The sequence below is a fragment of the Streptomyces sp. NBC_00873 genome (assembly GCF_045207415.1).
Lineage (GTDB): Bacteria > Actinomycetota > Actinomycetes > Streptomycetales > Streptomycetaceae > Streptomyces.
This window is the reverse complement of sequence record NZ_CP108803.1, coordinates 1,834,283-2,757,028: the sequence shown is the minus strand read 5'-3', so window position 1 is coordinate 2,757,028 and position 922,746 is coordinate 1,834,283. Positions and strand designations below refer to the sequence as shown.

General features: G+C 69.4%; 738 protein-coding genes, 57 pseudogenes and 1 riboswitch (2 of these 796 only partly in view). Of the genes and pseudogenes, 451 read left to right on the top strand and 344 right to left on the bottom strand.

The window, feature by feature from the left end; all coding sequences use genetic code 11:
* The 9 genes from OH809_RS12345 to OH809_RS12305 all read left to right on the top strand — a co-directional run.
* Positions 1-1,995, top strand: the 3' portion of a protein-coding gene (locus OH809_RS12345) for a HAMP domain-containing protein (protein WP_406422341.1). It extends 3,435 nt beyond the left edge of the window; only the last 1,995 of its 5,430 coding nucleotides appear in the window; the start codon falls outside the window, past its left edge; the stop codon is at positions 1,993-1,995.
* Positions 1,996-2,239: 244 nt separating this feature from the next.
* Positions 2,240-2,917 carry a two-component system response regulator gene (locus OH809_RS12340; RefSeq protein ID WP_406422342.1) on the top strand — a complete coding sequence of 226 codons (678 nt, stop codon included), beginning with the start codon at positions 2,240-2,242 and terminating at the stop codon, positions 2,915-2,917.
* 166 nt (positions 2,918-3,083) lie between these two features.
* On the top strand, positions 3,084-5,846 hold the full coding sequence (locus OH809_RS12335) for a DNA translocase FtsK (protein WP_406422343.1): 2,763 nt from the start codon (positions 3,084-3,086) through the stop codon (positions 5,844-5,846).
* Between the two features lie 204 nt (positions 5,847-6,050).
* Positions 6,051-6,851 (top strand): helix-turn-helix domain-containing protein, encoded by an 801-nt coding sequence (locus OH809_RS12330; RefSeq protein WP_406422344.1) that lies wholly within the window; start codon positions 6,051-6,053, stop codon positions 6,849-6,851.
* Between the two features lie 123 nt (positions 6,852-6,974).
* Positions 6,975-8,453 carry a 30S ribosomal protein S12 methylthiotransferase RimO gene (gene rimO / locus OH809_RS12325; RefSeq protein ID WP_406422345.1) on the top strand — a complete coding sequence of 493 codons (1,479 nt, stop codon included), beginning with the start codon at positions 6,975-6,977 and terminating at the stop codon, positions 8,451-8,453.
* On the top strand, positions 8,450-9,154 hold the full coding sequence (gene pgsA, locus OH809_RS12320; RefSeq protein ID WP_406422346.1) for a CDP-diacylglycerol--glycerol-3-phosphate 3-phosphatidyltransferase: 705 nt from the start codon (positions 8,450-8,452) through the stop codon (positions 9,152-9,154). Before rimO ends, pgsA begins: the two co-directional genes overlap by 4 nt.
* Entirely contained in the window at positions 9,151-9,660 is a 510-nt protein-coding gene (locus tag OH809_RS12315; RefSeq protein WP_406422347.1) for a CinA family protein, read from the top strand. The genes pgsA and OH809_RS12315 overlap by 4 nt, the downstream gene beginning before the upstream one ends.
* Before the next feature lie 109 nt (positions 9,661-9,769).
* The gene (locus tag OH809_RS12310; RefSeq protein WP_018105285.1) at positions 9,770-10,153 is read left to right on the top strand and encodes a helix-turn-helix domain-containing protein; all 384 of its coding nucleotides are present in this window, start codon (positions 9,770-9,772) and stop codon (positions 10,151-10,153) included.
* Positions 10,154-10,646: 493 nt separating this feature from the next.
* Positions 10,647-10,961: a hypothetical protein gene (locus OH809_RS12305; RefSeq protein WP_406422348.1), complete on the top strand. Its 315-nt coding sequence runs from the start codon at positions 10,647-10,649 to the stop codon at positions 10,959-10,961.
* Here the strand turns inward: OH809_RS12305 and OH809_RS12300 are convergent.
* The 3 genes and pseudogenes from OH809_RS12300 to OH809_RS12290 all read right to left on the bottom strand — a co-directional run bounded on the left by OH809_RS12300 (position 10,909) and on the right by OH809_RS12290 (position 17,248).
* Positions 10,909-11,672, bottom strand: a pseudogene (locus OH809_RS12300) (SDR family NAD(P)-dependent oxidoreductase). The gene OH809_RS12305 and the pseudogene OH809_RS12300 sit on opposite strands and share 53 nt — an antisense overlap.
* Before the next feature lie 36 nt (positions 11,673-11,708).
* Positions 11,709-12,509, bottom strand: a complete 801-nt coding sequence (locus OH809_RS12295) for a DNA-formamidopyrimidine glycosylase family protein (RefSeq protein WP_406422349.1) — start codon at positions 12,507-12,509, stop codon at positions 11,709-11,711.
* Between the two features lie 71 nt (positions 12,510-12,580).
* Complete coding sequence (locus OH809_RS12290) at positions 12,581-17,248, bottom strand: DEAD/DEAH box helicase (protein WP_406515098.1); 4,668 nt, start codon at positions 17,246-17,248, stop codon at positions 12,581-12,583.
* A 150-nt stretch (positions 17,249-17,398) separates the two neighbouring features.
* On the opposite strand from OH809_RS12290, the gene OH809_RS12285 reads away from it, so the two are divergent.
* The 4 genes from OH809_RS12285 (at position 17,399) to OH809_RS12270 (ending at position 19,867) form a co-directional block, all read left to right on the top strand.
* Entirely contained in the window at positions 17,399-18,286 is an 888-nt protein-coding gene (locus tag OH809_RS12285) for an AraC family ligand binding domain-containing protein (protein WP_406422351.1), read from the top strand.
* A 10-nt stretch (positions 18,287-18,296) separates the two neighbouring features.
* On the top strand, positions 18,297-19,124 hold the full coding sequence (locus OH809_RS12280) for an AzlC family ABC transporter permease (RefSeq protein ID WP_406422352.1): 828 nt from the start codon (positions 18,297-18,299) through the stop codon (positions 19,122-19,124).
* Positions 19,121-19,426, top strand: a complete 306-nt coding sequence (locus tag OH809_RS12275; protein WP_406515097.1) for an AzlD domain-containing protein — start codon at positions 19,121-19,123, stop codon at positions 19,424-19,426. The genes OH809_RS12280 and OH809_RS12275 overlap by 4 nt, the downstream gene beginning before the upstream one ends.
* 123 nt (positions 19,427-19,549) lie before the next feature.
* On the top strand, positions 19,550-19,867 hold the full coding sequence (locus OH809_RS12270) for a hypothetical protein (protein WP_406422354.1): 318 nt from the start codon (positions 19,550-19,552) through the stop codon (positions 19,865-19,867).
* A 33-nt stretch (positions 19,868-19,900) separates the two neighbouring features.
* On the opposite strand, the gene OH809_RS12265 is transcribed toward OH809_RS12270, so the two are convergent.
* The gene (locus OH809_RS12265; protein ID WP_406422355.1) at positions 19,901-20,815 is read right to left on the bottom strand and encodes a hypothetical protein; all 915 of its coding nucleotides are present in this window, start codon (positions 20,813-20,815) and stop codon (positions 19,901-19,903) included.
* 79 nt (positions 20,816-20,894) lie between these two features.
* Here OH809_RS12265 and OH809_RS12260 point away from each other — a divergent pair, with 79 nt between their 5' ends.
* From OH809_RS12260 to recX, 4 genes are all read left to right on the top strand, one after another.
* Positions 20,895-21,089 (top strand): DUF3046 domain-containing protein, encoded by a 195-nt coding sequence (locus OH809_RS12260; RefSeq protein ID WP_037701444.1) that lies wholly within the window; start codon positions 20,895-20,897, stop codon positions 21,087-21,089.
* A 183-nt stretch (positions 21,090-21,272) separates the two neighbouring features.
* Positions 21,273-22,442, top strand: coding sequence for an AI-2E family transporter (locus OH809_RS12255; RefSeq protein ID WP_406422356.1), 1,170 nt, complete (start codon positions 21,273-21,275; stop codon positions 22,440-22,442).
* A gap of 187 nt (positions 22,443-22,629) precedes the next feature.
* Entirely contained in the window at positions 22,630-23,760 is a 1,131-nt protein-coding gene (gene recA, locus OH809_RS12250; RefSeq protein WP_406422357.1) for a recombinase RecA, read from the top strand.
* A gap of 3 nt (positions 23,761-23,763) precedes the next feature.
* A complete protein-coding gene (gene recX, locus OH809_RS12245; RefSeq protein ID WP_406422358.1) occupies positions 23,764-24,492 on the top strand; it encodes a recombination regulator RecX in 729 nt (242 codons plus the stop codon).
* Positions 24,493-24,638: 146 nt separating this feature from the next.
* Here the strand turns inward: recX and OH809_RS12240 are convergent, their stop codons facing one another.
* Entirely contained in the window at positions 24,639-25,262 is a 624-nt protein-coding gene (locus OH809_RS12240) for a hypothetical protein (protein ID WP_406422359.1), read from the bottom strand.
* A 230-nt stretch (positions 25,263-25,492) separates the two neighbouring features.
* On the opposite strand from OH809_RS12240, the gene OH809_RS12235 reads away from it, so the two are divergent.
* Positions 25,493-26,104 carry an ArsR/SmtB family transcription factor gene (locus tag OH809_RS12235; RefSeq protein ID WP_406422360.1) on the top strand — a complete coding sequence of 204 codons (612 nt, stop codon included), beginning with the start codon at positions 25,493-25,495 and terminating at the stop codon, positions 26,102-26,104.
* A pseudogene (locus OH809_RS12230) lies at positions 26,101-28,667 on the top strand (FtsX-like permease family protein). Before OH809_RS12235 ends, OH809_RS12230 begins: the two are co-directional and overlap by 4 nt.
* 56 nt (positions 28,668-28,723) lie before the next feature.
* Here OH809_RS12230 and OH809_RS12225 read toward each other — a convergent pair.
* The 8 genes from OH809_RS12225 to OH809_RS12190 all read right to left on the bottom strand — a co-directional run bounded on the left by OH809_RS12225 (position 28,724) and on the right by OH809_RS12190 (position 34,990).
* Positions 28,724-29,131 (bottom strand): rhodanese-like domain-containing protein, encoded by a 408-nt coding sequence (locus OH809_RS12225; RefSeq protein WP_406422362.1) that lies wholly within the window; start codon positions 29,129-29,131, stop codon positions 28,724-28,726.
* Positions 29,128-29,784 (bottom strand): cysteine dioxygenase, encoded by a 657-nt coding sequence (locus OH809_RS12220; protein ID WP_406422363.1) that lies wholly within the window; start codon positions 29,782-29,784, stop codon positions 29,128-29,130. The genes OH809_RS12225 and OH809_RS12220 overlap by 4 nt, the downstream gene beginning before the upstream one ends.
* Positions 29,753-29,824 (bottom strand): putative leader peptide, encoded by a 72-nt coding sequence (locus tag OH809_RS12215; protein WP_309544753.1) that lies wholly within the window; start codon positions 29,822-29,824, stop codon positions 29,753-29,755. Before OH809_RS12215 ends, OH809_RS12220 begins: the two co-directional genes overlap by 32 nt.
* A gap of 48 nt (positions 29,825-29,872) precedes the next feature.
* On the bottom strand, positions 29,873-31,489 hold the full coding sequence (locus tag OH809_RS12210; protein ID WP_406515096.1) for an FAD-dependent monooxygenase: 1,617 nt from the start codon (positions 31,487-31,489) through the stop codon (positions 29,873-29,875).
* A gap of 176 nt (positions 31,490-31,665) precedes the next feature.
* Positions 31,666-32,565, bottom strand: coding sequence for an amino acid ABC transporter permease (locus OH809_RS12205; RefSeq protein ID WP_266980808.1), 900 nt, complete (start codon positions 32,563-32,565; stop codon positions 31,666-31,668).
* Positions 32,562-33,227 carry an amino acid ABC transporter permease gene (locus OH809_RS12200; protein ID WP_406422365.1) on the bottom strand — a complete coding sequence of 222 codons (666 nt, stop codon included), beginning with the start codon at positions 33,225-33,227 and terminating at the stop codon, positions 32,562-32,564. Before OH809_RS12200 ends, OH809_RS12205 begins: the two co-directional genes overlap by 4 nt.
* Positions 33,228-33,302: 75 nt before the next feature.
* Positions 33,303-34,145, bottom strand: coding sequence for a glutamate ABC transporter substrate-binding protein (locus OH809_RS12195; protein WP_406422366.1), 843 nt, complete (start codon positions 34,143-34,145; stop codon positions 33,303-33,305).
* Positions 34,146-34,204: 59 nt separating this feature from the next.
* Positions 34,205-34,990 (bottom strand): amino acid ABC transporter ATP-binding protein, encoded by a 786-nt coding sequence (locus OH809_RS12190; protein ID WP_406422367.1) that lies wholly within the window; start codon positions 34,988-34,990, stop codon positions 34,205-34,207.
* Between the two features lie 340 nt (positions 34,991-35,330).
* Between OH809_RS12190 and OH809_RS12185 the strand changes: the two genes are divergently transcribed.
* Entirely contained in the window at positions 35,331-36,023 is a 693-nt protein-coding gene (locus tag OH809_RS12185) for a response regulator transcription factor (protein ID WP_406422368.1), read from the top strand.
* A 15-nt stretch (positions 36,024-36,038) separates the two neighbouring features.
* Complete coding sequence (locus tag OH809_RS12180) at positions 36,039-37,433, top strand: ATP-binding protein (RefSeq protein ID WP_406515095.1); 1,395 nt, start codon at positions 36,039-36,041, stop codon at positions 37,431-37,433.
* A gap of 43 nt (positions 37,434-37,476) precedes the next feature.
* Here the strand turns inward: OH809_RS12180 and OH809_RS12175 are convergent, their stop codons facing one another.
* Complete coding sequence (locus tag OH809_RS12175) at positions 37,477-38,475, bottom strand: TAXI family TRAP transporter solute-binding subunit (protein WP_406515094.1); 999 nt, start codon at positions 38,473-38,475, stop codon at positions 37,477-37,479.
* 98 nt (positions 38,476-38,573) lie between these two features.
* On the opposite strand from OH809_RS12175, the gene miaB reads away from it, so the two are divergent.
* On the top strand, positions 38,574-40,076 hold the full coding sequence (gene miaB, locus OH809_RS12170) for a tRNA (N6-isopentenyl adenosine(37)-C2)-methylthiotransferase MiaB (protein ID WP_406425233.1): 1,503 nt from the start codon (positions 38,574-38,576) through the stop codon (positions 40,074-40,076).
* Positions 40,077-40,188: 112 nt separating this feature from the next.
* Entirely contained in the window at positions 40,189-40,908 is a 720-nt protein-coding gene (locus tag OH809_RS12165) for a class III extradiol dioxygenase subunit B-like domain-containing protein (protein ID WP_406422371.1), read from the top strand.
* A 119-nt stretch (positions 40,909-41,027) separates the two neighbouring features.
* On the opposite strand, the gene OH809_RS12160 is transcribed toward OH809_RS12165, so the two are convergent.
* Together OH809_RS12160 and OH809_RS12155 are read right to left on the bottom strand one after the other, a co-directional pair.
* Positions 41,028-41,267: an antitoxin gene (locus tag OH809_RS12160; RefSeq protein ID WP_406422372.1), complete on the bottom strand. Its 240-nt coding sequence runs from the start codon at positions 41,265-41,267 to the stop codon at positions 41,028-41,030.
* A gap of 22 nt (positions 41,268-41,289) precedes the next feature.
* Positions 41,290-41,532, bottom strand: coding sequence for a hypothetical protein (locus OH809_RS12155; RefSeq protein ID WP_406422373.1), 243 nt, complete (start codon positions 41,530-41,532; stop codon positions 41,290-41,292).
* 235 nt (positions 41,533-41,767) lie between these two features.
* Between OH809_RS12155 and miaA the strand changes: the two genes are divergently transcribed.
* The 7 genes and pseudogenes from miaA to OH809_RS12120 all read left to right on the top strand — a co-directional run bounded on the left by miaA (position 41,768) and on the right by OH809_RS12120 (position 51,057).
* Positions 41,768-42,706 carry a tRNA (adenosine(37)-N6)-dimethylallyltransferase MiaA gene (miaA, locus tag OH809_RS12150; protein ID WP_406422374.1) on the top strand — a complete coding sequence of 313 codons (939 nt, stop codon included), beginning with the start codon at positions 41,768-41,770 and terminating at the stop codon, positions 42,704-42,706.
* 107 nt (positions 42,707-42,813) lie between these two features.
* Positions 42,814-43,251, top strand: coding sequence for a hypothetical protein (locus OH809_RS12145; protein WP_406425235.1), 438 nt, complete (start codon positions 42,814-42,816; stop codon positions 43,249-43,251).
* Positions 43,252-43,353: 102 nt separating this feature from the next.
* Positions 43,354-44,226, top strand: a complete 873-nt coding sequence (gene dapF / locus OH809_RS12140) for a diaminopimelate epimerase (RefSeq protein WP_406422375.1) — start codon at positions 43,354-43,356, stop codon at positions 44,224-44,226.
* A gap of 142 nt (positions 44,227-44,368) precedes the next feature.
* Positions 44,369-46,525: a RelA/SpoT family protein gene (locus OH809_RS12135; protein WP_406422376.1), complete on the top strand. Its 2,157-nt coding sequence runs from the start codon at positions 44,369-44,371 to the stop codon at positions 46,523-46,525.
* A 99-nt stretch (positions 46,526-46,624) separates the two neighbouring features.
* The gene (locus tag OH809_RS12130) at positions 46,625-48,079 is read left to right on the top strand and encodes a M1 family metallopeptidase (protein ID WP_406422377.1); all 1,455 of its coding nucleotides are present in this window, start codon (positions 46,625-46,627) and stop codon (positions 48,077-48,079) included.
* 144 nt (positions 48,080-48,223) lie between these two features.
* Entirely contained in the window at positions 48,224-49,744 is a 1,521-nt protein-coding gene (gene hflX, locus OH809_RS12125) for a GTPase HflX (protein ID WP_406422378.1), read from the top strand.
* 86 nt (positions 49,745-49,830) lie between these two features.
* A pseudogene (locus OH809_RS12120) lies at positions 49,831-51,057 on the top strand (IS30 family transposase).
* 80 nt (positions 51,058-51,137) lie between these two features.
* Here the strand turns inward: OH809_RS12120 and OH809_RS12115 are convergent.
* Positions 51,138-52,307, bottom strand: coding sequence for a trypsin-like serine peptidase (locus OH809_RS12115; RefSeq protein WP_406422379.1), 1,170 nt, complete (start codon positions 52,305-52,307; stop codon positions 51,138-51,140).
* Positions 52,308-52,522: 215 nt separating this feature from the next.
* Entirely contained in the window at positions 52,523-53,746 is a 1,224-nt protein-coding gene (locus OH809_RS12110; protein WP_406422380.1) for a trypsin-like serine peptidase, read from the bottom strand.
* 315 nt (positions 53,747-54,061) lie between these two features.
* Here OH809_RS12110 and OH809_RS12105 point away from each other — a divergent pair, with 315 nt between their 5' ends.
* The 4 genes from OH809_RS12105 to OH809_RS12090 are packed head-to-tail and all read left to right on the top strand — an operon-like array spanning position 54,062 to position 60,105.
* Complete coding sequence (locus OH809_RS12105; RefSeq protein WP_406422381.1) at positions 54,062-55,453, top strand: diaminobutyrate--2-oxoglutarate transaminase family protein; 1,392 nt, start codon at positions 54,062-54,064, stop codon at positions 55,451-55,453.
* A 29-nt stretch (positions 55,454-55,482) separates the two neighbouring features.
* Entirely contained in the window at positions 55,483-57,378 is a 1,896-nt protein-coding gene (locus OH809_RS12100; protein ID WP_406422382.1) for an IucA/IucC family protein, read from the top strand.
* Between the two features lie 60 nt (positions 57,379-57,438).
* On the top strand, positions 57,439-58,173 hold the full coding sequence (locus tag OH809_RS12095) for a GNAT family N-acetyltransferase (RefSeq protein WP_406422383.1): 735 nt from the start codon (positions 57,439-57,441) through the stop codon (positions 58,171-58,173).
* Positions 58,174-58,233: 60 nt separating this feature from the next.
* On the top strand, positions 58,234-60,105 hold the full coding sequence (locus tag OH809_RS12090) for an IucA/IucC family protein (RefSeq protein ID WP_406422384.1): 1,872 nt from the start codon (positions 58,234-58,236) through the stop codon (positions 60,103-60,105).
* A 25-nt stretch (positions 60,106-60,130) separates the two neighbouring features.
* Here the strand turns inward: OH809_RS12090 and OH809_RS12085 are convergent, their stop codons facing one another.
* Positions 60,131-61,330, bottom strand: a complete 1,200-nt coding sequence (locus OH809_RS12085) for an IS110 family transposase (protein ID WP_406422385.1) — start codon at positions 61,328-61,330, stop codon at positions 60,131-60,133.
* Positions 61,331-61,594: 264 nt separating this feature from the next.
* Between OH809_RS12085 and OH809_RS12080 the strand changes: the two genes are divergently transcribed.
* Positions 61,595-63,565 carry an ATP-dependent DNA helicase gene (locus OH809_RS12080; RefSeq protein WP_406422386.1) on the top strand — a complete coding sequence of 657 codons (1,971 nt, stop codon included), beginning with the start codon at positions 61,595-61,597 and terminating at the stop codon, positions 63,563-63,565.
* A gap of 117 nt (positions 63,566-63,682) precedes the next feature.
* Here OH809_RS12080 and lexA read toward each other — a convergent pair whose 3' ends face one another.
* On the bottom strand, positions 63,683-64,477 hold the full coding sequence (lexA, locus tag OH809_RS12075; protein ID WP_266980763.1) for a transcriptional repressor LexA: 795 nt from the start codon (positions 64,475-64,477) through the stop codon (positions 63,683-63,685).
* Positions 64,478-65,029: 552 nt separating this feature from the next.
* Between lexA and nrdR the strand changes: the two genes are divergently transcribed.
* Positions 65,030-65,542, top strand: coding sequence for a transcriptional regulator NrdR (nrdR, locus tag OH809_RS12070; protein WP_406422387.1), 513 nt, complete (start codon positions 65,030-65,032; stop codon positions 65,540-65,542).
* 161 nt (positions 65,543-65,703) lie between these two features.
* Complete coding sequence (locus OH809_RS12065) at positions 65,704-68,607, top strand: vitamin B12-dependent ribonucleotide reductase (RefSeq protein ID WP_406422388.1); 2,904 nt, start codon at positions 65,704-65,706, stop codon at positions 68,605-68,607.
* Between the two features lie 98 nt (positions 68,608-68,705).
* Here the strand turns inward: OH809_RS12065 and OH809_RS12060 are convergent, their stop codons facing one another.
* Positions 68,706-69,242 carry a TerD family protein gene (locus OH809_RS12060; protein WP_406422389.1) on the bottom strand — a complete coding sequence of 179 codons (537 nt, stop codon included), beginning with the start codon at positions 69,240-69,242 and terminating at the stop codon, positions 68,706-68,708.
* 128 nt (positions 69,243-69,370) lie between these two features.
* Positions 69,371-70,327 (bottom strand): DUF1152 domain-containing protein, encoded by a 957-nt coding sequence (locus tag OH809_RS12055; RefSeq protein WP_406422390.1) that lies wholly within the window; start codon positions 70,325-70,327, stop codon positions 69,371-69,373.
* 89 nt (positions 70,328-70,416) lie between these two features.
* Here OH809_RS12055 and OH809_RS12050 point away from each other — a divergent pair, with 89 nt between their 5' ends.
* The 5 genes from OH809_RS12050 (at position 70,417) to OH809_RS12030 (ending at position 74,959) form a co-directional block, all read left to right on the top strand.
* On the top strand, positions 70,417-71,022 hold the full coding sequence (locus OH809_RS12050; RefSeq protein ID WP_406422391.1) for a YdbC family protein: 606 nt from the start codon (positions 70,417-70,419) through the stop codon (positions 71,020-71,022).
* A 179-nt stretch (positions 71,023-71,201) separates the two neighbouring features.
* Entirely contained in the window at positions 71,202-71,414 is a 213-nt protein-coding gene (locus tag OH809_RS12045; RefSeq protein WP_406422392.1) for a hypothetical protein, read from the top strand.
* A 25-nt stretch (positions 71,415-71,439) separates the two neighbouring features.
* Positions 71,440-72,099, top strand: coding sequence for a histidine phosphatase family protein (locus tag OH809_RS12040; protein ID WP_406422393.1), 660 nt, complete (start codon positions 71,440-71,442; stop codon positions 72,097-72,099).
* 12 nt (positions 72,100-72,111) lie between these two features.
* Positions 72,112-73,023, top strand: a complete 912-nt coding sequence (locus OH809_RS12035; RefSeq protein WP_406422394.1) for an ADP-ribosylglycohydrolase family protein — start codon at positions 72,112-72,114, stop codon at positions 73,021-73,023.
* A gap of 184 nt (positions 73,024-73,207) precedes the next feature.
* A complete protein-coding gene (locus OH809_RS12030; protein WP_406422395.1) occupies positions 73,208-74,959 on the top strand; it encodes a DUF4153 domain-containing protein in 1,752 nt (583 codons plus the stop codon).
* 217 nt (positions 74,960-75,176) lie between these two features.
* Here the strand turns inward: OH809_RS12030 and OH809_RS12025 are convergent.
* Positions 75,177-76,481: pseudogene (locus OH809_RS12025) on the bottom strand (MFS transporter); the annotation flags it as partial.
* On the opposite strand from OH809_RS12025, the gene OH809_RS12020 reads away from it, so the two are divergent.
* The 3 genes from OH809_RS12020 to OH809_RS12010 all read left to right on the top strand — a co-directional run bounded on the left by OH809_RS12020 (position 76,481) and on the right by OH809_RS12010 (position 78,316).
* Positions 76,481-76,804 (top strand): TetR-like C-terminal domain-containing protein, encoded by a 324-nt coding sequence (locus OH809_RS12020; protein ID WP_406422396.1) that lies wholly within the window; start codon positions 76,481-76,483, stop codon positions 76,802-76,804. The pseudogene OH809_RS12025 and the gene OH809_RS12020 sit on opposite strands and share 1 nt — an antisense overlap.
* Before the next feature lie 120 nt (positions 76,805-76,924).
* Positions 76,925-77,635: a ribonuclease HII gene (locus OH809_RS12015; RefSeq protein WP_406422397.1), complete on the top strand. Its 711-nt coding sequence runs from the start codon at positions 76,925-76,927 to the stop codon at positions 77,633-77,635.
* Between the two features lie 60 nt (positions 77,636-77,695).
* Positions 77,696-78,316, top strand: coding sequence for a hypothetical protein (locus OH809_RS12010; RefSeq protein ID WP_406422398.1), 621 nt, complete (start codon positions 77,696-77,698; stop codon positions 78,314-78,316).
* Between the two features lie 66 nt (positions 78,317-78,382).
* Here the strand turns inward: OH809_RS12010 and OH809_RS12005 are convergent, their stop codons facing one another.
* Together OH809_RS12005 and OH809_RS12000 are read right to left on the bottom strand one after the other, a co-directional pair.
* Complete coding sequence (locus tag OH809_RS12005) at positions 78,383-79,021, bottom strand: hypothetical protein (RefSeq protein WP_406422399.1); 639 nt, start codon at positions 79,019-79,021, stop codon at positions 78,383-78,385.
* Between the two features lie 215 nt (positions 79,022-79,236).
* Complete coding sequence (locus tag OH809_RS12000) at positions 79,237-81,408, bottom strand: RecQ family ATP-dependent DNA helicase (protein ID WP_406422400.1); 2,172 nt, start codon at positions 81,406-81,408, stop codon at positions 79,237-79,239.
* Positions 81,409-81,518: 110 nt separating this feature from the next.
* On the opposite strand from OH809_RS12000, the gene OH809_RS11995 reads away from it, so the two are divergent.
* From OH809_RS11995 to OH809_RS11970, 6 genes are all read left to right on the top strand, one after another.
* The gene (locus tag OH809_RS11995; protein ID WP_406422401.1) at positions 81,519-82,817 is read left to right on the top strand and encodes a DUF4192 domain-containing protein; all 1,299 of its coding nucleotides are present in this window, start codon (positions 81,519-81,521) and stop codon (positions 82,815-82,817) included.
* A 286-nt stretch (positions 82,818-83,103) separates the two neighbouring features.
* Complete coding sequence (locus OH809_RS11990; RefSeq protein WP_406422402.1) at positions 83,104-83,868, top strand: NUDIX domain-containing protein; 765 nt, start codon at positions 83,104-83,106, stop codon at positions 83,866-83,868.
* Between the two features lie 112 nt (positions 83,869-83,980).
* A complete protein-coding gene (locus OH809_RS11985) occupies positions 83,981-85,807 on the top strand; it encodes an ATP-binding cassette domain-containing protein (protein ID WP_406422403.1) in 1,827 nt (608 codons plus the stop codon).
* 160 nt (positions 85,808-85,967) lie between these two features.
* Positions 85,968-86,855 carry a FadR/GntR family transcriptional regulator gene (locus tag OH809_RS11980; protein ID WP_406422404.1) on the top strand — a complete coding sequence of 296 codons (888 nt, stop codon included), beginning with the start codon at positions 85,968-85,970 and terminating at the stop codon, positions 86,853-86,855.
* Positions 86,856-87,180: 325 nt separating this feature from the next.
* Positions 87,181-88,731: an RNA polymerase sigma factor gene (locus OH809_RS11975; protein WP_406422405.1), complete on the top strand. Its 1,551-nt coding sequence runs from the start codon at positions 87,181-87,183 to the stop codon at positions 88,729-88,731.
* A 128-nt stretch (positions 88,732-88,859) separates the two neighbouring features.
* Positions 88,860-89,690, top strand: a complete 831-nt coding sequence (locus OH809_RS11970; protein WP_406515093.1) for a S1 family peptidase — start codon at positions 88,860-88,862, stop codon at positions 89,688-89,690.
* Positions 89,691-89,796: 106 nt separating this feature from the next.
* Here OH809_RS11970 and OH809_RS11965 read toward each other — a convergent pair whose 3' ends face one another.
* On the bottom strand, positions 89,797-90,030 hold the full coding sequence (locus OH809_RS11965; RefSeq protein ID WP_406422407.1) for a hypothetical protein: 234 nt from the start codon (positions 90,028-90,030) through the stop codon (positions 89,797-89,799).
* A 439-nt stretch (positions 90,031-90,469) separates the two neighbouring features.
* On the opposite strand from OH809_RS11965, the gene OH809_RS11960 reads away from it, so the two are divergent.
* From OH809_RS11960 to OH809_RS11945, 4 genes and pseudogenes are all read left to right on the top strand, one after another.
* Positions 90,470-92,590, top strand: a complete 2,121-nt coding sequence (locus OH809_RS11960) for a type IIA DNA topoisomerase subunit B (protein ID WP_406515092.1) — start codon at positions 90,470-90,472, stop codon at positions 92,588-92,590.
* A gap of 356 nt (positions 92,591-92,946) precedes the next feature.
* A pseudogene (locus OH809_RS11955) lies at positions 92,947-93,393 on the top strand (LuxR C-terminal-related transcriptional regulator); the annotation flags it as partial.
* A 131-nt stretch (positions 93,394-93,524) separates the two neighbouring features.
* Complete coding sequence (locus tag OH809_RS11950; RefSeq protein ID WP_406515091.1) at positions 93,525-93,968, top strand: DUF485 domain-containing protein; 444 nt, start codon at positions 93,525-93,527, stop codon at positions 93,966-93,968.
* Positions 93,965-95,557 (top strand): cation acetate symporter, encoded by a 1,593-nt coding sequence (locus tag OH809_RS11945; protein ID WP_406422410.1) that lies wholly within the window; start codon positions 93,965-93,967, stop codon positions 95,555-95,557. The genes OH809_RS11950 and OH809_RS11945 overlap by 4 nt, the downstream gene beginning before the upstream one ends.
* Positions 95,558-95,620: 63 nt before the next feature.
* On the opposite strand, the gene OH809_RS11940 is transcribed toward OH809_RS11945, so the two are convergent.
* Together OH809_RS11940 and OH809_RS11935 are read right to left on the bottom strand one after the other, a co-directional pair.
* Positions 95,621-96,301 carry a response regulator gene (locus tag OH809_RS11940; RefSeq protein ID WP_406515090.1) on the bottom strand — a complete coding sequence of 227 codons (681 nt, stop codon included), beginning with the start codon at positions 96,299-96,301 and terminating at the stop codon, positions 95,621-95,623.
* The gene (locus OH809_RS11935) at positions 96,298-97,968 is read right to left on the bottom strand and encodes an ATP-binding protein (RefSeq protein WP_406422412.1); all 1,671 of its coding nucleotides are present in this window, start codon (positions 97,966-97,968) and stop codon (positions 96,298-96,300) included. Before OH809_RS11935 ends, OH809_RS11940 begins: the two co-directional genes overlap by 4 nt.
* A 68-nt stretch (positions 97,969-98,036) precedes the next feature.
* Here OH809_RS11935 and OH809_RS11930 point away from each other — a divergent pair.
* A pseudogene (locus OH809_RS11930) lies at positions 98,037-98,614 on the top strand (substrate-binding domain-containing protein); the annotation flags it as partial.
* Between the two features lie 25 nt (positions 98,615-98,639).
* Here the strand turns inward: OH809_RS11930 and OH809_RS11925 are convergent.
* Positions 98,640-99,031 (bottom strand): annotated as a pseudogene (locus OH809_RS11925) (citrate/2-methylcitrate synthase); the annotation flags it as partial.
* Here OH809_RS11925 and OH809_RS11920 point away from each other — a divergent pair.
* Together OH809_RS11920 and OH809_RS11915 are read left to right on the top strand one after the other, a co-directional pair.
* Positions 99,031-99,288, top strand: a pseudogene (locus OH809_RS11920) (citrate/2-methylcitrate synthase); the annotation flags it as partial. The pseudogenes OH809_RS11925 and OH809_RS11920 sit on opposite strands and share 1 nt — an antisense overlap.
* 23 nt (positions 99,289-99,311) lie before the next feature.
* On the top strand, positions 99,312-100,415 hold the full coding sequence (locus OH809_RS11915; RefSeq protein WP_406422413.1) for a CobW family GTP-binding protein: 1,104 nt from the start codon (positions 99,312-99,314) through the stop codon (positions 100,413-100,415).
* Between the two features lie 37 nt (positions 100,416-100,452).
* Here OH809_RS11915 and OH809_RS11910 read toward each other — a convergent pair whose 3' ends face one another.
* Positions 100,453-102,903: a DNA topoisomerase (ATP-hydrolyzing) subunit A gene (locus OH809_RS11910; protein WP_406422414.1), complete on the bottom strand. Its 2,451-nt coding sequence runs from the start codon at positions 102,901-102,903 to the stop codon at positions 100,453-100,455.
* Between the two features lie 378 nt (positions 102,904-103,281).
* Between OH809_RS11910 and OH809_RS11905 the strand changes: the two genes are divergently transcribed.
* From OH809_RS11905 to OH809_RS11895, 3 genes are all read left to right on the top strand, one after another.
* The gene (locus OH809_RS11905; protein ID WP_406422415.1) at positions 103,282-104,658 is read left to right on the top strand and encodes a M16 family metallopeptidase; all 1,377 of its coding nucleotides are present in this window, start codon (positions 103,282-103,284) and stop codon (positions 104,656-104,658) included.
* A gap of 26 nt (positions 104,659-104,684) precedes the next feature.
* The gene (locus tag OH809_RS11900) at positions 104,685-106,067 is read left to right on the top strand and encodes a M16 family metallopeptidase (RefSeq protein WP_406425236.1); all 1,383 of its coding nucleotides are present in this window, start codon (positions 104,685-104,687) and stop codon (positions 106,065-106,067) included.
* A 208-nt stretch (positions 106,068-106,275) separates the two neighbouring features.
* Positions 106,276-106,441, top strand: a riboswitch (cyclic di-AMP (ydaO/yuaA leader).
* A gap of 13 nt (positions 106,442-106,454) precedes the next feature.
* Positions 106,455-107,261, top strand: coding sequence for a M23 family metallopeptidase (locus OH809_RS11895; RefSeq protein ID WP_406422416.1), 807 nt, complete (start codon positions 106,455-106,457; stop codon positions 107,259-107,261).
* A 385-nt stretch (positions 107,262-107,646) separates the two neighbouring features.
* On the opposite strand, the gene OH809_RS11890 is transcribed toward OH809_RS11895, so the two are convergent.
* A complete protein-coding gene (locus tag OH809_RS11890; protein ID WP_406422417.1) occupies positions 107,647-107,928 on the bottom strand; it encodes an HPr family phosphocarrier protein in 282 nt (93 codons plus the stop codon).
* 172 nt (positions 107,929-108,100) lie between these two features.
* Between OH809_RS11890 and OH809_RS11885 the strand changes: the two genes are divergently transcribed.
* The 4 genes from OH809_RS11885 (at position 108,101) to OH809_RS11870 (ending at position 113,748) form a co-directional block, all read left to right on the top strand.
* Positions 108,101-111,046 (top strand): GNAT family N-acetyltransferase, encoded by a 2,946-nt coding sequence (locus OH809_RS11885; protein ID WP_406422418.1) that lies wholly within the window; start codon positions 108,101-108,103, stop codon positions 111,044-111,046.
* A gap of 74 nt (positions 111,047-111,120) precedes the next feature.
* Positions 111,121-111,717 carry a DUF5998 family protein gene (locus OH809_RS11880; RefSeq protein WP_037701269.1) on the top strand — a complete coding sequence of 199 codons (597 nt, stop codon included), beginning with the start codon at positions 111,121-111,123 and terminating at the stop codon, positions 111,715-111,717.
* On the top strand, positions 111,717-112,904 hold the full coding sequence (locus OH809_RS11875) for an alkaline phosphatase family protein (protein ID WP_406422419.1): 1,188 nt from the start codon (positions 111,717-111,719) through the stop codon (positions 112,902-112,904). The genes OH809_RS11880 and OH809_RS11875 overlap by 1 nt, the downstream gene beginning before the upstream one ends.
* 193 nt (positions 112,905-113,097) lie before the next feature.
* Positions 113,098-113,748, top strand: a complete 651-nt coding sequence (locus tag OH809_RS11870; RefSeq protein ID WP_406422420.1) for a thymidine kinase — start codon at positions 113,098-113,100, stop codon at positions 113,746-113,748.
* Positions 113,749-114,442: 694 nt separating this feature from the next.
* Here the strand turns inward: OH809_RS11870 and OH809_RS11865 are convergent.
* From OH809_RS11865 to OH809_RS11820, 10 genes are all read right to left on the bottom strand, one after another.
* Complete coding sequence (locus OH809_RS11865) at positions 114,443-115,735, bottom strand: serine hydrolase domain-containing protein (protein WP_406422421.1); 1,293 nt, start codon at positions 115,733-115,735, stop codon at positions 114,443-114,445.
* Positions 115,732-116,643, bottom strand: coding sequence for an aKG-HExxH-type peptide beta-hydroxylase (locus OH809_RS11860; RefSeq protein WP_406422422.1), 912 nt, complete (start codon positions 116,641-116,643; stop codon positions 115,732-115,734). The genes OH809_RS11865 and OH809_RS11860 overlap by 4 nt, the downstream gene beginning before the upstream one ends.
* Before the next feature lie 112 nt (positions 116,644-116,755).
* On the bottom strand, positions 116,756-116,899 hold the full coding sequence (locus OH809_RS11855; protein WP_167347301.1) for a hypothetical protein: 144 nt from the start codon (positions 116,897-116,899) through the stop codon (positions 116,756-116,758).
* 113 nt (positions 116,900-117,012) lie between these two features.
* Positions 117,013-117,879, bottom strand: a complete 867-nt coding sequence (locus OH809_RS11850) for a protein kinase domain-containing protein (protein WP_406422423.1) — start codon at positions 117,877-117,879, stop codon at positions 117,013-117,015.
* Positions 117,876-118,523, bottom strand: a complete 648-nt coding sequence (locus tag OH809_RS11845) for an AAA family ATPase (protein ID WP_406422424.1) — start codon at positions 118,521-118,523, stop codon at positions 117,876-117,878. The genes OH809_RS11850 and OH809_RS11845 overlap by 4 nt, the downstream gene beginning before the upstream one ends.
* 4 nt (positions 118,524-118,527) lie before the next feature.
* Positions 118,528-119,262, bottom strand: a complete 735-nt coding sequence (locus OH809_RS11840; protein WP_406422425.1) for a hypothetical protein — start codon at positions 119,260-119,262, stop codon at positions 118,528-118,530.
* Positions 119,259-119,888 carry a hypothetical protein gene (locus tag OH809_RS11835; protein WP_406422426.1) on the bottom strand — a complete coding sequence of 210 codons (630 nt, stop codon included), beginning with the start codon at positions 119,886-119,888 and terminating at the stop codon, positions 119,259-119,261. Before OH809_RS11835 ends, OH809_RS11840 begins: the two co-directional genes overlap by 4 nt.
* Positions 119,885-121,771 carry a radical SAM protein gene (locus OH809_RS11830; protein WP_406422427.1) on the bottom strand — a complete coding sequence of 629 codons (1,887 nt, stop codon included), beginning with the start codon at positions 121,769-121,771 and terminating at the stop codon, positions 119,885-119,887. The genes OH809_RS11835 and OH809_RS11830 overlap by 4 nt, the downstream gene beginning before the upstream one ends.
* Before the next feature lie 39 nt (positions 121,772-121,810).
* Positions 121,811-122,245, bottom strand: a complete 435-nt coding sequence (locus tag OH809_RS11825; RefSeq protein WP_406422428.1) for an NUDIX domain-containing protein — start codon at positions 122,243-122,245, stop codon at positions 121,811-121,813.
* 152 nt (positions 122,246-122,397) lie between these two features.
* A complete protein-coding gene (locus OH809_RS11820; RefSeq protein ID WP_406422429.1) occupies positions 122,398-122,994 on the bottom strand; it encodes an ATP-binding protein in 597 nt (198 codons plus the stop codon).
* A 266-nt stretch (positions 122,995-123,260) separates the two neighbouring features.
* Between OH809_RS11820 and OH809_RS11815 the strand changes: the two genes are divergently transcribed.
* The 3 genes from OH809_RS11815 to OH809_RS11805 are packed head-to-tail and all read left to right on the top strand — an operon-like array spanning position 123,261 to position 125,885.
* Positions 123,261-124,628 (top strand): hypothetical protein, encoded by a 1,368-nt coding sequence (locus OH809_RS11815; protein WP_406422430.1) that lies wholly within the window; start codon positions 123,261-123,263, stop codon positions 124,626-124,628.
* On the top strand, positions 124,625-125,464 hold the full coding sequence (locus tag OH809_RS11810) for a DUF1932 domain-containing protein (RefSeq protein WP_406422431.1): 840 nt from the start codon (positions 124,625-124,627) through the stop codon (positions 125,462-125,464). Before OH809_RS11815 ends, OH809_RS11810 begins: the two co-directional genes overlap by 4 nt.
* The gene (locus OH809_RS11805; protein ID WP_406422432.1) at positions 125,457-125,885 is read left to right on the top strand and encodes an NUDIX hydrolase; all 429 of its coding nucleotides are present in this window, start codon (positions 125,457-125,459) and stop codon (positions 125,883-125,885) included. Before OH809_RS11810 ends, OH809_RS11805 begins: the two co-directional genes overlap by 8 nt.
* An 11-nt stretch (positions 125,886-125,896) precedes the next feature.
* On the opposite strand, the gene OH809_RS11800 is transcribed toward OH809_RS11805, so the two are convergent.
* The 7 genes and pseudogenes from OH809_RS11800 to OH809_RS11770 all read right to left on the bottom strand — a co-directional run bounded on the left by OH809_RS11800 (position 125,897) and on the right by OH809_RS11770 (position 135,382).
* Positions 125,897-126,409 carry a hypothetical protein gene (locus tag OH809_RS11800; protein WP_406422433.1) on the bottom strand — a complete coding sequence of 171 codons (513 nt, stop codon included), beginning with the start codon at positions 126,407-126,409 and terminating at the stop codon, positions 125,897-125,899.
* Between the two features lie 665 nt (positions 126,410-127,074).
* Positions 127,075-128,355 carry an ISL3 family transposase gene (locus OH809_RS11795; protein WP_406422434.1) on the bottom strand — a complete coding sequence of 427 codons (1,281 nt, stop codon included), beginning with the start codon at positions 128,353-128,355 and terminating at the stop codon, positions 127,075-127,077.
* Between the two features lie 238 nt (positions 128,356-128,593).
* Positions 128,594-128,827 (bottom strand): hypothetical protein, encoded by a 234-nt coding sequence (locus OH809_RS11790; protein ID WP_406422435.1) that lies wholly within the window; start codon positions 128,825-128,827, stop codon positions 128,594-128,596.
* Between the two features lie 94 nt (positions 128,828-128,921).
* Complete coding sequence (locus OH809_RS11785; RefSeq protein WP_406422436.1) at positions 128,922-129,572, bottom strand: TetR/AcrR family transcriptional regulator; 651 nt, start codon at positions 129,570-129,572, stop codon at positions 128,922-128,924.
* A gap of 61 nt (positions 129,573-129,633) precedes the next feature.
* Positions 129,634-131,133 (bottom strand): MFS transporter, encoded by a 1,500-nt coding sequence (locus OH809_RS11780; RefSeq protein WP_406422437.1) that lies wholly within the window; start codon positions 131,131-131,133, stop codon positions 129,634-129,636.
* Between the two features lie 234 nt (positions 131,134-131,367).
* A pseudogene (locus OH809_RS11775) lies at positions 131,368-132,318 on the bottom strand (transposase); the annotation flags it as partial.
* A gap of 1,375 nt (positions 132,319-133,693) precedes the next feature.
* The gene (locus tag OH809_RS11770; RefSeq protein WP_406422438.1) at positions 133,694-135,382 is read right to left on the bottom strand and encodes a recombinase family protein; all 1,689 of its coding nucleotides are present in this window, start codon (positions 135,380-135,382) and stop codon (positions 133,694-133,696) included.
* Positions 135,383-135,385: 3 nt separating this feature from the next.
* On the opposite strand from OH809_RS11770, the pseudogene OH809_RS11765 reads away from it, so the two are divergent.
* A pseudogene (locus OH809_RS11765) lies at positions 135,386-136,017 on the top strand (thymidine kinase).
* Between the two features lie 130 nt (positions 136,018-136,147).
* Here the strand turns inward: OH809_RS11765 and OH809_RS11760 are convergent.
* The 3 genes from OH809_RS11760 to OH809_RS11750 all read right to left on the bottom strand — a co-directional run bounded on the left by OH809_RS11760 (position 136,148) and on the right by OH809_RS11750 (position 142,607).
* A complete protein-coding gene (locus OH809_RS11760; protein WP_406422439.1) occupies positions 136,148-137,722 on the bottom strand; it encodes an endonuclease NucS domain-containing protein in 1,575 nt (524 codons plus the stop codon).
* Positions 137,723-137,792: 70 nt separating this feature from the next.
* Positions 137,793-139,391: a protein kinase domain-containing protein gene (locus OH809_RS11755; protein WP_406422440.1), complete on the bottom strand. Its 1,599-nt coding sequence runs from the start codon at positions 139,389-139,391 to the stop codon at positions 137,793-137,795.
* A gap of 66 nt (positions 139,392-139,457) precedes the next feature.
* Positions 139,458-142,607, bottom strand: a complete 3,150-nt coding sequence (locus OH809_RS11750) for a type I restriction endonuclease subunit R (RefSeq protein WP_406515089.1) — start codon at positions 142,605-142,607, stop codon at positions 139,458-139,460.
* Positions 142,608-143,458: 851 nt separating this feature from the next.
* Here OH809_RS11750 and OH809_RS11745 point away from each other — a divergent pair.
* Positions 143,459-144,082 (top strand): thymidine kinase, encoded by a 624-nt coding sequence (locus tag OH809_RS11745; protein ID WP_406425238.1) that lies wholly within the window; start codon positions 143,459-143,461, stop codon positions 144,080-144,082.
* A gap of 306 nt (positions 144,083-144,388) precedes the next feature.
* On the opposite strand, the gene OH809_RS11740 is transcribed toward OH809_RS11745, so the two are convergent.
* Positions 144,389-145,165 (bottom strand): VOC family protein, encoded by a 777-nt coding sequence (locus tag OH809_RS11740; protein WP_406422442.1) that lies wholly within the window; start codon positions 145,163-145,165, stop codon positions 144,389-144,391.
* Positions 145,166-145,398: 233 nt separating this feature from the next.
* Here OH809_RS11740 and OH809_RS11735 point away from each other — a divergent pair, with 233 nt between their 5' ends.
* Complete coding sequence (locus OH809_RS11735; RefSeq protein ID WP_406422443.1) at positions 145,399-146,226, top strand: sulfurtransferase; 828 nt, start codon at positions 145,399-145,401, stop codon at positions 146,224-146,226.
* Between the two features lie 100 nt (positions 146,227-146,326).
* Here the strand turns inward: OH809_RS11735 and sepH are convergent, their stop codons facing one another.
* Complete coding sequence (gene sepH / locus OH809_RS11730) at positions 146,327-147,382, bottom strand: septation protein SepH (RefSeq protein ID WP_406422444.1); 1,056 nt, start codon at positions 147,380-147,382, stop codon at positions 146,327-146,329.
* A 495-nt stretch (positions 147,383-147,877) separates the two neighbouring features.
* Here sepH and OH809_RS11725 point away from each other — a divergent pair, with 495 nt between their 5' ends.
* Positions 147,878-148,999 (top strand): hypothetical protein, encoded by a 1,122-nt coding sequence (locus OH809_RS11725; protein ID WP_406422445.1) that lies wholly within the window; start codon positions 147,878-147,880, stop codon positions 148,997-148,999.
* A 16-nt stretch (positions 149,000-149,015) separates the two neighbouring features.
* Here OH809_RS11725 and OH809_RS11720 read toward each other — a convergent pair whose 3' ends face one another.
* Both OH809_RS11720 and OH809_RS11715 read right to left on the bottom strand, forming a co-directional pair.
* Positions 149,016-150,338 (bottom strand): D-arabinono-1,4-lactone oxidase, encoded by a 1,323-nt coding sequence (locus OH809_RS11720; RefSeq protein WP_406515088.1) that lies wholly within the window; start codon positions 150,336-150,338, stop codon positions 149,016-149,018.
* The gene (locus tag OH809_RS11715) at positions 150,295-151,542 is read right to left on the bottom strand and encodes an MFS transporter (RefSeq protein ID WP_406425240.1); all 1,248 of its coding nucleotides are present in this window, start codon (positions 151,540-151,542) and stop codon (positions 150,295-150,297) included. The genes OH809_RS11720 and OH809_RS11715 overlap by 44 nt, the downstream gene beginning before the upstream one ends.
* Before the next feature lie 179 nt (positions 151,543-151,721).
* On the opposite strand from OH809_RS11715, the gene OH809_RS11710 reads away from it, so the two are divergent.
* Positions 151,722-152,849, top strand: a complete 1,128-nt coding sequence (locus OH809_RS11710) for a ferrochelatase (protein ID WP_406422447.1) — start codon at positions 151,722-151,724, stop codon at positions 152,847-152,849.
* A gap of 42 nt (positions 152,850-152,891) precedes the next feature.
* Entirely contained in the window at positions 152,892-153,710 is an 819-nt protein-coding gene (locus OH809_RS11705) for an inositol monophosphatase family protein (protein ID WP_406422448.1), read from the top strand.
* Between the two features lie 104 nt (positions 153,711-153,814).
* Here OH809_RS11705 and OH809_RS11700 read toward each other — a convergent pair whose 3' ends face one another.
* Positions 153,815-153,988 carry a hypothetical protein gene (locus OH809_RS11700; protein ID WP_398949305.1) on the bottom strand — a complete coding sequence of 58 codons (174 nt, stop codon included), beginning with the start codon at positions 153,986-153,988 and terminating at the stop codon, positions 153,815-153,817.
* 357 nt (positions 153,989-154,345) lie between these two features.
* Between OH809_RS11700 and OH809_RS11695 the strand changes: the two genes are divergently transcribed.
* From OH809_RS11695 to OH809_RS11680, 4 genes are all read left to right on the top strand, one after another.
* Positions 154,346-154,999: a response regulator transcription factor gene (locus tag OH809_RS11695; RefSeq protein WP_358860390.1), complete on the top strand. Its 654-nt coding sequence runs from the start codon at positions 154,346-154,348 to the stop codon at positions 154,997-154,999.
* A 6-nt stretch (positions 155,000-155,005) separates the two neighbouring features.
* Positions 155,006-156,241, top strand: a complete 1,236-nt coding sequence (locus OH809_RS11690) for a sensor histidine kinase (RefSeq protein ID WP_406422449.1) — start codon at positions 155,006-155,008, stop codon at positions 156,239-156,241.
* 406 nt (positions 156,242-156,647) lie between these two features.
* A complete protein-coding gene (locus OH809_RS11685) occupies positions 156,648-156,944 on the top strand; it encodes a DUF4193 domain-containing protein (RefSeq protein ID WP_003965732.1) in 297 nt (98 codons plus the stop codon).
* A gap of 12 nt (positions 156,945-156,956) precedes the next feature.
* Entirely contained in the window at positions 156,957-157,934 is a 978-nt protein-coding gene (locus OH809_RS11680) for a hypothetical protein (RefSeq protein ID WP_406422450.1), read from the top strand.
* Between the two features lie 35 nt (positions 157,935-157,969).
* Here OH809_RS11680 and OH809_RS11675 read toward each other — a convergent pair whose 3' ends face one another.
* Positions 157,970-158,428, bottom strand: coding sequence for a DUF3093 domain-containing protein (locus OH809_RS11675; RefSeq protein WP_406422451.1), 459 nt, complete (start codon positions 158,426-158,428; stop codon positions 157,970-157,972).
* A 58-nt stretch (positions 158,429-158,486) separates the two neighbouring features.
* Between OH809_RS11675 and OH809_RS11670 the strand changes: the two genes are divergently transcribed.
* The 12 genes from OH809_RS11670 to OH809_RS11615 all read left to right on the top strand — a co-directional run bounded on the left by OH809_RS11670 (position 158,487) and on the right by OH809_RS11615 (position 171,043).
* Entirely contained in the window at positions 158,487-159,071 is a 585-nt protein-coding gene (locus OH809_RS11670; protein WP_366133744.1) for a PaaI family thioesterase, read from the top strand.
* Positions 159,071-159,604, top strand: coding sequence for a dUTP diphosphatase (gene dut, locus OH809_RS11665; RefSeq protein WP_406422452.1), 534 nt, complete (start codon positions 159,071-159,073; stop codon positions 159,602-159,604). Before OH809_RS11670 ends, dut begins: the two co-directional genes overlap by 1 nt.
* A gap of 1 nt (position 159,605) precedes the next feature.
* Complete coding sequence (locus tag OH809_RS11660) at positions 159,606-160,379, top strand: DUF3710 domain-containing protein (RefSeq protein WP_406422453.1); 774 nt, start codon at positions 159,606-159,608, stop codon at positions 160,377-160,379.
* A 358-nt stretch (positions 160,380-160,737) separates the two neighbouring features.
* Positions 160,738-160,827: a K(+)-transporting ATPase subunit F gene (gene kdpF / locus OH809_RS11655; RefSeq protein ID WP_037701211.1), complete on the top strand. Its 90-nt coding sequence runs from the start codon at positions 160,738-160,740 to the stop codon at positions 160,825-160,827.
* A gap of 7 nt (positions 160,828-160,834) precedes the next feature.
* On the top strand, positions 160,835-162,499 hold the full coding sequence (gene kdpA, locus OH809_RS11650) for a potassium-transporting ATPase subunit KdpA (protein ID WP_406422454.1): 1,665 nt from the start codon (positions 160,835-160,837) through the stop codon (positions 162,497-162,499).
* A gap of 44 nt (positions 162,500-162,543) precedes the next feature.
* On the top strand, positions 162,544-164,640 hold the full coding sequence (kdpB, locus tag OH809_RS11645) for a potassium-transporting ATPase subunit KdpB (protein WP_406425242.1): 2,097 nt from the start codon (positions 162,544-162,546) through the stop codon (positions 164,638-164,640).
* A gap of 16 nt (positions 164,641-164,656) precedes the next feature.
* Positions 164,657-165,325 carry a potassium-transporting ATPase subunit C gene (locus OH809_RS11640; protein ID WP_406425244.1) on the top strand — a complete coding sequence of 223 codons (669 nt, stop codon included), beginning with the start codon at positions 164,657-164,659 and terminating at the stop codon, positions 165,323-165,325.
* Between the two features lie 157 nt (positions 165,326-165,482).
* Complete coding sequence (locus tag OH809_RS11635; protein WP_406422455.1) at positions 165,483-166,232, top strand: ABC transporter ATP-binding protein; 750 nt, start codon at positions 165,483-165,485, stop codon at positions 166,230-166,232.
* 211 nt (positions 166,233-166,443) lie between these two features.
* Positions 166,444-168,984: an ATP-binding protein gene (locus OH809_RS11630; protein ID WP_406422456.1), complete on the top strand. Its 2,541-nt coding sequence runs from the start codon at positions 166,444-166,446 to the stop codon at positions 168,982-168,984.
* Between the two features lie 55 nt (positions 168,985-169,039).
* Complete coding sequence (locus OH809_RS11625; protein ID WP_406422457.1) at positions 169,040-169,732, top strand: response regulator; 693 nt, start codon at positions 169,040-169,042, stop codon at positions 169,730-169,732.
* Between the two features lie 138 nt (positions 169,733-169,870).
* The gene (locus OH809_RS11620) at positions 169,871-170,278 is read left to right on the top strand and encodes an OB-fold nucleic acid binding domain-containing protein (RefSeq protein WP_406422458.1); all 408 of its coding nucleotides are present in this window, start codon (positions 169,871-169,873) and stop codon (positions 170,276-170,278) included.
* A 3-nt stretch (positions 170,279-170,281) separates the two neighbouring features.
* The gene (locus OH809_RS11615; protein WP_406422459.1) at positions 170,282-171,043 is read left to right on the top strand and encodes a DUF3159 domain-containing protein; all 762 of its coding nucleotides are present in this window, start codon (positions 170,282-170,284) and stop codon (positions 171,041-171,043) included.
* Between the two features lie 87 nt (positions 171,044-171,130).
* Here OH809_RS11615 and OH809_RS11610 read toward each other — a convergent pair whose 3' ends face one another.
* Together OH809_RS11610 and OH809_RS11605 are read right to left on the bottom strand one after the other, a co-directional pair.
* The gene (locus OH809_RS11610; protein WP_406422460.1) at positions 171,131-171,808 is read right to left on the bottom strand and encodes a potassium channel family protein; all 678 of its coding nucleotides are present in this window, start codon (positions 171,806-171,808) and stop codon (positions 171,131-171,133) included.
* Positions 171,808-172,476: a TrkA family potassium uptake protein gene (locus OH809_RS11605; RefSeq protein ID WP_358860377.1), complete on the bottom strand. Its 669-nt coding sequence runs from the start codon at positions 172,474-172,476 to the stop codon at positions 171,808-171,810. Before OH809_RS11605 ends, OH809_RS11610 begins: the two co-directional genes overlap by 1 nt.
* 312 nt (positions 172,477-172,788) lie before the next feature.
* Between OH809_RS11605 and OH809_RS11600 the strand changes: the two genes are divergently transcribed.
* The 4 genes from OH809_RS11600 (at position 172,789) to OH809_RS11585 (ending at position 178,221) form a co-directional block, all read left to right on the top strand.
* Positions 172,789-173,481, top strand: a complete 693-nt coding sequence (locus tag OH809_RS11600; RefSeq protein ID WP_406422461.1) for a GntR family transcriptional regulator — start codon at positions 172,789-172,791, stop codon at positions 173,479-173,481.
* Between the two features lie 71 nt (positions 173,482-173,552).
* Positions 173,553-174,596: a 1-aminocyclopropane-1-carboxylate deaminase gene (locus tag OH809_RS11595; RefSeq protein WP_406422462.1), complete on the top strand. Its 1,044-nt coding sequence runs from the start codon at positions 173,553-173,555 to the stop codon at positions 174,594-174,596.
* A gap of 120 nt (positions 174,597-174,716) precedes the next feature.
* On the top strand, positions 174,717-176,762 hold the full coding sequence (locus tag OH809_RS11590; protein WP_406422463.1) for an APC family permease: 2,046 nt from the start codon (positions 174,717-174,719) through the stop codon (positions 176,760-176,762).
* Positions 176,763-176,862: 100 nt separating this feature from the next.
* A complete protein-coding gene (locus tag OH809_RS11585) occupies positions 176,863-178,221 on the top strand; it encodes a class I SAM-dependent RNA methyltransferase (protein ID WP_406422464.1) in 1,359 nt (452 codons plus the stop codon).
* 1,144 nt (positions 178,222-179,365) lie between these two features.
* On the opposite strand, the gene trxB is transcribed toward OH809_RS11585, so the two are convergent.
* The 3 genes from trxB to OH809_RS11570 are packed head-to-tail and all read right to left on the bottom strand — an operon-like array spanning position 179,366 to position 181,465.
* Positions 179,366-180,364 carry a thioredoxin-disulfide reductase gene (gene trxB / locus OH809_RS11580; protein ID WP_406422465.1) on the bottom strand — a complete coding sequence of 333 codons (999 nt, stop codon included), beginning with the start codon at positions 180,362-180,364 and terminating at the stop codon, positions 179,366-179,368.
* A complete protein-coding gene (locus tag OH809_RS11575) occupies positions 180,361-180,777 on the bottom strand; it encodes an arsenate reductase ArsC (RefSeq protein ID WP_406422466.1) in 417 nt (138 codons plus the stop codon). The genes trxB and OH809_RS11575 overlap by 4 nt, the downstream gene beginning before the upstream one ends.
* Before the next feature lie 49 nt (positions 180,778-180,826).
* Positions 180,827-181,465, bottom strand: coding sequence for a low molecular weight phosphatase family protein (locus OH809_RS11570; protein ID WP_406422467.1), 639 nt, complete (start codon positions 181,463-181,465; stop codon positions 180,827-180,829).
* A 75-nt stretch (positions 181,466-181,540) separates the two neighbouring features.
* On the opposite strand from OH809_RS11570, the gene OH809_RS11565 reads away from it, so the two are divergent.
* Genes OH809_RS11565 through OH809_RS11540 form a run of 6 tightly spaced genes read left to right on the top strand, consistent with a single transcriptional unit; the run spans position 181,541 to position 185,912 of the window.
* On the top strand, positions 181,541-181,849 hold the full coding sequence (locus OH809_RS11565) for an ArsR/SmtB family transcription factor (RefSeq protein WP_406422468.1): 309 nt from the start codon (positions 181,541-181,543) through the stop codon (positions 181,847-181,849).
* A 34-nt stretch (positions 181,850-181,883) separates the two neighbouring features.
* A complete protein-coding gene (locus OH809_RS11560) occupies positions 181,884-182,654 on the top strand; it encodes an aquaporin (protein WP_406422469.1) in 771 nt (256 codons plus the stop codon).
* Complete coding sequence (locus OH809_RS11555) at positions 182,651-183,709, top strand: ArsO family NAD(P)H-dependent flavin-containing monooxygenase (RefSeq protein WP_406422470.1); 1,059 nt, start codon at positions 182,651-182,653, stop codon at positions 183,707-183,709. The genes OH809_RS11560 and OH809_RS11555 overlap by 4 nt, the downstream gene beginning before the upstream one ends.
* 34 nt (positions 183,710-183,743) lie before the next feature.
* The gene (locus OH809_RS11550) at positions 183,744-184,535 is read left to right on the top strand and encodes a MerR family transcriptional regulator (RefSeq protein ID WP_406422471.1); all 792 of its coding nucleotides are present in this window, start codon (positions 183,744-183,746) and stop codon (positions 184,533-184,535) included.
* Positions 184,532-184,852 carry a hypothetical protein gene (locus tag OH809_RS11545; protein WP_406422472.1) on the top strand — a complete coding sequence of 107 codons (321 nt, stop codon included), beginning with the start codon at positions 184,532-184,534 and terminating at the stop codon, positions 184,850-184,852. The genes OH809_RS11550 and OH809_RS11545 overlap by 4 nt, the downstream gene beginning before the upstream one ends.
* Positions 184,853-184,910: 58 nt before the next feature.
* Positions 184,911-185,912 carry an arsenic resistance protein gene (locus tag OH809_RS11540; RefSeq protein WP_406422473.1) on the top strand — a complete coding sequence of 334 codons (1,002 nt, stop codon included), beginning with the start codon at positions 184,911-184,913 and terminating at the stop codon, positions 185,910-185,912.
* On the opposite strand, the gene OH809_RS11535 is transcribed toward OH809_RS11540, so the two are convergent.
* Positions 185,899-186,219, bottom strand: a complete 321-nt coding sequence (locus OH809_RS11535) for a MerR family DNA-binding protein (protein ID WP_406425246.1) — start codon at positions 186,217-186,219, stop codon at positions 185,899-185,901. The two genes, OH809_RS11540 and OH809_RS11535, sit on opposite strands and share 14 nt — an antisense overlap.
* Between OH809_RS11535 and merB (OH809_RS11530) the strand changes: the two genes are divergently transcribed.
* From merB (OH809_RS11530) to OH809_RS11520, 3 genes are all read left to right on the top strand, one after another.
* A complete protein-coding gene (gene merB / locus OH809_RS11530; RefSeq protein ID WP_406422474.1) occupies positions 186,203-186,691 on the top strand; it encodes an organomercurial lyase in 489 nt (162 codons plus the stop codon). The two genes, OH809_RS11535 and merB (OH809_RS11530), sit on opposite strands and share 17 nt — an antisense overlap.
* Positions 186,688-186,936 carry an organomercurial lyase gene (merB, locus tag OH809_RS11525; protein ID WP_406422475.1) on the top strand — a complete coding sequence of 83 codons (249 nt, stop codon included), beginning with the start codon at positions 186,688-186,690 and terminating at the stop codon, positions 186,934-186,936. Before merB (OH809_RS11530) ends, merB (OH809_RS11525) begins: the two co-directional genes overlap by 4 nt.
* Before the next feature lie 73 nt (positions 186,937-187,009).
* Positions 187,010-187,558 (top strand): DinB family protein, encoded by a 549-nt coding sequence (locus tag OH809_RS11520; protein ID WP_406422476.1) that lies wholly within the window; start codon positions 187,010-187,012, stop codon positions 187,556-187,558.
* Here the strand turns inward: OH809_RS11520 and OH809_RS11515 are convergent.
* Genes OH809_RS11515 through OH809_RS11505 form a run of 3 tightly spaced genes read right to left on the bottom strand, consistent with a single transcriptional unit; the run spans position 187,551 to position 189,509 of the window.
* The gene (locus OH809_RS11515; protein WP_406422477.1) at positions 187,551-188,054 is read right to left on the bottom strand and encodes a GNAT family N-acetyltransferase; all 504 of its coding nucleotides are present in this window, start codon (positions 188,052-188,054) and stop codon (positions 187,551-187,553) included. The two genes, OH809_RS11520 and OH809_RS11515, sit on opposite strands and share 8 nt — an antisense overlap.
* Positions 188,051-188,413, bottom strand: a complete 363-nt coding sequence (locus OH809_RS11510) for an ArsR/SmtB family transcription factor (RefSeq protein WP_406422478.1) — start codon at positions 188,411-188,413, stop codon at positions 188,051-188,053. The genes OH809_RS11515 and OH809_RS11510 overlap by 4 nt, the downstream gene beginning before the upstream one ends.
* Positions 188,414-188,453: 40 nt before the next feature.
* The gene (locus OH809_RS11505) at positions 188,454-189,509 is read right to left on the bottom strand and encodes a flavin-containing monooxygenase (RefSeq protein ID WP_406422479.1); all 1,056 of its coding nucleotides are present in this window, start codon (positions 189,507-189,509) and stop codon (positions 188,454-188,456) included.
* A 107-nt stretch (positions 189,510-189,616) separates the two neighbouring features.
* Here OH809_RS11505 and OH809_RS11500 point away from each other — a divergent pair, with 107 nt between their 5' ends.
* The 3 genes and pseudogenes from OH809_RS11500 to OH809_RS11490 form a co-directional block, all read left to right on the top strand.
* Complete coding sequence (locus OH809_RS11500) at positions 189,617-190,987, top strand: NAD(P)-binding domain-containing protein (RefSeq protein ID WP_406422480.1); 1,371 nt, start codon at positions 189,617-189,619, stop codon at positions 190,985-190,987.
* Positions 190,988-191,021: 34 nt separating this feature from the next.
* Positions 191,022-191,486, top strand: coding sequence for an ArsI/CadI family heavy metal resistance metalloenzyme (locus OH809_RS11495; protein ID WP_406422481.1), 465 nt, complete (start codon positions 191,022-191,024; stop codon positions 191,484-191,486).
* Positions 191,487-191,619: 133 nt separating this feature from the next.
* A pseudogene (locus OH809_RS11490) lies at positions 191,620-192,292 on the top strand (MFS transporter); the annotation flags it as partial.
* 14 nt (positions 192,293-192,306) lie between these two features.
* Here the strand turns inward: OH809_RS11490 and OH809_RS11485 are convergent.
* The 3 genes from OH809_RS11485 to OH809_RS11475 form a co-directional block, all read right to left on the bottom strand.
* Complete coding sequence (locus OH809_RS11485) at positions 192,307-192,456, bottom strand: hypothetical protein (protein ID WP_406422482.1); 150 nt, start codon at positions 192,454-192,456, stop codon at positions 192,307-192,309.
* Positions 192,457-192,650: 194 nt separating this feature from the next.
* Positions 192,651-192,917 carry a hypothetical protein gene (locus OH809_RS11480; RefSeq protein WP_406422483.1) on the bottom strand — a complete coding sequence of 89 codons (267 nt, stop codon included), beginning with the start codon at positions 192,915-192,917 and terminating at the stop codon, positions 192,651-192,653.
* Entirely contained in the window at positions 192,917-193,084 is a 168-nt protein-coding gene (locus OH809_RS11475; protein ID WP_406515087.1) for a toxin glutamine deamidase domain-containing protein, read from the bottom strand. Before OH809_RS11475 ends, OH809_RS11480 begins: the two co-directional genes overlap by 1 nt.
* Before the next feature lie 15 nt (positions 193,085-193,099).
* Here OH809_RS11475 and OH809_RS11470 point away from each other — a divergent pair, with 15 nt between their 5' ends.
* From OH809_RS11470 to OH809_RS11455, 4 genes are all read left to right on the top strand, one after another.
* The gene (locus OH809_RS11470; protein ID WP_406515086.1) at positions 193,100-193,627 is read left to right on the top strand and encodes a hypothetical protein; all 528 of its coding nucleotides are present in this window, start codon (positions 193,100-193,102) and stop codon (positions 193,625-193,627) included.
* Between the two features lie 308 nt (positions 193,628-193,935).
* Entirely contained in the window at positions 193,936-195,135 is a 1,200-nt protein-coding gene (locus tag OH809_RS11465; RefSeq protein ID WP_406422485.1) for a serine/threonine-protein kinase, read from the top strand.
* Positions 195,136-195,240: 105 nt separating this feature from the next.
* Positions 195,241-198,273, top strand: coding sequence for an SNF2-related protein (locus OH809_RS11460; protein ID WP_406422486.1), 3,033 nt, complete (start codon positions 195,241-195,243; stop codon positions 198,271-198,273).
* Position 198,274: 1 nt separating this feature from the next.
* Positions 198,275-203,821: a DNA methyltransferase gene (locus OH809_RS11455; protein ID WP_406515084.1), complete on the top strand. Its 5,547-nt coding sequence runs from the start codon at positions 198,275-198,277 to the stop codon at positions 203,819-203,821.
* 46 nt (positions 203,822-203,867) lie between these two features.
* Here the strand turns inward: OH809_RS11455 and OH809_RS11450 are convergent, their stop codons facing one another.
* Positions 203,868-204,053, bottom strand: a complete 186-nt coding sequence (locus OH809_RS11450) for a DUF397 domain-containing protein (RefSeq protein WP_406422488.1) — start codon at positions 204,051-204,053, stop codon at positions 203,868-203,870.
* Entirely contained in the window at positions 204,050-204,937 is an 888-nt protein-coding gene (locus OH809_RS11445) for a Scr1 family TA system antitoxin-like transcriptional regulator (RefSeq protein WP_406422489.1), read from the bottom strand. The genes OH809_RS11450 and OH809_RS11445 overlap by 4 nt, the downstream gene beginning before the upstream one ends.
* 617 nt (positions 204,938-205,554) lie before the next feature.
* Here OH809_RS11445 and OH809_RS11440 point away from each other — a divergent pair.
* Positions 205,555-206,616 carry a MarR family transcriptional regulator gene (locus OH809_RS11440; RefSeq protein WP_406422490.1) on the top strand — a complete coding sequence of 354 codons (1,062 nt, stop codon included), beginning with the start codon at positions 205,555-205,557 and terminating at the stop codon, positions 206,614-206,616.
* Between the two features lie 85 nt (positions 206,617-206,701).
* Here OH809_RS11440 and OH809_RS11435 read toward each other — a convergent pair whose 3' ends face one another.
* A complete protein-coding gene (locus OH809_RS11435; protein ID WP_406422491.1) occupies positions 206,702-206,833 on the bottom strand; it encodes a hypothetical protein in 132 nt (43 codons plus the stop codon).
* A gap of 235 nt (positions 206,834-207,068) precedes the next feature.
* Here OH809_RS11435 and OH809_RS11430 point away from each other — a divergent pair, with 235 nt between their 5' ends.
* From OH809_RS11430 to OH809_RS11410, 5 genes and pseudogenes are all read left to right on the top strand, one after another.
* The gene (locus tag OH809_RS11430) at positions 207,069-211,799 is read left to right on the top strand and encodes a DUF6531 domain-containing protein (protein ID WP_406515083.1); all 4,731 of its coding nucleotides are present in this window, start codon (positions 207,069-207,071) and stop codon (positions 211,797-211,799) included.
* 24 nt (positions 211,800-211,823) lie between these two features.
* Positions 211,824-212,363 carry an SMI1/KNR4 family protein gene (locus OH809_RS11425; RefSeq protein ID WP_406515081.1) on the top strand — a complete coding sequence of 180 codons (540 nt, stop codon included), beginning with the start codon at positions 211,824-211,826 and terminating at the stop codon, positions 212,361-212,363.
* A gap of 241 nt (positions 212,364-212,604) precedes the next feature.
* On the top strand, positions 212,605-213,168 hold the full coding sequence (locus tag OH809_RS11420; RefSeq protein WP_406515080.1) for a hypothetical protein: 564 nt from the start codon (positions 212,605-212,607) through the stop codon (positions 213,166-213,168).
* Between the two features lie 52 nt (positions 213,169-213,220).
* Positions 213,221-213,478 (top strand): annotated as a pseudogene (locus OH809_RS11415) (IS5/IS1182 family transposase); the annotation flags it as partial.
* A gap of 170 nt (positions 213,479-213,648) precedes the next feature.
* Positions 213,649-214,320 (top strand): MBL fold metallo-hydrolase, encoded by a 672-nt coding sequence (locus tag OH809_RS11410; RefSeq protein WP_406425248.1) that lies wholly within the window; start codon positions 213,649-213,651, stop codon positions 214,318-214,320.
* A gap of 723 nt (positions 214,321-215,043) precedes the next feature.
* Here the strand turns inward: OH809_RS11410 and OH809_RS11405 are convergent.
* The 3 genes from OH809_RS11405 to OH809_RS11395 all read right to left on the bottom strand — a co-directional run bounded on the left by OH809_RS11405 (position 215,044) and on the right by OH809_RS11395 (position 216,518).
* Positions 215,044-215,448, bottom strand: coding sequence for a hypothetical protein (locus OH809_RS11405; RefSeq protein WP_406422495.1), 405 nt, complete (start codon positions 215,446-215,448; stop codon positions 215,044-215,046).
* 303 nt (positions 215,449-215,751) lie between these two features.
* The gene (locus OH809_RS11400) at positions 215,752-216,045 is read right to left on the bottom strand and encodes a hypothetical protein (protein WP_406422496.1); all 294 of its coding nucleotides are present in this window, start codon (positions 216,043-216,045) and stop codon (positions 215,752-215,754) included.
* A gap of 2 nt (positions 216,046-216,047) precedes the next feature.
* Positions 216,048-216,518 carry a hypothetical protein gene (locus OH809_RS11395; RefSeq protein WP_406422497.1) on the bottom strand — a complete coding sequence of 157 codons (471 nt, stop codon included), beginning with the start codon at positions 216,516-216,518 and terminating at the stop codon, positions 216,048-216,050.
* Positions 216,519-216,899: 381 nt separating this feature from the next.
* Here OH809_RS11395 and OH809_RS11390 point away from each other — a divergent pair, with 381 nt between their 5' ends.
* The 6 genes from OH809_RS11390 (at position 216,900) to OH809_RS11365 (ending at position 230,047) form a co-directional block, all read left to right on the top strand.
* Positions 216,900-217,358, top strand: coding sequence for an ATP-binding protein (locus tag OH809_RS11390; RefSeq protein ID WP_406422498.1), 459 nt, complete (start codon positions 216,900-216,902; stop codon positions 217,356-217,358).
* 155 nt (positions 217,359-217,513) lie between these two features.
* Positions 217,514-218,749, top strand: coding sequence for a DUF262 domain-containing protein (locus tag OH809_RS11385; RefSeq protein WP_406515079.1), 1,236 nt, complete (start codon positions 217,514-217,516; stop codon positions 218,747-218,749).
* A complete protein-coding gene (locus OH809_RS11380) occupies positions 218,746-219,933 on the top strand; it encodes a DUF3696 domain-containing protein (RefSeq protein WP_406422500.1) in 1,188 nt (395 codons plus the stop codon). The genes OH809_RS11385 and OH809_RS11380 overlap by 4 nt, the downstream gene beginning before the upstream one ends.
* Before the next feature lie 48 nt (positions 219,934-219,981).
* Entirely contained in the window at positions 219,982-220,923 is a 942-nt protein-coding gene (locus tag OH809_RS11375) for a hypothetical protein (RefSeq protein ID WP_406422501.1), read from the top strand.
* 107 nt (positions 220,924-221,030) lie between these two features.
* Positions 221,031-227,786 carry a DEAD/DEAH box helicase gene (locus OH809_RS11370; RefSeq protein WP_406422502.1) on the top strand — a complete coding sequence of 2,252 codons (6,756 nt, stop codon included), beginning with the start codon at positions 221,031-221,033 and terminating at the stop codon, positions 227,784-227,786.
* Positions 227,783-230,047, top strand: a complete 2,265-nt coding sequence (locus OH809_RS11365) for a UvrD-helicase domain-containing protein (RefSeq protein ID WP_406422503.1) — start codon at positions 227,783-227,785, stop codon at positions 230,045-230,047. The genes OH809_RS11370 and OH809_RS11365 overlap by 4 nt, the downstream gene beginning before the upstream one ends.
* 388 nt (positions 230,048-230,435) lie before the next feature.
* On the opposite strand, the gene OH809_RS11360 is transcribed toward OH809_RS11365, so the two are convergent.
* Positions 230,436-231,296 carry a hypothetical protein gene (locus OH809_RS11360; RefSeq protein ID WP_406422504.1) on the bottom strand — a complete coding sequence of 287 codons (861 nt, stop codon included), beginning with the start codon at positions 231,294-231,296 and terminating at the stop codon, positions 230,436-230,438.
* A gap of 305 nt (positions 231,297-231,601) precedes the next feature.
* Between OH809_RS11360 and OH809_RS11355 the strand changes: the two genes are divergently transcribed.
* Entirely contained in the window at positions 231,602-232,375 is a 774-nt protein-coding gene (locus OH809_RS11355; protein WP_406422505.1) for a VOC family protein, read from the top strand.
* A 754-nt stretch (positions 232,376-233,129) separates the two neighbouring features.
* Positions 233,130-233,219, top strand: a pseudogene (locus OH809_RS11350) (ATP-binding cassette domain-containing protein); the annotation flags it as partial.
* Here OH809_RS11350 and rpsR read toward each other — a convergent pair.
* From rpsR to rpmG, 4 genes are read right to left on the bottom strand one after another with little or no spacing between them, the layout of a single operon-like run.
* Positions 233,193-233,441 carry a 30S ribosomal protein S18 gene (rpsR, locus tag OH809_RS11345; protein ID WP_406422506.1) on the bottom strand — a complete coding sequence of 83 codons (249 nt, stop codon included), beginning with the start codon at positions 233,439-233,441 and terminating at the stop codon, positions 233,193-233,195. The pseudogene OH809_RS11350 and the gene rpsR overlap by 27 nt on opposite strands.
* A 49-nt stretch (positions 233,442-233,490) precedes the next feature.
* Positions 233,491-234,645: a CobW family GTP-binding protein gene (locus OH809_RS11340; protein ID WP_406422507.1), complete on the bottom strand. Its 1,155-nt coding sequence runs from the start codon at positions 234,643-234,645 to the stop codon at positions 233,491-233,493.
* Positions 234,645-234,899, bottom strand: a complete 255-nt coding sequence (locus OH809_RS11335; RefSeq protein WP_406422508.1) for a type B 50S ribosomal protein L31 — start codon at positions 234,897-234,899, stop codon at positions 234,645-234,647. Before OH809_RS11335 ends, OH809_RS11340 begins: the two co-directional genes overlap by 1 nt.
* 41 nt (positions 234,900-234,940) lie before the next feature.
* Positions 234,941-235,105 (bottom strand): 50S ribosomal protein L33, encoded by a 165-nt coding sequence (gene rpmG / locus OH809_RS11330; protein ID WP_030927675.1) that lies wholly within the window; start codon positions 235,103-235,105, stop codon positions 234,941-234,943.
* 68 nt (positions 235,106-235,173) lie between these two features.
* Here rpmG and rpmB point away from each other — a divergent pair, with 68 nt between their 5' ends.
* Both rpmB and rpsN read left to right on the top strand, forming a co-directional pair.
* Positions 235,174-235,410: a 50S ribosomal protein L28 gene (rpmB, locus tag OH809_RS11325; RefSeq protein WP_406422509.1), complete on the top strand. Its 237-nt coding sequence runs from the start codon at positions 235,174-235,176 to the stop codon at positions 235,408-235,410.
* On the top strand, positions 235,410-235,715 hold the full coding sequence (gene rpsN, locus OH809_RS11320; RefSeq protein ID WP_406422510.1) for a 30S ribosomal protein S14: 306 nt from the start codon (positions 235,410-235,412) through the stop codon (positions 235,713-235,715). The genes rpmB and rpsN overlap by 1 nt, the downstream gene beginning before the upstream one ends.
* A 47-nt stretch (positions 235,716-235,762) precedes the next feature.
* Here rpsN and OH809_RS11315 read toward each other — a convergent pair whose 3' ends face one another.
* The 5 genes and pseudogenes from OH809_RS11315 to OH809_RS11295 all read right to left on the bottom strand — a co-directional run.
* The gene (locus tag OH809_RS11315) at positions 235,763-236,215 is read right to left on the bottom strand and encodes a hypothetical protein (protein ID WP_406422511.1); all 453 of its coding nucleotides are present in this window, start codon (positions 236,213-236,215) and stop codon (positions 235,763-235,765) included.
* A 106-nt stretch (positions 236,216-236,321) separates the two neighbouring features.
* Positions 236,322-236,957, bottom strand: a complete 636-nt coding sequence (locus OH809_RS11310; protein WP_406422512.1) for a TIGR03943 family putative permease subunit — start codon at positions 236,955-236,957, stop codon at positions 236,322-236,324.
* 57 nt (positions 236,958-237,014) lie between these two features.
* Positions 237,015-238,184 carry a GTP-binding protein gene (locus OH809_RS11305; RefSeq protein WP_406422513.1) on the bottom strand — a complete coding sequence of 390 codons (1,170 nt, stop codon included), beginning with the start codon at positions 238,182-238,184 and terminating at the stop codon, positions 237,015-237,017.
* A 5-nt stretch (positions 238,185-238,189) separates the two neighbouring features.
* Positions 238,190-238,360, bottom strand: a complete 171-nt coding sequence (gene rpmF / locus OH809_RS11300; RefSeq protein ID WP_406425250.1) for a 50S ribosomal protein L32 — start codon at positions 238,358-238,360, stop codon at positions 238,190-238,192.
* Between the two features lie 228 nt (positions 238,361-238,588).
* Positions 238,589-238,780, bottom strand: a pseudogene (locus tag OH809_RS11295) (GNAT family N-acetyltransferase); the annotation flags it as partial.
* A 474-nt stretch (positions 238,781-239,254) separates the two neighbouring features.
* Here OH809_RS11295 and OH809_RS11290 point away from each other — a divergent pair.
* Positions 239,255-240,316 carry an ATP-binding protein gene (locus OH809_RS11290; protein WP_267008868.1) on the top strand — a complete coding sequence of 354 codons (1,062 nt, stop codon included), beginning with the start codon at positions 239,255-239,257 and terminating at the stop codon, positions 240,314-240,316.
* Positions 240,313-242,148, top strand: coding sequence for a DUF2201 family putative metallopeptidase (locus OH809_RS11285; RefSeq protein WP_406422514.1), 1,836 nt, complete (start codon positions 240,313-240,315; stop codon positions 242,146-242,148). The genes OH809_RS11290 and OH809_RS11285 overlap by 4 nt, the downstream gene beginning before the upstream one ends.
* Before the next feature lie 597 nt (positions 242,149-242,745).
* Here the strand turns inward: OH809_RS11285 and OH809_RS11280 are convergent.
* From OH809_RS11280 to OH809_RS11270, 3 genes and pseudogenes are all read right to left on the bottom strand, one after another.
* Complete coding sequence (locus tag OH809_RS11280; protein WP_406422515.1) at positions 242,746-242,931, bottom strand: DUF397 domain-containing protein; 186 nt, start codon at positions 242,929-242,931, stop codon at positions 242,746-242,748.
* Positions 242,928-243,035 (bottom strand): annotated as a pseudogene (locus OH809_RS11275) (transcriptional regulator); the annotation flags it as partial. The pseudogene OH809_RS11275 and the gene OH809_RS11280, both read right to left, overlap by 4 nt.
* A gap of 336 nt (positions 243,036-243,371) precedes the next feature.
* A complete protein-coding gene (locus OH809_RS11270; protein WP_406422516.1) occupies positions 243,372-246,524 on the bottom strand; it encodes a glycosyl hydrolase family 95 catalytic domain-containing protein in 3,153 nt (1,050 codons plus the stop codon).
* A gap of 436 nt (positions 246,525-246,960) precedes the next feature.
* On the opposite strand from OH809_RS11270, the gene OH809_RS11265 reads away from it, so the two are divergent.
* The 3 genes from OH809_RS11265 to OH809_RS11255 all read left to right on the top strand — a co-directional run bounded on the left by OH809_RS11265 (position 246,961) and on the right by OH809_RS11255 (position 248,709).
* Positions 246,961-247,200 (top strand): hypothetical protein, encoded by a 240-nt coding sequence (locus OH809_RS11265; RefSeq protein WP_406422517.1) that lies wholly within the window; start codon positions 246,961-246,963, stop codon positions 247,198-247,200.
* Positions 247,201-247,262: 62 nt separating this feature from the next.
* A complete protein-coding gene (locus OH809_RS11260; protein ID WP_406422518.1) occupies positions 247,263-247,526 on the top strand; it encodes a hypothetical protein in 264 nt (87 codons plus the stop codon).
* 124 nt (positions 247,527-247,650) lie between these two features.
* Positions 247,651-248,709, top strand: a complete 1,059-nt coding sequence (locus OH809_RS11255; protein WP_406422519.1) for a VWA domain-containing protein — start codon at positions 247,651-247,653, stop codon at positions 248,707-248,709.
* Between the two features lie 128 nt (positions 248,710-248,837).
* Here the strand turns inward: OH809_RS11255 and OH809_RS11250 are convergent, their stop codons facing one another.
* Together OH809_RS11250 and OH809_RS11245 are read right to left on the bottom strand one after the other, a co-directional pair.
* Complete coding sequence (locus OH809_RS11250) at positions 248,838-249,800, bottom strand: hypothetical protein (protein WP_406422520.1); 963 nt, start codon at positions 249,798-249,800, stop codon at positions 248,838-248,840.
* Between the two features lie 35 nt (positions 249,801-249,835).
* Positions 249,836-250,612 carry an IclR family transcriptional regulator gene (locus OH809_RS11245; protein ID WP_406422521.1) on the bottom strand — a complete coding sequence of 259 codons (777 nt, stop codon included), beginning with the start codon at positions 250,610-250,612 and terminating at the stop codon, positions 249,836-249,838.
* Between the two features lie 78 nt (positions 250,613-250,690).
* On the opposite strand from OH809_RS11245, the gene OH809_RS11240 reads away from it, so the two are divergent.
* The 6 genes and pseudogenes from OH809_RS11240 to OH809_RS11215 all read left to right on the top strand — a co-directional run bounded on the left by OH809_RS11240 (position 250,691) and on the right by OH809_RS11215 (position 255,709).
* Positions 250,691-251,860, top strand: a complete 1,170-nt coding sequence (locus OH809_RS11240; RefSeq protein ID WP_406422522.1) for a cupin domain-containing protein — start codon at positions 250,691-250,693, stop codon at positions 251,858-251,860.
* The gene (locus OH809_RS11235) at positions 251,857-252,705 is read left to right on the top strand and encodes a fumarylacetoacetate hydrolase family protein (protein ID WP_406422523.1); all 849 of its coding nucleotides are present in this window, start codon (positions 251,857-251,859) and stop codon (positions 252,703-252,705) included. The genes OH809_RS11240 and OH809_RS11235 overlap by 4 nt, the downstream gene beginning before the upstream one ends.
* Positions 252,705-253,415 carry a maleylpyruvate isomerase family mycothiol-dependent enzyme gene (locus tag OH809_RS11230; protein WP_406422524.1) on the top strand — a complete coding sequence of 237 codons (711 nt, stop codon included), beginning with the start codon at positions 252,705-252,707 and terminating at the stop codon, positions 253,413-253,415. The genes OH809_RS11235 and OH809_RS11230 overlap by 1 nt, the downstream gene beginning before the upstream one ends.
* Positions 253,416-253,449: 34 nt before the next feature.
* A complete protein-coding gene (locus tag OH809_RS11225; RefSeq protein WP_406422525.1) occupies positions 253,450-254,769 on the top strand; it encodes an FAD-dependent oxidoreductase in 1,320 nt (439 codons plus the stop codon).
* Positions 254,766-254,971, top strand: a pseudogene (locus OH809_RS11220) (3-oxoadipyl-CoA thiolase); the annotation flags it as partial. The gene OH809_RS11225 and the pseudogene OH809_RS11220, both read left to right, overlap by 4 nt.
* Positions 254,972-255,100: 129 nt before the next feature.
* On the top strand, positions 255,101-255,709 hold the full coding sequence (locus OH809_RS11215; protein WP_406422526.1) for a TetR/AcrR family transcriptional regulator: 609 nt from the start codon (positions 255,101-255,103) through the stop codon (positions 255,707-255,709).
* Here the strand turns inward: OH809_RS11215 and OH809_RS11210 are convergent.
* The 3 genes from OH809_RS11210 to OH809_RS11200 are packed head-to-tail and all read right to left on the bottom strand — an operon-like array spanning position 255,678 to position 256,887.
* Positions 255,678-256,277 carry an FAD-dependent oxidoreductase gene (locus tag OH809_RS11210; RefSeq protein ID WP_406422527.1) on the bottom strand — a complete coding sequence of 200 codons (600 nt, stop codon included), beginning with the start codon at positions 256,275-256,277 and terminating at the stop codon, positions 255,678-255,680. The genes OH809_RS11215 and OH809_RS11210 overlap by 32 nt on opposite strands.
* Positions 256,274-256,462 carry a ferredoxin gene (locus tag OH809_RS11205; protein WP_406422528.1) on the bottom strand — a complete coding sequence of 63 codons (189 nt, stop codon included), beginning with the start codon at positions 256,460-256,462 and terminating at the stop codon, positions 256,274-256,276. Before OH809_RS11205 ends, OH809_RS11210 begins: the two co-directional genes overlap by 4 nt.
* Positions 256,459-256,887, bottom strand: coding sequence for a cytochrome P450 (locus OH809_RS11200; RefSeq protein WP_406422529.1), 429 nt, complete (start codon positions 256,885-256,887; stop codon positions 256,459-256,461). The genes OH809_RS11205 and OH809_RS11200 overlap by 4 nt, the downstream gene beginning before the upstream one ends.
* A 350-nt stretch (positions 256,888-257,237) precedes the next feature.
* On the opposite strand from OH809_RS11200, the gene OH809_RS11195 reads away from it, so the two are divergent.
* The 12 genes from OH809_RS11195 to OH809_RS11140 all read left to right on the top strand — a co-directional run bounded on the left by OH809_RS11195 (position 257,238) and on the right by OH809_RS11140 (position 274,592).
* Positions 257,238-258,212, top strand: a complete 975-nt coding sequence (locus OH809_RS11195) for a phosphotriesterase (protein ID WP_406422530.1) — start codon at positions 257,238-257,240, stop codon at positions 258,210-258,212.
* A gap of 48 nt (positions 258,213-258,260) precedes the next feature.
* A complete protein-coding gene (locus OH809_RS11190; protein WP_406422531.1) occupies positions 258,261-259,214 on the top strand; it encodes a phosphotriesterase in 954 nt (317 codons plus the stop codon).
* 12 nt (positions 259,215-259,226) lie between these two features.
* The gene (locus OH809_RS11185; protein ID WP_406422532.1) at positions 259,227-260,348 is read left to right on the top strand and encodes an FAD-dependent monooxygenase; all 1,122 of its coding nucleotides are present in this window, start codon (positions 259,227-259,229) and stop codon (positions 260,346-260,348) included.
* A gap of 2 nt (positions 260,349-260,350) precedes the next feature.
* Positions 260,351-261,274, top strand: a complete 924-nt coding sequence (locus OH809_RS11180) for an alpha/beta hydrolase (protein ID WP_406422533.1) — start codon at positions 260,351-260,353, stop codon at positions 261,272-261,274.
* 36 nt (positions 261,275-261,310) lie between these two features.
* Positions 261,311-262,306 carry an MBL fold metallo-hydrolase gene (locus OH809_RS11175; RefSeq protein ID WP_406422534.1) on the top strand — a complete coding sequence of 332 codons (996 nt, stop codon included), beginning with the start codon at positions 261,311-261,313 and terminating at the stop codon, positions 262,304-262,306.
* Entirely contained in the window at positions 262,303-264,039 is a 1,737-nt protein-coding gene (locus OH809_RS11170) for a CocE/NonD family hydrolase (RefSeq protein WP_406422535.1), read from the top strand. Before OH809_RS11175 ends, OH809_RS11170 begins: the two co-directional genes overlap by 4 nt.
* A gap of 155 nt (positions 264,040-264,194) precedes the next feature.
* Positions 264,195-264,890, top strand: coding sequence for a trimeric intracellular cation channel family protein (locus OH809_RS11165; RefSeq protein WP_406422536.1), 696 nt, complete (start codon positions 264,195-264,197; stop codon positions 264,888-264,890).
* A 54-nt stretch (positions 264,891-264,944) separates the two neighbouring features.
* Positions 264,945-266,222, top strand: a complete 1,278-nt coding sequence (locus OH809_RS11160; protein WP_406422537.1) for a M20 family metallopeptidase — start codon at positions 264,945-264,947, stop codon at positions 266,220-266,222.
* 144 nt (positions 266,223-266,366) lie between these two features.
* Entirely contained in the window at positions 266,367-267,923 is a 1,557-nt protein-coding gene (locus tag OH809_RS11155; RefSeq protein WP_406422538.1) for a TIGR02677 family protein, read from the top strand.
* The gene (locus tag OH809_RS11150) at positions 267,920-269,167 is read left to right on the top strand and encodes a TIGR02678 family protein (RefSeq protein WP_406515078.1); all 1,248 of its coding nucleotides are present in this window, start codon (positions 267,920-267,922) and stop codon (positions 269,165-269,167) included. Before OH809_RS11155 ends, OH809_RS11150 begins: the two co-directional genes overlap by 4 nt.
* Complete coding sequence (locus OH809_RS11145; protein ID WP_406515077.1) at positions 269,164-273,309, top strand: TIGR02680 family protein; 4,146 nt, start codon at positions 269,164-269,166, stop codon at positions 273,307-273,309. Before OH809_RS11150 ends, OH809_RS11145 begins: the two co-directional genes overlap by 4 nt.
* Positions 273,306-274,592, top strand: a complete 1,287-nt coding sequence (locus OH809_RS11140; RefSeq protein WP_406515076.1) for a TIGR02679 family protein — start codon at positions 273,306-273,308, stop codon at positions 274,590-274,592. The genes OH809_RS11145 and OH809_RS11140 overlap by 4 nt, the downstream gene beginning before the upstream one ends.
* Positions 274,593-274,865: 273 nt before the next feature.
* On the opposite strand, the gene OH809_RS11135 is transcribed toward OH809_RS11140, so the two are convergent.
* Positions 274,866-274,991: a hypothetical protein gene (locus OH809_RS11135; RefSeq protein ID WP_406422542.1), complete on the bottom strand. Its 126-nt coding sequence runs from the start codon at positions 274,989-274,991 to the stop codon at positions 274,866-274,868.
* 220 nt (positions 274,992-275,211) lie between these two features.
* On the opposite strand from OH809_RS11135, the gene OH809_RS11130 reads away from it, so the two are divergent.
* The gene (locus OH809_RS11130) at positions 275,212-279,510 is read left to right on the top strand and encodes a polysaccharide lyase family protein (protein WP_406515075.1); all 4,299 of its coding nucleotides are present in this window, start codon (positions 275,212-275,214) and stop codon (positions 279,508-279,510) included.
* 132 nt (positions 279,511-279,642) lie between these two features.
* Positions 279,643-281,115: a nickel/cobalt transporter gene (locus OH809_RS11125; protein ID WP_406422544.1), complete on the top strand. Its 1,473-nt coding sequence runs from the start codon at positions 279,643-279,645 to the stop codon at positions 281,113-281,115.
* Positions 281,116-281,369: 254 nt separating this feature from the next.
* Here OH809_RS11125 and OH809_RS11120 read toward each other — a convergent pair whose 3' ends face one another.
* From OH809_RS11120 to OH809_RS11095, 6 genes are all read right to left on the bottom strand, one after another.
* On the bottom strand, positions 281,370-283,250 hold the full coding sequence (locus OH809_RS11120; RefSeq protein ID WP_406515074.1) for a phosphocholine-specific phospholipase C: 1,881 nt from the start codon (positions 283,248-283,250) through the stop codon (positions 281,370-281,372).
* 4 nt (positions 283,251-283,254) lie between these two features.
* Positions 283,255-283,944 carry an HAD family hydrolase gene (locus tag OH809_RS11115; protein WP_406422548.1) on the bottom strand — a complete coding sequence of 230 codons (690 nt, stop codon included), beginning with the start codon at positions 283,942-283,944 and terminating at the stop codon, positions 283,255-283,257.
* A gap of 121 nt (positions 283,945-284,065) precedes the next feature.
* On the bottom strand, positions 284,066-285,199 hold the full coding sequence (locus OH809_RS11110) for an ABC transporter ATP-binding protein (protein WP_406422549.1): 1,134 nt from the start codon (positions 285,197-285,199) through the stop codon (positions 284,066-284,068).
* Complete coding sequence (locus OH809_RS11105; RefSeq protein WP_406422550.1) at positions 285,196-286,023, bottom strand: ABC transporter permease; 828 nt, start codon at positions 286,021-286,023, stop codon at positions 285,196-285,198. Before OH809_RS11105 ends, OH809_RS11110 begins: the two co-directional genes overlap by 4 nt.
* Positions 286,011-286,937, bottom strand: coding sequence for an ABC transporter permease (locus OH809_RS11100; protein ID WP_406422551.1), 927 nt, complete (start codon positions 286,935-286,937; stop codon positions 286,011-286,013). The genes OH809_RS11105 and OH809_RS11100 overlap by 13 nt, the downstream gene beginning before the upstream one ends.
* The gene (locus tag OH809_RS11095; RefSeq protein WP_406422552.1) at positions 286,934-288,091 is read right to left on the bottom strand and encodes an ABC transporter substrate-binding protein; all 1,158 of its coding nucleotides are present in this window, start codon (positions 288,089-288,091) and stop codon (positions 286,934-286,936) included. The genes OH809_RS11100 and OH809_RS11095 overlap by 4 nt, the downstream gene beginning before the upstream one ends.
* A gap of 216 nt (positions 288,092-288,307) precedes the next feature.
* Between OH809_RS11095 and OH809_RS11090 the strand changes: the two genes are divergently transcribed.
* Entirely contained in the window at positions 288,308-289,066 is a 759-nt protein-coding gene (locus OH809_RS11090; protein WP_406422553.1) for a GntR family transcriptional regulator, read from the top strand.
* Between the two features lie 169 nt (positions 289,067-289,235).
* On the opposite strand, the gene OH809_RS11085 is transcribed toward OH809_RS11090, so the two are convergent.
* From OH809_RS11085 to mptB, 4 genes are all read right to left on the bottom strand, one after another.
* On the bottom strand, positions 289,236-289,916 hold the full coding sequence (locus OH809_RS11085) for a 4'-phosphopantetheinyl transferase (protein ID WP_406422554.1): 681 nt from the start codon (positions 289,914-289,916) through the stop codon (positions 289,236-289,238).
* Positions 289,913-290,764 (bottom strand): metallophosphoesterase family protein, encoded by an 852-nt coding sequence (locus OH809_RS11080; RefSeq protein WP_406422555.1) that lies wholly within the window; start codon positions 290,762-290,764, stop codon positions 289,913-289,915. The genes OH809_RS11085 and OH809_RS11080 overlap by 4 nt, the downstream gene beginning before the upstream one ends.
* A gap of 640 nt (positions 290,765-291,404) precedes the next feature.
* Complete coding sequence (locus tag OH809_RS11075; RefSeq protein ID WP_406422556.1) at positions 291,405-292,715, bottom strand: glycosyltransferase 87 family protein; 1,311 nt, start codon at positions 292,713-292,715, stop codon at positions 291,405-291,407.
* A gap of 99 nt (positions 292,716-292,814) precedes the next feature.
* Positions 292,815-294,272: a polyprenol phosphomannose-dependent alpha 1,6 mannosyltransferase MptB gene (gene mptB / locus OH809_RS11070; RefSeq protein WP_406422557.1), complete on the bottom strand. Its 1,458-nt coding sequence runs from the start codon at positions 294,270-294,272 to the stop codon at positions 292,815-292,817.
* Positions 294,273-294,752: 480 nt separating this feature from the next.
* Between mptB and OH809_RS11065 the strand changes: the two genes are divergently transcribed.
* The 7 genes from OH809_RS11065 to OH809_RS11035 all read left to right on the top strand — a co-directional run bounded on the left by OH809_RS11065 (position 294,753) and on the right by OH809_RS11035 (position 305,936).
* A complete protein-coding gene (locus tag OH809_RS11065) occupies positions 294,753-298,643 on the top strand; it encodes a metallophosphoesterase (RefSeq protein ID WP_406422558.1) in 3,891 nt (1,296 codons plus the stop codon).
* Between the two features lie 116 nt (positions 298,644-298,759).
* Positions 298,760-299,968, top strand: coding sequence for a HupE/UreJ family protein (locus tag OH809_RS11060; RefSeq protein ID WP_406515073.1), 1,209 nt, complete (start codon positions 298,760-298,762; stop codon positions 299,966-299,968).
* A gap of 243 nt (positions 299,969-300,211) precedes the next feature.
* Positions 300,212-301,501 carry a sensor histidine kinase gene (locus OH809_RS11055; protein ID WP_406515072.1) on the top strand — a complete coding sequence of 430 codons (1,290 nt, stop codon included), beginning with the start codon at positions 300,212-300,214 and terminating at the stop codon, positions 301,499-301,501.
* On the top strand, positions 301,465-302,109 hold the full coding sequence (locus tag OH809_RS11050; RefSeq protein ID WP_406422561.1) for a LuxR C-terminal-related transcriptional regulator: 645 nt from the start codon (positions 301,465-301,467) through the stop codon (positions 302,107-302,109). Before OH809_RS11055 ends, OH809_RS11050 begins: the two co-directional genes overlap by 37 nt.
* A 94-nt stretch (positions 302,110-302,203) precedes the next feature.
* Complete coding sequence (locus tag OH809_RS11045; RefSeq protein ID WP_406422562.1) at positions 302,204-302,422, top strand: hypothetical protein; 219 nt, start codon at positions 302,204-302,206, stop codon at positions 302,420-302,422.
* A 162-nt stretch (positions 302,423-302,584) separates the two neighbouring features.
* Positions 302,585-304,729, top strand: a complete 2,145-nt coding sequence (locus OH809_RS11040) for an MMPL family transporter (RefSeq protein ID WP_406515071.1) — start codon at positions 302,585-302,587, stop codon at positions 304,727-304,729.
* 298 nt (positions 304,730-305,027) lie between these two features.
* A complete protein-coding gene (locus OH809_RS11035; protein WP_406422564.1) occupies positions 305,028-305,936 on the top strand; it encodes an adenosine kinase in 909 nt (302 codons plus the stop codon).
* Between the two features lie 79 nt (positions 305,937-306,015).
* Here the strand turns inward: OH809_RS11035 and OH809_RS11030 are convergent.
* Positions 306,016-306,201: pseudogene (locus tag OH809_RS11030) on the bottom strand (transcriptional regulator); the annotation flags it as partial.
* A gap of 178 nt (positions 306,202-306,379) precedes the next feature.
* On the opposite strand from OH809_RS11030, the gene OH809_RS11025 reads away from it, so the two are divergent.
* The gene (locus OH809_RS11025; protein WP_406515070.1) at positions 306,380-306,937 is read left to right on the top strand and encodes a hypothetical protein; all 558 of its coding nucleotides are present in this window, start codon (positions 306,380-306,382) and stop codon (positions 306,935-306,937) included.
* Between the two features lie 482 nt (positions 306,938-307,419).
* On the opposite strand, the gene OH809_RS11020 is transcribed toward OH809_RS11025, so the two are convergent.
* Positions 307,420-308,304, bottom strand: coding sequence for an SIS domain-containing protein (locus tag OH809_RS11020; protein WP_406422566.1), 885 nt, complete (start codon positions 308,302-308,304; stop codon positions 307,420-307,422).
* A gap of 185 nt (positions 308,305-308,489) precedes the next feature.
* Between OH809_RS11020 and OH809_RS11015 the strand changes: the two genes are divergently transcribed.
* The 10 genes from OH809_RS11015 to OH809_RS10970 all read left to right on the top strand — a co-directional run bounded on the left by OH809_RS11015 (position 308,490) and on the right by OH809_RS10970 (position 315,371).
* A complete protein-coding gene (locus tag OH809_RS11015) occupies positions 308,490-309,284 on the top strand; it encodes a DeoR/GlpR family DNA-binding transcription regulator (protein WP_406422567.1) in 795 nt (264 codons plus the stop codon).
* 124 nt (positions 309,285-309,408) lie between these two features.
* Positions 309,409-309,561, top strand: coding sequence for a hypothetical protein (locus OH809_RS11010; protein WP_406422568.1), 153 nt, complete (start codon positions 309,409-309,411; stop codon positions 309,559-309,561).
* Entirely contained in the window at positions 309,545-309,688 is a 144-nt protein-coding gene (locus OH809_RS11005) for a hypothetical protein (RefSeq protein ID WP_406515069.1), read from the top strand. Before OH809_RS11010 ends, OH809_RS11005 begins: the two co-directional genes overlap by 17 nt.
* Before the next feature lie 39 nt (positions 309,689-309,727).
* Positions 309,728-310,900 (top strand): Gfo/Idh/MocA family protein, encoded by a 1,173-nt coding sequence (locus OH809_RS11000; protein ID WP_406515068.1) that lies wholly within the window; start codon positions 309,728-309,730, stop codon positions 310,898-310,900.
* Positions 310,901-311,324: 424 nt separating this feature from the next.
* On the top strand, positions 311,325-312,323 hold the full coding sequence (locus OH809_RS10995) for an MBL fold metallo-hydrolase (protein WP_406515067.1): 999 nt from the start codon (positions 311,325-311,327) through the stop codon (positions 312,321-312,323).
* Positions 312,324-312,374: 51 nt separating this feature from the next.
* On the top strand, positions 312,375-312,545 hold the full coding sequence (locus tag OH809_RS10990) for a hypothetical protein (RefSeq protein ID WP_406422572.1): 171 nt from the start codon (positions 312,375-312,377) through the stop codon (positions 312,543-312,545).
* A 104-nt stretch (positions 312,546-312,649) separates the two neighbouring features.
* Positions 312,650-313,048, top strand: a complete 399-nt coding sequence (locus tag OH809_RS10985) for a cell division protein SepF (protein ID WP_366136485.1) — start codon at positions 312,650-312,652, stop codon at positions 313,046-313,048.
* A 55-nt stretch (positions 313,049-313,103) separates the two neighbouring features.
* Complete coding sequence (locus tag OH809_RS10980) at positions 313,104-314,333, top strand: AAA family ATPase (protein WP_406422573.1); 1,230 nt, start codon at positions 313,104-313,106, stop codon at positions 314,331-314,333.
* Positions 314,330-314,689, top strand: a complete 360-nt coding sequence (locus OH809_RS10975; RefSeq protein ID WP_406422574.1) for a nucleotide pyrophosphohydrolase — start codon at positions 314,330-314,332, stop codon at positions 314,687-314,689. The genes OH809_RS10980 and OH809_RS10975 overlap by 4 nt, the downstream gene beginning before the upstream one ends.
* Positions 314,690-314,813: 124 nt before the next feature.
* Positions 314,814-315,371 carry a DUF6099 family protein gene (locus OH809_RS10970; protein WP_406422575.1) on the top strand — a complete coding sequence of 186 codons (558 nt, stop codon included), beginning with the start codon at positions 314,814-314,816 and terminating at the stop codon, positions 315,369-315,371.
* A gap of 136 nt (positions 315,372-315,507) precedes the next feature.
* Here OH809_RS10970 and OH809_RS10965 read toward each other — a convergent pair whose 3' ends face one another.
* A complete protein-coding gene (locus OH809_RS10965; RefSeq protein WP_406515066.1) occupies positions 315,508-316,083 on the bottom strand; it encodes a hypothetical protein in 576 nt (191 codons plus the stop codon).
* Positions 316,084-316,557: 474 nt separating this feature from the next.
* Here OH809_RS10965 and OH809_RS10960 point away from each other — a divergent pair, with 474 nt between their 5' ends.
* The 4 genes from OH809_RS10960 (at position 316,558) to OH809_RS10945 (ending at position 319,033) form a co-directional block, all read left to right on the top strand.
* Complete coding sequence (locus OH809_RS10960) at positions 316,558-317,469, top strand: hypothetical protein (RefSeq protein WP_406422577.1); 912 nt, start codon at positions 316,558-316,560, stop codon at positions 317,467-317,469.
* Between the two features lie 361 nt (positions 317,470-317,830).
* Positions 317,831-318,208, top strand: coding sequence for a hypothetical protein (locus tag OH809_RS10955; protein WP_406515065.1), 378 nt, complete (start codon positions 317,831-317,833; stop codon positions 318,206-318,208).
* The gene (locus tag OH809_RS10950; RefSeq protein ID WP_406515064.1) at positions 318,205-318,582 is read left to right on the top strand and encodes a hypothetical protein; all 378 of its coding nucleotides are present in this window, start codon (positions 318,205-318,207) and stop codon (positions 318,580-318,582) included. Before OH809_RS10955 ends, OH809_RS10950 begins: the two co-directional genes overlap by 4 nt.
* A gap of 67 nt (positions 318,583-318,649) precedes the next feature.
* Positions 318,650-319,033, top strand: coding sequence for a hypothetical protein (locus OH809_RS10945; RefSeq protein ID WP_406515063.1), 384 nt, complete (start codon positions 318,650-318,652; stop codon positions 319,031-319,033).
* Between the two features lie 335 nt (positions 319,034-319,368).
* Here OH809_RS10945 and OH809_RS10940 read toward each other — a convergent pair whose 3' ends face one another.
* The gene (locus OH809_RS10940) at positions 319,369-319,524 is read right to left on the bottom strand and encodes a hypothetical protein (RefSeq protein WP_406515062.1); all 156 of its coding nucleotides are present in this window, start codon (positions 319,522-319,524) and stop codon (positions 319,369-319,371) included.
* 132 nt (positions 319,525-319,656) lie between these two features.
* Here OH809_RS10940 and OH809_RS10935 point away from each other — a divergent pair, with 132 nt between their 5' ends.
* Positions 319,657-324,063 carry a S8 family serine peptidase gene (locus OH809_RS10935; protein ID WP_406515061.1) on the top strand — a complete coding sequence of 1,469 codons (4,407 nt, stop codon included), beginning with the start codon at positions 319,657-319,659 and terminating at the stop codon, positions 324,061-324,063.
* 559 nt (positions 324,064-324,622) lie between these two features.
* Positions 324,623-324,922 carry a hypothetical protein gene (locus tag OH809_RS10930; RefSeq protein WP_406422583.1) on the top strand — a complete coding sequence of 100 codons (300 nt, stop codon included), beginning with the start codon at positions 324,623-324,625 and terminating at the stop codon, positions 324,920-324,922.
* Positions 324,923-325,247: 325 nt separating this feature from the next.
* On the opposite strand, the pseudogene OH809_RS10925 reads toward OH809_RS10930, so the two are convergent.
* The 3 genes and pseudogenes from OH809_RS10925 to OH809_RS10915 all read right to left on the bottom strand — a co-directional run.
* Positions 325,248-325,662, bottom strand: a pseudogene (locus tag OH809_RS10925) (helix-turn-helix domain-containing protein); the annotation flags it as partial.
* A 398-nt stretch (positions 325,663-326,060) separates the two neighbouring features.
* Positions 326,061-328,928: an alginate lyase family protein gene (locus OH809_RS10920; RefSeq protein ID WP_406515060.1), complete on the bottom strand. Its 2,868-nt coding sequence runs from the start codon at positions 328,926-328,928 to the stop codon at positions 326,061-326,063.
* 487 nt (positions 328,929-329,415) lie between these two features.
* On the bottom strand, positions 329,416-330,207 hold the full coding sequence (locus tag OH809_RS10915; protein ID WP_406515059.1) for a phytanoyl-CoA dioxygenase family protein: 792 nt from the start codon (positions 330,205-330,207) through the stop codon (positions 329,416-329,418).
* A gap of 67 nt (positions 330,208-330,274) precedes the next feature.
* Between OH809_RS10915 and OH809_RS10910 the strand changes: the two genes are divergently transcribed.
* Together OH809_RS10910 and OH809_RS10905 are read left to right on the top strand one after the other, a co-directional pair.
* Positions 330,275-331,168 carry an AraC family transcriptional regulator gene (locus OH809_RS10910; protein WP_406515058.1) on the top strand — a complete coding sequence of 298 codons (894 nt, stop codon included), beginning with the start codon at positions 330,275-330,277 and terminating at the stop codon, positions 331,166-331,168.
* 132 nt (positions 331,169-331,300) lie between these two features.
* Positions 331,301-331,381: pseudogene (locus OH809_RS10905) on the top strand (GNAT family N-acetyltransferase); the annotation flags it as partial.
* Between the two features lie 153 nt (positions 331,382-331,534).
* Here OH809_RS10905 and OH809_RS10900 read toward each other — a convergent pair.
* Complete coding sequence (locus OH809_RS10900; RefSeq protein ID WP_406422587.1) at positions 331,535-331,756, bottom strand: hypothetical protein; 222 nt, start codon at positions 331,754-331,756, stop codon at positions 331,535-331,537.
* 846 nt (positions 331,757-332,602) lie between these two features.
* Here OH809_RS10900 and OH809_RS10895 point away from each other — a divergent pair.
* Both OH809_RS10895 and OH809_RS10890 read left to right on the top strand, forming a co-directional pair.
* Positions 332,603-332,914, top strand: a complete 312-nt coding sequence (locus OH809_RS10895; RefSeq protein WP_406422588.1) for a hypothetical protein — start codon at positions 332,603-332,605, stop codon at positions 332,912-332,914.
* 770 nt (positions 332,915-333,684) lie between these two features.
* Positions 333,685-334,419 carry a hypothetical protein gene (locus OH809_RS10890; protein WP_406422589.1) on the top strand — a complete coding sequence of 245 codons (735 nt, stop codon included), beginning with the start codon at positions 333,685-333,687 and terminating at the stop codon, positions 334,417-334,419.
* 187 nt (positions 334,420-334,606) lie between these two features.
* On the opposite strand, the gene OH809_RS10885 is transcribed toward OH809_RS10890, so the two are convergent.
* On the bottom strand, positions 334,607-335,530 hold the full coding sequence (locus OH809_RS10885) for an LLM class F420-dependent oxidoreductase (protein WP_406422590.1): 924 nt from the start codon (positions 335,528-335,530) through the stop codon (positions 334,607-334,609).
* A gap of 312 nt (positions 335,531-335,842) precedes the next feature.
* On the opposite strand from OH809_RS10885, the gene mmuM reads away from it, so the two are divergent.
* The 6 genes from mmuM to OH809_RS10855 all read left to right on the top strand — a co-directional run bounded on the left by mmuM (position 335,843) and on the right by OH809_RS10855 (position 345,244).
* Positions 335,843-336,781: a homocysteine S-methyltransferase gene (mmuM, locus tag OH809_RS10880; protein WP_406422591.1), complete on the top strand. Its 939-nt coding sequence runs from the start codon at positions 335,843-335,845 to the stop codon at positions 336,779-336,781.
* A 250-nt stretch (positions 336,782-337,031) separates the two neighbouring features.
* On the top strand, positions 337,032-338,525 hold the full coding sequence (locus OH809_RS10875) for a 3' terminal RNA ribose 2'-O-methyltransferase Hen1 (RefSeq protein WP_406422592.1): 1,494 nt from the start codon (positions 337,032-337,034) through the stop codon (positions 338,523-338,525).
* Positions 338,522-341,089, top strand: a complete 2,568-nt coding sequence (locus tag OH809_RS10870) for a polynucleotide kinase-phosphatase (protein WP_406515057.1) — start codon at positions 338,522-338,524, stop codon at positions 341,087-341,089. The genes OH809_RS10875 and OH809_RS10870 overlap by 4 nt, the downstream gene beginning before the upstream one ends.
* 110 nt (positions 341,090-341,199) lie before the next feature.
* Positions 341,200-342,432 carry an arginine deiminase gene (locus OH809_RS10865; protein ID WP_376663051.1) on the top strand — a complete coding sequence of 411 codons (1,233 nt, stop codon included), beginning with the start codon at positions 341,200-341,202 and terminating at the stop codon, positions 342,430-342,432.
* A 155-nt stretch (positions 342,433-342,587) separates the two neighbouring features.
* On the top strand, positions 342,588-343,592 hold the full coding sequence (gene argF, locus OH809_RS10860) for an ornithine carbamoyltransferase (RefSeq protein WP_406422594.1): 1,005 nt from the start codon (positions 342,588-342,590) through the stop codon (positions 343,590-343,592).
* Between the two features lie 203 nt (positions 343,593-343,795).
* Entirely contained in the window at positions 343,796-345,244 is a 1,449-nt protein-coding gene (locus OH809_RS10855) for an amino acid permease (RefSeq protein WP_406425252.1), read from the top strand.
* Between the two features lie 28 nt (positions 345,245-345,272).
* On the opposite strand, the gene OH809_RS10850 is transcribed toward OH809_RS10855, so the two are convergent.
* Entirely contained in the window at positions 345,273-345,725 is a 453-nt protein-coding gene (locus OH809_RS10850; protein WP_406515056.1) for an ATP-binding protein, read from the bottom strand.
* Positions 345,726-345,950: 225 nt separating this feature from the next.
* Between OH809_RS10850 and OH809_RS10845 the strand changes: the two genes are divergently transcribed.
* Positions 345,951-346,778 (top strand): enoyl-CoA hydratase family protein, encoded by an 828-nt coding sequence (locus tag OH809_RS10845; protein WP_406422596.1) that lies wholly within the window; start codon positions 345,951-345,953, stop codon positions 346,776-346,778.
* 4 nt (positions 346,779-346,782) lie between these two features.
* The gene (locus OH809_RS10840) at positions 346,783-349,119 is read left to right on the top strand and encodes a bifunctional salicylyl-CoA 5-hydroxylase/oxidoreductase (RefSeq protein ID WP_406422597.1); all 2,337 of its coding nucleotides are present in this window, start codon (positions 346,783-346,785) and stop codon (positions 349,117-349,119) included.
* A gap of 81 nt (positions 349,120-349,200) precedes the next feature.
* On the opposite strand, the gene OH809_RS10835 is transcribed toward OH809_RS10840, so the two are convergent.
* From OH809_RS10835 to OH809_RS10825, 3 genes are read right to left on the bottom strand one after another with little or no spacing between them, the layout of a single operon-like run.
* Positions 349,201-350,037: a GNAT family N-acetyltransferase gene (locus OH809_RS10835; protein WP_406422598.1), complete on the bottom strand. Its 837-nt coding sequence runs from the start codon at positions 350,035-350,037 to the stop codon at positions 349,201-349,203.
* A 60-nt stretch (positions 350,038-350,097) separates the two neighbouring features.
* Entirely contained in the window at positions 350,098-350,910 is an 813-nt protein-coding gene (locus tag OH809_RS10830) for a PaaX family transcriptional regulator C-terminal domain-containing protein (protein WP_406422599.1), read from the bottom strand.
* A gap of 4 nt (positions 350,911-350,914) precedes the next feature.
* Positions 350,915-352,546 (bottom strand): AMP-binding protein, encoded by a 1,632-nt coding sequence (locus OH809_RS10825; RefSeq protein WP_406515055.1) that lies wholly within the window; start codon positions 352,544-352,546, stop codon positions 350,915-350,917.
* A gap of 87 nt (positions 352,547-352,633) precedes the next feature.
* Between OH809_RS10825 and OH809_RS10820 the strand changes: the two genes are divergently transcribed.
* Both OH809_RS10820 and OH809_RS10815 read left to right on the top strand, forming a co-directional pair.
* Entirely contained in the window at positions 352,634-353,833 is a 1,200-nt protein-coding gene (locus tag OH809_RS10820) for an acyl-CoA dehydrogenase family protein (RefSeq protein WP_406422601.1), read from the top strand.
* Entirely contained in the window at positions 353,830-354,231 is a 402-nt protein-coding gene (locus OH809_RS10815; RefSeq protein ID WP_406515054.1) for a RidA family protein, read from the top strand. The genes OH809_RS10820 and OH809_RS10815 overlap by 4 nt, the downstream gene beginning before the upstream one ends.
* 59 nt (positions 354,232-354,290) lie before the next feature.
* Here OH809_RS10815 and OH809_RS10810 read toward each other — a convergent pair.
* Together OH809_RS10810 and OH809_RS10805 are read right to left on the bottom strand one after the other, a co-directional pair.
* Positions 354,291-354,488, bottom strand: a pseudogene (locus tag OH809_RS10810) (FAD-dependent oxidoreductase); the annotation flags it as partial.
* An 18-nt stretch (positions 354,489-354,506) separates the two neighbouring features.
* Positions 354,507-355,007 carry a DUF6069 family protein gene (locus tag OH809_RS10805; protein ID WP_406422603.1) on the bottom strand — a complete coding sequence of 167 codons (501 nt, stop codon included), beginning with the start codon at positions 355,005-355,007 and terminating at the stop codon, positions 354,507-354,509.
* A gap of 150 nt (positions 355,008-355,157) precedes the next feature.
* On the opposite strand from OH809_RS10805, the gene OH809_RS10800 reads away from it, so the two are divergent.
* A complete protein-coding gene (locus tag OH809_RS10800; protein WP_406422604.1) occupies positions 355,158-356,297 on the top strand; it encodes a PP2C family protein-serine/threonine phosphatase in 1,140 nt (379 codons plus the stop codon).
* Here the strand turns inward: OH809_RS10800 and OH809_RS10795 are convergent.
* Complete coding sequence (locus OH809_RS10795) at positions 356,272-357,528, bottom strand: DUF6056 family protein (RefSeq protein WP_406515053.1); 1,257 nt, start codon at positions 357,526-357,528, stop codon at positions 356,272-356,274. The genes OH809_RS10800 and OH809_RS10795 overlap by 26 nt on opposite strands.
* A 717-nt stretch (positions 357,529-358,245) precedes the next feature.
* Between OH809_RS10795 and OH809_RS10790 the strand changes: the two genes are divergently transcribed.
* The 9 genes and pseudogenes from OH809_RS10790 to OH809_RS10750 all read left to right on the top strand — a co-directional run bounded on the left by OH809_RS10790 (position 358,246) and on the right by OH809_RS10750 (position 366,541).
* Complete coding sequence (locus OH809_RS10790; protein WP_406515052.1) at positions 358,246-358,569, top strand: rhodanese-like domain-containing protein; 324 nt, start codon at positions 358,246-358,248, stop codon at positions 358,567-358,569.
* A gap of 93 nt (positions 358,570-358,662) precedes the next feature.
* A complete protein-coding gene (locus OH809_RS10785) occupies positions 358,663-360,048 on the top strand; it encodes a rhodanese-like domain-containing protein (RefSeq protein WP_406422607.1) in 1,386 nt (461 codons plus the stop codon).
* 429 nt (positions 360,049-360,477) lie between these two features.
* Positions 360,478-361,062, top strand: coding sequence for a rhodanese-like domain-containing protein (locus OH809_RS10780; protein WP_406422608.1), 585 nt, complete (start codon positions 360,478-360,480; stop codon positions 361,060-361,062).
* A 139-nt stretch (positions 361,063-361,201) separates the two neighbouring features.
* Positions 361,202-361,516, top strand: a pseudogene (locus OH809_RS10775) (TOPRIM nucleotidyl transferase/hydrolase domain-containing protein); the annotation flags it as partial.
* A gap of 643 nt (positions 361,517-362,159) precedes the next feature.
* Positions 362,160-362,813, top strand: a complete 654-nt coding sequence (locus OH809_RS10770; protein ID WP_406515051.1) for a GntR family transcriptional regulator — start codon at positions 362,160-362,162, stop codon at positions 362,811-362,813.
* 112 nt (positions 362,814-362,925) lie between these two features.
* Positions 362,926-363,720, top strand: a complete 795-nt coding sequence (locus OH809_RS10765; protein WP_406422611.1) for a TauD/TfdA dioxygenase family protein — start codon at positions 362,926-362,928, stop codon at positions 363,718-363,720.
* 50 nt (positions 363,721-363,770) lie between these two features.
* Positions 363,771-364,625: an ABC transporter permease gene (locus OH809_RS10760; RefSeq protein ID WP_406422612.1), complete on the top strand. Its 855-nt coding sequence runs from the start codon at positions 363,771-363,773 to the stop codon at positions 364,623-364,625.
* Positions 364,626-364,732: 107 nt separating this feature from the next.
* Complete coding sequence (locus OH809_RS10755) at positions 364,733-365,467, top strand: ABC transporter ATP-binding protein (protein WP_406515050.1); 735 nt, start codon at positions 364,733-364,735, stop codon at positions 365,465-365,467.
* Between the two features lie 81 nt (positions 365,468-365,548).
* Positions 365,549-366,541, top strand: a complete 993-nt coding sequence (locus tag OH809_RS10750; RefSeq protein ID WP_406422614.1) for an ABC transporter substrate-binding protein — start codon at positions 365,549-365,551, stop codon at positions 366,539-366,541.
* A gap of 535 nt (positions 366,542-367,076) precedes the next feature.
* Here the strand turns inward: OH809_RS10750 and OH809_RS10745 are convergent.
* From OH809_RS10745 to OH809_RS10730, 4 genes are read right to left on the bottom strand one after another with little or no spacing between them, the layout of a single operon-like run.
* Positions 367,077-368,711: a 3-(methylthio)propionyl-CoA ligase gene (locus tag OH809_RS10745; RefSeq protein WP_406515049.1), complete on the bottom strand. Its 1,635-nt coding sequence runs from the start codon at positions 368,709-368,711 to the stop codon at positions 367,077-367,079.
* Positions 368,708-369,121: a hypothetical protein gene (locus tag OH809_RS10740; protein WP_406422616.1), complete on the bottom strand. Its 414-nt coding sequence runs from the start codon at positions 369,119-369,121 to the stop codon at positions 368,708-368,710. The genes OH809_RS10745 and OH809_RS10740 overlap by 4 nt, the downstream gene beginning before the upstream one ends.
* Positions 369,118-369,570 carry a hypothetical protein gene (locus OH809_RS10735; protein WP_406422617.1) on the bottom strand — a complete coding sequence of 151 codons (453 nt, stop codon included), beginning with the start codon at positions 369,568-369,570 and terminating at the stop codon, positions 369,118-369,120. Before OH809_RS10735 ends, OH809_RS10740 begins: the two co-directional genes overlap by 4 nt.
* Positions 369,567-370,556 carry a zinc-binding alcohol dehydrogenase family protein gene (locus tag OH809_RS10730; RefSeq protein WP_406422618.1) on the bottom strand — a complete coding sequence of 330 codons (990 nt, stop codon included), beginning with the start codon at positions 370,554-370,556 and terminating at the stop codon, positions 369,567-369,569. Before OH809_RS10730 ends, OH809_RS10735 begins: the two co-directional genes overlap by 4 nt.
* Positions 370,557-370,686: 130 nt before the next feature.
* On the opposite strand from OH809_RS10730, the gene OH809_RS10725 reads away from it, so the two are divergent.
* From OH809_RS10725 to OH809_RS10660, 14 genes are all read left to right on the top strand, one after another.
* On the top strand, positions 370,687-371,616 hold the full coding sequence (locus tag OH809_RS10725; protein ID WP_406422619.1) for an amidohydrolase family protein: 930 nt from the start codon (positions 370,687-370,689) through the stop codon (positions 371,614-371,616).
* Positions 371,616-372,650 carry an NADP-dependent oxidoreductase gene (locus tag OH809_RS10720; protein WP_406515048.1) on the top strand — a complete coding sequence of 345 codons (1,035 nt, stop codon included), beginning with the start codon at positions 371,616-371,618 and terminating at the stop codon, positions 372,648-372,650. The genes OH809_RS10725 and OH809_RS10720 overlap by 1 nt, the downstream gene beginning before the upstream one ends.
* A 407-nt stretch (positions 372,651-373,057) precedes the next feature.
* On the top strand, positions 373,058-374,275 hold the full coding sequence (locus OH809_RS10715) for an acetyl-CoA C-acetyltransferase (protein WP_406515047.1): 1,218 nt from the start codon (positions 373,058-373,060) through the stop codon (positions 374,273-374,275).
* A 43-nt stretch (positions 374,276-374,318) separates the two neighbouring features.
* Positions 374,319-375,077, top strand: a complete 759-nt coding sequence (locus tag OH809_RS10710) for an SDR family oxidoreductase (protein ID WP_406422622.1) — start codon at positions 374,319-374,321, stop codon at positions 375,075-375,077.
* The gene (locus OH809_RS10705; protein ID WP_406422623.1) at positions 375,077-375,766 is read left to right on the top strand and encodes an HAD family hydrolase; all 690 of its coding nucleotides are present in this window, start codon (positions 375,077-375,079) and stop codon (positions 375,764-375,766) included. Before OH809_RS10710 ends, OH809_RS10705 begins: the two co-directional genes overlap by 1 nt.
* Positions 375,763-376,518, top strand: coding sequence for a 3-oxoacyl-ACP reductase FabG (gene fabG, locus OH809_RS10700; RefSeq protein ID WP_406515046.1), 756 nt, complete (start codon positions 375,763-375,765; stop codon positions 376,516-376,518). Before OH809_RS10705 ends, fabG (OH809_RS10700) begins: the two co-directional genes overlap by 4 nt.
* Positions 376,519-376,609: 91 nt before the next feature.
* Positions 376,610-377,644 carry a phosphotransferase family protein gene (locus OH809_RS10695; RefSeq protein WP_406515045.1) on the top strand — a complete coding sequence of 345 codons (1,035 nt, stop codon included), beginning with the start codon at positions 376,610-376,612 and terminating at the stop codon, positions 377,642-377,644.
* Position 377,645: 1 nt separating this feature from the next.
* Positions 377,646-378,902, top strand: coding sequence for an acyl-CoA dehydrogenase family protein (locus OH809_RS10690; RefSeq protein WP_406515044.1), 1,257 nt, complete (start codon positions 377,646-377,648; stop codon positions 378,900-378,902).
* Positions 378,899-380,113: an acyl-CoA dehydrogenase family protein gene (locus tag OH809_RS10685; protein ID WP_406515043.1), complete on the top strand. Its 1,215-nt coding sequence runs from the start codon at positions 378,899-378,901 to the stop codon at positions 380,111-380,113. The genes OH809_RS10690 and OH809_RS10685 overlap by 4 nt, the downstream gene beginning before the upstream one ends.
* The gene (locus OH809_RS10680) at positions 380,110-381,270 is read left to right on the top strand and encodes an acyl-CoA dehydrogenase family protein (protein WP_406422628.1); all 1,161 of its coding nucleotides are present in this window, start codon (positions 380,110-380,112) and stop codon (positions 381,268-381,270) included. The genes OH809_RS10685 and OH809_RS10680 overlap by 4 nt, the downstream gene beginning before the upstream one ends.
* Positions 381,270-382,373 carry a YeiH family protein gene (locus OH809_RS10675; RefSeq protein WP_406515042.1) on the top strand — a complete coding sequence of 368 codons (1,104 nt, stop codon included), beginning with the start codon at positions 381,270-381,272 and terminating at the stop codon, positions 382,371-382,373. Before OH809_RS10680 ends, OH809_RS10675 begins: the two co-directional genes overlap by 1 nt.
* A 24-nt stretch (positions 382,374-382,397) precedes the next feature.
* Positions 382,398-383,957: a Re/Si-specific NAD(P)(+) transhydrogenase subunit alpha gene (locus OH809_RS10670; RefSeq protein WP_406515041.1), complete on the top strand. Its 1,560-nt coding sequence runs from the start codon at positions 382,398-382,400 to the stop codon at positions 383,955-383,957.
* A complete protein-coding gene (gene pntB / locus OH809_RS10665; RefSeq protein WP_406515040.1) occupies positions 383,954-385,381 on the top strand; it encodes a Re/Si-specific NAD(P)(+) transhydrogenase subunit beta in 1,428 nt (475 codons plus the stop codon). The genes OH809_RS10670 and pntB overlap by 4 nt, the downstream gene beginning before the upstream one ends.
* 1,543 nt (positions 385,382-386,924) lie before the next feature.
* Positions 386,925-389,039: a bifunctional polysaccharide deacetylase/glycosyltransferase family 2 protein gene (locus OH809_RS10660; RefSeq protein ID WP_406516241.1), complete on the top strand. Its 2,115-nt coding sequence runs from the start codon at positions 386,925-386,927 to the stop codon at positions 389,037-389,039.
* Between the two features lie 70 nt (positions 389,040-389,109).
* On the opposite strand, the pseudogene OH809_RS10655 reads toward OH809_RS10660, so the two are convergent.
* A pseudogene (locus OH809_RS10655) lies at positions 389,110-389,335 on the bottom strand (class I SAM-dependent methyltransferase); the annotation flags it as partial.
* Between the two features lie 8 nt (positions 389,336-389,343).
* Here OH809_RS10655 and OH809_RS10650 point away from each other — a divergent pair.
* The gene (locus tag OH809_RS10650; RefSeq protein ID WP_406422633.1) at positions 389,344-389,511 is read left to right on the top strand and encodes a hypothetical protein; all 168 of its coding nucleotides are present in this window, start codon (positions 389,344-389,346) and stop codon (positions 389,509-389,511) included.
* A gap of 24 nt (positions 389,512-389,535) precedes the next feature.
* Here the strand turns inward: OH809_RS10650 and OH809_RS10645 are convergent, their stop codons facing one another.
* The 12 genes and pseudogenes from OH809_RS10645 to OH809_RS10590 form a co-directional block, all read right to left on the bottom strand.
* Positions 389,536-390,552 carry a LysR family transcriptional regulator gene (locus OH809_RS10645; RefSeq protein ID WP_406515039.1) on the bottom strand — a complete coding sequence of 339 codons (1,017 nt, stop codon included), beginning with the start codon at positions 390,550-390,552 and terminating at the stop codon, positions 389,536-389,538.
* 160 nt (positions 390,553-390,712) lie between these two features.
* Positions 390,713-391,921, bottom strand: a complete 1,209-nt coding sequence (locus OH809_RS10640; protein WP_406515038.1) for a thiolase family protein — start codon at positions 391,919-391,921, stop codon at positions 390,713-390,715.
* Positions 391,922-392,025: 104 nt separating this feature from the next.
* A pseudogene (locus OH809_RS10635) lies at positions 392,026-392,241 on the bottom strand (SDR family NAD(P)-dependent oxidoreductase); the annotation flags it as partial.
* A gap of 109 nt (positions 392,242-392,350) precedes the next feature.
* Positions 392,351-393,499 (bottom strand): acyl-CoA dehydrogenase family protein, encoded by a 1,149-nt coding sequence (locus tag OH809_RS10630; protein WP_406422636.1) that lies wholly within the window; start codon positions 393,497-393,499, stop codon positions 392,351-392,353.
* A gap of 63 nt (positions 393,500-393,562) precedes the next feature.
* Entirely contained in the window at positions 393,563-394,786 is a 1,224-nt protein-coding gene (locus OH809_RS10625) for a CaiB/BaiF CoA transferase family protein (RefSeq protein ID WP_406515037.1), read from the bottom strand.
* Complete coding sequence (locus tag OH809_RS10620; protein WP_406422638.1) at positions 394,783-396,087, bottom strand: MFS transporter; 1,305 nt, start codon at positions 396,085-396,087, stop codon at positions 394,783-394,785. The genes OH809_RS10625 and OH809_RS10620 overlap by 4 nt, the downstream gene beginning before the upstream one ends.
* 838 nt (positions 396,088-396,925) lie before the next feature.
* Entirely contained in the window at positions 396,926-397,189 is a 264-nt protein-coding gene (locus tag OH809_RS10615) for a hypothetical protein (protein WP_406515036.1), read from the bottom strand.
* Positions 397,190-397,359: 170 nt separating this feature from the next.
* Positions 397,360-398,754 carry an MATE family efflux transporter gene (locus OH809_RS10610; protein WP_406515035.1) on the bottom strand — a complete coding sequence of 465 codons (1,395 nt, stop codon included), beginning with the start codon at positions 398,752-398,754 and terminating at the stop codon, positions 397,360-397,362.
* Between the two features lie 3 nt (positions 398,755-398,757).
* Positions 398,758-399,786, bottom strand: a complete 1,029-nt coding sequence (locus tag OH809_RS10605) for a cysteine synthase family protein (protein WP_406515034.1) — start codon at positions 399,784-399,786, stop codon at positions 398,758-398,760.
* Between the two features lie 30 nt (positions 399,787-399,816).
* Positions 399,817-401,199 carry a Y4yA family PLP-dependent enzyme gene (locus tag OH809_RS10600; RefSeq protein WP_406515033.1) on the bottom strand — a complete coding sequence of 461 codons (1,383 nt, stop codon included), beginning with the start codon at positions 401,197-401,199 and terminating at the stop codon, positions 399,817-399,819.
* The gene (locus OH809_RS10595; RefSeq protein WP_406515032.1) at positions 401,190-402,215 is read right to left on the bottom strand and encodes an ornithine cyclodeaminase family protein; all 1,026 of its coding nucleotides are present in this window, start codon (positions 402,213-402,215) and stop codon (positions 401,190-401,192) included. Before OH809_RS10595 ends, OH809_RS10600 begins: the two co-directional genes overlap by 10 nt.
* Before the next feature lie 29 nt (positions 402,216-402,244).
* On the bottom strand, positions 402,245-403,240 hold the full coding sequence (locus OH809_RS10590) for a TauD/TfdA family dioxygenase (RefSeq protein WP_406515031.1): 996 nt from the start codon (positions 403,238-403,240) through the stop codon (positions 402,245-402,247).
* A 317-nt stretch (positions 403,241-403,557) separates the two neighbouring features.
* Between OH809_RS10590 and OH809_RS10585 the strand changes: the two genes are divergently transcribed.
* The 4 genes from OH809_RS10585 to OH809_RS10570 are packed head-to-tail and all read left to right on the top strand — an operon-like array spanning position 403,558 to position 408,465.
* Positions 403,558-405,105 carry an ABC transporter substrate-binding protein gene (locus OH809_RS10585; RefSeq protein WP_406515030.1) on the top strand — a complete coding sequence of 516 codons (1,548 nt, stop codon included), beginning with the start codon at positions 403,558-403,560 and terminating at the stop codon, positions 405,103-405,105.
* 23 nt (positions 405,106-405,128) lie between these two features.
* Complete coding sequence (locus tag OH809_RS10580) at positions 405,129-406,115, top strand: ABC transporter permease (RefSeq protein ID WP_406515029.1); 987 nt, start codon at positions 405,129-405,131, stop codon at positions 406,113-406,115.
* Positions 406,112-406,948, top strand: coding sequence for an ABC transporter permease (locus OH809_RS10575; protein ID WP_406422646.1), 837 nt, complete (start codon positions 406,112-406,114; stop codon positions 406,946-406,948). Before OH809_RS10580 ends, OH809_RS10575 begins: the two co-directional genes overlap by 4 nt.
* The gene (locus tag OH809_RS10570; RefSeq protein ID WP_406422647.1) at positions 406,945-408,465 is read left to right on the top strand and encodes an ABC transporter ATP-binding protein; all 1,521 of its coding nucleotides are present in this window, start codon (positions 406,945-406,947) and stop codon (positions 408,463-408,465) included. The genes OH809_RS10575 and OH809_RS10570 overlap by 4 nt, the downstream gene beginning before the upstream one ends.
* A 3-nt stretch (positions 408,466-408,468) precedes the next feature.
* Here OH809_RS10570 and OH809_RS10565 read toward each other — a convergent pair.
* The 3 genes and pseudogenes from OH809_RS10565 to OH809_RS10555 all read right to left on the bottom strand — a co-directional run.
* A pseudogene (locus OH809_RS10565) lies at positions 408,469-408,654 on the bottom strand (ABC transporter permease); the annotation flags it as partial.
* A gap of 397 nt (positions 408,655-409,051) precedes the next feature.
* Positions 409,052-409,891: pseudogene (locus tag OH809_RS10560) on the bottom strand (IS5 family transposase).
* Positions 409,892-409,911: 20 nt separating this feature from the next.
* Positions 409,912-410,496: a DinB family protein gene (locus OH809_RS10555; RefSeq protein WP_089014494.1), complete on the bottom strand. Its 585-nt coding sequence runs from the start codon at positions 410,494-410,496 to the stop codon at positions 409,912-409,914.
* 177 nt (positions 410,497-410,673) lie between these two features.
* On the opposite strand from OH809_RS10555, the gene OH809_RS10550 reads away from it, so the two are divergent.
* The 4 genes and pseudogenes from OH809_RS10550 to OH809_RS10535 all read left to right on the top strand — a co-directional run bounded on the left by OH809_RS10550 (position 410,674) and on the right by OH809_RS10535 (position 412,976).
* Positions 410,674-411,417: a hypothetical protein gene (locus OH809_RS10550; protein ID WP_406515028.1), complete on the top strand. Its 744-nt coding sequence runs from the start codon at positions 410,674-410,676 to the stop codon at positions 411,415-411,417.
* Positions 411,414-411,572: pseudogene (locus OH809_RS10545) on the top strand (NUDIX hydrolase); the annotation flags it as partial. The gene OH809_RS10550 and the pseudogene OH809_RS10545, both read left to right, overlap by 4 nt.
* Before the next feature lie 226 nt (positions 411,573-411,798).
* On the top strand, positions 411,799-412,032 hold the full coding sequence (locus OH809_RS10540; protein ID WP_406515027.1) for a hypothetical protein: 234 nt from the start codon (positions 411,799-411,801) through the stop codon (positions 412,030-412,032).
* 380 nt (positions 412,033-412,412) lie between these two features.
* On the top strand, positions 412,413-412,976 hold the full coding sequence (locus OH809_RS10535) for a dihydrofolate reductase family protein (RefSeq protein ID WP_406422649.1): 564 nt from the start codon (positions 412,413-412,415) through the stop codon (positions 412,974-412,976).
* A 75-nt stretch (positions 412,977-413,051) separates the two neighbouring features.
* On the opposite strand, the gene OH809_RS10530 is transcribed toward OH809_RS10535, so the two are convergent.
* From OH809_RS10530 to OH809_RS10515, 4 genes are all read right to left on the bottom strand, one after another.
* Positions 413,052-414,380: a hypothetical protein gene (locus OH809_RS10530; RefSeq protein ID WP_406515026.1), complete on the bottom strand. Its 1,329-nt coding sequence runs from the start codon at positions 414,378-414,380 to the stop codon at positions 413,052-413,054.
* Between the two features lie 104 nt (positions 414,381-414,484).
* On the bottom strand, positions 414,485-414,640 hold the full coding sequence (locus OH809_RS10525) for a hypothetical protein (RefSeq protein ID WP_406422651.1): 156 nt from the start codon (positions 414,638-414,640) through the stop codon (positions 414,485-414,487).
* 268 nt (positions 414,641-414,908) lie between these two features.
* Entirely contained in the window at positions 414,909-415,364 is a 456-nt protein-coding gene (locus OH809_RS10520) for a WhiB family transcriptional regulator (RefSeq protein WP_406515025.1), read from the bottom strand.
* A 26-nt stretch (positions 415,365-415,390) separates the two neighbouring features.
* A complete protein-coding gene (locus OH809_RS10515; RefSeq protein WP_406422653.1) occupies positions 415,391-415,996 on the bottom strand; it encodes a hypothetical protein in 606 nt (201 codons plus the stop codon).
* A 165-nt stretch (positions 415,997-416,161) separates the two neighbouring features.
* On the opposite strand from OH809_RS10515, the gene OH809_RS10510 reads away from it, so the two are divergent.
* A complete protein-coding gene (locus OH809_RS10510) occupies positions 416,162-417,529 on the top strand; it encodes an IS30 family transposase (RefSeq protein WP_406416556.1) in 1,368 nt (455 codons plus the stop codon).
* Here OH809_RS10510 and OH809_RS10505 read toward each other — a convergent pair.
* Together OH809_RS10505 and OH809_RS10500 are read right to left on the bottom strand one after the other, a co-directional pair.
* Positions 417,504-418,163, bottom strand: a complete 660-nt coding sequence (locus OH809_RS10505; protein WP_406515024.1) for a helix-turn-helix domain-containing protein — start codon at positions 418,161-418,163, stop codon at positions 417,504-417,506. The genes OH809_RS10510 and OH809_RS10505 overlap by 26 nt on opposite strands.
* Before the next feature lie 683 nt (positions 418,164-418,846).
* Complete coding sequence (locus tag OH809_RS10500) at positions 418,847-420,376, bottom strand: helix-turn-helix domain-containing protein (protein ID WP_406422655.1); 1,530 nt, start codon at positions 420,374-420,376, stop codon at positions 418,847-418,849.
* 815 nt (positions 420,377-421,191) lie between these two features.
* On the opposite strand from OH809_RS10500, the gene OH809_RS10495 reads away from it, so the two are divergent.
* Positions 421,192-422,067, top strand: coding sequence for a hypothetical protein (locus OH809_RS10495; protein WP_406422656.1), 876 nt, complete (start codon positions 421,192-421,194; stop codon positions 422,065-422,067).
* A 651-nt stretch (positions 422,068-422,718) separates the two neighbouring features.
* Here OH809_RS10495 and OH809_RS10490 read toward each other — a convergent pair.
* The 5 genes from OH809_RS10490 to OH809_RS10470 all read right to left on the bottom strand — a co-directional run bounded on the left by OH809_RS10490 (position 422,719) and on the right by OH809_RS10470 (position 427,001).
* Complete coding sequence (locus OH809_RS10490) at positions 422,719-423,990, bottom strand: MFS transporter (protein ID WP_406422657.1); 1,272 nt, start codon at positions 423,988-423,990, stop codon at positions 422,719-422,721.
* Between the two features lie 242 nt (positions 423,991-424,232).
* On the bottom strand, positions 424,233-424,748 hold the full coding sequence (locus OH809_RS10485) for a hypothetical protein (RefSeq protein ID WP_406422658.1): 516 nt from the start codon (positions 424,746-424,748) through the stop codon (positions 424,233-424,235).
* Positions 424,749-424,807: 59 nt separating this feature from the next.
* A complete protein-coding gene (locus OH809_RS10480) occupies positions 424,808-425,494 on the bottom strand; it encodes a hypothetical protein (protein ID WP_406422659.1) in 687 nt (228 codons plus the stop codon).
* Positions 425,495-425,499: 5 nt separating this feature from the next.
* A complete protein-coding gene (locus tag OH809_RS10475) occupies positions 425,500-426,552 on the bottom strand; it encodes an ATP-binding protein (RefSeq protein ID WP_406422660.1) in 1,053 nt (350 codons plus the stop codon).
* Entirely contained in the window at positions 426,549-427,001 is a 453-nt protein-coding gene (locus OH809_RS10470; protein ID WP_406422661.1) for a hypothetical protein, read from the bottom strand. Before OH809_RS10470 ends, OH809_RS10475 begins: the two co-directional genes overlap by 4 nt.
* A gap of 103 nt (positions 427,002-427,104) precedes the next feature.
* On the opposite strand from OH809_RS10470, the gene OH809_RS10465 reads away from it, so the two are divergent.
* Together OH809_RS10465 and OH809_RS10460 are read left to right on the top strand one after the other, a co-directional pair.
* Positions 427,105-427,266, top strand: a complete 162-nt coding sequence (locus OH809_RS10465; RefSeq protein ID WP_406422662.1) for a toxin-antitoxin system HicB family antitoxin — start codon at positions 427,105-427,107, stop codon at positions 427,264-427,266.
* Entirely contained in the window at positions 427,263-428,471 is a 1,209-nt protein-coding gene (locus tag OH809_RS10460) for an RNA-guided endonuclease InsQ/TnpB family protein (protein WP_406422663.1), read from the top strand. Before OH809_RS10465 ends, OH809_RS10460 begins: the two co-directional genes overlap by 4 nt.
* A 44-nt stretch (positions 428,472-428,515) precedes the next feature.
* Here OH809_RS10460 and OH809_RS10455 read toward each other — a convergent pair.
* Positions 428,516-428,785, bottom strand: a pseudogene (locus OH809_RS10455) (integrase); the annotation flags it as partial.
* Between the two features lie 190 nt (positions 428,786-428,975).
* On the opposite strand from OH809_RS10455, the gene OH809_RS10450 reads away from it, so the two are divergent.
* A complete protein-coding gene (locus OH809_RS10450; RefSeq protein WP_406422664.1) occupies positions 428,976-429,503 on the top strand; it encodes a DinB family protein in 528 nt (175 codons plus the stop codon).
* A 146-nt stretch (positions 429,504-429,649) separates the two neighbouring features.
* On the opposite strand, the gene OH809_RS10445 is transcribed toward OH809_RS10450, so the two are convergent.
* The 5 genes from OH809_RS10445 to OH809_RS10425 form a co-directional block, all read right to left on the bottom strand.
* Positions 429,650-430,231, bottom strand: coding sequence for a DUF6262 family protein (locus tag OH809_RS10445; RefSeq protein ID WP_406422665.1), 582 nt, complete (start codon positions 430,229-430,231; stop codon positions 429,650-429,652).
* On the bottom strand, positions 430,228-432,870 hold the full coding sequence (locus tag OH809_RS10440; RefSeq protein ID WP_406515023.1) for a tyrosine-type recombinase/integrase: 2,643 nt from the start codon (positions 432,868-432,870) through the stop codon (positions 430,228-430,230). The genes OH809_RS10445 and OH809_RS10440 overlap by 4 nt, the downstream gene beginning before the upstream one ends.
* The gene (locus OH809_RS10435) at positions 432,867-434,009 is read right to left on the bottom strand and encodes a tyrosine-type recombinase/integrase (RefSeq protein WP_406422667.1); all 1,143 of its coding nucleotides are present in this window, start codon (positions 434,007-434,009) and stop codon (positions 432,867-432,869) included. Before OH809_RS10435 ends, OH809_RS10440 begins: the two co-directional genes overlap by 4 nt.
* A gap of 120 nt (positions 434,010-434,129) precedes the next feature.
* Positions 434,130-435,107, bottom strand: a complete 978-nt coding sequence (locus tag OH809_RS10430; protein ID WP_406422668.1) for a transposase family protein — start codon at positions 435,105-435,107, stop codon at positions 434,130-434,132.
* 227 nt (positions 435,108-435,334) lie between these two features.
* Positions 435,335-436,033 (bottom strand): TnsA-like heteromeric transposase endonuclease subunit, encoded by a 699-nt coding sequence (locus tag OH809_RS10425; RefSeq protein ID WP_406422669.1) that lies wholly within the window; start codon positions 436,031-436,033, stop codon positions 435,335-435,337.
* A gap of 370 nt (positions 436,034-436,403) precedes the next feature.
* Between OH809_RS10425 and acnA the strand changes: the two genes are divergently transcribed.
* Positions 436,404-439,118 carry an aconitate hydratase AcnA gene (gene acnA / locus OH809_RS10420; protein ID WP_406422670.1) on the top strand — a complete coding sequence of 905 codons (2,715 nt, stop codon included), beginning with the start codon at positions 436,404-436,406 and terminating at the stop codon, positions 439,116-439,118.
* A 56-nt stretch (positions 439,119-439,174) separates the two neighbouring features.
* On the opposite strand, the gene OH809_RS10415 is transcribed toward acnA, so the two are convergent.
* Together OH809_RS10415 and OH809_RS10410 are read right to left on the bottom strand one after the other, a co-directional pair.
* On the bottom strand, positions 439,175-439,339 hold the full coding sequence (locus tag OH809_RS10415; protein WP_406422671.1) for a hypothetical protein: 165 nt from the start codon (positions 439,337-439,339) through the stop codon (positions 439,175-439,177).
* Between the two features lie 67 nt (positions 439,340-439,406).
* On the bottom strand, positions 439,407-440,798 hold the full coding sequence (locus tag OH809_RS10410) for an MFS transporter (protein ID WP_406422672.1): 1,392 nt from the start codon (positions 440,796-440,798) through the stop codon (positions 439,407-439,409).
* Between the two features lie 116 nt (positions 440,799-440,914).
* Between OH809_RS10410 and OH809_RS10405 the strand changes: the two genes are divergently transcribed.
* Positions 440,915-441,475 (top strand): TetR/AcrR family transcriptional regulator, encoded by a 561-nt coding sequence (locus OH809_RS10405; RefSeq protein ID WP_406422673.1) that lies wholly within the window; start codon positions 440,915-440,917, stop codon positions 441,473-441,475.
* A 136-nt stretch (positions 441,476-441,611) separates the two neighbouring features.
* Here the strand turns inward: OH809_RS10405 and OH809_RS10400 are convergent, their stop codons facing one another.
* Positions 441,612-441,818: a DUF397 domain-containing protein gene (locus OH809_RS10400; RefSeq protein ID WP_406422674.1), complete on the bottom strand. Its 207-nt coding sequence runs from the start codon at positions 441,816-441,818 to the stop codon at positions 441,612-441,614.
* Complete coding sequence (locus tag OH809_RS10395; protein ID WP_406422675.1) at positions 441,802-442,647, bottom strand: Scr1 family TA system antitoxin-like transcriptional regulator; 846 nt, start codon at positions 442,645-442,647, stop codon at positions 441,802-441,804. The genes OH809_RS10400 and OH809_RS10395 overlap by 17 nt, the downstream gene beginning before the upstream one ends.
* A 151-nt stretch (positions 442,648-442,798) precedes the next feature.
* On the opposite strand from OH809_RS10395, the gene OH809_RS10390 reads away from it, so the two are divergent.
* Positions 442,799-443,443, top strand: coding sequence for a histidine phosphatase family protein (locus OH809_RS10390; RefSeq protein WP_406422676.1), 645 nt, complete (start codon positions 442,799-442,801; stop codon positions 443,441-443,443).
* A gap of 15 nt (positions 443,444-443,458) precedes the next feature.
* Here the strand turns inward: OH809_RS10390 and OH809_RS10385 are convergent, their stop codons facing one another.
* Positions 443,459-443,926, bottom strand: a complete 468-nt coding sequence (locus OH809_RS10385; RefSeq protein WP_406515022.1) for a hypothetical protein — start codon at positions 443,924-443,926, stop codon at positions 443,459-443,461.
* Positions 443,927-444,104: 178 nt separating this feature from the next.
* Between OH809_RS10385 and OH809_RS10380 the strand changes: the two genes are divergently transcribed.
* Complete coding sequence (locus OH809_RS10380) at positions 444,105-444,404, top strand: cupin domain-containing protein (RefSeq protein ID WP_406422678.1); 300 nt, start codon at positions 444,105-444,107, stop codon at positions 444,402-444,404.
* A gap of 241 nt (positions 444,405-444,645) precedes the next feature.
* On the top strand, positions 444,646-446,274 hold the full coding sequence (locus OH809_RS10375) for an IS200/IS605 family accessory protein TnpB-related protein (RefSeq protein WP_406425260.1): 1,629 nt from the start codon (positions 444,646-444,648) through the stop codon (positions 446,272-446,274).
* 51 nt (positions 446,275-446,325) lie between these two features.
* Here OH809_RS10375 and OH809_RS10370 read toward each other — a convergent pair.
* A pseudogene (locus tag OH809_RS10370) lies at positions 446,326-446,805 on the bottom strand (glycoside hydrolase family 92 protein); the annotation flags it as partial.
* 502 nt (positions 446,806-447,307) lie between these two features.
* On the opposite strand from OH809_RS10370, the gene ngcE reads away from it, so the two are divergent.
* From ngcE to OH809_RS10325, 9 genes are all read left to right on the top strand, one after another.
* Positions 447,308-448,756 (top strand): N-acetylglucosamine/diacetylchitobiose ABC transporter substrate-binding protein, encoded by a 1,449-nt coding sequence (gene ngcE / locus OH809_RS10365; RefSeq protein WP_406422679.1) that lies wholly within the window; start codon positions 447,308-447,310, stop codon positions 448,754-448,756.
* A gap of 50 nt (positions 448,757-448,806) precedes the next feature.
* Positions 448,807-449,730, top strand: coding sequence for a carbohydrate ABC transporter permease (locus OH809_RS10360; RefSeq protein ID WP_266980285.1), 924 nt, complete (start codon positions 448,807-448,809; stop codon positions 449,728-449,730).
* A complete protein-coding gene (locus OH809_RS10355; RefSeq protein WP_406422680.1) occupies positions 449,730-450,647 on the top strand; it encodes a carbohydrate ABC transporter permease in 918 nt (305 codons plus the stop codon). The genes OH809_RS10360 and OH809_RS10355 overlap by 1 nt, the downstream gene beginning before the upstream one ends.
* A 200-nt stretch (positions 450,648-450,847) precedes the next feature.
* The gene (locus OH809_RS10350) at positions 450,848-452,047 is read left to right on the top strand and encodes an ROK family protein (protein WP_406422681.1); all 1,200 of its coding nucleotides are present in this window, start codon (positions 450,848-450,850) and stop codon (positions 452,045-452,047) included.
* A 120-nt stretch (positions 452,048-452,167) separates the two neighbouring features.
* Positions 452,168-453,283, top strand: a complete 1,116-nt coding sequence (locus OH809_RS10345) for a sugar ABC transporter substrate-binding protein (protein WP_406422682.1) — start codon at positions 452,168-452,170, stop codon at positions 453,281-453,283.
* Between the two features lie 249 nt (positions 453,284-453,532).
* A complete protein-coding gene (locus OH809_RS10340) occupies positions 453,533-454,321 on the top strand; it encodes an ATP-binding cassette domain-containing protein (protein ID WP_406422683.1) in 789 nt (262 codons plus the stop codon).
* Positions 454,318-455,622 (top strand): sugar ABC transporter permease, encoded by a 1,305-nt coding sequence (locus tag OH809_RS10335; RefSeq protein ID WP_406422684.1) that lies wholly within the window; start codon positions 454,318-454,320, stop codon positions 455,620-455,622. Before OH809_RS10340 ends, OH809_RS10335 begins: the two co-directional genes overlap by 4 nt.
* 193 nt (positions 455,623-455,815) lie before the next feature.
* A complete protein-coding gene (gene dxs, locus OH809_RS10330) occupies positions 455,816-457,744 on the top strand; it encodes a 1-deoxy-D-xylulose-5-phosphate synthase (protein ID WP_406422685.1) in 1,929 nt (642 codons plus the stop codon).
* A gap of 173 nt (positions 457,745-457,917) precedes the next feature.
* The gene (locus OH809_RS10325) at positions 457,918-459,429 is read left to right on the top strand and encodes an amino acid permease (protein ID WP_406422686.1); all 1,512 of its coding nucleotides are present in this window, start codon (positions 457,918-457,920) and stop codon (positions 459,427-459,429) included.
* 1 nt (position 459,430) lies between these two features.
* Here the strand turns inward: OH809_RS10325 and OH809_RS10320 are convergent, their stop codons facing one another.
* Positions 459,431-459,841, bottom strand: coding sequence for an NTP pyrophosphohydrolase (locus tag OH809_RS10320; protein ID WP_406422687.1), 411 nt, complete (start codon positions 459,839-459,841; stop codon positions 459,431-459,433).
* A 38-nt stretch (positions 459,842-459,879) separates the two neighbouring features.
* Entirely contained in the window at positions 459,880-460,980 is a 1,101-nt protein-coding gene (locus OH809_RS10315) for an LCP family protein (RefSeq protein ID WP_406422688.1), read from the bottom strand.
* Positions 460,981-461,793: 813 nt separating this feature from the next.
* Between OH809_RS10315 and OH809_RS10310 the strand changes: the two genes are divergently transcribed.
* The 6 genes from OH809_RS10310 to OH809_RS10285 all read left to right on the top strand — a co-directional run bounded on the left by OH809_RS10310 (position 461,794) and on the right by OH809_RS10285 (position 469,405).
* Positions 461,794-462,873, top strand: coding sequence for a glycosyltransferase family 2 protein (locus OH809_RS10310; protein WP_406516240.1), 1,080 nt, complete (start codon positions 461,794-461,796; stop codon positions 462,871-462,873).
* Positions 462,873-464,630, top strand: coding sequence for a polysialyltransferase family glycosyltransferase (locus OH809_RS10305; RefSeq protein WP_406422690.1), 1,758 nt, complete (start codon positions 462,873-462,875; stop codon positions 464,628-464,630). Before OH809_RS10310 ends, OH809_RS10305 begins: the two co-directional genes overlap by 1 nt.
* A gap of 114 nt (positions 464,631-464,744) precedes the next feature.
* Positions 464,745-466,031, top strand: a complete 1,287-nt coding sequence (locus OH809_RS10300; RefSeq protein ID WP_406422691.1) for a DUF6716 putative glycosyltransferase — start codon at positions 464,745-464,747, stop codon at positions 466,029-466,031.
* A gap of 129 nt (positions 466,032-466,160) precedes the next feature.
* Positions 466,161-467,363, top strand: coding sequence for a cytidylyltransferase domain-containing protein (locus tag OH809_RS10295; RefSeq protein WP_406422692.1), 1,203 nt, complete (start codon positions 466,161-466,163; stop codon positions 467,361-467,363).
* Between the two features lie 3 nt (positions 467,364-467,366).
* A complete protein-coding gene (locus OH809_RS10290) occupies positions 467,367-468,281 on the top strand; it encodes an N-acetylneuraminate synthase family protein (RefSeq protein ID WP_406422693.1) in 915 nt (304 codons plus the stop codon).
* Entirely contained in the window at positions 468,281-469,405 is a 1,125-nt protein-coding gene (locus OH809_RS10285; RefSeq protein ID WP_406422694.1) for a hypothetical protein, read from the top strand. Before OH809_RS10290 ends, OH809_RS10285 begins: the two co-directional genes overlap by 1 nt.
* Here OH809_RS10285 and OH809_RS10280 read toward each other — a convergent pair.
* The 6 genes from OH809_RS10280 to OH809_RS10255 form a co-directional block, all read right to left on the bottom strand.
* The gene (locus OH809_RS10280; protein WP_406422695.1) at positions 469,396-470,532 is read right to left on the bottom strand and encodes a hypothetical protein; all 1,137 of its coding nucleotides are present in this window, start codon (positions 470,530-470,532) and stop codon (positions 469,396-469,398) included. The genes OH809_RS10285 and OH809_RS10280 overlap by 10 nt on opposite strands.
* Positions 470,533-470,737: 205 nt before the next feature.
* Positions 470,738-472,867: a 3-hydroxyacyl-CoA dehydrogenase NAD-binding domain-containing protein gene (locus OH809_RS10275; RefSeq protein ID WP_406422696.1), complete on the bottom strand. Its 2,130-nt coding sequence runs from the start codon at positions 472,865-472,867 to the stop codon at positions 470,738-470,740.
* The gene (locus tag OH809_RS10270; RefSeq protein WP_406422697.1) at positions 472,864-474,108 is read right to left on the bottom strand and encodes a thiolase family protein; all 1,245 of its coding nucleotides are present in this window, start codon (positions 474,106-474,108) and stop codon (positions 472,864-472,866) included. The genes OH809_RS10275 and OH809_RS10270 overlap by 4 nt, the downstream gene beginning before the upstream one ends.
* Positions 474,109-474,356: 248 nt before the next feature.
* Positions 474,357-475,631: an HRDC domain-containing protein gene (locus OH809_RS10265; protein WP_406422698.1), complete on the bottom strand. Its 1,275-nt coding sequence runs from the start codon at positions 475,629-475,631 to the stop codon at positions 474,357-474,359.
* A 118-nt stretch (positions 475,632-475,749) separates the two neighbouring features.
* Positions 475,750-476,412, bottom strand: coding sequence for a response regulator transcription factor (locus tag OH809_RS10260; RefSeq protein ID WP_024488613.1), 663 nt, complete (start codon positions 476,410-476,412; stop codon positions 475,750-475,752).
* Between the two features lie 660 nt (positions 476,413-477,072).
* Positions 477,073-477,732 carry a DUF3000 domain-containing protein gene (locus OH809_RS10255; RefSeq protein WP_406422699.1) on the bottom strand — a complete coding sequence of 220 codons (660 nt, stop codon included), beginning with the start codon at positions 477,730-477,732 and terminating at the stop codon, positions 477,073-477,075.
* A gap of 91 nt (positions 477,733-477,823) precedes the next feature.
* Between OH809_RS10255 and hemE the strand changes: the two genes are divergently transcribed.
* Positions 477,824-478,897, top strand: coding sequence for a uroporphyrinogen decarboxylase (gene hemE, locus OH809_RS10250; RefSeq protein ID WP_406422700.1), 1,074 nt, complete (start codon positions 477,824-477,826; stop codon positions 478,895-478,897).
* 230 nt (positions 478,898-479,127) lie between these two features.
* Here hemE and OH809_RS10245 read toward each other — a convergent pair whose 3' ends face one another.
* Together OH809_RS10245 and OH809_RS10240 are read right to left on the bottom strand one after the other, a co-directional pair.
* A complete protein-coding gene (locus OH809_RS10245; RefSeq protein ID WP_406422701.1) occupies positions 479,128-480,507 on the bottom strand; it encodes an FAD-dependent oxidoreductase in 1,380 nt (459 codons plus the stop codon).
* Between the two features lie 46 nt (positions 480,508-480,553).
* Positions 480,554-481,567 carry a DUF4349 domain-containing protein gene (locus OH809_RS10240; RefSeq protein ID WP_406422702.1) on the bottom strand — a complete coding sequence of 338 codons (1,014 nt, stop codon included), beginning with the start codon at positions 481,565-481,567 and terminating at the stop codon, positions 480,554-480,556.
* A gap of 127 nt (positions 481,568-481,694) precedes the next feature.
* Here OH809_RS10240 and hemG point away from each other — a divergent pair, with 127 nt between their 5' ends.
* Together hemG and hemQ are read left to right on the top strand one after the other, a co-directional pair.
* Entirely contained in the window at positions 481,695-483,182 is a 1,488-nt protein-coding gene (gene hemG, locus OH809_RS10235; RefSeq protein WP_406422703.1) for a protoporphyrinogen oxidase, read from the top strand.
* Positions 483,183-483,186: 4 nt separating this feature from the next.
* Positions 483,187-483,900 carry a hydrogen peroxide-dependent heme synthase gene (gene hemQ / locus OH809_RS10230; protein ID WP_406422704.1) on the top strand — a complete coding sequence of 238 codons (714 nt, stop codon included), beginning with the start codon at positions 483,187-483,189 and terminating at the stop codon, positions 483,898-483,900.
* Positions 483,901-483,932: 32 nt separating this feature from the next.
* Here the strand turns inward: hemQ and OH809_RS10225 are convergent, their stop codons facing one another.
* From OH809_RS10225 to OH809_RS10215, 3 genes and pseudogenes are all read right to left on the bottom strand, one after another.
* On the bottom strand, positions 483,933-484,460 hold the full coding sequence (locus tag OH809_RS10225; protein WP_406422705.1) for a TIGR04222 domain-containing membrane protein: 528 nt from the start codon (positions 484,458-484,460) through the stop codon (positions 483,933-483,935).
* A 5-nt stretch (positions 484,461-484,465) separates the two neighbouring features.
* Complete coding sequence (locus OH809_RS10220) at positions 484,466-485,827, bottom strand: DUF692 domain-containing protein (RefSeq protein ID WP_406422706.1); 1,362 nt, start codon at positions 485,825-485,827, stop codon at positions 484,466-484,468.
* A gap of 228 nt (positions 485,828-486,055) precedes the next feature.
* Positions 486,056-486,535: pseudogene (locus tag OH809_RS10215) on the bottom strand (DUF4142 domain-containing protein); the annotation flags it as partial.
* Positions 486,536-486,706: 171 nt separating this feature from the next.
* Here OH809_RS10215 and OH809_RS10210 point away from each other — a divergent pair.
* Entirely contained in the window at positions 486,707-488,884 is a 2,178-nt protein-coding gene (locus OH809_RS10210) for an MMPL family transporter (protein WP_406422707.1), read from the top strand.
* 175 nt (positions 488,885-489,059) lie between these two features.
* On the opposite strand, the gene OH809_RS10205 is transcribed toward OH809_RS10210, so the two are convergent.
* From OH809_RS10205 to OH809_RS10130, 16 genes are all read right to left on the bottom strand, one after another.
* Positions 489,060-491,105 carry an alkaline phosphatase family protein gene (locus OH809_RS10205; protein ID WP_406422708.1) on the bottom strand — a complete coding sequence of 682 codons (2,046 nt, stop codon included), beginning with the start codon at positions 491,103-491,105 and terminating at the stop codon, positions 489,060-489,062.
* Positions 491,106-491,610: 505 nt separating this feature from the next.
* Positions 491,611-493,812 (bottom strand): recombinase family protein, encoded by a 2,202-nt coding sequence (locus tag OH809_RS10200; RefSeq protein ID WP_406425262.1) that lies wholly within the window; start codon positions 493,810-493,812, stop codon positions 491,611-491,613.
* 375 nt (positions 493,813-494,187) lie between these two features.
* Positions 494,188-494,850, bottom strand: coding sequence for a response regulator (locus OH809_RS10195; RefSeq protein WP_406422709.1), 663 nt, complete (start codon positions 494,848-494,850; stop codon positions 494,188-494,190).
* Positions 494,847-495,977: a sensor histidine kinase gene (locus tag OH809_RS10190; RefSeq protein ID WP_406422710.1), complete on the bottom strand. Its 1,131-nt coding sequence runs from the start codon at positions 495,975-495,977 to the stop codon at positions 494,847-494,849. The genes OH809_RS10195 and OH809_RS10190 overlap by 4 nt, the downstream gene beginning before the upstream one ends.
* Before the next feature lie 561 nt (positions 495,978-496,538).
* A complete protein-coding gene (locus OH809_RS10185; protein ID WP_406422711.1) occupies positions 496,539-496,943 on the bottom strand; it encodes a DUF6223 family protein in 405 nt (134 codons plus the stop codon).
* 307 nt (positions 496,944-497,250) lie between these two features.
* Positions 497,251-499,092: an acyl-CoA dehydrogenase gene (locus OH809_RS10180; RefSeq protein ID WP_406422712.1), complete on the bottom strand. Its 1,842-nt coding sequence runs from the start codon at positions 499,090-499,092 to the stop codon at positions 497,251-497,253.
* A 99-nt stretch (positions 499,093-499,191) separates the two neighbouring features.
* Positions 499,192-500,817, bottom strand: coding sequence for an AMP-binding protein (locus OH809_RS10175; RefSeq protein WP_406422713.1), 1,626 nt, complete (start codon positions 500,815-500,817; stop codon positions 499,192-499,194).
* Between the two features lie 54 nt (positions 500,818-500,871).
* Complete coding sequence (locus OH809_RS10170) at positions 500,872-501,879, bottom strand: acyl-CoA desaturase (RefSeq protein WP_406422714.1); 1,008 nt, start codon at positions 501,877-501,879, stop codon at positions 500,872-500,874.
* A gap of 7 nt (positions 501,880-501,886) precedes the next feature.
* Positions 501,887-502,726 carry an SDR family NAD(P)-dependent oxidoreductase gene (locus OH809_RS10165; RefSeq protein ID WP_406422715.1) on the bottom strand — a complete coding sequence of 280 codons (840 nt, stop codon included), beginning with the start codon at positions 502,724-502,726 and terminating at the stop codon, positions 501,887-501,889.
* Positions 502,723-504,027, bottom strand: coding sequence for a protoporphyrinogen/coproporphyrinogen oxidase (locus tag OH809_RS10160; protein WP_406422716.1), 1,305 nt, complete (start codon positions 504,025-504,027; stop codon positions 502,723-502,725). The genes OH809_RS10165 and OH809_RS10160 overlap by 4 nt, the downstream gene beginning before the upstream one ends.
* A 30-nt stretch (positions 504,028-504,057) precedes the next feature.
* Positions 504,058-505,107, bottom strand: a complete 1,050-nt coding sequence (locus tag OH809_RS10155) for an AfsA-related hotdog domain-containing protein (protein ID WP_406422717.1) — start codon at positions 505,105-505,107, stop codon at positions 504,058-504,060.
* On the bottom strand, positions 505,104-506,501 hold the full coding sequence (locus OH809_RS10150) for an NAD(P)/FAD-dependent oxidoreductase (protein WP_406422718.1): 1,398 nt from the start codon (positions 506,499-506,501) through the stop codon (positions 505,104-505,106). The genes OH809_RS10155 and OH809_RS10150 overlap by 4 nt, the downstream gene beginning before the upstream one ends.
* On the bottom strand, positions 506,498-507,508 hold the full coding sequence (locus tag OH809_RS10145) for a 3-oxoacyl-ACP synthase III family protein (protein WP_406422719.1): 1,011 nt from the start codon (positions 507,506-507,508) through the stop codon (positions 506,498-506,500). Before OH809_RS10145 ends, OH809_RS10150 begins: the two co-directional genes overlap by 4 nt.
* Positions 507,490-511,515, bottom strand: a complete 4,026-nt coding sequence (locus OH809_RS10140; RefSeq protein WP_406422720.1) for a type I polyketide synthase — start codon at positions 511,513-511,515, stop codon at positions 507,490-507,492. The genes OH809_RS10145 and OH809_RS10140 overlap by 19 nt, the downstream gene beginning before the upstream one ends.
* A 3-nt stretch (positions 511,516-511,518) precedes the next feature.
* Complete coding sequence (locus OH809_RS10135; protein WP_406425264.1) at positions 511,519-517,452, bottom strand: SDR family NAD(P)-dependent oxidoreductase; 5,934 nt, start codon at positions 517,450-517,452, stop codon at positions 511,519-511,521.
* A 198-nt stretch (positions 517,453-517,650) separates the two neighbouring features.
* Complete coding sequence (locus tag OH809_RS10130; RefSeq protein WP_406422721.1) at positions 517,651-518,499, bottom strand: alpha/beta fold hydrolase; 849 nt, start codon at positions 518,497-518,499, stop codon at positions 517,651-517,653.
* Positions 518,500-518,898: 399 nt separating this feature from the next.
* On the opposite strand from OH809_RS10130, the gene OH809_RS10125 reads away from it, so the two are divergent.
* From OH809_RS10125 to OH809_RS10105, 5 genes are all read left to right on the top strand, one after another.
* Positions 518,899-519,150 carry an acyl carrier protein gene (locus OH809_RS10125; RefSeq protein WP_406422722.1) on the top strand — a complete coding sequence of 84 codons (252 nt, stop codon included), beginning with the start codon at positions 518,899-518,901 and terminating at the stop codon, positions 519,148-519,150.
* Positions 519,147-520,022 carry a class I SAM-dependent methyltransferase gene (locus tag OH809_RS10120; protein ID WP_406422723.1) on the top strand — a complete coding sequence of 292 codons (876 nt, stop codon included), beginning with the start codon at positions 519,147-519,149 and terminating at the stop codon, positions 520,020-520,022. The genes OH809_RS10125 and OH809_RS10120 overlap by 4 nt, the downstream gene beginning before the upstream one ends.
* Positions 520,023-520,085: 63 nt before the next feature.
* Entirely contained in the window at positions 520,086-521,411 is a 1,326-nt protein-coding gene (locus OH809_RS10115) for an NAD(P)/FAD-dependent oxidoreductase (RefSeq protein WP_406422724.1), read from the top strand.
* Positions 521,408-522,418 (top strand): SDR family oxidoreductase, encoded by a 1,011-nt coding sequence (locus OH809_RS10110; protein WP_406422725.1) that lies wholly within the window; start codon positions 521,408-521,410, stop codon positions 522,416-522,418. The genes OH809_RS10115 and OH809_RS10110 overlap by 4 nt, the downstream gene beginning before the upstream one ends.
* A 61-nt stretch (positions 522,419-522,479) precedes the next feature.
* Positions 522,480-523,400 carry an SDR family NAD(P)-dependent oxidoreductase gene (locus OH809_RS10105; protein WP_406422726.1) on the top strand — a complete coding sequence of 307 codons (921 nt, stop codon included), beginning with the start codon at positions 522,480-522,482 and terminating at the stop codon, positions 523,398-523,400.
* A gap of 92 nt (positions 523,401-523,492) precedes the next feature.
* Here the strand turns inward: OH809_RS10105 and OH809_RS10100 are convergent, their stop codons facing one another.
* On the bottom strand, positions 523,493-524,272 hold the full coding sequence (locus OH809_RS10100) for a 4'-phosphopantetheinyl transferase family protein (protein WP_406422727.1): 780 nt from the start codon (positions 524,270-524,272) through the stop codon (positions 523,493-523,495).
* Positions 524,269-524,589 carry a response regulator transcription factor gene (locus OH809_RS10095; RefSeq protein ID WP_406422728.1) on the bottom strand — a complete coding sequence of 107 codons (321 nt, stop codon included), beginning with the start codon at positions 524,587-524,589 and terminating at the stop codon, positions 524,269-524,271. The genes OH809_RS10100 and OH809_RS10095 overlap by 4 nt, the downstream gene beginning before the upstream one ends.
* 467 nt (positions 524,590-525,056) lie before the next feature.
* On the opposite strand from OH809_RS10095, the gene OH809_RS10090 reads away from it, so the two are divergent.
* Complete coding sequence (locus OH809_RS10090; RefSeq protein ID WP_406422729.1) at positions 525,057-526,031, top strand: beta-ketoacyl-ACP synthase 3; 975 nt, start codon at positions 525,057-525,059, stop codon at positions 526,029-526,031.
* A gap of 769 nt (positions 526,032-526,800) precedes the next feature.
* Here the strand turns inward: OH809_RS10090 and OH809_RS10085 are convergent.
* Positions 526,801-527,571 carry a peptidyl-tRNA hydrolase gene (locus OH809_RS10085; protein ID WP_406422730.1) on the bottom strand — a complete coding sequence of 257 codons (771 nt, stop codon included), beginning with the start codon at positions 527,569-527,571 and terminating at the stop codon, positions 526,801-526,803.
* Positions 527,572-527,642: 71 nt separating this feature from the next.
* On the opposite strand from OH809_RS10085, the gene OH809_RS10080 reads away from it, so the two are divergent.
* Both OH809_RS10080 and OH809_RS10075 read left to right on the top strand, forming a co-directional pair.
* Complete coding sequence (locus OH809_RS10080; protein ID WP_406422731.1) at positions 527,643-528,320, top strand: AIM24 family protein; 678 nt, start codon at positions 527,643-527,645, stop codon at positions 528,318-528,320.
* 11 nt (positions 528,321-528,331) lie between these two features.
* Positions 528,332-528,505: pseudogene (locus OH809_RS10075) on the top strand (ATP-binding cassette domain-containing protein); the annotation flags it as partial.
* A gap of 384 nt (positions 528,506-528,889) precedes the next feature.
* Here OH809_RS10075 and OH809_RS10070 read toward each other — a convergent pair.
* From OH809_RS10070 to zapE, 3 genes are all read right to left on the bottom strand, one after another.
* The gene (locus OH809_RS10070) at positions 528,890-530,269 is read right to left on the bottom strand and encodes an alkaline phosphatase PhoX (RefSeq protein ID WP_406422732.1); all 1,380 of its coding nucleotides are present in this window, start codon (positions 530,267-530,269) and stop codon (positions 528,890-528,892) included.
* A gap of 149 nt (positions 530,270-530,418) precedes the next feature.
* Complete coding sequence (locus OH809_RS10065; protein WP_406422733.1) at positions 530,419-530,844, bottom strand: OsmC family protein; 426 nt, start codon at positions 530,842-530,844, stop codon at positions 530,419-530,421.
* 40 nt (positions 530,845-530,884) lie between these two features.
* The gene (zapE, locus tag OH809_RS10060; RefSeq protein ID WP_406422734.1) at positions 530,885-532,009 is read right to left on the bottom strand and encodes a cell division protein ZapE; all 1,125 of its coding nucleotides are present in this window, start codon (positions 532,007-532,009) and stop codon (positions 530,885-530,887) included.
* Positions 532,010-532,045: 36 nt separating this feature from the next.
* Between zapE and OH809_RS10055 the strand changes: the two genes are divergently transcribed.
* From OH809_RS10055 to msrB, 4 genes are all read left to right on the top strand, one after another.
* A complete protein-coding gene (locus OH809_RS10055; protein ID WP_406422735.1) occupies positions 532,046-532,810 on the top strand; it encodes a pyrimidine reductase family protein in 765 nt (254 codons plus the stop codon).
* Between the two features lie 148 nt (positions 532,811-532,958).
* A complete protein-coding gene (locus OH809_RS10050) occupies positions 532,959-533,411 on the top strand; it encodes an indole-3-glycerol phosphate synthase (protein ID WP_266980219.1) in 453 nt (150 codons plus the stop codon).
* A 40-nt stretch (positions 533,412-533,451) separates the two neighbouring features.
* Positions 533,452-534,846: a UDP-N-acetylmuramate--L-alanine ligase gene (murC, locus tag OH809_RS10045; RefSeq protein WP_406422736.1), complete on the top strand. Its 1,395-nt coding sequence runs from the start codon at positions 533,452-533,454 to the stop codon at positions 534,844-534,846.
* 10 nt (positions 534,847-534,856) lie between these two features.
* Entirely contained in the window at positions 534,857-535,264 is a 408-nt protein-coding gene (gene msrB, locus OH809_RS10040) for a peptide-methionine (R)-S-oxide reductase MsrB (protein ID WP_406422737.1), read from the top strand.
* Between the two features lie 262 nt (positions 535,265-535,526).
* On the opposite strand, the gene OH809_RS10035 is transcribed toward msrB, so the two are convergent.
* Positions 535,527-535,754, bottom strand: coding sequence for a hypothetical protein (locus OH809_RS10035; RefSeq protein ID WP_406422738.1), 228 nt, complete (start codon positions 535,752-535,754; stop codon positions 535,527-535,529).
* Positions 535,755-536,235: 481 nt separating this feature from the next.
* Here OH809_RS10035 and OH809_RS10030 point away from each other — a divergent pair, with 481 nt between their 5' ends.
* A complete protein-coding gene (locus tag OH809_RS10030; protein WP_331743599.1) occupies positions 536,236-537,357 on the top strand; it encodes an IS630 family transposase in 1,122 nt (373 codons plus the stop codon).
* A 185-nt stretch (positions 537,358-537,542) separates the two neighbouring features.
* On the opposite strand, the gene OH809_RS10025 is transcribed toward OH809_RS10030, so the two are convergent.
* Positions 537,543-537,857, bottom strand: a complete 315-nt coding sequence (locus OH809_RS10025; RefSeq protein ID WP_406422739.1) for a hypothetical protein — start codon at positions 537,855-537,857, stop codon at positions 537,543-537,545.
* Positions 537,858-538,096: 239 nt separating this feature from the next.
* On the opposite strand from OH809_RS10025, the gene OH809_RS10020 reads away from it, so the two are divergent.
* Positions 538,097-538,444: a hypothetical protein gene (locus OH809_RS10020; RefSeq protein ID WP_406422740.1), complete on the top strand. Its 348-nt coding sequence runs from the start codon at positions 538,097-538,099 to the stop codon at positions 538,442-538,444.
* Between the two features lie 51 nt (positions 538,445-538,495).
* Here OH809_RS10020 and OH809_RS10015 read toward each other — a convergent pair whose 3' ends face one another.
* Both OH809_RS10015 and OH809_RS10010 read right to left on the bottom strand, forming a co-directional pair.
* Positions 538,496-539,059, bottom strand: coding sequence for a hypothetical protein (locus OH809_RS10015; RefSeq protein WP_406422741.1), 564 nt, complete (start codon positions 539,057-539,059; stop codon positions 538,496-538,498).
* Between the two features lie 158 nt (positions 539,060-539,217).
* Positions 539,218-539,730, bottom strand: a complete 513-nt coding sequence (locus tag OH809_RS10010) for a hypothetical protein (protein ID WP_406422742.1) — start codon at positions 539,728-539,730, stop codon at positions 539,218-539,220.
* A gap of 209 nt (positions 539,731-539,939) precedes the next feature.
* On the opposite strand from OH809_RS10010, the gene OH809_RS10005 reads away from it, so the two are divergent.
* Entirely contained in the window at positions 539,940-540,614 is a 675-nt protein-coding gene (locus OH809_RS10005) for a hypothetical protein (RefSeq protein ID WP_406422743.1), read from the top strand.
* A gap of 754 nt (positions 540,615-541,368) precedes the next feature.
* Here the strand turns inward: OH809_RS10005 and OH809_RS10000 are convergent.
* A complete protein-coding gene (locus OH809_RS10000; RefSeq protein ID WP_406422744.1) occupies positions 541,369-543,939 on the bottom strand; it encodes a competence protein CoiA family protein in 2,571 nt (856 codons plus the stop codon).
* A 911-nt stretch (positions 543,940-544,850) separates the two neighbouring features.
* Between OH809_RS10000 and OH809_RS09995 the strand changes: the two genes are divergently transcribed.
* Positions 544,851-544,967, top strand: coding sequence for a DUF397 domain-containing protein (locus OH809_RS09995; protein ID WP_406422745.1), 117 nt, complete (start codon positions 544,851-544,853; stop codon positions 544,965-544,967).
* A gap of 418 nt (positions 544,968-545,385) precedes the next feature.
* Positions 545,386-547,023 (top strand): annotated as a pseudogene (locus OH809_RS09990) (SWIM zinc finger domain-containing protein).
* A gap of 65 nt (positions 547,024-547,088) precedes the next feature.
* Here OH809_RS09990 and OH809_RS09985 read toward each other — a convergent pair.
* The 3 genes from OH809_RS09985 to OH809_RS09975 all read right to left on the bottom strand — a co-directional run bounded on the left by OH809_RS09985 (position 547,089) and on the right by OH809_RS09975 (position 557,036).
* The gene (locus OH809_RS09985) at positions 547,089-549,515 is read right to left on the bottom strand and encodes a UvrD-helicase domain-containing protein (RefSeq protein ID WP_406422746.1); all 2,427 of its coding nucleotides are present in this window, start codon (positions 549,513-549,515) and stop codon (positions 547,089-547,091) included.
* Entirely contained in the window at positions 549,512-556,588 is a 7,077-nt protein-coding gene (locus OH809_RS09980; protein ID WP_406422747.1) for a DEAD/DEAH box helicase, read from the bottom strand. The genes OH809_RS09985 and OH809_RS09980 overlap by 4 nt, the downstream gene beginning before the upstream one ends.
* Positions 556,589-556,781: 193 nt before the next feature.
* On the bottom strand, positions 556,782-557,036 hold the full coding sequence (locus OH809_RS09975) for a winged helix-turn-helix domain-containing protein (protein ID WP_406515021.1): 255 nt from the start codon (positions 557,034-557,036) through the stop codon (positions 556,782-556,784).
* 375 nt (positions 557,037-557,411) lie between these two features.
* On the opposite strand from OH809_RS09975, the gene OH809_RS09970 reads away from it, so the two are divergent.
* From OH809_RS09970 to OH809_RS09960, 3 genes are all read left to right on the top strand, one after another.
* A complete protein-coding gene (locus OH809_RS09970) occupies positions 557,412-557,588 on the top strand; it encodes a hypothetical protein (protein ID WP_406422749.1) in 177 nt (58 codons plus the stop codon).
* A gap of 373 nt (positions 557,589-557,961) precedes the next feature.
* Positions 557,962-558,240 carry a hypothetical protein gene (locus OH809_RS09965; protein ID WP_406422750.1) on the top strand — a complete coding sequence of 93 codons (279 nt, stop codon included), beginning with the start codon at positions 557,962-557,964 and terminating at the stop codon, positions 558,238-558,240.
* Complete coding sequence (locus tag OH809_RS09960) at positions 558,237-558,569, top strand: hypothetical protein (protein ID WP_406422751.1); 333 nt, start codon at positions 558,237-558,239, stop codon at positions 558,567-558,569. Before OH809_RS09965 ends, OH809_RS09960 begins: the two co-directional genes overlap by 4 nt.
* A gap of 206 nt (positions 558,570-558,775) precedes the next feature.
* Here OH809_RS09960 and OH809_RS09955 read toward each other — a convergent pair whose 3' ends face one another.
* From OH809_RS09955 to OH809_RS09935, 5 genes are all read right to left on the bottom strand, one after another.
* Positions 558,776-564,331, bottom strand: coding sequence for an Eco57I restriction-modification methylase domain-containing protein (locus OH809_RS09955; RefSeq protein WP_406515020.1), 5,556 nt, complete (start codon positions 564,329-564,331; stop codon positions 558,776-558,778).
* Between the two features lie 52 nt (positions 564,332-564,383).
* Complete coding sequence (locus OH809_RS09950) at positions 564,384-567,479, bottom strand: SNF2-related protein (protein WP_406422753.1); 3,096 nt, start codon at positions 567,477-567,479, stop codon at positions 564,384-564,386.
* 185 nt (positions 567,480-567,664) lie between these two features.
* Positions 567,665-569,008, bottom strand: coding sequence for a protein kinase domain-containing protein (locus OH809_RS09945; RefSeq protein WP_406422754.1), 1,344 nt, complete (start codon positions 569,006-569,008; stop codon positions 567,665-567,667).
* A gap of 184 nt (positions 569,009-569,192) precedes the next feature.
* Complete coding sequence (locus OH809_RS09940) at positions 569,193-569,669, bottom strand: hypothetical protein (RefSeq protein WP_406422755.1); 477 nt, start codon at positions 569,667-569,669, stop codon at positions 569,193-569,195.
* A complete protein-coding gene (locus OH809_RS09935) occupies positions 569,669-570,091 on the bottom strand; it encodes a hypothetical protein (protein ID WP_406422756.1) in 423 nt (140 codons plus the stop codon). The genes OH809_RS09940 and OH809_RS09935 overlap by 1 nt, the downstream gene beginning before the upstream one ends.
* Positions 570,092-570,248: 157 nt before the next feature.
* On the opposite strand from OH809_RS09935, the gene OH809_RS09930 reads away from it, so the two are divergent.
* On the top strand, positions 570,249-572,096 hold the full coding sequence (locus OH809_RS09930; RefSeq protein WP_406422757.1) for a DUF262 domain-containing protein: 1,848 nt from the start codon (positions 570,249-570,251) through the stop codon (positions 572,094-572,096).
* Complete coding sequence (locus OH809_RS09925) at positions 572,080-573,111, top strand: CBS domain-containing protein (RefSeq protein ID WP_406422758.1); 1,032 nt, start codon at positions 572,080-572,082, stop codon at positions 573,109-573,111. Before OH809_RS09930 ends, OH809_RS09925 begins: the two co-directional genes overlap by 17 nt.
* Positions 573,112-573,423: 312 nt before the next feature.
* Here OH809_RS09925 and OH809_RS09920 read toward each other — a convergent pair whose 3' ends face one another.
* The gene (locus OH809_RS09920) at positions 573,424-573,648 is read right to left on the bottom strand and encodes a DUF6233 domain-containing protein (RefSeq protein WP_406515019.1); all 225 of its coding nucleotides are present in this window, start codon (positions 573,646-573,648) and stop codon (positions 573,424-573,426) included.
* Positions 573,649-574,289: 641 nt separating this feature from the next.
* On the opposite strand from OH809_RS09920, the pseudogene OH809_RS09915 reads away from it, so the two are divergent.
* Positions 574,290-574,622, top strand: a pseudogene (locus OH809_RS09915) (transposase family protein); the annotation flags it as partial.
* A gap of 90 nt (positions 574,623-574,712) precedes the next feature.
* Here OH809_RS09915 and OH809_RS09910 read toward each other — a convergent pair.
* Positions 574,713-575,261 carry a nuclear transport factor 2 family protein gene (locus tag OH809_RS09910; protein ID WP_406422760.1) on the bottom strand — a complete coding sequence of 183 codons (549 nt, stop codon included), beginning with the start codon at positions 575,259-575,261 and terminating at the stop codon, positions 574,713-574,715.
* Positions 575,262-575,397: 136 nt separating this feature from the next.
* Here OH809_RS09910 and OH809_RS09905 point away from each other — a divergent pair, with 136 nt between their 5' ends.
* Entirely contained in the window at positions 575,398-576,618 is a 1,221-nt protein-coding gene (locus tag OH809_RS09905; RefSeq protein ID WP_406422761.1) for a CoA transferase, read from the top strand.
* 53 nt (positions 576,619-576,671) lie between these two features.
* On the opposite strand, the gene OH809_RS09900 is transcribed toward OH809_RS09905, so the two are convergent.
* The 6 genes from OH809_RS09900 to OH809_RS09875 all read right to left on the bottom strand — a co-directional run bounded on the left by OH809_RS09900 (position 576,672) and on the right by OH809_RS09875 (position 582,553).
* On the bottom strand, positions 576,672-577,469 hold the full coding sequence (locus OH809_RS09900; RefSeq protein WP_406422762.1) for an HpcH/HpaI aldolase/citrate lyase family protein: 798 nt from the start codon (positions 577,467-577,469) through the stop codon (positions 576,672-576,674).
* Positions 577,466-578,329 carry a hypothetical protein gene (locus tag OH809_RS09895; protein WP_406422763.1) on the bottom strand — a complete coding sequence of 288 codons (864 nt, stop codon included), beginning with the start codon at positions 578,327-578,329 and terminating at the stop codon, positions 577,466-577,468. The genes OH809_RS09900 and OH809_RS09895 overlap by 4 nt, the downstream gene beginning before the upstream one ends.
* Before the next feature lie 40 nt (positions 578,330-578,369).
* Positions 578,370-579,806 (bottom strand): MmgE/PrpD family protein, encoded by a 1,437-nt coding sequence (locus tag OH809_RS09890; RefSeq protein WP_406422764.1) that lies wholly within the window; start codon positions 579,804-579,806, stop codon positions 578,370-578,372.
* A gap of 41 nt (positions 579,807-579,847) precedes the next feature.
* Complete coding sequence (locus OH809_RS09885) at positions 579,848-580,810, bottom strand: electron transfer flavoprotein subunit alpha/FixB family protein (RefSeq protein WP_406422765.1); 963 nt, start codon at positions 580,808-580,810, stop codon at positions 579,848-579,850.
* A 97-nt stretch (positions 580,811-580,907) separates the two neighbouring features.
* Positions 580,908-581,669 (bottom strand): electron transfer flavoprotein subunit beta/FixA family protein, encoded by a 762-nt coding sequence (locus OH809_RS09880; RefSeq protein ID WP_406422766.1) that lies wholly within the window; start codon positions 581,667-581,669, stop codon positions 580,908-580,910.
* 83 nt (positions 581,670-581,752) lie between these two features.
* The gene (locus tag OH809_RS09875; RefSeq protein ID WP_406422767.1) at positions 581,753-582,553 is read right to left on the bottom strand and encodes an SDR family NAD(P)-dependent oxidoreductase; all 801 of its coding nucleotides are present in this window, start codon (positions 582,551-582,553) and stop codon (positions 581,753-581,755) included.
* Positions 582,554-582,676: 123 nt separating this feature from the next.
* On the opposite strand from OH809_RS09875, the gene OH809_RS09870 reads away from it, so the two are divergent.
* The 3 genes from OH809_RS09870 to OH809_RS09860 all read left to right on the top strand — a co-directional run bounded on the left by OH809_RS09870 (position 582,677) and on the right by OH809_RS09860 (position 585,840).
* Positions 582,677-583,612 carry an acyl-CoA thioesterase gene (locus tag OH809_RS09870; RefSeq protein WP_406422768.1) on the top strand — a complete coding sequence of 312 codons (936 nt, stop codon included), beginning with the start codon at positions 582,677-582,679 and terminating at the stop codon, positions 583,610-583,612.
* Positions 583,613-583,735: 123 nt separating this feature from the next.
* Positions 583,736-585,058, top strand: a complete 1,323-nt coding sequence (locus tag OH809_RS09865) for an MFS transporter (protein ID WP_406422769.1) — start codon at positions 583,736-583,738, stop codon at positions 585,056-585,058.
* Positions 585,055-585,840 carry an SDR family NAD(P)-dependent oxidoreductase gene (locus tag OH809_RS09860; RefSeq protein ID WP_406422770.1) on the top strand — a complete coding sequence of 262 codons (786 nt, stop codon included), beginning with the start codon at positions 585,055-585,057 and terminating at the stop codon, positions 585,838-585,840. The genes OH809_RS09865 and OH809_RS09860 overlap by 4 nt, the downstream gene beginning before the upstream one ends.
* 45 nt (positions 585,841-585,885) lie before the next feature.
* Here the strand turns inward: OH809_RS09860 and OH809_RS09855 are convergent, their stop codons facing one another.
* Positions 585,886-586,590: a GntR family transcriptional regulator gene (locus tag OH809_RS09855; protein ID WP_406422771.1), complete on the bottom strand. Its 705-nt coding sequence runs from the start codon at positions 586,588-586,590 to the stop codon at positions 585,886-585,888.
* 234 nt (positions 586,591-586,824) lie between these two features.
* Complete coding sequence (locus OH809_RS09850; RefSeq protein ID WP_406425266.1) at positions 586,825-588,024, bottom strand: acyl-CoA dehydrogenase family protein; 1,200 nt, start codon at positions 588,022-588,024, stop codon at positions 586,825-586,827.
* Positions 588,025-588,222: 198 nt separating this feature from the next.
* Between OH809_RS09850 and OH809_RS09845 the strand changes: the two genes are divergently transcribed.
* The 18 genes from OH809_RS09845 to OH809_RS09760 all read left to right on the top strand — a co-directional run bounded on the left by OH809_RS09845 (position 588,223) and on the right by OH809_RS09760 (position 609,245).
* Entirely contained in the window at positions 588,223-589,032 is an 810-nt protein-coding gene (locus OH809_RS09845; RefSeq protein WP_406422772.1) for an SDR family NAD(P)-dependent oxidoreductase, read from the top strand.
* Between the two features lie 113 nt (positions 589,033-589,145).
* The gene (locus OH809_RS09840; protein WP_406422773.1) at positions 589,146-590,321 is read left to right on the top strand and encodes a CaiB/BaiF CoA transferase family protein; all 1,176 of its coding nucleotides are present in this window, start codon (positions 589,146-589,148) and stop codon (positions 590,319-590,321) included.
* Between the two features lie 274 nt (positions 590,322-590,595).
* Positions 590,596-591,627: an ABC transporter substrate-binding protein gene (locus tag OH809_RS09835; protein ID WP_406422774.1), complete on the top strand. Its 1,032-nt coding sequence runs from the start codon at positions 590,596-590,598 to the stop codon at positions 591,625-591,627.
* Positions 591,628-591,668: 41 nt separating this feature from the next.
* Positions 591,669-593,096 (top strand): MmgE/PrpD family protein, encoded by a 1,428-nt coding sequence (locus OH809_RS09830; RefSeq protein ID WP_406422775.1) that lies wholly within the window; start codon positions 591,669-591,671, stop codon positions 593,094-593,096.
* Between the two features lie 115 nt (positions 593,097-593,211).
* Positions 593,212-594,399: an ABC transporter ATP-binding protein gene (locus OH809_RS09825; RefSeq protein WP_406422776.1), complete on the top strand. Its 1,188-nt coding sequence runs from the start codon at positions 593,212-593,214 to the stop codon at positions 594,397-594,399.
* Entirely contained in the window at positions 594,389-596,134 is a 1,746-nt protein-coding gene (locus tag OH809_RS09820) for an ABC transporter permease (RefSeq protein WP_406422777.1), read from the top strand. The genes OH809_RS09825 and OH809_RS09820 overlap by 11 nt, the downstream gene beginning before the upstream one ends.
* 2 nt (positions 596,135-596,136) lie before the next feature.
* Entirely contained in the window at positions 596,137-597,387 is a 1,251-nt protein-coding gene (locus OH809_RS09815) for an MFS transporter (protein WP_406422778.1), read from the top strand.
* A gap of 72 nt (positions 597,388-597,459) precedes the next feature.
* Positions 597,460-598,362, top strand: a complete 903-nt coding sequence (locus tag OH809_RS09810; RefSeq protein WP_406422779.1) for an HpcH/HpaI aldolase/citrate lyase family protein — start codon at positions 597,460-597,462, stop codon at positions 598,360-598,362.
* 22 nt (positions 598,363-598,384) lie between these two features.
* Complete coding sequence (locus OH809_RS09805; RefSeq protein ID WP_406422780.1) at positions 598,385-598,858, top strand: MaoC family dehydratase; 474 nt, start codon at positions 598,385-598,387, stop codon at positions 598,856-598,858.
* Positions 598,859-598,883: 25 nt separating this feature from the next.
* Entirely contained in the window at positions 598,884-600,836 is a 1,953-nt protein-coding gene (locus OH809_RS09800) for an AMP-binding protein (protein ID WP_406422781.1), read from the top strand.
* Positions 600,833-601,996, top strand: a complete 1,164-nt coding sequence (locus tag OH809_RS09795) for an acyl-CoA dehydrogenase family protein (protein WP_406422782.1) — start codon at positions 600,833-600,835, stop codon at positions 601,994-601,996. Before OH809_RS09800 ends, OH809_RS09795 begins: the two co-directional genes overlap by 4 nt.
* Positions 601,997-602,025: 29 nt before the next feature.
* Entirely contained in the window at positions 602,026-602,763 is a 738-nt protein-coding gene (gene fabG / locus OH809_RS09790; RefSeq protein WP_406422783.1) for a 3-oxoacyl-ACP reductase FabG, read from the top strand.
* Positions 602,764-602,809: 46 nt separating this feature from the next.
* A complete protein-coding gene (locus tag OH809_RS09785) occupies positions 602,810-604,021 on the top strand; it encodes an acetyl-CoA C-acetyltransferase (RefSeq protein ID WP_406422784.1) in 1,212 nt (403 codons plus the stop codon).
* Positions 604,022-604,039: 18 nt separating this feature from the next.
* A complete protein-coding gene (locus OH809_RS09780; protein WP_406422785.1) occupies positions 604,040-605,197 on the top strand; it encodes a CaiB/BaiF CoA transferase family protein in 1,158 nt (385 codons plus the stop codon).
* Positions 605,194-606,000, top strand: a complete 807-nt coding sequence (locus tag OH809_RS09775) for an enoyl-CoA hydratase/isomerase family protein (protein WP_406422786.1) — start codon at positions 605,194-605,196, stop codon at positions 605,998-606,000. The genes OH809_RS09780 and OH809_RS09775 overlap by 4 nt, the downstream gene beginning before the upstream one ends.
* Positions 605,997-607,379 carry an acetate--CoA ligase family protein gene (locus OH809_RS09770; protein ID WP_406422787.1) on the top strand — a complete coding sequence of 461 codons (1,383 nt, stop codon included), beginning with the start codon at positions 605,997-605,999 and terminating at the stop codon, positions 607,377-607,379. The genes OH809_RS09775 and OH809_RS09770 overlap by 4 nt, the downstream gene beginning before the upstream one ends.
* A gap of 129 nt (positions 607,380-607,508) precedes the next feature.
* A complete protein-coding gene (locus OH809_RS09765) occupies positions 607,509-608,189 on the top strand; it encodes a GntR family transcriptional regulator (RefSeq protein ID WP_406422788.1) in 681 nt (226 codons plus the stop codon).
* Between the two features lie 144 nt (positions 608,190-608,333).
* Positions 608,334-609,245, top strand: coding sequence for an LLM class flavin-dependent oxidoreductase (locus tag OH809_RS09760; protein ID WP_406422789.1), 912 nt, complete (start codon positions 608,334-608,336; stop codon positions 609,243-609,245).
* A gap of 25 nt (positions 609,246-609,270) precedes the next feature.
* Here the strand turns inward: OH809_RS09760 and OH809_RS09755 are convergent, their stop codons facing one another.
* Positions 609,271-609,438: a hypothetical protein gene (locus OH809_RS09755; RefSeq protein ID WP_406422790.1), complete on the bottom strand. Its 168-nt coding sequence runs from the start codon at positions 609,436-609,438 to the stop codon at positions 609,271-609,273.
* Between the two features lie 133 nt (positions 609,439-609,571).
* Here OH809_RS09755 and OH809_RS09750 point away from each other — a divergent pair.
* A pseudogene (locus OH809_RS09750) lies at positions 609,572-609,823 on the top strand (pyridoxamine 5'-phosphate oxidase family protein); the annotation flags it as partial.
* Positions 609,824-610,011: 188 nt separating this feature from the next.
* Here OH809_RS09750 and OH809_RS09745 read toward each other — a convergent pair.
* The 3 genes and pseudogenes from OH809_RS09745 to OH809_RS09735 all read right to left on the bottom strand — a co-directional run bounded on the left by OH809_RS09745 (position 610,012) and on the right by OH809_RS09735 (position 614,667).
* A complete protein-coding gene (locus OH809_RS09745) occupies positions 610,012-610,695 on the bottom strand; it encodes an SDR family NAD(P)-dependent oxidoreductase (protein WP_406422791.1) in 684 nt (227 codons plus the stop codon).
* Positions 610,696-611,072: 377 nt separating this feature from the next.
* A pseudogene (locus OH809_RS09740) lies at positions 611,073-612,261 on the bottom strand (ISL3 family transposase); the annotation flags it as partial.
* An 849-nt stretch (positions 612,262-613,110) separates the two neighbouring features.
* A complete protein-coding gene (locus OH809_RS09735) occupies positions 613,111-614,667 on the bottom strand; it encodes a recombinase family protein (protein WP_406422792.1) in 1,557 nt (518 codons plus the stop codon).
* A gap of 7 nt (positions 614,668-614,674) precedes the next feature.
* Between OH809_RS09735 and OH809_RS09730 the strand changes: the two are divergent.
* Positions 614,675-614,884 (top strand): annotated as a pseudogene (locus OH809_RS09730) (peptide-methionine (R)-S-oxide reductase); the annotation flags it as partial.
* 281 nt (positions 614,885-615,165) lie between these two features.
* On the opposite strand, the gene OH809_RS09725 reads toward OH809_RS09730, so the two are convergent.
* The 6 genes from OH809_RS09725 to OH809_RS09700 form a co-directional block, all read right to left on the bottom strand.
* The gene (locus OH809_RS09725; protein WP_406425268.1) at positions 615,166-616,311 is read right to left on the bottom strand and encodes an RNA polymerase sigma factor; all 1,146 of its coding nucleotides are present in this window, start codon (positions 616,309-616,311) and stop codon (positions 615,166-615,168) included.
* A gap of 8 nt (positions 616,312-616,319) precedes the next feature.
* Positions 616,320-616,727, bottom strand: coding sequence for a YciI family protein (locus OH809_RS09720; RefSeq protein ID WP_406422793.1), 408 nt, complete (start codon positions 616,725-616,727; stop codon positions 616,320-616,322).
* A 263-nt stretch (positions 616,728-616,990) separates the two neighbouring features.
* Entirely contained in the window at positions 616,991-617,194 is a 204-nt protein-coding gene (locus tag OH809_RS09715; protein ID WP_406422794.1) for a hypothetical protein, read from the bottom strand.
* Between the two features lie 22 nt (positions 617,195-617,216).
* Positions 617,217-618,881 carry an amidohydrolase gene (locus tag OH809_RS09710; protein ID WP_406422795.1) on the bottom strand — a complete coding sequence of 555 codons (1,665 nt, stop codon included), beginning with the start codon at positions 618,879-618,881 and terminating at the stop codon, positions 617,217-617,219.
* Positions 618,882-618,891: 10 nt separating this feature from the next.
* Positions 618,892-620,376: a sodium:solute symporter gene (locus tag OH809_RS09705; RefSeq protein WP_406422796.1), complete on the bottom strand. Its 1,485-nt coding sequence runs from the start codon at positions 620,374-620,376 to the stop codon at positions 618,892-618,894.
* A complete protein-coding gene (locus OH809_RS09700; protein ID WP_406422797.1) occupies positions 620,376-620,588 on the bottom strand; it encodes a hypothetical protein in 213 nt (70 codons plus the stop codon). Before OH809_RS09700 ends, OH809_RS09705 begins: the two co-directional genes overlap by 1 nt.
* Positions 620,589-620,719: 131 nt before the next feature.
* Here OH809_RS09700 and OH809_RS09695 point away from each other — a divergent pair, with 131 nt between their 5' ends.
* The gene (locus OH809_RS09695; protein ID WP_406422798.1) at positions 620,720-621,754 is read left to right on the top strand and encodes an Lrp/AsnC family transcriptional regulator; all 1,035 of its coding nucleotides are present in this window, start codon (positions 620,720-620,722) and stop codon (positions 621,752-621,754) included.
* Between the two features lie 13 nt (positions 621,755-621,767).
* Here OH809_RS09695 and OH809_RS09690 read toward each other — a convergent pair whose 3' ends face one another.
* The gene (locus tag OH809_RS09690; RefSeq protein WP_406422799.1) at positions 621,768-622,262 is read right to left on the bottom strand and encodes a hypothetical protein; all 495 of its coding nucleotides are present in this window, start codon (positions 622,260-622,262) and stop codon (positions 621,768-621,770) included.
* Between the two features lie 482 nt (positions 622,263-622,744).
* A complete protein-coding gene (locus OH809_RS09685; protein WP_406422800.1) occupies positions 622,745-623,512 on the bottom strand; it encodes an SDR family NAD(P)-dependent oxidoreductase in 768 nt (255 codons plus the stop codon).
* Positions 623,513-624,336: 824 nt separating this feature from the next.
* Between OH809_RS09685 and OH809_RS09680 the strand changes: the two genes are divergently transcribed.
* The 7 genes from OH809_RS09680 to OH809_RS09650 all read left to right on the top strand — a co-directional run bounded on the left by OH809_RS09680 (position 624,337) and on the right by OH809_RS09650 (position 630,836).
* Entirely contained in the window at positions 624,337-625,524 is a 1,188-nt protein-coding gene (locus OH809_RS09680; RefSeq protein ID WP_406422801.1) for an ATP-binding protein, read from the top strand.
* On the top strand, positions 625,521-626,363 hold the full coding sequence (locus OH809_RS09675) for a roadblock/LC7 domain-containing protein (RefSeq protein ID WP_406422802.1): 843 nt from the start codon (positions 625,521-625,523) through the stop codon (positions 626,361-626,363). Before OH809_RS09680 ends, OH809_RS09675 begins: the two co-directional genes overlap by 4 nt.
* A complete protein-coding gene (locus tag OH809_RS09670) occupies positions 626,356-626,748 on the top strand; it encodes a DUF742 domain-containing protein (RefSeq protein ID WP_406422803.1) in 393 nt (130 codons plus the stop codon). The genes OH809_RS09675 and OH809_RS09670 overlap by 8 nt, the downstream gene beginning before the upstream one ends.
* Positions 626,749-626,751: 3 nt before the next feature.
* Positions 626,752-627,312: an ATP/GTP-binding protein gene (locus tag OH809_RS09665; RefSeq protein ID WP_037696762.1), complete on the top strand. Its 561-nt coding sequence runs from the start codon at positions 626,752-626,754 to the stop codon at positions 627,310-627,312.
* A 10-nt stretch (positions 627,313-627,322) separates the two neighbouring features.
* The gene (locus OH809_RS09660) at positions 627,323-628,702 is read left to right on the top strand and encodes a cytochrome P450 (protein WP_406422804.1); all 1,380 of its coding nucleotides are present in this window, start codon (positions 627,323-627,325) and stop codon (positions 628,700-628,702) included.
* A gap of 104 nt (positions 628,703-628,806) precedes the next feature.
* Positions 628,807-630,054 (top strand): cytochrome P450, encoded by a 1,248-nt coding sequence (locus OH809_RS09655; RefSeq protein WP_406422805.1) that lies wholly within the window; start codon positions 628,807-628,809, stop codon positions 630,052-630,054.
* On the top strand, positions 630,051-630,836 hold the full coding sequence (locus OH809_RS09650) for an enoyl-CoA hydratase/isomerase family protein (protein WP_406422806.1): 786 nt from the start codon (positions 630,051-630,053) through the stop codon (positions 630,834-630,836). The genes OH809_RS09655 and OH809_RS09650 overlap by 4 nt, the downstream gene beginning before the upstream one ends.
* 345 nt (positions 630,837-631,181) lie before the next feature.
* Here OH809_RS09650 and OH809_RS09645 read toward each other — a convergent pair whose 3' ends face one another.
* The 3 genes from OH809_RS09645 to OH809_RS09635 all read right to left on the bottom strand — a co-directional run bounded on the left by OH809_RS09645 (position 631,182) and on the right by OH809_RS09635 (position 634,947).
* Positions 631,182-633,599: a GTPase-associated protein 1-related protein gene (locus OH809_RS09645; protein ID WP_406425270.1), complete on the bottom strand. Its 2,418-nt coding sequence runs from the start codon at positions 633,597-633,599 to the stop codon at positions 631,182-631,184.
* Between the two features lie 263 nt (positions 633,600-633,862).
* Positions 633,863-634,048, bottom strand: coding sequence for a DUF397 domain-containing protein (locus OH809_RS09640; protein ID WP_406422807.1), 186 nt, complete (start codon positions 634,046-634,048; stop codon positions 633,863-633,865).
* On the bottom strand, positions 634,045-634,947 hold the full coding sequence (locus tag OH809_RS09635; protein WP_406422808.1) for a Scr1 family TA system antitoxin-like transcriptional regulator: 903 nt from the start codon (positions 634,945-634,947) through the stop codon (positions 634,045-634,047). The genes OH809_RS09640 and OH809_RS09635 overlap by 4 nt, the downstream gene beginning before the upstream one ends.
* Positions 634,948-635,054: 107 nt before the next feature.
* Here OH809_RS09635 and OH809_RS09630 point away from each other — a divergent pair, with 107 nt between their 5' ends.
* The 6 genes from OH809_RS09630 (at position 635,055) to OH809_RS09605 (ending at position 640,683) form a co-directional block, all read left to right on the top strand.
* Entirely contained in the window at positions 635,055-635,519 is a 465-nt protein-coding gene (locus OH809_RS09630) for an ATP-binding protein (protein WP_406422809.1), read from the top strand.
* 68 nt (positions 635,520-635,587) lie between these two features.
* A complete protein-coding gene (locus OH809_RS09625; protein WP_406422810.1) occupies positions 635,588-636,145 on the top strand; it encodes a Uma2 family endonuclease in 558 nt (185 codons plus the stop codon).
* Positions 636,146-636,242: 97 nt separating this feature from the next.
* Entirely contained in the window at positions 636,243-637,115 is an 873-nt protein-coding gene (locus OH809_RS09620) for an alpha/beta fold hydrolase (protein ID WP_406422811.1), read from the top strand.
* Between the two features lie 334 nt (positions 637,116-637,449).
* Positions 637,450-638,478 (top strand): L-threonine 3-dehydrogenase, encoded by a 1,029-nt coding sequence (gene tdh / locus OH809_RS09615; protein ID WP_406422812.1) that lies wholly within the window; start codon positions 637,450-637,452, stop codon positions 638,476-638,478.
* A 41-nt stretch (positions 638,479-638,519) separates the two neighbouring features.
* Positions 638,520-639,713: a glycine C-acetyltransferase gene (locus tag OH809_RS09610; RefSeq protein WP_406422813.1), complete on the top strand. Its 1,194-nt coding sequence runs from the start codon at positions 638,520-638,522 to the stop codon at positions 639,711-639,713.
* A 61-nt stretch (positions 639,714-639,774) separates the two neighbouring features.
* Entirely contained in the window at positions 639,775-640,683 is a 909-nt protein-coding gene (locus tag OH809_RS09605) for a LysR family transcriptional regulator (RefSeq protein WP_406422814.1), read from the top strand.
* Between the two features lie 125 nt (positions 640,684-640,808).
* Here the strand turns inward: OH809_RS09605 and OH809_RS09600 are convergent, their stop codons facing one another.
* Together OH809_RS09600 and OH809_RS09595 are read right to left on the bottom strand one after the other, a co-directional pair.
* Positions 640,809-643,397 (bottom strand): FtsX-like permease family protein, encoded by a 2,589-nt coding sequence (locus tag OH809_RS09600; protein WP_406422815.1) that lies wholly within the window; start codon positions 643,395-643,397, stop codon positions 640,809-640,811.
* Entirely contained in the window at positions 643,394-644,098 is a 705-nt protein-coding gene (locus OH809_RS09595; protein WP_406422816.1) for an ABC transporter ATP-binding protein, read from the bottom strand. The genes OH809_RS09600 and OH809_RS09595 overlap by 4 nt, the downstream gene beginning before the upstream one ends.
* Before the next feature lie 169 nt (positions 644,099-644,267).
* Here OH809_RS09595 and OH809_RS09590 point away from each other — a divergent pair, with 169 nt between their 5' ends.
* Together OH809_RS09590 and OH809_RS09585 are read left to right on the top strand one after the other, a co-directional pair.
* Complete coding sequence (locus OH809_RS09590) at positions 644,268-645,497, top strand: sensor histidine kinase (protein ID WP_406422817.1); 1,230 nt, start codon at positions 644,268-644,270, stop codon at positions 645,495-645,497.
* Entirely contained in the window at positions 645,485-646,144 is a 660-nt protein-coding gene (locus OH809_RS09585; protein WP_266980154.1) for a response regulator transcription factor, read from the top strand. The genes OH809_RS09590 and OH809_RS09585 overlap by 13 nt, the downstream gene beginning before the upstream one ends.
* A gap of 99 nt (positions 646,145-646,243) precedes the next feature.
* Here the strand turns inward: OH809_RS09585 and OH809_RS09580 are convergent, their stop codons facing one another.
* On the bottom strand, positions 646,244-646,633 hold the full coding sequence (locus OH809_RS09580) for a VOC family protein (RefSeq protein ID WP_345514044.1): 390 nt from the start codon (positions 646,631-646,633) through the stop codon (positions 646,244-646,246).
* A 91-nt stretch (positions 646,634-646,724) separates the two neighbouring features.
* Here OH809_RS09580 and OH809_RS09575 point away from each other — a divergent pair, with 91 nt between their 5' ends.
* Together OH809_RS09575 and OH809_RS09570 are read left to right on the top strand one after the other, a co-directional pair.
* Positions 646,725-647,360, top strand: a complete 636-nt coding sequence (locus OH809_RS09575) for a nucleoside/nucleotide kinase family protein (protein WP_406422818.1) — start codon at positions 646,725-646,727, stop codon at positions 647,358-647,360.
* 70 nt (positions 647,361-647,430) lie between these two features.
* Positions 647,431-648,558: a M24 family metallopeptidase gene (locus OH809_RS09570; RefSeq protein ID WP_406422819.1), complete on the top strand. Its 1,128-nt coding sequence runs from the start codon at positions 647,431-647,433 to the stop codon at positions 648,556-648,558.
* Between the two features lie 122 nt (positions 648,559-648,680).
* Here OH809_RS09570 and treZ read toward each other — a convergent pair whose 3' ends face one another.
* Complete coding sequence (gene treZ / locus OH809_RS09565; protein ID WP_406422820.1) at positions 648,681-650,441, bottom strand: malto-oligosyltrehalose trehalohydrolase; 1,761 nt, start codon at positions 650,439-650,441, stop codon at positions 648,681-648,683.
* A gap of 157 nt (positions 650,442-650,598) precedes the next feature.
* Between treZ and OH809_RS09560 the strand changes: the two are divergent.
* The 3 pseudogenes from OH809_RS09560 to OH809_RS09550 form a co-directional block, all read left to right on the top strand.
* Positions 650,599-650,826 (top strand): annotated as a pseudogene (locus tag OH809_RS09560) (family 1 glycosylhydrolase); the annotation flags it as partial.
* 1 nt (position 650,827) lies between these two features.
* Positions 650,828-651,304 (top strand): annotated as a pseudogene (locus OH809_RS09555) (IS200/IS605 family accessory protein TnpB-related protein); the annotation flags it as partial.
* Positions 651,305-651,628: pseudogene (locus OH809_RS09550) on the top strand (alpha-L-fucosidase); the annotation flags it as partial.
* Here the strand turns inward: OH809_RS09550 and OH809_RS09545 are convergent.
* Both OH809_RS09545 and OH809_RS09540 read right to left on the bottom strand, forming a co-directional pair.
* Positions 651,600-652,511, bottom strand: a complete 912-nt coding sequence (locus OH809_RS09545) for a GNAT family N-acetyltransferase (protein WP_406422821.1) — start codon at positions 652,509-652,511, stop codon at positions 651,600-651,602. The pseudogene OH809_RS09550 and the gene OH809_RS09545 sit on opposite strands and share 29 nt — an antisense overlap.
* 324 nt (positions 652,512-652,835) lie before the next feature.
* Positions 652,836-653,123, bottom strand: a complete 288-nt coding sequence (locus OH809_RS09540) for a hypothetical protein (RefSeq protein ID WP_406422822.1) — start codon at positions 653,121-653,123, stop codon at positions 652,836-652,838.
* Positions 653,124-653,683: 560 nt separating this feature from the next.
* Here OH809_RS09540 and OH809_RS09535 point away from each other — a divergent pair.
* Complete coding sequence (locus OH809_RS09535) at positions 653,684-653,926, top strand: hypothetical protein (RefSeq protein WP_406422823.1); 243 nt, start codon at positions 653,684-653,686, stop codon at positions 653,924-653,926.
* A 145-nt stretch (positions 653,927-654,071) separates the two neighbouring features.
* Here OH809_RS09535 and OH809_RS09530 read toward each other — a convergent pair whose 3' ends face one another.
* Both OH809_RS09530 and OH809_RS09525 read right to left on the bottom strand, forming a co-directional pair.
* Positions 654,072-658,601, bottom strand: a complete 4,530-nt coding sequence (locus OH809_RS09530) for a carboxypeptidase regulatory-like domain-containing protein (RefSeq protein ID WP_406422824.1) — start codon at positions 658,599-658,601, stop codon at positions 654,072-654,074.
* 235 nt (positions 658,602-658,836) lie between these two features.
* On the bottom strand, positions 658,837-659,319 hold the full coding sequence (locus OH809_RS09525; protein ID WP_406422825.1) for a helix-turn-helix domain-containing protein: 483 nt from the start codon (positions 659,317-659,319) through the stop codon (positions 658,837-658,839).
* Between the two features lie 580 nt (positions 659,320-659,899).
* Between OH809_RS09525 and OH809_RS09520 the strand changes: the two genes are divergently transcribed.
* The gene (locus tag OH809_RS09520; protein WP_406422826.1) at positions 659,900-660,493 is read left to right on the top strand and encodes a DUF1707 and FHA domain-containing protein; all 594 of its coding nucleotides are present in this window, start codon (positions 659,900-659,902) and stop codon (positions 660,491-660,493) included.
* A gap of 190 nt (positions 660,494-660,683) precedes the next feature.
* On the top strand, positions 660,684-661,733 hold the full coding sequence (locus OH809_RS09515) for a cytochrome P450 (protein WP_406422827.1): 1,050 nt from the start codon (positions 660,684-660,686) through the stop codon (positions 661,731-661,733).
* Positions 661,734-661,775: 42 nt separating this feature from the next.
* On the opposite strand, the gene treY is transcribed toward OH809_RS09515, so the two are convergent.
* Entirely contained in the window at positions 661,776-664,151 is a 2,376-nt protein-coding gene (treY, locus tag OH809_RS09510; RefSeq protein WP_406422828.1) for a malto-oligosyltrehalose synthase, read from the bottom strand.
* A 97-nt stretch (positions 664,152-664,248) separates the two neighbouring features.
* Entirely contained in the window at positions 664,249-666,402 is a 2,154-nt protein-coding gene (gene glgX / locus OH809_RS09505) for a glycogen debranching protein GlgX (protein ID WP_406422829.1), read from the bottom strand.
* Between the two features lie 398 nt (positions 666,403-666,800).
* Between glgX and OH809_RS09500 the strand changes: the two genes are divergently transcribed.
* Both OH809_RS09500 and OH809_RS09495 read left to right on the top strand, forming a co-directional pair.
* Complete coding sequence (locus OH809_RS09500) at positions 666,801-668,033, top strand: SAV2148 family HEPN domain-containing protein (protein ID WP_406422830.1); 1,233 nt, start codon at positions 666,801-666,803, stop codon at positions 668,031-668,033.
* 188 nt (positions 668,034-668,221) lie between these two features.
* On the top strand, positions 668,222-668,950 hold the full coding sequence (locus OH809_RS09495; RefSeq protein ID WP_406422831.1) for a 3'-5' exonuclease: 729 nt from the start codon (positions 668,222-668,224) through the stop codon (positions 668,948-668,950).
* A gap of 24 nt (positions 668,951-668,974) precedes the next feature.
* On the opposite strand, the gene OH809_RS09490 is transcribed toward OH809_RS09495, so the two are convergent.
* The 6 genes from OH809_RS09490 to OH809_RS09465 all read right to left on the bottom strand — a co-directional run bounded on the left by OH809_RS09490 (position 668,975) and on the right by OH809_RS09465 (position 673,529).
* Positions 668,975-669,328 (bottom strand): DUF4333 domain-containing protein, encoded by a 354-nt coding sequence (locus tag OH809_RS09490; RefSeq protein WP_406422832.1) that lies wholly within the window; start codon positions 669,326-669,328, stop codon positions 668,975-668,977.
* A gap of 214 nt (positions 669,329-669,542) precedes the next feature.
* Positions 669,543-670,055, bottom strand: a complete 513-nt coding sequence (locus OH809_RS09485) for a hypothetical protein (protein ID WP_406422833.1) — start codon at positions 670,053-670,055, stop codon at positions 669,543-669,545.
* A gap of 60 nt (positions 670,056-670,115) precedes the next feature.
* Positions 670,116-670,613, bottom strand: coding sequence for a hypothetical protein (locus tag OH809_RS09480; protein ID WP_406422834.1), 498 nt, complete (start codon positions 670,611-670,613; stop codon positions 670,116-670,118).
* Positions 670,614-670,671: 58 nt separating this feature from the next.
* Positions 670,672-672,003, bottom strand: a complete 1,332-nt coding sequence (locus OH809_RS09475; RefSeq protein ID WP_406422835.1) for a hypothetical protein — start codon at positions 672,001-672,003, stop codon at positions 670,672-670,674.
* Positions 672,004-672,014: 11 nt separating this feature from the next.
* Positions 672,015-672,419 (bottom strand): hypothetical protein, encoded by a 405-nt coding sequence (locus tag OH809_RS09470; protein ID WP_406422836.1) that lies wholly within the window; start codon positions 672,417-672,419, stop codon positions 672,015-672,017.
* Positions 672,420-672,662: 243 nt separating this feature from the next.
* On the bottom strand, positions 672,663-673,529 hold the full coding sequence (locus OH809_RS09465; RefSeq protein ID WP_406422837.1) for a phosphotransferase enzyme family protein: 867 nt from the start codon (positions 673,527-673,529) through the stop codon (positions 672,663-672,665).
* A gap of 132 nt (positions 673,530-673,661) precedes the next feature.
* Between OH809_RS09465 and OH809_RS09460 the strand changes: the two genes are divergently transcribed.
* The 5 genes and pseudogenes from OH809_RS09460 to OH809_RS09440 all read left to right on the top strand — a co-directional run bounded on the left by OH809_RS09460 (position 673,662) and on the right by OH809_RS09440 (position 677,104).
* Positions 673,662-674,615, top strand: a complete 954-nt coding sequence (locus OH809_RS09460) for a carbohydrate ABC transporter permease (RefSeq protein WP_406425272.1) — start codon at positions 673,662-673,664, stop codon at positions 674,613-674,615.
* Positions 674,612-675,451: a carbohydrate ABC transporter permease gene (locus OH809_RS09455; protein WP_406422838.1), complete on the top strand. Its 840-nt coding sequence runs from the start codon at positions 674,612-674,614 to the stop codon at positions 675,449-675,451. Before OH809_RS09460 ends, OH809_RS09455 begins: the two co-directional genes overlap by 4 nt.
* A complete protein-coding gene (locus OH809_RS09450; RefSeq protein WP_406422839.1) occupies positions 675,451-676,758 on the top strand; it encodes an ABC transporter substrate-binding protein in 1,308 nt (435 codons plus the stop codon). The genes OH809_RS09455 and OH809_RS09450 overlap by 1 nt, the downstream gene beginning before the upstream one ends.
* A gap of 54 nt (positions 676,759-676,812) precedes the next feature.
* Positions 676,813-676,974 (top strand): annotated as a pseudogene (locus OH809_RS09445) (glycosyl transferase); the annotation flags it as partial.
* Between the two features lie 7 nt (positions 676,975-676,981).
* Positions 676,982-677,104 carry a hypothetical protein gene (locus tag OH809_RS09440; RefSeq protein WP_406422840.1) on the top strand — a complete coding sequence of 41 codons (123 nt, stop codon included), beginning with the start codon at positions 676,982-676,984 and terminating at the stop codon, positions 677,102-677,104.
* A gap of 7 nt (positions 677,105-677,111) precedes the next feature.
* On the opposite strand, the gene OH809_RS09435 is transcribed toward OH809_RS09440, so the two are convergent.
* Positions 677,112-679,499, bottom strand: coding sequence for an MMPL family transporter (locus OH809_RS09435; RefSeq protein ID WP_406422841.1), 2,388 nt, complete (start codon positions 679,497-679,499; stop codon positions 677,112-677,114).
* Positions 679,500-679,882: 383 nt separating this feature from the next.
* Between OH809_RS09435 and OH809_RS09430 the strand changes: the two genes are divergently transcribed.
* The 4 genes from OH809_RS09430 (at position 679,883) to OH809_RS09415 (ending at position 682,112) form a co-directional block, all read left to right on the top strand.
* Positions 679,883-680,653: a transposase gene (locus OH809_RS09430; RefSeq protein WP_406425274.1), complete on the top strand. Its 771-nt coding sequence runs from the start codon at positions 679,883-679,885 to the stop codon at positions 680,651-680,653.
* A 14-nt stretch (positions 680,654-680,667) separates the two neighbouring features.
* Positions 680,668-680,811, top strand: a complete 144-nt coding sequence (locus OH809_RS09425; RefSeq protein WP_406422842.1) for a hypothetical protein — start codon at positions 680,668-680,670, stop codon at positions 680,809-680,811.
* A 3-nt stretch (positions 680,812-680,814) separates the two neighbouring features.
* Positions 680,815-681,006, top strand: a complete 192-nt coding sequence (locus OH809_RS09420; protein ID WP_406422843.1) for an SMI1/KNR4 family protein — start codon at positions 680,815-680,817, stop codon at positions 681,004-681,006.
* A gap of 155 nt (positions 681,007-681,161) precedes the next feature.
* On the top strand, positions 681,162-682,112 hold the full coding sequence (locus OH809_RS09415) for an endonuclease/exonuclease/phosphatase family protein (RefSeq protein ID WP_406422844.1): 951 nt from the start codon (positions 681,162-681,164) through the stop codon (positions 682,110-682,112).
* A gap of 45 nt (positions 682,113-682,157) precedes the next feature.
* Here OH809_RS09415 and OH809_RS09410 read toward each other — a convergent pair whose 3' ends face one another.
* Together OH809_RS09410 and OH809_RS09405 are read right to left on the bottom strand one after the other, a co-directional pair.
* Positions 682,158-682,511: a hypothetical protein gene (locus OH809_RS09410; RefSeq protein ID WP_406422845.1), complete on the bottom strand. Its 354-nt coding sequence runs from the start codon at positions 682,509-682,511 to the stop codon at positions 682,158-682,160.
* A gap of 255 nt (positions 682,512-682,766) precedes the next feature.
* Positions 682,767-682,922, bottom strand: a pseudogene (locus OH809_RS09405) (RNA polymerase subunit sigma-24); the annotation flags it as partial.
* Between the two features lie 113 nt (positions 682,923-683,035).
* Between OH809_RS09405 and OH809_RS09400 the strand changes: the two are divergent.
* A complete protein-coding gene (locus tag OH809_RS09400; RefSeq protein WP_406422846.1) occupies positions 683,036-683,620 on the top strand; it encodes a TIGR03086 family metal-binding protein in 585 nt (194 codons plus the stop codon).
* Between the two features lie 68 nt (positions 683,621-683,688).
* Positions 683,689-684,321: a DsbA family protein gene (locus OH809_RS09395; RefSeq protein ID WP_406422847.1), complete on the top strand. Its 633-nt coding sequence runs from the start codon at positions 683,689-683,691 to the stop codon at positions 684,319-684,321.
* Between the two features lie 287 nt (positions 684,322-684,608).
* Here the strand turns inward: OH809_RS09395 and OH809_RS09390 are convergent, their stop codons facing one another.
* The 13 genes from OH809_RS09390 to OH809_RS09330 form a co-directional block, all read right to left on the bottom strand.
* On the bottom strand, positions 684,609-685,373 hold the full coding sequence (locus OH809_RS09390; protein WP_406422848.1) for a sirohydrochlorin chelatase: 765 nt from the start codon (positions 685,371-685,373) through the stop codon (positions 684,609-684,611).
* 45 nt (positions 685,374-685,418) lie between these two features.
* Positions 685,419-686,339, bottom strand: a complete 921-nt coding sequence (locus OH809_RS09385; RefSeq protein ID WP_406422849.1) for an ABC transporter permease — start codon at positions 686,337-686,339, stop codon at positions 685,419-685,421.
* Entirely contained in the window at positions 686,326-687,117 is a 792-nt protein-coding gene (locus OH809_RS09380) for an ABC transporter ATP-binding protein (protein WP_406422850.1), read from the bottom strand. Before OH809_RS09380 ends, OH809_RS09385 begins: the two co-directional genes overlap by 14 nt.
* 37 nt (positions 687,118-687,154) lie before the next feature.
* Positions 687,155-688,270, bottom strand: a complete 1,116-nt coding sequence (locus OH809_RS09375; protein WP_406422851.1) for an aliphatic sulfonate ABC transporter substrate-binding protein — start codon at positions 688,268-688,270, stop codon at positions 687,155-687,157.
* Positions 688,271-688,514: 244 nt separating this feature from the next.
* Positions 688,515-689,891, bottom strand: coding sequence for a sulfate adenylyltransferase subunit 1 (locus OH809_RS09370; RefSeq protein ID WP_406422852.1), 1,377 nt, complete (start codon positions 689,889-689,891; stop codon positions 688,515-688,517).
* A gap of 1 nt (position 689,892) precedes the next feature.
* Positions 689,893-690,828 (bottom strand): sulfate adenylyltransferase subunit CysD, encoded by a 936-nt coding sequence (cysD, locus tag OH809_RS09365; RefSeq protein WP_406422853.1) that lies wholly within the window; start codon positions 690,826-690,828, stop codon positions 689,893-689,895.
* Positions 690,825-691,394, bottom strand: a complete 570-nt coding sequence (gene cysC / locus OH809_RS09360) for an adenylyl-sulfate kinase (protein WP_406422854.1) — start codon at positions 691,392-691,394, stop codon at positions 690,825-690,827. Before cysC ends, cysD begins: the two co-directional genes overlap by 4 nt.
* Positions 691,394-692,110 carry a phosphoadenylyl-sulfate reductase gene (locus OH809_RS09355; protein ID WP_406422855.1) on the bottom strand — a complete coding sequence of 239 codons (717 nt, stop codon included), beginning with the start codon at positions 692,108-692,110 and terminating at the stop codon, positions 691,394-691,396. The genes cysC and OH809_RS09355 overlap by 1 nt, the downstream gene beginning before the upstream one ends.
* Complete coding sequence (locus OH809_RS09350) at positions 692,107-692,286, bottom strand: hypothetical protein (RefSeq protein ID WP_406422856.1); 180 nt, start codon at positions 692,284-692,286, stop codon at positions 692,107-692,109. The genes OH809_RS09355 and OH809_RS09350 overlap by 4 nt, the downstream gene beginning before the upstream one ends.
* Positions 692,283-693,980 (bottom strand): nitrite/sulfite reductase, encoded by a 1,698-nt coding sequence (locus OH809_RS09345; RefSeq protein ID WP_406422857.1) that lies wholly within the window; start codon positions 693,978-693,980, stop codon positions 692,283-692,285. Before OH809_RS09345 ends, OH809_RS09350 begins: the two co-directional genes overlap by 4 nt.
* Before the next feature lie 114 nt (positions 693,981-694,094).
* A complete protein-coding gene (locus OH809_RS09340) occupies positions 694,095-694,178 on the bottom strand; it encodes a putative leader peptide (RefSeq protein ID WP_309486338.1) in 84 nt (27 codons plus the stop codon).
* 298 nt (positions 694,179-694,476) lie between these two features.
* Positions 694,477-695,067: a GNAT family N-acetyltransferase gene (locus OH809_RS09335; protein ID WP_406422858.1), complete on the bottom strand. Its 591-nt coding sequence runs from the start codon at positions 695,065-695,067 to the stop codon at positions 694,477-694,479.
* A 169-nt stretch (positions 695,068-695,236) separates the two neighbouring features.
* A complete protein-coding gene (locus OH809_RS09330) occupies positions 695,237-696,874 on the bottom strand; it encodes an acyl-CoA dehydrogenase family protein (RefSeq protein WP_406422859.1) in 1,638 nt (545 codons plus the stop codon).
* Positions 696,875-696,891: 17 nt separating this feature from the next.
* Here OH809_RS09330 and OH809_RS09325 point away from each other — a divergent pair, with 17 nt between their 5' ends.
* Positions 696,892-698,067 (top strand): YihY/virulence factor BrkB family protein, encoded by a 1,176-nt coding sequence (locus OH809_RS09325; protein ID WP_406422860.1) that lies wholly within the window; start codon positions 696,892-696,894, stop codon positions 698,065-698,067.
* An 11-nt stretch (positions 698,068-698,078) separates the two neighbouring features.
* A pseudogene (locus OH809_RS09320) lies at positions 698,079-698,345 on the top strand (DUF6597 domain-containing transcriptional factor); the annotation flags it as partial.
* Between the two features lie 116 nt (positions 698,346-698,461).
* On the opposite strand, the gene OH809_RS09315 reads toward OH809_RS09320, so the two are convergent.
* The 3 genes from OH809_RS09315 to OH809_RS09305 form a co-directional block, all read right to left on the bottom strand.
* Entirely contained in the window at positions 698,462-700,054 is a 1,593-nt protein-coding gene (locus OH809_RS09315) for a 3-hydroxyacyl-CoA dehydrogenase (protein ID WP_406422861.1), read from the bottom strand.
* A 222-nt stretch (positions 700,055-700,276) separates the two neighbouring features.
* On the bottom strand, positions 700,277-701,053 hold the full coding sequence (locus tag OH809_RS09310; RefSeq protein WP_406422862.1) for a CoA-transferase subunit beta: 777 nt from the start codon (positions 701,051-701,053) through the stop codon (positions 700,277-700,279).
* A 32-nt stretch (positions 701,054-701,085) separates the two neighbouring features.
* A complete protein-coding gene (locus OH809_RS09305; protein WP_406425276.1) occupies positions 701,086-702,003 on the bottom strand; it encodes a CoA transferase subunit A in 918 nt (305 codons plus the stop codon).
* Positions 702,004-702,170: 167 nt separating this feature from the next.
* Here OH809_RS09305 and OH809_RS09300 point away from each other — a divergent pair, with 167 nt between their 5' ends.
* From OH809_RS09300 to OH809_RS09290, 3 genes and pseudogenes are all read left to right on the top strand, one after another.
* Positions 702,171-703,082, top strand: coding sequence for a LysR family transcriptional regulator (locus OH809_RS09300; RefSeq protein WP_406422863.1), 912 nt, complete (start codon positions 702,171-702,173; stop codon positions 703,080-703,082).
* A 101-nt stretch (positions 703,083-703,183) separates the two neighbouring features.
* Entirely contained in the window at positions 703,184-704,413 is a 1,230-nt protein-coding gene (locus OH809_RS09295) for an acetyl-CoA C-acetyltransferase (RefSeq protein WP_406422864.1), read from the top strand.
* A 66-nt stretch (positions 704,414-704,479) separates the two neighbouring features.
* A pseudogene (locus tag OH809_RS09290) lies at positions 704,480-704,623 on the top strand (MaoC/PaaZ C-terminal domain-containing protein); the annotation flags it as partial.
* Here the strand turns inward: OH809_RS09290 and OH809_RS09285 are convergent.
* The 4 genes from OH809_RS09285 to OH809_RS09270 form a co-directional block, all read right to left on the bottom strand.
* Complete coding sequence (locus OH809_RS09285) at positions 704,614-706,059, bottom strand: sialate:H+ symport family MFS transporter (RefSeq protein ID WP_406422865.1); 1,446 nt, start codon at positions 706,057-706,059, stop codon at positions 704,614-704,616. The pseudogene OH809_RS09290 and the gene OH809_RS09285 sit on opposite strands and share 10 nt — an antisense overlap.
* Positions 706,060-706,122: 63 nt before the next feature.
* A complete protein-coding gene (locus tag OH809_RS09280) occupies positions 706,123-706,803 on the bottom strand; it encodes an N-acetylmannosamine-6-phosphate 2-epimerase (protein WP_406422866.1) in 681 nt (226 codons plus the stop codon).
* The gene (locus OH809_RS09275; RefSeq protein ID WP_406422867.1) at positions 706,800-707,765 is read right to left on the bottom strand and encodes an ROK family protein; all 966 of its coding nucleotides are present in this window, start codon (positions 707,763-707,765) and stop codon (positions 706,800-706,802) included. Before OH809_RS09275 ends, OH809_RS09280 begins: the two co-directional genes overlap by 4 nt.
* Complete coding sequence (locus OH809_RS09270) at positions 707,762-708,721, bottom strand: dihydrodipicolinate synthase family protein (protein ID WP_406422868.1); 960 nt, start codon at positions 708,719-708,721, stop codon at positions 707,762-707,764. The genes OH809_RS09275 and OH809_RS09270 overlap by 4 nt, the downstream gene beginning before the upstream one ends.
* A 151-nt stretch (positions 708,722-708,872) precedes the next feature.
* Between OH809_RS09270 and OH809_RS09265 the strand changes: the two genes are divergently transcribed.
* Complete coding sequence (locus OH809_RS09265; RefSeq protein WP_406422869.1) at positions 708,873-709,589, top strand: FadR/GntR family transcriptional regulator; 717 nt, start codon at positions 708,873-708,875, stop codon at positions 709,587-709,589.
* A 126-nt stretch (positions 709,590-709,715) separates the two neighbouring features.
* Here the strand turns inward: OH809_RS09265 and OH809_RS09260 are convergent, their stop codons facing one another.
* The 5 genes from OH809_RS09260 to OH809_RS09240 all read right to left on the bottom strand — a co-directional run bounded on the left by OH809_RS09260 (position 709,716) and on the right by OH809_RS09240 (position 714,882).
* Complete coding sequence (locus OH809_RS09260) at positions 709,716-709,946, bottom strand: hypothetical protein (RefSeq protein WP_406422870.1); 231 nt, start codon at positions 709,944-709,946, stop codon at positions 709,716-709,718.
* A 164-nt stretch (positions 709,947-710,110) separates the two neighbouring features.
* A complete protein-coding gene (locus OH809_RS09255) occupies positions 710,111-711,553 on the bottom strand; it encodes an exo-alpha-sialidase (RefSeq protein ID WP_406422871.1) in 1,443 nt (480 codons plus the stop codon).
* Positions 711,554-711,637: 84 nt separating this feature from the next.
* The gene (locus OH809_RS09250; protein ID WP_406422872.1) at positions 711,638-712,936 is read right to left on the bottom strand and encodes a GDSL-type esterase/lipase family protein; all 1,299 of its coding nucleotides are present in this window, start codon (positions 712,934-712,936) and stop codon (positions 711,638-711,640) included.
* 15 nt (positions 712,937-712,951) lie between these two features.
* Positions 712,952-713,965, bottom strand: a complete 1,014-nt coding sequence (locus tag OH809_RS09245; protein ID WP_406422873.1) for an acetylxylan esterase — start codon at positions 713,963-713,965, stop codon at positions 712,952-712,954.
* 185 nt (positions 713,966-714,150) lie between these two features.
* Positions 714,151-714,882, bottom strand: coding sequence for a FadR/GntR family transcriptional regulator (locus OH809_RS09240; protein ID WP_406422874.1), 732 nt, complete (start codon positions 714,880-714,882; stop codon positions 714,151-714,153).
* Between the two features lie 169 nt (positions 714,883-715,051).
* On the opposite strand from OH809_RS09240, the gene OH809_RS09235 reads away from it, so the two are divergent.
* From OH809_RS09235 to OH809_RS09215, 5 genes are all read left to right on the top strand, one after another.
* The gene (locus OH809_RS09235; RefSeq protein WP_406422875.1) at positions 715,052-716,647 is read left to right on the top strand and encodes an ABC transporter substrate-binding protein; all 1,596 of its coding nucleotides are present in this window, start codon (positions 715,052-715,054) and stop codon (positions 716,645-716,647) included.
* 148 nt (positions 716,648-716,795) lie between these two features.
* Complete coding sequence (locus OH809_RS09230; RefSeq protein WP_406422876.1) at positions 716,796-717,746, top strand: ABC transporter permease; 951 nt, start codon at positions 716,796-716,798, stop codon at positions 717,744-717,746.
* Between the two features lies 1 nt (position 717,747).
* Positions 717,748-719,715 (top strand): dipeptide/oligopeptide/nickel ABC transporter permease/ATP-binding protein, encoded by a 1,968-nt coding sequence (locus tag OH809_RS09225; RefSeq protein ID WP_406422877.1) that lies wholly within the window; start codon positions 717,748-717,750, stop codon positions 719,713-719,715.
* The gene (locus tag OH809_RS09220; protein WP_406422878.1) at positions 719,712-720,719 is read left to right on the top strand and encodes an oligopeptide/dipeptide ABC transporter ATP-binding protein; all 1,008 of its coding nucleotides are present in this window, start codon (positions 719,712-719,714) and stop codon (positions 720,717-720,719) included. The genes OH809_RS09225 and OH809_RS09220 overlap by 4 nt, the downstream gene beginning before the upstream one ends.
* Positions 720,716-721,651, top strand: a complete 936-nt coding sequence (locus OH809_RS09215; RefSeq protein WP_406422879.1) for a dihydrodipicolinate synthase family protein — start codon at positions 720,716-720,718, stop codon at positions 721,649-721,651. Before OH809_RS09220 ends, OH809_RS09215 begins: the two co-directional genes overlap by 4 nt.
* 79 nt (positions 721,652-721,730) lie before the next feature.
* Here the strand turns inward: OH809_RS09215 and OH809_RS09210 are convergent, their stop codons facing one another.
* Positions 721,731-722,591 (bottom strand): chaplin, encoded by an 861-nt coding sequence (locus OH809_RS09210; protein ID WP_406422880.1) that lies wholly within the window; start codon positions 722,589-722,591, stop codon positions 721,731-721,733.
* A gap of 457 nt (positions 722,592-723,048) precedes the next feature.
* On the opposite strand from OH809_RS09210, the gene OH809_RS09205 reads away from it, so the two are divergent.
* The 7 genes and pseudogenes from OH809_RS09205 to OH809_RS09175 all read left to right on the top strand — a co-directional run bounded on the left by OH809_RS09205 (position 723,049) and on the right by OH809_RS09175 (position 728,311).
* Complete coding sequence (locus OH809_RS09205; protein WP_406422881.1) at positions 723,049-723,459, top strand: rodlin; 411 nt, start codon at positions 723,049-723,051, stop codon at positions 723,457-723,459.
* 297 nt (positions 723,460-723,756) lie between these two features.
* On the top strand, positions 723,757-723,990 hold the full coding sequence (locus OH809_RS09200) for a chaplin (RefSeq protein ID WP_406425278.1): 234 nt from the start codon (positions 723,757-723,759) through the stop codon (positions 723,988-723,990).
* 438 nt (positions 723,991-724,428) lie between these two features.
* Positions 724,429-724,719 carry a hypothetical protein gene (locus OH809_RS09195; RefSeq protein ID WP_406422882.1) on the top strand — a complete coding sequence of 97 codons (291 nt, stop codon included), beginning with the start codon at positions 724,429-724,431 and terminating at the stop codon, positions 724,717-724,719.
* A gap of 250 nt (positions 724,720-724,969) precedes the next feature.
* On the top strand, positions 724,970-725,173 hold the full coding sequence (locus tag OH809_RS09190) for a hypothetical protein (RefSeq protein WP_406422883.1): 204 nt from the start codon (positions 724,970-724,972) through the stop codon (positions 725,171-725,173).
* 118 nt (positions 725,174-725,291) lie between these two features.
* A pseudogene (locus tag OH809_RS09185) lies at positions 725,292-725,387 on the top strand (RdlA protein); the annotation flags it as partial.
* A 296-nt stretch (positions 725,388-725,683) separates the two neighbouring features.
* Complete coding sequence (gene rsgA, locus OH809_RS09180; RefSeq protein WP_406422884.1) at positions 725,684-726,856, top strand: ribosome small subunit-dependent GTPase A; 1,173 nt, start codon at positions 725,684-725,686, stop codon at positions 726,854-726,856.
* A gap of 72 nt (positions 726,857-726,928) precedes the next feature.
* Positions 726,929-728,311: a DNA-3-methyladenine glycosylase 2 family protein gene (locus OH809_RS09175; RefSeq protein ID WP_406425280.1), complete on the top strand. Its 1,383-nt coding sequence runs from the start codon at positions 726,929-726,931 to the stop codon at positions 728,309-728,311.
* 8 nt (positions 728,312-728,319) lie between these two features.
* Here OH809_RS09175 and OH809_RS09170 read toward each other — a convergent pair whose 3' ends face one another.
* The 4 genes from OH809_RS09170 to OH809_RS09155 form a co-directional block, all read right to left on the bottom strand.
* Complete coding sequence (locus tag OH809_RS09170) at positions 728,320-728,694, bottom strand: PPOX class F420-dependent oxidoreductase (RefSeq protein WP_406422885.1); 375 nt, start codon at positions 728,692-728,694, stop codon at positions 728,320-728,322.
* Between the two features lie 94 nt (positions 728,695-728,788).
* Positions 728,789-731,056, bottom strand: coding sequence for a glycosyl hydrolase family 95 catalytic domain-containing protein (locus OH809_RS09165; RefSeq protein WP_406425282.1), 2,268 nt, complete (start codon positions 731,054-731,056; stop codon positions 728,789-728,791).
* Between the two features lie 275 nt (positions 731,057-731,331).
* Entirely contained in the window at positions 731,332-731,814 is a 483-nt protein-coding gene (locus OH809_RS09160; RefSeq protein WP_406422886.1) for a DUF456 domain-containing protein, read from the bottom strand.
* 119 nt (positions 731,815-731,933) lie between these two features.
* The gene (locus OH809_RS09155; RefSeq protein ID WP_406422887.1) at positions 731,934-732,923 is read right to left on the bottom strand and encodes a helix-turn-helix domain-containing protein; all 990 of its coding nucleotides are present in this window, start codon (positions 732,921-732,923) and stop codon (positions 731,934-731,936) included.
* Between the two features lie 211 nt (positions 732,924-733,134).
* On the opposite strand from OH809_RS09155, the gene OH809_RS09150 reads away from it, so the two are divergent.
* The 3 genes from OH809_RS09150 to OH809_RS09140 all read left to right on the top strand — a co-directional run bounded on the left by OH809_RS09150 (position 733,135) and on the right by OH809_RS09140 (position 740,526).
* The gene (locus OH809_RS09150) at positions 733,135-736,917 is read left to right on the top strand and encodes a S8 family peptidase (RefSeq protein ID WP_406422888.1); all 3,783 of its coding nucleotides are present in this window, start codon (positions 733,135-733,137) and stop codon (positions 736,915-736,917) included.
* 120 nt (positions 736,918-737,037) lie between these two features.
* Entirely contained in the window at positions 737,038-738,732 is a 1,695-nt protein-coding gene (locus OH809_RS09145; RefSeq protein ID WP_406422889.1) for a protein phosphatase 2C domain-containing protein, read from the top strand.
* Between the two features lie 51 nt (positions 738,733-738,783).
* Entirely contained in the window at positions 738,784-740,526 is a 1,743-nt protein-coding gene (locus OH809_RS09140) for a pyruvate dehydrogenase (RefSeq protein WP_406422890.1), read from the top strand.
* Between the two features lie 106 nt (positions 740,527-740,632).
* Here the strand turns inward: OH809_RS09140 and OH809_RS09135 are convergent, their stop codons facing one another.
* The 3 genes from OH809_RS09135 to OH809_RS09125 form a co-directional block, all read right to left on the bottom strand.
* Complete coding sequence (locus OH809_RS09135) at positions 740,633-743,746, bottom strand: alpha-mannosidase (RefSeq protein ID WP_406422891.1); 3,114 nt, start codon at positions 743,744-743,746, stop codon at positions 740,633-740,635.
* A 346-nt stretch (positions 743,747-744,092) separates the two neighbouring features.
* Positions 744,093-744,602, bottom strand: coding sequence for a GNAT family N-acetyltransferase; N-acetyltransferase (locus OH809_RS09130; RefSeq protein WP_406422892.1), 510 nt, complete (start codon positions 744,600-744,602; stop codon positions 744,093-744,095).
* Between the two features lie 263 nt (positions 744,603-744,865).
* Positions 744,866-745,264, bottom strand: coding sequence for a hypothetical protein (locus OH809_RS09125; RefSeq protein ID WP_406422893.1), 399 nt, complete (start codon positions 745,262-745,264; stop codon positions 744,866-744,868).
* 95 nt (positions 745,265-745,359) lie between these two features.
* Between OH809_RS09125 and OH809_RS09120 the strand changes: the two genes are divergently transcribed.
* Positions 745,360-745,722 carry an ATP-binding protein gene (locus OH809_RS09120; protein ID WP_406425284.1) on the top strand — a complete coding sequence of 121 codons (363 nt, stop codon included), beginning with the start codon at positions 745,360-745,362 and terminating at the stop codon, positions 745,720-745,722.
* Positions 745,723-745,764: 42 nt separating this feature from the next.
* On the opposite strand, the gene OH809_RS09115 is transcribed toward OH809_RS09120, so the two are convergent.
* Both OH809_RS09115 and OH809_RS09110 read right to left on the bottom strand, forming a co-directional pair.
* Positions 745,765-746,841 (bottom strand): DUF2637 domain-containing protein, encoded by a 1,077-nt coding sequence (locus OH809_RS09115; RefSeq protein ID WP_406422894.1) that lies wholly within the window; start codon positions 746,839-746,841, stop codon positions 745,765-745,767.
* 191 nt (positions 746,842-747,032) lie between these two features.
* On the bottom strand, positions 747,033-747,881 hold the full coding sequence (locus OH809_RS09110; protein WP_406422895.1) for a (2Fe-2S)-binding protein: 849 nt from the start codon (positions 747,879-747,881) through the stop codon (positions 747,033-747,035).
* Positions 747,882-748,026: 145 nt separating this feature from the next.
* Between OH809_RS09110 and OH809_RS09105 the strand changes: the two genes are divergently transcribed.
* Positions 748,027-748,848: a GntR family transcriptional regulator gene (locus OH809_RS09105; protein ID WP_406422896.1), complete on the top strand. Its 822-nt coding sequence runs from the start codon at positions 748,027-748,029 to the stop codon at positions 748,846-748,848.
* A 104-nt stretch (positions 748,849-748,952) separates the two neighbouring features.
* On the opposite strand, the gene OH809_RS09100 is transcribed toward OH809_RS09105, so the two are convergent.
* Complete coding sequence (locus tag OH809_RS09100) at positions 748,953-749,738, bottom strand: hypothetical protein (protein ID WP_406422897.1); 786 nt, start codon at positions 749,736-749,738, stop codon at positions 748,953-748,955.
* A gap of 202 nt (positions 749,739-749,940) precedes the next feature.
* The gene (locus OH809_RS09095) at positions 749,941-751,695 is read right to left on the bottom strand and encodes a PucR family transcriptional regulator (RefSeq protein ID WP_406422898.1); all 1,755 of its coding nucleotides are present in this window, start codon (positions 751,693-751,695) and stop codon (positions 749,941-749,943) included.
* 260 nt (positions 751,696-751,955) lie between these two features.
* Between OH809_RS09095 and OH809_RS09090 the strand changes: the two genes are divergently transcribed.
* The 6 genes and pseudogenes from OH809_RS09090 to OH809_RS09065 form a co-directional block, all read left to right on the top strand.
* Positions 751,956-752,846 (top strand): FAD binding domain-containing protein, encoded by an 891-nt coding sequence (locus tag OH809_RS09090; protein ID WP_406422899.1) that lies wholly within the window; start codon positions 751,956-751,958, stop codon positions 752,844-752,846.
* A 2-nt stretch (positions 752,847-752,848) separates the two neighbouring features.
* The gene (locus OH809_RS09085; protein ID WP_406422900.1) at positions 752,849-753,442 is read left to right on the top strand and encodes a (2Fe-2S)-binding protein; all 594 of its coding nucleotides are present in this window, start codon (positions 752,849-752,851) and stop codon (positions 753,440-753,442) included.
* A 2-nt stretch (positions 753,443-753,444) separates the two neighbouring features.
* Complete coding sequence (pucD, locus tag OH809_RS09080; protein ID WP_406422901.1) at positions 753,445-755,829, top strand: xanthine dehydrogenase subunit D; 2,385 nt, start codon at positions 753,445-753,447, stop codon at positions 755,827-755,829.
* A 218-nt stretch (positions 755,830-756,047) separates the two neighbouring features.
* Positions 756,048-756,572: a solute carrier family 23 protein gene (locus OH809_RS09075; protein WP_406422902.1), complete on the top strand. Its 525-nt coding sequence runs from the start codon at positions 756,048-756,050 to the stop codon at positions 756,570-756,572.
* 38 nt (positions 756,573-756,610) lie between these two features.
* On the top strand, positions 756,611-757,762 hold the full coding sequence (locus tag OH809_RS09070; protein WP_406422903.1) for an XdhC family protein: 1,152 nt from the start codon (positions 756,611-756,613) through the stop codon (positions 757,760-757,762).
* A 105-nt stretch (positions 757,763-757,867) separates the two neighbouring features.
* Positions 757,868-758,229, top strand: a pseudogene (locus tag OH809_RS09065) (hypothetical protein); the annotation flags it as partial.
* Positions 758,230-758,466: 237 nt separating this feature from the next.
* Here OH809_RS09065 and OH809_RS09060 read toward each other — a convergent pair.
* A complete protein-coding gene (locus OH809_RS09060; RefSeq protein ID WP_406422904.1) occupies positions 758,467-759,687 on the bottom strand; it encodes an MFS transporter in 1,221 nt (406 codons plus the stop codon).
* A 379-nt stretch (positions 759,688-760,066) separates the two neighbouring features.
* Here OH809_RS09060 and OH809_RS09055 point away from each other — a divergent pair, with 379 nt between their 5' ends.
* Positions 760,067-760,636 carry an SMI1/KNR4 family protein gene (locus OH809_RS09055; RefSeq protein WP_406422905.1) on the top strand — a complete coding sequence of 190 codons (570 nt, stop codon included), beginning with the start codon at positions 760,067-760,069 and terminating at the stop codon, positions 760,634-760,636.
* 246 nt (positions 760,637-760,882) lie between these two features.
* On the opposite strand, the gene OH809_RS09050 is transcribed toward OH809_RS09055, so the two are convergent.
* Positions 760,883-762,442 (bottom strand): N-acetylmuramoyl-L-alanine amidase, encoded by a 1,560-nt coding sequence (locus OH809_RS09050; protein WP_406422906.1) that lies wholly within the window; start codon positions 762,440-762,442, stop codon positions 760,883-760,885.
* A 271-nt stretch (positions 762,443-762,713) separates the two neighbouring features.
* A complete protein-coding gene (locus tag OH809_RS09045) occupies positions 762,714-763,415 on the bottom strand; it encodes an IclR family transcriptional regulator (RefSeq protein ID WP_406422907.1) in 702 nt (233 codons plus the stop codon).
* A 97-nt stretch (positions 763,416-763,512) separates the two neighbouring features.
* On the opposite strand from OH809_RS09045, the gene OH809_RS09040 reads away from it, so the two are divergent.
* From OH809_RS09040 to OH809_RS09025, 4 genes are all read left to right on the top strand, one after another.
* The gene (locus OH809_RS09040; protein WP_406422908.1) at positions 763,513-763,851 is read left to right on the top strand and encodes an MBL fold metallo-hydrolase; all 339 of its coding nucleotides are present in this window, start codon (positions 763,513-763,515) and stop codon (positions 763,849-763,851) included.
* A 461-nt stretch (positions 763,852-764,312) separates the two neighbouring features.
* Positions 764,313-768,494, top strand: a complete 4,182-nt coding sequence (locus OH809_RS09035; protein WP_406422909.1) for an NPCBM/NEW2 domain-containing protein — start codon at positions 764,313-764,315, stop codon at positions 768,492-768,494.
* A gap of 45 nt (positions 768,495-768,539) precedes the next feature.
* Positions 768,540-768,704 carry a PQQ-binding-like beta-propeller repeat protein gene (locus tag OH809_RS09030; RefSeq protein ID WP_406425286.1) on the top strand — a complete coding sequence of 55 codons (165 nt, stop codon included), beginning with the start codon at positions 768,540-768,542 and terminating at the stop codon, positions 768,702-768,704.
* 74 nt (positions 768,705-768,778) lie between these two features.
* Positions 768,779-770,098, top strand: a complete 1,320-nt coding sequence (locus OH809_RS09025; RefSeq protein WP_406422910.1) for a hypothetical protein — start codon at positions 768,779-768,781, stop codon at positions 770,096-770,098.
* 209 nt (positions 770,099-770,307) lie between these two features.
* Here the strand turns inward: OH809_RS09025 and OH809_RS09020 are convergent, their stop codons facing one another.
* The 3 genes from OH809_RS09020 to OH809_RS09010 all read right to left on the bottom strand — a co-directional run bounded on the left by OH809_RS09020 (position 770,308) and on the right by OH809_RS09010 (position 774,104).
* A complete protein-coding gene (locus OH809_RS09020; protein ID WP_406422911.1) occupies positions 770,308-771,345 on the bottom strand; it encodes an ABC transporter permease in 1,038 nt (345 codons plus the stop codon).
* Positions 771,342-772,937: a sugar ABC transporter ATP-binding protein gene (locus tag OH809_RS09015; RefSeq protein WP_406422912.1), complete on the bottom strand. Its 1,596-nt coding sequence runs from the start codon at positions 772,935-772,937 to the stop codon at positions 771,342-771,344. The genes OH809_RS09020 and OH809_RS09015 overlap by 4 nt, the downstream gene beginning before the upstream one ends.
* A 126-nt stretch (positions 772,938-773,063) precedes the next feature.
* A complete protein-coding gene (locus tag OH809_RS09010) occupies positions 773,064-774,104 on the bottom strand; it encodes a substrate-binding domain-containing protein (RefSeq protein ID WP_406422913.1) in 1,041 nt (346 codons plus the stop codon).
* A 601-nt stretch (positions 774,105-774,705) separates the two neighbouring features.
* On the opposite strand from OH809_RS09010, the gene OH809_RS09005 reads away from it, so the two are divergent.
* The 4 genes from OH809_RS09005 to OH809_RS08990 all read left to right on the top strand — a co-directional run bounded on the left by OH809_RS09005 (position 774,706) and on the right by OH809_RS08990 (position 779,717).
* Positions 774,706-774,843 (top strand): hypothetical protein, encoded by a 138-nt coding sequence (locus tag OH809_RS09005; RefSeq protein WP_406422914.1) that lies wholly within the window; start codon positions 774,706-774,708, stop codon positions 774,841-774,843.
* A gap of 360 nt (positions 774,844-775,203) precedes the next feature.
* Positions 775,204-775,566, top strand: a complete 363-nt coding sequence (locus OH809_RS09000) for a hypothetical protein (RefSeq protein ID WP_406515018.1) — start codon at positions 775,204-775,206, stop codon at positions 775,564-775,566.
* A 1,133-nt stretch (positions 775,567-776,699) separates the two neighbouring features.
* Entirely contained in the window at positions 776,700-779,291 is a 2,592-nt protein-coding gene (locus OH809_RS08995; RefSeq protein WP_406515017.1) for a discoidin domain-containing protein, read from the top strand.
* 3 nt (positions 779,292-779,294) lie between these two features.
* On the top strand, positions 779,295-779,717 hold the full coding sequence (locus tag OH809_RS08990; protein WP_406515016.1) for a DUF4277 domain-containing protein: 423 nt from the start codon (positions 779,295-779,297) through the stop codon (positions 779,715-779,717).
* A 221-nt stretch (positions 779,718-779,938) separates the two neighbouring features.
* Here OH809_RS08990 and OH809_RS08985 read toward each other — a convergent pair.
* Both OH809_RS08985 and OH809_RS08980 read right to left on the bottom strand, forming a co-directional pair.
* A pseudogene (locus OH809_RS08985) lies at positions 779,939-780,082 on the bottom strand (transposase); the annotation flags it as partial.
* A gap of 521 nt (positions 780,083-780,603) precedes the next feature.
* On the bottom strand, positions 780,604-784,149 hold the full coding sequence (locus OH809_RS08980) for a beta-galactosidase (protein ID WP_406422918.1): 3,546 nt from the start codon (positions 784,147-784,149) through the stop codon (positions 780,604-780,606).
* Between the two features lie 298 nt (positions 784,150-784,447).
* Between OH809_RS08980 and OH809_RS08975 the strand changes: the two genes are divergently transcribed.
* Complete coding sequence (locus OH809_RS08975; protein ID WP_406422919.1) at positions 784,448-784,768, top strand: hypothetical protein; 321 nt, start codon at positions 784,448-784,450, stop codon at positions 784,766-784,768.
* 1,013 nt (positions 784,769-785,781) lie between these two features.
* On the opposite strand, the gene OH809_RS08970 is transcribed toward OH809_RS08975, so the two are convergent.
* Positions 785,782-786,219, bottom strand: a complete 438-nt coding sequence (locus OH809_RS08970; RefSeq protein WP_406425288.1) for a transposase — start codon at positions 786,217-786,219, stop codon at positions 785,782-785,784.
* A 107-nt stretch (positions 786,220-786,326) separates the two neighbouring features.
* Between OH809_RS08970 and OH809_RS08965 the strand changes: the two genes are divergently transcribed.
* Entirely contained in the window at positions 786,327-789,119 is a 2,793-nt protein-coding gene (locus OH809_RS08965) for a galactosylceramidase (RefSeq protein ID WP_406422920.1), read from the top strand.
* Positions 789,120-789,661: 542 nt separating this feature from the next.
* A complete protein-coding gene (locus OH809_RS08960; protein WP_406422921.1) occupies positions 789,662-792,799 on the top strand; it encodes an endo-alpha-N-acetylgalactosaminidase family protein in 3,138 nt (1,045 codons plus the stop codon).
* Positions 792,800-792,861: 62 nt separating this feature from the next.
* Here OH809_RS08960 and OH809_RS08955 read toward each other — a convergent pair whose 3' ends face one another.
* The 3 genes from OH809_RS08955 to OH809_RS08945 form a co-directional block, all read right to left on the bottom strand.
* A complete protein-coding gene (locus OH809_RS08955) occupies positions 792,862-793,005 on the bottom strand; it encodes a hypothetical protein (RefSeq protein WP_406422922.1) in 144 nt (47 codons plus the stop codon).
* 82 nt (positions 793,006-793,087) lie between these two features.
* Entirely contained in the window at positions 793,088-795,493 is a 2,406-nt protein-coding gene (locus tag OH809_RS08950; protein ID WP_406422923.1) for an endonuclease/exonuclease/phosphatase family protein, read from the bottom strand.
* A gap of 308 nt (positions 795,494-795,801) precedes the next feature.
* A complete protein-coding gene (locus OH809_RS08945; protein ID WP_406422924.1) occupies positions 795,802-796,521 on the bottom strand; it encodes a TetR/AcrR family transcriptional regulator in 720 nt (239 codons plus the stop codon).
* 111 nt (positions 796,522-796,632) lie between these two features.
* On the opposite strand from OH809_RS08945, the gene OH809_RS08940 reads away from it, so the two are divergent.
* Positions 796,633-797,835, top strand: coding sequence for an FAD-dependent monooxygenase (locus OH809_RS08940; RefSeq protein WP_406422925.1), 1,203 nt, complete (start codon positions 796,633-796,635; stop codon positions 797,833-797,835).
* A gap of 126 nt (positions 797,836-797,961) precedes the next feature.
* Here OH809_RS08940 and OH809_RS08935 read toward each other — a convergent pair whose 3' ends face one another.
* Together OH809_RS08935 and OH809_RS08930 are read right to left on the bottom strand one after the other, a co-directional pair.
* Positions 797,962-798,330 (bottom strand): nuclear transport factor 2 family protein, encoded by a 369-nt coding sequence (locus OH809_RS08935; protein WP_406422926.1) that lies wholly within the window; start codon positions 798,328-798,330, stop codon positions 797,962-797,964.
* 137 nt (positions 798,331-798,467) lie between these two features.
* The gene (locus tag OH809_RS08930) at positions 798,468-799,310 is read right to left on the bottom strand and encodes an alpha/beta fold hydrolase (RefSeq protein ID WP_406422927.1); all 843 of its coding nucleotides are present in this window, start codon (positions 799,308-799,310) and stop codon (positions 798,468-798,470) included.
* Between the two features lie 235 nt (positions 799,311-799,545).
* Between OH809_RS08930 and OH809_RS08925 the strand changes: the two genes are divergently transcribed.
* A complete protein-coding gene (locus OH809_RS08925) occupies positions 799,546-800,448 on the top strand; it encodes a DUF2510 domain-containing protein (RefSeq protein WP_406422928.1) in 903 nt (300 codons plus the stop codon).
* A 759-nt stretch (positions 800,449-801,207) separates the two neighbouring features.
* Here the strand turns inward: OH809_RS08925 and OH809_RS08920 are convergent.
* Entirely contained in the window at positions 801,208-802,086 is an 879-nt protein-coding gene (locus OH809_RS08920) for a DMT family transporter (protein WP_406422929.1), read from the bottom strand.
* A gap of 130 nt (positions 802,087-802,216) precedes the next feature.
* Here OH809_RS08920 and OH809_RS08915 point away from each other — a divergent pair, with 130 nt between their 5' ends.
* Complete coding sequence (locus OH809_RS08915) at positions 802,217-803,383, top strand: winged helix DNA-binding domain-containing protein (protein WP_406515015.1); 1,167 nt, start codon at positions 802,217-802,219, stop codon at positions 803,381-803,383.
* Positions 803,384-803,478: 95 nt separating this feature from the next.
* Here the strand turns inward: OH809_RS08915 and OH809_RS08910 are convergent, their stop codons facing one another.
* Positions 803,479-804,126 carry a LysE family translocator gene (locus OH809_RS08910; protein ID WP_406515014.1) on the bottom strand — a complete coding sequence of 216 codons (648 nt, stop codon included), beginning with the start codon at positions 804,124-804,126 and terminating at the stop codon, positions 803,479-803,481.
* Between the two features lie 84 nt (positions 804,127-804,210).
* A complete protein-coding gene (locus OH809_RS08905; RefSeq protein WP_406422932.1) occupies positions 804,211-805,053 on the bottom strand; it encodes a response regulator transcription factor in 843 nt (280 codons plus the stop codon).
* A gap of 110 nt (positions 805,054-805,163) precedes the next feature.
* Between OH809_RS08905 and OH809_RS08900 the strand changes: the two genes are divergently transcribed.
* Together OH809_RS08900 and OH809_RS08895 are read left to right on the top strand one after the other, a co-directional pair.
* Complete coding sequence (locus OH809_RS08900; protein WP_406515013.1) at positions 805,164-806,840, top strand: AMP-binding protein; 1,677 nt, start codon at positions 805,164-805,166, stop codon at positions 806,838-806,840.
* A 15-nt stretch (positions 806,841-806,855) separates the two neighbouring features.
* Positions 806,856-807,023: pseudogene (locus OH809_RS08895) on the top strand (group II intron maturase-specific domain-containing protein); the annotation flags it as partial.
* Positions 807,024-807,130: 107 nt separating this feature from the next.
* On the opposite strand, the pseudogene OH809_RS08890 reads toward OH809_RS08895, so the two are convergent.
* From OH809_RS08890 to OH809_RS08875, 4 genes and pseudogenes are all read right to left on the bottom strand, one after another.
* Positions 807,131-807,226: pseudogene (locus OH809_RS08890) on the bottom strand (VOC family protein); the annotation flags it as partial.
* 2 nt (positions 807,227-807,228) lie between these two features.
* Positions 807,229-807,321: pseudogene (locus OH809_RS08885) on the bottom strand (AraC family transcriptional regulator); the annotation flags it as partial.
* A 175-nt stretch (positions 807,322-807,496) separates the two neighbouring features.
* Entirely contained in the window at positions 807,497-807,718 is a 222-nt protein-coding gene (locus OH809_RS08880) for a hypothetical protein (RefSeq protein WP_406422934.1), read from the bottom strand.
* A 124-nt stretch (positions 807,719-807,842) separates the two neighbouring features.
* Positions 807,843-808,349, bottom strand: a complete 507-nt coding sequence (locus tag OH809_RS08875; RefSeq protein WP_406422935.1) for a GNAT family N-acetyltransferase — start codon at positions 808,347-808,349, stop codon at positions 807,843-807,845.
* Between the two features lie 360 nt (positions 808,350-808,709).
* On the opposite strand from OH809_RS08875, the gene OH809_RS08870 reads away from it, so the two are divergent.
* Both OH809_RS08870 and OH809_RS08865 read left to right on the top strand, forming a co-directional pair.
* Positions 808,710-809,279: an RICIN domain-containing protein gene (locus OH809_RS08870; RefSeq protein WP_406422936.1), complete on the top strand. Its 570-nt coding sequence runs from the start codon at positions 808,710-808,712 to the stop codon at positions 809,277-809,279.
* A 368-nt stretch (positions 809,280-809,647) separates the two neighbouring features.
* Complete coding sequence (locus OH809_RS08865; protein WP_406515012.1) at positions 809,648-810,763, top strand: PP2C family protein-serine/threonine phosphatase; 1,116 nt, start codon at positions 809,648-809,650, stop codon at positions 810,761-810,763.
* 68 nt (positions 810,764-810,831) lie between these two features.
* Here OH809_RS08865 and OH809_RS08860 read toward each other — a convergent pair whose 3' ends face one another.
* Complete coding sequence (locus OH809_RS08860) at positions 810,832-813,513, bottom strand: tetratricopeptide repeat protein (protein ID WP_406515011.1); 2,682 nt, start codon at positions 813,511-813,513, stop codon at positions 810,832-810,834.
* A 442-nt stretch (positions 813,514-813,955) separates the two neighbouring features.
* On the opposite strand from OH809_RS08860, the gene OH809_RS08855 reads away from it, so the two are divergent.
* From OH809_RS08855 to OH809_RS08840, 4 genes are all read left to right on the top strand, one after another.
* Entirely contained in the window at positions 813,956-815,158 is a 1,203-nt protein-coding gene (locus OH809_RS08855) for an FAD/NAD(P)-binding oxidoreductase (protein WP_406515010.1), read from the top strand.
* A gap of 217 nt (positions 815,159-815,375) precedes the next feature.
* The gene (locus OH809_RS08850; protein WP_406515009.1) at positions 815,376-816,803 is read left to right on the top strand and encodes a rhodanese-like domain-containing protein; all 1,428 of its coding nucleotides are present in this window, start codon (positions 815,376-815,378) and stop codon (positions 816,801-816,803) included.
* Positions 816,800-817,777 (top strand): TSUP family transporter, encoded by a 978-nt coding sequence (locus OH809_RS08845; protein ID WP_406515008.1) that lies wholly within the window; start codon positions 816,800-816,802, stop codon positions 817,775-817,777. Before OH809_RS08850 ends, OH809_RS08845 begins: the two co-directional genes overlap by 4 nt.
* A gap of 266 nt (positions 817,778-818,043) precedes the next feature.
* The gene (locus tag OH809_RS08840) at positions 818,044-818,826 is read left to right on the top strand and encodes a GntR family transcriptional regulator (RefSeq protein WP_406422941.1); all 783 of its coding nucleotides are present in this window, start codon (positions 818,044-818,046) and stop codon (positions 818,824-818,826) included.
* Between the two features lie 622 nt (positions 818,827-819,448).
* Here OH809_RS08840 and OH809_RS08835 read toward each other — a convergent pair.
* Positions 819,449-820,162, bottom strand: coding sequence for a hypothetical protein (locus tag OH809_RS08835; RefSeq protein ID WP_406425290.1), 714 nt, complete (start codon positions 820,160-820,162; stop codon positions 819,449-819,451).
* 320 nt (positions 820,163-820,482) lie between these two features.
* Between OH809_RS08835 and gcl the strand changes: the two genes are divergently transcribed.
* From gcl to OH809_RS08810, 5 genes are all read left to right on the top strand, one after another.
* On the top strand, positions 820,483-822,267 hold the full coding sequence (gcl, locus tag OH809_RS08830) for a glyoxylate carboligase (protein WP_406515007.1): 1,785 nt from the start codon (positions 820,483-820,485) through the stop codon (positions 822,265-822,267).
* 226 nt (positions 822,268-822,493) lie between these two features.
* A complete protein-coding gene (locus tag OH809_RS08825) occupies positions 822,494-823,495 on the top strand; it encodes an alpha/beta hydrolase (protein WP_406515006.1) in 1,002 nt (333 codons plus the stop codon).
* Positions 823,488-824,654, top strand: a complete 1,167-nt coding sequence (locus OH809_RS08820) for an acyltransferase (RefSeq protein WP_406515005.1) — start codon at positions 823,488-823,490, stop codon at positions 824,652-824,654. Before OH809_RS08825 ends, OH809_RS08820 begins: the two co-directional genes overlap by 8 nt.
* A gap of 210 nt (positions 824,655-824,864) precedes the next feature.
* Positions 824,865-826,184: a sensor histidine kinase gene (locus OH809_RS08815; protein WP_406515004.1), complete on the top strand. Its 1,320-nt coding sequence runs from the start codon at positions 824,865-824,867 to the stop codon at positions 826,182-826,184.
* Entirely contained in the window at positions 826,181-826,852 is a 672-nt protein-coding gene (locus OH809_RS08810; protein ID WP_406422946.1) for a response regulator, read from the top strand. Before OH809_RS08815 ends, OH809_RS08810 begins: the two co-directional genes overlap by 4 nt.
* Positions 826,853-827,267: 415 nt before the next feature.
* Here the strand turns inward: OH809_RS08810 and OH809_RS08805 are convergent.
* From OH809_RS08805 to OH809_RS08795, 3 genes and pseudogenes are all read right to left on the bottom strand, one after another.
* Positions 827,268-827,384, bottom strand: a pseudogene (locus OH809_RS08805) (catalase-related domain-containing protein); the annotation flags it as partial.
* Positions 827,385-827,472: 88 nt separating this feature from the next.
* Entirely contained in the window at positions 827,473-828,372 is a 900-nt protein-coding gene (locus OH809_RS08800; protein WP_406515003.1) for a 2-hydroxy-3-oxopropionate reductase, read from the bottom strand.
* A gap of 49 nt (positions 828,373-828,421) precedes the next feature.
* Complete coding sequence (locus OH809_RS08795) at positions 828,422-829,282, bottom strand: TIM barrel protein (protein ID WP_406515002.1); 861 nt, start codon at positions 829,280-829,282, stop codon at positions 828,422-828,424.
* Positions 829,283-829,510: 228 nt separating this feature from the next.
* Here OH809_RS08795 and OH809_RS08790 point away from each other — a divergent pair.
* The 17 genes and pseudogenes from OH809_RS08790 to OH809_RS08710 form a co-directional block, all read left to right on the top strand.
* A pseudogene (locus OH809_RS08790) lies at positions 829,511-830,072 on the top strand (beta-propeller fold lactonase family protein); the annotation flags it as partial.
* A 9-nt stretch (positions 830,073-830,081) separates the two neighbouring features.
* Positions 830,082-830,441 carry an ROK family protein gene (locus tag OH809_RS08785; protein WP_406516239.1) on the top strand — a complete coding sequence of 120 codons (360 nt, stop codon included), beginning with the start codon at positions 830,082-830,084 and terminating at the stop codon, positions 830,439-830,441.
* Positions 830,350-830,739 carry an ROK family protein gene (locus OH809_RS08780; RefSeq protein ID WP_406516238.1) on the top strand — a complete coding sequence of 130 codons (390 nt, stop codon included), beginning with the start codon at positions 830,350-830,352 and terminating at the stop codon, positions 830,737-830,739. The genes OH809_RS08785 and OH809_RS08780 overlap by 92 nt, the downstream gene beginning before the upstream one ends.
* A gap of 697 nt (positions 830,740-831,436) precedes the next feature.
* The gene (locus tag OH809_RS08775) at positions 831,437-831,706 is read left to right on the top strand and encodes a hypothetical protein (RefSeq protein ID WP_406515001.1); all 270 of its coding nucleotides are present in this window, start codon (positions 831,437-831,439) and stop codon (positions 831,704-831,706) included.
* 324 nt (positions 831,707-832,030) lie between these two features.
* Positions 832,031-832,504, top strand: a pseudogene (locus tag OH809_RS08770) (ATP-binding cassette domain-containing protein); the annotation flags it as partial.
* 312 nt (positions 832,505-832,816) lie between these two features.
* Entirely contained in the window at positions 832,817-838,864 is a 6,048-nt protein-coding gene (locus tag OH809_RS08765) for a ThuA domain-containing protein (protein WP_406515000.1), read from the top strand.
* Positions 838,865-838,963: 99 nt separating this feature from the next.
* On the top strand, positions 838,964-839,695 hold the full coding sequence (locus OH809_RS08760; protein ID WP_406422952.1) for a hypothetical protein: 732 nt from the start codon (positions 838,964-838,966) through the stop codon (positions 839,693-839,695).
* A gap of 61 nt (positions 839,696-839,756) precedes the next feature.
* Positions 839,757-839,894: pseudogene (locus OH809_RS08755) on the top strand (sugar phosphate isomerase/epimerase); the annotation flags it as partial.
* Between the two features lie 447 nt (positions 839,895-840,341).
* Positions 840,342-842,774, top strand: coding sequence for a family 20 glycosylhydrolase (locus OH809_RS08750; RefSeq protein WP_406514999.1), 2,433 nt, complete (start codon positions 840,342-840,344; stop codon positions 842,772-842,774).
* 80 nt (positions 842,775-842,854) lie between these two features.
* Positions 842,855-843,079, top strand: coding sequence for a tyrosine-type recombinase/integrase (locus tag OH809_RS08745; RefSeq protein WP_406514998.1), 225 nt, complete (start codon positions 842,855-842,857; stop codon positions 843,077-843,079).
* Between the two features lie 38 nt (positions 843,080-843,117).
* Complete coding sequence (locus OH809_RS08740; protein ID WP_037692010.1) at positions 843,118-843,369, top strand: hypothetical protein; 252 nt, start codon at positions 843,118-843,120, stop codon at positions 843,367-843,369.
* Positions 843,366-843,743: a helix-turn-helix domain-containing protein gene (locus OH809_RS08735; RefSeq protein ID WP_406422955.1), complete on the top strand. Its 378-nt coding sequence runs from the start codon at positions 843,366-843,368 to the stop codon at positions 843,741-843,743. Before OH809_RS08740 ends, OH809_RS08735 begins: the two co-directional genes overlap by 4 nt.
* 164 nt (positions 843,744-843,907) lie before the next feature.
* On the top strand, positions 843,908-844,417 hold the full coding sequence (gene uraD, locus OH809_RS08730; protein ID WP_406422956.1) for a 2-oxo-4-hydroxy-4-carboxy-5-ureidoimidazoline decarboxylase: 510 nt from the start codon (positions 843,908-843,910) through the stop codon (positions 844,415-844,417).
* Positions 844,418-844,422: 5 nt separating this feature from the next.
* Positions 844,423-844,812, top strand: a complete 390-nt coding sequence (gene uraH, locus OH809_RS08725; protein ID WP_406514997.1) for a hydroxyisourate hydrolase — start codon at positions 844,423-844,425, stop codon at positions 844,810-844,812.
* A gap of 5 nt (positions 844,813-844,817) precedes the next feature.
* On the top strand, positions 844,818-845,750 hold the full coding sequence (pucL, locus tag OH809_RS08720) for a factor-independent urate hydroxylase (protein ID WP_406422958.1): 933 nt from the start codon (positions 844,818-844,820) through the stop codon (positions 845,748-845,750).
* A gap of 140 nt (positions 845,751-845,890) precedes the next feature.
* Positions 845,891-846,289, top strand: a pseudogene (locus tag OH809_RS08715) (solute carrier family 23 protein); the annotation flags it as partial.
* A gap of 45 nt (positions 846,290-846,334) precedes the next feature.
* The gene (locus tag OH809_RS08710; RefSeq protein ID WP_406514996.1) at positions 846,335-847,723 is read left to right on the top strand and encodes an 8-oxoguanine deaminase; all 1,389 of its coding nucleotides are present in this window, start codon (positions 846,335-846,337) and stop codon (positions 847,721-847,723) included.
* A 401-nt stretch (positions 847,724-848,124) separates the two neighbouring features.
* On the opposite strand, the gene OH809_RS08705 is transcribed toward OH809_RS08710, so the two are convergent.
* Both OH809_RS08705 and OH809_RS08700 read right to left on the bottom strand, forming a co-directional pair.
* Entirely contained in the window at positions 848,125-849,006 is an 882-nt protein-coding gene (locus tag OH809_RS08705) for a chitosanase (protein WP_406514995.1), read from the bottom strand.
* 368 nt (positions 849,007-849,374) lie between these two features.
* Positions 849,375-850,217 carry a chitosanase gene (locus OH809_RS08700; protein ID WP_406516237.1) on the bottom strand — a complete coding sequence of 281 codons (843 nt, stop codon included), beginning with the start codon at positions 850,215-850,217 and terminating at the stop codon, positions 849,375-849,377.
* 69 nt (positions 850,218-850,286) lie between these two features.
* On the opposite strand from OH809_RS08700, the gene OH809_RS08695 reads away from it, so the two are divergent.
* Positions 850,287-850,970, top strand: coding sequence for an alpha/beta fold hydrolase (locus tag OH809_RS08695; RefSeq protein ID WP_406514994.1), 684 nt, complete (start codon positions 850,287-850,289; stop codon positions 850,968-850,970).
* A gap of 121 nt (positions 850,971-851,091) precedes the next feature.
* Positions 851,092-853,227, top strand: coding sequence for a hypothetical protein (locus OH809_RS08690; protein ID WP_406514993.1), 2,136 nt, complete (start codon positions 851,092-851,094; stop codon positions 853,225-853,227).
* Positions 853,228-853,398: 171 nt separating this feature from the next.
* On the opposite strand, the gene OH809_RS08685 is transcribed toward OH809_RS08690, so the two are convergent.
* From OH809_RS08685 to OH809_RS08675, 3 genes are all read right to left on the bottom strand, one after another.
* Positions 853,399-854,001 (bottom strand): TIGR03086 family metal-binding protein, encoded by a 603-nt coding sequence (locus OH809_RS08685; RefSeq protein WP_406422963.1) that lies wholly within the window; start codon positions 853,999-854,001, stop codon positions 853,399-853,401.
* A 185-nt stretch (positions 854,002-854,186) separates the two neighbouring features.
* Complete coding sequence (locus tag OH809_RS08680; protein WP_406514992.1) at positions 854,187-855,425, bottom strand: FAD-dependent monooxygenase; 1,239 nt, start codon at positions 855,423-855,425, stop codon at positions 854,187-854,189.
* 131 nt (positions 855,426-855,556) lie between these two features.
* On the bottom strand, positions 855,557-856,372 hold the full coding sequence (locus OH809_RS08675; protein ID WP_406422965.1) for an SAM-dependent methyltransferase: 816 nt from the start codon (positions 856,370-856,372) through the stop codon (positions 855,557-855,559).
* 108 nt (positions 856,373-856,480) lie between these two features.
* On the opposite strand from OH809_RS08675, the gene OH809_RS08670 reads away from it, so the two are divergent.
* Entirely contained in the window at positions 856,481-857,011 is a 531-nt protein-coding gene (locus OH809_RS08670) for a GNAT family N-acetyltransferase (RefSeq protein ID WP_406514991.1), read from the top strand.
* 75 nt (positions 857,012-857,086) lie between these two features.
* On the opposite strand, the gene aceB is transcribed toward OH809_RS08670, so the two are convergent.
* Both aceB and OH809_RS08660 read right to left on the bottom strand, forming a co-directional pair.
* Entirely contained in the window at positions 857,087-858,706 is a 1,620-nt protein-coding gene (gene aceB / locus OH809_RS08665) for a malate synthase A (RefSeq protein ID WP_406514990.1), read from the bottom strand.
* A gap of 245 nt (positions 858,707-858,951) precedes the next feature.
* Positions 858,952-859,554 carry an NTP transferase domain-containing protein gene (locus tag OH809_RS08660; RefSeq protein ID WP_406422968.1) on the bottom strand — a complete coding sequence of 201 codons (603 nt, stop codon included), beginning with the start codon at positions 859,552-859,554 and terminating at the stop codon, positions 858,952-858,954.
* A gap of 231 nt (positions 859,555-859,785) precedes the next feature.
* On the opposite strand from OH809_RS08660, the gene OH809_RS08655 reads away from it, so the two are divergent.
* The gene (locus OH809_RS08655) at positions 859,786-860,088 is read left to right on the top strand and encodes a DUF5955 family protein (protein WP_406422969.1); all 303 of its coding nucleotides are present in this window, start codon (positions 859,786-859,788) and stop codon (positions 860,086-860,088) included.
* Positions 860,089-860,118: 30 nt separating this feature from the next.
* On the opposite strand, the gene OH809_RS08650 is transcribed toward OH809_RS08655, so the two are convergent.
* Both OH809_RS08650 and OH809_RS08645 read right to left on the bottom strand, forming a co-directional pair.
* Positions 860,119-860,754 carry a response regulator transcription factor gene (locus OH809_RS08650; RefSeq protein ID WP_366135828.1) on the bottom strand — a complete coding sequence of 212 codons (636 nt, stop codon included), beginning with the start codon at positions 860,752-860,754 and terminating at the stop codon, positions 860,119-860,121.
* Entirely contained in the window at positions 860,751-861,959 is a 1,209-nt protein-coding gene (locus OH809_RS08645; protein WP_406422970.1) for a sensor histidine kinase, read from the bottom strand. The genes OH809_RS08650 and OH809_RS08645 overlap by 4 nt, the downstream gene beginning before the upstream one ends.
* Positions 861,960-862,070: 111 nt before the next feature.
* On the opposite strand from OH809_RS08645, the gene OH809_RS08640 reads away from it, so the two are divergent.
* Both OH809_RS08640 and OH809_RS08635 read left to right on the top strand, forming a co-directional pair.
* Positions 862,071-863,165, top strand: a complete 1,095-nt coding sequence (locus tag OH809_RS08640) for an ABC transporter permease (protein WP_406422971.1) — start codon at positions 862,071-862,073, stop codon at positions 863,163-863,165.
* A complete protein-coding gene (locus tag OH809_RS08635; RefSeq protein WP_406422972.1) occupies positions 863,162-863,842 on the top strand; it encodes an ABC transporter ATP-binding protein in 681 nt (226 codons plus the stop codon). Before OH809_RS08640 ends, OH809_RS08635 begins: the two co-directional genes overlap by 4 nt.
* A gap of 116 nt (positions 863,843-863,958) precedes the next feature.
* Here the strand turns inward: OH809_RS08635 and OH809_RS08630 are convergent, their stop codons facing one another.
* Positions 863,959-864,759: an IclR family transcriptional regulator gene (locus OH809_RS08630; protein ID WP_406422973.1), complete on the bottom strand. Its 801-nt coding sequence runs from the start codon at positions 864,757-864,759 to the stop codon at positions 863,959-863,961.
* Positions 864,760-865,112: 353 nt separating this feature from the next.
* Between OH809_RS08630 and allB the strand changes: the two genes are divergently transcribed.
* The 3 genes from allB (at position 865,113) to OH809_RS08615 (ending at position 868,059) form a co-directional block, all read left to right on the top strand.
* Positions 865,113-866,456 (top strand): allantoinase AllB, encoded by a 1,344-nt coding sequence (gene allB, locus OH809_RS08625; protein ID WP_406514989.1) that lies wholly within the window; start codon positions 865,113-865,115, stop codon positions 866,454-866,456.
* Between the two features lie 2 nt (positions 866,457-866,458).
* Positions 866,459-867,574: an allantoicase gene (gene alc, locus OH809_RS08620; RefSeq protein WP_406514988.1), complete on the top strand. Its 1,116-nt coding sequence runs from the start codon at positions 866,459-866,461 to the stop codon at positions 867,572-867,574.
* A 155-nt stretch (positions 867,575-867,729) separates the two neighbouring features.
* Positions 867,730-868,059, top strand: coding sequence for a putative quinol monooxygenase (locus tag OH809_RS08615; protein WP_406422976.1), 330 nt, complete (start codon positions 867,730-867,732; stop codon positions 868,057-868,059).
* Positions 868,060-868,279: 220 nt separating this feature from the next.
* Here OH809_RS08615 and OH809_RS08610 read toward each other — a convergent pair whose 3' ends face one another.
* Entirely contained in the window at positions 868,280-869,110 is an 831-nt protein-coding gene (locus OH809_RS08610) for an aldo/keto reductase (RefSeq protein WP_406514987.1), read from the bottom strand.
* Between the two features lie 87 nt (positions 869,111-869,197).
* Positions 869,198-869,938, bottom strand: coding sequence for an SDR family NAD(P)-dependent oxidoreductase (locus tag OH809_RS08605; protein ID WP_406514986.1), 741 nt, complete (start codon positions 869,936-869,938; stop codon positions 869,198-869,200).
* Between the two features lie 314 nt (positions 869,939-870,252).
* Here OH809_RS08605 and OH809_RS08600 point away from each other — a divergent pair, with 314 nt between their 5' ends.
* Together OH809_RS08600 and OH809_RS08595 are read left to right on the top strand one after the other, a co-directional pair.
* The gene (locus tag OH809_RS08600) at positions 870,253-871,170 is read left to right on the top strand and encodes a DMT family transporter (RefSeq protein WP_406514985.1); all 918 of its coding nucleotides are present in this window, start codon (positions 870,253-870,255) and stop codon (positions 871,168-871,170) included.
* 239 nt (positions 871,171-871,409) lie between these two features.
* A pseudogene (locus OH809_RS08595) lies at positions 871,410-871,745 on the top strand (glycosyltransferase); the annotation flags it as partial.
* A gap of 11 nt (positions 871,746-871,756) precedes the next feature.
* On the opposite strand, the gene OH809_RS08590 reads toward OH809_RS08595, so the two are convergent.
* Positions 871,757-871,972, bottom strand: a complete 216-nt coding sequence (locus OH809_RS08590) for a hypothetical protein (RefSeq protein ID WP_406514984.1) — start codon at positions 871,970-871,972, stop codon at positions 871,757-871,759.
* 311 nt (positions 871,973-872,283) lie between these two features.
* Between OH809_RS08590 and OH809_RS08585 the strand changes: the two genes are divergently transcribed.
* The 5 genes and pseudogenes from OH809_RS08585 to OH809_RS08565 all read left to right on the top strand — a co-directional run bounded on the left by OH809_RS08585 (position 872,284) and on the right by OH809_RS08565 (position 875,488).
* The gene (locus OH809_RS08585) at positions 872,284-872,553 is read left to right on the top strand and encodes a trypsin-like serine protease (protein ID WP_406514983.1); all 270 of its coding nucleotides are present in this window, start codon (positions 872,284-872,286) and stop codon (positions 872,551-872,553) included.
* 186 nt (positions 872,554-872,739) lie between these two features.
* A complete protein-coding gene (locus OH809_RS08580) occupies positions 872,740-873,651 on the top strand; it encodes a hypothetical protein (RefSeq protein ID WP_406514982.1) in 912 nt (303 codons plus the stop codon).
* 60 nt (positions 873,652-873,711) lie between these two features.
* Positions 873,712-873,822, top strand: a pseudogene (locus OH809_RS08575) (DNA-binding response regulator); the annotation flags it as partial.
* Positions 873,823-873,873: 51 nt separating this feature from the next.
* A complete protein-coding gene (locus tag OH809_RS08570) occupies positions 873,874-875,052 on the top strand; it encodes a cytochrome P450 (protein ID WP_406514981.1) in 1,179 nt (392 codons plus the stop codon).
* A gap of 16 nt (positions 875,053-875,068) precedes the next feature.
* Positions 875,069-875,488, top strand: coding sequence for a PaaI family thioesterase (locus OH809_RS08565; RefSeq protein WP_406422980.1), 420 nt, complete (start codon positions 875,069-875,071; stop codon positions 875,486-875,488).
* A gap of 142 nt (positions 875,489-875,630) precedes the next feature.
* Here the strand turns inward: OH809_RS08565 and OH809_RS08560 are convergent, their stop codons facing one another.
* A complete protein-coding gene (locus tag OH809_RS08560) occupies positions 875,631-876,638 on the bottom strand; it encodes a Gfo/Idh/MocA family oxidoreductase (protein ID WP_406514980.1) in 1,008 nt (335 codons plus the stop codon).
* Positions 876,639-876,858: 220 nt separating this feature from the next.
* Between OH809_RS08560 and OH809_RS08555 the strand changes: the two genes are divergently transcribed.
* The 7 genes from OH809_RS08555 to OH809_RS08525 all read left to right on the top strand — a co-directional run bounded on the left by OH809_RS08555 (position 876,859) and on the right by OH809_RS08525 (position 883,733).
* A complete protein-coding gene (locus OH809_RS08555; RefSeq protein WP_406422982.1) occupies positions 876,859-877,617 on the top strand; it encodes a GntR family transcriptional regulator in 759 nt (252 codons plus the stop codon).
* Between the two features lie 92 nt (positions 877,618-877,709).
* Complete coding sequence (locus tag OH809_RS08550; RefSeq protein ID WP_406422983.1) at positions 877,710-878,723, top strand: substrate-binding domain-containing protein; 1,014 nt, start codon at positions 877,710-877,712, stop codon at positions 878,721-878,723.
* Between the two features lie 194 nt (positions 878,724-878,917).
* Complete coding sequence (locus OH809_RS08545; RefSeq protein ID WP_406422984.1) at positions 878,918-879,901, top strand: sugar ABC transporter substrate-binding protein; 984 nt, start codon at positions 878,918-878,920, stop codon at positions 879,899-879,901.
* Entirely contained in the window at positions 879,898-880,950 is a 1,053-nt protein-coding gene (locus OH809_RS08540) for an ABC transporter permease (RefSeq protein ID WP_406422985.1), read from the top strand. The genes OH809_RS08545 and OH809_RS08540 overlap by 4 nt, the downstream gene beginning before the upstream one ends.
* Positions 880,947-881,771, top strand: coding sequence for an ATP-binding cassette domain-containing protein (locus OH809_RS08535; protein WP_406422986.1), 825 nt, complete (start codon positions 880,947-880,949; stop codon positions 881,769-881,771). Before OH809_RS08540 ends, OH809_RS08535 begins: the two co-directional genes overlap by 4 nt.
* Before the next feature lie 188 nt (positions 881,772-881,959).
* On the top strand, positions 881,960-883,123 hold the full coding sequence (locus OH809_RS08530) for an ROK family glucokinase (protein WP_406422987.1): 1,164 nt from the start codon (positions 881,960-881,962) through the stop codon (positions 883,121-883,123).
* Positions 883,124-883,136: 13 nt separating this feature from the next.
* Positions 883,137-883,733: a hypothetical protein gene (locus tag OH809_RS08525; RefSeq protein WP_406422988.1), complete on the top strand. Its 597-nt coding sequence runs from the start codon at positions 883,137-883,139 to the stop codon at positions 883,731-883,733.
* A gap of 114 nt (positions 883,734-883,847) precedes the next feature.
* Here the strand turns inward: OH809_RS08525 and OH809_RS08520 are convergent, their stop codons facing one another.
* Complete coding sequence (locus OH809_RS08520; RefSeq protein WP_406422989.1) at positions 883,848-885,353, bottom strand: long-chain-fatty-acid--CoA ligase; 1,506 nt, start codon at positions 885,351-885,353, stop codon at positions 883,848-883,850.
* A gap of 32 nt (positions 885,354-885,385) precedes the next feature.
* Positions 885,386-886,555: a TauD/TfdA family dioxygenase gene (locus OH809_RS08515; RefSeq protein WP_406422990.1), complete on the bottom strand. Its 1,170-nt coding sequence runs from the start codon at positions 886,553-886,555 to the stop codon at positions 885,386-885,388.
* A 283-nt stretch (positions 886,556-886,838) separates the two neighbouring features.
* Here OH809_RS08515 and OH809_RS08510 point away from each other — a divergent pair, with 283 nt between their 5' ends.
* From OH809_RS08510 to OH809_RS08480, 7 genes are all read left to right on the top strand, one after another.
* Positions 886,839-887,861 carry an AraC family transcriptional regulator gene (locus tag OH809_RS08510; protein ID WP_406422991.1) on the top strand — a complete coding sequence of 341 codons (1,023 nt, stop codon included), beginning with the start codon at positions 886,839-886,841 and terminating at the stop codon, positions 887,859-887,861.
* Between the two features lie 374 nt (positions 887,862-888,235).
* A complete protein-coding gene (locus OH809_RS08505) occupies positions 888,236-889,294 on the top strand; it encodes a 3-keto-5-aminohexanoate cleavage protein (protein ID WP_406422992.1) in 1,059 nt (352 codons plus the stop codon).
* Positions 889,295-889,399: 105 nt separating this feature from the next.
* Positions 889,400-890,371 carry a quinone oxidoreductase family protein gene (locus OH809_RS08500; protein ID WP_406422993.1) on the top strand — a complete coding sequence of 324 codons (972 nt, stop codon included), beginning with the start codon at positions 889,400-889,402 and terminating at the stop codon, positions 890,369-890,371.
* An 86-nt stretch (positions 890,372-890,457) separates the two neighbouring features.
* Positions 890,458-891,375 carry a TauD/TfdA dioxygenase family protein gene (locus tag OH809_RS08495; protein ID WP_406422994.1) on the top strand — a complete coding sequence of 306 codons (918 nt, stop codon included), beginning with the start codon at positions 890,458-890,460 and terminating at the stop codon, positions 891,373-891,375.
* 78 nt (positions 891,376-891,453) lie between these two features.
* The gene (locus OH809_RS08490) at positions 891,454-892,737 is read left to right on the top strand and encodes an MFS transporter (RefSeq protein WP_406422995.1); all 1,284 of its coding nucleotides are present in this window, start codon (positions 891,454-891,456) and stop codon (positions 892,735-892,737) included.
* On the top strand, positions 892,734-893,294 hold the full coding sequence (locus OH809_RS08485; RefSeq protein ID WP_406422996.1) for an RBBP9/YdeN family alpha/beta hydrolase: 561 nt from the start codon (positions 892,734-892,736) through the stop codon (positions 893,292-893,294). Before OH809_RS08490 ends, OH809_RS08485 begins: the two co-directional genes overlap by 4 nt.
* 198 nt (positions 893,295-893,492) lie before the next feature.
* A complete protein-coding gene (locus OH809_RS08480) occupies positions 893,493-895,484 on the top strand; it encodes an acetoacetate--CoA ligase (protein ID WP_406514979.1) in 1,992 nt (663 codons plus the stop codon).
* 415 nt (positions 895,485-895,899) lie between these two features.
* On the opposite strand, the gene OH809_RS08475 is transcribed toward OH809_RS08480, so the two are convergent.
* The 6 genes and pseudogenes from OH809_RS08475 to OH809_RS08450 form a co-directional block, all read right to left on the bottom strand.
* Positions 895,900-898,989, bottom strand: coding sequence for a discoidin domain-containing protein (locus tag OH809_RS08475; RefSeq protein ID WP_406514978.1), 3,090 nt, complete (start codon positions 898,987-898,989; stop codon positions 895,900-895,902).
* Between the two features lie 312 nt (positions 898,990-899,301).
* Positions 899,302-900,756: a twin-arginine translocation signal domain-containing protein gene (locus OH809_RS08470; protein WP_406422999.1), complete on the bottom strand. Its 1,455-nt coding sequence runs from the start codon at positions 900,754-900,756 to the stop codon at positions 899,302-899,304.
* Between the two features lie 123 nt (positions 900,757-900,879).
* Positions 900,880-901,035, bottom strand: a complete 156-nt coding sequence (locus tag OH809_RS08465) for a hypothetical protein (protein ID WP_406423000.1) — start codon at positions 901,033-901,035, stop codon at positions 900,880-900,882.
* Positions 901,032-901,370: pseudogene (locus OH809_RS08460) on the bottom strand (ABC transporter permease subunit); the annotation flags it as partial. The gene OH809_RS08465 and the pseudogene OH809_RS08460, both read right to left, overlap by 4 nt.
* Before the next feature lie 854 nt (positions 901,371-902,224).
* A complete protein-coding gene (locus tag OH809_RS08455; protein WP_406423001.1) occupies positions 902,225-904,378 on the bottom strand; it encodes an alpha-galactosidase in 2,154 nt (717 codons plus the stop codon).
* Between the two features lie 34 nt (positions 904,379-904,412).
* A complete protein-coding gene (locus OH809_RS08450; RefSeq protein ID WP_406423002.1) occupies positions 904,413-905,636 on the bottom strand; it encodes an ROK family protein in 1,224 nt (407 codons plus the stop codon).
* A 113-nt stretch (positions 905,637-905,749) separates the two neighbouring features.
* Here OH809_RS08450 and OH809_RS08445 point away from each other — a divergent pair, with 113 nt between their 5' ends.
* The 7 genes and pseudogenes from OH809_RS08445 (at position 905,750) to OH809_RS08415 (ending at position 915,295) form a co-directional block, all read left to right on the top strand.
* Positions 905,750-907,033: an ABC transporter substrate-binding protein gene (locus OH809_RS08445; protein WP_406423003.1), complete on the top strand. Its 1,284-nt coding sequence runs from the start codon at positions 905,750-905,752 to the stop codon at positions 907,031-907,033.
* Between the two features lie 185 nt (positions 907,034-907,218).
* Complete coding sequence (locus OH809_RS08440) at positions 907,219-908,028, top strand: carbohydrate ABC transporter permease (RefSeq protein WP_406425294.1); 810 nt, start codon at positions 907,219-907,221, stop codon at positions 908,026-908,028.
* Positions 908,025-908,852: a carbohydrate ABC transporter permease gene (locus tag OH809_RS08435; protein WP_406514977.1), complete on the top strand. Its 828-nt coding sequence runs from the start codon at positions 908,025-908,027 to the stop codon at positions 908,850-908,852. The genes OH809_RS08440 and OH809_RS08435 overlap by 4 nt, the downstream gene beginning before the upstream one ends.
* A 131-nt stretch (positions 908,853-908,983) precedes the next feature.
* Positions 908,984-911,350: a DUF5703 domain-containing protein gene (locus tag OH809_RS08430; protein ID WP_406423005.1), complete on the top strand. Its 2,367-nt coding sequence runs from the start codon at positions 908,984-908,986 to the stop codon at positions 911,348-911,350.
* Positions 911,351-911,604: 254 nt separating this feature from the next.
* Positions 911,605-911,800: pseudogene (locus OH809_RS08425) on the top strand (carbohydrate ABC transporter permease); the annotation flags it as partial.
* A 135-nt stretch (positions 911,801-911,935) separates the two neighbouring features.
* Entirely contained in the window at positions 911,936-914,317 is a 2,382-nt protein-coding gene (locus OH809_RS08420; protein ID WP_406423006.1) for an Ig domain-containing protein, read from the top strand.
* Positions 914,318-914,881: 564 nt separating this feature from the next.
* On the top strand, positions 914,882-915,295 hold the full coding sequence (locus OH809_RS08415; RefSeq protein ID WP_406423007.1) for an IS3 family transposase: 414 nt from the start codon (positions 914,882-914,884) through the stop codon (positions 915,293-915,295).
* A gap of 183 nt (positions 915,296-915,478) precedes the next feature.
* On the opposite strand, the gene OH809_RS08410 is transcribed toward OH809_RS08415, so the two are convergent.
* From OH809_RS08410 to OH809_RS08400, 3 genes are all read right to left on the bottom strand, one after another.
* Positions 915,479-915,931: a pyridoxamine 5'-phosphate oxidase family protein gene (locus OH809_RS08410; RefSeq protein WP_406423008.1), complete on the bottom strand. Its 453-nt coding sequence runs from the start codon at positions 915,929-915,931 to the stop codon at positions 915,479-915,481.
* 375 nt (positions 915,932-916,306) lie between these two features.
* Positions 916,307-916,915 (bottom strand): CBS domain-containing protein, encoded by a 609-nt coding sequence (locus tag OH809_RS08405; protein WP_406423009.1) that lies wholly within the window; start codon positions 916,913-916,915, stop codon positions 916,307-916,309.
* A 196-nt stretch (positions 916,916-917,111) separates the two neighbouring features.
* On the bottom strand, positions 917,112-917,510 hold the full coding sequence (locus OH809_RS08400) for a hypothetical protein (RefSeq protein WP_406423010.1): 399 nt from the start codon (positions 917,508-917,510) through the stop codon (positions 917,112-917,114).
* Between the two features lie 368 nt (positions 917,511-917,878).
* Here OH809_RS08400 and OH809_RS08395 point away from each other — a divergent pair, with 368 nt between their 5' ends.
* Positions 917,879-918,571, top strand: a complete 693-nt coding sequence (locus OH809_RS08395) for a response regulator (RefSeq protein WP_406423011.1) — start codon at positions 917,879-917,881, stop codon at positions 918,569-918,571.
* A gap of 64 nt (positions 918,572-918,635) precedes the next feature.
* Here OH809_RS08395 and OH809_RS08390 read toward each other — a convergent pair whose 3' ends face one another.
* Positions 918,636-920,354: a SulP family inorganic anion transporter gene (locus tag OH809_RS08390; protein WP_406423012.1), complete on the bottom strand. Its 1,719-nt coding sequence runs from the start codon at positions 920,352-920,354 to the stop codon at positions 918,636-918,638.
* A 247-nt stretch (positions 920,355-920,601) separates the two neighbouring features.
* Here OH809_RS08390 and OH809_RS08385 point away from each other — a divergent pair, with 247 nt between their 5' ends.
* From OH809_RS08385 to OH809_RS08375, 3 genes are all read left to right on the top strand, one after another.
* The gene (locus OH809_RS08385) at positions 920,602-921,222 is read left to right on the top strand and encodes a hypothetical protein (RefSeq protein ID WP_406423013.1); all 621 of its coding nucleotides are present in this window, start codon (positions 920,602-920,604) and stop codon (positions 921,220-921,222) included.
* Between the two features lie 154 nt (positions 921,223-921,376).
* Positions 921,377-922,282: a universal stress protein gene (locus OH809_RS08380; protein WP_406423014.1), complete on the top strand. Its 906-nt coding sequence runs from the start codon at positions 921,377-921,379 to the stop codon at positions 922,280-922,282.
* 27 nt (positions 922,283-922,309) lie between these two features.
* On the top strand, positions 922,310-922,746 hold the 5' portion of the coding sequence (locus OH809_RS08375) for a zinc-dependent alcohol dehydrogenase (protein WP_406423015.1). Its footprint extends 586 nt past the window's final position; the window shows 437 of its 1,023 coding nt (coding positions 1-437); the start codon lies at positions 922,310-922,312; its stop codon lies off the right edge, out of view.

Genomic DNA, 922,746 nt, shown 5'->3' with positions numbered 1-922,746 from the left:
GACGCGGACCAGGAGGGTGCGTACGTACTCCGCATGCGGGGCAGCTACGGCTACTCCGCAGGCTCGATGCCCACGTCCTTCCGGCCCGGCGAAACGCTCATCGGTACGGCGGCGGAGGAGAAGCGGACGATCCAGGTGGACAACGTGCCGCAGGGCTATCTGAAGATCTCATCGGGCCTCGGCGAGGCGCCGCCGGCGCATGTGATCGTGCTGCCGGTGCTCTTCGAGGGGCAGGTCCTCGGTGTGATCGAGCTGGCCTCGTTCCAGCCGTTCACCCACATCCAGCGGGACTTCCTCAACCAGCTCGCCGAGATGATCGCGACCAGCGTCAACACGATCAGCGTCAACACCAAGACGGAGAAGCTCCTGGAGCAGTCGCAGGAGCTGACCGAGCAGCTGCGCGACCGCTCGGAGGAGCTGGAGAACCGGCAGAAGGCGCTCCAGGCGTCCAACGCCGAACTGGAGGAGAAGGCCGAACTGCTGGCCCAGCAGAACCGCGACATCGAGGTGAAGAACACCGAGATCGAGGAGGCGCGGCAGGTCCTGGAGGAGCGGGCCGAGCAGCTCGCGGTCTCGATGCGCTACAAGTCCGAGTTCCTGGCGAACATGTCGCACGAGCTGCGCACACCGCTCAACTCACTGCTCATCCTGGCCAAGCTGCTCGCGGACAACGCCGAGGGGAATCTCTCCCCGAAGCAGGTGGAGTTCGCCGAGACGATCCACGGCGCAGGTTCCGACCTGCTGCAGCTGATCAACGACATCCTCGATCTGTCGAAGGTCGAGGCGGGCAAGATGGACGTCAGCCCGACCCGGATCGCACTGGTCCAGCTGGTCGACTACGTGGAGGCGACCTTCCGGCCGCTCACCGCCGAGAAGGGGCTCGACTTCTCCGTACGGGTGTCGCCGGAGCTTCCCGCCACGCTGCACACGGACGAGCAGCGGCTCCTCCAGGTACTGCGGAACCTCCTTTCCAACGCGGTGAAGTTCACCGACAGTGGCGCCGTGGAGCTGGTGATCCGGCCTGCCGGCGCGGATGTGCCGAACGCCATCCGCGAGCAGCTCCTGGAAGCCGGTTCGCTGCGCGACGCCGACGCCGATCTGATCGCGTTCTCGGTCACCGACACCGGGATCGGGATCGCGTCCAGCAAGATGCTGGTGATCTTCGAGGCGTTCAAGCAGGCGGACGGTACGACCAGTCGCAAGTACGGCGGCACGGGGCTCGGGCTGTCCATCAGCAGGGAGATCGCCCGGCTTCTCGGTGGCGAGATTCATGCGTCGAGCGAGCCGGGCCGCGGCTCGACCTTCACGCTGTATCTGCCGTTGCACCTCAGCGAGCTGCCGCCGCAGGGCTATCCGCAGATCGGCCCCGGTTCCATCGAGGCGCACGGTGCCGCGGCCGGGAACGGTCTGGTCCCGGAGACGGGCTCAGGGACGGCGCTGCACCACGTGGCCGGTTCCGCGGGCCTTTTCCGGCGGCGTCGCAAGGCGCTCGGCGGGGCGGAGCGGCGGACCGCGCTGCCGTCCAGGCCCGCCGGGCACACCGAGCCGGCTGCACCGGCTCAGGAGTCGTTGACCCGGTCCGGCCAGGAGGAGCCCGAGGTCCGCAGGGTCTTCCGGTTCAGCGGCGAGAAGGTCCTCATCGTCGACGACGACATCCGTAACGTCTTCGCGCTCACCAGCGTGCTGGAGCAGCACGGGCTCTCGGTGCTGTACGCGGAGAACGGGCGCGAGGGCATCGAAGTCCTGGAACAGCACGACGATGTGACGGTCGTGCTGATGGACATCATGATGCCGGAGATGGACGGCTACGCGACGACGACGGCGATCCGCAGGATGCCGCAGTTCGCCGGGCTGCCCATCATCGCGCTGACCGCGAAGGCGATGAAGGGTGACCGGGAGAAGGCGATCGACTCCGGTGCTTCCGACTATGTCACCAAGCCTGCCGATGCCGATCATCTGCTTTCCGTCATGGAGCAGTGGATGCGCGGAGAGTGATCGCCTCTGGAGCAAATCGCGATAAGTGGCCGATCGACTGTGCTCGAAGGGGTGTGAGAACGCGGTGGACGGGGAACCTTCTGGTCTCCCACCGCGTTTCCGGTACGTGCACAGTGACATCGCGGTGACAGGGTGTGGTGACGGGCGGGGTGCGGCTACCATGACCGGCACAAGGACGGACGGCGTAAGGGAGTCGTCCCCTGGGGCGGCGCCCGGTGCAATTCCGGGGCGAGGAGGACGGGCCATGGTGCAGAAGGCCAAGATCCTCCTGGTCGATGACCGGCCGGAGAATCTGCTGGCGCTGGAGGCCATCCTCTCTGCGCTCGATCAGACGCTGGTACGGGCATCGTCAGGGGAGGAAGCGCTCAAAGCGCTGCTCACGGACGATTTCGCGGTCATTCTGCTGGACGTCCAGATGCCTGGCATGGACGGTTTCGAGACCGCCGCGCACATCAAGCGGCGGGAGCGGACCCGGGACATCCCGATCATCTTCCTCACCGCGATCAACCACGGTCCGCATCACACCTTCCGGGGTTACGCGGCCGGCGCGGTGGACTACATCTCGAAGCCGTTCGATCCCTGGGTGCTGCGCGCCAAGGTCTCGGTCTTCGTCGAGCTGTACATGAAGAACTGCCAGTTGCGTGAGCAGGCGGCGCTGTTGCGGCTGCAGTTGGAGGGCGGCGGCCACCCCGGCGCCGACCAGGAGAAGGAGCCTGCCGGTCTGCTGGCCGAGCTCTCGGCGCGCCTCGCGGCCGTCGAGGAGCAGGCGGAGGCGCTCTCCAAGCAGCTCGACGAGGAGTCGGCGGACGCCGCCGCGGTGGCCACCGCGGCCCATCTGGAGCGGAAACTGACCGGACTGCGGCGCGCGCTCGATGCGCTGGAGCCCGGCACCGGAAGCGGCACGGCCGCGATTCCCTCGTAACGCTGTCACTCGCCGAACTCCCCGGCCCGGGAACCGGGTTCGGGGACGGATGCTCGTTCCTCCCCTGGTGAGGGCGCGTCAGTTTCCGGTCTCTGTAGGGCGACACGGTCGGGTGAACCAAGAGGGGCACGTGTTCACGGCGGCCAACACCGGTAACCTCGGCCCCATGGCCTCACGTACGTCCGGCAAGGGTTCCCAGGGCACGGCGGGCACCGCGAAGCGTCCCGGCCGTACCGGGGGCCCGGCGAAGAAAGCCGCGCCCGCGAAGAAGACCACACCCGCGAAGAAGGCTCCGGCCAAGAAGGCGGTGGCGAAGAAGGCGGCGGCGCCCAGGCCCGCACCGTCTCCCACCGGGGGTGTGTACCGGCTGGTGCGCGCCGTCTGGCTCGGTGCGGCCCACGCCGTCGGCGCGATGTTCCGCGGCATAGGCCGCGGTGCCAAGGGACTCGATCCCGCACACCGCAAGGACGGCGTCGCGCTGCTGCTGCTCGGTCTCGCGCTGGTCGTGGCCGCGGGCACCTGGTCGAATCTGCGGGGTCCCGTCGGCGACCTCGTCGAGATGCTCGTCACCGGCGCCTTCGGGCGGCTTGATCTGCTCGTACCCGTACTGCTCGGCGCCATCGCCGTACGGCTGATCCTCTATCCCGAGAAGCCCGAGGCCAACGGCCGTATCGTCATCGGACTCTCCGCCCTGGTCATCGGCGTGCTCGGACAGGTCCACATCGCGTGCGGATCGCCCGGCCGCGGGGACGGCACCGACGCGATGCAGGACGCCGGCGGACTCATCGGCTGGGCCGCCTCCAAGCCGCTGGTCTTCACCATGGGCGAGGTCCTCGCCGTACCACTGCTCCTGCTGCTCACTGTCTTCGGTCTGCTCGTCGTCACCGCGACCCCGGTGAACGCGATCCCGCAGCGGCTGCGGCTGCTCGGCTCCAGGCTGGGGATCGTCGACCCGGTGTACGACCCCGAGGCGGAGGACGAGAGCGACGACGAGCGGTACGACGAGCAGTGGCGCGAGGCGCTTCCCGCCCGCTCGCGGCGCGCCTCCGTACGCCGCTCCGAGGCGCCCGAGGAGTACGCCCCCGAGCAGGCGGAGGCCGAGGCACTCTCCAAGCGCCGCAGGCCGCGCAGGCCGTCGGTGCAGCCCGCGATGAACCGCACCATGGACGCGGTGGATGTAGCCGCGGCCGCGGCCGCGGCGCTCGACGGCGCGGTGCTCAACGGCATGCCGCCCTCGGCGATCGTCGCCGACCTGACCCAGGGCGTCTCCGTCGAGCGTGACCGCGAGCGCTCGGGCACTCCGGTGCCGGGTGCCCGCGAGGCGGAGCCGGGCACCGGGGCGGGGAAGGTCGCGGCGACCTCCGGCGGTGTACCCGATCTGACGAAGCCCGCCCCCGATCCGTCGCAGTCCCAGCCCCTGCCGGCCCGCGCCGAGCAGCTGCAGCTCTCCGGCGACATCACGTACGCGCTGCCCTCGCTCGATCTGCTGGAACGCGGCGGTCCGGGCAAGACCCGGAGTGCTGCCAACGACGCGATCGTCGCCTCACTGACCAACGTCTTCACCGAGTTCAAGGTCGACGCCGCCGTCACCGGCTTCACCCGAGGACCGACGGTGACGCGGTACGAGGTGGAGCTCGGACCGGCCGTGAAGGTCGAGCGGATCACCGCGCTGGCCAAGAACATCGCGTACGCCGTCGCCAGCCCCGACGTCCGGATCATCTCGCCGATCCCGGGGAAGTCCGCCGTCGGCATCGAGATCCCCAACACCGACCGGGAGATGGTCAACCTCGGCGATGTGCTGCGCCTCGCGGACGCGGCCGAGGACGACCACCCGATGCTGGTCGCGCTCGGCAAGGACGTCGAGGGCGGCTACGTGATGGCCAACCTCGCGAAGATGCCGCACGTGCTGGTGGCCGGTGCGACCGGTTCCGGCAAGTCGTCCTGCATCAACTGCCTGATCACCTCGGTCATGGTGCGGGCGACCCCGGACGACGTGCGGATGGTGCTGGTCGACCCCAAGCGCGTCGAACTGACCGCTTACGAGGGCATCCCGCACCTGATCACGCCGATCATCACCAACCCGAAGCGCGCCGCCGAGGCCCTGCAATGGGTCGTACGGGAGATGGACCTCCGGTACGACGACCTCGCCGCGTTCGGTTACCGGCACATCGACGACTTCAACCAGGCCGTGCGCAACGGCAAGGTCAAGCCGCCGGAAGGCAGCGAGCGCGAGCTCTCGCCGTACCCGTATCTCCTGGTGATCGTCGACGAGCTCGCCGACCTGATGATGGTTGCTCCACGCGACGTCGAGGACGCCATCGTCCGCATCACCCAGCTGGCGCGCGCCGCCGGTATCCACCTGGTGCTCGCGACCCAGCGGCCCTCGGTCGACGTCGTCACCGGTCTGATCAAGGCGAACGTGCCCTCCCGGCTTGCCTTCGCGACCTCGTCGCTCGCCGACAGCCGCGTGATCCTGGATCAACCTGGCGCCGAGAAGCTCATCGGAAAGGGTGACGGACTGTTCCTGCCGATGGGTGCCAACAAGCCCACCCGCATGCAGGGTGCCTTCGTCACCGAGGGCGAGGTCGCGGCCATCGTCCAGCACTGCAAGGATCAGATGGCGCCGGTCTTCCGCGAGGACGTGGTGGTCGGCTCCGCCAAGAAGAAGGAGATCGACGAGGACATCGGCGACGACCTCGATCTGCTCTGCCAGGCAGCCGAACTGGTCGTCTCCACCCAGTTCGGGTCCACCTCGATGCTCCAGCGCAAGCTGCGGGTCGGCTTCGCCAAGGCAGGCCGGCTGATGGACCTGATGGAGTCGCGCAACATCGTCGGACCGAGCGAGGGGTCGAAGGCGCGCGACGTCATGGTGAAACCGGACGAGCTGGACGGGGTGCTGGCCCAGATCCGCGGGGAAACCGAGTCGTAAGGGTGGGAAGAGCAACCGTTTCGTCGGGTCGTACGTCAATTTGACTGGAGGGACAGCAGAATGTACTTCCACGGGGCGGTCCGGTGAATAGGACAGTGTTCGAATCTGATGGCGTACAAAGTCCTCTCTCCCGGTTGCCCCACCCTTTCGTACCACCCCTAGACTGAACACCCAGCAGGTGGCTCACGCTCGAAAGGCGCCCCCGTGTCCATCGGCAACTCCCCCGAAGACGACCGGCCTTCGATCGGTCGAGTGCTCCAGCAGGCTCGAATCGCCGCAGGTCTCACGGTCGAAGAGGTCAGCTCGTCCACCCGGGTGCGCATCCCCATCGTGCACGCGATCGAAGAGGACGACTTCACCCGCTGTGGCGGCGATGTGTACGCCCGCGGCCATATCCGTACGTTGGCGCGTGCTGTAGGCATCGATCCGGAACCGCTGGTTTCGCAGTACGACGGCGAGCACGGTGGCCGACCCGCGCCCACACCGGCGGCGCCGCTGTTCGAAGCCGAGCGGATCCGTTCCGATCCCCGTCGGCCCAACTGGACCGCGGCCATGGTCGCGGCGATCGTCGTCGTCATCGGCTTCGTCGGCTTCACCTTCTTCAAGGGTGGCGACGACAGCGGTACGACCACCCAGGTCGCGGAGGGCTCGACGCCCAACACGACCAGTCCCAAGCCCAAGCCCACCAAGTCCGCCGACCCCAAGCCCGTACCCTCCGACAGCGCCATCGCCGCGGCCCCGCGGGACAAGGTGACGGTCAAGCTCAGCGCCACTGCGGGCAACAGCTGGATCTCCGCCAAGGACCACAACGGGCGGATGCTCTTCGACGGTCTGCTGCAGAAGGGCCAGTCCAAGACCTTCCAGGACAAGGAGCGCGTCGACCTCGTCCTTGGAGACGCCGGTTCGATCGAGCTCTTCGTCAACGGGAAGAAGGTTGAGGACAAGTTCCAGCCGGGTCAGGTCGAACGGCTCACGTACACGAAGGGCGACCCCGAGGTCGGCTGACCGGCAGCACGTTGTGACACGAGCGCCCGGCCGCCCAGCCGGGCGCTCGACCCGTTGTTACTCGCTGTCACAGGGGAACCCTGCTCGGCGGGGCCAGTGCCAGGACAAAGTAGTCTTGAGCCCATGCCCGAACGCCGTACCGTCGCCCTTGTCACTCTTGGCTGCGCCCGTAACGAGGTGGACTCGGAGGAGCTCGCAGGCCGCTTGGCAGCGGACGGCTGGGAGCTCGTCGAGGATGCCTCCGACGCGGATGTCGCCGTCGTCAACACCTGTGGGTTCGTCGAGGCCGCCAAGAAGGACTCCGTCGACGCACTCCTCGAAGCCAACGATCTGAAGGACCACGGCCGGACCCAGGCCGTGGTCGCCGTCGGCTGCATGGCCGAGCGCTACGGCAAGGACCTTGCCGAAGCCCTGCCGGAAGCCGACGGAGTCCTCGGATTCGATGACTACGCCGACATCTCCGACCGCCTCCAGACCATCCTCAACGGGGGCATCCACGCCTCCCACACCCCGCGTGACCGGCGCAAGCTGCTGCCGATCAGCCCGGCCGAGCGGCAGGACGCCGCCGTCGCGCTGCCCGGACACGCGCAGGAAGCCGCCCCGGCCCCCGCGGACCTCCCGGACGGGGTTGCTCCGGTCTCCGGGCCGCGCGCCCCGCTGCGCCGCCGGCTGGGCACCAGCCCGGTCGCCTCCGTGAAGCTCGCCTCCGGCTGCGACCGCCGCTGCTCGTTCTGCGCCATCCCGTCCTTCCGCGGTTCCTTCATCTCGCGGCGCCCCTCGGACGTGCTGCAGGAGACCCGCTGGCTGGCCGGGCAGGGCGTCAAGGAGGTCATGCTGGTCTCCGAGAACAACACCTCGTACGGCAAGGACCTCGGCGATATCCGGCTGCTGGAGACGCTGCTGCCGGAGCTCGCCGATGTCGACGGGATCGAGCGGATCCGGGTCAGCTACCTGCAGCCCGCCGAGATGCGGCCCGGTCTGATCGACGTACTGACCTCGACGCCGAAGGTCGCTCCGTACTTCGACCTCTCCTTCCAGCACTCCGCCCCCGGTGTGCTGCGGGCGATGCGCCGCTTCGGCGACACCGACCGCTTCCTGGAGCTCCTGGAGACCATCCGGAACAAGGCGCCGCAGGCCGGTGCGCGGTCGAACTTCATCGTGGGCTTCCCCGGGGAGACCGAGGCGGACCTCGCCGAGCTGGAACGCTTCCTCACGGGCGCGCGGCTCGACGCGATCGGCGTCTTCGGTTACTCCGACGAGGAGGGCACCGAGGCGGTCGGTTACGACAACAAGCTGGACGCCGACGTCATCGCGGAACGGCTCGCGCACATCTCACAGCTGGCCGAGGAGCTGACCTCGCAGCGCGCCGAGGAGCGGCTCGGGGAGTCCCTGCAAGTGCTGGTCGAGTCCGTCGACCCCACCGAGGACGAGCCGCGCGCGGTGGGTCGTGCCGCGCACCAGGCACCCGAAACGGACGGCCAGGTGCTTTTCACCGCACGCGAGGGTCTCGTGCCGGGCCGTATGGTCGAGGCAAAGGTGGTGGGCACCGAAGGGGTGGACCTGGTGGCCGAGTGTTCCGAGCTTGCGGAGGCAGCCAGATGACGGGAGTCCCGGCATCCGCGGCAGGCGGTTCCGGCGCGAAGCCGGTCCGCGGCGGCAAGCTGGGCGCTGCGGCCGTCAACCAGGCCAGCCTGTGGAACATCGCCAATATCCTCACCATGGCGCGGCTGCTGCTGGTGCCGGGTTTCGTCGTGCTGCTGCTTCACAACGGCGGCTACGACCCCGCCTGGCGGTCCTTCGCCTGGGCGACGTTCGCCATCGCCATGATCACCGACCTTTTCGACGGTCATCTGGCGCGTACGTACAACCTGGTCACCGACTTCGGGAAGATCGCCGACCCGATCGCCGACAAGGCGATCATGGGTGCCGCGCTGATCTGCCTGTCGTACCTCGGTGATCTGCCGTGGTGGGTCACCGGCGTGATCCTCTTCCGCGAGATCGGCATCACGCTGATGCGGTTCTGGGTGATCCGGCATGCGGTGATCCCGGCCAGTCGCGGCGGGAAGATGAAGACGCTGGCACAGGGGACGGCCGTCGGGATGTACGTCCTGGCGCTGACCGGCCCGCTTGCCACACTGCGCTTCTGGGTGATGGCGGTGGCCGTCGTGCTCACGGTCGTCACCGGACTCGACTACGTGCGTCAGGCCGTCGTGCTGCGACGCCAGGGTCTGGCGGCCGAACGGGCCGCAGCGGCGGCTGCCGAGGCGTCCGAGGTCCGTGGCCCGGCGGAGGCCGAGCGGTGACTGCCGCGGCCCGGGTGCTGCAGCAGCTTGTACGGCGTGGGGAGACCCTCGCCGTCGCCGAGTCGCTGACCGGCGGCCTGCTTGCGGCGGAGCTCACTTCCGTACCCGGTGCCTCGCGCTCCTTCCGCGGGTCCGTGACGGCCTACGCGACGCCCCTGAAGCGGGATGTGCTGGCTGTGGACGGGGCCCTGCTGGCAGCGCGCGGGGCCGTGGATCCCGAGGTCGCCCGGCAGATGGCGATCGGTGTCCGACGGATTCTCGGTGCAGACTGGGGAGTGGCGACCACCGGCGTCGCGGGACCCGATGAACAGGACGGAAGGCCGGTCGGAACGGTCTACGTCGCCGTGGCAGGGCCGGACGGCGCGGAGAAAGTGGCCGCGCTGCGGTTGAACGGTGACCGGGCGGACATCCGTAGAGAGAGCGTACGGAGCGTGCTCGAACTGCTCTCCGGAGAACTCGACGACAATGTGAGCGCACAGGATACGGAACAGAACGGGGGGAATTGATGTTTGCAGCCCTGAGTGAACACGACATCGCTCCCCGCACGGCCGCAGCGCGAGGCGGTACGGTGGGGCGTGAAGGATGCGGCTACGCGGTCCGAGGAGGGAGCCACCGATGATTCTGCTCCGTCGCCTGCTTGGTGACGTGCTGCGTCGGCAGCGCCAGCGCCAAGGCCGTACTCTGCGCGAAGTCTCCTCGTCCGCCCGAGTCTCGCTCGGCTATCTCTCCGAGGTGGAGCGGGGGCAGAAGGAGGCATCCTCCGAGCTGCTCTCCGCCATTTGCGACGCGCTTGACGTACGGATGTCCGAGCTCATGCGTGAAGTGAGCGATGAGCTGTCGCTGGCTGAGCTGGCCGAGTCGGCAGCAGCCAGCGATCCGGTGCCAGTGCCGGTACGCCCGATGCTCAATTCCGTCTCCGTGACGTCGGTGGCAGGTGTGCCGACGGGAAGGGTGACGATCAAGGCACCCGCGGAAGCGGTGGATGTCGTCGCCGCCTGACCCGCGCGGTCCGGTGTGAACCAGAGCCCCGGCCGGCCCCTTCGCGGGGGTGGCCGGGGCTCTGGTGTGTGCGGACGCCGCCATCAGGGACTCGCTCGCCGTTTCGGATGCGTGCGCCGGTCAACGAAGCTTGCGTCCTCAGGTCGCCCTGCGTCCGAAGCACCGCTTCAGCTCATCCACTGCGGAGAAGTAGCTGCCCTTCGACGGCCGCACCGGAGGTTCTGGATGCGGCTCCGGTGGTCCCGGGCGAGACTGCAGAGAGGAACACCAGGGTCACCGAGATCGCGCAGTGCCTGAGCGGTATCGGTTCCGAAGTGCTGTTCCACGCGCAGCTTGGGCCGTGAACCTGCGGCAACACACCTGGACGAGCCAGACGGAGAGCGCGTAACGGTGTCCGCCTCGGACATGCGCGCCGGTACTGCGCCGGTACTGCGCCGGTACGCCCTCCCGCTGGGCGATCGGGCCGGACTAGGTTCGGCCGGAGGAGGCAGCCATGGTACGGAGATGGGTGCCCGCGCTCGTTCTCGGCGGGGTGTGGTGGTGGGCCGTGCTCCGGCTGGTCCTTCAGCCGGAACATGCCGGGCTGGTCGAGGGCGCGGTGACGGCGGGCGGATGGGGGCTCAGCCTCCTGCCCGTCCATGTGGCCGCGAGCGTCCGGCCCACGGGAACGATCAGGGCCCGTGCGGAGACGATCGGTGCCGCCGCGGGCGCGTGGTGCGTGACCGGGGTGCGCGGTGTCGAGACGGCCTGGCGTACTACCAGGGCATGGCGACGCCGCCGTTCGGACGGAGAATCTGACCGGTCATGAAGGCCGAAGCGTCGGATGCGAGATGCAGGACCGTGTGGGCGACGTCCTCGGGCTCACCCACCCGGCCGAGCGCGGATATCCGTACCATCGCGCCCTCGGCCCGGTGCTGCTGCTCTGCGTCGTGTCGGGCGGTCATCGGCGTACGGATCCAACCGGGGGCGACGGCGTTGACGCGGATGCCCTGAGGGCCCAGCTCGGTCGCCAGGGTCCTGGTCAGCTGGACGACTGCCGCCTTGGCCGCGCTGTAGCAGAGCAGGCCCGGACTTGAGGCGTCGACCGCGCCCGAGGCCATGGTGATCATCGAGCCGGGTGCGCCGCGCGCGATCATGCTGCGGGCGACCTCCTGGCAGGCATACAGAACCCCCTTGAAATTGACGGCCATGACCCGGTCCAGGTCCTCGTCAGTCGTCTCCAGAACGCTGCTCGTATGCATGATTCCGGCGACGGCGGCCAGGATGCCGACCTCACCCGCTGTGGCGACCGCGCTCCTGAGCTGACTGCGGTCGGTGACATCAAGGGGATGGGTGGGGCTTCGCCACCAGCCGCAGTGATCATTTCCCGGGTCTCCAGCAGACCCTTCTCGTCGAGGTCCGCGCAGTGGACGGTGGCTCCCGCCTGCGCGAGCAGGACGGCGCAGGCTCGGCCGATGCCGCCGGCCGCTCCGGTGATGAACGCGGACCTGCCGGTGAGGTCGTACGCGGTGAGAGGCATGTCCGGACCGTACGACTGGATCTGACGATGCGTCAACTATGGTGTGGGGCCTGATTGGCAGCGGGGGCACCAGTAGGCGGGGCGGGTGACCTGCTCCGCCGCGCGGATGGGGGTGCCGCAGCGCAGACAGGGGCGGTGTGTCCTGCCGTAGACCCAGAGGCGCTCACGGGGGCCGTAGCCGTTGGGCTGTGCTCGGGTGGTCGTGCGGACCGTGCGGTTGCGGTTGGCTTCGAGGAGTTGCTTGGCCGTGGCTACCAGACGGGCGGCGGTGGAGGTGGGCAGCTCTCCGACGGGGAGCCAGGGGGTGGCGCGCGCGAGGAAGCAGAGCTCGGCCTTGTAGATGTTGCCGATACCGGCCAGGTTGCGCTGGTCGAGGAGGGCTTCGCCGAGGGGGCGGGCGGGGTCGGCCAGCAGGTTGCGCAGGGCGGTGTCGGGGTCCCAGCCGGGGCCCAGCAGATCGGGCCCGAGGTGGCCGACCGCCTTCTCCTCGTCGGCTGTGCGGAGGAGTTCGAGAACGGGGAGCCGGTAGCCGACCGCGGTGAGGTGGGCGGTGGAGAGGACCGCGCGGATCTGGTGGCCCGGGCCGCCGCGCCAGCGCTCGCGCGCAGCGTAGAGGCGCCAGGCGCCGTCCATCCCGAGATGGCTGTGCAGGGTGAGGCCGCCCTCGATCCGGGTGAGGAGATGCTTGCCGCGCGGGGTGACGCCGAGAACGGTCCGGCCCGTGAGGTCCGCGGTGGCGAAGCGGGGGACGCGCAGGTCGGAGTGGGTGAGGACCTGACCGGCCAGCGCGATGTGCAGACGCTGGGCGGTCTGCAGGACGGTATCTCCCTCGGGCATACCTCCATGATGCGTGGTGCGGGGTGGGCATGCGGGCGGGTACCGGTGGATGTGTGCGGCGGTGTGCGGGGTCACGCGCGCAGGCGGAGGCCTCTTGGAGTGGCGTGGAATCCGGCCGTCTCCAGCGTGCGACCCAGCGGCGAGGTCAGGGACGAGGCGCCGTTGGTGCGCTCCACCGTGACCGTGCCGAGCGCCCCGGCGCGCGCTGCGCCGGCCAGCGCCTCGGCCGCCGCCCGGAGCGCGGGGTCCTCCGGGTCGGTCGGCCAAGCGAGCAGCGTCTTGCCGCCGCGCTCCATGTACAGCGTCAGTTCGCCGTCGACCAGGACGACCAGGGCACCTGCCTTGCGCCCCGGTCTGTGTCCGGCGCCGTCCGGCGGTTCGGGCCAGGACAGGGCCGCGCCGTACGCATTGGCCGGATCGGCGGCCGCGAGAACCAGGGCGCGGGGCGCCGAGCCCGGTTCCGTACGGTCGCGGGCGGTGGAGACCGCACGGAGCCGGTCGACCGCGCCGTCCATCGCGAACTGGGCCGCCCCCAGACCCTCGACGACATAGCCGCGGCGGGCCTGCCCGTTGTCCTCGAAGGCGGCAAGGATCCGATACGTCGCGGCAAAGCCGCCCTCGACGCCTTCGGCCTGGACCGCGCCACGGGTCACCACACCGTGCCGGTCGAGGAGGGTGCGGGCCAAGGCGTGGGCGCGGTGTGTGGGATCGGGCTCGGTACCGGGCAGCAGGGACCAGCGGCCCGAGACGGTGGGCGGACCGGTGCGCGATGCAGGGCGGGCCGTGGCGGTGAGCGAGCCGTAACGGCCGCGCGGGATGCTGCGCCTGGCGCGGTGGGCCGTCGATCCCGCAGTGCGTCCGGAGCCGAGGAGTGAGCGCAGCGGGGCCAGCGTGTCGTTGGTCAGCCGGCCGGACCAGGTCAGGTCCCAGAGGGCATCGGCGAGTTGCGGATCGGCGCAGTCCGGGTGTGTGGTGGCGCGCACCTGATCGGCGATCTGCCGGAAGAACAGCCCGTATCCGCCGGTCAGTGCGGTGAGGACGGATTCGTGCAGCGCACTGAGTTCGAGAGGGTGCGGGGGTGGGAGGAGCAGGGGTGCGCTGTCGGCGAGATAGAGGGACAGCCAGCCGTCCTTGCCGGGAAGGGCACCCGCACCGGCCCAGATCACCTCGCCGGTGGTGGTGAGTTCGTCGAGCAGGGCGGGGGCGTATCCCGTGACGCGTCCCGGCAGGATCAGCTTCTCCAGCGCCGATGCGGGGACAGGAGCGCCCTGCAACTGCTCGATGGCGCGGGCCAGTCCGTCGATTCCTCGCAGGCTGTTGTTCCCGAGATGCTGCCACTGCGGAAGGAAGCCGGCGAGGGCTGCGGGCGGGACCGGCTCCAGCTCCTGGCGCAGGGCGGCGAGCGAGCGGCGGCGGAGCCGGCGCAGCACCGTGGCGTCACACCACTCCTGGCCGATGCCGGCGGGGTGGAACTCGCCCTGCACAATCCGGCCCGAGGCGGCGAGCCGCTGCAGCGCACCGTCCGTGACGGCGGTGCCGAGGCCGAAGCGGGCAGCCGCCTGGGTGGAGGTGAACGGGCCGTGCGTGCGGGCGTAGCGGGCAAGGAGATCGCCGAGCGGATCCTTCACCGGCTCGGTGAAAGCCTCAGGGACGCCGACGGGGAGGGCCGTGCCCAGCGCGTCCCGCAGCCGGCCGGCGTCCTCGATCGCCGCCCAGTGGTCGGCTCCGCCGATCCGGACCCGGATGGCCCGGCGGGCCGAGGCCAGCTCCGCGGCCCAGGGCTGCTCGGCGCCGCGCTCGGCCAACTCGGCCTCGGTGAGCGGGCCGAGGACGCGCAGCAGATCGGCGACTCCCTCGATGTCCTTGATCCGGCGGTCCTCGGTGAGCCACTGGAGCTCCTGCTGCAGCTCGCCCAGCACCTCGGCGTCGAGCAGCTCGCGCAGTTCCGCCTGGCCGAGAAGCTCGGCGAGGAGATGGGAGTCCAGGGAGAGCGCGGCCGCCCGCCGCTCGGCCAGCGGCGAGTCGCCCTCGTACAGGAACTGTGCGACGTAGCCGAAGAGGAGCGAGCGGGCGAAGGGCGAGGGCTCCTGGGTGGTCACCTCGACCAGGCGGACGCGGCGCGCTTCGAGGTCGCCCATCAGTTCCACGAGCCCGGGGACGTCGAAGACGTCCTGAAGGCATTCGCGGACCGCTTCGAGAACGATCGGGAAGGAGCCGAACCCGGCGGCCACCTGGAGGAGCTGGGCGGCACGCTGGCGCTGCTGCCAGAGCGGGGTGCGCTTGCCGGGGCTGCGACGGGGCAGCAGCAGGGCGCGCGCCGCGCACTCGCGGAAGCGGGAGGCGAACAGAGCCGATCCGCCGACCTGGTCGGTGACGATCTGGTTGATCTCGCCCTGGTCGAAGGCGACGTCCGCGGCGCCGACCGGAGGCTGTTCGCTGTCGTATGCCGCGGCCAACGGGGCAGCCGGTTCCCGGACCGGATCCTCGGACGGATCGAAGGACGGATCGAAATCCAGAAGGTCCAGGCCCATCATGTCGGCGTCGGGGAGCCGCAGCACGATGCCGTCGTCGGCATGCATCACCTGGGCATCCATGCCGTACCGCTCGGCGAGGCGCGCACTCAGAGCCAGCGCCCAAGGGGCGTGGACCTGCGCGCCGAAGGGGGAGTGCACGACGACCCGCCAGTCGCCCAGCTCGTCGCGGAAGCGCTCGACGAGGATGGTCCGGTCATCGGGGACATGGCCGCAGGCGGCGCGCTGCTCGTCGATGTACGACAGGACGTTGTCGGCGGCCCAGGTGTCGAGACCGGCGGCGAGCAGCCGCGACCTGGAGTCCTCGGGCGACAGTCCGCCGATCTCACGGAGGAACGCGCCCAGAGCGCGGCCGAGCTCCAGCGGGCGGCCCAGCTGGTCGCCCTTCCAGAACGGCAGCCGTCCCGGAACGCCAGGGGCGGGCAACACCAGGACCCGGTCGCGGGTGATGTCCTCGATCCGCCAGGACGTAGTGCCCAGGGTGAAGACATCGCCGACCCGGGACTCGTACACCATCTCCTCGTCCAGCTCGCCGACCCGGCCGCCGCCCTTCTTGGGGTCGGCCCCGGCGAGGAAGACCCCGAAGAGCCCGCGGTCGGGGATCGTGCCGCCGGAGGTGACGGCGAGCCGCTGGGCGCCGGGGCGGCCAGTGACCGTACCGGCGACACGGTCCCACACCACGCGCGGACGCAGCTCGGCGAAGGCATCGGACGGATAGCGGCCCGCCAGCATGTCCAGCACGGCCGTGAACGCCGACTCCGGGAGCGAGGCGAAGGGGGCCGCGCGGCGGGTCACGGCCAGCAGGTCGTCCACCTGCCAGGTGTCCAGGGCGACCATGGCGACCAGCTGCTGGGCCAGCACGTCCAGCGGGTTCGACGGGATCCGGAGCGCCTCGATCGAGCCGGTGCGCATCCGCTCGGTGACCACCGCCGACTGCACCAGATCCCCCCGGTACTTCGGGAACACCACTCCGGTGGAGACCGCGCCGACCTGGTGGCCGGCACGGCCGACCCGCTGCAGCCCGGAGGCGACCGACGGCGGCGACTCCACCTGGATCACCAGATCGACCGCACCCATGTCGATGCCCAGCTCCAGGCTGGAGGTGGCGACCACGGCGGGCAGCCGGCCCGCCTTGAGGTCCTCCTCGACCTGGGCGCGCTGCTCCTTGGAGACCGAACCGTGGTGGGCACGGGCGAGCAGCGCGGGGGCGCCCTTCGCCGCACCGGACTCGGCCATGATCTCGGCGGGGGAGTGGGCCTCCGGCATTGTCTCGCCGGTGACCCGCTCGTACGCGATCTCGTTGAGCCGGTTGCACAACCGCTCCGCGAGACGGCGGGAGTTGGCGAAGACGATGGTGGAGCGGTGCGCCTGGACGAGATCGGCGATCCGCTCCTCGACATGCGGCCAGATCGACGGCTTGTCCGCCTGGCCCCCCTGGTCCGGGTCCGTGGCGGGGGAACCGCCGAGCTCGCCCAGATCCTCCACCGGCACGACCACCGACAGATCGAACTGCTTCGTGGACGGCGGCTGGACGATCTCCACCTTGCGCTGCGGGGAGAGGAACCGCGCCACCTCGTCGACCGGACGGACCGTCGCCGACAGACCGATCCGCCGCGCGGGACGCGGCAGCAGCTCGTCGAGGCGCTCCAGCGATACAGCGAGATGGGCGCCCCGCTTCGTACCGGCGACGGCGTGCACCTCGTCCAGAATTATCGTTTCGATCCCCGACAGGGCCTCGCGCGCCGACGACGTCAGCATCAGGAACAGCGACTCGGGGGTGGTGATCAGGATGTCCGGCGGGCGGGTCGCCATGGAGCGGCGCTCGGCGGGCGGGGTGTCGCCCGACCGGATGCCGACCCGCACATCGGGCTCGGGCAGCCCGAGGCGCACCGATTCCTGGCGGATGCCGATCAGCGGCGAGCGGAGGTTGCGCTCCACATCGACCGCGAGGGCCTTGAGCGGCGACACGTACAGCACGCGGCAGCGCTTCTTCGCCTCGGCGGGCGGCGGAACGGCTGCCAGCCGGTCCAGCGCGGCGAGAAACGCGGCGAGCGTCTTGCCCGATCCGGTGGGCGCGACGACCAGCACGTCCGAGCCCTCGCCGATCGCCCGCCAGGCGCCCTCCTGCGCGGACGTCGGCGCGCTGAAGGCACCCGCGAACCAGCTGCGGGTGGCGGGGGAGAACGCATCGAGAGCAGAGCCGGCCATGTCCCCCATCGTGCACCCGACCACTGACAACGGACTGATGCCGGAGGGTGACAAGGATCGGTACCCAAGGGTGACGAGGGTCGGTACCGGGCGGTGAGAACGGCCGGTACCGGACGCTGACCACGGCCGGCACCTGCAAGAATTCCGGGTATGGCGGCACGATCGGTCCCGGGGCCGGCCCCGGCTTCGGCTGCGGGGGAGTGGGCGAGGTACTGGCAGTACGCGGAACTGCCCGACCTCGATCTTCTGCGCGCCCGGTACGTCCGCCACACTTTCCCGCGCCACAGCCACGAGGGCTATGTCTTCGGCACCATCACCCGGGGCGTCGAGGACGTCGGGCTGCCCGGCGGCACCGTGCACGCGGGTCCCGGCACCGTCGTCATGATCAATCCGGAGGTGCCGCACACCGCCCGGGCCGGGGCCCCCGAGGGCTGGGTGTACGCCACGCTGTACCCGTCTGCACAGGTGATCAACGACATCGCGGCCGATACGACGCGGCTGCGCGGCACGGTCGGCTTCGCCGAGACCAGCGTCCTGGACCCGGAGGCGGCCCGGCTCATCGGTGAGGTGCACCGGGCGGCCGAGGAGGGCAATGCGCTCGCCGCCGACAGCATGCTGCGGATCATGGTCGCGCGGCTGCTCAGCCGCCACGGCAGCGTGCTGCCCGCCCGTGCTCCCCGGTCGGCCGGCGCCCAGGACGCGGAGCGGGCGCGTGCGGTGCTGGAGAGCCGCATGGCCGAGCCGCCGACGCTGGAGACGTTGGCCGCCGAGCTCGGCACCAGCCCCTTCGCCCTGCTGCGTGCGTTCAAGAAGCAGTACGGGATGCCGCCGCACACTTGGCTCACCGATGCCCGGGTGCGGCGTGCACGGCGGATGCTCGATGCGGGCATCGCGCCGGCGGACGCGGCGGCAGAGGTCGGCTTCACCGATCAGCCGCACCTCAACCGTCATTTCACCCGGATTGTGGGGGTGCCGCCCGGTGCCTACCAGCGCGAACGCGCAAAAACGTACAAGACCGGTCCCGATTCGTCCGCGTAGCGTTCCGGACGTGCCAGAACAGACAGCATCCTCAGAGAGACTCGGCGAGACATCCGAGACCGCCGACGGCGTCACCGCCGGTGGCATCGCCGCCGTCGGCGAGGCGAAGCCGGACGCGGCCGTCATCCGCGACGCGCTCGGCGTCGGTATCGCGGTGGGCCTCTCCGGCTTCGCCTTCGGTGTCACCTCGGCGGGCTCCGGCCTGAGCCTGCTCCAGACCTGCGCGCTCAGCCTCCTCGTCTTCACCGGCGCCTCGCAGTTCGCGCTGGTGGGAGCCCTTGCCGCAGGCGGAAACCCGTACACCGCCGCCGCCGGTGCGTTCTTCCTCGGCGTACGCAACGCCTTCTACGGTCTGCGGCTGTCACAGCTGCTCGCCCTCCCGCGCGCCGTGCGACCGCTCGCCGCCCACTGGGTCATCGACGAGACGACCGCGGTGACGCTGCCGCAGCCCACCCGGCGGGCCGCACGGATCGGCTTCACCGTCACCGGACTCACCCTGTACGTGCTGTGGAACCTGACCACATTGCTGGGGGCGCTGGGCGCCGAGGCGCTCGGCGACACCGACACCTGGGGGCTGGACGCGGCAAGCCCCGCCGTCTTCCTCGCCCTGCTCGCTCCGATGCTGAAGAGCACCACGGAGCGCATCACCGCCGCTCTCGCCGTCCTGCTCGCCCTGGGGGCGCTGCCCATGCTGCCCGCGGGCGTACCCGTACTGCTTGCCGCGCTTGCCGCACCTGCCGTTCTCTTCCTGATGGGACGCAGGAAGGCGTCGGCCACGGACAGCCCGGCCAAGGACAGCCCGGTCAAGGACGCGACCACGACGGAGGACGCCCGATGAACGTATGGATAGCGATCGCCCTCACCGCCGCCGGCTGCTACCTCGCCAAGCTGCTGGGACTGCTGATCCCCGCAGGGGCACTGGAACGTCCGCTCGTGCAGCGTCTTGCAGCGCTCCTGCCGGTGGCACTCCTGGCGGCCCTCACGGCGCAGCAGACCTTCGGGAACGGACAGCAGCTGGTGCTCGACGCCCGGGGTGCGGGGCTCGCCGCCGCCGCACTCGCCCTGGTGCTGCGCGCACCCTTCCTGGTGGTCGTGGGAGCTGCCGTCGTCGTCACGGCCGGGGTGCGCGCGCTCGAATAGACAACCTGGTCGGACAGACAGCGTGCTCGGACAGGCACGGGGTAAGGGGCTCGGCCCATTGGGTAGAGCCCCTTACCCCGTCCGTCGTCGGCGCTGCCTCGGTGCACGATCGGCCCCCCGGTCGTGACCCGCGGCGACAGGACGCCGACCGGCACATGGACGGAGGCCGGGGCACCCAGCGCCACACCGGGCTCGGCCGACCGGGCCTGTGGCGTCGAGGCGAGGGTCGCCGCCGTTCCGGCAGCGGTCCCCGAGGCGTCCCGTACGGCCCTGGAGATCCTGCGGGCGGCGCGGCTGTGCGGGCTGCCGTCCGGACCGCGCTGCCTGGACGACGTGTTCCTCGCATTCCGTCCGTCGCGCCCTGGCCCCAGCAACCACCGGGTCGCTGCCCTGCTCCACGGCCCCGCCCCGGGGACCGACGGCGCGTCCGCCGCCCCATGACGACGGGGTCGGAAGCGACCGCGCCGCCCGGTCTCAGCCGAGGCTGCGGCCGTGGGCCCGCAGCGTCAGCAGCGCCTTCAGCGTCACCAGGGGGCGGCCCTCCAGGGCGGTGCCCGGTGCCCACTGCCGCCAGTTCACCGGCCAGCCGCCGTCCGCCTGCTGCTCCGCCGCCAGATGGTCGAGCGAGCGTTCCAGCTCCTCGTCGGTGAACCAGCGGCGGGCGAGCGATTCGGGAGTGCGGGCGTAGTCGTACGGGAAATGCTGCTCGCCCGGTGCGTAGCCGGCCGCCACCGGGTACTCCGCACGCCGCTCCGGATCCAGTACGGCCAGCCGCTGTTCCCGTACCAGCCGCCCGAGGCGGTCCGCCGCGGCCTCCGCCCGTGCCTGGTCCGGAGCACCGTCGAGGAAGGCGACCGCGGCTTCGATCTCGTACGGATGCGACTTCTCCAGAGCGTCGACCGCCGCCCAGCAGAAGTCCGTGGCCCGGAACAGCCAGGCGTGCCACACCGCGTTGCGGTGCAGCAGTCCGACGACGGGGCCGGTGGCCAGCAACTGGGCCGGAGGGTCGTCGACGATCGGGATGAACGGCGCGGCCGGATAGCCGCGCTGCGAGGGGAGAAGCGCGGGCAGTGCCCCCTCCGTGGTCGACACATCGGTGAGGAAGCGGCAGATCCGCTCCACCCGCAGGCCGCTGCAGCGCCCGATGGAGTCCAGGACACTGAGCGCATGGGCCGTGTGCAGCGGCTGGCTGACAGGGCCCCGCAGATCCGGTTCGAGTGCGTGACCGTATCCGTCGTCCTCATTGAGATAGGCGGCGAGCGCGGTCTCCACCGCGTCCGCGCTCCCGCCCAGGAAGTGATGGGCGAACCGCCGCTGTTCGAGGACGCGGGCCGTGAGCCAGATGAACTGCTCGGCACGCTTGAGGGGGCTTGCTCCTGTTCCGGCCATGGACCGACCGTAGGCCGGTAAGCGCTCTCGACGAGGCGTAGCGGCCCGGCTGCACTCTCAGGAGCGGGATACTGAAGGCATGCGGTTGACGATTTTCTGGGAACGGATGGCGGACCACTTCGGTGCGGGGTACGCCGACTCCTTTGCGCGCGACCATGTGATGGCCGAGCTCGGCGGGCGTACGGTGCACCAGGCGCTGGCCGAGGGCTGGGAAGCGAAGGACGTCTGGCGCGGTGTCTGCACGGCGGTCGGCATTCCCGCCGACAAGCGCTGACGCCGTGCCCGCCCACCGCTGGACCTCAGCTGTTCCCGGGGTGGGCGGCCGGCTGTCACAGCCGTAGGCGAGACTGGATCCGTGGCACCGACAGACGAGACAGCCCAGACCCAGCCGGCCCTGACCCCGCCCGTCCCGCCGGCCGCGCCATCGACCCCGCCTTCCGGCAGCGGGTCGGCCCGAATGCCCGCATGGCTGCCGCGAGCCATGGTTCTCGCCCTGGCGCTCTACGCCTGCTTCCGGCTCGGCAGTTGGGCGTTCGATCAGCTCATCGTGCTGTTGATCAATATCCTGATCGCCTTCTTCCTGGCGCTCGCCATAGAGCCTGCGGTGAGCCGGATGTCGGCGCGCGGTGTGCGCCGCGGTCTGGCCACCTTCCTGGTCTTCCTCGTGGTGCTGATCGCCGGGGCCGGGTTCGTCGTGCTGCTCGGCTCCATGCTCGCGGGCCAGATCGTCGACATGGTCGAGGAGTTCCCCAAGTACCTCGACTCGGTGATCAACTGGATCAACCAGAATTTCAACACCGATCTCTCCCGGGTCGAGGTTCAGGACAGCCTGCTGCACTCCGACTGGCTGCAGAAGTACGTCCAGAACAGCGCGACCGGTGTGCTCGACGTCTCGACCACAGTGCTCGGCGGGCTCTTCCGGCTGCTGACGATTTTCCTGTTCTCGTTCTACTTCGCGGCCGACGGTCCCCGGCTGCGCCGCGCCCTGTGCTCCGTGCTGCCGCCCGCCAGGCAGGCCGAAGTGCTGAGGGCCTGGGAGATCGCGGTCGACAAGACCGGCGGTTATCTCTACTCGCGCGGACTGATGGCGCTCATCTCCGGGATCGCGCACTACATCCTGCTGGTGATCCTCGGTGTGCCGTACGCCCCGGCGCTCGCGGTCTGGGTCGGCCTCGTCTCGCAGTTCATTCCCACGATCGGCACGTATCTGGCGGGCGCCCTGCCGATGCTGATCGCGTTCACCGTCGACCCCTGGTACGCCCTGTGGGTGCTCGGATTCGTCGTGATCTACCAGCAGTTCGAGAACTATGCGCTGCAGCCCAAGCTCACCTCGAAAACCGTGGACATCCATCCGGCGGTCGCCTTCGGCTCGGTCATCACCGGTACGGCTCTGATGGGCGCCGTGGGCGCGCTCATCGCGATCCCGGCCGTCGCCACGCTGCAGGCATTCCTCGGTGCCTATGTGAAGCGCTACGACGTGACGGACGACCCTCGGGTGCACGGCCGGCATCTGTGGCGGCGCGGGGAGTCGGTGCTCCCACGGCTGCGGCGCGTGACGACCAGGGCTCCGGGGAACGACGGTGACGCGGATGCCGAGCGGCCGAACGTCCCGGACCCGCGGGCCTGAAACGGCAACCGGGCGGTGTGCTTGACACTGAAATCGAACATCCATTCTCATGGGATTCCGGCCGGGTTTTCCCGGGCCCGACCGTGGAGTTGTCCACAGGCCGGGAGGACGTCGAGGCCCATTGTCAGTGGCAGGGGTTAGCGTTTTTGACGTGAAGCGATCGACTCAAGCAAATCGGGTGGAACCCATGGCAGGAACCGACCGCGAGAAGGCGCTGGACGCCGCACTCGCACAGATTGAACGGCAATTCGGCAAGGGCGCGGTGATGCGCCTCGGTGAGCGGCCGAACGAGCCCATCGAGGTGATCCCCACCGGGTCGACCGCCCTCGACGTCGCCCTCGGCGTCGGCGGACTGCCGCGCGGCCGTGTGGTGGAGGTGTACGGACCGGAGTCCTCCGGCAAGACGACGCTGACGCTGCACGCGGTGGCGAATGCACAGCGGCTCGGCGGCTCGGTGGCCTTCATCGACGCGGAGCACGCCCTCGACCCCGAGTACGCGAAGAAGCTCGGCGTCGACATCGACAGCCTCATCCTGTCCCAGCCGGACAACGGTGAGCAGGCGCTCGAGATCGTGGACATGCTGGTCCGCTCGGGCGCTCTCGACCTGATCGTCATCGACTCCGTCGCAGCGCTCGTGCCGCGTGCGGAAATCGAGGGTGAGATGGGTGACTCGCACGTGGGTCTGCAGGCCCGTCTGATGAGCCAGGCGCTCCGCAAGATCACCAGCGCGCTCAACCAGTCCAAGACCACCGCGATCTTCATCAACCAGCTCCGCGAGAAGATCGGTGTGATGTTCGGCTCCCCGGAGACCACGACCGGTGGCCGGGCGCTGAAGTTCTACGCATCGGTGCGCCTCGACATCCGCCGCATCGAGACGCTGAAGGACGGCACCGACGCGGTCGGCAACCGCACCCGCGTCAAGGTCGTGAAGAACAAGGTCGCGCCGCCGTTCAAGCAGGCCGAGTTCGACATCCTCTACGGCCAGGGCATCAGCCGCGAGGGCGGTCTGATCGACATGGGCGTGGAGCACGGCTTCGTGCGCAAGGCGGGCGCCTGGTACACGTACGAGGGCGACCAGCTCGGCCAGGGCAAGGAGAACGCCCGTAACTTCCTCAAGGACAACCCCGACCTCGCCAACGAGATCGAGAAGAAGATTCTCGAAAAGCTGGGCATCGGCGTCAGGCCGGACGCGGCTCTGGGTGTCGAGCCCGGTGCGGACGCGGCGGGCGGCGCTGCGGCTCCGGCCGACGGCGCGAAGTCGGTGCCCGCTCCGGCCGGCAAGGCCAAGCCGGCCAAGGCTGCGGCGGCCAAGAGCTAGACCGTGACGCGTCGTACGGAGTGGCCGGACAGCGCTGTCGGCGCCGGTCCCGGCCCAGGAGCCGCCGGGCGCACGACCGATTCCGCGTCCGAGTCCGCATACGGGCCGGAGGCCGGTCCCGGTCACGGCACCGGCTCGGGCGGGCGATTCGGCGAGGGCGCGGACCGTCGTGCCCGCTCCCGCTCCAGGAACAGCGGCTCCCCTTCCTCGTCGAGGGCCGAGAAGGGGGAGCCGCGAGACCCGGTCGAGCAGGCGCGCAATATCTGTCTGCGGCTGCTCACCGGGACTCCGCGCACCCGCAAGCAGCTTGCGGATGCGTTGCGTAAACGGGAGATCCCGGACGAGGCGGCCGAAGAGGTGCTGTCGCGTTTCGAGGACGTTGGGCTGATCGACGATGCGGCGTTCGCGGACGCCTGGGTGGAGTCCCGGCACCACGGCCGAGGGCTGGCCCGCCGCGCTCTCGTCCGAGAGCTGCGGACCAAGGGGGTGGACTCGGCGGTGATCGACGAGGCCGTCGGGCAGCTCGACTCCGAGCAGGAGGAGGAAACGGCCCGCGAGCTCGTCGCGCGCAAACTCCGCTCCACTCGCGGACTGGACCGCGAGAAGCGGCTGCGCCGCCTTGCGGGCATGCTCGCGCGCAAGGGGTACGGGGAGGGGACGGCCCTGCGCGTGGTGCGCCAGGCACTCGAAGCAGAGGGCGAGGACACGGAAGGCCTGGACGAGCCGTTCTGACGGCGTCCCTATCGGGATGTGCAGGGCTGCGCACACAGGGGGCGTGCACGCAGCGGATGCACACGGCGCGGGCGTTGAGCGCAGTGGGCGTGCACGGTGACGGTGTGCACGCCGGGGGTTGCTGCGGGTCGCGGGAGGCGCGGCGGTCACTGTCCGGCATGTGAGGCGCGGCGGATGGTGGCCTCCAGCAGGGCCACAGCATCCGCCGCGGTGCGGCTGGGGTGTCGGTTCCAGGGGCCGATCAGGTCGGTCCAGCCCTGCGAGCGGAGCTCGGCGACGATCCAGGCGCCGGCCCGGTCCACGGTGTCGAGGGAGCCGTAGCCCAGGCGATGTGCGGTGAGAAGGGCACCGCAGACGCACCGGGCGCCGCGGGCGTTCCGCAGCCGGTACGGAGTGTTCTGCCAGCCCCACTCGGTCAGGATCTGCCGCGCGTAGGCGAGGTGGGTGGAGGGCCGCAGTTCGGGCTGCCCGATGCGGCGCCAGCTGTGGAACCGATCGGGGAGGATCGCGCCGAGGCGCCCGGGGAGGGGGCGCTCGCGCGGGGCGTCCGGGGGCACGGAGCGGACCGAGTCGGCGATCAGCTGGTCGACGGGCACGGACAGCAGATCGCGCCAGTCGGCCGAATGCGGCACGGAGCCGGGTGAGGCGGAACGCCCCGGTTCGGGGACGGTGATGTCCCAGCCCGTGACGATCTGCTGCCAGGCCTCCGTGTCGTGGAGGCGGGCGGCCTGACGGTCGAGCTGGTCGGGGGTGAGGGCGGTGGTCGGCATCTGCGTGGCATCTCCGTCATAGCGGTCCCTTGTATGAGGTGAATGTCTGTCTTGTGATGAATGTTCTCCACCGGGGTGAGCCATTCGGGTGCGTGTGGGGTCGGATCCCAGTCGGTTCCGGAGCGGTTCCGAGGGGAGTCGGGACAGCGACTGCCGGGGGAAAACCCCCGTACGAAGACGCCGACGCGCTCCAGTGCCCAGGCATCTGTGCACAGAGCACTGTGTGACGCATGGCAGAGAAGTCCGGTGGCACCGACATCACAGAGCTGGCCGCTCTCGGAGCGCTCGCACAGCCGAGGCGGCAGCAGATCCTTCAGCACCTCACCCTCCACGGCCCCGCGACGTCCGCGATCCTTGCCCGCGCCCTCGGGCTGAACACCGGGGCCACCAGCTACCACCTGCGCGAACTGGCCAGGTACGGCTTCGTGGAGGACATTCCGGCCGAGGAGCCCGCCGGCCGCCGGGCGAGGTGGTGGCGGGCCGTTCCCGGCGACCGGCGCTTCCCGCCCCGGTCCCGCCAGAGCCCCGAGGTGCGGCTCGCCATGGACGAGCTGAACCGCCATGCATACGCCGCCGACCTCGCTCTCGTCGAGCAGCTTCAGCGCGACAGCGGCGAACGGGGCGAGTGGGCCGACGCGTTCCCGTACTCGCGCGGCGCCATCCGGCTCACGCTCCCCGAGCTCCGCGCGTTCTTCGAGGAGTACATCGCCCTCATGAACCGCTACAAGCGGTCCGACGCCGACACTCCGCCGGGCGCCCGCACGGTCCACACCCGGCTGCTCGCCTTCCCGGCCCCGCCCCTTGCGGCCGACAACCACATGAGAGAGACGGACGCATCATGATGCTGCGCTACGCCCTGCAGACGATTCGAGACCGCAAGGGCGGGTTCCTCGGCGCCCTGCTGGCTCTGATGTGCGCCGCTGCCCTTGTCACCGCCTGCGGCACGCTCCTGGAGACCGGCCTGCGCGGCAGGATCGCGATCGAGCGCTATGCCGCGGCTCCGCTCATCGTCTCCGCCGACCAGAATGTCCACCGGACCACCGTCAAGCTCAAGGGCAACGGGAAGACGAAGGTCAAGCACAAGGCGAAACCCGTCGCTGAGCGCGCCTGGCTCCCCGCAGCCACCGCGGACCAGATCCGGAACGTGGACGGTGTACGCAAGGTGGTCCCCGAACTCACCTTCCTCGCCGTGCCCGTTGCCCAGTCCACCGGCAGGCTTGCCGCCAAGCCCGCCACATCCTCCACGCCCTCGTACGGACACTCCTGGGCCTCCGCCTCCCTCACGCCCTTCGCTCTCACCGCAGGCCGTCCCCCCGTCTCCGCCGACGACGTGGTGATCGACCGGGGTCTCGCCGAGCGGACCGGCCTCAAGCCCGGCAACCGGCTCACCGTGCAGTCCACCGGCGCTCCCCGCCCGTACCGCATCAGCGGTGTCGCGGCCCCGGCCCACCGCGGCGACCTCCGGCAGCAGACCTCCCTCTTCTTCTCCGGTGCCGAGGCCGCCCGCCTCTCCGCCCGTCCCGGCCAGGTCACCGCCCTCGGTGTGGTGCCCGCGCCGGGCACGGACCTCGACCGGCTGAAGCGGCAGGTGGAGCAGGCGCTCAGGGGCACCAGCGCGCAGGTCTCCACAGGCGACGACCGTGGCCCCGTCGAGTTCCTGGATGCCGCGGGCGCCCGGATCAAGCTCGTTTCCATGGGCGGTGCGATGGGTGGCACCTCACTCCTCGTCGCGATCCTCGTGGTCGTCGGCACCTTTGCGCTCTCCATCCAGCAGCGCCACCGAGAACTGGCCCTGCTGCGCGCCATCGCCGCCACACCGCGCCAGGTCCGCCGTCTTCTCGGGCGTGAGGCGCTGGTCGTCGGGGCCGTGGCCGGCGCGCTGGGCTCGCTCGCCGGACTGCCGCTCGCCGGCTGGCTCCACAGTCGATTTATCGATATGGGTGCGATCCCGCCGTCGCTGGAACGCACCACGGGCATCTTCCCGGTCTTCGTCGCCGTCGCCGTCACCCTCCTCGGCGCCTGGGCAGCCGCCAGGATCTCAGGCCGCAGGATCGCCCGTATCCGCCCTGCCGAAGCCATGGCCGAGTCCACGGTCGAGCGCGAGCGGCCGGCCACGGTCCGGATCGTCGCAGGTCTGGTGCTGCTCGCGGGCGGCGGAGCGCTCGTTGCCGTACTCGGCAGCCTGCGCACCGAAGCGGCCTCGACCCCCGTCACCTTCCTGGCCGTCGTGGTACTGGCCACGGCCGTGTCGCTACTCGGACCGCTTCTCGTCAAGGTGGCGGCGGCACTGCTCGCGGGCCCGCTCCGGCCGGCCGGTTCCGGGGGCACTCTCGCCACCGCGAACATCCGTGGAAACTCCACCCGCATGGCCGCCATCGTCACCCCGCTCACCCTTCTCATCGCGATGACCTGCACGGTTCTCTTCGTCCAGCCGACCCTCGGGGACGCCGCCCGCGCCGCGAAGGAACCCGTGCCACCTGGGTCCTCTCCTCCCAGGGGCCCGGAGTCCCGTCCGCCGCCGCCGAGACCGTGCGCAGGACGCAGGGCGTGACGGCCGCCACCGAGGTCGTACGGACCACGGTCAGGGTCGGCCTCGAGAAGTTCACGGCTCAGGGCGTCACCCAGGCCGGTCTCGCCCACACCTGGGACCCCGAGGTGACCAGCGGCTCGCTCGCCGATTTCGCCGCCCGTTCCGGCACCGCCGCGATCAGTGAACTCGCCGCCGAACAGCTGGGGCTGCACGCCGGCAGCGAGCTGGCAGTGCATCTCGGCGACGGCACACCCACCACCCTCACCGTCGCCGCGGTCTACACCCGCGGCCTCGGTTTCGGCGATCTGACCCTGCCTCACGATCTGGTCGCCCGTCACATGGACAACCCCCTCGCCGCCACGGTCCTGGTCGCCGGAGACAGCGACCGCAGCCGGCTCACCGCCGCACTGCAGAAGTTCCCCGGCATCGCCGTGCTCGCCCCTGCCACCGCCGACCGGCTCCGGGTGGACCGGCAGCAGCAGAACGCAGAGGTCAACTATCTGGCTATGGGCCTGGTCCTCGCCTTCACCGCGATCGCGGTCGTCAACACCCTCGCCATGTCGGTGTCCGAGCGCATCCGGGAGTTCGCCATGCTCCGGCTGGCCGGTGCCACTCGACGCCAGGTTCTGCGCATGCTCCGTATCGAAGCCCTGTCGGTTCTGCTGATCGCCGCCGTCCTCGGCACCGGCATCGCCCTCGCCGTGCTGACCGCCTTCAGCATCGGCATGACCGGCAGTGCGGCGCCCACCGTCCTGCCGTCGGTGTACGCGACAGTGGTGGGCGCAGCCGCACTGCTGGCACTCGTCGCCTCGACGCTGCCCGGCCGGGTGGCACTCAAGGTCAGCCCGGTGGAGGTGGCGACGTCCAGGCAGTGACACCGCCGGCCGGTGGCGGGCGCAACAGCGCGGGGCGCAGCGCGGCCGGCCACCGGTCAGGCGCCGACCGGCAGCCCCGCCGCCCGCCAGGCCTGGAACCCGCCGATCAGATCCGTCGCCCTGCGCAGCCCCAGCTGCCTCAGGGACGCGACCGCGAGACTCGACGCGTACCCCTCGTTGCAGACCACCACCACCCGCAGGTCGTGGCTGACCGCCTCCGGCGCGCGATGGCTGCCCTGCGGGTCGAGCCGCCACTCCAGCTCGTTGCGCTCGACGACTAGTGCCCCCGGAATCAGGCCGTCCCGCTCGCGCAGCGCCGCGTAACGTATGTCCACCAACAGGGCGCCGTCCGCTGCGGCGGCGATCGCCTCGTGCGGACCGATGCGGTCGTATCCGGCCCGGACCTGCTCCAGCAGTTCGTCGATCCCCACCCGCTCCCCACCGTTGTTGCGCTCGTCGCTCACTGCCAGTCCTCCGGGCGTTCGACGTGCTCAAGACGGAGTAGCGCACCGGTACGGCTGTAGCGCCGGATCTGCGGCAGCGGCGGATAGTACGCATGGACCGAGACCGCGTGCACGGTGCCGGATTCGTTCAGCACCTCGTGCACATGGTGTCGGCCGAACGCCCTGCCCCGGCCGGTCGTCAACTGCCGGGACCGGTCGACGCCTTCGGCCAGTTCGAGGGTTTTCCAGCCGGAGGCGGGCAGCCTGGCCGCGAGCGAATGCTCCGTGAGCGTGCCGGCCGCGGTGGTGAAGGCGCCGATCGAGTCGGCGTGGTCGTGCCAGCCGGTGCCGGTGCGCGGCGGCCAGCCGATCAGCCAGGCCTCGCTGCCGCCGGGTCCGTCGAGCCGGATCCAGGTGCGGCCCTCAGGATCGAGGGGGAGCGAGGCGATCAGACCGGCGTCCGCCGCCGTACGACGGACGAAGTCGAGCAGTTCCGCAGCCGTCGGACCGGCACCGGAGTCCGGGCCGGCAGAAGGCGTGCGTAGAGAAGGTGGGGGAAAGCCAGACACAGGAACCGTCCTGAGAGTTCGCGCGTGATGCCCCGCGTGCGACAGAGCGGACGCCGCGGCAGGGAGAGGCGATTCAGCAGGACGGGCGACACACGCAGCCCGCATAGCGGACGAGGTCCATATGGACCCTCCGCCACAGGCGCACATCGGTGTCGGTCACATTTCGGAGTACACCATGTGCTGTCCGCGGGGGTCAATTGATGTCCGCGGTCCGGTCGGAGCGTACAGAGCCACGTGGCGCACCGCCGCGCACCGCGTCCGCCGCCGCGAAAAGTTCCGCGGGCCGGACCCCGCCGAACGATGCCACCAGATGCCCGTCCGGCCTGATCAGCAGCACGGTATGGGCCGGGGCACCCGGGTAGGCCTCGGTCACCAGCAGCTCCCCCCTCACCGGCAGGGCGTCGACCGACTCGACGAGCCGGGGCATCACCCCCGCGGTCAACCAGTGGCGCCGGTCCCACACCCCAGTCCCCGGAGCGATCAGAACGACCAGCAGACGGCCCCGCCCCAGCCGCTCGCGCAGCCGTACGGTCGTGCCGTCGGGCGCCGTCACCCGTACATCGTCGACCGGCGCGCCCGGGGGCGTACCCACCGATGTGTGCGCCTCTGCGTACGCAGGCGCAAGGGGGGAGTGCGAGTACGAAGGGGGCGCACCCAGTGGGCCGCACCCCAGGTGACCGTCGGCGAGCAGTGAATCGTGCCCCCGTGCGCTCCCGGGGACGATGCTCCGTAGCCCTCCGCCGCCGCGCAGTATCGGCAGCGACTGGTCCGCCGCGCGCAGACGGGAGGCGACCGCGGCCCGGCGCTCCGCCTGGTAGCTGTCGAGCAGCACCTCGGAGGCGCCGTGATGCCAGGCCTGCGCCAGCTTCCAGGCCAGGTTCTCGGCGTCCCGCAGCCCTTCGTCGAGCCCCTGCGTACCGAGTGCACCGAGCAGATGGGCGGCGTCCCCGGCAAGGAAGGCCCGCTCGACCCGCCAGCGCCGGGCCAGCCGGTGATGCAGCGTGTACACGCCCGTGTCCAGCAGTTCGTACGGCGGGGTCTCGCCGCCGCACCAGCCCGCGAGAGTGTCCCGCACCCGGGTGATCAGGGCGTCGGGGGTGACGAGCTCGCCGCGTGGCGGGAGCAGCCAGTCCAGCCGCCACGCACCGTCCGGCAGCGGGCGCGCGGTGACCTCGGCGCCTCCGGTACGCCACGGCGGCAGCCGGTGCAGCACGGCCTCGCCGGGCCAGGGCAGATCGGTGCGCAGCGCGGCGACGGCGTGCCGCTCCACCGCTGTGCGCCCCGGGAACCTGATGTCCAGGAGCTTGCGGACGGTGGATCTGGCGCCGTCGCAGCCGACCAGGTAACTCCCGCGCCACCAGGTCGAATCGGGTTCCCTGGTGTGCACCGTGACCCCTGCCGGATCCTGCTCAAGGGTGTCGATCCGGCTGAGCGGCGCCATGTGTACCAGCTCCTGCCCGGCGACCGCTGCCCGCAGTCCGCGCATCAGGGCGTGCTGGGGCAGATGGAGCGGGGCCGGGAGCGGATCACCGTGCGGGGAGTCCTCGCCGAGGCGCAGTTCGCGTACCAGCTGCTTGCGGCGCATGGAGCGCCAGCCCGTCCAGTGGGCGCCCTCGTCCCGGAGCGCCTTGTACCCGAGCCGCTCCACCAGGGCCGCGGTGTCCTCGCGCAGCACCACCGTCCGGGCGGGACGGGTCTCGTCCCGCCCCGGGTCCTCGTCGAGGACGACGGAGGGAACGCCCTGCGCGGCGAGGGCGAGCGACAGCGTCAGGCCGACGGGCCCGGCGCCGACGACGATCACCGGGTCCACGGCGCGACTCCCTGGGCCCGTGCGGTCGGAGGAGTGGAAGCGGAAGCGGGGGCTCGGTCGGCGATCACAGAACGTATGCAACCCACTGCCGGTGCTTGCGTCAAGTGACACCCGAGCGCGGCGAAGGGCGCCGGTGCATGCACCGGCGCCCCTGCGCAGAGATTGCCGACGAACCGTCAGACGGCGCGTCCGTCATCGATGATGAGCGCCGGCGCACCGATGGTCTCCAGACCACCGGCGGGTGCGGCGCCCGTGCTCTTCTTGCCGCGCCGCAGCCGACCCTCCAGCCAGCCCGCGAACGAGGTGAGCGCGAAGTTCACCACGATGTAGATCAGAGCGACGATTGTGAAGCACGCGATGGTGTTCGCACCGTAGTTCGCGCTCATCGGACGGACCGATGCCAGAAGCTCGGGGAAGGTCAGCACCGCGCCGCCGAGGGCGGTGTCCTTCACGATGACGACGATCTGGCTGACGATCGCGGGCAGCATGGCCGTCACGGACTGCGGCAGCAGCACGTACAGCATGGTCTGGCCCTTGCGCATACCGATCGCCTTGGCCGCGTCCGTCTGTCCGTTGGGGAGGGACTGGATCCCGGCCCGCACGATCTCGGCGAGCACCGAGGCGTTGTACAGCACCAGACCCGTGACCACGGCGTACATCGGGCGGGAGTCGCTGCTGATAGTCGTGTACTCGGAGTACGCCGCGTTCGCAGTGATCATCAGGATCAGCACCGGGATGGCGCGGAAGAACTCCACGACCACGCCGGCCGGCATCCGCACCCACCGGTGATCCGAGAGCCGGCCGATGCCGAACAGGGCACCCAGCGGCAGCGCGATGACCAGGGCGAACGCCGCTGCCTTCAGGGTGTTCTGCAGACCCGGCCAGATGTAGGTCTGCCAGGGCTGGGAGCTGGTGAAGAACGGCTTCCACTTGATCCAGTCGAGCTGGTGCTTGGCAGCCAGGCCGTCGTACACCCACCACACGACGGCAGCGGCGACGAGCAGGAACAGGACCGTGTAGACGATGTTGCGCTGCTTGGCGCGCGGCCCCTGGGCGTCATAGAGGACGGAAGTCATCGCTTCACCGCCACCTTCTTGCTCACCCAGCCGAGGATCAGGCCGGTCGGGAGGGTCAGACAGATGAATCCGAACGCGAAGACGGCGGAGATCAGGATCAGCTGCGCCTCCTTCTCGATCATGCCCTTCATCAGGTATGCGGCTTCGGCCACGCCGATCGCGGCGGCGACCGTGGTGTTCTTCGTGAGCGCGATCAGAACATTGGCCAGCGGGTTGACGACCGAGCGGAAGGCCTGCGGGAGGATGATCAGCCGCAGTACCTGGGTGAAGCTCAGTCCGAGGGCGCGCGCCGCCTCCGCCTGGCCGACCGGCACGGTGTTGATGCCCGACCGGAGCGCCTCACAGACGAACGCGGAGGTGTAGACGACCAGCGCGAGCACCGCGAGCCGGAAGTTGATGTCCTTGAAATCGCTCGCGCCGAGCTTGATGTTCAGGGTCTGGAAGAGGCCCAGCGACGAGAACACGATGATCACGGTCAGCGGAACGTTCCGGACCACGTTCACATAGGCGGTGGCGAAACCGCGCATCAGGGGGACTGGGCTGACCTTCATGCCGGCCAGCAGCGTTCCCCATATGAGGGAGCCGAGGGCGGAGTAGACGGCGAGTTGCACCGTCACCCAGAAGGCCCCCAGCAGGTCGTAACCTTCAAGAAAGTCGAACACGATCTCCCGCGCTTCCGCGTGTAGGAGGGCATGGCGCGCCGCCGTTCACGGACGGCGCGCCTCGTCAGCCCTGCTTCACTTGACGATGTTGCCGATCTTCGGGGCGGGCTCGTTCTTGTAGTTCGCCGGACCGAAGTTGGCCGTCACCGCCTTGTCCCAGGAGCCGTCCGAGACCATCTTGGTGAGCGCGTCGTTGATCTTCTTCTTGAGGTCGGCGTCACCCTTCTTCAGGCCGATGCCGTAGTTCTCGTTGCTCATCTTGAAGCCGGCCAGCTTGAACTTCCCCTGGAAGTCCTTCTGCGAGGCGAAGCCGGCCAGGATGCTGTCGTCGGTGGTCAGCGCGTCGACGGCCTTGTTCTCCAGACCGGTGAGGCACTCCGAGTAGCCGCCGTACTCCTGGAGCTGGGCCTTCGGAGCCAGCTTGTCATGGACGTTCTGCGCCGAGGTCGAGCCGGTCACCGAGCACAGGTTCTTGCTGTTCAGGTCGGCCGGGGACTTGAACGAGTCGTCGTCGGCACGGACCAGGATGTCCTGGTGCGCCAGCAGGTACGGGCCGGCGAAGTCGACCTTCTGCAGACGCTCGTCGTTGATCGAGTAGGAGGCGGCGATGAACTTGACGTCCCCGCGCTCGATCGCCGTCTCGCGGTCGGCGCTCTTGGTCTCCTTGAAGGTGATGTCCTTGGCGTCGTAACCGAGTTCCTTGGCGATGTACGTGGCGACATCGACGTCGAAACCGGTGTACTTGCCGTCGGGCGTCTTCAGACCGATACCGGGCTGGTCGATCTTGATGCCGATGGCGATCTTCTTGCCGCCGCCGGCCGAGTCGCCGCCCTTGTCGTCGGAGGAGCCACAGGCGGTGGCGGTGAGGGCGAGCGCGAGCACGGCGGCCGATGCGGCGGTGACCTTACGAAGCTGCATGGTGAACTTCCCTAGAGTTGACGCGATGACGTGATGTGAGTGAACAGCTGATCCGGAAATCAGTGGTGCAGGATCTTCGAAAGGAAGTCCTTGGCCCGGTCACTGCGCGGGTTGCTGAAGAACTGGTCGGGCGTTGCCTCTTCGACGATCTTCCCGTCCGCCATGAAGACGACACGGTTGGCCGCCGAGCGCGCGAAGCCCATTTCGTGGGTGACGACGACCATGGTCATGCCGTCCCGGGCGAGCTGCTGCATGACTTCCAGCACCTCATTGATCATCTCCGGGTCGAGCGCGGACGTCGGCTCGTCGAAGAGCATGACCTTGGGGCCCATCGCCAACGCCCGTGCGATGGCCACACGTTGCTGCTGGCCTCCGGAGAGCTGCGAGGGGTACTTGTCGGCCTGCGTCGCCACGCCCACCCGGTCGAGCAGCGAACGCGCCTTCTCCTCGGCAGCCGTCTTGTCCGCCTTGCGGACCTTGAGCTGCCCCAGCATCACGTTTTCGAGCACCGTCTTGTGCGCGAAGAGATTGAACGACTGGAAGACCATGCCGACATCGGCACGCAGCCTGGCCAGCTCCTTGCCCTCCTGGGGCAACGGCTTGCCGTCGATCGATATCGCGCCCGAGTCGATCGTCTCCAAGCGGTTGATCGTGCGGCACAGCGTGGACTTTCCGGACCCGGAAGGCCCGATCACAACCACGACCTCGCCCCGGGCGATGGTCAGGTCGATGTCCTGGAGCACATGCAGCGCGCCGAAGTGCTTGTTGACGTTGCTCAGTACGACAAGGTCGTTCGCCGCGGGTACGGCATCCTCGGCGGCCTTGGTCACTGAAACTCCGCTCATCGGCTTCTTGCTCCGTCCTCCTCGGTTGGGAAGGACCTTAGTGACGCAGTGCGACCACCGTCATTACATCTGAGCGGAAATTGAGCATAACGATCCGGCCGCAACCGGACACTCCGCGTGAACGGGACGGCGGGAGAGGTACCGGGGGCGTACCGGGTGCATAACGGAAACCCCGATGTAAGAGGAGGGCCCTTGACTGGCGTACCGGTCATCGGAGTGGATGCCCTGGTACGTGATGACGTGAAACACCTCGGTACGGGGAAGTACCGGGAAGATGGACAGACGCCGGGGAGTGCGGGAAGACCGCGCCACGAAGCGAAAGCGGAGAGGAAGGGGGGCCATGAGACTGCTGCTCGTCGAGGACGACAACCATGTGGCGGCCGCCCTGTCCGCGGTGCTCGCCCGGCACGGCTTCCAGGTCGTGCACGCGCGCAGCGGCGAGGAGGCCCTGAAGGCCCTGCTGCCGGCGGACACGGAGCCCTTCGGCGTCGTGCTCCTCGACCTCGGACTGCCCGACCAGGACGGTTACGAGGTCTGCGGGAAGATCCGCAAGCGCTGTTCCATCCCCGTGATCATGGTGACCGCGCGGGCCGATGTCCGGTCGAGGATCCATGGCCTGAACCTCGGAGCGGACGACTACGTGGTCAAGCCGTACGACACCGGTGAACTCCTCGCGCGTATCCACGCGGTCAGCAGGCGTAAGTCGGCCGGCGAGGATACGGTGCCGACGCCCGTCGCGGCGCTGCGCCTGGGGCATGTCCACATCGAGCTCCCGACCCGCAGGGTCAGTGTCGACGGCGCCGAAGTCCAGCTCACCCGCAAGGAGTTCGATCTGCTCGCGCTCCTCGCCCAGCGTCCCGGTGTGGTGTTCCGCCGGGAGCAGATCATCAGCGAGGTGTGGCGCACGAGTTGGGAGGGAACGGGGCGCACGCTCGAAGTGCATGTCGCGTCCCTGCGTTCCAAGCTGCGGCTGCCCGCACTGATCGAGACCGTGCGCGGGGTCGGCTACCGGCTCGTCGCCCCGTCCGCGTAAAGGCGTACGGCCCCGGTGCGTACCCGTCTCCTCCCCCTGCTCATCATCCTCATGGCGGCCGTGCTGCTCGCGCTCGGCTTTCCGCTGGCCGTCAGCGTGGCCGCCGCCCAGCAGCAGGGCGTCGTGATCGACCGCATCGACGACACGGCGCGCTTCGCCGCACTGGCCCAGTTCGTCACGGAACCGACCGGGAGCAATGACGAACGGCGCCGCGTGCTCCAGTCGGAGCTGGAGATGTACGACTCGGTGTACGGAATCCGGGCCGGCGTCTTCTACCGCGACGACACCGCCATGGCGAAAGCACCGGCCGACTGGCAGCTCCCTGTCGAGGGGGCTGGCCGCGAGGCGTTCAGGGAGGCGCTCCTCGGGCGCCGCAGTCATGATCCGCCGCAGGTCTGGCCCTGGCAGCGTGGCCGGGTCGTCGTCGCCTCGCCCGTCGTACGGGACGGCGACGTGGTCGCCGTCGTCGTCCTCGACTCGCCCACCGGTGAGATGCGCACCCACACGCTGCGTGGCTGGCTGCTGATCGCAGCCGGCGAAGTGGTCGCGATGCTGGTGGCCGTCGGTGCCGCGATCCGGCTCACCGGCTGGGTCCTGCTGCCCGTCCAGACCCTGGACGCGGCGACCCACGACATCGCCAGCGGCCGGATGCGGTCCCGGGTGGTGGCATCGGGAGGTCCGCCGGAACTCAGACGCCTGGCCCGTTCGTTCAACGAGATGGCCGACAACGTCGAGGAAGTGCTGGAGCAGCAGCGCGCTTTCGTCGCCGACGCCTCGCACCAACTGCGCAACCCCCTCGCCGCGCTGCTGCTGCGCATCGAGCTCCTCGCCCTCGAACTCCCCGAGGGGAACGAGGAGATCGCCTCCGTCCGCACGGAGGGAAAGCGCCTCGGGCAGGTCTTGGACGACCTGCTGGACCTGGCGCTGGCCGAGCATGCCGCGGCCGACCTCCAGCTCACCGACATCGGCGCGCTCACCGCGGAACGGGTGGCTTCCTGGCGCCCATTCGCGGAGGGGAACGGTGTACGGCTGACGGCCGACGGGGCATCCGCCGTGACAGCCTGGGCGGACCCCATCGCGCTCTCCAGCGCCCTCGACGCCGTCATCGACAACGCGTGCAAGTTCACCCCCGCCGGTGAAGAGGTCCGTGTCACCGTCGCCGCCGGCCGTGACACCGTCACCGTGGCCGTGGCCGACCGCGGCCCGGGGCTGACCGATGAGGAGCTGGAGCGGATCGGCGACCGGTTCTGGCGCAGCGCCCAGCACCAGAACGTGCAGGGGTCCGGTCTAGGGCTCTCCATCTCCCACGCGCTGCTCGCCGCGGGCGGCGGCTCTGTCTCCTACGCCCCGCACGAGCCGCACGGACTGCGGGTGACGGTGGCGGTTCCGCGCAACGGTCCGAGCGACTGACTCCGGTACCGGGTGCCGCGACGGCGAGCCCCGCCGGAGTGCGTCAGGGCTTGACGGACCGGTAGTAGCGTCTGGCCCCGTCGTGCAGCTGCAGCGGATCGGTGTAGATCGCTGTCCGCAGGTCCACCAACTGCGCCGCATGCACCTCGCTTCCGATGCGGTCCCGGCTGTCGATCACCGTCCGGGTGAACGCCTCGGTCATCGCCGGGTCCGTGCGGTCCGTGGTGACCAGCACGTTGGCGACGGCCACCGTCGTGATGGCCGATCGCTGCTGGGCGCTGCGGTACGCGTCAGCGGGCATCACGGCCGAGCGGTAGTAGCGAGTGGGGCCGCCCCCGGCCCGCAGCCGCTTGATCAGCGATGCCTCCAGGGGTACGAGCCTGATCGGGAAGCGGTCCGACAACTCCTGCACAGCGGTGGTCGGCAGCCCGCCGGACCAGAAGAAGGCATCGAGAAGACCGTTCTGCAACTGCGTCGGCATCGTGTCGATCCCGGCCGGGACCGGGGTGATGCCGTGCGTCGGATCAAGACCCGCGGCGGTCATCAGCCGGTCGGCGACCAGCCGCACGCCCGAACCCTCCTGCCCCACCCCGACCCGCTTGCCGGCGAGATCCGAGACCGTCTGCACGTCCGAGTCCCGGGGCACCACCAGCTGGATGTAGTCGTCGTACAGCCGGACACAGCCGCGCAGCCGGTCGGCCCCCGCCTTGCCGTCCCGTAGATACGTGGCGATGGCATCGGTCGTGGCGATGGTGAAGTCGGCCTTCCCGGTCGCCACCCGCTCGATGTTCTGCTGGGAGCCTTCGCTGGTCTGCAGCCGTATCGAGACCATGGGCAGGTCCTTGGCGAGCGCTCCCCTGAGCCGCTCGCCGTAGCGGTGGTAGACCCCGCTGCGCACCCCTGTGCTGAAGGTCAGTGATCCGCTGGGCGGCGGATCCCCGAGCGGCAGCACCCACCACAGCAGCAGCCCGAGAACGACGGCAACGGCGGCGCCCCCCTGAAGGGTGCGCCGACGGCCGATACGGGACAGTGCGTGGAGCATGGCGCGATCCTGCCAGCTCACTCCTCGTGATGGCCAGGGCCGGTCCTGTGGAAGAGAGGCCCTGGGTGTCCGTACGACCTCGTACCCTGGTGGACGAGATGAGCGAGGTAGAGGGTTTGAAAACGTACGAGGTGCGCACCTACGGGTGCCAGATGAACGTCCACGACTCCGAGCGGCTGTCGGGGCTGCTGGAGGGCGCGGGGTACGTACGTGCGCCCGAGGGCGCCGACGGTGACGCCGATGTCGTCGTCTTCAACACCTGCGCGGTGCGGGAGAACGCGGACAACAAGCTCTACGGCAATCTCGGCCGGCTTGCCCCGATGAAGACGAAGCGGCCCGGGATGCAGATCGCGGTCGGCGGCTGTCTGGCGCAGAAGGACCGCGACACGATCGTCCGGCGGGCCCCGTGGGTCGACGTCGTCTTCGGTACGCACAACATCGGCAAGCTGCCGGTGCTTCTGGAGCGCGCCCGTATCCAGGAGGAGGCGCAGATCGAGATCGCCGAATCCCTGGAGGCCTTCCCCTCCACCCTCCCCACCCGTCGCGAGTCCGCCTACGCGGCGTGGGTCTCCATCTCCGTCGGCTGCAACAACACCTGCACCTTCTGCATCGTCCCGGCGCTGCGCGGCAAGGAGAAGGACCGCCGCACCGGCGACATCCTGGCCGAGATCGAGGCACTGGTCGCCGAGGGAGTCTCCGAGATCACCCTGCTCGGCCAGAACGTGAACGCGTACGGCTCCGACATCGGCGACCGAGAAGCCTTCTCCAAGCTGCTGCGCGCCTGCGGGAAGATCGAGGGCCTGGAGCGGGTCCGCTTCACCTCGCCGCACCCCCGCGACTTCACCGACGACGTGATCGCGGCGATGGCCGAGACGCCGAACGTCATGCCGCAGCTGCACATGCCGATGCAGTCGGGTTCCGACACGATCCTGAAGGCGATGCGGCGCTCGTACCGGCAGGAGCGGTTCCTCGGCATCATCGAGAAAGTGCGCGCCGCGATGCCGGACGCCGCCATCTCCACCGACATCATCGTGGGCTTCCCCGGCGAGACGGAGGAGGACTTCGAGCAGACCATGCACGCGGTCCGTCAGGCGCGCTTCGCCAACGCCTTCACCTTCCAGTACTCCAAGCGCCCCGGAACCCCGGCTGCCGACATGGAGGGGCAGATCCCGAAGGAGGTCGTCCAGGAGCGGTACATGCGCCTGTCCGCCCTCCAGGAGGAGATCTCCTGGGACGAGAACAAGAAGCAGGTCGGCCGCACCCTGGAGATCATGGTCGCTGAGGGCGAGGGCCGTAAGGACGGCGCCACACACCGTCTCTCCGGCCGTGCTCCCGACAACCGCCTGGTCCACTTCACCAAGCCGGACGAGGACGTGCGCCCCGGCGATGTGGTGACGGTCGAGATCACCTACGCCGCCCCGCACCACCTGCTCGCCGAGGGCGCGCCGCTCGGTGTGAGGCGGACCCGGTCCGGGGACGCCTGGGAGAAGCGCACCGTCGCGGAGGCCGCCAAGCCGGCCGGAGTGATGCTCGGGCTGCCCGGCATCGGCGCCCCGGCGCCGTTGCCGCCCGCGGCGGCTCCCGGCTGCGGGTGCGACTGACCTCGTAGGGGAAGAGGGCACGGAGCCGCGGCCGGTACGCCGGGTCGCGGACCCGTGGCCGGAACGGACGGGGGAAACAGGCGGAATCGGCTGACGCAGTACGCTGCCCAGCATGCTTGTCGCCGCAGCTGTCTGCCCCTGTCCGCCCGTGCTGGTACCCGAGGTCGCCGCAGGAGCCGCGCCCGAGCTCCTGGCCGCGAGGACCGCGTGCATCGATGCCCTGGGCGTGCTCGCCGCGGCCCGCCCCGACCTGCTGATCGTGATCGGGCCCGCGGATCCCGATGGCCGCGGGCCGCATCCCGAGGGGGCCCCGGGCTCTTTCAAGGGCTTCGGCGTCGATCTCGACGTCCGGCTCGGGCTCGGAGGAGATCCCGGCGCTGCGGCGGAGCGCCCGCTTCCGCCATCCCTCTCCGTCGGCGCGTGGCTGCTTGCCCGTGCGCAGTGGGCGGACGCGCCGATCGAGGGTCTCGGCGTGGGGGAGATGCTCGAAGCCGGGCGCTGCGCGAGCACCGGACGGGAGCTGGCGGCCAGGGCCCGCCGCGTGGCCATGCTGGTGATGGGCGACGGCAGCGCCTGCCGCACAGTCAAGGCTCCCGGCTATCTGGACGAGCGCGCACTCTCGTTCGACACGGAGGTGTCACGGGCCCTGGGCGCCGCGGACCTTGCCGTGCTGAGTGCGCTGGACGAGTCACTGGCGTACGAACTGAAGGCGGCGGGCCGGGCGCCGTGGCAGGTGCTGGCGGGCGCGGCGGAAGGGGCCGGGCTGAGCGGGCGGCTGCTCTACGAGGACGCTCCGTACGGCGTCGGATACATGGTCGCCACCTGGTCCTGAGACCGGATCCGGGTGGTCTCGGACGGGTTCGGAGAGTTTCCGGACGGGGCACGCACGTGACGGCCGTGGAGCGATGCCGCTCCACGGCCGTCCACCGTGATCAGGTCGAGGTGCCGAGGTCAGGAGGCCGGTGGTGGCGCACCGCCCTCGCCCATGTGGGACAGACGGTCAATCGCATCCTTGGCCTTCTGCGAGCCGGACTCGATCTTGTCGCTGTACTTGCCCTTTGTCTTTTGATCGACCGTCCGTGCTGCCTTGTCGATCCCATGGTCGATCTTGTCGCTGTGCTGCTGCGCGAGGCCGCCGACCTTGTCCTTCGCCGGACTCAGCTTGGCCTTCAGACTGTCCATGAAGCCCATCGGACACCTTCCCTGCTGGGGACTATGTGCGGGCGTTGTCTCCGGCCTCGTTGTCCGCCGCTTCGTCGGGCGACTGCTGTTTCGGGATTTCCACGCCCTCGGAGGACTGCGACCCGGTGGACGTCACCGATTCGTCCGCCGTCGCCCCGGACCAGGCCGGCGCGGCGACCTCGGAAGCCTCGTCCGTCGGCGCGGCGGCGGCTTCCTCGGCGGACGTCTCGACCGCTCCGGAGGAGGAACGGCGAAACCATGAAAAAACACCCATACTTGCTCCATATTTTACTCGTGTGATCGAAATTCCGCGCCGCCCGGAGCGTCTCATTGCGCCACTCGGGCTCTCGTCCGTCAGCCCTCGTCGGGGCTTCGGTCATCCGACCGCCTGCCGGACGGGGGCCGGTCCGAACCGGCGCGCGAAAACCTCGGAACAGCAAACGACTCCGGCTTCGTGCCGTCACGTAACCCGTTCGGGGAGAGGGCTGGACATTTGCGAGACTGGGGCAGTGAGTAGTCCATCTCCCGCACCGCGGGTCATCGCCGTCGTCGGTCCCACTGCAGCCGGAAAGTCCGATCTGGGGGTATTCCTGGCCCAGCAGCTCCGTGGCGAAGTGGTCAACGCCGACTCCATGCAGCTCTACCGGGGGATGGATATCGGCACCGCGAAGCTGACGCTCGCCGAGCGCGGATCCGTACCCCACCGGCTGCTGGACATCTGGGACGTCACCGAGACGGCCAGCGTCGCCGAGTACCAGCGGCTGGCCCGAGCCGAGATCGACCGGCTGCTCGCCGAGGGCCGGACCCCGGTTCTGGTCGGCGGCTCCGGGCTGTACGTGAAGGGTGCGATCGACGCACTGGAATTCCCCGGCACGGACCCCGGCGTACGCGCCGGACTGGAACAGGAACTGGCGGAGCACGGTTCAGGGGCGTTGCACGGCCGACTCGCCGCCGCCGACCCCGAGGCGGGCCGGGCCATCCTGCCGAGCAACGGCCGCCGCATCGTCCGGGCCCTCGAAGTCATCGAGATCACCGGGAAGCCCTTCACGGCCAACCTCCCGGGTAACGAAGCGGTCTACGACGCGGTGCAGATCGGCGTCGACGTGGCCCGCCCCGAACTCGACGAACGCATCGCCCTCCGGGTCGACCGGATGTGGGAGGCAGGGCTCGTGGACGAGGTGCGGACTCTGGAGGCCCGCGGTCTGCGTGAGGGGCGCACCGCCTCCCGTGCGCTCGGCTATCAGCAGGTGCTTGGCGCACTGGCCAAGGAGTGCACGGAGGACGAGGCGCGCGCCGAGACGGTCCGCGCCACCAAACGCTTCGCGCGGCGTCAGGACTCCTGGTTCCGCCGTGACCCCCGCGTCCACTGGCTGAGCGGCGCCGCGGAGGACCGGGGGGAACTCCCGCACCGGGCGCTGGCGTTGGTCGAACGAGCGGTTACAGCCTGATCACGTGATGGCATCGGGAAGCCCTGCCCGTCATTAAGGCGACCAGGAGCGTGCCATCATCGAGCATCGATCGACCAGTGGAGTCCGAGTTGGGAGGGCGCGTGGCGATGGAGGCCGGCCCTCGCGACACAGAACAAGACGCACCGGACACGCAGCACGAGGCGGGACGCCTCAGCCCTGACGGGCCCGACGAGCTCCAGGTGACCCCCGAGGTCGAGGTCGAGCTGCGGCCCGCGCGCCGTCTGAGGATCTGGCAGCTCGCTCCGATCGTCATGCTTGCCGCGGTCGGTTCTCTGATGTTCGCCTTCCCGCTCGCCTTCGAGTTCGGCGACGGGGGCGCGGTCGTCGCCATGCTCGGTCTGCTGATCAGCTGCTGCGCCGCGGGCTGGGGGATGATGGCCGCCCGCCGTGTCGGCCACACCTGGCCGGGCCTACCGGCCCGGGGCTCGGGGGAGCGCCCCGACTGGCGTGTGATCGCCCTGTACGTGGCCGTGTGCGGCGCACTGGTCGCGCTGGCCATCTGGCGCGTGGCGCGACTGCGCTGAGTCCGGGCTCGCGCCCGGCCCGCCCGTCATCTGTCCACAGCCGCCCCGTCCACCGTTCGGCCCGACTTCGTCCGCTTCGGCGCGGCCTCGTACAGTTGCCCTGTGAGCACCTCGCAGATCGCCTTCCTCAAGGGTCATGGCACCGAGAACGACTTCGTGATCGTGCCCGACCCGGACAACGCCGTCGACCTGCCCGCATCCGTCGTCGCCCGGCTCTGCGACCGGCGGGCCGGTATCGGCGGTGACGGGCTGCTGCACGTCGTGCGGTCCGCCGCACACCCCGAGGCGCGGACCATGGCGGCCGATGCTGAGTGGTTCATGGACTACCGCAATGCCGACGGCTCGATCGCTGAGATGTGCGGCAACGGCGTGCGGGTCTTCGCCCGCTATCTGCAGCACGCCGGACTTGTCGAGGAGGGCGACCTCGCGGTCGCGACCCGCGGCGGCGTGAAGAAGGTCCACCTCGCCGAAGGCGGCGACATCACGGTCTCCATGGGGCGCGCCCAGCTCCCCGAGGACGGCGTCACGGTCACTGTGGACGGCCGCAGCTGGGCCGCGCGCAACGTGAACATGGGCAACCCGCACGCGGTGGCCTTCGTCGACGACCTGACACACGCGGGCAAGCTGTTCTCCGTACCGCCGTTCAGCCCTGCCGCCGTCTACCCCGACGGCGTCAACATCGAGTTCGTCGTGGACCGCGGACCGCGCCATGTGGCGATGCGGGTCCACGAGCGCGGTTCCGGCGAGACCCGCTCCTGTGGCACCGGCGCCTGCGCCGTGGCCGTCGCCGCCGCCCGCAGGGACGGCGCGGACCCCGCCGAGACCGGTACCCCGGTCACGTACACAGTCGATCTGCCCGGCGGCACCCTTGCGGTCACCGAGCGGCCGGACGGCGAGATCGAGATGACCGGAGCCGCTGTCATCGTCGCCGAGGGCAAGATCGATCCGGCCTGGCTCGAAACGGTGACCGGCTAGAGCTTCGCTCGAATGGGTGATCCGTTTCACGCTGAGCGAGAGCGGGACTCCGCCACGTGGTGGGGTCGGTAGCATCAAGCACCGGCCCGGAGGCGCGTCCGCACCTCCCCACCGCCGGTCGACGTTTGCCGGAGGTGCCCCCATGAGCGCAGAGGCCACCAACCCAGGTGCTCCCATCCGCAGACGAGGCCGTCCCCGGATCGATCTCCGCAGGCTCGGCCGCGTCGCCGTGCTCGGACCGGTCTCCCGTGACCGGCTGCCCGACGCGATCGGCCACGTCGCCGAGGCCCACCGGGCCCACTACCCGGACGCCGACCTCAGCATCCTCCACAAGGCCTACGTCCTGGCAGAGTCCTCCCACCGGGGGCAGATGCGCAAGAGCGGCGAGCCCTACATCACGCACCCGCTCGCGGTCACGCTGATCCTCGCCGAGCTCGGGGCCGAGACCACGACACTGACCGCTTCGCTGCTCCACGACACGGTCGAGGACACCGAGGTGACCCTCGATCAGGTGCGGGAACAATTCGGCGACGAGGTCTGCTACCTCGTCGACGGCGTCACCAAACTGGAGAAGGTCGACTACGGGGCGGCGGCCGAACCCGAGACGTTCCGCAAGATGCTGGTCGCCACCGGGGACGACGTCCGGGTCATGTCGATCAAGCTCGCCGACCGGCTGCACAACATGCGCACCCTCGGCGTGATGCGCCCGGAGAAACAGGCGAGGATCGCCAGGGTCACCCGCGACGTGCTGATCCCGCTCGCCGAACGGCTCGGGGTGCAGGCACTCAAGACCGAGCTGGAGGATCTTGTCTTCGCGATTCTCCATCCCGAGGAGTACGCGCACACCCGGGCACTGATCGCCGCGGCCTCGGCACCGGAATCCGGCTCCCCGGGCGCCACCGACGACCCCCTCTCCGCCATCGCCGAGAACGTCAGAACCGTGATGCGGGACGCCGACATCCCCGCAGAAGTCCTCATCAGGCCCCGCCATTACGTCTCCGTGCACCGCGTCAGGAACAAACGCGGAGAGCTGCGCGGCACCGACTTCGGGCGGCTGCTCGTGCTCGTCGGCGAGGACGCCGACTGCTATGCCGTCCTCGGCGAGCTCCACACCTGCTTCACCCCCGTAATCTCCGAGTTCAAGGATTTCATCGCGGCTCCCAAGTTCAACCTGTACCAGTCGCTGCACACCGCTGTCGTGGGCGCGGAGGGCGCGGTCGCGGAAGTCCTCATCCGCACTCATCGGATGCACAAGGTCGCCGAGGCGGGCGTGATCGCCCTCGGCAACCCCTACACCGCGGACGGCACCTCCGCGCTGCCGCAGGCCGAACCCGCGGACGGCGAGCGCGCCGACCCGACCCGGCCCGGCTGGCTCTCCCGGCTCCTCGCCTGGCAGCAGTCCGCCACCGACCCGGACACCTTCTGGACCACCCTCCGCGCCGACCTCGCCGAGGACCGGGAGATCGCGGTCTTCCGCACCGATGGCGGCACGCTCGGACTCCCCGCCGGCGCCAGTTGCGTCGACGCCGCCTACGCGCAGTACGGCGACGAGGCCCACAGCTGTATCGGGGCCCGGGTCAACGGCCGGCTCGCCACGCTCTCCACCGTGCTCAGCGACGGGGACACCGTGCAGCTGCTGCTCGCCGAGGACACCGCCTCCGGCCCCTCACCGGACTGGCTCGACCACGCCCGTACGCCCGCCGCGCGCATCGCCATCACCGGGTGGCTCGACGCCCACCCGGAGGGTGCCCAGGGGACGTACGGCAGCCAGCCCGCGGGCCGCAGGCCCGAGCGGCAGCCGGCGGACCTGTCGGACGCCGGAGTCAACCGGGCCGCACGCCGCGCCGCGACCGTCGTCGTCGTGGGCATGCCGGACGCCACCGTACGGCTCGCAGGCTGCTGCACCCCCGTACCGCCCGATGACGTCACCGGATTCACCGTGCGCGGCGGCGTCGTCACCGTGCACCGGCGAGAGTGTCCCGGGGTGGCCCGGATGCAGGCAGGGGGCCGGACGCCCGTCACGGTGGACTGGGGCGACGCGGCGGAATGCCGGGTCACCCTGGTCGCCGAGTCCTTCGGCCGGCCAGGGCTGCTCGCCGATCTCACCGAGGCCATCGCGTCGGCGGATGCGGCGATCATTTCCGCCACCGTGGAACCGCCCAGCGAACAACGTGTTCGGCACACCTACACCCTGCAGCTCCCGGACGCCGCCGGACTGCCCGCACTGATGCGCGCGATGCGGGACGTACCGGGGGTGTACGACGTGAACCGTGCCCAGCACCCGGCCGCCGCCGTCTGAACCAGTCCTCCGCGGCGCCCAGCTGCCCCGGCGACCTCGTTCGAGTGGCGTGGCGCGTGCCGCGCCCGTACCGGTGCGGGTCGCTGATAGCCGTAGTCCATGCCGTTCATCCCCCGCTGCCTGCGGGCCGCCCTGCTGGCCACCGCATCGGCCACCCTCGTTGCCGCCACCCTGTCCTCACCCGTGCCGCTCGGCATCGGAGATTCACTCTTCCCCACCCTCGGCAACCCGGGGTACGACGTCCTCTCGTACGACATCGGATTCACCTACCACGGCAGCAACAGCAAACCCCTGGACACCGTCACCACAATCGACGCGCGGACCACCGAGCCACTGGACCGGATCAACCTCGACTTCGCCCGCGGCACCGTCCGTTCCGTCGCGGTCAACGGCCTGCGCGCCGACTTCGCCGTCACGGGCGAGGACCTTGTCGTCGAACCCCTCGGCACGCTGCCCGCCGGAGTGCCGCTCCGGATCACCGTCCGGCACACCAGCGACCCCAGCGGCGACCAGGACAGCGGCGGCTGGCTGCGCACCTCCGACGGCCTGGCCATGGCCAACCAGGCCGACGCCGCGCACCGGGTCTTCCCCAGCAATGACCACCCCGCCGACAAGGCCTACTTCACCTTCCGGGTGACCGCCCCCAAGGACCTGACGGTGGTGGCCAACGGCCTGCCCGCCGGCACGGTCCGGCACGGCGCCTCGACCACCTGGACGTACCGGACCGAGCACCCCATGGCCACCGAACTGGCCCAGGTCTCCATCGGGCACTCGACCGTCCGGAAGCGGACCGGGCCGCACGGACTGCCGGTCCGTGATGTGGTGCCGGCCGCGGACGCCGCCCGCCTGGAGCCCTGGCTCAAGAAGACGCCCGGACAGCTGGAATGGATGGAGCGCCAGGTCGGCCGGTACCCCTTCGAGACGTACGGACTGCTGGTCGCCGATACGGAGACCGGTTTCGAGCTGGAGACCCAGACACTCACACTCTTCGAACGGACCCTGTTCACCAACAAGGCATATCCCCAGTGGTACGTCGACTCGATCATGGTTCATGAGCTGGCCCACCACTGGTTCGGTGACAGCGTCTCCCCGCAGGCCTGGTCCGATCTCTGGCTCAGCGAAGGACATGCCAGCTGGTACGAGGCCCGCTACGCGGAGGAACACGCCAACAAGTCGCTGGACAACCGGATGCGCGACGCCTACAACCGGTCCGACAGCTGGCGCGCAGTCGGAGGCCCGCCCGCCCGTCCCGCCGCGCCCTCGCCGGGACAGAAGATCAGCCTCTTCCGGCCCGTGGTGTACGACGGCAGCGCGCTGGTCCTCTACGCGCTGCGACAGGAGATCGGCAAGAGTGCCTTCGACCGGCTGGAACGGCGCTGGGTGACGGCGCACCGGGACTCCACCGCGACCACGGCGGACTTCGTCCGGCTGGTGTCAGAGATTGCGGGACGCGACCTGACCGCATTCTTCGACGGCTGGCTGTACAGCGAGAGGACCCCGCCGATGCCCGGGCACCCGGACTGGCACAGCACGCAGCCCGCCGGACACCGGTAAACCCGGGTGACGGGGCCGTCCGGGCCGTGCCACTATCGACGGGTCGCCGCGGCAGCCGGACCGGAGATTCTCCCGAGCGGGAATCTTCCGGACAGGTCACGCGTTGTGACTGACGTAACGGACTTCTATCGACGTAAGGATCCAATGACCTCCTCTTCTTCCCTTCCCCAGGACGCGCAGAATGCGCAGAGTGCCACGGAGAACGTCACCGAGAGCCTCACCGAAAGCCTTCGGGCCAACGCCCTGATGGAAGAGGACGTCGCCTGGAGCCACGAGATCGACGAAGAGCGGGACGGCGAGCAGTTCGACCGCTCCGAGCGCGCGGCACTGCGGCGTGTGGCGGGCCTCTCCACAGAGCTTGAGGACGTCACCGAGGTCGAGTACCGACAGCTGCGCCTGGAGCGTGTGGTGCTGGTCGGCGTCTGGACCTCGGGGACCGTGCAGGACGCCGAGAACTCCCTCGCGGAGCTGGCGGCTCTCGCCGAGACGGCGGGTGCTCAGGTCTTGGACGCGGTCTTCCAGCGGCGCGACAAGCCCGACCCGGCCACCTACATCGGCTCGGGCAAGGCGCTGGAGCTGCGTGACATCGTCCTCGAATCAGGAGCCGACACCGTCGTCTGCGACGGTGAGCTCAGCCCCGGCCAGCTGATCCATCTGGAGGACGTCGTCAAGGTCAAGGTGGTCGACAGGACCGCCCTGATCCTCGACATCTTCGCCCAGCACGCCAAGTCCCGAGAGGGCAAGGCGCAGGTCTCGCTGGCACAGATGCAGTACATGCTGCCGCGCCTGCGCGGTTGGGGACAGTCGCTCTCCCGTCAGATGGGCGGCGGCGGTTCCAGCGGCGGTGGCGGCATGGCCACCCGTGGTCCCGGTGAGACCAAGATCGAAACGGACCGGCGCCGGATCCGCGAGAAGATGGCGAAGATGCGCCGGGAGATCGCGGAGATGAAGACCGGCCGCGAGATCAAGCGGCAGGAGCGCAAGCGCAACAAGGTGCCCTCGGTCGCCATCGCCGGTTACACCAACGCAGGCAAGTCGTCGCTGCTCAACCGGCTGACCGGGGCGGGCGTCCTGGTGGAGAACGCACTCTTCGCCACGCTCGACCCGACCGTGCGCCGGGCCGAGACGCCGAGCGGCCGGATCTACACGCTGGCCGACACCGTCGGGTTCGTTCGGCATCTGCCGCACCACCTCGTCGAGGCGTTCCGCTCCACCATGGAGGAGGTCGGCGAGTCCGACCTGATCCTGCACGTGGTGGACGGCTCGCATCCGGTTCCCGAGGAGCAGCTCGCCGCGGTGCGCGAAGTGATCCGCGAAGTGGGTGCGCTGGACGTGCCCGAGGTCGTGGTGATCAACAAGGCGGATGCGACCGACCCGCTGGTCCTCCAGCGTCTGCTGCGGAACGAGAAGTACGCCATTGCCGTCTCGGCGCGGACCGGGGCCGGAATCGACGAGCTGCTCGCGCTCATCGATGCCGAACTGCCCCGGCCGTCGGTCGAGATCGAGGCACTCGTCCCGTACACGCACGGCGGACTCATCTCCCGGGCGCACGCCGACGGCGACGTGATCTCCGAGGAACACACCTCGGAGGGCACTCTCCTCAAGGCGCGGGTGCACGAGGAACTGGCCGCGGAACTTGCGCCGTTCGTGCCTGTGGCGCACTGACGGCACGACACAGTACGGACCGAAGGCCCGCCCCCTCGTCGCTTCCGTTCTAGTGGTCGTCGCACCACCCCAGTTCAGGGGATGCGATGGACTTCAAAATCCGGGAGCCGCGGACCGTAGCTCAGGGACGTAAGAAGCTGCTGCGTGAGCGGGAAGCATACTTCCAGCTCACGCAGCAGGGCCTGAGCAACAACGAGGCATGCCGGGTCGGCGGCATCAATCCGAAGACCGGGCGCCGATGGCGTAACGGTCGCAGTGCCGACCGCAAGCAGAAGGCGGCACCACCGGTTCGACCGGCGGTGCCGCCTTCTGGCGCGTTCCGGTACCTGTACGAGGGCGACCGGATCTACATCGCCGACCGTTTGCGGGATAAGGCCACGGTCCGGGCGATCGCCGCTGAACTGGGGCCGCAGCCCGTCCACCATCAGCAGGGAGATACGCCGGAACCGGGCCGTGGGGACCCGCGGGCAGTGGAACCACCGCCCGCACGCCGCCCAGGCCCGCGCCGATGCACGCCGCCCCCGTCCCAAGCCCGGGAAGATCGGCCAGAACACGAGCTGCGTGCCTTCATCCAGGACCGCCTGGACCTACGGTGGAGCCCGGAGCAGATCTGCCAGGCCCTGCGCGCCCGCTTTCCCGACCGGCCGGAGATGCACGTGGCCCATGAGACCGTCTACCAGGCCCTCTACATTCAGGGCCGGGGCGAACTACGCCGCGAACTCGCCAAGGCACTACGTACCGGACGGGCCCGGCGCAAGCCCCGACGGCAGGCCCAGCAGCGCCAGCCCCGCTTCCGCGACCCCATGGTGATGATCAGCGAACGGCCCGCGGAGGCCGAGGACCGGGCCGTGCCCGGCCACTGGGAAGGCGACCTGATCATCGGCAAGGACGGCGCCTCCGCCATCGGCACGCTCGTCGAACGCTCCACCCGCTACGTGATGCTCCTGCATCTGCCCGATGGCCGGGGCACCGAGTTGGTCCGCGACGCCCTGGTGGAGACGGTCCAGACGCTGCCGGCCCATCTGAAGCGGTCCCTGACCTGGGACCAGGGCAGCGAAATGGGACGCCACCGCGAGTTCACCGTCGCGACCGACATCCCGGTCTACTTCTGCGACCCGGCCAGCCCCTGGCAGCGCGGTTCGAACGAAAACACCAACGGCCTGCTGCGGCAGTACTTCCCCAAGAGCACCGACCTGTCCGTCCACACCCGCGAGCACCTGGCCGCCGTCGCCACCGAACTCAACGGCCGCCCACGCAAAACGCTCGGCTGGGAAACCCCAGCCGAGCGCCTGCATAAACTGCTCGCGGCCTGATCAACACGACCAGGTGTTGCGACGACCCCTAGAAAGCGCCTCGTGAGAGAGCGGACCTTCGGGCGTGAGCCGGACCGTGACTACTGGCCGACGAACTTGTCGCTCATCATGGTGAAGATTTCCTGCGCGCCCTGGCCCAGGTGGGGGCCTGCGAGCCAGCCCGAAGTCGCCGGGCCGATGGAGGTGTTGGAGACGAGCGCCAACTTGCCGTCGGAGCCCTCACTGAACCAGCCGCCACCGGAGGAACCGCCGGTCATGGTGCAGCCGATGCGGTACATCGTCGGGGTGCTGGGGCTGATGGAGAGCCGGCCGGGACGGTCGATGCACTTGTGCATGATCAGACCGTCGTACGGGGCGGCGGCGGGGTAGCCCCAGGCGCCCATGGCTCTGATCTGCGAGAGCTTGGGGGCGTCGAAGTTGACCGGCAGGGCGTTGCCCACGGTCTCCTCAAGCGACTTGGTGCCGTTCTCCGGCTTCACGTGCAGCACGGAGTAGTCGTACGGAGCGCCCTCGCCACCGGTGGGGCCGCCATTGGCGATCCACTCACCGGAGGTCGTGACCCAGTCGGCCCAGAACGCGCCGTACGGGGCGATCTCCTCGGGCCGGGCGTTCTCCAGCGCGGCGGCGGACTTGCCCTTGTCGTTGTAGGCGGGCACGAAGACGATGTTGCGGTACCAGCCGCCCTTCGAGCCGGCGTGGACACAGTGCCCGGCCGTCCACACCAGGTTGGACCTGCCCGGGTTCTTCGGGTCCTTGACGACCGTGCCCGAGCAGACCATGGACCCCTCGGGGGAGTCGAAGAACACCTTGCCGACCGGGGCGGCGTGCTCGTGGTACGGCAGGTCCTCGGGCTCTGCCTTGACCGGCGCGGGCTCCGGGTCCGTGGCGCCCTGGTCGCCGGAGAAGTCACTGGCCGCCATCGTCTTCGCCGGGTCCTTGGCGGACTTCATCCGCTCGGGCTTCCACAGCCCGTCGATCACCGGGTTGACGAAGTCCTTGGCCTCACGCAGCCACTTGTCCCTGTCCCAGTTCTTCCACTCGCCGTTCTTCCACTTCTCCGGGTCGACGCCGTGCTTCTTGAGCGTTTCGGCCAGATCGGCGGATATGCCGCCGCCGACGTCGTTGCCACCGGCGGCCTCGGCGGCGGGCTTGTCGGCCGCCTTGTCCTGGCTCGGACCACATGCTGTGGCCGTCAGCACGAGAGCGGCGACGAGGCCGGTCGCGACGAGCAGTGGTCGTATGGATCGCATGGAAAATTTCCCGCTGAAACACTCAGAAAATGCTGAACTTGTCATGCGCGCATCAATGCCTACATCGAGATGCAGGCCCACCCCCTGACGGTCCGACGCATGCTTTCCGCCACCGAGGCGCCGACGCATGAGGGGGCGCCTGACGGACTGCTGTCGCGCCGAGGGCCCCCTGAGCAACCGTCACCGGCAAGGCTGCCGGTATTAGTTCGTGTGCGTTACTGCGCCGCGTACTTCTTGCTGACCGCGTCGTAGACGCCCTTGGCCTCCTTGCCGAGGCGCGGCCCTGCCAGCCAGCCGGCCGTCACCGGGCCGATGGACGTGTTCGATACCAGTGCGGGCTTGCCGTCCTGGCCCGCCGCGACCCAGCCACCGCCGGAGGAGCCGCCGGTCATGGAGCACCCGATGCGGTACATCGTCGGGTCTGCCTCAGTGAGCGAGAGGCGGCCCGGCTTGTCCTTGCACTGCAGCATCTTCTGACCGTCATACGGCGGAGCGGCCGGGAAGCCGGTTGCCGTCATGCTGTCGATCTTCGGCACGGCCGGGGCGTTGAACTCGACAGGCAGCGCCGAACCGACCGTCTCCTCAAGGGACTTACCGGTCGAGCCCTTCTCCGGGGCCACATGCAGGACCGCGAAGTCGTACGGGGCTCCCTGGCCACCGGTGGGGCCGCCGTCGGCGATCCACTGGTCGGACGTCTGCGCCCACTGCCCCCACCACACGCCATATGGAGCGATCTTCTCCTTGGGCGCGTTCTTCAGCTCGGCAAGCGACAGGCCGCTGTTGTTGTACGACGGCACGAAGGCGATGTTGCGGTACCAGCCGCCCTTCTTGCCCGCGTGCACACAGTGCCCGGCGGTCCACACCAGGTTGGACCTTCCGGGATTGGCCGGGTCCTTCACCACGGTTGCGGAGCAGACCATGGAACCCTCGGGGCCGTCGAAAAAGAGCTTCCCCGACTCTGCGGCATTGCCGTGGTATGGCGACTGCACATTCGTGGCCTGGACCGGCGCGGGCGTCGGGTCCGTCACACCCTTGTCACCCGAGATGTCGTCGTCGACCGGCTGCTCGGGCGCCTTGTCGGCATCCCGCATACGGTCCGGGTCCCAGAGGCCCTCGATGATCGGGTTGACGAAGTCCTTGGCCTCACGCAGCCACTTGTCCCTGTCCCAGTTCTTCCACTCGCCGTTCTTCCACTTGTCGAGGTCGACTCCGTGTTCCTTGAGCCGGTCCCGCAGATCATCCGGAATGGTGATCTTGTCGTCCGAGGTCTGCTCGGCGGAGTTGCTCGGCTCGGTGTTCGCACCGTCCTCGCTCGGCCCGCAGGCGGTGGCCGTGAGCGCGAGAACGGCGGTGACCGCGGCCACAGCGAGCACGGACGAGGGTGTGCGACGTGCGCTCCTCCCCGGACGTGCCGTGAGAACTGGTCGTATCGGTTGCATGCGGTGATCCCCCTGGGACTTCGTAACTCAACACTTCTGCAGTGCATTTGGGCACTGTTCCGAACGCACCGCGGGCTCCGGTGATGGTGCCCGGAGTGTCGGCACGGCCCCCACTATGCCGGTGCCGGTGGTGACGGTACGCAGCAGGTCCACGGTTCCGTCTCCGCAAGGATCTTCCGATTTACCCGTGATCCCCTGCGCCCGGCGTCGTTGGTACGTACGAGGGACTTACGGGCAGCGTTCATCGCCGCCGTCCGTCCTTGCGGAAACGTACTGACGTGCAACGCAACTGTTACAGCGGGAGGACCAGAAGCCGTGGCCGTGACCGAACCAGCTCCGGTGGCACCACCCGCGGTGCACGAGGGAATCCTGCGCCGCCAGTCGCTGCGCGAATCGGCCGCTCGCACCTATGCGAGGTCACTGCCGATCGTGCCTGTGCGGGCCCGCGGGCTGACCATCGAAGGTTCGGACGGACGGCGGTATCTCGACTGTCTCTCCGGAGCCGGCACGCTGGCGCTCGGGCACAACCATCCGGTGGTTCTGGAAGCGATCAAGAAGGTCATCGACTCGGGTGCGCCCCTCCACGTCCTCGACCTCGCGACGCCGGTCAAGGACGCGTTCACCACGGAACTGTTCGCCACACTGCCACGGCAGTTCGCCGACAACGCCCGTATCCAGTTCTGCGGACCGGCCGGCACGGACGCCGTCGAGGCAGCTTTTAAACTGGTCCGTGCCGCGACCGGGCGCAGCGGACTCCTGGCCTTCACCGGCGCCTACCACGGGATGACGGCGGGATCCCTTGCGGCCTCGGGCGGAGCCGAGGACGTCCGCGTGACCCGACTTCCCTTCCCGCTGCAGTACCGGTGCCCGTTCGGCATCGGTGGCGAACGCGGTGCCGACATCGCCGCCCGGTGGACCGAGAGCTTGCTGGACGATCCCAAGGGCGGAGCGCCCGCGCCGGCCGGAATGATCCTCGAACCGGTGCAGGGGGAGGGCGGCGTGAACCCCGCCCCCGACGGCTGGATGCGCCGAATGCGTGAGATCACCGCGTCCCGTTCCATCCCCCTGATCGCCGACGAGGTCCAGACCGGCGTCGGCCGGACCGGCGCTTTCTGGGCAGTCGAGCACAGCGGGATCACCCCTGATGTGATGGTGCTCTCGAAGGCCATCGGTGGGTCCCTCCCGCTTGCAGTGATCATTTACCGCTCCGAACTGGACACCTGGCAACCGGGCGCCCACGCCGGTACATTCCGCGGCAACCAACTCGCGATGGCCGCCGGCACTGCGACCCTCGCCTACGTGCGCGAGAACCGGCTCGCCGAGCACGCCGCGTCGCTCGGCGCCCGTATGCTCGCCCGCCTCCGCACGCTGGCCACCGACCACCCGTGCATCGGAGACGTCCGCGGACGGGGGCTGATGATCGGGGTCGAACTCGTCGACCCCGAGTCCGCCCCGCTCACCGGCGGTACCGAAGGCGCCACCGAGGCACCGCCCGATCCGGTCCTCGCCGCCGCTGTTCAGCAGGAATGCCTCCGACGCGGCCTCATCGTCGAACTCGGCGGACGCCACTCCACCGTCGTACGCCTGCTCCCTCCGCTCACACTCACCGACGAACAGGCAACGGCGGTCGTCGACCGCCTCGCCGACGCCCTGGCAGCCGCTGAACGCTCGCCGCATCGCCGAATCACGACCGGGTCGACCCACTGACCCCGGACACCCTCACAAGGAAGACCGCCGTGAACCCCACCCCCGCGCCCGCGCCCGAGGCCGACGGCGCTCCCGTCGGTCAGCAACGAGGCCAGTCCGTGCTCGTCGGCCGAGTGGCAGTCGAGCAGACGACGGTGCCGCGCCAGATGGCAGCCCTACATGGCGAGCGGTGCACTCCGCAGGCACCCCCGGCCGACGCAGGAACGGCCGATCCTCTCGACCACCCGGACCCGCTCCGGGCCGCAGACGCATCAGGCGTCGAGAACCTGCTGCGCTGTTGGGTCCGCGAGAACGATCTGCCCCGACCCGACGGGAACGCTCTCCGTATCCCGCTTCCCGCCAGCGGCACCGCCCTGCTCGTCCCCGTCCTCTATTGGTCCGCCACGGGATGGCACCGCTTCGGCCCGCCCAACCTGGAACACGCACCCGACGAGGCGCCGACCACCGATGCCGTCACCGTCGCCGCCCTCCTGGGTCGAGAGGCAGACCGCAACGAAGGTGCCGACATGGTGGCCAGGGTCGCCGACTCCGTACGCCGTACAGCCGGTTTCATCGCCGAGCGACGCCGCGCACCTGAACCTCCCGCCGACGCGGACCTCTTCCTCACCGCCGAGCAGTCGCTTTTGCTGGGGCACCCCCTGCACCCCAGCCCCAAGAGCCGCGAAGGCATCTCCGAGACCGAATCCCGTCTCTACTCACCCGAGTTGCATGGCTCCTTCCCGCTGCACTGGATGGCTGTGGACCGCTCCCTGCTGGCCACCGAGTCCTCCTGGACGGACGGAGGCCGCCCCGTCCCCGCCGAAGACCTCGTCGCCTCCCACGCCGACGGACTGCACCTCCCCGCCAACGCGGCACCGATTCCGTTCCACCCCTGGCAGGCCCGGGAACTGGGCAGCCGTCCGGACGTCGCGGCCCTGCTCGAAGCCGGTCTTCTCCATGACCTGGGACCGCACGGCGAGCCCTGGCACCCCACATCCTCCGTCCGTACCGTCCATCAGTCCGGCGCCGACGTCATGCTCAAGCTCTCCCTCGGCGTACGCATCACCAACTCCCGTCGTGAGAATCTTCGCAAGGAACTCCACCGGGGCGTGGAGGTCCATCGGCTGCTCCGCAGTGGACTCGCTGCGCAGTGGCACGCCGTCCACCCCGGCTTCGACATCGTTCGCGACCCGGCCTGGCTCGCCGTCGACGCACCGGGTGGCGAACCCGTCCCCGGCCTCGACGTCATGCTGCGCCACAACCCCTTCGGCCCGTACGACGATGCGGTGTGCATCGCCGGGCTGACTTCCCCGCGCCCCTGGTCCGACCGGCCAGGCATGCAATCGCGCCTCGCCGACATCGTCTTCCGCCTCGCTGCCACCACCGGCAGAACCAAGGGAGCGGTCGCCGCCGAGTGGTTCCTGCGCTACCTCGACCGGGTCGTGCGCCCCGTGTTGTGGCTCGATGCCACAGCAGGCGTTGCCCTCGAAGCCCACCAGCAGAACACGCTGGTGCTGCTCGACACCGCCGGCTGGCCCATCGGGGGTCGATATCGGGACAATCAGGGCTACTATTTCCGCGAATCGCATCGCCAGGCACTTGAGCAGAGGCTCCCCGGCATCGGAATCCTCAGCGACACCTTCGTCTCCGACGCGGTCACCGACGAGCGCTTCGCCTACTACTTGGGCATCAACAACATCTTCGGTCTGATCGGGGCCTTCGGCGCCGAGCATCTCGCCGATGAACGAGTGCTCATCGCCGGCCTCCGCCGGTTCCTCGGTGGTGTCATCGACCTCGGCTCCCCGCTTCCCGCGCAATTGCTGCAGAACCCGCACCTGCGGTGCAAGGCCAACATGCTGACCCGGCTCCACGGTCTCGACGAACTCGTCGGCCCCGTCGACACTCAGTCCGTCTATGTCACCATCGCCAACCCCCTGTATGCCTGAAGGAACATGACCATCGCCTGAACCACTGAACCACTGGACCGCTGAGAGGAGAGCGTCACCGTGCCTCCCGACGATGCGCACGCCGATGCAGGAACCGGCCCCGCCCCGCAGGCTGGTTCAGGCATCGAGGACACCCTGGACCTGAAGCTCTCCGACGAGTTCCTCGCGCTGTTCGGGGAAGACACACCGGCATCAACACCGGCCACCGCCCCGTCCGGCACCTCCAGCCTGCTCGACAACCCGGCCGAATGGCGACCGATCACCACGACCGCCGGTGTCTTCCAACTCGTCCCCGTGCGACTGGACCGCGACCTGACCGTGATCAGTCGTTGGATGAACGACCCCGCAGTCGCCACCTTCTGGGAACTCGCAGGGGACGAAGCCGTCACCGCCACCCATCTACGCCCGCAGCTCGACGGTGACGGACGCAGCGTCCCCTGCCTGGGCGTGCTCTCCGGCATTCCCATGAGCTACTGGGAGATCTACCGTGCGGACCTCGACCCACTGGCGCGCCACTATCCCGCCCGACCACATGACACAGGAATCCACCTCCTCATCGGCGGTGTGAACAACCGCGGGCGCGGCGTCGGCACCACCCTGCTCCGGGCCGTCTCCGACCTCGTACTCGACAACCGTCCTCTCTGCGCACGCGTCGTGGCGGAACCCGACTTGCGCAACACCCCCTCCGTCTCCGCCTTCCTGAGCGCCGGCTTCCGGTTCTCCGCGGAAGTCGAACTCCCCGACAAGCGAGCCGCCCTGATGGTCCGCGACCGAGCCCACCGTGCCCAGCTGTGAACGACCTGTTGCATTAGTTACACCGCTCGAAGCCCATCGGTTCCGTCCCGAGGAGTCCGCGTGCCGAACAATCCTGCGAGCCATGAATCAGCGGAGTCTCCCGCGCTGCTCAGCACTCCAGAACTGAACCGGACGGTCTGGGAACGGGCTGCCGCCCGCCTGCTCGCGAAAATGCTCGGAGAGTTCGCCTACGAGGAAGTCATCGAGCCGGTCCCCAGGGCCGCCGGGAGCGACACCTACACCCTTGCGCTGGACGACGGCGAAACCCTGAACTTCCGCGCCGGACGGGGCGTCTACGGCGGCTGGCACGTCGCCACCGACTCGATGCGGGTCAGCGACCGGAACGCGCCCGCGGGTACCGGTCAGGACGAGAGCACCGGGACCATCCCGTTCCGCGATCCGCTGCAGTTCCTTGCCCGCGCCCACCGCCTCCTCGAACTCGACGGCGCCACTCTCGGCCACTTGATCCGCGAGATCACCACCACACTCGCCGCCGACGCCCGGCTGGACCACACCGCGTTCACCGCCGCCCGGCTGGCCGAACTCGACTACGCCGAGCTCGAGGGACACCAGACCGGCCATCCGTGGCTCGTCGCCAACAAGGGGCGCCTCGGATTCTCCGCCGCCGACGCCTCCCGTTTCACGCCCGAGGCCCGCAGACCGGTCAGGCTGCCGTGGATCGCCGTGAGCACCCGGATCGCCGGCTACCGAGGTGTGACCCGCCTCGCCACTCCCAAGCAGTTGTACGCGCAGGAACTCGACGCCTCGGTCCGCGCATCATTCACCGCCGAGCTCCGCGCCCGCGGCCTCGACCCGGACTCCTACCTCTTTCTTCCCGTGCACCCCTGGCAGTGGGACGAATGGATCGTTCCGCTGTTCGCCCCGGCCATTGCCGACGGTGACATCGTTCCGCTGCACACCGACGAAGACCTACGGTTGCCGCAGCAGTCCATCCGTACCTTCGCCAACCTCGGACACCCCGACCGGCACACCGTCAAACTGCCGCTGTCGATCCTCAACACGCTGGTCTGGCGGGGTCTCCCGACCGAGCGCACCCTCGCGGCACCCGCCGTCACCACCTGGGTCCAGGGCTTGCGCGACCGCGACCCCTTTCTGCGTGACACCTGCGGGGTCATCCTGCTCGGAGAGGTGGCCTCCGTAACAGTCGAGCATCCGCTCTACGATCATCTCCCCGAGACCCCGTACCAGTTCAAGGAAATCCTCGGCGCGATCTGGCGAGAACCGCTCCACCCCCGGCTCGCGCCCGGCGAGCGCGCCCGCACCCTTGCGTCGCTGCTCCACACGGATCCGCACGGCCGCGCCTTCACGGCCGAGCTCGTCGCCCGCTCGGGTCTGACCCCCTCCGCCTGGCTGACCCGGCTCTTCGCCGCACTGCTCCCGCCGCTGCTGCACTTCCTCTACCAGTACGGCACGGTCTTCTCCCCACACGGCGAGAACGCCATCGTGGTCTTCGACGGCCAGGATGTGCCCGTACGGCTGGCGATCAAGGACTTCGTCGACGATGTGAACATCAGCGCCCGGCCGCTGCCGGAGCACGCGACCATGCCGGACGACGTACGCAGCATCCTTCTCACCGAGGAGCCCGGCTTCCTCACCCAGTTCATCCACTCAGGGCTCTTCGTCGGTGTCTTCCGATTCCTGTCCAGGCTGTGCGAGGAGCAGCTGGCTGTCCCGGAGGACGAATTCTGGTCACTCGTCCGAGCCGAGATCCTGCGTCACCACGCCCGCTTTCCCGAGCTCAAGGACCGCTTCGAGATGTTCGACATGCTGACGCCGCGCATCGAACGCCTCTGCCTCAACCGCAACCGCCTGTATCGCGACGGCTACCGCGACCGGCCCGAGCGCCCCCACGCCGCCGTCCACGGCACGGTTCCCAACCCACTCCACCCCTCCGCACGAGTCCTGGAGTGATCCCCGTTGATGCTCCTATTGGCTGTCAAGCGGCGGTTAGCCAGTCGCGGTAGGCATTGGCGAGGGTGTCGTCACGGCGGGTGCCGCGTTCGATGCAGGAGATGACTGCGGGCCAGACGTTGAAGTGGTGGGCGGCGGCGGTGAGGGTGATGTTCTTGGCCTGGCGCGCGGGTCGCAGGTCGGCGATGGCGGGGACGGCCACCGCTGTGGTGAGGCAGCGGAAGACTTCCCGGGCGATCGCGCGTTTGAGGAGTCGGATGATCTCTTTCTTGGTCCGTCCGGCTTCGGTCTGCCTGGCCACGTAGTCGCGGGTGCGGCCATCGCTGGCCATCCGTACGAGGGCTATCCGGTAGAGAGCGGCGTTGGCGGCGCGGTCGCCGCCCCGGGAGAGACGGTGGCGGTTGGTTTTGCCGCTGGAGGCGGGTACGGGGGCGGCGCCGCACAGGGCTGCGAAGGATGCCTCGGTGTACAGGCGTTCAGGGTTTCCGCCGGCTGTGACAAGGAGCTGGGCGGCGGTGTCGGGGCCGACGCCGTAGGCGGCGCGCAGGCCCGGATTCTGCTCGGTGACGGCGGCGTCCAGTGCCGCGGTGAGTGCGTCGTGCTCGGTGGTGAGGGCTTGGACGCGCTGGGCGAGGCTCTTCAGTGCGGTCAGGACGGCGACATGCAGCTGGTCGCCGGTGGGACGCAGGCGGGCGAGGGCGTTGATCTGCGTCTTGCCGTGCAGGGCACGGTACTTGGCGCGGATGCCGTCCGGGGCGGTGATGAGGATGTGGCCGATCTGGTTCAGGGTGGCGGTGCGGGCCTTGATCGCGGACCGGGCTGCGTTGTGGAGGGCGCGTATGCCGCTGACGGTGTCATCCTTCGGCGCGGCTGCCGCCCGTCCGGACAGGGCGGCGCGGGCGGCCGCGTAGGCGTCGATCGGATCGGACTTGCCGATCCGGCGGCGTTCGGCCTTGTCGGGCCGGTTGACCTCCACCACTGCCAGGCCCGCGTGGCGGGCGGCACGGGTGAATCCGAGGCCGTAGGAGGAGGTTCCCTCCACTCCGACGGCGGTCACGGTGCCGTGTGCGTTGAGGAACGCGATCGCCGCGGCGAAGCCGGCGGTCGTGGTCGGGAACTCGGCGTCGGTGACGTGGCCACCGTGGTCGGTGCCGACCGCCACGTGGATCGTGTCCTTGTGGGAGTCGACTCCTCCGTACACGGTCTCGTGCGCTGTGTCCGTCATGCCCGCTGCTGTCATGCTGGAGGTGCCTTCCTAGCCGGAGGTGGCGCCCGGCCGGGTGGGGCAGACAGGACATTGAGGGGGCTTCTGACCAAGCTCCTATCAGGTCATGTTCCACCTGGCCGGAGCCATGAAGAACGGGTCCCGGCAGCCGGACAGAACAACCGGAGGACAGCCCAGCAGGGCGTCAGTCAGTGGTGGAGCCACGACCACCGGAACCCACTTACGAGTATCAATGTCAGTGGTGCACCGTAGGCTGGTCACGCTATGACGAAGCCATCCCTCCCCGAGCTCCTGCACGCCGCCGTGACCGCCGTCGGCGGTACGGAACGGCCTGGTCAGGCCTCCATGGCCGAGGCCGTTGCCGAGGCCGTCGACGACAATTCCCATCTGCTGGTCCAGGCCGGTACCGGCACGGGCAAGTCTCTCGGTTACCTGGTGCCCGCGCTGGCGCACGGGGAGCGCGTCGTGGTTGCCACGGCCACCCTGGCCCTGCAGCGCCAGCTCGTGGAGCGCGACCTTCCGCGTACGGTCGACGCCCTGCATCCCCTGCTGCGCCGTAGACCCCAGTTCGCGATGCTCAAGGGGCGCTCGAACTATCTCTGTCTGCACCGGCTGCACGAAGGTGTCCCGCAGGAAGAGGAAGAGGGACTCTTCGACCAGTTCGAGGCCGCGGCGCCGTCGAGCAAGCTCGGCCAGGATCTGCTGCGGCTGCGGGACTGGTCGGACGAGACCGAGACCGGAGACCGCGACGACCTCACCCCCGGCGTGTCCGACCGGGCCTGGGCGCAGGTCTCCGTCTCCTCCCGGGAGTGCCTGGGTGCCAGCAAGTGCGCGTACGGCGCGGAGTGCTTCGCGGAGATGGCCCGCGAGCGCGCCAAGCTCGCCGATGTCGTCGTCACCAACCACGCGCTCCTCGCCATCGACGCGATCGAGGGGGCCCCGGTGCTCCCGCAGCATGAAGTGCTGATCGTCGACGAGGCCCATGAGCTGGTTTCCAGGGTCACCGGAGTGGCCACCGGAGAACTCACCCCCGGGCAGGTGAACCGGGCCGTGCGCCGCGCGGCGAAGCTGGTCAACGAGAAGGCCGCCGATGCCCTGCAGACCGCGGCGGAGGGCTTCGAGCGGGTGATGGAGCTGGCGCTCCCCGGCCGTCTGGAAGAGGTCCCGGAGGACCTCGGCTACGCGCTGATGGCGCTCCGCGACGCTGCTCGCACCGTGATCACGGCCTTGGGGTCCACCCGGGACAAGTCCGTCCAGGACGAGGATGCCGTTCGCAAGCAGGCGATGGCCTCCGTGGAGACGATCCACGGCGTCGCCGAGCGCATCACCCAGGGGTCCGAGTACGACGTCGTCTGGTACGAGCGCCATGACCGCTTCGGCGCGTCTGTGCGCGTCGCCCCGCTCTCCGTCTCCGGCCTCCTGCGCGAGAAGCTCTTCGCGGACCGTTCCGTCGTCCTCACCTCCGCCACGCTCAAGCTCGGCGGAGACTTCAACGGTGTGGGCGCGTCCCTGGGCCTGGCCCCCGAGGGCACCGCGGGCGACGACATCCCGCAGTGGAAGGGGCTCGACGTCGGCTCGCCCTTCGACTACCCGAAGCAGGGCATCCTGTACGTCGCCAAGCACCTGGCCACGCCCGGCCGCGAGGGTTCGCGCACCGACATGCTGGACGAGCTTGCCGAACTGGTGGAGGCCGCCGGCGGGCGCACGCTCGGGCTTTTCTCCTCCATGAGGGCCGCCCAGGCCGCCGCGGAGGAACTGCGTGGCCGGCTCGACAATCCGATCCTGCTGCAGGGCGAGGAGACGCTGGGTGAGCTGATCAAGAACTTCGCGGCCGACCCCGAGACCTGCCTCTTCGGCACCCTCTCGCTCTGGCAGGGCGTCGATGTCCCGGGAGCGAGCTGCCAGTTGGTGATCATGGACCGGATCCCGTTCCCGCGTCCCGATGACCCGCTGATGAGCGCGCGCCAGAAGGCCGTCGAGGAGGCGGGGGGCAACGGGTTCATGGCTGTCGCGGCGACCCATGCCGCACTGCTGATGGCCCAGGGAGCCGGTCGTCTGGTCAGAGCCACGGGCGACAAGGGTGTGGTCGCAGTGCTCGACCCGAGGCTGGCCAATGCCCGGTACGGCAGCTATCTCCGGGCCTCGCTTCCCGACTTCTGGTACACGACGGACCGCAACCAGACCCGCCGCTCACTCGCGGCGATCGACGCTGCCGCCAAGGCCGACGGGCGGTGATCCGGAAGCCCGCCCGGGCTCCTGTTCATCCTTGAGCGGTCGGCGGCGTCAGCCGCACGGACAGGGCCCCGGGACAGGCGCAGCGGGTCCCGGGGCCCTGTCGGAACAGGTGTCTCTTCACACTCGCCGCAGCACCGCCACGACCTTGCCGAGGATGGTTGCCTCGTCGCCAGGGATCGGCTGGTACGCGGAGTTGTGCGGGAGCAGCCATACATGGCCGTCCTCCCGCTTGAAGCGCTTGACGGTGGCTTCGCCGTCCAGCATCGCGGCCACGATGTCGCCGTTCTCCGCTACGGGCTGACGGCGGACGGTGACCCAGTCGCCGTCACAGATCGCCGCCTCGATCATCGAGTCGCCGACGACCTTCAGAACGAACAGCTCGCCGTCCCCGACCAGCTGGCGGGGGAGCGGAAAGACGTCCTCGACCGATTCCTCGGCGAGGATCGGGCCACCGGCTGCGATCCGCCCGACGAGCGGTACGTACGATGCCGCGGGCTTGCCGGTCGTATCGGTCGGCTGCGTACTGGGCTGATCCGAACCACGGACCTCGTACGCCCGGGGACGGTGCGGGTCGCGGCGCAGGAAGCCCTTGCGCTCAAGGGCCATCAGCTGATGGGCGACGGAGGACGTGCTGGACAGGCCCACCGCCTGACCGATCTCCCGCATCGACGGCGGGTATCCCCGGCGTTGCACGGAATCCCGGATGACCTCGATCACGCGCCGTTGGCGGTCCGTGAGCCCCGAGCTGTCCGCTCGGATGCCTGGAGGTCGGCCGGGGAGCGAGCGCGCCGGTCGTGCCGGCTCTGGCCCCTCCGTGTTCGTGACTGAGTCATTCATGGCATGCACCGGCTGGAGTCGGCTCTGGGAGCGGTCCTGGGCAGTGATGGTGGCACTGTCTGCGGTGGTGGTCACGTCGGCCCCTCTCGAATGGTCTCCCTAGCTGGACAACGGTAGTAGCTTTCGAAAGGTTGCGCCAAACACACGTTCGAGTGAAAAAGGAATAAAAGTCTGTGCCCTGTTCACTGCTGGGTGTATGAGCAAGGTTCGGGTGGGTTTCCGACGGTGTTCCGGCCCAGGCCCGGGCCGTTTTGCGGCGCTCCGGTGCGACCGGCAATTCGGAGCATTACGGTAGCCTTCGCGGCCGCGCCTCTGCCACGCGGGGTGGTCTTCCGGCGGCCGTTCGGGTCAGACGCCGGGTGCCCCGCGATCCGTGCTGCCGGGAGTGTCCCGTAACCTCGTGGGCGGCCGCACGTTGCCTGCGGGCCGCCCGGGATGCGTGACACGCACTAGGGCCAAATGCGCAACCAAACCCAAGATCTAGTGGTTGGATTGTTCCAGCTACCCAGAAGTTGTGGTCTCCGGTCGATCCGGCCGTGGCCATCGCCTATGCTTGTGGCTGCTTCGAAGGCCCCCAACAGGGCCTGAAGAGCTATTCAGTCGTGCCGTGAAGGAGGGTTCGGAGCCATGCACTGCCCCTTCTGCAGGCACCCTGACAGTCGGGTCGTCGACAGTCGCACCACCGACGACGGTACGTCGATCCGTCGGCGCCGTCAGTGCCCCGACTGCTCCCGCCGTTTCACCACGGTGGAGACCTGCTCGCTGATGGTGGTGAAGCGCAGCGGGGTGACCGAACCCTTCAGTCGCACCAAGGTCATTTCCGGCGTGCGGAAGGCGTGCCAGGGGCGGCCGGTCACCGAGGACGCCCTCGCCAAGCTCGGCCAGCGGGTCGAGGAGGCGGTGCGCGCCACCGGAAGCGCCGAGCTGACCACCCACGACGTGGGTCTGGCCATTCTTGGCCCCTTGCAGGAACTCGACCTTGTCGCGTACCTGCGCTTCGCGTCCGTGTACCGGGCGTTCGACACACTTGAAGACTTCGAGGCCGCGATCGTGGAACTCCGCGAGCGACGGTCTCCCATGGAGGAATGCGGGACCGGCGGGACTCTTGAGGTTCCCGTTCCCGCCGTCGCCGCCGACTGAGTGACACCGGCTGATCGACACAGGGCTGTGAGATCAGCGGCAGGGCGGCTGCAGGAACCTGCTCCGGGCGCTGTGCGCGGCATCCGAAGCATCAGACACACACTGTGCCCCGGGAAGTTCTGGGCACTTCAGGGCGTTTTTGCCCACATATGGGAGGCGGCATGACAGAGACGGCGAGCGGCCCGGCACGAGGTTCCCGAGCCAAGGGATCCAAGTCGACTGCGACGAAGCAGGGCCTGCGTATCGAGCGCATCCACACCACCCCCGGCGTGCATCCGTACGACGAGGTGGCGTGGGCGCGCCGTGACGTCGTCATGACCAACTGGCGCGACGGCTCGATCAACTTCGAGCAGCGTGGCGTCGAGTTCCCCGACTTCTGGTCGGTGAACGCGGTCAACATCGTCACCAGCAAGTACTTCCGCGGCGCTGTGGGCACGCCGCAGCGCGAAACCGGTCTGCGACAGCTCATCGACCGGATCGTGAAGACGTACCGGAAGGCGGGCGAGGACTACAACTACTTCGCCTCTCCGGCCGACGCCGAGATCTTCGAGCACGAGTTGGCGTACGCCCTCCTGCACCAGATCTTCAGCTTCAACTCGCCGGTCTGGTTCAACGTCGGCACGCCCCAGCCGCAGCAGGTCTCCGCCTGCTTCATCCTGGCCGTGGACGACTCCATGGAGTCGATCCTCGACTGGTACAAGGAAGAGGGCATGATCTTCAAGGGCGGCTCCGGCGCCGGCCTGAACCTCTCCCGTATCCGCTCCTCCAAGGAACTGCTGTCCTCCGGTGGCAACGCCTCCGGTCCTGTCTCCTTCATGCGTGGCGCCGACGCGTCCGCCGGAACGATCAAGTCCGGTGGCGCCACTCGCCGTGCGGCCAAGATGGTCATTCTCGATGTCGACCACCCCGACATCGAGAACTTCATCGAGACCAAGGTCAAGGAGGAGGAGAAGATCCGCGCCCTGCGCGACGCGGGCTTCGACATGGACCTGGGCGGCGACGACATCACGTCCGTCCAGTACCAGAACGCCAACAACTCGGTCCGCGTGAACGACGAGTTCATGAAGGCCGTCGAGTCCGGCGGGAAGTTCGGGCTGCGCGCCCGGATGACCGGTGACGTCATCGAAGAGGTCGAGGCCAAGTCCCTCTTCCGCAAGATGGCCGAGGCCGCCTGGGCCTGTGCCGACCCGGGTATCCAGTACGACGACACGATCAACCAGTGGCACACCTGCCCCGAGTCCGGCCGGATCAACGGATCGAACCCGTGCAGCGAGTACATGCACCTGGACAACACGTCGTGCAACCTGGCCTCGCTGAACCTGATGAAGTTCCTCAAGGACGACGGCAAGGGCAACCAGTCCTTCGAGTCCGAGCGCTTCGCCAAGGTCGTCGAGCTCGTCATCACCGCGATGGACATCTCCATCTGCTTCGCCGACTTCCCGACCCAGAAGATCGGCGAGAACACCCGCGCCTTCCGTCAGCTGGGTATCGGCTACGCGAACCTCGGCGCCCTGCTGATGGCGACCGGCCACGCGTACGACAGCGACGGCGGCCGCGCCCTCGCCGGGGCCATCACCTCGCTGATGACCGGCACCTCGTACAAGCGCTCCGCCGAGCTCGCCGCGGTCGTCGGCCCGTACGACGGCTACGCCCGCAATGCCGAGCCGCACCAGCGCGTCATGAAGCAGCACGCCGACGCCAACGCCGTGGCCGTCCACATGGACGACCTGGACAACCCGATCTGGGCCGCCGCCACGGAGGCCTGGCAGGACGTCATCCGCCTCGGCGCGAAGAACGGTTTCCGCAACGCACAGGCCTCGGTCATCGCGCCCACCGGCACCATCGGTCTCGCGATGTCCTGTGACACCACCGGCCTCGAGCCCGACCTCGCCCTGGTCAAGTTCAAGAAACTGGTCGGCGGCGGCTCGATGCAGATCGTCAACGGCACCGTTCCGCAGGCTCTGCGCCGCCTGGGCTACCAGGAGGAGCAGATCGAGGCGATCGTCGCCCACATCGCCGAGCACGGCAATGTGATCGACGCCCCCGGTCTGAAGGCCGAGCACTACGAGGTCTTCGACTGCGCGATGGGCGAGCGTTCCATCTCCGCGATGGGTCACGTGCGCATGATGGCGGCCATCCAGCCGTGGATCTCCGGCGCGCTCTCCAAGACGGTGAACCTGCCGGAGACGGCCACCGTCGAGGACGTCGAGGAGGTCTACTTCGAGGCGTGGAAGATGGGCGTCAAGGCGCTCGCCATCTATCGCGACAACTGCAAGGTCGGCCAGCCCCTCTCCGCGAAGACCAAGGAGAAGGAGAAGGCCGAGGTAGCGGCCAAGGCCGAGGAGACCATCCGTACCGCGGTCGAGAAGGTCGTCGAGTACCGCCCGGTCCGCAAGCGTCTCCCCAAGGGCCGTCCCGGCATCACCACCTCCTTCACGGTGGGCGGCGCCGAGGGCTACATGACCGCCAATTCCTACCCGGACGACGGTCTCGGTGAGGTCTTCCTGAAGATGTCCAAGCAGGGTTCCACCCTTGCCGGCATGATGGACGCCTTCTCCATCGCCGTCTCGGTCGGTCTGCAGTACGGCGTCCCGCTGGAGACGTACGTCTCGAAGTTCACCAACATGCGCTTCGAGCCGGCCGGCATGACGGACGACCCGGATGTGCGGATGGCGCAGTCGATCGTCGACTACATCTTCCGCCGCCTGGCGCTGGACTTTCTGCCCTTCGAGACCCGCTCGGCACTCGGCATCCACTCGGCCGAGGAGCGTCAGCGTCACCTCGACACCGGTTCGTACGAGCCGTCTCTCGAGGACGACGAGCTGGACGTCGAGGGCCTGGCCCAGTCCGCCCCGCTCCGGACGGAGCCGCTGAAGGCGGTGGCCGCTCCGCAGGAGGCGGAGATGCCCGCTCCGAGGACGGCACACACCTCGGCGGAGCTCGTCGAGATGCAGCTGGGCATCAGCGCGGACGCGCCGCTCTGCTTCTCCTGCGGCACGAAGATGCAGCGCGCCGGGTCCTGCTACATCTGCGAGGGCTGCGGCTCGACCAGCGGCTGCAGCTGATTCAGAGCCCCGTAGGGGCATGAAGCACCGGTCAGGGCGGTGGAGTCGGTCTCTCGACTCCGCCGCCCTCGGCGTCTGTCCTGCCGGGGTTCAAGGCGTCAGGTGCCCGGCTTGTGGCTTCCCATGATCGCGGCGTACGAACTGGGGTCGCCGTCGAAGCCCCGGACCGTTCCGCGGAACGTCCAGACGCCCGATCCGTCCCGGACGAACTCGGCCACGGTCGCCGCGGTGGCGGCGGCGACTCCGGAGAAGTCGTCCTCCGCCAGGTTCGTGTAGCCCTCGCGAATCTGCACGCCGGTATTGGCTATGTCGCCGAACGTCTTCCGGCCGTCGCGTTGCTGAATGACCACTCCGACCACGACCCGGGTGTACGCGGTCGACAGCCGCTCCAGTTCCAGAGTCATCACCTCGTCGAAACCGAGACCCTGGCCGGTCCTGCTGTCGCGGTTCAGCGTGATGGTGCCGTCCGGCGAGCGGCTGTCGAAGTGCACGAGATACGAGGGGCTGCCGGACGGTTCGTCCGCCGGGTAGGTCGCCGCGATGATGTCGAGGTCGTGAGCGGGCGCACCCGGCGGACTCGGGTCCCACTTGAGCCTGACCTCGACCTTTTCGATGTCCTTGTTGGGAGTGCTCATCGGGCTTCCCTCCTTGCCGCTGGGCCGTAGGACCGGTCGTACCACCCGATCATGTCCGTAACTCTTCCTGGAGCCAACCGGCTTGGGCGCGGGCGGCGGAATCGGGCCATTGTTGTTCCCGGCGCCGTTCAGTGCGGGATGCGGCGCGGTGGACGCTGGCTGATCTCTTCGCGGAAGAGCTCGATCGCGCTGCTGACCTGCCGCATCAGGTGGGTGTTCTCGATGCGGTCGAGATAGAGACAGTTGCGGGCCAGCCCTTCCAGCTCGAAGACGAAGCAGAGCGTCATCAGCGGGTTGATGAACAGCTCGCTGCCACGGGTGCGTGGCGTGAACTGGACGTCCCCGAAAGCGCCCTGGACCGCGGCGGCGATCGATCCGTTGACGATGCTCGGGTGCTCGGGCGTGTGCTCCTGCGCGTGTGCCACCGCGTCGACGAAGAGGGCGCCCTCGCGCGTCGTACGGGAGACGGAGAATGCTCCGAGGCAGGCGCCGTCGCGTTCGAGAGCGGCGATGTTCTCCAGGACGAGTCCGTGGCTCACCCCGTGGTACGCGTCGATTCCGAAGCCGACGGAGACGACCAGGCGCTCAGGTACGTCGATTCCGGCGAGGGCGGCGACGCTGGTCAGATCCTCCTCCGGGGTGCCGAGCCCGGTTTCGTCGCCGCGCATCAGGATGTCCGTACCGCCGTCGACGAGGACGACCGCATCGATGTCGTACCGCTCGATCAGCGCCCGGTAGGCCGCGCGCAGCGGCTGCACTCCCACCCGGGTGAAGGCGTGCACGGTGCTCGGGTAGTGGTGCAGATCGAGCCACTGGGCGAGGGTGCGTTCCGGGAAGTACGCCTGGTGGAGGGCCGTTTCGGGAGTGATGGCGGCGACGTCCGGTGCCGGCCATGCATCGGGGGGAAGCCCTGCGAGCGCGCTGAACGACAGATTGGCGAGCTGGACGTCCTTGCCCTGATGGAGCAGGGAGAGCGCCACCGGCAGGCCCGCGTAGATGTCGAAGCCGCCACCCGCCCCGGCTACGAGGATGCGCTCGGCCGATTCGAGGCGCGCGAACAGAGGGTTGGTGTGGAAGGCTGTCATGGAGATCATTCTCCGATCCGGGTTGACCGGTTCGGGCGCACTCGGGCAGAGCGTGACGCGCGCCACGTTCGGCGCCGTACGATGGCGCGGTGCTGGTCAAGTGGATTCGCTGCACCGTGATGGATCGTCGTGGTTTCGAGCGGGGGCAGCGAAAATGGGCGGGGCTGCTCGGTGAGCCGGGGTTCAGGGGACAGGGGGGCGGATGGAGTCGGGGGCGACCGGAGGTTGCCCATGTGTTCGCGTTCTGGGAGAACCGGGTCTTCTACGACTCCTTCATGGCGCGTGCGCATGACCAGTTGGCTGCGGCGCAGGCCGGAACGTACAGCGACATCCAGGTCAAACTGTTCGAATGCCGCTTCGACGTGAAGACCGGCTTCGAGCCGCATTTCACTGATGCGGACGTGGTCAGAGTGGCACACAGCACCGTGCATGAGGACCGCGTGGAGCATTTCGCGCTGATGCAGCAGCGGGTGTGGAATCCGGCGATGGCCGGATCCCCCGGAATGCTGCGCGGTGTGTTCGGCGAAGCGCCGGGGCACGAGTTCCTGGTGTTGTCGATGTGGCAGTCGAGCGCTGAGCGAGGCAAATACCGGCCGGGGAGCGTCGAACGGCTTTCGCAACGGGCGCAGACCGAGGACGATGTGGCAGCTCTGGCGGGGGACGTCGTGCAGCTCGAGCCCTCCTGGACGGTCTGAGCCGACGGCACCCGGGGCCCGTACGCTAGTGATCAGCCAGGTCTTGCCGCGGGTGCGGAGGGTGCTGAACTGCGTGCCGGGGCGGCAGCCTGGGCTGCGTCGCCGGGCAGGTCCGCGGTGTCTCGGGCAACGGGCTGTTCCGTGTCCAGGACCTGCGGGTACCCGGCGGACCGCTCTCCGTGGGGCAGCACAGGCGGCTCGCGCTCGCCCGTCTGCCGGCCCGCGGATTTGCTGCTCGACGAGCCCGTGAACACCACGTGGTGCTCGGCCCGGTGCGGGAGCTGAAGAAGAGCCCTGGAGCTGCGGCCGTGGTGCTGTTGGTCTCCCACGACCGGCTCTGCGGCGCCGTTTCACCGGCGGCATACAGCGGAAGGGGTCAGCTGCTCGAATGAGCTGGAACCGATCTAGGGTCTGTACATGGCACGACCGCAGCGCATTGTCCTCGTCCGGCACGGCGAGTCCGAGGGCAATGCCGATGACACGGTGTACGAGCGTGAGCCCGACCATGCATTGCGGCTCACCGCGACGGGCCTGCGGCAGGCCCGGGAGACGGGGGCACAGCTGCGAGAACTCTTCGGCAGGGAGCGGGTCAGCGTGTACGTCTCGCCCTATCGCCGCACGCACGAGACCTTCAGGGCCTTCGGCCTCGACCTGGAGCGGGTGCGGGTGCGGGAGGAGCCACGGCTGCGTGAACAGGACTGGGGAAACTGGCAGGACCGCGAGGACGTAAGACTGCAGAAGGCGTACCGGGATGCCTATGGGCACTTCTTCTACCGCTTCGCGCAGGGGGAGTCCGGCGCCGATGTGTACGACCGGGTCGGAGCATTTCTGGAGAGCCTGCACCGGAGCTTCGAAGCCCCCGACCATCCGCCCAACGTTCTGCTGGTCACCCATGGACTGACGATGCGGTTGTTCTGCATGCGCTGGTTCCACTGGACAGTGGCCGAATTCGAGTCACTGTCCAATCCCGGCAACGGGGAGAAGCGGACGCTGATACTCGGCGAGGACGGGCGCTACACGATTGACCGGCCGTTCGAGCGGTGGCGCACCCCTGAGCCCTACGGCATCACCGGATAGAGTGGAAGGGCGATGACCGCTGACTCCGCTACCGCCTCACGCTTCGAGCGCGCCCTGGCCAGCCTGCGCGGGCTGGCCGTGGGAGACGCCCTGGGATCCCAGTTCTTTGTGCCCGTCAACTATCCGCTCCTGAAACAGCGCACATTGCCGCCCGGACCCTGGCAATGGACCGATGACACGGAGATGGCCTGCTCGGTCCTGGCCGTGCTCGTCGGGCACGACCGTATCGACCAGGACGCGCTCGCCCACTCCTTCGCCGACCATCACGACTTCGACCGGGGATACGGCCCCGCCGTGAACCGGATGCTCCGACTGATCCGGGAGGGCGGCGACTGGCGCGAGCTGGCGTCGGCGCTTTTCAACGGTCAGGGCTCCTGGGGAAACGGTTCAGCGATGCGCATCGCACCCCTCGGCGCCTGGTACGCGGACGACCCCGAGCAGGCCACGCACCAGGCCGAGATCTCCTCTTACACCACGCATCAGCACCGGGAAGCCGTCGTGGGTGCGATGGCCGTGGCGGCGGCCGCCTCGCTTGCAGCCGCGCCCGGGGGGCCGCCGACGCCTGAGGATCTCCTCGACGGCGTGGTCGCGCTCGTACCGCGCAGCGCGGTGGGCGCCGGGCTGCGCCGGGCCCGCGACATGCTCGACTACAGCGATGCCGGGACCGTGGCCGCGGTTCTGGGCAACGGCCGCCGTACGAGTGCACATGACACGGTGCCGTTCGCTCTCTGGTCTGCGGCGCGGAGCCTCGGCGACTTCGAGAAGGCGTTCTGGGTGACCGCTCAGGCCGGTGGGGACGTGGACACGACCTGCGCGATCGTCGGTGGGGTCGTCGCGGCGGGCAAGGCGGGCGCACCGCCGGCCGACTGGTCGGCGCAGGCGGAAGAGCTGCCGGACTGGCTTCCCCGCCCGGGCCGCAGCTGAGACGGGCCAACTGTCACGGTACTGACACATCCCTGCCGCGGGCGGCTGCGAGCGGCAACAGGGGGCTAACCTTTCGGCCACGCCGCCCTCGATGATCACCATGACGGGCGTGTGCCGAATGAGATGCCGGGCTGCTCGCACTGTTCAGCTGCCGTGTGAGCGGACCTCGGTGGGGAGGGGTCCCATGCCCGATCACGCGTCAGAATCAGCCGTCCAGCCAGAGGCGCCCGAACCGCCTCGTACGTCGGAACCGTCTCGCGCGATGGAGTCAAAGCCGGAGGGGGAGCCGACGCAGCGACCGGAGCCGTCCGAGGTGCCGGAGTCCCGGGACGCCGTTCCGCAGGCGCCGAGGGTTCCGGCGTACGCGCAACAAGGGTGGCAACCGCAGCAGCCCAACCCATGGCAGACCAGTCGGCAGACAGCCGGTACGCTCGCGCGGCTGCGCCCGGCCCGCCCGGCCGCCATCCGCAACGCCACGCTCTGGGCGGCCGTCGCCACCGCGCTCCTCAGCGTGTTGTTGCTCGGTGAGGGGCTCGGCCCGAACCTGCTGATCGTGGCAGTCCCCGCCGCACTCGCGGCCTACTTCGCCGCGCAGGCAGCGGGCCGTCGGCTCCGGACCTGGTCGGCCGTCTGGGCGGTCGGCGGCCTTGCGCTGCTCGCGGTCCCGGCGCTCAGGGACGCGGGCTGGCCCACCTTCCTCGCCGTTGTGTCGGCCGTCGCGCTGGGCTCGCTGACGCTGCACGGCAGCCGCAGCTGGCTCGGTGTGTTCCTCGGTTCGGTGGGCCTCTTCTCCTCCGTGGCCGGGGGACTGAGGTGGGGAGCGGGTGGTGTTCGCGACCGTATGACCGGTTCCCACGGCCGGTGGGGTGTCGTGTTCCGTTCCACTGTGGTTGCGATCGGCCTGCTGATCGTCTTCGGAGCGCTCTTCGCCAGCGCGGATGCCGCGTTCGCCGATGTGCTCGGCAACCTGATCCCCGAGGTGTCGCTGGGCGATGCCCCGTGGCGGTTCTTCCTGTTCGTGGTTGGTCTGGTCGGTGCCCTCACCGCCGCGTACACCGCCGCCGCCCCGGTACGCTGGGACGACGTCACCGTGCGCGACGGGAAGCCCCGCGGGCGCCTGGAATGGGCGCTGCCGCTGATCGTGCTGAATCTGCTCTTCGCCGTCTTCATCGCCATCCAGTTCACCGTGCTGCTCGGCGGATACGACAAGGTGATGACCGAGACCCATCTCAGCTACTCCGCATACGCACGCCAGGGCTTCTGGCAGCTGCTGTGGGCAACCCTGCTCACCCTCCTGGTCATCGCGCTCGCGCTGCGCTGGGCACCGCGCGGGCACTCGCGCGACCGCACGCTCGTACGGACCGTCCTCGGCGCGCTCTGCCTCCTCACTCTCGTGGTGGTCGCCTCGGCGCTGCGGCGCATGGACCTGTACGTCGATGCCTACGGCCTGACCCGGCTGCGCATATCCGTGGCTGCGGTGGAACTCTGGCTGGGTGTGGTGCTCGTCCTGATCATGGCGGCGGGCGTGTTCGGCGCCCGTATGCTGCCGCGCGCCGTGGCGGCGAGCGCCGCCGCTGCCGTGCTCACGTTCGGTCTGGTCTCGCCCGACGGGCTGATCGCGGAACAGAATGTGCAGCGTCAGCGCAGCCATCACACCATCGACATCAACTACCTCCGGGGACTCTCGGCCGACGCCGTACCGGCTCTCGACAGGCTTCCCGAACCGCTGCGGTCCTGTGCCCTCAACGAGATCCAGCACACGCTCCGTGAATTCGATGCACCGTGGTATGCCACCAGTTGGGGCGAGGCGCGGGCACGCGACATTCTGGAGAAGCGGAGCGCGAATGCTCTTGTGACGGACTGCCGGGGGCAGGGGAGCGAAGGAGACAGCGAGCACAACGGTTACGAGGGCGACGACTCGTACGACCCCTACTGACCCCTACCCGCCCCGCCCCGCACTCACCCTGCATGGCGTCGCACGTACGGTGCAGGGACCCGGTCCGAGTCGTACCGGGCGATCCGGACAGGTGCAGGACGCACCCTTCGCGGTACGTCCTGCACCTGTGCCGACGGGCGCTTTCTCGCCGGTACGCCCTGCTGATCGTGCTCCTGTGGCGACACGCGTCATGCTGCGTTACGCGGCAGGTCCTCTTGCCGCTCAGCGCGTCCAAGCCGCTCTCGCGCATCCGGATCACCAGCATCGCAGTCAGCAGGGCGACGGCCACCATCGCCACCGCTGCCGTGAAGGCAGTCGAAATGCCCTGGGTGAGCACTGCGTTCCCCCACCGTGCAGGCAGTTCGTGCGACTTGGCGAACGTCGCCTTCTGCTCCGGTGTCGCCTGCGCCATGAACGACGGAATCTGCTTCTCCGCCTCATTGCGACTCGCTGTGCCGAAGACGGTGACCAGGATGGAGAGGCCCAGCGAACCACCGACCTGCTGGCTGGCATTGAGCAGTCCGGACGCCGCGCCCGCCTCGTGCTGGGCGACCCCGGAGACCGCGGTCAGGGTCAGGGTGACGAAGTTCAGCCCCATGCCGAAGCCGAACAGGACCATGGGCCCCAACACGCCGCTCAGATACGAGCTGTCGGGGGAGACGAGCGTCTGCCAGAAGAGACCGATCCCGCTGAGCGTCGATCAGGTGATCACGAACGGCTTGGGGCCGAGGACAGGCAGCAGTCGCTGCGACAGCCCTGCCCCGTGATGATCGCGACCGTCACGAGGAGGAAGGCCAGTCCTGATTCAATGGGGCTGTAGTCCAGAACGTTCTGTACGAACAGCACGATGAAGAAGAACATGCCGAACATGGCGGCGGCCAGGCTGAGCATGATGAGGTACGTCCCCGACCGGTTGCGGTCGGCGAACACCCTCAACGGCGTGATCGGTTCCTTCGCCCGCATTTCGATGAGGACGAATGCGGCCAGCAGTACGACCGCGGCGGCGAAGGATGCCACGGTGATGGAGTCCCGCCAACTCTCCTCGGAGGCTCGGATGAATCCGTATACCAGCGAGGCCATGCCGAGGGTCGGTGTCAGCGCCCCAGAGATGTCGAAGCGGCCCGGGTGCTTCTCGGACTCGCTGATGTACAGCGGTGCCAGCACCCGTGATCAGCACACCGATCGGTGCGTTGACGAAGAAGACCCAACGCCAGTCGAGCCATTCGGTGAGCATCCCGCCCGCCAGCAGGCCGATCGTGCCACCGCCCGCCGAGACTGTGGCAAAGACCCCGAAGGCGCGGTTCCGCTCGGGTCCTTCGGGGAACGTGGTGGTGATCAGGGCCAGCGATGTCGGCGAGGCGATGGCGCCACCGACGCCCTGGAGGGCCCGGGCCGCGAGCAACTGCCAGGGTTCCTGTGCCAGTCCGCCCAGCAGGGAAGCCAGGGTGAAGACCAGAATGCCGATGATGAAGACCCGGCGGCCGCCGAGGATGTCACCTGCCCTGCCGCCGAGTAGGTGCAGTGCGCGACGCCATGCTCTCCACGCCCGGAACCGCCCTGCTTTCCGTGCTTCACGAGTGCGACTCGAGCGCCTCCGGACGCTTCCAGGCCGTGATCTTCCAAGGCGTGATCCAGCCGTCCACCGAGCTCTTTCGGAAGGTCGTGAGCCGGGGTGGCGAGCGGGGTGACGTCCGTTCCGATGCGAAGAGCGACCTGGCCCTGGACGTGATCTCCGCGATGATGATGTACCGCAGCAAGGTGTGCGGCAGCGAATGGGCGGATGCGTACATCGCCGAATTGATCGATCAGATCATGGTGCCGCTGCTCCGGCCTTCCGGCAGCTGAGAACGCAACCGGTGGCAGCCGGACCGTGAGCGTTCCGTCAAAGCGACACCACGGGCCGCACGACGGTCCGGCGCCCCGGGGTGTTCGTGGCGTCTCCGTCGGCGTACGCTGACTGGCGCCATGCCGTACGAACCACCCACGCACACCGTCGAGCGCTCACTGCGCGCTACCACTGGTGCCAAGACCGTCGCCGGTGTCGACGAGGTCGGACGCGGAGCGTGGGCGGGACCGGTCACCGTGTGCGCGGCTGTCACAGGCCTCCGCAAGCCCCCCGCCGGACTCACCGACTCCAAGCTGATCAGCCCGAAGCGCCGTGCCGAGCTGGCGCCGCTGCTCCAGGACTGGGCCACGGCCTACGGCCTCGGTGACGCCTCCCCGCAGGAGATCGACGAGCTCGGGATGACCGCGGCTCTGCGCCTCGCCGCCGTACGCGCCCTCGAAGCGCTGCCCGTGCGCCCCGACGCAGTGATCCTCGACGGCAAACATGACTACCTGGGAAAGCCCTGGACGGTCCGAACCGTCGTCAAGGGCGACCAGTCCTGCATCGCGGTCGCGGCCGCCTCGGTGATCGCGAAGGTCCACAGGGACACGATGATGGCCGAACTGGGCGCGGAATCGGGGGAGTACGCCGCTTTCGCGTTCGATGCGAACGCCGGCTACCCGTCCCCCGTGCACAGGGCCGCTCTGGAGGCGCTGGGGCCCACGCCCCTGCACCGCCTCTCGTGGTCCTACCTCGACGCGCTGCCCAGGTGGCAGCACCTGAAGAAGATCCGCATCTCCGCCGAGGCGGCTGCACTGGAAAGCGGGGGCCAACTCGGCTTCGACTTCTGAACGCGCATTTATGCCCACCCGCCGATGTCCTCTGCGCCGGCGTTTGATAGACAACCACCCATGCCTCTCATCCCCGAGGAGCCTCAGATTCACGAGAGCGCCCAGGGTCCCCGCGTCACTCCGGCCGCAGGCCGCACCGCGCCGACCCCCCGTCCCGTACCCGGCCCGCGTTCCGCGGCCACGCCGCGCACCGGTCGTCCGGGTCCCGGCCCCGCGAGGCCCGCGCCCCCGGCGCAGCGCCCGCACTCCACCTCCGGCCAGCCTCAGACGGCCCGGTCGGAGGCTCGTTCCGCGCCGCAGTTCCAGCTGATCCCGGCCTCGGCCGGCAGTGCGCTCGACGCCGCCGACGAGGCTGTCGATCTGCTGCTCGACTCCGGACGCGCACCGGGCGACATCCTGGTGCTCACCACCGGTGAGCAGCACCCGTGGGCGGTGCACGAACTCTCCTTCGGAGAAGCCGCCTACTGGGCCCAGCACGATGCGGGCGACGACGTCTTCTTCGCCGGTGCCGTGGCTGCGGACCGGGTGAAGGCCCGCCCCGTGGTGATCGTTGCGGTCAACGGTGACGTCGATGACGCCACCGCCCGTGCGCTGCCTCTCGCGAGGGAGCGTGCCGGAGCACTGCTGGTCGTCTGCGGTGACCCGCAGCGGATCAACGCCGTGCTCGGCGCCGGCGTCTGAGCCGAACGACGCGTACGGCCGTGGTGACCCGGCTGCCCGACAGGGCGGCCGGGCCCACGACCCGGGTCAGCGGGCCGCGGTACGTCGCAGCGCCTCCGCCGCACCGCCGCCGGTGCGCAGCGGGAACGGATCATGCTCGGCAACCGTCTCGGCGAGAGCCGCAGGCGGCGATGTGGAGTTGGGCCGACGGCCGCCCCGGCCCTCGCCCAGCACCTGCCACCCGCCACGCGTCAGCGTGATGTACGCGCCGCACCGCAGGCCGTGCAGCGTGCAGGCATCCCGCAGACCCCACATCCACGCCCCGTCCTCCTCCGTCCACCGCTCGTCGCCCTCGCGGCAGTAGAGCAGCACCGCGGTGCGGACGGGTGTGCGGCGGCGCAGATCATGCGGGATGACCCGGCGCAAATGCGCCAGCAGTGCGTTCCGGAACTCCCAGCCGTCCGCGGAGACGGAGCGACGGGCGAACGAGGCGCTGGCCGTGAGGCGTTCCTCATGGTCGAGTACGGCGACGACAGCGGTCTCCGGGATCGGCCGGTGCCGGGTATGCAGGCCGCTGACCACCTCGCGCGGGCTGCGCAGCAACGGTATGCCCGCGGCGGCCCATTCGGCCGGTTCGAGCATTCTGGCAAGGCGGTTGGCGGAGTCGGCGGACACCGAGGACGCCGACATCGAAGTGGCTGCGGACGGAGCGAATCCGAAGGTCACGTTCCTCCCTTCGCATACGCGCCCACGGTGCGGGCAGGGTTGGGTGGGGCACACCGCGGCACAGCCCTTCCGGGCCACGAAAGGACCGTGCAGGGAGCGAGTTCAATTCTTCCTGGCGAATCGGGAGGCGGCAACGAGCAATTGGCGCGGCTGACGGAAATCGGCTGGAATGACACGGATATCCCTGCCCAAACCCTGGACGGATGACGCCCCTGTCACGCCTGAACGGCGAGGACCAGCGGAAACACCCCCTCCGCACCGGCCTTGCGCAGCAGCCGCGCTGCCACGGCGAGCGTCCAGCCGGTGTCCGAGAGATCGTCGACGAGCAGCACCGGCCCCCCTGCCGACGCCAATGCCTCGGCCAGTTCCGGCTCCACGACGAGCGCCTCATGCAGAGCACGCACCCGCTGCGCGCTGTTGGTCTGCGACATCCGTACCCCGTCCGCCCCGGGGGCGTAGGCGACGCTGCCGAGCAGCGGCATGCGGCCGACCGCGGCGATCCGGCCGGCGAGCGACTGGATCAGCTGCGGCCTGCTGTGCGAGGCGACCGTGACGACCCCCACCGGCCGCGGTACGGCGTCGGCTGCGCCGGACGCCCAGCCCCCGGATCCCTTGGCCCAGTCGGCCAGCACCGTCACCACCGCGTTCGCCACATCGTCCGGAACCGGTGCGTCAGGTGTCTGCGACGCCAGCATCGGGCGCAGGCGGTTGCCCCAGCCGATGTCGGAGAGACGGCCGAGCGCCCGCCCGGAGAAGGAGAGTTCTCCCGCCGGGATACGACCCTTGAGGTCGACGCCCACCGCCGCGAGACCGGTCGGCCACATCTTGCGGGGTTCCACTTCCACACCGGGCCTGCCGAGTTCGCCCCGCGCGGTGTCCAGGGCGGCCGTCGACACCTGGTCGCCGAAGCGCGCTCCCGCGCAATTGTCACAGCGCCCGCATGCCGTCGCTTCCTCGTCGTCCAGCTGGCGACGCAGGAATTCCATCCGGCAGCCGGTCGTCGTTCCATAGTCACGCATCGCCTGCTGCTCGGCCGAGCGCTGGCGTGCCACCCAGGCATACCGCTCGGAGTCGTAGACCCACGGCTCCCCCGTGGCGGTCCAGCCCCCCTTCACCCGCTTGACCGCGCCATCGACGTCGAGCACCTTCAGCATGGTCTCCAGCCGTGTGCGCCGAAGGTCGACCAGCGGTTCCAGAGCAGGCAGCGAGAGCGGCCGGCCGGCCTGGGCGAGCGCATCGATCGTGCGTCGGACCTGCTCCTCCGGAGGGAAGGCGACCGAGGTGAAGTACTGCCAGATCGCCTCGTCCTCCTTGCCCGGGAGCAGCAGTACCTCGGCGTGCTCGACGCCCCGGCCCGCGCGGCCCACCTGCTGGTAGTAGGCGATGGGGGAGGAGGGAGAGCCGAGGTGCACGACGAAGCCGAGGTCGGGTTTGTCGAATCCCATGCCGAGCGCGGACGTTGCGACGAGAGCCTTGACCCGGTTGGCCAGGAGGTCGTCCTCCGCCTGCTGCCGGTCGGCGTTCTCGGTGCGGCCCGTGTAGGACGCAACGGTGTGTCCGCACTGGCGCAGATACGCCGTGATCTCCTCAGCGGCCGCGACCGTGAGCGTGTAGATGATCCCCGAGCCGGGCAGCTCCTTGAGGTGATCGCCCAGCCAGGCCAGCCGATGCGCGGCGTTCGGCAGTTGCAGTACGCCGAGGCTGAGACTCTCGCGGTCCAGCGGCCCACGCAGCACCAGCGCGTCCGTACCCGCCCCGGTGCCGAGCTGCTCCGCGACATCCGCCGTCACCCGTGCGTTCGCGGTGGCGGTCGTCGCGAGCACGGGTACCCCTGCGGGCAGATCGGCGAGCATGGTCCGCAGCCGTCTGTAGTCGGGCCGGAAGTCGTGGCCCCAGTCGGAGATGCAGTGCGCCTCGTCGACCACGAGCAGCCCGGTGGCGGCGGCGAGGCGGGGCAGGACCTGGTCCCGGAAGTCGGGATTGTTGAGCCTTTCGGGGCTGACCAGCAGCACATCCACCTCGCCCGCGGCCACCTCGGCCTGGACGGTGTCCCAGTCCTCGGTATTGGACGAGTTGATCGTGCGGGCGGTGATGCCGGCCCGGGCCGCGGCCGCGACCTGGTTACGCATCAGCGCGAGCAGCGGAGAGACGATCACGGTCGGGCCGCTGCCCTGCGCCCGCAGGAGCGAGGTCGCGACGAAATACACGGCGGACTTGCCCCAGCCGGTCCGCTGGACGACCAGCGCTCTGCGCTTGTCCGCGACGAGCGCCTCGATGGCCCGCCACTGGTCCTCGCGCAGCCGGGCAGTGCCGGTGGTGTCCCCGACGAGTCGGGCCAGTACGGAATCGGCCGAAGCCCTGAGCTCTGCGCGGTCTGCGTTGGTCATGCCCCCATGCAACCCGATGGCTACGACAAACGGCGAACGACCCCGCGGCCCTGTGGACAACTTATCCACAGGGGGTCGCGGAATTCTGCTGCCCGCGGGACGGTCATGCCATGAACAAACACCACGAATCCACCGGACCGGCCGACGAGCAGCAGATCACTCTGCGCGGGCCCGCCGAACTCGCAGATGCCCTTCCGTATCTCATGGGCTTCTATCCGAACGACAGCGTGGTCATGGTCGCTCTGCACGGCGGTCGGGGCCGCTTCGGCGGGCGGCTCAGGCTCGGAATTCCGCAGTCGCCGCAGGAATGGCCGCACGTCGCCGAGCAGCTCGCCGAGTGCCTGGTCAAGGGGAGCGAGCGACGCGGTGAGCACCCTGATGCGATCGTCGTATTCCTCTGCCAGGATCCTGCCGACGGGGAGACCCCGGGCCAGACGATGGAGAGGCTGCGGCCGCTGGCCCAGCGTCTGCGCACGGCCTGCGGGGCTTTCGAGGTACCCGTCCTCGAAGCGCTCTGCATCTCCGGCGGACGCTACTGGTCCTACTGTTGTCCGGACGCGCGCTGTTGCCCGAGCGAAGGCAACGGCTTGTCCCTGCCGGGCACTTCGGTGATGGCGGCCGCCGCCACTTACGCGGGTATTCAGGTCCGGGGATCTCTGAGGGAGATGGAAGCCAGACTGGCGCCTCTGAAGACCTCGGCCGTGGCAGAGCAACCGCAGGCCCTCGACTCGGCCGGCGCTGCACTGGTGCCGAGGATCCTCGACGAGGAGGGACGCAAGGAAGTGGCTCGAGAGACCCTCGGGCTCGCGCGCGTCCTGATGAAACGCCTCCGGGAGGCGCCGACGACCGCGCCCTCCGCGGCCGACAGCCAGGACGACTCGCTGATCAGCAATGACGAGGCCGCCGCGGTGATCCTCGGTCTCCAGGACCGGGAGACCCGGGACAAGGCCGCGGAATGGATGGAAGGGCCCGAAGCCCAATCCGCCCTGCGGCTGTGGCGGGCGCTCTCACGCCGTTGCGTCGGACCGTACGAGGAACACGCTGCTGCGCCGCTCACCCTGGCCGGCTGGGTCTCCTGGTCGACAGGCGACGAGCCGGGCGCCCGGGTCGCACTGGGGCTGGCCCTCCGGGTGGACCCCGACTACACCTTCGCTCAATTGCTCCATCAGGCGTGCAACGAAGGACTCGATCCGGAAGCTCTGCGCCGCTGCCTGCGCGGGGAGAGCAGCGAGCAGAAGGAACGCGGTCACCATCGTGCCGAGCGAGTCGCCCGGCGTCGCACGGTACGCCCGTCGGCGGTGAGGCGGAACAAGACGCAGCCCGGCCCGACCCGGCCAAGGGCGGTCGAGCGACGCCGTGACCGTGAGCCGCGGGCCCACGGTCACGGCGGGGCCGGGGGCGGCCGATGACCATGGATACCGATCGCCCGGCGTCGGGCAGGGGAGCGGGGGCGCGGCGCAGGGCATCGAGTTGAGCGGGCACAGACAGCGAGAACGACAAGAGCGACGAGGGGGAGCCGCCGGTGTGCAGCTTCTGTGCACCGGAACACAACGGCCTCCGGGGTGCTCCCGTGACGTGCCCCGGAGAACGACTCTCATCGCGCGGGCGGCGAGCCGACCAGTTTCTGGGGCCGGGCTGGATGAAGATCATGACGAAGGGAGTGTTTATCGTCAGGCAGACGACTATGATCACGGCATGCCACCCTACGACCCGTCGACCTTCCCGCCCTTCGCTGTCACCGTCGACCTGGTTGTGCTCACCGTGCGCCGTCATGCGCTCTGTGCGCTGGTGGTTCGCCGTGGCGAGTCCCCGTTTCAGGGCAGGTGGGCACTTCCCGGTGGCTTCGTCAGAGCCGATGAGGACCTCGGAGCCGCTGCGGCGCGTGAGCTCGTCGAGGAAACCGGACTGTGCGCGCAGGACCCGGTGGCTCCGGCAGTCGGCAACGGTGCTCATCTCGAACAGCTCGCGACCTACGGCGACCCCAAACGAGACCCCCGGATGCGGGTCGTCAGCGTGGCTCACCTCGCACTCGCCCCCGACCTGCCCGCTCCCCGCGCGGGCGGCGACGCGAACAGTGCACGATGGGCACCCGTCGAGGATCTACTCGGGCCGGAGGGCGGTTTCGGCCGCGAGGGTGAACAGCACGCCCCGCTCGCCTTCGATCATGCGCAGATCCTCGCCGACGGCGTCGAGCGGGCACGTTCCAAGATCGAGTACTCCTCGCTGGCCACCGCTTTCTGTCCGTCGGCGTTCACGGTCGGAGAACTGCGCCGGGTGTACGAAGCGGTCTGGGGCGTGGTTCTGGACCCGCGGAACTTCCATCGCAAGGTGACGGGCACCCCTGGCTTTCTGGTGCCTGCCGGCGGAACGACCACCCGCCAGGGCGGGCGCCCCGCCCAGCTCTTCCGGGCCGGCGCGGCCACCGTGCTCAATCCGCCGATGCTGAGGCCCGAGGTCTGACCTCGCGGAACGCCCGTGGGACCGATGATGCACTAAAAGTTTGATATGCCGGGATATCGTGCTGCGGTATTCGCCCTGCCGCCGAGCGGTCTCACCTCCCGCGAGAGAAGCGATGCTTCAGGCCATCGGACTCACCAGCGCCCCCCACCGCGGCCGGCCGCCCGCCGTGGACGACCTCACCTTCGAAGCCGGACCCGGCCGCGTCACGGCACTCCTCGGCGCCCCTGGTTCCGGCAAGACCACAGCCCTCCGACTGATGCTCGAAATCGAGTCGGGTCGCGGTGTCACCTACTTCCGTGGCAGGCTGCTGCACCGCATTCCGCATCCCGCCCGTGAAGTGGGAGTACTCCTCGGGGACGTGCCCGGCCATCCCGTCCGCACCGTCCGTGGCCAGCTCCGCATGCTCAGTGCCGCAGCGGGCGTACCCGCCTCCAGGGCCGACGAGCTGCTCGACACCGTCGGCCTCGCCGGGCTCGGCGACCAGCGCATCGGAGCGCTCTCGCTCGGCATGGACCGCAGGCTGGGCCTCGCGTCGGCGCTGCTCGGAGACCCCCATGCGCTGATCCTCGACGAACCCGGAGAGGGCCTCTCGCCACGCGAGAACGCTTGGTTGCACGGGTTCCTGCGTGCCCATGCCGCGCAGGGAGGAACGGTCCTCTACACCACCTGTGACCCCAAGGAGGCGGCGCGCGCGGCCGACCACGTGGTCACCGTCGACGCCGGACGGCTGGTCTCCGACCAGAACGTCATCGACTTCTCGCGTACCCGTCTGCGCCCCCGCGTCGCAGTCCGGACTCCGCACGCCGCACGGCTCGCCGCAGTCGTGAGCCGTGAGGCGCGCGCGGCCCGGCGTTCCGTCGAGGTGGTCACCGAAGCGGGCAGCCGCCTCTCGGTGTACGGCAGCACGTGTGCGGAGATCGGCGACACGGCATTCCGTCACGGTGTACCCGTTCACCAACTCGCCGACGAGATCGCCGACACCGGCCCCGCAGCGGCCGTCGCCCCCGAAGCGGAGGCTGCATCGCCGGGGCGGGCGTCAGTCGCGTCAGGCCCGGAGGCGGCACCGGCGCGACCGGAGCCGACTGCCTCCGAGCCGGAAGCTGTGCCGCAAACGGCATCGCCCGTCCCGGGTCCGGAACACGCACCGTCGATCCGCCGGCGGCCGGCTCGTGGTCCGCACCGGCCGCTCCGCTACGAACTGCGCCGTCTCTTCGGCGTCAGGACAACAACGTTGATCATGGCGGCCATTCTGGTCGTCTCGGTCGGGCTCGCCGTCCTTCTCGCCCGCACCGGCCATGCCCCGCTGCCGAACGTGCTTGCAGCTTGGCCCACGGTGCTGCCCCTGCCGCCTGCTGCTGTCGGCGCCGGACTGCTCGGCGCGCTCTCCTTCGGCGACGAGTTCCGCTACCCCGCGCTTGCGGCGGGCCGCGGCACCGTCCCCCGCCGCCTCGGTCTGCTCCTGGCCAAGCTGGCGGTCTCCGCGGGCGTTGCGCTGCTCCTCGCTCTGATCGTTGTGGTGGCCTCCGCGGAGGCGCTCCGTCTCGTGTACGGAGGCGACTTGGTCAGCGTTCCGTCGAATACAGCTTTTCTCGCAGCGAGTTGGGCGGGCCTGAACGTGGGCTGTGCCTGGGCGGGTCTGCTGGCCGCCGGAATCTTCCGAGTGACAGCCGCCGGGGTTGCCGCAGTGCTCGCTGTGCCCGCGCTCGTCGTTCCGCTCGTCCGGAGAGCGCTGTCGGGGCCGGCCAGCCATTCGGTACGTGGGCTTCCCGGCAGGCTCCGCGAGCTGGCTTGGGTGCGGTGGCCGGACGGGATGGACTCCTGGGTGATGGCGGGGGTGCGCATGGTCGCGCACCCCGTGGGGGCGGCGCTGTCGTTGTCGCTCTCGGTCCTCATCTGCGCGTATGTGTTCACCAGCCTTCGCGGCAGGGTCCGTTGGTGATCACGGAGCGCAGCCACCCGGTCACGAGGCCTGCAATTCCCTTGAGGGCGCCCGTTTTGTACGGATAAGGCGTCAATTGGGGGGTGGGCGCCGATCACCCTTTCGTGTGCTTTTCACCAAAGACCTCAAGGGGCGGGCGAGCCGCGCCGACAAAGGATGCGTGAGTACCCTTGCGCACACCATGATGACCGCCGCCCGCTCCGTCGATTCCGGCCTCGCCGGCTCGGGTGAACTTGACCGCTACCCCTATACGGAGGCGCCGGCCGGCGAGCGCGCCGCCATCCGTTCGTGGGACGGCACCGATGCAGAGCTGGGGCGGGCGAGCCGGCGGGGTTCGGCCAGCCGCGGCCGTGGCCTCCACGGACAGCTCGTTCAGCAGCTCGGTCAGATGATCGTCTCCGGTGATCTGGGCGCCGATCGCCCGCTCGTGCCGGAGGAGATCGGCCAGCGTTTCGAGGTCTCCCGCACCGTCGTACGTGAGTCTCTGCGCGTTCTTGAGGCCAAGGGCCTGGTCAGCGCCCGGCCCAATGTGGGTACCCGCGTCCGTCCGGTCAGCGACTGGAATCTGCTGGATCCCGACATCATCGAATGGCGAGCCTTCGGTCCGCAGCGCGACGACCAGCGTCGTGAGCTGGGTGAACTCCGTTGGACGATCGAACCGCTCGCCGCTCGCCTCGCCGCCGGTCACGGCCGTGAGGACATTCAGCAGCGGCTCGGTGACATGGTCGAGATCATGGGGCACGCGCTCACGCAGGGCGACGTGATCACATACTCGCGGGCCGACGCCGAGTTCCATTCCCTGCTGATCCAGGCCGCCGGCAACCGCATGCTCGAACATCTCTCCGGCATCGTCTCTGCCGCCCTCCAGGTCTCGGGTGGTCCGGTCACCGGCTGTGACCGCCCCGGCGAGGCGTCCCTCGGTCACCACGTCCGGATCGTCGACGCCCTCGCGACCGGCGACGCGGCGGGTGCCGAGGCGGCCATGCGTCAATTGCTCGTCGTCCACCCCGAGGTGGAGCGGGTGGTGCCGGCGCCGCGCGAGCACTGACCGCGGTACGGCCAGGGTGTACGAACCATGTGTCGCCGGACCCTCGCGGTCCGGCGGCTCAATTGTTGAAGGATGTCGCTCTTGGTGGCATTCGCCGTAAATGGGGTGTGACTCGGGCCACGCGGATTGGGCGTAACACTTCTTGAGACGGTGCGATGACTTAAGAGGTGACCGCCGCGGAAGGAATACAGCAGCCATTGACGGCGCTGTGCAGTTCTGAGGCCAAACCTGCGCCGTCGGTACATTCCCAGCCCGACGGTCGTCGGCTCCAGCCCTCTCCCGGGCCGGGCCGGAAGCCGTTTTCCATCGTTCCGAGAGGTTGTTCGTGTCGGCCAGCACATCCCGTACGCTCCCGCCGGAGATCGCCGAGTCCGAGTCTGTGATGGCGCTCATCGAGCGGGGAAAGGCTGATGGGCAGATCGCCGGCGATGACGTGCGTCGGGCCTTCGAGGCTGACCAGATTCCGCCAACCCAGTGGAAGAATGTTCTGCGCAGCCTCAACCAGATCCTCGAGGAAGAGGGTGTGACGCTGATGGTCAGTGCCGCGGAATCGCCGAAGCGCGCCCGCAAGAGCGTCGCAGCGAAGAGCCCGGTCAAGCGCACCGCCACCAAGACTGTCGCGGCCAAGACGACCGTGACGAGGACCGTCGCGGCCACCGCCGCCCCGTCGGCCGAAACCGTGGACGTGGTGGCCGACGACGCTGCCGCGGCCAGCCCTGCGAAGAAGGCGGCAGCCAAGAAGACGGCTGCCAAGAAGACCGCCGTGAAGAAGACGGCGGCCAAGAAGACTGCAACGAAGAAGGCAGGCAAGAAGGACGCCGACGAGCTCCTCGACGGTGACGAGGTTGTCGAGGAAGTGCAGGTCGGCAAGGGCGACGAGGAGGAGGGCGAGGGCGAGAGCAAGGGATTCGTCCTCTCCGACGACGACGAGGACGACGCGCCCGCGCAGCAGGTCGCCGTCGCAGGCGCCACGGCCGACCCGGTCAAGGACTACCTGAAGCAGATCGGCAAGGTCCCGCTCCTCAACGCCGAGCAGGAGGTCGAGCTCGCCAAGCGCATCGAAGCGGGCCTGTTCGCCGAGGACAAGCTGGCGAACTCCGACAAGCTCGCGCCGAAGCTCAAGCGCGAGCTGGAGATCATCGCCGAGGACGGGCGCCGCGCCAAGAACCACCTGCTGGAGGCCAACCTCCGTCTCGTGGTCTCGCTGGCCAAGCGTTACACCGGCCGCGGCATGCTCTTCCTGGACCTGATCCAGGAGGGCAACCTCGGTCTGATCCGCGCGGTCGAGAAGTTCGACTACACCAAGGGCTACAAGTTCTCCACGTACGCCACCTGGTGGATCCGTCAGGCGATCACCCGCGCCATGGCCGACCAGGCCCGCACCATCCGTATCCCGGTGCACATGGTCGAGGTCATCAACAAGCTCGCGCGTGTGCAGCGTCAGATGCTCCAGGACCTGGGCCGTGAGCCCACCCCGGAGGAGCTGGCCAAGGAGCTCGACATGACCCCCGAGAAGGTCATCGAGGTCCAGAAGTACGGTCGTGAGCCGATCTCCCTCCACACGCCGCTGGGTGAGGACGGGGACAGTGAGTTCGGTGACTTGATCGAGGACTCCGAGGCGGTCGTCCCGGCCGACGCGGTCAGCTTCACGCTCCTCCAGGAGCAGCTGCACTCGGTGCTCGACACCCTCTCCGAGCGTGAGGCGGGTGTGGTCTCGATGCGCTTCGGTCTCACCGACGGTCAGCCGAAGACCCTCGACGAGATCGGCAAGGTCTACGGCGTGACGCGTGAGCGCATCCGTCAGATCGAGTCGAAGACCATGTCGAAGCTGCGCCACCCGTCGCGTTCGCAGGTGCTGCGCGACTACCTCGACTAAGTCGCGGGAGTAGGCAGGCCGAGGGCCCGGTTCCGAGGAACCGGGCCCTCGCCGCATGTGCGGGTGCGGTTGCCGACATGGTGGATGACTCTGAGTGGGCATGATCCACCGCAGAGTCAGGAGTACGCATGTCCCGTAACGTCGTCCGCGCCATGACCGGGCCGCTCGCCCTGGTTGCCGCGGCAGCCGTGATACCGCTCGGGTCCCCGGTTCCGGCGGCTGCCGACAGCATCGTCATCGGTGGGCAGCCGGCACATGTCAAGGACAGCCCGTGGGTCGTGGCACTGTCCAGCCGTAACCGATTCGGAGGTACCCGTGCGGGCCAGTTCTGCGGTGCCGCGCTGGTAGGGCCGACGAAGGTGCTGACCGCCGCCCACTGTTTAAGCCGGGAGGCACTCGGCACCGATGTGGGCCAGGTGCGCGACCTGCGGATCATTGCCGGGCGGGATGAGCTGACCGGCTCCGGCGGCCGGGAGGTTGCGGTCAAGGGGACATGGATCAACCCGGGGTACGACCCCACCACCAACTCCGGCGATCTGGCGGTACTCACCCTGGCCGATGCGCTCCCCGGAGAGAGCGTGATCCCGATGGCCACAGCCGGTGACCAGGCCGATGAGCCGGGTAGCGCAGCCCTCGTCTACGGCTGGGGGGACATCTCCGGGAACGGTGACTACGTGACGTCGCTCCGCTCCGCCCAGGTGCGTGTTCTGCCGGACAGCACGTGCCAGCGGGCCTACCCGGGTGGCAGAGGCGCCGCGTACGAGGCCTCGACGATGCTCTGCGCGGGCGAACCGCAGGGCGGGCACGACGCATGCCAGGGGGACAGCGGAGGGCCGCTGGTGGCCGGTGGGCGGCTCATCGGCCTGGTGTCCTGGGGGAATGGCTGTGGGGTCGCGGGCAGCCCCGGCGTCTACACGAGGATCTCCGCGGTGGCGGGCTGGATGGCAGGCAATAGCTGACCGGCATCGCTCCGTAGGCACGAGAACGGACGGCTCCCCCCTCGGTGGGGGAGCCGTCCGTCGCCCGGTACGGAGCCGGACCCTGGCTCGTCGTGGATGCGAGGTGTCAGTGTTGTTCCTCTTCGACGGCATTGGCCTGGATGGCCGTCAGTCGGTCCGTCTCATCCTGTATCTCCGCGGCGATCTTCTTGAGTTCCGGCTCGAACTTGCGACCGTGGTGGGCGCAGAAGAGCAGTTCACCGCCGCTGATCAGGACGACGCGCAGATATGCCTGGGCGCCGCAACGGTCACAGCGGTCTGCTGCGGTCAGCGGGCTCGCGGGGGTCAGAACAGTAGTCACGTCGCCTCTTCTCTAGCTCGACGAGCTGTCGTACCAGGGTCAACATCCAACCAGGCCGAAAACGTTCCCGCTCGTGGCTTTTCTTCGAAACTTCTTCTCAAGATGGCTGTCTGTTGCCGGTTCGCGGCGAATGTGCCGTATTGCGTAGCGCTACGGTTTCGCGTTGCTTGTATTGGTCGGTCGGTCCGTCCGGCCGGCTTGCCGGTTTGTTCATGAGGACGTGCCCGGAGCCTAAATGGTTCATGCCTCGAAGGGAACGTGATGTGCGCGTCACTCCAACGAGGGATCGAACGCGTATGCGAGGCTGGTCTAGTGTGAGCATTCCCCGAGGGTGGCGGTACAACCGCTCTACCAGGCCTCGGTACGCTCTCAGCGGCAACCGAAGCCGAGCCCGTTACCCACCTGGACCCCAAATGAAATTCAGCGAGGAGCGAACCGCGTGACCGCCGATACGTCCGTGCCGTCCACTGCGCTGCTGACCGGAGCAGACCGAGACGGCTCCAACTACACCGCGCGGCACCTTCTCGTGCTGGAGGGGCTTGAGGCGGTCCGCAAGCGCCCCGGGATGTACATCGGGTCGACCGACAGCCGTGGCCTCATGCACTGCCTCTGGGAGATCATCGACAACTCCGTCGACGAGGCCCTCGGCGGTTACTGCGACCACATCGAGGTCATCCTCCACGAGGACAACTCCGTCGAGGTCAGGGACAACGGCCGGGGCATCCCCGTCGACGTGGAGCCCAAGACCGGACTGTCCGGCGTCGAGGTCGTCATGACCAAGCTGCACGCCGGTGGCAAGTTCGGCGGCGGATCGTACGCCGCGTCCGGTGGTCTGCACGGTGTGGGAGCCTCCGTGGTCAACGCGCTCTCGGCCCGCCTCGACGTCGAGGTCGACCGCAACAGCGCGACCCACTCGATCAGCTTCCGGCGCGGGGTGCCGGGCATCTTCACCGAGCACGGGCCGGACAGCCCGTTCGACCCGGCCAACGGCCTCCGCAAGGGGAAGCGGGTCCCGAAGGCGCGCACCGGCACCAGGGTGCGCTACTGGGCCGACCGGCAGATCTTTCTCAAGGACGCCAAGCTCGGCCTGGAGACGCTCTACCAGCGGGCCCGGCAGACGGCATTCCTCGTCCCCGGACTCACGATCGTCGTACGCGACGAACGCGGTCTCGACGGTGAGGGCAAGACCGAGGAGACGTTCCGCTTCGACGGCGGAATCAGTGAATTCTGCGAGTACCTCGCCCAGGACAAGGCCGTTTGTGACGTGCTGCGGCTGACCGGGCAGGGCACCTTCAAGGAGACCGTGCCGGTCCTGGACGAGCGCGGGCACATGACGGCGACCGAGGTCACGCGTGAGCTGGCTGTCGACATCGCCATGCGCTGGGGCACGGGATACGACACCAACCTCAAGTCCTTCGTCAACATCATTGCCACCCCCAAGGGCGGCACACATGTGACCGGGTTCGAACGTTCCGTGACCAAGACGGTCAACGAGGTGCTCCGCTCCGCGAAGCTCCTGCGGGTCGCCGAGGACGACATCGTCAAGGACGACGCCCTGGAGGGCCTCACCGCAGTCGTCACCGTACGGCTGGCGGAGCCGCAGTTCGAGGGCCAGACCAAGGAGGTCCTCGGCACCTCGGCGGCCAACCGGATCGTCGCCAATGTCGTCGCCAAGGAGCTCAAGGCATTCCTCACCTCCACCAAGCGTGATGCCAAGGCGCAGGCCAGGGCGGTCCTGGACAAGGCGGTCGCCGCCGCGCGCACCCGCATCGCGGCCCGGCAGCACAAGGACGCGCAGCGTCGCAAGACGGCGCTGGAGTCCTCCTCGCTGCCCGCCAAGCTCGCGGACTGCCGCAGCGACGACGTGGACCGCAGCGAGCTCTTCATCGTGGAGGGGGACTCCGCGCTCGGCACGGCCAAGCTCGCCCGGAACAGTGAGTTCCAGGCGTTGCTGCCGATCCGGGGCAAGATCCTCAATGTCCAGAAGGCGTCCGTCTCGGACATGCTGAAGAACGCCGAGTGCGGCGCGATCATCCAGGTCATAGGGGCCGGGTCCGGGCGGACCTTCGACATCGACGCCGCCCGCTACGGCAAGATCGTCCTCCTGGTGGACGCCGATGTCGACGGCGCGCACATCCGCATCCTGCTGCTCACGCTCTTCCAGCGGTACATGCGGCCCATGGTCGAGGCGGGACGCGTCTTCGCCGCAGTGCCCCCGCTCCACCGGATCGAGCTGGTCCAGCCGAAGAAGGGCCAGGACAAGTACATCTACACGTACTCCGACGGCGAGCTGCGCCAGACGCTGCTGGAGCTGCAGCGCAAGAACGTCCGGTACAAGGACTCGATCCAGCGGTACAAGGGGCTGGGCGAGATGGACGCCGACCAGCTGGCCGAGACCACGATGGATCCGCGCCACCGCACACTGCGGCGGATCAACATCGGCGACCTCGAATCCTCCGAGCAGGTCTTCGATCTGCTGATGGGCAACGAGGTCGCGCCCCGCAAGGAATTCATCACCAGCTCGGCGGCCACACTGGACCGCTCGCGCATCGACGCGTGACCGGCAGCCGCGGTCTCCACCCGTGGGTGGAGACCGCGGCTCCACCCACGATCAACCCTGAGCCGATCCGCTGACGCGTAAGACCGACCGGCAATTGGGGGGTGCGTGCCCCAGCCCCGTGACGCCGCCCCCCCAATTGCCGGTCGGTCTAAATAGCAGCAGGTCAGGGTGGGTGTGGACGTGTGTGGGTGCCCGGTGGCCGTTGGTGGCTGCCGGGTGCCTGGTTCGGGGAGGGGCAGGCCGCGTTTTCCAGCGGGTTGAGGGGGACGGTGTAGCGAGTTGGTTCAGCGCGTTGATCGCGCGTTGGGTGGCCCGTTCGGGGTCGCGTTGGGTGAAGTAGGCGCCGCCGCACGTAGGTGGTGGTCCTCACGACGTTCGCGGACGACGACTCGCTTTTTCCTGCGCTGCAGGCGGGCGCCCGCGGCTACCTCACCAAGGACGCCGGGGGCGACGAGATCGTGCGGGCCATCCAGGCAGTGCTGTCGGGCGAGGCCGGGCTCTCGTGCGTGGTGCAGCGCCGTCTGCTGGAGCGGGTCACCACAGCACCGGCCCCCGCCGGGCCGCTGCCTGTGGAGTCGCAACTGCCCGACGGTCTCACGCCCCGCGAGGCGGAAGTACTCGTCCTGATCGCCGAGGGGATGTCCAACCAGGAGATCGCCCGCAGGCTGCACATCTCGCAGGCCACGGTGAAGAGCCACATCAACAATCTCTTCGCCAAGGCCGGGGTGCGCGACAGAGCGCAGGCCGTGCGCTATGCGTACGTTCGGGGTCTCGCACACCCGCCCGGGACATCCTTCACCTGAAGAGGTGAAGAGCGGCGAATGAAGTGCCCGGGAACTTCCTGATCTGCCCATTCTTGGGTACGCGGCCGAAGTGGTCCGTGGACAAGGGGAGTTGTTCGGTGGAGAAGGAAGCAGGGCGCGACGCTGCAGCGATGCGAGTCGACGACCCGTGGTACGACGCTCTGGCCTCCGGATGGGGCGAGCTGGACGGTGCGGGGGGCTTCGTGCCCGTCGGGCCACCCGGGCCCGTGGCCCCGCAGCGCAGCCACAGCGCGGCAGACATCTATCTGGAGGTGCAGCGCAGCGCGGCCTTCCAGGAAGTGCGCCGTCGATACCGGCGGTTCGTCGTCCCCGCCACCCTGGCCTTCTTCGTCTGGTACCTCGCCTACGTTGTCACGGCGGTCACCGCCCCCGGGCTGATGGCCCGTCCGGTCGCCGGGTCCGTCAACGTGGCGATGGTCGCGGGACTCGGGCAGTTCCTCACCACGTTCCTGCTCACCGGGGCGTACACACGTCATGCGCGGCTGCGCAGGGACCGGGCCGCGCTCGATCTGCGGTGGGAGACTCAGGAGATGACGCGGGGGATCGGGCGTTGAGCGGGAATCACCAGACCCTGGCCTTGCTTCTGTTCAGTGCATTCATCGCCGTGACGCTCGCCATCACCACCTGGGTCAGCCGCAACCGGCAGGGCTCGGCGGAAGAGTTCTATGCCGGCGGTCGGCTGTTCTCCCCCATGGAGAACGGTTTCGCAATCGCCGGTGACTACATGTCGGCCGCATCCTTCCTCGGTATCTCCGGCCTGATCGCGCTGTTCGGATACGACGGCATGCTGTACTCGGTCGGCTTCCTCGTCGCCTGGCTCGTCGTCCTGCTGCTGGTGGCCGAACTCGTCCGTAACTGCGGCCGATTCACCCTCGCCGACGTGGTGGCCGCGCGGATGGCGGAACGTCCGGTACGGATCGCGGCGGGCACCTCCTCCGTCACCGTCTCCGTGCTCTACCTGGTGGCGCAGATGGTGGGTGCGGGCAGCCTGGTCGCCCTGCTCCTCGGCGGTACGAGCAACGCCGCCCGCTCCTGGACCGTCATCGGGGTCGGGGCGCTCATGGTGATCTATGTGTCCTTCGGAGGGATGCGCGCCACGACCTGGATCCAGATCGTCAAGGCCGTCCTGCTGATGGCGGGCGCGACTGTGCTCACCGTGCTCGTTCTGGTCCACTTCCACGGCAACGTCAACGCGCTCCTCACCTCCGCCGCCGAACGGAGCGGGCACGGACTGAAGTTCCTCTCGCCCGGACTCAAGTACGGCGGCAGCTGGACCGCCCGATTCGACTTCATCAGCCTCGGGCTGGCCCTGGTGCTCGGTACGGCCGGACTGCCCCACATCCTGTCGCGCTTCTACACCGTGCCCACCGCCCGCGCCGCCCGCCGCTCGGTCGTCTGGTCGATCGGCCTCATCGGCAGCTTCTACCTGATGACGATCGTGCTCGGGTTCGGGGCGGCGGCGCTGGTCGGTTCGGCGGACGTACGGGCGTCGAATCCCGCCGGGAACACCGCCGTCCCGCTGCTGGCCCTGGTGCTCGGCGGCGGCGAAGGCTCCACCGGGGGAACGATCCTGTTCGCCGTGGTCGCCGCCGTGGCCTTCGCGACCATCCTCGCCGTCGTCGCCGGGATCACGCTTGCCTCGTCCGCCTCCGTGGCCCATGACCTCTACGCCTCGCTCAGGCGCCCGGGCTCCAAGCAGCACAGCGAGGTCACCGTGGCCAGGGTCGCCGCGGCCGGGATCGGGGTGGCCGCCATCGGGCTGGGCCTGGTCGCCCAGGATCTGAATGTGGCGTTCCTGGTGGGGCTCGCCTTCGCCGTCGCCGCCTCGGCCAATCTGCCGGTGCTGCTCTACTCGCTGTTCTGGGGGAACTTCACCACGCGGGGAGCGGTCTGGTCGGTCTGCGGCGGGCTGATCCCCGCGGTGCTGCTCGTCGTGCTTTCACCGGTCGTCTCCGGCAGCCCCACCTCGCTCTTCCCCGGCGTCGACTTCCAGTTCTTCCCACTGGAGAACCCCGGACTGGTCTCCGTCCCGCTCGGCTTCCTGGCCGGGTGGATCGGCACAGTCATGTCACCCGAGCCGCCCGACGACGCCAAGCATGCCGAGACCGAGGTCCGCGCGCTGACCGGGGCGGGGGCGGTGTAGCCGGTCCGGGAAAAGCGGGACTGGTTGTGGCTGCTGCGGGCCGGTGGTCCGTCACACAGGGATTCACAGGGAGCCCGAAGCCCAGGTGTAGCGGTGTTCCGGGCGGCCTGTCTCGCCGTACCGCAGTGTCAGCCGCACCCGCCCCGTCCGCTCCAGCAGCTTCAGGTAGCGCTGCGCGGTCTGCCGGCTCATTCCGGCGCTCTCCGCGATCTCCTGCGCGGAGAGCGGCCCCTCGGCGCCCTTGAGTGCCTGGCGGACCAGTTCCGCCGTGGTGGGAGAGTGGCCCTTGGGAAGGTCGGGTTCGCCCCCCGCCCACAGAGCGCCGAAGAGCCGGTCCACGTCTCCCTGCTCGGTCTCGCCGCCGCCCTCCAGAGTGTGATGCAGCGCCGCGTACGCCTCCAGCTTGGTACGCAGCCCCGAGTATGTGAACGGCTTCACCAGGTACTGGAGCGCGCCGTGCCGCATGGCCTCCTGGACGGTGGCGACGTCACGCGCCGCAGTCACCATGATCACGTCGGTGCGGTGGCCGAGCCTGCGCAGCTCCCGCACCACGGCCAGGCCATTGCGGTCGGGCATGTAGTGGTCGAGCAGGACGAGGTCCACGTGCTGCGACTCGACCGCGGCCAGGGCCTCGGCGGCGCTGTGCGCCTGCGCGGTCACCCGGAAGCCGGGCACCTTGGAGACATACGCCGCGTTGATCCGCGCGACCCGGATGTCGTCGTCCACGACCAGGACCTGGATCACTGAACTCCTCCCGTGAGGTCCGGCTCCGGAAGCCGTGTTTCCGCGAGACCCGGTTCGGTGAGTGCCTCGGGCAGTACGACAGTGAACTCGGCGCCGCCTTCCGGCGCCCCGTCGACGGTGGCGCAGCCGCCCTGTCGTTCGGCCAGCCGCCGTACCATCGCGAGGCCCAGACCGCGCTTGCCGTGCGCCGGGAGTTCCTTGGTCGACCAGCCCTCCGTGAAGACCGATTCGCGATTCTCGGGAGGGACGCCGGGGCCACTGTCGCGGACCCGCAGCACCACCGTACGGCCGTCCGCCCGCAACCCCACCTCGATCAGGGCGTCGTCCGATCCGGCGGCCGCGTCCAGGGCGTTGTCGACGAGGTTGCCGACGACGGTGACCAGCCCGCGCGGGTCCACCAGCCGGTCCGGGAGCAGCGTGCCGGGCGCCATGCGCAGCGAGACGCCGCGCTCCGCGGCGACCGTCGCCTTGCCGACCAGCAGGGCGGCCAGCAGCGGATCATGGACCTTCTCGGTGACCTGCTCGGCGGTGGCACGGTGGACGCCGACGACCTCGGTGACGAACTCCATCGCGTCCTCGTGCATCTCCAGCTCCAGCAGCCCCAGGAGGGTGTGCAGCCGGTTGGCGTGCTCGTGGTCCTGTGCGCGCAGGGCATCGATCAGACCACAGGTGGAGTCGAGCTCGCGGCCGAGGTGTTCGAGTTCGGTGCGGTCGCGGAGGGTGGCGACGGCGCCTCCGTCGGCGGTCGGCATCCGGTTGGCGAGCAGCACCCGGTTGCCGCGCACGGTCAGCAGATCGTCGCCCACCACCCGGCCGGCCAGCACGTCCGCGGTCCGCCCCCGGCCGAGCACGTCGTCGAGCGGGCGGCCCGCGGCGTCGGGGCCGAGCCCCAGCAGCCGCTGCGCCTCGTCGTTCAGCAGCCGGATGCGTCCCGTACGGTCCAGCGCGACGACCCCTTCGCGGATGCTGTGCAGCATCGCCTCGCGCTCGGTCAGCAGCGCGGAGATGTCGGAGAAGGCCAGGTCGTGGGTCTGTCGCTGGATGCGGCGGGAGATCAGGTAGGCAGCCAGCGCCCCGACGGCGAGCGCCCCGCCCGCGTAGGCGAGCAGCCCCGGGATCGCCGCCAGGAGCCGGGCGCGGACACTGTCGTACGCGATGCCGACCGAGACCGCTCCGACGATGTGGTCCGCGTTGTCGCGGAGCGGCACCTTGCCGCGGGCCGAGCGGCCGAGCGTACCGCTGTCGATCTCCATGATTTTTTTGCCCGCGAGCGCCGCACTGGGGTCGGTCGAGACGACCTTGCCGATCCGGCGGGTGTCGGTGTGGGACCAGCGCACCCCGTGCCGGTCCATGACGACGACGTACTCGGCGCCGGTGGACCGCCTGATCCGCTCCGCGGCGGATTGCACGGGCCCCCCGGGTGCGGGGGCGGTGGTGAGCAGAGACTCGGCGATCTGCGGCTGGGCCGCCGTGCTCTGCGCGATGGCGAGCGCACGGCGCATCGCCTCGTCGTCGAGCTGCGTGCTGAGGGGTGCCAGGAAGAGGCCGGTGGCGAGTACCGTGACGCCGCCGGCGATGGCGAGCTGCATCAGCAGCACCTGGGAGAAGACCCGCTGCGGCCAGCCGAGCCGTCGGGGTCTTCGGGGGGTGGGCGGTGGGGCGCTCATCATATGAAGGTAAAACGCAGCCCTGCGCTTCCTGAAATCTCTCTTCTTTCCAATTCACGCAATCCGCTGACGCGGCCATCGAGCACCTCGGCTTCCCCGGGGTGTCCTGCGACGACTCGGTCGCCGTCGAGCAGGCGCGGCGTCACCTGGTCCCGCTCGGCCACGAGCGCATCGGCCTGGTGCTCGGCCCTTCCGACCACGTGCCCTCGCAGCGCAAGCTCGCCGCCGCCCGAGCGCTCGCCCAGGCGGCGGGCACCACCGTGCCGGACGAGTGGGTGGCGAGGGCCATGTTCTCGCTGGAGGGCGGGCAGGCCGCGGCCATGCGCCTGCTGGACCAGGGTGTCACCGGCATCATCTGTGCCGGCGACCCGCTCGCGCTCGGCGCCATCCGCGCGGCCCGCCGCCGCGGCCTCTCCGTGCCCGGCGACGTCTCGGTCGTGGGGTACGACGACTCGGCCTTCATGAACTGCACCGAGCCGCCGCTGACCACGGTCCGGCAGCCGATCGAGGCGATGGGGCGCGCCGCCGTCGAGCTGCTCTTTGTGCAGATCGGGGGCCGTACCGTGCCCTGCGACGAGCTGCTCTTCGAACCGGAACTGGTGGTGCGGGGATCACTGCGCAGCCCCCGCGAACCACTTCCGGCTGATCGTCGTTATTCTGCGGCCTATGGGCTATCTACTGCGGTGCACTCTCTGCGTGGTGGCCGATCCCGGACCGGGCAGCGGCTGAGGCGGTCGAGGGCCGCTGAACGCCCGCTGGGGCGCATCCGCAGCGGGCGTTCCCCGTACTCCTCCAGCGCATGCGCGATCCAGCCCGCTGTACAGGACACCGCGAACACCGTCTCACCCGCCTCGGCGGACATGCCGGACGAGACCGAGAGCACGGCGAGCGCCAGGCCGACGTTGGCGTGCAGGGGGGTGTGGCGCGCGGTCGTGGTGACCACGTCGCGCGCCGCGGCCGGCGCGGGCGCCGCCTGCGGGACCTGGGCGAGCAGGGCGAACAGCGTCCGCACCTGCGGATCCTCGGCGGTGTAGAGCCGGTGTCGGAGCCCCGGCACCCTGCGAGGTGGAACGGCAGGTCGAGGAAATCCTCGCCGAGCTCAAGCCGGGCCGAGAGCTCCACACACACGTGGAGTTCTACGCCGGGGTCGTCATGGAGCTGTGCGGGATGCCGCGCGAGATGTTCACCCCGACCTTCTGTGCGGCGCGTGTGGTCGGCTGGAGCGCCAATATCCTGGAGCAGGCGGAGGACTCGAAGATCATCCGCCCGGCGGCCCGCTCCATCGGTCCGCTTCCGCCGCAGCCGGTACCGGCGCCCTGAGGTCCCCCCGAGGAAGGTCACCGTTGAGCCCGTCAGCACCGCCCCGCAGGCAGCAGATCCCGGTCATCGTCCTGGCAGGGTTCCTGGGTTCCGGCAAGACGACCCTGCTCAACCACCTGCTCCGCCACCGCGCGGGGAACCGGATCGGCGTGATCGTCAACGATTTCGGTTCGATCGAGATCGACGCCATGACCGTCTCGGGGCAGGTCGGCTCGACAGTTTCACTGGGCAACGGATGTCTGTGCTGCGCCGTCGACGCCAGCGAACTCGACACCTTCCTGGAGACGCTGACCCGCCCCGCCGTCGGCCTCGACGTGATCGTCATCGAGGCCAGCGGACTCGCGGAACCTCAGGAGCTCGTGCGCATGCTGCTGGCCAGCGACAACCCGCACATCGTGTACGGGGGACTGGTCGAGCTCGTCGACGCCGCCGAGTTCGACGCAGTCCGGGAGCGCCATCCGGAGATCGACCGGCACCTCGGCGTCGCCGATCTTGTCGTGCTGAACAAGACGGACCGGGTCACGGACGAGGAGAAGGACCGCATCCGGGACGCCGTCGCGGCGACCGGCAGCAGGGCGGCCGTTGTCTCCGCCGCGTACGGACGCATCGACCCGGAGCTGCTCTTCGACCCGGCGCTGCGGCCGGACGGCGAGGAGCGGATGCGTCAGCTCTCCTTCGAGGACCTCCTGCTGGACGAGGAGGGCGGCGAGACGCACGCCGGGCATCTGCACACCACGTACGAGAGTGTCTCGTTCAGCGCCGATGTACCCATGAACCCCCGCCGAACGATGGAGTTTCTCGACTCCCGGCCGGAGGGCCTTTACCGGATCAAGGGGTACGTCGACTTCGGCGCGGGAGACCGCGGCAACAAGTACGAGGTGCATGCGGTCGGCCGGTTCCTGCGGTTCGCCCCGCAGCCCTGGAAGCGCGACGAACCGCGCCTCACCCAGCTGGTGCTGATCGGCTCCGGCATCGACCCGGATGCCCTGCACAAGGAGCTGGCCGACTGCCGGGAGAGCACCGAACCGCCGGTGGAAGCAGAGCCGGCGCCGGACATGACGCAGGACGCCGCGCATGAGCAGAGCATGTGGGGCGTCCTGCGTTACGTACAACAGCCGGCCGACTGAAACCGACCGACGAATGCGGCCGACGGGATCCCGCCGGCTACACCGGTCCGGCGATCACCGCGATCGCCTTGGCCAGCGGCGTCCCCGAACCGTCGCGCCGCGGATCCGGCTCCGGCAGTTCGGACGGGGTGCCGTTCTTCTGCGCCGCCCGCGCCGGGATCGCACCCGCCCAGGCGAACACCAGGACGTCCTCGCCCTTGAGGAAGCGCTGACAGCGCACGCCGCCGGTGGCCCGGCCCTTGCGCGGGTACTGGTCGAATGGCGTGAGCTTCGCTGTCAGCTCCGAGTCGTCCAGCGTGCCGTGCGAGCCCGCCACCGTGAAGACCATCGCATCCGCCGCCGGGTCCACCGCGCCGAACGAGAGCACCTCGGCGCCCTCCGCCAGCTTCACGCCCGCCATGCCGCCCGCCGGCCGGCCCTGCGGCCGTACCTGGGCTGCCGGGTAGCGCAGCAGTTGTGCGTCGGACGTGATGAAGACGAGGTCCTCCTCGCCCGTGCGCAGTTCGGCGGCGCCGACGATCCGGTCACCGTCCTTGAGGGTGATGACCTCCAGCTCGTCCTTGTTGGCCGGATAGTCCGGAACCACCCGCTTGACGACACCCTGCAGAGTGCCGATCGCCAGGCCGGGGGAGGACTCGTCGAGCGTGGTGAGGCAGATGACCTCCTCACCGGTCTCCAGCGTGAGGAACTCCGAGACCTGTGCCCCGCCCGAAAGATTGGGCGCGGCATGGGTGTCCGGCAGCTGGGGCAGGTCGATCACCGCGAGCCGCAGCAGCCGCCCTGTCGACGTCACCACGCCGACATCGCCACGCGCCGTCGCCGGCACGGCCGACACGATCACGTCGTGCTTGGCGCGCTTGGCGTCCTCGGTGACGACGATCGGGTCGCCGGTGGCCGTACGGGCCAGCAGACCGGTCGAGGACAGCAGCACCCGGCAGGGGTCGTCCGCGACCTCCAGCGGCACCGAGGCGACCTGTGAACCGGCCGACTCCAGCAGCACCGTACGCCGGTCGGTGCCGAACTTCTTCGCGACCGCGGCCAGTTCGGTGGAGACCAGCTTGCGCAGCTCGGCGTCCGATTCGAGGATCGTCGTCAGCTCGTCGATCTCGGCGTTGAGCCGGTCCCGTTCGCTCTCCAGGTCGATCCGGTCGAACCGGGTCAGCCGGCGCAGCGGGGTGTCCAGGATGTACTGCGTCTGGATCTCGCTCAGCGAGAAGTGCTCGATGAGCCGCTCCTTCGCCTGCGCGGAATTGTCGCTGGACCGGATGAGCCGGATGACCTCGTCGATGTCGATCAGCGCGACGAGCAGGCCCTCGACCAGGTGCAGCCGGTCCCGGCGCTTGGTCCGGCGGAACTCGCTGCGGCGGCGCACCACGTCGAAGCGGTGGTCGAGGTAGACCTCGAGGAGCTCCTTGAGACCCAGCGTGAGCGGCTGTCCGTCGACCAGCGCCACATTGTTGATGCCGAAGGACTCCTCCATCGGCGTCAGCTTGTAGAGCTGTTCCAGCACGGCTTCGGGTACGAAGCCGTTCTTGACCTCGATGACCAGGCGCAGGCCGTGCTCGCGGTCGGTGAGGTCCTTGACATCGGCGATGCCCTGGAGCTTCTTCACCGAGACCAGGTCCTTGATCTTGGCGATCACCTTCTCCGGGCCGACGGAGAAGGGCAGTTCGGTGACGACCAGGCCCTTGCGGCGAGCCGTCACGTTCTCCACGGCGACCGTCGCACGGATCTTGAACGTGCCACGCCCGGCCGCGTACGCGTCCTTGATCCCGCCGAGGCCTACGATCCGGCCACCGGTCGGCAGGTCGGGTCCGGGGACGAACCGCATCAGGGTCTCCAGGTCCGCGCCCGGATGCCTGATCAGATGGCGGGCGGCGGCGATGACCTCGCCCAGGTTGTGCGGCGGCATATTGGTCGCCATGCCGACCGCGATCCCGGATGATCCGTTGACCAGGAGGTTCGGATACGCGGCGGGGAGGGCGACCGGTTCCTGTTCCTGGCCGTCGTAATTCGACTGGAAATCGACGGTGTCCTCGTCGATCGACTCCGTCATCAGCGACGTGGCGTCGGCCATCCGGCACTCGGTGTACCGCATGGCGGCCGGCGGGTCGTCGTTGCCGAGCGAGCCGAAGTTGCCGTGCCCGTCGACGAGGGGGAGCCGCATCGAGAACGGCTGCGCCATCCGGACCAGCGCGTCGTAGATCGACGTGTCGCCGTGCGGATGCAGCTTGCCCATGACCTCGCCGACGACGCGGGCACACTTCACATAGCCGCGGTCGGGGCGCAGCCCCATCTCGTTCATCTGGTACACGATGCGGCGGTGCACCGGCTTCATGCCGTCGCGGGCGTCCGGCAGGGCCCGTGAGTAGATCACCGAGTACGCGTACTCGAGGAAGGAGCCCTGCATTTCGTCGACGACGTCGATGTCGAGGATCTTCTCCTCGAAGTCGTCCGGCGGCGGGGTCTTCGTACTGCGGCGGGCCATCGCTGCTGCGACTCCTTCACAGATCTGTTCGGGCAACCTCTGGTTCTGACGCGGACCATTGTGGACCGCCGCACTGACAACGCCGACCTCGACCCGTCCCTAGGCCCTGTCCGGCCGATCTTCGTGGGCCCGCGACGTCTGGCACGGCACCTCGCCGCGTTGTCGGAGTCGTCCCAGTACGTCCAGTACGAGGGCGATCCTCCGCCTTGCGATGCACCGCACCATACGCCGCAGGCTGATCCACGAAGATCGGCCGGACAGGACCAAGCGCTCTTTAACGCGAACTTCCACGGAACGGGAACTTCGCCAGGTGTCGGTGCGCTTGCTTACAGTGGCAGGTCTCGCAGGAAATCCAGTATCGCGATCGAAGGGACGTACATGCCCATGGGTCACACGGCCACAGCCCAGGCCGGCTCCGGCGGCTTGACAGCGACCGAGCACCGTCTGGCCAACGGCCTGCGCGTGGTGCTCTCCGAGGACCATCTGACCCCGGTCGCCGCGGTGTGCCTCTGGTACGACGTCGGGTCGCGCCACGAGGTCAAGGGGCGCACGGGTCTGGCTCACCTCTTCGAGCACCTGATGTTCCAGGGCTCCGGACAGGTCAAGGGGAACGGACACTTCGAGCTGGTGCAGGGCGCCGGCGGCTCCCTCAACGGGACGACCAGCTTCGAACGCACCAACTACTTCGAGACGATGCCCACGCATCAGCTGGAACTGGCCCTGTGGCTCGAAGCCGACCGGATGGGCTCGCTGCTCGCCGCGCTCGACGACGAGTCCATGGAGAACCAGCGGGACGTCGTCAAGAACGAGCGCCGCCAGCGGTACGACAACGTTCCGTACGGCACGGCGTTCGAGAGGCTGACCGCCCTCGCCTACCCCGAGGGCCACCCGTACCACCACACCCCGATCGGCTCGATGGCCGACCTGGACGCGGCGACGCTCGAAGACGCGCGAACCTTCTTCCGTACGTACTACGCGCCCAACAACGCGGTGCTGTCGGTCGTCGGCGACATCGACCCCGATCAGACGCTCGCCTGGATCGAGAAGTACTTCGGCTCCATTCCGTCCCACGACGGCAAGCAGCCGCCGCGCGACGGCACGCTCCCGGAGATCATCGGCGAGCAGCTGCGCGAAGAGGTCCACGAGGAGGTCCCGGCGCGGGCGCTGATGGCCGCCTACCGGCTGCCGCACGACGGCACCAGGGAGTGCGACGCCGCGGATCTCGCGCTGACCGTGCTCGGCGGAGGCGAGTCCTCCCGGCTGCACAACCGCCTGGTCCGCCGCGACCGTACGGCCGTTGCGGCAGGTTTCGGGCTGCTGCGGCTGGCCGGCGCGCCCTCGCTCGGCTGGCTGGACGTGAAGACGTCCGGCGGTGTCGAGGTGGCGCAGATCGAGGCCGCGGTCGACGAGGAGCTGGCCCGGTTCGCCGCCGAGGGCCCCACGCCCGAGGAAATGGAGCGCGCTCAGGCACAGTTGGAGCGCGAGTGGCTGGACCGGCTCGGTACGGTCGCGGGCCGCGCCGATGAACTCTGCCGGTTCGCCGTGCTGTTCGGCGACCCGCAGCTCGCGCTGACCGCCGTCCAGCGGGTCCTCGACGTCACCGCGGACGAGGTCCAGGCGGCGGCCAGGGCCCAGCTGCGCCCCGACAACCGGGCGGTGCTCGTCTACGAGCCGGTCGAGCCGGCCGAATCCGCCGACGCGGAAGCCGACGAGACGGACACCGACACCGACGTGCACGAAGGGGCGGACAAGTGACCGACGCTGCCGCGACTGGAGTATCGATGGAGTACCACCCGCAGCCGACCCCCGGCACGGCCAGGCCCTGGGCCTTTCCCGCACCCGAGCGCGGCGCCCTGCCCAATGGGCTGACGGTGCTGCGCTGCCACCGTCCCGGCCAGCAGGTCGTCGCGGTCGAGATCTTCCTCGACGCCCCGCTGGACGCCGAGCCCGAGGGCCTCGACGGCCTGGCCACGATCATGGCGCGGGCCCTTTCCGAGGGCACCGACAAGCACTCCGCCGAGGAGTTCGCCGCCGAGCTGGAGCGTTGCGGCGCCACCCTCGACGCGCACGCCGACCATCCCGGCATGCGGGTCTCCCTGGAGGTTCCGGCCTCCCGGCTGGCCAAGGCGCTCGGGCTGGTCGCCGAGGCGCTGCGGGCGCCCGCGTTCGCCGACAGCGAGATCGAGCGACTGGTGAACAACCGGCTCGACGAGATTCCGCACGAGCAGGCCAACCCGGCCCGGCGTGCCGCCAAGCAGCTCTCCAAGGAGCTCTTCCCGGCCACGTCGCGGATGTCACGCCCACGCCAGGGCACCGAGGAGACGGTGGAGCGGATCGACTCCGCGGCCGTGCGCGCCTTCTACGAGGCCCATGTCCGGCCGTCCACCGCGACCGCCGTCGTCGTCGGCGACCTCACCGGTATCGACCTGGACGCCCTGCTCGCCGACACCATCGGCGACTGGACCGGGGACACCGTGGAGCCCCGTCCGGTCCCGCCGATCACCGCCGACGACACCGGTCGCGTGGTGATCGTCGACCGTCCGGGCGCCGTGCAGACGCAGCTGCTGATCGGCCGCATCGGCGCCGACCGGCACGACAGGGTGTGGCCGGCCCAGGTCCTCGGCACCTACTGCCTGGGCGGCACACTCACCTCCCGGCTGGACCGGGTGCTGCGCGAGGAGAAGGGCTACACCTACGGCGTGCGGGCCTTCGGGCAGGTCCTGCGCTCGACGGCCCCGGACTCCGCCTCCGGGGCGACCGGCGCGGCGATGCTGGCGATCAGTGGCTCGGTGGACACGGAGTCCACCGGACCGGCGCTCGACGACCTGTGGAAGGTCCTGCGGACGCTGGTGGCCGAGGGGCTGACCGACGCCGAGCGCGAGACCGCTGTGCAGAACCTCGTGGGTGTCGCCCCGCTGAAGTTCGAGACGGCTGCCTCCGTCGCCGGCACGCTCGCCGACCAGGTCGAGCAGCACCTCCCGGACGACTACCAGGCGCAGTTGTACGCCCGCCTGGCCGAGACCGGCACGGTCGAGGCGACCGCAGCCGTGGTCAACGCCTTCCCCGTGGACCGGCTGGTCACGATTCTCGTCGGCGACGCCGCGCAGATCGAGGAGCCGGTCAGGGCGTTGGGTATCGGAGAGGTGTCGGTCGTCACTGGCTGATGCACCAAAGTCCCGCAAAGAGGGGCAAAGAGAGACCCTGGCGAGTCGCTTCTCGCCAGGGTCTTCTCTTTTGTCTGGTTTGAGATGAAAGCTTCTTGCTTGCCCTGTGGGATGCGCTACAAAACGCCCTGTCCGTTTGGTGAATGAAAGTGCCCCCGCCTAGCGTCGGCTCCACTGTCCGTCACTCGTATGCCGCATCCGTGGCGCCGGGCAGTGATCGCCGAGTCCCCGTCAGCGCGAGCCCGGGGAGCCGGGGACCCACACAGTCCCTGGGGTGAATCGGATGCCGCGACCTCCTGCGAGGCCGGGGATCCGTAGGAGACCTTCCTGCTCCGAACCCGTCAGCTAACCCGGTAGGCGAGAAGGAAGGAAAGGACCAGCTACTTCATGGCGTTCACCCGCCCCACCGGGAAGCACCGTGCCCCGAGCCGCCTGAAGCGCAGGAGTGCACGCATCGCCGGAGTCGCGACGCTGGCGACCACCGGCGTCGTCGGCGGACTGGCCTCTCCGGCCCTCGCCACGGATGCCGAGGCCCCCGCCGTCAACGAAACCGGCCTGACCCAGATCATCGCCATCGAGGATGCCCTCGCCGGCCAGGTGGCCACCCAGGCCGAGGTGCAGAAGCGCCAGGCCGACGTCGCCGCGAAGGTGAAGGCGAAGGCTGTCGCGGCAGCCGAGGCCGAAGCGAAGGCCAAGGCGGCAGCGAAGGCCAAGGCCGAGGCCCGCGCCAAGGCGGCCCGTGACGCGAAGGCCCGCGCCGCCCGTTCCGCCGAGCGCACCCGCCTGGGCTCCTTCCAGCTCCCGGTCGCCGGTTCGTACGTCACCACCGGCTACAAGTCGAGCGGATCCCTCTGGTCCTCCGGCCGCCACTCGGGCATCGACTTCCACGCCGCCTCCGGCAGCTCTGTCGTCGCCGTCGGCGCCGGCACGGTCGTCGAGGCGGGCTGGGGCGGCGCATACGGCAACAACATCGTGCTGCGGATGACGGACGGCACGTACACCCAGTACGGCCACCTCTCCTCGATCGGCGTCTCCGTCGGCCAGAGCGTCGGCGCGGGCCAGCAGATCGGCCTCTCCGGCTCGACCGGCAACTCCACCGGACCGCACCTCCACTTCGAGGCCCGCACCACGCCTTCGTACGGCTCCGACATGGACCCCGTGGCGTACCTGCGCGCCCATGGCGTGAACGTCTGACCGACGTCCCATCCGCAACACCCCGCGGTGATGCCAGGGCGCTGGACTCCCAGCACGCCGAGCGGGCCACCGCCGCGCACCGGCTGCGCCGCGCGGGCGGTACCCCGGGCGGTGATGCCGGCGCCCCCGCTCCGGCGGCCGGGTGAGGACTTCGCAACATGCCGTAAACGCCGCGAGCGGCCGGCATTAACACATGCGACGTATACAAAAAGAAGTAAATGTGCGGGGCTTTCTTTGGGCTGCCTGAATTCGCTCCGAATGAATTGTCGGTATCCGAAAAAGAAAGAAGGAGCCGCGGCCCCGGTTGGGGTACCGCGGCTTCGCCACAGGAATAGACCCGACAGGAATCGGCCGGAAAGGCTTCCCCCTGATCGGAACCCTGGAATCAGACGGTCTCGGGGAGCTCCTCGAGCCCCTCGGTGACCAGCTTCGCCAGACGGTCGAGCGCGGCTTCCGCGTCGTCCGCCTCGGAGGCGAGCACGATCTCCTCGCCGCCGTGCGCGCCGAGACCGAGCACCGCGAGGATGGAGGCAGCGTTCACCGGGGGGCCGTCGGACTTGGCGATCGTCACGGGGACGCCGGACGCCGTGGCGGCACGGACGAAGATGGAAGCGGGGCGGGCGTGCAGGCCCTCGGCCCAACCGACATTGACGCGGCGCTCAGCCATGGTTCTGCCCTTCACGAATCAATGGTTGTCTAGACCAGTCTCTACCGCAGTGTGCTGGCTTCCCGCCGACCCGCAACCCGGCCCCAGCCCGTGCCGCACGGCCGATCGGAGCTCTCAGACTGCCCCGGCCCCGGGCGCTTCGCGACCGCTGACCGCGCCGTAGGCTTTGCCCATGCAGCCCACGCCGGAGCAGAGTCCGCACCACGCGTACCCCGACCACTGGGAAGCGGATGTGGTGCTCCGCGACGGCGGTACGGCCCGCATCAGGCCCATCACCACGGACGATGCCGAGCGCCTGGTCAGCTTCTACGAGCAGGTCTCCGACGAGTCGAAGTACTACCGGTTCTTCGCTCCTTACCCCCGTCTGTCCGCCAAGGACGTCCACCGCTTCACCCATCACGACTACGTCGACCGGGTGGGGCTCGCCGTCACGGTCGGCGGCGAGTTCATCGCCACCGTCCGCTACGACCGGATCGACGCGGCCGGCCGGCCGGCCTCCGCCCCCGCCGACGAGGCCGAGGTCGCCTTTCTCGTCCAGGACGCGCACCAGGGCCGCGGCGTGGCATCGGCGCTCCTCGAACACATCGCCGCAGTGGCGCGTGAGCGCGGCATCCGGCGCTTCGCCGCCGAGGTGCTGCCCGCCAACAACAAGATGATCAAGGTGTTCCGTGACGCCGGGTACACCCAGCAGCGCAGCTTCGAGGACGGCGCCGTCCATCTCACCCTCGACCTCGAACCGACCGCCGAGTCCCTCGCCGTCCAGCGCGCCCGCGAGCAGCGGGCGGAGGCGCGGTCGGTACAGCGGCTGATCACACCGGGGTCCGTCGCGGTCATCGGCACCGGCCGTAACCCCGGCGGGGTCGGCCGCACGGTTCTGCGCAACCTCCTCGGTGCGGGCTTCACCGGCCGTACGTACGCCGTGAACAGCTCGTTCGCCGCCGACCAGGGAACGATCGACGGCGTCCCCGCACACCGCTCCATCGGCGAGATCGGCGAACCGGTGGACCTCGCGGTCGTCGCCGTGCCCGCGGACCGGGTCCCGGAGGCCGTCGCCGACTGCGGCGAACACGGTGTCCAGGGCCTCGTGGTCCTCTCCGCCGGATATGCCGAATGGGGTGCCGAAGGCAGGGAAAGGCAGCGCGAACTGGTCCGCCAGGCCCGCTCCTACGGCATGCGCATCATCGGCCCGAACGCCTTCGGGATCATCAACAACGCGGACGGCGTACGGCTGAACGCCTCCCTCGCCCCCGAGCCGCCCGCCCCGGGGCGCATCGGTCTGTTCACGCAGTCGGGCGCGATCGGCATCGCCCTGCTCTCCGGGCTCTACCGGCGCGGCGCGGGTCTGTCGACGTTCATCTCCGCGGGCAACCGCGCCGACATCTCGGGCAACGACTTCCTCCAGTACTGGTACGAGGACCCGAACACCGACGTCGCCCTGCTCTACCTCGAATCCCTCGGCAATCCGCGGAAGTTCACCCGCCTCGCGCGGCGCACCGCAGCGGTGAAGCCCGTCGTCGTGGTGAAGGGGGCCCGGCACAGCGGCAGCACCCCGCCCGGCCATGCGGTGCCGATCAGCCGGATCCCGGACGCGACGGTCTCCGCGCTCATGCGGCAGGCGGGCGTGATCCGTGTCGACACGGTGACGGAGATGGTCGACGCGGGCCTGCTCCTCGCCGACCAGCCCCTCCCGGAGGGTCCCCGGGTCGCGATCCTCGGCAACTCCGAGTCCCTGGGCCTCCTCACGTACGACGCCTGCCTGGCCGAGGGGCTGCGCCCGCGCCCGCCCCGTGACCTCACCACCGCGGCCACTCCGCAGGACTTCCGGGATGCGCTGGCGGAGGCACTCGCCGACCGGAGCTGCGACGCGGTGATCGTGACGGCGATCCCGTGGGTCGGCGAGAACGGCCAGGCGGAAACGGGTGACGGCGAGGTCCTGGCCGCCGCGCTGCGCACGGCTGCGGCCACGGGGCCGGCCAAGCCGGTGGCCGTGGTCCACGTGGAGATCGGAGGCCTGGCGGAGGCGCTCGCGGCGGCCAGCAGCACGGTCGCGGCGCCGCAGGTGGCCGCGACGGCTGCCCAGGGTGCTTCGGCCGCGACGTACGGCAAGGGCACCCCGAGCGTCACGAGCACCACAGGCACTTCAGCCACGCCGAGCACCACCGGCACCCCAGCTCCGCCCAATCCCCCGGCTCAGCCGAACGCTCCCGGCCCCGGTGCCCCCACGCCGTCCGCTCCCTCCACCGGCCGGATCCCCGCCTACCCCGCTGCCGAGCGTGCCGTCCGTGCCCTCGCCGAGGCGGTGAAGTATGCGCAGTGGCGACGACAGGCCGCGATGCCCGGCAAGGTGCCCGAGTTCCTCGACGACACCATCGACGAGGCAGGCGCCGCCGACCGTATCGACGCCCTCCTCGGGCCCGACCCCGATCCCCGGGGCCGTCAGCTCAGCCACGACGAGGCGCGCGAACTCCTGGGCCGGTACGGCATCTCCGTACGGCCGACGCTCCCCGCCCCCGGCCCGGACGCCGCCGTCGCCGCGGCTGCTCGGCTCGGCTATCCGGTGGCGCTCAAGACCACCGCACCTCATCTGCGCCACCGTGCCGACCTCGGCGGCGTCCGGCTCGACCTTGCCAACGAGACCGCGCTGCGCCGGGTGTACGGCGAGCTGACCGACCTGCTCGGCAAGCCTGCCGAGCTGCAGCCGGTCGTTCAGTCCATGGCACCGCGCGGCGTGGACACCGTCGTGCGGGCCACGATCGACCCGGCGGCGGGCGCCGTCCTCTCCTTCGGTCTCGCGGGCGCGCCCTCCGAACTCCTCGGGGACACCGCCCACCGCATCGTGCCGGCCACCGACCGCGACGCCGCCGAACTGATCCGGTCCATCCGGGCGGCCCCGGTCCTCTTCGGCTGGCGGGGGTCGGCGCCCGTCGACACCGCTGCGCTCGAGGAACTGCTGCTGAGGGTGTCCAGGCTCGTCGACGATCACCCCGAGGTGGTCTCCGTCGCACTGGAACCGGTCGTGGTCGCCACGCAAGGGCTGACCGTTCTCGGCGCGACCGTCCGGCTGTCGCCGCCACCGGCCCGCACTGACCTCGGCCCCCGTCGCCTGCCCAACTACTGAATCCACGGTCGATCTGCCGCAGGCCCTGTCCACAGCGTCCCCGGCAGTCATCCACCCCCCGTAGGATGGTCCGTATGGCGAAGACCGGTACGACGACCCAGGGGCTGCGCGCGGCGATCGAGCGCAGCGGCTACTACCCGGCCCTTGTGGCCGAGGCGGTGGAGGCCGCCGTCGGAGGTGAGCCGGTCGCTTCGTACCTGGTGCACCAGGAGACGACCTTCGACTCCAACGAGGTGCGCAGGCACGTCACGGTCCTGGTCCTGACGGACAACCGTTTCATCGTCAGCCACACCGACGAGCAGAACGCGGACACCAGTTCCCCGTCGCCGTACGCCACCACCTCCACCGAGTCCGTCAAGCTGGACCGGATCTCGTCGGTGGTGGTCAGTCGCGTCGTGGCCGACCCGGAGAAGTACGTCCCGGGCACACTGCCCCGCGAGGTCGTCCTGACCATCGGCTGGGGCGCGGTCTCCCGCATCGACCTGGAGCCCGCCGCCTGCGGCGACCCCAACTGCGAGGCGGACCACGGCTACACCGGCAGCTCCACCGCCGACGACCTGAGCCTGCGCGTCAGCGAGGCCGGTGACGGCCCGGACACGGTGCGGCAGACCCTTGCCTTCGCCCAGTCCCTCTCCGAGGCGACGGCCGCGACCGCGGCTACCGGCCGCTGATGGCCCAGCCGGCCTGGCAGGACCCCGTTCTGCTCCCTCTCGACACCGCGCCCGTCCCCGCGTACGGCAGCGGTTCGCTTGCCGATCTGCTGCCGACGCTCGTCGCCGGACAGGGCGTGCCCGGCTTCACGGCGGCGATACCGGAGCTCACCCCCGCCGACCGGAACTGCGTCTTCCTGATCGATGGACTCGGCTGGGAGCAGATCAAGGCCCATCCGGACGAGGCGCCGTATCTGCACTCGCTGCTCCCCACCTCTCGCGGGGGCACGGGCCGTCCCATCACGGCGGGCTTCCCGGCCACCACCGCGACCTCGCTCGCCTCGGTCGGTACGGGGCTGCCGCCCGGTGCGCACGGCCTGCCCGGCTACACCGCCCGTAATCCGGAGACCGGCGAGCTGATGAACCAGCTCCGCTGGAAGCCCTGGACCTCGCCGGCGATCTGGCAGCCGTACCCCACCGTCTTCCGGCTCGCCGACGAGGCCGGTGTGGCGACCGCGCAGGTCTCCGCCCCGACCTTCCAGCACACCCCGCTCACCGAGGTCGCACTGAGCGGCGGCACGTTCCACGGCAGGCTCTCCGGCGAGGACCGGATGGACCTGGCCGCGGACCGGCTCGCCGCCGGTGACCGGTCACTCGTCTACACGTATTACAGCGAGATCGACGGCAAGGGGCACCGCTTCGGCGTCGACTCCGACGCCTGGCGCGGCCAGCTGATGTACGTGGACGGTCTCGTGCAGCGCCTCGCCGAGCAGCTCCCGCCCCGCTCGGCGCTGTACATCACCGCCGACCACGGCATGATCGACATCCCGTTCGACGAACAGTCCCGGATCGATTTCGACGAGGACTGGGAGCTGCGCGCGGGCGTCGCCCTGCTCGGCGGCGAGGGCCGGGCCCGCCATGTGTATGCCGTCCCCGGCGCCGAGGCCGATGTGCTGACTGTCTGGCAGGAAGTGCTCGGCGAGCAGTTCTGGGTGGCGAGCCGGGACGAGGCGATCGCGGCCGGCTGGTTCGGTCCGAAGGTCGACGAGCGGGTGTACGGCAGGATCGGCGACGTGGTGGCGGCCGCCCGCGACGACGTGGTGGTCACTGCGTCCGTCCAGGAGCCGCACGAATCGGCGATGGTGGGCATGCACGGCTCGATGACCCCGGTCGAGCAGCTCGTCCCGCTCCTCGAAGTACGCTCGTAACCCGTTTTTCTCCCTCTCCTGTCCTTGCTGGACCGAAAGGTGTTCACCCCCTCATGCCCGAGCTTGTGTTCTTCTGCGGAACGGTGGACTGCGGAAAGAGCACCAACTCGCTTGGGAATCCGCCATCTCCTGCAGGGGCCGCCGAGCGCCGGTGCCCCTCGGTCTGCCCGCCCCGAAAGGTCACCCTCCTCTGATGTCCGAATTGGTATTTTTCTCCGGCACCATGGATTGCGGGAAGAGTACTTTGGCGCTCCAAATCGGACACAACCGATCGGCCCGCGGGCTCCAGGGCGTGATCTTCACCCGTGACGACAGAGCGGGCGAGGGCAAGCTGTCCTCCCGCCTCGGCCTGGTGACGGAGGCGGTGGAGGCCACCGAGGGGATGGACCTGTACGCGTACCTGGTCGCCCAGCTCTCCAAGGGCGGCAAGGCCGACTACGTGATCGTGGACGAGGCCCAATTCCTCGCCCCCGAGCAGATCGACCAGCTGGCCCGGATCGTCGACGACCTCGGTCTGGACGTCTTCGCCTTCGGCATCACCACGGACTTCCGCACCAAGCTCTTCCCAGGCTCGCAGCGCCTGATTGAGCTGGCGGACCGCCTGGAGCAGCTCCAGGTGGAGGCCCTGTGCTGGTGCGGCGCCCGCGCCACCCACAACGCCCGTACGATAGACGGCGAGATGGTGGTCGAGGGTGCCCAGGTCGTGGTCGGTGACGTGAACCGCCCGGCGGAGGAGATCGGTTACGAGGTCCTCTGCCGCCGCCACCACCGCAAGCGGATGACCTCTGCCGCGGCCCACGCCAGCGCCCTCTCCCCGGACGTCCTCCCGGTCAACCACGTCTGAACCTCTCTTCTTTCTTTGCAACGTGTCCGTCCCGTGGTTGTTTCTGGGAACGAGCCCCTCTGGCGCACTCAGCGGCTGAAACGAGCCGCAGTCTCGGGGAACACCCGTCCTTGTCCTGCGGCGTACTTGTCTGGCCTGTGCGGCCATGACGGCATACGCGCCGCGTGAACTGAGGGCAGGGTGCCGTCGCTACGGCAGGTCCGTGCGTCCACTACCGCTCGACCAGCACATTCGCGTCGAGGAGACGGACTCATTCGGCCAACCTTGTGGGGGTTCAACGGGCAGACGCAAATTGTCGAGTTTGTGGTCTGGCGGTTCCCCTGTTTGGTCGTCCACCTCGGTTCGCGCCTGGGGGCCGCGCCTATGCGGCTCGTCTCGGAGGCGTATAGATCGCCACACCCGCTCGTGGAGTTCGGCGATGCATGGGCTGCAGGCGAACATCGGCGCTTGCATGCCCGCGACGCTCGCTGGTCCGATCCATAAAACTCGTGTCCAGCGTTGGCCGCAGTACAGCCAGCAGACACCGTCAACCCATGCGTTCGAGTCATCGGTTTGGGCGGGGGTAGGCAGACCTTCGTGGGTGTACGCCGCGATCCCGGGAATCACCGGGTGGTTGAGCATGACGAGTCTCCAGTTCGGTCGGCGCCTCCACCGGTCGGGGGATGGGCATTCCAGATGGTTCTTGCGGCGGTGGCTACTGGCGGACGTATGCGAGTCTGGGAGCGCGCTCGAGGTCGAGGGTGAAGCGGTCGATCTGGTCCGTGCTGCTGGGCACGGTGAGGGTGTAGCCGTTGCCGGCGTAGAGCCCCGGGCCCGAGTGGGCGAGCTGGTCGGATGTACCTCGGCGCCACAGGTGGAGAGCATCAGCTCTGCGGGTGAGGCGCAGGCTACCGGGGGCCTGGTCGCAGGCAAAGGTGCCGAGCTCTGTGTGCTGGCCGAGGTCGTCGGGTGTGGGCTGGTCTCGTGTGGCAGTGCTTGGGGTTCGCTCCAGGGCTGTGGCGCGGACGAGGGCATCCTTCAGGGCCAGTGTCGGCTGGTAGAGGTCCCGGAGGATGGCGGCGGCCACGCGGTCGGCCGAGAGGCCGGCATTGTTGGACAGGGCGATCACGCGTAGCCCTGATGCTTCCACGTGGGCAGCGGCGGAGAAGCCCTGTTCGTGGCCGTAGTGGAAGACGGCAGTGCGGCCTGGGAGGGCGTCGGCGTAGAGCCCGGGGCCGTAGAGGTAGGGCTCGTGGTCGCTGGGTTCGTAGTCGACCACTTCCTGCCAGGGGAGCTGGTGGAGGTGCTGCCAGCGCTGGTGGAGGTGGGTGAGCCAGCGGTCGAGGTCGCCGGCGGTGGTCCATAGGGTTCCGGGGCCGGGCAGGGTGACCGGCACTTCTGTACGCCGCCAGCCGTGGTGGGCAGCCTGGTAGGCGGATGCGGCTCCGGGGATGACCTGGCGCGGGTCCGTCTTGAAGTGGGTGGAGTGCATGTCGAGCGGGCCGAAAATGCGGTGCCGGGCGAGGTCGGCCAGTGTCGTGCGGTGGACCGTTTCGAGGATCTCGGCCAGGAGAAGGTAGTTGGTGTTGCTGTAGAGGAAGCGACCTTCGGGGACGGCGCGTTGGTGCTGGCGGTAGGCGAGGGTTCGCAGGTCGTCGGCCGTGTAGTGGTCGAGGTCCCGGAAGCCGGCGAGGGAGAGCAGGGACTCGGCATCGCGTATGCCCGACCGGTGGGTGACCAGGTCCACGACAGTGACATCGCTGATCTTGAGTCGGGGCAGCAGATCCGCGGCCCGCTGGTCCAGGCGCAGGAGGTTGTCACGAGCGGCGAGCACCATCAGGTGGGCGGTGATCTGCTTCGCGACTGAGCCGACGTTGAAGGTGGTGTCCGGTCCGATGGGCAGTCCGTGTTCGAGGCTGGCCAGACCGGTGTGCAGAAGAGTGGGCTCTTCGTCCGGCCGGTGGACCAGCAGGGACAGGCCGGGCTCCTCGTCGCGGGCCGCGTTCACAGGGCGAGTGCCTGGCGGTAGGCGCCAGCGAGGCGGTCGCGGAGACCGTCGTCGCTGATCAGCCCCAGAGCGCGGGCATGGTCGGGTGCGGTGCTGGCGAGGAGGCTTCGCTGCTGGTCGAGGTAGGCGATCAGGAACCGGTGCAGGTCTCCCGTGGTGCCGTTCAGCGCGTGGGCGGTGAAGAGCATGGTGAGCGGAAACGCCCAGCAGGCGTGGAGGAAGCCGAACGCCGGCCGCATCGTCTGCTTCCACGGGGAGTGGAAGTGCACGGCGTCGCTGACCTTGCATCCCGTGGCCGCGAGGGCGTCGTTCAGCCAGTTGTGCCCGGCCTCGTGGATGAGGTCGCGGGCCAGGACGACCGGGTCGTCGACGTGGTCCATGAAGACCGTGCCCGGCAGGCGGCTGATGGTCCAGCTGTCGAGGGTCTCGCCGAGGTTCTTGCTCCGCAGAAGGCACAGGACGACGGCGTGCGCGGCGAGCAGATCGCCGAAGCCCGCTCGTGCGGCGCTGGCATATGCGTCGGCCGCGAGGTCGCACAGGTGGGGCTGGGCGGGTTCGGTACCGGGGCCCAGGATGTAGTAGGGAGTCTCGGAGATTGGGGATCGGGGCAGGTCGGCGAGTGTCGGCGCCACGATGACTCGCGTGCCGACCGCGGTGGGGATGGAGCCGGTGGTGGCGCCCGCGTCGGGGTGGGCGACGTACCAGTCGAAGGTCGAGGCATCGCCGGCGCGGGCGGCTGCTTCGGCTCCTTCGAGGGAGTGGTGGGCCAGGCAGTAGTCGGCCGCCGTGCTGGTGCCGTGCTGCGGCGGCTGGGCTCCGGGGCGGATAAGCGCGTGGATGCGCTGCGTGCGCTCGTGGCGCAGGCGGTCGATCGGCGGGAGGCTGAAGACGTCGGCGAGGGTGTGCACGAGGCGGCTCTCCTGTTCGGTGGTGGGCCCGGGGCCGGGCCGCAGGTGGTGGCGGCCCGGCCCCGGGGGGTGTTCACCGGCGGCGCTCAGAGCGTCGGGCGGCTGTGGGTGTTCAGGCGGTGGTGGTCTCCGCCTCGGCCGCTGGCCAGCCCTCGGCCGAGACGCTGGAGGTGTGGGCGGTGGTACGGACGGTCTCGTCCTCGCCGCGCAGGTCCTCGACGTTGGCGAGGAAGTCGGCGATGCGGTCCTGGTTCATGGGGTGTTCCGCCTTTCGGTCTCGTTGGCTTTGGCTTGTACCGCTTGCTCTGCTGTGGCGCCGGATTCGGGGCGGAGATCTCGCCCTGGTCATGAGGGGCTCCCTCGTGTCGGTCAGCGCTGGTGGAGGTCGGCCGCAGTGCGGAGTGCGGTGTACAGGTCCTCCATGGCTGGCCGGTCGTCCGCTCGGTCGGAGAGCGCGGCGGTGACGACGCTGCGCAGCGGTTCCGGGATGAGAGGCAGGTTCGTGCGGCCGGCCAGGCGGGGGATGTCCGCGCACAGGTAGCGGTAGACGAGGACGGCGAGGCTGAAGACATCGGCTGCCGGGGTGGCCTCGTGATAGCTGGTGAGGTACTCCGGCGGCCAGTGGACCTCGGGGCCGCGGTGTTCAGGTCCGCGCGGGGTGGACAGGCGGCGGGCGGCTCCGAGGTCGGTAATCAGGCCCCGGTCCTGATCGATGAGGATGTTCTCCTGGTAGACGTCGCGGTGGACGATTCCGCGCTGGTGCAGGTTGCCCAGGCCATCGGCGACGTCGGCGAGGATGCTGAGGCCCTTACTGGTGTCCTTGGATGAGGCCATGAAGGCCCGGAAGTTCCCGCCGTCGCAGTGCGGCATGGTGTACCAGTCGAACCGCTCCGAACTGCCCTGCTCCAGCAGCGGGACGATGTGATCGGTTCCTCCGGCGACGGCGGTCAGCTCCGCCTCGTGGCGAAAGTCTTCACGGGTGAGAGCGCGTTCGGTCTCGGTCATCTGCGCGTACCAGTAGAAGCCGTACGCGGCGGGCTTCACGCTGGGGTCGAGCTCGGCCAGGACGTGGTTGCTGCCGAAGCCCGCCTTCAGTACGACGTCCTTCTGGCCGGGGCGGCTCGCTCGGACCAGGGTGCTGGCCCGCGTGAACGCGAGGAGGTCGCTGATGTGCCAGCCGTCCGTGCGGAGCTGATCGAGTACCCAGGCTGCGGGATGCATCGGTTGCAGGTTCATCGGCTCGCTTCCTTGTTCGGGGCCGCGGGGCTGCCGGCCGAGCGGAGGTCTTCCATGCAGGCGTCGACCAGGGCTTCGAGGTCGGCATGGGTCGTGCAGGGGTGCTTCAGCACGGGAAGACCGGTGGCCTTGGTCCAGGCGTCTGCGGCCTCGTTGTAGAGGTCGGCCAGCCGGGTGGCGGCCTCGGGCTGTTCGGTGAAGCGCCGCTCTGTGGCACGTCGAGTGATGCGGGCGTGGCAGATGGCGGGATCGGTGGTCAGCAGAACGGTCAGCTGCGGTCGGGCCCGGGTTTGCTCGGCGAGGCGCTCGACGTACGCGTCGACGGGCTGCTGGTGGAGCAGGGCGAGCAGGCAGGCGGTGGAGAGGGTGAGCCGGTCGGCGAGGACCGGGCCCTCGGTGAGGGCGGGGGCGATGTTGAAGCGGGAGTGCAGGGACAGGTCCTGGGCGGCGGCCTCGATGGCCTCCTGCTCGTTGCCCCCGCGTCCTGCCCGCAGGCGGATCAGGGTGTGGGTGGCGTGGTGGGAGAGCCAGGAGAACTGGCCGATGTGGCTGAGGGGGATGCCCTCGGCGTGGGCGGTGGCCAGGAGTCGGTCGCGGAGGGTGCTCTTTCCGGCGCCGGCTACGCCTTCCAGAGCCAGGAGCACGCGCTCACCCGGCCGGGGTGGGTTCGGCGATGAGCCAGCTGATGAACTTGGCGACCCGGCCCGCGGTGACCGGGAGGGTTCCGTGCGCGAGCTGGGAGCCGTACAGCAGGGCGGTACCGGGCGCTGGGTCGACGCTCCAGCGGGTGCGGGGCATCTGCTGGAACCAGGTCGCGGAGTTGTCGGCTCCGTCGTGGGTCAGCCACATGCCCTCCGCGTAGCCGTTCGAGGAGGCGTCGGGGGTCTTGCCGTTCCACAGGCGGTCGCTGGAGGCGGTCTCGACGTAGAAGTCGCCTCCGGCGTCGGCTTGGGTGATCACGACGCTGATGCCGGCGATCTGGCGGGGCCAGGCGAGCGGGTCGGGGGCGATGCCGTCGAGGTGGCTGGTGATGTGCTGGCCGACGCCGTACTCGACGTACGTCCACGGGCGGCAGAGGGTGATCGAGGGCATGACGCGGGAGAACGCCGGGCGAGCGCGTTCGAAGGCGTCGCCCAGGAGCTTTTCGGCGGCCGGGGGGATCGAGGGGATCTCGACGCGTCCGGCCGGCTCGTAGACGGCCATGGCCTCTTCGGGGCTGTGGCCGGGGATTTCGTGGATGGAGGTGCGGCGCTCGTCACCGAAGCGGCTGGTGCCGCCGCTGGTCAGGACGTCGTTCATCAGGTCGGCGAGGTGGGTCCGCTCGGCGTCACTGAGGAAGTTCTCGATGCTTCCGACGCCGACGGTCTCGGCTATGTGGATCACTTCGTCGTTCCCCCTTGCTGGAGCACGCGGTGGATGTCGCTCAGGTCCGTGCAGTGGTTGAGCCAGCTGACGACCGGGCTGTGGGTGGCGGCCAGCGGGTCCTGCCACAGGGCGAGGAGTTCTCCGGTCAACGGCAGGTCGTCGCTGTCGGGGAGTAGGCCCGCGTCAGACGTCTCGGCCTGGGGCAGAGCGTCGCAGGCGGTGCCATGTTGCTCGGCGAAGACGAGGGTGAGACGGGTCGCGGCTGCGGTGCGGCAGGCCCGCAGACGGGCGGTTGCGGGCAGCGGCCGGTCGTACGCGAGGTGTTCGGTGACGGTCCATGCCTGGGCGATGGCAGCGCCGGCGGCGGCGACGCGGCAGGTCGCGCAGCACCTGAGGCCTGCGTCCGGGCAGAGGAGGAGGTACTCGCCGAGGGTGGCAGCAATCTCGTCCAGGACGGCCCAAGCGGTAGTGGCCAGCAGCCCGCCAACGTCAGGGCGCTCGTCCCCGGTGTTCTTGTGGTTGCAGCACGGCTCGCCCGCTCCGGGCTGCCTGCTGGAGGTGAGGGCGGGTTCAATGAACAGGGTTTGGAAGTAGGCGATCCGTCCCAGGAGCTGGTGGAGGGTGACCGCGTCGCCGGGCTTCACCGCAACACCCCCTCGGCCACTTCCCTCGGCACCGGCAGCGGGCAGGCGCACGTGGTGTCGGCCTTGGGGCGCTCGGCGTCGAGTGCTGCGGCCAACACGGCAGCGGCCTCGTGCAAGCGGTCGAAGTAGCCGTCCCATCCCTGACCCGGGCCGGGGTCCAAGCTCAGGTCGAGGACCGACGTTGTGGTGCCCGTGCTCTCGCATGTGAGCTCCGAGCGGCTGACGGTGACCTCGATGCCTGCGGTCATGAGGGCGTTCGCGAAGGTGGAGGCCCGGCACAGAGCCGCAGCAACACGGGCGTACTCCGTGCGGTCGCGGGCGAGGAGACCGATGCGCAGCCCCGTGGGAGCCAGGTTCGTGCCGGTGTACTGGTGGCCCTGGCAGCTGTCGTACGTGACGAGCCCCCAGGCTCGGGTGACCGTGTCGACCAACGGCCAGACGCCGGGTTCGATGGCCGCCCGCCACATCGGGTGGGCCGGGGTGAGATCGTCGGCCTCGTGGACGCCGGCGAGGCCCACGGTGTTGATGTTGCCGTGCTCACTGGTGTGCAGCCTCACTTCGCCTCGGGCGAGGTCGGGAGCATCCCAGCTGGTCAGGAAGGCGTTCACGTTGCGCATGCTGTTCGGGGTGCGCGGGTGCCAGCGCACGCTCTGGCACCAGGCGCCAGCGGGACGACCGGGCTGGGCCAGCAGTGCGGCGACGCCGTCGATCATCCGCATGCGGTAGTCGCAGTACGCGTCGTGATCGGCGGCCGGGTCCTGGCGCCAGCGGGTGGCGATGCACCCTCCGCCGCAGGTGGCGCGGTAGTCACAGGTCGTGCACTTGTCCATCAAGGCCTTGCCTTGGTTCAGCAGGAGCGAGTCCTGCTGGGCGCGGACCACCTCGTGCTCGTCGGCCGTGGACTCCAGCTGGGTGAGGCGAGCCTGGGGCCAGGGCAGTTCGTCGCAGCTCCCGAGGCGTCCATCGGGGTAGAGGGTGAAGACGTGGTCGCACTTGAGGTCGGAGAAGTGGCAAAAGCCTGTCGTCAGGCCTCGTAATCGCCGGATCGTGGAGACGGCTGGTTCGAGCTTGATGCGGGCGAAGTGTCCGGCGGTGATCCAGTGAGCGGTGGCGGCGAGGACGAACTGGGCGTACTCGTCGGGATGGATGGCCCAGGCCGGGCCATCGGTTGCGTTCACGGCAGCCTGTTGAAGCAGTCGGCTGGCCGACTTGCGCCGGCTCGGCAGGGCCGTGGAGCGGCGGATCGTGGAGTCGAAGCAGGGTACGAAGCTGATCGCGTTGACCGAACCGAAGCCGGCGAGGTGGTCCAGCACCTCTTCGGCGCGGTCCAGCACCGCCGGGGTCACCGCGGCGATCACACCGACGCTCCGGCCCCGCTCCGCGAGCAGGTTCAGGGCAGCGGCGACGCGCGGATACACGGGCTTGCCGTCGTAGCCGACGCGCCAGGCGTTGCCCTGGGCGTCACCGTCGAGGGAGATGCCGATCCGGAGGTCCGGGCAGAGGGTGTCGAACATGTCGAGCCAGTCGGCGTTGAGCAGGACACCGTTGGTCTGCAGGCTGACGCGGACGACCTGCGGCAGGCCGGACAGCTCCGCCAGGATCTCGCCGATGTGCTCCCGCCCGGCCGTCAGGGGCTCGCCGCCGTGGAGTTCGACGGCGAGCTTGCGGCCCTTGAAGATGTCGGCCAGGCGCCTGATCTGGTCGGCGCTGACCCTGGCACCCCCCGGGGCCTCCTTGCGCTTCTCGTAGCAGTAGAGGCAGTCGATGTCGCACGTCTCGCCGCGCGTTTTGACGATGACCGACACCGCGGTGCCGGCGTCATCGACGTCCAGGCTCCGGTAGAGCCCGTCGATCTTGTGGCGCTGTTCTGTGCTGAGGTTCATCGGCTGCCCCCTCCTATGCTGCCGTGACCGGACGACTGGCTAGTCGGACAAACGCCCCAGCAGGGCGCCCTGGCCGGACTGGAGAATGTGCGCGGCCTCCAGCGGGATCCAGAAGCACTCGAAGTGAGTCGGCTCCTGCTCGCCGTCGTGGTCCTCTTGGCTCATCCACCGCTCCGGGGTCGGCTCGGTGAGCTCCAGGTGGAAGACGTGCCGGTGCTGGATCTCGAACCGGTACGGGCTGATGTCGTACTCGGTCTCGCCGAGCTTGCGGACGATCTTGAAGTCCGACAGGCCGGTCTCCTCGCGGGCCTCGCGCAGAGCGGCGGCCTCCGGGTTCTCGCCGGGGCGGATGCTGCCCGCGGGGACCTGGATGCCGACCTCCTCGTAGGAGTAGTCGGTGTGGCGGAACACCAGCAGGCGCCCGTCGCGCACGACGTAGACGAGGACCTTTTCCTTCGTGACCTTCTCGGGCATTACGAAAACCTCCACTTGGTACAGAAGCTGACTCGTGGGGCCGGCCCGGTAGAGGGCCGGGGACTGTTTGTCCCGTGGTCGACCGTGATCGGCCGGTGTCCTGGGGAAGCCCACGAGTCTAGGCCCCCAACTTGCCGTCGAATCAGCGTTATTCAGTCGAGCAGCTGGCCCACGCGGGACCCGTCGGCTGCCGGGGCCGCGGTCCGGCGCCTGGCCCTCGTGCGGGTGTTCGATGACGAGCCCGCTGCCGATGTGCGAACCCTCGTTGCCGCTCGATCAGCCACTTCGGCGGCGTGGCCGGAAAGCAGTTGCTGATCGCGACTGCTGCTCCGATCTGCCCTTCGATCACCCGCACTGCTGGGCAGATCGAACTCCGCCCAGCAGCGCTTGCCCGTCGCCGTCAAATCAGCACCGTGGCGGTCGGCGAGCACGGATACGAGGTACAGACCGCGCCCGGACTCGGAACTCCTGCTCAAGGGCTCCGGCCGCGGCAGCGCCTTCGTAGCGTCATGCACCTCGACCACAAGCACAGGCCCCTCCTGGCAGACGCTGACGGTGACCAGGCCCGACGTGGTGTGGCGCACGGCGTTGGTGATCAGCTCGCCAGCCACCAGCTCGATTCCGTCCAGTGCCTCCTCGTCGAGCCGTATGCCCCAAGAACGGATGCCGGCGACGACGTGGTGTCGTGCCTGCTGGGCGGCGGCTGCCGTGCGGGCGACGGTGAACGCGAGCTGGTGGTGCGCTGCCATGAGCGGGCCTCCTGGGCTGCCTGACTTGCGTAACCACGGCGGAGGCTCGGCCTCGCAGGGCCGCTGTCTTGCCGGGGCGAAGATGAAGTGTTCCCGGTGGCTCCCGCCCGAACGAGGCCCTGAGCGGCGCCGAACGCCGTCCTTTCGTGCCTAACCGATGTCTATTCGCTGTCCACCTGGAATTTCTAGACAACAGATCTTCGTTCGGCGGCTGTTGATGTCTAGCGTGGATGTCGGACAAGGACCCCCGGCACGAGGGAGCGGCTGTGCAGCCATCAGGACCGACCCTCTTCCAGACTCTGATCAACCAGCGGGGCTGGCAGGATTACCAGGTCTTCAAGCGGCGCTACGAGCAGGCGGCCAAACAGTTAGCCGAGCTGGAGGGGCCGCCATCGATCGCGACCGCGACGATCGAGAAGCGGCAGTTCTTCCGGTACGCGCACGGCGAGGTCCGGACACCGCAGACCGTCGGCCGCCGCGTCCTCGAGTTCATGTTCCCGGGCCTCCCGGCCGCCCGACTCCTCGGGCCTGCGGAGCCCAAGCCGACGGCCTCGCCGCACCACCCGGCGGCTGACGACCGCAACGCAGTGGATCCATCCGAGTACGGCCTTGAAGACGTGGTCATGGCGGCGGCAAATGAGTCGGCGCAGTTCGCGGCCAGGGCAGAGAGCAGCAACGTGGGACCGCACACGCTGGAGCAGCTGGAAGCTGACATCCGCCGCCTCGTCATTACGTACCCCAACCGGCCTGTCGGGCCCCTGTTCCGCGAGGTACGTGCCCTTCGTGACCGTGCCTTCGAACTCCTCGAAGGACGTCAGCCACCGCGGTACACCAGCGACCTCTACGTAGGCGCTGGCGTCCTGTGCGGCGTACTCGCGAATGCCAGCTTCGACCTGGGCCGCTACGACGCCGCCGAAACACAGGCACGCACCGCCTTCCTATTCGGCGAGCTCGCCGGCCACAACGGACTGCGCTCCTGGGTACGCGGACTCCAGGCACTCATCGCGTACTGGGACGGCCGCCCCGTAGACGCCGTACGCCTCGCCGACTCCGGAAGCGCGTTCACCCCCGAATCCGGCACGGCGCAGATCCGGCTGGAGAGCATCAAGGCACGCGCCTACGGCCAGCTCAACCGGGGCAGCGATGCCCTGGCCTCCCTGAGCGCCGCCGACCGCCTGCGCGAGCGTCTCGTCGAAGGGGACGAACTGCCCGGCGGAATGATGGCCTTCCCCGCCGAGAAGCAACTGTTCTACTCCAGCAGCACGCACCTCTGGCTTGCCGGCACGCAGCACCTCAGTGACGCCGAGGCCCGCGCCGACGAAGCGGTGGAGATGTTCCAGTCCGCGCCGCCGGAGCAGCAGAGACTCGGCGAGATGTCCCTGGCCCGCATGGACCTGGCCATGGCGCGGCTGGGCCGTGGAGACATCGACGGGGCTGCGACGCAGATCCACGCTGTCCTCGGGGTCAGTGCCCGGCGCCGCACCGAGAGCGTCGATCGCCGGATCGGCCACTTCAGCCGTCAGCTCGCGCTGCACCCTGGGGCCGGATCACCTGCCGCGATCGGCCTTCGCGAGGTGATCATTGCTCATCAGGAACGCATGCCCGCTCAGCTCCCGCCAGGAGGCAGCCAGTGACGACCGTGACCCTCTTGCACCCCGGCGCCATGGGCGCGGCCGTTGCCGCCCAGGCCGTCAAGGCAGGCCACGAGGTGCTGTGGGTGCCGGAAGGCCGCAGCGACGCCACCCACGGGCGCGCGAAGGAAGTCGGCGCCACCGCATGTGACTCGCTCGACGAGGCGCTGGAACGCAGCGAGATCGTCCTGTCGATCTGTCCTCCGCAGGCCGCCGAAGACGTGGCGACCATGGTCGCCGACCACGCCTTCGCCGGGGTGTACGTGGACGCCAACGCGATCAACCCCCAGCGCATGCAGCGAATCGCGGAGGAGATCAGGCCGGGTGCCATAGTCCTCGACGGTGCGATCTTCGGCCCGCCGCCCGGTGGCCAGCGGGCTGCTCGCCTCTACCTCGCCGGCGAAGCCCAGGCCGTGGACACGGTGGAGCCCGTGTTCAAGGACACCGCGTTGCACGTCCGCCGCGCGAGCGGCAGCGTCGGCTCCGCCTCCGCGCTGAAGATGGCGTTCGCCAGCTACCAGAAGGCCGCCCGAACCCTCGCCGGCGTGGCCCACGCGCTGGCAGATGCTCATGGCGTCGGCGACGAGCTCACGGCCGAGGCGCAGGTGATGGCGTCCAACATCCTCGCCGACCCCGGATACCTGCCCAGCGTGGCCGCGCGAGCCTGGCGCTGGGCACCGGAGATGGAGGACATCGCTGAGACTCTCCGCGCAGCCGGTCTGCCCGCAGACATGGCCGAGGCTGCCGTAGCGGTCATGTCGCGCTGGGAAGGAGACAAGGACCAGTACAACCTAGAGCTCACCGACGTCTTGTCCCACCTGCGGAGCCAGGGTGACTGAGCAGCGACCAGTTCTCTCCACGGACGAAGTCCAGCAGCAACCCATCGCCGCTGCCGTCGTCGTCCACAAGGGGTGGGTGCTGCTGGTGCGACGCCGTGTGGCGGAGGGACGACTCTCCTGGCAGTTCCCGGCAGGCAAGGTCGAGGCTGGTGAGACGGGGCACGCTGCCGCTGTACGGGAGACGAAGGAGGAGACCGGCTTGGATGTAACCGTGGTGACGCTGCTCGGTGAGCGCGTCCACCCCGTCACCGGTCGGCTGATGTCATACACGGCGTGCGCGGTGGTGGGAGGAACGGCGCACGTTGCGGACGCTGACGAGATTGCCGAGGTCGCCTGGGCAACCCTCGCGGAGATCCCGCGCTACGTCCCGTACGGACTCTTCGAGCCGGTGCAACAGCACCTCGACGCCGTGATCGGGTGACCGGAGGCCTGTCAGCCCTTACCTCGTTCCGTCCGCAGGAGTTGATTCTCCTTCTCCAGCGCAGCCGCGCGGCGTTCTAGATCAGCCCGAGTGCGTCTTGTCGGCGCAGGCAGCTCTGCCTTCGATGGGGTGGGTGGTTCGCCGGCGAGTCCGAGGGGCTCGAAGGCCACGATCGTCGAGGGATTCTTCCCGCACTCCGGGCAACGAATCTTGCGGCTGGGTTCGGCGTTCTCGCAGTGACGCGAGGTCTCGGCGATGTGCCCGCAGTAGAGCCGAACCCGCCACTGCATGATCAGGTGCTCCGGTGTCTTGAACGACAGCATCAGCTTCCAGACCTCCTCCAGGTGTTCCCGCTGGCGCTCCACCATTTCGGGATTCGCTCGCACCTCGGCAAGGTGTTCATCGACCTGTCGACTGGCAAGGTCGCAGATCCCCTCCAGCTCCTTCTGCCTTTGGTGGTCACGTCGCGTGAGCTGGTAGTCCTCAAGTGGGACGCCGTGGCTCTTGTATTCGACCTCGCGCATGGGCGGCACCGTAACGGCGGAGGATCGGACAGCAGGGGAAGAGTCTGTTCCCTTTTGCCCAATGACAAGACTTGCGCGCGTTGGTCGGTCGACTACTGGGGTTCGGTCAAAAGCCGATCGGGTGCTACTTCTCTGTTCGGTTGTGCCTCCGCGGACCGCCGGGGCGCACTGTGAAGCCGCTCCCGGCGGCTGCGACCGCGGCTATCGGCGGTGTTGGTGTTGCTGGCTCGCAGGAGGCGTAGGTAGCGCGGGCTGACGGCTACTGGCCGTGTGAGTGGGAGTCTGGGCGCCAGTTGAGGTCGAGCGTCGACGGGCTGCATCGGCACGGGGGTTGGGGGTGGGGTTGCGGCTGGTGTGCTGGAGGCGGGTGATCAGGACGCGGGACGGACGGCCACTTGGGCCGTGCGGTGGGGCACAGATGTTCCTCTCGATCGTCCAGCAGGGAGCGGCAGTTCGGTGGGGGCTTGGAGGTCCGCAGTGCATTTGCATCGGGCCGAATCAATTCCCGAACCGGGCCGTGACCAACATAGCCACACCCGATTCGGGCAAGTCCAGCGATTCCGGTTACGAAGCAGCACCAGTCGAAACTGTGCACGGGGAATGCCATAACGGTAGGGCCGGATCCTCGGTTGACCAAAAAGCGGCTCTCCTGTCGGATCCGTGGGTTATCGGCTTGGGAGTTGACGGCCTGGTAGGTGGGGGCGGTGGCCGCCGAGGCTGAGCATGGCGAGGGCGGTGAGGGTTTGGGGGTTCTTGAAGCCGAAGGCGATGCGGGTGATGAGGCGGATTTTGGTGTTCATGCTCTCGACGAGGCCGTTGGACAGGCCGTGCTCGGCGGCGGCTGTGATGGCGTCCCAGTGTTTGACGATGGACCTCTGCAGGTCGACGAAGGCATCGAGTCGGCAGCGGCGGGCCCAGAGGACCCAGTCCCACAGGGCTTCGGGAGTGTGGGGGCCGGCTTTCAGGGCGAGGCGGAGTCCTTCCTTCAGCAGGTAGGCGCGGTGGAGGACGGGGTGGGCCCTGGCGATGAACTCCAGCTGGGCCCGTTGGTGGACGGTGAGGTCTTCAGGGTTTTTCCAGAGCGCGAAGCGGGCCTTCTTCAGCGACTTCGACCCCTTGGTGGTCCGGCCCTTGCCCTTGCGTTCGGTGTTCCAGACCTCGCGGCGTACGACGTCCAGCGCGTCGGTGGCCCACTTCACCGTGTGGAAGGGGTCCATCACCCGCACCGCGTTCGGGCAGTGCGCGGAGACCGGGCCGGCGACCCAGTCCGCCGCATCGGCCGAAACGTGTGTGATCTTCGCGGAGCGTTCGGGTCCCAGCAGGTCGAAGAACTTGTTCAAGGTGGCCTTGTCCCGGCCGGGTTCGGCCCACAGCAGACGCCCGGAATCATGGTCAACGACGACGGTGAGGTACTTGTGGCGCTTCTTGTAACTGATCTCGTCGATCCCGATCCGACGGAGCCCGGCCAGCCGGTCGGTCCGCGCCTCGGCATCCGCCCAGACCCGGGCAACGATGGAGCCGACCGTGCGCCACCCAATCCGCATCAGCTGCGTGACGGCCGTCTTGGAACAGCAGGTCGCCAGCCAGGCGACCTGCGCGTCGAAAGCCAGGGTGTGACCGGCGCCGTGCCGGGCCCAGGGCACCCCGGCCACCGTCACCCCGTGCACCGGACACGACACCCGGGGCGCGTCGGCCTCGATGAAAGCCGTGAGCACGCCGATGTCCAGGGCCCGCCAGCGACGCCGCCCCTCACCGGCGTCGTACTTCGCCGCCCTGCGCCCACAGATCCCGCACCTCTGCCGCCGCCCCTTGACCGGACGGGCATGGACAACGATCACCACACTGCCGTCGGCATCCTCGCCGGAGTCTTCCTCTTCGGCCTCGACCTGCTCGATCACCGTCTTTTCGACATCGAGCAGCCGAGTCCATATCCTTGTACTTCGCACGCCGTATCCAGGTTCTTCCGTTTCGTTCCTTAAGCAGTCGAAACGTACCCCGGGTACGGCGTGTTCTGCGTATCAGCCCTGGTCAGCGACCCACGGATCCGACAGGAGAGCCCGAAACTGCGCCGTCACAACCCTCTTCTCTCCTCCTGATGTCCGTATGGGAGGAGAGCATCGGGTTCCGGGGGCCCGGACGCCCTCCCAGGCCGGGCGCGGCCAGCAGGATCATGATGCCCCAACATCACCCCATCGAGCGATGACAAGCCGGACATAAAGTCACGTACCGCACTCTGAGGGCTGCTTCGAGGGTGACGCCGGCAAGGGCTGCGTCTTCACCGGCGGCCGCACCCTCGCCGACGAAGGCAAGGGCGTATCCGGCGCCGGGCGGGAACAGCGTCAGCAGGGAGAGCAGCAGGAGCGCGAAGCCGAGGTAGACGGGGGTCTTCGACGTGGGTGGTCTCGTCTGCAGTCTCAACGGGAATTCGGTGGCGCCCCCGCCCAGGGCCCGGGCGGCTGGAAGCCCTTCTCGGCACCCGGGCAGCCCTGTTGGAAGTGCGGGCAGAGCGGGGTCACGGGGCGTTCCAGAGATCCCTCAGCTCCGCCCAGGTGGGCGGGCCGACCGGTTGGATGCCGGTGTTCGCGGGGTTCCGAAGACCGCTCAGGACGAGGTCCAGGTAGCGCAGGTGCAGTTCGACCGCGCGCTCGGTGGTCGTGGGCAGGCGGGCGTTGAGGTGGGCGAGCAGCAGCAGGAGGTCGGCCGAGCTGAAGTCCGGGCGTAGTGCGCCGGACCGGTGGGCGGCGTCGACCAGGACATCGAGTGCCGCCCGGAGGCAGTCGTCCGCGGCGTCCACTTCGTCGGTGGCGGGCAGGCGGCCCCCTATGAGAGGGAGGAGGGAGCCGGTGCCGGTGGCGGACAGCGTTGCTCGCAGGAAGGAGACGAGTGCGGCCCAGGGGTCGGGGTGGTCGGCCATGGCGGTGCCGGCCAGGGAGGCCAGGTCGTTCATGCCCTCCACACGCAGCGCCTGGGCCAAGTCCTCTTTGGCGGGGTAGCGCCGGTAGAGACTGCCCATGCCTACGCCGGCACGGCGGGCGACCTCCGAGACGGGGGCGTCCCAGCCGTGTTCGGCGAAGACTTCACGTGCCGCACGCAGGATCCGCTCGTCGTTGCGGTCGGCTTCCTTCTGGCGTCCGCGGGGCGGTCCGGTGCGGTCGGTGTGCATGCTCGTGCTCCTTCGGTGCGGCAGTCGACGCGGGTCCTGCCACGTGGGCGGGCTGACTGGGTCAGTGTGGGTTGCTGAGGACCGGAACCGGTGCTGCCAGTGCTGCCACGGTGGGCTCGGGCGTGGGCTCCTCGTGGTGCGGGCGGATGCGCAGGACCCCGACGAGCAGGATACCGAGGGCGCCGAGCGCGGCGGCGACCCAGAAACCCACCGTGAAGGCCTTCTCGGCGGGCACGGGCGTGCCGTCCACGGTGAAGGTCTGCAGGAAGCCGACGGAGAGCTGGCTGCCCACGGCGCTGCCGACCGTCCGGATGACGGTGTTCAGCCCGTTGCCCGCGGCGATCTCGCGGCGCGGCACGAGGGCCGCGACCAGGTCGGCGAGCGCTGCGTACCCGTAGCCCGCACCGAGGCCGATCAGGCAGAACCACAGCGCGAGCTGCGTCGGGGAGCCGTGGAAGAACGCGGTGAGCACGGCTCCCGACGTCATCAGCGTCATGCATGCGGCCAGGGGTGCCCGGGCTCCGAGCCGCCCACGCAGCCAGTGCGCGGTCCGCCCGGCCAGGACGACACAGACCGAACTCGGCAGCACCAGCAGTGCGGCCTGGACGATGGTCAGGCCGCCTCCGTAGGAGGCCGCCGGGCGGAGCGCGGGCGGCAGACCGTTGGGCAGCTGCAGCAGCTGCGGGACCAGGACGTAGAAGAAGAACGGCACGACACCGATCAGTAGCGCCGCGAGGTTGGTGACGAGCATCGGCAGATGGGTGATATGCCGGAGGTCGAGGATCGGGTCGGACCGGCGGGCCGACACCACGCCGAGTACGGCGAAGAGCGCCACGGCGGCCGCGAAGAGCGACAGCACTCCGGCGGAGAGCCAGCCCCACTTCGTGCCTTCGGTGATCGCCAGGAGCAGGGCGACGAGCCCGCCGGCCAGGAGAACGGCCCCGGGCACGTCGACGCGCTTGCTGTGGCGTTCGGGGCTTTCCGGCACCCAGGCGATGACCATGAGGGTCGCCAGGGCGATGAACACCGCTTCGACGCCGAACATCCAGCGCCACGAGGTGTGCTGGATGATCAGGGCGCCCAGGACCAGTCCGATGCCCGCGCCGCCGCCGAGCATGGCGGCGGTGGTGCCGAAACTGGAGGCGATCCGTTCCCGGGGCATCGCTTCGCGGACGATGGCGAGGGCCAGCGGGAGCGAGGCCATGGAGGCGCCTTGCACCGCGCGCATCGCGATGAGGAAGCCGATGTTCGGGGCGGCGGCGCCCCCGAGGGTGCTCGCGAGGAATATGAGCAGGACGATCACGAGGAGCCGTCGGTGGCCGTACTTGTCGCCGAGCAGGCTCAGTACGGGGGTGAGGACGGCCCCGCCGAGCAGGAATGCGGTGATCAGCCATCCGGCCGTGGCGGTGTCGGTGTGCAGGCGTTGCGCGAGCACGGACATCGCGGGAATGACCAGGGTCTGCATCAGCGAGAAGCAGCCCACCGCGGCAAGCAGTGCCGCCAGCACCAAGTTCGGTCGCGATGCCATCGCGCCGCGGTGCTGGGTTCTGTTGTCGTCCACTGACGACTCCTTCTGAGGTTGAGGGGGCGGCAGCACGCCGCGTGAGAGCGGGGCGGTCCGCCCGGCATGGGTCCGGCCGCCGTCCCGGGCGCCGTTGTGATGGCGGCTGGGCAGGGGACGCGGAGGCGTCACGACCGCGCGTGAACCGCGTGCGCCGCACTCTCACGCCGCGACTGTCATGCCGCCCGGCCGGTGGATGCGAATCTATCGGAGCGGAGCGCTCCGTTCAAATTTGGCGCGGTGGAGGACGGGGTGGGCCCTGGCGATGAACTCCAGCTGGGCCCGTTGGTGGACGGTGAGGTCTTCAGGGTTTTTCCAGAGCGCGAAGCGGGCCTTCCTCAGCGACTTCGACCCCTTGGTGGTCCGGCCCTTGCCCTTGCGTTCGGTGTTCCAGACCTCGCGGCGTACGACGTCCAGCGCGTCGGTGGCCCACTTCACCGTGTGGAAGGGGTCCATCACCCGCACCGCGTTCGGGCAGTGCGCGGAGACCGGGCCGGCGACCCAGTCCGCCGCATCGGCCGAAACGTGTGTGATCTTCGCGGAGCGTTCGGGTCCCAGCAGGTCGAAGAACTTGTTCAAGGTGGCCTTGTCCCGGCCGGGTTCGGCCCACAGCAGACGCCCGGAATCATGGTCAACGACGACGGTGAGGTACTTGTGGCGCTTCTTGTAACTGATCTCGTCGATCCCGATCCGACGGAGCCCGGCCAGCCGGTCGGTCCGCGCCTCGGCATCCGCCCAGACCCGGGCAACGATGGAGCCGACCGTGCGCCACCCAATCCGCATCAGCTGCGTGACGGCCGTCTTGGAACAGCAGGTCGCCAGCCAGGCGACCTGCGCGTCGAAAGCCAGGGTGTGACCGGCGCCGTGCCGGGCCCAGGGCACCCCGGCCACCGTCACCCCGTGCACCGGACACGACACCCGGGGCGCGTCGGCCTCGATGAAAGCCGTGAGCACGCCGATGTCCAGGGCCCGCCAGCGACGCCGCCCCTCACCGGCGTCGTACTTCGCCGCCCTGCGCCCACAGATCCCGCACCTCTGCCGCCGCCCCTTGACCGGACGGGCATGGACAACGATCACCACACTGCCGTCGGCATCCTCGCCGGAGTCTTCCTCTTCGGCCTCGACCTGCTCGATCACCGTCTTTTCGACATCGAGCAGCCGAGTCCATATCCTTGTACTTCGCACGCCGTATCCAGGTTCTTCCGTTTCGTTCCTTAAGCAGTCGAAACGTACCCCGGGTACGGCGTGTTCTGCGTATCAGCCCTGGTCAGCGACCCACGGATCCGACAGGAGAGCCCAAAAAGCCGGTGTCGAATGCGGAGCGGGAAAGATCGCACCGCGAAGGTCTTGACCTCTGGCGCTAGCGCCGTCTATGTTTCCGCCGCTTCCCACGTCAGGCGCATGGCAGCCCATCCAGCCGACCCGTCTGGGTACATGGTGTCGGATGTCCGAAATTGGCTGGAAGCTCCCGACTGTCAACTTCCTCTGCAAAGTTTTGGACCCCTATTCAGTCCTGCGCGAAAGGCGACAGCGGGGCTTTATACCCCACGATCCCCGGTCACCCAAACCGGGGATTCGGAGTTACAACAGACGCATGCCTAAACACCCCACGGAATCCGCTCCTGCGCGAGTACGGACTGTCGGCGCCATCGAGCGCACGCCTACCGCTCGCGGCTTCGCCCAGCGCGAGCTCGCTGGCCGTGTCGCCGTGCTCGGCCGCCCTATGTCGAACACGACGCTCTCCCGCATCGAATGCGCCCGGCGCTGCTGCGACGTCGACGACCTCGTTGCCATCGCCGTCGCCCTCGGGGTCTCCGTTCGCCCCGATCCCCGCTGCGGCCTTGTAGCAGCACCCCTCGGGCGGTGCCGTGCGGCTTCCCCCGCCTCGGCGCCGCCCTCCCCGAGGTGTCCCCAACCCGGTTCCCCGCTCCTGCGGCGCCCGCGGAGCCAGTCGGCCGCTGGCTCTGCCTGTTGAAGGTCCTCACCTGTTCCGCCTGGCGTCTCGCGGTCTGCCAGCCGCTTGCCCGGCGCCTCCATGCCCCTGCCGAAGGAGAAAGTTTGACGTCCCCCTCCCGCTGTACTGGCAACGGACCCACCGCTGCGAAGCCCTGCACCGACCTGCTCGCCTCACGTCTCACCTTCCACGCCCGGGGCCAGAAGGGACGGGCGCCCCGAGAGCGAGTGCTTGCGCGGCTGGAGGGTGATGTAGGACGCGACTCTTCCTCGTGGACTACGCACGACGGACCCGATGCCCCAAGGGCTACGCATCCCACCGGTGGATCGCCGTGGCGGCCGAGCGGGTTTGAAGTGATCGAGGAGACCGACTGCCGTCGCAACACCGTCGTGAAGTACGTCGCTTCGAAAGGCCAAGGGACCGGGGACGCAATGCGTGATCTGAGCAGGGCGCGCCGGTACCTCAACCGTGAGACCAACCGTCTGCGGCTGGAGCAGGAGGACAGCCACCCAGCCGGAGCATAGCCGTGGTCTGCCGCCGCCACTCGAAAATGACAGCAGCCCCCGCACTCGCGGGGGCTGCTGTTCGTTCGTGCGCCACGCTTCTCTACGCCGGCGACTCCCCGGCGAGTCGCAGCGATGCTTCGATGGCATCGATGACGTCCAGCCCGATCTGGAGCTGCCGCTCATCCAGTTGCTGGCTCGCCACGTGCTGCTGCGTCGGCAGATTGTGGGTGACGACCCCGTGGGCGACATCGTCGGTCAGCTCGACGTGCACGGCCTTGGCCATCCGCCGGACGTCGCCCAGCTGAACCATGAACCCGAACGGCTTGCCAGGGATCGGGTCGCGGTAGACCTTGACGGCCACCCGATGTTCTCGGAGGAAGAGCTGCTTGCCCTCGTCGTCCCGCGAGTTCCAGATGTCCGCGAAGGTGCGGCCTGTCAGAGCGAACTTCCCGCGCTGCTCTTCGTACTCGGCGAGCTGGGTGCGAAGCCGCGACAGCTTCGCGGACTGCGAGTTGAGCAGCGACCAGTAGACCTCTTCCTTCTCCGGGGCGTCGTACTTTCCCGCCCCGAAGTCGGCCTTCAGCCGGTCCAGGCGCGCCTCCGTGGCCGTGATGTCGCTAGACGGGTCGTACAGATCGGCTGCCACCTCCCGTGCCTCGGGGAGATGGCCCATGTGCTCCAGGAACACCTTGGTGAGTTCGCCTTCGAGCTCCGCCGAGTCCACGGCCGCGGCGCTCTCGCAGGTCCCCTGGACCTTGTGCCGGCTGCACTTGTACCGGGAGTAGTGCCACTCCTTCGCCGGGCGGTCCCCCTTGGCGGGCTTTCGGTTGGTGAAGACGGCCTTCGTCAGCGGGCCGCCACAGGAGCCGCACGAGGCCACTCCGACCAGCATGGCCTGGCTCTTGGTCACCTTGGGCCCGAAGGCGCGGTTGTCCGCCAGCTTCAGGACGACTTTGTTCCAGGTGGCGAGGTCGAGAAGGGGGGTGTCCGTGATCATGCGCGGATTGCCCGCGTCGTCCTCGACGATCTCGCCCTTGTACGTGTAGAGCCCGGCGATCTTGGGGTTGAGCATCATGCCCCGGATCGAAGAGTTGGACCACTGGCTCTCCTGTGCCCGCTTGCTGTTGGGCTGGATCAGCGAGAGCCAGGTGGGCTCACCTCGAGTGGCGAGGTCTCTCGATATGGAGCGCAGACTCTCGCCGTCCAGGATCTTCTTCGCGATCTCCTGCGCGAGCTCCGTGTAGTGGGGGAGTCCTTCGAGTCGCTTCCCCTTGCCTTTGCCCACCTGGACGATCTCGTAGCCGAAGGGCGGGAGGCCGGCCACCCACATGCCCGCCGCGAGACGGGTCTGTACGGCGTCGAGCGCCCGCGACCGGATCGTGTCCAGCTCGCCCTCGGCGAAGACGGCCAGGATCTGGGCGAACATCTTGCCCATGGGAGTGGACATGTCGATCCCCTCCTGGGTCGACACGATGATCTTGCCGTTGTCCTGGCACCACTGGACGATCTCGCTGAAGTGGGCCACCCGCCGGCTCAGCCGGTCCACCTTCATGACGCAGAGCACGTCCCACAGATCCTTGTGCTCGTCGTCGAACCACTTGCCCAGGTCCGGGCGCTTGAAGGGGTGGAGCCCACCGGAGACGTCCGTGTCTGTAGCCCAGGCGACGACCTGTGCGTCCCGCCCAGGCGCCTCGACCCAGTGCTGTACGTGCTCCTTCTGGCGGGGTATTGCCGTGGAGTCATCGGTGTCGACGGAGAGCCGCAGAGAACCCAGGACGCGCAGTGTCATGGGATGACCTTAGCGCGAGTTGGTGAATGGTCAAGAAAGAAGCGACTGACAATCCAGATCGGTCACAACTGCTCTGCCCGGGGGCTCCAGGGCGTGGTCTTCACGCGGGACTGGGCGGGCGAGGGCGAGCTGTCCTCGAGGCTGGGCCTGGTGACGGAGGCGGTCGAGGCCGGCGAGGGCATGGACCTGTACGTACCTGGTCGCCCAGCTATCCAAGGGCGGCCGGGCGGACTACGTGATCGTGGACGAGGCCCAGTCCTGGTTCCCGAACAGATCGGACCGGCTGGCCCGCATCGTGGACGACCTCGACATGGACGTCTTCGTCTTCGGCATCACCACCGACTTCCGCACCAAGCTCTTCCCCGGCTCGCAGTGCCTCACGAACTGGCCGACCGGATCGAGCAGCTCCAGGTCGAGGCCCTGTGCTGGTGCGGCGCCTGAGCCACCCACAACGCCCGCACGGTGGGGCGTCATGGTCGTGGAGGGCGAGCAGGTCGTGGTCGGCGCCGTGAACCGCGCGGCCGAGGCCGTGGGGTACGAGGTGCTGTGCCGACGCCATCACCGCAGGCGGATGCGAGCGCGTCAACGCACGTCGGGTGCTGTCGCCTCCTGTGCTGTCGGTGGCGTCCATCTGACGGCCGACCCCCGTGGTTCGGCGACCGGGCTGTAACAAATACCGCTGGTCGGCATTGGCAACCGGAAGATCCGGATGATGGTCTTCTCTAAGCGGCACACCGCGCCGGCGACGTCGAGCGGGCAAGTCGCCTACATTGATGGGTATGCCATGGCCCGCCGGAACTCTTTGACAAGAGCATCGAGTTGATCTCGGTGTGCCTCGATGAATGCGGCGAGCGGATAGATCCCAAGCCACCCTTGTTCGCGAAGCAGGTGGAACGGGGCGGGGATACGGGTCGCCGAACCTTCGTGGATCTTCCAGGCGGAGACTGTGTCGCTCTCCGATGGGCGGAGTGGGTTCTCCTCGATGCGATCGACGAGAATGTAGTGGAGGCCGAGGGCATCGACAAGCTGAAGATCGGTGTCCCATACTGCACCTGTTGATTTTGCGATTCCCCAGAGCAGCGGCTCCGGATAGACGTTGCGGACCCGGCCCGCAACGTCCGGCACCTCCCTCCCATCCCAGAAGAGCTGGCCACTCAGAGACCGGTGGAGGTCGCCCTGAGCGATGGCCACCGCGGAGAGCATGGGTACTCTGCGTCCGATGTCGTCTGGCCAGCCGAGTAGTAGAGAGTGGATCAAGTCGCACGGGTTGTAGACGTGAAGGTGCACCTCGCTCTCGATGTCCTGTTGTGCGACGTCGGCAAGCCAGGCGTGGGTGAGGTGCTCCCAAGAGGGATTGCCGCCCAAGCTGCGAGTGCTTTCCTTCAGTAGGGCGGGCCACCTGCCGCGGTCTGTTGTCCGCGCGGATCCGTCGTAGAGGATCTCGCCGATCCCTTCGTCATCTCCGTTCAGATCCCGAAGCAGGTCGCGGTCATCGAGTGGTGCGCGTTTGGCGAAGGCGCCGGCCGTTCGGTAACCCTCGAGGTCCCAGTGTGGATCTTCATGAAGTTCTCGTAGGAGCCCCGGCCGGGCGCTGTCGTAGTCGGCGGCGAACACATGCTTTGTGATGTGGCAGAGAATCTCGTACTCGTGTGGGTCCACCATGTCGGGGTCCTCGCACTCCTCCTTGATCCATTCGGGGACTTTGCGAGGTTCTGCTGCGCCGATGGCGAAGTAGAGTCCGAAGGGGGCGCGTACGAGATGAACGTCGCGCACTCGGCGGAAGTTGGCGGCGAGGAGGTCGGTCCCACCTGCCTCCTCCGCGCGTCCGATGATCTCCTGCCATCCGAGATCGCGATCTTCCGGAGAGTTGTAGAAGTAGATGAAGTGGTGAGGGGTGACTCTCGGTGCCACTGGTTCGGGCAGGAAGGTGACTCGCTCAGCTCGAGCGGGTTTCCCGTCGGAATCGAGATGGAGCGCGTAGCCACGGAGGTCGTGGGACCAGTCGCGGACCATGTTGCTGACGGGGGTGAGGAGCTCCCGCCAGGTCGTGGAGACGATCACTGCGCGGATCCGGTCTTGCCTGATACCCAATTCCTCGCGTAGAAGCTCCGTGTACTTCGTAACTTCGTGCAGCGCCTGACGAGCAGTCCCGTCAGCGCGCTTGAGCTCGATCACTACCCAGGAACCGTGGGCATCCCGTGCCAGGATGTCAATGCGTCCTCGGGTTCCGTTGGCGTTGGGTACGGGGTACTCGGTGCCTATGAGCCGTAACCCCTGCTCGATCAATGACAGGGAGTGTGACAGCTCGTCTCGGAGTTGCTCTTCGTACGGAGCGGTCACAGCGATTTCCTGCTTCTGATCGGAGGGATGGGTGGGACGTGCCTGGCCCGGGCAACGATCGCGATATCGATCACGCTCCGCCCCGCAGCTCTCCAGTAAGCCGGTTGATCTGTCTGTCGAGATTGCGCATCTGGGTGGAGTCGACTCCGAAGGCATCGGCAAGAAGAGGGCGGACGGCCTTGAGCTCTGCCAGCGCTTCGTCCAAGTGTCCTGAAGTGGCGAGCATCTGGGCGACGACGAAGCGTGACTCCCGGACCTGTTCGGCGACTTCCCCGTTAGGCGAGGCATCGGCATTTAGGATGTAGAAACGTAGCTGAGGGAGAGCCTTGTCCGGCTTGCCGATCTCAGCGTAGGAGTGTCCCGCGTGGTAGGCGCAGTCGAGGACGAACGAGTCATCTGGCGACAGGTGCTTGCGGTAGCTGCGGCCGACGGCCTCGTAGAGCGAGGCGGCACGGGTGTACTCGCCGGCGTAGAAGTGCGCGGCGGCCAGGAAGTGGCGCAGGCGCAGATCCAGGAACGGGTCCTGGGCGGCGCGCGCGACGCCGTCCTCGAGGAGTCTGATGGCCTCGGAGGGCCGGTCGTTGTCCAGCAGCGCCTGGACGTTGGCCTGCAGCTCGTCGGCCTCGGCGTCGGTGATAATCCCCCGGCCGCTGTGCTGCTCCCGCTGCACGGCTGGGGCCATGAGGGGGCGACGGAAGGGACGTGTGGGGTCGCGACTCTCGTCACCGCCTGTTGGACTGCTCGGATCAGACACGAGTGGCAGAAGCGCCTCGTACACCTTCTCTGCGGAAGGCCGGTTTTGTGGCTCCTTCGCCAGCATCGACGACACCAGCTCATCAAGTGCGACGGGAACGTCGGCTCGGCGTTTCAGCATGGAGGGGGCGGGTGTTTGGAGGTGGTGGGCGCGCAGCGGCATGCTGTCGGTGCCGTGGAACGGAACGTCGCCGGTCAGCAGTTCACAGAGCAGGCAGCCGAGTGAGTAGATGTCCGAGGCGGAGGTCACTGCCTTGCCGAGGCACTGCTCCGGGGACATATAGGGAGGGGTTCCGACAGTCTTGTCGATCTGGGTCAGACGCGGTAGCGCGCCCGAGCCGCGCAGGATGGCGATACCGAAATCGAGGACCTTTACTAGGCCACCGTTGACGAGCATGATGTTGGACGGCTTGATGTCACGGTGGACGATGTCGACCCGGTGCACGTCGGCCAGCACCGCCGCAATCTGAGCGGTGATCGACGCCGCCCATGCCACGTTCGGCATGGAACTGTCGTAGTCCGTCCGGTCGAGTACCGCCTCCAGCGTCGAGCCGCGCAGCAGCTGCATGACGAGCCACAGCTGCGTACTGCCGTCGGGGGCGGCTTCGACCCCGGTGTCGTAGACCGCAGGGATTCCGGGGTGTTCCAGTTGGGCGGTGGTGCGGATCTCGCGGAGGAAACGCTTGCGGTCGCGCTCCAGCCCGTCGAGGATCTCTGCGGCCTCCGGGCTATCCGGCGAAGCCGGGACGGCAGCCGTCGAGGAGGGGCGCAGCACCTTGATGGCGACGCGACGGTCCAGACGCTCGTCGTAGCCGTGATGGACCTCGCTCATGCCGCCACGGCCGAGTGAACCGTCCACTCGGTACCGCCCCGCCAACAGCCTTCTATCGGCTGGTTCTTCCGTACTGCCCGTCATGCCCCCACCAGCCCTAGCCAGAGATCCTTAAGCCTACGGTTCTGCCACCCGTCGGTTGGCGGGTCACTACTCGATCACCTGGTTTCCGGTCTCTCGGCGCATTTCGGTGCGCAGCCGTGCCAGGGCCTCGTCCCGTGCCGGTTCGGTGATGATCCGGTACGCGCGCTTGCGGGCCGCTTCCTTAATCGCCTTCTGGAACTCGTTGTTGTCGAAGTACAGCTTCATGAAGTCGGTGTTGCGCTCGGCGTTCTCCGCGACGATGTCGTCAAGGCGGTCGTCGGCGACCTGGCCGAAGCGGGCCTCGTCGTTCATGAGCGCGATCTTCTGCATGGCGGTGTCCTCGACCAGGCCGACCACCTGCTGGTAGACCAGGATCTGGTCGGAGGTACTCAGATCCAGTCCGAAGCGGTCGTTGAGCTCGTCGATCACTTGGGACAGCGGTTTTACCTCGGGCTCCCGGTAGCCGCCGCCGTCGGCGGCATGGCCCCGGACGTCGCGGTCACCGACGGTGGAGAGCGACACGTTGTGTCGCCCGGTGAACTCCAGACGGAAGTGGCTCAGGTCGGCGTCTCCTATGTCGACCGAGGTCGAGGGGCGTCCCGGCAGGCGGATCAGCAGGATCCTGCCGTATTGGTAGAGGCGTTCCAGGTCCCGGTCGCCCCAGTCGACGATCTGGGCGATGAGGCTGTAGGCGCGTACGTAGTCCTGGAGCGCGCTGCGGAACCCCTCGCGTTCGTCGTCGGTCTCCAGTGCGACGAAGCGGTCGATGGCCGGCTTCAGGTACTCGTGGAGCTCGGCGTGGAGCCTGCGCTCGGCCGCGTCAGGCATCTGGCCGGGGCCGGCTGCCGCCGCCAGGACTCGGATGAAGGCTTCCATCTCCGAAGCGGCCAGCAGGCCGTACCCCATTACCTCGTGCTGCTTGGTGTAGAGGAGGTTCGGGTCGCTCGGTTCGGTGACGGTTGTCTCGAACCAGTCCTCGAATGCGGTCTGGATGTCGGCGGCTTGGTTGACGAAGTCGAGGACGTGCACGTCGTCCTGCGACTTGAGCGGGTGGATGCGGTTGAGGCGGGAGAGCGTCTGTACGGCAGCGACACCGGTCAGCGGCTTGTCGACGTACATCGCGCACAGCAGCGGCTGGTCGAAGCCGGTCTGGTACTTCTCCGCGACGCATAGCAGCCGGTACTCTTCCTGGGCGCGTGCGGTTGCCTGCGGATCGTCGGCCTTGGTGTAGGCGAACATATCCGGCAGTTGGCTCTCGGGGAAGCCGTTGAGTTGGGCCTCGGTGAACTCCAGTCCGGCTTCGTCTTTCAGCTGCCCGGAGAACGCGACGAGGGCGCCGCAGTCCTTGTATCCGCGCAGAGTGACGTACGCGCGGATGGCCTGGTAGAGATCGAGTGCGTGCTGGCGGCTGCCGGTGACGACCATCGCCTTGGCCCGGCCGCCGAGCCGCCCGGTGATGTTCTCCCGGAAGTCGTCGGCGATCAGCCGTGCCTTCTGCTCCAGCGACTTGGGGTGCAGCTCGGCGAAGCGGACCAGCTTGGCCTTGGCCTTGGCCTCATCGACCTCCGGGTTGGCGATTGTCGATTCGGCCAGGTCAACAGCCGCGTTTCGCAGCCGCCACTTGGTGTTGTAGGTGAGGTAGTTGGCGAGCACGTCGAGGATGTAGCCCTCGTCGATGGCCTGGCGCATCGAGTAGATGTGGAAGGGCACGTACATGCCCTGCTCGCCGGTGCGCTGGTTCACCCGGTCCGGGTCGAAGATGCCGAAGAGCTTCAGGGTGGGCGACTTCGGGGTGGCGGTGAACGCGAAGTACGACAGGTTCGGCTGTTTGCCGCGCACCCGCGTCATGTACTCAGCATCGTCCTCGTCCTCCTGCCGGGGAGCCGCCTTCGACCCGAGCGCCTGCTTCAGTCGGATCGCCGACTCGCCGCCCTGCGAGGAGTGCGCCTCGTCGATGACGACCGCGTAGCGCTTGCCGGCCAGTCCCATGTCGGCGATCTTCTTCAGCACGAAGGGGTACATCTGGAGCGTGCTGATGACGATCTTCGAGGTGGAGTCGTCCAGGGATGCCGCGAGCTGCGTCGAATCCTCGTCGATCTTCTTGACGACACCGGGGGTGTGGTCGAACTGGAAGATGGTCTTCTGGAGCTGACGGTCGAGAACCACGCGGTCGGTGATCACTATGATCTTGTGGAAAACTGGCTGGCTGGCCTCGTCGAAGAGGTTGGAGAGGCGGTGCGTCAGCCAGGCGATCGTGTTCGACTTGCCCGAGCCGGCCGAGTGCTGGATCAGGTAGTTGTGCCCAGCCCCGTTCTCCCGGGCATGGGCGACCATCTTCTGTACGGCGTCCCACTGGTGGTAGCGGGGGAAGATCCGGGGGGATGTGTGCGGATTCTCCTTCGCCCCCTTCTTGTCCGGGACCTTGACGTGGACGAAACGGTGAAGGATCTCCAGCCAGTTGTCGCGCTGCCAGATCTGCTCCCACAGGTAGGCGACGCTGTATGAGCCGGGGGTGGCCGGGGGATTGCCGGCGCCGCCGGACACGCCGGGACCGTTGGTGCCGAGGTTGAACGGCAGGAACTCTGTCTCGGCACCGCGTAGCCGCGTGGTGATGAAGGCGCGGTCGGGGTCGACGGCGAAATGGACCAGGGCCCGCTTGGCGAAGAAGACGTCGTTTGGGTCGCGGTCGCGGCGGTACTGGGCGACAGCGTGGTCGGCATTCTGCTGGGTGTTCGGGTTCTTCAACTCGACAGTGGCGACCGGCAGACCATTGACGAAGAACGCCATGTCGAGGGACCGGCGGGGGTGGCGGGTGCTGTAGTGCAGCTGACGCGCAACGGTCAGCACGTTCGCGTCGTACTCGGCGAGCGCGTCAACGGCCAGGGTGTGGCCGGGCCGGAAGTAGGCCAGGTCGATCTGCACGCCGCGGTCACGCACTCCTTGGCGCAGGACGTCCAGGACCCCGCGCGCGTCTACCTCGGCGGCGAGACGCTGTGCGAACTGGCGCTGGGCGGTGGACTGGTCGCCGCCGTAGAAGCTAACGAGCCGGTCCCAGGCCTTCACCTGCGTCGCTCCGATGAACCGGTACACCTCGCCAGTGTCGATACCGAGCTCGACGTTGAACGTGCCCTGGGCTTTGGACCAGCCGCCCGCGAGCAGCCCGGCTTCTACGTTGGCTTCGAAGGCGTCTTCGGAGTGGGCTCCGCGGTTGCTCATACGACACTTCCCGGGGAGGAGCGGCGGCGGGCGGTGGTGACGTCTAGCTGGCCGGTTACAGCGGCGGTGATGAGTGCCTGGCGGCGTTCGGTGAGGCGCTGATTGAAACGCCCCACTTCCTCACGTAGTGGGCGTACGCGAACAATGAGGCGTCCGAGGTCGCGTTGAATCGTAGGGGGAACCTTCGGTACGGGAATACTCCCCAAGAGGCCCCAGTTGCGAAAGTCGACGGCGCGTTCTCGCGTGCTGTAGGCGAAGAGGCCTAGGTACCCATTAACTGCAAGGGTGCGCAAGAGTCGACCATGGAATGCGGAGTCGCCGCCGTCCGCTGGGGTGCAGATGTGATAGACCGGACTGCAATTTCCGACTGCTTCCGAGTCTCCAATTGCGCCAGCAAACCCATCTAGTCCATGAATGACCACGTCGCCGATTTCCACGCCCTGGCCCTGGGGGGCCGTGCTGGCTGGTAGCGTGAATCCCTCACTTCGTCGGATGCTTCGAGTTGTGACTTGGCCATCACGGAATGCGGTGATGACTTCTTTGGTGGGAATCGTAGTTCGGTCGCGCTTCGTGAGTAGCCGACGAATTGGGGCCACTTCCGTGCCGCACTCTTTGGCGAGGCGACTATTTCCGATGATCTCTAGGATCTTGTTGTCGATGCGTTCCTCGAGCAGTTCCAGAATTCGCAGCTGGTAGTCGATAATTTGATCGATTCGAGCCGTCTCGGCGTCGAGGAAGTCGGCGATGCGGCGCTGCTCGGAGAGGAGGGGGAGGCTGACGTCGATCTCTGCAAGATCTTCCCAGTAAAGCCTCCACTGCGCTGGCCGGATTCCCTTGGAGCGAATTCCAAACTGTGCCACGAGTGGTGTAAGACGCTGGCGCTGCAGATCGGCCACAACCGGTCGGCCCGCGGGCTGCAGGGCGTCATCTTCACCCGGGACGACCGGGCGGGCGAGGGCAAGCTGTCCTCGCGGCTGGGGCTCGTCACGGAGGCCATCGAGGCCGACGAGGGCATGGATGTGTACGCCCATCTCGTCGACCACGTCACCCGTGGCGGCCGGGCGGACTACGTGATCGTGGACGAGGCACAGTTCCTCGCGCCTGTACAGATCGACCAGCTCGCCCGGATCGTCGACGACCTCGGCCTGGACGTCTTCGCGTTCGGTATCACCACCGATTTCCGGACGAAGCTGTTCCCCGGTTCCCAGCGCCTGATGGAACTGGCCGACCGGGTCGAGACCCTTCAGGTCGAAGCGCTCTGCTGGTGCGGTGCACGGGCGACGCACAACGCCCGCACGGTGGGCGGCGAGATGGTCGTCGAAGGTGCCCAGGTCGTGGTGGGGGACGTCAACCAGCAGACGGACGAGGTCGGTTACGAGGTGCTGTGCAGGCGCCACCACCAGCGCAGGATGACCAGCGCGACGGCCCGCGCGGGTGTGCTGTCGCCGGACGTCCTTCCGGTGACGTCCGGCTGAGCCGCCGCCGGACCCGCGGAGCCCCCCTTCCAGGTCTCGTCTCCGCGTTGCCCCTGGCTCGCTGGCCACCACCGTCACCTGGCGGCTTCACCCCGAGGGGACGGGCACCCGGCTGTTTCTGGAACATGCCGGGTTGGACGTCGACTCGCCCCTGGGTAGGGCGGCGTTCCACGGCATGGGCGACGGGTGGCCGGACGTCCTGCTGCGCATCGAACCGGCGCTCGCCGGTGGGGACCGGTAGCGGGCCCGCGCGAACGGAAGGGGCTCGGGCGACGCGGTGGACGCGGCCGCCCACGGCGTAAGGGATCACCGTTCCTCGGACCGTACGATCGTGAAGGCGGCGCCCTCCGGGTCCGCGACCGTCGCCACGCGCCCGCTCGACCCGTCCCGTGGGGGCTGCAGCACATGCCCGCCGAGATCCACCACCCGTGCGGCCGCCTCGTCGGTGTCGGCGACCTCGAAGTACGTCATCCAGTGCGGGCCCCGGTCGCGCGGCAGGGCGCGGCCGACGCCGTGCAACGAGGCCACCGGGCGGCCGTTCAGGTGCAGGGTCTGGTAGTCGAAGTCGGCCGAGACCACCGCCTCTGCGTCGTAGCCGAAGACCGTCTGGTAGAACTTGACGACCGTCGAGGTCTCGCGGGTCACCAGCTCGTTCCAGACCGGGGTGCCGGGGACCCGCGCCAGCGCCGTACCGAGATGCGCGGCGGCCTGCCAGATTCCGAAGACCGCACCGCTCGGGTCGGAGGCGATGGCGAGCCGGCCGGCCTCGCCGGCGTCCAGTGGTCCCACGGCGACGGTGCCGCCGCAGGAGCGGATCGTCTCCGCCGTGACGTCGGCGTCGTCGGTGGCCAGATAGGTCGTCCAGGCGACCGGCAGGTGCCGTTCCGGCGGCAGCTGCCCGATGCCCGCGACCTCCTTCCCGTCGATCAGCGCCCGCACGTACGGGCCCAGTTGTTGCGGGCCGGGCCCGAACTCCCAGCCGAACAGCCCGGCGTAGAACTTCTGGGTCGTGGACAGGCCGTGCACGATCAGACTCACCCAGCAAGGTGTTCCGGGTGTGCGCCGAACGGCAGCCTCGGTCATCGTCACTCTCTCCTCGGACCATCGTGGTGGCCGTACGGGGGGAACGGGGCCGACGCGCCGACCGGCGGTGCGGGATGTGTACGCCCCGTGCAGATGCTTGCACCACCCGGCGCGCGATGCGCCCCGGCCGCGCCGCATGTTCCCGGATCTCGACAGAGGGAGTCCGTTTTGGTGCGGTACGTCCGCTTCAGCGTTGTTACAGGTGAGCAGGCTTCTGCGCGAGGATGGCACCCATGAAGCCCATCATCTCCGCATTCGAATGCGCGAGCGAGTCGGCGGGGCCACGTCCGCCGGTGCTCCTGGACGTGCGTTGGCAGCTCGGTGGACCGCACGGCCGTCCCGACTACGAGGCCGGGCACATCCCCGGTGCGGTCTTTGTCGATCTGGACGCGGAACTCGCCGGTCCGGCAGGCAGCGCCGGCCGACATCCACTGCCGGACCCCGAGGAATTCGGCGCCGTGATGCGCCGCGCCGGGGTCTCCCGCGACACTCCGGTCGTGGTGTACGACGGCGGTCAGGGCTGGGCCGCGGCACGCGGCTGGTGGCTGCTGCGCTGGACGGGCCACCCGGACGTCCGCGTGCTGGACGGCGGTCTCGCCGCCTGGGGTGGTGAGCTCTCCACCGAGTCGCCCACCCCGGCCGAGGGCGACTTCAGGCCCGAACCGGGTGCGCTGCCCCTGCTGGACGCGGAAGGCGCGGCGGCGCTGGCCCGCTCCGGACTGCTGCTCGACGCGCGGGCCGCGGAGCGCTACCGCGGCGACGTGGAGCCGATCGACCGGGTCGGCGGTCACATCCCCGGTGCGGTCTCGGCCCCGACGTCCGAGAACACGGGTGGTGACGGGCTGTTCCTGTCCGCGGAGGCGCTGGCCGCCCGCTTCAAGGAGCTCGGCACGGACGGGGCGCCGGAGGTTGGCGTCTACTGCGGCTCCGGGGTCTCCGGCGCGCACGAGGTGCTGGCCCTGGCCGTCGCGGGAATCCCCGCCGCGCTGTACGCGGGCTCCTGGTCCGAGTGGTCCGCCGACGAGTCCCGGCCGGTGGCCACGGGCCCCGACCCCCAGTAGCGGCGCCATCCGGAACTGCGGTGACCGGTTCCGGAGGCAGACCGCACGAGGGCCCGTACGCAGCGGCGTACGGGCCCTCGTCATGCCACGGTCACCCGGGTCAGTCCTGCTTCTTGCGGCGGGTGCCGAAGACGATCTCGTCCCAGCTCGGCACCGCGGCCCGGCGGCCCGGACGGACACCGTCCGCCTCTGCCTGGCGGTCAGTCGTCCCGGTCAACCGGTCGCGGTGACCGGCCACCGCGCGCGGCATCAGCACATCCGCATAAGCGGAACCGGCGCCTGCGGAGGCTGCCGCGGCCGGCGGCTCGTCGGCCTCCGGCTCCTGCGCGGCGGGCTCGGTCGTCGGCGGCTCGGGCCGCTCCGGCACCACCATGTCGCCACGGAAGCTCGGCACGGCCTCCAGCAGGCTGGTCAGCGAGTCACGCTCACCGGCCGAGACTCCGGCGATGTGCTCCTCCGGCTCGGGCGGAGGCGGCGGAGCGGGCCGTTCCATCTGACGGTCGAGCGCACGGTCCAGCGGCCGGTCGCGCGGCAGCCGGGCGATCCGGGGCACGAACGGGAAGCTCGGCTCGGGCGCGGCGACATCGTCGGTCTCGCCGATCAGCGAACGCGCCTCGTCGTCCACGGCCTGGACCAGCCGTCGCGGCGCGTCGTACGTCCAGCTCGCCGAGTGCGGCTCGCCCGCGACCCGGTACACCAGCAGGACCTCCCAGGTGCCGTCGTCACGACGCCAGGAGTCCCACTGGACGGTTTCCTTGTCGGCGCCGCGCAGCAGGAGACGCTCCTGCACCGCCTCGCCGAGCTGGGGGCCGGTGTTCTCGCCGGGACGGCGCACGGGAGTCTTCCGGGCTCGCTCGGCCATGAAGGCACGCTCCGCGAGCACGGGGCCCTCGAAGCGGCGGACACGGTCGACCGGAATTCCGGCGAACTGAGCGACCTCCTCCGCGGAGGCACCGGCTCGTATCCGAGCCTGGATGTCGCGGGGGCGGAGGTGGCTCTCCACCTCGATCTCGATCTGGCCGAGCCGTGCGCGGTCGTTGCGCACGGCGGCGCGCAGCCGCTCGTCGATCGGAAGCGTGTACTCCGTGCTGTCCGCAGCCTTGAGCACCAGTCGTGTGCCGTCGTTGGAGACGGCCACGACACGCAGTTCGGGCATGGGGACCTCCCGGGTGGTGCCTGCCGACGTCACGTGCGTCGCTGCTTCCGCTAGTCGAGTGTGGCCTGCCCGGGTGCAGCCTGCCACAACATTGCCGTGTTGCCCGGCGTGTCGGGCGTGAACCCTGGATCGCCGGTATGACACGGTGACCTTTGCGCAACGCTGAGTGACCAAATGTCACCCCGCGTAGCTGGCCCCCGTGCGATGCCGTGGCGCCGCCGGATCGAGTGCCTCCTTCGGCCCCGCCCCGAAGGTCCCGGACCCCACGTGGGAGTCCGGCCCCAGGGCTCGCCACAGTACTCCATTCGGGCCACGTGGGTGGACCGGCGCGCCGCCGAAGTTCTCGGCGGACGCGGGAGTCCAACTACCAAACTGGACGCGAAATGCCCATGACGCGTGTCCTGCTTCACAGAATCACCTGAAGTGGAACTATTCACTTCGCCCAATTGTCCCTTCCTGTTGCATGGTGGGAGAGATGTCAATCAAGGGCTGGAAATGGTGCAGAAGCCGGAAAGTGACACAGAACCCAGAGAAAGGCGTATCGATCTGAGCCTGCCGCAGGTTGCCGGCAGTGCAGTGGCGGCGGTCGCGGCGGCAGTGGCGGCCTCGCAACTGGGTGTGTACGGAACGATTCTCGGCGCCGGAGTGATGAGCATCGTCGCCACCTGCGGCGGCTCGGTCTTCCAGCACTTCTTCCGTCGCACGGGCGAGCAGATCCGCGAGGCCACGGTCCAGGCGAAGCTCACGGGCCGGGAGACCCGCGGGGCGAGCGGGACGCGTGAGGTGCGGGACGCGTACGGCGCGCCGGATCCGCAGGAGGTACGCGCGGCACGCGACGTGGCGGAGCACGAGACGGGGGGTGCTCACCGGCCGCCCGACGGATCCACGGACGCAACGGCGGTGCTGCGCACGGTCGCGGCCGACGCGGACCGTACGCGGCTGCTGAAGCGGCTCGCCGATCACGAGACCCGGCCGCTGAGGCCCCTCGGCACGGACGGGACCCAGCTGCTCACGTCTCCCGGCACGGATGGGACCCGGCTGTTCGAGCCACGTGCCGGGGACGGGGCCCGGCGGCCCGTGCCGCACGGCGCGGCCGCGGACGAGGAGTTCTCCGCGTCGACCACCCACGGCACCCGCATCCGCGGCTGGAAGCGGTCGGCCGTCGGGGCCGCTGCGGTCTTCGCCGTGTCGATGGCCGGGATCACCACGTACGAGCTCGTCTCCGGCGGCGATCTGAGCGGCGGTCACGGAACGACCGTGGGATCCGTCGTACGCGGCGGGGAGCAGGGCTCAGGGCCCGCCGACCCGGCACCGTCCGGCAGCACCGACCCGGGTCAGGGGCGGACGCCCGGTCAGGAGAGCGCCGGGACGCCGGGCGCGGACTCGCAGGGCGGGCAGAGCCCGAGTCCGGGCACCGGCCAGGGCGACCGCTCCACAGCCGAGCCGACGCCCACGCCCACACCGTCGAACTCGGGCGGCGGCCCGACGGCTCCGGCTCCCACGCCCACTCCGACGGCGCCCGGCGACTCCAGCAGCGTCGCCCCGGACCCCACCGGTGCGGGCATCGCCCCGGGGCAGGAGGCGCCGGCCACGACCGGCACGGGCGCCGGCCGGTGACCGGCCGGCGCGGCGGTCAGTCGCCCAGGACCCGGCGCAGATAGTCGTTGGCGAAGAGCCGGTCCGGGTCCAGCCGGTCGCGCACGGCGGTGAACTCGCCGAACCGCGGGTACACCCCGGCCAGGTACTCCGCATCGCGGGTGTTGACCTTGCCCCAGTGCGGGCGGCCGCCGTGCGCGGTCATGATCCGCTCGACCGCGGTGAAGTACGCCTGGTAGGGCGTGCCCTTGTACAGATGGACGGCGATGTACGCGCTCTCCCGGCCCGAGGCCGTGGAGAGCGCGATGTCGTCCGCGGGGGCCGTGCGGACCTCCACCGGGAAGCCGATCCGCAACGGCGAGCGGTCGACCATCGCCCTGACCTCGCGCAGCGCCTCCGTCGCGGCCTCGCGCGGCAGGGCGTACTCCATCTCCACGAAGCGGACCCGGCGCGGGCTGGTGAAGACCTTGTACGGGATGTCGGTGTACGTACGGGCCGACAGGGCACGGCTGGAGAGCTTGGCGATCGACGGGATGGTGGCGGGGACCGCCCGGCCGAGCGAACAGGCCACCTGGAAGATCCCGTTGGAGAGGAGCTCGTCCTCGATCCAGCCGCTGACCTTTCCGGGCGGAGCGGCAGGGCCCGCGCTGCGGTTGTTGCGCTTGGTGTTGCAGTTGCCGGTGTGCGGGAACCAGTAGAACTCGAAGTGCTCGTTCTCGGCGACCAGTTCGTCGAAGTCGGCCGTGACCCTGTCGAAGGTCATCGGCTCCTCGCGGGCCGTCAACAGGAAGACCGGCTCCACGGCGAACGTGATCGCGGTGATGACACCGAGTGCGCCGAGCCCGATCCGGGCGACGGCGAAGATGTCGGCGTTCTCCTTCTCGGAGCAGGTCAGCACCGTGCCGTCCGCCGTGACCAGTTCGAGGGCGCGGATCTGGGCGGATATGGACGCCGAGTCGCGGCCGGTGCCGTGGGTGCCGGTCGAGGTGGCCCCGGCGACCGTCTGCTCCATGATGTCGCCCATGTTGGTGAGCGACAGGCCCTCCCGGGCGAGCGCGACGTTGAGCCGCTTCAGCGGGGTGCCGGCCTCGACGGTCACCGTCATCGCCGTGCGGTCGATCCCGCGGATGCCGGTGAGCAGATCGGGGCGGATCAACAGGCCGTCGGTGGCGGCGGTCGCGGTGAAGGAGTGCCCGGTGCCGACCGGCTTCACCTTCAGGCCGTCCTCGGACGCCCGGCGCAGCGCCTCGGCGAGCTCGTCCACGGAGGCGGGGGAGACGGCCCGTGCCGGACGCGCGGTTACATTCCCCGCCCAGTTACGCCACGCGCTCGTCGTCGTCCGTGCGTAGGTGTCGGTCATCTTCCCCGCGCCTTCCGGTAGGAACCGGCTTGGCAAGCCGGCGATACCCCAGGAACGCCACCGCGGCCGCGAGCGCTCCCGCCACGGTGGGCACCGCGTACCCCGCCTTCGCCCCGGACGCGTCGACGACCCAGCCGGCGGCCGAGGAGCCGAGCGCCACACCGACCGCGAGCCCGGTACTGGTCCAGGTCATGCCCTCGGTCAGCTTGGTGCGCGGTACGTGCTGCTCGACGAGGGCCATGGTGGTGACCATCGTCGGTGCGATGGCGAGACCCGCGACAAAGAGCGCCACGGCCAGGAACGGCAGGCTCCCGGCCAGTTGGAGGGGGATCATACTCACGGCCATGGCGCACACCCCCACCAGCCACCTGGTGGATGCCCTCCCCTTGAGACGGAGCAGTCCGAAGACAACTCCGGCGAGGCAGGACCCCAGCGCGTACACGGCCAGCACCAGGCTCGCCGCGGCCTTGTGCCCCTGGTCCTCGGCGAAGGCCACCGTCACCACATCGACCGCACCGAAGATCGCGCCGGTCGCCACGAAGGTGCCCACGAGCACCTGGAGACCGGGGGAGCGCAGCGCCGAGCCGTCGGTGTGCTGCTCGCGCGGATGCGGGACCGGCTCGGTGGCGCGCTGGGCGGTCAGCCAGACGACGCCGGCCAGCAGGAACCCGGCGGCCAGCAGTGGACCCGCCTCCGGGAACCAGGCAGTGGACAGACCGATCGAGATGATCGGCCCGAAGATGAAGCACACCTCGTCGACGATCGACTCCCACGAGTACGCCGTGTGCAACTGCTGCGGCGAGCCCCGGTAGATCTCCGCCCAGCGGGCCCGGATCATCGACCCCACACTGGGCACGCAGCCGGCACCGGCGGCGAACACGAAGAGGGTCCAGTCCGGCAGCCGCTGCTGCGCGCAGATCAGCAGCCCGGCCACCGCCGCCAGCGCGACGAGGGTGACGGGGCGCAGGATGCGGCGCTGCCCGTGCCGGTCGACCAGCCGGGAGACCTGCGGTCCAAGCACCGCAGCCGACATCGCCAGCGTCGCGGAGAGCGCGCCCGCGAGACCGTAACGGCCGGTGATCTGGGAAACCATGGTCACCACACCGATGCCCATCATGGACAGCGGCATCCGGCCGAGGAATCCGGCAGCCGAGAACCCCTTGGTGCCGGGGGCGGCGAAGATCGCGCGGTAGGGACTGGGCAAGGAGGGCTCCGGTACGGCGAGGTCACACGGCGTGTCAGGGATGCGTGTCATGCGTGAAGGCGGCCGATACAGCTTACGGGCGGCGCACGGCGTCCGGCGCCGGGGCGGATACCGGGTCACGGGCACTCCGGTGGATGTCGGTTGGAGCGCCGTCACAGGCGGATGGCAGGATCGTTCCCATGTCCGATCTGCGCGCTCCCGCACCCTACGACGCCCTGCTGCTGCTCTCCTTCGGCGGCCCCGAGGGCCCGGACGACGTGGTCCCGTTCCTGGCGAACGTGACCCGCGGCCGCGGCATCCCCGAGGAGCGGCTGAAGGAGGTCGGAAAGCACTACTTCCTGTTCGGCGGCGTCAGCCCGATCAACGCCCAGAACAGGGCCCTGCTGGACGCCCTGCGCAAGGACTTCGCGGACCACGGACTCGATCTGCCGGTGTACTGGGGCAACCGCAACTGGGCGCCCTACCTCACCGACACCCTGCGCGAGATGGTTGCCGACGGACACCGCCGCATCGCCGTCCTCGCCACCAGCGCCTACGCCTCGTACTCCGGCTGCCGCCAGTACCGCGAGAACCTCGCCGAGTCGCTTGCCGTGCTGGAGGCCGAGGGGCTGCCGGTGCCGCGCGTGGACAAGCTCCGGCACTACTTCAACCATCCGGGCTTCGTCCGGCCCATGGTGGAGGGCGTCCTCACGTCGCTGGCCGAGCTTCCCGAAGAGGACAGGGCCGGGGCGCATCTCGCCTTCACCACACACTCGATCCCCACCTCCGCCGCCGACACCTCCGGCCCCGAGGAGGCGCACGGCGACGGCGGCGCGTATGTCGCCGAGCATCTCGACGTCGCCCGGGTGATAGTCGACGCGGTGCGTGAGGAGACCGGCGTCGCGTATCCCTGGCAGCTCGTCTACCAGTCGCGCAGCGGCGCCCCGCACATCCCCTGGCTGGAGCCCGACATCTGCGACCACCTGGAGGCGCTCCACGGGACGGGCGTGCCCGCTGTGGTGATGGCCCCCATCGGCTTCGTCTCGGACCACATGGAGGTCCTGTACGACCTCGACACCGAGGCCACCGCGAAGGCCGCCGAGCTCGGTCTGCCGGTGCGGCGGTCCGCGACGGTCGGTGCGGACCCGCGGTTCGCCGCGGCCGTGCGCGAGCTGGTCCTGGAGCGCGCCGCCACCGAGCGGGGACGCACGGTGGAGCGGTGCGCGCTCGGGGCGCTCGGTCCGAGCCACGATCTCTGCCCCGTCGGCTGCTGCCCGGCCCGTGCCCTCAAGCCCGCCGCGGCGGGCGCCGACAGTCCCTACGCCTAGGAGCGTTGTACCTCTGTGACCCCTGTGAGCCCTGTGCCCTCTGTGGCCGACCCCGTCCTGTCCGAACTGCTTGGCCTCGCCCTGGAGGCCGCCCGGCGCGCCGGTGCGCTGCTCCGCGACGGCCGCCCCGCCGATCTCGGGGTGGCCGCGACCAAGTCCAGCCCCATCGACGTCGTCACCGAGATGGACATCGCCGCCGAGAAGCTGATCACCGGCTTCCTCGCCGAGCGCCGCCCCCGGGACGGCTTCCTCGGCGAGGAGGGTGCCAGCTCCGCGGGCAGCAGCGGCATCCGCTGGGTCATCGATCCGCTCGACGGCACGGTGAACTACCTCTACGGGCTGCCGACCTGGGCCATCTCCATCGCAGCGGAACGGGACGGCGAGCGTGTCGTGGGCGTGGTGGAGGCCCCGATGCGCCGTGAGACGTACCACGCGGTCCTCGGCGGCGGTGCGTACGCAAAGGGCGGCGCGTACGGCGACGGCACCGTGCTGCGCACCCGGCCCGCACCGCCGCTCGACCAGGCGCTGGTCTCGACCGGCTTCAACTACGTCACCGACGTCCGTACGCACCAGGCGGACGTCGCCCAGCAGCTGATCCCGAAACTCCGCGACATCCGGCGCAGCGGCTCCGCCGCCGTCGATCTCTGCGATGTCGCCGCGGGCCGGCTGGACGGCTACTACGAGCGCGGGCTCCACCCCTGGGACCTCGCCGCCGGTGACCTGATCGCCCGGGAGGCCGGCGCCCGCACCGGCGGCCGGCCCGGACTGCCCGCCGACGGCGACCTGACCGTGGCCGCGTCACCGGGCGTCTTCGAGCCCCTGCAGACCCTCCTGGAGGATCTGGGCGCCTGGCACGACTGACGCACCCGGCTGCAAAGCGCCCGGTGCGCGCTGTGGCGGGCGTTCACGGACAGCACAGGGCCCCGGCCTCATGGACGATGCCGGGGCCCTGTGCCGACAGCCTCTCAGACGGCCGTGGCGCCGACTTCGACACCGTGCTCGGCGGCGAGGCGGTGCAGGTCGTCCAGCTCTCCCTGCTCGACATCCGCGAGGAAGTCGTCGCCCGTCTCGCGGGCCCTGGTGAGGTCGGACTCGGTGGTCTTGATTCGCTGCAGCAGACCTGCGGTGAAAGCGTCCATGGTGCGCCCCCTCATCGTGGGTCGGTGGCACGGGGGTGTGCCCGGGTTTCCCTCCGCCAGGGGCGGTAGGGCGGGTGATCACGCACTCTCCGGGGACGGAGCGGCCGTGGTGCGCCACATGCATGGCGTGATCGCGGGTGTGAATGCGTCCTCCCCAGGCCCTGGCTCAGAGAAACCTCAACTGGCCCGGAAATCCGGTGAATTCCCCGAAGCCGCAGGTCGTACCGCGCCGCCTTACCGCCGGTTTATACGCGTTGCAGGCAGGATGGTGCTGCACAGACAGTGTTGCTGAGCCGGTCCGATCACGGTCCGTGGGCTCATTCGAACGTTCTGAAGTTTCTAAGGAAGGACAGCGCCGTGCGTGTACTCGTCGTGGAGGACGAGCAGCTGCTCGCCGATGCGGTGGCCACCGGACTGCGCCGGGAGGCCATGGCGGTCGACGTCGTGTACGACGGTGCGGCGGCCCTGGAGCGCATCGAGGTCAACGACTACGACGTCGTGGTGCTGGACCGGGACCTCCCCCTGGTGCACGGCGACGACGTCTGCCGCCGGATCGTCGAGCTGGGCATGCCGACCCGGGTGCTCATGCTCACGGCCTCCGGGGACGTCAGCGACCGGGTGGAGGGCCTGGAGCTCGGCGCCGACGACTACCTGCCGAAGCCGTTCGCCTTCAGCGAGCTGACCGCGCGGGTACGGGCCCTGGGGCGACGCACGACGGTCGCGCTGCCGCCCATCCTGGAGCGCGCCGGCATCAAGCTGGACCCCAACCGCCGCGAGGTCTTCCGCGACGCGCAGGAGATCCAGCTCGCGCCGAAGGAGTTCGCGGTGCTGGAGGTCCTGATGCGCAGCGAGGGCGCGGTCGTCTCCGCGGAGCAGCTGCTGGAGAAGGCCTGGGACGAGAACACCGACCCGTTCACCAATGTGGTCCGGGTGACGGTCATGACCCTGCGCCGCAAACTCGGGGAGCCACCGGTCATCGTCACCGTGCCGGGCTCCGGTTACCGGATCTGAGGCCCGGTGTCCACCGTCCCGGCGCCCCCGACAACGCCGCCGAAACCCACCTGGGACCCCAAACAGCTGGAGCCCCCGTACCCGTGGCTGCGCCCGACCATCCGGATACGGCTCACGCTTCTGTACGGCGGGATGTTCCTGATCGCCGGCATCCTGCTGCTCTCGATCATCTACATGCTGGCCGCACAGGCCCTGCACGTGGGCAGTGAGCTGCCGTTCAAGGTCGTCAGCGGCCAGGTCTCCAGCGATCTGTGCAACCTCTCCGGAGAGGGGTCGTCACCGGCAGCCGTCAACGCGGCCATGAACACGTGTGTCAACCATCAGCGCCAGCAGGCGCTCGACACCCTCCTGAACCGTTCGCTGCTGGCCCTTGTCGGGCTGAGCGTCATCGCCTTCGCCTTCGGCTACGCCATGGCGGGCCGGGTGCTCTCCCCGCTGGGCCGCATCACCCGCACCGCCCGCCGGGTGGCCGGGACGGACCTGTCCCGGCGGATCGAGCTGGACGGTCCCGACGACGAGCTCATGGAGCTCGCCGACACCTTCGACGACATGCTCGACCGGCTGGAGCGGGCCTTCACCGCGCAGCAGCGGTTCGTCGGGAACGCCTCGCACGAGTTGCGTACCCCGCTCGCGATCAACCGCACCCTGCTGGAGGTCCACCTCTCCGACCCGCAGGCTCCGCCGGAGCTCCAGCAGCTCGGCAAGACCCTGCTGGCCACCAACGAGCGCAGCGAGCAGCTGGTCGAGGGGCTGCTGCTGCTCGCCCGCAGCGACAACCAGATCATCGAGCGCAAGCCGGTCGACCTCGCGGAGGTCGCCACGCGCGCGCTCGACCAGACCCGGGCCGAGGCCGAGCAGAAGGGCGTGGAGATCCGTGAGGAGATCGCGCCCGCCGTCGTCCAGGGCAACGGTGTCCTGCTGGAGCGGATCGCGCTGAACCTCGTACAGAACGCCGTGCGCTACAACGTCCGGGAGGAGGGCTGGGTGGAAGTCACCACCGAGCTGCAGCCCGGCCAGGCGCTGCTGGTGGTCTCGAACACCGGTCCCGTGGTGCCGGCGTACGAGATCGACAACCTCTTCGAGCCCTTCAGACGGCTCCGTACGGAGCGAACGGGCAGCGACAAGGGGGTCGGGCTCGGCCTGTCGATCGCGCGGTCCGTGGCGCGTGCTCACGGCGGCCGTATCATCGCGGAACCCCGTGAGGGCGGTGGTCTCGTGATGCGCGTCACCCTGCCGGTCTGAGAGGCTGAGTCCAGCGATACGCACAGGGATTGATTCGTTCGCTTTGAGCGGAATTTTCGGGACCCGCGCCCGCGGGATCCGTGTGTGATCGATCACAGGAGCGAATTTCGGGCGTTCCACGCTCTGTGACCAGGCCTCCTACCCGAAATCCGGCAAAAGTCGGGGTTTTCGGGGGCCGATATCACGGGAAGTACACGGGGTGGCGCCCGTGAAGCGCGGCATTCGGACCGTGTACGGTCCCCTTCGCCACCCAAGCCGACCGCTCCAGAGAGGTCCGCTCGGGTGTCGATTGAGTAACAGACCTTGATGTGAGGCAAAATCTCCGCCTCGGGTCGGGCACAAGTCCGGCCTCTCACGCGTTACGTGCGCTGAGACACCGCAGACACCCAGAGGGGGAGAGCGACACATGGCAACGGATTACGACACCCCACGCAAGACCGATGACGACGTCGACCAGGACAGCCTTGAGGAACTCAAGGCCCGTCGGAGCGACAAGACGGCGTCCGCCGTCGACGTCGACGAGTTCGACGCGGCAGAAGGACTGGAGCTCCCCGGAGCAGACCTGTCCAATGAGGAACTCGCCGTCAGGGTCCTGCCCAAGCAGGCCGACGAGTTCACGTGCATGAGCTGCTTCCTCGTGCACCACCGCAGCCAGCTGGCCCGCGAGAAGAACGGCCAGCCGATCTGCCGCGACTGCGACTAGGTCCGGTCGGACGTGGCAGGCGACACACCGTTCCGGAAGCGGCGCTTGCGACGCAAGCCGTCGGAGGCGAATAAGGGCGGTACAGGCCCGGCAGAGGGCGTAGCAGCCCTTGCCGAGCTGTCCGCCCTGCCACCCTCCGCGGGCGTATCTGACGACGAGCGAGGCCGTTCGGCCTCGCTCGAAGCAGTGGAAGCCGCCATTGCTGCGGAGACAGGACGAGCAGTACCAGCAGCCGGCACGGCCGATGGGGCCGAGCAGACCGGCAGGACGGAGCCCGTGACCGGGGCAGGCCGTCTGCAATCAGTCAAACGGGGCGTACGCAAGGGCGGGGAGAGCGCCAGGACAGCGATCGGTCATATCGCCGACCGGATCATCGAGACCGCTCCCCGCGTCCCTGTACGCGACCTCGCCACCCTGCGCAGGCAGTTCCCGGGCCTCGGCCCCGAGGAGCTCGCCGACAAGCTCGTCGCAGGCGCGAGTAAGGGCACTGCCACCGTCGGCGCCGGTATCGGCGCGGCGGCCATGCTGCCCGTGCCGCCCGCCATGCTCGCCGAGCTGGCCGCGGAGATCACCGGCGTGGCCGCGATCGAGATGAAGCTCGTGGCCGAACTGCACGAGGTCTACGGCCTGCGCCCGCCGGGCGGAATCACCGGGCGCAGCACCGCGTACCTCACGTCGTGGACGGAGGAGCGCGGTATCGATGTCACCCATCCGGCGACGATCGATGCGGCGCTCGGCGGCCAGATGAAGCGGGAGCTGCGCCAGCAGATCGTGAAGCGGATGATGCGCGATCTGCCGAACCTGATCCCGTTCATGGTCGGCGCCGCCATCGGCGCGATGATGAACCGGCGCGACACGAAGAAACTTGCCGAACGGGTCAGGAAAGACCTGCGCAAGGCCCAGATCCCCTGGGACCGGCTCCCGGAGCTGCCGCCCCTGGAGCGGCCGCGGAAGCTGCACAAGGACCTCCCGAAGGAGATCGAGGGCTGAGGGCCGCCCCGGCGGCCCCCAGCGGCGCGAATCGGCTATGCGGCCCGTACGGCCGTGAGCGCCGCCACCAGGGCCTGCGGCTCGCGAGTCGACAGATAGACGTACGGAGTCGGGTCCTCCGGGTCGGTGACCTCCACCCGCACCGCCGTCTGGATGTAGCTGCGCTGCAGCATGAAGGCGCGGGTGTCCGCCTTGTACGTGCGCCACGCGCGCGCCTCCTCGCCCTCCAGCGCCTCCGCCTTGCCGAGTGCCGTCACCGGGATCCGGGCGTCACCCGCGACCAGGGCGCCCGCCACCACCCGGATCCGGGCGGAGCCGTACGAGCTGACCGCGAGCGAGGCCAGCGCGGTGCCGCCGACCAGGCCGGCCAGCAGCGGCAGGGTGCCCAGCGGCAGCAGTATCAGGGCGCAGGCGACCCCCATCAGGAAGGCAAGGAACCACCACGAACGGGGTGCGGTCAGGCGTTCGTCGAAAGGCGGGGTGGAAGGCTGCATGAACCCAAGCTTGGCACGGCGCGACCTGCGGCTACCCGCGCGGGTAAGGTCTGCGCCTGTGAGTGGAACATCTGCGGCTCTTCAGCCACCGGCCGACGCGGTGAAACCGGTCCGGCATCCCGACGCCCCGGTCCCCGGCGAGCTCCTCGGCGCGCACTACGAACACTGTTTCGGCTGCGGTGAAGGGCAGCCGCACGGACTGCACCTCCAGGCGCGGGCCGGCGAGGGTGTCAGCGTCACCGCCGATTTCACGGTGAAGGCCGCCCACCAGGGCGCCCCGGGCCTGGCTCACGGCGGCATCCTGGCCACGGCGCTGGACGAGACGCTGGGCTCGCTGAACTGGCTGCTGCGGGTGATCGCGGTGACCGGGCGGCTGGAGACCGACTTCGTGCGCCCCGTGCCGGTCGACACCGTGCTGCACCTGGACGCCGAGGTCACCGCCGTGCACGGCCGGAAGATCTACTCCCGGGCGACCGGCCGGATCGGCGGCCCGGACGGGCCCGTCGCGGTCCGCGCCGAGGCCCTCTTCATCGAGGTCAAGGTCGACCACTTCATCGAGAACGGCCGCCCCGCCGAGATCCAGGCGGCGATGGCCGACCCGGACCAGGTCAGGCGCGCCCGTGCGTTCGAGGTGAACCCCTGATGCGCCGTCCCGTCGACGTACTGCTCCGCCGGGTCGATCCGGAGGTGCCGATTCCGGCGTACGGGCACCCGGGCGACGCCGGGGTCGATCTGGTGACCACCGAGGCCGCCGAACTCGCCCCGGGCGAACGCGCGATGCTACCCACCGGCGTGTCGATCGCGCTGCCCGACGGGTACGCCGCGTTCGTGCATCCGCGGTCCGGGCTCGCGGCCCGCTGCGGCGTCGCCCTTGTCAATGCCCCGGGGACGGTTGATGCCGGGTACCGTGGAGAGATCAAGGTCATCGTCATCAATCTCGACCCGCGCGAGACCGTGCGGTTCGAGAGGTTCGACCGGATTGCCCAACTGGTCGTCCAGCAGGTCGAGAAGGTGCGCTTCCACGAGGTGTCGGAGCTGCCCGGCTCGGCGCGGGGCGAGGGCGGCTTCGGTTCCACCGGAGGGCATGCCACGGGTGATGTTGAAGGCGTCAGGGGCGGGATCACCCAGGGCGGGAACAGCTACGCTTCGGTCGTACCCGACCGGGAAGGACAGTGACGTGTTCGGACGTCGCAAGAAGAGTGGTTCCGCCGAGGACGTGGCGGACGAAGCGCGCGAGGCCGAGCAGGTCGTCGACGAGCTCGACGACACCGACGCCGCCGAGAGCGGAGCGCGCCGGGCGAACCTCCCGCCGGCGCCGCGGCCGGACGGGCCGTGGGACATCGACGAGGTCTCCCAGCCCGGCGAGGGCCGGGTCGACCTGGGCGGCATCTTCGTGCCCGGGGTCGACGGAATGGAGCTGCGCGTCGAGGTCGCCGGTGACGCGATCGTCGCCGCCACCGTCGTGCTGCGCGACAGCGCGATCCAGCTGCAGGCCTTCGCCGCCCCCAAGAAGGAGGGCATCTGGGGCGAGGTCCGCGAGGAGATCGCCGCCGGCATCACCCAGCAGGGCGGGATCATCGACGAGGTCGAGGGCCCGCTGGGCTGGGAGCTGCGGGCACAGGTCCCCGTGCAGCTTCCGGACGGGACGAACGGCGTGCAGCTGGTGCGCTTCGTCGGCGTCGACGGGCCGCGCTGGTTCCTGCGCGGAGTGATCTCCGGCCAGGGCGCAGTGCAGCCGCAGGCCGCCGGGCTGCTGGAGACGATCTTCCGGGACACCGTGGTCGTCCGTGGCGAGGGCCCGATGGCCCCGCGCGACCCGATCGTCCTCAAGCTCCCCGACGACGCCCAGATGGTGCCCGAGGGTGTGCAGCAGGAGGACCAGGAGAGCTCGAAGTTCTCCGGTGGCATGGGCCAGCTCCAGCGCGGGCCCGAGATCACCGAGGTGCGCTGAACCGCCTCCCGGGGCGTGTGACAGCTTCGGCCGGTGGGCCGTACTTCCCTTCGAGGGAGGTGCGGCCCACCGGCTTTTGCATGCCTGCGGAGCGCACGTGCGGAGCGTGCGACGGTCCACACTCACCGGCGCGTGTATGGGGCGCGTATGGGGCACGTATGGGCGCCGTCAAGGGCGCGCCCTTCCCCGTAAGGAAGCCATCAACGCAGGCCGCGGGGGCTTCGGACGGGGGTTTGCTCATGAGGTCCGAGAATTCGAACCTCATCTAGGAGCACACGGTGGCCGATCTGGCCTTCGTCGTCACCACGATCGCGGTCTTCGCGCTGGTGGCTCTTGTCGCCAAGGGGGTGGCGAAGCTGTGACTGCAGAGAACATCGTCGGTCTGATCGTGGCCGTCGCCCTGCTGGGCTATCTCGTCCTCGCCCTTCTGTACCCGGAGAGGTTCTGAGCCCGATATGAGCCCCGTCCTCGCTGGTGTGCTCCAGCTGCTCGCGCTCGTCGTGGCGCTGGGTCTGGCGTACCGTCCCCTCGGCGACTACATGGCCGGCGTCTACTCCTCGAAGAAGCACCTCCGGGTCGAGAAGTGGATCTACAAGGCCATCGGCGCCAACCCCGACACGGAGATGCGCTGGCCCGCCTATCTCCGTGGCGTCCTCGCGTTCTCCGCGGTGAGCGTCCTCTTCCTGTACCTGCTGCAGCGGCTCCAGGGCAGCCTGCCCGGCTCGCTCGGCTTCTCCTCGATCGACCCCGATCAGGCGTTCAACACGGCGGCCTCCTTCGTTACGAACACCAACTGGCAGTCGTACTACGGCGAGCAGGCCATGGGCCATGTCGTCCAGACCGGCGGCCTCGCGGTGCAGAACTTCGTCTCGGCCTCCGTCGGCATCGCCGTCGCGGTGGCGCTCGTACGGGGCTTCGCCCGCTCCCGCACCGGTGAGCTCGGCAACTTCTGGTCCGACCTGGTGCGCGGCACGATACGGATCCTGTTGCCGATCGCCGTGATCGCCGCGCTCGTGCTCGTGGCGTGCGGCGCCATCCAGAACTTCTCCGGCATCCACGGGGTCGGCCAGTTCATGGGCGGCTCGCAGCAGTGGAACGGCGGTGCGGTCGCCTCCCAGGAGGCCATCAAGGAGCTGGGCACCAACGGCGGCGGTTACTTCAACGCCAATGCGGCGCACCCCTTCGAGAACCCCAACGGGCTCTCGAACCTCCTTGAGATCTTCCTGATCCTGGTCATCCCGTTCTCGCTGACCCGCACCTTCGGGCGGATGGTCGGCTCGCTGAAGCAGGGCTACGCGATCCTCGCGGCGATGGGCATCATCTGGCTCGGCTTCTCCGCGCTGATGATGTGGACCGAGTTTGCCCACCACGGACCCGCGTTCGACATCGCGGGCGGGGCGATGGAGGGCAAGGAGACCCGCTTCGGGGTCGGCGGATCGTCGATCTTCGCCGTGGCCACCACGCTCACCTCGACCGGAGCGGTGAACTCCTTCCACTCCTCGTTCACCGGCCTCGGCGGCGGCATCGCCATGCTGGGCATGCAGCTCGGCGAGATCGCCCCCGGTGGTACCGGCTCCGGCCTCTACGGCATGCTGATCATGGCGATCATCGCGGTGTTCATCGCGGGGCTGATGGTCGGCCGCACGCCCGAGTACCTCGGCAAGAAGATCGGCACCCGCGAGATCAAGCTCGCGGCCTGCTACATCCTCATCACTCCGGCACTGGTGCTCTGCTTCACCGCGGCGGCGATGGCCCTGCCCACCCCGGTCCACTCGATGACCAACTCCGGTGCGCACGGCTTCTCCGAGATCCTGTACGCCTACACCTCCGGCGCCAACAACAACGGTTCGGCATTCGCCGGGCTGGGCGCGGACACCCAGTGGTTCAACACCACGATCGGGCTCGCGATGCTGCTGGGCCGGTTCCTGCCCATGGTCTTCGTCCTGGCCCTGGCCGGCTCGCTCGCCGAGCAGCGGCCCGTACCGGCGACCGTCGGCACGCTCGGCACCCACAAGCCGCTCTTCAGCGGACTGCTGGTCGGCACGATCATGATCGTCGCCGGTCTGACCTACTTTCCGGCCCTGGCGCTGGGGCCGCTGGCCGAGGGGCTGGCGTCATGACCACCACACGTACGCAGCACGACGAATCGATGCATGAGGACGCGATGTCCACTGTCACCAAGGACCTGGCACCGCACCCGGACGCGCCCACCGGTCACCGGACCGAGGGACGCGTCGGCGCGGGGCTGTTCGACCCCAAGCAGCTGCTCAAGTCCTTCCCCGACGCGGTCCGCAAGCTCGATCCGCGGGTGATGGTCAAGTCTCCGGTGATGTTCGTGGTCCTGGCCGGTTCGGTGCTCACCACCGTCCTCGCCGCCCTGGACCCGACCGACTGGTTCGGCTGGGCGATCGCCGCGTGGCTCTGGCTCACCACGATCTTCGCCAACCTGGCGGAGGCGGTCGCCGAGGGCCGCGGCAAGGCACAGGCCGACACGCTGCGCAAGGCCAAGACCGGCACGGTCGCGCGCCGGCTCGTCGGGAAGAACGAAGGGCGCGTACCCGGCACCGATCTGCGCATCGGTGACCTGGTGGTCTGCGAGGCCGGTGACATCGTCCCCGGCGACGGTGACGTCGTCGAGGGCGTCGCCAGCGTCGACGAGTCCGCCATCACGGGGGAGTCGGCACCGGTCATCCGGGAGTCGGGCGGCGACCGCTCGGCCGTCACCGGTGGTACGAAGGTGCTCTCCGACCGCATCGTCATCAAGATCACCACCAAGCCCGGTGAGACCTTCATCGACCGGATGATCAACCTGGTCGAGGGCGCCGCCCGGCAGAAGACGCCCAACGAGATCGCGCTGAACATCCTGCTCGCGTCCCTCACCATCGTCTTCCTGCTGGCCGTCGTCACCCTGCAGCCATTCGCGATCTACGCCGGACAGCGGCAGTCGATGATCGTGCTGACCGCGCTGCTGGTCTGCCTCATCCCGACCACCATCGGCGCGCTGCTCTCCGCGATCGGCATCGCCGGCATGGACCGCCTCGTCCAGCGCAATGTCCTCGCCATGTCCGGACGCGCCGTCGAGGCCGCCGGCGACGTGTCGACCCTGCTGCTCGACAAGACCGGCACCATCACCCTCGGCAACCGGCAGGCCGCCGAGTTCGTCCCGGTCACGGGGGTGACGGAGGCCGAACTGGCGGACGCCGCCCAGCTCTCCTCGCTGGCCGACGAGACGCCCGAGGGCCGCTCCGTCGTCGTCCTGGCGAAGGAGACGTACGGGCTGCGCGAGCGCCACCAGGGTCAGCTCGTCGGGGCCGAGTGGGTCGGCTTCACCGCACAGACCCGGATGTCCGGTGTGGACGTCGAAGGGCGCAGGATCCGCAAGGGTGCGACCGGCTCGGTCGTCGCCTGGGTCGAGGAGCGTGGCGGCACCGTCTCACCGGACGCCCGCACGCTCACCGACCGGATCTCCCAGGCGGGCGGTACGCCGCTGCTGGTCGCCGTCGACGACGAGCGGGGTGCCCGGATTCTCGGGGTCATCCACCTCAAGGACGTCGTCAAGGAAGGGATGCGGGAGCGGTTCGACGAGCTCCGCCGGATGGGTATCCGTACGGTGATGATCACCGGCGACAACCCGCTGACCGCGAAGGCGATCGCCGAGGAGGCGGGGGTCGACGACTTCCTCGCCGAGGCCACGCCCGAGGACAAGATGGCCCTCATCAAGCGTGAGCAGGCCGGCGGCAAGCTCGTCGCGATGACCGGCGACGGCACGAACGACGCGCCGGCGCTCGCCCAGGCCGATGTCGGCGTGGCCATGAACACCGGTACCTCGGCCGCCAAGGAGGCCGGGAACATGGTGGACCTGGACTCCAACCCGACGAAACTCATCGAGATCGTCGAGATCGGCAAGCAGTTGCTGATCACCCGCGGTGCGCTGACCACCTTCTCGATCGCGAACGACGTCGCGAAGTACTTCGCGATCATCCCGGCGATGTTCGCCGCGGTCTACCCGGGCCTGGACAAGCTGAACATCATGCAGCTGTCCTCGCCGGAGTCCGCGATTCTGTCCGCCGTCGTCTTCAACGCGCTGATCATCATCGCGCTGGTGCCGCTCGCCCTGAAGGGCGTGCGCTACCGGCCGAGCAGCGCCGACTCGATGCTCCGGCGGAACCTCGGGATCTACGGGCTCGGCGGCCTGATCGCCCCGTTCATCGGCATCAAGATCATCGACCTGATCCTCTCCCTCATTCCCGGAATCGGCTGATCGCGCCATGACCTCCATGAACAACTCCGCGGGAAACACCGTTCGGCTGCTCTGGGCCGGGTTGCGCGCCCTGCTCGTCCTCACGATCGTCTGCGGCGTGATCTACCCGCTCGCCGTCACCGGCGTCGCCCAGGGCCTCTTCCCGGGCAGGGCGAACGGCTCCGAGATCACGGCGAACGGCAAGGTCGTCGGCTCCGAACTGATCGGCCAGCGCTACGACCTGCCGCTGAAGAAGGGCCAGGAGACCCCGGCCCCGGACCTCAGGTGGTTCCAGCCGCGCCCGTCCAACGGGCTCGGCACCAACAGCGTCAACACCCAGTACAAGCTGATCCTGTCCGGGGCGACGAACCGGTCCGGCGACAACAAGGATCTGATCGACTGGGTCACGGACGCCAAGGCCGCCGTCGTCAAGGACAACTCCGTACCCGGGCACCCGGTCAAGCCCTCGGACGTGCCGGCCGACGCCGTCACCTCCTCCGGGTCCGGTCTCGACCCGGACATCTCCCCGGCGTACGCACAGCTCCAGGTGCGCCGCGTCGCCGAGCGGAACCACCTCGGTGTCGACCAGGTCGAGAAGCTCGTGAAGCAGCACACCGACGGCCGGATCCTCGGCTTCGTGGGCGAGCCGCGGGTCAACGTCCTTCAGCTCAACATCGCGCTCGAGGAGCTGGTGAACGGGGGCTGATCCCTTCGTCGGCGGATGTGCCGGGTCGCCGTGGCCGTGCGGTGAGGTCCACTGCGGCCCGGCGCCGTACCCGCCCGGGGTCCTGGGCCATTGCCCAGCCGTGTGCCTCATGGACATACTGGCGGCCGACGGGGACCGACCACGCATGGGGGAGCGCATGACCGACAGCACCGGCGGAAAGAGCACCGGCGCGCAGGGCGGCACGGCCGTCGCCGAGGACCCGGCCCGCGGGCCGATGGTCCGCGTCGAGGACCTGCACCGCTCGTACGGAACCGGCGCGCGCGCCGTCCACGCGCTGCGCGGGGTCTCCTTCGACGTGCCGCGGGGCGAGCTCGTCGCACTCAAGGGGCGCTCGGGCTCCGGCAAGACAACCCTGCTGAACCTGGTCGGCGGCCTCGACAGCCCCGACGGCGGCCGGATCACCGTCGACGGCACGGACCTCTCCGAGCTCGGCGAGAACGGGCTGCTGGAGCTGCGCCGGGACCGGATCGGCTTCATCTTCCAGTCGTTCGGCCTGATCCCGATCCTGACCGCCGCGGAGAACGTCGGCGTACCGATGCGGCTGCGCAAGGCGGATCCGCGCGAGCGGGAGGACCGGGTGGCCCTGCTGCTCTCGCTGGTCGGGCTCGGCGACCACGGTGCGCAGCGGCCCGGCGAACTCTCGGGCGGCCAGCAGCAGCGCGTCGCCATCGCCCGCGCGCTCGCCAACCGGCCCGCACTGCTGATCGCGGACGAACCGACGGGCCAGCTCGACGCGGAGACGGGGCTCGCCGTGATGGAGCTGTTGCGCGCGGTGGTACGGAGCGAGGCGGTGACCGCGCTGGTGGCGACGCACGATGCGCAGCTGCTGGGGCTGGCGGACCGGGTGCTGGAGCTGAGCGACGGGCACATCGCCGAGTACGCGTAGGGGTGGGGGAGACGGGTGCCCGGGTTCGTCCGTCCCGGGTACCTTTTGTTGCCCATGTTCGGAATATGCGCGATATGCCCGGTTCAGCGCATCAGAATTCTGTCAATTCGGCCTTCTGTCCGGCTCTATGCCCTATTTGCCGTAATTCCTCGGGGTAACGTCGAGTTCGGCTGCCGCATCGGCCGCAGCCGTTCTGAAAGACAATGGGGCCATGGCACGCGGCAAGCTTCGGATCTACCTGGGTGCGGCACCGGGCGTCGGCAAGACCTACGCGATGCTCTCCGAGGCCCATCGCAGGGTGGAGCGGGGCACCGACTGCGTCGTGGCGTTCGTGGAGCACCACGACCGGCCGCGCACCGAGGTCATGCTGCACGGCCTGGAACAGATCCGGCGTCGCGAGATCGAGTACCGGTCCGCCGCCTTCACCGAGATGGACGTCGACGCGGTCCTGGAACGTGCCCCGGCCGTCGCCCTGGTGGACGAGCTGGCCCACACCAATGTGCCGGGCTCCCGCAACGCCAAGCGCTGGCAGGATGTCGAGGAACTCCTCCAGGCCGGCATCGACGTCATCTCCACCGTCAACATCCAGCACCTGGAGTCGCTGGGTGACGTGGTCGAGTCGATAACGGGCGTACGGCAGCGCGAGACCGTCCCCGACGAGGTCGTCCGCCGCGCCGACCAGCTCGAACTGGTCGACATGTCGCCCCAGGCGCTGCGCCGCCGGATGGCCCACGGCAACATCTACAAGCCGGACCGGATCGACGCGTCCCTGTCCAACTACTTCCGCCCGGGCAACCTCACCGCCCTGCGCGAGCTCGCCCTCCTCTGGGTCGCCGACCGGGTCGACGAGTACCTCCAGGAGTACCGCGGCGAACACAACATCCGCTCCACCTGGCAGGCCCGCGAACGCATCGTCGTCGGACTCACCGGCGGCCCCGAGGGCCGTACGCTCATCCGCCGCGCAGCCCGTATGGCCGCCAAGGGCTCCGGCAGCGAGATCCTCGCCGTCTACATCGCCCGCAGCGACGGACTGACCTCCGCGTCGCCCAAGGAACTCACCGTCCAGCGCACCCTCGTCGAGGACCTCGGCGGTACGTTCCACCACGTCATCGGCGACGACATACCCTCGGCGCTCCTCGAATTCGCCCGCGGTGTCAACGCCACCCAGATCGTGCTCGGCTCCAGCCGCCGCAAGGCCTGGCAGTACATCTACGGACCCGGCGTCGGAGCCACCGTCGCCCGCGAGTCCGGCCCCGACCTCGATGTCCACATCGTCACGCACGAAGAGGTCGCCAAGGGCCGCGGACTGCCGATCGCCCGTGGCGCCCGGCTGGGCCGGGCCCGGATCGTCTGGGGCTGGCTGGTCGGGGTCGGCGGCCCGGCCCTTCTCACGGTGCTGCTCACCGGCATGAAGGACGGCCCGGGGCTCGCCAACGACGTCCTGCTCTTCCTCTTCCTGACCGTCGCAGCAGCCCTGATCGGCGGGCTGCTGCCCGCCCTCGCCTCGGCGGCCGTCGGCTCCCTGCTGCTGAACTACTGGTTCACCCCACCGACCCACACCCTGACGGTTCAGGATCCGAGGAACTTCGTCGCCATCGTGATCTTCTTCGCGGTCGCGGTGGCGGTGGCCTCCGTCGTCGATCTGGCGGCCCGCCGTACCCATCAGGCGGCCCGGCTGCGCGCCGAGTCCGAGATCCTCTCGTTCCTCGCGGGCAGCATCCTGCGCGGCGAGACGACGCTGGACGCCCTGCTGGAGCGGGTCCGCGAGACCTTCGCGATGGAGTCCGTCGCGCTGCTGGAGCGGAAGAGCGACGTCGACCCGTGGACCTGTGCGGGCAGCGTCGGCCCCGGGCCGGTCGCCCGCCCCGAGGACGCCGATGTGGACATGCCCGTCGGCGACCACATGGCACTCGCGCTGTCCGGCCGGGTGCTGCCCGCCGAGGACCGTCGCGTGCTCGGCGCGTTCGCCGCCCAGGCCGCCGTCGTACTCGACCGGCAGCGACTGGTCGGGGAGGCGGAGGAGGCCCGCCGGCTCGCCGAGGGCAACCGGATACGGACCGCGCTGCTGGCCGCCGTCAGCCATGACCTGCGGACCCCGCTGGCCGCCATCAAGGCCGCCGTCAGCTCACTGCGCTCCGACGACGTCGCCTGGTCCGACGAGGACCAGGCGGAGCTTCTGGAAGGCATCGAGGCCGGCGCCGACCGCCTCGACCACCTGGTCGGCAACCTCCTCGACATGTCCCGGCTGCAGACCGGCACCGTCACCCCGCTGATCCGCGAGATCGACCTCGACGAGGTGGTCCCGATGGCGCTCGGAGGCGTACCGGAGGACAGCGTCGACCTGGACATCCCGGAGTCGCTGCCGATGGTCGCCGTCGACCCGGGGCTGCTGGAGCGGGCCGTCGCCAACATCGTCGAGAACGCCGTCAAGTACAGCCCCGACGGGGAACGCGTCACGGTGGCCGCCAGCGCGCTGGGCTCCCGGGTCGAGCTACGGGTGGCCGACCGCGGGCCCGGCGTCCCCGACGAGGGCAAGGAGCGGATCTTCGAGCCGTTCCAGCGTTACGGCGACGCCCCGCGCGGCGCCGGAGTCGGCCTGGGACTCGCCGTCGCCCGCGGCTTCGTGGAGTCCATGGGTGGCACCCTCGGAGCCGAGGACACCCCCGGCGGTGGCATGACCATGGTCCTGACGCTCGAGGCGGTGTCGGGATACGTTCCGGTCGGCCCCGACCTGCCGGCGCAGGTCGCCTGATGAATCTTCGTACGCCTCAGTCAGCAGTTCCGTACAGCAGAAAGGCAGGTCCGCGATGACCCGGGTGCTTGTGGTCGACGACGAGCCGCAGATCGTACGCGCCCTCGTGATCAACCTGAAGGCGCGCAAGTACGAGGTGGACGCCGCTCCCGACGGTGCGACCGCCCTGCAGCTCGCCGCCGCGCGCCACCCCGATGTCGTCGTCCTCGACCTCGGGCTGCCGGACATGGACGGCGTCGAGGTGATCAAGGGGCTGCGCGGCTGGACCCGGGTGCCGATCCTGGTGCTCTCCGCCCGCCACACCTCCGACGAGAAGGTCGAGGCGCTGGACGCCGGGGCCGACGACTACGTCACCAAGCCGTTCGGCATGGACGAGCTGCTGGCCCGGCTGCGTGCCTCGGTACGGCGGGCCGAGCCGGTCGGCCAGGACGGCGCCGACGACGTCGTGATGGTCGAGACCGAGGGGTTCACCGTGGATCTGGCGGCGAAGAAGGTCCACCGCGAGGGACGCGACGTGCGGCTCACCCCTACCGAGTGGCATCTGCTGGAGGTCCTGGTCCGCAACGGCGGCCGGCTGGTCAGCCAGAAGCAGCTGCTGCAGGAGGTGTGGGGGCCCTCCTACGGCACCGAGACCAACTATCTGCGGGTCTACATGGCACAGCTCCGGCGCAAGCTGGAGGCGGATCCCTCGCACCCCCGGCACTTCGTCACCGAGCCGGGCATGGGCTACCGCTTCGAACGCGGCTGACGCCCGAGCGCACCGGATCGACGGCGGCCGGCGCCCCGCGCGTACCGGACGGGCGTCAAGACCGGGCCGTACCGGGTACCCCGTTCGAGTGGGAGAACGGACATCTACCGGACCGCCGTGGCCCGGTACCCTTCGGGTATGAGTGCTGTTCCACGTCCCGAGAAGGCGGAGAGGCCGTCCGGCCGCTTTCGCCGGATGCTCGACCGGCTGTCCAGCTCCCAGCAGGACCTGGAGTCGGAGGAGCTGCAGGAGGACTCGCAGGCATCGGGTTGCACGCGGATCTCCGACTGCACCGACCGCCAGATCGTCAAGGTGACTGGTACGTTGCGGACCGTCACCCTGCGGCCGCGCGCCGGAGTGCCCGCCCTGGAGGCGGAGCTCTTCGACGGCACCGCACCGCTCGACGTGGTCTGGCTGGGCCGGCGCTCCATCCTGGGCATCGAGCCGGGCCGCAAGCTCATCGCCTCGGGCCGGATCGCCATGAGTCACGGGCGCCGGGTGCTGTTCAACCCCAAATACGAACTCCGACCGCTCGGCAAGGAGTAGCCGGTGACGTCTCTCGACAAGCCGACGTCCGACACGGACCGCACCAACCCCACCGCCCAGCAGGAGGCCGACGCCAAGGCGGTCACCGAAGCCGCCCTCTTCGAGGCATTCGGCGGCATCCGAGGGATGGTGGAGACAGTCCTTCCCGGGCTGCTCTTCGTCACGGTCTTCACCATCTACAAGGACCTGCACACCTCGGCCATCGCGGCGCTGGCCGTGTCCCTGGTCCTCGTCGCCGTACGGCTGATCCGCAGGGACACCGTCAAGCACGCCTTCAGCGGGGTCTTCGGCGTCGCCTTCGGTGTGGTCTTCGCGATGATGACGGGCAATGCCAAGGACTTCTACCTGCCCGGGATGCTCTACACGCTGGGTCTGGCCCTCGCGTACCTCGTCACGACCCTCGCAGGGGTGCCGCTGATCGGCCTGATGCTGGGCCCGGTCTTCAAGGAGAACCTCTCCTGGCGTACCAGGAACCCCGGCCGCAAGAAGGCGTACGCCAAGGCCAGCTGGGCCTGGGGGCTGATCCTGCTCGCCAAGTGCGCGATCCTCTTCCCGCTCTACTGGTGGGCCGACACCGCGCAGCTCGGCTGGGTCCTGGTCGCCCTGAAGATCCCGCCGTTCCTGCTCGCGGTGTATCTGACCTGGGTCTTCCTCGCGAAGGCGCCGCCGCCGATCGACGTCTTCGCCGAGATGGAGGCGGAGGAGGAGGCCGAGAAGGCCCGCAAGGCGGAAGCCGCCGCGGCCGTCCGTCACCACGAGGTCTGACCGGTCCGCGACAGCCGAAGGGGCCCGGAACCGTTACGTACGGTTCCGGGCCCCTTCGGCGTACAGGAGAATACGGGACGGCAGCCGTCAGCCGCCGCTGATCTCGCGACGCACCGAGAGGAGGTCCTCCAGCTGCTCCTCGCGCGCCTGGGCGGCCACGAACAACAGCTCGTCACCGGCCTCCAGCGTCTCCTCGGAGCTCGGCGTCAGCACCCGTGTACCGCGGATGATGGTGACCAGCGAGGTGTCCTCCGGCCACGCCACATCGCCGACCTGGGTACCGGCCAGCGCCGACTCCGGGGGCAGCGTCAGTTCGACCAGGTTGGCGTCGCCGTGGCTGAAGCGCAGCAGCCGGACCAGATCGCCGACGCTCACCGCTTCCTCGACCAGCGCGGACATCAGACGCGGCGTGGAGACCGCGACATCGACGCCCCACGACTCGTTGAACAACCACTCGTTCTTCGGGTTGTTGACCCGGGCGACGACCCGCGGCACGCCGTACTCCGTCTTGGCGAGCAGCGAGACGACCAGGTTCACCTTGTCGTCGCCGGTCGCGGCGATCACGACATTGCACCGTTGGAGCGCCGCCTCGTCCAGCGAGGTGATCTCGCAGGCGTCCGCGAGCAGCCACTCGGCCATCGGCACCCGCTCCACCGAGATGGCGGTCGGCGCGTTGTCCACGAGCAGCACCTCGTGGCCGTTCTCCAGCAGCTCGCCCGCGATGGAACGGCCCACCGCGCCGGCCCCGGCAATCGCGACACGCATCAGTGACCGCCCTCCTCAGGACCCTCGGCGAAGGCCGCCTCGACCTTCGCGACCTCGTCCGTTCGCATCATCACGTGGACCAGGTCGCCCTCCTGCAGCACCGTCTGCGACGAAGGCAGTATGGCTTCGCCCAGTCGGGTGAGGAACGCCACGCGGACGCCTGTCTCCTCCTGCAGTGTGCTGATCTTGTGCCCGATCCACGACGGCGTGGTGTGCACCTCGGCGAGCTGGACACCACCGCTCGGGTCCCGCCACAGCGGCTCGGCGCCCGACGGCAGCAGCCGCCGCAGCATCTGGTCCGCGGTCCAGCGCACGGTGGCGACCGTGGGGATGCCGAGGCGCTGGTAGACCTCGGCGCGCCGCGGGTCGTAGATCCGCGCCGCGACGTTCTCGATGCCGAACATCTCGCGGGCCACCCGGGCGGCGATGATGTTCGAGTTGTCGCCGCTGCTCACCGCGGCGAACGCACCGGCTTCCTCGATCCCCGCCTCACGGAGGGTGTCCTGGTCGAAACCGACGCCGGTGACCCGCCGTCCGCCGAATCCGGACCCGAGGCGTCGGAACGCCGTGGGGTCCCGGTCGATCACGGCGACTGTGTGCCCCTGCTGCTCCAGGGTCTGCGCGAGAGCGGCTCCTACTCGCCCGCAGCCCATGATGACGATGTGCACCTTGCGCCTACCTCGCAGTCCTGGTCGTCCGGCTGACCTGCGAAAACACCCTGCTCACACTCTTTCCTCAGCTTGCCGGGCAAACAACGGGGCAACGTTTTCCGGCGTTGCCCGGGATGAGCTTATGCGGCCACGGACGCGTCGCCCCATTCGAGTGTGCTTTCACCGCGGCGGTGCCTGCAAAGGGGTGGCAAAGCGGAACGCCGGGGCAGACGCCCGCCGCCGGCCGTTGTGCACAGCACAGCACAGGACATCGGGCCCCGAGGCTGAACTCTTGAGTCTCGCAGTCACAGACATCTAACATGTCAGTTCATGGAGACTCTCCGGCCCGTCCAACGGACTCTGCTGCGGGACACCGCGTACGGGGCCATCCGCGACGCCATAGTCCGTGGCGAGATCCCACCCGGCGCGTCCGTGCGCGACGCCGACCTCGCCGAACGGCTCGGACTCTCCCGCGCCCCGGTCCGCGACGCCCTGTCCCGGCTCACCGGCGAAGGCCTCGTCGAGAGCAAGCCGCAGAGCTATACACGGGTGACGCGGCTCGTCCCGCGCGACGTACGCGACGCTGCCGCCGTCGTACGCGCCATGCAGGAACTTGCCGCCCGCACCGCCGTACCCCTGCTCACCGACGCGGACATCACCGCGATGCGCGCGGCGAACTACCGCTTCCGGGCAGCGACCCGGGGCGGTGACGTCGCGGGCGCGCTGCGCGCCGACGACGAGCTGCACGACGTCCTCGTCACCGCCTGCGGCAATCGCGCCGTCGCCGCCACCGTCGAGCGTTACACGCCGCTGATCCGGCGCCTGGAATGGCGGCAGTTCGGCACGGAGAGCGCTGCGCACGGCTCGGCAGGACTGCACGACCGGCTGATCGAGGTGTGCGCGGCGCGCGATGCGGAGGCCGCAGCCCGGATCACCGCGGAGATCTGGCGCGCCCTCGAAGAACTGGCTGACGAACCCGCTGACGACGAACCCGCCGACGAGACATCGGCCGACGCGCCCTGACCGGCTGACCGGCTGACCGCAGGAACCGCAGAAGCCCGCAGAACCCGCCACCCCATGACGTCAGGAGCCCCATGACGACCTCCGCCGCCTCCGCCGCATCCCTCTCCTCGTACGCCCGCTATCCGCTCCTCTTCGGCCCCTCGCCCGTGCACCGCCTCGACCGCCTCACTGCTCACCTCGGCGGCGCCGCGGTCTGGGCCAAACGCGAGGACTGCAACTCCGGCATCGCGTACGGCGGCAACAAGACCCGCAAGCTCGAATACCTCGTCGCCGACGCCCTGGCGAAAGGCTGCGACACGCTCGTCTCGATCGGCGGCGTGCAGTCCAACCACACCCGTCAGGTGGCGGCGGTCGCGGCCCGGGCGGGCCTGAAGTGCGTACTCATCCAGGAGAGCTGGGTGGAGTGGCCCGACGCCGTCTACGACAAGGTCGGCAACATCCTGATCAGCCGCCTCGCGGGCGCCGATGTCCGCCTGGTGCGCGCGGGGTTCGGCATCGGCGTCAAGGAGAGCTGGGAGCTGGCGCTGCGCCAGGTCGAGGAGGGCGGGGGACGTCCGTACGCCATCCCGGCCGGCGCCTCCGACCATCCGCTCGGCGGACTCGGCTTCGCGGGCTGGGCGTACGAGGTGGCCGAGCAGGAACGCGAGCTCGGCGTCTTCTTCGACACCGTCGTCGTCTGCTCGGTGACCGGTTCCACCCAGGCCGGCATGGTCGCGGGCTTCGCCGCCATCGAGGAGGCGGGCGGCCGCCCCCGCCGCGTCCTGGGCGTCGATGCCTCCGCCGAGCCCGCCCGTACCCGCGACCAGATCGCCAGGATCGCCGCCGCCACCGCGCAGCTCATCGGCGTACGGCGGGAACTCACCGTCGACGACATCGAACTGGACGAGCGGTACCACGCGGGGACGTACGGCATCCCCGACGACACCACCCTCGACGCCATGCTGCTGGCCGCCCGCACCGAGGGCATGATCACCGACCCCGTCTACGAGGGAAAGTCGATGGCCGCCACCGTCGACCTCGTGGCGCGCGGTGAGATCGACCGGAACGCCACCGTCCTCTACGCCCATCTCGGTGGCCAACCGGCACTGAACGGTTACAGTGCGCTGTTCTCGTAGGCGGCGAGTGCAAGGATTCCGTTAAGGATTCCGTGGCGTTCTCGGCTATGTGCAGGAGATTGCGGGGCCACGGGGGTGGTGTGTGGGCGGCCTCCATACGGAACGCTTACGATCCTCTGCGTGTCCAAACTGACCGACGTGCCCAAACGGATCCTGATCGGCCGGGCGCTGCGCAGCGACAAGCTGGGGGAAACACTCCTCCCCAAGCGCATCGCCCTCCCCGTCTTCGCATCCGACCCGCTGTCCTCGGTGGCGTACGCACCAGGAGAAGTTCTCCTGGTGCTGTCCGTCGCGGGCGTGTCGGCGTACCACTTCAGCCCGTGGATCGCGGCCGCTGTCGTGGTCCTGATGTTCACGGTCGTCGCCTCGTACCGGCAGAACGTGCACGCCTACCCGAGCGGTGGCGGCGACTACGAGGTCGCCACCACCAACCTCGGCCCCAAGGCCGGCCTGACCGTCGCCAGCGCCCTGCTGGTCGACTACGTCCTGACCGTCGCCGTGTCGATCGCCTCCGGTGTGGAGAACCTCGGCTCCGCGGTCCCGTTCGTCGTCGAGCACAAGACGGTCTGCGCGATCGGGGCCATCGTGCTGCTGACGCTGATGAACCTGCGGGGCGTCAAGGAGTCCGGCAAGCTCTTCGCCATCCCCACCTATCTCTTCGTGGCGGGCGTCTTCGTCATGATCGCCTGGGGTGCGTTCCGCGGTCTTGTCCTCGGCGAGACCATGCACGCCCCGACCGCGGACTACGAGATCAGGCCCGAGCGCGAGGGCCTGGCCGGGTTCGCCCTCGTCTTCCTGCTGCTCCGGGCGTTCTCCTCCGGCTGTGCGGCGCTGACCGGCGTCGAGGCGATCAGCAACGGTGTCCCCGCCTTCCGCAAGCCGAAGAGCAAGAACGCCGGGACCACCCTCGCCATGATGGGGCTGCTGGCCGTCACCATGTTCTGCGGCATCATCGCCCTGGCCATGGCCACCGGTGTGAAGATGGCGGAGAACCCGGCGAAGGACCTGATCCACAACGGCGTCGCCGTCGGTTCGAGCTTTGTCCAGGACCCGGTGATCTCCCAGGTCGCGGCCGCCGTCTTCGGCGAGGGATCGTTCCTCTTCGTCATCCTCGCCGCGGCCACCGCCCTCGTGCTCTTCCTGGCCGCCAACACCGCGTACAACGGCTTCCCGCTGCTCGGCTCGATCCTCGCCCAGGACCGGTACCTGCCGCGCCAGCTTCACACCCGCGGCGACCGGCTCGCCTTCTCCAACGGCATCGTGCTGCTGGCCGGCGCGGCCATCCTGCTCACCTGGGTCTACGGAGCCGACTCCACCCGGCTGATCCAGCTCTACATCGTCGGTGTGTTCGTCTCCTTCACCCTCAGCCAGACCGGCATGGTGCGGCACTGGAACCGCCATCTGAGCACCGAGAAGGACCCGGCCAAGCGCCGCCACATGATCCGCTCCCGGGCGATCAACACCTTCGGCGCCTTCTTCACGGGCCTGGTGCTCGTCGTCGTCCTCGCCACGAAGTTCACCCACGGCGCCTGGGTGGCGCTGCTCGGCATGGTGATCTTCTACGGGACGATGACCGCGATCCGCAGGCACTACGACCGCGTCGCCGAGGAGATCTCCGCCGACGAGGCCCCGTCCGACGACACCATGAAGCCCTCCAGGGTCCACTCCATCGTCCTGGTCTCCAAGCTGCACCGGCCCACGCTGCGCGCGCTCGCGTACGCCAAGCTGATCCGCTCCGACCAACTGGAGGCGCTCTCCATCAGCGTCGACCCGACCGAGACGAAGGCGCTCAAGGAGGACTGGGAGCGGCGCGGCATCAACATCCCGCTGAAGATCCTCGACTCCCCGTACCGCGAGGTGACCCGCCCGGTCATCGACTACGTGAAGAGCCTCCGCCGGGAGAGCCCGCGCGATGTGGTCAGCGTCTACATCCCGGAGTACGTGGTCGGCCACTGGTACGAGCATCTGCTGCACAACCAGAGCGCCCTGCGCCTCAAGGGGCGGCTGCTGTTCACCCCCGGTGTCATGGTGACGTCCGTCCCGTACCAGCTGGAATCCTCCGAGGCCGCGAAGAAGCGCGCCAGGAAGCGCGCGGACTGGAACGCTCCGGGTTCGGTGCGCCGGGGCCCCGTGGAACGAAGGACCAAGGAGACCAGCAAGAGCTGACCTTCCGTGCCCGCCGTTTGGTAAGCGGCCGGACGCCACCCGCGTAGACTCGTGGGTTGTTGTCCGGCCGTTTTCCTTTGATCTCTGGAGCCACCCCCTCATGCAGAACGAATCCACCTCGTCGCCGGCCGAGGACTCGCAGACCGGGGACTCACTGATCGGCGAGGAGTACGAGGTCGAGGTGGGCCCCGTCGCCCACGGTGGCCACTGCATCGCCCGTACCTCGGAGGGCCAGGTCCTCTTCGTGCGGCACACCCTCCCCGGCGAGAAGGTCGTCGCACGGGTCACCGACGGCGCGAAGGACTCCCGCTTCCTGCGGGCCGACGCCGTCACGATCATCGAACCGTCCAAGGACCGTGTCGAGGCCCCCTGCCCGTACGCCGGCCCCGGCAAGTGCGGCGGCTGCGACTGGCAGCACGCCAAGCCGGGCGCCCAGCGGCGGCTCAAGGGCGAGGTCATCGCCGAACAGCTCCAGCGCCTCGCGGGCCTCACCCCCGAGGAGGCGGGCTGGGACGGCACCGTCATGCCGGCCGAGGGTGACAAGCTCCCCAAGGGCGAGGTGCCCGCGTGGCGAACCCGCGTCCAGTACGCCATCGACGAGAACGGCCGGGCCGGCCTGCGCAAGCACCGCTCGCACGACGTCGAACCGATCGAGCACTGCATGATCGCGGCGCCCGGAGTCTCCGAACTCGGCATCGAGCAGCGCGACTGGACCGGCATGGCCTCGGTGGAAGCCATCGCCGCCACCGGTTCCAACGACCGCCAGGTCATCCTCACCCCGAAGCCCGGCGCCCGGCTGCCGCTCGTCGAGCTCGACAAGCCGGTCTCGGTCCTGCGCGTCGACGAACGCGACGGCGGCATCCACCGGGTCCACGGCCGCGGCTTCGTCCGCGAACGCGCCGACGACCGCACGTACCGCGTCGGCTCCGGCGGCTTCTGGCAGGTCCACCCGCAGGCCGCCAACACCCTCGTCCGCGCCGTCATGCAGGGCCTGCTGCCCCGCAAGGGCGACACCGCCCTCGACCTGTACTGCGGCGTCGGCCTGTTCGCCGGCGCCCTCGGCCAGCGCATCGGCGAGAAGGGCGCGGTGCTCGGCATCGAGTCCGGCAAGCGCGCTGTGGAGGACGCACGCCACAACCTCCAGGACCTCGACCGGGTCCGCATCGAGCACGGCAAGGTCGAGCAGATCCTGCCCCGCACCGGCATCACCGAGTGCGACCTGATCGTCCTCGACCCGCCGCGCGCGGGCGCGGGCAAGCAGACGGTGAAGCACCTGACCGGCCTCGGCGCCCGCCGCATCGCCTACGTCGCCTGCGACCCGGCGGCACTCGCCCGCGACCTGGCGTACTTCCGGGACGGCGGCTACAAGGTGCGGACGCTGCGGGCGTTCGATCTGTTCCCGATGACGCATCACGTGGAGTGCGTCGCGATCCTTGAACCGGCCGCGAAGGGCTCCTGACCTGCGGTTTCGTGCGTGCTTCTTGGCCTCGGTGAGTTCCTTCTCAGTGGCGACGTGCTCTTCCCGGTCCTGTTCCTGGAGGACGAGGAACCCCACTGCTTGTCCTTGCGTGGTGATGGTGAAGTGGGGTGGTGCGCTGCGGCGGCGGTGCGGCCGGGGTGCGGCACCTGTCGCTCCGGCCGAGCAGGAGTGTCCTCCGCCCTCGGCAGCGGTGATCAGTGCCTGGACGAGGCGGAGAGCGCGCCCTTGCACGGGTCTGGTCAGGCCGAGCGGCTGGGATTGGTTCTGCATGGCTCGGACCCACGGTGTGCGGGCGGGTGAGCCGGGACTGGACAGGGACGGGTTCGAGGACGGCAAGGCGCCAGGCGGGGATGTCGACCAGCTTGATCTCGTACCCGTCACGGCACCAACCCCCGTACAACTCCTTTGCCTTCGGGACCCTTCCCGACCTGCGCGCGGCAGCGATGCGGGACGGCCAGTTCACGGAGTCCGGACCACTGCCGCTCTTGACGATCCGGCCGCCGGCGTCCGCGAGGTCTCGCAGCAGCTGTTCCGTGAACGTCACACGAATCTGTGAGGTGGCGCGTGGCTCTCGCGCAGGGGCAGGAACCGCGTGGGCTCCTGCGGAGGGAGGCTGCGGCCCGGCTTGCGTCTTCCGCGTGTGTAACTCGCCGAAGGGATAAGTACCGTGCGTCAGGTAGTGCTGGCCAGCGCTCGTCAGGACGACGCTCCACTGCCCGGCCCGCCGGGAGACCTTGGCCAGGCCCCTGTTCTGCAGTGCTTGGCAGGTGGTCTTGTAGGAGTTGGACTCCCATATGCCGGCAGGGCAACCTGCCCCCACCCACTGCAGCACCGCAAGCTGACGTTCATTGACCTGCCGCTCCAATGGCCTGCCTTCGACTCGAGGCTGACGTTCGACGGCCGGATGTTGCCAGCTTTGGTTGTCGACGACGGGTGCTTCGCGACGGATTCGCTCGAATGGGCATTTGACGTCGGCTCCCTTTCGGGCTCGGGGCCGACGCCAGAAGGCGGGGCCGAGCTGGAGGCCCCTCGCCCCACCAACCGGGAGTTGCCCCGCGTGCCGAACCATCGTGTCCGGCCTGTGCAGGTGGGCAGGCCCCTGAGAGGCCCTGCCCACATGTGATCAGGCGGAGACGCCGACCGGCTGCACAGGAGAGACCAGAGCGGCGAGGTACCGCTCGGTGTCGAGTGCGGCCTGGCAGCCGCTGGCGGCTGCGGTGATGGCCTGGCGGTAGGTATGGTCGACGACGTCGCCAGCGGCGAAGACGACGGGGATGTTCGTACGGGTGGAGGGCGCCTCGACATTGATGTAGCCCTCGTCGTCGAAGTCGATCTGGCCGGTGAAGAGTTCGGTGCGGGGGTCGTGACCGATGGCGATGAACAGGCCGGTGACGTCGAGGTCGCGGGTCTGGCCGGTGAAGGTGTCGAGGAGGACGACGCCGCCAAGCATGCCGTTCTCGGACTTGATCTCGGCGATCTCGCTGTCGAAGGCGAAGGAGATCTTGTCGTCGGCGAACGCGCGGTTCTGCATGGCCTTGGAGGCGCGAAGGGTGGAGCGGCGGTGGACGACGGTGACGGAGCGGGCGAAGCGGGTGAGGAAGGTGGCCTCCTCCATCGCGGTATCGCCGCCGCCGACCACGACGATGTCGCGGTCGCGGAAGAAGAAGCCGTCGCAGGTGGCGCACCAGGACACGCCCCGCCCGGAGAGCTCATCCTCGTTGGGGAGGCCGAGCTTGCGGTAGCCGGAGCCGGTCGCGATGACCACGGCCCTCGCACGGTGGACGGTGCCGGCGGAGTCCGTGACGGTCTTGATGTCGCCGGTGAGGTCGACGGAGACGATGTCGTCGTCGATCATCTCGGCGCCGAATCGCTCGGCCTGGGCCCGCATGTTGTCCATGAGGTCGGGGCCGTCGATGCCGTTGGGGAAGCCGGGGAAGTTCTCGACCTCGGTCGTGGTGGTGAGGGAGCCGCCGACGAAGATCGAGCTGCCGAAGAGCAGGGGCCCCAGCTGGGCGCGGGCGGTGTAGAGGGCGGCGGTGTATCCGGCGGGGCCGGAGCCTATGACGATGACGTTGCGTACGTCGTCATCGGTGGCGGCGGTCGGGTCAGTCGCTGAGGTCACGCCTCCGGCTTCGCGTCGATCTCGGTGATGAGGCCCTCGATGAGGCCCTTGATCTCGTCGCGGATGGGGCGGACGGCCTCGACGCCCTGGCCGGCCGGGTCCTCCAGGGCCCAGTCGAGGTACTTCTTGCCGGGGAAGATCGGGCAGGCGTCGCCGCAGCCCATGGTGATGACGTAGTCCGACGCCTGGACGGCCTCGGTCGTGAGGACCTTGGGCTTCTGGTCGGAGATGTCGACGCCGACCTCCTTCATCGCCTCGACCGCGGCCGGGTTGACCTGGTCGCCGGGGATGGAGCCGGCGGAGCGGACCTCGATCCGGTCGCCGGCGAGGTGGTTGAGGAATCCGGCGGCCATCTGGGAGCGGCCGGCGTTGTGGACGCAGACGAAGAGCACGGAGGCGAGCGGAGCGGTCATCGGTTCTTCCTTAGACAAGGTTGGAGCGTGGTGCGGGGGACGGGAAGCTTCAGGTGCCGGGCAGGGTGTCCAGCAGGGTGGTGATGCGGGCGTCGATGGCGTCGCGGATGGAGCGCACGACCGCGATCGGGGCGCCGTCAGGGTCGGGGACGGGCCAGTCCAGGTAGCGGTGGCCGGGCACCACGGGGCAGGCGTCGCCGCAGCCCATGGTGATCACGATGTCGGCGGCCTGGACGACCTCGTCGGTCAGCGGCTTGGGGTAGACCTCGTCGAGTGCGACGCCGGCCTCGGTGAGGGCCTGGACCACGTGCGGGTCGACGGCGCCGGAAGGGTGGGTGCCGGCGGAGGAGACGATGACGTCGTGCCCGGCCCGGTGGGCCAGCAGGGCGGCGGCCATCTGGGAGCGCCCGGCGTTGTGGCTGCACACGAACAGCACCCGCGGCCGACCACCGGTGCCGGCCGGGTTCTCGACGTGCGCCAGTGCGTCCAAGCGCTCGGCGGCGAATCGCTCCGCGAGCACCACGAGGCGGGTGCGGATGTGCGCGTGCGCGGCGAGCTGCTCGTAGGAGTCGGCAATTAGCCGCTGTACCGTCTCCGCGGAGTACCGGCCCTGGTGACGCACGGCAAGGCGGGCGACACCGGCCGCGAGACGTTCGTCGGGAAGGACCGGGCGCGAGGACGCGGTCATGACGAGAACCCCCTGGGTTCAAAAGAGGTCAGCCCAGGCTGGTATCAGCTCCGGGTGATGTGAGAGTATCAGCCCATGATGACGTCAGTCGATACTGATCTGGTCCGGGTTCTGGGTGATCCTCTGCGCCTCCAGATCGTGACCCTGCTCGCCCGCGAGACGCTGTGCACCACCCACCTCGTCGAGGAGACCGGTGCCAAGCAGACCAACCTCTCCAACCACCTGAGAGTGCTGCGCGAGGCCGGGATCGTCGAGACGGAGCCTTGCGGCCGCTTCACCTACTACCGCCTGAAGCCGGACGTCATCGAAGCCCTGGCCGGTCAGTTCGCTGCTCTCGCCGAGACCGCGCGCGCCAACGCCGACACCAAGAGAGCCTGCCCGTAGCCTCTCGCCTCACCTGCCCGAGGAGACTCTGCCCGTGACCGCCACCGAGCCCGCCGCGAGCGACGCCATAGCCGCCGACACGTCGCCGCAGCCCGCGCCCGGCGCCACCTCGCCCCGTACCCCGCTGGTCGCCCGAGCCGCCGCCGAGTTCGTCGGCACCACCGCCCTGGTGGCGATCGTCGTCGGCTCCGGCATCCAGGCCACCGACCTCACCGACGACGTCGCGCTGCAGCTGCTCGCCAACTCCACTGCCACCGTCTTCGGCCTCGGCGTCCTCATCGCCCTCATCGGGCCCGTCTCCGGTGCGCACTTCAACCCGGCCGTCACCCTGGCCGAGTGGTGGACCGCCCGCCGTGGCGGTGCGGGAGTGAACGGGCGCGAGCTCGCCGTTTACGTCCCCTCCCAGGTCGTCGGCGCGATCGCGGGCGCGATCCTGGCGGACGCGATGTTCGGCGAGCCGCTGGTGAAGTGGTCCACGCACGACCGCTCGGCAGGCAACCTGCTCCTCGGCGAGGTCGTCGCCACCGCCGGCCTGATCCTGCTGATCTTCGGCCTGGCCCGCACTGACCGTCTGCGTTTCGCGCCTGTCGCGGTCGCCTCGTACATCGGCGCCGCGTACTGGTTCACCTCCTCGACCTCCTTCGCCAATCCCGCGGTGACCATCGGCCGGGCCTTCACGGACACCTTCGCGGGCATCGCCCCCGCCTCCGTCCCTGCGTTCATCGGCATGCAGCTGATAGGCGCGGTCGTGGGCCTGGCCCTGGTGGCGGTCATCTTTGTGCGCGGCAAGACGCACGCCGAATGACACAGGCTCCGGACGTGGTGGTGATTGGAGGCGGCCAGGCCGGGCTCGCCGCCAGCTACCACCTGCGCCGCCTCGGCCTGGACTTCGTCGTCCTCGACGCTCAGGCCACCCCGGGCGGTGCGTGGCAGCACACCTGGGACTCCCTCCACCTCTTCTCCCCGGCCGCGTACTCCTCCCTGCCCGGCCGCCTGATGCCGCCGCAGCCGGGGGAGACGTACCCGGACGCCGCGCATGTCGTCGCGTACCTCACCGACTACGAGCAGCGCTACGAACTCCCCGTCGTCCGGTCCGTCCGCGTCGAAGCAGTCCACCGGGATGGCGAGTTCCTGCGCGTCGAGGCGGACGCCGGCACGTGGCAGGCCCGTGCGGTGATCAGCGCCACCGGCACCTGGTGGCGGCCCTTCGTCCCCGCCGTGCCCGGCCGTACGGAGTTCCAGGGCGATCAGCTCCACACCGTGGAGTACCGCAGCGCGTCCGACCTCGCCGGAAAGAAGGTCGTGGTGGTGGGTGGTGGCAACTCCGGCGCCCAGATCGCCGCCGACCTCGCCTACGACACCGACCTCACTTGGGTCACGCAGCGACCCGCGCGTTTCCTCGCCGACGACATCGACGGCCGCGCCCTCTTCGACCACGCCACCGCCCGCCGCCGTGCCCTCGACGAAGGTCGCACGGGCACCGGTGGCGTCGCCTCGCTCGGCGACATCGTCGCCGTACCGCCCGTACGCGAAGCACGTGACGCCGGACGCCTCAAGGCTCAGCCGATGTTCACCCGTCTCACCGCGACCGGCGTGGAGTGGGCCGACGGCACAACCGCCGACGCCGACGCGATCATCTGGTGCACCGGCTTCCGCCCCGCCCTCTCCCACCTCGCCCCACTCGGCCTCCGCGGCCCGCGCGGCCACATCCCCACCATGGGCACCCGGGCCGTGGATGAGCCCCGCCTGCACCTGCTGGGCTACGGCGACTGGACCGGCCCCGCCTCCGCCACTCTCATCGGCGTCGGGCGCCCAGCCCGTGACGCGGCCCGTGAGATCGTGGGGTTGCTGAGGGCTTGACCTTCAAGTCGACTTGAAGGTTTACGTTCGAGGTATGAGCACTCTGCGGATTTCCCAGCTGGCCGAACGCTCCGGCGTTCGCCCGTCCACGCTGCGGTTCTACGAGTCGGCCGGGCTGTTGCCGGCCGAGCGCACCGCGGCCGGCTATCGCTTCTACGACGAGGAGTCGGTGGAGCGCCTGGCCTTCATCTCCTCCTCCAAGCTGCTGGGGCTCGCGCTGGAGGACATCCGTGACCTCCTCGATGTGCGGGACGAGGGGGTGTGCGCGGCGGTGCGGGCCCGGATGGTGCCGATGGTCGCTGACCGGATCGCGGACGCGGACCGGCGAGCGGCGGAGCTGGCTGCGTTCTCCGCCCACCTGGCCGGGGTGCACGAGAGGCTGGCCGGTCCGGCTCCGGCGGGCGCCTGCGGCCCGGACTGCGGCTGCAACAGCGAAAGTGACGCGCCGGGCCCCGTCCTGGTCGCACTGTCGCCCACCCGTCCACCGGCCCCGGACTCCGTACCTGCTGAGGCCGGGGAGCTGTGGCGCGAGACACCAGTGGCCTGCACCCTGAGCGGCGATGAGCTGGGGGAGCGCACGGTGCAGTGGCGGGACCTCGTCGCCCGGGCCACCGCGCGCCAAGAGATCCCGGACGGGGTGCGTCTGACGTTCCCCAGTGCCCCTGAGCTGGCCGCCGATGTCGCTTCGCTGGCGGCGGCAGAACAGGGATGCTGCGCCTTCTTCGACTTCACCCTGCATCTGACCCCCGCCTCGCTGGAGCTGACCGTGCGCGCCCCCGAGGCTGCCGGATCCCTACTGGCCGACCTCTTCGGAGCCGCCTCGTGACCACCCCGTCCTCCTCCGGGAAGCCCTCGTCCGGTAAGTCCGTGCTGGGTGCCGGCCTGCTCGCCGTGGCTGCATGCGCGGTGTGCTGCGCGGGACCGCTGCTGGCCGTGCTGGGAAGTGTCGGTGCCGCGTCCGTCATCGGCGCGATCTGGGCACCGGTGCTGGCCGTCCTCGCGGTCGCCGCCGTCGTGGCGGCTGTGTGGGTGCACCGGCGCCGGAAGCGGGCGTCCGCCTGCCAGACCGGGCCTGCCACCGTCGATGTGGGCATGCCCACCCGCATCCCGCCCGGCACCGGCTCCGACCGCCTGCCACGATGAACCACGCCAACCAGGGCACAATCTTGCAGGTCAGCACAGCAGAAGGAACGGGTCGGACATGGTGTCGCAGGAACCGCGCGGCGTGGTCGAGCGGATGGAAGACCACCAGGTCGCGATCTACCTCGGTGCCATGGCCCTCGGTGGCCTCCTCGGCTGGGCGGCGCCCGCAGCCGGGCCCGGCCTGGAGCACGCCATCAACCCCGTCCTCGGCGCGCTGCTGTTCGTCACCTTCCTCCAGGTCCCGGCCGCCGACCTGCTCCGCTCACTGCGCGACGGCCGGTTCCTGTCCGCCGCGATGGCCGTGAACTTTGTCGTGGTGCCGCTCGTCGTGGCGGCCCTGTTCACGTTCCTGCCCGCCGACCAGGCGGTTCGGATCGGCGTCCTGCTGGTCCTGCTGTGCCCGTGCGTGGACTACGTGATCGTCTTCAGCGGCCTGGCCGGCGGAGACAGCCGTCGCCTCTTGGCCGCCACCCCGCTCCTGCTTGTCGCGCAGATGCTGCTCCTGCCCGGCTTCCTCTACCTGTTCATGGGCCCGGACCTCGGCGACGTCGTCGAGACGGGCCCGTTCCTCGAAGCGTTCCTCTTCCTGATCGTCATCCCGCTCACCCTGGCATGGGGCCTGCAGGCGTGGGCCGCGCGCCGTCCGGCCGGCCAGAAGGTCTCCGAAGCGGCGACCACCACGATGGTGCCGCTGATGGCCGCCACCCTGGTCACGGTCGTCGCCTCCCAGGTCCCCAAGCTGGACGGCCGTCTCGGCGACGTGGCAGCCGTCGTTCCCGTATATGCCGTCTTCCTGGTCGTCATGGCTTTCTCCGGGCGCCTGGTGGCCCGCCTGTTCCGGCTCGACGCCCCTGCTTCCCGGGCCGTCGTCTTCACCGGCGCGACTCGCAATTCGCTGGTCGTCCTGCCCCTCGCCCTGGCCCTGCCCGACGATCTGGCCGTGGCCGCGGTCGTCGTGGTCACCCAGACCCTCGTCGAGGTCATCGGCATGGTCGCCTACGTACGCCTTGTTCCCCGTCTCGTCCCGGACCGGGACCGGACGCCGGTCAGGGCCGGCTGAGGATGGTGCAGATCTCGCCCTCGGAACAGGTTTCGGGATCGGTCACCGCGGCCCGCCGGGCCAGCTCCCGCAGCTCTGTTCGGGCCTCGCGCAGCTCGGCCATCCGCCGGTCGATCTCCGCCAGGTGCTGGTCGATGAGCGCACCGACCCGCGCACACGGTGCCTGCCCGCTGTCCCGCAGGGCCAGCACGGAGCGGATCTCGGCGAGGGTCAGCCCGGCCGCCTGGGCATCGCGGATGAAGCCGAGCCGGGCGAGGGTGTGCTGCGGATAGTCGCGGTAGCCGCCGGAGGTGCGTGGGGCCCCCAGCGTTCAGTCCCTGCGCCAGGCACTGTCCGGCACTGCTCCCGCCCCTGCCGTCGAGGGACTGGAGTGCTGCGAGGCGGATCTGCTGGATCCGATCGTCCGGGCCGGCCGGGGCCGACGCGCCCCGGCCGAACGCGGGCTGCGCGCCGTCCACCAGGCGGTGCTGCGGTACTTCGCCACCCACGGCACAGCGCCGCAGCCGGCCGCGCTCGAATCCGTTGCCGCCCTCGCCAGTCGCACAGCCGCCGATATACTGGCCGAGCTGGATCGCGAGGACTTCCTGGCCCTCGACGAAGAGGGGCGGATCCGGGCGGCCTACCCGTTCTCGGCGGTCGAGACCCCGCACCGGATCCGGCTGGCGAGCGGTGTGGAGGCGTGGTCGATGTGCGCCGTCGATGCCCTGGGCATCAGCGCCATGCTCGACGGCCAGACGTACGGATCTCCTCCTCCGACCCCATCAGCGGCGAGCTGGTGACCGTCACCTTCACCAGCGGCAGCCTGCTGTGGGAGCCTGTGGACGCGGCCGTGTTCATCGGCCGCCGCGAAGGCGGCGGGCCCGCTGCCGAAGTGTGCTGCGACGCGCTGAATTTCTTCACCGGCCGCGACTCGGCCGAGCAATGGCGACGAGGGCACCCGGAGGTCATTGGCCAGGTCGTGAGCCAGGACCACGCGGTGCAGATCGGGCAGCAGACCTTCGGCCCGCTCCTCCAGAACGACTGAAACGGCAGCGGCCAGTGAAAGACCGCCCAGGTGCGGGCATCATCGAAGCCCGGGTGACGAGAGCGGGCAGGCCATGACGAACGCGGACCCAATGGACCGGCACGCCGTGTACCAGGAATACGAGCGCGCCCGCCAGACCTTTCACCGGCTCCTCGACTCAGCTTCGAAGGACGACCTGGCCCGGCCCACCCGCGATACCAAGTGGTCCAACGAGCAGCTGCTGTGGCACATGCTCTTCGGCTACATGGTCGTCCAGGCGCTGCTGATCCTCGTGCGCGTATTCGGCCGGCTCCCGCGCAGGGCGAGCAAGCTGTTCGCGCGGGTGCTGGACGCCGCCACAGTACCGTTCGACCTGGTCAACTACGCGGGTCCGTGCGGGGCGGTGAAGGTCTACGGGCCTCGCCGCATGGCCGCCGCCTTCGATCGGGTCACCGGGGCCCTGGAGCGCCACCTGGCTGAGGAGTCCGAAGCCGACCTGGCACGCGGCATGCACTACCCCGTCCGCTGGGACCCCTTCTTCCAGGACTACATGACCCTCGCGGACATCTACCGCTACCCGACCCAGCACTTCGACTTCCACCACCGCCAGCTCACCCTCGGCAGCGGGAACACGGTCAACTGATCCGCTGACTCCGGCGCTCCAACAAGACCACGTCCTGCCACATGCCGTGGTGGCGGCCGATGCGCTCGCGGGTCCCGATGACCCGGAAGCCCGCTCGCTGGTGCGCGGCGAGACTGGCCGTGTTCTCCGGGAAGATGCCGGACTGGATGGTCCAGATCCCGGCCGCCTCGGTGGACTCGACCAGCGCCTTCAGCAGTACGGAGGCGACTCCCCGGCCCCGGGCGTCGGGGTGAACGTAGACGGAGTGCTCGACGACACCGGCGTACGCGCACCGGTCGGAGACCCTGGTGGCGGCGACCCAGCCCAGCACCGTCCCGTCGGCGTCGAGAGCCGCGAATCGGTGCTCGGTCAGCTTGGCCGCGTCAAACTGTTCCCAGGTGGGGGCGGTGGTCTCGAAGGTGGCGTTGCCCTCGTCGATGCCTGCCTCATAGATCGCGACGACCTCGTCGGCGTGCGCGGCCGTCAGCGGCACGACGACGGTGGTGGCGACGGTCACGCTGCGGCCGCCTTGGTGAGGAGCGTGCCCATGGCGGCCAGGACGCCGGGCTCCACGCGGTAGTAGACCCAGGTCCCGCGCCGCTCGGAGGAGAGCAGCCCAGCCTCCTTCAGCTTCTTCAGGTGATGGGAGACCGTCGGCTGGGAGACGCCGACGTCGGAGATGTCGCAGACGCACGCCTCGCCCCCCTCGTGCGAGACGACCGCCGAGAACAGTCGCAGCCGCACCGGATCGCCGAGCGCCTTGAACATGACGGCAGTCCGCTCGGCCTCCTCCGCCGTGAGGGGCCGCTCGTTCAGCGGCGGGCAGCAGGGCTCGACGGTGGGCTCCAGCAGCGGCAGCACCTTCACATTCGACATACGTCTATGTTGACACATGTCGAACCAAGAGCCCAGGGGATTACGCCCGGAGTAGCTGCCGGGCAAGCCGTCGTGCGGCGCGCCGGGCGTCACGGCCGACGCCCCGCAGGGACGCCGAAGCCAGGCTCCGCTGCCACTCCAGCCCGACGTGGGCGAGGCGCGGGTGGCTGAGTGAGACACCGTCGCGGTGCCCTGGCCGGCCTTCCTTGTTCAGGGCGCCGAGCGGGGCGAGGTAGCCGAGGTCGGGCAGGTAGCCGGTGGCCAGAATGATCGTGTCCACGTCCTCCTGCTCGCCGTCGGCCCAAGTGACGGTGACGCCGTTGACCGATGCGAACAACGAGCGGCGGTCCGGCCGCCCCGCGGCGAGGGCGGCGCGGTAGCGGCCGTCGTCGATGACCGCCATGGTGGCCGGTCGGCGCTGGAGGCGTGCCAGTGGGGCGGTGTCCAGGCCGGTGACCGTGAGCCAGAAGTGCAGGTCACGCCCGAGCGGCTTCTGGGGGAACCAGCGCACCGGGCTGCGGCTGGCCAGACTCACACGCGCGACCCGGGCCAGCTCGGCGGCCACCTGTACCGCCGAGTTCCCCGCGCCGACGACCACGACCCGCTGCCCCACGAACGGTGCCGGCGTGCGGTACTCCGCTACGTGCAGCACCTTCCCGGTGAAGGTGTCGAGCCCGGGCAGGGCGGGCCGGTTCGGCCGGCCGAAGCCGCCTGTGGCCGTGACGACCGCCCGCGCACCCAGTCGATGTCCGTCCGCGACGTCGAGCACGAAGCCCTCGCCGTCCGCACGCACGCAGGAGACGCGCTGCCCGGTGCGGATGTCGGCGGCCAGGACCTCGGCGTACTGCAGCAGGTAGGCCACCACCTCGTCCCGGTGCGGATAGCGGTCCGGGTCGCCGCCGAACGGCAGCGCCGGCAGTGAACTGTACCGGGCGGGCGAGAACAGGGTGAGGTTGTCGTAGTACCGAGGCCACGACCCGGCGGCCTGCCCCGATGCCTCCAGGACCACGGGCTGGAGCCCTTCCTTCAGCAGGTAGTGCGCTGCGGCCAGACCGGACTGGCCGCCACCGATGACGGCGACGTCGACATGCTCCACGAAACAACCCCCAGAATCGATGAATGTCTATGTTGACGTCTATCGATACAGGTGTCATGCTGAGAGCGCAAGAGATCGACGGACGTCGAAACACAAGGGGGATCCTCATGAGCGCCACCGCCACCGAGCAGCTGCCTGTCGTGGTCGTCGGGGCCGGACCCGCAGGTCTGGCCGCCGCCGCCCACCTCGTCGACCGCGGCCTGGAGCCCTTGGTCCTCGAGGCTGGTGCGCAGGCGGGTGCGGCGGTGCGCGACTGGGCGCACGTCCGGCTTTTCTCGACCTGGGGCGAGGTGACCGACCCGGCCGCCGAGAAGCTCCTCGCCCCCACCGGCTGGGTCAAGCCGGAAGCGGGCACCTACCCGACGGGCGGCGACTGGGCCGAGAAGTACCTCCAGCCGCTCGCCGACGTCCTCGGTGACAAGGTGCTCCTCGCTGCCCGGGTTACCGGCGTCTCCCGCGTCGGCCGCGACCGGATCGTCGACGCCGACCGCGAGACCCAGCCCTTCACCGTCCGCATCCAGCACACCGACGGCCGAGAGGAGCGGATCCTCGCCCGCGCCATCATCGACGCCTCCGGCACCTGGGCCGTCCCCAGCCCCGCCGGCGGCGACGGGCTCCCGGCCCTCGGCGAGCGCGCGGCGGCCGACCGCATCTCGTACCGTGTCCCCAACCTCAAGGACCCTGAGATTCGGGCCCGTTACGCGGGCAAGCGCACCGCCGTCATCGGCTCCGGCGCCTCCGCCTTCACCGCGCTCGCCTCCCTCGCCGACCTCGCCAAGTCCGAGGACGGCGCTGGCACACACGCCACCTGGATCCTGCGCAGGGGTATCTCCGGCTCGACCTTCGGTGGCGGGACCGCCGATCAGCTCCCCGCCCGCGGCGCGCTCGGCCTCGCCGCCAAGGCCGCCGTTGAAGAGGGCCACGCGGATGCCGTCACCGGCTTCCGCACGGACGCAATCGAGCGCGAAGGAGAGCGACTGGTCCTGGTCGCCGAGGACGGCCGCCGCCTGGACCCGGTCGAGGAGGTCATCGTCCTCACCGGTTTCCGTCCCGACCTGTCCTTCCTCGACGAGCTCCGCCTCGGCCTCGACGAGCGCCTCCAGGCACCCACCGAGCTGGCTCCCCTCATCGACCCGAACCAGCACTCCTGCGGCACCGTCTACCCGCACGGCGTGAAGGAGCTGTCCCACCCGGAGCAGGGCGTCTACCTGGTCGGTATGAAGTCCTACGGTCGCGCGCCGACCTTCCTCGCCCTCACCGGCTACGAGCAGGTCCGCTCCGTCGTCGCCGCCATCGCAGGCGACCGTGAGTCGGCCGAGCGCGTCGAACTGGTCCTGCCGGAGACCGGCGTCTGCGGCGGCGCCGGCCTCTTCGACCAGCCACAGACCGACGAGGCGGCCGACGGCGGCGGCTGCTGCGCAGCCCCGGCCACCCTCCAGATCGGCGTCGGCGCCCCGGCTGCCTCCGGCGGCTGCTGACCCTGCCCCACCTACCGGCAGTAGGAGGACCGTGATGTCCCGCATACAACTCGCCCTGCGTGTCCCCGACCTGGCGGCATCCGTCGCCTTCTACACGAAGCTCTTCGGCACCGAGCCGGCCAAGCTCCGTGACGGGTATGCCAACTTCGCCATCGCGGAACCGCCGCTCAAGCTCGTCGTCATCGAAGGCGCCGCTGACGAGGACACCCGCATGGATCACCTCGGTGTAGAAGTCGACAGCTCCGAGGCCGTCCACGCCGCGACCACGCGGCTGAGCGAGGAAGGTCTGACGACGACCGAGGAGAACAACACCAGCTGTTGTTATGCCCTTCAGGACAAGGTCTGGGTCCACGGCCCGGGCCGTGAGCCGTGGGAGGTGTACGTCGTCAAAGCCGACGCCGACACCCTGGCCAAGCAACAAGCCAGCACGTGCTGCTCCAGCCCGGCCACCGCTGAGACCGATGCGCGCGAACCAGTCACCGCCGGCAGCTGCTGCTGACCTGTAATGACCGACCTTCACACCCACGGGGCCACGACCGGAACAGGGGACCGGTCGCGGCCCCGCGCCGTGCTGCCCGCGCTGTGCGCCACCCAGATCACCAGCTGGGGAATCGTCTACTACGCCTTCCCCGATCCTTGCCGCCATCACCATCCCCGCCCACGCCCTCGCCCTCAAAGCCCACTGGCCCCCGGCCCCACCCGCACCGGCCCACACAGACGGATCGACCCGGACAGTCGTACAGCCGACCGTTCCTGCTGCTCGCGGCCGCATTCACACTCTCCGCGTTCGCGATGTACGCCGTCGTCGTCACCCTCGTCGCGCTCCTGATCGAACGCAGCTACACCACCAGCCAGGCCGCCTGGGCCCTCGGCCTCGGCGGCGCCGGCCAGACCCTCGGCCGCACCCTCTACGCCCCGCTCGCCCGCCACACCGGTACGACCGCCCGCACGGCGGCCCTCATCGCGCTCGGCGGCTTGACCACCGCGGTCTTCGCCTTCACCTCCGGCCCGTACGGCCTCGTGATTGCCCTAGCGGTGGTGGCAGGCATGGTCCGCGGCAACCTCACGCTCCTGCAGGCCACCGCCATCATCGACCGCTGGGGCACACGGCACTACGGCAGACTCTCCGGACTCCTCAGCGCCCCCGCCATGACCGCATCCGCCCTTGCCCCCTTCGCGACAGCCCTCCTCGCAACCACGATGGGCGGCTACCCACGGCTGTTCGGACTGCTCGCTGTCCTCGCCTTGCTCGCCGCACTCATCGCCACCGGAACATCCGTCCGCGCAGGACGGCGGAGAGCTTGAACCCGGGACCCGTCTCAGAGCCTCCCGAAGCCCCCCGCGACATGAGGGACCGGGCGGCCGGTGGTGCGGAGCTTTCGGGCAGCCCGCTCACGCAGCTCGTCGGGGTGTTCATGTGCATGGCTCGCCATACCCCGGACCATGAGTCCGTGCTTTATGAAGGTCATGAAACCAGGGTCGACGCAGACGAGTGCTGCCTTGGCGCTGGGCCGGGGGCGCCTGTGACTGTGCGAGCGCGCCGTCCTGGGATCACCCTGTGCGCTGGGTCAAAAGAAACGGGCCCGTGGCCTGCGGCAAATGATTGCCGCAGGCCACGGGCCTGTCGCTTCACGACGTTTCGCGAGAGCTGTGACCGGTCAGGTCAGAAGAGGTCGAGCTCGGCAGACTCGACTGCACCCAGTAGGCGGCACTCCCTGGTCTCTCCGTCAACGCACAGGTGGCCCGTACCGACGGCCATGTCCCGGGGGTCTCCGTCGCGGAGATAGGCAGCTGACTGGCAGTCGAAATAGAAGTTGGTTCCCACCTGAGCGCGTTCCCCTTCGACGAGCGCGAAGGTCATGCCCTCGTGGCTGACTTGCTGGTGCGGGAAGTTCTGGGCCAACACGGTAGCGTCTTCGATGTCCAGCATCAGTCTGTCCTCAGGAGAGAGAAGTTCCGCCATGGCGAGAGATTGGTATGTCCCGACTGACCGTCCAGGAACACGACCTCCCCCTTGACGTTTACCACGCTGAAGACATGGGCGCGTCTGCCCTTCTGCCCCTGGACGATACCTCTGGCGCCGTTCCCTGCGGGCAAGCCTTCGATCGGAATGTGAAGAGAATGTGGATCGAGCGAATCGCTGAGGCCACGAACTGGGAGCCGCTTCGGCTTGAGATTTCCTGGAACAGTGTTGAGGAAGCTCTCGGTACGGCACTGCCCGAGGATTACAAGAAGCTTGCCGAGACGTTTGGCGAGGGAGAATTCTCGGAATTCTTGAGTGTTTTTACTGTCGATGGCACGAGGCAGTTCGACCTGGCCAGAATCTGGAAGAAGTTTCTCGACGGTGCCCCGGAGGACGGGCCCGATCCCCTCTTCAAGCCCTACCAGATGTACCGGCCCGGTCGGCGTGGTCTCATTCCCTGGGCGTTCGGTGAGATGGAGTGCAGCTACTTCTGGTTGGCGTCTGCGGAGGAAGACCCGGCGAGCTGGCCCGTCGTCACGCAGGGCGACCCGTACCCCTTGCAACAAGTGAGCATGTCCACCTCCGAGTTCGTCTACCGCGTGTTGGCGGATCCGGAGTTCGAGCCGTTCTCGATCGCGAGGCTGATGCCGGAGCCTGACTTCTACCCGATGGATTGAGAAGCCGTGTCTCAACCGGGGTCCGCTCTGCTCAGTTGTCGCGGCAGAGACCAGCTATCCCCGTGACCTGCTGCGCTTGCTGGGACCGAGCTAATGACCTGCACAAATGTCCTTTCGGCTGTGTCACGGAAACGGCAGATGCATTCACCGCTCAAGTCGCGACCCCCGCCCGCTGCTCCGGTCGCGCGGGCATCCGCCCGAAGAGGCAGCACAGGGGAAGTGCGGGCTTGCATAGACTGACTCCGGTCCGGGTCTGCCCGCAGTCCAGAGCAGTGGTTGCAAGCCATACGAGGGGGAGGCGTAGCGCCGTGGAACCACTTAGAGACAACGACCCGAAGTCGATCGGAGGCTTTGCGCTCGTTTGCCGGATCGGGGCCGGCGGTATGGGCCAAGTGTTTCTCGGCGAATCCGCGGCCGGTCATCAGGCCGCGGTGAAGGTCATCAAGGCCTCCGTGCTCGACGAGGACACCCGTGCCCGGTTCCTGTCCGAAGTGGACAGCATGCGTACCGTGTACGGGCCGTTCGTCGCCGGCTTCGTGGGCGCCGACGCGGCCGCGGAGCAGCCCTGGCTCGCCGTGGAATACGTCCCCGGCCCGGATCTGCGCACCTACGTCGCCGGGCACGGCCCCCTCCCTCTCGTCGAGACCGCCAGTCTCGGGGCGCTGCTCGCCGAGGGCCTCGGCACGGTCCACGATGCGGGACTGCTCCACCGTGACCTGAAACCGCAGAACATTCTGCTGTCCGAGTACGGTCCCAAAGTGATCGACTTCGGCCTCGCCGTGCTCGCCGAGCGTCGCACCATGCTGACGGCGACCGGCTTCGTCGTCGGCAGTGTGTTGTGCATGCCGCCGGAACAGGCCCGGGGCGAGCACCAGCTGGACCGGCCGGCCGACGTCTACGCGCTGGGCGCGGTGCTGCTGTTCGCCGCGACCGGACACTACCCGTACGAAGGGCCGACCTGGCAGGCCGTCGCGCTGAAGATCGAGGACCCCGCGACGCCGCCCGACCTGACCGGCCTGCCCCCGGAACTGGAGGGCCTGGTCACGGACATGCTGGCGCTGGACCCTGCGGCCCGGCCGATGCTGCCGCAGGTCATCGAGAGGCTCGTGCGGGTTATCCATGGTCTGGGCCTGACCGCCCTCCAGGCCAAGCGCCGGCTCGCCGGCCTGACCCCAGAGATCGTGGTGCCGCAACTGCCCCCACCCGCTTTCGAACCCGGCGGAGGCGACCCGGCCTACACGCCCACCGTCGTCGACGCGGCAGCGGTCGAGGACGACGAAGAGATGGGCGCACCGGCGCCGGCCGGGGCCGAGCGGCTCGGCATCGGCGAGGGACCCGAGCCCGGTGAGGAGCCCGAGGACGCCGTCCCCGCCGTACCGACGGGGGCGGTTCCCGGGCCTGGCGGAACCCTGCCCCGAGGCCGCGCGGCCACTGCCGTCCGCCCCGCAGCGCCCCTGCGGATCGCCGAGCGGATCCGTGCCGCCTATGCCCGGGAGGCACGCTTCTGAGCTGTGCTGTCGTCCTTCTCGGAAGCACGGCCGGCCGCCCTTGCCCCACGTGACAGACTTGGCGTCGCAGGGCCGCGCGACGCAGGTACGACGGAGGGACGACGGGTGACCGACCAGGGGGCGAAGCCGAGGGAGACCCGGTTCCCGCCGGGGGCGCAGATCCTCGTACGCGACGAGGAGTGGCTGGTCCGCAATACCGCCCAGACCGATCACGACGGCGAGCGGATCGATGCGGTCGGCGTCTCGGAGTTCGTCCGTGACGAGGAAGCCGTCTTCTTCAGCGGGATCGACCGCGTGGAGCTGCTCGACCCGGAGAAGACCCGCCTGGTCCCCGACACGTCCTCGTACTTCCGGCGCAGCCGCCTCTTCCTCGAAGCGGTCCTGCGCAAGACGCCGCTGCCCCAGTCCGAGCGGGGTCTCGCCCTGGCCGACCGCTTCCTGCTCGACCCGCTCGTCTACCAGCAGCGCCCCGCCGAGCTCGCCCTGTCCATGCGCAACCTCCGGCCCCGGGTCCTGATCGCCGACGTCGTGGGCCTCGGTAAGACGCTGGAGATCGGCCTGACCCTCGCGGAGCTCATCCGCCGGGGCCGGGGTGAGCGCCTCCTGATCGTGACCCCGCAGAGCATCCTGGAACAGTTCCAGCACGAGCTGTGGACCCGCTTCTCGATCCCGCTCGTGCGGCTCGACTCCCTCGGCATCCAGCGCATCCAGCGCGAGATCCCGGCCGGCCGGAACCCGTTCACGCACTACAAGCGCGTGATCATCTCCGTCGATACGCTCAAGAACATCGGCCAGTACCGGCACCACCTGGAGCGCATCCGCTGGGACGCCGTCGTCATCGACGAGTCGCACAACCTGATCAACCCCGGCAGCCAGCGGCGCGCCCTCGCCGAGATCCTCGCCCCGCGCACGGATGCCCTGCTGCTCGCCAGCGCCACCCCGCACAACGGCGACAAGCGCTCCTTCGCCGACCTGATCTCGCTCCTCGACCCGGCCGCCATCGCCGACCCCGACCACTACGACCCGGCCGAGGACCTCGGCCACCTCTACATCCGGCGGACCAAGATCAGCCCCGAGGTCCGGGACGAGATGGGCACCGAGTGGCCCGACCGCGGCCCCACCGTCTCCCTCCACTGCGCCGCCGGTGAGGCGGAGGAGCGGATCTTCGCCGAGATCGCCGAGCACTGGCTCCCCGTCCCACAGGCGAGTGCGGAGTTCGGCACGGCCGACCAGGACCGCACCTCGGTCGCCACCGAGCAGCTCTTCGCCTACAACCTGCTCAAGACGTTTCTGTCCTCTCATGTCGCCCTCGGCGAGACGGTCGACAACCGTGTCGCCACGCTCGGCGAGCGGGTCCGCAAAGCCGGGGAGAAGGGGCTGCGGCCCGACCCGGCCATCGCTCCGGAGCAGGCTGCCCTGGCCCGGCTGCGGGAGATCGTCGCGGGCATGGGCGACGGCACCGCACCCGGTGACTCCGCCAAACTCGACGCACTCGTGGAGCAGTTGAAGGACATCGGTGTGGGACCCCGGTCCGCGACCCGGGCCGTGGTCTTCTCCGAACGCGTCCGTACGCTCACCTGGCTGGCCGAGGTCGTCCCGGCCCGCCTCGGCTTCCCGGTCGGGGCCGACGGCACGGCGAAGGCCGTCACCGTCATGCACGGCGGCCTCAGCGACGACGAACAGGCCAAGGTCCTGGAGGCGTTCGGCCTGGCCGACAACCCGGTCCGGCTGCTGTTCACCGGCGACGTCGCCTCCGAGGGCGTCAACCTGCACCGCCAGTGCCACCACCTGATCCACTACGACATCCCGTGGTCGCTGATCCGTATCGAGCAGCGAAACGGCCGTATCGACCGGTACGGGCAGAAGCATGAGCCCCAGTTCCGCGCCCTGATCCTGACCTCCGCGGTCCCCGGTGCCAAGGACGACCGCACGGTCGCCGAGAAACTGCTCCTCCGGGAGGAGGAGGCGCACAAGCTGGACGGGACGGCCGAGGCCGTGTCCGGCCTCTACCGGGCCGAGGAGGAGGAGCGCCGGCTCATCAGGGAATTGGTCCGTGGCGGCACGGTCGAGGAATTCCTGGAGTCCGCCCCCGCCGAGGACACCGCCCTCGCCGACCTGTTCGGCCAGGTGGGCACGATCACCGAGCAGGAACTGCCCGCACGCGCCGAGTTGATCTCGCTCTTCGAGGGGGACACGGCCGACTTCGTCGACACCGCTCTCGACGAGGTGTACGAGGATCGCGCCGAGGGCTTGATCGGCCTGGCGTCCGGCACCGACGCCAAGGGCGGCGCGTACTTCTCGCTCTCCCCGGCCCTGGCCCCCGACCTGCTGCACCGCCTCAAGGCCCTGCCACCCTCCTACCTGAAGGAGCAGCGCGTCGCCGAGCGGATGCTGGTCACCTTCGACCGCGCCCTGGCGCAGCGCAAGCTCACCGAGGCCAGGGAGAGCAGCAGCACCATGTGGCCGGAGGTGTCCTTCCTCACCGACATCCACCCGGTGGTGGAGTGGCTGACGGACAAGGTCCTCGTCGAGTTCGGCCGGCAGGAGGCCCCGGTCATCACCACACCGCACGTCGAGGGGCCCGTGTTCCTCGTCCAGGGCATCCATTCCAACGCGCTCGGCCGCCCCACCGTGGTGCGGTGGATGGCCGTGACGGGGTTCGGCACCGACGGCACCGGGACACCTGAGGTGCGTCCCATGGCGGACGCGCTGCGCGACGCGAAGGTCGGCCCGAGGCTCGCCCGCACCGGCGGGCCGCGCGACCCGGACCGCCTCCAGGCCCTCGTGCCGGCCGCCGTCGCCGCAGCCCGCACACACCTGGATACGGGGAGGGCTGCCTGGGAGGAGCAGATCAGCGAGCCGCTCGCCACCTACCGCGGCCATGTCGCCCAGTGGCGTACGGAATCCCTGCTGCCCGGCGTCACCGGCCGCCGCGAACGCCTCGTCGAGGAGACCGCCGACGAACTGGCCCGGCTGCTCGACCAGTTGCACACCACCGGACGTCCGCTGCTGCGCGTGCTGGCCGTCCTCGACCGCCCCGGCGACCCGGACGCCCCCGGCGCCGGGAACGACGCGGACTCCGCGGCCGAGTCGTTCACTTCCGACCCTCACCCGTCCGACGCCCAGGCGGAGAACTGACGTGACGTACGACTCGCTGGTCAACCACGGCGACTACCTCTCGGCCCACTATCTCGCCGAGGTCCTCCCCAAGGACCTGAAGGCCAAGGACGGCCTCCTCGCCCGCTGGGCCGCCTTCGAGGAGGAGGAACGCCGCCGCCACGCCGACGCCGTCGCCGAGGCCAAGCGTCAGGCGATCGACCCCGACTCCGTACCCCCGCGCGCCCGCACCCCCCGCGAGGGACTGCGCGCCCTGCGCGGCCCCTACTTCGCGGGCCGTGCCGCTCTTGCCGAGGACGCGGAAGCGCTCGCCGACCCCGACGCGCCCGAGCCCGAGGGCTGGCAGAAGCGGTGCACCGAAGTCCATCTGGACACCCTGCACGCCCTCGGCTACACCGCCGCCCACGAGCAGACCGTCACCGTCCACCGCGCCGACCACGAGTACACCGTCCAGGTCGCCCACGCCGAACCCGGCCTGTACGCCGTCTCCTGCGGCTGGACCACCGAGCCCGACGCCGCTCTCGACCCGGACGGCGCCGGCCGCCTGCTGCACCCCGTCGCCCTGGAGGCTTCGGCGACCCTTGAGGACGCCAAGGCTCTCACCGACTTCCTCTTCGCCTGCGACACACCCCCGCGGTATGTCCTGCTGCTCGTCGGCGGCGTCATCGTCCTCGCCGATCGCCTCGCCTGGCACGAGGGCCGCTACCTGGCCGCCGACCTCGACGCGGCACTCAACCGCCGCGACGACCGCCACGGCGGCGAACTCGACACCGTGGCCGCGCTGTTCGGCGCCGACTCATTGCGCGTCCCCACCGAGGGCGGCACCGCACCGCTCGCCGCCTTCCTCGACAAGTCCGGCAAACACGCCGTCGGAGTCTCCACCGAACTGCGCGAGGGCTTGCGCCTCAGCGTCGAGTGGATCGCCAACGAGGTCCTGGACCGCCTGCGCGAACCGGAGAACGGCATCACCCCGGCCGAATTCGACGACCCGGCCCGCCTGGCCAAGGAGCTCAGCCGCGAGTCGCTGCGCTACCTGTACCGGATCCTGTTCCTGCTGTACGCCGAGGCCAGCCCGGCGCTCGGCATCCTGCCCTCCGACTACCCGGAGTACGAGCAGGGGTATGGCCTCCAGCGCCTCGGCGACCTCGTCCTGCGCGACCTCGTCGGCGAGCGCTCCCGGCGCGGCTTCCACCTGTACGAGTCGCTGGACCTGCTCTTCGACAAGGTCGAGAACGGCCACCGCCGCTACGGCACCGAGCCCGAGGACCTGACGGCCGAGGCCGCCGCCCGCGACGCAGCCCGGGCCGAGCAGGAGGCCGCCGAACTCCTCGCCGCCGGCACGATCACGCAGGCCGAGCACACCGAACGCGTCCGCGAGGCCGACCGCGCCCGCCGCGCCGCCGCCCGCAGCACCAGCGCGGGACTGCGCTTCGAGGCCCTGAGCTCCGAGCTGTTCACCAAGGAGGCCGTCCGCCTCATCTCGGACGACCAGATCGAGAACCCGGCGTACCGGGGCGGCGAGGGCGAGCGCCGCCGCCCGTTCCTGGACACCCGGCTGCGCAACGAGACACTGCACAAGGTGCTGCGCCGCCTGATGCTCACCAAGGGCCGGGGCAGGGAGCGCGGCGGGTTCATCTCGTACGCCCAGCTCGGCATCAACCAGCTCGGCGCGGTGTACGAGGGCTTGATGTCGTACTCCGGTTTCATCGCCGAGGAGGAGCTGTACGAGGTCGCCAAGGGCGGCGACCCCTCGGGCGGCAGCTGGATGATCCCCGCCTCCCGCGTCCAGGAATACCGGGACGAGGTCTTCGTCCAGCGGACCAACTCCGAGACCGGCCGCCCGGAGCGGGTTACCCACCCGAAGGACACGTTCGTCTACCGCCTGGCCGGCCGCGACCGCCAGACCTCCGCCTCGTACTACACGCCGAAGTCATTGACCGAGGTCACGGTCGAACTGGCCCTCAAGCACCGCCTGGACCAGCACGACACCACGACCCCGGCCAGGGAACTCCTGGAGTGGAAGATCTGCGAGCCGGCTCTCGGCTCGGGCGCGTTCCTCAATGAGGCGATCGACCAGGTGGCCGCCGAGTATCTGAGGCGGCGCGAACACGAGCTGGGGCGCCGCATCGACCCCGAGCTGCGGCAGATCGAGCTCCAGAAGGCCAAGGCGTACATCGCCCTGCACAACGCGTACGGGGTCGACCTCAACGCCACGGCGGTGGAGCTGGCCGAGGTCTCGCTGTGGCTCAACTCCATGCACCCGGGTATGCGGGCGCCGTGGTTCGGCCTGCACCTTCGGCGCGGCAACTCACTCATCGGCGCGGGCCGCAAGGTCTACCAGGCCGACGTCCTGACGGACGGCCAGTGGCTCGCGAAGAAGAACACCCTGCCACCGACCGACCTGCCGTTCCGGGACGGCCCGCTGCCCGAGGGTGCGGTGCACCAGTTCCTGCTGCCCGCGATCGGCTGGGGCGCGGTCGCCGGCGAGCCGGAGGCGAAGAAGCTCGCGGAGGACGCGGCGAAGGCGCTCGGCAGGTGGCGCAAGGGCGTGCAGAAGGCCCCGAAGGGGCCGAAGCCGTTCCAGGAGCGCGGCGACGAGACCGACGAGGCACGGCAGAAGCGTTACGACCGGTGGCAGAAGGCGGCGGAGAAGACCGAGCTGGGCCGGCTGCAGGGCGTGGCCCGCCGCGCCGAGTTCCTGTGGTCCCTGGTCGCTACCCGGCTGGAACTCTCCGAGCGGACGATCGCCCGCCGCATCGATGTGTGGGGCGCGGACTGGCTGGAACAGTCGTCGGAGGCGGCGGACAAACAGAAGGTCCTGGACGACCTGACGCGCCACGGTACGCCGTACTGGCGGCTGAAGACCGTGATGGACGCGTGGTGCGCGCTGTGGTTCTGGCCGCTGGACAAGACCGGCGAACTCGACGGCACGGCCACGGTGTACGGGACGGGCGGCGCGCTCGTCGACGAGTCGTCGGTTGCGGGCCTGCTGGGCGGCGCGCGCGCGGCGGTGGCCGCCGAGGTGCCGGTGGAGTCGACCGACCCCGCCCCCGGCGACCAGCTGTGGCAGGCGACCGGGTTGTTCGACGACCCGGACGGCGAGCAGGAGGAACTGGGCGCGGGCGCCGGGCTGGCGACCGGGTCCAAGCGGGGCTCGTCGGGCCGCCGGGCTCAGGTCAAGGACCAGCGGCGCGCGTGCATCCCCCTGGTGACGTTCGCCGACTGGCTCGACTTCCTGGAGTCGGTCCTGGGCAAGGAGGACCTGCCCGAGGGTTCGTACCTGGCGGGCATCGAGGACCTGGACCCGGACGATGCGCTGGAGCTGCTGAGCGACGTCGAGGACCGCCTGGAGGGCCTCCTCGGCATGGACACCCCGGCGCGGCTGCCGTTCCGCTACCCGTGGCTGAACACGGTCGAGGACATCGCCGGCACGACGGAGAAGGACATAAAGGCGGAGGATGGCCACGGCTTCTTCCACTGGGAGCTGCATTTCGCGCACGTGTTCCGTGGGTCGGCGGGCGGGTTCGACCTTCAGGTGGGGAACCCGCCTTGGGTGCGGCCGGACTGGAACGAGGGCGTGGTACTGGCCGAGTTCGACCCATGGTTTCAGCTTGCCGAGAAGCCGTCGGTCACAGCACGGAGGGAGCACAAGAGCGCCATTCTGGAGAACGCCTCCCATTGCATGGCGTACTTGCGTGACTTGACCGCGACGACAGGTACAGCCGAGATTCTGGGTAGTGCTGTGTTGTATCCGCTGATCTCGGGAACGCGTCCGGACCTGTATCGGGCGTTCATGTGCCGTACCTGGGAGCACCTTGCCGAGAACGGCACCGTGGGTCTCGTCCACCCCGGCTCCCACTTCAGTGGGGACAAGGAAGGTCGGCTGCGCGAGGCCGCCTATACCAGGCTCCGGGTGCACGGCGACTTCGTGAATCAGGGCAACCGCTTCTTTCCGCCCCCTGTCGGCCATGCCAGCCACTTCGGTGTGCACATCTACGGGCAGGAAGGTGAGATCGGCTTTGACCACCTGTCCTGGCTCGTCTCCGTTGACGCGCTGCGACTGTCGGCCGAGGATGACGGAACGGCTCCCGACCCCGGGATCAAGTACGGCGCGAGCTGGGACGAGCGGCCGCACCGCAAGCGGATCGTCCGGGTGGACGAGTCGACTCTGGCGCAGTGGAAGAAGCTGTCCGGCGATGAAACACAGCCGATCCGCCAGGCGAGGTTGTTGTCGCCGGTGAGCACGGCCGAGGCTGACGCCATTGAGGCACTCGCTGCGTATCCCGTGCGTCTCGCCGAATGGGACCCGCAAATCACCAGCGGCTACAACGAGAAGACTGCCAAAGACGACGACCTCATCGATTACAACGCGCAGGACGAGGCGGGTGTGGTCCGGCGGCCGGCCGACTGGTCCGAGGTGATCCTCAAGGGCCCGCAGATCGGCCTGGCCAACCCCATGTTCAAGCAGCCGAGCCAGGGCGGCGGCGAGAGCCTGGGCCTCAATCCGATGACCCTGGCGGACGACGCCGTGCCCGAGTCCGAGTACGTATACGTGGCGAAGCCCGAGGTTTACCGGGCCGCCCAGGACGTGTGGAGCGACGGCAGGACGCTGGAACAGCTCAAGGCGTCCGAGCGCGAGGTGGCACGGGCGCGGAACGCTGCAGCCGGGCGCTTTGGGGTGGAGTCGACGGACGTCACCGAGGAGCAAATGGAGGCGGAGCTCTTGCGGCGGCTGCGACGGCCGTACACGGAGTTCTACCGGGTGGCGTGGCGGGAAATGATTGCGACTGACACGGAGCGCAGCCTTTACGTGACACTTGTGCCACCTAGTGCGGCGCACGTTGACCTTGTACACAGCGCCACGGTTGGCGGTACTCGCCTCTCCGCACTGACCGCAGGTTTCTGGACCGGTATGCCTGTTGACTACCTGCTCCGAACCACCGGCGTGGGTCATTTGAAGAAGGCACCCGCTCGCCGAATGCCAGCACCGCAGCTGGAGCATCCTCTCGCTGCCGCCCTGCTCCTTCGCGCGCTCCGCCTCAACTGCCTCACCAGCGCGTACTCAGATCTCTGGGAGGAGTTGTACGACCCCACATGGCCTGCTTACGAACCGTGGGCGTGCGACTGGCCGGACCTGCAGCCGCTGCACACTGTCAGCCCCACATGGGATCGGAACACTGCCCTCCGAACAGAGCGTGCGCGGCGAGCGGCCCTCGTGGAGCTCGACGCACTCGTCGCTGTCTGGCTCGGCGTCAGTGCCGACGCTCTTGTCGCCATGTACAAGTCCCGCTTCCCAATCATGCAGGGTTTCGACGCCGTCACATGGTTCGACGCCAGGGAGCGAAAAGTCGCAGGCGTTAGGCACACGTTCGGCTTCGGCCAGACCAAGGAGCACTACCAGCACCTCCTCGCCTTCCAGAAGAAGGAGCGGCACGAGCCCCCCGAGGGCTACACCGCGCCCTTCTACAAGGCCGACCGGGAGAAGGAGATGCGCGCAGCGCACACATATTTCTCCGCGCGGCTTCAGGAAGCCGTCGACAAGGGGAAGTGGACGCCACCTGCCCGGTGAAACGGCAGCGCCCCGCGCCGGACGGGTCCGGCGCGGGGCGTGAGGGTCAGCCCTGGGTGGCGTAGGAGATGAAGTCGTCCCACGCGGCGGGTGAGAGGGCGAGCTCCGGGCTCTGGTGGTCCTTGGAGTCCCGGACGTGGATCGCCCGCGTGCCCTTGGCCACCTCGACACAGCTGTCGCCCTGCGAGCCGCTGTAACTGCTCTTGAACCAGGCCAGTTCGGACGTGCTCATAGCGCTCCTCGCAATCGCTTCAACAGGCCCAGGGAGTCCTCGGGGGTCAGGGCCTGTGAGCGCAGTTTCGCATACCGCTGCTGAAGCAGGCTGATCTCTTTCGCGTTGGCGATCAGCCGTCCGTTCTGCTGCCCCTCCGAGTATGCGAACCAGCGATTGTCGGGAGTCTCGGCCAGCTGCATGGGGCCGTCCATGCCTGCGTGTGAAGGCCGCCGCGTAGGCATGATCTGCAACTCCACGTTCCAGTTGGAGGCAAGCAACTCCGCCAAGTGGTCGTAGAGTTCCCGCGTCACCGCCTCGCCGCCCGTCCACCGCTCCAGCACCGCCTGCTCCACGATGAAGCTGAACGCCGTCGGCGGCTTCCGTGTCACCGCAAGCAGCTCCTGCCGTGCCAGCCGCGCCGCGATCCGGTCCTCCAGCTCCTCCGGGTCGGGCAGCGGCGGCACGTCCAGCGACACGGCTCGCGCGTACGCCTCCGTCTGCAACAGGCCTGGCACCACACGGCATTCGTACGTGTACAGGCTGATCGCCGTCGTCTCCACCCGCGCCCACTGCCGGAACCAGCTCGCCAGCCCCGCCTGCCGCGTCAGATGCGGCGCCGCCTTCCGCAGCGCGCCCGTGTTCCCGAGCGCCGCCTCCGCGCGTTCCACGAAGTCGCGGTCCGGCATCCGGCGGCCCTGTTCGATCGAGGCGACGGTGTGCTTGGAGAAGCGCACCAGGTCGCCGAACTCCTCGCGACTGAAGCCCGCGTGCTCCCGTAAAGCCTGGACGAACGCGCCGAACGTGCGCAGACTGTCCGACACTCCCGGCTCGGCGCCGGCTCCCGCGCCCGTTCCTCCCACCGCCGCTCCAGCAACGCAGCCATCCGTGTTCTCGTAGGCCACAGTCGGCCACCTTTCGCGCGCACCCACCCCGCCGTACCGCTTCTGACCTTGCCGCACCGACACACCCAGTGACGCGAAGTCGCCACCGAGCGTGGGCGTGCGATGCCACAGCGTACGCGCGGCGAGGGCGGTGCATCCTGGCGTTCACCCCATGCGCGGGGCCCGACCGCCTGCTCCGGCCCCCGTCCGTTGAGGAGGCAGATGTACTTCTGTTCAGGCGGAAGCGCGCGGTGGCTCGCCTTGACGGGGATGTCGGGCTTTGCGGGGGCCCGGACGTCGGCCCCGGAACTGGGGTCCCGAGTCTTGGGGTTCGAGTACCGCGCGCCGTCCTGTCGCTCGTTCGGGGGTTTGGGAGAGGCGCGCGGGCCGACGCTTGAGCTTCGGGGTTCGAAGGCCGGGATTCGAGCCGTGTTGTTCATCCGGGAGGTAGGTAAGGGTTTCTGGGAAAACCACCCCCTCCCCACCCCGTCACGGGCCAGCAAGTATGACTAATTGTGAGCAAGTTGCGGCGGAGAGTTGTGGCTGCTTACGGTGCCCTCAACCAAACGACCCCGACGCGGTGTTCGCAGCACCGGCCGGGGTCTCACCCAAGATCGACAACCTAGAAGGACGATCTCGTGGCTAGTCAGCACCCTAGCTCCCCGCTGCCCGCCCCCGCAGCTTCACGCCCGTACCGTAAGGCCCACACCGGCTACGGCAAGCAGTCCGTCCCCGGCCAAGGCCAGCCCGGCGGCGACGACTTCGCCTTCCTGCCGGAGCGTGAGCGGTATGTCGCCGGGTATGTCGACCACCTGCCCGACGGCGCCGCCATGGACATCAAGTCGCTGGCCAAAGACCTGCCCCTGTACGGCCAGATGGCCATCGGTACCGCCCTGCGCGCCCTCGCCGTGGCCGGGCACCTGCGCCGCGTACGCTGTCGCGTCGAGAGCGGCGGTCAGCACCGGTGGGTGACGCTCACCTACTGGTCACGCGCCGCCCACGACAACGAGTGGTGGGCCGCCCGGCTCGCAGGTGTGGCTGCCGCGCCGGAGCAGGCATCCGTACCCTCCGCCGAGCCGGGGCCCGAACCAGTCGTACCCCGGCAGCGCACCGCGGAGTCGCCCCCGGACCGGCCGCTGGAAGCAGGCACCACGACGCCCCCCGGCCTCAACCCGCCGGTATTCCCCGTGCCGGGAGACGAGCCGGTCGCAGCCGCCCCTTCGGCTGCTGCGGCTCCTTCCCCCGCCTACCTCGCCCTGGCCGAACTCGGGCGCCGCGAACCCCGCTTGGCGCTCTCCGCCGCCGATTGCGCCGCCCTGGAGCCACTTGCCGCCGCCTGGTTCGCACGAGGTGTCAGCGCCGGCTACCTGACCTCGGCGCTCACCGCCGGGCTTCCCGAGCGGATCGGATCACCCATCGGCCTGGTGCGCCGCCGCCTCACCGACAAGATGCCGCCCCAACTGCCCGTGGCACCGGCACCGGCATCGGGCCTGCCCGACACTCCCGTGCGCAGTCTCCTGGTCGAGTGCGCCGAATGCGGCCGTCCCGGCCCGGCCGAGGCACTCCCGGACGGCCTCTGCAACCCCTGCCGTACCGTGCACCAGAAGCCGGAATCGCCCGACACGGCGGCCCCGGAGCAGGGCGAACGCGACGTCGCAGCCCTCGTCGCCAGCCTCCGCAACCTGATGCACAGCCCCTGAACGCCCCGCGCGGAACTCGGCGGGAGGCCGCGGAGTTCGAGCCCCTCGCCTGCTCAGGAGTTGTACTCGTACTGGGGCAGGCGGATCAGTAGTCGGCGAAGTTCCAGAACATGCCCACCTCGGTGTCCGAGACTACGACGAGGCCGTAGTCCTCCGAGTAGACGCCCAGCGGGCTGTACCCCCAGTTCGGCGTCGTGAAGTCGAGTGTGCCGCGCACGAGGGCGTGGGTCCTGCTACGCGGTCAAACGTGGGCACGGTGCTGACGGAGGTGGGAGAGCCCGTCCTGCTGTGAAGCCGACCAGGTCGAATTCACCTGTGCCGTTCCCGCGACTGTGGGGCCTGGTGGGTGCGTTGGGACTGTCTTCCCTGCCTGTCTCTCCTGATCACCGCGTGGCATGCTGGTCAATCGCATGGTGGGTTGATCTGATGATTCGTTAACCGGGGGCCGCCTCGTGGGGTACACGATTCCTGAGGGTGTCGACACGATGCTCGATGTGGTCGGTGTGGGCTGGCCGAACGTCGATGAGGACGCGTACCGCGATATGGCGGACGCGCTGCGGGAGTTCGGGGAGGACGCGGACGACGACGCGTACGCGGCTTATCAGCACATCCAGAAGCTGCTCGCGAGCGGGCAGAGCGAGTCGCTGACCGCACTGGACAAGCACTGGTCGAAGGTGCAGGGCAAGCACAAGGACCTGGCGAAGGCGGCGCGGCTCGTGGCCGGGGCGCTGGACCGGGTCGCGGACATCATTGTGGCCCGGAAGATAGCCGCGGTGGCTGAACTGGCGGATTTGTGCGCGACGGTGGGTATCACCCTGGCGTTCGCCCCGGTGACGGCCGGCCTGTCGACGCTGCTTGCCGGCGCGAAGATTGCGGCTACTCGTATCGCCTTCAAGCGGATTCTGAAGGAGATGGCCGAGGCGGCGGTCGGGGAGATCGTCGCGATGCTCACCGAGCCGGCGGTCGCCGCGATCGAGAACATCGTGGCGGACCTGGCGGTCCAGACGGCGCTGAACGTCGCGGGTGTGCAGGACGGTTACAACGCCGACCAGACGGCACAGGCAGGCAAGGAAGCGCTGCAGATCAACTCGGTGGGTGGGTCCGGCGGCCCGGGTCCGGGTGGCGGCCCGGTGATCGACCACGACGCGCACAGCAAGGCCGGGATGCACCTGGCCGGTGTGCAGATCACGATGCGTGAGAAGACAGGTGGCAAGCTCGGCAAGGCCAAGGGGCACCATGGCCGGGCCAAGGGCAAGGACTCCCTGACCGCTGTACTCGACACCACGATCGAGGGGGTGGTGGAGAAACTTGGCAAGGCGCTCGGTGACCTCGGCGACCACGTGGGCAAAACGGTGCCCGACCGCATCACCAAGAGCTCCAGGATCCACAAGGACACCGACCACGATATCCGTGACCGCCTCAAGAGTGTCTCCGTGAGGGACGGCAAGGACGACGACGGTCGCCGTGACACCTCGCAGGACCGGCCGGTCCGTAAGGGCGACGGGACACGCCTCAAGCCCGCTTCCCTCGACGGCGCCAAGGAGAACGCACGCCGTCATGCCATCTCCCTGGAGAAGAAGACCTGCAAGAACGACCCGGTCGACGTCGCCACCGGCGAAATGACGCTGCCCCAGACCGATCTTGTACTCCCCGGCACCCTCCCCCTCGTTCTGCGCCGTACCCATTTGTCCGACTATCGCTGGGGCCGCTGGTTCGGACGCAGCTGGGCATCTACCCTGGACGAACGCATCGAGCTGGACCCCAAGGGCCAGGGCGCGGTCTGGGCGCGCGAGGACGGGTCGTTGCTCATCTATCCGCGGCTGCCGGCCCCGGATGATGTGGAGGGGGTCCTGCCGGTTGAGGGGCCTCGCTTGCCCCTGACCCATGTCGGGAGGGACAACGCATCCGCGACGACCTACTGCATAGCAGATGAGTCGGCAGGCGCTACGCGCTACTTCACGGGCAGCCCGTACAAGGAGTCTCCCGCGTACTGGCTGAGCGAGGTCGAGGATCGCAACCACAACGGCATCACGTTCGTACGCCGCAGCGACGGAGCTCCGGTCCGGGTCGTGCATGACGGCGGCTACCAGGTCGCGTTGCGCGTCGAGGACGACCGGGTGACCGAGCTGTCGCTGCGCACACCCCAAGGACCGGTCATCGTACGGCACTACGGCTACGACCGTGAGGGCAACCTCGACGCGGTTGTCAACTCCTCCGGCCTCCCCTTGCGGTTCACCTACGACTCAGAGGCGCGCATCACGTCCTGGACCGACCGTAACGACTCCACATTCCAGTACGTCTATGATGCCGCCGGCCGCGTCGTCAGGACGATCGGCCCGGACGGCATGCTCTCGTCCACGTTCGCTTACGAGACCCACTCCGAAGCGGGTGGGGGAACGACCCGGTACACCGACTCGACCGGCGCCACCAGTGTCTTCCACTGCAATGACCGGCTCCAGGTCGTGGCGGCGACCGACCCGCTCGGTGCCACGCAGAGGAGCGAGTACGACGAGTCCGGCCGGCTCCTGGCCCTCACGGACGCGAGCGGGGCGACTTCCCGGCTGAACTACGACGCCGACGGCCGGCCGACCGAGCTGGTGAGGGCGGACGGCCACCGCACGACCGTCGCCTACGACGGCCGGGGACTCCCGACCTCCCTGACGGAGCCTGATGGAGCGAGGTGGCTGCACACCTACGACGAGAGGGGCAACCGCACCGCTCTCACGGACCCGAGCGGGTCCACCACGCACTACAGGGTGGACCCGGGTGGCGCCGTCACCACCGTGACCAACGCTCTGGGCGAGCGCGTGGAGATCACTCGGAACAGCGCCGGGCTCCCCCTGAGCATCGCCGACGCATCCGGGACCGTGCGGCGTTACGCGTACGACCCCTTTGGGCGACCGATGCTCGTCGGAGGCCATGAGGAGACCGGTGCGACCCGGCTCGAATGGTCGGTGGACGGTCGGCTCATAGGCCGGACCGACCCCGACGGCAGTTCCGAGCAATGGGAGTTCGACGGCGAGGGCAACTGCACCCTGTACACCGATCCGCTCGGCGCGACGGCCCGTACCGAGTACACGCACTTCGACCTGCCGGCCGCCCGTGTCGCACCTGACGACACGCGCCACACCTTCACGTACGACACCGAACGGCGACTGATCGAAGTCACCAATCCGCAGTCCCTCTCCTGGAAATATGACTACGACGCGGCTGGACAGCTGATCAGCGAAACCGACTTCGACGGCCGCACCACGACCTATGCGTACGACGACGCCGGCCGACTCACGCGGCGGACCAATGCAGCCGGACAGGCCGTCATCTACCGCTACTCCCCAGTCGGGCAGCTGACCGACAAAACCGTCGACGGACGCGAGATCCTCTTCGACAACGACCCGTGCGGTCGCCTGGTCCGTGCCGTCGGTCCCGACGCCACGCTGGCCTACCGCTATGACGCCGTGGGCCGCATCGTGGAGGAGACCGTAGACGGCCGGACGCTCTCCACCGTCTGCGACGCGGTGGGCCGCCGTACCCACCGCATCACTCCGCTGGGTGTCGCGACCATGTACTCCTACGACGCGACGGGAAACTACGAGACGCTGACGGCATCCGGCCGGACGTTCTCCTTCGAACACGACATAGCGGGCCGGGAGATCCGACGCACGCTCGGTGACCGCCTCGCTCTCACCTTCAGCTGGGACCAGGCCGGCCAGCTCACCGAACAGACCGTCACCGCCGACCGGTCCGCGCAACCGGCGATCGACCGCACGTACGCGTACCGCCGGGACGGGCACCTGACGGCCGTCACCGACCGCCACACGGGCCACCGTGCCTTCACACTCGACCGGGCCGGCCGTGTCACAGCCGTACAGGCAGAGAACTGGACCGAGCACTACGCCTACGACGAGGCCGGCAACCAGACGCACGCCTCGTGGCCCGACAAACACCCCGGAAGCCAGGCCCGCGGCGCTCGCAGGTACACCGGAAGCAGCCTGGTGAGCGCCGGCGGTATCCGTTACGAACACGATGCCCAAGGACGCGTGGTCCTGCGCCAGAAGAGCCGCCTGTCACGTAGACCCGACACCTGGCGATACACCTGGGATGCTGAAGATCACCTCACCTCTGTCACCACACCCGACGGCACTCGCTGGCGCTATTTGTATGACCCCTTGGGCCGGCGCATCGCCAAGCAGCGACTCAATGCCGACGGCACTGCGGCCGAGGAGACCCGCTTCACCTGGGACGGCACCACCCTCACCGAACAGACCACCTCCGTGGCCGGGTCGCCCGAGCTCATCACGCTGACCTGGGACCACGACGGTCAGGCACCACTCGCGCAGACAGAAACCAAATCCCTGGCCGACGCCCCGCAGGAAACGATCGACCAGCGGTTCTTCGCAATCGTCACCGACCAGGTCGGCACACCGACCGAACTGGTCGACGAACACGGCACCGTCGCCTGGAAAACCAGGGCCACCCTGTGGGGCACCACCACCTGGAACCGGAACGCGGACGCCTATACGCCGCTGCGCTTCCCCGGCCAGTATTACGACCCCGAGACGGAACTCCACCACAACTACTTCCGCCACTACGACCCGCAGACCGGCCGCTACCTCAGCCTTGACCCGCTCGGACTCGATGCTGCACCGAACCCCCACACCTATGTCGACAACCCCCACACCCTGACAGATCCCCTGGGTCTCGCGCCCTGTGACGAGAGCGACGTCAGCTGGGGCGGCCGCGTACGGTACGGACGCCCCGGACCGGGCGGGCGGGCAAGCACCATGCGCGCAACCATCGAGGGAGACATGACAGGCGGACAGACCAAACCGAGTGCGAAGGTGCCGGGCTACGAGAAGTACAAGAAGTTGAACAAGACCCACCTGCTCGGCGCACAGATCGGTGGCTCGAACAAGGATCCGCGCAACTTCGTCACGATGCACCGTTTCGCCAACTCCCCGGTCATGCGAAGAATCGAAGATCAGATCAGGGAAGCCGTCGACAAGAGAGGGGAAACCATCGAGTACACCGTCACGCCCGTCTACCGGACCAACGATCCCACCGACGTCGTGCCGATCGGCCTGACTATCGAAGCCCAGGGCGACAAGGGTTTCAGCTTCACGCCCTACGAAGGCGGCAGCAACAGCAACACCGTCACTATCCTGAACGTCCCCAAACGCGTCTGACCCGGCACAGAAAGAGACCACACCATGCACCCCGCCGTGGAACGCCTCACCGAACTCGTCGCGCCTTCCGGTCCGCGCCGCTCCCGGGACTGGCCGGCTGCCGAACGGGAACTCGGCACCTCGCTGCCAACCGACTACCGGCAGCTCGTCGAGACGTATGGAGGCGGCGTCTTCGACGAGACCATCTGGCTCCTGGACCCTGCCTGTCCCGACGACGATTACGACCTCCTGGCCCAAGCCGCCGAAAGGGCCGAGATCCTCGAGAAGCTGTGGGAGGTCGAGCCCAAACCAGCCCAGCTCGAAGAGCCCGGCACCAAGGTCCTGCCTTGGGCCTACATCGAGGGCACCGGAGCGATGCTGTACTGGCTGGTGAAGCCGGCGCAGGAGCCCGATGAATGGACAGTCATGTTCAATGAGGGCCGTGGTCCCTTGTGGGAACATCACGACACGCAGTGCGCATCCTTCCTCCTGGCTGTCCTCACCGGGCAGGCGGAGACCGAGTACTTTCCAGAACTTCCGGCTGAACAGCACCAGTTCGATTCCAACGACGAGATCCTGGGTTAGTTGCGCAGGTGGGCCTGTTGAACAAACGACCCTGATAGCTCCCTTGGCCTGCGGGTGTGGACGACCAGTTGCTCTGCCAACCGGCGGGCGAATTCGCCGGACCTGTTGCCGAGGGCTCTTCGCACTTCTACGCCGACCACGGTGTGTGCGTACGCTGACACGGCGTACGCGGGCATTTGCCGGTGAGTGGTCCAGAGCTACCCGCATCACCCGCTACACCGACTCCACTGGTGCCACTTCCGTGCTGCTCCTCAACCACCGGTTGCAGGTTGTTGCCGAGACCGATCCGCGGCGAAAAGGAACCTGCATGGACTTTGTACTGGATCCGCCCCGCGGAGTCGCACCCGTCCGGCTTGGCATGACGTTCGACGAAGCCGTCGCGGCGGTATCCGAATGGGGTGAACCGAGGGCCGTCGGGCCTCGGCTGCACTCGCCGTTGGTCACTGTGAGTTTCAAAGTGGACGAGGTGGCATTCCAGATCCATCTGGAGGAGGAGGACCGGGTCACGGCGATCGAGCTGTGGTGGCCCGGCGAGGGTAGGCAGTCGTCGACACGCGTACTCCTGGATGGGGAGGACGTCTTCACGACACCCGCCAGGCAGATCCTCGAGCACGCGGTCGCACGCGGCTGGGCGGTCGAGGACGCACTGACTGAGAATCCGGTCATCCCCGGCGTCTCCCTCGGGTTCGCCCGTCAGACTTCGCAGGAGATGCCGCGTGATATCGATGGGCGGCTCATGTACTTCACCTCTGTACTGGTAGGCGGCGAAAGGTACTTCGACTTCCGCGCGGAACTCCGGACCTGATCCGGGGTGGCGTCCTGTGCGGCGCGCGACTTGAACTCGGCGCGGCGCGCTGCTCAGCGAACGCGGCCTGCACGGACGCATCGCGCACAAGGGGGAGAAGGCGCCCATCCAGGCCAGTCAGCGTTGGCATGTCGAGCGCACCCACGCCTGGCAGAACGCCTTCTACCGGCTCGCCCGTTGTTACGAGCGGCGCGCCACCGTCATCGACGCCTTCTTCGACCTCGCCGACACCATCATCACCGTCCGGAGCCTGATCCGCCGTGCCTGGACGACCCACCGCTGGGATACACGCCCCCAGCGCCGGCCATGAGCACCCATCTGCGCAGGTCCTTTGCGGCCGGGGACTGGATCACCGCGATCGGTGCGTTGCGGGAAGTCCAGCTTCGCTGGACGTATCCCCTCGCGGTGCATGCTCGTACGCCTGCTCAGCCGTCAGCGAACGACCGCATGGCCGCGAGAGCGGCCGCGCAGGCTGGAGCCATGGATGTGATCGAGGTAATGCCGGGGCTGCGTATGCTCCGCTTCCCGGTGGGGGCGGCTTATCTGTGGCGGGACGGCGACGAGCTGACCCTGGTCGACACCGGGACGGCGGACTGCGCGGCAAAGATCGGGGACGTGCTGGAGGGCGAACTGCGGCGGATCGTGCTGACGCACTGGCACGAGGACCATGTGGGCTCGGCCGCCGAACTGGCCGCCCGGCACGGGGCGGAGGTGGTGGCACACCGGCTGGAGGCACCGGTGATCCGTGGGGAGGTGGCCGGGACGCCGCCCATACTGGAGGAATTCGAGGTGCCGATCCGGGCGGCGCTACCACCCCTGCCGGCCGCTCCGCCGTGCCGGGTGGACCGGGAGGTGGAGGACGGCGATGTGCTGGACTTCGGCGGCGGGGCGATGGTGGTCGCGGCGCCCGGGCACACCGATGGGTCGATCGCGCTCCATCTGCCTGGGCCGGGGGTGCTGTTCACCGGCGATGCGGTCGCCAACGTCGGCCGGACCATGCTGGGTGTCTTCAATACCGATCGAGTCCGGGCCGTTGCGTCGCTGCACCGGCTGGCCGAGCTCAAGGTCGAGACGGCGGTCTTCGGACACGGTGACCCGATCTTGCACGGCGCGACGGCCGCCCTGCAGGGGGCGGCCGACACAACGGTGTGACGGGAGGTCGGCTCTTCGGTTAGACTGGGCGGTTTGATCTCGGAGGGCAGACAAGCTCCTCATCCAAACCCCACAGCCACGATCGCAGCGCAGGCGCAGGTCTCCTCCGTGGTCACAGAGCGTCGCAACACCGTGATCACGGAACCTTCGCCTGCCCTATCGTCCCGACGGCCACAGCAGCCGCCTATCCGCGCGGGCTCTAAGGAAAGTGAATAGTCCCATCTGGACGGCTTCCCTGGCCCGCGGGTGTGGACGACCAGTCGCCGCGCGCCACCAGGAGGGCGAACTCCCCGGGCCTCCTGCCGAGGGCGCCTTTCCTTCGGTACCGCCCATGGCGCGTGTGCGTACGCTGACATGGCGTACGCGGGTTCCTGCTGGAGAACACGCCCTGGACGGGATCGGACTGTGCCAGGTCGCGGTACATCTCTCCTACAGCAGCCGGGAGTTGCACGCCCGGATCCGTACCCTTGGCCACGGCTACGCAATCGCCGTGTCCACCAGCCACCGCGTCACCACCCCGGGCGGGAAAGCCAAGGCGCCAAGGGCCTGGCCCACCTCGACACGGGCAGGTCACCTGCTGGACCTCCTGGCACCGCTGGAGCCTGATGAGCCTGCTCGCCTACGCGCTCCTGGCCGTCGGCGCCCTCCACGAGCGCCCTGTCCGGCTGCCGTGGAGGATCGTGATTCGGGGGGCGGGTCCTCCCAGGTCGTAACTGGTCCCGCTCAGGAGACCTTTACTGAGGCGGGCAGCGTGCTGGGCACGACGGGCTCGTTCTGGCAATCGAGTGTGCTGGCCATCACGCGGGCCGAATGGAGGAGGAGCGTGAGGTGGTCTCGAACGGTCACACCGTCGGTGAGCGTGTCGGTCAGCTCGCCCGTCAGAGGGACTTCGCGCTCCTGTCCTGCCGGGGTATCCGGTACCTTGCACTGCACGTAGACCTGGTATCTGGCTTCCCTGTATTCATCGGCCCCGTAAACGAGCTTCACGTCCGAATTGACCTGCGTCAGACGAGGCTCCGAAAGGATTCCGTTCTCGGTCCCTTTGTCGAACGCAGTATCGAAAGGGAAGGGGGAAGGTTTGTACGTGAGGCCGATTTGCATCCCCGTGGAGATGTCGGTCCGGATCATGCACATATTCGACTCGACGTACCGGGTTGGCTTACTCTCGGGAGTCCACTTCCGGACTTGATCATGGTGGCGAGATCGGGCATCAGCCAGAGAGGCCGGGCTCCTGAAACGCAACTCTTCGGATCCTCCGACACCACGGTCTATCTGTTTCAGCCCGGACGTGCCGAACAGTTCCTGGCATGCCTTGCGCTGTGCGGCAGCCACATCCGCATCTGTTTCATTCGTCGTTTCCGAGCAGGCGCTCACTCCGAGAGCCAAGGAACACATCAGGAGGATGTGGACAGGTGTAAGTGTCCGCATACGTCACCACCCCCGGGCGTCGTCGGTGTCGCTGAGCCGTCCGCCCCTGTTGTACGAGTCCTCGGCCGTCCCCATCAGTTTGCGGATTTCACCGCTCTCCATGTTGTGTGCCTCCACGTAGTTGAGGAGGGGCCCCATCGCGTTCTGCCGCCCTTCAGCCTTGGCCTTGTCGATTCCCTGGGCTGCTTCGTCGTGGTTCTCGAACTCATGGTCCTTGAGCCACTGCATGGTTTCGTTGCCGAACTGTGTGTTGGCGGCGCCGCCAATGGTCTCGATGGCTAGAGGAACAGCAACCACGGCTACTGGTCCAGCATGCCGTGCATCTTCACGCTGTGCAGGCCGGCCGCGACGGCGGAGTCGCTGTCGTCGCCTTGAGCCGTCATGAGGCTCGACCCATAGACCTGTTGGGCCACGGAGAGGGTCGCGTGCGAATCCTCGTCGGCTCCCAGGGCCCGCATGAACTGCACGCTGCCCGTCTCGCCGTCGTGGAGCTCGGTGAGGGCGGAGCCCATGTCCAGACCGTCGTTGAAGAGCTCGATGGAGGCGTCGAAGGTGTTCTGACGCGCATGATCCGCGTCAACGCGCAGACCCTCCCGCAGCGCGTAGGCCAGGTTGCCGAGCTTTCCCAACTGGTCGTTGTGGACAACCAGATCCTTCTGGCTGCCCCCGCCACTGCCGCCTGAGGCAGCCGCCTGGTTCAGTTGCATTTGCGCCGCGCTACGTTTCGCCGCAACCTCGGCCTTCAACTGGTCCCACTCGTCCCATGCCATGCAACAGCCAGCTCCCCCGAGCGCGATCAGAAAGTCCGTGCGCACGCCAACGTATCAAGGAGCCCCTTCCGGCCTGACGGTATGGACTGGCCGTTGGTGGGCTGTACGAACTGATGAAGCTCTGCTGGACGGGCTTACAACCAAGGTCACCCGTGCCGACCGGGAGCTGGTGCTGACCCGCGCTCCCGGGGCCGTCCTGCGGATCGAGGTGTCCGAAGCGCGCGGTGAGCGGCGGCCGCCCGCACCGGGCAGCCTCGGCCGGTCCGGGCCTGCCGAGGGCGCCTTTTCTTCGGTACCGCCCATGGCGCGTGTGCGTACGCTGACATGGCGTACGCGGGTCCCTGCTGGAGAACGGTCTGGATATACCGCCAGATTGGGCACATGACACCACCGCCCACCTCCGCGACCGGTCAAGCGCTGCCCACCGCAGGCGTGTGCGTTCAGCGGTTCAGCTCCACACCGCGCGGCGCACGCCTCGCCCGCCGGCTCGTACTGCACCAGCTCGACGCCTGGGGCGTGCCGCACGGCAGCGGGGCGTCCGACACCGCCGCCGTGCTGGTCGCAGAGCTCGCCGCCAACGCCGTCACGCACGGCCGCGTCCCCGGCCGGGACTTCGAGGTCACCGCCGAGATCCTTGGCCGGACCCTGCGCATCGAGGTCTCCGACACCCGGGGCGAGATCCGGCCCCCCGCCCCGGGCGCGCCCCGCCCCGCGATGCCGTCGCTGTCGGAGACCGGCCGGGGCCTGCTGCTGGTGGAGGCGCTCGCCGACCGGTGGGACGTCCTTGACCGCGTACCCGTCGGCAAGACGGTCGTCGCGGAGCTGGATCTGCCGCACTGACGGTGCCGACGGCCCCGGACGGTCGCGCTGACAGGCCGTGAGGCCCGTCTATAGGCTGGGCCGGGAACGGCATCGGGCGGCGGCGGAGGGCAACGGGGACCATGACGGACCTGGAGGACAGTGCCGGTGGCCAAGGCGCCGGACGGAACCGACCGGTGGGGCCCCAGGGGTACGCCGAGGCGGAGGACGTCGACGAGCCGGACGCGCTCTTCCTGCCGCTGGGGGCGCCCCTCGAAATCGGGTCCGACGGCCGACCGACCGGCGTGGAGCTGGAGCTGCCTGCCGACGAGGAGGGCGAGGACTACAGCGACGCCGACGGCATCTCCGCCCCGTTCCGGCCCGACAGCATCAAGATCCATACGGAGACCACCACCGTGGATCTGCTGCTGTCCCGGCTGCGGGAGGGCATGATCGACCTCGCGCCGGACTTCCAGCGCCGGGCTGGGATCTGGAGCGACCGTTCGCAGAGCCGGCTGATCGAGTCGCTGCTGCTGCGCATCCCGATCTCCAACTTCCACATGGCCCAGGACGACGAGGACAAGTGGGCCGTGGTGGACGGCGTGCAGCGGCTCACCGCCATCGCCCGGTTCATGGAGCCCAAGGTCACGGGCGGCCTCGGCCCGCTGACCCTCCGGGGCCTGGACTACCTCTGGAGATTCAACGGCAGCACGTACCAGGACCTGACCGGGCGGCTGAAGATCCGGTTGCGTGAAACCCAGCTCACCGTCCACATCATGCAGCAGGGCACCCCGGAGGCCGTCAAGTACAACGTGTTCTCCCGGATCAACACCGGCGGTATGCCACTGAAACAGCAGGAGCTGCGGCATGCGCTGGTGCGGGGGCCCGTCCGGGCGTTCCTCGCCGACCTGGCCGAGGACCCGGCGTTCGGTGAGGCCACCCGGTGGAGCGTGTCCAACGAACGGATGGCCGACCGGGAGATGGTGCTGCGCTTCCTCGCCTTCCGCCTGAGCAATCCGGCCGAGCACACCGAGAAGGACTTCGACCAGTTCCTCATCAACGCGATGTACCAGGTCAACGCCCTCACCGAGGAGCGGCGGGAGCAGCTGGCACGAGAGTTCCGGGTAGCCATGCAGTGCGCGCGGGAACTGTTCGGTGAGCACGCCTTCCGCAAGTGGCGTGGGGGGCCGCGGAGTTCCCCCGCCATCAACAAGGCACTGTTCGAGACGATCTCCGTCGATCTCGCGCTACTCGACGATCACGAGCGGGACAGACTGGTAGCGTCTCGGGCGAAGGTGCACGACAGGTTTTTCGAGCTCATGGACAACTGGGACTTCGACCGGTCGATCTCCGTGAGCACCGGGGACCCGGGGAAGGTCCGCACCCGATTCCAGGAAGTGGCACGACTGTTCCGAGGGGTGGCCGAACAGTGATCGACCGTCTGACGCTGCACAACTACAAGGCGTTCCAGCACGCTGAACTCCAGCTCGGCCCGCTCACACTCCTCACCGGACTCAACTCGTCCGGCAAGAGCAGTGTTCTCCAGGCCCTCGCGCTGCTGCGCCAGTCGTACGAGGCGGGCGACCTCGCGGCCTCCGAATACCTGCCCGAAGCGCGACGGGCGGGAATGACGGTCAGTGTCGCGAACCAAGGCTTTCTGCTCAACGGCGAACTCGTCGGCCTCGGCACCGGCGTGGACGTCCTGCACGAGGACTTCACGGAGGACGTGGCCCGGATCGTCCTCGCCGTCGACGAGGGGCCGTACCACTACGGCTGGACCGTCGAGTACGAGGCCGAGCAGAACCTGCTGCCGCTGCTCGACGTGAACCTGCCGCTCACCTCGGAGGGACCCGACGCGCCGACCGGGCCGGAGGGTGTGGCCCCGTCGTTCCTCACCGCCCCCTTCCAGTACCTGCACGCGGACCGGATCTCGCCCGCCGAGTTCTACCCACGCGACCACCACGCCGCCATCGGCCGCGGCTTCCTCGGCGTCCGTGGCGAACACACCGTCAACTTCCTCCGCCACCACGCCCGCGACGAGGTCCCCGAGGGGTCACTGCGCCACCCTCGCGCCGAGTCCGACCTCCTGCTGGCCCAGGCCGCCGCCTGGATGGGCGAACTGTGCCCCGGGGTGGACATCCAGGCCGATGCCATCGAGGGCGCGGACGCCGTACGCCTCTCGTACGGGTTCCAGGGCACACTCGGTGCTACCCGACGCCGCCGCCCCAGCAATGTGGGCTTCGGCCTCACCTACGTCCTGCCGATCGTGGTCGCCTGCCTCACCGCTCGCCCCGGCTCCCTGGTCCTCCTGGAGAATCCGGAGGCGCACCTGCACCCGCAGGGCCAGACCCGGATGGCAGCGCTGGCTGCCGCGGCAACCGCGCAGGGCGCTCAGGTGATCATGGAAACCCACAGCGACCACGTCATCAACGGCGTGCGGCTCGCCGTCAAGCGGGGGCGGCTCGCCCCCGCGCAGGTGGTGCTGCACTACTTCCGCGGTGACGGCACCGGCGTGGACTTCGTCAGCCCGCAGGTCGACACGGACGGGATGCTCGACCAGTGGCCCGAGGGCTTCTTCGACGAGCTGGAGAACACGCTCGACCAGCTCATCGGCTGACACCCGCCGGGGGGCGGGGCAAGGCGCACACCATCCGGAGGGGGATACGTGCCGCAGCTGTTTTTGAACGAGAAGTCCTGTGAGACCCGTGCCGACGCGCAGCGGGTCAACCACGCCATGACCCAGATGGTCAAGGCCGTCCTGGCTGCGGCCAGGGAGGACCGGGCCGGGACCCTGCTGGTCTCCCGGGAGCCGGTCACCGCGTTACAGCTCGCCGAGGGCCACGCCATCGGCAAGTGGATCGGCACCCCGGGTACCAAGGAGCTGTGGCAGCGGCTGCTGATCCTCCAGTCCAAGTGGCCCCACCGGCAAGCCTTTCCCGAAGGGGAGACCTACTCGGACGTCGAGTACCGGCACGACGGGGACACCGTCGAGGGGCTCGGAGCCGCGCACCTGACCGGAGGCCTGGGCATCTCCCTGCCGGTCGAGCCGCGCTGGAACGCCGACCGGCTGACCCTCGTCCGCGAGGAACTCCTCGACGACCAGGACGGCGGCTCCGCCCTCACCGAGGTGGAGATCTCGCACGCCGCCACCCCCGAGCACATCACAGCCCATCTGCCGTGGATCCGGCGCGGCGCGAACACCGTCCGGCAGAAGGCCGTCGAAGGCCTGCGGTCCGGCATCGAACTGTGGGCCCTGCGCTCGGAACTCTTTCCCCTCCTCCAGTTCACGTCGCTCGCGGAGCAGCACTTCGCCGAACTCCCCGAGGTATGGGTGCGGCCGGTGGGCGAACGGCTCGGGGAGCTCCAGGACGCGGTCAGCGACTGGGATCCGGTGCGACAGCCCGTCGCGCCCCAGTGGCGTTCCTACATCCGCACCGAGTTCGAGTCCCGGCGGCGGCTGTGCTGGTTCCCCGACACCGACGGCGAGGACCGGCTGTTCGACTGGCACTGCGACTTCCTGCCGTCACCGGGCCGTATGCACTTCAGGCTGGTCCACGAGGAGCGCACCCTGCGCATCGCGTACGCCGGGCGGAAACTCGGTAAGTGATCCGGGCCCGGAGCCGCCCGGCTGCCCCCGTTACCGTAGGGCGGTGAACGGGAGCCCCGGGCCTGCCCCGCTCCCACCTGCCCCACCAGCACCAAGGAGGACCGCGCGTGCGTCCCACACTCGCCGCCGACCAGGTACGGGCCAGTCTGAGCCAGTACCTCGCGACGACGTACGCGCTGGCCGACGAAAGCACCCGCCGCGCCCTGGAGGGCTTCCTCGGCGACGCCGAAGACGGCATCTTCCGCGGCCCCTACCTCCGTATCCGTACACCCTTCCGGAGCGCCGAGGGCGACGACTGGCAGCGGCACCTGACCTGGTGGCCCCGCGACTTCACCCCGCACCGGCACCAGGAGCTCGCCTGGGAGAGGCTGTCCACGCTGCACGGTCCGGCGCGGCCCACCCTCGTCACCACCGGCACCGGGTCCGGGAAGACCGAGTCGTTCCTGATCCCGCTGCTCGACCACTGCCGCCGCGAGCGTGAGGCGGGCCGGGAGGGCGTCAAGGCGATCCTGCTCTACCCCATGAACGCCCTCGCCACCGACCAGGCCCACCGCATCAACAAGCGGCTCGACGACCCCCGGGACACCCGGCTGCGTGACGCGGGTGTGCGGGCCGCGCTCTACATCGGCGACAAGCCGTCGCAGGAGTTCAAGCAGGCGAACCCCGCGATCACCGTCGACCGGGACGAGATCCGGCGCACCCGGCCGGACATCCTGCTCACCAACTACAAGATGCTCGACCTGCTCCTCCAGCGGCCCGAGGACCAGCGGCTGTGGCAGGACTCCGCGCTCGCGTACGTCGTCCTCGACGAGTTCCACACCTATGACGGTGCCCAGGGCACGGATGTCGCCATGCTGCTGCGCCGGCTCGGGTCCGTCACCGGACTCGCGGAACCCGGCCGCCCGCTGGGGCCGGTCTGTCCCGTCGCCACGTCGGCCACGCTGGGGGAGAACGGCCCCGGCGGGACCGGACGGGCGGGCGGCGGGCCCGGCATGCTGGAGGTCGCCGAGCAGGTCTTCGGCGTGCCGTTCCCGCCCGAGTCGGTCGTCGGTGAGGACCGGCGCTCCACCAAGGACTTCACCGGCGAGAGCGACTTCACGCTGCCGTTCCCCTCCCCGCAGGAGGTCGCCGAGCTCGGCGACCCCACCCGCGATCCGGACGCCATGGACGGCCTCGTCACCGCGTTCACCGGTCTGAACGGGCCCAGCCCGGAGGAGCTGGGCGGCGTGCTGCGCCGCCACCGGCTCACCGCCGCCGTCCTGGAGATCCTCGACGGCACCCCCAGGACCCTCGCCGAGATCACCGAGGTGCTGCCCCGCTACGCCTACCACTGGGGCATGGCCGTGCAGCAGCGGCCGCGCACCGCCGCCCAGGCACTCGCCCGCTACATCGCCCTCCTGTCGTACGCCCGCGACCCCGAGCACCCCGGGCGGCCACTCCTGGCCATCGAGATCCACCACTGGGTACGGTCCGTCTCCCGCGTGCTGCGCGGCATCAGCGCGGCCCGTGCCGAGTTCCGCTGGGACGACGAGCGGGTCACCTCCCGCGGCGCACTGGCCCGCAAGGACCAGGGATCGGCCACCAGGACATCGCCGTACGACGGGGAGGACCCCGTCGTACCGGCCGACGCGGCCGAGCAGGCCGCCGTACCCGCCTACGACAGCGCCCCGCCGCCCGCCGAGGTGTTCCTGCCCGCAGTCTTCTGCCGCGAGTGCGGACGCTCCGGCTGGGCCGCGTACTCGCCGGAGGTCGACCCGGCCGAACTCGACCTGAACGCCTCGAAGATCCGCCGCGCCTCGGTCGGCCGCGACAAGCGCCGGGTGCGCAACATGATCGCCGCGACCCCGCAGGAAGTGCACGACGCCGCCTTCGCGGCCGGGGCGGAACGCCGACGCGGCGGACCCGCCGTCATGGTCCTGGAAGGCGCCGGCGGACGGCTGCGCCCCCTCTCACCCGAGACCGACTTCACCGCCCCCGCCGACGGCGACGGACCACGCCGGCCCAGGCCCCTCCACAACGCCGCGTTCGTCCACGCCGACCTCGACGGCGACCGGGCCGCCGAACGCGACCAGTGCCCCGCCTGCCGCACCTTCAACTCCATCCGCTACCTCGGCACCGGCCTCGCCGCGCTCGCCGCCGCCGCCGTCACCCAGCTCTTCACCGGCGGCGAACTGGACAAGAACAAGGGCGAGAACAAGACCCTCCTCTTCAACGACTCCGTCCAGGACGCCGCCCACCGCGCCGGATACGTCGCCAGCCGCTCCTACACGTTCTCGCTGCGCGCGCTGCTCGCCAGCCGCATCGACGAGGACGAGCCCATCACCCTGAGCGATCTGGCCGCCGACCTGATCGCCGATGTCGTCGACAGCAAGGCGGTGCAGGCCGCCGTCATCCCGCCGGACCTGCACCTGATCCAGGGCGTGGACACCCTGCTCTCCGGACGCAGCCGCGGATCCCGGGCCACCTGGGAACTGATCGCGCAGCGCCTGGCGTTCGCCACCGTCATGGAGTTCGGCCTGCGGTCCCGGCAGGGCCGCACCCTGGAACTCACCCGCACCGTCGCCGCCGACGTGCCCCTGCCCGACGCCGACGCCGTCGCCGACCTCGTACGGGAGACGCTGCTCACCACACCCGGAGAGATCGCGCTGCCCGACGGATCGGTGCCCGGCCCCGACCGGTACACCGGCTTCGTCCGGGGCCTGCTGGAGCGGCTGCGTATCCGGGGCGCCGTCCGGCACGCCTGGCTGGACCCCTGGCTCGACCAGGCAGGGGTGCGCCGGTGGGCGATCTGGGGCGGACGCGAAACCGGCATGCCGGCCTTCCCCCGCGGGGTCTCCGCGCCCGCGTTCCTGCTCGGCACCCCCAAACAGGGCAGTGAGGACTTCGACGTCCTCACCGGCCGGCTCGGCTGGTACCAGGACTGGGCCGTACGCGCCCTCGGGCTGCGCAGGGAGGCCGCCACCGACTTCCTGACCCGGCTGCTGCCCGCCCTCGCCGACACCGGGGTCCTCGCCGTGCGCACCGCACTCGACGGGGCCACTCGCGTCTACGGCCTCCAGCCCGGACACATCCAGGTCCGCAGACTCGCCGACGACACGCTGCCCGACGCCACCGCGCACTGCCCGGTCTGTTTCTGGGAGCAGACCGTCCACCCCGACCTCGCCGACCAGTGGCACGGGCAGCCGTGTCCGCGCTACCGCTGCGCCGGAATCCTCGCCACCGGCCGCGACCTCGACAGCGGCCTGCGGCAACGGGACTTCACCGACGACTTCTACCGGCGTATGTACCGCGAGGCCGGCGTCTTCACCATCAACACGGCGGAACACACCGGCACACTCAGCCGCGCCAAACGCGAGGCCGTCGAGAAGGCCTTCCGCGAGGGCACCGACGTCCACTACGCCAACCCGCAGGTGCTGTCCTGCACCCCCACCCTCGAACTCGGCATCGACATCGGCGACCTGTCGGCCGTCGTCCTCGCCTCCCTGCCGAAGGGGCCGGCCAACTACATCCAGCGCGTGGGCCGGGCCGGTCGCTCGACCGGCAACGCGTACCTGCTCACCATGGTCGACCGCGGTCCGCGCGACCGCTACTACCTGGAAGAACCCCGGCTCATGATCGCCGGGGACGTCCTGCCGCCCGGCTGCTACCTGTCCGCGGCCGAGATCCTGCGCCGCCAGTACCTCGCCCATCTCCTCGACCTCGCGGGCGCCGGACGGCTGACCGCCCCCGACGGGACGCCACTGCGGCCGCTGCCCGGACGCGCCACCGATCTGTTCGGGCCCTCGGCCTGGCAGGCCGAGTTCGCCGAAGCCGCGCTCGCCGACGGACAACGGCTCGTGCAGGGCTTCCTCGACCTGTTCCCCGCGTACGACGAGAGCCGCGGCACGGGCGTCAGCCCGCAGGCCCGCGCCGCCCTCGTCACCTACGCTACCGACCCCGGCGAGGAGGGACTGGGAGGCGCCCTGGAAACCGCGTGCCGGCGCTGGGAGGACCGCCGCGCCGACCTGCAGCGCCGGACCGAGGCCATCGACCGGGCCCACGGACTGCTCGTCGCCGGCGACCCCGACCACGAACGGCAGGGGCGCGAACTGCGCGCCGAGCGCCGGGACGTGGCACGCGTCTCCCGCGAGATCAGCCGCACCACCGCGCACGGTGCGCTCGTCGATCTCGGCCTGCTGCCGAACTACAGCCTGATCGACTCGGCGACCGAACTGGAGGCCACCCTCACCTGGGCGGAGAAGCAGGCCGACGGCACCCGTAAGGACCACAGCAAGACCCTCCACCACAGTCGCCCCGCGCGCCTCGCCCTCTCCGAATTCGCCCCCGGCAACCACTACTACGCCCAGGGTTACAAGCACCGTGTCACCGGACTGGACATCGGCAGTCCCGGCCGCCCGGCCTGGATCTGGTGGCGCGTCTGCCCCGACTGCGGGCACGTCCGCACCCACCGTGCCGAGCAGGATCCCTCGCCCTGCCCCCGCTGCCGGTCCGCGGCCATCGGAGACGTCGGCTGCCTGCACAAGGTCCTGGTGCCGCGCCGCGTCACCTCCCGGGACGAACGCGACGACGTCCGCGTCCGCGACGACAGCGACGAACGGGAGAGGCGGCACTACACCGTCGTGCCCGCCGTCGACATCGACGCGAAAGACGTCGAACAGGCGTGGAAGCACGAACACGCCACCTTCGGGTGGGAGTTCACCCGCCAGGCACGCATCCGCCACATCAACACCGGAGCCACCCGGGTGGACGGCGGCACCGACACGGCCTTCGCCGGGCGCGAGGTCCGCCTCAACCCCTTCTGGGTCTGCGACGCGTGTGGCTTCGCCGACCCCGACGGCGGCCCCGCCGCCCAGGACACCGGTGACGCGGCCGCATACGGTAAGTACCACCGTCCCTGGTGCCCCAGGCGGCGCAGCGGGGCGGATACCGCACGGCGGGGCGAGAAGGTGCTGCTCGCCCACGAGCTGCGCACCGACGCCCTGCGCATCCTCATCCCCGCCGTCACCGCCCACACCCAGGAACGGCTCGCCTCCTTCAAGGCGCTGCTGCTGGCCGGTATCGCCCGCAGCTACGGCGGCGACCCCGACCACCTCGCCGTCGTCACCGACTCCATGCCCGAGGAACGTGGCCAGGCCGCCCTGCGCCGCCACTTCCTCGTGCTGTACGACACGCTGCCCGGCGGCACCGGATATCTGCACCGCCTCGCCGGCCAGGACGGCCTCAGGGGCGTCCTGGACGACGCCCGCCAGGTGATCGAGACCTGCGTGTGCGTCGGCCAGGGCCGGCCCGCGTGCCACCGTTGCCTGCTGCGGCACGTCACCGACGGCGAGTACGAACTCGTCTCCCGCGAGCACGCGCTGGACATGCTCGGCGACCTCTTCGGCCGCACCGCCGACCGATGGAGTACCGAACCCGTCGCCACCGCCCGGGACATCACCCTCGTGCACCAGGTGGAGAGCGAACTGGAGGCACTCTTCCGGCACGGGCTGCTCGAATGGGCCGAGCGGGTGGACGAGGTCAGCGTCCGCACCGCACTCACCGCCGACGGCACCAGGGACACGACCCTGCGCTTCACCGCACCCGACGGCACGGTCCGCGGCTGGCAGATGGAGACGCAGACACCGCTCGGCTTCACCCGGCCCGACGTCGTCTTCCGCAGCACCGACGACGACCGGCGGGTGGCCGTCTACCTCGACGGCTATCGCTACCACGCGAGCCCCGAGCACCTCACCGCCGAGGACGACGCGGGCAAACGCACCCGCCTGCGGGCGGAAGGCTGGCAGGTCTTCCAGCTCACCTGGGACGACGTGCAGGCGTGGACGGGCCGGACGAAGCCGCAGGCCGACCCCGTCTGGAAGCCGTACCCGAACACCGCGCAGAAGACGGCCATGGACGTCCACCGGCGCATGCACGGCGGAGACACCCGGGACCTGTCGCGCTTCGTGTGGGCCAACCCCGTCGAGACGCTGATCGGGTACCTCACCGACCCGGACCCCGACGCCTGGCGGCGCCGCACCCAGAGCGCGCTCGCGGGCTTCGCCGCCGTGTCGGCGACCAGCAGGGCGTTGGCCGACGGCGAGGCGACCGGCCGCAGGGTCGGCGAGGCGCTGCACGGGCGGCGGCTCGCCGGAGGACAGGGCGCCGTCCAGGTCATGGCGACCCGGGACGCGTCAGGGTGTCCGCTCACCATCGCGCTCGACCTGCGCAGGGGGCAGACCGGGGCGGTCTGGACGGCACTGACCGTGCTCGACGACAGCACGGCCACGGTCACGGCGGACGAGGCCGCACACCGGCGGCGCTGGCAGGCCTGGCTCTACTGGAGCAACCTGCTCCAGTTCCTCGACGTGGGCGAGGGAGACGGGGTACAGCTCACAGCCGGCATGCTGCCGGGATTCGACCCGGCCGAGCTGGCGGTCACCGGCGGCGCCGGGTGGCTCACCTCCCAGCGGCGGGCACACGAACCCGAGTCGGTCGGGCAGACCGCCGAGGAATCCCCCGCGGCCGTCCGCGACCCCGCCTGGGAGGAGGTCATCGAGTTCCTCATCGACGACCCCGGCCTTCCCGGCCTCGCCCGCGTCCTCGCCGGCCTCGGCCTGCCCGCGCCCGAGGCCGGCTACGAACTCGGAGCAGCCGCCTGGCCCGCCGAACTCGCCTGGCCGGCGCGGCGGATCGGTGTCGTCCTTGCGCACCGGCCGGACCCGGGCAGCAATCGGGACATCGACGCCGAACAACGCGACCGGGCCTACCGGGACGCGGGCTGGCAGGTCCGCACCGCGACGGAATGGGACGCCGGTGAACTCGCCGGGCTGGTGAGCGGAGTCGCCGGTCGGGCCACGAACGAACACGAGGAGAACGAGCGATGACGGTCACCGGCGCGCCCAGGACTGGCGTGACCCTGCGCCTGCTGGACAAGGCCGACAAGGAAATCGTCAAACTGGACCGCGCCGTCCTCGGGGCGTTCTACAAGTTCCAGCACGACTTCCGCCGCAACCCGGACGCCGGCGGCTTCGACCTCAAACAGCTGGAAGGCCACGACCGGCTCTGGTCGGCGCGCGTCAACCGCGAGTGGCGGGCCCTGATGATCCGCCTCGGCGGTGACGACTGGCTTCTCGTCTCGGTCAAGCACCGCAGCCACGTCCACAAGAACCTGGACCGGCTCAACTACGGCATCAACCACATCACCGGCGCCATCGAATACGTCGACCTCCAGGTCGTCGAGGAGAACGTGCAGCGCCGCGAACCCGCGCCGCCCGCAACCCCCGCTCCGGAACCCGCCCCCCGCAGGCCGGTGGAAGAGCCCCTGTTCGCCGCGTACACCGACGAACAGCTCGCGGACCTCGGCGTCGCCGAACCGCTCATCCCGATCGTCCGGAAACTCACCACGGACGACGAGCTGCTCGGTCTCGCCGAGTACGCGCCCCGCCACACCGGGGAAGTCCTCCTGCGGCTGCGCGACGGTGTTCCCTACGACGCGGTCATGGACCAGGTCACCGCGCCCGTCGCCGTGAGCGAACCCGAGCAGAACCTCGACACCGACGACTGGCAGGCGGCCATCGACCGCTCCCAGACCGTGGTGATCACCGACGACGAGTCCCTGCAGAGCATCCTGGAGGAGGGCGACTTCGGGCGGTGGAAGATCTTCCTCCACCCCACCCAGGAGAAGCTGGTCCACCGGCGCTACTCCGGCCCGGCACGGGTCGGCGGCGGGCCGGGGACGGGCAAGACGATCGTCGCCCTCCATCGTGTGTGCCACCTGGTGCGAGGGCTCCCGCCCGGTCGCAACAAGCCCGTCCTGCTCACCACGTTCAACAAGAACCTCGCCGCCGATCTGCGGGCCCGGCTCCTCTCGCTCGGCGGCCCCGACGTACTCGCCCGGGTCGACATCGCCCACGTCGACCAGCTCGCGACCCGCCTCGTCAGCGAGGCCGACCCGGGCAGCGCCAAGCGGCGGATCGACGACACGGCAGCCTTGCGCGAGTGGCGGGAGCTGTTGGTGGAGGTGGGCGAGACCCGCTGGAGCGCCGAGTTCCTCAGCGACGAGTGGAACCAGGTCATCCTCGGCCAGGCCGTGACCTCCCGGAGCGACTACTTCGCCGCCCGGCGCGCGGGCCGAGGACGCAGCGTCACACGCGCCGAGCGAGCCGGCATCTGGCAGCTCGCCGAACGTTTCACCCAGCGCCTGGAGACCAAGGGGCTGGAGACCCACCGCCAGGTCGCCGAGCGAGCGGCACGGCTGGAGATCGCTCGCAAGGCCAGAATCGACCGGCGGTCGGAGGAACGCGACGACCGGGGAGGCCTGGACAACCTCCACGTCGAGGCCGGCTCCGGTGCCTGGCTGCGCTACCGCTATCGGCACATCGTGGTCGACGAGGCGCAGGATCTCAGCGCCGCCCACTGGAAGATGCTGCGCGCCATGGTGCCGGCCGAGCCCGACGACATCTTCCTCGTCGGCGACACGCACCAGCGGATCTACGACAACCAGGTCACACTCGGCAGCCTCGGCGTCCACATCCGCGGCCGGTCCTCCCGGCTGACCCTCAGCTACCGCACCACGCGGGAAATCCTGCGCGACGCCATCCGGGTCCTGGACGACACGGACTACGACGACCTCGACGGCAGTGCCGAGACGATCGCCGGATACCGCTCCGTCCTCCAAGGCTCGAGCCCGTCCCTGCGGGGCGCACGCAGTTGGGACGAGGAGATGGACCTCGTCGTCGAGCAGCTACGCGACTGGCACGACGTGCCCCGCGAGTCCACGGCGATCTGCGTTCCGACCAACGACATGGTCACCCAGCTCGCCGACCGCCTTACGCGACGCGGCATCACCCCGACGGAGATCACACAGGACGGACCGCGGAACGACCAGGGTGTCCACATCGGCACCATGTACCGATTCAAGGGACTGGAGTACCGCTGCCTGATCATCGCTGGGGTGGCCGAGGGACTCGTACCCCGCGCCTCTGTGGATGCTTGGGAACGCACGGACCCGAGCCGCCACCAGCGTGAACTGCACCGGGCACGCTCGCTGCTCTTCGTTGCGGCTACGCGCGCCCGTGACGCGCTCGCCATCACCTGGCACGGTGAGCCGAGCCGCTTCCTGGAACCGCTGCTTCCGCCCCGGTGAAAGAGTGCGAACCGCCTCTGACCTGGTATTTTTCCCAACCCCACTGAGGGCGACATCTTTCCGATGACTCACCCGCCTTGCCGAAGTGCGGCCGGCCGTCCTGGGCCCGCGTGCCGAGGACGACGCGGTGCGCGGGGGCATGCGCCGCGGGCTGACGCACGCCTCGCGCGCTCTGTTCCCCTCCCGAGCACACGCCATACGACGGCGGGAGCCGAGCGCGTCCAGGCGGCGGGCGTCGGTGAGGAGCCGGGACACCACCGTCGGCGTGAGTCCCGCATTCCCCGGCCGTGCGACGTCGAGGCGTGGCGCGATCCGCTCCCGGCGGCCGCTCGTCATCTGAGCCGCACGTCCTGCTCGCCGAGCCGGGCACGGCCGGGTGCCGGCACGGTCAGCCGAGGCACACCACGAGCAGGCAGACCTCCGTCGGCGACGTGGATGCTGGTGCGTGGCCGGCCTGGGACGAGCCCGAGTCCGTGCCGCCGGCGGCTGCGGGCGCCGACGGCTGCTCCTTCGCCGTACCGGTGAGGTCGGGGGCCGTAGCACTTGAGGAGGGCGCGGTGTTCTGCGGCTGTGGGGCCGTCGTCGCAGCCGGACGGGGAGGCACGGTGGCGTCCGGCCGGGCGATCTGCGGCGTCCTGCGGGGCGGGGCCGCAAAGGGCTGCTGACGCGGGGCGCTGGTGGCCGGCGACTGCGCCTCGGGGGCGGTGTCTGACGACCGGTGAGTGGTGGGCGGTGTAGCCGCCGGACGGGTGTGCTCAGGCACCGGCTCTTCCGCGGCGCCCATGCTCCTGTCGTCCGGCGCTGTGGCCGCCTGTGCCTGGTCGGTGGAGTGCCGATCCATCGTGGCAACGGTCAGGCCGCCTCCGACGAGGGCGACGGCGGTCGCGACCACGGCCCGACGCTGGTTCTTCTTCCAGCGGGCCAGCTGGCGACGGCGTGCCGCCCGCCCCTGCCGAGCGGGCGGCACGCCCTCGACATCGGCGGACGGGCCGGCGTATGGGGCCGCGTTCGTGCCAACCCCGAGCTCTGCCTCGTCACGCAGGGGGGCGTCGTGCCACCTGTCGGAGACTGCGGACTCTCCGGCATACATTGCGCCGGGTGCGGCGCCGGTCATCCCCGAGGCGGCGCCCCGGGCCGGGCCGCCGCGGCCGTCGGCGGAAGGAGGAGCGATGTCCGGAGCGTAGGCGCCGCACCCGGGACACACCAGGGCGCCGTTGAGATGCCGACGACACGAGGAGCAGTAGTCCATCTGCGGTCTTCCTGGGTTGACTGCGCCGTCGGCCCGCCTGGGCCACGGCCTGATCACGTTCGCACGCGGGATCGAACGGCCAGCCACGCTAACCAGGCTTTCGAAAGGCCGTGTGCAGCCCGTGTGATGCTCCTGCACATATTCTTCGGGCCTCGCGTATGTCGGGCCTAGCTGCACTTCCTCCGGCTCTCCCTTCCCCAGCCCGGGTGAAACCCTCGGATCGATCTGGACCGGTGGGCCGAGCCCGGTCCATGGGGGCGGCATAGTGGCGGGGGTCTCCGTACCGGACTCGCAGGAGGAAACGCATGCTCGGCACCGACTTTCACACTGGGGCACCCATCTGGATCGACCTCGGTAGCCCGGACACGGACCCAGCCGCCGCCTTCTACGGCGCCGTCTTCGGGTGGCAGTACGTGTCCGCCGGGCCCGACGCGGGCGGGTACGGGTTCTTCCAGAAGGAGGGGAAGACCGTCGCCGCCCTCGGGCCGCTGACGCAGGACGGGGCCAAGTCGGCCTGGACGACGTACTTCCGCAGCGACGACATCCAGGCCACCGCCCGTGCCGTGGCCGCCGGCGGAGGCACTGTGCGCGTCGAACCCATGGACATGGGCGAGAGCCGGCTGGCCCAGTTCACCGACCCCCAGGGCGCGCAGTTCGCCGTACTGCAGTCCAACAAGGGGTTGGAGAAGACCTCCGAGGACAACACGCTGGTGTGGGTCGAGCTGCACGTCGGCGAGCCGGACGCGGCGATCCGCTTCTACGACGGGCTGTTCGGCTGGCGCTCCGAAGAGATGACGGCGCCCGGTATGACGTACCGGGTCCTCAGCATCAAGGAGGGCGACCAGCATGAGGGGTCCTTCGGCGGCGTAGCCCCGCTCCAGGGTGGGCAGGAGGCGGCGCGTTGGGTTCCGTACTTCGCGGTGGCCGATGCGGATGCTGTCGTCGCGGCGGTGCGGGGGAGTGGGGGGTCGGTGCTCATGCCAGCCGCGGACGTGCCGGATGTCGGGCGCATCGCCTGGCTGGAAGACCCAAGCCACGCCGTCTTCGCCGTGCTGAAGCCGAACCCACGTCAGGGCTGACGGACGCCCTGATCCTTCCCTGCCCTCCGCGTTCGCCTTTCCCCTTTCTTCTCCTACTCACCGTGCCCCTTCCTCTCGTCCTCGTCGTCGTGGTCCTCAGGCGGTTGGGACGACAAGGAGCGGTAGGGCGTCGCCGACGGCACGTCGTAGACGGGTGCGTACTGGTGGGCGCGGAGCCGGCGGGCGCGGTGCTTCCCGCTACGGGAGTGGACGGAGCGTGATTACAGCGGCCGTCGTCCGTGCTGAGTGTTGAGACGTTCGGTACAGCCGGCGACGGCCGACTCTCCTTCAGCGAGCGCGGCGGCACCATCGGTTGCACCGCCTGCCGCTGGGCTGGCGCGAGGCCGCGCCCTGCAATCCCGACCGCGCTGGCGGCAACGCCGCTCGTGGCCCGGCCCTGAGGCGTTCGGCGCTGTCCTCATGGCTGTGCGCCGGGGCGGACGCCGCGCCGAGGCCGCTCAGTGCCTGGCCACAGAGTCGAGGTACTCCTGACCTGCTACCCCACGTGTCATGACGACCGGCAGCCCCTTTGCCACCAGCGCGTCGAATGCCTGTTGCGCTGGTAAGACCAGGCGTCCGAAACTGGATCAGTAGCGTCCGGGCGGAAACGGTGACGACCCGCAACACCCACCCCTACATCGGGAATGCTCTGCGGCCGTCCTATTCGCAGACACCGCTGGTGATGTCCCCAGAGCACAGCTCCACCGGCCTCGTCGCGGTTCGCGTCGCGGGGCCTCACCGTTCCCTGTAGCTCCTGGCCGCCGTCCTCGGCCCCTCGGGCTGCGGCAAGACCACCCTGTCGCGCAGCATCGCCGACTCACTGCGCGCCGACGCGGGCAGCGTATGGCAGGAGCGCCATCTCCCTGGCGTTCTTGATTGCTGTGGCGATCTGCCGCTGCTGCTGGGCGGTGACCTGGGTGACGCGGCGGCTGCGGATCTTGCCGCGGTCGGAGATGAACTTCCGTAGCAGATCGGTGTCCTTGTAGTCGATGTACGTGATGCTGGCCGCGTCCAGGGGGTTGGGGCGGGACTTGAGCGGCTTGCGTGGGTCGTGACGGCGTGCCATGAGTGCTCCTGCTTCGGTGCTGACTTCGGTCGGGTGTCTGGTGCCGGGGTTACGGGACGGGGTCGAGGAGGGAGTCGAACGCGGCTGGCAGGTGCTTCCACGCCTCGGGACCGGCGGCGTACTCGTCGTCGGTGAGCAGGCACGACTCGAGAAGCTGTGCCAGGCCGTCGCGGTCGAGGCCGGGGGAGGTGAAGACGAGGTGCTGGCAGCAGTCGCCGTGCTCGGGGTGCCAGTCCAGTGCGGCAGCGGCTCGGCGCATCGGGGGCACCATGTCCCAGGCGGCGTCCGGTAGGGAAGCCAGCCACGGGCCGGCGTTCTCCACGCACAGCGCGCCGCCGGCGGCGTCCCAGGCGAGCAGGGTGTCGGGGCGGTCGGCGAGCCAGAACCGGCCGCGGCTGCGGGCGGCGCTGCAGCAGAGGTCTTCCAGTGCCTGGTAGAGGCGTTCGGGGTGGAAGGGGCGGCGGCGGTGCCAGACGAGTGTGGCGACTCCCGCTTCGTCCGCATCCTGGGGGAGCAGGGCGCAGGCCGGGTGCTGGGCGGCGGCTGCTGATTCCACGTCGAAGCCGGCGAAGGCCAGCTGGGCGAGTTCTCCGGATCCGGCCGGTACCTGGCGGGCGGTCGGGTGGAGTTGGGTGAGGAGTGCGCGGTCCTCGTCGTCGGCGTCTTCGCTGTCGACGAGAGCGAGCACGGGTGCGTACTCCAGCTGACGGGCCCAGGTGTCGCCGACCGTGCGCTGGTCGGTGGCGGCAGCGGCGAGACCGGCCTCGGCCAGGTCGTCGCCGTTGGCGAGGTAGGGCAGCACCAGCGCGGGGTCGACGGCGGTCATGACATTGGTGAGATGGAGGGCGTCGCCGCCGTGTGCGACGACGACCTCTGCCATCGCCTTGGGTTCGACGGAGTCCCAGAGTTCGACGATCGCGAGCCGGGTCGTGCCGCCGGCGGCCAGGCGCTCCAGCTCGGGGACGAGGTCTTCGCGCAGTGCGCAGCAGGCGCAGTCGTTGACGAGGGGGGCATCTCCGTAGGACAGCTGGCCCGAGGCGTCGCGCACCAGGCGCCGCAGGGTGCCTTCGGCCGCTGAGGCCAGGTCATGGTGGAGGGCGACACTGCCGGGGACGGTTCGCAGGAGACGGTCCACAACCTCCTTGCGGGCGTCGGAGTGGAGCCCGCCGACGATCACGACGGGCAGTCGGGGCTGGTTCTGCATCAGTTCGCCTCGCGCCGGCCGTAGCGGCGTTCGAATCGCTCGACGCGGCCGGCGGTGTCCAGGACGCGGGCTGTGCCTGTGTAGAAGGGGTGGCTCACGTTCGAGATCTCGACGTCGATGACGGGATAGGTGTTGCCGTCCTCCCACTCGATCGTCTTGTCGCTGGTCATGGTGGAGCGGGTGAGGAAGGCGGAGCCGGCGGGCTTGTCGCGGAAGACGACAGGGCCGTACGAGGGGTGGATTCCGGTCTTCATGACGGTGTCCTTCGGGTCAGGGTCAGGGGCAGGGCGGTGGGTCAGCGTTCTTCGCGGAAGTCGACGTGCTTGCGGGCGATCGGGTCGAACTTGCGAAGGACCATGCGGTCGGGATCGTTCCGCCGGTTCTTGCGGGTGACGTAGGTGTAGCCGGTCCCCGCGGTGGAGCGGAGCTTGATGATCGGGCGTACTTCGGTGCGAGCCATGAGCGCTAGTATATGACAATGGTTTCCATTTCCAAAAAGTATCCGTCTGAAGAGAGGCAGGTAACACCTTGTCCGCCCACTGCCAACTGACCGGCGCCCAGCCGGGCTTCGGCAACAACATCTCCCACTCGCACCGGCGTACGTCCCGGCGCTTCGACCCCAACATCCAGCGCAAGCGGTACTGGCTCCCGAGCGAGGGCAGGCATGTACGTCTGACGCTCAGCGGCAAGGCGATCAAGACGATCGACAGCATCGGTATCGAGGCGGCGGTAGCCCGCATCCGCGCCCGGGGAGTGAAGGTCTGATGGCCAAGCAGAGCAAGATCGCGAAGAACGAGAAGCGCAAGGCGATCGTCGAGCGATACGCGGCCCGGCGGGCCGAACTGAAGGAGATCATCCGCCGCCCGGGCACCCCGGAGGCGGAGCGGGCAGCTGCTCTGGCGGAGCTTCGGCGGCAGCCACGCGACGCCAGCGCGACCCGGGTACGCAATCGGGACAGCGTGGACGGCCGGCCCCGGGGACACATGCGGCAGTTCGGGTTGTCACGCGTCCGTATGCGCGAGCAGGCCCACGCCGGATTCCTCCCCGGAGTCACCAAGTCGTCCTGGTGATCTCCCGCCCTCGCGGCGGATGAACCGCCGGCCGTGGCTCAGCCGAGTCACGGCCGGCAGTGTGCCGGAAGCCACCACGGCCGCCGCGGGGCGCGCTCGTACGGGGGCAGGTGGACCGAACCCGGCGGTCTTCCAGAGGGGCCGCCTTCAGTTGCTCGTCGGTCGTGCGGGGCGGATGAGGGGGTGTGGTTGACCAGCCGGGCCGAGTTCCCGACGACCGCGATGCTGCTGGTGTTGTGGAGCAGGGCGGCGAGGACGGGGTTCATGGCCCCGGCGCCGGCGACCAGTCCGACGAGGTTGACGCCGATGGCGAGGCCGTAGTTCTGCCGTACGACGCGCAGGGTGTGGCGGCTGAGTTCGACGGCGGCGGCTGCCTGGCACAGATCGTTGCCCGCCAGCGCGATATCAGCGGTCTCCAGGGCGAGGAGTGTTCGCCCATGCTGATGCCCATGTTGGCGAGGGCGAGGGCCGGGGGCGTCGTTGGTGCCGTCGCCGACCATGGCGACGGGTGTGCTTCGTCCTGCAGGTCGCGGATCAGCTGGAGTTTGCCGAAGCATGGTCATCGCGCGTCGCGGGTTAACACGTGTCTTCCACCGGAGTGGGCTTTCAGCTGACGGATGGCGCCCTGTCGATGTACGGGACGGGCGGCTCCTGGATTCTCCCGACGGTTGCGACGTCCAGGGCCAGTGCCGCGGACGTGCTGCCCAGAGCGCCGCCCGGGTGCCACGTGCCGGTCACTTTTACCCACGTGTCGGCGGGTGGCGCTGCCACGCCGTGCATGGCGACGGTCAGCGACTGTGAGTCGGCCGCACAGCAGGCGACCAGAAGCCGGGTCAGATCCCAGGTGCCGTCCTTGCCGGGCGTGACAAACCCCTGCATGAGTACGGTGCGGTCCTTGAGGCTCTGCCTGTCGTCCTGCTGAGCCCGCGCGATGAACTCGGTCAGGGAGAGCGGGGCGGGGCCATGAGCGGGGAGCGCCTCGAAGCGCTCGTAGTCCTCGATGATCTCCGGATTGTCGCGAGTCGCCGTGTAGGAGCCCAGCGCCGGCGGGGCGAAGAAGAGCAGCGCGAGCGCGGGCGGCAGCAGCAGCCAGGCGATGCGCGGGCCATGGGAGTGGTCGTGCCCATGCTGTGATGGCGCGGCGACTGACGGTGTGGCGGCTGACTGCAGGGCGGCGTCGCTGTGGAGCCCGTTGCGCCCCGGCGGCGTCCGGGGCGGAGCAGCCCGTCTGGCCGGGGGCAAACGTGCTTACCGGGTTGGGCAGTGCCGTGGCTGCGACCACTGCCCAACCCGGAGTCCTCATATCTGCGGGACGAGCTCGGGGTGCTCGTGCTCGCAGGCGTCGTCGATGCCGTAGGTGTCCCACGCGGGGAACGGATCGACAGACGGGAGGTGTTCGCCCTCTTTCAAGAGGCAGTCGGTCATTGCGGCCTGAAGCGCTTCGGTGCGCAGGCGGGTGCCGATGAAGACCAGTTCCTGGCCCTGTGCGCTGTCCGCGTCCCGGACGCCGGAGGGTTCGAAGCGGGCGACGGAGCCGGCCTGTGACCACAGGCCGGTCACGTTGGGCCGGTTGGCCAGCCAGAAGAAGCCCTTGGAGCGCAGGATCTGTCCGAAGGCTCCACTGTCGAGTCCCTCGGTGACGAACGTCCACAGTCGGCCCGGGTGGAACGGCACGTCGGAGCGGAAGACCGTGCTGGAGATGCCGTACTCCTCGGTCTCCGGAACGTGATCACCGTTGAGTTCCATGACCCAGCCCGGGGCCTGCTGCGCACGCTCCAGGTCGAACAGCCCGGTACCGAGCACATCGCCGAGGTCCACTTGCCCGCGGGTGGCCGCCACGATCCGGGCCACCGGATTGAGACGAGCCAGGGCGGCCTCCAGTCGGTCGGCGCTCTGCACATCGACGAGGTCGAGCTTGTTGAGCACGATGACGTCGGCGAATTCGATCTGGTCCATCAGCAGGTCGCTGACGGTGCGTTCGTCGTCCTCGTACTGGTCGAGTCCGCGCTCGGCGAGCCCGTCCCCGCCTTCCAGTTCCGGCAGGAAATTGGCGGCGTCGACGACAGTGACCATGGTGTCGAGTCGGGCCAGATCGCCGAGCGTGGCGCCGTCGTCGCGAGGGAAGGCGAAGGTCGCTGCGACGGGCATCGGTTCGGAGATGCCGCTCGACTCGATGAGGAGATAGTCGAAGCGGCCCTCGCGGGCGAGACGGTCGACCTCCTCGAGCAAATCGTCGCGCAGGGTGCAGCAGATGCACCCATTGGTCATCTCGACCAGGCGTTCCTCGGTCCGCGACAGGGCGGCCTCGCCGCCGCGCACCAGTGCGGCGTCGATGTTGATCTCGCTCATGTCATTGACGATGACCGCGACGCGCAGGCCCTCGCGGTTGCTCAGAACATGATTGAGCAGAGTGGTCTTGCCCGCTCCGAGGAAGCCGGACAGGACGGTGACAGGCAGTCGTTCGGCCATGCCCGTCAGCCTTCGGGGCGCAGCAGACCGCGCTCGTATGCCTTGGCCAGCCGCTGCGGCACCAGCTGGGCGACGCCATCGACCGTGATCGGCACGAGCTGCGGCGTGATCGCCTTCCACTGAGCGCGGCGGTGACGGGTGTTGCTGCGGGACATCTTCCGCTTGGGTACAGCCATGGTTCGGGTCCTCTCCGGTTGGCGCGACGCAGACGCTACATGAAAATGGATTCCATTTCTAATTAGAGGCCCTGCGTCAATGAGGCATCGGGATCTCGAAGTGCACCGTGCCGCCCCCGGACCGTGCTCACCGGTCGTCCGGGCGTCGAAGATCTCCTTGGCCATGCTCCGCCAGAAGGCTTCGGCGCCCTCCACATGGGCATTGCCGTGCAGATGGATGCTGTCGTAGCCCGGGGTCGTGGCGGCGAAGTCGCGTGCCCTGCGCACCAGGGTTCGCGCCAGGCCGTGTCGCCGGTGCTCGGCTTTGACGTAGACCCGGACGAGCTGTGCGGTCGTGCCCGGCAGGTAGCGTTCGGCGAGCCAGCGTGGGTGCGGCGGATGGGCCGGACCCGCCGATCGCCCGCCGGTCGTGGCCGCCACCTCATCGCCGTGCACGGCCACGAGTAGCAGAAGCCGGGGGTCGTCCAGGTAGGTGGCCACGATGTCGACGACGTCGCGGTGTCATTCGGGTACGTAGCCGTAGCCGAATTCCCGGTGGCGGCACCAGCGGAGGCAGTACCGGTGGCAGCTCGTCGACCGGTGGAGGCACCACCGGCGGCGGATCTTCCGGCAGTTTGGGCGGCGGCGGCAGCAGTCAGGGGGCGCCCGGTTCGGGCAGTCCTGCTCTCCCGTGGGCGCCACCGCGACGACCGTCGACGGGCGGCCCGTGAAGTGCTGTATGGGCAAGGACGGCCTGGCCCGCTGGGGTTACTACTCGGGATGACGGGACGCGCTCCGGCCGCCCCTTGTATGGCCGGCCCTGCACCGACCGGCCCGATATTCGGCTGCGGCGGTCCGTGGGGCCTCCCATACTGAGCGGGCTCGAACTCCCACGTCCCGAAGGAACACCTCCGCGTGCAGGCTGCCGTCACCGTCACTCCCGCCCAGATTCCCGACCTGCTGCTCGGGCTCGCCACCGTGCGGCCCGTATTCCTGTGGGGAGCGCCCGGCATCGGCAAGTCGTCGCTCGTACGCGGCTTCGCCGAGTCGCTGGGACTGGAGTGCGTCAGTCTCCTCGGGACGCAGCTCGCACCGGAGGACCTGATCGGCGTGCCGCAGATCCGTGACGGGCGGTCCGTGTTCTGCCCTCCGGAGAGCATCGCCCGCGACGAACCGTACTGCCTCTTCCTCGACGAGCTGAACGCCGCCACCCCCGACGTCCAGAAGGCCTTCTACTCGCTGATCCTGGACCGGCGGATCGGATCGTACGAGCTCCCGGCCGGCTCGATCGTCATCGGGGCCGGCAACCGCGCCACGGACAACGCGCTGGCGAGGCCCATCGCGTCCGCTCTGGTCAACCGGCTCACCCATGTCCATCTGCGGGCATCGGCAGCGGACTGGCTGGTGTGGGCGGGGGAGAACGGCATCCACCCCTGGGTGACGGACTACCTCATCGACCGCCCCGACCACCTGTGGTCGCAGCCGCCCAAGACTGAGGAGCCGTTCTCCACGCCCCGCTCCTGGCACATGCTCTCCGACGCCCTGCACTCTTTCGGACCGGACATCGACGAGGAGACGCTGAAGGTGATCGTGCACGGCACGCTGACGCCCGCACATGCCGTCTCCTTCTGCGGCTACGCGAAGATCGTGCGCCATACCTTTGGCATCGAAGCGATCCTCAAGGGCGACGCCTCCTGGCCCGCCCGGCTCGAGGACCGTGACCTCCTTTACTACCTGGCCGAGGCGTTCCGCGGACGGCTGGTGAAGGAGCTGCCACGGCAGAAGGAGCACGTCTCGGCGTCGATGCGGCAGACCTCCTACCGGGCCAAGTCGCTGCTTGTGCAGCTTGCCGAGATCTCGGTCGAGGTCGCGCAGACTGTCATCGCGGACGACGCCGATGGCCAGCCGGTGCTGCCCGCCTGGTTCCTCGTCGAGGCGGCACGTGACATGCCCAGGCTGGTCGAGGCCCGGCGATGAAGGCCACGGCAGGCGGGCCAAACGGCAAGGGCGGGAAGAACGGTAAGGGCGGCACGTCCGACCCGGCCGCCGAGGCGTTCGCGGCGGGGCTCGCGATGGTCAAGCGGAACCCGGCCTTCGCCGCTGTCACGGCTTCCGTCTGCAGACAGGCCAAGTGTGCCTTGACCCCGGCCGGGGGCCTGGCCGCTGTCACCTCCAACGGCACCGTCCACCTTCACCCCACCAAGCGGGCGGATCCGGCCGAATGGGCCTGGGTCCTTGCCCACTGCCTGCTGCATCTGGGCTTCGGGCATGTGCCGGCCGCCACGGACGACCCGCGCGAGCAGCCCGACCGGTTCGACCTCGCGGCCCGCTGCACGGTCGTCAACCGCTTTCTGCTCACCTTCCCGATAGGCCGTCCCCCTGGACACCTGCCGGAGTCCTATCCCGGCGGCGACGAGGCACAACTCGCCGCCCGCTGGCGCCGCGACGGCATCCCCGCCGCCTATGAGCTCTGCGGCACCGCGGGCGGGCACCCGGACCAGGTCCTCACGACGTGGCAGGCATGGAACACCTCTGTCCCGGACTGGGAGACCGCCTTCGCACACGCCCTCACTCGGAGCGTCTCCACCGCCATGGACGTGGCGGGCGGACGCCTCGACCGGGTTACCGGAGAGCGCACGCCGCAGAGCCCCTGGGGCCGGGCCATGAACTGGTTCGTCTCCTCGTACCCGCTGCTCGGCGGACTCGCTGCGGGCCTCACGGTAGTGGCCGACGCCGAACTGGCCCGTGCGCAGGGCATCGCGATCGCCGCGGTCAGCTCTGCCGCAGGTGAGATCTACATCAACCCACTGCGCACGTTCACCGACGAGGAATGGCGCTTCATCCTCGCCCACGAGATGCTGCACGCCGCGCTGCGCCACGGCGAACGCCGCGGTGGCCGCGACCCGTTCCTCTTCAACGTCGCGGCCGACTACGTCGTCAACGACTGGCTCGTCCAGATGCGCGTCGGCGACATGCCCGAGGGGCTGCTGTACGACCCGGGCCTGCGGGACCTGTCCGCCGAGGAGGTGTACGACCGTATCGCGGTCGACCTGCGCCGACAGCGACGGCTCGCGACCCTGCGCGGCAAGGGTGCCGGTGACATCCTCGGCGAGGCGCTGCCGCACGCGGAGGCGCGCCCGTACACCGACCTGGACGACTTCTACCGGCGAGGCCTGGTGCAGGGTTTCGATCTGCATCAGTACGGTGAGCGCGGCCTGCTGCCGGCCGGGCTGATCCAGGAGATCCGGGCACTGGCCCACCCGCCCGTGCCGTGGGATGCGAGGCTCGCCCGCTGGTTCGACGAGTACGTCCCCCGACCGGAATCCGTACGGTCCTACGCTCGCCCGGCGCGGCGGCAGGCGTCGACACCGGACATCCCGCGCGCGGGCCGGTACTTCCCTCCTCAGGAGACGGCACGCTGCACCTTCGGAGTCGTTCTCGACACCTCCGGATCGATGAACAGCGCCGTGCTCGGCAAGGCACTCGGCGCCATTGCCTCGTACGCGGAGGCACGCGACGTACCCGCGGCGCGCGTGGTGTTCTGCGACGCGGCACCGTACGACGCCGGCTATCTGCCACCGGCCGAGATCGCGGGCCGGGTTCGGGTGCGCGGCCGTGGCGGGACCGAACTGCAGCCGGGCATCGACCTGTTGCACAGGGCCGACGACTTCCCGCCGGCGGCCCCGGTGCTCGTCATCACTGACGGCTGGTGCGACACGCTGCGGATCCGGCGCGAGCACGCCTTCTTGATCCCGCAGGGTGCCTCTCTGCCGTTCACACCGCGCGGCCCGGTGTTCCGGTTGAGCTGAGGGTCCGGCGTCACGGGGTCTCGCGTGGAGGTCCGAAATTCACCGACGCCCTCCCGCCACGTTTCGCTGAGGCGACGCTGTCGGCCCGGGGTGGCCGATACGAAATCCGCTGCTGCGGTCCTGTCCGAGCCCGTGCGCTCTATTTCGCTCGGCTGTCGACGTCACGACCCGTTGCTCGACAGCACACTGGTCCATCATCCGTTCGAGCGTTGCCGCTTGTGACCCGCGACGCTCGTCTGACGCTCTCGGGCCGTCCGGCGTTGCCGTAGCTTGGTCAAGGGGTATCTGACCTGCTGTTCTGTTCAACGTGACTTCGGCGACGTCTTCTCGATGACCCACTTGGTTCGACGCGAACGAGCGCAAGATCGCGGGCGACCGGTACACGTACGGCTTCGGCCAGACCAAGGAGCACTACGAGCAGCTCCTCGCCTTCAACAACGGCGAGCGCTCCGATCCCCCCGAGGGCTACACCGCACCCTTCTACAAGGCCAACCGCAAGGCCGAGATGCGCGCAGCCCACGCCTACTTCACCCAGCGGATGAGGACGCCTGAGAGTGGCGCCCCGGAGCCGGACCCGAACCGGCACGGGGCGCTCAGTCAGGCTTGGGCCGCGTACGAGAGGAAGCTCGTCCACGAGGTGGGTGAGAGGGCGAGGTGAGGACCCTGCTCGACCTTCGAATCCCGGACGTGAACTGTCACGGGGGCTATAGCCACCTCAACGCAACTGTCGCCCGATCCGCTGCTGTAGCTGCTCTTGAACCAAGTCAGCTCTGTGGTGTTCATACTGCTCCTCGCATCTGCCGCAACAGGCTCAGGGAGTCCTCCAGTGAGAGAGCCTGTGACCGCATCCTGGCATACCGCATGTGGAGCGTACTGACCACTTTGGGCGCCAACCCACCCATGGTCACGCGTCGTTAGAGGTTGTTTCCACTCTCCGTACTCGTACGCTGACTCAGCGTACGGCCCGGCGATCTGGCGGACCGGCATATGCCCAGGCCGCGTCGCCCCGCACGCGAACAGCCACTCCCTGGCTCGTCAATCGGTCGATACCCGCTCGTGGGCATTTTCTCAGCCATCGCCGCCATGCAGTGCGAGGCCCACGAGGGCAAATGTGGTCCATACGCGGTGAAGTTCCCCGGGGGAACTTCAGGGGAACTTCACTGGGCCGGTGGACACCGGACGGCGTCCATCGGCCCAGGGCGGGAAGTGGTGGGTGCCGGGGGTCAGTTACCGCGGCGCGGTTTCACCGGCTTGACCCAGACCTCCTTGTCGTTGACGCGGACGATGACGTTGTCCCGGTTGTGCGCCCGGTCGGCCACGACCTTGAAATCCGTGACGCGCCCGCCGCGCCAGGTGCAGCTGACCTCGTAGCCGCCGCGGGCGCGCAGACCCGTGAACGAGCCGTCGGCCCAGTCCTTCGGCAGCGCCGGCAGGAGGTGGATGACCTTCTCGTGGCTCTGCAGGAGCATCTCGGCGATCGCGCCGGTGATGCCGAAGTTGCCGTCCATCTGGAACGGCGGGATTTTGCAGAAGAGGTTCGTCCCCGTGTTGTACCGCAGCAGACCCCGGACCATGTACCGCGCCCGCTCGCCGTCACCGAGACGCGCGAACAGCGCGGCCCGCCAGGGCCAGGTCCACGACCCCCGGCTGTCACCGGAGACGACGGTCTCGTCGAACGGGACGCCTTCCTTCTCGCCGCACCGCCCCTTGAGCGAGACGAGAGCGGCTGCCGCGAGTTCGGGCGTCTTCGGGGTGATCTGGCGGCCCGGGTACACCGCGAACAGGTGCGAGGTGTGGCGGTGGATGTCGTTCGGGTCGTCGCGGTCGGCCTGCCACTCCTGGAGCTGGCCCCACCGGCCGATCTTGTTGGGCGCGAGCCGCCTCTGCATGTCGGCGACGGTGGCCCGGTACTCGGGGTCGACCTCCAGCACCGCCGCGCAGTCGAGGTAGTTTCGGAAGAGGTCCCAGATGATCTGCTGGTCGTACATCACGCCGTCTTCGCGCGGGCCGTGCTCGGGCGACCACCCGTTGGGGGACACGAGCTGGCCGGCCGCGTTCTCGACGAGCCGGTCCTCCCAGAACTGGCAGATCTCCTTGATCATCGGGTAGGCGACGTCGCGCAGGTACGTGAGGTCCTGGGTGAAGGCCCAGTGCTCGTACAGGTGCTGCGCGTACCAGGCGCTGGCGACGGTGTTCCACTCCCACGCGTTGCCCCCGAAGATGCTCTGGCTCGTGCGTGCCGTCCAACCTCGGGTTTCGGCGCCGAAGGCTTTGCGGGTCGCGACGCGGCTGGGCACCGCTACCTGGCGCACGAACTCGACAAGTGCCTCATGGCTCTCGCTGAGGTTGGCCGTCTCCGCGCCCCAGTAGTTCATCTGGACGTTGATGTTCGTGTGGTAGTCCGACGCCCACGGGGGCTGGTTGCTGTCGTTCCAGAGCCCTTGGAGGTTGGCGGGCAGGCCGCCCGGCCTGGAGGAGCTGTGGAGCAGGTAGCGGCCGAGCACGAACATGCTCTGCTCGAGCCCGGGGTCGGACTTGCCGTCGCCGTAACGGGCGAGCCGTGCGTCTGTCGGGAGCGCGGTGACCTCGTCGTCGGTGCTTCCCCAGTTCACGGATACGCGCTCGGCCACGGCGCCGGCCTCGGCGACCTGCGCCTCGCGCAGCGCCTCGTAGGACTGTCGGGCTGCGGTGCCGAGGGCAGCCGTGATGGCGGGCTGGGGGTCCGGCCCGCGCCAGTTCGCGGCGGCGTCGAGTTTGTAGTCGGTGCGCGCGTCGAGGAGCAGGGTCATGCGCTTCGCCGATCGAACCCGGAGTTGGGAACCCACGGCGGTCACGGAACCGTCGGTGTCGGTCACCCGGAGGACGGCGGCATGCTTCAGGCCGTTTCCCATGGTGCCACCGAATCGGACGGTCCCCGCTGCGGCGTCCACCGACGCGGGCGCACCCTGCGCGGAGGTGAGGGCGATATCGCAGTCGAGCGCGCCGGCGCGCTCGGCCTCGTAGCGCAGCACGAGCAGGTCGGCGGACCGGCTGGCGAACGCTTCCCGCAGGACCCGCTGCCCGGGGGAGCCGAACCACGTGGCGTGGATTCCGGACTCGGGGTCGAGCGCCCGGCGGTACTCGATCACCGGGCCCAGCTTCGCCGTGTCGAGTCCGGTGCCGATGAGACGGATCTCGGCGACGCGCACGACCGAGGATCCGGACCTCGGCCGCAGCGTCAGACGGTAGCGGGTGAACGCCCCGGGCTTGCCGACGGTGAACTGCCGGCGCTCACCGCGGTCGAGTGCGGGCTGGATGTCGCGCTCGTCGAGCAGCGTCCACTCCAGGCCGCCCGCGGAGCCCTCGAGGGTCAGCGAACCGGGGTCCTCCTCGGGAGTGTCCGGCGCAGCCGTCACGCTGTAGCCGGTGACCGTCGCAACCGACTGCAGGTCGCCTTGCCACACCGCTCCGGCGGTCGCGTCGGCCGCTCGCCACACGGTGGAGCCGTTTCCGTCCATGCTCCGGGAGATGTCGTGCCCGCGTCCGGCGCCGTGGGCGTGGCCGGAGGGCGAGGAGACGTACAGGAGGCCCCGTCCGCCGAGGTCGACCCCGGCGAGTGCGATCTCGGCCACCTGGAAGTGGCTCACCCCTGGGCGGGGCGTGAAGACGAAGCGGTAGGAGCTGTAGGCAGCACTGTTGGAGCAGGTGAACTCCTTGGTCTGGTTCCGGCTCTCGAAGGGGCCGGGCAGCGACCGGGTGTCCAGCGTGGTCCACGCGGACCCGTCCGTCGAGCCCTGGAAGGTCCAGGTCTGGGGGTCCCGGTCGGGGACATCTTCGGCGCTCGTGAGCCGGTAGGTCGACACCGCCGCGGGCGCGGTGAGGGCCGCCTGCCAGATGACCTCCTTCGGGGGGCCTTCGATGCACCATTTCGTCTGCAGGGCGCCGTCGATGGTCTTGTCCGAGCCCTGGTTCGCGGCGGTCCTGTAGGGGCCACCGGGGGAGGTGACCTCGGGCCGGGCGCCGAAGGAGAGCACGACGTCACCGAAGGCCCGGTAGGAACCGAAGCCGGTCATGCCCGTGTCGAAGCCGCCGTCCCAATTGTTGACTCCGCCCCACAGGCTCTGCTCGTTGAACTGGATCCGTTCGCGGTCGGGCTGGCCGAAGAGCATGGCGCCGAGCCGGCCATTGCCGATCGGCAGCGCCTGGGACTGCCAGTCTGTGGCGGGGAGCCGGTACCAGAGGGAGTGGCGGGCGAGCTTGGGGGGCCGCACCGACGTCGTCGCGGCCGGTCCGGAGGCGGCCGGTGCCGCGGACGCCGAAGTGAGGTTGGTGACCAGAGGGGTCAGGGCCAGTGCGCCACCGCACGCCGCGGCGCGCAGAACGCCACGGCGCGACATACCGCCTTTGTCCTCGGCGGGAGGTTGGACAGGAAAACGAGGGGGCATGGCAGGGCGGCTCCTTCTTCGAGGGCGGGGGCTTGGGCGTCCAGCCGCTGCACGGCGGGGACTGTGCAGCAGTGCAGCGGCACGGGCGGGCCCTGTCAATGATTTTGACCAACTTTCCTATACGATTTCTGCTCGCCCTCATAGAGTGACGCACTTGATCCTCCAGGGATCGCAGTTGACCCCGGAGGTCGACCCAATCCCGTCACCGCTTCAATGCGCGGCCCGTCACTGTTCGTCATACCGCCTGAATGAGGGTGATTCCGCCCTACTCCCCTCGCCGCGCCGGCGGGCCGCACGGGGGTGAACTGCCCTGCGGGGCTTGACGGGGCGTCACTCATGTCACACTATCGCCCCATCAATTTCCTATTTGATTTTGGGAGGTGGGGGCATGCATCTCCGGACCCGAGCTGTTCTGCCAGGAGTTCTCGCCGCCGCGGTCCTGATGGGCTCCGCGGCGAAAGCGGAGAGTGGGTTCGCCCATGTGCCCGCAGAGGAGATGACGTCCGCCCAGTACCAAGAACTTGCCGTGCGGTACAACGGCGGGCCCTACTGGGAAGGAGACCAGGCCCAGGCGTACGGCCGGGGATTCAACAACGACCTCGATAACGCCAGGGAAGCACTGCGCTGATGCCCGACCGGTTCGAAACCACACGCGCGCCCGGGGACGACAGCGGCTGCCTTCGGCGGGTCATGGCTGTACCGCTGACACTCCTTTACGCGATCGCGGCATTCTGTTGCTGTACGGCGCTGATCACACGCCCTTCGGGGAGCTGGGACCAGGACGCGTACGGTGCGATCACACTGATGTGCTTTCTCGCCATCGTGGTCAGCGGCCTCGGACTGCTCGTCACGGTCGTCCCTCCCACGGTTCGGCGCGCGATGGGCCCCTGGTGGCTGGCGCCGCCGCTGATCCTCTGCGCGATCGCGGTGGCCCGGTGGGTTCTGGGAGGCTGATGGCTGCCCTGCGACGGGGCGGCCTCCGAGGCGCGGTCAGGTGTTGGTGCGTCAAACTCCGTTGTCAGTGCCTCCCCATAGGGTTTGAGCATCACTCGGGGAGCCTCGGAGAAGGAGCAGAAACGTGTCCGCCAACAAGATCCAGCACAAGGTGAATCACGTCGCGCTGGTAGTGGACTGTTCAGGTTCCATGTATCAGCACCAGGGGCAGCTCATCCGTGTCGTCGATGAGTTCGTAGCGGGTCTGAAGGCCGAGTCGGACAGCCTCGGCCATGAGACCCGGATCAGCCTCTACTCCTTCGACCACAAGGTGGAGAACCTGGTCTGGGACATGGACGTGAAGCATCTGCCGTCCATGCGGGGGCTGTACAAGGTCAACAATGGCGCTACGGCCCTCATCGAGGCTTCACTGAAGTCCCTGGACGACCTGGGCCACATCTGGGAGGAATACGGCGAGCACAGCTTCCTCCAGATCGTGGTGACGGACGGCGAGGAGAACGCCTCCGGCGGCGACAGGCGGCACGACGGCGACATGGCCATCCTCGGCCCCTGGCTCGACAAGATCGCGGCGAAGATGGGCGGGCTTCCGGGCCACTGGACGTCCGCGATCCTCGTTCCGAACTCCCTGGCGAAGCGCACTGCCCAGAACTACGGTTTCCCGGCCGGAAACATCGCCATCTGGGATGCGGATTCCCAGGAGGGTGTCGAGGAGGCGATCGGCACTGTGCGCGCTGCCGCCACCAGCTTCCTCCGGGGCCGCGAGCAGGGCGTGCGCGGCACGAAGAACCTGTTCGCCGTCGGCCAGGACATATCGGTTGACGAGGTGCGTGCGAACCTCGAACCGATTCCGGCCGACAAGTACCGGCTCCTGAAAGTCGACAAGGAGGTCGAGATTCGCCCCTTCGTCGATTCGCATCCGGGCGTGACGTACGAACGCGGTTCGTGTTACTACCAGCTGGGCGCGAGGGCTCAGGTTCAGCCGAACAAGGAAGTCATCGTGGTCGAGAAGGACACCGATCGCGCCTATACGGGCGCCGCGGCGCGCAGCCTTCTGTTCGGTACGGGTATTCAGGGGACCGTCTCCGTGAAGGCGGGGAACAATCCCAAATTGGAGGTGTACGTGCAGAGTCGTTCGGTGAACAGAAAGCTCAAGCCGAAGACCCGTCTGCTCATCATGCTCTGAAACCGGGGAGAAGAGTTCAGTCGGGTCCGGGCCGCGTATGAGGGGTCAACACCGGTCGGCACCGGCCGTCGTGGCCGGTGCCCTGCCGCGTGCGCAGCTCCGCTGGGGGAGTCCTGCGGCCGGTCCGCCTACTTGGTGAGGGCCGATTCCGGTCTGCCGTCGCGCCCGTGCGGCAGGGGTGCGGACTCCTCGTTCTCGGCAGAGCGTTGGGCGTGGACCCCGATCATGCCGACGGAGGTCAGCACCGCGGCGACGGCGGCCGCCACGCCGCACACCAGGAACGCGGTGCTGAAGCCGCTGCCCAGGGCGTCCAGGGCCAGACCGTGTGCTGCGGATCCCGGGGCGCCGGGCGGCAGGCTGTTCACGGCGATGGGTCCTCCGGCCTCGGCGATCCCGCGTGCCGCTGCCACCTGACCGGCCGGCAGATCCGCGCCGGACACGTTCGCCGCGAACGCCGACCCCGCGTTGCTGAGGGCGACCGCGCCGACGACGACAGGGCCGAGGGCGAAGCCGAGGTCGCGCAGCATGTTGGTGGTGGCGCTGGCCATGCCCGCCAGGTTCAGGGGCACGCTGTTCAGTGCCACGGCCGTCACCGAGCTGACGGCCAGGGCGAATCCGATGCCGATCAGAAGGGCGGGCGCGACGAACGCGCCGAGTCCCGGGTCGGTGACGTCCAGCCGGGTGCACAGCAGGCAGCCGATCGCCATCAGGACGAATCCAGAGGTCAACAGCCAGGACGCGGCGACCCGGTGGAGGAGCCGCGAGACGATCGGGATGAGCAGGAAGGCGGGCCCCTGGAGGAGCAGGAAGGGGATAGCGACGCGGATCGGGTCCTGGTGCTGCACGGGGCCCAGCCACATGCTCGTCGCGAAGCAGGCGCCGAGGAAGGCGAGCATGCCGATGACCGCGGCGGCGGACGACACGGTGAAGGCCCGGTTGCGGAACGGGGTCAGGTCGAGGATCGGGGATTCGGCCCCCAGCTCCACCACGACGAACCCGGCGAGGAAGCAGGCGCCGAGGGCGAAGGCGAGGAGCCCGGAACCGGCAACGCTGCTCGACGGAGCGCGATCGCGGCGACACTGTTGGTGCATGCCCGCCGCCGCGGTCAAGTCGTGCGACCAGGGGCTCAGTGCTGCTCGGCCAGGTCCTTCTCCAGGGAGTGCGCCGTGGCGTCCAGAGCGGCCACCAGGGACTGGAGGCGGTGCGGGTCGTAGCGCACGCTGGGCATCGACACCGACAGACCGGCCAGCGCAGTGCCGTCCCGGTCGCGCACCGGTACGCCGACGGCGACGAGACCGCGTTCGGATCGCTCCTTGTTGACGGCGAACCCGTTGCGGCGCAGACGCCTCAACTCCGTCCGCAGCCGGGCGAGATCCGGGCGGTCGGCCGGGCGGTCGCGGTAACGCTCGGGGGCGTAGACCTCCTCGAGCTCTTCGTTGGTGAGGTCGGCGAGCAGGAGCAGTCCCGCCGTCGTGCGGTGGGCGGGGAACACCATGCCCTCCCGGGAACCGACCCGCAGTGCCTGCCGGCACTCGACGCTGGCGATGAACCGGGCCGTGTCCCCGGTACGCACGATCAGGTTCGTGGTCTCGTCCAGAAGATCGACGACCCGGTGCAGATGGGGCAGGGCCGCCGCGCGCAGCCGCGACACGAGGGACTGGGAGTGCACGGCGAGTTCCAGCACCGGCCCCGCACGGTAGACGCGGCCCTCGCCCTGCACGGCGAAGTCCCGGTAGACGAGCATCGCCAGGACGCGGTGGGCGGTCGACCTGGCGACGCCCAGCCGCTCGGCGATCTGCGACACGGTCGCGCCGCCCTCCATCTGCAGGATGGTCGCCGCCCGCAGCGCGTGGTCCACGCTGGCGATGGGGTAGGGCGGCGGTGTCTTGAGCGGCTTGTCCATGGCATTCCCTTCGGGTTCTCGGGTTCTGCTCTCCAGAATCTATATGTTCTTCTGGGAGACACGGTGCACGCTGGCTCTGTGACTCAGTCCTCCATCGCGCACGACATCGCTACGGGTTCCCCGGTCCGGCTCCAGGCCGTCTCCGCGAAGGGGCAACCCAAGGTCACCCCGGCGCTCGAAGAGCTGTACCGGGGCTTCGAACAGGAACTGCTCGTACCGCTGTGGACCGAGATCGGCGACCTGATGCCGGCTCACCCGCGCTCCCACGCCGTGCCGCACCTGTGGCGCTGGGAGCGACTGCGGGACCTGGCAGCCCAGGCCGGCGACCTGGTCCCCGTCGGCCGCGGCGGTGAGCGCCGGGCCATCGCGCTGGCCAACCCCTCCCTCGGCGGCCGGCCCTTCGCCACCCCGACGCTGTGGGCGGCCATCCAGTACCTGATGCCCGGGGAGGACGCCCCGGAGCACCGGCACACCCAGCACGCGTTCCGCTTCGTCGTCGAGGGTGAGGGTGTGTGGACGGTCGTCGGGCGCGACGCGGTGGCCATGCGGCGCGGCGACTTCCTCCCTCAGGCGGGCTGGAACTGGCACGCCCACCACAACGCCACCGCCGAGCCGATGGCATGGATCGACGGACTGGACATCCCCTTCCAGTACGCCACCGAGGCGCAGTTCTTCGAGTTCGGCCGGGACGAGATCAGCGACGCCGAGCGGATCACCCCCGACCGTTCACGCGCCGAGCGCCTGTGGGGCCACCCCGGCCTGCGCCCGGTGTCCGCCGGCACCACCGGCCCCGGCTCGCCGCTGCTCGCCTACCGCTGGGAGCACACCGACCGCGCCCTGACCGACCAGCTCGCCCTCGAGGCGGAGGGGTACGGCGGCACGGTGGAGCCCGGTCACGCCGCCATCCGGTTCACCGACCCGGCGACCGGCGCCGACGTGCTGCCGACCATCCGGGCCGAGATGCACCGGATCGCGCGCGGCACCGAGACCGCGCCGGTCCGCGAGACCGGCTCGTCCGTCTACCAGGTCTTCGACGGCTCCGGCACCGTCACCGTCGCCGAGACCACCTGGTCGGTCACCCGCGGTGACCTGTTCGTCGTCCCCTCCTGGCAGCCGTTCTCGGTCCGCTCCGAGGCCGGTGCCACCGACTCCGACTCCGGCGCCCTGGATCTGTTCCGGTTCAGCGACTCGCCCGTCTTCGAAGCCCTGCGGCTCGACCGCACCCATGTGGAAGGAACTCCGCGATGAAGCTCGCCACCCTGCGCACCGACGGCACCACCCGGGCCGTCAGGCTCGACGGTGACGTCCTGGTCGACCTCGGCGCCCCCGACCTGGGAGCCCTCCTCGCCCAGGAGAACTGGGCCGATCACGCCGCGGCCGCCACACCGGCGAACGCCACCACCTACCCGTTGGGCGGGGCCGACTTCGCCCCCGTGGTGCCCGCCCCGTCGAAGGTGGTGTGCGTCGGCCTCAACTACCGCAACCACATCCAGGAGATGGGCCGGGACCTGCCGGAACACCCCACTCTCTTCGCCAAGTTCGCCGACGCCCTGATCGGCGCGGGCGACGACATCGTGCGCCCCGAGGAGACCGACCGCTTCGACTGGGAGGTCGAACTCGCCGTCGTCGTCGGCGCGCCGGTGCGCCGGGCCCGCGGAGAGGAGGCCGAGCGGGCCATCGCGGGCTTCACCGTGCTGAACGACATCACCTGCCGGGACTGGCAGTTCCGCACCCGCGAATGGCTGCAGGGCAAGATGTGGGACTCCACCACCCCCGTCGGCCCGTACCTGGTCACCCCCGACGAGCTGCCGGGCGGGGTCCGCCCGTCGCTGGACGTGCGCCTGCTCGTCGACGGCGAGGTCATGCAGTCCGACTCCACCGGCGACCTGCTCTTCGACCCGGTCGACCTGGTCGAGTACGTCTCCACGATCGTCCGCCTGAACCCCGGTGACATCATCGCCACCGGCACCCCCGGCGGCGTCGGCCACGCCCGCAAGCCCGAGCGCTACCTCCTCGGAGGCGAGACGGTCGTCACCGAGATCGAGGGCATCGGACGCCTGGAGAACCGGGTCGTCAAGGAGAAGGTGTCCTGATGCGGCGGACCTTCGACGAGTCCCGCCGCTGGGCCCTGGTCGGCACCGGGCTGCTGCTCAAGGCCGCCGACCTCGACGACGACGGGTACGCCGCGCCGAGTGCCCTGCCCGGCTGGAGCCGGGCGCACGTGGCGGCGCATGTCGCCGCCAACGCCGAGGCGCTGTCCAACCTGGTGCACTGGGCCGCCACCGGCGAACCCACGCCGATGTACGCCTCGCCGGAGGAGCGCGCCGCGGGCATCGAACGGGGCCGTGCCCTGCCGGCCGCCGAGCTGACGGCGTGGCTGCGGGACTCGGCGGACGCGCTGGAGACGGGGATGGCCGCGCTCGGCGACGAGCAGTGGCTCGCGCAGGTCGTCACCGCACAGGGCCGTACCGTGCCGGCCACCGAGGTGCCCTGGCTGCGCTCCCGCGAAGTGTGCGTGCACGCCGTCGACCTGGCGAACGGTGTGTCCTTCGCCGACCTGCCGGCGGACTTCCTCACCGCCCTGTGCGACGACGTCACCGCCAAGCGCGCCACGCCCGCCGGCCCCGCCGTGACCCTGCGGGCACCGGCCATCGGCGCGGCGTGGGAGCTGCCGGGCGACGGCGAAGCCGCCCTGGTCACGGGCGAACTGCACGACATCGCGGCCTACCTGACCGGACGTGACGCCGGCCCGCTCACCACCGTCGACGGCACGCCCGCCCCCACGCTGGGCGCCTGGCTCTGACACGGGGCCCGCCCCGCGACCGAAGGAACAGATCATGAATCCTGAATCCAGCCCTGTCGGCGGCCGAGCCGACGTGATCATCGTCGGCGGCGGCATCGGCGGCCTCAGTTCCGCGCTCGCCCTGGCCCGCGAGGGACTGCGCGTGCGCGTCCTCGAACGGGCCAAGGAGTTCGGCGAGGTGGGCGCGGGCCTGCAGATCGCGCCCAACTGCACCCGCATCCTCGCCGAGTACGGCCTGCTGGACGAGGCCAAGGCTCTTGGCGTCGTCCCGGAGAACATGGTGATGCGTGACGCGCTCGACTCCCGGGAACTGACCCGGCTGGACCTGCGCGACCTCGAACGCCGCTACGGCTTCCCGTACATGGTCATCCACCGCAGCGATCTGCACGGCATCTTCCTGCGGGCCTGCCGGCGGGCCGGCGTCGATCTGCTGACGGACCGGACGGTCGTCGACTACGAGCACACGGACGGCGGCGCCCTGATCCGCCTGGAGGACGGCAGCACCGAGGAGGCGCCCCTGGTCGTCGCCGCCGACGGGCTGCACTCCGTGGCCCGCCGCAAGCTGGTCGGCGACGACGTGGTCAGCTCCGACTACGTCGCCTACCGGGCGGCCGTCCCGATCGAGCAGGTGCGGGAGAACGGCATCGCGGAGAAGGACGTCACCGTCCACGTCGGCCCGCGCTGCCACTTCGTCCAGTACGCGTTGCGCGGCGGCGAGATGTTCAACCAGGTCGCCGTGTTCCAGTCGCCCAAGGCCCTGGCCGGACAGGAGGACTGGGGCACGCCCGACGAGCTCGACGCGGCCTTCGCGCAGACCTGCGACACCGTGCGCAAGGGCATCCCGCTGATGTGGCGGGACCGCTGGTGGCAGATGCTCGACCGCGACCCGGTCGAGACGTGGGTGCACGGCCGTATCGCGCTGCTCGGTGACTCCGCCCATCCGCCGCTGCAGTACATGGCGCAGGGCGCGATCATGGCGATCGAGGACGGCTGGGTCCTCGCTCAGCAGTACGCCCGGCAGGCCGAGGCCGCTCCGGCAGGCACCCGACCGGACTGGGACGCCGCGCTGGCGGCGTACGAAGCGGTACGGGTGGAGCACTGCCACCGGGTGCAGGCCACGGCCCGCGCGTGGGGCGAGCTGTGGCACCTCGACGGCGAGCCCCGGCTCCAGCGCAACGCGATCATGCGGGCGCGGGACACCTACGACTACGCCTTCACCGACTGGGTGTACGGCCCGACCGCGCTGACACCGGACGAGGAGCCCCCCATGTTCACGCCGATCCCGCTGTCCTCGGCGGTCGTCGAGGACGCGGGAGGCGAACCACTGACGGTGACGGGGAGCGGCACATCATGAGCCACGCCTGCCTTTACGCGGCGGCCCGCACCCCGTTCGGCCGGTTCAACGGAGCCCAGGCCGGGGCGCGGCCCGACGATCTCGCCGCGCGACCGCGCTGACCGGGCTGCTGGCAAAGGCGCCCGGCCTGAACCACGCCGTGATCGGCGACGTGGTGTGGGGCAATGCGAACGGCGCCGGCGAGGACAACCGCAACGTCGGCGAGCGGCGCCGCCGGGAAGCGCGTGAACGGTGCCACTTCGTTTTACGGCACGTCAAGAGTTGGTGCACTATGTATGGAGTGAAGCCGGTATGTACGCTGCGGCGTGCAGTGGCGCGTTAAGATCCAGTCATGGCGAACCTTCGTGAGGCGCAGAAGCAGATGACGCGCCGTCTGCTGCTGGAGTCAGGACTCGAGATGTTCAAGACGAAGGGGTACGCCGCCACCACGGTCGACGACATCGCGACTGCGGCGGGCACCACACGAGTGACCTTCTACGCCTACTTCCCTTCCCGTAGCGAACTGATGAAGGCACTCATTGACGAGCAGCTCAACGATGCGCTGCAGCGAGTCAGCTCCCCCGAGCACGGCTCCACGGCACAGGGCCTCGTCGCCACCGTGGTCGACGGGACGCCGGAGGCGATCATGGCGTGGCTGCGGCGAACCGCCGACAGCTGGCCGGCCATCCGACCGATCATCCGCGCCGGCCGCGATGCCGCGGTGGTCGATCCAGAACTCACCGACCTGGTCGAGCGGTGGATGGGGGAGGCCATCAGCGACATCGAGGACGGACTGACGATGGCTGGGCGCTTCGAGCCCCATCGACGCCGCTTCCGGGGCGTTCTTGCGATGGCCGAGCTCGACTTCGTCGCCCAGAACTGGGACCGTGCCGACTGGAAGCTCACGCGTGACCAGATGCTCGACGAGCTCAGCGCCAGTTGGGTACGGCTACTGACCTGACCGCGCCCGTGGGACGGAGGGCAGGGCCGCGCTGTTCAAGCGGTCGCGTGCTCGCGGACGGTGGTGCCGAGTGGCTCGTACAAGTCGGGCCATCCCCCTTAAGGCCGACCGGCAATTGGGGAGCGGCGTCACGCACGATGGCCGACGGCCGGCCCGCCAACCGGCTTCGCAGGGACAGCGCGTCATCGAGTCCACGCAAGGTGAGTTCCTCGGGAAGGTCGGACAACCGTCGCGCCCGGGAGTCGGTGGCAAGGACGACGCGGTCGTACGGCAGAGCCGTACCGTCGTCGACAGTGACGAGCCGACGATCGAGATCGAGTCCGGTCGCACGTACGCCCAGAAGTTCGGTCGCCCCGTGGCCGGCCGGCGGAAGCTCGTGCGACGACATGTCATCGCCGTCGAGCAGGAGTGCCTTCGACAGGGCCGGGCGGCTGTACGCAGGGTGCGGTTCGTCGCCGACGATGGTCAGCTCGCCATCAAAGCCGGCCTCACGGAGCGTGTCGGCCGCGGTGAGCCCGGCAATCCCGTTGCCGACAACAACGACGCGGTCCATCGTGCCGCCGCTCATACGATCCTCAGCGCCGCGACCGGACACGCCCGGACAGCGGCGTTCGCCAGGGCGGCGTCGGCTTCACCGACCTCCTCGCGGTCCAGCACGAGCTCGCCATCGTCGTCGAGGTGCATGAGCTGGGGGGCTGCCTCCTCACACAGGCCGTGCCCCTCGCAGCGGGGGCGGTCAAGAACGATCTTCATGCGGGGATCACTTCCAGGACGGGGAGCTCCTCGATGCTCCGGGTGATGTTGCCGGGAACACGGACCTCGGGCCCGACGACAAGGCGCTTGACGCGCCGGGAAAGCGCTTCGATCACAGCGTGAGCCTCCAGGCGGGCGAGTCCTTGGCCCGCGCAGCCGTGAGGGCCGTAGCCGAACGAGAGATGGTCGATCGGATTGCGCCCAATGAGGAAGGCATCCGGGTTCTCGTAGTGCCGGGGGTCGCGGTTGCCGGCGCCGAACAGGATCGCGATCTGCGCGCCCGCGGGGATGGCGACCCCGCCGATGTCGACGTCCTTGGTGGCGCGTCGGCCCCAGGCGTGGACGGGAGCCCAGAAAGCGCAGCACCTCGTTGAACGCCCCCGGCACGCCGTTCTTCCAGAGGTGGACGACGGAGCCCAGCTCACGCAATTCGGCGTAAACGGGGTAGGGGTCGAGCACGACCTCGTCGGCGAAGAGGTCGATGTCGGAGGTAGTTGGGGTGGTCATGCCGCCAGTGAAATGGCTGGCCTCACATACAGCAAGTGAATGGTTTACATGCTGTTACATGCATGCCGTTCATGCTTTCGCGGAGGACGCGCAGTCCGTTGCGGCTACCCGTTGCAGCCGCCGGGCGACCGATCCCGATTTATCCATCTTACATTCGGAGCATTATTTGTTCTTGGCGTTCATTTCGTTGACGCCATGTAAAGCGAATGGCTATCGTGACTGCAGCCACGGGGTGCTGTGCACCCCACCCCGGAGACGTGAGGCAGGCATGAGCGCCAAGAGCAACACCGTGAACACCGTCCTGGGCCCGGTGCCGGCTGAGGAGCTGGGTGTCGTATCGGTCCACGAGGCGCTGCTGTCGGTGGTTCCGGGCGCGGAGTACGCCTTCGACATCACCATCGACCGCGCCGAGATCTTCGAGACCCTCGCCGCGAAGCTGAAGGACTTCCGTGCCCACGGTGGCGGCACCATCGTCGACAGCACCGGCATGTTCCACGGCCGGGATGTCCGGCTGTACGAGACCCTCTCCCGCACGACCGGCGTGCACATCGTCGCCTCGACGGGTCAGGGCCCGGAGGAGCTGCTCGGCGGCTACTTCCTCACGCCGCAGACCGATCCACCGATGCCGTGGCCGGCCGAGAAGTTCGCTGACCTCTTCACCAAGGAGGTCGCCGAGGGCATGGTGGTCCCCCGTGTGGAGCGACGCGGCGCCGCCGGCCTGGTGGCCATCGTCGCGACCCTCGAGGGCATGACCGCGACCGACGAGAGCCTGTTCCGCGGTGCGGCCCGGACCGCCCTGAGCACCGGCGTCGCGGTCTCCATCCGCTACGGGAGCGACGCCCTCCACGACCTCGACGTCGTCCTGGACGAGAAACTGCCGGCCGACCGCGTCGTCGTTGGCGGACTCGACCGCAAGGACGCCGTCGCCACCGGCGCGCCTCTCGAGATCGCCCGCCGCGGCGCCTACGTCGCACTCGACCACGTCGGCGTGGCGGACGAGGCCCACATCACCGATGCCGAGCGCGCCGCCCTGGTCGCCGACCTTGTGCAGGCCGGCTTCGTCGACCGGATCCTGCTTTCGAGCAACGCGACCGGGGTGGCGAAGGGCCACCCCGCGGGCGACCTGCCGTACAGCTACGTCCTGGCCACCTTCGTCCCGCTCCTGAAGGCACAGGGTCTCAGCGACGAGGACGCGCGGCGGATTCTCGTGGAGAACCCGCGCGACCTGCTGTCGGTGCGCTGAGCGCCGGCACGGACGACCATCAGGTTTCTTTCTTCAGAGGTGAGTGTTGTGTCGAGAGTGAACACCGTCCTGGGGGCGATCCCGGCCGAGGAGTTGGGTCTCGTGGCCATCCACGAGCACATTGGCTACGGCATGCCCGGCTCGGAGCTGGACGCGAAGTGGTGGAAGGCCCCCGAGCAGCGGTACGAGGAGACCGTCCCGAAGCTGCGCAGGTTCCACGAGCAGGGCGGCGGCACCTTCGTCGACGCGACCGGCATCTGCAACGGCCGTGACGTCGACTACTACAAGTCGCTGTCCGCGAAGACCGGCGTCCACATCGTCGCCTGCACCGGCTTCGTCGGCGGCGACACCGCCCTGCCGCACTTCGCCCGGGCCGATGTGGAATACCTGACCCGGCAGTTCGTCCACGAGATCACCGTCGGCATCGGCGACACCGGCAGCCTCGCCGGTGTCATCAAGGTCGGGGTGAGTCGCGGCGGCCGTATGACGGACCTGGACAAGCGCATCTACCGCGCCGCGGCCCGTGCCTCGCTCACCACGGGTGTGCCGATCCTGACCCACCTCGCGATCGACGCCGAGAACGCGATCGCGATCTTCAACGAAGAGGGCCTTCCCCTGGACCGCGTCCTGTTCGGGCATGTCGACGACGGCGTGAACGCCGACAGGACGCGCGACATCTGGATTGCGGAGCAGGGCGGTCGCATCGGCTTCGACACCTTCGGCTACGAGACCGAGCTGCCGGACCCGCCGTTCTGGGCCCGCCCCCGCAAGGAGCGGCTGGACCACTTCCTCCGGTTCATCGGCGAAGAGCGACTGAAGCAGGTCCTCGCCTCCGCCGACGCCAACTGCAGCCCGCTGGGCTGGCCGGGCGTGAAGGGCCACACCGTCAACTACATCTTCGAGGACCTCATCCCGGACCTCCGCGCTGCCGGTCTCGACGAGGCCGCGATCAAGACGATCTTCGTCGACAACCCAGCCGACTTCCTCACCATCCAGAAGTAGAGAGAACCAACCATGCCCTCAGACCTGAAGAACCTGAAGATCGCTGTCGTCGGGGCGGGATACGGAGGCGCGGCGGCGGCCAAGGCCCTGAGCCTGCTCGGTGCCGACGTCAACATCTACGAGCAGGCGAGCCAGATCCGGGAGGTCGGCGCCGGCATCGGTCTGCGTCCTGCGACCATGGACCGGTTCCGCCAGTGGGGGATCTTCGACGCGATCGCGAAGGTGAGCTCGCCGAGCGACTACTTCGAGATCCTCACGGCCACCGGTGACCCGATGATGAAGGAGGCGTGGCCGGGGATCCACGACTTCGCCGAGGAGACCAAGACCCACCTGATCCACCGCGGGGACTTCATCGACGCTCTCCTGGGCGTGCTCCCCGAGGGCATGGTGCACCTCGGTCACAAGGTGGAGACCATCCAGGACAAGGGCGACCGCTCCGTCCTCACCTTCGCGGGCGGCGAGACCGTCGAGGCCGACCTGGTCGTCGGTGCCGACGGCATCAAGTCGGTGGTGCGCCGGCAGCTGTTCGACGACAAGGGCCCGGTGTTCTCGGGTGAGCACGCCTACCGCGCGGTCATCTCCGTCGACGACGCCCACGGGATGGTCGCCGACGACAACCTCCGGATGTACATCGGCAGGGGCACGAAGGTCTACCTGCTGCCGCTGCGCCACCGCAACCAGGTGTCGTTCGACATCACCGCCCTGTGCCCGGACCGCACCTGGACACCGGAGGTCACGAAGGACGACATCCTGGCGACGGTGGACGGCTTCGACGAGCGCCTCGTGAACATCACGCGCGACCTCGACATGGACACCGTGAACATCCGCGCGGTCTACGACATCGACCCGGTCGACACGTGGCACTCGGACTCCGTCGTCCTGGTGGGCGACGCGGCTCATTCGATGCTGCACCACCAGGGCCAAGGCGCGAACTCGGCCATCGAGGACGGCGGCGCGCTCGCCGACGCGCTGCGGCAGGCGGACTCCGTGAAGGAGGGCCTGGCCCTGTACCAGGCCACCCGCAAGCCGGTGACCGACAATCTGCAGCACGTCTCGCGTCAGGGGTGGAGCGAGGACGAGATCAATGAAGTCTTCCCGGGGCAGAAGCCCGCGGCTGCCGCACCGCAGGAGTGACCGTGCCACTGCATCCTGAGATCGCCGAGTTCCTCGCCGGCCTGCCGGCCCCGCCCGAGGGTCCGCTCGACCCGGTCGCCATGCGTGCCGCGGACGAGGCGCATGTCGCTCCCCTCGAGGAGCGCCTGCCCCTCCACACGGTCGACGACGTGACAGCGCGGACGGCGTCGGGCGAGGTACCGGTGCGTATCTACACGCCGGTCGAGGCCGACAGCTACGGCGTGCTGGTCTACTTCCACGGTGGCGCGTTCTTCCTCGGCGGCCTTCGGACGCACGACCACGTCGCGCGCTCGCTGGCCAAGGAGACCGGGCTGGGGGTCATATCCGTCGGCTACCGCCTGGCGCCCGAGGCCGCCTTTCCAGCCGGTCTCGACGACTGCTACGCGGTCGTGCGGTGGGCCGCCGAGCAGGGCGGGAGCCTGGCCTGGGACGGTACGACCCTCGCCATCGCCGGTGACAGCTCCGGCGGCAACTTCGTCGCCGCGGTCGCGGCCAAGGCGCACGACGACGGGTTCCACCGGATCACGCACCAGGTCCTCTACTACCCCTCGCTCGACCTGGACTTCGACGTCGACCGCTATTCCTCGCTGCGGGAGAACGCCGAGGGCTACGGCCTGGAGACGGCGGGGCTGAAGCCCTTCAACGCGTTCTACATCGACAGCGGCGCTGATCCCGCGGACCCGCTCGTCTCGCCGATCAAGCGGGCGGACCTCACCGGGCTGCCTCCCGCGCTGATCGTCACGGCGGAGTACGACCCGCTGCGCGACGAGGGCGAGCTCTACGGCCGACGGCTGCGGGAGGCCGGCGTGGAGGCGACGGTGAGCCGGTACGAGGGCGCGGGCCATGGATTCGTCCAGCACTTCTCCTGGATACCGGAGTACCACAGGGTCTTCACGGCGACGCGCGACTTCCTCAGCCGGCGCTGACCTGGCCGACCCGAGTACGAGTGCAGAAGGAAAGCCATGACGCGTGCGGTCAACGTCCATCCCCTGGTCTCGCCATGGGGCCGATTCGGTCTCTACAGCTTCTTCATCGACGCACCCGAGCCGGCCATCGTCGACACCGGGATCGCCTCCTCGCCCGCCGAAGGGATGGGTCCCGCGCTCGAGGCGATCGGGCGCCGCATCGAGGACGTGCGCTGGATCCTGCTGACCCACGGTCACATCGACCACATCGGCGGGGCGTACGCCCTGTGGGAGCTCACCGGCCGGCGCGCACAGGTGGTGATCCACGAGGCCGACGCACCGATGCTCCGCTCGCGGCGGGCCCACGTGGAGGAGTACCTCGCGGGACGGGGCCGGTACCTGGGCGACCCCGAGGGCGAGGCGAAGGTGACGGCAGCCGCGAATGCCGTCATCTCCGGCGAGATGGAGCCCTCGATGCTGGTCAAGGGCGGCGAGACCGTCTCCCTCGGCGGCGATGTCACCGTCTCGGTGCACGCGATCCCGGGCCACACGCCCGGATCGGTCGGCTACGTCGTCGACGGGCAGCGTTCGGTGTTCGTCGGTGACTCCGTGCAGGTCCACGGGGCCGCCAACGGCTTCCCCGGCTACATGGACCCGGTCGCCTACCGCAGCAGCCTGGAGTACCTGCGTGACGAGATCCGTCCGCAGCACCTGTACCTCGGGCACCCGTACCGGCGCGTCGACGGCACGCCGTACGGCGTCGAGCTCGACGCCGTGCAGGCCCAGGAGGCCATCGCCCAGAGCCTCGCCGTCGAGGGCCGTGCCACCGCGGTCGCCTGCGGATGCCTGCAGGCCGGCCTGCAGGAGACGGATTCGCCGTACTCGCCGTTCGCCCGCGTCGCCGAGGAGCTCGGCTACACCGGCGACCCCACGCTCGAGCCATCGCCGTTCTTCACATCGATGGCCGGCTACCGCACGCACCTCGACCAGAACTCGTACTGCACTTTCCCGGGGGATGACCCCCAGACCCCCAGAGGAGCTTCGCACTCATGACTGACTTCCAGACGATCCGGGCGGGCGAGCAGGCGATCGCCGTCCGCAAGGACCTCCGGGTGCCGATGCGGGACGGCGTCGAGCTCGCCGCGGACGCCTACCACGGCCAGGACGACACGCCGCGGCCGGCTCTGATCGCGATGAGCGCCTACGGCAAGGAGCTGCAGGCCCTCGCCCTCACCATGCCGCCGCAGCGCCGGCCCAGCCCGATGTGGGACGGCTGCATCGAGGCCGGTGACATCGCGCGCGTCGTCAAGGAGGGCTATGTCCACGTCATCGGCGACATGCGTGGAACCGGTGATTCCGGCGGCGTCATGATCGGCAACTACAACTTCGGCGGTGTTTCCCAGGGGCAGGACCTGTACGACCTCGTCGAGTGGGTCGCCGCGCAGCCGTGGTGTGACGGCAACGTCGGCATGATCGGCATCTCCTACTTCGGCTCCATGCAGGTGCTCGCCGCCGCCGAGCGCCCGCCGCACCTCAAGGCGATCTTCGTCAGCGGCGGCCACTACGACTTCTACGAGACCACCTACCACGGCGGCATCATGTGGTTCATGCCGCGCGCTGCCCGCGAGGGCCGCGGCGGTGACTCCGGCATCGCGCACACCAACGTCAAGTCCCGCATGCAGGACACCCACTCTCCCGAGGAGCTGAAGAAGCTCGTCGAGGAGCGGCTGACCGACCCGGACGTGGCGGCCTGGCCGAACCTCGTGCACGTGCTCAAGTACCCGAAGAACCGCGAGTTCTGGTTCGACATCGTGATGAACCACCTCGACGGCGACTGGTACGAGGAACGCAACCCGATCACGCTGGCCGAGAACATCGACATCCCGGTCTACCTGCAGATCGACCAGGGACGCGGCTGGACCGTGGACGGCCACATCGAGTTGTTCGACGTCCTGAAGGGTCCCAAGAAGCTGGACATCGGCTCCTACCCGCCGATGCAGTCGCGGCCCTGGGTCGAAGAGCACGACAAGATGTTCCGCTGGTACGAGTACTGGCTCAAGGGCATCGACAACGGCATCATGGACGAGCCGGCCGTGAACGTCTTCGTGGAGGGCTCGCGCGAGGTGGTCACCGCGGCGCAGTGGCCGCCGAAGGAGATCGAGTACAAGTCGCTCCACCTGCGCCCGCGGCGCAAGCTCTCCTTCGAGCCCGAGCCCATGGGCGCCGAATACGCCGCCCCCGACGGCTTCTACCAGGCACCGCTCACCGTCACCGACAAGGTGGAGATGCTGAGCTGGAACACCGAGCCGTTCGAAAAGCCCACCGAGCTGATCGGCACCGGCGCGGCACACCTGTTCGCGGAGATCGACCAGGACGACACCAACTTCATCCTTCGCCTGTGGGACGAGGCTCCCGGCGGCGGCCGGCAGCTTCTCACCAGCGGTTACCTCAAGGCCTCCCACCGTGAGCTCGACGTGGAGCGCACCACCGAGGGCAACCCCCACCACCCGCACACCCGCGCGGTGCCGGTGGAGCCGGGGAAGGTCGAGGAGTACGTGCTGCGGCTCTACCCGTTCGCAGCCACGTTCCAGCCAGGTCACCGCCTGGTCGTGGAGTTGTCGAACGACGAGCCGCCGGCCGACGCGCACAACGCGCTGTTGCCGCCGGACGCCTTTCATCTGCCGGTCGGCCGCCCCGTCACTCACAAGATCTACCGCGACGCCGCGCACCCCTCCCGGCTCGTGCTGCCGTTCACGACGGTCACGGCGACGGACGCGACACGGTAGGGCTCTGCGCGCAACCACGAAGCAGGCCGGCGCAGCGGCTCCTGATGCGCCATCACGACGCCGACCGGGGGGACCGCCGTACCCCCGGCGGCGCCTTCGACACGCCAGGACTTTCACGAGGCAGCGATCGGCCGGACTGCTCATAGGCTCGTGCCGTGTTTCTCGCACTGGCTTCCGGCGACGTCATCACGCAGATCACCCGGTATCTGGATCTTGCCGGTGTGTTCTCCTGCGCGATGCTCGGGGGCGCGGTGGCACGCACCGAGGGACTGGACCTCTTCGGGTTCCTGGTCGTGGGGATCGTCTCCGGTCTGGGTGGGGGCATCATCCGGGACACGCTGCTCCAGCACGGAACTCCCGTGGCGTTGACGGACTACGCCTACGTACCGACTGCCGTGGCCGGTGTGCTGCTGGCGTTCGTCGTCGCCATCAGCGAACAGACATGGAATCGGCTGTTCGTCGCCCTCGACGCCGCGGTCATCGGTTTCTGGGCGGTCAGCGGCGCACAGAAGACCCTCGCTGTTGGGCTGGGGTGGCTTCCGGCTCTGTTGCTGGGCATCACTACCGCGGTGGGCGGGGGTGCGGTACGTGATGTCCTGCTGCGGCGGGTGCCGGCTGTGTTCGGCGGCAATGGGCTCTACGCGACGGTCGCCGCGGTGGTGGCGGCCACGATGGTGCTGTGCGCCTACGCAGGCGCCCCGCTCACCGGGGTCGTGCTGGGCGTTGTGTGTGCTCTGGTTCTGCGCCTTGCCGCCGTGCGATTCGACTGGGGCCTGCCCAACGGCTTGGACTGGCAACCACGCCCCCGGCTCGCCGCGCTCACCCCACGCAGGAAGCGGCGTCGCGACTAACCTGAAGCGACCCCCAGTACGCTCGCGGACGGGCGAACCCTTCGAAGGAACCCCATGACGAACAGCGTAAGGACAGTTCTCACCTGTCTGGACGGCATCCGAGCCGGCGTGGAGGACTTCTACAAGGACCTTCACTCCCACCCGGAACTCGGCATGCAGGAGCACCGCACGGCCGGGAAGGTCGCCGAGGCCTTGCGCGGATTCGGTTACCAGGTGACCGAGGGCGTCGGCAGGACCGGCGTCATCGGTGTGCTCACGCGGGGAGTCGGCCCGACGGTGATGCTGCGCGCGGACATGGACGCGCTGCCGGTGAGGGAGGACACCGGGCTGCCGTACGCCTCCACGGTCACCGTCGCCGACCGGGAGGGAGTCGAGCAGCCTGTCATGCACGCCTGTGGTCACGATGTGCACGTGGCATGCCTGGTCGGATTCGCGCAGCTCATGGCCAAGGGCCGTGACACCTGGCAGGGCACGGTGGTCGTGCTGTTCCAGCCCTCGGAGGAGAACGGCGATGGCGCTCGGGCCATGATCGAGGACGGTCTGACCGACAAGGCCCCTCGGCCTGACGTCGTACTGGCACAGCACGTGCTGCCCTACCCCGCTGGCTACGTCGCAACCCGTGCCGGGTCCTTCCTATCGGCTGCCGACAGCCTGCGCATCACTCTGCACGGGAGGGGTGCCCACGGCTCCTCTCCGCAGGCAGCCGTCGACCCGGTGGTCATGGCAGCGATGTGCGTCGTGCGTCTGCAGACGGTGATCTCCCGCGAACTGGCGGCCACCACCCCCGCCGTACTTACGGTCGGCAGCATCCAGTCGGGTACAGGACCGAATGTCATCCCCGACCGCGCTGTGCTCCAGTTGAACGTGCGTACCTACGACCCAGCCGTCCGCAAGCAGGTGCTTGCCTCGGTCGAGCGGATCGTGCGGGCCGAGGCTGAAGGTGCAAACGCCCCCAAGGAACCGGAGTTCGAGCATCTGTCGTCGTTCCCGCCCACGATCAACGACCAGGATGCCACTGACACCGTTGCCCACGCCTTCGCCGCCTGTTTCGGGGACGACGCGCACACAGCCGAACTGCAGACAGCCAGCGAGGACATGAGCGAGATCCCCCATGCCTTCGGCGCCCCGTACACCTACTGGTGCATCGGCGGCATCGACCCCGGCCTCTACGACGCCGCACAGAAGAAGGGAACCATCCCCCAGGACATCCCGGTCAACCACAGCCCCGCCTTCGCCCCCGTGATACAGCCCACCCTCGACACCGGCATCAAGGCCCTCATCGCCGCCGCGCTCGCCTGGCTCGCACCTGGAGAAGCGAGTTCAGGGGATTAGACCGGCCGGCAAATGGGGGGCGGCGGAGGTGATCGGGCTGCCCCGAGTACAGGGCAGGCGCGATCAAGATCGGCGCGAATCGGTCAAGTATTTTCGTCCCTGCCGATCATGGACGGAAGTCCGGGAGAATGGCGGACGATGGACATGACTTCTCCGCGTCCGGCTGGCCCGACGGACGGGTACGGCCCCTTCGCGCATCTCACCGCCCCGAACGTGCTGCTCTACCGAGCGGTGATGCACGCCTTCCTTGTTGCCAAGGAGCGGTTCGCCGTGCACCTGAGGCCCGAGGACGTGTACGCCGGGCTGCCCGCCGGCGTACGGCCCGGCGAGTTGGACGGGGTCGTCGGCGCGCTGGACAAGCTGGTCGAGTGGGGGAATCTGCGGGCCGACCCGGACACCGGGCGGGTCACGGCCGTCGAGGATTTCTACCGCAAGCGGTTCATCTACCAGCTCACGCGCGAGGGTGAGGCGGCCGAGGAGGCCTTGTCCGCGTACGACGAGGCGCTCGGGCGGCGGGGCGCGCTACAGGCGGTCGCGCTGCATGACATCGTCACTCAGCTCAGGGCTCTTCTCGTGCTCGCCGCCGAGGAGGAGCCGGATCCGGCCAAGACGCATCTCGCACTGGACGGGCTCGCCAGCCGCTTCGCCGCGCTTGCCGACAACGCGCGGGCCTTCATGGGGTCACTTCAGCGGACCATCGACCTCCATGACGTGGGCGAGGACGTCTTCCTCGCCTACAAGGACCAGCTCATCCAGTACCTGGAGCGGTTCATCCAGGACCTGATCACCCTCGGCGGTCGCATCGCCCGGCTGATCCTGGAGCTGGAGGAGAGTGGGAGCATCGGGCCCCTGCTGCACGCCGCCGCCGCCCGTGAGGCGGCGGATGCCACCCCGCAGGAGGCCGCGTACGCCGAGCAGGACGCGTACGAGCGGTGGGCCGGCCGGTGGGCGGGGCTGACGGCCTGGTTCCTCAGCCGGGACGGCCGGGAATCGCAGGCCCGGCTGCTGCGAGGCCGTGCCCTCGGGGCGGTACCCCAGCTGCTGGCCGTCGTACGGTCGCTGAACGAGCGCCGGGCCGGGCGTTCCGACCGCTCCGCCGACTTCCGTACGCTGGCCCGTTGGTTCGCCGAGGCTCCCGACGACGACGCCCGGCACCGGCTGTGGCGCACCGCCTTCGGGCTGTACCCGGCCCGGCACCTCACGGTGGATGCCGAGACACTGGCCGCCCGTGCCGCCCGCCCCGATCCCGCGTCCACCGCGTGGGCCGGCGCCGAGCCGTTGCGCATCAGCCCACAGCTGCGCCGCACCGGCAGCTATGAGCGGCGCGGCAAACCCCGCAAGGTGGAGGACCGGCAGGAGGCGCGCCGCAGGCTCGCCGAGGTGGCCGTCAAGCAGGCCGCGGAGATCGCGGCCGCGCGGGCCCGGCTCGTCACCGACGGCGTCACCCGGCTGTCCGGGCTCGGCGAGCTCGACCCCGTCAGCTTCCGGCTCTTCCTCCAGCTCCTCGGGGATGCCCTGGCCACCTGGCGGCCCGGTATGACGCACACGGTGGCCACCAGCAACGACGGGTCCATGGAGATCCGGCTCACTGCCTTGGCTGATGGATCCGAGGCTGAGGTCCGCACGCCGGGCGGTATCTTCCGCGGCCCCGACCACACCATCGAGATCCTCGACCTGGCGGAAGGAGGCGACGGACGATGAGTACCCCGCTCGCCGAAGTGCTGGACGGGCAGCACGCCGCTGAACTGCGCAAGGCCGCCCGCGCTCTGCTGAAACATCCACTGCTGCTTGCCGGGGGCGCGTACGCCGACGAGTTCCGTCTCGTCCGGCGGCACGCCTCCGACCTGCGCGAGTGGTTCGACCGGAACACCGGCTGGTCCCTTCAGGTCGACGCCGAGGCCGCCCGGCTGGGCAAGGTTCCGGCCCACCTCGCCGATGCCACCCACCCCGCCCGCGAAGTCACCCGCAGCGCCGCTCCCTTCACCCGCCGCCGGTATGTCCTGCTCTGTCTCGCCCTCGCCGCCCTCGAACGCGGCGAGGCGCAGATCGCCCTCGGCCGCCTCGCCGACCAGGTCGTCCTCGACGCCGCTGATCCCCAGCTGGCCGCGACAGGCGTCCAGTTCACCCTGGACCGCCGCGACGAGCGGCTCGACCTGGCCGCCGTGGTACGGCTCCTGCTCGGCCTCGGAGTACTGCGGCGCGTCGCCGGCGACGAAGAGGCGTACGTCAGCGGTGCCGGAGACGTCCTGTACGACGTCGAGCGGCGGGTGCTCGCTGGGCTGCTCGCGACCCGGCGCGGCCCCTCCACCGTCCGGGCCGCGACTCTGGACGAGCGGCTCGTCGAGCTCACCGCCGAAACGGCCCTCGACAGTGACGACCTGCGCTTCCGCGCGATGCGCCGCTCGCTGACCCGCCGACTGCTGGACGACCCCGTGCTCTACTACGCCGAGCTGACCGACGCCGAGCTGACCTACCTCACCCGCCAGCGAGGTTTCCTCACCGCACGCATCACCGAACTGACGGGCCTGGTGGCCGAGGTCCGGGCCGAGGGCATCGCCATGGTCGACCCCGACGACGACCTCACCGACGTCCGCATGCCGGAATCGGGCACCCACGGCCACGTCACCCTGCTGCTCGCCGAGTACCTCACGAGGGCCGAAGGTCCGGTCGTCTCCACGGCCGACCTGGGGCGCCGCGTTGCCGAACTGGCCGCCGAACACGGAGGCTTCTGGGCCAAGTCGGCCCGTGAGCCGGGGGCCGAGGGTGAGCTCGTGGAGCAGGCCGTGAGCCGACTCGCAGCCCTGGGCCTGGTCTCCCGCACCTCCGAGGGGGTGGTGCCGCGCCCGGCGCTCGCCCGGTACGCGGTCGGCGAGACCGTCATACTCGAACCCCGCACAGCCGGCGCTGCTCAGGTGCCCGCGCAGCGAAAGGCGTACCAGCGTTGACTCCCCGTGCCGTACTCCCGGCCCCCGCGCGTGCCCGCTGGCAGCCCCTGCGGATCGGCCTCGTCGACCTCTTCCACTACGACGTGGAGGAATTCCGCTTCCGCGACGGCCGGCTGCTGCTCCGAGGGAACAACGGCACCGGAAAGTCCAAGGTCCTCGCCCTCACCCTGCCCTTCCTCCTCGACGGTGACCTCAGCGCGCGCCGGGTGGAACCCGACGGAGACGCCGGAAAGAGGATGGAGTGGAATCTGCTGCTCGGTGGCGAACACCCGCACTCCGAACGGCTCGGCTACACCTGGGTGGAGTTCGGCCGCCGCGACGAGGTGAGCGGCGAGGAGCAGTTCCGCACGCTTGTCTGCGGGCTCAAGGCCGTCAGCGGGCGCGGTATCGCCCGGCACTGGTGGGCGGTGACCGCTCAGCGGATCGACCACGCACCGGCCGGGGCGCGACCGGACGGGTCACTCAGCCTCCTCGACGCCACCGGCACCGTGTTGTCCCGGGACCGGCTCATCGAGGCGGTCGCCGGACACGGCCTGGTCTACGACCAGGCCAAGACCTACCGCCGGGCCGTCGACGAGGCGCTCTTCGGACTCGGTGAGCAACGCTATGCCGCCCTGGTGGACCTGCTCATCCAACTGCGCCAGCCCCAGCTGTCCAAACGTCCCAACGAAGCCGCCCTCTCCCGTGCCCTCACCGAAGCACTCCCGCCGATGGACCAGGCCGTCATCGCGGATGTGGCCGAGGCCTTCCGCTCCCTGGACGAGGAGAAGGAGGAGCTGCGGGCCGCCGGGGCTGCCGAGCGTGCCGCCTCCACGTTCCTCGACCACTACCGGCGCTACGCTCGCATCGCCTCCCGGCGTCGCGCACGCCTCCCGCGCAGCGAGCACTCGAAGTACGAGCACCTGCTGCGTGACCTCGCCGAGGCACAGGCCGAGAAGGCCGCGGCCGAGGAAGAGCGGGCGGCGGCCGAGGAGCAGGTCGCCGTGCTCGCCGAGACCCAGGCGAGACTGGAGGCCGTCGACGCGGCCCTGCGTGAGGGCCCGGAGATGCGCAGCGCCCATGAACTGGAGCGGGCGGCGAAGGAGTTGGAGCGGTCGGCGCAGGACAGTGCACGCGCCCGCGCCGACCGGGAGGAGGCCGCGCTGCTGCACACACGGGCGCTCGGCCGCCTCGGGGCGGCGGAGAACCGGCTTCAGGCCGCCCGGGACCGGGTCGAGGACACGCTTCGCCTGGCGCGGGAGACGGCCAGGACGGCCCGGCTGGACCTGCCCGGGGACGAGGGGCTGACGGTGGCCGAACTGCGCGCCGCTGTGGCCGAGGCGACCGACCGCCGGCACCGCACCCTCGCGCATGTGGAGGAGCTCGCGGACCGGGCGGAGGCGGCGGCGGCCGAAGGCCGGGCCGCGGCACTGCGGCTCGACGAGACGGAAACCGACCTGGCGCACGCCGCCGAGGCACAAGGCGCGGCCGACGAGACCGTGACGGCCGCCGGCCGCGCCCTGGTGAATGCCGTACGCGAGCACGCGGGCCGGTGCGAGGAGCTCGCGTACGCCGACCCGGTCGGATTGCTGGACGAGCTCCAGGAGTGGACCCGGCACCAGGACGGGCCCTACCCGGCCCGTCGGCACGCCTCGGAAGCACACAGCGCCACGGCAGCGGTACTCGCCGACCAGGCAGCGGAATCGGGGCAGCGCAGGGCGGGCCTGGCGGCCCGCGCCCGAGACGCGGAACAGCAGCTCGCCGAGCTGGAGGCCGGCGGCCGCCGTGGACCGCAGGCCCCGTACACCCGGACACCCGGCCTGCGCGATCAGGTGCCCGGCGCCCCGCTGTGGCGGCTGGTCGACTTCCGGGACGAGGTCGCGGACCATGAGCGAGCCGGCCTGGAAGCGGCCCTGGAAGCGGCCGGGCTGCTGGACGCGTGGGTGCGCCCCGACGGCGCGGCCCTGGCGACGGACGGTCACGACGTACTCCTCGACTCGCGGACGGGACCGGTCGACGGGCCGTCGCTCGCCGACGTGCTGCGCCCGGCCGTCGACCACGGCGATGCCCAGGCAGCCCATGTGGGTGAGGAGACGGTGGGCCGGCTCCTCGCGGCGATCGGTCTGGGCGCGGTTGCCGGGGACGCGAAGGCGGGCGCCGGGTCAGGGGACACCGAGCCGACAGGGGACACGTGGGCTGCCCCGGACGGACGTCACCGCGTAGGTGTCCTCATCGGACGGTGGGCCAAACCTGCGGCTGAGTACATCGGCGAGGGTGCCCGGGAAGCCGCCCGGCGCACTCGTATCACCATCCTGCGCGCCGAACGCTCCCTTCTCCAGGAGGAATCGGCGTCCGAGGCGGCGCACGCGCATGCTCTGGAGACCCGTCGCCGTACGCTCGACGCCGAACTGGCCGCGGTGCCCGACGACGGGCCGCTGACCCGGGCGCACGCCCGCGCGGCGGCTGCCGCCGACACCGCGCGCCGGGCCAGGTCCCGCCGCGAGGAACGGGCCGCCGAGGTGCTGGCCGCAGCCGAGCGGTCCGCGCTGGCAACCGCCGAGCTCCAGGAGGCCGCAGCCGATCTGGGGCTGCCCCCTGACCGGCCCGCGCTGGCCGCCGTACGGCAGGCCCTCGTCGAACTCGCGGCCGTCCTGGCCGCACTCTGGCCCGCACTGCGCGAGCGAGGCGAAGCGGCCCGGCAGGCGCAGGAGGAGCGTGAGGAGACCGGCCGGGCAGGGGAGCGCACTGCCGAACTCGCCCTGCGCGCAGAGGAGGCGGCTCGCGAGGCAGCAGCGGCGGACGAGCGGCTCGCCACGCTGCGCTCGACCGTAGGCGCGGCCGTGGCCGAGCTGGAACGGCGGCTCGCGGAGACCGCCGAGGCCCTGCGCGGCTGCGCGGCCGATCAGCGGTTGTCCCAGGGCCGCCGCACGGAGGCGGACCGGCAGGCCAGCCGGGCCGAAGGCCGGATCGAGCAGCTGGAGAAGGGCGTCACCGAGGCTGCCGCCGCGCGCTCCGAGGCCATCGCCGCGCTCCAGCGATTCACCGCCACCGGGCTGCTCACGGTCGCGCTTCCCGGCCTCGCCGTACCGGCCGCTGACGACGGCCCGTGGGCGGCCACCCCGGCCATCGCCCTCGCCCGTTCACTCGAATCGGAGCTGTCGACGACGGACGACTCGGATGGCGCTTGGGAGCGCGTACAGCGGCGCCTGAGCGAAGAGCTGAAGACCCTGCAGGACGCGCTGTCGCGGCACGGCCATACAGCCTCGGCCCGAATGGTCGAGGACGGGATGGTCGTGGACATCGTCTACCAGGGCCGCGAGCGCGCCGTACCCGAACTCGCCGAGGCACTCGCGGTCGAGGTCGGCGAACTCACCCGCATCCTCTCCGCGAATGAACGCGAAATTCTCGAAACCCACCTCATCACCGAGGTCGCGGGCACCCTTCAGGAGCTGATCGCGACCGCCGAACGGCAAGTGCTCGCCATGAACGCCGAGCTGGAGGACCGTCCGACCTCCACCGGCATGACCCTGCGCCTGGTGTGGCGAGCCTCCCGTAAGGCCCCAGCCGGCCTTGCCCAGGCCCGTGGCCGACTGCTCCAGACAGCCGACGCCTGGACCCCCGAAGACCGCGCCGCGGTGGGGGAGTTCCTGCAGACGCAGATCGCTCGCCAGCAGACCGAGGACGCGGCCGGCAGCTGGCTGGAACACCTCACAGCGGCCCTCGACTACCGCTCCTGGCACGAGTTCGCCGTCGAGCGCCAGCAACATGGACGCTGGGTATCCGCCACCGGTCCTGCTTCCGGAGGCGAACGCGTCCTGGCTGTCTCCGTACCCCTGTTCGCCGCGGCCTCCTCGCACTACGCGAGCGCGGCCAGCCCACACGCACCACGACTCGTCACCCTGGACGAGGCATTCGCCGGTGTTGACGACGATTCGCGTGCCAAGTGTCTCGGACTCCTGCACGCCTTCGACCTGGATGTGGTCATGACCAGCGAACGGGAGTGGGCCTGCTATCCGCAGGTACCGGGCATCGCCATCGCCCAGCTGTCCCGCGTCGACGAGGTTGCCGCCGTCCTGGTCACCCGGTGGGAGTGGGACGGCACGGCTCGTACCCGGCGCGAAGACCCGGTGCGTGCGGGGGACCCGGAGCCCCTGTGGGCGTGAACAGGACTCCGGTCGACGAAGCCCGCCTGCGTCGGCTCCTCGGCGGGCCTGACCTGGCCTGGCTGCTGGAGCGCGTACGCCGGCGACTGGAGCGTGGGCAGCCGCTCACCGGACCCGTCTCTCTGGCAACGCCGACCCTGGCCCAACGGGCCGCCGCCGAGCGACTGCTGGGCCGGGCCCCGGGCGGTGGCAGGGCGCTGACGGTCCGGCTCGACGCCGTGGACGCCGTACTCCGCAGATCCGGTATCAGCCCCGAGGGCCTGACAGCGGCCGTGACCACGCTTATCGGGCCGGTTGTCCCTCTTGAAGAGGTCCGCCGGAGCGAGGATCAGGCCTGGGAGGAGGCGTACGCTCCGCTCACCGCACTCGCCGGAGAGACTCCGCGCCTCGCGGAATGGGCCGGCCGGATGCGCGACGACGGCCTCGTACGACGCCTCGCCCGTACGCCGACGGCCGCTCGCCTGCTGCTCGATCAGGCGGCCCGCGTTCTGCGCGAGCTGCCGGCCGAGCCGCCGCGCTCCCTGTCCGTGTTCGCCGCCGACATCCTGGGCAGCGCCCACGCACTGGACGACGGGACACCCTCGGCGACGCTCTGCCTCTCCGGTATCCGCGCCCTCACCGGACATCCGGACGGCGCGGGCGCAGCCTGGCGACGGGCCGCCTGGGCCTCTGCCGGCCTGCTCCGTGATGATGTCTCCTCCACCGTCCTCACCCTCAACCTCCGTGGGACCCCCGCTCTGGACTGGATGGCCGGCCTGGGTGACCCGTGCGTACTCACCCTTCGTCAGCTTGCCCACCGTCCACCGCGGACCACGCCGCCGGTGGTCCACATCTGTGAGAATCCCGCCGTTCTTTCGGCCGCGGCCGACACCCACGGCCCGGGTGCCCTCCCGTTGGTCTGTCTCCAGGGCCAGCCGTCGGCTGCCGCCCTTGCCCTTCTGGCACACCTGCACGAGCTCGGTGCCGCCTTCCGCTACCACGGCGACTTCGACTGGGGCGGTCTGCGCATCGCCACGACGCTGCTCCAGCACGTGCCGTGGACGCCTTGGCACTACACGGCCGACGACTACCGTGCGGCGGTAGCTGCTGCCAGTTCTGCCCCCCTGCCTCTGGCCGGGACGCCGGCCCCGTCGCCATGGGATCCGGATCTGGCGACTGCCCTCGCTGAACACGGCGTGCGCATAGAGGAGGAGGCTGCTCTGGACGCGTTGCTGGCAGACCTCGGGGGAGGACGAGCTGCCGGTGAGAGTACGTCTTCGCTGTACGTATCGAGCACGACGTAGGCCCCCCGCTCATCTCCTTGACCGCCCTCGCTGGGCGACGCTCCGCGTCACGGAGGTTGCCCGGCCCCACAGGTTCAAGGCCCGGCATGACACGGCGTCGGTTACAGGTGTCGTTCCGCCGGGTGCGCACATTCACCACTGGAGATTGGGCTTCAAGCAATCCAGCTTTGGCCATGTCGCGCGGGTCTCGCAGCACCCCGCCCCAGACAACTCCGGACGGCCACCGCCTCCCTGACATGCTCTTGTCCCCTCGCGCTTTCGCGTCCAGGTAAGTCAGGCGACCCAAGAACGCAATGCCGTGTCGGGACGGACCACCAGGCGCACCCCGCGCAGCACGTCCCGAGGCGGCCGGTGCAGCAGCGCCGCCAGGAAGGCCCGGTCGCTCGGAGTGAACCGCACCCTCTCCTTGCCGAGTTGTCGCTCCTTCTTGCATACAAGTACTTGAATACAAGTGTGTCACCGTGCGACACTGCCGCACGCTGTTGTGACTGCTCCTCCTGGTATCCAGAGCCGTTGGCCACCCACCCCACCACATGGAGGCGTCGTGTTTTCGCTGTCCCGTCTGTTGTCCAGCCGCCGAGGGCGATGGTGTCCTTCGCTGCGGACATCCGCGTCCGCCTTGGCCTTCGTTCTCGCGGCAGCCGTGCTGCCAGCGGCGCAGGGCACGGCCGCCGAGGCTGCACCGCCGCCGGCTGTGCAGCCGATCTTCTCAATCGGAACGCCCAACCAGTCGGCGGCAGAGTTCGCCCTCAGCCCCCGCAGCTACGCCAAGTACCCGACCACGTTCTCGAACGACGTCACGTACACGGTCGGCACGAGCACCGCGGCCGACTGGTCGTACATCCATCCCGGCCCGTTGGACGGCTGGGCGGGCTCCCGGGCCCACACCTTCACCGTCAACTACACGCTGACCTCGGCCCAGGCGGCCAACGGCACGTTGCTGCAGCTCAACTACGCCGACACACACACCGCGTCACCGACCGTGCAGATCAAGTCCAACGGCACCGTGGTCGACTCCCTCAAGGTGCCATCCGGTGCCGCTGTCGGAGCGCACGGTCGCGGGCGCGTCAACGGTCTGCAAAACAATCTCAACAGGCCGAACCAGGTCGGCTTCCTGATCCCCTCCACCGCGCTGGTCGAAGGCAACAACAAGATCGAGATCACCTCGACCGCCGGATCGTACGCGGTCTACGACGCGGTGACCATGCTGCCGGCGCCGGCCACTCGCGGCCCGGTCCAGGTGCTGTCGCTGAACCCCACCGTGTTCTTCAAGAAGAGCGCCGGCGGCGTCGACGCGCACGTCGTCAACGTCGGAGTGAACAACACCAGCGGCGCCGCCGGCACGGTCACCTTCACCGCGTCCCTCGGCGGGCGCACCGAGACCACCAGCCTCAGTGTCCCGGCGGGCCGCTCCGTCCAACAGATCCTCGCGCCGCCGGCACCGCCGCCCGGCCCGTCCGAAGTGGACATCACCGCCAGCTTGGGTGACCAGTCCGGGACGTACGCACTGAACCTGCCCTACCAGAAGCGGTGGCAGGTCGATCTGATGACTGGCCCCCACTTCGACAACGGGTATCACTACAACCAGCAGATCACCCGGCAGATCCTCGACGCCTACGTCGACCAGGCCATCGACCAGTGCAACACCACGGCCGACCCGAGCAAGGGCTACGCCGACGGTGAGAAGTTCCGCTGGACGACCGAGGCGTCCTGGCTGGTCAACAACTACCTGCAGGACCGATCGGCGGCGAAGATCGAGGCCCTGGCCAAGTGCGTCCGGTCCGGTCAGATCGAGGTGATCGGCAGCTACAACAACAACCTGCAGGACCTTGCCGGCAGCGAACAGATGATCCGGAGCCTCGCCAAGGGCACCAAGGACCTCGCCGGGCAGCTCGGGACCAAGGTGACCTCCGCGATGCAGGACGACGTCACCGGTGTCTCGGCGCAGTACATACAGATGCTCGCGCAGCAGGGCATCAAGGTCCTGATCAACGGCACCAATCCCGGTCACACCGGCGCCAACAATCCCGAGTACACCGGGCAGGACGTCCCGACCGTGTTCCACCACCAGGCGCCGAACGGCAGCAAGGTGCTGACGTTCTACGGACAGAACTCATACTTCGAGGCCTACACCTTGGTCCCGGGACTGCAGTGCGCACTGGCGGCTCGGATGGACGACTGCGGCCGTTCCGGTCCGCCGCTGCCCTACACTCCCAAGGCACCGCCGGCGAACCTCACCCCGGTCGTCAACAGTTTCGCCAACGGGCTAGGCCAGCTGCTGCCCGGCCTGCAGGTCGGCCAGTACCCGCAGTCGGTGTATCCGCTGATGGCGTTCCTCGACACCGTTCCGCCGCTGAACGGCATCTCCGACGTGCTGCGGCAATACGCGCAGCAGTACAGCTACCCCCGGCTGGTGATGTCCACGCCGTCGCGGTACTACGCCGACGCGACCACGGCACCCGGCGCGACGTCGGTGTCCGGTTACACGCCGGACCCGACCTCGACACCGGCGAGCGAGCTCCCGGTCCGGACGGGCGACTACACGGGCTGGTGGTCCGATGGTGCGGGCTCGTCCCCGGTGGAGACCGGTGACAACATGCGCTCCCAGGTCCGTACCACCAACGCGGAAACCTTCGGATCGCTGGCCGGCCTCACAACGAAAGAAGATCCGACGCGCGCCTGCATGGTCGACGCTGCCTACCAGCAGCAGAACATGTGGACCGAACACACCTGGGGCACGGAAGGCCTGACCTACCCGTCGCACCAGTGGCCCCGGAAGAAGATCTACGCCGACCGGGCCACCCGGTTCAGCACCAACGCGCTGACGTCCGCCACGACCGCGCTCGCGAAGCAGATCACCAACAGCAGTTCGAGCCCGGGCCTCAGCGTGTTCAACGCACTGTCCCGGGCGCGTACCGACGCGGTGACGGCGACCGTGCCGAGCGGTTGGGCGGGCCGGTTGGTCGACGTGGCCAGCGGTGCCGCGGTGCCGTACCAGTCGGTCGACGCCACGCACATCCAGTTCGTCGCCGCGAACGTGCCGGCGGTCGGCTACCGAACCTACGAGCTGAGATCCGGCTCGGATTCTGCCACCGCGCCGGACCCGTCGCTGAGCTGGAACCCGACGACCGGCGTGCTGCAGAACCAGTACTACACGGTGACGATCTCGCCGAGCGGGGCCGTCACCTCGGTCGTGGAGCGGGAGTCCGGCCGCCAGCTGGTCGACACCGCGTCCCCGTTCAAGCTCAACCAGTACGTCTACCGGCCCAACGCCGGGCGGGCCAGTCCGCCCTACGGGGGCGCCCCGACGAGCAGCGCGAAACAGTGGTCGCCGTCGAGCGCCACGGTGAGCGTCAAGTCCTCCGGACGGGTCAGCATCACGATCGCCGTGACGTATCCGAACACGCCGGGTGGCAAGGACGCCGAGGGCAAGGCCACCGGCGTCGAGTCGGCAGGCTCCACCATCACCCTGTTCGCGAACACGCCGCGCGTGGACATCGCCAACAACCTGGACAAGACGGCTGTGACGACGCCGGAGGAGGGCTACTTCGCCTTCCCGTTCAAGGTGGACTCTCCCACGGTCACATACGAGGGAAACGGCATGCCCGTCGAGCTGGGCAAGGACCAGTTCCCCGGCTCCGCGATGGACTGGCAGTCCATGCAGAGCTACGCCGACGTCTCGAACAAGACCGGCGGCGTCACCGTGAGTTCGACCGACACCCCGCTGGTCGAGTTCGGTGACATCAAGACGATGCGGCTGATCGCCCGCCCGGGCCAGATCGACGGTCCCGTCGTGAGCGACCTGAGCAGTGTCCTGCCCACCAACGGATCGATGTTCTCGTTCGCGTTCAACAACCTTTGGACGACGAACTACAACGCGGCCTACCCCGGACCCATGAGCTTCCATTACTCGATCACCAACCATGCCGGAGGGTTCAACGCGGCCAACGCGACCAGCTACGGCGGGGGCGTGCAGTCACCGCTGCTGTCCGAGCCGCTGGCCGCACGCCAGGAGGGAGATTACACGGCGGCCAGCCAGTCGCTGGCCTCGGTGGACGCGTCCAACGTGGTGCTCAGCACGATCAAGCAGGCCTCGCCGACCGATTCCTCGCCGGCGTTCCCGCTGACCGCGCGGTTGCTGGAGGTCTCCGGCAAGTCCGGGTCGGCGCACCTGCGGCTGCCGTTCAAGGTGAGCTCCGCGCGACTGCTCAACCTGACCGACGAACCCACGTCGGCGCCGGCGCTCACCGTCAGCGACTATGGGGACGGCTCGCAGATCACCGTGCCCTACACCGGCCACGACATCGTGTCCGTGGGCATCCAACCCAAGAATACGTACACCCGGAGCGCTCCGATGGTGTGCATGACCGAGTTCGCCCTGGCGCCGGACGGGCACGCGAGCTACCCCAACGCGTTCCCGAACGACGTCAACTACACGGCGAAGCAGGCTGCTTCGGGGGCGCCTGACAGTACGTACCCCGCCTCGACGACGCCGTGGGTGAGCAACACCGGCACCGGCATCGCCCCGGCGCAGTGGAGCTACATCCAGCCGGGCCCGAGCGACGCGTGGGCAGGAACGAAGCAGCACACGTTCCGTCTGTCGTTCGACCTCGCCAAGGCGCCGAGCCGAAACCTGACGCTCTCGCTCTGGCTGCTCGACACGAGCAAGGCCGCGCCGCCGGAGCTCAGTCTGTCGGTGAACCAGAACGCCGCGCAGCGTTACCCGCTGGCCGAAGGCGGCGGGGACGGTTACCGGTGGGGTGATGGGAAGGACACCCATGGCACGTACAAGATCGTGCCGCAGGCGCTGAACTTCACCTTGCCCGCGTCCAAGCTCGTCGCCGGGAAAAACACCGTTTCCCTCACCACCGTCTCCGGTTCGTGGCTGGTCTACGACGGCGTGGCCGTCGGGGAGTAACCACTGCCGTGTGCGGGTGGCGGGCATGCGTCCCGCCACCCGCACACTCACCGGCCCCTTGTCCATACAGCACCCGCGGCGACGGCCGCGCTCGAACCCCGGCGGTGTCTCGTTATCCGTCTACTCGTACGCATGGCGGTGTTCGTCGGCGCCTGCCTGGCCGTGGTTCTCGGCCCTGGCACGCCGGCCAGCGCCCACCCGTTCACCAACTTCTCCACCAACCAGTACAGCGGCCTGCGGGTCGGCCCCGACGCGGTGACCGTCGACTACGTCCTGGAACTCGCCGAGCTGCCGGCCCGCCAGGAGCGCACCAACAAAGTTGACGCCGATCGCGACGGCAAAGTCACCGCCGCCGAAAAGCAGCAGTATGCGGCGGCCACCTGCGCCACGATCGCCTACACCCAGGAACTCCGCCGGGACGGCCAGCAGATCGCGCTCGCCGTCACCGCCAGCGGGGTCACCTTCCCGCCCGGCACGGGCGGGTTGACCACGCTGCGGCTGGAGTGCCGGCTGCGCGCACCGCTGTCGCTCGGCGCCGACTCGCTCGTGGAGTACACGGGCGCCGCGTACGGCGACCAGTCGGGCTGGAACGAGGTCACGGCCGTCGCCGACGGGGTCACGTTCACCAGCTCCGACGTGCCCGCCGCGAGTGTCAGCCGCCGCCTCACCGCCTACCCCGCCAGCCTGCTCAAGTCACCGCCGAACGTGCGAACCGCACGCCTGGCGGTCCGCGCCGGTGGCCCACCCGCCAGCCCCGAGGCGGACCAGCCTCCCGCCGCCGGCGCCTCCGGCTCCAACCCCGCCCGGAGCCGCGACGCCGACCGGTTCACCCTGGCATTGACCGACTTCATCGGTGCCACGCGGTTGACGGTGGGGATCGGGTTGGCTGCGGTCGGCCTGTCGCTCGTGCTCGGGGCGGCGCACGCCTTCACGCCGGGGCACGGCAAGACGGTAATGGCCGCCTTCCTCGTCGGCGAACGCGGCTCGCTGCGGCAGGCCGCGGTCGTTGCCCTCACCGTCACCCTCACCCACACCGCAGGCGTCCTCGTCCTGGGTTTTGTCCTGACCACATCGCTCGCCTTCGCACCGGAGAAGGTCTACGGATGGCTCGGCGTGGTCAGCGGCATGCTGGTCGCCGCAGTTGGCGTGGTGCTGCTGCGCCGCGCGTGGCTGCGCCGCAGCGGCGAAGGCCATGCAGACCACCACCATCGCGGCCACGCACACGATCACCACCACGACCGGCACGGAGCGGCGCTCGCCGTCGCGGCCGCTCCGTCCGGCCCGCTGCGACTGCGCGGCCTGGTAGCGATGGGCTTCGCCAACGGCCTCCTCCCCAGCCCGTCGGCCATCGTGGTGTTGCTCGGTGCGGCCGCGCTCGGCCGCACCTGGTTCGGCGTGCTGCTCGTGGTCGGCTACGGAGTCGGCATGGCGGCGGTGCTCTGCGGCATCGGCCTGGCCCTGGCGCGGTGGCGCGATAGCGTCGAGCGGCGCACGACCGGGCGCCTGGTCTGGATGCTGCGCCGTATCGCGCCTCCGGCCACCGCCGGTCTCATCGTTGTCGTCGGCCTGGGCCTCGCCGTCCGCGCCGCCGCGCTGCTGCCGTGACCTTCCGCCGTGGGCGTGTGGCCGTGTCCCGAATAAATGATCTAAACCGTCCCAAATAGGCGCCGTCCCCGTTGGGGTCACCTGAAATCGGGTCTTCGAACTTGATGGGGGTGCGGCGGTGACGGGCGGGCTGGCCGGTCACGCTGTGTGAGGTGGTTGGGGTTGACTGCAGAGTCGGTGTGGTGCCTGGTGTCGGCGTCTCACCGGTTCAGCGGCAACAGCCGCAACGGGACCCGGGCCGAGACCGTGCTGACTCACATAGCCATGCTCGCGTTCGGCGCTGCGTGCACTGTCCCCGCGTATCGCTGGGCGAAGCCCGTGTCACTGTCAGCAGTGATGGTCATGTCGTACCGCCCGCCGTCCACAGGCCACCTCAAGGTGACCTGCTCGCGCGGGCCGACCAGCTGAGTGCGCGCCGTGCCGCCGAAGTCGTTCGGGGTGACCGTGAAGCATACGGCGGCCGTGCCGTCATTGCTCAGCAGCAACTCGACCCACGCCTCGTGATCGCTGCTTCCCAGGACCGCCGCCGCCCGAGGAACAGCGGCGTCGATCCGGTCGGCCCCCACCACCGTCCCGGCGAAGCGGCAGACGAAGCCGTCGGCGCCGTGGACCGTGAAGTCGTAGCGTCCGCCGGCGCGTACTGCGTCCCACACATAGGCGGCGGTGCTGTGCGGCGCGACGGTGAACGGCGTTCCGGCGAACGGCCGTGCGATGTTCGGGAACACCGTGAAGGGGAAGGCCGCCGCTCCCTCGTTGGCAAGAGTGCAGAGGACCTTGCCGGTGGCGCGGTCCACGGCGATGTCGGCCCAAGGGCGGTACGGCAGCGGCCGGTGCGGGCGCGCGCCACCCGGCTCCTGGGTGGGCACGACCTGTGCGCCAGGCGCCGGGGGCTCTACCGCCGGCAGCTCCAACGCCGCATCGGCTTGCTTCACAAGTGCGCGCGTGTCCGGCAGTACGGGGATCGAGAAGTCGGGCCGGGTGAAGTCGAAGCAGCTGGTGAGGTCACCGCACACGGCTCTGCGCCACTGTGAGATGTTGGGCTCCCGCACGCCGGTGACGAGCTCCAGGAAGCGCAGCACGGAGGTGTGGTCGAAGACCTGCGAGTTGACCCAGCCGCCGCGCGACCACGGCGATATCACCCACAGCGGGACACGGTTGCCCAGCCCGATCGGCTGCCCGTCCACGAACTCGTCAGGGGTTCCCGCGGGTGGGAACGGCGGCACCACGTGGTCGAAGTAGCCGTCGTTCTCGTCGTACATCACCAGGAACACCGTGTGCCGCCACACCTCCGGGTTCGCGAACAGCGACTGGAGAGCGGTGTTCACCCAATGCGCGCCATAGGCGGGGCTGGCGGTCGGATGCTCGCAGAACAGGTAGGGCGAGACCAGCCAGGACACCGTCGGCAAGGTGCCGTCCTTGCAGTGCGCATCGAACGCCGACAGGTCCCACTTCGTCATCGCGTTGATGTAACGCGGGTCGTCCTTGTCGAAGTTGTGGAACTGGCCGAAGTACTCAAGGGCGTTGTCCTCGTAGTTGCCGTAGCGCTCGTCCAGGCCAGGCGTGTGGTAAACGCGCCAGCTGACGTCGGCAGCAGACAAACGCTCCGCGTACGTGGTCCAGTCGCAGACCGGGCTTTCGGGCAGCGGTGTGTTGTCGATCCACGGGCCCGTCGTGCCGTCGCGGCCCGGGCCGACCGTGCCGGTCCACAGGTAGAGGCGGTTGGGGCTGGTGGGCCCGGCCAGTGAGCAGAAGTACCCGTCGCACAACGTGAAGGCATCGGCCAGCGCGTACTGGTAGGGGATGTCCTCACGGGTGAGGTAGCCCATGCTCTGCTCACCCTTGGCGGACGTCCAGCGGTTCATCGCGCCGTTGTTGATGGCCTCGTGACCGCTCTCCCAGTCGTGCGGCAGGCCGTCCGCGTTCTGCGCGTTGAACTTCGTGGAGTCCATACGGTAAGGCAGCAGGAACCCGCCGTCGGGCCGGGCCAGGGCGGGCTGGCGCAAGACGCTGTCGCCGTTCGGGAACGTCAGCGCCTGGCGGTCGTCGAACCCCCGCACGCCGTTCAGCGTGCCGAAGTAGTGGTCGAAACTGCGATTCTCCTGCATCAGGATCACGACGTGGCGGATGTCGTCCATGGCGTCAGTTCCTTTCCGCTGATGTAAGAAGGAAGGAGAGCAGGGCCAGGTCGGCACGCTCCAGGGAGTCGAGGATCGTCCGGTTGGCTGCCGGCCGGATCGGTACGGTGGAGGGCACGGCCAGCACCGCGCACCCGGCTGCCTCGGCCGAGGCGACACCCGTGGGCGTGTCCTCGACGACCACGCACGCGTGCGGTTCGACGCCCAGGGCGGCGGCCGCGGCGAGGTACGGGTCAGGCGCCGGCTTCGTGCGGACGGTGTCCTCCACTGCGAGGGTCACAGCGAACAGGTCCTCGCCCAGCGCCTTGCGTACCAGGTCGACGACATGGCGCGGCGAAGCGGAGACGATCGCCGCGGGCACGCCGGCCGCGGCCAGTTCGTTCAGCAGGCGCAGTACGCCCGGGCGCGGGACGACCTCGCGGGCGACACGGGCGGTGAAAGCAGCGTCCAGCTCGGTGGCGAGCGCGCTGAGGCCGGGGGTTGCCGGGCCGCCGGTGCAGTGCAGGTGAGCGGCGGTGTGCGCGGATGGGCGGCCCAGCACATGCGGCATGTCCGCGTCGGTCAGCGGCCGCCCGATCCTGTCGGCGACCTGTTCCACTGTGGCCCACCACAACCGTTCGGTGTCGACGAGCGTGCCGTCCATGTCGAACAGGACAGCGGCGGGAAGGCCGGGTGCTGCTATGCGATGGTTCAAGGCGAGTTTCTCCGGTAATGCGGCGAACGGGCGGATGTGCAGGCTTCCCGCTTCGGTTGCCGGGCGTCGGGCGGGTTGATCTGGGCCGACGGCGTCTCTGGTCGAGCGTCGGCGGGAGCCGTCAGCCCCTGTCACCGCCGCCGTTTCCCCGGCGGCGGTCCACGAGCACTGGGCGGTCCGGCAGCCTCAGCGTCACCGCCGCACCGACCGGGAGCGTGGTCATGGCGTGAGTCGGCACATCGGCCGTCACCTCGCCGCCGTTGGCCAGCCGCACGGTCAGCCGCGTCGTCGCGCCCAGGAACGTTGCCCCCAGGATCTGGGACGTGCCCTTCCCGTCCGCGGTGACCTCGACCGCCTCCGGCCGTACCAGTACGTCCACTTCACCCTTTCCACCGGTGACCTCGGCGGCGCCGGGCAGCGTCCCGTTGACCGGCAGCGTGCGGCCGAACACGTCCACGGTCCCGTCATCCGCTCCGGCCCGGGCCGGGATCCGGCTCATCACGCCCACGAACTCGGCGACGAACGCGGTCGCAGGGCGTTCGTACAGTTCCGCCGGAGGCGCGCACTGCTCCAGTTTTCCGGCACACATCACCGCGACCCGGTCGGCCATGGAGAGGGCCTCCTCCTGATCATGTGTCACGAACAGGGTGGTGATGCCCAGTTTTTGCTGGAGGCGGCGGATCTCCTCACGGAGCGTCAGGCGCACCTGTGCGTCGAGCGCCGACAGCGGCTCGTCGAGCAGCAGTACGCGTGGTCGCAGTGCCAGAGCCCGCGCCAGGGCGATCCGTTGCTGCTGACCTCCGGACAGCTGATGCGGAAAGCGGCCGGCGTGCTGCGGCAGTCCGACCAGCTCCAGGAGTTCGGCGGCGCGAGCCCGTCGGGTGGCTTTGCCGACGCCGCTCATCCGCAACCCGAAAGCGACATTGTCGATGGCAGTCAGGTGGGGAAAGAGGCTGTAGGACTGGAACACCATGCCCGCGTCGCGGCGGTGCGCGGGGACGCCCGTGATGTCCTCGCCGTCCACGAGCACCTGGCCCGAGTCGGGCCGCTCGAATCCGGCCAGGGTCCGCAGCGCGGTGGTCTTGCCGCAACCGGACGGGCCGAGCAGCGCCACGAGCTCGCCCGGCTCGACCGTCAGGTCCAGACCGTCCAGCGCCGTCGTGGCGCCGAAGGAACGATGCAGCCCGCGGAACTCGACGGTGGCGCCGGTCCGCGTCCGGCTGATGGTTTCGGGACCGCTTATCAGGTGGGTCATTGAGACTCCTTGGGACGGCGAGCGCGTCCGGCTGTGGCGATGGTCAACAGCAGCACCCAGGTGACGAGCAGGCCCATCACCGACACGGCCACCGACATCTGGGCCTGCGAGCCGCTGATGGCGAGGATCCACACGGCGAAGGGCTGGTAGCCGAGGATCGCGGCGACGGTGTACTCACCGAGCACCAGCGCCAGGGTCAGGAACGCCGTGTTGAGCAGCGCTCCGCGCAGGTTGGGCAGAACGACATGCAGGAGGGTGCGCGGCCATGGCGCCCGGCAGGCCCGGGCGGCCTCGACGAGCACACGCAGGTCGATTGCTGCGAGCCCGGTGTCGAGCGTGCGGTACGCCAGCGGCAGCGCCATCAGCGTGTACGCGATAACCAGGACGAAGGGGAATTGCGGATTCTGGAGTGCGACCAGGGCCTGGAAGAGCGGCGTGCCGACGAAATGATCCGATCCCCAGCCCAACACCGCGCTGAATCCCGCGACAAGGGCAACGGCAGGTACGACCAGCGGCAGCAGACACACGATCTCGACGAGTGTGCGCAGGCGTGGTGCGACCAGCCGGACCGTGACCAGAGCGGGCACGAGCAGACCCAGAACGAGCGCGATGGTGGCGGTGGCCAGCTTCAGGGTCAGAGCCAGACTTCCGGTGAAGCCGCCGGCGGTGAAGATGCCGGTGTAGGCCTCGAAGCCGATGCCCTGACCCGGGACGCCGGCGCCGATGCTGAAGGCGACGGCACATGCGAGCGGGACGAGGAAGTACGCACCGGTGAGCAACAACACGGCGGCGCGCCCATATCGGAGCGTGCTCAGGCGAGCCATCGCGCGCTCCTGCGCTGCAGCGGCAGCTGAATGGCCGTGACGAGCCCCGCGACCAGCACCATGTCGACACCGAGCGCGAGCGCGATGTTGCCCTGGCCGACCAGGACGTTCCCGGACAATGCGTCCGCGATCTGCATGGTGACCAGCGGTACCGAGCTGCCGACCATCGCTGCGGCGGTCGCGTAAGCGCTGAACGCGGTGCCGAACAACAACACATAGCCGCCGAGCAGCGATGGCATGAGGATCGGCAGCGCGACATGCGTCCAGTACTGGAAGGCGTTCGCGCCGTTGTTGCGGGCGGCTTCCTGCCACTGCCGTCGCAGCCCCTCCAGAGCCGGGGTGAGCGTGAGCACCATGAGCGGCACCAGGAAGTAGAGGTAGACCAAGGTCAGACCCCAGAAGCTGTACAAGCTCCAGCCATGGCTGAGCAGGTTGAACCGGCTCGTCAGGACGCCGGCGTTGCCGAGCGTGGCCACGAACGCGAACGCGAGCGGCACACCGCCGAAGTTCGCCAGTACGCCCGAACCGGCCAGGACAGCCTCGCGCAGGGCGCGGAATCGCGAGGTCACGACCACGTGGGCGATCGGCAGGCCGACGACGGCGGCGATCAGCGCGGAGACGGCGGAGAGCTTGACGCTGCCGAGCAACGCGGTCAGGTAGGGGCCATGCAGCGAGGAGCTCATGTTCGCGCCGGTGAGACGGGCCCCTCCCGGCGCGGACTCCGGTGTCGTGAAAGCGCCGAAGACCATCGTCCCGAGAACCAGACCGAACACCACGGCGGTGAATACGAGCAGCGGCGCGGCACCTAGCCACCCCGCCGAGCGCGGAATGCGCCGCCAGGCCGACCCGCGTCCGGGCCTGCTGCCGCAGGAGCGGGTCCGGCTGCCAACCCCGGCCGTCTGGATGGCGCTCATCCGGCGACTGCCTGGGCCCAGCCCTGGACGACGGCCTGCTTGGCCTTGCTGATCTGACCGTCGGTGGGGAAGGCGACCGTGCCATTGCCAGGTGTCCGCGGCAGTTCGGCGGCGAAGGTCGCGTCGAGGGTCCCGGACTTCCGCATCTCGGGCATCAGCACCGGCCGGGCGTGGCCCTTGAGCCACAGGTTCTGACCCTCGGGGCTGTACAGGAACTCCTGCCACAGGCGGGCCGCAGCCGGGTGCGGTGCCCACTTCACAATCGCCTGCGAATAGTACTCGGCGTACACACCGCCGGACGGGATGCTCACCTTCCAGTCGACGCCCTTGGCGCGGAGCTCGTCCGCGTACCCGGTGTTGAGGTAGTCCCAGGTGACGCTGATCGGCGTCTCGCCCTTCTGAATGGTCGCAGGGCTCGACTCGACAGGATTGAAGTTGCCGGCCTTCTTCAGGTGGGCGAAGAAGTCCAGGCCGGGCTTGATGTCGTCGAAGGAACCCTTGTCGGCGAGTGCCGCGGCGTACACGGCGCCGAAGGCCGAGCTGGACTTCGTCGGGTTGCCGGTCAGCGCGATCTGACCCTTGTACTGCGGATCCAGCAGGTCGGAAAACGTCTTCGGACACTTCTTGACGCGAGCCGCGTCACAACCGATGGAGACATAGCCGCCGAAGTCGTTGTACCAGCGAGCCTGGGCGTCCTTCTGTGCCTTCGGGATCTGGTCGAACGCGCTGACCTGGTACGGCGCCAACAGGTTCTGCTCGGCCGCGCTGGTGGCGAAGGCACTGCCTACGTCGATGACGTCCGGAGACCGGTCCTGGCCCTTGCGGGAGGTCACCGCGTTGATCTCGTCCTGGCTGGAGGCGTCGGGATTCTCGACCTCGACCTTGATTCCGTACTTCTTCTCAAAGGCGTCGATGATCTCGCCGTAGTTCGCCCAGTCACGGGGAAGGGCGATGGCGTTCAACTTGCCCTCCTTCTTCGCGGCAGTGACAAGGGCGTCCATGCCGCCGAAATCCTTTGCCGAAGTGGCGGTCGCGGCCTTGCCGCCGCCGCCACCGGCCTCATTTGTACTGGTCGAGCCGCATGCACTGAGCACAAGCGCGGCCACGACGACGGAGCAGGCAAGGCCCGCAGAGCGAGCGCGGTGCAGTTTCACAGGGTTCTCCTGGCAAGAGGTGGAGTTGGCTGTACAACTTGACTCATTACCTCGGGGAGCTGTGTACGGGAGGTGAACGCCGATGTACGGGCCGGGGAGCTTCTCCGGAAGAGATCGCGGGTCGCACAACGAGAGCGCCTGGCAGGTGAGCCAGGCCCTGGGAGCGGATAGGGTCAAGTCGGAGCGCCGATGGGCGGCCGAGGGAAGGAGAACGACATGGCAGTCGCGGGGGGCGGCACCACCGAAGCCCGGTATCGACAGTTGGCGGCCAGCTTGCGTGAGGCCATAGCTGCCGGCGCCTTCGGCTCGGAAGGCCGGCTGCCCAGCGAGGAACAACTCGCCCAGCAGTACGGCGTGTCACGCGGCACCGTCCGTCAGGCGTTGGCGGTGCTGCGCGCCAATGGCCTGGTCACATCCCGACGTGGCACGCGGCGGGTCGTGCTCGGCACCGCACGGACCCAGAGCTTCTTCGAACTGCTGAGCTTCACCCGCTGGGCACGTTCGCTCGGAGAGGAACCGGGAGGCCGCACGATCGATATCAAAAGTTGTCTGGCCAACCCGTCGGAGTGCGAGCAACTCAGCCTCGCACCCGGGTCGCGGATATACCGGGTGCTGCGGCTACGGACGCTGTCGCGTGTCCCGATCATGATCGAGCGGACCCTTTACCCTGAGCACATCGGCGCCATGATCGCCCGCCTTGAGCCCCATGCGATTTCACACACCGAGCTGCTGACGGAGGAGGGAGTCGTGTTCGCGGACACAGAACACACCATTGACCTCGTCCACGCCGAGGCCGACGATGCGCGCCTGCTCGGCTGCGCCCCGGACGCGCCGCTGATGCGAGAGCGGCGGCGGGCCACGGACCAGTCGGGCAGACCGTTGCTCTGGTCGGACGACCGCTTTCTGCCGGGCACGATTGCCTTCACAGTGCACAATTCAGTGGCGACAACGGCTCTGTTGCGCCGACGAGGCTGACTGATCGCTCCGCCAAGCGGCGTGCGCAGCCGTGACCGAGGTGGGGAACGGCAAACGGTACTCGCGCGATGACGAACGACGCTCAGCCGGCGGATCAGGGTCCCCGCTACGCCCCTCGGGCGGTGGGGCTGGCACCACCCGGTTCCGGCCGTCCCACCGGGGGGCGGGATCAAGGGAGGGGAACCGTCACCACGGTGGCGACCAGGTCCTGGCGGGCGGTCCACCGCCCCTCGAAGTGTCCGAGCCGTCGGGCGCCCATCATCGGTCCGGGGACGAGCAGTTCGGCGTGGAAGCGGCCGTGCGGTGCCGTTCCGGAGTCCGCGTGGATCTCGATGTCCGCCTCTTCGAAGCCCAGCCACTTCCCCGTCAGCGGGAACCACGCCTTGTAGACGGACTCCTTCGCGCTGAACAGCAGCCGGTCCCAGTGGACGGCGGGCTGCCGGGCGGCGAGGAGCGCCAGGCGCTCCTGTTCGGCGGGGAGCGCGACGGAGCGCAGGACACCGTCCGGGAGCGGGCCGTGGGGTTCGGCGTCGATGCCGAGAGAGGCCAGGTCGGTGGCGCGGACCAGTGCGGCGGCGCGGTAGCCGTCGCAGTGGGTCATGCTGCCGAGCAGGCCCACCGGCCAGCGCGGGGCGCCGCGCTCACCGGGCAGGACGGGCTGGGGCGGCACGCCGAGCTTCTCCATGGCGCGGCGGGCGCAGGCGCGCACGGCGGCGAACTCGCGGCGGCGCTTGTCCACCGCCCGCGCCACCACCGCCTGTTCCTCGGGGTAGAGCGGGGCCTGGTCGGCCTCGTCGTCACCGTAGGTCTCCACGGCGACCACCGAGTCCGGGAGCAGTTCCTCGATCACTGTCCGTGCCCTCCCGCCGGCAGGATGCGGCGCAGTCTGCCGGGCGGCCCCGGGCGGTTGCGCCACTCGCGGGGATAGCCCACCGACACCTCTTCGAAGCGGACGCCCTCGTGCCAGGTGGTCCGCGGGATGTGGAGATGGCCGTAGACCATGGCGGCCACGCGGAATCGGCGGTGCCAGTCGGCGGTCAGCCGGGTGCCGCACCACATGGCGAACTCGGGGTACCACAGGACGTCCGTGGGGTGGCGGTCCAGCGGATAGTGGTTGACGAGGACCGTGGGCAGGTCGTCGGGGAGTGCGGCGAGTCGGCGTTCGGTCTCGGCCACCCGGTCCCGGCACCAGGCCTCGCGGCTCGGGTAGGGGTCGGGGTGCAGCAGGTATTCGTCGCTGCAGATGACGCCGGTTCCGTGCGCGTAGGAAAGTCCCTCGTCCTTGGTGGCGCAGCCGGCCGGCAGGAAGCTGTAGTCGTACAGGAGGAACAGTGGTGCCACGGCGACCGGGCCGCCGGGGCCGTCCCAGACCGGGTAGGGGTCCTCTGGGGTGGTCACGCCCAGTTCGCGGCACAGCTCGACCAGGTGCTCGTAGCGGGCGGCGCCACGGAGGGTGATGGCGTCCTTCGGATGGGTCCACAGTTCGTGGTTGCCGGGAGCCCAGACGACCTTGCGGAAGCGGCTCGCCAGAGTCTTGAGGGCCCAGCGGATGTCGGCCACGGTCTCGGCGACATCCCCGGCCACGAGCAGCCAGTCGTCGTCGGACTCCGGCGCCATGTGCTCGACCAGGGCACGGTTCTCGGCGTAGCTGATGTGCAGGTCGCTGATGGCCAGCAGCTGCCCGGTACCGTCGGCCATCGATGTCCCCTTCGCCCCTCGCGTGCACGCGATCGGGACCACGAGAACACACCCCGCCGCGCTCGGACAAGAGTGTTCAAGTACCACCGGCAGGTGTCAAGCGGCAGCAGAACGACGGTGGTTGGGTGGCGCCGGTGACCCCCGTTGAGGAGAAGCCATTGCCCCGATCCCGCCGGTGAAGTGAACTCCGCCTGGGCAAAAGGCTGTTGGGGCCTCGCTCGGCTGGGCATTCGGAGTCCTCGTTGTGATGCCGACGCTACGGAGCGCGTGGGTGGCGCGGTATGGGCCTGAACGTACGGGTGGGTGGGTCCAGCCCCACTCCCGCCGACCATTCGGCATCACCGCACGGTACGAGTGAGATTACGTCCGGTGAGCGGTGGTGCTCGGCGACGTCGGTGAAGCAGGAGAAACTGGTACCGCTGGACGAGTGGCGGGGAGTTGTCGCCGACTTCTGCACTCCCTCCAGCAACGCCGTCTGCGCTGCTGGGCGAGGGCCCATGTGCCATTGCTCGACAGGCGCGTGCAGGGGTTGCGGCGGACGTCCGAGCAGTTCGACGAGCCGATCGGCGAACCTTCCCGGGCAGGACTACGGTCCGGCGCCGAACCCCGTGCAGCTACTTCGGAACTCGCCTGGCAGTTATTACCCGGAAGAGTGACGGTGGACTGCCGGCTTCCCCGGCGTGCAGGGAAGCCGGGGAGGGGCGGTTGCAGAGGTCAGGGCCACGAGGGTGAGCAGTGCGCACACGGGGTAGGCCCAGCCGAGCACAGCGAGGGGCCATGAGTAGTCGAGCGAGGTGATCCGGGGATGGAGTTGTACCAGCCAGAAAGCGAGATGGCAGGGCAGCGTCGTCGCCCAGGCGGCCTGAGCGGCTGCGCGCCAACGGGTGCGGTGCGGGGTGTGGAGGAGCCAGAAGAGGGCGGGGAGGGCCCAGACCCAGTGGTGGGACCACGAGATGGGGCTGGCGAGGAGGCCGAAGACCTGCACCGCGAGGAGGCAGCCGAGCCGGTCGGACCGCTGTGCGCTGCGCACCGCGGCGAAGAGTGCCAGCACGCCCACCAGGGCGGTTGCCGTCCACCATGGGGCGGACATGTCCACATCGTGGCCGAGGGAGCGCGAAAGCGCCCCGCGCAACGACTGGTTGAGCCCGGATCCGACGGGGCCGACCCGTGCGGCATCGCCCACCGCATGGAGCCAGAAGGCGCGGGAGGGCCCTGGCGCCAGCCACCATCCGGTCGCCGCCGCGGCGAAGAACGCCACGGCCGACCACGCGGCAGCTGTCCAGCGTCTGCGGATGAGGAAGTAGAGACCGGTGACCGCCGGGGTCAGCTTGATCGCGGCGGCGATTCCGACACCGAATCCCGCCGCGGCTGCCGAGCGCTGCTGGACAGCAAGGACGACCAAGGCCGCGAGCAGCAGATTGATCTGCCCGAAGGCGAGTGTGGTGGTGACCGGTTCGGTCCACATGAGGGCGGCGCTCCACAGCAGTACCCGCTGCCGGTGCTGCTCGGGTGGTGTGTCCGGGGCGGCCAGGCGCAGGCTGCCGTGAACGAAGGCGACCAGAGCCAGGAGCGAGGCCGTGGTCCAGGCGGCGGCCGCCGGCGGGAACGGGAGCGTGGAGAGGGGAAGGAAGAGGGCAGCGGCGAACGGGGGGTAGGTGAAGGGCAGAGGGAAGATGTCGGGGCCGGGCAGGTGGAGCCGGAAGGCGTACAGGTCGCCGGAGAGCAGATGGGTGGAACCGGTGCGGTAGACCCGCAGATCCACCATGCCGGAACGGGTGCACGCGGGGATCCACACCAGCAGCAGCATCACCAGGGAACTCACGGCCAGCACCCATGTCGCTCGGCGGGCCAGCGCGGTCCGCACCGCCGGCAGGGGTGGCCACCGAAGCTGTGGGTCCTGCGGTTCTCGGCCACTTGGCGGAACGACGTTGTCGTCCACGGCGGTTGTCATGGTTGTGCCCTCCAACGACTTCGCTCGATCGCGGGCGAATGCCCGGGAAGCCCCGGCCGGAGGACCTCTGCCGGCCGGGGTGCCGCCTTCACGCCACCATCAGGGTGAAGGCGCCGGGAACCGGCCTGTTTCGGCGGCTCCGGTCATGGCGAGGGCTGTCTGTTCCCGACTCCGCTGAGCCGTCCATGCCAGCCACACCATGGTCACCGACCCCCCGATGACGGCGGCGACCGCATAGGTCCAGGTGGGCCCCCGGCCCGCGGGCAGCACCAGCAGGAGCAGAGCGACCACCGCCCCCTTCGCCCTGGCATCCGCCAGAGTGCGCCACGCCACCACAGCCAGCGGCACACCGCCCCACAGCAGATACCACACCTGCACCGCGGGAGCGCACATCACCAAGGCCAGCAGCCCCATTGCCGCAGCGCGTTCCGCCCCATGGCGGGGAGCACGCCATATGCAGAACACCGCCGCGCCCAGCCCCGCCAACGTCCCGACCGTACGTGCCGCGGTCACCGCCCCCGGCGCGGCGCTCCATCCCACCGCGGCCGCGATCCACTCCAGCACTCGGCCCACGTCCGTGCTCACCGACAGCAGCGTGTACACCTCGGTCGGCGTATGCATGGTCCGCAGCCACCCCCAGCCCTGCCCGCACAGGGTCACCCCCAGCCACAGCGTCCCGCCGGCCACCAGGGCGATCCCCAGAGCACGACCGCAGCGCCGCCGCCAGCCCGACTGCGCGGCCACCGCCACCATCGCGGCACACCCCAATGCCACCCCAGCGGGGGCCTTCACCAGCACGGCCCCCATCAGCACCGCAGCGCCCAGACCCCATCGTCCGGAGCGGAAGGCCACGAAACCGGCCATCATCAGGCCGACCATCAGTGCCTCGTTGTGCGCCCCGCCCACCACATGCGCCAACACCAACGGATTGAGCGGCGCCGCCCACCAGGCCCCTCCACCGTCGGCACCCGTCCGAACCGCCAGCCGCTGCACCGACCACGCCATTAGGGCCAGCCCGGCGAGCGCCACCAGCCGAAGCCCCACGACCGCGGCGGCCACATGATGCTCCCCGGTCACCGATACCACGGATTGGCTCACCAGTACGGACACCGGCCCGTACGGTGCCGGCGTGTTCCGCCACACCTCCGGGACATTGGCGGCGAGCGAGCCGCCCAGTGCCGTCGGGCCGACCTCGTAGACGTTCCAGCCGCGCTGGGCCAGCGCGCCCTGGGCCATGTAGCTGTAGACGTCAGCGCTGAACAGCAACGGTGCGGGCAGCAGAGGCAACGTCCAGCATCCCAGCGTGCTCCACTGCTGCCTCCGGCTCATCACCGCACCGGCCCGCAACAGCGTGCCCAACTGCCACCAGGCCCACACCAGCAGCCCGAGTCCGGCATACGCCGCCGTCGCACCCACCGCCGTGAGGAGCGGGCCCGGTGCTCCCCACACCCCGTCCCGCACGCCTTGCGGCAGCGCACCAGCGCCCCACGCACCCGCCGAGAGCAGCACGGAACCCCACATGCCCCGCCGCGTCCATTCCCGGACAGGGCTCGCCATCGCTCGCATTCGGCCCAACCTAGATCCTTCCCTGGATCGCCAAACCAGCACCCGCGAAATTGACGGCGAACTCAGGATGTCGGCCTGTTGTCCACGGTCAGGTCCGTGACGGGGACAGTGCGGCAGAGCCCGTCTGACAGACCCTCACGGACAGGGCGGAGTCGTTCGCGTCCGTCGCGGCCGCTCTTCATGACCTCAGTTGCGGTGACCCTCCGTGGTTCTGGCGCCGACACTGAAAGTGATCCAGAACCTAGCCCACCGGCAATCCTTCCACTGGTCGTTCACGGGTGATGTCACTCCATTCACCTGCGCCGCCCAGAATTCGCCCCGGGCATGTCGTACATCGTCACGGCGTGCCCTTCACCTTGTGGCGAATAGGAAGGACGGCTGCTGATGCGGCCCACAGAGCGGCGAGTACGGCCGGCCGGTGGATCAGGTGGACAACGGCTCGCGGGGGCAGCGCTTACCGCGCTGCTCCTCGTGAGCGGCAACCTGACGGCAGCGTACGCCGAAACCGGTGCGGAGCGGCGCACACCAGGGCAGAGCGGGACGGCGGACGCCACGAGTCTGCCGACCCTCACCCCCGGCGACGCGGCGTATGTGGAGGGCACGCAGAAAGTTGCGGCCACGCCGACGCTGGCCGGTGACTCCGTGACGGGGCTCGCGGTCGACGGGAAGGCGATCGACGGCGAGCGGACGGTCGGGGTGTCCCGGCTCAGCTTCGACGTCGGGTCGAACTCGACGGAGGCCCGCTACCACAACTACGTGCTGGTCAACGGCGAGTACCGGGCCGACATCGGCGACCTCGTCAACGAGCGGGGCACGATCGAGATCCCGAACCAGCACCTCGTCAAGGGCGAGAACAAGATCGAGTTCTTCGCCGGCACGGTCGACAGCTCGTGCGGCACCAACCACGACGACTTCGTGCTGTCCGACATCAGCCTGGACCTGCTCGGCGAGGTCGCGGACGGTGAGGAGAACGAGTACACGTACTCCTTCGGCGACGGCAGTTGCGGTTCCAACACCTCGCTGCTGACGAAGGCCGCACTCAGCTTCTTCGTCCTGGGCGAACCGCAGGGCACCACCGGCCTCCAGGGCGACCTGGACACCACGAAGCTCGCCAACGGCGAGCACGCCCTCACCGCGACGACCACCTCGGGCAAGACCGTCAAGAACACCGTGACGGTGAACAACGCCCCGGTGGGCGCCCCCCGGCTGCTGCCCAAGGACGGCACGCTGGTGGGCGGCCGGCAGCCCGCGTTCGCGAACTTCCCGGCGGGCGCCGAGGGCAGCGTCGAGTCGCTGACCGTGGACGGTGACGCGCCCGTCACCGATCCGCACCTCGGCAATGGCGCGGCGACCTTCTCCTTCGACGTCGGGTCGAACTCGATCGACGACCGGTACGACAACTACCTGCTGGTCAACGGCAAGCGCATCGACCTGGGCGGCACCTGGGTGAGCCAGCGGGTGGACATCGCGATCCCGGCGCGTTTCCTGGTGCCCGGTGACAACACCGTCAAGGTCGTCACCAGCCCGTACAAGGAGAGCTGCGGCAACAACCGCGACGACTTCGACATCTCGCGTCTCGCGCTCGCCTTCGACGGCGGCACCGTCACCGGCCGCGACATCGCGGACTCCTACGCCATGGGCGACGGCACCTGCGGCGACAGCGACACCCGCCTGCGCGAGGTGGAACTGCACTACGCGATCGACGCCCCGGCGGTGCACGTCTCCGACACCCTCGGCTCCGGCAATGCGACCCTCGGCTTCACCGTGGGCAACAACTCGATCGAGGCCCGCTACCAGAACCACATCCTGGTGAACGGTCAGAAGCACGTGCTCGACAGTGACTTGGTCAGCCGGCACGTCGACCTGGCCTTCCCGAACGAGTGGCTCGTCCCCGGCTGGAACACGGTCGACTTCGTCGCCGGCACCTATCCGACGTCGTGCGGCGACAACCACGACGACTTCTCCCTCTCCGACATCACCCTCACCCCGGCAAACGGCGCTGCCACCGGCCGGATGGTCAAGGGCTCGTACAGCCTCGGCGACGGCAACTGCGGCGACAACGTCAACCCGCTGACCGAGATCGACCTCGAATTCTTCGTCGAGGGCCCGGCCCAGGGCCTCCGCGCAGACCTCGACACCACGAAGATCGACGACGGCAAGCACACCCTGGCCGCGACGTCGAAGACCGGCAAGGCCGCGACCCGGGTCCTGGTCACCGACAACTCCGCGCCGCGGGTGGCTGCCAGTGTCCCCGCGGCCGGGCAGAAGATCACCGCCTCGGTCGTCCTCGACGTCCGGCTCGAGGACCTCTCCGGCGTGGTGAACGGCCCCGACGTCAAGCTCGACGGCAAGCCGGTCCAGCTCGGCGCCCCGGTGGGTCCGGGCCTGTCCGCCGGCGAGCACACCCTGACGGTGTCCGGCACCGACGGCATCGGCAACAGCGGCACCCGCGAGGTGAAGTTCACCTCCGCCGGCATCCCGGACGTCCCCGCAGACCTCACCCCGAAGTCCGGCACGACCGACGCGGGCAGCAGCGTCAAGCTGTCGGCGAAGGTGGCCGAGCCCGACGGCGGCGAGGTGAGCGCCACGTTCTCCGAGGCCGAGATCCTCACCCCGAACCAGGTGTACCAGGGCACGGCCGGCTCCGTTCCCACCACGCTCGAGGTCAAGGGCGAGAAGAAGGTGACGGCCGCAGGCCTCGCCCCCGCCGACGGCAGGACGCTCGACGCGCCGGCCGCCGAGGACGTCACGTTCCAGCGGTTCGACGTCCAGGTGAAGGGCCACGTCGACGCGCCGGTGCTGCGCTGGGAGGGTGTCATCGACCCCGAACGGCTCGCCGCGCTGCGCGTGTGGAACACCGCGACGAAGAAGTGGGACGTCCTGACCAGCGCCCGCGGTGCCGCCGAGGGCGACACCGTCCTGACCGCCGTCGTCGACCGGAAGTACGTCGACAGGCAGCAGGTCCACACCATGGTGACCGGCGAGGATCCGTTCGCCGACGACATCGACGCCGGTGATCCGAACCGGTTCGCCGACCCCGACTCGTACGACTTCTCGATCGTCCACTACACCGACACCCAGTACCTCTCCGAGGGTGCGGTGGAGCAGGAGACGCCCGAGGAGCGCGCGGCCTGGGAGAAGGCGTACGGCGACGTGTCGCGCTGGATCGCCGACAACAAGGACAAGCGCAAGATCGCGTACGTCGCCCACACCGGCGACATCATCGAGAACAACATCCGCAAGCCCGCCGACGAGGCCATGCAGCGCCAGATCACCGGCGAGCTGGAGCTGTCCTCGAAGCAGCAGAAGATCCTGGACGACGCGGGTGTGCCCAACAGCGTGATCGCGGGCAACCACGACAACCAGTCGGGCACCGAGAACGGTCCGGACGCGATCTACAACCAGTACTACGGGCCCGAGCGCTACCAGGCGCTCTCCAAGGGCTGGAAGCACGCCGAGTACGGCGGCCCGTGGCGCGAGGGCGACAACCAGAACCACTACGACCTGTTCTCCGCCGGCGGCCTCGACTTCGTCGTGGTCGGCCTCTCCTACGGCGTGACGCGCGAGGAGGCCGAATGGGCCGACTCGGTCTTCAAGCGCTTCCCCGACCGCAACGGCATCGTGCTCTCGCACGACTACCTCGCGCCGAGCAGCAGCCCGAACGGACGCGGCGCCCCGTTCTCCGCGCCCGACGGCTCGATGCTGTACAAGAAGGTGGTCCAGGACAACCCGAACGTGTTCCTGATCCTCGCCGGCCACGAGCACGGCGTCGGCACCAACGTGAAGCCCAAGGTCGGCGAGGTCGCACACGACGTCGTCGAGCTGCTCGCGGACTACCAGTTCTACACGGTGTCCGCGGACCGGCTCGGGCTCACCGAGATCGGCGGCTACAAGCCCGACGACCAGCTCCAGTTCGGCGCGAGCTTCTTCCGGATGCTCCAGTTCGACGTCGACCGCTCCGAGCTGACCGTGGACACCTACTCGCCGCTGCTCGACGATTTCGGCGCCACCGAGTACGACAAGAACCACCGCTACAACGGCACCGAGGACAACATGGTGCTGCCGATCGACCTCAGCAGCCGCAAGACGACCTTCAAGACCGACTCGCTGGCGCTCTACGACCCCGTGAGCGTCATCGGGAAGACCAAGGTCGGCTCCGGTGGGATCGCCTCGGTGACCTGGAAGGAACTCGAGCCCGGCACGACCCACGCCTGGTTCGTCACGGCGCGCTCCACCGGCGGCGGCGTGACCGCCTCCGAGCCGAGTGCCTTCGTGACCAAGGACGCCCACGGCCGGCCCGGCGTCTGGGGAGCGGACGTGCCCGCGTACCCCTGGTTCACGTCGTCCACCGGCCGGCGCTGACCGATTGACCCGCCGGTAGCACCTGTCCGGCGCCACGCCCGTCGTCCCGGACCCGACCGGTCCGGGACGACGGGCTCGCCGCCGTTCGCCCCTTGACAACGAGAACCGAGACCTCCATGCGTCCCGCCCCCGTGTCCACGCCAACACCCCTGCCAACACTCCTGCCCTCCTCCTGGCTGCCCCGGCTCCCGCCGCGCCGGCTGTCCGCCGCGCTCCTCACCACCGTCGCGGCCCTGGTGGCCGTGCTCGCCACCGGCCTCGCCCATCCGTCCCCCGCCGCTGCGCACGACGTGACCTCAACCGCGTATGTCGAGGTGGAGGGCACCGGAGCCCGTGTCGAGGCGACCCTGGACCTCGAATACGACCTGCTCATGAAGTCGGCCTGGCTCTACGCCGAGGCGTACGAGGCGAAGGACCGCGCAGAGCAGCTGCACCAGCTGAAGACCAACGCCGGCGCGGTGACCGAGTACGTCACCGGACGCTTCGCCGTCACCCACGACGGGAAGGCCTGCACACCCCGCCGCGCCGGTGACGCGGACATCCGCACCCGCGGCACCCGGCCGTTCGCCGTCCTCACCCTGGCCTACGACTGCACGGGTGGCGCCGACGGCACTTACACGATCTCCAGCGCCCTGTTCCCCGACACCGAGAGCTTCGTCCACGGCGCGGAGACAATCGTCCACTACGACATCGACGGGCAGAGGGGCTCCCAGGTCCTGTCCGCCGCCGAACCGACCGTGGAGACCGGCGGACACCACGAGTCGCACCAGATCGTGGAGTTCTTCCTGCTCGGCACCGAGCACATGCTGTTCGGCCTGGATCACATCCTCTTCCTGCTGTCGCTGCTCATCGGCGCCCGCGGCCTGCGCGACATCGTTCTCGCGGCGACCACCTTCACGGCCGCGCACAGCGTCACGTTCCTCCTGGCGGCCACCGGCGTCGTGAACGTGCCGGGATCGGTCGTGGAGCCCGTCATCGCCGCCTCGATCGCCGTCGTGGCGCTGGCCAACGTCGCCCTGCGCAACCGCGAGGGTACCGGGCGCTGGCGGCTGCCGGCCGTCTTCCTGTTCGGCCTCGTCCACGGCCTGGGCTTCGCCGGCGCGCTCGGCGTCGACGAGAACCGGTCCTGGGAACTGCTGCTGTCGCTGCTGAGCTTCAACGCGGGAATCGAGGCGGTGCAATTGGGCATCATCGCCGTGGGATTCCCGCTTCTGGTCCTCCTTCGCCGGACTCCCGCACACCGCTGGGCCCTGCCCGCGATGACCGCGCCCATTGTGATGGTCAGTCTGTACTGGTTCTGGGGCCGGGTGGCAGACGCGGTGTGACCGAGTGGGCGGGAAGCGCGGGACGCGTCATGTCCTGTCCACCAACTTTCCGCTTCGCCGGCCACCGGACCGGACAGGGCCTGAGGCCGACCGGCAATTGGGGGCGGCGTCACGGGGCTGGGGTGCGTCAGGGGGACCTAAGTCCCCCTGGAAAAGGGGGGGACAGGTCCAATGTTCCCGGAGCGGTCGCAGGACAGACTGATGCCTGCAGGGACCAGGAGGTTCCGAACCGAGGAGGCCCGGATGACGACACCCGCACCGCCCAAGCTCTGGCAGCCGCCGCTGCGGGGGCTGGCCCTGGCGGCACAGAAGGTGCCTCAGCTCGCCCTGTTCGTCCTGATGGTGATCTCCCTGGTCTATCTCGGCCTCGGCGTGGGCGTCCTGCTCCTGCCGCTGGTCGTGGCCGCCGTAAGGAAGCTGGCGAACCGGTCGCGGCGGCTGGCCCACGTCTGGTCGGCGGTCCGGATCGCCGAGCCGTACCGTGAACTGCCGCCGCGGGAGCCCGGCTTCTTCGGCCGGTGGCGACGCTGCAGGCAGCTCCTGTCCGACCCCGCCACCTGGCGGGACATGCTGTGGACGATCGCCGACCCCGTCGTCGGCGCCGTCCTCGCCCTCATGCCGGCGGCGCTTCTCGTCTACGGACTGGAGGGCCTGGTCTTCCCGTTCGTCTGGGACGACCTCGTGTCCGCAGGATACGACGACCACTACGCAGGACTGATCCATGTGCACGGCGAGACCGGTCTGCGTACCTGGCTGATGCCCCTCGTCGGCACGGGGTTCATCGGGCTGGGGCTGTGGGCAGGACCCAAGCTGATCACGGCCCATGGCCGCTTCACCCGCACCCTCCTCGGCCCCCACCCGAGCGCCGAACTCGCCGCACGCGTCGGCCATTTGACTCGCACCCGGGGCGCCGTCGTCGACAGCCAGGCGGCGGAGCTCCGCAGGATCGAGCGCGACCTCCACGACGGGGCGCAGGCCAGGCTCGTCGCGATGGGCATGAACCTCGATGCCGTCGAACAGCTCCTGGACTCCAACCCCGAGGCGGCGCGCGCCCTGTTGATGGAGACCAGGGACTCGTCCTCCAAGGCGCTGAGCGAACTCCGCGACCTCGTACGGGGAATCCATCCGCCGGTCCTTTCCGACCGGGGTCTGGGAGACGCCGTGCGGGCCCTGGCGCTGGACAGTCCGCTCCCTGTCGACGTGGTGGTCGACCTGCCCGGCCGGCTGGACGACCCCGTCGAGTCCGCCGCGTACTTCGCCGTCAGTGAACTGCTCACGAATGTGGCGAAACACGCGAAGGCCGGGAGGGTATGGATCGACATCAGGCACGACCAGGACGCCCTGCGCGTCAGCATGACCGATGACGGGGTCGGCGGCGCCGCGGCATCCGCAGGAACGGGGCTGCGCGGAATTGAGAGCCGCATTGCCGCATTCGACGGCATACTTGCCGTGAACAGCCCTCAGGGCGGACCGACGATGGCGACGATGGAGATTCCGTGCGCATTGTTCTCGCCGAAGACCTCTTCCTCCTGAGGGAAGGGCTCGTGCGCCTCCTGACCGCCCATGGATTCGAGATCGCCGCCGCCGTGGACAACGGCCCCGCCCTCCTGGACGCCCTGATCGAACACCGGCCGGACATCGCGCTCGTCGACGTACGGCTCCCGCCCACCTTCACCGACGAGGGCCTGCGCGCCGCCATCGAGGCGCGCAGCCGGATCCCCGGCCTCCCGGTGCTCGTGCTCTCGCAGTACGTGGAACAGCTCTACGCCCGTGAGCTGCTGGCGGACGGTTCGGGCGGGGTCGGCTATCTGCTCAAGGACCGCGTCTTCGACAGCCGCCAGTTCATCGACTGCGTGCGCCGGGTGGCCGCGGGCGGCAGCGCGATGGACCCCGATGTGGTGGCGAAGCTCCTGGCGGGCAACGCCTCCGACGCCCCCCTGGGCCGGCTCACCGCACGGGAACGGGAAGTGCTCGGACTGGTGGCGGAGGGCCGCTCCAACGCCGCCATCGCCGGGCGGCTCGGTGTCAGCGAGAAGGTCGTCACCAAGCACACATCGAATGTCTTCACGAAACTCGACCTCGTACCGTCCGACGACGACAATCGCCGCGTTCTCGCCGTCCTCGCCTATCTGAATTCCTGACAACTCTCGCTGTACAGGCGCCGTACAGCCCCCGCGGGCATGCTGCGCCCGATGAGTCATGACCTCATTCGGGGAAATCAGAGAAATCAAATGAATGGGCCGGTCGGTCCGACAGCTCCGGGGCCGCAACCTCTACCCGCACGGCATCGAACGCGAGGTCGGCGCACTCGACCCGGCCTTCGAGGGCAGGACCGGCAGCGCCTTCTCCGTCCCGGGCCCGGCGGGTCAGGGCGAGGAGATCGTCGTCCAGGAGATACGGGCCGGGCAGACCGGCCCCGGCCGGCTCAGCGGCCTCGCGGCGACCAGGAGATGAAGGCGCTCGTCGCCGACACCTCCTGGATCCAGCGCCACGACGCGGAGGCGGCGCTCGCCGAACAGCCCGCCGCCTGAACCGTTCCCCTACGCGCAACGCACCACGCACCACGCACCACGCGCCCGTGCCCCGCACATCCCACACCCTGGACGAGGAGTCCCCATGTCACGACCGCACCGCTGGGCCGACCGGCTCCTGAAACTACCGGGCGGAAGGAAGGGCAAGTGGCCGGCGCTGATCACCTGGCTGATCATCGTCGTCGCGTCCGTGCCCCTCGCCGGACAGCTCTCGGAGATCGAGAAGGACGAGCTGACCATCGAGCTGCCCCGAGGCGCCGAGTCCACCGGTGTCGCCGGACTCGCCGACCGGTTCGCCGACGGCAAGATCTCCCTCGGCATCGTCGTCTACGTACGGGACAGCGGGCTGACCGCCGAGGACAAGGCCAAGGTCGCCTCCGACATCAAGGAGTTCGCGACCTTCGCGGCCGGCGAGGTCGGGCCGGCCAGGCCGTCCGACGACGGTAAGGCGCTGACCGCGTTCGTGCCCCTCGGCAAGGAGGACAGCACCGCACTCGCGGACAATGCGGAGAAGGTACGGGACCGGGCCACCGCCGACCGGCCGGACGGCCTCGAAGCCAGACTCACCGGCCCGGCGGGCAACTCGCTGGACGCCGCCGACGCCCGGGAGTCGACCGGCCGTGCGCTGACCCTCATCACGGTCCTCGTCGTCGCCGCCCTGCTCCTGATCACGTACCGCAGCGCCATCCTGTGGTTGCTGCCCCTGCTCACCGTCGGCGTCGCGTTCCTCACCACGCAGGCCGTCTCGTACCTCCTCGCCAAGGGCTTCGGGCTCACGGTCGGCGGCGGCAACGAGATCGTCGTGACAGCACTGCTGTTCGGTGTCGGCACCGACTACGCGATGCTGCTGCTGGCCCGCTACCGCGAGGAACTGCGGGTCCATGAGGACCGGCACGAGGCTATGCAGACTGCGGTCCGCAGGGCCGTCCCCGCGATCGCCGCGTCCGCGGCGACCGTCAGCATCGGGCTGCTCTGCCTGACGCAGGCGGACGTCGGCTTCAACTACACGCTCGGCCCTGCCGGGGCCATCGCCGTCATCTGCGGTCTCGCCGCGATGACCACGCTCTTCCCGGCTGTTCTGGTGATCCTCGGACGTTGGGTGTTCTGGCCCAATGTGCCGCGCGCCGGAGTGGCCGTGAAGAACGCCAACCATCGCCTGTGGGACCGCGTCGGCGGCAGGATCTCCCGCCGTCCGCGCCTGGTATGGATCGGCTCCGCCCTCGTCCTCACCGTGCTGGCCCTCGGTTCGCTCGGCCTGAGGACCGGTCTCGACGACGAGCACCTCATCGTCGGCAAGCCCGGCTCGATCGCCGGCCAGGAACTCCTCGCCGACCACTACCCGGCCGGCCAGAGCAGGCCCGCCGAGGTGATCAGCAAGGCCGAGGCCGCGCCCGCGGTCGCCGCCGCGCTGAAGGGCATCGACGGGGTTGCCGAGGTCGACGCGCCGGAGAGGTCCACGGACGGCACTCTCGCCAGCACCCGGGCCGTACTGAAGGACAGCCCGGACAGCGCGCCGGCGGCCCGTACGGTCGACCGCATCCGCGCCGCCGTGCACGCCGTCCCCGACGCTGACGCCCAGGTCGGCGGCCCCACCGCGATGGCACAGGAGAAGACCGAGGCGCAGGCCCACGACCGCAAGGTGGTGATCCCGCTGGTGCTCGCCGTGGTCTTCCTCATCCTGGTCGTCCTGCTCCGAGCCCTGGTTGCGCCCCTGCTGCTGATGGCGACCGTGGTGCTGTCCTACTTCGCCGCCCTCGGCATCAGCCGGCAGCTGTTCCAGCACGTCCTGGGATTCCCGGCGGTGGACATCCAGGTCATGCTGATCGGCTTCCTGTTCCTGGTGGCACTCGGCGTCGACTACAACATCTTCCTCATCCACCGGATCCGCGAGGAGGTCGGTCACCGCGGCCACCGCGCCGGCGTACTGAGCGGACTCACCTCCACCGGCGGCGTCATCACCAGCGCCGGCGCGGTGCTGGCGGCGACGTTCGCCGCGCTCACCACGGCACCGCAGGTGGCGTTCATCGAGACCGGAATCGTCGTGGCCATCGGTGTCCTGATCGATACCTTCCTCGTGCGGTCCGTCCTCGTCCCGGCCCTGGCCCTGGACGTCGGCCGTACCTTCTGGTGGCCGGGCCGCCCGGTCGGCACGGACACCGCACCGCCCGCGGCGGACGGACAGCCCACGCCGGCCGCGGTACCCGCGGGCAGCCGAGGCGGTGGCGTATAGCCCGGATGTGGCCAAGGGCTCCTGCGGCGCCAGGCCGGCCACCGCTTCGGGTGCCGCGGAATCCGCCACGGTCACGCCCGCCGCGCGGAGTTCGGCCGTGGTGCGCTCGATCCAGGGGCGTGCGCCGCCGGTCTCCGACGGGGTGCCGCCTTCGGCGGGATCATCCCGCAGGCCGGGTCCGTAGGTGACGGGAAAAAGCTTGCGGGAGGATTCTGCAACATCTTGCGGCCGTGGTGGCTGCCCTGCTTGACTCGCCTGCCGACAGCCACAGTTGCCGGTCGGCCGGAGAGGAACACCCATGAGCGCCGAGACCGATGTCCTCGTCCTGGGAGGCGCGGGAGTCGACACGATCGTGTACGTCCCGGAGCTGCCCCTCCCGTATGCCGACAGCTATATGATCCGCCCCGGGATCGAGACGCGGGCGGGGCAGACCGGGGACTTCGTCGCGTTGGGGGTGAGCGCCCTGGGTCTGCGCGCGCATCACCTCGACATGATCGGCGACGACCACGCAGGTGACCTGATCCGGGCGCTGCACCGCGACCGTGGCATCGCACTCACCGAGGTCCCGCTGCCCGGCGGCACCAAACGCGCCGTCAATCTCGTCGGCCCCGAAGGGCGACGGCTGTCCCTGTACGACGACAGCCGGTCGCGGGAGGGGGACCGGCTGCCCGAGGCGACGGTCCGGTCCCTGGCCGCGGCGAGCCGTCATGCCCATGTCTCGATCACCTACCCGTGCGCCTTCGCTCTTCCCGCGCTGCGGGAGGCCGGAGTGACGATCTCGACCGACCTGCACAACTGGGACGGCGTCAACCCGTACCACGAGCCGTTCGCCCACGAGGCGGACCTCGTCTTCGTCTCCGCCGTCGCCCTGGCCGACCCGGAGCGGACCATGCGACGGGTTGCCGAGCGGGGACGTGCCCAGGTGGTCGTTGCCACGGCCGGGGCCGAGGGCGCCCATCTGCTGGCCGACGGCGAAGTTTCCTGGATTCCGGCCGTCACGCCCCCGGGGCCGGTGGTGGACTCCAACGGCGCCGGTGACGCCTTCGTGTCCGGCTTCCTCCTCGGCTGGCTGGCCGGCGAACCGCCGCAGCGGTGCGGCCTCTACGGTGCGGTGGCCGGAGCCCACGCCTGCACGGTGGAGTCGAGGCGAACCGATCCGATCGGCCGCGACGAACTCCTCGCCCGCGTCGCGGAGGCCGTTGGATAAACGGGGCCACGGCCGGGACCGTCAGTTCCAGGGTGTCTCCGGCGGGCGGGCCGGAGCCGGGCCGAGGGTGGTGGTACCCGGGCTGGAGACCGCCGAGCAGGTCGCGCAACAGGGCCGCGGTTTCGTCGGCCTTGCCGCGGCGGCGAAGTACATCGGCGAGCTCCACCTCGACCTGGGAGGTGTAGAGAGCGGCGCGCTTGGAGACCAGCATGGAGTGCGCGGTGCGCAGTTCGCTCTCCGCCTTCTCCAGGTCGTCGTGCTGGGCGCTGGTACGACATCGTCCCGCTGCCCGGCGGCGGAATCGGCCTGGTCATCGGTGACGTGGAGGGCCACAGCCTGGAGGCGGTGGCGGTCATGGGGCAGCTGCGCACGTTCTCGGGTGACGTCGCGGCCCGGCCGGCCCTTACTGGTCTCGTACAGGTTCGTCGGCCATACTGCCCGCCGTGGAGCAGCGCATAGATCCGAACACTCAGCCCGCGTACGCCGCAGGGACAGACCCGGCGTACGTACCTGGTCTCACGGCCTCTCGCACCGTCGGGACGTCCGAGGCGGACCAGAAGAAGACCGAGGAGCCGGCGCCCGAGGGTGCCGCCCCTGACGACGCCCTTGTGGAGGGTGTCACCGGGGGCTCCGCCGCCGATTCCGGCTCGGAGGACGCAAAGGACGGGGAGCAGGAGGAACACGAGAAGGACGAGAAGGACGAGAAGGACGAGAAGGACGAGAACGGGCCCGTATTCGAGGTCAGCGACCGGCGGGGTTCGATCACCGCAGACCGTGACGGCATCCGGTTCCGGCTGGACGACCAGGAGGCCGAGTTCCACTGGGACGAGGTCGGTGCGGTCGAGGTGAAGGTCCCCCGGTTCGGGCGCCGGTTCACCGTCACCGTCCACATGTCGTCCCGCCGCTGGTTCAACGCCGAGGTCGAGGCGGCCGCCAGAAGCAGTCTCAAGGCGTGGGCGGAAGAACTCGACGTGGTGCTCGACGCCTACTTCGAGGAGTAGCCCGAGGCGGTGGCGAAGGGCCGGCCGGAGGCGCGACCGGATCATCCCCGGCGCGGCCCGGGGCTGCGCACCCGGCCGACGGGGCGGATCGCCCCCGGATCCGGTGCGACGTCACCGAGACGCAGACGTGGGCCGCCCCGTCATCACGGGCGACACGCCCCGTGCGCTGCGACACGGGTGAGGGGCCGACCTCCACGGCCGGCCCCTCACCCGCGATGCGTCCCTACCGGCCCGCGCCGGCCCTCGGCCTGGCCCCCGGCGAGATGGCGAGGCCGGGGTCCGGGGGCGTGACCGACCATCGGCGGTCGGGCGTCGAGCCTCGGGGCGCAGCCCGACAGGCACGCGCGGCACCGGACCCGGCAAGGACGAGGACGCCGGTATCGCTGCCCTGTGCAGGCGCGGCGAGGAACCCCTCGCACGCGCCCTCGCGCACACTGTCGTGCGGAACGGTGAGCGCGCGTTCGATGATGCCCGTCCGCCGGTCAGACGTCGGCGAGAACCACCGAGCGGGTCAGGTGACGGGGGCTGTCCGGGTCGATGCCGGCAGCCTCGGCGCGGGCGATCGCCAGACGCTGTACGCGGACCAGCTCGGCCAGCGGGTCCAGGCTGCTCGCCACCCAGCGGGCACCGGTCGAGGCGACCTGCTCCTGAAGACCTTCGGGTGCGGTACCGAACACCCAGGTGGCGGTGCCGGTGGTGGCGATGCTGATCGGACCGTGGCGGTACTCCATCGCGGGGTAGGACTCGGTCCAGGAGAGCGACGCCTCCTTCATCTTGAGCGCGGCCTCGTTGGCGAGACCGACCGTCCAGCCCCGGCCGAGGAAGGTGAACTGGGTGCACTCCAGCAGTCCTTCGGGCAGCGGCTCGGCCAGTGCGGTCTCCGCGTCACGGACCACGGCGTCGGTGTGCAGGCCGAGGTGGGCACGGAGCAGCGTGAGCAGCGTGGTGGCGAACCGGGTCTGCACCACGGACTGCTCGTCGGCGAAGTCGAGGACGACGACATCGTCGGCGGACGTCATCACCGGGGTGTTCGGGTCGGCCGTGATCGCGACAGTACGGGTGACGCCACGGAGCCGGCCGAGCAGCTCCAGCACCTCGGTCGTCGTGCCCGAGCGAGTGAGCGCCACGACCCGGTCGTAGCTGCGGCCGAAGGGGAACTCCGATGCGGCGAACGCGTCGGACTCGCCCTGCCCGGATTCCTCGCGGAGCGCGGCGTACGCCTGGGCCATGTAGAACGAGGTGCCGCAGCCGACGACGGCGATCCGCTCGCCCGCGGCGGGCAGGGCGGCCGACTGGCTCTGTGCCAGGTCCGCGGCGCGGCGCCAGCACTCCGGCTGGCTGGCTGTCTCAATCTCGACAAACGACACTTTTACACTCCGTGTGGGTGTTGGGATGCTCGTTCACGCACGCTATGCGCATTCTGCAAACATTATCAAGCATTCCGCTTGCATGGGGCTTGACTGATCGGCGCCTTGTGCGACCCTTGCGCATGTCCGGTGACACTGCCCAAGGGGATGGGTGCTCGAATCCCGGACCCGTAAGGAGAGTTCACTTGTCCAGGGATGCCCGGTGGGACGCGCTGCTTGAGCTGGTCGGCAAACACGGCCGGGTGGAGGTCGAGGACGCCGCGACGACGCTTGATGTCTCGGCCGCGACCATCCGCCGCGACCTGGACCAGCTTGCCGAGCAGCAGCTGCTCACCCGAACCCGCGGCGGCGCCGTCGCGCACGGAGTCTCGTACGAACTGGCGTTGCGCTACAAGACGGGACGCAACGCCCCGGAGAAGCAGGCCATCGGCCGCGCCGTGTCCGAACTCGTGGCGGTGGGCGAGGTGGTGGGGCTGACCGGTGGCACCACGATCACCGAGGTCGCCCGCTCGCTGGCCGTGCGCTCCGACCTCGTCAGTGACACCGGCCCCGGGGGGCAGCCGACCCTGACGGTGGTGACCAATGCCCTCAACATCGCCAACGAGCTGGTGATACGGCCGCAGATCAAGATCGTGGTGACCGGTGGAGTGGCCCGGCCGCAGTCGTACGAGCTCACGGGGCCGCTGGCCAGTGGCGTGCTCGGTGAGATAACGCTGGATGTCGCCGTGCTGGGCGTCAACGCGATCGACACCGAGCGCGGGGCGTACGTCCACCACGAGGGCGAGGCCAGCATCAACCGGCTGCTCGCCCAGCAGGCGCAGCGGGTGGTCGTGGCCGCCGACTCCTCGAAGATCGGCAAGCGTGCCTTCGCCCGGGTCTGCGATCTCAGCCAGGTCGACTTCCTGGTCACCGACACCGGCATCACCCGCGATGCGAAGGCCCGTTTCACCGAGGCCGGCGTCACCGTCATCGCTGTGTGAGGGTGACGCCGGACCGCCCGGCGGTGACGCCGTCCCGCAGGATCAGGTGCGGGCGCGGTCCACTACTGGTCGGCCCTGCCGGTGTCTGGGGCGACGCCTGAAAGCGCTCGGCATCCAGCCGCGCTTGGCCCGCAACGCCTCCCGGATGGACATCGCCTCCGACCTCCCGGCCTACGTCTTCAGCCGACTGCTCGGCTTCAGCCAGTCCACCGCCGACAGCTGGGAGACCGAGGCGAGTGGTTTCATCCGTGCGGTCACCGGTGCCGCCGCCCCGTGACCCCGATGACGCGGACTCGCCCGCCGGGAAGAAGCGAGCCGCCGTCCAGGACCGGGTGAAGAAGTGGCGCTCGGGCGGCGGCGGCGAGATGCGAGCCGAGTTCGAGGCCTCGATCGCCGGTAAGTAGTCTCCGCCCGCACCACCCGTACAGACAGAAGGGACCCCCGTGTCAGACCTTCGACTCGGCGTCATCGGGCTCGGCCTCCGCCGTTCCATCGCGATGTCAGCCCACCACCCCGGACAGGGTTCGGCGATTACCGCCGTCTGCGACGTCGACCCCGAGGTGCGACAGCGCGAGGCCGAGCGCTTCGGCACCGATGTCGCGGTCGAGGACTACAAGCTGCTCCTCGACCGGGACGACCTCGACGCGATCATCATCGCCACCCCGGACGACACCCACGAGGTCATCGCCATCGATGCCCTGCGGGCCGGCAAGGCGGTCTTCGTCGAGAAGCCGCTCGGTATCACGGTGGAGAGTTGCGACAACGTCCTGCGCGCCGCGTACGAGACGGGTACCCGGCTGTACGTCGGCCACAACATGCGCCACATGGGTGTCGTGCGGCTGATGCGCGACATCATCGCCCGCGGCGACATCGGCGAGCCGAAGGCCGTGTGGGTGCGGCACTTCGTCGGCTACGGCGGTGACTACTACTTCAAGGACTGGCACGCCGACCGGACCCGCACCACCGGACTGCTGCTCCAGAAGGCCGCGCACGACATCGACGTGCTGCACTGGCTGGCCGGCGGCTACACGCGCCGCGTCAACGCCCTCGGCGACCTCCTCGTCTACGGGGACCTGCCGCGCCGTGAGGCGGACACCCCGCGCCCAGCGAACTGGCTGCGGGAGTTCGACTGGCCGCCGACGGCCCGCAAGGACCTGCACCACATCGTGGACGTCGAGGACGTCTCGGTGATGAACATGCAGCTCGACAACGGCGTCGTGGCCGCCTACCAGCAGTGCCACTTCACCCCGGACTACTGGCGGAACTACACCGTCATCGGCACCGAGGGGCGGCTGGAGAACTTCGGCGACAGCCCCGGTGACGAGGTCAGGGTCTGGAACAGCGGACCCAGCGGATACCGCGCCGAGGCCGACATCACCTACCGGGTGCCCGAGGCCAATGGCTCGCACGGCGGCGGTGACACCCGGATCATGGAGGAGTTCTGCCGGTTCGTCCGCGACGGAGGTGTCACCGACACCTCTCCGGTCGCCGCCCGGATGAGCGTCGCCGCCGGGGTCCTCGCGACCCGCTCGCTGCGTGAGGGCGGGGCACCGTACGACGTGCCCGCCCTCGACCCCGAGCTGATCGCGTACTTCGAACGCGGTCAGGTTCGCTAGGAAACCTCTGGCCCGATTCTGACCGGGAAGTGTCGGACAGGGCTTCGGCCCTGTCCGACGGGTTTCACTGGCGTGTCCGCCCTGGGCACACCCGGCGACGACGCGATGGGGACCTCCGGTGACAGCGCTGTCCGGCGCCGTCGCCGGAGGCCTCTCTATGTCTGTTTTCAGCCATGCTCGGTGGGTAATCGGCCCATTTCTGTTTGGCGGCCGCCCGATCGGCCACGGCCGCGAAGCGTGACACCGTCGGGGGGAAATAAAGCCGAACGTCCGGAAGATGTCGTACGAGGGTGCGGGTGCCCGGTCTCGTACCGTCACCATGGCACCGCAATCAGTGTGAGCGGGCAATGTTTTTGCGCCAAACGGATCCCTCGGTGGCCGAGTTCGAACGCGTTGCCGGATCGCGGTCGGCATAATCGCGTCCATGTCGATCACGGGCGGAGACTTCGTCGAGCTGGGTCGGGACCTCTACGCATGGCTCCCGCCGAAACGGGGCTGGGGCCTCGCGAACTGCGGTCTCCTGACGTCATCGCGTGGCGCGATCTGGATCGACACCCCGTACGACCCCGTGCTCGCCGGCCAGTTCCTGGCGGAGTCCACGAAGCGGCTGCCCGACGGCGCCGCCATCGACCGGGTGATCGTCACCCACGCCAACGGGGACCACTTCTGGGGCGCGGGCGTACTCCCGGACGCGGAGATCATCGTGACCCGCGAGGCCCGGGAACACATCCACTACGAACCCACCCCGAAGCAGCAGCATGCCCTCGTCCAGGGCAGCGATCCGGCCACCGCGCTCGGTGAGTACCTCAAGCGCCACTTCGGCCCGTTCGACTGGTCACGGACCGAACCCGTCCAGCCGACCACGTACTTCACCGGCGAGCTCGAACTGACTCTGGGGGAGTACCCGGTCCAGGTGACGGCCCTGGCCCCCGCCCACACCACGGGCGACCTCATCGTGCACCTGCCCGCTCAGCGCACCGTGTTCAGCGGCGACGTCATCTTCGCCTCCACCCCGGAGCAGCCGGGCGACCACCCGGTGCACTGGGCGGGCCCACTCTCCCAGGTGATCGCCGCCTGCGAACAGGTGCTGGCCACCGGCGCCGAGACCATCGTCCCGGGCCACGGTCCGGTCCTCGACCCGGCCGGCGTGCGCGCACACATCGGCTACCTCGAGTACGTACGGGAACGTGCCCACGCCCTCCACGCGGCCGGGGTGCCGGCTCTCGAGGCGGCCCGCCGGATGATCGCCGAGGGGCGCCACCCCGAACTCGGCCTGGCCGAACGCCTTGTGGTGACGATCGGCAGCGAGTACCGGCAGCTCGACGGCGCCGAACTGCCCAGTGTGCTTCAGGTGATGACCGATGTCGCCGTCGTCGCTCAAGAAGTGGAACAGTCCCGTGGGGCGGCAGACCACGAGGGGTGACACCCGGATCTCCACCCGCCCGCGCGGGTCCGACCCGGCCACAGAAATACGGTGACGGCATGGCTGTGCGATGCGGAGCTGGCCGTTCCGGCGAGCGAACCGATGTGGCGGCCCGCTCCGTTCCGCCGCGCCCCGGTGCATCTCCCGGTCCCTTTCACCCCGCTCGACGTGACCGGCGATACGGCGCTTCCGGCCCCGTCGGAGGTGTCGATCAGCCGCTGACCCGTGTCGGTGGTACGCCGAACGGGTGAGGGGCGCGAGAATTGCCCGATGAACAGCGAGCGCAGCCGGCGCAACGCCGACCGAAGCACAGACGGGGTGGTCCGGTGAGCAGGTACGACAGGTATGACGTCACGGACGAGCAGTGGGAGGGTCTGGCCCAGGTCGTGCCGCTGCGCAGCCGCAACGAGTGGCCGTCGCGGGTCGACCACCGCGCCGTCCCCGACGACCACGAGACCGCCGAACAGCGCCGCATGGTCGTGCTGCGGGTGCAGGTCTTCGCTGACGCCCGCGAGGTGGCCGAGTATCTGGTCGCACAGATCCCCGTGCTGCTCGATCTGACCAGCGCCGAGACCGATGTGGCCAAACGGATCCTGGACTTCACCAGCGGTGTGGTCTTCGGGCTCGGCAGCGGAATGCACCGCGTCGACCGGAACGTGTTCCTTCTGTCGCCGGTCGGCATCGAGGTCGAGGGGGTGACGGCGGCAGGCGTCCCCCGATCGTAGGAAGGTCGTGCGGGCGGAACGGTTCGCCGGTCGACGGCGTGCGTACGGTCCGCTCATGACTGCACGCTGCCCGGAAAACCCGTGGGCGCCCCCAGTGACATCAGCCGCCCGAGAAGTCCGAACCGAGGCCGTCCGAACCGAGCCTCCCCGAACCGGTGCGGTCCGTTCCGCCGGCCCCGTCGTCACCGAACTGCGGCTCTCCGCCTTCGCCTCGCACCGTGGCACCGTCCTCCCGGTGGGCCCGCTCACGCTGTTCACCGGGGCCGGTGGCAGTGGCAAGTCCAGCGCGCTGCGGGCGTACGAGGCGCTGGCCCGGCTGGGCGCGGGCGACCCGCTCGACGAGGTGTTCCCGGATCCGGCGGCGTACGTGCCCGAACGGGCCGGTCCCGACGCCCAGGGCCGCCGCGGCTTCCGGATCGGCTGCACGGCGACCGGCCCGGCAGGACCGGTCCGGCTCGACGTCGCCGTGCAGGCCGAGCCCTCCCTCCGGATCGTCGGCGAACGGCTGACCGGCGGCGGTGAGACGCTGCTGACCACCGCGCTGCGCGACCCCAGGGGCTCGACGGTCCAGGCGGCCTGGCACACGGCCGGCGCCGTCCCGGTGACCCGGGCGCCGCTGCCGGACGACCTGCTCGGTACGGCGCTGCTGCCGTTGCGGGTCGCGGGCACGACCGAGGCGCAGTTACGGGTCCTCGCCGCCGCCGAACAGATGGTCGTGGCCCTGCGCTCCGTCTTCGTGTGCGAACCGCAGCCGCAGCGGATGCGGGCGCCGGTGCCCAGCGGGGAGGGCCGGCTGCGCCGGGACTGCGACAACCTCGCGGCGGTACTGGAACGGACACACACCCAGTGCGGACAGCGGCATGCCCGGCTGGTTGCGGCGGCCGCTGCCGGATGCGCGGGGACGGTGACGGGGCTGGGCATCGAGCGGCTTCCGGATGGGTTGCTGCACGCCGTGGTGGAGCGCGACGGCGGGCACCTCACCCCGGTCGGGCGGCTCGGCGACGGCGAGTTGAGGTATCTGACGCTCGCCCTGGTCCTGCTCACCGGCCCCGGGGTGCTGGCCATGGACGCCGCGGCGGAGGTGCCGTCGGCCATGCAGACGCTCACCGTCCTGGTCGACGGGCTGGACCGGGACCTGGACGGACGGCAGGTGGCGGAACTGCTGGGCCTGGCCGCGTCGATCGGCTCGACCGGGCATCTCAGACTGGTGGGGACGGTCGCGGAGGCGGCCGCCGCACGGGCCCGCGGGACGGCCGGTGCGACGGTGGTAGACCTGGGACCGTGAACGGACTCGATGTACAGACACTGCAGCGACGGCTCGCCGCGTTCGCGGCCGCCCGTGACTGGGAGCAGTACCACACCCCGAAGAACCTGGCGGCGGCGCTCAGCGTCGAGGCGTCCGAACTGGTCGAGATCTTCCAGTGGCTGACGCCGGAGCAGTCCGCGCGGGTGATGGAGACGCCCGAGACGGCGCATCGGGTGGTGGACGAAGTCGCGGATGTGCTCGCGTATCTGCTGCAGTTCTGTGAGGTGCTGGGCATCGATGCGCTAGCGGCGCTGGCGGAGAAGATCGACAGGAACGAAGCGCGCTTCCCGGTTCCGAAGCCGCCAGAACCCCAAGATCGTCACTCTTCGGAGTGATCGACTTCTTCACAGTCGACTTCGTGTCCACAGATTTCCGAAATCCCCTGGCCTTTCGGTACCACTCCCCTCACTGTGGGTAATGGATGAGGTGAGCGGGTTTTCGTTCGGACGGGGGCGACGCATGGAAGCGGAGCGGCTCATAGAGGTAAGTCGGCGGGCTCTGGCGCAGAGCCGGGGCGCGCCGTCCATCATGGCGGAGGCCTGGCAGGTCCAGGCGCTGGCCCAGGCGATCGGCGAGCACCTGGCGGCGTACGGGCCGAAGACGCTGCGGGGCGAGGCACGGGGGCTCGGCGAGATCGGGGGAAGTGGCGGCGGTGCGCCGGATCATCCGGTGGTGCGGACCGGCACGGCGCGGGCCGCGCAGCTCTCCGAGGTCGCCGATCCCAGGGCGGCCCTGACCGGTCTCGGCGCGCTGCTGGGGGAGATGGGGATGGCCCTCGTCGCGGTGGCCTGTGACACCGGCGAGGAGAGCCTCTACTGGCAGTGCATCGAGGCGATCGATGCGGCCGACGAGGCGCTGGACCGGGTGCACGGGATGCTCCGGCTCCTCGCCGAACAGGATCGGGAGCAGGACAGGCAGCGGGAGCGGGACGGTGCGTACGGTGCGGTGCGCGGACCGGCGGGATCGGCGGCGGGCCATCACCGGCTTCATGCCGAGATCCCGGACGAGGCACGGTAATTGTCGCGTTCGTAGCCGCGGTCGCGGAGCGCGAAATCCGGGCGGCGCCTGGGCCGGCCCCTACCACGTGCAGCAGCCAGGGCCGGCCACAAGCTGTGCCGGGCCCGAGACCGGACCCGGCAGCCTCCCGGACGGGTCAGCCCCGAGCTGTGCGCAGGTTCTCGGCGGCCTTGGCCAGGCCCTTCTCGAAGGCCTCGATGCCGCGGTCGTCAACCCAGTTGTTCTGCACGCCGGTGATGTTGGCCCCGTCGCGGACCACGCCATACTCCGCGTCCACCACCATGTCGCCGTATTCCAACTTGAGGCTGAAGCCGAGCGTCTCGTCGCCGGTCTCGTCCACCTCCAGGGTCTTGGTGGTGACCTTGGCCTTCTCGCCCCCGTACTGGGAGTCGAACGTGCCGCACTCGTCGATGGTCTTACCCAGGGCGGTCATCGCGCGCTCCGCCTGGTCGGGGGAGTAGGCGCTGACATCCTGGGTGATCATGCTCTTGCCCTTGAGGAAGACCGCCTGGGCGTTCGCCTTGTAGTCGGCGTCGATCCGGCCCGAGTTGAAGAGGTCCACCAGCGGCTGGCAGGTCGCGTCGGCCGGCTTGGCGAGCAGGTCTTCTGCCGATGTGCAGAAGGTCCGTGTCCGCCAGCGGGAGCTGGGGATCCCGGCCGAGCCACCGCCGCCCGCCGTATGGGAGTGCGGTGCTCCGCACCGCCACGCCACCGTCCCAGTACGTGCCCGTCCTCGGCGAACGCCCGAAGCCAGTACCGCGGCACCAGATGATGCTCCTTGGCCGTACTACCGCCCATCCTCGCCCCCAACCACAACAGCATGTCGCGCTACATCACGAACCCAAGGATCGCCCGCCCACGATCTGACCTCCCAATTACGATCCGTAACGCACTGGTGCCCCGTCAGCCCGCCTCCGCGTACAGCTCGGTATCCGCGCCCATCTCGGCCACCGCGCTGCGGGGCCGCTTGCACCCACCCGCGACGGCGCGCCCGCTGAGCCCGTTTCTGTGACGGACGCGGCGCGGGCGGCCGGGGTCTTCCCCGTGCTGCGCGCCCATCACCCCCGGTTCGGGCGCCCTTGCTGAATTCACTGGAGGAGAGGTTCCCTCCGTCGAGAGAATGTCCTTGTGCCTCCCTTGCTGACCGATTTGGCCGCTGACCGGCTCGATGCGATCGCCGGGACCGATGACGCTGAGCAAGGAAGGCACCCTCCACGAGATCCGGTTCGCGGAGGAGCAATGGAGCGAGCACCGGCACTTTGCGCTGCTGCACGACCTCACCGACTGCCTGCGCATCGGCGACGTGACCGTGTTCCACGACCGGCACGCGGACGGCGAACAAGACATCTACCTGTACGAGCTGAAGACGAACCCCAAGCGGCGTGAGAGCACCCAGCTCACGCGGACCCGGATGGCGGCCGAAGCCCTGCACACGGGCGGTCCTCTGCCCGGGCCCGAAGGGGCCCGCCTCGTCGAAACAGGCGTGCCGTACGCCACCCATCTGTCCGCCCTCAACGACGCATTCGCCCGAGCCCACTGCGAGGGACTGAAGACGATGTGCGTGCCCGGGCAGCGCGGCCTGCTCGCCCTGGACATCGCAGCGGCAGGCAACAGGTGGGGACTGCAGGAAGCAACCCGCCAGTTCCACTCGGCGTACGCCACGCTGCTGCGCCGCACCCGGCTGAGCGGAGAGCGCATCTGCTTCAGCAGCGGAGACAGCGCAGCACGCAACACTCTCGCCCCGCCGTGGGGCATCTACCCGCTCCAGCCCGCGCAGTGTGCCGGCCTCATCGCCGACGTCCTGGTCTTCACCGTGACGCTCTCGTCCGACAACTTCATCGAAGAACTCCGCAAGGCCGGCCTGGACGCTCACTGGGTCCTGCCGGACGGAGCCGACCTAAAGCCGGAGCAACCCGCCGTAGCGATCCGGGGGCACGGACGCCGCGCCCTGGTGGGCAGGGCGGAACTCGAGCGGATTCTGCTGGAACTGACTGACCTGCAGACCTGGGCGAGGGGCATGGACCAACTGCTACGCAAAGGCACAGTCGGCTCGCAACCGTGGCCGTACTTCACGGACGAACACCGGGTATGGGCCTGACCGGGCTGGTGAAGCCGCGCTTGGTGCAGCGTTGCTGCTGGCGAGACCACCGACTCCTCACCCACGGACAGGAGTTCCACGGGACCCGCCTGATGATCTGCGGGTTTTTGTCGGTGGTGGTTCGGCATCGTGATGTCAGTGCGTCAGGTGCGCTCTCTCGCTTTCGTGTCAGTGGATGGTGTGACGGTGGCGGGTTCCTCGACTCGGCCCGCGCCTGCCATCGCCTCCGTAATCGTGCTCAGCGCGAACGCCTGCCGTTCAGCCCCGCGCGGCCTGTTCCCCGCGACACCCGCGCCGGCCGCATGTCGAGGGACACACATACCGGCAGATAGCTCTACACCTGCGGGTAGGGTCCTTCGGCATGAGCACAACACCGCCCGACATTCGCCGGGTCAGCCTCCGCGCCGCCCTCGGAATCGGGGCGGCCTTCACCGCCGCCGCGTTCGGCGCCGGGTTCACCCTCGCCGCCGACCAGAGCGGCGGCGCGGACGCGGACAACATCGTCGTCGAGCACTCGGTCGGCCCCCGCCACGGCACCGGGAACCAGTCCATGACCGGGGACCCGTTGCCCGGCGTGTGCACCGGCTACTCCGCGACCATGGGGAATGAGGCCGCCATGCGGGAGGAGTCACTCTCGACCGCCTGCCAGTTCATCCGTGACAGCCGGGCCAAGGACGCCGAAGCCGCTGTCCAGGCGCTACGGGACGCCGCCCGTGTTCTGGAACGGGGCCGCCGGTGAACACCCCCCGCTGGGTCACCCCGCGCCGCCTCGGCGCCGCCGCCGCGATCTACGGCGTGTTCGTTGCGGGCTGGTACCTGGGTCAGCCCGTCACCCCCGAATGCCACGTCGACCAGGCCGCCCTCGACCGGATCGCCGAGGAGTACGAACCCGAACCATCCTCCACACCCACTCCGACGCCGACGGCGTACCCGTCACGGTACGACTCGAAGTCCCCCCTCCCGCTCGACCCGACGCCGGACCCGGCCTCCAACCCGCATGGGGGCGCCGACGACAGGCTGTCCCAGACGCTCACCACCTACGCCGTCGCCTGCACCAACGACACGAGCGAACGCCCCCGCATTCGAGCATGGTTCGAGGGCCACTGGCGGTAGAGAGGCAGTGTGGCCTGGTGTGTCCGCCGACGCGGGCGCCGACCTCGTGTCGTGCGACACTCCCCGGATGCCTGCCTGGATAACCCTGCGCCGCCTCGGCGCCGCCACCACTCTGTACGCCGTGTTCCTGGCCGGGTGGTGGCTGGGCCAGCCCGTGCGCTCCGACGGCTGCCTCGAAGACCGGCTCACCGCCGGGGCGGACGGTCGTCCCACACCGGTAGAACCGGCCGACCCCAACCGGTACCTCGAGAACCTCAACCTCGACTTCGGTCTCCTCGACTGGGCCGACGACATGGACGGCTACCGCGACGGCGAATACGGCCCCAGCGACTACGGGTACGACCTGCGGGGCGGGTCCGAAACGTACGTCACGTCCGGCGCTGTCTACGCTCCTTGCTCCTACAAGAAGCGCGCCCGCCTGCTCGCGTGGATCAACGGCGACTGGGGCTGACTACACCTGTGCCTGCCTCACGGGCACGGCCAGACCACGACGGGGACGGAAATAGGACAGCTTCCCGGAGCCCCGGTTTTAGGAGGTATTACGGCGTGACGCTTCGACAGGAACCGGGGCGGACATCCTGGAAACGACCAACCGTCATGTAGCGGATTGCGGCTTCTGCGCGGGCCGTCCGCTCTGGAGTCCGGATAAACCTCACATATCCGGCGTCCAGGAAGCTTGTCACCCTGCTGCGGGCGAGGCATACCTGGGAGCCGGTGGCGTCCCGCACGGAGCGATGTGCCGTGCGGGACGCGTGTGCGGGCCGGGAGAGGCTGCTGCCGAAGGGTTCAGCGGTAGAGCTTCTTTGAGGACGTGTAGTTCATGCTTCCGACGCCGGTGTAGTTGCCGACGTGGGTCCAGCGCTCCTGGCAGTTGGACCACCGCTGGTAGGGGTCTGTACAGCGAACGGTGGGTTTGCGCCGAGTGTGGCGGCATTCCGCCATGGCCCACATCCGCCCCACTCGGTCCGTTGATCCTGTCCGGACCCAACTGCGAGATTGGCCAGGCGGCTCAGGTGTTCTCGTATCTGCGGGCTTGGCCGCACGGTGATGTTTCACTCCTTGGTTAGGAGCACGATGAAACGAGAAAGACGAACAGGTGTGATTGCCGCGGCGTCGGCCGTGTTGATCGCCGCGGCGCTGATTGCGCCTGCGGCCGCAGCCGCCAACCCGACCAGCCCGACTGGCTCCGAGAGTGCTGGCGCGAGCAAGGTCGAACCCGCTGATCCCGACGGGCCGCAGGGGCCGGGTCGGTCGCCCGTTGCTGGGCTCGACGACCGGGCCGGGCGCGACAACCCGGATTCGATCTACAGGGCGGGGAAGACCGACGGGTTCCAGCCGCTGACCGACGATTCGCTATCGGATACTGCGGCCGAGAAGCTGGGCAACGCCGACACCAGGCTGCTGCAGCAGGCGCAGGCGTCGAAGAAGAAGTCTGTCACGGTGTTGATGCTGGCCCGGAAGGGCGCGACCGAAGACGTCGTCGCCGCGGTGGAGAAGGCCGGCGGGACCGTCGGGTCGGTGACCGGAAAGGTCGGCTACGTCCGGGCGACCGTCCCGACCGACAGCGTAACCACCTTGGCCGGCCTTCGGTCGGTCGCGGCGATCGACCTGAACCGGACGTACAAGATCCCGGGCCCGGATCTGGGCGCCGCGGGTGCGAAGACGGCGGCAACGAAGGCCGCGGGGCCGACCGCGCCCGGCGTGAACACGCCCGCCGACAACCCGTACCTACCGATCAGCGAGACCGGCGCCGAGGCCTTCGTCAAGGACAACCCGGCCTGGGACGGGCGCGGCACGGTCGTCGGCGTGCTGGACACCGGCGTCGACGTCGAGCATCCCGCGCTACAGACGACCAGCGACGGCAAGCCCAAGATTGTCGATTGGGTAACCGAGACCGATCCGGTCACCGACCGCGACGGCAGCTGGGTGCGGATGTCCACCACCAAGACGGGTCCGACGTTCAGCTACCTGGGCAAGACCTGGACGATCCCGGAGGGCACGTTCCAATTCGGCGTGTTCTACGAGAGTGCGACGGCCGGGAGCGACTTCGAGGGCGACCTCAACCGGGACGGCGACACCCGGGACTTCTACGGGGTTCTGTACGACCCGACCACACACAGGATCTGGGTCGACGGCAACAACGACCAGAACCTCACCGACGAGACACCGATGGCCCCGTTCGCGGTCGACCGCCAGGTCGGCCACTTCGGGAGCGACGACCCCGCAACACCGCAGAACGAGCGCATACCGTTCGTCCTCGAGTACCGCGACAACGTCGATCTCTCCCCGCTCGGCGGCAGCAACGTCGGCAAGACCGCGAACTACGTGTCCATCGGGTTGCCGGTCGCCTCGCACGGCACCCATGTGGCGGGGATCACCGCCGGCACGTCGATGTTCGGCGGCCAGATGCACGGTGCCGCACCGGGCGCGCAGATCGTGTCCGCCCGCGCCTGCACTTGGGGCGGTGGCTGCACCCAGGCGGCACTGACCGAGGGCATGATCGACCTGGTCGCCAATCGCCATGTCGACGTCGTCAACCTGTCCATCGGTGGGCTTCCCGCATTGAACGACGGCTCCGACGTGATCGCCGCGCTCTACGACAAGCTGATAGGCCACTACGGCGTCCAGATCATCATCGCCGCCGGCAACGACGGCCTCGGCACCAACACCGTCAGCTCGCCGTCCGTGGCGGGCAAGGCCATCTCGGTCTCCGCGTCCGTCAGCTCCGACACCTGGTGGGCCGGCTACGGGTCGAAGGTCGCCACCAAGCAGGGCATCTTCGGCTTCTCCTCCCGCGGCCCCGCTGAGAACGGGGCGCTGGCGCCGCAGGTGTCCGCGCCCGGCGCCGCCATCTCCTCGATCCCGATGTGGCTGTCCGGTGAAGCCGTCCCCGAGGCCGGGTATTCGCTGCCGGCCGGGTACGGCATGGCCAACGGCACCTCCATGGCGGCCCCGCAGGTCACCGGAGCGGCGGCGCTGCTGCTGTCGGCCGCCAAGGCCAGTTCGCTGACGGTCAGCTCGGCGGCGCTGAAGACCGCCCTGACCGGCACCGCCGACCCGATCCCCGGCCTCCCAACCGTCGCGCAGGGCGCCGGCATCATCGACACCGTCGCGGCCTGGAAGCAGCTCAGCGCCGGCATCAACACCAATGAGCTCACTGTGTCGGCTCCCGTTTGCAGTTCGCTGTCCGGCCTGCTTGCGACTCCGAACACCGGCGTCGGTATCTACAACCGTTGTCTGCCGACGGAAGGCGGCCAGGTGACCGGTGCGCAGAAGACCTACAAGGTCAGCGTCACCCGGACCAGCGGTGCCGCCGGGAGCGTCGTGCACCGGATCGGTTGGATCGGCAACGACGGCACGTTCAGCGCCCGCACGGCAACGCCCCTGCAGCTCGGAAAAGCGGCCGATATCACGGTCACCGCGACCGCGACGACCTCCGGCGTGCACAGCGCGATCCTGACCATTGATGACCCGGCGACGGGTGGCATCGACCAGTTCGTCGCCGTCACCGTGCTGGCGACCAAGCCGCTGGCCAAACCCGACTACGCGGTCACCAGTTCCGGCACGCTCGGCCGAACCGGAACCACCTCGCTGCTGGTGCCCGTTCCCGAGGGCGTCGAAGCACTGCAGCTGACCCTGGGCGGGCTCGCCGACGGCAGTCAGGTCCGGGCATTGCCCATCGACCCCGACGGCATGCCCGCGGACTCCAACGCCAGTTACCACTGCTACACCAACTACACCGACCCGGCGAAGTGCAACGCCACCGCACGACCGGTGTACCGACCCAAACCCGGCATCTGGGAGTTCGTGATCGAGTCTCGCAGGACGTCTCCGGTCGAACAGAACCCGTACACAGCGACGGTTTCGCTGCAGGGCATGTCGTTCGATCCGGGGACCGTCACAGTCGACAAGGTGACGATGAACTCGCCGACGAAGGTCGGCTCGACGGGGACGAACACCTTTGGCCCCGCGATCGCCCACGTCGCAACTGGTGAGATCGGCGATGTCCGCAATTTGTTCTCGACGGTCTCGCAAGGCGAAATCACGTCCAACATGCTCTATGTTCCGCGTCAGACGACCCGGCTCGACGTGACGCTGACGCCCAGAGACGCTGCCGATCTGGACTTCTATGTGTATTTCAACGGCAGGCCGATAGGCCAGAGCACCACGACCGGGGACTCGCCCGAGCACATCATCATCGATGATCCACAGCCGGGTACGTACTTCATCGTGGTCGCGGGAGTCGCCGTGCCCGGAGACAACGTCACGTTCGACTACCACCAAGAGATGTACTCGAAGGGCCTCGGCACGATCACGCCGAAATCCGACGGGAAGTACACGGTTGCCACGGGCCAGTCGATGCCGGTCGGCGGGGCAATGATCGTCAGCGCTCGGCAGTTGACCAAGGATCCCATGGTCGGCCGGGTCCGAGTGGCCAACGAGTACGGCACGATCATCGGGGCGGCGGACGTCACGATCGCCACTGTCGATGTCCCCAAACTCGATCTGGTCGCGTGGGCCCCGCCATTCGTCGGCGCGGCTCTCAATGAGAGCGGCGTAGTCGCGGGGGATCGCCAGTACAACTCCAGGATGACGCCGACCGTCTGGACGGCCGCCGACGGGTTCACCAACCTGGATCTTGCCGGGGGCAAGTACGGATCGGCTCTGGACCTGAATGACGGCCAGATCGCCGTCGGTATCGCGACGGACAGTGCATTGCATTATCTTCCCGCCCAATGGGCCAAGGATGGTTCGCTCACCGTGCTCGGCGTCCCGGATTGGCGGCCCTATTCCAGCGGCTATGCGACCGCCGTGAACAACAAGGGGGTGGTCACCGGATTCTCCGAAGCAGTCGTCAAGGAGTCCGACGGCAAGAACCACAGCTACAGTGACGGGTTCGTGCGGACGCCGGACGGGACGTTCAGCAAGCTGGCCCACCTGTCCTCGGATCTGACGGGAACCCAGTCGCGCGCCATCAACGATGCCGGAATGATCGTCGGTGCCTCGCGCACCGATGGCCATGTGCCGCACGCGGTCACCTGGGATGCGACGTCAGGTGTTGTTCAGGATCTCGGCACGCTTCCGGGACAGTATTCGGCCCAGGCGAACGATGTGAACGCCTCCGGGACTGTCGCGGGGACCAGCGGTGACGACGCGTTCGTGTGGACCAAGGACGGCGGAATGCAGCGCCTTGCCGACTACGGATACAACGCGACCGGCGAGAAAGTCACCGACGACGGGTGGATCCTCGGAACCGTCGAACTTTTCCCGGACGTCGCGGTGTCGGCGATGTGGGACCCGCAGGGACGGCTCTGGGATCTGTCCGGCATGGTGCCGCTCTCTGCCGGTGATCGATTCACGCCGACCTACAGCTTCGACATCAACGATCACCACCAGCTGATGGTCTACGGCGAGGGCGGCCCGAACGCCGCCCCGTCCAGCTCGGTGATGCTTAGGATCCCGGCAGGTCTGGGCAACTAGGCCCCGGCGCCACCTCGTCCCGTCGAGCCACCGCAGCCGGTGGCTCGACGGGACGAAGGCGTTCAAAGCCAGCCCCGGTCCCGCGCGTGCCAGCCAAGCAACACCCGGGAATCGGTGCCGGCTGAACACCAGACAGTCCAGCAGCCCCAGGCCCCTCCAGGCGGGATTCGCGGGCGGAGCGTGACACGCATGATCTTGCCTTGCGCGCACTTGTAAGGCCAACACGGTACGCGCGTACGCGGCCAAGACCCGGGCCGACGCGGACCGGTTCGCCGCCGTCCTGGAGGACATCGCCACCCACGGCCTGCCCGCCCCCGAGCAGTGCACGCCGTGGGAGGAACTGCGCGAGGCCCACCTCACCCGCCTCGCCGCCCAGCGTCCGGCCGTCGCCTGATGCCCCCACAGCACAGCCCGCGCCGCACCGGCCCAGGCGTACTCGCCCAACCCATCGGCTTCGATCAGCCACCGCGACACGGACACCTGCCCGTGTTCACTCAGCGACCCGTTCGACGGGACGTACTTCCAGTACGACGCCGGGGGTTACGCCACCAAGATCGAAATGCGCGACGCCTCCGGCTGGTACATCGGCAAGGTCGAGTTCCACCCCTACGGCGAGAAACTCTGGGTGTACGACACCAGGAACGACGGAGATGCCTACTACGTCCACGTTGCCGTCGACAACCACGACGGCAACGGGCTCACCGGCTGGAACGTCTACACCCCGCCGGGCACCAGCAACGTGGTGGACTACTCGGCCTACAGCCTCGGCAACGTGAACGAAGGGGCCGACATCCGCATCAGGGTGTACGACGACTCCGGGCTCACAGATCTCATCACCACCGCCTGGGGCGTCGCCTAATACTCCAGCAGGATTTTGCTTTCTGACCTGCAGGTTTCGCTGAGCGGCTGGAATGTGGCGGGTCGCGGAGTGGTCAGGGGTGGCCTTCGGCAGGCCGCCCCTCGATCGTGCGACAGCGCCGCAGGTAGTGACAGCGTGTGGGGCAGCTTCCCCACGTGATCACCACGCGTGTTGCCGAGCAGTGGTACCTGGAACTCGACGAACGGCGCTGTCACGTTGTTGGATGTGTAAGTGTCTGACGGCGTGTCGGGGCATGGTGGGCCCGCGGTCCGGGCCTGTGTTCAGGCTGTGGTGGGCCGGCCGACAGCGCCAGTGATCTGGTCCCCAGCAGCTCGCCGTGGAGGCGCCGGTAGCCCCACGTGGGATTTTCCCGTGCCAGGCGCAGCACCAGGGCGCGGATGGAGCGCACGGTGCGGGGCCGACCCGGGCGCTTCGGCTTGGACTCGGCGGCGTGGCGGCGGGCGACCAGGTCGCGGTGCCAACGTAGCACCGTGTCCGGCCGGACCAGCAGCCGCAGCCTGCGCAGCACGTCCCGCGGCAGCCGGTGCAGCAGCGCCGCCAGGAACGCCCGGTCGCTCGGGCTGAACCGCACCTTCTCCTTACCGAGTTGGCGCTCCAGCACCGACAGTTTGGTGGCGCAGGGCGAGGATCTCCACGTCCTTGTCCCGATCGCTCATCGGTAGCAGGCGCAGCATGGCGAACGCGTTCGCCATGCCCAAGTAGGCCAGTCGCAGCAGCACGGTTGGTCATCATGCCGCGTTGATCGATAGCCGCGCGACGGCGCAGACTCGACCAACCGCGCTCGACATCCCGTACACCCCGCACACCAGCTCCGACCAGGGCGGATGAGGTTATCGGCAAGCGCAGGGTCCACGGAGTGAACCCAATTCAGTGCCGTGATCACGTCCACGTAGAGGTCAGACCAGCGCAGATTGTCCGCGCCGAATTGCTGGCCGTGGTGGCGCAGGTTGAGCGTCAGGGCGTGGCGGATGGCGCCGGTCACGCCCGAAGGGCCCGCGGTGGTGCGTGTTCAGGTTCTCGCCGTCCTACGTCTCGGGCGCACTGCAGCATCGCCCCGGCGGCCAGGGGCCCGCCGGGGCGCGGCAGACGTCGCCCGCGGCGGGCCGCGCGAGCCGGGTCAGCCCGCCGCGGCGGCGAGCAGCTTGCTCGACTTGACGGTGAACGAGACCGCCTCGCCGTTGAGCGTCACCGATGCCGCCCAGGGCGCGTGGATCCTGACGGCCTTGTCGGCGTCCGTGCTGGGGACGAGCCCCGTGCCGTCGATGGCGACCGTCCTGCGCGCCGGGTCGAGGCGGACCGCGAAGTCCTTCAGCGCCACCGGGGAGTCGACGAGCACGGCGTCCTTCGTGGCGAGCCTGCACCCGCCGTACAGCAGCCACGTCCGCCGCTGCGAGTCCGCCTCCGCGTAGGCCACCGTGCCGTCGAAGGTGTAGACGCCGAAGGCGATCGGCGACCGCGGCGCGGTGTGCGCCACGGCGTAGGTGGCCGTGCGCTCCGTGCTGAACGTGATGGCCATCGCCGAGGCCTCACCGGCCGCCGCCCCCGCCACGGCGAGGTCCTCGACCGTGGCGGTGGACTGCTGGCCGGCGGGAACGGGCAGCAGCAGCGCGTCGAAGGTGGCCGGGCCGGAGCCCTCGCGCGTGTAGGTCACGTACTTGCTGTCCGTGACGCTGTAGAACACCGGCGAGCAGTAGCCGTTACGGACCTCTGCCCGGAGCGATGAGGGGTGGGCGGGGACGAGGCGCAGATTGCCGCCCTCGGCGAAGTCGGTGACGGTCGCCCGGCTGCCGTCCTCCAGCGTCGGCCGGGCCTCGGGTAGCAGCTGCCAGTTCTGCCGGTAGACGTGGTTCGCGGTGTCGGACGGCCTGAGATGGTCGGAGACGATCCACAGGCCGGGCCGTACGAACAGCACTGTGCGGGTGTGCCGGGCGGCAAAGTTGCCGTCGGTCCAGGCACGGGTGAGGTCGAAGGCGCCGTTGGTGGCGAAGATGTCGATGGAGGCGGCCGCGCCGACCTTCTGTGCGGTGGCGTCGACCTCAACTGTGCTGTGCGACTCGGTGGTGAAGCGCAGCCAGTTGCTCCGCGGGTCGTTGGAGTACGTGAAGGCGCCCATGTCGGGCAGCAGCCGGTTGCCCTCGGCCCAGATGGTGACGGCCAGATCGTCAGGGTGGGAGTGCGGGCCGCGATCGGCGTTGATCCGCAGATACGCCGCGTCCGGCCGCCAGCCGCTGCGCTGGACGGCGACGCGGGTGTCCGGATAGAGGACCGAGGTGTGGTCGGGGGCCGTGCCGCGGGCGCCGTCGGAGCCGATGTACGTCAGCGTGGCGTCGCCGAGCAGTTCGCCGTACTGCAGCAGCGCAGGGCGGCGGTCGAAGGTGCCGCTGTCGCCGTAGGCGGGGCTGAAGCCGCCGGGCAGGTTCTGGTCGGCGAGGAAGCGCACGAGCCGGTCCAGCTCGGCCTTGCCGCCGAGCTCGTAGCCGTTGTCCTGGAGGTACTTGGTCAGCCCGCCGAAGGTGTCGACGACACCCCAGGCGTAGCCGTCGGTGGACTCGACGTAACCCCCGTCGGGATACAACGCCGTGCGGAACTGCGCGGAGAGGTACGTCCGGGCGTTCTCCAGCCACTCGGCGCTGCCCCGGAACTCGGGGAAGTGCACGGCGATCGCCGTCAGCGCCTGCTTCTGGAACTGGATCCAGTTGGGGTTGGGGCCCGAGGCCACGGCCAGATAGCGGCCGGACTTCTCGATCGTGCGCAGCATCGCGGTGTTGTCGGCGGCAGTGAGGGACGGGCTGGTGCGCAGGGACTCGTAGGCGTATACCCAGTTGACGATGCGGTTGCCGGTGTCGAGGCTGCGCGGGAAGGAGCCGGCGCCGTACGTGGTGTTGTAGCCGTCGGCGTCGCGGATGAAGTCGGTGATCAGGCTCGTCAGTCCGGCGGCGATCGTCTCGTCGCCGCTCTCGCGGTAGGCGTCGGCCATCGGGCCGGCGAAGTACAGCCGGGGCAGCTGGTAGCCGTACTCGGGGTCGGCGCCGGCGGGCCTCTTCCAGTCGAAGCCGCCCGGGTCGCCCTGCCAGGAGAAGGTGTTCTGGACGGTGTTGGCCCAGGTGCGGGTGGTTTGGTTGAAGGCTTCGAGGGTCTGGAAGACGATGACCCGCTTGGCGGCGGCGGTGGCGTTACGGCCGGTGAGCTTGAGGCGCGCCGACCTCGGAGCCTGGGTCACACCCTCGATACGGAAGGCCAGGTACGCCTTGCGGGTCTCGGCGGTGAAGGCGCCCACGCCCTCGTCGCGGACCTGCAGCTCGCTGTCGGAGCCGAAGTTGCGGGTCGCGTCGTCGCCGGCCTTGATGTACGTGTCGGCGGTCGCGGGGAAGGCGACGGTGCTCCCGTCCGCCTTTGTAACCTCCAGCACCGGGGCGCCCGCGCCCGCGTCGCGGCTCGCGAAGACCGCGGTCGAGGGCTCCTTGTCGCGGGCCATCAGGAAGAACATCACCTCGGATGCCTTGCCTTCCGCGGCCCGGGTGAGCGCCTCTGTCACATCGGCGGAGACGGTGGACGCGGCGCCCGTGACGGTGACAACGTCCTGGTAGATCTCGCCGGTGCCGAGGGTCCAGATGTGGTCGATGAACAGGGGTATCTGGCCCGGGCGAAAGATGCCGTTGTAGAGGAACGGCAGGGGCGCCTTCGCGGTGCGGGATCGGAAGTGCTCGCGGAGGGCCTCACCGGCGGCGGCGTAGTCCCCGGCTCTGGCGGCGTCTTCGACGGGCTTCAGCGAGGCGGCCGCGGTGTAGTCCAGGCGTGGCTGGGTGGTCCAGGTGCTCCCGTCCCATATGCCGAAGAAGCCGGCGTCCTCGGCGGAACCGTTCGACGTGGCTTGCGTCTCGGCCGCGCGGGCGATGGACCCCAGGGGCAGCAGGCCAGCGGCGGTGGCGCCGGCCATGGTGCCCAAGACTCGTCTGCGGGCAAGGAGGGGGTGTCGCTGGTCCATGGGGGTCGTTCCTTTCGTCTGGCGATAGAAAGCGGTTGCGTCCGCTGCCGGTCGATGGTCTACACCAGTTGCGGCCGGGTCAAGGGGGCGGCGGAGACTGATGAGGAAGACTTCCGGAGGGCAGCGACACGCTCTCAAAGGGGAGACGGGCCGGCGCCGAAACGCTCAGTCACGATGGCTCTCGGTGTTCTCCGGCCCGTCCGAGGTCTCCTCGCAGCCCCGGAAATAGTCGGCTTCCCGCGCATCAGCACCAGAGCGAACGCCTGTCCCCGGTCCCAGCTCCGGTCTACCCACGGGCTGCCCATGGGCCCACCCGGAGCGGTTCAGAGGAAAGGGCTGCCCGTGTCGCGCGTCAGACTTTGTGGCTCAGGGGTTAGCTGAGTGCCTGACCCGAAGGAGAGTCTGATGAGCCGTCCGCCGCAGTTCTCGTTGGAGCGATCGAGGTCTACAACAATCCGGCTCTGCATCCCCAACTTTCAAAGCAAGATCATTGAGCCACATCTTGACGCGAGACAGCTCGGTTGCGGACGAGCCGTTCGTTGTTGGTGAGGCCGTGATCCATACCTTGCTCGCGTTCGAGTTGGATCATGGCTTGCGAGCGGTAGTTGAGGATGTAGGCGCGGCGGTGGCTGTCGGTGGTGTTGCCGCGTGAGTAGTGCAGGGTGTGGCCGGCGTGGGCGGCTGCCTGGCCCGGCGCAAGCGGCACGTAGGTGGCACCGGGTTCGTCCTCGGAGCATGCACACTCGATCGCCCCTTTGCCGCTGCTGGCCGGCCAGTGCGGACGCAGTGGCGTCAAGTGTGAGCCGTACACATACCACATGCAGCCGTTGTCCAAGGTCGCCTCGTCGAGAGCGACCCAGATCGAGACCGCACGTTTGTCCGGCAGGTCGACCCAGTAGCCGGCGTCCTGGTGCCAGGGCGTCGGCACGCCGGTGTGCGGGGCTTTGTCGATGAGCATGTCGAAGTCCAACACCATGTCCTCGCCGACGAGCTCGCGCGCCACCGCCAGCGCGCGGGCATGCAACGGAAGATCCAGCAGCTCGGGGTGCAGCGCCGAGGGCCACATGATCTGGGTGATGTTCTCCCGGGCGGTGGCTGGCTTGATGCCGGCGCCGGCCCCGAGGTCGGAACGCTTGTCGCCGGCGTGGATGCTGCCGTCGAGGAACCGGTCGTAGATCGATTGGTAGGCCGCAACCTCGTTCGGTGTCAGCAGCGGCCCGACGTTCAGGAATCCTGCCGCGTCGAAGTCCTGGCGGCGCGTGGTGGGGGTGCTCGTCATACCTCGCGACGCTAGGGGCGGGGGATGGCTATTGGCGTGCGCCTTTCTCCACCGTACATTCTCGTCCATGGCGGCGATCACCAGCGATCGGATCGATCTGGCCGTGACGCCCGAGCGGGTCGTGCTGGATCTGGCCGGGCGAGGCCTGGCCCCGTTGATGGCGCTCGGGCGCTACCGGTATCTCCATGCGAACGAGCCGCTGCCGCCGTTCCGACACGCGTCACTGGTCGTCCTGGCCGCTCCCCGGCGGGGCCCGGTCGCCTTCGAGGTCGACGGCCGGCCCCGAGCCGTATCACCAGGACAGGTCATCTGCCTGCCGCCCGGGTGCACCTACTCCACCGGCCGGGACATCCAGCCCCGCGGCGAGCTGTTCTGGCTGATCCTCAAGGCCGTCGGCAAGCGGCCGAAGGACGCCCTGAGCAAGGCGATCGCCCTATTTGCCGCCGGTCCCTCGGACGTGTGGGAGATGCCGACGGCCGTCGTCGCCGACCTGGACAGGGCGTTGGGGATCGACCAGGAGCACGACGACTGGATCACGGGCGGACAGCTGCAACACATGGTCAGTGCGGCGGTGCTCGGCCTGGCGCGGGCCCGCGCGCAGCGACACACCTCGGCGCAGCCAGCACCCCAGGACGGCCTTGCGCCGATCCTGGAATGGATCGAAGCCCACCTGACAGAGCCACTGGACGCCGCCGGCCTGTCCGCCGCGGCGGGCCTGTCACCCAGCCGCTTCTACGAGGTCTTCCGCCAGGCCACCTGGACCACGCCCAAGGACTACGTACTGCGACGCAAGCTCGAGCGGGCCCTCGAGCGGCTCGCCACCGATCCGCAGGCCACGGTCACCGAGGTCGCGCACGCGCTGGGCTTCTCGTCCTCGCAGTACTTCGCGACGGTGTTCCGCAGGTACCACGGAACCTCTCCCTCACGGATCAGACCGGCTGCGCAGCCACCTGCCCGATGACGAGCACCTGCCCGAACTCACCCCACGCACAACGAATGACGACGCAAACACGCACCTCGATCCCGCTCAAAACAGAGGAGACGACACCACCCCGGCACACCCCGAACGACACCACCCAGCCCAACAAGCCCCATCGCGGTCGACCCCCTCCACCGCGGCCAAGGAGTCGCCCGCGCGCTGATCGCCGAAGCCGAGCGCTACCTCGCCCGCCAGGGCTACGGGCTGATCACTCGCGCACCGGCTCCAGCCAGGCCCGGTGCGAGCTGGAAACGTCCAGGGCGACGGGGCCGAGCTTGCGGCCGGGCCGTACTGGCGGCTACTTGGGCACCGGTTCGAAGGCGGATGCCTGCGGTTCGAAGGGAGTCGTCACAAGGCGCCGTCCTCTGCGTCAGGTACCGGCGCCACGCGGCGCCCCGAGGCCGGTACGGTCCGCGGGTGGAGTACCCGTACGACCTGCTGCACCGTCAGCCCCAGGACGGGGGCCAGCGGGGCGAGGACGGCTGCGTGCCCCATTGCGGCCATCGCCGCGCTCCACCCGAACACCACCACCGTGGCCACCACGGCGATCGCCATCTTCCTGGTGTCCATCACACTCCTTTGTGTCATGCCGCAGCCATCCGGAGACCACGTGAAAAGGCCGGTTCCGCAACGAGCGGGTGCCACGCCGCTGTTGGGAGAGGGCAGGATGTACCGGCACGCCACCGCTACGCCATGTGATCAAGGAATCACGGAACATTAGGTTGCGTGGTGGGGCCCGGCAGGCGGGCAGGGGCTGCTCCAGCACGCCCGTTCGGCATGCCATCAAGCGCCAAGGGTGAAGTTCCCTGGTCTTCTTGCAATCCCCACGGCGAGCCCCGTCAATGGAGCAAGGACACCTTGGTGCCGGCCTTCCATCCGGAAGCGTCCGCTCCCGTGCCAGAAAGATGGGGAGCGGGCTGAATCGTGTCCCGCCCGGCCTCCTCAAAGCCGGGCGGGAGCGGGGACGCCTCGCAGAACGGGACGCAAACGGGTGCAAGGGATGCATCAGACCGCGCCATCCCTCCCTCCCATCCTGCGCAGCGTCGCCCCTCACGGCCGTCCGCTCTCGGCCGCCCTTTCAGTTGCCCCGAACGCTGCGCGGTGTGCAGGGGCCGGAGCGTATCCAGGCCGTCGGTTGGTGGATCGCCGGGCAAGAGGCCGACGAAGCCGTGGTGCTGTCAGTGCCGGGTGGGCTCATGGTGAGAACGGGACGGGCTCGGCGCCCGGGCAGGTGACGGACGAGCCATGGTGCTGATCCCGCACCGCACGTCAGACGTGGATGAGGCCGGTCGGCGTGAGAAGCCGACGATCACCTGAGCGGCCGACGCCTGCGGTGGCGCGCGCTGCGCGAGCAGGACACGGCCGGGGGGTGAGCCGGGCGGTGGCGCGGCACACGCGCTTGGCACGCCGGACACGGTGTTCGCCGCCAGCGGGCTCGTGCGCGCGCTCGGGCCCGCGCAGACGCCGATGACCGCAGAGATGGTCGCGACCCAGGTCGAGGCCCTCGACGCCGCGCTGCGCTCCACCATGGACGGGAAGGTGGACGGCGCGCTGCTGGAACGGGCACGTTCTGTTCACCGGGCTTCCCTGGCCGACTACCTCGGCAGGGTGAACTCGCAGCCGGGGCCCGACAGCTGGCTGCCGGCCTCTTCCGTGAACCTGCCCTGCGGGAGCAGTTCAACCGCGCTGGGCAGCAGCAGCTGCTGCTCGTCCTCGCCGGCGCCGTGAGGACGGCGGACACGTCGCTCGTCCAGGCATGGCGGAAACGAGGAGGTGCAGCACCATGGCGTAACCATCGGCGCCGGCGTCCTCGGCCTGCGCGGCCGGGGCACTGCGGCTGGCCGCCGACCGCGCACCTTCCTTCGCGCCAGCCTCACCCTCGCCTCCGAGGGTCCGTCCTGTTCGACAGGAACGCCGCGACCCGTCTCGCCGGGATCACCGAGGAAGTGCTCACCGCCTGACCACGGCCGCCGCCACTACGTCGCCGCCTGAGCCCGAGGGGGCCAAGGCTTCCCCTGGCCCCTACGGATTTTGCTCACCTCCTCCGGCGACGGCCCCGGCGCGACCGGTGCATCGCTGCGAAGGCCAGCGCCCGTTCGCGCGGCGTGCAGCCCCGCGTCATCCACAGCACGGCGCCGTAGCGAGGATCTGCTCGCGGGCGACCTGTCCCTTGGCTGCCGCGTCGTCCCGTTGGCGTTCGAGGGTGGGGGGGAATTCGATTGCGGTGACGAAGAATGTGCATGACTGGGCGGATTGTCCGCTGCCTCGACCAAGTGGCGCGCCTTGTTATACAGTCCGCGCCTCGTTGCCCCACGTCAGGCGGGGGCCGGAGGAGGGGCACGTAGATGAAGAGGCGGGTCGGGCTTGTCGGGGTGGTTGCGCCCCTTTGTTCTGCGGCCATTGGCTGCTCCGCCGTGGGCGGGGATGATGTGCAGCCGGCCGCGGCGAAGTCGGCAGCGGCATCCGCATCCGCGGCTGCATCGGAGAAGGCGCCCGCCTTGCCCGAGACCCCCGGCGACTTTCTCGACCTCGCCCAGAAGGTCATGGCGGCGCAGCACGGATGGACCTTCGCCGTGCGCGGGAAGGAAGGGCTCACCCTGCAAGGGCAGCAGCCCAGCAATGCGTCCTATACGGCCACCGTGCGGCGCACCACTGATCCCGAGGCGCTCCAGTCGCATGGGGTCATCATCAGCAGTAAAGGGCAGCGCAAGCCCGAAGAGGTCTTCGTCGTCGGCGGTACGGGGTACGTGAAGGAGGGCGACGCAGGCGCCTGGAAGCATGGGGCCCTCACTGATCCGGTAATCGCGAACAAGGTCGAGGATCCCGTCGCCGCCGTCCAGACGTTCCGGACCTACCTGAAGCAGGGGGGCGTCACCCTCACCAAGGCGGACGGTCACGGCAAGGTGCGACTCCAGGTGCGGGTGGCCTCGCCGCGCAAGGTGCCCGAGGTGCAGGACCGTGCCTATGTGAAGTCCGCCGTACGGGAGGTGGAGCCCGTCCTCGCCCAGCTCCGAGGGGCCGGCGTGGCGGTGGACAAGTCTCAGGTCACCCTGTCCCGGCTGACCGAGACGCTGACGCTGGATGCCAGGACGGGGAAGGTGGAAGCCCACGCGTTCCGGTTCGCCTTCCTGATTCCGAACGGCGGGCAGAACATCACGTACACCCAGGACGTGAGCGAGGAGAACCGTGGAGTGTTCGGCGGCAGCATCGCCCTTCCCCCAGGAGTGAGTTGACGGGTCGGGGCGGCCGCGGACGGGCCGCCGGATTCCGGGCCGGGGGCAGCGCGAGCAGCGGACTGCCCCCGCGGCCGAATACCGCCCGTCACAGGTCGACCGGCGCACTCATCTGCAGGTTGAGGCAACGACTGCGTCGGCCGACCGCGTCGATCGACAGGCCCCCACGACTTCCGGCCGTGGCTCGTTACGAGAGTTGCGGCATCACGTCGGACGCGATCAGTTCCAAGTGGTCCAGGTCGTCAAGGTCCAGCATCTGCAGGTACATCCGCTGTGAGCCGACGGCCCGGAACGCCGAGATGCGCTCGACGACCTCCGCGGGAGACCCGGCAAGACCGTTGGCCTTCAGCTCGTCGACGTCGCGGCCGATGGCTTCCGCCCGGCGCTTCACCTCTGCGTCGGTCTTGCCGACACAGGCGACGAGGGCGTTGGAGTAGACGAGGTCGTCCGCCCTGCGCCCGCGGGCTTCAGCTGCCGCACGCACGCGCTTGAACTGCTGCTCCGTGTCGGCAAGGGACGCAAACGGAATGTTGAACTCGGCGGCGTACTGAGCGGCAAGAGCGGGTGTCCTCCTGGCTCCGTGACCGCCGATCAGGACCGGCACCCTGCCCTGGACCGGCTTGGGCAGCGCGGGGGAGTCCGAAAGCTGGTAGTACGTCCCGTCGAAGTCGAATCGCTCGCCGACGGGCGTGTTCCACAGCCCGGTGACGACCGCGAGCTGCTCCTCCAGGCGTCCGAACTTCTCCTTGGGAAACGGGATGCCGTAGGCCGCATGCTCTTCCGCGTACCAGCCGGAGCCGAGACCCAGCTCCACCCGTCCGCCGGACATCTGGTCGACCTGCGCAACCTGGATCGCGAGGACACCGGGGAGGCGGAAGGTTCCGGCGGTCATGAGGGTCCCGAGGCGGATCCGCGTTGTCTCGCGCGCGAGACCGGCAAGCGTGATCCAGGCGTCAGTAGGTCCTGGGAGGCCGTCCACGGCCCCCATGTGCAGATAGTGATCCGAGCGGAAGAAAGCTCCGTAGTTGAGTTCCTCGGCTGCCCTGGCGACGCGGAGCAGCGTCTCGTAGGTCGCCCCTTGCTGCGGTTCTGTGAAGACACGAAGATCCATGCATCCATCATGCCCGTGGTGTACTCACGGACTCGCCTTGAACCGCTGTCGCACACGCGTCACGGCGTGCGGAGGGCACGGTACTCAGGCCGCTTCTCCGCGATCGCCTCGCTGTCCGGACGAGGACCGCTACCGTGGGTCGTACACACGCCTCCGCGCTCCTCGTCACCGACATGCAGAACGTCCTGGTGGCGATCGCGTCCGGCTGTCGTAGGATCCGGGCCTCCTGCGGTCCCCGGCCGACGAGGACCGTATCGCCGCGACCGATGCACGCACCTGTGCAGGTGGTCGACCAGATGGAAGTGAGCAGCTGTGCAACCCGCCCGCCCGCTGGCCGCCGCGCTCGCCGAAGGAATCGTCCTCCTCGACGGCGGTCTCTCCAACCAACTGGAGGCGCAGGGCTGCGACCTGTCCGACGAACTGTGGTCGTCCCGGTTGCTGGTCGACGAACCACGGCAGATCGAGGCCGCGCACCGGGCGTATGTGCGGGCGGGTGCGCAGGTGCTCATCACCTCCGGCTACCAGGCGACGTACGAGGGGTTCGCGCGGCGGGGGATCGGCCGGGCCCGGGCGACGGAGCTCTTCGCCTCCAGCGTGGAGCTGGCCCGGCGGGCCGGTGCGGCGGCGGACCGGGAGGTCTGGGTCGCCGGCTCCGTCGGCCCGTACGGGGCGATGCTCGCGGACGGCAGCGAGTACCGCGGCCGGTACGGTCTCTCGGTCCGGGAGCTGGAGCGCTTCCACCGGCCCCGGATCGAGGCGCTGGCCGCCGCCGGCCCGGATGTGCTGGCGCTGGAGACGGTGCCGGACACCGACGAGGCGGAGGCGCTGCTGCGGGTGGTCGAGGAGTGCGGGCTGTCGGTCTGGCTCTCGTACAGCGTGGCGGGGGACCGGACCCGGGCGGGGCAGCCGCTGGAGACGGCGTTCGGGCTCGCCGCCGGGCATGACCGGGTGGTGGCCGTGGGGGTGAACTGCTGCGATCCGGCGGACGCGGACCGGGCGGTGGTGACGGCGGCCGAGGTGACCGGGAAACCGGTCGTCGTCTACCCGAACAGCGGGGAGCGGTGGGACGCCGAGGGCCGGGGGTGGACCGGTGGCGCCACGTTCGACCCTCGCCGGGTGCGGGGCTGGCAGGAGGCCGGTGCGCGGCTGGTCGGCGGCTGCTGCCGGGTCGGGCCCGGGCTGATCGCGGAACTGGCCGGGCTGCTGGAGGCAGGGCCGGAGGCGGGGAGAGAAGAACCCCGGACACCTTAGACCGACCGGCAATTGGGGGGCGGTGTCACGGGGCTGGGCACGCACATCTGCCGCGTTGTCGTCAATCACCATGTTCCCCGAGCTCTCGGCTTCGCTCGAGCAGGGGAGGCCCCATTCGCCATGCCTCAATCCTCCGCCTTGCAGCTGCACGCACCCAGCCCCGCTCCTTCACCCACCCCCCAATTGCCGGTCGGTCTCAGACCACGAAAATGCCTGGTTGGGGGCGGTGATCCAGACCATACTCGGACGTGTGTTCCTGACCATCAGTACGACCGGCACCCCTGAGCGCCCCGCGACCGACCTCGGTTTCCTGCTGCACAAGCATCCCGAGAAGGCGCAGGCGTTCTCCACCTCCCACGGCACCGCGCATGTCTTCTATCCCGAGGCATCCGCCGAGCGCTGCACGGCTGCCCTGCTGCTGCAGGTGGATCCCGTGGCGCTCGTGCGCCGGGGCAAGGGCAAGGGCCGCGGCGGCGCCCCCGACGCGGCGCTCGCGCAGTACGTCAACGACCGGCCGTACGCGGCGTCCTCGCTGCTCTCCGTCGCGATGAGCACCGTCTTCAAGTCCGCTCTGAACGGCGTGTGCCGGGCCCTGCCCGAGCGCGCGGCGGCGCCCCTGCCGCTCAGGATCGAGGTGCCCGCGCTCCCGGCGCGCGGTGGCGCGGAGCTCGTGACGAAGCTCTTCGGTCCGCTCGGCTGGACGAGCGTGGACGCGGTGGCCGTACCGCTGGACGAGCAGTTCCCGGAGTGGGGCGACTCGCGGTACGTACGGCTGGTGCTGGAGGGCGAGTTGCGGCTCGCGGACGCGCTGCGGCAGCTGTACATCCTGCTGCCGGTGCTCGACGACGCCAAGCACTACTGGGTCGCGCCCGACGAGGTGGACAAGCTGCTGCGGGCCGGTGACGGCTGGCTGGCCGACCACCCGGAGCAGAAGCTGATCACCAGCCGCTATCTCTCCCGGCGCTGGGGGCTGACCCGGCAGGCGATGGAACGGCTCGAACTCGTACGGCTCGCCGAGCTGGACGACCTGGCGGTGGAGTCCGTCGACAACGCCGTGGACGAGACGACGGACACCGAGGAGAAGCCGGTGCCGCTCGCCGAGCAGCGACGCGAAGCGATCCTGGAGGCACTGCGGGCCGCCGGGGCGAGCCGGGTGCTGGACCTGGGCTGCGGACAGGGGCAGTTGGTGCAGGCACTGCTGAAGGACGTGCGCTTCACGGAGATCGTCGGCGTCGACGTATCGATGCGTGCCCTGACCATCGCCTCGCGCCGGCTGAAGCTGGACCGGATGGGCGAGCGCCAGGCCGGCCGCGTCACGCTGCGGCAGGGCTCGCTCACGTACACCGACAAGCGGCTGGGCGGGTATGACGCGGCCGTGCTCAGCGAGGTCATCGAGCATCTCGACCTGCCGAGGCTGCCCGCGCTGGAGTACGCGGTGTTCGGCTCGGCCCGGCCGCAGACGGTGCTCGTGACGACGCCGAACGTGGAGTACAACGTCCGCTGGGAGAGCCTCCCCGCCGGGCACGTGCGCCACGGCGACCACCGCTTCGAATGGACCAGGGCCGAGTTCCGGGGCTGGGCGCAGGAAGTGGCGCAGCGGCACGGATACGGAGTCGGCTTCGTGCCGGTGGGACCCGATGACCCCGAGGTGGGGCCGCCGACTCAGATGGCCGTGTTCACGAAGACCGCCGAGGACGACACGAAGAAGGACGACACGAAGAAGAAGGAGGCGAAGGCAGCATGACCGACAACGACACCGAAAAGAGCACCGACGTGCACCGCACGCTGCCGGTGACCGACCTCTCCTTCGTCGTGCTCATCGGGGCCAGCGGTTCCGGCAAGTCCACGTTCGCGCGCAAGCACTTCAAGCCCACCGAGATCATCTCCTCGGACTTCTGCCGCGGCCTCGTCGCCGACGACGAGAACGACCAGAGCGCGAGCGGTGACGCCTTCGACGTCCTGCACTACATCGCGGGCAAGCGGCTCGCCGCGGGACGGCTGACCGTCGTCGACGCCACCAACGTCCAGGCCGAGAGCCGCAGGCAGCTGGTGCAGCTGGCCCGGACCCACGACGTGCTGCCCATCGCGATCGTCCTCGACCTGCCCGAAGAGGTCTGCCAGGCGCGCAACGCCACCCGCCCCGACCGCGCCGGCATGCCCCGCCACGTCGTCCAGCGCCACCGCCGCGAGCTGCGCCGTTCGCTGCGCGGCCTGGAGCGCGAGGGGTTCCGCAAGGTGCACATCCTGCGCACCGAGGAGGAGGTCGACCACGCCGACGTGGTGCTGGAGCGCCGCTTCAACGACCTGCGTCATCTCACCGGGCCGTTCGACATCATCGGTGACATCCACGGCTGCAGCTCCGAGCTGGAGACCTTGCTCGGCAAGCTCGGTTACGTCGACGGCGCGCACCCCGAAGGGCGCACGGCGGTCTTCGTCGGCGACCTCGTCGACCGCGGCCCCGACAGCCCCGGTGTGCTGCGCCGCGTCATGTCCATGGTGGCGGCGGGCAACGCCCTGTGCGTGCCGGGGAACCACGAGAACAAGCTCGGCCGCTACCTCAAGGGCCGCCGAGTCCTGCACACCCATGGGCTCGCCGAGACCATCGAGCAGCTGGACCGTGAGGACGCCAGGGACCCGGCCTTCCGCGAGCAGGTACGGGAGTTCATCGACGGGCTCGTCAGTCACTACGTGCTGGACGAAGGGAAGCTGGTCGTCTGCCACGCCGGGCTGCCCGAGAAGTACCACGGGCGCACTTCCGGACGGGTCCGCTCGCACGCTCTGTACGGGGACACCACCGGCGAGACCGACGAGTTCGGCCTGCCGGTGCGCTACCCGTGGGCGGAGGAGTACCGCGGCCGTGCCGCCGTGGTCTACGGCCACACCCCCGTGCCCAGCACCTCCTGGGTCAACAACACCCTCTGCCTGGACACGGGTGCGGTCTTCGGCGGGAAGATGACCGCGCTGCGCTGGCCGGAGCGCGAACTCGTCGACGTACCGGCCGAGAAGGTCTGGTACGAGCCCACGAAACCGCTCGTCACCGAGGCACCCGGGGGCCGCGAGGGCCGTCCGCTCGACCTGGCCGATGTGCAGGGCCGACGGATCGTGGAGACCCGGCACATGGGCCGCATCTCGGTGCGCGAGGAGAACGCCGCGGCGGCGCTCGAAGTGATGAGCCGGTTCGCCGTCGACCCGCGACTGCTCGGCTACCTCCCGCCGACGATGGCACCCACCGCGACCTCCCACGAGGAGGGCTTCCTGGAGCACCCCGCCGAGGCCTTCGCGCAGTACCGGGCCGACGGGGTCGCCCAGGTCGTGTGCGAGGAGAAGCACATGGGCTCGCGGGCGGTGGCCCTGGTCTGCCGTGACGCGGACGCGGCCCGCGAGCGGTTCGGCGTCGATGGCCCGACCGGGGCGCTGCACACCCGCACCGGACGGCCGTTCCTCGACGACGCCGCCGTGACCGAGGCGGTCCTCGGCAGACTGCGCACGGCCGTCGCCGCCGCCGGACTCTGGGAGGAGTGGGACACCGACTGGGTGCTGCTCGACGCCGAGCTGATGCCCTGGTCCCTCAAGGCGGGCGGATTGCTGCGCTCCCAGTACGCGGCGGTCGGCGCCGCGTCCGGTGCCGTACTCCCCGAGGTCAACGCGGCACTCGCGGCAGCGGCGGTCCGCGGTGTGGACGTCGCCGACCTGGCCGCCCGTCAGCAGGACCGGACGGCCGACGCCGAGGCGTTCACCGAGGCCTACCGGCGCTACTGCTGGTCCACCGAGGGCCTGGACGGGGTGCGGATCGCCCCGTTCCAGATCCTCGCCGTGCAGGGCCGTTCGCTGGCCGCCGTATCGCACGACGAGCAGCTGGCCTGGCTCGACCGGCTGGTGGAGCACGACCCCACGGGGCTGCTCCAGGTCACCCGGCGGCTCGTCGTCGACACCGCCGACGAGGCATCGGTCCGCGCCGGCATCGACTGGTGGCTGGAGATGACCGGCCGCGGCGGCGAAGGCATGGTCGTCAAACCCCTTGCCGCGCTCGTGCGGGACGAGAAGGGCAGGCTGGTCCAGCCGGGCATCAAGGTGCGCGGCCGGGAGTACCTGCGGATCATCTACGGCCCCGAGTACACGCGTCCGGAAAATTTGGAGCGGCTGCGCTCCAGGTTCCTGGGCCACAAGCGGTCGCTGGCGCTCCGTGAGTACGCACTCGGTCTCGAGGCCCTGGACCGGCTGGCCGAGGGCGAGCCGCTGTGGCGGGTCCACGAGGCGGTGTTCGCGGTGCTCGCCCTTGAGTCGGAGCCCGTCGACCCGAGGCTCTGACCGCAGCCGGATCGCGCCGGAATGCGATGCCGGACCCGGCAGCGGATTCGGTGGCGAATCCGGTGGCGATTCGCCGGGTGAACGGCGCTCCGCGCGGTGAGGATGGAGGCATGGGATTCCATGTCGACTCCGAGGCCGGGCGGCTGCGCCGCGTCATCCTGCACCGCCCCGATCTGGAACTGAAGCGGCTCACCCCCAGCAACAAGGACGCGCTCCTCTTCGACGACGTGCTGTGGGTGCGCCGCGCCCGGCAGGAGCACGACGGCTTCGCCGACGTCCTGCGCGACCGCGGGGTGGAGGTGCACCTCTTCGGCGATCTGCTGCGCGAGTCCCTGGACATCCCGGTGGCCAAGCGGCTCGTCCTCGACCGGGTCTTCGACGAGAAGGAGTACGGCCCGCTCGCCACCGAACACCTGCGGGCCGCCTTCGAGGAGCTGTCCACCGCCGAGCTGGCCGAGGCGCTGGTCGGCGGGATGACGAAGCGGGAGTTCCTGGAGCGGCACAGCGAGCCGACATCGGTCCGCTTCCATGTCATGGACCTGGACGATTTCCTGCTCGGTCCGCTGCCCAACCACCTCTTCACCCGGGACACCTCCGCCTGGATATACGACGGGGTGTCCATCAACGCGATGCGCTGGCCCGCCCGGCAGCGCGAGACCGTCCACTTCGAGGCGATCTACCGCCATCACCCCCTCTTCACCGGCTCCGAGGCGGGAGCCTTCCACCACTGGTCGGAGGGGCAGGACGACTATCCGTCCACCATCGAGGGTGGCGACGTCCTGGTCATCGGGCAGGGCGCCGTCCTGATCGGGATGAGCGAGCGCACCACCCCGCAGGCGGTGGAGATGCTGGCCCGCGGACTGTTCGACGCCGGTTCCGCCCGGACGATCGTGGCGCTCGACATGCCCAAGAGGCGGGCGTTCATGCACCTCGACACGGTGATGACGATGGTCGACGGCGATACGTTCACCCAGTACGCGGGGCTGGGCATGCTCCGCTCGTACACCATCGAGCCCGGCAGCGGACCGCGGGAGCTCAAGGTCACCGACCATCCGCCCGAGCACATGCACCGGGCCATCGCGGCGGCGCTGGGTCTGGACTCGATCCGGGTCCTCACGGCCACCCAGGACGTGCACGCGGCCGAGCGCGAGCAGTGGGACGACGGCTGCAATGTGCTGGCCGTCGAGCCGGGCGTCGTCGTCGCGTACGAGCGCAACGCCACCACCAACACGTATCTGCGCAAGCAAGGCATCGAGGTGATAGAGATCCGCGGCAGCGAACTCGGCCGGGGCAGGGGCGGTCCCCGCTGCATGAGCTGCCCGGTGGTCCGCGATGCGGTGTAGGCACGGGGGAGCGCGCGACCGAACGGGGGAACACGGGACCGCGCAGGAGCACGGAGGCCGCACGGCCGCGCGGGGTCTGTATAGCAATGCGCTGCCTCGTATAGACTTCCAGGGAACTGTACGCGCGACCCTCGCCCGACCCAGGAGCAGCCACCATGGCCATAGACCTCGCAGGCCGCCACTTCCTCAAGGAGCTGGACTTCACGGCCGAGGAGTTCCGCGGCCTGATCGACCTGGCCGCCGAGCTCAAGGCGGCCAAGAAGTCGGGTACGGAGGTGCAGCGGCTGCGCGGCAAGAACATCGCGCTGATCTTCGAGAAGACCTCGACCCGCACTCGCTGCGCCTTCGAGGTCGCCGCCGCCGACCAGGGTGCCTCGACCACGTACCTCGATCCCTCGGGCTCGCAGATGGGCCACAAGGAGTCGGTGAAGGACACCGCCCGTGTACTCGGCCGGATGTTCGACGGCATCGAGTACCGCGGTGACAGCCAGGCGGCCGTCGAGGAGCTCGCGGCGTACGGCGGGGTTCCCGTCTTCAACGGGCTCACCGACGACTGGCACCCGACCCAGATGCTCGCCGATGTCCTCACGATGACCGAGCACAGCGACAAGCCGCTGGAGCGGATCGCCTTCGCCTACCTCGGCGACGCCCGCTTCAACATGGGCAACTCGTACCTGGTCACCGGTGCGCTGCTGGGCATGGACGTCCGGATCGTCGCCCCGAAGCCCTACTGGCCGGCCGAGGAGATCGTCGCGCAGGCCCGCAAGCTCGCCGAGGCCAGCGGTGCGACCGTCACGCTCACCGAGGACGTCGCCGAGGGCGTCCGCGGCGCCGACTTCGTCGCCACCGACGTCTGGGTCTCCATGGGCGAGCCCAAGGAGGTCTGGGCCGAGCGCATCACCGCGCTCGCGCCGTACGCCGTCACCATGGACGTCCTGAACGCCACCGGGAACGCCGAGGTGAAGTTCCTGCACTGCCTCCCGGCCTACCACGACCTCGGCACCAAGGTCGCCCGCGAGATCCATGCCGCCCACGGGCTGACCGAGCTGGAAGTCACCGACGAGGTCTTCGAGTCCTCGCACTCGATCGTCTTCGACGAGGCCGAGAACCGGATGCACACGATCAAGGCCGTCCTGGTGGCGACCCTGGCCGCCGCCTGACGGGTCGCTGCCCAGGGTCTGTATGAACATGCGCCCGATTGGGTGAACATGCAGGCAATTGGTTACGATGGTTCCACTTGGTGGGGTTCGAGCTCGCGGGCTCGGACCCCACTGTCGTGTCTGACGCGTTCCCCCCCACGGAGCCGGCCGGAGCCCCCCACCAGCTCCGCGCGCACGCCCCCACATGCTCCACCAGAGAAGAGATCATCCCCGTGAGTCCGCTCCGCCCGCAGAGCCTGTCGCCCCGGCCGGGACTGCGCATCAAGAGCCCCACCCAGCTGGTCGCCGAATCCGGCGCCGACCTGGAGGGGCACGGCCTCAAGCGCACCATGGGGCTCTTTCAGCTCGTGTGCTTCGGCATCGGCGCCATCGTCGGAACCGGCATCTTCGTCGGCCTCTCCGGCAGCGTCGCCGAGGCCGGTCCCGCCGTCGTCGTCTCCTTCGTCCTCGCCGCGATCACCTGCATCTTCACCGCGTTCTCCTTCGCCGAGCTGGGCGGTGCGATCCCGGTCTCCGGCAGTTCCTACTCCTTCGCCTACGCCACCCTCGGCGAACGCACCGCGTTCCTCGTCGGCTGGTGCCTGCTGCTGGAGTACGGCGTCTCGGTCTCCGCGGTCGCGGTCGGCTGGAGCCAGTACGTCAACGAGCTGCTGAACAGCCTCGTCGGCTGGCACCTGCCCGCCGCCCTGTCCGCCGGGCCCGGCGACGGCGGCGTGATCAACCTCCCCGCCGTCGTGGTGATCATGATGGCAGCCACCCTGCTGGTGCGCGGCGTCCGGGAGAGCGCGGGCGCCACGGCCGCGATGGCCGTCCTCAAGATCGGCATTCTGATCGCCTTCTGCGCCATCGCATTCACCGCGTTCGAGGCAGGACACCTCTCGCCGTTCGCCACCCATGGTGTGGCCGGGATCACCTCCGGCGCCTCGCTGGCGTTCTTCTCGTACATCGGCTTCGACGCCATCACCACCGCCGGCGAAGAGGTCAAGAACCCCCGCCGGAACATCCCGATCGCGATCATGATCTGCATCGGCGTCGCCACCCTGCTCTACTGCGCGGTCGCCCTGACCGCCATCGGGGCACTCGGCGCGGATGCCGTCTCCGGCAAGCCGGCCGCGCTCTCGCTGATCGTCGACCAGGTCACCGACTCGACCGTCGGCGGCGGCATCGTCGCCTTCGGTGCGGTCGTCGCCATCGCGTCCGTCGTGCTCGCGGTGATGTACGGGCAGACCCGCATCCTGATGTCGATGTCCCGCGACGGCCTGGTCCCGCGGGTCTTCGAACGCGTCTCGCCGCGGACCGCGACGCCCGTCGCCAACACCTGGATCGTCGCCGTCGTCTTTGCCGTTCCGGCGGCCTTCGCGTCCCTCGACGCGGTGGTGAACCTGACCACCATCGGCACGCTCGCCACCATGGTGGCGGTCAATGTCGCGGTGGTCGCGCTGCGCCGCAGCCACCCCGGGCTGAAGCGTTCCTTCCGGGTGCCGCTCTATCCGGCCAGCCCGATCCTGGGCGTCGGCTTCTGCCTCTATCTGATGTACGGGACGGGCTGGGCGACCTGGCTGCAGTTCGCGGTCTTCCTGCTGGTCGGCGCGGCGGTGTACGCCTGCTACGGGCGACGCCGGTCGCGGCTGGCCGGTGCGGACCGGGCCTGAGAGCGCCCGCCAGGGGGTGTCCGGCGGATCATCCGCCGGACACCCCCTGGGACTGAGGCTGATGCGACGGCAGGGTGAACCAGACCGCCTTGCCGTGTTCCGTCGTGCGATGGCCGCAGGACGAACTGAGGGTGCGGATCAGCAGCAGGCCCCGGCCGTGTTCCTGCCAGGGGTCTGGTTCGCCGCCCGGACCGGGCCGGGAGAGATCGCCCGGCGGAGCCGGGTCGCGGTCGTGGACCTCCACCTGCCAGCCGGTCTCCAGAACCTCCACCACCAGCTCGATCGGACCGTCGCCGACGGTGTGTTCCACGGCGTTGGTGACCAGTTCGGCGGTGAGGAGCTCCGCGGTGTCGAGGGAGTCGGCCGAGGTGCCGATGTCCGTCAGCGCCGTACGGATCAGGGCGCGGGCGATCGGCACTGCCGCCGTCGAGTGCGGCAGTGCGATACGCCAGGAGGCGGGGATCGGTCCATCGGGGGGCACGGCAGGTTTCCGTTCCGGAGGTCACGACTTTCTGGAGCTCAAGACTTCTCGGTTTCAACCATACGAAGTGCAACGGCGCAGACAAGGGGCGGGCGACCGGTACGAATGGGACTTTCGCCACTTCGCCCTCACCGCCGCCTTATTGCGTAGTCGTGACGGGAGTCACCGATGAGTGATAAATTCGAGAGCAGGTAGCAGCCCGACGGCTGAAGGGGACCACCCTCCATGAGCCCGTTTCCCAGCTCCGCGCCGCGCACGGAGCACTGGCGCCATCTGCGGCTGACGACGGACGACGGCGTCGCCACCGTCACCCTCGCCCGCCCCGAGAAACTCAATGCGCTCACCTTCGGCGCCTATGCCGATCTGCGCGACCTCCTTGCCGAGCTGTCCCGCGAACGCTCCGTGCGCGCCCTCGTGCTGGCCGGCGAGGGGCGCGGCTTCTGCTCCGGCGGCGACGTCGACGAGATCATCGGCGCAACCCTGGCGATGGACACCGCGCAGCTGCTCGACTTCAACCGCATGACCGGACAGGTCGTACGGGCGCTGCGCGAGTGCCCCTTCCCCGTCGTCGCAGCCGTCCACGGGGTCGCCGCGGGCGCCGGTGCCGTCCTCGCGCTGGCAGCCGACTTCCGCGTCGCCGACCCGTCCGCCCGGTTCGCCTTCCTCTTCACCCGGGTCGGACTCTCCGGCGGCGACATGGGGGCGGCGTATCTGCTGCCGCGCGTCGTCGGTCTCGGCCATGCCACCCGGCTGCTGATGCTCGGCGAGCAGGTCCGCGCCCCCGAGGCGGAACGGATCGGGCTGATCAGCGAGCTGACCGAGGAGGGGCAGGCCGACGCACGGGCCGCGGCGCTCGCCCACCGCCTCGCCGAAGGACCCGCCCTCGCCATCGCCCAGACCAAGGCGCTGCTCACCGCCGAACTCGACATGCCGCTCGCCGCCGCCGTCGAGATGGACGCCGCCACCCAGGCGCTGCTGATGCACGGCGACGACTACGCCGAGTTCCACGCCGCGTTCACGGAGAAGCGGCCGCCGAAATGGCAGGGCAGGTAACGCGATGCGGTACGGCACGAGGCGGATCGCGGTCATCGGCGGCGGCCCCGGCGGACTCTACGCCGCGGCGCTCCTCAAGCGCCTGGACCCGGAGCGCTCCATCACCGTCTGGGAGCGCAACGCCCCGGACGACACGTTCGGATTCGGTGTCGTCCTCTCCGACGAGACGCTCGGCGGTATCGAGCACGCCGACCCCGTGGTGTACCGGGCGCTCCAGGCCGAGTTCGTGCGGTGGGACGACATCGACATCGTCCACCGCGGCCGGACCCAGACATCCGGCGGTCACGGCTTCGCGGCGCTGGGCCGCCGACGGCTCCTGGAGATCCTGCACGAGCGCTGCCGGTCGCTGGGGGTACGGCTCCGCTTCCGCGAAGAGGCCCCGCCCGCCGCCGAACTCGCCGCGACGCACGATCTGGTGATCGCCGCCGACGGGGTGCACAGCGCCACCCGCGAGGCGTACGCCGACACCTTCCGGCCCACCCTCACCACCCACCGCAACCGCTACATCTGGCTCGCCGCCGACTTCGCCCTCGACGCCTTCCGCTTCGAGATCGCGGAGACCGAACACGGCGTGATGCAGCTGCATGCCTACCCGTACGCCCGCCCGTCGCCCGACCAACACCCCTCGACGAGGCCCTCCGGGCCGCCGAACCAATCCGGTGCCTCCACCGTCATCGTCGAGATGCGCGAGGAGGTCTGGCGCGCGGCCGGGCTCGACACCATGGACGCCGCAGCCTCGACGGAACGCTGCGCCAAAATCTTCGCCGATGTCCTCGGCGGCCGCCCGCTGCGTTCCAACCACTCCTCCTGGCTCACCTTCCGTACCGTCGTCAACGCCCGCTGGTCGCACGCCAACACGGTCCTCATCGGCGACGCCGCCCACACCGCCCACTTCTCCATCGGCTCCGGCACGAAACTCGCCGTCGAGGACGCCCTCGCGCTCGCCGCCTGCATCGAGGAACAGCCCGACCTGCCCGCCGCCCTCGCCGCGTACGAGACCGAGCGCCGCCCCGTCGTCGAATCCACCCAGCGCGCCGCCGCGGCCAGCCTGCGCTGGTTCGAGGAGATCGGTACGTACGTCGACCAGGCGCCCCGCCAGTTCGCCTTCAACCTCCTCACCCGCAGCCGCCGCGTCACCCACGACAACCTGCGGCTGCGCGACGCCGGCTTCACCGCGGCCGTCGAGGAGGAGTTCGGCTGCGCCCCGGACACCCCGCCGATGTTCACCCCGCTGCGGCTGCGCGGTCTCGAACTCCGCAACCGTGTCGTCGTCTCGCCGATGGACATGTACTCGGCGGTCGACGGCGTCCCCGGCGACTTCCACCTCGTCCACCTGGGCGCCCGCGCACTCGGCGGCGCCGGGCTCGTCATGACCGAGATGGTGTGCGTCAGCGCCGAGGGGCGTATCACCCCCGGCTGCGCCGGCCTCTACACCCCCGCACAGGCGGCCGCCTGGACCCGGATCACCGACTTCGTCCACACCTCGGCGCCCGGCACGGCGATCGGCATCCAGCTCGGCCACTCCGGGCGCAAGGGCTCCACCAAACTGATGTGGGACGGCATCGACCAGCCGCTCGACGTGGGCAACTGGCCCCTGACCGCCGCCTCCCCGATCCCGTACGCGGAAGGAGTCAACCAGGTCCCGCACGCCCTGGACCGGGCCGGACTCGAGGTCATCCGCGCCCAGTTCGCCGCGGCCGCCCGGTACGCCGTCACCTGCGACTTCGATCTGCTCGAACTCCACTGCGCGCACGGCTACCTGCTCTCCGGCTTCCTCTCGCCGCTCACCAACCGACGCACCGACACCTACGGCGGACCGCTGTCGAACCGACTCCGCTTCCCCCTCGAAGTCTTCGACACGGTCCGCGCCGAGTGGCCCGACGACCGGCCCATGACCGTCCGGATCTCCGCCACCGACTGGGCCGACGGCGGCACGACGGCCGAGGACGCCGTCGAGATCGCCCGCGCGTTCGTCGCACACGGCGCCGACGCCATCGATGTCTCCACCGGCCAGGTCGTCCCGGACGAACGCCCCGAGTACGGCCGCTCGTACCAGACCCCGTACGCCGACCGGATCCGCAACACCCTGGTCGCGCCCGTCATCGCGGTCGGCGCGATCTCGTCCTGGGACGACGTCAACTCCCTGCTGCTGGCGGGCCGCGCCGACCTCTGCGCCCTGGCCCGCCCGCACCTCTACGACCCGCACTGGACCCTGCACGCGGCGGCCGACCAGGGCTATGCCGGACCGGGCGCGCCTTGGCCGCTCCCGTACCGCGCGGGCAGCCGCACACCCCCGACGGGCCGCACGGACGCACCGAAGCCGCGGCTCACCCTGGGGTGAGCGCGAGACACTCGTGGCACCGGCAGGGATCCGGATGCGGGGAGCCGCGCCAGTGCTCGGTCCTCACCTCACCGGACTCGTTCATCTCTCCTCCACGCCGGTGTCCTGCGCACTGATCAGCAGCCGGTCCGAGACGGGCCGGAACCCGATGCGTTGATATACGCCGTTGCTGGTCGGATTGGCAAGGTCCGTGAACAGCAGGATCTCGGCCGCGCCCGCCTCCCGTGCCGCCCGGCTGACGTCCGCCGTCACCGCTGCCGCATAACCGCGGCCCCGGTACTCCGGTGGTGTGTACACGGTCGCGACCCGTACCGTGCCCGCTACCCGGGGTGAGATGCCCGCCATCGAGACCGGGGCATCACCGGCCTCCCAGAGTGTCAGCCCGCCGGACGCCGTCCGCTCGTCCACCAGCCGCTCGGCGTGGGTGCCGGGCTCGCCGATCTCTTCGGCGAAGGCGAGATGCCAGGCCAGGAGCAGTGCGCGGTCGGCGGTCGTGGCGGTCCTCGGGGCGCCCTCGGGGGCGGGGGACGGTGGGATCAACTCGTCGAGCCGGTAGAGCCGTTGTTCCTGCTCGATGCGGTGGCCGGGCCAGCCGACGGCCAGTGCCTCGGCGGTGGGGCGGTCCGCGTTGACGCTGGTCAGGCGGAGTGCCGTGGTCAGTGGGACGAGGGCCTCGGGGGCGACCGTGCCCAGCAGCGGGGGATGGGGCGGAGTGTGCACCAGTGTTCCCGCGACCTCGCCGTCCGGCCCGCGCCACCAGCCCAGCAACGGCGCGGCCTCGCCGTACGCGTGCGGGCCGCTGCGCCGCAGGGTTGCGGTGACGGTCAGTAGCAGGGTGTTCTCGGCGGGGCGGGCCGCCAGCGAGGCGCCCGCCACGTCCAGGAATGCTTCGACATCATCCGTAAAGGTCCAGGTCATGATTTCATCCTGCCGGGCGCGGGGCGTCGGGAGCACCTGCATTTCGGCGCCTGCGGCAGGTCATGACCGTACGAACTGCGCCCCCGCGTCCCGCAGCCGGGCGTGCAGCAGCCCGAACACCTCCGCCGACCGGCCCCCGGGCCACTCCTTCGGCAACAGCTCGTCCGGCAGGCCGGGATCGGCGTACGGCAGCTGTCGCCACGAGTCCAGGGCCGCCAGATAGTCCCGGTAGGCGGTCTCGGGGTCAGGGGCGCCGGTGCGTGACTCCCAGGCCCGCAGCACCGGTTCGTGCTGCTCCAGGAAGTCCACGTGGAGCCGGGCGATGGCGTCGAGGTCCCACCAGCGCGCCACGGACTCCCGCGTCGCGGCGAAGCCGAGGTGTTCCCCGCGGAACAGGTCCACATACGGGGCGAGTTCCAGCCGCTCCAGCGTGTGCCGGGTCTCGTCGTACAGCGCGGCGGGCGCGATCCACACCCCGGGCGCCGCCGTGCCGAAGCCGAGCCGGGCCAGCCGCGAGCGCAGCAGGTGCCGCTTGTGCCGTTCCGCTTCCGGTACGGAGAAGACGGCGAGCACCCAGCCGTCCTGGAGCGGCGGCGACGGGTGCGCATAGATCCGCCGGTCGCCGTCGTCCAGCAGCTGGCGGGCGTCGGACGACAGCGCGTACCCGGCCGCGCCGCTCACGGTACGCGCGGGGACGAGCAGCCCCCGCCGCTTCAGCCGGGAGACGGAGGAGCGTACGGACGGGGCGTCGACACCGAGGACGGACAGCAGCCGGATCAGTTCGGCCACCGGCAGCGGTGCATTGCCGGGGGCACGACCGTACGCGCCGTAGAGGGTGACGATCAGGGATCTGGGGGTGTGCTGCTCGGCCACGTGATCACTCTAGGTCCCGTGCGCCGGTCCGGTCCCCTTCGCTCCGCAGCCGGAACCGCTGCAGCTTGCCGGTGGCGGTCCGGGGGAGCGCCGGCACGAATTCGATGACACGCGGGCATTTGTGGGGGGCGAGTTCGTTCTTCATGTGTGTGCGCAGCTCGTCGGCCGACGCTCCACCGCCCTCGCGCAGCACCACGTACGCCACCACGATCTGCCCGCGCAGCTCGTCCGGATGCCCGACCACCGCCACCTCGGCGACCTCGGGATGGCGCAGCAGGGCGTCCTCGACCTCGGGACCCGCGATGTTGTACCCGGAGGAGATGATCATGTCGTCGGCGCGCGCGACGTAGTGGAAGTAGCCGTCGCTGTCACGTGTGTACGTGTCGCCGGTGAGGTTCCAGCCGTGCTGTACGTACTCCGACTGGCGGATGTCGGCGAGATAGCGGCAGCCGACCGGGCCGCGTACGGCGAGCAGCCCCGGCTCCCCGTCGGGCACCGCCCGGCCGTCCCGGTCCAGCACGCGCGCCTCCCAGCCGGGCACGGGAACCCCGGTGGTGCCGGGACGGATCACGTCGTCGGCGGCGGAGATGAAGATGTGCAGCAGTTCGGTGGCGCCTATGCCGTTGATGATGCGCAGGCCGGTCCGCTCGTACCAGGACTGCCAGGTCGCCACGGGCAGGTTCTCGCCCGCCGACACGCAGCGCCGCAGCGCGGCGAGATCGTGCTTGTCGAGGTGGTCGAGCATGACGCGGTAGGCGGTCGGTGCGGTGAACAGGACCGAGACGCGGTGGGCGGCCAGCGCGGGCAGCAGCTGCCGCGGACCGGCCTGTTCCAGCAGCAGGGCCGACCCCCCGGACCGCAGCGGGAAGACCACCAGACCGCCGAGCCCGAAGGTGAAGCCGAGCGGCGGACTGCCCGCGAACACGTCGTCGGGACAGGGCTGCAGGACGTGGCGGGAGAAGGTGTCGGCGATGGCCAGCACATCGCGGTGGAAGTGCATGCAGCCCTTGGGACGTCCGGTGGTGCCCGAGGTGAACGCGATCAGCGCGACATCGTCCGCGGCCGTGTCCACGGCACGGTACGGTCCCGGCCGCCCCTCGGCCAGGTGCAGCAGATCGCCGGGGCCGCCACCTCCGTACACCGTGATCCGCAGCCCCGGTACCCCCGCCTTCACCAGGTCGTCGACCGACCGGATGTCGCACAGCGCATGACCGACCCGGGCCATCGAACAGATGGTGGCGAGCTCCTGGGCCCGCTGCTGGGCCAGTACGGTCACCGCGATCGCGCCCGCCTTCAGCACGGCCAGCCAGCAGGCGGCGAGGTGGGGCGTGGTGGGGCCGCGGAGCAGAACCCGGTTGCCGGGGACGATCCCCAGATCGGAGGTGAGGACATGGGCGATCCGGTCGACCCGGTCCTGGAGCTCCCCGTAGCTCCAGATTTCGCCCTGGGGCGTATGGAAGGCGGGGCGGTCGGGACCGAGGCGGGCGACCGTGCCGTCGAGGAGCTCGGCGGCGCAGTTCAGCCGGTCCGGATAGTTCAGCTCGGGCAGGTCGAAGACCAGTTCCGGCCACTGGTTTGGCGGTGGCAGATGCTCCCGGGCAAAGGTGTCGAGGTGCGCTGAGGTCTTCGGGTCCATAACGGATCGCCCCCTTGTCGCCCTTGGAGCGTATCGTTTGAATGACGGTAGTCAACAGTTCGCGATAGGGGACAGGGGAGGCGCCGTATGACGGCATTCTCACTCGATCCGGCACAGACCGCCTGGTGCGAAGAGCTGCGCGCCCTGGCCGAACAGGAGCTGCGCCCCCTCGCCGAGAAGGGTGAACCGGGGCACGTCAACCGCCCGCTGATCGCCGCCCTCGGTGAACTCGGCCTGCTCGACCGCCTTTTCTCCTCCGGCGCCCTCGACCTCTGCCTGCTGCGGGAGTCCCTCGCCCGCGGCTGCACGGAGGCCGAGACCGCGCTGGCCCTCCAGGGACTCGGCACATACCCGTTGGTCCAGGCGGGTACCCCGGCCCACCGGGCGCGCTGGCTTCCCGAGGTGCGGGCCGGGCGTGCCGTCGCCGCCTTCGCACTGAGCGAGCCCGGCGCCGGCTCCGACGCCGCGGCGCTCGCCCTGGCGGCCGAGCATGCCCCGGACGGCTGGCGGCTGACCGGTGAGAAGTGCTGGATCTCCAACGCCCCCGAGGCGGACTTCTACACCGTCTTCGCCCGTACGACACCAGGCGCCGGAGCCCGCGGCGTCACCGCGTTCCTGGTCCCGGCGGACCGCCCGGGACTGACCGGCACCGCCCTCGACATGCTCTCCCCGCACCCGATCGGCGCCCTCGCCTTCGACGGGGTTCGGGTCACGCCCGACGATGTGCTCGGCGAACCGGACCGCGGCTTCGGGGTCGCCATGAACACCCTCAACCTGTTCCGTCCCAGCGTCGGCGCGTTCGCTGTCGGCATGGCCCGCGCCGCCCTCGACGCGACCCTCGCCCACACTGCGCAACGCACCGCGTTCGGCGGTCCGCTGAAGGAGCTGCAGGCCGTCTCCCACCAGGTCGCCGAGATGGCCACCCGCACGGAGGCCGCCCGGCTCCTCGTGTACGCGGCCGCGGCGGCGTACGACGCGGGGGAGCCCGGCGTACCGGGCCGGGCGGCGATGGCGAAGCTGTACGCCACCGAGGCGGCGCAGTACGTCGTCGACGCAGCCGTCCAGCTGCACGGCGCACGCGCACTGCGCCGCGGCCATCTGCTCGAACACCTCTACCGGGAGGTGCGCGCCCCGCGGATCTACGAGGGCGCCAGCGAGGTCCAGCGCACGATCATCGCCAAGGAGCTGTACGCGACACCGACGGAGACCGCGACGCCGACGGAGACCGCGCATCGGACGCCGGCCTCGCACCGGACGCCGACCGTGAATCAGGAGCCGCCCGAATGAGCCCGATCCACCGGATCAACCCCGCCGAGCTGTCCCCGCCCACGGGCTTCTCGCACGCCGTCACGGCCACCGGCAGCCGCCTGGTCCTCCTGGCCGGGCAGACCGCCCTCGACCGGGAAGGCAAGGTCATCGGCGACACGCTGCCCGAGCAGTTCGCGACGGCCCTGACCAATCTGCTCACCGCGCTCCGCGCGGCCGGGGGCTCCCCGGCCGATCTGGCGCGGGTGACCGTCTACGCCACGGATGTCGCCGACTACCGCGCACACGCCCCCGAACTCGGGCGGATCTGGCGACGGCTGGCCGGCCGCGACTACCCGGCGATGGCGGTCATCGGGGCGGCGAGGCTCTGGGACGAACAGGCACTCGTCGAGCTCGACGGCATCGCCGTACTGCCGTGAAAACACCGTGTGGGCGTGACGTTGCGCCACGCCCGCACGGCAAGCGCATCAGTAAGACCGACCGTCACCTGGGGGATCCGCGAATACACCACGACGGACGGGTCGGTGACCGTGGTGAGGGCCTCGATGACCGGTCAGGAGAACGCGGAGAGCCGCTCCGTGAGCTGCTCGTGCGCCCGCTCCGGGTCCGGCCGGAAGTCCGCCGCCTCGGCGAACACCGCACCCGGAGCGGCCTGCGCCGAGGCCGGACGCCCCGCACGCCCCGGATCCGGCCGTCAGTAGGGCGAGCGTCGCACCGCGCTGCGGCCGGCGGCGGACAGCAGGGAACCGATCACGATCCCGATGGCGAGACAGACAGCCGCCGAGCCGATCCTGGCGTCCAGCGGGACCGATGTGGTGAAGGGCAGCAGCACCATGACGGCAGTGGCGAGGACGACAATGCAGACGAAGAACGTACCCGGCTGCCGCGTCGTGAGGATCAGCAGGTGCACCAACGCCGTGGCCGCCAGCGCTGCCAGCCCGGCCCCGGTGGCCAGCAGTCCCGTCGAGGCGTCGCCCATCGCCCCGTCGCGCTCCGGCGCGAAGAGGGGCACGTCCAGGACCCCACGGACGAGGAGCACCCCGACGAAGGCGGTGAGCGCGGCGATGACGGCGGTCATGGCGCCGCCCGCCCACAGCCGCGCCGCGTCGACACGGAGCCGGGGCGGTTCCGGGCGGAGGTATCCGGTCCGCTGCTGCGGCTGTCCGTAGCTGTCCTGCGAGTCCCATGCGTCCACGATCGGTCTTCTCCCCTCGGTACCCGGACCCCGATCGTGGACCGGGCGACCGGAGTCGGCGAACGCACGCGGTCCGTGCGGGTGACGCACCTGAGGGCCCCCTGACGACGACGGGGCGCAGACCGGTCGACAGGGGTGTAAGCAGAAGATATGCGCGTCCGGCACAGAGACAACCGCTTCAGCCCGTCCCGGCGGCTGAGCCAGGGGCTGCTCGCCGTGCCGTTCGCCCTCATCGCGACCGTCGCGCTGATCGACATAAGCACCCCGGAGTCCATCCACCTCGGCCCGTTCCTCGTCGCCGCGCCCGCGCTCGCCGCCTCCTTCGCCGGCCCCGGCCTCACGGCCGTCGTCGGAGCGCTGGCCGTCGCGGCCCAGGTCGTCATCGCCGCCCTGCACGGCGGCGTCGGGACACCGAGCCACGAGGCCCAGATCGGCGCCGTCGCGGTGATCTCCGCGTTCCTGGTGGTGTTCCGCTATGCCCTCGACCGGCACGAGCGGCAGCTGGACCGGGTGCGCTCGGTGGCTGTCATGGCGCAACAGGTCCTGCTGCACCCACTGCCGCACCAGATCGGCCCATTGAGTATCGCGTCCGTGTACATCGCGGCCGAGGAGGAGGCCCAGATCGGCGGTGACCTGTACGCCGCGGTGCCCGCCCCGGGCGGGACCCGCCTCGTGGTCGGCGACGTCCGCGGCAGCGGCCTGGCCGCCGTCGACGACGCCGCGGTGGTGGTGGGGGCGTTCCGCGGGGCGGCGTACGAGAACCTCTCGCTGCCCGGCGCCGTGGCACACATCGCCAACGCCTCGTACTGGAACATGGCCCAGCTCGCCGAGACGGATCCGGAGTACGACGAATCGTTCGTGACCGCGCTGGTCCTGGACGTCTCCGAGGAGGACCACAGCGTCCGTCTGGTGAACTGCGGACATCCCCCTCCGCTGCTGCTGCGCGGCGACGGCCGTGTCGAGGCACTGGAGGTCAGGGAACCCGCGCTCCCGCTGGGGTTCGGCATGGTGTCGGAGAACCAGTACGAGGTCGAGACCTTCGGCTTCCACCCCGGCGATCTGCTGCTCCTCTACACCGACGGCGTCATCGAGGCACGCGACCGCAGAGGCACGTTCTACCCGCTCGCCGACCGGCTCGCCTCCTGGAACGGCACCGGCCCCGACGCCCTTGTCGAGCATCTCCACACCGACCTGTTGAGGCACGCCGGTGGGCACCTGAGCGACGACGCCGTCATGATCGCGATCACGAAGGCGTCCGGCGTGGTCAGGGAAGCCGCAGCGAGTAGGTGATCCGCTCCAGGTGGTAGTAGTCGGCGACGCATGTGGCGGGCCAGACCTTCCGCCCGTGCTGACGGAAAGGTTCCACCATGCCGCCGACCGACAACGGCATGTACGGGAGAACCCGGTCGCCGTCCGCGGCACGCGCGCGCATCCACCGGTCCTGGCGGTCCCACTTCACCGCCCGTACGCGCATGTCATGTTCGAGCCGCCCCAGCGGGACAGCGAGCGCGAGGCACACGACGGCGCACACCCCCGCACCGGCCGCCTGCACCGCACCGGTGCGGTGCAGGCGCAGACCCAGGGCGAGTCCCACCAGCGCGCCGACCCCGACGAGCACCGCGACGTACAGCAGGAGGTAGTCGTTCCAGATCCGTGAGGAGGTCATCACGCTGTCGCCGAAGGCGGGATACGCGACGACCGTGCAGAGATAGCCGGAGACCAGGAACGCGAGGACACCGGCGCAGGACAGCAGCGGCCAGCGCTCCGGCAGGACCACGCGCCGCCCACCGGGCCCCCTGATGAGCAGCCCCAGCAGGACCCCCGCCGCGACCGCCCCCAGATAGGCCCACGTGGTGAGGAGCGTTCCCAGGATGTGCCCGAAGCCGCGCAGGGACCCGAGAAGTGAGTCGGGCGCGAGGAAGGACACCCCGTCCGTGTGGAATCGCTCCCGCCGGATCCTCGCGCCCGGCGACGTGTAGAGCACGAGCGTCCCGGTCACGGTCCCCGCCATGCCCGCCAGGCACCAGCCCCGCACATAGGCACGGCGCCGCCCGACGAGGAGCAGCAGAACGGCCGACAGGACAACGAGCACGACGACGGACGCCTCTTCCGAAAGCGTCCCCAGGCAGAGACCCGCCACGAGAACGGCGACCAGCGCGCAGCGCCTCCCCCCGCGCGAGCGGGCCCGGAGCAGCGGAACGGCCGCGGCACAGGCGAGCACCGGCGCCATGGTGTGCGAGACGGACGACGCGGGCCAGTAGAACGTCTTGTACGTGTTGGGTGTCGCGAACAGAAAGACGGCCGTCACCATCGACGCCACGAGCAAGGGGACTCCGCGTGGCGCCGTCAGACCGCCCCGGCGCAGCGCCGATACGGTCACTGTCCACACGATCCCCAGCGTGACCACACAGCTGACCAGCCCGAACCACTGGTGCCCCGCGACGCCGAACGTCCCGTACGCCCAGACCAGAACGGCGTTCGCGATCCGCCCGTTGTCCCCGAGATAGAACTTCCCGACCATCCCGGGGAGCCCCTCGTCCCGCACGACGGGCAGAAAGCACCACTCGTCCGCACCGGGCCGGACCCACCGTCCGTACCACGCCGCCGCCCCGAGAAGACCAAGTGGCAGGAGACAGAGCGCAGCCGGCCAGAGCGTCCTCCACGCCGGTAAGGGACGGGCGTTCGCCGTCCTGCCGGGCACCGTCCGTCCCCGTTCGCGCGGCTGCTCCGGAAGGCCTGTCCGTGAGGCACCGGGGGCCACCTCCCGTGCCGGGCCGGGGGCCGTCATCGTGCTTCTCGAACCGTGGTCATCGCCGCTATCTGATACGGGGCGGCGGGCAGCCCGGTCTCCGCACACGCAGAGGCGACCGTAGCTTCATCCGAATGGCGGATGCTGAAATCCGTTGCGGTGCCGGGGCTCTGCCGGCCACCGGCCCGCTGCCGGCGCACGGACGGCACGCCGCGGTGGGAACGCGGAGTCCTGGGCGGCCGCGGCAACAGTTAAGGGAGCCCTCCGTTCCCGGTTCTTCCCTGAGTGCAGGATACCCCCCTGGGTATATTGTGCCGACCTGGCCCGCTCTGTGACATCCGCCTCCGGCGGTCGGTCGGCTCCCTCGTTCGCGAGCCGCTGCACCCCTCGAATTTATACCCCCAGGGGTATTTGACATCTGCGACCCGGCGTGCCTACTGTCGTCATCAACAAATACCCAGGGGGGTATATGGAGCCGAGGGGATCGCGGTGCGTGAAGTGGATCTGGATGCGTTCGCGGCGGCGTGGGCCGAGGGAGCGCTCGTCCTGGACGTGCGGGAGTCGGAGGAGTACCGGGCCGGCCATGTGCCCGGAGCGCGACTCGCCCCACTGTCCACCCTCGCCGCCGCGGTGGGCGAGGTGCCCAAGGATCGGCCGGTCCACGTGATCTGCGCCAGTGGCAACCGTAGTCAGTGGGCCGCCGAGCGCCTGGCTGCCGCCGGCGCGGATGCCATCTCGGTCGCCGGCGGCACCGGCGACTGGGCCCGCACGGGCCGCCCGCCCGTCACCGGACGGGCGCCCGGAGCCGCGTGAAGGAAGTGCCCGCCGTCCGGGCGGGCGTTCCGCCGGTTTACTTTTGAGCAATATACCCCTAGGGGTATATATTCATCCTCGCGGAGGGTTCCTGTGTTCTTCACCCAGTACTACCTCGACTGCCTCTCCCAGGCGTCGTACATGATCGCGGACGAGACCAGCGGGCAGGCCGTGGTCGTCGACCCTCGCCGGGACATCTCGGAGTACATGGCCGATGCCGAGACCCGCGGCTTCACTGTCGTCGGCGTCATCAACACCCACTTCCACGCCGACTTCGTCGCAGGACACCTGGAGATGGCGGCCCGCACCGGCGCCTGGATCGGCTACGGCCATCGCGCCGAGACCGAGTACTCCATCCGCAAGCTCACCGAGGGCGAGCGCGTCAGCCTCGGCGACGTCACTCTTGAGATCATGGAGACCCCCGGGCACACCCCGGAGTCGATCAGCGTCCTGGTCCATGAGCACGCCACCGACACCGTCCCGTACGGGGTACTGACCGGCGACGCGCTGTTCATCGGTGACGTGGGCCGGCCCGACCTGCTCGCCTCGGTGGGCGTGACCGCCGAGGAGCTCGGCGCGATGCTCCACGACAGCGTCCAGAACAAGCTGATGGGCCTGCCGGACGAGGTCCGGGTCTTCCCCGCCCATGGCGCGGGCTCCGCCTGCGGCAAGAATCTCTCCACCGAGAAGCAGTCCACCATCGGCGAGCAGCGTGCCACCAACTACGCCTGCGCGCCCATGAGTCAAGAGGACTTCGTGGCCCTCGTCACCGTGGGCCAGTCCGCGGCGCCGAGCTACTTCTCCTACGACGCCGAACTCAACCGCAAGGATCGTGAGCTGTACAACCCGGCCGCGGCGCCCCGGCCGCTGACCGTTGAGGAGTTTTCGGCGCTGCGCGGGGCCGGGGCCGTGGTGGTCGACGCCCGCGGCCCGCAGGAGTTCGGTGCCGGGCACCTGCGCGGGTCGATCAATGTGCCGGCCGACGGCCGGTTCGCCGAGCAGGCCGGAACCGTGCTCGCGCCCGACGCGGAACTGCTGGTCATCGCGCCGGAGAACCGCGAGGAGGAAGTGGTCACCCGTCTCGCCCGGATCGGCTTCGACCGGGTGGCCGGCTATCTGCGCAATCCCGACGACGCCCTCGCGGCGCTGGGGGACGAGGTCGGCCCCGCCGGCCGGCTGACCGCCGCCCAGCTCCGTACCGCTCTGGAGAGTGGAGAGCCCCCGCTCGTGGTCGACGTTCGCACCTGCGGAGAGCGCGCGGCGGGATTCATCGACGGCTCGCTGCACATCTCCCTCGGCGAGCTGCCCCGCCACCTGGGGGAGATCCCGCGCGACCGTGCGTTGGTCCTGCACTGCGCGGGCGGTCACCGCTCCTCCATCGCCGCAAGCCTGCTGCGCCATAACGGCTTCTCCGACGTCTCCGACATCCTCGGCGGCTACGCCGCATGGGCGCTGCTGACCGAACCTGCCGACGCCTGACCCCAGTCCTGGCCACCCCTACTCATTTGCATACCGTTCCTGGGCAGTGGGCAGGAGTGAGTCCTGGCTCACCGGTACGCCCCGAACGGTCTTGGGCGCACTGGCCCTCTGCTTTCGCGTCCCGGTCGGCGACGCATATCCCGTATGCGGTCCGTCCCAGGCGGGCGGAATCCCTACGACCTGGCCATGTGGGTGTGGCCAGAGGCGACGGGGAGGCCCCGAACCATCTCTCTGGTAGAACGGGGGCCCCGACTGCTGACGCCACACCCGGCGTCCCAGATCGCACCGAATACGTTACGCACACCCCGCCGGGCATACCCGCAGCTCGTCACACCGTTCACCCAATCGTGTCCATGTTCGCCAAAACGATGTGCTTGCCCAGTAGTTGTGAACCCCCTGGGTATGTGTCCGTTTACCTATGGAGCCCCCATGACCAGCAACGCCTCCCGCGCCGCCGCAATCGACTCCGCCGCCCTTCAGCGGCTCATCCGGGAAGGCCGCGGGCCCCGCCTTCTGGACGTCCGCACTCCCGGCGAGTTCCGCACCGTCCACATACCCGGCGCCTACAACGTGCCCATGGCCACCCTGCGCGAGCACCGCGCCGAACTCCTCAGCCACCTCGACGAAGACGTCGTCCTCGTCTGCCGCTCCGGCACCCGCGCCTCACAGGCGGAAGCCGCCCTCGCCGAGGCCGGACTGCCGAACCTGCGCGTCCTGGACGGAGGCATGATCGCCTGGGAGACTGCGGGCGCCCCCGTCAACTACGGCTCCGCCCGCTGGGACATGGAACGCCAGGTCCGGCTCGTCGCCGGATCCATCGTGCTGACCACCGGGCTCGCCGGCCTGCTGGTGCCCGGCATCCACCTGATCGGCACCGCCGTCGGCGCGGGCCTGACCTACGCGGCCCTCAGCAACAGCTGCGCCATGGGCATGCTGCTGGCCAAGCTGCCCTACAACCGCGGCCCGCGCACCGACATCCGCACCGTCATCGCAGCCCTGCGGGACAAGCCGTGATCGCGGTCGTCATCGCGGCATCCCTGCTTGTCGGGATCAGTCTCGGCATCCTCGGCGGCGGAGGCTCGATCCCCACCGTGCCCACCCTCTGACCTGGACCGTCGCGGGCATTGCCACGATCGTGCTGACCTCGCGTGCCGTGCGGGCGCGACGCCGGGCCGCCGCTCCGCCGACCCCGCCGGCACGCGACCACGAGACGGTCACCGCATGGGCGGTCGGCGGCCCCAGTGACCCCGCGCGTGAGCTGGCCGCGCGGCTGTCCGTCCGGAAAACCGTCCTGCTGGAAGGGCCGAGTGACGCCGCAGCGGTCAGCGCACGGGCTGCGAGCCGTGGCCGGAACCTGGCGGCCGAAGGAGTCTGCGTCCTACCGATGGGCGGTGCGATGAGCGTCGGGCACTTCGCCCGCCTCCTCGGGCCACCCGGCCTGGGCCTCCGCCTCACGGGACTGTGCGACGCCAACTCGACCTGGGACAGTGACTTCCAGGGACGCCGGGGCTTGATCAACTCGGTCTTGAACAAACCGATCGTCGATTCCATCAGGGCGTTGTCGTACGCGTCCACGACCGAGCAGGGGCGGTTCACCCCGGTCATGAACATGCCTACCTGTATGCGGAATTGGCGCCAGGTCAGCCAGATCACCAAGAGGTCTCCAGGGTGACAGGTAGGAGGTCGCGGCTCGCGGCTGCGGACCGGCTGCTCGTGCTCATGTAGGCCAGGACGATGTCGTCGAGGGGGTGCCGGCTGACGCTCCAGGCGGCGTCATGAGCTGGTGCGGAGCCGCGTACGAGGAGGACGGTCAAAGCGCATCGACTTGATCGCGGCCATCTGTGGCAGCGTATTCAGCAGTTCGACCAACGGTACGATCGAGTGCTGTCCGCATGGCTGCTGGCAGACGTCGGACTTGCACGGGGCCGGTAATGTATGGTCCGCGCGGTCGGTGTTGACGTTGACCGACGATACCGAGCGAGGAAGAGGGCTGCGCCTTGGCACGCAAACGGACGCAGGACCTGCCTGACCTGTCCGGACTGCTTCTGCCCCGTGATCAACGGATGACGGCCGTGGAGCAGTCAGTGCTTAGGCATCGCTCCAGCACACAGGTGGCGGTCTCCCTGGCCGAACAAATCGCTGCCCGGCTGGCCTGTGCTATCGCCTTCGACCTCGTCCACGCCGGCCAGCGCCTGCTCGAGCAGGATATTTGTGCGATTCTTGGCGTCAGTCGGGCCCCGGTCCGTGAAGCACTGCGCATTCTCGAGCGGGATCGGCTCGTCGAGTTCCAGGCGCGGCGGGGTGCGCTTGTCACTGCGCCGACAGCCAAGGAGGTACGCAACGTCTTCGATGTCCGGATCGCGTTGTACGGAATTCTCCTTCGGGAGGAGATGAACCGGGATCCGAAGCGGCTGCTCGCGGTTCTGAACGCCCACATGCCGGCGGTCGAGAGGTCTGTCACTGAGTCCGCCGACGACTATGCGACGGCGACATTCCTGCTGAACTCCTCGATCGCGGCGGTGGCGGGCAACGAGACCCTCGCGGACCTGTTGCAGTCCGTCTCCCTCCAAACGTTCCGATATGTGCGTTTGGGATTGGCGCACCATCCGGGGAACATCCCGCGGTCCCTCGAGAGCTGGCACGCCCTTCGCACCGCGGTGGCGGCGGGCGAGGTCGCCCTAGTGGTGCGGATCGCCGAGGCTCGCATCGAGCGAGTCCGTGATGCCGCCCTGGCGGCTCTCGAAGACTCCGACACATCGGACTGAACCAGGTTCGGTTCACAGGGTTGACAGTGCTCAGGCCTTCCTTATTCTTGTCGACATCAATCCTTAGCGGGGGTTGAGTCCATCCCTGTCGACGTCGATTGCGGAGAAAGCCATGACCCCTAATATCACCCCACTGACCGGGTCGATCGGCGCGTCGGTCGAAGGGGTTCGCCTGAGCCAGGACCTTGACGACGCAACGCGCACCGTGCTTCGGGACGCGTTCCTGGAATACTGCATGCTTGTCTTCCGGGGGCAGCACCTTGAGCCGCCGGCGCACGCGAAGTTCGCCCGCAACTGGGGAGAGCCGGTCGTCACAGCCATGCTCAACCCGCTCCCAGAAGCTCCGGGCGTCGTCCAGATCACCGACGTCAAGAAGGAGACCACGGCCACCGAGGCCTGGCACTACGACGCGACGTTCGAGGCGGTCCCGCCGAAGATCTCGATCCTCTCGGCCGTCACCATTCCGGTGGGTGGCGACACCCTGTGGTCGAACCAGTACCTCGCTTTCGAACGGCTCTCGCCCGATCTACGGCGTGTTCTGGAGACCCTGCGCGTGCGCTTCCGCGGCATTCGGCTCGGCCGGATGATGGGAATTCCCGAGGAGGAGCGGCCGCAAGCAGTGCACCCCCTCGTGCGCACGCACCCGGAGACCGGGCGCAAGGCCCTCTATGTCGGCCACCTTGAGAACACCTGCATCGAAGGCTGGACCAGGGAGGAGAGCGACCCTCTCATGGAGTTCCTGTACAACCAGTCCGTCACCCCGGACAACGTGTACCGGCACAGCTGGCAGCCCGGTGACCTCGTGATGTGGGACAACCGCTGCACGATGCACTACGCCGTCCACGACTACGGCGACCAGCCGCGGGCCCTCAACCGGATCACGCTCCACGGCGAGGCCCCGGTCTGAGCGACGGGCATCGTGATCCTGTTGACGCATTTCCCCGAGACGGAGACTCCATGACCTCCAGCAACACCAAGTCCCCCGTTCCCGTGGGGCTAGCCGGAGCCACCGAAGGGCAAGGCCGACCCTCCTCCACTCCTCGCAAGCGCGGACGGATCAAGGTGCGCGCATGGCAGGTCATCCTGCTGCTCGCCTGGTTCGGTCTGTGGCAAGGGGTCACCAGCGCGGGCATCTTGGACCCCGTTCTCTCCAAGACCCCGGCGCAGTCGTGGAATTACCTCACAACTGCCGCGGAGTCCGGGGAGTTGTGGTCCAACACCAAGGCGACGATGGCGGCGGTGCTGCTGGCCTGGGTCATGGCGGGGATCGCCGGCGTCGTCGCCGGGCTCGCGTTGGGCCTCCTGCCCACCACCGAGCGAATCCTCACGCCTTACCTGGAGGCCGTGAACTCCATGCCGCGGATCGCCCTGGCGCCGCTGTTCATCGTGGCGTTCGGGATCGGGCTGTGGGCCAAGGTGGCGCTTGCCACGACCCTCGTCTTCTTCATCGTCATGTCAGGGGCGCGAGCGGGGATACGGTCCGCCGATGCGGAGTGGCTCCGGTTGTCGGCCGTCCTCGGAGTGAACAAGTTCCAGTTGTTCACGAAGATCTTCTTCCCCGTCGCGACGCCGGCCATCTTCGCATCCTTGCGCCTCGGCCTGATCTACTCACTGCTCGGTGTCGTGGGCTCCGAGCTGATCTCCGCCGAAAACGGTCTTGGCCAACTGATTGCGAACTATTCCGCCATCTTCCGGATGGAGGCTGTGTACGCGATCCTCATCCTGCTGGCCGTGATCGCTGTCATTCTCAACCAACTCATGGGCGCCATCGAGGCACGGCTGCTCAGTTGGCAGCCCCCGGAAGAGCGGTGAACGCCATGCCAGCCCGAGCACACACATCCGAGACAGATCCCGCCGTGACTGACACGTCGGCACTTCATGGCAGCGCGCGCCCGGCTGACGCCGTGACGTTCGAAAACGTGACCGTCACCTTTCCCTCCGCCGACGGCGGGGTCCGCACGATCCTCAAAGAGCTCAACCTGACGATACCCGCCGGGCAGTTCGTGGCTGTCGTCGGCCGGAGCGGCTGCGGCAAGACGACCATGCTCAACATGGCGGCCGGTCTCGTCGAGGCAACCGACGGCTCGGTCACCGTCCTCGGGTCCGCTCCCAAAGCCGCCCGCAAGCGGATGGGTTTCATGCTCGCCCGTGATGCCCTGCTCCCCTGGCGCACCGCATTGGGCAACGTGCAGTACGGCCTGGAGCTGCGCGGGGTGAAGCCCACCGCCAAACGGAAGGAGACAGCTTCCCACTGGCTCTCGACCGTCCACCTCGCAGACCATGAGAAGCACTTCCCCTGGCAGCTCTCCCAGGGGATGCGGCAGCGGGTCGCGCTGGCCAGGACTTGGGCCCTCGACCCCGAACTGCTCCTCATGGACGAGCCGTTCGCCGCTCTTGACGTCAACACGCGGCGATCCGCCCAGAACGAGTTCCTCGACCTGTGGCAGCGGGAGGAGCACCGCACGGTCATGTTCGTCACGCATGATCTCGGCGAGGCCGTCGCACTCGCCGATCGCGTCGTGCTCATGGGGGAGGGGGGCGTCCTCGACGACGTCGTGATCGACATCGAGCGGCCGCGGGATCTGACACACATCACGATGAACTCGACCTATCAGGACATCCTTGAGCGGCTCCGTGTCCACCTGCGCCGGTGAACGCGCGGCGCACTCGGCCGGTCCACCGTCCGCTTCCCCCATCCACACCACACCGCAAAGTAAAAGCAGAGGAGGCCCAAGGTGAACAAGGCCAGCAAGCAGACTGTCGCCGGGCTCGGTTTCGCGCTCATCTTGTTGACTGCCTGCTCCGGTGGCGGGCAGGGCGCCTCCGGTGACCAGGGCGCGGCCCACGGTACGAAGATCGTCCTCGGCAACTACGCGCACAGCTCCATCCCCTTCCCCGCGACCATCGCCGTCGAGCAGGGCTTCTTCAAGAAGGAGGGGCTGGATGTCCAACTCTTGGACGCGAAGTCCGGCCCTGAGCTCGCGGCGCAGCTCATCGGCGGCTCGACGCAGATCGCAACCGTGAGCCCGGACAACATCATCCCGGCCATCAAGCAGGGGCAGTCGATTACCCTGCTGCCGCCCTACGGCAAGTTGGACATGCTCTTCATTGCCCCGAAGTCCAGCAACATCACGGACGTGAAGCAGCTCGTCGGGAAGCGGATCGGCGTCGTCGCGCGCGGGGCCGCGTCGGAGAAGTACGCACGGGCGATCTTCAAGGCGGCGGGAGTGAACCCCGACTCCGTCACCTTCGTGGCCGTGGGCGGGGCCGTGACGATGGAGCCCGCCCTGAGGAATGGCAAGGTCGATGCCGTCATCGGATCGACGTCGAGTTATCTCACCATGACTTCGCACGGGCTCGACCTCGTGCCGTTCTCGGACGCTCTTGCCGGCGACGCCGGTGAACTCAGCCAGCACGGCCTTCAGGTCCTCTGGGCGACCACGAAGGACTACAAGGCCGAGAACCCCGACACCGTCAACAAGTTCTGTAGGGCGCTCGACTCCGCGGTGAAGTGGATCAACGATGACGCGAACAAGGACGCCGGTGTGAAGTCGCTGGAGACGTTGCTCGGGATCAAGGCGGATGGTGTCGGCCAACTATGGGACAAGGTCCACAAGTCGTTCGTCATGACGACCGACGACGCCACCTGGAAGACGAACGTGAACTTCTCCGTCGGGTCGCCGGACGCCGTGCCGTTCAGCGCGGTCGACAACAACTGCGGACAGTAGGAACCGGCGCGAACCCCGCCCCTTCGCCCACTTGTTCAGGGCCACGCCCCGTCCGACGCCACTAGGGGAACCTTGGTCGCGAAGGCCGGGGCGGGGCCCTTTGTCGTGTGGGTTGTTGTGCGGGTGCTCCGGCGCCGGTCCGGGACTGGGCGAGCCGCCCGGCTGCGTCGGAGTCGCGGACGTACTGGGCGCAGACCGACGTGACAGCACGCCGACCGGTCGGCCGGACCACCCCGGCCTGGCGCGACGCGTGAAGGTGCCTGAGCCGGTGCGGCCCCTGCTGGACGTGACACGTAGGGGGCGGGGACGCGTCGCGTACCCGAGGACCGAGGGGTGTCGGGTGGGCCTGGTTGCGCAGCCCATCTTCGGCCGGAGTCGGCTGCAGGACTGCCCGAGGTGTCCGGACGTGCCCGACGCTCAGGCAGGGGTCCGGCCCGGCAACGACGAAGCCGCCGCCGAACGACCCGCTGCCGGCCCTTCGGCCGTGGCTCAGCGGACCGCTCGACAGCGGCTTCGGTGCGGGAAAGGCCCCCGGTCAGCCCTTCGTGAGGTGTTCCTGATACTGCTTCCGCAACGGTGCCTTGAGGATCTTGCCCGTTGCCCCCATGGGCAGGGTGTCGACGAAGACCGCATCGTCGGGGACGCACCACTTGGCGATCTTCCCGGTGAATGATCCGAGCAGCTCCGTCGCTGTCAGCGTGGAGCCCGGTCGCCGGACGGCCACGAGGATCGGGCGCTCATCCCACTTCGCATGCTTGACGCCGATGCAGGCGGCCGTCTCGATCTCGGGGTGGTCCATGGCGAGGTTCTCGATCTCGATCGAACTGATCCACTCGCCGCCGGACTTGATGAGGTCCTTGCTCCTGTCCGTGATCTGCATGAACCCTTCAGGGTCCACTGTCGCGACGTCGCCGGTCGGGAACCAGCCGTCGATGAGGGGACTCGGGCGGCCCGGGGGGTAGTACCCGCTGGTGACCCAGTGGCCCCGCACCATGAGGTGGCCCGGCGTCCGGCCGTCCCACGGCAGCTCGGTGCCTTCATCGTCGGTGATCTTCAGGTCGATGCCGAACAGGGTGCGGCCCTGCTTCGCCAGTACGGCCTCCTGGGCCTCGTGGTCGAGACCCTCGTGGCTGAGCTTGAGGACGGACGCGGCGCCCAAGGGGCTCGTCTCCGTCATGCCCCAGCCGTGGACGACCCGGACCCCGTGGACATCCTGTAGCTCACGGAGCATCGAGGTGGGGCAGGCGGCGCCTCCGATGACGGCCCGTTGGAGGCTCTTGAGAGTGATGCCGTCGGCGCGGGCGTGGTCCAGCTGCCCCTGCCAGACGGTGGGGACGCTTGCGGAGATCGTGACGCCCTCGGCCTCCTGGAGCGCGGTGAGGGCCGGGCCGCTCAAATCCTTGCCGGGCAGAACGAGTTTCGCCCCGGTGAGGCACGCGGCATACGGGATGCCCCACGCGTTGACGTGGAACATCGGCACGACGGGCATGACCACGTCGCGCGCCGAGAGACCCATCGAGTCGGGCAGGGCAACACCGTACGAGTGCAGCACGGTCGACCGGTGCGAGTACAGCACCCCCTTGGGGTGGCCGGTCGTGCCGCTCGTGTAGCACAGGGAGGCGGCCTGCTTCTCGTCGAAGACGGGCCATGCGTAGTCGCCGTCCTGCGCCGCCACGAGGTCCTCGTACGCCGCGACCTCCAGGTCGTCGTCGGCGGGCCACGCGGCCGCCAGATGCTCGGCGTCGCTCAGCAGGACGAACTTCCGGACGCCCGGCACGCGCGGGGCGATCTCCCGGATGAGGTCGACGAAGGTGAGGTCGAAGAAGAGGACGGAGTCGTCGGCGTTGTTGATGATCCAGGCGAGCTGATCCGGGTGCAGGCGCGGGTTGAGCGTGTGCAGAACCGACCCGGCACCGGAGACGCCGTAATACAGCTCCACATGGCGGTAGCCGTTCCAGGCGAGGGTGGCGGCGCGGTCGCCCGGCCCGACGCCCATCGCATCGACGGCCTGGGCCACCTGCCGACTGCGGTGGGCCATGTCGCGGAAGGTGTACCGGTGGATGTCCCCCTCGCACCGGGCCGAGACGACCTCGGTGGTCGCGTGATGGCGTTCGGCGTGCGTGAGGAGGGAGGAGACGAGGAGCTGCTGGTGCATCATCAGGCCGTTCACCGGGCCCCCTGAAGTGAGTCGGCGGAGTGGGTGGAGCCCTTGGCTTCGATGGCGTCAATGGCTTGCAGCCGCATGGCGGCGAGCAGATCCAGCGCGCGGTGTCCGGCGGCGGTTCTGCCGGGAACGTCCCCGCGGACGTGAAGGGGACGCAGATCCTCGATCTCCTGCAGGGCTGCGACGAGGGCGGGCTCGGCGATCGCGTACTTGCGGACCACGTTGACGACGAGCATCGAGCAGTGGACGACGTCCTCGTCCTCGCCGGCGACACCGTCCGCGTGCAGGGCGGCGTTGAGCCAGTGGGTGCCGGCGAGCATCGCGGCCTCGATGGCCATCTCGTGGTCGTCCGGGCCGAGACGGGCGAGCGAGCGTCCGATGTTCGAGGCGAGCTCGACGTGACGATCGATGTTCATGCCGCCGCCTTCAGACGTTGGGCCACCACCGTTGTCACGATCCCGAAGGCGTCGTCGCACTCGGCCACGATGGCGGCATCGGGCCGCCGGTTCCCGCGCAGGCACGGGTCGCGGAATACCTCGATGCGGTGGATGGCGTGTTCCAGGAGGACGATGTCGTCGGGCTTGTCACCGTCCACCGGGGGCCAGCCGACATGGCTGACGTCACCGAGCTTGCGCAGCTCGCGGTGCCATGAACCGTCGGCGTCCGGGACCACGTACATGCCCGGAATCGTCGAGAAGGCGGCCTCCGCGACCGTGAGCCCGGCGTCGTGGACGCCGGCGTTGTAGGCGTTGGTGCACGCCGTCAGCGTCGTCCAGTACCACAGCTCGAAGTCCTCGATCGGGTCGAGGCGGTGACGCAGGGCCACGAGGCGGTCGAACTTGTCGCGGTGGCCGGCGACGTTCACCGGTCACCGGCCGGGGTCGGCATGAGCAGCGCGATCTTGCCGGTGTGCCCGCTCTTCGTCATGTGGTCGTATGCCGCGCCGATGTCCTCCATGGGGAACGTGCGGTCGACGACCGGCACGATGGCCCGGCGCTCCCACAGGTCGAGCAGGTCGCGCTCGGCCGCTCGGATGCAGTCCAGCCGCTCCTGCTCGGTCCGGGTCTGGAAGGTGACGCCGATGAGGTTCAGCCGCTTGCGCCACAGCTTGGTCAGGTCGATCTCGGCCCGGTCCGAGCCCATCCGGCCCACCTGCACGAGGCGGCCCTTGACGGCCAGCGACGTCAGGTTGTCGTCGAGCACCGTGCCCCCGACGGAGTCGACGATGACATCGACGCCCCGGTTGCCGGTGATGTCCGCGACGGCGGTCACCTGGTCCTGCGAGGACACGTCGATGACGTGATGGGCCCCCTGGTCGAACAGGGCCTGGACCTTGGACGCCGAGGTCGTCGTCGCGATGACCGTGCCGGCGCCGAGCGCCCGCGCGATCTGGGTGGCCGCGAGTCCGATGCCACCCGTCGCGGCATTGATGAGGACGGCCTCGCCGGGTGCCATGCGGCCGTTGGTGACGAGCGCGTCGTGAGCCGTCATATAGACGTTGAGGAAGGATCCGGCCTCGGCCCAGGTGCTGCTCTCCGGCTTGCGGACCAAGGCTCCAGCGGAGACCACGACGAGCTCGGCCTGGGTGCCGGTGCCGTGCGCGACGACGGCGTCCCCGGGCTTCCAGCCCGTGACGCCCTCCCCCAAGATGTCGATCTCTCCGGCCAGTTCGACACCGATGGGCACCGGGTCGCCGTCCTTGACCCGGCCGGCCTGGAGGAGCTCTCCGCGGTTGAGCCCCGAAGCCCGGACGCGGACGAGAACCTGGCCGGGACCGGGCGCCGGCGCGGGCAGGTCGACGACGACCGGGACGCCGCCGTCGGGGGTGGGACGGATCCGTACAGCACGCATTGGCCAAACCTTCCTACTAGTTACTGTCGACAATAACACTGGAGAGGATTACTCTGCCAGAGCGACAGCGCGACAGCGGTGGCCGAAGGATACGGACACCTCCGCCTGATCAAGAGAAGGGCAACACGTTATGACCCGCACCCCCGCCGAGCGGCTTGAAGGCCTCCGTGGCCGGATCATCGACTTCCGTCTCCGCCCGCCGACCGGCCCCTACCGCCTCTTCTTCACCCCGACCGTCGTCGGCGCCGTGAACCGCATCCTGGGTGACCCGGTTCCGCGGTCGTACACGATCAGCACGGACCCCTTCCCGAACGCGGAGGAGCGCGCCCTTGAGGCGATGATCGCGGAGATGGACTCGGTCGGAGTCCGTCTCGGCATCATGAACGGTCGGCACTCCGTGAACCGTCCCGTCCCGGTGCACATCGAGGACCCCGACCTTGCCGAGCTGAGCGAGCGCAGCGACGGCCGCGTCCTCGGCCTCGCCGGCATCGACTTCGACAAGCCCATGGACGACATCATCGCCGGTCTGGACACCGCGGTGAAGGAACTGGGTCTCGTCGGTGTCTGCCTTGAGCCGGGCCTCGCCCGCACGCCGATGTATGCGGACGATGAGCAGCTCTTCCCGCTCTACGAGAAGATCGCCGAGCTGGGCATCCCGCTCCTCTTCATGACGGGCCCGCTCGCCGGCCCCGACATCAGCCACACCGACCCGGTCCGCTTCGACCGGGTGGCCCGCCGCCACCCCGAGATGCCGGTCATCCTCGGGCACGGCTGCTACCCGTACGTCAACGAGGCGATCTCCCTCGCCTTCAAGAGCGAGGCCACGGGCGTCCACAACGTCTTCGTCTCCCCCGACGTCTACATGTTCGCTCCCGGCGGGCAGGCCTACGCCGATGGCGTCAACTGGCTGCCGAACCGCTTCGTCTACGCGTCGGCCTACTCCTTCTGCGGCATCGACGAGGGTGTCCTGAAGAGCTGCGAGCTCGACCTCGACGACGCGGCGCTGCACGCCTACATGTACGGCAACGCCGAGCGGCTGCTCAAGAAGGCGGGCAAGTAATGGGTGTGGGTTCCCTCCGCGTAGCGATGCGTGACCACCCCCAAGGGATGGTTTCCGAGGGCGACTTCCTCATCGAGAAGACCCTGCGACCCACGCCCGGCCCAGGCCAGGCGCTCATCCGGGTCCGTCACCTGTCTCTCGACCCGTACATGCGGCCGATGATGAACCCGGTCCGCTCCTACGTCGAGCCGCTCAAGCCCGGCCAGACCATGCCCGGCGCGACGGTCGGCGAGGTCGTCGAGAGCAATGAGGACGCGCTGCCCGTGGGTGCCCACGTGGCGTGCATGCTCGGCTGGCAGGAGTACGGCCTGGTCACCAAGGACTCCGCCCGGATCGTCGATCTGGGCGCAGGGGACCTCTCGCTGGCTCTGCACGTCCTCGGCATGACCGGCGCCACGGCGCACTACGGCCTGTTGCACCTGGGTGATCCCAAGCCCGGTGAGACCGTTGTCGTCACGGCGGCCTCGGGCGCGGTCGGCAGTGTCGTCGGCCAGCTCGCCAAGATCAGGGGATGCCGGGTCATCGGCGTCGCCGGCGGGCCGGAGAAGTGTCGGTACGTCAAGGAGGAACTCGGCTTCGACGAGTGCCTCGACCACCGCGCCGACGACTTCGAGAAGCAGCTCGCCGAGCTCTCCTCCGACTGGGTCGACATCCTCTTCGAGAACGTCGGTGGTCCCATCCTCGACGCGATTCTGCCGCGGATGAACGACCACGGCCGAGTCGTCCTGTGCGGCAACATCAGCGACTACAACCGCGACGAGCCGTACGGCATCAAGGGGATCAGCCACCTGCTGCTCCACCGGGTCAACGTCTACTCCTTCGTCATCGCGGACCACCGCGACTACTGGCCCAAGGCCATCGGCGAACTGGCCGGCTGGGTCAAGGAGGGGCGCATCCGGTTCCGTGAAGATGTCGCCAAGGGCGGCCTGGAGGGCGCGCCGGCGGCATTCATCAACATGCTCACCGGTCGCAACTTCGGCAAGCAGCTCCTGGAGGTCGCACCGGCTTCCGTGGGCCGTCCGGCCGGGAACTGACCGAGCACCGGCTCGGTCGTCACTGGGGCCGGGTTCAGCGGCCCCTCCCGGCTGTGGCCGGGCCTGGACCTCGCGGTCCAGCCGGGAGCGGGCCCACGTGGGTCACCGGCGCGGTGTGCGGTGACCCCGGCGGGCGGGTGACCTTTCGAGGTGTTCCCGTACGGCCTCCCGCAGGAACACGCGCCCATCCCGGGGCCCGCCACGGTCGAGGCCGGCACCGTCCGGCTTCAGACCGACGCTCGCGTCCCCGGGATCTCGACGGTGGTTGCGCGCGACGTCGGGACGTTGCACTCCGCGTCAACACGGTTCATTCGACCTCGCACGGTCTCCGGCGGTCCGCCTGATGACCCTGCTTGTGATCGTAAGAAAATTAATGTAGACATTAATTCATTCCGGAAGGAAGTGTCATGCCAGAGGCCGTCATCGTCTCCGCCGCCCGCTCGCCGATCGGGCGAGCGGTCAAGGGCTCGCTCAAGGACATCCGGCCCGACGACCTCGCCGTGCACATCGTGCAGGCGGCACTCCAGGCCGTACCCGACCTCGACCCGGCCGAGCTCGGTGACCTGATCCTCGGCTGCGGACTGCCCGGCGGGGATTCGGGTCACAACATGGGCCGCGTCGTCGCCGTCCTCGCCGGGCTCGACCAGCTACCCGGCACCACGGTGACGCGCTACTGCGCATCCAGCGTCCAGTCCATCCGGATGGCCATGCACGCGATCCGGGCCGGCGAGGGTCATGCGTTCATCTCGGCCGGCGTCGAGAGTGTGAGCAGTTACGCGCACGGCAACAGTGACAACCTCCCGGGCACGTACAACCCCGTGTTCGCGCCGGCCCAGGAGCGGACCGAGCGATTCGCCGAGGGCGGTCTGACCTGGTCCGACCCCCGTGAGGCCGGGCTGCTGCCCGACGCCTACATCTCCATGGGGCAGACGGCCGAGAACGTCGCCCAGCTCAAGGGCGTCACCCGGGCCGACCAGGACGAGTTCGCCGTACGCAGCCAGAACCGGGCCGAGAAGGCCATCGCCGACGGTTTCTTCGCCCGTGAGATCACCCCGGTGACGCTGCCGGACGGCACCGTCGTCGCCGCCGATGACGGTCCCCGGCCTGGCGTGACCCTCGAAGCGGTGTCCTCGCTGCGGCCGGTCTTCCGTCCCGACGGGACCGTCACCGCGGGCAACTGCTGCCCCCTCAACGACGGTGCGGCCGCTCTCGTCGTCATGAGCGACGTCCGGGCCCGTGAGCTCGGTCTCCAGCCGCTCGCCCGCATCGTGTCGACGGGGGTCACCGGTCTGTCCCCGGAAGTCATGGGCCTCGGTCCCGTGACGGCCAGCCGGCAGGCGCTGGAGCTCGCGGACATGACGATCCAGGACATCGACCTCGTCGAGATCAACGAGGCGTTCGCGGCCCAGGTCATCGCGTCCTCGCGCGAGCTCGGCATCGACGAGGACCGCCTCAACGTCAAGGGCGGGGCCATCGCACTCGGCCACCCGTTCGGGATGACCGGTGCCCGCATCACCACCACGCTCCTCAACGCACTGCGCACCGAGGACAAGGAAACCGGCCTCGTGACCATGTGCGTCGGTGGCGGCCAGGGGATGGCCATGGTCATCGAGCGCCTCGCCTGAACGCCATTCCGGGAAACCCAGATCCCCCGTGGAGAAGAGAGTCATGAAGCCATTCGACGGCAAGGTGGCCCTGGTCAGCGGTGCCAGCCGCGGCATCGGTTACGCCATTGCGGAGCGGCTCGTCGCCGACGGCGCGCGGGTCGTCATCACGGCGCGCAAGGAAACAGCCCTCAAGGAGGCCGCCGACGCGCTCGGCACTCCGGACCAGGTCAGGTTCGTCGCCGGGAGCGCCGACCAGCCGGAGAGCCGGCAGGCGGCCGTCGCCGCGGCCGTCGAGGGCTTCGGTGCCATCGACCTGCTGGTCAACAACACCGGCATCAACCCGGTGTACGGCCCGTTGATCGACATCGGCCCGGTGGCGGCCCGCAAGATCTTCGAGGTCAACTGCCTCGCCGCGCTGGACTGGATTCGTCTGGCCCGCGAGGCCGGCATGGGCGAGCGCGGCCCCGGTGCCGTGGTCAACGTGTCCTCCATCGCCGGGCTCCGGCCGTCCACCGGAATCGGCTTCTACGGGGCCACCAAGGCGATGCTCTCCTTCATCACGTCCCAACTGGCGGTCGAACTCGCGCCCCGCATCCGGGTGAACGCCGTCGCACCCGCCGTCGTCAAGACCCGGTTCGCCACCGCGCTCTACGAGGGCCGCGAAGAGGCCGTACTCAAGGGGTACCCGATGGGGCGCCTCGGCGAGCCCAAGGACATCGCCGGCGCGGTGGCCTTCCTTCTCTCTGACGACGCCGCATGGACGACCGGGCAGACCCTTGTTGTCGACGGGGGACACCTCTTCGTCGGCGAGGGGGAGTGATGGCCGGCGTCGGCCCCGTCGAGGCCGTCGCGTTCGATTACGGCGGGGTGCTCACCACCCCCGTGGCCGACTCGCTCGCGCGGTGGCGTGCCTCCTCCGGCGTCGATCCGCAGAGCTTCACCGACTGCCTGCGCGCCTGGCTCGGCCGGGATGCCGAACACAACTCGCCGATCCACGAGTTGGAGACCGGGAAGCTCGGCGCGGCGGGGTTCGAGCAGGCGCTCGCGGCCCGGCTGCGCCGCACCGACGGAAGCCACCCCGAGCCCGCGGGCATGCTCGCGGGCATGTTCGCCGGGCTGCTCCCCGACCAGGAGATGTGGGACCTGACCGACGAGCTGCGGGCACGCGGCACCAAGGTCGCCATCCTCTCCAACAGCTGGGCGAACACCTACCCGGACCGGCTCCACGACGGCCGCTTCGGTCCCGTCGTCATCTCCGGGGAGGTCGGGCTGCGCAAACCCGACCCGGCCATCTACCGGCTGCTGTGCACGCGCCTCGGCCTGCCCCCGGAGCGGGTCGCCTTCGTCGACGACGCCCGTCCCAACGTCGAGGGCGCCCGCCGGGCCGGCCTGCACGGCATTCTCCACCGCGACGCCGGCACCACCCGCGACGCGCTGCTGTCCGTCCTTGGGCCCGGCGCTGCCGTCGGATCGACCACGTCCCACCCGAGCAAGGAGACCCGACCATGAACTCCCCACGCGTCGCCATCGTCACCGGTGCCGCCCGCGGCATCGGCGCCGCGGTTGCCGAGCGGCTGGCCGCAGACGGTCTCGCCGTCGCCGTCGTCGACCTGGGCGAGCGGGCCTGCGCCGAGGTCGCCGCCCGTATCGAGTCCGCCGGCGGTCGTGCCCTCGCCGTCCCGATCGACGTCTCCGACGAGGACTCGGTGGCGCGCGGGGTAGCGCTCGTCGCCGAGCGGCTCGGCCCGCCGACGGTCCTCGTCAACAACGCGGGCGTGCTCCGCGACAATCTCCTCTTCCGGATGACGAACGCCGAGTGGTCGACCGTCATGGACGTCCACCTGCGTGGCTCCTTCCTCATGTCCCGTGCCGCCCAGGCGCACATGACCAAGGAGGGCTTCGGACGGATCGTCAACCTGTCGAGCACGTCCGCCCTCGGCAACCGCGGCCAGGCCAACTACGCGGCCGCCAAGGCAGGCCTCCAGGGCTTCACGAAGACGCTCGCCATCGAGCTGGGCAAGTTCGGTGTCACGACGAACGCCATCGCGCCGGGGTTCATCGCCACGGACATGACCCGGGCGACCGCCGAGCGGATGGGCGTCTCCTTCGAGGAACTGGTCGAGCACGGCGTCAAGGACATCCCGGCCGGCCGGGTGGGAACACCGGCCGACATCGCCGCCGTTGCCTCCTTCCTCGCCCGCGAGGACGCCGGGTTCGTCAACGGCCAGGTCATCTACGTCGCCGGCGGACCGAAGGGCTGAGAGCCATGCGCAGTTTCGACGTCACCGTCGCGTTCGGGGGCGGCAACCGCCCCGTCCGTGTCGTCCGGGCCCTCGCCCTTCCGGTGCCGTGATGGCCGACGACCGTAACCGGAACCTGCCCGGCCTCGACCTCGACGTCGTCGGCACGTTCCTCCGCACCCACGTCGACCCGCACCTCGGCGCGTGCACCGGCCAGGTCATCGCCGGCGGGAAGTCGAACATGACCTACCTCGTCGGGAACGACCACCACCGGTGGATCGTTCGGCGGCCACCGCTCGGCCACGTCCTGGAGACCGCCCACGACATGGGCCGCGAGGCCCGCGTCATGAGCGCGCTGGCCCCGACGGCCGTCCCCGTGCCGCAGGTCCTCGCGGTGTGCGGCGACCCGGGCCCGATCGGCGCGCCCTTCTACGTCATGGAGTACGTCCCGGGGATCGCCTACCGGGACGAGAACGAGCTGCGCGCGCTGGGTGCGGACCGCACCCGGGAGATCGCCCACGAGATGATCGACGTGCTCGCCGACCTCCACGCGGTCGATCCGGCGGCCGTGGGTCTCGGCGATCTCGGCCGCCCCGAGGGCTTCCTCGGCAGGCAGCTGTCCCGGTGGACCCGGCAGCTCGAAGCGTCCCGCTCACGCGAGCTGGCCGGGGCCGAGGAACTGCGCGCGGCCCTCGCGGCCCGGGTGCCCGGCGAGTCGGCCGCCCGGATCGTGCACGGCGACTACCGGCTGGACAACCTCCTCGTCGACGACTCGGGGGTGCGGGCCGTCATCGACTGGGAGATGGCGACGACCGGCGACCCCCTCACCGATCTCGCGCTTCTCGTCGTCTACGGACGCGTCGCCGAGATCCCCGGTGGCGAGGCCATCACGACGATCTCCCGCGCCCCCGGTTTCCCGTCCGCGGCGCAGCTCGTGGAGCGGTACGTCGCGCGCACCGGTCCACTGCCCTCGGCGGGTCTCGGTTTCTACCTGGGCCTTGCGGCGTTCAAGCTCGCCGTGATCCTCGAAGGCATTCACCTCCGGCACTCCCAGAACCACACCGTGGGGGCCGGATTCGACACGGTCGGCACCCTCGTGGAGCCCCTGTTCGGCGAAGGCATCGCCCTCCTCAAGGAATGGAGCTGACATGGACTTCGAGTACGACGACACCACCCGGGAGCTCATAACACGGCTCACCGACTTCATGAACGACCACGTCTACCCGGCCGAGGCGGTCCTGGAGGACCAGATCGAGGACGCCGACGACCCGTGGGCGTGGACCCGGCTCCCCGTCGTCAAGGAGCTACAGGCCGAGGCACGCCGGCGGGGACTGTGGAACCTCTTCCTGCCGGGGGAACACGGAGCCGGCCTCACCAACCTCCAGTACGCACCGCTCGCCGAGATCACCGGCCGGGCCTGGAGACTCGGTCCGGCAGCGCTCAACTGCGCCGCCCCGGACACCGGGAACGCGGAAGTCCTCGCGATGTTCGCGACGCCCGAGCAGAAGAAGCAGTGGCTCGAACCCCTGCTGGACGGCAGCATCCGTTCCGCCTTCGCGATGACGGAGCCGGCTGTCGCCTCGTCGGACGCGACGAACATCGAGACGCGGATCGAGGCCGACGGTGACGAGTACGTCATCACCGGACGCAAGTGGTGGATCACCGGTGCGATGAACCCGGACGCCGAGCTGCTCATCGTCATGGGCAAGACCGACCCCACAGCGGAACGGCACCGCCAGCAGTCGATGATCATCGTGCCGCGGACCACTCCCGGCGTGCGGTTCGTGCGCGGGATGAGTGTCCTCGGCTATGACGACCGCGACCACGGCGGGCACGCGGAGATCGTCTTCGACGGCGCCCGGGTGCCGCGCGAGAACCTCATTCTCGGTGAGGGCGACGGCTTCGCCATCGCCCAGGCACGGCTCGGCCCCGGCCGCATCCACCACTGCATGCGGTCCATCGGCGTCGCGGAGCGTGCCCTCGACCTGATGTGCGCGCGCGCCGGTGAGCGGGTGGCCTTCGGCCGGCGCCTCGACGAACAGGGCGTCGTGCGGGAGTGGATCGCGGAGTCGCGCATCCGCATCGAGCAGCTGCGCCTCCTGGTCCTGCGGACCGCCTGGACCATGGACCGGCTCGGCAACAAGGCCGCGCACGCCGATATCCAGGCGATCAAGGCGGCGACCCCGCTCACGGTCGAATGGATTCTCGACAAGGCCATCCAGCTGCACGGTGCGGCCGGACTCTCCCAGGACACCGTGCTCGCCCGCGCCTACGCGAGCATCCGCACCCTGCGGCTCGCCGACGGGCCGGACGAGGTGCACCGCAACGCCCTCGCCCGCGGCGAGGTGCGACGAGCCGCCGAGCGCCGCGCCGAAGGCGGCGGCCCGCTGGAGCTGCGGTCATGAACGAGAACATGATGCGTGATCGCGTCGGTGAGCTGCTTCGCGCGTATTCGCCCGCCACCACCGACCCGGCGGTGTTCCACCGCGCCCAGTTCGACGCCGGGCTCGCGTGGGTGCACTTTCCCGAGGGCCTCGGCGGGCTGGGATTGTCCCGCGACCTTCAGGACGTGGTCGACACCGAACTCCGTGAGGCCGGCGCTCCGGTCAACCCCGCCGGCCGCATCGGTATCGGTATCGGTATGGCAGCGCCCACCATCCTCGCGTTCGGGACCCAGGAGCAGCGCTCCCGCTACCTGCGACCGCTCTGGCTCGGGGAGGAGGTCTGGTGCCAGCTGTTCTCCGAGCCGGGTGCCGGGTCGGACCTCGCCGCGGTCGCGACACGCGCCGTGCGCGACGATGGGGGCACCTCCCGCTCGAGCGAAGCCGAGACCGGGGGAGACTGGGTTGTCACCGGGCAGAAGGTGTGGACCTCCAGCGCTCACGTCGCACGCTTCGCCATCCTCCTGGCGCGCACCGACCCGGATGTGCCGAAGCATCGCGGGCTGTCGTACTTCGTCGTCGACATGTCCGCCCCGGGAGTCGAGGTCCGGCCGTTGCGCCAGATCACCGGGGAGGCAGAGTTCAACGAGGTGTTCCTCACCGACGTACGCGTTCCCGACACGGCCCGGCTCGGTGAGGTCGGTGACGGCTGGAAGGTCGCCAACGCCACGCTGAGCAACGAACGGGTCGCTATCGGCGGCGACCAGGCGGGCCGCGAGTCGGGGATGATCTCCAAGGTCGCGGAGCTGTGGCGCGAGCACCCCGAGGTTCGCAGCGCCGCCGTGCACGACCGCGTCATGGAGCGCTGGGTCGCCGCCGAGGTGTTCCGTCTCACAGGTGCCCGGCTTCGTCAGCGGCTCGCGACGGGGGCGCCCGGATTCGAGGGCGCCGCCATGAAGGTGATGTTCGCCGACCTCGCCCAGAGCATCAGCCTGCTCGAACTCGGACTCGACCCCGATGGCGCACTTCAGTACGACGACTGGACGCTCGTCCGGCCGGCCTCCGTCGACTTCCTGAGCCGGGGACCGGGCTACCGCTACCTGCGCGCGAAGGGCAACTCGATCGAGGGCGGAACGTCCGAGGTCCTTCGCAACATCGTCGCCGAACGTGTGCTCGGCCTCCCGGGCGAGGCCCGGGTGGACAAGGACGTCCCCTGGAAGAAGGTTCCCCGATGACGCTCCCCGTTGACTCCGGCCCGGTGCGGCTCTCGCTCATCGAGTCCGAAGACGAGGAGTCGGTCCGGACCGTCGTGCGCAAACTGCTCGCCGACCGGTGCGCGTCCGACGATGTCGCCGCCACCTACGACGGCGCGGACGGCCTGCGTGAGCCGCTGTGGCAGAACCTGGCCGTCGACCTGGGACTCGCCGGGCTCCTCGTCCCGGAGGAGGCAGGGGGCGCCGGGGCCGGTCCGCGCGAGGCGGGGACCGTGCTTGAGGAGCTCGGCTCGGCCGTTGCTCCGGTCCCCTTCCTCACCAGTGCCGTCATCGCCACGTCCACCCTGGTGCACCTGATGTCCGCGCAGTCCGCGGACCGGAGCGCGGTACGCGACACGCTGGCGGCAGCGGCGTCCGGGGAGCTCGTCCTCACGCTCGCGGCCCCCTGGTCCACGGACCCTGACGGCCCGGCGTACACCGTCCGGGAGAAGCCGGACGGCCTGCACGGTGAGGTGACGCTGGTGGCCGGTGCGGACGCCGGCACCTTCCTCGTCGCGGCGCTGGGCACGGACGGTCCCGGGCTCTGGCTCGTCGACCGCGCCGAGGTCCAGGTCACCCCCGCGACGGCCCTCGACATGACCCGTCCGCTGGCCACCGTCCGGCTCGACGGTGCCGTCGCCCGTCCGGTGGTGCGTGGGCAGGCCGCGGAGGACGCCGTGCGGGGCGGTCTGCTCACGGGCGCCGGGCTGCTCGCCTCGGAGCAGGTCGGTCTCGCGCACTGGTGCCTCACCGAGACGGTCTCCTACCTGGCGGTACGCCGCCAGTTCGGGCGGGTCGTCGGTGGCTTCCAGGCGATCAAGCATCGTCTGGCCGACCTGCACATCGCCGTTGAAGGCGCCCGCGCCGCAGCCCGGTACGCCGCGGCCACGCTCGCCGACGACCCCGGCGACGCGCCCGTGGCGGTGGCCGTGGCCGCGTCGGTGTGCGGCGAGGTGGCGGTCCGTGCCGCCGAGGAGTGCGTCCAGCTCCACGGTGGGATCGGGATGACCTGGGAGCACCCCGCACACCTGCGGCTGAAGCGCGCCGTCGCGGACCAGGTCGCGCTCGGCACACCCGTCCGGCATCGGGCCCGCCTGGGCGGTCTCATCGGAATCGTCCCGGACAAGGAGTGTCCCTGATGGCCACGGAGGTTCCCGATGAATCCATCGCGGAGGAACATCGGCCTCTTAGCGCGGAGGCGCGGCCGGCCGAGGCCGCGGCCGCTGCTCCGGGCAGCTCTTCCCCGCGCTTCCTGCGTGGACCGCTGATCCATCTCCCCGGGATCGTCCTGTCCGGCGCCGCTCTCGCCGTGGCCGCGTACTTGCACCACGTCGTCCCGGCGGTGGGTGAGGTGACCTTCTGCGTCGTCATGGGCGCGTTGTTCGCCAATCTCAACCTGATACCCAAGGTGTGCACGCCGGGGCTGAAGTTCGCCGGCAAGCGACTGCTCCGTGCCGCCGTCGCACTTCTCGGGCTGGCCGTCTCCGGCGGGGCGGTCGTCGCCCTCGGCCTGCCGACCATCGCCATGGTCATCGTGACCCTCGTGGTCACCTTCCTCGTGACCAGTGCGGTGGGGCGGTTGTGGGGGCTCAGCAGCCCGCGCAGACTCCTCCTCGCGACAGGGTTCGCGATCTGCGGGGCCTCGGCCATCGCCGCGATGCAGTCGACGGCGGACGCCGACGAGGAAGATGTCGCGGTCACCGTCGCCCTGGTCACCCTGTGCGGGACCGCGGCCATGCTCGGCCTCCCGCTGCTCCAGGGCCCGCTCGGGCTCTCCGCCCACCAGATGGGAGTCTGGGTCGGGGCGAGCATCCATGACGTCGGACAGGTCGTCGGAGCGGCGAGCGCGGCCGGTGCCGGTGCGCTGACCGTGGCCGTCGTCGTCAAGCTGACAAGGGTCCTGATGCTCGCCCCCATGGTCGCCGCGGCGGGGGTCCGCCGGCGGAGGGCGCTACGTCAGTCGAGCGCGTCCCTGAGCCATCCTCCGATGGTCCCCCTCTTCGTCGTCGCCTTCGTCGGCTGCGTCATTCTGCGGACGATGGGCATCCTCCCCCAGGGGGCCCTCGACGTGGCCGGCCGGGTGCAGAGCGCCGCCATCGGCATGGCGCTCTTCGGGATGGGTTCCAGCGTGCACTTTCCCACCCTCTTGCGCCGAGGCCGTGCGGAGGCCGGCCTCGCTGTTCTCGCCACCGTGTTCATCATGGCGTTCTCCTACGCCGGAATGCTGCTCGTCACCAACTGACCGACCCGCCCAAGGAGGCCGGCCATGACGTCGACCGTTCGCCGTATCGGTATCCCACTGGAGTCCAAACCGGGTGAGACCCGGGTCGCTGCAACCCCGAAGACCGTTGAGCAGCTGATCAAATTGGGGTATGCCGTGTCCGTCGAATCCGGGGCCGGTGACGGCGCGGCGTTCGACGACGCGTCGTTCCGCGCGGCCGGCGCCGAGACCGCCGGCCCGGAGGTGTGGGACGCCGACGTCGTCATGAAGATCAACGCTCCGAATGACGCGGAGGTTGCCCGTCTCTGCCCGGGGCAAACCGTAGTGAGCCTGATGGCTCCGGCTCTGGCCCCCGACCTCGTCAAGGCTCTCGCCGTCCGGGGTGTCACGGCGCTCGCCATGGACGTCGTCCCCCGCATCTCCCGCGCGCAGGCGTTGGACGTGTTGTCGTCGATGGCGAACATCGGCGGGTACCGGGCGGTCATCGAGGCGGCGAACGAGTACGGCTCGCTCTTCACCGGCCAGGTGACGGCGGCCGGTAAAGTGCCGCCGGCGACGGTGCTGGTGATCGGTGCGGGTGTTGCGGGGCTGGCCGCCATGGGCACGGCAAACAGCCTGGGTGCGGTGGTCAAAGCGTTCGACGCCCGGCAGGAGGTTGCGGATCAGGTCGAGTCGATGGGTGGGGAGTTCCTCCGCCCCGACCTCGAAGACCTGGACACCGGCCCGTCCACCGACGGCTACGCCAAGGAGATGGGGGAGGAGTTCAACCGGCGGACCGCGGAGATGTACCGCAAAGTCGTGCCGACCGTCGACATCATCGTGACGACCGCGTTGATTCCGGGTCGTCCAGCGCCCCGGATCATCGACGAGGACATGGTCGCCTCCATGAAGCGCGGCAGTGTCATCGTCGACATGGCCGCGGCCAACGGCGGCAACGTCGCGGGGACGATGGCGGACCAGAAGGTCGTCACGGACAACGGCGTGACGATCCTCGGCTGGACCGACCTGCCGGGACGGTTGCCCACTCAGGCGTCCCAGCTGTTCGGGCAGAACCTCGTCAACCTGATGAAGCTGCTCACGCCGGGGAAGGACGGCCGGCTCACCCTCGACATGGAGGATGTCGTCCAGCGGGGCATGACCGTATGCCGCGACGGTGAGGTGCTGTGGCCACCGCCACCGGTGCAGGTCTCCGCGGCGCCCGCGGCTCCGGCCGCCACTGTCGCGCCGCCACCGAAACCCGAGAAGAAGCCGGTGAGTCAGGGCACCCGCATGGGCATCATCGGTGCCGCCGCGGCGCTGTTCCTGGTGCTGGCCGCGTTCTCCCCGCCGCCGTTCCTCGGCCACTTCACGGTGTTCATGCTGTCGGTCGTCATCGGCTACTACGTCATCGGCAACGTCCATCACGCACTGCACACGCCGCTCATGTCGGTGACGAACGCGATCTCCGGGATCATCGTCGTCGGCGCGCTCCTGCAGGTCGGGTTGTACGGGCACTGGCTGATCGCCTTCGTCGGCGTCCTCGTAGCGACCATCAATGTCTTCGGTGGGTTCACCGTGACGGCTCGCATGCTGCAGATGTTCAAGAAAGAGGACGCGTCCCGATGAACCAAACCCTCGTCCAGGGCGCCTACATCGTCGCCGGTCTGCTCTTCATCCTCGCCCTGAACGGCTTGTCCAAGCATGAGAGCGCCCGCATGGGCAACCGGTACGGCATCGCCGGCATGGCGATCGCGTTGATCGCCACGGTGGTGGCCGCTGTCGCGGGCACCACGACGGACGGCGGGCCGTCGTCCGAGGGCAGCGGGCTGTCCGGGCTGGCGTTGATCGTCCCCGCCATGGCGGTCGCTGCCGTCATCGGCATCACCCTCGCCCGGCGCGTCGAGATGACCGGTATGCCGGAGCTCATCGCGATGCTGCACAGCTTCGTCGGTCTCGCGGCCGTCCTCGTCGGCTGGAACAGCTCGTACGAGAAGCACGTGGCCTACCCGACGGTCCACGACGTGGAGGTCTTCGTCGGGATCTTCATCGGTGCGGTGACCCTGACCGGGTCCATCGTCGCCTACCTGAAGCTGTCGGCGAAGATCAAGAGCGCCCCGCTGGCCCTGCCGGCGCACAACGCGCTGAACCTCTTCCTTGTCGCCGCGATGGCCGTCATGACGGTCGTCTACTGCCTGACCCCGCATGACGCGGAGCTCGCCCGGCTGCTGCTGCTGGCGGGCGTGACACTCCTGGCGCTCTTCCTCGGCTGGCACCTGGTGATATCCATCGGCGGCGGCGACATGCCCGTCGTCGTGTCGATGCTGAACAGCTACTCCGGGTGGGCCGCCGCGGCGGCCGGCTTCCTCCTGGGCAACGACCTGCTCATCATCACCGGTGCCCTCGTGGGCTCCTCCGGTGCCTACCTGAGCTACATCATGTGCACGGCGATGAACCGGTCGTTCCTCTCCGTCATCGCCGGTGGGTTCGGCGTCGAGGCCGGGTCCGCCGCGGTCGAGGGCGACTACGGCGAGCACCGCGAGATCACCGTCGACGATGCGGCCGGGCTCCTGGCGGACGCGTCCTCGGTCATCATCACACCGGGGTACGGCATGGCGACCGCGCAGGCGCAGCACGCCGTCGCCGAGCTCACCAAGATCCTCCGAGGCAGAGGCGTCAACGTCCGGTTCGGCATCCACCCCGTCGCCGGCCGCCTCCCGGGGCACATGAACGTCCTCCTCGCGGAGGCGAAGGTGCCGTACGACATCGTCCAGGAGATGGACGAGATCAACGAGGACTTCCCCACCACCGACGTCGTCCTCGTCATCGGCGCCAACGACACCGTCAACCCGGCCGCCATCGATCAGCCGGGGTCGCCGATCGCCGGCATGCCCGTCCTCCAGGTCTGGGAGGCCACGGACGTCATCGCCTTCAAGCGGTCCATGGCCACCGGGTACGCCGGCGTCCAGAACCCGCTCTTCTTCAAGGACAACACCCAGATGCTCTTCGGCGACGCCAAGAGTCGTGTCGAAGACATCCTCAGGGCCCTCTGACGCCGGCTTCGCCCCTGCCGGGCCCGGAAAGTCGTCGCTGCACATCAGGCCGCGTATCCGTACTCGTTGATGACACCGCCGAGATCGGGGTTCGCAGCAGCGTGCAGACATCGAAGCGCCGATCACGACCTCCCGGCCCGTTGCCCGTTACTGAGACACGCTCCTAGGGGGCTTGGCCGCAGTAATGCGGCCGGGCTACCCGACACAAGCCCTCCGATGAGCACTGAGCATAGAGAACTCCGTGATCATTACGGCTCGTGCCTGCTCTGCTTCCGGGGTACCCGCCATCAACGCCGCACGCCTTGTCGGGCCCCATTTATGTAGCCCGGCACCTGTTTGTGTCATGGACAGGATCAGTAAGCGGGACCGACCCTGGGGCGCAGCGACAGCGCCACTATGCGTGGCGCGGCTACCCGACTCCACAGCATTTCCCTGACATGGTCACGCCCTGCTCACCATTCTGTAATTAGCGCATTTGTAATGTGGCAGGGCTCCGGCTGAATGCCCACTGGTGCTTGTGGCCGTGGCCGCTGACGTCCGCACCACGCGTAGATCCTGCTCCGTCCAATCGATGACGAATGCCTTTATCACCACCCCATGACACAGACACCGACTTTCACCCCCATGGCGGCGGATGCTGCCATGAACGGCCGGACCGGCACCCCCGATGACGGTCTCCGGTCGCGGACCACTATCTGCGGTTCCGGGCTCGCGTCTCTTCACCGTCCTACCACCACTCGCCCGATATTTGTCGACTCATCTGGTCGGCGGCGGCGGCACATACGGCGATTGTGTTGCTTGCTGACCGTCCCGGCTTTGGGCTACGTCGGCGTGCTCGTCGGGACGGTGCTGACGACCGCTGTTGTTGCTGCTCCTTTGTTCCCGGGCCAGTCCCCGCACCATGTGGCGGCAGTCCCCGGGGGCGTAGGTGGGGGCGCGGGCGGCGCTGCAGCAAGTTCAAGCCCCTCCAACGCAAGCCTGGTTGCTGGGGCAACGGCAATCAGGGCGGCAACCCCCGCTGTCACTGCGCTCACTGGCACGCAAAGTGCGAGCACCCAGGCTGGGGAACCTCTGCGCATCTACGGTGGCTCTGCCCCGGCGCCCTCTCGTCCACCCTTCGCGACCTCACCACTGCGCCAGCCGAGCAATCCAGCCAGATCGCCCAGCGCCCTGCCACGTAACCCAAGCCCGTCCCTCACTGCGCCGCCGTCCGCCACCGCGCCGCCACGTCAGGAGCGCCCAACCCCGACCGCCCCGGCGTCCTCGACCGCCCCGCCGTCCTCCAGCCCATCGCCGTCCCCCACGACGCCAACAACTCACGCAAGCCCTACCCCCACCGCGCCGCCGTCCACAACCGTCTCGGCTCAAAGCACGGTTGCTTCTGGCTAGGCAACGGCCTGGCTGCAGCGACACCATCTCCCGTCTGGCAGCAAACGGCTCGCAGGTCCTCCCCGAACTGCCGACCCGATTCTCCGACCCAACCGAAAGTCGGCCTCGCCTCGTGCCTGGAAATCGTCACCGCGCCTCCGGCGGCCGCCACGAGATGGGCGCCGGACCACTGCGCACGCACTGGCTGCTCCTGGCCGTCCTGGTGCTGACCTTGACAGCTGCTCTACTCGTCGACGGCTACACCCAGCACATGTTCAAGATCAACAATGATGCGGCCCCACACCCCCCAGGGGCGAGTGGAGCCGTACCTGCTCAAGTCTCCTCCGGAGGCCCGGTGATCGACAGCGCCTCCGTGCCTGCGCGCACACTGCGCCCCCGTCCATATCACATAGCACTCACCTTCGACGACGGTCCCGATCCCGTCTGGACCCCGAAGATCCTGAAGGTGCTCCGTGAAAACCACGTGCACGCCACCTTCTTCGTCGTCGGCACACAGATCGCCGCCAATCCGGGCCTGATACGCAGCATCGTGGCGGACGGCAACCAGGTGGGCATCCACACCTTCACCCACCCCAATCTAGGCGCCATCCCACCATGGCAGCGCACGGTGGAGATGAGCGAGGAGCAACTGGTCATAGCCGGCGCCGCTGGTGTCACCACGTCGCTGCTGCGCCCGCCGTACTCCTCGGTCAACGACGCAGTCGACAACCCCGACTGGGGCGCCATCCGCCAGGCCGGCCGACTGGGCTACCTCACCGTTCTGACCACGCAGGACAGCAACGACTGGCATCGCCCGGGCATCGCCCGGATCATCGACAGCGCCACCCCGGGCGGCTCTGCAGGCCAGGTGCTGCTCATGCACGACGGCGGAGGCAACCGTGCGCAGACCGTGGCTGCCCTGCGCACGCTGCTGCCACGGCTCAAGGCGCACGGCTTCCGCGTCGGCACCGTCAGCGAGGCCGTCGGCATTGCCAATCCGATGCGCCCCGCCTCCACCCTGGACCGCTGGAAAGGGCGAGCCCTGCTGTGGGCGGTGAAAGGCGGTGACACAGCACTCACCTTTCTCACCTGGGCCATGTATGCGGCCGGCGCGCTGAGCGTGCTGCGCGCCGCCATCGTGCTTTGGGCAGCCGGACGGCACCGCCGCAAGCCCGCGCGACGGGGCCCTGGCGTCAGCACGCCCGCCTCGATCATTGTCCCGGCCTACAACGAGAGCGCCGGAATCCAAGCTGCCGTCCGATCCCTGGTGGCCTCCGACCATCCGGTCGAGGTGATCGTGGTGGACGACGGCTCCACCGACGGCACCGCGGACATGGTCGAAGCTCTCGGCCTTCCCCAAGTACGGGTGATCCGGCAGCGGAACGCGGGCAAGCCCGCCGCCTTGAACACCGGCATCGCGGCCGCATCCTTCGACCTCTTGGTGATGGTCGACGGCGACACGGTCTTCGAACCCGACACGGTCCACAAACTCGTACAGCCCTTCGCCGACCCGCGCGTCGGCGCCGTCTCCGGCAACGCGAAGGTCCTCAACCGCCGTGGCCTGCTGGGACGCTGGCAACACATCGAGTACGTCATCGGGTTCAATCTGGACCGCCGCCTGTTCGACCTGGCCGAGTGCATGCCCACCGTGCCCGGCGCCGTCGGCGCCTTCCGCCGAGACACACTCCTAAGAGTCGGTGCGGTCAGCGACGACACCCTGGCCGAGGACACCGACCTGACGATGGCAATCTGCCGCGACGGCTGGCGGGTGGTCTACGAGGAGGGAGCCGTCGCCTGGACCGAGGCACCCGCCTCCTTGAAGGCGCTATGGCGCCAGCGCTACCGCTGGTGCTACGGCACCCTCCAGGCGATGTGGAAGCACCGACGTGCCCTCGTGCAGGGCGGGCCAGCCGGCAAGCTGGGCCGCCGCGGCCTGATCTACCTGCTGGTCTTCCAGACGCTGCTGCCACTGCTTGCACCCGTCGTGGACATCTTCGCCGCCTACAGCCTGACCTTCCTCAGTTCCACCCGCGTCATCAGCGTATGGCTCGCCTTCCTCCTCCTGCAGCTCATCATGGGCCTATACGCCTTCAAGCTCGACGAGGAACGGCCCAGCCCGCTTTGGACTTTGCCCCTGCAGCAATTCGTCTACCGGCAGCTGATGTACCTCGTTGTCTTCCACTCGCTGTTCACCGCAGCCGCCGGCATCCGACTGCGATGGCAATCCATGGAACGCTACGGCACCCTCCAGATCCCAGCCAGCGGACAACGCACCACCGAAAAGGTATAGTCAAGTCGCGAACGGGAGCCGCTCGGGGGCTGGCGTACGATCCGTGAACCCGTGTTCCGCTGGCCGCGCCGTCCCGGGTCGAAGCGCTCGTAGCAGCGCTGGACCTCGACGAAGAACTCCTCGGTGCCGCCCATCACATGCTGGCTGCGCACCACGGCGAGCGCCCCGTCCGAACGCAGCGCGTCGGCGGCCTTGGCCATCCGCATCGCCGGGTCGATCCAGTGGATCGCCGTCGCTGAGACGACCGCGTCGAACGGCTCCTCCAGCAGCGGCCAGCTCTCGAAGTCCGCCGTCACTCAACCAGATGGCCCGCCCCACCGGACGAATGATCTTCTACCACCTGTCCGGCCTGCGCCTGCGGGTCGGCAGCGCCACCGCCCCGCCCACCATCGTCATCAGCCGGGGCGTACAGCTCCACCTCCTCGACCTCCTCGGCCTGGAACCGACACATCCCCGCTGGCCAGAGACCTGAACGAGCTACCCGCGAAGAACGGAGCTAGACTCGCCGATCGCCCCAAGGGGATATGTCGAGGTTGGCCTGGCGTACTCTCCGGTCCGTCGCGTTCGCCGTGCGCACGGCGGCATCGACGAGTGAGTCACCTTCGGCCATGCGTCGTTCGATGGCGCGAACCCAGTCGTTCAGCGACTGCTTCGCAAAGGCCAGGAACTGCGATGTCGCGCTGGTCAACTTGGCACGCCGGTGGATCGCCTCGATCCCCATCGACAGGCCCGGAGTGAGTTCTCTCAGCACACCACCCCGGTGTCGAGCGTCCAAAGCCACTCGCAGGGGGATGATGGCGACTGCACCGCCGGCGAGAACCATCGGCAAGACGGCACCTCGTTGCCGGACCTCCACGACGATGCGTGGTTCGACATCGTGGGTCCGCAACATTTTCTCGATGTAGTCCCTTGTTGCGGTGCCACGCTCCCCCAGCACCAGGGGCACACCGGACAACGCCCTGACAGGTACGCGGGCCGGCCACCGGTCCTCGGTGCCCGGGGGGCTGACGAGTACGAGTCGCTGGTCCACCAGTTCCTCCGCCACTACATCGTCGCCGGGTACGGGCGCGGAGAGAAACCCTAGTTCGCAGGCCCCTGACTTGACCATTGCGATGACGTCGGCCGGATCATCGCGCTCCTCTATCCGGAACCTGATTTCCGGATGCAGCGCTCGAAATCTGGCGACCCAGACAGAGAGCGGGTCCGTGGACAGATCCGACAAGGACGCAATGTCAATTCGTCCGGTGCGCACCTCGCTGACATCCCGGACCGCATTCTGCGCGGCATCGACCCCGCGGAGAATCATGCGGGCGGGGCCGACGAATGCTTCGCCGGCGGGCGCCAGGACGAGCCCCCGGCCGACCCGGAAGAACAGCTCGACACCGAGGTCGTTTTCGAGTTTGCGAACGGCCTGCGACAAGGAAGGTTGCGCCACTCGCAGGGCCGCAGCGGCCTTGTTGACCCCGCCATGGTCGACAACTGCGAGAAAGTACTCCATCTGACGCAGATCCATGCGGAAAGCGTAATGTTCCGGCCCCGGCGTGTCGACGCAGCCTCCGGAACGGCGGTGGGCGCAGATCGTGGACTTCCACGTACGCGGATGGCCAGGGCCCGGGCGGCGAAGGCCCCGCTGTTCGATGAAGTCCAGCGTGTCGAGAGCCGGCCGACCCGCTTCAGAACGGGTTCTGTGCGGTCTTCAGTTGCCGCGGCTGCTGGCGCTTCGCGCCGGGGGCAAGGTTCTCGAAGATCGTGGCATTGGCCATCCCTCCGGCCTCGCACATGGTCTGCAGCCCGTAGCGAATCCCTTCGGCCTGCATGTGGTGGAGCAGCGTCGTGGCCAGCCGGGCTCCGGAGCCACCCAACGGGTGCCCGAGCGCGATGGCTCCGCCGTTCGGGTTCACGAGCTCCTGCCGAGCTCCCGTCTCCTTCAGCCATGCCCCGACGACACTGGCAAACGCTTCATTGACCTCGAATGCTCCGATCTCGTCCAGCCCCAGCCCGGCCAGCCTCAAAGCCTTGGCAGTCGCGGGTATGGGTCCCGCCAGCATCGCGACGGGGTCGTCCGCAACGACCGTTGCGGTGTGGATCCGGGCCAGTGAGGTCAGCCCGAGGCTCCGTGCCCGCTCGCTCGTCGTGATCAGCACCGCAGCGGCTCCATCGGAGATCTGCGACGCGTTCCCTGCCGTAATGCGACCGTTGGCGTCGAATGGCGGCTTCAGGGCGGCGAGCTTCTCCATGTTCGAGTCGCGTCGGATGCCCTCGTCGGCCAGGACCACTGATCCGTCCGGCGTCTCGATCGAGGCGATCTCCTTGGCGAAGCGGCCCTGGTCGACAGCCGCGGCAGCCCGCGCGTGCGACTCGAGACTGTACTCGTCGAGCCAAGTCCGGCTCAGGTCATACCGCTTGGCCAGGATCTCGGCACCGGTGCCCTGACTGAACTCGACGCCGTCGTACCGTCGCAGCAGCCGGCTGCTGGACGGTACGCCCGGACCGGCTCGTCGCGCCGATCCCATGGGAATCCGGGACATGCTCTCCACGCCTCCGGCGACGGCCACGTCACACTGTCCCGAAATCACTGATGCGGCAGCGAAGTGAATCGCCTGCTGGCTGGAGCCGCACTGGCGGTCGATGGTCGTGCCGGGGACGCTCTCTGGCCAGCCGGCCGTCAGGACCGCGTAGCGGGCGATGTTGCCGGCCTGTTCGCCAACTTGGGCAACGCACCCCCATATGACGTCCTCGACGAACGCCGGGTCGATCCCGGACCGCTCGGACAGTGCGTTGAGCAGAGCGGCTGACAGGTCGGCCGGATGAACTTCTCCAAGTCCGCCCGCCCGCCGCCCGATCGGGCTGCGAACTGCCTCGACGATGACAGCATCACGCATGGTTGTTTCCTTACTCTGTGTCGGGTCTCGAATTTCAGCTCGCGGTCCAGGCAGGCGTTCTGCGCTCGGCGAACGCCGCGGCGAATGACGCCCTGCTCCGAAGCGGTTGCGAAGGCAGCGGTGACCTCGTCCGGGTCGGTGACGTCGACGGGGACGAACCGTGCGGCCGAGCCGAGCGCTTCGGCCTGTTCCGCGCCTGCCGATGCGGGAAGGTCGAGCAGCGTGACCGTCGCACCTTCTGACACCAAGCGACTCGCGGTTGCCAACCCGAGTCCCGAAGCGCCTCCCGTCACGACGGTATGGATCCCCTTGATGTGCATGTGGTTCCTTCATCCAGTTCGGGGCGGCTGCTGACCGCCTTGTTCCGATCACGCGGAAGGCCCGAGTTCTGCGGTCTTTCAGGTGAGGACATGGCTCGTGGTGCGATGCTCAGAGAGCCAGGGACTTCGAGATCACGCTCTTCATCACTTCGCTGGTGCCGCCGAAGATCCGGGTGACCCGGGCGTCCGCGTACAGCCTGGAGATCGGGTACTCACGCATGTATCCGTAGCCGCCGTGCAACTGCAGGCACCGGTCGATGACACGAGCTTGTGTCTCGGTCGCGAACAGCTTGACCTTGGCGGCATCGGCCGGAGTCAGGGTGCGGGCGTCCAGCCCGACGACGGCCCGGTCGATCAGCGCCTGGGATGCTTCCAGCTCAGTAGCGCAGTCCGCCAGCACGAACTTGGTGTTCTGGAAGTCCGCGACGCGCCGCCCGAAGACCTTGCGCTCCCGGACGTAGTCGATTGCCAGGTTCAGCGCCGCGGTCGCGGTCGCCTGTGCGGTGATCGAGATGGAGAGCCGTTCCTGGGCCAGATTGTTGGTGAGCATGGCGAAGGCGCCGCCTTCCGCGCCCAGCACGTTGCGGGCCGGCACCCGGACATGGTCGAAGAGCAACTCCGCGGTGTCTGAGGACTTCAGACCCAGCTTCTCGAGGTTGCGCCCGCGGGCGAAGCCGTCCATTCCGGACTCGACGACCAGGAGCGAGAGCCCATCACGCCGGTTCTCCACATCACGGCCGGTTCTCGCGACCACGATGACGAGATCCGCGTTGATCCCGCCCGTGATGAACGTCTTGGCTCCGTTCAGGATGTAGTCATCGCCGTCGCGCACGGCGGTGGTGGTCATCCCGGCCAGATCCGACCCCGTTCCGGGTTCGGTCATGGCGATGGATGCGATGAGGTCTCCGTCGGCGAACCCGGGGAACCAGCGCGACTTCTGTTCGTCGTTGGCGTACTCCAGGAAGTAGGGCAGCACAGTGTTGAGGTGCACCTGCAGACCACCGAGCGATGCGGCGGCGTAGCCGATCTCCTCGAACACGATGGCGTTGAAGAGGAAGCTGCCGACGCCGGCGCCGCCAAAGGCTTCCGGCACCTGCAGGCCGTTGATCCCGATCTGGGCGGTCTTCTTGAACAGCTCGCGCGGAACCATTCCTGCCGATTCCCACTCCGGCATGTTGGGCGCCACCTCCTTGGCCATGAATTGGCGGACGGTGGCACGAAATGCGTCGTGCTGCTCGTCGAACAGATTCCGTTCCATGCGGTACTCCTTGGACTGGGGGTGGATTGGGTAGTTCTTCGGGCGGCTTGTTGCGGCTCGTCTTCAGCGGTGCGGCGCCACGCGTGCTCCGGTCCGGTCGACTTCGAGCGAGTGGACGACCCCTGCTGCTTCGAGCGTGCGGATGGCCTCGGAGTCGTAGCCCAGCTCTGTGAGCACTTCAGCGGTGTGCTGGCCGAGCTCGGGGGCTCCGTTCCCGGACAACTCGGGGACGCTGCCGAGGTGCCACGGCGATCCGAGTGTGGTCGTCTCGTGACCTGCTACGTCGGTCACGTTGATGAAGATTCCGGATGCCTCGACATCTGGGCTCGCCATCGCCCGGCCGTACGTGTTGATGCGGCCGGCCACCACGCCGTTGTCTGCCAGCAGGCTCATGGCCTCGTCCGTGGTCATCGTCGCGAACTCGGGGCGAAGCTCACCCAGCATCTCGGGGCGGTGGCGGATTCGTGCGCCGTTCGTCGCGAAGCGCTCGTCCAAGGCCAGCTCCGGCCGTCGCAGTAGTCGGCAGAGCCGCTCGAAGTGGGCGTCCGAATAGGCGGAGACGACCAAGGCACCATCGCTGGTGGGCATGACGTCGGCCGCTGGGGCCAGGGCCGGCTGACCGTTTCCGGTGCGGATGGGTTCTTTACCGGTCAGCAGGTAGGTACCCCAGTTGGGAGCCTGCAGGTGGACCGCGACTTCGAGGAGGGAGACCTCGACCTCGTCTCCGTGCCCGGTGCGAAGGCGCCGGATGTAGGCGCCGAGGATGGCCTGGGCGCAGACGTAGGCAGTGGTCGAGTCGACAACCTGGAAGCCGACCTTCTGGGGCTCCCGGTCCGGCTCACCGGTCACCCACATGATGCCGCTCTCGGCCTGTGCCGCGATGTCCAGGCCTGCTCGCAGCCTGGAGGGGCCGTGCAACCCGAAGCCGCTGACCGTGGCATAGATGATCCCCGGGTGTCTGCAGCGTATGGTCTGAGCCCCCAACCCCAAGGACTGCATCACGCCGGGGCGAAGGTTCTGGACCACGATGTCGGCACCGGCTATCAGTTCCTGCGCGATCCGCTGACCGCGGGGATCCTTCAGATCCAGCGCGACACCGCGTTTGTTCCGGCTGTAGGCGTTGAGCATGGCCTGGCCGGGCACGCCGATCGCTCGGGCGGATTCGCCGTTGACGGGCTCGATCTTGATCACTTCGGCGCCCATGTCGCCGAGGAGTTGCGCGGCAGCGGGTGCCGCGATGAACTGACCGAAGTCGATGACGCGGACACCTTCCAGCGGCTTGGTCATCGGACACTCCCTTGAACTCGGACACGGAACTTGGCGAGGTCGCGATCCGGGTGAACCATGAAGGTCGCGAAGACACTGCCGACGGCGACGAGCACACCTACGAGGGCAAAGCCCTGACCATATCCGGCTATCTTGTTTGCGGCGTTCTCGACGAAGTACCCGAGAACCAAGGGTGAAATGACGCCGGCGATGCTCGATATCGCGACCAAGCCGCCCATCACCGCACCTCGCTTCCGAGGGTGCACGATGTCCGCAACAGCGGTGATGGCAACCGCGTAGGAGGCGGTGTTGAGGGAGAATGCCAAGGTGATCAGAACCATCTGCAGCATGCCTTGACCGAGGACCGTGAAGCCGTACATCGCTACGCCGGAGGCCACGACGAGTGCGCCCGTCAGGTATCCGCGCGCTACCCGGCGGGACACGCCCTTGGCCAGGAGACGGTTGGAGAGTGCGCCGACAGAGATGGATCCGATCGCGGCCACCGCGTACGGAATCATGACCAGGCGCCCGGTTGCGAGCGTCGAGTAGCCCAGGCCGTCCGACAGGTAGAGCGGAAGCCAGGCGACCTTCAGAGTCGTCGACCAGTACCCGAAGAACATGAGCAGCGCGACACCGATGAGCGTGCCACTTCTGATGAGGTCGGTGAACGGGGCGTCGACGACCTCGGACTCCGCGGCCTGCGAGGCAGCCGATGCGGCGGGGGCGTCCTTGCCGAACGCCAGCCAGAGGACCACCCAGATCGCGCCTGCTACGACAAGCACGCCGAAGGCGGCGTGCCACGACCACCTGACGATCACCCACGTCAGGATCGGCGCCATCAGGACCGGGCCGAGCGAAGCCCCCGCCGCGACAACTCCCGCGGGAAGCGCCCGCTTCTCAGCCGGGAACCGCGAGTGGACGGCATGGTTGGCGAGCGCATAGGCCGGCCCCTCAGCGAACCCGAGGATGAGTCGGCAGAGCATGAGCATGGTGAAGCCGACGGTCCCGACCAGCGGCACCATGGTGGCAACCCAGACGAGCATGAGGATGGCCAGGAGCCGGCGCAGTCCGATCTTGGTGGAGAGCACGCCCAAGAGGATGGCTCCTGCGAAGAACAGCCAGAAAAAGGCGCTTTGGATGACACCGAACTGCTGTGCCGTGATTCCTAGATCCTTCAGGATGTTCTGAGCAGCAAAGCCCATCACGGCCTTGTCCGCATAATTGATCAGCATGAACAGCGCCAGCAGCACGGTGACACACCACGCGCCGGTCTTTGTTGCTGAGGCTGCGGCCGGTGCCGCCTTCGACATCGTTCGAGTCATGAAAATTCCTCGCAGTGAGGGACATGAGGGGCGAGGCGCCAGATGCGATGGACCGATGCGATCGGGGCAGGGCCGGATGTCTGCTCGCCTTACAAACCGCGAAGACCGGGTTGCGATCTCGCATCGCCTTATTCAAGTCACGCCGACTGATCGCGTCCAAGACCGATATTCACCCGAACCAACTGCGGCTGCCTATAGATCACCGGTACGGGAATCGGGGACCACCTCGACTCGACGGTACGGGAATCGGGGACCACCTCGACGGACGTGGCACTGCCCGTTCTACGACACGAGAACGCGGCTCTGCGCCGCCGGCTGTCCGCCCCGGTCCGCCATGAGTCAGCGCACCGGTTCTGGTTCGCCGCCCTCTCGGGGCTCATACCCCGGCGGCGCTGGTACGCGGTCTTCCCTTGCCTTCAGGACCTCTGCTCTCCCGGCCCTGCAGGTTCGTCGCCGCGAAGTGGAACTGCACCGCCCGCCGACGCACCGGATGTCCGCCCACCCGAGCGGCGACCCACGCGCTCGTCCTGCGGCTGGCCAGGGAGATTCCGAGGTGGGGGCATCGGCTGTGCAGGCGAGGTCGGCAAGGCAGCGGGACGACCGGGCTCCTGGCCGAGTGGATCCTTTAGGTCCACGCCGCCTCCGTCGGCGCCTCGACTCGGACGGCGGTATTGGAAGAGACCAGGCGACCCCGTGACCTGCTGCGTTCGGCGGTCTCAGGTTGCTGACCTGCATGAATGCGATTTCAGGTCTTCACGTTCATGCCCGCTGATGCAGCTGAAAGTCCCAGAGAAGTCCCAGAGAGTCCCGGGGACGCATTCGCTTCGTGTGCCGGTTGCTACTTCGGGTGCCCGGGAGGGTGACCGCCACGCCGGGTGCGCAGCGTCGCAGAGCTGCGGCCTTCCTCGTTGCGATCCTTGGGCGCCTCGAAGAGTGACAACCATCGGGAGACCTCCGACTCCCGGCGCTCGTCGGCGGCAGAAGTCGGCGCGCGTCCGGCAAGCGGTACCGGGGCCACCGCGGCCACCCGTCCCACGTGGCACAGGTCGTAGGGGATGGCGTTGGCCCGCCACAGGGCGTTCTCCTCGGAGAGCACGGCCATCCCGTGAAGATCGAGACGAGGGTGTGGTCGATCGTCTCGCGGGGTGTGACGAGGGCCGCCACGATGGAGCGCGCCGACGCGTCGTGGCGCCTTGACTCACCCTGCGGGTGTTCGGCCACTCGCTTCGGTCCTCCTTGTGTCCTGTGCCGTGAGGTAGGTGTCGGTCCGGTTCAGGCTGCCGCGACGGATGTCCGGTCGCCGGCTCGTGCGGTGAGGGAGGCGGAGTAGCGGCGCAGGAGCAGGATGGCGGTGGTGGCGAGGCCGGTGAGCAGGCCGAGCCAGATACCCACGGCTTCGAGGTCCAGGGCGTAGGCGAGGAGCCATGCCGCGGGCAGGCCGACGGCCCAGTAGCCGATGAGTGTGATGCGGAATCCGCTCTTGGTGTCGTCGAGTCCGCGCAGCAGGCCGACGCCGATGTTCTGGGCGCAGTCGAAGAACTGCAGGAAGGCGGCGACGAAGAGCAGTTGGGTGGCGATGGTCAGGGCCTGGTCGGAGCCGGAGTCCAGGAACGGGGCCAGAACCAGGCGGGGCAGGGCGAGGTAGATGATGCCGACAAGAGTCATGACGGCGGCGGCGCAGGCGAGTGCGGTGTTCTTGAGGCGGCGGGCGTTGTCGTGGTGGCCGAGGGCCAGCGCGCGGCTCACGTTGATGGAGGCGGCGTGGGAGAGGCCGACGGCGACCTGGAAGACGATGTAGACGAGCTGGTTGACCGCGGTGTGAGCGGCGAGTGCGTCGGGGCCGAAGGAGCCCGCCATCAGGGCGGTGATGGAGAAGAAGCCGGCCTCGGAGCCGTACGTCGCGGCGATCGGGATGCCGAGCCCGACGAGACGTTTGACGGTGGCCGGGTCGGCCTTGGCAATGTTCAGCGTGAGCAGGGGGGCGAGCTCGCTGTCCTTCTTCGCGAAGAGGTAGAGGGCGAGGAAGGACAGCAGGTAGACGGTGGAGGTGGCGATGCCGATGCCGGTCAGGCCGAGCCGGGGCAGGCCGAACGAGCCGTGGATGAGGACCCAGTTCAGGCCGGCGTTGGCAGCGACGGAGGCAATGGTGATCTGCAGCAGGGCCTGGGGGCGGCGCATGCCGACGGTGAACTGCCGGATGGCCTGGAACCACAGACAGGGCAAGAGGCCCGGAGCCAGCGCGATGAGCATGGGCTGGGTCCGTGCGACGACCGCGGCATCCTGACCCAGCCAGGTCAGACCCTGGCCGATGAGGATCATGAGGATGGCCCCCGCGATGCCGGCGAGCGTGGCGACGGCCAGGCTCGCCCGCACGATGGCGCGGATCTCCTCCCGGCCCTCCTCGTCGTGGCCTGTTCCGCTGCTTTCGGCTCGGGCCGCAGCGGCGGCTATCTGGTTGCCGACGGACGTGACCAGGCCGACGCCCATGGTGCGGAGTTGATTGAAGATCACGATGGCCAGGCCGCCGGCGGCGAGCTCCTGGGTGCCGAGCAGGCCCATCATCACGGTGTCGGTGGTCGTCAGGGCGACCTGCGCGAGCTGCGTGAGGACGAGCGGCACGGCCAGGCCGGCCAGGGCGCGGCTGTCGCGGAGGAGGGTGGTCAGCATGGGCTATCGGTTCCTGCGGAGTTTGGTGAGGAGTTCGTCGATCTCGCGTTCCACCCCGCGGTCGAGGAGGTCGCGTTCCTGCATCCAGTCGTCGTTGAAGACGGTGTCCATGTACTTCTCACCGCCGTCGTTGATGAGGGCGACCATAGTCGTGCCCGGCGGCAGCGCCGGCAGGCGGGTCAGCGCCTCGTGGACGACGCCGCCGGCGGAGCCGCCGATGAGCAAGCCCGTGCGGGCGACAGCGCGGCACGTGGCGAACGCTTCGACGTCGCCGACCTTGACGCCGTCGTCGATGAGGCCGAAGTCGACCAGGGCGCCGATCTCGGCGCCCTCGGGCGTTCCGGTGCCCGACTGGTAGTAGTCGTGCGCCGGGCCTCCGAAAGCGATCGACCCCTTCGGCTCGACGCCGATGGTCGAAAAGCCGGGTATGAGGGTGCGCAGCTCGCGGGCCGTGCCGCACAGACCACCGCCGGTGCCGACGGCGCCGATGAGCACGTCGACGTTCCCTGCAAGTGCCTGGTGGAGTTCGTGGGCGACGGGGAAGTAGCCAACGCCGTTGGCGGGGTTGTTGTGCTGCTCGGTGAAGATGGTGTTGTCCTGGGCGCGGGCCATTTCCTCGGCGAGTTCCTCGCGGGCGGCGGTGGCGAGTTCCTCGGTGCCGTCGTCGACGACGTAGACGAGTTCGGTACCCAGCGTCTTCATGGCGCGCAGCTTGTCGGCGGCAGCGTGGTGGTCGACGACGGCGGTGAAGGTGTAGCCGCGTTCAGCTGCGATGACGGCCAGGCCGAGGCCGGTGTTGCCGGAGGTCGACTCGATGATCCGGCCACCGGGCCGCAGGTCTCCGGCCGCCTCGGCGGCGTCGATCATTGCACGGGCCATACGGATCTTGGCTGTTCCGGTCGGGTTGTACATCTCCAGTTTGAGCAGGAGGCGGCTGCCGGTCTCTGTGGTGGCGAGCTCCAGCAGGGGGGTGTATCCGATGAGGTCGGATACGTGGGAGACCACGGCGGGGCGGGCGAGTGCCTCGTTCATGGGAAGACTCCTGGGTGGGTTGGGGGGAAGTCAGCAGGCGGGTCGGCGGTCCAGACGCCAGCGCGGGCGGTCGCCCAGGTGGTCGAGTACGACCTTGGGGGGCAGCGGCAGATCGTGGAAGGGGGACTCGTTGGAGTCCATCTGGTAGCCGGCGGTGTTCGGGTAGACCAGGAGGTCGCCGGTCCTGGGGCGGACGGGCAGGGGGATCTTGCGCCAGGTGACCATGTCCGACTCCAGGCAGGACGCTCCTCCCACGCACGTGGGGTGGGTGTCGCTGCCGGAGGGGCGGCCGGTGGAGGTCACCAGCTGAGGGTCGGGCAGGTATTCGCTGTTGAACCACTGCTCGGACAGGCTCAGGCTGGTTCCGTCGACGGTGACGATCCGGTAGCCGTCGCGGTCCTTCACTCCTTGCACGCAGAAGACCGTCGAGCCTGCCCCGGCCAGCAGGGCGCGGCCAGGCTCCATCATCAGCAGCGTCCCGGTCTCCTTGAGGCGGCCGGCCAGGCTGGTGTGCCCGCCCTCGGGAACGGCGGCCAGGATGGTGCTCAGTGCGTCGGCTCCGGAGACCGGGGAGTGGTAGGGGTAGAAGTCGCCGTGCTGGAACGTTTTGCGTGCGTGGTAGTGCTCCGGGCGCTGGTCGGCGAGGAAGGTGTGCCAGTGCTCGGCTGAGCTGTAGTCGACTGCGAAGCCGCCGCCGATGCTGATCCGGTCGGCCTGCAGTCCCCGTACCCGGGCCGTGAGGCAGAGGTCGACGAGTTCTGCGGCGAGTTCGGTGCGCGGCTGGGTGGCGTAGCCGGACAGATGGAAGCTGAAGCCTTCCATCCGCACGGCGTCCCCGGCGCGCACGCACCGGTCCAGCGCGGTCTCCAGCTCACCGGCGTTCATGCCGAAGCGGCTGTGCGGTTGTGTGGGGGGCAGGCGGCGCAGCAGCAGTCGGGCCGGACTCACCACGCCGGTCAGCGCCAGGGTGATGAGCAGGTCCAGTTCATCGAGCGCGTCGACGGCGACCAGGCAGCCCTGGAGGATGGCCAGCCGCAGCAGTTCATCGCTCTTGGCGGGGCCGGTGACAACGACGTTCTCGCCACGCACCCCGTGTCCGAGGGCCTCGCGCAGCTCCCCCACGCTGGCCACGTCGACGCCGGCCTGATGGGCGGCGCAGCGTTCCATCCACACGGCCGCCTTGTTGGCCTTCTTCGCGTAGTACACCCGCCCGTCCACTCCGGCGTCGCCCAGCACGGTGCGGAAGGCAGCGAGGTTGTTGTCGAAGCGGTGCGGCAACAGGAAGTGGAAGGGGCCGCCGAAGGCATAGGACAACTCGTGCAGCAACCCGCTGTCCAGCACGCCATCGGTGTCCGGGTCGCTGTGGGCGGGCAGCGTCGGCACGTTCGTGGTGTGTGGGTCGGTCACTGCCACAGCGGTACCTCGGTGCCCAGGCCCTGGGCGAGGGCAAGTTGCGCGAAGCGGTGGCCGAGCGCGATGTCGGTGACGACGAGACCGCTGTTGTAGGCGAAGATCCGCTCGGTGTTGCTGAGGCGGCCGGCCGTGTTCCCGGCGATCACGGGCGGGAACTCGGCGTCGACGGCGGGGAGTTTGCCGTCGGCGTCGGCCATGTCGGTGCCGGTGACGTTCATCTGCGCTTCGCTGGTGGCGATGACGCGGTCCGCCCGGTGCAAGGTCGATGGCGTAAGTCCGTGCCCGACAAGGATGGACAGCGCGCCGGGCCTGAGCCAGCCTGCCTCGACGGCGGCCGGGGTGTGGGCGCCGGCTGTCGCGACGATGACGTCGGCATCCGAGGCAGCGGCCCGCAGGTCGGTGACGAACTCCACGTCCCGGTCGGGGAAGTGGGCGCGCAACTGTTCACGGACGGCGGTGATGCCTTCGGAGTGGGTGCCGAACACCATCAGCCGGTCCAGTGCGGGAAGCGTGGTGAGCAGGAACGGCAGGGCGAGGCGTCCTTGGGTTCCCGTGCCGATGACCAATGCGGAGCGGGCACCGGGGGCCGCGCATTCACGGGCGAGCAGAGCGGAGACGGCCGGCGTGCGCAGGGAGCCGATACGGGAGCAGTCCATCATCGCCACCGGCAGCCCGGTGATGTCGTCGTAGATCGTCAGCGCCGTGTAGTAGTGCTGTTCGTCGCGGCCTTTGTCCAGGCCGTGCTTGTACGAGGTCTTGATCGCCACGACATTGCGGGTGCCGTCCCGGCCCAGCATCGCGTAGGAGACGGAGTGTCCGTCCTGCGGTTTGACGGTGAGCTTGCGGGGGTTGTCGGACTGGCCGGCGTAGAGGGTGCGATAGGCGCCTTCCACTGTGGACACCACGTCGGCCAGGGATATGTCGATCCCGGCGAGGTCGGTGGTGGACAGGATCCGCAGGTGCTTGTCGTCGCTGGACATCGGGGTGGCGACGGGGGCAGCCGAGGTGTCGGTCATGAGTGATTCCTCCGGTGCGGGGCGGGTGTTCAGCTCGCGTGCGCTTCGAGGGCGGCCTGACCGTACCCGTGCTCCGCGGCTTCGGCCGGCGGGCGGGTGCGCCGGCCGGGGACGCGGACGGAGGCACGCTTGAGCCATCGGTCGGTGCCGTCGTAGCGGGCGCTGAAGGGGACCCGACCGTGGACGACCAGGTCGTTGTCGACGACCAGGACCTCGTCCGGGCTGAGACTGACGGCGATCGAGACGCGGGCGAGTTCGTCCGACAGCCGCCCGTAGGCGCCCCTGTAGGCAGCGTCGGCGTCGTCGAGAGGTGTGTACGCCGGGTCGAACCGCAACGTCATGCCGTCCTTGGTGGCGAACAGGGCGGGTACGGCAGGCGGGGCCTCGTCGGCGTATTCCTGGGCGGCCTCGTAGGCGTCGTCGGGCAGGATCGGCAGCACCGGGCGGGTCAGCAGGTCGATATCGGCGTCCGCGAGACGGGTCCTGCGGATGCTGGCGGCGGTGGTGGCTATGTTGTCGTGGTTGCGCATGCAGCCCAGCATCAACAGGTGGGCGCGTCCGGGGTGGAAGGCGTCCTCGGTGTGCGGGCTCAGTAGAACGCTGCTGGACGCGCCGGTCTGCTCGGTCTCGTGCCCCGGGGAGGGGACGATGTTGTGGACGAACCGACCGTCCTGCTGGCCTTCCCACGCGATGGGGTTGCCCATCGCTGTGGCCAGCAGCAGCAAGGCTATGTCGTAGACAGCGCCACTGTCCCCGGCGGTTGCCCAACTGGTGGGTGTGGGGCCGACCGCGTCGTCGTCGACGTCGAGGCCGCGCAGGACGAAGAGTCCGTCTGCGGTGTCGACGGGGCGGCAGTGGTGGCGCAGGGCCGGGCTGAACTCGCCTGCGACCTGGGCGACATGAGCAAGGAGCTCGGGGCTCGTGGCGGAGGTGCCGAACTCGGCGAGGAGTTTGTCCGCGGCCTCGAGGAGTTCACCCACGGTGTGGGGATCGAGCTGTCGGACAGGTGCGGCTGCCGTGCTCATGGCGAAGAATCCGTTTCGGTCGGATGGCGGGGGAATCCGGCCCCTTGGCGTGCTCATGGCACTTCGCGTGATGACTCGTGAACTGGAGCGACCCGACGGATGGCTGACGGCCGGTCGTGACTCTGCGGGAACCGGTGGACGCCTCGAACGCTAGCAGGAAACTTAGGTAAGGCAAACCTTATTCATCAGCCACGTTCATCGAGCGGATTCGGACATGTACCCCATACGTGGACGGTCGCTTGCGGGAATGGTTGTCATTAGGATAGGCAAACCTAAGTCACCCCGTTGCTTTCAGTGGATTGAGGACGTACGTGAACATGAACAGGCGCCAAGTGCTTTGGGCCGGCGGATCGATAGGCGTGACCGCCCTGCTCGCCGCCTGCTCGTCGAACGAGGGTGGCACCGCCTCCAAGCCGGCTGCGGGGGACGGCAAGCCCAAGAACGGCGGCACCCTGCGCGTGGGGGCCCTGGGCCGGGCGAGCGCCATCACCCGCGACCCGCACGGCACCCAGGCCAACGAGAGCGACTACCTCATCCTCGCCCTGGTCTACGACACCCTGACCATCCCCGGCGCCAAGCCCAACACGGCCCCGCGCCTTGCGTCTTCGTGGGAGCCGTCACCCGACCTGAAGACCTGGAAGTTCAAGATCGCCAAGGGGGCGGTCTTCCATGACGGCAGCCCGGTGACGGCCCAGGACGTGGTGTGGTCACTCAAGCGGCTGCGCAACACCCCCTCCGGCGCCGCACGGCTGCCCGGAATCAAGCCGGAGAACATCACGGCCGAGGGCAGCGACACCGTCGTACTGGTCTCCGACTACGCCAACGCCGAACTGCCGCTGCTGACCCGCCTGACGACGTTCGTCCTGAAGAAGGACACCAAGGACTCCGAACTGGAGAAGGCTCCCGGTGCGGGCCCGTTCAAGCTGGACTGGTTCCGCGGCGGCAACGCCCGCCTGGTGAAGAACGACAAGTGGTACGGCGGCACCGTGCACCTCGACGCCATCGAGGTCACCATGTTCGAAACGCCACAGGCGATGGCCAACGCTCTGCTCGCCGGTCAGATCGACGTCGCCTCCAACGCCGGGGCGGTCGCCGCCCGCACTGCGGAGTCCCGCAAGGACATCCAGGTACTGCGCCGCCCCAACGACATGGCGATGCCGATCGTGATGCGCACCGCGGCCGGCAGCCCCTTCGCCGACGTGCGGGTGCGCGAGGCCATGCGGCTGGTCGTCGACCGCGACGCCATGATCAAGCAGGTTCTGTCCGGGTACGGCACTGTCGCCAACGACATCATGGGCACCGGCGACCCCAACCTCGCCACTGGCATCCCCCAGCGCAAGCGGGACCTGGCCAAGGCCAAGAAGCTGCTGGCCGAGGCCAAGTTCGACCGGTCCAAGACGTACAAGCTCGTCACCACCGAGGACATCCCCGGACTCGCTGAGTCCGCGACCCTCTTCGCCAACCAGGCCCGCGAGGCCGGTATCAAGGTCCAGGTCGTCAAGCAGGAGTCCGGCGCTTTCTGGGAGAAGACCTGGAAGGCCGGGGACTTCTACACCACCTACTGGGGCACCAACGACTCGGTCGTGTTCTTCGCCTCCAAGACCATGGTCAGCGAGGCAGGACAGAACGAGGCCGGCTGGGCCGACAAGGAGTTCGATGCCTCCTATCGCAAGGTCATCGGCACCGCGGACGAGACGGCACGCGCCGCGGCGCTGAAGGAACTCCAGCAGATCGAGTTCGAGCGTTCCGGCTACCTGCTGTGGGGCATGGCCGACGGCATCGACCTGGCCGCCTCCAAGGTCCAGGGCCTGCCCAAGCTCGCCGGTTACGGCCGGGTCCAGCTCGAAAACGTGTGGCTGCGTTGAGCCGCACCACCAAGGACAGCGCGGTGGCCGCTTCTGCCGGCACAGGGGCGGCCACCGCGCGACCCCGGGCACTCCCGTTCCTCGGCCGCATCGCGGTGGCCGCGGGGCGGCGCGTACTGATGCTCGCGATCCTTCTCGCCCTGGTGTTCGCTGCTGTCGAGCTGCTGCCCGGCGATGCTGCCACCGCGACTTCCGAACGGGGTGAGAGCGCCGCAGATGTGGCGGCCCGACGCCACCTGTTGGGCCTGGACCGGCCGGTGTGGGAACGGTTCATCGATTGGATGACGGGCCTGCCCACCGGCGACCTGGGTACCAGTGCCCGCGGGCAGAAGGTCACCGACCTGCTCGCCGACCCCTTCCCTAACACCCTGCTTCTGGCGGCTGTCGCCTTTATGCTCACCGCCGTGGTGTCGCTGGCCCTGGGCTGCTGGGCGGCGACGCGGCCAGGACGGCTGACCGACCGGATCATCGGCCACGCCTCCACCTCGGCCTTCGCGATCCCCGAATTCGTCGTCTCCGTCGTGCTGTTGGTCGTCCTGTCGCTGTGGACGGGCTGGCTGCCCGCCGTCACCACGACCGGCTCCGACGGCACCCCGGCCACCTGGATCATGCTGATCATGCCCGCACTGGCTCTGGTCATCCCGCAGACCGGATGGAACACGACCATCGTGCGCGGCGCGCTCGCCGATCAGGCATCAACTCCCCACGTCGAGGCCGCCTACCTCGACGGTCTACCGACCCACCGCATCATCTGGCGTCACGCCCTTCCCGGGGCGGTACCGGCCATCGCCACCGGCCTGGCCACCTCCACCGGCATGCTCCTGGGCGGCACTGTCGTCGTGGAGACCCTCTTCAACTACCCCGGTATCGGCAACGTGCTGGCCAGCGCGGTCTCCACCCGCGACACCCCCCTCATCGCCGGTGTCGTCATCTGCGCCGGCGCGGCCATCAGCGTCGTCCTGCTCGCCGCTGACCTCAGTCGGGCCCGCACCCTGGGAGCCCAGTCATGACTACCACCGCGGGCCGTAAGGTCTGGATCCGGGGCGATGTGGCGCGCCGGGTCGCGCCCGGCCTCCTTCTCGTTCTGCTCTCTCTGACCGGCCCCTTCCTGGCCGCCCACCCCCTCGACAAACCCATCACGGCTCCCTACGCGGTGGCCGGGGACGGCGCGGTGCTCGGCGGCGATCTGCTCGGACGCGACGTCCTGAGTCGTCTCTTTCACGGTGGTACGGCCTTGATCGGCAGCGCCCTGTTGGTCGCTGCCGTTGTGACGGTGCTGGCCATGTTGCTGGGCTGCTTTGCGGTTCTGCACCCCCAGGTGGGCCGGGCCGTCGAACGTACCGCCGACGTGTTCATCCTGCTGCCACCCGTGCTCGGCATCATGCTCATCGCACTGGCCTGGCCAGGCGGCGGACGGTGGGCCGTGATCAGCGCCGCCGCCGTCCTGGGCACTCCCTACGCCATACGCGTCGTCGCGAGCGCCGCCGCGCCCCTGGCGAGTGCCGGATACGTCGAGGCTGCCCTGGCTCGCGGCGAAAGACTTACCTACGTCGCCGCACGCGAGTTGCTGCCCAACCTGCGCGCCACCGTCCTCGCCCTGTTCGGCCTGCGCTTCGTCGAAGCTGTCTACGTCATCTCCATGGCCGGCTTTCTCCAGATCGGCCCACAACCACCGGCAGCGGACTGGGCGCTGATGGTCCGCGAGAACGCCCCCGGCATCCTCCTCAACCCATGGGCCGTCGTCGCCCCGAGCCTGGCCATCGCCGCCCTTGCCATCAGCGTCAACCTCGCCTCCGCCTCCCTCGCCCTCCGCTCTACACGCAAGGCGGTGACCATCCCATGAACAACGCCGCTGCTTCCTTCAGCACCGACGACGCCCTCGGCACCTCCCCATCGGGTCGGGCGGGGGAACCCACACCGCTGGCAACGGTGGTCGACCTCCACATCCGTATTCCCGACGGCCCCGTACTCCTGAGTCCTACCAGCCTGACCATCCGGGCCGGACAGATCATTGTGTTGACCGGAGCCTCTGGGTCCGGCAAGACCACCCTGCTCCGTGCCCTGATCGGCCACCTCCCCGCCGGTACCGCACTCACCTGCACCGGCCTGGACGTCCTGGGCCACGACGTGCCCGCCCTCACCCCCGCAGCTCTGCGTGAACTGCGCCGCACTCGGATCGCTTTCGTCGGGCAGGATCCCGGATCTGCGCTCAACCCGCGTATGAAGATCCGCCGTCTCATCGCGGAAACCGCGACTGATACCAGCGACCAGGCTGTCCTCGGCCTGCTGCGCGAATGCCGCCTGCCCACTGACGGCGGCTTCCCCGACCGCAGACCCACCGCGATCTCCGGAGGTCAGCAACGCCGCGTCGCTCTCGCCCGCGCCCTGGCCCGCACCCCGGACATCCTGCTCCTCGACGAACCCACCGCCGGACTTGACACCGCGCTGCGCGACGAAATCGCCGACCTGCTGCGCAACCTGGCCGCCACACGCGGCCTGGCCATCGTCATGGCCTGCCACGACCCCGAACTCGTCGACACCTGCGCCGACCAGGTCATCCGACTCACCGGTTCTGCCCCGCCCCGCGTTCCCGCCCCCCGCTCCGTGACATCAGCGCGAGGAACGGGCGCGAACACCGCAGCGGACGAGGGGATCACCGCACGATCCATCAGTGTTGCCTTCCACGGCCACAACAGCGTGCAACATGCCCTCGACGCCGTCGACTTCACCGCACCTCCCGGCTCCGCCACCGGCATCGTCGGCCCTTCCGGCTCCGGCAAGACCACCCTGCTGCGTGTCCTGGCCGGCCTGCACCGACCCGATTCCGGAATCCTCACGCTCCACGGACAGCCACTCGCCCGCACCATCCGCAAGCGGCAGCGCGAGCACCACCGGCGCATTCAACTGGTCCCGCAGAACCCCCTCGCCGCACTCAATCCCTCCCGCACCATAGGTGCTGCCCTGGCCCGCCCTCTCCGCCTGCACACCGATCTCGCGAGGGACCAGATCCCGGCCAAGGTCAGCGCACTTCTCGAACAGGTCGAACTACCAGCCGACTTCGCCCACCGTCACCCGGGCGAACTTTCCGGTGGCCAGCGCCAGCGAGTCTCCATCGCCCGCGCACTGGCCACCGAACCCGACTACTTGCTCTGCGACGAGATCACCTCCGCCCTCGATCCAGGAACGGCCACCGCCGTCATGGAACTCCTGCAACGCCTGCGCACCGAGCGGAACATGGCCATAGCCCTGGTGAGCCACGAACTCCACCTTGTCACCGCGTACACCGACACCGTGCACATACTGGACGCTGGACGCCTCACCAGGCACGGCCCCACCGCACAACTCCTGACGCCCACCTGACGGCTACCCCGATCGCCCGCCAGGACTTGGACTGCCGCGCTCGCTCCGGGCGGGGCGGAACAGGTGGTGGCGGGCAACGAGTTCAATCGTGACCGGCACGGCGACGGACTTCACTGCCATGAGGGCGATCAGCACGAACAGCTGCACCGCCCCGGCCATCAGCGGGCTCGCCCCACCCAACAGCATGCCCGGCGGTGCGCGAAGACGGGCCCGCAGGGCGTTCGCACCGGGAAGTACCTCCGCTACGACTGGGAGGACGTCGAAGCGTGGTGGGCCGAGCAGAAGCGGCAGCCATGACACTGCCCTCGACGCATACGCGGGCCGAGGCCACTGTCAACGGTCGGCCGTAGCCGCCGTGATGAAGCGGGCGGACTCCGCTGAGGCAAAGCGACGAGGTTGGGGACTGAGAAGGAGCGGGTGTGCGGTCCCCGTTGGCGTTAGCGCCTTTGCGATCCGATCCTGGGTCGCAGGCTGTAAGGGACGCGGGACGCGCCTCTGCGCTCGCTCCACAACCTGTCGCCGGACCTGGTGAGCATCCACCCATCGCCCTCATAGGGCATGAGCTCTCCGACATTTAGAGGGTGTCTCACGTGGCAAGTTTCGCGAGCTTCTTGTAGCAGGTCAGGGCGGCGGCCAGGCCGAGGAAGGCGAGGAAGTGCGAGCCCTTTCGTTCGTATCGGACGGTGAGGCGGCGGTAGCCGAAGAGCCAAGCGATCGACCGTTCGATCTTCCAGCGGTGCCGACCGAGGCGTTCGCCGGACTCGATGCCGGGCCGCGCGATGCGCGCGACGAGCCCGCGCTCGCGCAGCCAGGCCAGGTGTTCGGCGGAGAAGTACGCCTTGTCCGCGCGGAGTTTGACGGGTCGGCGCCGCTGTGGTCCCCGGCGGGACCGGACGGCGGGTATGCCGCGGATGAGCGGCTAGGGCGAGGCTGTCGTGCATGTTCGCGCCGGACACGGCGACGGCGAGCGGGATGCCCTGGGCATCGGACAGCACGTGCAGCTTGCTGCCCTTCTTGCCGCGATCGACCGGGTTCGGCCCGGTCAGCGATCCCCCCTTTTGGCGCGAACGGAGGCTGCGTCGACGATCGCCGAGGTCCAGTCCACCTCGCCCCGGGCCCCGAGTTCGTCCAGCACCGCCCGGTGCAGCCGACGCCACAGGCCGGCCTCGGTCCATACCGTGAAGCGGCGATGCGCGGTGGCGGGCGACGTTCCGAACGTCGGCGGCAGATGCCGCCAGGCACAGCCGCTGGTCAGCGCGTACACCACTGCCGTGAACACGGCCCGCCGGTCACACGGAGCGGTTCCACCACCTTGCGGACGTGCAGCGAACGACGGCAGCAACGGGGCGGCCAGCTCCCAGAGTTCATCAGGAACCAGACGCTTCGATAGATCAGCACCACGACCGGCATCATGCCGCACGAACATCAAGTCACGTGAGACAACCTCTAAGCCTTGATTGGTGCGGCCGACCTGGCGGCCTGCTCGATCTTCGCGCAGTAGGCTGCACGGGCTTCCTCGTCGATCTGCTTCTCGTGTTCGGCGCGCAACCCGGTCCGGCCGTCGAGGCCCTCGCGCAGGATATCGGCGTGCCCGGCATGCCGGATGGACTCGCCGAGGACATGGACCATGATGGCGAACAGGTTCGTGTCGGCATAAGGCTCCGGCCACCACGGCACGTGGCCGGGGGCGTCGAGGGGAAGCTCGTTGATCGTCGCGTCCGAGTGTTCCCACGTGCGCCGGTAGAACCCGATGATCTGATCGCGGGTCTCGTCCTCGGTCGCCCACAGATCGCTGCCGTTGGAGTCCTGCCACCGGGGCAGCGGTTCCGGGGAAGGGCGGTCGAAGACCTCGCCGAAGTACCTGGCCTCGACGGTGGCCACGTGTTTGACCAGGCCGAGGAGGTTGGTCCCGGTCGCTGTCAAAGGTCGGCGGGCGTCGTATTCGGACAAGCCGTCGAGTTTCCAGAGCAGCGCCTTGCGGTCCCGCCGCAGTCTCCCGTGCAGGTTGTCTTTCGCGAATTCATCGATCATGCGGCATGAGCCTGCCATGGGCTGCTCGTGGTCTCAAGATCCCGTACGTGGTCCGCAACGACTGGCAGAGCCGAGGCCTGGCCATGGCCGCCGCCCTGACCTGCTCCACTGGTCGACACCGGGAGTGGCTCACAAGTATTCGCCGTCGCTGCGGCCTTGACGGAGATGGCCGGGTGGATGGCCCATGACTCCGGTCAAGACGATCTCGCCGCACGCCACTTCAGCCGAGCCTTGCCGCTGGCCCGCACCTCCGGGGACTTACCGCTTGCCGCGAACGTCGCCGCGAGCAATAGCCACCTCGCCCTTCAGACGGGTGACACAGCGGGTGCCGCCCGCTGGGCTCAGACCGGGCTCGACCTCGCCGGCCGGGGTCCGCGAATTCCCTCGCTCACTGCACGGCTCCAAACGATGCAGGCCCGAGCTTTGGCCGCAGGGGCACAGCGCACGCCAGCGGTGCGCGCTCTCGAAGCGGCCCATGACACGCTCGACGGATCGGCGGATGCTGCTCATCCCTGGCTGAGTCCCTTTGACGCCGCTGCCCTTGCGAGTGAATCCGCGCTGATCCTGCGTGACCTGGAGCAGCATGATCAGGCGCTGACGCAGGCCGAGCAGGCGGTGACACTTCGGGAGTCGGGGCGAACTAGGTCCCTTGCACTGAGCCGCATTGTCCTTGTGGACATCCATGTCCGGCGTGGAGACCTCGATGCCGCAGTGAGCGTCGGCGACGAGTTGCTCAGCATGAGCCCAACGCTCGGATCGATCCGTGTTGTGCACCAGCTTGACGACCTGCGCCGTCTCCTGGACCGCCACAAAGGCTACGGTCCACTGCGGGAGTACCTGGTGAGATTCGATGACGCCCGTAGGGCCAGAATGCTGCTACTGGCCGACATCATCACGCCAAGGGGAGGCACCCCCACATGAGGCCCACACCCGCCGACCCGGAAGCATGGAATGCCTATCTCGCCGAGGGTAACGCCACGCAGGCCCGCAAGCGTGTCGCGGCCGACGTGCTGTTGCGCGACGCGGCTGGACGTGTGCTCCTGGTGAACCCGACGTACAAACCGGGCTGGGATCTGCTTTGGTCGTTGGGGGCATTTCGCTACTTCACGCTGGACGTCGATGCCTGGCATCATGGACGGCTTGACGGCAGACCGCAGGAAAGATATTTATACGACCGTAGCGTCAATTTCTGCTCTGGTTGGAGGGTTCGGTACCGCGGCGATAGCACAATACGCAAGCTCGAATGGTCGCGACATGCGTGAGTTGCGAAGGCGCTTCGGTAGCAGCCTCCGAAAGAATTGGGTGAGTATCCTCACCGGAATGCTTCTCATCTCGGCCGGGTGTCTGGCACTCTTAATAGTCGACCGAACGAAATCAATCGGCGATATTGGCTGGCTCGCGGAATCCTTGCTGGCGCTGGGGGTGGCTAGGTCAATCAGGCTGGTGTGGCTATTCAACATACTCATCAACGTCTCGGACAGAGACGCGGTTGAGCCTGAGAGATCCCCAGCTCTTCAGTTCAGAAACAGGACGTAGTAAGCGGCACGCGAGTCAAGAACGCGGTGCCGCAATGCGGCACGCCGATCGGACAGGCTGCGTGTACCTGCCCGATCGGTGGACGGGATGTCATGCGTCAAGGAGTTGGCAGGGTTTGATCTTGGTATAGCTGGGTTCAGTGTGTGTATGTTTAGCCTCCGGTTAGTGAGATTTTCACCGTACGGGGTATCTGCAACAGCGCAGATCACAGCGGTGGCGGCGGGCTCGTCCCGTCCCCGCCGGTACGTCGGAGGTTTCCTTTCCGTACGGAGCATCTGCTTGGCGTGGTGGTCAACTGGCCCTCGGTGTGGCCTGACCGATGAGTTTTGCGCGCCGTGCTGGTCTGTACGCCGAATACCGACTCACGGGAGGCTGACGCCATGCGGAAACTGACCTTCGGCATGAACATGAGCCTGGACGGCTACATCGCCGCGCCCGGCGACGACCTCGGCTGGAGCGTGCCGAGCGACGAGCTGTTCCAGTGGTGGTCCGACCGGGTGGACGCGACGGGCCTGGCGCTGTACGGGCGCAAGCTGTGGGAGACGATGAGCTCCCACTGGCCGACCGCCGACAAACAGCCGGGTGCCACACCGGAGGCGATCGAGTTCGCCGGCCGCTGGCGGGACATGCCGAAGGTGGTGTTCTCCTCTACGACCAGCACGGTCGACTGGAACACCCGTCTGGTCACCGGCGACGCGGTCACCGAGATCACCAGGCTCAAGGCCGACGACGGCGGCCCCATGGACATCGCCGGTGCCACACTCGCCGCGGCGGCCATGCGGGCCGGGCTGATCGACGAGTACGCGATCGTCACCCATCCGGTCCTGGTGGGCGGCGGCACGCCGTTCTTCACAGCCCTGGACAACTGGGTGAACCTGAGCCTGGTGGAGACCCGGACGTTTCCCGACGGCGTGGTGCTGACCAGGTACGAGACCAGGCGCTGAGTGCCCGACGGCGGATCTGCTCGTCCACGGACACCTGCCGGGACGGCTTCTGCGATCTGCTCACCCAGACACCCTTCATGACCGGTCAACCTCGGACCCTGCCACAAAGTCTGACGCACTCCAGGGATGGTGAAGGGATCGTACGTTCCGGGTGACAGCCGCGGTGTTTTCGGTGGCGCGCTTCCAACGCCCCAACCCGACAAGTGCGACACGGATCGCTTGATCCCTGCCGCTGACTTTCCGCCGAACCTCGTAGACCGACAGCGGGTCACTGCCAGGGAACGCGTCCCGAATGGCGGTCATGCGCTCTTCGTGGGAAAGCGTGGGGCGCCTCCGTATGGCCTTGGCCTGTGGTCGCTTGCCTGGCGTCGCTGCGGTGACGGGGTGGGCGGGGGCGGTACGCGCCGGATGCGGCGACGGCTCCGTGGCGGGTAACTCGGCGGTGTCCGGCTCACGGGGAGCCGAGACCTCCTTGGCGGGTACTGGAGCTGCGGTTTCCTGCCCGGCGGTTGTGCTCCTCTCCACCCGGTTCACCAGGCTTGGCGGGTAAGGGCTCATTGGTTTTACCCGAGGAGCGACGAATACCGTCGGGTGGGCCTTGTTCGGTCCCTTCCAGGCCATGGTGTTGACGGCCATGGCTGCTGTGACCGGTACTGAGCCCGAGGGCAGAGCCGGGTGCTCCATAGGCCCCTCGATCTCCTCGGGGTGGGTATCGGCGACCGCATGCCGCTCCTCCTCAGAGGCGGCGGCGTCACGCTTCACCGCTACCTCGAAGGCCGGAGGGGTGAGGTACTGCTGAGCACCGTCGTGCAGAGCGAATCCCCGGACGCGCATGGTCATGTCATCGACGCTGGCGGGGTCCTGACTCAGGACTGCCTCGGCGTAGCGGCGGGCGACCATCCGGTACATCGGAGCAGTGCGCCGGCCACCGCGACCGGCACGGCGTACCCAGCGGTCCGCGCGCACCAGGAGCGCCCGCTGGGCGGCCTCCGCCTCGTACTGCTGTTGTCCGATAGCCACGGCGAGAGCCTTACTCACCTCGCGCTCCAGCAGCTCGATACCGGCGATCGTCGCCAGCGGGATTGCGGCGTGGAACAACACGCCCTGCACGTCGCGATCCTGGATCTGTGGCGCGACGTTGAGGGTGACGGCGAGGAACGCGGCACCCCAGGACGCGAGCCGTACGGCGAGGCTGCTGCTCTGCCCGCGCAGACCGTTGGACACGCGGTATATCGCGAGGAGAAGCAAAACGCCCTCCGCACCCGCCCACGGCGTCCAGGAGAGCCACCCCGTCATGTCCTGAGCGGTGGCGGCCCTGGTGATGGTGCCGATGGAACCGGCTGCGCCGACGACGGCGAGCGCGGTTGCGACGCCTGCCATGGCGTAGGCGGTGGCCATACGCATCTTGGGGTGCTGCCCGATAAAGCTCCGGCGATTCTCCGCAACTTCGCCCGCAGTCCTGGGATTTTCGTGCGGTAGGCCGGCGGGCCGGTCGAGGGCTCTGCGGTTCACAGGCCGCCCTCCAATGCGATGCGGAGAATTTCGGGGTCAACACCAGCCGCCTCGGCGGCCTGCGCGATGCGCTCGTCGTCGGTGTCCGCGAGCAGGGCGGACAGGTAAGCGGTCTCCTCGGCCTCGGCCTTGGCGTGCTCCTCGGGGGTCACTGGTTGACCTCCGTGCTCCGCGGTGGCTCGTGACGGGTCCATCCCTGAGCTAGATGGGTGGCGGTCTTTCTGGCGGTCCTTCGGTCCACGGGCGGGACGCGGGGCGGTACCTTTTTCATGCGCGTTCTCCCAGGCCGTTGGGGGTTCGTCGTAGGCCCCGGCCGGTGTTGCAGTCACCGGATTCGGGGCCGCCTTCGCGTGGTGCGCGGACGGGGTGGCCCTCGGGGGTTCCCTACGAGGCGTCCGCGGGCGGCGTTGCTGCGCCCGCTCATGTCGCTGCTCGCAGTTGGGACTTCGCGGTCTCGCAGGTCAGGCATCGGCGCCGCTTGCCCTGCATGAGGATGTTGTCCTCGGTCAGCTCATGGCCTTGCTTGCAGTGCCGGACGACGGCGGGCTTCGCTTCGTCAGTGGGAGGCTTCGGGGCTCCGACTGCGCCCGGGGCGTACGGGCTGGTCCCCGGAGCGCGGTTGGTGATCTCGCGGCGCTGCTTGTGGTTCATGCCGCCGTAGACCCCGAAGTCGGCGCGGTTCTCCAGTGCCCAGATCAGGCACTGATCCCGCACTGGGCACCGCGCGCAGATGGCCAGCGCCTTGCGCTGTGCGGCAGTGCTCGCGCCTCCTGCTCCGCTGGGAAAGAACAGTTCCAAGTCCTCGCCCTGGCAGGCGGCGGCAGTCTGCCAGTCGAGTGGAGAGGAGTTGGTCCGTGCACCGTACGCGGGGGTCACGTGGGCCTCCTTGGAGATGACGCGGGTCATGCCGACCTCTGGATTCGTGTGCGTACTTCAGCAGCGCGGCGGGTGTTCCACTGCTCGTGGTCGCAGGTGTCGAGTTCGTGGCGAGGGGCGAGGAAAGCGGCGAAGGCGCGGCTGATCTCGGCGCGGCAGTCGGCGCAGATCCCGTCGGCGGAGGGCTCGCCCCGGCATGGGCGTTCGCACTCCTGGCACACCTGGGTCACTTCGAAGACCGGCGCCGAACTGCGGAAGGCGACCGGCGTTCCACGGCGGTCGGCCCAGCGCTCGACACAGATGCGGCAGGTCTCGCCGGTCGGCCAGATCACGCCGTCCTCGCATGCGCCCTCGGGACAGGGGGAGTTGCGCAGACCACGGCTGACGATCCACGGGTACGGGTCGGTCACGCGCTCCTCGTCGGCCAGGTGGCGGTTGACCCGGTGCGCGATGCGCTCGACGTCGCCGCAGGCTTCGCTGACGGCCCGGTCGATGGACTCGCCCGTCTTCCACCGCTGCCAGGGGCTCAGCTCCACCGGAAGCACCCGGAGGACGTGGTGGGCGGCGGCCGAGACGGTCAGATTGGTGGGCGAGTCCTGCGGTTCCGGCGAAGCCGCTTCGCGTGCGGCCACTGCCTTCGGAAACGTCTTCGCGGCCGGGGTGTCCGCAGGGTCTCGCGCTACAACCTGATGCGCCCTACGGGCGGAACCACAGACGACCTTGCGCGCTTGTTCCGAGAGTTGTGTTCTGGGTGGATTCAACCGGTCGTCGCAACACCTCGATCATGGAGGTGTCCGATGGGGCGACCGGCAGGGTGGACGACGGCGGTGACGGGGCGCCCGGCGATGCGGTCTCCGGGCAGGCCGCCGGTCCGCCGGGATGTGGAGCGTGCCTTCTGGAAGAAGATCGCTGATGGGCTGACCAGCGAGGACGCGGCGATCGCGTGCGGTGTGTCGGGGCCGGTCGGCTCACGATGGTTCCGGGAACGTGGCGGTATGCCGTCGATCGAGCTGGGCCCGGTGTCGGGCAGGTATCTCTCCTTTGCAGAGCGCGAGGAGATCGCTGTGCTGAAGGCTCAGAACACCGGGGTCCGGGAGATCGCCCGTCGGCTGGGCAGGCACCCGTCCACTGTTTCGCGGGAACTGCGGCGCAATGCGGCCACCCGCAGCGGACAACTCGCCTACCGGGCGTCGATCGCGCAGTGGAAGGCCGAGCTGGCCGCGCGGCGGCCGAAGCCGTCCAAACTTGCCTGCAGCGAGCGGCTGCACGAGTACGTCCAGGACCGCCTGGCCGGAGAGATCCGCCGCCCGGACGGCATGCCGGCGCCGGGACCTGCGGCACCGCCGTGGAAGGGACGGAACAAGCCGAGGCGCCAGGACCGCCGTTGGGGCAACTCGTGGAGTCCGCAGCAGATCTCCCACCGGCTGAAGGTCGACTTCCCTGATGATGATTCCATGCGCATCTCTCACGAGGCGATCTACCAGGCCCTCTATATCCAGGGCCGGGGAGCACTCAAGCGCGAGCTGGTCGCCTGCCTGCGCACCGGCCGTGCGCTGCGGGTGCCCCGGGCTCGCACCGCCGGCCGGGGGAAGAAGTTCGTCACCGAGGACGTGCTGATCAGTCAGCGGCCGGCCGAGGCGGAGGACCGGGCGGTCCCCGGCCACTGGGAGGGCGACCTCATCATCGGCCTCAACAGCTCCGCGATCGGCACCCTGGTCGAACGCACCAGCAGGTTCACGATGCTGCTGCACCTACCGCCCATGCCCGGCCACGACGGCACACGGGCCAAGAACGGCCCCGCACTGGCCGGCCACGGAGCCGCAGCCGTACGTGACGCCCTGACGGAAGCGATCACCCGCCTACCCGCCCAACTACGCAAGTCCCTTACCTGGGACCAGGGTTCGGAAATGGCGCAGCACGCCGAACTCCGCATCGACACCGGCCTGGAGATCTACTTCGCCGACCCGCACAGCCCCTGGCAGCGCGGCACGAATGAGAACACCAACGGGCTGCTACGGCAGTACTTCCCGAAGGGCACCGACCTCAGCAGACACACCCGCGAGGATCTCGCTGCCGTCGCAGCTGCCCTCAACGGCCGCCCCCGCAAAACCTTGGGCTGGAGGACACCCTCCGAGACTCTCAACAGTCATCTACTATCAACATAAAACGGAAGTGTTGCGACGACTCCTTGAACCCGGGCTGTGCAGCCGGATCGGGGTGGGGGCCTGTAGCTGTTTCGGGGGCAGTGGGTGTAGTCGGATCGGGGTGGAGGACCGGGGCCGGATGAACCTCGTACCGTGCGCCTTGGAGGCCGCCGCCTTCCTGGGTCTGGGTAAGCCAGCCCTCGGCAACCAGGCGGCGCACGATGAGGCGGACGGTGTCCTTGCCCGTGATGCCGCAGGCGCGGCCGGCCTGCGCATTGCGGAATTCGGTCCCGGTGTCGGCGCAGAACGACGCGTACGCGTAGACCTTGAAACGGTTGCCGCGCAGAGCGTTGCGGGCGTACGCGGAAGCGCGAAAGAAGCGTTCCGCCGGGGCCCCGTTCTCGTCACGGCGCAGCAGCCGAAGCCTGCGGGTGAGCGTGGAGCGGTGGGTGGAAACCGCGGTCATGGCGGTTCCGTCTTCCAGCCGTTCCAGCTCTCGCATGTAGCCGTTGACGGTCACGCGGTGCAGGCCGAGGGCATCGGCGATCCACTGATCAGAGGCGTACGAGCCTTGTCCTCTGTGGCCGAGATCGAGGACAAGACTGGCGACGCGGACAGCGTCCCCGGGAAGGGGCGCCAGCCACGCCAGAGGCATGATCGTCAGGAAGGGTTCGACTGGGACAGCGACGGTGGGGCCACTGCCCGGAGGACGTGGTGCAGGCAGGCCAGCAGGAGGCAAAACGGCAGGTTGAGTTGGCTCGTCGACTCATGCGGGCAGCCTGCCGTGTGGCAGACTAAACATCGGTTCGGACCTGTTTTCTGAGGCCGGTTTCCGCGCGCTCTACTCGCCAAAGTTGATAAGCGCGGTCTTCGGTTGGTTAACAGGACCGGCAGGTCCGTTCCACAGAGAGCCCCGGAGTGCTTACGCGCTTCGGGGCTTTGTGCTGCGTGCCCGCCGGTGTTGCCGCCGCTCTGTTCCGCCGAGGCGGGCGCAGGGCGCCGTGAAGTTTGCACACGATGGCTCGCCCGTATGGGGCGGTGCCTTCATGTCCGAGCGAAGTTAGCACAGAGAGTTGCTGGCCGGGAGAGCCCTCGTGGCTCTGACCTGGGAACACATCGAGGCTCCGCTACTCTCCGTAAAGAGTGACGGGGTCTCGGTCGCGCGAAAATCTCCCTGACGCGTCGTCAGCATTCCTTGATCATCTTGCACATCGACTGCACAAGATGCCGGAAACTGCGGGAAGCTGCGAGAAGGTATCGGGGGGGGTTTTCCCAGGTCAACGGGCAAGTCCAGCGGCTATCGTCGCATGTGGCAATTTTGACGATTTGCCCTGTTTCTCAGATGTCCCGGAAGATCTCGATCTGCGCGCCCACCGAGTTGAGCCGCTCCGCCAGTTCCTCGTAACCGCGGTTGATCACATACACATTGCGCAGTACGGAGGTCCCCTCGGCCGCCATCATCGCGAGCAGTACCACCACGGCGGGCCGCAGCGCCGGCGGGCACATCATCTCGGCCGCGCGCCACCGGGTGGGGCCCTCCACCAGGACCCGGTGCGGGTCCAGGAGCTGGAGGCGGCCGCCCAGCCGGTTGAGGTCCGTCAGGTAGATCGCGCGGTTGTCGTAGACCCAGTCGTGGATGAGCGTCTTGCCCTGCGCCGCGGCGGCGATGGCCGCGAAGAACGGCACGTTGTCGATATTGAGACCGGGGAACGGCATCGGGTGGATCTTGTCGATCGGGGCCTCCAGCTTGGAGGGCCGGACCGTCAGATCGACCAGCCGAGTACGTCCGTTGTCCGCCGGGTACTCCGTCGTGCGGTCGCAGTCGACGCCCATCTCCTCCAGCACCGCGAGCTCGATCTCCAAGAACTCGATCGGTACCCGGCAAATCGTCAGCTCGGACTCCGTCACCACGGCGGCGGCGAGCAGACTCATCGCCTCGACCGGGTCCTCGGAGGGGGAGTAGTCGACATTCACATCTATGTGCGGGACACCGTGCACGGTCAGCGTCGTCGTACCGACGCCGTCGACCCGTACGCCCAGCGCCTCCAGGAAGAAGCACAGGTCCTGGACCATGTAGTTGGACGAGGCGTTGCGGATGACGGTCGTGCCGTCGTGGCGGGCGGCGGCCAGCAGCGCGTTCTCCGTCACCGTGTCGCCGCGCTCGGTCAGCACGATGGGCCTGTCCGGGGTCACCGAGTGGTCTATCCGGGCGTGGTAGAGACCCTCGGTCGCGGCTATCTCCAGGCCGAACCGGCGCAGCGCGATCATGTGCGGTTCGACGGTCCGGGTGCCGAGGTCGCAGCCGCCCGCGTACGGCAGCTTGAACTGGTCCATGCGGTGCAGCAGCGGGCCGAGGAACATGATGATGGACCGGGTCCGCCGGGCGGCGTCCGCGTCGATGGCGGCAATGTCGAGCCGGGCCGGCGGGACGATCTCCAGATCGGTCCCGTCATTGATCCATCGGGTGCGCACACCGATGGAGTTCAGCACTTCGAGGAGGCGGTAGACCTCTTCGATCCGGGCGACCCGGCGCAGCACCGTACGGCCCTTGTTGAGCAGCGAGCCGCAGAGCAGGGCCACGCAGGCGTTCTTGCTGGTCTTGACATCGATCGAGCCGGAGAGCCGGCGCCCGCCGACGACCCGCAGATGCATCGGCCCGGCGTAGCCGAGCGACACGATCTCACTGTCGAGCGCTTCACCGATGCGAGCAATCATCTCAAGGCTGATGTTCTGATTACCGCGCTCGATGCGGTTCACGGCGCTCTGGCTGGTGGCGAGCGCCTCCGCAAGCTGACTTTGTGTCCAGCCCCGGTGCTGACGGGCGTCACGTATGAGCTTGCCGATGCGTACGAGGTAGTCGTCTGACATGGCGCCAGGTTATCTCAGATATGAGATGGAGATCGTGCGGGGGTGTGGCATTCGGGTGATGGGTGCGATGAGAGCAGGTGAGGACGGGAAGTGTGGGGGATGGTGGGGGAGGTGGGCGATGAGCCTTGCCGCGGCGGCCCCGTCTCCGATTCCGGGTACGTGCCACCGTTCCCATCGTCTGCCCGGTGCGGCGGTCCGGCACGCGGGGCGCGTCCGCGCGGGTGGCGCGGAGCGCACCGCGCACAGCCGTCCGGGTGTCACGCCGCGGACAGCGCGATCCTGCCGGGGTGCGGCGGGTCTCCCCGAGCTGGTGCACCCCGGCGGCGTTCCCTTGCCGGGGCGCCGTCTGTGTCTGTGTCTGCGTCTCGTCCGCCGCGACCACGGCAGCGGGATCGCCGACGCTAGTGGCGCGCGACGTCGTAGCGCCCTGGCGCGACAGCAGCGCAGGGGTGGTGCGTCCGGCGCCCCGTTCCCACCCACGCGGGCGTCGGCGCAGCCGCCCCGCATCTGGGTGACGTGCCGGGCAGGATCGGTCGGCGTCCATGACGCCGAAACCAAGGGCCGCCGCCGTGTCCTCGAATTACGGCCTCCCCGACGACAGGGAGACCACTACCTGTCGCGGGGGAGGCTGTCAGCCAAAATCGGCACGCTCGTCTCCGTGTTCAAAGAAGTAATAAATACCTGCGGACACGCAGTGCCATCGAGTAACGGGATGCGTCGCGCCCGCAACACTGTGATGTCCACTCATCCATGACGTGGAAGGTGCTCACTCCGGGAGAGCGAGGCGCCGATCGGCCGACCAGGAGTGATTGACATTGGAAAAGTCTGAATTCCTTACCGACCTGAACACCGGCACCGGTCACTCCGTGATGAAGAAGCTGCCGGAGGTCACCCTGGCCTTCTGGATCATGAAGATCGCCGCGACGACGCTCGGCGAGACGGCCGGTGACCTGTTCGCCCAGACCCTCGGACTCGGCTACTTCCTCACCACGGTCGCACTGTTCCTGATCTTCGTCGTCACGCTGGTCGTGCAGCTGAGGTCCACCCACTACAACCCCTATTTCTACTGGACCGTCATTCTGTCCACCAGCATGGCCGGTACCACGATGTCCGACTTCATGAACCGTGACGCCAGCTCTGAATACCTTTCCGGCGGGACCACGTCGCTGGGCTGGGGGCCGCAAGGCCTGGGACTGGGGTACCCCACGGGAGCCGCGATCCTGATCTCGCTCCTGATTGCCATCTTCGTCATCTGGAAGTTCACCGGGCTGACGTTCTGCATCCGCGACATCGTCACCTTCCGAGGGGAGGCTCTCTTCTGGTCGGCGATTCTCGTCTCGAACACGCTCGGCACTTCCATGGGTGATTTCCTTTCCGACAGCTCCGGACTCGGCTATGCGGGTGGCGCGCTTCTCGTCACCGGGCTGCTCGTGGTGCTTCTCGCACTCATGCGGGTGCCTGTCGTGCCGAACGTCCTGCTGTTCTGGATCGCGTTCGTGCTCACGCGCCCTCTCGGGGCCACCGTCGGCGACTTCCTCACCAAGCCTGTCGCCAAGGGGGGTCTCGACCTCGGGACGGCGGGCTCGTCGGTCGCGCTCCTCGCGCTCCTCTTCGGCCTCGTGGCCCATGCTCATGTGCGGGAGCGGAGGAGCGCTGTGCCGCGCAACGAGGTCCTGTCCGAGAACTCCTGAGCGCGGTCGGGCGCCGGCTCGGGCGGCTGCCGAGCGGATGACTGCCGCGCCGCGGCGCCGTGCCGAGGAGGCCGGTGCGAGATGGGCGGCATCGTACGGGCTGTCCTTTGACAGTTCCGCTCTGTGCGATCGGATGGTTGCAGACACTGCAGCGATGGATGGCGGTGATGCCCCATCGCCGGGGATCCAGGTTCTCCAGATCGAGGTCCGCGACGGAGTCCTGGGCAGGCTGAAGCCTTGGGAAGGGTGGCCGCAGCTTCTCGTTGCCGAACAACGCGCGCGTGCTCACTGTGCTGCGGGTCAGCTTCTGGCATCGGTGAGAGCCGCCGCTGAAGATGAGACTTGACATGCCCTCTGAACTAGCCACTGTTGATTAGATGAATATCTAATCGAGGCCATTCTGGGGCATGGGAAATGAGAGTGGAGCTGACCAGGGGGTTCTCGCTGCGTGTGAGCTCAGATCGCCATCACGCCGCCGCTGTTGTCGTGGACGATGGCCTGCCACTCCAGCACCGGGCAGGCAGCGACCAGCAACGTGTCCAGCCCGTCCACGCCACCCCCCTCCGGCTACGTTTCCGCACCGGCTCCATTCGAGGGGCCATTTTCGACGCCCCCGCCCTCGGGCAGGGGCGTTGCTCGAGATGGTCTGTTTCAGGATGCCTTTTGGTCGGCGGGCTTCTCGATCTCGGTGGTCACCCGTGCCCCTCGGAAGAGCACCGGGAGCCACAGGAGACATGCCAGCAGGGGGACCGCGGCGTAGGTGGCCATGCCCACACTGGAGCCCAACCCGTCCATGAGCGCGCCGAGGACGAGATAGCCGATGCCGATGAGCGCCGACTCCACGAATGCGATCATCGACAGCAGGCTCGCCCGGTGGCGCGACGGCACTGCCTCGTTGAACACGTTGTCCACGATCACGGCGGTGATCTCGGGAATTCCGACCAGGACCAGGAACGCGGCGATGGTGACCCAGACAAGGCCGAGGCCGCTCAGGCCGAGAGCCACGGCGAGCGTCAGGAGAGACACCGGGACGATGACCCGATACCCGATGCGCCGGTCCGCGCGGTCCGACAGCAATGAAGTGAGCCCGCCGGCGAAGAATCCCGCCGATATGACCACGCTGACCAATGCGGTGCCCGCTCCCTGATCGGAGAGGGTCTTCTGCGTAAAAATGATGTACGGCGTCAAAGTCGCATGCATCAATCCGGACACCACGACAAGCGTCACGAGCGCCGGCGTGGCGACCCGAAGCATCGCCCGCCATGCTGTGGCGTCGCCGTGCTCCTCCTCGGCTCCGTCCTGCTCGTCCACCGCGTCCGCGCCGCGGATCTCGGGCACCCGTGACATCAGCACCACCACGGCCAGGACGAGGCACGCCGCCGAACCGACGTAGACGACTCCCCAGGAAATCTGCTGCAGTTGGCCGCCGAAGACGATGGCGGCTCCCGAGGTGACCGTCCCGAGCATGGTGAACCGGGACTTGATCTTGACGTAGCTGGCCGTTGCACCACGACGCACGAGCAGGTCGTACAGCAGGGCGGTGTCCGAACCGGACACACATGCCATGCCCACGCCCTGCCCGATGAACAGCGCCAGGAACACCCAGTAGTTGGAGAACGCCACCTGACCGAGCAGACATCCAGCTATCAGCACCTGGCCGATCACGATGCTGGCACGCCTGCCGATTCGGTCGGCGATGACTCCCGTCGGCAACTCCGCAAGTCCGCTGACCAGGTAGAGCAGTGTCTGCAGTAGGGCCACTTGCCCGGCGGAGAAGCCTCGCTGATAAAGGAAGAGGACGAATACGCCGCGCTGGAACAGCGTGTTGGCGAGCACGGCGTATACGTAGAACGGGCGCGTGACGCTTCGTGCTGCATCGTCGACTGCAGCCGACCCGCCAAGGGCCTCCGTGGTGCCGGTCATGCTGCGCGCTCCCCCTGGTGACTCCGGTGATCATTAGTGTTGGACCTCCGCCGCCGAGATGACGATGCGTCGGCGGGGACCAAGACGCGTGTCGTCGACGGAGATGAACGCCGGACCGCGCCGTGCGAGGAGCTGCGCATCAGCTCGCTCGAACGCCTCGCCCGCCCGAGGAGCCGTGACCAGCGCTAATCGCCGTGGCGACACGCGCGCACCCCCCCCGAAGGCGACCCCATCACTCTCATCTAGGGGTTCACACTATGAAAGTGCACTACCAGGTTGGGGTCCGCACTCTCATTCTGAGCTTCGGCTCTCAATCGGGTGATCTCGTAGGGGAACCAGTGAAGTCGGTATGAGGTGTATGGGGTGAACTCCTCCAGGCTGGTCATGGATCCGATCTCGGGCGGGATGCGGACCAAGTTGCTGCCGTAGAGCACCAGGTGTTTGACCGCTGTCAGCCTGGCGATGCTCGGCGGCAGGGTGATTACCTGCCGCCGCTCTTCCGGGCTCAGCTCGGTGAGGGGGCGGAACTCTTCGCGCCCGTCGGCGGCGGCCTCATCGACCAGCTCCAGCAGGTGTTGCCAGCCCGGGGCAGAGGTGTCCTGCCGTTCGGTGTGGAATCCGACGCGGGCTCGCGGGTGCGGCCTGGACTGGTCGAAGCACGAGCACGCGTCCTGGCGGGGCCCCCGCCGCTCCGGGGCTGGATCTGATGTGTCGCCCCAGCGGTTCACGTAGAGCTTCGGTTCTTCCGTGTCCGTCATGGCACCAAGATACGGAGGTTGCTGAGGGCCGCTTCAGTGACTATGCGCGCGCGAGAGACTCAGGGGCGAACGCTTGCGTGGGGAAGCTGGCGCTGCTGATGGGGAATTGCGTGACGTTCCACATGCGGACGGGACCGGAAGTAGACGTTGATGGAGGAGTAGGACACTGAGACTTCGTGGTCGTCCATCAGCCGGTTCCAGATCTCTCGGAGATCGAGGCGTTGGGCGAGCATGGCGTCAATCAGGGTTCGTGTTGAGTCGTTGATCGCGGGGGCGGGCCGTCTGGCTGGCTGCCCCGTCCTGGGACCTTTCCTGGACCTGTAGGTGCTCGGCGCTGGCATTTCCAGGATGGTGCGGATGGTCTGGGAGGGCAGTTGGTGGCGTCTGGACAGGTCACGGATGGTCGCGGTCCCGGACTGGGCAGTCTCGCGGATGCGGAGGGCCAGGTCCGGGCGGTCGGCCAAGGGGACGGTGCTGGGGAAGCGGACGTTCGGCTTGTTGCGTCGTCGTGGCGATGCGACGTCGGCCAGGGCCCGTTCGAGCGAGCGTCTGGGGCGGCCGGAGGCTGCTGCGAGGCGGGAGAGACTGGGTTTGCCGAACCAGAACGGTGGGCCGCAGAGGAAACGGTGCAGGTAACTGGGCTTGAGGTGGTTGGCGCGAGCCAGGCGTCGGATGTAGGAGTCGGTTGTCTCTCCGAGCCGTGGCGGAACCTGGATGGGAAGCAGGGCAGGGCGGTCAGTTGGCACGCGGGTCACCTTCGGGCCGTCTTCTTGGACGGGGACGTCGTCGCGGTCTCCGCGGCGTGGTCCAGGGGGATCGCGTCGATTGCTTCTTTGGCCACACGCTCGGTGCCGTTGAGGATGGCGTCGATCGCGGCGCTGCGGATCGCGTGAGACAACGCTCCGATCATGCCGTCGGCCCGGTTGTGGAGGTAGCGGTCCAGCTTGACCAGGCTTCCCGGCGGGTGTTCGTGCAGGAGCAAGGTCTCTTCCATGGTCGCGACCAGCCTCTTACATTCGTCTCCGTAAGGAAATGGGCGGGTGGGAACGAGAGTGAAGCGGCCCGCGATCTGGGCGCCCCGTGTGCCGGCTAGTAGTTCGCTGGTCTCCAGGCCGATGCCGGCGTAAACGAACGTTGCGGGGATGCGTTCCGAGAAGTACTTCAGGGTGTCGGAGACCTCGCCGCCCGCCCGCGTGACCTGCGAGACATTGTGGATTTCGTCGACGAGCACGAGGCCGGTGCGAGTGTCGGTGCAGACGCCGACCACTGCCTCGATGATGTCCGTCATGTTCGATCGGCCTCGGACGGGAAGGCCAAGGAAGCGGGCGAACTCAGCGGCGACCATGCGGGCGGTGGCCGCGGGCGGGACGGTGATGTAGAGAACCGGGATGCGGTCGGCGATGTTCGGGTGCCGGGCCCGGTCGAGGAGTTCGTGGGACCGTCCGAGCTGGGTGATGGCGCTGGTCTTGCCCGTGCCGGGAAGCCCGGAGACCATCAGGCCGCGGCGGGCACTGATTGCGTGCCGATTGAGCGGGACCAATCTGCGGCCACAGATCACTGTCTTCTCGACGAACGAGGTGGCGACCGTGAGCATGCGGGCGTGACGGCCGAGCCGATCGTCGTCGTAAAGGTCCCGGGCGGTGGGAGAGAGCTGCTCCAGGTCGCCGGGAGACAAGAGGACCGGGGGCGCGGGGGAGCTGTCGATGAACCTCCGCCATCCGTCCAATGTGGTGAGCTGCCGGTCGGCATCGGCGTCGACCTCTAGCAATGCGGTTTGTCGGGCCGTTAGTTCAGGGGTGGTCACGAACGCCTCCAGGGATTGGCGAGCGGGTCGAACAAGCCCAGCGGGATGACCTTGGCCAGGCCGGAGTCCGCATCGTCCTCCGGCGTCGCCTCGGTGACCGGCGGGTCAGGATTCGACCGGTGGGTCGTGGTGGCCCGGGTGCGGGCAGCGACGCGGCGGTCTCGCCGGGAAGCCCTGGCCGGACGGGCGTTCTTCTCTGCGGGGCCGTCGTGGGCTCGCTGCAGAAGGGCAGCGGCGGCATCGGCGATCTGTTCTTCGCTCCCGCCGGGCGCCTGTTCACGAGCGTGGTCCCAGGCCATCTCACCGAACGGGACGCCGACGCGGTGCAGGTGCTTCCAGAACACCGTGATCCACCGGTCAGATCCGTCGCGCCGGTCGCGTACCCAGATGCGGGAGACGTCGTAGGGGTCGTAGTGGATCTCCCATCGGAGTCCTTTCGAGGGGACCACCGGCTTCAGCCGGTGGGGGAATCGAATCCGCGACCGTGCTGCGGAGCAGCGCAGAGTCTGGTCCTGAACCTGACTCGTCGTCACATTTGGTAGCATTTTGGTTGTGGCTAGAGGTGATCGCCGGGAGTCGCTGAATCTGCGTGTTCCCCCGGACTTGAAGCGGCAGGTCGAGGAGTACGCCGACGAGGCGGGCATCTCGATCAACGCTGCCGCGTGTGTTCTCCTCGCCGATGCCCTGCGCCTGGAGCGGAGGCGCCAGAGGTGATCCGTGCCTACAAGTTCCTTCTGCGCCCCACTGCCGGGCAGGAAGCCGCGCTGCGGGCCATGCTCGCCGATCACTGCTCCCTGTACAACGGCGCGCTCCAGGAACGGCGGGACGCCTACCGGCACAGCTCGAAGACCGGCATCAAGTACGGCGACCAGTCGGCGCAGCTCAAGGAGATCCGGGCGGTCGACCCCGGGCGTCAGGGCCGCTGGTCCTTCTCTTCGCAGCAGGCCACGCTTCGGCGCCTGGACAAGGCATTCCAGGCGTTCTTCCGCCGCGTGAAGGCCGGTCTCACACCCGGATACCCCAGATTCAAGGGCGTTGGCCACTTCGACACCGTCATCTTCCCGAAGGACGGCGACGGCTGCCGGTGGGACTCCGCCCCGCACGACCGTCAGACCCGTGTACGCCTGCAAGGCATCGGGCACGTCCGCGTGCACCAGCACCGGCCCGTCAAGGGCCGCGTGAAGACGATCGGCGTCAAGCGGGAAGGCGACCGCTGGTACGTGGTCCTCTCGTGCGACGAGGTGCCCGTCGAGCCGCTGTCGGCCACCGGTGCGGTCGTCGGCATCGACATGGGCGTCACCCACTTCCTGACCACCTCGGACGGCGAGCACATCGCCAACCCCCGCTTCCTCGAAACGGCGGCCAGAGAACTGGCCGAGGCGCAGCGGCACCTGGCGACGTTCCCCAAGCGCACCAAGCGGCGCACGAAGGCGCACCGAGCCGCCGCACGGAAGGTCGCCAAGATCCACGCGAAGATCCGGCGCCAGCGCCTGGACCACGCCCACAAGACCGCACGCACCCTCGTACGCGACCACGACGCGATCGCGCACGAACGGTTGAACACCGCGGGCATGACCCGCACCCCCAAGCCGAAACCCGACCCCGAGCGGCCCGGCACCTTCCTTCCGAACCAGCGGGCCGCGAAGGCCGGACTGAATCGATCGATCCTCGACACGGGTTGGGGGGTGTTCCTCGCGATCCTCACGAACAAGGCTGAAAGCGCCGGTCGGACCGTCATCGCAGTGGACCCCCGTAACACCTCCCGCACCTGCCCGTCCTGCGGGCACGTCGCCAAGGAGAGCCGGGTCACCCAGGCGAAGTTCCAGTGCACGACGTGCGGCTTCACCGCGAACGCGGACCACGTCGGCGCGCTGAACGTCCTCAACAGGGCTGGGCCGGCCCTCTGCGAAGTGGCCTAGCCACCGACGCAGGAAGCCCGCGCGTTTACGCGTGGGTGGAGTCACAGCCCCTTCTTCTCCGCCACCCCGGAGTGCTGGCGGCGCATGGGGGGCAACTCGCGAGCGTCATAGGTGCGGTGGTTGATCCGGATGCCGTAGGCGTTGATCGCCTGCCACCGTTCGGGCAGCAACTCGATGTAGTCCTCGCCGCTGAGCGGGGCCGGAACGTAGCCGCACGACTCCAGCAGCGTCGCGTACTTCTCGTTTGGCGAGAAAGCCCGTTTCGGAGAGTCCGGGTCCCGCAGTGCATCGTGCGGACGGTTCTGCCAGCAGGCTTTACCGACCGCAGGAGCTCGTGCACCGGCTCTGAACTGCGGCGATTCATAGACTACATGTTCGTGACGATGGGATGGGGCTGTCGCTGTGAGTTTGATGTTTTGGCTTGCCTCGGGAGGCGTTGACCAGGCGTGTTCGTCGCCAGCGAAGACGGTCGCAGGTCATGGCCGCTGCTGCCAGAGTGCGGTCATGACTACGACACCGGATGGACGGCCCATCCCTCCCGCGCATGCTGATGAGCGCGCCATGCTGGAAGCATGGCTTGACTTTCACCGTGCGACCCTCGCCCTCAAGTGCTCGGGCCTCAAAGATGATCAATTACGAATGGCCTCGGTGGCGCCGTCGTCGATGACGCTGCTGGGTCTCGTCCAGCACATGGCTGAAGTGGAACGCAACTGGTTCCAGCGCGTGTTTACGGGCCAGGACGTGTTCCCAGTCTTCGGGGAGAGCAATGCTGATGGCTTTGGTCTTCATCCGGACCGTGGACTCGACGAGGCGACGGCTGTCTGGCAAACGGAAGTCGCTCGCGGCCGTGAGCTCATCGCCGCCGCATCACTGGACGACTCCGGTCGCCTGTCCGAACAGGAAGCTGGCCATGTAGGCGATCACGGCGTGTCGCTGCGCTGGATCATGGTCCACATGATCGAGGAGTACGCGCGTCACAATGGCCATGCCGATCTGATCCGAGAGCGCATCGACGGAGTCGCCGGGGCATGAGGCGCGTTTCCGCGACACGAATGACCGCACGGACGAGCCGCCACCCCCTCAGCTGACGGTGGCTCGTTCGGCCTGGCCGGCGGGATCACGGGATGGGCCCGTCCACCGGGGCGGTGGACGGGCCATGAGGTATCAGCGGGATGCGATCAGGCCGACGGTTCCGGCCCGGTGAGGCGGGCTTCGAGGTCTGCGACGCGTCGGCCCTGGAAGCGGAGGTTAGAGCGGGCGGCTTTGAGCCGCTCGTCGAGGGTGCGGTTGTCGGTGCTCAGTTGGCGGACCCTTTGTTTGAGGGTGGTGTTCTCGGTGGTAATCCGCTGGATGGCCTCTTCGGTCCACTCGGCTTGCAAGTCCCTTATCTGGCCGAGGAGTTCGCTGATTCGGGTGCGCTGGGCGAGGATCTCGGCCTGGGCTGCCTTGAGTGCGTCCTCGGCGTTCAGCGCGCGCTCGCGCCAGGTCGCCTCGCGCTCGTCGTCCTGTTCGGCGAGCATCCGGGACCGCCGGTCACCGGCCTCCGCCATCGCCATAGCGACGGCGGCCCGGGCCTCGGGGTTGTCATAGAGGAAAGTGCGTGAGACGTTCGCCCGCAGGGCGACAGCAGCGACGCTGACCTGGGCTTTCTCGCGCCGCAGCCGGGTGATGGACTCGCAAACCCGCAGGAGGGCTGAGTCGGTCCTGCTGCGGCGTGCTGCCAGGGCAGCGGCGGTGCGGGGCTCGGGGACGGTGTTCATGCGACGTCCTGTTCGGGGTCGGTGTCCTCGGGTGTGTACGTATTTCTGTACTCGCTCTCCCCTTCGGCGCCCACGTCGACGAGGTCGGCGGCGCGGAAGGCAGTGGACCAGACGCGGTGGAAGTAGTCCTGGGGTTTGCGCAGGTCCAGGGCGAGGGCGTCGTCGAGCAGGCCGAGGCCGGCCAGGGCCTTCTCCAGACCGTCGATGGCGCGGGCGGTGGGTTCGAAGTAGACGTGCAGGTAGTCGGCGGTGGCGTCATCCGGGGCGCCCTCGGCCAGCAGTCGCCACGGCTCGCGCTTGCGCCTCCAGTAGAGAAGATCGGCCCCGGGCAGGACGAACTTGTCGCAGGAATGGCAGTTGAGACTCCAGGGGCAGTCCCCGCCGTCGACGACGGGCTGGAAGGTGCAGAAGCCGCCCTCGGCGGGGGTGCTGCGGCGGCCAAGGTCGATCGCGATGGCCATGGCGTGCTCTTGGTTGAGTGGCGTGAGGTCGTCGGTGAGGATTTCGCCGGGGTTGGCGGCGCCGGGGCCAGCCACCCAGACGTGCTGGAGCACGCTCTCCAGGTCGGACTGAGCGAGGTGGACATAACGCTCGGCCATGCGCTCGGATACCTGACCGAGGTAGCGGCGGATGTGGGTCAGGCTCGCTCCGGCTCGCAGCAGGCTGGTGGCCAGCGAGTGCCGGGCTTGATGGGGCACCCACCGGCCGATGTCGAGACCGTTGATCCATGCTTTGAAGCCCCGGTGGAACCACTGGTAGGACAGGGGCCGACGGCTGTCGCTGTTGCGCTGGTTGCTGGGAAACAGCGGCAGATGGGCGCGTTCCTCCGGGGTCGGCGGGCGGTTGTGGCGAGTGGCGAACAACGCCAGGGTCTTGCGCTGTCGCGCTTCCAGCCGCTGGTGGAGCTGTTCAGGGATGCGGATCGCGGCGTCGTAGTTGCCGACCTTCGTCTGGTCGTGCCAGAGCATGGGGAGCCCGCCGTAGCGGCCCAGGCAGTCCAGACGCAGTTTGATCACCTCGCTGCAGCGCCGTCCGGTGACGATGATGGTCTCCCAGGCGTCTCGGAGTCCGCGGTCTGCCGGGTCGTGGCAGGCGGCGAGCGTCTGCAGGTTCGTCTCCGCGGCGAGGGCTCGGGCGACTTCGTCGGAGAAGGGGGTCTGTGTCCGGGTGATGATCCTGCCCGGAGAGGGCATGGCGGTGACGAAACCCCGGTCGAGGCCGAGCCGTTCGGCTTCGCCGGATTCCAGGGCTTCCAGGAGGATCCGCCGGGTGCGGGTGAAGACCATCTGGCGGGTGTAGGCGGTCACGATGGACGGTTTGCCGTGCAGGCCTTTCACTCCCAGGGACGGCAGTCCGTCCAGTTCGCGGAGTCGTTGGTCGGCGGCGAAGTCGTGGACGTGGTGCGGCCGAAGCAGCCTTGGGTCGTGACCGCCGCCGGGGGCCTGGATCTCCAGGAAGGCGCTGAGTTCGGTGCAGGCTCGCCGGGTGCCGTCGAAGGTGTGACCTGAGCGCGGGCAGCTCGGGGATCGCAGTATCGCGGCGAAATGATCCCAGGCCAGGTCGCGGAGCCATCGCTGAGATATCGAGGTCAGGTCGATGCGTGGCGACCGGTTGTTCAGCCTGCGGCCGAAGTGCACAGTGTTCAGGTAACCCTGCTCGCGGGTCTGCTCCGGCGTCACATAGAGCGGGGTGAGCAGGTCGATGAGGATCCGGGCGAGGTAGGAGGCTTCCCGGCCGACTGTGGTCAGCCGACCCCCTTCCTCGTCCGGGTCCACGCTGCCGGCGGCCAGGTCGGTGAGCGAGTGAAATCCGTGGTCGCGGCAGTAGTCCGCCAGGCTCTGGATCTGGGTGAGTTCCCAGCGCCTGCCCGATCCACGGGCATGGACGAACAGTCCCCACTGAATCTCGGCTCTCAGGAGCGGGTGCAGGCCGCGGAGGTTGATCTGACCCGGTCGGGATACCGGCGCCATCCTTGAGCACCACCACCGGAAGTCCGACTCGTTGTCGTAGGAGACTGGCACTGGCGAACCGACCCGCTCGTAGCGGTTGCCCCACTGCGCTGGCAGCACCGCCCCGCCCGGCCGTCCTTCCCTGAGATAGCGCCGGTGGTGCCGATAGCAGAGCCCCAGGGGCGATTCCGCCAGGTCAGGGCAGACCACAGCTTTGCAGCGTCCATATCCGGGCCGGGGCAGTTGCTTGGCCAGCCAGGTGTCGAAGTCGGCGGCGTCTCCGTGTCGGTCGCGGTAGTGATACCAGCTGAACTGGTGGTGGTGACACAATTTCAAGGTCAACTGGCGCGACGGCCGCTCGGGGCAAAGCCGACACAGTCGCTCACGCAGTTCCTCGCCGTGCCCGACCAGATCGGCGGTGCGCAGGAAGTCCGCTCGGGACCGCTCAGCGCGCAGCTGCCGCCACGCAGTCTCGTGGGCGCCGCAGAGATCTCCCCGGCCCGCCCTCGGTCGCTCGCAATCGGTGACCAGGCAGACCCATCGGTAGACGGGGTGGTCCGGTGGGATCTCGACGATCTCCGAGCGGAACACGGGGTCGAAGGACGGAGAGTTGACCAGGGCGGTCATGATCTCCAACCGGTCCCGTCCCTCCCGGCTATCCCGCACCGGGGTCAGAACAGGCGCGGTCACCGCGTCTCACCCCAGACCGCGCGCAGAGCGGAGTCGAAGGCGGGGTCGTGGATGTCGACGTGTCCGTAGACCTCGTCGACCGTGGCGGCCGAGGCCCAGCCGCCGGTATCCCGGGCTATCAGCAGGTTGCCGTCGGCAGCGTCGAGGACCGCGGAGGTGAACGTGTGCTGGAAGGCATGGGGCTTCACCAGCCCGAGCCCGGCGCGTTTCCCGGCCCGGCCGAGCATCCGCCGGGCACCGACCGGCGCCCACGGCTGTCCGGCGCTGGCACCGTGCAGTTGGACCAGGAGCATGCCGTGTCCGGCGCCGCGCGGATACTCGCTGGTGAGGTACTCGAAGTAGGTGTGCACCATCTCCGGGCTGACCCGTTTGATCAGCCCGCCGGTGACCGTGCCGTGTTCGACTTGCCAGGGGTGCTTGGTCTTGGCCTCGGCCCGGTTCGGGTTGCCGGGCCGGTGGCAGACGTGCAGGTGCGGGGTGCGGCACTCGCCGCAGGACGCGTTCTTGCGCAGGTGCAGGTCGGCCAGGTGCAGCCCGCAGAGCTCGCCAATCCGCAGGCCACCGTCGGCCAGCCAGGTCACCACCATCCGGTCCCGGGCCGAGTTCGCCGTCTCCAGCAGCTTCTCCCTCGCCCCGTCGGGCAGCATCTTCGGGTGCCGGCGGTGCGGTCCTTTCGGCGCGAGCGGGTTCGCCGGCATCGCGGACTTCACATGCCCGAGGAACGAGCGGCGACGGTCCACCCGCGACGGCAGCCGCGTGCCATCGAGCTTCTCACCAAGGCCCACGTTGACGCCGAGGGAGGCTTGGTGCAGATAGAAGCCCTTCAGGCAGGAGGCCGCGATCGACAGCGCGGACCGACCATAGGGACGCTTGCCCACCCGCCACGGCTCCCCGAGCGGCATATGGACCTCGGCGCCGACGATGCCCATGTACCTTTCCAGGTCACGCAGTTGGACCGTCGCGAAGTCCAGGCACTCGCGCTCCAGCCATCGCAGATGGTCCACCAGGTAGTACGCGTAGGTTTTCTGTGTGCCTGAGCCGTCATGGACGCGCAGGAACCGGTCCGCCTCGGCGTGGAGCGTGCTCTCCGGCCAGACGATGGTCCACGACCTTCGCCCGCCCTTCCGCTGGACCCTCAAGTCCCCAACAACAAGCTGCCGTGCCACTCGTCCTCCGTACCGACTCCAGAACATGACGAACGTCCTGAACCCGGTCGGTAAACAAGCCCATGACGTCCACGCCACAGGCTCGAACGGACATCACGAACAGCACAAACCACGGTCGGTAAAGACGGCGACGGTCCACTCCTCCAGCAAGCTCTGCAACTCGGGCAAGGACCACAGTGGCCCGTTCTCCAGGCCCCGGCCCCGGCGGTCCACCGACCGGCCGGTGTAGCCTGCGACGAACTGCGCGAACAGGGTCGCCACCGACCCCAGCGTTTTCTCGATCGCGCCCTTCTCGAAGGGTGACGCCTTGTGAGTCGGCTGAAGGCTGATGCCCAGGTAGCGGCAAGAGGCGCGGAAGTTGTTCGAGATGAAGACCTTGCCGTGGTCGCAGACGATCGTGTCCGGCACGATCACCGGCTTCGCGGCCGCGTGCTCCAGCCCCTCGTCCAAAGCCAGCAGCCGCCGGTGCGGCATCGCCGACCTCGACATCCGAAGGGCCTCGGACCAGCCAGGACGCATCGTCTCCGGGGTGATGCTCCGGGCCAGGAGAGCAGAGGCGTCGGCCGCTTTTGTCGTCGGTCGCAGCACCACAGCGGCCAGTGACCTGGTCGCCAGGTCGATCATGGCCGTCAACTCGACCTTCTCGGCAATGCCGTCGTCCAGCCGTACCAGGACATCCAGCGGAGTGGAGTCGATCTGCATCCATTCGCCCGGCGCGCAGGCGGGCACCTCCCCGAACGGACCGGCCGGACGCGCGTTCACCGAGCCTGTCGCGTGGGTTCCGGCCGCCAGCCTGTCGAACAGCCGATAGAGCGTGCGCTCGGACGGCATCTCGACACCTTCCGCGTCCTCGCGTGCGTTCAGGATCTGGGTCGCCCGCCAGACCACGAAGCCGATCGTTTTCGACGACGCCTCGGCGGTCTCCTCGATCGCCTCCCGCATCGCCTCGACCACCGCCGGGGCGACCCGGCCGAACGATGGCATCTGTTTGGCCGACCGGCCATCGGCCAGTCCTACCGGCCCGTCGCGCTGGTAGCGCTGGCGCCGCTGCTTGACGCCGCTGGCCGTCATCGCGTGCCCGCCCGCCGTCAGCTCGGCAGCCTTGGCCCGCTCCCGTTGAGCCGGCGAGTTCCGTTCCGGATCGAACTCCGGCCGTGGCACCGTCCCCGCAGGAGCATCCGGCGGTAAGCCGTCAAGAACCTCCAGAATGTGCCTCTCCCACCAGCGAGCCTGTTCAGCGGCGCTCTCCGGGAATTCCGCGATCCTGCCCGTCGGAGGCACTCGTCGCACTTTCCCCGTCACCGTCCACCTCCGTCCGCCAGGCGCACGATGGTGGACGGCCCCAGCAACTCGACCGCCAGTCCCTCGGCGGCCACTTCCTGGAGCCAGAGGAGATGGAACAAGCCAGGCAGCGTCTCAAGCCGGTCGCCGGCGGCATCGGCTCCGATCATCAGCGGGACCGGGGCCGAGAGAGCTGCCCGGAGCCGGTTCACGACCGGTCCGTGCAGGCACCGCGGGTGCCGGTAGCGCGACAGCCACCGAACATTCGCCAGAAGCGCCGCATCCGGCACCCCGACCCGCTCGAAGCCCCATCCTGCCTGGCCGCAGGCCAGGCGGGTGACCTCGAACGCTTCCGCGTCCTTCGGCTCGATCCGTTTATCGGCGCGGACATCGACGACCACCGCCGAGCCGTCCGTGCGGCGTACGAAGTAGTCCGGAGCGTGCCGACGCTCCCGCTCGCCGTCGTGCCAGTGCAGCCAGAACGGTTGCGAGGCGATTCCCACCACCTCGGGATCGAAGTCCATCAGCAGAAGCCGGTCCCGCTCCGGCCACGATTCGAAACCGACGTGCTGCCCGGTCGTTGCCGCCCAGTACCAGCCGGAGAAGTGACGCTCACCGCGCGCCCAGCGAAACGGCCGTACGGCGGCCACGTCCTCGAACCGGGCCGTCACACAGTCCAGCAGCGGACGCCGCCGACGCTCGCGTACAGCATCCACGTACGACACTCGACGTACGGCTCTGCAAGATTTACCCCGACCGGTACGGCCATCCAGCACCCCCAGCGCGTCACCTCGTACGACTAGGTTCGCTGGCAAGGAAGCCGAAACGACTGGGTTCGCTGTCAAACGCCTCGATTGGATGACAGCGGTCACGGGCAGCCGGGCATGACCGTTCCGCGGTGATGTACTAGAGTTATCTCGACATCGAGATATCTGCCGAAGGTGCACCGCAGCCGCCGAACCGTAAGGGTTACCTAACTAAGCCTTACCTCAGCGGATGGTCGAGGAGCCGTAGGCGGCACCACGCAGCGCCCGCCGTAATGAGGCGCGGCGCGGTGGTACGCGCACATTGATGAAGGAGACTGTCGTGTCGGCGAACAGCTTCGACGCCCGCAGCACGCTGCGCGTGGGCGACGAGTCGTACGAGATCTTCAAGCTGGACAAGGTCGAGGGCTCCGCGCGCCTCCCTTACAGCCTGAAGGTGCTGCTGGAGAACCTGCTCCGCACCGAGGACGGCGCGAACATCACCGCCGACCACATCCGGGCGCTGGGTGGCTGGGACTCCCAGGCCCAGCCCAGCCAGGAGATCCAGTTCACGCCGGCCCGCGTGATCATGCAGGACTTCACCGGTGTTCCGTGTGTCGTGGACCTCGCCACCATGCGTGAGGCCGTGAAGGAGCTCGGCGGCGACCCGGCGAAGATCAACCCCCTCGCGCCGGCCGAGCTGGTCATCGACCACTCCGTCATCGCGGACAAGTTCGGCACCAACGACGCGTTCGCGCAGAACGTCGAGCTGGAGTACGGCCGCAACAAGGAGCGCTACCAGTTCCTGCGCTGGGGCCAGACCGCCTTCGACGAGTTCAAGGTCGTCCCCCCGGGCACCGGCATCGTCCACCAGGTCAACATCGAGCACCTGGCCCGTACGGTCATGGTCCGGGGTGGCCAGGCGTACCCCGACACCCTCGTCGGCACCGACTCGCACACCACCATGGTCAACGGCCTCGGCGTGCTGGGCTGGGGTGTCGGCGGCATCGAGGCCGAGGCCGCGATGCTCGGCCAGCCGGTCTCCATGCTCATCCCGCGCGTCGTCGGCTTCAAGCTGACCGGCGAGCTGAAGCCCGGCACCACCGCCACCGACCTCGTGCTGACCATCACCGAGATGCTCCGCAAGCACGGCGTCGTCGGCAAGTTCGTCGAGTTCTACGGTGAGGGCGTCGCCGCCACCTCCCTCGCGAACCGCGCCACCATCGGCAACATGTCGCCGGAGTTCGGCTCCACCGCCGCGATCTTCCCGATCGACGACGAGACGCTGAAGTACCTGCGTCTGACCGGCCGTGACGAGCAGCAGGTCGCGCTCGTCGAGGCGTACGCCAAGGAGCAGGGCCTCTGGCTCGACCCGGCCGCCGAGCCGGACTTCTCCGAGAAGCTGGAGCTCGACCTCTCCACGGTCGTCCCCTCCATCGCCGGCCCGAAGCGCCCGCAGGACCGCATCGTCCTCGCCAACGCCTCGCAGCAGTTCGCGCAGGACGTCCGCAACTACGTCTCCGAGGACGAGGAGTCCGGCAAGGAGTCCTTCCCGGCCTCCGACTCGCCGGCCTCCTCCAACGGTGTGCCGTCGCGTCCGACCACGGTCACGGCCCCCGACGGAACGACGTACGAGATCGACCACGGCGCCGTCACCGTCGCCGCGATCACGTCCTGCACCAACACCTCGAACCCGTACGTCATGGTCGCCGCGGCGCTCGTGGCCAAGAAGGCGGTCGAGAAGGGCCTGACCCGCAAGCCGTGGGTCAAGACCACGCTCGCCCCGGGTTCCAAGGTCGTCACCGACTACTTCGACAAGGCGGGCCTGACCCCGTACCTCGACAAGGTCGGCTTCAACCTCGTCGGCTACGGCTGCACCACCTGCATCGGCAACTCCGGCCCGCTGCCGGAGGAGGTCTCCAAGGCGGTCAACGAGCACGACCTGGCCGTGACCTCGGTGCTCTCCGGCAACCGTAACTTCGAGGGCCGCATCAACCCCGACGTCAAGATGAACTACCTGGCGTCCCCGCCGCTGGTCGTCGCGTACGCCATCGCCGGTTCGATGAAGGTCGACATCACCAAGGACGCCCTGGGCATCGACCAGGACGGCAAGCCGGTCCACCTCGCGGACATCTGGCCCACCGAGGCCGAGGTCAACGACGTCGTCGCCAACTCCATCGGCGAGGACATGTTCAACAAGTCCTACCGGGACGTCTTCGCGGGCGACGCCCAGTGGCAGGCGCTGTCGATCCCGACCGGCAACACCTTCGAGTGGGACCCGCAGTCCACCTACGTGCGCAAGCCCCCTTACTTCGAGGGCATGACGATGGAGACCACCCCGGTCTCCGACATCACCGGCGCCCGCGTGCTGGCGAAGCTGGGCGACTCGGTCACCACCGACCACATCTCCCCGGCCGGTGCGATCAAGGCCGACACCCCGGCCGGCACGTACCTGACGGAGCACGGCGTCGAGCGCCGCGACTTCAACTCGTACGGCTCGCGCCGCGGTAACCACGAGGTCATGATTCGCGGCACGTTCGCGAACATCCGCCTGCGCAACCAGATCGCCCCGGGCACCGAGGGTGGTTACACCCGCGACTTCACCCAGGCCGATGCCCCCGTGTCGTTCATCTACGACGCCTCGCAGAACTACCAGGCCGCCGGCACCCCGCTGGTCATCCTGGCGGGCAAGGAGTACGGCTCCGGCTCGTCCCGTGACTGGGCCGCCAAGGGCACCGCGCTCCTCGGCGTCAAGGCCGTCATCGCCGAGTCGTACGAGCGCATCCACCGCTCGAACCTCATCGGCATGGGCGTTCTCCCGCTCCAGTTCCCGGAGGGCGCGAGCGCCGAGGCCCTCGGCCTCACCGGCGAGGAGACCTTCTCCTTCACCGGCGTGACCGAGCTGAACAACGGCACCACGCCGCGCACGGTGAAGGTCTCCACCGACACCGGTGTGGAGTTCGACGCGGTCGTCCGCATCGACACTCCCGGTGAGGCGGACTACTACCGAAACGGCGGCATCATGCAGTACGTGCTCCGCAGCCTGATCCGCAAGTAGGGTCCGGCAGCAGGAGGAAGGGCCGCATCCCGGTGACGGGGTGCGGCCCTTCGGCGTCATGCGGCGGTGGTGAGCATGTGAATGCCGTGCAGCTGCGTCATGACGTCCCGCAGCGAGCGGCAGTCGCGCGGCCCCGCACCCGGCAATGGCCGCGTCGCGCCATGACCGTCCTCCAGTGCGTCGGCCGGCCCCGTACGGCCGTGCCCCGCGCGCGACGGCATCGGGCTTCTCCCGCAGGGCGATGCAGCGGCGGGCCGGGCCGTCGATCGGACGGCCGGTGCCGGCGGTTCATGCGTGGGCTCCTTCTCGCGAGACGGGTGCGGCCTTCGTCCTCGCGGCGGTCCGGGGCAGCAGCTGTACGAGACCGGCGAGCGCCAGGGCCACCAGGACCAGGTAGACCAGCCCGTGCCGGAAGGCGGTCGGCACACCGTCGGCGAGGCTGCCGTAGTAGACGATGCCGACGACGCCGACCCCGAGCGCCCCGCCCACCTGCTGCGCCGTGGTGAGCACCCCGGCGGCGGCCCCGGCGTGCTGCGGGGCGACCCGGGACAGCACGGTGGTCATGATCGGGGCGAGCGCCAGGCCCATGCCGATGCCGTCGAGGACGAGCACCGGAACCAGCCATCCGATCGCCACGTCCTGCGCCACGAGGACGAACAGCACGCCCAGCCCCAGCGCTCTGGTCAGCCCGCCGAGGGCGATCGTCTGCCGGCCGATCCGCGCCACCAGTCGCGGCGCGAGCAGCGAAGCGCCCAGATAGCCCGCGCCGATCGGCACGAAGACCAGCCCGGCCCCCAGCGCGTCGAGACCCCGTCCCTGCTGGGCGTAGAGAGCGAAGATCAGGAAGTAGGCGGCCATGCCCATGCTGAAGGCAAGTGCGGTGAACAGCCCTGTGGTGAAGGCTCGTTGACGGAACAGGGCCGGGTCGATCAGCGGAGCGTCGTACCGCCGCCGCCTGCCGTACGCCACGAAGAGCCCTGCCGCGCCGGCGAACGACGCCCAGGTCCACAGCGGCCAGCCCTGCTCGCGCCCCTCGATCAGTGGCAGCAGCGTGGCGACCAGGGCCGAGGTGACGAGTGCGGCGCCACCGAGGTCGAGCCGGACAGCCTCCGGAACCCGGCTCTCCGGAATCACCCGCCGGGCGACCGCCAGCACCGCGATGCCGATCGGAACATTGATCAGGAAGCAGGCCCGCCAGCCCAGCCCGAACAGATCCGCATGGATGAGCACGCCGCCGATGAGCTGCCCGAACACCGCGGCAAGACCCATGGTCAACGCATAGGCGTTGATGGCCCTGAGCTGGGCGGGTCCGGTGTACGCGGTGCGGACGATCGCCAGCACCTGCGGTGAGAGGAGTGCGGCCGCGGCGCCCTGCACGACGCGGGCGGCGACCAGCGCCGCCGCGTCGGGCGCCAGACCGCAGGCGATCGAGGCGAGCGTGAAGAGTCCCATCCCGAGCATGAGCGTGCGGCGGCGTCCATGGATGTCGCCGAGCCGTCCGCCGAGGATCAGTCCGGAGCCGTACGCCAGGGCGTATCCGGCGACCACCCACTCGATGGCGGCGGAACCGGCATGCAGGTCGCGCTGGGTGGCCGGAATGGCCACATTCACGATGAAGAAGTCGAGGACCGTGATGAAGACACCGGTCAGTACGGCCGGCAGGGTGCCCGCACGTGGCATGGCTGTTCTCCCCAGGAGGTCGAAGGAGTGGATAGAACGATCGGTCTACGTCGAGTGACGCCCCATAGTAGATAGACCGGTTGTTCTACCGTCAACCCCGTGTCAGAATCGGTGACGTGACGACGACGAGACCGGGCCCCCGCGAACGGCTGCTGGAAGCGGCCCGTGACCTCACGTACACCCATGGCGTGCACGTGGGGGTGGACGCGATCCTCAAACAGGCCGAGGTCGCCCGCCGCTCGCTCTACCAGCACTTCGGCGGCAAGGACGGCCTGATCGCCGAACTCCTGCGCAGCTACCCGGGCGACGCCCGCTACCGCCAGGTGATGGACGACGCCGGTGACGACCCGCGCCGGCGGATCCTCGCGGTCTTCGACGAGCTGGAGAACGTCACCCAGCGCCCGGCGTTCCACGGCTGCCGCTACACGTCGGCGGACCTGGCCCTCACCGACCCGGAGCACCCCGCGCACGCGGCGGTCCGTGCCTTCAAGGACGGCCTGCACGAGCTGTTCACCACCGAACTGACCCGCTACGGCCACCCGGCCCCGGAGTTCGGCGCCAATCAGCTCCTGGTGCTGATCGACGGCACCCTGGCCCACGCGGTGACCCGCCCGGACGCCCATCCGGCCCTGGCGGCGCGGGCAATGGCGGAGCTGCTGCTCGACGCGAGCGCCTGACTGGCGCGGTGGTGGGTGCCCCTGGTCGGAAGCCCGGCGGTCACTGACGTACGGATCCGGGCGGCGGTGACCGGCGCGAACACGACGACGACCGTGCGACGACCGGCCGGACCTCCGATGTGCCTACTGAACTGCTTCAGAACGCGCGGCTCTTGACACCCTTGACGAAGGACATCCAGCCGGTCGCGCGGAAGACGAGCACCGGGCCGTCCGTGATCTTGCTGTCGCGCACGGGAACGAGGCCCGAAGCGCCGTCGGCCACCTCCACGCAGCTGCCGCCGTCCCCGTTGCTGTAGGTCGACTTGCGCCAGGCGGCCGAATTCGGTTCAGGTGCGGTGCTCATCGGCTGCGTGCTCCTTCGCCGCCGATTCGATCAGGGCCAGGGACGTCTCCGGCGACAGAGCGACGGCCCTGGCCAGATCGTATGAGGATTGAAAGTCCGCCACCAGGGCGGGTTCGTCGACCAGTTGGCCCGTGTAGGAACCTTCGGTGTACACAACCGGCGGAGCATCGGCGAACTGCATGAGCGAGACCATGGTGTTCAGGAACGGATGTGCACCGGCGGAAAAGGGCAACACCTGCAGAACGATGTGCGGGTGGGTGCGTGCCATCTCGACGAGATGCATCAGCTGGTCGTGCATCGCGACGGGACCGCCAAGGGGTACCCGGAGTGAGGCCTCATGGAGAATCGCCCAGAAGAGGGGCTGATCGCTGCCTGTGAGTAGTTGGGCACGTTCCATGCGTGTGTTGACGTGTTGCTCGACGACGTCATTCGGGGCGTACCGCTGTACGGACTTCGTCAGTGCTCTCGCGTAGACAGGTGTCTGGAGCATTCCCGGGATCACCATGGGGGCGAACTCGTTGATCGCTGTTGCCCGTTGTTCCAGTTCCGCGGCGTCGGCGAAGTAGTCCGCCACCTTCGACTTCCCGGCCAGCCGGCACAGCCGTTCCAGATGCTCCCCGCTACCGAAGAGCTGATCGAAGACGCGGGACATGTCGATCTGCGGCCGCCGATTCGCCGACTCGAACTGCCCGATGTACGAACCCGAGCAGAACACCCGCTCGCCCAGCTGCTCCTGGGACAGCCCGGCGGCCTCGCGCAGGCGGCGTAATTCGGAGCCGTAGAAGGCTCGTGGATTGGTGTACGGGTCCAGTTCCTTGGGTTGCGGCATGTGGCGGAATGTAGCCGGACACGAGGCCGCCGGACTCGGAAACGAGGTACCGGCCACCCCATCGTGGACGGTCCGGAATGCAATCGTGGATCAGCGGGTTTGCAACCTTCGCAGCACGCGGCGCGCAGAGCACAGAGAGCGGATGGCACCCATGGGCGAGTTGATCCTGATCCGGCACGGCGAGACCGAGTGGTCCCGGAACGGGCGGCACACGAGCCACACCGATCTGCCCCTGACCGAGCTCGGCGAGCGTCAGGCGCGTGCTCTCGTGCCGCTGATCGCCGACCGGAAAATCGGGCTCACCCTGGTCAGCCCGGCCCTGCGCGCCCGGCGCACCGCCGAGCTCGCCGGGCTGGACTCGCCCCGTGTCACCCCCGACCTGCGCGAGTGGGACTACGGCGGCTACGAGGGCGTGACCACCGTCGAGATCCACCGGACCCGGCCCTCCTGGAACCTGTGGACCGATGGCGTCACCCCCGGCCCCGAGGCGCACCCCGGGGAGACGCCGGCTGAGGTGGGCAGGCGCGCCGACCGCGTGCTCACCGAGGTCCGGACGGCCGCTGAACAGGTGGGGGACGCGGACATCGCTCTCGTTGCGCACTCCCACTTCCTGCGCGTGCTCACCGCCCGCTATCTGGGACTGGCTCCGGCCGGGGGCACCATGTTCCAGCTCGCCACGGGGGCCGTCTCCCGGCTCGGCACGGAGCACGGGCAGCCCGTCATCACCGCCCTGAACCTGGCCCTGCCCGAGAGTCTCTTCCGCGCCGCCGTCCCGGAGTCGCCCGAGCAGGACTGAGCAGGTCCACGCTGTTCACTCCATCGTGTCCGTCCCCATGTCGGCACGCATCGCGTCCCGCACCCGGGTCAGGGCCTCCAGCACCTGGGCCGCATGCTGCTCGTACTCCGGCATTCCGTGGAGGAGACCGTCGGCGACCGCGTCACGCAGGTCACGGACCCGTCGGAAGTACAGGAGCGCAGGTTCGACGACTGCTCGTGGCGCGAAGACCTCGAACTGATAGCGCAGTTCGTAGCAGTCCGTGAAGCAGGCGCGGGCGGCCCGGGAGCGCTCCTCGGCGGACCGGGACCTGTCCCGTGCGATCGACCAGAGTTCGCTGCGCGCCTTGGCCAGAGCGGACAAGTAGGCGCTGTAGAGGTCCCGTCGGCTCGTCCGCCACTCCCGCCTGGTCTCCCGCAGATCCCGGCGACGTTCGATGACCAGCGCCGAACTGAGGGCGATGACCGCGCCTGCGACCGTGCTGACGACCGTTATCCAGCTCATCGCGGCAGCGTAGGAGAGGGGCGGGCTCCTGAACAGACCCTCCTGCCTGATTCCGGTGCGCCGGTGCGGCGCTGGTGGCGGTACGTATATTCGGCTGGTGCGACGCGGCGATCAAAGCTGTGACGTGGGCTTTTGCGGCCCGGAGAGCGAGTATGAACCAACAGCGAGGAGCAGGCCGATGACGACAACCGCTCGCCCAAGCGTGCAGCACGAGGACGACCAGGTGCGGGTCACCCGCTGGGACTTCGAGCCCGGGACGCGTACCGGCCGCCATGTTCATGCGCATGAGTACGTGGTCGTGCCGGTCGTCGACGGTGTCATCAGCGCCTTCGCGCCCGACGGGTCGGTGACCGAATCGCAGCTGCGGGCCGGTGAGTCGTACGCCCGCCCGGCCGGTGGCGAGCACGATGTCGTCAATACCGGCAGTGCCTGGCTGGCCTTCGTCGAGATCGAGATCAAGGCTGCCTCCGTCGGCTGACCGGCGAGGAGTGCATCGACGGCCAGTACCACGTCGGGAGGTACCGGCCGCCGGTGCGAAAAGGGTTGCGAGCTGCTGTCGGTTTGCTGTGCTGAAGTGAGTTGGAGCGAGCGGGAGTGAGCCCCTGTCGGGGGGCGTGGGGGGTGGGAACGGGGGTTCTTGGGTCGAATGGGTGACCTTTGGCGCCGGTGTTCGTTGGGCTGGGTGGCAGGTGTCCGGCCTTGCGGGAGGGGGTGGCGTGGTGGGTGGTTTGCGGGAGCCGGCGGCGTCCTTCGTGGTGCCCGGGCCTTGCGGGGTGGCGGTCCGGGACCGTCTGGGGCACCTCACGGCCCGGGACGAGACCGTACTGCGTGCGGTCGGTGAGTACCAGGGGCGTCTGGCTTCGCGTGATCTCAAGGCTCGTTGTGCGGATGGTCTGGAGCACAGTGGGGACACCTGGGCGTCGCGCAAGCGGGAGCTGACCGGGGTGTCGTCGTCGCGGATTGCGGGTGCGATCACCAAGGCCACGCACGATCAGTGGGCGCTGGCCCGCCGTTGCCAGGCAGCGCATATCCAGAGCCTGGAGGCCGGGATCAGGACACTGCGACACCGGCTGTCCCTCCCGATCGGGGAACGCGGTACGAAGCGGGCTGCGGGCGGTTACCGGTCGAAGAACGAGTGGTTCCGCAAGTCCCGCCGCCTCGCCATGCTGGAAGACCGGCACGCCGCCGCTGTCTCCGACCGGCAGGCCGGACGGGTCCGGGTGGTGCGGGGCGGTAAACGGCTCCTCAACACCCGCCACCATCTCACCGAAGCCGAGCTCAGCGAGAAGCAGTGGCGGGAACGGTGGGAGGCGGAGCGCTGGTTTCTTGCCGCTGACGGTGAGTCGGGGAAGCGGTTCGGGAACGAGACGATCCGCGTCACCCCGGACGGCGAGGTCAGCATCAAATTGCCTGCCCCGCTCGCGCACCTGGCCAACGCCCGGCACGGCCGGTACATCCTCACCTCCCACATCGCCTTCGCGCACCGGGGCACGGAGTGGGCCGACCGCATCGAAGCGAACCGGGCCGTCGCCTACCGCATCCACCTCGATACGGAGCGTGGCCGCTGGTACCTCACCGCGTCCTGGCAACGCCCCGCCGTCCGGACCATCCCGTTGGAGACCGCCCGCGCCCGGGGCATGATCGGTGTCGACACCAACGCCGACCACTTCGCCGCCTACCGGCTCGACCGGCACGGCAACCCCATCGGCGGGCCCCGGCGGTTCTTCTATGACCTGTCCGGTTCGGCAGGCCACCGCGACGCACAGATCCGCCACGCGCTGACCCGCCTGATCAACTGGGCGGTGCGTGTCGGTGTCGCCGCGATCGGCATCGAAGACCTCGACTTCACCGCCGAGAAGACCCGGGAGAAACACGGCCGCCAGAAGCGGTTCCGGCAGCTCATCTCCGGCATCCCGACCGGCAGGCTCAAGGCCCGACTGGTGTCGATGGCCGCCGAACAGGGGCTCGCGATCGTTGCGGTCGACCCGGCCTACACCTCCATGTGGGGTGCCCAGCACTGGCAGAAACCGCTGGTCACCCCACGCCGAAAGATGTCCCGTCACGATGCCGCCGGTATCGCGATCGGACGACGCGCCCTTGGACACCCGGTCCGGCGTCGGACGGCACCGCCCCCACACGACCGGAGTGATCGTGCGGGGCATCGGACCGTCCAGGCCGGACCGGGTGACCGGGGGCGTGAGGGAACCCGCCCGCCCACTACGGACCGCGCCCCTGGAGGCGTGCCGCCGAGTGGGAAGCGAAAGCGGGAACCCAGTGCATCCAACACCGTTCGGGATGCGCCCAGTACGCAGCAGTGGGTCCAGGACTCACTTATGCACACTGGTTAGGAACGGTAGAAGCCGAGCGAGGAGAAGAGATCAGGCCGACTGCTCGCCGTTGTCCTCGTCGCCGTGGTAGCCCACCGAGGTGAGTGCGTAGGTCACGACCCTGACCGGTTCGGCGAGATCGAACTCCAGCCAGGCGGTGGGCTCGAAGGCCAGCCACTTGGTGCTGGACTCCCCGTCGATGAGGTTCTCCTTCACCTCACCGCCGCCGGTGTTCTCGTCACTGGCGCGGACATCCGTGACCTTGTCCGTGACATTGCCCGGTATTCCGGACGAGAAGCCGCCATCGATGCCCGATGACCGCTTTTTGCCGTCAGGCCCCTCTTCCACGGTGTTGCGCCAGTCCGGCTGCTTTTCGTCTGCCTCGAACGAGGAGGTGAACGTCTGGTCGGCTGTGGGCTTTTCACCCCTTTCGAGGGAACTTGCCGACTGGGCGACGGCCGCCGTCGGGGCGGTCACGACCAGGACCAGTGAGGCCGCAATGAGTGTGGCTGTGCGGCTTTGTCTCTTGCGAGAACCATGTCGGGGCTGCATGCCGAGCCATTCCTCCTGAGGAAGTGCGCATTGGACAACGTTGTCAGAGACATGCGCAGGATCCAGTAGGGAGCCAAGTGGCTGGATGTGTCAAGGGTGTTGGACACGAACAGCCGGGCGAATCGACCGTATTGCGGAAATCGTTACACCTGGGCGAGGGCGCACGGTGCCCATGTATCCGCGAGGTCTCAACTCGGGAAAGACTGTCGCCCAAACCTGCATTCGATCTTGCTCAGTTGGCCGCAAGTGGACTATACCTGTCGGCGTCTGCCCGCCGTTTTTCACGCGGGCGGACAAGGGGGGCCGGGGGAACGGTCGACGGGTTGCCGTGGGGTGCATCCGCCGCTCGATCTCCCGAATCCCCCACTGCATACGGCTAGCCTGCAAAATCAGCATGACCCAAGCGCAACTGACCGCGGTGGCGGGGCCCTTCGCCTGAGGCGAATTTCGACGGGCGACCGGTACACACCGCCTGAGTCCTGGAGAAGGCGAGGACTTGAGCATGGGATCCACCTCCGGCCACACGAATGAGGGCCTTGGCCGTCGCGACGTGATCAAGCGGTCTGCCGCACTCGGTCTGATCGCCGTTCCGACCATGAGCTTCCTGTCGGCGTGTGCGAGTAGCGACAGCGGCACCGACGACACGGTCAAGAAGGGCAAGACGAGCGCCAAGAACCCGCTCGGCGTCAACGAGACCGCTGCCCTCGACGTCGTCATCTTCGACGGCGGACTCGGCCAGCAGTACGCGATCGACGCGGAGAAGAAGTACAACGCGGCCTTCCCGAAGGCCCCGAAGGTCAAGCACACCGGGACCCAGAAGATCCAGTCGCAGCTGCAGCCGCGCTTCAACGGTGGCACCCCGCCGGACCTGATCGACAACTCGGGCGCCGAGCAGATGGACATGGGTGTCCTCGTCGGCAAGAAGCAGCTGCTCGACCTGACGCCGCTGATGGACGCCCCGTCCATCGACGACCCGAGCAAGAAGGTCCGCGACACGCTGCGCCCCGGTGTCCTGGAGATGGGCCAGTTCGACGGCGACCCGGTCTGGATCATGTACTACGCGTACACGGTCTACGGTGTCTGGTACTCCCAGACAGCGCTCGACAATCTCGACGCGCAGTACCCCGAGAACTGGGACGACATGCTCGCCCTCTGCGAGAAGGCGAAGAAGAAGGGCATCGCCGGCTGGACGTACGCCGGTAAGTACCCGTACTACCTGCCGTTCTCGCTCTACCCGTTCATCGCCAAGATCGGTGGCCGGGAGGTTCTCGACAAGATCGACAACCTGGAGCCGAACGCCTGGAAGGACCCCGCGGTCAAGGCGGCGTTCGAGGCGTACTACGAGCTGTACAAGAAGGGGTACATCCTCAAGGGCACCCCGGGCATGACCCACATCCAGTCGCAGACCGCGTGGACCAAGGGCAAGGCGCTCTTCATCCCGAACGGTTCGTGGGTGGAGAACGAGGCGGCGCCCACCACGCCCAAGGACTTCAAGATGATGGTCTCGGCGCCGTCCAGCCTGGACGCGTCCGACAAGATGCCGTTCGGCACCATCTGGGCCTCCGGTAGTGAGCCCTTCATGGTCCCGGCCAAGGCGAAGAACCCCGAGGGCGGCATGGAGCAGCTGCGCATCATGCTCTCCGAGGAGTCCTCGAAGAACTTCACCAAGCAGGTCAAGTCTCTCAGCGCCTTCAACGGTGGCACCGATGGTCTGACCCTGTCCACGGCCATGCAGGCCGGTGTCGACGCGCTGACGAAGGCCGGCGACAACGTGGTGAACCCGCGTCTGCAGGACTGGTACGTGAAGCTCCAGAAGGAGCAGATCGGCGTCGCCGGCATGGGCGAGATGATGGCGGGCCGCGCGACCCCGGCCGAGGCCATCAAGAAGATCCAGGCCTTCGCGGACGCGGCGGCCAAGGACCAGTCCATCAAGCACTACAAGCACCAGTGAGCAACCGTCACCAGCGGCGGCACCCGCGGAAAGATCGGGGTCGGTAAACGATGCAGCACGGCAAGTACCGGTTCATTGTGGGGTTCTTGGCAGCCCCACTGGCGTTGTACGCGGTCTTCGTCATTTGGCCGTTCATCCAGTCCATCTACTATTCCTTCACGGACTGGACCGGTCTGAGCCCGGACTTCAAGATGGTCGGCTTCGACAACTACACCAGGATGCTGAAGGACGACATTTTCTGGAAGTCCTTGCAGCACAGCGTGTTGCTTGTGCTGCTGCTGCCGCTGGTGACGCTGGGCCTCGCGCTTTTCTTCGCCTTCATGCTCAATGTCGGCGGCCGGCGGCGGAAGAACGCCACGGTCGCCGGCGTGCGGGGCTCGGGCTTCTACAAGATCGCCTATTTCTTCCCGCAGGTGCTCTCGATCGTGATCGTCGCCCTGCTCTTCCAGTTCGCGTTCAACCCCAGTGACGGGATGCTGAATTCGACCCTGAAGGGCATCGGTCTCGGCTCCATCCAGCCGGACTGGCTGGGCGATCCGAGCCTCGCGCTCATCTGCGTCATGTCGGTGCTGATCTGGTCGACGGTCGGATTCTTCGTCGTCCTGTTCTCCGCCGGAATGGCGTCCATTCCGAAGGACTTCTACGAGGCGGCGCTCCTCGACGGCGCCAACCGCATCACGACGTTCTTCCGGATCACCCTGCCGCTGCTCTGGGACACGGTGCAGTCGGGCTGGGTCTACATGGGAATTCTGGCGCTCGGCGTGGAGGCGTTCACGGCCGTACAGGTCATGACCGTGGGTCCCGGTGGTCCCGACTACTCGACCACGGTCCTGCCGCTGTACGTGTACCAGACGGCCTTCCGTGACGGCCAGGCAGGATACGCAACAACGATCGGTGTCGGACTGCTCATCGTCACCATGGCCTTCGCGGCCATCGTGATGCGACTGGGCCGGCGCGAGCGGCTGGAGTTCTGATGAAGACCACTGACACCCCTCCCGCGCCTGCGGCGGACCGTGTGTCCGTGTCGAAGGTGACCGTCCCCGGCGGCAAGAAGGAGAAGAGCAGCGAGGGCTCCGTCCTCAATGTCTTCTCGCACGGTGTGCTGATCATCTGGGCGATCCTGGTCGTCATGCCGCTGCTCTGGGCGGTGATGGCGTCCTTCAAGACGGACGACTCGATCCTGTCGACGCCGTGGGCGCTGCCCGACAAGCTGCACTTCGAGAACTGGTCGCGCGCCTGGAGCCAGGCGCACATGAGCGACTACTTCTTCAACACGATCGTCGTGGTGGGCGGCTCGCTCATCGGCACGCTGCTGCTCGGTTCCATGGCGGCGTACGTACTGGCGCGGTTCGACTTCCCGGGGAACCGATTCCTGTACTTCCTGTTCATCGGCGGGATGAGCTTCCCGATCATCCTGGCGCTGGTCCCGCTGTTCTTCGTGATGAACAACATGGGTCTGCTGAACACGGTGCACGGGCTGATCCTGGTCTACATCGCGTACTCCCTGCCTTTCACCGTCTTCTTCCTCACCTCGTTCTTCCGGACGCTGCCGACCTCGGTGGCGGAAGCGGCGATGCTCGACGGGGCGTCGCACACCCGGACGTTCTTCCAGGTGATGCTGCCGATGGCGAAGCCCGGCCTGATCAGCGTCGGCATCTTCAACTTCCTGGGGCAGTGGAACCAGTACATGCTGCCGACGGTGCTGAACACCGAACCGGATCACCGGGTGCTCTCCCAGGGACTGGTCGAACTGGCCACCAGTCAGGGATACAAGGGTGACTGGTCCGGCCTCTTCGCCGGTCTGGTGATGGCGATGCTGCCGGTCCTCGCGGCCTACATCGTCTTCCAGCGTCAGGTCGTCGCGGGCCTGACCGCGGGAGCCGTGAAGTAGCGGCCCGCCGAATACCGCATAGACGGACGAACCGCCTGCCGGCCCTGCGCCGGCGGGCGGTTCGTCCGTTCTTTGTGTCCGCACATCGGGGCCTGCCCGCTCATCCGAGGCTCGGATTGCTCAAGGTCTTGACGGGGAGTACCCCAAAACGTCAGCTTAGAGTTCACATGTTAGAGAAAACGGTAGGAGTGAGAGAGTCGATGGAGACTCCGGGGTCGCAGACATCTCTGCATCGCGCCAACCTTGAGCGGGTCGTGCGCGCCGTACGTATGGCGGGTTCGCTCACCCAGGCGGAGATCGCCAGAAGCACGGGCCTCTCCGCGGCCACGGTCTCCAATATCGTTCGCGAACTGAAGGACGGCGGCACGGTCGAGGTGACCCCCACCTCGGCGGGCGGCCGCCGGGCCCGCAGCGTCTCCCTGAGCGGTGACGCGGGCGTCGTGATCGGCGTCGACTTCGGGCATACGCATCTGCGGGTGGCGGTCGGCAACCTTGCCCACCAGGTGCTCGCCGAGGAGTCGGAGCCGCTGGACGTGGACGCCTCGTCGGCGGAGGGCTTCGGCCGGGCGGAACAGCTGGTCAAGCGGCTGATCGAGACGACCGGGATCGGCCTGGACAAGGTGATCGGAGTGGGCCTCGGCGTTCCCGGTCCGATCGATGTGGAGTCCGGCACGCTGGGCTCCACATCGATCCTGCCGGGCTGGACGGGCATCAACCCCAGCGAGGAGCTCGCCGCACGGCTGGGCGTGCCGGTGTACGTCGACAACGACGCCAACCTCGGGGCGCTGGGAGAGCTGGTCTGGGGGAGCGGCCGAGGGGTCAAGGACCTCGCGTACATCAAGGTCGCAAGTGGTGTCGGCGCCGGTCTGGTGATCGACGGGCACATCTACCGGGGGCCGGGCGGCACGGCCGGCGAGATCGGCCACATCACGCTCGACGAATCGGGTCCCGTCTGCCGCTGCGGCAACCGCGGATGCCTGGAGACCTTCACGGCCGCGCGGTACGTGCTGCCCCTGCTCCAGCCCGGCCACGGGCCCGATCTCACGATGGAACGGGTGGTTCAGCTGGCCCGGGAGGGCGATCCGGGCTGCCGCCGGGTGATCGGGGACGTCGGGCGGCACATCGGCAGCGGCGTCGCCAACCTGTGCAACCTGCTCAACCCCAGCCGGGTGGTCCTCGGCGGATCCCTTGCCGAGGCGGGGGAGCTGGTGCTCGGGCCGATCCGCGACTCGGTGTCGCGCTACGCCATTCCGAGCGCGGCACGGCAGCTCTCGGTCCTTCCCGGGGCCCTCGGCGGGCGGGCGGAGGTGCTCGGCGCGCTGGCTCTTGTGCTGAGCGAAATGGGTGATTCGACCCTTTTGGGGGGTGCATTGTCGACAGCCGCACCTGCCTTCACTTAGATAACGAATGGCACCGTTGTCATCTCGTTAAGGATTTACTCCTTGACGCTGACGTCGCAGCCGAGTTGACTTCCAGCCACCTCGGCCGCAACGTCGCGGCCTCGTCAGGGAGGTTCGAGAATGAACACGCGTATGCGTCGTGCCGCCGTTGCCGTTGCCGCCACCACGATGGCCGTCTCGCTTGCCGCTTGCGGCAGCGCCAAGGAGTCCGGCGACAAGAACACGGACACCGGCTCCGCGAACAAGGGCAACGATCTCAAGATCGGTCTGCTCCTTCCCGAGAACCAGACGGCCCGGTACGAGAAGTTCGACAAGCCGATCATCGAGAAGAAGATCAGCGATCTCACCGGCGGCAAGGCGAAGGTCATCTACGCCAACGCCAAGCAGGACGCCACGCTGCAGACGCAGCAGGTCGACACCATGATCACCAACAAGGTCGACGCGCTGATCGTCGACTCGGTGGACTCCAAGGCCATCGCGGGCGCCGTGAAGAAGGCCAAGGACGCGGGCATCCCGGTCGTCGCCTTCGACCGCCTCGCCGAGGGCCCGATCGACGCGTACACCTCCTTCGACAACGAAGAGGTCGGCCACGTCCAGGGCAAGGCCCTGCTGGAGGCCATGGGCTCCAAGGCCGACGGTGGCACGATCGTGATGATGAACGGCGCGATCACCGACCCGAACGCCGCTCTCTTCAAGAAGGGCGCCAAGGCGGAGCTCGACGGCAAGGTCAAGGTCGGTAAGGAGTACGACACCAAGGAGTGGAAGCCGGAGAACGCCAACTCCAACATGGAGGCGGCGATCACCGCCCTCGGCAAGGGCAAGATCGACGGTGTCTACTCCGCCAACGACGGCATGGCGGGCGGCATCATCACCGCTCTGAAGGCCGCCGGTGTCTCCAAGCTCCCGCCGGTGACCGGTCAGGACGCCGAGCTGGCCGGTGTGCAGCGCATCGTCGCCGGTGAGCAGTTCATGAGCGTCTACAAGCCGTACGGCCCCGAGGGCGAGGCCGCCGCCGCGATGGCCGTGGCGCTGGCCCAGGGCAAGAAGCTCGACTCGATCGCCACCTCCACGGTCGACAGCCCCACCAGCAAGGGCGTTCCCACGTTCCTGGTCCCGGTCGTCTCGCTGACCAAGGACAACATCAAGGACACCGTCCTCAAGGACGGCGTCTACACGCTGGACGAGATCTGCACGGCCAACTACAAGGCCGCCTGCGACAAGCTCGGCCTGAACTAGGCTGCGCTTCGCCGCGAGCGCGATCGGGCAATCACCTTAGGTACAAGGCGAGTTGGCCGCGCTCTGGCAGCAAGTCGGCTGATTTCTCGGCGACTTGCACCTTGGAAGCCTGTCCGGCGCCCCGCACATCAACCGTCCCGCTATCGGGCGGGGCGCCGGGCGGAACGCTTCCGTACTCTCTGTTCTCTTCTGCTCGACCACCGCGCCCTCCCCCGGCGCGGCATCCCCGCCGGTCAGGCGGCGAAGGAGATGGTTCACGTGTCCGCTACGCCCGTGTTGGCGTTGCGAGGGGTCTCCAAGCGATTCGGTGCCGTTCAGGCGCTCACCGATGTAGAGCTCGAGGTCCACGCCGGCGAGGTGGTCGCCCTGGTCGGCGACAACGGCGCCGGTAAGTCAACGCTGGTCAAGACGATCGCCGGGGTCCACCCCATCGATGACGGAGTCATCGAGTGGGAGGGCAGGGGCGTCCAGATCAACCGGCCGCACGACGCCCAGAACCTGGGCATCGCGACCGTCTATCAGGACCTGGCGCTCTGCGACAACATCGATGTCGTCGGCAACCTCTACCTCGGCCGGGAGCTCCGTAAGTTCGGAGTCCTCAACGAGGTCGAGATGGAGCGCCGCTCCCGCGAGCTCCTCAGCACGCTGTCGATCCGCATACCCAGCGTCCGTATCCCGATCGCCTCGCTCTCCGGCGGTCAGCGCCAGACCGTGGCCATCGCCCGTTCGATGCTCGGTGAGCCGAAGCTCGTCATCCTCGACGAGCCGACCGCGGCCCTCGGTGTCGAGCAGACCGCCCAGGTCCTCGACCTCGTCGAGCGGCTGCGTGAGCGCGGTCACGCGGTGATCCTCATCAGCCACAACATGGCCGACGTCAAGGCGGTCGCCGACAAGGTGGCCGTGCTCCGGCTGGGCCGCAACAACGGCGTCTTCGACGTCGCGACCACCTCGCAGGAAGAGATCATCTCCGCGATCACGGGCGCCACGGACAATGCCGTGACCCGCCGCGCGGCGCGCAACGGGGAGGCCCAGAAGTGAGCACCGACAACACCTCCAAGCCGGTACCGGCGAAGACTGCCGACGCGCCCGCCGAGAACTCCGCCGCGGCGGACGGCTCCGTCACCGCTGTCGACCCCCGGCTGCTCGTCCGCGAGCAGGGCTTCGCCGGATACCTCGGCGAGTTCAAGCGCAAGTTGAAGGCCGGCGACCTGGGCTCGATCCCCGTCGTCATCGGCCTGATCATCATCTGGGCGATCTTCCAGAGCCTCAACTCGAACTTCCTCACCGCGGGCAACCTCTCGGACATCTCGGTCGCCATGGTCGGCACCGGCATGATCGCGGTCGGTATCGTCTTCGTCCTGCTGCTCGGCGAGATCGACCTCTCGGTCGGCTCCGTCAGCGGTGTTGCGGGCGCCACCTTCGCCGTACTCAATATCACCCACGGCATGTCCGAGTGGCCGGCGCTGATCCTGGCGATCCTCACAGGCGCCGCGGCCGGCGCGATCCACGGCTACGTCTTCGCCAAGATCGGTGTCCCCGCCTTCGCTGTCACCCTGGCCGGTCTGCTGTTCTGGAACGGCTTCATGCTCCAGATCCTCGGCTCCAACGGCACCATCAACCTCGACTCCGAGGGCCTGGTCGCCAAGCTGACCAGCTACTACTTCAGCGATGTCGCGGCCGGCTACGGCCTCGCCGCGGTCGCCGTGGCGGCGTACTTCCTGTCGTCCTTCTTCGACAACCGTCGCCGCGAGGCGGTGGGCGTCCCGTCCCGCCCGCTCAGCGAGATCATCGTGCGCACGGGCGCGCTGGCCGCGGTGGCCTTTGCCGTCGCCATCATGTTCAACCAGTACAAGGGTCTGCCGCTCGCCGTGGTGATCTTCCTGGTCATGCTGGTGGCGACCGACTTCGTCCTGCGCCGCACCTCGTACGGCCGCAAGGTCTTCGCGCTCGGCGGCAGCGTCGAGGCGTCCCGCCGCGCCGGTATCAACGTGACGATGATCCGGACCTCCGTCTACGCGATCTCCGGCACCTTCGCCGCCATCGGCGGACTCTTCATCGCCTCCAAGATCACCTCCGCCAACCAGGGCGCGGGCAGCGGTGACCTTCTGATGAACGCCATCGCGGCGGCCGTCATCGGCGGCACCAGCCTCTTCGGCGGCCGCGGCCGCACCTGGAACGCCCTGCTCGGTGTGCTGGTCATCGTCTCGATCCAGTACGGCCTTGCCCTGCAGGGCATCGCCTCGCCGATCCAGTACATGATCACCGGTGGTGTGCTTCTCGCCACGGTCGTCATCGACGCAGTCACCCGCAAGACCCAGAAGACGGCGGGCCGCGCCTGACCGCGGAACCCGAGCGTGTGCCCGGCACTCTTCATGGTGCCGGGCACACGCGCGTACGTATGCCCGCACGCGGACAGGGAACGTCCGCAGCCGATCGTCCCCAATATGCCGCCCGCTGACCTCGCGCGCGGACGGAACACTAGACTCATCGGATCGGCATGCTCGACCAGCTCGAAACGCTAAGGAGGCACGGGTGGCTCTGCTGACCCGCATCGGTGGACCGCGTGACCTGGACCGGCTCACTCCCGAGCAGCTGGACCAGCTCGCCGAAGAGATCCGGACCTTCCTCGTCGACGCCGTTTCCAAGACCGGTGGCCACCTCGGCCCCAACCTGGGTGTGGTCGAGCTGACCATCGCCCTGCACCGGGTCTTCGATTCGCCGAAGGACAAGGTGCTTTTCGACACCGGACACCAGAGCTATGTGCACAAGCTGCTCACCGGTCGCCAGGACTTCTCGAAGCTCAAGAGCAAGGGAGGCCTGTCCGGTTACCCCTCGCGCGCCGAGTCCGAGCACGACATCATCGAGAATTCGCACGCCTCCACCGTCCTCGGCTGGGCCGACGGTCTCGCCAAGGCCAACGAGGTACTGAAGAAGGACGACCATGTCGTCGCGGTCATCGGTGACGGCGCGCTCACGGGCGGCATGGCCTGGGAGGCGCTGAACAACATCGCCGCCGCCAAGGACCGTCCGCTCGTCATCGTCGTCAACGACAACGAGCGTTCCTACGCCCCGACCATCGGCGGCCTCGCCAACCACCTGGCCACGCTCCGTACCACCGACGGCTATGAGCGCTTCCTGGCCCGCGGCAAGGACATCCTGGAGCGCACCCCCGTCGTCGGGAAGCCGCTCTACGAGACGCTGCACGGCGCCAAGAAGGGGCTGAAGGACTTCATCGCCCCGCAGGGCATGTTCGAGGACCTCGGCCTGAAGTACGTCGGCCCGATCGACGGCCACGACATCGAGGCCCTGGAATCCGCGTTGCAGCGCGCCAAGCGCTTCGGCGGACCGGTCATCGTGCACTGCCTCACCGAGAAGGGCCGCGGCTACACCCCCGCCCTCCTCGACGAGGCCGACCGCTTCCACGCCGTCGGCAAGATCCACCCCGACACCGGCCTGCCCATCTCCACCTCCGGCCTCGACTGGACCTCCGTCTTCGGCGAGGAGATGGTCAAGCTCGGCAAGGAGCGCAAGGACATCGTCGCGATCACCGCGGCCATGCTCCAGCCGGTCGGCCTCAGCAAGTTCGAGAAGGCGTTCCCGGACCGGATCTACGATGTCGGCATCGCCGAGCAGCACGGCGCGGTCTCCGCGGCGGGCCTCGCCACCGGCGGACTGCACCCCGTCTTCGCGGTGTACGCCACCTTCCTCAACCGCGCCTTCGACCAGGTCCTCATGGATGTCGCCCTGCACAAGTGCGGCGTGACATTCGTCCTGGACCGTGCCGGTGTCACCGGCACGGACGGCGCCTCGCACAACGGCATGTGGGACATGTCGATCCTGCAGTGCGTGCCGACCCTGCGGATCGCCGCCCCGCGCGACGCCGACCAGGTCCGCGCCCAGCTGCGCGAGGCCGTCGAGGTCGACGACGCCCCGACCGTGGTCCGCTTCTCCAAGGGCGCGGTCGGCCCGGCGGTCAAGGCCGTCGGCCGGGTCGGTGGCATGGATGTGCTGCGCACATCCATCGCGCCCCGCCCGGACGTCCTCCTGGTCTCCGTCGGTGCGCTCGCCCCGATGTGCCTGGAGATCGCGGACCTGCTGGACGCCCAGGGCATCACGACGACGGTCGTCGACCCGCGCTGGGTCAAGCCCGTCGACGAGGCCATGGCGCCGCTCGCCGAGCGGCACCGCGTCGTCGTCACCGTCGAGGACAACAGCCGGGCCGGCGGTGTCGGCTCCGCCGTCGCCCAGGCGCTGCGCGACGCCGGGGTCGACGTACCGCTGCGCGACTTCGGTATCCCGCCGCGCTTCCTCGACCACGCCTCCCGCAAGGAGGTCATGGCCGAGATCGGGCTGACCGCGCCGGATATCGCCCGTCAGGTCACTGGACTCGTCGCCAAGCTGGACGGCCGCTTCGACAGCGGTGCCGACAGCCGCTCCGTGATCGAACCCGCGCGCGACTGACCTGTTCGAGCACGGTCCCCGCGACCGGCGAGCGATACGGCAGATGGGCCGGTCGGCGACCCTGTGCGGGTGGTTCGACCGGCCCATTCGCGTGAAATCGCCCGGTGCGGAGCCTTCCGCGACCGATGAGGTCCCAATCATGGCGTACACGACGAGTGCGTGGAGGTACGCCGGTGACTGCCCAGCAGGACACACCACCCAGGAAGGGTGGACTGTTCCGGACCAAGACGGTCGAGCAGTCCATCCGCGATACCGAGGAACCGGAGCACGCGCTCAAGAAGTCACTCTCCGCCCTGGACCTCACGGTCTTCGGAGTGGGTGTCATCATCGGCACCGGCATCTTCGTCCTCACCGGCAAGGTGGCGAAGGAGACCGCGGGACCCGCCACCGCCCTCGCCTTCGTGGCCGCGGCCATTGTCTGCGCGCTTGCCGCGCTCTGCTACGCCGAGTTCGCCTCCACCGTGCCCGTCGCCGGTTCCGCATACACCTTCTCGTACGCCTCGCTCGGCGAACTCGTCGCCTGGATCATCGGCTGGGACCTGGTGCTGGAATTCGCCCTGGGCACCGCGGTGGTGGCAGTCGGATGGTCCGGCTACGTCCGCTCGCTGATGGACAACGTCGGCTGGCACCTGCCCGATGTGCTCTCCGGGACGGATGTGGCGAAAGGATTCGGCTTCGACGTTCTGGCCTTCCTCCTGGTGCTCGTCCTGACCGCTGTCCTGGTGCTCGGCATGAAGCTCTCCGCCCAGGTCACGACGGTCGTGGTCGCCATCAAGCTGGCCGTTGTCATGATCGTGATCATCGCGGGGCTCTTCTTCATCAAGGCCGCCAACTACTCGCCCTTCATCCCGCCGGCGCAGCCGCAGCCGGCCGGCTCCGGACTGAGCGCGCCATTGATCCAGCTGATGTTCGGTTACGCACCGACCAACTTCGGCGTCATGGGCATCTTCACCGCGGCCTCCGTCGTCTTCTTCGCCTTCATCGGCTTCGATGTCGTCGCGACGGCCGCCGAGGAGACCAAGCTCCCGCAGCGAGACATGCCACGCGGCATCCTCGCCTCGCTCTTCATCTGCACGGTGCTCTACGTCGCCGTATCGCTGGTGGTCACCGGCATGGAGCACTACACCGAACTGTCGGTGAGCGCCCCGCTGGCCGATGCCTTCAAGGCCGTCGGCCATCCCGTCTACGCCGGGTTCATCAGCTTCGGTGCGGCGGTCGGCCTGACGACGGTGTGCATGATCCTGCTGCTGGGTCAGACCCGGGTGTTCTTCGCGATGAGCCGCGACGGGCTGCTCCCGCGGTTCTTCTCCAAGACGCACCCGAGGTTCGGTACCCCGTACCGCCCGACCATCCTGCTCGGCGGGATCATCGCGATCGTCGCGGGCTTCACCAGCATCAACGAGCTGGCGACGCTGGTGAACATCGGCACGCTCTTCGCGTTCGTCGTCGTCGCCCTGGGCGTCATGGTGCTGCGCCGTACCCGCCCCGATCTGCACCGCGCGTTCCGCACCCCGTGGGTGCCGGTGCTCCCGATCCTCTCGGTGGCCGCGTCGGTGTGGCTGATGCTCAACCTGCCGGCGGAGACGTGGCTCCGGTTCGGCATCTGGATGGTCCTCGGGGTGATCATCTACTTCGCGTACGGGCGCAGCCACAGCCGGATCAACCTCGAGACCGGCAGTCCATGAGTCAGTCCGTACGCGATGGCGGCAGCGGCCGTACGGTCCGGGGGCCCGCGCACTGAGCCGCGTACGCCTCCACCCGCTGCCGCAGCTCCCGGTCGGCGGTGACCACGACACAGCCGTGGCCCGCCGACCGGGCCGCTTCGGCCGCGACCAGCGCGACGATCAGGTCGTCCCCACTGCCGGGCGCCGACTCCACCCGTACCCCCGGCACCGACGCGACCTCGCGGGCCGCGCCCTCGACGACCAGTACCAGCTCGAGGGGGCCGGGATGCCCGGGCAGACCGTCAGCGGCGAACGGGACCAGGGAGTCCCGCAGCCGCTCGGCCGCGCCCCGCCGGTCCCGCCACCACCCGTCGGGTACCGAACCGACCACATTCGCCCCGTCGACAATCACCAGAGTGCGTTCGCTCCGCATGCCGGAAGCGTGTCACGCACCGGCCGGAGCACGGACCGTCAGCCGCCGGTGGCGGGGGACTTCTTCGCCGACTCCGGGATCGTGTCGTCCTTGCGGATCGCCTTCCAGAGGTCACCGGCCTGCGGCTGGGCCGCCACTACGCGGTTCGGGTCCTGCTTGTCGTACTCCACCGGAAGCATGATCGTTTCCATGGTGCTCGGGTCCACGCCGTTCATCGACCGGCCGAACTTGGCAAGGGACGTCAGTGAGTCGAGCCCGGAGTCCGTGGTCAGCGACTTGGTGGCCGAGTTGGCGATCCTGTACGAGTTCGTCGGACTGCTCAGCAGGTCCTGGGACTTGACCTCGCTCAGCAGCGCGAGGAGGAACTGCTGCTGGAGCCCGATCCGGCCCAGGTCGCTGCCGTCACCGATGCCGTGGCGGGTGCGGACGTAGGCGAGGGACTCGGTGCCGTTGAGCTTGTGCGGACCGGCAGTGAGGTTCAGCCCGGACGACTTGTCGTTGATGTCCTGGGGGACATCGACCGTGACCCCGCCGATGGCGTCCACCAGGTCCTTGAACCCGGCGAAATTGATCTCCAGGTAGTGGTCGATCCGGACGCCGGACATCTTCTCGACGGTCTTGACCACACAGGCCGGACCGGCCAGCGAGTAGACGCCGTTGAACATCGCCCGCTTCTCGGAGGGCACCGTCGAGCCGTCGGCCTTGGTGCACTCGGGTCGGGTGACGAGAGTGTCACGGGGTATGGACACGGCGACGGCCCTGCTCCGGCCCTCGGGTATGTGCACCACCATCGTGGTGTCGGACCGGGCACCGCTGACGCTGCCACCGCCACCCAGTTCCTTGTTCTCGGCGCCGGCCCGCGAGTCCGAGCCGAGCACCAGCAGATTCTGACCGCTGGTGGGCAGCTTCTCCGGGCGGTCGTCCCCCAGCGCCTTGTTGATGTCGACGCCCTTGATGTTCCCGTCGAGGCTGCTGTACAGCCACCAGAACGTGCCACCGGCGGCGAGGAGCAGCACGAGCACGATACTGAGGGTGATCTTCAGGCCGCGGCGGCGCTTCCGGTCCTTCTTGCGGCCCTGCTGCGGAGTTCCTGCCCGTCGGGAGGCGCGCGGGCCCGGGGGCATGGCGTCGTGGCTCATCCTGCTCGAGTCCCTTGTCTCGTAGCCCGGAAGGGCGGGGGTGGGGTGGACTCGGGTGGGGGGAGGAGCCGGTCCGTCTTTTCCTGGTGACTGTGCACTATAGACAGTCCCTCGGATGTGCGTGCGAGTGACGTGAAGCTGTGCACGGTGGACCGGCGACTTCCGGTTCTGCGGAGAGACTTTGTTGTGACAGGCCAGAGCTTTTGAACGCCCTCCGATACGGGGGTTTAGGATGTGGCAGATTCGAAACACTGCGCGAGCCGTCGGATGTCAGTTCTGGAAGGTGGCTGCAGACCCATGCTGGAGCACGGCACTCGTGAGACCTCAAGGGCTTCCGCCGGCTCTCATGCGCTTCAGGGAAGCTCTGACGGCCCGGGCGCGCGGCGGTGCGCGCCGGAGAGGGGGAGCCTGCGCAGGGCGTCATCGCGAGAGAGGGGGCCAGAGCCCGCAATGAATCACACAGGTGCTCGAGTGCTATAGGCGGGCCGTCGGGGATTGCGGAACGTCGGCCGAGTCGGGCTCGGAGGCGTGGATAGAGTCACACCTCAAGATCGATATCGGTTGAAACCATGAAAAAAAGTAGTCAGATGATCTGTGTGATCAGATCGGTCCTGGACAAAGGCCAGAACATGGTGTGAGCATTCAGTGAAGCAGTCATGGCGTTGAGCTTGATGCGCCAGACCTGCCCGGGGGGGCAGGTGGAGTTCAGCAAGGGCGGTGTTGTCGCGTACGACCCCGCTGCTCGTGTTGTATGTCCGCCGTCCGGAATGCGTCCGGCGGCATCGAGGTCTTGGAGTCGAGGCGCCGCCAGTGATGCTTTCCGTCATCGTGCCGATGTACAACGTGCGCGACTATTGCACCACCGCGCTGAAGTCCCTGACGTTCAACGCCCGGCACGACTTCGAGTTCATCGTCGTCGACGACTGCTCCACCGACGGCACCTTCGAGATCCTCCAGCGGGAGATCCGCAAGGTCCCTGGTGGGGTGCTCTACCAGAACCCTCAGAACTCGGGCATCTCGGCCACCCGGAACGCCGGTCTGCGGATGGCCAAGGGGAAACACGTCGCCTTCCTCGACGGCGACGACTGGTTTGCGCCCGGCTACCTCAACCAACTGGTCGGGGTGATCGAGCAGCTCGGCTGCGACTTCGTCCGGACCGACCACGTCCGTGTGGTGGGCAAGAAGCGGGAGATCGTCCGCTCGCCGCAGGCCGTACGCAACACCCTGCTGGCGCCGATCAAGTCGATCATGCCGGTGAACGCGTCGACCATGGTCGACTATCCGCTCGTCTGGGCCGGTATCTTCAACCGCGAACTGCTCGCCCGCCGGGGTCTGTTGTTCTTCGACGAGAAGCTGCGCACGGCCGAGGACCGGATGTGGACCTGGCGTCTGCACCTCAACGCACAGTCCTACGCGGCGGTCGATCTGGCCGGCATCTTCTATCGCCGCGACGTCTCCACCTCCCTCACCCGCATCCCCGACGAGCGCCAGCTCGACTTCATCCCGTGCTTCGATCGCGTTGCCCAGGAGGTGGCGGCCCACCCGTGGGGGCGCCACATCATGCCCAAGGTGATCCGGACGTACTGCGCCATGATGGCCATCCATCTCGACCGCGCGGACACCTATGAGGACGACGTCAGGGCCCTGCTGAAGAGCCGGGTGGCCCAGGCTCTCGACCAGCTGCCGCAGCGACTGCTGGAGCAGACCCTTGAGGAGATGGGTGAGCGCCGTGCCGGGCTCATCAACTCCGTGCGCGCCGCCGGCGCCGCGGCCCGGCCCGAGGGCGCCGACGTGCGCCTCCTGCCCAACAACGGGCGCAGGGCATCCTGGGAGGCGCGCTCGGGCCGACCGAACCAGCGGCAGAACCCCCAGAACATCCGGGTCACCGCCTGATGACGACCCAGATCTTCGTCGCCTCCACCCTCTACGGGGCGCTGACCCTGACCGCGGCGATCGACTCCGGCCAGTTCGGCCCGGCCGAGGGCTCCCGACGCATTCTCGTGGTGTGTACCAACACGGAGATCCCGGAGGTCACCACGCCGCTCGACGGCATGCAGGGCTTCGAGACCCTGCGTCCCCGTTTCGACGCGGTGATCTCCTGGAACTCGGTGATCTTCCCGTACCACCCGAGCCTGTGGGACCCGCGAGTCGAGGATGTGCCCATGTGGCGCGAACTGCTCGGGCTGCGCTGGAACATCCCGCCCGGACCACTGGAGCTCGTCGTCGAGTCCATCCAGGTCAAGCCGGCGCTCACATTCTGCAAGCTCTTCCGCGAGGCACAGATCACGGTGTACGCCGACGGTCTGATGACCTACGGGCCCACGCGCAACGCGCTTGAGCGTGACGTCTACTCGCGTATACGGCGCACTCTCTACCTCGACCTGATCCCGGGCCTGCGCCCCCTCCTGCTGAGCGAGTACGACGTGCCGCCCGAACCGGTCGAACCGACTTCGGTGCAGCGAGTCTTCGGCGAGTTCGGACAATCGTGCGGACCGGTGCTGGCATCCCTGATCCCGTCCGGCTTCCCCTCCGGGCGCTCCGGCGCGGCCATGCTCCTCGGGCAGTACCTGTCGAGCATCGGGCTGCTCACCGAGGCGGAGGAGGAGGCGCTGCATCTGCGGATGTTCGAGTCCGCGGTGAACATCGGCTTCACCTCGGTTCTCTTCAAGCCCCACCCGAGCGCCCCGCAGAGCTTCACGGACTCCCTGGTGGTGCGGGCCGCGGAACTGAACGTCCAGCTGCTGGTGCTCGAGACCCCGCTCCTCGCCGAAGCCGTGTACGGATATCTGCGGCCTGTGGTGGTGATCGGCTGCTTCTCCACAGCGCTGTTCACCGCCCGCGCGGTCTACGGGATTCCGGCGGCCATGGTCGGCGCCCGCGAGGTCCTGCGGAAGATGCGTCCCTACCCCAACAGCAACCGCATACCGGTGACCATTTGCGAGGTCGCCCTGCCGGACCTGGAAGGCAACGGCTTCGCCACAGCCGATCTGCTGAACAACCCCGGGTGGGTCCGCGAGGAACTCGCCGAGTACGTGGCGACGGTCGGGTACTGCATGCAGCCGGACCGGAACCCGCACCTGAGGGAGCGCGCCGTCGCGTACGTGTTGCGTGTACTCCCGCAGATGGACGTACGTCCCGCGCTGCGCATGCACTTCAAACCGGACCTGCTCTACAAGCTGTCCCTGCCGGGTGCGCCCTCGGAAGCGGAGATGCAGGAGCTGGAGAGCGCCAAGAAGGCCAAGAAGGGCAAGGGCGGGCCGAACGTGAAGCCGACTCAGGAGGAGCTGACGGTCGAGTCCTTCGAGGACCACCTGGAAGCGGGGGAGACCGACGCGGCCCGGCGGATCGGCGAGGGCATCCTCAAGGAGCGCAAGCCGATGGACGTGCTCATCGGCATGGCGCACCTCTACATCAAGGACCAGGACCTTGAGCAGGCGAAGCGGATGCTCTCGCTCGCGGCGATGGCCGGGGACGAGCGCGCGATGACCTGGATCAAGATCGCGGAAGTGGCCGCCCTGATGGGCCGGGAAGGCAAGTCGCTGAGGGTTTTCGCGGCAGAGGAGGCGCTGCGGATCAATCCCGAGTCCAGCGCCGCGGCCCGTCTGGTCAAGGCGCGGGGCGCGCGCAAGGTGGTCAAGGCCATGGGATGAACCCACGCACTCGGTAGGAACCTGTCCAGTAGGCAAGCGAGGCCTCACCAGGCTCGTCCCATCGGCCGTTGGCCGATGGGACGACACAGGCGAGGCGAGAGAGCAGCAGAGGCGATGCGGATTCACGTACTCGCCGACTCCGACACCCGGTGGAAGTGGGGTGGCGAGTTGGCACAGCGACTCCACCCCGATCCGTGGGTGCACGCGCACATGCTCAACGGCCGGGCCACGCCCACCGCGCGGCAGATAGCGGAGGTGGGCATCGAGCCCGCCGCCGTCACCCAGTCCTCGGTCGCCGAGTTCGTCACCGGCCCCGACCTCGCGCAGGCCGACGTCCTGATCGTGGGGTCCGTCGGCGGCACCACACAGGCGGTCCTGCACGGACTCGCCCGGAGCTTCGAGGACGTGCCCCGCCGCCCGGTCCTGGTGACAGGTTATGTGGGCGTCGTCTACGAGAACCTGACGGACGGTCTGCTGCTGCGCGCCGGCGCGGACGTCGTGTTGGCCAACAGTCCCTTCGACGCCCGCAGGTTCCGGGAGATCTACCGCGGCCTCGGTATCTCCGACAGCTGCGTCGTGCAGACGGCTCTGCCCTTCCTCGCGGACCAGCAGTACGACCCCTCGCGCGCCGACGCGATCCACCCCTTCACGGTGACGTTCGCCGTCCAGCCCTCCGTGCCCGAGGACCGCGACGGGCGCCTCTACATCCTGCGCCGTGCCATCCAGCACGCCCGCCTCCGCCCCGGACGCGACGTACTGATCAAACTGCGCTCCCGGCCCGGCGAGCAGACCACCCACATCGAGCCGTACCACTACGAGACCCTGGCCGAGCAGTTGGGCGAGCCACTGCCGCCCAACCTGCAGTTCGGCTACGGCAACATGGCCGAGGTCCTCGACCGCACCGACCTCCTGGTCACCGTGAGCTCCACCGCGGCCCTGGAGTCGATGCACCGCGGCATCCCCACGGTGATCCTCAGCGACCTCGGGGTCCGGGAGCCGCACGGCAACCATTACTTCACCGGCTCCGGCTGCGTCGCCTCGTGGAACGAGATCGACGAGGGGGCCCAGCCGTACGCCCACCCGGGCTGGCTGGAGGAACAGGGCATCCTGGCCCGCGATCCGTACGCACAACTGCGTGAGCGGGTCACGAGTCTGGTGCGGTCGCCGGCTCTGCCGCCGATCCGGCCCTATTACACGATGCAGAACGCCGCAGGCTATCTGCCCCGGCTCCTGGCCAGGCGCGGCCTGGCCCCGGACGGAACACCGCTGCCCCACTCGGCAGGTCCTTCCGGCAACCGGCACGGTCTGTTGGCCCGGACCTCACGGAAGGCGTTGCGTCGCGCCTACCGGTTCGGTGTCCAGACCGTGGCACCGAAGATCCAGCGCTGGGGCGGTCTCTGAGAGCCCCGGCCGCCGACCATCCTCTTTCCCCCACTGCTCCCCCCACGTAGCTCCACGGCTTCGCCCCCCACACCTGCTCGACCGCTCCACCGTCCACCGCTGCCTGCCCGTCTCCTTACGAGGTCCGACATGTCACCATCCTTTCCCGCGCCCGTTGTTGTCGCCGTCATTCCGGCCCGCGGCGGTTCCAAGGGCATCCCCGGCAAGAACGTCGCCCCGGTGGCAGGGGTGTCGCTGGTCGGCCGGGCGGTGCGCGCCTGTCGCCGATCACCGAGGGTGACCCGGGTCGTGGTGAGCACGGACGCCGAGAGCATCGCGTCCGAGGCCCGCCGCCACGGAGCGGAGGTGGTACTGCGCCCTGCCGAGCTCGCCTCCGACACGGCGTCCAGCGAATCCGCGCTGCTGCACGCCCTGGACACCGTCGAGGAGCGGCACGGCGAACTGACCGACGTGCTCCTCTTCGTCCAGGCCACCAGCCCGTTCCTCACAGCCGAAGACGTCGAGGGGGTCGTCTCTGCCGTGCTCGACGGGGGCGCCGACTCCGCGTTCACGGCCTCCCCTTTCCACGGTTTCGTGTGGCGCGGCATCCGCGAGGAGGGCGCAGCCGTGGTCGTCGCCGCCGAGGGCGTCAACCACGACAGCGCCGAGCGGCTGCGCCGGCAGGATCGTCCCGAGGAGTTCCTGGAGACGGGCGCCGCCTACGCGATGCTCGCCCAGGGCTTCCGCGACAAGAACCACCGCTTCTTCGGGAACGTGGCGGCCGTCCCCGTCGACCCGACCCGCACGCTCGAAATCGACGATCCCACCGACCTGGAGCGGGCACGGGCGCTGGCCGGACTCGTCGACGAGCCGCGGTTCCCGACTCGTGCCGAAGTCGACGCTGTCGTCATCGACTTCGACGGCACCCAGACCGACGACCGCGTGTGGATCGACGCGGACGGTCACGAGACGGTAGTCGTCCACCGGGGTGACGGGATGGGGATCTCCCGCCTCCGCAAGGCAGGCGTCCCCGTCCTCATCCTCTCCAGCGAGACCAACCCCGTGGTCTCCGCCAGGGCACGCAAGCTCGACATCCCCGTGATCCAGGGGGTGGAGAGCAAGGACGCCGAGCTCCGCAAGTGGTATGAGGCCGAGGGTATCGACCCTCAGCGCATTCTCTACGCGGGCAACGACGTCAACGACCTGCCCTGCTTCGAACTCGTCGGCTGGCCTGTCGCCGTGGCCGACGCCCACGACATCGTCCGTGAACAAGCGCGTGCCGTGACCACGTCACGCGGGGGCCACGGCGTTGTCCGCGAAATAGCAGCACACCTTCTTGGAAAGGCTCTCTGAACCATGCACAACCCCCGCATCCGGAAGATAGGTTCCCGTGTGGTCGGCCCCGGCTCGCCGGCGTACGTCATCGGCGAGATCGGCATCAACCACAACGGCGAGCTGGAGAACGCCCTCGCGCTCATCGACGCCGCCGTCGAGGCCGGCTGTGACGCGGTGAAGTTCCAGAAGCGCACGCCGGAGATCTGCACCCCGCGCGACCAGTGGGACATCGAGCGCGACACTCCCTGGGGCCGGATGACCTACATCGACTACCGCCACCGCGTGGAGTTCGGCGAGGACGAGTACAGAGCCATCGACGAGTACTGCAAGAAGAAGGGCATCGACTGGTTCGCGTCCCCGTGGGACACCGAGGCAGTCGCCTTCCTGGAGAAGTTCGACGTCCCCACCCACAAGGTGGCATCGGCCTCGCTGACCGACGACGAGCTGCTGCGCGCCCTGCGTGCCACCGGCAAGACGGTCATCCTGTCCACCGGTATGTCGACTCCGGCCCAGATCCGCCACGCCGTCGAGGTGCTGGGCAGCGACAACATTGTCCTGCTGCACGCCACGTCGACGTATCCGGCCAAGGCCGAGGAGCTCAACCTCCACGTCATCAACACCCTTCAGACCGCGTACCCGAACGTCCCGATCGGCTACTCCGGCCACGAGATCGGTCTGCAGACCACCGTCGCCGCGGTCGCCATCGGCGCCTGCATGGTCGAGCGCCATATCACCCTCGACCGGGCCATGTGGGGTTCGGACCAGGCCGCGTCCGTGGAGCCGCAGGGCCTGCAGCGTCTCGTCCGCGACATCCGCACCATCGAGGCGTCGCTCGGCGACGGCGTCAAGAAGGTCTACGAGTCCGAGCTCGGCCCGATGAAGAAGCTGCGTCGCGTCGTCGGCACCGTCGCCGAATCGGTGGCCCCGGTCGCGTGATGAGAACCCTCGCCCTGGTGGAAAGCCCCGCCCAGCTGCTGAACGTGGCGGAATGGGCGTATTGCGCACGCCAGGGCGAGGCCGAGGCCCACCAGGGTGAGGATTCCGCTGTCCAGGTCGCGGTGCTGCTTCCTCTGGACCCGTGGTCCAGGGTGCAGCTCGCCCGGGTGGCGGAGCTGACCGCCGGCCACGGACTGGACATCACACACTTCGAGATCCGGTCCGGAACGGTCAGCCGCATGCGGCAGTTCGCCACCGTGCGCAGGTTGGTTGCGGGGGCCGAGCGGCTGGTCGTCGGTGATCTCTTCTCCGGAATGGTGCAGACACTGCTGCCCTCGGCCAAAGCGCGGGACCTGGTGATCGTCGACGACGGCACGGCGACCACGGAGTTCGTACGCATCGTCATGGAAGGCCGACGGCTGACCCGTTGGCATCAGCAAACAAACGGTGCCGGGCGCGGCGGCAGGGCGATGGACTGGCTCTTGGAACCGTCGCTGCTGCGCTCCCTGTTCACATGCATGGAGGTGGCCCAACCTCCCGGCATCCGCGTCGTGTCCAACGCGTACGCCTGGACCCGCTCCCTTTTCCCGCATCCGACGGTCCGAACGGGTGCCGACCTGCTGGGCACTTCGCTGGTCGAGACGGGGATCGTGGGGGAGGAGCGGTACCTCGACGCGGTGCGGGCCATCGTGCGCGCGCGAGGGGTGGACCGCTATCTGGCGCACCGCCGCGAAAGCAGGGCGAAGCTCCGGCGCATCGCCGAGGCCACGGGGGTGAGTGTGCTCCGGCCCGACCTTCCCCTCGAACCCCTCGCGGCCCAAGGGCCCATCGGTCACACGGTTCTGACGTTTCCCTCCACCGTGGCGCACACGCTGCCGATCGTCCTGCGAGGACTGGGAATCCGTATCGAACTCTGCGAGATCGACGAGGCGTGGTTCACACCGGGCACGACCTCCCATGCGGCGGACTTCCTGCGGGAGATGGCGGAGTCCGCGAAGCAGCGGCATGGGCTGCCGAGCATGCGGGCCGGTTCAGGTTCCGGATCATTCCCGTACGCGGTTGACCGGCCGGGGCATCGGAGCTCAAGGGGGGCGCCGCTTGACGGGCAGGGGCGTCAGATCTGACGCCATTGCCCCAGCGTGAGCCCGTCCGTCGACGACTGCCGGGTGATGCGGGGAGCGCCGTCGGTGCCGAGCAGGGCCAGGACGATACGGCCCTTCGCGTCCAGCGTGATGATGGGGTCGCCCAGGCAGGGCTGGCCGACCTCCGCCCACTGCACCCCCCACTCCTCCGCATTGGTCACGAACGCTCCGAAGATGGGGCTGCCGCTGAGGCCACGGTGGACAAGGACGGTGCAGTCCTGCCCGTCGATGCGGGTGCGCAACGCGGAGGGGGTACCGCCGCCGGGTGTGCCGCCGATCGGTACGACGGATCCGTTGGGGCGTATCGCCAGGAGACTGGAGGAGTACGCGTCGCCGACGTAGTAGGTGAGCTGGTCCTCGGAGGTTTCCAGGGCCACTCCGGTACCCGGGACGATGGTCACGGGGATGTCTTCAAGGCGCTCGAACTGGCCGCCCTGGACGGGCTGTTGCCAGTGGTGCACGGGCTTGTCCGACGGCGCGAGCACGCCGATGCGGCCCTTGGAGGTGACCCCGACGACCACCCCCTCGTGCAGCGCGCTGCCGCGCAGGTCGTGCCAGGGACGCCATTTGCCGTCCTTGTCCTCGTGGCGCAGATGCAGTCCCCGGCCCGCGTTGCGGGCGAAGATGTACAGGGTTCCGGCGCCGTCGACGGCCCCAACGGGATATCCCATGCGGGGATGGCGGTCGTCGGTGTCCTTGTAGGGGTTGGCGATCGCCCGCCATCCGTTGATCGGTCGGCCCGACTGGTACTGCATGGTGCACATCAGGTCGACCGTTGTCCGGCCGTCGGCGTGCCGCCGGGTGCGACGGGCGAGGAAATGCAGATAGCCATTGGCGCCCTGCGCGATCGACAGGTGAGTCAGCCCCGACGGAACGGGGAAGAATGCGGGGCCCTCCCAGTCGGGTCCGCCCGGCCGCGCCTCCGTCCAGCGCAGCAGGCCGTCGGCCGCCAGGGCGAAGAGGGAGAGGCGTCCATCCGTACCACGGGTGAGCCATGTACCGCCGACCGGATTCTCGGCTCCCTGCGCGGAAGCTCTGTGTGCGGAAGACGCCGGTTCGTATGCCCCGGTCCGGGGCGCGCGCCGCGCGCTCCTCGATCTTCCCCGCATGATGTGCCGTCCACCCTTCCGTCGGCCTGGAACGGCCTCCCCACACGGCGGCCAGAATTGACACATTATAGGCATGAGACTATTTCGATCATTGACCTTGTCTCCTATTTGTGATCATCTCCCGGATGTCGAGATGTGATCGCCCCCCCGGACGCCGAGAGAGGGCTCCCGCCGCGGCGGGAGCCCTCTCTCGTGCGTGTGCTGGTTACGCCGGAACCGAAGCCACCCCGGGCTCCAGGAACCGCTTCCCGTTCACCCGCTCCGAGACGCCCTCACGGTCCAGGTACGGCGTGATGCCGCCCAGGTGGAAGGGCCAGCCCGCACCGGTGATCAGGCAGAGGTCGATGTCCTGGGCCTCGGCGACGACGCCCTCGTCCAGCATCAGACCGATCTCCTGCGCCACCGCGTCCAGGACGCGGTCGCGGACCTGCTCCTCGGACAGGACGACATCGCCCTGCTTGAGGAGAGCGGCGACCTCCGGGTCGAGCTCCGGTTTGCCGGAGTCGTATACGTAGAAGCCGCGCTTGCCGGCCTTGACGACCGCCGCGAGGTTCTCGGAGACGGTGAAACGCTCCGGGAATGCGCGGTTCAGGGTCTCGGAGACGTGCAGACCGATGGCCGGGCCGACCAGCTCCAGGAGCACCAGCGGGGACATCGGCAGACCGAGGGGCTCGATGGCCTTCTCGGCGACCTCGACCGGGGTGCCCTCGTCGATGACGTTCTGGATCTCGCCCATGAAGCGGGTGAGGATGCGGTTGACGACGAACGCCGGGGCGTCCTTCACCAGCACCGCTGTCTTCTTCAGCTTCCGTGCCACACCGAACGCCGTGGCCAGCGAGGCGTCGTCGGTCTGCTCGCCGCGGACGATCTCCAGCAGCGGGAGGATCGCGACCGGGTTGAAGAAGTGGAAGCCGACGACCCGCTCCGGGTGCTGCAGCTTCGACGCCATCTCGGTGACCGAGAGGGACGAGGTGTTGGTGGCGAGGATCGCGTGCGCCGGGGCGACCGCCTCGACCTCCGCGAACACCTGCTGCTTGACGCCGATCTCCTCGAAGACGGCCTCGATGATGAAGTCGGCGTCGGAGAAGCCCTCGGCCTTGTCCAGCACACCGGTGACCAGGGCCTTGAGGCGGTTGGCCTTGTCCTGGTTGATCCGGCCCTTGCCGAGCAGCTTCTCGATCTCGGCGTGGACATAGCCCACACCCTTGTCGACGCGCTCCTGGTCGATGTCGGTGAGGACGACAGGGACCTCGAGGCGGCGGAGGAAGAGAAGGGCGAGCTGCGAAGCCATCAGGCCCGCACCCACCACGCCGACCTTGGTGACCGGGCGGGCCAGGTTCTTGTCCGGGGCACCGGCCGGGCGCTTGGCGCGCTTCTGGACCAGGTTGAAGGCGTAGATCCCGGAGCGCAGCTCGCCGCCCACGATCAGGTCCGCGAGGGCCTGGTCCTCGGCGTCGAAGCCGGCGCTCAGGTCGCCGTCCTTCGCCGCGGCGATGATCTCCAGCGCGCGGTACGCGGCCGGGGCGGCGCCGTGCACCTTGGAGTCGGCGATGGCCCTGCCACGGGCGACGGCCCGGTCCCAGGCGTCACCGCGGTCGACCTCGGGGCGCTCCACCGTGACCGTGCCGTTCAGCACGTTCGCGGTCCAGACCAGCGACTGCTCCAGGAAGTCCGCGCCCTCGAAGATCGCGTCGGCGATGCCGAGCTCGAAGACCTGCTCGCCCTTCAGCTGGCGGTTCTGGTTCAGCGAGTTCTCGATGATGACGGAGACCGCGCGGTCGGCGCCGATCAGGTTCGGCAGCAGGGCGCAGCCGCCCCAGCCGGGGACCAGACCGAGGAAGACCTCGGGCAGCGAGAACGCGGGCAACGCCTTGGAGACGGTGCGGTACGAGCAGTGCAGACCGACCTCGACACCGCCGCCCATCGCCGCGCCGTTGTAGTACGCGAACGTCGGGACCGCGAGACCGGAGAGGCGGCGGAACACGTCGTGGCCGCCCTTGCCGATGGCGAGCGCGTCGTCGTGGTTCTTCAGCAGCTCGACGCCCTTGAGGTCGGCGCCGACCGCGAAGATGAACGGCTTGCCGGTGATGCCGATACCGGCGATCGCACCCTCGGCGGCCTCCTTCTCGACCTGGTCGACGGCGGCGTTCAGGTTCGCCAGCGACTGCGGTCCGAAGGTGGTCGGCTTGGTGTGGTCCAGGCCGTTGTCCAGCGTGATGAGGGCGAACCTGCCCGCGCCCGCCGGCAGGTCGAGGTGGCGCACGTGCGCCTGCGTGACGACCTCGCCCGGGAACAGCTCGGCCGCGCCCATCAGAAGCTCAGTGGTGGAACTCACTTGTTGCCTCCGTCGAAGTGCGGGTTCTCCCAGATGACCGTCGCGCCCATGCCGAAGCCGACGCACATGGTGGTCAGGCCGTAGCGGACCTGCGGCTGCTCCTCGAACTGGCGGGCCAGCTGCGTCATCAGACGCACGCCGGAGGCGGCCAGCGGGTGACCGTAGGCGATGGCGCCGCCGTACTGGTTGACGCGTGCGTCGTCGTCGGCGATGCCGTAGTGGTCGAGGAAGGCGAGCACCTGCACGGCGAACGCCTCATTGATCTCGAAGAGACCGATGTCACCGATCGAGAGCCCGGCCTTGGCGAGGGCCTTCTCGGTCGACGGGATCGGGCCGTAGCCCATGACCTCCGGCTCGACACCCGCGAAGGCGTACGAGACGAGGCGCATCTTGACCGGGAGACCGAGCTCGCGGGCGACTTCCTCGGCGGCGAGCAGCGAGGCGGTGGCGCCGTCGTTGAGCCCCGCGGCGTTACCGGCGGTGACGCGGCCGTGGGCACGGAACGGCGTCTTCAGACCGGCCAGGGACTCCAGCGTGGTGCCCGGACGCATCGGCTCGTCGGCCGTGACCAGGCCCCAGCCCGTCTCACCGGCCGAGCCCGCGGCGGAGCCGCTGTCGGCTGCAGCGGTGCGGCGCACCGAGATCGGCACCAGGTCCTGCTGGATCGTGCCGTTGGCGTACGCCTTGGCGGCCTTCTCCTGCGAGCGGACCGCGTACTCGTCGGCGCGGTCCTTGGTGATCTGCGGGTACCGGTCGTGCAGGTTCTCCGCCGTCATGCCCATGAAGAGGGCGGACTCGTCGACCAGCTTCTCCGACACGAAGCGCGGGTTCGGGTCCACGCCCTCGCCCATCGGGTGGCGGCCCATGTGCTCGACACCACCGGCGACGACGACGTCGTACGCGCCGAAGGCGATGGAACCGGCCGTCGACGTGACGGCGGTCAGGGCGCCCGCACACATGCGGTCGATGGAGTAGCCGGGCACCGACTGCGGCAGACCGGCCAGGATTCCGGCGGTCCGGCCCAGCGTCAGGCCCTGGTCGCCGATCTGGGTGGTCGCGGCGATGGCGACCTCGTCGATACGGGCGGGGTCCAGGTCCGGGTTGCGGCGCAGCAGCTCCCGGATGGCCTTCACGACGAGATCGTCGGCGCGGGTCTCGTGGTAGATGCCCTTCGGGCCCGCCTTGCCGAACGGGGTGCGGACGCCGTCGACGAAGACGACGTCCCGGATGGTACGAGGCACGATGGCTCTCCTCCAGGGTGCGGGATGGCACTGCTGCGGAGCACGCCTCGGAGGCGCGCCGCACCCCTTCATGCTACTTGCGGGTAACCAAGTGGGGTAGTCCCCGCGCCCGGAGCGGCGAACGTCACACTGGGTGAGGGGCCGTGTGAGGCGTCCGGGGCGCCGACAGCGCCCCCGGAAGCCCCGGGACATCAACCCGTGCAGATCAGCGTCGCGTTCGCCCAGTCTCCGTGGTCTCGGGAAGCCGCTCAGGCGGCCTCGGCCAGCGCGCGGACCAGCAGCGGCGCCACCCGTTCGACCTGCCAGCGCCGCGCCCCGTACGAGGTGAGCGCGTCCTCGACCGCGTCCGGCGTCGGATTCTTCGGCGGCTCCCAGCAGACGCGGCGCACCGTGTCCGGCGTGATCAGGTTCTCCTGCGGCATGTGCAGCCGCTCGGCGAGCTCCGACACCGCGGCGCGGGCCGCCGACAGCCGGGCGGCGGCCGCTGGGTCCTTGTCCGCCCAGGAACGCGGCGGCGGCGGGCCCGCGAGAGGCTGGCCCGGCTGAGGGAGCTCGGCTTCGGGCAGCGCCTTGGCCCGGTCGACGGCCGCCTGCCACTGCTCCAGCTGACGCCGTCCCATCCGGTGGCCGAAGCCGGGCAGGGCGGTCAGGGCCTGGACGTCGGCCGGCAGCGAGAGGGCCGCCTCGACGATCGCCGCGTCGCCGAGCACCTTGCCGGGCGAGATGTCGCGGCGCTGCGCGACCTGGTCGCGGGCGTTCCACAGCTCCCGTACGACCGCCATCTGGCGGCGACGGCGCACCTTGTGCATACCGGACGTGCGGCGCCACGGGTCCTTGCGCGGGGGAGCGGGCGGCGCCGAGGCGATCGCGTCGAACTCCTCCTGTGCCCACTCCAGCTTGCCCTGACGGTCGAGCTCCCCCTCCAGGGCGTTGCGCAGATCGATCAGCAGCTCGACATCGAGCGCGGCATAGCGGAGCCAGGGGTCGGGCAGCGGGCGGGTGGACCAGTCGACGGCGGAGTGCCCCTTCTCCAGCGCGTAGCCGAGCACGCTCTCGACCATCGCGCCGAGGCCGACCCGCGGGAATCCGGCCAGCCGTCCGGCGAGCTCCGTGTCGAAGAGCCCGGTGGGGGTCATCCCTATTTCGCGCAGACAGGGCAGGTCCTGGGTGGCGGCGTGCAGGATCCACTCGCTGCCCTGCAGTGCGCCGCCGAGCGACGACAGGTCGGGGCAGCCGACCGGGTCGATCAGCGCGCTGCCCGCACCCTCACGACGCAGCTGTACGAGATAGGCGCGCTGGCCGTAGCGGTAGCCGGATGCGCGTTCGGCATCGACGGCGACGGGGCCGGTGCCCGCGGCGAAGGCCGCGACCACCCGGGCGAGGGCGTCGTCGGAGGCCACCACCGGGGGAATGCCCTCGCGAGGTTCGAGCAAGGGGATCGGCGCCGGGGCGACGTCGTCCGGGGGAGCGCCCCCGGTGGTTCGCAGTGAAGTGTCTGCTGCGGTCTCTTGGGCGTCGGTCACGTGTCAAGGGTATCTGTGTATGTACGGCGCCCGTCGACGGAACGTTCCGTCGACGGGCGCCGATGAATGTAAACCAGCCGGGTCCGCGTCTCGGTACACGCCGGCCGGCGTGCTGGGGTCAGTGGATGATGCCCGTGCGCAGGGCCACGGCGACCATTCCGGCGCGGTCACCGGTGCCGAGCTTGCGGGCGATGCGGGCGAGGTGGCTCTTGACCGTCAGGGCGGAGAGCCCCATGGAGACGCCGATGGCCTTGTTGGACTGGCCTTCGGCAACCAGCCGGAGCACCTCCACCTCGCGGCCGGACAGTTCGCGGTAGCCGCCCGGGTGGCTCGGGGTGCCGGGGGGCCGACGGTGCATACGGGCGGCATTGGCGCCGATGGGGGCGACGCCGGGTCGGGTCGGGTGGCCGATATTGGTGCGTGTGCCGGTGACGACATAGCCCTTCACGCCGCCCGCCAGGGCGTTGCGTACGGCGCCGATGTCATCGGCGGCGGAGAGGGCGAGGCCGTTCGGCCAGCCGGCGGCTCGGGTTTCGGACAACAGGGTCAGCCCGGAACCGTCGGGCAGATGGACGTCGGCAACACAGATGTCGCGCGGGTTGCCGACGCGGGGACGGGCCTCCGCGATGGACGACGCCTCGATGACGTCACGTACTCCGAGGGCCCACAGGTGGCGGGTGACGGTGGAACGGACGCGGGGGTCGGCCACGACGACCATGGCCGTCGGCTTGTTCGGGCGGTAGGCGACCAGGCTTGCGGGCTGCTCTAGGAGAACGGACACCAGGCCTCCTGGGGAGTGGCGGGACGGGCCGGCTCGGGGATGAAGCCGGGGCGAACCGTGCTTGAAGGGTCATTGACCTCTTCGGCAGCAGACCCGTCCTCCTTTAGAGGAAGATCACGATTTCATGCGTAACAATTCGGGCAAATCGGACGGGCGATCGATTGTACGAAAAGAATGCCGGTAGCTGTGCGAAGCCTGTGACGCACCGTCACGGACAGGATCCGGTGGATCCGGCGGCCGGGACACGCGGCATGGTCCGGTGCCGCGTGCTCAGGCGGCCGGGACGAGCGTGCGGGATCCGGCGTACGGCACCGGCGGCGAAACGCTGCAGGCAGGACCGGGTGTCCGGGGGTGCGGCGGCGCGACCGGGCGTGCGGGCCCGGAGGTCCGGATACAGCGGCGCGACCGGGCGCACGGGATCCGGCTGCGGAGCGACGGGCCGCGCCGGCGTGCGGAACCGGGGGTACGGAACCGGCATGCCGGGCCCTCTGCCGGAGCCGCCGCGCGGAAGAGTCCCGGATCCGGCTTCGGACCGGCCACAAGGAACGGGCACAAGGAATGGGCACAACGGAATCGGTGGGATACGGAACCGGCGTAGGCGGGATCCGCCTCCGCGTCCGGCCTGTGCACCCACACGGCGCATCCGGCCTACGCACCCGGCTACGGTGCCTGCGGGCCGCGCCGCTGGGGCAGTGTCACCACCGCCGCGTCGGCCGGTCCCGACGGCGGCAGACCGGCGATCTGGCACAGCAGATCTCCCCACGCCGCCAGATGCGCCGCCGTGTCCGGCACCCCGTCACGCCCCTCGCGCGGCGTCCAGGACGCACGGATCTCGATCTGGGTCGCCGGGCGCCGCTCGGCCAGGGTCCCGAAGTAGTGGGAACCGGCGCGGGTGACCGTGCCGCCAGCCTCCCCGTACGACAGCCCCCGCGCCTCCAGCGCGCCGGTCAGCCAGGACCAGCACACCTCCGGCAGCAGCGGGTCGGACGCCATCTCCGGCTCCAGCTCGGCGCGTACCAGCGTCACCAGCCGGAATGTGCCGTGCCAGGCGTCATGCCCGGCCGGGTCGTGCAGCAGCACGAGGCGGCCGTCGGCGAGATCGTCCTCGCCGTCGACGACCGCCGCCTCCACGGCGTACGCGTGCGGAGCGAGGCGCTGGGGCGGCCGAGTCGGCTCCACTTCCAGCTCGGGGCGGAGCCGCGCGGAGCGCAACGCTTCCACCGCCGACCGGAACGCGGGCGGGACGGAACTGCCCTCCGCACTGTCCTTGCCGTCAGCGCTGTCGGAATGTTCGGAAAATTGTCCCTGAGCCGGAGCCATGCGGGGAAGAGTAGGCGGAACCGGAGCCTCGTGCAGGGAGGGACACCCTGCGGGACTCGGCTCCTTACCGCTTCATGCGAAGATTCTGTGCGTGAGCGCCAACGACAGCCCCTCGGGCCAGCAGACGATGACCTCCGCCACCCATGAGTCGGCGTTCCTGAAGGCGTGCCGCCGCGAGCCCGTGCCGCACACGCCGGTCTGGTTCATGCGCCAGGCGGGGCGCTCGCTGCCCGAGTACCTGAAGGTGCGCGAGGGCATCGCGATGCTCGACTCCTGCATGATGCCGGAGCTGGTCACGGAGATCACGCTGCAGCCCGTACGCCGCCACAAGGTCGACGCGGCGATCTACTTCAGCGACATCGTCGTCCCCCTCAAGGCCATCGGGATCGACCTCGACATCAAGCCCGGCGTCGGTCCGGTCGTTGCGGACCCGATCCGTACCCGGGCCGACCTGGCCCGGCTGCGTGACCTCACGCCGGAGGACGTCCACTACGTCACCGAGGCCATCGGCATGCTCACCGCGGAACTCGGGTCGACGCCGCTCATCGGGTTCGCCGGTGCGCCGTTCACTCTCGCGAGCTACCTCGTGGAGGGCGGCCCGTCCCGCAGCCACGAGCGCACCAAGGCGATGATGTACGGCGAGCCGGAGCTCTGGGCCGAGCTGCTCGACCGGCTGGCGGAGATCACCGGTGCGTTCCTGAAGGTGCAGATCGAGGCGGGCGCCTCGGCCGTGCAGCTCTTCGACTCCTGGGTCGGCGCGCTCGCCCCCGCCGACTACCGCAGCTCCGTGATGCCGGCCTCCGCGAAGGTCTTCGACGCGGTTGCCTCGTACGGTGTCCCACGCATCCACTTCGGTGTCGGCACCGGTGAACTGCTCGGGCTGATGGGCGAGGCGGGCGCGGATGTCGTCGGCGTCGACTGGCGGGTCCCGATGGACGAGGGTGCGCGCCGGGTCGGACCCGGCAAGGCGCTCCAGGGCAACCTCGACCCGGCGGTGCTGTTCGCGCCGACGGCGACGGTGGAGGCGAAGACGCGTGAGGTGCTGGACGCGGCCGCCGGTCTGGAAGGCCACATCTTCAACCTGGGGCACGGCGTGATGCCGACGACCGACCCGGACGCACTGACCCGGCTCGTCGAGTACGTCCACACGCAGACGGCCCGCTGAACCGGTCGCCGAAACGCATCCTGCTCGCCGTGAAACCCTCGAGTTCCGCGGCGAGCAGTGCATTCGGGGGCGTTACGGGCAGTTGATGGGCGGTTGCCGGAGTTCACCCGGCAGAAGTCGGCACCGGCACCGCCGTCGACGGTGCCACCGCTGACGGCGACCTGCAGGAAGTTCGTCGCAACCAGTGACCATGGAGTGATCGTCCGTCCGCCTGATGACGGAGAGTTCCCTTACACACCCGCCGCGCGCACGGCCTGGACCGTCTTGCGTGCCGCCACCAGGACCGGGTCCCACACCGGCGAGAACGGCGGGGCATATCCCAGGTCGAGCGCCGTCATCTGCTCCACCGTCATCCCCGCGGTGAGTGCGACCGCCGCGATGTCGACGCGCTTCGCCGCTCCGTCCCGGCCCACGATCTGTACGCCGAGCAGCCGGCCCGTGCGGTACTCCGCGAGCATCTTCACCGTCATCGGCTGAGTGCCCGGGTAGTAGCCCGCCCGCCCGGTCGACTCGATCGTCGCCGTGACGAACCGGAGCCCCACCGCGCGGGCGTCCTTCTCCCGCAGCCCCGTCCGGGCGATCTCCAGGTCGCAGACCTTGCTGACCGCCGTACCGACCACGCCCGGGAATGTCCCGTACCCGCCGCCCGCATTGGACCCGATGATCTGGCCGTGCTTGTTGGCGTGGGTGCCCAGCGCGATATGCCGGGTGCGGCCCGCCACCAGGTCGAGAACCTCGACGCAGTCGCCGCCCGCCCAGATGTTGTCGTGCCCGACGACCCGCATCGACAGATCGGTGAGCAGACCGCCGTGCGGGCCGACCGGGAGGCCGGCCGAGCGGGCCAGCGTCGTCTCCGGTTCGACGCCGATGCCGAGCACCACCACGTCCGCGGGGTAGGTCCCCTCCTCCGTGGCGACCGCAGAGACCCGGCCGTCGGCGCCGGTGATGATCTTGCTGACCCGGGCCCGGTTCACCGTCGTGATGCCCAGACCGTCCATCGCGTCGTGGACCAGGCGCCCCATGTCGGGGTCGAGCGTCGCCATCGGCTGCTCTCCGCGGTTGAGGACCGTCACCTCGAAGCCGTGCTTCAGCAGCGCCTCCGCCATCTCGACACCGATGTACCCGGCGCCGACGACGACCGCGCGCCGGCCGGGCGCCCGGTCCAGTGAGTCCAGCAGCGCCTGGCCGTCGTCCAGGGTCTGCACCCCGTGCACCCCGGCCGCGTCCATGCCGGGCAGCGCGGGGCGTACCGGCCGGGCACCGGTCGCGATCACCAGCTTGTCGAAGCCGGCCCAGTACGTCTCTCCGGTGTCCCGGTCAAGCGCGCGCACCCGTTGCCCGGCGACATCGATCTCCGTCACCTCGGTGCGCATCCGCAGATCGATGGCACGGGCCCGGTGCTCCTCGGGCGTACGGGCGATGAGGTCGTCCCGCTGCTCGACGTCTCCGCCGACCCAGTAGGGGATGCCGCAGGCGGAGTACGAGGTGAAGTGGCCGCGCTCGAAGGCGACGATGCCCATCTCGTCCGGCCCCTTGAGCCTGCGGGCCTGGGACGCGGCGGACATGCCCGCCGCGTCCCCACCGATGACCACCAGTCGCTCCGCTGCCATGCCGGGTCCCTTCGAGCGTCGAGTCCGAAGGACCACGCTACGACCCTCAGGGAGCGGACGGAGTCTCCGGTGGTACGGGGGCGTGCTCGGGCGCCGCCGCCGGTACGGGGGCGTGCTCGGCTGTCCGCGGTGTGCGGTGCCGGGTGAGCCGGGTGCGCACCAGCCGCCAGAGCAGCAGCAGCGCGGCCGCGGCCGCCAGGAACGGCGCCGCCGCACCCACCGCCATCGCGATCCACTTCACCGTGGTCACGAAAGCGTGCCAGCCGCCGCCGAGCGCGTCCACGAACCCCGGATCGTCGTCGTCCGCGCCCTGCGCCGCGGACTCCGGCTCGGAGAGGTCGAGGGTGATCGTGGCCAGGGTGGTGCGGTCCTTGAGCGACTCCTGCCGGGTGAGCAGCGACTCCAGCTCTGCCTGGCGATTGCTCAGTTCCCCTTCCAGGGCGACCACATCGGCAATCTTCTCGGCCCGGTCCATCAGTTTCCGGACCCGGGCGACGCTCGCCCGCTGGGTGGCGATCCGGCTCTCCACGTCGACGACCTGATCGGTGACGTCCTTGGCCTCCGACGTACGGGACAGCAGCTTCCCGCCGCCCGCCAGCTTCCGCAGCACGGCGTCGTACTCGGCCTGCGGCACCCGCAGCACGAGGTGCGACATTTCGCGCAGGTCGTCGATCCGGTCGGTGGACTCGTTCGCCACCAGCCCGCCCGCATCCTCCGTGACCGAACGGGCTGCCGCGGCCGCCTTCGGCACGCTCTTCACCTCCACGGAGAGCGAGGCCTTACGGATGACATGGGTGGTGGTCAGCGCGGGGGACCTGGTCGACCGAGCCGGGCTGCCGTCGGCGGCCCCCCGGTCCGACTTCCCGCCGGCGGAGTCGGCGCGCTCCGCAGGAGCCGCCGCCTTGTGGTCCGCGGAGTCCGCCGCCGTCTTGCTGCTGCCGGAGCTGTCGTCGGCGCCGCCGCAGCCGCTCAGCGCGAGCAGCGCGGCAAGCATCCCGGCGGCGAGCGCCGTGCGCGAACGGCGGGTGGACGAACGGCTCGAATGACGTGCTCTCTGCATAACTGCTCCCCCAGGGCGGGTGGTTGATGGTTCCGGTTCGACGTGCGAGACGGGGGTGCGGGTTGCCCTTTACCGGTTTCGAAGCGGTCACGTTCAGGACTCGGAAGAGGTTTGAGAGAGTGGGGGCATGCAGCGTTCAACACACCGCGTGGACACAGGTACGGGTCATGTCGTCGTCATCGGCGGCGGCATCGCCGGACTCGCGGCCGCCCACCGGCTCATCGGCGCAGGACTGCGGGTCACGCTCCTGGAGGCGACCGACCGGCTGGGCGGCAAACTCATGACCGGTGAGATCGCCGGCACCCGGGTCGATCTGGGTGCGGAGTCGATGCTGGCCAGACGACCCGAGGCGGTGGACCTGGCGCGCGCCGTCGGGCTCGGCGACCGGCTTCAGCCACCCGCCACCGCCACCGCGTCGGTCTGGACGCGGGGCGATCTGCGGCCGATGCCCCAGGGCCATGTGATGGGCGTCCCGGGCGACCCCGACGCACTCAGCGGGGTGATCTCCCCGGAGGGTCTCGCCCGCATCGCGCAGGAACGGGACCTCACGCCGACCGCGGTCGGCGACGATGTCGCGGTCGGCGCGTATGTCGCCGACCGGCTGGGCCGCGAGGTCGTCGACCGGCTTGTGGAGCCCCTGCTCGGCGGCGTCTACGCGGGCGACGCCTACCGGATCTCGATGCGCGCAGCCGTGCCGCAGCTCTTCGAGGTGGTCCAGGAGGGCGGCTCGCTGCTCGACGGCGTGCAGCGCATCCAGCGGCAGTCCGCAGCCCGGCAGCAGACCGGCCCGGTCTTCCAGGGCATCGACGGCGGCATCGGCACCCTGCCGGACGCGGTCGCCGACGCCGTGCGCGCCGGAGGCGGCGAGATCCTCACCGCCACACCCGTCCTGGGCGTGACCCGTACCGCCGACGGCTGGGACGTCCGTACCGACACCCGGGTGATCGCCGCCGACGGCATCGTCCTCGCCGCCCCCGCCTGGTCCGCGTCGACGCTGCTGGCCGCCGAGTCCCCGGCCGCCTCCGCCGAGCTCGCGGGCGTCGAGTACGCGTCGATGGCGCTGGTCACCCTGGCGTTCCGGCGCTCCGACGTGGCGGCCACGGGCGCCCTCGACGGGCGCTCCGGCTTCCTCGTGCCGCCGGTCGACGGCCGTACGATCAAGGCCTCCACCTTCTCCACCCACAAGTGGCAGTGGGTCGCCGACGCCGCCCCCGACCTGTTCATCCTGCGCACCTCGGTCGGCCGGTACGGCGAGGAGGACCATCTCCACCGCGAGGACACCGAACTCGTCGGCGTCTCGCTGCGTGACCTCGCCGACGCCACCGGACTCGCCGCGAAGCCGGTGGACACCGAGGTCACCCGGTGGATCGGCGGCCTGCCCCAGTACCCCGTCGGTCATCTGACCCGGGTCGCCCGGATCCGCGACGAGGTCGCCAAGTTGCCGGCCCTGCGGGTCTGCGGAGCGGTGTACGACGGGGTCGGCATCCCCGCCTGCATCGCCGGCGCCCACCGGGCCGCGGACGAGATCGCCGCGGACATCGCGGGCGGGACCGCGGGAGAGATCATTGCCACTCCGACCCCGGTTCAGGGCACACGGAGCGAGGCAGGACAATAGCCGTATGAGTGCGCCTGAGAAGATTCCGAACGCCGGTAAGAAGGCCAAGGACCTCAACGAGGTCATCCGCTACACGCTGTGGTCCGTCTTCAAGTTGCGCGACGTGCTGCCCGTCGACCGTGCCGGTTACGCCGACGAGGTCCAGGAGCTGTTCGACCAGCTCGCGGCCAAGGACATCACCGTCCGCGGCACCTACGACGTGTCCGGCCTGCGTGCCGACGCCGATGTCATGATCTGGTGGCACGCGGAGACGGCGGACGAGCTGCAGGAGGCGTACAACCTCTTCCGGCGCACCAAGCTGGGCCTGGCGCTGGAGCCCGTCTGGTCGAACATGGCGCTGCACCGCCCCGCCGAGTTCAACAAGTCGCACATCCCGGCGTTCCTCGCCGACGAGACGCCGCGCAACTACATCAGCGTGTACCCCTTCGTGCGCAGCTACGACTGGTACCTGCTGCCCGACGAGGACCGCCGCCGCATGCTCGCGGACCACGGCAAGATGGCCCGCGGCTACCCCGACGTCCGCGCCAACACCGTGGCCTCGTTCTCGCTCGGCGACTACGAGTGGATCCTCGCCTTCGAGGCCGACGAGCTGGACCGCATCGTCGACCTCATGCGTCATCTGCGGGCCTCCGAGGCGCGGATGCACGTCCGCGAGGAGGTCCCCTTCTACACGGGCCGCAGGAAGTCCGTCGCAGACCTGGTGGCCGGGCTCGCGTAGCGAGCGGGCTCCGACCACCCCAACCCGGAAGATCAGACGGCGGGCGCCGGCGCACAGCTGTGCGCTGCCCGCCGCTCCAGCGACACCGGGTTCGGCTTCGGGTTCGCCGAGGGCTCCGACCTGCGGCGATCCCGAGACCTGCGGGGAAGCGCACCGCCCTTCCCCGCAGGTCCCCGGCCCGCCTCCGCGTGGGCCGGTCGCATGTTCCCGCGGCGGCACGACGGTCCGTGCCGCCCCGCCGCACGAGCGCTCACCAGCCAGGAACGGCTTCGCCCCCGGGCGGCGGCGTGCTCCTGAAGAACCGCTCGCTCCACCGGGTCATGGGCGACCGGCCGCTGGACGGAGACGATGCCGGGACCGCCGACCGCCAGACGTCCGTCCGTCTGCATGGCGGCGAGTGCGGTGTCCACGACCCTGCCCGGCCCGCCGTTCAGGAATGCCACTTCGTAGAGGTCGTGGGCAGGGCCACCGGGACCGCGCCGGGCATTCGAGGGCCCCACGATCAGGAGGGTCGAGGAGACCGCGACGGCCGGCGTCACCAGCAGAGCGACGATGTTCATTCCGGTCACCTCCCGACGAGCGCGGCGCGGGCGGCCCGTACCAGCCGGGTCGTGCGGCGGGGCGGCCTGGCGGCCGTGCGGTCCTGCCACCAGGTGGTCAGCCGCCGCCGGGCGGCGTCGTCGGTGGGGCGCCCGGCGATCAGCAGCTGCTCGGCGAAGTCCAGTGCGTCGCGCCGGTATCCGGCGGCCATGGGACGGGTCCTGGCGTACGTGAGAAAGGCGCGCCGGTAGCCGTCCCCGAGGATTTCGGGCAGCTCGGGCGCCACCTTGGCGACGACATCGGCCCGCTTGGCAGCCAGTGCGTGGCTCTGGACACCGAGGCGACGGTGGTCGAAGCCCTCGGGGGCGGGAGTGCCGGCGACGAGGGCGGAGAGCAGCGCGGTCTGGGCGACGGCGGCGCGGTCGCGGGCGGCGTCGGTCGCGGGGCCGGGGGAAGAGGCGGTGGAGTGTGCGGCGGGAGGGGCGGTGGGGCGCCCGGCGGGTTCGATCCGGGCGGCGCCGTCTCCGGACGTCCCGGCGCCCTGTGCCCGTCCGGGCCCCTTCTTCCCTGCCGCGTCCAGCGTGGCGCGGATCGCCTTCAATTCGCCCGCCAGCTCCTCCGCGGGCGGGAAGTCGTCGTCGCGCTCCAGGAGTACGCCCGGCGGGTCGACCCGCGAGCGGAGTTCGGCGAGCACGTCGAGGACCGGCCGGGCCACCGGATGGGCGTGCGTGTCGTGCCAGACGCCGTCCTTCTCGACGCCGCCCGCCACATGCACGTACGCGATCGCTTCCACCGGCAGCTGGTCGAGCGCCCTCGCGGGATCCTCGCCGCCGTTGACGTGGTCGGTGTGCAGGTTGGCCACGTCGATCAGCAGCCGGACCCCGGTGCGTGCGACCAGCTCGGCCAGGAACTGGCCCTCGGTCAGCTCCTCGCCCGGCCAGGCGATCAGCGCCGCGATGTTCTCCAGCGCCAGCGGCACCGGCAGCGAGTCCTGCGCGATCCGGACGTTCTCGCACAGGACGTCCAGCGCGTCCCAGGTCCGCGGCACGGGCAGCAGGTGGCCCGCTTCGAGCCCCGGCGACGCGGTGCGTGTCCCCCCGGCCCGTACGAAGGCGATGTGCTCCGTGACCAGCGGTGTGCCCAGCAGCGTGGCCCGCGCGGCAAGGTTCGCGAGCCGGCCGGGGTCGGGGCGGTCGGCCCCGCCGAGGCCCAGCGAGACACCGTGCGGGACGACGGTCACGCCGCGGGCGCGGAGCCGTACCAGGGAGTCGGGCAGGTGGTCGGTGCAGAGGTTCTCCGCGACCGCTTCCACCCAGTCGATACCAGGCAGTGCCTCCACCGCAGCCGCGATCTCCGGTCGCCAGCCAATGCCGATTCCCAGCTCCATGGTGTCCCCCTCTTCCACTGCGTGCAGGGGTGATGGCCCCGACGGGCAGCGGCCAATCCGAAGAGGGGGACGTTCAGAGCATGATTTGAGGTTCCGGCCACGCAGGGACCGGTGCGCCGACCGGTGCGGTCCCGCTCAGAGGCTGTCGGGCCACCTTCGATCGGGAAGCGTGCGTGCCAGGGCACGACCGCCCGATCAGAGGTAGCCGACAGCCTCTCAGACTCAGACTCAGGGCATCGGTATCGCCGACGGACGCGGGGTGAAGGACTGGTCCCCGGTCGGCTCCGCGGGCACCGGCAGCGGCGGCACCCCGCCTCCGGACGGCGGGGGCGGCCCGGTCGGGCCGGCCGTCGCCGCGCCCGCCGCTTCGCGGGCGATCGCGCCGAAGTCGACGAAGCCGGTGCCCTCCAGCATGGTGATGTGGTCGAGCACGGTCTGGTTGGCGTCGGTGGCCAGCTGACGGATCAGCGAATTGCGGGTGGTGTTCCGGACCTGGGCGATCAGCGCGAAGACCCTGCCGTGCGCGGCCCGCAGCAGATTGGCGAACTTCCGCTCGTAGTCCTCGCCGCTCGCCGCCGTCAGCTTGCGCAGCCATCCCTGCTGCTGCTCGTTCGGCTGGTTCGGCAGTTCCATCCCGAGCTTGGCGGCCACGTCCCGGGCCCGGCGGTCCAGATCCGTGTGCCCGGCCACCAGATGATCCCCGGCGGCCGGCCATCCGGCCAGACCACCCGACGGTCCGTAGGAGCTTCCGCATGTACCGCGGATGGAGTACACCACCCGCGGTAGCGGCATCGGCATAGTGCCTTCATACGCACGTCGACGCGGGGGAGCCCGGTCACGAGTATTGAGCGCAACGCTCAACGACTCGAGGAGAAGAAGATGCCAACCGAGACTCCCGGTAAGGATGGAGCTCTGGCGGGACTGGCCCGGTTCTGTTATCGGCGCCGCCGTCTGGTCGTCTTGACCTGGATCGTTGGCGTAATCGCCGTGGCGTTCGTCGGCTTCGGCTACGGTGCCGCCTCCGACAACGACTTCACCGGTGGAGACTCCGGGTCCGCCAAGGCGCAGGCTCTGATCGAGAAGCACTTCCCCGAGCGGCAAGGGGACACGCTGACTCTCGCGATCAAGGCAGAGAAGGGGATCGACCACCCCGCCGCCCGGCAGAAGATCGAGAAGGTCATCGCCGATCTGGACGCCTCACCCATCACCGGACCGGTGATCTCGCCGTATCAGGACGAGAACCTGGTGACGAATGATCGTCGTATTGCCCGTACGACGATCCCGTTGACCGATAAGGATGTGGACAAGACCGAGGTCAAGCCGCTGGTGGACGCGGTCAGGGATGCCTCCGGTGATGGTGTGACGCTCGGGCTGGGTGGGAACAAGGCGGAGAAGGCTGAGACGCCTCCCCAGGGTCCGGCCGAGGGTGTGGGCGTGTTGGCGGCAGCGGTGATCTTGTTCATTGCCTTCGGGTCACTGGTGGCGATGGGCCTGCCGATCGTGACTGCGCTGCTGGCGATCCTCGGTGGCCTGGCCCTGGTCAAGTTGGTGGGGCATGTGGTCCCCTCACCGGACTTCACTTTGGTCTTCGCCGCGATGGTCGGGCTCGGTGTCGGCATCGACTACGCACTGTTCATTGTTACCCGCTACAAGGACGGCCTGCAGGACGGTGACGAGCCGGAGGCTGCCACGGTCAAGGCCATCGCAACCGCGGGTCACGCGGTGCTGTTCGCCGGTACGACCGTGGTGATCGCGTTGCTGGGCCTGGTCGTCATGGGACAGCGGCTGATGACCGGCGTGGCCATCGCCACGTCGTTGACCGTGCTGGTGACGATGATGGCCGCGGTGACCTTGCTGCCGGCGTTCCTGGGCTTCACCGGCTACAAGATCAACTCGCTGCGTCTGCCTGGTCGCATCTCCCGCCGGCAGGAGGCCGATGGTGCCCCGGACCGGGTGCGCCGTACCCTCGCCGAGCGCTGGGCCGGTGTGGTGCAGCGCAAGCCGCTGATCGCAGCGATCCTGGCCGGTGGGGTTCTGCTGGTGATGAGCGCCCCCACGCTGTCGATGCGGCTGAGTCAGCCCGACGCCAGTGTCCAGCCTCACGACAGGAGCAGCTACACCTCATACGAGATCCTCTCCGAAGGCTTCGGCCCCGGCTACAGCGCACCGCTGATCTTCGCCACCGAGGTCGGTTCCAAGGGCGCCGATCTGAGCAACGTCATCGAAGCGGTCGGAAAGACCGAGGGCGTCGCCTACGCAACGCCGCCCCAGGTCAGCAAGGACGGGCAGGCCGCCATGTTCATGGCCTTCCCCAAGACCGGGTACCAGGATGAGGCGACCACGAACCTGGTGCACAAGCTCCGCAACGACGTGCTGCCCCAGGCATCCGGCGGCGAAGGGGTCTACGTCGGCGGCCCGAACGCCGGCACGATCGACTTCGCCGACGAGGCCGGCTCGCGCCTGCCCCTGATGATCGCGGTCGTTATCGTGCTGTCCCTGTTGCTGCTGATCGCCTTGGTCCGGTCGGTCACGATCGCGCTGCAGGCCGCCGTGATGAACCTGCTGTCGATCGGCGCCGCCTACGGCGTGCTGGTCGCGATCGTGCAGTGGGGATGGTTCGGCTCGGCCCTTGGATTCCCCACCGAAATGCCGGTCACGACCTGGGTGCCGATGATGATGATGCCGGTCCTGTTCGGCCTGTCGATGGACTACGAGGTCTTCCTGATCTCGCGGGTCCGTGAGGAGTACGAGCGCACCGGCGACACCCGGAGGGCTGTCACTCTCGGGTTGGCGCGGACTGCCAAGGTCATCACGGCCGCGGCCGCCATCATGATCGCCGTGTTCACCACCTCCCTGCTCGGCCCCGACCTTGCGGTCAAGCAGGGAGGTCTGGGCATGGCCGTCGCCGTGTTCATCGACGCCACCATCATCCGGATGATCCTCGTCCCGGCGGTGATGGAACTGTGCGGCAAGGCCAACTGGTGGATGCCCGGACGCCGGACGCCGAAGGCGACCTCGGTTTCACAGGCCGAGGTCGGGGAAAAGGCCAGAGTCTGACCGTTCCTGATGGCCCGCCTCGACGGCGACGCGCTGGACCGCGGTGGCGCACCCCGCGTGGAAGAAATTGCTCACCCTCGTCTGTCCGGGACCCGGCGCAGCCGTCCATGTGATGACCGCGTGATCGTTAGAGGGGCCGGTCCGCTGCACGCGGCGGACCGGCCCCTCCAGGTGGTCAGCGCACTGCTCGGGTGACGTTCAGCTCGGCGGCCGTAGTGTACGGTCCGGCGTGAGAGGACGTGGCGACGAGCTTGAGGTAGCGGGCCGGCGTGCCGTTCAGAGTGACGGTCTGCTCGGCCGTGGTGTTCGCGAAGGTCCCGGTGGCGACCTTGGTCCACGCGGTGCGGTCCGTGCTCACCCAGACCTCGTATCCGGCTATCCGGCCGTTGGCGCTGTTCTGGCGGGGCAGGTAACGCAGGCCGGTGGCCTCGAGCTCTTCACCGAGGTCGAGCACGATGTGGTGAGGCAGCGGGTCGGCTGCTCCCGACCAGCGGGTGTGCCAGAAGGTGGCCGGGTCACCGTCCAGGACATTCGCTGCGCGGCCGTCCTCCCCGACGGTCTCCTCGCTGTCGACCTCGACCACCCGCATCTGCTTTTGGGGGACTATCGCCGGGTGGAACGTGGTGCCGGTGCCCTTGTCGGTGGTCTTGGCGTTCTTGTAGGTGGCCTGTGCGGACAGTGTGTAGGCACTGGGCTTTGCGTCCGCGGGGGCGGTGACCGCCCAGGTGGTCTTCACCGACTGGTCGGGCTTGACCGTGGTGAACGTGCTGGGCGAGGTGGCCTCGGCCGTCCAGCCGCTGGGCACGGTGAGGCTGACGGAGGCGTCCGAAAGTGCTGCCGGGCTGCTGTCGTTGGTGTAGGTGGTCGTCACGGTGACGGCGGAGCCGGGCTTGAAGGTCGAGGGCGTGTCGACCGTGAGCGAGTGGTGCACCCCCATGAAGCCGGGCACCTCCCACCTTTGGTGGAGCTTGCCGTCGCAGTTCCGGAGTTCCGCGGGGGTTCCGTTGGCGATGTCGGAGCCGGGGACAGTCAGGCAGTGGCCGGATGCCGGGTTGAGCAGGGAACCGTCGGCCTTGGGCCGCCAGTTCTGCGCGGGGGTGCCGTCGCAGTCGGCGAGGTCGGTCCCGGTCCCGTTCGCGGTGGCGGTCAGGCACTTGTCGGACTGGCGGATCGTGCCGTCCGCGTGCCTGACCCACTGCTGGTTGGCGGCGGCTTCACAGGGCCACAGGCCGAGCGCGCCAGGATTCGCCGGATCGGTCTGGTGGTTCTCCAGGCATCGCCCGGCCATGCCGCGCAGGCGCGCGGTCTTCGACGTGTCCCACACGTCGCTGATCGTGGAGACGTTTGCGTCGGCCGTGTGGTTGATGTGGTCCAGGCCGTACATGTCCAGCAGCGTGCGCAGCACGTTGTAGTGGTTGATCTTCTGGTCGTACTCGCCGGCCCTGGCCATCGGCCCGACCATGATGGTCGGGATGTGGTTGGCCGGGGTGAAGTCGTCCTCGTCCCAGGTCAGCACGAACAGGCTGTTGTGCGTCTTGGCCCACTGGATGTACGAGTCGAAGGTGTTCTTGACGAAGGCGTCACCCTGCGCGAGGGAGCCGTCGTGCATGCTCTGCTGGCCGTTGCCCACGTAGAAGGAGACGGTGGGCAGCTTGGCGAACCCGTCCGGCGTGGTCGGGAACTCCTCCTGCCGCTTGTCCATCGGGTTCAGATTGCCCGGAGTGCCCGGGATGTTCTTGTAGCGGAGCCACTGCGTGGGCAGGCCCTGGTTGGCGTAGTCCGCGAAGCTGTACCCGTGGGTGGTCAGCTGGTTGGGCAGGTTGTCGGTGTCGACGGACTGCGGAGCCGGCCAGTCACTGGACTTCACGATGTCCGAGGCGGACAGCAGCGCGTAGTAATTGGGCAGGCTCGGGTGCGTAACACCGTACGAATTGGTGAACGACGCACCCTGGGCCTCCAGGGACTTGATGTACGGCACCTGGTCCTGAGGCTTCGTGGACGGGTTCCGGAGGATGTCGTCGTAGCCCTTGTTCTCCATCATCACCATGACCACGTGGTCAGGCTTGGGAACCGAGGGGGATCCCACGACAACCGAAGACTTGGCGTCCGAAGACCCGGCATCCGGGGTCGCCGCGGCCGCGGAGACGGAACCGGGAAGGGCGATGCATGCCAGCAGGGCCGAGGCCATCAGGCCACGGATGCTTGGGCGCGGTATGCGCATGCTGGTGCTTCCTTGTTAGTGCGACAGCACACGGGCCGACATCGCGGCCAAGACCACCGGAAACGTAAAAAGTGGTGCATATGTTGTGCTGTCGCGTCCATTCATGGCAGCCAGGAGCGTAGATGTACGCCACATCTGCCCCGGTAACGGTCAGTGAACTCCTCTCCAACACCAGGGCATTTACAAAGTCTTGAAGATCCGCGGTCCGCGCTGGTCACAGCAGTGCGACGATGCTCTGACCGGCAGCCACCCACGCAACGAAGGTCCGGTTGACGCCGGTGACCTACCAGTCGCCTGGGACCGTCACCGATCTCGGCGTCGACCTCCCGCACGCCGCGCAGGTCGCGAAGATCGTCCGCCACCGGACCTGCACGAAGACCGGCAGACGCACCCGCGAGACGGTCTACGTGCTGACCGGCCTGACCAGCCGCCAGGCGTCTCCCGAGCGCCTCGCGAAGATCGTGCGCGGGCAGTGGACCATCGAGAGAAGCAAGCCGCAGTGCTGTCATACCTGCGGCTCGGTTCCATCGCCGTCAGCTCCTTCCTCTCGCGCCTCTTCGTTCCCGGTGTTCATGCTGGCGGCCTGATTCTTCAACCAGGGGCGCCGGGTGTGCTGGCCGCGCGGCACCTGGTGCAGCGCGCGCAGGCGGTCGACCTCTGCCGGGTCGGCCCGGACGATCCTCAAGCCTGCCTGCGGGTGCAGGTAGCCGGTGGCCCAGCCTCGCCTGACCCAGGCATCCAGCGTGATCTCGGACATGCCCAGGTGCTCGGCGAGGTCGCGCAGCCACCACTCGTGTTCGTCCAGGTCGGGGCGGTGACGGTTCTGCTGCCGTGAGCGCTGGATGCCCAGGGCCCGCAGCAGGTCGTTGACCGCGTTCCTGGTGAACGTCTCGCAGCGCTTGGGCGGGCGGAAGCCCTCGGCGTTGAGGTGTTCGGCGATCTGCGCGGTCGTGCAGCCGGCCTCGACCAGTTCGGCGGCGCGGGCACGGAGCCGGGGGTAGTAGCTGAGCTGGGTCAGGCAAGCCACGGGCCGTGCCACCTGCGCATCGGTGCGGTGGCCTCCGGCCCAGCGGACAGCCACGTTCACCAACTCGCTGGTGCCCAGCACCTCGATGCGGACCTGCTCGACCAGATGCCGGATCAGCTGCTTGCGGTCCGCGTCGGTGGTGGTGGGCGCGTGCCAGATGCCCGGGACGTCAGCGGCCAGAGCCCGGATCTGTGCCCGTTCCTCGGCGCTGAGGGTGCGCGGGCGCACAGCGAGGAAGCGGTCGTACTCCTCGCCGAGCCTCTGGCGCTCGGTCATCGCCGTCTCCCAGTCCCTCTCTAACTGCCGTACCACCAGGCGGTTCTCCGGTTCGGCCAGTTGGTACTGGCGCCGTGCGCGGTCCACGGCGTAGTCGGCGCGCTCCAGACGCTGCCGCCAGATCCGGTCCACCTGGGCACGTTGCGTCTCGACCTGCTCGGCCGCGGCGAGTGAGACCTCCACCGCGGCCGGGGTCATCGCCTCCAGCAGCAGGGAGGCGACGTGCTCGTCGATGCAGCCCCCCGCCAACTGCTGGCACTGCCCTTGCCCGTAGTCGCTCTTGGCACGGGCGCACACATACGCCGGGTGCAGCTTCCCGCCCGCGCCACGCTGGTAGCGCACCGTCATCTTCATGCCGCAGCGGCCGCAGACCACCAGCCCGGACAGCAGCGCCGGGCCGTCGCGCACAACGCCGATGCTCTCGGACCGGGCCCGGTTGGCGTCCATCCGCTGCAGGTTCCGTTCATGCTGTTCCACACTGATATAGGCAGGTAGCAGGCCCGGCAGGTAGACGAACCAGTCCTCGCGGCCGGTGCGCACCCGGCCGGTGCACGGCCGCCCCGCCTGCCGCCGGCGCGGATCGAGCCGGCTGCGGCCGTAGACGTAGATTCCAGCGTAGGCCGGATGCCGGAGCATGTTCTGCAGCGCGACCCGATTGGGCCGACGCCACTCCAACTCCCCACGCTCGGGGCCCTCCCGCAGCCGCACCCCGATCTGGATGTGGTTGTCGACCAGGTAGCACAGCACCGCGTTGACGGTCCCGAACCGCTCGAACAACTCGAAGACCAGACGCACCACAGAGCGCACCTGTTCGTCGGGATCCAGCACCGCCTCGCCCGAGGGACGCCGCACGAAGCCGATGGGCAAGGGCACCACCAGTTCCCCGCGCCGGGCCTTGGCCAGGCGTCCGGACCACATCCGCTGCTTGATCAGGTGCAGTTCCGCCTCGCTGATCGTGCCCTTCAAGCCCAGCAGCAGCCGGTCGTTGTGATCGCTGGGGTCGTAGACGCCGTCCGGATCCCCGAGAAGGGCCCCCGACAGAGCGCACAACTCCAGAAGCTGATGCCATTCGCGGCCACTGCGGGCCAGCCGGGACATCTCGATCCCCAGAACGATCCCCACGTGATCCAGGCCGACCTCGGAGACCAGGTGCTGGAAGCCGGGCCGGGCATCGATCCCGGACGCGGAATGCCCCAGGTCCTCGTCGATCACCAGCACCCGCGACGGAGGCCATCCCAGCGCGACCGCGCGCTCCACCAGCGCGTACTGCAGCCGCGTGGACTCCTGATGGTCCCTGACCTGCCCAGCCGTCGACTGGCGCACATATACGGCCGCGAGCCGGTCACGATGCCAGCGCTGGACCTTACCCTCCAGCCGTTCCCACGACAGCCCGACCATCGTCATCGTCCACACCCCCCTCCGTGCTCCTGAGCGGTGCCGTCGCCATGCGCTCCACCAGAAGACCCAGCAGACGCTGCACCACCACCCGGTTCACCTCCGGGAAGGACTCCCACCTCGGCGTCCCCGCTGTCGCGGGCCCGGTCTGGGGGGCACGGCCGCGTCTCCTCCAGCCATCGCGCCCCACCCCCCTCGCCTGCCCCGACCAGCCCCTCACGCAGCCGTCGGACTGTTCCGACCAGCGCCAACAGGGCATCAACCCCTATGACCGGGACATTCCCCATCCCGCTCGCTTCTATGTCAGTACTGTGGCTTGCTCCTTGAGAACCGGCTCCACTTCGTCCGCGACAACACCGGGGTGTAGTTGCGCCCTTACCTGCGTCAGCGGTTTCGGGGGGCTACCAGGCCGGATTCGTAGGCGAAGACCACGAGTTGGGCGCGGTCGCGGGCCTGGAGCTTGATCATGGCCCGGTTGATATGGGTTTTCGCGGTCAGCGGGCTGATCACCATGAGTCCGGCGATTTCGTCGTTGGACAGGCCCTGCGCGGCCAGGGCGACAGCCTCGCGTTCGCGGTTGGTCAGTTCCTTCAGTCCTGTGCCGACTTCGGTGTTGGGAGGCTGGGCTACATACCGGCTGATCAGCATTTTGGTGATCGACGGTGCGAGCAGGGCGTCACCGCGCGCGGCGACGCGTACGGAGTGAAGAAAGTCGTCCGGCTCGATGTCCTTGACGAGGAACCCTGCGGCGCCGGCGCGCAGCGCGTTGAACACGTGCTCGTCGACGCCATAGTTGGTCAGGATGACCACGTGCACCCCGGCCAGGACCGGGTCCGCGGCGATCCGCCGGGTCGTCTCGATGCCGTCCATCACCGGCATCTGGATGTCGACGAGCGCGATGTCGGGCAGGAGTTCCCTGGCAAGGACCAGGCCCTCCTTGCCGTTGGCGGCTTCGGCGACCACCTCGATGTCGTCCTCGGCGTCGAGAAGCGCACGGAACCCGCTGCGAAGGAGCGGCTGGTCGTCGAGCAGCAGGACGCGAATCATGAAATCCGCGCCACCGGTAGTTCGGCCTGGACGGTGAAACCGCCCTCGGTGCGCGGTTCCGCCCGCAGGCGGCCGCCCAGGGCGGTGACGCGTTCGCGCATCCCCAGCAGCCCGACGCCGGGCACCGGGGCGGAGCCCGGTTCGGCCGTCCCGTCGTCATCGACCTGAATGGCGAGGGCGTCCGGACGGTAGTCGATCCGGATCGACGCGGTGGCGGCGGCGGAGTGGCGGGCCACATTGGTGAGCGACTCCTGGACGATCCGGTAGGCGGTCCGGTCCACCGCGTCCGGCACGTCGTGCCGTTGTCCTTCGATCGTCAGCGTTGTTTTCAGGCCTATCCCATGGGCCCGTTCCACCAGTTTCGGGACGTGGTCGAGCCCGTACGACGGGGTCTCGGCGTCGTTGCGCAGCGTCTCCAGGGTCGCTCGCAGTTCCCGGGTCGCCTCACGGCCGGCCTCCTGGATCGCCAGTAAGGTCTCCGGTACTTGTTCGCCACGCTTGCGGGCCAGGTGGACAGCGACTTCGGACTGCACCTTGATGATCGAGATCTGGTGGGTGAGCGAATCGTGCAACTCCCGTGCGATGTGCAGCCGTTCCTCCGTCGCGCGCAGCCGCGCGGTCTCCTCGCGGGTGCGCTCGGCTTCGTCCGCCCGCCGCTCGGCTTGCCGCAGCGCCTCCCCGGCGGCACCGGCAGCGATCAGCCAGGCCAGCTCGAGGACGCCTCGGGCCTGCGCGAACGCGTCGGCGGCGGGACCGTCCGCGGGGGAGGCCATGACTGCGAACGGGAGAGCGGTCAGCAGCGCCACGGACACCAGCACGGTGATGAGGCGGTGCCCCGACCGTACGGCGGCGTACACCGCGAACAGGTACGCGACGGCGGGCACTTCGAAACCGACCGCGTTGTAACCCACCACGCACAGCCCCGTAACGGCCAGGACGGGAACCGGAGCCCAGCGGCGGACGACCAGCGTCAGGCCGCTCGTCACCACCAGTGCATAGCCGAGAAGGTCGAGATCCGTGGCGGGGTGGTCCCGGGCCAGCGCGGTGACCAGCAGTACCGCCGCCACGCAGATGGCGATCACCCAGTCTCTGACCTGGGCCCAGACACTGGACAGCCCTGTGCTCATACGCGCAGCTTAGCCGGACCCTGCCGCGCGGGAGTCCCGCTCGCGGATGAGTGGCCATTTACCGTGCACGCGGTATCTTCTCTGCGTCTGCGTCTGCGGCTTCTGCAGCAACAGGGCGCGCCATTAGCCGTGGCGCGCATTGGGCACACGCCGCGTCGCGGGCCGGCTGGATCTGAGTCGAGGGAAGCGGACAGGTCACCGGCCGCAGCCACGCGCCTTCGACCGCGATGGGCCGGTCGGCCCGACCGTCCCGGTGGCCGGTTCCGGCCCTGGTGGTGGCCGGCGGGGTGGCCGGACTCCGCCCGCCTTCGCGGCGTCGGCGGTACGGCCGGGCAACGGCTGACCGTCAGGCGGGTGTGGTGCCGCATGGCGGTTCTTCCCGGCCGATGAGTGGCTGTTGCAGGCAATGCAACAAGGGCTCACCCAGGACACGTAGTTCTCGCAGGTCCGAGAGCCGACTGCGGTTGGCGAACCGGTGCCCGGCCGGCCACGGCGAGCCGGACGATTCCTCGGCCGGGTCGGGGTCCTGTTCGGCCGGCAGACGGACCGGGAACGGCCGGGTCAAGCGGTGCGGCGGAAGCGGGACAGAGCCAGCCCGCTGAGGACCATTCCGATCAGCCCCACCACCAGGGCCACGACGGCTCCACCTCGCCCGTTGCCGGTGCCGACACCACCGTCGGAGCCGGCCAGAGCAATCCCCCCGAGGACCACGCCGGCCAGCGCCACCACCAGGCCCCCCATGGCCCCGCGTCGCCCGTTGCCGGTGCCGCTACGACCGGCGGAGCGCAGAGCCCATCCACCGATGCCCACGCCGATCAGCGCCACCAACATGGCAGCAATGGCCCCGCCTCGCCCGGAGCCGCCACCACCGTCGGCGGCCGAGACGTCCGCGGTCGCCGGTGCGGCAAGGCAGACCACCCCGAGCAGGGCGGCTGCGCCTGCGGTAAGCAAGTGACGGACGGACATCGAGGGTCCCTTCGGTTGCACGACAGGTACGGGTGAAAGCGTATGTACCGGCGTGGTCACGGGTCGTCATGCCGAAGTAGCGTATGGGCCTACCGTCGGGGTGGTACGCGCTCGAGGCGGAGCCTGCTGTTGCAGCAGTCGTGTACCGCAACCGCAGCAACCGTACTCAGGTGACCCCGGCCTTCTGCCTCCGCTATGTGACTGCAATGGCCGCCAGCGATCGTCCGAGTCGCTCGCCTCGGCTGCGTATGACCTCGACCACCTCAGGCCCGCCCTTGCGGCGACCGGCTTCCTTGACCTGCGGGTGCTACCAGCCCTCCTCCTCCACGTCCATGAGCACCGAGTCCTCGCGCTCGGCGATACGCCGCTGCGCCGCGACCATCGGAAGTACCTCCTGGGCGAAGAACCGCGCGGTGGCGATCTTCCCCCGGTAGAAGGCGAGTCGGTTCCGCTGAGTCCGCGAGCTTCCGCTCTCGGCCTCCGCCAGCTGCTCGGCCGCGACCGCGGCCTGCCGCAGCAGCAGCCACGTCAGCAGCACATCCCCCGCGGCCATCAGCAGCCGCGTCGTGCTGCGCCCGACCTCGTAGATGGCCGTCGGCTTCTCGAGAGACACCAGAAGCCGGCCGCCGAGCTGTTTCGCCATCGCCTGCAGATGTTCCGCCGACTCGCCCAACAGGGCTCGCTCCTCGCGCAGTCCGTCGTCGACGGCCACGCTCTTGCCCACCTCGGCGAGCAGCAGGCCCAGCGTCTGTCCCTGGTTCCGGGCGATTTTCCGGAAGAAGAGGTCCAGGCCCTGGATCGCGGTCGTGCCCTCGTACAGCGTGTCGATACGGGTGTCGCGGATGTACTGCTCCAGCGGGAAGTCCTTCGTATAGCCGACTCCGCCGACGGTCTGCAACCCGTGCCCGAGCTGCTCGCAGGCCTTCTCCGAGCTGTAGCCCTTCACGATCGGCAGCAGTAGGTCGTTGAGAGCTGCCGCTTCCGTGTCCTGGGTGCCCGACGCTTCTGCCGCGGCGATCCGGTCCTGGATCGTGGCGGTGTACAGAACCAGGGCCCGAAGTCCCTCCGCGTACCCCTTCTGAAGCAGCAGGGAGCGCCGCACGTCAGGATGGCGCAATATGGGGACGCGCGGGGCCTTCTTGTCCGCGAGGGAGGTCAGATCCGTACCCTGGATACGGACCTTGGCGTACTCGAGGGCGTTGAGGTAGCCGGTCGAGAGCGTCGCCATCGACTTGGTCCCGATGATCATCCGGGCCTGCTGGATGATGTGGAACATCTGCCGGATTCCGTCGTGCACTTCGCCAAGGAGCCAGCCGACCGCCGGCGTCCCGTCGCCGAAGGTCAGCTCGCAGGTGGCGGACGCCTTCAGGCCCATCTTGTCCTCGAGCGCGGTCGCGAACACCCCATTGCGTCTGCCGAGTTCACCCGTTGCCCAGTCCGTGACGTGGAACTTCGGCACGATGAACAGCGAGAGCCCCTTGGTACCGGGACCATGGCCCTCGGGCCGCGCGAGCACGAAGTGCACGATGTTCTCGGCGAGATCGTGCTCACCGGAGGTGATGAACCGCTTCACGCCCTCGATGTGCCAGCTGCCATCCGCCTGCCGCACGGCCTTGGTCCGGCCCGCACCCACATCGCTGCCCGCCTCCGGCTCGGTGAGAACCATCGTCGTGCCCCACTGGCGCTCGACGATGAGCCGCGCCAACTGCCGCTGCTCATCGGTCCCGAGCTGATCGATGATCTCCGCGAAGCCCGCGATCGCCTGGTACATGTAAAGCGCCGGATTGGCCCCGAGCACCAGCTCCGCGACGGCCCAGCGCAGTGACGGCGGCACGCCCGCGCCGCCGAGCGACTCGGGCAGGCCGATCAGATACCAGCCGGACTCCATCCAGGCGCGGTAGGCCTTCCTGAACGGCTCGGGCAGAGTCACCGAGCGGCCCTCGGGGTCGTACACGGGTGGGGTGCGATCCGCTTCGATCGCGGGGTCGGCGAGCTGCTCGACGGCGAAGCGCTCCACTTCGGCGAGCAGGTCGCGGGCGGTCTCCCGGGTGGTGCCCGTGAAGGCGCCCCGGCCGTACGTCTCCGCGCGGCCGAGCACCTCGAAAAGGTTGAACTCCAGGTCCCTGAGGTTGGACCGGTAGTGGCTCATAGGCGGTTGTCTCCTTCGTGGTCGAGGGACTTCATGACGGAGGGACGTCATGGCAGGGGCCCGACCGGACACGACCGGCCGGGCCCCGCACACTCCTGGTCAGGCGAACGTGACCCGGGCCACGGGGGCGAGCTGCCCCTCATGGAGCAGCACCCGGCAGCGGAACCGCTGGATCTTGCCGCTGGGCGTCTTCGGCAGCACACCACGCGGCAGGAACAGACACTCAGCGAGGGCGACCCCGGCCTTCTCCATGGCCAGGGCCGCCGCCTCCTCGGCGATGGGCCGGTAGTCGCGCGGGTTGCCCTGCGGCTCCACCATCAGGATGAGCCGGGACATCCCCGCATCGCCCGCGTCAATGACGGCCGCGCACCCTTTGCGCACGTTCCTGAGGCTGTCGACCGCGGACTCGATCTCGGAGGCATAGACCTTCCGCCCGCCCACCGACAGCATGTCGTCGGCGCGGCCCAGGACGTACAGCTCGTTGTCCTGGACGAAGCCCAGGTCGCCGGTTTGCAGCCAGGAGTCCTTGAACCTGACGGCCGTGCGCTCCGGGTCGGCGTAGTAGCCGTTCGCCAGGCTCGGCGACGCCACCTGGATCTCCGCGATCCGGCCGCCCGACCCGGCCCGCACGGTGACCCCGGGCAGGGCAGGGCCGTTGGAGACGAGCCGGGTGGACTTCGGGTGGTCGGGCGACACCTCGATCACCGAGCCCTCGACGAGCGCGGGCCCGTCGAAGGCGAGCGCTTTGGGCGCCTGCGCCCAGGGCTTGCCGGTCACCGCGAGCGTCGCCTCGGCCATGCCGTACGCCGGCTGGAACGCGGAGTCGGCCAGGCCGAACGGCCGGAACTTCTCCGTCGCCGTGACGAGTGTGTTCCAGTCGACGCGCTCCGCGCCGATCACGGCGGCCCGCAGCTTCAGCTCCTTCGGCAGCGAACCCCGCCCCTGTGCCCGCGCCGCGAGATACACGGCCGTGCTGGTGCCCGCCGTCATCGTCGCCTCGTACTCCGACATGTCGCGGAACCATGTGCGCGGCGCCATCCCGAACCGGTCGGGCGAGGACAGTACGAAGTCGAAGTCGTACGCCCACGAGTACAGCAGACAGCCGAACATGCCCATGTCGTGCGAGAGGGGCAGCCATGAGGCCACGGTGTCCGCGCCCGGTCGGCCGCCCGTCAGATGCAGAATGATCTGCAGCTGCTGCTCGATGGAACGGGTGGTGAGCGCACACCCCTTGGGCATGCTGGTGGAGCCGGACGAGTACTGGATGAACGCCAGGTCGTCCCGTCCCGGCGGGCTTGGCTCGATGCGCCCCGGGCCGCGCAGGGCCGACCAGCCGCGAACCGGAAGGTGCCTGCTCAGCTCCTCGGGGATCATGCTGGTCAGCCAGTCGTCGACGAGCAGGAGCGTCGGGTCCAGCCGCGCTGAAAGCGCGAGGAGCTGCTCACCGTACGCTTCGTGGCTCTGTCCGCGGGTGGGTAGCGGAAGCGAGGCCACCGCGCCGCCCGCCAGCCAGACGGCGAGCAGCCCGCGGACGGTGTCAGGGGTGTTGGTGAGGATCGCGGCGACCCGGGTGCCCGGCCCCACACCGAGGGTGCGGAGTCCGGCGGCCATCCCGTGCGCGTCCTTGACGACCTCGCGCCAGGGCGTGTGGTCGAACTCGTCGCCGTTCCACTCGTGCAGTACGCCGTGCGAGGCATGGTTGGTCAGGGCGTTGAAGAACTCCACGTACGTGTTTCCCCGTCTCTCGTGTTTCTCTCGTTTGCCGGGTCTCCCTTCGGCCTACTCGACGTCCACGAGGGAGGCGTCGGAGTCGCGGGGGCGTTCGGCCATGGGGGCGAGTGACTGCTGGGACTCCAGGAGTTCCTTCTTGCCCATCGAAGACCCGCTGACCCGGCTGATGTTGGCCTCGCGCATGGTCATGCGCTCGGGGTCGACACGGACGACCTTCCAGGCCAGGTGGGTCTTCTCCAGGGACCAGATGAGAATCGCCGAGAGGTCGATCTCGTACCACTTCATGCCGTGCCTGGCGGAGCGGGGGAAGGCGTGGTGGTTGTTGTGCCAGGCCTCCCCGAACGAGGGGATCGACAGCCAGGCCACGTTGCGCGACTGGTCGGTGGTTTCGAAGCGGCGACGTCCGAAGACGTGCCCGACGGAGTTGACGGCGTACGTCATGTGGTTGATGAGGAAGATACGCACCAGGCCGCCCCACAGCATGCCCGTCAACCCGGCCCGCACCGAGCCGCCGGTGATCGCGTAGGCAATGACGCCGGGCAGGACCACACTGGAGGCGGTGACGAGGACCAGGTGCTCGCTCAGCCAGCGCAGAGGCTTCTCACGGACCAGGTCAGGGCAGTAGCGCATAGGGTCGGAGCTGAGCTCGACGTCGAAGAGCCAGCCCAGGTGGGCGTGCCACAGCCCGGCCATGGTGCCCTTGAAGCCGGGTTCGAAGTCCAGATGCGGGGAGTGCGGGTCGCCCTGCTTGTCGGCGACGCGGTGGTGCTTGCGGTGGTGGGCGGCCCAGATCAGCGGCGGCCCCTGCCCGGCCATCACGCCGGCGGTGGCGAGGGCGATACGGATGGGCTTGTAGGTCTCGAACGAGCGGTGGGTCAGCATGCGGTGGTAACCGGCGGAGATCCCGAAGCCGGAGATGGCGTACATGATGACCAGGACGACGACGTCCGACCAGCCGAAGATCTCGTTCCACAGCAGTCCCATGGCGCCGAAGACCGCGACGAGCGGAATCAACGACGCCCCGAGTATGAACCAGCGGTGCTTCCTGCCGTCCATGTGCTTCTCACTTCCGGGAGTTGACTGTCTGTCTGTTGCGGGTGGTACCTGCGCCCCTGGCCTTGCGGAACAGGGGCAGAAATGCGGCGCGCAGCACGGGAATGAGCAGCGCGCGCGGGGTGTGGCGGCCCGCGAGGTACTGGGCCTTGGCGACAGGTCCGGGGACCACGACGCGGCGCCCTTGGGCGAGACCGCGCAGGCCCGCCTCGGCGACGCGCCGGGGTGTGAGCCACGCGAGGAACCGATGATCCTGCAGCCCCGAGATGCCGCCCACCGCGTAGAAGTTGGTGCGCACGGGCCCGGGTGAGAGCAGCGTGCAGCTCACGCCGGTGCCGCGCAGTTCGTCGTGGAGCGACTCGGCGAAGGTGTTGGCGAAGGCCTTGGTCGCCGAGTAGGTGGCCGCCGTCGGCACGGGCTGGTAGCCCGCGGTCGAACCGGTGACCAGAATGCGGCCGTGACGGCGGGCCAGCATGCCGGGGAGGAGGGCCTGGGTGAGGGCGTGCAGTGAGACGACGTTGACCTGGACCTCGGCGGTCTCCTTCGCGGGGTCGTTCTCGCTGAACGGCCCGCAGGTGGGAAACCCCGCGTTGGCGCAGAGCACCGACACCGGCTCCCCGGCGAGTTCTCCGGCCAGCTCACCGCGCGCGGCTGAGTCGGCCAGATCGCAGGTCCTGACGTGCACGGTCACGCGGTGCTTGTCCCGCAGCTCCTTGGCGAGCAGTTCCAGGGCCTGGGTGTTGCGCGCGGTCAGCCACAAGCCGTATCCGCGCGCGGCCAGGCCCCGGGCGAGGTGTTCGCCGATGCCGGAGGAGGCGCCGGTGACGACCGCCCACTTCGGGGCGCTCACGCGTGGTTCACCGGGGAGCCGAGGTGCGTGGCGAGCCGTCCGGCCGCCGCGCGGCCCGTCCGCGCGCATGCCTCGATGGACACGCCCTGGATGTAGTCGCCCGCGAGCTCCAGGCCCGCGATGTCCGTGACGCTCCGGCGGACCTCCGCCAGGAACTCGGCGTGGTAGGGGAGATAGCCGCTGTAGGCGGCCTTCCAGTGCTTGACCAGGAGATTGGCGCGCTCGGCGCGCGGCGCGCCCAGGTACTTCACCAGGCGCTCCTCGGTCTCACCCGTGAGCCGGCCGATGTTCTCGGGGCTGAGGTCGGTGAGCCTGCCCTCGCGGCCGCTGTAGGTGTAGCGCACGATGTGGCGGTCTTCCTGGCCGTACGAACCGGCGTTGCTGCACGGCCCGTCGTCCATGGTGAGCGCGCGCACGTCATGCGTGAACATGTCCCGGTCGTACTCGACGAGCACCACGGTCGACGGGAAGTAGTTCACGTCGCTGAGCCGGCGGGCGAGCGCGGGCCGGGCCGAGCGGACGATCTCGGCGGTGGCGTAGGCGGGAGTGCTGAGCACCACGCCGTCGTAGTCGCTGGACTGCGCCTCGGCGCCCTCCTCCGAGATCCGCAGGCCCGTGACCTTGCCGTCGCGGACCTCCAGGCCCTCGACCGCCGAATTGAGCCGCACCGGTATGCGCTTGGCGAACGCTTCCAGTACGGGCTGGATGCCGCCCGACAACTGGTCGTAGTGGTCCATCAGCATCGCGATGTTGGTGCCGAAGGTGCCGGGGTAGACCTCGTCGGGTTCGGCTCCGTTGTTGCGGATCACCATGGGCCGCACCAGCATGTCCGTCATCTCGGGACCGAAGAACTCGCTGAGCGGGGTGTGGTCGTGCTTGCGCGAGATGCCGCTGAAGTAGCGCGAGCCGAGGAAGCGGTTGCGCCGGTCGGCGCGGATGCGGGCCGCCATGCCCGCCATCCGCGCGAAGTCCCGGGACGAGCCCATGCGCCGGATGTTCTTCAGGGTCTGGCTGCGGCGCTCGCTGTCGAGCGTGAGCACCTTGCCGTCCTTGATGCGGGACGCGTTGTATCCGAAGCTCTCGTACACGTCCGAGCCGAGCTCCGAGGTGAACCAGCGGAAGGTGTGGTACTGGCGGCCAATGTTCTTGCCGCCCGTCATGACGCGCCGGTCGCCCAGCTTGTCGAGGCCGAAGCGGCCGCCCAACGTGCCCTCTGCCTCGATGACTTCGACGTCGTGGCCGAGGAGGTCGAGGCGGAGCGCGGCGGTGAGACCCGCGATGCCGCCGCCCACCACTGCCACGCGCCGCTGTGTACGTTCAAATGGCATGAATCAGACTCCGTGGATGTGTGCGGTCGAACGGGGACGCGGGCCCGAGTGGGGCAGCAGCTCGATATGGCCCTGGACCACCGTCTTGCCGAACTGCCGCAGCCACACCGTCACCGGCAGGCGACCGTCAGCGCCAGGCGTCTTGACCTCCGCCTCATGGACGAGGTCCGCCTCGAACTCGGCGAAGTCCAGGAAGGCCGCCTCGCAGCCGACGACCATGGCGTGCGGGGACGCGATGGCCCCGCTCCGGCAGGCCGCGGCGACGGCCGCCTGCCGCAGGCCCTCGACCATCAGGGGGCCCGGTACGTGGTCGTACTCGTGGTCGAAGAATGCGGGGTGCCCCTGGTCGGCGGCGAGGAGATAGCGGATCCTGCCGCTGTCGGGCTCCGTGTCCTCACGGCCCGCGGAACCGATGACGACGTTACGGGGGACCTCCCGGCCGACCAGGGCGGGCGAGAGCCGGCGCGCCGGTGTCAACCGGGTGGTGTCCACCGGCTTCTGGGCCCGCTGGAAAGCGCGGAATACGTCGTAGTCCTCCTGCGACATGAAGGCGAGGACCGCGCTGAGCGTCATCGCCCGGCGTCCGCCGATCTCCATGACGCCTTCGAGGGTCATGCTCACCACGTCGGAGCCCTTGCCCTGCCGTTCGGCGACGCGGTAGTGCAGATAGCCCTGAAGAGCGGAGGTCCCGTCATCCGCGTACGCCTGCGGGTCCTCGACCCGCAGCGTGATCCGCTGGAGGCTGAAGGGCAGCCCCACCGGCACGCCCACATGGCGGTGCAGCAGCACGAAGATCGACTGACGCGCAGCTTCGGAGGACGCGAACGGGTCGTGGTGGGAGGGATGCCGGTCGGACCACAGGCTGTGCGCGCGGGGGATCTGGAAGGACAGGTAGAAGTCGTCGTCCGAGCCCTGCGCGGAGTCGGCGACGAAAACCTCGCCGATCTGCCTGCGGTGCGCGAGCGAGCGCGGCACGGTCTGCTCGAAGCCCAGCTGGATGCCGGGCGGCGGCAGCGCGCCGGGGGTGGTTGCGTACGGGAGAGTGCTGGTCATCTGCTCGGCTCCGGTTCAAGCGGGTCCTGCTGTACGGGGTGCGGCTGAGGGCCGCTCTGATAGATGGGCCTGCGCATCGCGCTCCGGCGACTGATCTCCGTGCCGGCGAGCCGGACCAGCTCGTCGACCGCGGCCCGGCGCCGGCCCCGGCCGCTCAGCACGGCTTTGCCGGTGGCGCCGAGAACGCGCCCCGGGGTGAGGACATCCATGACGGAGGCGCGGTGGCTCAGCAGGTCCAGTACGCCGTCGACCTTGCCCTTGGCGTGCAGCGCGCGGACGACCCGCGGGACGACGCCCGCGATGGGGCCCGCGACGCCCAGGTCCGTGGCCAGCCCGTAGTACTCGGCGTAGATGCGGTCCCGCCACGTGCCGAACTCGGCGGTGGCGCGGTCTAGCCGGGCGGCTTCGGGCAGCGCAGCCACGATCGCGGGCGCAAGCCGCTCCGCCTGGTGAAAGGCGTCCCCGATGCCGCGCCCGCCCGCCGGGTCCTTGAAGTGCCCGGCATCCCCGAGCAGCACCCAGCCGGGGCCCGCCGCCTCGCGGAAGTACCCGAAGAAGCGGCGGATGCCGTAGATCCTGCTGGCCCGGGTGGCGCCCGAGAGGGCCTTGGCGATGGGCGCGCAGCGCATGGCGTGGGCGTGCAGGGAGCCTTCGAGGTCGGCGCGGAAGGACTCCCGTTCGTGCTGCTGCGGGGAGACGCCCACGATGTAGAGGCCGTTGTCGGCGGGGCCGCCGAGCATGTGCCGGTCGCCCCAGCGGTGGAAGACGAAGGTGGGGCGCTCGCCGAGGTCCGCGCCTTCGAAGTACGTCCAGTAGTAGCTGCGTTCACCGGGGCTGACGTGGTACATGCGGGAGCTGCAGGCCTCGGCGACCTTGGAGTTCCGGCCGTCGGCGCCGACGACGAGGCGGGCGCGCAGAACGGTTTCGGTGCCCCCGGACACGGCCCGGACGCCCGAGACGCGGCTGCCGTCGCGGACGACCCCGACGACCCGGGTGCCCAGACGCACCTCGGCGCCCGCTGCGCGGGCCGCACCCACCAGCACGGGGTCGAGAACCTCCCGGCGGATGCAGGCCGCGCCGCCGACGTCCCCGTCCTGTTGCGGGAAGGCGGCCAGACAGCGGAACTCCTCCAGACGCATGTCGACATGGCTCATCGGGGTGACCCCGGCGGCCCGCAACTCGTCCATCACACCAAGGCGGTCGAGGAACGCGAGGGAGTCGGCCTGCAGGATGTTCGAGGAGAGCGTCGAGCGGATCTGTGCGGCCTGGTCGAGCACGGCGACCCGCAGGCCGCGGCGGGCGAGGAGCACGCCGAGGGTGGAGCCGGCGCAGCGCGCGCCGACGATGACGACGTCGAAGTCCTCGGTGGGGACGTCCCGTATGCAGCCGCTCACGACGCGTCGTTCCAGCGCACCGCGGCCGCGGCCGCGAAGTCACCGGCATGCGCGAACCCGGACATCACGACGAGGTCGCCATCGCGCAGTTCACCGGCGCGCGCGGCCTGGTCGAGGGTGATGGGTACGGCGGCGCCGTACAGATTTCCGAAGCGGTCGAAGGTGTCGAAGTGGCGCTTGCCGTCGAGTTTCAGGGCCTGTCGCCAGTTCCTCAGGAAGATCCGGTTCGGCTGGTTGGTGACGAGGACGTCGATGTCGGACGGCTCCTCGCCGAGGTCCGAGCAGAGCTCCCGGACCAGCTCGGGGACGAGTGAGTTGCCGCGCCCCAGGACCTCCTGCTGCTTCGCGTTGTCGAACCAGATGTCCGTCTGGCCGGTGCCGGGCTCCCAGTACTTGCGCCCGTCCGGCGCCGCGAGCCCCAGGTCGACCGAGTACTCGGGAGTGCTGCGCTTGCGTACACCCAGGATCGGCGAACCGCCGCCCGCCTCCAGATAGGCCACGCCACAGCCGTCGCCCGGTACCGCCGCGTGGGAGTGTCTGCGCACCTCGGACTGGGCGAACATCTGCCCCGCGGTGTTCTGCACATTGGCGATCAGGGCGGTCCGCGCGGAGCCGTCGGACATGATCTTCTGCGCCAGCTGCATCATGTACATGAACGAGGCACAGCCGCCGTTGTGCAGGTCCACGATCCACTCGGGGCTGATGCCGAGCCGGTGTGCGGCCTGGGCGCCGATGCCCATGAACGGCTCGTCCGGGAGCAGCACGTTCGTGAGGAACACATCCGCCTGGGGCTTCCGGCCGAGCCGCTCGAAGAGGGGCGCGGCCGCCTTCGCGATCATGTCGGAGGCGCGCTCGTCCGGAGCGACGTGGTGCCGGGTCGCTGGGACCTTGAACAGCGGGGCGTTGGCGAGTGGGTCCACCGGGGCGTCCGGATCGTGGAAGAACTCGGGCCCCACGACCTTCTCGGGCAGATAACTCCCGAAGTCGACTATGCCGACAGGCTGCATGACAGTTCCTTTCGAAGCCAGACCTCGACCGTCCGTGCCGTCTCGGCAGCGTGTTCTTCGAGGAGCGAGAAGTGATCGCCCGGGACCGGCGTGACGGTGTCGGCCGCGCGCCATAGACGCCAGTTCTCGCTGTTCGGTGCGTCGGGGCCGCGCTCGGCGGTGAGGAGCAGAGCCGGGGCGGTGAGCGGGTCGCAGGCCCAGTCGTCGAAGAGGCGCAGATAGCCGCCCATGGCCAGGACGCGCGCGTCGTCGACGTCGGTCAACACCTGTTCCCTGTCGAGGATGTGCCCCATCGCCCAGCCGAACACCTCGCTCTGTTGGGCGGGTTCGGGTTCGTACGTGTCGATCAGGACGACGCCCGCGACCTGGTGCCCGGCGCGTTCGAGGCTCGCGGCGGCGGCGTGCGCGAGGACCCCGCCGATGGAGTGCCCGGCGAGCAGCACCGGGGCGCCGGCCGCGGCCTTGAGGGTCTCGGCGGCCAGGCTGCCGACCGCCGCGTGCCAGGACCCCGGGAGAAGTGGTGAGGTGCCACCCAGGCCGGGCAGGGTGAGCGCCGACATCCGCATCCGGCGTCGGAAGCCCGCGGCGAACCGTGCGAACTGGTGCGGGCCAGAACCGGCCAGGAAGGACGGCACGCAGACCACTGCGGGATCGGCGGGGCCGTCGGAGAGGAGGGCGGGCCTGGGCGGTGCGGTGAGCTGGTCGGGGGAGGAGAAGGAGGGCAGTACGGAGGCGGCCCGCCGCAACTGGGGGATGGCGGCAGGGAGTTCGCCCCGGGCGTGGGCGGATCTGAGGAGGGCGGTGTAGCGACCCCGGGGGGTGGGGGCCGGTGCGGGCTCCTGAGCCTGGGGTGCGGGCTCCTGTGCCTGGGGTGCGGGCTCCTGTGCCGGGTCGTCTGCGGGCTCCTGCACCTGAGGTGTGGCCTGTCCGATCCGTGGCCGCAGATGGTCCGCGATCGCCTGCGGGGTCGGGTGGTCCACCAGAAGAGTCGTCGGCAGGTCGAGCCCGGTGGCGGCGGAGAGGCGCCGCTGCAGCCGGACGGCGCCGAGCGAGTCGATGCCGAGCTCCAGGAGGGTTTTGTCCGCGTCCATGGCCGTGGTGCCGTCGTATCCGAGGACGAGGGCGGCCTGGGCCAGGACCAGGCCGAGGGCTTCCTGTGTCGGTGCCTGTGGGGCGGGTTCCTCCGAAGTCCCGCTCCTGGAGACCGCGTTGGTGTCCACGCACTGCGGGTCACGCACGGTCTGCTGTACGTCGATCCAGTGGCGGCGCGGCTGGAACGCGTACGTGGGAAGGCTCACCCGGCGGCCCGCAGCTGGTGCGAACAGCCCCGCCAGGTCGGCGCCCGCGCCGTGGGTGTGCAGCTCGGCGAGTGCGGTCAGGAGCGCGACGGGCTCGGACTTGCGCCCGTCGAGCGCGGAGGCGAGGACGGCGGCCGACGGGGTGTCCAGGCACTCCTGCGCCATGCCGGTGAGCACCCCGGCCGGGCCGAGTTCCAGGAAGGCGGTCACACCCGCGTTCTCCAGGGTGCGCGTGCCGTCGTAGAAGCGGACCGGGCGCTCGGCGTGGCGCACCCAGTAGTCGGGGCCGGCCAGGGCGGCCGGGTCGGCGAGGGTGCCGGTGACGTTGGAGACGATCGGGATGCGTGGCGCCCGATATCTCAAGCAACTTGCAATCTCGGCCAGTTGACCGAGCATGGGGCGCATCAGGGGCGAGTGGAAGGCGTGGCTCACGCGCAGTCGACGAGTGCGTCGGCCCCGCTCCCGCCAGGAGAGTTCCCAGGCGCCGAGGGCGTCGGCGGCACCGGACGCGACGACGGAACGCGGTCCGTTGACGGCGGCCACCGCCAGCTGCTCGTGCCTCGCCAGGCTTTCGCGGACCTCGTCCTCCGATGCCTCGACGGCGACCATCGTGCCCCCCTCCGGCAGGGCCTGCATCAGTGCGCCGCGGGCGGCGACCAGGGCGCTCGCGTCGGCGAGGGAGAGGACTCCGGCGACATGGGCGGCGGACAGTTCGCCGATCGAATGGCCCATCAGGAAATCGGGGGTGAAGCCCCAGGACTCGACGAGTCGGTAGAGGGCGACCTCCAGGGCGAACAAGGCGGGCTGGGTGTAGCCGGTACTGTGCAGCAGCTCCGCCTCCGGGGTGCCCTCGGCGGCGGACATCACCTGTCGCAGCGGTCGCTCCAGATGCCGGTCGAGTTCGGCGCACGCCGCGTCGAGCGCGTCCGCGAACACCGGGTGGGCGGCAGCGAGTTCACGCCCCATGCGGGTGCGCTGCGAGCCCTGCCCGGAGAACAGGAAGGCCGTCTTGCCCGCGCGTGAGGCCGCGCCCCGGACGACGTTGCCCGGGAACTCCTCCGCGCCGAACGCCGCGAGACCGGCGAGGAGTTCGGCACGGTCGGCGCCGATGACGACCGCCCGGTGCTCGAAGCGGGCCCGGGTGCGGGCGAGGGCGGCGCCGACCTCGGTGGGCGCGGCGTCCGGGTGTGCGGTGTCGGGGTGCGCGGTGAGGTAGGTGTGGAGACGACGGGCCTGATCGCGGAGGGCGGCGGGCGTCCTGGCGGAGAGCACCCATGGGACGACGGGGAGTACGGCCAACTCCTCATCGCCCACGTCATTTTGGTCCTCCCGTGGCTCCTCGACGACGACATGGGCGTTGGTGCCGCTGATGCCGAAGGAGGAGATGCCGGCGCGCCGGACGCGCTCCCCACGCGGCCAGGGTGTGGCCTCCGTAAGCAGGGAGATGCCGCCGGACCAGTCGGCCTTCGACGTGGGCCGGTCGACATGCAGGGTCCGGGGAAGCACCTCGTGGCGCAGGGCCTGGACGATCTTGATGAGACCGCCGACTCCGGCGGCCGCCTGGCTGTGCCCGATGTTGGACTTCAACGATCCCAGACGCAGGGGCTGTTGTCCCCCACGTTCCCGGCCGTAGACGGCGTTCAGCGCGTCGATCTCGATGGGGTCGCCGAGGGTGGTGCCGGTGCCATGGCCCTCGACGGCGTCGACGTCGGCGGGACGGATGCACGCGTCGGCGAGCGCCTGGCTGATGACGTGCTGCTGGGAGGTGCCGTTGGGCGCGGTGAGGCCGTTGCTCGCGCCGTCCTGGTTGACGGCCGAACCCTGGACGACGGCGAGGATGCGGTGGCCGATGCGCCGGGCCTCGCTGAGCCGCTCAAGGAGGACGACGCCGACGCCCTCACCCCAGCCGGTGCCGTCCGCTGCCTCCGCGTAGGACCGGCACCGGCCGTCCGGCGAGAGGGCGCGCTGCCTGCTGAATTCCGTGAACACACCCGGCGTGGACATCACCGTCACACCACCGGCGAGCGCGAGGGAGCACTCGCCCCGACGCAGCGCCTGCGCCGCCAGATGCACACCGACCAGAGATGAGGAACACGCCGTGTCGATGGTGAGGGCCGGGCCCTCGAACCCCATCACGTACGAGACACGCCCCGACAGGACGCTGCCCGCCGAGCCGATGCCCCAATAGCCCTCAAGGTCGCTGGGACCGGACCGCGCGAGCTGGGCGTAGTCCTGCCCGGTCGTCCCCACGAACACGCCCGTGCGGGAGCCGCGCAGCGTGCCGGGGTCGATCCCCGCGTCCTCCAGGCACTCCCAGACGGTCTGCAGGAGCAGCCGCTGCTGCGGGTCCATGGCCCGTGCCTCGGTGTTTCCGATGCCGAAGAACTCGGCGTCGAACCTTGTTGCCCCGTCGAGGAATCCACCGGAGCGGGTGTACGTCGTCCCAGGGCGGTCGGGGTCGTCGTCGAAGAGGCGGTCGAGGTCCCAGCCCCGGTCGGAGGGGAAGTCCGAGACCACGTCGCGCCCGGCGGCCACGACATCCCACAGGTCGGCGGCGGACGCGACGCCGCCCGGGTAGCGGCAGGCCATGCCGACGATCGCGACGGGTTCGTTCGTACGCTGCTCGGCCCGCCTCAACTGCTCGCGGGTGCTCTGGAGTTCGGCGACCACTCGTTTGAGGTACTGCAGTGTCCTGTCGTCGTCCGGCATGGCTCAGACCACCCCCAAGTCGTTGTCGATCAGGTCGAAGATCTCGTCGGCGGTGGCGTCGTCGATACGCTGCCTGCGGCTGCCGTCGGTGCCCGGTTCCCTGCTCTCCAGGGAGGCGAGGAGGGACCGCAGCCGGGCGCTCACGGTGTCGACGTCGGACGCCGCGACGGAGGGAAGGAGCGTGGCGAGCCGGTCGAGGTCCGTGTACACGGCGGGAGCGACCTGTTCCTGCCCGGCCGGCTCGGTGCGCTCCTCCAGGAGGGTCCGCAGATGGGCGGCGAGGGCGGGGACCGAGGGGTGGCCGAAGACGAGCGTGGACGGCAGGGTCAGCCCGGTGGCCTGGCTGAGCCGGTTGCGCAGCTGCACCGCGCCGAGCGAGTCCAGCCCCAACTCCTTGAAGGGCCGGTCCGGATCCACCGCCCCGGCGTCCTCAAGGCCGAGCACGGCGGCGACCTCGGCGGCCACGACACTCGCGACGAGAGCGTCACGTTCCTCCGGCGGTGCGGTCGCGAGACGGGTGAGCAGCGCACCGTCACGGGCCCTCGCCTGGCGGACCACAGCCGGCGCGAGGGCGCGCAGGACGGCGGGAAGCACGCCGTGGCGGCCCTGGGAGCGGAGGGCGGCCGTGTCGAGCCGGGCGGGTAGAAGCAGTGAGTCACCGGTGTGGTGTGCGGCATCGAAGAGCCGGAGTCCTTCGGCGGTCGAGAGTGGGGCAAGTCCCGACCTGCCGAGCTGGGCCACTCCGTCGCCGGCGAGATGCCGGGTCATGGCGCTTGTCTCGTCCCAGAGCCCCCAGGCCAGGGAGACACCGGGCAGCCCGTGCGCACGCCGCCACTGGGCGAAGGCGTCGAGGAAGGTGTTGGCGGCGGCGTAATTCCCCTGCCCGGGGCCGCCGATGGTCCCGGCAACGGAGGAGAAGAGCACGAAGGAGCGGAGCGGGGCACCGACGGTGAGCTCGTGCAGATGCAGCGCGGCGTCGGCCTTGGGCCGCATGACGCGGTCGAGGCGTTCGGGGGTGAGTGTCTCGACGAGCCCGTCGTCGAGGACTCCGGCGGAGTGGATCACGGAGGTGAGCGGATGAGCCTGCGACACGGATTCGAGGAGCTCGGCCACGGCTGCCCGCTCGGTGATGTCGCAGGCCGAGATCGTGACGTCGGCTCCGAGAGCGCCCAGTTCGGCGGCAAGCTCGGCCACGCCTTCGGCCGCGCGGCCACGACGGCTCGCGAGGAGCAGGTGTCGGGCACCGCGTTCGGCGACGAGGTGCCGGGCCACCTGGGCGCCGATGCCGCTGGTGCCGCCGGTGATGAGGACGGTGCCGTCCGGGTCGAAGGGGAGCGGTTCACCCACGGCGCGGGCGCGGACGACACGGGGTACGAACGCGATGCCGTCGCGCACGGCGAGTTGAGGCTCGCGCGTGGCGAGAAGCGCGGACGGCGCCGGACCCTCCGCGCCGTCGAGGTCGATCAGCGTGAACCGTCCCGGATGCTCGGACTGCGCGGAACGGACCAGGCCCCAGAGGGCAGCGAGAGCCGGCCGGACGGCGTCGGCGTCCGGGGTGACCGCGACGGCGTCCCGTGTGACGACGGCGAGCCGGGAGTCGGCGAGGCGCTCGTCGGCGAGCCAGCCCTGGAGCAGGGCGAGGGTGCGGTGTGCCAGAGTACGGGCCTGTGCCGCGTCCGGCGCCGCGCGCGGGGCGGGCTCGGCGGCGATCACGGTGTCCGGGACGGGGATGCCGGCGTCGAGGGCCGCGACGAGGGCGGCCAGATCGGTGTAGGAGGGGACGTCCGCCCCATACCAAGAAACATCGGCACTCTCACCCAGCACCGCGCACGATCCGACGGATCGCGTCTGTGCGGTCGGAGCCGGTATCGGCTGCCACTCGAGGCGGAACAGCGAATCCGTCACCACGCCCGCCGAGGCCAGCTCGGCCGGGGACACCGGGCGGGCCACCACCGAGTCGACCGAGATCGCGGGGGAGCCGGTCTCGTCGGTCGCGGACATTTGAACCGCCCCTTCGCCCTGCGGAGTGAGCGTCACCCGCAGACGCGTCACGCCCGGGCGGGTGATCCGTACACCGGACCAGGTGAACGGGAGCCAGGCCTGCGCCGACTCGGCGTCCGTGCCCGTCAGTTCCGTGAGCTGGGCGTGGAATGCCGCGTCCAGCAGGGCTGGGTGCACGGCGAAGCCGTCCGCGTCCGGCGTGGCGTCCACCTCCGCCAGGAGCCTGCCTTCGTGACGCCAGGCGGCGTGCAGTCCCTGGAAAGCGGGGCCGTAACCGAAGCCCCGGTCCGCGAGAAGGTCGTAGAGGTTGTCGATGTCGACGGACGTGGCGCCGGGCGGAGGCCAGTCCGTCGGTCGAGCCGAAGGTTCGCCGGGCGGCGCCGCTGCCAGGAAGCCGGCCGCGTGCCGGGTCCACGCCCTGTCACCGGCCGCGTCGGCGACACGTGAGTGCACGGCGATCGACCGCCGACCCGCCCCGTCCGGCACCCCCACCGACGCCTGCAGATCCACCGCACCGTCGTCCGCGAGAGCCAGCGGTTCCTCCAGAGTCAGCTCGGTCACCACGTCGCAGCCGACCTGCGCGCCCACCGACGCCGCGATGTCCACGAAGGCGGTGCCCGGCAGCAGCACGGTGTCGTAGACCGCGTGGTCGTCCAGCCAGCCGTGCGTGAGCCGGGAGACCCGCCCGGTGAACAGCCACCCCGCGCCGTCCGCGAGCTCGGTGGCCGCGGTGAGCAGCGGGTGCCCCGTCGTACGCAGGCCCGCGCCGGTGACGTCACCCGCAGTGGCCCGTGGCGTGGCCCAGTACCGCTCCGACTGGAAGGCGTACGTGGGGAGTTCGACCCGTCGCGCGGTGCCCGGGTCGAACAGCGATTCCCATGCCACCGGCACTCCGTGAACGTGCGCATCGGCGAGCGCGGCGGTGAAGCGCACCAGTTCGCCGTCACGTCGGGCCGAGCCGAAGACGGCGGCCGCGGTGCCCGTCGCCTCCACCGTCTGCTCCATCGCGACCGTGAGGATCGGATGCGGGCTCACCTCGATGAACGTCGTGCAGCCGTCTGCGAGGAGCTGCCGCACGACCTCGTCGAAGCGGACCGTCTGCCGCAGGTTCCGGTACCAGTAGCCGGCGTCGAGCCCCGCCGTGTCGAACTCGGTCGCGGTGACCGTGGAGTGAAAGCGGACCTCGCCGGAACGGGGTGCGAGGGGAACGAAGGCCTCGGCGAGCCGCTCCTTGATGGATTCGACCTGGCGGGAGTGTGAGGCGTAGTCGACGGGGATGCGCCGGGCCCAGATGTTCTCGTCGGCGCAGAGGGTGAGCAGTGCGTCGAGGGCGTCGGGGGCGCCGGAGACGGTCATGGAGGAGGGCCCGTTCACGGCGGCCACGGATATGCGTCCGCCCCAGCGTTCGAGCAGGGGAAGAAGCCTCTCCGGGGACGCCGTCACCGACGCCATCCCGCCCTGACCGGCCATGGCGACGGCGATGGCCTGGCTCCGCAGCGCCACGACGCGCGCGGCGTCGTCGAGGGACAGTCCGCCGGCGACGTACGCGGCGGCGATCTCGCCCTGCGAGTGCCCCACGACGGCGTCGGGGCGCACCCCGTGCTGTCGCCAGAGCGCGGCGAGCGCGGCCATCACGGCGAACAGGGCGGGCTGCACGACGTCCACGCGGTCCAGCGGGGGCGCGCCGGGCGCGCCTCCCAGCACGTCGTCGAGCGACCAGTCGACATACGGCGCGAGCGCGGCGGCACAGGCGCGCAGCTCCTCGGCGAACACCGGATGCGCGGCGGCGAGTTCACGACTCATGCCGATCCACTGGGAGCCCTGTCCGGGAAAGACCCAGACGACCTTGCCGCCGGTACGGGCTCGAGCGAGGCTGGTGCCCTCGGTGACATCCCCTCGCGCGAGTGCGGCCACGGCGTCGAGGAGTTCGTCGCGCGTGGTACCGGCAACGGCGGCACGGTGGTCGAAGTGGGCCCGGGTCAGCGCGAGCGCGGCCCCGACCTCGGCGGGCGGAGCGTCGGGCAGGGCGGCGAGATGGGTGTGCAGCCGGTGGGCCTGCTCCCGCAGGGCGGTCGGGGTCTTGGCGGACAGCACCCAGGGGACGGCCGGAAGAACGCCCGCAGCGACTTTGGCCGGGGTGCGGTTGCCCGGCTCGGCTGTGGTCGTGGTGTGGCCGCCCGGTCCGGCGGAGTCTGTCCGGTCACCGTGCGGCCGGCCGCCCCCCGCCGCATCGCTGCCCGACTCGCCCTCATCACCCGGGCGTCCAGCCACCGGGCCGTCGACGGGTGGCTCCTCCACGAGGACGTGCGCATTCGTCCCGCCGACCCCGAACGCCGACACACCGGCCCGCCGGATACGCGCGCTTCGCGGCCATGGCGACGACTCCGTCAGCAAGGACACCGCACCGCCAGTCCAGTCCGCCTTGGGTGTCGGCTTGTCGACATGCAAGGTCCGGGGCAGGACTTCATGGCGCAGAGCCTCGATCATCTTGATGATGCCGCCGACACCCGCCGCGGCCTGGCTGTGGCCGATGTTGGACTTCAACGAGCCGAGCCGCAGCGGCTGCTCATCGGGACGGTCCTGGGCGAACACCGCCGTGAGCGAGTCGATCTCGATCGGGTCGCCGAGCTTTGTGCCTGTGCCATGGCCCTCCACCGCGTCGATGTCGCCGGGACGAAGGCCGGCCGCCGCCAGTGCCTGCATGACGACCCGTTGCTGCGCGGCGCCGTTCGGTGCAGTCAGTCCGTTGCTCGCGCCGTCCTGGTTTACGGCCGAGCCGGGTATGAGCGCGAGGACACGATGACCGCGCCGACGCGCCTCGCCGAGGCGTTCCAGTACGAGGACGCCGACGCCCTCGGCCCAGCCCGTACCATCGGCTGCCTGGGCGTAGGACCTGCATCTGCCGTCCGGCGAAAGCGCCCGCTGCCTGCTGAACTCCGTGAACACCTTGGGCGTCGTCATCACAGCGGCGCCACCGGCGAGGGCGAGCGAGCACGCGCCGGTGCGCAGTGCCTGGGCCGCCAGGTGCACGCTCACGAGGGACGACGAGCAGGCCGTGTCGACGGTGAGCGCGGGCCCTTCGAAGCCGAAGGCATAGGCTATCCGGCCGGACAGGACGCTGCCGGCCGAGCCGATGCCCCAGTAGCCCTCCAGTTCGTGTGGCCCCGAGCGCGCCACCTGTTCGTAGTCCTGGCCGCTGCTGCCGATGTAGACACCTGTCGGGGACTTCCGCAGTGTGCCGGGGTCGACTCCCGCGTTCTCCAGGGCTTCCCACACGGTCTGCAGGAGCAGCCGCTGCTGCGGGTCCATCGCCAGGGCCTCGCGCCGCGCGATGCCGAAGAAGTCGGCGTCGAAAACGGCGACCGACTCCAGGAAGCCACCGGCACGGGCGTAGCTCGTACCGGCACGCTCCGGGTCGTCGGAGAAGAGGCCGTTCAGGTCCCAGCCACGGTCGGAGGGGAAGTCCGAGACGACGTCGTTTCCGGCGATCACGACGTCCCACAGGCCGGCGGGTGAGGCGATGCCGCCCGGGTAGCGGCACGCCATTCCGACGACCGCGACGGGTTCGTGGTCGGCAGCCGACTCCAGGATGTCCCGCGGGGACTCGGTGGCGGTCGGGGCGAGCCCCAGCAAGGACAGCAGATGACGTGCCACGGCCGTCGGCGTCGGATGGTCGAACAGCAGCGTGAGCGGCAGTTCGAGCCCGGCAGCCGTACCGATGCTGCTCGTCAGTTCCACGGCCGCCAGGGAGTTGTAGCCGATGTCGCGATAAGCGAGGTCCGGGTCGACATCCCTGGGCTCCGAGCCGAGGAGCTCTGCGGTCTTCTCCCGCACCAGATCCAGCAGGACCGGGTGCCGAGCATCCTTCGGCAGCGCGGCCAGCCGCACCGTCAAGGGGATGTCCGGCTCGTTCACCGAGCTGGCCGAGTCCATCACGTCAGCCATGCAATCCTCCACGTCGTCACCCAGCGCCCCCGCGCCCGGCCCACCGCTCCCCGAGTGGGGAGCGTCCACAGAGTCCCGCCGTCAGGACCAGGTGGCTTCAGGTGGATCTCCGAGGCGACGCGACGCCCGGCACGTCGAGAGCACGCACCGAACGCCGCTCCTTCTCCGACGGAGATCCGTCAGAGCCCCCTAGCCGGTGGCCCTGCCCGTGTGCAGCCACGACCGGAGGTGCGCGGCGAGTCGTTCCGGCTGGTCCTCGGGGATGAGGGTGTAACTGTCTGCGATCTCCACGAGCTCGCTCTTGGGCAGGAGCTCGGCGAGCTTCCGCCCGTGCGCGAGCGGCATGACCTTGTCCTCGGCGGCCCACACCACGAGCGAGGGCCGGTCGAAGTCCCGCAATGTGTCGGCCCAGGCGAGAAGTTCCTCCTTGGGAGGTACGCCGAGCACGTACTTCCGCAAATCCCGGCGGATCTCCGCGGAGGTCCACAGGGGCTCGAACCAGGCGTCCATCACCTCGTGCGGGACGGGCCGCTTGCTCATCCATCCCCAGGTCATGGGCAGCCGCCGCATCGGTTTCCACTTCAGGAGCTTGAAGGCGACGTTGATGCCGCCCGGCATCTTCGCGGAGGTGTACAGATTCGAACCCGGCAGGCCCGGCGGGAAGTTGTCGAACGCCTCACAGGACGTGATGACGAGGCGGCCCACCCGCTCGTCCCGGCCCAGGGCGACGAGTGCCTGCGCCCCGCCCCAGTCGCTCATCACCAGGGTCACGTCCCGCAGGTCCAGCTCGTCGAGGAACTCCGCGACGAGCCGGGCCACACCGGGGATCGACAGATCGGCGTCGGCCTTCATCGGCGTACGGTGGCCGCCGAGCGGCAAGGTCGGGACCACACAGCGGAATTCCGCGCGCAGCGGGGCCACCACGTTCCGCCACAGGGAGCCGTCCATCGCTACACCGTGCAGCAGGACCACCACGGGCCCGTCGCCGCCGGTGTCCTGGTACTCCACAGTGCCGGCCGCGAGGTGTACCTCAGCCATGTCGAATCTCCTGGTTCCTGATCGGATGCGGGGGAGGGGAACGGCCGACGACGGCTATGCCACCATGCGGGGCCAACCGCCAAGGCCGGCCACGCAGGGCCAACTGGTGGCGCACAGGCTCCCAGCCGGGTGATCCAGAGCAAGTAAAACATCTGAACACCGCTTTCGACAGCCGCAATTCTGGCCAAGAATGATCATCACCCTAAAGGGCAATGGTGTCCTTTCGGCCGGGTGGGTACCGTTGCGACTCCCGTCCCGTGCCGGCACCGCTCGCCGTGCTCCCAAGAGCGGTTCGCGCCCGGGCCCTCGCATTCGCCTGCGCCTTGTTGGGCGGCGTGGCTGCACCGCAGTCCACGGAAAATTCCAGGCGATCATCTTCCTGTACCGGAAAGGCATTCCGTGATCACTGCTGAAGAGGTATGTGACCGTATCGTCAAGAAGCTCGGCAGCAAGGCGGGCTCCTATACCCTCGACGCCGACACGGCCTTTGACTCGGTGGGGCTTTCGAGCCTGCAGATAGCCGATATCGTCTACACCATCGAGGATGACCTCGGCATCGAATTCGACGAGAGCAAGGCCGCGAGCGTCAAGACGGTGGCGGACCTTGTAAACCTCGCCGAGGAGAGCAAGCCGGGCAGTGCAGCCGCGTGACGGCCATCGACTACCGGGGCGCATCGGCAGAATCGATTCGTCACCACTATGACGTTTCGAATGACTTCTTTGCCCTGTGGCTGGACAACGACCTCACTTACACCTGTGCGCTCTGGGACGAGAGCGATGCGGGCGACACCTTGGAGGCGGCCCAGAGGCGCAAGCTGGACTATCTGATCGAGGGCGCCAAGGCGCCCGGCGCGGGCCGGGTCCTCGATGTCGGCTGTGGCTGGGGCAGCCTGCTCGACCGCCTGGTCAACACCCATGGCGTGAAGCGGGCCGTCGGCCTCACGCTCAGCGACAGCCAGGCCGAACGGCTGCGGCAGGCCGCCCTGCCGCGCACCGAGGTACGGGTGGAGAGCTGGCTCGACCATGAGCCGGAAGAGCGCTACGACGCCATCATCTCCATCGGCGCGCTCGAGCACTTCGCGCGCACCGGCCTGTCACGCGCCGAACGCGTCGGTGCGTACCGGGAGTTCTTCGAGCGGTGCCGTGCCTGGCTCCCGAAGGGCGGCCGGCTCGCGCTGCAGACCAACATCAAGGGCAATAACGTTCAGATGGACAAGCAGACGGTCCGTGACCTGATGTTCATCATCGACATCATTTTCCCGGAGTCTGAGATTCCGGCCCTTTCCGAGGTTGTCGAGTCGAGCGAGAAGTGCTTCGACATCGTGAATCTGCGGAATGATCCGGACCATTACAGTCGCACCAGCCAGGAATGGCTGAACCGTCTCCAGGCCAACCGCGATCAGGCCGTGAAGGTCGCGGGCGAGGAGAATGTTGCCAACTATGAACGTTACTTGGGCGCGACGGTCGGCCACTTCGCGAACCGCCACCTCGGTCTGTCCAGGATGATCCTCGAAGCCGTGTGACGAGAGGTCTGAGAAATCCTTGTGCCGGACCTCTCCACCGGTGGCCCTGTTGAGGAGCATTCATTGAACGCATACAAGCACGTCGTCTACTGGCACGACACCGAACCGGTCACCGTCGAAGCCCCTTTGCGGGAAGCCGTCGACTGTGATGTCTGCATTGTCGGGGGCGGATTCACCGGACTCTGGACCGCTTACTTCCTCAAAGAGGCCGAACCCGCGCTCGACATCCGTATCGTCGAGGCGAACCACTCCGGTTACGGGGCGTCAGGCCGCGCCGATGGATTCGTCACCCCCACCATCGGCAAGGACATTCAGGCTCTGGTCAAGGAATTCGGTCTGCAGCGGGCCCTCAAGGCCTCGCAGGCCGTGGGCCGGTCAATACTGGAAATCGGCAGGTTCGCCCGCAAGAACCGCGTCGACGCGGAGTACGAGGCCAATGACTACCTGATGGTCGCTACCGACCCTGCCCAGCTCAAGCGCCTTGAACACGACCGCGACCTGGCCGAGCGGATGGGCGCGGCACAAGCCGAGATCCTGCCGCGCGAGGCGTCCCGGGCGATCATCGGCTCCCCCGCGGTTCTGGGCAGTATGCGCACCGGCGGCGCCCTGGTGAATCCCTTCAAGCTCGCTCGCGGCATCGCCCGTGTCGTGCGCGAGAAGGGCGTCACCATCTATGACAAGTCTCCCTGCCTGCACGTCGAACCGGGCGTGCGGCCCACCGTCGTCACCGCTGGTGGCCGCGTGAAGGCGAACAAGGTCGTGCTCGCCACGAACGTCCACATGGACGCCTTCCCCCCCTTCCGCAGGAAGGTCGTGCCGATCTGGACGTACGCGATGGTGAGCGAGCCCCTCACCGACGCGCAGCTCGCCCGCGTGGAGTGGGCCGGACGTGAGGGTCTGGTCGAGGCCAAATCCCTTCTCACCTGTGCCCGTTTCACACACGACAACCGTGTCATGTTCGCCGGCGGACCCGCTCCCTACTACTACGGCCGGGACAAGCGGCAGCGGAACATGAACCGTCCCGAGGTCTACCGCGAGATCCGTCGGGAGTTCCTCCGGTTCTTCCCCATGTGGGCGGACGTCGAGTTCACGTACGCTTACGGCGGGACCGCCGATGTCGTCCGTGACTACGCTCCTCACTTCGGTTCCCTCAATGGCGGCAACATCCTTTACGGATACGGCTATTGCGGCAACGGCATCGCCGCGACCCACACCGGCGGCAAAGTCCTGCGCGACCTCACCCTCGGCAAGGACACCGACTATTCCCGGCTGCTCTTCGTGGACGACGAGCGACGCAAGCCACCCGCCAACTTCCCGCCCGAGCCCGCCCTTTACGTCGGAGCCCGCGCGTTGGCACGCCTGATGGACTGGAAGGAGTCCCGCGTATGAGCGCCCGTCGCACGGTCCTGCTCACCGGAGCCTCCGGCGTCGTGGGCCGCAGCATCCTGCGGGAGCGGACGCCGGCCGGGCCGCGGATCATCTCCGCATCGCACAGCGCTCCGATCCCCGAGGCCGAAGAGCCTCCGATCGCCCTGGACATGACGGCGGAACGCTTCGGGCTCGACGCGGACAGCCATGCCGCGCTCGCGGCCGAGGTCGACGTCGTCATCCACTCGGCGGGCCTGACCGAGTGGGGCCTGACCGCCGAGCGCTATGAGCCGATCAACGTCGAGGGCACCCGTCGGGTCGTCGAGTTCGCCGAACAAGCGGGCGCCACCGTCCACTTCATGAGCACGGCCTTCGTGGCCGCCCTCGATCAGGGCGCACCCGTGCCCCTCGGCCAGGAGAACGTCTGCAGGAATTACATCCGTTCCAAGCACCGGGCGGAGCAGCTGCTGCGGGACAGCGGCCTGCCGCACACCATATTCCGGCCCACCAACCTCATCGGCGACTCCATGACGGGCTGGACCTCACAGGGCCAGATCGTTCAGCTGATGTCCGACTGGATCGGCCGGGGCCGGGCGCCGTTCATCCCCGCCCACCCGGGCATCCGCATGGACTTCGTCCCGCAGGACCTGCTGTCCAAGGCGGTGCTGCGCGCCATCGAACTCGGCGATGAACAGGGCGAGGTCTGGGTGACCTACGGCGAGGAGGCGATGAATATCGAGACCTGCCTCCAGCTCCTGGTCAAGCACGCGGCCGGGCGCGGCCGCTCGCTGAACCTGCCACCGGTGGTGAACGCCGACGAGCTCGAACCCGACGCCATCGCGAATACGCCCCCGATGACCCGCTCCTACCTCTCGGTCCTCCGGGACGTCAGCGAGGTCACCCGGTGCAGCGGCGGTGTCCTGCCCACCTCCATGCCCGAGCTGCGCGACCGCTACGGAATCCCGCGCGTCGACGACACGGCCGCGTATCTGGCCAGCCTGGAGTACGCCGCCGAGTACCTCGGCTGAACAGCCGACACCGTCTTCGTACGAGAAGTGGCGCACCCGCCACCAACGGAAGGACACTGGCGTGAACGACGCTTGGAACGCCCCGGACCTGGGCGGAAAGGTGGCAGTGGTCACCGGGGCCAGCCGAGGCGTGGGCCGCGGCATCGCACTCGCGCTCGGCGAGGCGGGCGCGACCGTGTATGTCACCGGCCGCAGCACCCGCACCGGTGGACGCACAGAGGACCTGCCCGGCACGGTCGACGACACCGCGGATGAGGTGACGCAGCGCGGCGGCACGGCCATTGCCCTGCGCTGCGACCACTCAGTGGCGGCGGACAATGAGGCCCTCGCCGAGCGGATCAAGGCTGACCATGGCCGCCTGGACCTTCTGGTCAACAACGCCTGGGGAGGGTACGAGCGGTCCGCCGAGGTCCGCTTCGACGCACCCTTCTGGGACCAGCCGATGTGGCGCTACGACCTGTTCGAGGCGTCGCTGCGCGGGCAGTACGAGGTGACGCGCAGGCTGGCCCCCATGATGATCTCGCAGCAGAGCGGCCTGGTGGTCGGCATCAGCTTCTCCGACGGGGACATCTACCTCGGCCAGGTCGGCTATGACGTCTTCAAGTCGGCCTCCGACCGCATGTGCCGCGGCTTCGCCTCCGACCTGCGCAAGCGCGGCGTCGCGGCGGTCTCCCTGCACCCGGGCTTCGTGAGGACGGAGCGCGTGGAGGCGGCCTGGGACGCGATGGGCAGCGGCCCGGCGTCGGTGGTGCACTCCCCGGAGTACGTGGGCCGGGCGATCGCCGAGCTGCTCGCCGACCCGAACGTCATGGAGCGCACGGGCAAGGTGCTGAGCACCGGCGACCTGGCGGTCGAGTACGGCTTCGACGACGTGGACGGGCGCCGTCCGCCGGCATTCCGCCTCGAAGGCCGGATGAGCCTGGCCACGCGGATGCATCGCCTGAACAAAGTGGTCGGCGCAAGAGACGGCGGACACCAGTAGGCCGAAGTGCTGTGTTTCCGCTCGGGGGCCCCCCGGGCCCGGCCGAGAGAGCAGGTCGGACGGCTGGCCGGAGCGACCTCGCGAGGTGAGTCTCAGTGAATCCGGGGCACCGGAAGTGGGCCGACGCGGCCTTGCGGCAACCGCAGCGGGGAGACCCGCACCAGGAGGTGCGGGCCGTCCGCCGTGGCGTTCTGGTCGCGTACGGCGATGGCAGCCTGATATCCGTCGGGCGCGGGCACATTGGCGATGGACCAGCCCATAGGTCCTGGCGGGGCCCCATCGGGTGCCAACTCCTCGGCGAGGCCCACATGATGGCGGCCCACCCCGCCGGGAAGCCCGGTCCCGATGCCCTTGAGATACGCCTCCTTGCGAACCCAGCAGCCGAGCACGGCCCGGTGACGCAGGGTGGGGGACAGGGCGGCCACGGCACGCCGCTCCTCGATGTGCAGGCGACGGGCCGCCCTGTCGAGGCTGTCCCGCATCAGCTTGGCCGACTCGATGTCCGCCCCCACGGGCGAGTCCGCGACCGCGTACAGGGCTGCGTCCCCCGCGTGCGACAGCGAGAAGCAGGGCTGGGGGTGGCCGGCGATCGCCGGCCGCCCGTGCGGCTCCTCGCAGTCCGGCATCCCACAGGGCTCGCGAAAGAACTCCACGTCCTGCGGGGCCATCCCCAGATATCCACCGAGCAGCACTCGGAGGCCCACGTGGGAGGCGACATAGCGCTCACGCGCCGTCGGATCCTGGAACCCGTCGGCCCGTGCGGATTCCTCGGCGCCGAGAATCCACGCGCTGTCGGCTGCCGCCGCCGCATGATCAGGGATCCACAAGGTCCATACGTCGACCTTCTGGGGACTGGTCGGACGAACTGTCACGTGTGCTCGGGAGTCTTCCGACTCGGACGGAGCTCGTCCGCCCACTGCACCGACAGGAGCGTGGCTTCCACCCTGTTCCGCAGCCTCAACTTACGCGTGATGCTCGTCAAATGGGCCTTCACCGTTCGCTCGGCGATACCCAGCCGACGGGCGAGGGCCCTGTTCCCCTCGGCGATCGACAGCACGCTGAGCACTTCACGCTCACGCGGTGTCAGCCCTTGCAGGTCCGAGCGGTTCACCTGTGCTAAGCCCATGCTTCCTCCGGACTCCGTCTCCGAGCCGGCGTTCTCGACAGTTGGATGGTTCTCCCCGTGCATGCGCTTTCCAACTCCTTCACGTAGTCGTCCACCAGAGGAGGAATCAGTTGAGAGCCCTGAAAGGGCGCGAACTGGCCATCCTCCGCCTGGTGTCCGGAACTGGGACTATACAGTCGTATTGAGGGACTGTCAGCAAACGATCTCAGTTGAACTCGCCCTCAAACCCGGATCGACCGGTTGATTTCTGGCAGTAAGATGTGGCAGGAAACGCTCAAGTGCTGAGGGGAGTTCTCGCCACCCTTCCAGGTTTCGTATGTGACTCTGTGTCAAAAAAACCTGTGGCGAAATGGACGCGCGGCACTGCCCGGTGGCCTGCCTCCCTTCTTCGGGGAGCGGCAAAACTTCGATGCAAATGGAATCCCGACTTCCGCATATTGTGCCGGTCCGCATTCTGCGTCGACGGAATGATGAACTGTCGGCAGCTGCCGAGCTGTACGACGCCGCAGACTCACCGAGGTGACAGTAAGTTGTCCAATTCATCTGCACAGATCGTTCTCGACGCCGGGGCCGGCTCCCGGATCGCCGCCGTCGCGGGCGTCCGGCCCGAACGGGTTGTGGGCAATGCGGAACTAGGGGATCCACTCGGCGTATCCGCCGAGTGGATCGAGCGGCGCGTCGGTATCCGCGAGCGGCGCTTCGCGGGCCCGAAGGACTCCCTGACGGCCATGGGTGCCGCCGTCGCCGCGAAGGCCCTCGCCACGGCGGGACTTGCCCCGGACGATGTCGACCTCCTCGTCCTCGCCACCTGCTCCATGCCCTCACCCATGCCGAACGGCGCGGCGTCCGTCGCCGCCCTGCTCGGCATCCCCACGGTCGCGGCCTTCGACGTCAACGCCGCCTGTGCGGGCTTCTGCTATGGACTCGGGATTGCCGACGGCCTGGTCCGCTCGGGCACGAGTCGCTGCGCGCTGGTCGTCGGCGCCGAGAGAATGACCGACTGGGTGGACCCCATGGATGTCGACACCGCCACGGTCTTCGCGGACGGCGCGGGTGCCGCAGTCGTCGTCTCCGCCGGGCACACCGGAATCCACCCGGTGGTGTGGGGAGGCGACGGCGGGAAGGCATCTTTGATCGCCATCCCCGACCGGCACGGCAGCGTGACGATGAGCGGTCAGGCCGTCTACCGCTGGGTCACCACCGAGCTCGTCCAGGTTGCCCAAGCGGCATGTGCGCGCGCAGGGTTGGCCCCGGAAGACCTCAAGGGCCTCGTTACTCACCAGGCCAACCTGCGGATGATAGACCGCCTCGCGACGAGCCTCGGTGCGACGAACGCCGCAGTCGCCCGCGACATCGTGGAGACCGGCAACACCTCGGCGGCCTCCGTCCCGCTCGCCCTGAGCCGCCTCATCGACCTCGGCCAGATTCAGTCCGGCGACCCGGTCCTCCTGATGGGCTTCGGTGCCGGGCTCAGTTACGCGGCGCAGGTGGTGTCCTGCCCCTGAGGGGCTGTCGGGGCCCCGCCGCCTCCACGGATGGCATGCGCTCCTTGGTGGTGCCGTGCTGAGGGGTCAAGGCTGGACCGGCCGCGGCCCGGCGATCGGCCGGCGAAAGCGGCAGCGCATGCTTGATATTGGCGTCAACGGAGAGCGGAAGGGCCTCTTTGCCGTCACCTTCGAAGAACTTGACGGAGATGGTCTCGTCACCCCGGAGCTTCGCAGCCCGCAGCCGGTGCATCCCGTTTCCCGTCAATGACCCGCACCGTGCTCCGTTGTACAGGAATCGGTGGCCGACCCTGCGCCGTAGCCAATAGCTGTACGTATTCGGGATTCTCCCCGGCAAGTCGAGGTGAGTCACCATGCGGAATTGAGGACATCGGCACCGAATCCGGGGTCGTCTTGTCCAGCGTGACCGGTCCCTCCGCATGCGCTTCCCCGCGCGGGAAAAGTTGATCCCGTAAGCAGCGCGCACTTCCCCCTCCGCATTATTGCCGGAGGGGCTCACCGTGAGCAACACCCGTCAAGGCTCCGGCGTGGGTAGTGTGTACTACTCGATCGTGTAGTGGCCGAGAGGTGAACGAATTCCCTAGCCTCATTCCAAGGAGTGCAACCTTCTTGCGGCGATAAAGCCGCCATTTCAAAGAAGAGGACACAACCCATGGCGACGTTCAGGCATTCTCCGGGCACTTTCTGCGTGGAGGCCACCGGTTCGTGTCCCAGGGTTGTGGTGTCCGCTGACGCGGGCTGTCGGCGATGTCGACGCAGAGTAGCCCGCCTACGGTCGTCGTAGGCGCGGGAGAGCGCCGACACGATGGGCCCCCTCTACTACAAGAGTTTTCCCGGGGGCGATCTCCGTGAACCCGGCGTCACGCACCACCGGCATTCCGCTCACGGTGAGTTCCGCCCAGCGGGTGGCGTCCGGGGTGGCGACGGAGAGCGGGAAGCCCGCCTCCCGCCACGCCTTGCGCTCCGTGTCCGACAGCTCCCACCAGGCGAGCTGCGCGCCGTGCCCGGCCTGTGCCATCTCCTTGCCCGCGGACATGTCGAGTTCCGGGTTCAGCCAGAGCACCGGGCCGGACGGGTCGGGTGCGGCGGGCGGCTCGGGGTCGTCCAGGTCCGTCCCCGACACCTGGAGCTTCGCCAGCTCCTTCGGCCAGCCGTCCAGCGGAACCGGCGGGAACACCCGCACCTCGGCGCTCTCGCCCGTGACCGTGATGCCGGGCAGTGCGGACGCCTTGCGCCACTCCGCGCCGCGCGCTCGCCGCACCACCTTGCGGATCCGGGCGTCCTGCCAGTCGCGCATCACCTGCGCCCACTCGCCCTCGCCGGCCGACCGCTCGTCCGAGAGCATCACCAGGACGGCGCGGGCGGCGGTGCGCAGCGCGTCGGTGCGGGCCGGGGGGTCAGTCTTCTCGATGTGCACGACCAGCGGAAGCACGTACTGCGGGGCCTCGTCGCGGTTGGTCGGCTCGGAGTGGAACGGGGAGTCCGAGGGGACAGGGGCGCCGGACGGGGACTGGGGTGCGGAAATGTCGTTGCTGCTCACTCGTCCCAGTCTGCCAGTCGCCCGGCCCGGCTCCTTGGCGGAATGAAACGGTCCGGGTGAGGATGCACCGCATGAAGAGCGATCTCTTTTCCAGCGAGAACATGGTCCAACCGGCAACCGCCCCTGGAATGACCCTGCAGAACGCCAAATCCATCAAGTACGCCGTCAACGGCGAGATGCACGCACGCCAGGGGGCGATGGTCGCCTTCCGCGGCAATCTCCAGTTCGAGCGCAAGGGCCAGGGCCTCGGCGGCATGCTGAAGCGCGCCGTCACCGGCGAGGGGCTGCCGCTGATGGCGGTCCGCGGGCAGGGCGAGGCGTGGTTCGCGCACGAGGCCGCCAACTGCTTCATCGTGGACATGGAGCAGGGCGACGTCCTCACCGTCAACGGCCGCAACGTCCTCTGCTTCGACCCCACCCTCGCGTACGAGATCAAGACCGTGAAGGGCGCCGGGATAGCCGGTGGCGGGCTCTTCAACAGCGTTTTCAGCGGTTACGGCAAGCTCGGCCTGATCTGCGAGGGCCACCCGATCGTGATCCCCGTCACGGCCCAGCAGCCGGTGTACGTCGACACGGACGCGGTCGTCGGCTGGAGCGCCCAGCTCAGCACCTCGCTGCACCGCTCGCAGAGTATCGGCTCGATGATCCGCGGCGGCTCCGGCGAGGCGGTCCAACTGATGCTGCAGGGCGAGGGGTTCGTGATCGTCCGGCCCAGCGAGCTCAAGCCCGAGAAGGCGTCGGCCAACTGAACCTGACAGGAGTGGGCCGACGGTACGGCCTCGGCGGCCCATGGGTGCTGCGCGGGGTCGACCTCGACCTGCCCGCGCACACCCTGGTCCGGATCGAGGGCGCCAACGGCACCGGAAAGTCGACGCTGTTGAGGCTGATCGCCGGGATCGACGCCCCGACCGAGGGCCGCATCACCGACCGACGGCCGCATCACCGGCCGACGGCCGCATCACCGGCCGACGGCCGCGCACTTCTGGCGCGGCCTGCTCCGGCTGGTGCCGGGAGAGGCACTGGTGCCGCGACCGGCAAGGTTTGCCCCGTCGCGACGCCCGGCACGCGCGCCCGCGCGAAGCCGAGCAGCCGCCGCGCGGCCGTGGTGCCCACCGGGGCCGTGCGCCGCCCAACGGCCCATGGTCCTTCCGGGGACCGGCGTCGTCACCGACCGGGACGAGGCACGGAAGGACCGGGCCACCGCGGCCGAGCGGCCGCACCTGCGCACCGCGGACGGGGCCTTCACCACCTGGTAGCGGTCGATGCCCCGTCCGGTACGGGGGCGGCGAACCGCGCCGCCCCCGTACCGCTCAACACCTCAATGCCAAGGGCCCGTCACCGCGAACGTCGTCCCCGGCGTGTAGCAGTTCACGAACATCGTCCCGCCGTCCGGAGCGAACGTGACCCCGGCGAACTCGCCCCACTCCGGACTCTCCGCCGTCCCGATGTTCTGCCGGCCGCGCGCCATCGCGTACACCTCGCCGTGTCGCGTCACGCCGAACACATGCTGCGCGCCGTTGCCGTCCTCGCACACCATCAGCCCGCCGTCGGACGTCAGACAGATGTTGTCGGGGGACTCACCGGGCAACTGCACGTCCGTACCCGGACCGAAGACGACCACCAGCGTGAGGCGGCGCCGCTTCGGCTCGTACCGCCACACCTGCCCGAAGTGGTCGGCCGCCGAGCCCGCCGCGCTCTGCGCGAAGCTGGAGACGAAGTAGACCGACGAGCCGCCCCAATAGCAGCCCTCCAGCTTCTGGGCGTGCGTGATGCCCTTCGGGCCGAAGTCCTGGAACCGGATCGGCGTTCCGGCGGCCTGCGGATCCGGTACGGGGACCCACTCGATCCGGTCGAAGCTCGCACCGGTTTCCTGGATGACGGAGAGGTCGGGGACACCGGGCACCCGCATGGCCTGCAGTTCGCCGCCGGCCCGCAGTGAGCCGGTGCCGCCGAGCGGTTTCTCCGGAAGGAAGCGGTAGAAGAGCCCGAACGGCTTGTCGAACGCGTCCTCCGTCTCGTACACGATCCCGTTGTCCGGATCGATCGCGATCGCCTCGTGCTGGAAGCGGCCCATCGCGGTGAGCGGCACGGCTCCGGTGCGGCGCGGGTCGGCGCCGTCCACTTCGAAGATGAAGCCGTGGTCCTTGGTGTAGCCGTTGGTGCCGGCCCGGTCCTCGGTCTCCTCGCAGGTCAGCCAGGTGTTCCACGGGGTCCGGCCGCCCGCGCAGTTCACCGCCGTGCCGGCGATGGCCACCCGTTCACCGAGGACCGCGCCCCGGCTGTCGAGCTCCAGGGCTGTGCAGCCGCCCTTGCCCATCGGGTCGTAGGTGAGACCGTCGACGGTCGGTACCGGGATCTTCGCGGTGACCCGGTTCTCGTGATTGCGGACGAGATGGACGCGGCCGCGGTGGCCGGTGAACGCGGCCATGCCGTCGTGGTTGCTGGGGACCCGGCCCTCGCCGGAGCGGAGCCGGTCGCCCTCCCGGGACAGGACCCGGTAGCGGAACCCCTGCGGCAGATCGAGCAGACCGTCGGGGTCGGGGACCAGAGGACCGTAGCCGCTGTGGCCACGGGCGGCCGCGGTGCCCGCGAAGAGTTCGGAGAAGGCCCCGGCGAAGGCGATCGAAACAGCGGTCGCACCGCTGCCGGCCAGGACCTGGCGTCGTGTTGCGAGTCGTTGAGGTGCGGTTGATGACATGAGGCAACTCCCTGCTGGCGGACAGGAGAAGTGACCCGCATGTGTGTACCACGCGTATCGTCGCGCGGGAACCACGCGGGTCACTGAGCCTCGTGCGTGTCATGGGCCCGCAGGGACCCGTGGGAGCACCCGCGGGGCCGCCCGTGCGGTCAGACGAGCGACGCGGTCAGCGTGATCGTCGTGCCCGTGAGGGCCTGGCTGACCGGGCAGTTCGCCTTGGCGTCCTCGGCGGCCTTGATGAAGTCCGCCTCGTCGAGACCGGGCACCTCGCCCTGCACGGTGAGGTGGATGCCGGTGATGCCGGTGCCGGGCTGGAAGGTGACCTCGGCCTGGGTGTTCAGCCGGGTCGGCGCGTTGCCGGCCGTGGTCAAACCGTTGGACAGGGCCATCGAGAAGCAGCTGGAGTGCGCCGCCGCGATGAGCTCCTCCGGGCTGGTTTTGCCGTTCGCCTTCTCCGCGCGGGACGGCCACGAGACCGCGTACTCCCCGATGCCGGAGGAGTCGAAGGTGACAACGCCCTCGCCCTCGATCAGATTGCCTTCCCAGACCGTGTGCGCCTGACGCGTGGTTGCCATGCTGGATCCCTTCGGATGGGTGGAGTTACCGCACCCGAACCTACTGCGCCACCAGTCCCTTTGCGTCGCGCGCCAGCGCCGTCAGGCGGGAGATCGCCCGGAAGTACTTCTTCCGGTACCCCCCGTTCAGCATCTCGTCGCTGAACAGCCGGTCGAACGGGAGCCCCGACGCGAGCACCGGGACCTCCCGGTCGTACAGCCGGTCGGCGAGCACGACGAGCCGCAGCGCCGTCGACTGGTCCGGCACCGCCTGCACGTCGGTGAGGCACACCGCGCGGATACCGTCCGTCAGCGCGCCGTACCGGCTCGGATGGACGCGGGCCAGATGGTCGAGCAGCGACGGGAAGTCGTCCAGGCTGGCCCCATCGGTGGCGTACGCGACCTTCGTGACCTGCTCGTCGGAGTACGGCGCCGGCGCCTCGGGCAGCCCGCGGTGCCGGTAGTCCTCGCCGTCGATCCGCAGCGGCCGGAAGCGCGAGGACAGCCCCTGGATCTCCCGCAGGAAGTCGGCGGCGGCGAAGCGCCCCTCGCCGAGCTTGCCGGGCAGGGTGTTGGAGGTGGCGGCGAGCGCGACCCCCGCCTCGACCAGCCTGCTGAGCAGCGACGACACGAGAACGGTGTCACCCGGGTCGTCGAGCTCGAACTCGTCGATGCACAGGAGCCGGTGCCCGCTGAGCGTCTGCACGGTCTGCTGGAAGCCCAGCGCGCCCACCAGGTTGGTCAGCTCGACGAAGGTGCCGAACGCCTTCAGTGAGGGAGCGGCGGGCGTGGCGTGCCAGAGCGAGGCGAGGAGATGCGTCTTGCCGACGCCGTACCCGCCGTCGAGATAGACACCGCGCGGCCCGGCGACCGGTGCCGCCTTCTTACCGAACCGCCACCACCCCTCCGAGGATCCGCCTCGCGCGCTCCGCTTCTTGCCCGCACCCGTCGCGTGCGCCCCGCCGAGCCCGTGCGCGAACGCGTCGAGAACCTTCACCGCGTCGGTCTGGCTGGGCTGGTCGGGATCGGGGACGTACGTGTCGAAGCGCACCGAGTCGAAGCGCGGCGGCGGCACCATCTCGGCGACCAGACGGTCGGCGGGGACGTGCGGCTCAAGGGCGCACAGGGACAGCGGGGCCGTTTCGGCTATGGGGCTCTGCCCAGGCACGGCGGTGGATGACGACACAGCTCTCAAGCTTAAGCGCCGTGCGAGACTGCACGGATGCGACGCCTTTTCCCTGTGACCGACCCGACACCGGCTGCCGAAGGAGGGGAGTGGAGTCTGGACGAGCTTGCCGACGCCTATGCGTACCCGGCGGGCGACGGCCCCTGGCTGCGCGCCAACATGGTTTCCACACTCGACGGCGCCGCGCAGCACGACGGACGCTCGCAGCCGATCTCGTCCGACACGGACATGCGGATCTTCGGCACGCTGCGAGGTCTGGCCGATGTGGTCGTGGTGGGTGCGGAGACCGTACGGATGGAGGGGTACCGGCCCGCCAGGGCCCGGGAGGCCTTCGCCGCGCGGCGGGCGGCGGCCGGGCAGGGACCCGCGCCGGCGATCGCCGTCGTCAGCGGGAGCCTGGACCTGGATTTCTCGCTCCCGCTCTTCGTCTCGCCGCTCGTCCCGACCCTCGTGGTCACCGGGGCCGGTGCGCCGCGGGACCGGGTCGAGGCGGCGCGCAGCGCGGGCGCCGAGGTGGTGATCGCGGGGGAGGGCTCCCGGGTGGACCCCACGAGGGTCGTGCGGGAGCTCGCGGACCGCGGGCTGAGGCGGCAGCTGGCGGAGGGCGGGCCCCGGCTGCTCGGTCAGTTCGTGGCCGCCGGGGTGCTGGACGAGCTCTGTCTCACCCTCTCGCCCATGCTGACCGCCGGCGACGCCCAGCGGATCACGGGCGGCCCCTCGGTGGCGGTGCCGGAGCGATTCACCCTCGCTTCGATGCTGGAAGAGGCCGGGTTCCTCTTCACTCGGTACCGTCGGATCTGACAAGCGGCGGAATTTCCCGTTCCGGTTAGCCCCCGATGGGCACAACTACTCAGCAGACCCCGTGCGAGCACGGGGAAGGATGGTTTCAGCAGAGGCCGTCGAGGCCCGATGAAGCAGAAGGGCGCCCGAGGTGTTCACCAGCGTTTTGATGATCGAGAAGCCCCTCACTTCCGAGGACGTCGAGTTCGTCACCACCCTGCACGGGGAGGAAGAGACCTCGTTCGTCGTACTGATGCAGCCGCGCGGAGACCAGGCCGACGTACTGCTGCGCGCCATCGACGACGTGGCGATCGGCGAGCTGAAGGAAGCCGCCCGCGAGCTCGAGGAGCCGGAGGGCAAGGACGCCAGGCAACCCGCCGAACTGGCGCTCGAGGTGTCGCTCGCCGCCCTGCGCCAGGCAGGCTCGGAGGCTGTCGGACAGGTGGTCGAGGACCACCCCCTGGACAAGCTGAAGTCCGTCGTCGACGAGGCGGGGGCGGACGAGGTCATCGTGCTGACCGCCCCGCACTACGTGGAGGAGTTCTTCCACCGCGACTGGGCCTCCCGGGCCCGGCACAAGGTCGGCGTACCGGTGCTCAAGCTCTTCGCGCACAGCGAATAGGCTGGGGGCGACTCACAACGACTTCTGGGGAGACACACGCATGGCACCCGGTATTCCTGCCGCCATGGAACGGCCGCACTTCATCGGCATCGGCGGCGCCGGAATGTCGGGCATCGCACAGATCCTCGCCCGGCGCGGCGCGAAGGTCGCCGGCAGCGACGCCAAGGAGTCCGGCACGGCCGAGGCACTGCGGGCGCTGGGGGCGACCGTCCACATCGGGCACGCCGCAGCCCATCTGGCGGACGACGCGTCCTGCGTGGTCGTCTCCAGCGCCATCCGCGCCGACAACCCGGAGCTGCTGCGCGCCGCCGAGCTGTCGATCCCCGTCGTGCACCGATCCGACGCGCTCGCCTCGCTGATGCAGGGCCTGCGTGCGATCGCCGTCGCGGGCACCCACGGCAAGACGACCACCACGTCGATGCTGGCCGTCGCCCTGTCCGAGCTGGGCCTCGACCCGTCGTACGCCATCGGGGGCGACCTCGCGGGCCCCGGCACGAACGCCAGGCACGGCGGGGGCGACATCTTCGTCGCCGAGGCGGACGAGAGCGACCGCAGCTTCCAGAAGTACGACCCCGAGGTCGCGATCGTCCTCAATGCCGAGCTGGACCACCACGCGAATTACGCCTCGATGGAAGAGATCTACGACTCCTTCGAGACGTTCGTCGGGAAGATCGTCCCCGGCGGCACCCTGGTCGTCTCCGCCGACCAGTCCGGCGCGGTCGAGCTGACGCGGCGGGTACGCGACCTGGCGTCGCTCAACATCGTCACGTACGGCGAGTCCGAGACGGCCGACGTACGGGTCCACAAGGTCACCCCGCGCGGTCTGACCAGCGAAGTCACCGTCGTCCTGAACGGCAAGTACCTCACCTTCACGGTCTCCGTCCCCGGCCGCCACTACGCCCTCAACGCGGTCGCCGCTCTCGTCGCCGGTGTCGCGCTCGGCATCCCGGCCCACAACCTGGCCTCCGCCCTCGGCACGTACACCGGCGTCAAGCGCCGCCTCCAGCTCAAGGGCGAGACGGCGGGCGTCCAGGTCATCGACTCGTACGCACACCACCCGACCGAGATGACCGCCGACCTCGAAGCGATGCGCGGCGCCGCCGCCGACTCGCGCCTCCTGGTCGTCTTCCAGCCCCACCTCTTCTCCCGCACCCAGGAGCTCGGTACGGAGATGGGCCAGGCCCTCGCTCTCGCCGACGCCTCGGTGGTCCTGGACATCTACCCGGCCCGCGAGGAGCCGATCCCGGGCATCACCAGTGCCCTGATCATCGACGCGGCGAAGGCGTCCGGCGCCGACGTCACCGCCGTCCACGACAAGGCGGCGGTCCCCGAGGTCATCGCGGGAATGGCGAAGCCCGGCGACCTCGTTCTCACCATGGGCGCGGGCGACGTCACAGACCTCGGCCCGCAGATCCTGGATCACCTGTCGAGCTGAGGGAGCGACCGTGTCGTACGACATCGAGAAGCCGGACGAGGAGTGGCGCGCGGAGCTGACGCCCGCCGAGTACGCGGTGCTGCGCCAGGCCGGCACCGAACCGGCCTTCGTCGGTGAGTACACCGACACCAAGACGGCCGGCGTCTACTCCTGTCGGGCCTGTGGCGCCGAGCTGTTCCGCTCGGACACGAAGTTCGAGTCGCACTGCGGCTGGCCGAGCTTTTATGATGCACGCAACTCGGACGCGGTAGAACTTGTGGCCGATCGTTCACACGGGATGGTGCGCACCGAGGTACGGTGCGCTCGGTGCGGTTCGCACTTGGGGCACGTGTTTGAGGGCGAGGGTTATCCGACGCCTACGGATCAGCGTTACTGCATTAACAGCATCTCGCTGCGGCTGGTGCCGGCTGAGGACTGAGAGCCCGGAGCACTGCGCTCCTTATCTCGCTGGACGTGTTGGACAGCACCCGGCGTACAGGCCGACTCGTCTGCCTTTATGACCCTGACCTGGGAAAACTCCCGCGTCAGGGTCATTCTGCGTCGGGGTGGACTTCCCGCTTCCACCTGCGGTTTTCTCGGGAGTTCCCGCTGAAGTGCACTGGGACATCGGTGTATGGGGGCCGGTGCTGCCCCGCGCTGGACGGTTTCCGACCCCTCGGAGCGGCGTCTGAGTTGCCCCGCTATTGCCGTCGGACGGCATGGCTGACGGCGCCAGTGACAGCGGCCAGAGCGCTGATCACCGCGGCTCCCACGCCCAGGGGCTGCGCGAGCGCCGGGTGCGCACGGGTGAGATAGATGGCCGCTGCGGTGATCAGCAGTCCCAGCAGTAGCGCCAGGAGGAGCACCACCAGACGGAGCTCCCGATCCCGGTACGGTTCTGCGCTTGGTGCGTTGGTCTCCGTGTTCATCAGGTCCTCTTCGGGGATGAGGCACAGGACATCGGCGCTGCCGCTGTCGTTGGCCCTTGGCCGTTGTTGCAGCATTCGGAGCCGGCTCAGGGAGTCCTCCTGAGCCGGCTATGCGCCATTACAGAGCACGGCTACCAGACCGACCGGCCGAAGGTGGGGGTCTCCAAATGCAGGCCGTGATCGATGGGAGCGCCGCTACCTTCGGTTCATGCCCTCCAAAAGTCTCCCGAGCGGTGCCGACCAGCGGCTCATCGACCATGCGGCGCGTCATGGATTCACGGTCACGCCCAAGCAACTGGCGTCGTGGCGACGGGCCGGGCTCCTGCCCGGCAACATCCAGGGCGGGGGTCTTGGCCGTGGCAGGGGCAGCACCTCCTCTCCGGCCTTCGAGAGTTTCGAGTTGGTGCTCGCGCTTGCCCGTCACGCCGGCCGGGGAAAGAGGCCTAGTGTCCTGCGCCGGAGATCCGTCGTTAGTACCTGTATGAGTGTTTCTGCGGGTGTGCCCGCACCGCGTCGTGGTCCGAAGCTGGAACCGTTGTTGTTGTCCGTTGACGAGCGTGCGGTGTTGGAGCGTTGGGCCCGGCGGGCGACGTCTGCGCAGGCGGTGGCGTTACGGGCGCGGATCGTGCTGGCGTGTGCAGGCCCTGACGTTCCGCCGATTGTTGTGGTGGCGCGGGATCTGCGGGTAGCGGCGGACACGGTCCGCAAGTGGCGTCGGCGGTTCCTGGCCGCCCGGCTGGACGGGTTGGTGGACGAGCCCCGGCCGGGCCGGCCGCCCACCATCAGCGTCGACCAGGTGGAAGCGGTCGTGGTCAGCACGCTGGAGGAGATCCCGAAGAATGCCACCCACTGGTCGCGCAAGTCGATGGCCGAACGCAGTGGGCTGTCGAAATCGACCGTGGGCCGAATCTGGCGGAAGTTCCATCTCAAGCCTCATCTGACGGACACCTTCAAACTGTCGACGGACCCCTTGTTCGTGGAGAAGGTCTACGACGTGGTCGGGCTGTACTTCAATCCGCCCGAAGGGGCGGTGGTGCTGTCGGTGGACGAGAAGTCGCAGATCCAGGCGCTGGACCGGTCCCAGCCGGTGCTGCCGATGATGCCGGGCATGCCCGAGCGTCGCACCCATGACTACGTCCGTAACGGTCTGACCACCCTCTTCGCGGCCTTCGACGTCGCGACCGGCGAGGTCATCACCTCGCTGCACCGTCGGCACCGGGCAGCGGAGTTCAAGAAGTTCCTCATCAAGATCGAGAAGGAGGTTCCTGGGCACCTCCAGGTCCACCTGATCTGCGATAACTACGGCACCCACAAGACACCCGCCATCAGAGCATGGCTGGCCAAGCACCCCCGATTCCACCTGCACTTCACCCCTACTGGTTCGTCCTGGATCAACCAGGTGGAGAGGTGGTTCGGCTTCCTCGCCGACCAGAAGATCCGCCGCGGTGCACACAAAAGCGTACGTTCCCTGGAAGCCGACATCCGATCCTGGGTCAAGGAATGGAACGAAAACCCAACACCGTTCATCTGGACCAAGACAGCCGAAGAGATTCTCGACTCACTCGCCCGCTTCTGCCAACGGATCTCCGGCGCAGGGCACTAGCGTGTAACCAACGCCGCCGGCCGCGGGCCGACGGAAGCCGCGCCAGGTGACCCGGGGCAGACCGGGAGCCTGGCGCGACGCATGTCCGAGGGACGACCGCCCACCGAAGAGGCCCTGCCACCCGCACTCCGACCGGAGAACAGGCGACAGGGCCTTCATTTGTGCGACGGCCTGAACCGTGCTGGCTACGGCATGTCCGAGACCTCGTCCTCATCGTCGAGCCCGAGGCCATCCTGCGGGGGGAAGGCCAAGCCTCCGTTCTGCGGGGACGGGGGCAGTTCCCGCTCCTCCGTCTTGTCGTGCCAGGCGTAGCTCCACTCGTGCCTGACGGTCATCGTCTGCGCCCACGGAAACTCGCGCGCGGCCAGCGCTTCCATCGCCGCCACGAGCGCCTTCACCGCGGCCATCCGGCGCGTGTTGCGGATGTTCACCCGCAGGCCCTTCGGCACCGTGAACTCGAACGTCAGCCGCAGAACGCGCGGCACATCGTTGTCTGCCACAAGAAATCCTCTCCAAGAGAAAGCCAACTCTCGCCAAGGTAGAGCAATCTCGCCGAGATTGAAGGGAGTTGAGAAAACTGGCAGATGGGAGAGCTGCCTCGGTGGTCGCTCACGACGGGCGGAGCGGTCTGGCCGGGCGCCGCGTGACAGACGAGAAGCCTGGCGCGACGCACGTCGAAGTCCAGGGACGCACGCGGGAGATGCCCACCTCAGCCTCGGCGAACGCCTAAGCTCCCGGCATGAAGCAACGACCCACGCCCGTACGCCTCGTGTTGAATTTCCCCGGCTCCCAGCCGTACGCCCACGACGCCGTGGTGCCGGCCGACTGGTACCTCGACAGCCGCTACGACGGCCTGAGCGAATACGTGCAGCACCAGATCCTGCCCGAGGCACTGGCCGCGGCCGGCCTCACAATCGGGCTGAAATTTCCCGAGGGCGTCGGTGGAGTGACGGCGGACGCGGTCCGCATGGCCTACGAGCTGCCGACTGTCGAGCCGCCACACACCATGGTCGAGTTGCGGACGCATCAGCTCAAGAAGCTGGGCAAAGCCATGAGTGAGGACCCAAGCGGCCCCGTTCCGGGATGACTGGGCAGGAAAGTGGCCAGCGCGGGCAGGGCCAATCGAGACGAGCCCTGCTCACTGCCCCTGGATCGACGTGCGGCAGGCGACGGTTAGCTCCTCCAGGCGTTGGCGGACCTGCTCGTACGGCTCGGTAACCAACGTACGGAACGACTGGTCGTCCACCAGGCGGGGCGCGGGCTGATCGCCGGCAGCCGTCTCGTCGAGATAGGCGATCGTGGACTCGACGAACTGATAGCAGGCTTGGGTGAAGGCGGTGGCGTGCCGGTGCACCTCAAGCGGGGACTCCAGTTGTAGAGCCTCAGCGGCGCGGGTGAGCCCATGCAGGGCCTCGCGACACCTCCCGTACGTCTCCTCCAAGGGCGGCAACCCCATGTTGCGCCGGAGCGTGGCGTGCATGGGGGAACTCAGAATGCTGAGGTGGCCCTCGACGGCGGCTCGGGCCTCGGCGAGGAAAGCGGCATACAGGTCGCGACGGAGCTGGCGGAGCCACTGTTCATGGGCAGCGGCTGCCTGCTTGTCGGCCTGATAGCGAGCGGCCTTCCCGGCGATGAGGGCGGCGATCCAGGCGCCGGCGGCACCGACGAGAGCGCCGAGCACGGCGAATAGTCCTTCGGTCACACAGGTGATTGTGGCGAGAGCGTGTGTACGACGGGGGTGGTTCAGATCAAGTGACCGCCGCCTGCGCCGACCGAACGTCTGGCTGAGGGGCCTGGCCTCACTTCACCAACGGGTTGAGTGCGGCATCCGCCCCGCGGCGCGAGCACCGACGCGCGAAACTAATCCCGCGGGTCCCAGCCCTCCAGGATCAGTTGGATCATCGCGGCCTCATCCCTGTCCTCGCACTCCGTCTGACTGTGGCCCATCTCTACGGCGATGGTCTGCAACTCGCCCAGATTCAGGCGCTCCAACTGGGCCTGCGTGTACGGCTCTTCGGTCTCCTCCAGCTCTTTGCCCCTTGCTGAAAGCCGCTCCGCTTCGAGTTCCGCCGTCCACTTCTCGCTCAGGGTCTTGGCCATCATCTCGATGACCGGTAGATCGTCCGGATTAACCCCTCGCAGCTCCGCCACGAGCGTCCGCAGGCGCTCGGGCACCGTGTCGTCCGGCCGGACCCCGCACCACTGCTCGGCGACCATTTCCGCGACACGGCGCTCCGTCACACCCAGGACCTTGGCGAAGCCAGGGAACAGGGTCTTCCTCGGCGCGTCTTCGATCTGCTCCCAGGCCATCTTGTTCCACCAGGTCACCGACCGCTCGAAATGGCCGTGGGCGGCCATCTGCTGGAACGTCATGCCCTGGCCGTTCAGGCTTGCCACTCGATTCGAGAAAACAGGATTCATAAGCGAGGAGCATCAGCTAAAAAATACGAGCTGTCAACTCTCGCTGGTGGGAGGCCCGTTGCGGGCCCTGCGCGTCTTGCTAGAGTCGCCGGCGTCGGTGGCCCCGCGATTCAGGCGCGGGAGCCGCCGGCCCCACCACGTCGGTGATTAACTCTGGCGCCATGACGACGATTGCGGCGGACTGGTGGGAGTCAGGCTCCTGGTGGCAATTTGCCATCACGATCCTCGTAGCCCTGGCTGTGGGTGCCCTCGGCGCATGGGCGGCCTTGAGGTCGGCCAACCCGAAGCGGAAGATCACCTGGTGGGTGCAGAACAACACCCCCCTCATAAACGAGCGTTACGGGAGCCCCGATGACGGCTTGCTATCCGTCAACATGCTCGGATTTCCCCTGGCCAACCCCCGCGTCGTTGAGCTGGTCATAGCCAACACCGGGCGCCGCGACATCACGGCGGCCATGTTCCACGCCGACCAGCCGATCAGGTTCGAGTTCGACACCGAGGTGTGCGTACTCCTTGACGCCGATACCGAACCAACGGGCAACGTGCGGCCAAGACTCAACACGGGGGAGTGGAGAACCGTGGGCACGCAAAGCTCAGGCAGCACTTACCTTGAGGTCTTGCCCTCGCTGCTGCGCCGAGGCCAGGTGGTTACCGTGACGGTGCTACTCAACGGCGACGACAAGCCGGTGCAGTGTGCGATGGCCCCGCTCGTGGACGTGGAGGTGGTGAACGAGTCGCTCGGCAGCACGCTGTCGTCCGTCGCCGCGCGCACCTCCATCGAGCTTCGGTTTTGGCCCCTTCCGATTAGCATCGTCCTAGGCGCAAGGGGTCGTTGAGACTCCGGCAGCCCCGCACCCAGCCCCGGCCCCGAGCCTGCGGCAATTGCGCTGGCGGTTTGACGCGCGCTGACAGCGCTCATCCGTAGCTAGCCGCGAACTTTCCCTGCGTAAATCCGTGGCGGGCTCCCTTGGATGGACTCCCAGCCGGCGGCCGGCCTGATCGGGCGCATGGCCGCGGTGTCCCACCAGTAGCCCCGTACCAGCCACGCCCACCCGACCGTGTCGCTCGGCGCGTACACCTCGCACAGCACCTGGATACGGCCATCCTGATAGCGCTGACGCGCCATGACCCGGGCCTGCCGCCAGTGGCCGGCCACTCGGATTTCCATCTGGGGCCTGGCAGATACGTGGATGGCTCGTGAACCGCCTGTCGCCCTTCGGGGCTGGCTCTCCCGGGGTATGCCGCCGACCCGGTGCCCGTCCGCGGTCTGACTCAACAGAGGCATGTATCGGTGTCAGTTCCGGAAGTCGGCGTGTCGGCCGCGGATGCCCCGCTGCCCGACCGAAGGGAATCATCCCGTGATACTGCTCCATCTGCCACCGTGCGTGGAGTTCGTCCTGCCGCGAGGGCATCTCTCGGCCGAGCGAGTAGGCCACATGTCGGTACAGGGGTGGAGATTCCCGTTGTTCGTGGTGAACAGGGCGGAGAGGAGCGGCTCGTCCGCCGGGGTGTCCGCGTCGGCGAGGACCAGTACCTGCCCTTGGTCGTTCGGGTGCAGATGAGGGAGTTCCACCGTCAGCCGGTTCCGGATCATGGACCAGGTGACGCTGGTCGATCACGTGCGGAGTCCTTTAGCACGGCGCGGACGGCAGCCGCGAGTTCGGACAGCCTGTCCTCGTCCAGCTGGGGCACATCCTGCACCTCCGGAGCGGGAGTGCTCGCGTCGCCACCGAACGGCACGACGACCAGCTCGGCGAGTCGTTCCTCGCAGACGCGATGCCTGTCCTGGAGATCTTGCGGGAGCTTGCCGTGGTGCTTCCTCTTCAGCTCCTTCGCGCGGGTCAAGCCGTCACGAAGGGCCTCGACAGCAGCCGGCCCCTGTCGCCGCACCAGGCCATCGAGCAGCTGGCGGAGTTCTATCGAGACGTTCTCGTTCTCGCGGTCGTGCACCCACTCGCTCATGTCGCGCAGGTGGGGGCGGTACTCGGCCTGCTGCTCGGCGGGCAGCTTCGAACCGTACAGCTTGCCCGCCGCCTGCCAGACCCTCTTGGCCTCGGCGAGGTCACCGGCCTGCCGGGCGTGATCGAATCGCCAACGCAGTCCGGTAAGTGTTCCGATGGCGGCCGTCACAGCGGGGTTGATGAGGCGCCCAGCGGGTGCGGGGGCCACGGCGGGTTCCGCTTCCGTGCTGCTCGACCGGCTCGTGCTGCTCGCGTACACGTCGCGGATGCGGTCCGCCTCCAGCTGCCTGGCCTGATGAGCCTCGCTCTGGAGGCCTGGAACTGGGCGCCCATGGCGCTGGAGGATCGTAGGGAAGTGCCGCAGCGGCTTGCCGTCGTCAGTCACGACGAGGGCTGCGTACATGAGGTCGTGGCCCTTGAGGGGCTCGTCTACACGGAAGAGGAGGTTGGCGCGTCGCTCATCCGAGAGTGCGGCGAAGTCGAAACCCGTGTTTGCCGAGAGCTCCCGCCACGTGATGTCGTCAGCTCCGTTCCTCGCTCGTGCCATGAGGTGTTCGCGTATGGCGAGTACGAGCTGGAGGGTCGGGAGGCGGGCTGGCGAGACCAGGTTGGCTGCGGCCTGTGACCGGCTCCCCTGTTGCCGTGACTGCTGCCCGGGCTGGGGCTGGGGGGCCGTCGGAGAGACGGGCGAAGGCGGCGAGGCCGTGACGGGGCTGTCGCCGAAGAACTCGTGGGCGCGCCGCTGTTCTCTCGAGTTGATACTCCGAACCTGGTTCCCCGGAAGCCCCGGTGCCCAGCCCAGTCCGGTGAGTACGGCGGCGAAGAAGGGCGGCACCTCACCGTTCTCCGTCGTGAGGAGGGAGGACAACACCGGCTTGTCCTGGGTGCGAGGGAAATCGAGCGCGATGAGAAGCTTGAGCTGGTGCTCCGAGGTGAACTGCTGGGGTGTCGCCTTCACGCTGCCAGCGAGCTCTGACCATGTGATCGTGCTCTCTGTGCGGGCGGTCCGCTCCAGTGTCCTCCGGAAGGAGGCCACGATCTCTCGGTCGTCGAACTTTGGGCGCGGAAGCGCGAGCGCCTGTTTGACCGGGAGGGGCGTGGCTGTCGCAGGTACCGGCTGAGGTGGCTTGAGTCCGTTCCATGCTGCCGCTTCCCGGGCGTTGAGGCGTCGCGTCTGAGCCGCGGTGAGAATCCAGGCGGGGGTGTCAGTCGTGATCCCGGTGACGGGTGTCAGGGTCACCTGCTCCCGGAGGAGGTACACCCTCGAAGGGTTGGGTGGCGTCGAAGCGTGAGGAAGGACGATGCGGGACCGGGTCACGGTCGAGCCCAGAGGCTGGATGTCCGCGTCGTAAACGCTTCCCGGTGTGCCGGTCGGCGACTGTACGTCGGACCTCGGCACGGCCCCGGTGAATGCCACGGTGTCATCGGCCAGGGGAAAGGAGAGCGGGGGCGTGGTGAATGCGGTCGCTTCGGCCGACCCACGCGCGACGATGCCCTGGGCGGAAGACATCAGGCTCGGGGTGATGATCCCCTGAGAGGTTAGGGAGCACTCCTCCAGCGTGGTCCATTCGATGGTGTTGCCGGGGAGCTGGGTTCCGATCCGCACCTCCCGTGTGACCCCGACGGTCCGGCACTCGACACGGATCGCGTACCCATGGGATTCAACCCGGTCGTAGGCCAGCATGCTGTCCGGCCCGAAGAGCCACTCGACGCGGTCGGCTCGCCTGGCGAGGTTCTCCACCGCCTGCCGCCACGGGTGCAGCCCCAGCCGGGCCATCTGTACCCGTATGAGCTGTCGCCCGCCGGACAGTCTGAAGTCCACGGTTCCACCCGGTCTTCCCCCGACAGTTTGGTACGACGCCGTGGCCTGCCGGTGGTTCTGCCGGGCGAGCCATCGAGTCAGGGCCTGGCCGATGTAGAGGTGGTCAGCGCTGGACTCGCCGTTCGCGGTGCGGCGGCAGTGGACGGGCGGGCGGTGGGCGAAGTGGCACTTCTTCTCGGTGTAGCGCTTGGCACTGAGTTTCTTGCCGCAGCCACCGAGGAGGGTGCCGCAGTAGAAGTCGTCACGGGATCGGCCCCGCATGAAGAGGTCGAACTCGTCGTGGTCGTACGGGAGGAAGACGGGCGTGTCGGATCCGGCCCGCCCGATGACGGCGGTCTGGACCTTGCGGGTGTCTTCCTCGTTGGTGAATGGTGTCACGCCACGCTCCGGGCGGGGTGGGCTGCGGCACTCCGGACGGGTTGCGGTCCGGGGGTGCAGGGACTACTTCTTGGGGCAGGTCCTGCCCTTGTTGGCCTTGTAGTCGGTGTCGCCGTCATCCAGCCTGGTCGTTGCTGCCCTATGGAACCGACTGCCTTCTTACCGTTGGCGAGCCGGTTGTCGGAGGTCTCTGTGCCGCTGGTGGAGCAGTTAGTCTCCACGAAGTAGCCAGCTTCTTCATCGAGCTTCGCGGCAACGTCGCCGAAGACCGCACGCAGGTTTTCGATCGTGTCCACTTCCACGCTGACCACGCGCTGGTTGCCGGTGCTGTCTTGCCGCGTGATTTGGTAGGCGGGTGCAGCTGTTGGCTTGTCTTCGACGCTGCTGCAGGCAGCCAGAGTGGAGGTGAGGGTGGCCACGGCCGTGGCGAGCAAGGTGGTGCGGTGCTTCACAGGTTCGTCTCCGAAGTTGGGTTGTATGCGTTAGACATGCGGAGGGCCTGTGATGGTTCCGCAACGGCAATCAGTTGTGATTGTCGTGCAAGATGTAAGTGCCGACGTCTGGTCGGCGGAACTCGAGGAAGTGCTCGTACGGATCGCTCATCGGTTCGGACGGGTCGACCTGCGGCGACGGACGCGGGCCTATGTGCACGGCTGCTTGGGCCCGTGGGCCAGAAGAACATTTGGCAGCTCGCCAGGCACGCCAGCCACACCATGCCCCACGGGCTGCAGCACCTGCCCAGCCGGGCCTGCTGGAACACCGACGAAGTACGCGACGTCCTGCAGGAATACGTTGCCGACGGACTCGGAGACCCGGCTGGCGTGCGAATTATCGGTTCCGCCGGGTCGGCCTCGCGGGAGTAATCTCCTCGGCATGACAGACCTGCCCGACGACCTGGTGCAATTGGAGTCTTGGTCGGGGATTCGCAGAATCCCGACCGGCTGCCTCACGTCTTCACGCCGACTGAGGCGAAGGCGTGGCTGCTCGGCGTGAAAGACTCGGACTTCGACTTCCTGCTCGAGCTGTGATGTTGTCCTGGGCCTCCCGCGTGTTCGTGCCGTGGGCCCAGGACAGAACGATGCAATGAACCGTCCCTGGAGGGTGGCTCACCATGGTCGACGGAATCCGGTCCGCTCATCTTGTCGAACGTCTTCACCTGATGCCGCGTGAGGCCCGCCAGTTCGGCGGGGCAGCGTCCAGTGCTTGCCCAGCCGTCTGAACAGCCGTCGCGAGTCGATGCGTCGCGACGGCACCTGATACGAGCCGTTGAGGCGCTGGCCGTCGTGCACCTTTCCCCACAGCTCGTACCGACGGTCGTCACCGGCAACTTGAGGACGGGAGCGGTCCCTCGTGGGACTGGCTGCCGCGCTGATCGTCAGGGCCGTTCGAGTGGTGGCCGTTAGCGTGAGGGCCGTCGAGAGGGGCCAAGTCGGAGTGTGGGGAGTCGTGAGCGGTCTTACCGAGGCGAAGCTGAGGTCGCTCGCCGGGGCGCGTTCGTTCGAACGCGGGCTCGGTTACGTCGATGCGGTGTCCGGTGTGGAGGTCGGTGACGGCTGGATCAGGGCGTCGGTCCGCGGCACGGAACGATATGAGGTGGAGCTGCTCCTGGGCGGGCGCAGGGGACCGCCGGGCACGTGCGACTGCCCGTACGGCCAGGAGGGCAACTTCTGCAAGCACCTGGTCGCTCTCGGTCTGACCGTGATCGCCCAGGAGGCAGACCTCCCCCGCCGGCGTGAGTCGGCCCGCGACCGGGCGCGGGGCCTCGACGCCTGGCTGTCGGGTCTGTCGAGGGAGGGACTACTCACCCTCGTACGGTACGAGATGGCCGAGGACCGGCAGCTTCGGCGCCGTTTGGAGCCACGGGCGGCGAGCGCCAGGGGAGACTTGGCGGGGGTCCGGGCCCGGGTACGTGAACGGCTCGACATCGCCCCGTTCGCGCGGTACGGCTACGTCGAGTACGCCTACGCCGACCAGGCCGGACAGGCGGTGTCCGCGATCCGGTCGTTGACCGAATCGGATCGGGCCACCGACGCGGTGGCGCTGGCGCGGGAAGCGATCGGGCTGCTGGCCGGGGTGGTCGAAAGCGCCGACGACTCCGACGGCAGGCTCGGCCAGATCGGCGCCGACCTCGCCGACGCCCACCACGACGCCTGCCGCGCGGCCCGCCCCGACCCGGAGGACCTCGCGCACTGGCTGGTGACCCACGCGCTCGACGACGCGGCCGACCTGACCGACATCCACCCGCTCGACTACGAGGACCTGCTCGGGGCGCGGGGAGTGGCCGCCCTGCGCCGGTACGCGGTCGACGCGTGGAAGGCCCACCGCACCGCTGGGCCGAGAAGCATATGATGCAGCGCCTGGCGAAGGCGGGGCGGGACGTCGACACAGCGATCGCCGTGCACGCTGCCGACCTCGCGTCGAACGGCCACCCACCTGCTCATCGCCCGCGAACTCGACATCGCGGGCCTCCCTGCCGAAGCCTTGAATGGGCCGAGCGCGGCATTCGTGAGACCGAGGAACTCGCCACGGTCGACACCACCCTGGTCAACCATCTCGCCGACCGCTACCAGCAGACCGGCCGTCTCGCGGACGCCGTCGCCCTGCGCCGTGATCACTTCACTGCTCGCCCCACCTTGCTCACCTACCAACAGCTGCGCGCCGCCGCCCGGGCCGCCGATCGCTGGCCGACCGAGCGGGAGAACGCCTTGGCCCTGCTGCGCGCCGAAGCCGAACGGAAGAACACCCACAGGGGCTCCGTCCTGGTCGACGTCCTCTTGGACGACAAGGACATCGACGCCGCCTGGCAGGTCGCCACGGAGTTCCGTGCCCACGACGGCCAGTGGCGCACCCTCGCCGACCAGTCCCGCCGACGCCCTCTCCGTCTACCTCCGCCTGGCCGCCCCGCTCACCCGCCAGACCGGCAACCACGCCTACGACCAACTCGTCAGCCTGCTGCTGAGCATCCGCGACTGCCACCACCGCCTGGACACACCAGACGATTTAACCGCGTACGCCGCCGACCTGCGCGCCGCCCAGAAGCGCAAGCGGAACCTGATGCGGCTGATGGACGCACATAGCCTGTGAGTCAGGAAGGCGATTGAGCCGGACAGCGGGCTGCTCCACTCGGACGCGCATCTGCGCCCCATGGGTCAGGCTGCGTTTGAACCCGACGGAGGGCCATCGTCCGTCAACAGGGATGCCGCACGGACGGCATCGCGGTCGGCATGCTGGGGCAGGTAACGACTCGCCCTACCGTGCCAGGTAACGACCAATTCGTCTCGTGCCCGGGTAGCCGCTACGAAGAGCAGGGAACGGGCTCGCTGTTCCTCCTGGCGGTATCGGTCCGGGCTGCTCAGCCGAAAGGCCTCGATGCGCTGATGCGGCACCATGCCTTCACTGACACCCGCCAGGAACACCCGCTGGAATTCCAGTCCCTTGAACCGGTGCATGGTGCCGATGTGCACGGTGTCGGTATCACGGGGCCCCTCCCGGCCGATCTCGCTCGCGGGGATCAGGAACGGCTTGCACGCCAGGGTGTAGGCGAGTTGTGTGACGGCGGCCTTGTCGGGCACGCTGACGGCCATGGCCGCGTACGGAGTGCCGTAGCGCTCATGGCGCTCCTTGAGCAGCGTGGCGATGGCCCGCATCTCGGTTTCCCAGTCGGGAGCACGCCAGTACTGAGGGGCCAGCCCGGTCAGTACGGACCGGTACCCGTCCAGGGTGTCCGGACCGTCGTCGAGATCGTCGAAGCTTTCACCGTGCACCAGGCCGTGTGCACTGCCCAGGATCTCCCGCGTCGTGCGGTAGTTCAGGGTCAGCCGCCGGGAGGCCCGTCCAGGGGTACTGATGCCGAGCCTGCCCAGCACCACCTGGTGCGAGTAGATGCGCTGGTGGGTGTCGCCGACCAGGAAGATGTCGTCCGGCCCGGGTGCCGCCATCGCACGCAGCATCCGCCAGTGCGAGGCCGACAGGTCCTGCGCCTCGTCCACCACGACGTGCCGATAGCGGGGCTTGTGGAACATGCCGCTGCCGGCCTCACGATGGATGAGGTCCAGGCCGCCGTGCTCCTCCTTGTATCGCGCCTGCTCGACGGCTTTGGCCATGCGGCGCCCTTCGATCCGCGCGGCCTCGTCGGCGATCAGCGCGTACGTGGTGCGCCGGGGTGGTCCGTCCAGCAGAGCGCGATACGTCTCCACCAGCTCCCATACCTGCTTCCGGTCCGCCCGTTGCAGCACACCCCGGCCTCGTCGTTCGGCGCGGAGGTACAGACGTTCGGTACCGCAGCCCTGCGCGAGGATGACGTGCTTGAACTCCGAGTCGAGGAAGTCGGCGTCGTAGTCGAAGACACCCACCTCGGCGCACGCGCGGTGCCAGAGCGCCATGGCCTCCTCGTCGCCCATGGGCGTACCGAGCACGGAACCCGGATGCTGCTCGACCACTTCCCGGGCGAGCTGGTCCACGGACTTGACGTCGACCCGGCGTACGAGTGCGTCACCGCCGAGCCGATGCAGGCGCTCCCTCAGATCGGCGGCGAGGTTCGTGTTGTACGTGGTCAGCAGTACGGGCCGGGTCTGACCCGGCGGCAGCTGGGCGACGAGGTGCCGGACCCGGTGGAGCGCCACGACGGTCTTGCCGGTGCCCGGCCCGCCCGTGACCTTCGCCGATCCTTTGAACGATGCGGTGGCGAGCCTGTGCTGCTCGGGATGGAGGAAGAGCCGCCAGGCGTCGAAACTGTCCCCGAGCGCGTCCAGGACTGCCGAGTCCTCCGTACTCACCTGGGAGACGGGGCGTCGCGCCGCCCGGGCCCAGTCCTGCGGATCGACTTTCTCCTCGGCCCGCCACTGGTCGGTGATGAATCTGCGGACCTCGCGCGGCTCCATGCCGTCGTGCAGTGCCAGCAGCACGTCCCGGGTGAGTCCGGGGAGGTTGTGACCGAGCACGGCCACCAGCTGGCGGCTGTCGGTGATCCGTCGCAGGGCGGGCAGCAGGGAGGCGATGACACCGAGCCCGACCAGCTCCTCGTCGCCGTAGCGGGCGAAGAGGGGGACCGGCAGGGCGGCCGGAATGGCCTCGGAGGACGATGCGGCCTCCACGACGGCCGGAGAGTCGGCCGGAGAAGCAGTGGGAGAACCGGTTGCCCCGGCGGCCGGGGACTCCTCCGGAGCGGTACCCGGTTCCGGACCAGGCTCCGGCCGCGCAGGCATCGCCACCACATTGGCGCTGACCTCGCTCTGGTCGACGAGCTCGACCCCGCCCGAGACCGCGTTGATCTCCACGGTCAGCCGAGCGAGTTCGTCTCGCGCCGCCGGCCCGACCCGGACGGCCAGCAGACTGAAGCGGTTCTCCTCGGTTTCAAGAAGCAGCCCCATGCGACTGCCGTCGAGCGCGGCGAGGAACAGGCGCCCGTTTCCGCCCGCCTCTCGCAGGAAGGTCAGCCGCAGCGCGCGGTTGGACCGGTCGGCCCGCAGCCGGCGGACGAAGTCGCCCACCGCGTTCTTCGTGGCCGCGTCGAGGCGCCGGATGTCCTCGTTGGCCTGCGGTGTGACCGCGACCTGTGTCCTGACCCCATGGCTCATCGCCCGTCCCCTCCCTCTCCGGATGCGCTCTCCTGCCGGTCGTCGAGCAGGGCGGCGAGCTCCTTCTCGTCCCAGCCACCCGGGGCCCGGACCCGCCACCCTGCGGCCACGCACTCCGCCATGTAGGCGCCGTCGGCCGCGTCCTCGTCCAGGACGACCGCGATCTTGTGGTCCGGCCAGGCGAGTTCCAGTGGTCGGGAGACACCAGTGGCATCCCAGCCCGCTTCGGCGGCCCGCACCTCCCCGCGCTCCGCGAGCGCTTTGGCGAGGGCCTCGATCGCCGGATCGCCCACGTACGACAGCTCGCGCAGGACGAGCTCCCAGGCGGCGCGTTCCAGCGCCGTGGGCGCCGCGTGTGCCCCGACGGCTTCGGGCTCGGCATTCGGAGTCGCCCCGGCGGCCGCCTCCGGCGACGCCTCCCGGTCCTCCCGTTCCGGTACGACGAGCCCCGTGCCCGGCAGCTCTTCACGCAGGGCCGTGAGGAGTCCGTCCGCCCGTACGGCCGTGGTCGCCAGCAGCCCCGCGTCGAAGGAGTCCAGCTCGCTGCGGGTGAGTTGGAGCCCATCGGCCCGGCCGATTCCCGTCGGATCCAGGAACTGGAGCACGTTCCCCCAGCACAGCCACGCCTTCCAGCGTCGCCGGTGCGTGTCACTGTCCCCGGCGACGGCCTCGGCACGGTCGTCGAGCACGGCCAGCGCGCTCAGCCCCTGCGGTTTCACCCGGGCGTCGCCGATCAGCGTCAGAGGCAGGCCAGAGCCGTCGCGCACGGGATAGAGCTTCAGCCCCTGACCGCTCACCGGTGGCCGGGCGTCGCCCCGCAGAGTCGCCTCGATCCACGGAACGGCGGCCTCGGGAGAGGCGTCGACCACCTCCTCCCGCTTCGCCAGCGGGAGCAGACCCGCGACACAGAGCCGGGCCAGCGCGTGCCAGCGTCGGAGATCCGGGTCGGCGAGGAAGGCGAGCAGGGCGGGGACGGCACCGGCGAACAGCCGGTCGATCTCGGCCGGATCCTGCCGCTGCCGCGCCCAGTTGCAACGTGCCCGACCGCCTGGTGCGTCATCGCCGTCGACGGCGTACGGCGGCCACGCGGCCTGTGCAGACGGCCCGGCCAGGGCAGGGGTGAGTGCCTGCGCGGCTTCGTCCCCGTCCGCCGCCGCACCGCGTCCGGCTCGGGCGCGCAACTCCTTCTCCCAAGCCATGACGTCGTCCCAGGTGATCTGCCAGACCAGCGTGCCGTCGGCACGCAGCCGGGCCCGCTTGGCGGCGTCCCCCGCGATCCGGTTCGTCGCCGCGGATGCGTGCCACCGGTAGCCGTCCAAATAGATGGCCACCGGCATGGGCGGCGCGCCGTCCGAGGTGGTCTCACCCGCGACGGGGCGCAGCAGCAGATCCGGCACCGTGCCCTGCGCATGCAGCGGCTTCTGCGCCACCGACTCCCAGCGGATCGGCGAGCCGTCCCGTCGGCGCAGCGTGAACTGCTTGCCCTGGCGACCGGTCGGGGTCTCCTCGTGCTCCACGTCGGCCTGGTTGGCGGGATCGGCGAGCCAGCGGTCGAGGCAGTCGATGAAGCGCCGCTCCAGGTCGCTCTGGGCCTGCCGGGCGAAGCGCCTCCGGTCCTCCTCCTCGGCCTCCGTGCGGCCTGCCCGGTCCTTGCGGACGGACTTGACGTCCCACCGGCTGTGCCCGTCCTCACCGAGCACGTCGTCGAGCATCCACAGGGCTTCGCGGCGGTCGAGGAGCGGGTATTCGCGCTCCGGCGCGTACCCCAGCAGACACAGGTGGCACGCGCGCCGAGACCCGTCCTTGCAGGGGCAGTCGCCCAGGTACTCCTGAGCTGCCGCCAGCACCGCCCGGAACTCCTCGCCCACACCCTCGACGAGCCGCTGGAGATATCCCGTGCCGCCGGGCAGCGAGTCGTAGAGCACCAGGTAGTTGCGGGTCAGCCCACTCTCACGGTCCGGCTCCGTGCTCGGGGTGGACCGGATGTGCGCCGGGTCCCCGCCGTAGCGCAGCGCGAGCCCCAGGTGCAGGGCGGCGGAGAACGAAGCCAGCCGTTCCGGCACGTGCAGGGTCGCGGCGGGCAGCAGGATGCGCAGTGCCTCGGTGCGGTGCTCGGTGGCGGTGATCACCCGCCGGTCCTGGGCCTGGACGGACCGGCCACGGCGCCGTGTGGGACACCAGGGACGGTGGTGGGCCAACTCCGGGCGTCCGGCGAGGGATTCGGACAGCTCTTCCTGTGCGGGGGTGTGTCCGGGCTCACGGTCGGTGGCGCCGCCGCACAGCGGACAGAGCACGAAGGGCGTGATGGTGACCTCGGTGCCGGCGAAGTACGTGTCCGGGCGGCGGCTCAGCTTGGCGGGGCCGAGGTTGAACCTCCGGATGAACGCCTCGCGCACGTGGTCGACGCCGAAGGTGGCTCCCGAGTGCCGCCAGCTCTCCTTGATCGCGGCCGGGTCGATGTCCACCGCCGTGGCCGTCGAGTAGTAGCGCTGGTTGCGCGAGTCGTGGTCGTCGATGATCCGGGCGTCGTCCCGCTTGTCCCGGGAGGTGACCTTGTGCGGGACGATCACGTGGTGCAGCGCGGCACGGCCGCCGATGCCGGGTCCGGCGCAGCGGGGGCAGGGCGAGGTGTCGGCCTCGGCGTTCTTCGTGCGGACGTGTCCGCACTCCCGGCAGACCCGCCAGGCCACCACGGCCGAACGCGGGTCCTCCTCGTCCTCCTTGGGGCGCGGGCCGAGATCGAAGCCGTCGATCGTGTGGTGGTAGCCGAGGACGTAGTACGAGTTCCCGGGGGCGAGCTCGGTGAGCGCCGACTCGGACGGCCGCGTGTACGTCCGGGTCTCGGTGCGCCACTGGGACGCGGGTGCCTTGTCCGCGTCGGCATCGGCGGCGCCTCGGGCGCGCCGGGCGGGCTCCTTGCGGGTCAGCGCGGCCTCAAGGCGTACGCCGTCCTCCACCAGGCTGTAGTTCGGCAACAGACCCCATTCGACCAGGAACGCCTGGGCCCCGGCCTGTGCGAACTCCTGGAGCTGCTTCGCGACGACCATCGCCTCCCGGGCGAGGTTCCGCTTCTCCCGGGCCTCGTCCTCCACGTTCTCGTGCAGCGCCTCCGCCGCCTCGTTGATGAGGGCGCGGCGGTCCACGAGTTCGGCCCGCTCGGCCTCCCATGCCTCCTCGGCGTCCCGCAGCGTATCGGCCAGCTTCCCCGCAGCGTAGCGCTGCAGCGCCGTTCGGGCGTCCCGGGAGACTCCCGAGTCCGGCACTCCGTCGATCTCGGGGAACAGCTTCAGGAAGTCGTCGACCAAGTCCCTCCGGCCGGTCACGGCCTGCGAGAACCGCCGCAGCCAGCCGACCCGCCCGAACAGGGCGGTCACCCGGTCGGGCAGCGGGATCACACCTTCCAGGCGGCCGCGCGCGGCCAGGTCGATGAGATGGGCGACGTACTGGCGGCGCAGCAGCTCGCCCGCCGACAGGAAGCAGCCGGGGGGCAGGATCCGTCCCGCGATCAGCTGTCGGGGCTCGGACAGGTGGTAGAGGGCGCGCGGGCTGGTGTCGGCCAGCGACACCATGAGCGCGTTGCCTGTCGAGCGGCCGGCCCGGCCGACCCGCTGGACGTATCCGGCGGTGCTCGGCGGTATGGAGGCCAGCACGACCGCCTCCAACTGGCCGATGTCGATGCCCAGTTCCAGGGTGGGCGTGCAGGAGAGCACGTTCGGGTCGGTGTGCCGGACACCCTGCCGGAAGCCCTTCTCGACCTCCTCGCGCTCCTTGCGGCTGAGCACACCGGTGTGCTCAGCGGCGACCACGCTGTACGGTCCCGCCTCCCGGTACAGTCGCCGGTAGTAGTCCGACCGGTAGTCCCGCCCGGCCCGGCCGGGAGCCTGCGCCGAGGGCACCGCCAGCTGCCCCGCGCAGCCCTTGAGCGGACAGGGCAGGCCCTGCCACACCCCGACCCGCTCCGGCGGCACCGTCTGCGTCCAGCCGCACTCCGGGCAGGCCAGCGCCGCGTGCGCCGTCTGCTCGTCGGTCAGTGGCCGCACCCGGATGTGCCCGGGCGTGAGCCCGTAGACCCCGTGTCCCTGGCCGTTGCCGCCCGCCTTGTCCTCCCCGGTACGCCGGTGGGCCAGGGCGCCGATCTCGGTGTCCGCCAGGCGTGGCAGCAGTTCGGCCAGGTAGCCGGTGGCGAGGGTACGGTCCATGTCCAGGCAGCGCTCGGCGAAGTCGGTGTACCAGCTCTCCCTGGTGTCGACCCGCTCGAAGTCCGTCTTGCCCGCACGCGACCCGACCAGGACGAAGGCCGGCGCGTCCGAGTTCCAGCCGAAGGCCTGCATGCCCTCGGGACGCCCGCCCCAGATCGTGTACCGGCTGCGCCCCTCGGCGTCGATGAACTTGTCCAGCCACTCGTGCCGGATGCCGCCGCTGATCCGCACGTGCTCCAGGAGCCCGCGCACGAACCCCTCGAAGCGGCGCAGCCGCTCCGGCCCGGACGCGGGAAGGGCGGGCCGTGCGGGTTCCCCGGCGGGCTCGTCGCCGTCTGCCTCCTCGGGGTCCACGGGCAGTTGTCGCCGCAGGTGTTCCTCGTACAGCCCTTCGGCGACCTTCGCCGCGCGCTCCGGGTCCCGCAGATGTACCTCGGCCGCCACCGTGCGGGTGAGCTCCAGCGTCCGGCCCATACGCGAGTTCAGCCCGAACTCCAGCAGGGTGTTGAACGCCAGTCGCTCCCCGACCAGGTCCCACGTCCCCTTGGGCAGCCGCTTCTTGCCGGTGAGGAGTCGCTTCACCCGGTCCACGTCGTGCAGGTCGGGCGGCACGACCGAGGCCAGCAGCTTCTCCTTGTCCACGGAGGCCCGCTTCACCAGCGAGGCGATCAGCTCATTGAGCGGTACGCCTTCGGCGGCGAAGCCCGGTTCCTCCACCGAGCGCTCCGCCAACTGCTCCTGGACGAGCGACCTCAGCGAGAACTTCCAGGCCCGCGACGCGACGAACCCGGCCCGGTGGGCCGCGTCCTGCACGGAGTCGTTGAAGATCAGGGTTTTGCGCCGGTCGTTGCCCTCGGCGTCCTCCTTAGGCAGTTCTCCGCCGGTGAACAGCTGTGTGACGGCCACCGAGGCGAGCGGGGCCACACCGGCACCGAGGAAGCGGATGCCCTGCGCCTGCCCGCATGCCGGGCAGCGGTCCTGCTTCGCGTACTCGTCACGGTCGGCGTTGTCGAACCACGTCTTGACGAACACCCCGTTCTCCGGGGCCTTGGCGATCGAGCCGTCGGCGCGGAACACCTCGTCGGGGTCGATCGGGCGCAGTGCCTCCCCGCTGTCCTCCAGGACGAGCACCGTCGCCTCACGGATCGCCGCCCGCTTTCCGCGTCGCATGCGCCGGTCTAGCGCCTGCCGCGCCTGCTTCGCCACCTCGGCGGGAGTCGCCGCGATGAGTGCCCGTACGCGGGCCTTGCCGGTGCCGCCTCCGGCGCTGAGCCGGTAGATGTCGTCGGGTGCGGTGACCAGGGCGTTCGGGTTGCGCTCCGGGCTGATGGCGCTCCAGCCGGACCGCCCGCAGTGCCGACAGTACGTGGACGGCAGCCGTCCGGCCCGCGCCACGGCCCGGCGACGGTCCTCCTGCACGGCGGAGGCGACGGCGGCGGTGGCGGCCTGGTCGGCGTCCGTCCAGGAGAAGACGGGCTCCGGCGAGACGAACCTGAGGACGCGGGAGAGCGAGCGCACCCACAGGTGCGTCTCGACGAGCAGCAGGGGCCGCTCCTTGTCGTCGGGCGCCCCCGGGTCACGGGCCACGGAGATCAGGGCGATGAACCGGGCCAGCGCCTTGCTGGCAGCCTCCGGGTCCTGGGCCGCCGTCACGCGCCATGCGGAACTGGTAGGGAAGGCGGCAAGGATCTCCTCGGCCGTGAGCGGCTGGTCCACGTCGGCGGTCAGCAGATCGTGGGTGAGTGGGTGCGCGAGGAGGCGGCGCCCCATCTCGCGGGCGTCGGAGGTGTCACAGCCGAGCACCAGGCGGGAGACCTCGTCGAGCCCGTCGTCGGCGGCGGGAGGATCGGGCAGGGCCACGAGGTCGGTGGGAGAGGGCAGCGGCAGCGACAGGTCGACGGGGGAGAGGAAGGAGTTCAGGTCCCGCCGGTCCTCCCCGACCACCGCGTCGTCGGGGAACCGCACGCCGAACACCTGTGAGGCCACGTCGAGCATGGCGCGGGGACCGCCCGCGCCGCCCTGGTCCTGCCGGTCGCTTACGGGCGACTCGCCGAGGGTCGCCGAGGTGGCCACCGGGCAGATCGAGCCCAGCGGCCGGCCTTCCTCAGCAGCCCCGACGACCGCGCCGAGCCGCCGGAGCAGCATGGCGACGTCGGTGCCCTGGGCACCGTCGTAGGTGTGGAACTCGTCGATCACGATGTACGCGAGGTCGGCGTCGACCCACAGCGGGGTGTCCTGCTGCCGCTGGAGCAGCAGGTCCAGCATCTTGTAGTTCGTGATCAGGATGTCCGGCGGATTCCGCCGGATCTCGGCCCGGTCCACCGCGACCCGCCCGTACGGTGAGCCGTTCTTGGCGGAGCTCGCCTCACCGATGTAGAGCCCGGCGGTCACGTCTTCGAGCCGGACGTCTTTCAGTAGCTTGCCGATGCGGTCTGCCTGGTCGCCGGCGAGGGCGTTCATCGGGTAGAGCAGCACGGCCTTGATCCCGTGCTTGCCGGCCGCCTTGGCGCGGCGGCAGTGGTCGATGATCGGGACGAGGAAGGACTCCGTCTTGCCGGAGCCCGTACCGGTGGTGACGAGTGTGGGCTGCGGGACGTGCCCGTCCTTGGTGGTCAGACGGGCGAAGGCCTCGGCCTGGTGCGCGTACGGCCAGAAATCGCCCTTGTACCAGTCGAGGTGCCGCTGCCAGCCGTCCTCGGCGGCCCGGAACGGCCGCCGGATCCGGTGGTACGGCCCGCGGAAGAGCCCGTCGACCGGGTCGGTGAGGAAGCCGGTGAGTGCCTCCTGGGTGGCGGGCTCGGCCAGCGCGAAGGTGGTGGTCAGATATTCGACCGTGGTGTCGCGCAGCGCCTGCGCGGCGAGTGTGGGTCTCATGGCGCCCGCCGGCCCTCCCCCGTATGTCCTGCTCCGGGTCTGCCCCGGACTCGTGTCACCGATCGGGGGTTGATCGATTTGCCCCCGATCTCGACCACTTTACGTGCGGGGTCGTACAGCGGGGCCGGATTCGGCCGGGAGGGGCTGGTAGGAGGGGCGGGCGCCCCTGAGGGGCCTGGAGCGCGGAGGCGTGTCAGCCGGCGGACTCGTCGCCCTCGGGGCCGGTGGCGGACGGGAGTGCGTCGACGACGTACGAGCCCTTCGCAGGCAGGGTCCCGACCAAGCCGCGCTCACGCAGCTCCCGGACAGCGCGGCGCACCGTTCCCGCGCTGACGCTATACATGTCTGCCAATTCGCGCTCGTTCTCCAGTCGCCCGCCCGGCGGGATTTCTCCAGCACGGATGCGGCGCTCAAGGTCGTTTGCTACCCGCTGCCATTCGTAGATCACACCTCCATGCTCTGTGCACACTGCGCAAGTCACACTTTGAGGAGCACGCAGTGCACACTGTGCACGATGTGCGTAGACTGGATGCGCGACACGAAAACGCCCCCGAGAGATCCGGCCTAGGGATCGCTCAGGGGCTCACCGAAGATTGGAGCTTCGGCTATGCAAAACCCTATCGCCGCGCTGCTCGCGTGGCTGCTGGGCGTGCTTGCGCCTGGTTCTGGGAGGCGCCGGGCCGGCACTCTGTCGGCCGCCCCGGCCTCCGTCCGGCGGATGGAAGGGGCCAGCCAGATCGGCGCCCCTACCCGACAGGGTCTGTGCGGGCGGTTCGGTCCGGCTTGGGGGCGGACCGCGCGGCCCAGGTCCCCGTACGGGCTCATGGAAGTGCTCGAGGGGGAGGACACGGCCCTCGTCCGCCCCTACATGGTCGAGTGCGAGCGGCAAGAGGAGCGCGCCGCTCGCCAGCGGCGGCGGCGCCTCAGCCTCGTGATGGCGGTGGACTTCGGCATCGACCTGGACACCCGGGACGTGCACGCGGTCGGGGTGGTCTGGTGAGCGAGCCGACCCCCGGCGCGCCGAGGCGGAAGCCCGTCCGCATGTGCGTGCGCTGCAACCACATTACGGACGCGCCCGTGGTCGTTGCCGAGGTGCGCCAGAATTCGGGGCCCGGGTGGAAGGTGTACGCGTGTCCGGAGTGTGCACCGCACTTCCCGCCGGTGCCCGATGTACTTGACCTCCTCCAGGGCAAGCACGGCCGGCACCGGGGCGGTGCCGAGTGATCGCGCGGTGCATGGTGACCTTGCCCGCGTTCGACCGCGCCCCGGCCGAGGCGCCCCGCACCGGCGCCGATTCGGCCTTGAGCTGTGCGAGAGCCGACGCGTCCACGGCCCCGCCGGATACGCTTGCGGGGCCCACCCTGGAGGTCACCGTGAGCACACAACCGATTCACTCCGACCCGCAGCCGGTCCCGCGCACGCAGAACGCCGTCGCCGCCGCGTTGCCCCCTGCGCAGCGCATGGAGTTCTACCGTGAGATGGGCGAAGCCACCCCCGAGACGATCGGCCACGTCCTGACGAACTGGTGGCTCCTCGTCCAGGTGGCCGGAGACCCTCAGACCGCCCGCACCGCCGCCGGGGTGAAGGCGCGCACTGCTCCTGGTCGTCCTGCTTCCACGGTCATGCGAGAACTGCGGGAGCGCGGACGGTGAGCGACGGGGGCGACCCGTACGAGGGGCCCGAGGAGGAGGATCCGTTGACCCTCTCGCCCCAGGTCGAAGAGGTCCTCTTCAGTCTCGGCACCCCCGCCGACGTGATGTCGGCCATCTCCTCCGTCATGGTTGAGATGCGCGAGGCTCTGGAACTGGGAGTGCTTCCTCCCAGCGGCCGACCGCTCCCGGGCATCCCCGGAGCGTATGTCTCGCCCATACCGCGCGGACTTGGCCTCATCGAGTACCACGAGGCCGCCACGGCCAAGGGCGAGCGCGGGTTCTACATCGCCCGCGTGATCAGAGCCGACGACTACCCCGCCGAGTTCTGACTCCCGCTCCACCGTGACCGTTGCGCTGGTCCAGCGCGGCAGCCCTAATGGTGGCGTGAGGGGTGGTGGTCTCGGTAGGGCTCAAGGCGCCGTCCCGAGTCAGGCCAACGGCGAGTGCCGGTTTCACAGCCCGGCCGTCCGCCCCGTCCCCCTGTAGGGGAGGCGGGGTGGACTGCCGCCGCAACTGCTCGGGTTCGGCGCCGGGCCTACTGTTGGGCGGATCCCGGCGGCTCCGTGTCCCCGGGCTCCCAGCCGGCGGCCCGCATCCGCCGCGTGAACTCCGCGTGCGCGGCCCGCATCTCCTTCACCCGGTCCGCCCGGTACAGCGGCCCCTCGTACCCGTCGGGCACGCTCGCTTCGAGCGGGAAGTTCTCATGCGAGCTGAGCTGTTCCCACGCTGCTACTGCCTGCCCAAAGCCCTTGGCATGTGGTGCGTAGGCGATGCGCCTTCCCTTTGAGTCAAACCACATTCTTTCCTCGTACTGCTGCAAGACCGGGAATCTTGCTCGATAAATGGCCGCCAGCTCATCCGCGCTGATTCCCAGCCAAACGGCGACGAGCGCGTCAATCTCGATGATTGCAGCGCGACGTGACAGTTCGGTGCGCAACGGGGTGCCCGTTGTCCACTGAGGTCCAATGTTGACAGCCAGGTGCGCCAGTTCCGACGGCCACAGGGAACTTGCGGCCCATGCCTCATTCAGCCATGAAGGCTCGAATAGTTCTTGCCAAAGGGTCGAGTACGCGGCAGTTTGGCAGTTCAAGCGCAGTGTGCGCAGAACCAGAGCCGGCGCTAGTGGGTGGTTTGGGTGCGGGATGGGGAAGACCTTGGCGTCAGAAACGTCCATGTGCTTGCGGTTCGTGATTCGCAGCAGATACTCGCAGGGGATACTTGCGAAGAAACCAGCGACAAGTGCGATGTCCTCGAAAGAGGTGAGAGCCATGCTTCGCATCGCGTGGATGTGCGTTGGCCCGGGCGGGATTAGGCAGGCCTGGAGCACGCGCTCATTCTTGGGCCGATTCATTTCACGCCAGGCAAGTCGATGAAACGTCGAGTACGGTCTGTAGCAACTAGTCCGAAGGTGTGTGCGAATGGCCATCTCCAACCCTTCCCCTGTCAAGGTCGGATTCTCCTGGGTGACGGCAATCCTTGCTCCTTCTTTTGCCTTCTGGTCGTCGGAGAGCCGGGAGAAGGCTGCGTCATCGAACCAGAGGTCCTGCTTCTTTACGTATCGTGCGAGGCTCGCCTTGCGCTGAAAATTGGTTCGTGGAACGGCGTCGGCCGGTAGTTGCTCGTGATCCCATCGCTGATAGTCGCGGTTGGTCTTCGAACCCCCAGTAGGTGGTTGCTTACTGTAAGGTGTTGCCACGCCGATGAACGACCCCTGCAAGATAACCTCGCCCCAGTCATCTGTTGATGCGGGGTTTCTGTCGAAATACCCTGCCGTTTGGTCGACCTTTTCGTGAAAACCTTGACTGATTTTCGGCGAAAGGCTACCTAGGCGGTGCGGCCAGGAGGCGATAGCGGCGATCGCTTCCTTTTCTGCGGTGGTGATGGGAAACAAGAGTGGAGTGTCTTCCACTGAAGAGCGATCTTCCTCGCCTCTTAGGGCGTTCCAATTCGACAGTGTCTGTCGGTCTACGAAGGTTACTCGGCTCTTATGGGGGCGAAGGTCCCAGGTGTATTTCCCTTGCCGATCATCCCATCGCTTGATCGCTGGAAGGGGGCCGGACCCGTCATGCCGCAAGGAGTTCAGGAGTGCGTCGGGGTGGAATAGCCAAGTCAGGTGTTGGAATCCGATCTCACGCGAACTCCCGTACACGTTGATACTAAATCGAGTGTCATTCATGACGGGCCTCGCGAATAGATAAAGTTCGTTCGCGAAATCCGCATGGATTCTCAGGTGCCTGTAGGTGGACTTCCTTAGCTGCCCCTCCATCGCTCCCGTCAGATGAGTTGAAGGGTGAATTAGGCCGGAAATTCCCCTGTTTCCTGTGGCTCGCCATGACAGCAGCATGAAATTGCGATACAGGTCGGGCTGGGTTCCGGAGAGTTCGGGATAAGCGTCAGCTGATGCAAGGAATTCGGAAGTCGCCGCAGCGTCCGCAAGTTCACCGAGAAAAATCGTGCGCGACGTTGGCCTCTGCAGGATGGTGGCTTTTCTGTCGGCCCACGCAGTACTGCTCGATTTGCCCGCGAGTTCGAACCAAGGTTCGAACTCGGCGAGAGTGGTCCCTTCCTTCCACTCCTGCTTGACCCACGGCGGGTTGCCCACCATCAGGTCGAACCCACCCCCCGCAAACGCATGCGCGAAGTCCAGCTCCCAGTGGAAGAAGCCGCGCTCCTTCGCGATGCGGACCGCCGTCCCGTGCCACGGGAAGAGGTCTCCCAGGCTCAGGAAGTCCACCCAGCCCGAGATCTCGCTCATCTTCTCGTCGAGGGATCGCTCGAACTCGTCCAGTCCCTCAAGGCCGCTGACCTTCGGGATCTCGAACAGCGAGCCGGTGTCCTTCCCCGGCTCCACGTCCACCCGGCCGACGACCGACTCCGCGAACTCGATCCACTCGTCCAGGTTCCGCAGTGCCACCTTACGGTCGTGACTGCCCTTGCTGAGCTTCTTCAGGTCCTGTGCCCCGTTGAAGTAGTCCGGCGCCGTGCCATCCAGAAGCGCGACCTCCTCCAGCGGCCAGAACCACAGCGCGCACCACGCGTCCATGACCTGCTTGAGCCGCCAGTAGGGGCTGCCCTCCATCTGCAGAGCGTCAAGGACGGCTTCCCGGTCCATCACTGGGGCCGACCACTCCCCACGACCCTCCGCACCCCACACCGGGATGTCACGGGAGATCTCCTGCTCCGACAGCTCAAGCCGCAGCTTGACAAGGTCCCACAGGTACTCCACCCGCTCGGCGAGCGCCCGCAGGCGTCCCGCCTGACCGTAGGAGCCGTCGTCCGCGTCCCCTCCCGCGCCGCCGCGCCGCGCCTGGGCGGCGCGCTTGGCGGGCACAGTCGCCGGGGCCTCGGCCGACGCCGAGAAGTCGAAGCCCGACTGTTCCCAGATCTCCAGGCCCAGATTCAGCGCCCCCTGCCCGGTCCGTTCCTCCCGCGCCAGGACGGTCGCCTGGGTCGTCGGGGCCTTCTCCGACGCAGACGGCGACTTCTTCTCGCCCTTCGGCGCCTTGCGGATGCCCGAACGCCACTTCTTTATCGCCTCGACGAGCTCGGGCTCCAGCCACTCAGCCACCGCCCCGGCCACCACGCTCTGCCTGGTGGCCTTCCGCACCGACACTGAGTCGCCGACCGAGCCCCAGCCCAGCGCCGGCAGCAGGAACTGGTGCACCGGGCGATGGACTCCCGATCCCGCCAGCTTCTCGGTCAGTGGGACCGGCCTCGGCGCCTGCTGGTCGGAGGACTTCAGCCAGCCGCCCTTGTCCAGGGACTGGCCCGGATACACCTTCCGCGCCGCGCCGATCAGAGAGTTGCCCCGGTGCAGGTGCAGCCCGTACCAAGGGGCCCGCATGCCCGGGTACATGGTGTTGAGCCACAGCGAGATCTCCGCCAGCTCCACCGCCGTCTTGTTGAGGTCGACGCCGTATGCGTTGTGGAGGGCGATGTACGCCTTGACCTTCTGGAGTTCGCGAGGGTACTCCTCCGAGTCGATCTGCTCGCCCCGCTCGTGCTGAGCCAGCTTCAGGTATAGCTCCGCCAGCTGGTTGACCGCCTCGTTCAGGAAGGCGCCGGAGCCGAGTGCCGGCTCGCACACCCGCCAGCGCAGCACCTCCGCTGCCGTGACCTCGGACTTCTCCGGCTCGCGCGGGTCCACGTGGCCCTCGTCGTCCAGGCGGAAGCGGAGGGTCTGCTCGACGGTCGCCTGGGTCAGGGACTCGGGCGTGTAGTACGACGCGCTCGTCTGCCGATCGCGGCCGGCCAGCCGATACACGTACGAGCCGACCGGGTGCACCACCGAGTCCGGCTCGCCCGTCTCCGGGTTGACGCCGTCCTCCTTGACGAAGACGCTGTCGCCCGGCGCGTCCGAGTACAGGCCGCTCCGCACTTGGTCGGTCGTGATCAGCCAGGACCCGCCCTCCGGGTTGCCGCCCTTGGCGACCTCGTACATCGGCTTGGTGGCGATGAAACCGGTGTACGACATCAGCCCCTCGTACACCGCGCCGAGGTGGTTGATGCTGAGGTTGGCGTAGCTGATGAACCCGCCCCGGCCCTTGCCGCGGCCCTCGACCAGTGTCAGGTGGCGAAGGACCTGGTGCAGCACCTTGTTGCGCAGGCGCAGGTCCAGGGGCTTTGCCGGGGCCGGCGAGCCGTCGGGGCGGGCCGGGTGTGGGTAGGGAATGGACTGCCCGACCAGCTTTATCGACTCCGGGTCGAAGAGCCGCGAGCGCAGCGCCTCGATGCGTACGCTCTCGTGGCCGTCGTCCTCGGCCAGCTCGGGCGCCTCCTCGATCGGCGCGCTCCGGTCGGTGACCGTGTTCGCCACCGGATGACCGGTGAACACCTTCTCGAAGAGCAGGGCCAGGGATTCGTGGAAGTGGAACCGGTGCCGGGACGCGCTGCCGAGCTTCTCCTGGACGACGAGCTCGCGCAGCCGGGCCACGCTGTACCCGGTTGCGTACGCCTCGCTCTTCACCGGCAGGATGTCGAGCTCCGGCCGGGCCTCCGCGTACAGCAGGAACAGGATCCGGTACAGGTAGCGCAGCGACTCCTCGGTCAGGAGACGCGGCAGGTCACCGGGTTCCTTCAGAGCGTCGGGCAACCATTCCGGCAGGTCCTCGGGGTGGACCCCGGACTCCTCGCGGGCACGCCGCAGCACCTCGTTGGCGATGAGCTGGACGGACTTCTGGAGCCCGACGCGGAGCTCGGTCACGCCCACCGAGTGGTCCCGGGACTCGGCGACCAGCTTGGCGATCTCGTCGTCCGAGCCGTCCTCGCCGGGGCGCAGGGACGAGGCCGCGAAGATCGCCGCGATTAGGTCGATCTCGTTGGCCTTCGTGCCCTTCGCCGCCTTGCGGGGCAGGGCGGTGTCCAGGTTCACGGCCAGGTAGCGGCCGCGGGAGAACGCCTGCCGGTCGGCGAGGATCAGCACACCGCCGAATAGCAGCAGCGCGTAGCGCGGGGCGTTCTCCGCATTCAACACCCAAGAGGCCAGCTCGCGGACGGTCGTCAGCGTCTTCGAGGCCGAGACACGGACCGGTGCGGCAAGGAGGTTCGCGGGACCGTCGCCGCGCGTGGCGTCCAGGTCCTCCGCGAAACCACCGGTCAGGACGAGGACCCCGGGCTCCGAATGGGCCACGGGCACGGCGATCGGACCGGTCGGGGTGTGGGCGGTGAAGTGCCCGGGGCGTGGGGTGAAGTCCAGGGCCTTCAGCAGGCGTGCGTGCCACCCGGTCAGCGCGGCCCGCCATTCGCCCTCGGGCGCGGTGTCGGCCTCGGTCTCCGGCGACGCCGGCTGGAAGGCGGGCGGTTCCGTGTCCGGGCCCGCTGCCTTCAGCCCGGCGGCGGCCGCCTCCTGCGCGGCGACGGCCGGTGCGTACGGCAGCCCGTTGTACTTCTCGGCGTCCGGACCGAGCACGGCCCGTGCATCCATGTAGGGGCGGGTCAGGTCGCGCAGGTTCTGCCGGGGGGTGGACCGGTCCTGGCGCTCAAGGGCCGACCACTCCTTGAGGGGGCCGCTCGCGAGCTGCTTCGGCAGGATGTTGTCCAGGTAGAAGGACGGAAAGTACTCGCGCTCGTTGATCAGGGAGTCGAACGTCACGCCTGCTGCTCCTGCTCGCTGTTCATGGGGGTGAGGTCGAGGGGACGGGGACTCATGCGCCGGGCTCCAGTACGGCCAGGACCCGGATCATCGGCTCGCCCGAGGTCCGTAGCCGGGCGGCGGCCTCGGCCAGGCGGTCCGCCGCGTCGTCGCGGGTGGACCGGGTGAAGCCCGGAAGCAGCTCCTGTCGCCAGTCGCCGACCTGCTTCTCGTACGCGCGCAGCGGGGCGTCGACCTCCCGGTCGGCGATCTCCCGCAGACCATTGAGTTCGCGGCGGGTCTCGGCCACGGCCTTCGGAACCAGCCGCTGAAGGTCCTCCAGGGAACCCGGGGTGTAGTGGTCGGGCATGTCCGGGCCGATGTGCAGTTCGGCGAGCAGCTTCGGGGTGAGTTCCCGGACGCGCGGCTCCAGCTCGTCGAGCCGGTCGATCGCACGCCAGGCGACCAGGGTCGGACGTCCTTCAGCGTTGGACCACACGCCTTGGGTGAGGACCACCGGCGTGGAAGCGTACCGGGGGTCGACCTGGAGGACCTGGGCCTGCTGACGGCCGAGCTGGACGAGTACCTTGTCGGTGATCCACTCGACCACCGGGTGGAGTTCGCCGACGTAGTGGGCGTCCGGCCAGAGCGAGGACGAATTCGAGTTCTCGCGAGCCCTCTTGAGGGCATCGGCCGCGTCCTCGCGGCTGAAGGTCAGCTTCATCCGGCGGGCGATGTTCTGGTCGCGCAGATAGCCGGGCGGCAGCACGTCGAGCCGGTCGGCAAGGTCCTCTGGGGTGTCGAAGCTCAGGTCGGTTCCGGTGAAGGCGGTGTTGAGGTGGAACGCCTCCAGCTTGGCCAGCTCCTCCAGTCCGGTGCGTACGTACTGGAGGCGGTTCCGCTCCGGAGCGGCGTCGAACAGGCGCAGCTCGTCCACGGTCGGGATGTCGGATTCCACCGTGGCCGAGTCGGGCCCGTCCTGCGCCGGAAAGGGCTCGTCCTGTGCGTCGGACCCGTAGTCGTCCAGGTCCACGTCCAGGTCGAAATCGAAGTCGGCGTCGAAGCCCGCGTCGAAATCCGTGTCCGAGCCGGAGGCGTCGGCCTCCACCGGGGCCGGGCCGGTACCGAACTCGCTCATCGTCCGGCGCGCCACGGGGAACTCGGCGCCCAGGCCGCCTTCGGCGAGCGCGTCCACATCGACGGCCTGGAGGTCGGCGACCGCCTCCTCGGGAGGGGCGTCGCGGAGCAGCGCCTCCATCACCCGGCGCTCCTCCTTGTTCCAGTCGTCCTCCTTCGTGGCGGCCTCCACCGCACCGAGCACCTCGTGGACCCGGGCCTCGCGGGCGAGGACCTTCTCCGCGACGGTCCGGTCGTCCAGGGTTCCCTCGACCTCGCTCCGCAGGATCAGCGCCCGGAACTCGGGATTCTCGGTCTGCCCGTAGCGGTCGATGCGGCCGTTGCGCTGCTCGACGCGGATCAGGCTCCACGGCAGATCCCAGTGGACGAGGTGGTGGCACTGCCGGTGCAGGTTGACGCCCTCGGAGGCGCCATCGCCGGTCAGCAGCAGCCGCACGTCGCTGCCGGCCCGCGCGAACTCGTCCACGTAGTCCATCTGGACCGTGTCGGAGACCTCGCTGTGCATCACCTTCACGGCGGCCTCGCCGTCCTTGGGCTTCTTCCAGCCCAACAGCGCGGGCAGCACCGCGCCGAGCCAGTTGAGGGTCTCGCGCCGCTCGGAGAATACGACCGCGCGGGTCGGGCTGCCCGGTCCGACCTTGATCTGCCGGAGGTAGGTGACGAGGGCGGCGAGCTTGGCCGTGGCCACGGTTCCGGCCGTCGACGCCTGCTCGATCTCGCGGGCGAGTTCGGTGAGCCGGAGCAGGGAGGCGACCTCCGGCACCGGCGAGTGCGCCTCCGTGCCGGTCAGCGGCAGGTCGGTGACGTTCTTGTGCCCCTCGGGCAGGGCATGGCCCAGGCCGGCCAGCTTCTTGCGGGCCGTCGCGAACAGCGCGCGGTGCGAGGACAGGAAGGACTTCAGCAGCACGTACGGGAAGAGATGATCGGCCCCGTGAGGGTCCGGACTCCCGAGCCAGCCCTCGGTCAGCTCGGCGAAGACGCGCTCTTCCAGTTCGCCCGCAGTGCAGGGGATCGGCTCCGATGTGCCGCGAGGCGCCCAGGAGCCCTTCAGTGCCTTGGCCACCTCCTTGCTCACCTTCGTACGGCGCAACATGAGGTGGTGCAGCTCGGACGCTTTCGGGTTCTGCTCGTCCTTGACCGCCATCGGGTCCAGGAGCCGGACCAGACCGGTGAAGTCCCGCATCACACCGTTGTGCGGGGTGGCGCTCGCGAGGATCAGCGCGTCCGTCTGCTTCGCGAGCAGCTCGGCCAGGACGCGGCGGTCGCTGCCCCGGTTGATCAGGTTGTGGGACTCGTCGATCACGACGGCGTCCCATTCGATGCCCTGGAGCCAGGTTCCGTAGCGCTTGGCGTTCTTCAGGGTGTCCATGGAGATGATGACGCGCTTGTAGTACGTGAACGGGTTCCGGCCGACCGGGATCTTCCGCTCGATCCGGGAGATGCCCACACTGTCCAGGCGGACGAGGGGCAGCGAGAAACGGGTCCACATCTCGTGCTGGAACTGCTCCAGCACCGGCGCCGGGGTGACCACGAGAATGCGCTCGCCGCGCCCCCGGCGGATCAGCTCACCGAGCAGGATCCCGATCTCTAGCGTCTTGCCGAGGCCGACCACATCACCGATCAGCAGGCGCGGCCGCAACGGGTTGGCGAGAGCCTTCTCGGCCGGCCGCAGCTGGTAGTCCATACGATCGAGCAGGAAACCCTCGGTGAGCGCGAGACGGCGCTCGATCTGGGGAAGCGGGGTCTTGCGCAGCACGGCTTCCAGGAAGAGCCGGCTGAGGCGGTACCCGTCGGACCTGTCGTGGACGAGCTCGGTGCCCTCGGGGCGCAGGATGCGGGGCATGCCGTCGAGCGAGGTGAGGAAGCGCGCTCGGTGCCCGCGGACCAGCTCGGAGGCGCCGATGGCCTCGATCAGGATCTCGCCGACGCGGACCTGGCTGCTGCTGCGGACCAGCCACTCCTCGTTCCGTACCTCGATCACCGTGCCCGCCGGGGGCGGGCCCGAAGGGAGGTCGGACGCTGCGTCGGGCATGGCGGGCGGTTCCTTTCGACAGGACGGTGGGACGCACGCCGGACTCGGGTGCGCACGAGGGTATGTTTCTACCGGTGAAAGGGGCGGCGCGGCCCCATGCGAAGCCTAAACGGACAAAGGGGCCCCGCGGTCCGGGATCCCCAGTCTGTTCTCGCAGCCAGGGCCGGGACCCATGCTGCGGCACGTCAGAGGCGCCCGCTGTGGGCGTACGCCTTCCGCAGCCGCTCGGCGGCCCGCAGGGCGACGGGCGGAGCCACGTCAGGTTCAGGTGCCGCAGGGGGCTGCGGCGGCGCGAGGGGGTAGCTGGTCACCGTGGGCTGCGCGGGGACCGGTGCGACGGCTCCCGGAGCCGGCTGCGCACCGGGGTCCACCAAGGTCGGCACATACCCGGTGGGGTCGGGCGCGGGCTCGGCCGCCGGGTCCAGAGGCTCCAGGTCCTGCGCCTCGGCCTCCAGGAACTCGTCGAACAGGTCGGGCGCCCACGGGCTGTCCGGGGCGCCCCCGTCGTCGACGGCCTGCTGGGCAGCCTGCTGGACCTCGGGATCCGGCAGATCGGAGAGGGCCTTCGCGGGGAGCTCGGGGATCAGCCCGGACTCCGTCACGAGGCCCCGCAACTGGTCCGCGGCGGCCTCCTCCGTCAGTCCGTGAACGGCGAGCAACTGCCGCAGGTCGCTCTCGATCTCGTCGAGGGAGGGTCGCTGTGTCTCCACCTGCACCAGAATCCGGCCCAGCAGCGGCAGGTACGGCGCGTGGACGCCGTCCCACTTGGGTGCGGTGAGCAGGGGAGTAAGGGGGTACGGCGGGCGTTTGGCGGCCGCGAAGAACAGCACCGCCCCCAGTGAGTAGGTGTCCGCCGACTCTGTCACGTGTTTGGTGTCGGTCGCCTGTTCCAGCGACATGTAGGACGGGGTGCCGAAGCCGACGCCCGTCTTGGTGAGAGCCGCGTCGCTGTCCCGCTCGGTGAGGACGGCGAGACCGAAGTCGAGTACGACGGGGCCGTCGGGTCCGACAGCGATGTTGCCTGGCTTGAGATCCCGGTGCAGCAGTTTGGCGCCGTGGATGGCGCGCAGGGCGTCCACCAGGGCGAGGCCGAGCGCCCCGTACGGGCCCACGGCCAGGGGGCCGCAGGTGTGGACGAGCTTGTGGAGGGTCGGCCCGTGGACGAAGTCCATGGCCAGCCAGGGCTGTTCGGCGTCGGCGTCGGCGCCGAACAGCGCCGGGACCCGCGCGCTGGCCACCGTACGCATCGTCTCGATCTCCTGCGCGAACCGCGCCCTCGCCTCCTCCTCGGAGTGCTCGGAACTGTCCCGCAGCTTCGACGGTTTGATCACCTTGACCGCAGCCAGGACCGGCTGAGCCGACTCCCTGAACTCGGTCAGGTGGTACCCCGTCTCCAGTTCGGGGCCGAGGTTCTCCAGCGGGAGCCTGCGTCCGAGGTACGTGCGGCCCATCCCGCCCTGTCCGAGCACGGCGAGCAGTTCGAACGGACCCAGTACCGCCGGATCCCTCTCCTCGTTCAGCTGGTACATGGCTCGTTCCCCCACCCCTGTGGAACCCTGATCGTGGTGTCGTCGGCGGTGCGTGCGGCCTTGGAGGGCCGGAAGCACGGGAGGCCGCGTCCGGCCGACGGCGCACACAGCTCCCGGCCAGTCTAGGGCGGGCGGTCCCGTCTTCTGCCGGGATCGGAGCAGGCCAGGGAGCCGAGCGGCCGGATCAGACCGTGTACTGGCCGAGAACCGACCTGCGGGCCTTGAGCATCGGCTGAAGCTCCCGGCGCAGCAGATCGGCGTCCGGTTCGGGCAGCCTCAGCGACGCACGACGCATTCGAACACTCCAGGTCTTCGGGTCTGGGAAGACCTGAAGTTGCGGAACGAGGTCGGCGAGGATCACCCCCTCGTGGCGCGGGGCGAGTCCGTGCACCTGGAGGGTGCATCCGGAGGTGAAGTCCCGGTCGCCGAACGAGACGGGGGCCGGCAGCGCCGCGACCTCGGAGGTGACGGTCGCCAGGCCCATGATCCGCCCACGGTCGCGCCCAGGGTTCCGGTAGCAGCCCCTCGTCGTATAGAGGAGGACCTCGTCACTCTTCTCCGGGAGTCCGGTGGTGCGTCCGGCGGGGAAGGCCATCCGCTGGTTCTCCAGCACCCAGGCCAGGGGTTCCCGGTCGCCGATGATGATCAGATGCGTCGCCATCAGGCCCCGCCTCGCAGCTGCTCGCGGAGGTCCTGGAGGCGGACCTCGGGGTCTTCCTTGAGGGCGTACTTGCCGTAGCCGTTGATGTCGACTCCGGTCTGCGCCTTGAGCGCCGGCGAGGGCTTGGAGAACTCGCGGCCGTCCTCGATCTCGAGCCAGCCGTCCGCCGTCACCGTGGCCTCGTGGGTCAGACCGCGACGCGGCTGGACGTGGATCAGTTTGTCCCCGGCCTTCAGTAGACCGGCCTTGACGAACGGCATCAAGTCTCCGGGGCGACGCTCCGCCGTGGCGGCCGGCGGCTGGCCGGAGCTTCCGAGGAGCAGCCGCCGCAGTACGTCGTTGGGGCTGTCCACCAACGGTTCGCTCTGGCTCTGCAGGAACGCGAACACCTCGTCGTCGATTTCGATGGAACGCTTGGGCACTGCCCACCTCCAGCAATCTTTAACTTCGGAGCATCAAAGGTTAGCAGATTTGAAGATCTGGTGTAAGGATTGCCAGACTCCGGTCGGGGGCGGGCCGGTGCCACTAGCATGTTCCTTCTGTGACGCAGGGGAGCGTCCTTGTACTGGGGGGTGAGGGGTGGCGCTCGACGGGCCCAGCCTGGGCAAGATGCTGGACGATGTCGCGGTCGGCAGGATCCAGCTTCCCGACTTCCAGCGGCAGTGGAAGTGGGACGACGATCGGATCCGTGCTCTGTTGGCGACTGTGACGCTCGACTATCCGCTGGGTGTCGCGATGACGCTGGAGACGGGTGGCGAAGCTCAATTCAAGGCGCGCACGCTGCACGGCACCGAGGTGGGGCCGCATGTCGTCCCCGAACAACTGCTGCTCGACGGTCAACAGCGACTGACGTCTCTGTTCCAAGCACTCAAGTCGGACCGTCCGGTAGAGACGACGGGTGCCCGGAACAGGCCGCTCAGGCGCTGGTACTACATCGACATCGCCAAGGCTGTGGATGACACCGCGGACCGGGACGAGGCGATCCTTTCCGTCCCGGAGGACCGGGTCGTGCGGGGCGCTTTCGGCCGAGGCGCGACAAGTGACCTCACCACGCGAGAGAAAGAGTGCGCGAGTGGTCTGTTCCCCTTGAACCTGATCTTCGAGCCGGAGCAGACCGGGAAGTGGCAGCGGGTCTACGTCAGTGGTGCCGACGACCGTTGGGATCTGTGGTCGGCCTTCCAGGCCCGGGTCATCGACACCGTCAAAGGGTTCAAGGTGCCTTTGATTCGGCTGCCGAAGGAGACCCGTAAGGAAGCAGTGTGCTCGGTGTTCGAGCGGGTGAATACCGGCGGCGTCGTCCTCAACGTCTTCGAGCTGCTCACGGCGACCTACGCCGGTGACACGCAGTATGCGGAGCGCAACGGGGGCGAGGACTTCAGCCTCATCAAGGACTGGCAGGCCGTCAAGGGCAAGCTGTGCTCGGAGTACCAGGTCTTCGGGACGTTGGACAGGGACGGCGGTCAGGAGACCGGGCTCACGAGTCTGGACTTCCTTCAGGCCATCGCGCTGGTGCGTACCTATCAACGCAAGCAGGAGTTCCTGGCGGAGAATTCCGGGGCGACGAACGCGCCGGCGGTGAGCTGCAAGCGCCGCGATCTGTTGCACCTGCCGCTCACCGACTACACGAGGATCGCGCCGAAGACAGCTGAAGCGCTGTCCTGGGTCGGCCGGTTCCTCGCCACACAGCACGTGTTCCGTGAGCGTGACCTGCCGTATGGATCCCAGGTCGTGCCCCTCGCGGCGATCGGCGTCCTCCTCGGGGACGCGGTGGAGGACCGGGGCGTTCAGGAAAGGCTCGCGCGCTGGTATTGGTGCGGTGTGCTCGGCGAGCTCTACGGAGGCGTCACGGACACCCGTTTCGTGCGGGACGTCGAGCAGGTGGTCGGTTGGATCAAGGACGGCGGTCCGGAGCCCGACACCATCACGGAGGCGACGTTTCAGGAACAGCGCCTGCATCGCCTTGCCTCGCGTAACAGCGCCGCGTACAAGGGAGTCCACGCCCTCCTCCTCAAGGAGGGGGCGATCGACTGGTTCTTCCACGGGGAGCCGATCAACGAGCAGTTCCTGATCGGGCAGTACGTGGACATCCGGCAGGTCTTCCCCAAAGCCTGGTTCGAGCAGAACGGCGTGGACGGCTCCCGGATGAGCAGCATCGTCAACAAGACACCGCTGTCCTACCGGGCACTGCAGGCGATGGGGGCCAGTGCGCCGTCGGCGTACCTGCCGTCCTTCGAGCGGCATACAGGCAGTCCGGGTGACTGGTTCGACGACATCGTCGGCACGCACCTCATCGACGCCAAGACGCTGCGCTCGGACGACTTCGAGGCCTTCTACCGAGACCGGACTGGCAGGCTTCTGGAACTTGTGGAGCGGGAAATGGGTAAGGCCGCAGTGCGTGAGGGGGTGCACGATGCCCACGCCGGCTGACGCCACGGTCAAGGGTCTGGAAGGCGTGGCCCTGCCGATCCGGGGCCTTCTGTCCTTGTGGGGCTTCCGGATCCGTGACCACGCGTCCGTGCCGCAGATCCGGCTCGACCTGACGAATGCCGGACTGAGCACAGTGCCGGACTTCGCGGTCGGTTCGCTGGACGACGAGGTCGCGGTCGTCCCGATCACCCACGAGCGCGACGGGGGCGTCGGCGCCGACAACGGCGAGGGCGGTACCGAGCAGGAGCCGGCCGACGCCCCTGAGGAAGCCGTCGGCATGTTCCCGCAGACGGCGATGCGGGTGCACGACCTGCCGTGCGCCCACAGGGTCACATCGATCACACCTGATGAGCTTCTGTCCGTCGCGATGGGCAGGATGGTGGAGCGCGGGTACTCACAGCTTCCCGTGATCGACACGTCGGGGACCCTGCACGGGGTTGTCACTTGGGCATCGATCGCTCACATGCACGCGACCGGGCGCAAGACGTGTCTGGCCAGCGCGATCAGCAGTGAGTACGAGATCGTCAATGCCTCGGCTCATTTGCTGCCGGTACTGCCGACCATCCGCGCACACGAGTTCGTTCTCGTCCGAACCGCGGACGGGCGGGTGAGCGGCATTGTCACCTCCGCCGATCTCGCAGGCGAGTTCGGCACGGTAGCCCGGCCCTTCTTCACCTTGGGCGAGATCGAGCGGAGACTGCGGCGATGTCTGGGGCGCGTCTACGACGACGCCGACGTTCAGAAGGTGCACAAGAAGAAGACGTCCGTCGACGAGATGATGTTCGGCGAATACATCCGCCTCCTGGACAACGAGGAACGCTGGGACAAACTTGGCTGGCCCCTTGTCGACAGGGGCCACTTCATCGGGCTACTCGGCCGCGTGAAGGACGTCCGCAACACGGTCATGCACTTCAACGCGCCGTCACTCAGGGCCGAACAACTCGATCTGCTCGACAGCTTCGTCTCCATGCTGCGCCTTTACGACCCGGACTACGGAGCGACCACCACTGCCTGAGTGAGGTGCGCACGAAGTTTGAGGCATTTTCGGCGAGTACTTAATGGCTATCGCCCAGCTGCCGCCGCAGTGGATGGGCGGAAGCGTTTGAGGCTCCGACCCCGGCGCAGCTGAGGCGGAGCGACGAGGATCTGGGCCCGCGACCTGCGCTGGAACCGGCGCGGCCGCCGCTTGTTCGTCGGCGAGCTGCTCGGCCATTCGGTGCCAGACCCGTCCGGCGACGGCGAGTTCCGCACCGATACCGGCTGTGCGCCGAATTCAAGGACCGTCCCGACCGGCTGCCCTGCGTGACGATCAAACGCTGACCCTGCCTCAGGCAAGTGACATGTCCGTCCCGCAGACGCAGCAGCCCCGAGCGCCCGGGCGGGCCATCGCCGCACGCGCCTCCTCCTCGGCGGCGACCTCCGTGCCCGCGGTCACCGTCCAGCAGTCGGCGCGGTGCACAGCGGTCGGCTGCACGCCAGCGGGGTAAACCCGGCGCTCGGCGTCAACGACCCACCGGGTGGCGGGACGCGGCCGTACGGCACCGACGGGCACAGGCACATCCCGCGAGAGCCGCGTGGTCGGCACCCCCGAGTAGTGCCAGGGAATCAGCGGCGCTCATGACCTGGTGGCTGTGCTCGGGGAAGTTTCAGGCATCATCTCCGATGGGGCGTGAGGAACACTCGCGGGCAACGAGGGGGGAACGGTTGTTTAAGTGCCAGGGCAAACGGTGCAGAAACTCGGCACGGTCGAAGCCGTACGCGGAAGGGTACTTCTGTCGACAGTGCCATCGGGAGATGAACGGCTCCCGAGTGCCGGAGCGGCATGCACCGTCACAGCTCCGAGGCGCTGCGGCACGCAGGACGTTGGAGGCGAAGACGCCTGGGACGTGGTTGCGTCCAGCCACCGGGGAGAAAGCGATGACACCGAAGCCGCCGGGGCCGCTGCCGAAGTTGAGGCCGGGGTGGTGGGAGATCAACGATCGCTGGTAGACCACTACTTTGCGGCTGGGGTCAGAGATAGGAGTCCGAGGCCGAGATGCCCGTGGGTTCAAGGAAACCGAAAGCCCTTTATCTTGAACCCATTGGTCCACCGGTCTGCTTCAGGTCGGTGCATCCGTGGGTTGGGTCTGTCCACTCAACGGCTCTGTCCCGTAATCGGTGGTAGCTGTACGTCACCTGGTGTCAGGCTGAGGCATGTTTGATGTCAACGCCCTTGTAGGTGTGGTGTTTTCGGATCTGGTCGTCGAGAGTGTGGCGGGCGAAGGTGATCTGGTCCGGGTGGTGGCCCGTACCCGGGATGATCCGGTTCCGTGTCCGGTGTGCGGGGCGCGGACAGGGCGGGTGCACAGCTTCCATCACCGGACGGTGGCGGACGTGCCCGTGGACGGCAGGCGGGTGGTGGTGTCGGTCAGGGTGCGGCGCCTGGTGTGCTCGGTGCTGGGCTGCCCGCGGCAGACGTTCCGTGAGCAGGTGCCCGGCCTGCTGGAGCGCTACCAGCGTCGGACAAATCGCCTCGCCGACCGACTCGGATAGAGCATACTATATATAATATTTGCACTGGTTCTCGTGCTTACCGTGCCCTGACGTGGGCACCCAAAGACCAGACCGGCGCCCCGTTCAGCGGGACAGTCCCACGGCGGAGCGTGCGGCGTGCAGCGGGTCGGTCCAGTCCCGGGCGCCCCACGAGCCCCCGGCCGTGCGGGCACCGCCGAGCGCGGGGGACTGGAACCGGCCGTCGACGACGACCGTGCGCCGCGCGATGCGCCAGGCGCCTTCGCGCCGGGTGAAGCGGTCCACGTAACGACCCCACGCCTGGCGGCTGAGTGCGTCACCGGCGTCGATCGCGCGCTGCGGGTCCTTCGTGGTGAGGCGCGCGCTGACGAAGTACGTCTCGACGAGGGCGCAGTCTGGGCCGGTCGGCTCGATCAGGCAGTTGCCCAGGAAGTGCACGGAGTTGTCGACCCCCTTGAAGCGGTCGGTCAGCCAGGTGATCAGGCCGTCGACGCCACCACTGAAGGAGCCGTGCTCGTCGTGGGCGTCGGGATGATAGGCGGACCTGACCAGTTCCCAGTTGCCGCGGTCCACCCCGCGGGCGTAGCGCGCCAGCGCGTCCTGGATCTCCTGCCGGTCGACCAGGCGCTGCAGCGCCTCTGGTGCTGACGTCATCGCGAACGCTCGCCTCCGATGGTTCATCCGTACGGCGCATCCCCTAGCACCCATAAGATATATCATGCGTAATAGATTGTACGCTCGGGCCGAGTGCCCGCTCTGCATGCGCGCCAGTTGGAGGTCTGCTGTGACGATGCCCGGTACGACAGGAACGCCCCTTGCGGGGTTGCGAGTTGTGGAGTGCGCGAGCTTCGTCGCGGGCCCCTCCGGCTGCATGACGCTGGGCCAGCTCGGTGCCGATGTCATTCGGGTCGACCCCGTTGGGGGCGGCCCCGACCACCAGCGGTGGCCGGTGTCGGACCGTACGGGGCAGAGTCTGTACTGGACAGCACTGAACAAGGGCAAGCGCTCCGTCGCCGTCGACCTGCGCAGCCCGGAGGGACGTGAATTGGTCATCGCACTCGCCACCGCCGCGGGCAGGGACAACGGCATCGTCGTCGACAACAACGCGGGCCGGCCCTGGCTGTCGTACGACGTCCTGTCCGAGCGGCGCCCCGACGTGATCCAGGTCCACATCCAGGGCTACGCCGACGGCCGCCCGGCGGTGGACTACACCGTGAACCCCGAGGTCGGTGTGCCCCACCTCACCGGCCCTGCCGGATCGGGGGTCCCGGTCAACCACGTCCTGCCCGCCTGGGACCTCCTTGCCGGTATGACCGCCGTGACCGGCCTGCTCGCTGCGCTGCACGGAAGGGAGCGCAACGGGGAGGGCGCCTTCCTGCAGCTGGCCCTGCACGACGTGGCCCTGGCCGGAGTGGCCGGCATGGGTTGGCTCGCTGAGGCCGAGGAACAGGGGGACCGGTCGCGCCACGGCAACCACCTCTACGGCAGCTTCGGCGTTGACTTCGCCACCGGGGACAGGCGACGCGTGATGGTCGTGGCCCTCACTCCGCGGCAGTGGGCGGCGCTGCGCACCGTCACTGGGACTGAGAAGGTGTTCGCCGCACTGGAGGACGCCCTGGGCATCGACCTGGACGAGGAGTCCGAGCGCTTCCGGCTGCGCGAGACGATCGCCGCGGTGCTGCGCCCCTGGTTCGAGGCCCGTGAGCTGGAGCAGGTGACGCGCGAGCTGGACGCGGCCCACGTCCTGTGGAGCGCGTACCGGACCATGGGAGAGGTAGCCGCCGAAATTCGCGAGGGTGGCGGATCCGGAGTGATCGGGCAGGTGGAGCAGCCCGGCATCGGTGAGGTGCTGACCGCGCGCTCGCCGCTGCGCCGGGGTGAGGAGTACGGGCCGGTGGCCGCGGCGCCGAGGCTCGGCGAACACACGGAGCAGGTGCTGAGCGAGGTGCTCGGACTGGGCTCGGCGGAGCTGGGCGGGCTCGTTGACCGGGGTGTCGTGGCCCCGTTCTGAGAGAGACGGACGGGCCCTGGCGCGCTGCAGCGTGCCAGGGCCCGTCCGCGCTTTCAGGAGGAGGCCAGGATGCGGCGGGCCCGCTCGAGAACGGGCTTGTCGACCATCTTCCCGTCGACCACGGACACCCCGTCCTGCGCCATGGTGACCTCCCGGGCCCAGATCAGCTCCTCCTCGGTGGGGGCGAACGCCTTCTCGGTCGGCACCACCTGGGACGGGTGGATGCACAGCTTCCCGGTGAAACCGAGGCGGCGGCCGTGGGCCAGATCGGCGGTCAGGGCGGCCGCGTCCCGGATGGCGGTGGTGACCCCGTCCACGGGCGGCACCAGCTGCGCTGCGGCCGAGGCGCACACCAGCCGGCTGCGGGCGTAGGCCAGTGCCGCGTGGTCGTCAGGGGAGACCCCCAGCTCACCGGCGAGGTCGACGTTTCCCAGCGCGGCCCGTACGACGCCGGGCGAGGAACACACCTCGAAGGCCCGCTCGACGCCGAGTGCCGTCTCGATGAGAGCGACGACGATCCCGGAGGGGCCGAGGCGGTCGGCGAGTTCCGCGAGGGCCGCGGGGTCCTCTGCCTTGGGCACGACGACCGGTGCCCCGCACCGGGCGGCCATCGTCACGTCCTCCTCGTACCAGGGCGTTCCCGGGCTGTTGACGCGGACGAGGGAGTGCCCGTTGGACGTGAGCCATGCGGCCGCATGCTGACGGGCCTCGTCCTTGCGTTCCGGGGCCACTGCGTCCTCGAGGTCGAGGATGGCGGCCCCGGCGCCGCTCCCGGCCGCCTTGGCGAAGCGGTCAGGGCGGTCGGCCGGTACGAAGAGCAGGGTGCGGGCCCGGGTGAGGGAGCTGGTCATGCGAAGGTCACCTCGCCGGTGCTGTGCCGGTCCGCGCGGCCGGTGGAGACCCGCAGGGCGGCGCGGTCGCCCTCCGAGGTCCCGTGGGCGAGCATTCGCTCGTGCCCGTAGATCGGGCTGCGGAGCCGGAAGGAGAAGTTCCGGACGGGGCGCTTCTCGTTGCGGCGGGGCAGCTCCAGCATCAGCAGGGCCAGCAGCGGACCATGCACGACCAGCCCGGCGTGGCCCTCGGTCTCCCGGGTGTACGGGGCGTCGTAGTGGATGCGGTGGGCGTTGGCGGTGAGCGCGCTGAAGCGGAACAGCAGCACCGGGTCCGGGGCCAGTGCGAGCTGCCAGCCCTCCTCGGACTCGGGCTCCTCCGACGCCGTGAGTACGGCCGGTGCTGCCGGGGCAGGGCCGGAGCGGTACACGATGTCCTGCTCCTCGACGGCGCAGACCTCGCCCTCCTGGGCGTACTCGTACCGCACGGTGGTGAACAGCAGGGGGCCGGAGGAGCCCTGCTTGACCGTCACCGAGCCGAGGCTGCTGGTCCGTCGGGTGCGGACGCCGGTCAGCAGGGGGCGGCGCACCTCGTAACGGCCGCCCGCGAACATGCGCTGGCGGTCGGGGACCGGCGGCAGGAAGTGGCCGTCCAGCGGATGGCCGTCCGGGCCGAGGTCCTGCTGCGGTACCCACTCCAGGAAGTACAGCCAGTGCCACAGCGGCGGCAGTGGATCTCCGGCGGCGGGCCCGTCCTCAGGCCGGCCGAGCACCGCGGCGAAGGCGGCTGCCGGTCCGGGGGACAGGTCGTCCTCGCGCACCAGCGCGGTCGGGGCCCAGGAATCGACGTGGGCGGCGAGTTCGTCCGCGGTGAGCGGCATCCTTGTCTCCATCTGTGCGGTCGGGCTCGGTCGTCTGGGACTACCGGCGCGAGTCGGAAGGGGTCAGCGCACGCAGCACGGTACGTACGTCGCCTGCCGACTCCAGGTTGAGCAGCGCGTCGACGGCCTGGTCCGTGTCCGCCTCGCCGAGTACACCCGAGGCGTTGTGCCGGAACTTGCCGACCAGGTCCTCCGTCGTCGCGTACGTTGCGGGGTCCGGGGAGAGGCTGCCCTTGGGAAAGCTGCGTTCGGCGGTGTACGTGGTATGCCGGGCGGTGACCTCGACGCGGGTGGGGCGGGCGGAAGGGTTGGCCTCCAGCGCGGTCACGTAGTCGGGGTGCGGCGCGTAGGTGACCTTGTCCATCAGGGTGCGTACGGAGGAGCCGAAGACCAGGTTCGGGTCCTGCCAGCCGTTACCGGGGGTGATGCGGTGGGCGCCGACGGCGATGCCGTGCGCGATGGTGAACTGCGCGTCGTGGACGTGCTCCACCTCGCGGCTGAGCCACACCGGTTCCATGACCCAGCCCTCGCCCCAGACGCGGATGGACTCGATCTCCTGTGGCTTGATGTCGTGCTTCTCGACGATCTCGATGAGCGCGTCCAGCGGGGCGTGCAGGATGCGGCAGTGCGGGTACGGCTTGTAGCTGTGCTGCGCGGGGAAGTCCCAGCGGGTGCCGAGCCCGTCGGTCAGGTTTTCGGGGACCCAGCGATCGGTGCCGATGAAGCGCCGGTAGCCGACCTCGGCGTCGTCCAGTACTTGCAGGTCGCCTCGGTGGCCCAGCTCGGCCATCCAGCTCGCGGTCAGCGCGGTCTGCGCCAGGGTCCCGGCCTGGAGGTGGTACTTGGCGGTGGAGCTGGGTGCGTGCGCGATCCAGGCCCGGTGGGCGTTGACGGGGGAGGAGGTGGCGGCGATGCCGAGGCCGTGCGCGAGGGTCGGGGCGGACAGCCCGCGGAGCTTGCCGATGGCGGCGGTGGCGCCGAAGATGGTGCTGCTGAAGCCCACCACGGGGGAGAGTGCGGTCTTCCCGTCCTTGGTGTCACGCAGGTAGTCCATCGACTTGCCGAAGCGGTGCGTGATCTCGTGCGCGAGGGCGACGGCCGTCATCAGGTCCTTGCCGCTCGCGCCGCGCTCCTCGGCGACGGCCAGCGCTCCGGGGATCACATACGGCGCCACATGGCCGGGCGGGAGTACGGCGTCGAAGTCGAGGGTGTTGATCAGCTCGCCGTTGGCGAACGCCGCCCCGAACACCGAACTGCGCCGGTCCGAGCCGAGGATAGTGGCGGAATCGTCCGTTCCGCTCTGCAGGCCGGCGTACTCGATGCCGATGCGGCCGCGGGGTTCACCGACGGCGGCGAGGGCGCAGCCGATCGAGTCGAGGAGCACCCGCTTGCTGTCGTCCGCGACCTCCTCCGGCAGGTCGTTGTACGAGGTTGCGGCGGTGAAGTCGGCGAGGCGTTGGGTCAGCGTGGGTGTCATGGAAAACGTCCTTTCCGAGGAGTGGGTGGTCCGGAAGCGGGTCAGCCCTTGCGGTTGTTGACTTCCTCGGTGAGCTGGGGGACGACCTGGAAGAGGTCGCCGACGATGCCGTAGTCGACGAGGTCGAAGATCGGGGCCTCGGCGTCCTTGTTGATCGCGACGATGGTCTTGGAGGTCTGCATGCCGGCCCGGTGCTGGATCGCGCCGGAGATACCGGAGGCGATGTAGAGCTGCGGGGAGACACTCTTGCCGGTCTGGCCGACCTGGTTGGTGTGCGGGTACCAGCCGGCGTCGACCGCGGCACGCGAGGCGCCGACGGCCGCGCCTAGGGAGTCGGCGAGCGCCTCGATGATCGCGAAGTTCTCCGCACCGTTGACCCCGCGGCCGCCAGAGACCACGATCGCGGCCTCGGTCAGCTCCGGGCGCCCGGTCGACTCGCGCGGGGTGCGCGAGACAACCTTCGTGCCCGTCGCCTGCGCGGAGAACGAGACCGCCAGGGTCTCGACCGTACCGGCGGCCGGGGCGGCCTCGACGGCGGCGCTGTTGGGCTTGACCGTGATGACCGGGGTGCCCTTGGTGATGCGGGACTTGGTGGTGAAGGAGGCGGCGAACGCGGACTGGGTGGCGACCGGGCCCGCCTCGCCGGCCTCGAGGTCGACCGCGTCGGTGATGATGCCCGAGCCGATCCGGACCGCGAGGCGCGCGGCGATCTCCTTGCCCTCGGCGGACGAGGGCACCAGCACGGCGGTCGGGGACACCTGCTCGTACGCGGCCTGCAGCGCGTCGACCTTCGGGACGATGAGGTAGTCGGCGAACTCGGGCGCATCCGCGGTGAGCACCTTCACCGCGCCGTGCTCGGCGAGCGCGGCGGCGGTGTTCTCGGCGCCGGAGCCGAGGGCGACGGCGACCGGCTCACCGATCCGGCGGGCCAGCGTCAGCAGCTCCAGGGTGGGCTTGCGGACGGCGCCGCCTGCGTGGTCGACGTAGACGAGGACTTCAGCCATGGGACTTCTTCTCTCCTGCTTGCGAAGTATGAAGGGAGGGTGGTGGGTGGCCGATAAGGGCCGAAGCCTCAGACGAACGTCCGGCCGGCCAGGCTGCTCAGACGAATTTCCGCTCCGCGAGGAAGGCGGCCAGCTGCTTGCCGCCCTCGCCCTCGTCCTTGACGATCGTGCCGGCGGTGCGGGCGGGACGCTCGGCCGCGGAGTCGACCTTGGTCCAGGCCCCCTCCAGACCGACCTGGCCGGCGTCGATCTCCAGGTCCTCGAGGTCCAGGGACTCCACCGGCTTCTTCTTGGCGGCCATGATGCCCTTGAAGGACGGGTAACGCGCCTCGCCCGACTGGTCCGTCACCGACACCACGGCCGGCAGCGACGCCTCGAGCTGCTCGGACGCACTGTCGCCGTCACGGCGGCCCGTGACCCTGCCGTCCTCGACCGACACCTCGGACAGCAGCGTCACCTGCGGAACGCCCAGACGCTCGGCCAGGATCGCCGGCAGCACACCCATCGTGCCGTCGGTCGAGGCCATACCCGCGATCACCAGGTCGTAACCGGTACTCTCGATCGCCTTGGCCAGCACCAGCGACGTGCCCATCACGTCGGTGCCGTGCAGGTCGTCGTCCTCGACGTGAACGGCCTTGTCCGCACCCATCGACAACGCCTTGCGCAGCGCGTCCCTGGCATCCTCCGGACCCACCGTCAGCACCGTGACCTCGGCGTCGTCCGCCTCATCAGCGATCTGCAGCGCCTGCTCGACCGCGTACTCATCCAGCTCCGACAGCAGGCCGTCGACATCGTCGCGGTCGACGGTCAGGTCCTCGGCGAAGTGCCGGTCGCCGGTGGCGTCGGGCACGTACTTCACACAGACAACGATCCTCAAGGCAGGGCCCTTTCATGCTCGGGGCCGTCGGCCCCATGCGGACGTACGGGAAAGAGAGCGGTTCGTCAGAGGGTGGTTGCGGTGCCGCCGTCGACCGGCAGCACGGCTCCGGTGATGTACGAACCGGCGGGCGAGGCCAAGAAGATGGCGGTGCCGGCCATGTCGGTGTCGTTCGCGAAGCGCTTCAGCGGAACCGGCGCCAGCATGGCCTCCTCGCCGCGCTGCTCCAGCGTCCCCTTGAGCATCTTGCTGTTGAACATGCCGGGCGCGATCACGTTGACGGTGATGGAGAACGGAGCCAGCTGGTCCGCGAGATGCCTACTGAGCTGGTGCACCGCGGCCTTTGACGAGGAGTACGCGTACGTCTCGTGGGACGGAATGTGCAGGCCGTCGATCGAGCCGACGGTGATCACCCGGGCCGGGCCCTCGTGAGCGGCAGCCGCCTTCAGCAGCGGCAGCAGCGACTTCACGAGGAAGAACGGGCCCTTGACGTTCAGATTGAAGACCTTGTCCCACCCGGACTCCGGGTACTCCTCGAGCTTTTCGGCCCAGATCGCGCCGGCATTGTTCACCAGCACGTCCAAGCGGGTCTCGCGCTCGGCGAGCTGCGCGGCCAGGGAGCGGCACTCCTCGGCGCTGCCCAGGTTGGCCGCCAGCGCGTGGCACTCGCCGTACTGCGACAGCTCCTTGGCCGCGGCGGCGCAGGCCTCCGCACTGCGCGAGCAGACGTAGACGCGGGCACCCGCACGGACGAAGCCCTCGGCGATGGCGAGGCCGATGCCGCGGCTGCCGCCGGTGACGAGAACGTTTTTCCCCGCGACGGAGAAGAGCGTGGAGAAGGGAGAGTCAGAGTCGGTGGTGGTCATGCGCGGCCTTTCGCGGGGCGTCATCGATCCGTGAACCGGTAAGCTCATCACGCATGATACAAAATATATTCTCTGGCTACAATGGTCATCCTACCGCCGGACCCGCACCATGGAGGCGCACCCATGCCCGCATCAGGAAAGGACCTGGTGGACCTGCTTGACCTTCACGAGGTCGGAACCGACTGCTTTCTGGGGCAGGCGGCTTGCCCCAGCAGGATGGCCCGCACCTACGGCGGGCAGTTGCTGGCCCAGGCACTGATGGCCGCGTACCGCACGGTCCCGTCCGGCCGCCCGGTCCACAGCCTGCACGCCTCTTTCCTTCGGGGCGGTGACGCGAAGGAGCCCGTCCGCTACGACGTGACCAGCGTGCGGGACGGACGGTCCTTCACCGCACGCCGGGTCTGCGGCCATCAGCACGGGCGCCAGATCTTCGAACTCACCGCCTCCTTCCACCGCGACGAGGCGGGCTACGAACACCAAGCACCGATGCCGCGCGTGCCCGTACCGGGGGACGCGGTCCCGCTGGTCGACGCGCTCGAGCGGGCGGACTGCGACACCCGGGCGTTCTGGCGCGAGGAGTGGAAGGCCCTCGACCTGCGCGTCATCCAGGAACGCGAGGCCGCCGCACCGCCCGCGAAGAACGGGGCCGTGGCAGGCGGCCGGCGCCCGGGGCCGGTGACGGAGCGCCTGTGGTTCCGCGTGCACGACCCCCTTGACAGTCAGGAGGTGGCCCTGCACTCCTGTCTCCTGGCCTACATCAGCGACCTGACGCTGCTGTCCACCGCGCTGCGACCGCACGGCTACCCGTTCCTGGCGCCAGAGGTGCAGCGGGCGACCATCAACCACACCATGTGGTTCCACCAGATCGTCCCCGCCGACCAGTGGCTGCTGTACGACAAGTCCTCCGACTGGGCCGGCGGCAGCCGCGGGCTGGCCACAGCCCATGTGTACAGCCCTACCCGGGGGATGGTCGCCACGGTCGCCCAGGAAGGACTGATCCGCCCGCACGGCGTGCACTCCGCGCGCCCCGTTCCCGTACGCTCGCCGCATACCTCTTGACATAACGTGCATCACACATTTTATATCGTGTGAACTTCTGCGTATCTCTGTGTCCGGCCGAGGACGAAGCCCGCCGGCCGCTCCTAAGAGCCACACCGGCTGCCACCACCGAATCGAGGCCGAGTGAACATCCAAGTGGACGCGCCGCACACTGCCGTGTCGGCCGTCTCGGACCGCAAACCCCGGATCAAGGCCCTGGCTGCCGCCATCTCCGCGTCGGCCATCGAGTACTACGACTTCATGATCTATGGAACGGCCGCCGCGCTGATCTTCCACGGCCAGTTCTTCCCCGAAGTGAGCCCGACGACCGGGGTCCTGGCCTCCTTCGCGACCTTCGCCGTGGGCTTCGCCGCCCGACCGCTTGGCGCCGCCGTGTTCGGGCACATCGGCGACCGGCACGGACGCAAGCCCGCCCTGGTCGGTGCCATGGTGCTGATGGGCGTGGCCTCCACGCTCATCGGCCTGCTGCCCAACTTCGCCATGGCCGGGATCATAGCTCCGCTCCTGCTCGTCCTTCTCCGCGTCGCGCAGGGGATGGCGGTCGGCGGGCAGTGGGGCGGCGCGTCCCTGCTGGCCCTCGAGCACGCGCCCCCGAACCGGCGCGGACTCTACGGAGCCATTCCCCAGCTGGGCGTGCCGTTCGGCATGATCACCGGCAATCTCGTCTTCATCCTCGTGGGCCACCTGGTGGGCCCGGAGGCGTTCGACAGCTGGGGCTGGCGGATCCCGTTCCTGCTCAGCATCGTCATGCTGCCGCTCGCCTACGCGATCCACCGCAACATCGAAGACAGCCCCGAGTTCCGCCGCGCCGAGCAGGAGCGCCAGAACCGCGCGCAGGCCGTGCCGAAGTCCTCGCTCGCGGAAGTGCTGCGCCGCCCCAAGGCCATGCTGCTGGCCGCCGGCACGTTCGCCCCGGCCACCATCAGCTTCTACATCATCACCACCGGCATGCTCGACTACGGCGTGCACGAGCTCGGCATGGGCCAGAACACGGTACTGACCGCAGTACTGATCGCCATGTCCGGGTGGACCGCGGGCACGATCGGCTTCGCCGCACTGTCCGACAAGGTGGGGCGCCGCCCCGTGTTCGCCGCCGGAGCCGTCGTCGCGGGGGCGTGGTCGTTCGTGGTGTTCCCGCTGGCCAACACCCGGGAGCTGCCGCTGCTGGTCCTCGGCCTGTTCGTCGGACTCGCCGCGGTCGGGGCGATGCAGGGGCCGGCGGTCGCGATGTTCGCCGAGATGTTCCCGCCCCAGGTGCGCTACACCGGCGCCTCACTCGGGCACCAGATGGCGAACATCGTCGGCGGCGGCTGGGCACCGCTCATCATGGTCGCCCTCCTCGGCGCGGGGGACGGGACCTTCTTGGTCTCGGCGTACGGTGCCGCAGCTGCTGTGCTGGGTCTGATTCCGCTGGCGCTGCTGGGCCGTCTGAAGGAGATTTCATGACCGTCCGTGGACCGCAGCGCTACTGCGACAAGGTGGCCGTCGTCACCGGGGCGGCTTCCGGCATCGGCCGGGCGATCGTCGAGGGCCTCGTCGCTGAAGGGGCCCTGATCGTTGCCAACGACGTGAGTGCCGGGCCGCTCGCGGAGCTGCAGGCGGACCGGGTGGCGACCGTCGCCGCCGATGTCCGGGAACCCGGTGCCGCGCAGCAGTTGGTTGCCGCCGCCCGGGACCTCGGGGGCGGCCGCATCGACGCGCTGTTCAACAACGCGGGCATCAGCCGGCCCTGCCCCGCCGCGGAAGTAGACGATGCGAAGTGGTCGCTCGTCATGGGTGTCAACAATGACGCTGCCTTCCACGTCGTCACCGCCGTCGGCCGGGTCATGATCGAGCAGGGGCACGGGGCGGTTCTCAACACGGCGTCCATCGCCGGCACCCACGGCCTGCCCGGGAACGTGTCGTATGTCGTCTCCAAGCACGCCGCCGTCGGCCTGACTCGCGCGCTCGCCGTCGAATGGGGCGTGCACGGTATCCGGGTCAACGCCCTGTGCCCGGGCCTGACCGCGACCGGGATGAACACCCGTCTGCGGACGGAGGACAGCGGCTACTGGGAGGCTCGAGAGGCCGTCGTCCCGCTGCGCCGGGCGGGAACGTCCGAGGAGCAGGCAGCCGTCGCCCTGTTCCTCAACTCGGAAGAAGCCTCGTATGTCTCGGGCCTCATCGCCGAAGTCGACGGAGGCACGCACGCGTTGTACGCCGGTTACGCAGTGAACCGGCCCGAATGAGGGTGGGCGGAGGGCGGTCCGGCCGCTCCTCCGCCCACCTCGGCGTCAGCCCGCCCGCTCCTCCGTCCACATGCCCCGCTTCTCCAGAGTGTCGATCAGCCGGGCGGCCGTGCCCTGGATGTGCTTCTCGAAGACCGAACGTGCCTTGCGCGCATCGCCGTTCTTCAGCGCGTCCAGCAGCAGCGGGTGCTCCGTACGGGAGTTGTCGACCCGCCCTTCGATGTTCGTGTAGAACTGGTTGGGCAGCTGCTTGACCACCGTGCCCATCAGCAGTGCGAGCCGTCGGGAGTCTGCGGCCAGGTTGACCTCGCGGTGGAAGAAGTGGCCCAGGTCGGTGAGGGCGTTTGTGTCACCCGACTCGGCGGCGCGCTCGTACTCCTCGATGTTGGCCTCCAGCCGCGCGATGGCGGCAGGGGTGATCCGCTTGGCGGCGCGGGCCGCGAGCTCGCCCCCGAGGCGGGCCTGCGCCCAGAAGAGGTCCTCGATGTCGCCGCGGGTGAACGGCGCGACGACGTAACCGCGCCGCGGCACGAGCTGCACGAAGCCCTCGCTCTGCAGGAGCAGCAGCCCTTCACGGACGGGAGTAATGCTGACCCCCAGCGCCTCGGCGATGGGCTCCATGCGGAGGAACTCGCCGGCCTTGACCTCTCCCGAGATGACCAACTCGCGTACGTAGGCGGCCACTTCCTCGGGAAGCTGCTGGCGCTTGTCCCGGGGGGTCCGCCTGGTGGTCGTGGGGCTGCTCTTCACTGTCTCCGGCTCCGTGTTCGTCGGCGTCGCTTCCGTAGATGGTGGCAGTCACCGACTTCGTTGACGGAGTGTCCGCAAACATCATATAGGAAATGAAGTATTCTAGCCTACTTCGCATGCACACAGCAACGGTAGTGGGTCCGGCCACGGCCCGGGGAGGGCAGGGCCCGGAACCGGGGCGCCGTACACGCCTCCGGTCCCGGGCCCTGTGCACCTCCCGGCGCTTGCCGGGCGTCAGCCCTCGCCCTTGTAGTTCTCCAGCAGGCGACGTCCGATGATCATGCGCTGGATGTCTGCGGTGCCCTCGCCGATGAGCAGCATCGGCGCCTCGCGGTAGAGCCGCTCGATCTCGTACTCCTTGGAGTAGCCGTAGCCGCCGTGGATGCGAAACGCGTCCTCGACGACCTCCGCGCAGTACTCGGAGGCGAGGTACTTGGCCATGCCGGCCTCGAGGTCGTTGCGGGCGCCTGAGTCCTTCTTGCGGGCGGCGCGGACCATCATCTGGTGCCCAGCCTCGGTCTTGGTGGCCATCTCCGCGAGCCGGAACAGCACGGCTTGGTGCTGGGCGATCTTCTTGCCGAAGGTCTCCCGCAGTTGGCTGTAGGCGACCGCGAGTTCGTAGGCGCGGTGGGCGACGCCGACGGCTCGTGCCGCGACGTTGACCCGGCCGACCTCGACGCCGTCCATCATGTGGTAGAAGCCCTTGCCGCTGGCGCCGCCCAGGATGCGGTCGGCGCCGATGCGGTGGCCGTCGAAGAGGAGCTCGGTGGTGTCGACGCCCTTGTAGCCCATCTTCTCGATCTTGCGGGGGACGGTGACGCCCTGCGCCGTCTCGCCGAAGCCCTCCTTCTTTTCCACGAGGAACGTGGTCATGTTCCGGTGCGGGGTGTCGTGACCCTCGTCCGTCTTGACCAGTACGGCCACCAGGTTCGCCGAAGCGCCGTTGGTGAGCCACATCTTCTGGCCGTCGATGGTGTACGTGCCGTCGGCGCCCTTGACGGCCTTGGTCTTGATGGCCGAGACGTCCGAGCCGCAGTCGGGCTCCGACATGGAGAACGCTCCGCGTATCTCGCCTGTGGCCATGCGGGGAAGGTAGGAGCGCTTCTGCTCCTCGGTGCCATGGCGGGAGATCATGTAGGCGAGGATGAAGTGGGTGTTGATGACGCCGGAGATGCTCATCCACCCCCGGGAGAGCTCCTCGACCACCAGAGCGTAGGTGAGCAGGGACTCGCCCAGGCCGCCGTACTCCTCGGGGATGGTGAGCCCGAAGATGCCGAGGTCCTTCAGGCCCTCGACGATCTCGGTTGGGTACTCGTCCTTGTGCTCGTACTCCGAGGCGACGGGGAGGATCTTGTCGTCCACGTAGCTGCGGACGGTCCGGAGGATCTCCTCCTGTACGTCCGTCAGACCTTCGGTCTCGCAGAGGCGGCCCATGCGCGCTTCCTTCCTGGTCATGGGGGGTGCGGGGAGCGGTCTCCAGGCCGTGCAGGTGAGGCGCGGAGGAGTCCCCACTGGCATGCATCATATATAAAGTGCGCCACCGAAAGGCTGTGCGTGAACCCTTGTATGAGCAAAATATATTACGTATCTTGCATGATTGCTGGGTCGGATGAGCAGGAAGGAGCCGCAACGATGGGGCAACGAGTAGCCGGCAAGGTGGCCCTGGTCGTGGGCGCCGGGCAGACAGAGGGGGCCACGGTCGGCAACGGCCGGGCCGCCGCGCTGCTGATGGCCCGCGAGGGGGCTGCGGTGGTCGCGGTCGACCGCGACGCGGCCTCCGCGGAGCAGACCGCGAAGGAGATCGTCGACGAGGGCGGCCGGGCGCTGGCCGTACGGGCCGACGTCACCAGCGAGGCCGACATCGAGGCAGCGGTCGCCGCATGCGTCGACGCCTACGGGCGCCTCGACATCTTGCACAACAACGTCGGGGTGGCGGCCGCTGCCGCAGGCGACGCCCCGGTGACGGAGATCGAGCCCGCGGCCTTCTCCCGCATCCTCGCCGTCAACCTGCAGGGCATGGTCCTCACTTGCAAGCACGCCCTCCCCGTCATGCGGGAACAGGGCGGCGGGGTGATCACCAACATTGCCTCCAACGCGGTGCTCATCAACTACCCGAACGTCGGCTACCGCACCTCGAAGGCCGGCGTCCTCTCCCTGACCGAGCACGTGGCCGCGGCCAACGCCTCCTACGGCATCCGGGCCAACGCGATTCTGCCGGGGCTGATGGAGACACCGATGGCGGTGGAGCCCCGCGTGCGGCAGTCGGGAGTCAGCCGGGAGCAGGTGATCGCCGAGCGCAACGCCCGCGTGCCCCTGTGGCACCCAGGCGGGACGGCCTGGGACGTCGCCCATGCCGCTCTGTTCCTCGCCTCCGACGAGGCTGCTTTCATCACCGGGGCCTCCCTCGTGGTCGACGGCGGCCAGAGCCTGATGGCGGGTTGACAGCCCGCAGCGGTCAGCCCCTGAGACGGGGGTTCCGCTACCAGCACGTTTCCGAAATATTTCCTCGTGCGACCGGCAAATTCGCCGACGCCTGAGCCAGAGCGAGGTCAGCGATGCAGCACCTGCCTCTCAAGGGCATCCGCGTCCTGGAGTTCGGGGGGTACATATCCGCCCCATACGCGAGCTCCATGCTGTGCGCCCTGGGCGCCGACGTGATCAAGGTCGAGAAACCGGGGGACGGTGAGGACTTCCGGCGGGGGGTCGACAACCGCAGTCCCTACTTCATCCAGTACAACGCCGGCAAACGCAGCTTCGCCGTCGACCTCAAGCGCCTCGAGGGCATCGAGGCGGTGAAGGCCCTGCTCCCGCGCACCGACGTCGTATTGGAGAACATGCGGCCGGACAAGCTGGCCGCCCTGGGCCTGGGGGAGGAGGAGTGCCGCGCCGAGCGGTCCGACCTCGTCTACGCCTCCGCGTCCGGGTTCGGCGACGGCGGCCCGCTGCGCACCAGGCCCGCCTACGACACGATCGGCCAGGCATTCGGCGGCCTATACACGGTGCTGGGAGAGGCCGGACGCCCGGCGCTGACCGGCTCCTGCCTCGCCGATCTCATCACCGGCGTCACCACGCTGACCGGCGTACTTGCCGCTCTGGTCGGGCGCGCCGCGACCGGCGGCGGACAGCGGGTGGAAACCTCTCTGATGGAGGCGGTCAGCACCCTCACGGTCGACGCGATGACGCAGTACTTCGACAACGGCCACGAAGACCCGTACTGCGGCACCCGCCACCCGCAGGCGCAGAACTTCTGCCTCAAGACCGCGGCTGGCGACGACATCGCCCTGCACCTGTCGTCCTCCCAGAAGTTCTGGCTCGCCCTCCTAGAGGCCATGGACCGGCCCGACCTCGCGGACGACCCGCGCTTCACAACGTACAACCTGCGGATGGAGCACTACGCCGCGCTCATGGCGATCATCGAGGCGGAGTTCGTCACCAAGACGTCCGCCGAGTGGGAGAAGCGGCTTACCCAGGCCGACGTGCCCTTCGCCCCGGTGCTCACCATGTCGGGCTTCATCGAGCACCCCCAGACCCAGTGGCTAGAACTGATGGAACCGGAGCGCGAGGGCCTCTCCCTGCTGCGCCCGCCTTGGCGGTTCGGCGGCACCCGCCCCAAGCGTCCCGGCAAGGCTCCCCTGGTGGGGGAGCACACCTGGGAGCTTGCCTCGGAGGTGTACGACGAGGCGCGCGTGAAAGCCCTGCTCGACTCCGGAGTGCTCTTCGCAGGCGCCTGAGGCGGGTCGTCCGGAAGGGGTGCGGCCCGGGTGAAAGGGCCGCACCGGGAGCGCGTACAGGCGCCGTGAATTCGCGTTCACGACCTTTGCTGCGAGCAGTTCTCCTGAATGCTTCAGCAACTGCCCGATATCCAGGGGCGTTACAGCAATTCTGCTGCACTGAATTTCCCGCGGATTGTCTTCCGGTTTCAACCTGAAGCCTTGACGTACATTATATATAAAGTATGTTGCATGGAGATGGCGATTGCACCGCCGCAGACACCATGGAGGAAACATGAAGCACACTTCAGTGCGGCGTAGGGCCGCAGCGCTGGCCGTTCTGCTGGGTGCCAGTGGGCTGACAGCGTGCGGCGGCGGTCCCCAGGCCGCGGCGGTCAAGGGTCCCTGGAAGGACGTGGTCGCGGCCGCCGAGGAGGAGGGCGCCGTCAGCTTCTACTCGGTGATGCCCGGCGCGCAGAACAAGCGCCTCGTCGACGCCTTCGAGAAGGAGTACCCGGAGATCACCGTCAACCTCACCCGCGGTGCGGGTGAGCTGCCGGCGCGGGTCGAGTCGGAGATCAAGTCGAAGTCGGAGGGCGCCGACGTCTTCCTCTACAGCGACCCGGCCTGGTTCTCCAACCAGAAGGGCGCCTTCCTCGAGGCCGACGGTCCGTCGCTCAAGGGCTGGAACGACGACGCCTGGGCGGTGAAGAGCAAGGTGATCGTTCCCTCCGCCTACCCCTACTCGATGTTCGTGTGGAACAAGAAGATCTTCCCCAAGGGCTTCAAGAAGTGGGAAGACACCGTCGATCCCTCGGTCAAGGGCAAGCTCGGCCTGCGCACCGACGTCACCACGTCGCTCGCCGGCTACCTGGACTTCCAGGAGAAGGAACTGGGCGAGGAACACCTGGTCAAGAGCGGCAAGCTCAGCCCCAAGTTCTACCCCTCGGTCGTCACGATGACGCAGGCCGTCGCCTCGGGAGAGATCGGCGTGACCAACGCCTCCACCCCCTCCACGGTGAAGGAGCTGCAGGACCAGGGCGCGCCGATCGAGGCGACCGTGCCCGATCCCAGTTACTGGATCGAGTGGGGGGCGGCGGCCCTCAACAAGACGCAGCGGCCCAACTCCGCACGCGTCTTCCTCGACTTCATGATGTCCGAGAAGGGCCAGGCCGCGATCAACGGCGACGGCTTCGGCGCCGCCGGGCGCGACGGCGTCGAGGGCGCCATCGAGCCGGCCGAGGACGCGGCGATGCTCGACTCTTCCTCGTACACCCCGGAGCGCATCGAGGAGTCCAACAAGAAGTTCAAGAAGTGGTTCCACTGACCGCGTGGCCCGCAGGGTACTCCGGCAAGGACGTAACAGACATGAACGAGACTCTCACCGAGGTACTCGGCGAGTTCGCCGCCACCGCCGACATGGGCGCCATGCCGCACGAGGTCGTGGACGAGGCCAAGCGGCTGGTCCTGGACACTCTCGGCTGCGCACTGGGTGGTGTCACCGAACCCAAGGGCCGGATCGGCATCGACTACGGCGTGCTGCTGGGCGGGTCGGCGGGCGAGGCCACGGTGTTCGGCACACCCCGCCGCTCGTCTCCCGTGGGCGCGGCCTTCGCGAACGCCGAGCTCGTCAGTGCGCTCGACTTCGACGCCGTGCTGCCCCCGGGCCATGTCTCGCCGTACGTCCTTCCCGGGACCCTGGCGTTCGCCGAGAGCGGCGCCGTCACCGGCAGGAAGCTGATCGAAGCGGTCGCGGTCGCCCACGAGATGACCTACCGCTTCGGTAAGGCCATGGACTACGTCCGCGACATGACGGACGGCGAGACGAAACTCGCCCCGGTCGTCGGCTACGCCTGCTCGGTGTTCGGCGCCGCCGCCGCGGTGGGCATGGTCCGCGGCGACCCCGCGGAGACCATCGCCCACGCGCTCGGCATCGCCGGGGCCCTCTCACCGGTGAACTCCCACGGTGCCTGGATACGTCACGCCCCGAGTTCGACCGTCAAGTACACCCCGGCCGGACCGCTGGTGCAGGCCTCCATCAGCGCGGCGCTGATGGCGGAGCTTGGGCACCGGGGCGACCGGCAGATCCTGGACGACGCCGAGTTCGGCTACCGGCGCTTCATCGCCACCGCGCGCTGGGAGCCGTCCCATCTCACCGACGGGCTGGGCACCGAATGGCGCTTCCCGACGGAGGCGACGTACAAGCCCTACCCCCACTGCCGGGTGCTGCACGCGCCGCTCGATGCCCTGATCGGGCTCGTGCGCGAGCACGGCATCGCCCCCGCGGAGATCGATGCGATCCGGCTGTGGGGCGAGGGGTGGATCAAGGAGCCGGTCTGGCTGAACAACCGCATCGAGCACGTGCAGGACGCGCAGTTCAGCATTGCGCACGGGCTCGCCGCCGGCGCCCATGACCTGCCGCCCAGCCGGGCCTGGCAGGCCCCGGAGTTCGTCTTCGGCGACTCGGTCCTCAACCTGATGAACAAGGTCACCTTCGAGGTCCACCCCGAGTACACGGCGCAGCTCGCGCAGCACCCGTCGGCCCGGCCCACCCGCATCGAGGTCGACGCCCGCGGTACGACCTACGCCGCCGAGCGCAGCTTTCCCAAGGGCAGTCCCTCGCCCGACCCGGACACCACGATGACGACGGACGAGCTGGCCGCCAAGTTCCGGGTCAACGCCGACGGCGTGCTCACCGACGCGGACACCGAGGCCCTGATCGAGGGCGTCCTCGGGCTCGACAAGGCCGAAGACGTCCGGCCGCTGCTGCGCCAGGCGGCCGGCCGACCGGACTGAACCGCCACCGCTTCTTTGCAGCGCCACCGTCCCAGCGCATCAAATACATCATGCACAGGCTCCGGCGCCTCGGAGCCACCCCGCAAGCCCGACCGCACCCCAGGAGGACACCGCCGTGACCACAAAGAGCACCGCAGCGCCGCCCACCGTGGCAGCCGAGCCGGAAAGCCCCGCGCCGACAGCCAAGGTGCAGGTCTCGAAGCTCACCAAGAGCTTCCGCCGGCGCAAGGAGTCCGTCCAGGTCCTCCACGGCATCGACCTGGAGATCGTCGACGGTGAACTCCTCGTCCTCCTCGGGCCGAGCGGCTGCGGCAAGACCACGCTGCTGCGCTGCCTGGTGGGGCTGGAGCGCCCTGACGGCGGGCGCGTGGACCTCGCCGGCCGGACCGTGGTCGACGCCGACACCCGCACCTTCGTGCAGCCCAACCGGCGCGACGTCGCCATGGTCTTCCAGAACTACGCGCTCTGGCCGCACATGGACGTCGCCCGCAACGTCGCCTACCCGCTCAAGTCGCGCGGCCTGAAGAATCTGCTGAGCGGCGGCCGCGTCGAGGAGGTCCTCAAGCTCGTCCAGTGCGACCACCTCGCCGACCGCTACCCGCCCGAGCTCAGCGGCGGCCAACAGCAGCGCGTCTCGCTGGCCCGCGCACTGGCCTCCAACCCTGGCCTGCTCCTGCTCGACGAGCCGCTCAGCAACCTGGACGCGCTGCTGCGCATCGAACTGCGCGCCCAACTCCGCTCCCTCCACCGCCAGCTGGGCTTCACCGGCGTCTACGTCACCCACGACCAGGAGGAGGCTCTGGCGCTGGGCACCCGCGTAGCCGTGATGCGCGAGGGCCGCTTCGAGCAGATCGGCGACCCTGAGGAGGTCTACCGGCGCCCCGCGACCGCGTACGTCGCCGACTTCCTCGGGGCCCGCAACCGCTTGGAGGTCAAGGTCGATGACCTCGGCACCGCCGAAGTCGACGGACAGACCCTGCGCGGCTTCTTCCGCCCCGGCATGCCCGGCACGTACACCCTCCTCTTCCGCGACCAGGACCTCGAACTGCGGGGCGCGGGCGGCAACGAAGGCGTGGCGGGCCGTTCCTGGCTCACCGGCGGCACGGTCCACGAGGTGCTGCCCGGCGGCAACCACAACGAGCACGTGGTGCGCGTCAACGGCATCCGGTTCTGGGTCGGCATCCCGGCGAGCAAGGAGCGGTACGCGCCCGAGACGGACGTCGAGCTGGGGATCGACCCCCGGCACACGCTCTGCTACGACGCCGACGGCAAACTCGTGGAGGGCTGGACCCATGGCGCCTGACCTGCAGACACGTCCGGCGCCGGAGGCGGCCGACCACCCGGACCGCAGCACCGCGATGATCCGGGTGGGCCGGGCCGCCCGCCCGCACTGGCCGTGGGTCCTCCTGACGGTCGTCACCACCGCCCTGGTCCTGGTGCCGGTGATCCCCCTGCAATGGCAGGCATGGAGCGACGGCGCCGACGGCATGCGCCGCCTGGTCGGCATGTCCGACCTGCAGAACGTCGCGGTCAACACGCTGACCCTCGGGATCGGTGCGCTGGTCGTGGGCATGGTGCTCGGGACGGTGCTGGCCCTCGCGTCCTACTCGATGCGGCCGCGGCTGCGGAAGAAGCTCGAGTTCCTGCCCGTGCTGCCGATGGTGGTGCCGTCCGTCGCACACGTCGTCGGCTTCGTGTTCCTCTTCTCACCGGAGAACGGTTACGCCAACACCCTGCTGCGCGCCACGCCGTTCTTCGACGGGGCCTCAGGGCCGATCAACGTGTACACGTTTGAGTGGATCATCGCGTACACGGGCACCCACCTGGCCGCGTTCGTCTACCTGTTCGTCTACACCGGCCTGCGCAACCTCGGCTCCGACTACGCGCTCGCCGCCCGGGTGAACGGAGCGGGCCCCGTCCGGGCACTGTTCACGATCACCCTGCCGCTGCTGCGCCCCACCCTGGTCTACTCCTCCGTGGTGGTCTTCCTCCTGGCGCTGGGCCAGTTCACCGGCCCGCTCCTGCTCGGCCGTCGCGAGGGCTTGGACGTCGTGACGACCAAGATGTACACGCTGAGCGCGGAGTACCCGGTCGACTACCAGCTCGCCTCCGCACTCGGCACGCCGCTGCTCCTGCTGGCCATCTTCCTGGTGATCTTCCAGACCCGTTCGCTGGCGAACCAGAACCGCTTCGTGGGGCAGGGTGCCTCCTCCCTCGACAACCGGCAGCTGACCCGTACGGGCAGCGCGGTGTCGGCGTGCATCGTGCTGGCGTACACAACGATCGCGGCGTTCCTGCCGCTGCTGGCCATCGCCTTCGTCGGTCTGTCGCCGTACTGGAGCGGCACGCCCTCCTTCGGCGCCATGACGACCGAGCACTTCTCGGCCGTGCTGAACGACCCGCAGATCCTGCAGGCCGTAACCACGACGCTCACTGTGTCCCTGACCGGCGTGGCGATAGTCATCCCGCTTGGCATGCTGATCTCGCTGGCCATCTACAATCGGGACCGCATGTGGCGCCCGGTGCCGGCGGTCCTCGACCTGGTGGCGAACATGCCGCTGACCGTTCCGGCCGCGCTGCTCGGCTTCGGTTTCCTTTTTGCGTTCTCCCACCCGGGCATCGGCCTCTATGGCAGCCAGACGAGCCTGATCATCGCGTATGTGACGATCATGCTGCCGTACTCCGTCCGCTACCAGCTGGCCACGATCATGTCGCTGGGCCGCTCGACGCTGGAGGCATCGCAGGTCAGCGGGGCGCATCCGCTGCGTACCTTCTTTCAGGTGCTGCTGCCGCTGGCCCGGGCGGGCATCGCCTCCTCGGCGGCGATCGTCTTCGTGCTGCTCACCCACGAGTTCGGCGTCTCGCTGCTGCTGCGCGGGCCGACGACCAAGGTCCTGTCCGTCGTCCTGTTCGACGAGTATGGCGGCGGCACCTACGCCCAGGTCGCGGTGATCGCCCTGCTGATGACCGTGGTGACGGGTCTCGGCGTCGCGCTGGCGATGGCGTTCGGCGGCCGCCGGGCGCTAGAGCGGCTCTGAGGATGGCAGCTGCACCGCGAACGACGGCGCTCGTCGTCCTGCCGGGACTGGCGAGCGCAGTCATCGGCATGGTTGGCCCGCTGCCCGGCGCCCTGGTGTTCGCGATCCGCGAGGACTTCGCGTTCACCGCGAGCGACGTGGGCTTCAGCTTCGCCGGCTTCTACCTCGCCTCGGCAGTGGTCGCCCAGTTCGCCGGGCGGCTGATGGCCAGATGGAGTCAGCTCACGCTGATCCGTCTCGGCCTCGCCCTGTGTGCCGCGGTCGCCGTCACGGTCGCCCTGTGGAGCGGCCGATGGCAGCTCTTCGCGGCAGCCGGGATATGCGGGGCCGCCAACGGCCTGTCGACGCCGGCCGTCAACCTACTCATCGCCAGGGTGGTTCCCCCGCACCGACGTGGCCTCGCCTTCGGAGTGCGGATGTCCGCCGTACCGGGAGGTGCGTCGCTGGCCGCGCTGGCGGCCTACTTCGTGGTCGGCCACGGGCACGACTGGCGGGTGGTGTACGCCGGATACTCCGTGCTTTGCCTGGCCACCGTTGCTGCCATGGGCTGGATCGGGCACAGCGCCCGATCCTCGCCCGAGGCGCTGCAGCCCCACTGCGCCGGTGACGGCGCGGGGCAGGCCCGGGGTCTGGGGCTGCTGGCGACCACGGGTCTCCTGGCGGCCTCGGGCGGGGCCGTTCTCCCGCCGTTCCTGGTCGAGGGCATGGTCCACGGTGGTGTCACGGCCGGTACCGCGGCCATCTTCCTGGCGGTGGGGTCTTGGTTGGGTATGGGAGCGCGCATCGTCGTCGGTGTGCTCTCCGACCGACTGCCGCGCCCGCAACTCCATCTCGCCGGCGTCATCATCAGCCTGGTGGCCGGCAGCCTCGGCATGGTCAGCCTGGCACTGGGCCGGGGCCCGCTCGTGGTCGGCGCGGCCGCGGTGGTGACGTTCGGCCTGGGCTGGGCGTGGCCGGGGCTGCTGCACTACGCGGCGATTCAGGTGTATCCGCGGCACCTCGTACGGACCACGACTCGTCTGCAGAGCGGCACCTTCCTGGGCGGCCTGCTGGGCCCGGCCCTCTTCGGACTGGCCGTCACGCACGCCTCGTTCACCTGGGCCTGGCTGGGTGCGGCCGCAGTGATGGCGTTCGCCGCCATAGCGGTGTGGAGCGTCGTACGGCGAATCGAGGTCACGCCCGCGCCAGAGGCGGGCACACCTGCGCAGAGGCCCGATGCGCCCGCTCACCACAGTGATCCACATCACGATTGAAAATATATGATATTTCAAAGCCTTGGCATGCAAGATATATAATGTACGCTGCATCATGAAAAGGAGGTTCCGATGAAGCCGATGCGCTCCGTTCTCTTCGTGCCCGGCCACCGCGACACCTGGGTGGATAAAGCCCTGGCCGCCGGCGCCGACGGCGTGATCCTCGACCTGGAGGACTCGGTCCCGGCCGACCTGAAGGTCGAGGCGAGGGCCGAGGTCGCACGCTCGATCGCCCGCCTCCACAAGGCCGGCTCCCAGGCTGGTCTGTATGTACGGGTCAACGCGCTGGACACCGGCATCGCCGGCGACGACATCGCCGCGGTGGTCGTGCCAGGCCTGCACGGGCTGAGCCTGCCGAAGACCTTCGGGCCGGAGGACATCGTCCGGTTCGACGCCCTGGTGACCCACTTCGAGCTGAAGAACGGCGTCGAGCCCGGCTCGGTGGAATTCATCTGCAACCTCGAGACTGCCGAGGCCTACGCCCATTGCGAGCAGATGGCCAAGGCGTCACCGCGGGTGGCGACCCTCTTCGCCGGCACCGCCCGGGACGCCGACGTGTCCCGCTCCATCGGGTTCCAGTTCACCCCCGAGGGGCTGGAGACGCTCTACCTGCGCAGCCGCGCCGTCCTGGCGTCACGCACCGCCGGCCTGGAGTTCCCGCTGGTCGGTGTATGGCAGGACCTCTCCGACCCGGACGGCGCCCGCCGCTTCTCCGAGCAGAACCGCGAGCTCGGCTTCCGCGGCCAGGTCCTCATCCACCCCTCGCACATCGCGGTGGCCAACGAGGTCTTCAGCCCCTCGAGGTTCGAGGTCGAGTTCTACGAGGGCATGATCGCCGCCTTCGAGGAGGCCGAGGCCGGGGGCGCCGCCGCCGTGCTCTACGAGGGCATGCACGTCGACTACGCCCACATCAAGACCGCCCGCGACGTGCTCGCCTACAGCCGCCTCCTCGCCGAGCGCGCCGCCGCCAACTGAGCCCTGCACCAAGGAAAGAGGAATGAAGATGCCCGGCCTCTACTTCGAAGAGTTCGAACCCGGCATGGTGATCGAGCACCAGACCCGTCGCACCATCTCCGAGAGCGACAACATCACCTTCTGCGCCCTGACGCTGAACCTTGCGCCGCTCCACCTGGACGCGGAGTACGCCAAGGACAGCATCTACGGCCAGCGGATCGTGAACAGCCTCTACACCCTCGGTCTGGTGACCGGCATCTCCATGCAGGACACCACCCAGGGCACCACCCTCGGCAACCTCGGTTTCAGCGAGATCACCTTCCCCAAGCCGCTGTTCCACGGCGACACCGTCCGGGTGCGCACCGAGATCGTGAGCAAGCGGGAGTCCCGCAGCCGCAACGACTCGGGGATCGTCCAGTTCCGGCACTACGGCATCAACCAGCGCGACGAGGTCGTGTGCGACTGCGCGCGCGCCGGCCTGATGTTCAAGCGCGCCACCGTCGAGACCGCCGCCTGAGCCACTAGTCGACAGGGGAGAGCTGATGACACAGCCGCGACGGTTCGCCGCGCCGGCGGAGCCCGCCTGGGTTCCCGGCGACGCCGAGCGCGGCCGCAGCCGGCTGCTGCGGGCGATGGAGCGCTGGGGCATCTCCGACATCCAGGAGCTGCACACCAGGTCGCTCCGGGACCCGGAGTGGTTCTGGCGGGCCGTGGTCGAGGACCTCGACATCACCTTCACCACCCCGTTCGAGGCCGTACGGGACGACTCGGACGGCCACGAGTTCCCGCGCTGGTTCGTCGGAGGCCGACTGAACGCCGCCGAACTCTGCGCCCACCGGCACGCCATGAGCGACCGGGCGACCCGGACGGCCGTCGTCTACGAGGGCGACGCGGGCCAGCGCCGCACGCTGACCTACGCCGAACTCGATCGGGAGGTGCGCAGGTTCGCGGCCAACCTCGCGGGCCTGGGCGTGGGGCGGGGCGACCGCGTCGTCCTGTTCCTGCCGGTGGTGCCGGAGTCCGTCGTGGCCTTCCTGGCCTGCGCCATGATCGGCGCGATCTCGGTGCCGGCTTTCACCGGGTACGGAGCGGAGGCTCTGGCCATGCGGCTGCGCGACTCCGAGGCAGTGGTCCTGGTGACCGCCGACGGCACCACCCGCCGCGGCAAGAAGGTCGGGCTCAAGGCCACCGCCGACGAGGCCCTGCAGGACGCACCCTCCGTACGGAACGTCGTCGTGGTGCAGCACCTCGGTGACGGCACCGACATGACGGCGGGCCGCGACATCCACTGGGACGACCTCCCTGCGGGCCCGGCCCCGGTCAAGACCGTCGACGCCGACGCCCAGGACCCGCTGACGCTCATCTACACCTCCGGGACGACGGGCGCGCCCAAGGGCATCGTGCACTCGCACGCCGGCTTCGCGGTCAAGGCGGCGGTCGACTTCGCGTACGGCTTCGACATCCATGAGGACGATGTCATCGCCTGGATCGCCGACATGGGCTGGATGCTCGGCCCGCTCCTGATCATGGGTGGGCTGCAGCTGGGCGCCACCGTTGTGCTCACAGAAGGGGTGCCGACCCACCCTGGACCAGACCGGCTCTGGGAGATAGCCCGGCGCAACGGCGTCACCTTCCAGGGCATCGCGCCGACGGCCGCCCGGGCGGTGAAGAACGCCGGCGGCGGGGATTTCTCGGACCTGCCAGCCGTGCGGTCCTTCGCCTCCACGGGCGAGGCATGGGACGAGCCGACCTGGTGGTGGCTGTTCGAAACCGTCGGCGGTGGCTCCCGCCCAATCGTCAACTACAGCGGCGGCACCGAGACCGGCGGCGGCATCCTGGTCACTTACCCCTTCCTGGCCAGCGACGCGGCGGCCTTCAACGGCCCGCTGCCCGGCATGGATGTCGCCGTCCTGAACGATTCCGGCCAGGAAGTCACCGGCTCCGCAGGTGAGTTGACCGTACGCAACACCTGGCCCGGCATGACCCACGCCTTCTGGCAGGACCGCAGCCGCTACCTGGAGACGTACTGGCAGCGGTGGCCGAAGATCTGGCGCCACGGAGACATGGCCAGCGTGGACGCCGACGGGACGTGGCGGATCCACGGGCGCTCCGACGACACGATCAAGGTGTCAGGGCGCCGGGTCGGGCCCGCCGAGCTGGAGGCCGCGCTGCTCAAGGACGCCCGTATCGCCGAGGCGGCCGTGATCGGCGTGCCCGACCCCGACCGGGGCCAGCGGGTCGTCGCCTTCGTCGTCGTTCGTGACGACGCCGACCACGACGACCTCGTCGCCACCGCCGTCCACCACGTCGGCAGGTCGTTCGCCCCCGACGTCGTCGTCGTACCGACCCTCCCCAAGACCAAGAACGGCAAGATCATGCGCCGCGCGATCAGGGCCCGCCACCTCGGCCTGCCGCCCGGAGACATGTCGTCGCTCGATCCCGCCACCCCGCTCGAAGCCATACCCCACCACCACGAAGCAGGAGAGAAGCGATGACCGAGAAGGACCCCGCGGACCTCGAGCTGATCCGCAAAACAACGCGCGAACTGGCCCGCAAGTTCGACCTGGAGTACTGGCGGGAGAAGGACGCCAAGCACGAGTACCCCTGGGAGTTCGTCAAGGCGTTCGCCGACGGCGGCTGGCTCGGCGCGATGATCCCCGAGGAGTACGGCGGCATCGGTCTCGGCCTCGTGGAGTCCGCAGTCATGCTGCACGAGATCGGCTACTCCGGCGCCGGCGCCTCCGGCGCCTCGGCGATCCACTTCTACATCTTCCCGCCCGGTCCCATCATCCGGCACGGCTCCGAGGAGATGAAGCGGGAGTTCCTGCCGCAGATCGCCAAGGGCGAGCTGCTCATGTGCTTCGGCGTGACCGAGCCGACCGCCGGTGTCGACACCTCGCGCATCAGCACCCGCGCCGTCAAGACAGACGGCGGCTGGGTGATCAACGGCCAGAAAGTGTGGATCACCAACGCCCAGAACGCCAAGAAGATCCTCCTGCTGGCCCGGACCTCCCCGCGGTCGGAGGAGAAGCCGATGGACGGCATGACGCTGTTCTTCACCGACCTGGACCGCGAGCGCATCACCGTCCGCGAGATCGACAAGCTGGGCCGCTCGGCCATCGACTCCAACGAGCTGTTCATCGACAACCTCGAGGTCCGTGACGACGAGGTCGTCGGCGAGGTCGGCAAGGGCTTCTCCTACCTGCTCGACGGCCTGAACCCTGAGCGCATCGTGGTCGCCATGGAGCAGATCGGCCTGGGCCGCGCCGCCCTGGACGAGGCCGTGAAGTACGCCAACTCCCGGGTCGTCTTCGACCGCCCCATCGGCAAGAACCAGGCCGTCGCCCACCCGCTCGCCGACTCCTGGATCCGCCTCCAGGCCGCCGAGCAGATCGCCATGAAGGCCGCCGAACTGTACGACGCAGAGCAGCCGTGCGGCCCCGAGGCCAACGCGGCCAAGTTCCTCGGCAGCGAGGCCGGCTTCCAGGCGTGCGACCGCGCGATGCAGACCCTCGGCGGTTACTCGTACGCCAAGGAGTACTACGTCGAGCGGTTCTGGCGAGAGTCGCGGCTGCTCAAGGTCGCGCCCATCTCGCAGGAGATGGTGCTCAACTACGTCTCCACCAAGATCCTCGGCCTCCCGAAGTCGTACTGATGAAGGGGCGGATGAGCAAGGAAGGCCGCATGCTCGAGGGCAAGGTTGCCATCGTCACCGGCGGCGGGCAGGGCATCGGCCTTGCGATCGCCGAGGCCCTGCTGGACCACGGCGCCAAGGTCATGATCGCCGACATCGACGGTGACAAGGCTGCCGCTGCCGTGGAGCCGTGGCGGGCGGACGGGGCACCGGTGCTGGCCGCCCCGTGCGACGTCACCAGCGAGACCGACCAGGAGCAGCTGGTGGCGCGCTGCCTGGCCGAGTTCGGCGGCGTCGACATCCTCGTCAATAACGCCGGCGTCACCCGCGACCGGTACATGACGAAGATGACGCCCGAGGACTTCGACCTGGTCCTCAACGTCAGCCTCCGGGGTGCCTGGCTGGGCACCCGGGCCGTGGCAGGGCTGTTCCGCAAGCAGGGCAGCGGCGCAGTCGTCAACGTCTCCTCGCTGTCCGGGAAGATCGGCAACCCCGGTCAGACCAACTACAGCGCGGCGAAAGCCGGTCTAATCGGTCTGACGAAGGCGGCCGCGAAGGAGCTCGGCCCCTCCGGCGCCCGGGTCAACGCGATCCAGCCCGGCCTGATCCGGACCGACATGACGCTCGCCATGAAGCCGGAGATCTTCGCATCCAAGGAGGCCGAAGTCCCCATGGGGCGTGCGGGCACGCCCGACGAGGTGGCGGACGCGGTGGCGTTCCTGGCCGGCCCGATGGCGTCGTACATCAACGGCGCCGTCCTCGAAGTCACCGGCGGGCGCGGGATCTGAGGACCCGCCCCACCCGCACCACGGACCCGAACGAAGAGAGGACGACATGCGCAAAGCAGTCATCTGCGAGCCGCTGCGCACGCCGGTGGGCCGCTACGGCGGGGTCTTCAAGAGCCTGCCAGCGGCGGAGCTGGCCGCCACGGTCCTGACGGAGCTAGTCAGCCGTACCGGCATCGACCCGGGGCAGGTCGACGACGTGCTGTTCGGGCAGTGCTACCCGAACGGCGAGGCCCCCGCCATCGGCCGCATCGCGGCGCTGGACGCCCGCTTCCCGATCACTGTGCCGGGCACCCAGCTCGACCGGCGCTGCGGCTCGGCGCTGCAGGCAGTGCTGGACGCGGCCATGCGCGTGCAGACCGGGGCCTGCGACGTCGTCATCGCCGGCGGCGCCGAGAGCATGAGCCAGGCCGAGCACTACGTAGTCGGCGGGCGTTTCGGTATCCGCGGCGACTCCAGCCCGCTGTGGGACCGGATCGCCCGCGGTCGCATCACCTCCGGCGGCAAGTTCTACCCAGTCGAGGGCGGCATGCTTGAGACCGCGGAGAACCTGCGCCGCGAGTACAACGTCAGCCGCGAGGAGCAGGACCGGCTCGCGCTGGCCTCGCACCAGCGGGCGGTGGCGGCCCAGCAAGACGGCCGGTTCAAGGAGGAGATCGTCCCCGTGACGGTCAAGTCCCGGAAGGGCGAGGTCGTCGTCGACACCGACGAGCACCCGCGTCCGGACATCTCGCTGGAGAGCCTGTCCGCCCTGCGGCCCGTACGGGGCAGGATCGACGAGAAGGCCACGGTCACCGCCGGCAACGCCAGCGGCCAGAACGACGGCGCCGCCGCATGTCTCGTCACCACGCGGGAGAAGGCCGAGGAGCTCGGCCTGCGGCCGCTGGGCCGGGTGGTCAGCTGGGCGGCGGCCGGCGTCGAGCCGCACCGCATGGGCATCGGCCCGGTGCCCTCCACCGAGCGGGCGCTTGCTCGGGCGGGCCTGTCCCTGGACGACATGGACCTCATCGAGCTCAACGAGGCGTTCGCCGCCCAGGCGCTTGCAGTCACCAAGGAATGGGGTCTGGTCGAGGCGGACTTCGACCGCCTCAACGTCAACGGCTCGGGCATCTCGCTCGGCCACCCCGTCGGGGCCACGGGAGTGCGGATCCTCACCACCATGCTGCGCGAACTCGACCGCAGGGAGGGCCGCTACGCCCTGGAAACCATGTGCATCGGCGGCGGCCAGGGCCTGACGGCCATCTTCGAGCGGATCGCCTGAGGTGGGGAGGAGACCGATATGGGCAGGGGAAACGGGCCACTGACCGGCATCAGGGTCGTGGTGCTCGCGGGCATGGGGCCGACGCCGTACGCCTCCATGCTGCTCGCGGACATGGGCGCGCACGTCGTACGGGTCGCCCGCCCGGCCACCCGTCCCGCGCGCGCCCTGGCGCAGATGCAGAACATGGATCCCGCGCACGACATCTCCAACCGCGGAGTCGACACAGTCGAGCTGGACCTGAAGAGCAGCGAGGGCCGCTCTGCGGTGCTCGACCTCGTCGAGCAGGCGGACGTCTTCGTCGAGGGTTTCCGCCCGGGCGTCACCGAGCGCCTGGGACTCGGCCCAGGCGAGCTGCTCCGCCACCGGCCCGAGCTTGTGTACGCGCGGCTGACCGGATACGGCCAGTCCGGGCCGCTCTCCCACACGGCCGGGCACGACATCAACTACGTGGCGCAGTCGGGCGTCCTGCAGGCACTCGGCCGCGCGGGCGTCTCACCGATGCCGCCGATCAACCTGCTGGGCGATTACGCGGGCGGCGGCACCTTCGCCGCCTTCGGCATCGTCTGCGCCGTGCTCGAGGCGAAGTGCTCCGGGCAGGGCCAGGTCGTCGATGCCGCGATGGTTGACGGGGTGGCCGCCCTGACGGCCCGCATCCAGGGTCTGCGCGCAGCCGGCACCTACTCCGACGAGGCGGGCACCAACTACCTCGACGGCGGCGCCCCGTTCTACGACACCTACCAGTGCGCGGACGGCAAGTACCTGGCTGTCGGGGCGCTCGAGGGCGACTTCTACGCGGAGTTCCTCAAGCACCTCCGCGTCGACACGGCCGACTGGCCGGACCAACAGGACCGTGCACAGTGGCCGCGGCTGCGTGGGTTCATCGCCGGTGCCGTCCGCACCCGCAGTCGCGACGAGTGGGCAGAGATCTACCGCGGCACCGACGCCTGCGTCACGCCCGTACTCGACTTCGACGAGGCCGCGGCGCACCCGCACAACACCTACCGCGGGTGCTACCTGCAGCTGGGGGATGTGCTCCACCCCGCTCCCGCTCCGCGGTTCAGCCGCACGCCCGCCAGGGAACCGGCCGCCCCCGCGGCTGCCCCAACCGACGTGGCGAAGCTCATCAAGGTCTGGCGCGATATCGCGCCGACCGCCGACCGAAAGGACATTCTGTGACCGACCCTTACAGCCAGTTCAAGCGGCTCCGGTTCGAGCGGAACCAGCCGGGCGTGCTCGAGGTCATCTTCGACGGCCCGAACCTGAACGCCGTCGACGAGGAGACCCACAGCGAGATCCCCGCGATCTGGCCGGTCATCGACCGCGACCCCGAGGTGCGGGCCGTGCTCGTCCGCGGTGAGGGCAAGGCATTCTCCGCCGGCGGGGACTTCGCCCTGATCGACGCCCAGATCGAGGACTACGACGTGCGCATGCGCGTCATGCGAGAGTCCCGCGACCTCTTCTACAACATCATCAACTGCTCCAAGCCGATCATCTCCGCGATCCATGGCCCGGCGGTCGGCGCGGGCCTCGTGGTCGCGCTGATGGCCGACATTTCCGTGGCGGCCACGAACGCGCGCATCATCGACGGCCACACCCGGCTGGGCGTCACCGCGGGCGACCACGCCGCCATGGTGTGGCCGCTGCTGTGCGGCATGGCGAAGGCCAAGTACCTCCTGCTGACCTGCCGGGAGATCTCCGGCGCCGACGCGGAGAGCGCCGGACTCGTGTCGCTGTCCGTGGCGCCGGAGAACCTGCTGGAGAAGGCCCGCGAGATCGCCGGCGAGCTCAGCGGCGGCGCGCAGGAGGCCATCCGCTGGACCAAGTACTCGATGAACCAGTGGTACCGCCAGCAGGGCCCGATCTTCGACGCCTCCCTGGGGCTGGAGTTCCTCGGCTTCGGCGGGCCCGACGTCCGCGAAGGCGTTGCCTCCCACCGCGAGCGCCGCAAGCCCGTTTTCCGTCCAGAGGCCTACTCATGACCCGCACCGTCGCCGACCTGTACTTCCGGCCGCGCAGCATCGTGGTGCTGGGCGCCTCCACCGACCCGGACAAGCTGTCCGGCCGCCCGCTCGCCTACCTGAAGAAGTTCGGCTACGAGGGCGACCTGTACGCGGTAAACCCGCGGCGCAGCGAGGTCCAGGGCGTGAAGACATTCGCCTCGGTGGCGGACGTGCCGGGTCCGGTGGACCTGGCGATCGTCGTAGTCCCGGCGCCCGCGGTCGTGGAGGCGGTGCGTGCGTGTGCGGACGCCGGGATCGGCGCCGTCACCGTCTTCGCCTCCGGCTTCGCCGAGATCGGCGAGAAGGGCATGCCCGAGCAGCAGGAGATAACGGACATCGCGGCGCGCGCCGGGATGCGGGTCGTCGGCCCCAACTGCCTGGGCACCTTCGCGCTGGCGGACCGAGCCTTCGCCACCTTCTCCACGGCCTTCGACGACGAAAGCGAGCGGCCGGTCTCCCCGATCGCCCTGGTCACGCAGAGCGGTGCGGTCGGCACCTTCACCTACAGCACGATGAACAGCCTCGGCCTGGGCGTCACCTACTTCGGCAACACCGGCAACGAGGCCGACGTCACGGTTCCAGAGGTCCTGTCGGCACTGGTCGACGCGGACGACGTGCAGGTGCTGCTCGGACACATCGAGGGGGTCAAGGACATGGCGGCCCTGCGGCGCCTCGCCAGGTCCGCGAAGGCGAAGGACAAGCCCCTTGTACTCCTGAAGTCGGGACGCAGCGAGACCGGGGCCCGGGCGGTCGCCGCCCACACCGGCAGCATCGCCGGGGACGATGCGGAGTTCGAGGCCGCCAGCGTGGCCGAGGGCGCGATCCGGGTCCGCAGCATGGAGGAGCTGTCGGACACGGCCCTCGCCTTCGCCGACGGGCGCCGGGCTGTGGGTAGCCGGCTCACCATCGTCACGCTCAGCGGTGGCGCGGGCGCTCTGGCCGCCGACCGGGCGGTCGAGCTGGGCCTGAAGGTGGACACCTGGGCGAGCGACGCGGACCGGGAGTCCCTCGCCGGTGAACTCCCGTACTTCGGGGCGGTCAAGAACCCGATCGACATGACCGGGGCGATGATCAACGACCTGTCCCTGCTGGAACGGGCGCTGCGGGTCGTAAACCAGAACGACGACACCGATGCCGTCCTGGTAGTGCTCGGCAACGCCGACAAGGGCTCAGGCGAGATCGTCGAGACCCTGACCAAGGCCTACCGCAGCACCGAGAAGCCCTTCCTGGTCGCCTGGACCGGAGGCAGTGGACGCCCACGGCTGGAACTCCTGAAGGCTGGGGTCCCGACGTACAGCGAGCCGGACCGGGCCGTGCAGTGCATGAGCCATGTGGTGACGCACAGCCGTCGGGGATGACAGCCGCATCGGCGGCCGGTGGGGAGCACACCCGGCGGCCGCCGGGCGGTGTCCTGAAGTCGGCCCTCGACTACAAAGACGTGCCATACAATATATTCAATATCTTTTCGGGTACGTGAAGGGGGACGCATGCCGAACCCGTATGTGATCAGGGCCAATGCGCACAGCGCCAGGCAGCAGCTCCCCGAGGAGGTTGCCTCGTACGTGCGCGAGCTGATCATCTCCGGTGAGGCGCGTCCGGGTGACTTCCTCCGCATGGAGCCGATCGCCGAGGCGGTCGGCGTGAGCAACACCCCGGTGCGGGAAGGGCTCCTGGCGCTGCGCAGCGAGGGGTTCGTCAAGCTCGTCCCCCGCAAGGGCTTCGTCGTGGAGCCATTCACGCGCCAGGACGTACGGGACCTTTTCTGGGCGCAGGCCACCCTGGCGGGCGAGCTGGCGGCTCGGGCGGCGAAGGCGGTCACGCCCGTCGAGATCGCGCAGCTGGAAGCGATCGGTGAACGGTACAAGGTGGCTGTTGGCAAGGGCGACGACCGCGCACTCGCTGAACTCGGCCACCAGTTCCACCGGACCGTCAACAAGGTGGCCGACTCCCACCGGCTCGCCCTGCTACTCGGCTCGGTCGTCAAACACCTGTCCAACACCTTCTACACGGCCATTGAAGGCCAGGTCGAGCAAACCAGTGGGGACCACCCCCAGATCGTCGAAGCGCTGCGCAACAGCGACGCCCGACGCGCCCGCAACCTGATGTTCGACCACATCCTCAGCGGCGGCGACGCCCTGATCGAGACGCTGGCCCAGCGAGGGCTGTAGCGGGAATAGGAGGAGTGGTGAGCTTGGTCGGCCGCCGCCGCGGGAGCCGACGTCGCCCAACTGCTGCTGGACTCCGTCAAGACCCCGGCCGACCCGGCTGGCAAGGAATGACACCAACCAGTTATGACAAACCGAGGAATGCCCATGGCTAGCAATCCCGTCATTCCGGTGGGGGTTCGACTTCCCCTTGCCAGCGAGAGGCTGCCCCCAGCCGAGCTGCTCGCGACCTGCCACGCCGCACTCGAACTCGGTTACAGCTCGTTTTGGGTGGGCGATCACGTGCTGCTGCCCGAGTCCAGCGCCTCGGCGTACCCACACACAGAGGATGGGCAGCGCCCCTTCCGAGCCGACACCTGGTGGCTCGATCCTCTCCTCCAGCTCACCTGGCTCGCCGGCCAGCTCCCCGAGGCGCGGTTCGGGACCAGCGTCATCATCGCGACACTGCGCAACCCGATCCTGCTCGCCAAGCAGCTCGCCACCATGTCGTGGCTCACCGAACGTCCCCTGTCGCTCGGTGTCGGCACAGGGTGGCTCCGCGACGAGTACGACGCTGTCGGCATGCCCTTCGAGAAGCGAGGCATCCGGGCCATGGCGGACATCGTCGAGATCAGGGAGCTACTGACCCGCGGCCGGCGCACCTACGTGGTGCGCGGTGGCGACGACCAGCCCGCGGAGAAACCATTCGTCATGTTGCCAACGGCTCCGGCACCGGTCGAGTTCCTGTGGGGAGGCTTCAGTCCGATGGCCATGCGCCTCGTCGCGTCGACGTGCGACGGTTGGCTCCCCGCGAAACAGAGCCTTGAGGCGCTGGAGGGCCACATCGCCCGGCTCAAGGCCGCGTGCGACGACGCCCACCGCGACTTCAACGAGCTGAAACTCGTCGTGAAGCCCGGTTCCGGGCCCGATCCGAAGTCCGGCGCGATCACCAAGGACAACCTGGCTGGCTACGCGGAATTGGGCTTCCACGAGGCGATCCTCGAGATGCCGTACGAGCTCGAGGGTGCGGCCGACGCGATCAGCACGTTGGAGCGCGTGGCCACCCGCAGCTGGCTGTGACCCCGGGCGAACACACAAGAAGGCGTTATCCGGGGACAGGGGCGAGGGCGTCCTGCGGCGCCTCCTTGGCCCACTGCCCGATGGCAGCGAAGGACATCACGGCCACGAACGGTCGCAAGGCCAGCGAGCCGATCGCACGATGCTGACGAGTGGACGACTTGACCAGGCAGACAGTGACAGACTGGCGGCACATCGAAGCTCCGTTGGGCGAAGGCGACTTGGGAAGGTCACCTGCACAACGGAGCTTCGTTGCGTACGTCGCGCGCCCACCGAACATCGTCATACCGCCGTGACCTGCACGCCTACAAGATCACCCTGACTTTGAAATCGCCCTGCCCATCGCCCATCTACGTGAGCCCGGTCGCTTTGCTGCGGTGGCCACCACCCGGAAGGACGGTTCGCCGTTCGTCATCCCGATGGGCTACTACTACGACGGCGAGTACCTCTACTTCTCAACCACCGCGACTGGTGGGTTGGTCAAGCGCCTGCGCCGAGACCCTCGCATCTCGATCTCGGTGTTCGACCATGAAGCGATCCACGGTTGCGTGCTGGTCAACGAAGTGGCCGAGGAGGTAGCGGATCCGCAGAACAGGCTCGGCCTCGCGATGCATCACCGGTATCCGAGGCCCGGGCTCATGAGCAGCATGACCGGCCTGGCTGTCAGTGCCGCGCGTGGTTTTCCGCGTCTCAACCCAGGACGCCTACGGCATGGACCAGCGCAAGGCCGCCGACGACCTCTGGGCGCTGGCCATGCCGGACCGTCCCGTCAGCTGAGCAACTGCCCGCCGTCGATCGGAAGGACCACACCGGTCACGTAGTCGGCGGCATCGGAGAGCAGATACGCGATCCCGGCAGCAATGTCCTCCGGCTGGCCGAGACGGTCCCATGGGATCTTGCCCAGGAGCCAGTCACGCTGGCCCGGCTGCGCCAAGCGGTCGGCGAGCATCGGTGTCTCGATGGCTCCAGGTGCGATGGCGTTGACTCGGATCCGGTGCTCCGCGAGTTCCAGGGCGGCGCCCTTGGTCAGCATGGCCACGGCTGCCTTCGAGGCGAGGTAATGCGGCTGGCCCTTGATTGGCTGGAGCGCGTTGACCGAGGCCACGTTGACGATCGCGCCCTGGCGCTTCGCGTCGATGAGGCTCCGGGCGAAGGTCTGGATGCCCAGGAAGCACCCGCTGAGGTTGACGCGCAGGGTCTGTTCCCAGACCTCGAGGGTGAGGTCCAGGAGCCCGACGCGGGTGCGGATGCCGGCGCAGTTGACCAGCGCGTCCAGTGGCCCGGCGTGTCGCACGACATCGATCCACGACTCTGGGTCGCTCACGTCGAGCTTCACGATGTCATCGCCTCCGGCGATGTCGGCCTTGACTACCTCCCAGCTGTTGCGGGCCAGGAAGCCGGCTGTTCCGGCTCCGATCCCTGAGGCTGCACCGGTCACAAGTACTCGCGGCATACGGCTCCTTCCGTGGGATGGTCCTTCATTACTGCCCCGCCATGTGGACGAGGGCTTTCCGGACGTTGTCGGTCTCCTCCAGATGCGTGATCGTCTCGATGTCCGCTACCTGGACCCTGGCTGGCCCCAGCCACAAGCGCGACCTTGCCTGCCACCCGTCCAGCCGACGCTGGCTCCTTCCCAGAGGCGATCCGCATTAATAACATAATGCAAAATATGTGATGTGAGAAGCGTGCATCATGGCAGTGATGGACGAGCTGTGCGGGTGCCGGTTGATCATCCGACCTGCTCAGGCGGCATGTTGGTACTCATGCAGGTTCCGGGGTCCGTCAAATGAACGGCTCTGTCCCGTAATCGGTGGTGACACTGTGTGGTGATCACTGGAGGAGGATGCGGTGGCGGAGCAGGGGGAACCCGGCTCGGCCGTGCATCTGCCTCGTGATCCTTTTTTGTTCGCGTGTTGACGCCCTCGGTGCGGCCGTTGTGGTGAGGGAGGGTGAGGCCGGCGTTGACCGCGGCGCGGTCGAGTTCGAGGCCGTTGGTGAAGGCGTGCAGGTGGGGAAGGTCGCAGGCGCGGACGGCCGTGATCCACTCGGTGGGTTTGGCGTCGTTACCCGGTGAGGGTTTGAGGAGCTCGGCGAACCCTCGGATCAGACGGGTGAGTTCGGTCATTTCGGGGCAGGCGGCGGTGAGTTCCCGCAGGAGCTCGGCGTTCTTGTCACGCAGGTTGTCGTGACGAGTGAGGAGAAGGCGGGCGAGACGACGCGGGGTGATGACCGGCCGGTTGCCTTCGGCCCGGCCTTGGGTGATGTAGCGGTAGAGGAGGTTGAGGCTGGGTGTAGCCCAGCTCTTTGATCTCGCGGAAGAGCTGGAGCACGGGGACGGCGGGATCGGCCGTCCGGCGGGTGCGTAGGTGGTCGCGGTAGGGGTCGACGAGGGTCGGTCGGTAGCGCGGGGCCCGGCGCATGGCTTCGGGTTCCCGGGTGCGTGCGTAACGCTTGACGGTGTTGAGGGCGAGGTTGAGGCGGCGGGCGCATTCGAGCAGGCCGACGCCCTTGTCGAGGAGGTCGTGGACCTGGTGCCACCGTTCACAGGTGGTCTGCTCGCGCACTCCTTCGGGGCGGGGCGGGTTGACGGTGGCCCAGCAGGAGCTGTGGGAGCGGACCTCGGCCAGGGCCTTGTCGCAGAGGTTGTGCCACAGGTTCCATCGGTCGCTGACCTGCACCGCGTCGGGCAGGGCCGGCGTATGGCCTCGCCGTAGGAGGCAGAGCCGTCCCGGCAGACGACCTCGGCGCCGGGATGCTCGCGCAGCCACGCCTCGAGGGTGTTCCCACTGCGGTCGGGGAGCACGTCGATCCGCTCGCCGGTCTCGGCGTCGATCAGGACGGTGGCGTACCGGTGTCGGCGCTTGAGGGCGAAGTCGTCCACGCCGAGGACCCGTGGGACCCGGAGCGGGGGCAGAGACAGCCGCATGAGCATCCGCAGTGCGGTCGAGCGTGACACCGCGGCGGCCAGAGCGCCGGACAGACGGGCGCCCGCCCGGCCCGCTAACTCCTTGACCACGGATACGAGTCGGTCAGGGGCCGGTCTGCGAGAACCGCACCAGGCCCACCGCGTCCCGCTTGAACTCCTCGGGGCAGTTCTGCCGCTTTGCCGCCCTGGATCACCTCCCCTGGATGCCGAAACATCCAGCGTTCAGGTGCCGGAACCGCGGGCGTCGCACCACTCGCTGGGCACCCCCGGTGACAACTTTGGGGGTGCCGTTCTCCATCAGTCGTGTAAGCGGAAAATAAAGGAGATGCGGGAGTGTGGCATGGGTGATGAGTTTCCGCTTTCTGGAGAGCCGATTACTTCTCGTGTGTCGCCGCCTACGGATGTTGAACTACACAGTGTAACGTCGGCTGGCAAATTTTTTGAGGCCCAACGAGGCTGGAATGTAAAGGCTGCTGATGCGGCGGTAGCTAGAAACTTGTCTGATCTGCTGGGCGGATGCATTCGAGGTACCGGATCCGCGAACTATCCATTCGAGGTGGTGACCCCGTCCACTTCAGTGAGGGTCATCGTTCCTGAGCGGGGGTCGATCGTGACGGAAATCCGACTGTGCAGGTCTCAGCGATCAAGGACCGCGACTGGCAGACGTCCTGAAACTATCCGGGGAGCGGCGATTGCACGGCACGGATTCCACCCGTACATTTTGGTGAATTTTCAGTTGCGAGACCTACCGCAGGCTGGTGATTTTTTCTTTCAATCCACATCCTGGAGTTTCGTCGAACCGGCAGGACGGCTCCTGAGGGAGCTGTCCTGCCGGGAGGGGGAGGCGGTAAGGGTGTCGCTGTGTCTCCGATGGCCCTGCTCGAAATGTCGCGACACCGGCGATAGCCGGTCGCAGGGACCCGGCCTGTGCTTCCCGTGAGGCTACGGCTGGTTGTCTGATAGTTGCCCGGTTAGTAGGAGGGTCTGCTGCGAATTGCTCCCGAGAGAGAACGAGAGGCGACTTCCAATGTTGCGCTTTCCACGACCCGTTGGTCGCACGTCGACGCGGCAACCAGCGCCAATCAGCATGTTTCGGCGCTCGATAGAGTCCTTGCTGTTTGCCCACTCCTCGACATAAGTGCGACCCGTGTCGACCCACTTACTGGTAGGTGGTTGATATGGCCGCTGCTTCAAATCGTCCAGCTTGGCCGAAAGGGCCTTGTGTCGCCGTTCGAAGCGAATGGCTCCTTCTGGCCCGCGGAAGAGGCCGCGTTCGTATCTGTCTGTCTCGAGCCGATCGAGAGCATTTTCAATCTCCTCGATTTCCTGACGGTGATCTTCGCCGGGATCTACGGCCTCTGTTTTGACCGGCCATGAACCAATCATTTCGAGGAATTTCTCCTCCGTATACCTGTCGACGGCGTCTGCTGACACTGAGGTCGGGGCAGGGCAATGTCGGCCACGGTAGCGCGAACGACAGACGTAGGTGCGGCGGTCCTTGCGTCCCTTCTCTGTTGCCCAGCCCTGATACATGCGGTCATTGCATGAGGCGCAGAAGACGACTCCGAGCAAGGGGTGGGCAGAGGCGGCTCGCCGCTGATCGGGCAGGGCTCGCCTCTGGAATTCGAGTTGAAGGGCGTGCCACGTTTGCGCATCGACGAGCTCGGGTCCTCGTAGCACGGCGTTGGCCTTGTCGTCGCGGACGACTTCCCCGTGGTGTTCCACCCGGCCACGTACCCGCTCGGACTGGATGATGGCCGCAACACTGCCACTGGTCCAAGCGATCTTGGGATTGACCGGCCTGCCGGCGTTGAGGTGTCGTTGGTTAGTGGGGCAGGGCACTCCTCGTTTCTGGAGGTCGGCCGCGATCGCTACGTAGGACTCGCGGGCGATGACGCGTTCCGCGATCTCTCGGACGATCTCTGCCGCAGGTGGGTCCTCGACGAGGTGAACACCGTTCCCGTCCGGGGTCGGTACTGCGCGGTATCCGTACGGGGCAAGGCCACCGCCCCACCGACCGTGCCTGCGCAGGTAGTCGTGGGATCCGGTCACCCTCTCGCGGATGGCTTCCGCCTCCATCTCGGCAAACGCGGAGACGATGTATGCGATGACACGGCCGATAGGGGATCGGATGTCGATGGTCTCCGTCGACGAGATGAGATTTTTGTTGTGTGCGTGGCACCACTTAATCATCTCGGCGAAGTCGGAGACCTTTCGGACGAACCGGTCCAGACGCCAGAACATCAAGGCGTCCCAATCGTCAGGCCTGGCCAGCCAGCGGGCCAGCTCGGGGCGCTCCCACGGACTCTTTTGCGACGCTGAAACGTCGATGTCTTCTGCCCAGCCGACGATCTTTGCTGAGCGTGCAGCAGCGGCGTTGGTGATGCTTGCTCGTTGTCGTTTGGGGGACGTGGTGACATCGGTCTTGTCCGATAGGCGGATCACGCCGATCACGCGCTCGGGCGGCGTCTCGTTCTGGGCGAAGTAGTGTGCATCCACGTAATTAGGATGGCCGTCCTTCTACGACCCGAAGGACACCGACGCGGTCGAACTGATCCAGGACCGCAGCCACGGCATGGTCCGCACCGAGGTGCGCTGCGCCCGCTGCGGCTCGCACCTGGGCCATGTCTTCGAAGGCGAGGGTTACCCCACGCCGACCGATCAGCGGTACTGCATCAACTCGATCTCGCTGCGGTTGGTTCCCGAGGAGGGATAGGGGACCCGGGGGCCTGAGTTCCCGGCGGCGACCGCAAGAGATCCGCAAGTCAAGCGGGGGGCCATCCGAGGCCGGGCCCCGGTCTGTGTGAGCCGAATTCCTGGAGGGCTCACCTCTATTTCGACGTGGCTATTTCGGGATGCGAGCGTCCGGGTGCCTGTCACTGCCCGCACCACGGCAGGACGGCTGGTCGGCTATGCCAATACCACGGCCGTCGTTGCGCGTCCTTCAGGCGCGGCGCACTGTACGGGGCCGCGGGAAAATCCGAGCGCGACGACCCGTCAGCGACACCGGCGGGCGTTGAGCCGGGCGGCCTGGCGCGTCAGGTAATCGCGCTCGGCGAGGTTGGGTGCCTTTTGGGCCGCCTCGGCGTACAGCCGTGCCGCCGTCGCCAGGTCGCCGTCGCGCTCGTGGAGGTACGCCGCCACCGCGGCGTGGCGGGGCAGTGAGTCGTTCAGCGCCGCGAGCGCCGCCAGCCCGGCGCGCGGTCCGTCGGCCTCGCCGACGGCCACTGCGCGGTTGAGCCGGACGACCGGGCTGTCGGTCAGGCGCGCGAGCTCGTCGTACCACTCGACGATCTGCACCCAGTCAGTCTCCTCGGCGGTGGGCGCGTCAGCGTGGAGTGCCGCGATGGCGGCCTGGGCCTGGAACTCGCCCAGCCGGTCGCGGGCGAGGGCCGCCTGCAGGATCTCGACGCCCTCGGCGATCGACTCGGTGTCCCACCGGCCGCGGTCCTGCTCGGCGAGCGGCACCAGGCTGCCGTCGGGCGCGGTCCGGGTGGCGCGCCGGGCGTGGTGGAGCAGCATGAGGGCGAGCAGCCCCGCCACCTCGGGGTGGTCGATCGCGGCCGCGAGCTGCCGGGTGAGCCGGATGGACTCGGCGGCGAGGTCGACGTCGCCGGAATAGCCCTCGTTGAAGACCAAGTAGAGGACACGCAGCACGGTGGCGACGTCGCCGGGCTGGTCGAACCGCACGCCGGAGACGGTGCGCTTGGCACGGCTGATGCGCTGCGCCATGGTCGCCTCGGGCACCAGGTAGGCCTGGGCGATCTGGCGGGTGGTCAGCCCGCCGACGGCACGCAGCGTGAGCGCGACCGCGGACGACGGCGTCAGCGACGGGTGGGCGCACAGGAAGTAGAGCTGGAGCGTGTCGTCCACCGCGGGCGCGGGCCCGGGCGTCGGCTCCTCGTCGACGAGATCCTCACGCCGGCGGCGGGCGACGTCCGCCCGGGTCGCGTCGAGGAACCGGCGCCAGGCCACGGTGACCAGCCAGCCCTTCGGGTCCCGCGGTGGGTCGGCCGGCCAGACGCGGACCGCCTCGACCAGCGCGTCCTGTGCGGCGTCCTCGGCCGCCGCGAAGTCGGCTCCGCGGCGGACGAGGATCCCGAGCACGCTCGGCGTGAGGCTCCGGAGCAGGGCCTCGTTCATCGATGAGGTCACTCCGTGATGGTGGGCGGGCAGGCCAGGAACGGGCGCACCTCGAGCCACTCGTGGATCGGCTTCCCGCCCGCCCCAGGGGCGGCCGACAGGTCCCCGGCCAGCTCGATGGCGCGCTCGTAGCTGTCGACGTCGATCACCATCCAGCCGGCGATGAGGTCCTTGGTCTCGGCGAACGGGCCGTCGGTGACCGGCGGGCGCCCCTCGCCGTCGTACCGGACGAACGTCCCCTCGGGGGCGAGCGCCTGACCGTCGACGAACTCGCCGGTCTTCTCGAGCCGGGCCGCGAAGTCGTTCATGTACTGCACGTGCGCCGAGATCTCCTCCGGCGTCCACTGGTCCATGGGCACGTCGTTGACCGGAGCCGGAGCGCCGCGGTAGTGCTTGAGCAGCAAGTACTTGGCCATGGGTTTCTCCTCGATGCTGGTGCGACCCATTGTGGTCGCGTTCACCGCGGGGACGGAGCCGGTCACGGGTTCTCGACATCGCCGTCCGTTTTTTTTGGCTCTCGTGGATGAGCGTGGGTGAGCCGTCTCGCGGTGTCCGGGTCCACGGCGCGAGGGCGAGACGGAGCGAGGCCTTCCGGGATCAGCAGCGACCAAACAACTGAATGAGGCCATCGGACGACCCGCGGGGGTACGGCTGCGGGAGCAGGTCCGCCCGCAGCCGGTCAGTCGTCCTCGGGGCTCTCGGGGCGCAGCAGCGGGTGGGCGACGCCGGGATGGAAGGCCGCGGCCAGGTGCATCGGTTCGTCGGGAAGGTGGGGATGCGGCTCTGCCCCGGCAAGCCGATGTCCGGGCGGCGTGGCATCCACCGCCCGTAGGGCCCACATGCGTGCCTGCTCGGGTGAGGCATCGTCGGCGCCCGCCGCCACTGTTGGCCGCCTGGCCCCGGCCTCAGGAATCGGCGGACCACATCCGGCGGCCGCCGACCCAGGTGGAGCGGACGGGGATCTCGGAGATACCGTCCGGGTCGGTGCCGAACGGGCTGGCGCCCAGCACCACGAAGTCGGCGAGCATCCCCGGTGCCAGGCGGCCCTTGAGGCGGGACTCACCTGTGGCGTACGCGGACCCGACCGTGTACACCTCGAGTGCCTGGGCGACCGTCAGCCGCTGGTCGGCGCCGAGTACCCGGCCTTCGGCGGTGCGCCGGGTGACCATTGTCTGGACGGCGAGCAGCGGATTGAGCGGCCCGGCCGGGTAGTCAGAGGATCCCGCGACCGTGATGCCGGCGTCCAGCAGGGTGCGGTGCGCACACGCCCGCTCGGCGCGCTCGGCGCCGTAGTAGGCGCTGAGCTTGGCGCCATGTCCGTGGACGAAGGCGCCGAACGGGACGGGGGTGACCCCGTTGCGTCGGATCCGTTCGACCAGGGCGTCGTCCACCAGGCTGCAGTGCTCGATCCGGTGGTTGACCGTGTTCTGCGGGTGCAGGGCGCGGGCCCGCTCGATGGCGTCCAGCACCTTGCCGACCGCCAGGTCGCCGTTGGCATGGACGCCGACCCGGAGCCCGGCAGCGTGCGCCGCCTCCACCATGGCTGCCAGCTCCTCGTCGCCCATCACCTGGATGCCGTTGTCACCGCCGGTCTCCGCCCGGTACGGCCTGCTGCACAGACAGGTACCGCCTGCCAGCGCGCCGTCAGCCATCAGCTTGACGCCGACCACCCGCACCCACTCGTCGCCGAAACCCGCGCGCAGCCCGACCCGGCGCAGTTCGTCCAGGTACCGGTACCACAGCAGCATGCCGACCCGGGCGGTCAGTCGGCCGCGCTCGGACGCGAGCTGGTACAGCCGCAGCTCCTTGGGAGTGACCAAGGCGTCGCACCAGGAGGTGATGCCGGTGGCGTGCAGATCGGTACAGACCTCTCCCAGTGGCTCGACGAGATCCTCGATGCTGTGGCTGGGCAGGAACTCGGGGTCACCGACGGCCCGGTACCACTGGTCGAACCAGGCCCGCTCGTACATCCAGCCGTCCAGCCGCCCGGTGGCGTCCCGGCCCAGGTCGCCGCCTGCCGGCGCGGGATCGTGGTCGTGGAATCCGGCGAGTTCCAGCGCGGGCGAGTTGGCGATGGCCATGTGGTAGGAGAAGTGGAGGACCACCACCGGGCGGCCCGGGGCCAGGGCGTCCAGGGCGGCACGGTCGAGTCGGCCCTCGGGGTCGGCGCGCGGGTCGTAGCCCTCAGCGGTCACCCAGCCGCCGGGCGGGGTGGCCGCGACGGCGGCGGTGATGCGCTCGCGCGGCGGTACGGAGGTGTCTCCGCTGCCCAGGTGGAGGCCCAGCTTGGCCTCGGCGAGGCCGGAGGGGTGGCAGTGCGCGTCGTGGAAGCCGGGTACGACGTGGCCGTCACCGAGGTCGATGCGCTCGGCGGCGGGGAAGGCCGCGGACAGCTCGGCCGGACCTCCGGTGGCAACGATCCGGCCGGCCAGGACGGCGAGGGCCTGGGTCTGAGGTCCGGCAAGGGTGGTGATCGCGCGGGCGTGGAAGATCCGCACCTTCTCCGGCCGGTACGGTGCGGCGGCCGAAGCCGGGTGGGCGGATTGTGGAAAGGCGGTCGGTGTCGTCATGGCGGGCTCCTCAGACTGCGGCGGATGCGGATGCGGATGCGGATGCGGATGCGGGGGCGGACGGCTCGTCCTGGAGTACGGGCGCACCGCCGCAGGCCCGCAGCACGAGCTCCACGGCGACCGCGACCACGACGTTGACGGCCAGCGAGATCAGCCCGGTGCTGATGGCGCCGTGGTAGGAGCTGCCGAAGGTGAGCCAGATCAGTACCGCCTCGCCGGCGACGATGCCGGCGCCGGCCGACCAGGCGCGCAGCAGCGGGCGGCGGGTGAGTGCGGCGGCGGTGGCGGGCGCCATCTGTCCCAGGCCGCTGTACGTGAGCAGCAGCAGGTTGGCCAGTGCGTCCGGGCGGGTGATCGCGAGCACCAGCGCGAGGGCGATGGCGATGACGACCATGCCGTGGTTGACCAGCAGCCCGGAGCGGGCGTCGCGCGGGCGCAGCACATTGCGGGCGACCAGGGTGGACATGCCGAGCACGATGCCCGCGGAGGGCACCATGGCGGTCGCGGCGGCGGCCACAGCGATGACGCCGAGCAGCCAGTCGGGCATCGCGCCGGAGGCCAGCTGGAGCAGGACGCCGTTGGCGGCGGGCGAGGCCGCGCCGCTGAGCGTGGTCAGCGCGGTGAAGCCGACGATCATCGGGATGGCCTGGGTGGCGCTGTACACCGGCATCCAGATGCTGTTCTGGCGCAGCGCCCGCTCGCTGCCGGCCGCCATCAGGGCGGGCCAGCTCTGCGGCATCGTCAGGAAGAGGATGCTGAAGAAACTGGTGAGCATGGAGGTGAAGAACCACACCTGTCCGTGCGCCCCGGCGGCGGGCACGCTCAGCAGCTCCGAGTGGTGGTCGCGCAGTTGGGCGCCGAGGTGGCCGATGCCGCCGTTGAAGTGCGCGGGGACCATCACCAGCAGCACCAGCAGCGCGACGACCATCAGGCCGTCCTTGAGGTAGGCCGCCTTGGCGACGCCCTGGATGCCGGACCACAGCACGAAGGCGGCCACCAGCACCGAAGCCGCGATCATGGCGGGGGTGCCGGCGCCCTCGTTGCCGGTGGCCAGCTCGATGACCAGACCGAGTCCGGTGATCTGCAGTTGCAGATACGGCACCAGGAAGACGACGCCGAGGAGAGAGGTGAGCCCGCCGAACAGCCGGCTTCCGTAGCGGTCGGCGAAGAAGTCGCCCTGGGTGAGATAGCCGCGGTCGCGTCCCAGCCGCCAGATGACGGGGGCGATGACGTAGAGACCGACATAGGCGAGCGGCAGGTAGGGCAGTGCGTAGGTGACTGCCACACCCGAGGTGAAGGCAAGTCCGGCAAGGCCGAGGAAGGTGAAGGTGGTGTAGATCTCGCCTGCCTGCAGCAGCCAGGTCGTGAAGGCACCGAAGTTGCGTCCTCCGACGCTCCACTCCTCCAGGCTGGCAGCGGGCCGGCGGCGGCCGAGCACGCCGAGGGCGCCGATGGCGACCATGCCCAGGACGCAGACGAACAGGGTGACGGACATCAGAGCTCCTCCCCGGTCAGAGCGGCGGCCGCCTTGAGGCGGCAGCGCTCCACATAGGCCAGCGTGGGGGTCAGTGCGAGTACCCACCCGACGGACCAGACCAGCAGCGAGGGCAACCCCAGCCATAGCTGGGGGCCGTTCACGAAGGGCAGCCATACGGCCGCCAGCAGCGCCACCACGGGCACCGCGAGAAATGTCAGCGCAAGGGGCATGTTCGTGCTCCGGATTCCGGAAAGGGCTCCAGCCCGCGTTGCTTGCGGGGCAGGATCGGATCGCAGCAGCATCGGACCGCGCTGGCATTCAGGTCTTGATTTCGCAGCAAACCGGCGTTCAGATGGCGTGCATGAAGTTTTCCGCCGACCTGGACGAGACGGACCTTGCGCTCGTCACCGCGCTGCAGTCCGCCCCGCGGGCCTCCTGGGCACTGGTCGGCCGGGCACTGGGCATCAGCCCGGTCACCGCCGCCCGGCGCTGGGAGCGGCTGCGGAAGACCGGACTGGCCTGGGTGACCGCGTACGGCGGCGACTTCGTCGCCCGACACCATGTGGTGGCATTCGTCGAGGTGGACTGCGTGCCCTCGCGGCTGTCCTCGGTGGTGGCCGGGCTGGTGGAGCAGCCACAGGTGGCCAGCGTGGAGCACACCTCGGGGCGGCAGGACCTTCTGCTCACCGCGCTGGTCTCGGATCTGGCGGCGCTCTCCCGGCTGCTCACCGAGGTGATCGGCCGGCTGGACGGGGTGCTGGCCACCCGCAGCCAGATCGTCACCGAGCTGCTCACGGAGGGCTCCCGCTGGGACCTGCGGGCCCTTGACATCAACCAGCGGCAGGTGATGCGCGACGGTCGCGACGACCTGGCGGTCCAGGCGTCCGACCCCACCCCCGCGGCGGAGGACATCCCGCTGATGCTGGCGCTCGGCCGCGATGGACGGCTCGGCTATCAGGAGCTGGCGCAGCTCACGGGGATGAGCGAGTCAACCGCCCGGCGGCGCACCACGCGGCTTCTGCGCACCGGCGTGCTGCTGCCGCGGTGCGAGATCGCGCACTCGCGGTCCAACTACCCGGTGTTCGTCACCTACCGGGTGAACGTCCGGTCGGCCGCATTGGCGCGAGTGGCTTCCGGGCTGTCCGGGGTGCCGTCGGTTCGGATGTGCGCCTCGATCTCCTCGGCACACAACCTGGTGGTCAACGGCTGGGTGCGGTCGGTGCCGGACAGCCGACGCTTGGAGGAGTACCTGGTGGAACGGTTCCCGGAGATCACGGTGACCGACCGGTCGCTCACGCTGGCGAACTTCAAACGGATGGGCTGGATCCTGGACGACGAAGGCCGGGCGGTGCGCCCGGTCCCCATCGACCTGTGGCGTGCCCCAGCCATGGTGTGACGGCGGTTGGTACTCAGTGAGAATTCGTGCCCTGAGCTGGTTGTTCGCAGTCGTCCTCGGGGCTCTCGGGGCGCAGCAGCGGGTGGGCGACGCCGGGAAACACGCGTGCCCTGATCACCGGCTCGGCCGCCCCGCCCTGGACCACGGTCTCGGCGACGCCCCAGGGGCGGCCGTGCAGGACGACGGCCAGCGTGTACGAGGACGAGCACCCCATGCAGTCGTACCGGTCCGCCCACGTCTCCACATCCGTGACGCTGCCGGGGTAGCGCGCCACGTGCCGGTGCCGGGCATGGCAGTGGTCGCACGTCTCGCCGGGCTCGCAGGTCCCGCCGCAGGGGCACGGCACGTCGAGCGAGTCCGCCGGGCGCCAGCGCTGCGTGAGGACGGCGTCACGGGTGGCGCCCATGTCCTTCATCGCCTTCAGATTGCGGGCGGCGACGTTGTACGACTCGCCGGTGGCGGCCATCCGGTCGCGGATGACGTCTTTGCGTCCGCGGTTCGTCGTCATCGGTTCCTCATCTGTTCCTACGGGGGGTCACGCAGCCCGCAAGGAGGTCCACGAGATCGGCAGGTTCCACGGTACCCGGCGCCCCGGGCGGTCCGTGCCACCTGCCCGGCCGGGGGCAGACGCTCAGGAGTCGACCGCGACTTCCCGTACGCGCTGTTCGCGCCGCACCCCGAGCGGCGCTGGGTGCTGGAGCCGTATGAACCGACCGCGGCGGATCCGGAGTTCGGCCCGGCGGTTCGTGGAGTGGAACGGCCTCGCGTACGGCATCCAGCGGGCGGGCGGGCCGCACGGCCCGCCCGCCACACCGCCGAAACTCCGGGACGATGGCCTCCCGAGGCCTCGCGGTCGCCGGTGTGCGCGGCGGTGACTTCGACGAAGAGGAGCAGGCCGAGGCAGTCGGTGATCACGTGTCGTTCGCGACCCGCCCGAACCACAACCCGGTCCGACCGGCCAAGCACGGTCATCGGTACGACAACGGCTTCTCAGTCGACCGGCCCGCCCGCCACATAGATGACCTGGCCGGAGACGAACCCCGCCCCGGGGCTCACGAGGTAGGACGCCGTATGGGCGATGTCCTCCGGCTGACCCACTCTTCCGACCGGAATGGACTGCGCCGCGTTGCGCTGGAACTCCTCGAAGCCGAGGCCCAGCCGGCGGGCCGAGGTCCTGGTCATGTCGCTCACCACGAAGCCCGGGGCGATCGCGTTGGCGGTGATGCCGTGCCGGCCGAGCTGCAGGGCGAGCGACTTGGTGAAGCCGAGCAGCCCCGCCTTCGCGCTGCTGTAGTCGACACGGGCGGCGTCACCGACCGCGGAGATGCTCGACATGGTGACGATCCGCCCCCAGTCGGCCGCGATCATGTGGGGGGCGACAGCCCGGGTGACGAGGAACGGGCCGCGCAGATTGACCCCCAGGACCGCGTCCCACTGCTCCGTGGTCATCTCCACGAGGTCGGCACGGGGACCGACGCCGGCGTTGTTGACCAGCACCGTCGGCGGGCCGAGCTCGGCGGCGACCCGGGCGACGGCGGCGGTCACCGCCGCTTCGTCCGCGACGTCGGCGGCGACCGCCGTCGCCGACCCGCCGTCGTCCTTGATGGCCTGCACGGTGCCGGCGCAGTCCGCCTCGTCCAGGTCGATCACACCGACCGCGAGGCCGTCGCGGGCCAGCTGCCTGGCCACCGCGGCACCGATGCCGCGTGCTGCGCCGGTGACAATGGCCGTGCGTGGAAGATGAGTCGTGTATGTCATGGGCTCAAGTTCATGACATGGGCGCGCTGTTGCCAACTGAATTGGCCCGGGTCTCCACGACCAGCCAGGACACGACGGGCGGCGAGTCCACCGCTGCGGCCGGCGCCCCACACCTTCTGGTACTGCAGCCGGACTTCGGCGTGTGTCCTGGTCAACGGCTTGAGCGTGGGGATTGTAGCGGGATGGTGCCACCGGTGCGCTCACCGAAAGGTTCCGAGCATCCCGCAGGAATCATCCGTCAGCGTGAGTGGCGGAGCACTGGGTCGGACCTCACCCTCGCCTCTGCTCGGTCGGTGGCTCGGGCACGGGATCGCTGCCGTGCCAATCGGCCTGTGCGGAAAGTGCAGGGTGCATCCGGGGATCCCCGGGCGTCCGGGCGGGCGTTCTCCCGCCGGGCATACAACACGCGCCCGGCACCTATGAACTGGGCGCTGTCACCTGCCGATGAGGTCCTTCAGGGGTCCGGTTGACGGTGCCTCAGAGCGATGTGAGAGATTGTCACTCCACTTATGGAGAACCGATTGACAGATCGGTGGCGAGAGGGGTGGCGGATGGCAGATGCGGGGTCGAAAGGTCATGTCAACCCGCTGCTGCGGCAGCTGTGTTGGGCGTATGCGGCGCCATAGCAGGCGTCCGAGGAGGCGAAGGTCCGGTGATAGCATCCCTGCATCTGTGATCTTGATCCACTTGACGCAGATGCTGATTTGCGATCGGCGGCAGGCTTTCCGCTTAACAGCAGGTGAACCGTGCCGATCAGCTGTGTTGCGGGTCCTCGCGAGGTGTATCCGCAGCCGTCCGCATGCCATGCGCCGGGAAAGGTTTCCATGAATCGAGACGCACTTGTGTGGTGCTTGGTTGCGGTGGCGGCGATAGCCGTTGTCGCGGTCGTGGCACTCGTCGCCCGCAACAGAGCACTGGGGGCGAAGAAGCAGCATACCGAGGCCGAACTGAGGCGCCAGCTACTCACGACAGACAGCCACCTGCACTCGTCGCGCGCCGAGCTGCAGAGGTTCCGGAACGAGCAGGACGCCACGCTCCGCGAAGCCAAGGAAGCGGCGGAGGAGAACACCAAGGCCGTCCTCAAGGGTGCCGCCAGCTTCCTGCAGAGCCTCGCGGCCGAGCAGACGACACTTCTGGACGGCATCCAGCGCAAGTACGGTGGACACGCCGTCCTCAGCGACCTGTTGGACGTCAACCACGCCAACGCCCAGATGGCGCGCAAGGCTCAGGGCATCGCCGTCATGTGCGGTGCGCCGCTCGGCCGTCGGAACAGGCCCGCCAGCGTCTACGACGTGGTGCGCAGTGCCCAGGGCCAGATCCGCAACTTCCACCGGGTCGCCATCATGCAGCAGACCGGTCTCGCCCTGAAGGCGTCCGCGGTGGCGCCCGTCGCCCTCGCCGTGGCGGAGCTGCTTGACAACGCTGCCAGCTTCTCGCAGCAAGACGCGCCGATCGAGGTGACGTTCCAGCGCATCCAGAACAACCTGTGCATCGTCATCGACGACGCCGGTGTCAGCATGAACGACGAAGAGCGGCAGCGGGCGACCGCGCTGCTCTCCGGAGAAGTCGCCCCCCATCTGTCGCAGCTCGGGACTCAGCCGAAGTTCGGCTTCCCGGTCGTCGGCCTGATCGCGCGTCAGCACGGTTTCAAGGTGGACGTCACCGGAGTCTCCCGATACGGCGGCGTCAGGGCCGTCGTCCTCTTGCCCGAGGAGCTGTGGACCATGGAGGAGATACCGCCCGCCCAGGAGGCTCCGGTCAGCAATATCCGGCACGCCACCGAGAGCCGGCCCCAGAGCGCGACGTCGCGCACGATGCACGGTCTGCCCAAGCGCGGCGCACGCCAGGCGCCCATCGCGAGCGTCCCCGATCCCGACACCACCTCGTCGGCGCCGCGGACCCTGGGGGAGACAGGCCGCGCTTCCGGGCGCAGCCTGGGGGCCTTCCAGCGCGGCACGCTCTCCGGCCGCAACCTTGACGCCACCTCGCTCGAAGGGTCCGAAGACGCATGACCGCAGACCTGTCGTGGATGCTCGAGGACATCGTGCACAACGTGCCCCGTGCACGGCACGCCGTCCTGCTGTCCGCGGACGGCCTTCCTCGCGGCGCGACGGAAGGCCTGGCCGAGAAGGATGTGCGCACCATCTCCGCCGCCATGGCCGGGATGCAGTCGCTCAGCCGGGCGACGGCCCACTTCGCCGGACCGGAGGAGGACCGGCAGTGGAACCAGACCGTCATCGAGTTCTCGCATGGCTGGAGCTTCCTGATCGGGGCAGGGCAGGGCGCCTACCTCGCCGCCGCAGCCGCGCCCGATGTGGACATGCAGCAGATCTCCTTCCGCATGCACCGCCTTGTTGCCCGGCTGGGCAACAACCTCACCTCGCCGCCGAGGGTGAGCGCCGAGGACGCCGGAAGTGCGCGGGGGAGCGCCCCCCGGCAGCAGGGCTCCGGTGACGCGGGATTTGTTCTTGGTGAGCTCGACCAGGTGATGTCCGAGGTCAAGGGTGCCCGCCACGCGGTGCTGCTGGGATCGGACGGCCTTCCCCGCGGGGCGACCAACGGGATGAGCCGCGACCTCGCGGACACGATCTCCGCGGCCATGACGGGCATCCACGCCTACAGCCGGGTCACCTCCCAGTTCGCGGGGGCCCTCGAGGACGCGGAATGGCGTCAGACGGTCATCGAGTTCCAGCACGGCTGGATCTTCCTGATGGCGGCCGGCCCCGGTGCCTTCCTGGCCGCTGCCGCCGAACACGACTGCGACATAGAGGAGTTCACCACGCGTCTGCACGAGGTGGTTCCCAGACTGACCGCGGCGGCGACACCGGGGAAGGGGACAGGCCATGCCTGACGGGCCCGAACAGGATGAAGAGCTGGAACTGACGTCTCCGTTAGTCCCCCTCTTCGTGATCACGAACGGACGAGCGCTGCCCCCGGACCACGAGTACGAGCACACGACGCTCGTGACGGCGGCAGCAGAGGACGGACCGGTCGCGGCGCGCACGATGTCCCCGGAAGCGGGGCAGGTCATGGACCTGGTCGCGAGCGGCTTCCTGTCCGTGGCCGAGGTGGCAGGGCACACGCACCTGCCCCTGGGTATCGTCCGCATCCTGCTGGCGCAGTTGGAGGAGGACAGTCTCATCCTCGTGAGGAGACCGATACCGCGCGCCGAACGTGTCGACAGAGAACTGGTCAGCGCCGTGCTCGAGGGCCTGAAGAATCGATTCGGAGCGTAACGCGTGTACCTGGATCCAGATGTCTCCCACGCGGTGAAGATCCTCATAGTGGGGCACTTCGGGGTCGGCAAGACCACCTGCATCGGCAGTCTCTCCGAGATCGAGCCCCTACGGACCGAGGAAGAGATCACCGAGGCCAGCGTGGGCTTCGATGACCTGTCGGGCACACCCGACAAGAAGACCACCACCGTCGCCATGGACTTCGGCCGGCTCACCCTGAGCGACACCCTGGTGCTCTACCTCTTCGGAACGCCCGGCCAGGAGCGCTTCAAGGAGATGTGGGAGGAGCTCTCCCGGGGCGCCCTGGGCGCGCTGGTACTGGTCGACCCGGAGCGACTGCACGAGTCCTTCCCCGTCCTGGACCTCGTCGAACGTTTCGGCCTGACGTACGCCATCGCCGTGAACCACTTCGAGGGCACCACGGACTATCCGCTCGACGAGGTGCGCGAGGCCCTGAACCTCACCGCCGAGACCCCTGTCGTGGAGTGCGACGTACGGGACGAGAACTCCTCGGCGCAGGCCCTCATCACCCTCGTGAAACACCTCATGTCCCAACTCGGCTAGGAGCGCAGGAATGCAACAGCCACTTGAACCGCAGGAGATACCCCCCGGCTGCCCCGCGCACGGGAACGTCCAGATGTACGGCCCCTCGTTCGGAGCCGACCCCGACAGCCACTACGCACAGCTGCGTTCGTTCGGTCTCAGTGCGCCCGTGGACATCGCCCCCGACGTCCAGGCCGAGCTCGTCACCAGCTACGACGCCGCTCTGTACGTCCTGCAGAACCCCGCCTCCTTCGTGCGCGACTCCCGCCGCTGGAACGCCCTCAACGAAGGGCGCGTCCCGGCCGACAGCCCGGCACTGCCCATGATGGGTTACCGCCCCAACGCGCTCTTCAGTGACGGTGCGGCACATGCCCGACTGCGTCAGGCCGTTACCGACAGTTTCGCCACGGTCAACGAGCACCAGCTCATCAGGCAGACACAGCAGTCCGCCAACTACCTGATCAGCCAGTTCAGTACCGACATCCGCGGCCAGGCGGAGCTGATGGCCGAGTACGCCCAGCCGCTGCCTCTGCTGGTCTTCAGCGACCTGTTCGGCTGCCCGCCCGAGATCGGCGACCGCGTGATCGCCGGGATCAGTGGCATCTTCGAGGGCACACCCGGGGCCGACGAGGTGCTCGGCGGGGCGCTCACCGAGCTGATCGCCCTCAAGCGGCGGCGCCCGGCAGCCGACCTGACGACGCGTCTGATGGGGCACGCGGCCCAGCTGAGCGACGAGGAGGTGCTGCACCAGCTGGTCACCCTGCTCTCCGGTGGCACCGCGCCGCTGGCCGCGGCCATCGGCACCAGTAGCGCCCTGTACCTCGGAGAGGACTGGCAGGTCGGCCTCCCGGTCGAGGACGCGGTCTCCCAGACCCTCTGGAACTACGCGCCGATCGCCAACTACGCGGCCCACTACCCGACTCACGACGTCGAGCTCGGCGGCAGGGTGATCCGGGCCAACGACCCGGTCCTGATCTCATTCGCCGCGGCCAACACCGACCCGAAGCTGACCGAACACCGCGAACAGCTCAGCGCCAAGGCGCACTTGGCGTTCGGAGCGGGCCCGCACGCCTGCCCCGCCAAGGACCCGGCTTTCATGATGACCGTGACTGCCGTCGAAGCACTGCTCAACCGGCTTCCCGACGTCGAGATGCGTGTCCCGTTCAAGGCGCTCACCTGGGCGCCGAGCCCGTGGAGCCGCTCGCTGGTCACCCTCCCGATCCGCTTCACCCCGGGGGCTGTTCCCCAGGCAGCCGAGTCGGCCGGATCGAATGCGGGCCAGATGACCCAGCAGCAGACAGCCGCCTCCTCGCCCTCCACCGCCGGACCCTCGCGTACGAACGCCGGTGTCGCGCCGCAGCCCAAGGGCGGCCTGTTCAGCCGCTTCCTGGCGTGGACCAGGGGCGAGTGAGGGAAGTGTGATTTTAGTAACCTCCTGAGTACTCAGTGGTAGTGGATGCTTTAACGATCATGTGGGTATGCATGGCGGCTGGTTCTCAGAAAGGAGCCGCCACCATGGGCGTTGCCACAACTCCGTCGTACGACCGCAGGGCGTCCGCCTCCCTCTTCTCCCGTCTGCGGACGGCCAGAGGGCAGGCCGACCCCTTCCCGATATACGCCGAACTCCTCTCGCGGGGCGAGGTGGTGCCCGCCCCCTGGGGCGGCTCCTTCGTGACGGGCTTCGCCGTCTGCGACCAGGTTCTGCGCAGCCGTCAATGGCTGGAGCCCGACAGGAAATGGCGGGAGCGCCAGGGGCCCGGGACACGCTGGAACGCGCCCTCCTCACGCGAGATGAGCAACACGCTCGCCGCGCTCAATCCCCCGGACCACACCAAGGTGCGACGGGCGGCGGGCACCTTCGACCGAGCCACTGTGGAGCGCATCGGCCGCAATGTGAACCGGACCGCGGATGAGCTCCTCGACGCCTTCTCGGAGCGAATACGCACCGGCGAGGCGGACTTCTCGGAGCTTGTCTGCGAGGAGCTGCCGGTGGCCACCGTAGGTGACTGGCTCGGGCTGCCGCAGGCCGACTGGCCCAGGCTCCGGCAGTTGACACACGATCAGGTCTTCACCCAGGAGCTGCTGCCGTCGGCCAGCCAACTGGCATTGTCCGACGCGGCCACGGCCGAACTCCGCACCTATTTCATGGACCTGGTGCGTGATCGGCGCTCCCACCCCGGTGATGACCCCGTCACCCGGTGGATCCAGACGTGGGACGCGATCGAGCCCGACCAGGACAAGGCCGACGAGGCGGTCTATTTCCTGGTGTTGTTCGTCCTGCTGGCCGCCCTGGAGACCACCGCGACCCTCCTCTCGACGATGACACTCCGGCTCGTCGAAAGCCCGGAACGCTGGGACATGATCGCCGACAACCCGGGCCTCGTACCCGGGTTCGTGGAGGAGACGCTCCGCTACGACCCGCCCACCCACGTGATCAGCAGGGTCGCCTCGCAGGACTCCGTGCTGGGAGGCGTCGAGATCCGCCGCGGCGAGATGGTCCACCTCATGGTCGGAGCGGCGAACCGAGACCCGGCCAGGCACAGCGACGCGGACCGGTTCGACCCCGAACGCACGCCCGGCCACCTCGCATTCAGTGGCGGCATCCACTACTGCCTCGGCGCACCGCTGGCCCGCCTCGAAGCCCAGACCCTTCTCCGCCAACTGATCCGGCGCCTTCCCCGCCTCACCCTCGTACGCCCCCCGTCGATGGCGCCCCGTGTGGCGTTCCGGCGCCTGCTGAACCTGGACGTAGCCCTCGCATGACCGAATCGCCCCTCACCCCCGCACACGCCCGGACCGCTCCCAAGGCGATACGTGCCGAGCAGGACGGCCCCGTACTGCATGTCCGCCTCAACCCCTGGGGGCAGGACGACACGTTGGACGCCGCAGTCCTCGACGACCTCGTCACCCTGCTCGACGACCTCCACGAGAGACCCGATGTCCGGATCCTGACGCTGTCGTCACTGGGTACGGACTTCTGCCTGGGTGCCGACCGCAACGAGTACCAGGAGGCACTGGCCGCCGATCCGTCCGGAGTGGGCCTGCGGCGCATCGTCGACAAGGCGCACCGCCTGTGCCAGGCCCTGGAGAACACTCACGCGGTCACCATCGCCCGGTTGCACGGGCGGGTCATCGGCGCGGGTCTCGCCCTCGCCGCCTTCTGCGATCTGCGCGCCGGTGCCGACACCAGCCGCTTTCGCATGCCGGAGGTCGGCATAGGGCTACCGCCGGCGTGGGGCGGGGCGATGGGGCGCCTGGTCTCCGAGGCCGGCACCTCCAGGATTCGCGAGCTCATGCTCACCTGCGACGTCTTCGACGCCGACACGGCCCACCGTATCGGTCTGCTCCACCGGACCGCCCCAATCGACCAGCTGGACAAGGTGATCGATTCCTGGACCAGGCCCCTCGTCCGACGCTCGCCCGAAGCACTCGTCCTGACCAAACGGATGCTGGCCGGCTACGCACGGGCGGACAGGACGGCAGACGTCTCCCTGCTCGACTCCCATCTCCTGGCAGCCACTCTCCACCAGCACGCAAGGGGCTGATCCTCCCAGGCTGAGGCGAGCGTCCGGCCCGCCACGGGCCGCCGAGGCATGGGGACGGCCGGGTGCCTCGGCGCGTGTGGCGGGCACAGTGCGCGCGGCGAGGTACCTGACCACTCACGATCGGGTCGGGCACCTCGCGCTGCGCTCGAAGCCCCATCGGCTGGAGTACCAGGGCGTGTGTCGGAAGTCCCGCCTGCCCCGCGACGCCTGACACGCCCGCTCGCTGCGTTGTCGGGCTCGCCCAAGTACGTCCAGTACGAGGACGACCCTCCGCCTTGCGATCGCACGCACCAGACGCCGCCGGGCCCACCCTTCGGGCGGACGGCGGGACTTCCGACACACGCCCTAGGACCGCCGCACCCGTGCCGTCAGCCGGCTTCCCAGCCGTCTGCCGAACGTGCCCGGCCGGTTCCAGGCCCGGAACGCCTCCGCCGTGCGGCTGCTCCCCGTGCGCTCGACGGCCTGCTCCACCGCCGCGATCTCGCTGCCGGACAGGCCGCGCACCACCGGACGCAGTACCTCCTCCAGGAGTGTGGTCCGGGTCTCGTTCCAGGCTCGGCCCGCGTGCGGGTGGGCGCTCCAGACGGTGAAGCAGTCGGCGACGTACGCCGGGTCGGAGCGCAGCCGGGCCAGGATGTCGCCGTGTCGGGCTGCCCGGCCGTAGGCCGCGATCAGGTCCGCGTCGTCGCTGTGTACGAACGCGTACAGCTCCGCGTCGGGCCGGTCCCGCGCGAGCAGACTGTGGGCAAGGGCGCCGTAGGCGTGCTCCAGCACAGTGGGCTCCACCGGTTCGGCGCGGGCACGCAGAGCCTTTGCACGGTCGGGCCAGCCGGGCGCCGACTCACCGGACCTGACGTCGCGGGCGAAGTCCAGGAGTTGCAGCGCACCGCGGACCCGAGTGCCGATCTCATGAGGGAAGCAGCGCAACAGATCGTGGGCGAGTTCCGCAGCCTCCTCGTCGTCGGAGGGGGCGTGGAGTGCCGCGTCGACGAGGTGGGACCACGTACCGGCCGTCCGGTGCGAGTCCGAGCCGGACTCGCCGAGCAGAAGTCGGGCTTCGCCCGCCGTCGGGGTGGCGTCGCCCCAGATCAGCCCGACAGCGGTGCGCAGGACCAGCGGCTCCGCGAACGGCGAGAACCCGGCGGCGCGCAGCACCGTGTGCAGCGCCATGATGCGATCGGAGCCCTGCTCCTTCGCGCGGGGCGCCTCGGCGCACATCCGCAGATGCGGCAGTGCCTGCGCGCCGGTGAAGGGGAGAGCGACGCGAGTGAGGAGCTCCTCGGCGGCGGAGGGGGCGGCCAGGGCGAGTTGATCGAGTTCGCCCAGGAGCGCCGTGCGGACATCGAACTGTTCGTCCAGGAGGTCGAGCAGCGTGGGGACACTGTCCGGCGCCGGAGTTGCGAGCAGCGTTCGGGCCATGTGCCGGGCGACAGAAGGGAGGTGGTCGGTGAGGTCAATGTCGAGCAGTCGGGCGATCCGGAGCAGCTGCACCAGGCGCCCGATGGTCGCCCCGGTAGTGGACTCCGTTGCTTCCGAGGTGAGTTCGGCGAGCAGGTCCGGGCCGAGTCCGTCGGCCAGCTGCTTCACGGTGGCGGGTTCGGCGAACGCCGAGCGCGGCGGAAGTGCCAGCGCGGCGTCGTTGCGCCGAACCGCCTCCGTCACGAGCAGTGCGGCGAGCGGCGCCGTGGTGGTGGCAGGAGCACGTCCTTCGAGCGCTGCCAGCAGCCGGGCCACGGACGCCGATTCGGAGGCGCTGCGGTCGTCGGTCGGCGCCGTGAGTGCGGTGGTCAGCCGGTGCATCTGCTGTTCGTTCAGCGCGTACGGTCGCTCGCCGGCCCAATCCGCTGCTGCGGCACGCCCGTTCGGGCCGAGTGCGATGCCTGCGTGCAGTGCGGTGAAGGCGAGTGGTCCGGCGGCGAAGGGTTCGCCCGGCAGCGCGGCCGCTGCCCGGAACAGTTCCGGTGCGCGGCCGCGCCAGACCCGGGCGACGGTCTCCGCCCAGGCGTCGTCCACCGGGCCCTCCGGAGCGCGGCCGGCGCACATGAGCACACGGAGGCCCGGGTCGGTCAGCTCGTGTGCGTCGTCCGGCAGTACGCCGATGACCTGGTGAGGGGAGTGCGCCGGGCGGCGGGTGTACGTGGTGAACGTCAGCCGCTGGGCGTGCTCCGGCGGGAGTACGGCTCCGGCCAGCGCGATCCACCGGGCCACGTCCGCACTCTGCCGCTCCACGAGAACGAGCCGCGCCGACGACGGTTTCTCGCTCACCCGGCGCAGATCGGCGAAGACCGTCGCGAGCCAGGGGCTGCGGGAGACCGCGAAGTCGTTGAGCGCCTCCTGCCCGAAGGCGACGGAGGCGGGCAAGGCGGATATACGGTCCGGTGTGCCGCTGTCCGGCGTGGTCGAAGCCCAGCGCGGCGACCGCCACGCCGTGATCGGGAGCGCGTCGCCGGGCAGGCGCGTGCCGACCGGAAGATGCACCGCATGCGCGTGGAAGTGACCGGCGCCGGAACCCCCGAGTGCGACGGTGCGGCTGAGTAGATGGCTGCCGTCGGAGAGCGCGCTGAAGCTGAACGTCTCGGGAAAGGACCGGAGTTCGACGTTCGTGGGGTGATACGGCGCCCCGGCCGGAGGCTCGTAACCGAGCAACTTCTCCGCCTCGGTCAGCACCGGCGTGGGTATGCCACCACCGACCGCAGTGAACCGTGCGCCGACCCCGTCGTCCCCCGCAGAGGCAGAGGTGTAGTGCAACTGCGCGAGGCTCATGGGCCGGCCCTCTTCGTCCTTGCCGCGTACGTCCCCGTGCGCCAGCACACCCCGCCTCGTCGGCCGTCCGTCGTGGAACGGCCGCCCGGGCGCGGCGACGACCCCGGCGGGGAGCGTTCCGCAATCGCGGGAGCGACGCTATCAAGGTGCGCGGCTCCCGCAGGCACGCTGCCGAAACGTGATCTCTGTAACTTCTGCGGAGGCCTTCAGTTCGGCGGCGTCTCTCGCGTCGCCCGACGGGTGCGCTCAACTGCGTTACGTGGTCAGCGCTGGACGGCGTATGCGACGAAGCCGGTCCAGGCGGCGGGGGAGAGGGTGAGCTGGGGGCCCTCTTCGACCTTGGAGTCCCGGACGCGGACGGTGTCGGGGCAGGTGGCGACCTCTACGCAGTCGTCTCCGGATCCGCTGCTGTAACTGCTCTTGAACCAGGCCAGGTCTGTGGTACTCATACCGCTCCTCGCGTCCGCTCCAACAGACTCGTGGACTCCTTCAGGGAGAGAGCCTGTGAACGCATCCTGGCATACCGCATCTGGAGCGTGCTGACGACGGCAGGGTCGGAGTGGAGGTGACCGCTCTCCTGCCCCTCGGAGTAGGCGAACCACTTGTGGTCCGGGGTCTCCAACAGTCGGATGGGGCCGTGCAGACCGGCGTGGTGCTCCTGCAACTGAAGCATGATCTGCAACTCGATATTGCGCCGCCGGGCCAGTCCGACGATGTGGTCGATGAGTTCCCGGGTGACCTCGACTCCGCCGGTGTGTCGTCGGAACAGGTGCTCTTCGAGGATGAAGCTGTACGCGGTGTTGGGGCGTTCCGTCAGCAGAGCCTGCCGTTCGGCGCGGGCAGTCATCCGAGCCTCGATCTGTTCGTCACCCAATGGCGGAAGCTGGTCCCTGAACAGTGCTCTTGCGTATGCCTCGGTCTGCAGCAGGCCGGGAATCAACCGGCACTCGTACGTGTACAGGCTGGCCGCCTCCGTCTCCAGCTGCGCCCAATGGTGGAACCACTTCGCCAGCCCCCGCCGCCGCGACAAGTGCTTCGCCGCAGCCCTGATGACCCCGAACGCCTCCAGCACGTCCTCCGCCCGGTCCACGAACGCGGGCGGGGGGAAGCGGCGGCCCTGTTCGATCGAGGCGACCGTCGGCACCGAGTACCGCACCCTCGGGGCGAACTCCTCCTGCGTGAGCCGCGCCCGTTTGCGGAAGACCTTGACCACCTCACCGAACGCCTTCAGGGTGTCCGAGGGCTCCGGCTCCCCGTCCGCGCCCGTCGTGCCGCCTGTGCCACCCGCGCCGTCCGTCATGTCCGGCCACCTCCCGTGCCCGCCTGCCTCGATCCGCAGCTCGCCCATGGTCACGGACTGTTACACGTACTGTCCACCCGCTGTACCCGTACGCTGACTCAGCGTACGAGTTCGTGATCTGGTGGAACGGGTCTGGCGGCCGTCACGGTGAGCGCATGGAAGCACTCTCCGCCCCCCAATTGCCCGTTACCGTACGTGTGTTCGTGCAGCGGTTCAGCTCCACGCCACGCGGTGCCCGGCTCGCCCGACAGCTCGCGCTGCACCAACTGAACGGCTGGGGTGTCCCGTACCGCAGCGACGCGTCCGAGACCACCGCGCTGATCGTCGCCGAGCTGGCGGCGAACGCGGTGACGCACGGCCGGGTGCCGGGCCGGGACTTCGAGTTGAGGCTCGTGCATGCTCCGGGTGACCGGCACACGCTCGGCGTTCTGCGGATCGAGGTCACAGACACCCGGGGCGAGCTGCGGCCGCCGGGACCGGGGGAATTGGTGGCGCCACCGCCCGGTTCCGGCAGCGGCCACGGGCTGATCCTGGTCGAGGCGCTGGCCGACCGGTGGGCGGTGCTGGAGCGCGTACCGCCGGGCAAGACGGTCCGCGCCGAGCTGGACCTGCTGTACTGATTGCGGTGACCGCTCCCAGCGGCCGGTTCTGCTTGTTGTGGCGATCGAAAATGGGGCACTCTGGGCACATGACCGCCGAGCCTGCCGACTACAGCCAAGGCATCGACCCGGAACGCGCTCTGAAGTACGCCGTCCAGAACATCCGGGGCGATCGTGCCCAGATTGTCGAAGGGATCATCGAGCCTGTGTTGCCCACCTGGGATCGCGAGGCCACGGCCGAGGTGATCCGCGACCAGATCGAGCCGCGCGCCCGCGAACTGGGGTGTGTCACCGGCTCGGGGAACCTGGACCTGCCAGGCTCGTCGAACTGGTACGTACCCGACATCGCCGTCGTACCTGCTGCGGACGCGAAGGGCGCGGGTGCGCTGCTACCTGATCAGACACTGCTCGTGGTCGAGGTCACCAGCGAGTCTAACGCCGAAACGGACCGCGTCGTGAAGCGGCGACGGTACGCCGAGTACGGGGCGCCGCTGTATCTGCTGGTCGATCAGGTGGAACGGAGCGTGACTCTGTTTGCCGAACCCGGACGTCTGGGGTACACGCGGGTCGACGGCCCGCACCCATTCGGGGCCGTGTTGCACCTGCCCGGACCGTTCGACCTGGACCTGGACACGGGCGAGTTGTGAGCGCATCGGCGTAGCGAGCGGTCCCGCGTACGCCACGACGGTAGGTTCTGGCTGCATGCCACCCCGCCCGTCGGCAACCGAGGAGAGCGCACACGCCATGGCCGAACAGCCCCGCACGCCGCCGGTACCGCAAGCGTCCCAGGTCCAGCTCTCCGCAGGTCCGGTGGAGTACCAGGACAGCGGCGGTGACGGCCCCGTCGTCGTCCTGCTGCACGGCGTCGCCATGGACGGCTCGCTGTGGCGGCACGTAGTCACCGATCTGCGCCCCGACTACCGGTGTGTTGTCCCGACCCTGCCACTCGGCGGCCACCGCCGACCCATGAAGCCGGACGCCGACCTGTCGGTCCTCGGCGTGGCCAGGCTGGTTGCGGAGTTCCTCGACGTGCTCGACCTCACCGACGTCACCCTGGTGATGAACGACTGGGGCGGGGCACAGGCCCTCGTCGCCGACGGGCGCGATGAGCGGATCGGGAAGCTCGTCATCACCTCCTGCGAGGCCTTCGACAACTTCCCGCCCGGACTGCCCGGCTCCAATCTCTACGCCTCCGCCAAGATGCCCGGCGGGCTGAACATCGCCTTCAACCTGCTGAAGCTGAAGCCGATGCGGCGGCTGCCGATGACCTGGGGCCGGATGAGCAAGCGGCCGGTGCCGCACGAGGTGATGGACGCGTGGTTCCGGCCGCTGTGGACGTCGGCGGAGATCCGCCGCGATCTGCGCAGGTACGTGCTCGGGGTGCCGCCCAGAACCGAACTGCTGCGGTGGGCGGAGAAGCTGCGTGACTTCGACCGGCCCGCGCTCATCGTCTGGGCGGCCGAGGACAAGGTCATGCCGCCCGAGCACGGACGCAGGCTCGCCGAGTTGCTGCCCAAGGGCGAGCTCATCGAGATAGCCGACAGCTACACACTCATCCCGGAGGACCAGCCGCAGCAGCTCGCCTCGGCCATCAGGGCGTTTCTGCGGAAGCTCTGAACGGGCGGGCGTCGTTCGCCTGGGCGTCTCCTCGCCGTTGCCGATCGCACGCTCGGTTCCAGGGGGCCGGTCGCCCGTACCGAAAGGCGGCCTGCCCCTTCCGTACGGGCGGGCATGAAGCGGAGCTGCGGCTGCGCTTAAGAAAACCTCGATGGACCTGGGGCGCGGGGTACGGCAGATTTCTCTGTGACGGCGGAGGATGGTGCGCGGCAGCCGATCACCGTGCGTGCTGCCCCCATGCCGTCCCTCTCATCTTCCCCGGGCCGCAGGCTCCCTTCGAGGCTGCCCCCGGCCCGGGGCGTTCACCTCGCACCACGTACAGGGAGCCGCAGCCGTGAAGGCACTTGTGAAGCAGAAGGCCGAGCCCGGACTCTGGCTGATGGACGTTCCCGAGCCGGAGATCGGCCCCTCGGACGTGCTGATCAAGGTCCTCCGTACCGGCATCTGCGGAACGGACCTGCACATCCGCAACTACGACGGCTGGGCGCAGCAGGCCGTGAAGACGCCGCTCGTCCTCGGCCACGAGTTCGTCGGCGAGGTCGCCGCGACCGGCGCCGACGTCGTCGACATCACCGTCGGCGACCTGGTCAGCGGCGAGGGCCACTTGGTCTGCGGGAAGTGCCGCAACTGTCTCGCCGGACGCCGCCACCTCTGCCGCTCCACCCTCGGGCTCGGCGTCGGCCGGGACGGAGCGTTTGCCGAGTACGTCGCGCTGCCCGCCTCCAACGTGTGGGTGCACCGGGTCCCCGTCGACCTCGACATCGCCGCGATCTTCGACCCGTTCGGCAACGCCGTGCACACCGCGCTGTCCTTCCCGCTGATCGGCGAGGACGTCCTGATCACCGGCGCCGGGCCGATCGGCATCATGGCCGCAGCCGTCGCCAAGCACGCGGGCGCCCGCAACGTCGTCATCACCGACGTCAGCGAGGCCCGGCTCGAACTCGCGCGGAAGGTCGGCGCCGGCCTCGCCCTCAACGTCGCCGAGGAGACCATCGCCGACGGCCAGCGTCACCTCGGCCTGCGCGAGGGTTTCGACATCGGCCTGGAGATGTCCGGCCGCCCCGAGGCCATGCGCGACATGATCGCGAACATGACGCACGGCGGACGGATCGCCATGCTCGGACTGCCGTCCGAGGAGTTCGCCGTCGACTGGTCCCGCGTCGTCACCTCGATGATCACGATCAAGGGCATCTACGGCCGCGAGATGTACGAGACCTGGTACGCCATGTCCGTCCTGCTGGAGGGCGGCCTCGACCTCGCCCCCGTGATCACCGGACGGTACGGCTACCGCGACTTCGAGGCGGCCTTCGACGACGCGGCGAGCGGACGCGGCGGCAAGGTCATCCTCGACTGGACCGTCTGACCGACCTCCTACCGGCCCGTACACACCAGGAGACACCCCTCATGTTCGACTCCGTACGCGACGACGTGCGCACGACCCTTGACGAGATCAAGGCCGCCGGACTCCACAAGCCCGAGCGCGTGATCGGCACCCCGCAGTCCGCGACCGTCGCCGTCACCACCGGTGGCCGTCCCGGTGAGGTGCTCAACTTCTGCGCCAACAACTACCTGGGCCTCGCCGACCACCCCGAGGTGATCACCGCCGCCCACGAGGCGCTGGACCGCTGGGGCTACGGGATGGCCTCGGTCCGCTTCATCTGCGGCACGCAGGAGGTCCACAAGGAGCTGGAGCAGCGGCTCTCGTCGTTCCTCGGCCAGGAGGACACGATCCTCTACTCCTCGTGCTTCGACGCCAACGGCGGCGTGTTCGAGACCGTCCTCGGCCCGGAGGACGCGGTCATCTCCGATGCCCTCAACCACGCCTCCATCATCGACGGCATCCGCCTCTCCAAGGCCAAGCGGTTCCGCTACGCCAACCGCGACATGGACGACCTGGAGCAGCAGCTCAAGGAGGCGTCCGGGGCGCGGCGCCGGCTCATCGTCACCGACGGCGTGTTCTCCATGGACGGGTACGTCGCCCCGCTCCGCGAGATCTGCGACCTGGCCGACCGGTACGACGCCATGGTCATGGTCGACGACTCGCACGCGGTCGGCTTCGTGGGCCCCGGCGGCCGCGGCACGCCCGAACTGCACGACGTCATGGACCGCGTCGACATCATCACCGGCACGCTCGGCAAGGCGCTCGGCGGTGCCTCCGGCGGCTACGTCGCGGCCCGCGCCGAGATCGTCGCACTGCTGCGTCAGCGGTCCCGCCCGTACCTCTTCTCCAACTCCCTCGCCCCGGTCATCGCGGCGGCCTCGCTCAAGGTCATCGACCTGCTGGAGTCCGCCGGTGACCTGCGCGAGCGGCTGGGCGCCAACACCGCGCTCTTCCGCAACCGGATGACCGAGGAAGGCTTCGACATCCTGCCCGGCGACCACGCCATCGCCCCCGTGATGATCGGGGACGCGGCGAAGGCAGGCCGGATGGCGGAGCTGCTCCTGGAGCGCGGTGTGTATGTGATCGGGTTCTCCTACCCGGTCGTCCCGCAGGGCGCGGCGCGCATCCGCGTTCAGCTGTCGGCCGCGCACTCCACGGACGACGTGAACCGTGCGGTGGACGCGTTCGTCGACGCGCGGGCCGCGCTCGGCGCGTAGCTCCACGAGCGGGGCGGTCCCAGGTCCCGTACACCCCTCGGGGCCTGGGACAATGGATCACATGATCGATGCACGGCGGCTGCGTATTCTCCGTGCGGTGGCCGACCACCGCACCGTGACTGCGGCAGCCGCCGCGCTGTATCTGACGCCGTCCGCCGTCTCCCAGCAGCTCGCCGCCCTGGAACAGGAGACCGGCCACCGGCTGGTCGACCGCGGCGCCCGCGGCGTGCGGCTCACGTCGGCCGGCGAGATCCTGCTGACCCACACCAACGCGGTGCTGGCCCAGCTGGAACGGGCCGAGGCGGAGCTCGCCGCGTACGGGGCGGGAGACGCCGGTACGGTCACGGTCGCTGCGTTCGCCACCGGCATCGGGCTCGTGCTCGCCCCCGCCATCGCCGAACTGACGCTGACCGCGCCCGGCATCCGGGTCCGGGTGCAGGACGCGGAGGGCGACGCGAGCGTGCCGATGGTGCTCGACCGGCAGGTCGATGTGGCGGTCGCCGTCGAATACCGGGGCGCGCCCGGCGAGGACGACCGGCGGCTGACCCGGGTGCCGCTGTACTCGGAGCCGTTCGACGCCGTGCTGCCGGTGGGGCACCGGCTGGCCGGCCAGGACCAGGTGGCGATCGCGGACCTGGAGAAGGACCCGTGGATCGGCCCGTACCCCGGCAACCCGTGCCACGACGTGGTCGTGCTCTCCTGCGAATTCGCCGGCTTCCAGCCCAGACTGGAGCACTCCTCGGACGACTTCCGCGCGGTGGTGGCACTCGCCGGCGCGGGGGCCGGGGTGGCACTGGTGCCGAGGTCGGCGCTGCGGGGGATGGAACTCGCGGGGGTGGTGGTACGCCAGGTGGAGGGCAGCGCACCGACCCGGCGGGTGTTCGCCGCGGTACGGCAGGGGGCGGAGGGGCATCCCCTGATCCGTCCGGTGCTCGACGCGTTGCGGGGGGCGGCGGGACGGGTGCTGTAGACATCCTTCAGCCCGTCCGGCCCCCAGGACGGAGCACTTCCGCGGCGGGCCGGAGCCGGTTGGGCGGGACGATGCAAGCCCGTACGGAGATCGAGGACCGAGGCCGCGGGTCGCCCACCGCGCCCTCACCGCCTCCTGACGCGGCCACCGGACGTCCCCGGGATCACAACGCCCGCCACCGCAGCCACCAGCACCGCCCCGGCCAGCACCCCGTACCGCACCGGCTCCAGGTACGGCACCGTCCCCGCCGCCGACACCGCGAACGCCGTCAGAGGGATCGCCGCCACCGCCGTGCCGATCGTCAGCCCCGCCACGGCCACCAGCCCCGTCTCCAGGAACAGCATCCGCGTCACCTGCCTGCGCCCCGCACCCACCAGCCGCAGCAGGCGGAACTCCCGCCGGCGGCCCACCGTGATCAGGGTCAGCGTGCTCACCACCGCCAGCAGCGCGAACCCGCCGATCACCCCGACCCCGATGACGATCAGCGCATCGTCCTCCTCCGACGACGACGGCGCGATCCGTACGTCGTCCGCCGTCGCGGCCCGGACCTGCGCACCGGCGTACGGGGCGACCGCGCGCCGTGCCGACGCCGCAGCCGACCCGGCCTCCGAGCGGACCAGGATCCGGGCATCGCGCGCCGCCGATACATGGCCGGTCAGCGCCTCGCGCGGCAGCATGAACTCGCCGAGCCCCAGGGCCCGTTCGTACACCGCCACCACCCGCAGCCGCGTCTGCGTACCGTCACCGAGCCGCAGCCGCACCCGGTCGCCGATGCCGACGCCGAGCTCGTCCGCCCGGTCCTTGCCGACCGCGACCGTGGAGCGACCCGTCAGGGCGGCCAGGTCACCCGATGCGACGCCCGGATCGACCGTGCCGGACAGCTCGTCCGCCGTCACACCAAGCACCGGGTAGCGGTCCAGCTTCGGATCGCCCATCTCGTGGTGCGCGAGCATGACCGACGACCGCAGCACACCTGTCGCAGCCGCCACACCCGGTGCCTTGCGCACCGCGGCCGCCGCGTCCGCGGGCAGCCCCGCCGGAGCCGTCACCACCAGGTCCGCCCGCAGCGCGGCCGCCGCCTGCCGGTCGGCGGCCCGTTCCAGCGTCGCCCCCGCCGTCAGCTGGACGCAGACGAACGCGACCACCAGCACGACCGGTGTGATCGCCGCGCCCAGCCGCCGGTGGTGCGCGGCGGCCGACTTCGCCGCCAGGAACCCGGAAGCCCCGCCCGCACGCCGCAGCGGCGCACCCAGCACCCGCGTCGCCGCCCGCGCGATCCACGGCCCGAGCAACGCCACCGCGATGACCAGCGACGTCGCCGCACCCGACGCGGCCACCGCGGCCGCCTGACCGCCCTGCGCCATCGCCGCGCCCGCCGAACCGACTCCGGCCACGGCCAGCAGCATGCCCGCACCGGTCCGCAGCCGGCCCGGCTCACCCGGCTCGGGGGCGCGTGCCGCACTCAACGCGGCGGCGGGCCGCATCCCGGTGATCGACCGGGCAGCGAGCAGCGCGACCGGCCGTGCGGCCCCGGCGACGAACACCGCGGCGGCCACGGCAGCCGCGAGCGGCAACCACAGCGGCACGGGCAGCGGCAGCTGATCCGTCGTCAGCAGCGACCGCATCAGCAGCCCCAGCGGTATTGCCCCGACCCCGCCCAGCACCACCGCGGCACCAGCCACCCGGCTCACCTCCCTGCCGACCGCCGACCTGAGCTGCCGCGGCGTCGCGCCGACCGCCCGCAGCAGCGCCAGCTCACCGGAGCGCTGGTGGACCGCCTGGGAGACGGTCGTGGAAAGAACGAGAAGCGCCACCATGAGGACCGTGCCCGCGATCGAGCCGAGCAGCGCCAGCAGATCACCGCGGCCGCCCAGCGCGTCCAGGTGCTCGGCCTCTCCGCGTGCGGGGCCGGTGAGGACCCGGATGCCGCGCCCGGTGTCCGTACGGTCGGGCAGCGCGTCGCCCAACGAGTCCCGCAGCGCGTCCGAGGAGACGCCGTCCCGCGCGACGATCCCGACCGCGTCGACCGTGCCGGGGTGCCCGGCCAGCGCGGTCAGCCGCGCTTCGGTGAAGAAGACGGCGGGGGCGTTCACGCCCCGGCTGCCCGCGTCCGCGACGCCGCTGATGGTGTACGGGCGCGCGGCGCCGTCCATCTGAAGCTTCACGGTCGAGCCCACCTTGGCGGCGGCGGGTGCCAGCGCCCGGTCGATGACCACCTCGTCCGCACTCCGCGGCGCCCGGCCGGAGGTCAGCTCGTACGGAGTGAGCACCGCCGACGGCCAGGAACGGCCGACCGCACGGGCGCCACCGCCCAGCGTCAGCGGCACCGAGTCGTCCGCGACCGCCTTCGCCACCCCGTCGGCCGCCGCTGCCTTCGCCACCACGGCCCGGTCCAGCCGGGCCCGTTCCGACAGGTACGCAGTCGTCGTCCTCGGCTCACTGCCCCACGGCTTCGCCGTGTACGACACCTTCTGGTCGGCCGCCACCACCGCGTCCGCGCCCGCGTAATGCTCCACCGGCGGCTGCGCCGGCAGCAGCGAGCCGAGCACCAGCGCGAACGCGCCGATCAGCGCCGCCGTGGCCGCCGTCGCCGCGAACACCGCGGCCCAGGCCCACCGGTGCGCCGTCAGCGAGCGCCTGGCCAGGAACGCCGACGCGCGCCGCCCCCCGGACCGCGCCCGCCCGGTATCCGCCTTCCGGATCCTCGTGCTCATCGCAGCCGCCCGCCGTCCATCGTCAGAACGGTGTCCGCCCAGCTCGCCGCCACCGGATCATGGGTGACCATGACGACCGTACGGCCGTCGGTCCGTACCGCGTCCCGCAGCAGACCGAGGACCAGCGTCGCCGACTCCGGGTCCAGGGACGCCGTCGGCTCGTCCGCGAAGATCACCGCGGGTTCGGTCACCAGCGCCCGGGCCACCGCGACCCGCTGCTGCTGGCCGCCCGAGAGCGTCGTCGGACTCTCCGCCCCGCGCCCCGCAAGACCCACGCGGGCCAGCAGGTCCTGCCCCCGGGCCAGCACCCCGGCATCGGCCGGATCCGCTCCCGCGAGCACCAGCGGCAGAACGACGTTCTCCTCGATGGACAGCGACGGCACCAGGTTCAGTGCGTGCGACTGGAAGACGAAGCCCACCCGGTCCCGGCGGAGCCGGGTCAGCGCCGCCTCGCTCAGCGACCCCAGGTCGGTGTCACCGATCCGTACGGTTCCCGAGGTCGGACGGTCCAGCCCCGCCGCGCACTGCAGGAACGTGCTCTTGCCGGACCCGGAAGGGCCGACCACCGCGGTGAAGCTCCCGGCCGGGACCGCGCAGCTGACCGCGTCGAGCGCCACCGCCTCCCGGCCGCGCCGCCCGTAGCGCCGGCTCACCGACTCCAGGCTCAGCGCGGTCGCCCGTATTGCCGTGACCGTGTCCACCGTTGCCTCCGCTGTTGCTTGCGTATCACCTGACCTGCATAAACGCTAGGAGCGAACGGGGCTGCAGGGGAGAGTGCGCGCTCCCGGACCGGGGGTGCAGCCAGCTCCACCACGAGCTGGGGGAGGGCCCCACTCCGCAGCCGGGCGGACCCCCGTAACGTGACCTGGCATGAGCACCACTCCCGCCCCGCTGACGGTCGCCATCCGGCGTTCGTGGGATGCCTCGCGCTACCTGCTCATCGGCATCCCGGTGGCACTGCTCGCCTATCTGTGCGCGTTCCTGGTGGTCGCCGTCCTGATGTTCGCCGTCGTGATCATCGGGCTGCCCGCCCTGCCGGAGGCCGCCAAACTGCTGCGGCGCTTCGCGGACTTCGAGCGCCGCCGGTCCGCTGCGCGGCTCGGGGTCCCGTTCCGTCCGGCGCAGTATCTGCCGTTGGACGGCGGAGAGCTGTCCGAGCGGGTCCGACGGGTCCTCACCGACCCCGCGACCTGGCGCGACGCGCTCTGGTTGCCGGTCCAGACGCTCATCGGCAACGGACTCGGCTATCTCACCCTGGTTCTGTGGCCGATCGGACTCCTCGTGGACGGGGCCGCACTGACCGTCGTCCACGCCCTGGACCGGCGCACCGCCGACGAGTACGGCACACCGCTTCCCGAGCGGCGGGGCTGGGTGCTGCGCTGGCACCCCGTGCTCGCGGACCTGTCGGCGAGCTGGTCCCGTTCGCTGCTGACCTCGTCGCACTCCGCCGAACTCGCCGACCGGATCGCCCAGCTGACGGAGAGCCGGGCCGGCGCCGTCGAGGCGCACGGCGCCGAACTGCGCCGCATCGAAAGGGATCTGCACGACGGAGCCCAGGCCAGGATCGTCGCCCTGTCGATGCGCATCGGGCTCGCCAGGCAGCTCCTCGACCGCGACCCCGCCACCGCCCGGCTCCGCCTCGACGAGGCCCAGGACGGCGCGGAGGCAGCTCTCGCGGAGCTGCGGCACGTGGTCCGCGGCATCCATCCGCCCGTGCTGACGGACCGTGGACTGGCCGGTGCGGTACGGGCGCTGGCCGCCGATGTCGCCGTACCCGTCACGGCGGACCTCGACGGTGTCGAGGACGGGCGGCGGCTCCCGGCCGCCATCGAGGCGGCCGCGTACTTCGTGGTCGCCGAGGCGCTCACCAACATCAGCAAGCACAGTGGCGCGACGGCCGCCACCGTCCGGATCGGCCGGGCCCCCGGCACCTTGCGTGTGGTCATCGGGGACGATGGGCGCGGCGGCGCGGACGAGCGCGCCGGCAGCGGCCTGGTGGGGATCAGGCGGCGGGTCGCCGCACTGGACGGCACCACCCGCATCAGCAGCCCCACCGGAGGGCCGACGGACATCGAAGTGGAGCTGCCGTGCGGATCGTGATCGCCGAGGACAACGCGTTGCTGCGGGAAGGGCTGATCCTGCTGCTCACCGGTTCGGGCCACGAGGTGGTGGCCGACGCGGCCACCGGGCCCGAGATCCTTCCCGCCCTGCTGAAGCACCGGCCGGACGCCGCCGTCCTCGACGTACGGCTGCCGCCGACGTTCCGGGACGAGGGACTGCGCGCGGCCGTCGCAGCCCGCGCCGAGCTGCCCGAGCTGCCGATCCTCGTCCTGTCCCAGTACGTCGAGGAGACCTACGCCGCCGAGCTGCTTGCCCAGGGCGCCCAGGGCATCGGCTACCTCCTCAAGGACCGGGTGGGCCGGGTCGACCAGTTCCTGGAGGCCCTCGACCGGGTGGCGGCAGGCGGCACGGCCCTCGACCCGGAGGTCGTGACCCAGCTGCTGACCCGCAGGTCGTCCGCCGAACCCCTGCAGAGCCTCACCCCGCGCGAACGCGAGGTGCTGGAACTGATGGCCCAGGGCAAGGCGAACGGGACCATCGCCGCCGAACTCGTCGTCACGGAGAGGGCGGTGAGCAAGCACATCGGCTCGATCTTCGCCAAGCTCGGTCTGGAACCGGACGACGGCACGGTGCACCGGCGGGTGCTCGCCGTACTCGCGTACCTGGAGGGCCGGGCGAACCGCTGAACACCCCGCCCGGCCGCCCGGCCCTTCGCACGGTCAGTCATGTCACTGAACGTAACAGCGGCCACTGACAACGCTCCCGCGAGGCGGGAAACCCGCGGTTCACGCGGGCTGGAGCAGGTCCCAGCGGTTGCCGTACAGGTCCTCGAAGACCGCGACCGAGCCGTACGGTTCGTGGCGCGGCTCCTCCAGGAAGCGCACTCCGGCCGCCAGCATCCGGGCGTGGTCGGCCGCGAAGTCCTCGGTGTGCAGGAAGAAGCCGACCCGGCCGCCGGTCTGCGCGCCTACGGAGGCCCTCTGGCCCTCGTCCTTGGCGCGGGCCAGCAGCAGCCCCGTACCCGCCGCGGCGCCGCGCGGGCGGACGACGACCCAGCGGGATCCGTCCCCGCGGTCGGTGTCCTCGACGAGTTCGAAGCCGAGGGCGTCCGTGTAGAAGGAGAGGGCCTCGTCGTAGTCGCGGACGACCAGAGTGACCAGGGCGATGTGGGACATGGCGATTCCTCGGGGATGCGGAGCTGGGTCATATGGTTGAGTTATACGTAACACTATCGAGGGTGCCGCCCATGCCGGGACAATGCCCCGCATGCACCTGAGTGACGTCGGCGAACTGTCGGCCCGCGCCCGCCGGCTCGCCGCCCCCGGCCATCGCCGCATACTCGGCATCGCGGGGCCGCCCGGAGCCGGGAAGTCCACCCTCGCCGCCCAGCTCGTCGAGGCGCTGGCCGGGCTCGCCGTCCTCGTCCCGATGGACGGCTTCCACCTGGCCCGGGCCGAGCTGGACCGGCTGGGCCGGGCCGGCCGCAAGGGCGCCCCCGACACGTTCGACGCCGCCGGGTACGCAGCCCTGCTCCGACGCCTGCGCACGCCCGGGGAGGAGGGGCCCGTCTACGCTCCCGCCTTCGACCGCACCCTGGAGGAGCCGATCGCGGGGTCCGTTCCCGTGCCACCGCACATCCCGCTCGTCGTCACCGAAGGCAATTACCTGCTCCATGACGACGGCCCCTGGGCGCCGGTGCGCGGGCTGCTCGACGAGGTCTGGTTCCTGGACCTCGACCCGGACGTACGGGTGCGCCGGCTCGTCGACCGCCATGTGCGGTTCGGCAAGCCCCGGCCGTACGCGGAGCGCTGGGTGGCCGGGTCCGACGAAACCAATGCCCGGCTCGTCGACCGTGGCCGGGACCGCGCCGACCTCGTCGTACGGCTGCGCCCGACGTCCTGACCCCCACTCGCGCCGACTGCCGCCACCGGGCAGGATGCTGTATGCCGTGTCGCATCGCCAGGAGGTCCGCATGTCCAGCCCCGACCAGCCCGTGCCGTTCACCGCCGACGACTACCGGGCGAGGATGGAGCGGGCCGCCGAGTCCGCCGCCGAGGCGGGGCTCGCGGGTGTCCTCGTCGCACCGGGCCCGGACCTCGTCCACCTCACCGGCTACCACCCCGTGAACACCGAACGCCTCACCCTCCTCGTCCTCAAGGCGGGCCAGGACCCGGTCCTCGTCGTCCCCACCCTGGAGGCACCGGACGCCGAGGAGGCTGTCGGCTCCCCGGCCCTGACCCTGCGCGACTGGACCGACGGCAAGGACCCGTACGCCGTGACCGCCCCGCTGCTCGACGCGGCCGGCCGGTTCGGGATCAGCGACAACGCCTGGGCGATGCACCTGCTCGGGCTGCAGAAGTTCCTCCCCGGCACCTCGTACGTCTCCCTCACCGAGGCCCTGCCGATGCTGCGGGCGGTCAAGGACGCTGCCGAGCTGGAGCGGCTCGCGGCAGCGGGGGCCGCCGCCGACGCCACGTACGAGGAGATCCTGAAGGTCCGCTTCTCCGGCCGCAAGGAGACCGACGTCGCCGCCGATCTCGCCGCGCTGCTCAAGCAGTTCGGGCACTCGCAGGTCGACTTCACCGTCGTCGGCTCCGGGCCCAACGGCGCCAACCCGCACCACGAGGCGGGCGACCGCACCATCGAGCGCGGCGACATGGTGGTGCTGGACTTCGGCGGCCTCAAGCACGGCTACGGCTCCGACACCTCGCGCACGGTCCATGTCGGCGAACCCGGCGCCGAGGAGCAGCGGGTGCACGACATCGTGCGGGAGGCGCAGGAGGCCGGCTGCCGCGCGGTCCGGCCCGGCGTCGCCTGCCAGGAGATCGACCGGGCGGCCCGCGCCGTCATCACCGAGTTCGGCTACGGCGAGCGCTTCATCCACCGCACCGGCCACGGCATCGGCGTCACCACCCATGAGCCCCCGTACATGATCGAGGGCGAGGAGCAGCCGCTGGTGCCCGGGATGTGCTTCTCCGTGGAGCCCGGCATCTATCTGCCGGGCCGGTTCGGCGTCCGTATCGAGGACATCGTGACCGTCACGGAGGACGGCGGGCGTCGGCTCAACACCACCGCGCGCGAGCTGGCGATCGTCGAATAGCCCGGCCGGGAGGAGCGCTCAGCCCCGGCTCCCGGTCGCGGAAGCGGTGCTGTACGTCGTACGGCAGCGGTCGGGCACCCTCCGACGGTGTCGATGAGGGTGCCACCCGCTTCCGCGGCCCCTCAGTCGTCGGCCAGCACCACGCACGACTCCGGCGGCAGATGAAGCAGCCCGTCCGCGCCCGGCGTCTCCACCGGCTCCCAGGCGGCCAGCACCCGGCCCCCGCTGTTCCGGTTCCGTCCGCCGCCGAGCGGGATCGTGGCCGGCTTCCCGTCGAGGTTGACCGCGATCCGCAGATCGCCCCTGCGATAGGCCAGCCAGCGCGCCTGCTCGTCGAAGGCCGTCTTCACCGATGCCAGATCCGGGTCGGACAGGTCGGGCATGGCGCGGCGCAGTGCGATCAGTTCGCGGTACCAGGCCTGGATGCGGGCGTGCGGTTCGCGTTCCGGTTCGGTCCAGTCCAGACAGGAGCGGTCACGAGTGGCCGGGTCCTGCGGGTCCGGGATGTCGTCCGCCGCCCAGCCGTGTGCCGCGAACTCCCGACGCCTGCCGCTGCGTACCGCTTCCGCGAGCGCCGGGTCGGTGTGGTCGGTGAAGAACTGCCAGGGGGTACGGGCGCCCCACTCCTCGCCCATGAACAGCATCGGGGTGAACGGGCCGGTCAGCACGAGCGCCGCCGCGCAGGCCAGCAGCCCGGGGGAGAGGGAGGCGGAGAGCCGGTCGCCGAGTGCCCGGTTGCCGATCTGGTCATGGGTCTGCGCATAGCCGACGAAGCGGGTGGCCGCGGTGCGGGCGATGTCGACGGGGCGGCCGTGGCTGCGGCCGCGGAAGCTGGAGTACGTGCCGTTGTGGAAGAAGGCGCTCGTCACCGTCTTGGCGAGGGCGGTCAGCGGGGCCGCGGCGAAATCGGCGTAGTAGCCCTGGGACTCGCCGGTCAGCGCCGTGTGCAGGGCGTGGTGGAAGTCGTCGTTCCACTGGGCGTGCAGCCCGATGCCGCCCGCCGCGCGCGGCGTAGTCGTACGCGGGTCGCAGAGGTCCGACTCGGCGATCAGTGGCAGCGGGCGGCCGAGCTCCGCGGCGAGCGCGTCGACCGCCGCGGACAGCTCCTCCAGGAAGGTCAGCGCCCGGGTGTCGGCGAGGGCGTGGACCGCGTCGAGCCGCAGTCCGTCGAGCCGGTAGTCGCGCAGCCAGCCGAGCGCGCTGCCCAGCAGGTACGCGCGGACCTCGTCCGATCCCGGGGCGTCGAGGTTGACCGCGGCGCCCCACGGCGTGTGGTGGGTCTCGGTGAAGTACGGGCCGAAGGCGGGCAGGTGGTTGCCGGACGGTCCCAGGTGGTTGTGGACCACGTCGAGGACCACCGCAAGACCGAGCCCGTGCGCCGTGTCGACAAAGCGCTTCAGCTCGTCGGGGCCACCGTACGGTTCGTGCACGGCCCACAGCGACACCCCTTCGTAACCCCACCCGTGCGTGCCGGGGAACGGGCAGACGGGCATCAGCGACACATGGGTGACGCCCAGCTCGGCGAGGTGCGGCAGCCGCGCCGCGGCGGCGTCGAAGGTGCCCTCCTCGGTGTACGTGCCGACGTGCAGTTCGTACAGGACGGCGCCCGGCAGCCCCCTGCCCGCCCACTCGGTGCGCCAGGCGTACGCCTCCTGGTCGAGGACGGCGCTCTCGCCGTCCGGACCGTCCGGCTGGCGGCGCGAGCGCGGATCGGGCAGCACGGGGCCGTCGTCGAGGACGAAGCCGTACCGGTCCCCGTCCGCGGCCTCCGCCTCGGCCGTCCACCAGCCCGTCCGTGCCGGGTCGCGCTCCATCGCCCGCAGCTCACCCGCCAGCCGCAGACCGACCGAATCCGCCTCCGGTGCCCATACCTCGAACAGCATGCGTCGCTCCTCGTCTTCTCGTTCCGGCCCCATGGTCGGCAGAAGTAGGGATCACCGGCCCACGACACTGGATCGAGCCCGTTACTGGCGATTAAGGTCTGGTTCTGATCATTGCCCTGCCAGGTTCTGCTCATTCGTACGGCTGCTGGAGGCCGAGATGACCGTGCCGACGTTCCCGCCGGGATTCCTCTGGGGTGCCTCCGCCTCCGCCTTCCAGACCGAAGGAGCAGCCGACACCGACGGCAAGGGCCCTTCCGGCTGGGACGACTTCGCCGCCCAGCCGGGACGGATCAAGGACGGCACCGACACCACCCGCGGCACCGGCTTCCACGAGCACTACCGCGAGGACGTCGCCCTGCTGGCCGGCCTCGGCGCCGACGCCTTCCCTCCCGACCGGCAAGTTCAAGGCCCGGCTCGTCTCCATGGCCGCCGCGCAGGGTCTCGCGATCGTCGCGGTCGACCCCGCCTACACCAGCATGTGGGGTGCCCAGCACTGGCAGAAGCCACTGGTCACCCCGCACCGCACCATGTCCCGTCACGATGCCGCCGGTATCGCGATCGGACGACGCGCCCTCGGACACCCGATCCGGGATGGGGTATCCCCTGCTCGAACGGAGTTGAGAGCTTGGGGAAGGACGGCACCGCCCCCACACGACCGGAGTGATCGTGCGGGGCATCGGACCCTCCAGGCCGGACCAGGTGACCGGGGGCGTGAGGGAACCCGCCCACCCACAACGGACCGGCCCCCTGGAGGGCCGTCGACGAGTGGGAAGCGAACGCGGGAACCCAGCGCATCCAACACCGTTCGGGATGCGCCCAGTACGCAGCAGTGGGTCCAAGACTCACTTACGCACACTGGTTAGGAACGGTTCGTGCCGCGCAAGCCCCCGTACTACGACTTCCGCACCCCCGAGTTCGCCCGCTACACCGGCCCGGACCCGTACGAGATCACCCGGGGCATCGACCACAGCTTCGGCTACAACCGGAACTCCTCACCCGACGCCTTCCTCAGCCGCCCCGCGCTGACCTCACTGGTCACGGAGACCGCGGCCGCGGGCGGCAACCTGCTGCTCAATGTGGGGCCGCGCGGCGAGGATGCGACCATCCCCGCCGAGCAGCAGCTCCGCCTGGACTGGCTGGCGGAGCTCACCCCGAACCTCACACCAGATGGATGCGTTCCTGGCTGACCGGATGGCCCGCCCGGGCGAACGCGGCCGCCATCGGCACATTGCCCTGATCGGTGGCGCCCGCGATGAACTCGGCGCCCTCGGCGGCCAGGAAGTGCGTGCACTCGACGAGCAGGTCGTACCCGTAGCCGTGGCCCCGCTGCTCGGGTACGACCCCGATGAAGCCGATGCACGGACCGCCCGGGTTACGGGCGGGCACATGGAGTCCGGCCACCTCGCCCTCGGGCGTGTACGCCAGCTGCCACCAGGAGCGCGGTGAGGGGCACCAGCGGAAGAAGTCGAGTTCCTCCTGTGCCGCCTGCTCCAGTCCGCCGGGTCCCTCGATGGCCCGGCGGGCGTGCGCGTCCAGCGTGACGGAGTGGATCCGGCGCAGCACGTCGAGGATCACCGCGTCGTCCGGCTCCGGCCGGAAGGTGAGCCGGCCGGGCCGCTCGGGCAGCCCGCACTCCGGCGTCCACTGGTACCGGTACCGTTCGACCAGCGGCTTCATCCCGGCCGCGCGGGCGGCGGCGATCCTGGCCTCGGCGGCGGCCGCAACGTCGGGCCGGTCCCGCCAGCCGGCGGGCAGGATCAGCTCGTACTCGGCGTACAGCGGTGACTGCCGCAGCAGTTCGGTGCCCGCCTCGTCCTCGCCGTCGGCGAAGTCGAACCAGTTGAGCGTCACGGGTGCGGTGTCCTCGGGCCCCGACCACCAGGCGGCCCTGGCCACCACGACACCGTCGCGCTCGGCGATCCAGGTCCACTCGGGGCGGTACTCACCACCCTCGCGCACGGTGGCATAGCTGTGCCCGAAGGCGGCGCGGCCGACGAGACCGCAGTCGGGCAGGGTGCGGAAAAGCTGTGCGTCGCTCTCGGTGAGCGCGCGGATGACCAGATCGGTCATGGAAGAGTCCTCCGGAAGAAGCGATGCGCTCCCGGTCAGACCGAAACCGAAACCGCCCGGCGAACGGGACGGGAGCGCGGGAATGAAGTGGCACACGTACGCACTGTTCTCGCCTCCTTCCTCGGTCTTCGGGCGGATGGCCACCGTAACGGGCCCTGCGGTGGCCCGTCCACCGGATTAGCGTCAGAAGCCGTTGCCTTACCGGTCATGACCGTGCGACGGGACTCGGTAACGGCGTGACGGAAATACGATCCGCAGGAGCTCCGAACTCTCCGTTGGGTGGGCGCCCCGTGCTGGGCGGCAGACCGGGTTTGAGTGTGCCGGTCAGGTGCCGTGCGGGGTGGCGGTAGTGGACGGGGGCGAGGGGGTGTGGGTGTGTTTGGTGGCGTACTGTTCCGCGGTGACGGTCAGTGACTGCGCGATCTGCCGCAGGTAGGATATGAGCCGCTCGGTCTCTTCTTGGTCGCCGTCGGCTGCCTGATTGTCCTGTTCCCACATCTGCTGCAGGATCGCCTCGGCCTGTGCCCTGGCGGCCCGCACCATGTTGCGGGCCTGTTCGCGGGCCGCGGAGACGGTCTGCTCGGCCGACGGCGGAGTGCAGGTTCCGCACAAACTAGGTCCATGGGTGTGCAGGTAACGGCACGGGAGTCCCATGCTGCGGCCCGGGCCGGGTTCGTCGCTGGTCTGCCGGGTGGACGGCCCTGTCAGCGTGTTCGACCTGTCACAGCTGCCGTTCCGTCCGCTGCTGGCAGCGGAGGTGCTATTACTTTTCGGTCCGAGTTGTTGTGGGGGTGGGATGGAGGCAGGGTATGGAACCGGACCCCTCGATATGGGAGTTGCTGGTCACGTTCCTCTTCATGGGGATCATCGCCATTGTGAGGATGTCGTTGATCGTGTTCCCAATCATCGGGGTCGGGATCTGGACTGTGTCGCGGGTGCGCCGCAGACGTAGCGGCGGCCGGTAGTCCAGCATGCTGAGCGCCGCGTCCGGCTGGTCGTGCGGGCGCGAGTCCGCGTCCTCAGCCAGTGCGCGCCGAGGCTCCTTCGGGGGCCTCACAGCGGCCGATATGGCCATCGCTGACCGATCTCGCCGGAGCTACGGATCAAGTGTTTTCCGTGCCACAACCGCGCCAGATCGGGCGGGGACTCACGGGGAACGGCGGCGGCCAGCAGTGGACCGCTCGACGGCCCATCGCGGAGCCTTCGCCTACGTGGAGGCGGAACTGGCAGACGGCGAACGGGCCAGGCTGATGCGCCTGCGCTACGACGGAACCGCCAGCAGGTGGGGCTTTGCCCTCCACTACGCCAGCAGCGACCGCTACGAAGACTCCCTGCCCACCGGCGGCTTCGCCGGCACCCCCGAAGACGCCCTCGACTGCGCTTGCCGGCTCCACCTCGCCGCACCCGGCCTCTGACCGGGCGACACACACAACGTCGGCTCCCGCGTCAACCCCCGAAGGACTTCGAGCACAGACCACTTGGTGACATCCATCAATTTTCGATGGAGACGGGCCGGGCCCGCGCCGGTGAACGGCGCGGGCCCGGTGGATCAGGTTCCGCTCAGCAAGCGGTGTCGGGGCGGAGGGCGAAATCGGTCACCGCCTCGCCCGCCTTGAGGTTCACCAGTCTGGATTGCGGCTTCCAGCCGTCCCGGGCCGCGATGATCTCGACCGGGTTGTCCTTCGGAGCCCAGATGGTGTACCGGCCATCCGAATCGGTCTTCAGAGTGTGGGTCCAGTTCTTCTTGCCGTTGATCTGGACGGTCGCCCCGCGCAGCGTGGTGCCGTTGTCACGGCAGTCGACGCCGGTGACGACGCCCGTCGCCTTGCCCCAGTCCTTGGGCGGCTGCACGGTCATCGTCACGTCGATCGGTGCCACGGGCGGGGTGTCCGACTTGATGCCGAGCTGGGCGGTGTATTTGCCGGGCTGTTGCACGCCCGCCGCTGTGGAGGCCTCAAACGTCACGTTCACCGTGATGCTCTGCCCGGGCTGCAGCGTCGCCGAGGTCGGGGACGCGGACAGCCACGGTACGTCGGTGACAGTGGCGCACTGGTCGAAACCGGGCAGCAGCTCGCTGTCCGGCGTCGGGGTGAAGCCGCCGGTCGAGCCACCGACCTTGACGAACCCGCACGCCGCACCCGCCCGGTAGCGGGCGAAGTTGGCGTTGGGCAGCGCCGACCAGGAGTTGGCAGCCGGGTCGTACGCCCAGCCCTGGTTGGTGACCGTGGCGGAGTTGTTGATGACACCGGTGGAGACCAACAGCAGGCCGTTCGCGGTGTCCGCGGCCGCCCCCCAGAGGTCGACCGGCAGGTCGGCCATCTGGGTCCAGGCGTTCGCGCCCGGGTTGTAGGCGTACGTACTCTTCAGCGTCGTCGGCCCGTTGCCGCCGGCGCAGTAGAGCGTGCCGTCGATCCCGCCGCAGCCCTGCCACGCCACCGCGACCGGGTACGCGGCGACCGTGGTGAACGTGTCGGCCCCCGGGTTGTACCGGACGGTCACATTGGACTTGTTGCAGCTTCCGTCCACGCAGCCGCCGACCAGGTAGATCTGGCCGTCGACCACCCCGATGCCGGGCGCGGCCCGCGGGGCCGGGTTGGTGCCGGCCCGGGTCTCCCACGCGTTGGTACCGGGGTCGTAGGCGTAGACCTTTGCCGACGTGTTGCCCGCCGGGTCCCAGCCACCGAAGACGTAGAGCTTGCCGTCGACGAACGTCGCTGCCGGCTTCTCCAGGGCCGCCGGCATGTCGGCGATCTTCGTCCAGGTGTTCGCCGCCGGGTCGTACACGTAGCTGTTGGCGAGGTTGGCGGCGCCGTCGGTTCCGCCAACCGAGTACACCTTTCCGTCGTACGCGGCCACGGCGTTGTCCATGACCTTGATCGGGTAGTTGGCCGTGTTGATCCACGGCGGCGCGTACGGGGTCGGCTCCAGGACGTCACCGGGCTGGCTGTCGCCCCGCCAGGCGGGCGATACGCCGCCCCCCTTGACCCGGATGTTCTGCAGGCGCGCGCCACGCGTACCGAGGATGTCGAAGTTGCCGGCCCGCTCGTTCAGCTCAAACGTGGCCGGTGCGGTGCCGTCGTTGCGGATCGTCGTCGTCGCCGTCTTGGCCTGGCCCAGCGTCAGGCTGCTCTCCACCGATGGCGGGGTGATGGTCAGCCGGCCCGCCTTGAGCGCGAAGTCCTCCCGCGTGGCCCGGTCAGCCGCCACATCTACCGTGGACGTGATCGATTTGTACTGTTTTTTCGCCCCGGTGAACGGGTGGTTTCCGGTCAGGGTCGAGAACATCCAGTAGAAGCCGTCGCCGAGTTTGGCGTCGTCCGGAGTCGGTCCGGTCACCGCCTTCTCCGCCGGCTTGTCCTCGCTGGTCACTGTCGCATCGTTGAGCCCGGCGCCGGTGTTGCCGTCCAGCACCCGGCCGACCACGAGGCCACCCGGGATCGGGTCGCAGGTCCGGTTGAGGATCGACACGTTGTCCAGCTCCCACCACCATGCGTAGGTGGCCTGGTAGTGGAACCGGATCCGCACGTCGGACTTCCCGGCCGCCTGCGGCACCGGGATCTCCTCCAGCACCGGACCACGCCGGCTGGTGCTGGTCCAGCGCGTCACGTTCTTCCAGGTCGTGCCGTCGTCCACGCTCACGTCGACGTCGGCGAACCCGCCGAGCGCCCGGTAGTCGCTGTTGAACCGCAGCACCGGTGCCGGTACGGCGGACAGGTCCATCGCCGGGGTGATCAGCGCGGTGTCCATCGGCTTGCCGGAACCGGCGTTGTCGCTGTCCGCGATGGCGTACTTGCCGCTGCCGCCGGTGAGGTTGCCCCGGTTCTTCGGGTCGGTGAAGTCCCAGCCGCCGTTGGGGGTGGTGTTCACCACGCTCCAGCCGGCCGGCGTGTCCCCGGACTCGAACTGCTCGGTGACGACCGGTTCGCCGTAGCCGGTCTTGTACCCGGTGGCGACGCAGGAGGTCTCGACCGCCAGGTCGAAGTTCCGCACCAGGTTGCTGTCACTGACCGTGACTTGTGCCGTGCCTTGCTGGTAAGACGGGTACATCGCCTTGACCGTCAGGCCGTACTCGCCCCCCTGCGGCAGATCGACGCTGTACGCGCCGGTCGCCGGGTCGGTGAAGACCGGGCCGCCTGGCTTGCCGGCCACGTCGATGCGCGCGTAGAGCGGCCAGCCGTGCCCGGAGCCGTCCTTCACCACGCCGCTGACCTTGCGCAGCGGAACCGGGTCGAGTGCGAAGTTCGCCGTCACCGCGCCACCGTCCGGCACGGTCACCGTCTCGGACTTCGACGCGTAGCCGAATGCCGAAGCGGTCGCCTCGTGCTGACCGGTCGGCAGGGTCAGCTTGTACCCGCCCTGGTCGTCGGTGACGGTGCCGCTACCGCCGACGCGTACCGTCGCACCGGCGATCGCTCCGCCACCGGACTTGGTGACCTTGCCGGTCACCTCACCCCGCGGGCCGTTCACGCAGTTGGGGAACTTCATCGCGCCGATGCGGGTCTGCCAGTTGGCGGAGCTGGTCTGGGACATGTACTCGGAGGTGAACCAGAACGTGCAGCCGTCCGTCGGGTCCACCGACATCGAGCTGTAGTCGCCCCAGCGGGCCGCCGAGTGGGTCTGTGCGCCGGTCCCGGCGATCAGGGTCCGCTCGCTCTGCCCCAGTTCGCCTAGCGGGTCACCGGAGAGTCGCCCGGCCACCCGGATCGACGGGAAGGACGTGCTGCCCGATGACGAGTAGCCGATGGCCATGTTGCCGGTGACGTCCATGGCCGCGCTGGCCATCCACCGGTTGTCGCCGTCCGGCGCATAGGTGCCCTGCTGATGGATAGCCCAATCGGTGGGCGAGTTGCTGCGCAGTTCGTACCACCGTACGCCGGCGTGGTCGCCGCCGACATCCACGGTGTGGTTGAGCACCATGGAGGCGTGGTCGCCGAAGTTGCGGTAGGCCGCCCGGTACATCAACCGGTCGGCGATCGCGTCCAGCCGCGCCGAGGTGCCCTGCTGCGGGATGCAGGACCGGGCGCCGTTGCACATGTTCGAGTCGAACGGCGCGGTCTCCAGGGACCGGTTCGGGGCCAGGTTGTTGCCGAAGGTGGAGTTCGCCGGGTTGGTCCAGTCGACGTGGAAGTCCCACATCAGCAGCCGGTCGGTGGGCGAGGTGCCCCACGCGTCGTCGTCGAACATGGAGAACGGGTTGGGTGCCCCGGCCGGCGGCGCCTGACCCTCCGCGTCGGCGGGCAGCAGGCCGCCGAAGTCCGGACCGAGGTGGAAGTACACCATCCGGGCCGGCTGGCCGGCGAGCATCTTCTCCCGCTCGAAGGCCACCGCTCCGGCGCCGACGAAGGACGGCGCGAACTCGTTGGTGGTCATGTAGTAGGCGTCCGGCCAGATCCCGTACTTCGGGTAGTCGTTCATCCGGGTCTGGTGGTAGAGGAAGTCGTACCGGTAGAAGGCCCCGGTCGGGTCCGGGGTCTGCGAGATCGCCATGCACTGGTGGTTGCCGGCGGATCCGCCCGGCAGGGCGAACTGGGTGATCATCCAACGATCGGCGGTCTCGTCGTAGAGGACCACCGGGTCGCCGTCGTTCCTGGTCTCGCACGGTCCGCCGAAGCCGGCGAAGACCGCATTGCCCGGCAGTGGCCCGAGCAGCTTGTTGCCGCTCTTGTCGAAGACGGCGTAGTGGAGGTTGACCATCTGGACGTAGTGGTTGGGGCCGACATCGCCGTTGGTGTCCGGCGGAAGCACCCCGTCGACGTTGCCGACGCCCTCGAAGTTCGCCTTGAACTCGGGTACTTGGCTGGCGGTGAAGCCACGCTGGACCTGGCTGCTGCCCTCCTTCGCGGACGGGTTGACGGCGGCGCGCTCCAGCGAACGGGCCGGCTGCACGGAGGGCTTGGCGCTGCTGCGCTTGGTACCGCCAGGCTTCGCGGAGATGTCACGCAGCTTTGGGGAGAGGTCGTGTTGCGCCGCGTCGCGTACCTCTGCCTTCGCGGCCGGCCGGGCTGCGGGTGCGGCGGGCACCGTGTCGGCGGGCTTCGCCGTGGCTGGTAGGCCACCGACGAGCAGGGCCAACATGGCCAGGAATGCCACCAGTCCCGCTCGTAGCGTTCTTCGTCGAGTAAGTCGCATGGGACATTACCTCCTTGCGAGGCAAACCAAGGATGTCTCAGACCACCCTGGGGTTTGCGCTACAGGGGTTCGTACTCGTCGTCCGGGTCGGTCCCGGGTGACGTGTGACGTGTCCACAACAGTAAAGAGAACGTAAGGTCTGCTGAATAGAGTGATTTCCGGACATGCGTGGGGCCAGAGCCCGGACTCATCTGCCTCAGTCGCTGAGCAGCCCCCACGCGGTGAGGGCGAGCCTGGCCCGCATCAGCCCTGTGGGCTCGGTCAGTTCGATGCCCAGGGTCTTTGCGGTCGGTTCGAGTCGGCGGGCGACGCTGCTGTGGTGCAGGTGGAGAAGGTCGGCGGCTCGGCGTAGGGAGCCGGTGGCGCAGTAGGCGTCCAGAACCTCCATGTCTTCTCGGTTGCCTGCGATTCGGGCGACGGCGGCCACGTCGGCGTTGTCGCGTGAGGCGTCCTGAGGTATCTCGGCCAGCAGGGCCGGCGCGCCCAGGTCGATGTAGCGGATGACGGGTTCGCGCGGGGTGGTGAAGCGGAGGGCGGTGCGGGCTTGCCGCCAGGATCGGTCGGGGCTTCCGGTGCGATCTGTCGGCTTCGTGTCAGTGGGAGCATGGCAGTGACGGTTGATCAGGAGAGGCGTGTTCCTGGTGGTGGTCGGCCTGTGTCGATGGCTGGCCGCTGACATGGGGGGTACTTCGTGACTTGGCGGCTGTCATGGGGCGGGTACATCCCCAGACGGCTCACTGACAGGAGGACGGCAGATCACACCCCGTCCCTGGCCCCTCGGGCAGAATGGCTGCCATCCCCACACCCCGGAGTCCACCCGGCTCTCGCTCGAGCAGCGCCTTGACGAGCACGCCCGCACCGCCTGGTCGCAGCTGAGGCGGCTGCACGTCCGCCATCGCGGAGCCTTCGCCTACGTGGAGGCGGAACTGGCAGACGGCGAACGGGTCAGGCTGATGCGCCTGCGCTACGACGGAACCGCCAGTTTGTGGTCGAGGACGTACGACAGACGGCAGAAGACGCCCAGTTCGTCCGGCCCGGTGAGCGGACGGACGGTCAGGGCGGGAGGTGCAGCGGTCACAGAGTCTCCTTGGGGCGCCTCCCGCCGTGCGGTGAGCACCGCACGGCACGCGGCGGCAGACAGTAACAACGTTCCCCGGACACCACCGCGAATATTCGGCCGGTCCGTTCCGCGCTGGTCAGGCGGGCGGCAAGCGGGGTTGTTCTGGACACTCCGGGGCGGTCGCCCGACAATTGATCCTGTGACGTCGTCCTTCGAGTTCCACACGTATCCCGCGCGGGTGTCCGATGCTCAGCGCGACCGTGTTCTCGGTGTGCTCAGAGAAGGCGCCGCGCAGGGCAGGCTCTCCCACGACACGTTCGTACGGCGCATGGAACTGGCCCTGGCCGCCCGCCGCCCGGAGGAGCTGGCGGCACTCACCGCCGACCTGCGGAGCGAAGGCCGTTGGACGCAGGGGCTGTTCCGGGTGGTCGGCGAGGTGTCCGGGTTCCCGGCCCGGCTACGCAGGGCCTGGCAGGCCGAGCGGCTGCCGAAACTGCTGCTGCCCGCCCCGAGCCCGTACCCCGTGTTCATCGGCCGCGATCCGGCGAACGGACTGCGGCTCACCCATGAGACCGTCTCGCGCAAGCATGCCGAACTCACCGTGCAGGGCGGCCGCTGGATCCTGCGCGACCTCGGCTCGACCAACGGCACGTGTGTGAACGGCCAGCGGGTGACCGGTGCGGTGTCGGTGCGCGACGGGGACCAGGTGAGCTTCGGCCGGATCACCTTCCGGCTGTCCGCGCCCGCACTCAAGCCGCCCGGGACGCCGGGGCTTCCCGGGCGTCCGGCCTGAGCCGGGGCGTGGATCACCCCCGATGTTCTCCCGGCTGGAGCTGACGGGGGCCGCGGCGGCGTTCACGGAGCTGCTGCGAGCGACGGCCACCCTCACCCGAACGGCCGTACCTCCACTGCGCCGAGCGCTCCGCAGTGGTCCCCTTGGTTCATCCGCGCCACACAGCGGCGCACCGACCCCGGGGGCAAGGATGCAGGCCGACGCGCCCGACGACATACCCCCGTCCGCCTCCGTGCCGGACCTCGGTCACCGCGCCGCCCGGACCGCGCGTCCCGGCCGGCCCGACAGGACCGCCCGGCCCGGCACCGGCCCCAGCCTGCTCGCGCCCGGCGCCGCGCACGATCCGTACCGGCTCTACCGCGTGCTGCGCGAGGAGTACCCGCTCAGCTACGACGCCCCCCTCGGCGCCTGGCTGCTCAGCACGCACGCCGATGTATCGACCGCCCTCACCGACCCACGGTTCACCGGCTTCCCGCACGACGGCGAGCCCCGCGGCGGACCCGCGCCGCGCGGGCTCTGCCACGGCAGCAGGCTCTGCCTGCCCCGGCCGCAGGACATCGCGCGGCCGGCGGGGACCGCGCCCCGCCACCTCTCCGAACGCGTCGAACGAACCGCCTACGTCCTCGCGCGCCGCATCGCGGGGTGGCAGCAGGCCGATCTGGTCGAGGAGTTCTGCCGCTGGCTGCCCGTGGGCGCCGCCGCCCCCGGCGCCTCCCCGGACCCGGCGCAGCCGCCCGGTTACCCCATCACCCCCTGCACCAGCCGGACCGGGCTCCGTGAGACGGCGCTCGCCTCCTTCCTCGCCAATCTGCTGGACGACCCCGACCTCCTGGCCGCCCTGCGTATCGAACCCGCCCTCGCCCACCGCGCCTGGACCGAGTCGCTGCGCCGCGACCCGCCCGTGCAGGTCGTGCTGCGCCGCACCGTCGCCGAGGTGCGGGTCAGCGGCGGCACGCTCCCCGCCGGGGCGCCCGTCGCCTGTCTGATCGGCGCGGCGGGCCGCGACCCTGAGCGGTACGCCGCCCCCGATCTCTTCGACCCCTTCCGGACCGACCAGGACAGGTACACCGCAGGACCGGAGTCCTGTCCGGCCGTCATGCTCGGGCGGCTGGAGGCCGAACAGGGGGTACGCGCCCTGCTCGACGCCATGCCCCGGCTCCGCTGGGCGGACGGATTCCGTCCGTCCAGTACCGGACTGCTCACCCGCGGCCCGCGGACCCTCCTCGTACGACCCGGCTGAGAGGCTGCCGGGCTTCGACACCGGGACTGGTCCGCCCCGGGTTCAACGACAGGCACGGAGCAGCGCCACCGGTCGTTCGGCGAACAACGTGGCCGCCGCGACCGGACCGCCCGGGAACTCCCGTCCCGGCGTGAGCAGATCCGTCCACGGCCCGTCGCCCGGCAGTGCCAGCGTCGTCCCGCGCCAGCCGCCCGCCCCGGCCAGCCGCAGCGACAGCCTGGTCACCGCCGTGACGACCTCACCGGAGCGGCAGAAGGCCAGACAGTGCGTGGCCGCCGGGCCCTGCGCGGTCAGCGGGGTGTACGTCCCCGACTCGCCGAAGAGCTCCGGCCGATTCCGCCGCAGTCGCAGTGCCGCCACCGTGAGCGCCGCCTTCTCGCTGACGGGACTGTCCTCGGGCGGGCGGCGGAACGGCTGCCGGTTGTCCGGGTCGACCAGTGCCACGTACTCCTGCTCCGTCCCCTGGTACAGGTCCGGCACCCCTGGCATCGTCAGCTGCACCAGGGCCGCGCCGAGCGCGTTGGCCCGGGTGAAGGGTTCGAGGGAAGCCGCAAACCGCTGCAACGCCTCCCGCGCCGGCCCGGTGCCGGCGGCTGGACCGGCCGCGACGAAGTCCGACACCGCCCGCTCGTAGACCGGATCGGGCTCCGTCCAGCTGGTGAACAGGCCCGCTTCCCGTACGGCTTTCAACAGCGCGGGTTCGAGACGGCCCGCCATCTCATCGGCGGGCAGCCCCACGCAGCCGAACGCTGTCTGCCAGGCCTGCCAGGCCAGCTGCGGATCGGGCGCGACCGCATTCGGGGCTGCCCGCGCCAGCTCCGTCAGCAGCTCCGACCACTGCTGCGGACACTCCGACAGGACCGCGATCCGGGCCCGCACATCCGCGCTGCGCTTGGTGTCGTGCGTGGTCAGCGCGGTGCCGGTGGCGGGCCAGTCGCGCGCCAGCCGGGTGCAGAAGGCGTGGAACTCCTCCGGAGCCACCGCGGGGCACCCGGGATCTCCGCCCACCTCGGTCGCCGAGATCAGCGGCACGTACCGGTAGAAGGCCGTGTCCTCGACCGACTTGGCCCGCAGTGCCGACGCGGTCTGCGCGAACCGGGCGCAGAATGCCGCCCGGTCCGGCCCGTCACCGAGCCGCCCCAGCGCCAGGTCCCGCACCACATCGACGGCCGTCGCCTCCTCGGGCACGGAGAACAACGCCCTGGCGTCCCGTACGGCCGTGTCCGGCAGCGCCGCCTCCGCCGCCTCGGTGCGGGGCCCACCCGCCGTGACGTACGGGCGGTAGACCGGGACACGGACGAGCAGTTCGTCGACGGCGGTGCGCAGCGCCCACGGGGCGTGGTCGCGCAGTGCGGGGTCCTCGGTGCAGATGCGTACGGCGAGGCGGGTCAGCAGCGCGGTCTCCGCGGCCAGTTCATGCGTCACCACCCGGTACGCGGCCCGGCGGACCGTCGTCGACCAGTAGCCGCCGCGGTCCCCGGCCGGGCCGGCGAACTCCCGGTACAGGCCGAGCAGCTCGGTGGCGCCCGTCGGATCGGTGAACAGCCCGTCGATCCGGTGCAGCGCGTCGTACCCCGTCGTCCCCGCGACGGCCCAGCCCGCGGGCAGCGGCTCGGTACCGGTGAGGATCTTCTCCACGACCGTCCACCGCCCGCCGGTCGCCTCGTCGAGCCGCTCCAGATAGCCGGCGGGGTCGGCGAGCCCGTCGGGGTGGTCGATGCGCAGTCCGTCGACGACACCGTCCCGGACCAGTTCGAGGATCTTGCCGTGGGTGGCCGCGAACACCTCGGGGTCCTCCACCCGGACCCCGATGAGGTCCGAGATGGTGAAGAACCGCCGGTAGTTCTGCTCGGTACGGGCCAGCCGCCACCAGCCGAGCCGGTAGTGCTGGGCGTCCAGCAGCTTCGGCAGCGGAAGACCGGCGGTGCCGGCCCGGAGCGGGAACGCCTGCTCGCCGTGGCGCAGCACCTCCCCGTCCACCTGGAACCGTTCCATCTCGTCGCCGATCCGCCCGGCGAGCACCGGCAGCAGTACCCGCCCGTCGCCCGCCGCCCAGTCGATGTCGAACCAGCGGGCGTACGGCGAGTCCGGGCCCTCGCGGAGTACCTCCCACAGGGCCCGGTTGTGGCGCGGGACGGCGGCCATGTGGTTCGGCACGATGTCCAGCACCAGCCCGAGCCCGTGCTCCCGCGTCGTGGCCGCCAGTTGCCGCAGCCCCTCCTCACCACCGAGCTCGGCCCGGACACGGCTGTGGTCGACCACGTCGTAGCCGTGTCTGGAGCCGGGCACGGCTTCGAGGACCGGCGACAGGTGCAGATGGGAGACGCCGAGCGCGGCGAGATACGGCACCGCGTGCCCGGCGGCCGAGAACGGGAAGTCCGGCTGGAGCTGCAGCCGGTACGTGGCGGTGGGCGTCATGCGAACGTACGTACCCAGCCTGGAGCCGACTGTGACACGGCATCCGGCCGATCCATCCGGACGAGGGGTCGCCTCCCTGGGCGTGCTGCCCCGACGGCTACGCCGGCCGCTGCAGCACCGCCATGCTCCGCCCCACCAGCTTCACCCGGTCACCCGCAGACACCTTCGGGCCCGCTCCCGGCTGCACCCCGTCCGGGCGGGCCGTGTCGACCACCACCGACCACTGCCGGCCATGGTTCACCGGAACGGCGAATTCCAGCGTGTCGGCGCTCGCATTGAACATCAGCAGGAACGAGTCGTCGGAGATCCGCTCGCCCCGCGGTCCCGGCTCCGAGATGGCGTGCCCGTTCAGGAAGACCGTCAGCGCCTTGGCATGCGCCGCCTGCCAGTCCCGCTGTGTCATCTCACTGCCCTCGGGCGTGAACCAGGCGATGTCCGTCAGCTCGTCGTGCGTGCCCTCCACCGGCCGCCCGTGGAAGAACCGGCGGCGCCGGAAGACCGGGTGGTCGCGGCGGAGCCAGACCATCGCCCGGGTGAACTCCAGCAGACTGCTGCGGGACTCCTGGTCGTCCCCCTCGTCATCCTCCGTACCGGCTTTGCGAGGCTCCGGCCAGTGCACCCACGAGAGCTCGCTGTCCTGGCAGTACGCGTTGTTGTTGCCGTGCTGCGTCCGTGCGAACTCGTCGCCGTGACTCAGCATCGGCACCCCCTGGGACAGCATCAGCGTGGCGACGAAGTTCCGCATCTGCCGTTCGCGCAGCTCCAGCACCTCCGGCTGGTCCGTCTCGCCCTCCGCGCCACAGTTCCACGACCGGTTGTGGCTCTCACCGTCCTGGTTGTCCTCGCCGTTCGCGTCGTTGTGCTTGTCGTTGTACGAGACCAGGTCGTGCAGCGTGAAGCCGTCGTGACAGGTGGTGAAGTTGATCGAGGCGAGCGGGCGCCGGCCGTCGTCCTGGTACAGGTCCGAGGACCCCGTCAGGCGCCCGGCGAACTCGGCGAGGGTCCGCGGCTCGCCCCGCCACAGGTCCCGGACCGTGTCCCGGTACTTGCCGTTCCACTCGGTCCACAGCGGCGGGAAGTTGCCCACCTGGTAGCCGCCCTCGCCCACGTCCCACGGCTCGGCGATCAGTTTCACCTGGCTGACCACCGGGTCCTGCTGCACCAGGTCGAAGAACGACGACAGCCGGTCCACCTCGTGGAACTGCCGGGCCAGCGTGGCCGCGAGATCGAAGCGGAAGCCGTCCACATGCATCTCGGTCACCCAGTACCGCAGCGAGTCCATGATCAGCTGCAGCACGTGCGGGGACCTCATCAGCAGCGAGTTCCCGGTCCCCGTGGTGTCCATGTAGTACTGCTGATCATCCGCGAGGCGGTAGTACGAGGCGTTGTCGAGCCCTCGGAAGGACAGCGTCGGTCCCAGGTGGTTGCCCTCCGCGGTGTGGTTGTAGACCACGTCGAGGATGACCTCGACGCCCGCCTGGTGCAGTGCCCGTACGGCCTGCTTGAATTCGCTCACCTGCTCTCCGCGGTCGCCGCGGGAGGCGTACGCGTTGTGCGGGGCGAAGAAACCGATGGTGTTGTAGCCCCAGTAGTTGGCGAGCCCCGCGTCCACCAGCCGATGGTCCTGGACGAACTGGTGCACCGGCATCAGCTCGATCGCCGTGACCCCGAGCTCCGTCAGATGCGCGATGACCTCCGGATGCGCCAGCGCCGCGTACGTACCGCGCAGTTCCTTCGGCAGCCCCGGATGGAGCATCGTCAGGCCCTTCACATGGGCCTCGTAGATCACCGTGCGGTGGTAGTCCGTACGGGGGCGCCGGTCGTCGCCCCAGTCGAAGTACGGGTTGACCACCACCGAGCTCATGGTGTGCGGCGCCGAGTCCAGATCGTTGCGCGCGTCGGGCCGGCCGAACGGATAGCCGTACACCGCCTCGCCCCACCGGATCTGCCCGGAGACCGCCCGCGCGTACGGGTCGAGGAGCAGTTTCGCCGAGTTGCAGCGGGCTCCGCGCTGCGGCTCGTACGGCCCGTGCACCCGGAATCCGTACCGCTGACCGGGCATCACCCCGGGCAGATAGGCATGGCGGACGAAGGCATCGGCCTCTCTCAGCTCCACCGCCGTCTCGGAACCGTCGTCGTGCAGCAGGCACAACTCGATTCGGTCGGCGGCCTCGGAGAAGACCGCGAAGTTGGTGCCGACGCCGTCGTACGTGGCACCGAGGGGATACGCCTGTCCCGGCCAGACCTGCATAGATATGACTCTTCCACTTCTGGTCCGGGCGCTGGGGGCACTTGGGACCGACCCGGCCGGATCTTCCCCGAAAGAGTGCCCCGCACCCAGTGCCGGGAGGGGCACCAGGACGTGGCACGGTCCGGTCGGCCACGTCCGCCGGACCGGTCAACATCGGGCCTCTCCGTGCCGCCCGGAACCGGAATCCGAGAACCTGACCGGGGCACACGTCCGGAATGCGGCCCTTGATGGGGTGTTCAATCACTATGAATCGGCTCACTACGGCAAATCTTGCCGCAGGGAACGCGCCTGACGTCCGGGGAAGTTGAGAAAGGAGCCTGTCCATCCGGCTGCACCGGCTGCCGCTCGCGGAGTACCCTTCCTTGATCGTTGGTGGGGGAGCGGAAGGCGGTGCGCGGGTGAGCTCGGGAGGGTTCGAGCTGCCCCCAGGTGACCCAGGTCACGAGGGGGAATCCGTCGACGCCCCGCCCGGGGCGGTATCGCTTGCGCAGCCCATGGAGATCGGCGCCGAACTGGGCTGGGGCGCGGAAGACTGGAGCGAGGTCCGGACCCGGGCCCAGCGGGCCGGGCGTGCCTATATTTGGCTGAATCTCGTGGAACAGCGGCTGCGCTCCGTGGTCGCCGCGGTGCTGCGGCCGATCTACGAGCCGGTGCACGGCGAGGACTGGGTGGTGGCCGCCGCGGGGCCCGCCGGACAGGAATGGGTGCAGCGCGCCGTCGCCGTGCGCGAGGTCTCCCGCCGCAAGGGCTATCTGCTCGACCCGGCCGACGACAACGTGCTCAGCTTCCTCACGCTCCCGCAGCTGCGGGAGCTGATTGTTCAGCACTGGCCCTGCTTCGAGCCGTACTTCGACGACCGGCGCGATGTCGAGCTGGCACTCGACGAACTGGAGGTCGCCCGCAATGTCGTCTCCCGCAACCGTGCGCTGAACGAGGCGGTCCTCGCTCAGGCCGAGCGCGCCTCGGCGCGCCTCCTGGAGATCCTGGGCAGTGGCGCCGCGGTGCCGTCCGCGGACCGGCTGCCGGTGGACGCCGTCGAGGAACTGGTCGGCGATCGGTATGCGGATGTGGTCTCCGTCCACTCCGACCGGGTCCGGCTGCAGCGCCAGCTGCCCGCCGAGGACCTTTTCGGCGGTTCGCGCCGCCTCGACGCGATCGGCATAGGCCTCAATCTGCTGGTGCAGAACTTCTCCGGCCGCCGGCTGGTCCGGCTCGCCGAATCGGGCTGCCGGATCCGGCTGCTGTTCATCAACCCGGCAAGCAGCGCGGTCAAGCGGCGTGAGCGGGAACTCGGGCTCAAGAAGGGCGAGCTGAGCCGGTCGGTGGAGATGAACATCCTCCACATGCGGCGGGTCCGCTCCAAACTCCGTGATCCGGGCGCGTTCGAGATCCACGTCTTCGACGAGACGCCGCGCTTCACGGCCTATCTGGTGGACGGCGACGGGGCGGACGCGGTGGGTGTCGTCCAGCCCTATCTGCGGCGCGCACGCGGCATGGAGGCGCCTGTGCTGGTGCTGCGAGGAGGGGGCCGGGCGGTGGTCCGGGCGGGCCAGGACAACGAGCACGGACTGTTCGAGACGTACCGCGAGGAGTTCGAGTCGGTCTGGACGGACTCCAGGCCCGTCTCCTGACGCCCCTTCCAGCGTTGTCAGTGCTGCGTGCGAAGGTGGTCATCACTTGGGGGAACGCACCACAGAAGGAGGTACGGGATGAGCTGGCATCAGGAGTGCCCGGTCGGCTTCGGCCCGGGGACGAGCGGCACGGACCCGCTGGAGGCCCGGATCGTCACCGCCGCGGTCGTCGGGGCGGGGGCGGTCCGATGAGCTGGATCAGCGGGCCGTTGCTGGCGTTCGACCTGGAGACCACGGGGACGGATGTCGAGACCGACCGCATCGTGACGGCGGCGGTCGTCCGGCTGGAGGCGGACGGATCCGTGTCGGAGGAGCGGACCTGGCTGCTGAATCCGGGTGTGGCCATACCCGAGCAGGCATCGGCGATCCACGGCATCTCGACGGAACGTGCCCGTGAGCACGGGGCGCCGGCCGCCTCCGCGATCGAGGAGATCACACGGGCCGTCGCTGACGGGCTGCGCTCAGGGACGCCGCTGGTGGTGATGAACGCACGCTATGACCTGTCCCTGCTCGACCGTGAGTGCCGGCGGTACGCGGTCGAGTCGGTCAGCGAGCGACTGGGCGACGCGCCTTCGCCCGTCATCGATCCGTTGGTGATCGACAAGCATGTCGACAAGTACCGGAAGGGGAAGCGGGCCCTCCACGCGCTGTGTGCCCACTACGGGGTGTCGCTCGACGACGCGCACGACGCGAGGGCGGACGCCGTGGCCGCTGCCCGCGTGGTGCGGCGTATGGGGGAGAAGCACCAGCCCGTCGGAGTGATGCCGTTGGAGGACCTGCACGGTCTTCAGGTGCGCGCGGCGGCCGAGCAGTCGCTCTCCTTGCAGGCCTATCTGCGACGCACCGCGGATCCGGCGGCAGTCATCGAACCGGCCTGGCCGCTCATCCCCCGGAGGCGGGAGCCCGCAGGCGGTTGAGGGTGATCCGACGGGCGAGGGGTGTCAGTTCGGAGCCGGCGAAGCCGTCTCGTCGGCCTTGAAGTCGTAGTGGATCTGCTTTCCGTCGACGGAGGTGACGGTGACCGTCACGCCCAGGGTGCTGCCGTCGTCCGCGGTGAGCGTGCACCGGGTTTCGGTACCGACCTTCCCGGCGAGGTCCTCCGGGCACGTGATGTCCGGCTTCGGCTGGCCCGTCGTGGAGGCGAGCTTGTCGGCGAGCGAGCCGGCCAGCTTGTCCGAGGACAGCTTCGGCTCGGACTTTCCGGCGCTGACCGACGCCGAGCAGCCGACGAGCAGCGCGCCGGCGGCCACGGCCGAGAGGCTCCACTTCGCTGCGGTCGAGCGGGCTATGGTCATGGGTGCTCCATTCCGAATGATCAAGGCAGTCGCCGGAAGCATACGTGGGACCGTGTTCCGCGGATGCCGCCGGAGGGCGGTCGGCCCACCTCCGGCAGCAGGCGGGAACATGCCGGGCCGACCCCGGTCCGGGCAGGAGCCCGGAGGGACGGGCGTCCCCGCGGAAGGCGGGGGAGGCCGCGGGGTTGGGCGGCGAGTCGTAGTCCCGCAGACCTCACAACTTACCGAAGATCACTCCGCGCCAGGTCCAGCCCGACTTGAGGGCGGCGTTCCGCAGGGGGTTGGTCAGCTGCGCGCTGTCGAAGCTGAATGTCTCCGTCGCTTCGAGGCGGCCGTTCTCCCCGCGTTGGAGCGTCCAGCGGCGGGAGACGGTCCTGCCCGCGCCGCGCGCGTACTCCGCCGAAGTCTGGAGCCGCGGAGGATTCCCGACGCGGGTGACCTCCCACTGTTCTTCGACGGCACGCACCTCAGGGACCTCCTCGACCAGGCGCATCCGGATCCGGAGGGCGTGCGTCAGCTGGGACCCGATGAAGAAGGTCTGCCAGGCGGGCTCGGCGATCCGCCACTCCGCCACCAGATCGGCGTCATGCGCTGCGCCGTCGCTGATGATGTACGGGACATCCGGCCGGTTGAGGCTGAGCAGGGCTGCCCGCAACTCCTCGGCTGAGCGTGGCGCGACCCCGTCCTCGGGACGCTTGGTTCCGGTCAGCATGTCGAAGAATCCCATGAGGTCAATCTATGAGGGGTCGGATTGTCGGTGCAAGAAGGGCCGTTCCGGCGGGACGTGCTACGAAGCCGCGCCGGTGTCCGGGCGGACCGTGCGCACGAAGTCCCGGAAGTCCTCCAGGACGGCGAGGTGCTGGGACGCGGTCACCGTCAGGATCAGACGGATCACCGCCCGCCTGCTCGGATCTGTGACGTCCAGCATGGACAGGTAGACCTGCGACTGCACGAGGTGGCGGAGGGTGCCCCCGGCGACGGCCGAGATGGCCAGGGTCTGGGTGAGGCCGGGTGCCTCCGCGGAACCGACCTCGCGGCGTTCGGCGACGTAGACCGACGCGGCGGACCGGCGCAGGTTCTCCACCGACTCGTCGGCGATCTCGGGGAGCGTCGCCGCGTCCGGGCGGAACTCGCCGTCGATCGTGATGTTCGCGGTGAATCCCGCATCCGGATGCGGGTGCAGTGCGACGAATGCCGCGCCCGTCGCGCCCACTCCGTCCGGCGGTGTGGCGCGCCAGCCGTCCGGCAGCTCGAACGCGATCGGTACGGGCAGGGTGGTGGTCATCCCGGTCTCTCCTTACGGCAACGGTGTGCTTACGGCAGCGGGTCCGCGGTGGCGTGCGTCAGAACAGGCTGCCGATCCCGTCGCCTACCCAGCTCGCTGCATCGCCCACGGCCCCGGCCGCATCGCTCACCGTATCGACGACCTTCCCCGGGTCGACGGTGAACTCGAAGCCCACGGCGCCACCGAGGGCAGGGGAGACGCCCACCTTGGGGCCGAAGTGCCATACGCCGTTGGCGTCCTTGCTGGCGTTCAGACTTGCCTCCGCGCCGGGACCGGCCCAGCCCTCGGCCGTGACACCCACGCCGATTCCCCCGACGTCCGCGCCCGCGCCGACGCTGCCCTTCGCGCCGGCGAAGGCCTCGGCGCCCAGCTGCACCCCGTCCAGACCTGCCCCCGCGTTGACACCGGCCTCGGCGCCCGCCATGGCCTCCGCCCGCCCGTACACCCCGACGGGGCCGGCGTCGGCGCTGCCGTTGGCTGAAGCCTCGCCGCCCGCGAAGGCACCGGCCTCGGCCTGGACGCCCTCATGGGTGATGCCGGCGGCCGCCGAGCCCTTGGCGCCCGCATAGGCTTCGGCTTCTCCGGCCAGCTTGAGCGGACCGTTGGTGAGCGTGCCCTCCGCGCTGGCGCGGCCGAGGTCGGCGTGTGCCTCGGCCTCAGCCAGCTTCCCCTTCCCGACGTTTGGACCGCTGGCCTCCGCCCCGACTCCTGGTCCCGAGGCCTCGGAGTCGGTCTCGGAGACCCATCCGTCCTTCTTGCCGGGCTTGGGGTCGGGCTTACCGGCCTTCGCCAGATCGCCCTCGGCCTGCGTGTTGAACCCGCCGATGCCGATACCGTCCAGCGAGACGTCGCTCGTCGCGCGGGACAGCGCCCGCTTCACGCTCTGGTCCGTGGTGTCGACGGCCTTGACCGCCTTGGCTATCTGGTCGGTCCAGCCCTGAGCCTTCTCGCGGGCGTCGGCCATCAGCCGGGGGTAGTCGGGGTCGTGATGGAGGGCGAACCGCTCCTGCTCGGAGAGGTTGTCGTACCCGATGTAGGTCGCCTTGCCGGAGCCGTCGACCTTGTAGTCCTTCTTCTCGGCGTCCTCGACCAGGTCCTTGACCGCCTTCTGCAGGCGGGTCAGCTCGGTCTGGGCATCCGTGAGGAGACTGGCGATGGCCAGTGCCTCCGTCTTCGCCGCCCCGTACTCGAAGCTCGTGGCCGAGGCGTTGTGCTGCTGGGCGCCGTAGGCGAGTCCCTGCCAGTTGCCGTTGGCCAGCACGCCCTGCACGTGCTTCTCGTAGTTGGTCTTGAGCTCACCGAAGCGCTCGCCCATCTTCTTCCACGCCCCGGCGACATCCGCGAAGGAAGACAGGTCGGCGGTCATCACGTCGTGATAGTTCAGCGTCATGGCGGCGCCCGTCACATCCCGTCGAGGCTGCTGGGGAGCCGTATGGAGTCCGCCTGGGCGCCGGCGGCGAGGTCCTGGTTCTGGAAGATGTTCTGCGTGCCCTTCAGCGCGTTCAGCTCTTGCTGCAAGCGCCCCATCAGCCGGTTCGCCTGCCCCTGCCAGGCGACCAGCGCGTCGGAGACGCCCTGGTCCGAGGCCCAGCCGGAGAGCCCTTTCAGTCCGGTGTCCTGCTTCAGCAGGGGGCCCGCGGGGGCCGACGGGGCGAGGAAGGGCGGCCGCACCGTTCCACCACCGGCCGCCATGCGGGCGGCTGCCTGGGTGTCGGGCATCTGGTGCTCTTCCATGTACTTCGTCGCGCGCTTCTTGTCGCTGGGCGAACTCGCGAGCTTCTGCTCGCCGCCTTCTCCGGCTCCCATGGGCAACCCCCGTTGCAATCGCACCTGTTCGGCCTCACGGCCAAGAGGCATAGTACGGAAGGTCATTGGGCACCGGACAGGCGCCCCAGGGCCTCGGCACCGCACCCTCGCCCGAGCAAGGGCATACGCCCGTGAGGACCGCTCGGCGGACCGACGGGAGACATGGGTGACCGAGTTGTACGGCGGTGCGGGCGGGCGGCCCGCCGCGCGTATCCAGCTCTTCCGCGCGACGGGAAGCGCCGTTCAGAAGGGGTACCAGCGCGCCTCGGGGTCGTCCTCGCGCAGTGACGTCACCCTGCGCCGGAATTCCGTCAGCGCCTTGGGGTTCGCCGGGGCGTGCTGGGAGACCCAGGCGCAGCTCGCCGTCTCGCGGGCGCCGCGCAGAACCGCGCATCCTTCCCAGGTGCGTACGTCCCAGCCGTACGCCTCGGTGAACGCGTCGTAGGCATGGGCGGGCAGTCCGTACCGGTCGCGGGAGAGTGCGAGGACCACCAGATCGTGCTCGCGCAGATCGGCGGAGAAGGTCTCGAGATCGACCAGCACCGGCCCGTCCGGGCCGACGTGGACGTTGCGGGGGAGCGCGTCGCCGTGGATGGGGCCCGGCGGCAGGTGCGGGGCAAGGGCCGCCGCGGCCTTCGCGAAGCCGTCGCGCCGGCCGCGCAGATAGTCGGCGTCGGCCGGATCGATCGCGTCGCCCGCGAGCCGCAGCCAGCGCTCGACGCCGCCGAGCAGCTCACGGCGCGGCAGCGTGAAGCCCTCCGGGGCGGGCAGCGCGTGCACCTGGGTGAGCAGCGGGGCGAGATCGCGCGGCTCGGCAGGGCGTACGGCGTCGGGCAGCCGGTGCCAGAGCGTCACCGGGTGGCCCTCCACCAGCCGCGCCCCGGGCTCGGCGACCCGTACGGCGGGGACACCGGAGGCGGCCAGCCACTGAGCGACGGCCACCTCGCGCTCGGCTCGGTCCCGTAGTTCCGGGTTCTGCACGGCGTTCCGGCCGACCTTGACCACCAGACCGCCGACGGCGAACACCGCGTTCTCGCCCAGCGCGAGCAGCTCCGCGCCGTCGGACAGCCCGGCAGCGGTCAGCACCTCGCGCGCACGCATCTCGTTCATGGATCCGATTTTCGCATCTGTGCAGGCGACCTTGACGAACCGACGACCCGTCAGCACCATGGCGGGGGCAACCTGAGCGGCCAGATCCGGGTGAAACCGATCCATTGACGCAAGGGGGTCGAATTCGTGACGTTGGCGAACGCAACGGTGCAGTCCGGGCGGCATGGCCCGCCCGGAATCCCACAGTCCCAGCAGGGTGGACCGGCCCCGCGGGTCAACCGGAACGCCGGTACGTGGTTCCTTGTGCTGCCCGCCCTGATCCCGATCCTGATCCTCAGCGTCGGCCCGCTGCTCTACGGCATCGCGCTGGCGTTCACCGACGCCCAGTCCGGCCGCACCCGTTCCACCCAGTGGGTCGGCGGGCTCAACTTCCAGGACCTGCTCCACGACGCCCTCTTCTGGGACTCGTTCCGGATCGGCCTCGTCTGGGCGGTCGGCGTCACCATCCCGCAGTTCGTCCTGGCCCTCGGCCTCGCACTCCTGCTCAACCAGAACCTGCGGATGCGCTGGCTCGCGCGGGCCCTCGCGATCATCCCGTGGGCGATGCCCGAAGTGGTCGTCGGCATCATGTGGCGGCTGGTCTACAACCCGGACGCGGGCGTCCTCAACGAGACCATCCGCGATCTCGGGCTCGGCGACGGCCGGGACTGGCTGACCGGACTCGCCACCGCGCTGCCCGCCGTGATCGTCGTCGGCGTCTGGGCGGGCATGCCGCAGACCACCGTCGCGCTTCTGGCCGGCCTCCAGAACACCCCGCACGAACTCCACGAGGCGGCCGCCCTGGACGGCGCGGGTGCCTGGCGCCGGTTCCGTACCGTCACCTGGCCGGCCCTCAGGCCGGTCGCGCTCTCCATCACCGCGCTCAGCTTCATCTGGAACTTCAATTCCTTCGCCCTGGTCTACGTCCTGACCAACGGCGGTCCCGGTGGCCGGACCCGGCTGCCGATGCTCTTCGCGTACGAGGAAGCCTTCCGCTACGGCCAGTTCGGCTACGCCGCGGCGATGGGTTGTGCGATGGTCGCGGTGATCTCCGTGGTCCTCGCCGTCCACCTCGTCGGCCGGCTCAGGGGAGGCGAGGACCAGTGAGTCTCCGGACCAGCAGATCCGCCCGCGCGGGACAGTACGTCGCGCTCCTGGGCTACCTCGTCTTCCTGGCGTTCCCGTTTCTCTGGCTGATCTCCACCGCCTTCAAGCCGGCGCGCGAACTGGGTTCCCTGCACCCCACCTGGATCCCGGAGCATCCGACCCTGGACAACTTCCGGCAGGCCTTCGATGAGCAGCCCCTGCTGCAGGCCGCCGCCAACTCGCTGGTCGCCGCGGTCTCCGCCGCTCTGATCGCCGTCGTCATCGCCACGCCCATGGCCTATGTGATGGCCCGCCAGCGCACCCGGCTCACGGCGGCCGCCACCGGCTGGGTCGTCGTCAGCCAGGCGTTCCCCTTCGTCCTGCTGATCATTCCGCTCTTCCTGATCCTCAAGAATCTGCATCTGATCAACACCCTCTGGGGGCTGATCATGGTGTACGTCGTCTGGGCGCTGCCGTTCGCGCTGTGGATGCTGGTCGGGTACGTCCGCGCCGTACCGCCCGAACTCGAGGAGGCCGCCTCGGTCGACGGCGCCGGAAGGCTGCGGACACTCGTCTCGGTCACCGTCCCGCTGCTGGCCCCCGGCATCGTCGCCACCGCACTCTTCGCGTTCATCACCGCATGGAACGAGTTCTTCTTCGCGCTCGTCCTGCTCAAGACACCGGAGAAGCAGACCTTGCCGGTCGTACTCACCCACTTCCTCGGCGCGGAGGGCGCGGCCGAGCTCGGGCCGCTCGCCGCCGCCGCGTTTCTCGCCACCCTGCCCTCCCTTGTCCTCTTCGCGATCATCCAGCGCCGGATCACCGGGGGCATGCTGGCCGGGGCGGTGAAGAGCTGATGCGGCCACTCGTGCGTACCGCGGCCGCCATGGCCACCGCACTGGCTCTGCTCCTCACCGGCTGCAGCGGTGCCGGCGGCGGAACGGACAACAGCGGGAAGGTCAAGCTCCGCTTCCAGTCGCTGGCCTGGCAGAAGGAGTCCGTCGACGCCAACAAGCAGCTGGTCGAGGAGTGGAACCGGGGTCACCCCGACATCCAGGTCGAGTACGTCCAGGGCAGCTGGGACAGCGTGCACGACCAGCTGCTCACCTCCTTCGAGGGCGGCGAGGCACCGGATGTCATCCATGACGCCTCCGACGACCTCGCCGACTTCGCGTACGGCGGCTATCTCGCCGACCTGCGCACACTGCTCCCCGGCCGGCTGGCCGCCGACATCCCGCAGCAGAGCTGGCGGACCGTAAGGTTCGGCGACGGTGTCTACGGGGTGCCGTTCCTCCAGGAACCCCGGGTCCTGATCGCCAACACCAAGATCCTCAAGGCCTCCGGGGTCCGGATCCCGAGCCCCGCGAAGCCCTGGAGCTGGGACGAATTCCGGCAGGTCACCAAGGAACTGACAGGCAAGGGGGAAGGGAAGGCGGCGTACGGAGTTGCCTGGCCGCTCCGGGAACCGGTCTCCGTCACCCTCAACCTCGGAGTCTCCAGCGGCGGCCGGCTCTTCCACCGCGGTGCCGACGGCAAGGTGACCATCCGTCTCGACGAGGGCGACGAGGTCATGCCCCGCACCATCCGCGACCAGGTCAACACCGATCACAGCGCCGCCCGCACCACGCTCGGGATGGGAGGCTCCGACACCCTCCCGGGGCTGTTCGGCGGCAGGTACGCGATGGTTCCGCTGGGCTTTTCCTACCGTCAGCAGGTTGTCGAGCAGGCCCCGAAGGGCTTCGAGTGGACCGTGCTGCCCGCACCTGCGGGCAGCGACGGGCTCGCCCAGGGTGTGAGCCCGCAGACCCTTTCCGTCGCCGAGGCCAGCCCGCACAAGAAGGCGGCCGTGGAGTTCATCGACTTCCTGCTGCGCCCGGAGAACATGGTGCGCCTGGCGCAGGGGGACTGGATGCTCCCGACCGGCACGGCGGCGCTCGCGGACCCGGCTCTGCACACGGCCGAGAACGGCTGGGCGACCGGCGCCGCACTCGCGAAGGGGCTGCGTCCGGCGCCCGCCCAGTCGGTGCGCGGCTACCCCGAGTGGAAGGACAAGGTCGCGACGCCCGCACTCCAGGAGTACTACAGCGGGGCGATCGGACGGGACGAACTGAAGAATCGCCTGGTCGACGACGGGAACCGGGTCCTGGCGCGCTATCAGCGCTGACAGGAAAAGGAATTCCGGCTGCACCAGACATCTCGTCTCGCCCATGGTGTGGGTATGACGGATATCCGGCGTGCCCACATCGCCATGTTCTCCATCGCCGCCCACGGACACGTGAACCCGAGCCTCGAAGTCATCCGGGAACTCGTCGGCCGTGGGCACCGCGTCAGTTATGCCATCCCGCCGTCCTTCGCCGAGAAGGTCGCCGCCACCGCTGCGTACCGCCGTGCTCGCGTTGGCCGGGGACCCGGTGGTGGCGGCGAAGACGGCGGCGGTACGGGAGCACATGGCGGGGGAGGGCGGCACGAAGCGGGCAGTCGGCCTCATCGAAGCCGAACTGCCCGCCTGAGCAAGGACTATCGGGACTTTCCGGTGAGCGTGTCGTCCTGGGTCTCCCCCGTGGCCCCAACGGCGGGGGAGGGAATTGCACCCGGGGCCCGGTCGTCGCGCACCTCGTCCGCGACGGCCGACTCGTCATGTGTCAGGTCCGGCAGCCACGTCAGCCACTGCGGCAGGTACCAGTTGCGTTCGTCGAGCAGTGCCATGACGGCCGGCAGTAACACCCCGCGAATGATCGTCGCGTCGATCAGTACCGCAGCGGCCAGGCCCACGCCCATCTGCTTCATGGACTGCATCGACAGCGTGCCGAAGATCGCGAACACCGCGACCATGATGACCGCCGCGCTGGTCACCACGCCTGCCGTTGTCACCACGCCGTGGGCGATCGCGTCCCTGGTCGAACGGCCCTGCAGGCGGGCTTCCCGGATCCGGGACACCACGAAAACGTGGTAGTCCATCGAGAGCCCGAAGAGGATCACGAACAGGAAGAGCGGCAGCCAGGAGATGATTGCCCCCACCCCTTCCGCACCGACCAGAGAGGCGCCCCAGCCGTGCTGGAAGACGGCGGTCAGGATGCCGTACGCGGCGCCCACCGACAGCAGGTTGAGCACGATGGACGTCACCGCGATCGTCAGTGAACGGAAGCAGAGCAGCATCAAAAGGAAGGCGAAGACCACGACGAAGGCGAATACCGGCACCACCGCGCCGACGATCTGGTCGTTGAAGTCCTTCGACCCCGCGACCTGACCGGTGATCGGCGCCTCTACGCCGTCGACCTTGCCGAGCGTGTCCGGACGCACCTGGTCACGGAGCAGATCCAGGCTCTTGACGGCCCTGTTCTGATCGGATCCACCGACCAGTGGTACGTCGATGACCGCGATGTTCTCCGCGTCGTGCGTCACCATGTCGACCGGGCCCTTGGAGGCGCCCGACGCGACGGCCTGCTCGCGGAAATCGGTGAGCGCCTGACGTACCGGAGCGGCGTTGATGTCGTCGGCCTTCACCACGACCCGGGCCGGGTCGGCGCCGCCGGGGAATGCCGCGTTGAGCCGCTCGTACGTCCGCACGATCGGGAGCGAGCTGCCGAACTCCTGGTCCAGGGTGAGGTTCTGGGTGTGCATGCCGACGGCGGGCAGTGCAATCGCGGTGAGTGCGCCCGCCGCGATCACCAGCGCAGTCCAGGGGCGGCGCAGCACCGAGTTGAGTACCGCACGCCACACCCGGCTCTCGCCGCTCGCATCGCCCGGCTGCACGGCCGACGGGTGTGGGCGGTTGTTGTGAGCGGTCGACTTCCGCTGGGTACCGGCGGACCGCTTGAGGCGGTTGAGGAACGGCACCCGCCCCTTCTCGACCCGCTCGCCGAGCAGCGAGAGCAGGGCGGGAAGGACCGTCACCGAGCCGACCATCGCGACCGCGACGACCATGAGCGAGGCGAGCCCCATCGCCTCGAACTCGGCGAGACCGGTGAAGAGCATGCCGGCCATCGCGACACAGACCGTCACACCGGAGACGATGATCGCGCGCCCGCTGGTTGCCGCAGCGATCATCAGGGCGGTCCGGGCGTCGCGTCCCTTGGCCCTTTCCTCGCGCTCGCGCCGCAGATAGAAGAGGCAGTAGTCGACACCGACGGCCAGACCGACCAGCAGCATCACCGAGTTCGCCGTCTCGCTCATCGGCTGGAGATGGCTGACCACGCCCATCAGCCCCATCGTCGCGATGATCGCCGTGATGGCCAGAGCCACCGGCAGCAGTGCGGCGACGAGGGCCCCGAACGCGACCAGCAGAATGCCCAGCGCGACCGGTACGGCGGAGAGTTCGGCCCGTTGGAAGTCGTCGCCGAAGGCGTCGTTGAAGGTCTTGCCCATGCTGGCGCTGCCGATCTCCTCGATCACGAGACCGTCGTGCTCGCCCTGGACCTTGTCGACGGCCTTCAGCACCGGTTCGACGCGCGCGCTCGCCGTTTCGGGATCCCCCCGCATCTGGAACTGTACGAGCGCGCTGCGACCGTCCGCCGAGATGCTCTTCGTCGAGTACGGAGAGGTCACGGCGGTCACTTCACCGGTGGACTGGACCGCCTGCATCACGGCGTCGACGGCCGAGCGGAACTCCGGTGAAGTGGCCTTCACCGAGGGGCTGTCGGCCTGGATGAGCACGGTCTCGCCCGCCGGATCCTTCAGCCCGGCGTCCTCGGTGATCTGTACGGCCCGACCCACCTCGCCGGACAGTTGATCGCTCTCCTTCACGTCGACCCGGCCGGTCGCCGAGCCGAGTCCCATCGCGAGAACGACGAACAGCACCCATACGGTCACCGCCGCCCATCGGTGCCGTGCGCTCCAGCCGCCGGCCCGGGCGGCGATGCCGCGTACGCGTGGCGCCCCCGTGCGCGCCGAATCCACTGTTCCCATGACGGACCTGCCCCCTCGTGGCCGACGTCGGCTCCCTGCCACCGTCGCTGCTCCGAGGTTATGGACGGAATCGAGTTGTCTCCTCATGCTCCCCGGTGAACCGGCGGGGCCCGTTCTCCACCTTGCGAGCCAGGTGGTTCCCTGAGAGGAGCGGTCCATGACCCTTACACGTAAAAGGCTGTCGGGCGTCACCCAGTGCTTCAGCATCTCGCTCAGAGTTTCACCGGGTTGCTCAGCGCCATCAACGGCTTCTCCGCCAGAACAAGCTGCTGAAGGTCGTTGAGCAGCAGGCATCACCGAATCGGCGGCCGCCGTGCTCTCTCCACGGGGCGCGGCGGCCGCGCTGCTCGGGCAGGCCGTCCTGCGGTGTGCCCGTGATCACGATGTACGCGGCACTGTTGCGCGGGATCCAGGTGTGCAGCCACCACAGGATTCCGACGGCGGAACTGCGCACGCTGCTCACAGAACTGGGCCACGGGGACGTCCGTAACCACCCGCGGAGCGGCAACGCCGTCTTCAGCAGTGCGCCGGACGACGAGGGCGCGCTCGCCGCGGAGCTGCAGCGGGCCATCGGGGAACGGTTCGCGCTTGATCCGGAACGGTGCCCATCTCGGGGCAGTCGCCTGTCACCCGGCGCCCGGCCGCACCCCGCAGGCGGGCGGTCAGCCGGGCGCCGGCCCGCCACCGACCCGGAGTGGAAGGCCCGGCGCCGCCTGCTCCGCAACCGTGAGGACCTCACCGATGAGCAGTTCGCGCGGATGTGGAACCCGCTGCTGGACGAGGGAAAGATCGGGCAGGCCCTGCTGACGGCGTGGATCGCCAGGGAGAGCCTGCGCACCCTCCTCGCCCTGGCCCGCACTGGCACCGACCGGCACCGCATCGGCCAGGCCCGTTGGAAGTTCCTCACCTGGTGCGGGGACAGCGACATCCCCGAAGTCCGTACCCTCGCCGCCACCGTCGACCGCTGGTGGACCGAGATCGCCGCGTTCATCGACACCAGCCACAGCAACGCCAAGAGCGAAGGGATCAACCGTGTGATCAAGCTCGTCGCCCGGAACACGTTCGGCTTCCGCAACGCCGACAACCAGCGACTACGGACACGCTGCGTCACGACAAAGCGGGCCCGCGGACACCTCCGCACCGCTCAACTTTGAAGACCCTGTTTGTCATGAAGATCTACAACTGGCGTCCCCTCCTGAAGCGGTGGAGCACCGAGTGGGTCGACGCCCGGATGCTGGAAGACCCCGAAGAGGTCGACGAAGAGCTTCGGCGGGAACGGTGGCTGGGGTTCGCTCCGGCCACGGAGGAGTAGATCGTGGCGCTGGAACAGCGATTGGGGACGGCGCTGCCTCCGTCCTTACGGGCCTTCCTGGCCACGACCAACGGCTGGCGGCATGCCGGCTGCTTTGTCGGGTCCTCGCCGACCGCCCGGTGGCAGCGAGACCCGGCCCACCGGCGGCGCAGCCGTCGTGCAGCGGTCAATGAGCGCGTCTTGATGTGTGTTTGATGCGCAGTGATGACTTAAAAACGACTGCACCAATCATATTCACGCATACTTTGCCTCTTCTTTACCTTATGCGCTCTCCTCCTGGGCAAGCTTTGCGGGGTACGTACGCGCCCCCAGCCCTACGACTAGGGCTTTCCCACCCCAGCGGAGAAACCTTGAAAACGATCAAATCCCTCCTCGCGGCGATAGGCTGCGCTGTGCTCGCACTGACCGGTGTGTTGATTGCGCCGTCGTCCGCGAGCGCCGACACCGTGACACGGGTGACGGCGCCGCAGTTGCGGTTCACCAGCTACAACATCTGCGGCAACATGTGCGGCAACCCGAACTACTACGACAACCAGCGCCGCATTGACCAGGTGGTCGCCGAGACGTCGGCGGATGTGTGGGGCGCGGACCAGATCTTCCTGTCGGAGGTGTGCCGCTCGCAGTACGACGCGATCCTGGCCAAGCTCGCCCCCAAGGGGTTCAGCGGCCTGTACACCGCGACACTGTCGGGCTATCCGACGATCTGCCACGGCAGCGACTACGGAATGGCGGTCTTCGTCAAGGGGCCGGCGCTGGAGACCACCGTCCTGGACCTGACTCAGGGCGGCGAGACGGAGCCGATCAAGAACCCCTGCATCAAGTCCCGGCTGCAGGGCCGGATCACCTGGTCCTGCTCGATCCACCTGTACTGGTCGGCCTCGCCGACGCTGCGCGACGCCGAGGCGCGTGAGCTCGCCGCGCAGGCCAAGGCATGGGAAGACGCGGGCATCCCGGTGGTGCTGGGCGGGGACTTCAACGCCCCGCCCGCCAGCACCATGGCCTCGTATTTCTACGAGCCCGCCCTGGGTGGCGGCGCCAAGGGAACCATGATCGAGGTCGACGAGACCGACCGTGACTACTTCACCCCCGCCTGCGTCTCGGCGGAGGTGTCGCAGTGCCGCTCGGGTCAGGACAGCAAGGACGGCGGCAAGATCGACTACGTCTTCCTCAGCGCCAAGTACTTCGCCAACCCCGAGGCCGACGTGCTGCCGATGGACACCAAGGTCTCCGACCACAAGCTGCTGCGCGGTGCGGCGACCTGGAAGCGCAGCGGCCTGACCACCGGCAGCCTGTCCAACTAGGCAGTCGGCGATGACCTGGATCAGCACGCGGGCAGCGGATACGCCTCAGGCGAGCTGATCTTCTAGACACGCGGCTACGACGAGATTGTCACACCGCTCGAACCTCACGTCTGATCCGCTCCAAGAATGAATGGCCGGCCGCCGGCCACTACAGAAACGGAAGGCAGCCACCCTCGCGGGGGTGGCGGCTCCGCCGTCCTTGCACCGCGCGAGCTGATATTCGGGCCGGGTCACGGCCGAGCCATTCACCCGGGTGGCGAACACCCCGCAGGCCGGGCAGGCCCCGGCCATCTCGTCGGCCGTGGCCAGGTGGATCCGGCGCCGTCCGCCAGCCGGCTTCTTGACCCGAACGACGGACACCCCGTCGAGGTTGAGCAGCAACGTCGTATCGTTGAACAAGCCCGTGGCTCCTGGGCGATCGTTCTGCGTCGAGAGCAGAAGTGATCACTCAGAACCACGGGCATCCTGTATCCAGGCCGCCAGACAGCGACTCGATCACCGACAGTGACAGCACGTCAGCTCCCCGACGAGGCGCACTGCTCAACTTCGAAGACCCGCTTTGCGTGTTCTGACAGGCGATGTTGTGACACGGAGGTCAACCGTACGGGGGTCAGCGCTGCACCTGGCCCCAAGTGGCTGTTCCGCCGCCGGTATTCATCGCAGGGTGAGCGGGGTCTCGGATTTGACGCGGTTCAGCTTCTCGGGGTTGCGGACGTAGTAGAGGCCGGTGATGCGGGCGTCCTCGACATGGATCGCCATGACGCCGTCGATCTCGCCGTCCAGGTGTACGAGGAGTGCCGGGTTGCCGTCAAGCTCAGCCGCGGGTGACGCGCTGCGTACGCTGAGCGAGCCGGACGTCCGGCACGGGCTGCTGTCGCATTTCTTCAATACCGGCGGCAGCGGCCGGCCGTACCGTCCGGTGCATGAAGACCGAGCACGCCCATATGACCGAATGCGCCACCGAGGCGGCCCGTATCGCCCGTGGCATCAGCGCCGAACAGCTGACCGCGCCCACCACTCCTTGCGGTGACTGGGATCTGCGGGAACTGATCAACCACTGGGTGCTCTACACCTCGCACGGCCTGGAGCACCGCGCCCGGCGCACGCCCCTCCCCGACGAGCTCACCGCCCGTGACTTCACCGCCGACGCCGACTGGGCCGAGCAGTACGCGGCGCAGCTGGAGCGGGCCGTCGCCGCCTGGTCGGACCCGGCCGTCTGGGAAGGCGAGATCGACCTGGGCCATGCGTCCTCCCCCGCGGCCGAGATCGCCGCGATGCTCATCGAGGAGACGGCTCTGCACAGTTGGGACGTGGCCCGCGCGACCGGTCAGGAACTCAGGCTCTCCGACGGGGCGGCCGCGTACGTCCTCGGCGTCATCGACGGGTCCGCCGAGCTCTACCGGCAGTACGGCGGCTTCGCCGACGAGGTCGACGTGCCCGGATCGGCGCCCGTCCTCGCGCGCGCACTGGCCCGCAGCGGACGCGATCCGCAGTGGACCACCGCCTGAAAGTGGCCCACTGGAAGGGGTGCTGATTGGCCCGTAGTTGTATGCCAATGGCTGGCTACGCTCGGGCCATGACCACTCATCGGAATCACGGTACGGACCGGGCCCTCGTCGACTTCTACTTCGACCCCGCCTGCCCGTTCGCCTGGATCACCTCCCGCTGGATGCTCGAGGTGGAGCAGCGGCGCGACATCGAGCTCCGCTTCCACGTCATGAGCCTCCACCTGCACAACACCGGCAATGAACTGCCCGACTGGTACCGGGAACTGGTCGACAAGTCGATCGGCCCGGTACGGGTCGCGGTCGCCGCGGCGGCCGAGCACGGCGACGGCGTGCTCCGGGACCTCTACACCGCCTTCGGTACCCGCATCCACCAGCAGAAGAACGAGGACTTCGACGAGGTGATCGCCGAATCCCTCGCCGAGCTCGGCCTGCCCGCCGCGCTCGCCGGTGCCGCGCACGCGGAGACGTACGACGAAGCACTGCGGCGCAGCCATGACGCGGGCAAGGACCCGGAGGCGGACGGCTATGTCGGCACGCCGACGATCCATGTCGACGGCACGGCGTGGTTCGGCCCGGTGTTGCGCGCCGCCCCGCGCGGCGAGGAGGCGGGCAGGCTCTTCGACAGCTTCCGGGTGCTGGCCGGTTACCCGGACTTCTTCGAGCTCAAGCGCACCCGCACCGGCAGCCTCGACGTCGGCTGACCGCCGCGCCCCTCCGGGGCCGCGGGGTGTCCGACGGCCGGACCATCGAGGTCAACGCGCGGGACGCCCTGGTCGGCCGGCCCTCGGGCAAGGGGGAGTGTTCCGGGTGATCGGCGGGCTGACCCCCGGCACCGTGTACACGGTCAGCGTCGCCGCTGCCACAGCGGCGGGCACCGGGCCGACGGTCACGGTCCAGGTGACGACCAAGGCCGGGTGGACCGAAACGGCCGGGGGCCGCGCATCCCGCGCCGCGCCGGAGCCGGCCGGACGTGTAGCCCGACAGCCTCTCAGGCGGTGAGCGCCGCCACGCGCGGCACACACGCCTCGTCGTAGCGGCGCAGCAGCAGCCGCGCCAACTCCGGCGAAGGACCGAGCACGTCGGCCAGTACATCCGCCCCCGCATCCCGGGCGCCCGCGGCGATACGATCGGGGAGGCGGCCGGGCGCGATGACGTACGGGGCCACGGCGACACGACGGACACCGGACGCCCGCAGGGCCCGCACCGCGTCCTCGGCGGGGGGATGGCCCCCAGGAGATGCAGCGGAGGCGAACGCAGGCCGCACGGCGCACCAACCGGTGTGCCGCAGCTCCCGCGCGATTTCAGCGATCACTGCGATCGCCTCCGGGTCTGTGGAGCCCGCCGAGGCCAGGACGAGCCCGGTCGAGCTTCGGTCGCCGGGGGAGACCCCGGCTTCGTACAGCCGCCGTTCCAGGGCGGAGTTCAGCAGCGGCGAAGGGCCGAGCACCTCCGCCTGCCGGATCCGCAGCCGCGGCCGCCGGGTCTGTGCCTCGTGCAGCACGGCGGGGATGTCGGTCTTGGCGTGGAAAGCCCGGGTCAGCAGCAGTGGAAGGGCCACCACCTCGCCGATACCTTCCGCGGCCGGCCGCTCCAGCACCCGAGGCACGGACGGGGAGTTGAACTCCAGGAAGCCGATCTCCACGCGCAGTCCGGGGCGCAGCGCCCGGACCCGCGCGGTGAGCGCGTGCACGGTCGCCGCGTGCCGCGGATCGCGGCTGCCGTGGGCGATGACGAGAAGAACGGGGGAAGCCATGACGGTACTCGGTTCCTGGATCGGTTCCTGGGTCGGTTTCGTGGGTCAGCGACTGACGAGGAGGCCGCGGCTGCGCAGCACCCACCGCTCCAGCGGGCTGAAGATCAGCAGGTCGATGGCGATGCCGACGATCAGGATCAGGAAGATGGCGAGGAACACCATCGACATGCTGCTGGTCTCGCGGCCCTGCTCCAGCAACTGCCCCAGGCCCACGCCCAGATCGGGCGACGAAGCGATGATCTCGGCGGCCATCAGCGAGCGCCAGGAGAACGCCCAGCCCTGCTTCAGACCCGCCAGATAGCCGGGCAGCGAGGCGGGCAGCACGATGTGCCAGGTGCCGCGCAGGCCGGTGGCGCCCAGCGTCTGCCCGGCCCGCAGGTGCAGCGGCGGGATCTGGTCGACACCGGCGACGAGACCGTTGGCGATCGACGGGACGGCGCCCAGCAGGATCACCGCGTACATCATCCTGTCGTCGAGCCCCAGCCAGATCACCGCGGGCGGCACCCACGCCACTGACGGCAGCGACTGGAGACCGGAGAGCACCGGGCCGATTGCCGCGCGCACCACCTTCACGCGCGCCACCAGCAGCCCGAGCGGGGTACCGATGACGAGCGCCAGCAGGAAGCCGAGCAGGCCGCGCGAGACGCTCGTCCAGATATAGCCGAGCAGGGTGCCCTGCGCCCAGGCGTTGGTCACCTCGTCCCAGACCTGGGACGGCGACGGCAGCTTGTAGTCGTCGGTGACCTTCGCCCGGATGAGGATCTGCCAGACGATGAGCACCAGCGCGACGGCCACGACCGGCGGCAGGACCTTCTGCACCAGCACCTGGCGTACCGGGGTCCGGCTCACCCGCACCGCGTCGAGCGCGTCGAGCCCCGCCTCCAGCCCGGCCAGGTCCTGGGCGGCGTCCTTGACGGCGCCGGACGCGGCGGTGCTGTCCTTGGCGGTGGTGTCAGTGCTGGCCATGTCGGCGGATCTCCCCACGCAGTTGTTCGGTGATCTCGACGGACAGCTCCGCCACCGCGGTGTCCTCGATGCGGCGCGGCTGGTCGATGCCGACCGTCCACTCGCGGGCGATCCGGCCCGGCCGCGACGACAGAAGGACGACCCGCTCGGCGAGCCGGACCGCCTCCCGCACGTTGTGCGTGACGAAGAGGACCGAGACGTTCGTCTCGCGCCAGATCCGGGTCAGCTCGTCGTGCAGTACATCCCTGGTGATGGCGTCGAGAGCGGCGAACGGCTCATCCATCAGGAGCAGTTGACTGTCCTGGGCGAGCGCGCGGCCCATCGCCACCCGCTGCCGCATGCCGCCCGAGAGTTCGTGCACCCGCTTCCCGTACGCCCCGCCGAGCCGTACGAGTTCGAGCAGCCGCTCCGCCTCCGTGCGGCGGTCGGACTTGGGTACGCCACGCAGTCGCAGCGCGAGTTCGATGTTCTTGCCCGCGGTCAGCCACGGGAAGAGGGCGTGCTCCTGGAACATCAGGGCCGGCCGCCCGCCGGGGGTCTCGATGGACCCCGCGGTCGGGCGGTCGAGTCCGGCCACCAGGTTGAGCAGGGTCGATTTTCCGCACCCGGAAGCTCCCAGAAGGGTGACGAACTCGCCGGGGGCGACATCGAGCGTGATGTCGTCCAGGACGAGCTGCTGTCCCTCCGGTCCACCGAAGGACTTCGAGACGTGGTCGATACGGGCGGCGTGCCCGACCGTAGTACGGTCCTCGGCCTTGGTGAGCGTGGTCGTCGCCATGGTCGTCACCTCCTGGGAGATCCTGGAACGGTCGGTCTTACTTGACGCCGAGACCGGCGTCGGCGACCTCGGGCTTGCCCGCGGCCTTGAGGATCTTGTTCAGCGGCTTCAGGTCGTAGATGCCCGTCAGATCCGTCTGCTCCAGCAGACCCGCCTTCACCGCGTGCTCGGCCTCCGTGTCGAGCGTGGCGGCCAGCGGGTCGTCGGTGAACTGGATCGACTTCCACGCCGGGTCGAGGACCTCGGCCGGCAGTTCCTTGCCGGACAGCTCCCCCAGCGCGGCGTTGGCGGACGCCTTCGCCTTGTCCGGGTTGGCGTTGATCCACGCGTTGGTGTCGACCGAACCGCGCAGCACCGCCTCGACGACGTCCGGGTGCTCCGTGAGGAACTTCTGCGACACGATGATGTTCGTGATCACGAACTTCTTGTCCGGCCAGAGCGTCGACTCGTCGAGGAGCACCTTCGCGCCCTGCGCGACCAGCTTGGAGGCGGTCGGCTCAGGGACCCAGGCGCCGTCGATGGAACCGGCCCTGTAGGCGTCCGGGGTCACCTTGTTGTCCGTGCGGACCACGGAGACGTCGCCCTTGCCGCTCTGGGCGTCGACCTTCCAGCCCTTCTCTGAGATCCAGTTGAGGAACGCCACGTCCTGGGTGTTGCCGAGCTGCGGGGTGGCGATCTTCTTGCCCTTGAGGTCGTCCAGGGTCTTGATCTTCTTCGGATTGACGACCAGCTTCACACCGCCGGACGCCGCACCGCCGATGATCCGCAGGCTCTTGCCCCGGGACTTGGTGAAGCCGTTGATGGAAGGGGAGGGGCCGATGAAGCCGATGTCGATCGAACCGGCGTTGAGCGCCTCGATCTCGGACGGGCCCGCGTTGAACGTCGACGGCTTGACCGTCGTGCCCCCGAGCTCCTTGGCGATGATGCCTTCCTGGATGCCGACCAGGGCGGTGGCGTGCGTGAGGTTCGGGAAGTAGCCGATCTTCACGGTGTCCGCGGAGAGCCTCTTGCCGTCGGCGGAGACGTTCGCCTTCTTGGCGTCGTCGTCCTTCGCCGCGGAGCCGTAGCCGCAGGCGGTGAGTGCCACGGCGAGCAGCGGCAGAGCGGCGGCTGCGGTGAGGCTGCGGCGCAGGGTGAAACGGGTGGCGGGCACGGGAGGCGTTCCTCTCGTCGGCCCGGTGCTCACGGCCCTCGACGGTTACGGGGACGCGGCCGGGCAGTCGGCATGTCTTCGTCTGAACTGGCGGTACAGGCGGTGCGGTTGCTGCAAGCGGGCGCGCAGGCAGTGCGCGTACGTCATCACGCACATCGCGCAACCCCGCCCTGGCCGCTGCCGAGGGCGCCGCTGCCGATGCGGCCGCCCTCCTTCGCGAACGTCGCGTAGATGTCGACAGCCATCAGAAGTCCCATTCGGCGTCTTCGGCGGTCACGGCCTCGGCCTTGGCCACGGCAGCGAACGAGGCGCCCGCCATGCCGGCCGTCAGCGTGGTGCCGTCCGCCGGGTCGATCAGCAGGAACGAGCCGGTGCGCCGGGAGTCCGCGTACGCGTCCAGCGCGAGCGGCTCCGCGGTACGGACGACGACCCGGCCGATGTCGTTGGCGACGAGCTGTCCGGGCTCCGGGTGCTGCGAGAGGTCGTCCAGCGTCAGCCGCGACGGGATGTCCTTGACGATCGCCTTGACCGTGCGGGTGGTGTGCTTGAGCAGCACCCGCCGGCCGACCACGAGCGGCTGGTCCGCGACGTGGCAAACGGTCGCCTCGACGTCCTGGGTGACCGCCGGCGCGTCGTCGGCCGGTGCGATGAGGTCACCGCGCGAGACGTCGATGTCGTCGGCGAGCCGGACGGTCACCGACTGGGGCGCCCAGGCGATGTCCACGCTCTCGCCGAGCGCGTCGATCCCCGAGATCGTCGACGTGCGGCCCGAGGGCAGGACCGTGACGGCCTCGCCCACGCGGAACGTGCCGGCGGCGATCTGGCCCGCGTAGCCCCGGTAGTCGGGGTGCTCGGCGGTCTGCGGCCGGATCACGTACTGGACGGGGAAGCGTGCGTGGCAGCCGGTGAGGTCGTGGCTGACCGGCACCGTCTCCAGGTGTTCGAGGACCGTCGGGCCGCCGTACCAGTCCATGTGCGCGGACGGCTCCACGACGTTGTCACCGGCGAGCGCGGAGATCGGGATCGCGGTACACCAGTTTTCCTGGGGGTCCCCCCCAGACCCCCATCCCGGGACGCCGAGCGAGGCGGCGTATGCGGTGAACTCCTCGGCGATGGCGGCGAATACGGGCTCCGCGTAGTCGACCAGGTCCATCTTGTTGACGGCCAGGACCACGTGCGGCACCCGCAGCAGCGCGGCGACGGCGGCGTGCCGGCGGGTCTGTTCGACGACACCGTTGCGGGCGTCCACCAGGACGACGGCCAGCTCGGCCGTCGAGGCCCCCGTCACCATGTTCCGGGTGTACTGCACATGCCCCGGGGTGTCGGCGAGGATGAACCGGCGGCGCGGCGTGGCGAAGTAGCGGTAGGCGACATCGATGGTGATGCCCTGCTCGCGCTCGGCCCGCAGCCCGTCGGTCAGCAGCGCCAGGTCCGGCGCCTCCTGGCCCCGACTGCGCGAGGCGTGCTCGATGGCCTCCAGCTGGTCGGTGAGGACCGACTTGGAATCGTGCAGAAGGCGTCCGACGAGGGTGGACTTGCCGTCGTCGACGGACCCCGCGGTGGCGAACCGCAGCAGGGTCGTGGTCGACAACTGCTCTGCGTGCTGGCTGAGTGTGGTCATCTTAGAAGTACCCCTCGCGCTTACGGTCTTCCATCGCGGCCTCGGACATCTTGTCGTCGGCGCGTGTCGCACCCCGCTCGGTGAGCCGGGAGGCGGCGATCTCGGTGATCACGGCGGCGAGCGTCGTGGCGTCCGAGTCGACCGCGCCGGTGCAGGACATGTCGCCGACGGTGCGGTAGCGCACCTGCCGGGTCTCGACCCGCTCGCCCTCCTTGGGGCCGCCCCAGTCACCGGCGGTCAGCCACATCCCGGAGCGGTTGAAGACCTCCCGCTCGTGGGCGAAGTAGATCTCCGGAAGCTCGATGCCCTCGCGTTCGATGTACTGCCAGACGTCGAGCTCGGTCCAGTTGGAGATCGGGAAGACCCGGACGTGCTCGCCGGGGGCGTGGCGGCCGTTGTACAGCTGCCACAGCTCGGGGCGCTGGCGGCGCGGGTCCCACTGGGAGAACTCGTCGCGCAGCGAGAAGACCCGCTCCTTGGCGCGCGCCTTCTCCTCGTCGCGGCGGCCGCCGCCGAACACGGCGTCGAAGCGGTGCTCCTGGATCGCCTCGGTCAGTGGCACGGTCTGCAGCGGGTTGCGGGTGCCGTCGGGGCGCTCGCGGAGCTTCCCCGCGTCGATGTACTCCTGCACGGAGGCGACATGCAGCCGCAGCCCGTGCTCGGCGATCGTGCGGTCGCGGTAGTCGAGGACCTCGGGGAAGTTGTGCCCGGTGTCGACGTGCAGCAGCGTGAACGGCACCGGCGCCGGTGCGAACGCCTTCAGCGCCAGGTGCAACATCAGGATCGAGTCCTTGCCGCCGGAGAACAGGATCACCGGCCGCTCGAACTCCCCCGCCACCTCGCGGAAGATGTGCACCGCCTCCGACTCCAGGGAGTCCAGGTGGCTGAGTGCGTACGGATTGCCGGTGCCTTCCGACACAGTCGCGACGGTCGTCACGCTGTACCCCTCTCGCTCAGCAGCGCGTACAGCTCCGCCGCGGACTCCTGCACGGTCTGCTGGTGCGACTCGATCCGCAGGTCCGGCGACTCGGGCGCCTCGTACGGGTCGTCGACCCCGGTGAGTCCGGTGATCTCGCCCGCCGCCTGCTTGGCGTAGAGCCCCTTCACATCGCGTACGGAGCACACCTCGACCGGAGTCGCGACATGCACCTCCAGGTACGCGGTGCCTTCGGCCTGGTGACGCTTGCGTACCGCGTCCCGGCTGTCCGCGTACGGGGCGATGACCGGGACCAGCACCTTCACGCCGTTGGCCGCCAGCAGTTCGGCGACGAAGCCGATCCGCTGGACGTTGATGTGCCGGTCCTCGCGGGAGAAGCCCAGACCCGCGGAGAGGAACTCCCGGATCTCGTCGCCGTCGAGCACCTCCACCCGGTGGCCCTCGCCGCGCAGCCGCCCGGCCAGTTCGTACGCGATGGTGGTCTTGCCCGCGCTCGGCAGACCGGTCAGCCAGATGGTGGCTCCCGTCTCCGTCACGCTCATCGAAGTCTCCTGATCAGTCGTCATCAGTCGTGCAGCCCGCACTCGGTCTTGCCCCGCCCGGCCCACCGGCCGGCGCGCGCGTCCTCGCCCTCCAGTACCCGGCGGGTGCAGGGCGCGCAGCCCACGGAGGCGTAACCGTCCATCAGCAGCGGGTTGGTGAGGACCCCGTGCTCCGCGACGTACGCGTCGACATCGTCCTGCGTCCAGCGGGCGATCGGAGAGATCTTGACCTTCTGCCGCTTCTCGTCCCAGCCGACGACCGGGGTGTTCGCGCGGGTCGGGGACTCGTCGCGACGCAGCCCGGTCGCCCAGGCCGCGTACGACGTCAGGCCCTCCTCGAGGGGCTTGACCTTGCGCAGCTTGCAGCACAGGTCGGGGTCCCGGTCGTGCAGCTTCGGCCCGTAGTCGGCGTCCTGCTCGGCCACCGTCTGCCGCGGGGTCAGCGTGATGACGTTGACATCCATCACGGCCTCGACGGCGTCACGCGTGCCGATCGTCTCCTCGAAGTGGTAACCGGTGTCGAGGAAGACCACGTCGACACCCGGGAAGGCGCGGGACGCGAGGTGCGCCACGACCGCGTCCTCCATCGAGGAGGTGACGCAGAACCGCTTGCCGAAGGTGTCGGCGGCCCACTGCAGAATCTCCGGCGCGGAGGCGTCCTCGAGCTCCCGGCCCGCTCGCTCGGCCAGCTTCCTGAGCTCCTCGGCCCCGAGCAGTCCGGTCTGCAGAGTCCCCGTCATATCCCGTCCCCTTCAGCGTCGTTGCGCCCCAGTCCCCGGGTCAGCAGACCCAGGAACCCCAGCTGGAAGGCGCGGTTGCAGGAAGCACATTCCCAGGCACCGTGCCCGGTCTCGTGCGGGCGCAGGTCCTCGTCGCCGCAGTACGGGCAGTAGAACGGTGCGGCGCGCTCGCTCATGACAGCGACTCCGCAGTCGCCCGCGCCGCCCAGGTCGCGAACCGCTCGCCGTCCTCACGCTCCGCCTGGAACCGGCCCAGCACCCGCTCGACGTAGTCGGGCAGCTCGGCGGAAGTGACCTTCAGGCCACGGACCTTGCGACCGAAGCCGGCCTCCAGGCCCAGTGCGCCACCGAGGTGCACCTGGTAACCCTCGACCTGGTTTCCGTCGGCGTCCAGGACGAGCTGGCCCTTGAGGCCGATGTCCGCGGTCTGGATGCGGGCGCAGGCATTGGGGCAGCCGTTGATGTTGATGGTGAGCGGCTCGTCGAACTCCGGCATGCGGCGCTCCAGTTCATCGATCAGCGAGGCACCGCGTGCCTTGGTCTCGACGATCGCCAGCTTGCAGAACTCGATGCCGGTGCAAGCCATCGTGCCGCGCCGGAAGGCCGAGGGCTTCACCTGGAAGTCGAGCGCCTCGAGCCCCGCGACCAGGGAGTCCACCTGGTCCTGCTCGACGTCGAGGATGAGCATCTTCTGCTCGACGGTGGTGCGCAGCCGGTCCGAACCGTGCGCGGCCGCCAGGTCGGCGATCTTGGCCAGCGTGGAGCCGTCGACCCGGCCGACCCGGGGCGCGAACCCGACGTAGAAACGGCCGTCCTGCTGCTGGTGGACGCCCACGTGGTCGCGCCAGCGGCTGCTCGGCTGCTCGGGGGCGGGCCCGTCGATCAGCGGGCGCTTCAGGTACTCGTCCTCCAGTACCCGGCGGAACTTCGCCGGGCCCCAGTCGGCCATCAGGAACTTCAGCCGGGCGCGGGTGCGCAGCCGCCGGTAGCCGTAATCACGGAAGATCCCCACCACACCGGCCCAGACGTCCGGGACCTCGTCCAGCGGCACCCAGGCGCCCAGCCGTTCGGCGAGCCGCGGGTTGGTGGAGAGCCCGCCACCGACCCAGACGTCGAAACCCGGACCGTGCTCGGGGTGGACCACGCCGACGAACGCGATGTCGTTGATCTCGTGGACCACGTCCTGCACCGGGGAGCCGGAGATCGCGGTCTTGAACTTGCGCGGCAGGTTGGAGAATTCCTTGTTGCCGATGTAGCGGTCGTGGATCTCGTCGACCGCGGGCGTGCCGTCGATGATCTCGTCGGCGGCGATCCCCGCCACCGGCGAGCCGATGATCACACGCGGGCAGTCGCCGCACGCCTCGGTGGTGGAGAGCCCGACGGCCTCCAGCTTCTCCCAGATCGCCGGGACGTCCTCGATGCGGATCCAATGCAGCTGGATGTTCTGCCGGTCGGTGATGTCCGCGGTGCCGCGTGCGTACTCCTGCGAGATCTCGCCGATGACGCGCAGCTGCGCGGTGGTCAGCCGGCCGCCGTCGATCCGGACCCGCAGCATGAAGTACGTGTCGTCCAGCTCCTCGGGCGCCAGGATCGCGGTCTTGCCGCCGTCGATCCCGGGCTTGCGCTGGGTGTAGAGACCCCACCAGCGCATGCGGCCGCGAAGATCGTTGGGGTCGATCGAGTCGAATCCGCGCTTGGAGTAGATCGTCTCAATGCGTGTCCGCACATTGAGACCGTCGTCGTCTTTTTTGAACTGCTCATTGCCGTTGAGCGGAGTGTGGTGTCCCACGGCCCACTGGCCCTCGCCACGGTGGCGTCCGGCCTTGCGGCGGGTCGTGGTGGTCGCAGGCTGTTCCGGGGTGGCGGCCATGACAGTACGTCCTTCGGGACTGCGGGAGGGCGGCTCTGAACTGCACACTCGCGCTGAGGCGCGGCGGTGCGCAGGAGCTGGGGAAAAGGGGGATCGCGGCGGGTGCTGGGACTCTCAGCTCGCCGGACAGATGGCGCTGGACATGCGGCCGAGGTCGACGTGGCGTCGACTGACCAAGGCAATCCCAGTTCCAGACATGCCGGAAGCCTGACACGCGCATCTTGGAGCAGTCCACCACCATCCATGATGTGGACGAGACTGTCCCGAAAGGTGAGACGATGTGGTGCCGGTCACGCTGAGGCGGGGGCGTTCCGATCCGGATGAGCCGCTGGCTCCCGGTGTGTCCGTACGGGGTCTGGTCGGATCGCCGCCTCTGGGCAACCGCACATACCCGGCAAACGCACGGCGATCCGGCGTGGCGCCTCGCGCGGCGTGGCGCGACAGGTGGTCCCGGTCCAGGGAGGGCCTCGCGGGGCGCAAGGCACCGGCCCGACTCCTACCGCTGCGCCCCCGGCCACGGCCCCGGCGTGGCCACGTCCGGCTCCAGCTCCACCTTCGTGTCGAAGAGCCGGAACCCGCGCCGCAGGTAGTTGTCCATCGCGTGCGGGCCGTCCTTGGAGCAGGTGTGCAGCCACACCCGCTTCGTCGGCGTCCGCTCCGGCCAGCGCTCCGCCAGGTCCCAGGCGCGCGCGGCCCCGTAGGCGAGCAGATGGCCCCCGATCCGGCGGCCGCGGAACGCCGGGATCAGTCCGAAGTACATGATCTCGACGACGCCGTCGTCCTGCGGGTCCAGTTCGATGTACCCGGCCGGGGTCCCGTTCTCGTACGCCACCCAGGTCTCCGCACCGGGCCGGTCCAGCGCCTCCTGCCACTGCGCGTACGTCATCGAGAGGCGGTCGGTCCACTGGATGTCGCCCCCGACCGCCGTGTACAGGAACCGGCTGAACTCGGGCAGCGGCACCGCCGACCGTACGATCCGGATGTCGCCCTCGGGGGCTGCGGCGGGCCGCAGGTCGTCGGGGGAGGTCTGTTCCAGGGACCAGACGGTCACCTCGGCGGCGGCAGCTGTGGGTTCCGTGTTGCTCATGGCTGTCAGAGAATCATGCCGTGAAGCTCTGGCCAAAGCCTGTCCCGCGGTACGGACTGGAGAACTCCGGTTCTCCGGTCACTCCGTCGTACGGGCCCTGACCACCATCGGAGCCGTCGAGCGCGGCAGCAGGTCGCCCGCCTGCCTCGCCTCCCGGGTTCCGGGCGGATCAGTGCGCGACGGGCCTTGCGCGCTCCACGATCGACGCCAGGTCCAGACTGTGCGGCAGCGTCCCGAACGCCGCGCCCCAGTCCCCGCCCAGCCGCGACGCACAGAACGCGTCGGCGACCTCCGGCGGCGCCCAGCGGACCAGCAGCGAACCCTGCAGTACCAGCGCCATCCGTTCGACGAGCCGACGGGCCCGCGCCTCGATCCCGTTCAGATCGGCGAGCTCGGTCAGCATGCCCTTGATCGCCCCGTCCAGCCGGTGATCGGCACCGCGCGCCCTGCCGACCTCCTGGAGGAACGCGTTCAGCGCCTGCGGTTCACGCTGCAGCGCCCGCAGGACGTCCAGGGCCTGTACGTTCCCGGAGCCCTCCCAGATCGAGTTGAGCGGCGCCTCGCGCAGCAGCCGAGGCATCCCGGACTCCTCGACGTAACCGTTGCCGCCCAGACACTCCAGCGCCTCGCCCACCATGGGTGTGCACCGCTTCGTCACCCAGTACTTCGCCGTGGGCACCGCGATCCGCAGGAACGCGGCCTCCGCCTCCGTACCGGCGTCGTACGCGGCGGCCAGCCGCAGTGCCAGCACCGTCGCCGCCTCGGACTCCAGCGCCAGATCGGCCAGTACGTTCCGCATCAGCGGCTTCTCGATCAGCACCCCGCCGAACGCGCTGCGGTACGTGCAGTGGTGGACCGCCTGTGCCACCGCCTGCCGCATCAGCGCCGCCGAACCGGTCACACAGTCCAGCCGGGTCGCCGCCACCATCTCGATGATGGTGCGGACCCCGCGTCCCTCCTCGCCGACCCGGCGTGCCCACGTCCCGTCGAACTCGACCTCGCTCGACGCGTTGGACCGGTTGCCCAGCTTGTCCTTGAGGCGCTGGATCGCGAACACGTTGCGAGTGCCGTCGGGCAGCACCCGGGGCAGCAGGAAGCACGTCAGCCCGCCGGGTGCCTGCGCCAGTACCAGGAAGCCGTCGGACATCGGCGCCGAACAGAACCACTTGTGCCCGGTGAGCAGATACTCGCCGTCGGCGGACAGCGGCTCGGCCCGTGTCGTGGTGGACCGCACATCGGTGCCGCCCTGCTTCTCCGTCATGCCCATCCCGAAGAGCACACCGGCCTTCTGCGCGGCGGGCCGGAGCTCCCGCTCGTACACCGACGACGTCAGTCGCGGCTCCCACTCGGCGGCCAGCACCGGATCGGTCCTCAGCGCGGGCACCGCCGCGTGCGTCATCGACAGCGGGCAGCCGTGCCCGGCCTCGGCCTGCGTCCACACCAGGAACCCGGCCGCGCGACGCACATGACCGCCCGGCCGGCCCCAGGCATCGGTCAGCCGCGCGCCGACTGCGTGCCCCAGCAGCCGGTGATAGGCGGGATGGAACTCCACTTCGTCGATGCGATGCCCGTAACGGTCATGGGTGCGCAGTTTCGGCGGATACTCGTTTGCCAGCGCACCCCACTCCTGGGCCTGTGCCGACCCCGCGGACCGGCCCAGCTCGGTGAGCTCGTTCCGCGCGCCGTCGAGCAGCTCGGGCGCGAGATGCCGCTCCACGGCCTCGGTGAGTGCGCGGTCGGCCGCGAAGACGTCGTAGCCGACCAGCGGCGGGACCTGATTGGACACGGTGTGGGTGGTGGCTGCCATGCCGATACGGTAAGGATGTGCAGGCAGCAAATGAAACACCCGAGCGGCCACCGGGTCGGCTCCACCGGGCCCGAGTCCTCTACCGCAACGTATCCAAGCGGCAGATGGTCTGGCAGTTGCTCAAGGACACCGTCAACTCGTGCATGGAGTACCGCATTCTGGGACTCGCGGCCGAGGCGGCGTTCTTCACCCTGCTGTCCCTGCCGCCCCTGCTGCTCGGCCTGATCGGACTGCTGGGGTACGTCGACGAGTGGACCAGTACCACCACGGTCGCCTCCATCGAGCGCAATATCCTCAACGCGGCGCAGACGGTCCTGTCCGAGCGGGGCGTCAACGACTTCGCGAAACCGCTCCTGGCGGACGTCACGACCGGTGCCCGGCCCGATGTCATCTCGATCGGTTTCGCGATCGCGCTTTGGTCCGGGTCCCGCGCCGTGAACGTCTTCATCGACACGATCACCGTGATGTACGGCCTCGACGGCCAGCGCGGCATCGTCAAGACGCGGCTGCTCTCCTTCCTGCTGTACGTCGTCGCGCTGCTGCTCGGTGCGGTCGTACTGCCGATGCTGGTGGTCGGCCCCGACCGGGTCGTGGAGTTCATCCCGTGGGGCACGGAGGTCATCAGCGTCCTGTACTGGCCGCTGGTGATTCTGCTGTCGATCGCGTTCCTGACGACGCTCTACCACGTGTCCGTGCCGGTCCGGTCGCCGTGGATGGAGGACGTGCCGGGCGCGCTGGTGGCGCTCGCCATGTGGGTGGTCGGCAGCTTCCTGCTGCGGATCTATCTGACCAGTACGGTCGAGGGGCCGACGATCTACGGGTCGCTGGCCGCCCCCATCGCCGTGCTGCTGTGGATCGGCATCTCCGCGTTCGCGGTACTGGTGGGGGCGGCGGTCAACGCCGCCATCGACCGGGTGTGGCCGTCGGTGGCGACGGCGGCGGCACGTGCGGCCAACGACCGGGCGCGGGCCGCCCAGGCCGCGGAGTTGGTGGCGCGGACGAAGGCGGAGTGCGACGAGGACGGTGACAGTCCCTATATGCCGTCCGAGTTCCCGGAGCGGTGGTCGCGGTTCCTGCCGCCGGACGATGTGAAGTCCCGGCTGCTGCAGCCGAGGGGTGAGAAGGACATCGCCAAGGACCCGGCCAAGGAGGCGGAGCAGGGGACGAAGAGGTCCCGGGAGTCCCGTTCGTAGCGGGGACACCCATGGGCGGCACGTACGAGGAGCGGGAGTCCCGGTTCGACGGGGCGATCATCTGGACCCGGCAGGTGCCCGAGGGGCCTGTCCGACCGGTACTGCCCGACGGCTGCATGGACCTGCTCTGGACCGACGGCCGGCTGCTCGTCGCCGGGCCCGACACCCATGCGTACGAGCCCGCCGGGGCGACCGGCGGGCGGTTCACCGGCATTCGGTTCGCCCCCGGCACCGCCCCGGCGCTCCTCGGCGTACCGGCGGACGAACTGCGTGTCCGAACGTAGAACGGACACGCGCCACGGGTCGTGTACGAATCGGTCATGCCCTTGCCCGGCTGCGGGGGCGTCGAGGTGAACGCCGCCCTGCACCACCTCGACGAACTCGTGGCCGACCTCTAGGCCCTGTCCGGCCCTGATCCGCCGGACACCTCCTCACGCGTCTCGTGGTCCAGGCAGTCGGCGGGCACCGTGCCCGGGTCCGCCAGCGCCAGGCCGAGCTGGGCGCGTTCGGTGACCCAGCGGGTCGGGCGGTGACGCGGGTCGCCGGTCGTCGTGTGCAGCGACCGGTGCAGCCGCAGCATCCGGTCCGCGCCGATCCGGTCCCCCCAGGCCAGCGGCCCGACCGGATAGCCGAGACCGGTGGTGACGGCGAGATCGATGTCCGCCGGGGTGGCGAGGGAACGCTCGGCGATCGACGCGGCGACGGAGACGATCGAGGCCAGCAGCCGCTGCGCGACCGAACCTGCCGTGTCCCGTACCACCGACACCGCGTACGGCTCGCCGCCGTCCTCCGCCGTCCGCGCCAGCACCGCGCGGGCATCCCGTGCGGCAGCCGGGTCCGCCGCCGGGGTCACGGCCAGCACCCGGCGCTTCCCGACCGCGGCCAGCGGGTCCGTACCGAACGTGCGCCCCGCGGGCAGTCCGTGCGCGGCGACCGCGGCGGCCACCGTCGTACCCCAGACCGGGACCAGCACCAGCGCGTCGGCGGACGGCTCCGCACCGCTCTCGACGACGGCGCCCGCCGCGGTCAGCGTCCGCCGCAGCGCGGTCGCGTCCGGCTCAGCCGCGCCCCCGACCACGTACACCGGGCGGTCCGCATCCCCCGTGACCGGCGGCTCCGGAACCGGGGCCGGTGCGTCGGGGCCGTACGCGAACCAGCCGCGCCCGGTCTTGCGGCCGTGCAGCCCCGCGACCACCCGGTTCGGGGTGAGATAGGAGGGACGGAGCCGGTCCGCGTACCGGAAGCCCTGCCAGATCGAGTCGATGACGGCGGCCGTCACATCCAGACCGGTGAGGTCCATCAGCTCGAACGGACCCATCCGCAGGCCGAGCACGTCCCGTGCGATCCGGTCGATGCCTGCCGGGTCGGCAACCGACTCCTCCAGCAGTGCGAGCGCCTCGGTCACCAGGCCGCGACCCGCGTGGTTCACCAGGAAGCCGGGCGTGTCGGCGACCGTCACCGCCCGGTGGCCGCAGCCCTCGACGAGCGCGGTGAGCAGCGGCGGGATCTCCGGGCGGGTGGCCGCGCCCGGCACGATCTCGACGATCTTCATCAGCGGCACCGGGTTGAAGAAGTGCAGCCCGGCCAGGCGCGTCGGGTCCTTCAGCTCCGCGGCGATCCGGGTGACCGACAGCGAGGAGGTGTTGGTGGCGAAGACCGTCGAGGCGGGCAGCGCCCGTTCCAGCCGGTCGAAGACCTCCGCCTTGGTGGCGAGATCTTCCCGTACCGCCTCGATGACCAGCTCGCAGTCCGGTCCGTCCGCCCACGGGTCATCCAGCGGAACCAGCCGCTCCACAGTGGCGGCGGACTCCTCGGCGGAGAGCCTGCCCTTCTGCACGGCACGGTCGAGCATGGACCGGACGAAGTCGACGGCGGCCGTCACCGCCTCCGGGCGTACATCGCACAGCTCGACGGTGTGTCCGGCGCTCGCAGCCCACTGGGCGATGCCGCGGCCCATGGCTCCGGCGCCGACGATCCTGATACGCATGGCGGTTGGGGTCCTCTCGGCAGTGCTGACGGTGGCGGGACGGCTGGGGCCTGCCCGGAATTCAGACCGACCGGCAATTGGGGGGCGGCGTCACGGGGCTGGGGCACGCACCTCGCGGCGTTGTCGTCAATCACCATGGCTCCGCCATGGCTCAATCCTCCGCCTTGCGATGCACGCGCCCCAGCCCCGCTCCTTCACCCACCCCCCAATTGCCGGTCGGTCTCAACGAAGATAGACGCGCTCGGGGTCGACGTCCTCGCGCAGCAGCCGCAGCTCGGCCGCGGTCGGCGGCGGCACGGTCGCCACCGTGTCGGCGACCTCGAGATCCCAGCCGGTGGCCGCCCGTACCTGCTCGACGGTGACGCCCGGGTGGACGGCGACCAGCCGCAGCTCCTCGCCGACGCCCGCGCGGGCCAGGATGCCCAGTTCGGTGATGACCCGGGTGACACCGGCGCCCAGCGGCCTGATGCCTTCGGCCAGCGCGCGGTCGGGGCCCGGGGTGGTGCAGAAATCGAGCGCTTCGGTGAAGGAACGCGGATTGTGGCGGCGCATCACCACGAAGACCTCGCGGGAGTTGGCCATCACCTCGACACCGCCGCCCGAGCCGGGCAGCCGGACCGACGGCCTGTCCCAGTCGCCGATCACGGACGTATTGAGACTGCCCCACCGGTCGATCTGCGCGGCCCCGAGGAACCCCACGTCGATGTGGCCACCCTGCAGCACACAGCCGAACAGGGCGGGCATCGACAGAACCGCTTCGGCGCCCGTGATCAGGACCGCGTCGGCGATGGTCTCCGGAAGGTGCGAGGGGTGGGCGCCGCAGACTCCGGACTCGTAGACGACCTCGATCTCCGGGGCCACCGTCAGATGCGCCAGTTCGGTGGCGAGCGTCGGCAGGCCGATCCCGGCGAACACGGTGCGGCGCGCGGCCAGTTCGCGGGAGGCGACGACGGAGAGCAGTTCCGACGACGTGATGGTGTCCGGTGCGGTGGTGGTCATGACCCGTTCCTTCTCGTGTCCCGTTTCCGTACTCACAGCCGGCGTCCGTAGTTCACCGGCCGGCTGAGCGCCTCGCCGACCGCCAGCCCCGCCCAGAACTCCTCGCCGAGCTTGTCGACGTACTCGGCATGGTCGGCCGTCCCGCGTACCCACTCGTCCAGCCACTCCTGGAGCCGTTCCGGATCCTTGCTGATGTGCGACCACGCCCGGTAGAAGGCGTTGTCCCGGTCGTAGTACCCCTGCGCGAAGGACGGGTGGGCGCCGCGCGGGCAGGCGACGACCGCGTCGACCGCGTGGGCGGGGACGAGCGTACGGTTCGGGTCCGAGCGGATCACCTCGTCGTCGACGATCTCCTCCACGACGACGATCGCCTTGTCCGCCGCGTACACCGCTTCGGCCTGGATGCCGGTCAGGCCCCATATCTGGGTGTTGCCGCTCCGGTCGGCGCGCTGCGCGTGGATGATCGTCACATCCGGGTTGACGGGCGGGACGACATAGATCTGCTCGGTCTCGCCGTCCGGCCCCGGGTAGGGCGAAGTGACCTTCCGGAGAGCACTGTTGACGGACGGCAGATCGCTGCCGCCGTAGCTGCGCAGCGGATGGAACGGCAGCCGCTGGGAACCGGCGAGATAACGGCAGATCATCCCGTAGTGGCTGTACTCCTCGAAGGCGAGCGGTGCCGGGTCGCCGGTCTCGACGCGCCGCCGCAGTTCGCCGAGCGAACCGGCGGAGGAGTTGCCCACGAAGGACGAGACCAGTCGTGAGACGCAGCCCGCGGCGATCATCTGGTCCACCACGATGTCCGCGGTCATCCGGACGACGGTGAGGTCCCGGCGGCCCTGGCGGATGATCTCGTGGCCCGCGGCGGTCGGGATCAGGTGGGTGAAGCCTTCGAGGCAGACGGTGCCGCCGTCGTGGACGAAGGCGGCGATCGCCGCCTTCATCGACATCGTTTTGTCCCTGCGGTCCGTCGTGGCCACGGTGCTCCTCTGCCGGTGCGTGTGCGTCGTCCCACCGTGTCAGCGGCTATTGATTGCTGTCCAATACCAAATTAAGGTCGCATCGAGACGATCTATTAATGAATCCGGTCCGGGAGCCGGTGAGTGGAGGGCCGGGTATGGAGCTGCGTCATCTGTCCGCGTTTGTCGCCGTGGCCGAGGAGCTGCACTTCGGCCGGGCCGCCAAGCGGCTGCAGATGGCCCAGCCGCCGCTGAGCCAGCAGATCCGCCGGCTGGAGAAGGAGCTGGGTGTCCAGCTCTTCGAGCGCAACACCCGGTCGGTGCGGCTCACCAGCGCGGGGGAGTCCTTCCTGCAGCCGGCGCGGACCGTCCTCGACGACCTCGACACCGCGGTGCGGGCCGCGAAGGCCGCCGGGCGCGGCGAGTACGGACGGGTCAGCATCGGCTTCGCGGGCGCCTCCAGTCACGAGACGCTGCCACTCCTCACGAGGGCCGTGCGCGCCGCCCACCCGGCACTCGAACTGGTCATGAAGGGGCAGACGTACGCCAATGTCGCCCTCGACAGGGTCGCCGACGGATCGCTCGACCTGGGGTTCATCCGGCTGCCGGTGACCCAGCCGGGCGTGGCGTACCGGGTGATCGACGAGGAGGAGCTGGTGTGCGCACTGCCCTCCGACCACCGGCTCGCCCAGCTGGACACCGTCCCCATCGGGGTCCTCGCCGAGGAGCCCTTCGTCTCCTTCCCCGCCAACACCGGCTCCACCGTGCGGGACGCGATGGTCGGGGCCTGCGAGGCGGCCGGGTTCAACCCGCGCGTGGTGCAGGAGGCCCCCGACTCGTACACCATCCTGGCGCTCGTCGCCGCGGGCGTCGGCGTGACGCTCACGGTCACCTCCGTCCAGCACATCCAGCAGAACGGGCTCGTCTACCGGCCCCTCTCCGGGCCGCCCATCCGGCTCCGGGCGGCGCTGGCCTGGCGGGCCGACAACCCGTCCGCCGCTCTGCGGGCGGTGCTCGCGGTGGCGGAGGACGCCCTGCCCACGCCCGTGCACCCGGCCGCAGCCGATTGAGACGCGCAACGTCTTGAACCAGGGCGAAGTGGATATTGGACCGACTCAGTCGCGGGGTGCGAGGGTCGGCGCACACACCCTCGCCACCGGAAGGCCCCGCCGTGCCCGACCAGCAGCTCGACATCGTCATCTGTGAACCGCTGCGCACCCCCATCGGCCGCTTCGGCGGGGCATTCGCCCAGCAGACCCCGGCCGCACTCGCCGCGCGTGTCATCGCCGAGATCGTCGCCCGCACCGGCGTCGACCCGGACGCCGTCGACGAGGTGATCCTCGGCCACGCCTACCCGTCCTCCGAAGCCCCCGCCATCGGCCGGGTCGCCGCCCTCGACGCCGGGCTCCCGGAATCCGTGACCGGTACGCAGATCGACCGCCGCTGCGGCTCCGGACTGCAGGCGGTGCTCGACGCGGCGATGCAGATCCGGGCCGGCTTCAGCGAGGTCGTGATCGCGGGCGGCGTCGACGTGATGAGCGCCGCCCCGTACTACACGCACGACGGCCGCTGGGGCATCAAGGGCCCCGGCCTGCAGCTCCACGACTCGCTGGCCCGCGGCCGGGTCACCGCGGGCGGCGTCAACCACCCGGTCCCCGGCGGGATGATCGAGACCGCGGAGAACCTGCGGCGGGAGTACGGCATCAGCCGCGCCGACCAGGACGCCCTCGCCCTGCGCTCGCAGCAGCGCGCCGCCCGCGCCGCGGCGCAGCGGCGGTACGACGCGGAGACCGTCCCCGTCACCGTACGCACCCGCAAGGGTGAGACGACCGTCACTGCGGACGAGCACCCCCGCCCCGACACCACCGCCGAACAGCTCGCCGCGCTGCGGCCGATCATGCTGAAGTCCGACGCGGACGCCACCGTCACCGCGGGGAACGCCAGCGGTCAGAACGACGCGGCCGCCGCCTGTCTGGTGACGAGCGCGGCGACCGCCGAACGCCTCGGGCTGAACCCGCTGGTCCGGCTGGTCTCCTTCGCGCGAGCCGGAGTCCCGGCCGCGACGATGGGCATCGGGCCCGTCCCGGCGACCCGTGCGGCCCTGGCCCGCGCCGGACTCACCCTGGCCGACCTCGACCTGATCGAGCTGAACGAGGCCTTCGCCGCCCAAGTGCTCGCCTGCACGCGTGAACTGGGACTCGGCGACATCGACCACGAGCAGCGGATCAACGTCAACGGCTCCGGAGTCTCCCTGGGACACCCCGTGGGTGCCACCGGCGCCCGCATCCTCGCCACGCTGACCCGCGAGCTGCACCGGCGCGAGGCCCGGTACGGCCTGGAGACCATGTGCATCGGGGGCGGACAGGGCCTCGCCGCCGTCTTCGAACGCATCGCGGCCTGACGCGCACCCACGGCAGCCGATCGGCAGTGAGACGCACAGCGTCTCACTGCCCCGGCAATTCGGTAGTACGCGCACGTCTCCGGGGACCACCAGTGGATCCACACCGACGTCGAACGCGCCGCGTCCGGCCCGTACGGACGCATCATTGCCCACGGGTACATGGTGCTGAGCTGGGGCATCCCGATGTTCGGCGAACTGTTTCAGGCCACCCGCTCCGTCTCCAGCGGCACCGCCAGATGGTCCCACTCCGCATCCGGGTCCGTGAGCCGGTTCAGCCGTGCCGGTACGTCGAACCCGACCAGCAGCACCACGATCACCGTGCCCGCGAACGTCAGCACGGCCAGTGCCTGGCCCAGGTCCATGCCGGACGCGAGATGCGCCCCGAGCACGGGTGCGACGGCGCCGCCCAGCGCTCCCACGTTGTACGTGAAGCCGAGCGCCGCGCCCCGGCTCCGGGTCGGGAAGTGGCCGCCGATGTAGCGCGGCAGCAGCCCCGAGATGCCAAAACTCGTCGCCTGCAGCAGGAAGAGCAGGACGCCGAGCAGCAGCAGATTGTTCTGCACGGCGAAGACCGGATAGACGAACGCGAGAGATGCCAGCAGCGTCAGGGCGTACGCCTTCTTCGCGCCGATCCGGTCGCCCAGGAAGCCCGCCGTCCAGCAGCCGACCATCGTGCCGAAGCCCGCGAAGTAGAGGACATCGGTGACCTGGTCGGGGGTGTAGCCCAGCTCCGTCTTCAGATAGGTGGGCAGCAGCGCCTGGATCGGCCACGAGTACAGGAACGCGAAGAACAGCGTCACGATCATCGACAGATACAGCAGCCAGCTGCGCTTCCCGCCCAGCTGCACGGCGAATGCGGCGAGCGTCAGGCCGGCGACCACCGACAGCACCGGCACCATCCCCGTACCGGTCGGGGTGAAGATCATGAAGAGAGAGACGGTGGCGAGGACGACGAGCATCGTGTTGACGGTGGCCCGGGCGCGGGTGACGAACAGCGGCCGGAAGGGATTGGGCTTGACGCCCTTCTCCGCGACGGACTCCGTCCACTCCTCGGCCTCCGGGAGCGCCCGCCGCATCCACAGCGCGATCGCGATCGGGATCAGGCCCAGGTAGAACATCCAGCGCCAGCCGAGTGACGGCACGACCCAGCTGTAGACCTGTGCGGCGAGCACCGAGCCGACCGAGAAGCCTGAGATCAGGAAGCCGCTGGCCCGGCTGCGCAGCTTCGCTGGCCAGCTCTCCATGACGTACGTGGAGCTGGCGCTGTACTCACCGGCCATGCCCATGCCGATGGCGAGCCGGGCGGCGAACAGGCTGTGGTAGTTCCAGGCGAACCCGCAGGCGAAGGTGCCGAGCGAGTACAGCAGGATCGACAGGATCATGGAGAGCTTGCGCCCGAACCGGTCTCCGATGGCGCCGAGCACCGCACCGCCCAGCCAGCGGGTGATGAACGCACCCGAGATCAGACTGGCCGCCTGCACCGTGCTCAGACCGAAGTCGTCACTGATCTCGGTGAGGACGAGAGTGATCAGCACGAAGTCGAAGCCGTCGAGGACGTAACCGATCCAGGCGGCGAAGAACGACTTCCACTGGGTGGGGCTCACCTCGCGGTACCAGGGGAGCGTGGGGGGTGTGGTGGTCTGCACGGTGTCTCCAGGATGCGGCACGGCACTCGCCCTCGAGTGACCGCCCGCGTAGTGGGGGCTGGTTCAGGGCCGGGCTATGCCCGCCACGAAGCGCGTGGTCAGGGCGGTGGGAGCGGTGATGGCGGTGCCGACGACGATGCTGTGGGCGCCGCGGTCCAGGGCCTCGGCCGCCTCTTCGGGGGTGTTGATACGGCCTTCGGCGACCACCGGGACGTCGATCGCGGCGGACAGCGCCGCCACCAGGTCGAGATCGGGACCGGTCTGCTTCGGCGTCCCGGGCACGTAGCCCGACAGCGTCGTCGAGACGAAGTCCGCGCCCTGGGCGGCCGCGGCGAGGCCCTCGGCGAGCGTCGACACATCGGCCATGACCAGCGCACCGGCCTCGTGGACCGCGGTGACCAGCTCGGCGAAGGCCGACCCGTCGGGGCGCGGCCGGTCGGTGGCGTCGGCGGCGACGACGGCGGCGCCCGCCGCGGCGATCGCCAGGGCGTGGCGGACGGTCGGGGTGATGTAGACGCCGATGTCGCCGTCCTTCCAGAGCCCGATGACCGGCAGGTCGACGGCCGCGGCGATCGCGGCTACGACCTCCGGCTCATTGGCCCGGATCGCGGCGGCGCCACCGGCGGCGGCGGACTGCGCGAGCCGGACGAGGGTGCCGGTCGACCGCATCGGGTCACCGGGAGGTGCTTGACAGGACACGATCAGCTTGCCCTGGAGGGAGGCGGCCAGTTCCTGCGCGGTCATCGGAGAACTCCTGGGTGGTGGAGAGGGAGGGTGGTGGTCAGGGCGGCGGCCCCGAGCACCGCGGCGTCGTGGCCGAACAGCGGCGCGACGGGTGCGAGTCCCCGCAGCGGCGGCATCAGCTCGGCGGCGAACGCCGCGGCGAGCGCATCGCCGTACAGCGAGCCGATCCGGGGGACCCCGCCGCCGATGACGACCCGGTCGGGGCCGAGGGCATTGGCGAGCCCGCCGAGCACCTGGCCGGTGGCGGCCGCGCCGGTGGTGATGGCGTGGACGGCGTCCGCATCGCCCCGCGCGGCCCGCTCGGCAACGGTTTCGAGCCGGTCCACCGAGGTGCCGGTGAGCCGTTCGTAGTGGGCGGTGATGCCGGGGCCCGAGGCGATGACCTCGAGGTGGCCGGTGGCACCGCAGGTGCAGGGCAGCCCCGCCGCCTCGGGGCTCGGCAGATGGCCGAGATGTCCGGCGATGCCCGAGGCGCCGTGCAGCATCCGCCCGTCGACGGCGACCGCGCCGCCCACACCGGTACCGATTGCGGCGAACAGCAGTGACGCATGCGCCGAAACCTCCGCGATCAGCGCGGTGAGCTCCGGCCCGGCCGTGGCGCGTACGTCGTTGTCGCAGGCCACCGGCAGTCCGGTACGGTCCGCGAGCCCGGCACCGAGCGCGGTGCCCGCCCAGCCGCGGAGCGAGTCGGTGGCGCTGGTGACCCTGCCGGTACGGGGGTCGACGACTCCGGCGGCGGCGATGCCGAGCGCGGTGGCGAGCCGCGCCGGGTCGACCTCGGCGGCCGCCGCCGCGAGCGCGTCGAGCACGGCCGGGGCGCCGGCCCGGGCCGGGGTGGGCCGGGTGTGCCGCGCCAGGACGGTACCGTCCGCGCCGAAGAGCGCGGCGGCGATCTTCGTACCACCGAGGTCGAGTCCGATCACCGGGGCGCCGGTGGCCGAGGACGGCGGGCTCTGGCTCATCGGACCGCGGGCAGGCCTGCGGCGCGCAGCCGCTGCGCCACCAGGGCGACCGACTCGTCGCTCAGCTGGATCTGCGGGAACGCGGTGTCGCCGCACGCGATGATCCCGAGCAGCTGCAGCGCGGCCTTGAACGCCCCGAGCGCCGACGAGCTGCGGCCCATGTCCGCCTCCGGGCCGACATCGACCATGGAGAACAGCGCGACGAGCCGCTCCTGCTCCCTCGCGGCGAGCGCCCAGTCGCCGGCCCGCGCGGCGTCGTACAGCCGGACGTACCCGGCCGGGTCGACATTGCCGATGCCCGGCACGACACCGTCGGCGCCGGCCAGCAGCGCCGCGTCCACGGTGAGTTCGGAACCGGTGAGGATACTGAATTCCGGAGCCGGTCCCTCCCTGCGGCCCTCGCGGCCGCCGAGCTCCACGATCAGTCGGCGCAGCCCGCCCTCGTCGCCGCTGCTGTCCTTGAGGCCGGCCAGCGTGCCGTCCTCGGCGAGTTCGCGCACCAGCGCGGAGGAAAGCTTGCTGTGGACGGCGACCGGGATGTCGTAGGCGAACAGCGGCAGGTCGACGGCCGCCCGCAGCCGGCGGAAGTGCTGGGCGATCTCCTTGCCGTGGGTGCGGGTGTAGAACGGCGCAGTCGCGACCAGTGCGTCCGCGCCGAGGCCGGCGGCGGTCCTGGCGTGCTCGGCGACGCGTGCGGTGGTGGTGTCGATGACACCCGCCAGTACCGGGACGCGGCCGTCGGTCACACGGACGACGGTCTCCAGCGTCGTGGCGCGCTGCTCGTCGGTGAGGTAGGCGACCTCACTGGTGGAACCGAGCGCGAAGAGTCCGTGCACGCCCCCGCCGATGAGGTGCTCGACCAGCTCGGTCAGAGAGGCGGTGTCGACCTCCCCGTGGGAGTCGAGCGGGGTGCAGACGGGCGGGACGACGCCGTGCAGCGGTGCGGTCAGAGACATGGTGAAGGCTCCAGCTTGTCGGTACACCGATCGCGGCCCGTGGCGGCTGCGCAGATCGAGACGTGAGACGTAAGATGTCCTATGTCTGACCTCACCTTAAACAGATGCTCCGGCGACCGGTCAAGGGGCAACAGCACCTCAGGAGGACGTTGTGGCGCGGCCCACCATGGCTCAGGACATAGAACGCAAGGTCAAGGAGCTGATCCTGGAACGCAGACTCGGCCCCGGCGACGCGCTGCCCACCGAGGCCGAGCTGATGGGGATGTTCGGGGTCGGACGTGTCTCCGTGCGCGAGGCCCTGAAGGCGCTCCAGGCCGTCAACGTCGTGGAGATCCGCCGCGGCTTCGGCACCTTCGTCGGGTCGCTCTCCCTGTCGCCCTTCGCCGAGGGGCTCGCCTTCCGGGCCGCCGTCCGTCACCGGCAGGGCGAGCCGGGCCTCTTCGAGCTGATGAAGGTGCGCGAGGCGCTGGAGGCTGGCCTGGTCGGCGCCGTCACGGCCGGTATCCCCGACGAGGATCTCGACGTGCTGCGCGGCCTCGTGGCGACGATGGAGGCAGAGGCGCGCCGCGACGGCCGGGTGGCACGCGGCACCGACCGCGCCTTCCACCTCGCGCTCTACGCCTCGCTCGACAACCACCTGCTCAGCGAGGTGCTGGACGCCTTCTGGGCGGCCATGGACCGGGTGCGCGAAGACCTCGACGACGGTCACCAGGACCCGGCGACCACCTGCGCCCAGCACCGCGAGATCGTCTCCGCGGTCGCGGCGGCCGACGGCGAACGCGCGGTACGCGCCATGCGCACCCACTTCGACGGCATCCGCACCCGTCTCGAACCGTCACCGGCCACGGGGCTGTCACCGGCCCAGTGACCGGCACAGGCCCAGTGACCGTCGCCGGCCGCGGGACTGCAACCGCCCCAGTGACCGTCACCGGCCTCGTGACCGGGCAGCCGAGGCGCTGAGGGAAGGCGCGACCGGAGGGGCCCGCGCCCCCGGTCACCTTCCCGCGGCTGCCCCCGTGACCGCGGCGACCGCCATCCGTACCGCCCGTTCCGTCATCACCGCGTCGTCGTCGCCCGACTCGATCGCCGTCGTGGCGGCATAGACGATCCCCTGCAGCAGCAGCGCCGTGCGCCGCGGATCATCCTCGCCCAGCTCGGTGAGCGCGCCGATCAGCGGGGTGAGGCGCACGCCCTCGGCGGTGCGCTCGTCCGCGTACCGGCGCAACGCCTCGGCTGCGCAAGCCTGTCACTGCCACCGCGCTACCGCCTGTTCTGACGTTCCGGGAGGTGCTGAACGCCCTCATCGTCGCACCCGGTTCGGTGCCGGACGGGGACGCGCGGCACCTCCCGGAGGTCAGGGACGGCTACGGAGTCACGGCGGCGTCATCGTCACGGAGTCACGGTCACCGTCGTGCTGCCGGAGGCCTGCTTGCCACCGGTCCGGTAGGTGGCGGTGAGCTTGGCGCTGCCCGAGGCACCGGCCGCCACGGTGACCGGGACCTTGACGTTGGCGCCCTGGCCCGGGTTGAGCGCCGGGACGGCCACCTGACTCGTCGTCCAGCCGCTGGGCACCGTGAGGTCGATGGTGCCCTGCGCGCGACGCACGTCCATCCGGTTGACCACCCGGACGGTCACCTCCGCGCTCGCACCCGCGGTGAGGGTCGCGGGCGGGGTGATCGTGATGTCCGCGCAGGTGCCGCCGAGCCACTGGAGGTCGAAGGACGAGTAGGTGATGTGCTCGTAGTTGCCGCGCTCGTAGAGCAGCCCGACACGCCCGCCGGGCAGCGGCGTCAGAGTCGAGTAGGCCGCGGCGCCCGGGTCGACCACCTTCCTGATCGGCCAAGTCTTCCCGTTGTCGCAGGACATCTTCACCGTGAGGTTGCGCCGTGCCGAGGCGTCCTCGGTGTTGCTGAACAGCAGCCACGACGACTGCGGGTTCGACGGCGGGGCGGCGGGGTTGTAACGGATCACCGACGCGTTGTTCGCCGGGTCGGTGAGCTGGGTGTCCTGGGCGAACGGGGTGTAGTTCACACCGCCGTCGGTGGAGTACGCGATCGTCCGGTACGGCCTCGAACGGTTGTTGAGCATGACCCTGCCGTCCGACAGCTCGACGGTCTTGTTCTCGTCCCCGCCGGGACCGACCGGATTGCCCATCTTCCAGGTCTCGCCGTGGTCGTCGCTGTAGGCGCTGGCCGCGTAGTTGGCGCCGTTGATCCGGACGGCGTACTGCTGGATCAGCCGGCCCTTGTACGCCCCGTGGCGCAGCTGGATGCCCTCGCCGGAGGCCGCGAACATGCCCGCCCAGGCAGGGTTCTTGATCTGCTGGGTGATACGGCGATGGATCCAGGTCAGCCCGTCGTCGTCGGAGTAGCTGTAGTCGGCCTGGAGGATGTTGGGGTCGGTCTCGTCGTTGCCGGTGCCCGAGCCGAAGAAGCCCTGGTTCACCCCGGCCGCGTAGAACAGGAAGATCCGGCCGGTGGTGCGGTCGACGAGCAGGCTCGGGTCGCCGTAGCCGTTGGGGGCGGCGTCCTTGCGGACCACCTGCTGCGGCTGCCACGTCACACCTCCGTCGGTGCTGCGCCGCAACACGATGGAGATGTTGCTCGGCAGGTCGCCGAGCGTGGGGCGGGCGTCGTAGGCCGCGAGGACGGTGCCCCGGGCCGTGGTGGTCAGCGCCGGGATGCGGTAGTGGGGCGAGCCCACGCCGTCGACGGTCAGGTCCTGGGAGGTCAGCGCGCCGGGGGCAGGGGCGGCGGCGCCCTGTGCGGTGCCGGTCGCGGCGACCACCAGCGCGGCGGTACAGAGCAGGGCGAGGGAGACTTTTCGCTTCATGGACGATCTCTCTTCTCGAAAGGGCTGAAAGGGCCTGAAGGTCTGAAAGGGCCGGAAGGGGGATGACGGGGGCGGGCGCCGGGGCTATGGGATGCGCAGGGAGCAGACCCGGCTGGTGGCGTCGAAAATCCTCAGATCCTTGATCATTTTCAGTACGAGGCGGTGATGACCCCGCTCGTTGGGGTGGAGCCCGTCGTTGAGCAGGGACAGCGGGACCCGGCCGCCGTTGCCGCTCAGCCAGTCGTTGTAGTGGTCGACGAAGACGGCGTTCTGCTCCGCCGCGACCTCGCCCATGATCTGCGCGTACCGGGAAAGCCCCACCCGGCCCGGCCACTTCGCCGGATCGACCGGGTTGGGCGACTGCAGTACCGGCACGGGTGAACCGGGCAGCGCGCGCACCGCGCGCACGAGGGAGACGAGATTGGTCCGGTAGACCTCGGGGCCGAGGCCGGATGTCGCGATGTCGTTCGTACCGATCATGATCGAGACGACGTGCGGCGAGAAGGCGGTGACCCGCTCCCCGAACCGGGCGAGGAGCTCGGCGCTGGTGGCGCCGCTCACTCCGGAATCGATCACGAAATCGCGGTTCTTCGGCTTGCCCAGTTCCCAGCGGACGCGTTCCGTCCAGTGTTCGGGGTAGCTGCGCCAGCCGTTGGTGTGCAGGGCGCCGTGGGTGATGCTGTCACCGGTGACGACCCAGGTGGCGGGGGTGTCGCTGTTGAGGATCGTGGAGATCCGGCCCAGATCGGCGAGGTCGGGGCGGGGGCTCTGCGCCACCAGTTCGGCCTCGTCGAGCACCCGGTTCCAGACCGCGGCCCGTTCGATCGTGCCGGTGCAGAACCATTCGCCGCCGGGGTGGTCGCTGTCGAGATTGCGGCCGAGAGCGAGTGCGCTCAGCCCGGAGACATCGCCGAAGAAGGAGTGTTGCGCCGTCTGGAACACGGTGCGCCCGCCGGCGTGCAGGCGGGTGCCCGAGCCGTCGACGGTGACGGCGACGGTATGGCGCAGACCGTCGTCGTAGCGTGTCCGGGTCATGACGTTGATCAGTACCGTGCCCTTCTCACGCACGGAGAACTGCAGGGCGCCGCCGCTCAGGTTCAGGGTGATGTTGGAGGAGGGGGCGGTCGGGTCCGAGGCACTGAGCAGGGTCATCGCCTCGTTGTGACTGGTGGTGCGGAAGGTGACGACGATGGTCCCCGCGGTGAGCGGGGCGAGCACGCGGACCCGGTTCGACAGGTCGACGTACTGGCTGCCGTCCAGGTCCACGGGGGTGTCGCGGTCCAGGAGGGGGCCGCTCCGTGGAGCGGCGGCGAAGGCGCGGCCGCCGAGCGGGGTGCTCAGGGCTGCCGCGCCGGCGGCAAGAAGCATGGATCGTCTGCGCACGGAAGGTGCCTCCGGTCAGGAGTGACTGGCCCGCCCCGACGGCGGGCCGGCGAACAGGGAACGCACCCAGGCCAGTTGCTCCCGCTGCTGATACGCCGCGCCGCCCTCGTGCCCGTTGAACTCGTAGACCCGTACGTCCTTGAGGCCCGCGTAGTGGTTGTAGGCGGTGAAGCACGTGGAGGGCGGGCAGATCTCGTCCATCATCGCGATCGAGAACAGCGCGGGAGCGGTGGCGCGGGTGGCGAGCAGTGCGACGTCGAAATGCGACAGGGTGGTGAACACCGCCTCGGTGCGGTCGCGGTGGAGCTTCAGGTATTCGGCTATCTCGGTGTACGGCGGCCGGCCCGAAATCTCCGCGGCACGCCGGAAGTTGCAGAGGAACGGCACATCCGGCATCACCCCGGCCAGCCCCGGCGCGAGCCCCGACACCGCCAGGGCGATGCCGCCGCCCTGGCTGACCCCGGTGACGACGATCCGGTCGGGGTCGACCTCGGGGTGGGCGCGCATGGCCTCGACGCAGCGCACCGCGTCGGTGAACACCCTTCGGTAGTAGTACGTTTCGGGGCTCTCGATGCCACGGGTGAGGAAGCCGGGTACGGTGCCTGCCGCGCCGGCGTTCGTATCGGCGGTGGAGCCCTCCGCGGCCGACCAGCCCTGACCGCGGGTGTCCATGATCAGGTGCGCGTGACCGGCGGACGCCCAGAGCAGGTTCTCGTGGGCGAGGCCGCGTCCGCGACCGTACCCCAGGAACTCCACGACACAACCGAGCGGTTCGCTGGCCCCGGCCGGCAGGTGCAGCCAGCCGCGGACCGGCCGTCCGGCGAAGCCGGGCACGGTCACATCGTACGTACGGATCTGGGCGAGCCCGGTGTCGACGGGGGTGAACACCGGCTTCTTTGCCGGACCGCGCCCGTCGGCAGCGGGCGCCGCACCCAGGGTGCTCGACCAGAAGGCATCGAAACCGACTGGAACGGGCAATTCGGGCCGGTAGTCGCGACAGTCCGCGAGCGAGAGGTCCGTCAACGGCATGGAGGTGCCCTCCTGGATGGAACCGCGGTGCTGGGATGGTGACGTCGAGCGGCCGGACAGAAGACGTCAGATGTCCTATCGGCATACGGACCCTAGGCAGCGCTCACTGCGGCCGTCAAGGGTCCCGCCCGGCCCGGCCCTTGGTGGGGCGCGGTTTCATCCCTCCGGGAGGGGTGGTGGGCTGGTCAGTCCGCGACGTTGTCGCGGGCCCGGGCCTCGGAGATCCGGCGCCTGACGGGGGCGTAGTGGTCGGCGAGGGCCTTCATGAAGCCGGCGATGTCCCCGGCCCGTGCGGCGTTCACGATGTTCTGGTGTGCCGCGATCGTGGCCATCTCGTCGGCGTGGGTGAATCCGTCGAGGTGCGGCGCGACGATCGTGTACACGTCCCAGAACGCCATCGAGAGCTGGCCGATCAGGTCGTTGCCGAGCGGGGCCACCAGCAGTGCGTGGAACGCCCGGTCGGCCGCCACGAAGCCGTGTCCGTCCTGCGCGCCCGTCTCGCGCATGGTGGCGACCAGTCCGTCCAGTGCGTCGAGTTGCTCCGGGCTGAGCATGGAGACGATCCGGTCGGCCATGCCGCGCTCGAAGAGTTCGCGTACGTCGACGAGGTCGGCCATCACCTGGAAGTCGTCGTCGGGGGAGAGCAGGCCGCGGAAGGTCAGGCTCTCCACCAGGGCGGACAGGCTCAGCCTGCCCACGTAGGTGCCGTGTCCGTGCCGCACCTCCACGATGTCCAGCGCGTTGAGGATCTTGACCGCCTCGCGGACGCTGGAACGGCTGGCACCGAGCGCCTCGCACAGGGCCGGTTCGGTGGGCAGCGGGTCTCCGGGGCGCAGCCGCTTCTCAAGGATGTAGCGCTTGATGCCGTCGACGACTTCCTGCCGGAGCAGTTGCCGTCCGGGCCTCGTACCGGACATATGTGAACTCCGCACCTCTTGACCCCTCTCGATTGTCAAGCTACGTTCCCACGCTATCAAGGCATCAGACATCTGACGTCTGATGCTCCAGGCTTCTTGACCTTCGCGATCCCGCGTTCCGACGCCTGTTCCCGCCCCACGTTTCACCTTCGACGTCCCTGGAGGACCCGTGCCCGAGCTGAGATCAGCCGGTGTCGAGCGCCGCACCTTCCTGCGTTACACCACTGCTGTCGGTGCGGCAGCAGCCATCACGGCGAGCCTTTCCGCATGCGGCGGACCGACTTCGACCACCGACGGTTCGTCGGGCAAGGGCGGCGGCAGCGGCCTCATCGAGGCCGGTCTCTCGTACCCCCTGTCGACCGGCTTCGACCCGATGATCACCTCGGGTGCGACTCCGTACGCCGCCAACATGCACATCTTCGAAGGTCTTGTGGATCTCGACCCGGCAACGCTCGTGGCCCGCCCCGCGCTCGCCACCGAGATGCCGAAGAAGATCAACGCCACGACCTACCGGGCCACGCTCCGCAAGGGCGCCACCTTCCACGACGGATCGCCGGTCACCGCCGACGACGTGGTGTTCAGTTTCGAACGCATCCTGGACCCGGAGAACGCCTCACTCATGGCGCAGTTCGTGCCGTTCATCGACACGGTCGAGGCCGTCGACGAGAGCACGGTCGAGTTCAAGCTCAAGTACGCCTTCGCGCTCTTCCCGTCCCGTATCGCCGTGGCCCGGATCGTCCCGAGGAAGATCGTCGAGCCCGACCCCAAGGCGTTCGACGCCAAGCCGGTGGGCTCCGGGCCGTACGCGTTCGTCTCGGCCACCCGCGAGGACAAGATCGTCTTCGAGGCCTACGACAAGTACAACGGCGCGCACCCGGCCAAGGCCAAGAAGATGATCTGGCGCCTGATGTCCGACCAGTCGGCGCGCGTCAGCGCCATGGAGTCGGGCCGGGTCCAGGCCATTGAGGATGTCCCCTACATCGACGTCAAGCGCCTCGCCGGCTCCTCGAAGACCGAGTCCGTCCAGTCCTTCGGTCTGCTCTTCCTGATGTTCAACACCGCCGACAAGCGGTTCGCCGACAAGCGCGTGCGCCAGGCCCTGCACTACGCCTTGGACACCGAGAAGATCATCTCCACCGCGATGGTCGGCAACGCCGCACCGGCCACCGGGTACGTCCCCGCCACCCACCCCGACTACCACAAGGCCGCCACGGTCTACACCCACGACGTGGCCAAGGCGAAGCAGCTGCTCGCCGACGCCGGCGCGAAGAACCTCTCCTTCACCGTCCTCACCACCGACACCGGCTGGGTCAAGGACATCGCCCCGCTGCTGAAGGAGAGCTGGGAGGCGGCCGGCGTCAAGGTCACCCTCGACATCGCCCAGTCCCCGGCCCAGTACGCCAAGATCGACAAGGGCGCCTTCGACGTGCTGGTCGCCCCCGGCGACCCGTCCGTCTTCGGCAACGACGCCGACCTCCTGCTGCGCTGGTTCTACTACGGCTTCTGGCCCGAGAGCCGATACGGCTGGGGCAAGTCCGCCGCGTACAAGAAGGTCAAGCAGACCCTCGACAAGGCCGCCCAGACCGCCGACGACGCGAAGCGCAAGGAGCTGTGGGGCGAGGTCACCGACCTCGTCGCCGACGAGGCCGCGCTCTACCCGGTCCTGCACCGCAAACTGCCCACGGCCTGGAACGACAAGGCCCTGCCCGGCTTCAAGCCGCTGCCCACCACGGGCCTGTCCTTCCTGGACGTCAGCCGCGCCTGACCGGCCCCCGGCGCCCGATCGCCCGGTCCGGGACACCTGCTCGATCCAGGTGTCCCGGACCCAGGGCCTCTCGTTCGGATCAGGCCGGGCTCGCAGGGCCTGATCCGAACGAAAGACCCCAGACCGCCCAACCACAAGGAACCCGACGATGGTTGCTTTTCTCCGGCTCGCGCTGCGCCGCGTCGCGATGATGCCGGTGATGATCCTCGGCATCGCGCTGCTCGTCTTCGTGGTGCTGCAGTTCTCGCCGGTCGACCCGGCCTTCAACGCGCTCGGGGAGAGCGCCACCCCCGAGGCCCGTGCGGCCTTCGCCGAGGCCAACGGCCTCAACGACCCGCTCCCGGTCCGGTACTTCCACTTCCTGGGCCAGCTGCTCCACTTCGACCTCGGGATGACCGTCCCGCCGAGCCAGCCCGTACTGGACCGGATCACGGCCGCCTTTCCTCTGACCCTCCAGCTGACCTTCCTCGGGCTGATCCTCGCGGTGATCCTGGCCGTCCTGTTCGGTGTGGTCGGCGCGATGTACCGGGACCGCTGGCCCGACCAGCTGTTCCGGGTGCTGTCCATGGCCGGGGTCGCCATCCCGTCCTTCTGGCTCGGGGTGCTGCTCATCCAGCAGTTCGCACTGAACACGCCGGTCTTCCCGACCGGCGGATACACCAACCCCGCCGACTCCTTCAGCGGCTGGCTCACCACCATGGCGCTGCCCGCGATCTCGCTCGCACTCCCGGTGTCCGCCTCGCTCGCCCGTCTCGTACGGACGTCGATGGTCGCCGAACTCGACCGTGACTACGTCCGTACCGCCCGCGGCAACGGACTTCCGCCGCTCCTGGTCATCCGCTCGGTGCTGCGCAACGCGCTCGTCACCCCGCTGACCGTGCTCGGCATCAAGGTCGGCTACCTGCTCAGCGGCGCCGTCGTCATCGAAGCGATCTTCGACCTGCCGGGCATGGGCAAGCTCATCCTCGAAGGTGTCACCGGCGGCGATGTCGCCCTGGTCCAGGGCACCGTACTGACCATCGCCATCGCGTTCCTGGTGGTCAACGTCATCGTCGACCTGCTCTATCTGCTGGTCAATCCGCGCATCAGGACGGTGTGACATGTTCGCCACGGGCCGACTGGCCAACAGACTGTCCCGACCGGGCATCGCGTTCCGCGCCCTTCCGGTCACCTCCCGCATCGCGATCGGCGTGCTGCTCGTCGTCATCCTCGGCGCCGTCCTCGCCCCGCTGGTCACCCAGGACCCGCTGACCACCGGGACCCCGGTGCAAGCGCCCAGCGGCGCCCACTGGTTCGGAACCGACCGGGCCGGCCGCGACGTCTTCGCCCGGGTCGTGCACGGCTCCCGCTACTCACTGATCATCGGACTCGGTGCGACCGCCGTCGCCCTGGCCGTCGGCGCCGTCCTCGGTTCGCTCGCCGCGACCTCCCGCAGGCTCGGCGACGAGTCCGTCATGCGCACCCTCGACGTCGTGATGTCGTTCCCGCCGATCGCACTGGCCGCCGTCCTCGTGGCGGTCTTCGGCAGCAGCATTCCGGTGATCATCTTCACCATCGCGTTCGTCTACACCCCGTCGCTGGCCCGCGTGGTCCGCGCCAATGTGCTGTCCCAGTACGGCGAGGACTACGTCGCCGCCGAGAAGGTCATCGGTGCCCGCCGCGGCTACATCGTGCTCCGCCATGTCGCCGTCAACTGCATGGCCCCCGTCATGGTGTTCGCCACCGTCATGGTCGCCGAGGCGATCATCTTCGAGGCGAGCCTCTCCTTCATCGGCGCCGGAGTGCAGGACCCCGACCCCAGTTGGGGCAGCGTCCTCGCCTACGGCCGGCAGATTCTCCTGGCCGGCGGCTGGTGGGCCACCTTCTTCCCCGGCCTCGCGCTGCTGATCACCGTCCTCGCGCTCAACATCCTCTCCGAGGGGCTCACCGACGCCTCCGCCGCGCCGAAGAGCGCCCGCGCCGCCACCGACCCCACCACGGCCACGGCCCCCGACCCCGTCGAGGCCGCGTCCACCGTGGACATCGACGCCGCCCTCACCAAGCTCGCGAACCGCGTCAACGCCACCGAGCCGACCATCACTGCGGTGCGTGTGGACGCCGCCGAACTCCTCGTCGTACGCGACCTAGCGATCCGCTTCCCCGACCGCTACGGCGCCGTCCCCGTCGTCGACCGACTCGACTTCACCGTCCACGAGGGGGAGACCCTCGGCCTGGTCGGTGAGTCCGGCTGCGGCAAGTCCATCACCAGCCTCGCCGTGATGGGGCTCCTCGCCCGCAACGCCGAGGTCAGCGGCGAGATCCTGTTCCGCGGCCGGGACCTGCTGAAACTGCCGCCGAAGGAACGCCGCGCCCTGATGGGCCCCGAGATCGCGATGGTCTACCAGGACGCGCTCTCCTCCCTCAACCCGTCCGTACTCGTCGGCACCCAGCTGAAGCAGCTCACCTCGCGCGGCGGCACGAAGACCCCCGCCGAACTCCTCGAACTGGTCGGCCTCGCCCCCGAACGCACCCTGCGCAGCTACCCGCACGAGCTCTCCGGCGGCCAGCGCCAGCGTGTCCTGATCGCCATGGCCCTGTCCCGCAGTCCGCGTCTGCTCATCGCGGACGAGCCGACCACCGCCCTCGACGTCACCGTCCAGGCCCAGGTCGTCGAACTCCTCGTCCGGCTCCGCGACGAGCTCGGCTTCGCCATGGTCCTCGTCTCGCACGACCTCGCGCTCGTCGGTGACCTCGCGCACCGCGTCGCCGTGATGTACGCGGGCCGTCTCGCCGAGATCGGTGCCACCCGCTCCGTGCTCACCGATCCCACCCACCACTACAGCCGTGGCCTCCTGGGCTCGGTCGTCTCCCTGGAAGCGGGCGCCGGCCGGCTGCACCAGATCCGTGGCATCGTCCCCGGCCCGCAGGGCTTCGGCGAGGGCTGCCGCTTCGCCTCGCGCTGCGCCGCAGCCACCGAGCTGTGCCGCACCACCACCCCCAGTCTCACGCGGCGTGGCACCACGAACGACCACGGCTTCGCCTGCCACCACCCGGCGCAGGCCGTACTGCTGGAAGGGAGCGCCTTGTGATCAGGCTCGACGGCGTCCACGTACGCCACAAGGCCCGCAGCGGCGGGGTGTTCCGCCGCGACGCGGTGCATGCCCTCACCGACGCCACCCTGGAGGTGGGGCGCGGTGAGATCGTCGGCCTGGTCGGCGAGTCCGGCTGCGGCAAGTCCACCCTCGCCCGGGTGCTGACCGGACTGCAGAAGCCCACCGAGGGCCAGGTCCACTTCCACGACAGTGACCTGTGGGAGATGTCCGCCGCCCAGCGCCGCGATGAATTCGGCTCCGCCGTCGGCGTCGTCTTCCAGGACCCGTCCACCGCCCTCAACCCGCGGCTCACGGTCCGCCAGATCCTGCGCGACCCCCTCGACGTGCACCGTCGCGGTACGCGTGAGGAGCGCGAGGCACGCGTCGAGGAGCTGCTCGACCTGGTCGGGCTGCCCGGCCACACCCTTGCCGCCCTGCCCGGACAGCTCTCCGGCGGCCAGCGTCAACGTGTCGCCATCGCCCGCGCGCTCGCCCTCGAACCGGAGCTGATCGTCGCGGACGAGCCGACCTCCGCCCTCGACGTCTCCGTCCGCGCCCAGGTCCTCAACCTCCTCGTCGACCTGCGTGAACGCCTGGGCCTCGGCATGGTGTTCATCTCGCACGACATCCAGACCGTGCGCTACCTCGCCGACCGCATCGCTGTCCTCTATCTCGGCCGCATCGTCGAGGAGGGGCGCGCGGCGGATGTAGCGGGCGCCCCCGCGCACCCGTACACCGAGGCACTGCTCTCCGCGACCCCCAGCCTGCTGGAGACCACCGAACGGATCGTGCTGACCGGCCCCGTGCCCTCGGCCACCAACCCGCCGTCCGGCTGCCCGTTCCGCACCCGCTGCTGGAAGGCGGACGACGCGTGCGCCACGGTCTTTCCCGCCATGACCCCCGGCAGCGGCGAGCACCGCTGGCACTGCGTCCATCCCCAGACCCCCGCGTCCCCCACCGGGGCACCGGCTCCCGTACCGTCCGCAAGGAGCACCGCATGACCACCCGAACCCTCCGCCGCACCGGAGTGATCCCGCCCGTCGTCACCCCGCTCACCGCGGACGGCGAGATCGACCGTCCCTCCCTGGAGCGGGTCGTCGGCCATCTGCTGGACGGTGGGGTCAGCGGACTGTTCGCCCTCGGCAGCTCGGGCGAGACGGCCTATCTGACGCCCGGGCAGCAGGACGAGGTCATCAAGGTCATCACGGCCGCGGCCGCCGGACAGGTCCCGGTCCTCGTCGGTGCGATCGAGACCACCACCAACCGCGCCATCGAGCGGGCCCGCGTCGCCGCGGCCCTCGGAGCCGAGGCGGTCGTCGTCACCGCGCCGTTCTACACCCGCACCCATGACACCGAGATCGACCGGCACTTCCGTGACGTCGCCGCCGCCCTCGACCTGCCGGTCCTCGCGTACGACGTGCCGGTCTGTGTCCACAGCAAGCTCGGTCCGGAACTCCTGCTGGAGCTCGCCGCGGACGGTGTGCTGGCCGGAGTGAAGGACTCCAGCGGTGACGACGGCTCGTTCCGCCGGCTCGCCCTCGGCGCTCGCGAACTACCCGGGTTCTCCGTGCTCACCGGCCATGAGCTGGTCGTCGACGCGATGATGCTCGCCGGCGCCGACGGCTCCGTTCCCGGGCTGGGCAATGTCGACCCGCACGGGTACGTACGTCTTCACGAGGCCGCGGTACGGGGCGACTGGGCCACCGCCAAAGCCGAACAGGACCGCCTTGTCGACCTGTTCGACATCATTCGCGCGGCCCGCCCCGGCACGGCCTCCGCCACCGCCGCCGGCCTCGGTGCGTTCAAGACGGCGCTGATGCTGCGCGGCGTCATCACCACCAATGTGATGAGCCCGCCGATGCGCAGCCTGGACGCCGCGGAGACCGCGAGGATCGCCACGTGCCTGGACCGCGCCGGGCTGACCCACCTCTGACGGGCCGTTCCTACGGAAACAGGTCCGGTAGGACAGCCGAAGCTGTCCTACCGGACCTGTCCGCGATCCAGCTGTTACGTCACTTCTGCCCGGCGCGGGCGCGACGCATCAGCACCGCGCCACCGAGCAGCAGGGCGACGCTCGCTCCGGCCGCCAGGCCGAGGTCGGCGGCCCCGGTGTGAGCCAGCTGCGAGTCGGGGGAATTCGGGGTGCGCGGCACTGTCGTATCGGTGATGGGCACGGTGGTGGTCGGGGGCACGGTGGTGGTCGGGGGAACGGTGGTGGTGGGGGGCACGGTGACGGGGGGCACCGTGATGGGGGGCACGGTGACGGGGGGCACGGTGATGGGGGGCACGGTGACGGGGGGCACCGTGATGGGGGGCACCGTGATGGGGGGCACGGTGATGGGGGGCACGGTGACGGGGGGCACCGTGATGGGGGGCACCGTGACCGGGGGCACCGTGACGGGCGGCACGGTGACGGGGGGCACCGTGGTGGGGGGAACGGTGGTGGGCGGCACTCCCGTTGACGGCCCGTCCCCGTTGGCGCACCCGTTGCCGGACGTGGGGTTCAGCGCACCGACGACATCGACGGAGTTGCCGCAGACATTGACCGGGATATCGACAGGAGCCTGGATCAGGTTCCCCGACAGCACCCCGTGGGAGTCGCTGGTTGAACCCTTGGCGCTCGCGCCCCGGGTCCCGCCGCCGTCCCGACCGCTGTCGGTGTTCTCGCACCCGTTACCGAAGGCCGAGTTCAGCAGCCCGACCACATTGACCGTGTTGCCGCAGAGGTTGACGGGAACGTGCACCGGCACCTGCACGGCATTGCCGGAGCCGACGCCCGACGAACCGGCGGCCGTCCCGTCGGCCGAGGCATCCGCGAACGCGTAGCCGCCGGCCGCGGTCAGGATTCCTGACGCCGCCGCCATGACGATCATGCTTTTACTCAAGGCTTTTCGCATTGGTTGCCCTTTCTTAGGACATCGTGCGCGGGCGGAATGCCCACATTTCTCTCACTAGGCGGTGGCAGTTACCGCCCGGGGCTGCCGCCCCGACGGTTCTCCATGTCCGTGTTCGACAAGCGGTGGTCGCGTCGCGGCGGAATCAGCGAATCTCTGCCGTACGCGTTCCGGAAGTGCGCTTGTCGACAGTCGTAACGATGGGGAATTGGTGAAGGAAACTCGAAAGTCCACGGGAATTGTGTGACCACCCGGACGGATGACGCACGTGTGTTCATCAGCCCGTTGTTCAGGCGGAACTGCGGGTTTCTTGGCGTGCTCTCGTACGGGTGTCCGTGACGTCCTGGCGTTCGGGTGAATGAAGAGAACCAAACGCCCTGCCCCGAGTTGGGCAGGGTGCTCCGACACGGGGTGTCGAGTACGCGAAGGGTGAATCGTGATCAAGAAGGTTCTGGCTACGGGTGCCGTCGCCGCCTCCAAGGTCGGCATCTCGGCCACGCTCGCTCCGCAGGCGATGGCCATCGGCAACGACACCGGCACCACGTCGGTGGGCGGCAAGGGTGCCTCGCAGTCCTTCGGCAACTCCGAGACCCGTGGTGACTGGAGCCCGCAGTTCGGCCTGGTCCAGGGCAGCCTGAACAAGCCCTGCGCCGGCCTCCCGGCCAAAGTCAACGCCGGTTCGCTCCCCGGTGTCGTCCCGGTCGCGGTCCAGGACGCCAACGTCCTGTCCTCGCCGCAGAACCAGCAGTGCGCCGAGAACTCCACCCAGGCCAAGGGTGACGAGTCCCTGTCGCACATCCTGGACAACATCCCGGTGCTCTCCGGCAACGGCGCTTCCAACAGCTGATCCAGCCGCACCGAACTGGCCCGGGCCGCCGGCGTTCCTCCCCTGCGCGGCCCGGGCCTGCTGCTGCCCGCCGCTCGCTCGGCGCATCGGAGATGCCCGATGATTTCGGCGGTGGCGCCGGACGATCGGGATATTGCGTCATTCGGGCGGACTTCCAAGAATTCTCTCCTGGAAGAGTTTCGTGCACGGTCCTGCATCGTTACGAATTACAGTGGCGGAGTTACGAGCGATCAGGACTGCGCTCGTGCGGCACGAAAGTCGTGACCGCTCCGGACTCCGTCAATGAAAGGGATGAAAGTGAAGTACACCAAGGTTGCCGCCATCGCCGCCGGAACGCTGATGGCGATCGGTGCCGCTACGCCCGCCTTCGCCGACTCCGGTGCCGATGGCTCCGCTCTCAACTCCTCGGGCCTCATTTCCGGAAACGTCATCCAGGCTCCGGTTCACGTTCCGGTCAACGTCACCGGCAACGCTCTGAGCGTGATCGGTCTGCTCAACTCGGCCTTCGGCAGCGCCAGCGTCAACGGCTGACCGCTGTCGGCCGAGCTCCGTGCTCATTTCCGGTTCGCCCCGGATCGCATTTCCTGCGATCCGGGGCGTTCCTGTTTTCTGCGTTCTCCGTCCCGGAGGTACGCGGCACTGCCCGGGTGCGGCGGAACGACCGGAGACATTCCACCGGCCCGGGGCGCGGAGCGCCGGCGGCTGGAGGCTGACACCCGGACAGCTGTGCAGAACGGAGCACCTGACAGTGCACCACTGATTCCGCCCCCGGAACCCCCACAACACCCGTTCCGGTGATTAGTCATGCAATCGATCGAGTGTCCCGGCAGAAAATGGAAACCGCGCAGTTGCCCGGCCGGAACCGGATCGTTACCCAGGGCGAAAGCGGCAGAAGTCACAGGCAAAGAAGGCTTGTGCGGTGCGGGGACGCAACCGAAACAGATGCCGCCCCAGAAGGGAACCCGAAAAGTGAAGTACGCGAAGACAGCTGCGTTCGTTGCCGGTTCCGTGGTTGCTCTCGGAACGGCTGCTCCCGCCTTCGCCGTTACCACCGCCACGGCCCCCGGTTTCAGCCTCGACGGCGGCGTCAATCAGGTGCTGGAGGCGCCGCCGCAGGGTGTCAACCCGATCGTTGACACCGTCAGCGGTGCCACCGACTCGGTGCAGAAGAAGGGCTCCGTCACCAAGGTCGTCGGTCAGGCCGCCGGTGCGGCCCAGGATGCTGCGCCGCTGCTCGGTGGTGTGCCCCTCGGCGGCTGATCCGTCGTAAGGCGGAAGGTCCCCCGCCCATGGGCAGCGGCGAGTCCGCCATTCCGCAGCGCGTGACACAGGACCCGCAACACCCGTGGGGCCAGTCCGTCCACGCGGCAGCCGATTCCCGGCGGCCCGGACACACTGGCCCTTCGTCCTGCCGCCGGGCAGCTGCCCGAACCCCTCGTTGGAGGGGAGTACTGGGCCGGTTGCCGCAGTTGCGGCGGCCGTCACCCGTCGAACCGGGTACAGGCGTCCCATGGACCAGTACGACAGCCAACGCCCGTGGGGCCGGCACCGGCACACGGGGGACGACACCCCGATCTACGACCGCCTGCTCGCCGAATGGCAGGCGGCCCGGCGGGACCGGGACCGGGGCCAACCGCGTCCCGAGCCGGGTCCGCCCCGCGCGGTCGGACTCGTGCCCGCCGCGCGCATCTCCTGCGAGGACCTCGGTGAATGACCTCGAAACGTCGACTCGTTCCGGATGGAACCCATGTGAGTGGTGCTGTGGAACCGACGCTTCCGTAACCGGTTGATCAGTACGTTCCGCAACGGGACGCTCTGAAAGGTGAAGCTTGATGAAGAAGATGATGGCCGACGCAGCAGTGCCCGTGTCCCTGGTCGGTCTGTCGGCCGCCGCGGCGCCCGCGGCGATGGCGATCGGCAATGACCACCGGGCCGGCCGCGGACCCGCCACGCGCATCTCCTCGGATGGCCGGATCAAAATGTGTTGACGCCGTCGGGCGGTCCCGGGCTATCGTGTGCAGCGTTCCGGACGGCGGGCATGAACCGCCGGTGTCGGCCCCGTGCTTGGACCAGGAGGTGAGGACATTGATGACTGTCGCCGCGGTGGGCGCTGCCCACAACTCGAAGAGCATCGTTCTCACTCCCGTGGTCGCCGGCTGACCTTCTCCGTAACTTCTGCGCGCCCGTGTGCGCGTCGCCGGGGCCACCCTTTGAAGGGTTTCCCTTGTCTTTCTCCTCGCTTTCCCCGCTCTCCTCCCCCGTCGGCCCGTCCGCGTCGCATCCGCTGGCACCGTACGGCTGGGACGACGACTGGGCCGCCGAGTTCGCTCCCCACGCCGAACAGGGGCTGCTGCCCGGACGGGTGGTGCGGGTGGACCGCGGTCAGTGCGATGTCGTCACCCCCGGCGGCACCGTGCGCGCCGACACCGCGTTCGTGGTGCCGCGCGACCCGATGCGGATCGTCTGCACGGGCGACTGGGTCGCCGTCGACCCCGATGGTGATCCGCAGTTCGTACGGACGCTGCTGCCGCGGCGTACCGCCTTCGTGCGCTCGACGTCGTCGAAGCGCTCCGAGGGACAGGTGCTCGCCACCAACGTCGACCACATCGCCATCTGCGTCTCGCTCGCCGTGGAGCTCGACCTGGGGCGGATGGAACGCTTTCTGGCGCTCGCCATGTCCAGCTCCAGCGGTGACGCGCTGCTGCGGGACGGGGCGTCCGCGCAGGACGGCGCCGCCCAGCCGCTCGTGGTGCTGACCAAGGCGGACCTGGTGCCGGACGCCGCAACACTGGCATACCTCGTCCAGGACATCGAGACCGTCGCCCCCGGTGTGCAGGTACTGCCCGTCAGCTCCGCCACGGGCGAAGGGCTCGATGTGCTCGGCGCCATCGTCTCCGGCGGTACCAGTGTGCTGCTCGGGGTGTCCGGCGCGGGTAAGTCCACGCTCGCCAACGCCCTGCTCGGCGACTACGTGATGACTGTGCAGGCGGCCCGTGACGTCGACGGCAAGGGCCGGCACACCACCACGACCCGCAATCTGCTGGTCCTGCCCTCCGGGGGCGTCCTCATCGACACCCCCGGGCTGCGCGGGGTCGGTCTCTGGGACGCGGAGGCCGGTGTCGGGCAGCTGTTCTCGGACGTGGAGGACCTGGCCCAGGAGTGCCGCTTCCACGACTGCAACCACGAGTCCGAGCCCGGCTGCGCGGTACTCGCCGCCATCGAGGACGGCGCGCTGCCCGAGCGGCGCCTCGACAGCTACCGCAAGCTGCTCCGCGAGAACCAGCGCATCGTCGCCAAGACCGATGCCCGGGTACGGTCCGAGATCCGCCGCGACTGGAAGCGCAAGGGGGCCGAGGGCCGGGCGGCCATGGACGCCAAGCGGGGCCGGCTGCGGTAGCGCACGGGGGCCGGGTCAACGTCCGAAAACCGCGAGTGCGCCACTGGGGGGTGGCGCACACTGGGCGGTGTGATGGACGAACGGACGAGGTACGAGGCGGTGAGCAGCCGCGACGCGCGTTTCGACGGGGAGTTCTTCTTCGCCGTCCAGACCACCGGCATCTACTGCCGGCCGAGCTGCCCCGCCGTCACCCCCAAGCGGAAGAACGTCCGCTTCTACCCGACCGCGGCCGCCGCCCAGGGCCACGGCTTCCGGGCCTGCAGACGATGCCGCCCGGACGCCGTTCCGGGGTCCGCGGAATGGGACGTACGCGCCGATGTCGTCGGCCGCGCCATGCGGATGATCGGCGACGGCGTGGTCGACCGGGAAGGCGTTCCCGGTCTTGCCCACCGGCTCGGCTACAGCTCGCGCCAAGTGCAGCGGCAACTCAACGCCGAGCTGGGCGCCGGACCTGTCGCCCTCGCCCGTGCCCAGCGCGCGCACACCGCACGGGTGCTGCTCCAGACGACCGGGCTGCCCGTCACCGAGATCGCGTTCGCGTCGGGCTTCGCCAGCGTGCGCCAGTTCAACGACACGATCCGGCAGATCTACGCCCGTACGCCGAGCGCACTGCGGGCCGAGGCCGGCACCGGGCTGGGCGCGGCGGTACGGGAGGCGCGCACGACCGGGGTCCCGCTCCGGCTCGCCCACCGCGGGCCGTACGCCGCCCGGGAGGTCTTCGATCTGCTGGCCGGTGAGACGGTCGCCCGGATCGAGGAGATCAGCGGCGAGCCCGGCGCCCGTACCTACCGGCGCACCCTGCGGCTGCCGTACGGGACGGGCATCGTCGCCGTCGACGAGCGGTCCGCGGGAGCGTGGCTGGACGCCCGGATCCACCTCACCGATCTGCGCGACCTGACGACGGCGGTGCAGCGGCTGCGGCGCCTCTTCGACCTGGACGCCGATCCGTACGCCGTCGACGAGCGGCTCGGCGCCGACCCGCTGCTGGCACCGCGCGTCGCCGCCCGCCCGGGGCTGCGGTCGCCGGGTGCGGCGGACCCGGAGGAGTTCGCGGTACGGACGCTGGTGGGCCGGGACGCGGCGGAGCGGCTCGTGGAGACGTACGGGAAGGTTCTGGACGTGCCCTGCGGAGGGCTGACGCATGTGTTCCCTGAGCCGGGAGTGCTGGCAGGAGAGGCGGAGGCTCCGGCGCTGCGGGCGCTGGCGGCCGCGCTGGCGGACGGGGACGTACGGCTCGACGCCGGGGCGGACCGCGAGGAGGCCGAGCGTGCGCTGCTGCGGCTGCCGGGGATCGGACCGGCGGCCGCGGCGCTGATCAGGATGCGGGCGCTCGGTGACCCCGACGTGGATCCGGACGGGCGCCCCGAGGCGGAGCGGTGGCGGCCCTGGCGTTCGTACGCCGTGCGCCACCTGGAGCTCCAGGGACGGCCTTCGGATCATGCCGGATCGGCCTGACCCGAACGTCAGGCCTCTTCTTCGAGGCCCCAGCTGTGAATCCTCTTCGGGTGGATGCGGATGAGTTCCTCGCTGAAGTGGGGGCCCAGCTCGTGCGGCCCGGTGAGGAGTTCGGCCTCGCCGCGGATGTCGACGCCCCGGACCGCCCACGGCTGGACGCTCACGATGTCGTCGACGACCAGTGCAACCTTCGGATTGGCCTGGAGGTTGCGCCATTTCTTCGTCGTCCCGAGGGCGTAGCCGCCGACCAGGATCGTCCCGTCCTCCTGCGGGAAGAAGCCGACCGGATTGGCCTGTGGCTGGCCCTCCGGGTCGACAGTGGCCAGCCGTCCCAGCCGCTGTGTGGTGAGGTACGCGCGCTCGGCCTCGCTGAATTCGGTCATGAATTCAGCGTCACACGCGTACCCCGCCCTCACATCGGGCAGTGGTCCTACCCCGTCGGAGGGAGACCGGGCTCAGACCTGTCTCGCACAGGGCTCAGGCGGGCAGCCCCCAGCGCGGCGCGTCCTCGTTCGCGATCACCGGGCGGATCGTCAGGTCTGGGCGGTCGCCCGCCGCTGTGATCACGGCGGATTCGCCCGAGCGGAGCTCGATCCGCACCGTACCTTCGGCGACTTCCTCGTACCGCAGAGGGTGTCCGCTCCGGTCGCGGATCTCGATGTCGCCCTCGATGCCGTGGCGTACGACGCAGGGGGCGCCCGCCTTGCTGGTCAGCCGGACCCACCGGGTCCGGCCCTCTTCCCGTACCGCACTGAGCAGGAACGCACCCTGGGTACGGAAGTCGTGCACGGTCAGCTCCCGCCAGGCGGCAGGGACCGCCGGGAAGACCCTGATCGTGTCGCCCCAGGACTGGCAGACCATGTCGTGCAGCGACTGGGAGGCGGCCAGTGGGGTCTCGATGACCGGGCCCGACTCCTTGTACATGGTGTTGGCCTGGATGAACTGCCTCATCAGGGTGGACAGGTACGTCAGCGCGTCCTCGCCCTTCCCGAGCAGCGCGGAGATCGAGGCGGCGCCGGTGAAGGTGTAGCCCTGCAGCGCTCCGGTGAAGCCGACCCAGTGCGCGAGGGACTTCTCGATCAGAGCCCGCTCGTCGGCCGTGCGGCCCGTGACCTCGTACAGGGGGAAGACGGCGAGGAGGTGGGAGAAGTGCCGGTGCGACTTCGCGAAGGGGATGTCCGCACCGATCATGAAGCCGTTCTTGTCGACCGGGTACGGCGCGAGCCGGGTGAGCACCTCGCTCCAGCGGCCGGACAGTTCGTCGTCCAGGCCGAGGATCTTCGCCGAGTCGAGCAGGGTCGCGCAGCCCCAGCGGAGCAGCATCAGATCGTAATTGCAGTCCGGGGTGTTGCCGCCGTACTCGGGGGAGTAGGTGGCGGGCAGATGCAGCTTGCCGTCCGGGCCGGGGGTCAGGAAGTGCAGGTAGTAGTTGACCGCCTTGCGCAGGACCGGGAACAGGGTGTCGCGCAGGATCGACTCGTCCATGGAGTGGCGGTAGGAGAGCCACACGTTGTGCAGCGCCCAGGTGAGGTTTCCGACCTCGGGGGTCGGTGTGGCCTGGCCCGGGATGCCGACCGGGAACGTGGCGTTGAGGGCGACGTCACCGTTGCGCAGATTCATGTCGGTGGTGCGCGCGATGCCCGCCGAGTCCGATCGGTAGGGCGCCGACAGCTGATTGGAGAGGCTGTCCCGGAATTCGCTCAAGGCCCTGGTGACAGCGTCCATTTCGAGGTGGTTGGAGCCGTGCAGCAGCCAGTACTCGAGCTGGACGTTGAGGTTCCACCAGGTGGCGGGCCAGGGGGTGGGCTCCAGCCACGGGCCGCTGGTGGCCATGACCGGGGCGTCCTTCCGGGCGGCCGCGGCGAACTTGTACAGCTGGATCCAGTAGAAGCGCTGCAGCTTGGCGTCGGGCAGTGAGAGGAAGCTCTTGCGGTAGTAGTGGAGCCACCAGGCACGGTGGGGCGCGGCGTGAATGTCGTACGGGAGGCAGCTCGCTGTCCGCGCGGTCCGCACGGCCCGGTCGCGAGCGGTGGTGCCGGGAAAGGAGTGGGCGACGCTGACGTACAGGGTCCGCTGGTCTCCCCGCGTCTGCTCCTGCCACGCGGTGACGTGCTGGCCGCCCGCGAGCAGCGGCTGCACGGCGGCGGAGACCCCGTCGATGTCCTCGACGGTGGCGGGTGCGTTGGGTCCGTAACCCGCGGGCTGCGGCATGAACGCGGTGCGCGGGCTGACCGCCTGCGCGGGGTGGAAGACCCAGCGGAAGTCCCGCTCGCCCTCGCTCGGGGTGATCTCGACGGCCATCAGCGAGAAGGAGGTGTGGACGAGCGCGCGCAGGGTCAGCGCGCCCCGGTCGGTGGTGAGCGTGCCGGTCAGCTCGGCCTCACGCAGGCTGAGTCTCCAGTCGATGCCGGTGATGGTGCCGACGGGCTCCAGCGTGAAGTAGCCGATCGGGAGTCGGGCGAGTCCGAAGAGCGAACCGAACTCCGGACGGTGGTCCTGGACCTCAGAGTGCTGGACGTTGAACCGGACGGCGTTCTTGCCGGGTTCCGCGTAGATCCCGGAGCCGAGGAAACCGTTGCCCAGATACGGGCCCTCGTACCAGGTTTTCGGCATCCGCTGCCAGACGAGGTCGGCGTCGTCGAGGACGGTGCGCCAGCTATCGGCGGGGGAGTGGACGACGGGTGCGGCGGTGGGCGCGGGGCCCGCAGGGGCGGCCTGGGCGGGGACGGCCGCGCCGCCCACCATCAGCGAGCCGCCGAGCGCGGTACCGGTGGCGAGAACAGTTCTTCGGGAGGGGGACGGCGACGAGGTGACGGTCCCAGGCGTGCGGGAAGGATCCGGTGCAGTGGGCAAGGCGTCTCCTGGCGACTCGTACACAGGCGCATCAATTCATCCGAGCTATTCCTTCATGGAAGGTAAGCATGGGGCGCCTGGGCGTCAATAGTCCGGGAGAGATCCGATGTGTTTCCGTCTGTCTGGACGGAATCCAGGCTGGTGGTCACGGGAAAGAGGGCGGGCGGTCAGCCCCGGAGCGCCGCTCCCAGCCACGCCCCCGTCACCAGCAGACACGCGAACAGCTCGACGAGTACGGAGTAGCCGGTGGCCCGCATCACCGAACGGAGCGAGGTCCGCGCCGCTCCGCCGCTGCCGAGCCGCAGGCGTTCCGCGCCGTAGATCGCCCCGATGTATCCCAGGATTCCGCCCACCACGGGCACCACGAAAAAGCCCACGATCCCGGCGATCCCGCCCAGCATCAGCGTCCTGCGCGGCGCCCCGGCCTCGTGCGGGCGGCGCGGCCGCAGCAGCGGTTTCAGTGCTTGGTTCAGCAACAGGAGTGCGGTGGCGCCGATCAGTACGCCCCAGGCGGCCGGGCTCCTGTCGGTGAGCGCCCACCACAGCACGGCGGCCCAGACGATCGCCTGGCCGGGCACCCCGGGCACCAGCACGCCGACCAGGCCGAGCAGCATGACCAGGCCAACGGCGCTGAGCTGCCACACACCCATCTCACCAGCCTGCCGGAGTCCGGCAGGTTCCGCCCGTCAGCAAGGCTCGGGGCGGACGCCGTCGACGCAGCCCAGAGGGGTGATGAGGCGGTCCCGAAGCCGTGGCGGACCCGTCTCGCTCAGGCCCGCGGCGTGCGGGCCACCCAGCCCCGTTCGTACGCGTGCCAGCCCAGCTGCAGCCGTGTCGACACGCCGGTCAGCTCCATCAGGCCCTTCACCCGCCGCTGTACGGTCCGCAGTCCCAGCTCCAGCTGTTTCGCCACGCTCGCGTCCGTCAGGCCGGCCAGCAGCAGCGACAGAATCTCCAGATCGGTCGGATCGGGGCCCACGGAGTCCTCGTGAGCCCAGCCGCTCTCGCCCAGCCGCAACGGCATGGCCTCGCGCCACACCGCCTCGAAGAGCCCCATCAGCGACTCCAGCAGCCCGGAGGCATGGACGACCAACACCGCGGGCTCGGCGTCCCGGCCGGTCAGCGGGACCATCGCCAGCGAGGCGTCGGCGACGACCAGCTTGGTCGGCACCCGGTCGACGACCCGGCACTGCTCGTCCCGGCTCAGGGCCGCCGACAGCTCAAGGATTCCGGACGGCAGGGCGAGCACCTCCCGCTCGACCACAACCCGGAAGGACACCCCACGGGCCGCCGCCTGCTCCTCGGACTCGTTGTCCATGCCGCTGACGGCGATCGGCTTCCCGGTGACGAGGGCGCACACCTCGCTGGTCGCACCCAGCTGCAACTGGTGGAAGCGGTGCGCCACGGCGCTCGCGCCCGTGACCACCTCGACCAGATCGTGCACGGCCGGCTCGGCCGCATCCGACCGGTACTCCTCGGCGAGCAGCGCCGCCGCCAGTTCCGCCTGTTCCAGTTCGTGGCGCTGCTGGGTCAGCAGCGCGCCCAGGGCGACCCCCGGCGGCGCCGCCACCCACCGCCCGGTGCGGGCGGACGACTGGGCGGCGAGGCCCTGTTGCTCCAGTCGGCGAAGCGCCCGCTCGGTCTCCGACTCGGGAAGTCCCAGCCGGTGTGCGAGGTCGGAGACCTCCGCTGCGCCCACCGCGACGAGCGCGCGATAGGCGGACTCCTGTCTCCCGTCGAGACCTATGGCTCCCAGCACCCTTGGCCCCCTCCCGGATGCGTCAATTCCGCATCGTTCCGCTCTCTTCGGCCGGCCGGTCGTGGCGGAAAGCGGCCACGGCATAAACCCGCCGTGCACATCATCCCTGCATCGCCCCTCGCCATGCCAATGTGGCGCCCACCGCAGCACCAACAGCCTCCGGAATCAGCCAGCTTGTGCTGTCCTGATCCGGATTCATCTGGGGAGAGCGATGCGCCCGATATCGCGTACGGCACTGGGAGCGGCGACCGCCGCGGTCCTGGCCGTCACCGTGGTCGCACCGTCCGTGGCAGCGCCACCGACGGAGTCCACTTCGAAGAGACCGCTGACCGGGAGCGCGGCAGCCGGTGCCGACGCTGCCGCGAAGGGCGGCAAGCCGGTCACCGTCACCCTTGTCACCGGCGACAAGGTCCTGGTGAGCACGGACCGTTCGGGGGCCCCGTCGGCCACCGCACTGCCCCGCGAGGACGGCACCGTAGCCCTCGTACAGACCCGGCAGTCCGGCAAGGACCTGTACGTCTACCCGGACACCGCGACCGAGGCGCTCGCCGCGGGCAAGGTCGATGAGGAACTCTTCAACGTCACCGGACTGATCCGCCAGGGCTACGACGACGCGCACACGGACAGCGTGCCGCTCATCGCGGTGTACGACCGGCCGGTCGCCCGCACCGCACCGGTCACGCCGCGCGGCGCCGAACGCGGGCTCGTCCTCGACCCGATCGACGGCGTCGCGCTCAAGGCCGACAAGAAGGAGGCCGCCGCCTTCTGGGCGGACATCACCGCGCCGCGCTCCCGCTCCGCCGCCGGGCTGAAGAAGTTCTGGCTCGACCGCAAGGTCGAGGCCACCCTGGAGAGATCGACCAAGCAGATCGGTGCGGACCTGGCCTGGGCCGCCGGCTACGACGGCAAGGGCACCAAGGTCGCCGTCCTCGACACCGGAGCGGACGCCGAGCACCCCGATCTCAAGGGTCGTATCGTGGCGTCGAAGAACTTCACCGACTCCGCCACCGTCGGCGACCGTCAGGGCCATGGCACCCACACCATCTCCACGGTCGGCGGCTCCGGTGCGGCAAGCGACGGCAAGAAGAAGGGCGTCGCCCCGGGTGCCGAGCTCCTCAACGGCAAGGTGCTCAACGACTACGGTTCGGGCGCCACTTCCTGGATCATCGCGGGCATGCAGTGGGCGGTCGACAACAAGGCCGACGTCGTGTCCATGAGTCTCGGGTACTCCGCGATCGGCGACTGTTCCGACCCGGCGAGCATGGCCGCCGAAGAACTCGCCAAGAACAGCGGCGCCCTGTTCGTCATCGCGGCCGGCAACTTGGGCTCGGCGTCGAACACCGTCTCCGCGCCCGGCTGCGCCCCCAGCGTTCTCACGGTCGGCGCCGTCGACCGGGACGACTCCACGGCCTGGTTCTCCAGCCGCGGTCCGGTGGCCGTCACCCACACCCTCAAGCCGGAGATCACGGCTCCCGGCGTCGCGATCTCCGCGGCGGCCGCGGGCGGGCGCGGCGTGTACGCCTACCAGTCCATGTCCGGTACGTCGATGGCCACCCCGCATGTCGCGGGCGCCGCCGCCATCGTCAAGCAGCGTCACCCCGACTGGACCGCCCAGCAGATCAAGGCGGCCCTGGTCGCCTCGGCCCGTACCGGCATTCCCGGCGACGTACGCGAGACCGGCGGCGGCCGGCTCGACGTCAACGCGGCCATCGGACAGCAGGTGCTCAGTGAGCCCGCCGTCCAGGGCGGCACCTACAACTGGCCGCAGGACAGTGCCGACAAGACCACCATCGGGGTTCCGTACACCAACACCGGCACAGCCGACATCGAGCTGTCGCTCTCCGTCGAGCACGTCACCGGCAACGACGGCTCCACGGTGCGCAGCCCCGTCGCCGGTCTCGGCAAGAAGACCGTCACGGTTCCGGCCGGCGAGACGGTCAAGGTCCCGCTGACCCTCGACCCGTCCAAGCACCTGGAGGCCGGCCAGTACGGTGACATCACCGGCCGGGTCGTCGCCGAAGGCCCCGGCGGCGTCCATGTCTCCACGCCCTTCTCCCTGTACGTCCAGCCGGAGACGGTCAACCTGCGGGTCAAGGTGATCGACCGCCTGGGCAAGCCCGCGAACGGCAGCTCCTCGCTCGACATCATCGGCACCGACGACGCACGCGGCGAGCGCCGCTACAACGCGGGAGCCGCCGAGCAGCTCTACCAGCTGCGCCCCGGCAGCTACTTCCTGTCGAGCTTCGTCACCACTCCGGACGCGGACGGTCCGATCCTCAACTCCGCGACCTACCTGGGCCGGCCCCAGATGGAGATCACGAAGGACACCACGGTCGTGCTGGACGCCCGTGAGGCGCACCGGCTCAAGGTGGAAACCGACCGGCCGGCCGAGGTCAGGAGCGCCACGCTCTCCTTCGCCCGTTCCTGGGACGACATCTGGCAGCACGCGGGCAGCCTCAGCGCCGGCCGCCAGGTTCGCGGCTTCTACGCGTCGGTCGAAGGCCGCGCCCATGAAGGCGACTTCGAGTTCGGCAGCTACTGGCGCCAGTACGCCCCGCTGATCGACCGGCTCGCGGTCGAGGGCGGCCCGCAGCTGCACCCGGTCACCGCGAGTGCCGGCTCGGTGAACCTCGACGGCACGGGCAGCGCCGGGCTGGTCGACGCGGGCACCGGTACGGCGGCGGAGCTCGCCGCCGCCGAGGTCTCGGGTCGGATCGCACTGATCAAGACCCCGGCCAACGACTCCTACGTGCTGAAGCAGGCGCAGGCCGCCAAGGCCGCCGGGGCCGTCGCCGTCATTGCCTACCGCGATGCTCCGGGCCGCTGGTACCCCTCGGCCGGATCTTTCGCCACCCCACCGCTGCCCCTCCTCGGCGTCCCCGCCGAGGAGGGCAAGGAGCTGGCTGCTCGCATCGCAGCGGGACCTGTGACCCTGCACTGGAAGGCCACCGCCAAGAGCCCCTACGTCTACAACCTCGCCTTCCCCGAGGACGGTCCGGTCGCCGGCGACCGTACCTACCGGGTCCGCGACAGCCGGCTCGGTGTCACCGAGGCGACGTACCACTCCATGGGCGCGCCCGGCGACTACCTCGATGTTGTCGTCGCCAACCGGCCGAACGGCGGCGGGGGCATCTCCCTCTCCGGCTTCTTCAACGAACTGCCCGTGCCCGGCAAGCGCACCGAGCTCTACTCCGCGGGGGACACCTCCTTCTCCCAGGGCGTCTCCAGCAGCTTCCCCTATGGCGAGTTCATGATCGGCCGGCCGCACACCTACGAGGAGGGCAGCAAGCGCACCGAGAACTGGTACGGCGGAGTCCTCGCCCCCGCAGCCCCGCTGGACGACGAGGGCAAGCCGCAGCTAGTCGCCGAACGCCAGGGCAATCTGATCGGCGTCGCCACCGCCTTCTGGGGTGACACCGAACACCACGGCGTCCAGGGCTCGTTCGGCGACATCGGCAACGTGAAGCTGCGCATCGACGGTGAGGATGCGGGCCACAGCCCCTACCCGTGGGGAGTCTTCGAGGTCCCGGACGCCGAGGCTTCGTACGAACTGACGCTGAACACCGAGAAGTTCGGCATCCCGTCAAGGAACTGGAAGCGCTCCACGACGACCGCGACGACGTGGAAGTTCCGCTCGAAGTTCGACGAGAGCGTCTACTCCCAGGGCCTGCCCGTCATGTTCCCCCGGTACGACCTGCCGGAGGAGGACGGGCTCAAGACCCTCCCGGCGGCGGACGGCCAGACCATCGGCCTGAGCGTCGGCGGCCACGCCGGTTACACGCCCGGCAAGCTGACCGCGGCAAAGGTCTCGTACTCGTACGACGGTGGCACGACCTGGACCCAGGCCACCACCGCACAGCAGGACGGTCGTTGGACCGCGACCGTGAACCACGCGGGTGCGGCCGGCAAGCCCGTCACGCTGAAGACGGAACTGACGGACGCCAACGGAAACTCCGTCGTCCAGACCGTCGTCGACGCATACGCGGTGCGCTGACCTCGGCCACACCATGACCGGTCCGCCGGGCGTCCTTCCCGTGGGGGGTGAGGGCGCCCGGCGGACCTCTTTTTCCTGATGACCCGTTTTCGTACGGCCCGTGCGGTGGACAATAAGGGCATGAGTCAGCAGGGGGAGAGGCCCGCCGCCCACGAGGACGACTGGTGGCGCAGGCTGTACGACGAAACCGCCGCGGACGCCGGGGCGAGCGACGCGGCCGACAGTCTCGACGACCGCTTCGACTCGGCTTCGGGGGCGGTGGGTCCGGCGGGGACCGGTGCGGGCGCCGCTGTCCCGGCACCCCGGATGGTGCCCTCCGACGGTCCGCCCGTGCCGCCTCCGCCGCCACCTGAACCGGCGCCTGCGCCTGAACCGGCGCCGCCACCTGAACCGGCGCCGCCACCTGAACCGGCGCCTGCGCCTGAACCGGCGCCTGCGCCTGAACCGGCGCCTGCGCCTGAACCGGCGCCTGCGCCTGAACCGGCGCCTCCGCCTGCATCGGCATCTCCGCCTGCATCGGGGCCTCCGCCTGCACCTCCGCCTCCGCCGCCCGTGCGATCCGTGCAGGCGCGTGCGCCGTGGGAACCGCCGGTCGGCCCCGCGCGGCCGAGCACATTCGCCACACCGCCGCCCGTCCCGCCGCCATCCGTTGCCGAAGCGTCGCCGGTTCCGCCGCCCCCTGCCGAAGCACCGGCCACGGCCTCCGTACCGTCGCTCCCGAGACGGCCGGTCGCGGCGAAGCCGGAGGCGCCCGGGGCGGGACCGACCACCGCGCTCCCGGCCGCACCCATCCCCGGCACCGCTCCCGAACCCCCTCCCGCCCGCGCGGCCCGCCCCGGCCTCTCGTACGTCGGCGACCGTCCGCCCACCTACGACGCCGAGCCGACCGCACTCCCCGCCACCGTCCCCCAGGAACTGGACGGACTCGTCGCCGACACCGTGCTCGACGGCGCCCGGTACGGGACATACACGCTGCGCGCCGCCTCCGTGCGCGGCGACTCCGCCCGGTTCCGGGGAGAGCCCCGGCGCGACGCCCTGCTCACCGTGCGGTTCGGTGCCGCCGAGAACGCCCTCGTGCTCGTCGCCGTCGCCAGCGGCGGCCGTGCCACCGAGGGTGCCCATCTCGCGGCCGCAGACGCCTGCCGCTGGATCGGCGGAGCCGTCGGCCGCAGCCACCTCCGGCTCGCCGAGGACATAAGAGCGGGCCGCCGCGGCGACCTCAAGTCCGGTCTGCACCGCCTCACCGACCGCAGCAACGGCAAACTCCGCGCCCGCGCCGTCGAGCTGGGGCTCGAACCGGAGGAGTACACCGCGGGGCTGCGGTGTCTGCTGCTGTCGGCCGATCCCGTCTGCCGGACCCGGGTCTTCTTCGGAGTGGGCGGCGGGGGGCTCTTCCGGCTGCGGGACGGCGTCTGGCAGGACCTCGAACCGGACGTCCCGGACCCCGGGGCCATGACCGGGCAGGCCGTCTTCGGCTTCGGGTCCGCGTCGCCCGAGAGCGGGCCCGACGGCGACCTGCTGACCATGGACCTGGGGATCGCGACGCCCCCGTCCCCGTACGTCGAGAGCCCGCCACCGCCACCCGCGCAGCCGTTCCGGTTCCGCGCCTCGATGGCCCGCCCGGGGGACACGTTGCTCCTGTGCAGTACCGGTCTGGCCGAGCCGCTGCGCGGCGAACCCGCCCTCGCCGAGGAACTCGCCGAACGCTGGACACCCCAGGAGCCGCCCGGCCTGGCGGCGTTCCTCGCGGACACCCAGCTCAGGGTGAAGGGGTACGCCGACGACCGTACGAGTGTCGGCGTCTGGGAGGCGTAACCGCGCCCGCCATGGGTTGATGGACTCCTAACGCGGAGAGGACACGCACCCATGGCCAAGCAGAACGTGTCGGAGCAGTTCGTCGACATTCTCGTCCGGGCGGGCGTCAAGCGCCTGTACGGCGTCGTCGGCGACAGCCTCAACCCGGTCGTCGACGCCATTCGCCGCAACGCGGCCATCGAGTGGATCCAGGTCAGACACGAGGAGACCGCCGCCTTCGCCGCCGGCGCCGAGGCCCAGATCACCGGCACCCTGGCCGCCTGCGCGGGTTCCTGCGGCCCCGGCAATCTGCACCTCATCAACGGCCTCTACGACGCCCACCGCTCGATGGCCCCGGTCCTCGCCCTTGCCTCGCACATCCCTTCGAGCGAGATCGGTCTCGGCTACTTCCAGGAGACGCATCCGGAGCTGCTCTTCCAGGAGTGCAGCCACTACAACGAGATGATCTCCAACCCGCAGCAGATGCCCAGGCTGCTCCAGACCGCGATCCAGCACGCGATCGGACGCGGCGGGGTCAGCGTCGTCTCGATGCCGGGCGACATCGCCTCCCAGCCGGCGCCGGAGAAGTCGATCGAGCACGCCCTGGTCACCGCGCGGCCGACGGTCCGGCCCGGTGACGAGGAGATCGAGAAGCTCTGCCGGATGGTCGACGAGGCGAAGCGGGTGACACTGTTCTGCGGGAGCGGCACGGCGGGCGCCCACGCCGAGGTCATGGAGTTCGCCGAGCGGGTGAAGGCCCCCGTCGGTCACGCGCTGCGCGGCAAGGAGTGGATCCAGTACGACAACCCGTACGACGTCGGCATGAGCGGACTGCTCGGTTACGGCGCCGCGTACGAGGCGACCAACGAGTGCGATCTGCTGATCCTGCTCGGCACCGACTTCCCGTACAACGCCTTCCTGCCTACCGATGTGAAGATCGTCCAGGTCGATGTGCGCCCCGAGAACCTCGGCCGCCGCTCCAAGCTGGATCTGGCGATCTGGGGCGATGTCCGTGAGACGCTGCGCTGTCTGACGCCGCAGGTGAAGGTGAAGACCGACCGCAAGTTCCTCGACCGGATGCTGAAGAAGCACGCCGACGCCCTGGAGGGTGTGGTCAAGGCGTACACCCGAAAGGTCGAGAAGCACATCCCGATCCACCCCGAGTACGTCGCCTCGGTTCTCGACGAACTCGCGGACGACGACGCGGTGTTCACCGTTGACACCGGCATGTGCAATGTGTGGGCGGCCCGCTATCTCACCCCCAACGGCAAGCGCCGGGTGATCGGTTCGTTCAGCCACGGCTCGATGGCCAACGCGCTGCCGCAGGCGATCGGTGCCCAGTTCGTCGACCGGAGCCGGCAGGTCGTGTCGATGTCCGGCGACGGCGGATTCACCATGCTGATGGGCGACTTCCTCACCCTCGTCCAGTACAACCTTCCGGTGAAGGTGGTTCTGTTCAACAACTCCTCGCTCTCCATGGTCGAGTTGGAGATGCTGGTCGCGGGACTGCCGTCGTTCGGTACGACCAACAAGAACCCGGACTTCGCGGCGATCGCCCGGGCCGCCGGGGCGTACGGCGTACGGGTGGAGAAGCCCAAGCAGCTTGAAGGCGCCCTCAAGGACGCCTTCAAGCACAAGGGACCGGCCCTGGTCGATGTTGTCACCGACCCCAACGCGCTCTCCATCCCGCCGAAGATCAGCGCGGAGATGGTGACCGGCTTCGCGCTCTCCGCAAGCAAGATCGTGCTGGACGGCGGCGTGGGCCGGATGCTTCAGATGGCCCGCTCCAACCTGCGGAACGTGCCCCGCCCCTAGGGCCTCTCGTTTGGATCGTGCCGGGATCGCGCGTCCTGGTGCCGGATCCGGCCTGATCCAGGAAAGGCCCAGGTCGGGTCCGGCGGCTCGGTGGCGGGGCGGTCGCTCAGGCCGGGGTCAGCCGCACCGTCAGGATCTGGAACGGCCGCAGCGCCAGTACGAGACCGTGCTCATCGGTCGTCGCCTCGTGCAGGGGCCGTTCCAGCAGGTCGGTGATCTGCGCCCGCACGACGGGGAAGCCGACCCGGAGCGTGGCCTCCGCCCGGCCGCCCGCCGACTCGTACAGCCGGACGACCACATCGCCGCTTCGGTCCTCGGCGAGCTTCACCGACTCCACGGTCACCGCCGGATGCCCGGTGGTGACCAGCGACGGCACGGCCGGGGCCACCGCCGCGCGCAGCGGCAGATTGAGCGCGAGCCCCTCGCGTACCGCGTCCGAGACCTCCGCCCCGGGCGCCAGCGCGTACCGGAACCGGTGCGTGCCGAGGTCGGTCTCCGGATCCGGGCTGTGCGGGGCGCGCAGCAGCGTCAGCCGTACGGTCGTGGCGAGCCCCGACCCGTGCGGGGTCCGGGTCACGTCGTGCCCGTACGTGGAGTCGTTGAGCACCGCGATCCCGTATCCCGGCTCGGCGACCCGCAGCCAGCGGTGCGCACAGATCTCGAAACGCGCGGCGTCCCAGCCGGTGTTGTCGTGCGTTGCGCGGTGGACGTGCCCGAACTGGATCTCGGACGTGGACCGTTCGGCATGCACATCGAGCGGGAACGCCGCCTTGAGGACCTTCTCCGACTCCTGCCAGTCCACCTCGGTGTCGACATCGATCTGCCTGCTGCCCGCCGCCAGCCGGATCTCCTGCACGATCCGCGACCTCCCGAACGAGCGCACCACCCGCACGGCCGCCCGCAGCGGTCCCTCCTCGACCAGCTCGACCGAGTCGGCATCGGTCAGATCGGTGCGGGACCGGCGGTAGTGCCGGTCGAAGTCCCAGGCGTCCCAGTGGTTGGGGTGGTCCGGGTGCAGCTGAAGGAGGTTGGCCCGGTGACCGGGGGCGAGGACCTCACGCCGTGCGCCGAGGTCACGCACGGCGTGGATCAGCCCGTCGCGGTCGACGGTGAAGCGCAGCAGGCCGTTGTCGAGGACGAATCCGTCGTCCGACGTGCGGCCCGCCGTGACCTCGCGTTCGGGCACCGCAGACCCGTCGAGCAGTCCTGCGCCCAGTCCCGGCGCCTCGGCGAGCACCGCCGTGCGCCCGTCGGCCAGCTGCTGGACATGGGCGCCGGACGGCAGCACCGCGCTCGCCTCCGCGTCCAGCTCCAGCACCTGACGACGGTCGTACGGAGAGGTGTTGAGCGCCACCATCCCCTCCGCGGCGCCGAGCGCGGTCACCGCCTCGGCCACCAGGTCGGCCAGCTCCGCCCGCACCTGTTCGTAGGTGTCGCGGGCCTCGCGGTGCACCCAGGCGATCGACGAGCCGGGCAGGATGTCATGGAACTGATGCAGCAGGACCGTCTTCCACACCCGGTCCAGCGTCTCGTACGGATAGGCGTACCCGGGCGCCCGAAGCGCTGCGGCCGTCGCCCACAACTCGGACTCCCGCAGCAGGTGTTCACTGCGACGGTTGCCCTGCTTGGTCTTGGCCTGGGTGGTGTACGTCGCCCGGTGCAGCTCCAGATACAGCTCGCCGGACCAGACCGGGGCCTGCTCGGCGTACTCCTCCTCCGCCGCCGCGAAGAACACCGACGGCTTCTCGATCGTGACCCGCGGAGAACCCTCCAGATCGCGGAGCCGGCGCGCCTTCTCCAGCATCTCGCGGGTCGGACCGCCGCCGCCGTCGCCCCAGCCGAACGGCACCAGCGAGCGGGTCGCCCGCCCCTTGTCGGCGAAGTTCCTCTCCGCATGAGCGAGTTCACGGGCGTGGAAGTGCGCGTTGTACGTGTCGACGGGCGGGAAATGGGTGAAGACCCTGGTCCCGTCGATGCCCTCCCACCAGAAGGTGTGGTGCGGCATCTTGTTGGTCTGGTTCCAGGAGAGCTTCTGCGTCAGGAACCACTTCACCCCGGCCAGCCTCGCGAGTTGCGGGAATGCCGCCGTGTAGCCGAAGGAATCCGGCAGCCAGATCTCCTCCGTCTCCACCCCCAGCTCCTCCTGGAAGAAACGCTTTCCGTGCACGATCTGCCGCGCCAGCGCCTCACCGCCGGGCATATTGGCGTCGGACTCCACCCACATCGAACCGACGGGCGCCCACTGTCCGTCCGCCACCGCCTGCTTGATCCGCTCCCAGATGTGCGGCTGATGGTCACGCACCCAGGCGTACTGCTGGGCCTGCGAACAGGCGAAGACCAGCTCCGGATAGTCCCGGGCGAGCGCGGTGACATTGGCGAACGTGCGCGAAGCCTTCCGTACCGTCTCGCGCAGCGGCCACAGCCACGCCGTGTCGATGTGTGCATGACCGGCGGCCGAGATCCGGTGCGCGCTGGCCGACGCGGGGCGGGCGAGTGCCTCGGCGAGCTCGGCCCGGGCTCCGGACGCCGTACCCGCCACGTCATGCAGATCCAGTGCGTCGAGCATCCGCTCCAGCGCCCGCAGGATCTCGTGCCGTCGTGACCGGTCGGCGGGCAGTTCGTGCATCAGCTCCGACAACACCTCGATGTCCAGGACGAGGTGCCAGACCTCCTCGTCCAGTACGGCGAGGTCCGCGGAGACGAACCGGTACAGGGGCTGGTCGCCCGCCGTGAGGACGTCCCCGAGCGGGGTCGGCACGAAGCCGTGCTCCAGTACGGCCGGGTTGGCCGCCGCCTCCAGCAGCAAGGAGACCGGCTCACCACCCGACGCCGCGGTCGCGACCCTCAGATGGCGACTGCGGGGGTGGATGCCCTTGAGCGGTACGCCCTCCGTGTCGTAGAGCATCCCCTCCACCTGGAAGCCCGGCCCCTGACCGGAGAATCCGGGGTCGACGACCACCTCGACGTGGCGCCCTGCCCACGCCTCGGGCACCGTGCCCTCCAGCCTGAACCAGCTGGTCGACCAGGGCCTGCCCCACTCCGTGCCGGCTCCGAACGGCTCGTACGTCCCCTTCATCGCCTCCGCCGCCGGCACCGGTTCGCCCGGGGCGTGCCACACGGAGAGGGTGAGCGGGGACCGGTCCGCGTACTGGGCGGGGCGGATGAATTGCTGGAGGGCACGCTCCAGGCGGCCCTCCACCAGCGTGCGGTCGTCGTGCATCACGGCTCCTCGGAATCGGCGCTTCGGGGTGTCCATGGCTCCACTTCCCCGGCGGCGGAACCGGCACCCCTGCGAGCGGCGCGAGGGGGTGACGGCTGTTCAACTGGTCCTGTGCGCACCCTTGGCGCCCCTGAAGCAATGTGACATAGCTCGGCGCCGAGGGTCACCAAGTGGAGCACCGAGCGGGAGAGCCGGTCGAGCCGGGTGACCTTGCCGGACGGCGGCGAGCCGGTCCCGCACGTCTGTCTCGTGCGCGGGCTGGCCAGCGACAGCCTTTGCGCTGAGGCGGGTCGGAATGCCTCCCCCCGTGACACTCCGCGGATGGGGCCAAGCTGGGGTGCGATCCTCACCTCAGCGCTGAACGGGGTTCGATGAACCAGTGGTTGGTTTGCAGGACTCGGTCGGCGAAGGTCACGTCTCGCTCTTCAAGAAACTGGAATCCCAGCGAACGACATATGCCGTTCGAAGGGGCATTCGTTGTCGCTGGGAACGCGTGCACCAGCCCCCATCGGTCGTCGTCCCGAGCAAGCTCGAGCAGTGCGCGGACAGCCCGTTTGCCCACCCCACGACCTTGGAACTCCGGCAGTACCATCCAGCCGATCTCGGAAATCTGCTCGCCATCGTCTGAGTGAGACCAAAGAGTCACGGTTCCTGCCAAGGCTGCAGGATCCCTCTCGTCGAGAACGATCATCTTGATCCACTGAGTGCCAGATTCCGTACTTCGAACATCGCGACGGACCTTGTCCTCCATGCCTTCATAAGGAAGTGGACCACCGAGATCGGCCATCATGGCCGGGTCGCACCGCATGCGAACGTAAGCATCGACATCGTCAAGCTGGACATCGCGCAGCTGCATCCTTACTCCTCTGTCGGCTGTCCTCTTGTTGTGTCTCGATCATCCTGGACGTCTGGTCGAGGATGTTGGCAGGCGTCACAGGTTCCGCTGGAAGCGCACGTCACGAGCTATTCGTGCGGCTGACATCAGCGGCGTAGGCGGCCCAGTCTCCGGCGGCGGCGCGCTGCCATTTTGACGGCGACGGCGATGTCGATGCCGAGGGTGCGGGCGAGGACTGCGGCGGGTAGCTCGGTGGCGGGCTGGAACAGGGCGGTTGAGGGGGTCTACGCGAGGCGGATGCCGAGTTTGCGGAGCCGTTCGCTCATGGCCCAGACACTGATCGGGCGGCCGGGCCGGCCTCCGGGGAAGAGCCAGGGTGAATCCGTCTGGGCGAGAACGGCATGGCTGCGGCGAACCGCGACTTGCTGAAGCGCCAGTTCAGCGACGGGTTCGGGCAGATCGACCGGGACATCGCCGAGGCGGATGCGAACCGCTCCGCTGGTCTCCTCGATGTGGTCGACGGTGAGCCGAGAGATCGAGGCGGGCCACTGGGTATAGAGGAGCAACAGCAAGCCGGCGAGGCGGTCTTCGGGCTTGAAGGTGTCGTCATGGCGGTTAAGACCGACCGGCCCCTGTGCACATATTGATGAGTCGACAAGCGTGACAGCCTCTGTGCGGGGCATGCATCCCGGGAGGATGTTCGACGAGAAGGGGGCGATCGACTGTGCACGCGGGGGAGACGATGGAGCGTCAGCACGATGTTCAGCTGCGCCGCAGAATGGCTCGCACCGACCTGCCGGCCGTGGCCGAAGTGCGGTGCGCGTTGAGGGAGTTCCTGCGATATCGATGGCAGGATGATTCCGCCGAAGTGGCGGAGCTCCTGCTCAGCGAACTGGTGACCAACGCACTGGTCCACACGGATCACGGAGCCGTCGTCACCGTGAACATGACGCCGGCGACGTTACGCGTCGAGGTCCGGGACTTCGTCACCGGACTGCCCATGTCCTACGTACCGAACGCCGACGACGGTACGCACGGCAGGGGACTGGTCCTGGTGCATGCTCTCGCGGACGCCTGGGGGGTGACGGCGCACGCGCTGGGCAAGGTGGTCTGGTTCGAGCTGGACGGCGAAAAGCCCTGAGAGCCCGGAAGGGACCGGGCCGTCAGGGCCTTTTGTGACGGATCAGCCGAACTGCTGCTCCAGGTCCTTCAGTTTCCGCTCCAGCGAATCGAGCCGGGGCAGTGCCTGGGTGTCGTCCTCGGCGGTGAGGTCGACGGTGAACGGTTCATTGGAGTTCCGGTCCGAGGCGCTGGAACTCGGCCCCGTCACGGCCTGCAGGGATGGCCGGGGGCGCAAGGGCAGTTGTCCCGGCTCGGATATGGCGGGCTCCACGACGGACTGCGCGGAGACCGTCGAGGGGGCGATGGCCTGGACGTCCACCTGGGTGCCGCCCCGGCCGACCCGGCGCCAGGCCCGGTTCTGCCGGTTCAGCGCCTTGATGTGGGCCCGGTCCAGCTTCTCCTTGTCCTTCCTGCGGAGACGGTGCTGCTCCTTCTCCCGCCGGTCCTCACGTACCTCTTCGACCGCTTCGTCCAGGGTGCGTACGCCCTCCAGCAGCATCAGTGACCAGGCGCCGAAGGTCTCACGGGGGGCGCGCAGCCACCGTACGATTCGGATCTGCGGCAGCGGACGGGGCACCAGGCCCTGCTCGCGCAGTGCGGCCCGGCGGGTCTGCTTCAGCGCCCGGTCGAAGAGCACGGCTGCCGAGAGCGACATCCCCGCGAAGAAGTGCGGAGCGCCCGCATGGTCGATTCCGCGGGGTGCGTGCACCCAGTTGAACCAGGCGGCCGCGCCGGCGAACGTCCATACGAGCAGCCGTGATCCGAGCGCCGCGTCACCGTGGCTGGCCTCGCGCACCGCGAGTACGGAACAGAACATCGCGGCCCCGTCGAGGCCGAACGGAACGAGATACTCCCAGCCCCCGGAGAGGCCGAGGTTCTGCTCGCCGAAGCCGACGAGCCCATGGAAGGAGAGGGCGGCGGCGACCGCCGCGCAGCAGAACAGCAGGACGTACGAGGCGGTGGCATACAGCGCCTCCTTACGTCTGCGACGTTCCTCGCTGCGTTCCCAGCTGTCGTCGGCCGCGGAATTGTCAGTGGCGCGCTTGCCGCGTGCGACCACCGCCACCGCCGCCAGGACCCCCACGAGCAGCACGGCGCCCGGAAGCAGCCAATTCAGCGATATGTCGGTCAGTCTCATGCGCGGTCCCTTGCATCGCGTAGGGCATTTCGGGCGCCATGATTGCCGAAACCCCGTCACGCTCAGGGGGTTTCGGGGCAAGAGAACGCCATTGGGTTGGCAGGGCATACGGATAGCCGGGATCTGATCGAATATCCGTACACGGCCAATGATCTGCGTTCGAATAGTACTACTCGTACGAGCGGTGTAGGTCAGTGAGTGGGCGTCAGTTTCCGTACCCGCTCCGTGTCACAGGTGCGCGGACAGGTGACGCAGGTGTCCTCGGGCCGCAGTGTGTAGAAGAGGCAGCAGCTGGTGCGGTCGCGCGTGGGCAGCGACTCGCCGTTCGGTCCGGTCAGTTCACGGAAGCCCGCCGCGCCGAAGTACGGCTTCGTGGTGCCGGGCATGAGCGCCTCCAGCTCGGCCATTGCCCGCCGCTCCTCGCCGAGCAGATGTGCGATGTACCAGAGGCCTTCGACGATCTCGTCCGTCGCCATGCCCCACAGCGCCCTCCTGCCGCGGCGCATCCGGGGCCCGAAGCCGTCGAGCACCGGGCCGAGGTGTTCGGCCACCGCCGCAAGCACCTCGGCCCGCAGGGCGGCCTCGTCCGCCACCACCCGGGCGCCCGGCAGTGCGGCCGCCGGATCGTCCGGCAGGCACGCGAACTCCCTCACGCGCAGGGTCAGATGACCCAGGGACCGCTGGAACGCGACGTCGTCGACGGGGATCCGCGGCACCCTGCGGTGCAGGAACCACGGCACGGTCACCAACAGGCAGGCGGGCCAGGCGTAGCGGTGCAGTCCGAAGCCGGCGACCACGTCGGGGCGCGCCTGCTGTCCGTGGTCCCGAAGCACCTGCGCGTGGTCCCAGGCGAGAAACGTGTCCAGGGCCGCGCCGCCGGCTGCGAGCTCGTCCGCGCCCACCCAGCCGGCGCCGGACGGGGCCGTCGCGCCGTCCCCGAGAACCTCGGCACGCAGTCCGGGGAAGACCTCGGTCAGGCGGGCGTACGCGTTCGTCACGGCGGACAGCGAGGTGCCGGGGAGCAGGGTGGGGAGGGTCATGCAGGGACCACCGAATCGCGATCGTTTGCAGGTAAGCCTTACCTTACCCGAACTGGCCGGTGTTTGAACTGCGGCCTCGTCCGCTTATCGTGCACAACGGGCATGGTGCATGCGAGCCTGCCCACGGCCGGCCGGGGAGGTCCGAGTGGAGCAGGGCAGAGCGCGTGAGCAGGCGCGGGCGCCGTACATGTCCGCCGCGTCCTCGTCCGCGACCACGCCGCCGTCGGTACCGCCCGTCCGGATGCCGGAACAGGCGCGCGGCAATCCGCCAGGTGCCGAGCGGGCCGGCGCCGAGCCGGTGCGTGGCGAGCACACCCACAGCGAGCCGCCCGCGCCCCGCGTCGTGGTGCAGCGGCATTCCGTACGCGGCCAGATCCTGGACGCCCTGCGCGCCGCTCTCGTCGACGGCGAGTTGCTGCCCGGGCAGGTCTACTCCGCCCCGGTGCTCGGCGCCCGCTTCGGCGTGTCGGCGACGCCGGTCCGTGAGGCGATGCAGCAGCTGGCCATCGAGGGTGCCGTCGAGGTCGTGCCGAACCGCGGTTTCCGGGTCACCGAGCGCGGCCCGCAGGAGCTCGCCGAGCTGGCCGAGGTGCGTGCGCTGATCGAGGTGCCCGTCATGCTGCGGCTGGCCCGCACCGTGGAGCAGGCCCGCTGGGCTGCCCTGCGCCCGCTGGCCGAGGCCACCGTCGCGGCCGCCGCGGTCGGGGACCGGGCGAGCTACGCCGAGTCCGACCGCGCCTTCCACCGTGCGGTCCTCACGCTCTCCGGCAACCAGCAGCTGGTGATGGTCGCCGACGATCTGCACCGGCGCTCCCAGCGGCCCCTGGAGAACAACCCGGCCACCCGCCGCGCCGATCTGCTCGCCGACGCCGCGGAGCACACCGCGCTGCTCGACGCGCTGATCGCCCAGGATCTCGCCGTCGTGCAGTCGCTCGTACGCGAACACTTCGCGGGCGCGGACCGCTGACACCACGGTAGGGGCCGCCGTCACCTCCACGGACCGCTGTGGCCAGCCTGTGCCTCTCATCACGTGATCGCTCGCCGATCCACGCCCTACCGCGGGGGAGGCCGTCAGTTCGCCTCGGCCGTTCCGGGGGCCGGAGGCTCCAGGTGCGGGGCAAGCCAGGTCGGTACGCCGCCCAGGAGGCGGAAGAGACGCCCCGCCTCGGCGCGCAGCCGCGCCGCCGCCTCCGGTTCCGGTTCGGTGTCCGCCAGAGCGATGAGTGCCGGGGCTGTGCCGACCAGATAGCCCAGCTCCTCCCTTATCCGCAGCGACTCGGCGAACCCGTGCCGGGCCTCGGCCAGTTCGCCCTCGCGCAGCGACAGCAGCGCCAGGTGACGCCAGGTCGAGGAGAGCAGCAGCTCGTCTCCCTGGGCCGTGGCGCCGACGTGCGCCCTGCGGTACGCGGCGCGGGCGGCCTGCGGCGAGTCGGCGATGTTCTGCGCGATCAGGCCGCGGCGGAAGTCGAGCAGCGGGCGGCCCGGGGCCGCGGGGGAGAGCAGGGCGGCGGACCGGCTCAGCGCGACCCGGGCCTCGTCGGCCCGGTCCCGTACCCCGAGGAGGGTCGACGCGTATGCCAGATGGCCGCGTTCGCAGGCAGCGGCGCCGCGCTCGGCGTCGTCGTGGGCGAGGGCCTCGGCGGTGCGCAGGGCGTCCTCGGCGTCGGTCCAGCCGTCGCCGGTGTACAGACAGCGTTCGGTCAGCAGAGCCGTCCGCTGGAGTGCCGCGGCCGGATCGGTCGTGGCGTCGCGTTGGAGCAGAGCGGCGGCGTCCGTCCAGCAGGCGCGTGACCGCAGCCGCCATACCGCTGTCTGGAGCGGCGGATCGTCATCTGCTGTCGTTCCGGAACCAGACATGGCGGTATACGCCACATTGCCCTCCCCGAGCGCGCCATTGAGCTGTTGAGGACCTGTCATCGAACCGGGGCCCGACCCGGGTTCGAAGACAGGCATTGAGTCTGGCGGCATCTCAGCACGGAATGGCACGCCGGGCCAAGGGGTCAGGTGAATGAATTCACAATCGGCCGGTCGCGGGGAGGGCTGTGGTAGACGCGCGGAGTCAGCTCATACGCAGGGCGAGGAAGAAATCGAGCTTGTCCTCGAGGCGCGAAAGGTCACGCCCCGTCAACTGCTCGATTCGTCCGACCCGGTAGCGCAAGGTGTTGACGTGCAGATGCAATCGGGCCGCGCAGCGGGTCCAGGAACCGTCGCAGTCCAGGAACGCTTCCAAGGTTGGGATCAGTTCGGCCCGGTGGCGCCGGTCGTAGTCGCGCAGCGGGTCGAGCAGCCGTGCGGTGAACGCGCGGCGCACATCGTCCGGGACGAACGGCAGCAGCAGGACGTGCGAGGCAAGCTCGTGGTGGCCGGCCGCGCAGACCCGGCCCGGACGGGCCGCCGCCACCCGGCGGGCGTGCCGGGCCTCCTCCAGCGCGCCGCGCAACCCCTCGGGGGAGTGCACGGCGGCGCTGACACCCAGTGTCAGGCGACCGTCGTCGGCGAGGCCTGCGGAGAGCGGTTCGTGGACGGCGGCGAGCAGCGCGTCGGCGTGCAGCGCCGGGTCGTCCTTGGCGCCGGCCGCGGCGTCCCCGGCGTCCGGGTTCTCGGCGTCCGTGAGGTCCGGCACCGGTGCGGCGACAGCGGGCAGCGGTACGAGGGCGACCGCCTCGTCGCCCGTGTGCGCGACCGCGATCCGTTCGGCGGAGTCGGGGCCGGTGACCGCCGGGTCGACCAGGATCTCCTCCAGCAGCGCCTGGGCGACGGGGCCGCCCGCGATGCCGGATGTGGCTGCGCCGCCCGTGGAGCCCGGCGCGCCCTCCACGTCCCAGTCGACCCGGGCGACGACGACCTGCCAGTGCGGGGCGGTGCCGAGACCGGGCAGCAGGACCGGGGCGGCGACCCGCAGCCTGGCCGCGATCTCGGTGGGCGCGGCACCCGTCTGGACCAGCTCCAGGACCTCTTGGGCGAGCCTGCGGCGTACCGTGCGCGCCGCGTCGCGCCGGTCCCGTTCGACCGCGATCAGCTGGGTGACGCCCTGGAGCAGATCCAGTCGGGCAGCCGGCCAGTCGCTCGCGTCGGCCTCCACCGCGAGCAGCCAGTCGGAGAGGACCGATTCGCGGACATCGCGGGATGCGGGGGCGGCACCCCTGCCAGTGTTCCGGATCGGGAACAGCGAATACGTGGTGCCGTCGACCGTGGCCCGGTGCGGACCCGGGCGGCCGGTGCGGGTGGCGGCCAGATGCCGGCCGGCCAGCACCGCGCCGACCGGGCCGGGCAGCGGCGGCTCGCCGCCCGCGATCTGCCGACCGGTGGGGGAGAGCACCCAGGCGTGCAGATCCAGGTCCGAGCCGAGCAGATCGAGGACCACCTCCGGGCCGCCGCCGGTCGGCCCCGAGGTCATCAGCCTGCGGTGCCGGTCCACGACCGCCGCCAGGTCACCCGCCCGCTCGCCGGACACCTGGCGCACCACATGCTCGGTGATCATTGCGAACGCGACGGTCTCATGGACGGCGAAGAGGGGCAGCCGGTGCCGCTCGCACGCCTCGACCAGATCGTCGGGGATGTCACCGAGCTCCGCCTCGCCGACCGCGAGTCCGGCCACCCCGGCGCCCGCCAGGATCCGTACGAACGGCTCCGAGTCCGCCGCGTCCCGGCGCCACGCCAGGCCCGTCAGGACCAGCTCCCCGCCGGCCAGGTAGCGGCTCGGGTCCCGCAGGTCGGTGGTCATGACGCCGCGGACGGACCGGTCGAGCTCGTCATCGCCACCGAGCAGCCGCAGGCCCAGCGCATCGGTTTCCAGCAGTGCGCGCAGCCGCATCTCGTTGCCGCCGATCTCTTTCGTTGGTGCGGGTGAAAACTGGGTATTGCGGTGAGGTTACTGATCCCCGCCATTCGTTCGAATCTACAAGACGAGGACGGCGACCAGCCAACTCCTTCATGGTTTCGGTGACTGCACCGCGTGGAGTCCCGGTTGTGTACTGGGCCACACATCGCGTCAACAGCACATGAACAAGCCGATCAAGGGCCGGCCGTCCCGAGCCCCAGCGAACGACCCGAATGAGAAGAAGAGAGCCACTCATGGACTTCCTTCGCCCCGCCAGCTGGGAGGAGGCGCTCGCCGCCAAGGCCGAGCACCCGACGGCTGTGCCCATTGCGGGCGGCACCGATGTGATGGTCGAGATCAACTTCGACCACCGGCGGCCCGAGTACCTCCTGGATCTGAACCGCATCGGTGAGCTGTCCGAGTGGGAGGTGGGCCAGGAGAACGTGCGGCTCGGCGCCTCCGTGCCGTACAGCCACATCATGGAGCACCTGCGGGCCGAGCTGCCCGGTCTGGCGCTCGCCTCGCACACCGTCGCATCCCCGCAGATTCGCAACCGCGGAGGCGTCGGCGGCAACCTGGGTACCGCGTCGCCCGCCGGTGACGCCCACCCGGCCCTGCTCGCCGCGGGCGCCGAGGTCGAGGCCGCGTCCGTACGCGGAACCCGGATGATCCCGATCGACGCCTTCTACACCGGGGTCAAGCGCAATGCCCTCGAACCGGACGAACTGATCCGGGCCGTGCACATCAAGAAGGCCGACGGGCCGCAGCAGTACTCCAAGGTCGGTACCCGCAACGCAATGGTCATCGCAGTCTGCGCCTTCGGCCTGGCCCTGCACCCGGAGACCCGCACGGTCCGTACCGGCATCGGTTCCGCCGCCCCGACACCCGTCCGGGCGAAGGAGGCCGAGGAATTTCTGAACGCCGCGCTCGAAGAGGGCGGGTTCTGGGACAGCCGCACGATCATCACACCGTCCATCGCCGCGCAGTTCGCCACGCTCGCCGCCGGCGCCTGCAACCCGATCGACGATGTGCGCGGCACCGCCAACTACCGCAGGCACGCGGTGGGGATCATGGCCCGCCGCACCCTCGGCTGGACCTGGGAGTCGTACCGCGGCAACAGCCGCAGCACCGAAGGAGCTGCCTGATCATGCGCGTCAATTTCACGGTCAACGGCCGCAAGCAGGAGGCCGACGACGTCTGGGAGGGCGAGTCCCTCCTGTACGTGCTGCGCGAGCGGATGGGCCTGCCCGGCTCCAAGAACGCCTGCGAGCAGGGCGAATGCGGCTCCTGCACGGTCCGCCTGGACGGCGTCCCGGTCTGTTCCTGTCTGGTCGCCGCAGGTCAGGTGGAGGGCCGCGAGGTCGTCACCGTGGAGGGCCTCGCCGACTTCGCCGCCCACCGCTCCCAGGCGCACCCCGGCAGTGGCTGCGCCTCCGGCGCCTGCGGGACCACGCTCGACCAGGCCCGCCGATGGGAGGCCAGGCCGACCGGTGAGCAGCCCCGGGACACCGGTGAACTCTCCCCGATCCAGCAGGCGTTCATCGACGCGGGCGCCGTCCAGTGCGGCTTCTGCACCCCCGGTCTGCTGGTCGCCGCCGATGAGCTGCTGGAGCGCAACCCGGAGCCGTCCGACGCGGACATCCGCGAGGCGCTCTCCGGCAACCTCTGCCGCTGCACCGGCTACGAGAAGATCCTCGACGCGGTCCGCCTCGCGGCCGCCCGCGCGGAAGAGACGGTCTGACGATGGGCGTTACCGGCTCCCCCACGAACATCAACCAGGGCACCCGCACCAGGGGCGGCATCGGCGAGTCCACGCTCCGCCCCGACGGCATCCTGAAGGTCACCGGCGAGTTCGCGTACTCCTCGGACATGTGGCACGAGGACATGCTCTGGGGCCACACGCTGCGCTCCACGGTCGCGCACGCCGAGATCGTCTCGATCGACACCTCCGAGGCGCTCGCCACCTCCGGCGTCTATGCCGTGCTCACCTACGACGACCTGCCGACCTCGGTGAAGAACTACGGCCTGGAGATCCAGGACACCCCCGTTCTCGCCCACGGCAAGGTCCGTCACCACGGCGAACCGGTGGCGCTCGTCGCCGCCGACCACCCGGAGACCGCCCGCCGTGCCGCCGCGAAGATCAGGATCGACTACCGCGAGCTGCCCGTCATCACCGACGAGGCCTCCGCCACCGCGCCCGACGCGATCCTCGTCCATGAGGGCCGGCGCGACCACCACGCCGGACACGTCCCGCACCCGAACATCGTCCACCGCCAGCCCATCGTCCGCGGTGACGCGGACGCCGCCGCGGCCCGCGCCGATGTGATCGTCAGCGGCGAGTACGTCTTCGGCATGCAGGACCAGGCCTTCCTCGGCCCCGAGTCCGGCCTGGCGGTCCCCGCCGAGGACGGCGGTGTCGATCTGTACGTCGCCACGCAGTGGCTGCACTCCGACCTCCGCCAGATCGCCCCCGTCCTCGGCCTGCCCGAGGACAAGGTCCGCATGACGCTCTCCGGCGTCGGCGGCGCCTTCGGCGGCCGCGAGGACCTGTCGATGCAGATCCACGCCTGCCTGCTGGCGCTCCGCACCGGCAAGCCGGTCAAGATCGTCTACAACCGGTTCGAGTCCTTCTTCGGCCACGTCCACCGCCACCCCGCGAAGCTCTGGTACGAGCACGGCGCGACCCGCGACGGCAAACTCACCCACATGAAGTGCCGCATCGTGCTGGACGGCGGCGCCTACGCCTCCGCCTCCCCGGCCGTCGTCGGCAACGCCTCCTCGCTCTCCGTCGGCCCGTACGTCATCGACGACGTCGACATCGAAGCGATCGCGCTCTACACCAACAACCCGCCGTGCGGCGCCATGCGCGGCTTCGGCGCGGTCCAGGCGTGCTTCGCGTACGAGGCGCAGATGGACAAGCTCGCGGCCGAACTGGGCATGGATCCGGTCGAGTTCAGGCAGCTCAACGCCATGGAGCAGGGCACCCTCCTGCCGACCGGGCAGGTCGTCGACTCACCGGCCCCGGTCGCCGAGCTGCTGCGCCGGGTCAAGGCCAGGCCGCTGCCGCCCGAGCGCCAGTGGGAGGTCGCCGGCGAGCAGGCCGACGTACGGGCGCTGCCCGGCGGCCTGTCCAACACCACTCACGGCGAAGGCGTCGTACGCGGCATCGGCTACGCGGTCGGCCTCAAGAACGTCGGTTTCTCCGAGGGCTTCGACGACTACTCGACCGCCCGGGTCCGCATGGAGGTCGTCGGCGGCGAACCGGTCGCCACCGTGCACACCGCGATGGCGGAGGTCGGGCAGGGCGGCGTCACCGTCCACGCCCAGATCGCCCGCACCGAGCTGGGCGTCGCCCAGGTCACCATCCAACCGGCCGACACCCAGGTCGGCTCGGCCGGATCCACCTCGGCCTCCCGGCAGACATACGTCACCGGTGGCGCCGTGAAGCACTCCTGCGAGGCCGTCCGCGAGAAGGTCCTGGAGATCGGCCGCCGCAAGTTCGGTACGTACCACCCTGCCTGGGCCACCGCCGAGCTGCTCCTCGAAGACGGCAAGGTCGTCACCGACGGCGGCGAGGTGCTGGCCGATCTGGTCGACGTACTGGAGGACGAGGCGGTCGACATCGAGCTGGAGTGGCGCCACCGGCCCACCGAGGCGTTCGACCTGCGCACCGGCCAGGGCAACGGCCACGTCCAGTACTCCTTCGCCGCGCACCGCGCGGTCGTCGAGGTCGACACCGAACTCGGCCTGGTCAAGGTCATCGAACTTGCCTGCGCCCAGGACGTCGGCAAGTCCCTCAACCCGCTGTCCGTCGAAGGACAGATCCAGGGCGGCACCACCCAGGGCCTGGGCGTCGCCGTCATGGAGGAGATCATCGTCGACCCGAAGACCGCGAAGGTACGCAACCCGTCCTTCACGGACTACCTGATCCCCACCATCCTCGACACGCCGACCATCCCGGTCGATGTGCTCGAACTCGCCGACGACCACGCCCCGTACGGGCTCCGTGGCGTCGGCGAGGCCCCGACGCTGTCGTCGACCCCGGCCGTCCTCGCGGCGATCCGGGACGCGACGGGTCTGGAGCTGAACAGGACGCCGGTGCGCCCCGAGCACCTCACCGGCACCTGACCGACAGTTCCCGCCGAACTCTCCGGGCGGTGCGTGCTTCCCAGGAATGTCACACGTGCGCCGCCCGCATCACCCGGAGACCTCGCCTACCGCACCGCTCGCGGTCCGCGGCACCACTGAGCGGTACCGCATCGGCGGTGCCGCTCGGCCGGAAACACCCGCAGTACCCGCACATCCACTCTGCATGAACAGTTCGTCTCCGGGCCGTCCCCCGGGTCGTGCAGCCAAGCAGTCATCCCAAATCCCGCAGCACGAGTCTCCATCGCGGGTGCCCCTGTGAACCTTGGGAGTCAGGCATCATGACCCAGCAGTCAGTGGAGCCCAGGACCACCGCGGTCGAGTCGGCGACCGGCGTCGGCGAAGGTGCCCGCACCGGCCTCGCCTCCGTCGTCACCGGACTCTTCTTCGCGGCCTGTCTGTTCTTCACCCCGCTCACCGCGATCGTGCCCGCCGAGGTGGCTTCCGCAGCCCTGGTCGTCATCGGAGCGATGATGATGCAGAACGCCCGCCATGTGGACTGGAGCGATCGTTCCGTCGCGATCCCGGTCTTCCTGACTGTGGTCCTGATGCCCTTCACCTACACCATCACCACCGGCGTCGCAGCCGGTGTCATCTCCTACGTGGCCATCAAGGCAGCCCAGGGCAGGGCCCGGGAGACAGGCGGCTTCATGTGGGGGCTCACGATGATTTTCGTCATCTACTTCGCCCTGCACCCGATCGAGAGCTGGCTGGGCGTCAACTGACCCCCCGCCGCTCCACACCTCGCTTAAGGAGATACGCCATGCTGGACATCGCCGAAGAGCTTCACCGGTGGGTCGGGCAGGGACGCGAGTTCGCCGTCGCCACGGTCGTGGCGGTCGGCGGGAGCGCGCCCCGGCAGCCGGGAGCCGCCCTCGCCGTCGACCGCGACGGCAACGCGATCGGTTCGGTCTCCGGCGGGTGTGTGGAGGGTGCGGTGTACGAACTGTGCCAACAGGCCCTCGATGACGGCATCACCGTACGGGAGCAGTTCGGCTACAGCGACGAGGACGCCTTCGCGGTCGGTCTGACCTGCGGCGGCATCATCGACATCCTGGTGACACCGGTCCGCGTGGACGACCCCGCACGCCCGGTGTTCGCCGCCGCGCTCGCCGCCGCGGCGGCAGGGCGGGCGGCGGCGGTGGTACGGATCACCGACGGCCCCGCCGAACTCCTCGGCCGCCCCCAACTCGTCCATCCCGACGGTTCGTACGAGGGTGCGCTCGGCGGACATCCGGAGCTGGACCGCACCGCCGCGGCCGAGGCCCGCGCCATGCTGGACGCGGGCCGCACCGGCCCCGTCACCATCGGCGCCGAGGGATCACGCTGCGGCCGCCCCCTCGTCCTGCTCGTCGAATCGAGCGTTCCGCCGCCGCGGATGATCGTCTTCGGGGCCATCGACTTCGCCGCCGCCCTGGTCAGGGCCGGCAAATTCCTCGGGTACCACGTCACCGTGTGCGATGCCCGCCCCGTCTTCGCCACGGCGGCCCGCTTCCCCGACGCCGACGAGATCGTCGTCGACTGGCCGCACCGCTACCTTGCGGCGACCGCCGTCGACGCGCGCACCGTGCTCTGCGTGCTCACCCATGATGCCAAGTTCGATGTTCCGCTGCTGGAAAGGGCGTTGAAGCTTCCGGTCGCGTACGTCGGAGCGATGGGCTCGCGCCGTACCCATCTGGAGCGCAACGACCGGCTGCGTGACGTCGGCGTCACGGAGCTGGAACTGGCCAGGCTGCATTCGCCGATCGGCCTCGACCTCGGCGCCCGCACCCCTGAGGAGACCGCGCTGTCGATCGCCGCCGAAATCGTCGCCGACCGGCGCGGCGGCAGCGGCGTACCGCTCAAGGGCGCACACACCCCGATCCACCACGAGGGCGGCCGGCCGTCGACCGGATTGATCACGTCCGTAGCCTGAACCGTCCCCTGAACCATGATTGTCCGTGGGCGGGTTGCCGCCACGGCGGTTTCACGCCAGGTGCGAACTCAACTGTAGCTTCGGTTTCGCCTTTGGATCTGCTGCATGACATTCACACCCTCCTCCGCTTCCGGCCGGGCGAGATCCGCTCGTGTGGGACGCAGGGCTCTGCTCATAGCGACTTCGGTCGCCCTGGTGAGTGGCGCACTGTTGCCCGCAGCGGGCTCCGCTTCCGCCGTTGCAGGTCAGTCCAGGCCCGTCGACCGCCAGGCCGCCGCCCCGTCAAGAAGTACGACATCACCCTGCTCACGGGTGATGTCGTGCACTACTCGGACGGTGTCGGCAAGCAGGACACCGTCACCGTGGAACGCCCCGACGGCGCGGTCGGCGGCGTGCATGTCCAGCAGGCCGGTGACGACCTGTACGTCCTGCCCGACGAGGCCGGCTCCCTCATCGCAGCGGCCAGCTGGTCTGGTACCACCTCGCGGAGCGACTCGGCGGGACCGAGGACAGCGCCGCGGTCGTACGCGACTGGGCCGAGGGCGTCCGGCCCCGGGACACGACCGGCCCCCTGGCCGAACTCCTCACCCGGCACGCGCCGACGGCCCTTCTGCTGCGCGGGTTCCGTCAGCGCATGCTGGGCGGGAGGAAGACGGTGCCCTATCCGGCGGACGAGCTCGAGGCGTGCCTGAGGGCGGGGGGCCTCACCGGCGGTCGCCGCCGGCCGTGAACGCCGCGCAGAGCAGCACCGGGGCCGCGGCAAGGGCGAAACACGCCGCGAGCGGCAGATGCCCCAGCACCAGACCGACCACGGCTGTTCCGCCCGAGGACCCGGCATTGACGGCGGTGTTGACCCATGCGCCGGCCTGCGTACGGCTGCCCGCGCCGACGGACTCGTCCGCGATCAGATACGCCGTGGTCAGGGCCGGGGCGACGAACAGCCCGGCGACGGCGACCGTGCCGACCAGCACGTACAGGTTCGGTGACAGCCCGGCCGCGAGCAAGCACAGCCCCAGGGCGACGGCAAGCGCCGTCAGTCGCAGCCGACTCGACGCGCGCCACGAGACGGCGCCGTAGGCCAGACCGCCGACCGCGCTCCCCGCGGAGAGCGCCGCCAGCACCCAGGCCACGGCCGCATCCTGGTCATGCCGGTCGGTGAAGGCCACCACCAGCAGATCCAGCGCTCCCAGGCACAGCCCCACCCCGGCCGCAACCACCACCGCGTGACGCAACCCGGCCACGCAGAGCAGTGGTTTCCCGGACGGTGCCGCGGGAAGTGACTTCGTCCTCGGCGGACGGGGACCGGTAGCGCGTACTGCCGGAGAGGTCACCAGGGCCAACGCCCCGACCAGCACCAGCGCGGCACTGACCGCCACACCGGCCGCGGGTTCGGCGAACCTCACCAGCAGCCCCACCAGCAAGGGCCCGGTGACGAAGAGGAGTTCCTCGGCCACGCCGTCCAGGCTGTAGGCGCGCTGGAGCAACTTCCGGTCGGGCATCAGGCTGCTCCACAGGGTCCGCATCACGGGCCCCAGCGGTGGTGTGCAGGCACCGGCGATCACGGCCCACACGCCCAGCCGGATTCCCGACGCACCGGGCTGCCAGGTGACGTGGGCCAGGACCGAGAGGAGCAGCGCATACGCGATTGCCAGGGGCGGCAGCGCGCGTCGTGGCCCGTACCGGTCGATCAGCGCGGCACGGGCGGGGGAGAGGAAGACGCTGGTCGCCCCGAACAGGGCCATGACGGCGCCCGCCACGGAGTACGAACCGGTGGCGTCCTTGACCGCCAGCATCAGGGCGAGGGAGATCATCCCGTACGACAGCCGTCCCAGCAGCGCGGCACCGAAGGTGCGGGAGACATGACGGGTGCGCAGGACCGTTGCGTAGGAGGGAGCGTGGGAGGGCGTGGGCGAAGGCGAAAGCATGAGGATCGTTCCTCGGGACGGCAGCGCGGACCTGGCGCGCTGGGTGCGTGCAGGGACACCGGAGTGCCGCACCCGGTGTGACGGGCGCGGTCAGTGCGGGGTCCTAGGCACGGAGGAGGAACATGCGTGCAAATTTAGCAGGAGGCCGGCGAGCGGCACATGGCTCGGCCGACGCCCGGCTGCATGGCCGTCGCGCCGGCTCACCCGGCGCTCGAACCGAATCCGTGCCGCTCGGCCCCCACAGTGAGCGGCATGGCGATCGACTCCGGCTGGTCCTCCGGCGCCAGGTGACCGGCCGGACCGCAGTGCACGGTCTCCAGGCTCGCGATGTTCGCCGCGCGGCAGGGCGTTGTCAGTGTCCGCTGGTACCTATGGGCACATGAATATCGATCACGCCCACCCCGCGGAACTGGCCGCACTCCGCGCGGCCTTCGATACCGACGCCCCCCTCGGCTGGGACCGGGTGCGTGCCTTCGAGGCGGAGCACGGCATCGTCCTGCCGGAGCCGTACCGCACCTTCGTCGCGGAGATCTCCGACGGTTCGTACGCAGGGCCGCCGGACTACGGCCTCATACCGCTGGCCGAGATGCCGGACGACGGGAGGGAGGATGAGGACGAGCGGTGCCTGGCCGAGCCGTTCCCGTTGACGGAGGCATTGGTGTGGGAGGACGACCCGCGCCCGGAGGAGGAGCTCGAACCGCTCCTCGACCAGATCTTCGATCATGGCTCGATCGTCCTGGGCACTGATGGCTGCGGCATGGACTGGCACCGCGTCGTCACCGGACCCCATCGCGGTCACATCTGGCACATCACCGGTGAGGGGGCCCTTCCGTTCGGTGCCGAGTTCGGCTTCACCACCGGTGAACCGGGATTCGCGGGATGGGTGGCGCACTGGGCCGCGAACAAGCCGTGGTTCGATGCTCCGGAGGGCGAGTCCGGCGCCGCGTAGCGCAGGTGTCAGGCGGCTTCGGGCTGTTCCTGTTCCGCGATGCGCCGCTTGGCCTCGGCCCAGGTGACCGGCAGGTGCTCGACCGGGGCCTCCCAGCGACCCAGGGCAGAGTGGGTATCGCACGTCTCACCTGCACGGTTTCGTAGTGGCACTGTCCATCTCGGCCGGGCGTGACATGTGTACGGGCGGCGCGGGCGGAATCCGCGCCGCACCGCCGGTACCGGCGTCTGCTGCCGTTCTGCCAGGTCAGTGCCCTGCCTGCAGTGCCGCCCAGGTGCCGTTGCCGACGATCCCGTCCACCGTCAGCCCGCGGTCGCTCTGATAGGTGCGCACCGCCGTCACCGTTTCCGGGCCGAAGCTCCCCTCGGCGTCCACGGTGGTGCCGAGCGCTGCGGTCAGTGAGCGCTGGAGCCGCTTCACGTCCGCGCCCGAGTCCCCCTGCTTCAGCGTCGGCACGGTCCCGGCCGACAGCAGCGCCGTCCAGGTCCTCGCGCCGACGATGCCGGCGGCGCTCAGTCCGCGGGCCGTCTGGAACGTCTTGACCGCGGTCAGCGTGGCCGGGCCGAAGCTCCCGTCCACTGCGCCCGCGTCGAAGCCCTGCGCGGTCAGCAGCTGCTGCACCGCCGTGACCTGGGCGCCCGTCGATCCGCTCTGCTGGGTGGCGTACGAGGCGAAGCTCAGCCCGTCACTGCTGCCGCCGCTGTCGTCGCCCCCGACGTAACTCATGTAGCGGGCCCAGTCCCAGTACGGGCCCGGGTCGGAGTGGTCGCTGTCCGCTGCCTCGCTGTGGCCGATGATGTGCGCCCGGTCCTTCGGGATGCCGTATCTGTCGCACAGGGCGCTGGTCAGGGCGGCCGATGAGCGGTACATCGTGTCCGTGAACCAGGACGGGTCGTCGATGAATCCCTCGTGCTCGATGCCGAGCGCCGAGGCGTTCGAGCCCCGGGCGTGGTACGCGGTGTCGCTGTTGCGGACCATCTGGGTGATCTGCCCGTCGGAGGATCGGATCACGTAATGGGCACTCACCTCGGCCGTGGGGTCCTGGAACCAGCTGATCGAGCCCGAGTACGAGCCCTGCGTGACATGGATGATCACCTTGTTGATCGGCGCCGACCGGCCCTTGGCGAAGTTGTTCGGGTCGGCCGGGACCCACAGGGCCGACGGGTAGTCATGGCTCCGGGTGTGTACCCCGCTGTCGGAGAAGGCGCCCTTCTCCGGGGCGACCGGGCGGGCGGTCACCGAGACCCGCTCGCCGCCGGGGACGGTGGTGACGATCCCGTTCGCGAGGAACGTGTAGACGGCGTCGGCGTAGAGGGCGGCGGCGCGGCCCGTCATGCCGCTGTACCGCGCCACGGCCGGGTACCAGGCGCCGATGTCATCGCGCTCGTCGCTGTCGAGGCCGATGCGGTCCGCGTACGCGCGCAGCACGGCCGCGCCGCCGAGGATATTGGCCGCGGTGTCCCGCCGGAGCTCCGACAGCGGCGCGCCGGTGAGTGCGGCCGCCGTTTCCAGCGTGTGGTTCCTGGGGTTGCTGACCAGGTGCATCACGCCGTACCCGTTCGCCTGGCTGGGGCGCCCGGCGTGGCCGTCGAGGTGCGTTTCGCCGTAGCCGACGGCGGCGAGCAGATCGCGCGGTACGTCGAACTCCCGTGCCGCCTGCGCGAACGCCTGGTTCATGGAGTGGCGGGCGGCGACCGGAGGGGGTGCGGCGAGGACCGGCGTGACGGTCGCGGCGAGCGCGGTGGCGGTGAGGGCCGCCAGCACGGGTGCGCGGCCCCTCGGGTGGGCTGCGGCGCGTCTGGGCATACCTGCTCCTGCTCTGTGGGGGAGAAAGAACGGCCCCCGGACCCGAGTGGGGTGGGCCGAGGGCCGCGAAGCGGGCTCAGGCTATCCATGCGTCCAGGGCATGACACACATGTGCGTGCGTGTCGAATCCCTTTCACTCCAACAGAGTTGACCAGTGAGGCAGCAAGTCACCCGGCGACCGTGCGACCGGTCGCCGGGCGGCTTGACGAGGCGTCAGATGTGCACCGCGCTCCCGCTCCGCGACGAGCGGCAGCGCGACGTCGATGATCCGTCAGACGCTACGGGAGAGCTCCTCGGCGGCCGCCAGCATGCCGGTGACCGAGGCGCGCGCCACCTCTTCCCGGGTGGTGATCAGGTTGACGCACAGCTGCATCGCCGGATCGGCCGAACGCAGCGGCACGGCCACCCCGAAGGTACCCGGCTCCACCCGCCCGAACGTCATGGCGTACCCGCGCTCGCGCACCTCGGCGAGCTCGGCCGAATCGTCCGGCGACGGCGGCCGGAACGAGGCCAGCGCCAGACCGGCCGCGCCGACCCCGATCGGGTTGCGGCTGCCGACCCGGTAGGAGAGGTGGTAGTCCACTGACTGCGGCTCCACCACCGCCACCGCCACCGCGTCGTCGCCCTCCGCGGCGATCAGCGCGACCGTGGCCCTCAGCTTGTCTGCGGTCCGTCGCAGCACCGGCAGCGACGCCTCCCGGATCCCGGCCGCATAGCCGCGCGCCAGCGCGGCGGTGCCGGACGCCGCCCGGTAGCGGCCGTCCGCGCCCCGGAACACCAGCCGGAACTCCGCCAGGGTGGTCAGGATGCGGTATGCGACGGTGCGATGCACGCCCAGGCGGTCCGCCACGTCCTGCACCGCGAGCCCGTGCGGCGTCCCGGCCACCAGTCCGAGCGCGGTCAGGCCGCGGGCCAGGGTCTGGGACCCGGTGGTGCGGGAGGATGTCTTCTCGGGAACCGGCTTGTCGCTCACCCGGCAATCCTAGGGCGTGTCCGCGCCGTGCTTTCGTCCGCCCGAAGGGCGACCGCGCGGAGTCCGGGGCGTTCTCGTAACGGAGCCTCAGGCGGTCGTGGTCGCGCCGCTCGCGGCTCGAAGCACCCTGCTCGACCTTGGCCGGCCGGACGCCCGTATCCGCTCCACCAGAGGTGGCGACACCGTCGAGGTCGCCGGCCTCCGCCTGACCTCGTTCGCGGTGCCACACGACGACTACGACGAGGACTGCGAACTGGGCCACCCCTACCAGGGTTACGTCGTCTCCGACGGCCGGGTAACCGTGGCGCACGTCGGGGACGCCCGGGCCGATGCCCGGCTCGCCGCCGAACTCGCCCGTCATACAGCCGATCTGCTCTGCCTGCCCATCAACGGCGCGACGAGCACCGGGCGGCGCTCGGATTCGCCGGGAACATGAACGCGGCCGAGGCGGTCGAGCTGGCCGCCAGTGCGGGCGTGCGACGGGTCATGCGATGCACTACGACATGTTCGCCCAGAACGTCGACGAGTTTCTCGTCCTGCGGGGCAGGAATTCGATTGACGTGGCGCTGCGGACGGATCTCACCGTCCCCGTTCCGAGCCCGGTCTCAGGCAGTGAGCCTGTTTGCGGGCGGTTCCCTCCGGAATGCGAGCGATCAGATAAATCTGGACCACGATCAGGAAGAGGTCAGTCGATGCGCAGACTGCGTCGACCCACCCGAGGCCTGGTGGCTTCGGTACCGCACTCACTCGCGGCTGTCACCGGTGCCACGTCGGCGGCGGCCGCCGTGCCGCCATGGCAGACCTCACGCGTCCTCCGGTTAATTCTGGCTAACCGTTCGATGAAGGTTGCCGCTTCCAGGACCGGCAAGCTGTCCGGTCAAGCTAGCTTCCTTGCCTATGAGATTCCTTCACAGAGCAGCAGGTCTAGGCCTTGCGCTGCTCTTCTTCATCCTGGGCTTCTGTGCACAGCCCGCTGCGGCGCATGTGTCACCGGAGCACGCCGAACTCGTCATTACGACCAAGGAAAACGTCACCAGTGGGCGGCTGATCGTCCACCATGACGTGGTGTCACCACAGAAGGCAGGTGCCTGGGCGTCGCACCTGCTGAGCGCAGCGTGCCCTGCCACCGGCTCCGGCGTCGCCGGGGACGGCGGCGGCGTTCCGGGCGGTGTGGTGATCGAGCTCGCGTGGAGCTGCCACGTCGACAAGCTCGACCTGAGCGCGATGCTGCAGCAGGGCGGGCTGACCCAGGTCGTCGCCGAGTTCGACGGCACCACGGTCAACGCCAACGCGCAGACCCCCGTCGTCGACGCATCGGGTGCCCACGCGCTTCCCACCTTCCCCTGGGCACAGGTGGCGCTCGGCATCGCGGCGGCCGCCGCGCTGCTGCTCGCGGTGTGGCAGATCCGCACCGGGCGGCTCCAGGTCGCCCAGCTGGCCGCCAGGGTGCGCGCCGGCCGCGGGCGGATCAAGCTGGCCGCCGTCGGCGTGGTGACGCTGTCCTGCCTGGCTCCCCAGGTGGCAGCGGCGGCGCCGCTCGCCGAGCAGGCAGCGGCGACCGCGGACACGGTCACGGTCACGGGCACGGTCTTCGAGGACGCCAACGGCAACGGCAAGCGCGACGCGGGCGAGGCTCCGATGGCCGGGGTCGACGTCACGGACGGCGCCGGCTGGACGACGACCGGCCCCGACGGCTCGTACAGCCTGCAGATGGACCCGGCCCGGCGGGAGACCGACCTGATCAGCATCGTCTCCCCGAACGGCTACACCCCGCACCTGCGGGAGGACTACGTTCCGGAGTACTTCCACAAGGTGCCCGAGGGCGGTCCGAGCACCGGCATCGACTTCGCTCTCGTCAAGGACAAGAACGCCGCCAACCCCACCGAGAAGTGGTTGATGGTCTCCGACACCGAGACGGCCGGCGACCCGGAGTGGACCGGCCACGTCGAGGCGATGTCCGAGGTCGACGGCGCGTCGATGGTGATGACGACGGGTGACCTGGTGGTCATCGACGGGACCCCCCCGTCGCGTCGGCAGGCCACCTTCGACGGCATGCGCAAGGGCCTGACCGACGGCAAACTCGGTATGCCGTACTACCCGGTGATGGGCAACCATGACTTCGGTGGCGATGTCAACTCCCAGGGCTATGGCGGCAGTATGGAGTTCTGGCGCCGGAACATGGGCCCGGAGTGGTACAGCTTCGACCGTAACGGCCGTCACATCGTCGTGCTTGAGGACAATTACGACTCCAGCGGTCTGAAGCCGCAGCTGGAGTGGCTGCGTGAGGACCTCAAGCGCCACGCCGTGGGTAAGCAGGTGTTCGTCTTCGCGCACCGGTCGCTGTTCACCCAGTGGGGACCCGGCGCCGGCATGCAGCCGACCGTCGATGAGCTGGCGAAGTACGACGTGCGGTTGTTCGCCGCGGGCCACAACCAGCAGGCCGAGTTCCGCCGTGGCGCCTGGGACCGCTCGGTCGAGATCAACAACCAGGGCACGTACGGCATCGACGGCTCCCAGCCGGACTACAAGATCCTTGACTTCAAGGACATCACCGACGACCCGGCCACCAAGCGCAACGAAGACACCGGCCTCGTCACGGGTACGCACCGGGAGTTCAACGTCCATGACGATGCCGCGCTGGTCAGCCCCTCACAGGACAGCGTCCACCCCGCCAGCGCCAAGATCCCGCTCGAGATGTACGCAGAGGACGACGGCCGTACCCCGGACAACGCGACCCTCACCATCCGCGACAGCCGCGGCCATGCGGTGCAAAGGCACAGGCGCCTGAAGTTCGGCGCGGGCAACGACCGGACGGGCATCGAGAACTGCTACACGGCGCCCGGCGGCAAGCCGGAGACCTGTCCGGACGCGCGGATCTCCTGGACGCGGGCCAGTGACCGCATCGAGGGTCTGGCCCCGGGAACGTACACGGCTCAGATGATTGCCGTCGACACCAAGGGCAAGGCGTGGCCCACCATCGAGAACACCTTCACGGTGGTGCCCGACAGCCAGTTGCACAAGCCCAAGAGCGGCCAGGACTGGACCCGTCAGGGCCGCGACGAGGCAGGGCGCTCCGCGAGCGCGGACAATCCGGGCAGCGAGCTCAGCCTGCGCTGGGCCGCCAACACCGGTGAGCAGTTCAACCTCAACGGATCGCTGATCGCCGGCGGCAAGGTGATCGTTTCCTCCCGGGCGTTCGACTCCCCGTACAGCATGATGCTCGCCTACGACCTCAAGTCCGGCCGCGAGATCTGGCGCACCTATCTGGACGGCGACGCCGAGTCGGCGCCGACCCTGCACGACGGCAAGGTCTACCTGACCACCGGCGTCGGCCGGATCTACGCGCTCGACTCCGAGGACGGCCACGTCGTGTGGCAGTCCATCGACCGTGAGGAGCAGCACGGCAACACCGTGCGTCGCTACGGTCGCGCGGGCGGTCCGGTCAGCGTCTTCGCGCTTGCGGGCCCCGACCAGCGCTCGGTCGCCGTCTACCAGGACGCGTACAACATCCGCTGCCGTGACGGCGCGACCGGCAGCATGCTGCCCGGCGGCTTCGGCGGCTCGTTCGGCTGGGGTCAGTTCCACAGCACGGCGATCCGTCAGCCCGGCTCCAACACCGCCTACCTGCACGATGGTTCCAGCAACAAGCTGATCGCCATGGATCTGGCGACCTGCAAGCAGCTGTGGGCACAGGACACCGGCGGCGGCATCGACAGCCACTCCTCCCCGGTCCTCACCGATCCGGCCAGCGGGGACCCGCAGTTGGTGACGGCGACCGCGAGCGGTGTCCGCGGGCACGACCTCAAGACCGGTAAGGTCCTGTGGAAGAACCCTTCGGACGACCCCTGGCTCTGCGAGAACGGCAAGGCTCCGGTGACCAGCCCCGCCGTCTGGGGCGACATCGCCTACGTCGCGAGCCGTGAAGGGTTCATCCGCGCCTACGACACCAAGGCGGCCGACCCGTCCAAGCCGCTGTGGGAGACCCCCGTCGGCTACCTGCCCGGGGAAAGCCCCAAGGACGACAAGGCGAAGGTGGCCAGCGGCTGCGCCAAGAACACGGGGCCCGGATCCCCTGCGATGCACGCCCTGGCCACCAAGGACTACGTCTACGCGGGCACCCGGGACGGGCGTCTGCTCGTCCTGGACCGCGCCGCCGGCACGCTGCTGACCGAGTACAACCTCGGCGGCGGGGTGACCTCGGCACTGTCCGTCAGCGGTGACTGGGTGATCGCCCTCACCGACGACGGGTCGATCCACGCTCTGGCGGCGAACGGCCGCCAGCGGCCGAAGACGTCCCTCACGGTGACCCCGACCGGGACGACGGATGCGCAGCCGGGCCGCGCCATCGACATGAGCGGCACGTTCAATCTGTCGGCGAACGGGCCGATCAGCGACGTGGACCTCAGCGTGACGCCGCCCTCCGGGTGGCAGGTCGACGGTGCGGCGGTGTCGAAGCCGGATATGCAGGACGGTTCGTCCATCGAGGGCCGGTGGGCCGTCACGCCACCGGTAAAGGCTGACTCGGGGTATTACGACCTGCCGGTCGTAGCCACCTACCATTTCCATTTCCCCAATGATCCGGTGGACCACCCGGTGCGTGTGGAGAAGGCAGTCCGGGTGTTCGTGCCGCCCGCCAACCCGAGCGGAACCGCAAATGTCAGCGACCTGCCGTTCCTGAGCTCGTCCAACGGGTGGGGCCCGGTCGAGCGCGACAAGTCCAACGGCGAGAACAGCGCCGGCGATGGAAAAACCCTGACCATCGGCGGGAAGACGTACGCCAAGGGCCTTGGGGCGCACGCGGCCAGCGAGGTCACCGTCTGGCTCGGCGGTGCTTGTCACGCCTTCCATGCTGAGGTCGGTGTCGATGACGAGGTCGGGGGTGGATCGGTGGCGTATCAGGTGCTCGGCGATGGCCGGCAAATCGCCGACACCCCTGTCGTCCGCGGCGCCGACAGTGCCCGCGCCGTCGATGCCGACGTGACGGGGGTCAGGATACTGACGCTGCGGATCGAGGACGGCGGTGACGGCAACGGCTCCGACCACGCCGACTGGGCCGACGCCCGGGTGGTCTGCGACTGAGCCACCCGCCGGGCTGTTCCCGCCCGCGCAGTTGGCCACGGGCGTCTGGTCGTCCTGGACCGCGCGACCGGCAGGCGGCTGACCGAGTACAACCTCGGCGCCAGTGTGACCTCGGCGCTCTCCGTCAGCGGTGACCGGGTCTTCGCCCTCACCGACGACGGCACGCTCCACGCGCTGGCCGCCCGCCACCTGCGCGACAGCCGCCACTGACCCACCGTCCGCGCGTTGCCTCCCCCGCCAGGGGAGGCAACGCGCGGCGTTCCACTCCCGACGGGACCACCACTGTGCACACCCTCCACACCCTCCACACCCTCCGCAGCCACGCCGTCCGTCTCGTGCTGATCGGCCTGGCCGCCGCACTGGCGCTGCTCGGCGCCGCAGGCGCCGCCGAGGCGCACCCCTTCGGCACACCGCCGGTCGCCCAGGTCAGGGCCGAAGGCCGCACCGTCGACATCACCTGGTCGGCCCAGCAGAACGACCTGGACGTCCTGCACCAGGCGGCCAAGGGGGACGACGCGACCTACCTCGGCTCGCACATCACCGTGCAGCAGGACGGGCGCGAGTGCCGGCTCGGGGCGGTGGACACTGCACGGCTCGCGAGCAAGGGCGCCCTGATCCACTACACCTGCCCCGAACCCGTGGACAGGGTCGCCCTGACCATCACCGCACTGACCGACGTCAACCCGGCCTATCGCACGATCTCCGTGACAAAGAAGGGTGGCGGCGGCCTGCACACAGCGAGCGACCCCGCCCTCACCCTCGCCCTCGGCGGAGCCGGCAGCTCCGCCGCCACCGAATCCACGGCGCCGACGACCGTGTGGACCACAGACCTTGCGGCACTGCTGGACCACGGCGTCGTACTGCCACTGGCCCTTCTCGTCTCGGCAGCCGTGGGCGCCTTCCACGCCTGCGCCCCCGGCCACGGGAAGTCGCTCGCGGCCGGGTACCTCGTAGGCGGCCAGGGCAGAGCGCGGGACGCGGTGTGGCTCGGCGCCATCGTGGCCGTCATGCACACCGCATCGGTCACCGTACTCGCCGTGGGCTGGTGGCTCGCCGCCCAGCAAGCACCGGACGTCGCAGCGGTGACGAACTGGCTGCAGCTGATCGCGGCCCTGGTCGTGGTCGCCGTGGGCATCGGCCTGCTCCGGCGCCACCTGACCAACCGCAAGCACGGCCACAGCCATGGACACCACCATGGCCACGATCACGGGCATGACCACGATCACCACCACGGCCACAGTCACAGCCACCATGTCCCGACGTCCGAGTCTCTGCTCACCTGGCGCGGCATCCTGCTGCTCGGCACGTCCGGCGGCCTGCTCCCCTCCCCATCCGCATTCCTCGTCCTCCTCAGCGGGCTGCTGACCGGCCAGGTCGGCGCGGCGATCGCGATGGTGGCGGCGTTCGGTGCCGGCATGGCGCTGACCCTGACCGGCGTCGGCCTCGTGGTCTTGCGCGGTCGCGACGCGTTCCTCGCCCGAGCCACGACCTCGCCCGCGCTGCGCACCTGGAGCACCCGCATCCCGGTCATCGCCGCCTGGGCCGTCGTCACCGGCGGCACCGTCGCATCAGCCGTCGCCGCCGGCCGCGTCCTGGCACCGTGATCAAGGGAGCCTGGGCTTCGTCCGGCGGCGGTGGGGCTCACCCTTGGGTGGCTCCGCCGGTGAGGTCCTTGACGTAGCACTTCTGGCAGACCAGGTAGCGGACGAGCGCGGGCAGACTGGCCAGGAACATCAGCGCGGGGGCCGCCCCGAAGTTGCGATGCGCGGCTGCAGGACAAGCTGCGAGGTCGGAGGGCCCGTCCTCAGGAGTATCAGCTGGGAAGCCCGACGGCCCGTTCGCCGCTGCGGCGCTGCTGGATGACGACGGCCACCACCAGCAGTGTGCCCTGGGCGACGTTCTGCCAGAAGGCGTTGATGCCTTCGACGGTGAGGCCGTTCTCGAGGCAGCCGAGCAGCGCGACCGCGAGCAGAGTGCCGCCGATGCCGCCCTTGCCGCCCTTCAGGGCGCAGCCGCCGAGAGCCGCGGCGGTGATGGCCTTGAGCTCCAGGCCCTCACTGCCGGACGTCGGCTGGCCCGAGCCGGTCCGGGCCGTCAGCAGGATGCCTGCCACTGCAGCGACCACACCGATGAGCGCATAGACGGAGACCAGATACTTGTTGATGCTGATGCCGGCCAGCCGGGCGGCGGTGTCGTTGCCGCCGATCGCGTAGAGGTTGCGGCCGATGTCGGTGTACTTGAGCAGCAGGTGCACCGCGGCGGCGACGATGACGAGAAGCCAGACCATCACCGGCAGCCCGACGATCTTGCCGCGGCCGAGGAAGATGAAGACGTCGTTGTTGAGGACGTAGCCTTGCGCCCGGCCGTCCGACAGAAGCTGGGCCAGTCCCTTGTACGCGGCCAGTCCTGCCAGGGTGGCGATGGTGGGGTTGACCCGGCCGTAGACGATGATCAGGCCGTTGGTCAGGCCGATGAGGACACCGATGCCGACGGCGGCGGCCATGCCTACGAGGGCGTTGGACCCGGCGCTGGTGAAGGCCATGGCGCTGACGACCGACGCGACGCCGACCTGGGAACCGACGGAGATGTCGAGACCGCCGCAGATGATCACCACGGTCTGCACGATGGCGAGCAGTCCGGTGATGGTGGCGGCCTCGGCGATCACCTGCATGTTGGACAGGCTCAGGTAGTTGTCGTTGAGGATTCCGAAGAGCACCAGGACGAGGACGAGCGCGCCGATGAGGCTGATGTTCTGGCCGCCGATGCCGACGAGGAACTCCGTCCTGCCGGTCTTGCGGCCGTGGTCGGCTGGTTCCTTCACGGCCGGGGAAGGGGTGCTGGTGAGGGTCATGAGGTGGCTCCAGAAATGCTGGTGCGGCTGATGTCGTCGGCCATCGCGAGGGCGAGGATGGATTCTTCGGTGGCTTCGTCGTGGCTGAGTTCGCCGGTGATCCGGCCGCCCTGCATCACCACGACTCGGTCCGCGAGACCGAGGAGCTCCGGGAGTTCGGAGGAGATGACCAGCAGAGCGACGCCCTCCTTGGCCAGGTCGGCGATGATCTGGTAGATCTCGGCCTTGGCGCCGACGTCGATGCCCCGCGTCGGCTCGTCCAGGATCAGGACCTTCGGCTTTCGCGCCAGCCAGCGCGCCAGGACGACCTTCTGCTGATTGCCGCCGGACAGCTTGCGGACCTCGTGGTTGATCGAGGGGGTGCGCACCCGGAGCCGGTCGGCGTAGTGCTGGGCGAGTTCACGCTCAGCCGCCCGCCTGACGAAGCGGAAGCGACGCAGCCGGTCCAGTACGACCAGTGAAGTGTTGTCTCGGACGGACTGCTGCAGGAAGAGGGCCTGTGCCTTGCGTTCCTCCGGCGCGAGTCCGAGCCCGGCCTGGATCACCTCGCCGGGATGGCCGCTGCGCAAGGGTTTGCCGTCGAGGGTGACGGTGCCGCTGCGGACCGGCTGATCGCCGGCGAGTGCCAGCGCCAGCTCCGAGCGTCCCGCTCCGATGAGTCCTGCCAGGCCGACGACTTCGCCCGCCCGGACCTGGAGCGAAATGTTCTGCACGTCGTCCGTGGTGAGGTTCTTGACGTCGAGCACGAGACGGTCAGTGGCCGTGCGCTGTCGCACGAACATGGTGGACAGGTCGCGCCCCACCATCAGGCGGACCAGCTCTCCTTCGTTCGTCGTGCTTGCCTGCTGCACACCGACCAGGCCGCCGTCGCGCAGCACGGCGATGCGGTCGGCGAGCTGGAAGATCTCCTGCATGCGGTGGGAGACGTACACGATCGCGATGCCCTGGTCGCGCAGTCGGCGGATCAGGGCGAACAACGCTTCCACCTCGTGCTCGGACAGGGAGGAGGTGGGCTCGTCGAAGGCGATCAGCCGCGCGGCCGTGTCGCCGGTCAGGGCGCGCATGATCTCGACCAACTGCCGCTGGGCAGACGTGAGCCGGTGTCCGGGGAGATCGGGGTCGAGTGCGTCGGCGAAGCCCAGCCGCGCCAGGTCCGCCACGATCCGGCGACGCAGTTCCTGGCGGTCGAGCAGCCTTCCGCGCTTGCGGGGCAGTGAGCCGGCGTAGACGTTCTCGGCGACCGAGATGTGGGGGATGATCTCCGGTTCCTGCGGGATGATCCGGATTCCAGCGGCACGCGCGTGTGCGGGGGAGTCGAGTTCGGTCCGCTTGCCGGCCACGACGACATGGCCCTCGGTCGGCTGGTGATCGCCGGTGAGGATCTTGAGCAGGGTCGACTTTCCCGCACCGTTCTCGCCCATGAGTGCGGTGACCTGGCCGCCGGGGAAGTCGAGCGTGACGTCGGTGAGTGCCTGTACGGCACCGAATCGCTTGGTGACGCCCGTGACGCCGATGGAGTCGTGCGGCGCTGCGGCGTCGGGCTGCCCGCCGGAAGGGCCGGAGTCACCGGTTGCATTGGGTGCTCTGGTCATGTGTCGGTTCACCTCGATGGCGTCGCGCAAGTGTGGTCGGGGGTGCCCGGGACCGCCCGGGGGCAGGGGGCCGGGGCTGCCTACCGGTGGCTGCCGCCCTACGCGGCAGCCACCGGTGAGAGGGGATCAGTTGCAGGTGAGGCCGGCGCTCTTCCAGGAGTGGGAGTCGACCATGGTGGTGGGGGCGAAGGCCTCCTGCGGGAAGTCCTTGCCGTGCTTGAGCTTGTCGTACATGGTCTGGACGGCCAGAGCGCCGACGTCCTTGCCGTTGATGAACAGCGCCGCCTTCATGCCGGACGGCTGGTCCGACTGCCACTCCTTGCACGCGAGGTAGGCGCCCAGGCCGACGCCGATGATGTTGGCGGGACGGGTCCCGGCGTTCTGCAGGGCCGTGACACCGCCCATCACGTTCTCGTCGTTGCAGCCCCAGACGACCCAGTTCTTGACCTTGGAGTTGGCGGTGATCGTCGCGGCGATCTTGTCCTGAGCTCCGGTGGGTGTGTTGTCGGTGGCCACGTTGATGGTCTTCACTCCCGGAACGGCCGCGTCGAAGGCCTTCTTGGAGGCGTTGACCCGGTCCCCGCAGACCGTGACGTCCTGCTTCCAGGCGGAGATGACGCGGGTGTCGGAGGCCTTCCAGCCCGCCTTCTTGAACTCGGAGGCCGCGCGCTTGCCGACCTCTTCGCCCATCTGGGCGCCGCTGAAGCCGACCCGGGGCACGAGGTCGGCCTTGCCGCAGCTGGCCGGGTCGGGGCCGGTGGAGCAGATCTGGTCGTCGGATGTCAGCAGGGCGACCTTGCCGTCCTCGGCCGTGTGCACGACCTGGGGGCCCACAGCGGGGTCCGGGACGACGATGATGACGCCGTTGGTCTTCTGGGCGACGGCGGACTGGACCTCGCCCACCGTCTTGTTGGCGTCGTTGCCGAGATTGACGATCTTGAGGTCGATGCCGAGCTCGTCCGCCTTCGCCTTGGCTCCGGCGGCCTCGCCGACGAAGTACTCCTGGTCGCCCTGCTTCTGGAGATAGGTGAGGGAGATCTTGCCGTCCGCCTTGCCGACGGGGTCCTGCCCGGCAGCCTCCTTGCCCGAGGAACACGCCGTGCTTACGCCGAGGGTGAGCAGGAGGCCGGTGGCGACGGCGACACGCCGCTGGAATGCAGAGGACATGGTGAAGCTCCTTTGTGCTGGCACCGACCGGCGGAGAAGACGTGTTCAGGGGCCGTGCGGTGAGGAGAGCGAGATGGGCCGTCGAGCGGCTGGGGGCGGATGCTCGGAAGAGAGGTGGAACCTCGAAATCAACCAGAAACCATCAGATTCAAACGCGCACACATATGACACGCTCATTGCGGGAGCGTGTCAAGCCTGCGAATGTGGGTGAGATGAGTCTGTGATGTTTCACCCGGGACGGGGTCGCTCATCGGTCTTGGCGGCCTTCGGCATGGCGAGGCAACTGCCGTGCTCCGCGCTGGTCCTGTCCTCGGGGGCCGCTGCGGAAGCGGCGCGCCGCACCAGTTACCCGACGCCGAGGCGACGCCCGAGGTGAAGTTGGCGGGCCCGCACCGATGGGCGGTGTGGCGATGCTACCGTCCGCCAGACCCTCGCGGCACTCCTTGTTCCAGGAGGTGAGGGGTGTGGACGGGTCGTCGGCGAGCAACTTCTGCCAGGTGTTTGCGTACTTCTTGGTGCCGGCGCCCCTGAAGTCGATGGTGACGTCGGTGCCCCTGGTCCTGTAGGGCGCTGAGACCGCACCGCGGCTGGGATGCCACCGTTGGACCGTCGAACGCACCATGCCCTGCTCGACGGCTGCCGCCGCGTGCCCTGTTGCTACAAGCGCAAGGCCGAGCACTTCCTCGCCTTCACGAGCATCGCGTGCACCCTCATCTGCTGCCGCAGACTCGCCATATGAGAGCACCTCTCGGTGCAGGCCGATGCCGGCCCGGGGCTGTGATGCCCGGGCTGGACTGCATGCGGCCAGACAGCGGACGTAACGGGCGGATGTCGAGTAGTTGACGGGACGTTGACTCATGGCGTCCGCTGGCCTACGTTGCCACGCAATGAATGTCGGTTTCTGAGAGTTTCCGTTTCCTTCGCTGTCCCTCTTGCGTCACCTTGAGCCCGGGCTCTCGCCAGACGGCGAGCAGTTCGCCCCATTTTCTACTGACTATGGGATCGTTGCCAAGCGGGAGACAACATGTTCGATCACTCTTCAACAATCTCCAGTGCAGGTGAGGGAGAGACGCGGCCCCTCGCGCGCAGCCGCAGAAGCATGCTGCGGGGCGTCACCGACGCGGCCGACCTGGCCGTCGTCTCCGGTGGTCTACTGGCGGCCTGCTCCGGCTCGTTGGGCACTAAGAAGAAGGACGACGGCGCCAGCTTCTCCGGGGGCTCGGGCAATGTCGTCGGCAGCACGGTGACGTTCGGGTCGAACTACTCCGACCCGGCCGGGCAAGTCCGCCTTGCCCACGCTGACTTCAGCGGCTTCAGCGGCTTCAGCGTCGACCAAGGCGAAGATCAACATCAACACGGGCTGATCGCCATGTCCGCGCAACGCCCAGCACCAGGGCACCCTGGACGATCAATACCTGGTCTGCTGGACATCATCCTGCACCGCCGAGCGCCTGCCTGCTGATCGACGGCGCCGGGCGGCGCTGGCGCGCGTTCGACGGAAGCAAGCAGGAGAAGAGATTGTTCACAGATTGAATGGATCTATGATATCTGAGAAGGAAAAAAGATTGTGACAGCATGACTCTGATTGTTACATGTAATCCCGTTTCGAACGATTGATTGAGCTGTTGGAGCTGCAGATAAAAGCCACAACAGTAGGCTTCTGTCAGAGGAGGACACACACACACCAAGGATGTTTCTGAGAACGAGAGTACTTGTTAGTTATGAAGATATACGAAGGCCTCACAATGAAGGCGCTATCAAATGGATGGAAAAAAGTGCAACAGAGTGTTTCGACTTTGATAGGTTCAATTCAAGGTGAGTCGACACACATCACAAAATAAGTTACTGGGTTCTGTCTAGTCTTGTTTTATATGAAGATATTTCCAAAGGCCTCAAAGATTGAAATGAGTTATTTCCATTTACTAATATAATAAAGAGTGTTTCAAAAGAAAGAGTGTTTCATACTCTGTGAGATGTATCCACAGAGTTCAACACTGTTACTAGTTAGTTAGTTCAGATTCACTTGGAGATTCTAGAGGTTACTTTTATACGTTTCCTTTTCTGCCTAGATTGAAAGCGCTTAGTATCTCCATTATACAAACTGGTGTTTCATTACAAGCTTTAGAATGCTGTTTCCGATTATGATGGTTCAAGGCTCTGTGAATGGGAATTCAACAGATTCCTGAGAAGTTTCTTCAGCAATCCTTACAGCTAGCAGTTATCCACTTGTCTACAGACAGAGTCTTAGGATTCTGCTCTGTGTATGTGCGTTCATCTGTGTGACTTGAATGCAGATTCTGAGATGTTTCTCATCATGGCTAGAGTATATGGGAAAGGAAATTATTTCCATTTCCAAAGGATTGAAGTGATGTCTGCAGATACTACACAAGAGTGATGTCTTAGTGCTCTATCAAGTAAAGGTTAGTTGATTGAATGAGTTGAATGCAAAGGAAATTATCATTACAGAGCTGACTGGGTGACAAGATTGAGTGGTGACTACGATTTAGCAGAGCTGACTGTGGATGGGGCCCTGACTAGCCTGGACAGCCTCTAATTTGTAAGCTCGTCAGCGAGGTCTTCCTTAATGACCAGTTGATGGATACGGTCACCACGCGAATCGGGATTCGCCGCATCGAATACCGGGCGGACGGTTTCTACATCAACGGCGAGCGCCTCTACCTGCGCGGGGCGAACATCCACCAGAACTACGCCTACGTCGGCGACGCCGCACCGGGTTCGATGAAATGGCGCGAGGCGCTCAGGCTGAAGCTGGGCGGTTTCAACGCGGTACGTGCCGCGCATTATCCGCACGATCCCGCGTTTCTCGACGCCGCCGACGAGCTCGGTTTGCTCGTCGTCGCGTGCGCACCGGGCTGGCAATTCTGGAGCGAAAACGAGACGTTCGTCAATCGCACCTACGCGGACGCCGTGCAGATGATCCGCAGGGACCGCAACCGTCCGTCGATGATTCTCTGGGAAACCTCGCTGAACGAGACACATAACCCAGAGTGGTGGTCAAAGAAAGTCACCGCACTTGCCCACGCGGAAATGCCCAACGATCAGATGTTCACCGCGGCAGACTATGGTTTGTGGGGGAAAGAGTACTATGACGTGAACTACAAGGTCGTCAACCCGGACGGCTCGGATCCCGATCTGACCAAGCCGTTCTTCACGCGGGAATGGGGCGACTGGGAGAGCCCCTGCCGGGTGGGCCGCGAAAGCGGCGAGGGTGCACTCGTACGGCAGGTGGAGACCAGGCAGCGATACCTCAGCGGTCCCGGGTACTGGGACTGGGGCGGGCTGGACGCCAACCCCCGGATCGGCGGCTACTTCCTTTGGGTTTTCGAGGACTACGGCACGAACTCGCCGTATCAGAAATCCGGGGTCGTGGACATCGACCGGTACCCGAAGTACTGCTACTACTGGCTCAAGGGGATGCAGTCGCCGAAGAACCCCAATCACGGCGGCCCCATGGTATTCATCGCCAGCAGTTACTCGGCAGCATCCAGCCGGAACGTAATGGTCTTCAGCAACACCGACCACGTGAAGCTGTACCAGAACGACACCCTTGTCGGCGAGAAGAGCCGGGCCCAGAACGCCAGCACCGCCAAGGCCGTCGCCGCGAAAGACGGCAATCCGTATTACACCTTCTCACTCCCCTCGTTCGTCGCAGGCGAGCTGAGAGCCGAGGGCTACATCGACGGTGAGGTGGCCACCACCCAGGTCGTGAAAACCCCCGGCGCCCCGCACCACATCGAGATCGAAATCGACGACGCGGGTGTCCGGCCGGCGCTACGGGACCTGCTCGCGTACTACCTCGGGGACGCGTCGCCGGCCGGGGTGAAGGCGGCTGCGGCGTTGGCCGACGACGTGCAACCCAACACCGTCGAATCGTTGATCGAGAAGGTAGGCACGAAGCGCGGCAGCCCGCTACCCGCTACGGCGGCCGATATGCTTCGTCGTTACGCCCGCGCGCTCACGCGCATCCAGCCGGTGGCCGACGGCTCGGACCTGATCCCGGTGTTCATCAAGGTCGTTGACGCGAACGGCACCGTCGTCCCGACGTCAACCGCGGAAATCAAGCTCGATGTGGCCGGAAAGGGCAGCCTCGTCGGCCACGACATCCCCCGCATCGCGGTACAGACTCAGAAGGTGCGGGCCGGCATCGGCTACGCGTTGCTCGCGGTGGACACGGACCCAGGTGACATCACGATCACCGCGACGGCCGACGGGCTGGAGTCCGGCAGTTACACGGTGGTGACAAGCCCCTATTCCGGCAGATACCTGCCCGACGGCCGTCATCCCGAGTGGACGGACATCTCGACGCTGGAGATCCAAGGCGCGCTGAACCTCGCGTTGAACAAGCCAGCCACAGCCTCGAGCTTCCAAGGTGGCCACGACCCCGGCCACGCCGTCGATGACGACACGGATTCCAAGTGGGTCGCGAACGGTAACATCCCCGCATGGTGGCAGGTTGATCTCGGCCAGTCATCGGACATTTCGGAGTTCCAGATCGTCTGGGAGACCGACCAGGCAACCTACACGTACGCCATCCTCACGTCGGATGACGGGACGAACTGGACCAAGGTGGTCGACCAGGAGTCGAACACCGTCATGCGCAGCACGTCCAACCACAAGGTGTCGACCAAGGCGCGGTATGTGCGGGTGAACGTGCTGTCGGGCGGCGGATGGTGGTGGCCGAGCATCCGCGAGTTCCGCGTCGTTCCGCCAGGCGGCAACGGCGGGGTCCAACCGGCTGACCCTGGGCCAAAGATTCCCCGCAGTCAGATCAGCGAGGTGAGCGCCTCCAGTTACGCGAGCGGCTTCGAACCCGCCAAGGCGTTCGACGACGACATCACCTTCGGCACGGGATGGGTCGCCGCGTCGGCAACGCTTCCGCAGACGCTGACCGTGCAACTGTCGGCTGCCCACAACCTGGCCGGCGCTCGCATCAACTGGGGCAAAGACAGCAGTTGGTACACCTACAACCTGCAGGTCTCCGGGGACGGGAATTCATGGACAACCGTGATTCCCGGGCTGACCCGCGGCGGCCAGCACACGCTGCCGGAGACCTTCACCGCCGCAGGCGCACGTTACGTCCGCATCAACATCACCGAGGTCGTCGGCGGCGGCGCGCAGTCGATCGCGGGCATCGCGGAGGTGGTCCTGTACGGCTCGCCGAGCTGACCAATGAGACAGAGTCGGGAACCTGTGCTTCGCGGCTCGTTGATTTGGATGGATCGGGTGTCCCGGTGGTGTCCGGGGTGCGGCCGCGGGGTCTGGCTGGGTGAGTCGATGACTTCCCGGTCCCCGCGGCCTCGATCCCGCCGTGAGTGCGTGGTGACGCCTGTAGTTGAGAAGCGTCTGGGAGCTCTGCTTGTCTCTGCCGAGTTTCTGCGCCGCCTGGACTTGGCAGGGATCGTTGACGAGCTGTGTCCAGGCGGTGCGAGCGCGCACTTGACGCATGGGCAGGTGATCGAGGCGCTGGTGGCGAACCGGCTGACCTCGCCCGCCCCGTTGGTCCGGGTCGGCGGTTGGGGCCGCTCCTGGACGGTGGGGGAGGTGCTCGGCATCGACGTAACCGGCTCAACGACGAACGCCTCGGGTGGTTGACGCGATCGCTCCCCAGCTGGAGCAGATGGATGGCCTCTGGGTCTATCTGGTTCACCCGAATACCCAACGCGGGGCTGGCCGGCCACTCGGCGGCCGGCCAGCCCCGCGTTGGGTATGTCTGCGTAACGGCTGGCTTTCGAAGCGAGTCGGAAGGCGTTGAGTTGTGCCCTCCAGCGCATGGTCCAGTGGCGACGCGCCTTGCCCGTCGGGTCGAGTGACATCAATGCCATGGAGACGCACTTCAGTGCCGCGGACGCGTTCGGGCCGTGCCTGTGGGCCCGGACTGCTGTGCGGATGCGCGTTGACGCTTCGATGGCGTTCGTCGAGCAGATCACCCTGCGCCTTTCGAGGTCGAAGGCGAGGAAGGGTACGCACTCCGCTCAGGCATCCGACCGCAGGAAGTCCGCTGGTGGATATTTCATGTCCCGGTGCCACTGCATTCCGGGACCTGCTCGGTCGCGGTTGTGCAGACGCGCTTGAGAGCCTTGGCGACCTTGTCGGTCTTGTCGCGCGACGTAGCGGGAGATGTTGCGGATGAGATGGATGATGCAGATCTGGAGGGCGCCCTGCCGGGGGCCTGCGACTGAACGCCGACACCGGCGGCATCACCAGCATTCCGCCCACCGGCGCTGCCTCCACGTTCACTCTCACCGGCACGGGCAACATCGGACGCATCGCAGACCCTCACGATCAGGGCCGGAAGCCCACCGCCCACCGCAGGGACGGCCCGCAAAGCCGGATGAGACGACAGTCGAGACCGGGGAACGACGCGGGCCCCGACCGCTGAGCGGTGATGCTGAGGTGTGCGCGGGGACACCATTCGGTTGGGGTGAAGGCCCGGCAGGGCGGGCGTGATGCCTGCGCCCTGCCGGGATGGGGTGGGCCGTCAGCTGACCCGGCCGACGTTGATCTCGGCAGCCGTGGTCCACGGGTTGCCGTTTACTTCGCTGAGCGCGCGCAGCCGGATGTAGTGCGCGGAGACCGGGGTGAAGCAGGCCTCCTTCTCCGCTGCGGTGTTGGTCCAGGTTCCGGTGGCGACCGGGTTGCCCCAGTTGGTGCCGTCCTTGCTGGTGTACACCTCGTACTTGGCGATGCGGCCGTGGTCACCGTTCTGGCGTGGCAGGTAGTACAGGCAGGACACGGTGTTGTCGCCACCGAGGTTGAGCTGGATCTCGTGCGGCATCGGTGCGGCGGTGCCGCCGGACCACTGGGTGTGCCAGATGGTGCCCGGGTCGCCGTCGATGGCGTTGGCGGCCGGGGCGTTCTCGCCGACGGTCTCCTGGCTGTCCGCGAACGCCACCGACATCTTCGACTGCGGGACGAGGAGGCTGAGCTTCCCTACGATCCGCTCGTCGGTGACGGTCTGCGACCGGCCGGCCTGGACGAACTGCGCGGTGGTGGTGAGCGGGTTCACCTTGCCGGGGACGGCCGGTGCGGTGACGTCCCAGGTGAAGGTGGCTGATGTTCCGCCGCTGACCCGGACGGGGTCGGTCGCGGCGGGGTGCGGGGTGACGGTCCAGCCGTCGGGCGCCGCGAGCGCGGCGGTCACCTCGGTGGCCGGGGGCGCGTCGGCGGGCACGCTGACGGTCGTGGTCGCGGTGAAGGACTGGCTGGCTGCGACCGTTCCGGGCACCTTGAGGGCGACCGTGGATTTGGGCGCGGCCGGCATGGCGTACTGCGCCTTGTCGTAGCGGGGGCTGTCGTTCTGCGCGACCTTCAGGGAGGAGGCGTAGCTGCCGTAGTTGGTGAGCTCGACCTTGCCGAGGCCGCCGGTGCTCCCGTCGATGTTCCACACAGCGATGGCGATCCGGTTGTTCCCGTTCGGGTTGAGTATGCCGTTCGGGACCGGGAAGCTGTGCTGCGGGCCGAGGTAGTTGACGTAGTTGCCCATGTGCCAGCCGTTGACGTAGATCTCCGCGCGGTACTTGCGGGACGGGTCGTCGGTGATGGTGAGGCCGAGTGAGGTGTCCTGTCCCTTGGGGAGGTCCAGGGCGACGTCGGTGGCGTACCAGGAGACGCCGGGGGTGGTGTCGTTGGCGGGCAGCGTGGTCGGGGTCCAGTCGTCGGTCGGGTAGTGGGGCAGCATCCAGCCGGCGCGCTCGCCGTACAGGCCGCCGGTGGCCAGCGGGCCGCGCACGGGGTCGACCGGAGTCTCCCCGCCGCGTACGCCCTGCAGCCGCCAGGTGATGGTTTCCGGTGTGTCTCCCACCAGGGCGGCGCTGGTCAGGCCGCGGACGGTGCTGGCGTCGGACCGTCCCCAGTTCTCGTCATGTCCCATGTTCACGGTGAGGACGGAGATGACGTTGTCGCTGCCGGTCTTCAGGACGCCGGCGGGGAAGGTGTAGGTGTGCTTGTTGTCGTCGGTGGAGCTGCCGAGGAAGGTGCCGTTGAGCCACACCGAGGAGGCTGCCGCCTTGCCGCTGCTGCGGGCGGCCAGGGTGATGCCGGTCGTCTTGTCGTCGCCGGTGAACCGGCCGCGATACCAGGTGGATCCGGTGTGGAAGCCGTAGTCGTCGGCGGACAGCACCGGAAGGGTGGCCGGAGTGGTGATCTTTGAGGTGGTCTTGTCGGCCACCTGCCAGGACGAGTCGTTGAAGCCGGGCTGCGATTCCGGCGACTCCTGGGCGTGCTTCCAGCCGGTGAGCGCGGGCACGGTGACCTTGGCAGCGGTGGGGAGCGCGCCGGTGAGGCCGCCGTCCTCCGTCACGCTGGTGTGGACCGTCCGGCCGTTCCAGGTCAGGGAGTCGGCCGTGGACCAGACCTCGACCGAGCCGTCGGTGCCGGTGTCGCCTGTGAGGGCGAGGGCCGTGCCGTCGGTGGCGGCGCCGCGCAGCAGGTGGGTGCCGCGGACCAGGACCGGGCCGGCGGCGGTGTCCTGTCGCCAGAAGGTCTTGGCGGTCGCGGTGTCGGCGAGCAGCAGCTGGAGCGGGTGGCCGCCGCCGCTGATCTGGACCCGGGTCAGGCCGGTGTGCTGGTAGTTGAGCCGCAGGTCGCCGGTGGCCGCGTCCCAGGTGGAGGTCACGGCGCCGCCGGTGGAGGTGACGGTGGGCTTCGTGTCGTAGTGCAGGACTGTCTCGCCGTCCGAGTCGTGGTCGCCGTAGAGGACCGCGACGTCCTGGCCGCCGATGGTGGCGTTCGTCATGATCTGCGAGGTGGAGTAGCGCAGCTTGTTGCTGCCGAGATCGTAGTTCGCGACGATGATCGAGGACTCACGGCCGTTCAGCGTCAGCGACGTGCCGGACTGCTGCGGAACGGTGTAGGCCTGCGCGCCGAGGTCGATCTTCAGGTGCGCGCTGTCGGTACTGGTCGCGGTCGAGTCGGCGTGCCGCAGCACGTGGAACTGCGTACCGGTGTCGGGATTGGCCCGTGCGGTGTCGAGGACCTTGGGATTGTCGGTCGGGACCGCGGGCAGGGCGTCGGTCTTGGTGAGCGGGGCGACGGCCTGCGTGAAATAGCCGATCAGCTTGTCCTGGTCGAACTTCGGGTCGAGCTGGCGCGTCTCACGGATCGCGGCGCCGTAGTCGTAGGACGTGTAGTGGCTCATCATGCTCAGCCAGCCCCAGTTGGTGCCGCCGTAGGCCATGTAGAGGTTCTGCATGGTCGCGCCGACCGCGATGTTCTGCTTGTAGAACACGTCGGCGAACTGGTCGTTGACCATCTGTGCGCACTTGTCGTAGCCGGGGCCGCCCCACCAGTCGAACGCGCCGCCCTGGAACTCCGCGGTCACCAGCGGCTTTCCGGGTCGGCGGACGTAACTGATGTCCGAGACGCCGTTCCAGTGCGACGGGTTGTCGCAGTCGAAGCCCTGGGGGTAGTCATCGGCCGCTTCCACGTCCAGAGCGCCCGTGCCGGAGCTGAACGTGCCGTTGTTGTTACCGACCAACGGCACGCTGATGCCGTCCGCCCTGGCCTTGTCCTCCAGGTGCTTCATGTACGCCCGGGCGCCGGAGCTGCTGTCGTAGAACTCGTTCTCGACCTGGTACTGGATCACCGTGCCCGTGCCGTTGGTGAGCTGGTGCCGGGCGAGGATGCGGTCGATCTGCGTCTGCCACTCGTCGGAGTACTTCAGCCACTCCGGGTCGGTGGTACGGGTCTCGTTGACCTTGTTGTGCAGCCAGGCCGGGAATCCCCCGCCGTCCACCTCGGCGTTGATGTACGGGCCGGGACGGGCGATCACGTAGATGCCGAGCTGGTTCGCCATGTCCAGCAGCTTGTCCACGTCACGCACGCCGTTGAAGTCGTAGACTCCGGCCGCGGGCGAGTGGTAACCCCAGTCGAAGTACACCGACACCGCGTTGAAGCCGGCCGCCTTCATCTTCTGCAGCACGTCGAGCCACAAGTCCTGGCTGGGCAGCCGGAAGTAGTGGAACTCACCGGCCCACAGATAGGTCCGCTTGCCGTCGATCAGATACGAGTAACCGTCGTACGTCACCGAATGCGCCGTACCCGCCGGGTTCGCGGACTGACTTGCCTGCGCCGTTTTTGGCTGCGACGCCGCTGTCGCACTTGCGGCCACGCCCAGGCCGCCGAGCAAAGCGACGACCGTACCGGTCGCCAGACAGCGGTGCAGGAGCCGGCGTCCTATGCCTCTCAAGCTCATGGGAACCTCCACTAGATGGATCACAACACTGAAGCGCTCCCGTTTCGGTGCCGCGGAATCAGGAACGATCAGAGTTCGTCGATGCGTCACGCCGGGAAACGCGACGCAAGATGGGGCACGGTCGGCGTGCGTGATGTCGCAGCCGCCGTGCCTTTTGTCGGCCAGCATCCGGGCCGGGGAACACGGCCCGCAGGCTGGGCGGAGTGAAGAAGACTCCGAATCAGCACGTCAGGAGAAGGGCGACGACGAGCGGGTTGAGAGGTCCCGCCTCACCGAGGCCTCAGTGCAGAGCCGAACGCTGAAGGGAACCGCCGACGAGACGCTGGTGGTGAACAACGCGCCCCGGCGAACGAGAAGTTCGTGCTGGATCACGTATGCCGGCCCGCACACCGCAGCCGAGCAGCACGATCTGCCCCGATTGAGCTGCGGTGAGATGACCGGCTCGAACTGACCAGCCGCCTGTCGTGCGGCGGACTCGTCGAGGTCGGCCACCGCGGTGATACGAGGGCCGTGGCCGGGTCTGTGCGCCGTCGCGGCGAGGGTGTGGCGCTCCCCGCACCCGATCGCGCCGATCCGCGGATCACCCACAGTTGCACACTCCCGTCGTCGCCATGGGGCTGCGGCCCAACACCCCCAGCGGATGAGTGGTCCGTGGTACATGAGGTGGACTCGTCGCGCGCAAATTGAAGCGCGGATCCGCACTGATCTCAATACTTTCCAACAGATTCACTCATGGAGGTGACTCCTTTCAGTCGCCGCGTCTTCGGATGTGAGGTGCCGCTTCCTTGTCGGATCGGAACACTCGGGCGATCCACGGGAACACCGTGGTCGCAGCACACTCGGGGCCGATGGCGCGGCAAGAGCCGGTGGTCCGCTCCACAGGACCGCGCCCGAATCCTGTGGTTATGGGTACCGGCGGATGTGCGGCCGCATTAGCTGAAAAGCATGCGTAGCAACCGGCTACCGCTCAGATCTGTCGATGTCGCGGTGCCCGTTCGGCCGCAGTGTGTGCTGGGAGTTGGCGTTCAGCTACGGGCGTATGCGGTCCCACCCGAGTCTGCTGCTCTTGGTCAAGGGTGCGGTGACCGCAAAAGTGTCCTCCGCGCTCCCGGTTCCGTCCCAGGTGGCGCGGATGCCGCTGACTTCCCCGCTCGAGGCGTGAGCTGAACTGATCGATGCGGCGCCGTATCGATCATCGCAACGCGCCGTATTACCGGCGCGAAGCCTTGACGCAATGAAGGCGTCTGCCTAACCTCAAGCCGTCTGAGCGAATCTGTTCGGTTTAGTTGGTTCAGTTGTGTTTCTGGCTGGCCTCTCGCATCGCTCCACCTGGCCAGTCGGCATCCGCTTGGTGAGGGTGCCGTCCTCTAGGAGGGTAAATGTCATGCCCACATCAGCGCCTGGCGGCGGTTTGGTAGGACTCCGCGGTTGTGTCGTGGCGGGTGGCGATGCCGCGTCACTGCTTCAAGCTATTGAAACGCGTTCAACTATGTCGCGCCGCTTCCCGCCTGTGACGGTGAAGGCGTGTGGGCGGACGATGGCGTCGCATACGAGGTGGATCTTGCTGGTCAGGCCCCCTCGGGAGCGTCCGGGGGTGGGGCGGCAGAGCCCCCTTTTCGGACCCTGGCGGCGTGACGGTGTGCGCGGACGACGGTGGAGTCGACCGACACGAGCCAGTCGATGCCCCCGGCCTCGTCCGGTCCGGCCTGTGCTGCCTCGAGCATCCGCTCCGAAAGTGCCGTCCAGGGTCCAGCGGCGGAAACGGAGGTGCAGCGTGGCCCACCGCCCGTACCGCTCGGGCGCATCCCGCCAGGCCGAGCCCGTCCGGAACTTCCCCACAGTCCCGTTGACCGCCGTGCGTTCGTCCAGCCGCTCCCTGCCCCGCAAGGACTCGGCCAGCAGCGGCCGGACAAACTCTCACTCGCCATCGGACAGTACCTGGCGACGTATCACCCGACCGTGATCCACCACGCAAGAGCATTTGTAGACACCGCCTAGGAGACAAGCCCATGCACACGCATAGAGAAGGCCAACGGATAGGTGGTGAGGGCCGCTTCGCGGCCGTCGTCGCTGTCCTGGCCGTGATCATGGCCGCTGCGGCGGCCCTGCTGGCCCCGGCCCGAGCGGGCGCGGCCGCGTTGCCGGACACGTCGATCGCGGTCAACGGTCAGGACACCGGCCGGACCTTCGACGGGATCGGCGCGATCAGCGGCGGCGGCGGCAACACCCGGCTGCTGACCGACTACCCGCCCGCCCAGCGCAACGCCATCCTGAACTACCTCTTCACACCTGGTTACGGCGCCAACCTGCAGATGCTGAAGCTCGAGACCGGCGGGGACGGGAACACCACCTCCGGCGCCGAGCACACCATCGAAGAGACCCGGGGAGTGATCAACTGCAACGTGGGTTACGAGTTCTGGCTCGCCAAGGAAGCGGTGAAGCGCAACCCTCAGATCTCGCTCTCCGCGCTGACCTGGTCGGCACCGGGCTGGGTCGGTTCGAACATGTACTCGCAGAACGGAATCCAGTTCCTGCTCGACTGGCTGGGCTGCGCCAAGCAACACGGTCTCACCATCGACTACATGGGTGGCTGGAACGAGCGCGGCGGCTGGAACACGACCTGGTGGAAGAACATGCGGGCCGCCCTGGACGAGCACGGGTACGGCGCGGTCAAGCTGGTGGCTTCGGATCAGGTCGAGTCATTCTCTGAGGTCGGCGGCGCCATGGCCCAGGACGCGGCCTTCGCCAAGGCCGTCTCGGTCATCGGTGAGCACTACCCCTGCGGGTGGAACGGCCCCACGCCGATCTCCGAGTACCCCAACGTGGAGACGGACTGCCGCACCTCGCAGGCCGTTCAGGCGCTGAACAAGCCGCTGTGGGCCAGCGAGCAGGGCTCGATGAACTACAATTTCGGCGGTTTGCCGATGGCGCGGGCCAACAACATCGACTACGTCGACGGCCGGATGACCGCAAGTATCAACTGGCCCGTGGTCGCCTCGACCTACTCGGACGTCGCCTACGCCGACCAGGGACTGGTCATGGCCAACGAGCCCTGGTCCGGCCACTACGATGTCGGCCTGTCGACGTGGGTGACCGCGCACACGACGCAGTTCGCGCAGCCGGGCTGGCAGTACCTGGACGGCGGGAGCGGCTATCTGGGTGGCCAGACCTCCGACAAGGTCGGCAGCTACGTGACCTTGAAGTCGCCCAACGGCAGCGACTGGAGTTCCATCGTCGAGACGACCCGGGCCACCGGCCCGCAGACGGTCAAGCTCACCGTCAGCGGCGGCCTGTCCACCGAGCCCGTGCACGTCTGGAGCACCGATCTGGTCTCCGGTGACCGTTCGCAGTGGTTCGTGCGGGGCAAGGCGCTCGTGCCCGACGCGGACGGCTCGGTGACGATGACCCTGCAGCCCGACTCCATCTACTCGTTCACCACCACGACCGGGCAGCACAAGGGCAGCGCCGCGTCGCCGGCGAGCAAGCCGCTCCCGCTGCCCTACTCCGACTCGTTCGACAAGGGAACCCAGGGCCAGCAGGCCCGCTACCTGGCCAACATGGAAGGCGCGTTCAGCGTCGAGCCGTGTGCGGACCGTGACGGCAAGTGCGTCCAGCTCGCCACCCCGACCAAGCCGTTGGAGTGGAGCGACCGTCCGGGCTCCTACCCGTACACGGTGCTCGGCGGCCAAGCCTGGAGCAACTACCAGGTGTCCGCCGACGTGCGCAACGCCAAGCCGGGCTCGGTCGGGATCCTGGGCCGCGAGCGCAACTTGGACCCCGACCCGACGCAGGTGAACTTCTACTCGCTCACGCTCAGCGACACCGGCGCCTGGTCGATCAACCTCAGAAGCGGCTCCGGGAACGTCAAGTCGCTGGCCAGCGGAACCGTGGCCTCGGCCGCCGGGCTGAACACCTGGCACAACCTGGCGCTCACGTTCGACGGATCGCTGATCTTCGCCTCGGTCGACGGCACCACGGTCGGCTCAGTCACGGACGCCACCCACTCCGCCGGCAAGGTCGGTCTCGTCGCCAGCGGTTACTCGGCCGGCGAGCAGTACGACAACCTGAAGGTCAGCGCGCTGACCGATCTGGCCGTCCCGGTGGCGCTGCCGGCAGGCGTGCACACCCCGGGAGTGGTGACGAACGTCGACTACTCCACGACCGGCAGTGCAGTGAACCAGTGGCAGTACAGCGGCACGTGGGCGACCGGCGCCGGAAACACCTGGAACAACACCGTCGGCGACAGCGCGAAGCTGACCTTCCAGGGGGACAGCGTCACCCTTCAGTCCATAACCAACGGCAACAACGGCATCGTCAACGTGTCGGTGGACGGCGATTCCCCCACCGCTGTCGACCTCTACAGCAAGAGCGGTGGCGTGACATCGGTGTTCACCCGCACCGGTCTCGACCCGGCCAAGCAGCACACGATGGTGGTGACCGTCACCAACACGAAGAACCCCGCGTCCGGCGGCACCTGGGCCTCCGTCGCCGGAGCCCGGGTGACCACGCCCGGCAAGCCGGCCCCGACACCGGCAATCACCACGCCGGCGGACCAGTCCACGATCCACCCCGGCTCTGTCCGGATCGAGGGCACCGCCGCCGCGGGCGAGCTGATCACCGTCTCGGTGTCCGGTGCGCCGGCCTGCGTGAACGAGCACGCCGATCAGGACGGGAACTGGCACTGCAGCACGCTGGTGGAGCCCGGCCAGTCGGTACTCACCGCAGTCGGCGTCGATCCGGTGACCGGCTTGCTGTCGGCGCCCACCGCCCCGGTTCACGTGCTCGTCTCGAAGACTGGCTGACCCCCCCCGCAGCCCGGTCCTCGACGAGACGGGGGCCCGAGGCCGGCGGGATCGGGGATTGACGCGGTGACACTGCCGCGCTCCCTCCGCACTCTCCGCCCGTCGAACCGCACATGCTGCTCGACGGGCGGAGGTCTCACCAGCAGCGTCGGCGGTGGGGCTGAGGCGGGCTTGCCGGCGGGCGAGGGTGTCGGGTGAGAACACGGGTGCGGCGGGCCGGGCCCGTGGGGCTCGGAAAGTCGTCGCCGCAGGTCAGGCCCCTGCCCGCCCACGACCCGAAAGACCTCGGAGCACCTGGTCACAGGCCGGGACCTCGGCATGCCGGCAGCTCAAGCCGACCGGACAGCGGCCAGATCGACCGCGAACCACACCTCGGCGGCCGCAAGTGAACGCCGAGGCCAAGCACCCGATATGCAAGTCCAACGGTTCTCGCAGGCAGTCCATGGTTGGCCACTGTGCCGCTCTCCATAACAGGAGACCTGTCCTGCTGAACGGTTTGGTTCACGGAATTGCACGGGGGACAAAACCTCATGGAGGAGCCAATGGAAGAGCTGGACAGGCCGGCGCGCGTGGATTCGCTGAGCGCACCGACAGGGGTGCCGCGGCGTGCCCTGCTGCAGGGGGGTACGGCGGCGGTGGTTGCCGTCGCCGCGGCCGGGTTCGGAGCGCTAGCGGCGGCTCCGGCGTCGGCGGCCGATGACGCGACGGTGGTGCTGCGGTCGCCACGCCTGGAGGTGACACTCGACGCCGGTTTCCCGCGGGTGGTCGGCTACCGCTGGACGGCGACCGGGGACACACTCGGTGGCTCGGTAAACACCGCGACAACGGTCACCATCAACGGTCAGGACTACGTCCCCGAGGTGGCCGTGCTCGCCAAGGGCGAGTCGGTGCGGTACCAGCTCACGGTCGCTGAACTGTCCGTGACGGTGGATCTCTGGTTCCGGCTGACCGAGGACGTCCTGCGGGTCAAGGCCGACACCATCGTGGAGAACGGCACGGTCAAGGTTTCCACGTTCGGGTTGCCCGGACTCGGGCTCGTCTCCGTCTCGGCGGCGCAGGCGGGCAGGTTGTCGCACTGTGCCCTGCATTACGGGCTGGGCAAACCGGCGCCCGCCGATGTCTTCACGACCGTGGCCGACGCCGCCGGCGACGGCAACTGGCACCGCACTTCGTACGCCCTCCTCGACACCGGCCGGCTGGCTGCTGCGGTGGAGTCCTGGACCTGCGCCGACGACCGGCTGCTGCATCGCACCAGCACCGGCCAGGACGGTGTGAAGCACACCGAGCTGGCGAGCGGCGAGTGGGTGTACCGGGGTGCCGACGGCGAGGTGTTCGCGCTGCCCGAGGCGGCAGTGGTGGTCACTGCCGACCGCAACGGTGACGGGGTGGCAGACTGGCAGGACGCGGCGATCGCCTTCCGCGGCATCATGCGCGCCCCGCATGCCCACGACTGGGCCCGGACCAAGGTTGTCCAGGGCATCGCCATCAATCTGGCGAGCCACGGTCACCAGCCCTTCCTGACCGTGCTCGACGAGATCCGCCGGACCTCGCTGTACACAGACGGTCTGCCGCAGGCGATCCTGCTCAAGGGGTACCGCTCCGAAGGGCACGACAGCGGGCACATGGAATACGCGGCCCCGTACAACACCCGGGCCGGCGGTCACGCGGACCTCCGTACGCTCACCGAGCGGGCCAAGGAGTGGAATGCCGAGATCGGGGTCCACATCAACGCCTGGGAGGCCTACCCGGAGTCAGCGAGCTTCCGCTGGGACCGCAGCAACGGACCGGGCGATCCGGGCTGGCGATGGATGGACCAGTCCTGGCACACCGATGTCGTGAAGGACCAGGCGACCGGGGCCTTCGCCGCGCGTTTCAAGAAACTGGTCAAGGATCTGCCCAAGCTGGGCTTCGTGTACTCCGATACGTACTGGACCGGTGGCTGGCACGCGGCCCGGCAAGCCGCCGTCATCACCGGACACGGACTGCCGCTGGGCGCCGAAGGGGACGCTGGGCTCGCTGAGCGCGACAGTGTCTTCACCTACGCCGGCCAGAACGGCCATGGACTCGGCTCCCGGATCATCCGCTTCATCCGCCACACGCAGCGTGATGCCTGGGTGCGCCATCCGCTGCTGCACGGTGCCGACAACACTCATTACCTGGGCTGGCAGCAGCAGAAGAACCTCAAGGCGTGGCTGAGGTCGACGTTCGTCACGAACCTGCCGACCAAGTTCCTCCAACACTTCGAGATCCTGCGGTGGACCGACAAGGAACTCGATCTCACCGACGGCGTACACGTCAGCACCGCCACCGGTGTCACCCGCATCACCTGGAACGGCCGGCTCCTCGGCGACGGCGACACCCTCTTCATCCCGTGGGACTTCGCGAAGGAGTCCGACCCGCGGAAGATCTACCACTGGAACCCGACCGGTGGCGCCACCACCTGGGAGCTGCCCGCGCACTGGGCCAAGGCAAGCAGCCTCCTGCTGTACCGGCTCACCGAGCAGGGCCGCGGCTCTGCCAGCCGGGTCCCGGTCAAGGACGGCAAGGTCACTGTCGAAGCCGAGGCTCAGACCCCCTACGTCCTCTATCGCGCCGAACCGGATCCCCAGCCGGCTCCGCGCTACGGGTCGGGAGGCCTCCTCGCCCATCCCGCCTTCACGGGCCGGACCTTGGAAGGCTGGACGGCCCGAGGCACCGCGCGCGTCACCGATGACGGCGACGGCCTGCCGTACCTGCGGATCGACGCGCCGGAAGAAGCCTCGGTGAGCCAGCAGGTGGAGGACCTGCCGGCGGGTACATACGCAGCCTCGGTCTGGGTACGGGTCACCGGCTCCCGCAAGGCGGTGCTGTCCGTCACGGGCACCGGCGTCAAGGGCCGGGATGGTGAGGGACGTTCGGGTCCGGTGGCCGCCAACTGGACGGATTCCTCGCCAGCGCGCTGTGTTCTGGGTAACGGGCGCCGCAGGGGCACGATGTTCCAGCGCATGCGCGTGCTGTTCACCGTCACCGGTACCGCGCGTGCCGCGGTGGAACTCACCCTGCGCGCCGACCCGGCCGCCGCCGGTAACACGGTGGACTTCGCGGACGTGCGGCTCGTACCCCTGCCAGGTGCTGACCCCGAGTTCGGCGGGCACTGGTACACGGAGGACTTCGAGCACCTCGACGAGGGCCTCGGCCCCTTCGTGCCCACCTCCGGCGACGGTGAACGCAGCCACCTCTCGGAGACCCACAAGGGCTACACACGCGACACGATCAGCGGTCGCTACTCGCTCAAGACACTCAGCGAGTCCGGGGGCATCGTCTACCGGACCCTGCCGCAGACGCTCCGTTTCCTGCCGAACCGCACCTACCGCGTCACGTTCGACTACCAGGCTGACCCCGGCTCGGACTACCGTGTCGTGCTCGGCCGGGACGGGGGCGCCCAGATCGACGAGGAGAAGCTGCTGCCGACGACGGACCGCAAACTCGACACACCGCCCCCGGCGGCGGATCCCACGCCTCCTGGGTGGAACGACAGTCTGCCGCCCCAGAACCCGGCGCCGCACCGGACTTATGTCCGCACCTTCCGCTCGGGCCCGGCCTCTGACGGGGCCGTATGGCTCGGCCTCAAGAGGGTCGCCGGCGACGCATTTGTCCTGGACAACCTCGTAGTCGACGATCTCGGTGCGAGCGAGGCCTGACGAACGGGGACGGCCCCCGGCGACGGCCCTGGCCCGGGGCGACGGACAGGACGCCCGCTCGATCACGTCCTCGTCGCCTGCGGGATGCTCACTTCCGCGTTGGTACGGCGACGGGCGGCCCAGAAGCCGCCGCTGATCCGGGCGGGGGTGACGGGGCGCAGCACGGTGTGTGCGGTGCTGCTCGGGTGTATCGGTCCGGCGCTCATGGGCGGGGACGACAGCGATACGACCGGTCGAACAGAGGGGGGCCGCCCGTCGACCGGGCGGCCCCCCTCCGGCTGTACAGGATCAGTGCTGTGCGTTCACGTCCACGCGCACGATCTGCGGGTCGTGGTCGCTCGCCTGGTCGGCGAACTCCGCGTTGATGTGCACCACGTCGTAGTCGAAGCGGCTCACGCCGGGGCTGGTCAGGATGTGGTCCAGCGTCTGCGAGTTGCCCTCGTACACATAGCTGTACTGCTCGCCCACCGGCAGCGTGGTGATCAGCGGCTTGAGTACCTTGCCGTCGGTCAGCGCGTCCATCGTCGGCGAGAACGCGAAGTCGTTGAGGTCCCCGAGGGTGATGACCTGCGCCGACTTGTCCGCCGCCAGCAGCGACTTGACGAAGGTGTTGACCTCCGCCGCCTGCTTGACGCGCTTCGTCTCCGAGCTGCGCTTCGGCTCCTGGTAGCGGCCGTGCAGGGGCTGGTCGCCGCCCTTGGAGGCGAAGTGGTTGCCGATGACGAACACCGTCTTCCCGTGGAAGCGGAACTCGCCGACCAGGGGCTTGCGGCTGTCCGCCCACGCGTCGCTGGCCGGGGCGATGCGGCCGGGCGATGCCGAGAGAGTGACGCCCTGCTTCGTCTTCACCACGGTCACGGGAGTGGTCGCACCGCCGCCCGCGCGGTCCACGAAGTCGACGCGCTCGGGGTTGTAGAGGAAGACGTTACGGATGTTGCCGCCGGGCTCGCCGCCGTCCTTGCCGTCCTCGGGGGCGATGTAGCGCCATGCGTACTGCGGACCGCCCGCCGCGACGATCGCGTCGGTGAACCGCTTGAGCGTCGCCTCGGAGCCGACCGTGCCGTCGTTCACCGCACCGTTGTCGTCCTGGATCTCCTCCAGCGACACGATGTCGGGGGAGGACAGGTTGACCGCGACGCCGGCGGCGAGCGTGTCGAACTTGGCCTGCTCGTCGCGCGCGTCCAGGTTCTCCACGTTGTACGTGGCGACCGCGAGCTCCTTGTCCCTCTGCTTCCGGGTGACCTCGCGCTTCAGGTGGTGGTCGGTGAGCGTGCCCAGCTCGGTCGCCTGGAGGTTGTAGCCGCCGAAGGAGGCGTAGTCCATGACACCGGTGGTGGTGCCGGACAGCTCATCGCCCACGTTCGCGACGGGGAAGGGGCGGGTGGTGTCCAGCGACATCACCTTGATGCGACCGGTGTTCTGGTCGGTGTACGAGGAGTAGAGCGTTCCGCCGCGCTGCGTCGGGTTCTCGTTCGGCTTGACCGTCACCCAGACCTCGTCGTACGCGGTCGTCGCACCCGTGACCCGGGCGTCGGCGATCTGCACACGGGTACCTTCGAGCGACTCGTACAGGTCGAGCGCGTACTTCGTCGGGTCCAGGGCCAGCGCGTCGACCGAACCGCCGCCTGCCGACGGGACATACGTGTCGGGCACGGACGCCGCGTCGAGCACGACCGGCGCGGGCAGCGCGTTGCCCGACGACAGGACCGTGACCCTGGGGGCGGTGATCTCGGTGATCGACTGGGTGGTGGTCGACGGGTAGTACTCGTCCACCTTGCCGCTGACCAGCACGGAATTGCCCACGGCGACGGTCGGTGCGGTGGTGCCGGTGAAGACGAAGACACCCTCGCTGGTACGGGCGTCCGCGTCCGGCGTGGCGTCCTGGATCCAGAAGCCGCGCGAACCGGTGGTCCGCACGCCGGTGACGATGCCGGGGACCCCGGTCACCGACTGGCCGTTCAGCGGCGAGACGCGGGTGGTGCCCTGGATGTCGTGCACCCGCACGGTGCCGGGCTCGGTCGGGTTCCCGGGGTCGCCGGGTCCCGCTCCGCCGGACGTCTCACCGGCCGCGTTGACCGGTGTCGGGGCGCCCGCGGCCAGGTCGGCGGCGTTGTTGTCGGTGTCGGCGAGCGACGTACCGCGCGCGACGGAGGCGGTGGCGGAGGCGCCCGCAGCCGGGCCGCTGCCCTCCCGCACGACCGCGGAGCCGTAGCCGACGAGGTCCACGATGCGGGTGTCGGCGGCGCAGTCGGCCGCGGTCTTGCAGGTCAGCGGGGTGGTTCCGGAGACGAGGGCGACGGTGCCGCTGGTCGCGGACATTGCCACGGTGCCGGTCGCGTCCGGGGTGGGCAGGGCGACGGTGCCGCCGGTGCCCGCGGCCTGGGCGATCAGGTAGCGGCCGCCGGGCGCGACGGACCCGGTCAGCGCGGAGACCTGCCAGAGCGAACCTGCGGACGGTGTGCCGGGCAGGTACTGGACGCTGAGGCCCGAGAGGTCGTACGCGGCCGAGCCGGCATTGGCCAGCTCGACGAAGTCGCGGGTGAGCGTCGCACCCGAGTTGCCCCCGCCCCCGTACACCTCGGAGATCACGGCGGTCGAGGACGGGGCCGCGAAGGCGGCAGGGAGCGCGGTTGCCGAGAGGGTCACGGCGACCGCGCCAGCCAGCAGGATGGAACGAGGTGTGGATATGTGCACGGTGAGATGCCCCTCAAAGTGTGATGAGGGGCCACAAGCTATGCGCGTAGACCTGGCTGTGACAAGGACTCAGAGGTTAATTCCAGAAATCGCTCCGACGACCCCCGGACCCGCACTCGAGCTCCTCCGAGGCCGGACCGCGAGTTCGCTGACCTTGAAGTCACTGGTCCTGATGTGGCTGAGGACGGTGCGGAACGCGACGTGCCCGCCGGTGCAGGGCTCGGGGTCGCGGTGGTCGAAGACCGTATGGAAGACATCCGCCCGTCACGCCCCTGCTGTAGCTGTGTCGCTGCGGGCCCTCGCGTGGATCAGCTCCGGGCGCGCTCGGCGATCAGGACCTCCAGGCCGTCCAGGATGCGGTCAAGGCCGAACTCCAGGGCCTGGTCATGTCCCTGGGTTCCGGAGCGGACCGAGGGGGCCGTCGCCGCGGCCAGGTGCGGGTAGTCTGCGCCGTGGTCCCGCAGTACCGTGCCGAGCGCGGCCAGGAACTGGGCCTCCGGTGCGCTGGAGGGGGCGGCCGCGCGGCTCTGGAGCGCGATGCCCCGAACATGGCTGGTGAGCAGCACCACCGCGTCCATGCGCTCCGCCACCGTGAGCCCGGTGCCGTCCAGCGCGGAGAGGGCCCGCTCCATCCAGCCGAGTTCCTTCGGGCCCATCAGACGCGGGCCGACCGTCGCCTCCAGTAGCCAGGGGTGACGGCGGAGCATCTCGACCAGGCCGTGCGACCAGGCCGTCAGGCGCGTCCGCCAGTCACCCTCCCCGCCCTCCGGTGCGTCGTCCAGCGCCGTTTCCACCATGACGGCGATCAGTTCCGCCTTGCCGGGCAGGTATCGGTAGAGCGACATCTTCGTCTTTCCGAGCCGCTCCGCGACCCGCTGCATGGACACGGCTCCGAGGCCTTCCGCGTCCGCGATCTCGGTGCCGGTGCGGGCGATGCCGTCGAGGGTGAGTGCGGGCTTGGGTCCACGCCGGGGCTGTGGTCCGGGTCCCCAGAGCAGACGCATCAGGTTCGTCGGGTCGTCCGTCACCGCTATCTCCTTGCCAGGAACAGAAACTGTGTCTATCGTACACAACAAGAAACAGCGTCTGCGGGACGCAATTCATATGGATCGACGATCCCGGACACAGGAGCACCTGCCATGTCCCAGAAGGTTCTGATCTCCGGCGCGAGCATCGCGGGCCCCGCACTCGCCCATTGGCTCGGTGAGTACGGTTTCGACGTCGCCGTCGTCGAGATCGCCCCGGCCCTCCGTGAGGGCGGACAGGCCGTCGACTTCCGCGGCGGGACCCATCTGACCGTCCTGGAGCGCATGGGCATCCTGGACGAGCTCCGGCGGCTGGAGACCGGCGGCAGCCCCATGCGCTTCGTCGACGAGGCCGGCAGGCCCCGGCTCGAACTGCCCGCAGACTTCGCGGGCGGAGACATCGAGGTCCTGCGCGGTGACCTCGCCCGCGTCCTGTACGAGCACAGCCTGCCCCGCGCCCGGTACCTCTTCGGGGAGTCGATCGCCGCGCTGCACGAGGACGAGGACGTCGTGCGTGTCACCTTCCGCTCCGGCGCGACCCGCGCCTTCGACCTCGTCATCGGTGCCGACGGACTGCACTCCAACGTCAGGCGCCTCGCCTTCGGCCCCGAGGACGCGTACGTGCGCCACCTCGGCCACTACGCCGCCACCTGGAGCCTGCCCAACTACGCCGGCTTCGGCTTCGGCGAGGGCTCCATCGGCTGCAACACCCCGGGCCGCCTCGCCTCCGTCGGCACCGACAACCGCAACCCCGACACCGCTCGCGCCTTCTTCGTCTTCGCCGCCGACCGGCTGGACCACGACCGGCACGACCAGCAGGCGCAGAAGGCCCTCATCACGGAGGCGTTCGCCGGAATCGGCTGGGACGTGCCCCGGCTGCTCGCCACCCTGGAGGGCGCCGACGACCTGTACTTCGACTCCATCAGCCGCGTCGACGTGGACACCTGGTCCCGGGGCCGCGTCGCCCTCCTCGGTGACGCCGCCTGCGGGGCCACCATCGGCGGCATGGGCACCGGGACCGCGATCGTCGCCGCGTACGTGCTCGCGGGGGAACTGGCCGCCCACCGCGGCGACCACGCCGCCGCCTTCGCCCGCTACGAGAGCCTGCTGCGCACCTACGCGCAGGGCTGCCAGAAGAGCGGTGACCGGACCGGCCCCTTCCTCGCCCCCGGCTCCGCGTTCGCGCTGCGCATGCGCAACTGGATGCTCAGCCGCACGTTCGTCCTCAACTGGATGCTGGAAGAGGGGAGGAAGGTCACGAACATCGAACTGCCCGACTACCGGGCGCACCGGAAATCCGCGCCGACCGTCCGCTGAAGGGGCGGGTCATACGGCAGCGACACGCGGGCAACACGCTCCGCTCGTAAGGGTGTCCATGATGCGGGAAACGGTGTGACCGGGCTACGTCATTCCGCTACGTGTGCGCCACCCGCGCAGCGCCGGTCACGCTCCGGGGACCCGGTCCAGGAAGCCGCTGACCGAGGTGATGCGCCCGTCCTCGTCGAGGGTGACGACGTCGGACCCGGCGGCGGGCGCCGAGCCGTCGGCGGTGGAGACCAGGTCCCAGCTGAAGCGGACGATGTCGTGGTGTCCTTCGGGGGCGCCGGTCAGCTTGAACTCGAAGCCGGGGAACTGCTGATGGGCACCGCTGATCACGGCCACCAGCTCGTCGTGGCCCCGCACGGAGGCCAACGGGTCGGTGTACGTGGCGCCCTCGGTGAAGGCGGCGGCGACGGCCTTCGCCAGATCCTCGGGGGTGGCCGCGTTCCAGGCGGTGAAGTAGCGCTGAACGGCGTCCTCGTACGCGGTCATTGTGCTGTCCTCTCGGTCACGGTTCCGGCCCTGCGGCCGGGCTCCTGTGCGGCTCGTGAGGAACACGATGTCCGACGCGGGAAGAAGCGTCGATTACCTCCCGGGTCATGGCCGGACGCCCCGGCGGCGTGCGGCGCTCAGGACGCTGTCCGGCCCAGGAACCCCATGAGAATTGCGTTGAGTTCCTCTGCGTGCGTCCAGCCGATGTTGTGCGGGCCGCCCGGGATTTCGACGAGACGGCTGTTCTTGATCAGGCCGGGCAGCCGCCGCCCGCAGGATTCGATGGGCAGGATGCGGTCCTCGTCGCCCTGGACGATCAGCGTCTCCACGTCGATCTTGGGCAGGTCGTCGCGGAAGTCCGTCAGCCAGGCCGGCACGCAGGCCAGCGTGGCGTGGGCCGACGCACCGGCGGCCACCGTCCACTGGAGCTGCAGCGCCTGGTCACTGATCCGGGTGCCACCGAGCTTGTCGACGTTGTTGAAGTCGTGGAGGAAGGTCGTCAGATACGCGGGACGGTCCGAGGCGATGGCGCTCATGATGCCGTCGAAGACGCTCTGGTCGACCCCCTCGGGGTTGTCCCCGGTCTTCAGGAGGAACGGCGGGATCGGGGCGATCAGTGCCGCCCGGTCGACCCGCGCGGATCCGTAATTGCCCAGGTAACGGACGACCTCGCCGGTGCCCATGGAGAACCCGACCAGGATGGTGTTCTGCAGGTCGAGCTTCTCCATGACGGCGTTGAGATCCGTGGCGAGAGTGTCGTAGTCGTACCCCGTGGTGGGCTGCGAGGAGCGGCCGAAGCCGCGCCGGTCGTACGTGATCACCCGGTACCCCGCGCGCAACAGGACCGGGAGCTGCTTCTCCCAGGATGCGCCGCTCAGCGGGAACCCGTGGATCAGGACGACGGGCTGCCCCATCCCGTGGTCCTCGTAGTACAGATGGATGCCGGCGGAGTTCTCCTCGCCAACGGTGATGTACGGCATGTCTCTCCCATCGCACGGCCCGGTCCCGTCGTGGTCCGGGTTCCTGGGGCCTCTCTTCGGAGCGTGCCCGGCTCGCCGGGGCCTGCCTGCACTCCTTAGGCCGCAGCCTGATCCGAAAAGAGAGGTCCTAGCCCATTACGCCCCCATTCGGTGGTCCGCGCACTACCGGCGGCCCTGAGCGGGTTCCTCGCACAGGTTCATGGGATTTTCACGGAGCGCCTCTACGGTGGACGTTGTGACCGAGATGAGCCCTCCCGGCTGGCATACGGACCCCGGGTATACAGGAACAGGCCCTGTCCAGGAACGCTGGTGGGACGGGAGTCAGTGGACGGATCAGCTCCGGATGCCGCCCGCGGCCGTCCGGCGCCGTCGGATCCGGATCGGCGTCGGCGTCACCGCGGGCGTGGTGGTGCTGGCCGCGATCGCGGGTGGCGCCATCCTGCTGACTGATGGATCCCACAGTTCCGAGAGCACCTCCCGCGGTGCCGTGTCGCCCGCGCCGAGTTCCCCCGGGGGACAGAACGGCCAGGGGGGTCCCGGTGGTCCCGGTGGCCCCGGTGGACGGAGTCCGGCGCCCGACCAGCAGCAACCGCCGTCCGAGGAGGGGTATGCCACGGACGCCAGCAGTGGTATCAGCCTGCCGGTGCCCGACGGCTGGACCGGCCGGTCGGCCCTGATCGGCGCCTCGGTGAGCACGGGATCCTACACATGCCCGGCCGACGCCTCACAGAAGTGCGAGCGCGGAGGGGCGTTCGCCGCCCCGGCCCAGGCGCTGAAGATCACGGCGAAGACGGCGGAGGCGGCGGCGAAGGCGGACATCTCCGTCAACGCCAAGTCGTCGTACGGCGGCAAGGCCTACGGTGCCATCACCTCGCACGAGCAGCTCAAGTCCGAGGCGGTCACCGTTGCGGGCCGCAAGGGCTATCTGGTGCGCTGGAAAGTGGTCACGAAGGAGGGCGACGACGGCTACGTCCAGTCGCTGGCCTTTGCCTCCCCGCGCTCCGCGGACATGCTGGTTGTCGTACGGTCCGGCTTCGACGTCAGCCCCAAGGCGCCCGCACTCTCGGTGATGGACGAGATCACCAAGGGGATCAAGGCGGCGGCCTCGACAGGCTCGGGATCCGGGCAGACCGCCTGAAGTGACTCGGCAGGAACCGGCCCGCGGGATTCCTTCCCCGGGCCGGTTCCGCGCGTCGGGCAAGCGTCGCAGGGGCCGGCGGCCGTATGCGGGATGCCGTCATGGCACCCCGCTGTCCATGTCACCTCCATGCGCTGATGGACCGCATATACACCGTTCCTGGGCAGTGAGCAGGAGTGAGTCCCGGCTCACCGGTACGCCCCGAACGGTCTTGGGCGCACTGGTCCTCCGCTTTCGCGTCCCGGTCGGCGACGCATATCCCGTATGCGGTCCGTCCCGGGCGGGCGGAATTCCTACGACCTGGCCATGTGGGTGTGGCCGGAGGCGACGGGGAGGCCCCGAACCATCTCGCTGGTGACACGGGGGCCCCGACTGCTGACGCCACACCCGGCGTCCCAGATCGCACCGAATACGTTACGCACACCCCGCCGGGCATACCCGCAGCTCGTCGCGCCGTTCACCCAATCATGCCCATGTTCGCCAAAACGATGTGCCTGCTCAGCAGTTGTGAACCCCTGGGCGGGTGAGGCCGGATGAGCGTCGTCCGGGACCATCCGGAACTCACACTCTCCCTGTCGTGCAGGACTCAGTGGGCTCTCCGCCGAACAGGTGAGTACGGAGCAGGGCCACGCCACCACCGCGTGCACTGTCTGTCATCTCTTCGGCCCGATCGCCGTCGTGCTGTTCGCCGGCCACCCCGACTTCGACCTGGCCGGCCACCGGAACCCGGACGCCCGACCCCGGGGCCCGGTACGGGCGTCACGTCACGCGGGTGCCGCGCCGCGGCGGTACGGCGCTCCCGGACGCCAGCGGCGAGCGGGACAGTTCGATACAGCCCCGCGCGATGAGAACGATCGCGACCAGCTCCGGCAGCAGCCACCAGCCCGTGCGCAGCTCCTCGCCGAACAGCGTCACCCCGTACAGGACGCTGATCAGCGCGTCGCCCAGTGTCAGCATCGGCTGGACGGCGACCAGGGTGCCCGCCTGGAGCGCGTTCTGAAGGAGGAACAGCGCACCCACCCCGGCGGCGGCGGTGGCGTACAGCTGCCAGGACGTCATGAGCGCGGTCACCCCGTCGTCACCGAGCCGCCCCATGGCGTCCTTCATCAGCGCGGCGGTGAGCGAGTACCCACACGCGGCGGCGAGCCCGAGCAGCGCCGCCCGGGGGTTCCCGCGGGTGCTCATCGCGCCGGTGATCAGCGCGGCCTCGAAGATCCCTGTCAGGATCAACGCCGGGACCCAGGCCGCGCCCTGCACCGACGTGCTGCCGCCGCCCGGAGCGGCGGAGGCCATGCCGAGGGCCAGCCCGACGGTCACGGCAGCCACGCCGTACCAGACTCCGCCCGGTACCCGGACCCGAATCACGAACCCGGCCAGCAGCAGCGCCGCCGGGAGTTCGATGACGAAGATCGGCTGGACCACCGCGATCGGCCCGGTGGCCAGCGCGACGGCCTGGCAGACGGCGGCGACGATCACCAGCCCGATTCCGGCCAGCCACACCTTCTGGCGCAGCAGATGGCCGATCAGCGACAGGTGCATCGCCTTCGTGTCGGGTACGGCGAGGGCTGCACGGCGTTGCAGTACGGACGCGGCGCCGTTGCTGAGCGCGGTCAGGATGGCGAACAGGACGCTGATCACCCGTCCATGATGCGGGCGGCCCGCGCGCAATCCGGGGTCCTTCCGCCCTGCGGTGCGGCGGCCGCGGGAAGGAACGAGACGATGCGATTGCGGACGGGAGTTGTCCGCATATCCGCGTACCGTGCCGTTCATGCCCGCGAAGACGAACCCCGCCGCACGAGCCGCATCCGCCCAGCCCCCGCGGCTCACGCCCCGCGCACTGGGCCGGGCCACCCTGGAGCGCCAACTGCTCCTGCGCCGGACCCCGATGTCCGCGAAGGAAGCCGTCGGGCATCTCGTCGGGTTGCAGGCGCAGAACAGCAAGCCGCCGTACTACCAGCTCTTCGCCCGGCTTGAAGGCTTCGACCCGGCCGAGCTCTCCGCGCTGATGGGGTCCCGCGAGGTGGTCCGCATCGTCACCCTCCGCTCCACCATTCACACCCACACCGCCGACGACGCGCTGACCCTGCGTCCGCTGGTCCAGCCGGCCCGCAGCCGGGAGCTGAAGATGTTCCGGCAGGGGCTCGGCGGGGTGGACCTGGACCGGCTCGCGGCGATCGGCAGAGAGCTCGTCGAGGAGCGCCCGCGCACCCCGAAGGAACTCCGCGAGGCACTGCTCGCGCAGTGGCCGGACGCCGACCCGCAGGCCCTGACCTTGGCCGTCCGCTGCACCCTGCCCCTGGTCCAGGTCACCCCGCGCGGGCTCTGGGGACGGAGCGGACAGGTCGCGCTGACCACCGTCGAGCACTGGCTCGGCCGGCCGTCGGAGCCGACACCCGCACCCGACGCAACCGTGCTGCGCTACCTCGGCGCCTTCGGACCCGCCTCCGTGAAGGACATGCAGATGTGGGCCGGACTGACCCGGCTGCGGGAGGTCTTCGAGCGGCTGCGGCCGCGGCTGATCACCTTCCGCGACGAGCACGGCGTGGAACTCTTCGACCTGCCGGACGCCCCGCGCCCCGACCCGGACACCCCCGCCCCGCCGCGCTTCCTGCCCGAGTTCGACAACGTCCTGCTCGGCCATGCGGACCGCACGCGTGTCATCCCGCCGCAGTTCAAAGGACGCAACGGGAACGGCAATCAGGCGTACGGCGCCGTGCTCGTCGACGGCTTCCTCGCGGCGATCTGGCGGTTCGGCGCGCCCGGGCAGAAACCCGGCGGCGAGGGGACCGTCACCGTGCAGGCGCTGGGCAGGCTGAGCCCGGCGGAGCGCGAAGCCGTCACGGAGGAGGGGCTGCGGATGCTCGCCACGATGGGACCCACGGACCCGGCCGCACACGACATCCGGTTCGCCCCCTTCGTCGACTTCGGGGACTGACCGGGATCGGGGCTCAGAGGCTGTCGGGCTACCTTCGATCGGGAAGCGTGCGTGCCAGGGCACGACCGCCCGATCAGAGGTGGACCGACAGCCTCTCAGTCGGCACGGCCCGTCGCCGCCACCGTCACGCCCAGACCGATCATCGCGAAGCCACCCGCCCCGCCGATCATCGACAGCCGCCTGTCCGACCGGGCGAACCAGCTCCGGGCCGCCGACGCGCCGAGCCCCCACAGCGTGTCCGTCACCAGCCCGATCGCGATCGGCACCAGCCCCAACAGCAGCATCTGCACCGGGAGATGGCCGGTCGACGGGTCCACGAACTGGGGGAGTACCGCGGCGAAGAAGACGATGCCCTTGGGGTTGGTGACGCCGACGACCACACCGTCCACCACCGTCCGCAGATCACCGCGCGCGGGCCGCTCCGGCGACGCCTCGACAGCCCCCAGCCTCAGCTCCTTGCGGTGCCGGAACGCCTGCATGCCCAGGAGGACCAGATACGCCGCACCCGCCAGCTTCACCGCCACGAAGACCATCACCGAGCGTTCGACCAGCGAACCGATGCCCAGCGCGACCGCCACCACCAGGACGTACGAACCGGCGACATTGCCCAGTACCGTGGCCAGCGCGGTGCGGCGGCCGTGGGCCAGCGCCCGGCCGATCACGAAGAGGACGCTCGGCCCCGGGATCACGATCACCAGCAGGGACATCGCCGCGAAGGCAAGATATTGATGCGTGGACACCATGTCCGTCACCCCCTGGCCCCGACCGTACGGCAGAGACCCCGGCGGACGTCAGGCGCGCGACCGAGGCGGACGACCGGCGCGCACCTACGGCAACAGCCCCGCCCGGCGCGCCGCCACGACCGCTTCCAGCCGGGTGTGCGCCCCCAGCTTCCGCATCGCCGCGCGCAGATACCCCTTCACCGTCTCCGGCCGCAGCCCCAGCCGGTCGGCCGCTACCGCGTTCGTCGCGCCCGCGGCCACACAGGCGAGGACATCGATCTCGCGCGGCGCCAGCTGCACCCCGCGGGCGCTCGGTACCGGTGTCCCGGACGCCGAGGCCAGCCGCCCGCACACCGAGAGGAGTTCCTCGCGAAGCGCCGGGTCGGTCACCCTCGGGACCAGCGCGCGCAGCTCGCGGTGCGCCTCGCGGACGTCCTCCCAAGCACCCGGCGCCGCCCGCGGGTCCGTCACCTGGTCCCGGGTGAACGCAAGGACCTGCTGCACCTCGTCGTGCACGGCGAGCGCCTGTTCCACGTCGCGGGCCGCCGCGACGGCCGCGTCGAACGTACGGTCCCCGAGGGTGAGGGGCTCGCGCAGCGCCCCGTACAACACGCCCCGTACCTTGCGGCGTACGACGACGGGCACCGCGACCACCGAGCGCAGCCCCTCCGCGGCGACCGCGGTGTCGTACTCGTGGCTGATGTGCCGCGACGACGGGTAGTCGGTCACCGCGCACGGCCGGGACAGGGCGATCGACTTGCCGCCGAGTCCGCTGCCCGCGGTGATGACAAGGCCGCGCAGCGCCGTGGTCTGCGCCCCGTTGAGCTCCGCGATCCTGGCGTGACGCGCATCCGACAGCAGTCCGCCGAACGCCACGGGCAGCCCGCTCGTCCGGCGCAACCGCAGCAGGGCCGCTTGCATCTCGACCGCTTCGACCGGTTCCGGCACGCTGTCGCCTCTCTGCCCCGCCTGCGGTACCCCCGTTCGGGGGTGGTGAGAGCTGGGCCACTGTTTACATGATGTTAAGGGGCCGGTCCGGTCCGCAATAAGGAGGGCATATGTCGGCAACCAGCGCGACGGAAACGTTCCGGGCCGCCCGGGACTTTCTGCTGCAGCATCGCGAGGACTACGCGACGGCGTACGAGGGCTTCCGCTGGCCCCGGGCCGGCCATTTCAACTGGGCGCTGGACTGGTTCGACGTCATCGCGGAGAACAACGACCGCACCGCCCTGCACATCGTGGAGGAGGACGGCCGCCGCACCGAGGTGTCCTTCGCCGCGATGTCCGCCCGCTCCAACCGGGCCGCGAACTGGCTCCGCGCCCAAGGGGTACGCGCCGGCGACCGGATCCTCGTCATGCTCGGCAACCAGGTCGAACTGTGGGAGACGGCCCTCGCCGCGATGAAGCTGCGCGCCGTCGTCATCCCCGCCACCCCGCTCCTCGGCCCCGTCGACCTGCGCGACCGGGTGGAGCGCGGCCGGGTCCGGCATGTGATCGTGCGGGACGCCGACGCCGCCAAGTTCGACGAGGTGCCCGGCGACTACACCCGGATCGCCGTCGGCGAGGACGTACCGGGCTGGCTTTCCTACACCGGCGCCGACGAGCTGCCGGAGAGCCTCGAGACGGACGGGGAGACCGACGCCGACGAGCCACTGATGCTGTACTTCACCTCCGGCACGACCGCCCGCCCCAAGCTGGTCGAGCACACCCATGTCTCCTACCCCGTGGGTCACTTGTCGACGATGTACTGGATCGGTCTCAAGCCCGGGGACGTCCACCTCAACATCTCGTCGCCGGGCTGGGCCAAGCACGCCTGGTCGAACCTCTTCGCGCCGTGGAGCGCCGAGGCGACCGTCTTCATCTTCAACTACACCCGGTTCGACGCGGGCCGCCTGATGGCCGAAATGGACCGCTCGGGCGTCACCAGCTTCTGTGCCCCGCCCACCGTCTGGCGGATGCTGATCCAAGCCGACCTCTCCCAGCTGAACACCCCACCGCGCGAGGTCGTCGCCGCCGGAGAGCCACTGAACCCCGAGGTCATCGAGACGGTCCGGCGCGAGTGGGGCGTCACGATCCGGGACGGCTTCGGTCAGACCGAGACCGCCGTCCAGGTCGCCAACACCCCCGGCCAGGTACTGAAGGCCGGTTCGATGGGACGGCCCTGTCCCGGCTTCAGGGTCGAGCTCCTCGACCCGGTCACCGGTGAGCCCGGTGCGACCGAGGGCGAGATCTCCCTCGACCTGTCGTACCGCCCGGTCGGCCTGATGACCGGCTACCACGGCGACCCGGACCGTACCGCCGAGGCGATGGCCGACGGCTACTACCGCACCGGCGACATCGGCTCGCGCGACGAGGACGGCTACATCACCTATGTCGGCCGTGCCGACGACGTGTTCAAGGCGTCCGACTACAAGATCTCGCCGTTCGAGCTGGAGAGCGCGCTGCTGGAGCACGAGGCGGTCGCCGAGGCCGCGGTCGTGCCCGCCCCCGACCCGGTCCGGCTTGCCGTCCCGAAGGCGTACGTCGTCCTGGCGGAGGGCTGGGAGCCCGGCCCGGACACGGCGAAGGTTCTGTTCGCGCACTCGCGGGCGGTCCTCGCCCCATACAAGCGGATTCGCCGACTGGAGTTCGCCGAGCTGCCGAAGACCGTCTCCGGAAAGATCCGCCGGATCGAGCTGCGCGAGCGCACGGCCCAGGGCGCCGGCACCGAATACGACGAGGGGGACCTGCGATGACCGGACGGACCGGGAGTGCCGCGCCCTGCGGCCCTGCGGCGGATCCGGGAACGGCTCGCCACTGAGGTGCTGGCCCTGCGAGGGGCCAACACCGACGCGGTGATCGCCAAGCTCAATCCGATCATCAAGGGCTGGGCTGCCTACTACCGGATCGGGGTGTCCAAGCGGGCGTTCAACTCGCTGGACGCCTACGTGTGGAGACTGGTCCACAAGTGGGACAGGTTCTCATGGCACCGGCACCGTAGCCCCGATCCAGCTCTGGCTTCGCTCGTCAACCGCAGGCGCAGCCCTCAGGCCTTCGGCTGGGTGAAGCGGATGCTGTTGCCGAAGGGGTCGCGGAGGCCGCAGTCGATGCCGTACGGGCGCTCGGTGGGTTCCTCGGTGAACGGGCCGGTACGTCCAGCGGCTGCGCGTACGCACGGTCCATCGCGTCCCGTGCCCGGAGCATGCGGCGGTTGGTCTCTTCGGCGGCGCGGCTCACGCCGCCATCACACCACGATCCTGCGCCGTCCGTGGCATATCCGGTGACCGATCCTCTGCGCCCCCCAGCGCAAGGTGGTGCACCATGGCTGACGTGTGCGTATAAGACCGGCCGGCAATTGGGGGGCGGCGTCCTCGGACGGGAACTCGCTCGGCCCCGAGGTCCCGGGGCGCGGTCAGGCGGCTTCGATGATGTCGCCGGCAGCGCGGCGGGTCGCCGCCGCCCACTCGATGAGCAGTACCTCGTACGCCGCGGACTCCACGGACGACCAGTCCTGCCCGGCTCGCGCGTCCACCAGCGCACGGATCGCCTCGTTCGCCTCGACGGCGGACGGGTGCGTCGGCTGGGCGGCGTGCAGCGGGTCGGAAGAGGGGGAGTGCCGTGGAATTAAGACCATGGGCGCCATCTTACGGCCGCCCACTGACACAGCCCGAACAATTGTGGCCCCAGGGGCGAACGTGACCGATTGCACTCGCTGTCGCCGACCGGTTCCGCTCCGGGGCCAGGGGGGTGACGCCCGGTCAGAGTTCGCGTCGCATGCAGACCCTCGGCCAGCGGTCCAGGCCGTGTTCCGCCTCCTCCGCCCTGATCTTCCGCAGCCCGTCGGTGAGTTCGGCCTCCGCGAGCGTACGGAAGCCGAGGCGCGTGTAGTACGGCGCGTTCCACGGGACATGGGAGAACGTCGTCAGGGTGAGGGCGGCGAGCCGCCGGTCGCCCGCCCAGCCGGCCAGGTGGTCGATGAGCGCGCGGCCCACGCCGCGCCGGGCGGAGGACGGATGGACCGAGACCTGCTCGACATGGGCCGCGCCGTCGACCTCGTCGGCGATCAGATAGCCGACGGGGCGGTCGTCGGATTCGATGGCCACCCAGGCGCGGCCGGCCCTGCGGTAGTCGTCCAGCAGGTCGAGGGGTGGCGGGTCGTCGTCCGAGACGGCGGACATGCCGAGGGTGCGGAACGGTTCGCCGGCGGCGCGTTCGATGTCCTGGAGCAGCGGGAGATCGGAGCGGCGTGCGGGACGGATACGCATGCCGCCAGTATGGCGTCGGCGGCCGGTTCGGAAGCGGGCGACGGACATCAGGATCAGGGAATCCGGAAGACCGGGGCCTCGTGGTGAAGCCGGAGCCGGGGATTGGGCTCGCCCTCGCGCGGCCCGGTTCCGTCGTGGACGGGCCGGACCGCATTGGGCTCCTTGGCGGGCGGTCAAGCACAGCAAACGCCCGCCAAGGGTGATGCTGCTGGTACTGAGGGGGCGTGCGGAGGCGTGTGTCGATTCCCGCGCGACCCCAATGTCATCTGTAGCGCATGCAGTTGATTCGCTACCTTCTGTAGTGAGCTGATCGCGCACGGCGACATTGGGGTTGGCGTGTGCGGCAGCGGGATCGGAGAAATGAACGTGAATACTTGCAAGCGGTGGGCTGTGGGCCTGGGGGCCGTCGCGATCAGTGCCGCGCTGATGTCGGGCTCATTCAGCCCGGCCGTCGCCAGCGACTCCGCGGGGGCAGCCCCACGCTCCGTCGTCGCCAAGCAGCTGACCCTGAGACTGGCCGCCGCTCCGGGCCAGGTCGCCAACGTACAGGGAGCGGCCCAGGGCAACGGCGTTCCGATCATCCAGTACCCGTGGGCCGGTGCGGCCAACGAGCGCTGGGAAGCGAATGCGGTCGGGGGCGCCTACTACCGGTTCAAGTCCGTCAGCAGCGGCAAATGCCTCAACGTCAACGGCGGCGGTAACGGCAATGGGGCCCCGGTCATCCAGTACACCTGCAGCAACTCCGACAACGCACTGTGGAGGCTCGTGCCCCAGGGCATCGGTTACCAGATCGTCGTCAAGTCCAGCAACAAGTGCCTCAACGTCGCGGGGGGAGTAGGCGCCGGACGCCCCCTCATCCAGTACGACTGCACAGCCCAGGGTGCGACCAACGATGTCTGGCTGCCCGTCTGGGAACCCAACAACCTCTGAGTCCTCGCGGGAGCCCGTGGGGCAGGCGTTGAGGCGTTGACACCGTGTGGCTGGGTTCTCTTTCGAGGGACCCAGCCATGTTCGCTCGTGGGCAGCGGAGGACGGACAGCGCGAAGATCTGGCACGCCGCTGGTCGCACGGATCGATCCGTCGGGCGGCCGGCGGGGCGACGCGGGCGACCGCGTACCGGCTACCTCTGTGACGTGTCTGCCAGGCTGCCGATGCGGCTCTCCCAGCCCTCGCCGGCAGTCGCCGGGGGCCAACCGTGTGACCTGCCCAGCTCCACGGGAAGAGGAGTGCCGCTGCCTCGGCTTGCCGTGCCTATCGTGAAAAGACACACCAGCGGCTGGCGTCGAGGCGGGGCAGACGTGACGGAACCGGAGATCGATTACGCAGCGGTGTTCCAGGCACTGCCCGGTGCGGTGGCGCTGCTGACCCCGCAGCTGGTCTACGCGGACGTCAACGAAGAGTTTTTGCGCGTGTTGGGCCGCACCCGCAGCCAAGTCACCGGTCGCTACTTGCGCGACGATTTTGCCCACAGCCCGAACGACCCCGGCGTGGCCGTGGTGCGCAACATCGAGGCGTCTCTACGTCGGGTGACGGAAACCGGTGAGCGCGACACCATGGAGGTGCAGCGCTACGACATGGAGGATCCCGACCGGCCCGGGGTGCGGGACGAGCGATACTTGACCATGATCAACATTCCCGTCTTCGGTTCGGACGGGCGGGTGGCGCTGCTGATGCACCGCGTGGAGGACGTCACCGAACTCATCCGCGCCCGCGTAGTCGCGCTGAGCCTGCAAGAGGCGATGCTGCCCGCTCTCCGCCCGGTCGGGCGCCACCCGGCGGCCGCACGCTACCGGCCCGCCGTCGACGCGCTGGACGTGTGCGGTGACTGGTACGACCTGGTCGAACTGCCGGGCGATCGCATCGCGGTCGCCGTCGGCGACGTCGTCGGCCACGGCCTGCCTGCGGCCCAGGTCATGGGGCAATTGCGCAGCGCGCTCAGCGCCGCCTCCCGTGTCACCCAAGGCCCCGCCCGTGCTCTGGAGGCCCTCGGGCTGTACGCCCGCTCGGTCGACGGCGCCGAGAACACCACCGTGGCCAGCACGTTCATTGACTGGAACACCCACACCATCACCTACAGCAGCGCGGGCCACCCTCCGCCGGCCCTCCTGCACACGGACGGAACCGTCGAGTTCCTGGACCAGGCCACCGCCCCCCCGCTCGGCGCCCGCCCCGAACCCGCCCCCCGGCCCCAGGCCACCGCGCCCTTCACCGAGGGGTCCGTCCTCGTGCTGTACACCGACGGCCTGATCGAGCGCCGCCGCGAAGACATCGACACCGGTCTCGCACGGCTCGCCCGCTCCCTGGCCCGCCACCGGACAGCCGACCCCGAAACCCTCGCGGACGCACTGCTGGCCGACCTGCTTCCGCTCGGCGGCGTCACCGACGACACCGCCCTGGTCATCGTGCAGCTTTGACCCGGCCGCCGTGTCCGCAGCAGCGCGCTTCAGCTGCCTTGATGATTCCTCTTCGTGGCCGCCGGCTGTCAGTCCTCGTCCGGGATGGCCTGGGCACCGTTCCGTCCAGGCATCCGGACGAAAGCCGGGTTGGTCGAGATCGCTGAAGACTCCATGCGGTCGGCCTCATCGGACGCGCCGTCGGCGCGCAGCGCCCGGATCAGGTCATGTACGACCACCGCCTGGTTCCAGTCGTACGCTCCGCCCTGATAGATGGCCAGTGCGGCCTCCAGGTCGCAGCGTGCTTCGTCCAGCTGACCCAGTTCGCGGTGGGCGACACCTCGCAGGTGCCTGGCCATGGCCTCCGCGTACGCGTCGCCGGCCCGCCGGGTCACCTCGATCGCCTCGGTGAGGGGTGCCAGTGCCTCGCCCGGTCGGCCCTGCCTCAGGTGCAGCAGGCCGACGTCCCGCTGGGTGTGGGCGTACCACATGTCGTCCCCGAGCTGCCGGAACAGGCCGAGGGCCGCCTGTGCCGAGACCCAGGCGTCGTCGAACCGTTCCATGCCGGCGTACACACGGATCCGCGCGTTGTCGATGCGGCCGATCCACTGCCGCTCGCCCATCGGGCCCAGGATGTCCTCGGCCTTGTCGTAGGCCTCCAGCGCGTCCTGGCGGCGGGCGAGCAGCCGGTAGATCTTGCCCAGCGCGTACTGGCTCCGCGCTTCCCAGACCCTGTCATTCAGGACGCCGAAGTCACGGATCGCCTGCTCCAGGAGCGGAGCGGCCTCCTCGGGCCTGCGCAGGTATCCGAGCGTCTCGGCCAGGGTGCGCCGAAGGCGCGCCTGCGCCCGCCTGTCCCCGAACTCCTCGGCCAGCCGCAGTGCCTCCCGCTGGCTCTCCTCCGCCTTCTCGGGCTGCCCGCGCCACCGCTGGAACTCGCCCAGCTTCTCCAGAGAGGCCTGGACGTGCCACAGGTCGTTCTCCGCGCGCAGTTCCCCCACGGCCGTGGTCATGTGGTCCAGGGCTGCCGGATAGTCGCTCTTGGCCGCGTAGGCGCGCGCGACGACCATCCGGTCCCGTGCCGTCAGCGTGACGGCGGGATCCGGGGATCCGCCCGGGAGGAACAGCTCCAGGGCCGCGTCCGGCAGTTGGTTCCCCAGGGCGACCACGGCGCGGCCGCGACGCAGGCTCCGGACCACCCGGGTCCGCTGCTCTGCCCTCTCGTCGAAGAGATACCGGGCGGAGTCCGGGGACAGGTTCACGTCGTCGAGAAAGTACGTCAGGCCCTCGGCGATCTCCGCTCCCTCGGGCTCCATGCCCAGGCGACGGGCGCGGGCGATCGCCCACTGGATGCGTTCGCTCTCCTCCGCTACCCAGGAGCCGGCTGTCCTGCGCTCCAGGTCTCCCGCCCGCTGGCCGGATGCTTCGGCACCGAGTTCCGGGGCCCGGCCCGCCGCCAGGTAGACGACGGCTTCTCGGTAGGCACCGATCAGACGCTGCTCGGTGCTGCGGCGCTCCTCCGGGGGCAGGCCTTCATACTGCTCCCGGGCGAAGACGCGCACCAGGTCGTGGAGGCCGTAGGAGGGCTCCGCGTCGTCGCTCCGGTGGGCCTCCAGCAGGCCTACGCCGACGAGTTCGTCGCACACCCCTCCCGCCGTCGCCGGAGTCGGCAGGCTCCCCCTGACATGCCAGTCGGTCAGCGTACCCACGGGAAGGTAGGACATCAGCCCGAACGCCTGCCGCGCGCTCTCCGGCAGGTCCCGGTAGATGAGGGAGAGACATGCCTGGAGGCTGTCGTTCTCGTAGACCAGCTCGTGCAGCCGCGCGTGTTCGTCCGCGAGCCTCGCTCGCATCCGTCGGAGCGTCAGGTCCCCCCGTGCGCTGATCTTCCCGCCGACGATGCGCAGCGCCAGCGGAAGCCGGTCGCAGAACTGCACGATGTCCAGGGCCGCGGCGGGTTCCGCGGCGACGCGTTCCCGGCCCGCGTGGGCGCAAAGGATCTCCAACGCCTGGTCCTCCGCGGGGAGTTCCACCTTCAGCGGGTGGCGCCTGGTGATGTTCCCCGCCGACAGGTTCCTCCTGCTCGTCACGAGTACCGAGCAGCCGGCCCCCACAGGAAGAAGCGGCTGGATCTGTTCCGTGCTGTGCGCGTTGTCGAGCACGATCAGCAGGCGCATGGCGTTCGTGAGGCTGCGGAAGCGGGTGGCGCGGTCGTCGACGCTGCGGGGGATGTCCTCCTGCGCCGTCCCCAGGTTCCGGAGGAACACCTCCAGGACCTCCGCGCTGTCGCGCGGCGTGGCGGTGCCGCCTCTCAGGTCGACGTACAGCTGACCGTCGGGGTAGTGCTCCTTGACGCGGTGCGCCGCGTGCAGGGCGAGGGCCGTCTTCCCGGTACCGGCCGCGCCGTGGACGACGGTCACGGCACACTGCCCGGCAGACGGGTCCGCGGGCAATGTGCCACTCATCGGGGCCGGCACGTCCCGGAGCCGCTCGATGAGGCTGTTGCTGAGCGCCTCCCGCCCCACCAGTAAGTGTTCCGGGGGGAGTTGGTGGCGCTCTTCAAGCCCGGCCCGTACCGACACGGCCAGGTCGTCCGCCGAGTGGCGGTACAGGAACACGGTCAGGCCGGCCACGACCACGGCGGCGCCCACGAAGGCGCCGAGCGCCCACTCGTCCTTCAGCTCACTGAAGATCAGGTCCCCGGTCATCCCGCCGACGGCCGCGACCGCCGTGGCACTCCCGAGCAGGAGCCGCTTGCGATGGGTCTGCACCTGAACCGACACCCTGTCCCCCCGGAGTCAATGTGGGCGGATGATGGCACGAATCAGCCGCCCGTGACGTGCGAAGGCATTGAATCGAGACACTCAGTCCACGCGGTCCCACCCGAGCCACAATGGCGCGATGGGGGGTGCGCGTCCTCGGCTGAGGCCGGGGACCGCCGGGGAGCCCGTCGTCGGCGGCGCGGGCGGCCACCACCGAATCCGCGCTCCTTCCCCAGTCGGCCCTGTGCCGGCGCTCCCGGCGGTCCGGGAGTCGTGCCGCCGTGCCCTCCGCCCACTCCGGCCGCGCGGGGGATGGGGGCGGGGGACTCGGCCGCAACACAAAGCGAAATGTACGTACAACAGAAGTGGGATTTCAGCAGGTGTCTTGCGCATCAGAACCGCGCGGCCTAACGTAAATGTACGTACATTAACCTAGTGTGGGAGGGTTCTCTTGGCGACCAAGCAGCACCACCGGACCGTGATCATCGGCGGCGGGACCGCGGGTATCTCGGTCGCGGCTCGGCTTCGCCGTGCCGGTGAACAGGACGTCGCAGTACTCGATCCGAGCCTTTACCACCACTATCAACCGTTATGGACGCTGGTCGGCGGCGGACGAGCGCCGTTGAAGGAGAGCATCCGCCCGCAGGAGTCCGTCATACCGAAGGGCGTGCGGTGGATCCGCCGCGCCGCGGTGGCCGTCGACCCCGAGGGCCAGGAGGTGAAGCTGGACGACGGCGGCACTGTCTCCTACGACCACCTCGTGGTCTGTCCCGGCATCCAGCTGGACTGGGACCGCGTGCCCGGCCTGGAGGCCGGGCTCGGCAAGGACGGCCTGTCCAGCAACTACCTGCCGCGTACCGCCCCCGCGACCTGGCGCTTCATCCGCGAGACCCGCTCGGGCAGCGCGGTGTTCAGCATGCCGACGGGCGCCATCAAGTGCGGCGGCGCCCCGCAGAAGATCGCCTATCTCGCCGCCGACTTCTGGCGCGGGCAGGGCGTCCTCGGCAAGATCGACGTTCACCTCGTGATCCCCGGTGCCGCCATCTTCGCCGTTCCGGAGTTCGCGCGCGTGCTTGACGACGTGGTCCGCCGGTACGGCATCAACGTCCACTACGGCAGCGAGGTCACCGAAGTGCGGCCCGAGGCCCGCGAAGTGGTCGTCACCGACCTGGGCACCGGGGGCAGGACGACCCTGCCGTACGACATGGCCCACCTCGTACCGCCGCAGAGCGCCCCGGACTGGATCAAGCGCAGCCCGCTCGCCGGCGCCGACGACCCGGCCGGCTACGTCGAGATCGACAAGCACACGATGCGGCACGTCAGGTACCCCAACGTCTGGGCCCTCGGTGACGCCGGATCGTCCCCGAACTCCAAGACTGGCGCGGCCGTGCGCAAGCAGGCGCCCGTGGTCGTCGAGAACCTCCTCGCCACGATGAACGGCCGGGAACCCACGGCCACCTACAACGGCTACTCCTCGTGCCCGCTGACCACGGCCCGCAACAAGATGCTGCTCGCCGAGTTCGACTACAGCGGGCAGCCCACCCCGTCGATCCCGGTGATCGACACCATCCGCGAGCGCACCGACATGTGGTACCTCAAGCGGCGCGGCCTGCCGTTCCTCTACTGGAGCCTCATGCTCCGCGGGCTCGCCTGATCGGACGCCCGAAGGCCGCAAACGGTCCGACCGCCGCACCTGCCGGGCCCGGCAGGTCGTACCCGCGGCCCAGCCCCGGCGACCACCGCCGCCCTGCGCCCGGCCACCTTGCCGTCGTGGCGTCGCACCCGTGACGAGCGGCCGCACCGACACGCCATTCGCACCCCGGGCCCCACGCCCCCGGCGCGCAACCACCGTTCATCCTCAGGAGCCCGTCATGACGAACCCCACCGGACCGCTGGTCTTCGTGCAGTTCTACCTTGACTGCCTTTCCCACGCCTCGTACCTCGTCGGCGACCGCACCACCGGCCGGGCCGTCGTGGTCGACCCCCAGCGCGACGTCAACGACTACATTGCCACCGCCGAGCGTCACAGCCTGACCATCGAGCGGGTCATCGAGACCCACATCCACGCGGACTTCCTCTCCGGTCACCTGGAGTTGGCCGAGCGCACCGGCGCCCGCATCTCCTACGGCTCCGCCGGCACGCTCGACTTCGACACCGATCCCCTGGACGACGGCGAGCACCTCAGCCTCGGCGAGGTCGACCTGGAGATCCTGCACACCCCGGGCCACACCCTCGAGTCGATCTGCGTCGTCGTACGCGAACACGCCGGCGACGCCATTCCCTACGGGGTTCTCACCGGCGACACGCTGTTCATCGGCGACGTCGGCCGTCCCGACTTGCTCAGCGCCCGGGGCTGTTCCGCCGAGGAGATGGCCCGTGCCCTGTACCACTCCACCCGCGAGCGCCTGCTCACCCTCCCCGACGACACGCGCGTCTACCCGGCGCACGGAGCCGGCTCGGCCTGCGGCAAGAACCTCTCGACCGAGCTGAGCTGCACGATCGGCATCCAGCGCCGTAGCAACTACGCCCTGGCCGACATGACCGAGGACGAGTTCGTCTCCGTCGTGAACGAAGGCCAGCCTGCCGCGCCCGCCTACTTCGCCTTCACATCCGTGCGCAACCGCCAGGCCCGTCCGGTCCTGGACGAGGACACCCCCATCCCCTCCCTCACCCCGGACGCCTTCCTCGAGGCCCGGGCGGGCGGCGCCACCATCCTGGACACGCGGGACCCGGAGTCGTTCGCCTCCGCCCACGTGTCTGGCGCGGTCAACGTACCCCTCGGCGGCCGGTTCGCCGAGCTCGTCGGCGAGGTGCTCGACGCCCGGGACGGCATCATCCTGTGCGGGGATCCGGCCACCGCGCGCGAGGCCCGCAACCGTCTCGCCCGCATCGGCTTCGACCGGGTCCTCGGCGCCCTGACCACCGGGGTCGACGCCGTCGGCGCCGAATACCTGACCGCCGCCGTGCGTGTGGAGGCCGCCGCCCTCGCCGGCCAGCTCGCCGAGGGCGCGGACGGCTTCGAGCTGGTGGACGTGCGCGGCCTGGGCGAGGTGCGCGACAACGGCACCATCCCCGGCGCCCGCCTCATTCCGCTGCCCGAACTGGTCGCCCGCCTGAGCGAACTGCCGACCGATCAGCCGCTGACCGTGTTCTGCGCCAGCGGCAACCGCTCATCGGTGGCCGCGTCCGTGCTGCGCGCCCGCGGCTTCGACACCACCGACCTGCGCGGCGGCTTCTCCGCATGGCACGGCGAGGTCGCGCACCCCGCAGACACGGCCCCGGGTGGCGTCCCGGCGTGAGCGTCCTGATCCTCGCCCTGCTCTGCGGAGCCGTGGTCGGCCTGGCCCTCGGCGCGCTCGGCGGCGGCGGGGGCGTGCTCGCGGTCCCGGCCCTGGTATACCTCCTGGGCGTCGCACCCGCCGACGCCGGGACCACCAGCCTGGTCGTCGTCACCGCCACCTCCGTCACCGCCCTCGCCCGCCACGCCGGCACCGGCAACATCCGCTGGCGCACCGGCGCGCTGTTCGCCGCGGCCGGCGTGGCACCCGCCATCGGAGCGTCCGTGCTCGTGCACCGTATCCCGCAGGCCGTGCTGACCACCGCGTTCGCCGTCCTGGCCGCGCTCGCCGCCGCGGCGATGCTGCGCGGTACCCGCACGGCGCACCGCACCCGCCAGATCGCCGCAGCCGCGACGGCCGCCCCGAAAGCCACCGCACCCGGGTCGGCCGTGACGGCCGTCGTATCCCGCTCCGGCCGACCCGGGAGCACGGAGGCGACCGCCGCCCGGGCGGCGCCCCGACCGGCCGGCGGGACGACCGCGGCCGCGGACGGCGGGGGCGGCCCCGTTGCGAAAGACGCAGGCGGCGGTGACGACGCCGACATCCCCGGGGGGCCCGCCAGCAGGGACGGGCACCTGCGCACCGCCGCGGCCGGGGCCGGCCTGGGCGCTGTGACCGGGCTGCTGGGAGTCGGCGGCGGCTTCCTCGCCGTACCCGCCCTGGTGTCCGTGCTCCGCCTGCCGATGCGGATGGCCGTCGGCACCAGCCTCGTAGTCATCCTCATCAACTCGGTCGTGTCCCTCACCACCCGCCTGGCGGCAGAGGGCACCTCCCTCGACCTCGCGATCTTCGGCCCGTTCGTGGGCGCCGCCATCCTCGGCGCCTGGGACGGCAAGCGGCTGGCATCCAAGCTGTCCAGCACCGCGCTGCAGCGGGCCTTCGCCGCCCTGCTACTCGCGATGGCCCCGTTCATGCTGATCGACGTCTTCCTCTGATGGCTCCCGGACTGCCGCCGCCTGCACGGATCGGCTGCCGCCGGGGCCGGCGGGGCCTGCGAACCCGTCGCGGGACCGCCGGCGTCCGGCGACCGAGCGGCGGTCACGGGCGCCGATCACGTCGGGTCGCCGCACCTCCGGCCCAGGGCCGGCGCACCCTCGGTCGAGGAGCCGGCGGGCCCAGGTTTGCACTGTCTTCCCGAATGTACGAACATTTACCCTGCGTCCGCACAAGCCGTCCGACCCCGAACCCCAGGAGGGCGCCGGTGACCTCCCAACCCGCCCCCCGTCCCCTCACCCGATCCGCGGGCAAGCCGCTATGGGCACAGCTGCGCGCCGACCTGCTGCGCCGTCTCGGAGACGGCGAATTCCGCGACGTCTTCCCCGGCGAGCATGACCTCGTCGCCGAGTACCAGGTCAGCCGGCACACGGTCCGTGAGGCTCTGCGCCAGCTTCGCGCGGAGGGCCTCGTCACCGCCCAGCGCGGCAGGGTCTCCCGGTTCACCGCGAACCGCCCGCTGGAGCAGAAGGTCGGTGAAGCGTACAGCCTCTTCCGCTCCGTCGAGGAGGTCGGCGCCGTCCAGCGCAGCGTCATACGTGTGCTCGACCAGCGCGCCGACGGCGTCATCGCCACCCGTCTGGGACTTGAGGAGTCCACACCGCTCGTCTACCTCGAACGCCTCCGCCTCGCCGACGAGGAGCCGCTCGCCGTCGACCGTGTCTGGCTTCCCGCGGACGTCGCCCGCCCGCTCCTGGACGTCGACTTCACCCGCACCGCGCTCTATGACGAGCTCGAACGCCACTGCGGCACCCGCATCTGCGGCGGCTGGGAGTGCATCCGGGCCGTCGTGCCCGGCCGCGGAGAGCGCACCCTACTCGACTGTCCCGAGTCCACCGCACTGTTCGCGATCGACCGGCTCGGTCACGACACCAACCAGCGCCCGGTCGAGTGGCGGCAGACGCTCGTCCGCGCGGATCGCTTCGCCGTCGCCGCCGCGTTCTCCGCCGACGACGGCTACCGGCTGGGCGCTCCGATCCGCACGCCCTGACCCGGGACCGTCCTTCGGGGCCGGATGGCCGCCCCGGCTGCTGCACCGCCCCTCCCTTGAGCGGTGCCGGTGGCGGGCGGGGTGCAGGGCGTCGAGGACAGCCCGGCCGATGTTGCCGACGAGGTCGGCGGGTCCCGTCGGGGGCAGGATCGCGGTCGCGGTGGTCACGGTGTCGCCGGCGGTGGTCTGCAGGAGTGAAGCTGATGCGGTCCATGTCCAGGCCGGGCCGGGTGCAGGCGGTGTCGGAAGCGGCACGGATCAGGGCCTGGTAGGTGGTGAGCAGGGCGTAGACATCCTGGTCGAGGCCGGTCAGACAGCGGGAGCGCAGGACACGGCCGTCCAGCATGGTTGCCTTGATCGGGAAGTACGTCGTCTCCGACTGCCACCGCTCGTGGTAGAGATCCACGAGCTGTTCACGTGGGCGGCGTTGGGCCCGTTCCGGGAGTTGGCGTGGGCCGGCGAACGGTATGCCCCCACAGAACGCCCGCTGCCCCCGTCGACCGTCAGCGAGGTGCTGGGCGGCAAGCGCCTGCCGCGGCTCGACCTGCTGCTCGCGCTCGGCACCGCACCCGGTCGCCGCGGCCCCGTCCTTCGGGCGGACGGCGATACTTTGCGGACATCCTCAGGCCCCGGTGGAGAGCAGCTCGTCCGCCGGACTGTTCACCGGCTGCGGGGTCCCGGTGAGGTCCATCACGAAGAGCGGGATACCGAGCCCGTCGGCGCGCGCCCTGGCGTCCTGCGCATACCCCGCCAGCGAGAAGAAGACGCTGGTCACCGATGTGTTGAGGGCGTTCAGCCAGAGACATTCGATGTCGCGCAGGGTGCTCGGCCGGGTGGTCGAGTCGACCTGGGCGATCAGTCCGGCGGCGCGCAGATCGATCCGGGACGAGGGCCGCTCCGCCGGCATGACGACATCGCGGTAGCCCAGCCACTGCAGATACATCGCGGCGGCGGTGACCGCGTCGCGGCCGGTGCGGATCGTCATCGGCCGGAACGACGGGCGGGGCGCGGGCGCCGTACGCGGCAGCGGGATGTGGGACGGCCGGACCCCGTCCGCCGGGCCGGCGTCGGCCGCCGTGACCGGTCTGACCGGGATCCGCAGCACCGTCCCGCACGGGCAGCACAGCTCCGGCTGCGGCCACTGGTCGTGGCGCCCGCAGGCGCGGCAGCGCACGGTCACCCAGTCGTCGTTCCAGGTGCGGTGCGTGATCGGCTCGGGCGCGGCGGCGCGCAGTATCGGGGCGGCGGTGGGGGACCCGCACGGGCACGGGTAGACCGGTGTGAGGTACGCGTGCTCGCGGCGGCAGGCCGGGCATCGTACCGGCACGGACTCCACCATGGCCTCCCTCCGGCACCGCTGCCGCCTCCGGTGCCTGTCTTCGGGCGCGCCGGCGCTCCGTGGCCGTCACCGTCCGACCGCGCCCCGTGCCCCGTGCCCTCATGCTCCACCACGAGTGGGGCGCGGGGGAGTGACTTGGAGGATTCGCGTCTCTTCCGGCACCGCGTGGCAGCGGCCCGGCGCCCTCTCTTGACGGCCGACGGGCCGCCGCTTAGATTACTTCCGTATAGCAGAAATAAACTTCCGTAATGCGGAATTGGCGCTCTCAGGTGGCGCGACAGAGCCCGACTCCACCAGGCCCGAGCAGGAGTACTCAAATGCCTCGAATGACCGCTGCCCGAGCGGCAGTTGAGATCCTCAAGCTGGAAGGCGTCACCCACGCGTTCGGCGTGCCGGGAGCGGCGATCAATCCCTTCTACGCGGCGCTCAAGGCCGGCGGTGGCATCGACCACACCCTGGCCCGCCATGTCGAGGGCGCGTCCCACATGGCCGAGGGCTATACCCGGAGCGCGGCCGGCAACATCGGCGTCTGCATCGGTACGTCGGGACCCGCCGGCACGGACATGATCACCGGGCTCTACTCGGCGATCGCCGACTCCATCCCGATTCTCTGCATCACCGGCCAGGCGCCGGTGGCCAAGCTCCACAAGGAGGACTTCCAGGCCGTCGACATCGCGTCGATCGCCAAGCCCGTGACCAAGGCCGCGACGACCGTCCTCGAGGCCGCGCAGGTGCCCGGCGTCTTCCAGCAGGCCTTCCACCTGATGCGCTCGGGCCGCCCGGGTCCGGTCCTCATCGACCTGCCCATCGACATCCAGCTGACCGAGATCGAGTTCGACCCGGAGACGTACCAGCCGCTGCCCGTCTACAAGCCGGCCGCGTCCCGTGCCCAGATCGAGAAGGCGATCGGTTTCCTGCTCGCCGCCGAGCGCCCGGTGATCGTCGCCGGCGGCGGCATCATCAACGCCGACGCCTCCGAACTCCTCGTCGAGTTCGCCGAGCTGACCGGCACCCCGGTCGTCCCGACGCTGATGGGCTGGGGCATCCTCGCCGACGACCACGAGCTCAACGCCGGGATGGTCGGCCTCCAGACCTCGCACCGCTACGGCAACGCGAACTTCCTGGAGTCGGACTTCGTCCTCGGCATCGGCAACCGCTGGGCCAACCGCCACACCGGCGACCTGGCCGTCTACACCAAGGGCCGGAAGTTCGTCCACGTCGACATCGAGCCCACTCAGCTCGGCAAGATCTTCCCGCCGGACCTCGGTATCGCCTCGGACGCCAGGGCCGCGCTGGAACTCTTCGTCGAGGTGGCCAAGGAGCTCAAGGCCGCGGGCAAGCTGCCGGACCGCAGCGCCTGGGCCGCATCCACCCAGGAGCGCAGGGCGAAGCTGCAGCGCCGTACCCACTTCGACCAAGTGCCGCTGAAGCCGCAGCGGGTGTACGAGGAGATGAACCGGGCCTTCGGACCGGAGACCCGCTACGTCACCACGATCGGCCTCTCCCAGATCGCCGGCGCGCAGATGCTGCACGTCTACCGGCCGCGCCACTGGATCAACTGCGGCCAGGCCGGCCCGCTCGGCTGGACCATCCCCGCCGCGCTGGGTGTTGCTACCGCCGACCCCGAGGGCCAGGTCGTCGCGCTCTCCGGGGACTACGACTTCCAGTTCATGCTGGAGGAACTGGCGGTCGGCGCGCAGCACAACATCCCGTACGTCCATGTCCTGGTGAACAACTCCTACCTGGGGCTGATCCGCCAGGCACAGCGCAACCTGGCCATCAACTTCCAGGTCAACCTGGAGTTCGAGAACATCAACTCCCCGGAATTGGGCGTCTACGGCGTCGACCACGTCAAGGTCGTCGAGGGGCTGGGCTGCAAGGCGATCCGCGTCACCGAGCCGGACCAGCTGCTGCCCGCGTTCGAGGAGGCCAAGAAGCTGGCCGCCGAATTCCGCGTCCCGGTGGTCGTCGAGGCGATCCTGGAGCGCGTCACCAACATCTCGATGAGCGGCGCCGGGATCGACGCCGTCAACGAGTGGGAGGACATTGCCACCGAGGCGGGCCACGCCCCGACGGCGATCCGCCCGTTCGTCGCGAGCTGACGCACTGTTCCTCGGTACGTCTCCCAGGTGGGGCGGATCACCGGAACCCGGAGATCCGCCCCACCTGCCGTCCCGGCCAGGCCGAACACGGCCGACGCCCCTACCCGTAGTACTTCAGAGCTACGCGGAAGGTGCCCTCCACGGGTGGACGCCGACGACACGGTCCACTGCCTAGCTTCTGTACCGGAAGCACGACGGACATCCGGTACGGAAGGACCATCCCCTTATGGCGCCCCGCCAGCCCAGGAGCCGCCCGCGCACGCGCCGGCTCTTCACGAGCCGCCCGCGCGGCGCCCGTACCCTCCTCGCAGCCCTTGTCATCGCCGCGGTCGCCGTGCCCGTCTCGGGTGCGGCCCGCCCCTCGGCCGTCCCGGCGCCCGCCCCCGCCGCCCTCGCCCCGCTGCGCGCGACCCTCGCCGCCCTGGCCGAGCGGTACTCCGTCAACCGCGGTTCCATCCGGGCGGCCGAACGGATGGCCACCGGCCACGGCGACCGGAAGCGGGCCGCCGCGCTGCGTGAACTGGCCGACCCGGCACGCCACTTCCTCTCCTTCGACGGCCGCGACGGCGGACGCGGCGTCGAAGTCTTCGGTGATCTGTCCACAGCACGCCAGATCGCCGTGCTGGTCCCGGGCGCGGGCATCCGTCTCGACAAGTACTGGCGGCTGAGGGCCGGTGGTGTCGCGCTCCAGCGGGAGCTCGGCGACGGCTCGGCGGTCATCGGCTGGCTCGGGTACGCAACGCCGGCCACGGTGAGCCCGGAAGCGGTGACGCCCGGCCTGGCCGAGCATGCCGCCCCCGAACTGCGCGCATTCCTAGACGAGTTGAAGACGTCCAAACCGTCCGCCCGGATCACACTGCTCTGCCACTCCTACGGATCCGTCGTCTGCGCCAAGGCCGCGCCCGGGCTGGAGGTCGCGGGCATCGTCCTGTACGGCAGTCCCGGCACCGGCGCGCGAAGCGTCGCCGCGCTGAACACCCCGGCCACCGTCTGGGCGGGCCGGGGCGGCAGCGACTGGATCGCCGACGTACCGCACGAGCAGCTCCGACTTCCGCATCTCACCCTCGGGTTCGGTACCGACCCGGTCTCGCCCGGGTTCGGTGCCCGGCACTTCGCGGCGGGCGACGGCGGCCACAGCGACTACCTGAAGCCCGGCTCCTCGTCCCTGAAGAACCTCGCCCGGATCGTCTCCGGCCGGACCCCTGCCGAGGAGGGCCGCCATGCGTGAACTCGTCCGGCGGATCGACGCCGCCACCCCGCCCGACCGCGACCGGGCCGTGGACGCCCTGCGCGCCCTCGCCATCCTGGGCGTGGTGCTCGGCCACTGGCTGGTCACCGCACTGATCGCCGACACCGGCACGGTGCGCGCCGCCAGCCCCCTCCAGCACATGCCCGAACTGATCCCGGTCTCCTGGCTGTTCCAGACACTCGCCGTCTTCTTCCTCGTCGGCGGACAGATGGCCGCGAAGAGCTACGCCTCCGCCCGCGCCCGCTGCACCACGTACGGGCAGTGGCTCGGCGCCCGGACGCTCCGGCTGTTCCGGCCGGTCGCCGCCGTGCTGGTGGTGTGGACCGTGATAGCAGGCACGCTGCTCGCCTCCGGGGTGGGCACGGAGACCGTGCACGCGCTGCTCAAGCTGGTGCTGTCGCCGCTCTGGTTCCTGCTCGTTTTCGCGGCACTGACCGCGGTCACCCCGCTGGTCTCCAGGCTCCATCCGCTCTGGCCGCTCGCCGTCGTGCTCCATGTCGACCTGATCCGGTTCGGACTGGGCGGGCCCGCCTGGCTCGGATGGATCAATGTGGCGGCCGGCTGGCTGGTCCCGTACTGCCTGGGCGCGACCTGGGCCCGCGGCGCCCTGCAGAGCCGGGCCACCGGATGGGCGCTGCTGCTGGTCGGCGTCGCGGCCACCGCCGGACTCGTTCTGTGGGCCGGCTACCCCGCGTCCATGGTCGGGGTGCCGGGAAGCAGGATCTCCAACCTCGACCCGCCCACCCTCGCGGCCGTCGCCTTCGGTCTCGCCCAGTGCGGCGCAGCCCGGCTGCTGCTCGGCCCGCTGCGGCGGGTCCTGCGCCGCCCCGCGGCGTGGGCGGCGGTGGCGCTGGTCAACCTCTCCGCGATGACGGTCTTCCTCTGGCACCAGACCGCGATGATGGCGGTCACCGCCATCGGTCTGCTCGCGGGAGAGGCACTGCCCGGACTGCACACCGTGCCCAGGGATTCGGGCTGGGTGCTCGCACGTCTGGCGTGGCTGCCGGCGTTCGCCGTGGCGCTGCTGGTCTGCTGGGCGGCGTTCCGTAAGTACGAGGAGGGGCGGCCGCGACGCGGGAAGGGGTGGATCGTCCGCGAGAACCGTCCCACCAGGACCTCGGTGATGCGCAGTGCCTGAGGCCGGCCGGCAATTGGGGGGCGGCGTCACGGGGCTGGGGCACGCACCTCGCGGCGTTGTCGTCCATCACCATGTTCCCCGAGCTCTCGGCTTCGCTCGAGCAGGGGAGGCCCCATTCGCGATGGCTCAATCCTCCGCCTTGCGATGCACGCACCCCAGCCCCGCTCCTTCACCCACCCCCCAATTGCCGGTCGGCCTAAGGTGGTCCAGATGACGTGGAAATCAGTGGGGGACAAGGAGCGGTTGAAGACCGCCCTGCGGAGGGCGCCACGCGTCCTGTTCGAGGATCTGACGACGCCCGCCGACCCGCTGCCGGACATGGGCCAGCCCGGATGGCCGGTCTGGCGGCCGGTGTTCGGGATGCTGCTGGTCATCTGCGCGGCCTTCCTCACCGTGTTCCATGTGAACGAGATGAGTCCGGTCGACGGCGGCGGCGTCCCCAAGTACGGCTTGCTGGGCATCGCCCACGGGGCGGCGCTCGTCGCCGCGATGTTCCGCCCGGTGTCGGCCTGGTGGGCGTCGACCGTCCTCATGCTCGTCACCGTGCGGCTCAACGAGCCCGATATGAGCGGGGACCAGTTGTTCCCATGGAGCGTTTCCGGGCTCGCGCTCCAGTGCGGGGTGCTCTTCCTGCTGGCGCTGCGGGTCCCGCCCCGCCGCGCGGCCGGGGCGCTGGTGATCACTCTCCTCGCCGGACTGGCCTGCACCCTCTTCACCACCACGCCGCACAACTACGACATCGACCGCTCCACTCCGGTCCTGATCGCCGCCGTGGTACTCGGCGCCGCGCTGCGCGGCCTGCGGGTGGCCCGCACCCAGCTCGTCGTCCAGGAGGAGCTCACCGCCGGGGAGCGGGCCCGGCGCACCCTCCTGGAGGAGCGCAACCGCATCGCCCGCGAGCTGCACGACGTGGTCGCCCACCACATGTCGGTGATCTCCATCCAGGCGCAGGTCGCCCCGCACCTGGTCGAGAACCCGTCCGACGAGCTCCGGGAGAACCTCGCGGGCATCCGGCAGAATGCCGTCGAGGCGCTCACCGAGCTGCGCCATGTGCTTGGCGTACTCCGTTCCGAGGACGCCCTGTCGCAAGGGGTGAGGCACACCCCGCAGCCCACCCTCGACCGGCTCGACGAACTGGTCGCCAATGTGCGCGGCGCCGGGCTCACGGTCACCATCGCCACCACCGGTGCGCCGCGCGCGCTGCCGCCCGGTGTCGCGTTGTCGGCCTTCCGGATCGTCCAGGAGGCGCTCAGCAACGCGATGAGGCATGCCCCCGGCGCACAGGTGCGGGTGGAGACGGCCTACGGGACGACCGGGCTGACCGTCCGGATCACCAACACCGCGCCCGACGGGCCGGCCACGCCCTCGCAGTCCATGGGGCACGGGCTGCTGGGGATGCGCGAACGCACCGCCATGCTGGGTGGCGAGCTCGCGGCCGGGGCGACCCCGGACGGCGGCTACGAGGTCACGGCTATCCTGCCGGTGAGCGCCCCTGCCCTGGCCACCGGATCTGCCGAGGACACCCCGTGACGACCATTCGCGTACTCATCGCCGACGACCAGATGATGGTTCGTCAAGGTTTTACGGTGCTGCTCGACGCCGAACCCGGCATCGAGGTCGTCGGTCAGGCGGTGGACGGCCTCGACGCCGTCGCCAAGGTCGCCGAACTCGCCCCGGACGTCGTCCTCATGGATGTCAGGATGCCTGTGCTCGGCGGTATCGAGGCGACCCGCCGCATCACGTCACCGCCCGGCGCCCGGGTCAAGGTGCTCATCCTGACCACTTTCGATCTCGACGAGTACGTGTACGAGGCGCTCCGCGCGGGCGCGTCCGGCTTTCTCCTCAAGGATGCATCGGTCGAGGAACTGGCCCATGCGGTAAGGGTGGTGGCGTCCGGTGACGCGCTTCTCGCCCCGAACATCACCAAGCGGCTGATCGCCGAGTTCTCCCGGATGACCGCCGCCCCCCGGGCGCCGCTGAAGGACCGCGTCGGTCAACTGACGGAACGCGAGACAGAGGTGCTGTCCCTGATTGCCCAGGGTCTGTCGAACGCGGAGATAGCCCAGTTGCTGGTGGTGGCGGAGCAGACCGCGAAGACCCATGTGAGCCGGATACTGGCCAAACTGGGGCTGCGCGACCGGACGCAGGCGGCGGTCTTCGCCTACGAGACGGGCCTGGTGCGCCCGGCCGGCTACTGACGTCCATGCGAAAGGGCGGGAGCACGGGACTGTCCGTACCCCCGCCCCGGGGTGGTGACCGCCCGACGGCGGGAGGCCGGCGCGACCGTTTCGTTCACGCCGCCGGGCGGAGTTCTGCAGGCTGAGAGGCTGGTTGAGCCGGGACCGCGGCGGCGGGCGATGGGCGGCCGGGCCCGCTCTCTCTCAGGTCGAGAGCGGCCGTCGGCTGCCTTCACCACCGCACTGGCTCGCACGCCGCCGCGGTCCTCGGTCGCGTCCGTCCCGCCGGACACCCCTCAGGGCCGGCCGGACGGACAGCGCAGGGGAAATGATCTCCCGTCACATCCCTTGCGCGGTCTGGGTGTTCCAGGGCAGCTCGTTTGGATCGTGGCTGGGGTCGCGGGGTGATCCAGCCTGATCCGGACGAAAGACCACAGTCCTCGCGCAGGGCGCGGACAGCTTCCTCGACGCGCTTGCCGTAGTCGGCGTCGGCGGCGTGGAAGTGCGCGAGGTTCTTCTCGATCACGTCGTCGCGGGTGACCTGGGAGAGGCCTTGGAGGTGTTCCGGATGGTGCCGACGCCTGGGCGCGACAGGACAGGTGTCAGCGCCGACACCATCCGGAAGTCTGTGGGGCGACCGGTCAGGCCTGGACGGGCCGACCCGAGAGGCGCTCGACCGCGCGCAGCAGGGCCGAGTGGTCCAGGCCGCCGTCGCCCTGCGCGCGGAGCGAGGCGACGATCTGGGCGACGACGGCGCCGACGGGGAGCGCGGCACCGACATTACGGGCGGCGTCGGTGACGATGCCCATGTCCTTGTGGTGCAGGTCGATCCGGAAGCCCGGCGCGAAGTCGCGCCTCAGGAAGTTGTCCTTCTTGCGGGTCAGCACGGTCGAGCCGGCCAGTCCGCCGTTCAGCACGTCGAGCGCGGCCGCGAGGTCGACCCCGGACTTCTCCAGGAAGACGACGGCCTCGGCGCAGGCCTGGATGTTGACCGCGACGATCAGCTGGTTGGCGGCCTTCACCGTCTGGCCGGAGCCGTGCGGGCCGCAGAGCACGACCGTCTTGCCGAGCGCCCGCAGGATCGGCTGCGCGGCGTCGAAGTCGGCCTGCTCGCCGCCGACCATGATCGACAGCACGGCTTCGATCGCACCGGCCTCGCCACCGGAGACCGGGGCGTCCAGGACGCGGATGCCCTTCTCCTTCGCGTTCTTCGCGAGGTCGACGGAGGTCTGCGGGGTGATCGAGGACATGTCGATCAGCAGGGCACCCGACTTCGCGTTCGCCAGGATGCCCTCGGGGCCGTACGCGATGGCCTCGACGTGCGGGGACGCGGGCACCATCGTGATGACGACATCGGCGTCCCGGACCGCCTCGGCGATCGAACCCGCGCCGTGCCCGCCGGCCGCGGCCAGCCGGTCGATCTTGTCCTGCTCCAGGGTGTATCCGGTGACGTCGTAACCGGCCTTGATCAGGTTCTCGGACATGGGGGAGCCCATGATGCCGAGTCCGATCCACGCAACCTTGGGGAGGTTGTTGCTCATGAGGGGGTGCCTTCCTGAAAACGTGTGTACGAGGGGGAGTCCGACGCCCTCAGCGAGCCGCTCGGGCCTCGGCCGGGAGCCATGCGAAGGACTCGGCGCTCGGCCGGTCGCCGGGCTTGTACTCCAGGCCGACCCAGCCGTCGTAACCGGCCTTCGTCAGCTCGTCGAGGAGCTGCTCCAGCGGCAGGGAGCCGGTGCCGGGCGCGCCGCGCCCCGGGTTGTCGGCGATCTGGACGTGACCGCTCCGGTCGGCGTACGCGGCGATGACCTGGCTGAGGTCCTCGCCGTTCATCGAAAGGTGGTACAGGTCCAGCAGGAACTTCGCATTGCCGAGCCCCGTCGCGGCGTTGACCTTGTCGACGACCTCGATCCCGGCCGGTGCGCTCACCAGCGGGTAGCGCGGCGACTCCGGCTCGTTCAGGGTCTCGATCAGCAGAACCGCCCTGATCCGGTCGGCCGCGCGGGCGGCCAGGACCAGGTTTTCCAGGGCGAGTTCGTCCTGCACGGCCGGGTCCACGCCGTCGACGCGGTTGCCGTACAGCGCGTTGAGCGCCTTGCAGCCGACCGAGGCGGCGAAGCCGGCCGCCACCTCGATATTGGCGCGGAAGCGGTCCGACTCCGGGCCGGGCACGGAGAGCGCGCCGCGGTCGGGTCCGGGCAGCTGTCCGGCGTAGAAGTTCAGCCCCACCAGCTGCGTGCCGGCGTCGTCGAGCGCCTTCTTGAGGGCGTCGAGTTCGCTCTGCGGCGGGGTGAGGGTCTCGATCCAGGGCCACCACAGCTCGACCGCCGTGAAGCCCGCCGCGGCAGCGGCGGCGGGGCGCTCCAGAAGCGGGAGTTCCGTGAAGAGGATCGAAAGGTTCACATCGAAGCGCTGGTCCGGCCCAGTCTTCTGCGAATCGAGAGAGGCCATGAGGGTCAGGCGCTCCTTCCGTATTGCGGAAGTTGGTTTCTGCTTATCGGAAGATTGCCCGGGGGTGCGGCGGGCTGTCAAGGGGGTGCCCGGAATTCGGGCCGGTCAGGGCTCGTCCGGACACGCGGAAGGCGGGGTGGACGTCTTCCGTGCGTCCACCCCGCCCGCTGTTCTCCGGCTGCCGCGCTGTCCCGCGGGTACGGTGTCGGGATGTCGCCCCCGCGGCCCGGGGAGCGCACCGCCCTGGCCACCCACACGGCCCCGGCCCCCGGCCCCGGCCAGGGCGGACCGCACGCCCATCAGATCGTCACCGCCCCCGGCGGCCATGTCCTCGCGGTCGACCTGGGCAACGACACCGTGTACACCTACCGGCTCGACCCGCGCCAGGGCACGCTCCACCACGTCTCGTACGCCGCACTGCGCCCAGGTGCGGGACCGCGCCACCTGGCCTTCCACCCCGGCGGCCGCTTCGCCTGTCTCGCCTGCGAGGTCGACAATACGGTCGTCGTCTGCGGTTACGACATCGCGAGCGGCACCCTCACCCCGGGGACCCCGCAGTCCACCGGAACCGGTACGGGGACCAGCTGTCCCGCCCAGCTCCTGGTCACCGGCGACGGCTGCTTCGCCTACCTCGCGAACCGCGGGCACAACAGCCTGACCCGCTACGCCGTCGCGGGCGGCGGGGCCGCGCTGCGGCTGATCGACACGGTGCCGGTGGGCGGCGACTTCCCCCCGGCAGATCGCCTTCTCGCCGGACGGAGGCCTGCTCTTCGCCGCCGACCTTCGAGCGATCGCCGAGATGTGCGACGCGTGCTTGACGGCCCTGCCTGACGCGTTGTTCGGGCGGGCGCCGATCGTCGCCGGCCTGGGCGTTGCCGTCCCCGGTCTGGTGGGCGAGGCGCGAAGGGTCGTCAGCCGTGCGCCGCACCTGGAATGGGGGAACGTCCACGTGGTCGACGGGCTCAGGGAGGAACTTGGAAACCGGGTCGGTGTCATCACCGCGGGAAATGATGCCAACCGTGCGGCACTTGCCGAGTACCGGGTGGGGAGCCAGGCCGGCAGTCGGGATCTGGTCTATATCTCGGGGCGACGTCGGTATCGGCGAGGGCCTGATCGTTCAGGGAAGGCCGTTGGTCGGTTCGCGTGGATACGGCGGTGAGGTCGGGCATGTGACGGTGCATCCGGACGGCCCGCTGTGCGGGTGCGGGCGCCGGGGCTGCTGGGAGGCGTTTGTCGGCCTCAACGCTCTTCAGGGTTACTTCCGTTCGGACACAGACGGCTCACCGGCAAGCGCGGCACAGGCCGTTGACTCCTCGACCGGGGTGGGGGCGGTGGCCCGTGCGGACCAGTCGCTGGGCACCGTGAGGCCGACGGAGGCGTGCTCGAGCGTGGGGGGCTGCTGTCGTCGGTGTGCGTGGTCGTCAGGTGGTTGTGGAGCCGGGCTTGACGACCACTGAGCCGCCGAGCGCGAGCTGGTGCGGCGGGACGAAGCTGGGCACGTGCCACTTGTGGCCGACCGTGCCGTCGCAGGCCGCCAGGTCCAGCTGGGCTCCACTGGCGATCTTCGCGTCGGGGTCGTCCAGGCGGCGCCACGGCCCCGGGCATCGGGTATGGCGAAGGCTGGTGATGCGGAGCCGGCGTCCGGCGGGGTGGGGAGCCCGCCGCTGGACCCCGGCTCCGTGACAGCCGAGCCCCGACCTGTGTCAGGTAGGGGCTCGGGACGAGTCCGGGCCGCGCCTACACCCGGACCGACCGGCGGGAAGGCCCGGACGCATGCCCGGACGGGGTGCCGAAGCCGTCCTGTAGGCGATGGTTCAGCGCCGCGGGACACCGCGGCAGTGAACCATCGTTCTCAGCGAGCCGGCGTGTGCCACCGGGGCGGTCGGGCAGGGGAAGGCAGTGCGTGTAAGCGCCACTGCCCGATCCCGTGTGCACTCGAGTCATGGGGTGTCGGGTCCGGTTGCTGAGCTGCGTGCATGGTTCTCCTCATCTCAGGTCGGCCCTGTGAACCGTCAACCGGTCACCTGTATCTGTGTCGACCCGTGCTGGGCATCACCAACAGACAACGAACAACGTACGAGTGATGCAACCGCCCCGCAGAGCACGGTAGGTGAGTCCATATTTAGCGTCAATACACGTGCATCAAGTATCGCGATGGCGGGCGATCCACTCGTCGACGGAGTGCGGGAATCCGTCGCCCGTCATGCCCAGCCGGCCATCGCCCAGGGAATGAGCGTGCACGTCGCCGGGCTCGGGCTGGACGCCGAGCGGCGCGGTGCGGTCGCGAGCGCCATCGGCCAGGTGCTGAGCATCGACCGGTACGGCGTCGGTCCGGCCTGGGCCCCGTCGCCGGTCTCCGGACCGACGGCCGGCGACGGGCGTGCCGAGTGCAAGGACGCGGAGTGCTCTCGATCGACCACTTGACCGCCGGTGGTCTCGGCTCCTAATTTGTCAGGGCACTAGACGAATTCAAGGTTCGAGGCTTCCGCCCCAACGGGCCTCCGGTGGAGCGTCACCCGCCGGCACCTTGTTCTCAGCCGTATCCCGACAGCTCGTCAGCGAGCATGCGTACACGCCGCCGTCAGACGTCGGCGCGGCGTCGGGCTGAATCCTGCTCCAGGGCGCTGCGTCGGCAACCCGCCGAAGCTCCTCCCGCCGGCCGGCAATCCACACCACACGGCACGCGCTGCGACAGCCTGCCGATACGTCACATCCGAGGGTGTCGCCATGTCTGCTTCTTTGCTCGAAATGCGAAATATCACCAAACAGTTCCCCGGCGTTCGCGCTCTCGACGGTGTCGACCTCGAAGTCCGCGCAGGGGAGGTGCACTGCCTGCTCGGTCAGAACGGAGCGGGCAAATCCACACTGATCCGGGTGCTCGCCGACGTCCATCACCCCGATACCGGCACCATCCGCTGGGACTCGGCCGAAACCCGCTTCGACCGTCCGACGGCCGCCATGAAGTGCGGCATCGCCACGATCTACCAGGAGCTCGACCTGGTCGACGGGCTGTCCGTGGCCGAGAACATCTTCCTCGGCCACGAGCCGGCGCGGTTCGGCTTCAACCGGCGTGCGCAGGCCCAGCAGGCCTCCCGTGTCCTGCTCGAGCGCCTCGGCCACGGGGAGATCCCACCGGGCACGGCAGTCGGCCGGCTGCCTGCCGCGAGCCGGCAGATCGTGAGCATGGCCCGGGCGCTGTCGTACGACGCCCGGCTCATCGTCGGCCCGTGCGCACGCTCTCGGGCGGCAACCAGCAGAAAGCCGTACCGGCGTCGAACCGACGTGACCCGGCAGGCTCCGCCGCCCACACGCACCCACGCGGCACTCACGTGCGCACCGCACAGCGACGGCCGGTGCACGGCCTGGCGCCACGCCGCCGTCCCCAGAACGCCGGTTCCCCCCTCCAAGGGGTGCGGCCGGTGAGCAAGGAATGCAAGAAACGGGGTGGAGGCGGATTCGCAGCCGCACCTCCACCCCGCCGCATCTCACAGCACTCCACATCTCGTGCACACAACTCACTACACAGGAGCATCAGTGAGACGATCACTCAGCCGCCTGCTGGCGGCAGTGACGGCCGTGCTTCTCACCGTACCTTTGCTGGCGGGCCTGGCAAGCACCGCTTATGCGCATACGGGAGATACTCCGGCCTTCCGGGTCCTGGTCTTCTCCAAGACCACGGGATTCCGGCACGACTCGATCCCCGACGGCATCGCCGCCATCCAGAAACTCGGTGCGGACAACAACTTCGCTGTCGACGCGACCGAGGACGCGACACTGTTCACGGAGACGAACCTGGCGAAGTACCAGACGGTCGTCTTCCTCTCCACCACGGGTGATCCGCTGGATCAGGAGTCGGAGAAGGCCGCGTTCCAGAAGTACATCGAACAGGGCGGCGGTTTCGTGGGCATCCACGCCGCGGCCGACTCTGGATACAACTGGGCCTGGTACGGCAATCTGGTCGGCGCCTACTTCAAAGACCACCCCGCCCAACAGCAGGCCACGCTCAACGTCGAGGACCCGGCCCACCCGTCGACCGAGGAACTGCCGAGCCGTTGGTCGCGCACCGATGAGTGGTACAACTACCAGACCAATCCGCGCGGCAAGGTCCACGTGCTGACCTCCCTGGACGAGAAGTCGTACAGCGGCGGCGGGATGGGCGCGGACCACCCCAACACCTGGTGCCAGAACTACGACGGCGGCAAGTCCTGGTACACCGGCCTGGGGCACACGAAGGAGAGCTACACCGATCCCAACTTCCTGCACCTGCTCCTCGGCGGCCTTCAGACCACCGCCGGAGCGGTGCAGGCGGACTGTTCCGCCTCCCTCACCTCGAGCTTTCAAAAGGTCCCGCTGGACACCGACACGAACGACCCGATGATGCTGGAGGTCGCCAAGGACGGCCGGGTGTTCTTCGCCAGCCTCGGCGGTGACGTCAAGGCCATCCTGCCGGGCAGCAACCAGGTGGTGAACTCCGGGCACCTCAACGTGCTGACGGCCAATGAGAGCGGCATGCTCGGTCTCACGCTCGACCCGGGCTTCGCCACCAACCACTGGCTGTACGTCTTCTACTCGCCGACAGGTGAGTCGGTGGACCAGATCTCCCGCTTCACCGTCAACTCCGACAGCACCCTGGACAAGGCGAGCGAGAAAGTCGTGCTCAAGGTGCCGGTGCAGCGGGACACGTGCTGCCACCACGGCGGTGCCATGCTGTTCGACAAGGACGGGAACCTCTGGCTCAGCACCGGCGACAACACCAACCCCTTCGGCAGCCCGACGAACTCCCGCGCGCCACTGGACTACAGGCCGGGACAGTCGGCGTCCGACGCCGCGCGCTCATCGGGCAACACCAACTCCCTGTCGGGCAAGGTCCTGCGGATCCACCCGGAGGCGGACGGTACCTACACCGTCCCGTCGGGCAACCTCTTCCCGCCTGGTACCGCGGAGACCAAGCCGGAGATCTATGCCATGGGGTTCCGCAACCCCTTCCGGATCGGCACCGACCCCGAGACCGGACGGGTGCTCGTCGCGGACTACGGCCCGGACGCGGGCAGTGACGACCCCAAGCGTGGCCCGAGGAACGCGGTGGAGTGGAACATCCTGCAGAAGCCGGGCAACTACGGCTGGCCGTTCTGTCTCGCCAACAACCAGCCGTACATCCACTACGACTACGCCACCGGCGTGTCCGGTGAGCCCTACGACTGCGCCAACGGCCCGGTCAACGACTCGCCCAACAACACCGGGCTCAAGCAGCTGCCCAAGCCGATCCCGGCCACCGTCTGGTACCACTACGACGGCAGCGCGGAGTTTCCCCCGCTGAGCGGCGGCGCTCCCATGGCCGGCCCGATCTACCGGTACGACGCGGCCTTGAACTCTGACAACAAGTGGCCCGAGTACTACGACGGCAAGGCGATCTTCGCCGAGTGGAACACCAGCCAGATGTACACGTTCCAGCTCGACGACAACCAGTCCGCGGTCAACAAGGTCAACCCCTTCCTGAAGGGGATGGGCTTCGCCAAGCCGATGGACATGAAGTTCGGGCCCGACGGTGCGCTCTACATGATCGAATGGGGCAGCAGCTTCGGCGGCAACAACGCCGACTCGGGCATCTACCGCATCGACTACGTCAACGGCCGCCGGTCGCCGGTGCCCAAGCTGACCGCCACCCCGACCAACGGCAGCGCACCGCTGACCGTGAAGTTCTCCTCCAACGGATCGAGCGACCCCAACGGCGGCTCGCTCACCTACGCGTGGGACTACGACGCCGACGGCACGGTCGACTCCACCGAACCGAACCCGACCTACACCTACACCACTGCGGGCAACTTCACCGCGAGCCTGACCGTGACCAACACGGCCGGCAAGTCGGCCTCGCTGACCCAGCAGATCACCGTCGGCAACACCCAGCCGACCGTCACCCTCGACGGACCCGCCGAAGGCGGGGCGTTCGACTGGGGCGACAAGGTTGACTTCTCCACGACCGTCACCGACCCCGAGGACGGTTCGACCAACCCGGGCGGCGGCATCGACTGCTCCCAGGTGACGGTGACGGCGTCCCTCGGTCACGCGACCCACGCGCATGCGATGGAGCAGTTCCACGCCTGCCAGGGCACCAGCCAGACGGCGATGTCGCCCGGACACGGTGGGGCCGAAAACATCTTCTGGGTGCTGGACAGCACCTACCGGGACAAGGGCGGCGCCGGCGGCTCCAGCCCGCTGACCGGTAAGAAGACCATCGTCCTGCATCCGAAGAAGATGCAGGCGGAGTTCTACACGGCCGCCTCCAGCAGCATCAAGTCGGCCGCCACCACCGACCCGACCCACGGTGAAGTGGATGTTGCCGGGATCAACGACGGGTCGTACACCGCCTACAGCGACGTCAACTTCTCCCGGATCGACTCGCTGACGTTCCGGGTGGCCAACCTGGCCGGCGGCACGATCGAAGCGCACGCGGACAGCGTCACCGGACCGCTGATCGCCACCGCCGCCGTACCGGCCGGCAAGGGCGAGTACAGCTACATCACAGCTCCGGTCAAGGACCCTGGTGGCGTCCACACGCTGTACCTGGTCTTCAAGGGCGCGAGCGCCGGAGCCCAGAACCTCTTCCGGCTCAACTGGATGCACCTCGACGGCAGGGGCGCGACGGCCGGCAACGCCCAGCCGTTCGTGATGGTGGACGGGCAGCCGCTCACCGGCGACCTGCCTCTGGCGGTGAAGTTCACCGCCCGCGGAATCGACCCCCAGGGATCGGCGCTCACCTACAAGTGGGACTTCGGCGACGGAACCACCTCCACGGAGCAGAACCCGACCCACACCTACACCAAGGCCGGGCCGTTCACCGCGAAGGTGACCGCCACCAACGCCCTCGGGGTCTCGAGCATCGAGGAAGAGACCATCAGCGGCACCGCCACCCTCCCCACCATCAGCTGCTTGGGCAAGCTGTCGGACGAGTTCAACGGCACCTCGCTGGACGAGACCCGGTGGAGCGTCGTCCGGCAGAACCAGGACCTCGCGGTCAAGGACGGCAGCCTGGTGATACCCACCAGCGACACCGACATCTACGGCGCAGGAGGCGACACCCCCAACATCGTCCTGCAGCCGGCCCCCTCCGGCGCGTGGCAGGCGACCACGAAACTGACCCTGCCCGCGGTGCAGAGCTACCAGCAGGCGGGCCTCGTCCTGTACGGCGACGACAACAACTACGCCAAGATGATGTTCGAGGGCCGCTCCGGCTCGCCCGACGCGGCGCAGAACGTCTTCCAGTTCGCCCGTGAGAACAACGGCAGCCCCTCGGAGACCAACAGCGCCGCCGTGGGCCCGAACTTCCCCAGCACCGTGTACCTGCGTCTGACGAGCGACGGCACCAACATCACCGGGTCGTACTCCTCGGACGGCGCGACCTTCAAGGACATCCCCGGCGCCAAGCCGATCAGCGGCATCACCAACCCCCGGATCGGCCTGATGAGCCTGGCCGGCAAGGGCACCACGCCGGTGATCGACGCGGCCTTCGACTGGTTCCACCTCACGCCCGACGCGTCGGCCCCCCAGGCCACCCCGGGTGACGAGTTCGACGGCAGCGCGCTGGACGGCTGCCGCTGGAACTCCGTCGTACGGCCCGACCTGACCGCGTTGGGGATGAGCGACGGGCAGCTGCAGATCACCACCTCGAAGGGAGACATCTTCTCCACACCCAACACCGACCCCAAGAACCTGATCCTGCAGAAGGCCCCGGCCGGCGACTGGACGATCGAGACCAAGATCGACGGCACCGCCTTCAACCAGGGCTATCAGCAGGGCGGCGTGATGGTCCGCGTCGACGACGACAACTACGTCAAGCTCGACTACATCGCGGATTCCGCGACCAGCCGGCGCATCGAGTTCCGCTCCGAGTCGGGCGGCAAGGTCGACGCGACCGCGCCGGACGTCAGGAACCTGACCAATGGCGTCTGGTACCTGCGGATCGCCAAGCAGGGCAGCGCCTATCACGGCTTCTACTCCAGTGACGGCAAGAGCTGGACCGAGATGTCGGCCCCGCTGACGAACACCGCCCTGGACACGGGATCGGCGCTCGGCGTGTTCGCCATCGGGGTGAACCAGCAGACGCCGGCGACCGCCAAGTTCGACTACTTCCATCTCGACGGCGCGACGGGTACGGGGGACAAGACGCCCCCGGTGACCAAGGCGACACTGACCCCCGGCACCCCGGACGGGAAGGTCGACTGGTACGTCTCGCCGGTCTCGGTGTCACTCGCCGCGACCGACGCCGCGGGCGGCAGCGGGGTGGACCGCACCGAGTTCAAGCTCGACGGCGCGGCCTCGTACACCCCCTACACCGCTCCGCTGACCATCGACACCACGGGAACCCACACCTTGAACTTCCGGTCGGTGGACAAGGCCGGGAACATCGAGACGGCCCAGAGCGTCACGGTGAAGGTGGACGTGGACAAGCCGACCGCGGCTGCCACGCTCGACCCGGCCGCACCCAACGGCAAGAACGACTGGTACACCTCGCCGGTCACCGCCGCGCTCACTGCCCAGGACGCCGGCAGTGGCGTCGGTAGCCTGAAGTACGACCTCGACGGCGACGCCGGCGTCGGCTACACCACGCCCGTCACGATGGCCGATGGGAAGCACACGCTCGTCGTGCATCCGACGGACCTGGCCGGGAACGCCGGTGACGCTGTGACCCGGCAGGTGAACGTCGACGCGACCGCGCCGGTCACCACGGCGGCCATGGCCGGACCCACCGGCGACAACGGCTGGCGGACCGGTCCCGCCTCCGTGACGCTCAAGGCCGCCGACGGCAGCGGCTCCGGAGCCGATTCCACGCAGTACAAGGTCGACGGCGGCGACTGGAAGCCGTTCACGGGTGCGTTCACCGTGACCGGCGACGGAACCCACACCATCTCCTACCGCTCGACCGACAAGGCGGGCAACGTGGAGTCCGTCAAGTCCAGCACGCTCAAGATCGACGGCACCGCACCCGCGGTGCTGGTCAGCGGCCTGACCGACAAGACCGTGTACGGAGACAGCGTGACCGTCTCGGTCGGCGTCGGCGTGACCGACGCCACGTCGGGAGTGGGCGCCAGCAGTGCGACCCTGGACGGCAAGCCCGTCACCACCACGACGCCCACCCCGCTGCCACTGCGCCAACTGGCCCTGGGGGAGCACGTGTTCGCGGTGACAGCGCGCGACAGCGCGGGCAATACCACCGCCGTCCGGCTGGTCTTCTACGTCACCACGTCCTACAAGGACATGGGTGCGCTGATCGACCAGTCCGTAGCCAAGGGGGACCTCGACCGGGTCGGCGCCACCAAGCTGCACGTGCAGATCGACAATGCCGCGGCGGTGCAGGCACGCGGTAAGGCCAAGCCGGCCATCGTCGAGCTCGACGTGCTGCGGACCATGATCGCGGGCAGGGCGGACGTGACCCTGACGTCCGCCGATCAGACGCTGCTCAACCGTGATGCGCAGTATCTGATCGTCGCGCTCGGCGGTACCGCCTCCGAGGCGGGACTGTCAGCGGCCGATTACCAGATGGTTGCCGCCCAGGTGGCCGCCGTGAACAAGGCACTGGGGAAGTAATCGCACCACCCACGGTGCCGGGTGCGGCCGGGTTCTCCCCGGCCGCACCCGGCACCACCACCACCCCCCCACGCTACGCACAGACAAGGAGTACGGCCCATGCCTGCTTCGAGCACATCAGCTCGTCCCGCCTTTCCCCGCAGCCGACGCCACCAGCCGGCCGACGCCACCACCGGCAGTGCGCGCGCGTTCCGGCGCGGGGCACTGGTCGGCGCGTTGTCCATGGCCCTGGTGGGCGGCATCGTCGCGGCAGCGGTCCTGGTCCGTCCTCCCAGCACGGCCGAGACCATCCACGCGAACGCCGCCAAGATCCGTGCCCAGGACGCCGTCCGCAACAAGCACGAAGTCAAGGTCCTCACGGGCACCACGCGCGGCCTCGTCAAGCAGCTCACCCCTGTGCTGCAGGAGATGTACCGCGCCATGCCGCCCCCGGGGGCGGGGAAGGCGAAGCCGCCCAGCGCCCAGACCGTCGCCGGATGGCGGCGCACCATCTCGTTGTCGCTGAGCGCCCTCGGCAGCCCGCCGTCGGGCGACACCTCCTACAACGTCGCGCGCGCCGGCTTCACCCAGGCGGTGAAGGCCCTGGACGACGTCGCAGCCACATACGCGCTGAGCTTCGGCGCGCCCTCCCGGCTCTCCAAGCAGCTCATCACCCGTGCGACCGCGGAGCGGGACAGCGCGCTGGTCGTCTTTTCCATTGGTGCCACGGAACTGGATGTGGCGAACATCGAGGCCGGCTACGGCCATCAGCACGTCTTCCTGCCCGTGTTCGGGGCAGGAGGCGGTCTTACCGCGGACGGCGCACCGGAAGGAAGCGAGGCACAGTCATGAGCGAACCCCAAGCCCAGACCGCTCACATACCGAGGGCGGGGGTGTGGCTGATCGGCCTGCGGGGCCGATCTCCGTCGAGTGGGAGGACGCCGGGATGGACCGGCTCGTCGGCGCCCCAGAGGCACTGGAGTTCGTGCGACGGCTCAACTTCGACCGGCCCTCGTCCGCTTTCGACGCCGCCTTCCGTTCGGGCGCCTGACCGGACTCCGTGCGGAGGCGGACGGCCCGCCGAACCCTGGTGGCCCGCCTCCGCACGGCTCCGGGTCGCGCACTCCCGTGGCTCCGGCCGGCGGTTCCGTGCGCTGCACCGCGCTCTCGGCGTAACGAGTTTTTGCTCCGGTGAGAACACCGAATGGTGACTCCCACTGCGCTGTTGACGGCGTAAATACGCGAGCTCTACCGTAGATGTCTAGACCACTGTGAACACCCTGAATGCGCTTGGCCTCATCAGGAACACTAAAACTTGAAGAGGTCTAGACCATTGATTCGCGCCACATCGCCACATCGGGTCACCGGCTCGGACCACCGAATCGGACTCCATCCTCCACGAAAGGTGCCCCTCCACGGAGCGCACCGGCTCGCCCGACCGACTGTCCTGGACGACCCGCCCACCTGACGGGCAGTCTGCCCGATTGACAGGAGACACATGCGCTTCCCCTCTTCTCCCAACGCTCCGGCGGCTCCTGACAGACGGTGGCCTGCCGCTCGCCTGCGCCGGGCGGCAGCGGCGTGCCTGGCCGGTGTGGGTGCGGCGGCCCTGCTGTCCGCCGCACCCGGCGCCGTAGCCGACGAGTCCGCCGCACCCGGCGCCGTAGCCGCCGCGCCCACCGCACCCGTGCCTCGCACCATCCCCGCTCTGCAGCAGTGGAGCGGGGGTCCGGGCGCGTATGCCTTCGGTCCGGGCACCCGACTGTTCGTCCACCCCGGCTCGGCGAAGTCCCTCACCGACGAGGCCCAGCTCTTCGCGCAGGAGCTCGCCCAGCGCACGGACGTCCAGGTACCGGTGGTCAAGGCGGCGCCGGCCCATGCACGGCCCGGCGACATCACCCTGGCCCTCGATGATGATGATGCGGACAGTGGGCTCGGCAGCGAGGGCTACACGCTGACGGCGGGCCGCACCCTGACCATCAAGTCGCCTACGCAGCATGGGGTGTTCAACGCCACGAGCACCGTGCTGCAACTGCTCGGCCAGCGCCTGACCATCCCCGCCGGGACCGCGCGCGACTGGCCGGCCAAGCCCGAGCGCGGGCTGATGCTCGACGTGGGCCGCAAGTACTTCACCGTCGACTGGCTGAAGCAGCAGATCGATGAGATGGCCTATCTGAAGCTCAACTACCTGCACCTGCACCTCTCCGACAACAACGGCTTCCGCGTGGAGAGCGAGAAGCACCCCGAGGTCGTCTCGGCGCAGCACTACACCAAGGCAGAGATCACCGAGCTGATCGCCTATGCCGGCCGGCGTCACATCACGGTGGTGCCGGAGATCGACATGCCCGGCCACATGGTGCAGGTCCTCGCCGCCCACCCCGAACTCGTGCTCAAGGACAAGAACGGCGCCGTCAACAGCAGCTTCATCGACCTCTCCAAGGACGGCACGTACACGCTTCTGAAGGACCTGATCGAGGAGTACGCGACGCTGTTCCCGGCGTCGCCGTGGTTCCACATCGGCGCCGACGAGTACGTCAACAACTACGCGGCCTACCCTCAGCTCGAGACGTACGCGAAGGCCCACTACGGCGCGTCCGCCACCGGCGCCGACACCTACTACGGCTTCGTCAACTGGGCCGACGGCATCGTCCGCGCCACCGGCAAGCAGACCCGGATGTGGAACGACGGCATCCAGAGCGGCAACGGCACCATCACGCCCGCCTCGGACATCCTGGTCGAGAACTGGTCGGGTGCCGGAATCACCCCGCAGGCCCTGACCGACCGCGGCCACACCGTCACCAACGAGCCCCGCTCGTGGACGTACTACGTGCTCGGCCGCTACAAGCCCGCGACCGCGAAGCTGTACGAGACGTGGCACCCGGACCTGTTCGACAACGGCGGCACCGTCAGCGACCCCTCCCGCAACCGCGGCTCGAAACTGCACGTCTGGTGCGACAACCCGGGGGCGGAGACCGAACAGCAGGTGGCGGGCGGCATCGTGAAACCGCTGCGGGTGATGGCCCAGCAGCTGTGGGGCTCGCCGAAGCTGGTCGCCTCGTACGCGGACTTCCAGCAGGTCATCGGCGCGGTGGGACACGCACCGGGCTGGCCCGGGAACCCGCTCCACGGCGACCTGGCACTGAACCGGCCCGTCACGTTCTCCAGCGTGGAGCCGGTGCTCGCCCCCAACTTCTCGGTCTCGAACACGGATTACCTCAGCGGCTATAACGCCGTGGACGGCGAGCCCAGCACCCGCTGGTCCAGCACCCGGTCCGACCCGCAGTGGCTGCGGATCGACCTGGGCGAAAGCCAGCCGGTAGGCAGGGTGCGGATCTCCTGGGAGGGCGCCTACGCCAAGGCGTACCAGGTGCAGGTCTCGGACGACGCCAGCACCTGGACCACCGTCCGCACGGTGACGGACGGCAAGGGCGGCATCGAGGATCTGTCCGGGCTCCAGGGCTCCGGCCGCTATGTGCGGCTCAACCTCACCCAGCGGGCCACGACCTTCGGCTACTCGCTGTACGAGGTCGAGGTGTACTCCGACGATCTGGCGCGCGGCCGCCCGGCCACCGCCTCCTCGCTGGAGACCCCCGCTTTCCCGGCCGCCGACGCGGTGGACGGCGACGCCGCGACCCGCTGGTCCAGTGCCTGGACGGACAACCCGGAGTGGATCAGGGTCGACCTGGGCGCCGACCTGCCCGTCAGCCGCGTACGGCTCGTCTGGGATGCCGCCTACGCCAAGGCGTACCAGGTGCAGACGTCGGCCGACGGGACCAACTGGACGACGGTGCGCACCGTGGGCGACGGGGACGGGGGCACGGACGAGTTGACCTCGCTCGGTGCCCACGGGCGGTACCTGCGGATCCTCGGTACGCAGCGGGGCACCGCGGAGGGGTACTCGCTGTGGAGCGTGAGCGCGTACGCGTCGTGACGCCGTGACCGGTGCCGCGTAGACAGGTCAGCGCGCGGAGAACTCCGACAGCCCGGTGACCGCCGGAGAAGGGCACAGGATTGTATGCCCTTCGGCACGCGTACGCATCGCTGCTGATTGCTGCGGGGGAGTCCGTTAAGGTCGTGTCCGAGCGACTGGGACACACCAACGCTGCGATGACGCTGAACGTCTACAGCCATCTCTTCCCCGAGTCGGAGGAACGGACAAGGGCGGCGGTGGATCGGGCGTTCGGCGCCCTGTCGGAAGAATGTGCCCTGGATGTGCCCTCTCAGTCCCAGGGCTGAGAGAAAGCGCAGGTCAGAGCCGATGCCATGGGGGCACAGTGCGATTGAGAGTGGAGTTCACCACCGAGCCCTTCGATCTCGACGAGGCACCCGCTCACGCGGTGGTGGCCCGCGAGGTGATCCAGACGGCCGAGCTGGACGCCGTGGATGTCGGCCCCTTCGGCAATACGGCGGAGGGCGGCGCCGACGCGGTGCTCACCGCGGTGGACTCCCTGCTGCGCAAGGCCCTGGAGTCCGGTGCCACCCGGGTGTCGCTCCAGGTCAACGTCATCGGGGAGGACTCGAAGTGACCGAACCCGCGGACCACCCCCTCGTCACCGCGGTCAAGCCACTCGTCGACGCCATGGGCGCCGAGCTGGTCGGGCCCGAGGACGCCCGGATCGACGACGTGGTGCTGGCCTGGGAGGGTGAGGACGTCATAGCCGTACGGCTGCCGCAGCTCTCGGAGTCGCTCGACCACATCCTGGCAGCCATGGAGCGGCGGCACGGCATGCCGCTCGCTGAGCTGGACCGCAAGGCCAAACAGTCGCTCGTACGGACCCTGGAGGCACGGGGTGCCTTCTCGGTGCGGCACGGCGTGGAGACGGTGGCTGGGGCGCTGGGGGTCAGCCGCTTCACCGTCTACAACTATCTCAACAGGCAAAATGCCGCCAAAGGTGACTAGTTGAGCGAAGACCGCGGAAGTATACGGAAGGCCGTCGTCCGGATCACCGGGCGGCGGCCTTCGACGTTCGCGGAATTTCAACAAAGTGTTGACGTGGTGTTGCGGAGGGCGTTAGCTATCCGCAGCCCGACCGACGCACAGCGAAAAAAGCCACGGAGGCTCCCGTGACTCTGAGCTCCACACCGGGCCTCGCCCGGTTCAATGCCCTGGCGGACGACGAGGCCACCGCCGCGTTGCACGAGGTGTGTGCCAGTGCGGCATGGGGAAGAGCGATCCTCTCCCGGCGCCCCTACACCACCGCCGAAGCCCTTCTCGCCACCAGTGATGCCGCCATGGCCGCGCTGACCCGCGAAGATCTGGCCGACGCGATGGCCGGTCACCCCCCGATCGGCCGCCCGGCCCCCGGGGACCCGACCTCCTCCCGCGAACAGCGGGGGATGGCCGACGCCACCGAGGAGCTCAAGGCCGAGATGCTCGAACTGAACCTGGCTTACCAGGAGCGGTTCGGACATGTCTTCCTGATCTGCGCCACCGGTGCCACCGGCGAGCAGATGCGCGACGCGGTGAAGTCCCGGATCGGGAACTCGCCCGAGCAGGAGCGCGAGATCGTGCGCACCGAGCTGGGCAAGATCAATCGCATCCGGCTGACCCGTCTCGTAACCGAAGGAGAGTGACGGTCTTGAGCACCGACACCACCGCATCGGTGTCCACGCACATCCTGGACACCAGCATCGGCCGCCCCGCCGCAGCCGTCGCCGTCATGCTCGCCGCCCGCAGTGGCGGCGACGCGCCGTGGGTGACGCTCGGCGGCTCCGCGACCGACGCGGACGGGCGATGCAAGGACCTGCCGGCGCTGCCGGAGGGCACCACCCATGTACGTCTCGACTTCGAGACCGAGGCGTACTTCTTCAACAAGCAAGCCGAGGCGCAGCAGGACGCCCCCCGCGTAAGGGACAGCGGTGCGTTCTTCCCGGAAGTGGCGATCACCTTCGCCGTCGTACCGGGCGAGCACTATCACGTACCGCTGCTGCTCAACCCGTTCGGCTACTCCGTATACCGAGGGAGCTAGCAGACATGCCCACGATTCTCGGCCAGAACCAGTACGGCAAAGCAGAGAACCGCGTCGTCAAGATCACGCGGGACGGCGACACCCACCACATCAAGGACCTGAACGTCTCGGTCGCCCTCTCCGGCGACATGGGCGACGTCCACTACTCCGGCTCCAACGCCAACGTCCTGCCGACCGACACCACCAAGAACACGGTGTACGCGTTCGCCAAGGAGCACGGCATCGAGTCCGCCGAGCAGTTCGGCATCCACCTCGCCCGCCACTTCGTGACGTCGCAGGAGCCGATCCACCAGGCGCGCATCCGTATCCAGGAGTACTCCTGGGAGCGCATCGCCACCTCGGACAACAACTCCAAGTTCATAGGCTCGGACGAGGTCAACCACTCCTTCGTCCGCAAGGGCCAGGAGCTGCGCACCAGCCAGATCACCTACGACGGTGAGAGCTGGCAGGTCATCTCGGGGCTCAAGGACCTTACGGTCATGAACACCACCAACTCGGAGTTCTGGGGTTACGTCAAGGACAAGTACACGACGCTCAAGGAGGCGTACGACCGCATCCTGTGCACCGACGTCGCTGCCGCCTGGCGCTACAACTGGACCAGCGACGACGACCGGATGCCCAACTGGGAGAAGTCGTACGAGCAGGCCAAGAAGCACATCCTGCAGGCCTTCGCCGAGACGTACTCCCTCTCGCTGCAGCAGACCCTCTACCAGATGGGGTCGAGGGTGATCAACAGCCGCAGCGAGATCGACGAGATCCGCTTCTCCCTGCCGAACAACCACCACTTCCTGGTGGACCTGGAGCCCTTCGGTCTCAAGAACGAGACCGCCGACGGCGCTGTCTACTTTGCGGCGGACCGCCCGTACGGACTCATCGAGGCCACCGTGCTGCGGGACGGCATCGAGCCGCAGATCCCGGTCGACATGACCAACCTCTGACGCGGCCCTGAGCCGGTCCCCACCCGCCGACGGGCGGGGACCGGCCGAACCGGAGGGAAACCCCATGGCACAGCCCGCAACGGGCCCGGCAGCAGACGGCCCCTGTACCGCACCACCGGAGAACTCCGTCCATCCGGTGGACGAAGGTACGCAGCCGCTACGTCGTCGCCGCGGCGGGCGGAGCTCTGATCGTCCTGGGCGTCTTCCCCGCCCTCGGCGCGGTCGTCTCCCTCGTCCGGATGCCCGTGCTCGGTGGCGCCGGAATCGTCCTTTTCGGCTCGGTCGCCGTCAGCGGCATCCGTACGCTCTCCGAGGCCGGACTCGACGACAGCTCCAACATCATCCTGGTCGCCGTGGCGCTCGGCGCGGGCATCATCCCGCTCGCCGCGCCCGCCTTCTACGCCGGATTTCCGTCCTGGGCGCAGACCGTGCTGGGCTCCGGGATCAGCGCGGGAGCGCTCGTCGCGGTCCTGCTCAACCTGTTCTTCCACCACCTCGGCACCCACAGCCGCACGGCTGTGGCACTCAAATCCTCCTAGGGTCCTGCCGTGCCCACCTCACCACAGAGAGACGAAGGAAGCGCCATGGCAGCCCCTGATCGTGTGGAACGCATCGTCATCGAGAACTGTTCGATCGCGACCGTGGACGCCGACGACACCGAGTACGCCTCGGGCCATGTCGTCGCCGCGGGCAACCGCATCGAGCGCGTAGGCGCCGGCCGGGCCCCCGAGGGGCTGGAGAACGTCGTGCGACGCATCGACGGCACCGGGCACCTTGCCACCCCCGGCCTGATCAACACCCACCACCACTTCTACCAATGGATCACCCGGGGTCTGGCCACCGACCACAACCTCTTCGACTGGCTGGTCGCCCTCTACCCGACCTGGGCGCGCATCGACGAGCCGATGGTCCGCGCCGCAGCCCAGGGCTCGCTCGCGATGATGGCCCGCGGTGGTGTCACCACCGCCATGGACCACCACTACGTCTACCCACAGGGCTCCGGCGACCTGTCCGGCGCCATCATCGGAGCCGCCCGCGACATGGGCGTACGGTTCACCCTCGCCCGCGGTTCCATGGACCGCAGCCAGAAGGACGGCGGGCTGCCGCCGGACTTCGCCGTCGAGACGCTCGACGGTGCGCTCGCCGGCACCGAGGCGGCCATCGACGCCCACCATGACGGCTCCTTCGACGCCATGACGCAGATCGCCGTCGCACCCTGCTCGCCTTTCTCCATCTCCACCGAACTGCTCCGCCAGGGAGCCGAGCTGGCCCGCCGCCGCGGGGTCCGGATGCACACCCACGGCTCGGAGACCGTGGAGGAGGAGAAGTTCTGCCACGAGCTGTTCGGCATGGGCCCGACCGACTACTTCGAGTCGACGGGCTGGCTCGGCGACGACGTATGGATGGCTCACTGCGTCCATATGAACGACTCCGACATCGCCGCGTTCGCCCGCACCGGCACCGGCGTCGCGCACTGCCCGTCCTCCAACGCCCGCCTCGCGGCAGGCATCGCCCGGGTTCCCGACATGCTGGCCGCGGGCGTCCCCGTCGGCCTCGGCGTCGACGGCACCGCCTCCAACGAGTCCGGTGAACTCCACACCGAACTGCGCAACGCCCTCCTCATCAACCGCCTCGGCGCCCACCGCGAAAAGGCACTGAATGCCCGTCAGGCCCTGCGCCTGGGAACGTACGGCGGCGCCCAGGTCCTCGGCCGCGCGGACCAGATCGGCTCCCTGGAGGCCGGCAAGCTCGCCGACCTGGTGCTCTGGAAACTGGACACCCTCGCCCACTCCTCCATCGCCGACCCGGTCACCGCGCTCGTCTTCGGCGCCGCCGCCCCCGTCACCCTCTCCCTCGTCAACGGGAAGACGGTCGTCGAGGCCGGCCACCTGACCACGGTGGACGAGGACGCCATCGCCCGCGTCACTCGCGACGAGGCCCGCCGCCTCGCGCAGATCGCCGCCGGGGCCTGACGGCTCCGGGGCACCTCCCCCAGAACGGCCGGCCGGAGGGGGACGGCCCTCGGCCGGCCGCCGTGGACCCGAGCGGGGTCCACGGCGGCCGGTCCGGCGAACACGCACGCAGAAGTGCGCGTTCGCCGGACCGGTGACCCAAGCTGCCGCACCAGCTGCACGACCTGCCCCACCTGCACCACCTCCCTGACACCCACGTCGTCTTGACGTGTACCCGACCGGTCCTCAATCTGGCCTTCAACCACCTGGGCGGGAAGCCGGAGGCGGAGAACGAGAAGGAGCCCTCCGTCCCGGCAACGGCTCCGGTGGGCGCGCACTGAGCGCGGCCGGTACGGCGTTGTGGCGCGCACGGCGGGAGCCGTACGCGCCACAAACGTATTCCGGGCAGGTCCGGGCGGGACTCAGCCGATGTGGTAGCTGTCGCCGTACACCTTCCACTCCGGCGGCGGATCCAGGTTCAGATTGCCCTTCTTCAGGAAGACCCGCTGGGCGGTGTCCACCCGGCTGGTGTCCGAGTGGGCTCCCTCCTGCTGCAGCGCCCAGACCCGCGCGTCCAGGAAGGCGTTGAGGTAGGTCACCTCGTTGCCGCCCTGCGACGGCGGCTTCGCCCTGGCGAGCGCGCGCTTGCGGATGGAGCTGAAGCTGGTGCTGTCGCTGCCGTCGCCGTGCGTGACGATGGCGTCGTAGTACGCGAACTGGCCGAGCGTGCCGATGCCGTCGGCCTTCGCCCGCTCGACAGCCGGGTTGAAGTACGCCCGGTCCCGTTCGTCGTTCTGCGCCTGCTTGAAGGCCGGGTCCGACGCGGCGGTCGCCCAGTCCTCGGCGAAGTTCGGGTCGAGGTCGTCGTGCGAGTCGGTGCCGTTCACGTCCCGCAGAGCAGGCAGATACTTCGCGAGGACGTTGCCCGGCTTGCGCTGGGTGTACAGCTCGACGAGGTCGAGCATGTCACCGGTGCCGGAGCAGAAGCCGATGATGCCCGCGGTGTAGCCGCGGCCGTCGCCGATGTCCTCGATGTATTTGTACTGCGCCTTCCAGTCGAGTGAGGAGTTCTCCGCGCTGGAGAGCAGCTGCATGGCGATCTCCTTCTTCGCCGGATTGTCCAGCCCGGTGGCGGCAGCCGCGTGCCGGGTGGCGGGGACCTCCTGGCGCACGGCCGGATGCGTGGGGGCACCGGCGTAGGCGGTGGCGGATGTCGCCGTGAGGGTCACCCCGAATGCGACCAGCGCGAGCCGTACGGGGCGAGTGTTGCGACGTGCGGCGTGCCGATGGGCAGCGGGCACCATTCCTCCAAAGGGAGTTCGTCGTTCCGGATCCGCTAGGAAGCTTTCCTATCAGAGTGGAGTGAGAGTCGTGGTGGAGTGAGAGTCATGCACCTGTTCGGCGCAAGCGAGTTGAGTCCGGCTCCGGCTCCGGCTACGGAAAGGCCCCGCACCACGCGCAGGACGCGCGGTGCGGGGCCATACGGGGCGGCCTGCAGATCAGGGGCGGACACCCTCTGGCCGATGGCTGTCAGCAGTCGGGGTAGGCCACGTGGATCCATACGCCTGTGGGGCCACCCTGCAGGTCGCCCATGGCTCAATGCCCACACTGGACACGGCAGTTGAGATTTTGACCCCGTTTTCGTTGACCGTGCAGACCGCCGATCGCGGGTTCAGGGTTCGTCGATACGGTAGCTGTCGCCGTAGACCTTCCAGGCGAGCGGCGTTTCCAGTTGGAGTCTGCCCTCGCGTACGAAGACCCGCTGCGCCGTTTCGACGCGACTGGTGTCGGAGTGCGAGGGTTCCTTGCGGATCGCGGTGACCCGGGCATCGAGGAAGGCGTTCAGATACGTCACCTCGTCGCCGCCCCGGGACGGCGGTTCGGCGGCGGCGAGAGCCTCGCGGCGGATCGTACGGAAGCCGACCGTGCCGTCCGAGTCGGCGGACCCGTGCATCACATAGGCGTCGTAGTAGATGAACTGGCCCAGGGCGCCGAGACCGTCGTCCTTTCCCTGTTCGACCGCCGGATCGAAGTATGAGCTGTCCCGTTCGGCATCCTGCGCCGACCGGAACGCGGGGTCGGCGGCCGCCTTCACCCATGCGTCGGTGAACGGGCGCCCGAGGCCGTCGTGCGCGTCGCTGCCCTGCACCGCGCGCAGAGCGGGCAGAAACCGTTCCAGCGGGTTGCCGGGGCGCGCCGATGCGTACCGCTCGACGACCTTCAGCATGTCGCCGGTGCCGGAGCAGAAGCCGATGATGCCCGCGGTGTAGCCGCGGCCGTCGTCGATGTCCTCGATGTATTTGTACTGCGCCTTCCAGTCGAGCGTGGAGTTCTCCGCGCTGGAGACCAGCTGCATGGCGATCTCCTTCTTCGCCGGATCGTCCAGCCCGGCCCCCGGGGCGCCGTTGCCGGAAACGGGCTCGGGCGAGCGCCCGGAGCACCCCGCCAGCAGGGCTGCCGCCGTGACCAGAGCGGTGACCAGAGCCGTGGCGGGGGCGAGCACGGAACGCGGAATGACCTTCACTTCTCCAGCCTGCCAGGCGCGGGGAAGGATCTTGGTCCGTTCGCCTGTAGCGTCTGGGGTATGGAAGATCAATCTGTTGTGGATGTCGGCGACGTCCGGCTGGCGTACCGGACCTGGGGCGACCCGTTCGGCTCGCCCGTCGTCCTGCTGCACGGCCTCGGCGGTTCCGCCGCGAGCTGGGAAGCGGTCGGGAGCCTGCTCGGCGAGGAATGGCGGGTGTACGCCCTCGACCTGCGCGGGCACGGGGAGAGCGACTGGCCCGACGAGTACTCCTTCGAGCTGATGAGGGACGACGTCCTCGGCTTCCTCGACGAGTGCGAGCTCGACCGTGTCGGCCTGGTCGGCCACTTCATGGGCGGCGTCGTCGCCCATCTGCTCGCCCAGGAGCACGCGGACCGGGTGGAGCGCCTGGTGCTGGTGGAGACCCCGCCGCCGTTCCCCGGTGAGCCGAGGCCCGCCGCGCAGCCCGAAGAGCCCGTCGACTACGACTGGAATGTCGTCGCGCCCATCCGGGCCCAGGTCGCCGACCCCGACCCGCAGTGGGCGGACGGTCTCGGCGAGATCGTCGCGCCGACGCTGATGATCGCCGGTGGCCCGGAGAGCACCATGCCGCAGGGCCGGCTGGCCGACATGGCCTCCTTGATCCCGGACTGCCGGCTGATCACGCTCGGCGGCGGCCACCGGGTCCACGAGACCCACGCCGACCAGGTCGCCCAGCAGATCACCGAGTTCTTCACCAGCTGAAACCCCGGCAGCCGGCTGAACCCCGGAGCGGGGTGCCCCCGGGAGCCGGCGAACCGCGCCGGTCGGCATCGTGGGCGGGGCCCAGGGGGCATTGTCAGTGCCGGGTGCCAAGATCGTCCGCATGGAGCTTGCACTGTTCTTCGCCGAGGTCGACGCCCAGCCGTGGGCCGAGCTGCATCATGCGTACGGAAGCGCCGCCGATGTGCCCGACTGCCTGCGGGCGCTCGTCGGGGACGACGAGGACGCGGCGTCCGAGGCGCTCTCCGAGCTGTACGGCAGCATCCTGCACCAGGGGTCTGTGTACGAGGCGACGGCCCACGCGGTGCCGTATCTGGCGCGGCTCGCGGAGGCCGGGTACCGCACGGAGGATCTGCTGGTGCTGCTCGGCGGGATCGCGGAGGGCGGCGAGGACCAGGGGGAGACGGATGAAGCCGCCTGCCGGGCAGCCGTCGTCGCCCAACTGTCGTTGATCCTGGGCTGGATCGCCGACGAGAATCCCGGGTTGCGGCAGGCCGCCGCGTGGACCGGGGCCATGACAGGGGCATCCAGTCAGGTGCTGCCGGTGCTCCGGAGGCGCTGGGCGGAAGAGACGGATCCCCTTGTCCGGGCCGAGCTCCTCGGTGCCATCGCCCATCTGGACCCGGCAGGGAGCGCCGCCGAGGCGACCGAAGCCATGGGTGCGGGCGAGCCGGGCGAGGTGAGGATCGCGGCCCTGCTGGCCGGCGTCGACGCGGGCCGGCCCTGGGGCCTCGCCCAGCACGAAGCGATGCTGGCGCTCCTCCCGGCCGACGGGCTGGTCCAAAGCCGCCTCGACCAGGAGCGTAACGAACCGCTGCAGTATGTCGTCGAATCCCTGCTGCTCCGTGACACCCCGGAGGGCCGCGAGGCGGCGTACGCTCTGCTCGATGCGGCACTGCGCAGCCCCGACCCCGATGCCCGCGCCGAGGCGCTGTGGGCGGCCGAAACCGCCTGTCAGCTCTCGCGCAGTGCGCCCGAACGGCTGGTCGCGCCCCTGTGTGCCCTGATGGCCGACCCGGCCGCCGTGCCCGCGGCGTACTCGCTCCTCAAGAAGCTGGGCACCCATGGAGCGGTGGCTGCCCCGGTCCTGGCCGAACTCGCCGCAGGGCAGGGTGATCCGGCGGACCGGGCGCTCGAAGCGCTTGTCGCCGTGGCCCCCGCGCAGGCCGCGCCGCTCCTCGCCCGGGACCTGGGGCAGCGCCCGCGCGCGCTCGGTGCCGTATGCGGCTTCCCGGCCCGAGGGGCAGCTGCCCTCTCGTTCCCGTACGACCCCGACCTGCTGGACGCGATCCGTGTCCGCCTCGTCGCAGACGATCTCGAGGGCAATGAGCCGTTCTGGCTCACGGCCCTGCTCACCGCCTGGGGGAGCCGGGCGTCCTCCGCCCTGCCTGAACTGCGGTCCGCGCTGGCGCGGTTCCCGAAGGTCGTGCCCAAGGCGCTGGTGGCGGTCTGCCCGCCGACACACCGTGCGGAGACGGCGGAACTCCTGACCACCGCGGCCCGCTCCGGACCGAAGGCGGGCAGGCTCGCGGCGGCCGGGGCAGTGCACGAGCTGACCGGCGACTCCGGCCCCCTGCTGGCAGCGACGGCCGCACAGCTCGCCGAGGGTGACTACGACGTACGGGAGGCTGCGAGCTCCGCCGGCGAACTGGGCCCGGAGGCAGCCGATCTGGTGCCCGCCCTGCGGTCCGCTCTCACCGTCCCCGAGCCGAACCGCACCATCCCGCAGCTGGACGGCGATGTCGAGATCGCCACGGCCCTGTGGCGGATCACGGGCGACGCGGAGGAGGCGGTGCCGGTGCTCGCCGGGGTGCTCGCGGAGGTCGGACCGGCCTGGATGCGCTGGACGTTCATCCGCGCCGCGCGAGCGGCGGCCCTCATCGCAGAGGCGGCCCGCCCGCTGGTCCCCGCTCTGGAGGGCCTGCTGACGGACCGGCAACAGACCCCGGCCGCGGTACTCGCCCTGCACGCGATCGCACCCGAGACCCTCGACGCCCCTCGGCTGGCCGGCCTGCTCCTGGACGCCGCGGAGGCGGACGCCGAACCCGTCACCGCCGTCGAAGCCCTGGTTGCCCTCGGCCCGACCGCCCTCACCGACGACCACCTGAACCGGCTGACCGCCCTCGCTGAAAGGGACCTGCGGGTGACGGCTTCAGGACTGGAGTCAGGCATCGCTCCGGCCGACGAACAACTACGCGACCGGGTGCGCGAGGCGGTGCGTACGCTGCGACCGCACTGACGGCGCGTGCGGGATCGCTGCGCGCCGCAGGACATGACGGCCCAGCCCCGCCGCCCGCGACCGCCGATCCGGAGGGCCGTGCCGGCCCTCCGGCACGGCCCTCCGGATCGGCCGGCCGTGGGACGGGCGCGTCCACGCCCCTCGGGCGGCAGCGGCCGTCCCACGCAGCCGTCAGCGCCCGGGCTGCCAGTCCGGGCGCCGGCCGCTCATGGCGATCGCCCGGTCGACGAGGGGCGCGTCGGCCGGTACCGGGACCGGCGGTCCGAAGATGTCGGGCCGCGGGATGCCGTCGCGGGGCGTCAGCATGCCAAGCGACACCCGCAGGCTCGCCTCGTCCGCCTCGTACGCCTGCCCGGTGGACCGGGCCAGGTCCCAGCCGTGGACGACCAGCTCGTTCAGTGCGACCATCGCGGCCACCTCGCCCGGCAGATCCACACCGCCCGCCCTGGTCATCCCCTGCCGGGCGGCAGGATCGCGCCAAGCTGTCACCAGCTCGTCCAGCAGGGGCGGCAGTGCCTCGCGCCAGTCGTCGCCGAGGACCGGCAGTGCGGCGGCCGGTGAGCTGTCGGTCGTCGGCCCGAGATCCTTCCGCGCCGCGTCGCGGAAGGCCTTGCTCAGCCCGACCAGATGGGCGAGCAGCTCCCGTACCGCATAGTCGGGGCAGGGGGTGGGGTCGGTCAGCTGTTTCTCCTCGATGCCGTCGAGCAGTGCGGCGACCTGGCGTGCGGCAGGTCCCAGATCGGCCGTGGGCATCGTTTGGTTCTCGGTATCCATACTCTTCAGACCGCTCCGGCACCCGGAACTCATCGGTCCTCGTGTGGGGCGTCCACGCCCAACACCGGCATATCGCGGAACGTACTGCCCGATCCTCTTGTCGTGGACCCGCCAGCCGTGCCATATAGGTCTTCGTGGCCGTGGGGGCGGTCGGGACCTGAGTGCGACGGGTCCGGGTCCGGGGGTCAGGCCTTCAGGGCACGGCCACCGAACCCGCCGCCCACAGCGGCCCGTTGCCACCAGGCATCCAGTGCCGACGGTTCCATCGAGCCCCACTCCGGTGTGGCCTCCACCAGGGCCTGCCCCAGTCGCCGCCCCAGCTCCACCATGGCCCGGCCGGCCGCGGTGCGCTCGGAGTCGTACGTACGGAGTGCCTCGGCCCAGTGGGGCGCGGACCTGAGCGCCGACTCCAGTGCCGTCGCGTCCTGGAGCGCCTTGACCGCACCGGCACCGGTGTGCGGGCGGGCCACGGTCGCCGCGTCGCCGGTCAGCAGAAGCCGGCCGGTGGCGTAGCGCGGCGCCGTGAAGTCGTACAACGGCTGGATGAACAGCTCGTCCGGCGCGGTCAGACCGACCAGGCCGCCCCAGTACGGTGGCAGCGCCTCGGCGGCGATACGGGCGAGATGAGTGTGCAGAGCGTCGGTGAGCGTGCCGGGCGGCAGACTCGTCGGAGTCTCCAGCGACAGTTCGAGATCCGGGGGAGGAACGGTGTAGAGCACCCAGTTCACCCGGTGGCCGCCGGTGGCGTCCGGGATGCGGTAGACGATCACGTGGCCGCCCGGGAAGACGACGTACGCACACTCTTCGACGTCCCACAGGCGCTGATCGGAAGCGGTCATCCTGGAGACGGGGAAGGCGCCGCGCCAGGCGAGATAGCCGGCGTACTCGGGGCGCGCCGCGGTGGCGAGCCCGGCGCAGACCTCGGTGCGGACGAGGGAGCGGTAGCCGTCCGCACCGATGGCGAAGTCGAACACCTCGGTACGGTCGCTGCCGGCGACGCCCTTGATGCGTAACGCAACCCCGTCCGGGGTGTGCCGCACCGCGCCGACGGTGGTGCCGGTACGGAACTCGACCTCGCCCGGAACCCGGGTCCGCAGTTCCCGCCAGAGCGGACCCCAGTTGTACGTACGGAATGGGAAGGGCATCTCACCGATCAGCTGCCCGAGGGGCGCGCCGCCCTCGCCGCGTACGTACCAGCGCCGACGGTTCAGCTGGATCCAGGGCATCCCCGCGTCCAGATATCCGGCCGACCGAAGCTCCTCATAACGGTCGTCGTGCACGGCCAGCCCGACGCCCCGCTCCGCCAACTGCCCCGGTGCACGCTCCAGAACCACGATCTCGTCGGTGCCGCCACGATGTAAGGCCAGCGCGGCTGCGCACCCGGCGACGCTGCCGCCCACGACGGCGACTCGGCCTCCACGCATCTGATGTCTCCTCGGCTGCACGGTGGAAAAATGTCCCACGGACCACACCCCGGTGCCAGGGCGGGACGAAGTTGGCGAAGAGCCCGGCGCAGTGAGCCTGGCACCGGAGCGGGCCCTGGTTCGTCAGGGTGTCACAGCTTGCGGGCGAGGCCGCCGTGCTCGCCGATGGGTTCCGGGGTGGGGGAAGTGGGGTCAGGGCGCCAGAAGGGGACCGAGACGACCCCGGGGTCCAAAAGTTCCAGGCCGTCGAAGAACGCCGCGATTTCGTCGACGGGGCGCAGGAAGTACGGTACGGCGCCGGTTTCGTTGTACGCGTCCTGGGCTTGTTCGTAGTCGGCGTCGGTGCCCCGTGAACCGTCGTTGATGGAGAGGAAGCTGCCGGACGGCAGTGCGTCCATCAGGCGGGTGACGGTGGCGCGTGCCTGCTCGTAGTCGGCGACGTGGCCCAGGATGTTGCTGAGAATCAGGGCGGTGGGGCGGGTGAGGTCCAGCGTCTCGGCGGCGACCGCCAGGATGCGATCAGGGTCGGACAGGTTGGCGTCGACGTAGGCGGTCGCCCCTTCGGGGGTGGAGGTGAGCAGGGCGCGGGCGTGCGCGAGGACCAACGGGTCGTGATCGACGTAGACGATCCTGGCCTCGGGGGCGAGCCGCTGGGCGACCTCATGGGTGTTGTCCACGGTCGGCAGGCCGGTCCCGACGTCCAGGAACTGCCGGATGCCCGCCTCGGTGACCAGGTACGTGAGAGTGCGGCGCAGGAAAGCACGGCTGCTGCGGGCGATGGTGACGATGCCGGGGAAGACGGCGCTGTACGCGTCGCCGGCTTCCTCGTCAACGGGGTAGTTGTCTTTCCCACCCAGCCAGTAGTTCCAGATCCGGGCCGAGTGCGGCACCGACGTATCGATCATCTGCTGCACCGCCGGTCCGGGCGACGTCGCGTGGTCGGTCATGGGTACCGTCCGTCTTTCAACCGAGGAGTGAACTGTCAACGCACAACCTACGGTGCATTGTTCGAGGTCGGACCGTGATGAACAATCTCAGGGCAGAATGAGGTCGTCATGGACACGCATCCCCTCCGGCTCACCGCTCACGGCCTGGTGCTTCGTGAATGGACGAGCGATGACCTCGCCGTCATGCAAGAGCTGTTCGACGACCCCGATGTCGCATATCGGACCCCTTTGGGATCGCCGTTTGGCCAGGCCGCCGCACTGAGTTACCTGCACAGCGCCCAACGAGCCCGGCAGGGGAACGGCCGGATCCACCTGGCCATCACCACCGATGGGCATCAGCCACTGGGAGAAGTCCTGCTCAACCGGACCACCGGCAGCATCGGCTACATCGTGGGCGCCGCCCACCGGGGACAGAAGTTGGCAGCGCGCGCTCTTCGAACAATGACCGAGTACGCGCACACCAACGTCGCCCTGCCATGGGCGATCCTGGAGATCGAACCCGACAACCACCCCAGCATCGCCGTCGCGCGATCCGCCGGCTTCCACCCCTCCGACTCGGCACCCGAGACCGTTACCGACAAGGGCCGGACCTACGAACTACTCACCTGGGAACATCGCCTGACCACCGGCCGAGGTTGAAAGACAGGCTAAGTCCGCTCCGCCCCCGGTGCTGTGCGGTACCGGGGGCGGAAAGCACTACGGAGTCGGAGCGGCTCAGACCAACTGCTCGTACGCCGGCAGCGTGAGGAAGTCCGCGTAGTCCTGGTCCAGCGACACCTGGAGGAGCAGGTCGTGGGCCTGCTGCCACTTGCCCGACGTGAACGCCTCCTCGCCGATCTCCTTGCGGATCGCGGCGAGTTCCTCGGCGGCGACCTTGCGGGCCAGGTCCGCCGTGGCGTGCTCGCCGTTCTCGAAGACCACGTCCGCGTTGATCCACTGCCAGATCTGCGAGCGGGAGATCTCCGCGGTGGCGGCGTCCTCCATCAGGTTGAAGATGGCGACGGCGCCCATGCCGCGCAGCCACGCCTCGATGTAGCGGAGGCCGACGGCGACGGCGTTGCGCAGGCCGTCGTACGTGGGCTTGGCGTCCAGGGTGTCGATGGCGATCAGGTCGCCCGGCGCCACGGAGACGTCCTCGCGCAGACGGTCCTTCTGGTTCGGCTTCTCGCCGAGGACCGCATCGAAGGAGGCCATGGCGATCGGGACGAGGTCCGGGTGGGCGACCCAGGAGCCGTCGAAGCCGTCGTTCGCCTCGCGGTCCTTGTCGGCCTTGACCTTCTCGAAGGCGACCTTGTTGACCTCGGCGTCACGGCGGGACGGGATGAATGCCGCCATGCCGCCGATCGCGTGTGCACCGCGCTTGTGACAGGTGTGGACGAGGAGTTCCGTGTACGCGCGCATGAACGGGGCGGTCATCGTCACCGCGTTGCGGTCCGGCAGGACGAACTTCGAGCCGCCGTCACGGAAGTTCTTGACGATGGAGAAGAGGTAGTCCCAGCGGCCCGCGTTCAGCCCGGAGGCGTGGTCGCGGAGTTCGTAGAGGATCTCCTCCATCTCGTACGCAGCGGTGATCGTCTCGATCAGGACGGTCGCGCGGACCGTGCCCTGCGGGATGCCGACATAGTTCTGGGCGAAGACGAAGATGTCGTTCCAGAGGCGGGCCTCCAGGTGCGACTCCGTCTTCGGGAGGTAGAAGTAGGGGCCCTTGCCGAGGTCGATGAGGCGCTGGGCGTTGTGGAAGAAGTAGAGGCCGAAGTCGACCAGCGCGCCCGGCACCGGGGCGCCGTCGAGCTGGAGGTGACGCTCGTTCAGGTGCCAGCCGCGGGGGCGGGTGACGACCGTGGCGAGCTCGTCGGCGGGCCCCAGGGCGTACGACTTGCCGGACCTGGGGTCCGTGAAGTCGATGCGGCGCTCGTAGGCGTCGATCAGATTGAGCTGGCCGAGGATGACGTTCTCCCACGTGGGGGCGGACGCGTCCTCGAAGTCGGCGAGCCAGACCTTGGCGCCCGAGTTCAGGGCGTTGATGGTCATCTTGCGGTCGGTCGGACCGGTGATCTCCACCCGGCGGTCGTTCAGCGCGGCCGCGGCCGGGGCGACCTTCCAGGAGTCGTCCGCGCGGATCGCTGCCGTTTCGGGCAGGAAGTCCAGCGTGGAGGTGCGGGCGATCTCGGCGCGGCGCTCGGCGCGGCGGGCGAGCAGCTCGTCACGGCGGGGCGTGAACTGCCGGTGCAGCTCGGCCACGAACGCGAGGGCCGCGTCGGTCAGGACCTCGTCCTGCCGGGGCAGGGGTTCGGCATCGACGATGGCCAGCGGGGACGGCGCTGGTGCGGACATGAGCTGTCACTCCTTCAGCGGGCGGTGCGGGCGGCGCCTTCGCGGCCGCCGGGTCGCCTCAACGGCACGGCGTGCCAGGGCTCCGGGATACGGCCGTGGGCGCCGTCTGGGGTACAGAGCGCTTCTGACCAGTGGATAGTAGTTTCCTCATGGTGGAAGTTCAATGGTTTGTTGATGTCGAGATTCTCCGGGTCGACACAAGTGGGGTGGGGTCGGCGCAGCGTGCCGGCGCGCGTACAGCCCGTTCAGCCGAGGTGCCTCAGGTCCTCCGTGGTGTCGATGTCGTACGCCTCCGCCACATCGGAACACTCGACGAGGGTGATCGCATCGCGGTGCGCCCGCAGATACGCACGCGCCCCCTGGTCACCCACGGCGCCCGCCGCGATGTCCGCCCACCGGTCGGCACCGAACAGCACCGGATGGCCGCGCTCCCCGTCGTACGAGGCTGCCGCCAGCGTCACCCGGGAGCGGTACGCCGACCGGACCCGCGCCACCGCCTGCGCACCGATGCCCGGCTGGTCGACGAGGAGGACGAGCGCCGCGTCCGCCTCCGTTCCGGAGAGCGTGCCGAGCCCTGCCCGCAGTGAGGAACCCATGCCTTCCGGCCATTGCGGGTTGACGGTCACCGCGCATCCCGAGAGGTCCGCCCGCTCCCGAACCTCGTCCGCTGCGGCGCCGAGCACCACATGGACGGGGTCGCAGCCGCCCTCCCGCAGAATGCGTATGGCGTGCTCGACGAGCGGCCGCCCGCGGTGTTCCAGCAACGCCTTCGGCCGGCCGCCGAGCCGTTGGCCACCGCCTGCGGCGAGCAGCAGACCTGCGATGACGGGGTGAGATGAATGAGCCATGAGGCTTTGGATACCTCACCACGCCGATGAATTCCTACCCGACCGGCCCGTGGCCCGGCCCGCATCCCCTAGGGGCTCCCTCGTGGTCACCCTGAATTCTGTCCCTGGAGTGGCGCACGGCACCTTTCATGGCGTTAACTTGCGCGCACCCCCGGAGACCTGACCACGGTCCGGGGCATGGCTGAAACACCGGCACAAAGATGTGCGAGGGGGAGTGCTTTGTTGCGAAGCATGGGGCAGACACGGGTGACCAGCGGTGGCGAGGACCCGAGGGTGACGGAGTTGCGGACGGCCGTCTCCCGGCTCCGCCGTGAGCTGGCGGGGCATCCCGCGGAGTTCCCCGACCGCGGGATCGCCGAGGACGAACTGGCGGCCCTGGACGCGATGGCGGTCACTGGTGTGCCCGAGATTCCGCGGCTGCGCCGCTCACTGCTGCTGATCGCGGGGGCGGTCGGCTCGGTCAGCGCACTGGCATCCGCGCTCAGGGACGTGCGGGTCGCCGTGGATCTCTTCGGCGAGCCGCCGCGCCGCTGACGTACGGGAGGGGAGAGCGCGCGCAGGGGGTCAGCGGCGGATGAGGCGGCGCGCCGTTGCCGCAGCGACCGCCGACGTGCGGGAGTCGACGCCCAATTTGGCGTAGATGTGCACCAGATGGGACTTCACCGTCGCCTGGCTGAGGAACAGCGCCTTGCTGATCTGCAGGTTCGACAGTCCCTCACCGACCAGTTGCAGCACCTCCAGCTCGCGCTTCGTCAGGGCCTCCGCGGGCGTCCGCATGCGGTCCATCAGCCGGTGTGCGACGGCCGGGGCGAGCGCCGAGCGGCCGGCCGCCGCGGTGCGTACCGCTGCCGCCAGCTCCTCGGGCGGGGCGTCCTTGAGGAGGTAGCCGCTCGCGCCCGCCTCCACGGCCGCCAGGATGTCGGCGTCCGTGTCGTAGGTGGTGAGGATCAGGACCCGGGGTGCGTCGGGCACCGCGGTGATCGCCGCGGTGGCCTCCGAGCCGTGCAGGCCCGCCCCGAACTGGAGATCCATCAGTACGACGTCGAACTCGCCGGTCGCCGCGAGCGCCACGGCCCGCTCGGCGGTGTCGGCCTCGGCGACCACGCGGAAGTCCGGTTCGGTGTCGAGGACGGCCCGCAGCCCCGCACGCACCACCGGATGGTCGTCGGCGAGCAGCAGACGGATGGGGGTGGCGGTCATGCGGCGGACCTCTCTTCGTGCCCGGGCAGCGGGAGGGGGAGGGTGAGCGCCAGGGCGGTGCCCTGGCCGGGGGCCGATTCGACACTCAGCGTGCCGCCGAGCGAACGGGCCCGGGACCGCATGGCGGGGAGACCGAAACCGCCGGTCTCCGTGGCCCTCGTGACCGTGGGTGCGCCCGGCGAGAAGCCACCGCCGTCGTCCACGACGTCCAGCGACACCGAGGTGTCCATGAAGCTCAGCGTGATCTCAGCACGCCGGGCTCCGGCGTGCTGCACCGTGTTGGCCAGCGCCGACTGGGCAGTACGGAGCAGCGCCACTTCGTACGGCGTCGGCAGCTCCACCGGCGTCCCGCTGACCGCGAACTGCACCGCCAGATCCGGTCCGGTGGTGCGCGCGCAGAGGCGTTCGAGGGCGCCCGCGAGCGAACCGTTCTCCAGATCGGGCGGGGAGAGAGCGCGTACGAAGCGGCGGGCCTCGGCGAGATTGTCCTGCGCGGCCTCGCGGGCCCGGCGCACGTGCGCGGTGGCGGGTGCGTCCGGCGGAAGGGTGCGTTCGGCGGCGCGCAGCAGCAGCTGAATGCTGGACAGGCCCTGCGCCAGCGTGTCGTGGATCTCGCGGGCCAGCCGCTCGCGTTCGGCGAGCGTTCCCGCCGTGCGCTCGGCGACGGCCAGCTCCGCCCGGGTCGAGACCAGCTCCTCGATCAGCTCGCGGCGCCGCTCGCTCTCCCGGAACAACGCGTCGTACCCGAGGACCGTGGCGATCGCGACCGCCGCACCGAGCAGCGGCCCGATGAACGCGCCGGGCGTGATCGGCCCGCCGTGCAGCACAAAGCCGGTGATGGCAGCTGCCGCGGTGACGACGACGGCGGGCAGACTCCAGCGCATCGGCAGCAGATGCAGCTGCAGGAAGTACAGCGGGAAGGCCAGCCACAGGGCGTCCGGCGAGAGGACGAGAAGAGCGAGCCAGAGCGCCCCGAGGAGCGACAGCCACAGGGCGGCCGCCCGGTTCTGCGGCTGCACGGCGGGGGCGAGCGCGCCCGCCGCGTAGACAGCGGCCATGACGCAGGCGAGCGCGACGACGGCGGGCGCGCTCGATGTGCCGTGTCTTACGGCCGGCACCGCGGAGAGCGCCAGCAGTCCCAGCAGCAGTGCGTGCAGACAGAGCCGCAGCGCGGCGGCGACCGGGGTGTGCGAACGCGAATCCATGATGTGTTCCAGCGTAGACGCGCGGCGTCCGCGACCGGTCAATCGAAAGGTTGATGTCAGACCCCTCCGGCGTGCGATGTTTTCGCGGACCGGCCGACCGAGGCTGGAGTCATGTTCGTCGCATGGAGAGATCTCCGGTTCGCAAGGGGCCGGTTCGCGCTCATGGGCACGGTCGTGGTGCTGATCACGCTGCTCGTGGGCTTGTTGTCCGGTCTTACGGCCGGTCTGGCCAGGGAGAACACCTCGGCCGTCACGGGACTGAACGCCGATCACCTCGCGTTCGCCGCCCCGCCCGACGGCCAGTCGGTGTCCTTCACCAACTCGACCGTCGGGGAGAGCGCGTGGCGGAGCTGGGCGAAGCAGCCCGGTGTCAGTGCCGCGCAGCCCCTCGGCATCCGTACGCTCAACGCCGCCGCCGTTCGGGGGAAGCAGACGGCCGCAGTGTCGGCGTTCGGTGTCGAGCCGGACTCGGGCCTGGCCCCGACGGCCGGCGGAGCGCGCGTCGCCCCGGGGAGGGTCGTGCTCTCCGAGCAGGCCGCCGACGAGCTCGGGGCGGCCGCCGGTGACCGGGTGCGACTCGGCCGCGTCGAGGTGCGTGTGGCGGCGGTCGCGGGAGATGCCTCGTACAGCCATACGCCGGTCGTGTGGACCTCGCTCGACGACTGGCAGCGCTTCGCGGACGGCGGGGCGGGCGGCACGCCGCACGCCACGGTGATCGCCCTGACCACTACCGGCGCCGACCTCGCCGCCGGTGACAAGGCGGCGGGCACCAGCACGCTCTCCCTCGGTGATTCACTCACCGGCATCGGCTCCTACCAGGCCGAGAACGGCTCGCTCCAGCTGATGCGCGGCTTCCTCTTCGCCATCTCGGCCCTGGTGATCGGCGCCTTCTTCACCGTCTGGACGATCCAGCGCAGCGGCGACGTCGCCGTTCTCAAGGCGCTCGGCGCCTCCACCCCGTACCTTCTGCGCGACGCGCTCGGGCAGGCCGTCGTGATGCTCGCGATCGGTACAGGACTGGGCACCGCGCTCGCCTCGGGCATCGGCGCGGTGGTCAGCGGCGGGGCCGTGCCGTTCGTCCTCGACGCCGCGACCGTCCTCGTTCCGGCGGCCGTCATGATCGCCCTCGGTGCCCTGGGGGCGGCGCTGTCCATCCGGCGGATCACCGCCGTCGACCCGCTCACCGCACTCGGGAGTGCCCGATGACCCTCACCCTCGCCGATGTCACCCTCACCTACCCCGACGGCGACGGCCGGCTCACCGCACTCGACCGGGTCTCGCTCGACGTTCCCGAGGGCTCGCTCACCGCGGTCGTCGGACCGTCCGGCTCCGGCAAGTCCAGCCTCCTCGCGGTGGCCGCGACGCTGGTCACGCCGGACGAGGGGCGGGTCGTGGTCGCAGGCCGGGAGACGGCGGGGCTCGGACGCGCGGAGAAGGCGGCGCTGCGCCGCGAACGCATCGGCATCGTCTTCCAGCAGCCGAACCTGCTGCCGTCGCTGACCGCCGCCGAACAGCTTCAGGTGATGACGCATCTGTCGGGCGGCACCACACGCGGCGCCCGCGGGCGGGCGCTGGAGCTCCTCGACTCGGTCGGTCTGGCCGACAAGGCGGACCGCAGGCCGCACCAGCTGTCGGGCGGCCAGCGCCAGCGCATCAATATCGCGCGGGCGCTGATGAACGATCCGGCGGTACTCCTGGTCGACGAACCGACGAGCGCTCTCGACCATGAGCGCGGCGCGGCGGTGCTGGACCTGCTGATCGCGCTGACCCGGGAACGGTCGACGGCGACCGTGCTGGTCACCCACGACCGGACGCATCTGGAACGGGCGGACCGGACGGTGGTGATGCGGGACGGGCGGCTGACGGAAGCGGTGCTCAGCTGACCCGAACATGTCGGTGCCCGTCGGGTTTTTGCCCGGCGGGCACCGCTGCGTCCGTGTGGTCTCAGAGGCTGTCGGGCCACCTTCGACCGTCCGATCAGAGGTAGCCCGACAGCCTCTCAGCCGGTCGGACCGCTGCTGGCCAGCGCGTCGGACAGTTCCTTCGCGACCTGCTGCAGGATCGGCACGATCCGTTCCGTCGCCGCCTCCGTCACCCGTCCCGCCGGGCCCGAGATCGAGATCGCGGCCGAGGTGGGGGAGTTGGGTACGGAGACCGCCAGGCAGCGGACCCCTATCTCCTGCTCGTTGTCGTCGACCGCATAGCCCGCCCGGCGGACCTGGTCGAGCGCGTCCAGGAAACCGTCCGGGGAGGTGATCGTCTTCTCGGTGGCGGCCGGCATTCCGGTGCGGGCCAGCAGCGCCCGTACCTCCTCCGGCGGGGTGTGCGCGAGCAGCGCCTTGCCCACCCCGGTGGAGTGGGGGAGCACCCGGCGGCCGACCTCGGTGAACATTCGCATCGAGTGCTTCGACGGCACCTGGGCGACGTAGACCATCTCGTCGCCGTCGAGCAGCGCCATGTTCGCGGTCTCGCCGGTCTCCTCGACGAGGCGCGCGAGATACGGGCGGGCCCAGGTTCCGAGCAGTCGCGACGCGGACTCGCCGAGCCGGATCAGGCGCGGGCCGAGGGCATAGCGCCGGTTGGACTGCTGGCGTACGTAGCCGCAGACGACCAGGGTGCGCATCAGCCGGTGAATGGTGGGCAACGGAAGACCGCTGCTCGCGGAGAGTTCGCTGAGCCCGACCTCGCCCCCGGCGTCGGCCATCCGTTCCAGCAGATCGAAGGCGCGCTCAAGTGACTGCACACCGCCGCTGGAACCGGCGGGTTTGGAGTCGGATGTGCTGGCGTGGGACGGCGGCACGTCAACGGTCCTTTCGAGGCGTAAGGGCAAGGCAGCAGCCTACCGGGAGGTTCCCCGTCGGCCCACTGTTCCCGGTGCGGCGTCCTGGCCGGTCAGGGGCTGTTTGTCCGGGTGTCCGGGATCAGCCGGACCGTTTCACGATGCCGCACCTGGTCCATGCTACGTTCCGCCCTTCGAAATTGGTCTTTTGCTTTGTGGAAATCTCCAGTCGGATGTGCGAGTGGTCCGCTTGCTGTCCGGCGAGGAAGGTGGGGTCTTGACGGGCTGGAATCCCGAGTGAAGACTCCTTCAACAGTTCGTTGAATTTCCTCGGTGGCCGTGAGCCACCGACCATGCGGAAGTGAGGAGCACGGGTGTCCGGTGCGGACGTGAACCTGGTACTGCGCTCGACGCGCGTCGTCACCCCCGAGGGGACGCGCCCCGCGGCGGTGGCCGTCGCCGGCGGCACGATCGAAGCGGTCCTGCCGTACGACACCGAGGTGCCGGCCGGTGCCCGGCTCCAGGACTTCGGCGACGACGTCCTGCTGCCCGGCCTCGTCGACACCCATGTCCACGTGAACGACCCCGGCCGCACCGAGTGGGAAGGCTTCTGGACCGCCACCCGCGCCGCCGCGGCGGGTGGGATCACCACCCTGCTCGACATGCCCCTCAACTCCCTCCCGCCGACCACCACCGTCGGCCATCTGCGTACCAAGCAGCAGGTGGCAGCCGCCAAGGCGCACATCGACACCGGCTTCTGGGGTGGCGCGATCCCGTCCAACGTGAAGGATCTGCGGCCGCTGTACGAGGCCGGGGTCTTCGGCTTCAAGTGCTTCCTGTCGCCCTCCGGGGTCGAGGAGTTCCCGGAGCTGGACCAGGAGCAGCTGGCCCGCTCCCTGGCCGAGATCGCCGGCTTCGACGGGCTGCTGATCGTGCACGCCGAGGACCCGCACCACCTGGCGGCCGCGCCGCAGCGCAGCGGACCCGCCTACGCCGACTTTCTCGCCTCCCGGCCGCGCGACGCCGAGAACACCGCCATCGAGAGCCTCATCGCGCACGCCAAGCGGCTGAACGCGCGCATCCACGTCCTGCACCTGTCGTCCAGCGACGCGCTGCCGCTGATCGCCGCCGCCAAGCGGGAGGGCGTACGCGTCACCGTCGAGTCCTGCCCGCACTTCCTCACCCTCACCGCAGAGGAGGTCCCGGACGGGGCGACGGAGTTCAAGTGCTGCCCGCCGATCCGGGAAGCCGCCAACCAGGACGCGCTCTGGGCCGGGCTCGCCGACGGCACGATCGACTGCGTCGTCTCCGACCACTCGCCCTGCACCGCGGACCTCAAGACGCCGGACTTCGCCTCCGCCTGGGGCGGCATCTCCTCCCTCCAGCTAGGACTGCCCGCCATCTGGACCGAGGCGCGCCGGCGCGGCCACTCGCTCGACGACGTGGTCCGCTGGATGTCCGCCGCCCCCGCCGAGCTGGCCGGACTGACCCGCAAGGGCGTCATCGAGGCCGGGCGCGACGCCGACTTCGCGGTCCTCGCCCCCGACGAGACCTTCACCGTCGACCCCGCCGAGCTCTTCCACCGCAACCAGGTCACCGCCTACGCCGGTAGGACCCTGCACGGTGTCGTGAAGTCGACCTGGCTGCGCGGGCAGCGGATCGCAGCCGACGGTGTCCTCACCGAGCCCACCGGCCGCCTCCTCGAAAGGAACCACTGACCATGACGGCGACAGCGCACTTCACCGGTGACGCCGACCCGTACGGAGGCGGCGACCCGTACGCCGACTACCGCACCGCCGACTTCCCCTTCACCCACCTCGTCGATCTCGCCGACCGGCGGCTCGGCGCGGGTGTGATCGCAGCCAACGACGAGTTCTTCGCCGAGCGCGAGAACCTGCTGAAGCCGGGACCCGCGGAGTTCGACCCGGAGCACTTCGGGCACAAGGGCAAGATCATGGACGGCTGGGAGACCCGCCGCCGCCGCGGCATCGGTGCCGCGCAGCCGCACCCCTCGGACGGGGACCACGACTGGGCGCTGGTACGGCTCGGCGCGCCAGGCGTCGTACGTGGCATCGTCGTCGACACCGCCCACTTCCGCGGCAACTACCCGCAGGCCGTCTCCGTCGAAGCGGCCTCCGTGCCCGGCTCCCCGTCCCCCGAGGAACTCCTCGCACCGGACGTGAAGTGGACAACCCTCATACCCCGTACGGCCGTCGGCGGCCACGCGGCCAACGGCTTCGCGGTCGACGCCGGCCGGCGCGTCACCCATCTGCGGGTCAACCAGCACCCCGACGGCGGAATCGCCCGCCTCCGGGTCTACGGAGAGGTCGCCCCCGACCCCGCCTGGCTGGCCGCCCTCGCCACCTTCGACCTCGCCGCGCTGGAGAACGGCGGCCAGGTCGAGGACGCCTCCGACCGCTTCTACTCCCCGGCCACCAACACCATTCAGCCCGGTCGCTCCCGCAAGATGGACGACGGCTGGGAGACCCGACGCCGCCGCGACAAGGGCAACGACTGGATCCGCTACCGGCTCGCCGAGCAGGCGGAGATCCGGGCCATCGAGATCGACACCGCCTGCCTCAAGGGCAACTCGGCGGGCTGGGCGAGCCTTTCGGTGCGGGACGGGAGGAGCGGCGACTGGGCGGAAGTCCTGCCGCGGACCCGGCTGCAGCCCGACACGAACCACCGCTTCGTCCTCCCGGAGGCCGTGCGCGCCACGCACGTCCGGATCGACATCTTCCCGGACGGCGGTATCTCACGGCTGCGGCTGTTCGGCTCGCTGACGGAGGAGGGAGCCGCACGACTGGCCGCCCGCCACCGGGAACTGGGCGGCTGACGAGGACGGGCGGCCCTGCCGCCCCTCGCGGGTGGCGGCGCCTGCCACTCCTCCGGGCGCGGCGGCTCCCGCCACCTCCTCGGGTGCGCCCGATGCGTCCGCATCCAGGGCTTATGGGACCCTGAGTGCGTCGCACATCCCGAGCAGGAGTTGTCATGATCTTCATCGCCGTCAAGTTCACCGTCCACAGCGAAGAGCGCGACAACTGGCTGCCCGCCGTCGAGCCCTTCACCCTCGCCACCCGTCAGGAGCCGGGCAACGTGTTCTTCGAGTGGTCGTACAGCGTCGAGAACCCGGACCAGTTCGTGCTCCTGGAGGCGTTCGCGTCCCCCGAGGCCGGAGAGGCGCATGTGAAGTCCGAGCACTTCGCGGCGGCGATGGACCAGATGGCGGACCTCGTCGCGGTGACCCCGGAGATCATCAATGTCGAGGTCCCGGGCGACGGTTGGTCCCGGATGACGGAGCTCACGCCCAGCCGTCAGTAGTCCGTGTGTCCTGACGGTTCAGGCCGACCGGCACACGGGGGGCGGCGTCGCGGGGCTGGGCACGCACATCTGCCGCGTTGTCGTCAATCACCATGTTCCCCGAGCTCTCGGCTTCGCTCGAGCAGGGGAGGCCCCATTCGCCATGCCTCAATCCTCCGCCTCGCAGCTGCACGCACCCCGCCCCGCTCCTTCTCCCACCCCCCCCATGTGCCGGTCGGCCTCAGAACTCCTCGTGGACATCCGGATCTCCGCCGTACCGCCGCCGAGGACCGGCGGAGATCCTGCCCAGTTCGTCCGCCGTCAGCTCGAAGCCGAAGATCTCCAGATTCTGGCGCTGCCGCCCCGGATCGGCGGACTTCGGGATCGGGACCGCCCCCAGCTGGGTGTGCCAGCGCAGCGCGGCCTGACCGGGCGTCACCCCGTGTGCCGCGGCGACGGCGACGAGCCCGGGCTCCGCCAGGAGATCGCGGCCGCGGCCCAGCGGGCTCCAGCTCTCGGTCACGATGCCCTTGGCCGCGTGCACGGCCCGCAGCTCCTCCTGCGGGAAACGCGGATGCATCTCGATCTGGTTCACGGCGGGCAGCACTCCGGTCTCCTGCTCCAGCCGGTCGAGCTGGGACGCGGTGAAGTTGGAGACGCCGATCGAGCGCACCAGCCCGTCCTTGCGGAGCTGGATCATCGCCTTCCAGGTGTCGACGTACAGATCCACCCGGGGCAGTGGCCAGTGGATGAGATACAGATCCACGTAGTCGAGCCCGAGGTTGCGCCGGGACTCCTCGAACGACGCCAGGGTCTGCTCGTAACCCTGATGCCTGCCCGGAACCTTGGTGGTGACGACGATGCCCTCGCGCGCCACACCGCTGCGGGCGATCCCGCGTCCGGTGCCGGTCTCGTTGCGGTAATTGAGTGCGGTGTCGATGAGCCGGTATCCGAGGCCCAGCGCTCCGGCCACGGCCGCCTCCGCCGCGTCGTCCTTCATCGGCCAGGTGCCGAGTCCGACGGCGGGGAGGGTGCGGCCGTCGTTGAGGGGGTGAACCGGGGTCTCGGTCATGATCTCCCTTGTCGTTCGAAACCGTCCCGACCAGGGTAGGACGGGCAGAGGCACGGGACAGGGAGGGCGCGGCCGGCGGAGTACGGGTCAGGCCGCGTGGCCGCCGTCCACCACCACCTCAGTACCGGTGATGAACGCCGCTTCGTCACCGGCCAAGTAGGAGATCAGGGAGGCCACTTCAGCCGTCGTACCGAAGCGGTCCAGGGCGGTGCCGGCGCGCTGTCCGGCGGCGTACGGGCCGTCGGCCGGATTCAGGTCCGTGTCGATCGGGCCGGGCTGGACCAGGTTCACCGTGATGGAGCGCGGGCCGAGCTCATGGGCGAGCGGTTTGGTGAGACCGGCGAGCGCCGACTTGCTCATCGCGTAGAGCGTGGCGCCCGGACCGCCCGCGTGCCTGCTCAGGGCCGTACCGACGGAGATGATGCGACCGCCGCGCTCCATCCGCGCGGCCGCCGCCCGGCAGGCGAGGAACACCGCCCGGACATTGACGGCCAGCACCCGGTCCACATCGGCCGGGGTGAGTGTGCCGATGGGGCCGAGGACGCCGATGCCCGCGTTGTTGACGAGAATGTCGAGCCGGCCGAACGTGTCCGCGGCCTCGTTCACCGCCGCCGGGACCGCCTCGGGGTCGGCAGAGTCGGCGCGCAGGGCGAGCGCCCGGCGGCCGTACGCCTCGATCTTTTGGACGACCTCCCGGGCGCCGTCCTCGTCCTGGACATACGTCAGCGCCACATCGGCGCCGTCCTGGGCGAGCCGCAGCGCGGTTGCGGCGCCGATGCCGCGGCTGCCGCCGGTGACGAGTGCGGTCCTGGTGTCGGTGCTGGTCATGGTGGGTTCCTTGCCGGTCGGGGCTGCTGTTTCGACAAGGACAAGGAAAGTCCGTTCGCCGCGTGGTGACCGGCGGGAAACGGACGCCTACGGGCGCACGGCCTCCGCCGGGTGGACTCGATGAGTTCCGGGCGAAAGCGGGGTGGGAAGAGATGGCCGTGCACGACCGCCGGCCGCGCCCGAGCGGTGAGACAGGTGTTCCCGGTGCCGTGGACCTCCCGGTACCGTGATCGTTCCGCGGGTGAGCCGGTGCGGTCTTCCCGTGGTTCCCGCTGTGGGGTGTCACGAGAACCACGAGTGCCAGGAGAAAACAGGTGTCCTCGTTCGCCCTGCCCGCCCTCGCACCACCGCGCCGGGCCTGGCTCACCGATCTGCCCGTGCTGCTCGTCGCGGTCGTCTGGGGCGCCAGCTATCTCGCCGCCAAGGGCATCACGACCACGCAGACCGTCATCGCGGTCCTCGTCCTGCGATTCGTCATCGTGCTGCCCGTGCTGGCCGCCACAGGGTGGCGCAGGCTGCGGGTGCTCAGCGCGGCGCAGTGGCGCGGCGCGGGGCTGCTGGGGCTGGTCCTCAGCGGGATCTTCCTGGTGGAGACGTACGGCGTCGTGCACACCTCGGCGACCAACGCCGGCCTCATCATCAGCCTCACCATGATCTTCACACCGCTCGCCGAGGCCGCGGTGACCCGGGTCCGGCCGCCCCGGGCCTTTCTCGCCGCCGCCGCGCTGTCCGTCGCCGGTGTGGTGCTGCTGACCCAGGGCGGCGGTTTCACCAGCCCCTCGGTGGGCGATCTGCTGATGCTGGTGGCCGCACTCGCCCGTACCCTCCACGTGCTGCTGATGGCGCGCATCAAGTCCGTCCAGGACGCCGACTCGCTGTCGCTCACCACCGTGCAGCTCGGCAGCGCGGTCGCCGTCTTCGCCCTGCTCGCCGCCGTGCCCGGTACCGGGGCGTCGCCGTGGGCGGTGGCCTCGGAGTTCGGTGTCCGGGAGTGGGGCGGGCTGCTCTTCCTCTCCGTCTTCTGCACGCTCTTCGCGTTCTTCGTGCAGATGTGGTCGGTGCGCCGCACCTCGCCGTCCCGGGTCAGCCTGCTGCTCGGTACCGAACCGCTGTGGGCCGCCGCCGCGGGCATCGCCATCGGAGGAGAACGGCTCGGCGTCCTGGGCGTGGTGGGCGCGGTGCTCGTCCTCGCCGGAACGGGCTGGGGGCGTCGCGCCGCCTCCGCGCCCTGAGCCGGGCGGTTACGGCCTCCCTCACGACAGGGAGTGGGCTCCCGACGCCCTGCGACCGGGACCGTTCCGGCCAGGGCGTCGGCCGCCGGTCTGCGGCACGGCGCCGAAAGTATCCGGTCCGGCAACTTTGGTGGCTTCCCGCTCCCGCACGGCCGGTACGAGCCCGTCACTTGAGTAGTTTTGTCGATATGATGCGTACCGAGTACCGCTGGCTGCTGCCCTCGGCCATGGCCGATCCCGAGCCCGACGTCCTGGCGCTCGCCGACGTCGTGGTCTCCCGCAGCGGGGCCGGGACGCTCGCCGAGCTGACCGCGCTGGGTAAGCCGGCGGTGTTCATCCCGCTCGCCACGTCGGCCGGGAACGAGCAGGCGCACAACGCCCGACACCTGGAGGAGGCCGGCGCCGCCGTCGCGTTGCTCGGTGGCGTCACCGCCGACGCGCTGAAGGACGCGGTCGGCCCGCTGCTCACCGATCCCGCGCGGCGGGCGGCGATGGCGGAGCGGGCCCGGGAGCACGGGAGGCCGGACGCGGCGGACAGGCTCGTGGACGTGATCCTGTCCGCCGCGTCCGGCTGACCAGCGTGGGGTTACGGGTGGCGTCGGTTGATGCGCAGCGCCGTGCCCGCCTCGATCAGCACGGCGCACTCGTTGAACACCTCGTCGCCCTGGCCCATCGGGTCGGGGACACCCCGGTCACCGAGGTAGAGGCGGAGCTTGTGTGTGTTCTGCTCGCCGCAGATCGCTCGGAGCGTTTCGAGGACGGTGGCGTCCATCGCCAGGACGTCATCCGCCCAGTCCAGCATGTCCTCCTTTTGGCCACAGACTCCGAGATCCAGCCAACATACTGTCGGCGCCACACCTGTCATGTCACGTTCACCATCTGGCAACTGTGTACCGGGCATCCTTTCCGGAGCGTGCCGATCACCGAAGCGCGTTCTTCGAAAATGGGGCGCACAGATGCAAAGACGTCACGTATACCAGGGGTTTGTCGCGGCGACGGCCAGCGGAGTGATTGCGCTGACCACCACGACCGCTGTCCAAGCGGCGCCGCCGCCGCTCACCGATCCGGCCAAGGCGGCAGCGGTTGCCAGCAAGCTCGGCGACAAGCGCGCGGTTGGACCTGGTGGGCATGGTGCTCGCAACGGATGCGACGGTCACCTACGATGACGGCACCACGCTCCGCCACATGATCGAGGCGAGCAACTGCACTGTCGATGGCGACAGCGGAGGAGCCCTCTTCAGCGGTGATACGGCTCTTGGTATTGCGTCGGGCGGCAGCTACGCCGACAAGCCCTGCGGCGACTCCGACGCCCAACCAGACCGCTCCAGTTGGTACGCGCCGGTATGGTGCGTGGCCTCCTTGGAGGGACTGAAGATCTACTAAACCGCACACCTTCCCTCAATGCCTGCGGCACTCACGGAAATGCCGCAGGCGGCGGGAAGCCATGAGCGAACCTGGCTCCACCTCCAAGTGGACGCTGTGAACCCGGGCCCGCTGCTAGCGCTGAAGAACCTCTCCGTCCTGCTTGCAGCAGGGGGAATCCGTCGTCGACCCTGCCCAGGGGACTCCATGCACACGCACGCGAAACGCCTCGTCAGCCTTTTTCTCGCACCCCTCCTGGCCGTCTGCCTTCTTGCCGGTTGCGGCGACAGTCTGCGTGCCGACGGTGACCACGCGAGCAACCAGTCGGTAAGGAAGCAGAAGATACGCGCCGGTCAAGTGGCCGACGCCTGGCGGGGTTCCTCGTCCGCCCTTGCCTGGAGCAAGGGCTACTACCCAATGGCCGACGCGGTGCAGCTGCCGGAATCCGGCTGGCAGAACACGGCGGATGAGCGGGCCTACGAGACCAAGAACTTCGTCCTGCGTGGCAACTTGCCGGCCACCGTATCCGCACGGGCGAAAGTGGACTGGGGAAACGGGGACACGCTCACCCGTCCGCTGTGGGGGGCCAACAAGGCGTACCAGTCGTTCGCCCTCGGCCGCGATGATGGCCCCCGGCTGACCGTAACGGGTGCGCGGCTCGGCGAAACGACGATCGTGACGAGCCGAGGCACGGCGACCGTCCCCGCCTGGCTGTTCACGCTGGAGGGCTACGACACCCCACTCCAGCGCGTCGCCGTCACCCCGTCGAAGCTGCCCAAGTCGCCGATCGGGCAGGCCCGGCAAGGGTCTGCCGACGGTCTCCAGCGTGTCGCCCGACTGGCCGGGACGGCGACAGACGGCCGGTCCATCACGGTGAGGGCCGCACACGGAGCCTGCGACGATGGCCCCGTTGTCAACGTGCTGGAGACGGACGAGAGCGTAGTGCTGTACGCCTCCGTCGCGGGGGCACGGAGCGGTCCCTGCGCCAGCGAGCTGATCGAACAGAGCGTGAAGGTCGAGCTGCGGAGGCCGCTCGGTGACCGTATCCTCCTGGACGCCTTCACCGGCCGGCCAGTGCCGTACGGAGAGCCCAACGGGGCCTCGCCAAGCTGGACTTAGGCGGTGTCCTATGTGGTGAGTCGGAGGAGTCGTTTGTGGCAGCAGAGGGCGGCGGCGAGGTCAAGGAGTCTCGCGAAGCTCGACTTCAACAACCGTGTCCAGATCGCGCTGTTGGTTCACGACGCGGGGCTGCTCGACGAGGAGGACGACGGCGCGGGCCACGTACGCTGAGACGGTTCGATCCGGGGCGATCGAACCGAACCGGCCGGGAGGGGCTGAACTGTGTCCGCAGTCGACATCGATCTTCGCGGGGTCCATGACTTCACCGCGAATCCCTATCCGACGTACGCGAAGCTGCGCTCCGAGGGACCGGTGCACACCATCCGCTCCGATGACGCCGAGCGGATCTGGCTGATCGTCGGGTACGAGGAGGGCCGCGCGGCCCTCGCCGACCAACGGCTCAGCAAGGACTGGCGGACCTCCGACCTCTGGGCCGGTGACGGCGATCCGATCAACGCCAACATGCTGGAGATGGACGCGCCGCACCACACCCGGCTGCGCAAGCTCGTCGCCCGCGAGTTCACCGCCCGCAGGATCGAGTCGCTGCGGCCACGGGTCCAGCAGATCACCGACGAACTGCTCGACGCGATGGTGCCCGCCGGGCGCGGCGACCTCGTCGACGCCCTCGCCTTCCCGCTGCCGATGACCGTCATCTGCGAGCTGATCGGCGTGCCGGACCTGGATCGCGACCGGTTCCGCCTGCTGTCGAACGGCATCGTCGCCCCGACGTCCGCGGATATCGGAGGCGAAGCGGTCCGCGCGATGGGGGCCTATCTCGTGGAGCTCATCGAGGACAAGCGGTGCGCGCCCGGCGACGACCTGATGAGCGCGCTGATCAGGGTGCGGGACGAGGAGGGTGACGGACTGTCGCCCGACGAACTCGTCGGCATGGCCTTTCTGCTGCTCGTCGCCGGACATGAGACCACCGTCAATCTGATCTCCAACGGGGTACGGGCCCTGCTTGCCCACCCCGGACAACTCGCCGCACTCCGTGCGGACTTCGGTCTGATCGACGGCGCGGTCGAGGAGATGCTCCGGTACGACGGTCCGGTGGAGACCGCCACCTTCCGCTTCGCCCGAGAGCCGGTCGAGATCGGCAACCGGACCATTCCTGCGGGCGAGGCGGTCCTGGTCGCCCTGGCCGGTGGCGACCGCGACCCCGCTCGCTACCCGGACCCGGACCACTTCGACATCCGCCGGGACGCCCAGGGCCACCTGGCCTTCGGCCACGGCATGCACTTCTGCATGGGGGCGCCGCTGGCCCGGATGGAGGGCCGGATCGCGATCCGTACGCTGCTGGAGCGGTGCCCGGATCTCGCACTCGACCCGGCCGGTGCGGAGCTGGACTGGCTGCCCGGGATGCTGATCCGAGGGGTCCGGCACCTGCCGGTGCGCTGGTGAGGTAAGAAGGCGTGTCATGAGCGGACTTGACATACAGATGGCGCAGAAGGTCCTCGACAGCCAGCCGTTCAGCGGGCTCGTCGGGGCACGGATCACCGCCTTCGGGGACGGCGCCGCCACCCTCGAAGTGGACATCCGGCAGGAACTCCAGCAGCAGAACGGCTTTGTGCACGGCGGCGTGCTGTCGTACGCCGCCGACAACTCGATCACCTTCGCCGCCGGAACGACCCTCGGGCCGGCCGTACTGACCGGTGGCTTCTCGATCCAGTACATCCGTCCGGCGACCGGTCGCACCCTGATCGCCCGCGCCACCGTCGTGCACACCGGCCGTCGCCAGGCGGTGGTCCGCTGCGATCTGTTCGCCGCGGCGGACGACGGTGCGGAAGCCCTGTGCGCGGTCGCCCAGGGAACCGTGCTCTCCGCCGAGACGCGCTGAAGGGCCCCTCCTTGACCAGTCGAGCGACCGAGGCGTCCGAAGCCGCGGATGTCGTCGATCTCGCCGCGCTCGGTGACCGCACAGGCATGCTGATCCGGGGCCGCGAGCAGCTGCCGGTCGTCCGGTAGCGGGGCCCGCACCGTCAGTCGGTGCGGATCTCCGCCACCGCCACCGGCCGGTGCTCGCGCCGGGACAGCTCGCACGCCTCCGCGATCCGCAGCGCGTGCAGAGCCTCCCGGCCGTCGCACGGGTTGGCCGCCTCGCCCCGCACCACCTGTACGAACGCGTCGAGTTCCGCCTCGTACGCCGCGGCGAACCGCTCCAGGAACCCCGGCCACGGCTTGGCCGGGGCGGCGAGGCCCTGGGGTTCCACCGACGTCAGCGGCGTACGGTCGTCCAGACCGACCGCGACCTGGTCGAGCTCGCCCGCCAGCTCCATCCGTACGTCGTACCCGGCGCCGTTGCACCGGGTCGCCGTCGCCGTCGCCAGTGTGGAGTCGTCGAGGGTCAGCAATGCCGCCGCCGTGTCGACATCGCCCGCCGCCCGGAACATCGCGGGACCGGCATCCGAACCTGTGGCGTACACCTCCACCACCTCACGGCCCGTCACCCACCGCAGGATGTCGAAGTCATGGACCAGACAGTCCCGGAACAGGCCGCCGGAGTGCGGCAGATACGCGGCGGGCGGCGGCGCCGGATCGGACGTCATGGCCCGTACGGTGTGGAGCCTGCCCAGCGCCCCGCTCCGCACGGCGGTGCGCGCCGCACCGTACCCGGCGTCGAAGCGGCGCATGAAGCCCAGTTGGAGCACGCTCCCGGCCCGCTCGACCTCATGCAGGGCGCCCAGCGTCCCCGCCAGATCCAGTGCGACGGGCTTCTCGCAGAACGCCGGCAGGCCCGCCCGTGCGGCCAGTCCGATCAGCTCCGCGTGTGCCGAGGTGGCCGAGGCGATCACGACGGCATCCACCCCCGCGCCCAGCACCTCGGCCGCGGACCCGACGGCTGTCGCGTGGCCGATGCGGTCCGCGATCCCGGCCGCCCGCGCCCCGTCGGTGTCCGTCACCACCAGGGTGTCCACCTCGGGGTGGCGGGCCAGCGCGCCCGCATGGAAGGAACCGATCCGGCCGGTGCCGATGAGTCCGATACGCATGGACCCAACGTGCCGCCCACCAGCTGCGCTGTCAACTATATGTCCTGACAAAATGGGGTGTGTTCGATGCCTCGAGCCGCAGCGCCCACACCCCGTACGGCTCCGGCGTCACATCGGTTTCCCGCGCGGAGCGACGCGATGAGGCGAGGGCGCCCGAATTGTCCGGACAACAGGACGACCTGACTACCGGTGCTCCGGACGTGACAGCTACGCTCCTGCCGTGTCCAAACCCACCGCCGACCCCGCCGCCCTCGAACTCGGCGTGGACCGCACCAGCCCGGTCCCGCTCTACTACCAGCTGGCCCAGCAGCTGGAGGCGGCCATCGAGAAGGGCCGGCTCGCCCCCGGCAGCCTCCTCGGCAACGAGATCGAGCTCGCGGCCCGGCTCGGCCTGTCCCGCCCCACCGTCCGCCAGGCCATCCAGTCGCTCGTCGACAAAGGGCTGATGGTCCGCCGCCGCGGGGTGGGCACCCAGGTCGTCCACAGCCAGGTCCGGCGTCCGCTCGAACTGAGCAGTCTGTACGACGACCTGGAGGCGGCCGGGCAGCACCCCACCACCCGCGTCCTGCGCAACACGGTCGAGCCCGCCCCCGCCGCGACCGCCGCCGCCCTCGGCGTCCCGGAAGGCACCGAGGTCCACCTCGTCGAACGGCTGCGGTCCGCGCACGGCGAACCGATGGCCCTGCTCCGCAACCACCTGCCGGCCGGCCTCGTCGACCTGTCCACCGAACGACTGGAGGCCACCGGCCTCTACCGGATGCTGCGGGCCGCCGGAGTCACCCTGCACAGCGCCCGCCAGACCGTGGGCGCCCGCCTCGCCACGGCCGAGGAGGCGGCACAGCTCGCCGAGCCCGAGGGCGCGCCGCTGCTGACCATGGAACGCACCACGTACGACGACACCGGGCGGGCGGTCGAATTCGGCTCGCACATCTACCGGGCTTCGCGCTACGCCTTCGATTTCCAGCTGCTTGTCCGCTGACGCCCGCATATCGGCCCGTTGACGGGGTCCCCGCTCCTCGCTACAACTCCCCAAGCCGCACTCGGGCGGCCGGGAGAGAAGGCGGACCCACCATGCGTACCCCTCGCAAGGCAGCACCCCTGATCGCCATCTGCACCATCAGCCTCGCCGTCACCGCCGTCGTCGCGGGATGCAGCAGCTCCGGCGGCAAGAGCTCCGAGGACAGGTCCGGCGGCAGCGGCCAAGGAGCCAAGGGCGTCTCCACACCCCGGATGAAGATCGCGATGATCACGCACTCGGGGGAGGGCGACACCTTCTGGGACATCGTCCAGAGCGGTGCGAAGCAGGCGGCGGCCAAGGACAACGTCGAGTTCCTGTACTCCGCGAACAAGGAGGGCAAGGAGCAGGCCCAGCTCGTCCAGGCCGCCATCGACCAGAAGGTCGACGGGATCGTCGTCACCCTGGCCAAGCCTGAAGCCGTGGCGGACGTCGTCGCCAAGGCCGTGAAAGCCGGTATCCCCGTCGTCACCATCAACTCGGGCGCGCAGTTCTCCAAGGGCGTCGGCGCGATCGGCCATATCGGGCAGGACGAGAAAGTCGCCGGCGAGGCCGTCGGTGAGGAGCTCAACAAGCGGGGCCGCAAGAAGGCCGTCTGCGTCATCCACGAACAGGGCAATGTGTCACTGGAGGAGCGCTGCGCCGGGGTGAAGAAGACCTTCAGGGGGAGCGTCGAGAACCTCGGTATCGAAGGCACCAACATGCCCGCCTCCACCTCCTCCATCGAGGCGAAGCTCCAGGCCGACCGCGGCATCGACACGGTCGTCACCCTCGGCGCGCCGTTCGCCGCCGCCTCCGTCAAGGCCAAGGAGGGCTCCGGCTCCAAGGCAGAAGTCGACACGTTCGATCTCAACGCCGAGGTCGTCAAACGGCTGAAGGCCTCCGAGGTCGGCTTCGCCGTCGACCAGCAGCCCTACCTCCAGGGCTATCTCGCCGTCGACGAACTGTGGCTCGACAGGACCAACGGAAACGTCATCGGCGGCGGGAAGCCCGTGCTCACCGGCCCGGCGATCGTCACCGCCGACGACGTGCCGCAGCTGGAGAAATACACCGCGCGCGGTACCCGGTGACCCCCGTGCGGACGGCCGTGCCCACCCCGTGCCGACACATGCGGCCCGCCCCTGCCGGGCGGCGCCGCGCCGGGCTCGGGGATACTTGGCCAGCCGGACCGGGCGGGAACTCCACCGGTCGGCACCAAGCAGCACAGCGAGCAGCACAAGAAGGGCACCACGTCGTGGCAAGGGTTCGGACAGGGGTACGTGCGATGGGCGCCGTGCTTGCGGCGGTGCTCGGGGCCTCCCTCGTGGGATGCAGCAGCACCGGTGGCAAGCGGGCGGAGGAGCGCGCGGCCCGGGCCGCCGCCGAGGGCCGGTCCGCGGTGAACACACCCCGCTGGACCTTCGCCATGGTCACGCACTCGGGCGACGGCGACACCTTCTGGGACATCGTCCAGAGCGGTGCGAAGCAGGCGGCCGTCAAGGACAACATCAAGTTCCTGTACTCGCACAACGACGAGGCGCAGCAGCAGGCCCAGCTCGTCCAGGCCGCCATCGACCAGAAGGTCGACGGGCTGATCGTCACGCTCGCCAAGCCCGACGCGTTGAAGGACGTCGTCGCCAAGGCGACCCGGGCCGGGATCCCGGTGATCACGGTGAACTCGGGCTCCGCGGAGTCCAAGGCGTTCGGCGCGCTCACCCACATCGGCCAGGACGAGTCCATCGCCGGCGAGGCCGTCGGCGACGAGCTCAACGCGCGCGGCCGCAAGAAGGCCTTGTGCATCCTGCACGAGCAGGGCAACGTCGGGCACGAGCAGCGCTGCGCCGGGGCGAAGAAGACCTTCGACGGGCAGATGCAGAACCTGTACGTCGAGGGCACCAACATGCCCGACGTCCAGGCGTCCATCGAGGCGAAACTCCAGGCCGACAAGAGCATCGACGCGGTCGTCACCCTCGGCGCGCCGTTCGCCGACGCCGCCGTGAAGGCGAAGCGGACCGCGGGCTCCAAGGCCGAGATCGACACCTTCGACCTGAACGCCAAGGTCGCCACCGCGCTCCAGGACAAGACCCTGGGCTTCGCCGTGGACCAGCAGCCGTACCTCCAGGGCTACGAGGCCGTCGACCTGCTCTGGCTCTACCGCTACAACCGCAATGTGCTCGGCGGCGGCCGCCCCGTCCTCACCGGCCCGCAGATCATCACCTCGAAGGACGCCGCCCAGCTGGCGGAGTACACGAAGCGGGGGACCCGATGACCACGACGGAGCAACCACCCGCCCCGTCCGGGGCCGACGAGCGGCTGCTGCGCACCTCACCGCTGCGCAGGCTTCTGGGCCGCCCCGAACTCGGATCGGTCGTCGGCGCCGCGGCCGTCTTCCTCTTCTTCTCGATCGTCGCCGACAGCTTCCTGCGCGCGTCCAGCTTCGGCACGGTGCTGTACGCGGCGTCCACCATCGGGATCATGGCGGCGCCGGTTGCCCTGTTGATGATCGGCGGCGAGTTCGACCTCTCCGCCGGTGTGCTGGTCACCAGCTCCGCGCTGGTCTCGTCGATGTTCAGCTACCAGATGACGGCCAACGTCTGGGTCGGCGTCCTCGTGTCGCTGCTGGTGACCCTGGCCATCGGCGCGTTCAACGGGCTCATGCTGACCCGTACCAAACTTCCGAGCTTCATCATCACGCTCGGCACATTCCTGATGCTGACCGGTCTCAACCTCGGCTTCACCAAGCTGATCAGCGGCACCGTGTCGACGAAGTCCATCGGCGACATGGAGGGCTTCGACTCGGCCCGCAAGGTCTTCGCCTCGGAGTGGACCGTCGGCGGGGTCGAGTTCAAGGTGACCATCCTGTGGTGGGCGGTGCTCGTGGCGATCGCCACCGGGATCCTGCTCCGTACCCGCTTCGGGAACTGGATCTTCGCCGTCGGCGGCGAGGCCGACGCAGCCCGCGCGGTGGGCGTCCCGGTGATCCGTACCAAGGTCGGGCTGTACCTCGGGGTCGCCTTCGCCGCCTGGGTCTCCGGGCAGCATCTGCTGTTCTCGTACGACGTGGTGCAGTCGGGTGAGGGCGTCGGCAACGAGCTGACGTACATCATCGCGGCCGTCATCGGCGGTTGCCTGATCACCGGAGGTTACGGCTCCGCCATCGGCTCGGCGGTCGGCGCGTTCATCTTCGGCATGACCAGCAAGGGCATCGTGTACGCGGAGTGGAACCCGGACTGGTTCAAGTTCTTCCTCGGAGCCATGCTGCTCCTGGCCACCCTGCTCAACGCATGGGTACGCAAGCGCGCGGAGGCGACGAAATGACGACCCCGGCCCCCCCGGCGCTGATCGAGCTGGACCACGTCAGCAAGTTCTACGGCAGTATCAAGGCGCTCCAGGACGTCTCGCTGGTGGTCCACGCGGGCGAGATCTCCTGCGTACTGGGCGACAACGGCGCGGGCAAGTCCACCCTCATCAAGATCATCGCGGGCCTGCACCGGCACGACGCCGGGACGTTGCTCATCGACGGTGAGGAGACCACGCTCGCCAATCCGCGCGACGCCCTCGACCGGGGCATCGCCACGGTCTACCAGGACCTGGCCGTCGTCCCGCTGATGCCCGTCTGGCGGAACTTCTTCCTCGGCTCCGAGCCGACGACGGGTGTCGGCCCGTTCAAGACGCTCGACGTCCGGAAGATGCGCGAGACCACCCGCTCCGAACTGCTGCGCATGGGCATCGACCTGCGCGACGTCGACCAGCCGATCGGCACCCTGTCCGGCGGCGAGCGCCAGTGCGTCGCCATCGCGCGCGCCGTCTACTTCGGTGCCAAGGTGCTCGTCCTGGACGAGCCCACCGCGGCGCTCGGCGTCAAGCAGTCCGGGGTCGTGCTGAAGTACGTCGCGGCCGCCCGGGACGCCGGACTCGGCGTGGTTCTCATCACGCACAACCCGCACCACGCGTATCTGGTCGGTGACCGGTTCGTGCTGCTCAAGCGGGGTGCCATGTCCGGCAGCCACGCCAAGGACGGCATCACGCTGGACGAGCTGACCCGCCAGATGGCGGGCGGCAGCGAGCTCGAGGAGCTCAGCCACGAGCTGCAGCGGGCCACGTCACCGGGGCGCCCGGACACCGACGACGCTCCATAGCGGTGTCCGGCGGATCATGGCCGGGGTCGACCCTGATCCGCCGGACACCCTCTGGGGCGGGGCGCCACCGGGGCGCCGCGGACCCCGCCCGCCCGTCCCGGCGCCCCGGCAGTGGCAGAATCGAGGCTGACGGGCGCCGTCCGTCACCGGGAGCACCACCACCCGGCCCCCCAGACCCCGCAGGGACGATGAGCACGTACCGCGACTTCACACACCGCGGCTCCGCCCGCGCCACCGTCCTGCGGACCGTCGGCACCCGTGAGCGGCGCTCGCACCTCACCGCGCCCCGGGTGCCCACCGTCGGCATCGACATCGGGGGTACGAAGGTGATGGCCGGCGTCGTCGACGCCGACGGCAACATCCTGGAGCAGCTGCGCACCGAGACGCCCGACAAGTCCAAGAGCCCCAAGGTCGTCGAGGACACCATCGTCGAGCTGGTCCTCGATCTCTCCGACCGGCACGATGTGCACGCCGTCGGCATCGGCGCGGCGGGCTGGGTCGACGCGGACCGCTCCAAGGTGCTGTTCGCCCCGCACCTCGCCTGGCGCGACGAACCCCTCAGGGACGCCCTCGCCTCCCGCCTCGTCGTCCCCGTCATGGTCGACAACGACGCGAACACCGCCGCCTGGGCGGAGTGGCGCTTCGGCGCCGGGCGCGGCGAGGACCATCTGGTCATGATCACGCTCGGCACCGGCATCGGCGGCGCGATCCTGGAGGACGGTCAGGTCAAGCGTGGCAAGTACGGCGTCGCCGGTGAGTTCGGCCACATGCAGGTGGTGCCCGGCGGGCACCGCTGCCCCTGCGGGAACCGCGGCTGCTGGGAGCAGTACAGCTCCGGCAACGCCCTGGTCCGCGAGGCCCGGGAGCTGGCCGCCGCGGACTCCCCGGTCGCCCACGGCATCATCGAGCGCGTCAAGGGGAACATCCCCGAGATCACCGGGCCGCTCATCACCGAACTGGCCCGGGAGGGCGATGCGATGTGCATCGAGCTCCTCCAGGACATCGGCCAGTGGCTCGGCGTCGGCATCGCCAACCTGGCTGCCGCGCTCGACCCCTCCTGCTTCGTCATCGGCGGCGGTGTGAGCGCCGCGGACGATCTGCTGATCGGCCCCGCCAGGGACGCCTTCAAACGCCACCTCACCGGCCGCGGCTACCGCCCCGAGGCCCGGATCGTCAAGGCGCAGCTCGGCCCGGAGGCAGGTATGGTCGGCGCCGCAGACCTGGCCCGGCTGGTCGCGCGGAGGTTCCGCCGTACCAACCGCCGTCGCGTCGAGCGGTACGAGCGGTACGCGCAGATCTACGACCAGGCCGCGAACACCATCCGTTCCACGCGCAACACCCGCACCTCCTAGGGATTCCCAGAACATGACCACAGCCGAGCACCCCGTTGTGCCGCGCCAGTCCTCGCCGCCCGGCGAGGACGGCGGCAGGCCCCCGCAGGACCGGCGCCGGACGATCCGCCGGCGCCTGATCACGGCGACCATCATCGTGCTGCTGATCGGCGTCCCGGCCGGCTATCTCCTGATCTCCGCAGGGCAGAGCCGCCGCTCCGGTCAGGACAAGGAGGCCGAGGCCGCCGCGCACGGGATGCGCGAGGGCTGGCCGTCCCGGATGCAGCGCAGGATCTTCGAACTGCCGATCCCTGGCAACGCCCAGGACGTCCAGTACTACGAGACCAACAACTGGAAGGCCAGCCGGATGTACGTGCAGTTCCGCACGTCGTCCGCCGGGCTCGACCGGTTCCTGAGCCGTCTCGGCAGCGGTCGAGCCGCCCTGAAGGACGGCGAGGTCACCGTCGGTGCCCGCGACACCAAGATCGCCGGCTGGTACTTCGGCCCCGGCGCCGACTGGGCGGGCACCACGCACACCAACAAGGACCCGCGTCCCACCCAGAACATCACCGTCGACATGACCGATCCGGCATCCCCTGTCGTATATGTCGTGTCTGCGGCCACCCCCTGACCGGAGGCCTGCACGACGAAGCCCCGCCGACGATGCCGGGGCTTCTGCGCGCGGCGGGCTATCGTCCCTGCCCACGTCGGCCCGGCTTCGGGTCCGACACGGCACCAGATCAGTTCAGCCCTCGAACGCCTGGTGCTGGAGGACGATTTCACGCTTGAGGATCTTGCCCGTGGCTCCCTTGGGGAGCCCGTTGGTGAACGTGACGATCCGTGGGTATTTGTAGGCAGCCACCCGCTGTTTGACGTAGTCGCGTAGCTGATCGGCCGTGGTCCGTGCACCATCCCGGAGTGTTACTACGGCGGCTACCTCCTCCCCGTGCACCTGGTGTGGCACGCCGACCACTGCCGCCTCGGCGACGGCAGGGTGTTCGTAGAGCACCTCCTCGATCTCGCGCGGGTAGACGTTGTATCCGCCGCGGATAATGAGGTCCTTCTTCCGGTCGACGATGAAGTAGTAGCCATCTTCGTCGACTCGGGCGAGATCACCGCTGTGGAACCACCCGTCCCGGATGGCTTCCGTAGTCGCACCGGGACGGTTCCAGTAGCCCTTCATGATGTTCTCGCCGCGGATCGCGATCTCACCGACTTCGCCCGGGCCGACCGTGGTGCCATCGTCCGCGACGAGCCTCAGTTCGACCCCGCGGATGGGCAGCCCGATCGAGCCGGCCTTGCGTGGCCGGTCCGGAGGGTTGAATGAGGCGACCGGAGAAGTCTCCGAGAGTCCATAGCCCTCCAGCACGGTGACGCCGAATTCCCGCTCGAAGCCGTGGAGTACTTCGACCGGCAGGGAAGCGCCGCCGGAAACAGCCAGGTGTAGCCGTGAGAGGTCATAGCCGTCGGGGATCCCGGCGTGGAGCAGGGCTGTGTACATCGTGGGGACGCCCAGAAAGACGGTGGCCCCATCCCGGTGAATGATCTCCAGCGCCTTCGTCGGCTCGAATCGCGGCAGCAAAGTCAGGGTGGCGCCCGCAGCGACGGCTGTGTTGAGGGCGCAGGTCTGCCCGAACGCGTGGAACAGTGGCAGGCCGCCGAACAGTACGTCGTCCGGCCCGACGTGGAGCAGCGTCTCGACCGTGGTGGCCGCGTTGGTCATCAGGTTGCGGTGGGTCAGTTCGGCGCCCTTCGGGGTCCCTGTTGTGCCCGAGGTGTAGAGGATCACGGCGGTGTCGTCCTCTGCCCGGTCGACGATCTCGGGCATCGGTTCGGTGGCCTGCACCAGGATGTCGAATGCCGCTGGGTCCGTGACCAGGCATACGGCCCCTACCTCTGCGGCGGCCGTCGCGACCTCGTCCGCGAACAGCGGGAACGTCACCACGATGCGGGATCCGGAATCCCGGAGGGTGAATTCTATTTCACGGGCTTTCAACAGTGGGTTCATCGGTACCACTACGGCGCCTGCGCGGAGGATGCCGTAGTACGCGATGGGGAAGTAGGTGACGTTGGGCATGACCAACGCCACGCGATCGCCCGGCCGGATGCCCTTGGCCTGCAACAAGGTGGCGACCCGGGCGCTTGCATCGTTCAGTTGGGCATAGGTGAGGACGATCTCGTCCTGGCGAATGGCGATGCGGCCGCCATCGGCTGAGGCGGATTCCGCCAGGAGTGAGGCGAGGTTGTTCATTCGGCTTCCCCTTCGATCGGAGCTGGTGGCGGTCACCCATGGCTGCGGGAGCCGCAGAGGCCCGCCGAGTTCTGCGTCGCGATCACGTCGCGGGGGGTGATCCCGCCGCGGCCGGGACGGTCGCCGGCGCTGTGCAGATCCCCCCAGAAGTCCGGCGGCAGGTCGCGTCCCTGCCGCAGGGTCAGCCACAGCCGCAGCACGTGGCGCTTCAGCTCGGGCTCTGCGAAGTCCTCGTACTCCGTGCGGGAATGAAGAACCGCGTGGTTGTTGAACAGCAGCAGGTCGCCGACCTCGAAGTCGACGTCAAGTCGGAATTCCCGGGACTCAGCCAGTTCGTCGATGAGGTCGAACAGCTCCATGTCCGCCGGCTCCAAGCGGGGAACGTCAGAAAAGCGCCGTGCGGACTCGAGATAGCAGCGGTTGTATCGCATGCTGAGCTTCCCCCCGTACCAGGACGCCAACGGAACCGTGGAGTACGGGGGTTCACCGGGGGGTTGCTCCTCCCGACGGTCGACGAAATGTGTGCGGTACAGGCGCTCGACCAGCTTCGGCCGCCGCGCCAGCACGGCGTTGTAGACCGCCGCCGAGCTGACAACGGCGGTGCGTGCGCCGGTGCGAGCCGCTCGCAGACACAGCAGCCCGAGGACATCGGAACCGTCGGTGTGGAACGGCAGCCTCGCTCTTGTCTGATAGCCGCGCGTTGCGGGGTCGGCCACGGTGCCGCCGGTGTCCCGGGCGTGACCGAGCATGTGGCCCGCAGCGTTCTGCGACACCGGGACGCCCAGGTGCTGGCCCAGTCCCCAGAAAATGGTGCTCGCCGCCGCCTGGCTGTACTGCTCGACCGGAATGCGTTTGACGAGCACGAAGCCCCGTCCGTTCTCCAGTACGTCGGCGAGTCGTGCCAGCTCGCCGGCCAGGGTCGGCAGCGGAAAGTCGCGGGCGGTCACCTTCAGGAGCGGAACACCGCGCTCACGCACCGCCTGCAGTGCCGCCTGGAGTTCGTCGGTCTGCGCCGGCGAGAGTCGCAGGACCCACTCGGTGGAGTTCGCCAGGTCCGGGCTCTTCCACACGGCCGGCCCTGCGCAGGGCCGGCGCAGCACGTTGATCACGCTCGTCATGGTGGCCTCACTCGGGTCGTGCATCCGTCCGGTCCACATCGTGTGCGGCTTTTCCCTGGCTGGGGGACCGGAAATTGCGTGCACGGCCCTTCTCCTTTCCACGCGGAAGAATCCCGTGGATTTGAACCAGGCCATTCCTTCGGGGGGCATTGATCTGCATGGGATTCCGTGCCACTTTTTCAGGGGGCTGGTCAACGGTTGGAGTATTTGTCATGGTGTTCTCCGCAGGATTTCAGATCAGCCGGGACGCCGAATCCAGGAGGCGAGCTCCATCGCAGTGGTGCAACGCTAGGTCACGGCCTGGCGCATCGCTTTACTTGACGTGACATCTTACTTACCATCTGGGGACAGAGCCTTGGAGTGCGCCTTGAAGCGACTGGTCCGCAATGCAGCGCTGAACAGCTACGTCGAGCTCAGCCAGTCCCTCGGCATCGACCCGCGAGCGCTGATGAAGAGCGTGGGCCTGGACCCCGTAGGCCTCGCGGTCCAGGACAGATGGATCTCTGGCGCGGCCGTGACTCGGCTGCTTGAACTCTCGGCGGTGGCCTCGCACCGCGAGGACTTCGGCCTGCTCCTCGCTGAGCGCCGCCGCTTCGCCAATCTCGGCCCCATCAGCTTGGTCATCCGTGAGGAGCCCGATGTCCGCAGCGCACTCGGGCTACTGATGCGACATGACTACATGTACAACGAAATACTCCGTAGTCGAGTCTCCGAGGCAAACGGCCTGACCACCCTCAAGGTGGGTCTGGAATTGGGTGAAGCAATGGAAGCCCGGCAGGCCACAGAGCTGGCCGTGGGCGCCTTCCATGGAGTTCTCCGCACTTTCCTCGGAGCTCGGTGGAAGTCGGTCTCCGTGTGTTTCACGCACAGCGCTCCCAAAGATATCGGTACCCACCGGAACATCTTCGGCCCGGTAGTTGAATTCGACCGGGAATTCACCGGGATCGTTTTCTACGCAAGCGACCTCGACACTTCCAATACGATGTCGGACCCGCTGCTCCGGAACTACGCGCGGCAGTATTTCGATTCCATCGCAGTCTCGAGGGACACGACCGTACTGGACCGTGTGCGCGAGTTGATCGAAGTCCTGCTGCCGAGCGGGCGCTGTTCCATCGAGCAGGTCGCATCCAGCCTCGGCGTCGACCGGAGAACCGTCCACCGGTACCTGGCGGGTTCGGGCGAGACGTTCTCCTCCCTCCTCAACGCCACGCGTACCGAGCTCGCGGTGCAGCTCGTGGCGAACCCGCGACGCTCGTTGACGGAGGTCTCCGGGCTGCTGGGATTCTCCGGACCGAGCGGCTTCTCACGCTGGTTCCGTGAGCAGTTCGGCAGCAGCCCGAGGGAGTGGCGCACCGGGAGGGCCAGGCAGCAGCACTCCGGCGAGGAGTGATCACCGGTCCAAGAGCCGGAGGCCGAAGCGATCCGCCGCCTGCCCTGGGCCTGCCTGGGCCGGGGCGACGCCGACAGGGGCCAAGCCTGTCCCCAAGTGATAAGTCAGTTGTCACCCAGGGGCAAGCATGGCGCGTAACCGGCCCTTAACGTTGCATTACCGCAGGGGACACCGACGGCCCCACAAGGACCAGCAGGAACCCTGCTGCAGTCGTGTGCTCCCTCCGGACTCGCTGATCGTATCTGAGCCGCCCAGCGGGCCTGGGAACCAGGTCTGCGAGCTCACCCCGCCCCTCGCCAAGCCCTTCAGGCCTCGCATTGCGGGCAGCGATGCGCGCGGCGAGTGAAGACCCATCCGACATAAGGAGATGGACCGTGCACTTCCTCGACGACTCCCTGTATCCGGAGAACCAGGAGAAGTTGGTGATCCAGGCGGCCCCCTACGGGCCGGAGTGGCTGCCCGGTGACGCCGACGACCTTCCGCTCACCATGGATGAGCACGTGCAGGCGGCGGTCGACTGTTACAACGCCGGCGCCACGGTGCTGCACATTCACGTGCGCGAGCTGGACGGTCACGGCTCCAAGCGCATGTCCATGTTCAACGAGCTGATGGCCCGGCTGCGTGAGGCCGTGCCGGACATGGTCCTGCAGATCGGTGGGTCGATCTCCTTCGCCCCCGAGGACGAGGGCTCCGATGCCAAGTGGCTGAGCTACGACACCCGCCACATGCTGGCCGAGATCAACCCCCGGCCGGACCAGGTGACGATCGCGATCGGCACCAACCAGATGAACATCGTCGAGCTCTTCGACGACGAGGACATCGAGGGCACCTCCATCGCGAAGCCGGCCATGTACAAGGCCTATCGCGACATGGTCGTCGAGGCCGGGCCGGACTTCTACCTCGAGCACCTCGAGCGGCTCCGTGCCAACGGCATCCAGCCGCACTTCCAACTCGCCAACATGGCACAGCTCGAGACCGTCGAGCGACTGATCCGCAAGGGCATCTACAACGGACCGCTGGTGCTCAACTACGTCGCGATCGGTGGCGGGTTCGCCGGGCGGCACCCGGCGGACCTGGTCGAATTCATCCGCCGTGTCCCGGACGGCGCGGTGCTCACGATCGAGGCCTCGATGCGCGCGGTGGCGCCGATGAACGCGATCGGCATCGCCCTGGGCGCGCACGTGCGGGTGGGCAACGAGGACAACCTGTGGCGGCGCAAGGGCGAGCGGATGTCCTCCGTGAAGCAGGTCGAGCAGATGGTTCAGGTCGCCAACGCGCTCGGCCGTGAGATCGCCACCGGGCAGGAAGCGAAGAAGATCTACAAGATCGGCGAATGGTACTCGGACGCCGACGAGACCCTGGCCCAGCTCGGCATGGTGCCCAACCGCCGCCCCGGCCGGCGCGGCTTCATGCTGCGCGACGTCAAGAGCTGACCTACCCGCACCAGCGGCGGTCCCGGGGCCGATCCTGCATCCGTCCCGGCTGATCCGGGTCGGCCCGCGACCGCCGTACCCACACACGAGCAAACGGAGCAACTTGTGGCACACGCCATTCGCTTCCATGAGACCGGCGGCCCCGACGTCATGCGGTGGGAGAAGGTCACCGTCGGCGACCCGGGCCCGGGCGAAGTACGGATCCGGCACGTCGCCGTCGGACTCAACTTCGCCGACACCTATTTCCGCTCCGGTCTGTACCCGGCTCCGCTGCCTGCGGGTCTCGGTGTGGAGGCCTCAGGCGTGATCGAGGCTGTGGGCGAAGGCGTCACCCATGTCGCAGAGGGCGATCGGGTGACCTACACCGGCAGCCCGCTGGGGGCCTACAGCACGGAGCGGGTCATGCCCGCGGATTCGCTGATCAAGCTGCCGGAGGAGATCAGCTGCGAGACCGCCGCGGCGATGACCATGCGGGGCCTCACCTCGGCCTATCTGCTGCGCCGGATCCACCCGCTGAAGTCCGGCGACACCGTACTGCTCCACGCGGCGGCGGGCGGCGTGGGCCTGATCTTCTCCCAGTGGGCCAAGCTGCTCGGAATCACCGTGATCGGCACAGTCTCCAGCGAGGAGAAGGCCGAGATCGCCCGCGCACACGGCTGCGAACACATCATCTACTACCGGCGCGAAGACGTGGCCGAGCGGGTGCGAGAGCTGACTGCAGGCGCCGGAGTCCCCGTCGTCTTCGACAGCATCGGCAAGGACACCGTCGCCGGATCCATGGCCTCGCTGCAGCGCCGCGGTCTGCTGGTGTGCTTCGGCACGGCCTCCGGTGTGCCGCCCCTCGACGCCATGCAGCTCGCCATCCACGGCTCGCTGTTCGTGACCCGGCCCGCGCTGGCCGACTACATCGCCGAAGCCGCCGAGCGGGACGCCCTGGCGGGCGAGCTGTTCGGGCATGTCGCGTCCGGACGTATCAAGATCCAGATCAATCAGCGCTACTCCCTCCAGGACGCGGTACAGGCACACCACGATCTGGAAGCGGGACGGACCACGGGATCCTCCGTCTTCGTCCTCTGAACACTCCGTGCCACGCACCTTCGAACACGCCGTGCCCGGCACCTTCGAACACGCCGTGCCTCGCACATCACCCCAGGAGTGAGCACATGCCCCAGACAGTCCACCCGAGGGAAGCCACGCCCGCCCTGGTGCGCCCGGGCGTCCTCCGCACATCGATCAAGGTTGAGCCGCTGACCTGCACCATCGGCGCCGAGGTCTTCGGAGCGAACCTCGGCGACGCCTCCCGCGACGACGACCTGTTCGCCGAGATCAAGCAGCTGCTGCTGAAGTACAAGGTCCTTTTCCTGCGGGACCAGGACATCACGCGCGCCGAGCACGTCGCCCTCGCCTCGCGCTTCGGCCCGCTGGAGGACCACCCGGTGGTCGGCAGCGATCCGGACCACCCGGGGCTGGTCCGCATTTACAAGGACCTGGACAGCAAGCCCGACCACTACGAGAACGCGCTCCACTGCGACGCGACCTGGCGCGAGTGCCCGCCCATGGGGGCCGTGCTGCGCTGCGTGGAAACGCCTGAGGTCGGCGGAGACACAGTCTGGGTCAACATGGCCGAGGCCTACCGCAGGCTGCCGGAGCACATCAAGACGCAGATCGCGGGTCTGCGCGCGCGGCACAGCATCGAGGCGACCTTCGGCGCCGTCATGCCCATGGAACAGCGCCACCAGCTGAAGGCCCGGTACCCGGACCCGGAGCACCCGGTGGTGCGCGCCCACCCGGAGACCGGCGAGCAGATCCTCTTCGTCAACGCTTTCACCACGCACTTCGTCAACTTCCATACACCCGAGAACGTGCGCTTCGGCCAGGATCACGCGCCCGGGGCGAACAACCTCCTGAACTACCTGATCAGCCAGGCGGCCGTCCCCGAGTACCAGGTGCGCTGGCGCTGGCAGAAGAACAGCTTCGCCATCTGGGACAACCGCTCCACACAGCACTACGCCGTCCAGGACTACTGGCCGGCCGTCCGCAAGATGGAGCGCGCCGGAATCGTCGGCGACAGGCCCTTCTGAGCCCTGACCAGAGACGAGAAGGCGACGCCCATGGGAGTTCACACTGCCGGCACAGTCGTGCCGGGCACGTCTCACGCCATGCCGACCGTATCTCGCGGGTACGCCCGGCTGGTGTTCGCGCTGAGCTTTGGGCTCCTGCTGACCGACTACATGTCGCGGCAGGTCCTCAACGCGGTCTTTCCTCTGCTGAAGGCGGAGTGGCTCCTTGCCGATGCCCAGTTGGGTTCTCTCAGCGGCGTCGTGGCCTTGATGGTGGGTGTGCTCACCTTCCCCCTGTCGCTCCTGGCGGACCGCTGGGGCCGGGTCAAGAGCCTGGTCATCGCTGCGACAGTGTGGAGTCTGGCGACGCTGGGCTGCGCCGCCGCCGCGAGCTTCGGCCAGATGTTCCTGGGGCGGTTCATGGTCGGTGTCGGCGAGGCGGCGTACGGAAGTGTCGGCATCGCGGTGGTCCTCAGCGTCTTCCCCATCGGCCTGCGGGCCACGCTCTCCGGCGCGTTCATCGCGGGAGGCGCCTTCGGATCTGTGCTGGGCGTGTCGATCGGTGGCGTCGTCGCCCAGCACCTCGGCTGGCGATGGGCGTTCGGCGTCATGGGGATCGCCGGACTGGTCCTGGCCGCGATCTACGGCATCGTGGTCACGGAAAAGAGGCTGGGTTCAGGTGCCGGCGGCAGCAGCGGCACATCCGGCGAACGGGCCCCGATCCGGACCTTGCTGCCGCGGCTGTTCTCCTCGGTCTCCGTGCTCTGCGCCTACATCGGTAGCGGGCTGCAGATGTTCATTGCGATGGCCCTGCTCGCCTGGATGCCCAGCTTCCTCAACCGTTATTACGCCATGCCTCCCGCGAAGGCCGGCGTGATTGCCGGGGCCTTCGCATTGATCACCGGGATAGGCATGATCCTCTGCGGGTTCGTCACCGACCGCCTCAGCCGGAGGATCGGCGCCCGGAAGTGGACCGTCGCGATCATCTGCAGTCTCGGGTCGCTCGTGCTGCTGACGGCCGGATTCCACCTGCCGGTCGGCCCGCCGCAGCTGTTGCTGATCGGCGCCGGCACCCTGCTGTCCAACGCCACGGCCGGCCCGGCGGCCGCCATGGTGGCGAATTTGACCCCTGCCGCCATCGCGGCGACGGCCATGGCCACGCTCACCCTGGCCAACAGCCTGCTCGGGCTTGCCCCGGGGCCCGCGGTGACGGGCATGCTCGCGGACCGCATGGGCCTGCTCGGCGCACTGCAGCTGGTCCCATGTGTCGCGGTCCTGAGCGGCGCGGCCTTCGTCATCGGCAAGCTCCACTACGAGAACGACCTACGCCGCCTGAGCCTGCTTCCCGACGTGACCCTCACGAATCCGGAGCTGTCGTCATGAGTCTCACCGCTTCGCCGACGGTCGTCATCGTCCCCGGACTGCGCGATCACGTGCCGGAACACTGGCAGACCATCCTCACCAAAAAGATCGCCAACGCCCGTACCGTTCCACCGTTGACGAGCGGCAGGTTGAGCTGCAGCGTTCAGGTCGCCGCCCTGAACGAAGTACTGTCGGACATCTCCGGTCCAGTCGTAGTGGTCGCCCACAGCGCCGGAGTGTTGACCACCGCGCACTGGGCGCAACGACACCGGCGTCCGATCAAGGGTGCGCTGCTGGCGGCGCCGCCGGACTTCGGCACGCCGCTCCCCGAGGGCTACCCCACCCTGGAGGCCCTGCGCGAAAACGGCTGGTTGCCTGCGCCGCGGACAACCCTGCCCTTCCCCAGCATCGTCGCGGCGAGCACGGACGACCCCCTGGCCGATTTCCATCGCGCCGCCGATCTCGCCCGGGCATGGGGGAGCCGTCTCGTGGATCTCGGCCCGGTCGGACACCTCAACCCTGCATCCGGCTACGGCGAATGGCCTCGGGCGGAAGAGTTCATCCGCGAGCTCAGCTGAGTTCTGTCCGACGTGTCCGTCTGACGCCCGGCTCCGCTCTCCTCGCACTCCTTCCTGCCCGCTCTTGGGCGGGAGGAGCTGGGCGCCCATCGAGCGCGAATCCTCGGACGAGTGTGAGCGGCCCGTCCTGTAGACGCTTTCATCCCGTCGGCCTCTGCACTGGTTCCCACCCGCACGACCCCGCCTCTGGAGGCGCTGATGAGCACCGACACCGACCTGCTGTGGTCCCCGAGCCGCTCGGCGGCCGAAAGTTCCAACATCGCCGGCTTCATGCGCTGGCTGAGCGGGGCGCGTGGACTGTCCTTCTCCGACTACACGGAGCTGTGGCGGTGGAGCACTACCGACGTGCCCGCTTTCTGGTCGGCGGTATGGGAGTTCTACGGCCTCGACGCTGTCAGCGGCTACGACGAGGTGCTGGCCGACCCGTCGATGCCCGGGGCATCCTGGTTCCCAGGGGCACGACTGAACTTCGCCGAGCAATGCTTCGCCCGTGCCAGCGCCGCGCGGCCCGCCCTGATCAGTGTGTCCGAGGGCGGCGTACCTGTGGAGATGTCGTGGGAGCAGCTGAGACGCGAGGTCGCGGCTGTCGCCGCGTCCCTTCGAGACATGGGCGTGAGGCCGGGTGACCGCGTTGCCGGCTACCTGCCGAATACGTCGCATGCCGTGGTCGCGTTGCTGGCCGGCGCTGCTGTCGGCGCGGTGTGGACGGTGTGCTCGCAGGACTTCGGTACGCCCAGTGTGCTGGCGCGGCTGCAGCAGGCGCAGCCGACGGTTCTGGTGGCCGCCGATGGCTACTACTACGGGGGCAAAGAGTTCGACCGACGTCCGGCGGTCGCTGAGATCGTGGACGGATTGCCCACGGTCCGGCATCTCCTCACGGTCGACCACCTCTACGCGTCCTCAACCGCGTCATCGTGGTCGCAGCGGCCTGATGTGACGCAGCACACGTGGTCGGCGCTACTCGAGAATCGGGCCCAACTCAGCTTCGCCGACGTCCCGTTCGACCACCCGCTCTGGATCCTGTGGTCATCGGGCACCACGGGCATACCGAAAGGCATCGTGCAAGGCCACGGTGGCATCGTTGTCGAGCTGCTCAAGGCCCTCGGTCTCGGCGCCGACCTGCGGAGCGACGACCGCTACTTCTTCCACACCTCCACCAGCTGGATGGTGTGGAACTTCATGGTCGGAGGCCTGCTGCACGGGGCCACCATCGTCCTGTACGACGGCAGCCCCACCTATCCCGACATCAATGGCGTCTGGAAGGTTGCCCAGCAGACTCGCGCGACGATGGTCGGCGTAGGGGCGGCCTACATGGTTGCAGCAGAGAAGGCGGATGCTCACCCAGCAGTCGAGAGCGATCTGAGTACCCTGCGATCCATCCTGCAGACTGGCTCGTCGCTTCCCGCGAGCACGTGGCGCTGGGTCTACGACCGTCTCGCTGCCGACGTATGGCTGCAGTCGATCTGTGGAGGGACCGACATCTGCTCGGTTCTCGCCGGAGGCTCTCCGTTGCTGCCCGTGCGCGCAGGCCGGATCCAATGTCCCGCCCTGGGCGTTGCCCTCGACTCCTGGGACACCTCGGGGCAGCCGCTCGTCGGGGAGCAGGGAGAGCTGGTGGTGACGGCGCCGCTGCCCTCGATGCCCTTGCACCTCGTCAACGACCCTGAGAACGAGCGCTACCTGGGGAGTTACTTCGACGTCTATCCCGGAGTGTGGCGGCACGGTGACTGGGTCACGGTCGACTCCGACCTGTCAGTCGTGGTGGCGGGGCGCTCGGACTCGACACTCAACCGCATGGGCGTGCGGATGGGATCCGCCGACATTTACGCCGTCGTAGAGCAGCTCCCACAGATTTCCGACAGTCTCGTCATCGGCGCCGAACTGCCGGACGGCCGGTACTTCATGCCGCTGTTCGTTGTCCCCGCCGAAGGCACAACCTTCGAGGACACACTCCGGAACAGCATCGCCACGTCGATCAAGCAGAAGCTTTCGCCTCGTCACGTGCCGGATGTCATCGTTCCGATAGAGGCCGTGCCGCGCACCCTGACCGGCAAAAAGCTCGAAGTTCCTGTCAAACGCATCATCCAGGGAGCTCGCGTCGCCGATGTGAGTGCGGAGGGGGCCGTCACCCATCCTGAAATGTTGGCGTGGTTCGCAGATTTCGCTACCGGGCTTTCAGCTGGAGGCTGACCGATCGCCAGGTCTGCCCCAGATCGAGTCACTGCGCCCGCCGGCCTGGTGAGCCGGCCAAGAGTGGGCGGGGTCAGCCTCCGCACCGCGGCTGCCGCTCCCACCTGCGTTCCAGCCCGGCGGAGTCACCTTCATGTCGTAACTGATCGACGCGTCCGCAACCACCCCACGACGAGGCCACGCACTGGTTCGACGAACTCACAGCACTCCAGGCGAGGAGGCCGCTCACCGCTGGCGTACGGCCAGCGGTGAGCGAAGGCTTCGGCGGAGTCGCTTCCGGCTCTGACGGTCCGGGCCGATCCGCCGGAATGGGCCGCTCCGCCGTACGTGCCCGGCGTGGGGAGTCCATTCGGATGGTTGGAAGGCCCGGCAGGGCGGGCGTGATGCCTGCGCCCTGCCGGGACGGGGTGGGTCGTCAGTCGGCCAAGCCGATGTTGATCTCGGCAGCCGCGGTCCACGGGTTGCCGTTCACTTCGCTGAGCGCGCGCAGCCGGATGTAGCGCCCGGAGACCGGGGTGAAGCAGGCCTGCTCTTCATCGGAGGTGTTGGCCCAGGTTCCGGTGGCGACCGGGTTGCCCCAAGTGGTGCCGTCCGTACTGGTGTACACCTCGTACTTGGCGATGCGGCCGTTTTCACCGCTCTGGCGGGGCAGGTAGTACAGGCACGTCACGGGTTTGTTGCTGCCGAGGTCGAGAGTGATCTCATGCGGCATCGGGTCGGAGGTGCCGGACCACTTGGTGTGCCAGAAGGTGTCCGGGTCACCGTCGACGGCGTTGGTAGCCGGGGCGTCCTCGCCGACGGTCTCCTGGCTGTCCGCGGAGACCACGGTCAGGTGCGGGTACGGCACCAGTATGGCCCGCGACGCCGTGGTGTCGCCGGGGCCGCCGGTGTAGGCCACGGACACCGTGCTGCTATGCGTTCCGTAAGCGGCGTCGGAGGCGACGTTGACCGTCCATGATGCCTTCGCGGTGGCCCCGGCGGCGATCGAGCCGACGTTGGCTGTCGCCGAAGAGGTGGTCCAGCCGGACGGCAGCGAGATCTTCGCCGTGGTCCCGGGCATCGTGGTCGTGCCGATGTTGGATATGGACGCGGTCATGGTCAGCGAGCCACCGCGCTCGACGGAGCTGTTGTCCGACGAGAACGTCACCATTGGGGTGGTGGCCAGGGTGCCGGTCGTGAAGGTGCCCTGGGCGTCGGCGACTCCGGGACCGCCCTTTCCGGTGACGGTGAAGGTGGTGTCCGCCGAGGACCTCGGGATGCCGGTGATGCCGCCGGTGTCGGGGTTGAGGTGCAGGCCGGCCGGCAGGGCGCCCTCGGTGACGGTGTAGCGGACCGTTCCCGGGCTGTTGGTGGCCACTCGCGCCTCGTACAGGCGTCCCTCGGCCAGCGCGGGCAGCCCCTTCGTGGTGAACGCCGGGGTGGGAGCCACGACGGACTGCGCGGCACCGACGGGGTTGCCGCCGGCGTCGAGCTGCTGGAGCGACCAGGATTTCCCGGAGACGACGACGGACAGGTGCCAGTGCGTCGACTGGTCCCGGAACAGCGCGCGCTGGGAGGCGGTGAACGCGCCGAGGTTGCGGGCCGCCTCCCACTCCTTGACCGCGTTCAGCAGCGCCGAGGTGTTCTGCCCGCCGCGGGTCAGGCTGGACACGGAGGTCTGGAATCCGGCGCCGGCGTTCAGGCCCGCGCCCCGCGCGAGGTTGTCCTCGACGGTACGCAGACCGGCGCTTCCCGGCAGCGCGATCCAGCCGAGCATCCCAGGCAGGTAGTTGGCCTGGTAATAGGCGTTGTTGATGAACACCTGCTTCATGCTGGTGGAGCCGACTTCGCCCCAGCTGGCCCGGGACAGGCCGTCCCAGATGTTCGAGCCCATCCGGCTGGTCTCGGAGATGAAGCCGTCCTTGGCGTTCAGCTGCGCGAAGGACCCGTTCACCATGCGGGACATGCCGTAACTGCCCCAGCCGGCATCCGATGCGGACTCCAGCCCGTCGAACGAGGTCGCCGAGATGCCGGTGGTGTTCCAGATGGTGGCGAACCGGGTGGTGACGGCGTCGATGATGTTCAGGTTGCCGTGGCCACCGCCGTATCCGTTCATCTGGATCCGGTAGGTGGTGGTGTCGGCGGCGTGGGAGGCTGCCGACGAGGACCACTGCCCCCGGGCCAGCCCAGTCACCTGGCACTCGCCGCCGACCGTGCTGAACCCGGTGTAGTTCAGGAACTCGTTGTCGATCAGCAGCCGTCTGCCCTGCAGGCCGGCGGCCAGCGGGTCGCAGCTCGCCATGGAGAGCGAGGTGTCCGTGGAGGCCAGCGGCCGGGTCAGCGTGGTGCTCTGCCCGCGTGCGAGATCCGGGCTGGGCACAGGCCTGATGTAGGGGTCGTTGGTGTCGATGAAGTTCGACAGAGTGTGCGCGCCGACCGCGACGCCGTTGGACCTGGAGGTGTTCACCAAACCGGTTGCGCCGGCGTCGGTGCCGCCGAAGCTGGAATCGAACTGGAAGTGCCCGGCCGACTGCCAGGGGCCGTCAGCGCCGGGCAGCGAGTAGATCATGTCGATGTCGGCGGCCTTGGCGAACTTGTCGGCCGTTTCGACGTTGTTGGTGTTGAGGTCCGACAGGACCAGGATGGACTTGGAGGTCGCCTGCGCCGCCTTCTGCCACTGCCCGTTGATCGTCGGGTACGGAAGGTTCTGGTTCTTGGCGATCGTCGACAGCACAGTCGGCACGAGATCCGGCGTGGTGCCGTACAGCGCGATCGCCGACCCGACGATCTCGCCACCGCTGGGCAACGGCCCGACCGGAATCCCGTAGCCGCCATCGTTCATCCGCAGGCGCTGCTTGGTGTAGTCGAAGGTGAAGGCGCGCAGCAGGTTCCCCCAGGGGGTGTGGGCGCCGACGCTCCACAGCTCCAGCGGTGCCACCGACACCTTGGAGGGGTTGTGCGCCACCTCGTCCTGCCAGCCCATGCCGGTGTCCTCGCGGGGCCAGCCGCCCTCGGTGCGGTCGTTGAGCACCTTCATGCCCGCCGTGAAGCCGCCGTTGCTCACGAGGCCGGCCGACTCCCCGAGCGTGTCGGTGAGCGTGGTCGCCAACGGACCCCACAGCAGGGTCTGCACATCAGCGGTGGGCGGCGCCTTGACCTTTGTGACGGTGAACGTCGTATAGCTCGCCCGGTCGTGCAGCACCACGTCGACCTCGGTGCCGGCCTCGGAGTTCTTGAACGCCAGCATGCTGCCGGTCCGCGTCAGCGAGGTCGGCTTCACCTGCTTCCCGTCGACCACCAGGCTGACCAGGGGAGCCGTGCCGTGCCCTGTCGCCAGGTGGTTCTGGCCGGTGCGGGAGTCGACCAAGCTCGTGACCGTACCGGTGGCGTCCATCCCCAGCTGCAGGTACCCAGCGTCCACCACGACGCCGGAGCCGTCCGTGCTGACCGAGGCCGAGGCGGTCTCCCCGGTCACGCCGGTCAGCGCCGCAGCCACCAGCCCCGCGGCCGTGAACGTGGCCGCCAAGCGGGATCTGATTCTTCGTAACCGTTTCATGAAGTACCCCTTCTGTATTGGGTGAGTCCTGCAGTGCCGTGCCGTCAGGCTCGGGAGCCAGGCGGCTTCCCCCCGCGCGCCGAACGCTCGCCGGCGGCCATCGAGCGGGTGGTTCTCGGGTGGACCGGCTGCTTTACGGGAGGCGGCGAACGCGGTCTCGGCGGTGGCCGGAAATGATCCGGAGAGGTGGCACGAAGTACGTGACACGGCGGAACCGGAGGGCCACGAAGCGCCGTTCGGGCTCCTCCGCGACCAGAGGTCAGCTCCGGGCCGGCGTCGGCATCATCCGACGACTTCGCGCACCCGTCTCAGCTGGGCGAGCTGCGCGGCGTCGATCCGGCCGAAGCGGTCCACGCGCGTGTCCATGCCGATGACGCCGCCGAGGGCGGTGGCGGAGGCCACCCAACGGGCCAGCTCCTCCGTGTCCTTGGAGGTACCCCGGTTGCCCCAGCCGGCCCAGTACGGGTCGAAAGCGCCCAGGTAGGTGAAGTCGAACCACTGCACGGAACGGGCCTCGTCGGCCCAGCGCTCCCCGCGCTCCGGCACGGCGCCGAGGTTTCGGTTCTCGCCGGGGGTGTAGTCGTCGTATACCGAGGTGGGCTTGTGAAGGCTCGGGCCGAGGCCGCTGTTCAGGGTAATGACGCGATCCGGGTTTCCGGCCTTGAGAGCCGCGGCGAAACTGCTCCAGTTGTTGGTCTTCGTCATGTCGGCGTACGCGGGCTGGAGGCCGGGGAAGACACCGTCGATCCACCAGCCCGCGGCCTTGTCACCATAGCGCTCGGAATACTCCCGCAGCACGGCGTGCCACTGCGTCATGGTGGCCTGGGAGGGGACGCCGTCCTGGCCGGGGGTGTATCCGAACGCCTTGGTGATGGCGTAGTCCCCTTCCGACTTGTGCGCGGTGTGCGGCGGGTTGGCGGGGATGTAGAGGATCAGCTTGATGCCGTGCTCCGCAAGGGCGTCGGCGATGTCCATCGGGAGGTCACGGCGGGCGGGGGTGCGCTCGCCCGGCGCGACTCCGGCAACCTTCTCGTACGCCCGGTTGGGGCCGAGCAGGTAGCCGCTGTTCTGGCCGAGCGTGAGGATGACGAATCCGACGCCCGCCTCGGCAAGGGAAGCGGCGTACGCGCGGACGTCGAAGGTGGCGAGGAGGTCGTCCCAGGACTCGTCGGCGTGCCACTTCTCGGACTCGTCGGCGGCGACGCGGTTGATGTAGTTGGACAGGAAGTGGTGGGAGACGCCGTACTGGGCGGAGTGGAACCAGTCGGTGGCCGGGTTGCCCTCCGCCTTCTCGATGAGGATTGGGGGTGTGAGGCGGGGGTTCGCTCCGGGAACGGTGACCTCGGCGCGCAGGTACGTGTCGCCGTAGGAGAGGGGGATGCCGATGTTGCGGGTGGCGACGCCCATGAGCGGGGCCCAAGGACCCTGTGGGCTGGGGGCGTTGAGCCATCGATAGGTCGCCGAAGGGTCGGTGAAGGGCCGGGAGGCGTCATTGCGGTAGCGGATCTCCAAGGCGCCCTTGGTGCGAGCGGGCCCGTGAAGGAACAGCGGGGGCAGCTGGAGGGAGCTCGCTTCGGCGGGCGTCTGGCCAAGGCCGAGGCCGACACCGGCAGCGGTCCCTGCGGCGGCGGCGAACTGCAGGAGCGTACGGCGGCTCACGCCGGAGGCCGGGGTGGCCCCGGAGACCGGGGCGTTCGCCGGGGTGGTCAGGTTGGTGATGATCCTGCCTTCACGCATGGCTGGAACCTCCATTCGTAGCGGTTTCTGGCACATCATCGAGCGGGGGGTTCTCGGGTGGACCGGCTGCTTGGCGAGCGGCTCGCTGCGGTCACCGTGCAGAGCGCTGGTCCGCCCCGTCCGTCAGCCTTTCGTTGCTCCTCCGGTCAGGCCCTTGATGAAGTGCTTCTGCAGGGCGAGGTAGAACACGAGCACGGGGAGCGTGGCCAGGAATATCAGCGCGAAGACCGAGCCGAGATCGGTCTGGTACTGCCCGATGGAGCGGTATACGCCGGTCATCCCTTCGTTGCCCCGCCCGTGAGGCCGCGGATGAACTGCTTCTGGAAGGCGAGGTAGAACAGCAGCACCGGCAGGCTGGCCAGCAGCATGAACGCGAAGACCGCACCGAAGTCCTGCTGGTAGGGACCGAGCGAGCGGAAGATGCCGACGGTCACCGTGTTGCCGCCGCCGCCGCCGCCGGCGCCGAGCACGAGCAGCGGTGTCAGGAAGTCGTTCCATACCCAGACTCCGAGGAAGATCAGCACGCTGGCCAACGCAGGTCGTAGGAGCGGGAAGACCACCTGCCAGAAGGTGCGGAAACGGCCTGCTCCGTCTATCGCTGCGACTACTGACAGGCCTGATGAGGATGGCATCCGCCACGTAGAGCTGGAAGCCCGGCCAATTGCCTGCACGATGTCGCGTGGCGCTCCCTTCGGTGCCAGCAGGTCGACGGAATCCACGGCCGGGGACATGCGTGCGGTGGCGCGTTTCGGCCCCAGCCGATCTCCCGGCCCACCACCGAGGAGGGGTTGAAGTGCACGAACATGCCGAACCGCAGTGAGGCCAAGATGTTGCCCGGGTCGTGTACCTCCAGGCCACCGCCAGGGGTGCCGGCATCCGCGGCCGCCGCGGGGGTGGGGCTACCGAGAATCAGCGCCGGACCGCTTGCTGCCGCGGCGACGGCCGCCATGGTCTTAAGCAGTCCACGGCGGGCCGGGTCGGGTCCGGAACGAGACGGTGGCACTGGGAGTGGGGCGTCGGGGTGTTGGGTGTCTGCCACTTGTCGGACCTTTCGGGTGAGTGGACATGCGCCGGGTCCACACTCTTGTGCAGTGAGGAGGCTGGCCCCCATCGAACTGAGCCGGAGCGTCGGCATCCGGCGCACAGCTAAGTGCCCTCCGCGTCAGGATGCCCGCCACCGTACGACCAGACATCCGATCTGCCTAGACCCTTGGCCGGTTTTTGTGATCTGCTCACCGACTTCACCGGGACTTATTTCCGCATAGTTCACTCCTTATAGGAGCTGAAGGTACTCACCTTGATCGGCGACGAAGGTAGAGCGGTCGGATGTTTCTCGCTCAAGGCCTCAGGGGCGATCGCCTGCGCCAGTCCGTGCCGGTGGCAGTTTCAGAGCGCATCATCACTCACCAGTTCACCGACCCAGTGATCCAAAAAGTGCGAAACACAAGAGGCCGCGTGCTCCGCCGGATCAGACGGCGCGCAGGTGGACCAGCGCCGCGCTCTGAGGTGCCCGCGCAGGACCCGGCAGCCCCAGTGCTCCCAGCGCCGCGCCGGAGGCCTGGATGCCCGTGACCTCCCAGGTCACCGACGGGTCGGTTGGAGCGACGAGCGAGGCGCGGTAGGTCTGGTCCGGGTCGAGTCCCGGGATGCGGAGCCGCGGTGGCACGGGCACGATCTCATCGAGCTGGGCATAGGAGAAGAGCGCCTCCGACCGGTCCCGAGCGACCACTCCATGCGCGAGCAGACCGTCGGGCAGCTCGACGCGCGTCAGCCGCCCCGTGTGCAGGAGCGCGCGGTGCCGCTTGTAGAGGCCGATCCAGCACGCGAGGCGGTCCAGCTCGTAGGCCGGCACCTTCGTGAGGTCCCACTGGACGCCGAACTGGCCGAAGAAGGCCGTGGCCGCGCGGAGGTCCAGGATGCTGGTCCGGCCGGTCTGGTGGGAGACCGGCGCGGCGACATGAGCGCCGAGGTACTCCAGCGGGGCGAGCTGGGCGGTCCAGTGCTGGATCGGCTGGCGGGACAGCGGATCGGTGACGTCGGAGGCCCAGACGCTCTGGACCCGCTCGAGCACGTCCAGGTCGATCCTGCCGCCTCCCGAGGCACAGCTCTCCCACGAGATGCCGGGATGGCGGCGGGCCAGCTCGTCCAGGAGCTCGCGGAAGGCGAGGGTCTGCCGCCGTGACGCGGGCCGGCCGGAGCCGCGCGAGTCACCGCCGTCGATCTGGTCGCGGTTGTGGTCCCACTTGACGAAGTCGATCCGGTGCGCCGCCACCAGGCGGCCGAAGGCGTCGAGCAGGTGTGCCCGCACTTCCTCCCGGCTGAGATCGAGCAGGTAGCAGTTGCGTTCCAGCACGGGCGACCGGTCGCCGGTGCGCAGGATCCAGTCGGGATGGTCGCGGTAGACCGCGGAGTTCGGGTTGACAGCCTCCGGCTCCCACCAGAGTCCGAACTCCATCTCCTTCTCGTGCACCCGGTCCACAAGCGGTGCCAGCCCGTCCGGCCACACCGCCGGGTCCGGGGTCCAGTCGCCCAGGCCGTCGTCGAGGGAGGTGCGGCCCGCGAACCACCCGTCGTCGAGCACGAAACGCTCGGCGCCCAGTTCGGCCGAGATGTCGACCAGCGCGGTCAGTGTGTCGAGGTCGTGGTCGAGGTAGACCGCCTCCCACGGGTTGAACATGACGGGTGCGGGCGGGGACGGATGGGCGGCGAGCGACCGGACGTACTGATGGGTCGCGTCCGCCAGGCCGTCGAGGCCGCGCGCGGACGCGGCCACGTGCACCCAGGGCATCGCGTACGTCTCGCCCTCAGCGAGGACCAGCTCGCCCGGGTGCAGCAACTCGCCGGCCCGAACGACGGCGGCGCCGGAGCTGAGCTGCTCGACGGTATACCGGTGGTTGCCACTCCAGGCGAGGTGGACACCGAGCACCTCGCCGTCGCCGTATCCGAAGCCAGGGGTACCGACCACGATCAGGCCGGTGCCGTCGAGGATGCGCATGCCGCGGCGGTGCTCCCGGACCCACTGCCCGTCCGCGAGGGCACGGCGCTGGGGCTGCCGCTCGCGGGCCCATCGCCCGGTGAAGTCGAGGATCTCGCCCGCGCCGGTCGGAACGGGGATGACCACCTCGAGCGCGTCGACCACATAGGGGCCGGCACCGACGTTGGTCAACAGGTGCCGGAGGCGGAGCCCTCCCCCCGGGACGGCTTCGGCCTCGAAGCGCAGTTCGAGTCCCGCTGCCTCGTCGGTGGCCTGGACCACGAGCGAGCCGTCGTCACACCGCACCGAGCCGGGACCGAACGCGGTGGACCAGTCGCTCCCGGGGCCTTCGGGGCCGACCCGGTGGCCGAGCAGCGCGGGCCGTCCGAGGTAGCCGCGCGCGTGCTCCGGGAGCACGCTGACCGGTGAGCCGATCAGCCAGGAGTTCCAGGCCGTGGTCTCGACCGAGGCCGGGATCGTCAGGGATCTCACGTCCGTCGCCGCCAGGGAAAGCCCCACCCACCCGATGTCGGGCAAGCCGTCCGCCCTCGGCAGCAGGACCATCGTCGTGGTCTCGGTGCCGCCGAGTCCGGAGAGGGACACGGGGGCGGTGGGCACGGGCACGGCAACGCGTCCGGGCTCGATCATTCGGTGACTCCTGGGTGCGGTGAGAGGGGGCGGATCAGGCCTGCACGGCGAGCAGGCGCGCCTTGAGATCGTCGAGGGCCAGCCGGGCGGCGCCGAGGGCGACGGACTCGTCGCCGAGCAGGGACACGCGGAACTCCGGCGAGTTGAGGGAGGTCGCGGCCAAGTGCCGCTCGAACGGACCGGCGAGCACGTCCCCCGCGCGGGACAGGCCGCCGCCGAGCACGACGAGGTCGGGGTCGACGGCGTGGACCAAGATGGAGGCGCCCAGGGCGAGGGCCTCGGCGACGCGGTCGACGGTGCGCACCGCAGTACGGTCGCCGTTCGCGGCAGCTTCGAAGAGCGCCCGGACGTCGTCGCTGGTGGACTCCTCGGCGGCCGAGCCCGCAAGCTTGCGGCTCTCGCGGTCGAGCTGCGCCATCGCGTCGGCCCACCCAAGGATCTTCATGGAACCGACGGACGCCGCTAGGCCGTGCCGTCCGTTGTGGATCTGCCCGTTGATGACGATCGCGGCCCCGAGGCGGCGGCCGGCGTGCATGTAGACGAGGTCGCGCGCCTCGGCGGCGGCGCCCTGCCACTGCTCGGCCACCGCCGCGAGGTGGATGTCGTTGGAGACCAGCACGTCGCGCTTGAAGCGCCCCGACACCTCCGACACCACGTCGATCTTGTCGAAGCCCGGGAGCGAGTAGACGTCCAGGTCCTGGCCCGCAGAAACGGTGCGGATGTCCTTGACATCCGAGCCGTTGGCCGCCACGCCGGTGATGCCGCAGGCCACCGAGCGGATGTGTTCCCAGCTCGTCCCGGTCTGCCGGACGGTCGCCTCGGCCAGTCGCGCCGCCGCCCCGATGCGCCCGGCCGGCCCGATGCGGGAGTCGACGCTGCGTCTGCGCACCGCCAGGACGCTTCCGCGCAGGTCGCAGACGACCACGGCCACCTTGTGGGCGCCGATGTCGACTCCGACGACGGCGAAGTTCTCGGCCACGACCTCGTAGCGCCGGGCCGGCCGTCCCGCGGACCGCTCGCCGTTCGGACGGTCGAGCGCCTCACGGACGAAGCCCTCGTCCAGCAGCGTCGCCACCAGGTCCTCGGCGGTGGGGCGGGAGACTCCGACGATCGAACGCACGTCGCTGACCGTCAGTGACGCGGCGTCGAGGAAGGCCCGCACCGTGGCCGAGAGATTGAGCCTGCGCAGGAGGTGGGCATCCCCCGCACGGCCTGCGGGTGCCGTGCTGCCCCGGGTTTCACCGATGTCTTGACTCACGGCGGCACGGTATCTAAATTGACGCCGCAACAGCAATATTGCCAAGAAACTTACTTATCTAAATTCTGGCCGAGCGACATCCCCCGGTGGGTTCGACCAGCAAGGAGGGCCTCATGAGCAAGCGGGCCAACTGGGGTGCGGTAGTGGTGTCGTTGGGCCTGGTCGCGCTGACCGGCTGTGCCGTCGGTGGCGGGAACGGAGGTGGGAGCGGTTCGGGCGATGACGTGACGTTGAGCCTGCTCACCTTCGAGACCCCCAACCTCACCGCCTCCTACTGGGACGACATCATCGCCCGGACCAGCGCCAAGGTGCCGGGGGTGAAGATCAAGAAACTCGTCGCGCCGAGCGCCGAACAGCGCAACGAGTACACGCGCCAACTCGACTCGACCGGCGCACTGCCCGACATCATGGTCGCGATCGACCCTGCCGGACTGGCGGAGGGCGGCAAGCTCGCTCAGTTCAGCAAGAAGGAACTGGCGGACTGGGTCAGCCCGACCGCGAACAGCTTCAACGGCAAGACCTACCAGCTGCCCACCAACTCGCAGACCTGGCAGATCTACTACCGGAAGGCGGCCTTCGAGAAGGCGGGCATCACCACTCCTCCGAAGAAATGGGACGACCTGCTCGCCGCGGTCGGCAAGCTGAAGGCGGCTCAGATCAAGCCGTTCGTCATCGGCGGCGGTGCACCGGACGGCCTCGGCCCGCGATGGACCTTCGCCCAGCTGGTGGCCGACGAGGTCTACGCCAAGGACCCGAAGTGGCTCGACAAGCTGATCGCGGGGAAGACCGACTTCAGCGACCCGCTGTTCGTCAACGCGGCGACCAAGATGAAGGCACTGGCGGGCAAGGAGAACGTCCACAACCTGTCGGCCACCTACGCCCAGGCGCAGGACGCCTTCCTCGCGGGCAAGGGCGCAATGTACCCGATGGGCTCGTGGTTCCCGGCGGCCCCGGACAAGGCGCAGCAGAAGCAGATCGGCGTCTTCCCCATGCCCACGCAGGACGGCTCGCTCGTCGTGCCCGCGTACACCGGCGGTGGGCTGTCGGTGAGCGCCAAGTCCCCCGACGTCGCGAAGGCCAAGCGGTGGGCCATCGAGTTCTCCAAGCTGAACGCCGACGGCGGGGCGCGGTACGACGGCTTGTTCGTCGCCCTCAAGGGCTACAAGCCGCCGTCCGGCCTGCCGCCGCTGTACAACACCACCCTCGATCTCTACACGAGGGCCCAGTCCAGCGGAACCGTGACGCCGAGCTTCGGTAACGAGGGCGGTGTCCCGGCCCTGCCGTCGGGCTTCATGCCCACGGTCGACGCGGCACTGAACGATCTCCTCAACGGCCGTGCGGACGTGGGCAAGTTCGTCGCGACGCTGAACACGAAGTTCAAGGAGCTCTCGAAGTGACACGCCCCTCGCCCGCCCGGACGGGGACCGTCGCCGCCGGAGGAATGTCGCCGCCTGCCCGGCCGCAGGCCACTTCGGCCCCGTCCGGGCGCGCGGGTGGGCCGCACCGGCGCCGCACCTGGACGTGGTCGTCGGCGGGAGCCGGCGCCGTCTTCGTCCTGCCGACCCTCGCGATCTTCACCGCGATGGTCCTGGCGCCCATCCTGTGGACCCTCTACGTCGGGATGACCGATGAGCGCGCCACTCGCCCGGAGACCTCGTTCGTCGGCCTGGACAACTACGGTTTCCTCCTCAGGAACGAGGAGTTCCGGCACTCCCTGTGGAACACCGTGGTGATCACGGTGATCGTGGTGCTGTTGACGAACCTGCTCGGTCTCGCGATCGCCCTGCTGCTGCGCCGGCCGGGTCGGCTCTACAGCCTGCTCCGCGGTGTCTACTTCACACCGGTGATCCTTTCCGCTGTCGTGGTGTCGGTGATCGGGCGCTCGATCCTGGCGGACGACGGCCTGCTGAACAGCACGCTCGTCTCGCTTGGGGTCGAGAACCCGCCGGGCTGGCTCACGGATCCGTCGTACGCGATCTACTCCGTCTCCGGGATCATGGTCTGGCAGTTGCTCGGCTTCGCCGTCGTGGTCTACCTTGCCGGGCTCGCGGGGATCCCCGCCGAGCTCGATGAGGCGGCGAGCCTCGACGGCGCCGGCCCCTGGCAGCAGTTCCGTGCGATCACCTGGCCGCTGCTCGCGCCCGCGCTGACGATCAACACCGTGATGCTGATGATCAGCTCGTTCAAGGTCTACGACCAGATCGCCGTGCTCACCAACGGCGGCCCCGGCACCGACGGCACGGCCACCGTGGCCTTCGAGGTGATCCGCACCGCCTTCTCCGAGCAACGTCCGGGAGTGGCGTCCGCGATGGCCGGGATCATGCTCGTCGTCGTCTCGGCCGCGAGCGTGACCGTGCTCAAGCTCCTGCAACGACGAGAGGTGAATCTGTGAACTCCCGAACGCCGTGGATGCGGCCGCTGTTGGCCACCGGCGTGGCGGCCGTCTTCTGCATGCCGCTCTACGTGGCGCTGGTCAACGTCTTCAAACCCAGCTCCGAGGTCGTGACATCGCCGTTGGCGCTCCCGGTTCCGCCGACCCTCGACAACCTCGAACACGTGCTGAGCAGGCCGGACGGGCTCTTCTGGTACGGCCTCGTCAACTCCGTCACCCTGACCGCAGCGTCGATCCTCATCACCACCGTGCTGGCCGCGATGTCGGCGTACCATCTCGTGCGGTCGGGCCGCTGGTGGAGCCGTGCCGTCCTCGGCGTCATGCTGGCCGGCCTGATGATTCCGCCCGCGGTGATCATGCTTCCGATCACGCGGATCCTCGACGCCATCGGCTTGTTGCACACGATGCCGGGTGCCGTGCTGGTCGACGTCGGGTACTACCTGCCGTTCGCCGTGTTCGTCTTCATGGGCTTCATCCGCTCGATCCCGCGCGAACTCGAAGAGGCCGCGGCGGTCGACGGCGCCGGCCGGTTCCGGATCTTCTGGCAGGTTGTCTTCCCGCTGCTGCGGCCTGCTTCGGCCAGCGTGCTGATCTTCCTCGGGGTCTGGGTCTGGAACGACTTCCTGACCCCGCTGCTCGTCCTGGGCCCGGGAGCCGGGAACACCGTGACGGTCGGGATCTTCCGTTCCATCGGCCCCTACCAGCAGGACTTCGGGGCGGTGTTCGCGTTCATGTTGCTGGCCACACTGCCCGTCCTGGCCTTCTATCTCGCCTTCCAGAAGCACTTCGTTCGCGGCCTGACCGGCGGCGCCATGAAGGGCTGACCGGCACGACCGCCCGTGCCGTGCAATGTCCACCGAGAGACCAAGGGAGAAGCATCATGCGGTTCTCGAAGCCCACACCCAGTTCCCAGCACATCCCGCGGAGAGCCATACTCGGCCGAACAGCCGGTGTGTTGGCAGCCACGGCGCTTCCCCTCGGCACCCTGTCTGCGGTCGGCGCACAGCCGGCAGCGGGAGCCACCGGCGCTGCCGTCGCGGAGCCGACTGCCACCGTCGTAGACCGGCTGCTCCCCGCCTACAACGAGGTCTGGACCTCGAAGAGCACCGACGTCACGGGCTCGATGCCAATCGGGAACGGTGTGCAGGCCGCCAATGTGTGGGTCGAGGGCGACCAACTGCGGCTGCTGCTCGCCGCAGGCGACGCCTGGGAGGAGAACGTCCGGCTGGCCAAGCTCGGACAGCTCGACATCACCTTCTCCCCCAACCCGTTCGACTCCAGCGGGTTCCGCCAGGAGCTCAAGCTCCACGAGAGCGAGGTCGTGATCACCGCGGGCAGCGACCCGGTGATCACCACCCGGGTCTGGGTCGGCGCCGACGAACAGACGATCCACGTCGAGAGCGACGCGCCCAGCGCGTTCACGATGGACGTGCGCTTCACCAACCTCCGGCCCCAGGACAACCCGTCCCCGTCGCGCAGCAACTTCACCTTCTACGACCTGGTCAACAGCGAGGACGGCTACGTGGGCGTCCAGCCGAAGGTCTACGCCGACCGGGTCCTGGACCGACCCGGGACCATCACGTGGGCACACCACAACTCCGAGTCGGCGTACGACGAGATCATGCGCCTGCAAAAGCTCAACCCGGGCATCCACGACGACCCGCTCACCGGTCGCACGTTCGGGGGGCAGGTTCGCGGTGAGGGTTTCGCCAGCACCTCCGCCTCCGGGCTGCGCTCCGACCGCGACACCTCGCACCGGCTCGACATCACCTTGCACTCGAGCATCGACCTGTCTGCGAGGTGGCAGGAGAGGTGGGAGGAGGAGATCGGTGACCTGGCCAGCGAGAGCGCGCGAATGCCCGTCGACCGGCTCCGCGCCGACCACCAAAGGTGGTGGGACCGGTTCTGGAACCGGTCGTACATCTTCGCCACCGGCGACGCCGACGCGGACAAAGTCACCAAAGGCTGGCTGCACACGCGGTACCTCCAGGCCACCGCGGGCAGGACTCCCGCGATGCCGATCCGTTTCAACGGCTCGCTCTTCACCCCCGGGCGCCCCGACGACGCCGACTTCCGCAAGTGGAACAGCTATCACGGGTTCAACCAAAGGTTCGCCTACTGGAACATGCTCGCGTCCGGCGACTTCGACCTGATGAAGTCCTACTTCGACCAGTACGCAGAGTCGTTGCCACTGGCCAAGGCGAGGGTCCAGGCGTTCTGGGGCGAACCGACCGTCGAAGAGCCTTCCCGTGTCGAGCTGCCCGCCACGCAGGGGGCCATGTGGCCCGAGGTGATGGGCCTGTGGGGCCATGCGGTCGGGGGCGAGTACGGCTGGAACCGCACGGGCCATGCCGCCAACTGGTTCTCCGGCAGTTGGACCCGCTGGCTCTACGCGGGCAACGTCGAGATAGTCACGTTGATGCTCGACTACTTCTCCTACACCCACGACATGAGGTTCGCCCGTGAGAAGCTGCTGCCGGTGGCTCGGGAGGTCGTGATGTTCTACGACACCCACTGGCACCACAAGGACGGCACGATCGACATGTACCCGATGTACTCGGGCGAGGGCGACCGGAACCTGCACAATCCCGCCGCCGACACTGCGGGGCTGCACCGGATTCTCGGCGAGCTGCAGACGTTGCCGACCTCGCTCACCACTCGCGGTGACCGGGCCTACTGGGCGGAGGTGACGGACCGCCTCCCCAACCTGCCGGTGGGCGAGAACGCGCAGGACAATGACACCTCGTGGGGACCGCGTGACCGGCTCAAGACCGCCTCCACGGTCTTCCTCGGCACCGACACCAACAACCAGAACCTCTACCCGATCTTCCCGATGCGGTTGTTCGGCGCCGGTCAGCCCCACCTCGACCTCGCCGTCGCCTCCTACCAGGAGCGGCGCGGGAAGTATCCCGCCGACGGGACCCAGGACTGGCGGCACGACGCCATCCACGCGGCCTACCTCGGACTGACCGAGGAGGCGAAGTTCCAGACCCTCGCCGCGTTCCGTACCGGGGCCTGGCGCTACACCGGCTTCGGTCCCGGGAGCGTCGACGGCGAACCCGGCATGGAGCCGCACGCCATCGCCAAGATGGCGCTCCAATCGATGCTGCTGCACCCCGGCGCCGACGACGACGCGATCCTCTACAACGCCTGGCCGAGTGAGTGGAACGTGCAGTTCAAGCTCCACACCACTCGCGGCCGCACGGTGCAAGGCCGCCTCGTCGACGGCGAGTCCGGCCACACGGTGACCCCCGAGGACGTCGGCGACCTGGTCCTCGACGAACCGGAAGCCGGCACCAGCACCACCGCCGGCCTCCGCTGAGACGGTGGGCATCTCCGTTGGTTCGCCGGGGGTCATGCCGCCTGGTCGGCGAGTCGGGCGTCGTGCCGGCGGCTCCGACGCGGATCTGCGGGTGGTCGTCCGCCTTCGACCTGGAAAGGTACAGGCGCAGGCACGAACTCGAGTGCCCGATCGGGCTCCTCGAACAGGCCAGAGGTGTCGCGACCAGGTACGACAAACGGGCCTCCCGCTACGTGGCAGCCGCCCAACTCACCCTCATACGAAAGACGCTGTGACCACATCTCGCCGCCGGCCCGGGACCCGGGAACACCGTGACGGTGGGCATTTTCCGCTCCATCGGCCCCTACCGGCAGGGACTTCGGGGCGGTGTTCGCGTTCATGTTGCTGGCCACACTGCCCGTCCTGGCCTTCTATCTCGCCTTCCAGAAGCAATTCGTCCGTGGCCTGACAGGGGGTGCCACGAAGGGATGACCGGCACGAGCGGCCGGTGCAGTGCAGTTTCCGTCGAGAGATGACAGGAGAAACATCATGCGGTTCTCAGGACTCATAGTCAGATCGCAGCCCCCCCAGAGGAGGCCCGAACGGCGTCGGCGGATGGCCGGTTCCGTGGCAGTCGCGATGCTGACCGTCGGCATCCTGCCCGCGGTCGGCGCACAGTCGGCGCAAGCACGGCCTGACGGAACGACTCCGTCGATCGAGATCCAGGCCGGCTATCTGGACCTCGAGCTCGACAGGACAGGGACGGTCGTAGGCCTGGAGGACGTCAGGACCGGGGTCGACCACATCGCGCCCGGTCATGCAGCGTCCCTGGTCAGCCTGGTCGTCGACGGCAAGCAGCAGAGGCCGACCACGGTTGACCGTTCCGGACCCGGCGGCCAGATGCTCACGTTCCGGAACAAGGCGGCTCATTGGAAGATCCAGGTGAAGGTGGTCACCAAGCGCGGCGGCTACACCACCTTCGAAGCGGTCGCCATCGACGCGCCGAAGGATGTCGACGTGCAGACCCTGCTCTGGGGTCCACTGGCCACGTCGATCTCCAAGACGGTCGGCACATCGGTGGGCGTGGTCCGCGACGACGATTTCGCCGTCGGGCTCCGTCCGCTGACCGACCGTACCGAAGGCGCCTGGCCGCAGGAGGACCAGGACATGGGCTGGGAGAGCGAGGTTGACCACGACCCGGACCACGTGAGCGTGGGTTCTCTGGAGGAGTGGAGCGCGGCAGGCGTGACCCCCTGGGGTTCCGTACTGCGCGCCTTCACCTTCGACTACACCAAGGAACGCCACCGCAAGGTACACGGTTATCCGATCCCGGTCGGGCCGCTGCCCGGCCGCGACGGCGAGATCGCTGGTTCCAAGATTGCACTCTTCGGAGCCTCGCCCGAGGTGACGCCGACGATCCTGTCCAACATCGCGGCGGGCGAGAAGCTGCCCTACCCAAGGCTGAACGGTCAGTGGCAGAAGGCCTCCCAGGCGAGCAGCCAGTCATGGTTGGTGCTCGGCGACCTGGAGACCGACAACATTCCGGCGGCGGCCCGATTCGCCAAGGCGGCCGGCATGAACCGCATCTACTCACTTACCAGCAACTACGGCCCATGGGAGTCGAGCGGCCACTACAAGTTCGACTCGAGCTTGGGCGGGAGCGACGCCGGGGCCGCGGCAGCCGTGGACATCGCCAAGGCCAACGGTGTACAGCTCGGCGTACACACCCTGTCGGACTTCATCAGCACCGGCGACGAGCCCTACAACTGGGCCTGGTTCCCGCGGGACGACTACCTCACGCCACCCGCCGACGACCGGCTCGCGACGGGAGGCAGAGCCTCGCTCACCCGTCCGTTGACGGCCGGCGACACCACCGTGTACCTCGACTCCGGCGCGCTGCTTGCTGCGGGACTGCACCACAACTACGTGCGCATCGGGAACGAATTCGTCAGCTACGGAGCGGCCGAGCAGGTCGGGAACGAGTGGAAGCTGACCGGCGTGCAGCGCGCGCGATGGGGATCGGTCGCGGCCTCACACGCTGAGGGCGACCTCGCCGCCCGAGTCGTGGCCAACAGCTACGGCGGCGCGATCGGTGGCCATGCCGTCCTCGACGAGATCAGCGACAGGCTGACCACCGCGTGGAACAAAACCGGCATCACCGGTATGTCGTGGGACGGCCTGGAGTCGGCATCGGAGTCCGGCTGGGGCGCTTACGGCATGGCTCACCTCGTGAACGGGACGTTCCGGCAAATCGATGCCAAGGACCGATTCATCTCCGAGACCAGCCGGATGACCTCGAACACCTGGGACGCGCTGACCCGGGCCAGCTGGGGTGAAGTCGGCAGCACCTCGATGGAGCAGGTGTTCACTAACAACAAGTACCTCCAGGCGAACTTCCTCCCCGGAATGCTCGGCTGGATCAGCCTCAAAGGCTCGGACAGTCTGCTCACCATGGAGTGGAAGCTGGCTCGAGGCGCCGGCCTGAACGCCGGGACAGGTTTCCAGAGCTCGGTCTCCCGCCTCGAGTCGGGCGGGGAGAACACGACGCGGCTGCTCGAGGCCATTCAGCAATGGGAGACGGCACGCAACCTGGGCGCGTTCACCGCGGAGCAGCGGGCGCGGTTCCGCGACCTGACGACGAACTGGCACCTGAGCGTGGTCGAGCCGGGCAAGCGCTGGTCCTTGCAGGAGTTGGACGCTGACGGCAAGCCGGTCGGCGCCCCCCAGGCCGTCGTCGCTCCGACCCCAGAGCTCGACGCCGGACCGCTGCCCGCGGCAGCCAAGGGAGCCCTGTACGAGGCGATCGTGAAGACCAACACGCCGGCGACCACGCGATACGCGGTGACCTCGGGGGCCTTGCCCGCGGGGCTCGTACTCAATGCCGATACCGGCGGAATTGTGGGGACACCGGTCACTGCGGGAGCGGCGCGGTTCACGGTCACGGCGTACCAGAGCTCCGGTCAGCCGACAGCGCAGCGCAACTACGTGATCGAGGTCGGCAGTCACTGAGCTTGTAGGCGTGGTGTCGTCAGGGTGAGTCCAGTGCCGGCAAGGCATCCGCCAATAAGGTCGGGCCGGTACTGGACCTGGCGCAGTCCCGGTGGGCGCCATCGAGCAGGCGGATGTAGTCCGTCTCGCTCAGCGAGCGGCGCTCGCCCTTGCGGCCGGCGGGTCGCATAGGCGACCAGTGCGAGATGCGTCTCGTCCAGCATGAGTCCCCCTGATGAGGTGGGTGTGTTCTCGGGCGCTGGCCGACTGCCACTGCCGGACCAGCCAAAGCACGGTGCCGCTACCGCGGGCGGCCGCTGAAAAGAATCAGGACTTGCCTGGCCGGTTCAGCGGCAGCACCCGCCAGCACTCCGGCGGCGGGAAGCCATGTGCCGCCGCCGGGCGTGCGGCTCAGCCGTTCACGGGCAGGCCGTGGAGCTGATAGGGGTCCAACTCCCAGGATTGGCAGGTCCTCTTCGTTCTCGTCGTCGGAGGGCAGGACCTGCACCCGGATGCACCCCGGCCGGAGCGAAGGCTACGCCCACAAGAAACGCCTTGAAACTCCGTCCGCCCGTTCCGTGCGCGATGAGGAACTCAAAGAGCGGATCGCAGGAGGTCTACACGTCCAACTACCGCGTCTACGGAGCCCGGAAGATCTGGTGCGAGCTGAACCGGCAGGAACACGCCGTGGCCCGCTGCACCGTCGAGCGCCTCATGCGCGAGCTCGGCATCACCGGCGCCGTCCGCGGCAGGAAGGTGATCACGACGATCACCGATCAGGCCGCCGAGCGGGCCCCGGACCTCCTCGACCGCGACTTCGTCGCCAGTGCCCCCAACCGCTGCTGGGTCGCCGACTTCACGCACGTCGCCACCTGGAACGGGGTCGTCTACGTCGCCTTCCTCGTGGACGCCTTCTCCCGTCGCATCGCCGGCTGGTCCGCCGCTACCACCAAGGAGACCAGGCTCGTCCTGGACGCCCTGGAGATGGCGCTGTGGTAGCGCGACCGGGACGGATTCCCGCACGCACAAGGCGAGTTGATACATCACTCAGCGTCCACGGGACTTCGAGAACTCCACGATCTTGGAAGCCGTGCCGCCACGTTCCTGGCCCCCGTCGCCGACCTGACGGACCACCACAAACCAGGCGTCACACGGCTGATCTCCGCGGCTCGTGGACCGTGATCAGGCGTTCGCGGCGGTGAGTCGGATGCCGGTGATCAAGTCCGGGCGGATACGGACCGCATAGTCCATGGTCTGGTTCACCCAGGGGTTGAGCAGTGCGCGGTAGCGGGCCAGTTCACCCGGCTCGGTCACCAGGTGGGCGTAACCGGTGACCATCACGCTCCAACCGAGGTGCATGTCCGGGTCGATGACGTCGGCCTCGTAGGCGACGACCACGCCCTGGCCGTCGGCCTGCCGCGCGCGCGAGGTCAGCGCCGCGCCCTCGTGAGTACGGATGACGATGTCGCCGTTGTCCAAGACGTGGTTCACCGGGCGGATGGTCGGCAGCGCGTGACGAGTGAAGACGATCCTCCCGAAGGACACGCTGCCCAGCAGCCGCAAGGCTTCGTCGCTGTTGAGCTCGACGCTCCGGCGCGGTCCGGCAGGAAGGGGCTGGGCATGGTCGATGGTCATGGCAGGCTTCCGTACGGTTTCGTTGCTCACTGTGGTGTGTCTTCGGCCGACGCGCGGATGCTGTCGCGTGGAAGTGGGTCCCACGGGCAGGCTCGATCAGGTCATTGGAACCGCACCGGAGCTCCTCATACCAGGGCCGTTCGGCCCTCGTCCGCGTCCGGCCGGCCCTACCCACCCCAGTAGTAGGCGGTGCGGACCGGTGCCGCTCCCGTCTTCACTCTCGCCCTGCCTCGCCCCCACTCCCAGGTGCCGATGGTCCCTTCCGGGGGCTGACCGGTACCGCTTCGGACAGGCTGGGGGCGTTCGGACAAGGGGTCGGCCCCAGGGTTCATCGCGGCGTGACCCGCGCCGCTCGGGTGGCCGGTTCAGGACGAGTCAGTGCGCGGCCGGCTGCGCAGGGCGGCAGTCGTCGATGTCAAACCCGAGCCTGCTGACCACACCGACGACGCCTTCCAAACGCCAGGTCGACCGAACGGCCAGAGGGACGTCACTACGGTGGCGGAGGCTTCCCTCCAGCATGACCATGCCGTCCCGGACGGAAACGGCGACGGCGTCGGGTGGCAGGCCCAGCGCGCTGACCAGGACCTCCTCCACCACCTGCTGACGGATCTCCTCGTCCGTACGCGAGAAGACCCGCAGCAGGTCGCGGCGGGTGGCGATACCGATGAGGCGGTCCTCCTCATCCACCACGGGCAGACGGTCGACCTCCTGACGTTCCATCAGCCGTGCGGCATCCGCGACACGTTGCTCCGGATGGATGGTGACCGCCGGGGTCGTCATCAGCTCTCCCGCGGTCGTGGCCACAGAGCCGTGCGCGAGATCGGCGCCGGAGACCACCCCGACCACCTTGTCATCGTGGTCGACGACCGGCAGTGCGCGGATACGGTGCCGGTCCAGCAACCGCACCACGTCATCCAACGGCGTCTGCCGGCTTGCGCAGACGACCTCGCTGGTCATGACTTCGCCGACGGTGCGCGTCTTCATGGCGCTTCCCTCCTTCACGGTGCGAGCGGGAGGCGGGCAGGCCTTGCTCCCCGCTGGGTGACAGTGCCTCTACCTCGAGGCACCTGCCGGCCGCCTCGCCGCCCCTTCAGCCTCGCAGCCACCCTGCGCCGCGGCGCAGGGCCCCGACGTACCTGGTGGAGGACCGACCCGCCTCGCACCGGAGGGCCGGGAGACTCTAATCCCGCCCGCTGATGGCCTGGCCACCACGCCACGGTGGGGGAGTGGCCGACCTGCGGGCCGCCTCCTTGCGGTGCAGGACCCGAGTCATCTGGCTGCGGAGGCGGTCCTGCAACCGGTCCGCCAGTTCATGTGCCGTCGCCTCCTGGGCGTGCACGACCACAAGAGTGTTCTTCACGACGAGCTCGGCCCCGGCAGACCAGGGCTGCTCGACGTGGTGCGCCGCTGCCTTCGCGATCCTCACCTCGCCGCTGACGTCTGGAACTCCGGGCCGGTTGAGGGCCGTGTCGACCTTGGTCCGGACGTACGCGAGTGCCTCTTCGTCCACATCGCCTTCCGCTCGCACCTGTACTGCGACGGTGGAGGTGACGTGGGTGCCGGTGTCCTTCGCAGTCATCTGCTCCGCTCCTTCGATCGTTGGGCAGCGGCTTCAGACTTCTGTGAGGACCGGCGTGGGCCCAGGGCTGTCAGGCCCCAGGAACGGGGCCATAGGGCCTCCCCTACAGGGCCGCCGGACTCGCCCTTCGGCACTGTGGGTCCGACCGGCTGCCGGGAGCTGCCAGGGGGCGTGATCCTCGACGTGGACGTGTCCGGCCCGCCAGTCCGTCCCCGCACGGCACCACTGCTTCTGGCTGCGGGAGACCCTGTGGAAACAGGGCCGACCGGCCCTGGCCCTTCGGCCCGGATCCGGGAAAGATCCCGGTACTGGAGACCGGTACGGTCCAAGTGGACATCGACGAGTAACGCGGAACCAGGGAGCAAGTGATGGCGGACAGCAAGCAGCCCGGCCCCGACAGCCCGATCCGGGTCTTCCTGCTGGACGACCACGAGGTGGTACGACGTGGAGTGCGCGACCTGCTGAACGACGAGCCGGACATCGATGTGATCGGTGAGGCCGGCACCGTGGAGCAGGCCCTGGTGCGGGTCCCCGCACTGCGCCCGCAGGTGGCGGTCCTGGACGTCCGGCTGCCCGACGGTGACGGCGTGACCGTGTGCCGGGAGCTGCGCTCGCGCATGCCGGAGCTGTCCTGCCTGATGCTGACCTCCTTCGACGACGAGGAGGCGCTGCTGGACTCGATCATGGCGGGCGCGTCCGGATACGTTCTGAAGCAGATCCAGGGATCAGACCTGGTGTCCGCAGTACGCACCGTGGCCCGCGGCCAGTCCCTGCTGGATCCGAGCGCCACCACCAGGCTGATGGCCCGTCTTCGGGACGGGCAGCAGCAGGAAGAAGAGCCGGAGGCCCTGCCCGGTCTGACCGAGCGGGAGCGGGAGATCCTCGCCCTGATCGGCGAGGGCCTCACCAACCGTCAGATCGGCCAGCGGCTCTACCTCGCCGAGAAGACGGTGAAGAACCACATCTCCCGCCTGCTCGCCAAGCTCGGCGTGGAGCGCCGTATCCAGGCCGCGGTCATAGCCACCCAGGTCCAGGGCCGGCAGAGGCAGGAAGGGCGCTGAAGTCCCGGGGCCGGAAGGACCTGTAATCGCCGCTGCCCCACGGGCGGCTGACCTGCGACCGGAGTCAGCCGGGCCCGGCATCGAGCCACCGACGGTAGGCGGCAACCGCCGTCGGCAGCGTCGGGAAGATGAGATCCGACCCGACCGAGCCCGCGAGACCGTACTCCTCCAGGTCGTCCAGCAGGTCCTGCTTGACCCGGGCGAGGGCGAACACGATGCCGCGGCCGCTCAGTTCGCGGCGCAGTTCGTCGACCGCGTCGAGGGCGGTGATGTCGACCTCCACGTTCGCCTCGGTGTTGAGGACGAACCAGTGGACGGGATCGGTCTGTTGGGCGACCGCGGCCAGCGCACGGCGCCGGAAGTTCTCCGCGTTGGCGAAGAACAGCGGCGAGTCGTAGCGGTAGACCAGCAGGCCGGGGATCGTACGGGCCTGGGGGTAGTCGTCCACGTCGTGCATGCCCGCCACCCCGGGCACCAGCCCCTCCACCGCGTCGTGGGGTCGCGCCACCCGGGTCAGCAACTCGGCCACCGACAGGCCCACGGCCACGATCACGCCGTACAGGATGTCCAGGGCGAGCACCCCGGCCAGGCAGCCGAGCGCGAGCAGCAGTTCGCGGCGGCGGAAGGACGCCAGGCGGCGAAAGCCCGCGAGGTCGATCATCCGCACGGCGGCGTAGACGACGAGCGCGCCCAGCACGGCGGCGGGGGTGCGGGTCAGCAGCGGACTGAGGAAGAGCAGGACGGCCAGCACCGCCGCCCCGGCGACCAGGGAGTACGCCTGGCTGCGGGCGCCCGCCGAGGAGGCGAGGGCGGTGCGGCTGGCGCTGCTGCTCACCGGGAAGCCGTGCAGGGCAGCGGCACCCAGGTTGGCCGCGCCCAGGGCGAGGAACTCCTGGTTGGCGTCGAGCCCGGGCCCGTCTGCCTCGCGGTCGGAGAACGCCCGTGCGGTGAGGATGAAGTCGGTGTACGCGACCAGGAGCACGCCGAGGGCGGGCAGCACCAGGTGCGGCAGCTCGCTCAGGTCGGGCAGGGCGAGGTCCGGCAGCCCCGAGGGGACCTTGCCGATCACCTTGATGCCGTACCGGTCGTCGAGGTCGAAGGCCACCACGGCCGCCGTACCGAGGACCATGGTGAGCAGCGGCCCGGGCAGCGCACGGACGTAACGGGCCACCAGGAAGAGGAAGGCGAGCGCGGCGGCCGAGAAGGCGACGGTGTTCGGGTGCACCTCGTCCAGATGGCTGACGAACGACCACAGTTGGGGGAAGAACTCGGAGCCGGTCGTCCTCGCCCCGGTGAGTTTGGGCACCTGGTCCACCATCATGATCAGGGCCACGCCCGCGAGGTAGCCGATCAGGACGGGACGGGAGAGAAGGTCCGCGAGGAAGCCCAGCCGTACCGTTCGCGCCACGAGGCACAACAGCCCGACCGTGGCCGCGAGGCCGGCCGCCAGCGAGGCGTAGCGCCCGGAGTCCCCCGCGGCGAGCGGGCCGACCACGGCGGCCGTCATGATGGCGGTCGTCGACTCGGGACCGACCGACAGCAGGCGCGAGGAACCGAACAGCGTGTACAGCGCCAGGGCCGGCAGGATCGCCCATAGCCCGGCGACCGGCGGCAGCCCGGCCACACCCGCGTACGCCATGACCTGCGGCACGAGGTAGGCCGCCACGGTCACTCCGGCCAGCAGGTCGCCCTTCAGCCACGCACGCCGATAGCCGAGAAGCGCGGCGAGGCCGGGCACCAGGCGGTGCCACCCGGGAATGTGCCTGTCCGAGCCGTCGGTCATGAGCCGCCCTTCGCCTTCAGGATCCACCGGAGCGCCGCCATCCCTCCAGCTGGGGGGGCGCGGTCCACGAGATGCCCACAGGGTCCCACGCGTACCGTGCACAACGCGTTCGCGCCAACAGGCCCCCATAGAAAGGGACCTTCAGCCCAACGGCCGCAGACCTTCGGCATCCGGCGGCGCGCGGCGCCCGCGACAAGAGTGAGGAGCGTCAGGACAACGACCAGACATCCCCGAAGGGATCACCGCCATGGCCGTGCACGAGCACCCTCACCGGAGCCCGGGCTTCCACCCGTTCTTCCGCAGGAACAGCACCGGCTCCGCGATCGCCGTTTCGGCACGCACCGACACCCACTCCGTGGGGGCCTACGCCCTTGCGTCCCTGCGTCTGCTCACCGGTTTCGTCTTCCTGTGGGCGTTCCTGGACAAGACTTTCGGCTTCGGCTACGCGACCGCGTCCGGCAAGGGCTGGATCGACGGCGGGTCGCCGACGAGGGGCTTCCTCGGTTCCGTTGCCGCCGGGCCGATGGAGTCGACGTTCCACTCGTGGGCCGGTGCCGCCTGGGCGGACTGGCTGTTCATGCTGGGCCTGCTCGGCATCGGCGTGGCCCTCATGGCCGGTGTGGCGTTGCGGCCGGCGGCGGTGGCGGGCACGGCGATGATGGCGTTGATGTGGATCGCCGAGTGGCCGCCGGCCAAGCACCTGTCGGACGGGTCGCCGAGCATGTCGACGAATCCCTTCGCCGACTACCACGTCATCTACGCGGTGGCGCTGATCGCCGTGGCGACCGCGGGCGCGGGTGCCACCTGGGGCCTGGGCCGGCTGTGGGCGCGGCTCCCGATCGTCCGCGACCACACCTGGCTGCGCTGAAAACCCCACGGCGCGACAGCCCCTCGCCCTGGGACCCGTCGCGCCAGGGTCCATCGGTCACGCTGAAGGACCAGTGGCCCCTGCCCCGAAAGACCCCCTGAACACGACGCTGGAATCGGGTCCCTTCGGGTCCCCGATTCAGGAGGTGGAGATCATGCCCCGCACCATCACCGTAGGTCTCGACGGCTCGCCCGAGAGCCGGGCTGCCGCCGAATGGGCTGCCCGCGAGGCGAAGCTGCGCGGACTACCCGTGAGGCTCGTCCAGGTCTGGGAACCGGTACCGGAGCCCATGGCCCAGGCCCCGCTGTTGGGCGCCGAGACCCACCAGCACTGGACCGAGAGGGCGCCGCGCGAGGCCGCCGAAGGGCTGCGGCTGCGCCACCCCGGCGTCGAGGTGGCCACCGAACACGTCACCGGACGGCCCTCCGAGGCCCTGGCCCGCGCGGCGCAGGACGCCGAACTGCTCGTCCTCGGCTCGCGCGGCCTGGGCGGGCTCCGCGGCTTCCTGGTCGGCTCGGTCGGCCTCGCGGTCGTGGCGTCCACCGAGCGGCCCGTCGTCCTGGTCCGCGCCGGAGAGCGGGCCACCGACGAGCACGAGATGGACGAGGCCGGCATCCCGTCCACCGCCGCCCCCTTCCGTCCCGTCGTCCTCGGACTGGACGTCGGCAGCCCCGACGAGACGCTGATCGGGTTCGCCTTCGACGCCGCCACGCGCCGGAACGTGCCGCTGCGCGTCGTGCACGGCTGGAACCCGCCGCCCTACTACGCCTACGGCATGGCCCTGGAGGCCGCAGTCCAGCGGGAGCCGGCGGAGGTCGACTCCACCGTCCTGACCGAGGAACTGCGCCCCTGGCGGGAGAAGTTCCCCGACGTCGAGGTCGTCGCGGAGTCCCGCTGCGGCAGCCCGTCCAACCTCCTGATCGACGCCTCCCAGGAGGCCTCCCTGGTCGTCGTCGGCCGGCGCATGCGCCGCTCTTCCGTAGGCGCCCACATCGGCACCGTCACCCACGCCGTCCTGCACCACGCCACCGCCCCCGTCGCCGTCGTCGCACACGACTGACGCGCCACTGCAGAGAGAGAAGAGACCATGAAGGCAGCAGTCGTACGAGCTTTCGGCGAGCCCCTGGTCATCGAGGAGCGCCCCGACCCCGAGCCCGGTCCCGGCCAGGTCCGCGTCCGCGTCGAGGCCTCCGGGCTGTGCCACACCGACATCCACGCCGCGTACGGCGACTGGCCCGTCAAGCCCACCCCGCCTTTCGTCCCCGGCCACGAGGGCGTCGGCCTCGTCGAGAAGCTCGGTGAGGGCGTCACGCATCTGAGCGTCGGTCAGCGGGTTGCCGTGCCGTGGTTGGGCCGAGCGTGCGGGCGGTGCGAGCACTGCCTGTCCGGCTGGGAGACGCTGTGCGAGCAGCAGATCAACACCGGGTACGGCTGCGACGGCGGATACGCCGAGAAGATGCTGGCCTGGGGCGACTTCGCCCAGCCCGTGCCCGAGGGCGTCACCGCCTTCGAGGCCGCCCCGCT

Bases quoted from the DNA above. Each gene is read 5' to 3' on its own strand.
- OH809_RS12340 (WP_406422342.1), top strand. From the start codon at position 2,240: ATGGTGCAGAAGGCCAAGATCCTCCTGGTCGATGACCGGCCGGAGAAT.
- OH809_RS12335 (WP_406422343.1), top strand. From the start codon at position 3,084: ATGGCCTCACGTACGTCCGGCAAGGGTTCCCAGGGCACGGCGGGCACC.
- rimO (WP_406422345.1), top strand. From the start codon at position 6,975: ATGCCCGAACGCCGTACCGTCGCCCTTGTCACTCTTGGCTGCGCCCGT.
- pgsA (WP_406422346.1), top strand. From the start codon at position 8,450: ATGACGGGAGTCCCGGCATCCGCGGCAGGCGGTTCCGGCGCGAAGCCG.
- OH809_RS12310 (WP_018105285.1), top strand. From the start codon at position 9,770: ATGATTCTGCTCCGTCGCCTGCTTGGTGACGTGCTGCGTCGGCAGCGC.
- OH809_RS12305 (WP_406422348.1), top strand. From the start codon at position 10,647: ATGGTACGGAGATGGGTGCCCGCGCTCGTTCTCGGCGGGGTGTGGTGG.
- OH809_RS12295 (WP_406422349.1), bottom strand. From the start codon at position 12,509: ATGCCCGAGGGAGATACCGTCCTGCAGACCGCCCAGCGTCTGCACATC.
- OH809_RS12290 (WP_406515098.1), bottom strand. From the start codon at position 17,248: ATGGCCGGCTCTGCTCTCGATGCGTTCTCCCCCGCCACCCGCAGCTGG.
- OH809_RS12285 (WP_406422351.1), top strand. From the start codon at position 17,399: ATGGCGGCACGATCGGTCCCGGGGCCGGCCCCGGCTTCGGCTGCGGGG.
- OH809_RS12275 (WP_406515097.1), top strand. From the start codon at position 19,121: ATGAACGTATGGATAGCGATCGCCCTCACCGCCGCCGGCTGCTACCTC.
- OH809_RS12265 (WP_406422355.1), bottom strand. From the start codon at position 20,815: ATGGCCGGAACAGGAGCAAGCCCCCTCAAGCGTGCCGAGCAGTTCATC.
- OH809_RS12260 (WP_037701444.1), top strand. From the start codon at position 20,895: ATGCGGTTGACGATTTTCTGGGAACGGATGGCGGACCACTTCGGTGCG.
- OH809_RS12255 (WP_406422356.1), top strand. From the start codon at position 21,273: ATGCCCGCATGGCTGCCGCGAGCCATGGTTCTCGCCCTGGCGCTCTAC.
- recA (WP_406422357.1), top strand. From the start codon at position 22,630: ATGGCAGGAACCGACCGCGAGAAGGCGCTGGACGCCGCACTCGCACAG.
- OH809_RS12240 (WP_406422359.1), bottom strand. From the start codon at position 25,262: ATGCCGACCACCGCCCTCACCCCCGACCAGCTCGACCGTCAGGCCGCC.
- OH809_RS12235 (WP_406422360.1), top strand. From the start codon at position 25,493: ATGGCAGAGAAGTCCGGTGGCACCGACATCACAGAGCTGGCCGCTCTC.
- OH809_RS12220 (WP_406422363.1), bottom strand. From the start codon at position 29,784: ATGCGGGCTGCGTGTGTCGCCCGTCCTGCTGAATCGCCTCTCCCTGCC.
- OH809_RS12205 (WP_266980808.1), bottom strand. From the start codon at position 32,565: ATGACTTCCGTCCTCTATGACGCCCAGGGGCCGCGCGCCAAGCAGCGC.
- OH809_RS12195 (WP_406422366.1), bottom strand. From the start codon at position 34,145: ATGCAGCTTCGTAAGGTCACCGCCGCATCGGCCGCCGTGCTCGCGCTC.
- OH809_RS12190 (WP_406422367.1), bottom strand. From the start codon at position 34,990: ATGAGCGGAGTTTCAGTGACCAAGGCCGCCGAGGATGCCGTACCCGCG.
- OH809_RS12185 (WP_406422368.1), top strand. From the start codon at position 35,331: ATGAGACTGCTGCTCGTCGAGGACGACAACCATGTGGCGGCCGCCCTG.
- OH809_RS12175 (WP_406515094.1), bottom strand. From the start codon at position 38,475: ATGCTCCACGCACTGTCCCGTATCGGCCGTCGGCGCACCCTTCAGGGG.
- miaB (WP_406425233.1), top strand. From the start codon at position 38,574: ATGAGCGAGGTAGAGGGTTTGAAAACGTACGAGGTGCGCACCTACGGG.
- OH809_RS12165 (WP_406422371.1), top strand. From the start codon at position 40,189: ATGCTTGTCGCCGCAGCTGTCTGCCCCTGTCCGCCCGTGCTGGTACCC.
- OH809_RS12160 (WP_406422372.1), bottom strand. From the start codon at position 41,267: ATGGGCTTCATGGACAGTCTGAAGGCCAAGCTGAGTCCGGCGAAGGAC.
- OH809_RS12155 (WP_406422373.1), bottom strand. From the start codon at position 41,532: ATGGGTGTTTTTTCATGGTTTCGCCGTTCCTCCTCCGGAGCGGTCGAG.
- OH809_RS12145 (WP_406425235.1), top strand. From the start codon at position 42,814: ATGGAGGCCGGCCCTCGCGACACAGAACAAGACGCACCGGACACGCAG.
- OH809_RS12135 (WP_406422376.1), top strand. From the start codon at position 44,369: ATGAGCGCAGAGGCCACCAACCCAGGTGCTCCCATCCGCAGACGAGGC.
- OH809_RS12130 (WP_406422377.1), top strand. From the start codon at position 46,625: ATGCCGTTCATCCCCCGCTGCCTGCGGGCCGCCCTGCTGGCCACCGCA.
- hflX (WP_406422378.1), top strand. From the start codon at position 48,224: ATGACCTCCTCTTCTTCCCTTCCCCAGGACGCGCAGAATGCGCAGAGT.
- OH809_RS12115 (WP_406422379.1), bottom strand. From the start codon at position 52,307: ATGCGATCCATACGACCACTGCTCGTCGCGACCGGCCTCGTCGCCGCT.
- OH809_RS12110 (WP_406422380.1), bottom strand. From the start codon at position 53,746: ATGCAACCGATACGACCAGTTCTCACGGCACGTCCGGGGAGGAGCGCA.
- OH809_RS12085 (WP_406422385.1), bottom strand. From the start codon at position 61,330: ATGACGGACACAGCGCACGAGACCGTGTACGGAGGAGTCGACTCCCAC.
- OH809_RS12080 (WP_406422386.1), top strand. From the start codon at position 61,595: ATGACGAAGCCATCCCTCCCCGAGCTCCTGCACGCCGCCGTGACCGCC.
- nrdR (WP_406422387.1), top strand. From the start codon at position 65,030: ATGCACTGCCCCTTCTGCAGGCACCCTGACAGTCGGGTCGTCGACAGT.
- OH809_RS12065 (WP_406422388.1), top strand. From the start codon at position 65,704: ATGACAGAGACGGCGAGCGGCCCGGCACGAGGTTCCCGAGCCAAGGGA.
- OH809_RS12060 (WP_406422389.1), bottom strand. From the start codon at position 69,242: ATGAGCACTCCCAACAAGGACATCGAAAAGGTCGAGGTCAGGCTCAAG.
- OH809_RS12055 (WP_406422390.1), bottom strand. From the start codon at position 70,327: ATGACAGCCTTCCACACCAACCCTCTGTTCGCGCGCCTCGAATCGGCC.
- OH809_RS12040 (WP_406422393.1), top strand. From the start codon at position 71,440: ATGGCACGACCGCAGCGCATTGTCCTCGTCCGGCACGGCGAGTCCGAG.
- OH809_RS12035 (WP_406422394.1), top strand. From the start codon at position 72,112: ATGACCGCTGACTCCGCTACCGCCTCACGCTTCGAGCGCGCCCTGGCC.
- OH809_RS12030 (WP_406422395.1), top strand. From the start codon at position 73,208: ATGCCCGATCACGCGTCAGAATCAGCCGTCCAGCCAGAGGCGCCCGAA.
- OH809_RS12015 (WP_406422397.1), top strand. From the start codon at position 76,925: ATGCCGTACGAACCACCCACGCACACCGTCGAGCGCTCACTGCGCGCT.
- OH809_RS12010 (WP_406422398.1), top strand. From the start codon at position 77,696: ATGCCTCTCATCCCCGAGGAGCCTCAGATTCACGAGAGCGCCCAGGGT.
- OH809_RS12000 (WP_406422400.1), bottom strand. From the start codon at position 81,408: ATGACCAACGCAGACCGCGCAGAGCTCAGGGCTTCGGCCGATTCCGTA.
- OH809_RS11995 (WP_406422401.1), top strand. From the start codon at position 81,519: ATGAACAAACACCACGAATCCACCGGACCGGCCGACGAGCAGCAGATC.
- OH809_RS11990 (WP_406422402.1), top strand. From the start codon at position 83,104: ATGCCACCCTACGACCCGTCGACCTTCCCGCCCTTCGCTGTCACCGTC.
- OH809_RS11985 (WP_406422403.1), top strand. From the start codon at position 83,981: ATGCTTCAGGCCATCGGACTCACCAGCGCCCCCCACCGCGGCCGGCCG.
- OH809_RS11970 (WP_406515093.1), top strand. From the start codon at position 88,860: ATGTCCCGTAACGTCGTCCGCGCCATGACCGGGCCGCTCGCCCTGGTT.
- OH809_RS11950 (WP_406515091.1), top strand. From the start codon at position 93,525: ATGCGAGTCGACGACCCGTGGTACGACGCTCTGGCCTCCGGATGGGGC.
- OH809_RS11935 (WP_406422412.1), bottom strand. From the start codon at position 97,968: ATGAGCGCCCCACCGCCCACCCCCCGAAGACCCCGACGGCTCGGCTGG.
- OH809_RS11910 (WP_406422414.1), bottom strand. From the start codon at position 102,903: ATGGCCCGCCGCAGTACGAAGACCCCGCCGCCGGACGACTTCGAGGAG.
- OH809_RS11905 (WP_406422415.1), top strand. From the start codon at position 103,282: ATGCCCATGGGTCACACGGCCACAGCCCAGGCCGGCTCCGGCGGCTTG.
- OH809_RS11900 (WP_406425236.1), top strand. From the start codon at position 104,685: ATGGAGTACCACCCGCAGCCGACCCCCGGCACGGCCAGGCCCTGGGCC.
- OH809_RS11895 (WP_406422416.1), top strand. From the start codon at position 106,455: ATGGCGTTCACCCGCCCCACCGGGAAGCACCGTGCCCCGAGCCGCCTG.
- OH809_RS11890 (WP_406422417.1), bottom strand. From the start codon at position 107,928: ATGGCTGAGCGCCGCGTCAATGTCGGTTGGGCCGAGGGCCTGCACGCC.
- OH809_RS11885 (WP_406422418.1), top strand. From the start codon at position 108,101: ATGCAGCCCACGCCGGAGCAGAGTCCGCACCACGCGTACCCCGACCAC.
- OH809_RS11880 (WP_037701269.1), top strand. From the start codon at position 111,121: ATGGCGAAGACCGGTACGACGACCCAGGGGCTGCGCGCGGCGATCGAG.
- OH809_RS11875 (WP_406422419.1), top strand. From the start codon at position 111,717: ATGGCCCAGCCGGCCTGGCAGGACCCCGTTCTGCTCCCTCTCGACACC.
- OH809_RS11870 (WP_406422420.1), top strand. From the start codon at position 113,098: ATGTCCGAATTGGTATTTTTCTCCGGCACCATGGATTGCGGGAAGAGT.
- OH809_RS11855 (WP_167347301.1), bottom strand. From the start codon at position 116,899: ATGAACCAGGACCGCATCGCCGACTTCCTCGCCAACGTCGAGGACCTG.
- OH809_RS11850 (WP_406422423.1), bottom strand. From the start codon at position 117,879: ATGAACCTGCAACCGATGCATCCCGCAGCCTGGGTACTCGATCAGCTC.
- OH809_RS11830 (WP_406422427.1), bottom strand. From the start codon at position 121,771: ATGAACCTCAGCACAGAACAGCGCCACAAGATCGACGGGCTCTACCGG.
- OH809_RS11825 (WP_406422428.1), bottom strand. From the start codon at position 122,245: ATGCCCGAGAAGGTCACGAAGGAAAAGGTCCTCGTCTACGTCGTGCGC.
- OH809_RS11820 (WP_406422429.1), bottom strand. From the start codon at position 122,994: ATGGCAGCGCACCACCAGCTCGCGTTCACCGTCGCCCGCACGGCAGCC.
- OH809_RS11800 (WP_406422433.1), bottom strand. From the start codon at position 126,409: ATGCGCGAGGTCGAATACAAGAGCCACGGCGTCCCACTTGAGGACTAC.
- OH809_RS11785 (WP_406422436.1), bottom strand. From the start codon at position 129,572: ATGCACACCGACCGCACCGGACCGCCCCGCGGACGCCAGAAGGAAGCC.
- OH809_RS11770 (WP_406422438.1), bottom strand. From the start codon at position 135,382: ATGACACTGCGCGTCCTGGGTTCTCTGCGGCTCTCCGTCGACACCGAT.
- OH809_RS11755 (WP_406422440.1), bottom strand. From the start codon at position 139,391: ATGACGGGCAGTACGGAAGAACCAGCCGATAGAAGGCTGTTGGCGGGG.
- OH809_RS11750 (WP_406515089.1), bottom strand. From the start codon at position 142,607: ATGAGCAACCGCGGAGCCCACTCCGAAGACGCCTTCGAAGCCAACGTA.
- OH809_RS11740 (WP_406422442.1), bottom strand. From the start codon at position 145,165: ATGACCGAGGCTGCCGTTCGGCGCACACCCGGAACACCTTGCTGGGTG.
- OH809_RS11735 (WP_406422443.1), top strand. From the start codon at position 145,399: ATGAAGCCCATCATCTCCGCATTCGAATGCGCGAGCGAGTCGGCGGGG.
- sepH (WP_406422444.1), bottom strand. From the start codon at position 147,382: ATGCCCGAACTGCGTGTCGTGGCCGTCTCCAACGACGGCACACGACTG.
- OH809_RS11725 (WP_406422445.1), top strand. From the start codon at position 147,878: ATGGTGCAGAAGCCGGAAAGTGACACAGAACCCAGAGAAAGGCGTATC.
- OH809_RS11720 (WP_406515088.1), bottom strand. From the start codon at position 150,338: ATGACCGACACCTACGCACGGACGACGACGAGCGCGTGGCGTAACTGG.
- OH809_RS11710 (WP_406422447.1), top strand. From the start codon at position 151,722: ATGTCCGATCTGCGCGCTCCCGCACCCTACGACGCCCTGCTGCTGCTC.
- OH809_RS11700 (WP_398949305.1), bottom strand. From the start codon at position 153,988: ATGGACGCTTTCACCGCAGGTCTGCTGCAGCGAATCAAGACCACCGAG.
- OH809_RS11685 (WP_003965732.1), top strand. From the start codon at position 156,648: ATGGCAACGGATTACGACACCCCACGCAAGACCGATGACGACGTCGAC.
- OH809_RS11675 (WP_406422451.1), bottom strand. From the start codon at position 158,428: ATGCAGCCTTCCACCCCGCCTTTCGACGAACGCCTGACCGCACCCCGT.
- dut (WP_406422452.1), top strand. From the start codon at position 159,071: ATGCGCCGTCCCGTCGACGTACTGCTCCGCCGGGTCGATCCGGAGGTG.
- kdpA (WP_406422454.1), top strand. From the start codon at position 160,835: ATGAGCCCCGTCCTCGCTGGTGTGCTCCAGCTGCTCGCGCTCGTCGTG.
- kdpB (WP_406425242.1), top strand. From the start codon at position 162,544: ATGTCCACTGTCACCAAGGACCTGGCACCGCACCCGGACGCGCCCACC.
- OH809_RS11640 (WP_406425244.1), top strand. From the start codon at position 164,657: ATGAACAACTCCGCGGGAAACACCGTTCGGCTGCTCTGGGCCGGGTTG.
- OH809_RS11635 (WP_406422455.1), top strand. From the start codon at position 165,483: ATGACCGACAGCACCGGCGGAAAGAGCACCGGCGCGCAGGGCGGCACG.
- OH809_RS11630 (WP_406422456.1), top strand. From the start codon at position 166,444: ATGGCACGCGGCAAGCTTCGGATCTACCTGGGTGCGGCACCGGGCGTC.
- OH809_RS11625 (WP_406422457.1), top strand. From the start codon at position 169,040: ATGACCCGGGTGCTTGTGGTCGACGACGAGCCGCAGATCGTACGCGCC.
- OH809_RS11620 (WP_406422458.1), top strand. From the start codon at position 169,871: ATGAGTGCTGTTCCACGTCCCGAGAAGGCGGAGAGGCCGTCCGGCCGC.
- OH809_RS11610 (WP_406422460.1), bottom strand. From the start codon at position 171,808: ATGCGTGTCGCGATTGCCGGGGCCGGCGCGGTGGGCCGTTCCATCGCG.
- OH809_RS11600 (WP_406422461.1), top strand. From the start codon at position 172,789: ATGGAGACTCTCCGGCCCGTCCAACGGACTCTGCTGCGGGACACCGCG.
- OH809_RS11595 (WP_406422462.1), top strand. From the start codon at position 173,553: ATGACGACCTCCGCCGCCTCCGCCGCATCCCTCTCCTCGTACGCCCGC.
- OH809_RS11585 (WP_406422464.1), top strand. From the start codon at position 176,863: ATGCAGAACGAATCCACCTCGTCGCCGGCCGAGGACTCGCAGACCGGG.
- OH809_RS11575 (WP_406422466.1), bottom strand. From the start codon at position 180,777: ATGACCGCTCCGCTCGCCTCCGTGCTCTTCGTCTGCGTCCACAACGCC.
- OH809_RS11570 (WP_406422467.1), bottom strand. From the start codon at position 181,465: ATGACCGCGTCCTCGCGCCCGGTCCTTCCCGACGAACGTCTCGCGGCC.
- OH809_RS11565 (WP_406422468.1), top strand. From the start codon at position 181,541: ATGATGACGTCAGTCGATACTGATCTGGTCCGGGTTCTGGGTGATCCT.
- OH809_RS11555 (WP_406422470.1), top strand. From the start codon at position 182,651: ATGACACAGGCTCCGGACGTGGTGGTGATTGGAGGCGGCCAGGCCGGG.
- OH809_RS11550 (WP_406422471.1), top strand. From the start codon at position 183,744: ATGAGCACTCTGCGGATTTCCCAGCTGGCCGAACGCTCCGGCGTTCGC.
- OH809_RS11540 (WP_406422473.1), top strand. From the start codon at position 184,911: ATGGTGTCGCAGGAACCGCGCGGCGTGGTCGAGCGGATGGAAGACCAC.
- OH809_RS11520 (WP_406422476.1), top strand. From the start codon at position 187,010: ATGACGAACGCGGACCCAATGGACCGGCACGCCGTGTACCAGGAATAC.
- OH809_RS11510 (WP_406422478.1), bottom strand. From the start codon at position 188,413: ATGTCGAATGTGAAGGTGCTGCCGCTGCTGGAGCCCACCGTCGAGCCC.
- OH809_RS11500 (WP_406422480.1), top strand. From the start codon at position 189,617: ATGAGCGCCACCGCCACCGAGCAGCTGCCTGTCGTGGTCGTCGGGGCC.
- OH809_RS11495 (WP_406422481.1), top strand. From the start codon at position 191,022: ATGTCCCGCATACAACTCGCCCTGCGTGTCCCCGACCTGGCGGCATCC.
- OH809_RS11485 (WP_406422482.1), bottom strand. From the start codon at position 192,456: ATGACCTTCATAAAGCACGGACTCATGGTCCGGGGTATGGCGAGCCAT.
- OH809_RS11480 (WP_406422483.1), bottom strand. From the start codon at position 192,917: ATGCTGGACATCGAAGACGCTACCGTGTTGGCCCAGAACTTCCCGCAC.
- OH809_RS11450 (WP_406422488.1), bottom strand. From the start codon at position 204,053: ATGAGCACGTCCGAACTGGCCTGGTTCAAGAGCAGTTACAGCGGCTCG.
- OH809_RS11425 (WP_406515081.1), top strand. From the start codon at position 211,824: ATGCACCCCGCCGTGGAACGCCTCACCGAACTCGTCGCGCCTTCCGGT.
- OH809_RS11410 (WP_406425248.1), top strand. From the start codon at position 213,649: ATGGATGTGATCGAGGTAATGCCGGGGCTGCGTATGCTCCGCTTCCCG.
- OH809_RS11405 (WP_406422495.1), bottom strand. From the start codon at position 215,448: ATGATCCGGACCGACATCTCCACGGGGATGCAAATCGGCCTCACGTAC.
- OH809_RS11395 (WP_406422497.1), bottom strand. From the start codon at position 216,518: ATGGCATGGGACGAGTGGGACCAGTTGAAGGCCGAGGTTGCGGCGAAA.
- OH809_RS11390 (WP_406422498.1), top strand. From the start codon at position 216,900: ATGACACCACCGCCCACCTCCGCGACCGGTCAAGCGCTGCCCACCGCA.
- OH809_RS11365 (WP_406422503.1), top strand. From the start codon at position 227,783: ATGACGGTCACCGGCGCGCCCAGGACTGGCGTGACCCTGCGCCTGCTG.
- OH809_RS11360 (WP_406422504.1), bottom strand. From the start codon at position 231,296: ATGGACTACTGCTCCTCGTGTCGTCGGCATCTCAACGGCGCCCTGGTG.
- OH809_RS11355 (WP_406422505.1), top strand. From the start codon at position 231,602: ATGCTCGGCACCGACTTTCACACTGGGGCACCCATCTGGATCGACCTC.
- rpsR (WP_406422506.1), bottom strand. From the start codon at position 233,441: ATGGCACGCCGTCACGACCCACGCAAGCCGCTCAAGTCCCGCCCCAAC.
- OH809_RS11340 (WP_406422507.1), bottom strand. From the start codon at position 234,645: ATGCAGAACCAGCCCCGACTGCCCGTCGTGATCGTCGGCGGGCTCCAC.
- OH809_RS11335 (WP_406422508.1), bottom strand. From the start codon at position 234,899: ATGAAGACCGGAATCCACCCCTCGTACGGCCCTGTCGTCTTCCGCGAC.
- rpmG (WP_030927675.1), bottom strand. From the start codon at position 235,105: ATGGCTCGCACCGAAGTACGCCCGATCATCAAGCTCCGCTCCACCGCG.
- rpsN (WP_406422510.1), top strand. From the start codon at position 235,410: ATGGCCAAGCAGAGCAAGATCGCGAAGAACGAGAAGCGCAAGGCGATC.
- OH809_RS11315 (WP_406422511.1), bottom strand. From the start codon at position 236,215: ATGGTCGGCGACGGCACCAACGACGCCCCCGGCCCTCGCCCTCGCCAA.
- OH809_RS11305 (WP_406422513.1), bottom strand. From the start codon at position 238,184: ATGGCCGAACGACTGCCTGTCACCGTCCTGTCCGGCTTCCTCGGAGCG.
- rpmF (WP_406425250.1), bottom strand. From the start codon at position 238,360: ATGGCTGTACCCAAGCGGAAGATGTCCCGCAGCAACACCCGTCACCGC.
- OH809_RS11285 (WP_406422514.1), top strand. From the start codon at position 240,313: ATGAAGGCCACGGCAGGCGGGCCAAACGGCAAGGGCGGGAAGAACGGT.
- OH809_RS11280 (WP_406422515.1), bottom strand. From the start codon at position 242,931: ATGAACACCACAGAGCTGACTTGGTTCAAGAGCAGCTACAGCAGCGGA.
- OH809_RS11270 (WP_406422516.1), bottom strand. From the start codon at position 246,524: ATGTCGCGCCGTGGCGTTCTGCGCGCCGCGGCGTGCGGTGGCGCACTG.
- OH809_RS11265 (WP_406422517.1), top strand. From the start codon at position 246,961: ATGCATCTCCGGACCCGAGCTGTTCTGCCAGGAGTTCTCGCCGCCGCG.
- OH809_RS11260 (WP_406422518.1), top strand. From the start codon at position 247,263: ATGGCTGTACCGCTGACACTCCTTTACGCGATCGCGGCATTCTGTTGC.
- OH809_RS11250 (WP_406422520.1), bottom strand. From the start codon at position 249,800: ATGCACCAACAGTGTCGCCGCGATCGCGCTCCGTCGAGCAGCGTTGCC.
- OH809_RS11245 (WP_406422521.1), bottom strand. From the start codon at position 250,612: ATGGACAAGCCGCTCAAGACACCGCCGCCCTACCCCATCGCCAGCGTG.
- OH809_RS11235 (WP_406422523.1), top strand. From the start codon at position 251,857: ATGAAGCTCGCCACCCTGCGCACCGACGGCACCACCCGGGCCGTCAGG.
- OH809_RS11230 (WP_406422524.1), top strand. From the start codon at position 252,705: ATGCGGCGGACCTTCGACGAGTCCCGCCGCTGGGCCCTGGTCGGCACC.
- OH809_RS11225 (WP_406422525.1), top strand. From the start codon at position 253,450: ATGAATCCTGAATCCAGCCCTGTCGGCGGCCGAGCCGACGTGATCATC.
- OH809_RS11215 (WP_406422526.1), top strand. From the start codon at position 255,101: ATGGCGAACCTTCGTGAGGCGCAGAAGCAGATGACGCGCCGTCTGCTG.
- OH809_RS11210 (WP_406422527.1), bottom strand. From the start codon at position 256,277: ATGAGCGGCGGCACGATGGACCGCGTCGTTGTTGTCGGCAACGGGATT.
- OH809_RS11205 (WP_406422528.1), bottom strand. From the start codon at position 256,462: ATGAAGATCGTTCTTGACCGCCCCCGCTGCGAGGGGCACGGCCTGTGT.
- OH809_RS11195 (WP_406422530.1), top strand. From the start codon at position 257,238: ATGAGCGCCAAGAGCAACACCGTGAACACCGTCCTGGGCCCGGTGCCG.
- OH809_RS11185 (WP_406422532.1), top strand. From the start codon at position 259,227: ATGCCCTCAGACCTGAAGAACCTGAAGATCGCTGTCGTCGGGGCGGGA.
- OH809_RS11175 (WP_406422534.1), top strand. From the start codon at position 261,311: ATGACGCGTGCGGTCAACGTCCATCCCCTGGTCTCGCCATGGGGCCGA.
- OH809_RS11170 (WP_406422535.1), top strand. From the start codon at position 262,303: ATGACTGACTTCCAGACGATCCGGGCGGGCGAGCAGGCGATCGCCGTC.
- OH809_RS11160 (WP_406422537.1), top strand. From the start codon at position 264,945: ATGACGAACAGCGTAAGGACAGTTCTCACCTGTCTGGACGGCATCCGA.
- OH809_RS11155 (WP_406422538.1), top strand. From the start codon at position 266,367: ATGACTTCTCCGCGTCCGGCTGGCCCGACGGACGGGTACGGCCCCTTC.
- OH809_RS11150 (WP_406515078.1), top strand. From the start codon at position 267,920: ATGAGTACCCCGCTCGCCGAAGTGCTGGACGGGCAGCACGCCGCTGAA.
- OH809_RS11125 (WP_406422544.1), top strand. From the start codon at position 279,643: ATGGCGGTGTTCGTCGGCGCCTGCCTGGCCGTGGTTCTCGGCCCTGGC.
- OH809_RS11120 (WP_406515074.1), bottom strand. From the start codon at position 283,250: ATGGACGACATCCGCCACGTCGTGATCCTGATGCAGGAGAATCGCAGT.
- OH809_RS11110 (WP_406422549.1), bottom strand. From the start codon at position 285,199: ATGACCCACCTGATAAGCGGTCCCGAAACCATCAGCCGGACGCGGACC.
- OH809_RS11105 (WP_406422550.1), bottom strand. From the start codon at position 286,023: ATGGCTCGCCTGAGCACGCTCCGATATGGGCGCGCCGCCGTGTTGTTG.
- OH809_RS11100 (WP_406422551.1), bottom strand. From the start codon at position 286,937: ATGAGCGCCATCCAGACGGCCGGGGTTGGCAGCCGGACCCGCTCCTGC.
- OH809_RS11090 (WP_406422553.1), top strand. From the start codon at position 288,308: ATGGCAGTCGCGGGGGGCGGCACCACCGAAGCCCGGTATCGACAGTTG.
- OH809_RS11080 (WP_406422555.1), bottom strand. From the start codon at position 290,764: ATGGCCGACGGTACCGGGCAGCTGCTGGCCATCAGCGACCTGCACATC.
- OH809_RS11075 (WP_406422556.1), bottom strand. From the start codon at position 292,715: ATGACAACCGCCGTGGACGACAACGTCGTTCCGCCAAGTGGCCGAGAA.
- mptB (WP_406422557.1), bottom strand. From the start codon at position 294,272: ATGGCGAGCCCTGTCCGGGAATGGACGCGGCGGGGCATGTGGGGTTCC.
- OH809_RS11060 (WP_406515073.1), top strand. From the start codon at position 298,760: ATGCGTCCCGCCCCCGTGTCCACGCCAACACCCCTGCCAACACTCCTG.
- OH809_RS11055 (WP_406515072.1), top strand. From the start codon at position 300,212: ATGACGACACCCGCACCGCCCAAGCTCTGGCAGCCGCCGCTGCGGGGG.
- OH809_RS11045 (WP_406422562.1), top strand. From the start codon at position 302,204: ATGGGCCGGTCGGTCCGACAGCTCCGGGGCCGCAACCTCTACCCGCAC.
- OH809_RS11040 (WP_406515071.1), top strand. From the start codon at position 302,585: ATGTCACGACCGCACCGCTGGGCCGACCGGCTCCTGAAACTACCGGGC.
- OH809_RS11035 (WP_406422564.1), top strand. From the start codon at position 305,028: ATGAGCGCCGAGACCGATGTCCTCGTCCTGGGAGGCGCGGGAGTCGAC.
- OH809_RS10995 (WP_406515067.1), top strand. From the start codon at position 311,325: ATGTCGATCACGGGCGGAGACTTCGTCGAGCTGGGTCGGGACCTCTAC.
- OH809_RS10980 (WP_406422573.1), top strand. From the start codon at position 313,104: ATGACTGCACGCTGCCCGGAAAACCCGTGGGCGCCCCCAGTGACATCA.
- OH809_RS10970 (WP_406422575.1), top strand. From the start codon at position 314,814: ATGGAAGCGGAGCGGCTCATAGAGGTAAGTCGGCGGGCTCTGGCGCAG.
- OH809_RS10960 (WP_406422577.1), top strand. From the start codon at position 316,558: ATGACGCTGAGCAAGGAAGGCACCCTCCACGAGATCCGGTTCGCGGAG.
- OH809_RS10955 (WP_406515065.1), top strand. From the start codon at position 317,831: ATGAGCACAACACCGCCCGACATTCGCCGGGTCAGCCTCCGCGCCGCC.
- OH809_RS10945 (WP_406515063.1), top strand. From the start codon at position 318,650: ATGCCTGCCTGGATAACCCTGCGCCGCCTCGGCGCCGCCACCACTCTG.
- OH809_RS10940 (WP_406515062.1), bottom strand. From the start codon at position 319,524: ATGGCGGAATGCCGCCACACTCGGCGCAAACCCACCGTTCGCTGTACA.
- OH809_RS10935 (WP_406515061.1), top strand. From the start codon at position 319,657: ATGAAACGAGAAAGACGAACAGGTGTGATTGCCGCGGCGTCGGCCGTG.
- OH809_RS10930 (WP_406422583.1), top strand. From the start codon at position 324,623: ATGCGCGACGCCTCCGGCTGGTACATCGGCAAGGTCGAGTTCCACCCC.
- OH809_RS10920 (WP_406515060.1), bottom strand. From the start codon at position 328,928: ATGGACCAGCGACACCCCCTCCTTGCCCGCAGACGAGTCTTGGGCACC.
- OH809_RS10915 (WP_406515059.1), bottom strand. From the start codon at position 330,207: ATGACGAGCACCCCCACCACGCGCCGCCAGGACTTCGACGCGGCAGGA.
- OH809_RS10910 (WP_406515058.1), top strand. From the start codon at position 330,275: ATGGCGGCGATCACCAGCGATCGGATCGATCTGGCCGTGACGCCCGAG.
- OH809_RS10900 (WP_406422587.1), bottom strand. From the start codon at position 331,756: ATGGACACCAGGAAGATGGCGATCGCCGTGGTGGCCACGGTGGTGGTG.
- OH809_RS10885 (WP_406422590.1), bottom strand. From the start codon at position 335,530: ATGGATCTTCGTGTCTTCACAGAACCGCAGCAAGGGGCGACCTACGAG.
- OH809_RS10870 (WP_406515057.1), top strand. From the start codon at position 338,522: ATGACCGACAACGACACCGAAAAGAGCACCGACGTGCACCGCACGCTG.
- OH809_RS10865 (WP_376663051.1), top strand. From the start codon at position 341,200: ATGGGATTCCATGTCGACTCCGAGGCCGGGCGGCTGCGCCGCGTCATC.
- argF (WP_406422594.1), top strand. From the start codon at position 342,588: ATGGCCATAGACCTCGCAGGCCGCCACTTCCTCAAGGAGCTGGACTTC.
- OH809_RS10845 (WP_406422596.1), top strand. From the start codon at position 345,951: ATGAGCCCGTTTCCCAGCTCCGCGCCGCGCACGGAGCACTGGCGCCAT.
- OH809_RS10840 (WP_406422597.1), top strand. From the start codon at position 346,783: ATGCGGTACGGCACGAGGCGGATCGCGGTCATCGGCGGCGGCCCCGGC.
- OH809_RS10835 (WP_406422598.1), bottom strand. From the start codon at position 350,037: ATGACCTGGACCTTTACGGATGATGTCGAAGCATTCCTGGACGTGGCG.
- OH809_RS10825 (WP_406515055.1), bottom strand. From the start codon at position 352,546: ATGGACCCGAAGACCTCAGCGCACCTCGACACCTTTGCCCGGGAGCAT.
- OH809_RS10820 (WP_406422601.1), top strand. From the start codon at position 352,634: ATGACGGCATTCTCACTCGATCCGGCACAGACCGCCTGGTGCGAAGAG.
- OH809_RS10815 (WP_406515054.1), top strand. From the start codon at position 353,830: ATGAGCCCGATCCACCGGATCAACCCCGCCGAGCTGTCCCCGCCCACG.
- OH809_RS10800 (WP_406422604.1), top strand. From the start codon at position 355,158: ATGCGCGTCCGGCACAGAGACAACCGCTTCAGCCCGTCCCGGCGGCTG.
- OH809_RS10795 (WP_406515053.1), bottom strand. From the start codon at position 357,528: ATGGTCGGGAAGTTCTATCTCGGGGACAACGGGCGGATCGCGAACGCC.
- OH809_RS10780 (WP_406422608.1), top strand. From the start codon at position 360,478: ATGACCAGCAACGCCTCCCGCGCCGCCGCAATCGACTCCGCCGCCCTT.
- OH809_RS10765 (WP_406422611.1), top strand. From the start codon at position 362,926: ATGACCCCTAATATCACCCCACTGACCGGGTCGATCGGCGCGTCGGTC.
- OH809_RS10760 (WP_406422612.1), top strand. From the start codon at position 363,771: ATGACCTCCAGCAACACCAAGTCCCCCGTTCCCGTGGGGCTAGCCGGA.
- OH809_RS10740 (WP_406422616.1), bottom strand. From the start codon at position 369,121: ATGAACATCGATCGTCACGTCGAGCTCGCCTCGAACATCGGACGCTCG.
- OH809_RS10730 (WP_406422618.1), bottom strand. From the start codon at position 370,556: ATGCGTGCTGTACGGATCCGTCCCACCCCCGACGGCGGCGTCCCGGTC.
- OH809_RS10725 (WP_406422619.1), top strand. From the start codon at position 370,687: ATGACCCGCACCCCCGCCGAGCGGCTTGAAGGCCTCCGTGGCCGGATC.
- OH809_RS10720 (WP_406515048.1), top strand. From the start codon at position 371,616: ATGGGTGTGGGTTCCCTCCGCGTAGCGATGCGTGACCACCCCCAAGGG.
- OH809_RS10715 (WP_406515047.1), top strand. From the start codon at position 373,058: ATGCCAGAGGCCGTCATCGTCTCCGCCGCCCGCTCGCCGATCGGGCGA.
- OH809_RS10710 (WP_406422622.1), top strand. From the start codon at position 374,319: ATGAAGCCATTCGACGGCAAGGTGGCCCTGGTCAGCGGTGCCAGCCGC.
- OH809_RS10705 (WP_406422623.1), top strand. From the start codon at position 375,077: ATGGCCGGCGTCGGCCCCGTCGAGGCCGTCGCGTTCGATTACGGCGGG.
- fabG (WP_406515046.1), top strand. From the start codon at position 375,763: ATGAACTCCCCACGCGTCGCCATCGTCACCGGTGCCGCCCGCGGCATC.
- OH809_RS10695 (WP_406515045.1), top strand. From the start codon at position 376,610: ATGGCCGACGACCGTAACCGGAACCTGCCCGGCCTCGACCTCGACGTC.
- OH809_RS10690 (WP_406515044.1), top strand. From the start codon at position 377,646: ATGGACTTCGAGTACGACGACACCACCCGGGAGCTCATAACACGGCTC.
- OH809_RS10685 (WP_406515043.1), top strand. From the start codon at position 378,899: ATGAACGAGAACATGATGCGTGATCGCGTCGGTGAGCTGCTTCGCGCG.
- OH809_RS10680 (WP_406422628.1), top strand. From the start codon at position 380,110: ATGACGCTCCCCGTTGACTCCGGCCCGGTGCGGCTCTCGCTCATCGAG.
- OH809_RS10675 (WP_406515042.1), top strand. From the start codon at position 381,270: ATGGCCACGGAGGTTCCCGATGAATCCATCGCGGAGGAACATCGGCCT.
- OH809_RS10670 (WP_406515041.1), top strand. From the start codon at position 382,398: ATGACGTCGACCGTTCGCCGTATCGGTATCCCACTGGAGTCCAAACCG.
- pntB (WP_406515040.1), top strand. From the start codon at position 383,954: ATGAACCAAACCCTCGTCCAGGGCGCCTACATCGTCGCCGGTCTGCTC.
- OH809_RS10660 (WP_406516241.1), top strand. From the start codon at position 386,925: ATGGGCGCCGGACCACTGCGCACGCACTGGCTGCTCCTGGCCGTCCTG.
- OH809_RS10650 (WP_406422633.1), top strand. From the start codon at position 389,344: ATGGCCCGCCCCACCGGACGAATGATCTTCTACCACCTGTCCGGCCTG.
- OH809_RS10645 (WP_406515039.1), bottom strand. From the start codon at position 390,552: ATGGATCTGCGTCAGATGGAGTACTTTCTCGCAGTTGTCGACCATGGC.
- OH809_RS10640 (WP_406515038.1), bottom strand. From the start codon at position 391,921: ATGCGTGATGCTGTCATCGTCGAGGCAGTTCGCAGCCCGATCGGGCGG.
- OH809_RS10630 (WP_406422636.1), bottom strand. From the start codon at position 393,499: ATGGAACGGAATCTGTTCGACGAGCAGCACGACGCATTTCGTGCCACC.
- OH809_RS10625 (WP_406515037.1), bottom strand. From the start codon at position 394,786: ATGACCAAGCCGCTGGAAGGTGTCCGCGTCATCGACTTCGGTCAGTTC.
- OH809_RS10620 (WP_406422638.1), bottom strand. From the start codon at position 396,087: ATGACTCGAACGATGTCGAAGGCGGCACCGGCCGCAGCCTCAGCAACA.
- OH809_RS10615 (WP_406515036.1), bottom strand. From the start codon at position 397,189: ATGGCCGTGCTCTCCGAGGAGAACGCCCTGTGGCGGGCCAACGCCATC.
- OH809_RS10610 (WP_406515035.1), bottom strand. From the start codon at position 398,754: ATGCTGACCACCCTCCTCCGCGACAGCCGCGCCCTGGCCGGCCTGGCC.
- OH809_RS10605 (WP_406515034.1), bottom strand. From the start codon at position 399,786: ATGAACGAGGCACTCGCCCGCCCCGCCGTGGTCTCCCACGTATCCGAC.
- OH809_RS10595 (WP_406515032.1), bottom strand. From the start codon at position 402,215: ATGACCGACACCTCGGCTGCCCCCGTCGCCACCCCGATGTCCAGCGAC.
- OH809_RS10590 (WP_406515031.1), bottom strand. From the start codon at position 403,240: ATGAGCACGGCAGCCGCACCTGTCCGACAGCTCGATCCCCACACCGTG.
- OH809_RS10585 (WP_406515030.1), top strand. From the start codon at position 403,558: ATGAACAGGCGCCAAGTGCTTTGGGCCGGCGGATCGATAGGCGTGACC.
- OH809_RS10575 (WP_406422646.1), top strand. From the start codon at position 406,112: ATGACTACCACCGCGGGCCGTAAGGTCTGGATCCGGGGCGATGTGGCG.
- OH809_RS10570 (WP_406422647.1), top strand. From the start codon at position 406,945: ATGAACAACGCCGCTGCTTCCTTCAGCACCGACGACGCCCTCGGCACC.
- OH809_RS10555 (WP_089014494.1), bottom strand. From the start codon at position 410,496: ATGATCGATGAATTCGCGAAAGACAACCTGCACGGGAGACTGCGGCGG.
- OH809_RS10550 (WP_406515028.1), top strand. From the start codon at position 410,674: ATGGCCCATGACTCCGGTCAAGACGATCTCGCCGCACGCCACTTCAGC.
- OH809_RS10535 (WP_406422649.1), top strand. From the start codon at position 412,413: ATGCGGAAACTGACCTTCGGCATGAACATGAGCCTGGACGGCTACATC.
- OH809_RS10530 (WP_406515026.1), bottom strand. From the start codon at position 414,380: ATGCGTATGGCCACCGCCTACGCCATGGCAGGCGTCGCAACCGCGCTC.
- OH809_RS10510 (WP_406416556.1), top strand. From the start codon at position 416,162: ATGGGGCGACCGGCAGGGTGGACGACGGCGGTGACGGGGCGCCCGGCG.
- OH809_RS10505 (WP_406515024.1), bottom strand. From the start codon at position 418,163: ATGCCTCTGGCGTGGCTGGCGCCCCTTCCCGGGGACGCTGTCCGCGTC.
- OH809_RS10500 (WP_406422655.1), bottom strand. From the start codon at position 420,376: ATGTCAGACGACTACCTCGTACGCATCGGCAAGCTCATACGTGACGCC.
- OH809_RS10490 (WP_406422657.1), bottom strand. From the start codon at position 423,990: ATGACCGGCACCACGGAGGCCCTTGGCGGGTCGGCTGCAGTCGACGAT.
- OH809_RS10485 (WP_406422658.1), bottom strand. From the start codon at position 424,748: ATGACGGACACGGAAGAACCGAAGCTCTACGTGAACCGCTGGGGCGAC.
- OH809_RS10450 (WP_406422664.1), top strand. From the start codon at position 428,976: ATGACTACGACACCGGATGGACGGCCCATCCCTCCCGCGCATGCTGAT.
- OH809_RS10445 (WP_406422665.1), bottom strand. From the start codon at position 430,231: ATGAACACCGTCCCCGAGCCCCGCACCGCCGCTGCCCTGGCAGCACGC.
- OH809_RS10430 (WP_406422668.1), bottom strand. From the start codon at position 435,107: ATGACGGCCAGCGGCGTCAAGCAGCGGCGCCAGCGCTACCAGCGCGAC.
- OH809_RS10415 (WP_406422671.1), bottom strand. From the start codon at position 439,339: ATGCCGTCGCGCGCGGGGCACGGCCGTACGGGGCCGGCCGACGCACTG.
- OH809_RS10410 (WP_406422672.1), bottom strand. From the start codon at position 440,798: ATGCCACGTGCGGGCACCCTGCCGGCCGTACTGACCGGTGTCTTCATC.
- OH809_RS10400 (WP_406422674.1), bottom strand. From the start codon at position 441,818: ATGAGCACCGCACCTGAACCGAATTCGGCCGCCTGGCGCAAGTCGACC.
- OH809_RS10395 (WP_406422675.1), bottom strand. From the start codon at position 442,647: ATGCCGCAACCCAAGGAACTGGACCCGTACACCAATCCACGAGCCTTC.
- OH809_RS10390 (WP_406422676.1), top strand. From the start codon at position 442,799: ATGGGCGAGTTGATCCTGATCCGGCACGGCGAGACCGAGTGGTCCCGG.
- OH809_RS10385 (WP_406515022.1), bottom strand. From the start codon at position 443,926: ATGAGCTGGATAACGGTCGTCAGCACGGTCGCAGGCGCGGTCATCGCC.
- OH809_RS10380 (WP_406422678.1), top strand. From the start codon at position 444,105: ATGACGACAACCGCTCGCCCAAGCGTGCAGCACGAGGACGACCAGGTG.
- ngcE (WP_406422679.1), top strand. From the start codon at position 447,308: ATGGGATCCACCTCCGGCCACACGAATGAGGGCCTTGGCCGTCGCGAC.
- OH809_RS10360 (WP_266980285.1), top strand. From the start codon at position 448,807: ATGCAGCACGGCAAGTACCGGTTCATTGTGGGGTTCTTGGCAGCCCCA.
- OH809_RS10355 (WP_406422680.1), top strand. From the start codon at position 449,730: ATGAAGACCACTGACACCCCTCCCGCGCCTGCGGCGGACCGTGTGTCC.
- OH809_RS10350 (WP_406422681.1), top strand. From the start codon at position 450,848: ATGGAGACTCCGGGGTCGCAGACATCTCTGCATCGCGCCAACCTTGAG.
- OH809_RS10345 (WP_406422682.1), top strand. From the start codon at position 452,168: ATGAACACGCGTATGCGTCGTGCCGCCGTTGCCGTTGCCGCCACCACG.
- OH809_RS10340 (WP_406422683.1), top strand. From the start codon at position 453,533: ATGGTTCACGTGTCCGCTACGCCCGTGTTGGCGTTGCGAGGGGTCTCC.
- OH809_RS10320 (WP_406422687.1), bottom strand. From the start codon at position 459,841: ATGCGGAGCGAACGCACTCTGGTGATTGTCGACGGGGCGAATGTGGTC.
- OH809_RS10315 (WP_406422688.1), bottom strand. From the start codon at position 460,980: ATGAGCCACGACGCCATGCCCCCGGGCCCGCGCGCCTCCCGACGGGCA.
- OH809_RS10310 (WP_406516240.1), top strand. From the start codon at position 461,794: ATGCTTTCCGTCATCGTGCCGATGTACAACGTGCGCGACTATTGCACC.
- OH809_RS10305 (WP_406422690.1), top strand. From the start codon at position 462,873: ATGACGACCCAGATCTTCGTCGCCTCCACCCTCTACGGGGCGCTGACC.
- OH809_RS10300 (WP_406422691.1), top strand. From the start codon at position 464,745: ATGCGGATTCACGTACTCGCCGACTCCGACACCCGGTGGAAGTGGGGT.
- OH809_RS10295 (WP_406422692.1), top strand. From the start codon at position 466,161: ATGTCACCATCCTTTCCCGCGCCCGTTGTTGTCGCCGTCATTCCGGCC.
- OH809_RS10290 (WP_406422693.1), top strand. From the start codon at position 467,367: ATGCACAACCCCCGCATCCGGAAGATAGGTTCCCGTGTGGTCGGCCCC.
- OH809_RS10285 (WP_406422694.1), top strand. From the start codon at position 468,281: ATGAGAACCCTCGCCCTGGTGGAAAGCCCCGCCCAGCTGCTGAACGTG.
- OH809_RS10280 (WP_406422695.1), bottom strand. From the start codon at position 470,532: ATGCGGGGAAGATCGAGGAGCGCGCGGCGCGCGCCCCGGACCGGGGCA.
- OH809_RS10255 (WP_406422699.1), bottom strand. From the start codon at position 477,732: ATGGCTCCGGCTCAGGGACAATTTTCCGAACATTCCGACAGCGCTGAC.
- OH809_RS10245 (WP_406422701.1), bottom strand. From the start codon at position 480,507: ATGGCAGCGGAGCGACTGGTGGTCATCGGTGGGGACGCGGCGGGCATG.
- OH809_RS10240 (WP_406422702.1), bottom strand. From the start codon at position 481,567: ATGCAGAGAGCACGTCATTCGAGCCGTTCGTCCACCCGCCGTTCGCGC.
- hemG (WP_406422703.1), top strand. From the start codon at position 481,695: ATGCAGCGTTCAACACACCGCGTGGACACAGGTACGGGTCATGTCGTC.
- hemQ (WP_406422704.1), top strand. From the start codon at position 483,187: ATGAGTGCGCCTGAGAAGATTCCGAACGCCGGTAAGAAGGCCAAGGAC.
- OH809_RS10225 (WP_406422705.1), bottom strand. From the start codon at position 484,460: ATGAACATCGTCGCTCTGCTGGTGACGCCGGCCGTCGCGGTCTCCTCG.
- OH809_RS10220 (WP_406422706.1), bottom strand. From the start codon at position 485,827: ATGGAGCTGGGAATCGGCATTGGCTGGCGACCGGAGATCGCGGCTGCG.
- OH809_RS10210 (WP_406422707.1), top strand. From the start codon at position 486,707: ATGCCAACCGAGACTCCCGGTAAGGATGGAGCTCTGGCGGGACTGGCC.
- OH809_RS10205 (WP_406422708.1), bottom strand. From the start codon at position 491,105: ATGCGCATACCGCGCCCAAGCATCCGTGGCCTGATGGCCTCGGCCCTG.
- OH809_RS10200 (WP_406425262.1), bottom strand. From the start codon at position 493,812: ATGACGATGGTCGGGCTGTCGTGGGAACGGCTGGAGGGTAAGGTCCAG.
- OH809_RS10195 (WP_406422709.1), bottom strand. From the start codon at position 494,850: ATGATTCGCGTCCTGCTGCTCGACGACCAGCCGCTCCTTCGCAGCGGG.
- OH809_RS10190 (WP_406422710.1), bottom strand. From the start codon at position 495,977: ATGAGCACAGGGCTGTCCAGTGTCTGGGCCCAGGTCAGAGACTGGGTG.
- OH809_RS10185 (WP_406422711.1), bottom strand. From the start codon at position 496,943: ATGTCCGTCCGTCACTTGCTTACCGCAGGCGCAGCCGCCCTGCTCGGG.
- OH809_RS10180 (WP_406422712.1), bottom strand. From the start codon at position 499,092: ATGAGCCACTACCGGTCCAACCTCAGGGACCTGGAGTTCAACCTTTTC.
- OH809_RS10170 (WP_406422714.1), bottom strand. From the start codon at position 501,879: ATGGACGGCAGGAAGCACCGCTGGTTCATACTCGGGGCGTCGTTGATT.
- OH809_RS10155 (WP_406422717.1), bottom strand. From the start codon at position 505,107: ATGACCAGCACTCTCCCGTACGCAACCACCCCCGGCGCGCTGCCGCCG.
- OH809_RS10145 (WP_406422719.1), bottom strand. From the start codon at position 507,508: ATGCAGCCTGTCGGCATAGTCGACTTCGGGAGTTATCTGCCCGAGAAG.
- OH809_RS10140 (WP_406422720.1), bottom strand. From the start codon at position 511,515: ATGCCGGACGACGACAGGACACTGCAGTACCTCAAACGAGTGGTCGCC.
- OH809_RS10130 (WP_406422721.1), bottom strand. From the start codon at position 518,499: ATGGCTGAGGTACACCTCGCGGCCGGCACTGTGGAGTACCAGGACACC.
- OH809_RS10110 (WP_406422725.1), top strand. From the start codon at position 521,408: ATGAGCGCCCGTCGCACGGTCCTGCTCACCGGAGCCTCCGGCGTCGTG.
- OH809_RS10095 (WP_406422728.1), bottom strand. From the start codon at position 524,589: ATGCACGGGGAGAACCATCCAACTGTCGAGAACGCCGGCTCGGAGACG.
- OH809_RS10080 (WP_406422731.1), top strand. From the start codon at position 527,643: ATGAAGAGCGATCTCTTTTCCAGCGAGAACATGGTCCAACCGGCAACC.
- OH809_RS10070 (WP_406422732.1), bottom strand. From the start codon at position 530,269: ATGTCATCAACCGCACCTCAACGACTCGCAACACGACGCCAGGTCCTG.
- OH809_RS10065 (WP_406422733.1), bottom strand. From the start codon at position 530,844: ATGGCAACCACGCGTCAGGCGCACACGGTCTGGGAAGGCAATCTGATC.
- OH809_RS10055 (WP_406422735.1), top strand. From the start codon at position 532,046: ATGCGACGCCTTTTCCCTGTGACCGACCCGACACCGGCTGCCGAAGGA.
- OH809_RS10050 (WP_266980219.1), top strand. From the start codon at position 532,959: ATGATCGAGAAGCCCCTCACTTCCGAGGACGTCGAGTTCGTCACCACC.
- murC (WP_406422736.1), top strand. From the start codon at position 533,452: ATGGCACCCGGTATTCCTGCCGCCATGGAACGGCCGCACTTCATCGGC.
- OH809_RS10035 (WP_406422738.1), bottom strand. From the start codon at position 535,754: ATGAACACGGAGACCAACGCACCAAGCGCAGAACCGTACCGGGATCGG.
- OH809_RS10030 (WP_331743599.1), top strand. From the start codon at position 536,236: ATGAGTGTTTCTGCGGGTGTGCCCGCACCGCGTCGTGGTCCGAAGCTG.
- OH809_RS10020 (WP_406422740.1), top strand. From the start codon at position 538,097: ATGAAGCAACGACCCACGCCCGTACGCCTCGTGTTGAATTTCCCCGGC.
- OH809_RS10010 (WP_406422742.1), bottom strand. From the start codon at position 539,730: ATGACGTTCCAGCAGATGGCCGCCCACGGCCATTTCGAGCGGTCGGTG.
- OH809_RS10005 (WP_406422743.1), top strand. From the start codon at position 539,940: ATGACGACGATTGCGGCGGACTGGTGGGAGTCAGGCTCCTGGTGGCAA.
- OH809_RS09985 (WP_406422746.1), bottom strand. From the start codon at position 549,515: ATGAGCCATGGGGTCAGGACACAGGTCGCGGTCACACCGCAGGCCAAC.
- OH809_RS09980 (WP_406422747.1), bottom strand. From the start codon at position 556,588: ATGAGACCCACACTCGCCGCGCAGGCGCTGCGCGACACCACGGTCGAA.
- OH809_RS09970 (WP_406422749.1), top strand. From the start codon at position 557,412: ATGGAAGTGCTCGAGGGGGAGGACACGGCCCTCGTCCGCCCCTACATG.
- OH809_RS09950 (WP_406422753.1), bottom strand. From the start codon at position 567,479: ATGCCCGACGCAGCGTCCGACCTCCCTTCGGGCCCGCCCCCGGCGGGC.
- OH809_RS09945 (WP_406422754.1), bottom strand. From the start codon at position 569,008: ATGTACCAGCTGAACGAGGAGAGGGATCCGGCGGTACTGGGTCCGTTC.
- OH809_RS09940 (WP_406422755.1), bottom strand. From the start codon at position 569,669: ATGGCGACGCATCTGATCATCATCGGCGACCGGGAACCCCTGGCCTGG.
- OH809_RS09925 (WP_406422758.1), top strand. From the start codon at position 572,080: ATGCCCACGCCGGCTGACGCCACGGTCAAGGGTCTGGAAGGCGTGGCC.
- OH809_RS09910 (WP_406422760.1), bottom strand. From the start codon at position 575,261: ATGACGTCAGCACCAGAGGCGCTGCAGCGCCTGGTCGACCGGCAGGAG.
- OH809_RS09905 (WP_406422761.1), top strand. From the start codon at position 575,398: ATGCCCGGTACGACAGGAACGCCCCTTGCGGGGTTGCGAGTTGTGGAG.
- OH809_RS09900 (WP_406422762.1), bottom strand. From the start codon at position 577,469: ATGACCAGCTCCCTCACCCGGGCCCGCACCCTGCTCTTCGTACCGGCC.
- OH809_RS09895 (WP_406422763.1), bottom strand. From the start codon at position 578,329: ATGCCGCTCACCGCGGACGAACTCGCCGCCCACGTCGATTCCTGGGCC.
- OH809_RS09890 (WP_406422764.1), bottom strand. From the start codon at position 579,806: ATGACACCCACGCTGACCCAACGCCTCGCCGACTTCACCGCCGCAACC.
- OH809_RS09885 (WP_406422765.1), bottom strand. From the start codon at position 580,810: ATGGCTGAAGTCCTCGTCTACGTCGACCACGCAGGCGGCGCCGTCCGC.
- OH809_RS09875 (WP_406422767.1), bottom strand. From the start codon at position 582,553: ATGACCACCACCGACTCTGACTCTCCCTTCTCCACGCTCTTCTCCGTC.
- OH809_RS09870 (WP_406422768.1), top strand. From the start codon at position 582,677: ATGCCCGCATCAGGAAAGGACCTGGTGGACCTGCTTGACCTTCACGAG.
- OH809_RS09860 (WP_406422770.1), top strand. From the start codon at position 585,055: ATGACCGTCCGTGGACCGCAGCGCTACTGCGACAAGGTGGCCGTCGTC.
- OH809_RS09850 (WP_406425266.1), bottom strand. From the start codon at position 588,024: ATGGGCCGCCTCTGCGAGACCGAAGGTCTGACGGACGTACAGGAGGAG.
- OH809_RS09845 (WP_406422772.1), top strand. From the start codon at position 588,223: ATGGGGCAACGAGTAGCCGGCAAGGTGGCCCTGGTCGTGGGCGCCGGG.
- OH809_RS09840 (WP_406422773.1), top strand. From the start codon at position 589,146: ATGCAGCACCTGCCTCTCAAGGGCATCCGCGTCCTGGAGTTCGGGGGG.
- OH809_RS09835 (WP_406422774.1), top strand. From the start codon at position 590,596: ATGAAGCACACTTCAGTGCGGCGTAGGGCCGCAGCGCTGGCCGTTCTG.
- OH809_RS09830 (WP_406422775.1), top strand. From the start codon at position 591,669: ATGAACGAGACTCTCACCGAGGTACTCGGCGAGTTCGCCGCCACCGCC.
- OH809_RS09820 (WP_406422777.1), top strand. From the start codon at position 594,389: ATGGCGCCTGACCTGCAGACACGTCCGGCGCCGGAGGCGGCCGACCAC.
- OH809_RS09815 (WP_406422778.1), top strand. From the start codon at position 596,137: ATGGCAGCTGCACCGCGAACGACGGCGCTCGTCGTCCTGCCGGGACTG.
- OH809_RS09810 (WP_406422779.1), top strand. From the start codon at position 597,460: ATGAAGCCGATGCGCTCCGTTCTCTTCGTGCCCGGCCACCGCGACACC.
- OH809_RS09805 (WP_406422780.1), top strand. From the start codon at position 598,385: ATGAAGATGCCCGGCCTCTACTTCGAAGAGTTCGAACCCGGCATGGTG.
- OH809_RS09800 (WP_406422781.1), top strand. From the start codon at position 598,884: ATGACACAGCCGCGACGGTTCGCCGCGCCGGCGGAGCCCGCCTGGGTT.
- OH809_RS09795 (WP_406422782.1), top strand. From the start codon at position 600,833: ATGACCGAGAAGGACCCCGCGGACCTCGAGCTGATCCGCAAAACAACG.
- fabG (WP_406422783.1), top strand. From the start codon at position 602,026: ATGCTCGAGGGCAAGGTTGCCATCGTCACCGGCGGCGGGCAGGGCATC.
- OH809_RS09785 (WP_406422784.1), top strand. From the start codon at position 602,810: ATGCGCAAAGCAGTCATCTGCGAGCCGCTGCGCACGCCGGTGGGCCGC.
- OH809_RS09780 (WP_406422785.1), top strand. From the start codon at position 604,040: ATGGGCAGGGGAAACGGGCCACTGACCGGCATCAGGGTCGTGGTGCTC.
- OH809_RS09770 (WP_406422787.1), top strand. From the start codon at position 605,997: ATGACCCGCACCGTCGCCGACCTGTACTTCCGGCCGCGCAGCATCGTG.
- OH809_RS09765 (WP_406422788.1), top strand. From the start codon at position 607,509: ATGCCGAACCCGTATGTGATCAGGGCCAATGCGCACAGCGCCAGGCAG.
- OH809_RS09760 (WP_406422789.1), top strand. From the start codon at position 608,334: ATGGCTAGCAATCCCGTCATTCCGGTGGGGGTTCGACTTCCCCTTGCC.
- OH809_RS09755 (WP_406422790.1), bottom strand. From the start codon at position 609,438: ATGTGCCGCCAGTCTGTCACTGTCTGCCTGGTCAAGTCGTCCACTCGT.
- OH809_RS09745 (WP_406422791.1), bottom strand. From the start codon at position 610,695: ATGCCGCGAGTACTTGTGACCGGTGCAGCCTCAGGGATCGGAGCCGGA.
- OH809_RS09725 (WP_406425268.1), bottom strand. From the start codon at position 616,311: ATGAACGAGGCCCTGCTCCGGAGCCTCACGCCGAGCGTGCTCGGGATC.
- OH809_RS09720 (WP_406422793.1), bottom strand. From the start codon at position 616,727: ATGGCCAAGTACTTGCTGCTCAAGCACTACCGCGGCGCTCCGGCTCCG.
- OH809_RS09710 (WP_406422795.1), bottom strand. From the start codon at position 618,881: ATGACGACACCGACCGCCTTTCCACAATCCGCCCACCCGGCTTCGGCC.
- OH809_RS09705 (WP_406422796.1), bottom strand. From the start codon at position 620,376: ATGTCCGTCACCCTGTTCGTCTGCGTCCTGGGCATGGTCGCCATCGGC.
- OH809_RS09700 (WP_406422797.1), bottom strand. From the start codon at position 620,588: ATGCCCCTTGCGCTGACATTTCTCGCGGTGCCCGTGGTGGCGCTGCTG.
- OH809_RS09695 (WP_406422798.1), top strand. From the start codon at position 620,720: ATGAAGTTTTCCGCCGACCTGGACGAGACGGACCTTGCGCTCGTCACC.
- OH809_RS09690 (WP_406422799.1), bottom strand. From the start codon at position 622,262: ATGACGACGAACCGCGGACGCAAAGACGTCATCCGCGACCGGATGGCC.
- OH809_RS09685 (WP_406422800.1), bottom strand. From the start codon at position 623,512: ATGACATACACGACTCATCTTCCACGCACGGCCATTGTCACCGGCGCA.
- OH809_RS09680 (WP_406422801.1), top strand. From the start codon at position 624,337: ATGAATCGAGACGCACTTGTGTGGTGCTTGGTTGCGGTGGCGGCGATA.
- OH809_RS09675 (WP_406422802.1), top strand. From the start codon at position 625,521: ATGACCGCAGACCTGTCGTGGATGCTCGAGGACATCGTGCACAACGTG.
- OH809_RS09670 (WP_406422803.1), top strand. From the start codon at position 626,356: ATGCCTGACGGGCCCGAACAGGATGAAGAGCTGGAACTGACGTCTCCG.
- OH809_RS09660 (WP_406422804.1), top strand. From the start codon at position 627,323: ATGCAACAGCCACTTGAACCGCAGGAGATACCCCCCGGCTGCCCCGCG.
- OH809_RS09655 (WP_406422805.1), top strand. From the start codon at position 628,807: ATGGGCGTTGCCACAACTCCGTCGTACGACCGCAGGGCGTCCGCCTCC.
- OH809_RS09650 (WP_406422806.1), top strand. From the start codon at position 630,051: ATGACCGAATCGCCCCTCACCCCCGCACACGCCCGGACCGCTCCCAAG.
- OH809_RS09645 (WP_406425270.1), bottom strand. From the start codon at position 633,599: ATGAGCCTCGCGCAGTTGCACTACACCTCTGCCTCTGCGGGGGACGAC.
- OH809_RS09640 (WP_406422807.1), bottom strand. From the start codon at position 634,048: ATGAGTACCACAGACCTGGCCTGGTTCAAGAGCAGTTACAGCAGCGGA.
- OH809_RS09635 (WP_406422808.1), bottom strand. From the start codon at position 634,947: ATGGGCGAGCTGCGGATCGAGGCAGGCGGGCACGGGAGGTGGCCGGAC.
- OH809_RS09630 (WP_406422809.1), top strand. From the start codon at position 635,055: ATGGAAGCACTCTCCGCCCCCCAATTGCCCGTTACCGTACGTGTGTTC.
- OH809_RS09625 (WP_406422810.1), top strand. From the start codon at position 635,588: ATGACCGCCGAGCCTGCCGACTACAGCCAAGGCATCGACCCGGAACGC.
- OH809_RS09620 (WP_406422811.1), top strand. From the start codon at position 636,243: ATGGCCGAACAGCCCCGCACGCCGCCGGTACCGCAAGCGTCCCAGGTC.
- OH809_RS09610 (WP_406422813.1), top strand. From the start codon at position 638,520: ATGTTCGACTCCGTACGCGACGACGTGCGCACGACCCTTGACGAGATC.
- OH809_RS09605 (WP_406422814.1), top strand. From the start codon at position 639,775: ATGATCGATGCACGGCGGCTGCGTATTCTCCGTGCGGTGGCCGACCAC.
- OH809_RS09600 (WP_406422815.1), bottom strand. From the start codon at position 643,397: ATGAGCACGAGGATCCGGAAGGCGGATACCGGGCGGGCGCGGTCCGGG.
- OH809_RS09590 (WP_406422817.1), top strand. From the start codon at position 644,268: ATGAGCACCACTCCCGCCCCGCTGACGGTCGCCATCCGGCGTTCGTGG.
- OH809_RS09580 (WP_345514044.1), bottom strand. From the start codon at position 646,633: ATGTCCCACATCGCCCTGGTCACTCTGGTCGTCCGCGACTACGACGAG.
- OH809_RS09575 (WP_406422818.1), top strand. From the start codon at position 646,725: ATGCACCTGAGTGACGTCGGCGAACTGTCGGCCCGCGCCCGCCGGCTC.
- OH809_RS09570 (WP_406422819.1), top strand. From the start codon at position 647,431: ATGTCCAGCCCCGACCAGCCCGTGCCGTTCACCGCCGACGACTACCGG.
- treZ (WP_406422820.1), bottom strand. From the start codon at position 650,441: ATGCTGTTCGAGGTATGGGCACCGGAGGCGGATTCGGTCGGTCTGCGG.
- OH809_RS09545 (WP_406422821.1), bottom strand. From the start codon at position 652,511: ATGACCGATCTGGTCATCCGCGCGCTCACCGAGAGCGACGCACAGCTT.
- OH809_RS09525 (WP_406422825.1), bottom strand. From the start codon at position 659,319: ATGTCAGCGGCCAGCCATCGACACAGGCCGACCACCACCAGGAACACG.
- OH809_RS09515 (WP_406422827.1), top strand. From the start codon at position 660,684: ATGCAGGCCGACGCGCCCGACGACATACCCCCGTCCGCCTCCGTGCCG.
- treY (WP_406422828.1), bottom strand. From the start codon at position 664,151: ATGACGCCCACCGCCACGTACCGGCTGCAGCTCCAGCCGGACTTCCCG.
- glgX (WP_406422829.1), bottom strand. From the start codon at position 666,402: ATGCAGGTCTGGCCGGGACAGGCGTATCCCCTCGGTGCCACGTACGAC.
- OH809_RS09495 (WP_406422831.1), top strand. From the start codon at position 668,222: ATGAGCTGGATCAGCGGGCCGTTGCTGGCGTTCGACCTGGAGACCACG.
- OH809_RS09490 (WP_406422832.1), bottom strand. From the start codon at position 669,328: ATGACCATAGCCCGCTCGACCGCAGCGAAGTGGAGCCTCTCGGCCGTG.
- OH809_RS09485 (WP_406422833.1), bottom strand. From the start codon at position 670,055: ATGGGATTCTTCGACATGCTGACCGGAACCAAGCGTCCCGAGGACGGG.
- OH809_RS09480 (WP_406422834.1), bottom strand. From the start codon at position 670,613: ATGACCACCACCCTGCCCGTACCGATCGCGTTCGAGCTGCCGGACGGC.
- OH809_RS09475 (WP_406422835.1), bottom strand. From the start codon at position 672,003: ATGACGCTGAACTATCACGACGTGATGACCGCCGACCTGTCTTCCTTC.
- OH809_RS09470 (WP_406422836.1), bottom strand. From the start codon at position 672,419: ATGGGAGCCGGAGAAGGCGGCGAGCAGAAGCTCGCGAGTTCGCCCAGC.
- OH809_RS09465 (WP_406422837.1), bottom strand. From the start codon at position 673,529: ATGAACGAGATGCGTGCGCGCGAGGTGCTGACCGCTGCCGGGCTGTCC.
- OH809_RS09450 (WP_406422839.1), top strand. From the start codon at position 675,451: ATGCGGCCACTCGTGCGTACCGCGGCCGCCATGGCCACCGCACTGGCT.
- OH809_RS09435 (WP_406422841.1), bottom strand. From the start codon at position 679,499: ATGGGAACAGTGGATTCGGCGCGCACGGGGGCGCCACGCGTACGCGGC.
- OH809_RS09430 (WP_406425274.1), top strand. From the start codon at position 679,883: ATGTACGCGGCACTGTTGCGCGGGATCCAGGTGTGCAGCCACCACAGG.
- OH809_RS09425 (WP_406422842.1), top strand. From the start codon at position 680,668: ATGAAGATCTACAACTGGCGTCCCCTCCTGAAGCGGTGGAGCACCGAG.
- OH809_RS09400 (WP_406422846.1), top strand. From the start codon at position 683,036: ATGAAGACCGAGCACGCCCATATGACCGAATGCGCCACCGAGGCGGCC.
- OH809_RS09395 (WP_406422847.1), top strand. From the start codon at position 683,689: ATGACCACTCATCGGAATCACGGTACGGACCGGGCCCTCGTCGACTTC.
- OH809_RS09390 (WP_406422848.1), bottom strand. From the start codon at position 685,373: ATGGCTTCCCCCGTTCTTCTCGTCATCGCCCACGGCAGCCGCGATCCG.
- OH809_RS09385 (WP_406422849.1), bottom strand. From the start codon at position 686,339: ATGGCCAGCACTGACACCACCGCCAAGGACAGCACCGCCGCGTCCGGC.
- OH809_RS09380 (WP_406422850.1), bottom strand. From the start codon at position 687,117: ATGGCGACGACCACGCTCACCAAGGCCGAGGACCGTACTACGGTCGGG.
- OH809_RS09370 (WP_406422852.1), bottom strand. From the start codon at position 689,891: ATGACCACACTCAGCCAGCACGCAGAGCAGTTGTCGACCACGACCCTG.
- cysC (WP_406422854.1), bottom strand. From the start codon at position 691,394: ATGACGACTGATCAGGAGACTTCGATGAGCGTGACGGAGACGGGAGCC.
- OH809_RS09355 (WP_406422855.1), bottom strand. From the start codon at position 692,110: ATGACGGGGACTCTGCAGACCGGACTGCTCGGGGCCGAGGAGCTCAGG.
- OH809_RS09350 (WP_406422856.1), bottom strand. From the start codon at position 692,286: ATGAGCGAGCGCGCCGCACCGTTCTACTGCCCGTACTGCGGCGACGAG.
- OH809_RS09345 (WP_406422857.1), bottom strand. From the start codon at position 693,980: ATGGCCGCCACCCCGGAACAGCCTGCGACCACCACGACCCGCCGCAAG.
- OH809_RS09340 (WP_309486338.1), bottom strand. From the start codon at position 694,178: ATGTCTGGAACTGGGATTGCCTTGGTCAGTCGACGCCACGTCGACCTC.
- OH809_RS09335 (WP_406422858.1), bottom strand. From the start codon at position 695,067: ATGAGCAACACGGAACCCACAGCTGCCGCCGCCGAGGTGACCGTCTGG.
- OH809_RS09330 (WP_406422859.1), bottom strand. From the start codon at position 696,874: ATGGCAGCCACCACCCACACCGTGTCCAATCAGGTCCCGCCGCTGGTC.
- OH809_RS09315 (WP_406422861.1), bottom strand. From the start codon at position 700,054: ATGCGTATCAGGATCGTCGGCGCCGGAGCCATGGGCCGCGGCATCGCC.
- OH809_RS09310 (WP_406422862.1), bottom strand. From the start codon at position 701,053: ATGACCACCACCGCACCGGACACCATCACGTCGTCGGAACTGCTCTCC.
- OH809_RS09305 (WP_406425276.1), bottom strand. From the start codon at position 702,003: ATGTCGATGAAGGCGGCGATCGCCGCCTTCGTCCACGACGGCGGCACC.
- OH809_RS09300 (WP_406422863.1), top strand. From the start codon at position 702,171: ATGGAGCTGCGTCATCTGTCCGCGTTTGTCGCCGTGGCCGAGGAGCTG.
- OH809_RS09280 (WP_406422866.1), bottom strand. From the start codon at position 706,803: ATGACCGCGCAGGAACTGGCCGCCTCCCTCCAGGGCAAGCTGATCGTG.
- OH809_RS09275 (WP_406422867.1), bottom strand. From the start codon at position 707,765: ATGAGCCAGAGCCCGCCGTCCTCGGCCACCGGCGCCCCGGTGATCGGA.
- OH809_RS09270 (WP_406422868.1), bottom strand. From the start codon at position 708,721: ATGTCTCTGACCGCACCGCTGCACGGCGTCGTCCCGCCCGTCTGCACC.
- OH809_RS09255 (WP_406422871.1), bottom strand. From the start codon at position 711,553: ATGAAGCGAAAAGTCTCCCTCGCCCTGCTCTGTACCGCCGCGCTGGTG.
- OH809_RS09245 (WP_406422873.1), bottom strand. From the start codon at position 713,965: ATGCCGTTGACGGACCTCTCGCTCGCGGACTGTCGCGACTACCGGCCC.
- OH809_RS09240 (WP_406422874.1), bottom strand. From the start codon at position 714,882: ATGTCCGGTACGAGGCCCGGACGGCAACTGCTCCGGCAGGAAGTCGTC.
- OH809_RS09230 (WP_406422876.1), top strand. From the start codon at position 716,796: ATGGTTGCTTTTCTCCGGCTCGCGCTGCGCCGCGTCGCGATGATGCCG.
- OH809_RS09225 (WP_406422877.1), top strand. From the start codon at position 717,748: ATGTTCGCCACGGGCCGACTGGCCAACAGACTGTCCCGACCGGGCATC.
- OH809_RS09215 (WP_406422879.1), top strand. From the start codon at position 720,716: ATGACCACCCGAACCCTCCGCCGCACCGGAGTGATCCCGCCCGTCGTC.
- OH809_RS09210 (WP_406422880.1), bottom strand. From the start codon at position 722,591: ATGATCGTCATGGCGGCGGCGTCAGGAATCCTGACCGCGGCCGGCGGC.
- OH809_RS09190 (WP_406422883.1), top strand. From the start codon at position 724,970: ATGGACCAGTACGACAGCCAACGCCCGTGGGGCCGGCACCGGCACACG.
- OH809_RS09175 (WP_406425280.1), top strand. From the start codon at position 726,929: ATGGACGAACGGACGAGGTACGAGGCGGTGAGCAGCCGCGACGCGCGT.
- OH809_RS09170 (WP_406422885.1), bottom strand. From the start codon at position 728,694: ATGACCGAATTCAGCGAGGCCGAGCGCGCGTACCTCACCACACAGCGG.
- OH809_RS09165 (WP_406425282.1), bottom strand. From the start codon at position 731,056: ATGGTGGGCGGCGCGGCCGTCCCCGCCCAGGCCGCCCCTGCGGGCCCC.
- OH809_RS09160 (WP_406422886.1), bottom strand. From the start codon at position 731,814: ATGGGTGTGTGGCAGCTCAGCGCCGTTGGCCTGGTCATGCTGCTCGGC.
- OH809_RS09150 (WP_406422888.1), top strand. From the start codon at position 733,135: ATGCGCCCGATATCGCGTACGGCACTGGGAGCGGCGACCGCCGCGGTC.
- OH809_RS09145 (WP_406422889.1), top strand. From the start codon at position 737,038: ATGAGTCAGCAGGGGGAGAGGCCCGCCGCCCACGAGGACGACTGGTGG.
- OH809_RS09140 (WP_406422890.1), top strand. From the start codon at position 738,784: ATGGCCAAGCAGAACGTGTCGGAGCAGTTCGTCGACATTCTCGTCCGG.
- OH809_RS09135 (WP_406422891.1), bottom strand. From the start codon at position 743,746: ATGCACGACGACCGCACGCTGGTGGAGGGCCGCCTGGAGCGTGCCCTC.
- OH809_RS09130 (WP_406422892.1), bottom strand. From the start codon at position 744,602: ATGCAGCTGCGCGATGTCCAGCTTGACGATGTCGATGCTTACGTTCGC.
- OH809_RS09125 (WP_406422893.1), bottom strand. From the start codon at position 745,264: ATGCCCCGCACAGAGGCTGTCACGCTTGTCGACTCATCAATATGTGCA.
- OH809_RS09120 (WP_406425284.1), top strand. From the start codon at position 745,360: ATGGCTCGCACCGACCTGCCGGCCGTGGCCGAAGTGCGGTGCGCGTTG.
- OH809_RS09115 (WP_406422894.1), bottom strand. From the start codon at position 746,841: ATGAGACTGACCGACATATCGCTGAATTGGCTGCTTCCGGGCGCCGTG.
- OH809_RS09110 (WP_406422895.1), bottom strand. From the start codon at position 747,881: ATGACCCTCCCCACCCTGCTCCCCGGCACCTCGCTGTCCGCCGTGACG.
- OH809_RS09100 (WP_406422897.1), bottom strand. From the start codon at position 749,738: ATGTCTGGTTCCGGAACGACAGCAGATGACGATCCGCCGCTCCAGACA.
- OH809_RS09095 (WP_406422898.1), bottom strand. From the start codon at position 751,695: ATGCGGCTGCGCGCACTGCTGGAAACCGATGCGCTGGGCCTGCGGCTG.
- OH809_RS09090 (WP_406422899.1), top strand. From the start codon at position 751,956: ATGGACTTCCTTCGCCCCGCCAGCTGGGAGGAGGCGCTCGCCGCCAAG.
- OH809_RS09085 (WP_406422900.1), top strand. From the start codon at position 752,849: ATGCGCGTCAATTTCACGGTCAACGGCCGCAAGCAGGAGGCCGACGAC.
- pucD (WP_406422901.1), top strand. From the start codon at position 753,445: ATGGGCGTTACCGGCTCCCCCACGAACATCAACCAGGGCACCCGCACC.
- OH809_RS09070 (WP_406422903.1), top strand. From the start codon at position 756,611: ATGCTGGACATCGCCGAAGAGCTTCACCGGTGGGTCGGGCAGGGACGC.
- OH809_RS09060 (WP_406422904.1), bottom strand. From the start codon at position 759,687: ATGCTTTCGCCTTCGCCCACGCCCTCCCACGCTCCCTCCTACGCAACG.
- OH809_RS09055 (WP_406422905.1), top strand. From the start codon at position 760,067: ATGAATATCGATCACGCCCACCCCGCGGAACTGGCCGCACTCCGCGCG.
- OH809_RS09050 (WP_406422906.1), bottom strand. From the start codon at position 762,442: ATGCCCAGACGCGCCGCAGCCCACCCGAGGGGCCGCGCACCCGTGCTG.
- OH809_RS09035 (WP_406422909.1), top strand. From the start codon at position 764,313: ATGAGATTCCTTCACAGAGCAGCAGGTCTAGGCCTTGCGCTGCTCTTC.
- OH809_RS09020 (WP_406422911.1), bottom strand. From the start codon at position 771,345: ATGACCCTCACCAGCACCCCTTCCCCGGCCGTGAAGGAACCAGCCGAC.
- OH809_RS09015 (WP_406422912.1), bottom strand. From the start codon at position 772,937: ATGACCAGAGCACCCAATGCAACCGGTGACTCCGGCCCTTCCGGCGGG.
- OH809_RS09010 (WP_406422913.1), bottom strand. From the start codon at position 774,104: ATGTCCTCTGCATTCCAGCGGCGTGTCGCCGTCGCCACCGGCCTCCTG.
- OH809_RS09000 (WP_406515018.1), top strand. From the start codon at position 775,204: ATGCTGCGGGGCGTCACCGACGCGGCCGACCTGGCCGTCGTCTCCGGT.
- OH809_RS08995 (WP_406515017.1), top strand. From the start codon at position 776,700: ATGGATACGGTCACCACGCGAATCGGGATTCGCCGCATCGAATACCGG.
- OH809_RS08990 (WP_406515016.1), top strand. From the start codon at position 779,295: ATGAGACAGAGTCGGGAACCTGTGCTTCGCGGCTCGTTGATTTGGATG.
- OH809_RS08965 (WP_406422920.1), top strand. From the start codon at position 786,327: ATGCACACGCATAGAGAAGGCCAACGGATAGGTGGTGAGGGCCGCTTC.
- OH809_RS08960 (WP_406422921.1), top strand. From the start codon at position 789,662: ATGGAAGAGCTGGACAGGCCGGCGCGCGTGGATTCGCTGAGCGCACCG.
- OH809_RS08955 (WP_406422922.1), bottom strand. From the start codon at position 793,005: ATGAGCGCCGGACCGATACACCCGAGCAGCACCGCACACACCGTGCTG.
- OH809_RS08940 (WP_406422925.1), top strand. From the start codon at position 796,633: ATGTCCCAGAAGGTTCTGATCTCCGGCGCGAGCATCGCGGGCCCCGCA.
- OH809_RS08935 (WP_406422926.1), bottom strand. From the start codon at position 798,330: ATGACCGCGTACGAGGACGCCGTTCAGCGCTACTTCACCGCCTGGAAC.
- OH809_RS08930 (WP_406422927.1), bottom strand. From the start codon at position 799,310: ATGCCGTACATCACCGTTGGCGAGGAGAACTCCGCCGGCATCCATCTG.
- OH809_RS08915 (WP_406515015.1), top strand. From the start codon at position 802,217: ATGCCCGCGAAGACGAACCCCGCCGCACGAGCCGCATCCGCCCAGCCC.
- OH809_RS08910 (WP_406515014.1), bottom strand. From the start codon at position 804,126: ATGGTGTCCACGCATCAATATCTTGCCTTCGCGGCGATGTCCCTGCTG.
- OH809_RS08900 (WP_406515013.1), top strand. From the start codon at position 805,164: ATGTCGGCAACCAGCGCGACGGAAACGTTCCGGGCCGCCCGGGACTTT.
- OH809_RS08880 (WP_406422934.1), bottom strand. From the start codon at position 807,718: ATGGTCTTAATTCCACGGCACTCCCCCTCTTCCGACCCGCTGCACGCC.
- OH809_RS08875 (WP_406422935.1), bottom strand. From the start codon at position 808,349: ATGCGTATCCGTCCCGCACGCCGCTCCGATCTCCCGCTGCTCCAGGAC.
- OH809_RS08870 (WP_406422936.1), top strand. From the start codon at position 808,710: ATGAACGTGAATACTTGCAAGCGGTGGGCTGTGGGCCTGGGGGCCGTC.
- OH809_RS08850 (WP_406515009.1), top strand. From the start codon at position 815,376: ATGACGAACCCCACCGGACCGCTGGTCTTCGTGCAGTTCTACCTTGAC.
- gcl (WP_406515007.1), top strand. From the start codon at position 820,483: ATGCCTCGAATGACCGCTGCCCGAGCGGCAGTTGAGATCCTCAAGCTG.
- OH809_RS08825 (WP_406515006.1), top strand. From the start codon at position 822,494: ATGGCGCCCCGCCAGCCCAGGAGCCGCCCGCGCACGCGCCGGCTCTTC.
- OH809_RS08820 (WP_406515005.1), top strand. From the start codon at position 823,488: ATGCGTGAACTCGTCCGGCGGATCGACGCCGCCACCCCGCCCGACCGC.
- OH809_RS08815 (WP_406515004.1), top strand. From the start codon at position 824,865: ATGACGTGGAAATCAGTGGGGGACAAGGAGCGGTTGAAGACCGCCCTG.
- OH809_RS08800 (WP_406515003.1), bottom strand. From the start codon at position 828,372: ATGAGCAACAACCTCCCCAAGGTTGCGTGGATCGGACTCGGCATCATG.
- OH809_RS08795 (WP_406515002.1), bottom strand. From the start codon at position 829,282: ATGGCCTCTCTCGATTCGCAGAAGACTGGGCCGGACCAGCGCTTCGAT.
- OH809_RS08785 (WP_406516239.1), top strand. From the start codon at position 830,082: ATGTGCGACGCGTGCTTGACGGCCCTGCCTGACGCGTTGTTCGGGCGG.
- OH809_RS08775 (WP_406515001.1), top strand. From the start codon at position 831,437: ATGGCGGGCGATCCACTCGTCGACGGAGTGCGGGAATCCGTCGCCCGT.
- OH809_RS08760 (WP_406422952.1), top strand. From the start codon at position 838,964: ATGCCTGCTTCGAGCACATCAGCTCGTCCCGCCTTTCCCCGCAGCCGA.
- OH809_RS08750 (WP_406514999.1), top strand. From the start codon at position 840,342: ATGCGCTTCCCCTCTTCTCCCAACGCTCCGGCGGCTCCTGACAGACGG.
- pucL (WP_406422958.1), top strand. From the start codon at position 844,818: ATGCCCACGATTCTCGGCCAGAACCAGTACGGCAAAGCAGAGAACCGC.
- OH809_RS08710 (WP_406514996.1), top strand. From the start codon at position 846,335: ATGGCAGCCCCTGATCGTGTGGAACGCATCGTCATCGAGAACTGTTCG.
- OH809_RS08705 (WP_406514995.1), bottom strand. From the start codon at position 849,006: ATGGTGCCCGCTGCCCATCGGCACGCCGCACGTCGCAACACTCGCCCC.
- OH809_RS08695 (WP_406514994.1), top strand. From the start codon at position 850,287: ATGGAAGATCAATCTGTTGTGGATGTCGGCGACGTCCGGCTGGCGTAC.
- OH809_RS08690 (WP_406514993.1), top strand. From the start codon at position 851,092: ATGGAGCTTGCACTGTTCTTCGCCGAGGTCGACGCCCAGCCGTGGGCC.
- OH809_RS08685 (WP_406422963.1), bottom strand. From the start codon at position 854,001: ATGGATACCGAGAACCAAACGATGCCCACGGCCGATCTGGGACCTGCC.
- OH809_RS08680 (WP_406514992.1), bottom strand. From the start codon at position 855,425: ATGCGTGGAGGCCGAGTCGCCGTCGTGGGCGGCAGCGTCGCCGGGTGC.
- OH809_RS08675 (WP_406422965.1), bottom strand. From the start codon at position 856,372: ATGACCGACCACGCGACGTCGCCCGGACCGGCGGTGCAGCAGATGATC.
- OH809_RS08670 (WP_406514991.1), top strand. From the start codon at position 856,481: ATGGACACGCATCCCCTCCGGCTCACCGCTCACGGCCTGGTGCTTCGT.
- aceB (WP_406514990.1), bottom strand. From the start codon at position 858,706: ATGTCCGCACCAGCGCCGTCCCCGCTGGCCATCGTCGATGCCGAACCC.
- OH809_RS08660 (WP_406422968.1), bottom strand. From the start codon at position 859,554: ATGGCTCATTCATCTCACCCCGTCATCGCAGGTCTGCTGCTCGCCGCA.
- OH809_RS08655 (WP_406422969.1), top strand. From the start codon at position 859,786: ATGGGGCAGACACGGGTGACCAGCGGTGGCGAGGACCCGAGGGTGACG.
- OH809_RS08650 (WP_366135828.1), bottom strand. From the start codon at position 860,754: ATGACCGCCACCCCCATCCGTCTGCTGCTCGCCGACGACCATCCGGTG.
- OH809_RS08645 (WP_406422970.1), bottom strand. From the start codon at position 861,959: ATGGATTCGCGTTCGCACACCCCGGTCGCCGCCGCGCTGCGGCTCTGT.
- OH809_RS08640 (WP_406422971.1), top strand. From the start codon at position 862,071: ATGTTCGTCGCATGGAGAGATCTCCGGTTCGCAAGGGGCCGGTTCGCG.
- OH809_RS08635 (WP_406422972.1), top strand. From the start codon at position 863,162: ATGACCCTCACCCTCGCCGATGTCACCCTCACCTACCCCGACGGCGAC.
- alc (WP_406514988.1), top strand. From the start codon at position 866,459: ATGACGGCGACAGCGCACTTCACCGGTGACGCCGACCCGTACGGAGGC.
- OH809_RS08615 (WP_406422976.1), top strand. From the start codon at position 867,730: ATGATCTTCATCGCCGTCAAGTTCACCGTCCACAGCGAAGAGCGCGAC.
- OH809_RS08610 (WP_406514987.1), bottom strand. From the start codon at position 869,110: ATGACCGAGACCCCGGTTCACCCCCTCAACGACGGCCGCACCCTCCCC.
- OH809_RS08605 (WP_406514986.1), bottom strand. From the start codon at position 869,938: ATGACCAGCACCGACACCAGGACCGCACTCGTCACCGGCGGCAGCCGC.
- OH809_RS08590 (WP_406514984.1), bottom strand. From the start codon at position 871,972: ATGCTGGACTGGGCGGATGACGTCCTGGCGATGGACGCCACCGTCCTC.
- OH809_RS08580 (WP_406514982.1), top strand. From the start codon at position 872,740: ATGCACACGCACGCGAAACGCCTCGTCAGCCTTTTTCTCGCACCCCTC.
- OH809_RS08565 (WP_406422980.1), top strand. From the start codon at position 875,069: ATGAGCGGACTTGACATACAGATGGCGCAGAAGGTCCTCGACAGCCAG.
- OH809_RS08560 (WP_406514980.1), bottom strand. From the start codon at position 876,638: ATGCGTATCGGACTCATCGGCACCGGCCGGATCGGTTCCTTCCATGCG.
- OH809_RS08550 (WP_406422983.1), top strand. From the start codon at position 877,710: ATGCGTACCCCTCGCAAGGCAGCACCCCTGATCGCCATCTGCACCATC.
- OH809_RS08545 (WP_406422984.1), top strand. From the start codon at position 878,918: ATGGGCGCCGTGCTTGCGGCGGTGCTCGGGGCCTCCCTCGTGGGATGC.
- OH809_RS08540 (WP_406422985.1), top strand. From the start codon at position 879,898: ATGACCACGACGGAGCAACCACCCGCCCCGTCCGGGGCCGACGAGCGG.
- OH809_RS08535 (WP_406422986.1), top strand. From the start codon at position 880,947: ATGACGACCCCGGCCCCCCCGGCGCTGATCGAGCTGGACCACGTCAGC.
- OH809_RS08530 (WP_406422987.1), top strand. From the start codon at position 881,960: ATGAGCACGTACCGCGACTTCACACACCGCGGCTCCGCCCGCGCCACC.
- OH809_RS08525 (WP_406422988.1), top strand. From the start codon at position 883,137: ATGACCACAGCCGAGCACCCCGTTGTGCCGCGCCAGTCCTCGCCGCCC.
- OH809_RS08520 (WP_406422989.1), bottom strand. From the start codon at position 885,353: ATGAACAACCTCGCCTCACTCCTGGCGGAATCCGCCTCAGCCGATGGC.
- OH809_RS08495 (WP_406422994.1), top strand. From the start codon at position 890,458: ATGCCCCAGACAGTCCACCCGAGGGAAGCCACGCCCGCCCTGGTGCGC.
- OH809_RS08490 (WP_406422995.1), top strand. From the start codon at position 891,454: ATGCCGACCGTATCTCGCGGGTACGCCCGGCTGGTGTTCGCGCTGAGC.
- OH809_RS08485 (WP_406422996.1), top strand. From the start codon at position 892,734: ATGAGTCTCACCGCTTCGCCGACGGTCGTCATCGTCCCCGGACTGCGC.
- OH809_RS08480 (WP_406514979.1), top strand. From the start codon at position 893,493: ATGAGCACCGACACCGACCTGCTGTGGTCCCCGAGCCGCTCGGCGGCC.
- OH809_RS08470 (WP_406422999.1), bottom strand. From the start codon at position 900,756: ATGCGTGAAGGCAGGATCATCACCAACCTGACCACCCCGGCGAACGCC.
- OH809_RS08465 (WP_406423000.1), bottom strand. From the start codon at position 901,035: ATGACCGGCGTATACCGCTCCATCGGGCAGTACCAGACCGATCTCGGC.
- OH809_RS08455 (WP_406423001.1), bottom strand. From the start codon at position 904,378: ATGATCGAGCCCGGACGCGTTGCCGTGCCCGTGCCCACCGCCCCCGTG.
- OH809_RS08445 (WP_406423003.1), top strand. From the start codon at position 905,750: ATGAGCAAGCGGGCCAACTGGGGTGCGGTAGTGGTGTCGTTGGGCCTG.
- OH809_RS08440 (WP_406425294.1), top strand. From the start codon at position 907,219: ATGGTCCTGGCGCCCATCCTGTGGACCCTCTACGTCGGGATGACCGAT.
- OH809_RS08415 (WP_406423007.1), top strand. From the start codon at position 914,882: ATGAGGAACTCAAAGAGCGGATCGCAGGAGGTCTACACGTCCAACTAC.
- OH809_RS08410 (WP_406423008.1), bottom strand. From the start codon at position 915,931: ATGACCATCGACCATGCCCAGCCCCTTCCTGCCGGACCGCGCCGGAGC.
- OH809_RS08405 (WP_406423009.1), bottom strand. From the start codon at position 916,915: ATGAAGACGCGCACCGTCGGCGAAGTCATGACCAGCGAGGTCGTCTGC.
- OH809_RS08400 (WP_406423010.1), bottom strand. From the start codon at position 917,510: ATGACTGCGAAGGACACCGGCACCCACGTCACCTCCACCGTCGCAGTA.
- OH809_RS08395 (WP_406423011.1), top strand. From the start codon at position 917,879: ATGGCGGACAGCAAGCAGCCCGGCCCCGACAGCCCGATCCGGGTCTTC.
- OH809_RS08390 (WP_406423012.1), bottom strand. From the start codon at position 920,354: ATGACCGACGGCTCGGACAGGCACATTCCCGGGTGGCACCGCCTGGTG.
- OH809_RS08385 (WP_406423013.1), top strand. From the start codon at position 920,602: ATGGCCGTGCACGAGCACCCTCACCGGAGCCCGGGCTTCCACCCGTTC.
- OH809_RS08380 (WP_406423014.1), top strand. From the start codon at position 921,377: ATGCCCCGCACCATCACCGTAGGTCTCGACGGCTCGCCCGAGAGCCGG.